The 922,746-nt window shown below is 61.9% G+C and carries 776 protein-coding genes, 8 tRNA genes, 3 rRNA genes, 1 other RNA gene, 20 pseudogenes and 2 riboswitches (2 of these 810 only partly in view); of the genes and pseudogenes, 351 read left to right on the top strand and 457 right to left on the bottom strand.

From position 1 onward, the window contains the following. The 8 genes from WN982_RS13710 to WN982_RS13745 form a co-directional block, all read right to left on the bottom strand. Positions 1 to 659 carry the 5' portion of a patatin-like phospholipase family protein gene (locus tag WN982_RS13710; protein WP_341312526.1) on the bottom strand. Its footprint begins 295 nt before the window's first position, so only the first 659 of its 954 coding nucleotides appear in the window; it begins with the start codon at positions 657 to 659; the stop codon falls past the left edge of the window. 20 nt (positions 660 to 679) lie between these two features. Next, positions 680 to 1,231: a hypothetical protein gene (locus WN982_RS13715; protein WP_341312527.1), complete on the bottom strand. Its 552-nt coding sequence runs from the start codon at positions 1,229 to 1,231 to the stop codon at positions 680 to 682. Between the two features lie 538 nt (positions 1,232 to 1,769). Then, positions 1,770 to 2,960 (bottom strand): acyl-CoA dehydrogenase family protein, encoded by a 1,191-nt coding sequence (locus tag WN982_RS13720; RefSeq protein ID WP_341312528.1) that lies wholly within the window; start codon positions 2,958 to 2,960, stop codon positions 1,770 to 1,772. A 162-nt stretch (positions 2,961 to 3,122) separates the two neighbouring features. Beyond that, complete coding sequence (locus WN982_RS13725; protein WP_341312529.1) at positions 3,123 to 4,724, bottom strand: rhodanese-related sulfurtransferase; 1,602 nt, start codon at positions 4,722 to 4,724, stop codon at positions 3,123 to 3,125. Next, positions 4,721 to 5,329: a cysteine dioxygenase gene (locus WN982_RS13730; RefSeq protein WP_341312530.1), complete on the bottom strand. Its 609-nt coding sequence runs from the start codon at positions 5,327 to 5,329 to the stop codon at positions 4,721 to 4,723. The genes WN982_RS13725 and WN982_RS13730 overlap by 4 nt, the downstream gene beginning before the upstream one ends. Before the next feature lie 40 nt (positions 5,330 to 5,369). Continuing rightward, positions 5,370 to 6,272 carry an ABC transporter substrate-binding protein gene (locus WN982_RS13735; RefSeq protein WP_341312531.1) on the bottom strand — a complete coding sequence of 301 codons (903 nt, stop codon included), beginning with the start codon at positions 6,270 to 6,272 and terminating at the stop codon, positions 5,370 to 5,372. Positions 6,273 to 6,437: 165 nt separating this feature from the next. Beyond that, a complete protein-coding gene (locus WN982_RS13740; RefSeq protein WP_341312532.1) occupies positions 6,438 to 7,274 on the bottom strand; it encodes a class II aldolase/adducin family protein in 837 nt (278 codons plus the stop codon). 11 nt (positions 7,275 to 7,285) lie between these two features. Next, positions 7,286 to 8,365: an LLM class flavin-dependent oxidoreductase gene (locus tag WN982_RS13745; protein ID WP_341312533.1), complete on the bottom strand. Its 1,080-nt coding sequence runs from the start codon at positions 8,363 to 8,365 to the stop codon at positions 7,286 to 7,288. Positions 8,366 to 9,534: 1,169 nt separating this feature from the next. Here WN982_RS13745 and WN982_RS13750 point away from each other — a divergent pair. Beyond that, a complete protein-coding gene (locus WN982_RS13750) occupies positions 9,535 to 10,530 on the top strand; it encodes an LLM class flavin-dependent oxidoreductase (protein ID WP_341312534.1) in 996 nt (331 codons plus the stop codon). Positions 10,531 to 10,601: 71 nt separating this feature from the next. On the opposite strand, the gene WN982_RS13755 is transcribed toward WN982_RS13750, so the two are convergent. Beyond that, on the bottom strand, positions 10,602 to 11,711 hold the full coding sequence (locus WN982_RS13755; protein WP_341312535.1) for an alpha/beta hydrolase: 1,110 nt from the start codon (positions 11,709 to 11,711) through the stop codon (positions 10,602 to 10,604). A 465-nt stretch (positions 11,712 to 12,176) separates the two neighbouring features. On the opposite strand from WN982_RS13755, the gene glgC reads away from it, so the two are divergent. From glgC to pdxY, 3 genes are all read left to right on the top strand, one after another. Then, positions 12,177 to 13,442 carry a glucose-1-phosphate adenylyltransferase gene (gene glgC / locus WN982_RS13760; protein ID WP_341312536.1) on the top strand — a complete coding sequence of 422 codons (1,266 nt, stop codon included), beginning with the start codon at positions 12,177 to 12,179 and terminating at the stop codon, positions 13,440 to 13,442. A gap of 105 nt (positions 13,443 to 13,547) precedes the next feature. Further along, positions 13,548 to 15,008, top strand: a complete 1,461-nt coding sequence (gene glgA, locus WN982_RS13765; protein WP_341312537.1) for a glycogen synthase GlgA — start codon at positions 13,548 to 13,550, stop codon at positions 15,006 to 15,008. A 279-nt stretch (positions 15,009 to 15,287) separates the two neighbouring features. Next, positions 15,288 to 16,157, top strand: coding sequence for a pyridoxal kinase PdxY (gene pdxY, locus WN982_RS13770; RefSeq protein WP_341312538.1), 870 nt, complete (start codon positions 15,288 to 15,290; stop codon positions 16,155 to 16,157). Positions 16,158 to 16,704: 547 nt separating this feature from the next. Here pdxY and WN982_RS13775 read toward each other — a convergent pair. Beyond that, a complete protein-coding gene (locus WN982_RS13775) occupies positions 16,705 to 16,986 on the bottom strand; it encodes a DUF4148 domain-containing protein (RefSeq protein ID WP_341312539.1) in 282 nt (93 codons plus the stop codon). 241 nt (positions 16,987 to 17,227) lie between these two features. Between WN982_RS13775 and WN982_RS13780 the strand changes: the two genes are divergently transcribed. Continuing rightward, the gene (locus WN982_RS13780; RefSeq protein WP_341312540.1) at positions 17,228 to 17,689 is read left to right on the top strand and encodes a hypothetical protein; all 462 of its coding nucleotides are present in this window, start codon (positions 17,228 to 17,230) and stop codon (positions 17,687 to 17,689) included. A gap of 546 nt (positions 17,690 to 18,235) precedes the next feature. Beyond that, a complete protein-coding gene (locus WN982_RS13785) occupies positions 18,236 to 19,387 on the top strand; it encodes a branched-chain amino acid ABC transporter substrate-binding protein (RefSeq protein ID WP_341312541.1) in 1,152 nt (383 codons plus the stop codon). A gap of 403 nt (positions 19,388 to 19,790) precedes the next feature. On the opposite strand, the gene WN982_RS13790 is transcribed toward WN982_RS13785, so the two are convergent. From WN982_RS13790 to WN982_RS13800, 3 genes are all read right to left on the bottom strand, one after another. Continuing rightward, on the bottom strand, positions 19,791 to 20,738 hold the full coding sequence (locus WN982_RS13790; protein WP_341312542.1) for an IS110 family transposase: 948 nt from the start codon (positions 20,736 to 20,738) through the stop codon (positions 19,791 to 19,793). 982 nt (positions 20,739 to 21,720) lie between these two features. After that, complete coding sequence (locus tag WN982_RS13795; protein WP_341312543.1) at positions 21,721 to 23,607, bottom strand: DUF3857 and transglutaminase domain-containing protein; 1,887 nt, start codon at positions 23,605 to 23,607, stop codon at positions 21,721 to 21,723. A 56-nt stretch (positions 23,608 to 23,663) separates the two neighbouring features. Next, positions 23,664 to 24,563: an AraC family transcriptional regulator gene (locus WN982_RS13800; protein ID WP_341312544.1), complete on the bottom strand. Its 900-nt coding sequence runs from the start codon at positions 24,561 to 24,563 to the stop codon at positions 23,664 to 23,666. A 110-nt stretch (positions 24,564 to 24,673) separates the two neighbouring features. Between WN982_RS13800 and WN982_RS13805 the strand changes: the two genes are divergently transcribed. Beyond that, the gene (locus WN982_RS13805) at positions 24,674 to 25,222 is read left to right on the top strand and encodes a hypothetical protein (RefSeq protein WP_341312545.1); all 549 of its coding nucleotides are present in this window, start codon (positions 24,674 to 24,676) and stop codon (positions 25,220 to 25,222) included. Positions 25,223 to 26,166: 944 nt separating this feature from the next. On the opposite strand, the gene WN982_RS13810 is transcribed toward WN982_RS13805, so the two are convergent. The 9 genes from WN982_RS13810 to WN982_RS13850 all read right to left on the bottom strand — a co-directional run bounded on the left by WN982_RS13810 (position 26,167) and on the right by WN982_RS13850 (position 36,791). Next, positions 26,167 to 26,826, bottom strand: a complete 660-nt coding sequence (locus WN982_RS13810; protein ID WP_341312546.1) for a hypothetical protein — start codon at positions 26,824 to 26,826, stop codon at positions 26,167 to 26,169. 580 nt (positions 26,827 to 27,406) lie between these two features. After that, positions 27,407 to 28,228: an N-formylglutamate deformylase gene (hutG, locus tag WN982_RS13815; protein WP_341312547.1), complete on the bottom strand. Its 822-nt coding sequence runs from the start codon at positions 28,226 to 28,228 to the stop codon at positions 27,407 to 27,409. A gap of 72 nt (positions 28,229 to 28,300) precedes the next feature. Continuing rightward, complete coding sequence (locus WN982_RS13820; RefSeq protein ID WP_341312548.1) at positions 28,301 to 29,686, bottom strand: formimidoylglutamate deiminase; 1,386 nt, start codon at positions 29,684 to 29,686, stop codon at positions 28,301 to 28,303. A gap of 9 nt (positions 29,687 to 29,695) precedes the next feature. After that, positions 29,696 to 30,919, bottom strand: coding sequence for an imidazolonepropionase (gene hutI / locus WN982_RS13825; RefSeq protein WP_341312549.1), 1,224 nt, complete (start codon positions 30,917 to 30,919; stop codon positions 29,696 to 29,698). Positions 30,920 to 30,997: 78 nt separating this feature from the next. Further along, a complete protein-coding gene (locus tag WN982_RS13830) occupies positions 30,998 to 31,600 on the bottom strand; it encodes a HutD family protein (RefSeq protein ID WP_341315791.1) in 603 nt (200 codons plus the stop codon). Positions 31,601 to 31,632: 32 nt separating this feature from the next. Further along, positions 31,633 to 33,321: a urocanate hydratase gene (hutU, locus tag WN982_RS13835; protein ID WP_341312550.1), complete on the bottom strand. Its 1,689-nt coding sequence runs from the start codon at positions 33,319 to 33,321 to the stop codon at positions 31,633 to 31,635. Between the two features lie 42 nt (positions 33,322 to 33,363). After that, on the bottom strand, positions 33,364 to 34,059 hold the full coding sequence (hutC, locus tag WN982_RS13840) for a histidine utilization repressor (RefSeq protein ID WP_341312551.1): 696 nt from the start codon (positions 34,057 to 34,059) through the stop codon (positions 33,364 to 33,366). A 31-nt stretch (positions 34,060 to 34,090) separates the two neighbouring features. Beyond that, complete coding sequence (gene hutH / locus WN982_RS13845) at positions 34,091 to 35,614, bottom strand: histidine ammonia-lyase (protein ID WP_341312552.1); 1,524 nt, start codon at positions 35,612 to 35,614, stop codon at positions 34,091 to 34,093. A gap of 280 nt (positions 35,615 to 35,894) precedes the next feature. After that, positions 35,895 to 36,791, bottom strand: coding sequence for a LysR family transcriptional regulator (locus WN982_RS13850; RefSeq protein ID WP_341312553.1), 897 nt, complete (start codon positions 36,789 to 36,791; stop codon positions 35,895 to 35,897). 107 nt (positions 36,792 to 36,898) lie between these two features. On the opposite strand from WN982_RS13850, the gene WN982_RS13855 reads away from it, so the two are divergent. Continuing rightward, positions 36,899 to 37,849, top strand: a complete 951-nt coding sequence (locus WN982_RS13855) for an NAD-dependent epimerase/dehydratase family protein (protein WP_341312554.1) — start codon at positions 36,899 to 36,901, stop codon at positions 37,847 to 37,849. A gap of 109 nt (positions 37,850 to 37,958) precedes the next feature. Beyond that, on the top strand, positions 37,959 to 38,141 hold the full coding sequence (locus WN982_RS13860) for a hypothetical protein (RefSeq protein ID WP_341312555.1): 183 nt from the start codon (positions 37,959 to 37,961) through the stop codon (positions 38,139 to 38,141). 51 nt (positions 38,142 to 38,192) lie between these two features. Here WN982_RS13860 and WN982_RS13865 read toward each other — a convergent pair whose 3' ends face one another. Both WN982_RS13865 and WN982_RS13870 read right to left on the bottom strand, forming a co-directional pair. Next, complete coding sequence (locus WN982_RS13865; RefSeq protein WP_341312556.1) at positions 38,193 to 39,548, bottom strand: APC family permease; 1,356 nt, start codon at positions 39,546 to 39,548, stop codon at positions 38,193 to 38,195. Between the two features lie 131 nt (positions 39,549 to 39,679). Continuing rightward, positions 39,680 to 40,504 carry a carbon-nitrogen hydrolase family protein gene (locus WN982_RS13870; RefSeq protein ID WP_341315792.1) on the bottom strand — a complete coding sequence of 275 codons (825 nt, stop codon included), beginning with the start codon at positions 40,502 to 40,504 and terminating at the stop codon, positions 39,680 to 39,682. 142 nt (positions 40,505 to 40,646) lie between these two features. Between WN982_RS13870 and WN982_RS13875 the strand changes: the two genes are divergently transcribed. After that, positions 40,647 to 41,486: a helix-turn-helix transcriptional regulator gene (locus tag WN982_RS13875; protein WP_341312557.1), complete on the top strand. Its 840-nt coding sequence runs from the start codon at positions 40,647 to 40,649 to the stop codon at positions 41,484 to 41,486. 375 nt (positions 41,487 to 41,861) lie between these two features. Here WN982_RS13875 and WN982_RS13880 read toward each other — a convergent pair whose 3' ends face one another. Beyond that, positions 41,862 to 43,244, bottom strand: a complete 1,383-nt coding sequence (locus WN982_RS13880; protein WP_341312558.1) for an NCS2 family permease — start codon at positions 43,242 to 43,244, stop codon at positions 41,862 to 41,864. Positions 43,245 to 43,820: 576 nt separating this feature from the next. Here WN982_RS13880 and WN982_RS13885 point away from each other — a divergent pair. Beyond that, a complete protein-coding gene (locus tag WN982_RS13885; RefSeq protein WP_341312559.1) occupies positions 43,821 to 44,789 on the top strand; it encodes a PRC-barrel domain-containing protein in 969 nt (322 codons plus the stop codon). Continuing rightward, entirely contained in the window at positions 44,786 to 46,042 is a 1,257-nt protein-coding gene (locus WN982_RS13890; protein ID WP_341312560.1) for an MFS transporter, read from the top strand. The genes WN982_RS13885 and WN982_RS13890 overlap by 4 nt, the downstream gene beginning before the upstream one ends. Positions 46,043 to 46,828: 786 nt before the next feature. Here WN982_RS13890 and WN982_RS13895 read toward each other — a convergent pair. Continuing rightward, entirely contained in the window at positions 46,829 to 48,184 is a 1,356-nt protein-coding gene (locus WN982_RS13895) for an MFS transporter (protein WP_341315793.1), read from the bottom strand. Between the two features lie 75 nt (positions 48,185 to 48,259). After that, positions 48,260 to 49,432, bottom strand: coding sequence for a M20 aminoacylase family protein (locus WN982_RS13900; RefSeq protein ID WP_341312561.1), 1,173 nt, complete (start codon positions 49,430 to 49,432; stop codon positions 48,260 to 48,262). A gap of 118 nt (positions 49,433 to 49,550) precedes the next feature. On the opposite strand from WN982_RS13900, the gene WN982_RS13905 reads away from it, so the two are divergent. Continuing rightward, positions 49,551 to 50,501: a LysR substrate-binding domain-containing protein gene (locus WN982_RS13905; protein ID WP_341312562.1), complete on the top strand. Its 951-nt coding sequence runs from the start codon at positions 49,551 to 49,553 to the stop codon at positions 50,499 to 50,501. Between the two features lie 22 nt (positions 50,502 to 50,523). Here the strand turns inward: WN982_RS13905 and WN982_RS13910 are convergent, their stop codons facing one another. From WN982_RS13910 to WN982_RS13920, 3 genes and pseudogenes are all read right to left on the bottom strand, one after another. Beyond that, entirely contained in the window at positions 50,524 to 51,960 is a 1,437-nt protein-coding gene (locus tag WN982_RS13910) for an aldehyde dehydrogenase family protein (RefSeq protein WP_341312563.1), read from the bottom strand. Positions 51,961 to 52,059: 99 nt separating this feature from the next. Beyond that, positions 52,060 to 52,275: pseudogene (locus tag WN982_RS13915) on the bottom strand (cytosine permease); the annotation flags it as partial. A gap of 172 nt (positions 52,276 to 52,447) precedes the next feature. Beyond that, on the bottom strand, positions 52,448 to 53,401 hold the full coding sequence (locus WN982_RS13920; RefSeq protein WP_341312564.1) for a LysR family transcriptional regulator: 954 nt from the start codon (positions 53,399 to 53,401) through the stop codon (positions 52,448 to 52,450). Between the two features lie 188 nt (positions 53,402 to 53,589). On the opposite strand from WN982_RS13920, the gene WN982_RS13925 reads away from it, so the two are divergent. Beyond that, complete coding sequence (locus WN982_RS13925) at positions 53,590 to 54,960, top strand: NAD(P)/FAD-dependent oxidoreductase (protein WP_341312565.1); 1,371 nt, start codon at positions 53,590 to 53,592, stop codon at positions 54,958 to 54,960. Between the two features lie 48 nt (positions 54,961 to 55,008). Here the strand turns inward: WN982_RS13925 and WN982_RS13930 are convergent, their stop codons facing one another. Then, positions 55,009 to 55,902: a LysR family transcriptional regulator ArgP gene (locus tag WN982_RS13930; RefSeq protein WP_341312566.1), complete on the bottom strand. Its 894-nt coding sequence runs from the start codon at positions 55,900 to 55,902 to the stop codon at positions 55,009 to 55,011. 97 nt (positions 55,903 to 55,999) lie between these two features. Here WN982_RS13930 and WN982_RS13935 point away from each other — a divergent pair, with 97 nt between their 5' ends. Continuing rightward, positions 56,000 to 56,623, top strand: coding sequence for a LysE/ArgO family amino acid transporter (locus WN982_RS13935; RefSeq protein ID WP_341312567.1), 624 nt, complete (start codon positions 56,000 to 56,002; stop codon positions 56,621 to 56,623). A gap of 68 nt (positions 56,624 to 56,691) precedes the next feature. Here the strand turns inward: WN982_RS13935 and WN982_RS13940 are convergent, their stop codons facing one another. The 9 genes from WN982_RS13940 to bcsB all read right to left on the bottom strand — a co-directional run bounded on the left by WN982_RS13940 (position 56,692) and on the right by bcsB (position 71,818). After that, the gene (locus WN982_RS13940; protein ID WP_341312568.1) at positions 56,692 to 56,937 is read right to left on the bottom strand and encodes a hypothetical protein; all 246 of its coding nucleotides are present in this window, start codon (positions 56,935 to 56,937) and stop codon (positions 56,692 to 56,694) included. A gap of 23 nt (positions 56,938 to 56,960) precedes the next feature. Further along, on the bottom strand, positions 56,961 to 58,511 hold the full coding sequence (bcsG, locus tag WN982_RS13945; RefSeq protein WP_341312569.1) for a cellulose biosynthesis protein BcsG: 1,551 nt from the start codon (positions 58,509 to 58,511) through the stop codon (positions 56,961 to 56,963). A 42-nt stretch (positions 58,512 to 58,553) separates the two neighbouring features. Next, a complete protein-coding gene (bcsA, locus tag WN982_RS13950; RefSeq protein ID WP_341312570.1) occupies positions 58,554 to 61,100 on the bottom strand; it encodes a UDP-forming cellulose synthase catalytic subunit in 2,547 nt (848 codons plus the stop codon). Continuing rightward, on the bottom strand, positions 61,097 to 61,909 hold the full coding sequence (bcsQ, locus tag WN982_RS13955) for a cellulose biosynthesis protein BcsQ (RefSeq protein ID WP_341312571.1): 813 nt from the start codon (positions 61,907 to 61,909) through the stop codon (positions 61,097 to 61,099). Before bcsQ ends, bcsA begins: the two co-directional genes overlap by 4 nt. Beyond that, entirely contained in the window at positions 61,906 to 62,112 is a 207-nt protein-coding gene (locus tag WN982_RS13960; RefSeq protein WP_341312572.1) for a hypothetical protein, read from the bottom strand. Before WN982_RS13960 ends, bcsQ begins: the two co-directional genes overlap by 4 nt. Then, positions 62,112 to 64,079 carry a cellulose biosynthesis protein BcsE gene (gene bcsE, locus WN982_RS13965; protein WP_341315794.1) on the bottom strand — a complete coding sequence of 656 codons (1,968 nt, stop codon included), beginning with the start codon at positions 64,077 to 64,079 and terminating at the stop codon, positions 62,112 to 62,114. The genes WN982_RS13960 and bcsE overlap by 1 nt, the downstream gene beginning before the upstream one ends. A gap of 93 nt (positions 64,080 to 64,172) precedes the next feature. After that, positions 64,173 to 67,919 carry a cellulose synthase subunit BcsC-related outer membrane protein gene (locus tag WN982_RS13970; RefSeq protein ID WP_341315795.1) on the bottom strand — a complete coding sequence of 1,249 codons (3,747 nt, stop codon included), beginning with the start codon at positions 67,917 to 67,919 and terminating at the stop codon, positions 64,173 to 64,175. 164 nt (positions 67,920 to 68,083) lie between these two features. Continuing rightward, entirely contained in the window at positions 68,084 to 69,439 is a 1,356-nt protein-coding gene (gene bcsZ / locus WN982_RS13975) for a cellulose synthase complex periplasmic endoglucanase BcsZ (protein ID WP_341312573.1), read from the bottom strand. Between the two features lie 3 nt (positions 69,440 to 69,442). Next, positions 69,443 to 71,818 carry a cellulose biosynthesis cyclic di-GMP-binding regulatory protein BcsB gene (bcsB, locus tag WN982_RS13980; RefSeq protein ID WP_341312574.1) on the bottom strand — a complete coding sequence of 792 codons (2,376 nt, stop codon included), beginning with the start codon at positions 71,816 to 71,818 and terminating at the stop codon, positions 69,443 to 69,445. Positions 71,819 to 72,177: 359 nt separating this feature from the next. Between bcsB and WN982_RS13985 the strand changes: the two genes are divergently transcribed. Then, positions 72,178 to 72,600 carry a diacylglycerol kinase gene (locus WN982_RS13985; protein WP_341312575.1) on the top strand — a complete coding sequence of 141 codons (423 nt, stop codon included), beginning with the start codon at positions 72,178 to 72,180 and terminating at the stop codon, positions 72,598 to 72,600. Positions 72,601 to 73,745: 1,145 nt separating this feature from the next. On the opposite strand, the gene WN982_RS13990 is transcribed toward WN982_RS13985, so the two are convergent. Then, positions 73,746 to 74,378 (bottom strand): GNAT family N-acetyltransferase, encoded by a 633-nt coding sequence (locus tag WN982_RS13990; protein ID WP_341312576.1) that lies wholly within the window; start codon positions 74,376 to 74,378, stop codon positions 73,746 to 73,748. Between the two features lie 137 nt (positions 74,379 to 74,515). Beyond that, complete coding sequence (locus tag WN982_RS13995) at positions 74,516 to 75,394, bottom strand: LysR substrate-binding domain-containing protein (RefSeq protein WP_341312577.1); 879 nt, start codon at positions 75,392 to 75,394, stop codon at positions 74,516 to 74,518. 105 nt (positions 75,395 to 75,499) lie between these two features. On the opposite strand from WN982_RS13995, the gene WN982_RS14000 reads away from it, so the two are divergent. Further along, positions 75,500 to 76,399 carry an EamA family transporter gene (locus tag WN982_RS14000; protein ID WP_341312578.1) on the top strand — a complete coding sequence of 300 codons (900 nt, stop codon included), beginning with the start codon at positions 75,500 to 75,502 and terminating at the stop codon, positions 76,397 to 76,399. 72 nt (positions 76,400 to 76,471) lie between these two features. Here the strand turns inward: WN982_RS14000 and rfbC (WN982_RS14005) are convergent, their stop codons facing one another. Together rfbC (WN982_RS14005) and WN982_RS14010 are read right to left on the bottom strand one after the other, a co-directional pair. Beyond that, positions 76,472 to 77,023, bottom strand: coding sequence for a dTDP-4-dehydrorhamnose 3,5-epimerase (gene rfbC, locus WN982_RS14005; RefSeq protein ID WP_341312579.1), 552 nt, complete (start codon positions 77,021 to 77,023; stop codon positions 76,472 to 76,474). Between the two features lie 104 nt (positions 77,024 to 77,127). Continuing rightward, positions 77,128 to 78,123, bottom strand: a complete 996-nt coding sequence (locus WN982_RS14010) for a helix-turn-helix domain-containing protein (RefSeq protein WP_341312580.1) — start codon at positions 78,121 to 78,123, stop codon at positions 77,128 to 77,130. A 760-nt stretch (positions 78,124 to 78,883) separates the two neighbouring features. On the opposite strand from WN982_RS14010, the gene WN982_RS14015 reads away from it, so the two are divergent. Continuing rightward, positions 78,884 to 79,042 carry a hypothetical protein gene (locus WN982_RS14015; RefSeq protein WP_341312581.1) on the top strand — a complete coding sequence of 53 codons (159 nt, stop codon included), beginning with the start codon at positions 78,884 to 78,886 and terminating at the stop codon, positions 79,040 to 79,042. 420 nt (positions 79,043 to 79,462) lie between these two features. On the opposite strand, the gene WN982_RS14020 is transcribed toward WN982_RS14015, so the two are convergent. Both WN982_RS14020 and WN982_RS14025 read right to left on the bottom strand, forming a co-directional pair. After that, the gene (locus tag WN982_RS14020) at positions 79,463 to 80,005 is read right to left on the bottom strand and encodes a nucleoside deaminase (RefSeq protein ID WP_341312582.1); all 543 of its coding nucleotides are present in this window, start codon (positions 80,003 to 80,005) and stop codon (positions 79,463 to 79,465) included. Positions 80,006 to 80,047: 42 nt separating this feature from the next. Continuing rightward, positions 80,048 to 81,169 carry a BMP family ABC transporter substrate-binding protein gene (locus WN982_RS14025; protein ID WP_341312583.1) on the bottom strand — a complete coding sequence of 374 codons (1,122 nt, stop codon included), beginning with the start codon at positions 81,167 to 81,169 and terminating at the stop codon, positions 80,048 to 80,050. 394 nt (positions 81,170 to 81,563) lie between these two features. Here WN982_RS14025 and WN982_RS14030 point away from each other — a divergent pair, with 394 nt between their 5' ends. Next, entirely contained in the window at positions 81,564 to 81,905 is a 342-nt protein-coding gene (locus WN982_RS14030; RefSeq protein WP_341312584.1) for a hypothetical protein, read from the top strand. Positions 81,906 to 81,918: 13 nt separating this feature from the next. Here WN982_RS14030 and WN982_RS14035 read toward each other — a convergent pair whose 3' ends face one another. Next, positions 81,919 to 82,227, bottom strand: coding sequence for a helix-turn-helix domain-containing protein (locus WN982_RS14035; protein WP_341312585.1), 309 nt, complete (start codon positions 82,225 to 82,227; stop codon positions 81,919 to 81,921). A gap of 21 nt (positions 82,228 to 82,248) precedes the next feature. Further along, positions 82,249 to 83,682: a PLP-dependent aminotransferase family protein gene (locus WN982_RS14040; RefSeq protein WP_341312586.1), complete on the bottom strand. Its 1,434-nt coding sequence runs from the start codon at positions 83,680 to 83,682 to the stop codon at positions 82,249 to 82,251. Between the two features lie 169 nt (positions 83,683 to 83,851). Between WN982_RS14040 and WN982_RS14045 the strand changes: the two genes are divergently transcribed. Both WN982_RS14045 and WN982_RS14050 read left to right on the top strand, forming a co-directional pair. Continuing rightward, positions 83,852 to 86,167 (top strand): FdhF/YdeP family oxidoreductase, encoded by a 2,316-nt coding sequence (locus tag WN982_RS14045; RefSeq protein ID WP_341312587.1) that lies wholly within the window; start codon positions 83,852 to 83,854, stop codon positions 86,165 to 86,167. 2,302 nt (positions 86,168 to 88,469) lie between these two features. Continuing rightward, positions 88,470 to 90,446 carry a tetratricopeptide repeat protein gene (locus WN982_RS14050; RefSeq protein WP_341312588.1) on the top strand — a complete coding sequence of 659 codons (1,977 nt, stop codon included), beginning with the start codon at positions 88,470 to 88,472 and terminating at the stop codon, positions 90,444 to 90,446. 224 nt (positions 90,447 to 90,670) lie between these two features. On the opposite strand, the gene WN982_RS14055 is transcribed toward WN982_RS14050, so the two are convergent. From WN982_RS14055 to WN982_RS41105, 9 genes and pseudogenes are all read right to left on the bottom strand, one after another. Further along, the gene (locus WN982_RS14055) at positions 90,671 to 91,534 is read right to left on the bottom strand and encodes an EAL domain-containing protein (protein ID WP_341312589.1); all 864 of its coding nucleotides are present in this window, start codon (positions 91,532 to 91,534) and stop codon (positions 90,671 to 90,673) included. A 352-nt stretch (positions 91,535 to 91,886) separates the two neighbouring features. Next, complete coding sequence (locus WN982_RS14060; RefSeq protein WP_341312590.1) at positions 91,887 to 95,129, bottom strand: ATP-binding protein; 3,243 nt, start codon at positions 95,127 to 95,129, stop codon at positions 91,887 to 91,889. Further along, positions 95,129 to 95,791, bottom strand: a complete 663-nt coding sequence (locus WN982_RS14065; protein ID WP_341312591.1) for a response regulator transcription factor — start codon at positions 95,789 to 95,791, stop codon at positions 95,129 to 95,131. Before WN982_RS14065 ends, WN982_RS14060 begins: the two co-directional genes overlap by 1 nt. A 335-nt stretch (positions 95,792 to 96,126) precedes the next feature. Then, positions 96,127 to 96,415 (bottom strand): annotated as a pseudogene (locus tag WN982_RS14070) (DUF1801 domain-containing protein); the annotation flags it as partial. Between the two features lie 340 nt (positions 96,416 to 96,755). After that, entirely contained in the window at positions 96,756 to 97,883 is a 1,128-nt protein-coding gene (locus WN982_RS14075; RefSeq protein WP_341312592.1) for a DUF2827 domain-containing protein, read from the bottom strand. A 150-nt stretch (positions 97,884 to 98,033) separates the two neighbouring features. Beyond that, positions 98,034 to 99,185: a DUF2827 domain-containing protein gene (locus WN982_RS14080; protein WP_341312593.1), complete on the bottom strand. Its 1,152-nt coding sequence runs from the start codon at positions 99,183 to 99,185 to the stop codon at positions 98,034 to 98,036. Beyond that, positions 99,182 to 100,339, bottom strand: coding sequence for a DUF2827 family protein (locus WN982_RS14085; RefSeq protein WP_341312594.1), 1,158 nt, complete (start codon positions 100,337 to 100,339; stop codon positions 99,182 to 99,184). Before WN982_RS14085 ends, WN982_RS14080 begins: the two co-directional genes overlap by 4 nt. Positions 100,340 to 100,625: 286 nt before the next feature. Beyond that, complete coding sequence (locus tag WN982_RS14090) at positions 100,626 to 101,072, bottom strand: YadA-like family protein (RefSeq protein WP_341315796.1); 447 nt, start codon at positions 101,070 to 101,072, stop codon at positions 100,626 to 100,628. A 16-nt stretch (positions 101,073 to 101,088) separates the two neighbouring features. After that, positions 101,089 to 104,549: pseudogene (locus WN982_RS41105) on the bottom strand (hypothetical protein); the annotation flags it as partial. Between WN982_RS41105 and WN982_RS14105 the strand changes: the two are divergent. After that, complete coding sequence (locus WN982_RS14105; protein WP_341315866.1) at positions 104,506 to 104,634, top strand: hypothetical protein; 129 nt, start codon at positions 104,506 to 104,508, stop codon at positions 104,632 to 104,634. The pseudogene WN982_RS41105 and the gene WN982_RS14105 sit on opposite strands and share 44 nt — an antisense overlap. An 852-nt stretch (positions 104,635 to 105,486) precedes the next feature. Here WN982_RS14105 and WN982_RS14110 read toward each other — a convergent pair. The 5 genes from WN982_RS14110 to WN982_RS14130 form a co-directional block, all read right to left on the bottom strand. Beyond that, positions 105,487 to 106,170, bottom strand: a complete 684-nt coding sequence (locus tag WN982_RS14110) for an OmpA family protein (protein WP_341312595.1) — start codon at positions 106,168 to 106,170, stop codon at positions 105,487 to 105,489. A 793-nt stretch (positions 106,171 to 106,963) separates the two neighbouring features. Beyond that, positions 106,964 to 107,467, bottom strand: coding sequence for a M48 family metallopeptidase (locus WN982_RS14115; RefSeq protein ID WP_341312596.1), 504 nt, complete (start codon positions 107,465 to 107,467; stop codon positions 106,964 to 106,966). A gap of 974 nt (positions 107,468 to 108,441) precedes the next feature. Then, positions 108,442 to 109,788 carry a glutamine synthetase family protein gene (locus WN982_RS14120; protein WP_341312597.1) on the bottom strand — a complete coding sequence of 449 codons (1,347 nt, stop codon included), beginning with the start codon at positions 109,786 to 109,788 and terminating at the stop codon, positions 108,442 to 108,444. Positions 109,789 to 109,959: 171 nt separating this feature from the next. Then, positions 109,960 to 110,517, bottom strand: coding sequence for an XRE family transcriptional regulator (locus tag WN982_RS14125; protein WP_341312598.1), 558 nt, complete (start codon positions 110,515 to 110,517; stop codon positions 109,960 to 109,962). Between the two features lie 26 nt (positions 110,518 to 110,543). After that, a complete protein-coding gene (locus WN982_RS14130) occupies positions 110,544 to 111,833 on the bottom strand; it encodes an FAD-binding oxidoreductase (protein WP_341315797.1) in 1,290 nt (429 codons plus the stop codon). A gap of 400 nt (positions 111,834 to 112,233) precedes the next feature. Between WN982_RS14130 and WN982_RS14135 the strand changes: the two genes are divergently transcribed. Continuing rightward, positions 112,234 to 112,740, top strand: a complete 507-nt coding sequence (locus WN982_RS14135) for a 2,4'-dihydroxyacetophenone dioxygenase family protein (RefSeq protein ID WP_341312599.1) — start codon at positions 112,234 to 112,236, stop codon at positions 112,738 to 112,740. Between the two features lie 305 nt (positions 112,741 to 113,045). After that, positions 113,046 to 113,972, top strand: coding sequence for a 3-hydroxyacyl-CoA dehydrogenase (locus WN982_RS14140; protein ID WP_341312600.1), 927 nt, complete (start codon positions 113,046 to 113,048; stop codon positions 113,970 to 113,972). Positions 113,973 to 113,991: 19 nt separating this feature from the next. On the opposite strand, the gene WN982_RS14145 is transcribed toward WN982_RS14140, so the two are convergent. Beyond that, a complete protein-coding gene (locus WN982_RS14145) occupies positions 113,992 to 115,017 on the bottom strand; it encodes an AraC family transcriptional regulator (protein ID WP_341312601.1) in 1,026 nt (341 codons plus the stop codon). A gap of 713 nt (positions 115,018 to 115,730) precedes the next feature. Here WN982_RS14145 and WN982_RS14150 point away from each other — a divergent pair. Further along, a complete protein-coding gene (locus tag WN982_RS14150) occupies positions 115,731 to 116,837 on the top strand; it encodes a porin (protein ID WP_341312602.1) in 1,107 nt (368 codons plus the stop codon). Positions 116,838 to 116,887: 50 nt separating this feature from the next. On the opposite strand, the pseudogene WN982_RS14155 reads toward WN982_RS14150, so the two are convergent. Next, positions 116,888 to 117,227: pseudogene (locus WN982_RS14155) on the bottom strand (integrase); the annotation flags it as partial. Between the two features lie 62 nt (positions 117,228 to 117,289). On the opposite strand from WN982_RS14155, the gene WN982_RS14160 reads away from it, so the two are divergent. The 3 genes from WN982_RS14160 (at position 117,290) to WN982_RS14170 (ending at position 119,167) form a co-directional block, all read left to right on the top strand. Beyond that, positions 117,290 to 117,706 carry a hypothetical protein gene (locus WN982_RS14160; protein WP_341312603.1) on the top strand — a complete coding sequence of 139 codons (417 nt, stop codon included), beginning with the start codon at positions 117,290 to 117,292 and terminating at the stop codon, positions 117,704 to 117,706. Position 117,707: 1 nt separating this feature from the next. Continuing rightward, a complete protein-coding gene (locus WN982_RS14165) occupies positions 117,708 to 118,391 on the top strand; it encodes a hypothetical protein (RefSeq protein ID WP_341312604.1) in 684 nt (227 codons plus the stop codon). Between the two features lie 401 nt (positions 118,392 to 118,792). Further along, positions 118,793 to 119,167 carry a hypothetical protein gene (locus WN982_RS14170; RefSeq protein ID WP_341312605.1) on the top strand — a complete coding sequence of 125 codons (375 nt, stop codon included), beginning with the start codon at positions 118,793 to 118,795 and terminating at the stop codon, positions 119,165 to 119,167. Positions 119,168 to 119,294: 127 nt separating this feature from the next. On the opposite strand, the gene WN982_RS14175 is transcribed toward WN982_RS14170, so the two are convergent. Beyond that, on the bottom strand, positions 119,295 to 119,696 hold the full coding sequence (locus WN982_RS14175) for a hypothetical protein (RefSeq protein WP_341312606.1): 402 nt from the start codon (positions 119,694 to 119,696) through the stop codon (positions 119,295 to 119,297). A 358-nt stretch (positions 119,697 to 120,054) separates the two neighbouring features. Here WN982_RS14175 and WN982_RS14180 point away from each other — a divergent pair, with 358 nt between their 5' ends. From WN982_RS14180 to WN982_RS14200, 5 genes are all read left to right on the top strand, one after another. Then, complete coding sequence (locus WN982_RS14180; protein WP_341312607.1) at positions 120,055 to 120,234, top strand: hypothetical protein; 180 nt, start codon at positions 120,055 to 120,057, stop codon at positions 120,232 to 120,234. A gap of 107 nt (positions 120,235 to 120,341) precedes the next feature. Then, complete coding sequence (locus tag WN982_RS14185; protein ID WP_341312608.1) at positions 120,342 to 120,713, top strand: PAAR domain-containing protein; 372 nt, start codon at positions 120,342 to 120,344, stop codon at positions 120,711 to 120,713. Beyond that, a complete protein-coding gene (locus WN982_RS14190; protein ID WP_341312609.1) occupies positions 120,706 to 121,278 on the top strand; it encodes a PAAR domain-containing protein in 573 nt (190 codons plus the stop codon). Before WN982_RS14185 ends, WN982_RS14190 begins: the two co-directional genes overlap by 8 nt. Continuing rightward, positions 121,275 to 122,003 carry a peptidoglycan recognition family protein gene (locus tag WN982_RS14195; RefSeq protein WP_341312610.1) on the top strand — a complete coding sequence of 243 codons (729 nt, stop codon included), beginning with the start codon at positions 121,275 to 121,277 and terminating at the stop codon, positions 122,001 to 122,003. Before WN982_RS14190 ends, WN982_RS14195 begins: the two co-directional genes overlap by 4 nt. A gap of 59 nt (positions 122,004 to 122,062) precedes the next feature. Continuing rightward, positions 122,063 to 122,314, top strand: a complete 252-nt coding sequence (locus WN982_RS14200) for a hypothetical protein (protein WP_341312611.1) — start codon at positions 122,063 to 122,065, stop codon at positions 122,312 to 122,314. 196 nt (positions 122,315 to 122,510) lie between these two features. Here WN982_RS14200 and WN982_RS14205 read toward each other — a convergent pair whose 3' ends face one another. Next, entirely contained in the window at positions 122,511 to 123,725 is a 1,215-nt protein-coding gene (locus tag WN982_RS14205; RefSeq protein WP_341312612.1) for an integrase arm-type DNA-binding domain-containing protein, read from the bottom strand. A 200-nt stretch (positions 123,726 to 123,925) separates the two neighbouring features. Next, a tRNA-Leu gene (locus WN982_RS14210) sits at positions 123,926 to 124,010 on the bottom strand. Positions 124,011 to 124,177: 167 nt separating this feature from the next. On the opposite strand from WN982_RS14210, the gene WN982_RS14215 reads away from it, so the two are divergent. The 6 genes from WN982_RS14215 (at position 124,178) to WN982_RS14240 (ending at position 130,095) form a co-directional block, all read left to right on the top strand. After that, positions 124,178 to 125,248, top strand: coding sequence for a LacI family DNA-binding transcriptional regulator (locus WN982_RS14215; RefSeq protein ID WP_341312613.1), 1,071 nt, complete (start codon positions 124,178 to 124,180; stop codon positions 125,246 to 125,248). 77 nt (positions 125,249 to 125,325) lie between these two features. Continuing rightward, entirely contained in the window at positions 125,326 to 126,405 is a 1,080-nt protein-coding gene (locus WN982_RS14220; RefSeq protein ID WP_341312614.1) for an ABC transporter substrate-binding protein, read from the top strand. Beyond that, positions 126,402 to 127,226 carry an ABC transporter permease gene (locus WN982_RS14225; protein WP_341312615.1) on the top strand — a complete coding sequence of 275 codons (825 nt, stop codon included), beginning with the start codon at positions 126,402 to 126,404 and terminating at the stop codon, positions 127,224 to 127,226. Before WN982_RS14220 ends, WN982_RS14225 begins: the two co-directional genes overlap by 4 nt. A 32-nt stretch (positions 127,227 to 127,258) precedes the next feature. After that, positions 127,259 to 128,170, top strand: a complete 912-nt coding sequence (locus WN982_RS14230; RefSeq protein ID WP_341312616.1) for an ABC transporter permease subunit — start codon at positions 127,259 to 127,261, stop codon at positions 128,168 to 128,170. Continuing rightward, a complete protein-coding gene (locus tag WN982_RS14235; RefSeq protein ID WP_341312617.1) occupies positions 128,167 to 129,222 on the top strand; it encodes an ABC transporter ATP-binding protein in 1,056 nt (351 codons plus the stop codon). Before WN982_RS14230 ends, WN982_RS14235 begins: the two co-directional genes overlap by 4 nt. Positions 129,223 to 129,267: 45 nt before the next feature. Continuing rightward, entirely contained in the window at positions 129,268 to 130,095 is an 828-nt protein-coding gene (locus WN982_RS14240; RefSeq protein WP_341312618.1) for a phosphodiesterase, read from the top strand. Positions 130,096 to 130,108: 13 nt separating this feature from the next. Here the strand turns inward: WN982_RS14240 and WN982_RS14245 are convergent, their stop codons facing one another. Next, positions 130,109 to 130,594 (bottom strand): DUF2569 domain-containing protein, encoded by a 486-nt coding sequence (locus WN982_RS14245; protein ID WP_341312619.1) that lies wholly within the window; start codon positions 130,592 to 130,594, stop codon positions 130,109 to 130,111. A 214-nt stretch (positions 130,595 to 130,808) separates the two neighbouring features. On the opposite strand from WN982_RS14245, the gene WN982_RS14250 reads away from it, so the two are divergent. Further along, on the top strand, positions 130,809 to 132,014 hold the full coding sequence (locus WN982_RS14250; RefSeq protein ID WP_341312620.1) for an MFS transporter: 1,206 nt from the start codon (positions 130,809 to 130,811) through the stop codon (positions 132,012 to 132,014). A 976-nt stretch (positions 132,015 to 132,990) separates the two neighbouring features. Here WN982_RS14250 and WN982_RS14255 read toward each other — a convergent pair. Together WN982_RS14255 and WN982_RS14260 are read right to left on the bottom strand one after the other, a co-directional pair. Beyond that, positions 132,991 to 135,300 carry an EAL domain-containing protein gene (locus tag WN982_RS14255; protein ID WP_341312621.1) on the bottom strand — a complete coding sequence of 770 codons (2,310 nt, stop codon included), beginning with the start codon at positions 135,298 to 135,300 and terminating at the stop codon, positions 132,991 to 132,993. A gap of 411 nt (positions 135,301 to 135,711) precedes the next feature. Beyond that, on the bottom strand, positions 135,712 to 136,278 hold the full coding sequence (locus WN982_RS14260) for a DUF4865 family protein (RefSeq protein ID WP_341312622.1): 567 nt from the start codon (positions 136,276 to 136,278) through the stop codon (positions 135,712 to 135,714). Between the two features lie 95 nt (positions 136,279 to 136,373). Between WN982_RS14260 and WN982_RS14265 the strand changes: the two genes are divergently transcribed. Together WN982_RS14265 and WN982_RS14270 are read left to right on the top strand one after the other, a co-directional pair. Then, positions 136,374 to 137,237, top strand: coding sequence for a LysR substrate-binding domain-containing protein (locus WN982_RS14265; protein WP_341312623.1), 864 nt, complete (start codon positions 136,374 to 136,376; stop codon positions 137,235 to 137,237). Positions 137,238 to 137,376: 139 nt separating this feature from the next. Continuing rightward, positions 137,377 to 137,913: a hypothetical protein gene (locus WN982_RS14270; protein WP_341312624.1), complete on the top strand. Its 537-nt coding sequence runs from the start codon at positions 137,377 to 137,379 to the stop codon at positions 137,911 to 137,913. 128 nt (positions 137,914 to 138,041) lie between these two features. Here WN982_RS14270 and WN982_RS14275 read toward each other — a convergent pair whose 3' ends face one another. The 20 genes and pseudogenes from WN982_RS14275 to WN982_RS14370 form a co-directional block, all read right to left on the bottom strand. Beyond that, a complete protein-coding gene (locus tag WN982_RS14275) occupies positions 138,042 to 141,242 on the bottom strand; it encodes a multidrug efflux RND transporter permease subunit (protein ID WP_341312625.1) in 3,201 nt (1,066 codons plus the stop codon). Between the two features lie 12 nt (positions 141,243 to 141,254). Beyond that, positions 141,255 to 141,803, bottom strand: coding sequence for a GNAT family N-acetyltransferase (locus WN982_RS14280; RefSeq protein WP_341312626.1), 549 nt, complete (start codon positions 141,801 to 141,803; stop codon positions 141,255 to 141,257). 4 nt (positions 141,804 to 141,807) lie between these two features. After that, positions 141,808 to 142,413, bottom strand: coding sequence for a GNAT family N-acetyltransferase (locus WN982_RS14285; protein ID WP_341312627.1), 606 nt, complete (start codon positions 142,411 to 142,413; stop codon positions 141,808 to 141,810). Between the two features lie 4 nt (positions 142,414 to 142,417). Further along, on the bottom strand, positions 142,418 to 143,779 hold the full coding sequence (locus WN982_RS14290; RefSeq protein WP_341312628.1) for a metallopeptidase TldD-related protein: 1,362 nt from the start codon (positions 143,777 to 143,779) through the stop codon (positions 142,418 to 142,420). Continuing rightward, positions 143,779 to 145,215 carry a TldD/PmbA family protein gene (locus WN982_RS14295; RefSeq protein WP_341312629.1) on the bottom strand — a complete coding sequence of 479 codons (1,437 nt, stop codon included), beginning with the start codon at positions 145,213 to 145,215 and terminating at the stop codon, positions 143,779 to 143,781. The genes WN982_RS14290 and WN982_RS14295 overlap by 1 nt, the downstream gene beginning before the upstream one ends. A 25-nt stretch (positions 145,216 to 145,240) precedes the next feature. Further along, entirely contained in the window at positions 145,241 to 146,866 is a 1,626-nt protein-coding gene (locus tag WN982_RS14300; protein ID WP_341312630.1) for a dipeptide ABC transporter ATP-binding protein, read from the bottom strand. Further along, positions 146,863 to 147,978, bottom strand: coding sequence for an ABC transporter permease (locus tag WN982_RS14305; RefSeq protein WP_341312631.1), 1,116 nt, complete (start codon positions 147,976 to 147,978; stop codon positions 146,863 to 146,865). The genes WN982_RS14300 and WN982_RS14305 overlap by 4 nt, the downstream gene beginning before the upstream one ends. Further along, the gene (locus WN982_RS14310) at positions 147,932 to 148,984 is read right to left on the bottom strand and encodes an ABC transporter permease subunit (RefSeq protein WP_341312632.1); all 1,053 of its coding nucleotides are present in this window, start codon (positions 148,982 to 148,984) and stop codon (positions 147,932 to 147,934) included. The genes WN982_RS14305 and WN982_RS14310 overlap by 47 nt, the downstream gene beginning before the upstream one ends. Positions 148,985 to 148,992: 8 nt before the next feature. Continuing rightward, positions 148,993 to 150,897: an extracellular solute-binding protein gene (locus tag WN982_RS14315; RefSeq protein ID WP_341312633.1), complete on the bottom strand. Its 1,905-nt coding sequence runs from the start codon at positions 150,895 to 150,897 to the stop codon at positions 148,993 to 148,995. 230 nt (positions 150,898 to 151,127) lie between these two features. Further along, positions 151,128 to 153,866 (bottom strand): TonB-dependent receptor, encoded by a 2,739-nt coding sequence (locus WN982_RS14320; protein ID WP_341312634.1) that lies wholly within the window; start codon positions 153,864 to 153,866, stop codon positions 151,128 to 151,130. A gap of 375 nt (positions 153,867 to 154,241) precedes the next feature. After that, positions 154,242 to 154,817, bottom strand: a complete 576-nt coding sequence (locus WN982_RS14325; RefSeq protein ID WP_341312635.1) for a cupin domain-containing protein — start codon at positions 154,815 to 154,817, stop codon at positions 154,242 to 154,244. Between the two features lie 303 nt (positions 154,818 to 155,120). After that, positions 155,121 to 156,326, bottom strand: coding sequence for a tetratricopeptide repeat protein (locus WN982_RS14330; RefSeq protein ID WP_341312636.1), 1,206 nt, complete (start codon positions 156,324 to 156,326; stop codon positions 155,121 to 155,123). 9 nt (positions 156,327 to 156,335) lie between these two features. Beyond that, on the bottom strand, positions 156,336 to 156,767 hold the full coding sequence (locus tag WN982_RS14335; protein ID WP_341312637.1) for a biopolymer transporter ExbD: 432 nt from the start codon (positions 156,765 to 156,767) through the stop codon (positions 156,336 to 156,338). A gap of 107 nt (positions 156,768 to 156,874) precedes the next feature. Continuing rightward, positions 156,875 to 157,297 (bottom strand): biopolymer transporter ExbD, encoded by a 423-nt coding sequence (locus WN982_RS14340; RefSeq protein WP_341312638.1) that lies wholly within the window; start codon positions 157,295 to 157,297, stop codon positions 156,875 to 156,877. 12 nt (positions 157,298 to 157,309) lie between these two features. Then, on the bottom strand, positions 157,310 to 158,215 hold the full coding sequence (locus WN982_RS14345; protein WP_341312639.1) for a MotA/TolQ/ExbB proton channel family protein: 906 nt from the start codon (positions 158,213 to 158,215) through the stop codon (positions 157,310 to 157,312). A 76-nt stretch (positions 158,216 to 158,291) separates the two neighbouring features. After that, the gene (locus WN982_RS14350; protein ID WP_341315798.1) at positions 158,292 to 158,957 is read right to left on the bottom strand and encodes an energy transducer TonB; all 666 of its coding nucleotides are present in this window, start codon (positions 158,955 to 158,957) and stop codon (positions 158,292 to 158,294) included. A gap of 1,008 nt (positions 158,958 to 159,965) precedes the next feature. After that, positions 159,966 to 165,866 carry an excinuclease ABC subunit UvrA gene (gene uvrA, locus WN982_RS14355; RefSeq protein ID WP_348524566.1) on the bottom strand — a complete coding sequence of 1,967 codons (5,901 nt, stop codon included), beginning with the start codon at positions 165,864 to 165,866 and terminating at the stop codon, positions 159,966 to 159,968. A 334-nt stretch (positions 165,867 to 166,200) separates the two neighbouring features. Further along, positions 166,201 to 167,724, bottom strand: coding sequence for an amino acid racemase (locus WN982_RS14360; RefSeq protein WP_341312641.1), 1,524 nt, complete (start codon positions 167,722 to 167,724; stop codon positions 166,201 to 166,203). A gap of 596 nt (positions 167,725 to 168,320) precedes the next feature. Next, positions 168,321 to 168,902 (bottom strand): annotated as a pseudogene (locus tag WN982_RS14365) (mandelate racemase/muconate lactonizing enzyme family protein); the annotation flags it as partial. Positions 168,903 to 168,942: 40 nt separating this feature from the next. After that, a complete protein-coding gene (locus WN982_RS14370) occupies positions 168,943 to 170,307 on the bottom strand; it encodes an MFS transporter (protein WP_341312642.1) in 1,365 nt (454 codons plus the stop codon). 225 nt (positions 170,308 to 170,532) lie between these two features. On the opposite strand from WN982_RS14370, the pseudogene WN982_RS14375 reads away from it, so the two are divergent. Further along, a pseudogene (locus WN982_RS14375) lies at positions 170,533 to 171,260 on the top strand (IS5 family transposase). Between the two features lie 15 nt (positions 171,261 to 171,275). On the opposite strand, the pseudogene WN982_RS14380 reads toward WN982_RS14375, so the two are convergent. Beyond that, positions 171,276 to 171,613, bottom strand: a pseudogene (locus WN982_RS14380) (DNA alkylation response protein); the annotation flags it as partial. Positions 171,614 to 171,722: 109 nt separating this feature from the next. On the opposite strand from WN982_RS14380, the gene WN982_RS14385 reads away from it, so the two are divergent. Next, positions 171,723 to 172,616 (top strand): LysR family transcriptional regulator, encoded by an 894-nt coding sequence (locus WN982_RS14385; RefSeq protein WP_341312643.1) that lies wholly within the window; start codon positions 171,723 to 171,725, stop codon positions 172,614 to 172,616. Between the two features lie 129 nt (positions 172,617 to 172,745). Here the strand turns inward: WN982_RS14385 and WN982_RS14390 are convergent, their stop codons facing one another. From WN982_RS14390 to WN982_RS14400, 3 genes and pseudogenes are all read right to left on the bottom strand, one after another. Continuing rightward, positions 172,746 to 173,054, bottom strand: coding sequence for a single-stranded DNA-binding protein (locus tag WN982_RS14390; protein ID WP_341312644.1), 309 nt, complete (start codon positions 173,052 to 173,054; stop codon positions 172,746 to 172,748). 111 nt (positions 173,055 to 173,165) lie between these two features. Then, positions 173,166 to 173,312, bottom strand: a pseudogene (locus tag WN982_RS14395) (LysR family transcriptional regulator); the annotation flags it as partial. A gap of 147 nt (positions 173,313 to 173,459) precedes the next feature. Next, a pseudogene (locus WN982_RS14400) lies at positions 173,460 to 174,368 on the bottom strand (LysR family transcriptional regulator). A 138-nt stretch (positions 174,369 to 174,506) separates the two neighbouring features. Between WN982_RS14400 and WN982_RS14405 the strand changes: the two are divergent. Both WN982_RS14405 and WN982_RS14410 read left to right on the top strand, forming a co-directional pair. Then, a complete protein-coding gene (locus WN982_RS14405) occupies positions 174,507 to 175,250 on the top strand; it encodes an SDR family oxidoreductase (protein ID WP_341312645.1) in 744 nt (247 codons plus the stop codon). A 59-nt stretch (positions 175,251 to 175,309) separates the two neighbouring features. Continuing rightward, entirely contained in the window at positions 175,310 to 176,206 is an 897-nt protein-coding gene (locus WN982_RS14410) for an SDR family oxidoreductase (protein WP_341312646.1), read from the top strand. A 139-nt stretch (positions 176,207 to 176,345) separates the two neighbouring features. Here WN982_RS14410 and WN982_RS14415 read toward each other — a convergent pair whose 3' ends face one another. The 4 genes from WN982_RS14415 to WN982_RS14430 form a co-directional block, all read right to left on the bottom strand. After that, a complete protein-coding gene (locus WN982_RS14415) occupies positions 176,346 to 177,371 on the bottom strand; it encodes an aldo/keto reductase (RefSeq protein WP_341312647.1) in 1,026 nt (341 codons plus the stop codon). Positions 177,372 to 177,471: 100 nt separating this feature from the next. Further along, positions 177,472 to 179,190: a tetratricopeptide repeat-containing glycosyltransferase family protein gene (locus WN982_RS14420; protein WP_341312648.1), complete on the bottom strand. Its 1,719-nt coding sequence runs from the start codon at positions 179,188 to 179,190 to the stop codon at positions 177,472 to 177,474. A gap of 234 nt (positions 179,191 to 179,424) precedes the next feature. Continuing rightward, the gene (locus WN982_RS14425) at positions 179,425 to 179,982 is read right to left on the bottom strand and encodes a DUF4142 domain-containing protein (RefSeq protein ID WP_341312649.1); all 558 of its coding nucleotides are present in this window, start codon (positions 179,980 to 179,982) and stop codon (positions 179,425 to 179,427) included. A 583-nt stretch (positions 179,983 to 180,565) separates the two neighbouring features. Beyond that, on the bottom strand, positions 180,566 to 181,477 hold the full coding sequence (locus WN982_RS14430) for a LysR family transcriptional regulator (RefSeq protein ID WP_341312650.1): 912 nt from the start codon (positions 181,475 to 181,477) through the stop codon (positions 180,566 to 180,568). A gap of 99 nt (positions 181,478 to 181,576) precedes the next feature. Here WN982_RS14430 and WN982_RS14435 point away from each other — a divergent pair, with 99 nt between their 5' ends. The 5 genes from WN982_RS14435 (at position 181,577) to WN982_RS14455 (ending at position 186,265) form a co-directional block, all read left to right on the top strand. Next, positions 181,577 to 182,881, top strand: coding sequence for a citrate:proton symporter (locus WN982_RS14435; RefSeq protein WP_341312651.1), 1,305 nt, complete (start codon positions 181,577 to 181,579; stop codon positions 182,879 to 182,881). A gap of 23 nt (positions 182,882 to 182,904) precedes the next feature. Next, a complete protein-coding gene (locus WN982_RS14440) occupies positions 182,905 to 184,263 on the top strand; it encodes an acyclic terpene utilization AtuA family protein (protein WP_341312652.1) in 1,359 nt (452 codons plus the stop codon). A gap of 1 nt (position 184,264) precedes the next feature. Then, positions 184,265 to 184,573: a hypothetical protein gene (locus WN982_RS14445; protein WP_341312653.1), complete on the top strand. Its 309-nt coding sequence runs from the start codon at positions 184,265 to 184,267 to the stop codon at positions 184,571 to 184,573. Positions 184,574 to 184,717: 144 nt separating this feature from the next. Further along, positions 184,718 to 185,341 (top strand): glutathione S-transferase, encoded by a 624-nt coding sequence (locus tag WN982_RS14450; RefSeq protein ID WP_341312654.1) that lies wholly within the window; start codon positions 184,718 to 184,720, stop codon positions 185,339 to 185,341. Positions 185,342 to 185,467: 126 nt separating this feature from the next. Then, on the top strand, positions 185,468 to 186,265 hold the full coding sequence (locus WN982_RS14455) for a hypothetical protein (RefSeq protein ID WP_341312655.1): 798 nt from the start codon (positions 185,468 to 185,470) through the stop codon (positions 186,263 to 186,265). A gap of 139 nt (positions 186,266 to 186,404) precedes the next feature. Here the strand turns inward: WN982_RS14455 and WN982_RS14460 are convergent, their stop codons facing one another. After that, complete coding sequence (locus WN982_RS14460) at positions 186,405 to 187,325, bottom strand: LysR family transcriptional regulator (RefSeq protein ID WP_341312656.1); 921 nt, start codon at positions 187,323 to 187,325, stop codon at positions 186,405 to 186,407. Positions 187,326 to 187,456: 131 nt separating this feature from the next. Here WN982_RS14460 and WN982_RS14465 point away from each other — a divergent pair, with 131 nt between their 5' ends. Further along, the gene (locus tag WN982_RS14465; protein WP_341312657.1) at positions 187,457 to 188,368 is read left to right on the top strand and encodes an EamA family transporter; all 912 of its coding nucleotides are present in this window, start codon (positions 187,457 to 187,459) and stop codon (positions 188,366 to 188,368) included. Between the two features lie 35 nt (positions 188,369 to 188,403). Here WN982_RS14465 and WN982_RS14470 read toward each other — a convergent pair whose 3' ends face one another. The 4 genes from WN982_RS14470 to WN982_RS14485 form a co-directional block, all read right to left on the bottom strand. Continuing rightward, positions 188,404 to 189,651 carry an amidohydrolase family protein gene (locus WN982_RS14470; RefSeq protein WP_341312658.1) on the bottom strand — a complete coding sequence of 416 codons (1,248 nt, stop codon included), beginning with the start codon at positions 189,649 to 189,651 and terminating at the stop codon, positions 188,404 to 188,406. Between the two features lie 81 nt (positions 189,652 to 189,732). Beyond that, positions 189,733 to 191,040: an MFS transporter gene (locus WN982_RS14475; RefSeq protein WP_341312659.1), complete on the bottom strand. Its 1,308-nt coding sequence runs from the start codon at positions 191,038 to 191,040 to the stop codon at positions 189,733 to 189,735. 181 nt (positions 191,041 to 191,221) lie between these two features. Further along, a complete protein-coding gene (locus tag WN982_RS14480; RefSeq protein ID WP_341312660.1) occupies positions 191,222 to 192,190 on the bottom strand; it encodes a LysR substrate-binding domain-containing protein in 969 nt (322 codons plus the stop codon). 57 nt (positions 192,191 to 192,247) lie between these two features. Continuing rightward, entirely contained in the window at positions 192,248 to 192,871 is a 624-nt protein-coding gene (locus tag WN982_RS14485) for a pyridoxamine 5'-phosphate oxidase family protein (RefSeq protein WP_341312661.1), read from the bottom strand. Between the two features lie 819 nt (positions 192,872 to 193,690). Here WN982_RS14485 and WN982_RS14490 point away from each other — a divergent pair. The 4 genes from WN982_RS14490 (at position 193,691) to WN982_RS14505 (ending at position 195,630) form a co-directional block, all read left to right on the top strand. Continuing rightward, positions 193,691 to 194,017 carry a hypothetical protein gene (locus WN982_RS14490; RefSeq protein ID WP_341315799.1) on the top strand — a complete coding sequence of 109 codons (327 nt, stop codon included), beginning with the start codon at positions 193,691 to 193,693 and terminating at the stop codon, positions 194,015 to 194,017. Positions 194,018 to 194,171: 154 nt separating this feature from the next. Next, the gene (locus WN982_RS14495; RefSeq protein ID WP_341312662.1) at positions 194,172 to 194,459 is read left to right on the top strand and encodes a GYD domain-containing protein; all 288 of its coding nucleotides are present in this window, start codon (positions 194,172 to 194,174) and stop codon (positions 194,457 to 194,459) included. A gap of 28 nt (positions 194,460 to 194,487) precedes the next feature. Beyond that, a complete protein-coding gene (locus WN982_RS14500; RefSeq protein WP_341312663.1) occupies positions 194,488 to 195,285 on the top strand; it encodes an alpha/beta hydrolase in 798 nt (265 codons plus the stop codon). A gap of 3 nt (positions 195,286 to 195,288) precedes the next feature. Then, positions 195,289 to 195,630 carry a hypothetical protein gene (locus tag WN982_RS14505; protein WP_341312664.1) on the top strand — a complete coding sequence of 114 codons (342 nt, stop codon included), beginning with the start codon at positions 195,289 to 195,291 and terminating at the stop codon, positions 195,628 to 195,630. A gap of 341 nt (positions 195,631 to 195,971) precedes the next feature. Here WN982_RS14505 and WN982_RS14510 read toward each other — a convergent pair whose 3' ends face one another. Next, positions 195,972 to 197,369 (bottom strand): sulfite oxidase, encoded by a 1,398-nt coding sequence (locus WN982_RS14510; RefSeq protein ID WP_341312665.1) that lies wholly within the window; start codon positions 197,367 to 197,369, stop codon positions 195,972 to 195,974. Between WN982_RS14510 and WN982_RS14515 the strand changes: the two genes are divergently transcribed. The 4 genes and pseudogenes from WN982_RS14515 (at position 197,368) to WN982_RS14530 (ending at position 199,660) form a co-directional block, all read left to right on the top strand. After that, entirely contained in the window at positions 197,368 to 197,670 is a 303-nt protein-coding gene (locus WN982_RS14515) for a hypothetical protein (protein ID WP_341312666.1), read from the top strand. The two genes, WN982_RS14510 and WN982_RS14515, sit on opposite strands and share 2 nt — an antisense overlap. Positions 197,671 to 197,868: 198 nt before the next feature. Further along, complete coding sequence (locus WN982_RS14520) at positions 197,869 to 198,339, top strand: cupin domain-containing protein (RefSeq protein ID WP_341312667.1); 471 nt, start codon at positions 197,869 to 197,871, stop codon at positions 198,337 to 198,339. Positions 198,340 to 198,911: 572 nt separating this feature from the next. Then, a pseudogene (locus tag WN982_RS14525) lies at positions 198,912 to 199,185 on the top strand (recombinase family protein); the annotation flags it as partial. A gap of 88 nt (positions 199,186 to 199,273) precedes the next feature. Continuing rightward, positions 199,274 to 199,660, top strand: a complete 387-nt coding sequence (locus tag WN982_RS14530; RefSeq protein ID WP_341312668.1) for a DUF488 family protein — start codon at positions 199,274 to 199,276, stop codon at positions 199,658 to 199,660. Positions 199,661 to 200,088: 428 nt separating this feature from the next. Here WN982_RS14530 and WN982_RS14535 read toward each other — a convergent pair. After that, positions 200,089 to 201,210 (bottom strand): annotated as a pseudogene (locus WN982_RS14535) (sensor histidine kinase); the annotation flags it as partial. A 51-nt stretch (positions 201,211 to 201,261) separates the two neighbouring features. Beyond that, positions 201,262 to 202,203, bottom strand: a pseudogene (locus WN982_RS14540) (PAS domain-containing protein); the annotation flags it as partial. A gap of 233 nt (positions 202,204 to 202,436) precedes the next feature. Here WN982_RS14540 and WN982_RS14545 point away from each other — a divergent pair. Continuing rightward, positions 202,437 to 202,682 carry a hypothetical protein gene (locus WN982_RS14545; protein ID WP_341312669.1) on the top strand — a complete coding sequence of 82 codons (246 nt, stop codon included), beginning with the start codon at positions 202,437 to 202,439 and terminating at the stop codon, positions 202,680 to 202,682. 48 nt (positions 202,683 to 202,730) lie between these two features. Here the strand turns inward: WN982_RS14545 and WN982_RS14550 are convergent, their stop codons facing one another. The 4 genes from WN982_RS14550 to WN982_RS14565 all read right to left on the bottom strand — a co-directional run bounded on the left by WN982_RS14550 (position 202,731) and on the right by WN982_RS14565 (position 206,856). Next, positions 202,731 to 203,672, bottom strand: coding sequence for a substrate-binding domain-containing protein (locus WN982_RS14550; protein WP_341312670.1), 942 nt, complete (start codon positions 203,670 to 203,672; stop codon positions 202,731 to 202,733). A gap of 631 nt (positions 203,673 to 204,303) precedes the next feature. Next, a complete protein-coding gene (locus tag WN982_RS14555; RefSeq protein WP_341312671.1) occupies positions 204,304 to 206,277 on the bottom strand; it encodes a diguanylate cyclase in 1,974 nt (657 codons plus the stop codon). A gap of 192 nt (positions 206,278 to 206,469) precedes the next feature. Continuing rightward, complete coding sequence (locus tag WN982_RS14560) at positions 206,470 to 206,670, bottom strand: hypothetical protein (RefSeq protein WP_341312672.1); 201 nt, start codon at positions 206,668 to 206,670, stop codon at positions 206,470 to 206,472. A 24-nt stretch (positions 206,671 to 206,694) separates the two neighbouring features. Then, entirely contained in the window at positions 206,695 to 206,856 is a 162-nt protein-coding gene (locus tag WN982_RS14565; RefSeq protein WP_341312673.1) for a hypothetical protein, read from the bottom strand. Between the two features lie 503 nt (positions 206,857 to 207,359). Between WN982_RS14565 and WN982_RS14570 the strand changes: the two genes are divergently transcribed. After that, on the top strand, positions 207,360 to 208,682 hold the full coding sequence (locus WN982_RS14570) for an IS5 family transposase (protein WP_341312674.1): 1,323 nt from the start codon (positions 207,360 to 207,362) through the stop codon (positions 208,680 to 208,682). A gap of 153 nt (positions 208,683 to 208,835) precedes the next feature. Here the strand turns inward: WN982_RS14570 and WN982_RS14575 are convergent, their stop codons facing one another. Further along, positions 208,836 to 210,242, bottom strand: coding sequence for a sensor domain-containing diguanylate cyclase (locus WN982_RS14575; RefSeq protein WP_341312675.1), 1,407 nt, complete (start codon positions 210,240 to 210,242; stop codon positions 208,836 to 208,838). 543 nt (positions 210,243 to 210,785) lie between these two features. Here WN982_RS14575 and WN982_RS14580 point away from each other — a divergent pair. Further along, positions 210,786 to 210,929, top strand: a pseudogene (locus WN982_RS14580) (IS6 family transposase); the annotation flags it as partial. 220 nt (positions 210,930 to 211,149) lie between these two features. On the opposite strand, the gene flhD reads toward WN982_RS14580, so the two are convergent. After that, a complete protein-coding gene (flhD, locus tag WN982_RS14585) occupies positions 211,150 to 211,452 on the bottom strand; it encodes a flagellar transcriptional regulator FlhD (protein WP_341312676.1) in 303 nt (100 codons plus the stop codon). 719 nt (positions 211,453 to 212,171) lie between these two features. Between flhD and WN982_RS14590 the strand changes: the two genes are divergently transcribed. The 3 genes from WN982_RS14590 to WN982_RS14600 all read left to right on the top strand — a co-directional run bounded on the left by WN982_RS14590 (position 212,172) and on the right by WN982_RS14600 (position 213,272). After that, positions 212,172 to 212,444: a hypothetical protein gene (locus tag WN982_RS14590; RefSeq protein WP_341312677.1), complete on the top strand. Its 273-nt coding sequence runs from the start codon at positions 212,172 to 212,174 to the stop codon at positions 212,442 to 212,444. Between the two features lie 43 nt (positions 212,445 to 212,487). Then, positions 212,488 to 212,937 carry a type II toxin-antitoxin system HicB family antitoxin gene (locus tag WN982_RS14595; protein WP_341312678.1) on the top strand — a complete coding sequence of 150 codons (450 nt, stop codon included), beginning with the start codon at positions 212,488 to 212,490 and terminating at the stop codon, positions 212,935 to 212,937. Between the two features lie 128 nt (positions 212,938 to 213,065). Then, positions 213,066 to 213,272, top strand: coding sequence for a hypothetical protein (locus WN982_RS14600; protein WP_341312679.1), 207 nt, complete (start codon positions 213,066 to 213,068; stop codon positions 213,270 to 213,272). Positions 213,273 to 214,105: 833 nt separating this feature from the next. On the opposite strand, the gene WN982_RS14605 is transcribed toward WN982_RS14600, so the two are convergent. The 5 genes and pseudogenes from WN982_RS14605 to WN982_RS14625 all read right to left on the bottom strand — a co-directional run bounded on the left by WN982_RS14605 (position 214,106) and on the right by WN982_RS14625 (position 216,531). Further along, positions 214,106 to 214,312 carry a hypothetical protein gene (locus WN982_RS14605; RefSeq protein WP_115105828.1) on the bottom strand — a complete coding sequence of 69 codons (207 nt, stop codon included), beginning with the start codon at positions 214,310 to 214,312 and terminating at the stop codon, positions 214,106 to 214,108. 327 nt (positions 214,313 to 214,639) lie between these two features. Further along, positions 214,640 to 214,798 (bottom strand): hypothetical protein, encoded by a 159-nt coding sequence (locus tag WN982_RS14610; protein WP_341312680.1) that lies wholly within the window; start codon positions 214,796 to 214,798, stop codon positions 214,640 to 214,642. A gap of 135 nt (positions 214,799 to 214,933) precedes the next feature. Beyond that, positions 214,934 to 215,171, bottom strand: a pseudogene (locus WN982_RS14615) (hypothetical protein). Between the two features lie 546 nt (positions 215,172 to 215,717). Continuing rightward, positions 215,718 to 215,852, bottom strand: coding sequence for an entericidin A/B family lipoprotein (locus WN982_RS14620; protein WP_115105822.1), 135 nt, complete (start codon positions 215,850 to 215,852; stop codon positions 215,718 to 215,720). A gap of 391 nt (positions 215,853 to 216,243) precedes the next feature. Next, positions 216,244 to 216,531 carry a DUF1488 domain-containing protein gene (locus tag WN982_RS14625; RefSeq protein WP_341312681.1) on the bottom strand — a complete coding sequence of 96 codons (288 nt, stop codon included), beginning with the start codon at positions 216,529 to 216,531 and terminating at the stop codon, positions 216,244 to 216,246. Positions 216,532 to 216,853: 322 nt separating this feature from the next. On the opposite strand from WN982_RS14625, the pseudogene WN982_RS14630 reads away from it, so the two are divergent. Beyond that, positions 216,854 to 217,219 (top strand): annotated as a pseudogene (locus tag WN982_RS14630) (helix-turn-helix domain-containing protein); the annotation flags it as partial. A gap of 292 nt (positions 217,220 to 217,511) precedes the next feature. Here the strand turns inward: WN982_RS14630 and WN982_RS14635 are convergent. Then, positions 217,512 to 217,772, bottom strand: coding sequence for a transcriptional regulator (locus WN982_RS14635; protein WP_341312682.1), 261 nt, complete (start codon positions 217,770 to 217,772; stop codon positions 217,512 to 217,514). Positions 217,773 to 217,939: 167 nt separating this feature from the next. Beyond that, positions 217,940 to 218,257, bottom strand: coding sequence for a hypothetical protein (locus WN982_RS14640; RefSeq protein ID WP_341312683.1), 318 nt, complete (start codon positions 218,255 to 218,257; stop codon positions 217,940 to 217,942). A 511-nt stretch (positions 218,258 to 218,768) separates the two neighbouring features. On the opposite strand from WN982_RS14640, the gene WN982_RS14645 reads away from it, so the two are divergent. Further along, on the top strand, positions 218,769 to 220,310 hold the full coding sequence (locus WN982_RS14645; protein WP_341312684.1) for an EAL domain-containing protein: 1,542 nt from the start codon (positions 218,769 to 218,771) through the stop codon (positions 220,308 to 220,310). Positions 220,311 to 220,932: 622 nt separating this feature from the next. Here the strand turns inward: WN982_RS14645 and WN982_RS14650 are convergent. The 4 genes from WN982_RS14650 to acs form a co-directional block, all read right to left on the bottom strand. After that, positions 220,933 to 221,023: transfer RNA gene (locus tag WN982_RS14650), tRNA-Ser, on the bottom strand. 60 nt (positions 221,024 to 221,083) lie between these two features. Beyond that, positions 221,084 to 223,102 carry a sodium:solute symporter family protein gene (locus tag WN982_RS14655; RefSeq protein ID WP_341312685.1) on the bottom strand — a complete coding sequence of 673 codons (2,019 nt, stop codon included), beginning with the start codon at positions 223,100 to 223,102 and terminating at the stop codon, positions 221,084 to 221,086. Between the two features lie 4 nt (positions 223,103 to 223,106). Next, positions 223,107 to 223,466, bottom strand: a complete 360-nt coding sequence (locus WN982_RS14660; RefSeq protein WP_341312686.1) for a DUF4212 domain-containing protein — start codon at positions 223,464 to 223,466, stop codon at positions 223,107 to 223,109. 64 nt (positions 223,467 to 223,530) lie between these two features. Next, positions 223,531 to 225,513, bottom strand: coding sequence for an acetate--CoA ligase (gene acs, locus WN982_RS14665; protein ID WP_341312687.1), 1,983 nt, complete (start codon positions 225,511 to 225,513; stop codon positions 223,531 to 223,533). 693 nt (positions 225,514 to 226,206) lie between these two features. On the opposite strand from acs, the gene WN982_RS14670 reads away from it, so the two are divergent. Both WN982_RS14670 and WN982_RS14675 read left to right on the top strand, forming a co-directional pair. Next, positions 226,207 to 226,824, top strand: coding sequence for a TIGR00645 family protein (locus tag WN982_RS14670; RefSeq protein ID WP_341312688.1), 618 nt, complete (start codon positions 226,207 to 226,209; stop codon positions 226,822 to 226,824). Positions 226,825 to 226,876: 52 nt separating this feature from the next. Next, a complete protein-coding gene (locus tag WN982_RS14675; protein WP_341312689.1) occupies positions 226,877 to 228,400 on the top strand; it encodes a fumarate hydratase in 1,524 nt (507 codons plus the stop codon). 26 nt (positions 228,401 to 228,426) lie between these two features. Here WN982_RS14675 and WN982_RS14680 read toward each other — a convergent pair whose 3' ends face one another. Beyond that, positions 228,427 to 228,585 carry a hypothetical protein gene (locus tag WN982_RS14680; RefSeq protein ID WP_341312690.1) on the bottom strand — a complete coding sequence of 53 codons (159 nt, stop codon included), beginning with the start codon at positions 228,583 to 228,585 and terminating at the stop codon, positions 228,427 to 228,429. On the opposite strand from WN982_RS14680, the gene bfr reads away from it, so the two are divergent. From bfr to WN982_RS14710, 6 genes are all read left to right on the top strand, one after another. Further along, positions 228,584 to 229,063: a bacterioferritin gene (gene bfr, locus WN982_RS14685; RefSeq protein ID WP_341312691.1), complete on the top strand. Its 480-nt coding sequence runs from the start codon at positions 228,584 to 228,586 to the stop codon at positions 229,061 to 229,063. The two genes, WN982_RS14680 and bfr, sit on opposite strands and share 2 nt — an antisense overlap. 129 nt (positions 229,064 to 229,192) lie before the next feature. Next, the gene (gene murI, locus WN982_RS14690) at positions 229,193 to 230,077 is read left to right on the top strand and encodes a glutamate racemase (RefSeq protein WP_341312692.1); all 885 of its coding nucleotides are present in this window, start codon (positions 229,193 to 229,195) and stop codon (positions 230,075 to 230,077) included. A 227-nt stretch (positions 230,078 to 230,304) separates the two neighbouring features. Continuing rightward, complete coding sequence (locus WN982_RS14695; protein WP_341312693.1) at positions 230,305 to 230,541, top strand: (2Fe-2S)-binding protein; 237 nt, start codon at positions 230,305 to 230,307, stop codon at positions 230,539 to 230,541. Positions 230,542 to 230,864: 323 nt separating this feature from the next. Further along, positions 230,865 to 231,602, top strand: a complete 738-nt coding sequence (locus tag WN982_RS14700) for an energy transducer TonB (protein ID WP_341312694.1) — start codon at positions 230,865 to 230,867, stop codon at positions 231,600 to 231,602. Positions 231,603 to 231,630: 28 nt separating this feature from the next. After that, complete coding sequence (locus tag WN982_RS14705) at positions 231,631 to 232,362, top strand: MotA/TolQ/ExbB proton channel family protein (RefSeq protein WP_341312695.1); 732 nt, start codon at positions 231,631 to 231,633, stop codon at positions 232,360 to 232,362. A 16-nt stretch (positions 232,363 to 232,378) separates the two neighbouring features. Continuing rightward, positions 232,379 to 232,798 (top strand): biopolymer transporter ExbD, encoded by a 420-nt coding sequence (locus WN982_RS14710; RefSeq protein ID WP_341312696.1) that lies wholly within the window; start codon positions 232,379 to 232,381, stop codon positions 232,796 to 232,798. A gap of 380 nt (positions 232,799 to 233,178) precedes the next feature. On the opposite strand, the gene WN982_RS14715 is transcribed toward WN982_RS14710, so the two are convergent. After that, entirely contained in the window at positions 233,179 to 234,168 is a 990-nt protein-coding gene (locus WN982_RS14715; RefSeq protein WP_341312697.1) for a LysR family transcriptional regulator, read from the bottom strand. A 122-nt stretch (positions 234,169 to 234,290) separates the two neighbouring features. Between WN982_RS14715 and WN982_RS14720 the strand changes: the two genes are divergently transcribed. The 4 genes from WN982_RS14720 (at position 234,291) to WN982_RS14735 (ending at position 236,806) form a co-directional block, all read left to right on the top strand. Then, positions 234,291 to 235,169, top strand: coding sequence for a pirin family protein (locus WN982_RS14720; RefSeq protein ID WP_341312698.1), 879 nt, complete (start codon positions 234,291 to 234,293; stop codon positions 235,167 to 235,169). A gap of 194 nt (positions 235,170 to 235,363) precedes the next feature. Beyond that, positions 235,364 to 235,762, top strand: coding sequence for an OsmC family protein (locus WN982_RS14725; protein ID WP_341312699.1), 399 nt, complete (start codon positions 235,364 to 235,366; stop codon positions 235,760 to 235,762). Between the two features lie 75 nt (positions 235,763 to 235,837). Next, positions 235,838 to 236,320 (top strand): SRPBCC family protein, encoded by a 483-nt coding sequence (locus tag WN982_RS14730; protein WP_341312700.1) that lies wholly within the window; start codon positions 235,838 to 235,840, stop codon positions 236,318 to 236,320. Positions 236,321 to 236,545: 225 nt separating this feature from the next. Next, entirely contained in the window at positions 236,546 to 236,806 is a 261-nt protein-coding gene (locus tag WN982_RS14735; protein WP_341312701.1) for a hemin uptake protein HemP, read from the top strand. Between the two features lie 293 nt (positions 236,807 to 237,099). Here the strand turns inward: WN982_RS14735 and WN982_RS14740 are convergent, their stop codons facing one another. The 5 genes from WN982_RS14740 to uvrB form a co-directional block, all read right to left on the bottom strand. Further along, positions 237,100 to 238,506 carry a 4Fe-4S binding protein gene (locus WN982_RS14740; RefSeq protein ID WP_341312702.1) on the bottom strand — a complete coding sequence of 469 codons (1,407 nt, stop codon included), beginning with the start codon at positions 238,504 to 238,506 and terminating at the stop codon, positions 237,100 to 237,102. After that, positions 238,503 to 239,348 (bottom strand): FTR1 family protein, encoded by an 846-nt coding sequence (locus WN982_RS14745; protein WP_341312703.1) that lies wholly within the window; start codon positions 239,346 to 239,348, stop codon positions 238,503 to 238,505. The genes WN982_RS14740 and WN982_RS14745 overlap by 4 nt, the downstream gene beginning before the upstream one ends. A gap of 61 nt (positions 239,349 to 239,409) precedes the next feature. Further along, positions 239,410 to 239,742, bottom strand: coding sequence for a cupredoxin domain-containing protein (locus WN982_RS14750; protein WP_341312704.1), 333 nt, complete (start codon positions 239,740 to 239,742; stop codon positions 239,410 to 239,412). A 119-nt stretch (positions 239,743 to 239,861) separates the two neighbouring features. Next, positions 239,862 to 240,410, bottom strand: a complete 549-nt coding sequence (locus WN982_RS14755; RefSeq protein ID WP_341312705.1) for an iron transporter — start codon at positions 240,408 to 240,410, stop codon at positions 239,862 to 239,864. Positions 240,411 to 240,757: 347 nt separating this feature from the next. After that, complete coding sequence (gene uvrB / locus WN982_RS14760; protein ID WP_341312706.1) at positions 240,758 to 242,851, bottom strand: excinuclease ABC subunit UvrB; 2,094 nt, start codon at positions 242,849 to 242,851, stop codon at positions 240,758 to 240,760. Positions 242,852 to 243,256: 405 nt separating this feature from the next. Here uvrB and WN982_RS14765 point away from each other — a divergent pair, with 405 nt between their 5' ends. Further along, positions 243,257 to 244,456 carry an amino acid aminotransferase gene (locus WN982_RS14765; RefSeq protein WP_341312707.1) on the top strand — a complete coding sequence of 400 codons (1,200 nt, stop codon included), beginning with the start codon at positions 243,257 to 243,259 and terminating at the stop codon, positions 244,454 to 244,456. Between the two features lie 124 nt (positions 244,457 to 244,580). Here WN982_RS14765 and WN982_RS14770 read toward each other — a convergent pair whose 3' ends face one another. Both WN982_RS14770 and WN982_RS14775 read right to left on the bottom strand, forming a co-directional pair. Further along, complete coding sequence (locus WN982_RS14770; RefSeq protein WP_341312708.1) at positions 244,581 to 245,819, bottom strand: patatin-like phospholipase family protein; 1,239 nt, start codon at positions 245,817 to 245,819, stop codon at positions 244,581 to 244,583. A 10-nt stretch (positions 245,820 to 245,829) separates the two neighbouring features. Next, positions 245,830 to 246,627, bottom strand: coding sequence for a 3-hydroxybutyrate dehydrogenase (locus WN982_RS14775; protein WP_341312709.1), 798 nt, complete (start codon positions 246,625 to 246,627; stop codon positions 245,830 to 245,832). A gap of 222 nt (positions 246,628 to 246,849) precedes the next feature. Here WN982_RS14775 and WN982_RS14780 point away from each other — a divergent pair, with 222 nt between their 5' ends. Together WN982_RS14780 and rlmJ are read left to right on the top strand one after the other, a co-directional pair. Beyond that, on the top strand, positions 246,850 to 247,821 hold the full coding sequence (locus tag WN982_RS14780; protein WP_341312710.1) for an aldo/keto reductase: 972 nt from the start codon (positions 246,850 to 246,852) through the stop codon (positions 247,819 to 247,821). A gap of 203 nt (positions 247,822 to 248,024) precedes the next feature. Further along, complete coding sequence (gene rlmJ / locus WN982_RS14785; RefSeq protein ID WP_341312711.1) at positions 248,025 to 248,870, top strand: 23S rRNA (adenine(2030)-N(6))-methyltransferase RlmJ; 846 nt, start codon at positions 248,025 to 248,027, stop codon at positions 248,868 to 248,870. A 75-nt stretch (positions 248,871 to 248,945) separates the two neighbouring features. Here the strand turns inward: rlmJ and WN982_RS14790 are convergent, their stop codons facing one another. The 4 genes from WN982_RS14790 to cueR form a co-directional block, all read right to left on the bottom strand. After that, complete coding sequence (locus tag WN982_RS14790) at positions 248,946 to 249,986, bottom strand: ABC transporter substrate-binding protein (RefSeq protein WP_341312712.1); 1,041 nt, start codon at positions 249,984 to 249,986, stop codon at positions 248,946 to 248,948. A 266-nt stretch (positions 249,987 to 250,252) separates the two neighbouring features. Then, on the bottom strand, positions 250,253 to 250,603 hold the full coding sequence (locus WN982_RS14795; protein WP_341312713.1) for a hypothetical protein: 351 nt from the start codon (positions 250,601 to 250,603) through the stop codon (positions 250,253 to 250,255). A gap of 231 nt (positions 250,604 to 250,834) precedes the next feature. Beyond that, positions 250,835 to 250,981: a DUF3563 family protein gene (locus WN982_RS14800; RefSeq protein WP_074265275.1), complete on the bottom strand. Its 147-nt coding sequence runs from the start codon at positions 250,979 to 250,981 to the stop codon at positions 250,835 to 250,837. Between the two features lie 294 nt (positions 250,982 to 251,275). Next, entirely contained in the window at positions 251,276 to 251,698 is a 423-nt protein-coding gene (cueR, locus tag WN982_RS14805) for a Cu(I)-responsive transcriptional regulator (RefSeq protein ID WP_341312714.1), read from the bottom strand. Positions 251,699 to 251,821: 123 nt separating this feature from the next. Here cueR and WN982_RS14810 point away from each other — a divergent pair, with 123 nt between their 5' ends. Next, a complete protein-coding gene (locus tag WN982_RS14810) occupies positions 251,822 to 252,040 on the top strand; it encodes a heavy-metal-associated domain-containing protein (RefSeq protein ID WP_341312715.1) in 219 nt (72 codons plus the stop codon). Between the two features lie 14 nt (positions 252,041 to 252,054). After that, positions 252,055 to 252,984: an SDR family oxidoreductase gene (locus WN982_RS14815; protein WP_341312716.1), complete on the top strand. Its 930-nt coding sequence runs from the start codon at positions 252,055 to 252,057 to the stop codon at positions 252,982 to 252,984. A gap of 35 nt (positions 252,985 to 253,019) precedes the next feature. On the opposite strand, the gene WN982_RS14820 is transcribed toward WN982_RS14815, so the two are convergent. From WN982_RS14820 to WN982_RS14860, 9 genes are all read right to left on the bottom strand, one after another. Next, positions 253,020 to 256,574, bottom strand: coding sequence for an error-prone DNA polymerase (locus WN982_RS14820; RefSeq protein WP_341312717.1), 3,555 nt, complete (start codon positions 256,572 to 256,574; stop codon positions 253,020 to 253,022). 8 nt (positions 256,575 to 256,582) lie between these two features. Then, entirely contained in the window at positions 256,583 to 258,352 is a 1,770-nt protein-coding gene (locus WN982_RS14825; protein ID WP_341312718.1) for a DNA polymerase Y family protein, read from the bottom strand. Then, a complete protein-coding gene (gene imuA, locus WN982_RS14830) occupies positions 258,252 to 259,091 on the bottom strand; it encodes a translesion DNA synthesis-associated protein ImuA (RefSeq protein WP_341312719.1) in 840 nt (279 codons plus the stop codon). Before imuA ends, WN982_RS14825 begins: the two co-directional genes overlap by 101 nt. A 388-nt stretch (positions 259,092 to 259,479) precedes the next feature. Continuing rightward, a 5S ribosomal RNA gene (rrf, locus tag WN982_RS14835) occupies positions 259,480 to 259,592 on the bottom strand. 206 nt (positions 259,593 to 259,798) lie between these two features. Then, positions 259,799 to 262,677: ribosomal RNA gene (locus tag WN982_RS14840) — 23S ribosomal RNA — on the bottom strand. Between the two features lie 305 nt (positions 262,678 to 262,982). Continuing rightward, positions 262,983 to 263,058 (bottom strand) — tRNA-Ala (locus WN982_RS14845). 75 nt (positions 263,059 to 263,133) lie between these two features. Then, positions 263,134 to 263,210, bottom strand: a tRNA-Ile gene (locus tag WN982_RS14850). A gap of 63 nt (positions 263,211 to 263,273) precedes the next feature. Continuing rightward, positions 263,274 to 264,804: ribosomal RNA gene (locus tag WN982_RS14855) — 16S ribosomal RNA — on the bottom strand. The 16S, 23S and 5S rRNA genes sit together here with 2 tRNA genes alongside, the layout of an rRNA operon. Positions 264,805 to 265,260: 456 nt before the next feature. Beyond that, the gene (locus WN982_RS14860) at positions 265,261 to 266,376 is read right to left on the bottom strand and encodes an AI-2E family transporter (RefSeq protein ID WP_341312720.1); all 1,116 of its coding nucleotides are present in this window, start codon (positions 266,374 to 266,376) and stop codon (positions 265,261 to 265,263) included. A 277-nt stretch (positions 266,377 to 266,653) separates the two neighbouring features. On the opposite strand from WN982_RS14860, the gene WN982_RS14865 reads away from it, so the two are divergent. From WN982_RS14865 to WN982_RS14880, 4 genes are all read left to right on the top strand, one after another. Further along, positions 266,654 to 267,868 carry a DUF2863 family protein gene (locus WN982_RS14865; protein WP_341312721.1) on the top strand — a complete coding sequence of 405 codons (1,215 nt, stop codon included), beginning with the start codon at positions 266,654 to 266,656 and terminating at the stop codon, positions 267,866 to 267,868. Positions 267,869 to 268,082: 214 nt separating this feature from the next. Further along, positions 268,083 to 268,961 (top strand): response regulator transcription factor, encoded by an 879-nt coding sequence (locus tag WN982_RS14870; protein ID WP_341312722.1) that lies wholly within the window; start codon positions 268,083 to 268,085, stop codon positions 268,959 to 268,961. Between the two features lie 113 nt (positions 268,962 to 269,074). Then, a complete protein-coding gene (locus tag WN982_RS14875; protein ID WP_341312723.1) occupies positions 269,075 to 269,749 on the top strand; it encodes an energy-coupling factor ABC transporter permease in 675 nt (224 codons plus the stop codon). Between the two features lie 168 nt (positions 269,750 to 269,917). After that, complete coding sequence (locus WN982_RS14880) at positions 269,918 to 270,550, top strand: hypothetical protein (protein WP_341312724.1); 633 nt, start codon at positions 269,918 to 269,920, stop codon at positions 270,548 to 270,550. A 138-nt stretch (positions 270,551 to 270,688) separates the two neighbouring features. Here WN982_RS14880 and WN982_RS14885 read toward each other — a convergent pair whose 3' ends face one another. After that, positions 270,689 to 271,843 (bottom strand): M14-type cytosolic carboxypeptidase, encoded by a 1,155-nt coding sequence (locus WN982_RS14885; protein ID WP_341312725.1) that lies wholly within the window; start codon positions 271,841 to 271,843, stop codon positions 270,689 to 270,691. Between the two features lie 36 nt (positions 271,844 to 271,879). After that, positions 271,880 to 272,662, bottom strand: coding sequence for a peroxide stress protein YaaA (gene yaaA, locus WN982_RS14890; RefSeq protein ID WP_341312726.1), 783 nt, complete (start codon positions 272,660 to 272,662; stop codon positions 271,880 to 271,882). A gap of 57 nt (positions 272,663 to 272,719) precedes the next feature. On the opposite strand from yaaA, the gene WN982_RS14895 reads away from it, so the two are divergent. Together WN982_RS14895 and WN982_RS14900 are read left to right on the top strand one after the other, a co-directional pair. Beyond that, a complete protein-coding gene (locus WN982_RS14895; RefSeq protein ID WP_341312727.1) occupies positions 272,720 to 273,217 on the top strand; it encodes a putative toxin-antitoxin system toxin component, PIN family in 498 nt (165 codons plus the stop codon). 127 nt (positions 273,218 to 273,344) lie between these two features. Then, positions 273,345 to 274,517 (top strand): pyridoxal phosphate-dependent aminotransferase, encoded by a 1,173-nt coding sequence (locus tag WN982_RS14900; RefSeq protein ID WP_341312728.1) that lies wholly within the window; start codon positions 273,345 to 273,347, stop codon positions 274,515 to 274,517. A 94-nt stretch (positions 274,518 to 274,611) separates the two neighbouring features. Here WN982_RS14900 and WN982_RS14905 read toward each other — a convergent pair whose 3' ends face one another. Next, entirely contained in the window at positions 274,612 to 275,259 is a 648-nt protein-coding gene (locus WN982_RS14905; protein ID WP_341312729.1) for a glutathione S-transferase, read from the bottom strand. Between the two features lie 125 nt (positions 275,260 to 275,384). Between WN982_RS14905 and WN982_RS14910 the strand changes: the two genes are divergently transcribed. The 6 genes from WN982_RS14910 (at position 275,385) to WN982_RS14935 (ending at position 281,768) form a co-directional block, all read left to right on the top strand. Next, complete coding sequence (locus tag WN982_RS14910) at positions 275,385 to 276,941, top strand: 3-hydroxyacyl-CoA dehydrogenase (RefSeq protein ID WP_341312730.1); 1,557 nt, start codon at positions 275,385 to 275,387, stop codon at positions 276,939 to 276,941. Then, positions 276,938 to 277,726 carry an enoyl-CoA hydratase gene (locus tag WN982_RS14915; RefSeq protein ID WP_341312731.1) on the top strand — a complete coding sequence of 263 codons (789 nt, stop codon included), beginning with the start codon at positions 276,938 to 276,940 and terminating at the stop codon, positions 277,724 to 277,726. Before WN982_RS14910 ends, WN982_RS14915 begins: the two co-directional genes overlap by 4 nt. Positions 277,727 to 277,748: 22 nt before the next feature. After that, a complete protein-coding gene (locus tag WN982_RS14920) occupies positions 277,749 to 278,465 on the top strand; it encodes a histidine phosphatase family protein (RefSeq protein ID WP_341312732.1) in 717 nt (238 codons plus the stop codon). A 20-nt stretch (positions 278,466 to 278,485) separates the two neighbouring features. Beyond that, complete coding sequence (locus WN982_RS14925; RefSeq protein WP_341312733.1) at positions 278,486 to 279,592, top strand: phosphotransferase; 1,107 nt, start codon at positions 278,486 to 278,488, stop codon at positions 279,590 to 279,592. Positions 279,593 to 279,654: 62 nt separating this feature from the next. After that, on the top strand, positions 279,655 to 280,914 hold the full coding sequence (locus WN982_RS14930; protein WP_341312734.1) for an acyl-CoA dehydrogenase family protein: 1,260 nt from the start codon (positions 279,655 to 279,657) through the stop codon (positions 280,912 to 280,914). Positions 280,915 to 281,066: 152 nt separating this feature from the next. Next, positions 281,067 to 281,768 carry a glutathione binding-like protein gene (locus WN982_RS14935; protein ID WP_341312735.1) on the top strand — a complete coding sequence of 234 codons (702 nt, stop codon included), beginning with the start codon at positions 281,067 to 281,069 and terminating at the stop codon, positions 281,766 to 281,768. Positions 281,769 to 281,858: 90 nt separating this feature from the next. Here WN982_RS14935 and WN982_RS14940 read toward each other — a convergent pair whose 3' ends face one another. From WN982_RS14940 to WN982_RS15080, 29 genes and pseudogenes are all read right to left on the bottom strand, one after another. Beyond that, positions 281,859 to 282,335: a MaoC family dehydratase gene (locus WN982_RS14940; RefSeq protein ID WP_341312736.1), complete on the bottom strand. Its 477-nt coding sequence runs from the start codon at positions 282,333 to 282,335 to the stop codon at positions 281,859 to 281,861. Then, the gene (locus WN982_RS14945; protein ID WP_341312737.1) at positions 282,332 to 282,790 is read right to left on the bottom strand and encodes a MaoC family dehydratase; all 459 of its coding nucleotides are present in this window, start codon (positions 282,788 to 282,790) and stop codon (positions 282,332 to 282,334) included. The genes WN982_RS14940 and WN982_RS14945 overlap by 4 nt, the downstream gene beginning before the upstream one ends. Before the next feature lie 36 nt (positions 282,791 to 282,826). Further along, complete coding sequence (locus tag WN982_RS14950; RefSeq protein WP_341312738.1) at positions 282,827 to 283,954, bottom strand: acyl-CoA dehydrogenase; 1,128 nt, start codon at positions 283,952 to 283,954, stop codon at positions 282,827 to 282,829. A 10-nt stretch (positions 283,955 to 283,964) separates the two neighbouring features. Beyond that, on the bottom strand, positions 283,965 to 285,161 hold the full coding sequence (locus WN982_RS14955; protein ID WP_341312739.1) for an acyl-CoA dehydrogenase family protein: 1,197 nt from the start codon (positions 285,159 to 285,161) through the stop codon (positions 283,965 to 283,967). A 50-nt stretch (positions 285,162 to 285,211) separates the two neighbouring features. After that, positions 285,212 to 285,637 (bottom strand): DUF1178 family protein, encoded by a 426-nt coding sequence (locus WN982_RS14960; protein ID WP_341312740.1) that lies wholly within the window; start codon positions 285,635 to 285,637, stop codon positions 285,212 to 285,214. 247 nt (positions 285,638 to 285,884) lie between these two features. Continuing rightward, positions 285,885 to 286,172 (bottom strand): annotated as a pseudogene (locus tag WN982_RS14965) (DNA-binding protein); the annotation flags it as partial. A 71-nt stretch (positions 286,173 to 286,243) separates the two neighbouring features. Further along, positions 286,244 to 286,828, bottom strand: coding sequence for an NUDIX hydrolase (locus tag WN982_RS14970; protein ID WP_341312741.1), 585 nt, complete (start codon positions 286,826 to 286,828; stop codon positions 286,244 to 286,246). Between the two features lie 43 nt (positions 286,829 to 286,871). Next, entirely contained in the window at positions 286,872 to 287,168 is a 297-nt protein-coding gene (locus WN982_RS14975; RefSeq protein ID WP_007175603.1) for a DUF2818 family protein, read from the bottom strand. Then, the gene (nuoN, locus tag WN982_RS14980; RefSeq protein WP_341312742.1) at positions 287,168 to 288,640 is read right to left on the bottom strand and encodes an NADH-quinone oxidoreductase subunit NuoN; all 1,473 of its coding nucleotides are present in this window, start codon (positions 288,638 to 288,640) and stop codon (positions 287,168 to 287,170) included. Before nuoN ends, WN982_RS14975 begins: the two co-directional genes overlap by 1 nt. A 25-nt stretch (positions 288,641 to 288,665) precedes the next feature. Then, entirely contained in the window at positions 288,666 to 290,156 is a 1,491-nt protein-coding gene (locus WN982_RS14985) for an NADH-quinone oxidoreductase subunit M (protein ID WP_341312743.1), read from the bottom strand. A 14-nt stretch (positions 290,157 to 290,170) separates the two neighbouring features. Then, positions 290,171 to 292,216: an NADH-quinone oxidoreductase subunit L gene (gene nuoL, locus WN982_RS14990; protein WP_341312744.1), complete on the bottom strand. Its 2,046-nt coding sequence runs from the start codon at positions 292,214 to 292,216 to the stop codon at positions 290,171 to 290,173. Positions 292,217 to 292,233: 17 nt separating this feature from the next. Continuing rightward, the gene (gene nuoK / locus WN982_RS14995) at positions 292,234 to 292,539 is read right to left on the bottom strand and encodes an NADH-quinone oxidoreductase subunit NuoK (protein ID WP_115102602.1); all 306 of its coding nucleotides are present in this window, start codon (positions 292,537 to 292,539) and stop codon (positions 292,234 to 292,236) included. Between the two features lie 17 nt (positions 292,540 to 292,556). Beyond that, on the bottom strand, positions 292,557 to 293,234 hold the full coding sequence (locus WN982_RS15000; protein ID WP_341312745.1) for an NADH-quinone oxidoreductase subunit J: 678 nt from the start codon (positions 293,232 to 293,234) through the stop codon (positions 292,557 to 292,559). Positions 293,235 to 293,392: 158 nt separating this feature from the next. After that, a complete protein-coding gene (gene nuoI / locus WN982_RS15005) occupies positions 293,393 to 293,881 on the bottom strand; it encodes an NADH-quinone oxidoreductase subunit NuoI (RefSeq protein ID WP_090803773.1) in 489 nt (162 codons plus the stop codon). Positions 293,882 to 293,896: 15 nt separating this feature from the next. Further along, a complete protein-coding gene (gene nuoH / locus WN982_RS15010) occupies positions 293,897 to 294,961 on the bottom strand; it encodes an NADH-quinone oxidoreductase subunit NuoH (protein WP_115102490.1) in 1,065 nt (354 codons plus the stop codon). Then, positions 294,962 to 297,295 (bottom strand): NADH-quinone oxidoreductase subunit NuoG, encoded by a 2,334-nt coding sequence (gene nuoG / locus WN982_RS15015; RefSeq protein ID WP_341312746.1) that lies wholly within the window; start codon positions 297,293 to 297,295, stop codon positions 294,962 to 294,964. A 112-nt stretch (positions 297,296 to 297,407) separates the two neighbouring features. Next, positions 297,408 to 298,736 carry an NADH-quinone oxidoreductase subunit NuoF gene (gene nuoF, locus WN982_RS15020; RefSeq protein ID WP_341312747.1) on the bottom strand — a complete coding sequence of 443 codons (1,329 nt, stop codon included), beginning with the start codon at positions 298,734 to 298,736 and terminating at the stop codon, positions 297,408 to 297,410. Beyond that, entirely contained in the window at positions 298,733 to 299,218 is a 486-nt protein-coding gene (gene nuoE / locus WN982_RS15025) for an NADH-quinone oxidoreductase subunit NuoE (protein ID WP_054034960.1), read from the bottom strand. The genes nuoF and nuoE overlap by 4 nt, the downstream gene beginning before the upstream one ends. A gap of 131 nt (positions 299,219 to 299,349) precedes the next feature. Next, positions 299,350 to 300,603: an NADH-quinone oxidoreductase subunit D gene (locus tag WN982_RS15030; protein WP_341312748.1), complete on the bottom strand. Its 1,254-nt coding sequence runs from the start codon at positions 300,601 to 300,603 to the stop codon at positions 299,350 to 299,352. A 9-nt stretch (positions 300,604 to 300,612) separates the two neighbouring features. After that, positions 300,613 to 301,215, bottom strand: a complete 603-nt coding sequence (locus tag WN982_RS15035) for an NADH-quinone oxidoreductase subunit C (protein WP_341312749.1) — start codon at positions 301,213 to 301,215, stop codon at positions 300,613 to 300,615. Positions 301,216 to 301,236: 21 nt separating this feature from the next. After that, positions 301,237 to 301,716, bottom strand: coding sequence for an NADH-quinone oxidoreductase subunit B (locus tag WN982_RS15040; RefSeq protein ID WP_006052903.1), 480 nt, complete (start codon positions 301,714 to 301,716; stop codon positions 301,237 to 301,239). 63 nt (positions 301,717 to 301,779) lie between these two features. Further along, positions 301,780 to 302,139 (bottom strand): NADH-quinone oxidoreductase subunit A, encoded by a 360-nt coding sequence (locus WN982_RS15045; protein WP_341312750.1) that lies wholly within the window; start codon positions 302,137 to 302,139, stop codon positions 301,780 to 301,782. Between the two features lie 147 nt (positions 302,140 to 302,286). Further along, a tRNA-Leu gene (locus tag WN982_RS15050) sits at positions 302,287 to 302,371 on the bottom strand. Between the two features lie 113 nt (positions 302,372 to 302,484). Continuing rightward, positions 302,485 to 302,862, bottom strand: a complete 378-nt coding sequence (gene secG / locus WN982_RS15055) for a preprotein translocase subunit SecG (RefSeq protein WP_341312751.1) — start codon at positions 302,860 to 302,862, stop codon at positions 302,485 to 302,487. Between the two features lie 82 nt (positions 302,863 to 302,944). Beyond that, positions 302,945 to 303,724 (bottom strand): triose-phosphate isomerase, encoded by a 780-nt coding sequence (gene tpiA, locus WN982_RS15060; protein ID WP_341312752.1) that lies wholly within the window; start codon positions 303,722 to 303,724, stop codon positions 302,945 to 302,947. Positions 303,725 to 303,867: 143 nt separating this feature from the next. Continuing rightward, entirely contained in the window at positions 303,868 to 304,884 is a 1,017-nt protein-coding gene (locus tag WN982_RS15065; protein WP_341312753.1) for an NAD(P)H-quinone oxidoreductase, read from the bottom strand. A 172-nt stretch (positions 304,885 to 305,056) separates the two neighbouring features. Continuing rightward, positions 305,057 to 307,204, bottom strand: a complete 2,148-nt coding sequence (pnp, locus tag WN982_RS15070; protein ID WP_341312754.1) for a polyribonucleotide nucleotidyltransferase — start codon at positions 307,202 to 307,204, stop codon at positions 305,057 to 305,059. Positions 307,205 to 307,542: 338 nt separating this feature from the next. Next, positions 307,543 to 307,815, bottom strand: coding sequence for a 30S ribosomal protein S15 (gene rpsO / locus WN982_RS15075; RefSeq protein WP_011487489.1), 273 nt, complete (start codon positions 307,813 to 307,815; stop codon positions 307,543 to 307,545). A 178-nt stretch (positions 307,816 to 307,993) separates the two neighbouring features. Continuing rightward, positions 307,994 to 309,313, bottom strand: a complete 1,320-nt coding sequence (locus WN982_RS15080) for a branched-chain amino acid ABC transporter substrate-binding protein (RefSeq protein WP_341312755.1) — start codon at positions 309,311 to 309,313, stop codon at positions 307,994 to 307,996. A 189-nt stretch (positions 309,314 to 309,502) separates the two neighbouring features. On the opposite strand from WN982_RS15080, the gene WN982_RS15085 reads away from it, so the two are divergent. The 3 genes from WN982_RS15085 to WN982_RS15095 all read left to right on the top strand — a co-directional run bounded on the left by WN982_RS15085 (position 309,503) and on the right by WN982_RS15095 (position 312,583). After that, on the top strand, positions 309,503 to 310,054 hold the full coding sequence (locus WN982_RS15085; RefSeq protein ID WP_341312756.1) for a hypothetical protein: 552 nt from the start codon (positions 309,503 to 309,505) through the stop codon (positions 310,052 to 310,054). A 229-nt stretch (positions 310,055 to 310,283) separates the two neighbouring features. After that, positions 310,284 to 310,919 (top strand): carbonic anhydrase, encoded by a 636-nt coding sequence (locus tag WN982_RS15090; protein ID WP_341312757.1) that lies wholly within the window; start codon positions 310,284 to 310,286, stop codon positions 310,917 to 310,919. Between the two features lie 83 nt (positions 310,920 to 311,002). Beyond that, the gene (locus WN982_RS15095) at positions 311,003 to 312,583 is read left to right on the top strand and encodes a SulP family inorganic anion transporter (protein ID WP_341312758.1); all 1,581 of its coding nucleotides are present in this window, start codon (positions 311,003 to 311,005) and stop codon (positions 312,581 to 312,583) included. 120 nt (positions 312,584 to 312,703) lie between these two features. Here WN982_RS15095 and WN982_RS15100 read toward each other — a convergent pair whose 3' ends face one another. The 6 genes from WN982_RS15100 to WN982_RS15125 all read right to left on the bottom strand — a co-directional run bounded on the left by WN982_RS15100 (position 312,704) and on the right by WN982_RS15125 (position 319,810). Further along, positions 312,704 to 314,251 carry a 2-isopropylmalate synthase gene (locus WN982_RS15100; protein ID WP_341312759.1) on the bottom strand — a complete coding sequence of 516 codons (1,548 nt, stop codon included), beginning with the start codon at positions 314,249 to 314,251 and terminating at the stop codon, positions 312,704 to 312,706. Between the two features lie 378 nt (positions 314,252 to 314,629). Beyond that, positions 314,630 to 315,499, bottom strand: a complete 870-nt coding sequence (gene pssA / locus WN982_RS15105; RefSeq protein ID WP_341312760.1) for a CDP-diacylglycerol--serine O-phosphatidyltransferase — start codon at positions 315,497 to 315,499, stop codon at positions 314,630 to 314,632. 23 nt (positions 315,500 to 315,522) lie between these two features. Next, positions 315,523 to 316,161, bottom strand: coding sequence for a phosphatidylserine decarboxylase (locus WN982_RS15110; protein WP_341312761.1), 639 nt, complete (start codon positions 316,159 to 316,161; stop codon positions 315,523 to 315,525). Positions 316,162 to 316,291: 130 nt separating this feature from the next. Next, complete coding sequence (gene ilvC, locus WN982_RS15115; RefSeq protein ID WP_341312762.1) at positions 316,292 to 317,308, bottom strand: ketol-acid reductoisomerase; 1,017 nt, start codon at positions 317,306 to 317,308, stop codon at positions 316,292 to 316,294. Between the two features lie 134 nt (positions 317,309 to 317,442). Next, on the bottom strand, positions 317,443 to 317,934 hold the full coding sequence (gene ilvN, locus WN982_RS15120; protein ID WP_007175629.1) for an acetolactate synthase small subunit: 492 nt from the start codon (positions 317,932 to 317,934) through the stop codon (positions 317,443 to 317,445). A gap of 112 nt (positions 317,935 to 318,046) precedes the next feature. After that, entirely contained in the window at positions 318,047 to 319,810 is a 1,764-nt protein-coding gene (locus WN982_RS15125; RefSeq protein WP_341312763.1) for an acetolactate synthase 3 catalytic subunit, read from the bottom strand. Between the two features lie 352 nt (positions 319,811 to 320,162). On the opposite strand from WN982_RS15125, the gene WN982_RS15130 reads away from it, so the two are divergent. The 11 genes from WN982_RS15130 to WN982_RS15180 all read left to right on the top strand — a co-directional run bounded on the left by WN982_RS15130 (position 320,163) and on the right by WN982_RS15180 (position 329,976). Beyond that, positions 320,163 to 320,726 (top strand): RNA polymerase sigma factor, encoded by a 564-nt coding sequence (locus WN982_RS15130; protein WP_341315800.1) that lies wholly within the window; start codon positions 320,163 to 320,165, stop codon positions 320,724 to 320,726. Further along, positions 320,723 to 321,151 (top strand): DUF3619 family protein, encoded by a 429-nt coding sequence (locus tag WN982_RS15135; RefSeq protein ID WP_341312764.1) that lies wholly within the window; start codon positions 320,723 to 320,725, stop codon positions 321,149 to 321,151. Before WN982_RS15130 ends, WN982_RS15135 begins: the two co-directional genes overlap by 4 nt. A gap of 16 nt (positions 321,152 to 321,167) precedes the next feature. Continuing rightward, a complete protein-coding gene (locus WN982_RS15140) occupies positions 321,168 to 321,920 on the top strand; it encodes a DUF3106 domain-containing protein (protein WP_341312765.1) in 753 nt (250 codons plus the stop codon). A 35-nt stretch (positions 321,921 to 321,955) separates the two neighbouring features. Beyond that, positions 321,956 to 322,477, top strand: a complete 522-nt coding sequence (locus WN982_RS15145; RefSeq protein ID WP_341312766.1) for an RDD family protein — start codon at positions 321,956 to 321,958, stop codon at positions 322,475 to 322,477. Between the two features lie 134 nt (positions 322,478 to 322,611). Then, positions 322,612 to 323,553 carry a UDP-2,3-diacylglucosamine diphosphatase gene (locus tag WN982_RS15150; RefSeq protein ID WP_341312767.1) on the top strand — a complete coding sequence of 314 codons (942 nt, stop codon included), beginning with the start codon at positions 322,612 to 322,614 and terminating at the stop codon, positions 323,551 to 323,553. A gap of 29 nt (positions 323,554 to 323,582) precedes the next feature. Next, the gene (locus tag WN982_RS15155; protein ID WP_341312768.1) at positions 323,583 to 324,614 is read left to right on the top strand and encodes a glycosyltransferase family 1 protein; all 1,032 of its coding nucleotides are present in this window, start codon (positions 323,583 to 323,585) and stop codon (positions 324,612 to 324,614) included. A gap of 20 nt (positions 324,615 to 324,634) precedes the next feature. Then, positions 324,635 to 325,276, top strand: a complete 642-nt coding sequence (locus WN982_RS15160) for a diacylglycerol kinase (protein ID WP_341312769.1) — start codon at positions 324,635 to 324,637, stop codon at positions 325,274 to 325,276. 321 nt (positions 325,277 to 325,597) lie between these two features. After that, positions 325,598 to 326,323: a TetR/AcrR family transcriptional regulator gene (locus WN982_RS15165; protein WP_341312770.1), complete on the top strand. Its 726-nt coding sequence runs from the start codon at positions 325,598 to 325,600 to the stop codon at positions 326,321 to 326,323. 2 nt (positions 326,324 to 326,325) lie between these two features. Next, the gene (locus tag WN982_RS15170) at positions 326,326 to 326,910 is read left to right on the top strand and encodes a TIGR00730 family Rossman fold protein (RefSeq protein WP_341312771.1); all 585 of its coding nucleotides are present in this window, start codon (positions 326,326 to 326,328) and stop codon (positions 326,908 to 326,910) included. Between the two features lie 75 nt (positions 326,911 to 326,985). Continuing rightward, entirely contained in the window at positions 326,986 to 327,732 is a 747-nt protein-coding gene (locus WN982_RS15175) for an SDR family oxidoreductase (RefSeq protein WP_341312772.1), read from the top strand. 252 nt (positions 327,733 to 327,984) lie between these two features. Beyond that, positions 327,985 to 329,976 carry a glycosyl transferase gene (locus WN982_RS15180; protein WP_341312773.1) on the top strand — a complete coding sequence of 664 codons (1,992 nt, stop codon included), beginning with the start codon at positions 327,985 to 327,987 and terminating at the stop codon, positions 329,974 to 329,976. Between the two features lie 42 nt (positions 329,977 to 330,018). Here WN982_RS15180 and WN982_RS15185 read toward each other — a convergent pair whose 3' ends face one another. The 17 genes from WN982_RS15185 to WN982_RS15265 form a co-directional block, all read right to left on the bottom strand. Beyond that, entirely contained in the window at positions 330,019 to 330,639 is a 621-nt protein-coding gene (locus WN982_RS15185; RefSeq protein ID WP_341312774.1) for a DUF924 family protein, read from the bottom strand. 436 nt (positions 330,640 to 331,075) lie between these two features. Beyond that, a complete protein-coding gene (locus tag WN982_RS15190; RefSeq protein ID WP_341312542.1) occupies positions 331,076 to 332,023 on the bottom strand; it encodes an IS110 family transposase in 948 nt (315 codons plus the stop codon). An 812-nt stretch (positions 332,024 to 332,835) separates the two neighbouring features. Continuing rightward, complete coding sequence (locus tag WN982_RS15195; RefSeq protein ID WP_341312775.1) at positions 332,836 to 334,239, bottom strand: IS4 family transposase; 1,404 nt, start codon at positions 334,237 to 334,239, stop codon at positions 332,836 to 332,838. 311 nt (positions 334,240 to 334,550) lie between these two features. Next, a complete protein-coding gene (locus WN982_RS15200) occupies positions 334,551 to 334,964 on the bottom strand; it encodes a group II truncated hemoglobin (protein ID WP_341312776.1) in 414 nt (137 codons plus the stop codon). Positions 334,965 to 334,989: 25 nt separating this feature from the next. Further along, entirely contained in the window at positions 334,990 to 337,572 is a 2,583-nt protein-coding gene (locus WN982_RS15205) for an FtsX-like permease family protein (protein WP_341312777.1), read from the bottom strand. Beyond that, positions 337,569 to 338,180, bottom strand: coding sequence for a DUF4126 domain-containing protein (locus tag WN982_RS15210; RefSeq protein ID WP_341312778.1), 612 nt, complete (start codon positions 338,178 to 338,180; stop codon positions 337,569 to 337,571). The genes WN982_RS15205 and WN982_RS15210 overlap by 4 nt, the downstream gene beginning before the upstream one ends. Before the next feature lie 263 nt (positions 338,181 to 338,443). Then, positions 338,444 to 338,764, bottom strand: a complete 321-nt coding sequence (sugE, locus tag WN982_RS15215) for a quaternary ammonium compound efflux SMR transporter SugE (RefSeq protein WP_341315801.1) — start codon at positions 338,762 to 338,764, stop codon at positions 338,444 to 338,446. Positions 338,765 to 338,908: 144 nt separating this feature from the next. After that, positions 338,909 to 339,607 carry a two-component system response regulator KdpE gene (gene kdpE / locus WN982_RS15220; RefSeq protein WP_341312779.1) on the bottom strand — a complete coding sequence of 233 codons (699 nt, stop codon included), beginning with the start codon at positions 339,605 to 339,607 and terminating at the stop codon, positions 338,909 to 338,911. Beyond that, positions 339,600 to 342,548 carry a DUF4118 domain-containing protein gene (locus WN982_RS15225; protein ID WP_341312780.1) on the bottom strand — a complete coding sequence of 983 codons (2,949 nt, stop codon included), beginning with the start codon at positions 342,546 to 342,548 and terminating at the stop codon, positions 339,600 to 339,602. Before WN982_RS15225 ends, kdpE begins: the two co-directional genes overlap by 8 nt. 117 nt (positions 342,549 to 342,665) lie before the next feature. Further along, positions 342,666 to 343,244, bottom strand: coding sequence for a potassium-transporting ATPase subunit KdpC (kdpC, locus tag WN982_RS15230; protein WP_341312781.1), 579 nt, complete (start codon positions 343,242 to 343,244; stop codon positions 342,666 to 342,668). 40 nt (positions 343,245 to 343,284) lie between these two features. Further along, complete coding sequence (gene kdpB, locus WN982_RS15235; RefSeq protein ID WP_341312782.1) at positions 343,285 to 345,369, bottom strand: potassium-transporting ATPase subunit KdpB; 2,085 nt, start codon at positions 345,367 to 345,369, stop codon at positions 343,285 to 343,287. 67 nt (positions 345,370 to 345,436) lie between these two features. Beyond that, positions 345,437 to 347,242 carry a potassium-transporting ATPase subunit KdpA gene (gene kdpA, locus WN982_RS15240; RefSeq protein WP_341312783.1) on the bottom strand — a complete coding sequence of 602 codons (1,806 nt, stop codon included), beginning with the start codon at positions 347,240 to 347,242 and terminating at the stop codon, positions 345,437 to 345,439. Next, on the bottom strand, positions 347,239 to 347,331 hold the full coding sequence (gene kdpF / locus WN982_RS15245; RefSeq protein ID WP_007583461.1) for a K(+)-transporting ATPase subunit F: 93 nt from the start codon (positions 347,329 to 347,331) through the stop codon (positions 347,239 to 347,241). Before kdpF ends, kdpA begins: the two co-directional genes overlap by 4 nt. After that, the gene (locus tag WN982_RS15250; RefSeq protein ID WP_028196918.1) at positions 347,328 to 347,441 is read right to left on the bottom strand and encodes a hypothetical protein; all 114 of its coding nucleotides are present in this window, start codon (positions 347,439 to 347,441) and stop codon (positions 347,328 to 347,330) included. The genes kdpF and WN982_RS15250 overlap by 4 nt, the downstream gene beginning before the upstream one ends. A gap of 283 nt (positions 347,442 to 347,724) precedes the next feature. After that, entirely contained in the window at positions 347,725 to 348,699 is a 975-nt protein-coding gene (locus WN982_RS15255; protein ID WP_341315802.1) for a quinone oxidoreductase, read from the bottom strand. Positions 348,700 to 348,754: 55 nt separating this feature from the next. Next, entirely contained in the window at positions 348,755 to 349,144 is a 390-nt protein-coding gene (locus tag WN982_RS15260; protein ID WP_115782284.1) for a methylglyoxal synthase, read from the bottom strand. A 58-nt stretch (positions 349,145 to 349,202) separates the two neighbouring features. Beyond that, positions 349,203 to 349,982, bottom strand: a complete 780-nt coding sequence (locus WN982_RS15265; RefSeq protein ID WP_341312784.1) for an SDR family oxidoreductase — start codon at positions 349,980 to 349,982, stop codon at positions 349,203 to 349,205. Positions 349,983 to 350,207: 225 nt separating this feature from the next. Between WN982_RS15265 and upp the strand changes: the two genes are divergently transcribed. The 9 genes from upp (at position 350,208) to rng (ending at position 358,661) form a co-directional block, all read left to right on the top strand. Next, positions 350,208 to 350,858, top strand: a complete 651-nt coding sequence (gene upp, locus WN982_RS15270) for a uracil phosphoribosyltransferase (RefSeq protein ID WP_341312785.1) — start codon at positions 350,208 to 350,210, stop codon at positions 350,856 to 350,858. 434 nt (positions 350,859 to 351,292) lie between these two features. Then, entirely contained in the window at positions 351,293 to 352,021 is a 729-nt protein-coding gene (locus WN982_RS15275) for a YebC/PmpR family DNA-binding transcriptional regulator (RefSeq protein ID WP_341312786.1), read from the top strand. A gap of 230 nt (positions 352,022 to 352,251) precedes the next feature. After that, positions 352,252 to 353,550: a phosphoribosylamine--glycine ligase gene (gene purD, locus WN982_RS15280; protein WP_341312787.1), complete on the top strand. Its 1,299-nt coding sequence runs from the start codon at positions 352,252 to 352,254 to the stop codon at positions 353,548 to 353,550. Positions 353,551 to 353,756: 206 nt separating this feature from the next. Further along, positions 353,757 to 354,680, top strand: coding sequence for an oxygen-dependent coproporphyrinogen oxidase (gene hemF, locus WN982_RS15285; protein WP_341312788.1), 924 nt, complete (start codon positions 353,757 to 353,759; stop codon positions 354,678 to 354,680). Positions 354,681 to 354,730: 50 nt separating this feature from the next. Beyond that, positions 354,731 to 355,447, top strand: coding sequence for a nicotinate-nucleotide adenylyltransferase (locus tag WN982_RS15290; protein WP_341315803.1), 717 nt, complete (start codon positions 354,731 to 354,733; stop codon positions 355,445 to 355,447). A 4-nt stretch (positions 355,448 to 355,451) separates the two neighbouring features. Then, positions 355,452 to 355,904 carry a ribosome silencing factor gene (rsfS, locus tag WN982_RS15295; RefSeq protein WP_341312789.1) on the top strand — a complete coding sequence of 151 codons (453 nt, stop codon included), beginning with the start codon at positions 355,452 to 355,454 and terminating at the stop codon, positions 355,902 to 355,904. Between the two features lie 45 nt (positions 355,905 to 355,949). Continuing rightward, positions 355,950 to 356,420: a 23S rRNA (pseudouridine(1915)-N(3))-methyltransferase RlmH gene (rlmH, locus tag WN982_RS15300; RefSeq protein ID WP_341312790.1), complete on the top strand. Its 471-nt coding sequence runs from the start codon at positions 355,950 to 355,952 to the stop codon at positions 356,418 to 356,420. A 132-nt stretch (positions 356,421 to 356,552) separates the two neighbouring features. Further along, on the top strand, positions 356,553 to 357,182 hold the full coding sequence (locus tag WN982_RS15305) for a Maf family protein (protein WP_341312791.1): 630 nt from the start codon (positions 356,553 to 356,555) through the stop codon (positions 357,180 to 357,182). Positions 357,183 to 357,191: 9 nt separating this feature from the next. Next, complete coding sequence (gene rng / locus WN982_RS15310) at positions 357,192 to 358,661, top strand: ribonuclease G (protein WP_341312792.1); 1,470 nt, start codon at positions 357,192 to 357,194, stop codon at positions 358,659 to 358,661. Positions 358,662 to 358,880: 219 nt separating this feature from the next. On the opposite strand, the gene WN982_RS15315 is transcribed toward rng, so the two are convergent. After that, positions 358,881 to 359,018 (bottom strand): hypothetical protein, encoded by a 138-nt coding sequence (locus WN982_RS15315; RefSeq protein WP_165848045.1) that lies wholly within the window; start codon positions 359,016 to 359,018, stop codon positions 358,881 to 358,883. A 396-nt stretch (positions 359,019 to 359,414) separates the two neighbouring features. Between WN982_RS15315 and WN982_RS15320 the strand changes: the two genes are divergently transcribed. From WN982_RS15320 to WN982_RS15330, 3 genes are all read left to right on the top strand, one after another. Further along, entirely contained in the window at positions 359,415 to 359,639 is a 225-nt protein-coding gene (locus tag WN982_RS15320) for a hypothetical protein (protein ID WP_341312793.1), read from the top strand. Positions 359,640 to 359,879: 240 nt separating this feature from the next. Then, entirely contained in the window at positions 359,880 to 360,305 is a 426-nt protein-coding gene (locus tag WN982_RS15325) for a CopG family transcriptional regulator (RefSeq protein ID WP_341312794.1), read from the top strand. Positions 360,306 to 360,470: 165 nt separating this feature from the next. Continuing rightward, complete coding sequence (locus tag WN982_RS15330) at positions 360,471 to 361,562, top strand: PHB depolymerase family esterase (RefSeq protein ID WP_341312795.1); 1,092 nt, start codon at positions 360,471 to 360,473, stop codon at positions 361,560 to 361,562. A 125-nt stretch (positions 361,563 to 361,687) separates the two neighbouring features. Here the strand turns inward: WN982_RS15330 and WN982_RS15335 are convergent, their stop codons facing one another. Both WN982_RS15335 and WN982_RS15340 read right to left on the bottom strand, forming a co-directional pair. Then, positions 361,688 to 362,197: a GAF domain-containing protein gene (locus tag WN982_RS15335; RefSeq protein WP_341312796.1), complete on the bottom strand. Its 510-nt coding sequence runs from the start codon at positions 362,195 to 362,197 to the stop codon at positions 361,688 to 361,690. A gap of 158 nt (positions 362,198 to 362,355) precedes the next feature. Then, entirely contained in the window at positions 362,356 to 362,781 is a 426-nt protein-coding gene (locus tag WN982_RS15340; RefSeq protein ID WP_341312797.1) for a TOBE domain-containing protein, read from the bottom strand. Positions 362,782 to 363,034: 253 nt separating this feature from the next. Between WN982_RS15340 and WN982_RS15345 the strand changes: the two genes are divergently transcribed. The 4 genes from WN982_RS15345 (at position 363,035) to WN982_RS15360 (ending at position 367,140) form a co-directional block, all read left to right on the top strand. Next, positions 363,035 to 364,687, top strand: a complete 1,653-nt coding sequence (locus tag WN982_RS15345) for an SH3 domain-containing protein (protein WP_341312798.1) — start codon at positions 363,035 to 363,037, stop codon at positions 364,685 to 364,687. A gap of 170 nt (positions 364,688 to 364,857) precedes the next feature. Then, entirely contained in the window at positions 364,858 to 365,331 is a 474-nt protein-coding gene (locus WN982_RS15350) for a VOC family protein (protein WP_341312799.1), read from the top strand. A 48-nt stretch (positions 365,332 to 365,379) separates the two neighbouring features. Continuing rightward, positions 365,380 to 365,853: a VOC family protein gene (locus WN982_RS15355; protein ID WP_341312800.1), complete on the top strand. Its 474-nt coding sequence runs from the start codon at positions 365,380 to 365,382 to the stop codon at positions 365,851 to 365,853. Positions 365,854 to 365,928: 75 nt separating this feature from the next. Beyond that, the gene (locus WN982_RS15360; RefSeq protein ID WP_341312801.1) at positions 365,929 to 367,140 is read left to right on the top strand and encodes an MFS transporter; all 1,212 of its coding nucleotides are present in this window, start codon (positions 365,929 to 365,931) and stop codon (positions 367,138 to 367,140) included. A gap of 199 nt (positions 367,141 to 367,339) precedes the next feature. Here the strand turns inward: WN982_RS15360 and WN982_RS15365 are convergent, their stop codons facing one another. Together WN982_RS15365 and WN982_RS15370 are read right to left on the bottom strand one after the other, a co-directional pair. Then, positions 367,340 to 368,143 (bottom strand): transglutaminase family protein, encoded by an 804-nt coding sequence (locus tag WN982_RS15365; RefSeq protein ID WP_341315804.1) that lies wholly within the window; start codon positions 368,141 to 368,143, stop codon positions 367,340 to 367,342. Between the two features lie 140 nt (positions 368,144 to 368,283). Continuing rightward, entirely contained in the window at positions 368,284 to 369,198 is a 915-nt protein-coding gene (locus tag WN982_RS15370; RefSeq protein WP_341312802.1) for a transglutaminase family protein, read from the bottom strand. 181 nt (positions 369,199 to 369,379) lie between these two features. Here WN982_RS15370 and WN982_RS15375 point away from each other — a divergent pair, with 181 nt between their 5' ends. Then, positions 369,380 to 369,766 (top strand): hypothetical protein, encoded by a 387-nt coding sequence (locus tag WN982_RS15375; RefSeq protein ID WP_341312803.1) that lies wholly within the window; start codon positions 369,380 to 369,382, stop codon positions 369,764 to 369,766. Positions 369,767 to 370,333: 567 nt separating this feature from the next. On the opposite strand, the gene WN982_RS15380 is transcribed toward WN982_RS15375, so the two are convergent. From WN982_RS15380 to WN982_RS15390, 3 genes are all read right to left on the bottom strand, one after another. Further along, on the bottom strand, positions 370,334 to 370,651 hold the full coding sequence (locus WN982_RS15380) for a hypothetical protein (RefSeq protein ID WP_341315867.1): 318 nt from the start codon (positions 370,649 to 370,651) through the stop codon (positions 370,334 to 370,336). A gap of 59 nt (positions 370,652 to 370,710) precedes the next feature. Next, positions 370,711 to 371,046 (bottom strand): hypothetical protein, encoded by a 336-nt coding sequence (locus WN982_RS15385; protein ID WP_341312804.1) that lies wholly within the window; start codon positions 371,044 to 371,046, stop codon positions 370,711 to 370,713. 250 nt (positions 371,047 to 371,296) lie between these two features. Then, positions 371,297 to 372,220: a recombination-associated protein RdgC gene (locus tag WN982_RS15390; protein WP_341312805.1), complete on the bottom strand. Its 924-nt coding sequence runs from the start codon at positions 372,218 to 372,220 to the stop codon at positions 371,297 to 371,299. A 257-nt stretch (positions 372,221 to 372,477) separates the two neighbouring features. On the opposite strand from WN982_RS15390, the gene WN982_RS15395 reads away from it, so the two are divergent. Continuing rightward, on the top strand, positions 372,478 to 372,798 hold the full coding sequence (locus WN982_RS15395) for a hypothetical protein (protein WP_341312806.1): 321 nt from the start codon (positions 372,478 to 372,480) through the stop codon (positions 372,796 to 372,798). Positions 372,799 to 372,879: 81 nt separating this feature from the next. Here the strand turns inward: WN982_RS15395 and WN982_RS15400 are convergent, their stop codons facing one another. The 3 genes from WN982_RS15400 to WN982_RS15410 form a co-directional block, all read right to left on the bottom strand. Further along, positions 372,880 to 373,725 carry a glycosyltransferase family A protein gene (locus tag WN982_RS15400; protein ID WP_341312807.1) on the bottom strand — a complete coding sequence of 282 codons (846 nt, stop codon included), beginning with the start codon at positions 373,723 to 373,725 and terminating at the stop codon, positions 372,880 to 372,882. A gap of 63 nt (positions 373,726 to 373,788) precedes the next feature. Beyond that, complete coding sequence (locus WN982_RS15405) at positions 373,789 to 374,784, bottom strand: glycosyltransferase (RefSeq protein WP_341315805.1); 996 nt, start codon at positions 374,782 to 374,784, stop codon at positions 373,789 to 373,791. A 16-nt stretch (positions 374,785 to 374,800) separates the two neighbouring features. Then, the gene (locus tag WN982_RS15410; protein ID WP_341312808.1) at positions 374,801 to 376,111 is read right to left on the bottom strand and encodes an O-antigen ligase; all 1,311 of its coding nucleotides are present in this window, start codon (positions 376,109 to 376,111) and stop codon (positions 374,801 to 374,803) included. Positions 376,112 to 376,442: 331 nt separating this feature from the next. Here WN982_RS15410 and WN982_RS15415 point away from each other — a divergent pair, with 331 nt between their 5' ends. After that, a complete protein-coding gene (locus WN982_RS15415) occupies positions 376,443 to 377,600 on the top strand; it encodes a glycosyltransferase family 9 protein (protein ID WP_341312809.1) in 1,158 nt (385 codons plus the stop codon). Positions 377,601 to 377,634: 34 nt separating this feature from the next. Here the strand turns inward: WN982_RS15415 and msbA are convergent, their stop codons facing one another. After that, positions 377,635 to 379,431, bottom strand: a complete 1,797-nt coding sequence (gene msbA / locus WN982_RS15420) for a lipid A export permease/ATP-binding protein MsbA (RefSeq protein ID WP_341312810.1) — start codon at positions 379,429 to 379,431, stop codon at positions 377,635 to 377,637. Positions 379,432 to 379,690: 259 nt separating this feature from the next. Between msbA and WN982_RS15425 the strand changes: the two genes are divergently transcribed. Then, a complete protein-coding gene (locus WN982_RS15425) occupies positions 379,691 to 380,473 on the top strand; it encodes a glycosyltransferase family 2 protein (protein WP_341312811.1) in 783 nt (260 codons plus the stop codon). Here the strand turns inward: WN982_RS15425 and dnaE are convergent. Continuing rightward, complete coding sequence (gene dnaE, locus WN982_RS15430; protein ID WP_341312812.1) at positions 380,467 to 384,045, bottom strand: DNA polymerase III subunit alpha; 3,579 nt, start codon at positions 384,043 to 384,045, stop codon at positions 380,467 to 380,469. The genes WN982_RS15425 and dnaE overlap by 7 nt on opposite strands. Before the next feature lie 370 nt (positions 384,046 to 384,415). Between dnaE and WN982_RS15435 the strand changes: the two genes are divergently transcribed. Both WN982_RS15435 and gluQRS read left to right on the top strand, forming a co-directional pair. Then, positions 384,416 to 385,279: a sulfurtransferase gene (locus WN982_RS15435; RefSeq protein ID WP_341312813.1), complete on the top strand. Its 864-nt coding sequence runs from the start codon at positions 384,416 to 384,418 to the stop codon at positions 385,277 to 385,279. Between the two features lie 208 nt (positions 385,280 to 385,487). Then, positions 385,488 to 386,369: a tRNA glutamyl-Q(34) synthetase GluQRS gene (gluQRS, locus tag WN982_RS15440; RefSeq protein ID WP_341312814.1), complete on the top strand. Its 882-nt coding sequence runs from the start codon at positions 385,488 to 385,490 to the stop codon at positions 386,367 to 386,369. Between the two features lie 345 nt (positions 386,370 to 386,714). Here the strand turns inward: gluQRS and WN982_RS15445 are convergent, their stop codons facing one another. From WN982_RS15445 to purT, 6 genes are all read right to left on the bottom strand, one after another. Continuing rightward, on the bottom strand, positions 386,715 to 388,193 hold the full coding sequence (locus tag WN982_RS15445) for a DEAD/DEAH box helicase (RefSeq protein ID WP_341312815.1): 1,479 nt from the start codon (positions 388,191 to 388,193) through the stop codon (positions 386,715 to 386,717). A 508-nt stretch (positions 388,194 to 388,701) separates the two neighbouring features. Beyond that, positions 388,702 to 390,138 carry an aldehyde dehydrogenase family protein gene (locus WN982_RS15450; RefSeq protein ID WP_341312816.1) on the bottom strand — a complete coding sequence of 479 codons (1,437 nt, stop codon included), beginning with the start codon at positions 390,136 to 390,138 and terminating at the stop codon, positions 388,702 to 388,704. A gap of 67 nt (positions 390,139 to 390,205) precedes the next feature. After that, positions 390,206 to 391,858 carry an acetolactate synthase large subunit gene (locus WN982_RS15455; RefSeq protein WP_341312817.1) on the bottom strand — a complete coding sequence of 551 codons (1,653 nt, stop codon included), beginning with the start codon at positions 391,856 to 391,858 and terminating at the stop codon, positions 390,206 to 390,208. A gap of 263 nt (positions 391,859 to 392,121) precedes the next feature. After that, positions 392,122 to 392,490 carry an MliC family protein gene (locus WN982_RS15460; RefSeq protein WP_341312818.1) on the bottom strand — a complete coding sequence of 123 codons (369 nt, stop codon included), beginning with the start codon at positions 392,488 to 392,490 and terminating at the stop codon, positions 392,122 to 392,124. An 81-nt stretch (positions 392,491 to 392,571) separates the two neighbouring features. Next, positions 392,572 to 392,784, bottom strand: coding sequence for a DUF6726 family protein (locus WN982_RS15465; protein ID WP_341312819.1), 213 nt, complete (start codon positions 392,782 to 392,784; stop codon positions 392,572 to 392,574). A gap of 124 nt (positions 392,785 to 392,908) precedes the next feature. Then, positions 392,909 to 394,123: a formate-dependent phosphoribosylglycinamide formyltransferase gene (gene purT, locus WN982_RS15470; protein WP_341312820.1), complete on the bottom strand. Its 1,215-nt coding sequence runs from the start codon at positions 394,121 to 394,123 to the stop codon at positions 392,909 to 392,911. Between the two features lie 424 nt (positions 394,124 to 394,547). Here purT and WN982_RS15475 point away from each other — a divergent pair, with 424 nt between their 5' ends. Continuing rightward, positions 394,548 to 395,093, top strand: coding sequence for an META domain-containing protein (locus WN982_RS15475; RefSeq protein ID WP_341315806.1), 546 nt, complete (start codon positions 394,548 to 394,550; stop codon positions 395,091 to 395,093). A 231-nt stretch (positions 395,094 to 395,324) separates the two neighbouring features. Next, positions 395,325 to 399,242 carry a DNA translocase FtsK gene (locus WN982_RS15480; RefSeq protein ID WP_341312821.1) on the top strand — a complete coding sequence of 1,306 codons (3,918 nt, stop codon included), beginning with the start codon at positions 395,325 to 395,327 and terminating at the stop codon, positions 399,240 to 399,242. 98 nt (positions 399,243 to 399,340) lie between these two features. On the opposite strand, the gene WN982_RS15485 is transcribed toward WN982_RS15480, so the two are convergent. Further along, positions 399,341 to 400,498 (bottom strand): lactonase family protein, encoded by a 1,158-nt coding sequence (locus WN982_RS15485; RefSeq protein ID WP_341312822.1) that lies wholly within the window; start codon positions 400,496 to 400,498, stop codon positions 399,341 to 399,343. 338 nt (positions 400,499 to 400,836) lie between these two features. Here WN982_RS15485 and WN982_RS15490 point away from each other — a divergent pair, with 338 nt between their 5' ends. Then, positions 400,837 to 400,989, top strand: coding sequence for a DUF3096 domain-containing protein (locus tag WN982_RS15490; RefSeq protein WP_115104110.1), 153 nt, complete (start codon positions 400,837 to 400,839; stop codon positions 400,987 to 400,989). Between the two features lie 213 nt (positions 400,990 to 401,202). Here the strand turns inward: WN982_RS15490 and WN982_RS15495 are convergent, their stop codons facing one another. Then, a complete protein-coding gene (locus WN982_RS15495; RefSeq protein ID WP_341312823.1) occupies positions 401,203 to 401,448 on the bottom strand; it encodes a hypothetical protein in 246 nt (81 codons plus the stop codon). Positions 401,449 to 401,678: 230 nt separating this feature from the next. Between WN982_RS15495 and WN982_RS15500 the strand changes: the two genes are divergently transcribed. Next, positions 401,679 to 403,562: a glycoside hydrolase family 15 protein gene (locus WN982_RS15500; RefSeq protein WP_341315807.1), complete on the top strand. Its 1,884-nt coding sequence runs from the start codon at positions 401,679 to 401,681 to the stop codon at positions 403,560 to 403,562. 181 nt (positions 403,563 to 403,743) lie between these two features. Beyond that, positions 403,744 to 405,021, top strand: a complete 1,278-nt coding sequence (gene phaZ, locus WN982_RS15505) for a polyhydroxyalkanoate depolymerase (protein WP_341312824.1) — start codon at positions 403,744 to 403,746, stop codon at positions 405,019 to 405,021. A 69-nt stretch (positions 405,022 to 405,090) separates the two neighbouring features. Here phaZ and WN982_RS15510 read toward each other — a convergent pair whose 3' ends face one another. Next, positions 405,091 to 405,723, bottom strand: coding sequence for a TetR/AcrR family transcriptional regulator (locus WN982_RS15510; protein WP_341312825.1), 633 nt, complete (start codon positions 405,721 to 405,723; stop codon positions 405,091 to 405,093). A 412-nt stretch (positions 405,724 to 406,135) separates the two neighbouring features. On the opposite strand from WN982_RS15510, the gene rsxB reads away from it, so the two are divergent. The 3 genes from rsxB to WN982_RS15525 all read left to right on the top strand — a co-directional run bounded on the left by rsxB (position 406,136) and on the right by WN982_RS15525 (position 408,266). Further along, on the top strand, positions 406,136 to 406,984 hold the full coding sequence (gene rsxB / locus WN982_RS15515; protein ID WP_341315808.1) for an electron transport complex subunit RsxB: 849 nt from the start codon (positions 406,136 to 406,138) through the stop codon (positions 406,982 to 406,984). A gap of 19 nt (positions 406,985 to 407,003) precedes the next feature. Continuing rightward, a complete protein-coding gene (gene nth / locus WN982_RS15520) occupies positions 407,004 to 407,648 on the top strand; it encodes an endonuclease III (protein ID WP_341312826.1) in 645 nt (214 codons plus the stop codon). 183 nt (positions 407,649 to 407,831) lie between these two features. Then, positions 407,832 to 408,266 carry a DUF1841 family protein gene (locus WN982_RS15525; RefSeq protein ID WP_115104124.1) on the top strand — a complete coding sequence of 145 codons (435 nt, stop codon included), beginning with the start codon at positions 407,832 to 407,834 and terminating at the stop codon, positions 408,264 to 408,266. A gap of 131 nt (positions 408,267 to 408,397) precedes the next feature. Here the strand turns inward: WN982_RS15525 and WN982_RS15530 are convergent, their stop codons facing one another. Beyond that, positions 408,398 to 408,781, bottom strand: a complete 384-nt coding sequence (locus WN982_RS15530; protein ID WP_341312827.1) for a c-type cytochrome — start codon at positions 408,779 to 408,781, stop codon at positions 408,398 to 408,400. Between the two features lie 47 nt (positions 408,782 to 408,828). Then, a complete protein-coding gene (locus WN982_RS15535; RefSeq protein WP_341312828.1) occupies positions 408,829 to 409,197 on the bottom strand; it encodes a cytochrome c in 369 nt (122 codons plus the stop codon). A 435-nt stretch (positions 409,198 to 409,632) separates the two neighbouring features. On the opposite strand from WN982_RS15535, the gene WN982_RS15540 reads away from it, so the two are divergent. The 5 genes from WN982_RS15540 (at position 409,633) to WN982_RS15560 (ending at position 414,858) form a co-directional block, all read left to right on the top strand. After that, positions 409,633 to 410,475 carry a MoxR family ATPase gene (locus WN982_RS15540; RefSeq protein WP_341312829.1) on the top strand — a complete coding sequence of 281 codons (843 nt, stop codon included), beginning with the start codon at positions 409,633 to 409,635 and terminating at the stop codon, positions 410,473 to 410,475. Positions 410,476 to 410,584: 109 nt separating this feature from the next. Further along, positions 410,585 to 411,760 carry a VWA domain-containing protein gene (locus WN982_RS15545; protein WP_341312830.1) on the top strand — a complete coding sequence of 392 codons (1,176 nt, stop codon included), beginning with the start codon at positions 410,585 to 410,587 and terminating at the stop codon, positions 411,758 to 411,760. 40 nt (positions 411,761 to 411,800) lie between these two features. Continuing rightward, positions 411,801 to 413,021 (top strand): benzoate/H(+) symporter BenE family transporter, encoded by a 1,221-nt coding sequence (locus tag WN982_RS15550; RefSeq protein ID WP_341312831.1) that lies wholly within the window; start codon positions 411,801 to 411,803, stop codon positions 413,019 to 413,021. A 244-nt stretch (positions 413,022 to 413,265) separates the two neighbouring features. Continuing rightward, positions 413,266 to 414,219 carry a transaldolase gene (gene tal, locus WN982_RS15555; RefSeq protein ID WP_341312832.1) on the top strand — a complete coding sequence of 318 codons (954 nt, stop codon included), beginning with the start codon at positions 413,266 to 413,268 and terminating at the stop codon, positions 414,217 to 414,219. Between the two features lie 222 nt (positions 414,220 to 414,441). Next, entirely contained in the window at positions 414,442 to 414,858 is a 417-nt protein-coding gene (locus WN982_RS15560; protein WP_341312833.1) for a VOC family protein, read from the top strand. 69 nt (positions 414,859 to 414,927) lie between these two features. Here the strand turns inward: WN982_RS15560 and WN982_RS15565 are convergent, their stop codons facing one another. The 8 genes from WN982_RS15565 to WN982_RS15600 all read right to left on the bottom strand — a co-directional run bounded on the left by WN982_RS15565 (position 414,928) and on the right by WN982_RS15600 (position 424,121). Continuing rightward, on the bottom strand, positions 414,928 to 416,052 hold the full coding sequence (locus WN982_RS15565) for an FUSC family protein (RefSeq protein ID WP_341312834.1): 1,125 nt from the start codon (positions 416,050 to 416,052) through the stop codon (positions 414,928 to 414,930). A gap of 124 nt (positions 416,053 to 416,176) precedes the next feature. Further along, a complete protein-coding gene (locus WN982_RS15570) occupies positions 416,177 to 417,727 on the bottom strand; it encodes a sodium:solute symporter family protein (RefSeq protein ID WP_341312835.1) in 1,551 nt (516 codons plus the stop codon). Then, the gene (locus WN982_RS15575) at positions 417,727 to 417,966 is read right to left on the bottom strand and encodes a DUF3311 domain-containing protein (RefSeq protein WP_341312836.1); all 240 of its coding nucleotides are present in this window, start codon (positions 417,964 to 417,966) and stop codon (positions 417,727 to 417,729) included. The genes WN982_RS15570 and WN982_RS15575 overlap by 1 nt, the downstream gene beginning before the upstream one ends. A gap of 376 nt (positions 417,967 to 418,342) precedes the next feature. Continuing rightward, complete coding sequence (locus WN982_RS15580) at positions 418,343 to 419,257, bottom strand: spermidine synthase (protein WP_341312837.1); 915 nt, start codon at positions 419,255 to 419,257, stop codon at positions 418,343 to 418,345. Further along, entirely contained in the window at positions 419,254 to 419,727 is a 474-nt protein-coding gene (locus WN982_RS15585) for a DNA-deoxyinosine glycosylase (RefSeq protein WP_341312838.1), read from the bottom strand. The genes WN982_RS15580 and WN982_RS15585 overlap by 4 nt, the downstream gene beginning before the upstream one ends. Continuing rightward, positions 419,727 to 420,413, bottom strand: a complete 687-nt coding sequence (locus WN982_RS15590; protein WP_341312839.1) for a chorismate lyase — start codon at positions 420,411 to 420,413, stop codon at positions 419,727 to 419,729. The genes WN982_RS15585 and WN982_RS15590 overlap by 1 nt, the downstream gene beginning before the upstream one ends. Positions 420,414 to 420,631: 218 nt before the next feature. Beyond that, positions 420,632 to 422,530 carry a molecular chaperone HtpG gene (htpG, locus tag WN982_RS15595; protein ID WP_341312840.1) on the bottom strand — a complete coding sequence of 633 codons (1,899 nt, stop codon included), beginning with the start codon at positions 422,528 to 422,530 and terminating at the stop codon, positions 420,632 to 420,634. 136 nt (positions 422,531 to 422,666) lie between these two features. After that, positions 422,667 to 424,121 carry a PLP-dependent aminotransferase family protein gene (locus WN982_RS15600; protein ID WP_341312841.1) on the bottom strand — a complete coding sequence of 485 codons (1,455 nt, stop codon included), beginning with the start codon at positions 424,119 to 424,121 and terminating at the stop codon, positions 422,667 to 422,669. Positions 424,122 to 424,385: 264 nt separating this feature from the next. Here WN982_RS15600 and WN982_RS15605 point away from each other — a divergent pair, with 264 nt between their 5' ends. From WN982_RS15605 to WN982_RS15630, 6 genes are all read left to right on the top strand, one after another. After that, positions 424,386 to 425,075 carry a VOC family protein gene (locus tag WN982_RS15605; protein ID WP_341315809.1) on the top strand — a complete coding sequence of 230 codons (690 nt, stop codon included), beginning with the start codon at positions 424,386 to 424,388 and terminating at the stop codon, positions 425,073 to 425,075. A gap of 75 nt (positions 425,076 to 425,150) precedes the next feature. Then, positions 425,151 to 426,347: a PLP-dependent aminotransferase family protein gene (locus tag WN982_RS15610; RefSeq protein WP_341312842.1), complete on the top strand. Its 1,197-nt coding sequence runs from the start codon at positions 425,151 to 425,153 to the stop codon at positions 426,345 to 426,347. A 59-nt stretch (positions 426,348 to 426,406) separates the two neighbouring features. Next, entirely contained in the window at positions 426,407 to 426,871 is a 465-nt protein-coding gene (locus WN982_RS15615) for a RidA family protein (protein WP_341312843.1), read from the top strand. 185 nt (positions 426,872 to 427,056) lie between these two features. Further along, positions 427,057 to 427,959: a PhzF family phenazine biosynthesis protein gene (locus WN982_RS15620; protein ID WP_341312844.1), complete on the top strand. Its 903-nt coding sequence runs from the start codon at positions 427,057 to 427,059 to the stop codon at positions 427,957 to 427,959. Positions 427,960 to 428,453: 494 nt separating this feature from the next. Next, positions 428,454 to 430,814: an EAL domain-containing protein gene (locus WN982_RS15625; protein ID WP_341312845.1), complete on the top strand. Its 2,361-nt coding sequence runs from the start codon at positions 428,454 to 428,456 to the stop codon at positions 430,812 to 430,814. A 192-nt stretch (positions 430,815 to 431,006) separates the two neighbouring features. Next, entirely contained in the window at positions 431,007 to 432,215 is a 1,209-nt protein-coding gene (locus WN982_RS15630) for a chromate transporter (protein ID WP_341315810.1), read from the top strand. 61 nt (positions 432,216 to 432,276) lie between these two features. On the opposite strand, the gene WN982_RS15635 is transcribed toward WN982_RS15630, so the two are convergent. The 5 genes from WN982_RS15635 to WN982_RS15655 form a co-directional block, all read right to left on the bottom strand. Further along, on the bottom strand, positions 432,277 to 432,735 hold the full coding sequence (locus tag WN982_RS15635) for a CopD family protein (protein WP_097391773.1): 459 nt from the start codon (positions 432,733 to 432,735) through the stop codon (positions 432,277 to 432,279). A 253-nt stretch (positions 432,736 to 432,988) separates the two neighbouring features. Next, a complete protein-coding gene (parC, locus tag WN982_RS15640) occupies positions 432,989 to 435,313 on the bottom strand; it encodes a DNA topoisomerase IV subunit A (RefSeq protein ID WP_341312846.1) in 2,325 nt (774 codons plus the stop codon). A 62-nt stretch (positions 435,314 to 435,375) separates the two neighbouring features. Then, entirely contained in the window at positions 435,376 to 437,361 is a 1,986-nt protein-coding gene (locus WN982_RS15645; RefSeq protein WP_341312847.1) for a DNA topoisomerase IV subunit B, read from the bottom strand. A 395-nt stretch (positions 437,362 to 437,756) separates the two neighbouring features. Continuing rightward, the gene (locus WN982_RS15650; protein WP_341312848.1) at positions 437,757 to 439,679 is read right to left on the bottom strand and encodes an ATP-binding cassette domain-containing protein; all 1,923 of its coding nucleotides are present in this window, start codon (positions 439,677 to 439,679) and stop codon (positions 437,757 to 437,759) included. Positions 439,680 to 439,850: 171 nt separating this feature from the next. Next, positions 439,851 to 440,252, bottom strand: coding sequence for a DUF4399 domain-containing protein (locus WN982_RS15655; RefSeq protein ID WP_341312849.1), 402 nt, complete (start codon positions 440,250 to 440,252; stop codon positions 439,851 to 439,853). A 290-nt stretch (positions 440,253 to 440,542) separates the two neighbouring features. Between WN982_RS15655 and WN982_RS15660 the strand changes: the two genes are divergently transcribed. Further along, positions 440,543 to 440,734, top strand: a complete 192-nt coding sequence (locus WN982_RS15660) for a rubredoxin (protein WP_341312850.1) — start codon at positions 440,543 to 440,545, stop codon at positions 440,732 to 440,734. A 232-nt stretch (positions 440,735 to 440,966) separates the two neighbouring features. Continuing rightward, positions 440,967 to 441,041, top strand: a tRNA-Arg gene (locus WN982_RS15665). Positions 441,042 to 441,713: 672 nt separating this feature from the next. Here WN982_RS15665 and WN982_RS15670 read toward each other — a convergent pair. From WN982_RS15670 to WN982_RS15685, 4 genes are all read right to left on the bottom strand, one after another. Next, positions 441,714 to 442,040 (bottom strand): DUF4148 domain-containing protein, encoded by a 327-nt coding sequence (locus WN982_RS15670; protein ID WP_341312851.1) that lies wholly within the window; start codon positions 442,038 to 442,040, stop codon positions 441,714 to 441,716. A gap of 98 nt (positions 442,041 to 442,138) precedes the next feature. Then, positions 442,139 to 442,510 (bottom strand): hypothetical protein, encoded by a 372-nt coding sequence (locus WN982_RS15675; RefSeq protein WP_341312852.1) that lies wholly within the window; start codon positions 442,508 to 442,510, stop codon positions 442,139 to 442,141. Positions 442,511 to 442,531: 21 nt separating this feature from the next. Beyond that, on the bottom strand, positions 442,532 to 443,236 hold the full coding sequence (locus WN982_RS15680; protein ID WP_341312853.1) for a glutathione S-transferase N-terminal domain-containing protein: 705 nt from the start codon (positions 443,234 to 443,236) through the stop codon (positions 442,532 to 442,534). Between the two features lie 191 nt (positions 443,237 to 443,427). Continuing rightward, positions 443,428 to 443,649 carry a hypothetical protein gene (locus tag WN982_RS15685; protein ID WP_341312854.1) on the bottom strand — a complete coding sequence of 74 codons (222 nt, stop codon included), beginning with the start codon at positions 443,647 to 443,649 and terminating at the stop codon, positions 443,428 to 443,430. 180 nt (positions 443,650 to 443,829) lie between these two features. Between WN982_RS15685 and WN982_RS15690 the strand changes: the two genes are divergently transcribed. The 5 genes from WN982_RS15690 (at position 443,830) to WN982_RS15710 (ending at position 448,459) form a co-directional block, all read left to right on the top strand. Then, on the top strand, positions 443,830 to 444,165 hold the full coding sequence (locus tag WN982_RS15690) for a hypothetical protein (RefSeq protein WP_341312855.1): 336 nt from the start codon (positions 443,830 to 443,832) through the stop codon (positions 444,163 to 444,165). Between the two features lie 264 nt (positions 444,166 to 444,429). Continuing rightward, entirely contained in the window at positions 444,430 to 445,701 is a 1,272-nt protein-coding gene (gene dcm / locus WN982_RS15695) for a DNA (cytosine-5-)-methyltransferase (protein ID WP_341312856.1), read from the top strand. Positions 445,702 to 445,748: 47 nt separating this feature from the next. After that, positions 445,749 to 446,195 (top strand): DNA mismatch endonuclease Vsr, encoded by a 447-nt coding sequence (gene vsr / locus WN982_RS15700; protein WP_341312857.1) that lies wholly within the window; start codon positions 445,749 to 445,751, stop codon positions 446,193 to 446,195. A 162-nt stretch (positions 446,196 to 446,357) separates the two neighbouring features. Beyond that, on the top strand, positions 446,358 to 446,867 hold the full coding sequence (locus WN982_RS15705) for a YbhB/YbcL family Raf kinase inhibitor-like protein (protein WP_341312858.1): 510 nt from the start codon (positions 446,358 to 446,360) through the stop codon (positions 446,865 to 446,867). Positions 446,868 to 447,010: 143 nt separating this feature from the next. Further along, positions 447,011 to 448,459: an MFS transporter gene (locus WN982_RS15710; RefSeq protein WP_341312859.1), complete on the top strand. Its 1,449-nt coding sequence runs from the start codon at positions 447,011 to 447,013 to the stop codon at positions 448,457 to 448,459. A gap of 133 nt (positions 448,460 to 448,592) precedes the next feature. Here WN982_RS15710 and otsA read toward each other — a convergent pair whose 3' ends face one another. The 5 genes from otsA to WN982_RS15735 form a co-directional block, all read right to left on the bottom strand. After that, on the bottom strand, positions 448,593 to 450,017 hold the full coding sequence (gene otsA, locus WN982_RS15715; protein ID WP_341312860.1) for an alpha,alpha-trehalose-phosphate synthase (UDP-forming): 1,425 nt from the start codon (positions 450,015 to 450,017) through the stop codon (positions 448,593 to 448,595). A 212-nt stretch (positions 450,018 to 450,229) separates the two neighbouring features. Next, on the bottom strand, positions 450,230 to 450,442 hold the full coding sequence (locus WN982_RS15720) for a hypothetical protein (protein ID WP_341312861.1): 213 nt from the start codon (positions 450,440 to 450,442) through the stop codon (positions 450,230 to 450,232). Positions 450,443 to 450,598: 156 nt separating this feature from the next. Further along, entirely contained in the window at positions 450,599 to 450,820 is a 222-nt protein-coding gene (locus WN982_RS15725) for a hypothetical protein (RefSeq protein ID WP_341312862.1), read from the bottom strand. A gap of 110 nt (positions 450,821 to 450,930) precedes the next feature. Continuing rightward, complete coding sequence (locus tag WN982_RS15730) at positions 450,931 to 452,331, bottom strand: sigma-54 dependent transcriptional regulator (protein ID WP_341312863.1); 1,401 nt, start codon at positions 452,329 to 452,331, stop codon at positions 450,931 to 450,933. Positions 452,332 to 452,637: 306 nt separating this feature from the next. Then, a complete protein-coding gene (locus WN982_RS15735) occupies positions 452,638 to 452,904 on the bottom strand; it encodes a hypothetical protein (protein ID WP_341312864.1) in 267 nt (88 codons plus the stop codon). 352 nt (positions 452,905 to 453,256) lie between these two features. Between WN982_RS15735 and WN982_RS15740 the strand changes: the two genes are divergently transcribed. From WN982_RS15740 to WN982_RS15750, 3 genes are all read left to right on the top strand, one after another. Continuing rightward, a complete protein-coding gene (locus tag WN982_RS15740; protein ID WP_341312865.1) occupies positions 453,257 to 454,315 on the top strand; it encodes a sigma-54 dependent transcriptional regulator in 1,059 nt (352 codons plus the stop codon). Positions 454,316 to 454,553: 238 nt separating this feature from the next. Next, positions 454,554 to 455,132 (top strand): hypothetical protein, encoded by a 579-nt coding sequence (locus WN982_RS15745; RefSeq protein WP_341312866.1) that lies wholly within the window; start codon positions 454,554 to 454,556, stop codon positions 455,130 to 455,132. Next, positions 455,129 to 455,692 (top strand): hypothetical protein, encoded by a 564-nt coding sequence (locus WN982_RS15750; RefSeq protein WP_341312867.1) that lies wholly within the window; start codon positions 455,129 to 455,131, stop codon positions 455,690 to 455,692. The genes WN982_RS15745 and WN982_RS15750 overlap by 4 nt, the downstream gene beginning before the upstream one ends. A gap of 62 nt (positions 455,693 to 455,754) precedes the next feature. Here the strand turns inward: WN982_RS15750 and WN982_RS15755 are convergent, their stop codons facing one another. Together WN982_RS15755 and WN982_RS15760 are read right to left on the bottom strand one after the other, a co-directional pair. Further along, complete coding sequence (locus WN982_RS15755) at positions 455,755 to 457,101, bottom strand: nitrate/sulfonate/bicarbonate ABC transporter ATP-binding protein (protein WP_341312868.1); 1,347 nt, start codon at positions 457,099 to 457,101, stop codon at positions 455,755 to 455,757. Between the two features lie 23 nt (positions 457,102 to 457,124). After that, entirely contained in the window at positions 457,125 to 458,876 is a 1,752-nt protein-coding gene (locus WN982_RS15760) for an ABC transporter permease subunit (protein WP_341312869.1), read from the bottom strand. A gap of 693 nt (positions 458,877 to 459,569) precedes the next feature. On the opposite strand from WN982_RS15760, the gene WN982_RS15765 reads away from it, so the two are divergent. Next, positions 459,570 to 461,261: a diguanylate cyclase gene (locus tag WN982_RS15765; RefSeq protein ID WP_341312870.1), complete on the top strand. Its 1,692-nt coding sequence runs from the start codon at positions 459,570 to 459,572 to the stop codon at positions 461,259 to 461,261. Between the two features lie 161 nt (positions 461,262 to 461,422). Then, the gene (locus WN982_RS15770; protein WP_341312871.1) at positions 461,423 to 461,692 is read left to right on the top strand and encodes a hypothetical protein; all 270 of its coding nucleotides are present in this window, start codon (positions 461,423 to 461,425) and stop codon (positions 461,690 to 461,692) included. 66 nt (positions 461,693 to 461,758) lie between these two features. On the opposite strand, the gene WN982_RS15775 is transcribed toward WN982_RS15770, so the two are convergent. Together WN982_RS15775 and WN982_RS15780 are read right to left on the bottom strand one after the other, a co-directional pair. Next, entirely contained in the window at positions 461,759 to 463,075 is a 1,317-nt protein-coding gene (locus WN982_RS15775) for an ATP-binding protein (protein ID WP_341312872.1), read from the bottom strand. Beyond that, positions 463,059 to 463,784, bottom strand: coding sequence for a response regulator (locus WN982_RS15780; protein WP_091796232.1), 726 nt, complete (start codon positions 463,782 to 463,784; stop codon positions 463,059 to 463,061). Before WN982_RS15780 ends, WN982_RS15775 begins: the two co-directional genes overlap by 17 nt. Positions 463,785 to 464,004: 220 nt before the next feature. Here WN982_RS15780 and WN982_RS15785 point away from each other — a divergent pair, with 220 nt between their 5' ends. After that, positions 464,005 to 464,538 (top strand): periplasmic heavy metal sensor, encoded by a 534-nt coding sequence (locus tag WN982_RS15785; protein WP_341312873.1) that lies wholly within the window; start codon positions 464,005 to 464,007, stop codon positions 464,536 to 464,538. Positions 464,539 to 464,715: 177 nt separating this feature from the next. Here WN982_RS15785 and WN982_RS15790 read toward each other — a convergent pair whose 3' ends face one another. Continuing rightward, positions 464,716 to 465,426, bottom strand: a complete 711-nt coding sequence (locus WN982_RS15790) for a pirin family protein (protein WP_341312874.1) — start codon at positions 465,424 to 465,426, stop codon at positions 464,716 to 464,718. Positions 465,427 to 466,029: 603 nt separating this feature from the next. Here WN982_RS15790 and WN982_RS15795 point away from each other — a divergent pair. The 5 genes from WN982_RS15795 (at position 466,030) to WN982_RS15815 (ending at position 471,039) form a co-directional block, all read left to right on the top strand. Continuing rightward, the gene (locus WN982_RS15795; protein WP_341312875.1) at positions 466,030 to 466,806 is read left to right on the top strand and encodes an ABC transporter substrate-binding protein; all 777 of its coding nucleotides are present in this window, start codon (positions 466,030 to 466,032) and stop codon (positions 466,804 to 466,806) included. 307 nt (positions 466,807 to 467,113) lie between these two features. Continuing rightward, positions 467,114 to 467,803, top strand: a complete 690-nt coding sequence (hisQ, locus tag WN982_RS15800) for a histidine ABC transporter permease HisQ (protein WP_341312876.1) — start codon at positions 467,114 to 467,116, stop codon at positions 467,801 to 467,803. Continuing rightward, positions 467,800 to 468,513 (top strand): ABC transporter permease, encoded by a 714-nt coding sequence (locus WN982_RS15805; protein WP_341312877.1) that lies wholly within the window; start codon positions 467,800 to 467,802, stop codon positions 468,511 to 468,513. Before hisQ ends, WN982_RS15805 begins: the two co-directional genes overlap by 4 nt. Before the next feature lie 45 nt (positions 468,514 to 468,558). After that, positions 468,559 to 469,338: an ATP-binding cassette domain-containing protein gene (locus tag WN982_RS15810; RefSeq protein WP_115104241.1), complete on the top strand. Its 780-nt coding sequence runs from the start codon at positions 468,559 to 468,561 to the stop codon at positions 469,336 to 469,338. A gap of 591 nt (positions 469,339 to 469,929) precedes the next feature. Continuing rightward, the gene (locus WN982_RS15815; protein WP_341312878.1) at positions 469,930 to 471,039 is read left to right on the top strand and encodes a porin; all 1,110 of its coding nucleotides are present in this window, start codon (positions 469,930 to 469,932) and stop codon (positions 471,037 to 471,039) included. A 233-nt stretch (positions 471,040 to 471,272) separates the two neighbouring features. Here the strand turns inward: WN982_RS15815 and glnK are convergent, their stop codons facing one another. Both glnK and WN982_RS15825 read right to left on the bottom strand, forming a co-directional pair. Further along, positions 471,273 to 471,611: a P-II family nitrogen regulator gene (gene glnK / locus WN982_RS15820; RefSeq protein ID WP_006048444.1), complete on the bottom strand. Its 339-nt coding sequence runs from the start codon at positions 471,609 to 471,611 to the stop codon at positions 471,273 to 471,275. A 136-nt stretch (positions 471,612 to 471,747) separates the two neighbouring features. After that, entirely contained in the window at positions 471,748 to 473,436 is a 1,689-nt protein-coding gene (locus WN982_RS15825; protein ID WP_341312879.1) for an NAD+ synthase, read from the bottom strand. Positions 473,437 to 473,568: 132 nt separating this feature from the next. On the opposite strand from WN982_RS15825, the gene WN982_RS15830 reads away from it, so the two are divergent. Both WN982_RS15830 and WN982_RS15835 read left to right on the top strand, forming a co-directional pair. Then, a complete protein-coding gene (locus tag WN982_RS15830) occupies positions 473,569 to 474,738 on the top strand; it encodes a GNAT family N-acetyltransferase (protein WP_341312880.1) in 1,170 nt (389 codons plus the stop codon). Positions 474,739 to 474,746: 8 nt separating this feature from the next. Next, positions 474,747 to 475,064, top strand: a complete 318-nt coding sequence (locus tag WN982_RS15835) for a GIY-YIG nuclease family protein (protein ID WP_341312881.1) — start codon at positions 474,747 to 474,749, stop codon at positions 475,062 to 475,064. Positions 475,065 to 475,132: 68 nt separating this feature from the next. On the opposite strand, the gene WN982_RS15840 is transcribed toward WN982_RS15835, so the two are convergent. Continuing rightward, positions 475,133 to 477,226, bottom strand: a complete 2,094-nt coding sequence (locus WN982_RS15840) for an FUSC family protein (protein ID WP_341312882.1) — start codon at positions 477,224 to 477,226, stop codon at positions 475,133 to 475,135. 286 nt (positions 477,227 to 477,512) lie between these two features. Further along, the gene (gene ppa, locus WN982_RS15845) at positions 477,513 to 478,040 is read right to left on the bottom strand and encodes an inorganic diphosphatase (RefSeq protein WP_341312883.1); all 528 of its coding nucleotides are present in this window, start codon (positions 478,038 to 478,040) and stop codon (positions 477,513 to 477,515) included. A gap of 242 nt (positions 478,041 to 478,282) precedes the next feature. On the opposite strand from ppa, the gene WN982_RS15850 reads away from it, so the two are divergent. The 3 genes from WN982_RS15850 (at position 478,283) to WN982_RS15860 (ending at position 482,046) form a co-directional block, all read left to right on the top strand. Beyond that, positions 478,283 to 479,722, top strand: a complete 1,440-nt coding sequence (locus WN982_RS15850) for an aldehyde dehydrogenase family protein (RefSeq protein ID WP_341312884.1) — start codon at positions 478,283 to 478,285, stop codon at positions 479,720 to 479,722. Positions 479,723 to 479,816: 94 nt separating this feature from the next. Next, positions 479,817 to 480,575: an SDR family oxidoreductase gene (locus tag WN982_RS15855; RefSeq protein ID WP_341312885.1), complete on the top strand. Its 759-nt coding sequence runs from the start codon at positions 479,817 to 479,819 to the stop codon at positions 480,573 to 480,575. Between the two features lie 151 nt (positions 480,576 to 480,726). Then, positions 480,727 to 482,046 (top strand): MFS transporter, encoded by a 1,320-nt coding sequence (locus tag WN982_RS15860; protein WP_341312886.1) that lies wholly within the window; start codon positions 480,727 to 480,729, stop codon positions 482,044 to 482,046. Positions 482,047 to 482,201: 155 nt separating this feature from the next. Here the strand turns inward: WN982_RS15860 and WN982_RS15865 are convergent, their stop codons facing one another. The 3 genes from WN982_RS15865 to hemC are packed head-to-tail and all read right to left on the bottom strand — an operon-like array spanning position 482,202 to position 486,423. Next, positions 482,202 to 483,392 carry a heme biosynthesis protein HemY gene (locus tag WN982_RS15865; RefSeq protein ID WP_341312887.1) on the bottom strand — a complete coding sequence of 397 codons (1,191 nt, stop codon included), beginning with the start codon at positions 483,390 to 483,392 and terminating at the stop codon, positions 482,202 to 482,204. A gap of 2 nt (positions 483,393 to 483,394) precedes the next feature. Next, the gene (gene hemDX / locus WN982_RS15870; protein ID WP_341312888.1) at positions 483,395 to 485,419 is read right to left on the bottom strand and encodes a fused uroporphyrinogen-III synthase HemD/membrane protein HemX; all 2,025 of its coding nucleotides are present in this window, start codon (positions 485,417 to 485,419) and stop codon (positions 483,395 to 483,397) included. Further along, positions 485,419 to 486,423, bottom strand: a complete 1,005-nt coding sequence (gene hemC / locus WN982_RS15875) for a hydroxymethylbilane synthase (protein ID WP_341312889.1) — start codon at positions 486,421 to 486,423, stop codon at positions 485,419 to 485,421. Before hemC ends, hemDX begins: the two co-directional genes overlap by 1 nt. A gap of 350 nt (positions 486,424 to 486,773) precedes the next feature. Between hemC and ppc the strand changes: the two genes are divergently transcribed. After that, positions 486,774 to 489,956, top strand: a complete 3,183-nt coding sequence (ppc, locus tag WN982_RS15880) for a phosphoenolpyruvate carboxylase (protein WP_341312890.1) — start codon at positions 486,774 to 486,776, stop codon at positions 489,954 to 489,956. A 132-nt stretch (positions 489,957 to 490,088) separates the two neighbouring features. Here the strand turns inward: ppc and WN982_RS15885 are convergent, their stop codons facing one another. Then, entirely contained in the window at positions 490,089 to 490,841 is a 753-nt protein-coding gene (locus WN982_RS15885) for a class I SAM-dependent methyltransferase (RefSeq protein ID WP_341312891.1), read from the bottom strand. 170 nt (positions 490,842 to 491,011) lie between these two features. Between WN982_RS15885 and WN982_RS15890 the strand changes: the two genes are divergently transcribed. Further along, the gene (locus WN982_RS15890; protein WP_341312892.1) at positions 491,012 to 491,824 is read left to right on the top strand and encodes a helix-turn-helix transcriptional regulator; all 813 of its coding nucleotides are present in this window, start codon (positions 491,012 to 491,014) and stop codon (positions 491,822 to 491,824) included. Positions 491,825 to 491,966: 142 nt separating this feature from the next. Further along, the gene (gene argH / locus WN982_RS15895; RefSeq protein ID WP_341312893.1) at positions 491,967 to 493,373 is read left to right on the top strand and encodes an argininosuccinate lyase; all 1,407 of its coding nucleotides are present in this window, start codon (positions 491,967 to 491,969) and stop codon (positions 493,371 to 493,373) included. A 224-nt stretch (positions 493,374 to 493,597) separates the two neighbouring features. Here the strand turns inward: argH and WN982_RS15900 are convergent, their stop codons facing one another. Further along, entirely contained in the window at positions 493,598 to 493,903 is a 306-nt protein-coding gene (locus WN982_RS15900) for an NIPSNAP family protein (RefSeq protein WP_341312894.1), read from the bottom strand. Between the two features lie 198 nt (positions 493,904 to 494,101). Here WN982_RS15900 and WN982_RS15905 point away from each other — a divergent pair, with 198 nt between their 5' ends. The 3 genes from WN982_RS15905 to WN982_RS15915 all read left to right on the top strand — a co-directional run bounded on the left by WN982_RS15905 (position 494,102) and on the right by WN982_RS15915 (position 496,740). Next, a complete protein-coding gene (locus tag WN982_RS15905) occupies positions 494,102 to 494,644 on the top strand; it encodes an energy transducer TonB (protein ID WP_341312895.1) in 543 nt (180 codons plus the stop codon). A gap of 510 nt (positions 494,645 to 495,154) precedes the next feature. Then, positions 495,155 to 496,462, top strand: a complete 1,308-nt coding sequence (locus WN982_RS15910; protein ID WP_341312896.1) for an MFS transporter — start codon at positions 495,155 to 495,157, stop codon at positions 496,460 to 496,462. Between the two features lie 98 nt (positions 496,463 to 496,560). Beyond that, a complete protein-coding gene (locus WN982_RS15915; protein ID WP_341312897.1) occupies positions 496,561 to 496,740 on the top strand; it encodes a hypothetical protein in 180 nt (59 codons plus the stop codon). A 121-nt stretch (positions 496,741 to 496,861) separates the two neighbouring features. Here the strand turns inward: WN982_RS15915 and WN982_RS15920 are convergent, their stop codons facing one another. Continuing rightward, on the bottom strand, positions 496,862 to 496,999 hold the full coding sequence (locus WN982_RS15920) for a hypothetical protein (protein WP_341312898.1): 138 nt from the start codon (positions 496,997 to 496,999) through the stop codon (positions 496,862 to 496,864). Between the two features lie 713 nt (positions 497,000 to 497,712). Continuing rightward, a complete protein-coding gene (gene waaC, locus WN982_RS15925) occupies positions 497,713 to 498,717 on the bottom strand; it encodes a lipopolysaccharide heptosyltransferase I (RefSeq protein WP_341312899.1) in 1,005 nt (334 codons plus the stop codon). 211 nt (positions 498,718 to 498,928) lie between these two features. Between waaC (WN982_RS15925) and WN982_RS15930 the strand changes: the two genes are divergently transcribed. Beyond that, positions 498,929 to 500,350 (top strand): chloride channel protein, encoded by a 1,422-nt coding sequence (locus WN982_RS15930; RefSeq protein ID WP_341312900.1) that lies wholly within the window; start codon positions 498,929 to 498,931, stop codon positions 500,348 to 500,350. A 117-nt stretch (positions 500,351 to 500,467) separates the two neighbouring features. On the opposite strand, the gene minE is transcribed toward WN982_RS15930, so the two are convergent. The 11 genes from minE to WN982_RS15985 all read right to left on the bottom strand — a co-directional run bounded on the left by minE (position 500,468) and on the right by WN982_RS15985 (position 510,195). Next, complete coding sequence (gene minE, locus WN982_RS15935) at positions 500,468 to 500,722, bottom strand: cell division topological specificity factor MinE (protein WP_012432104.1); 255 nt, start codon at positions 500,720 to 500,722, stop codon at positions 500,468 to 500,470. 14 nt (positions 500,723 to 500,736) lie between these two features. Further along, on the bottom strand, positions 500,737 to 501,552 hold the full coding sequence (gene minD, locus WN982_RS15940) for a septum site-determining protein MinD (protein WP_115109699.1): 816 nt from the start codon (positions 501,550 to 501,552) through the stop codon (positions 500,737 to 500,739). Between the two features lie 104 nt (positions 501,553 to 501,656). Then, on the bottom strand, positions 501,657 to 502,502 hold the full coding sequence (gene minC, locus WN982_RS15945) for a septum site-determining protein MinC (RefSeq protein ID WP_341312901.1): 846 nt from the start codon (positions 502,500 to 502,502) through the stop codon (positions 501,657 to 501,659). Between the two features lie 170 nt (positions 502,503 to 502,672). After that, positions 502,673 to 503,206: a GNAT family N-acetyltransferase gene (locus tag WN982_RS15950; RefSeq protein ID WP_341312902.1), complete on the bottom strand. Its 534-nt coding sequence runs from the start codon at positions 503,204 to 503,206 to the stop codon at positions 502,673 to 502,675. A gap of 187 nt (positions 503,207 to 503,393) precedes the next feature. After that, the gene (map, locus tag WN982_RS15955) at positions 503,394 to 504,179 is read right to left on the bottom strand and encodes a type I methionyl aminopeptidase (protein ID WP_341312903.1); all 786 of its coding nucleotides are present in this window, start codon (positions 504,177 to 504,179) and stop codon (positions 503,394 to 503,396) included. 309 nt (positions 504,180 to 504,488) lie between these two features. Continuing rightward, on the bottom strand, positions 504,489 to 504,626 hold the full coding sequence (locus WN982_RS15960; RefSeq protein ID WP_341312904.1) for a hypothetical protein: 138 nt from the start codon (positions 504,624 to 504,626) through the stop codon (positions 504,489 to 504,491). Positions 504,627 to 504,750: 124 nt separating this feature from the next. Then, positions 504,751 to 505,908, bottom strand: a complete 1,158-nt coding sequence (locus tag WN982_RS15965) for a transporter substrate-binding domain-containing protein (protein ID WP_341312905.1) — start codon at positions 505,906 to 505,908, stop codon at positions 504,751 to 504,753. A 37-nt stretch (positions 505,909 to 505,945) separates the two neighbouring features. Continuing rightward, complete coding sequence (locus tag WN982_RS15970) at positions 505,946 to 506,704, bottom strand: hypothetical protein (RefSeq protein ID WP_341312906.1); 759 nt, start codon at positions 506,702 to 506,704, stop codon at positions 505,946 to 505,948. A 499-nt stretch (positions 506,705 to 507,203) separates the two neighbouring features. Next, positions 507,204 to 507,293: transfer RNA gene (locus WN982_RS15975), tRNA-Ser, on the bottom strand. A gap of 157 nt (positions 507,294 to 507,450) precedes the next feature. Beyond that, positions 507,451 to 508,746 carry a serine--tRNA ligase gene (gene serS, locus WN982_RS15980; RefSeq protein ID WP_341312907.1) on the bottom strand — a complete coding sequence of 432 codons (1,296 nt, stop codon included), beginning with the start codon at positions 508,744 to 508,746 and terminating at the stop codon, positions 507,451 to 507,453. Positions 508,747 to 508,881: 135 nt separating this feature from the next. Further along, complete coding sequence (locus tag WN982_RS15985; protein WP_341312908.1) at positions 508,882 to 510,195, bottom strand: replication-associated recombination protein A; 1,314 nt, start codon at positions 510,193 to 510,195, stop codon at positions 508,882 to 508,884. Between the two features lie 222 nt (positions 510,196 to 510,417). Between WN982_RS15985 and cytX the strand changes: the two genes are divergently transcribed. Further along, the gene (cytX, locus tag WN982_RS15990; RefSeq protein WP_341312909.1) at positions 510,418 to 511,734 is read left to right on the top strand and encodes a putative hydroxymethylpyrimidine transporter CytX; all 1,317 of its coding nucleotides are present in this window, start codon (positions 510,418 to 510,420) and stop codon (positions 511,732 to 511,734) included. A gap of 79 nt (positions 511,735 to 511,813) precedes the next feature. Here the strand turns inward: cytX and speB are convergent, their stop codons facing one another. Further along, positions 511,814 to 512,803 (bottom strand): agmatinase, encoded by a 990-nt coding sequence (gene speB, locus WN982_RS15995; RefSeq protein ID WP_341312910.1) that lies wholly within the window; start codon positions 512,801 to 512,803, stop codon positions 511,814 to 511,816. Between the two features lie 159 nt (positions 512,804 to 512,962). Between speB and WN982_RS16000 the strand changes: the two genes are divergently transcribed. Beyond that, positions 512,963 to 513,883, top strand: a complete 921-nt coding sequence (locus WN982_RS16000) for a LysR family transcriptional regulator (RefSeq protein ID WP_341312911.1) — start codon at positions 512,963 to 512,965, stop codon at positions 513,881 to 513,883. A 95-nt stretch (positions 513,884 to 513,978) separates the two neighbouring features. On the opposite strand, the gene lolA is transcribed toward WN982_RS16000, so the two are convergent. Further along, the gene (gene lolA / locus WN982_RS16005) at positions 513,979 to 514,722 is read right to left on the bottom strand and encodes an outer membrane lipoprotein chaperone LolA (protein ID WP_341312912.1); all 744 of its coding nucleotides are present in this window, start codon (positions 514,720 to 514,722) and stop codon (positions 513,979 to 513,981) included. A 167-nt stretch (positions 514,723 to 514,889) separates the two neighbouring features. Beyond that, a complete protein-coding gene (locus WN982_RS16010) occupies positions 514,890 to 517,205 on the bottom strand; it encodes a DNA translocase FtsK 4TM domain-containing protein (RefSeq protein ID WP_341312913.1) in 2,316 nt (771 codons plus the stop codon). A 343-nt stretch (positions 517,206 to 517,548) separates the two neighbouring features. On the opposite strand from WN982_RS16010, the gene trxB reads away from it, so the two are divergent. From trxB to WN982_RS16035, 5 genes and pseudogenes are all read left to right on the top strand, one after another. Next, complete coding sequence (gene trxB, locus WN982_RS16015; RefSeq protein ID WP_341312914.1) at positions 517,549 to 518,547, top strand: thioredoxin-disulfide reductase; 999 nt, start codon at positions 517,549 to 517,551, stop codon at positions 518,545 to 518,547. A gap of 220 nt (positions 518,548 to 518,767) precedes the next feature. Then, complete coding sequence (locus tag WN982_RS16020; protein WP_341312915.1) at positions 518,768 to 519,526, top strand: Smr/MutS family protein; 759 nt, start codon at positions 518,768 to 518,770, stop codon at positions 519,524 to 519,526. Positions 519,527 to 519,539: 13 nt separating this feature from the next. Next, on the top strand, positions 519,540 to 520,160 hold the full coding sequence (locus tag WN982_RS16025; RefSeq protein WP_341315811.1) for a trimeric intracellular cation channel family protein: 621 nt from the start codon (positions 519,540 to 519,542) through the stop codon (positions 520,158 to 520,160). A gap of 486 nt (positions 520,161 to 520,646) precedes the next feature. After that, positions 520,647 to 521,305 (top strand): annotated as a pseudogene (locus WN982_RS16030) (glutathione S-transferase family protein). A 139-nt stretch (positions 521,306 to 521,444) separates the two neighbouring features. Beyond that, entirely contained in the window at positions 521,445 to 522,365 is a 921-nt protein-coding gene (locus WN982_RS16035) for a LysR family transcriptional regulator (RefSeq protein ID WP_341312916.1), read from the top strand. 79 nt (positions 522,366 to 522,444) lie between these two features. Here WN982_RS16035 and ugpC read toward each other — a convergent pair whose 3' ends face one another. The 4 genes from ugpC to WN982_RS16055 all read right to left on the bottom strand — a co-directional run bounded on the left by ugpC (position 522,445) and on the right by WN982_RS16055 (position 526,949). Continuing rightward, positions 522,445 to 523,560, bottom strand: a complete 1,116-nt coding sequence (ugpC, locus tag WN982_RS16040; RefSeq protein WP_341312917.1) for a sn-glycerol-3-phosphate ABC transporter ATP-binding protein UgpC — start codon at positions 523,558 to 523,560, stop codon at positions 522,445 to 522,447. Between the two features lie 174 nt (positions 523,561 to 523,734). Then, on the bottom strand, positions 523,735 to 524,592 hold the full coding sequence (locus WN982_RS16045; protein WP_341312918.1) for a carbohydrate ABC transporter permease: 858 nt from the start codon (positions 524,590 to 524,592) through the stop codon (positions 523,735 to 523,737). Then, positions 524,582 to 525,523 carry a sugar ABC transporter permease gene (locus WN982_RS16050; protein ID WP_341312919.1) on the bottom strand — a complete coding sequence of 314 codons (942 nt, stop codon included), beginning with the start codon at positions 525,521 to 525,523 and terminating at the stop codon, positions 524,582 to 524,584. The genes WN982_RS16045 and WN982_RS16050 overlap by 11 nt, the downstream gene beginning before the upstream one ends. Positions 525,524 to 525,701: 178 nt before the next feature. Next, positions 525,702 to 526,949 (bottom strand): ABC transporter substrate-binding protein, encoded by a 1,248-nt coding sequence (locus WN982_RS16055; RefSeq protein WP_341312920.1) that lies wholly within the window; start codon positions 526,947 to 526,949, stop codon positions 525,702 to 525,704. A gap of 563 nt (positions 526,950 to 527,512) precedes the next feature. Here WN982_RS16055 and zwf point away from each other — a divergent pair. From zwf to WN982_RS16070, 3 genes are all read left to right on the top strand, one after another. Then, on the top strand, positions 527,513 to 528,976 hold the full coding sequence (gene zwf / locus WN982_RS16060) for a glucose-6-phosphate dehydrogenase (RefSeq protein WP_341312921.1): 1,464 nt from the start codon (positions 527,513 to 527,515) through the stop codon (positions 528,974 to 528,976). Positions 528,977 to 529,156: 180 nt separating this feature from the next. Then, on the top strand, positions 529,157 to 529,894 hold the full coding sequence (gene pgl / locus WN982_RS16065) for a 6-phosphogluconolactonase (RefSeq protein ID WP_341312922.1): 738 nt from the start codon (positions 529,157 to 529,159) through the stop codon (positions 529,892 to 529,894). Continuing rightward, entirely contained in the window at positions 529,872 to 531,788 is a 1,917-nt protein-coding gene (locus tag WN982_RS16070) for a bifunctional transcriptional regulator/glucokinase (protein WP_341312923.1), read from the top strand. The genes pgl and WN982_RS16070 overlap by 23 nt, the downstream gene beginning before the upstream one ends. 984 nt (positions 531,789 to 532,772) lie before the next feature. Here the strand turns inward: WN982_RS16070 and WN982_RS16075 are convergent. The 5 genes from WN982_RS16075 to apbC form a co-directional block, all read right to left on the bottom strand. Continuing rightward, positions 532,773 to 533,504, bottom strand: coding sequence for a lysozyme inhibitor LprI family protein (locus tag WN982_RS16075; RefSeq protein ID WP_341315812.1), 732 nt, complete (start codon positions 533,502 to 533,504; stop codon positions 532,773 to 532,775). Between the two features lie 2 nt (positions 533,505 to 533,506). After that, positions 533,507 to 535,792, bottom strand: coding sequence for an arginine/lysine/ornithine decarboxylase (locus WN982_RS16080; protein WP_341312924.1), 2,286 nt, complete (start codon positions 535,790 to 535,792; stop codon positions 533,507 to 533,509). Between the two features lie 84 nt (positions 535,793 to 535,876). Beyond that, positions 535,877 to 536,446, bottom strand: a complete 570-nt coding sequence (dcd, locus tag WN982_RS16085; RefSeq protein WP_341312925.1) for a dCTP deaminase — start codon at positions 536,444 to 536,446, stop codon at positions 535,877 to 535,879. Positions 536,447 to 536,740: 294 nt separating this feature from the next. Continuing rightward, positions 536,741 to 537,274, bottom strand: a complete 534-nt coding sequence (locus WN982_RS16090; protein WP_341312926.1) for a superoxide dismutase family protein — start codon at positions 537,272 to 537,274, stop codon at positions 536,741 to 536,743. Positions 537,275 to 537,394: 120 nt separating this feature from the next. After that, positions 537,395 to 538,483: an iron-sulfur cluster carrier protein ApbC gene (apbC, locus tag WN982_RS16095; RefSeq protein ID WP_341312927.1), complete on the bottom strand. Its 1,089-nt coding sequence runs from the start codon at positions 538,481 to 538,483 to the stop codon at positions 537,395 to 537,397. Between the two features lie 340 nt (positions 538,484 to 538,823). Between apbC and WN982_RS16100 the strand changes: the two genes are divergently transcribed. Together WN982_RS16100 and metG are read left to right on the top strand one after the other, a co-directional pair. Further along, complete coding sequence (locus WN982_RS16100) at positions 538,824 to 539,477, top strand: OmpA family protein (RefSeq protein WP_341312928.1); 654 nt, start codon at positions 538,824 to 538,826, stop codon at positions 539,475 to 539,477. Between the two features lie 360 nt (positions 539,478 to 539,837). Further along, complete coding sequence (gene metG, locus WN982_RS16105; protein ID WP_341312929.1) at positions 539,838 to 541,970, top strand: methionine--tRNA ligase; 2,133 nt, start codon at positions 539,838 to 539,840, stop codon at positions 541,968 to 541,970. A 93-nt stretch (positions 541,971 to 542,063) separates the two neighbouring features. Here the strand turns inward: metG and WN982_RS16110 are convergent, their stop codons facing one another. Next, positions 542,064 to 546,371 carry a translocation/assembly module TamB domain-containing protein gene (locus WN982_RS16110; RefSeq protein ID WP_341312930.1) on the bottom strand — a complete coding sequence of 1,436 codons (4,308 nt, stop codon included), beginning with the start codon at positions 546,369 to 546,371 and terminating at the stop codon, positions 542,064 to 542,066. Between the two features lie 28 nt (positions 546,372 to 546,399). Further along, positions 546,400 to 548,262, bottom strand: a complete 1,863-nt coding sequence (locus tag WN982_RS16115; protein ID WP_341312931.1) for an autotransporter assembly complex family protein — start codon at positions 548,260 to 548,262, stop codon at positions 546,400 to 546,402. Positions 548,263 to 548,631: 369 nt separating this feature from the next. Between WN982_RS16115 and WN982_RS16120 the strand changes: the two genes are divergently transcribed. From WN982_RS16120 to panD, 4 genes are all read left to right on the top strand, one after another. Next, positions 548,632 to 548,817 (top strand): DUF3460 family protein, encoded by a 186-nt coding sequence (locus WN982_RS16120; protein ID WP_054035105.1) that lies wholly within the window; start codon positions 548,632 to 548,634, stop codon positions 548,815 to 548,817. A 4-nt stretch (positions 548,818 to 548,821) separates the two neighbouring features. After that, entirely contained in the window at positions 548,822 to 549,697 is an 876-nt protein-coding gene (locus tag WN982_RS16125) for a ScpA family protein (RefSeq protein WP_341312932.1), read from the top strand. Between the two features lie 187 nt (positions 549,698 to 549,884). Continuing rightward, positions 549,885 to 550,718: a pantoate--beta-alanine ligase gene (gene panC, locus WN982_RS16130; protein ID WP_341312933.1), complete on the top strand. Its 834-nt coding sequence runs from the start codon at positions 549,885 to 549,887 to the stop codon at positions 550,716 to 550,718. Positions 550,719 to 550,774: 56 nt separating this feature from the next. After that, positions 550,775 to 551,161: an aspartate 1-decarboxylase gene (gene panD / locus WN982_RS16135; protein ID WP_012432059.1), complete on the top strand. Its 387-nt coding sequence runs from the start codon at positions 550,775 to 550,777 to the stop codon at positions 551,159 to 551,161. Between the two features lie 59 nt (positions 551,162 to 551,220). On the opposite strand, the gene WN982_RS16140 is transcribed toward panD, so the two are convergent. Beyond that, the gene (locus WN982_RS16140; RefSeq protein WP_341312934.1) at positions 551,221 to 551,859 is read right to left on the bottom strand and encodes a ParA family protein; all 639 of its coding nucleotides are present in this window, start codon (positions 551,857 to 551,859) and stop codon (positions 551,221 to 551,223) included. 210 nt (positions 551,860 to 552,069) lie between these two features. On the opposite strand from WN982_RS16140, the gene WN982_RS16145 reads away from it, so the two are divergent. Continuing rightward, a complete protein-coding gene (locus WN982_RS16145) occupies positions 552,070 to 552,489 on the top strand; it encodes a PaaI family thioesterase (protein WP_341312935.1) in 420 nt (139 codons plus the stop codon). Between the two features lie 119 nt (positions 552,490 to 552,608). On the opposite strand, the gene WN982_RS16150 is transcribed toward WN982_RS16145, so the two are convergent. Both WN982_RS16150 and WN982_RS16155 read right to left on the bottom strand, forming a co-directional pair. Continuing rightward, positions 552,609 to 553,025, bottom strand: coding sequence for a DoxX family protein (locus WN982_RS16150; protein ID WP_341312936.1), 417 nt, complete (start codon positions 553,023 to 553,025; stop codon positions 552,609 to 552,611). Positions 553,026 to 553,165: 140 nt separating this feature from the next. Then, the gene (locus WN982_RS16155) at positions 553,166 to 554,626 is read right to left on the bottom strand and encodes a cobyric acid synthase (protein WP_341315813.1); all 1,461 of its coding nucleotides are present in this window, start codon (positions 554,624 to 554,626) and stop codon (positions 553,166 to 553,168) included. Between the two features lie 163 nt (positions 554,627 to 554,789). On the opposite strand from WN982_RS16155, the gene cobU reads away from it, so the two are divergent. Genes cobU through WN982_RS16175 form a run of 4 tightly spaced genes read left to right on the top strand, consistent with a single transcriptional unit; the run spans position 554,790 to position 558,253 of the window. Further along, entirely contained in the window at positions 554,790 to 555,344 is a 555-nt protein-coding gene (cobU, locus tag WN982_RS16160; RefSeq protein WP_341312937.1) for a bifunctional adenosylcobinamide kinase/adenosylcobinamide-phosphate guanylyltransferase, read from the top strand. After that, on the top strand, positions 555,344 to 556,279 hold the full coding sequence (gene cbiB / locus WN982_RS16165) for an adenosylcobinamide-phosphate synthase CbiB (protein WP_341312938.1): 936 nt from the start codon (positions 555,344 to 555,346) through the stop codon (positions 556,277 to 556,279). The genes cobU and cbiB overlap by 1 nt, the downstream gene beginning before the upstream one ends. 16 nt (positions 556,280 to 556,295) lie before the next feature. After that, complete coding sequence (cobD, locus tag WN982_RS16170; protein WP_341312939.1) at positions 556,296 to 557,345, top strand: threonine-phosphate decarboxylase CobD; 1,050 nt, start codon at positions 556,296 to 556,298, stop codon at positions 557,343 to 557,345. Continuing rightward, positions 557,342 to 558,253, top strand: a complete 912-nt coding sequence (locus WN982_RS16175; RefSeq protein ID WP_341312940.1) for a cobalamin-binding protein — start codon at positions 557,342 to 557,344, stop codon at positions 558,251 to 558,253. The genes cobD and WN982_RS16175 overlap by 4 nt, the downstream gene beginning before the upstream one ends. 24 nt (positions 558,254 to 558,277) lie before the next feature. Here WN982_RS16175 and WN982_RS16180 read toward each other — a convergent pair whose 3' ends face one another. From WN982_RS16180 to WN982_RS16210, 7 genes are all read right to left on the bottom strand, one after another. Then, positions 558,278 to 559,693, bottom strand: a complete 1,416-nt coding sequence (locus tag WN982_RS16180) for a Fic family protein (protein WP_341312941.1) — start codon at positions 559,691 to 559,693, stop codon at positions 558,278 to 558,280. A gap of 219 nt (positions 559,694 to 559,912) precedes the next feature. Continuing rightward, positions 559,913 to 560,503 carry an alpha-ribazole phosphatase gene (gene cobC / locus WN982_RS16185; RefSeq protein WP_341312942.1) on the bottom strand — a complete coding sequence of 197 codons (591 nt, stop codon included), beginning with the start codon at positions 560,501 to 560,503 and terminating at the stop codon, positions 559,913 to 559,915. Next, positions 560,488 to 561,255 carry an adenosylcobinamide-GDP ribazoletransferase gene (locus WN982_RS16190; protein WP_341312943.1) on the bottom strand — a complete coding sequence of 256 codons (768 nt, stop codon included), beginning with the start codon at positions 561,253 to 561,255 and terminating at the stop codon, positions 560,488 to 560,490. Before WN982_RS16190 ends, cobC begins: the two co-directional genes overlap by 16 nt. Before the next feature lie 48 nt (positions 561,256 to 561,303). Further along, on the bottom strand, positions 561,304 to 562,365 hold the full coding sequence (gene cobT / locus WN982_RS16195; RefSeq protein WP_341312944.1) for a nicotinate-nucleotide--dimethylbenzimidazole phosphoribosyltransferase: 1,062 nt from the start codon (positions 562,363 to 562,365) through the stop codon (positions 561,304 to 561,306). Between the two features lie 61 nt (positions 562,366 to 562,426). Further along, positions 562,427 to 563,266, bottom strand: coding sequence for an ABC transporter ATP-binding protein (locus WN982_RS16200; RefSeq protein WP_341312945.1), 840 nt, complete (start codon positions 563,264 to 563,266; stop codon positions 562,427 to 562,429). Then, on the bottom strand, positions 563,263 to 564,309 hold the full coding sequence (locus tag WN982_RS16205) for an iron ABC transporter permease (RefSeq protein ID WP_341312946.1): 1,047 nt from the start codon (positions 564,307 to 564,309) through the stop codon (positions 563,263 to 563,265). The genes WN982_RS16200 and WN982_RS16205 overlap by 4 nt, the downstream gene beginning before the upstream one ends. Before the next feature lie 27 nt (positions 564,310 to 564,336). Then, the gene (locus WN982_RS16210) at positions 564,337 to 566,244 is read right to left on the bottom strand and encodes a TonB-dependent receptor (protein ID WP_341312947.1); all 1,908 of its coding nucleotides are present in this window, start codon (positions 566,242 to 566,244) and stop codon (positions 564,337 to 564,339) included. Positions 566,245 to 566,334: 90 nt separating this feature from the next. Beyond that, positions 566,335 to 566,593: riboswitch (cobalamin riboswitch) on the bottom strand. Positions 566,594 to 566,800: 207 nt separating this feature from the next. On the opposite strand from WN982_RS16210, the gene WN982_RS16215 reads away from it, so the two are divergent. The 5 genes from WN982_RS16215 (at position 566,801) to WN982_RS16235 (ending at position 569,235) form a co-directional block, all read left to right on the top strand. Further along, entirely contained in the window at positions 566,801 to 567,157 is a 357-nt protein-coding gene (locus tag WN982_RS16215; protein WP_341312948.1) for an ATPase, read from the top strand. Further along, on the top strand, positions 567,154 to 567,468 hold the full coding sequence (locus WN982_RS16220; RefSeq protein ID WP_341312949.1) for a cell division protein ZapA: 315 nt from the start codon (positions 567,154 to 567,156) through the stop codon (positions 567,466 to 567,468). The genes WN982_RS16215 and WN982_RS16220 overlap by 4 nt, the downstream gene beginning before the upstream one ends. A gap of 89 nt (positions 567,469 to 567,557) precedes the next feature. Next, a non-coding RNA gene (ssrS, locus tag WN982_RS16225) (6S RNA) lies at positions 567,558 to 567,739 on the top strand. Between the two features lie 96 nt (positions 567,740 to 567,835). Beyond that, positions 567,836 to 568,294 (top strand): EVE domain-containing protein, encoded by a 459-nt coding sequence (locus WN982_RS16230; RefSeq protein ID WP_341312950.1) that lies wholly within the window; start codon positions 567,836 to 567,838, stop codon positions 568,292 to 568,294. A 209-nt stretch (positions 568,295 to 568,503) separates the two neighbouring features. Further along, a complete protein-coding gene (locus WN982_RS16235; RefSeq protein WP_341312951.1) occupies positions 568,504 to 569,235 on the top strand; it encodes an SIMPL domain-containing protein in 732 nt (243 codons plus the stop codon). A 169-nt stretch (positions 569,236 to 569,404) separates the two neighbouring features. Here WN982_RS16235 and lgt read toward each other — a convergent pair whose 3' ends face one another. Next, the gene (gene lgt, locus WN982_RS16240) at positions 569,405 to 570,310 is read right to left on the bottom strand and encodes a prolipoprotein diacylglyceryl transferase (RefSeq protein ID WP_341312952.1); all 906 of its coding nucleotides are present in this window, start codon (positions 570,308 to 570,310) and stop codon (positions 569,405 to 569,407) included. 113 nt (positions 570,311 to 570,423) lie between these two features. Next, a complete protein-coding gene (locus WN982_RS16245) occupies positions 570,424 to 571,404 on the bottom strand; it encodes a LysR family transcriptional regulator (protein WP_341312953.1) in 981 nt (326 codons plus the stop codon). A 201-nt stretch (positions 571,405 to 571,605) separates the two neighbouring features. Between WN982_RS16245 and ilvD the strand changes: the two genes are divergently transcribed. Both ilvD and WN982_RS16255 read left to right on the top strand, forming a co-directional pair. Then, the gene (gene ilvD, locus WN982_RS16250) at positions 571,606 to 573,279 is read left to right on the top strand and encodes a dihydroxy-acid dehydratase (RefSeq protein WP_341312954.1); all 1,674 of its coding nucleotides are present in this window, start codon (positions 571,606 to 571,608) and stop codon (positions 573,277 to 573,279) included. A 182-nt stretch (positions 573,280 to 573,461) separates the two neighbouring features. Beyond that, a complete protein-coding gene (locus WN982_RS16255) occupies positions 573,462 to 573,800 on the top strand; it encodes a c-type cytochrome (RefSeq protein WP_341312955.1) in 339 nt (112 codons plus the stop codon). 51 nt (positions 573,801 to 573,851) lie between these two features. Here WN982_RS16255 and WN982_RS16260 read toward each other — a convergent pair whose 3' ends face one another. The 3 genes from WN982_RS16260 to WN982_RS16270 all read right to left on the bottom strand — a co-directional run bounded on the left by WN982_RS16260 (position 573,852) and on the right by WN982_RS16270 (position 576,560). After that, on the bottom strand, positions 573,852 to 574,484 hold the full coding sequence (locus WN982_RS16260; protein ID WP_341312956.1) for a DUF2486 family protein: 633 nt from the start codon (positions 574,482 to 574,484) through the stop codon (positions 573,852 to 573,854). Between the two features lie 104 nt (positions 574,485 to 574,588). Further along, positions 574,589 to 575,005, bottom strand: a complete 417-nt coding sequence (locus WN982_RS16265) for a DNA polymerase III subunit chi (RefSeq protein WP_341312957.1) — start codon at positions 575,003 to 575,005, stop codon at positions 574,589 to 574,591. A gap of 43 nt (positions 575,006 to 575,048) precedes the next feature. Next, positions 575,049 to 576,560 carry a leucyl aminopeptidase gene (locus WN982_RS16270; RefSeq protein ID WP_341312958.1) on the bottom strand — a complete coding sequence of 504 codons (1,512 nt, stop codon included), beginning with the start codon at positions 576,558 to 576,560 and terminating at the stop codon, positions 575,049 to 575,051. Positions 576,561 to 576,697: 137 nt separating this feature from the next. Between WN982_RS16270 and lptF the strand changes: the two genes are divergently transcribed. From lptF to WN982_RS16285, 3 genes are read left to right on the top strand one after another with little or no spacing between them, the layout of a single operon-like run. Continuing rightward, entirely contained in the window at positions 576,698 to 577,798 is a 1,101-nt protein-coding gene (gene lptF, locus WN982_RS16275) for an LPS export ABC transporter permease LptF (RefSeq protein ID WP_341312959.1), read from the top strand. 3 nt (positions 577,799 to 577,801) lie between these two features. Further along, positions 577,802 to 578,950, top strand: a complete 1,149-nt coding sequence (lptG, locus tag WN982_RS16280; protein WP_341312960.1) for an LPS export ABC transporter permease LptG — start codon at positions 577,802 to 577,804, stop codon at positions 578,948 to 578,950. 11 nt (positions 578,951 to 578,961) lie between these two features. Then, entirely contained in the window at positions 578,962 to 579,330 is a 369-nt protein-coding gene (locus tag WN982_RS16285; RefSeq protein ID WP_341312961.1) for a CbiX/SirB N-terminal domain-containing protein, read from the top strand. A gap of 785 nt (positions 579,331 to 580,115) precedes the next feature. Here WN982_RS16285 and cobA read toward each other — a convergent pair. From cobA to WN982_RS16315, 6 genes are all read right to left on the bottom strand, one after another. Continuing rightward, a complete protein-coding gene (cobA, locus tag WN982_RS16290; RefSeq protein WP_341312962.1) occupies positions 580,116 to 580,871 on the bottom strand; it encodes a uroporphyrinogen-III C-methyltransferase in 756 nt (251 codons plus the stop codon). A gap of 54 nt (positions 580,872 to 580,925) precedes the next feature. Beyond that, positions 580,926 to 582,242 (bottom strand): GTP-binding protein, encoded by a 1,317-nt coding sequence (locus tag WN982_RS16295; RefSeq protein ID WP_341315814.1) that lies wholly within the window; start codon positions 582,240 to 582,242, stop codon positions 580,926 to 580,928. A gap of 194 nt (positions 582,243 to 582,436) precedes the next feature. After that, complete coding sequence (gene cysD / locus WN982_RS16300) at positions 582,437 to 583,399, bottom strand: sulfate adenylyltransferase subunit CysD (RefSeq protein WP_341312963.1); 963 nt, start codon at positions 583,397 to 583,399, stop codon at positions 582,437 to 582,439. A gap of 112 nt (positions 583,400 to 583,511) precedes the next feature. Next, on the bottom strand, positions 583,512 to 584,267 hold the full coding sequence (locus WN982_RS16305; protein WP_341312964.1) for a phosphoadenylyl-sulfate reductase: 756 nt from the start codon (positions 584,265 to 584,267) through the stop codon (positions 583,512 to 583,514). Beyond that, positions 584,264 to 584,806, bottom strand: coding sequence for a DUF934 domain-containing protein (locus WN982_RS16310; protein ID WP_341312965.1), 543 nt, complete (start codon positions 584,804 to 584,806; stop codon positions 584,264 to 584,266). Before WN982_RS16310 ends, WN982_RS16305 begins: the two co-directional genes overlap by 4 nt. 23 nt (positions 584,807 to 584,829) lie before the next feature. Further along, on the bottom strand, positions 584,830 to 586,509 hold the full coding sequence (locus WN982_RS16315) for a nitrite/sulfite reductase (RefSeq protein ID WP_341312966.1): 1,680 nt from the start codon (positions 586,507 to 586,509) through the stop codon (positions 584,830 to 584,832). 220 nt (positions 586,510 to 586,729) lie between these two features. Between WN982_RS16315 and WN982_RS16320 the strand changes: the two genes are divergently transcribed. From WN982_RS16320 to WN982_RS16330, 3 genes are all read left to right on the top strand, one after another. Beyond that, the gene (locus WN982_RS16320) at positions 586,730 to 587,671 is read left to right on the top strand and encodes a CysB family HTH-type transcriptional regulator (RefSeq protein ID WP_341312967.1); all 942 of its coding nucleotides are present in this window, start codon (positions 586,730 to 586,732) and stop codon (positions 587,669 to 587,671) included. 33 nt (positions 587,672 to 587,704) lie between these two features. Further along, complete coding sequence (locus WN982_RS16325; RefSeq protein ID WP_341312968.1) at positions 587,705 to 588,865, top strand: ABC transporter substrate-binding protein; 1,161 nt, start codon at positions 587,705 to 587,707, stop codon at positions 588,863 to 588,865. Positions 588,866 to 588,980: 115 nt separating this feature from the next. Further along, a complete protein-coding gene (locus WN982_RS16330; protein WP_341312969.1) occupies positions 588,981 to 589,241 on the top strand; it encodes a hypothetical protein in 261 nt (86 codons plus the stop codon). A gap of 30 nt (positions 589,242 to 589,271) precedes the next feature. Here the strand turns inward: WN982_RS16330 and WN982_RS16335 are convergent, their stop codons facing one another. The 6 genes from WN982_RS16335 to WN982_RS16360 form a co-directional block, all read right to left on the bottom strand. Continuing rightward, positions 589,272 to 590,423, bottom strand: coding sequence for a Gfo/Idh/MocA family oxidoreductase (locus WN982_RS16335; RefSeq protein ID WP_341312970.1), 1,152 nt, complete (start codon positions 590,421 to 590,423; stop codon positions 589,272 to 589,274). A 29-nt stretch (positions 590,424 to 590,452) separates the two neighbouring features. Next, a complete protein-coding gene (locus WN982_RS16340) occupies positions 590,453 to 591,502 on the bottom strand; it encodes a sugar phosphate isomerase/epimerase (RefSeq protein ID WP_341312971.1) in 1,050 nt (349 codons plus the stop codon). 76 nt (positions 591,503 to 591,578) lie between these two features. Next, a complete protein-coding gene (locus WN982_RS16345; RefSeq protein WP_341312972.1) occupies positions 591,579 to 592,541 on the bottom strand; it encodes a substrate-binding domain-containing protein in 963 nt (320 codons plus the stop codon). An 88-nt stretch (positions 592,542 to 592,629) separates the two neighbouring features. Next, entirely contained in the window at positions 592,630 to 593,643 is a 1,014-nt protein-coding gene (locus WN982_RS16350) for an ABC transporter permease (protein ID WP_341312973.1), read from the bottom strand. Continuing rightward, entirely contained in the window at positions 593,624 to 595,111 is a 1,488-nt protein-coding gene (locus tag WN982_RS16355; protein ID WP_341312974.1) for a sugar ABC transporter ATP-binding protein, read from the bottom strand. Before WN982_RS16355 ends, WN982_RS16350 begins: the two co-directional genes overlap by 20 nt. A gap of 3 nt (positions 595,112 to 595,114) precedes the next feature. Next, a complete protein-coding gene (locus tag WN982_RS16360; RefSeq protein WP_341315815.1) occupies positions 595,115 to 596,101 on the bottom strand; it encodes a LacI family DNA-binding transcriptional regulator in 987 nt (328 codons plus the stop codon). A gap of 319 nt (positions 596,102 to 596,420) precedes the next feature. Between WN982_RS16360 and WN982_RS16365 the strand changes: the two genes are divergently transcribed. Then, the gene (locus WN982_RS16365; RefSeq protein ID WP_341312975.1) at positions 596,421 to 597,074 is read left to right on the top strand and encodes a protein-L-isoaspartate O-methyltransferase; all 654 of its coding nucleotides are present in this window, start codon (positions 596,421 to 596,423) and stop codon (positions 597,072 to 597,074) included. A gap of 58 nt (positions 597,075 to 597,132) precedes the next feature. After that, positions 597,133 to 597,456: a rhodanese-like domain-containing protein gene (locus WN982_RS16370; RefSeq protein WP_341312976.1), complete on the top strand. Its 324-nt coding sequence runs from the start codon at positions 597,133 to 597,135 to the stop codon at positions 597,454 to 597,456. Positions 597,457 to 597,900: 444 nt separating this feature from the next. Here the strand turns inward: WN982_RS16370 and WN982_RS16375 are convergent, their stop codons facing one another. Further along, complete coding sequence (locus tag WN982_RS16375) at positions 597,901 to 599,232, bottom strand: aspartate aminotransferase family protein (protein ID WP_341312977.1); 1,332 nt, start codon at positions 599,230 to 599,232, stop codon at positions 597,901 to 597,903. Between the two features lie 350 nt (positions 599,233 to 599,582). Here WN982_RS16375 and urtA point away from each other — a divergent pair, with 350 nt between their 5' ends. The 13 genes from urtA to ureG all read left to right on the top strand — a co-directional run bounded on the left by urtA (position 599,583) and on the right by ureG (position 612,991). Continuing rightward, entirely contained in the window at positions 599,583 to 600,881 is a 1,299-nt protein-coding gene (gene urtA / locus WN982_RS16380; protein WP_341312978.1) for an urea ABC transporter substrate-binding protein, read from the top strand. A gap of 87 nt (positions 600,882 to 600,968) precedes the next feature. Continuing rightward, the gene (urtB, locus tag WN982_RS16385; RefSeq protein ID WP_341312979.1) at positions 600,969 to 602,594 is read left to right on the top strand and encodes an urea ABC transporter permease subunit UrtB; all 1,626 of its coding nucleotides are present in this window, start codon (positions 600,969 to 600,971) and stop codon (positions 602,592 to 602,594) included. Continuing rightward, the gene (gene urtC / locus WN982_RS16390; RefSeq protein ID WP_341312980.1) at positions 602,594 to 603,778 is read left to right on the top strand and encodes an urea ABC transporter permease subunit UrtC; all 1,185 of its coding nucleotides are present in this window, start codon (positions 602,594 to 602,596) and stop codon (positions 603,776 to 603,778) included. The genes urtB and urtC overlap by 1 nt, the downstream gene beginning before the upstream one ends. After that, on the top strand, positions 603,775 to 604,638 hold the full coding sequence (gene urtD / locus WN982_RS16395; protein ID WP_341312981.1) for an urea ABC transporter ATP-binding protein UrtD: 864 nt from the start codon (positions 603,775 to 603,777) through the stop codon (positions 604,636 to 604,638). The genes urtC and urtD overlap by 4 nt, the downstream gene beginning before the upstream one ends. Positions 604,639 to 605,375: 737 nt before the next feature. Further along, entirely contained in the window at positions 605,376 to 606,068 is a 693-nt protein-coding gene (gene urtE / locus WN982_RS16400) for an urea ABC transporter ATP-binding subunit UrtE (RefSeq protein WP_341312982.1), read from the top strand. A gap of 105 nt (positions 606,069 to 606,173) precedes the next feature. Then, positions 606,174 to 607,067 (top strand): urease accessory protein UreD, encoded by an 894-nt coding sequence (locus WN982_RS16405; RefSeq protein ID WP_341312983.1) that lies wholly within the window; start codon positions 606,174 to 606,176, stop codon positions 607,065 to 607,067. 582 nt (positions 607,068 to 607,649) lie between these two features. Continuing rightward, entirely contained in the window at positions 607,650 to 608,453 is an 804-nt protein-coding gene (locus WN982_RS16410; protein ID WP_341312984.1) for a transporter substrate-binding domain-containing protein, read from the top strand. Between the two features lie 161 nt (positions 608,454 to 608,614). After that, a complete protein-coding gene (gene ureA, locus WN982_RS16415; RefSeq protein WP_341312985.1) occupies positions 608,615 to 608,917 on the top strand; it encodes an urease subunit gamma in 303 nt (100 codons plus the stop codon). Between the two features lie 10 nt (positions 608,918 to 608,927). Next, positions 608,928 to 609,233, top strand: a complete 306-nt coding sequence (locus tag WN982_RS16420; RefSeq protein WP_106305795.1) for an urease subunit beta — start codon at positions 608,928 to 608,930, stop codon at positions 609,231 to 609,233. Positions 609,234 to 609,288: 55 nt separating this feature from the next. After that, the gene (gene ureC / locus WN982_RS16425) at positions 609,289 to 610,995 is read left to right on the top strand and encodes an urease subunit alpha (RefSeq protein WP_341312986.1); all 1,707 of its coding nucleotides are present in this window, start codon (positions 609,289 to 609,291) and stop codon (positions 610,993 to 610,995) included. 3 nt (positions 610,996 to 610,998) lie between these two features. Beyond that, entirely contained in the window at positions 610,999 to 611,667 is a 669-nt protein-coding gene (ureE, locus tag WN982_RS16430; protein WP_341312987.1) for an urease accessory protein UreE, read from the top strand. Further along, the gene (locus tag WN982_RS16435; protein ID WP_341315816.1) at positions 611,654 to 612,334 is read left to right on the top strand and encodes an urease accessory UreF family protein; all 681 of its coding nucleotides are present in this window, start codon (positions 611,654 to 611,656) and stop codon (positions 612,332 to 612,334) included. The genes ureE and WN982_RS16435 overlap by 14 nt, the downstream gene beginning before the upstream one ends. Positions 612,335 to 612,346: 12 nt before the next feature. Beyond that, on the top strand, positions 612,347 to 612,991 hold the full coding sequence (gene ureG / locus WN982_RS16440) for an urease accessory protein UreG (RefSeq protein WP_341312988.1): 645 nt from the start codon (positions 612,347 to 612,349) through the stop codon (positions 612,989 to 612,991). Positions 612,992 to 613,017: 26 nt separating this feature from the next. Here the strand turns inward: ureG and waaA are convergent, their stop codons facing one another. The 4 genes from waaA to WN982_RS16460 form a co-directional block, all read right to left on the bottom strand. After that, positions 613,018 to 614,331 carry a lipid IV(A) 3-deoxy-D-manno-octulosonic acid transferase gene (gene waaA, locus WN982_RS16445; RefSeq protein WP_341312989.1) on the bottom strand — a complete coding sequence of 438 codons (1,314 nt, stop codon included), beginning with the start codon at positions 614,329 to 614,331 and terminating at the stop codon, positions 613,018 to 613,020. A gap of 58 nt (positions 614,332 to 614,389) precedes the next feature. Next, the gene (locus WN982_RS16450; RefSeq protein WP_341312990.1) at positions 614,390 to 615,274 is read right to left on the bottom strand and encodes a Kdo hydroxylase family protein; all 885 of its coding nucleotides are present in this window, start codon (positions 615,272 to 615,274) and stop codon (positions 614,390 to 614,392) included. Between the two features lie 47 nt (positions 615,275 to 615,321). Further along, positions 615,322 to 616,323: a lipopolysaccharide heptosyltransferase I gene (gene waaC / locus WN982_RS16455; protein ID WP_341312991.1), complete on the bottom strand. Its 1,002-nt coding sequence runs from the start codon at positions 616,321 to 616,323 to the stop codon at positions 615,322 to 615,324. A gap of 214 nt (positions 616,324 to 616,537) precedes the next feature. Then, a complete protein-coding gene (locus tag WN982_RS16460) occupies positions 616,538 to 617,932 on the bottom strand; it encodes a phosphomannomutase/phosphoglucomutase (RefSeq protein ID WP_341312992.1) in 1,395 nt (464 codons plus the stop codon). A gap of 305 nt (positions 617,933 to 618,237) precedes the next feature. Here WN982_RS16460 and WN982_RS16465 point away from each other — a divergent pair, with 305 nt between their 5' ends. Genes WN982_RS16465 through galE form a run of 4 tightly spaced genes read left to right on the top strand, consistent with a single transcriptional unit; the run spans position 618,238 to position 622,539 of the window. Then, complete coding sequence (locus tag WN982_RS16465) at positions 618,238 to 619,500, top strand: oligosaccharide flippase family protein (protein ID WP_341315817.1); 1,263 nt, start codon at positions 618,238 to 618,240, stop codon at positions 619,498 to 619,500. Next, positions 619,497 to 620,327 (top strand): glycosyltransferase, encoded by an 831-nt coding sequence (locus WN982_RS16470; RefSeq protein ID WP_341312993.1) that lies wholly within the window; start codon positions 619,497 to 619,499, stop codon positions 620,325 to 620,327. Before WN982_RS16465 ends, WN982_RS16470 begins: the two co-directional genes overlap by 4 nt. 28 nt (positions 620,328 to 620,355) lie before the next feature. Next, positions 620,356 to 621,504 carry a glycosyltransferase family 4 protein gene (locus WN982_RS16475; protein ID WP_341312994.1) on the top strand — a complete coding sequence of 383 codons (1,149 nt, stop codon included), beginning with the start codon at positions 620,356 to 620,358 and terminating at the stop codon, positions 621,502 to 621,504. Positions 621,505 to 621,516: 12 nt separating this feature from the next. Further along, positions 621,517 to 622,539 (top strand): UDP-glucose 4-epimerase GalE, encoded by a 1,023-nt coding sequence (galE, locus tag WN982_RS16480; protein ID WP_341312995.1) that lies wholly within the window; start codon positions 621,517 to 621,519, stop codon positions 622,537 to 622,539. Between the two features lie 89 nt (positions 622,540 to 622,628). Here the strand turns inward: galE and WN982_RS16485 are convergent, their stop codons facing one another. Continuing rightward, positions 622,629 to 624,179 carry a methyl-accepting chemotaxis protein gene (locus WN982_RS16485; protein WP_341312996.1) on the bottom strand — a complete coding sequence of 517 codons (1,551 nt, stop codon included), beginning with the start codon at positions 624,177 to 624,179 and terminating at the stop codon, positions 622,629 to 622,631. A gap of 271 nt (positions 624,180 to 624,450) precedes the next feature. Here WN982_RS16485 and WN982_RS16490 point away from each other — a divergent pair, with 271 nt between their 5' ends. Beyond that, entirely contained in the window at positions 624,451 to 625,551 is a 1,101-nt protein-coding gene (locus tag WN982_RS16490; protein ID WP_341312997.1) for a glycosyltransferase, read from the top strand. Between the two features lie 89 nt (positions 625,552 to 625,640). Beyond that, a complete protein-coding gene (locus tag WN982_RS16495; protein WP_341312998.1) occupies positions 625,641 to 625,937 on the top strand; it encodes a hypothetical protein in 297 nt (98 codons plus the stop codon). Positions 625,938 to 626,044: 107 nt separating this feature from the next. Here the strand turns inward: WN982_RS16495 and WN982_RS16500 are convergent, their stop codons facing one another. From WN982_RS16500 to WN982_RS16510, 3 genes are read right to left on the bottom strand one after another with little or no spacing between them, the layout of a single operon-like run. Beyond that, positions 626,045 to 627,925: a nucleoside-diphosphate sugar epimerase/dehydratase gene (locus WN982_RS16500; RefSeq protein ID WP_341312999.1), complete on the bottom strand. Its 1,881-nt coding sequence runs from the start codon at positions 627,923 to 627,925 to the stop codon at positions 626,045 to 626,047. Between the two features lie 11 nt (positions 627,926 to 627,936). After that, a complete protein-coding gene (locus WN982_RS16505; protein WP_341315818.1) occupies positions 627,937 to 628,959 on the bottom strand; it encodes a glycosyl transferase in 1,023 nt (340 codons plus the stop codon). A gap of 10 nt (positions 628,960 to 628,969) precedes the next feature. Then, positions 628,970 to 629,929 carry an SDR family oxidoreductase gene (locus tag WN982_RS16510; protein ID WP_341313000.1) on the bottom strand — a complete coding sequence of 320 codons (960 nt, stop codon included), beginning with the start codon at positions 629,927 to 629,929 and terminating at the stop codon, positions 628,970 to 628,972. Positions 629,930 to 630,664: 735 nt separating this feature from the next. Here WN982_RS16510 and WN982_RS16515 point away from each other — a divergent pair. From WN982_RS16515 to WN982_RS16565, 11 genes are all read left to right on the top strand, one after another. Then, positions 630,665 to 631,636 (top strand): glycosyltransferase, encoded by a 972-nt coding sequence (locus WN982_RS16515; RefSeq protein WP_341313001.1) that lies wholly within the window; start codon positions 630,665 to 630,667, stop codon positions 631,634 to 631,636. Beyond that, positions 631,633 to 633,789, top strand: coding sequence for a glycosyltransferase family 2 protein (locus tag WN982_RS16520; RefSeq protein WP_341313002.1), 2,157 nt, complete (start codon positions 631,633 to 631,635; stop codon positions 633,787 to 633,789). The genes WN982_RS16515 and WN982_RS16520 overlap by 4 nt, the downstream gene beginning before the upstream one ends. 4 nt (positions 633,790 to 633,793) lie before the next feature. Continuing rightward, positions 633,794 to 636,331 carry a glycosyltransferase family 4 protein gene (locus tag WN982_RS16525; RefSeq protein ID WP_341313003.1) on the top strand — a complete coding sequence of 846 codons (2,538 nt, stop codon included), beginning with the start codon at positions 633,794 to 633,796 and terminating at the stop codon, positions 636,329 to 636,331. Further along, a complete protein-coding gene (locus tag WN982_RS16530; protein WP_341313004.1) occupies positions 636,328 to 637,395 on the top strand; it encodes a glycosyltransferase in 1,068 nt (355 codons plus the stop codon). The genes WN982_RS16525 and WN982_RS16530 overlap by 4 nt, the downstream gene beginning before the upstream one ends. Positions 637,396 to 637,538: 143 nt before the next feature. Then, positions 637,539 to 638,522 carry a glycosyltransferase gene (locus tag WN982_RS16535; RefSeq protein WP_341313005.1) on the top strand — a complete coding sequence of 328 codons (984 nt, stop codon included), beginning with the start codon at positions 637,539 to 637,541 and terminating at the stop codon, positions 638,520 to 638,522. A 1-nt stretch (position 638,523) separates the two neighbouring features. Then, entirely contained in the window at positions 638,524 to 639,579 is a 1,056-nt protein-coding gene (locus WN982_RS16540; protein WP_341313006.1) for a glycosyltransferase family 1 protein, read from the top strand. Positions 639,580 to 639,594: 15 nt separating this feature from the next. Beyond that, on the top strand, positions 639,595 to 640,188 hold the full coding sequence (locus WN982_RS16545) for a histidine phosphatase family protein (RefSeq protein ID WP_341313007.1): 594 nt from the start codon (positions 639,595 to 639,597) through the stop codon (positions 640,186 to 640,188). Further along, positions 640,185 to 641,063 carry a hypothetical protein gene (locus WN982_RS16550; protein WP_341313008.1) on the top strand — a complete coding sequence of 293 codons (879 nt, stop codon included), beginning with the start codon at positions 640,185 to 640,187 and terminating at the stop codon, positions 641,061 to 641,063. Before WN982_RS16545 ends, WN982_RS16550 begins: the two co-directional genes overlap by 4 nt. Before the next feature lie 312 nt (positions 641,064 to 641,375). Next, positions 641,376 to 641,897, top strand: a complete 522-nt coding sequence (locus WN982_RS16555) for a class I SAM-dependent methyltransferase (RefSeq protein WP_341313009.1) — start codon at positions 641,376 to 641,378, stop codon at positions 641,895 to 641,897. Positions 641,898 to 641,927: 30 nt separating this feature from the next. Further along, entirely contained in the window at positions 641,928 to 642,104 is a 177-nt protein-coding gene (locus WN982_RS16560; protein WP_341313010.1) for a hypothetical protein, read from the top strand. A gap of 234 nt (positions 642,105 to 642,338) precedes the next feature. Beyond that, positions 642,339 to 643,238, top strand: a complete 900-nt coding sequence (locus WN982_RS16565) for a methyltransferase domain-containing protein (protein WP_341313011.1) — start codon at positions 642,339 to 642,341, stop codon at positions 643,236 to 643,238. A gap of 140 nt (positions 643,239 to 643,378) precedes the next feature. Here the strand turns inward: WN982_RS16565 and WN982_RS16570 are convergent, their stop codons facing one another. From WN982_RS16570 to WN982_RS16665, 20 genes are all read right to left on the bottom strand, one after another. Continuing rightward, positions 643,379 to 646,564 (bottom strand): hypothetical protein, encoded by a 3,186-nt coding sequence (locus WN982_RS16570; RefSeq protein WP_341313012.1) that lies wholly within the window; start codon positions 646,562 to 646,564, stop codon positions 643,379 to 643,381. 50 nt (positions 646,565 to 646,614) lie between these two features. Further along, on the bottom strand, positions 646,615 to 647,412 hold the full coding sequence (locus WN982_RS16575) for a glycosyltransferase family 2 protein (RefSeq protein WP_341313013.1): 798 nt from the start codon (positions 647,410 to 647,412) through the stop codon (positions 646,615 to 646,617). A 33-nt stretch (positions 647,413 to 647,445) separates the two neighbouring features. Continuing rightward, complete coding sequence (locus WN982_RS16580) at positions 647,446 to 647,802, bottom strand: multidrug transporter (protein ID WP_341313014.1); 357 nt, start codon at positions 647,800 to 647,802, stop codon at positions 647,446 to 647,448. Next, positions 647,799 to 648,632, bottom strand: a complete 834-nt coding sequence (locus tag WN982_RS16585) for a TIM barrel protein (RefSeq protein ID WP_341313015.1) — start codon at positions 648,630 to 648,632, stop codon at positions 647,799 to 647,801. The genes WN982_RS16580 and WN982_RS16585 overlap by 4 nt, the downstream gene beginning before the upstream one ends. Beyond that, positions 648,629 to 649,423 (bottom strand): pyridine nucleotide transhydrogenase, encoded by a 795-nt coding sequence (locus WN982_RS16590; protein ID WP_341313016.1) that lies wholly within the window; start codon positions 649,421 to 649,423, stop codon positions 648,629 to 648,631. The genes WN982_RS16585 and WN982_RS16590 overlap by 4 nt, the downstream gene beginning before the upstream one ends. After that, positions 649,420 to 650,559, bottom strand: a complete 1,140-nt coding sequence (locus WN982_RS16595; RefSeq protein WP_341313017.1) for an FAD-dependent oxidoreductase — start codon at positions 650,557 to 650,559, stop codon at positions 649,420 to 649,422. Before WN982_RS16595 ends, WN982_RS16590 begins: the two co-directional genes overlap by 4 nt. Positions 650,560 to 650,578: 19 nt before the next feature. Then, positions 650,579 to 651,742: a glycosyltransferase gene (locus WN982_RS16600; protein ID WP_341313018.1), complete on the bottom strand. Its 1,164-nt coding sequence runs from the start codon at positions 651,740 to 651,742 to the stop codon at positions 650,579 to 650,581. A 418-nt stretch (positions 651,743 to 652,160) separates the two neighbouring features. Next, on the bottom strand, positions 652,161 to 653,291 hold the full coding sequence (locus WN982_RS16605) for a glycosyltransferase (protein ID WP_341313019.1): 1,131 nt from the start codon (positions 653,289 to 653,291) through the stop codon (positions 652,161 to 652,163). 160 nt (positions 653,292 to 653,451) lie between these two features. After that, positions 653,452 to 654,657 carry a glycosyltransferase gene (locus tag WN982_RS16610; RefSeq protein ID WP_341315819.1) on the bottom strand — a complete coding sequence of 402 codons (1,206 nt, stop codon included), beginning with the start codon at positions 654,655 to 654,657 and terminating at the stop codon, positions 653,452 to 653,454. A gap of 37 nt (positions 654,658 to 654,694) precedes the next feature. Continuing rightward, positions 654,695 to 655,816: a UDP-N-acetylglucosamine 2-epimerase (non-hydrolyzing) gene (wecB, locus tag WN982_RS16615; RefSeq protein WP_341313020.1), complete on the bottom strand. Its 1,122-nt coding sequence runs from the start codon at positions 655,814 to 655,816 to the stop codon at positions 654,695 to 654,697. Next, on the bottom strand, positions 655,813 to 657,390 hold the full coding sequence (locus WN982_RS16620; protein WP_341313021.1) for a polysaccharide deacetylase: 1,578 nt from the start codon (positions 657,388 to 657,390) through the stop codon (positions 655,813 to 655,815). The genes wecB and WN982_RS16620 overlap by 4 nt, the downstream gene beginning before the upstream one ends. Beyond that, positions 657,387 to 658,769, bottom strand: coding sequence for a phenylacetate--CoA ligase family protein (locus tag WN982_RS16625; protein ID WP_341313022.1), 1,383 nt, complete (start codon positions 658,767 to 658,769; stop codon positions 657,387 to 657,389). Before WN982_RS16625 ends, WN982_RS16620 begins: the two co-directional genes overlap by 4 nt. A 201-nt stretch (positions 658,770 to 658,970) precedes the next feature. After that, positions 658,971 to 659,747, bottom strand: a complete 777-nt coding sequence (locus WN982_RS16630; RefSeq protein ID WP_341313023.1) for an ABC transporter ATP-binding protein — start codon at positions 659,745 to 659,747, stop codon at positions 658,971 to 658,973. A gap of 4 nt (positions 659,748 to 659,751) precedes the next feature. Beyond that, positions 659,752 to 660,570: an ABC transporter permease gene (locus WN982_RS16635; RefSeq protein WP_341313024.1), complete on the bottom strand. Its 819-nt coding sequence runs from the start codon at positions 660,568 to 660,570 to the stop codon at positions 659,752 to 659,754. Position 660,571: 1 nt separating this feature from the next. Beyond that, positions 660,572 to 661,987, bottom strand: a complete 1,416-nt coding sequence (locus tag WN982_RS16640) for a mannose-1-phosphate guanylyltransferase/mannose-6-phosphate isomerase (protein ID WP_341313025.1) — start codon at positions 661,985 to 661,987, stop codon at positions 660,572 to 660,574. Positions 661,988 to 662,230: 243 nt separating this feature from the next. After that, the gene (gene rfbD / locus WN982_RS16645; protein ID WP_341313026.1) at positions 662,231 to 663,157 is read right to left on the bottom strand and encodes a dTDP-4-dehydrorhamnose reductase; all 927 of its coding nucleotides are present in this window, start codon (positions 663,155 to 663,157) and stop codon (positions 662,231 to 662,233) included. Positions 663,158 to 663,168: 11 nt separating this feature from the next. Further along, entirely contained in the window at positions 663,169 to 663,720 is a 552-nt protein-coding gene (gene rfbC / locus WN982_RS16650) for a dTDP-4-dehydrorhamnose 3,5-epimerase (protein ID WP_341313027.1), read from the bottom strand. After that, a complete protein-coding gene (gene rfbA / locus WN982_RS16655) occupies positions 663,705 to 664,598 on the bottom strand; it encodes a glucose-1-phosphate thymidylyltransferase RfbA (protein WP_341313028.1) in 894 nt (297 codons plus the stop codon). The genes rfbC (WN982_RS16650) and rfbA overlap by 16 nt, the downstream gene beginning before the upstream one ends. A gap of 10 nt (positions 664,599 to 664,608) precedes the next feature. Beyond that, on the bottom strand, positions 664,609 to 665,670 hold the full coding sequence (rfbB, locus tag WN982_RS16660; protein WP_341313029.1) for a dTDP-glucose 4,6-dehydratase: 1,062 nt from the start codon (positions 665,668 to 665,670) through the stop codon (positions 664,609 to 664,611). A gap of 427 nt (positions 665,671 to 666,097) precedes the next feature. After that, entirely contained in the window at positions 666,098 to 667,009 is a 912-nt protein-coding gene (locus tag WN982_RS16665; protein ID WP_341313030.1) for a GDP-mannose 4,6-dehydratase, read from the bottom strand. Between the two features lie 219 nt (positions 667,010 to 667,228). Between WN982_RS16665 and WN982_RS16670 the strand changes: the two genes are divergently transcribed. Beyond that, positions 667,229 to 668,107 (top strand): symmetrical bis(5'-nucleosyl)-tetraphosphatase, encoded by an 879-nt coding sequence (locus tag WN982_RS16670; RefSeq protein ID WP_341313031.1) that lies wholly within the window; start codon positions 667,229 to 667,231, stop codon positions 668,105 to 668,107. Here the strand turns inward: WN982_RS16670 and WN982_RS16675 are convergent. The 9 genes from WN982_RS16675 to WN982_RS16715 form a co-directional block, all read right to left on the bottom strand. Beyond that, on the bottom strand, positions 668,104 to 668,943 hold the full coding sequence (locus WN982_RS16675) for a lysophospholipid acyltransferase family protein (RefSeq protein ID WP_341313032.1): 840 nt from the start codon (positions 668,941 to 668,943) through the stop codon (positions 668,104 to 668,106). The two genes, WN982_RS16670 and WN982_RS16675, sit on opposite strands and share 4 nt — an antisense overlap. A 37-nt stretch (positions 668,944 to 668,980) precedes the next feature. Continuing rightward, positions 668,981 to 670,261, bottom strand: coding sequence for a dihydroorotase (locus WN982_RS16680; RefSeq protein WP_341313033.1), 1,281 nt, complete (start codon positions 670,259 to 670,261; stop codon positions 668,981 to 668,983). Positions 670,262 to 670,328: 67 nt separating this feature from the next. Then, positions 670,329 to 671,354, bottom strand: a complete 1,026-nt coding sequence (locus WN982_RS16685; protein WP_341313034.1) for an aspartate carbamoyltransferase catalytic subunit — start codon at positions 671,352 to 671,354, stop codon at positions 670,329 to 670,331. Continuing rightward, entirely contained in the window at positions 671,351 to 672,757 is a 1,407-nt protein-coding gene (gene iscB, locus WN982_RS16690; RefSeq protein WP_341313035.1) for an RNA-guided endonuclease IscB, read from the bottom strand. Before iscB ends, WN982_RS16685 begins: the two co-directional genes overlap by 4 nt. 486 nt (positions 672,758 to 673,243) lie before the next feature. After that, positions 673,244 to 673,774: a bifunctional pyr operon transcriptional regulator/uracil phosphoribosyltransferase PyrR gene (pyrR, locus tag WN982_RS16695; RefSeq protein ID WP_341313036.1), complete on the bottom strand. Its 531-nt coding sequence runs from the start codon at positions 673,772 to 673,774 to the stop codon at positions 673,244 to 673,246. Next, positions 673,761 to 674,201 (bottom strand): Holliday junction resolvase RuvX, encoded by a 441-nt coding sequence (ruvX, locus tag WN982_RS16700; RefSeq protein ID WP_341313037.1) that lies wholly within the window; start codon positions 674,199 to 674,201, stop codon positions 673,761 to 673,763. The genes pyrR and ruvX overlap by 14 nt, the downstream gene beginning before the upstream one ends. Next, a complete protein-coding gene (locus WN982_RS16705) occupies positions 674,198 to 674,776 on the bottom strand; it encodes a YqgE/AlgH family protein (RefSeq protein WP_029971036.1) in 579 nt (192 codons plus the stop codon). Before WN982_RS16705 ends, ruvX begins: the two co-directional genes overlap by 4 nt. Before the next feature lie 231 nt (positions 674,777 to 675,007). Continuing rightward, entirely contained in the window at positions 675,008 to 676,417 is a 1,410-nt protein-coding gene (locus WN982_RS16710; protein WP_341313038.1) for a hypothetical protein, read from the bottom strand. Positions 676,418 to 676,652: 235 nt separating this feature from the next. Further along, on the bottom strand, positions 676,653 to 676,823 hold the full coding sequence (locus tag WN982_RS16715; RefSeq protein ID WP_006047743.1) for a rubredoxin: 171 nt from the start codon (positions 676,821 to 676,823) through the stop codon (positions 676,653 to 676,655). Between the two features lie 328 nt (positions 676,824 to 677,151). Between WN982_RS16715 and WN982_RS16720 the strand changes: the two genes are divergently transcribed. Next, positions 677,152 to 678,012 (top strand): hydroxymethylpyrimidine/phosphomethylpyrimidine kinase, encoded by an 861-nt coding sequence (locus WN982_RS16720; protein ID WP_341313039.1) that lies wholly within the window; start codon positions 677,152 to 677,154, stop codon positions 678,010 to 678,012. Positions 678,013 to 678,158: 146 nt separating this feature from the next. Here WN982_RS16720 and groL read toward each other — a convergent pair whose 3' ends face one another. The 3 genes from groL to WN982_RS16735 form a co-directional block, all read right to left on the bottom strand. Then, entirely contained in the window at positions 678,159 to 679,799 is a 1,641-nt protein-coding gene (gene groL / locus WN982_RS16725) for a chaperonin GroEL (protein WP_341313040.1), read from the bottom strand. 52 nt (positions 679,800 to 679,851) lie between these two features. Next, positions 679,852 to 680,142 (bottom strand): co-chaperone GroES, encoded by a 291-nt coding sequence (groES, locus tag WN982_RS16730; RefSeq protein WP_007178996.1) that lies wholly within the window; start codon positions 680,140 to 680,142, stop codon positions 679,852 to 679,854. Between the two features lie 618 nt (positions 680,143 to 680,760). Continuing rightward, complete coding sequence (locus tag WN982_RS16735; RefSeq protein ID WP_341315868.1) at positions 680,761 to 680,991, bottom strand: hypothetical protein; 231 nt, start codon at positions 680,989 to 680,991, stop codon at positions 680,761 to 680,763. 61 nt (positions 680,992 to 681,052) lie between these two features. Between WN982_RS16735 and WN982_RS16740 the strand changes: the two genes are divergently transcribed. Beyond that, complete coding sequence (locus WN982_RS16740; protein ID WP_341313041.1) at positions 681,053 to 682,150, top strand: porin; 1,098 nt, start codon at positions 681,053 to 681,055, stop codon at positions 682,148 to 682,150. Positions 682,151 to 682,614: 464 nt separating this feature from the next. On the opposite strand, the gene WN982_RS16745 is transcribed toward WN982_RS16740, so the two are convergent. Next, positions 682,615 to 683,805 (bottom strand): TIGR03118 family protein, encoded by a 1,191-nt coding sequence (locus tag WN982_RS16745; protein ID WP_341315820.1) that lies wholly within the window; start codon positions 683,803 to 683,805, stop codon positions 682,615 to 682,617. A gap of 498 nt (positions 683,806 to 684,303) precedes the next feature. Here WN982_RS16745 and WN982_RS16750 point away from each other — a divergent pair. After that, positions 684,304 to 684,475, top strand: a pseudogene (locus tag WN982_RS16750) (integrase); the annotation flags it as partial. 197 nt (positions 684,476 to 684,672) lie between these two features. Beyond that, complete coding sequence (locus WN982_RS16755; RefSeq protein WP_341313042.1) at positions 684,673 to 685,752, top strand: SAM-dependent methyltransferase; 1,080 nt, start codon at positions 684,673 to 684,675, stop codon at positions 685,750 to 685,752. A gap of 111 nt (positions 685,753 to 685,863) precedes the next feature. On the opposite strand, the gene WN982_RS16760 is transcribed toward WN982_RS16755, so the two are convergent. From WN982_RS16760 to WN982_RS16775, 4 genes are all read right to left on the bottom strand, one after another. After that, the gene (locus tag WN982_RS16760; protein WP_341313043.1) at positions 685,864 to 687,246 is read right to left on the bottom strand and encodes an aromatic acid/H+ symport family MFS transporter; all 1,383 of its coding nucleotides are present in this window, start codon (positions 687,244 to 687,246) and stop codon (positions 685,864 to 685,866) included. 788 nt (positions 687,247 to 688,034) lie between these two features. After that, positions 688,035 to 688,373, bottom strand: a complete 339-nt coding sequence (locus WN982_RS16765) for a septal ring lytic transglycosylase RlpA family protein (RefSeq protein WP_341313044.1) — start codon at positions 688,371 to 688,373, stop codon at positions 688,035 to 688,037. Between the two features lie 509 nt (positions 688,374 to 688,882). Then, entirely contained in the window at positions 688,883 to 689,182 is a 300-nt protein-coding gene (locus WN982_RS16770) for a hypothetical protein (RefSeq protein WP_341313045.1), read from the bottom strand. An 817-nt stretch (positions 689,183 to 689,999) separates the two neighbouring features. Continuing rightward, positions 690,000 to 690,296 (bottom strand): hypothetical protein, encoded by a 297-nt coding sequence (locus WN982_RS16775; protein WP_341313046.1) that lies wholly within the window; start codon positions 690,294 to 690,296, stop codon positions 690,000 to 690,002. Positions 690,297 to 691,406: 1,110 nt separating this feature from the next. Here WN982_RS16775 and WN982_RS16780 point away from each other — a divergent pair. Further along, the gene (locus tag WN982_RS16780) at positions 691,407 to 692,039 is read left to right on the top strand and encodes a malonic semialdehyde reductase (protein WP_341313047.1); all 633 of its coding nucleotides are present in this window, start codon (positions 691,407 to 691,409) and stop codon (positions 692,037 to 692,039) included. Positions 692,040 to 692,392: 353 nt separating this feature from the next. Here WN982_RS16780 and WN982_RS16785 read toward each other — a convergent pair whose 3' ends face one another. From WN982_RS16785 to WN982_RS16795, 3 genes are all read right to left on the bottom strand, one after another. Then, a complete protein-coding gene (locus WN982_RS16785) occupies positions 692,393 to 693,187 on the bottom strand; it encodes a MipA/OmpV family protein (RefSeq protein ID WP_341315821.1) in 795 nt (264 codons plus the stop codon). Between the two features lie 214 nt (positions 693,188 to 693,401). Then, positions 693,402 to 694,064, bottom strand: coding sequence for a dihydrofolate reductase family protein (locus tag WN982_RS16790; protein WP_341313048.1), 663 nt, complete (start codon positions 694,062 to 694,064; stop codon positions 693,402 to 693,404). A 415-nt stretch (positions 694,065 to 694,479) separates the two neighbouring features. Next, positions 694,480 to 695,463 carry a serine hydrolase gene (locus tag WN982_RS16795; protein ID WP_341313049.1) on the bottom strand — a complete coding sequence of 328 codons (984 nt, stop codon included), beginning with the start codon at positions 695,461 to 695,463 and terminating at the stop codon, positions 694,480 to 694,482. Between the two features lie 218 nt (positions 695,464 to 695,681). Here WN982_RS16795 and WN982_RS16800 point away from each other — a divergent pair, with 218 nt between their 5' ends. The 3 genes from WN982_RS16800 to WN982_RS16810 all read left to right on the top strand — a co-directional run bounded on the left by WN982_RS16800 (position 695,682) and on the right by WN982_RS16810 (position 697,879). Beyond that, positions 695,682 to 695,984 carry a hypothetical protein gene (locus WN982_RS16800; protein ID WP_341313050.1) on the top strand — a complete coding sequence of 101 codons (303 nt, stop codon included), beginning with the start codon at positions 695,682 to 695,684 and terminating at the stop codon, positions 695,982 to 695,984. 292 nt (positions 695,985 to 696,276) lie between these two features. After that, the gene (locus WN982_RS16805; RefSeq protein WP_341313051.1) at positions 696,277 to 696,834 is read left to right on the top strand and encodes a hypothetical protein; all 558 of its coding nucleotides are present in this window, start codon (positions 696,277 to 696,279) and stop codon (positions 696,832 to 696,834) included. A 394-nt stretch (positions 696,835 to 697,228) separates the two neighbouring features. Next, entirely contained in the window at positions 697,229 to 697,879 is a 651-nt protein-coding gene (locus WN982_RS16810) for a hypothetical protein (RefSeq protein ID WP_341313052.1), read from the top strand. A gap of 4 nt (positions 697,880 to 697,883) precedes the next feature. On the opposite strand, the gene WN982_RS16815 is transcribed toward WN982_RS16810, so the two are convergent. Beyond that, the gene (locus tag WN982_RS16815; RefSeq protein WP_341313053.1) at positions 697,884 to 698,390 is read right to left on the bottom strand and encodes an alkaline phosphatase family protein; all 507 of its coding nucleotides are present in this window, start codon (positions 698,388 to 698,390) and stop codon (positions 697,884 to 697,886) included. Between the two features lie 327 nt (positions 698,391 to 698,717). Here WN982_RS16815 and WN982_RS16820 point away from each other — a divergent pair, with 327 nt between their 5' ends. The 7 genes from WN982_RS16820 (at position 698,718) to WN982_RS16850 (ending at position 706,954) form a co-directional block, all read left to right on the top strand. Continuing rightward, the gene (locus WN982_RS16820) at positions 698,718 to 699,719 is read left to right on the top strand and encodes a glycosyltransferase (protein ID WP_341313054.1); all 1,002 of its coding nucleotides are present in this window, start codon (positions 698,718 to 698,720) and stop codon (positions 699,717 to 699,719) included. Positions 699,720 to 699,898: 179 nt separating this feature from the next. Next, a complete protein-coding gene (locus WN982_RS16825; RefSeq protein WP_341313055.1) occupies positions 699,899 to 701,044 on the top strand; it encodes a DegT/DnrJ/EryC1/StrS family aminotransferase in 1,146 nt (381 codons plus the stop codon). Between the two features lie 43 nt (positions 701,045 to 701,087). Further along, complete coding sequence (locus WN982_RS16830; RefSeq protein WP_341313056.1) at positions 701,088 to 701,240, top strand: hypothetical protein; 153 nt, start codon at positions 701,088 to 701,090, stop codon at positions 701,238 to 701,240. 202 nt (positions 701,241 to 701,442) lie between these two features. Further along, complete coding sequence (locus WN982_RS16835; RefSeq protein WP_341313057.1) at positions 701,443 to 702,993, top strand: hypothetical protein; 1,551 nt, start codon at positions 701,443 to 701,445, stop codon at positions 702,991 to 702,993. A 92-nt stretch (positions 702,994 to 703,085) separates the two neighbouring features. Next, positions 703,086 to 703,457: a 4-amino-4-deoxy-L-arabinose transferase gene (locus tag WN982_RS16840; protein WP_341315822.1), complete on the top strand. Its 372-nt coding sequence runs from the start codon at positions 703,086 to 703,088 to the stop codon at positions 703,455 to 703,457. A 22-nt stretch (positions 703,458 to 703,479) separates the two neighbouring features. Next, positions 703,480 to 704,433, top strand: a complete 954-nt coding sequence (locus WN982_RS16845) for an NAD(P)-dependent oxidoreductase (RefSeq protein WP_341313058.1) — start codon at positions 703,480 to 703,482, stop codon at positions 704,431 to 704,433. A gap of 781 nt (positions 704,434 to 705,214) precedes the next feature. Further along, complete coding sequence (locus WN982_RS16850; protein WP_341313059.1) at positions 705,215 to 706,954, top strand: PQQ-binding-like beta-propeller repeat protein; 1,740 nt, start codon at positions 705,215 to 705,217, stop codon at positions 706,952 to 706,954. Positions 706,955 to 707,165: 211 nt separating this feature from the next. Here the strand turns inward: WN982_RS16850 and WN982_RS16855 are convergent, their stop codons facing one another. Then, entirely contained in the window at positions 707,166 to 708,368 is a 1,203-nt protein-coding gene (locus WN982_RS16855) for a hypothetical protein (protein WP_341313060.1), read from the bottom strand. Positions 708,369 to 708,617: 249 nt separating this feature from the next. On the opposite strand from WN982_RS16855, the gene WN982_RS16860 reads away from it, so the two are divergent. After that, positions 708,618 to 710,039 (top strand): UbiA family prenyltransferase, encoded by a 1,422-nt coding sequence (locus WN982_RS16860; RefSeq protein ID WP_341313061.1) that lies wholly within the window; start codon positions 708,618 to 708,620, stop codon positions 710,037 to 710,039. An 84-nt stretch (positions 710,040 to 710,123) separates the two neighbouring features. Here WN982_RS16860 and WN982_RS16865 read toward each other — a convergent pair whose 3' ends face one another. From WN982_RS16865 to WN982_RS16880, 4 genes are all read right to left on the bottom strand, one after another. Continuing rightward, a complete protein-coding gene (locus WN982_RS16865; protein ID WP_341313062.1) occupies positions 710,124 to 710,708 on the bottom strand; it encodes a hypothetical protein in 585 nt (194 codons plus the stop codon). A gap of 279 nt (positions 710,709 to 710,987) precedes the next feature. Then, positions 710,988 to 712,019, bottom strand: coding sequence for a glycosyltransferase family 2 protein (locus tag WN982_RS16870; protein WP_341315823.1), 1,032 nt, complete (start codon positions 712,017 to 712,019; stop codon positions 710,988 to 710,990). A gap of 190 nt (positions 712,020 to 712,209) precedes the next feature. Further along, positions 712,210 to 712,626, bottom strand: a complete 417-nt coding sequence (locus WN982_RS16875) for a GtrA family protein (RefSeq protein ID WP_341313063.1) — start codon at positions 712,624 to 712,626, stop codon at positions 712,210 to 712,212. A gap of 41 nt (positions 712,627 to 712,667) precedes the next feature. Continuing rightward, positions 712,668 to 714,263, bottom strand: coding sequence for a glycosyltransferase family 39 protein (locus WN982_RS16880; protein WP_341313064.1), 1,596 nt, complete (start codon positions 714,261 to 714,263; stop codon positions 712,668 to 712,670). A gap of 1,369 nt (positions 714,264 to 715,632) precedes the next feature. Between WN982_RS16880 and WN982_RS16885 the strand changes: the two genes are divergently transcribed. Next, positions 715,633 to 717,303, top strand: coding sequence for a hypothetical protein (locus tag WN982_RS16885; protein ID WP_341313065.1), 1,671 nt, complete (start codon positions 715,633 to 715,635; stop codon positions 717,301 to 717,303). Between the two features lie 236 nt (positions 717,304 to 717,539). Here WN982_RS16885 and rfbC (WN982_RS16890) read toward each other — a convergent pair whose 3' ends face one another. The 3 genes from rfbC (WN982_RS16890) to WN982_RS16900 form a co-directional block, all read right to left on the bottom strand. Next, positions 717,540 to 718,091 carry a dTDP-4-dehydrorhamnose 3,5-epimerase gene (gene rfbC / locus WN982_RS16890; RefSeq protein WP_341313066.1) on the bottom strand — a complete coding sequence of 184 codons (552 nt, stop codon included), beginning with the start codon at positions 718,089 to 718,091 and terminating at the stop codon, positions 717,540 to 717,542. An 85-nt stretch (positions 718,092 to 718,176) separates the two neighbouring features. Continuing rightward, positions 718,177 to 719,238, bottom strand: a complete 1,062-nt coding sequence (rfbB, locus tag WN982_RS16895) for a dTDP-glucose 4,6-dehydratase (protein WP_341313067.1) — start codon at positions 719,236 to 719,238, stop codon at positions 718,177 to 718,179. Positions 719,239 to 719,481: 243 nt separating this feature from the next. Then, positions 719,482 to 720,720, bottom strand: a complete 1,239-nt coding sequence (locus tag WN982_RS16900) for a glycosyltransferase family 1 protein (protein ID WP_341315824.1) — start codon at positions 720,718 to 720,720, stop codon at positions 719,482 to 719,484. A gap of 600 nt (positions 720,721 to 721,320) precedes the next feature. Here WN982_RS16900 and WN982_RS16905 point away from each other — a divergent pair. Both WN982_RS16905 and WN982_RS16910 read left to right on the top strand, forming a co-directional pair. Continuing rightward, positions 721,321 to 722,493, top strand: a complete 1,173-nt coding sequence (locus tag WN982_RS16905; protein WP_341313068.1) for a hypothetical protein — start codon at positions 721,321 to 721,323, stop codon at positions 722,491 to 722,493. 94 nt (positions 722,494 to 722,587) lie between these two features. Next, complete coding sequence (locus tag WN982_RS16910) at positions 722,588 to 724,252, top strand: beta-glucosidase (protein ID WP_341313069.1); 1,665 nt, start codon at positions 722,588 to 722,590, stop codon at positions 724,250 to 724,252. A 45-nt stretch (positions 724,253 to 724,297) separates the two neighbouring features. On the opposite strand, the gene WN982_RS16915 is transcribed toward WN982_RS16910, so the two are convergent. The 9 genes and pseudogenes from WN982_RS16915 to WN982_RS16955 form a co-directional block, all read right to left on the bottom strand. Then, positions 724,298 to 725,326, bottom strand: a complete 1,029-nt coding sequence (locus WN982_RS16915; protein WP_341313070.1) for an amino acid--[acyl-carrier-protein] ligase — start codon at positions 725,324 to 725,326, stop codon at positions 724,298 to 724,300. Then, the gene (locus tag WN982_RS16920; protein ID WP_341313071.1) at positions 725,319 to 726,284 is read right to left on the bottom strand and encodes an amino acid--[acyl-carrier-protein] ligase; all 966 of its coding nucleotides are present in this window, start codon (positions 726,282 to 726,284) and stop codon (positions 725,319 to 725,321) included. The genes WN982_RS16915 and WN982_RS16920 overlap by 8 nt, the downstream gene beginning before the upstream one ends. 185 nt (positions 726,285 to 726,469) lie before the next feature. Further along, positions 726,470 to 727,951 (bottom strand): undecaprenyl-phosphate galactose phosphotransferase WbaP, encoded by a 1,482-nt coding sequence (wbaP, locus tag WN982_RS16925; protein ID WP_341313072.1) that lies wholly within the window; start codon positions 727,949 to 727,951, stop codon positions 726,470 to 726,472. A 290-nt stretch (positions 727,952 to 728,241) separates the two neighbouring features. After that, a pseudogene (locus tag WN982_RS16930) lies at positions 728,242 to 729,384 on the bottom strand (glycosyltransferase family 4 protein); the annotation flags it as partial. A gap of 256 nt (positions 729,385 to 729,640) precedes the next feature. Then, on the bottom strand, positions 729,641 to 730,564 hold the full coding sequence (locus tag WN982_RS16935) for a glycosyltransferase family 2 protein (RefSeq protein ID WP_341313073.1): 924 nt from the start codon (positions 730,562 to 730,564) through the stop codon (positions 729,641 to 729,643). 17 nt (positions 730,565 to 730,581) lie between these two features. Further along, on the bottom strand, positions 730,582 to 731,733 hold the full coding sequence (locus tag WN982_RS16940; RefSeq protein ID WP_341313074.1) for an NAD-dependent epimerase/dehydratase family protein: 1,152 nt from the start codon (positions 731,731 to 731,733) through the stop codon (positions 730,582 to 730,584). Further along, positions 731,730 to 732,374 carry an acyltransferase gene (locus tag WN982_RS16945; protein WP_341313075.1) on the bottom strand — a complete coding sequence of 215 codons (645 nt, stop codon included), beginning with the start codon at positions 732,372 to 732,374 and terminating at the stop codon, positions 731,730 to 731,732. Before WN982_RS16945 ends, WN982_RS16940 begins: the two co-directional genes overlap by 4 nt. After that, positions 732,371 to 733,363 carry a glycosyltransferase gene (locus WN982_RS16950; protein WP_341313076.1) on the bottom strand — a complete coding sequence of 331 codons (993 nt, stop codon included), beginning with the start codon at positions 733,361 to 733,363 and terminating at the stop codon, positions 732,371 to 732,373. Before WN982_RS16950 ends, WN982_RS16945 begins: the two co-directional genes overlap by 4 nt. Positions 733,364 to 733,375: 12 nt before the next feature. Continuing rightward, positions 733,376 to 734,815 carry an oligosaccharide flippase family protein gene (locus WN982_RS16955; protein WP_341313077.1) on the bottom strand — a complete coding sequence of 480 codons (1,440 nt, stop codon included), beginning with the start codon at positions 734,813 to 734,815 and terminating at the stop codon, positions 733,376 to 733,378. Between the two features lie 650 nt (positions 734,816 to 735,465). On the opposite strand from WN982_RS16955, the gene WN982_RS16960 reads away from it, so the two are divergent. Next, on the top strand, positions 735,466 to 735,714 hold the full coding sequence (locus WN982_RS16960) for a hypothetical protein (RefSeq protein ID WP_341313078.1): 249 nt from the start codon (positions 735,466 to 735,468) through the stop codon (positions 735,712 to 735,714). A gap of 49 nt (positions 735,715 to 735,763) precedes the next feature. On the opposite strand, the gene WN982_RS16965 is transcribed toward WN982_RS16960, so the two are convergent. The 3 genes from WN982_RS16965 to WN982_RS16975 form a co-directional block, all read right to left on the bottom strand. Continuing rightward, a complete protein-coding gene (locus WN982_RS16965; RefSeq protein WP_341313079.1) occupies positions 735,764 to 736,765 on the bottom strand; it encodes an acyltransferase family protein in 1,002 nt (333 codons plus the stop codon). 92 nt (positions 736,766 to 736,857) lie between these two features. Next, entirely contained in the window at positions 736,858 to 739,182 is a 2,325-nt protein-coding gene (locus WN982_RS16970; RefSeq protein ID WP_341313080.1) for a polysaccharide biosynthesis tyrosine autokinase, read from the bottom strand. 191 nt (positions 739,183 to 739,373) lie between these two features. Then, positions 739,374 to 740,183, bottom strand: coding sequence for a Crp/Fnr family transcriptional regulator (locus WN982_RS16975; protein ID WP_341313081.1), 810 nt, complete (start codon positions 740,181 to 740,183; stop codon positions 739,374 to 739,376). A gap of 774 nt (positions 740,184 to 740,957) precedes the next feature. Between WN982_RS16975 and WN982_RS16980 the strand changes: the two are divergent. Next, a pseudogene (locus WN982_RS16980) lies at positions 740,958 to 741,266 on the top strand (cupin domain-containing protein); the annotation flags it as partial. Between the two features lie 5 nt (positions 741,267 to 741,271). Here WN982_RS16980 and WN982_RS16985 read toward each other — a convergent pair. Beyond that, the gene (locus tag WN982_RS16985) at positions 741,272 to 742,717 is read right to left on the bottom strand and encodes a sigma-54 dependent transcriptional regulator (RefSeq protein ID WP_341313082.1); all 1,446 of its coding nucleotides are present in this window, start codon (positions 742,715 to 742,717) and stop codon (positions 741,272 to 741,274) included. Positions 742,718 to 743,750: 1,033 nt separating this feature from the next. On the opposite strand from WN982_RS16985, the gene WN982_RS16990 reads away from it, so the two are divergent. Next, a complete protein-coding gene (locus tag WN982_RS16990) occupies positions 743,751 to 744,308 on the top strand; it encodes a phosphatase PAP2 family protein (RefSeq protein ID WP_341313083.1) in 558 nt (185 codons plus the stop codon). A 16-nt stretch (positions 744,309 to 744,324) separates the two neighbouring features. On the opposite strand, the gene WN982_RS16995 is transcribed toward WN982_RS16990, so the two are convergent. Next, complete coding sequence (locus WN982_RS16995; RefSeq protein WP_341313084.1) at positions 744,325 to 746,097, bottom strand: alpha/beta hydrolase; 1,773 nt, start codon at positions 746,095 to 746,097, stop codon at positions 744,325 to 744,327. 320 nt (positions 746,098 to 746,417) lie between these two features. Between WN982_RS16995 and WN982_RS17000 the strand changes: the two genes are divergently transcribed. Next, positions 746,418 to 746,681, top strand: a complete 264-nt coding sequence (locus WN982_RS17000) for a hypothetical protein (RefSeq protein ID WP_341313085.1) — start codon at positions 746,418 to 746,420, stop codon at positions 746,679 to 746,681. Between the two features lie 40 nt (positions 746,682 to 746,721). Here the strand turns inward: WN982_RS17000 and WN982_RS17005 are convergent, their stop codons facing one another. Together WN982_RS17005 and WN982_RS17010 are read right to left on the bottom strand one after the other, a co-directional pair. Beyond that, the gene (locus WN982_RS17005; protein ID WP_341315825.1) at positions 746,722 to 747,795 is read right to left on the bottom strand and encodes a glycosyltransferase; all 1,074 of its coding nucleotides are present in this window, start codon (positions 747,793 to 747,795) and stop codon (positions 746,722 to 746,724) included. Then, entirely contained in the window at positions 747,795 to 749,048 is a 1,254-nt protein-coding gene (locus WN982_RS17010) for an oligosaccharide flippase family protein (protein ID WP_341313086.1), read from the bottom strand. The genes WN982_RS17005 and WN982_RS17010 overlap by 1 nt, the downstream gene beginning before the upstream one ends. Before the next feature lie 323 nt (positions 749,049 to 749,371). On the opposite strand from WN982_RS17010, the gene WN982_RS17015 reads away from it, so the two are divergent. Then, the gene (locus WN982_RS17015; RefSeq protein ID WP_341313087.1) at positions 749,372 to 750,577 is read left to right on the top strand and encodes a glycosyltransferase; all 1,206 of its coding nucleotides are present in this window, start codon (positions 749,372 to 749,374) and stop codon (positions 750,575 to 750,577) included. A gap of 39 nt (positions 750,578 to 750,616) precedes the next feature. On the opposite strand, the gene WN982_RS17020 is transcribed toward WN982_RS17015, so the two are convergent. After that, positions 750,617 to 751,903, bottom strand: coding sequence for an acyltransferase (locus tag WN982_RS17020; RefSeq protein ID WP_341313088.1), 1,287 nt, complete (start codon positions 751,901 to 751,903; stop codon positions 750,617 to 750,619). A 268-nt stretch (positions 751,904 to 752,171) separates the two neighbouring features. On the opposite strand from WN982_RS17020, the gene WN982_RS17025 reads away from it, so the two are divergent. Both WN982_RS17025 and WN982_RS17030 read left to right on the top strand, forming a co-directional pair. Then, positions 752,172 to 753,668 carry a hypothetical protein gene (locus tag WN982_RS17025; RefSeq protein ID WP_341313089.1) on the top strand — a complete coding sequence of 499 codons (1,497 nt, stop codon included), beginning with the start codon at positions 752,172 to 752,174 and terminating at the stop codon, positions 753,666 to 753,668. Then, on the top strand, positions 753,665 to 754,876 hold the full coding sequence (locus WN982_RS17030; RefSeq protein ID WP_341313090.1) for a glycosyltransferase: 1,212 nt from the start codon (positions 753,665 to 753,667) through the stop codon (positions 754,874 to 754,876). The genes WN982_RS17025 and WN982_RS17030 overlap by 4 nt, the downstream gene beginning before the upstream one ends. Positions 754,877 to 754,930: 54 nt before the next feature. Here WN982_RS17030 and WN982_RS17035 read toward each other — a convergent pair whose 3' ends face one another. Both WN982_RS17035 and WN982_RS17040 read right to left on the bottom strand, forming a co-directional pair. After that, positions 754,931 to 756,667 carry a GMC family oxidoreductase gene (locus WN982_RS17035; protein WP_341313091.1) on the bottom strand — a complete coding sequence of 579 codons (1,737 nt, stop codon included), beginning with the start codon at positions 756,665 to 756,667 and terminating at the stop codon, positions 754,931 to 754,933. A gap of 230 nt (positions 756,668 to 756,897) precedes the next feature. Next, positions 756,898 to 757,572: a putative colanic acid biosynthesis acetyltransferase gene (locus tag WN982_RS17040; protein ID WP_341313092.1), complete on the bottom strand. Its 675-nt coding sequence runs from the start codon at positions 757,570 to 757,572 to the stop codon at positions 756,898 to 756,900. Positions 757,573 to 757,754: 182 nt separating this feature from the next. Between WN982_RS17040 and WN982_RS17045 the strand changes: the two genes are divergently transcribed. Then, on the top strand, positions 757,755 to 758,273 hold the full coding sequence (locus tag WN982_RS17045; protein ID WP_341313093.1) for a hypothetical protein: 519 nt from the start codon (positions 757,755 to 757,757) through the stop codon (positions 758,271 to 758,273). 31 nt (positions 758,274 to 758,304) lie between these two features. On the opposite strand, the gene WN982_RS17050 is transcribed toward WN982_RS17045, so the two are convergent. From WN982_RS17050 to WN982_RS17090, 9 genes are all read right to left on the bottom strand, one after another. Then, positions 758,305 to 759,645 carry a glycosyltransferase WbuB gene (locus tag WN982_RS17050; RefSeq protein ID WP_341313094.1) on the bottom strand — a complete coding sequence of 447 codons (1,341 nt, stop codon included), beginning with the start codon at positions 759,643 to 759,645 and terminating at the stop codon, positions 758,305 to 758,307. 57 nt (positions 759,646 to 759,702) lie between these two features. Beyond that, positions 759,703 to 760,845, bottom strand: coding sequence for a glycosyltransferase family 4 protein (locus tag WN982_RS17055; RefSeq protein WP_341313095.1), 1,143 nt, complete (start codon positions 760,843 to 760,845; stop codon positions 759,703 to 759,705). A gap of 115 nt (positions 760,846 to 760,960) precedes the next feature. Then, positions 760,961 to 761,920, bottom strand: coding sequence for a GDP-L-fucose synthase (locus tag WN982_RS17060; RefSeq protein WP_341313096.1), 960 nt, complete (start codon positions 761,918 to 761,920; stop codon positions 760,961 to 760,963). Positions 761,921 to 761,925: 5 nt separating this feature from the next. Continuing rightward, positions 761,926 to 763,044, bottom strand: coding sequence for a GDP-mannose 4,6-dehydratase (gene gmd / locus WN982_RS17065; RefSeq protein ID WP_341313097.1), 1,119 nt, complete (start codon positions 763,042 to 763,044; stop codon positions 761,926 to 761,928). A 74-nt stretch (positions 763,045 to 763,118) separates the two neighbouring features. Next, positions 763,119 to 765,353 carry a polysaccharide biosynthesis tyrosine autokinase gene (locus WN982_RS17070; protein ID WP_341313098.1) on the bottom strand — a complete coding sequence of 745 codons (2,235 nt, stop codon included), beginning with the start codon at positions 765,351 to 765,353 and terminating at the stop codon, positions 763,119 to 763,121. Between the two features lie 48 nt (positions 765,354 to 765,401). Beyond that, on the bottom strand, positions 765,402 to 766,541 hold the full coding sequence (locus tag WN982_RS17075) for a polysaccharide biosynthesis/export family protein (RefSeq protein WP_341313099.1): 1,140 nt from the start codon (positions 766,539 to 766,541) through the stop codon (positions 765,402 to 765,404). Positions 766,542 to 766,608: 67 nt separating this feature from the next. Beyond that, on the bottom strand, positions 766,609 to 767,994 hold the full coding sequence (locus WN982_RS17080; RefSeq protein ID WP_341313100.1) for an undecaprenyl-phosphate glucose phosphotransferase: 1,386 nt from the start codon (positions 767,992 to 767,994) through the stop codon (positions 766,609 to 766,611). 53 nt (positions 767,995 to 768,047) lie between these two features. Further along, positions 768,048 to 769,598, bottom strand: coding sequence for a mannose-1-phosphate guanylyltransferase/mannose-6-phosphate isomerase (locus tag WN982_RS17085; protein WP_341313101.1), 1,551 nt, complete (start codon positions 769,596 to 769,598; stop codon positions 768,048 to 768,050). Between the two features lie 91 nt (positions 769,599 to 769,689). After that, entirely contained in the window at positions 769,690 to 770,673 is a 984-nt protein-coding gene (locus WN982_RS17090; protein ID WP_341315826.1) for a helix-turn-helix domain-containing protein, read from the bottom strand. A gap of 814 nt (positions 770,674 to 771,487) precedes the next feature. Between WN982_RS17090 and WN982_RS17095 the strand changes: the two genes are divergently transcribed. The 4 genes from WN982_RS17095 to WN982_RS17110 all read left to right on the top strand — a co-directional run bounded on the left by WN982_RS17095 (position 771,488) and on the right by WN982_RS17110 (position 777,084). Further along, positions 771,488 to 773,764, top strand: coding sequence for a hypothetical protein (locus WN982_RS17095; protein ID WP_341313102.1), 2,277 nt, complete (start codon positions 771,488 to 771,490; stop codon positions 773,762 to 773,764). A gap of 149 nt (positions 773,765 to 773,913) precedes the next feature. After that, positions 773,914 to 774,063, top strand: coding sequence for a hypothetical protein (locus tag WN982_RS17100; protein WP_341313103.1), 150 nt, complete (start codon positions 773,914 to 773,916; stop codon positions 774,061 to 774,063). A gap of 48 nt (positions 774,064 to 774,111) precedes the next feature. Next, on the top strand, positions 774,112 to 774,573 hold the full coding sequence (locus WN982_RS17105) for a GDP-mannose mannosyl hydrolase (RefSeq protein ID WP_341313104.1): 462 nt from the start codon (positions 774,112 to 774,114) through the stop codon (positions 774,571 to 774,573). Positions 774,574 to 774,702: 129 nt separating this feature from the next. Next, positions 774,703 to 777,084 (top strand): RICIN domain-containing protein, encoded by a 2,382-nt coding sequence (locus WN982_RS17110; protein WP_341313105.1) that lies wholly within the window; start codon positions 774,703 to 774,705, stop codon positions 777,082 to 777,084. A 25-nt stretch (positions 777,085 to 777,109) separates the two neighbouring features. Here the strand turns inward: WN982_RS17110 and WN982_RS17115 are convergent, their stop codons facing one another. Continuing rightward, positions 777,110 to 778,195, bottom strand: a complete 1,086-nt coding sequence (locus WN982_RS17115) for a glycosyltransferase family 4 protein (RefSeq protein ID WP_341313106.1) — start codon at positions 778,193 to 778,195, stop codon at positions 777,110 to 777,112. A gap of 696 nt (positions 778,196 to 778,891) precedes the next feature. Between WN982_RS17115 and WN982_RS17120 the strand changes: the two genes are divergently transcribed. Then, positions 778,892 to 780,841: a hypothetical protein gene (locus WN982_RS17120; protein WP_341313107.1), complete on the top strand. Its 1,950-nt coding sequence runs from the start codon at positions 778,892 to 778,894 to the stop codon at positions 780,839 to 780,841. 103 nt (positions 780,842 to 780,944) lie between these two features. Here WN982_RS17120 and WN982_RS17125 read toward each other — a convergent pair whose 3' ends face one another. Both WN982_RS17125 and WN982_RS17130 read right to left on the bottom strand, forming a co-directional pair. Beyond that, positions 780,945 to 782,483 carry an amino acid permease gene (locus WN982_RS17125; RefSeq protein ID WP_341313108.1) on the bottom strand — a complete coding sequence of 513 codons (1,539 nt, stop codon included), beginning with the start codon at positions 782,481 to 782,483 and terminating at the stop codon, positions 780,945 to 780,947. Positions 782,484 to 782,559: 76 nt separating this feature from the next. After that, positions 782,560 to 783,336 (bottom strand): SDR family oxidoreductase, encoded by a 777-nt coding sequence (locus WN982_RS17130; protein ID WP_341313109.1) that lies wholly within the window; start codon positions 783,334 to 783,336, stop codon positions 782,560 to 782,562. Positions 783,337 to 783,589: 253 nt separating this feature from the next. On the opposite strand from WN982_RS17130, the gene WN982_RS17135 reads away from it, so the two are divergent. After that, on the top strand, positions 783,590 to 784,573 hold the full coding sequence (locus tag WN982_RS17135; RefSeq protein WP_341313110.1) for a helix-turn-helix domain-containing protein: 984 nt from the start codon (positions 783,590 to 783,592) through the stop codon (positions 784,571 to 784,573). Between the two features lie 1,361 nt (positions 784,574 to 785,934). On the opposite strand, the gene WN982_RS17140 is transcribed toward WN982_RS17135, so the two are convergent. The 4 genes from WN982_RS17140 to WN982_RS17155 form a co-directional block, all read right to left on the bottom strand. Then, complete coding sequence (locus tag WN982_RS17140; RefSeq protein WP_341313111.1) at positions 785,935 to 787,431, bottom strand: MFS transporter; 1,497 nt, start codon at positions 787,429 to 787,431, stop codon at positions 785,935 to 785,937. A gap of 284 nt (positions 787,432 to 787,715) precedes the next feature. Beyond that, positions 787,716 to 788,927, bottom strand: a complete 1,212-nt coding sequence (locus WN982_RS17145; RefSeq protein ID WP_341313112.1) for a CaiB/BaiF CoA-transferase family protein — start codon at positions 788,925 to 788,927, stop codon at positions 787,716 to 787,718. 3 nt (positions 788,928 to 788,930) lie between these two features. Further along, the gene (locus WN982_RS17150) at positions 788,931 to 789,899 is read right to left on the bottom strand and encodes a hydroxymethylglutaryl-CoA lyase (RefSeq protein WP_341313113.1); all 969 of its coding nucleotides are present in this window, start codon (positions 789,897 to 789,899) and stop codon (positions 788,931 to 788,933) included. Positions 789,900 to 790,144: 245 nt separating this feature from the next. Further along, entirely contained in the window at positions 790,145 to 791,038 is an 894-nt protein-coding gene (locus WN982_RS17155; RefSeq protein WP_341313114.1) for a LysR family transcriptional regulator, read from the bottom strand. Positions 791,039 to 791,297: 259 nt separating this feature from the next. Here WN982_RS17155 and WN982_RS17160 point away from each other — a divergent pair, with 259 nt between their 5' ends. Both WN982_RS17160 and WN982_RS17165 read left to right on the top strand, forming a co-directional pair. Beyond that, on the top strand, positions 791,298 to 791,933 hold the full coding sequence (locus WN982_RS17160) for a LysE family translocator (RefSeq protein WP_341313115.1): 636 nt from the start codon (positions 791,298 to 791,300) through the stop codon (positions 791,931 to 791,933). Between the two features lie 237 nt (positions 791,934 to 792,170). Continuing rightward, the gene (locus WN982_RS17165; protein ID WP_341313116.1) at positions 792,171 to 792,959 is read left to right on the top strand and encodes a sulfite exporter TauE/SafE family protein; all 789 of its coding nucleotides are present in this window, start codon (positions 792,171 to 792,173) and stop codon (positions 792,957 to 792,959) included. Between the two features lie 28 nt (positions 792,960 to 792,987). On the opposite strand, the gene WN982_RS17170 is transcribed toward WN982_RS17165, so the two are convergent. Both WN982_RS17170 and WN982_RS17175 read right to left on the bottom strand, forming a co-directional pair. After that, positions 792,988 to 793,236 (bottom strand): hypothetical protein, encoded by a 249-nt coding sequence (locus tag WN982_RS17170; protein WP_341313117.1) that lies wholly within the window; start codon positions 793,234 to 793,236, stop codon positions 792,988 to 792,990. A gap of 331 nt (positions 793,237 to 793,567) precedes the next feature. Beyond that, on the bottom strand, positions 793,568 to 793,921 hold the full coding sequence (locus WN982_RS17175) for a BON domain-containing protein (protein WP_341313118.1): 354 nt from the start codon (positions 793,919 to 793,921) through the stop codon (positions 793,568 to 793,570). Positions 793,922 to 794,589: 668 nt separating this feature from the next. Between WN982_RS17175 and WN982_RS17180 the strand changes: the two genes are divergently transcribed. The 3 genes from WN982_RS17180 (at position 794,590) to WN982_RS17190 (ending at position 798,120) form a co-directional block, all read left to right on the top strand. After that, positions 794,590 to 796,092 (top strand): TAXI family TRAP transporter solute-binding subunit, encoded by a 1,503-nt coding sequence (locus WN982_RS17180; RefSeq protein ID WP_341313119.1) that lies wholly within the window; start codon positions 794,590 to 794,592, stop codon positions 796,090 to 796,092. 159 nt (positions 796,093 to 796,251) lie between these two features. Further along, the gene (locus WN982_RS17185; protein ID WP_341313120.1) at positions 796,252 to 796,911 is read left to right on the top strand and encodes a 2-hydroxychromene-2-carboxylate isomerase; all 660 of its coding nucleotides are present in this window, start codon (positions 796,252 to 796,254) and stop codon (positions 796,909 to 796,911) included. A gap of 216 nt (positions 796,912 to 797,127) precedes the next feature. Then, entirely contained in the window at positions 797,128 to 798,120 is a 993-nt protein-coding gene (locus tag WN982_RS17190) for a LysR substrate-binding domain-containing protein (protein WP_341313121.1), read from the top strand. 42 nt (positions 798,121 to 798,162) lie between these two features. Here WN982_RS17190 and xdhC read toward each other — a convergent pair whose 3' ends face one another. From xdhC to xdhA, 3 genes are read right to left on the bottom strand one after another with little or no spacing between them, the layout of a single operon-like run. After that, positions 798,163 to 798,729 carry a xanthine dehydrogenase accessory protein XdhC gene (gene xdhC / locus WN982_RS17195; RefSeq protein ID WP_341313122.1) on the bottom strand — a complete coding sequence of 189 codons (567 nt, stop codon included), beginning with the start codon at positions 798,727 to 798,729 and terminating at the stop codon, positions 798,163 to 798,165. Positions 798,730 to 798,766: 37 nt separating this feature from the next. Further along, on the bottom strand, positions 798,767 to 801,133 hold the full coding sequence (gene xdhB, locus WN982_RS17200) for a xanthine dehydrogenase molybdopterin binding subunit (protein WP_341313123.1): 2,367 nt from the start codon (positions 801,131 to 801,133) through the stop codon (positions 798,767 to 798,769). 29 nt (positions 801,134 to 801,162) lie between these two features. Beyond that, the gene (gene xdhA / locus WN982_RS17205; RefSeq protein ID WP_341313124.1) at positions 801,163 to 802,692 is read right to left on the bottom strand and encodes a xanthine dehydrogenase small subunit; all 1,530 of its coding nucleotides are present in this window, start codon (positions 802,690 to 802,692) and stop codon (positions 801,163 to 801,165) included. Between the two features lie 388 nt (positions 802,693 to 803,080). Between xdhA and WN982_RS17210 the strand changes: the two genes are divergently transcribed. Further along, the gene (locus WN982_RS17210; RefSeq protein WP_341313125.1) at positions 803,081 to 804,292 is read left to right on the top strand and encodes an MFS transporter; all 1,212 of its coding nucleotides are present in this window, start codon (positions 803,081 to 803,083) and stop codon (positions 804,290 to 804,292) included. Between the two features lie 903 nt (positions 804,293 to 805,195). On the opposite strand, the gene WN982_RS17215 is transcribed toward WN982_RS17210, so the two are convergent. Beyond that, complete coding sequence (locus WN982_RS17215; protein WP_341315827.1) at positions 805,196 to 806,326, bottom strand: aminotransferase class V-fold PLP-dependent enzyme; 1,131 nt, start codon at positions 806,324 to 806,326, stop codon at positions 805,196 to 805,198. On the opposite strand from WN982_RS17215, the gene WN982_RS17220 reads away from it, so the two are divergent. Next, positions 806,262 to 806,432, top strand: a complete 171-nt coding sequence (locus WN982_RS17220; RefSeq protein WP_341315869.1) for a hypothetical protein — start codon at positions 806,262 to 806,264, stop codon at positions 806,430 to 806,432. The genes WN982_RS17215 and WN982_RS17220 overlap by 65 nt on opposite strands. Positions 806,433 to 806,580: 148 nt before the next feature. On the opposite strand, the gene WN982_RS17225 is transcribed toward WN982_RS17220, so the two are convergent. The 3 genes from WN982_RS17225 to aspT (WN982_RS17235) form a co-directional block, all read right to left on the bottom strand. Further along, positions 806,581 to 808,245: a bifunctional aspartate transaminase/aspartate 4-decarboxylase gene (locus WN982_RS17225; RefSeq protein ID WP_341313126.1), complete on the bottom strand. Its 1,665-nt coding sequence runs from the start codon at positions 808,243 to 808,245 to the stop codon at positions 806,581 to 806,583. Positions 808,246 to 808,335: 90 nt separating this feature from the next. Then, the gene (aspT, locus tag WN982_RS17230) at positions 808,336 to 810,021 is read right to left on the bottom strand and encodes an aspartate-alanine antiporter (protein ID WP_341313127.1); all 1,686 of its coding nucleotides are present in this window, start codon (positions 810,019 to 810,021) and stop codon (positions 808,336 to 808,338) included. Positions 810,022 to 810,149: 128 nt separating this feature from the next. Further along, positions 810,150 to 811,832, bottom strand: coding sequence for an aspartate-alanine antiporter (gene aspT, locus WN982_RS17235; protein WP_341313128.1), 1,683 nt, complete (start codon positions 811,830 to 811,832; stop codon positions 810,150 to 810,152). A 553-nt stretch (positions 811,833 to 812,385) separates the two neighbouring features. Between aspT (WN982_RS17235) and WN982_RS17240 the strand changes: the two genes are divergently transcribed. Further along, positions 812,386 to 813,384, top strand: a complete 999-nt coding sequence (locus WN982_RS17240) for a 2-hydroxyacid dehydrogenase (RefSeq protein ID WP_341313129.1) — start codon at positions 812,386 to 812,388, stop codon at positions 813,382 to 813,384. Between the two features lie 24 nt (positions 813,385 to 813,408). Here WN982_RS17240 and WN982_RS17245 read toward each other — a convergent pair whose 3' ends face one another. Further along, positions 813,409 to 814,020 carry a hypothetical protein gene (locus WN982_RS17245; protein ID WP_341313130.1) on the bottom strand — a complete coding sequence of 204 codons (612 nt, stop codon included), beginning with the start codon at positions 814,018 to 814,020 and terminating at the stop codon, positions 813,409 to 813,411. A 62-nt stretch (positions 814,021 to 814,082) separates the two neighbouring features. Between WN982_RS17245 and WN982_RS17250 the strand changes: the two genes are divergently transcribed. The 5 genes from WN982_RS17250 to WN982_RS17270 all read left to right on the top strand — a co-directional run bounded on the left by WN982_RS17250 (position 814,083) and on the right by WN982_RS17270 (position 820,909). Continuing rightward, entirely contained in the window at positions 814,083 to 814,907 is an 825-nt protein-coding gene (locus WN982_RS17250; protein WP_341313131.1) for a crotonase/enoyl-CoA hydratase family protein, read from the top strand. A gap of 212 nt (positions 814,908 to 815,119) precedes the next feature. Further along, positions 815,120 to 816,286 (top strand): MFS transporter, encoded by a 1,167-nt coding sequence (locus WN982_RS17255; protein ID WP_341313132.1) that lies wholly within the window; start codon positions 815,120 to 815,122, stop codon positions 816,284 to 816,286. A gap of 161 nt (positions 816,287 to 816,447) precedes the next feature. Further along, complete coding sequence (locus WN982_RS17260; RefSeq protein WP_341313133.1) at positions 816,448 to 817,608, top strand: MFS transporter; 1,161 nt, start codon at positions 816,448 to 816,450, stop codon at positions 817,606 to 817,608. A 127-nt stretch (positions 817,609 to 817,735) separates the two neighbouring features. Then, positions 817,736 to 819,511, top strand: a complete 1,776-nt coding sequence (locus tag WN982_RS17265) for a PQQ-binding-like beta-propeller repeat protein (RefSeq protein ID WP_341313134.1) — start codon at positions 817,736 to 817,738, stop codon at positions 819,509 to 819,511. A 267-nt stretch (positions 819,512 to 819,778) separates the two neighbouring features. Then, complete coding sequence (locus tag WN982_RS17270) at positions 819,779 to 820,909, top strand: IS481 family transposase (protein ID WP_341313135.1); 1,131 nt, start codon at positions 819,779 to 819,781, stop codon at positions 820,907 to 820,909. A 242-nt stretch (positions 820,910 to 821,151) separates the two neighbouring features. Here WN982_RS17270 and fahA read toward each other — a convergent pair whose 3' ends face one another. Genes fahA through WN982_RS17285 form a run of 3 tightly spaced genes read right to left on the bottom strand, consistent with a single transcriptional unit; the run spans position 821,152 to position 825,202 of the window. Next, a complete protein-coding gene (fahA, locus tag WN982_RS17275; protein WP_341313136.1) occupies positions 821,152 to 822,450 on the bottom strand; it encodes a fumarylacetoacetase in 1,299 nt (432 codons plus the stop codon). Then, positions 822,447 to 823,793 (bottom strand): homogentisate 1,2-dioxygenase, encoded by a 1,347-nt coding sequence (hmgA, locus tag WN982_RS17280; RefSeq protein WP_341313137.1) that lies wholly within the window; start codon positions 823,791 to 823,793, stop codon positions 822,447 to 822,449. The genes fahA and hmgA overlap by 4 nt, the downstream gene beginning before the upstream one ends. A gap of 47 nt (positions 823,794 to 823,840) precedes the next feature. After that, the gene (locus WN982_RS17285) at positions 823,841 to 825,202 is read right to left on the bottom strand and encodes an MFS transporter (RefSeq protein WP_341313138.1); all 1,362 of its coding nucleotides are present in this window, start codon (positions 825,200 to 825,202) and stop codon (positions 823,841 to 823,843) included. A 330-nt stretch (positions 825,203 to 825,532) separates the two neighbouring features. Here WN982_RS17285 and WN982_RS17290 point away from each other — a divergent pair, with 330 nt between their 5' ends. Continuing rightward, on the top strand, positions 825,533 to 826,366 hold the full coding sequence (locus WN982_RS17290) for a diguanylate phosphodiesterase (RefSeq protein WP_341315828.1): 834 nt from the start codon (positions 825,533 to 825,535) through the stop codon (positions 826,364 to 826,366). Between the two features lie 78 nt (positions 826,367 to 826,444). Here WN982_RS17290 and WN982_RS17295 read toward each other — a convergent pair whose 3' ends face one another. After that, positions 826,445 to 827,230, bottom strand: coding sequence for an IclR family transcriptional regulator (locus tag WN982_RS17295; protein WP_341313139.1), 786 nt, complete (start codon positions 827,228 to 827,230; stop codon positions 826,445 to 826,447). Between the two features lie 94 nt (positions 827,231 to 827,324). On the opposite strand from WN982_RS17295, the gene WN982_RS17300 reads away from it, so the two are divergent. After that, the gene (locus tag WN982_RS17300) at positions 827,325 to 828,515 is read left to right on the top strand and encodes an acyl-CoA dehydrogenase (protein ID WP_341313140.1); all 1,191 of its coding nucleotides are present in this window, start codon (positions 827,325 to 827,327) and stop codon (positions 828,513 to 828,515) included. Positions 828,516 to 828,621: 106 nt separating this feature from the next. Here WN982_RS17300 and WN982_RS17305 read toward each other — a convergent pair whose 3' ends face one another. Then, entirely contained in the window at positions 828,622 to 829,260 is a 639-nt protein-coding gene (locus WN982_RS17305; RefSeq protein ID WP_341313141.1) for a peroxiredoxin, read from the bottom strand. Positions 829,261 to 829,616: 356 nt separating this feature from the next. Between WN982_RS17305 and WN982_RS17310 the strand changes: the two genes are divergently transcribed. From WN982_RS17310 to WN982_RS17320, 3 genes are all read left to right on the top strand, one after another. After that, positions 829,617 to 829,919 (top strand): DUF883 family protein, encoded by a 303-nt coding sequence (locus tag WN982_RS17310; RefSeq protein WP_341313142.1) that lies wholly within the window; start codon positions 829,617 to 829,619, stop codon positions 829,917 to 829,919. 139 nt (positions 829,920 to 830,058) lie between these two features. After that, positions 830,059 to 830,445 (top strand): phage holin family protein, encoded by a 387-nt coding sequence (locus WN982_RS17315; RefSeq protein WP_341313143.1) that lies wholly within the window; start codon positions 830,059 to 830,061, stop codon positions 830,443 to 830,445. A 106-nt stretch (positions 830,446 to 830,551) separates the two neighbouring features. Next, complete coding sequence (locus WN982_RS17320; protein ID WP_341313144.1) at positions 830,552 to 831,031, top strand: DUF3318 domain-containing protein; 480 nt, start codon at positions 830,552 to 830,554, stop codon at positions 831,029 to 831,031. A gap of 136 nt (positions 831,032 to 831,167) precedes the next feature. Here WN982_RS17320 and WN982_RS17325 read toward each other — a convergent pair whose 3' ends face one another. The 7 genes from WN982_RS17325 to glyA form a co-directional block, all read right to left on the bottom strand. Beyond that, on the bottom strand, positions 831,168 to 831,599 hold the full coding sequence (locus tag WN982_RS17325; RefSeq protein WP_341313145.1) for a type IV pilin protein: 432 nt from the start codon (positions 831,597 to 831,599) through the stop codon (positions 831,168 to 831,170). An 11-nt stretch (positions 831,600 to 831,610) separates the two neighbouring features. Then, the gene (locus tag WN982_RS17330; RefSeq protein WP_341315829.1) at positions 831,611 to 832,057 is read right to left on the bottom strand and encodes a hypothetical protein; all 447 of its coding nucleotides are present in this window, start codon (positions 832,055 to 832,057) and stop codon (positions 831,611 to 831,613) included. A 167-nt stretch (positions 832,058 to 832,224) separates the two neighbouring features. Continuing rightward, complete coding sequence (locus WN982_RS17335) at positions 832,225 to 833,034, bottom strand: PilW family protein (protein WP_341313146.1); 810 nt, start codon at positions 833,032 to 833,034, stop codon at positions 832,225 to 832,227. Next, on the bottom strand, positions 833,031 to 833,477 hold the full coding sequence (locus WN982_RS17340; protein ID WP_341313147.1) for a hypothetical protein: 447 nt from the start codon (positions 833,475 to 833,477) through the stop codon (positions 833,031 to 833,033). The genes WN982_RS17335 and WN982_RS17340 overlap by 4 nt, the downstream gene beginning before the upstream one ends. Beyond that, positions 833,474 to 834,034 (bottom strand): GspH/FimT family pseudopilin, encoded by a 561-nt coding sequence (locus WN982_RS17345; protein WP_341313148.1) that lies wholly within the window; start codon positions 834,032 to 834,034, stop codon positions 833,474 to 833,476. The genes WN982_RS17340 and WN982_RS17345 overlap by 4 nt, the downstream gene beginning before the upstream one ends. 205 nt (positions 834,035 to 834,239) lie before the next feature. After that, complete coding sequence (gene nrdR, locus WN982_RS17350; protein ID WP_115103844.1) at positions 834,240 to 834,722, bottom strand: transcriptional regulator NrdR; 483 nt, start codon at positions 834,720 to 834,722, stop codon at positions 834,240 to 834,242. A gap of 6 nt (positions 834,723 to 834,728) precedes the next feature. Then, positions 834,729 to 835,976, bottom strand: a complete 1,248-nt coding sequence (glyA, locus tag WN982_RS17355) for a serine hydroxymethyltransferase (RefSeq protein WP_341313149.1) — start codon at positions 835,974 to 835,976, stop codon at positions 834,729 to 834,731. Between the two features lie 166 nt (positions 835,977 to 836,142). Next, positions 836,143 to 836,251: riboswitch (ZMP/ZTP riboswitch) on the bottom strand. 238 nt (positions 836,252 to 836,489) lie between these two features. Between glyA and ydfG the strand changes: the two genes are divergently transcribed. The 12 genes from ydfG to WN982_RS17415 all read left to right on the top strand — a co-directional run bounded on the left by ydfG (position 836,490) and on the right by WN982_RS17415 (position 845,812). Continuing rightward, positions 836,490 to 837,236 carry a bifunctional NADP-dependent 3-hydroxy acid dehydrogenase/3-hydroxypropionate dehydrogenase YdfG gene (ydfG, locus tag WN982_RS17360; RefSeq protein WP_341313150.1) on the top strand — a complete coding sequence of 249 codons (747 nt, stop codon included), beginning with the start codon at positions 836,490 to 836,492 and terminating at the stop codon, positions 837,234 to 837,236. A gap of 70 nt (positions 837,237 to 837,306) precedes the next feature. Continuing rightward, positions 837,307 to 837,786, top strand: coding sequence for a tol-pal system-associated acyl-CoA thioesterase (gene ybgC, locus WN982_RS17365; RefSeq protein WP_341313151.1), 480 nt, complete (start codon positions 837,307 to 837,309; stop codon positions 837,784 to 837,786). Positions 837,787 to 837,941: 155 nt separating this feature from the next. Continuing rightward, complete coding sequence (tolQ, locus tag WN982_RS17370; RefSeq protein ID WP_012431821.1) at positions 837,942 to 838,619, top strand: protein TolQ; 678 nt, start codon at positions 837,942 to 837,944, stop codon at positions 838,617 to 838,619. Between the two features lie 10 nt (positions 838,620 to 838,629). Beyond that, positions 838,630 to 839,076 carry a protein TolR gene (gene tolR / locus WN982_RS17375; protein ID WP_341313152.1) on the top strand — a complete coding sequence of 149 codons (447 nt, stop codon included), beginning with the start codon at positions 838,630 to 838,632 and terminating at the stop codon, positions 839,074 to 839,076. Beyond that, positions 839,073 to 840,029: a cell envelope integrity protein TolA gene (tolA, locus tag WN982_RS17380; RefSeq protein ID WP_341313153.1), complete on the top strand. Its 957-nt coding sequence runs from the start codon at positions 839,073 to 839,075 to the stop codon at positions 840,027 to 840,029. The genes tolR and tolA overlap by 4 nt, the downstream gene beginning before the upstream one ends. Before the next feature lie 149 nt (positions 840,030 to 840,178). Next, positions 840,179 to 841,471 (top strand): Tol-Pal system beta propeller repeat protein TolB, encoded by a 1,293-nt coding sequence (tolB, locus tag WN982_RS17385; RefSeq protein ID WP_341313154.1) that lies wholly within the window; start codon positions 840,179 to 840,181, stop codon positions 841,469 to 841,471. Between the two features lie 32 nt (positions 841,472 to 841,503). Beyond that, positions 841,504 to 842,013, top strand: coding sequence for a peptidoglycan-associated lipoprotein Pal (pal, locus tag WN982_RS17390; RefSeq protein ID WP_341313155.1), 510 nt, complete (start codon positions 841,504 to 841,506; stop codon positions 842,011 to 842,013). 19 nt (positions 842,014 to 842,032) lie between these two features. Further along, a complete protein-coding gene (ybgF, locus tag WN982_RS17395; protein WP_341315830.1) occupies positions 842,033 to 842,782 on the top strand; it encodes a tol-pal system protein YbgF in 750 nt (249 codons plus the stop codon). 187 nt (positions 842,783 to 842,969) lie between these two features. Beyond that, a tRNA-Lys gene (locus WN982_RS17400) sits at positions 842,970 to 843,045 on the top strand. Between the two features lie 225 nt (positions 843,046 to 843,270). Next, complete coding sequence (locus tag WN982_RS17405; RefSeq protein ID WP_341313156.1) at positions 843,271 to 843,930, top strand: TonB-dependent receptor; 660 nt, start codon at positions 843,271 to 843,273, stop codon at positions 843,928 to 843,930. A 335-nt stretch (positions 843,931 to 844,265) separates the two neighbouring features. Then, entirely contained in the window at positions 844,266 to 844,634 is a 369-nt protein-coding gene (locus WN982_RS17410) for a hypothetical protein (RefSeq protein ID WP_341313157.1), read from the top strand. A 359-nt stretch (positions 844,635 to 844,993) separates the two neighbouring features. Next, the gene (locus WN982_RS17415) at positions 844,994 to 845,812 is read left to right on the top strand and encodes a mechanosensitive ion channel family protein (RefSeq protein ID WP_341313158.1); all 819 of its coding nucleotides are present in this window, start codon (positions 844,994 to 844,996) and stop codon (positions 845,810 to 845,812) included. 106 nt (positions 845,813 to 845,918) lie between these two features. Here the strand turns inward: WN982_RS17415 and WN982_RS17420 are convergent, their stop codons facing one another. Beyond that, on the bottom strand, positions 845,919 to 846,590 hold the full coding sequence (locus WN982_RS17420; RefSeq protein WP_341313159.1) for a DedA family protein: 672 nt from the start codon (positions 846,588 to 846,590) through the stop codon (positions 845,919 to 845,921). Positions 846,591 to 846,900: 310 nt separating this feature from the next. Here WN982_RS17420 and mutL point away from each other — a divergent pair, with 310 nt between their 5' ends. Next, positions 846,901 to 848,934: a DNA mismatch repair endonuclease MutL gene (gene mutL / locus WN982_RS17425; protein ID WP_341313160.1), complete on the top strand. Its 2,034-nt coding sequence runs from the start codon at positions 846,901 to 846,903 to the stop codon at positions 848,932 to 848,934. Between the two features lie 43 nt (positions 848,935 to 848,977). Continuing rightward, entirely contained in the window at positions 848,978 to 849,925 is a 948-nt protein-coding gene (gene miaA, locus WN982_RS17430; protein ID WP_341313161.1) for a tRNA (adenosine(37)-N6)-dimethylallyltransferase MiaA, read from the top strand. 943 nt (positions 849,926 to 850,868) lie between these two features. Here the strand turns inward: miaA and purM are convergent. Then, a complete protein-coding gene (purM, locus tag WN982_RS17435; protein WP_341313162.1) occupies positions 850,869 to 851,924 on the bottom strand; it encodes a phosphoribosylformylglycinamidine cyclo-ligase in 1,056 nt (351 codons plus the stop codon). Positions 851,925 to 852,017: 93 nt separating this feature from the next. On the opposite strand from purM, the gene WN982_RS17440 reads away from it, so the two are divergent. The 7 genes from WN982_RS17440 (at position 852,018) to panB (ending at position 858,317) form a co-directional block, all read left to right on the top strand. Next, positions 852,018 to 853,094 carry an AI-2E family transporter gene (locus WN982_RS17440; RefSeq protein WP_341313163.1) on the top strand — a complete coding sequence of 359 codons (1,077 nt, stop codon included), beginning with the start codon at positions 852,018 to 852,020 and terminating at the stop codon, positions 853,092 to 853,094. Positions 853,095 to 853,167: 73 nt separating this feature from the next. Beyond that, on the top strand, positions 853,168 to 853,929 hold the full coding sequence (gene hda, locus WN982_RS17445; protein WP_341313164.1) for a DnaA regulatory inactivator Hda: 762 nt from the start codon (positions 853,168 to 853,170) through the stop codon (positions 853,927 to 853,929). Beyond that, complete coding sequence (locus WN982_RS17450) at positions 853,922 to 854,608, top strand: HAD family hydrolase (protein WP_341313165.1); 687 nt, start codon at positions 853,922 to 853,924, stop codon at positions 854,606 to 854,608. The genes hda and WN982_RS17450 overlap by 8 nt, the downstream gene beginning before the upstream one ends. Continuing rightward, entirely contained in the window at positions 854,605 to 856,188 is a 1,584-nt protein-coding gene (gene pcnB, locus WN982_RS17455; RefSeq protein WP_341313166.1) for a polynucleotide adenylyltransferase PcnB, read from the top strand. The genes WN982_RS17450 and pcnB overlap by 4 nt, the downstream gene beginning before the upstream one ends. 48 nt (positions 856,189 to 856,236) lie before the next feature. Further along, positions 856,237 to 856,785, top strand: a complete 549-nt coding sequence (gene folK / locus WN982_RS17460) for a 2-amino-4-hydroxy-6-hydroxymethyldihydropteridine diphosphokinase (RefSeq protein WP_341313167.1) — start codon at positions 856,237 to 856,239, stop codon at positions 856,783 to 856,785. Beyond that, positions 856,782 to 857,462 (top strand): deoxynucleoside kinase, encoded by a 681-nt coding sequence (locus tag WN982_RS17465; RefSeq protein ID WP_341313168.1) that lies wholly within the window; start codon positions 856,782 to 856,784, stop codon positions 857,460 to 857,462. Before folK ends, WN982_RS17465 begins: the two co-directional genes overlap by 4 nt. A gap of 39 nt (positions 857,463 to 857,501) precedes the next feature. Beyond that, complete coding sequence (gene panB / locus WN982_RS17470; RefSeq protein ID WP_341313169.1) at positions 857,502 to 858,317, top strand: 3-methyl-2-oxobutanoate hydroxymethyltransferase; 816 nt, start codon at positions 857,502 to 857,504, stop codon at positions 858,315 to 858,317. Between the two features lie 328 nt (positions 858,318 to 858,645). Here panB and pabB read toward each other — a convergent pair whose 3' ends face one another. The 5 genes from pabB to grpE all read right to left on the bottom strand — a co-directional run bounded on the left by pabB (position 858,646) and on the right by grpE (position 865,139). Beyond that, positions 858,646 to 860,532 (bottom strand): aminodeoxychorismate synthase component I, encoded by a 1,887-nt coding sequence (gene pabB / locus WN982_RS17475; RefSeq protein ID WP_341313170.1) that lies wholly within the window; start codon positions 860,530 to 860,532, stop codon positions 858,646 to 858,648. 25 nt (positions 860,533 to 860,557) lie between these two features. Beyond that, positions 860,558 to 861,700, bottom strand: a complete 1,143-nt coding sequence (gene dnaJ, locus WN982_RS17480) for a molecular chaperone DnaJ (protein ID WP_341313171.1) — start codon at positions 861,698 to 861,700, stop codon at positions 860,558 to 860,560. A gap of 267 nt (positions 861,701 to 861,967) precedes the next feature. Continuing rightward, the gene (gene dnaK, locus WN982_RS17485; RefSeq protein WP_341313172.1) at positions 861,968 to 863,923 is read right to left on the bottom strand and encodes a molecular chaperone DnaK; all 1,956 of its coding nucleotides are present in this window, start codon (positions 863,921 to 863,923) and stop codon (positions 861,968 to 861,970) included. Positions 863,924 to 864,075: 152 nt separating this feature from the next. Beyond that, the gene (locus WN982_RS17490; protein ID WP_341313173.1) at positions 864,076 to 864,513 is read right to left on the bottom strand and encodes a thioredoxin family protein; all 438 of its coding nucleotides are present in this window, start codon (positions 864,511 to 864,513) and stop codon (positions 864,076 to 864,078) included. 35 nt (positions 864,514 to 864,548) lie between these two features. Then, the gene (gene grpE, locus WN982_RS17495; protein WP_341313174.1) at positions 864,549 to 865,139 is read right to left on the bottom strand and encodes a nucleotide exchange factor GrpE; all 591 of its coding nucleotides are present in this window, start codon (positions 865,137 to 865,139) and stop codon (positions 864,549 to 864,551) included. 378 nt (positions 865,140 to 865,517) lie between these two features. On the opposite strand from grpE, the gene WN982_RS17500 reads away from it, so the two are divergent. Then, the gene (locus WN982_RS17500) at positions 865,518 to 865,679 is read left to right on the top strand and encodes a hypothetical protein (RefSeq protein ID WP_165848039.1); all 162 of its coding nucleotides are present in this window, start codon (positions 865,518 to 865,520) and stop codon (positions 865,677 to 865,679) included. Here the strand turns inward: WN982_RS17500 and WN982_RS17505 are convergent. The 4 genes from WN982_RS17505 to WN982_RS17520 all read right to left on the bottom strand — a co-directional run bounded on the left by WN982_RS17505 (position 865,651) and on the right by WN982_RS17520 (position 868,521). Next, a complete protein-coding gene (locus WN982_RS17505) occupies positions 865,651 to 866,058 on the bottom strand; it encodes an RNA-binding S4 domain-containing protein (RefSeq protein WP_341313175.1) in 408 nt (135 codons plus the stop codon). The two genes, WN982_RS17500 and WN982_RS17505, sit on opposite strands and share 29 nt — an antisense overlap. 8 nt (positions 866,059 to 866,066) lie before the next feature. Then, positions 866,067 to 867,137, bottom strand: a complete 1,071-nt coding sequence (hemH, locus tag WN982_RS17510) for a ferrochelatase (protein WP_341313176.1) — start codon at positions 867,135 to 867,137, stop codon at positions 866,067 to 866,069. A gap of 165 nt (positions 867,138 to 867,302) precedes the next feature. Next, complete coding sequence (gene hrcA, locus WN982_RS17515; protein ID WP_341313177.1) at positions 867,303 to 868,322, bottom strand: heat-inducible transcriptional repressor HrcA; 1,020 nt, start codon at positions 868,320 to 868,322, stop codon at positions 867,303 to 867,305. Between the two features lie 49 nt (positions 868,323 to 868,371). Beyond that, the gene (locus WN982_RS17520) at positions 868,372 to 868,521 is read right to left on the bottom strand and encodes a hypothetical protein (RefSeq protein WP_341313178.1); all 150 of its coding nucleotides are present in this window, start codon (positions 868,519 to 868,521) and stop codon (positions 868,372 to 868,374) included. Between the two features lie 116 nt (positions 868,522 to 868,637). On the opposite strand from WN982_RS17520, the gene WN982_RS17525 reads away from it, so the two are divergent. Beyond that, entirely contained in the window at positions 868,638 to 869,534 is an 897-nt protein-coding gene (locus WN982_RS17525; RefSeq protein ID WP_341313179.1) for an NAD kinase, read from the top strand. Positions 869,535 to 869,604: 70 nt separating this feature from the next. Further along, positions 869,605 to 871,275 carry a DNA repair protein RecN gene (recN, locus tag WN982_RS17530; RefSeq protein WP_341313180.1) on the top strand — a complete coding sequence of 557 codons (1,671 nt, stop codon included), beginning with the start codon at positions 869,605 to 869,607 and terminating at the stop codon, positions 871,273 to 871,275. Positions 871,276 to 871,316: 41 nt separating this feature from the next. On the opposite strand, the gene glnE is transcribed toward recN, so the two are convergent. Then, the gene (gene glnE / locus WN982_RS17535; protein WP_341313181.1) at positions 871,317 to 874,109 is read right to left on the bottom strand and encodes a bifunctional [glutamate--ammonia ligase]-adenylyl-L-tyrosine phosphorylase/[glutamate--ammonia-ligase] adenylyltransferase; all 2,793 of its coding nucleotides are present in this window, start codon (positions 874,107 to 874,109) and stop codon (positions 871,317 to 871,319) included. 186 nt (positions 874,110 to 874,295) lie between these two features. Here glnE and WN982_RS17540 point away from each other — a divergent pair, with 186 nt between their 5' ends. From WN982_RS17540 to WN982_RS17565, 6 genes are all read left to right on the top strand, one after another. Next, positions 874,296 to 878,477 (top strand): YhdP family protein, encoded by a 4,182-nt coding sequence (locus WN982_RS17540; protein ID WP_341313182.1) that lies wholly within the window; start codon positions 874,296 to 874,298, stop codon positions 878,475 to 878,477. Between the two features lie 127 nt (positions 878,478 to 878,604). After that, positions 878,605 to 879,438, top strand: a complete 834-nt coding sequence (locus WN982_RS17545; RefSeq protein WP_341313183.1) for a carbon-nitrogen hydrolase family protein — start codon at positions 878,605 to 878,607, stop codon at positions 879,436 to 879,438. Positions 879,439 to 879,533: 95 nt separating this feature from the next. Continuing rightward, positions 879,534 to 881,000, top strand: coding sequence for a metalloprotease TldD (gene tldD / locus WN982_RS17550; protein ID WP_341313184.1), 1,467 nt, complete (start codon positions 879,534 to 879,536; stop codon positions 880,998 to 881,000). Positions 881,001 to 881,378: 378 nt separating this feature from the next. Next, on the top strand, positions 881,379 to 882,452 hold the full coding sequence (aroG, locus tag WN982_RS17555) for a 3-deoxy-7-phosphoheptulonate synthase AroG (protein WP_341313185.1): 1,074 nt from the start codon (positions 881,379 to 881,381) through the stop codon (positions 882,450 to 882,452). 189 nt (positions 882,453 to 882,641) lie between these two features. Next, complete coding sequence (locus tag WN982_RS17560) at positions 882,642 to 882,980, top strand: type II toxin-antitoxin system RelE/ParE family toxin (RefSeq protein WP_341313186.1); 339 nt, start codon at positions 882,642 to 882,644, stop codon at positions 882,978 to 882,980. 3 nt (positions 882,981 to 882,983) lie between these two features. After that, positions 882,984 to 883,316: an XRE family transcriptional regulator gene (locus tag WN982_RS17565; protein WP_063494819.1), complete on the top strand. Its 333-nt coding sequence runs from the start codon at positions 882,984 to 882,986 to the stop codon at positions 883,314 to 883,316. A gap of 54 nt (positions 883,317 to 883,370) precedes the next feature. On the opposite strand, the gene hmpA is transcribed toward WN982_RS17565, so the two are convergent. Both hmpA and WN982_RS17575 read right to left on the bottom strand, forming a co-directional pair. After that, positions 883,371 to 884,576 carry an NO-inducible flavohemoprotein gene (hmpA, locus tag WN982_RS17570; RefSeq protein ID WP_341313187.1) on the bottom strand — a complete coding sequence of 402 codons (1,206 nt, stop codon included), beginning with the start codon at positions 884,574 to 884,576 and terminating at the stop codon, positions 883,371 to 883,373. A gap of 98 nt (positions 884,577 to 884,674) precedes the next feature. Further along, positions 884,675 to 885,229, bottom strand: a complete 555-nt coding sequence (locus WN982_RS17575; protein WP_341313188.1) for a cob(I)yrinic acid a,c-diamide adenosyltransferase — start codon at positions 885,227 to 885,229, stop codon at positions 884,675 to 884,677. Positions 885,230 to 885,438: 209 nt separating this feature from the next. Here WN982_RS17575 and WN982_RS17580 point away from each other — a divergent pair, with 209 nt between their 5' ends. The 6 genes from WN982_RS17580 to proC all read left to right on the top strand — a co-directional run bounded on the left by WN982_RS17580 (position 885,439) and on the right by proC (position 892,602). Next, positions 885,439 to 886,854: an FAD-linked oxidase C-terminal domain-containing protein gene (locus tag WN982_RS17580; RefSeq protein WP_341313189.1), complete on the top strand. Its 1,416-nt coding sequence runs from the start codon at positions 885,439 to 885,441 to the stop codon at positions 886,852 to 886,854. 86 nt (positions 886,855 to 886,940) lie between these two features. After that, positions 886,941 to 888,434: an FAD-linked oxidase C-terminal domain-containing protein gene (locus WN982_RS17585; RefSeq protein WP_341313190.1), complete on the top strand. Its 1,494-nt coding sequence runs from the start codon at positions 886,941 to 886,943 to the stop codon at positions 888,432 to 888,434. A 148-nt stretch (positions 888,435 to 888,582) separates the two neighbouring features. Continuing rightward, on the top strand, positions 888,583 to 889,671 hold the full coding sequence (gene glcE, locus WN982_RS17590; protein ID WP_341313191.1) for a glycolate oxidase subunit GlcE: 1,089 nt from the start codon (positions 888,583 to 888,585) through the stop codon (positions 889,669 to 889,671). Positions 889,672 to 889,679: 8 nt separating this feature from the next. Next, the gene (glcF, locus tag WN982_RS17595; RefSeq protein WP_341313192.1) at positions 889,680 to 890,906 is read left to right on the top strand and encodes a glycolate oxidase subunit GlcF; all 1,227 of its coding nucleotides are present in this window, start codon (positions 889,680 to 889,682) and stop codon (positions 890,904 to 890,906) included. A 132-nt stretch (positions 890,907 to 891,038) separates the two neighbouring features. After that, the gene (locus tag WN982_RS17600) at positions 891,039 to 891,737 is read left to right on the top strand and encodes a YggS family pyridoxal phosphate-dependent enzyme (protein ID WP_341313193.1); all 699 of its coding nucleotides are present in this window, start codon (positions 891,039 to 891,041) and stop codon (positions 891,735 to 891,737) included. Between the two features lie 49 nt (positions 891,738 to 891,786). Then, complete coding sequence (gene proC, locus WN982_RS17605; protein WP_341313194.1) at positions 891,787 to 892,602, top strand: pyrroline-5-carboxylate reductase; 816 nt, start codon at positions 891,787 to 891,789, stop codon at positions 892,600 to 892,602. An 88-nt stretch (positions 892,603 to 892,690) separates the two neighbouring features. Here the strand turns inward: proC and ubiA are convergent, their stop codons facing one another. The 7 genes from ubiA to recG form a co-directional block, all read right to left on the bottom strand. Next, on the bottom strand, positions 892,691 to 893,554 hold the full coding sequence (gene ubiA, locus WN982_RS17610; protein ID WP_341313195.1) for a 4-hydroxybenzoate octaprenyltransferase: 864 nt from the start codon (positions 893,552 to 893,554) through the stop codon (positions 892,691 to 892,693). Positions 893,555 to 893,753: 199 nt separating this feature from the next. Continuing rightward, on the bottom strand, positions 893,754 to 894,242 hold the full coding sequence (locus WN982_RS17615) for a Dps family protein (RefSeq protein ID WP_341313196.1): 489 nt from the start codon (positions 894,240 to 894,242) through the stop codon (positions 893,754 to 893,756). Positions 894,243 to 894,398: 156 nt separating this feature from the next. Then, the gene (locus tag WN982_RS17620) at positions 894,399 to 894,563 is read right to left on the bottom strand and encodes a hypothetical protein (RefSeq protein WP_341313197.1); all 165 of its coding nucleotides are present in this window, start codon (positions 894,561 to 894,563) and stop codon (positions 894,399 to 894,401) included. 75 nt (positions 894,564 to 894,638) lie between these two features. Then, on the bottom strand, positions 894,639 to 896,093 hold the full coding sequence (locus tag WN982_RS17625) for a catalase (protein WP_341313198.1): 1,455 nt from the start codon (positions 896,091 to 896,093) through the stop codon (positions 894,639 to 894,641). A 71-nt stretch (positions 896,094 to 896,164) separates the two neighbouring features. Beyond that, a complete protein-coding gene (locus WN982_RS17630) occupies positions 896,165 to 896,305 on the bottom strand; it encodes a hypothetical protein (RefSeq protein WP_341313199.1) in 141 nt (46 codons plus the stop codon). A 170-nt stretch (positions 896,306 to 896,475) separates the two neighbouring features. Further along, positions 896,476 to 897,435: a LysR substrate-binding domain-containing protein gene (locus WN982_RS17635; RefSeq protein WP_341313200.1), complete on the bottom strand. Its 960-nt coding sequence runs from the start codon at positions 897,433 to 897,435 to the stop codon at positions 896,476 to 896,478. A gap of 1,053 nt (positions 897,436 to 898,488) precedes the next feature. Continuing rightward, positions 898,489 to 900,726, bottom strand: a complete 2,238-nt coding sequence (gene recG / locus WN982_RS17640; RefSeq protein ID WP_341313201.1) for an ATP-dependent DNA helicase RecG — start codon at positions 900,724 to 900,726, stop codon at positions 898,489 to 898,491. Positions 900,727 to 900,875: 149 nt separating this feature from the next. On the opposite strand from recG, the gene queA reads away from it, so the two are divergent. The 5 genes from queA (at position 900,876) to secF (ending at position 906,982) form a co-directional block, all read left to right on the top strand. After that, a complete protein-coding gene (gene queA / locus WN982_RS17645) occupies positions 900,876 to 901,925 on the top strand; it encodes a tRNA preQ1(34) S-adenosylmethionine ribosyltransferase-isomerase QueA (RefSeq protein ID WP_341313202.1) in 1,050 nt (349 codons plus the stop codon). A 216-nt stretch (positions 901,926 to 902,141) separates the two neighbouring features. Continuing rightward, positions 902,142 to 903,323: a tRNA guanosine(34) transglycosylase Tgt gene (gene tgt / locus WN982_RS17650; RefSeq protein ID WP_341313203.1), complete on the top strand. Its 1,182-nt coding sequence runs from the start codon at positions 902,142 to 902,144 to the stop codon at positions 903,321 to 903,323. Positions 903,324 to 903,529: 206 nt separating this feature from the next. Further along, entirely contained in the window at positions 903,530 to 903,859 is a 330-nt protein-coding gene (yajC, locus tag WN982_RS17655; RefSeq protein WP_094780780.1) for a preprotein translocase subunit YajC, read from the top strand. A 117-nt stretch (positions 903,860 to 903,976) separates the two neighbouring features. Then, positions 903,977 to 906,013, top strand: a complete 2,037-nt coding sequence (gene secD / locus WN982_RS17660; protein ID WP_341313204.1) for a protein translocase subunit SecD — start codon at positions 903,977 to 903,979, stop codon at positions 906,011 to 906,013. Positions 906,014 to 906,031: 18 nt separating this feature from the next. Next, complete coding sequence (secF, locus tag WN982_RS17665) at positions 906,032 to 906,982, top strand: protein translocase subunit SecF (protein WP_341313205.1); 951 nt, start codon at positions 906,032 to 906,034, stop codon at positions 906,980 to 906,982. A gap of 112 nt (positions 906,983 to 907,094) precedes the next feature. Here the strand turns inward: secF and WN982_RS17670 are convergent, their stop codons facing one another. After that, complete coding sequence (locus tag WN982_RS17670; protein ID WP_341313206.1) at positions 907,095 to 908,372, bottom strand: MFS transporter; 1,278 nt, start codon at positions 908,370 to 908,372, stop codon at positions 907,095 to 907,097. On the opposite strand from WN982_RS17670, the gene WN982_RS17675 reads away from it, so the two are divergent. Beyond that, the gene (locus WN982_RS17675) at positions 908,371 to 908,622 is read left to right on the top strand and encodes a hypothetical protein (protein WP_341313207.1); all 252 of its coding nucleotides are present in this window, start codon (positions 908,371 to 908,373) and stop codon (positions 908,620 to 908,622) included. The two genes, WN982_RS17670 and WN982_RS17675, sit on opposite strands and share 2 nt — an antisense overlap. A 68-nt stretch (positions 908,623 to 908,690) precedes the next feature. Here the strand turns inward: WN982_RS17675 and WN982_RS17680 are convergent, their stop codons facing one another. The 3 genes from WN982_RS17680 to WN982_RS17690 all read right to left on the bottom strand — a co-directional run bounded on the left by WN982_RS17680 (position 908,691) and on the right by WN982_RS17690 (position 910,461). Then, complete coding sequence (locus WN982_RS17680; protein ID WP_341315831.1) at positions 908,691 to 909,260, bottom strand: YceI family protein; 570 nt, start codon at positions 909,258 to 909,260, stop codon at positions 908,691 to 908,693. Positions 909,261 to 909,328: 68 nt separating this feature from the next. Then, a complete protein-coding gene (locus WN982_RS17685) occupies positions 909,329 to 909,892 on the bottom strand; it encodes a YceI family protein (RefSeq protein ID WP_341313208.1) in 564 nt (187 codons plus the stop codon). 8 nt (positions 909,893 to 909,900) lie between these two features. Continuing rightward, positions 909,901 to 910,461: a cytochrome b gene (locus WN982_RS17690; RefSeq protein WP_341313209.1), complete on the bottom strand. Its 561-nt coding sequence runs from the start codon at positions 910,459 to 910,461 to the stop codon at positions 909,901 to 909,903. 417 nt (positions 910,462 to 910,878) lie between these two features. Between WN982_RS17690 and WN982_RS17695 the strand changes: the two genes are divergently transcribed. The 9 genes from WN982_RS17695 (at position 910,879) to WN982_RS17735 (ending at position 920,476) form a co-directional block, all read left to right on the top strand. After that, positions 910,879 to 911,610 carry a paraquat-inducible protein A gene (locus WN982_RS17695; RefSeq protein ID WP_341313210.1) on the top strand — a complete coding sequence of 244 codons (732 nt, stop codon included), beginning with the start codon at positions 910,879 to 910,881 and terminating at the stop codon, positions 911,608 to 911,610. A gap of 7 nt (positions 911,611 to 911,617) precedes the next feature. Next, positions 911,618 to 912,268 (top strand): paraquat-inducible protein A, encoded by a 651-nt coding sequence (locus tag WN982_RS17700; protein WP_341313211.1) that lies wholly within the window; start codon positions 911,618 to 911,620, stop codon positions 912,266 to 912,268. Continuing rightward, positions 912,261 to 913,919 (top strand): MlaD family protein, encoded by a 1,659-nt coding sequence (locus WN982_RS17705; protein WP_341313212.1) that lies wholly within the window; start codon positions 912,261 to 912,263, stop codon positions 913,917 to 913,919. Before WN982_RS17700 ends, WN982_RS17705 begins: the two co-directional genes overlap by 8 nt. After that, positions 913,916 to 914,659: a PqiC family protein gene (locus WN982_RS17710; RefSeq protein WP_341313213.1), complete on the top strand. Its 744-nt coding sequence runs from the start codon at positions 913,916 to 913,918 to the stop codon at positions 914,657 to 914,659. The genes WN982_RS17705 and WN982_RS17710 overlap by 4 nt, the downstream gene beginning before the upstream one ends. Positions 914,660 to 915,437: 778 nt before the next feature. Continuing rightward, positions 915,438 to 915,716 carry a hypothetical protein gene (locus WN982_RS17715; RefSeq protein ID WP_341315870.1) on the top strand — a complete coding sequence of 93 codons (279 nt, stop codon included), beginning with the start codon at positions 915,438 to 915,440 and terminating at the stop codon, positions 915,714 to 915,716. Further along, a complete protein-coding gene (locus WN982_RS17720) occupies positions 915,628 to 917,772 on the top strand; it encodes a site-specific recombinase (RefSeq protein ID WP_341313214.1) in 2,145 nt (714 codons plus the stop codon). The genes WN982_RS17715 and WN982_RS17720 overlap by 89 nt, the downstream gene beginning before the upstream one ends. 30 nt (positions 917,773 to 917,802) lie before the next feature. Next, complete coding sequence (locus tag WN982_RS17725) at positions 917,803 to 919,095, top strand: class I SAM-dependent RNA methyltransferase (protein ID WP_341313215.1); 1,293 nt, start codon at positions 917,803 to 917,805, stop codon at positions 919,093 to 919,095. Between the two features lie 196 nt (positions 919,096 to 919,291). Then, the gene (locus WN982_RS17730) at positions 919,292 to 919,675 is read left to right on the top strand and encodes a VOC family protein (RefSeq protein WP_341313216.1); all 384 of its coding nucleotides are present in this window, start codon (positions 919,292 to 919,294) and stop codon (positions 919,673 to 919,675) included. A gap of 60 nt (positions 919,676 to 919,735) precedes the next feature. Beyond that, positions 919,736 to 920,476 (top strand): YafY family protein, encoded by a 741-nt coding sequence (locus WN982_RS17735; RefSeq protein WP_341313217.1) that lies wholly within the window; start codon positions 919,736 to 919,738, stop codon positions 920,474 to 920,476. A 45-nt stretch (positions 920,477 to 920,521) separates the two neighbouring features. On the opposite strand, the gene WN982_RS17740 is transcribed toward WN982_RS17735, so the two are convergent. The 3 genes in view from WN982_RS17740 to WN982_RS17750 are tightly spaced (at most 30 nt apart) and all read right to left on the bottom strand, a layout consistent with a single transcriptional unit that may run on beyond the window. After that, positions 920,522 to 921,976 (bottom strand): NAD(P)(+) transhydrogenase (Re/Si-specific) subunit beta, encoded by a 1,455-nt coding sequence (locus WN982_RS17740; RefSeq protein WP_341313218.1) that lies wholly within the window; start codon positions 921,974 to 921,976, stop codon positions 920,522 to 920,524. Beyond that, positions 921,976 to 922,317, bottom strand: coding sequence for an NAD(P) transhydrogenase subunit alpha (locus WN982_RS17745; RefSeq protein WP_341313219.1), 342 nt, complete (start codon positions 922,315 to 922,317; stop codon positions 921,976 to 921,978). The genes WN982_RS17740 and WN982_RS17745 overlap by 1 nt, the downstream gene beginning before the upstream one ends. 30 nt (positions 922,318 to 922,347) lie before the next feature. Beyond that, positions 922,348 to 922,746 carry the end of a Re/Si-specific NAD(P)(+) transhydrogenase subunit alpha gene (locus tag WN982_RS17750; RefSeq protein WP_341313220.1) on the bottom strand. Its footprint extends 744 nt past the window's final position, so 399 of the gene's 1,143 nt are visible here — the last part of the coding sequence; the start codon falls outside the window, past its right edge; its stop codon occupies positions 922,348 to 922,350.

Here is a 922,746-nt window from a genome sequence, read left to right on the forward strand (position 1 = left end):
CAAGGCTTGCCATTACGCCGTAATGCGACAGGCGGCGGCGCTGTCGGATCAATCGCGGGCGTATCGACCACCGCGCCGCCAAAATCGCGGCCGTTCAGAATATCGTTGTTCAGATCGACAGCGATCACGCAGTCCGCCCGCATGCCGCGCGCCACCGAGACCGGCACCGGATTGCTCAAGCCGCCGTCCACCAGCCACACGCCGTTGTGCCAAACCGGCGTGAAAATCCCGGGAATCGCAATCGACGCGCGCACGGCATCCACCACGCTGCCGTCCTGCAACCAGCTTTCGCGGCCCGTATCGAGTTCAGTAGCAACCGCCGCGAACGGCATGTTCAACTGCGCAATCGAGCGGCCGTCGAATTTGTCCGCGAATAACTGGATCACTTTACGCCCGCCTAGCAAGCCGCCCGACAGACGCAGATCGAGCAGACGCACCACCGTTTGCCACGTGAGCCGCGAAACCCATTCTTCAAGCCAGTCGAGATCGCCGTTCGCATACACCGCGCCGACCAGCGCCCCGATCGATGTGCCGCACACCACATCCGGCTTGATGCCCGCGTCTTGCAACGCGCGAATCGCGCCGATATGCGCCCAGCCGCGCGCGGCGCCCCCACCCAACACCAGCCCGATACGGCTGTATCGACGTCGATGTATCATTTTTCCCTGCCTTTTCTTGCCTATCGCCCGCGCACCACGTCCGAGCGCGATGTGGTGTACACCTTGTGAAACTCGTCGAAGTGGACGTTGAAAATGCCCTCTTCCGTCACACCGCCCTCGCGCCACTTCCAGCTCCACACGGTTTCCGGCTTCAACGGAAACACGGCGACTTCGCCCGGCTTGCCGAGCAGGCGGCGCACTTCGTCCTCGGTCATGCCGATGCGAATCTTCGCGAAGTTGGCGGCGGTGAGCACCTGTGTGATGGCTTGCAGTTTGCCGTCGCTGTCGATGTCGACCATGTAGGTGTTCAGCCCTTGCGGACCGCGCGGATATTCGAGGCGCTTCGAGCCGTCGGTAAACGTCCGTTCGGTTTCGGGCTTGCCCATCTGGTCGCGGACTTGCGCTTCGCTCGTGACGCCGGGCGTCATGTTCTTGAGCAGTAATGCGTCCGGTTTGACGGCGTTGAAAAATTCCTTGAGTTTTTGCACGGCGCGGTCGCTCTGTTGGTCGTCGCAGCCGGCCAGCGCAACGCACGCGCTCAGCATGGCGACGGTAAGCAGTTTGAGGCTCACAGCAAGTTTCCTGTACGAATGCGGACGCGTAACGCGCACGCATCCCGTTGTGTAGTGTGTACTACAGGATAACCGCGTGCAGGCAAAACCGCGAGCGCCGCCCGCAAGGAGGCTGTCAGTCTCCTTGCGGCGCGGTTTGCTGCGAGTGGGCTAGGCAGAGGAAAACGCGAGGGGAAAAGCCGCAGGAAATACGGCCCAGAAGCAAAAAGGCGACGCTGTGCAAAGCGTCGCCAGGCCGGTCGGTACGGTCACCGAACGGTGGGGGCGGCAGAAAAGCCGCCCGAAGCGAAGCACCGCGGACGACGCGCAGCGGCCTGGTTCCCGGCGAAGCGGTGAGAGACCTTTGATCTCCGACCTTACGCCATCGCCGGAATGGCAGACCGCTGCTTGTTTGGCCGCCCTGGTCCCTCGATAAGCCTTCTAGGTGCAGCCAATCTAAACGCATTGACGAACTTAGACGAGAGCGCGTTTACACCGAATTGGCAGATGATTTCTGGCTGAGCGGCACAGGCCCCACGCCGCGCCGAGTCGTGCATCCTCACACGGTCGAAAACGCGGCGAAACCCGCCCGCCCCGCGCCCAGCAGCACGAAATCGTTCTGCGGCGTATGAATCCGCGCGCACAGCACATCGCGATAGTGGCGCTCGAGCGGATTGTCGCGGCTCAAGCCGGGATTGCCACTCGCCTCGACGGCCAACTGCACTGCTTCGATCGATTGATTCGTCACCATGTATTTGACGAGCGGCGCTTCGTCGAGCGTCACGTGTTGGCCGCGCGCGCCCGCGTCGAGCAGCACGCGATTGTTGAACAGCAGCGCGTCGATCCGGCCGAGCGTCTGCGCGAACGCCGGCAGGCTCGCGAGCGGCGCGCCGAGATTGCCGGGTGTGCGGTTCGCGGCCCACTGCGCGAACCAGTCGCGCGCGGCCCGCGCAACGCCGTCGTAGACCGCCGGCAACAGCACGCTCATCCACGCGAAGCCGAGCGGATCGAGCCCGGCGCCGGGCTCCCCCGGCGGATGCACATCGACCGCATGCGCGGCTGGCACAAACACGTTGTCGAATACCAGTTCATGACTGCCGGTGGCGCGCATACCGAGGTGATTCCACTCGCTGCCGACCCGCACGCCCGGCGTATCGCGATGCACCAGCCACACGCCGACGCGCGGCGGCGTCTCGTCGCTGCGTGCCCACACCGCGAGCCATGTGAGACCGGGACTGCCGGTCGAATACAGCTTGCTGCCATCGATACGCCAGCCGTCACCACTGCGCTTCGCGATGGTCGACGGCAAGCCGCCGCGCGCCGGCGTGCCGAGTTCGGGTTCGACGCGCAACGCGTTGATCAGCGCGCCGTCGCGCACCGCTTCACGCGCGACGCGTTCGCGCAGTTCGACGGGCCAATGCGGATTGCCCTGCAAGCGCTGATGAAACAGGTACTGCATCACCAGCACCAGCGCCGTGGACGGCTCGCCGCGCGCCACCGCACGTATGACCTTCAACGCCTGCGGCAAGCTGGCGCCCGCGCCGCCGAGCGACACGGGCACCGTCAACGAGAGCAGATCGAACTCGTGCAAACGCGCCAGATTGGCGTGCGGAAATTCGGCAGTGCGGTCGTAGTGCGCTGCGCTCGCGGCAAACCCGGTGGTGAGTTGCGCGAGCAGCGCGTCGAACGCATCGCTATCGAGCGGCGGATGACGGCGCGTCACCGCGCTTTCGGCAATCGTGGCATTCATGCGAGAACTCCGGCACGCCGTGTTACGGCAGAGGGAAACTGCGATCGAAGCTCGCGCGCACGTCGAACGATTCGGCGCGGCGATCGAACGGCAATTCAAGGACGCCCGCGCGTAGCGCGCGGCCTGAGCCGCACACGACACTCGCTTCAATAAGCCGTCACGTCAGATCACATGAAAACCGTGCGTGCCGTCGCGGCCGAGTTGCGCGACGAGACCGTATTCCCACTCCAGATACGCGTTCATCGCTTCGCGCGCGTTGTCGGTACCTTCATACGGACGCCGGTAACGGTCGATGCGCGGCGAAGCCAGCCGCGTCTCGCCGCTTTCGACCGGCAAGCCCGCTTCGATCCACGCGTTCGTGCCGCCGCTCAGCACCTGCACCGGCTTGCCGGTCAACGCGGCCAGTTCCGGCGCTGCAAAGCGCGCCAGCAGACTGCTGCCACAAGTCACCACATAGCGTTGCGCGTCGGGCAGCTTGCGCACGGCGTCATGGAGTTGCGCGCGAATCACGTACCACGCACCCGGAATATGACGCTTCACGTAGTTCGCGCTCGTCGTGAAATCGAGCACGACGGTGCCGGGCGCCTGCAGCAGCGTCGCCAGCCCGGCGGGCGAAATCTCATCGGCGTCCGGCGGTGTGGGCGCATACCGTGCAGCGGGCGCCGCGCCCCGTTCACTGAAGTCGGCGGCGCCCAGGCCGTCCACCACGTACACCTCGACGTTCATCTGCGCGAGCCACGATGCGCTCATGTTCGCGCGCACGCCGTCGTTGTCCGCGAGGATCACGCGCGCGCCGCGCACCGGCGCGAACATGTCGGTTTCCTGCACGAGCTGACCGCCGGGCGCGCTGCGAAAACCGGGCACGTGGCCCGCTTCGTATTCTTCCGGCGTACGCACGTCGAAACGATAGACGGTGCGTACCGCTTCGTCGGCCCAGCGGCGCGCTTCGTCACGCGACGTGCGGCCCACTTTCGCGCGATCCGCCACCTTGCGCGCAGCGTCGGCGGCGGCCAGACGAACTTCGTCGTCGATATTCGGATCGAAGCGGCGCGAACTGCCGTGCGCGAGCGGCTGACCGGCGAGCGTCCAGCCGATCGTGCCGTTGCGCAGCGCCGCGACCGGATTGGGCACGCCCGCGTTGATCAGCGACTGCGCGCCGATGATGCTGCGGGTGCGCCCCGCGCAATTGACGATGATGCGCGTGGCGGGATTCGGCGCCAGCTGCCGTGCGCGCAGCACCAGTTCCGCGCCCGGCACGCTGATACTGCCGGGGATGTTCATGGTCTGGTACTCGTCGAAGCGGCGCGCGTCGAGCACCACCGCGTCGGCTTCGCGGTCGAGCAGCGCCTGCACTTGCGGCGCTTCGAGCGACGGCGTATGCCGCTCGCTTTCGACCAGTTCGCCGAACGCCTTGCTCGGCGCGTTGACGTCCTGGAACAGCTCACCGCCGGCCTTACGCCAGCCTTGCAGACCGCCTTCGAGCAAGCCGACCCCGGTATAGCCCAGCTCGCTCAAACGGCGCGCGGCGCGTTCGGCGAGACCTTCGCCGTCATCGAACACGACGATCGGCACCGCGAGACGCGGCAGACGCAGCGGCGCTTCCAGTTCGAGCCGCGACAGCGGCAGGTTCGCCGCAAAGAGCGGATGACTGCGCGCGTGCGGATCTTCCTCGCGTACGTCGACGAGCGCGATTTCCTGGCGCTCCAGCAGCGCGCGGCGCACGTCCTTGAATGAAAGGGTACGGAACTCTGTAGCGAAACTCATGGGATCGGGAACTCCTTCGAAACATTCCAGATATTGGGCAACACGTCGTTCGAGTAGCCCGAGATGAAATTCTTACGGCCGCCGCTTGCCGGATAAACCGAGCGCGTCACCGCGCCGATATTTGCACCGTACACGTGAATGCTGATCGACGTAAGGTCGCCAAAAGCATTACTGACACGATGAATATCGCCGATGCGCGGCGACACGGCATCCACGGCGCCGGCGTCCAGACGCCGCGGCGCGCCCTCCTCGACTAAGGTGCCGCCTGGTGCGACGCGATAATCCTGTGCAATTTCCGCGCCACGCAGCACCCCGATCAAACCCCATACGGTGTGATCGTGCACCGGTGTCGCTTGCCCCGGTCCCCAGACAAAGCTGACGACCGAGAAACGCTGCCGTGCATCCGCGTACAGCAGGAATTGCTGATAGCGCTCGGGATCGGGCTGCGCGAAGGCGTCGGGCAACCAGTCGTCGTGGGCGATCAGCTCGCGCAGATGCGCGCCGCCGGCTTCGAGGAGTTGCGCTTCGAGCACGGCGTCGTCGACAAGGGACGCGATCCGGCCGACGAACGCGCGCAGCCGGTCCGTTCTTAAGGCTTGGGTCATCGAAAGCTCAAGGAGGGGTGACAGAAATCGGGGAGCCGGCTCAGGTGCCGTGGGCGAGCGCGGCGTTGAAGGTGTCGGTCCACAGCAGCGCGACATCGACGCGCCGATCGATCACCGCCGCGCGCGCGAAGGTATCGGCAACCTGCTGCTCGCTCGCGATGTCCGCCGCCGTGACGCCGGTGATGCGGCGCGCCTGGCTCTGGTTGCGATACAAGGACAGAATTGCTTCTTCCGGCACGCGCAGTTCAGTGGACAACACCTTTGCGTACGCGTCCTGATGCTGGCCGAACCACGTGCAGGCGCGTTGCAGCCGCACCAGCAGATCCGCGGAAGCGGCGCGCCGTTGCGGGTCGGCCAGCACCGCAGGATGTCCGTAGTACAGGTAATTGCCGGACAGATAACCGTTGGCGTTTTTCAACACGCGCGCGCCGGCTTGCGAGATCGCGAGCGGCACGTTGTAGCCGTAGATCGCCCATGCATCGAGCGAACCGGCATTGAAGGCGGCAAAACCGTCGCGCGGCGCGAGCGAGGTCGCCTGGATATCGCTAAACGACAGCCCTGCTTCTTCGAGCATGCGCAGCAGGTAGTAATGCGTGGTGGTCGCGCGCAGATAGCCGACGCGCTTACCCTTCAGATCGGCAATCGAACGGATCGTCGAGCCCTTCGGCACCAGCACGACCTGGTTGTTGACGTCGTCCTTGTAGACGGCGATCACGCGCACCTGGGCGTTTTGCAGTCGCGCGAAGATCGGCGGAATCTCGCTGCCCGAGGCGATATCGAGCGAGCCGCCGTTCATCGCTTCGATCATCGCGTTGCCGGACTGGAATTCGGACCAGTCGATCGTGTAAGGCGTATCCGCGAGGCCGGCCGTTTTGAGCAGCGTGGCATCGCCGCCTTTGTAAGTCGCGACACGCAGACGGACTTTGCTGAGGTCGAGGTGCAAGTCGTTGTTCCCGGTTGCGGCAGACGCGGCTCGCGCTGCTGCTGGAACCAGGCTCGTGCTTGCGCCGAGGAGTGCCATGGTTGCCGCGGCCGGCAACGCGGACATAAGCCGGCGGCGCCGGAGCGAAACCGGCGGGTCGAAACGTTGGGTCATGTTGGGAGGCGCTCAGGTCAGTACGTCGGGCTCGGCTTCGACAAGCCCTTCCAGCAGGCTCTCGAACGCAAACAGTGCGCCGCCTGGGCGGCCCATCTGCTCGTGCGTGAGCGTCGCGACATCGTGTGGAATCGCTTGCGGCGTGCCGGCGGCTTCGGCGAGCAATTGCGCGTGGCAGGCGTTATCGAGCGCGATGTACCACCACGCGGCGGCCTCGACGCCCGGACCAGCGGTAAGGATGCCGTGATTCTTCAGGATCACCGCGCGACGAACGCCCAGCGCCGCCGCGATGCGCGCGCCTTCATCGGTATCGAGCACGACACCGCGGAAATCGTCGAACAGCGCGTGGTCCTGATAAAACGCGCAGGAGTCCTGCGTCAGCGGATCGAGTGTGCGGCCGAGTGACGACCACGCTTTGCCGTAGAGCGAATGCGTGTGCGCCGCCGCGACCACATCGGGACGCGCCTCATGAATCGCCGCATGAATCGCGAAGGCCGCCTGATTCACAGGACCCTCGCCGATGACGATCTCGCCCTGCGCATTCACCAGCAGCAGATCGGACACGCGGATGCGGCTGAAGTGCTTGCCGAACGGATTGACCCAGAAATGATCGGACCATTCCGGATCGCGCGCGGTGATATGACCGGCGAGCCCCTGATCGAAGCCGTAGCGCGCGAACAGACGAAACGCCACTGCGAGGCGTTCTTGCCGATGGCGGCGTTCATCCGCGATGCTTTCGCGCGGCGGCACGTCGTCGAACCAGAATTTGCGTATGGGTTCGTGGCGCTGGAGCGTCGGTGCCTTGCCCGCAGGCGTGTTTTTGAGGACGGCGACAGACAGATCGGTCATTGGGGCTCCGTTCAGGCGGCCACGCGCTCGACGCGCGCGATCCGTTCGCGGGTGGCTGGAATCAATTCGCGGCCGTAGTCGATGGCGTCTTCGAGCGGATCGAAACCGCGCACGAGGAAGGTCGACACGCCGAGCGCGTAATACTCGGCGAGCGTATCGGCGACCTGTTCGGGCGTGCCGACGAGAGCGGTCGAATTCGAGCGCCCGCCGATTTCCTTGGCGATGCCGGTCCACAGACGTTCATCGACGCGATCCGATTCACCGGACGCCGCCAGCAGACGCCGCGCGCCTTCGCTTTGTGCCGGCCCGCCGACGCCGAGCCCTTGAGCCGCGCGCAGCCGGCGGGTTTCTTCGAGTATGTGATCAGCGCGTTCCCAGGCGGCGGCTTCGGTGGCGGCGAGAATGGGCCTGAACGACACCGAGAAGCGCACTGTACGGCCGTGCCTGGCGGCTTCGGCGCGCACGCGGGTGACCTGTTCGCGCACTTGCGCCTTCGATTCGCCCCAAAGCGCGTAGACATCCGCGTGACGGCCGGCGATTTCGAGCGCGGGCGCCGAGGCGCCGCCGAAGTACACGGGGATATGCGGTTGCTGGACCGGCTTCACTTCGGAGAAGCCTTGTTCGAAGCGGTAGTACTGGCCCGCGTGATCGAAGGGTTTATCTTCGGTCCAGATACGGCGCAGGATGTGCAGGTATTCGTCGGTGCGGGCGTAGCGTTCGTCATGCGAGAGGTAGTCGCCATCGCGGCGTTGTTCGGCGTCGTCGCCGCCGGAGATGATGTGGACTGCCAGGCGGCCGCCTGAATAGTGATCGAGTGTTGCCAGCTGGCGCGCGGCGAGGGTCGGCGCCACGAAGCCGGGGCGATGGGCCAGCATGAAATGGATTTTTTCTGTGACGCTGGCGGCGTGCGCTACTGTCAGGAGCGCGTCGGGGCTCGTCGAATGATGCGGCACGAGGATGCGGTTGAAGCCCGCTGTCTCGTGCGCGCGGGCGAATTGTTCAATGTAGTTGATGTCGATGCTCGGGCCTTGTGGCGCGTGGGTTTCAGACACCTTGCGGGTCTGGATCATGCCGATGAATTCGATTGACACTTTTGTGGCTCCCAGGGGGTTTTTTGCCCAGCGGGGCGGTGGCTTTCTTTTGTTCGCTTTTACTGCTGCGGGTGCTGCTCTGCTCGAGGGGTTAAGGTAGCAGCGCTACATGCGGTTGTTAAATATTGATCAGCCATATCTATATCGGTTTTGCATGTATTGATTTTTCGTTTTTTTTGCCTGCGCGGCGCTTATGTCTGTGTGCCTGCGGCGTTTGCCTTTCCTTGATTTCTTAGTGGTTTATTAGCGTCGCCCCTGTGCGGGGCAGGCACTTACTTTCTTTGCCGCCGCAAAGAAAGTAAGCAAAGAAAGCGGCTTCACACCGCTAATTTTTAAGCGGGTCCCCTGGCTTGGAGGAGGTAGTGGAGCATCTGGAATCGGTGTTCTCGCACACTCCGCGCTTGTGACAAGGCAGTCATACTTCCGGCGGCGCTGCGCGCGCCGTCGCGGTACTTCCCAACACCGATCGCAGATAGGCGCCTCCGGCATCATTCTTCCCGCCTCGCACTGCGTGCTCGCGGGAACGGTCTGCCAGGGAAACCAGGGGCTTCGTTTGTGCGTGATTGGGGGCCATCGGCTTTGCCTCGGCGAGGTGCTGAATGGTGGAAGTGCGGGCCGCTTTGCCGAACGGAATGCGGCTGCAAGTTACGGCAGCGGAGCAAAGGGATGCAGTCGCGAGTGACGCTAGCACCGCAAAGGCAAGCCGTTACACACGAACCACAGCAGGCGCGAAAAGCGCCCGACGGTTTTGTGAAGTACCGCTACGGCGCGCGCAGCGCCGCCGGAAGTATGACTGCCTTGTCACCAGCGCGGAGTGTGCGAGGGCACAGATTCCAGATGCTCCACTACCTCCTCCAAGCCAGGGGACCCGCTTAAGAATTAGCGGGGTGAAGCCGCTTTCTTTGCTTACTTTCTTTGCGGCGGCAAAGAAAGTAAGTGCCTGCCCCGCACAGGGGCGACGCTAATAGACCACTAAGAAATCAAGGAAAGGCCAACGCCGCAGGCACACAACCAATAGCGCCGCGCAGGCAAAAAAAACCAGCCAGCCATTACGCGCAAATAAACCCGTTCCACGAACGTGGACATCACCAGGCGATCAGCAAGAAACCAAAACCTTTGCCACAATGCCCCATCGCGCGAAAGCGCAAAAAATAGCAATTGAACAGAACATGATCCCTTTCTCGGTCCTAGACCTATCGCCAGTCACCGCAGGTGCCACCCCAGCTGAAGCATTCAAAAACACACTAGACCTGGCGCAGCATGCGGAAAATTGGAACTACCACCGCTACTGGCTAGCGGAACACCACAACATGACCGGCATCGCCAGTGCCGCCACCTCAGTGGTGATCGGCTACGTCGCCGGCGGCACCCGGAAAATCCGCGTCGGCTCCGGCGGCATCATGCTGCCCAACCACGCTCCGCTAGTCATCGCAGAGCAATTCGGTACCCTCGCCTCGCTCTATCCGGATCGCATCGACCTGGGCCTCGGCCGCGCGCCCGGGACCGATCAGACCACCGCCCGCGCGCTGCGCCGCGATCTGCAAAATAGCGCGGAGTCGTTCCCCGACGACGTCGTCGAGCTGCAACGCTATTTCGCCGACCCCGTGCCGGGCCAACGCATTCGCGCCGTGCCAGGCGCCGGTCTGCATGTGCCGCTGTGGCTGCTCGGCTCATCGCTCTACAGCGCGCAACTCGCCGCGGCGCTCGGTCTGCCATTCGCGTTCGCGTCGCACTTCGCGCCCGATCACATGCTCACCGCGCTGCGGCTCTATCGCGCGCAATTCCGGCCGTCGGCGACACTCGATAAACCCTACGCCATGGTCGGCGTCAATCTGTTCGCCGCCGATACCACCGCCGATGCGCAGCGTCTCTTCACGTCGCTGCAACAGCAGTTCATCAACCTGCGCCGCGGTACGCCCGGCCAGTTGCAGCCGCCCGTCGACCGGCTCGAAGCAGCGGAAATGGAGTTGAACAGCGTCGCGCATTCGCTCGCCTGCACGGTGCTCGGCGATCGCGATGCGGTGCGCGAAGGCCTGCTGTCGGTGATCGAACAAACCGGCGCGGACGAGTTGATGCTGACCGCGCAAATCTACGATCATGCAGCCCGCCTGCGATCGTTCGAAATCGCCGCGCAAGTGCGCGAGGAATTGATCGGCAGCAGGTAACAAAAAGGGCGGCTCTGGCCGCCCTTCTTCTCGTTGATCGCCTGAGTTCGAGTCCAGACTCGAGTCCGGGCTCAGCGGTTCGCCGGCACCGCCGCCAGGCCGTCGAGCAGCGCCTTATGAAACGCCTGCGGGTCTTGCATCTGCGGCGCGTGTCCCAGCGCCGCGAATTCGACGAGCGTCGCATGCGGAATCGCCTTCGCCGCGGCCTTGCCCAGTTCCGGGTAATGGCCGATCTTCGCGCGCACCTCGGGCGGCGCTACATCCTTGCCGATAGCCGTGGTGTCCTTCTGACCAATCAGCAGCAGTGTCGGCATCGGCAACTGGCCCAGTTCGTACACCACCGGCTGCGTGTAAATCATGTCGTACAGCAGCGCGGAATTCCACGCGACGATCTGTTTGCCGGGGCCACGGTACATCCCTGCCAGCATCTGTACCCACGGTTCATAGTCCGCGCGCCACTGGCCTGCGTAGTAGGTCGACTGCTCGTAGCGGCGGATGCCGTCCGCGGTAGTCTTCAGCTCGCGCTCATACCATTGGCCGATCGATAGCGACGGCACGCCCTTCGCTTTCCAATCCTCGAGCCCGATCGGGTTGACGAGCACAAGTTGCTGCGTCTCGTGCGGATACATCAGCGCATAGCGGATCGCGAGCATGCCGCCGGTCGAATGGCCGATCACGGTTGCGTCGGTCACGCCGAGCGATTCGAGCAGCGCGTGCGTATTGCGCGCCAACTGCTGAAAACTGTACTGATAGTGCTCAGGCTTGCTCGATTTGCAGAAACCGATCTGGTCGGGTGCGATCACGCGGTAGCCGGCGTCGCTCAGGCGCTGGATCGTCGTTTCCCAGGTCGCCGCGCAGAAGTTCTTGCCGTGCAGCAACACCGCCGTGCGGCCGTTGGCGTGCTCCGGCTCGATGTCCATGTACGCCATATGCAGCGCCACGCCTTGCGAGGTGAAGTCGTACTGCTCGACCGGCGCCGGATAGTTGAAGCCCTGCAACTCGGGGCCGAAAGCGGGACCGCCGTTGTCGGCGGCGCCAGTGGCGCCGCCGGCTACGGCCGGACTGGCGGCGCTGGCCGGCGTTGCGGTCGAACCGACCGGTGCAGCCGCGAAAGCGGCCGGCGCGGCGGCAAGCGCGCAGGCGCTCAGCAAGGCGAACAAAGAATAGCGGCGAAAACTCATCGACAGGATTTCTTGCAAAGAGAAAGCAAAGGAAAACGCGCAGGCCGCGCGCCGGCAGTCGCGCTCAAGCCCCGTTCACGAACCGGCGATTCTACGACGCGCCGCCGGACTCCGCTGCCGCGCGCGCATGCTCATGGCGGCGTCGGCCGGTTTGGCACACATATTGCGCCGGGCCATCGCGCGCTCAATGTGTCGTGGCGCACGGATGCGTGGCGTGCAAGCGGCGATCGTGCGCAAGGTGGGAACGCGAGCGGCATCCGCACAATTCAGACTACGCGCCCGCGCCAAATCGGTGCTAGAACTAGCAGACGGAGCCGCAAATACGAAGCCGTCAGGCAGCACGATCCAGAAGCAGGCAGGAAAGCGAACTAAAACCAGCACAACGGCTAAAAACCAGCGGCCAGAACCACCGGCTAGAACAAGTCCAGCATGGCCATCCGGGGGATACAAACCAAGGAGACAGACATGGAAAGTCCGGCACGCCTGAACGATCTGCAACGCACCACCCTCGCCATCGTCCTCGCGGGCGGACGGGGCACGCGGCTCGGGCCGCTCACCAACAAGCGCGTCAAACCGGCGGTGCACTTCGGCGGCAAATACCGGATCATCGACTTCGCGCTGTCCAATTGCCTGAACTCCGGCATCCGCCGCATCGCGGTAGTCACGCAATACAAGGCGCACTCTCTGCTGCGCCACTTGCAGCGCGGCTGGGGGTTCCTGCGCGGCGAATTCAGTGAATTCATCGATCTGTGGCCCGCGCAGCAACGCGTGGAAGGCGCGCACTGGTATCGCGGCACCGCGGACGCGGTGTTCCAGAACCTCGACATCATCCGCTCGATCAGGCCGAAATACGTCGTGGTACTGGCGGGCGATCATATCTACAAAATGGATTACACGCGGATGATCGCCGATCACGAAGAAAGCGGCGCGGATTGCACGGTCGGCTGTATCGAGGTGCCACGCATGGACGCGGTGGCCTTCGGCGTGATGGCGGTGGATGAAAACCGCCGCGTAACCGGCTTCGTCGAAAAGCCGGCCGATCCGCCCGCGATGCCCGGCCACCCGGATAAGGCGCTCGCCAGCATGGGCATCTACGTGTTCAACGCCGACTATCTGTACACGCTGCTCGAAGAAAACATCTCCACCGTCGACACCGATCACGACTTCGGCAAGGACATCCTGCCGCGCGTGGTCACGCAAGGGATGGCGATCGCGCACCCGTTCAGCATGTCGTGCGTGTCGTCGGACCCGAGTGTGGAGCCGTACTGGCGCGACGTCGGCACGATCGACGCCTATTGGGCGGCCAACCTCGACCTCGCCTCGACGATCCCGACGCTCGACCTGTACGACCGCAACTGGCCCATCTGGACGTATCAGGAGCAATTGCCGCCGGCCAAATTCGTACGCGACATGAAAGGCCTGCAAGGGACCGGCAACAATCTGATCGTGTGCGGCGGCTGCGTGATCTCCGGTTCGCAGATTTCGCGCTCGGTGCTCTCGTCGAATGTGAAAGTGAATTCGTTCTGTAACATCAATGAGGCAGTCTTGTTGCCGCAAGTCACGGTCGGAGCGAGTTGCCGGCTGCAGAAGGTCGTGATCGACCGCGGTTGCACGATTCCGGACGGCACGGTGATCGGCGAGGATCCGGTGAGCGATGCCGAACGCTTCTACCGTACCGACGACGGCGTCGTGCTGGTCACGCCCGAGGCGCTCAGGCAGAAGATCAGTTGATCCCCGGGTCGTTGGCGAATGCGTTGGCGAAGAAAGCGCCGAATGAAGCGCCGCCCGCGTCGCGGCTGAACGAAATCTCGCACTAACAGGAATGAGACAGAGCCTATGACGATCCGCGCCCTGCACGTCGCAAGCGAGCTGTATCCCCTACTGAAAACGGGCGGTCTCGCCGACGTCGCGGGCGCGCTGCCGCCCGCGCTGATCGAGCGCGGCGCCGATGTGCGGGTGCTGCTGCCCGGCTTCCCCGCGGTCGCCGCCGGTCTGACCGACTTGCGCACGGTGGCGCAACTGGGCCGCCGCTTCGATGCGCCCGCGGTCACGCTCGAACAGGGCACGCTGCCGTCGAACGGCCTGACGGTCTACATGATCCGCGCCGACACGCTATACGACAGGCCCGGCAACCCCTATCTGAACGACGAACACGTGCCCTACGGCGACAACGCGCAGCGCTTCGCCCTGCTCGGCTGGGTCGCCGCGCAACTGGCGCAGCAACTCGATCCGGCGTGGTCGCCGCAGATCGTCCACGCGCACGACTGGCACGCAGGGCTCGCGCCCGCCTATCTGAAGGCGGCCGAACGCCAGCACGGCCGCTCCTTCGCGCCCAGTATTTTCACGGTGCACAACCTCGCGTATCAGGGCATTTTTCCGGCCCATCAGTTCGGCCAGCTGGGCCTGCCGGACGACTTCTTCAGCATGCACGGCATCGAGTTCTATGGGCAGTTGTCGTTCCTGAAAGCGGGCCTCTACTACAGCGACCGCATCACCACCGTCAGCCCGACCTACGCGCGCGAAATCCAGACGCTCGCCCAGGGCGGCGGACTCGACGCGTTGCTGCGCCATCGTTCGCACGACTTGAGCGGCATCCTGAACGGCGTCGACTACACCGTCTGGAACCCCGCCACCGACCAACTGCTGGTGGATCACTACACGGCTACGCGTTTGGCCGGCAAACAGGCGTGCAAGGAAGCGCTGCAAAAGCGCTTCGGCCTCGCACCGAAAAGCGATGCGCTGCTATTCGGCGTGGTGAGCCGGCTGACCGAGCAGAAAGGCCTCGACCTGCTGCTCGCCGCGCTACCCGAAATCGTCAAGCGCGGCGGCCAGCTGGCGGTGTTCGGCACCGGCGACCCGGCGCTCGAAAACGGCTTGAAACGCGTCGCGCACGCCCATCCGGAAGCCGTCGCGGTCGAACTGGGCTTCGATGAAAAGCTCGCGCATACGATCGTCGCGGGCAGCGACGTGATCGCGGTGCCGTCGCGCTTCGAGCCGTGCGGGCTGACGCAGCTCTATGCGCTGGCTTATGGCTCGCTGCCGCTCGTGCATTGCGTCGGCGGCCTGGCCGATACGGTGGTCGACGCGTCGCTTGAAAATCTCGCCGACGATCTCGCTACCGGCTTCGTGTTCGAACGCTTCGAACCACAGGGCCTTTCCGCAGCGATCCGCCGTGCGTTTGCGCTCTATGAGCGGCGCACCGAATGGAAAGCGACGCAGCGGCGCGCGATGCACCAGGACTTCGGCTGGGGCGCATCGGCCGAGCAGTATCTCGCGCTGTATCGGGAACTCGCTTAAAGCCGTTTGGCGCACCGCCCCCGCCCGCGCTTCGCCCAACCGTCCCGCTGCCGATACGTTTGATGGTTCGACGCAACAACACGGGGACGGATCAACTCAGGCGCGGCAAACTCATGGCAAACTCATGTATTGTTTCCTGACTATGCAGACCGCGCATTTTTCTTGCATAGTCTGAAGCAACCATGCTGCAACGGGCGCCCGGCCAAAACCGGTTCGCTACTGCGGCGCATCCTCCCCGTTCTCAGCCATCGCGCATCACGGCTTGCGCGAGCCGACACCATGACGAAAAACGTTCTGAGCATCCAGTCGCATGTCGTGTTTGGGCACGCCGGCAACAGCGCGGCGGCGTTCCCGATGCGCCGGCTCGGCGTCAACGTCTGGCCGCTCAATACCGTGCAGCTCTCGAATCACACGCAATACGGCCATTGGAGCGGCAGCGCGATCGACGCATCGCAGATGGAGGAGCTCGTCGAAGGGATCGGCGCGATCGGCATGCTGCCGCGCTGCGACGCCGTGCTGTCCGGCTATCTGGGCACGCCGGAGCAAGCGCAATCGGTGCTGGAGATCGTCAAGGCCGTGAAGGCCGCCAATCCGCGTGCGTGGTACTTCTGCGATCCGGTGATGGGCGCGGCGAGCGGCTGGAAAGTCGCGCCGGGCATTCAGGAATTCCTCGTGCGCACGATGCCGGAGATGGCCGACGCGATGGCGCCAAACCACTTCGAGTTGCAGCGGCTGGTGGGCCGCGAAATCGAGACGTTCGAAGAAGCCGTCACCGCCTGCCGCGAGGTCATCGCCCGCGGGCCCAAGCTCATGCTGGTCAAGCACTTGCTCGACCGCAACAGCCCCGCCGACCGGTTCAACATGCTCGTCGTCACCGAGCGCGAGGCCTGGATGGGTCAGCGTCCGCTCTATCCGTTCGCGCGGCAGCCGGTCGGCGTCGGCGATCTGACGAGCGCGGTGTTCGTCGCGCGCACGCTGCTCGGCGATTCGATTCGCGCGGCGTTCGAGCACACGCTGGCCGCTGTGAATGCAGTGGTCAAGGCGACCTGGCAGGCGGGACGCTACGAGCTCGAACTGGTTGCCGCGCAGAACGAAATCGCGCAGCCGCGCGAATGGTTCGATGCGTGGGTGGCCGCTGAGACGGCGTAGAAGCGGCCTGGAAACGGCCTGAATCAAGCGAGAGAGCGCGGCATCTGGCGATCTCGTCATAGCGTGGTTCAGGACGCGCCGTTGTGGTGCGCGTCGGTGGCGCGGTATGCACTGCATGCTGCCGGGGCACCTGGCTTTTTGCCTAAGGCGTTGGCCTTTCCTTGTTTTCTTATTGGTTTATTAGTGTTGCCCCTGTGCGGGGCGGCACCTACTTTCTTTGCCGCCGCAAAGAAAGTAGGCAAAGAAAGCGCCCCGCTTCACACCGCTAATTCTTAAGCGGGTCCCCTGGCTTGGAGGGTGTAGTGGAGCATCTGGAATCAGTGTCCTCGCGCACTCCGCGCTTGTGACAAGGCAGTCATACTTCCGGCGGCGCTATGCGCGCCGTGGCGGTACTTCACGAAACCGTCCTCTGGGTTTGAGGCCCGCTCGTGGCTGGAACCCAGTGGTTCGCGCTGCGCGCGCCGGAGCGGTACTTCAGAAAACCGCCCGCCAGTTTGGATACCTTGGCAACTTGGGAGCGGCTCACAACTCGTCGATGCAGTTGACGTCAGTTGCTGGTCGAACCCACGCCCGGCTGATTGGCAACTTCGGCGGAGCTGGCTGTGGCAGCCGCCGCCCGTTGTGCGCGCAGTGCGACAACCTTGCGCGTTGCTTCAACGGCCTCCTCCGGGTATCCCGCATCGCTGAACTCGTAGCCGACCGTCTTATAGTCGGCCAGTTCGGCTAGCACTTCCGCCCGCGTCAGTCCCGCCGCCTGCGCCGACGATGCGCCAACAGCCGTGACACCCAGCAAACCGACACACAGCGACACCCAAACAACCTTCATCATGTTTCTCCGATTGACTCGACCAAAACGGTCAAACAAAGTCTAGCGACAGCCGCGCGTAAGAAAATCCCCCGCGCGCGGAAGGCACTGTTCCGCACTGTGTGAGCAATCCGCGGCGAGCGCGGCTGGGCGTGCGGGCGGCGATTGTCATCCGGCCGTCCTATAATGCCTGCCGCGTGGACAAAGCAGCCGCCCGTCCACGCGGCATTTTTTCAGCATCCGGCATTCAGCAGACGAGGCATCGATGGACGGTTATATCCGCAGCGAGCGGGAAGAATATTTTGAGCAGTTGTGCATCAGCGTCGACGCTGACGAAGCCCACGAGCAGGAAGCGATCGAGTACTTCGAGAGCCAGTTCGACGAAGCCGACTTCGATCCGGCCCAGTGGCTCGACATCGCGCTCTACTATTCGCCGGCGGTGGCGCGCGGCATCATCGACATGGTGACGCCCGACGACAAGGCGCGCAGCAACATCGCTGAAGTAATCGCCGACAACCTCGACATCTCGTACGGCGAGGACGAATGCCAGCAGTTTGCCGAGACCATCGAGTTTGCGCTCAACAACGGCGTACCGGTCGATCTCGACCTGGTGCTCGACGGCTGCCAGCGCGCCATCGACGACCTCGACACCTGGGCCGATGAAGACACCAAGGCGCCGCTCTTGCGTCTACGTGAAGAGTTGCTGCGCCAGCAAGGCGAGCACTAAGGGCTTGGCTTTAACCCGCTGATTTTCCGGCGCATTCGCGGCCCGGCGGCTGCGGATGCGCTACTGCAGTAAAGTCGGCGCACTCGCGCCGGTTTCCTGAGCTGGGTTCTCTACTTCGCTTTCTCTACACCGCCTTCTCTCCAGCGCTTTCCCTGCACCGCTTTCTCGCACTTCTTCCTGGCACCTCTTCCTGGCACCTCTTCCTGGCACCGCGTTTTGCAGCCGATTTTCTTAAGCATGTGCCGCAATCCGCATCTACGCGCCCGGTCTGACAGGCCGCCAGCCCAAGCGCTTCGCCGTCTATGCCGAAATGCTCATTCAAAGCGCCGCGAATTGCCAAGACGGCTGCAAATTGGCTTTTTATATTCGCGCCAGATTGACGGGCGCGTGCTTGCCACTCCGCGTAATCCAGCGTTGTTTACGAAGACGGATCATCCGTAGTCCGACGATGCGCGGGATGCGAACAGGAGACGGCTCGCGCGCGTCGATCCAGCGTTACTGCCTTGCTGCTTTCCCAACCTGAAACTGACGATGGAAGGAGAGACCATGAGTCTTCGCAACCCGCTGAAACCGCTTGCACTGATCGTTGGCGCCGTCTTCGCGATGGGGCCGCTGGCCAGTTTCGCCGACGACCTGCCGGTCAAGATCGGCTTTGCTGCGCCGATGACGGGAGCCAACGCCGGCTACGGCAAGGATCTGGAAAACGGCGTACGGCTTGCGATCGAAGAAGCCAACGCCCAGAAGATCAAGATCGGCGACAAGGTCGCACAATTCCAGCTCGTCTCCGAGGACGACCAGGCCGACCCGCGCATTGGCGTTCAGGCGGCGCAGAAGCTGGTTGACCAGAGCGTATCGGCGATAGTGGGCCACTTCAATTCGGGCACGACGATTCCTGCGTCGCAGATATACGAACAGGCCGGCATTCCGGTGATCGACCCGGCCGCGACCAACCCGATCATTACCGGGCGAGGTTTTGCGAACACCTTCATGGTGATTTCCACCGATGCGCAGAACGCCGGCAATGCGGGGATTTATGCCGTCGAGGTGACCAAAGCCAAACGGATTGCGATCATCGACGACCGGACCGCCTTCGGCCAAGGCGAGGCCGACGAGTTCGAGAAAGCGGTGAAGGCGCACGGCGGCAACATCGTGACGCGGGAGTACACCGATAATCATGCTGTTGATTTCAGCACCCAGCTCACCAAGATCAAGTCGACTAATGCGGATCTGATTTTCTTCGGCGGGCTGGATACGCAGGCTGCCGGGTTTGCCAAGAAGATGAAGCAATTGGGGATGACCGCTCAGCTGGTGGGCGGCGGCGGCGTGGTGGATCCCGAGTTCATCAAACTGGCCGGCGATTCGTCTGAAGGCGTGATGGCATGGGAGTATGGCAGGCCGTTGGCTCAGTTGCCTGGCGGCAAGGATTTTTCTGCCAAGTTCAAGAAGAGATTCGGGGTGGATATCCTGTCGTACGCGCCATTTGGGTATGACGGGGCATGGGCGGCTATTCGCGCCATGCAGCAGGCTAAGTCCAGTTCGCCGGCTGTTTATCGGCCTGTGCTGAAGGGGATTGATTTTGACGGTGTCACTGGGAAGATTTCTTTTGATAATACCGGGGCGTTGAAGAGTGGGGCTTCTACGCTATATCAGGTTAAGGGGGCGGTTTGGGTGCCGGTTGTTACTAAGAGTGGGAGTTAAGGTTTTTTTGCCTGCGCGGCGCTTATGTCTGTGTGCCTGCGGCGTTGGCCTTTCCTTGATTTCCTATCGGTTTTTTAGCGTTCCCCCTGTGCTGTTTGCCTACTCGGCGCTTTAGGTTGTACGCCTACGACGTTGGCCTTTCCTTGCTTTCTTATTGGTTTATTAACGTGCCCCCTGTGCGGGGGGCACCTACTTTTCTTTGCCGGCCGCAAAGAAAAGCAACCGTATTGGAAGTCAAGCGGCGAGCTGTCCCTCAAGGTGCGAATTGTCGGTCGTGGAGAGCATTTTGTGGGCGCGCGTAATCCTCGCGACCCGCACGATTGAGCAACCTGCAGAAGGTGGGCATGGGCGGCGTGAATGCTTGCGTTAAAAGCGCAACAGCCGGACGCAACCCTGCCGGAAGTCAGTCAGCCGATGGTCTCCAGGGTGTCGAGTTGTGGACCATGGCGTTGAGCGTGACGATGAGTTTGCGGATGCAGGCCGTCATGGCAACCTTGAACGGCTTGCCGGCGTTGCGCAGACGGTCATAGAACGCCCTGATGGTGGGGTTAAAGCGCAGCGCAGGCACGCAGGCCATGTACAGCGCGCGCCGCACGATGGCGCGGCCGCCCTGGATGCGACGCTTGCCGACATGCTTGCCGCTGTCGCAATTGAAAGGTGCGACGCCGGTGAGTGCGGCGATCTCGCGGCGGTTCAGCGAGCCGAGCTGGGGCATGAAGGCGATCAGCGTCGCGGCAGCGCCGGGGCCGATGCCGGGCACGGAGCGCAGCAGGTCTTCCTTCTGGCGCCAGGCAGGTGAAGAACGCAGGAACGAATCGATGTCATGATCCGCGAGCCTGAGCTGCTGTTTGAGCCACTTGATGTGATCGTTCAGGCTCCCGCGGGCTGCGGCATGGGCGCGCTCCAGGCGTGCTTTCTCGGCGACCAGCATGTCCATGAGCTGGGCCCGGCGCAGCAGCAGGGCCTGCAACTGCTCGGTCTGTACATCGTTCAGGGGGCGCACGACGGGCTTGATGGCAGCGGCGAATTGAGCAATGACAAACGCGTCGATGCGATCGGTCTTGGCGCGCGTGCCGGTGGCCCTGGCGAAGTCGCGCACCTGTCGGGGATTGACCGCGACAGCGGGCAGTCCGGCCTGACAGAGCGCCCTGAGTACGGCGAGCTCGAGCTTGCCGGTGGCCTCCATGACGATCAGTGTGGGATTGAGCGCGCCAAGGCGCTGGACCAGCTGGTCGATGGCGACGGTTTCATTGTCGACACTGAAATGTTCGGTGGTGTCGTGGATGGCGACATCGAGGGTGCTGCCGCTGACGTCGATGCCGATATAAACGGAAGAAGAAGGCTGGTTCATCACGGTACCCATACTTGCAGGAAAATACGAGCTCGGGGCTCAGTCAACTGTTCGGGTTAAGAGGATGAAAAGGACAGTCGCTCAGGCTTTTCTGCGGGCTCGAAGCACTTTAGGCAGACGAGCTGACTGTCCATGTGGCGACAACTGATCGGATCGGCGCCACAGGAGGGAATATACAAGTAGGCAAAAGAAAGCGGCTCAAACCGCTGACACTTAAGCGGGTCCCCTGGCTTGGAGGAGGTAGTGGAGCATCTGGAATCTGTGTCTTCGCGCACTCCGCGCTGGTGACAAGGCCGTCATACCTCCGGCGGCGCTGCGCGCGCCGCGGCGGTACTTCACAAAACCATCGGCCATTTTCGTACCTGTGGATATCCAGGTGTAACGGCTTGTCTTCGCTGCGCTAGCGGCGTGCCTGCGGTTGTTCAAGCGTAAGGGCTTGGCTACGCTGACGTAACTCGCGGCTGGTTCGGCGCGATGACTCGCCCTCGCGTTCCCAATCTCTTGCCGAGGCGCTGGCGTCTCATTCGGAATAATGGTTCGCACCCCACACTTCGGCGCCTCGCCGAGGCGCAGCCGATGGCTCCCACCGCGCACAAACGAACCCACTGGTTTCCCGTGCAGACCATTCCGGCGAGCACGCAGTGCGAGGCGGGAAGAATGACGCAGGAAGCGCTTACGCCCCATCGGTGTTGAGAAGTACCGCTGCGGCGCGCGCAGCGTCGCCGGAAGTATGACTGCCTTGTCACCAGCGCCGAATGTGCGAGAACACTGATTCCAGATGCTCCACTACCTCCTCCAAGCCAGGAGACCCGCTTAAGCGTTAGCGGTGTGAAGCCGCTTTCTTTGCTTACTTTCTTTGCGGCGGCAAAGAAAGTAAGTGCCCGCCCCGCACAGGGGCGACGCTAATAAACCACTAAGAAATCAAGGAAAGGCCAACGCCGCAGGCAAACACCCCAACCAAGCGCCACGCGCAAAAAAAACCTTATTTCAAAACCTTAACCACAACCTCAGAATCCAAATCCCTTTGAACCCGAACCAGATCCGACTTCACGTCGAGAAACTCAGTAGGAGAACACATCTGATGCCCAAACCCGGCCCGAAGGTGCCGCCTAACCTGCAATACCCGCTCCGCAGGATCAAACACATAGTGAGAAGAAAAATCAAAAACCCGATCTTTCACCACCGCATCAGGCGGCACATCGATCACTTGAACAAACCTCGGCAATGCCAACTCCAAAGTCTCATCAAACTCCCCTCCAATACAAGTCCATGGCTGCGTCCTTAAAGGCTCCGCAAGCCACGCTTGCACCTGACTCCCCATGCCGCCAGACAAGCTCGTCAAAGCCGGCACAGCCGTCGTCCCATCCTCCCAGACAAAATGCTCCACACGCCCTTGCATCGAAGTAGAAAAAGGCCCATCCATAGCGGCCACATCGCCCGTGCGCAATTGCGCAGTCCCATGCAGCCCCGTCTGCAATAACCTGCTCGCGGCAATCAACTGGGTCCGCTGCCGCGTTGCCCTACGAAACATATTGCGCTCGAGCTCCGCCGTCGACCCTACATCTTCCACGCGATATGCGTAATTAGCCGCCCCGCTCTCATCGACATCGATCTGCAATCGCGCAGTCCGCTCGCGCAACTGTGTGGCCGGCGTGCGCGACAGCATTCCCTCGTCGACCAGCAGCGCGGGCCGGTCCATCACGCTCGCCGGCAAATAACCGAAACTAACGCCGCCCGCCGTCGTGTCGGCATACAAGAACAACTCAGGAATCCAGACGATTGCATGATTGATCGCGCTCCCGCCATATCCCGGCACGTCCGGCAAACTGTAGTACGGCCCGAGATTGAGCAGCACGGCCTCGCTGCGAATGCCCACCGCGGCCAGCAACGCGCCGTACAACGCGACGTGATCCTTGCAGTCGCCGTAACGATTGCGCAGAATGTCGATCGCCTTGTGCGGGATCGCCGCCGTCTCGCCGAGAAACAACGCTACGTAGCGAATGTTCAACCGCATCCAGTCGTACAGCACCTGCGCCTTCGCGCGCGGATCCGTAGCCTGCGCAGTCAGACTCTGTGCGAGGCGCACGATCGCCGGGTCGTTCATCGTCGCGTCGACGGCCGGTCCGCGATAACGCGCGGCAAAACTCGCGAAGTCGGGCACCGTCGATATCATCAGGCGGTCTCCCCAGTTCGCATAGCCGACCGCGCCCGCTTCGAGCGGCGCATACGGGCCGTGCCGGTAATCGAATTCGTAGCGGGTACGGCCGTTCTCCGTGACCGGCGGCAGCGCGAGGTAGCCGCGCGCGTCGGTATAAAACGGCACGTCGGCGGGTAAGTCGAAGATCAGACGCTGCATCTCGACCGGCTCGCGCGTCGGTTCGACCAGGTACGCGAAGGTGCCGGCCTGCAAAGGCTTCGTGCGCGTCTTGCGAAACGCCAGATGCACGCGTGAACCGGGCTCGACGCCCGGAAAAATCACCGTGCGCAATACGCCGTCCTGGAAATTCGGTGCGCCGGCCGAGCGCGGTTCCTGCACGTCGCGGATCGCCTCCGGGCCGACCTGGTGCGCCACGCCGTTCGGGTCGATCGTTTCCGCAACCAGCAATTGCACCTGCTCGATGTCCTTGTTGAACCACACGTAGCGTTGCGCGATATCGTCGACGCCACTCGTCGTGTTGGCACGCAAAATCGTGTCGTCGTGTTCTTCCACCGAGCCGTCTTTCTGGATCACGAAGAGATGGACGTCGCGCTCCATCGTCGACGGTGCGAGATCGTCGCTGGCGGCGGGCTCACCTGCATGCGCGATAGCGACGCACCCGCCCAGCATCAACGCGGCGGCTAGCCTCGTGAACGCGAAGCACCTCGTCATGTGCGGCGCGCCCTGCCCCGACGCGGCGGCTAGCTTTACGAACGCGAAGCACCGCGTCATGTGCGGCGCGCCCTGCCCCGCGCGCGCCATGCTCGCGGACTCGAAGCAAACTCCGCGCGAAACGTGTGATTGAAATTCGATAGATCGTTAAAGCCGCAATCCAGCGCAACGTCGACGATCTTCGCGCCGTCGTCATGAAGACGCAGCGCTGCCGCTCGCAAACGCGCCCGCAGAATGTATTGATGCGGCGTCACGCCGGTCACCCGCCGGAAGGTCCGCAGGAAGTAGAACTCACTCAAACCCGCCGCCGCCGCAAGGCTCGCGAGCGTATGCGGCGCGGCGGGCGCGGCGTCGATCAGACGCACGGTCTGCGCGACGCGCGACCATGCCGCGGCGCTGGCCGGCTGCCCTGCGCGCGTCAATGCCCCGGCCGCATCCAGGGTCGCGACGGCCAGTTCGACGGCAAGCTCATCCCACACCGGTTCGCCCACATCGGAAGCCCCCGCGCAGGCTCGCGCGATCAACGGCGACAGCGAACGAAGCGCCGGCATCCGCGCGCGCCTGAAGTTCAGATTGCCGCTTGCGATGCCTGCGTCGGCGGCGAGCTGCTCGAAGTAAGCCGGCGCATAGCGAAACGCGATACAGCGATCGCCGGCCCCGTGCCGATGGCCGCACTCGAAGCAGTCGCCGTTGTTGCCTAGCAGCAGCGCCCCCGGGGTCAGCAGTTCGCGCCCTGCCGCAGCCCGGTAGCCGAACGAGCCGGCGACCACCATCGCGATGCACACGCCGCCGTGCCGCTCCTCGAACGGCTGGTCGCGTGGTCCGAAGGTGCAAAGAATGTCCGCGACGTCCCAGCCCGCGCCCTGCGCCAACGGGCGCGCGGCCATGCTGCCGCGCGAGCCTTCCCGTGCGCGTTGCGCGAGCGCCTGCTGCAAAGTGACGGCAATTTTCCCCAAGATGCACCTCGGCTGAGTCCGTATTCTGGTTTTAGCACATCGGCGGCCGGCGCGGTTTTGCCGCTTGCGACACGCCGCCGCCTCGCTAAACGCCTGAAGGAGGACACACGATGAACATGCTGGACAACGATCTGGAGCGCGGCTTCCAGGACGCATTAAGCGCGCCCGCGCGCGCCGCCGACATCGACGCCGCCGATGACGTCTACGGCTGGCTGATCGGCAGTTGGGACATGGACGTGGTGCACTACCGCGTCGACCTCGGCGCAGAGCGCCGACGCGGCGAGATTTATTTCGGCTGGGTGCTGGAGGGCCGCGCTGTGCAGGACGTGTGGATCATGCCGCCACGCGGCGAGCGGCACGCGGGGCTCGCCGTCACTGACGACATGTACGGCACCACGTTGCGCGTCTGGGACGCAGCGCTGCGTGCGTGGCGGGTCACCTATATCAATCCACGGACTGGACAACGTGATGAACTGATCGGCCGACGCGTCGGCGATGCGCTCGTGCAGATTGGCACGCATGCCGATGGCACGCCGATTCGTTGGAATTTCACTGATATCACGAGGGATGCTTTTCGCTGGACTGGTGTTGCGCTCGCGCAGGACGGCGTGACCTGGAGGCTTGAAGCTGAGTTTCATGCTCGGCGCAGACGTGCCTGAAGATGGGCTTTTCTTGGTTTTTTTGCCTTTGGCGGCGGCATTGTTCTGGGTGCCTATGGCGTTGGCCTTTCCTTGATTTGTTTGCCTTGCGAGGCGGCATTGGCTGTTCGCCTGCGGCGTTGGCCTTTCCTTGTTTTCTTAGTGGTCTATTAGCGTCGCCCCTGTGCGGGGCAGGCACTTACTTTCTTTGCCGCCGCAAAGAAAGTAAGCAAAGAAAGCGGCTTCACCCCGCTAATTCTTAAGCGGGTCCCCTGGCTTGGAGGAGGTAGTGGAGCATCTGGAATCAGTGTTCTCGCACACTCCGCGCTGGTGACAAGGCAGTCATACTTCCGGCGGCGCTGCGCGCGCCGTGGCGGTACTTCCCAACACCGATGGGGCGTGTGCGCCTTCGGCATCATCCTTCCCGCCTCGCACTGCGTGCTCGCCGGAACGGCCTGCGAGGGAAACCAGTGGCTTCATTTGCAAGTAGCGGGGGCATCGGCTTCGCCTCGGCGAGGCACCCGAGTGTGCGGGTGTGGGCCACCACTCCGAGTGAGACGCTGTTGCCTTCGCGAGGCGTAGGGGACGCGAGGGCGAGCCACCGCGCCGAACCAGGCGCGGGCGCCCAAACCGCCGGGCGGTTTGATGAAGTACCGCCACGGCGCGCGCAGCGCCGCCGGAAGTATGACTGCCTTGTCACCAGCGCGGAATGTGCGAGAACACCGATTCCAGATGCTCCACTGCCTCCTCCAAGCCAGGGGACCCGCTTAAGAATTAGCGGGGTGAAGCCGCTTTCTTTTGCCTACTTTTCTTTGCGGCCGGCAAAGAAAAGTAGGTGCCCCCCCGCACAGGGGGAACGCTAATAAACCAATATCAAATCAAGGAAAGGCCACCGCCGTAGGCACACAGAAGAATGCCGCCGCCAAAGGCAAAACCCCAACCACTCGCTCCGCGAAACCAAACCCTTATTCTCCAATTTGCCCCAGCAAGGCCTGCAACTTCTCAACATGCCGCAACAACAAATGCCGATGCTTCTCAATCTGCTCGAGCCGCCCGGCAAGATCGGCCTGAATCGGATCATCCAGATCGGCGGCAGCAATCACATCCTCCACTTTCGACCGCATAGCGGCCAACTCCACCGGTGCATGGCTCAAATGCCGCTCAAACCGCCGTACGTCCTGCACCGCCAGATCCCGGACCTTGCGGAAATGCGCCTGGCGCCGATGCGCTTCGGCATCGAGCGTCTCCTCCTCCACGCGTTTGGCCGGCGCGGCCTGGCCGAAAATCGGCTCGGGCGGCCGCAGCACCGTTTTCTTACGCACCGGATACGCAGTGCCCCGAAAACGCGCAAGCGGCATTTCGTTGTCGATCGCCTCACGCGCATTGGCCGGTATGTCCTGCTCCGTGTGCGGCGTGTTCATCCAGCCGTTCGGCAAACCAGTGACCGCCTCGATGCCACGCACGAACTCCTCGCTGAATTCGCGCTGGCCGGACAACATTAATTTCAGGTAGCTGGCGGAGAAGGTCATCATGCGCGCGAGACGGGTCGCGGCACCGACCTCGCGGGTCAGCAGCACCAGGTTCGCTCGCCAGACCGGGAGCAACAATTCGTCGGAATCTTCCATCGCTGGGTCTTCCATCTCTTTTGCCCGATGTACGGATGACGCGCTCGCACGCGTCATATTTCTGAAAGGGTAGCCGTTTCACTGCATGGCGTGCAATGGCAGCGCACTCACCCGGCAGTTTTTCGATTTGCCGAAGTTACACGCTACCGCGTGCAGCCGGCTTCACGGAGCGCGAGGTGTGCGTTTTGCATTGACACAGCCATACATCCAGCGTTCCAAGTCAGCGCACGCAATGTGCAGCTTCCCGTGGAATTTTTCGGCACGCATTATGCTGTTTCGCTAGCGCCACCACGTCGATTTAAGGACAGGCCGGCTTCCTTTCCGACCGGTCGAGTCGCATTGACGGCCGCCGGCAAATGCTGCAGCGCTCTATACGCTCTGCGCGAAACCGGCAGCATGCAATCACGGACACATGCTGTTACACCTGTGTCGTGCAACGGCGGCAAAGGCGGATCCCCCGCAAAACGCGGATTAGCTGCACAAATACTGTGGGGAAGATGAGGTGAACACCGACGCGGCGCCGGAGGGTCGGCGCCGCTTGAGAGGAGACAGGCGTGTTGCGCCGCAGCGGCGCGGAAAGTCAGGCCGAGGCGATCCGGTCCAACGCCGTCGTCACCAATTTTTCCAGCAAAGGCTCGACCTTCGCGGCCAGCGTTTCGTCGTATGCATACGGCATCTGTTCTTCCATATACGTAATCTGTGACAACTCGAGCTGCACCGCGTGCACGCCCTGCGCCGGCTGCCCATACTGGCGCGTGATATAGCCGCCCTTGAAGCGCCCGTTCGCGACCGCCGAATAACCGCCATGCCGTTCGACCACAGCGGCCAATTCCTCGCCCAGTCCCGCCACCGCACTCGTCCCGTTGGACGTGCCGAAGTTGAAATCCGGCAGACGTCCTTCGAAAAAGCGCGGCACGTGCGAGCGGATCGAATGGGCTTCCCACAGCAGCACCTTGCCGTGCTTCGCCTTCAACGCGACGAGTTCGCCTGCCAGTGCGTCGTGATACGGCTTCCAGTACGCATCGCGCCGGCGCGCGACTTCGGCGTCGGTCGGCAGATGGCCTTCGCGGTACAGCGGTTCCTTGTCGAACGTATCGACCGGCAGCAAACCGGTGGTGTCCTGCCCCGGATAGAGATTCGCGCCATCAGGCGGACGGTTCAGGTCGATCACATAGCGCGCGTACGAAGGCGACAGGATCGACGCGCCCATGCGCTTCGCGAACGCATACAGACGGTCGAGGTGCCAGTCGCAGTCGTCGGTACGCTGCGCGACGGGCGTCATCGTCGCGGCGATGTCGGCGGGGATTTGCGTGCCCAGATGCGGGATCGAAATCAGCAGCGGCAGGCTTCCTCGATGCAACGTGAAAACCGGCGGAGTAGTTAAAGTCGACGAAGCAGTCATGTCAGTCCGGAATCAATGGGATCGAAGGCTCAATCACGTAAGCAACCCACGTAAGCAAGTCCCTTTAGCAACTCACTTCAGCAAGTCCGCGAGCGCCACACGATAGCGCGCGTAAGCGCCCTCTTCGTCGCGATGCCGGCGGTTGTCGACGACCTTGTCGCCGCCCGCGTAGACGTCGCGAATCGGCGTCTCGCCATGCTCGCAGAATACAACGCCCGAGAGCCACGCGTGCGGCGCGTGCTCGGCGATGCTCGAATGATCCGCGTCCAGCACCAGCCAGTCGGCGCGCCGGCCGGCCTGCAACGCGCCGACCGTGCGGCCTGTCGCGTGCGCGCCGCCTTCGAGCGCGGCGTCGAACAGACGGTCGGCCACATGCGTGGCTTGCGCCGATGCCAGCACATTGCGTTGACGGCGCGTGAGGCGCTGGCCGTATTCGAGCAAACGCAACTCGGCGCGCCAATCGACGCCGATATGGCTGTCCGAGCCGACGCCGATGCGCCCTTGCGCTTCGAGATATTCATGCGCCGGGAAAATGCCGTCGCCGAGATTGGCTTCGGTGGTCAAGCACAAACCGGCGACCGCGCCGCTCTTCGCGAGCGCAAGCGTTTCGTTCGCATCGACGTGCGTGGCATGCACGAGGCACCAGCGGCTATCGACATCGAAACGATCGAGCAGCCATTGCACCGGCCGCGCGCCCTCGGTTTCCAGACACGCGTCGACTTCGGCGGTTTGCTCGGCGATATGAATATGAACCGGCGCCCTTGCATCGATGCCGCCAAGCAGCGCACGCAACGAATCCGCCGATACCGCGCGCAACGAATGTGGCGCCACGCCGTAACGCAACGCGGCGTTTTCGGGACGCGCCGCGCGCAAGGTGCCGAGCAGATCGAGCAGACTGTCCGGCGTATTGATGAAGCGCTGCTGATCTTCGCGCGGCGCACGTGAGCCGAAACCGCTGTACTGATATAGCACCGGCAGCATCGTCATACCGATGCCGCTCGCCGACGCGGCATCCACCACACGCTGCGCCAGTTCCGCTTGATTCGCGTAGCGGCTGCCGTCAGGGGTGTGATGCACATAGTGGAATTCGCAGACCGACGTATAGCCCGCCTTCAGCATTTCGATGTAAAGCCACTGCGCGACCGACGCGAGCCCTTCCGGCGTGATCCGCGCGGCAAAGCGATACATCAGATCGCGCCAGCTCCAGAAATTGTCGGTGGCGTTCGCGCGATATTCAGTGAGGCCGGCCATCGCGCGCTGAAAGGCGTGCGAGTGCAGATTCGGCATGCCTGGCAGTACGGGACCCGCTGCTTTTTGCACGCCCGCAGGCGCAGCGGCCGTATCGGCCGTGACCGAGGTCAGTGTGCCAGTAGCGTCCCACTCCAGCAGCACATTGCGGCGCCAGCCATCCGGCAGGTACGCATGGTCGGCGAATAGCGATTGCTTCGATTGCGTCATCTTCAGGCCTTAGCTCAATTCACGCCGCGTATAAACCGTCTCGCCCGAGCGCACGACCCGCGCGCACAACGGACGCCCAATCCAGTAAGCCAGCTCCGCCAGCGACTCGACCGACCATACGGCGAAATCCGCCGCACGCCCCACTTCCAGCGAGCCGTGCGTATCCGCTTTGCCGAGCGCGCGCGCCGCGTGCGCCGTCACGCCCTGCAGCACTTCGGGCACGGTCATGCGGAACAGCGTGGTCGCCATGTTCATCATCAGCAGCAGCGATGTAGTGGGCGACGTGCCAGGGTTGCTGTCGGTCGAAATCGCGATCGGCACCTGATAGCGCCGCAGCAGATCCAACGGCGGCAATTGCGTCTCGCGAATGAAGTAGTACGCGCCTGGCAATAGCACGGCAACCGTGCCCGCTTCCTTCATTGCGGCGACGCCCGCTTCGTCGAGAAATTCGAGGTGATCCGCGGACAGCGCATGGTGGCGCGCCGCCAATGCCGTGCCACCGCCATTCGACAACTGCTCGGCATGCATCTTCACCGGCAACCTGTAGCGCTCGGCTGCTTTGAACACGCGCTCGCTTTGTTCCAGCGAAAAGCCGATGCGCTCACAGAACACATCGACCGCATCCACCAGGCCTTCGCCGGCGAGCGCGGGCAGCATGGTGTTGCAGACTTCGTCGATGTACGCATCGGCGCGGCCTGCAAATTCAGGCGGCAATGCATGCGCGCCGAGAAATGTCGTATAGACCGACACCGGATAACGTTCGCCCAGACGGCGCGCAACGCGCAGCATCTTGCGCTCGCTGGCGAGGTCGAGGCCGTAACCGGATTTGATTTCCACCGCCGTGACGCCTTCGGCGAGCAGCGGTTCGAGCCGCGCGGCGGATTGGCGGAACAAGCTGTCTTCGTCGGCGGCACGCGTGGCGCGTACCGTGGAGACGATACCGCCGCCCTGCCGCGCGATCTCTTCATAGCTCACGCCAGCCAGGCGCTGCGCGAACTCGTCGGCGCGCTGACCGCCGTACACCAGATGCGTGTGGCAATCGACGAGACCCGGGCTCACCCATGCGCCGTGCAGATCTTCGCGCGGCCACGCAGCGTATTCAGCGGGTAATTCGGACGCTGCGCCGAGCCACGCGATCTTGCCGTCTTCTACGGCAATCGCAGCGTCGGGCAGCGTGTGTTGGGGGTCGCCCTGCGGGCAGAGTTTCAGGTGATGCCAGACGGTTTGCTTCATCGCGTGCTCTTTGCAGCTTGTTGCGTGTCTGTAGTGGTTCGCGGCGCGCTTTTTTCAAAGCGCGGCCGTGAGCCGTCGTCATCGTTGCGCGTAGCGGATGGTGATCGCGAGCAATGCGCCCGCGCCTTTGACTGTGCATGACAGTGATTGCGGTGTGTCGATGCGTAGCGTGTCGTCTGCGTTCAGTGAAAACGGCTGAGCGCGGTTGCCCAACTGAACTTCAACCGAACCGCTTGCGCAAAACAACAGCACCACGTCGGCGGACAGATCGCGTTGCGTATCGCCGCGCCATACTTCGACCTCTCCCGCCGCCGCGCCACGCCGCACCATCAGGTTGAAGTCGCGTGTTGCACCGTCGACCAGACGCGCGTCGATTTGCGCTTCGCCAGCGAAACGTGCGATATCGAGTGGCTGTGTCAATGCACGCGTTTTCAGGCCATTCACATTGTCCGTTTCATCGAGCAACATGCCCGCGCCGGACAACAGCGCAAGCGTGCGATCGATGCCGACGAAACGCGAGAACGGCCCGGCCTGCGCCACATCGGCGACGCTCACGCGCCACACGAATGCATCGAGCCCGGCGCCCTCGGGGAACGCCGCCACTTCGCGCGTGACGCCGCCGCCGTTCTTCCACGGCGCCGCCACCAGGTCGGCGCCGCGGATCAGCGTCACGGTTGCCATGCTGCCGACAAGCGGGCTGTGAAGCGTCACGATCAACGGCCCAGCATCGGCAGATTCAGGCCTGCCTCGCGCGCCGTTTCCTGCGCGAGTTCATAGCCCGCATCCGCGTGACGCATCACGCCGGTGGCCGGATCGTTGAACAGCACGCGGCCGAGGCGCCTGGCTGCCGCATCGGTGCCGTCCGCGACGATCACCACACCCGAGTGCTGGCTGAAGCCCATGCCGACGCCACCGCCATGATGCAGCGAGACCCACGATGCGCCGCCTGCCGTGTTCAGCAATGCGTTGAGCAACGGCCAGTCGCTGACCGCATCCGAGCCGTCCTTCATCGATTCGGTTTCGCGATTCGGGCTCGCCACCGAACCGGTGTCGAGGTGATCGCGGCCGATCACGATCGGCGCCTTCAGCTCGCCGTTCCTGACCATTTCGTTGAACGCCTGGCCCAGACGATAACGATCCTTCACGCCGACCCAGCAGATCCGCGCCGGCAGGCCCTGGAACGCGATACGTTCGCGCGCCATGTCGAGCCAGTTGTGCAGATGCGGATCGTCGGGGATCAGTTCCTTGACCTTCGCATCGGTCTTATAGATGTCTTCCGGATCGCCCGACAGCGCGACCCAGCGGAACGGGCCCTTGCCTTCGCAAAACAACGGGCGGATATACGCCGGCACGAAGCCCGGGAAATCGAACGCATTTTCGACGCCCATTTCCAGCGCCATCTGACGGATGTTGTTGCCGTAGTCGAGCGTGGCCGCGCCGCGTTCCTGCAGCGTCAGCATCGCCTGCACCTGCCTGGCCATCGATTGCTTGGCGGGCAGCACGATGCTGTCCGGCACCGTCTTCTGACGCTCGCGCCAGTCTTCGACATTCCAGCCTTGCGGCAGGTAGCCGTGGATCGGATCGTGCGCGCTCGTCTGGTCGGTCACGCAATCCGGCGTGATGCCGCGCGCCACGCATTCCGCGAACACGTCAGCGGCATTGCCGAGCAGACCGATCGACACCGGCTTGCCCGCCTTCTTCGCTTCTTCGAGCATCGCGAGCGCTTCGTCGAGCGTCGCCGCTTTCTTGTCGACGTAACGCGTCTTCAGACGGAAGTCGATGCGCGTCTCGTCGCATTCGACGGCGATCATCGAGAAGCCCGCCATCGTCGCCGCGAGCGGCTGCGCGCCGCCCATGCCGCCGAGACCGCCCGTCAGAATCCAGCGGCCCGACGGGTCGCCGTTGAAATGCTGGTTCGCCACCGAGAAGAACGTCTCGTAGGTGCCCTGCACGATGCCCTGGCTGCCGATGTAGATCCAGCTGCCGGCGGTCATCTGGCCGTACATCATCAAACCCTTGCGATCGAGTTCGTGGAAGTGTTCCCACGTCGCCCAATGCGGCACCAGATTCGAATTCGCCAGCAGCACGCGCGGCGCGTCCGCGTGAGTGCGGAACACGCCGACCGGCTTACCCGATTGAATCAGCAGCGTCTCGTCTTCGTTCAGGTCCTTCAGCGATGTCAGGATCTGATCGAAACAGTCCCAGTTACGCGCGGCACGGCCGATGCCGCCGTACACGACCAGCGCATGCGGATGCTCGGCGACTTCCGGGTCCAGATTGTTCTGGATCATCCGGTACGCGGCTTCCGCAATCCAGGTCTTGCAGGTCTTTTCCGCACCGCGCGGTGCGCGGATCGTGCGGGTTGGGTCCAGACGCGGATCGATATGTTTCGGGTTATTCATGGTGGCCCTCGGAATGTTTGACGATGTTCGGAAAATGGCGAATCAGAAATGTCCGGTGAAACGATAGCGGCTGCCGGGATGCCAGAGATTGGCAACGGAAGCGACCTGGCTTTGCGACCACGTGCGCCGATGCAGCACGAGGCATGGTTCGAGCTCATCCATGGTCAGCAACTGCCGCGTATCAGCGTCCGCGGCCAACGCTTCGATGCGGTATTCGACACGCTGCAGCGGCGCGACGCGCACCAGATACTGGTTCGGCGTCGTGTTGGTGAAGTCCTGCAGCGCATACTCGGGCGCGACCGCCGGATTGACCCAGCGCTCTTCGAGCTGCACCGGCTCGTCGTTTTCGAAATGCAGCACGCGCGAATGAAACACCGGGCTGCCCGCGCTCACCTGCATTTCCTCGGCGAGCGCTTCGTCGGCGATGCTCGCGCCGATGTGCAGCACGTTCGCCTGATAACGATGACCGCGCGCGACGATTTCGTCGGAGATGCTGCGGATCGCCACCAGCGTCGATTCGTACTTGGGGCGGGCCACGAAAGTGCCCGAACCCTGCACACGCGTAAGGACCTGCTCCGAGGTCAACTCGCGCAACGCGCGGTTGACCGTCATGCGCGCGACGTTGAATTCGCGCGCGAGCTCGTTTTCGGAGGGCACCTGGTCGCCTTCAGCCCATTCGCCCGCATGGATGCGGCCGAGGATGAAGTCCTTGATGCCCTGATAGGCCGGTGCGTTCATTGGCTTGCTCTGCCTGACTGTCTGCTTCTGCTTATTGTTCGGAGGCGAACGAGAACGGGCTGTGTCGGGCGATCGTGCCGGATTGCACGAGACGCGTCACGGCCGCGATATCCGGCGCGAAGTAGTGATCGAGTTCGTAATGCGCGACATCCTTGCGCACCGTGTCCATCACCTTCTGCAGGCTCGGGCTGGTCTTGTGCGGCGCGCGCAGATCGACGCCTTGCGCGGCGGCGAGCAACTCGATCGACAGAATGTTCGCGGTGTTCTCGGCGATGTCGCCGAGCTTGCGCGCGGCGAAGGTCGCCATCGACACGTGATCTTCCTGGTTCGCCGAAGTGGGCAGCGAATCGACCGATGCCGGATGCGCGAGCGTCTTGTTCTCCGACGCGAGCGCCGCAGCCGTCACGTGAGCGATCATGAAGCCCGAATTCACACCGCCGTCGCGCACGAGGAACGGCGGCAGGCCCGACAGCGTCGCGTCGATCAGCAGCGCGATGCGGCGTTCGGCCAGCGCGCCGATTTCAGCGGCGGCGAGCGCGAGATTGTCGGCAGCGAACGCGACCGGTTCCGCGTGGAAGTTACCGCCCGACAGCACTTCGCCGGTGTCCGGGAAAATCAGCGGGTTGTCGGAGACGGCGTTCGCTTCGATCAGCAGCACGTCGGCGGCATGCCGCATCTGGTCCAGACATGCGCCCATGACTTGCGGCTGGCAGCGCAGGCTGTACGGGTCCTGCACCTTATCGCAATCGGCGTGCGAGACGTTGATCCCAGAACCTTCCAGCAGCGAACGGTAGGCGGTTGCCGCTTCGATCTGACCTTGATGACCGCGCAATTCGTGGATGCGCGCGTCGAACGGCTTGACCGAACCCGCTGCTGCGTCCACCGACAAGGCGCCCGCGACCAGCGCGGTGCGGTACAGGTCTTCGATTGCGAACATGTTGTACAGCGCGAGCGCGGTCGATGCCTGCGTGCCGTTCAGCAGCGCAAGACCTTCCTTCGCTTGCAAGGTGAGCGGCTTCAGGCCGACAAGGGCGAGACCCTCGGTAGCCGGCATGCGCTCGCCCTTCGCGAACACTTCGCCGACGCCGAGCAACACTGCCGACATATGCGCGAGCGGCGCGAGGTCGCCCGATGCGCCGACCGAACCCTTGACCGGAATCACCGGCAGCACGTCGGCGTTGTACAGCGTAATCAGCGCTTCCATCACTTCGCGGCGGATGCCCGAGTGCCCGCGGCCGAGGCTCGACAGCTTCAGCGCGATCAACAGACGCACAACCGGACGCGACATCGGCTCACCCACGCCGACCGCGTGCGACAGTACCAGATTGCGTTGCAGCAGTTCGAGCTGGTCGCGCGGAATGTGCGTGCTGGCGAGGCGCCCGAAACCCGTGTTGATGCCATACGCCGGCTCGCCCTTAGCGGCGATGTCGGCAACGGCCTTGGCGCAGGCGTCGATAGCGGCATGGCTGGCGGGATCGAGTTGCAGCGCGACGTGTTCGCGTGCGATCTCGCGCAGTTGCGGGAGGGTCAGGTAGCCGGGCTTCAGAATGATCATGGTTTTGTGTCCTGTCTATACAATTTGAGAGAAGTCTAGCGTCGCCGTCTTGTATATACAACTTGTTTTTGCAGGTTTCGGCCCAGGGGTTTCCATTAGGGCGGGATGCTTGCGTAGTATGTATATCGCTTACGCCGGGACCTCGCGTATCGGGGGCACACGGCACGGCACTCGATCCTCACGGCCGTCAACTTGTCTATACACGTTACACGTTCAAAATATCCCTCGGCAAGCGAACAAAAAAGCGGACAAAAAGATTTCGCGCGCCTGGCGCGGCCCGCTAAAGCCTCACCCGCGCCGCCATAAAGTCCAGAAAACACTGCACCCGTCCCGCCAGCGACGCGCTCTGGTAATACACTGCGCTCACCGGCTGCCGCTCGTCCAGCAGCACGCTTTCGAGAATCGGCACCAGCCGTTCTTCGCGTACATCGGCGGTGGTCATGAAGTCGGCCAGGCACGCAATGCCCCACCCCGACAAGGCCAACTGCCGCAGCGTTTCGCCGCTCGACGCGGTGATCGACGGCTCGATCTTCAGCGACCCGGCGCGACCCTTTCCGCCCTCCCGCAACGGCCAGCGGTTCAGATGCTCCGGCGCGGTGAAGCCGATCAGCCGATGCGAGTGCAACGCATCCACTGAGCGCGGTTCGCCATATTCGGCCAGATACGCCGGACTCGCGAGCACCCTCAGCTTGCTGCTGCCCAAGGCCCGCGCATGCAAGGTCGAATCCTGCAACGCGCCGATCCGGATCGCGATATCCACCTTCTGTTCGAGCAGATCGACAATCCGCTCGTTGCTGGTCAACTCCAGACGGATCTCCGGATACAGCGCCGAAAACGCCTTCATATACGGCGCGATGCAATGGAGCATGAACGGCGACGCCGCGTCCACGCGCAAACGTCCCGAGGGACGCTCGCGTCCGCGTGTGACGGACTCCTCGGCCTCTTCCATCGCCTCGAGAATGGCCCGGGCGCGCTGCAGGAAGGCTTCGCCCTCTTCGGTCAACTGCAAACGGCGCGTCGTACGCCGCACCAGCGCGGTGTCGAGTTTCTTTTCGAGGCGCGTCAGGGCGCGGCTCACGCCGGATACCGTCTGCTGCAATTTCTCCGCAGCCGCGGTAATCGAGCCGCTGTCGATCACCGTCACCAACACCAATAACTCGTCTGTTGAAGTTTTCATTGTTGATTTCAAATCAAGATTGATTTGAGACTAACACGCTTTTTGCGAGAATCAAGACGATAGATACTGCGCTCCTGTCATCGTGTTTCCACTCGCAGGAGAACGTCTTGAAGATTTTCATCACAGGTGCAAGCGGCTTTATCGGCGGTTCCATCGCGGCTCATCTGGTGCGCGCCGGCCATCACGTGCGCGGTTTGATCCGTAAGCCCGAACACGCCGCCGAACTGCATCGCCTCGGCATCGAACCCGTGATCGGCACGCTCGACGACCGCGCGCTGCTGATTAGCGAAGCGCACGCGGCGGACGCCGTCATCAATGCCGCGAGCAGCGACCACGAAGGCGCCGTCAAAGCGCTGATCGAGGGCCTTAACGGCTCGGGCAAGCCGTTTCTGCATACGAGCGGCTCGAGCATCGTCGGCGATGCGTCGGGCGGCGAAGCGGGCGGAGCGCGCATCTATCACGAAGACACCCTGCCCGAGCCGACCGCGGATAAAGCGGCACGCGTCGCGATCGATCAGCTCGTACTCAATGCGGCGCAACAGAACATCCGCTCGGCCGTGCTGTGCAACACGCTGATCTACGGACACGGTGCGGTGGCCGGCAGCGCCAGCGTGCAGTTGCCGCGGCTCGTGCGCCAGGCGCAGAAGAGCGGCGTCGTGCGGCACGTGGGCAGCGGCGGCAACATCTGGTCGAACGTGCATATCGACGACGTCGCCGAACTCTATCGCCTCGCGTTGGAAAACACGCCGGCGGGCACGTTCTACTTCGTCGAAAGCGGAGAGGCGTCGTTCCGCGACATGAGCGCCGCGATCGCCCGCGTGCTGAAGCTGGGCGCGCCGCAAGACTGGCCGCTGGAAGAAGCGCAGAAGGAATGGGGCTATGAAATGGCGTCGTACGGACTCGGTTCGAACAGCCGGGTGCGCGGTGAGCGCGCGCGCAAACTGCTTGGCTGGCAGCCGAGGCGTACGTCCGTGATCGACTGGATCGAGCACGACATGATGTCCCCCAAGGGGACTTCCTTCGGGGCGCCCCCCAAGGGGACTTCCTTCGGGGCGTAAGCTGTGTAAGCGTCGACGTTGCGAATTCGTAAGCCCAGCTCGATAGAATCGCGCCCACATAATGGTGCGATTCGATCATCCGGGTCGCGCGCGAGCCCGGATTTGATCGATGAACTTGGCGCTGAACCTCGACTGGCTAACCAACCTGCTGGCGATTCTTTTCGTTGTGGCGTGCCTGTACGATGCTCGCTACGACGAATACGGCACGCTGACACTGTCGGCGGCCGCGATGGGGCTCGCGGTGATGGCGATCGAAATCTTCCTCAAGCCCGCGTTCGACATGGCACTGTGAGGAGGACGCTGCGCCGTACAGTGTCATGCGTGCCGGCTTGCAGCGCTCTCGTCAAACCGCGACTTCCGGCGGCGCGCGGCGGAAACCGCGCGTGATCCAGCCGAGATAGCACAGCCCCGCCACGAACCACACCGCACCGAGCACCAGCGCGGTTTTCTCCAGGCTCACGAGCAGCCACACATCGGCAATTGCGCCAGCCAACGGAAACAGCAGGCCGCCGATCACGCCCATTGCATTGGCGCCGCCCTTCGCATTGAAGAACTGGCGGATCACGCACAGATTGACCGCAGTGAACGCGAGGAACGCTCCGAAGTTGATGAACGAGGTCGATGTCGCCACATCGAGCTTCAACGCAATCAGACCGATTGCGCCGGCAAGCGAGATGTTCAATGCCGGCGTCTTGAACTTCGGATGCACGAAACCGAAGATGCGCCTGGGCAGCACTTCGTCGCGCCCCATCGCATATAGCAGACGCCCCACGCTCGCCTGCGCCGAGATGCCGGAAGCAAATTGCGCGAGGATCAAGCCCGCCAGAAACACCGTCACGAAGATATCGCCGCCCACTTTGCGCGCGACTTCGAAGGCGGCCGAATCGGGATCCTTGAACACTGCGCCCGGATGCGCGAGTTGCACCGTGTACGCGGCGATCACGAAGATCGCGCCGCCTATCAGCGCGATCAGCACGATCGCGCGCGGCATCGTCTTCTCAGGCGCGATGGTTTCTTCGGTCAGCGTCGAGACCGCGTCGAAACCGAGGTACGAATAGGCAGCAATCGCGGCGCCGGCCATCGTCGCCGAGAACGGCACGTGCGGCTTGAAGAACGGCTCAGCCGAAATCAGACCGCCGGGGCCGACGGCTGCCGTCACATAGTGGCAGCACAGCACAACGAACAATGCGACGATCGCCAGTTGCACCACCATCAGCACGATGTTGAAGCGGTTCGCGAGCTCGATGCCGAGAATGTTCAACGCACTCGTCAACACGATAAACGCGACGATCCAGATCCAGCTCGGAATGTGCGGAAACGCGGCGCTCAGGTACGAGGCGCCGATCAGCCAGATCACCATCGGCAGGAAGAAGTAATCGAGCAAGGTGGCCCAGCCGATCATGAAGCCCAGATGCGGATTGAAGGTTTTGCGCGTGTACGTATACGCCGAGCCGGCTACGGGGAACAGCCGCGCGAGTTTGCCGTAACTGAGCGCGGTGAACACGATCGCGATCAACGCGATCAGATACGCGAGCGCGGCGGTGTCGTTGCTGGCGCTCGCGAGCACGCCATAGGTGCCGTAGACGATCAGCGGTGCCATATAGGCAAGTCCGAACAGCAATACCGAAGGCAAGCCGAGCGTGCGCTTCAGGTGCACGGCCTGTGTGCTCGTGCGTTCGGCGGTGGATGAAGGGGTCATACGGTGTCTCCTGAGGCGAATGGGCGAGCGGCGCCGCGAGCGGCGCCGCATGCGCCACCCGGTCGAGCTCTATTAATCAGACTTGCTGGATGCGCGTGTTGCGCGCGGAGGGTGTTTGCTCGATGCGCGCCTTAACGTGCGCGGATCACACGCACTCGTTCTCCACGCTCGCCTTCGACGGTTGCGAGGTCGAGCGCAATGCGCGCGTCGTGCAGATAACGGTAGTGTTCACGCGCGCCTTCGAGACGCGCCGGATCGAGCGTTGCGCACAGCACTTTCTCGCCGGCGCCCGCATCGCACACCACGTCGCCGAACGGATCGATCAACGCCGATTCGCCGGGGAACGTGAGGTCGTCATCGCCTGATCCGGTGCGATTGACGAGCGCGGCGAACATCTGGTTCTCCATGGCCCGCGCGACAATCGCACGCCGATGCACCGGTCCGAACGGCGCCATATTGCCGTTCGTCACGATCAGCAGATCCGCGCCGAGCGATGCAACCGCGCGCGCCGTTTCGGGAAACTCGATGTCATAGCAGATCAGCATACCGACGGTCATGCCCTTGAAGCTGCACACTTCATAACGGTCGCCCGCTTCGAACACGCCGACGTCCGACGCCCACAGATGCGTCTTGCGATAACGCAGCGCAATCTCGCCGTGCTCGTCGACCAGCACCGTGGTGTTGAAAAAGCGGCTGCCGTCGCGCTCGGCGAGACCCACCGCGACCGCGACGCCCGCGTCACGCGCGGCGTTTCGCACTTTGGTCAGCGACGGCCCGTCGATCGATTCGGCGATTTCACCGATGTTGTGCCGCGTCGGGAAACCCGACAATGTAGCCTCGGGAAATACGATCAGCTCCGTGCCGGCCGCCCGTTGCGCGATGGTGCCGAGCACGCGCTGCAGGTTCGTGGCGACGCCGCTGTCTTCGATCGGAATCTGCGCGAGTTCGAGTTGAATCAATTTTGTCTCCTGTCCTTGCCGGTCCGCTTCGCGTTAAATGGCGGCTGCTGTCAGCCGCCTGCGATCAGGTTGAGCCTATTATTACCAGACATATTTTTGTTCGTAATCACCCGGGTGGGTTACCCTCAACGGAGCACGCATGGAACTCGAATGGCGCGATCTGGCTTTTCACCGGGAGATCGGCGCGGTCATCGAAGCACTCGATAGCGCGCAATTCTGGACCCGCCTCACGCGCGCGCTCGAACGCTATGTCGCCTTCGACAACTGGGTGGCGCTGCGCTTCACGCGAGGCGCTGCGCCGCTCGTGTGCGCCGAATCGCCGACGCCGGACGGCGCGGTGGACGCAATGTTCCAGGACTATCTGGCCGCGCTTTATCAACTCGACCCGTTCTATATCGCCGCCACCGAAAAGCCCGCGTCGGGCTTCGTCACGCTCGCCGATGTCGCCCCCGACAACTTCTCGATGACCGACTATTACCAGCGCTACTTCAGGAAGAACATCGTCGGCGACGAAGTGCATTTCAACTTCATGATCGACGCACGGCACACGCTGGCGTTCTCGTTGGGCGCGACGCAACGCTATGGCGAGCGCGATCTCGCGGTGCTCGCGCTATGCGCGCCGTGGGTGATCGCGCTGATGCGGCAACGCTTGCCGTATGAGGTGTTCGACGCTTCGGCGATGGCCCCGAGCGTGACGGTGACAGAAACAGAAACGCTCACGCGCGTCGATGCACCCACCTATGCCGCGCGCTTCGAACAGGTGTCGTCGGCGAGCGGCCGCGCGGCGCTCACCGCCCGCGAGGTGGAAGTGGCGATGCTGACCTTGAGCGGATTTTCGACGCGCGCGATGGCGGAAAAACTGACGATCTCGTTCGAGACGGTACGCGCTCACAAGAAACACATCTATACGAAGCTCAACGTCAATTCGCAATCGGAGCTGTTCGCGCTATTTTACGAAGCGGGACGCAAAGGCGCATGACGGCCCGCTTATTTCCCGCTAGAACACATTACGAGCCGCACGCGGGACAATCGCCACTCGCCTTCTCTTCATAGCGAGAGTGATTCGGACCAGAAGTGCAGATAGCGGCCAAGCCACTCCATCGCTTCCTCCATCGGTCCGGTGGACAGGCGGCACGCCGCCGTGCGGACGGATGTCAAAGACAGATGCGCGCGTCGGCGCATTAAACGACGCGGAGAGAGGATTCGAAGGGGTGCGGGCAAAAAGATACGCGGTGCATCGCAGACAAAACCCTGCAACACGCCGCGTCAAGGTGGAGAACAACCGACTACACGTTCGAGCGAGGCGCCAGGAAGAAACCGCCCCGCTCTCGCGCTACAGCAAAATGCAGCACACTCAGATCGCCCAGCCGCCGAGATAAAAGCCGACCAGCACGATAGCGATCACAACGGTGCCGACGTTCAGCTTGCGGTACTCGCCGCTCACCACGCGGCCGATCACCAGCGTCGCGAAGCCGAGCATGATGCCCGTGACGATGTTGGCGGTCAGCACGATGAACACCGCGCACATCAGGCCCGACATCGCATCGACCATGTCGTCCATATGCAGCTTGCTGACGTTGGAGAGCATCAGCAGACCGACGTACATCAGCGCCGGCGCCGTCGCATACGAAGGCACCAGGCCCGCCAGCGGCGAGAAGAACATCACCACGAGGAACAGCAGGCCGACCACCGCCGCGGCCATCCCCGTCTTCGCGCCGGCTGCGACGCCGACCGTCGATTCGATGTACGCTGCTGCCGGTGCGCCGCCGAGCAGACCCGAGAAAATCGAGCTCAGCGAATCGGCCGTCAACGCACGGCCACCGTTGATGATGCGGCCGTTTTCGTCGAGCTGGCCGGCTTGTCCTGCGACGGCGCGGATCGTGCCGGTTGCGTCGAACACGGCGGTCATCACCAGTGCCAGCACGCTAGGCAAGACTGCCATCGACAGTGCGCCCTTGATGTCCATCGCGCCGATCAGTGAAGCATGGCCCGGCGCGCTCAGCGAAGGCACGGCGAACACACCATGGAACGCCACCGCCGGATCGATCAGCAATGCGATCGCCGAGATCGCGATAATCACGATCAGGATCGAACCCGGCACGCGACGGCGCACCAGACCGAAGATCGCGGCCAGACCCGCCACCGACATGATCGCCGGCAACGCCGTGATATTGCCGAGCGACACCGGCAAGCCAGCACCTGGATTCTTGACGACGAGACCGACGTCGTTCGCCGCGATCAGCAGCAGGAACAGGCCGATACCGATGCCCGTGCCGTGCGCGATGCCGGTCGGCAGATTGCGCAGGATCCACGAACGCACGCCCGTCACCGAGATTCCGGTGAAGACGACGCCCATCAGAAACACCGCGCCGAGCGCGACGTTCGGATGCAGGCCTTTGCCGAGCACGAGACCGAACGCGGTGAACGCGGTCAGCGAGATCGCACAGCCGATCGCGATCGGCAGACGCGCCCACACGCCCATCAGCAGCGAGCCGAACGCGGTGGTCAGGCACACGGCGACGAACACCGCGCTGGTATCGAAGCCCGCTTTGCCGAACATGCCTGGCACGACGAACACGGAATAGACCATCGCGAGGAAGGTCGTAATACCGGCGACGATTTCCTGACGCTGCGAGCTGCCGCGCGAGGAGATTTCGAAGTAGCGGTCGAGAAAGCCCTTTCCGTCGAATGATTCGGCGCCGACTTCGGAAATCGGTTGGGCGTGGGGTTCCATCATGATGAGTGCCTCCTTTATCAGCGTGCTGAAACGGCCATCGATCTGGCCGCCATCAGGTTCGTCTCGTTGCGTTTGTCTATCTAATGAGGGGTGTGGCAAGGTTTGAACGTCGGCTTGCGATGCATTTAAGTTCTCGTCCTCCGGCGGCCAACTTCCTTAAAGCGCCGACCGTCGATTTCCCGGGATGACGTACAACCTGCATGCTCCGTTCTTCTTTTGCTGTCTCGAAATGTAGGGCAACACAAATATGTCTCCCATCGCATGAATGGCATGCTCGACATGTCGCGATGCTTATATCGTTTAAGGGACGGCAAATCATGCGCATGGTCCGCGCGTTTACACCTACGGTTTGTCATCGAGTTGCGAAGCGTTTTTTTGCGGTTTTGAGGGGTTAAAAGGGGAGCAAAGGCGCGAAGCGCGGCACGAACCGCGTCTGCGGCGGACCTGTCGGATGGCCTGCAAAACCGGTCGGCCCGCTGTCGCGGGTTACACTCTGCCCCGTATCTGTCTTAACTGCGTGTCTAAACTGCGGCGGTCCACAGCGCCCGTCCGCACTCGCCGATGGAGTCCTTCTTGATGAGTGGCGGTTTTTCGCGTCCTGCCTGGCGTCTTCTGATTCTTGCTGCGTTCGCAGTGCTCGCGTTGTCCGGTTGCAGCCTGCTGTGGGGTCCGCAACAGGCGCCGATCGTCGAAGCCACGGTCATGCCCGTCGAACCCGCGAGCGCGCCGGTGGCCGCCTCCGAGCCGGAACCGGCCGAGACCGAGGCGGCCGGGCCCGAGCAGCCGAGAAAGCCGAAGAAGCCGGTCGTCAAGCCCCACAAGGTCGAACCTCCACCGCCGGTCGCCGCGCCCGCGCCGCCGCCTCCACCGCCCCCGCCGCTGATCGTGTTGCGCACGATCGAGCGCAACGAAGCGCACGGGCTGCTCGATAGCCCGGTGCAGAAACCCGACGGCAAAGTGGTCGGCCGCGCGGTCGATATGCTTGCGGACGCGGCCGGCAAGCCACGCGAGATGGTGGTCAACCTGCAGGGTTTCCTCGGCGTCGGCGACCGCAAGGTGAATTTCCCGTGGAGCGCTTTCCGCTTCACGCCGACCGCGAAGATCGCGCCGATCACGCTCACCGCGCCTGCCGTGCCGGCGCCCGCGGCCAGGTCCAACGTCGTGCAATTGCCGTTGCTCGACGCCACCGTCGAGCGTTCGAACGGCGCGAAGGTCGGCCGTGTGATCGACGTGCTGATCGACGCCAACGCGCAGCCGCAAGCGGTCGTACTCGACGTCAACGGGATGGTCAGCACGGAGCGGCGCACGATTGCCGCGAACTGGTCGGCGCTGCGCTTCGTCACCAAAGAAAAGGAGCTGCATCCGCTGATCGATCTGAGCGATGCGCAGATCAACGCGACGCCGCCTTACGCCAGCGACAAACCGATCCGCGCGGTGTCGCCTGCGCCGCCGCCCGCGCCTGCGCCTGCCCCAGTGCCTGCTGCCGCGGCCACCGCGGCACCGGCCACTGCCACAGCGGTTTCCAGCGCACGGGTGGCCCGATGACAGGCCGCACTCTGGTAACCGCGCGCAGCCTGCTGGCGCTCGATTGGCTCAATTTTTTCGTGGCCAATGTGCAGACGGGCTTTGGGCCGTTCATCGCGTCGTACCTTGCGTCGCACAAGTGGACACAGGGCGAGATCGGTATGGCGCTATCGGTCGGCACCATCAGTGCGATGATCAGCCAGGTGCCGGGCGGCGCCGCGGTCGACGCGTTACGCAACAAGAAAGGCGCTGCTGCCTGGGCGATTTTCGCGATTATCTTCAGCGCAGTGCTGCTGGCCGTGAGCCCGACGGTGCTGCCGGTGATCGCCGCCGAGGTGTTTCACGGCTTTGCCAGCTGCATGCTGACGCCGGCTCTGGCGGCGATCTCGTTCGCGCTGGTCGGCCGCGCGAATCTTGGCGACCGGCTCGGGCGCAATGCGCGCTGGGCGTCGATTGGCAGCGCGGTCGCGGCCGGGATGATGGGCGTATTCGGTGAGTACTATTCGCCGCGCGCGGTGTTCTGGCTGACCGCCGCGCTTGCCGTGCCTGCCCTGTTCGCGTTGACGATGATCCAGCGCACTGACACTGTCGAGTTGCCGAGGGCCGCGCCGACGCCGGCACAGATCGAACGGCGCGAGAGCTTGCGCGAGTTGCTGCGCGACAAGCGGATGCTGTTGTTCGCGGCGTGCATTGTGTTGTTCCACTTGTCGAATGCGGCGATGTTGAATCTTGCCGCTGGCGAAGTGACGGCCGGCATGGGGGACAACGTGCAGTTGGTGATTGCGGCTTGCATTATCGTGCCGCAAGCGATTGTGGCGATGATGTCGCCATGGGTTGGGCGTTCTGCCGAACGATGGGGACGCAGGCCGATTTTGTTGCTGGGGTTTTCTGCGCTGCCGATACGGGCGTTGTTGTTTGCCGGGATCAGCAGCCCGTATTTGCTCGTGCCGGTGCAGATGCTCGATGGGTTGAGCGCCGCCGTGTTCGGTGTGATGCTGCCGTTGATCGCCGCCGATGTGGCCGGCGGGAAGGGGCGGTATAACCTTTGTATTGGGTTGTTTGGGTTGGCTGCCGGGATTGGGGCCACGTTGAGCACTACGGCTGCTGGGTTTATTGCTGATCATTTTGGCAATGCTGTTAGCTTTTTTGCCTTGGCGGCGGCTGGGGCGATGGCCGTGCTGCTGGTGTGGGCAGCAATGCCGGAGACGCGCGATGCGGCAGCCGATGAGGATCAGGTTGCGGTGCCTGATGGGGGGAAGCCGGTAAAGGGTTAACGGTTTTTTTGCCTGCGCGGCGCTTATGTCTGTTTGCCTGCGGCGGTGCCTTTCCTTGTTTTGTTATTGGTTTATTAGCGTCGCCCCTGTGCGGGGGGGCACCTACTTTTCTTTGCCGCCGCAAAGAAAAGTAGGCAAAAGAAAGCGGCTCAAACCGCCAACTCTTAAGCGGGTCCCCTGGCTCGGAGGAGGCAGTGGAGCATCTGGAATCTGTGTTCTCGCACATTCCGCCCTGGTGACAAGGCAGTCATTCTTCCCGCCTCGCACTGCGTGCTCGCCGGAACGGTCCGCAAGGGAAACCCGCGGCTTCGTTTACGCGCGGTCGGGGCCATCGGCGTCGCCTCGGCGACGCACCGAAGTTTGGGAGCGCGAGTCACTATGCCAGGCGAAACGCCGGCGCTGAAACTGGCGGGCAGTTTTATGAAGTGACGCCGAGCGCCGAAACCGGCAGGCGGTTTGATGTACCGCCAAGCCCCAAAACCGCTAGACGGTTTGATGAAGTACCGCCACGGCGCGCGCAGCGCCGCCGGAAGTATGACTGCCTTGTCACCAGCGCGGAGTGCGCGAGAACACCGATTCCAGATGCTCCACTACCTCCTCCAAGCCAGGGGACCCGCTTAAGAATTAGCGGTGTGAAGCCGCTTTCTTTGCTTACTTTCTTTGCGGCGGCAAAGAAAGTAAGTGCCTGCCCCGCACAGGGGCGACGCTAATAAACCAATAACAAATCAAGGAAAGGCCAACGCCGCAGGCAAACACCCCAACCACGCGCTACGCGCAAAAAAAAACCTAATCAATGACCTCCCCAGCAGTCTCCCGCATAAACGGAAGCGGCAACAGCGACACCAAACCACATGCAATCAAATACCAGGCAGGCGCAAGATTACTGCCGGAAATCTGAATAAGCCAGGTAGCAAAAAACTGCGCGAACCCACCAAAAATAGACACGCCCAAACAATAAACAATCGACATCCCAGTAGCGCGAATCTCGCGCGGAAACATCTCCGGGAGCATGACGATATTGGGCACGGCAGTAAAAGCAACAAACACTGCCAGCACGGCAACAACCGACAACAACACCGGCACCGTCGGCGACGCATTAATAATCATAAACGCGGGATACACCGCCACAATCAACAACACGCGCGACACCCACAAAACCCGCTTACGTCCAACGCGATCGGACAACGCCCCCGCGAACGGCGAACATATCACCGTAACAACCGCCGCAGTCCAGGCGGCCCACAGCGCCGACGACATCGGCAAATGCAAAATCCGGATCGCGTAAGTAGAAAGGTAGAACAGCACGATATAGTTGGCCGCCGTCCCGCCGATGGTCGTCAACACGCCAGTCGCTATCACGCGCGAATGATCGCGAAACAACTCGCGCACCGGCTGCGCAGCAGGCACCCGGTCCGCCTGAGCCGTGCCGTCTTCGACGCCCGGCAGCGTCTCATTCAGATGCCTCCGGATATAGATACCAATCGGCCCCATCGCCATGCCGATTACAAACGGCACCCGCCAGCCCCAGCTTTCGAGCGCGGCCGTCGACAACGCCGCCGCCAGCGCAACACCGAGCAACGAGCCGCACACCGTGTTCAACCCCTGGCTCACAAACTGCCAGCTTCCGTAGAAACCGCGCGTCTTGTCGCTGCCGTATTCCAGCAGCAGCGAAGTCGATGCGCCAACCTCACCACCCAACGCAAAACCCTGAATCAATCGCGCAAGGATCACCAACAGCGGCGCGGCCACGCCAATCGCCGCGTAAGTCGGCGCGAATGCGATGATCGCCGAACCGAGCGTCATCAGCCACAGCGTCAAACTCATCGCGGCCTTGCGCCCCGCGCGGTCCGCATACGCACCCAGGACAATGCCGCCCACCGGCCGCATGATGAAACCCACGCCGAACGTGCCGGCCGCCAGCATCAGTTGCGCAAGCTGCCCTTCGACCGGGAAATACAACTTGCCAATGATGGTCGCAAAGAAACTGTAGATCGTGAAATCGAAGAACTCGAGGCCGTTGCCGAGCGTGATCGCGGCGATAGCCTTCACATGGCTCGCGCGCTGAACGGGCTGCGTGGACAACGCGCTCTGCATGTTCAACGTGTCGGCGCGCGCGGGTTGCGGTGTAGCGGAATAGTCCATCTTTGTCTCCATGGTGTCCTTCCTGCTGATGCGCGGCTCTACGGCCGCTCCGTCAATCGAAGATAAAAGCTGAACTCAGACGAGGAACGTCTGCGCGAGCCGCACCCAATAGGCCGCGCCGGTGGCGAGGCAAGCGTCGTTGAAGTCGTAACCGGGGTTGTGCACCATGCAGCCACCCTCGCCGTCGCCATTGCCGATGATCAGGTAGCTGCCGGGGCAACGCTCAAGCAGGAACGCGAAGTCTTCGCTGCCGGTCAGCGGCTGCATATCGGCAATCAGGCCGTCTTCACCGAGCCAGCCGAGTGCGACTTGCCGCGCGAGGCCGGTCATTTCCGCGTCGTTGACGAGCACCGGGTAGCGGCGCTGATAGTCGACGTCCGCCCGCGCGCCGAACACCGCAGCCTGTCCGCAGGCGAGCGCCGTAATACGCTCCTGCAAATAATCGCGAACCTCGGGCCGCAACGCGCGCACCGACAAGCGCATCTCCGCGGTTTCCGGAATCACGTTCGGCGCTTCGCCGGAGTGAATCGCGCCAACGGTGATGATCGCCATGTCGAGCGGCGCGATGTTGCGCGACACAATGGCCTGCAACGCCAGCACGATCTGCGCGCACACCACGACCGGATCAACGGCCTTGTGCGGCATCGCGCCGTGACCGCCGCGTCCGGTCACCTTGATGATCACCGTGTCGGAGGACGCCATGAACGAACCCGGCAGAAAACCGAACTTGCCGGTCGGATATCCCGGCATGTTATGCATCGCAAAGACGGCGTCGCACGGAAACTTGTCGAACAGGCCGTCTTCCAGCATTTTCTTCGCGCCGGCCAGGCCTTCTTCGGCAGGTTGGAAAATCAGATTGAGCGTGCCGTCAAAGCACTTTTCCTGCGCGAGGTGTTTGGCCGCGGCCAGCAGGATCGCCGTGTGGCCGTCGTGGCCGCATGCGTGCATCTTGCCGGGCACCGTGCTCGCATATGGCAGGCCGGTGGATTCGTGGATCGGCAGCGCGTCCATGTCGGCGCGCAGGCCGAGCCTGCGCGCGCCATTGCCAACTTTCAATTGCCCGACAACACCGGTTTGACCGAGCCCGCGATGCACGGTATAGCCCCACTGCTGCAAGCGTTCGGCGACCAGGTCGCCGGTGGCGAACTCTTCGTAGGCAAGCTCCGGCTGCGCGTGGATGCGATGGCGCAGCGCAATCATTTCGTCTTCCAGTTCGGCGATGCCTGCCGGAATGGCCATGGTGTTCACGATGTCGTCTCCGTCTATGAATGCGTGAACCGAGCATAGCGACGCCGATTTTCCAGCGGCAGGCGTAGAATCGTTGCGGCAGCAACCCGTGGTTGCCACCTTCATACACGCTTGTCAGATGAAACTGCATCAGCTCAGCACTTTAGCGGCGATTGCGGATACCGGCAGTATCCGGGCCGCGGCCCGCTCGCTCGGTCTGTCGCCGGCCGCCGTCACCAAGGCAATGCGCGAACTGGAGGCCGATCTGCACGCGCCGCTGGTGGTGCGCAGCGCAAGCGGCGTCGCGTTCACCGAGTTCGGCCGTGCGCTGGTCGTCCATGCGCGGCTCGTGCTGGGTCAATTGCAACGCGCGGAAGCGGAGATCGAAGCGATGCGCGGCGCGGCGGCCGGCAAACTGTCCATCGGTGTCACGCCGTGGGTCGCGCTGACTTTTCTGCCGCCGACCGTGCAGCGGTTCCGGCAGCGCATGCCGGAAGTGCAGCTGGAATTTTTCGAAGGTTTGCTGGCGGTCGTGCAACCACGCTTGCGCGACGGCAGCCTCGACTTTTCGATCGGCCGTCCGCCGCCTGCGTCGCCGCAATCGGAATTTCACAACGTGCCGCTGTTTTCGACACATTCGGCCGTGGTCGCGCGCCGCGATCATCCCAAGGCCGGTTGCCGCACGCTGCTCGAACTGCAAGATGCCGAATGGGTGCTGAACTGGGACCCGGCGAGCCGCGAGTCGATCTCGGACAACCTGTTCCGCAAGCGCGGCATGACCGTACCGCACACGATCCATCTCGCGCATTCGCTGGCGATCGTGCTGGGTTTGCTCGCGCGCACGGACATGCTCAGCATCTTCCCGTGGCCGCTCGTCGAGGTGAGCATCGCGAAGGAAAATCTGTGGGCGCTGCCGCTGCGTGAGACGGTCGATGAAACCATCGTCAGCATCACGTCACGCCGCGGCGCGCCGACGAGTCCCGCGGCCACGTGTTTTCTCGATTGTTTGCGTGAAGTGATCGACGAAGGGGCGCGCTCGCACGATCCCGAGCAGCGCCGCCTGTTTCACTCGATCGAACTGCTGCTGTAGTTACACGGTTAGTCACGCGAACTTAAGTCGCGTAGCCCACCACGCCCTTGATCTCCAGAAAATCCTCGAGACCGAACTCGCCATACTCGCGGCCGTTACCCGATTGCTTGAATCCGCCGAACGGCGCATCCGGGCTGTAGTCCGCGTAGTTCAGATAGATCGTGCCGGTGCGCAAGCGTTTCGCTACCGCACGCGCGTGCTCGATCGAGCCGGATTGCACATAGCCCGCGAGACCGTAGAGACTGTCGTTGGCCATCGCGATCGCTTCGTCTTCGGAGTCGTAGGCGAGGATCGACAGCACCGGGCCGAAGATCTCCTCACGCGCGATCGTCATATTCGGCGTCACTTTGCCGAACACCGTCGGCCGCACGAAGTAGCCATCCGTCAAACCCTCAGGACGGCCCAGGCCACCGGCCACCAGCGTCGCGCCCTCCTCCACGCCGACGCCGATCAGCCGCTGGATCTTGTCGAACTGTTGCTCGCTGATAACCGGCCCGAGATCGGTGCCCTTTGCATCCGCGGGACCGACGGCCAGCGCTTCAGCCGCTTCCTTTGCATACGCCAGTGCTTCGGCTTCACGCGCACGCGGCACGAACATGCGCGTAGGCGCATCGCACGATTGACCGCTGTTGTCGAAGCACGCGCGCGCGCCGCGCATCACCGCGTCCTTCAGATCGGCGTCCTCCAGAATCAGATTGGCCGACTTACCGCCCAGCTCCTGATGCACACGCTTGACCGTATCCGCCGACGCCTTCGCGACCTGCACGCCCGCGCGCGTCGAACCGGTGAACGACATCATGTCGATGTCCGGATGACGCAACATCGCCTCACCCACCGTGCGGCCTTCGCCGTTCACGAGGTTGAAGACGCCGGCCGGCACGCCCGCTTCGTCGAGGATTTCGGCGAACAGCAGCGCGCTCATCGGCGCCAGTTCCGAGGGCTTGAGCACCATCGTGCAACCGGCCGCCAGCGCCGGCGCGACCTTGGTGGTGATTTGCAAGGCCGGCCAGTTCCACGGCGTAATCAGCCCGCATACGCCGACCGCTTCCTTGCGGATCAGAATGCTGCTCTTCGTGTACTCGAACTCGAAGGTATCGAGCGTGCGGATCATCGTTTCCAGATGCGCGACGCCGGTCCACGCCTGCGCGTCGTTCGCGTATTGGAGCGGCGCGCCCATCTCGCGGCTGATCGCGTGCACCATGTCGTCGTAGCGCTTGCGGTACACGTCGAGAATCGCTTGCAGCAGGTCGATGCGCTGCGCGATCGTCGTTTCGCTATACGCCGGGAACGCGCGTTTCGCCGCCGCCACGGCGCGATCGACATCGGCGGCGCTGCCCAGCGAGATCTGCGCGAACGCGGCCGCGGTGGACGGATCGATCACGTCGAGCGTGGCAGGATCGACCGATTCGACCGGGTCGATCCATTGGCCGTCGATGTAAAACTGTTTGGCGTGTTGCATGAGCTTGGTCCTCTACATGAATGATCGGATCAGACGTCGGGCCGGAGATTGCACCCGCAACGGCATCGAATGCTTTACATCGACGCTAAAGGTCCTGGCGCTTCCGGCCTGAACCCGGCCCTGCACGATTGACCGGACGCCGGCCTTGAACGACAAGCCGGGCAGCACCGGAAAACTGCCGAGTACCGACGTCGAAAAACTATTGCAACCGCCGAACAGCAAGCGGAACAGATCGATCGGCCGCGCATAACGCGAGCGATCGGGAATGCGTTCGAAACCGAATGTTTCGATTTGGGTGATGCTGTTGCTGCTCAGTGTCGCCGACTTCCGTAACGGCCATGTCAATCACGATGGCTCGCCAGGGGGATGCGGCGTCCAATTTTCTCAGATGTCTGGACGCCAGTGTAAAGACAATCGGCGCGGGCAAAAAAATATCGCCCGCCCAACCTTTACCGAATCGCGAGAATGATCGGGCTCGAACTCAGGCCTAGGCCTGTCGGCGCCGCTTCGCCGCGGCGAGGGTCGGCAGCCGGATCGGCACCGTGCCGGACATACCCTGCTCGATCAGAAAATCGCGGAACAGGCTGGCGACATGCGGCAGGCGTTTATCGGACACATGCATCACATACCAGTCGCGCTCGATCGGATTGGCGGGCAACGGCAGCAACGCGAGCAAGCCGGCCTGAAACTCCAGCGAACAGGCATGCAGCGACAGAAACGCAGTGCCCAAACCCGCTTCGACCAGTTGCTTGATGGCCTCGTTGCTCGACAATTCCGATCCGATATGCAGTTTGTGACCCGCTTGCCGGAACAGATTCTCGACGGTCGAGCGTGTGCCCGAGCCCCGTTCCCGCACGAATAGATTCGCTGTTTGCAAGTCGTCGAGCGACAGGCGCTTTTTCTTCATCAGCGCATGCGCGGGCGATGCGACGAACGCCATGGGGTGCTTTGCGAACGCGGTGGCCACCGTACGCAATTCGCGCGGCGCGCTGCCCATCACCGCGAGATCGATCTCGTGCGTGGCGAGCATGCGGATGATGTCGGCGCGATTGCCGACCTTGAACTGCACCTTCACTTGCGGGCGCAATTCAGTGAAGCGCACTAGAAACGGCGGAATCAGATACTCCGCGGTGGTAATCGCGCCGATCCGCAAGGTGCCGCCCTGCTCTCCGTGGAGCGCGGCCAGATCATCCGCCGCGCCGTTCCATAGATCGAGAATCTCCAGCGCGTAGCGCGCGAGGATTTCGCCCGCCGCCGTCAGTTGCACGCCACGGCCGACCCGCTGCAAGAGCGGCGCGCCCGCAGCGTCTTCGAGCAGACGCACCTGGAGCGACACCGCCGGTTGCGTGAGCCGCAATTCTTCCGCGGCGCGCGACACGCTGCCGAGCTTCGCGACGGTATGCAAGGCCTTTAACTGACGGAACGTGGCTGCTTTTAACATAAGTGAAAACCTATATGTTCTGTATAAACATTAAATTGTGCTGCTGATTATGCGGATTCTATACTGGCCCTGACAGATGAGCCGGGCGAATGGTTTGTATAGCGCGTTAGCGGATTAGCGCCTTCGCCGGCTCAGTGCGGATAACCAGTTCGGGTCATCAGTTCAGTAAACTCGGGAGGATACGGATCATGGTCGCAATCGATCGGCAAGCAACCTCTACAGCGCACAGCACCACGCGAAGCTCGGCACATCGGATCGTGATCGTCGGCGGTGGCGTCGGCGGCCTTGGGCTCGCTACACGTCTGTCCGAAACGCTCGGCCGCGACGGGCTTGCGAAGATCGTGCTGGTCGACCGCTGGCCGACGCATTTCTGGAAGCCATTGCTGCACGAGGCCGCTTCCGGCCAGCTCGATCCGGCCACACATCAATTGCAATACGCGGTGCAGGCGCAGCGGCATGGCTTCGAATTCGAACAGGGAGAACTCGCGGCGCTCGATCGTACGCAACAGCACATCACGGTGAACGCACTGCACGACGCCGACGGCCGCGAAATTCTGCCCGCGCGCCAGCTTGCGTTCGATACGCTGGTGCTGGCGATGGGCAGCGTCACGCAATATTTCGGCGTGCCAGGCGCGGCCGAACATGCGTTGCCGCTCGAATCGGTCGCGCATGCGGAAGCGTTCCGCCGCAAGCTGCTCGACGCCTGTCTGCGTGCGAACCATGCGCGTCGCGCGCGGACCTCGCAAGCGGACACGCCCGTGTCGATCAACATCATCGGCGCCGGCGCAACCGGCGTCGAACTCGCAGCGGCGCTGCGCGATACCGTGCGTTTGCTGAACCGCTATAGCCCGTTCGCACTCGATCCGGTGCGCGACTTTCGCATCCGTCTGATCGAAAGCAGCGAGCGCGTACTGCCCGCGTTGTCCGAAACGATTTCGGCGCGTGCGCAACGGATGCTCGGCAATCTCGGCGTCGAAGTATTGAACGCGACGCGCGTCACCGAAGTGCGCGCCGACGCCGTCTTGACGAACGACAGCGTGCCGCTCGCGAGCGACATCGCGATCTGGACCGCCGGTATCGCGGGGCCGCCGGTGTTGCGCACGCTGGATGGCATCGCGGTGAATCGCAACGCACAGGTGCAGGTGAGCCGCACGCTACAGTGCACGAACGACGCGAACATATTCGGCTTGGGCGATTGCGCGGCCTGCCCTGCTGAAAACGCGGGTGCGTTTCTGGCGCCGCGTGCACAGGTCGCGCATCAGCAGGCGCTGTTCCTCGCGCGGGCGTTGAAGTGCCGGGTGGCAGGCGAGGCGCTGCCCGAGTTCGCGTATCACGACGCGGGCACGCTGGTCGGTTTCGGCCGTGAAGGCACGATCGGCAGCCTGAGCAGCAGCCTGTTAACACGGCCGGTGTTCGTGGACGGTTGGCTGGCGACTGCCGTCTATAAGCTCATCTACCGGCGCCACGTGATGACGCTGACCGGCTTTGCGCGCATGGCGCTCGATACGGCGAGTCATTGGTTGCGCAGACGCGTGCATCCGGTCATCCGGCTGCACTGAAGTCGAGAAGCGCGGGCGGCGTCTCCCGGAAACACCGCCCGCGCAGCCTCAGTCGAGAAACTCCGCCGCCCGCTTGCGCAGCACCGCACCGAAATCGTCGAGCCAGCCAATCGACAGGCGCCAGCTCTGCCAGTACAAATCGATGTCGAGATGCTTGCCGGGCGCCATATCGACCAGCTCGCCGCTGGCCAGATGCGGCGCGATCATCCGTTCCGGGCACATACCCCAGCCGAGCCCCGTCACGCACGCACGCAAAAAACCGGCGACGTGCGGAATCCAGTGCAATGGCGGATCGAGTTCCGCCCGCGTGATGCGGCGCATGAAGCGCTTTTGCAACTGATCCTTCGGATTGAAATCGACACACGGCGCGCGCCGCAAAGTCTCGCGCGTGATGCCGTCGGCAAAATGGCGCGCGCGAAACGCTGGCGTACACACCGCCAGATAGCGCATCCGGCCGAGGCGCGTCGAGCGGCAGCCCTGCACCGGCTCGGCCTGCGTCGTGACCGCGCCCTGCACGCTGCCGTCGCGAATCCGCTGCGCCGTGTGGTCCTGATCGTCGATCACCAGATCGAGCAGCATTTCCCGCTCGACACAGAAACCCGCCACCGCGTCGATAAACCAGGTGCCCACGCTGTCGTCGTTGACGGCGACGCGCAGCGCCGGCCAAGGTTCGACCAGCGCGCCGGGCAGCACCGGCAGACGGCCGGTCAGCTCCGCTTCCAGCAACTGCACGCGTTCGGTATGGCGGCACAGCAGTGCGCCCGAGGTGGTCGCGACGCACGGCTGGCCGCGCTTGACGAGCACGCTGCCCACCCGTTCCTCCAGCAGCTTGACCCGCTGCGATACGGCTGACGGCGTCACATTGAGTTCACTGGCCGCACGGTCGAACGAGCCGTGACGGACCACTGCGGCCAGTGCATCGAGCAGTGCATAGTCGAGCATTAGCGCTCCTTAATCTGCATTAACTAAATTAGCTTCTCTTATGCGAAGCAAAACCGCAGACTAGCCTCGTTCGTCTCTTCCGTCTACTGGATCGATTATGAATTGGCTGTCTTTTTCCCACGGTGCGGCGCTGTGCGCGTCGCTGATCGTGACAATCGGCGCGCAGAACGCGTTCGTGCTGCGGCAAGGGATCATGCGCTCGCATGTCGGCAAGATCGTCGCGTTGTGCGCGATCTCGGACTTCATCCTGATCGGCGCGGGCGTCGGCGGCGCGTCGGTGCTGGTCGAGCGCTATCCGGTGTTCGTCCACGCGATGCTGTATGTGGGGCTCGCCTATCTGGCGTGGTTCGGCATCAATGCGCTGCGCCGCGCTGTGCGGCCGGGGCACGCTGTTCTGGACGCCAACGCGAATGGCGCCGCCACGCCTCCCGTGCAACGCGCCATGCCGATCATCCTGATGACGCTGGCCTTCACGTGGCTCAATCCGCACGTGTATCTCGACACGTTCCTGCTGATCGGCACCGCCGGCGCGCGTGAACCGGACGGCGCACGCGTGGCGTTCGCGCTCGGTGCGATGGCGGTAAGCGGAATCTGGTTTATCGGTTTGGGTTATGGCGCACGAGCGTTGGCGCCGCTGTTTCGCCGCGCGACCGCATGGCGCGTGCTGGATGGCGCGATCGGCAGCATGGTGTTGCTGCTGGCGGTGACGCAGCTTCGTTGAGCGTGGCGCCGCCGCGGCAGCGCTCGCTCTCACGACGCGCGCTAGCCGGCGCATGCCTCAAACAGCCGTTATTCGAGCACTGGCGCCCGCGCCGGACTCTGCGCCGCGGGCAAAGCCACATCATCAGCAGGCACGAGTTTCATCAGCCGCGCGAGCACCGGCCACTTCACCAGGGCGTGCTGATACGACTCCCGCGCCTGTTCGTCGAAATATCGGGCCGGATCGATTTCCGGCAAACGGCGCCCCAAACCGGTGATATCGTCCACCGGCCAGCCGCCCGCCGCCGCCCCACGGGCCTTGATAGGCGCTTTCATCGGCGCTTCCGTATCAGTCGCTGTCATTTGCCGCCCACCCATACGCCGTCAGGCGTCTTCACCACATAACCGGACGCCGTCTTCATCGTCACGGTCCCTTCGTTCTCGCCGACCATCTCCGTTTGCGGCAGGTTGGCCGCGTACTGCGACAAGGTTACGCCCGGTTTGAACGGACTGTTCGAGACGAGATTCGACAGCAATTGGGCGACGGCGAGAAAGCTCGTCGGATTGTCGATCACCGTGGTCGGACTGTGATTGCCCTGGAAACCGACCAGCCGCACGCCTGCGGGTCCATGGACGATGCGCGGCGTCGGGATTTCGCGCAAGCCGGCGATCTGGTTGGCATCGCCACGCAGCGCCGCGCCATGTTCCGGCACGAACACGATCACCGCGCGCCGTCCCGAAGCCGCGATCAGATCCGCAAAGCGGTCGAAGTCGCTCATCATCTTGTTCACGCGCTGCGGGTACGAATCGATACTCGACAGGCTGCTGTTCGGCAGACGGTTGCCGTCGTGCAGACTGATCGTGTTGTAGTACAGCGCGACAGGCCCTGCCGTATTGGCGCGCTGCGCGTACCAGTTGGCAAGCGTCGCGTAATCGTCGCGAATAGCCGAGCCATCGAACGCATGCATGGCGACGGGCGCGCTCGCATTCGAGATCATCGGCACGTTCGGCACACCGGTGTTGTCGTGCACCAGTTGCAGGAAGTTGTCGAAATGGCCGTCGTGATTCAGCATGGTTTGCGGGGTGTAACCGGCTTGCGCCAGATCGGCCAGCAGATGACATTGCTGCGGCGCGTCCTTGTACAGGTCCGCGTGCGCTTCCTGTCCGCAGCTCGCGCGCAACACGCGAATCGCGGCCGGTCCGCTGTAGCTGGCCGCCGTGCTGAAGTTCGTGAACAGATAGTCGAAGTGGCTGAGCATCGGATGATTACGCGCCTTGGCCGCATCGAGGTCGTCCCACGACAGCGAACAGATATGCAGCACGATCAAGTCGAATTGCGTGTTCGCATCGGCGCCGAGATGACCGAAGCTCACCTGCCGCTGCGATTCCTCCGTGCGGAACGCCGCCAGCGTCGCGTTATGGTCGAGCGGGTGGGCGGCGAGCACGTTATTCGAAGAGGCCGTGGCCGGGTCACTTTGCAACCGCGCGAGCACTACGCTGCCTTCCTGCCACAGCGGGATCGCGACCAGCGCGATCAACACGAAGGTCGCCACGCGCAGCCAGCGGTTCACGATCAGATAGCCGATCAATCCGCCGAAGGCGGCCAGCAACAGCATCGGCGGCAAGAAGCGCTGCGCGAGTTCGAGCCAGTAGCCGAAACTGAAGGTCGTGAGGTTGCCGAACTCTTCGGTCAGACGCGAGAACGGCGGCGCCTTCGCTTCGGAGTACATCAACGGCACGCCGATCGCCAGCCCGAGCAGGTTGCGCAATACGCGCAGCCCGCGATGCCGCAGCGTCGCGCTCACCGCCAATGCCAGCGCGAGCACGATGTTGGCGATCCACAGCGGTTGCAGATGCCCACCCGTGAACAGATACAGCTTGATGATGAAGTACAGGTTCCACAGAGTCATGAACAGAGTTCTCTTATTGGCCGGGCGCACGCGCCACCGGCGTTAGTAGCGTGTACGGTCCAGCGCGAGCAGCGACTGAAAGGCGTGCAATACGCCGCTCAGAAGCCGCGAATAACCTTCGATGCCCATCGTCAGCACTTCCTTCAGGCCGCGCAGCGGCGCGTCCTCGATGGTCTGCTCGTCCCAGTCGAGCCAGGCGTCGGCGCGGCCGAACGTGCATTGCACCATTTGCCGTTCCTGTTCGAGCGTCAGATCGTCGAAGCGCACGCCGAGGTGCGGTCCCACAAAGCGGCTCACGTGCACCGGAAAATGGAATTGCCGGTCGCCTCGGCTCAGGCAGACGCCGAGGCTGTCGCCGAGCGCGAGCTTCAGCCCCGGATCGACTTCGAGACCGAGGCCGCCGGTCGAATAGTCGCTGGTGATACAGGCCACCGTCGTGCCGTCCGCGAGCAGCAGCGTCGCCGCGGCGCGCATCGCGATGCGGTGCGTGACGCGCACCTGTTTGGCTTCGCGCGCCACGCTCGCCGCGGCGCCGAGCATCACGAGGTTGTAGACCGTCCAGACCACGTTCATCAGAATCGTCGCGGTCTCGCTGCCCTGCCCGGACATCAGCCGGTAGGCGCCGGCCAGCAGCGCGCAGCCGTTCAGCGCGAGCAGCACCAGATACGGTTTCGACACCGCCCAGTCGAAGTAGCCTTCATCGATGCGGCCGCCCTTGTCGGTCACATTGAACTTGCCATGCTTCGGACTGAAAAAGGCGACGGTGGTCGGCAACGCGATGTACCACGCGAGCACCGATTCATACACTTCGGCCCAGAACGAGTGGCGGTATTTGCCCTGCATCCGCGAATTCGCGATGTTGGCGAGCACCATGTAAGGCAGCACGAAACCTGCAATGGTGGCCGCCGACGCATTGATGAGATACATCTGGAAAAACAGGTACCCCATCGGCATGGTCAGGAAGATCAGCCGCGGCACACCGTAGAAGAAATGCAGCATCGCGTTGCCGTAGCAAAGCCGCTGGAAGAGACCCAGGCCGCGGCCGAAGAACGGATTGTCGATGCGGAAAATCTGCGCCATGCCGCGCGCCCAGCGCGTGCGCTGCTTGATGTGACTCGCGAGACTCTCGGTGGCGAGACCGGCTGCCTGCACGGTCGGCAAATAGGCAGTCGTATAGCCGCGCCGATGCAGCTTGAGCGCGGTATGCGCGTCTTCGGTGACGGTTTCGACCGCGACGCCGCCTACTTCCGCAAGCGCGGTGCGCTTGATGATCGCGCACGAACCGCAGAAGAACGACGCGTTCCACAGATCGTTGCCGGACTGCACGAGACCATAGAACAGGTTGCCTTCATTCGGCACGCGGCGGAACGTGCCGAGATTGCGCTCGAACGGATCGGGCGAGAAGAAGTGATGCGGCGTCTGCACCATCGCGCAGCGGGCGTCGCGCAGGAACGTGCCCATCGTGGTTTGCAGGAACGAGCGCGTCGGCACGTGATCGCAATCGAAGATCGCGATGTACTCGCCGTGCGTTTTCTCCAACGCCCGGTTGATGTTGCCTGCTTTCGCGTGCTGATTGTCGTCGCGCGTGATATAGCCGATGCCGGCATCGCGCGCGAACGCCTTGAACTCGTCGCGATGGCCGTCGTCGAGCAGATAGACGCGCAGCTTGTCGGCGGGCCAGTCGATGCCCTGCGCGGCGAACACGGTTGGCCGCACCACCGTCAAGGGTTCGTTATAGGTCGGAATGTAAATATCGACGCTCGGCCAGCTCGAGGTGTCGGCGGGCAGTTCGGACACCGTGCGGTTCAGCGGCCACGCAGTCTGCACGAAGCCCAGCAGCAGAATGATCCAGGTGTACGCTTCGGCGCCGAACAGCAGATAGCCGAGAATCGCCTCGCCCGGCGTCTGAAAAGAAAGCGTCTGCGTGACGCGCCACCACACGTAGCGCACCATCGCGAGCAGCGCCAGCGTTGTCAGGAGCAGCACGGGCATGCGGCCGGGGAAACGGCGCATCACCAGCGCCGCCACCACCAGCACCGCGAAGAATTCGAACTGTCCGTTCGACGACAACGGCGAGGTGCCGATCAGGGCCCACAACACCGCGCCCGCCGCCACGATGAGCGGCAGCAGCCAGCGAATATGGCCGATGCGCTGCGTGCCGGCTTCGAGTTGCGCGCCCCAGCGCTGCCACGGCAAGACCGGCAGCATCGCCTCGATACGGCGGCGCACACGCCGCCAGCGCAGCAAGAGCGGCACCAGCCAGCGGTCGATCCACTCGAGCACCGCGCGCACTGTCGCGGCGGCGGTCTGCGTGCGCGGCTTTGGCGGGCGGACGAAAGCGCGCCAAAGCCAGGCGCGCAAGCGCTGCGGTTCGAGCACGCCCCACTGCGCGGCCAGATGCAGCATGGCCGCACGAATCCACAGGCGCGCGAAGTCCGCCTTGCCCGCGGCCGGCGGCTGGAAGAATACGCGCACGAACCAGTCGAGCACGGTGCGCTCGGCGGGCAAGCCGAGGCCGCGCGCGAACCGGTCGGACGCACGCTGGCGTAGCGTGCGCTCGCGGCGGCCGGCGGAGTCTGGCCCGCTCATCGCGGCGTACCCGTGCGGCGCGAGTTCGCCGGGCGGCTATTGGCGAACCGCTCTGCCAACCCCTCGGCAAGCCATGTGTCGAGCCAGTTCGCCAGGCCTTGCAAATCGTGCGACGCCTGCGAATGCGGTGCGTCGTCGAACAGCCACGTACCGCGTGCGAACGACTCGGGCAGCGCCGCGTCGAGATGAATGCGCTGTGCAAGCGGCAGGCCGTCGCCGAGCGCCGCGCCGAGCATCGCCAGTGCGTCGCGCTGCATGTCGCGCGCCGGGTTCAGCCGGTTCACGATAATCCTGAGATTGGCACAGCCGCGCCGCAACGCGTGGAGATGCGCGATCAGCGTCGCGCAGGCGGCCGGTTCAGGCGGCGTCACGCACAGCACCAGATCGGCGCTGCGCACCGCCTGATCGGCTTGCTGCGACGGATAGCGGGCCGTATCGATCACCACCGCGCCGTCGTGCGGCAGATCGAGCTGCGCGAGGGCATTCGCCAGCCACTGCGGTTCGGCGGCCAGGCGCGCATCGCACCGCGCGCATTGCGCGAGCGAGACCGCGCCATATGGGACGAACAGCACGCCCTCGGCGTTGCGCCACGTATGCGCATGCCACGCGCCGGTTTCATCGAGCAGGGCTTGCGTCACGCCGGCCGGCGCGAGGCTGTCGAGACCGAGATGCGCGCCGAGCAGATTTTGCGGATCGAAGTCGAGCGCGACCATCTGACGGCCGCGCCGCGCGAGCAGTACGGCGAGCGCTGCGGTGAGCGTCGTGCGGCCCGTGCCGCCGGCCGTGGAGACGATGGCGATCGTCTTCATGGCTTGACCTCGCCGGCGCGCTCGGCGTCGGGCAATAAGCGCGCGCGCAGCGCGACCGGTTCCATTTCACAGGGCACCGCGTCGCGTGGATCGAAGCGCCGCATCGCCGCAAGGCCGCGGCGTGAACCGCCGCGCTGCCACACGACCCACACCGGGACCGCGACGATCAGACCGGCGGCAAAACAGGTCAACAGGAATTCCATCACTCGCTCCCCTTCTTGCGCACCGGCATCGCATACCGCTCGGCGCGGCGCGGCGGCGGTGTCGCCCGCAGCACGGCGAAAGCCGGCGGCGGGACTGGCACGTGAGGCGCCCTTGTCCCTTCAGCCACTTCGGCGCCTTCACCCCTTCTGGCTCCGTCAACTGCGTCAGTTGCTTCGGTGGACGCTGCCGCCAGCGCCTGTTCCACCGCCGCGAGCTGGTCGGCTGTCGACACGTCCTTCATGCGCCGCGGAACCTGTGCCGCGCTCGCGGCTTCAGCCTGCGTTGCGGGCCGACTATCCAGCGGAGCAGCAAACAGATCGCTGTAATCGGCAGCCGGCATGCGCCGGTTCGCGGCTTCCAGCAATTTCAGCTCATAGTCGATGCTCTGCTCCGCCAGATGGACGATGTCGCCCGCGAAGCGCTCGACCGGCACCTCGAAGATACGCGCGAGCGCGGCGTCCGTGTCGGCAAGCCGGCACGCGAACAGGAAGACGTACAGGTGTGCGGCGTCGGCCGTGAAGATGTCACCCGCGCGTCGCGGCACGCAGCTTCGCAGCGCTTCGACGTGCGCGCTCTGCGGCAGCAGCGTCAACCTGACGAGCACGTGCGGCAATTGCAGCACGGCGCTGCGTTCGAGCACGGCGCGCACCCGTTCGCAGAATGTGCCGACCGGCAGATAGCCGAGCACGGCGTCGCTCAAGGCGGCGCTGAGCGCGCTTCGATAATCGGCGGCGATCGGCCGCGTGTGCAGTTGCCCTTGCAGCGATTGCAGCAGCGACTGGACCCGCGAGAACGGCAGATCGCGGCCGAGCACCAGGTTGGCGCCGAGCGCCAGAACCAGCAGTTCGTATTGATGGCGCAGCACTTCGCCGCGTTCGACGATCACGATCTTCAGCGCCCGCCCAGCCTGGCGGCGCAGCGCATGCACCGCCGCGCAGAGCGCTTCGAGCTGCGCGCCGCCGGCGTAATCGAGCACGACGGTCGCTGCCTGCGCGCCTGCGCACGCGGCAAGCACGGCGTTCTGATCGGCCAGCACTTCCCAGTTGGGCGGCACCCAGGCTTCGTGTCCGCGCACGACGGCGCGGCTGACCACCACCCGCTGTTCGTCGCGCGCGAGCAGTCCGTCGCCGCGCGCGACGCCGCTGCCGAGCGCATCCGGCGCGACGCTCAGACGGCCGCTCTCGGTAAAGCGCAGCGAGCGGACTTCGCCGGTCACGAGCGTGCGATCCGAGCGCCAGAAGTCGACATGCCACAACAGCTCGCCGTGCGTGCGCTCCATCCGCGCGACACCCGAGCACGCGGCATGAAATTCGTTGCGGCCGTGCTGGGCGGCGGCGCTCTCGGCCGTGGGCTCCGCGATAAGCCACTCAGCGCCGACGTGGTCAGCGTCGGCAGCGTCGGATGGCGAGCCGAGCAGCAACACCAGCGAGATGTTGCGCGCCGCGCACCAGTTCGCGAGCATGCGGCCTTCCCGCGCGAGCGCGACCGGGTCGTCCCAGTTGAACCAGCGCTCAGCGCCTTCGACGAAATACAGCGAGCGCGAACGGAAACCGAAGCGCTTGAGCGCGCGCAGACCGCCGAACACTTTGGCGAGCGCGACCGGCGCCGGCCCGTGCGCCGCCGCATCGGCGGCCCCGGCAGAGTCACTGCCGGCGGGCGGCATCGCGAGCACGCTCAGATTGCGCGGCCAGCCGCTCGCCGGGGCGTCGGCGCTGAAGCCGAGTTCGCGCAGGCGCCTGGCGACCTGCGCGCGTTCGCGTGCCAGCACCACCGTGACATCGCGCGCGCGTGCTTCGCGCGCGCTTTCCCAGATCAGTGCATCCGCCCCCGGCGTGCGCGCCGCCGCATAGATCGCGTAGAGCTTGCCGCCTTCGAGCGCGCACCATTCGCCGGGCAGCGCGTCGACGGCAAGCCGGCCTACCAGCGGCGCGCGGCGATGCGCCCCCGTTCGACGGACAGCTTGCAGCCAGCGTCGCACAAAGGCGCCGGCCGGCGTCGGCTTGGGTGGATTTGGAACAGTGCTCACGCTTTGGTTTCCCAGATCTCTTTGATTCGCCGTTCAATAGCTGGAGTAAAGGCGCACGGGCCTCGGCGACAGACTGTTGTCCTGCTTGCGTCCGTCGAAGGTGTAGCGCAGGTACAGCAGCGCGGAACTCGGTGCGTAGTCATGCGAACGGTCGATGCTCAGTTGCGCGCCCGCCACCAGGTACTTGTTGAAGCGATACTGCACGATCCCGCTCAGCCCGTACGAAAACGCGACGCCGCGCGTCGAACTGGCCGTATTGACGAGGCTGTCGAGGCCCGCCACTGAGCTAAGGCCATTGGGCAAACCGTTAGGGTAGTACGGCGAATCCTTCTCGTACGAATTCGACACGCCGACCGTCGCCGTCAGATCCCAGTTCAGCGCATCGCGCCGGCCGGCCCATTCGATCGGCACGCCGAGCGACAGGTAGCGCTGCGGGCTGTAATAGCCGCCCTGGCCAAACGAGTAGAAGCGCTGATTATTGGTGTAGTGCCAGAAGTTGCCGACCAGCCCGGTGCTCACGAGCGTATTGACGCGTTGATAGACCGGCACCGTGAAGCCGGTGCGCAAGGTGATCTCCTGGTTGCTCTCCACGCTGCGGCCGGTCAGTATCCCCGCGCCGACATCGGCGAACACGCTGGTTCTGCCGATATCGACCGCCGAATGAAGGTCGATGCCGTCGCGGCGCACCCCACCCCACACGGCGCCCGTCACCGGATCATGCATGCCCGCATACGAGAGCACACTGCTGGTCTGAGGGCGGCGCGATCCGTTGATCGAAAAGCTCGCCGGGCCCGCGTCGAACTGATAGCGCACGCCGCCGACCAGGTAATGCACGGGGAAGCCGAGCGGCGTGGTGCCGAGGTCGAAGCGCCATGCATCCGACGTGTAGCCGGCACCGAGCGCGACACCGGTCGCCGGCTGATGCAGATACGGCAGCTTCGCGGCTTGGGCCGCGAACGTCCCAGCCGGAATGTTGAGAGACTGCGCCAGCTTGTCGGCGGCGCCCAGCGTGCCGAACGTGTCGCGCGTAAACGCGTTGCCCTCGCTGACGTCGAGCGTCCCGGCATCGAGATGGACCGTATCGACGTGGGCAAAAAAGTGCCCGTCATAGCGATACGGAATCTGCGCATACACCGGCGCCTGCCATGCATGAAACTGCGAGATGCCGGGGTCGCCCGATTTATAGGCGGGCATCCACGCCGTCTCGATCTCCGGATTGCGGCGCTGCTGCAGATCGTCCAGTGCGGCTTGCGCCGGTGTGCCATTGGGGCCGGCCGTCACGCCCGCCGCGCGCTCCTGGGTCAGCGACAGACGGTACAGAGACGCGGCGCCCTCGTACTGGCCGAGGTCCTGGGCGATGCGGCCGCTTTGCACCGTCACGTCCGGCCGCGCCGGATACGCGACACGCAATGCCGAGGTAATCTGCTCCGCTTCCTGCGGACGGCGCAACGCGGCAAGACGGCGAGCCGCCGAGAGCCGCGTATCGACGTCGTCGGGCGCCGCGCCGTCGAGCACCGTGCGCACGAGATCGAGCGCGGTGCGACGATCGCCGCTCTGCTCCAGTACGCGCGCGAGCGCCAGTTGCGCGTCCGGATCGTTTGGTGAAGCCGCCAGCACGGGGGCCAGCGCGGCGCGCGCCGCAGCATAGTGTCCTTGCAGCCGTTCGAGATCGGCAACTTCGAACGCGTAGCGTTTATCGCGCCGGCCCGCCGGGCTGACGCGCTCGAGCAATTGCCGCGCGCCGGCGTAGTCCTGGCGATCGAGCGCCTCGTCGGTCTGACGCAGCACCGAACGCAACGCCTGATCTTCGAGGCGCGCGCTCTGCGCCGCGCTGAGTTGCGAGTCACGGCGCAGCTCGTCCAGCCACGCGTCGAGTGCGGCGTTGCGTCTGGCGCCGCCGAGCAGATCGCCATAACGCAGACGCACATCGGCGTCGGTCTGTTGCGGGTGTGCAGCCATCCAGTCTTGCAGCAACGCGAGGCCACGCTCCGGCTCGCCTTGATCGATCCACAACGAGCCGACGGCGGCCAGCAGATTCGGATCGTCGGCGGCAAGGAGGCGTGCCTGTTCGAGCGCGTCGGCAGCAGTTGCGCGGTCGTCCTGCGCGAACGCGGTGCGGGCCTTGGCGAGCCACTGCTGCGCATGCAGGTTACGGTCGAGCGCACGCATGCCGTCCGTGCGGTCTTTGTCGGCGATCGGCGCGAGCACGGCTTGAGCGCCGTTGATGTCGTCGAGCGAGTTGCGGTATAGCGCGCTCGCATAGCGCATCTCGGGCGACGCCGAGACGGTGAGGCCGTCGTCCATGACCACCCGGCCGAGCTGCGGCAGACCCAGATCGCGATATAGGCGCGCGAGCGCAAAACGCGTCCACGGCGCATCGGGCGCGAGCCGCAACGCCGCTTCGTAGCGCTGCGCGGCCGGACCGCGCTGGCCCGCCGCGAGCAATTCGTCGGCTTGTGCGCTGAGGATGCCGGCGCGCAGTTGCGCGAGACCCTGGCGGTCGCCGGCGGCGCTGAAACGGCTTTGCAAGGCGTCGAGCAACGGCGCGACCTGAGCCGCACGGCCGGTGTTCTCGAACAGCGTCTGCGTGCTGCGCACCGCCGACAGGCTCGGCTCCCGCGCCGCCAGCAATTCGCGCAGCAGCGGCTCGGCGGCGCTCCAGTTGTGCTGCGCGAGCAGCGCGTCGGCGAGCATCAGCTTCGCGTCGGCGTTGCCCGGTTCCATCGCGAGCGCGGCGCGCGCGGCCCGCTCGGCATCCTGCGGGCGGCCGGCTGCCGCGGCTTCGCGTCCCTGCGCCAGCGTGCCCCAGAACTGCGCGGTGCGTGCAAGGCTTTCCCACTTCACGCGATTGTCCGGCGCGAGCGCGGCGGCGCGCAGAAACAGCGTACGCGCCTCGTCGCGCCGCCCTTCGCGCATGCGCGCGAGACCCAGGCCGCCGACCGCCTCGGCGTCGTCCGCGCGCGCTTGCGCAGCACGCGCGAGCTGCGGTTCCGCGGTCGCCAGGTCGTTGCGCGCGAGCGCCTTCAAGCCGCGCTGCTGCGCGATGTAGTCAGGATTGCGTTCGAGTTGCCGCTGCGCATCCAGTCGCGCTTCGACGGCGCCAACGCGGCCCTTGAATTCGGCGTCGTCCGGAACGAGTTGCAGATAGGCGCGCAGCGCGGCGAGATAAGCCGGGTCTGTGCCGGTCTGTTGCAACACGCGGCGCCAGACATCCAGCGATGCCGCGCGATCCGAATCCGGCCGTGTCGCGAGATTCCACGCGATGCGATTAGCCTCGGCGCGCGTGTCGCTGTGTGCGTTCAGCAGATTGGCGAGCACCAAAGCCGAATCGACGTCCGATGGATCGGCGGCCACCCGCCGGCGCAACGCATTGACTGCCTGCACGCGGCCCTCGGGCGTGCCCGCGATGATCTGGTAGTACTCGGCGCCGAGCGAGCCCGACGGCGCGCCGTGCGGAAACAGCGCGAGCAGCCGGCGCGTCGCTTCGGCGGACTGACCGCTGCGCGCGAGCAGGCGGATCGTCGCCAGTTCCTCGCGGCCGTTGGTCGCGACGCGGAATTCGTCTTCGATCTGCTGCGTGGCCGGCGCGCCGGGGGCGCTCGCCCGCAGACGCGCAAGCGTTGCCTGCGCGGCCTGTGCCTGGCCGAGACGCAACTGGATGCGCACCTGCTCGGCCAGCAACGACGGATCGCCCGGCGCGATCAGCAGCGCCTTCTGGATCGCCTGCAGCGCGAGATCGTCGCGATGCTTGGTCGACCACATGCGGGCGGCTGCGTACATGCGTTGCGCAGCGGGGTTTTGCGGCGGCGCGGCGGCGGGCGATGGCACCGCCGCGGGAGCCGTTGCAGGAATCGTAGCCGGAGCCGCCGCGGGAGCGCCCACGCGCGCTGAGGCTGCAATCGCCGCAATCTGCCACGCAAGGCCGAGCAGCAACGCCGCGCGCCTTACCGGGCGGCGGCGGAACACGGCGAACTCCAGCGCAGATTGAGGGTGCCGTCAGCGGCAAAGCGGTAGTGTCCATCGCGCCAGCCGAGGCCGAACAGGCTCAGCGCGCTGGTGTAATAGCCTGGCGGCGTATCGCGATCGAGCTGTTCGACGCGCGCGATCTGCGCGTCGGCGAGCGAAGTCTCACCGCGCGCGTCGAGAAACGGCACGGCCGCCGCCGAAAAGCCGGCGTTACCCATGTTCGCGCCCACACCGCCGCTCGTCGTATCGACTTTTTCCGGCGGCGCGCCATGCGCGGCGATAAAGCCGGCGAACGGCGCGAAGCGCGTGAGGAGCGCCGTCGCCAGCGGGTCGCGCGGATCGAGCATGCCGGCCCACAGGTAGACGCGGATCGCGTTATAGGCGCTCTCCGCCTGGGTCTGCGTGTCCGGCTCAAAACCGTGTTTGGCGCGGTATAGAACCCAGTCGGGCGAAAAGCCGTGCGGCGCGGTGTCGATCAGGACCTGGCCGGTGCTGGCGAGAAGGCGCGTCCAGCGAGCGTCGTCCGGCAGCCGGGTGCCGATGCCGCGGATGAGCTGCGGCGGCGAGTAACTGGGGTTGACGCGCCAGACATCGGGAGCCGGATGAAAACCGGCTGGACCCGGCAACAGCGTCAGGCCGAGACCGGGAACGCTCGCCGTTTCCTCGTCGAGCACGCGCCTCGCGAGCACCGCGCCGCGCGCCGTATAGCTGCGCTCGTGCCACGCGCGGCCGGCTTCGAGCAGCGCGTAGGCGATCCACAGATCGGCATCCGACGATGCGTTCGCGTCCAGCACGCCCCACTGTCCGCTGTCCGAACGCCCCCAAAGCCAGGCCGGCAGATGCGCGGTCAGGTCGCCTTGCGCGAGATTGTCCTCGGTCCAGCGCAGGATCGTATCGAAGGCGGCACGGTCGTTCGCGACCAGCGCGAAAAACAGACCGTACGACTGCCCTTCGGACACCGTGCGCGAATCGGCCGAGCCGACGTCGATCACGCGGCCGTCCGGCGAAATGAAATCGCGCTTGAACTGCTTCCAACGCGGCCATGCGGGCGCCGCGCAACTGCTTGCGGCAGGCGCGGCGAGCTCCGGTTGACTGGCCGAACCCGAATCCGGGAGGCCTGCGGCCAACGCGCCGGCCGTCAGCGTCGCGGCCGCCGTACCGGCCACGAATGCGCCCACACGCGCACCCACACGCGCACCCACCCATGAGGCAACAAACGAGATGACAGATGAGGCAATCAACGGAATCGCGTCCACGACCACGCGTGAGACTCCGCCCGGCAGCGCCCCGCCGGGCACCCGCCGCAGCGGTGCTGTCCACTTCACCGGCGCCATCGTTCAGACTCCCCGGCGGCGCGCGGCCAGTTCCTGCAACGCAGTGAACGCACCGATCGCCAGCAGCAGCCCGGCAAACGCACCGAGCACGCCCAGCAGGATCGGATGCTGAATCGCCTTGCTCCAGAGCCGCGCATACCAGGGCACGTAACCGACCAGATACGGTTCGCCGACACGCATGCTGTCGACTTCGCCGCCACGCACCAGCGCGACGTCGCCTTGCAGCTGCGAAACGCGATCCGGTTTTTCCAGCGCGTCGAGCAACTGGATCAGATGATGCTGATCGGTCGCCGTCAGCGCGACGACGCTGCGCCCTTTGCTGCCCGGCAGCTCGAAGCCCATCAGCGCGGCGAGCGGACCGTCACCGTCGAGGTGCGCGTTGCCGTCCGGCAACTGTGCGCCGTTGCGCCATTGCTCCTTCACCGAAAACGATGCGCGTGTAATCGGGCTGCCGCCGACGCTTGCAATCGAGCCCGCGCCGATGGTCAGCGGCAACGCCTGATGCCAACGATCCAGCAACGGCGCGGAACCGTTGCCGCCGATCACCAGCAGATCCTTGCCCGTCAGTTGCGCGACTTCGGCAGGTCGCGCGATCTGCACGCGCAGCGCCGGATAGCCGGTCCATTGACCCATGTGGCCGAGCATCGTCAGCGAGGCTTCGAGTTCTTCCGGCGCGGGGCGATCGGGAATCACCACCGCCGTTTGCGCGAGATCGGCATAGCGCGTAAACGGAAAGCCGCTGTTTGAGAAGTACGCCAGATTCGGCATCTGCGCGTAATGGACGAAACCCGAGAAGTCGATCGTCGAATCAGGATCGACGGCCGCCTGCACGGGATTCGCCGCCACGCTCTGACACAGCCCGGTCTTCTGCGAATCCAGACTGAAGCGCAACTGCAACTGGTTCGAACTGCCGACGCGGAACGCCGGAATATCGAGTGCGTTGCTCGAGCGGTTGCCGTTCGCGGACAGCACCGGCAACTGCAGACGGCCTTGCGCGTCGTCAGCGCTAGCCGGCGCGAGCCGGTACGACTTGACGAACTGGTCGTTGATCTGCACGGCGAGGGCCGAGTTGTTCTGCACCGTCGGCGCGGTGTAGCGGTACTTCAGGTTCAGCGGCACGCCTGCGCCACTCCACGAGAACAGGTCGGCGGGCACGCGCAGGTTCAGACGGATCGCGTCCGGCGAACTGCCGTGCACCTGCAACTGAGCCGGATCGTCGATCAGCTCCTTGAAGGCGACCGGCCGGTCCACCGGCAGCCAATGCGGCGCGTCGTAGGGCTTGCGCGGCGCGCCGATTGCGATCTGCGTCACCTGCACGGCGGAGCCCGACATCGCCGTCCCGCCGAGCACCAGTGCGGCGGCCGCCTGGTCGACTTCGGCCGCGGTGCGGCCCGTCACGACTAGCAGCTTCTTGCCGGCCGAGGCGGGGTTGTCGGTCACGACCAGCATCGGACCATTGACAGGCGGCAGCTTCAAAGTCTCGGGCAATTGCGCGCTGCGGGCCACCACGACGGCGTGATCGTCGGCCGGCAACGCGGACGACGCGGGAAAACGCGCCTGACGGTAATCGGCCAGCGCGCCGAACCAGGAAGCCAGCACACCGGCGCTCTGCAGCGTCGCATTGTCGGCGGCGGCCGGCAGCACGAACGGCAGACGCAGGCGGCCCCCGTCGCGCCGGTCGAAAAACGGCGCGGGCAGCAACGCGAGATCGTTAGGCAAGCGAATCGGCGACGTGTCGAGAATGATCTCGCTGGTCGGGCTCACGTCGGCCCACAGCGCCGAGTTATCCGGATCCTCGCAATGGTCGAGCGTGTAGTGCGCGATCAGACGAAGCCCAAGCTGGTTGAAATCAGTCAGGAAACGCGGATCGAGCGGGATGTCCGTCGTGACGATCTGCCCGGCGTGTTCGCGATCGAACGGCACGGTCGCGATCACTTCGTTGTTGACCGACACCTTCATATGCGAAATTGGAAACACCAGCGCCGGCGAATACGCGTAGCGCAAGCGCAGCCGCGCCGCGGTCACCACGCGGTCGAGCCGCACGCCGACGTTGACGATGCGCGCATCTTCGAGACCGCGCAGATTCAGCGGCTGATAGGCGCCCAGCGCGGAGAACGGCAGATGCAGCGTCGTCGAGCCGGCGGGGGTGGTCGTGGTGCTCGTCGCACTAGCGGCGGCATTGGCGGCGTTGGTGGCGTGGGCACCATCGGCGGCCGCTGCGATTGCAACAGGCGTCGGCAGCGCGAGCCGGGCAGCGACGGACGGCGCGGCGAGCGCGGAGGATGCGGCGGATGCGGAAGGCGCGGCGGCTAAGGCGGCGGCATACAGGGTGCCGGCAACAGCCGTCATCGACAGGCAAAACGATAAGACAGGTTTCATGGGCAGATCAGCTAATTCGACATCGGCCGTCGGCCCCTAACTGCCAGGGACATGTTGCGAATTCGGCCTGCCGCACGAGATTGCGGAGAAGTAGAAAACGGATGACGGCGCGACCGCAAAGCGGTCGTGTACCCTCATATACGGAAGATTCGGCGAAACCTTGAATAGCGGGCGACGCAACGGAGAATGGCTTACGCATGACGCATATCCGGCACGCTGTTTCGGATGCATGCTTTTCGCATATTTCCGCCGTTTTTTCGCTCGTTTACGCCAATGTCGCTGGTCCGCAAAGATATCATAGATTGTGACAATTTGTGACATTTGAGGCATGCTGCGGCCATCTTGACGAGACTCTGATCATGAGCAATCCGACCCGCTCTTCTTCTGTCCCTTTACCTACAAAACGCAGTGGGCCTTTGCGTGCACTGTTTGCGCTGCGGCACTCGTGCAGCGGCATTGTCACGACCTTGCGCGAAGAGAGCGCGTTTCGTCAGGAGATGGCGCTGGCCGTGATTTTGCTGCCGTGCGCGTTGCTAATGCCGGTGGGCGCGATCGAGCGGGTATTGCTGATCGGGTCGGTGTTGCTGGTGCTGATGGTGGAGTTGCTGAATTCGAGCATCGAGGCCGCGATCGACCGGATTTCGCTGGAACGGCACGAGCTGTCGAAGCGCGCCAAGGATTGCGGCAGTGCTGCCGTGACGATGGCGCTGCTGATCTGCGCGATCACCTGGGGCGTCTTGTGTGGGCCGGTTGTCGCGCATTGGTTGCGTGCGCAACTTTGAATGCAGTGAGTGTTGGGGCCGACTGCGTGGTCGGCCGGTGTCGTGTGTGGCCGCTCCGCGCCGCGAATGCCGTAGGTTTGTTCTTTTATGTTGTCCGTATTATTCGTTCGATTGTGCTGTGACCTGGCGGGCGCAAACGTTGGCGAGTCATTGAATTGATGTTTTTTCCTTGTGCTGCGGCATTTTTCTGTGTGCCTACGGTGGTGGTCTTTTCTTGCTCTGTTTGCCTACGCGGCGCTTTTTAGCTGTGTGCCTACGGCGTTGGCCTTTCCTTGATTTCTTAGTGGTCTATTAGCGTCGCCCCTGTGCGGGGCAGGCACTTACTTTCTTTGCCGCCGCAAAGAAAGTAAGCAAAGAAAGCGGCTTCACACCGCTAGCTCTTAAGCGGGTCCCCTGGCTTGGAGGAGGTAGTGGAGCATCTGGAATCGGTGCTCTCGCACACTCCGCGCTGGTGACAAGGCAGTCATACTTCCGGCGGCGCCGCGCGCGCCGTGGCGGTAGTTCTCAACACCGATGGGGCGTATGCGCCTCCGGCATCATTCTTCCCGCCTCGCACTCCGTGCTCGCCGGAACGGTCTGCCAGGGAAACCAGTGGCTTCATTTGCACGTGGCGGGGGCACCGGCTTCGCCTCGGCGAAGCGCTCGAATGTGCGAGTGCGGGCCATCACTCAAAGCGAAGAGTCGGTACGACAGTGAGGATTGGCAATGCAACGGCGCGCTAACGCGCCGGACAAAACGCGAGCGCCGCGGCGAGGCATGGGGGACGGACGGTGAGCCACCGCGCCGGGCAAAACGTTGACGCGAAATTGTCAGCCGGTTTGATGAAGGACCGCTACGGCGCGCGCAGCGCCGCCGGAAGAATGACTGCCTTGTCACCAGCGCGGAGTGTGCGAGAACACTGATTCCAGATGCTCCACTGCCTCCTCCAAGCCAGGGGACCCGCTTAAGAATTAGCGGTGTGAAGCCGCTTTCTTTGCTTACTTTCTTTGCGGCGGCAAAGAAAGTAAGTGCCTGCCCCGCACAGGGGCGACGCTAATAAACCAATAAGAAAACAAGGAAAGGCCAACGCCGTAGGTACACAGACAGAAAGCGCCGCGAAGGCAAAAAACGAAAGCAAAACCCAACGCCGCAGGCAAAAACGACACTCACGCCGCGCGAGCAATCCGCCTTGGCGGCACACTCAATCGATGCGACCAGTTCGCCAACATCCGCATCGCGACCGGCGGCTTGCTCAAAATCGCACTGTCGTAATGCTTGCCGTCAAAGCGCACGAAATCGACAATGCGAAACCCCTGTCCGCGATAAAACGCGATCAGATGCGCAGCCGGTTGCGGTGTATCGAGCGCGAGTTCCGCATAACCACGCGTCGCGGCCCAGTGGTCGGCGAACGCGAGCAACAGCGTGCCGATGCCACGCGCCTGCCACACAGGCTCGACGCCGAACTGGCGTACGCTCGCGATATCGTCGCGCCGGTACAGCTCGCACGGCGACTCACGATCCGGCGCATACAGCGTCATCGTGCCGACGAGGCGCCCCTCGCATACCGCCACATAGCAATCGCCACGCGCCGCGCGTGAACGTGTGGTCTCTACCGTTTGATCCACGCACGTGCAGTTCAGCCCCATCGCGCCAAGCCGCGTGAAAGCCCGATGCAGCAGCGCCGTCAAAGCGACGAACGAATCGCGCGACGGATCGAAGCGGCGCAATTCGACACGCCCAATACCGTGGCAAACGTAGTCGATACGGATGGCTTGCTGCTTCGTTGCACATCGCTTCACGTTGAACACCTCGCACTGGTCAGGTTGGCCAAAGTGTAGGTTTCGTGAGCGAGCGTCTCAAGAAAAAATGTCGTAAAAACTCACGTGAAAGCCGCTGCCGAATCGCCAGGCCGCCGGCAATGTGCCGACACAAGCAGCTAGCTCTCTCGCATGCCAAGGTGCAATTCCTCGCAGAGGAAGGTTTGCAAAGTCTGCACGGCAGCCGCTTGCGCACTGCGGACCGCGCGCATGAAGAGCCCGAAATCGGCGGTGGGCGCATCGGGCAGGCCATCGGCCTGGCCCAGCACACGCATCGACTCGGAGCGGATATTGCCGTCGAGCAGCACCGACACGCCAAGGCCCGCTTCGACCGCCGATTGCACCGCCGGCAAACTGGTGCTGGTGCACACGATGCGCCACGCAATTCCCGCACGCCGCAATGCGGTCAGCACCAGTTGTTGCCACAAACACGCGCCGCCGAATGCCACCACCGGCAATGGCGCTTCACCGTCGCGGCTAAAACCGCGCGCACCGACCCAGAAGAGCGGCTGCGTCCACGTGAGCAGCGGCACCGCATCGACCAGAGCGGGATCGCCGACCACCACATCGAGGCTGCCGTCCGCGAGCCGCTTCGATAACGCCTCGCTCGTATCGACAACGATTTCCAGCGCCACCTGGGGATACGCAATCGAAAAGCGCCGCAACGCGCGCGGCAACCGACCGACCGCGATGTCTTCCAGCATGCCCAGCCGCACGGTGCCGGACACCTGCCCCGCGCTCAGCGCTCGCCGCGCGTCGGCTCCGGCACCGAGAATCGTATGCGCGTAAGGCAGCAGCAGATGCCCCGCTTCAGTAAGTTGCACACCGCGCGGAGAACGGTCGAGCAAACGCTGCCCGAGTTCTTCCTCGAGCCGGCGCAACTGCATGCTCACCGCTGCCTGCGTGCGCGCCAGGCGCACTGCCGCAGCGCCAACCGCGCCAGTCTCCACCACGGTGACGAAGGCGCGTAACAAACTGCTGTCGAGGTCTCGCATCATCAAAATTCTTGATGTCCGCATAAGAAATATCAACTTATCTTAATACCGGTTCCGCCGATAAGATAGTGTCCAACGAACGCCAAATGGAACCGCAACCAGACCGCCATGCAGGACACCACCATCGAACCGGCGCTGAATCCCGCGCCGGACGCAACGATTCCAATGAAGCCCCGAAGCGCGGCGGCCGGCGCTGCGTTGCTGTGCGTGCTGTCGATGTCGAGCGTGCAGTTCGGCGCGGCGCTATCCGCGCCGACGATGACCGCGTATGGCTCGCTCAGCACCACCTGGCTGCGTCTGTGTTGGGCAGCACTGGTGCTCGCGCTGCTGGTGCGCCCGCGGCTTCTCACCTACTCGCGTTCACGCTGGCTCGCGGCCGGCGCGCTAGGTGCGGCGATGGCCGGCATGACGCTGTGCTTTTTCGCGGCGCTCCAGCACATCCCATTGGGGCTTGCAGTCGCAATCGATTTTCTCGGCCCGCTGGCGGTCGCGACCTTCGCGGTGCGCCGGGCGCGAGCGCTGTTGTGGCCTGCGCTCGCGATTGCAGGCGTCGTGCTGCTGGCGCGCGATCGCGCCGGCTGGATCGGCGAACCACTCGGCGTGCTGCTCGCATTCGGTGCGGCGCTCGGCTGGGGCAGCTACATCGTGCTGATGAAAAAGATCGGCACGGAGTTCGACGGACTCGAAGGATTGTCGGTATCGCTGATCGCGGCGACGCTGGTGGCGACGCCCTTTGGCCTGGCCGACAGCGGCGTGCACATCGCCGCCGGACAGATCGCGGCGACCGCGGGTCTCGCGCTGCTGGTGCCGCTGTTGCCGTATGCGCTCGAAATGGTGGCCTTGCGGCACATGCCGGCCGCTTCGTTCGGGATCCTGATGAGTGTCGAACCGGCAATCGGCGCGCTGGCCGGCTTCGTGGTGCTGCATCAACCGATGGGTGTTTTGCAACTGGTGGGCACGCTGCTGGTGGTCGCCGCCAGCGTCGGCGCGGTGGCGGCCACGCGCTGAGCGTCGTTTAACTGGCTCCGTCGCCTTTGGTTGTTTTCAACGTCCTTTGGCCTAGGTTACCGTGAGCCGCCGTCAGGCGATGTTTTCCGCTTCATATAGACGCCGACCCGCGGCGTCCTTCGCGCCGAGGGTCGGTGCGAAATCGATCGGCCACTCGATGCCGATGTCCGGATCGCACCACAAAATACAGCGCTCGAGTTCGGGAAACCAGTATTCGGTGGTCTTCCAAAAGCACTCGGCAGTGTCGGACAGCACCACGAAGCCGTGCGCGAAGCCCGGCGGCACCCACACCTGCCGATGGTTCGCCGCGCTCAGATGCACGCCGCACCATTTTCCGAAGCTCGGCGAACGAAGCCGCACATCCACGACGATGTCGAACACCTCGCCCACCACCACCTGCACGAGCCGGCCCTGCGGGCGCTGCACCTGATAATGCAAACCGCGCAACACGCCGCGCACCGCGCGCAAATGCCGGTCCTGCACGAAGCTGAATCCGGGCGCCACGTCGTCGGCAAACTCGTCCGCGCTAAAGCTCTCGAAGCAGAAGCCAAATTCGTCGCAGAACACCTCGGGCTCGATGATTTTCACATCCGGCAATGCCGTCGCCGTTACCTTGTTGCCCATTGCCGCTATGCTCGTAAGAAGCTTGCCCAGCGAAAACACGGCCGGGAATCCGGCCGTGTCGAACGGTTTTTGTCGTGCGCCGTCAGCCCCGAGCCGGCCCACGCCTACACCTCGCTCGCTACCCGGCTGCGCGCACGATATTCGGTGGGCGAAAGCGCCATGCGCTTGCGAAAGATCTTCGCCAGGCGATCGCCGTTGCCGGTGCCGCTGCGCCGCGCGATCTTGTCGACCGGCAATTCGGTTTCGGTCAGGAAGTTGCAGGCAATGCGCAGCCGCACCTGCAGCAGATAGTCGGACGGCGTCACCTGCATTTCGTGCTTGAAGCGGCGCAGGAAATTGCGCTCGCTCATCGCCGCCACCTGCGCGGCATCGGCAACCGACACCGGACGATCGCAGTTCGCTTCCATCCATCGCGCGGCAGCCCGGATTTTTTCGGCCACGCTGAGCGTGCCGCCTTCGGCCTGCAACGGCACCCATGTGGCGGCCATGCCCGGCATCACGCGATCGGCGACGCTGCGCGCGAGTTCCGCGCCGAGGTCGCGTTTGATGAACATCAGCGCACTGCGTGCGCAGTCGTGACGATCATTGGTGGCGTTGAGCGCGGCCTCGGCCGCGAGGCTGCCCAAATGACGGCTGGCCTGCAAGCCGTCATGCTCGAACGGGCCGGCGGCCTCCAGCACGAGACGGCCTTCGCCAATCGGTTCGATCGTGCGGGTGCGCGTTTGCACCGAGCGCAGCCAGCTCAACAGCCGCTCGTCGCGCGCGGCCACATGAGCGCCGCAGCCGCCCGCGATGAACAGCACGTCGAAACCGGCGCCGAAGCGCGCATCGATACGGTCGGTCCAGATGCGCACCGACGAAGAACTGGCGACACTGCCGCCGTCCATCGACAAAAACTGCACTTCATAGGGCGGATATTCTCCGGCCCGCGAGCCGGCGAGTTCATTGGCGGTCTGGAACATCTCGACCACCGTGCCGGGTCCGAGCAACCAGAAACCGTCGAACAACAACACGCCGATGCGCCGCGCGGCAGAACGAACGTTCAGGTTCGGCGTATGTAACCAGGTGACCCTCGCAGTATCAATGCTCATGTGCGGCATGATCTTTCCCCAAAGCTGTGGTGCGTTGCGGACCCCGCTGACCCGTCAGGCTGGCCGATATGAATGCGTTTATTATGGCCAACGAAAACCGCCGGCTACAACGCTTAGCGGATTATGCGTGATGTTAGCGGAATGTACCGCGATAGTAAATTTTAAAAACAATCGTTTAGCGCGAATTTGAATGTATGAAGAAAACCATTTTCGTGCGTTTCATATTACAACACGTGGATTAGCCGGCGAAGCGGCACAAGACAGCGAAGCGCGTCGCCGCCAGCACGAAGATCCTTGTCCATATTGGCTTTCGCGCCTGATCCGGCGACGGTCCGCGTGTGCGCCCCAGCTGCGGATTTACCGATTCGGCTGGTGAGCGAGCCGTTCAAAAATGTTTCAAACCTGAACTTCAAACCTCGCAAATAATGAACACTCAATCCGGTTTTAATTCGCAAATTGGGAATTTATCGGCTCGTCCGGCGCAGTAACCCGCCTATTTATCACTTCACACCGGATTAAGAAATCTGGCACCGTATTTGAAACATTCAAAATCGTTTCGTTATTGAAACATCAGAACCTTAATATCTTACATAATTCAGTCATAATGCCCCGTAATATCGAAAAACATCAGACGATTGGGTTGCCCGACGGCGCTCCCTGCACTCTCCTCCCTAAACAAAGTTTCATGCGCGGATCGTGCTCTTTAAGACTTCAGAACGGCCCGCAGCGCCACAATTTGCGCATCGTGATAACTGGAAGGCGCCGAGACATGACGCGCCCGATGAGCATCGAGAGAGTTAACGAATATGGACAGAACGCGGTTCGCATCGCGATCGAGCGCAGCGAGGTGCTGCTCGACGTGGACGATCTCGACGCCGTGATCGAACACCTCAGCGTGCTGCGCGACGATGCGCCCGGAGGTCCCTAAAGAGCCGTTGCGTACGCACCAGTACGTCATTGAAATAGACGCGAGCGCAACAAAGATAAGCAGTCATGCGTGAACAACCGCAGGCGCCGAAAGCACCCCACGGTTTTATGAAGTACCGCTGCGGCGCGCGCAGCGCCGCCGGAAGTATGACTGCCTTGTCACTCACGCCGAATGTGCGAGGGCACCGATTCCAGATGCTCCACTGCCTCCTCCAAGCCGGGGGACCCGCTTAAGAATTAGCGGTGTGAAGCCGCTTTCTTTGCTTACTTTCTTACACGGCGGCAAAGAAAGTAAGTGCCCGCCCCGCACAGGGGCGACGCTAATAGACCACTAACAAATCAAGGAAAGGCCAACGCCGCAGGCACACAGCCAAAAGCGCCGCGCAGGCAAAAAAACAACCCGTCGCTACGCGCAAAAAAACTACCTACTACTCCAAAACCTCAGCTGAACATCCATAACTTCAGCCTCCACCTCGGCCACCGGCCCCACAACCTCGACCCGCTTCTGACAGTGATCAAAAACATACCGACAATCCACACTCATCGTCGGATTCTCCGAATGATCCCCCGTCGCCTCCAGCAATCTCTTCTCAGTCATCCCAAACACAACGCGGCCAATATTGGCCCAATACACCGTCCCGGCACACATACAACACGGCTCGACAGACGTGTACAACGTACAACTCCACAAATACTCAGGCGTAAAATTCAAAGCCGCCACGCGGGCCAACACCGATTCGGCGTGATTGACCGTGTCGACATTGCCCTGCTCCATCAACACGGTCTCCTGATCCGGTCCGACCAGCACCGCGCCAAACGGATGATGCCCCAACAGTGTCGCCCGCTCGGCCACCCGGCTCGAATGCCGCAAATGCCGCACGATCTGCTCAGACGTCGGCGTCAAACCCTGCGGCGGATAAGTCGTCGCCAACCCGGCGGCGTCAGTCGAAACGGTCAGACTCACGGGCGCCTCCTTTAATAATAGTTAGGCAAACAAACTAATCCGTTACTTCGGCAGCGATCCATCCACGCCCTGCACGAACCAGTTCAAACGCAACAACTCCGCATCGCTCAGTGACTTGCCCGCAGCAACCTTCATCGCACCGGACTGATCCGCAATCGGGCCGGCAAACGGATTGAACTTGCCGGAAATGATGTCGTCACGCTTCTGATTCAACGCCTTTTGCGCCGTCGGCGAAACCGCATCCGTGTTGATGTCGGCGAGATCGATCGCCTTCTCTTTCAAACCCCACCACACTGGCGCGTTGTTCCACGTGCCCGCCATCACCTGTTGCACCAGATGCGTGTAATACACGCCCCAGTTGCTCACGCAAGCGCCCAGTTGCGCGTTCGGGCCGAACTTCTTCATGTCGGAATCCCAACCGAATGCGTGGACCTTCTTCTGCTCCGCGGTCTGCATCGTCGCGGTCGAATCGGTGTTCTGGATCAACACGTCGGCGCCCTGCCCAATCAGCGTCTCGGCGGCCTGTTTCTCGCGGCCCGGATCGAACCAGCTATTGATCCAGACCACCTTCACCCGCGCATTCGGATTGACCGAGCGCGCACCCATCGTGAACGCGTTGATATTGCGCACGACCTCGGGCACGGGCACCGAGCCGACAAAACCCAGCGTGTTGGACTTTGTCGTGTAACCAGCGACCAGCCCGGCCAGATACGCGCTCTGATACGTCCGCACGTCATAGGTGGCGAAGTTGGGCGCCTTCTTGTAGCCGGTCGCATGTTCGAACACGGCGTCCGGGAAATCCTTCGCGACCTTCAATTCGAAATCCTGGAAGCCAAAGCTCGAACCCACGACGATCTTGTTGCCCTTGGACGCCAGATCGCGGAACACACGCTCTGAATCCGCCGACTCGGGCACGTTCTCGACACGCGTCACTTTGATCTTGTCGCCGAACTGCGCCTCGACGGCTTTCACACCTTGTTCATGCGCATACGTCCAGCCGGCGTCCCCCGGATTGCCAAGGTAGACGAAGGCGATGCCCAGCGGCTGCGTCGTGGCCGCCGCGGCGCCGAACGCCACAGTCGCGCCGAGTGCGGCAGCGAGGACGGTCCGCATGGTTCTAATGCGCAATGAGTGATGCAGCGCTCGCGCCAGCTTTGCTTTCATGTGTTCTCCGACGATGGTTTGGAAGATGCCTGCCACAGCGCCCGGGACAAACCCGGGCAAGGCTCCAGCATAAGGGGCCATATTCGAAGGCCAATTTCCGCGGAAAAATTATTATTCGTTATTTACCCCATAACGGAATTCGTATTTTGGTGTCCACGGAACATGTTCGATTTCTTCGAACGAGTACATCGGCAAAGTGGTACGGCAAACGCCTCACGCAAGCGCAATATCCTTGTCAGCAACCCGTCACACTCTTTCGGGGAAACAAAATGACTCGCTTCGCCCAGGCGATTCACCACGCCGACAGCACGACACCGGGCGTTCGCAAAAGGAGGCCCGACGGGTCCTCCTTTTGCCGAGACAAATCACGCGTCTTAAACTTTCCTCGCTTTTAGTGGCCGCAACGCTCGCGCTGTCAGCCGTCGCGCCAGGCGCACAAAGCAGCGCCCAGAACGCCCAGACGGCCGAAGGCGCAGCCGTCGCCATCGCGCCGAATTCAGCCGCGCTCGCTGCGGCGTCCGCCAATATCCACGAATTCGCGAAGCACAAACTAACGATGCCCGTGCTCGGTATCGGCGGAGCGGGCAGCCTCCGGCCGATCGTCGGCGAGGCGTTACGCCACGTGGCGACCAACGTGCAGGCCGTCGAGATTCAAGGCGCCGGACACTGGGTCGCGCAAGAGCAACCGGACGCCGTCACCGACGCGTTGTTGAAGTTCCTGGCGCCGGCGCGGTAAGCCGGACTTCGCCTCAATGGACCCGACGCGCCGGATCGACCTGCGACTCGTCAGGCGGCCCGGCGTCACCGAACAGCTCCGCGCATAAGCCGAGGCCAGTCTCGCTCAGGCGCGCCGTGCCCGTTCCTTCCTCGTTGAAGGTGGTGTCCACGAGGCCGCCGTCGACCAGCGCCGTCAACTGCCGCCGCAAGCCGCTCATCGGCACACCCGCCTGCTTGGACAGCCTGGCGAGCGACCACGCGCCGCCAGGCGTTTCCTGATGCGCGCGCCATAACTGCGCCAGCACGGCGAGCAGCACCGGGTCGATTTCGTCGTCTTCCATCGTGAGTGTCTCCTCGTTCTCTCAAGCCATGTGCGCCACGAGTTCGCCCAGTATCTTCAGCGCCGCTTCGGTCTGCGCCGTCCATGGGTAGCTGTAATTGAGCCGCATGAAGTGGCGAAATTCGTTGCGCGTCGAAAACATCATGCCTGGTCCGATCGTAATGCCGCGCGCGAGCGCCGCCTGATAGAGCCGCATCGAATCGACACGTTCGGGCAATTCCACCCACAGCACGTACCCGCCTTGCGGCGCCGAGGTCCGCGTGCCGGCCGGAAAAAAACGCTGCACCATCGCCATCATGATGCTCGCCTGCTGCCGGTAGACCTTGCGCAGATGCCGCAGATGCCGGTCGTAGCCGCCCTGCCTGAGGTAGTCCGCGACGGCGACTTGCGGCACCGACGGCGTGGTCAGCGTGTTGAGAAACTTCAGCTTCTCGACTTGCGCGCGGTAGCGCCCCGGCATCGCCCAGCCGATCCGGTACGACGCGGTCAGGCTCTTCGAAAACGACGCGCAATGCAGCACCAGCCCTTTCGTGTCGTAGTTCTTCAAGGTCGAAGGCCTGGTCTCGCCGAAGTACAGTTCCTGATAGACATCGTTCTCGATCACGGGAATCTCGTGCGCGGCGAGCAGTGCGACCAGTTGCTGTTTGCGCGCGTCCGGCATCTGGAAACCCAGCGGATTCTGGAAGTTCGGCATCACCATGCAGGCCGCGACCTTCTGCCTGGCGATGACCTCGGCGAGCGTCTCGATATCGATACCGTCGGCCGGATGCGTCGCCACTTCGATCGCGCGCATGCCGAGACGCTCGATGGCGTGCAGCATCGCGTAATAGGTCGGCGATTCGACGGCCACCGTGTCGCCCGGTTTGGCCACCGCCTGCAAGCTGAGGTTGATCGCCTCGGTCGCGCCGAGCGTGATGATGATTTCGTCCGGATCGACCGGCACGCCGTTCTCCGCGTAGCGGCGCGCAATCTGGCGGATCAGTTCGGGGTTGCCGGGCGGCAAGTCGTCGATCAGGTTCCAGCTCGCGTGACGCCGCGCAATCGCGTTCGCGTACTGGTTGATGCGCCGCCACGGGAACAACGACGGATCGGGATATGGCGAGCCGAGCGGCATGGCGTCGTGCGCGCGGATGCTGCGCAGCGTCGACAACACCAGTCGGCTCACGTCGACCTCGGCGGCAACCGGCGGCGTTTGCGCGGCTGCCTTGCGGCTGTGCCGCGGTTCCTCGAGCGCCGCGGCCGTGGCGACGGCGTCGCGCACGAAATAGCCCGACTGCGGCCGGGATTCGACAACCCCGCGGCTTTCCAGCAAGGCATACGCGTGCAGCACGGTTTTGATACTGACGCCGTGCTGCTGGCTCGCCTGGCGCACCGACGGGATCCGCTCACCGGCCGCGAATACGCCACGGCGCACGGCTTCGATCATTTCATCGGCGAGTTTTTCGTACAGTTTCAAGGACCTGGCTCAAACAAGTGCATGGGCGAGAGTGCCAGTCTATGACAAATATCAAGCAACTGTATCCCTCGGCTTTCCGAATTTCTGTATGCTGCGCTGCTTTTGGAACACAGTAGGCTTGCATGCATCGGCATAAAAGCCTCGTCAAAGCCACTCCGGCGGCAAGATCATGAAGAAACCCGAAGCTCGCATCGAACCGTACACGCACCCCGCAGCCGGCTGGGGCGCGCTCAAGTACGTCGCCATCAACCTCGTCAAGGAAAAGGTGACGGGCGGCAACTACCGCACGCTGCTCAAACAGAATCAGCCGGACGGCTTCGACTGCCCAGGTTGCGCGTGGCCGGATCGCGAACACGCTTCTACCTTCGAATTCTGCGAAAACGGCGTCAAGGCGGTAGCCGCCGAGGCGACCAGCAAGCGCGTGACGCCGGCGTTCTTCGAAGCGCACAGGGTCGCCGAACTGATGACCCAGTCAGACTTCGAGCTCGAACAGCACGGCCGCCTGACCGACCCGCTCGTCTACGACGCCGTACGGGACCGCTACGTGCCGATCGGTTGGGACGAAGCATTCGATCTGATCGCCGACCACCTGAAGCGCCTCGACAATCCCGACCGCGCCGCCTTCTACACATCGGGCCGCGCCAGCAACGAAGCCGCGTTCCTGTACCAGTTGTTCGTGCGCATGTACGGCACCAACAATTTCCCCGATTGCTCGAACATGTGCCACGAAGCGACCAGCCGTGGCTTGCCGCATACGGTCGGCGTCGGCAAGGGCACGGTCACGCTCGACGACTTCGAACACGCCGACACCCTGCTGCTGTTCGGCCAGAATCCGGCGACCAACCATCCGCGCATGCTCGGCGAGCTGCGCGAGTGCGCTAAACGCGGCGCAACCATCGTGTCGATCAATCCGCTGAAGGAACGCGGGCTGGAGCGTTTTGCGAGCCCGCAGCATCCGGTCGAAATGCTGACGATGGGCAGTACGAAGATCAGCTCGGTTTTCATCCGGCCGAAAGTCGGCGGCGATTTTGCGCTGATCAAGGGCGTGGCCAAACGCGTGATCGAACTCGACGACGAAGCGCAGACGTCCGGTCTGGAACGCGTGCTCGATGTCGCGTTCATCGCCGAACACACGGTTGGCTTCGAGGCGTTCGCTGACGATCTGCGCGCCGAGAGCTGGGACACCATCGTCGCCGAATCGGGCGTGCCGTTCGACGAGGTGCTGAAACTCGCCGACATCTACGTGAAAGGCCGTGCGGTGATTTCGACGTGGGGCATGGGCCTCACACAACACAAGAATTCGGTGCCGACGGTGCAACTGCTGTCGAACCTGATGATGATGCGCGGCAATATCGGCCGCCGCGGCGCGGGCTTGTGCCCGGTGCGCGGGCACTCGAATGTGCAGGGCGATCGTACGGTCGGCATCGAAGAAAAGCCGACCCAGGCGTTTCTGGATCGCCTCGGCGAAGTCTACGATTTCGAGCCGCCGCGCGAACACGGCCTCGACGTCGTCAACACCATTCAGGCGATGCTCGATGGTCAGGTGAAGGTGTTTATCGGCCTCGGCGGCAACTTCTCGATCGCGACACCGGACACACCGCGCACGTGGGAAGCGATGCGCTCGTGCGATCTGACTGTGCACATCACCACCAAGCTGAACCGCAGCCACCTGGTGCACGGACGCGACGCGTTGATTCTGCCGACGCTCGGACGTACCGAGATCGATCTGCAGAACGGTGTGGCTCAGGGCGTAAGCGTCGAAGATTCGATGAGCATGGTGCACATCTCTTACGGCATGAACAAGCCGGCTTCGGAGAATCTATTGTCGGAGATCGCGATCGTCGCTCGAATGGCGCATGCGACGCTTGGCAGCGCGAAGGTGGACTGGCTCGCGCAGGCCGCCAACTATTCGCTGATCCGCGACGGCATCGCACAGGTGATCGACGGCTTCCAGAACTATAACGAGCGCCTCAAGCACTCGGGCGGCTTTCATCTGGGCGTGGCCTCACGCGAGCGGATCTGGAAAACACCGAGCGGCAAGGCACAGTTCCTGGTGCATGCGATTGCGGTCGACACGCCGATTCATCGCGCGCGCGCGGAGCATGGCGAGCGTCTGATGACGTTGATGACGACGCGTTCGCACGACCAGTACAACACGACGATTTACGGTCTCGACGACCGTTATCGCGGCGTGTATGGCCAGCGCCGCGTGCTGTTTGCCAACAAGGACGATCTCGCGATGCTGGGTTTTGTCGCTGGACAGCGAGTGGATATCAGGAGCGTGTGGGCGGACGGCATCGAGCGTCGCGCGGATGGTTTTTTGCTGGTGGAGTACGACATTCCGCGTGGGTGTCTGGGCGCGTATTACCCGGAGACGAATCCGCTGGTGCCATTGTCTTCTGTCGCCGACGGCGCGGGGACGCCGACTTCGAAGTCGATTCCTGTTTTGTTGAGTGCCTCCGCTGTGGAGGCTGTCGCAGCTTGACGGTCGAGATCTGGCTTTTTGTCAGATCGCGATGCGTCAGGTAGCAGCGAACTCGCAGCCGTTGGTCCTCTCTCGCGTCCGTCCTTACGTCAAAAATTCCTGTCGCACTTCCGTCAGCCTGCGTTGCTTCATGTATTCCATCCACCCTGTCGCGCCCGAATCGGTTCGAGATGCACTGGTTGCGTCAACCGGCTTAGACTCCAAAGCCGATCTTGAGGTAGCCCATCCTCGCTGGCTGTTCTCCCCGGCATCGCTGCGCGCGTCGAACCGCGGTGTTTGCCACTCCTGAACACGCCCTGTCCCGACTGGCTGATTGCGCGCCCCACTGACAACAGTGCGATCCGACGAAGGTCGGCCCGCGTTACGCGAGCTAGCCAGACCGCGCTGAGGCACCAACTGACGCTTCCCCTTCGCCGGGCTGCGCGGCTCAGCAAGCGGCTGCATCAACTGTTGAACCGGACTTTTTGTTACGCGCACATGTGCGTCGGCTCCATGCGACTCTGTGCCGACACTGGCGACACGCTCATGCGTGCCATCGGTAATCGCGGGTGAAGCAGAGCCGGCAACTGGAGCGTTTGCGAACAGTGTCAAATCTTCGTGCGGCCGACCAGCCGACGCCCCCTCGTTTCCGCTCGGCACGTTGTCGCCAATACGAGGCAGCATCGCCACATCCCGACGGGAGGTGGCCTCCTCATTGTGGCTCGCATAGTGCCCCGCAGTCCATGCGAGCACCACCAACGCGCCGAGTCCAACGACACCGCTAACGACCTTGGCACGCAATCGGCCCCGTTGCGGCCGACACACATCGTGCGCACCTGGCACACGCCTTTCAAATATTGCAGCCGCCGGATGCTCCAACGCGGACAGTTTCGGCATCCTGAAAATGTATTTGGGTTGCCAATGGCTCGTCCAAATCGGAACGCGCACCTGGCGCGTGATCGCTGCGAAGCCACCCCGCCGACGATCTCCGTGTGCTATCCCACCCGCGGTTCCGACCGGCCGCAGCACCCAGCCCCGACCGTTGAGCAACGACAGCGCGGAAACAGCCGGCAGACTCAATGCCCCTTCTACCCCGACAAAACCTTCTGAAATTCGCATCACTCTCCCGACATTCGTTAGTGGATAGACCGTCATGGCTCCATGACGGGACGCATATGGATCACATCAAATCTTTCAGCCAAAACCGGCATACCGCCCTTGGCGCGGACTAGCGTGTGGGACCTGCAAGACGCAGTTGCCTAACGCCGCGCGGTTTCAACAACGCGCACGGTCATCTGCCTCAGAATTTGCGAACCAAGGCCAAGTAGCCATCCTTGCCTTGACTGTATGAATTGCGGAGACCCACCTGCCCGGGACCGTGATCTCGCCCCCTGAGCCACGGGCCTTTCCCATGGACCTCGCGTGAAATTGCTTCACGATAGGAGGAATGCGACCTAACTTCGCTTTGTGACCAGATCGCATCTACCTTGGGCGCCCCCCTTCAAGGGCTGCGCAGTTGGCATGTCAACCGTTAGTTCCTAACGTAAATATACGGAGCGTCATCGCGAGCGTACATCTCAAAACTTAGATTTCTACGATGCGCAAATTACCGCAGGCACAAATCGGACAGACCGTGCGACTGACAGGACGAACAGCGACAGCCAAGGCATTGCGACATTCGGTACTTCGAACGTTAGCGCCGCATGGCGAACAAGCGTGCTGGCATCACACCGCGCCATACCGGGCTCCGACGTAAAGCGGTTCAAGATATCGCCTCCATCGACACTTTTCTAATTTCTGCTATTTCAGGAACCCTCGAAAGATACGAATCTATTGGCATATACCGACCGCGGGTTAGGTCGACAACCTGTTCTATAGCGCAGACAAGGAGACCTAAACCGTCGCTGTCAAGGCTGCTCTAGCCGGCTGACAAGAAGCCTTGATAAACGGCAGGCGACGTAGATCGCCATGAATGTTCATCGTCGCAAGCCGCATTCAATTGCGCGGTACGCTACAAGGGTACGACGACGAGCGGCAACTCTTTCACAACCTCTGCATGGCAAGCCGTCCGTCTATCCGCTGAAATTGACCACGTTTCGTGTATCTCGCCGTTGTGTCGGCACCCACTGCTTTGTCATGATCCGCACTATAGACCGTAGCGCTTAAAGGGCTTTGGTCAGTTTCGCTGGCGGATCATTCCGTTGAAAAGCTGGGCATGCTCCCAGGCTCGCATTACCCACGTCGGCATCTTGATCAATATCGGGGGCATTCCGATGACTAAGCGGCATGTTGACGACGGCTTAAATCTACACCGGATATCAGTATGGACATTATCAAGACTTCGCTAGTCAAGCTGGTAAGATGCGCGATCAATGGCGGCCTGTCCGCGCAGGTAGACGAAATTCTCACTACAGAGCTTCTCGACGGCGCTGCGGACGCAGACCTTTATTATCTGGCGGGCAACGTAAAGTTGAGGGCGCAGGCCTATGACGACGCTTTCGCGCTGTTCGTGCGGGCCTCAGAGCTGGCTCCATGGTGGGCATCCCCTCTCAATAACGCCGGCATCTGTCATGAGCGGCGCGGCGATCGTGAAAAAGCCTACCGGTTTTATGCACGGGCCGCAGAACTCGCGCCGAGCGATCGCCTTGTTGTTCGCAATGCGGCCTACGTTGCGTTTGGACTTAACACCCGACCATTTCGCCTCCTCGCAGCAAGTCATTTGACGAAGCTGCTGGAACACTATCCTCAGGATTCGGCAATTCATTCGAAACTGGGATATGTCTACTTCTACCTCGGCGAGACCAGGAAGGCTCTGGAGCATGCAAGCCGCGCGGTTGAGCTGAACCCACAGAACGTTTCCAGCATCGTTCAGAAGGTTGCCTTCCACCTACCCATTGTCTACGAGACAGTCAAACAGATCGACGCCGTCAGGAATGAGATAGGCAGTGCGCTGGAGGTAATGGAGGGGGAAATAACGCGAGCCCTCGCCCAGTCTCCTGTCAACGCCGAGGAGTTCCGGGATATATGGTGCGATCCGCTCTTCTACCTGACATATAACGGGCGGTCCAACCTTGATCTGTTGGGGCGGTTCAACGATCAATTGGCTCGGATAATGGCAACAACATTCGCCCGGGCATGCGAACGTGCAGTCCAAAACCGTAGAGTGAGGCGCAGTAAGCCAGGTCGCGGCAAGGTTCGAATTGCATTCGTTTCCGCCTTCTTCTGCGGGCATTCAATCTGGAAGATTCCGACAATCGGATATTACGAGAACCTGGACCGGGATAAGTTCGAGGTATATACCTATCACATGGGCGCGTCGCATGACCGTTTCACAGGGCATGCGAAAAGTCTGTCAGACAGCTTCTATTCAAGTACGTTCGTCGGCGACATTGTTGAACGACTGGCAACCGAAGCTCCGGACGTTGTCGTGTTCCCGGATGTAGGCATGAACTTCAGTTCATACAGCCTGACTTGTCTGCGGCTCGCGCCCGTGCAGGTTCAACTACTTGGTCATCCAGACACTTCTGGCGCGGCCGCAGTCGACTATGTCATTTCGTCAGAGATGATGGAGTCGCCCGATGCGCAAGACTTTTACCGGGAGAAAATTGTCCCGTTGCCAGGACTCGGATGCACCTACTCGTTCGACTATCCAAGACCGGCCGACATCGATCGCGCATTCTTCAATCTCGACCAGCAAGATGTCGTATTCGTGTCGCCCCAGTCCACCTTCAAGTATGTGCCCGAAGACGACGATATATATCCGCGCATCGCCGCCCGCATCGGCGAAAGGTGCAGATTTATTTTCTTCCCGCGATCCGATGAGGCAAGTATCAATATATTTGTCGATCGACTGAAGAATGCGTTTGAGCGTTACGGCCTGTCTTACGAGAAGCACGTCCGGTGCCAACGCAAGCCGCTGACACAACCGGAGTTTGTTGCACTCTGCGCCTGCGGCGACGTCTTTCTTGATAACCCATCCTGGTCCGGACACAACACCGCGCTGGACGCTCTGCACGGAGGAACACTTGTCCTCTGCCTCGAAGGCTTGTATATGCGACAGCGACACGCGGCAGCACTGATGCGCTATCTTGGATTTGCAGAACTTGTGGCACCCAACAAGGCGGCCCTGATTGAGCTTTGTGTCCGGTACGCGGCCGACGTGGCTTACAGGACTCACTACCGCACCCGACTTGCCGTGAGCCTTCAGCGATTGGCAAGTAAAGATAGCGTGCGGGCGTTTGAAAAATTCATCATTGAACATGCAGATGACGCCACACATCTCGAGGCGGCACTTGCGTAATCGACGCCCCGGAATATCAGGATCACAAGGTTCAGCGATTTTTTGTGACGTAATGTGCGAACTATCGGTGCGTCCGGTGTTTTCGGGCGCTTGAAAGCTTGACTAGCAGCGATGCCGAGGCATCCTAACTGGAGTTGCGACAGCGAGTCCCCAGAGTCGGGCAGGCCTCTCCAAATACGTTGCGCCCCGGCTCGACGTTTTACAAAGCGGCCTCCTCTTTAACGTCAGCCGCCACCTGCCTTGTGCAGATCGACCTGACTCAGAGCGCCGAAATTTACGGAAGCTGGTAGGGCTTCAGCGGATACGGGACCGCCAATCAGGGCTCCCTGCAATTCGATATCCGCATATTTCCGGACGACAGCGAGTTGCCCGTCTTTGTCAACGCCAGCCACGGTCAGTGTCAGACCCAGATCCCGCAGCAGTCGCGCCATGTTCGACAGAATCTCTCTGGATACGGCCGAGTTGGGCAAAGTAACTGTGAATGTGCGCCCGAATTTAACCCCAGATACGGGCAATTGCATTAACAGCGGCATCGATGTGTGACGCGCACCAAAGTCTCCAAGCACGATCCTATAACCTCTTTGCCGAAGCAGTTTAAGTCGCTCAAGCAACTGTGGCGACTTCTCCAGCTTGGATTCCCCCGACACTTCGAGTGTCAGTTGTGAGGGAGCCAACCCGTTTCGCGCCACCGAGTCTTCGAGAACCTCTGGAATTTCCGCTGTACAGATCTGTATCACCGACAGGTTGAGCAGAATCGACGGCACACCGCCTCCCCTTTGACTCCAGATCCCAAGCTGCCTGCATGCCTCCGTTACAATGAATTGACCCGGTAACGCCGATGCTCCAATGCGCTCCACGCCGGGATTGAAGTCGTCTTGCGACAGGACTCCCCGATGCGGGTGCGCCCAGCGCAGTGACGCCTCCGCGCACGTGATGACGCCGGAACGCATAGAAACCACGGGTTGATATTCGACCAGGAATTCACCCCGCTCAATTGCCGCTGTCAGATCGACTTCCCGGAGCGGCCATGATTCGTCCCCCGCCGAGCCATTCAACGCATCATGTTGAAGCGTGTCGCCCGCCTCCATTCCCGTTCTCCTATCGATGCATTTGGCCTCTGCAAGTTGCAAGGCAAACTATTCGGCACCTCGCCTTCCAAGCCCGCCTGGCTCCACATTGCTTCCCCTTGGATCGTTGAACTTCGGGATACGCCCACGAAATGTATAACAAACCTTAAGGCAGCTACTTCGCTGCAGGTATAGCAAATCTTCGAAATAACGTTTGAATTAGCCAAACGTCACGCTACGCAGCACCGCCCTCCGGCTTGTTCGACTTCACCGAAACGAGCGTTCAGTTTCGCCGAAATCCGCACCGTAGAAGGGGTAATTAATATCCGCTTAGACATTTCGTCATCGCACCGATGTACAAGACGAGACAATGTCATTCGCTAAGGGTCACAATCATCCGCTGTAGCAGCGCGCCAATCGCCCGCGCCTGAAGTTCAATTTCTTCGTCCCATTGGGCCGCCGTTCGCGCGTACGAACGAAGCTCCTGGCACTGCTCGTACAGCGCAGAAGGTCCTAGTACAGATAATCCGCCAGCCAGACCGTGCAACCACCGTCTCAGCCGCGGCACGGACTTTTCCCGCACGACCTCTTCAAACTCTGCAGTGTCGCGCCTTGCCTGCATCACGAAAGCCCCTGCATACTCTTTGGGAACCTCCGGCACCTCGGAAAGCTCCTCTTCGTCGCCACTGCCTGCATCGTCGCCGGCAAGGGGCCTGATCCGCTCGATAAGTCGTTCGAGGGTTTCAAGTGGAACCGGCTTCGCCAGGTAATCTGTGAACCCTCGAGCCCTTCCTTCTGCAATATCCTCCGGCCGCGCGCTAGCACTGATCGCATACACCGGTACGCTCAAACCAATCTTTCTCACTTCGCCGAGCAGCTCAAACCCATCCATCAGCGGCATATCAATATCAGTCATCACTACATCTACCGGCTCTTTCATCAATCTTGCCAAGGCTTCTTCACCATTTGCGGCTTCGATGACCCGCGCGCCCAGCGTCGTCAGCTGGTCCAAAAGCAGGCTGCGATTAAGGAGATTGTCCTCCGCGATCAGAATGGTTGCAGTTGCCGACGTGCTCCATGTCGGGCTTGCCTGCGTCGCGACGCTATTTCGCCCCTCTGCGATCATTGCAGCGGCGGATTTCAGACCGGAAATACTATGTATTGATACTCCAACGCTGCCGTCATCCCGCCGGGCCGGGATAAGTGAGCCCGCCTGCTCCGCCCACAAAATCGAATCAGGCCTGCCCCACCATGCCGAAACGTCCTGTGACCTAAACTCGTCCGTTGCTATCAGAAAGTCATAGGCATCCGCATCGATCGGATCGTTCAGATTCGTCACCGTGGTGACAACAGAGTCGCTTGCATCGAAGAGGTTACTCAACCACTCAAGATTCTCATGCGCTCTGCAAAGAACGGCCGGACGCCGGTATCCAAGCGTGCGGTCAGCGACACCCGAATCGGCGCTGGATACCTGGAGCGGAAGTACAACCGCAATACGTGTTCCAACTCCAACCGTGCTGTCAAGTTCGACGCGCCCGTGCATCAATTCGCAAAGACGGGCGCAGATTGACAAACCCAACCCCGTTCCGCGGGCTTGCGTCAGCCTGTTGCTGTCGCCTTGCGTGAAAGGCTGGAAGAGTCGGTGTTTGAGTTCATCCGGAATTCCAATCCCTGAGTCCGTGACGCTGATTTCAAGACTGCCGTCGCGCCAGCTGGCACGCAGAACAATCTTGCCCGACTGGGTAAATTTAAATGCGTTACCCAATAGGTTATTAACGATCTGCGCAACGCGGATGGGATCAAACAGAAGTCTCGACGGTATGTCCCGGTCGTACACGGTGTAAAACCTCAAACCCTGCCGCTCCGCCAGCGGGGCATGGGACAACGCGAGCCGGCCGAGCAACTTCGTTACGTTTGCCCATTCCTCCATGAGGCTAAGTTCGCCGACGTCAATCTTCGAAAAATCCAGCACGTCGTTGACGACCTGCAAAAGTCCCCCGGCCGACGTTTGCATCGCCTTCACCCGAGCCTGTTGCTCAGCGGCGAGTGGTCCCCGCGCGAGAAGTTCAATGTTGCCCACCAGAGATGACAGCGGTGTCCGAATCTCATGACTCATCGACGCAAAGAAGGCCACCTTCGCCTTCGCTGCAGCGTCGCTCGTCAGCTTGGCTTCGCGCAGCAGGATTTCCGCCTGATAATGCGCAGTCATATCTATCACTGCACAAAAAAATACATCCTGTTGATTAAGCTTAGCGAGTGCGTAGGTAATTTCGAGGTAAGCAGAAGGCTGGTTAGCCCGCGCAAGGGAAAAAGGAAACTGGAATATATGTGGATCATTTTCGTCCGCATTCTCTCCCGCAAGCGACGCTTCGAAAGCGCTGTGCAATTCCGTCGGCATCCTCTTATCTGAAATACGCAGGCCCAGTACCGCCCTTGCAATCGGATTCGCAACAACCATCTCGAGGTTGGAACGTCGCACAATGCAGAGGCCAACTGGCGTCGCGTGAACCAGCAGATGGTTCAACATTTCGCTGTCAAGCGCCCGCGACGCTTCAGAGTAAATACGCGTCAAAAACCGATAGTTCCAGTATCGGTAAGCTACTAGCAGAAGTATTACCAGGACAACTGTCGCACCTAGAATAAGTAGCAGTTCGTATCGTAACGTCTGTAGTTGCAGCGAGAAAGGCAGGAGATACGTCATATGCCCGAAACCCGCGAACAAAGCCGGCCGACGCATTGCCCACCCGTAATTGGGTATCCAGTGATACAGCCCGTCCTGCTTCCCTTCGAGCCGCGCGTCGATGCGACGCACCAGGTCGGCCTGCCCGGTTGAAACGAGCGGCACGCCATCTGCATCGATGACAACCGGTTCCCGAGTTCGTCCTGCCTTTTCAAGAGGCGATACGAGGCTATCGACGTCCATGCTTGACAGAACTACGGCATATAGCTGATCGTCTTTGGGGACAAGCGATGCGCCGAACATCCGCGGTTCCTTTCCTGGACTATCGCCATGGACTGCGAACCATACGACCAATTTCTTGCGCGCAGCGTCCAATGGATCGATGCCGCGATTCCGAAATCGCGCGAGGATCGCGTCCACAAGCGCGGACGGCGAACCCGGACTAAGGGGAAAAGAGTCCCCGGGAGGGAACAGATGTCCGTACGCCGACGTTCCGTCTGCCATGATCATCGCAATGCCAGGCGTTTGACCCGAGTTTGTAAGAAGCTGCACTGCGTAATCACAGCTTTCTCGCAGCGCAACGTTACCCCCAAGACCTTCGGCGATCGGATCACAGGCATGAAGCGTCGGAGCATGCTCGCTTGATGGCAAACTGTTCATGCGCAACTGCAGCACCAGACTCGCTGTTGTCAACACCGCGCGCCGCTGCAGGAATGCGTCCACGACTTCCTTCTCGTGGATACGTGCCGCCTGCTCCTCCTGCTTGAATGCGCTCTTGAAGACGCCCGCGACCGTCATTCCTGAGATAGCAACCGCTGTGCATATCAGAAGAAAAATGACAATTGAGAAGACTCGGCGCTCTCGCTTGAGGTTCGACTCAATGGAATAAAATTTCTTCAGAGGCGACTCATCTAACTCTTGCAGGATTCTTTGCATTAGACCAGTCCCTGTTCCCGTGCGCAGGTCACAAGATCAATGTTCGAATCGACGTGCAGCTTTCGCATGGCAGAGCGCTTTTGCGTCGCCACCGTTCCAAGCGACCGATTGACCATGCGCGCAATTTCGGTGAGTGAGATGCCCTTGGAGAACAGCCGTACAACTTCCAGCTCCCTTGGCGTAAGCATTTGAAAATCGGGGCGGCCGGGCTTTACAACCCCAGCGACGGCCAGCCTGCGCTCCATGCCGGGGGAAAGGCACTGCTTCCCGCTGCGAATGACGCGCAGACAGACCTGCCCCAATTCGCCCATCGCCTCATCCTTGCCAACAAGACCGGCCACGCCCATGCCGGAAAGACGGCTAAGCACGCCACTATTGGTCAGCATAGTGAATACAACAATCGGCGTGCGTTCGTACGCGCGCCGCAGATGCGTGATAAGACGAAGACCGTCCTTGTCGTCGTCAGTCTGCTGCATGGTGAAATCCGTCACAACGAGATCGGCCTCTTGCGTTGCCAACTCACTGATCAATCCGTCCCCTGAGGCCGCCGTCGCAACAACACGGAAGCCCGGGAGCGAATTCAAACAGTCTGCGACTGCAAGCTGAATGACCGGATGATCGTCAGCGATCACGACCCTCGTCCGACAGGATGCATTCAACATGGCCACTCCAAGAAACGATTATCGAATACCAGTAGCCCCCTCACCCCTTCGGCGGCACGCGCGCGGAGTCTAATACTCGTTACGCATAATCGTCAAACATGTGTCGCGCCTGGATAGCGGTGAACAGTCTGGCCATCTGTTGCATGGAATATTTCGGCGCGCATGGACATCGGCCTGGAACCGTCCAGCCTGCCGGAAGTACGTGCGGTGCAGCGCGACGAGGCACCAGGCTCCACGCGGCCCTTTTATTGTGCGACATACTTCCGGCTGCTTAAATACGTTCATCACCGTCCGGAAACCGGAAGCGAGGACAGCTACGCATTGTAGCAACGCACCTCGAAAAAATCGATCGCTCGTCTCGCGTTGCCTTCGAGGCCCGCGTTGAAGAGCTTGTCAGGATCTGCGAAACTCGCCCCGTGGGCAAAGATAAGCTTCGCCTTCTCTTTGTGCGCGTTGGCGACCGCGATTATTCCGTCGTGAGACCACACCGGGCTTCCCATCCGCTTCCATTCGTCGATTATCTCCCGGTCGGCCTCGAGGATGTTTTGCGGATGCCGACGAACTTTTGCCACGCCAGTCTGTGAGTTCTGCGATCAGCTGGTCAATACGTTCCGATGGATTCATTCGATCTTTATGCCTCGAATTCTGGTCCCGTTTCATGCGACCACAATGTGGTGCGGGCAGGCACCGTTTCGGCAGGGCCTAGATTACTACCGGGATATGCGTGAGGCAAGCAGGAACGTGGAGCGGCACAATGATCCTCGTCACGGGGGCCACTGGCCATGTGGGGGCGCCGTCGTCTGCAGGTTGGTACACTCGACCGATAAACGGCTGGAACGTTCGCAAGGGCCGCGTGGCGTCGCCCACGAACTGAATACCAGGGAAAAATAAGCCCAGCCTGACCGACTTCACGCAAAAGGTAGCGGCGAAAGACGGTGTGCCGGACTGGCCGGCACACCCTCGCTCAACAGATCGGTCGGGCCATGATTTCATCAAGCAAACCTGAATACGTTGAAACGACATCCGGATTATCGGGCAAATGGCGCGCAATGGCGTCGCGCTGCGCTTGCCTGTATTGAACCGCATCTGCGTCGTGAAACTGCAGTGCGCGGATCAACTCCTCTGCTCCGCCAGCCACGTCGTTGTCCTCGTAGTAATAGCCCATGTCCCGGCACATTGATGCGTTATGGATCAACGGATAGCCCTGCCAGCAGACTTCCAGATAAAAATAGTTAAGCGGATTTCCCAGTTGATGCGATATGACGACATCCGTGTATTCGGCCAGGAAGGACGGGGTTTCATATCGCCCCACAAAGACGGCCTTTCTGTCACGGACGATGTCTAGCTGATTCATCAAAGATACAAATTCAGGACTTTGCGTGGCCAACTGCTCCGCATTGGTGACCTGAAGTCGCGCAATGCTTTCCGGACGTGCGCGATATGCCAGCTCTGCGATCAACGCTGGATACAGGCAGAACTTGACTACATTGATATTCGGCTCCATCACGCTTAACCGCCTCGGTCGCGATGAAGCCTGGTACACACCGCCACCGGGCAACGCACTCACCTGCTCCTCCAAAAAAACTGGGCTCCATACAAATGGAATCACGCGGGCTTTTTTCCGGCGGAGCACCTCGAAATAAGGCAGGTTCAGCCCAGCGACCTGAGGAACGGCCCAGATATCGTCATACCGCTGATTGACGAACAGGTGCGGTCCCCATAAGGACTTGCGAAACAGGACGGCCTCCATCGCAAGGACATACTCAGATCCGCAGCAATACGATATCAGGCGCGCGCCTCTCGTCTTGAGGTAATCGGTCTGGTTACGGTCGATCTGGCCGCCGAGCTCAATCATGATGTCAACAACATCTTTCGCCACATCGAAAGCGACAGTAGGAAATTGCTCGAGGTTCCACGGCAACGCATCGGTAATGGGCGTCGCCGTCGTATTGACGAGCGTGACGCTCTCAACGTTCGGGCAGTTGCGCAACGCCAGAGCGAGAAATGCAGCGTTCTGCTTGATCCCGTTATTCCATAGGGTTTCCGCCGGATGATGCAATCCGATCGTGATACCGATTTTCAGTTTTTTCATCTAGTACCCCATTCCCGCGCTGACGGCGCTGATACCAAATGCCAACAGTCCGCCGCGAGCCGCCCTGCCTGCTCGCCGGCAGCCGCATCAGACAAGGGGCTTGCGTCTGCCATTCGTGCGCGAAGCTCGCTCCGCGATCCGAGGCGATCGTCAGGGCTCGTAGAGCGCAGCGATCGCTTCGGTATAGGCTCGCACATTGGCCTCGTTTTCCGGCGCAAGTCCGCGCAGGAATTCGCCTGCGGTTCGCCGGTAGTGGTCGAGATTGGCATCATGTTCCACATACGCTCGCTGCAGTGCCAGCGCACCTTCCTCGCAGTCGAAATCATGGTAGCGGTAACCACAATCGCCAATCAGATGAGAATTGTGAACAAGCGGATAGGCACCAAAAAGCGCTTCGTAATAGACGTAGTTCTGAGCGTTCTCCCACTGATGCGACACGATCGCGTCCACGTCTGACGCCACGACGCGGTACAGCGGGAAACGTCCCTCGAATGAGGCAAGGCCGTGCTTCACGATATCCAGACTGCGGGCGAAGCTTCCGAAGGTTGCGTTTTCCTTCATTACAAGCGTGTTGTAGACCCTGACATATTCAAGAAAGTCAGGATTGGCTCGATGTGCGGCTTCGCAGCATAGCATCGGGATGAAACTCGTTTTGACCAGACAGAGATTTGGCTCAAAGATGCCGACGCGCCAGCGACGACGCTCGGGCTGATAGCCAAACGACGAACCGGACGGGAGATTTGCGATCTCACGTTGCAGGAAAACCGGGCTCCACAAGTGTCCGAGAATCCGCACAGGCGCGCGAAAGGCGCTTCCGTAGTATGGCGCCCCAATCTTTTCATATTGGGGCAGAGTCCAGATGGCGTCATACGGTTCACCGGGAATGAGCATCCCGTTCGGCTTGCCAAAGGTCATGCGTTCAACATCAATCACATAATCATTTCCTACGCGCATCGATACGACCTTTCCCTTGCGCTCGCGAAACGAAACGATCCAGTCCTTTTTAAGCTGCGCGCTCATCTCGATCATGACGTCCAAGGTCGTCGCTGCCTCGCTCATGCCGATAACCGGCACCGGTGACTCCCGTAGGAATTCCTTCGATTTCACTTCATTCGCGGTCGCCCCGTCGACCACCAGGTAAGTCTCGCTGACGATCGGGGAACGCATGAGGAGCATCACCAGGAAAATGCAATTCTGATAAATGCCGTTCTCCCAGAGCGACTGCCCCCCGGCGCGCACGTGCATCGAAACGCCAACACGCAGCTTTCGGCTAAAAACTGAATTGACGGACACCGAAGTCATACGGTCTCCCCTTTCCTTTCACTGCGGCACAGGTGTAGAAGCCTTGCCGAATATGCAGCGAGGGTGCCCGGCCGGAAAGGGTCGACCTGCTTAAACACTTTCGCTGATCGGCTCCTGTAATCCGTCAGGGTCCTGGAATGATCTTGGGCAAGTTGTCTCAACAGGCGCGCACCTTCGATGACTTCGAAATCGGGATAGTAGTAACCAGCCTCTTTCATCCATTCGGCGTTGTGGACCAGAGGATAGTCTCCGTACAGCACGTCCAGCGCGGTATAGGTTTGCGCGTTTTGCCACTGATGGGCGACGACAGCGTCTGCGAATTGCGGCATGAAGCTCACGACATCGTGGAATCCATGGAACGTGGCCTTGTGTTCGCGTACGATATCCAGCGAGTTGGCCAGGTAAAGCATTGTCGGATGGTCCTTCATATGAAGGCTGTTCAGCACGTGCATGGCCTGCACTGATGTTCTGTCATGCCGATAGGCTTCGTCACAGATCAGCATCGGAATGCTGGCGTTTCGGACCACTGAAGCATTGGGCTCGAAAATGGCCACTCGAACGCTGTTGGCAGTACCTGCGACTTGCACCTGCCTACCATATCCGAACTCAAGTCCGTATGCCTGCAACTGTCTCGCTCGCTGTTGCACGAATTCCGGATGCCACATGAAAGGCACCTCGTGCACTTCGCACCGATGCACCGTCCGCATCATCGACTCGAACGGCCGGTCTTTTGTCATTGTCCAGATTTCGTCAAAACGAACTCCCCAGCGACCTGCAGCGTGGCACCCGAATAGTGCCGGCTCGGCAAGTTCGGTAAAAGAATGGCGCGCCTGATAGAGCACCGCCTTTTTACCCCGTGCCCGCATCAGTTCCAGCCACTTCGGATCAAAGGCGCCTGCCAGTTCGATGAGGACGTCTACCACGTCAGCGGCATGCTGCGGAGTGACGAGTGGAAGTGGCCCGACGATATCCGTGTCTGGTGCAGCGGCTACATTCCCGCACGCGACATCAACCAGTGTCACCGACCGCACGAAGGGCAACCGCTGAAACGCGGCGGCGAGAAAGATGGCATTCTGGTACGGGCCGTTCTGCCAGATATGCTGCTGGCTTGTGTCTACGGAAATTCCAATGCGTAGGTACTTTTCGTCAACCATAGATTCCGACCTCTCCCGGCGTACGGATATTTCTATATCCACCTTAACTCCAGACCGCTGCGGTGAGTACTCGTTTCCCGGCGCGACAACCTGTCGCCACGGCAATCGGCCGCATTCATTCTACGAGCGTTTCAGAGCGTATGGAGACACGTTCCGGACAATTCCGCGCGGAACATCGTTTCGCAAAAAAAATGCCGCCGCATACCGGGTATGCGGCGGCCCTAGCCGGAGGATCTGGCCGGAGAACGTCTTAGTCAGCAACCAGATCCGGTGGCAAGTGAGGCAATTACCACTGGTACGACATACCCGCGCCCCAAACGGTGCCACCGCTGCTATAGCTCACACCAGCCTTCACCTTCATGTTCTGGGTGATGCGGGCCGTCCCGCCGAGAGCAGTTGCCTGGTAGCCCTTGTAGTTACCAGTCCCCACCCCGATAGACAGCGTCTTGCCCGCGTCGACGTCCGGAATCATCGTCAGTGCGGTAGCGGCGGCCACACCGGAATATGCATTACGGGCCACCGAATTGATCTCGCCTTGCATACCCGACATCGCGCCGTTGAGCTGGCTGACGTTGACGGCATCAGTTGCATTGACACCAGCCGCGACGTTCGTGATGCGTCGCTCGCTACCCTGCGAGCCAACCGAAACCGTATTCGCCTCACTTGCAACTGAACCCGCACCGAGGGCAACAGAGTTGGCGGCAGACGCATTAGCCCCCTGGCCGATTGCCACACTGCCCGCACCCGTTGCGCTGGCGCTCTCGCCGAACGCAGCACTGCCAGTTCCGGAAGCAACTGCATTGGCACCCGTGGCAGTACTGTTGTTGCCGGATGCCGCTGCGTTCGTGCCGTAAGCCGAACTCGTGTCGCCCGATGCGATCGAGTTGGCACCGGTCGCCGTGCTGTTCGTGCCCGAGGCGGTAGCGTTGTTACCCGACGCAGTGCTGTTGTCGCCTGACGCAACTGCACTTTCGCCGGTCGCCGTCGCACCGCTACCCGATGCAGCCGAGTTGGCACCGGTCGCCGTGCTGTTCGTGCCCGAGGCGGTAGCGTTGTTACCCGATGCAGTGCTGCTATCACCGGACGCTGCTGCGTTTTCGCCCGTCGCCGTGCTGCCTTCGCCCGTCGCGGTCGAGTTGGCACCGGTCGCCGTGCTGTTGTCGCCCGACGCCGTCGAGTTCGCGCCGTTCGCCGTGCTGCTGTTACCCGAGGCTGCCGAGTTGTTACCCGATGCAGTGCTGCTGTCGCCGGACGCCGCTGCGTTTTCGCCCGTCGCCGTGCTGCCTTCGCCCGTCGCGGTCGAGTTGGCACCGGTCGCCGTGCTGTTGTCGCCCGACGCCGTCGAGTTCGCGCCGTTCGCCGTGCTGCTGTTACCCGAGGCTGCCGAGTTGTTACCCGATGCAGTGCTGCTGTCACCGGACGCCGCTGCGTTTTGGCCCGTCGCCGTGCTGCCTTCGCCCGTCGCGGTCGAGTTGGCACCGGTCGCCGTGCTGTTGTCGCCCGACGCCGTCGAGTTCGCGCCGCTCGCCGTGCTGCTGTTACCCGAGGCTGCCGAGTTGTTACCCGATGCAGTGCTGCTGTCGCCGGACGCTGCTGCGTTTTCGCCCGTCGCCGTGCTGCCTTCGCCCGTCGCGGTCGAGTTGGCGCCGGTCGCCGTGCTGTTGTCGCCCGACGCCGTCGAGTTCGCGCCGCTCGCCGTGCTGCTGTTGCCCGAGGCTGCCGAGTTGTTACCCGATGCAGTGCTGCTGTCGCCGGACGCTGCTGCGTTTTCGCCCGTCGCCGTGCTGCCTTCGCCCGTCGCGGTCGAGTTGGCACCGGTCGCCGTGCTGTTGTCGCCCGACGCCGTCGAATTCGCGCCGTTCGCCGTGCTGCTGTTACCCGAGGCTGCCGAGTTGTTACCCGATGCAGTGCTGCTGTCACCGGACGCCGCTGCGTTTTGGCCCGTCGCCGTGCTGCCTTCGCCCGTCGCGGTCGAGTTGGCACCGGTCGCCGTGCTGTTGTCGCCCGACGCCGTCGAGTTCGCGCCGCTCGCCGTGCTGCTGTTGCCCGAGGCTGCCGAGTCCGTACCCGTCGCCGTGCTGTTATCGCCCGTCGCGGCCGAGTTTTCACCGGTGGCCGTCGTGTTGTCACCCGACGCTGTCGAGTTTGCACCGCTTGCCGTGCTGTTGTTACCCGATGCGGCCGAGTCCGTACCCGTCGCCGTGCTGTTGTCGCCCGTCGCGGCCGAGTTTTCACCGGTGGCCGTCGTGTTGTCGCCCGACGCTGTCGAATTTGCACCGCTTGCCGTGCTGTTATTACCCGATGCGGCCGAGTCCGTACCCGTCGCCGTGCTGTTATCGCCCGTCGCGGCCGAGTTTTCACCGGTAGCCGTCGTGTTGTCGCCCGACGCTGTCGAATTTGCACCGCTTGCCGTGCTGTTATTACCCGATGCGGCCGAGTCCGTACCCGTCGCCGTGCTGTTATCGCCCGTCGCGGCCGAGTTTTCACCGGTGGCCGTCGTGTTGTCGCCCGACGCTGTCGAGTTTGCACCGCTTGCCGTGCTGTTGTTACCCGATGCGGCCGAGTCCGTACCCGTCGCCGTGCTGTTGTCGCCCGTCGCGGCCGAGTTTTCACCGGTGGCCGTCGTGTTGTCGCCCGACGCTGTCGAGTTTGCACCGCTTGCCGTGCTGTTGTTACCCGATGCGGCCGAGTCCGTACCCGTCGCCGTGCTGTTGTCGCCCGTCGCGGCCGAGTTTTCACCGGTGGCCGTCGTGTTGTCACCCGACGCTGTCGAGTTTGCGCCGCTTGCCGTGCTGTTGTTACCCGATGCGGCCGAGTCCGTACCCGTCGCCGTGCTGTTGTCGCCCGTCGCGGCCGAGTTTTCACCGGTGGCCGTCGCGTTGTCGCCCGACGCTGTCGAGTTTGCACCGCTTGCCGTGCTGTTGTCACCCGACGCCGCGGCATTGTTACCCGTGGCGCTCGAATTGCTCCCCGACGCCGCGCCGGCGACGGTGGATTCCAGCGTGGACATCGACGTGCTCAACGACGTGACCTGGCTCGTGAGCAGGCCCAACTGTTGTTCCGCAGCATAGAGCTGTGACCCGTTTACTGCGTCGGTACTAGTCGCCGAAATCGAACCAGCGGCAACGTTCGTCAGGAGAACCGGCGTGGTGAATCCCACACCACCCAGCGTAATTTGCGCTTTGGTCGAATCATCGTACGAGACCGCATTCTGCATCGCGGTCTGCAGAGACGTCATGTTGTTGTTGATGTCGCTGAGATTCGTGTTGACGGTGCTAAGGCTCGTCGAGAGCGACGCAACCTCATCATCCGTGTTGCCCAAAGATGTTGAAAGCGCCGCCACACTCGCATCCGTCGAGGCCAGCGCCGTGGAAGCGACGGTCGAAAGCGACGTCAACTGCTCAACGTTCACAGCGTCCGTGGCAGCGACACCATCAGCCACACCGGATAGGACACGCGCGCCTTGGCCGCCCGCAATATTCAGACTGGTACCGGCGACGTTCGCGCCAAGTGTGATGACACCGGTCGTCGAGTTCTGAGTCAGCAGCCCATTGCCCTGGCTTACAACCGTGGACAGCGAACTGATCATGCTGGCGCTGGAAGTCGAAACCGAGCTGATCAGCGTCGCGTCTGACGTGGACAGTGAGATAAGCTGCGACACGTTGACGGCGTCATCCGAGTTGACACCTGCTGCGACGCCCGAGAGTGTCCGGTCGCCTTGCGTGCCAGCGAAATTAACGGTCGTGCCAATGGTGCTCGCACCAACTGAAAGTGCGCCGGTCGACGCGTTCTGGCTTACCAGACCAAATCCTGACGATGCGACCGTGGTCGACAAGGAAGAAATGCTTGTCGATGTCGAGGTTGACAGCGATGTCAGCTGCGACATGTTCACCGCGTCGGTGGGATTAACACCTGCAGCCAAGCCAGAGAGGGTTACACCGCCCGTACCGTTCGACACGGTGAGAATGTTTCCGGTCTCGCCACCGGGGCGGAAATAGATTTCCCCCTTCGTACCGTCCACGACGATCTGCGTTGAGTCCGCATTGAGACCCACCCAATCCCCGGAACCGCCCACCTGCACGTCGCCCGCCCAAGAGGACGGATCGTTACAGACATTATAAAGAAACGTCCCGCTTGAAGCGTAGCCGTTATATTTACCGCCATAATTGACGCACATCGACGAGCTGTTGGTGGCGCCGTTGGCCGCCATCGCGCTCGACTGGAACGGCCCAACGAAGCCCATGGCGGACAACGACGCCACAGCGAACATCGACAGGCGAAGCAGCTTTTTCTGACTCCCACCCGACGCAACAGTGCTCGAAGTCGCACCTCGGTGCCCTGTCGCCTCTTCGGACACCGCGACACGGGTACGCGTCTTTTCGCACCATACTGTTTTGAAGATCTTGTTCAAATCGCTACTCCTATACCGTTATTAAATTCGCACTACTACATGAACATAAGGATCAGAAAACGCGTACCCAAGTCAGTGATACCGCCTTCAGATAACTAGAAACCACCCAGTTGTGACCGGATACAAAGGCGCCATCACGCGCCACTAGTCCGCCATCAGCCCAACAGATTCATTTCAATCATGAAAGATACCGAAAGACAACAGCACCCGATATCGCATATATTCGAAATATCAGGCCCACTCCATCCGTTAGCTGGGTGCGAGAGGACGAGTCGAAGACGGCCAAGTTAGAGAAACGCGCCACCATCAGTCGCGCCTGACGCAACGCAGAAGGACATGCCTCTCAGGTTGGGGCACCTGTTTAAGGGAATTGATCGGCACACCGCAGCCCAACGCGAACAGCTACGTACGAGGCCAGTGGAAACCAGCAAACCATCTCGAGGATGAATGCCATCTCGGAACAGGAGGTGACCGCCATGAACAGGCGTTCAAAACAAGTCAATGTGACAAATGACCGCGGCGGAGTACGGCAGGCGGGAAGCAGTGACTTATGCAAAACGGAAGTCGCGCGAGCTATAACCGTCTCTTTCGACTGATAATCCAAACCAGATTTAATTCGCTGTCGCGGGCGATTTGCGGACAACGCCTGCAAATCGCCGATCCCGTCACCCACGCTCTCCGAACCACGTTCACCATCTAGCGGATGACTAAGATCAGCCGATCGCCGCCACCACCTTTACTTCTGCTCGAGAACAAGCTCGACACGTCGGTTTTGCGCACGTCCGTCATCCGTCGCATTCGACGCCACGGGATTGGACCTACCGAGGCCATTCACAACGAAGCGATCCGCCTGCAATCCATGCTCCCGCAGATAAGTCGCAACGGTGCGTGCCCGACGCATCGACAGTGCGTTGTTGTAGCTCTCAGAACCGATAGAGTCCGTATAGCCCGAGACCTGAACCACGCGGAATTGCTTTCCACCCGCATCAGTGATGAGCTTATCCAGCGCTCGCCAACCAGCAGGCTTGAGCGTGGATTTGTCAAAATCGAACAGCGCGTCGCCATGCAGCAACACCTTCGCCGGCGACTGAACAGGGGCCGGCGCGGGAGCGGGAGCAGGCACAGCAGCCCGGACAGACATTCGGGGAACCTCACACCGGAACAGAAGCCGATCCGGCGTGCGACCGCGCGGTGCAATCTGCTCAATAACGTGAAGCGCCGGCGAGCCGGGCTGGATAGCGCATATCTCCTGCGCCTTGCTCAGGCAGGAACCGGTCTCCTCAAAGAGCCCCGTACATTCGACCTGATACACCTGTTCGTCACCATGCCCATTGCCCACCGGTCGCATGTTTGCGGTAGGCCCCGAGTAGACGGTACACCCAGCGAGAAACAACAGGACAACAAAAGCGATATTTTTCATTTTCGAAAATTTCCATTTCCCATCAAGTCGACGGGCTTACCGCCTCTTCAGGCGAACAACCGCCAGATCACTTCCGCACGGGAGACTGAGGCGCTGCGCATTGGAATATCATTGCGTCACGCTCCGGAGCACCAACCAGACTGACACTCTGTTCGCCGCAAATGGCTTTCGCCCTGCGCAGGCAGACATCCTTCCCACCCAACAGCCCCGAACAGGCTACGCGGAAGCGCTGAACACCACTGTCCGTCTTTATCGAATAATCGTTAGTTAACGGCGTGGAAGATGACGAACACCCCGCAAGGGCTGCTACAAGCAACAGCGCAAGATATTTCATGACCCTTATCAATCTCCATTCAATCAGCAACTCGATTCGATCGCCCGTGACGCGAGCGATCGACCGGACGCCTCAAAAGCCAGCGTAAATTAGTGATAGCAAGTCGCGTGGAACACCTTCACCCGCCGCTTCCAGAAGCCGAAAGATTAGCGATGGACTGCTCGCCCCGATATCGCAGCTCTTCGAAATTTCGTTGATTTATCCACGAGGGCGAAACTTGGCGGTCGTACGGGTTTGCGGATTTCAGCGCTGGTTTTTGTACACGCCAATCCGTTGCGATTCTGTTTTTCTTGCTGGTGGAGTACGACATTCCGCACGGATGTCTGGGCGCGTATTACCCGGAGACGAATCCGCGGGTGCCACTGTCTTCTGTCGCCGATGGCGCGGGGACGCCGACTTCGAAGTCGGTTCCTGTTCTGTTGAGTGCTTCTGCTGTGGAGGTTGCCGCAGCTTGACGGTCTAGATCTGGCTTTTTGTCAGATCGCGATGCGTCAGGTATAGGCGCAGGTCGAATTCGATCTGGTGGTAGCCCGGTTGCATAAACTCGCAGAGGCGGTAGAACGCTTTGTTGTGGTCGCTTTCTTTCAGGTGGGCGAGTTCGTGCACGACGATCATTTTCAGGAATTCCGGCGCCGTGTCTTTGAATAGCGAGGCGATACGGATTTCTTTTTTTGCTTTGAGTTTGCCGCCTTGCACGCGGGAGATGCTCGTGTGGAGGCCTAACGCGTGGCGTACTACATCGAGCTTGCTGTCGTAGATGACTTTGTCGATTTGTTCCGCGCTGCGGAGGTGTTCGCGCTTCAACGCTGCGCAGTAGTCGTATAGCGCTCGGTCGGTTTGCACCTCATGCGTGTTGGGGTACCTCTGGGCGAGGTAAGGGCCGAGTTGCTGGTCGGCTATCAGCTTTTTGACTTTTTCTTGTAGCGGGGCTGGGTAGCCGGTTAGGTATTTTAAGTGCTGCATGTTTGGTTGCGCGTAGCGCGCTGATTTGGGTGTTTGTTTACGGTGTTGGGCTTTGCTTTCGTTTTTGCCTTCGCGGCGCTTTCTGTCTGTGCGCCTGCGGCGTTGGCCTTTCCTTGCTTTCTTAGTGGTCTATTGGCGTCGCCCCTGTGCGGGGCAGGCACTTACTTTCTTTGCCGCCGCAAAGAAAGTAAGCAAAGAAAGCGGCTTCACACCGCTAACGCTTAAGCGGGTCCCCTGGCCTGGAGGAGGTAGTGGAGCATCTGGAATCTGTGTCTCCGCACATTTTACTTTAGTGACAAGGCAGTCATACTTCCGGCGGCGCTTCGCGCGCCGCAGCGGTACTTCACAAAACCGATGGGGCGTACGCGCTTCCCGCATCATCCTTCCCGCCTCGCACTGCGTGCTCGCCGGAACGGTCTGCCAGGGAAACCAGGGGCTTCGTTTGTGCGTGGCGGGGGCCATCGGCTGCGCCTCGGCGAGGCGCTGCTTTGTGCAAGCGCGAACTATCACCCAGAGCGAAATGTCGGTACCACATTAAGCGTTGGCCATGCAACAGCATGGCCAACTCGCCGGGAAAAACGCGAGCGCTTCGGCGAGGCATGGGGAACGCGAGGGTGAGCCACCGCACCGCGCAAAACGTTGACGCGAAATTGGCAGGCGGTTTAATGAAGTACCGCTTCGGCGCGCGCAGCGCCGCCGGAAGTATGACTGCCTTGTCACTCACGCCGAATGCGCGAGAGCACAGATTCCAGATGCTCCACTGCCTCCTCCAAGCCAGGGGACCCGCTTAAGCGTTAGCGGTGTGAAGCCGCTTTCTTTGCTTACTTTCTTTGCGGCGGCAAAGAAAGTGCCTGCCCCGCACAGGGGCGACGCTAATAGACCACTAACAAATCAAGGAAAGGCCAACACCGCAGGCGCACAGACCATAAGCGCCGCGAAGGCAAAAAAAAACAAACACCAAAAAGCAACAACCCTTAGAGAAACCACCGATATTCCCGCGCATTGACTTCATTCATGAAGTCCAGAAAATCCTGGCGCTTATGCTCACAGAAGACCATAACAAACTCCTCCCCCAATCCCTCCTGCACCACCGGATGGTCCAACATCCCAGCAACAGCTGTAAGCATATCTTTAGGAAAATCAACACCACTCCCACGATCCTCGTTAAGCGGCGCGATGGGCTCGCAAGCAGCATCCAACCCATACTCCATACCAGTGAGAATAGCAGCCAGCACCAGATAAGGATTAGCATCGGCCCCCGCCAGCCGATGCTCAATCCGCAGGTTGCGGTCATCCGATTCAGGAATGCGAATACACGCATCGCGGTCTTCAAACCCCCAACTGGCGCGGCTGGCAGCATTCGCCTTCCAGCCATAGCGGCGAAAAGCGTTGTGATTCGCAGCGAACACAGGCATGCAATGCGGCAGCAAAGCCAGACACCCAGCCACCGCGTGACGCATCGGCCGCTGGCCGTCCGCGGCCAGCAGGTTGTTGCCGCCCTCGTCGTAGAGGCTCACATGCACATGCATGCCGCTGCCCGGCGCATGCAGATACGGCTTGCTCATGAAGCTCGCACGGTAGCCATGCTTCATCGCCACGCCACGCGTGCTGCGGCAGAATAACGCCGCCCAGTCTGCGGCACGCAGACCGTCGTCGTGATGACCGAAGTTGATCTCGAACTGCCCGGGTCCCAATTCGGCGGTGATCGCCGTAGCATCCACGCCCTGCTCGCGTGCGGTATCGACCATCTCGTGGAGCACGCCGGAGAAACGGGACAGTCGCTCGATGTGCATGTTCGGCTGGTCGTCCCTGTCGTCGCAGAGCGGGTCGCGTGGGAACTGCGGCAGGCCGTTCTCGAGCCTCGCGTCGAACAGGTAGAACTCCAGCTCGAAAGCCACTACCGGACGGATGCCGCGCCGTTCGAAGCGTTTCAGCACCCGTGCCAGCACCTCGCGCGGTTCGAACTCGATGGGCGCCTCGGTGCCGTCCGAGCTGATCAACATCTGTCCCAATGGCCGGCCCTCCCATCTCACCGGCTTGAGGGTGCCAGCGATCAGGCGGCGTGTCGCATCCGGATCGCCGTCGTTGAAGCAATAATCGCCGATCGGGTACAAACCGCCCTGCGTACCCAGCAATATGCAGTTCTGCGGCAACTTCAGAAGGCCGCCGACAGCGACCTTCTCCAGCATGTCCACCGGGTATCGCTTGCCATAGAAGTGCCCAGGGATATCCAGGCAAATGAGATCGACGTAGCGCACCTCGGGATACGCCGCACGGAAGGCGCGCACTTCACTGAGCAGGTCTGCGGTAGAGGAAGCCACGTTGTTGTCCTTCTCATGAAAAATTGATGATCGAGATTCAGTTCAATGCCGTAAGAATCCGTAGGCAAGATGACGGCGGGACAGGATGCGGGATTCCCAATTCAGCAAATTAGCAATCCGAATTTTCATTCAAAGAAAGCATCGCCTGGCGCGTCGAAGGCCGGCTGAATTCTAGGTGAACACCCAAAGTACCCGGGTCGGTTGGTCAGACAGATTGGCGTAGCGGAACTGAGCGTGCGCCGGCACCTGAAAGCCGTCGTTGGGGCCCAGGGTCACCGGCTTCGTCTCGCCTTCCAGCCAGATGGTCAACTCGCCTTCGAGGACGAAGCCACCCTGCTCATCGCTGTCATTCAGAGGCCTGTCGCCGCTGCTGGCGCCAGGGGCCAGGTGGCTTTCCAGCATGGAAAAGCCCGCTGACATGTTCGGCGACACCAGCACGTCGGTGACGCCCTCGGCGTAATAGAGGGTGCGGCGTTCGTCGGGCCGGGTCACCCACGGCAGCGCACGCGGCTTGCTCAGGCTATAGAAATAAGTGGTGGGTACGCCCAAGGCCTCACCGATGGCGGTCAGGTCGCCCACAGTCGGACGCGAGAGGCCGCGCTCGATCTGGGAGAGGAAACCTACCGAGCGGCCAATCTTTTCCGCCAATGCACCCAAGGTCACCTTCCTGTGCTTGCGCAGGTCGCGAATCAATATCGCAAGACCTTCAATCTCTTCCTGCTTGTTCATCTTTTGCCCCTCTTCTGCCCTTTCTCTCACACTCTATCGCGCAGGCGATACCAGGTTTTCCCAATGACCTCCAGCGGCGCCGCCAGCAGCGCGCCGCCCGGGAAAGGCGGATTGTGGATGGACTGATACAGGCGCAGCAGTTCGTCGTCGCCGAGAATGGCGTCGGCCACTGCACGGGCAGCGGCGAGCGTCGGCAGCACGCCATGACCCGAATAGCCCTGCAGCCAGTAGCGCTCGCCCTGGCGACCGATATCCGGCGTGCGTTTCATGCTGATATCGATATGTCCGCCCCAGGCAAACTCCAGCGCCACCCCTCGCAGTTGCGGGAACGCCCGTTCCAGGTAGGGCCGGGTGACCGCCGCGATATCTTTTGGAATACCACCCGCGTAAGTGCAGCCGCCGCCGAATAGCAGGCGGTTGTCCGGACTCAGGCGAAAGTAATCGGGAACGAACTGATTGTCGATCACGCAGTTGTTGCGCGGCAGCAGCGAGCGGGCCAGTTCCGGTTTCAGCTGCGAGGTGGCCACCTGATACGTGCCGACCGGCAGCACGCGCCTCGCAAGCTTGCGGTCGAGCCGGTCGAGATACGCGTTGCAGGCGAGCACCAGCACATCGGCACGCACCTCGCCCTTATCGGTGCGCGCCACATAACCGGCGGGCGTTTCGCGGTAGTCCAGCACGTGGCTCTGTTCGAAGATGCGCCCGCCAGCCTGCTCGATCGCCGCCGTCAGACCTTGGGCCAGCTTCAACGGATTCAGGTGCCCAGCCTCGGGATCGTAGAGCGCCGCACGATAACGCTCGCTTGCAATCCACTGGGGCATTTCCTCGCGAGGGATGAAGCGCATGCGGTCGTAGCCCCACTTCTCCACGGCCTCCCGCTGGGCCTCCTGCAGGAGACCGACGCGGCGCGGCAGCACCGCCGCCCACAAACTGCCGGCCCGGTAGTCGGCATCAAAGCCATGACGCTGCGGCAGTTCGCGTATCTCCGCGGCGGCCCAACGCATGCTGTCCCACAGTTGGCGGGCGCGCTCCTGCCCCAGCGCCGCTTCCAGCGGCGGCATGTCGCACGACCAGCCGAGCAGCGCCTGGCCGCCATTGCGCCCGGACGCAGCCCAAGCCACCCGGCTGGCCTCGAGCAAGGTCACCCGCTTGCCTGCCAAAGCCAGGCGCAGCGCGGTGTGCAGCCCGCTGAAACCGGCGCCGACAACTAACACCTCGGTGTCCAGGCGGTCTTCCAAAGCCGGGCGCAACGGAATCGGGCCGGGATAGGTTCGCGCGTAGTAGCTCGCGACGTGCCGGGCGGACTGATGGAACATTGGCAGTGGCTCGTGAAAAATCCAATCGATAATTTCATGAAAAAATAGCACCGATTTTTCATGAAAGCAATCGTGATCTTCACTTTCCTTCACCTTCAGTCAGCCGAGGCATGGCGGCCCGATATCTTCAGCCGCCATGCCATGCACCGGTCGCCGCTATCGCAGCGTCAGCGTTTGCCCGGCCGCGGATCGCTCCTGCCCGGCAACCCGGTGTCGAGGTGACCCGGATCCTGTTGCGTATTTCGGTAATCGGAAAGACCAGGCGAGTGGCGCGTAAAGTACAAATTTGGGCGGCACAGGTCAAGCTCCCACGGATGACTTGCGATTGAATAGGAACTGGAGATTGCGCACAGCTCGCGCTGCGCACACCCAGCCCTCAACACAATCGGAGACGCATTCCATGAACGCAGAAGCTATGCAAGCCCTCAACGATGTTTCCGCGATCGACACGGTCCATATCGGTGGAAACTCCACGCCATGGATTCCCTTCGCCCCTATCAACGACAAAATTCTACTCAAATACTTCAAAATCAACCCCGTCACGGGCGAAGTGGTATTGCTCATGAAGGCGGCCAAAGGCGAAGGCGCGCATATTCATCGCCATACCGGCACGGTGATGGTCTACACACTCAGCGGTCGTTGGAAATACGACCAGCACGATTGGATCGCGCAAGCCGGAGATTTCGTTTTTGAGCCGTCGGAGTCGTCACACTCGTTCACGAATCTCTCCGACGACGACAACGGTATGGCGCTCGTCGTGTCGACCGGAGAGCTCCACTTCCTCGACGAAGACGGCAAGGTCACGTTCGTCGAAACGTGGCGGACGGCTTTGAGCCGCTATCAGGAATACTGCAATGCCAATCAGGTACCCGAGATCGACCTGATCGGCTGCCAGGGCGACCGCTAAGATCGCGCGCTCCCCGACGACCTGTCTTATCCCGCAGGCCGCGTTACCCGCTCGACGCTCTACATTTGGGGATCCGAAGACCGCGCCCTGAGCCGCGAAGCCGCGCTGCTCACGGGCGGCTTCGTCGACGGGCCCTACCGTTTCGAAATACTCGAGGGGGCAAGTCACTGGCCCCCGGAAGAAGCGCCGGACCGGATCATCCCATTGCTGCTCGACCATCTCGCCGCCTCACCGTTGGCGTGAATCCTCGTACCGGCAAAAGGTCCAACCCATCCGATATACGGTACGCACCGTACCCGTCACTCATGCCCTCTCATTCCCTAAACGACAATCAGCCGATCGCACGCGTCATGGTGGCCGGCACCGGCGTGCTGGGCGCGCAGATCGCCTTTCAGTGCGCGTTTTCCGGTATCGACGTCGTAGCCTACGACGTCGATACCGCCTGCCTGGATCGCGCGAACGCCCGTTTTGATGCACTAGGGCGCGTCTACGCTGCGGACCTCGGCGCCCCTCGCGAGCAGATCGAAGCCACGCTGGCACGCATCGAGGGCAATACTGTCATCGGTTCGGCCGTTGCTGACGCGGACCTCGTCATCGAAGCCATCCCCGAGGATCTGGCAATCAAGCAGTCTTTCTACCGTTCACTGTCGGCTGTAGCGCCGGCCGGCACCATCTTTGCGAGCAATTCGTCGACGCTGGTGCCGAGCCAGTTTGCCATGTTCACCGACCGGCCCGAGCGCGTACTGAGCCTGCATTTCGCGCACGAAGTGTGGAAACACAACATCGCCGAAATCATGGGACATCCGGGAACCGACCCCGCCGTGTTCGCGCGCATGGTGCAGTTCGCACACCGTATTGGCATGGTGCCTCTAGCGCTGCGCAAGGAGCAGCCCGGCTACCTGCTGAATACCATGCTTGTCCCGATGTTGATCGCCGCGCTGGGTCTGCTGGTCAACGAGGTCGCCGACGTGCAGACGATCGACAAGGCGTGGATGATTGCGAAGGGGGATCGAATTGGCCCATTCGGCATTCTCGACGGAATCGGCATGACGACCGTCTATAACGTTACGCGCGCTCACGCGGAACGTACGGGCGATTCGACACATCGGCGCATCGCGGAATACGTGAAAACGCATTTCATAGATACCGGGGATATCGGCGAGTCAGTGGGACGCGGCTTCTATCAATATCCCGATCCGGAATTCCTGGATCCAACGTTCGTCGCCGCGTGAAACCCAGGACAGGGTATTGCTACTCAGCAGAACGTCCGAGGTCAGCCTCGTGACGCATTGCTCGAAACTGCCGGGGTGTGACGCCCCGCAGTCGTTTGAACGCACGGCTAAACGCGCTTTGCTGCGAATAACCGAGCAGTTCAGAGATCTCGGCGAGACGCAGGTTTGACTGCTGCACATACTTCAGGGCGAGATCTTCACGAACTTGTTCCCGCAGTTCATCGAACGTCGTGCGGGCCTCTGAGAGGCGGCGTTGCAAGGACCGCGGCGAAATGGCAAGCGCTCGCGCTATAGCGTTGAGCGAACTGTCAGTGAACGGCAAAAGCGCGCGAATCATTGTTTGCGTTCGTACCGTCCATAGCGCCTCCACCTGGGCCCTTTCTCGCCGCAAATGTGCCTCGAGCACACGATGCGCGTTACGGCGAAGTTGCGTCACAGGACGCGTCACCGTACTGCGATCGAGGACAATCGCATTTCTGTCCTGATCGAAGTTCAGGGACGGTCCGAACGTGCGCCGGTGCATTGTGCAGTCCGCGGGCGCCGAATGACGGAATTGCACAACGGCCGGTTGCCAGGCGGCACCACAGATGGAACGCAAATACTGCATCCCGTTAGCGAGACCCAGTTCAACTGCCTGAACTTCTCCAGGACCGGAAGCGTTTTCAAGATCGTAGGTCAAAACCATCCCCTGTTCGTCCCGCACAGCCCGTACAGAAGACATCGATGTATGTAGCACGTAGAACTCGGCAAGCGTATCCATTGCCTCCCCGATGGTACGCGCGCCATGCATCATGACAAGGATCGGCCCCAGGACCGCCAGGCCCTGATATTCGGCGAGCCTCAGTCCAAAGTTCCGGCATTGCGTAACTTCAGCCGCTAGCGAAAGAAATCGAAGCACTTGCGCACCCCGGATCGGCACATCGGCGGAACGGAGCGCAAGCTCCGGCAGATCGGCTCCGGTCGCAACCCGCTCGGGTTGAACGCCGAGTACCTCGAGCAGATCAGCCGCGCCGCTCAACACAACACTGGGTAGGTAGCCTTGCATTCTATATACGGGTCGTCACTTGAGATGGTTCGCTGCGGGCGGGAGTGCGCATGCGGGCCACGAAGGGCGTCGCAGACAGCAGGCACAAACTTCGTTATCGCGAAGATCTCGCTATTCTGCCCAAACGCGCGGCGCGAGGGAATCTACCCGTTCTGCGCGGCGGCCAACCGACGAATGTCGGCCGGCTTCAGGACGGGCTGGTGGCACGCCGCGACGCACGGCGTTGAGCGGGCCGTCGCCGATGATCCGGCTAGTTAGCACGCTGTCCGGCGAGATGTGGCGCGCAAAGTACAAATTCCGGCGGCACGAGTCAAGTTCCCACGGGTGAACTGCGCGTAAATAGGGACCTGAGATTGTGTAATGGCAACACCGTCGAATCGGCCACGATCTACGCAAGGTGATCGCCGAGTCACGTGGTCAGGACGTTTTGGCTGTACAAGCAGGAGCGCGGAAATCCGTTGTTGGGCGCGGGACTATTTGTCACGTGGCGGGTGCCCTATTTCGAGTTGATCTGCTAAGCCATAAGCGAAAAGATCAGCAAGTTCTTTCAGGATGATTAGACATCCAAAATGTACGGCGACATGTGCAACGCGTCGGTCTGTTCGCGTCTATGCGCAACGTTCCACTCAACGCGACGACGCCAAACCACACCGCCTTTCACCCCGGTATCACCCAATTCATTCACATACTATGAACTAAAAGAGACGCCCGTCATGACGAAAAAGATTCCCACCATTCGCGCCATTCGATACGCCGCGGTCGGCGGCGCCTGCATACTCGCCGTCACATTCGCAGGCGCACCCGTCGCCCACGCGCAAAGTAGTGTCACCCTCTACGGCATCACCGACGCCTCCATCCTCTATACCAGCAAGACGTTCAACCTCGCCACCGGCGCCAGCGAAGGACACCAGGTTTCCTTCAGATCCGCCGGAGAAAACGCGTCTCGCTTCGGCCTGCGCGGAACCGAGGATCTAGGCGGCGGACTCGCCGCCATCTTCGACCTCGAAAGCGGCATCGACATCTCCAATGGGGGATTCGCGAACTCCAACGGCGAGTTCTTTGGTCGCCAGGCGTGGGTCGGCGTCACCGGCGGCTTCGGTACCCTCACCGCTGGTCTTCAGTATTCGCCTTTCCTCTTGTCCATCGACGCGAACGACCCCCGCGACTTCAAACAATTTGGTAGCGGGCTCGTCAGCTACGTCGACAACGTCATCGTCACCGGCCTTTTCAACCCCAACTCCGTCATGTACACGTCGCCCGAGATCGCCGGTATCCAGGGCCGCGCGATGTACGCATTCGGTGGATCTCCGGGAAACTTCAAGGCCGGACAACAGTATTCAGCGGGGCTCGTATTTCACTACAGCGGCTTGCTGCTCACCGCCGCGATGTATAACGGCAATTCCGGCGGCTCCGCTGCATCCATCCAGAACCCCAGCACCATCGCCTTCTCCGGGCGCAACATCGGCGCCACCTACTACTTCGACCGCCTGACTGTCAAAGCTGCCTACACCCTCTACAAGGTCGCTGGCGCCTTCGACAACCGCGTGATCTCCGGCGGCCTCGCCTTCAGGCTCACACCCGCCCTCTCCCTCGACGGAGGCGCCTGGTACACCCGCGACGGCAACGACTCGAACAACCATTCGATCCTCGGCTCGCTCGGCGTCGACTACTCGCTGTCCAAGCGCACCACGCTCTATAGCCAGGTCGCCTACGTCAACAATCATGGGCGCATGAACACCGGCCTCGCGATCAACGGCGCGCTCTTCGGCGTACCTGGCTCCCAGTTCGCCGCCGACCTCGGCATTCGCCACTCGTTCTGAACGTTCCCAAACGACTGCGGCCGGGGAATGCCGGCCGCAACGCGACTGTCGGCAAGCGGCACAAGGTGCTCGGTCTTTGTCTTTGGTAACGAGACAGCGCCATTCCCCTTTGTCCAGGTCAAACTGCGACCACTTGGCGTGTCGCAGTTCACCGGGCCGCACAAAAAGCATCGGGGCCAACTTGAGCGCGCAAAGGACGGGCAAGGTCCCGGAGAAGCCATCGAATGCCCGAAGCATTTCCCCAATCATCACCGGCTCGGTAATGGCGGCAAAATGCGTGGTTTGGGCTGGTGGGATCGCATCTGGAAGGTCGCGTCCCGGGTCAGCCTTGCAGTACCGCTCCTTGATGGCATAGCGGAATATGCGACTGATCTCACTGCGTACGCGGTGAGGGCCCGGCGCGCGGCGTCGCAAGCATCAAGCCGGAGCTTGCAGCGCGCAAGCCCGAGGTTATGGCCTCCCTCCTTGAACTGCGGCAAGGCACGAGCGCGCCTGCCGCTGGCAATCCGCCAGCTAGGGAAGCCACACACGACCCGCAGGCCGAGCCTGACGATTGCGCCGGGGCGCTAATCGACCCGGACGGCGGCCCGTATCTGCCTTGGGGGCCGTATCTTGCAGCGGACAATGTGCGGCGGCTGCGCGCGGAACTGTTTGCGATGATTGACGAACTGGCGCAGGCCGAAGGCTGGACGCCCGAGCGCTACAGCGACACGATGGGCCGCGCCCGTAACGGGCCGGTGGCCGATCTGTTGGACAACATTGAATACTTCAATGCGAAGTTGATCGAGCGCTGCGCCGAGGACGAGGCGCGGGCGCTGCTGGCAGCGCGTTCCTGGCGTCTTGAAGGTTTCGACGACCGGAGGGGGTGACGTGGCGGCAACGACGAAGGCGAAGGCCAGGAACCTGCACGAGCGCAAACCGGACGCGCTGGCACTTCCGCGAGAACTGTTGGACGACGATGTAAGCCGTGATGCGACGCTCGCGTCCAGCGTGCGTCTGCGAGGCGCAATCACGAGCCGTGCCTATGCCGTGTCGATGTTCGGCCAGGGCGTGGACCTGAGCACGTACGCGAGGCTGCTGCGCGAGCAGTCCGAAGAAGTGCGCAACGGTGACCTCTCTCGCATTGAATCAATGCTGGTGACCCAGGCTAACACGCTGGACATGATTTTCAACCAGTTCGCGCACAAGGCGGCGCACTGTGAATACCTGAACCAGATGCAGGCGCATCTGTCGTTTGCCCTGAAGGCACAGGCGCAATGCCGCGCGACGGTCGAAGCGCTGGCGGAGATCAAGAACCCGCGCCCGGTCGCGTTCGTCAAACAGGCGAACATCGCGCACGGCCCTCAACAGGTCAACAACGGCATCGACGGAGCGACGGCGAACGGGACCGCGCCGCCCGAGCCTCGTGCGCGCGGGAAAAAACTGGAACCGGCGAACGAACTATTAGCTCACGACAATGGCGAAACGACACTGGACGGCGGAGCAGCGGGCGAAGCAGGCCGAAGCGATAAGGCGCTGGAAACCGTGGGAAAAATCAACGGGACCGGTGAGTGACGCGGGCAAAGTCGTCGCGTCACTCAACGCGCTGAAACACGGCATGTATTCGGCGCAATGGCGCGACGAACGGCGGCGCGTGAATGCACTGCCGCGCGCGGCTGGAAAAACGGTAGGTCGGCGGTGCGGGTCCTTCCTGGCCGCACCTGCAACGCGGGCATTGCACACCGCGATTTTCCCGTAGCGACCGAATTACAAAAGTTGTCCGAGGTGGAAAATGTCCGAACGTCTTAGCGCCAGCGAGTTTGCACGCCGTGAGGGCCGCGACGAAAAACAGGTACGTCGCGCGCTTTTGCGAGGCGCGCTTGTGCGTGGCGACGATGGACTGATCGACGCCGCGCTGATCGGCTCTGCATGGCGCAAACCGAACCGGCGCACGTTGCAGAGAGCCGCGCGCTGCGGTGGCGACCGAGACCCACGCATGCAACGGCGAGACGTCCGGGGAAGCGGCGGCGCAGGCTGACGACCAATCGCCGGATATGATGACTTTGGCGGAAGCAATTCGCGCCAAGGAGACCTGGCTCGCGAGGCTTCGCCAGCTCGAATGCGAACAGCGCGCGCGCAAGTTAATTGAGCTGGCGCTCGCCGAGGGCGTTGTGTTCGAGTTATGCCGCCAGCAGCGTGACGCGTTGCTGGCGTGGCCGGTCAGGATAGCGCCCATAATGGCTGCCGAGCTTGGCGTGGATATTGACCACCTGGCGACGCTGCTGGCCGAGGCCGTCTATCAGCAACTTCTGGAACTGAGTGAGATGCGTGCAGACTTTACCGGCGAGTGAAGAACGGGCACGTTTCTGCATATCTCGACCTGGCAGCCAATAACGGTCCCGCACCACTGTTTGATTTTCTATCAAAGAATCAAACGCGCCGCCATGTGCATGGCAATGGGGGCGTGGCGGCGCGTTGCTAGTGGAAAACCTTGGATGTTGTGAAAACCAGCGACGACAGATTGTGAGCGTTGTCCCTGCCCGTAGCAGCCGCATGTTTCATTACACTCATCGCATCCAGTGAACCCATGATTGCCAGCAGATAGCGCTGATACGTGTGCGCTTCATCAAGGCATTCCCTGGTGAACATCTCAATCCTGTATGCGAGAAAAACGTGGTTGCTTGCGCGTCCCTGATTTCTGGTGAGCCCATTCGTCATGTCATGAATACCCACGAGGTTATCAGCCTGGTTGCGCGCGAATTCCGCCGTGTGATGACAGAGAGACTGAAGCATGGCATGAAGTGCAGCATTTTCTTCTGCAAGCCGTGCGCTAGATTCAGCCTGATCGACGGTTACACTTGCGGCTTCGTTTTTATTCATTCTGCGTCCTTCTTTGGTGTACTGAAGAACGCCCGCCCATGCAATGAGAAAGGGTGAGCGGGCACATTGGAGGGTTGGCGAACCGGCGCAACACCAAACCGGCAGGTCCGAAGACCTCCCTACCAAGGCCCGCCCATTGGGAAAACAACGGACGAAAAAAGGTAGCCGCACACCCTTGCGGGCGTGCGGGGTGTTGCGTTCCAGGTCGCCAAACCTGGTGCCGGTGTTTCCGGCAGAAGCGGGCCGTATATTGCAAACGACCGCCGAACACCATACTACAGTCACGCGCGCAAGCCGGTGCGCCTTGAACAATTTTAACATTCACCGCCGCGCTGTCCGTCAACTCCATGCGGCAACCATGTGCGCCGCCCTGACGCTGAACGGTGACGAAGACCCATTCGCCCGCGCGGCAGACCGGGAATATGGCGTGCCCAGCAGTAGCGCGACGGGCAACAGGAAAGACGGTACGAAAGCCAGCTCGCGGGAGTTGGCTTTTTTTGTTTTCACGGCGGAAGATGCGTACGCACGTGAAAATTGACGATTATTAACAAAAATATCAGACCTGTTCGGTTGATTCTTTTCTCGCGCTCGGTTTTAGTGTGTCGTGCGGCTGTCCGCACCCATTAAACAGGAAAGGGATTCAAAATGAATAACGAACAAAAAGCACTGACTCATCTTTTCGCCACTATCGGCGCGACCACCGGGCGCGGTGGGCGTGTTACCCGCGTGTCAACCACTGCGACGATTCACGACAAGGGCCTTGCCGTGGTCGGCGACATTGTGACCTACGACGATGGCACTGAGGCAACCATTATCGACGGTGCGGGTTTTGCCGCAACCTGGGCAGACAAGCCGGTCGCATTGGTTGGTTCGCGCCTAAGCAACGGCGACCGAATCACAGCAGCACAACACGACTTTGGTATCACGGTACACGAAGGCGAACAGATCCCCGGCCTGTTTGATCCAGCATGGACGCCTTTGCGCGATCCGGCGCACGAAGGGGAAGAACATGCGTAAGGCAGCGGTGCGACATGGCGACCCAACGACGACGCGCGGTGTGGTGCTCGCATTTTCGTCCACAATTCACGACGATGGCAAGAAGGTCGCACTGAGCGGCGATGAGGCGACATGTGGAAACTGCAAGGGAACGTTCAAGATATTTGGCACAGGCAAGGGCATGTCGGAAAAAGGACGGGACGTTGTTGTTGAGGGCGATCTGGTGCTGTGCCCGTGCAAGAAGAACAGGGTAATCGTAGGCAGCAATCCGGGGATTTTTCTCAAAACCGATGGCGGCGCGGGTACAGCCATTAGCGCGCAGGCAGTTGCCGCAAGCACTCGCCCGTCTGCTTCGCCGTCTCCTGACGAACCGCAGTTTGCGCGCCGTATCTTCGTTTGGGACACGACGACGGGTAATCCCATGCCCAATCGTGCCTTTGTAGCTGAGGTCGGCGGCAAGATGCGGCCCGGAAAAACGGATGGACAAGGCTATGCAACGATCAAGACAGATGGCGAACAGCCGGTCAACATTCACATTCTTTTCTCTTCACCCAGGCGCGGCCTGAAACCTCAGCAGGAGGCATGACTTTGGCAGACTACAAAATCGAGCACTGGACTTCGACACAAACCGTGTTGGACGGTGAAAAACAGGAGACGGTCTCTATTTCTGTGAATGATCGCGCGGCGACGCGGCAGGCAATTATCAATCGTGCCCGTCAAGGGGGCATGAATTTTGTAGAACGTTCAGATTGGGCTGCACACAAAAATCGTTCGGCGCGAATGACTAACGATTGGGACTACAGCAAGATTGCCATTCACCATGCGGGGCGAAGTTTCTCATGCGGTCCCGCCGCTCTTCAACTGCAAGAGATTCAGGACATGCAGATGGGCAAAAGCGTTGCACCGAGTGACGATATCGGATATCACTACGCCCTCGATTGTTACGGCAATATTTTTGAGGGCCGAGATATTCGGTTCAAGGGAGAGAATGTACATAACTACAACACTGGCGTGATTGGTATTGTGCTACTGGAAAACCTAACGGACTCCGAAGAGGGGGGCGATGGCGTCGCCAAGGTTCGAAAATTTCTAGACACAGTAGGTTTGAGCAAGCGTCCCCAAGTCCCCGATAAGCAAAAGCAATCCGTCAGTAAGTTTATCGACATTCTGCGGGAGTTCTTTTACATAAACACGCTTGGTGGCCATCGCGAATTTCCTGGGCAAATAGGAGAGGGCAAGATTTGTCCAGGTAACGTCGGCCTATCGCTCGTCAAGGAGCTTCGGAAATCGACAGGACTAAGCGCGCCATGAAAGGAGCGAGAAAGTGGCTAGGGGTAATCTTGGGTGCCTGCGTCGCCATGACAGCGGTCATGTATACGGGCTATGTTAAGTCCTATCTTGACGAGGATGTGCAGACGACTTTCTTTGTCAAGCGGTATCCAACGTTGCAAATGGAGTTTCACGACCCGTTTGCTAACGAGGGTGATGACGTGCCAATCGACCAATTGCGCCTTGCTGATCGGGCCGGTTTTGCCGACTATTGCAAGTATCGGTTCGGCATTACGGGGAACAGCACCCAAGCGCTGGAGAAATGTAAAAAAGGAATCCCTAGCTATTTGTAGAACCGCACGATCTTGGCCTTAGGCGGCGTAATCTCTGCCCCACAGGATTCAATTCCGTATGCGTATGCGTGAATTCTTGACCCTCTATCGAGTAGCCACGCCAAGCGGCGCGGCTACTGTCCAATCAGTTGTACCAACACATGCGCCGCCCATGCCTCCATCATCGGGCGGCGCTGTTCCAACTGTGGCCCATTCCCTACCGTCCCGCCGTGATCGGAATGACATCGGCCCCAGCCTTGATCCGGTCAAGGTAATCGGCCCACTCCTGCATCATCTCGCGGCGCTCGCGGATGAACTTTGTCCGGTTGTACGCCGAGCCGAGGTTATCCGGTACAGCGTGCGCGAGTTGATGCTCGATCACTTCCGGTTTGTGTTCCAGTTCCTCATGCAGGATCGTGCGCGCCATCGCACGGAAACCGTGGCCGGTTATCTCGGTGCGGGTATCGTAGCCAAGCCGCCGAAGCGCAGCATTGATGGCCGCTTCGCTCATCGGACGCTTGATATCGCGCGCGCCGGGAAACACGTAGCGTCCGTTACCCGTGAGCGCTTTCAGTTCGCGCAGAATTACAACGGCCTGGGTAGCGAGCGGCACGAGATGATCTGTGTTGGTCTTTGTGACGCGGTAGCGCCATTCCCCCTTGTCCAGATCGATCTGTGTCCATTCAGCCTGTCTCAGTTCGCCGGGGCGCACAAACAGCATGGGCGCGAGCCTGAGCGCACACAAAACCGGGAACGTGCCGGAAAAGGCATCGAACGCCCGCAACATCTCTCCGACCTTGGCGGGCTCCGTGATCGAGGCGAAATGCGTTGTCTGCGCGGGCGGGATTGCGCCGACGAGATCGCGCGCCGGATCGGTCTTGCAATAGCCTTCCTTGATTGCGTAGCGGAACACGCGACTAATTTCGCTGCGCAGACGGTGAGCGGTAAAGCGTGCGCCCCGGCTATCGACGCGCTTGAGGACCGCCAAAATCTCCGGCGCGTCAATCTCGGTAATGGGCCGCCTGCCGAGCCAGGGGAACGCATCGTTCTTGAAGCGCGCCAGCGTCTTTTCGTAATGACCGACGTCTACGGATTGGCCGCGTTCCTCCATCCACGCGAGCGCGACGGCTTCGAATGAATTGGCGGCAGCAAGACGGGCGGCGCGTTTTTCGGCTTTTTTCGCCTCACCCGGATCAACGTTCGCCGCCAGTTTTTCGCGGACGTCGTCGCGTCGCTTGCGAGCATCGGCAAGCGGCACGTCCGGATAGACGCCAAGCGCAAGGCTCTTTTCCTTTCCGGCGAAACGGTACTTGAGAATCCATCGCTTGCTGCCCGCTGGCGTGACGAGCAGCAGCAGCCCGCCGCCGTCATATAGCTTCTGCTGTTTGTTGCCCGGCTTTGCGTTACCGATCGTGACATCGGACAGTGCCATGTTTGCTCCCAGGGTCTCGCGCTACCGTGGGGGTTATGTACTTCCCGCCGGGCGCTGGATTCGTGAGAACCCCCGGAACAACCCCCGAATGGGGGTTGCTATCGGTGGTGAACCTTTGGAGACAATAGCAAACAAAATCCCCGTCCAGCTTTAGCTGGTGGGGCTTCGTGGTGGACCGTTGAAATTGGTTGGAGGGTATATGGTGCCTGGGACCGGACTCGAACCGGCAAGCCGTGAAGCGGCGGATTTTAAGTCCGCTATGTTTACCAATTTCATCACCCAGGCAAGGGCGGACGCGATTCTACCATTGTGCCGCGGGCGCACCAAACCGGACGAAGCCGCGCCGAACAACCGGCGGCCCAGGCGGCACGCCGCAATTTTAGCGTCATCCGGAGGTCACAGACCCTGCCGATAATCCCCCGACGAAAACGTTTACATCTCGGGCGGAAACAATGATCCCAACGATCAAGGATGTCGCTGCACACGCGGGTTTTTCCATCGCCACGGTCTCGCGCGCGATCAACGCGCCGCATACCGTCAACCCGGTCACGCTCGACAAAGTACGTCAGTCGATCGACGCGCTCAACTTCCGTCCCAGCCCGCTAGGCCGCCAGCTGCGCAGCGAGCGCACGCGCCTCATCGGCGTGGTGCTGCCGACGCTCGCCAACCCGGTGTTCGCCGAATGCCTGCAAGGCATCGACGATCTCGCGTCGGCACAAGGCTACCGCCTGATGCTGATGACCACCCAGTACGACGCCGATCGCGAACGCCACGCCATCGAGACGCTGCGCGAACACCGCGTCGAAGGCCTGATCCTGACGGTCGCCGATGCGGACACGCATCCGCTGCTCGACGACCTTGACCGCGCCGGCCTGCTGTACGTGCTGATGCATAACGACACGGTGCGGCGTCCATCGGTCTCAGTCGACAATCGCCTCGCCGCCTTCGACGGCGTGCGCATGCTGATCGCGCACGGCCATCGCCGCATCCTGATGCTGGCAGGCACGCTGGCCGCCTCCGACCGCGCCCGCCAGCGGCATCTCGGCTACGCGCAGGCCATGCAGCAGGCCGGCCTCACCCCCGCGCCGGCGCTCGAGGTCGATTTCAACGCCGACGAACTGGCGCCGTCCGTGCTCGCTCATCTGACGAGCGGCCCGAACCGGCCGACCGCCCTCTTCTGCAGCAACGATCTGCTGGCGATGGTCGTGATGCGCGGCCTGCGCCGCGCACGTCTGCAGATTCCACACGACATGTCGATTCTCGGCTTCGACGGTCTCGCGATGGGCGAACTGCTGTCGCCGCCATTGGCGAGCGTCTGCGCGCCGAATCGCGAGATCGGCTGCGCGGCGTGGCAGCGGTTGCTGGCCCGCGTTACCGGCACATACGACGCATTCGGTGAAACCTCGCTCGCGCTGACCTTGCCGCACACCTTGCGCGAAGGCGCCACCATCGCGGCGATTTCGAACCTGAGCGCAGCCTCGCCGAAGCGCGCCACAGAGCCGGCCGTGAGGCCATTTGCATAACCCCGTTTGCATCACTCCGCTTGTATAACGCCCTTAAACCTCGAACCACTCGCTCGCTTCTTCCCTGGAGACCCGCTGTGATCCGCCCTTCAGTACGCTTAGCTTCGCCGGTCAAACCCCTCTTGCACCGTCTCAATCGCACCGTGGCCACCGCGCTGTCGGCTTGCGCCATCGTCAGCACCGCGCTTGCGATCTTCTCGCCGCAACTCGCCCACGCCGACGAAACCGCGATCTGCTACAACTGCCCGCCTGAATGGGCAGACTGGGCAAGCCAGATCCAGGCGATCCAGCAAAAGACCGGCATCCGCGTGCCGTTCGATAACAAGAATTCCGGTCAGTCGATTGCGCAATTGATGGCCGAGCAGAAGAGCCCGGTCGCGGACGTGGTGTATCTCGGCGTGTCGTCGGCCTTCCAGGCGAAAGACAAGGGTGTGATCCAGCCGTACAAGCCGGCGCACTGGGACGACATTCCCGCGAACCTGAAGGATCCGCAAGGCTACTGGTTCACGATTCACTCGGGCACGCTGGGCTTTTTCGTCAACAAGGACGCACTCGAAGGCAAGCCGGTGCCGCGTTCGTGGGCCGATCTTCTGAAGCCTGAGTACAAAGGCATGATCGGCTACCTCGATCCGTCGAGCGCGTTCGTCGGCTATGCGGGCGCGGTCGCGGTGAATCAGGCGCTCGGCGGCACGCTCGACAACTTCGAACCGGGCCTCGACTGGTTTCGCAAGCTGAAGGCCAACGCGCCGATCGTGCCGAAGCAGACCGCCTATGCACGCGTGATGTCCGGTGAAATTCCGATCCTGCTCGACTACGACTTCGACGCCTACCGCGCGAAGTACAAGGATCACGCGAACGTCGAGTTCGTGATTCCGAAGGAAGGCACGATCTCGGTGCCGTATGTGATGAGTCTCGTGAAGGGCGCGCCGCACGATGCCAACGGCAAGAAGGTGCTCGATTTCGTACTCTCCGACGAAGGCCAGAAACTGTGGGCGGATGCGTATCTGCGTCCGGTGCGCGCCAACGCGATGAGCCCTGAAACCGCCGCGAAATTCCTGCCGGCCAGCGACTACGCACGCGTCAAGCCGGTCGATTTCGGCAAGATGGCCGAGAAGCAGTCGAGCTTCGGCGAGCGTTATCTACAGGTGATGCATTGAACGACATCACGTTCCCGCTGCGCTGGCGCATCGCGTTGATCGCACCGGCGCTGGCGGTTTTCATCGCGTTCTGGCTGCTGCCGATGGGCGCGCTCGCGCAGATCAGCGGCGACGGCCACGCATTCGCGACCTATCGCGCGATGCTGACCAATCCGCGCTACATGTCGAGCCTCGGTGCGACCATCGTGTTGTCCGCGGCGGTGACGGCGACGACGCTGGTGCTCTCGGTGATCGCCGGCTTGCTGCTGGCGCGCCGCGAGTTTCCGTTAAAGCGCACGCTGCTCGCGTTGCTGACTTTTCCGCTGGCCTTCCCCGGTGTGGTGGTCGGCTTCATGGTCATCATGCTGGCGGGGCGCCAAGGCTTGATCGGCGCACTGTCGTTGAAGCTGACCGGCGACCGCTTGGTGTTCGCGTATTCGATGAGCGGCCTCTTTCTCGGCTACCTGTACTTCTCGATTCCGCGCGTGATCGTCACGGTGATGGCGTCGGCGACCAAGCTCGACGCCTCGCTCGAAGAAGCCGCGCGCTCGCTCGGCGCGTCACCGTGGCGGATCACGCGCGACATCGTGCTGCCCGCGCTGTTGCCGGGTCTGATCGCGGCGGGCGCCGTGTGCTTCGCCACTGCGATGGGCGCATTCGGCACTGCCTTCACGCTCGCCACCGACATCGACGTGTTGCCGATGACCATCTACACCGAGTTCACGCTGAACGCGAACATGATGACCGCCGCGGGCCTGTCTATCGTGCTCGGCATCGTCACGTGGCTCGTGCTGGCATTCGCGCGCAGCGTGACCGGCTCGGCCGTCGCGGCCAGCGCGTGAGCGGTGTTTCCAAACCGGATGACAAGACCTCGATGAATTCGATCACTGCCCCAATTCAGCCGGCTGCGAAGCCACGCTCGCGGTTCAGGTTGCCGAGCTCGCGCACCTTGCTCGCGGCCGGCCAATGGCTCGTCACGCTGCTGCTGTGCGCGTTTCTGATCGTGCCGGTCGTGATGTCGATCGTGGCCGGACTCACGGTCAACTACTTCAAAGGCGTATCGAGCGGACTCACGCTGCGCTGGCTGATCGAAGTGTGGACGCAGTATCACGGCTCGGTGTTCCTGTCGCTCGAAGTGGCGGCCATGACCCTGCTCATTACGCTCGTGACCGGCGTGCCTGCCGGCTATGTGCTGGCGCGCAGCAAAACGCGGCTGTCGCGCATCATCGAAGAGTTTCTGGTGCTGCCGATCGCGCTGCCCGGGCTCGCTTCGGCGCTCGCCTTGCTGGTGGTCTACGGCGGTTTTACGATGTTCCGCATGAGCGTCGCGTTCATCGTCGTAGGGCATGTGGTGTTCACGCTGCCGTTCATGGTCCGCGCCGTCGCGGCGGTTTGCGCGAGCAGCGATCTGCGCACCCTCGAAGAAGGCGCGGCCAGTCTCGGCGCGAGCTTCCTGCAGCGCTTCGTGACGATCGTGTTGCCGAATGCGCGGCCGGGCATCGTGGCTGGCGCGCTGGCGGTGCTGACGCTGTCGATCGGCGAATTCAACCTGACATGGATGCTGCACACGCCCGATACCAAGACGCTGCCGGTCGGTCTCGCCGACACCTACGCGTCGCTGCGCATCGAAATCGGCAGCGCATACACGATTCTTTTTTTCATCATGACGATGCCTTTGCTCGTCGCGATGCAATGGCTCGGCGTCGATGCGACCGGCCAGCGCAGCGTGGCGAAAAAACGCGTCGCTGTCTCCCGTTCGAAGCCTATACCGACGCCCACGCCATGAAACTCGCCTCCGTTCCCATCACGCTCACACAGTGCGCGAAAACGTTTCGCGGCACCCGCGTGCTCGAACCGCTCGATCTGCACATCGGCGCCGGTGAAACGCTGGTGCTGCTCGGGCCGTCCGGTTGCGGCAAGACCACCACGCTGCGCATGATCGCGGGTCTCGAAACACCCGACGCCGGAGGCCAGATCGCGTTCGGCGACGAAAACGTCACCGCGCTGCCGATCGAAAAACGCCAGGTCGGCATGGTGTTCCAGAGCTATGCACTGTTTCCGAACCTGACTGTGCGCGGCAACGTCGGCTATGGACTGAAGATCAAACACGTGCCGGCTGAGACCGCACGGCAACGGGTCGACGAATTGCTCGCGATGATGCGTCTCACGGCACACGCGGACAAACCGATCGACCAGCTCTCCGGCGGCCAGCGTCAGCGTGTTGCACTGGCGCGCGCGCTGGCCGTGCAGCCGCGCGTGCTGCTGCTCGACGAACCGCTGACGGCACTCGACGCCCGCCTGCGCGACACCTTGCGCAGCGAGATGAATACGCTGCTGCGCGAACTCGGCATCACGACCGTCTACGTGACGCACGATCAGGCCGAAGCGATGGAACTCGGCGACCGGATCGTCGTGATGAGCGCCGGGCGCATCGAGCAGATCGGCTCGCCGCGCGAGATCTACTATCGTCCCGCGAACCGGACGGTTGCGCAGTTCGTCGGCACGATCAACCGGCTGGCGGGCGAGCGCCGTGCCGGTCTGTTGACGACGACCGGCGGCGCCGTGCCGCTTCCGTCTGACCGTGTCCACGCGAGCAGCGATAGCGATACGCAGGAATTTTTCTTCCGTCCCGAGGATGCCTATCTCGCCGACCCGGCGAGCGCCCACTTGCGCGGCAGCATAGAAAGCACGGCGTTTCTCGGCGAGCGCACCCGGCTGACGATCGGCGGCGCCGCGCCTGACGCGTTGCTGATCGATGTCGCGGGCCGCATCGAGCTGGCGCGCGGTACGCCGGTCGGCATCTCGATCGCGCAGGACGCGCTGATTGCGCTATCGTGACAAACCCGCATCGCATTTTTGCGCGCTATAAACAAGGACATCCCCATGCTGCTGGCTCAAATTAGCGACTTGCACATCAAACGGCCCGGCGCGCTGGCCTATCGGCGCGTCGACACCGGCGCCTACCTCGCAGGTTGTATCGCCGCGCTCAATGCGCTGGATCCGCCTCCCGATGCGGTGATCATGACCGGCGATCTGGTCGACCAGGGCGATCCGGAGCAGTACGAACATCTGAAGACGCTGCTCGCGCCGCTCGACATCCCCTACTACCTGCTGGTCGGCAATCACGACGAGCGCGTCGCGTTGCGCGCGGCGTTCCCCGATCGGGCGGAGCTGCAAGGCGGCGGTGAGTTCGTGCAATACGCGGTCGATGTCGGTCCGCTGCGCGTGATCGCGCTCGATTCGACGGTGCCGGGCCAAAGCGCCGGCAATCTGTGCGACGCGCGGCTCGCCTGGCTCGCGACGCAACTCGATGCAGCGCAAGGCAAGCCCACGGTGGTCGCGTTGCACCATCCGCCGTTCGTGTGCGGGATCGCGCATATGGATGAACTGCGGCTCGATCCGGCTGCGGCGGACAAACTCGCCGCGTTGATCGCGCGTTATCCGAACGTCGAGCGGGTGATTTGCGGACACGTGCATCGGCCGATGTTCGTGCGATTTGGCGGCACGATTGCGTCGGCGGTGCCGGCGCCTGCGCATCAGGTCATGCTCGACTTGCGCGACGACGGGCCCTCCGCGTTCGTGATGGAGCCGCCTGCGTTCGCGCTGCATCGCTACGACCCGGCGACCGGCATCGTCACGCATCACGCGTATGTGGATGCCGCCGACGGGCCGTATCCGTTTTACGAGCCTGAAGGCGAGTTGATCGAATGACGGCGTTGCCGGTTCAATTAACGACGAAGGTAGCCCGCACGCGCCGGGACAGCCTGAAGTACGGTATCCCGAGTGCGGCGGCGACAACGGCCTGGATGAAACCGTCGGACGGCATCGCGATGTCGATACTGATCGCGTGGCTCATATAGTCGCCGAGCAGGTAGGCGACGGTCCGCATGACGACGATCGCGAACAGCCAGGCTTGAACCTGAAGCGGAAATCGCGCCGATTTGCGCCGCGCGAGCAACGCCAGCCAGCCTGCACCGGCTACGATAAGCGCGCCGATGATCACGTCGAAACCGACTGCCGTGATCACGGTGCGATACCAACCGTGCGTTTCGGGCCGCACGAACACCGCGAGCAGCTCCCATTCGAGCATCAGTTTGAGCGGATAGCGCAGGGCGATCGCGGTCGAGAGCGCCCATGCTGCGAGGCAGAGCAAGGCCACCAGCAGCCAGCCGCCGAAGGCCTTCGGTTCGAGTTTTGTTGTTGCCGTCATGCAGTCCGTCACGTGATGAGTCGTTTAGCGCGTGACGATTCTACGAATGGAAAGCGAACGACCATCTCATTTTTGCGTGGACGGGTCAGCGTCACCGGCGCGTTGCTTGCGGCTCGTAAGCGCAGACCGTGACCGTCAGCACGATCCGCCCTGCTCCGGTATGATCGGCACGCTTGAGGACCGCGCATGGGCCGGTCCATCGCCGGCTCTTCTCATGTCCACTTCCGACACCTCTTCTTCCGTATCCGCCGATCGGTCATTGCGCGGCCTGTTGCTGCTGCTAGCGACGATTGCAGGCGTGGCTGTCGCGAACATTTACTACAACCAGCCGCTGCTCGACAACTTCCGGCAGTCGTTTCCGGACAGCGCGTCGTGGGTCGGCGCGGTGCCGGCCGTGACACAGCTCGGCTACGCGGCCGGGATGCTGCTGCTGGCACCGCTCGGCGACCGGTTCGATCGACGCCTGTTGATCCTGTTGCAGATCGCGGGCATGTGCGTCGCGCTGGTGGTGGCGGCTGCGGCGCCGACGCTGCCGGTACTGATCTTCGCGGGCCTCGCGATCGGCGTGCTCGCCACCATTGCGCAGCAGGCCGTGCCGTTCGCGGCGGAACTGGCGCCGCCGTCGCAACGCGGCCATGCGGTCGGCATGGTGATGAGCGGCTTGTTGCTCGGAATTTTGCTGGCCCGGACCGCGGCGGGTTTCGTCGCCGAGTATTTCGGCTGGCGCGCGGTCTTCGGCGCTTCCGTTGTCGCGCTGCTCGTGCTGGCGGTGGTGATCATCCTGCGTCTGCCGAAGAGCAAACCCACTTCGACTCTGGCGTACGGCAAGCTGCTGGTCTCGATGTGGCATCTGGTGGTCGAGCATCGGGCGTTGCGCGAGGCGTCGCTGACGGGCGCGGCGATGTTCGCGGCGTTCAGTATTTTCTGGTCGGTGCTGGCGTTGTTGCTGGCGGGCGCACCGTTTCGTCTTGGACCGCAGGCCGCCGGGCTATTCGGGATTGTTGGCGCTGCGGGGGCGCTGGCAGCACCGCTGGCCGGCAAGTTTTCCGACCGGCGCGGACCGCGGACGATTATCACGATGTCGATTGTGCTGGTGGCGATTTCGTTTTTTGTGTTTGCCTTATCGGCGAAGAGCATTGCTGGGTTGGTGATCGGCGTGATTATTCTTGATGTCGGTGTGCAGGCGGCGCAGATTTCCAATCAATCCAGGATTTATGCGCTGAAGCCTGACGCGCGGAGCCGGGTGAATACGGTTTATATGGTCGCTTATTTTATTGGCGGAGCCATAGGGTCGGGAGTCGGCGCTTTTGTTTGGCCGACTTTTGGATGGGTTGGGGTTAGTGTTGCTGGGTTGGTTTTTGCCGGGCTGGCAGCATGGAATCATTTGCGGCTTGCAGCCGGAGATAGAGTTTTGAGTTGATGATTTTGCCTTGCGGGGCGATTGTTGTTTGTAGGCCTGCGGTGTTGGACTTTGCTTTTGTTTTTTTGCCTTTGCGGCGCTTTTGGTTGTTTGCCTACGGCGTTGGCCTTTCCTTGATTTGATATTGGTTTATTAGCGTTCCCCCTGTGCGGGGGGGCACCTACTTTTCTTTGCCGGCCGCAAAGAAAAGTAGGCAAAAGAAAGCGGCTCAAACCGCCAGCTCTTAAGCGGGTCCCCTGGCTTGGAGGAGGTAGTGGAGCATCTGGAATCTGTGCCCTCGCACATTCGGCGTAAGTGACAAGGCAGTCATACTTCCGGCGGCGCTGCGCGCGCCGTAGCGGTACTTCACAACACCGATGGGGCGTATGCGTTTCCGGCATCATCCCTCCCGCTCCGCACTGCGTGCGTCGCGGACGGGTCTGTCTGGGAAACCAGAGGCTTCGTTTGCGCGGTGAGGGCCGTCGGCTTCGCCTCGGCGAAGCGCTGAATTGTGGAAATGCGGGCCACTTCGCTGAACAAAACGCTGGCGCGAATTACAAACCACTTCGCCGAACGAAACGCAGCCACGAGTTACGCTAGCGCAGCAACGGCAAGCCGTTACGCTTGAACGACCGTGGGCGCCGAAAGCGCCCGACGGTTTTGTGAAGTACCGCATCGGCGCGCGCAGCGCCGCCGGAAGTATGACTGCCTTGTCACCAGCGCGGAGTGTGCGAGAACACCGATTCCAGATGCTCCACTACCTCCTCCAAGCCAGGGGACCCGCTTAAGAATTAGCGGTGTGAAGCTTTCTTTGCTTACTTTCTTTGCGGCGGCGCCCCGAAGGAAGTCCACTTGGTGGGCAAAGAAAGTAAGTGCCTGCCCCGCACAGGGGCGACGCTAATAAACCACTAACAAATCAAGGAAAGGCCACCGCCGCAGGCACACAACCAAAAGCGACGCGCAGGCAAAAAACAAAAACAAAAAACCAACACCCCAATCAAGCGCTACGCGCAAAAACCCCCTGCGCCTCACTCAACACGCGAGCATAAGCGCTCGCACTAACCGGCCGGCTATACAAATACCCCTGCTGCTTATCGCAGCAAATCGCCCTCAGGAACGCCGCCTGCTCCGCGGTCTCCACGCCTTCGGCGGTCACGTTCATGCCGAGCGAATGCGCCATCGCCACCACAGCCTGCGTGATCGCAATCGAATCGCGATGATCCGGCAAGCCGGCAACAAACGATCGGTCGATCTTCAGGTTATGCAGCGGAAAACGCTTCAAATACGACAGCGATGAATAGCCCGTGCCGAAGTCGTCGACGGAAATACGCACGCCCATGTCGCTCAGCGCAATCAGCATCGGCAGCACGGTGTCGCTGTCGCTCATCAGCAAGCGCTCTGTGATCTCCAGCTCCAGCGCGGCCGGTTCGAGTCCGGACTGTACGAGACAGCGCTCGATCCGCTCCACCAGCCCGTCGTTGAACTGACGCGGCGACAGATTCACCGCGACGATCAAGTCCGGCGCCAGCGTACGGCGCCACTGCGCGACCTGCTCGCAAGCCCGCCTCAACACCCAGGCGCCGATCTCGACGATCAGGCCGGCGTCTTCAGCCACCGGAATGAACTCGACCGGCGAGATGTTGCCGAGTTCATTGTTGTACCAGCGCAGCAGCGCTTCAGCGCCGATGGTCCGGCCGTACTGGCTATCGACGATCGGCTGGTAGACGAGGCTCAATTCGTCGGCGGCGAGCGCGCGGCGCAACGATTGCTCGATCGTGAAGCGGCGTTGCAGGTGCTGATTCAGTTCGGCAGTGAAGAACTGGAAGTTGTTGCGGCCGCGCTGCTTCGCGAAGTACATCGCCGAGTCGGCATTGCGCAACAGCGTCGGCACGTCCTGACCGTCTTCGGGAAAAAGGCTGATGCCGATCGAAGCGCCCAGGTAGTACTCGTAGTCCGCCACCGCGAACGGCACCGCGATCATGTCGAGGATGCGGCGCGCGAGCGCAATCAGATAAGCAGTGTCTTCGTCAGCGTTGACGACGATCACGAACTCGTCGCCGCCCACGCGCGCGAGCGTATCGTCCGGCGCGACGCAAAGCGACAACCGCTCCGCCACACTGCACAGCAGTGCATCGCCGGCCTCGTGACCGGCAGTGTCGTTGACCTTCTTGAACCCGTCCAGATCGACGAACAATACGGCGACGTGCGCCAGTTCTCCGATACCGGCCGCGCCGTCCGGGGCGAACAGATCGCGCATCCGCTCGGTCAAATACGCGCGGTTGTAGAGACCCGTGAGCGAATCGCGGGTCGCGAGAAATTTGAGCTGCCGCTGTGCCTCGCGCACCGGTCCGATATCGGTAAAGGAGATCAGCACCGAGCTGGGTTCGCTGTCGCCCGGCTTGATGATCGGCACGACGTTCTCGGTGATCCAGATGATTTCGCCGCTAATCAGTTCCATACCGATCGTGACGCCAAGCAACGGTTTGCCGCTCTCCAGCACCTGAGCGGTCGGGCGGTCCGCATCGGTGACCAGCGAGCCGTCCTCGTGATATGCACGCACCATTACGCTGAGAATATCGTGGCCGACGAGTTCGGCGCTCGCGCGCAGAATGCGTTGCGCACTCGGATTGCAGGCCAGCACGACGCCCGCACGCGATTGCACGAGGATGCCTTCGTTCAGATGGTCGACAACCAGCCGGTGATGTTCCTCGCTGCGTGCAAGGCGTTGCGCCATGGCGTCCTGGTGGACGGCCAAACCGACACTGCGGCTAATGTCGCGCAGCATCGTTTCCTCTTCGACGCTGGGACGGCGCGGCGCACGGTAATAAACCGCGAACGCGCCGAGCACCACGCCGGCATCGTTCTCGAACGGCACCGACCAGCACGCGCGCAAGCCGAGTGGCAACGCGAGCTGCCTGAAGTCGGCCCACAGCGGATCGGTTTCGATATCTTCGACAGCGACCATGCGCCGCTCGTACATCGCTGTACCGCACGAACCTGCTCTCGGACCGATCGCGACGCCGCCGATCGCGGCGCTGAAATGCGCCGGCAGCGACGGCGCGACGCCCATTCTCGTGTGCACGCCGTCCGCATCCAGCAGCAGGATCGTACAGGTCGCCCCCTCGCCGAGCAGCGCTTCCGCGCGGCGGCATACTTCATCGAGCAATTCCGGCAGCGGCGTGTTGCGGGTAAGCAGCCGCAACACGGTGCGCTCCGACGCCAGCACCTCCTCGGCCAGATTCGGCCCGTAGCGGGTGCCCTCAGGCGTTGCTCCCATCGTCTTATCTGATGTCGCTTCGCAAGTCATATGTGCGCCCCCTAACCCGACATCGGCAAGCTAGTGTACGCGGCACACGGGGGTTTACGCCAAGCAAACGCACTTTAATCGCGCTGCATAACATGCATTCTGCACGGCGCCGGGTCGTGAGTTGGCAGCGAGTGGCGTCCAGTGGCATCAAGTGGCCTTGGGTGGCCGCCGTCGGCTGGCTAGCCAGTTAGTTAGCGCATCGAAAGCATCGTCAGCACGGCTAGTCCGACGATTACGCCCACTACCCGCGCCGGCCCCGCCAGACGGGCGGCTAAGCCGTGCAGGCGCCGCGTGGCGCTGGCACTCGCGTAAGCGCAGGCTCAGACGCTGGCGCTCGCGCACTGAATTGGACGGCACACCTTGTCGTTAAGCTGGTTTGGCCGGCCATGCCGCTACGCGCACCTCGTGGGCTCACGCCAGGCTCGCGATGCCCGGCCGCGCCAGGTGCAGCACCTCGTAGACCGTGCGACCGGCCGTTCCGGCCGGCGTTGCCGACGACAGCGTCAGCCGGATCAGACGCCAGTTGGCGATATCGAGCGCGGAGACCACCGCGACCGTATCGTCCTGTTCGGCGATGCGGCGGTTCTGCGCGGCATACGCAGCGCGCAACTCGACACGGTCGTCGTGCTCGCCGATCGGCTGCTCTTCGCGATACAACGTTTGCGCCTGCTGCGCCGGCCCCTTGCGCGCATCGAGCGGCAGCCAGGTTTCGACCTCGGGACGGCCGAAGTCGTCGATCACGTTCTGAAAGCGCGAGCCCATGAAGAAGTCGGCGGTCCGCGCGGCGTCGAGCCACAGATACACCGCGGAATACACATTCGCGCTCGCGCCGTAACGGCCTCGCTCACGAACCACAAAAGCCTTGAAACCCAGGCCCTCGGTCGCGTCCCACAGCGGACCGCGCTGCGCCGCGCGCTGGCGGATGATCTCCATGTCGTAGCTGGAAGGCAGACGGTGTGAATACTGCTTGGCGAACATCACGGACTCCTTGCGTTTTGGGTTGGTGATGAGCTTGCGCCCACTCATTCATTACAGCAAGATATGACGCTTTATATCTGCGATAAAGATTCGATATGGCCGCTCTTTCTCGTCCTCTCGATCTGGATGCTATCCGGGCATTCGTGCTGGTCGCTGATCTCGGCAGCTTCACGCGCGCCGCGGAAATCATGGACACCTCGCAGGCCGCGATGAGTCTCAAGCTAAAGCGACTCGAAGAGCGTTTGGGTTACCGCTTGCTGGAGCGCACGCCGCGGGTGGTGAGGCTCTCGCCGCGCGGCGACACGTTCATCGGCGCCGCGCGTCAATTGCTGCTCGCCCATGAGCGGGCGCTGGCAGGCTCCGCCGAGGCGCCGGAGCGCCGGCTCAAGCTCGGCATCAGCGACCACGTTGCAGGGCCGAATTTGCCGGCGCTGCTGGGACGGTTGGCGGCTTACGATCCCCTGCTCGTGATCGAGGTGCGGATTGCCGCGTCGCGCGATGTGCTGGCGTGGTTCGAGCGCGGTGAAGTCGACGCGGCGATCGGCCGGCGCGAGGGTGATCGCCACGACGGTCAACTGCTGGCCGAAGAACGGCTCGGCTGGTTCGCAGCGCCAGGCTGGCAGCATCGCGAAGGTCAGCCGCTGCGCCTGGCGACCCTCGCCGCGCCGTGCGGAATCCGCGCGATTGCCACCGATGCGCTCGACTCAGCCGGGATTGCATGGACCGAGGTGTTTGTGGGCGGAGGCGTGATGGCGGTCGGCGCGGCGGTCAGCGCCGGCTTGGCGGTGGCAGCGCTGGCGCAGCGGGTGGCGCCGCCGGGCGCAGTCGACGTCGGCGAGCAACTCGGCTTGCCGCCGCTACCGACCTCGAGAGTGGTGCTGCATACGCGGCTTCGCGACCCGCGTTCGCAGGAGACCTTGCGGGCGGTCAGTTCGGCGTTTTTGAACGCGGCGTATTGAAGGAGGTCGGGTCTTGCGCCCAAGCGAAGCAAGATTTTGTAATCACCCACCTGAAGTCACGCTGTTTTCCGGCGTCTGTGTACTGGCGACTGCACCGATCATTCATTGCATGAAAAACCCTTGCACCGCCGGGACCGCAATGAAAATCATCCGCCCAATTCTCACTGCTGCTTTGATGTTGACGTATCTGCCTGCGCACGCCACCAGCTTCGATTGCAACAAGGGGCGCTCGTTTACCGAAAAGATGATCTGCTCCGATCCCGCACTATCGAAACTCGACGACGCACTGGGTCAGTTGTACTGGAAAGCGCGCCGGCGAGTCGTGAACCGGCGAGCCTTTCTTAACGATAGCGACAGCAAGTGGGCCTGGCGGGAAGCGAATTGCCGCGATGCGGCGTGTCTGGGGGCGTGGTATGCCACGCGGATCGACGAACTGCGACGGTTGATCGAAAGCATGCAAAGCGGGACGACGGGTGTTCCGGCTGAACCGCTTCCGCCGCAGCAAGCCGAGACCGTGGTGCTTCAATGCACGGCTGCGAATCCAGGTATCGTGGTGAATGAGCAGTGCTCCACTGTGATCAAGCAGAATGCCCACTGGCGATATGAGCCGCACGGCGGCGACTGGTTTTGTGGACTCGCTATGGTGGGGCCGGCGGATGCGGCCCTGACACAATGAGATTGCGGTTTTTTGCCTTTTTTGCAGCGGCATTTTCCTGACCGAAGCGCCCGCGAAAGCGGCCAACCAGCCGGCGGGTTGAATGTTACGTTCAGCGCCGCGGCCGCACGGGCTCGGCTTGCGCGCCGTCACCGGCCATTCGTCAAGCGGCCGGTGTCGCTCGCCGTGCGGCGCTCACGCCGCTCGCCGCGCCTGCGATTGAGCTCCGCAAGCCGCCGCCTGCCATGCGTGAGCGACGCGACCGCATGGAACGCGAGGGGTGCGAACACGAGCCCGAACAGCGTTGCAGCCAGCACCCCGCCGAACACGCCGGTGCCGATCGAGCGGCGACTTTCAGCGCCCGCGCCGCTCGACACCACCAGCGGCACGACGCCCAGCAAAAACGCCGCCGAGGTCATCACGATCGGCCGGAAGCGCGCGGCGGCGGCCTCGGTCACCGCGCGCGTCAACGGCAAGCCGCGCTGATGCAGATCGCGGGCGAACTGCACGATCAGAATCGCGTTCTTCGCCGCGAGACCAATCACGGTAATCATGCCGACCTTGAAATAGACGTCGTTCGGCATGCCGCGCAGCAGCACCGCGGCCACCGCGCCGACCACGCCGAGCGGCACCACCATCAGTACCGAAAGTGGAATTGTCCAGCTTTCGTAGAGCGCGGCGAGCGCCATGAACACCGCCAGCAGCGACAAACCGATCAGCAATGGCGTGAGCCGCGCCGCCGCGGTTTCTTCGCGCGCCGCGTCGACCCAGTCATAGCCGATGCCCTCCGGCAGCGTCGCCGCGAGCCGTTCCATCTCGGCCATCGCCGCACCGGAACTATGACCCGGCGCCGCGCGGCCGCTGACGTCGAGCGACGGATAACCGTTGTAGCGGCTCAGCATCACCGGACCGATGGTCCAGTGGCGCGTCGCGATCGCCGAGAGCGGCACCATCCCGCCCGTTGCGTTGGGCACCGCGAGCGCCATCAGATCGTCGTCGGTCATGCGTGCGGCGGCGTCGGCGGCGATCATCACGCGGCGCATGCGGCCGCCGGCCGGAAAATCGTCGATGTAGGTCGAGCCGAACGTGCTGCCCAGCACCTCGGCAATGCGCTCGAACGGCACGCCGAGCGCGTACGCCTTGGCACGGTCGATATCGAGCTCGACGCGCGGCGCGTCCGGCAAATCTTCGGAGTGTATCGAGGTCAGCACCGGACTCGCCTTGGCCTGCGCGAACAGCTGCTCGCGCGCCGCCTTCAGCGCGTCCACGCCGATCCCGCCGCGATCTTCGAGCCGGAACACGAAACCGTCTGAATGCCCAAGACCCGGCACCGAAGGCGGCAATTGCGCTTGCACATCGCCGTCGATAATCTTGTCGAACTGCTCGTTGAGCTTATCGCGCAACGCCAGCGCGCCAGTGTCGCGCTTGTCCCAGTCCTTCAGTTCGACGAAGGCCATCGCCACATTCTGACCGCTGCCGGTAAAGGTCCAGCCGATCACGCTGGTGATATTCGAAATCGCCGGCTCGGCATGCAGAATTTTTTCCATGCGCTCGACCACCGCCAGCGTGCGCGCCTGGGTCGCGCCAGCAGGCAACTGGACCGTCACCTGCAACTGGCCTTCGTCTTCGCTCGGTAGAAAGCCGCCGGGCATTTGCCAGTACAGCACGCCGCACACGCCGACCAGCACCGCATAGATCGCCAGCATCGGTCCGACGCGGCGCAGGGTGCGTGCTGTGAGTCCGCGATAACCGCTCGCGGCGCGATCGAAACCGGATGTGAAACGGCTCGCCGCTCGCGCCGCAAAACCGCGCAGGCCGCGGCGCGCGTCGCGCTGATGAACCGTCTGCTTGTGCGCCTTCAGCAGATTCGCGCACAACGCGGGCGTCAACGACAGCGCCATGAACGACGACACCAGCATCGACGCGATCATCGCTACCGCGAACTGCCGATAAATACCGCCGACGCCGCCAGGAAAGAACGCCATCGGCACGAACACCGCCGTCAACACCGCGGTCACGCCGATGATCGCGCCGCCGATCTGCGACATGGCGCGGCGCGTGGCCTCGCGCGGCGGCAAGCCCTCGTCTTCCATCACGCGATGCACGCTCTCGACCACCACGATCGCATCGTCGACGAGAATGCCAATCGCCAGCACTAGGCCGAACATCGTGAACACGTTGATCGACAGACCGCACACATACATCGCGAGAAATGCGCCCATCAGCGTGACCGGAATCACCACGGTCGGCACCAGCGTGTAGCGCAGATCGCGCAGGAACAGCCACATCACGAAGAACACCAGCACTACGGCTTCGAACAGCGTCACGAGCACTTCGTGAATCGCGATCTGCACGAAATGCGCGTTGTCGAAGGGGATTTCGATAGCGACGCCAGGCGGCAAACGTTTCGACAGTTCGGCGAGCCGCGCGCGGATCGCAGTGGACGTTTCAAGCGCATTGCCGCGCGGGCCGAGCTGAATGCCGACGGTAGCCGCCGCTTTGCCGTTCAGGCGCGACCAGTACGAATAATTGTCGCGGCCGAGCTCGACACGCGCGACGTCGCGCAAGCGCACCGCCGAGCCGTCGGGCCGCGCCTTCAGCACGATCTGGCCGAACTCGGCGGGCGAGATCAGTTGACCCTTCACGCTCACCGAGGCGTTCAATTGCTGCCCCGCGACGAACGGCGCGTCGCCCAGCGTGCCCGCCGTCACCGTGGCGTTTTGCGCGGCGATCGCGGCGTTCACTTCGGCGGCGCCCAGGCCGTACTCGCGCAACTTCATCGGGTCGAGCCAGATGCGCAGTGCTTCGTCGGCGTCCCACAACTGGGCGGAGCCCACGCCGGGCGCGCGCTTCAGTTCGCGCATCACGTAGCGGCTCAGATAGTCGCTCAATTGCACGGAATCGCGCGTACCGTCGGTGGACGTAAGCGCGACCAGCATCAGGAATGTGTTGGCCGCCTTGAACACGCTGATGCCCTGCTGCACGACCTGCTGCGGCAGGCGCGACTCGATCTGCTTCAGGCGGTTCTGAACGTCGACCATCGCGAGATCGGGATTGGTGCCGGGCGCGAACGTCACGTCGATCTCGAGTTCGCCGAGGTTATCGCTGGTGGTTTCGTAGTACAGCATGTTGTCGGCACCATCGAGACTCTCCTCGATGATGCTGCCGACGTTCGCGTCCACTACTTCAGTCGACGCGCCTGGATAGGTGGCGCTGATGACCACGCGCGGCGGCGCGAGGCGCGGATACTGCGCAACCGGCAGTTGCGGAATAGCAAGCGCGCCCGCCACGACAATGGCGAGCGCGACGATCCATGCGAAGACTGGGCGGTCGATGAAAAAAAATGGCACGCAAAAATCCGTTCAGATGGCGAGGAAGCTCGGTGCGTCGGCGAGACGGGCCATATGCAGCGCATCGGCCAGTATGCCGTCGCGCATCGCGTAGCCGCGCGACACGCCTTCTTCGACGAAGCCGAACTTGCGGTATAGCGCGATCGCCGGTGTGTTGTCCGTGAACACCTGCAGTTCGAGGCGGCGCAAACCGAGCGACGCATCCGCGGTTTCGGTCAACGCGCGCAGGAGCGCCGTGCCGACACCGCGCCCATGATACGCGTCGTGCACGGCCAATCCTAACTCGGCGCTATGCGCACGGCACGGCCGAAATACCGTAAGCCCGGCGTGCCCCACCATGCGACCTTCCAGCCATGCGCACACGCTTACACTGCCTTTGAGGTGCCGTTCGTGCCACGCGGCGATTTTTTCGGCGTTGCGATAACCGACTGACAGCGTGCCGCGCCGCACGCCGGGCAGGCTCATGATCTCGGCGAACGACGCCATATCGGACTGTTCAAGCGCCTTGATCGTGATGCGGCTCTCCACTGCCGGGTCGCTGTGCAAGGTTTGATCGTTCATGGTCTTATTCCGCGGCAATGTTCGGTGTCGACAGTGATAACTGCGCTGCAGTTGACGGCGTCGACATGAACGGCGCCGCCTCGCGCAGCCGCGCCATGAAGAAGCAATCGATCAGCACGCCGCCGCGCAACACCGCGCCGCGTTGCCGCGCTTCGACCTCGAAGCCGAACTTGCGGTACAACGCGAGCGCCGTGTGGTTATCGGCGAACACGTGCAACTCGACACGGCGCAGGCCGAGCCAGTTGTCGGCCACATCGAGCAGTTCGGTCATCAGCGCATTGCCGATGCCGCGCCGATGCCATGCGTCGTGCACGCAGATGCCGAGCGAGCCGGCATGCGAGCGGCGCCCCTTCGAAGGCGTCAGTTCCGCTTCACCGACCAGCGTGTCGCCGATCGTCGCCGCGATCACGATCTCGCTGGGTTCGAGCTTTTCGATGTATTCGCGCGTGCTGGCAAACGACTGAAACGGCGGGTGCGGATTGCCATTCACCACGACCGGCAGTTGCTGCATCGCGTGGAATGGCTCGGCGTCGGCCGCGCGCAATGCGCGCAGCGTCAGACCCTCGGGCAAGCTCTCAGGTTTGGATTTTGTTTTTATGTGTTGATCCATAGGCTCATAACGTCAATTCAAAAGATCTCGCCAGAATGCCGGGTAATTGCATACCGCCGGTTGCGCGCTCTCCCCACGTGGAGTCGCTCAGCAGCAACTCGGGTTGCGCGCCGAGCTGTTCGAGCTCGCCACCGAGCAAGCGGTACAAGCTGTCGTCGAAACGCATCGCCTCGAGCGGCGCGACGATCTGCCCCTGCTCGACCCAAAAAGTCGCGAAGCGCGTCATGCCGGTCAGGCGGCAATTCATCCGGTCCGAGAAATTCACGTACCAGAGATTGCCGATGTAGAGGCCGGTATCGAGCTTCGCCAGCACGTCCTCTTCCGCCAGATCGCCGCCTTCCATCGAAAGCGTCGCCGGCGACTCGTTCGCCAGCGCGCCGTTGGGCGTCAAACCGTACTCGCGTGCGCTGCGGGCATTGGTCAAGCGCTCGGCGCTTCGCCCCGCCTGGATCAGCGGCACGCTTTCGCGCAGATAGCCGTCGTCGTTGAAGCCCGGCGTGATGCCGAGGTTCAGGTCTTCGCTCAAGCTCACACGCGGATCGAGCGCGACTTCGCCGGTGTGCAGTTTGTACAACTCGCTGCGCGAGCTCGCTTGCGCCCGCGCGGAGAATCCGCTCCATGCGGTCACGCCGAGCAATTCAGCAAGCGCCGCGGGCGCCAGATACGAGCGATAACGCCCCGGCGCCAACGCGCGCGGCATACGCGCGAGCACGGCGAGGCGTGCCGCCGCCTGCTCGACTTTGCGCGCGAAGGTGGCATCGCTCCAGTCGTCGCCGGCATAGGTCGTTTTGATCGCCCGGCCGCTCGGGTCGTACAGCGACCAGCTGAAATTGAAGTTGTCGACTTCGTACCAGCCGCGGCTGCCGCTGGTGGACGCGAAGCCGCGCACGATCGTGCCGCCCGCGTAAAAGCCGACGAAATCCAGCCCCTGCGCGCATTCGGCGACAGTGCGCAACAAGCCCTGCGGGTCCGGCAGCTTGCCGGAACGCTGCGTGGCCCGCTGCCATTGCGACGTATCGAACAACAGATGTGGATCGTCCGCCGCATCGCGCAAGCCATCGCGCAAGGTGGCGAGCGCCGCGCTCACTTCGCCGAGATCCTGTTGCAGGTCGCCGCATACGGTCAGCGTCGAATAGGCCTGACGTGCGCCGTCGATCAACCGCAAGGTCAGCTTGCCTTGCGACACGCTGCCGATCTGCCGCACCTTGCCCGCGTTGAAGCGAATAAAGTCGGACTGCTCGCCCGCAAACGAACTCAGCGTGGCTTCGCCACCTTGTTGCAAGCGCTCGATCGCATCGGCCAACGACGTGAAATGCTGCTGCCAGTCGAGCGATGCACCGGCCCGCGAGGACATGAATTGGCTCATCAGGCGCCTCCGAACACGTCGACGTTGCTGAACACGCATGCAGGCGATGCATGACCGACGCGAATGATCTGCGCCGGTTCGCCCTTGCCGCACATCGAGGTGCCGTACACCTCGCGCGTGCCCGCATTGCCCACCGCGCTCAGACTGCGCCAGAAATTCGCCGAGATGCCGCGATAATTCGGCTGCTTCACCACCTGCGTGAGCTTGCCGTTTTCGATCAGCTGGCCGAACTCGCAGCCGAACTGGAATTTGTTGCGATGGTCGTCGATCGACCACGAGGTGTTGGTGCGCATCAGAATGCCGTGTTCGATGTTGCCGATCATCTCGTCCAGCGAGCTATGGCCGGGCTCGATGTTCAGATTCGCCATCCGGTCGATCGGCGGCCGGTTCCAGTTCGACGCACGCGAATTGGCGACGCCGGGCATGTGCGCGCGCTGCTGTGAAAGCGCGCCGCCCAGCGGCCGTTCGAGCACGCCGTCGCGAATCAGATACTGTTTGTGCGCTTCTGTGCCGTCGTCGTCGAACGCGTAAGCGGCGGCTTCCTCGCGCAGCTCCGGGTCGAAGGTGACGTTCAGCAGTTCGGAACCGTAGCGGTATGAGCCGAACATCTCCTGCTTCACGAAGCTCCAGCCCGCGAAGTTGCGCTCGTCGCCGAGAATACGGTCAAGCTCGAGCGGATGGCCGATCGATTCGTGAATCTGCAGCATCATCTGATCGGGCATCAGCAACAGATCGCGCCTGCCTGAAGGGCAATTCGGCGCGGCCAGCAGCTGCAATGCTTCGTTGGCGACCCGCACACCCGCGCCTTCGAAGCCGAAGCGCGCCAGGATTTCAATGCCGCCCTGCCCGAGCGTGCCGTAGTTGCCGCCGAGCGTGCGCACCTGGGTGTCGCCGTTCGCGTGCGCGGCCACGCTCAATTGCGGCATCACAAAGCGGAACTGCTGGTCGATCCGTACGCGGTCGCCGGTGATGTAGAGCTGATCGGCATGCGTGATCTGCACGCCCGCCACACGTTCGACAATACGTGTATCGAGATTCGCGCTCGCGCATTCCGCGCCCAATCGGTCAAGCCATTCGGCCCGGCTCGGCAACGCGTGCTGCGCATTCGGTGACACATAACAACCGCTGACAGCCGGACGCACCACCTCGCGATGGTCGATCAAAGACAGCACTGCGCTCGCTTCCGCGCGCGCCGTCGCTATATCGAGCGCCGCCTGCAAGCCGGCGGCGGACAGATTCGCCGTGGCCGCATAGCCCGCTCCCGCGCCCACCCATGCGATCAGCATCGCGCCGCGATCGCGCACCGTGCGCAGCGGCTGCGCGATGTCATTGCGGATTTCGTGGTCGTCGATCTGTTCATCGACGATGCGCAGCGACCAGAACGCCGCGCGGCTCGTAAGCGTGCGGGCGGCTTGCGCCCAACGTTCGTCAATCATTCGAGGTTCCCGTATGAATCTCTGTTCAGCCCGGCGGCAGGACCAGCGACGACGCCAGCAGCGCCCGGGTATAAGGATGCGACGGCGCATGCAACACGTCGAGTGTGTCGCCGGCTTCCACGATGCGTCCCGACTTCATCACGATCACGCGATGCGCCATGGCTCGCATCACCGCCAGATCGTGCGTGATGAACAAAAAGCTAAGCTTGTACTTTTTCTGCAGATTTGTCAGCAGATTCAGCACCTGCTTCTGGATCGACACGTCGAGTGCGCTGGTCGGCTCGTCGAGCACCAGCAACTCAGGCTCGACCGCCAGCGCGCGCGCAATCGCAATGCGCTGGCGCTGTCCGCCGGAAAACTCGTGCGGATAGCGCAGCATCGCATCGGCGGGCATGCCGACCTCTTCGAGCAGGCCGCCCACCCGCGCGCGCCGCGCCTTCGCATCCACTTCCGGCCGATGCATGGCGAGGCCCTCGCCGATGATCTGCTCCACCGTCATCCGCTGCGACAGCGAACCGAACGGGTCCTGGAACACGACCTGCATCCGCGCATACAGCGCACGGCGCGAGGTGGCGGTCTTCAGCGTCGACAACGGCAAGCCGTCGATGTGAATATGGCCCGCGGCCGGTTGCTGCAAACCTAGCACGGTGGCCGCCAGCGTCGATTTGCCCGAACCCGATTCGCCGACGATCCCGAGCGTCTCGCCGCGCCGCAAGCTCAAATCGACCTCCTGTACCGCGCGAAACGTGGCGCGCCTGAACATCGAACGCCAGCCCTTCGCGGACGTGCGGTAATCGACCGCGAGGCCTTGCACTTCGAGCAGCCGCCGCGCGCCGGCTTCGATCGGCTCGACCGCGCGTTGCGGCTCGCTGTCGAGCAGGCGCTTCGTATACGGATGCTGCGGATCGGCGAACAAGGCTTCGGTCGTATTGGTTTCGACCAGCACACCCTTCTCCATCACCGCGACGCGCTGCGCGAAGCGCTTGACCAGATTCAGGTCGTGCGTGATCAGCAGCACGGCCATCCCGCGTTCGGCCGCTTCCTGCTCCTGCAACGCGATCAGCAGATCGACGATTTGCTGACGCACGGTGACGTCGAGCGCGGTAGTGGGTTCGTCGGCGAGCAGCAAACGAGGGCGGCACGCGAGCGCCATCGCGATCATCGCGCGCTGCCGCTGGCCGCCGGACAGTTGATGCGGAAAGCTGTCGATGCGCCACTCCGGCTCGGGAATGCCGGTGCGCCTAAGCAATTCGATGCCGCGCTCGCGTGCCGCGTTCGGCCGCAAGCCTTCATGCAGGCGCAAACTCTCGGCGATCTGCTTGCCGATCGTGAAGAGCGGATTGAGAGCGGTCATCGGCTCCTGAAACACCATCGCGACATCCGCGCCGCGAATTCCGCGCATCTGCTGTTCTGTTTTTTGCAGCAGGTCTTCGCCGTCGAGCAGGATGCGCCCGCTCAGCTCCGCATGCTCGACCAGCTGCAAGATCGACAACGCGGTGACGCTCTTGCCCGAGCCCGATTCGCCGACCAGCGCGACCCGTTCGCCGCGCGCGATCGAGAGGTTGAGTTCATGCACCGCGGTCTTGTCGCCGAAACGCACGGAAAAGCGGTCGATTTCCAGTAAGGGTTGGTTCAGCCTGGCGTCGCTCATCGCGGACCTCCGCCGAAAGCCGAACCGCGCGAGCGTGTATCGAGCGCATTGCGCAGCGCATCGCCCATGAAGGTCAACAGCAGCAGCGTGATCACCAGCGCGGCAAACGCAGAAATCGAAATCCACCAGGCGTCGAGGTTGTTCTTGCCTTGCTGAAGCAATTCGCCGAGGCTCGGCGTCGGTGGCGGCACGCCCAGGCCGAGAAAGTCGAGACTCGTCAGCGACAGAATCGCCGCGCTCATGCGAAACGGCAGGAACGTAATCACCGGCGTCAGGCTATTGGGCAGCACGTGGCGCCACATGATCTGCCAGTTCGACAGGCCCATCGTGCGCGCAGCCTTGACGTAATCGAGCGAACGGTTACGCAGGAATTCGGCGCGCACGTAGTCGGACAGCACGAGCCAGCCGAACATCGACAGCAGGATAAACAGCAGCCACAAGGTCGGCTCGAAAATCGACGCGAAGATGATCAGCAGATACAGGTCCGGCATCGAACTCCATATTTCGATGAGCCGTTGCCCGATCAGATCGGTGCGTCCGCCATAAAAGCCCTGCACCGCGCCTGTCAACACGCCGACCAACACGCCGGACACGGTCAGCGCGAGCGCCATCAGCACCGAAAGCCGGGAACCGTACAGGAGCCGTGCGAGCACGTCGCGGCCGTATTGATCGGTGCCGAGCCAGTTGGCCGTCGTCGGCGGTGCCGGATACGGATGCGCGGCGAAGTAGTCGATCGTGTCGTAGTGGAAATGATTCGGCGGATAGATCGCGAAGTTGCCGTTCGATTCGAGCCGCGAGCGGATATACGGGTCCAGGTAGTTCGCGCGGGCCGGAAAATCACCGCCGAACAAGGTCTCCGAGTAGTCCTTCACGATCGGGAAGTAATAGTGGCCTTCGTATCGGACCACCAACGGGCGATCGTTGGACAGCACCTCGCCGAGCAGGCTGATGACGAACAGCGATACGAAGATCACGAGGCTCCAGTAACCGAGACGCTGCTGTTTGAAGCGCAACCATGTGCGCCGCCATGGCGACGGCGACGCCGCGTACGCCACGCCCGCCGCGTCAGCGGTCCAGGCGGTTGAATTGGATGCGGGGGTCGACAAGGACATAGCAGACGTCAGCGATGAGTTTGGTTACGAGGCCGATCAGCGTGAACAGAAAGAGCGAACCGAGCACGACCGGATAATCCCGGCGAATCACCGAGTCGTACGAAAGTTGTCCCATGCCGTCGAGCGAGAACAGCGTTTCGATTAGCAGGTTGCCGTTCAGGAACGCGCCGACAAACGCGGCGGGCAGACCCGTCAACAATGGAATTGCGGCATTGCGCAGCACGTGCTTCCACAGCACGTCGCGCTCCGGCGCGCCCTTGGCGCGCGCGGTCAACACATATTGACGGCCGATCTCTTCGAGGAACGTGTTCTTGGTGAGAATCGTGACGATCGCGAAGTTGCCGACCACCGAGGCCGTCACCGGCAGCACGATGTGCCACAGATAATCGAGTAACTTGCCGAAGGTGCTCAGCTCGCCGAAGTTATCCGACGTGAGACCGCGCATTGGAAACACCTGCCAGAAGGTGCCGCCGCCGAACAGCATCAGCAGCAGCACGCCGAGCACGAAGCCGGGAATCGCGTAGCCGGCCAGCACCAGCACGCTCGTCACCGTATCGAAGCGCGAGCCGTTGCGCACCGCTTTCGCAATGCCCAACGGTACCGATATCAGATACGTGAGCAGCACCGTCCATATGCCGAGCGTGATCGACACCGGCAGCTTCGAGCGGATCACCTCCCACACGCTTTCATGCTGGAAGTACGACTGTCCGAGATCGAACGTCGCATAGTGCTTGAGCATCAGCAGATAGCGTTCGAGCGGTGGCTTGTCGAAGCCGAACTGCTTCTTGATCTGTTCGATCTGCAGAGGATCGACGCCCTGGCTGCCGTGATAGCCGCCCGCGCCCGCCCCCGCCTCTCCGCCACGGCCAGTGCCGTGGCGGAGTTGCGTCATCACCTGTTCGACCGGCCCACCCGGCACGAACTGCGTGACGACAAAGGTCAGCGTGACCACGCCGAGCAGCGTCGGCACCATTAACAGCAAACGTCTGAGAATGTAGGCAAGCATGCTGGTCCTCAGTGGGCCGTAGCCGTGGTTGAGACAACGGACTGCGCCGCCTGGGTGGCTTGAGTCGCTTGTGTGCGCGGCGCTTTTGCGTACCAGTAATCGATGACCCAGTCTTCGTACAGGTAGGACGCGGGCACGATCTTCGGAAACGCCAGCGTCGTCTTATAGCCGATGCGCGCGCCCGGCGCGTAGTACTCCGGCACCAGATAGAACGAGTAGATCAGGACGCGGTCGAGCGCACGGGTCGCCGCCTCCAGATCGTCGAGATTGGTGGCCAGGAGCGCGGAGCGAATCAGCGAGTCGACCGCCTTCGATCGAATACCCGGATAGTTCTCGGAGCCGACTTCGGACGCGGCAGCACTGCCGAAGCGGCGCGTCAGTTCGGCGCCCGGAATCGTCACCGGCGGATAGATAAAAGTTGTCATGTCGTACTCGAAATTGTTCAGGCGCTTCTCGTACAACGCACTGTCGATTTCGCGCATATGAGCCTGGATGCCGAGCATGCCGAGCGCCTGCATATACGGCAGGATCAGACGATCCATGCCTGGCTGATCGTCCATGATCTCGATCGTCATCGGCGTGCCGTTCGCGTCGCGCAATGCGCCGTCGCGATAGCGCCATCCAGCCTGCGCCAGCAGATCGCGGGCGACGCGCAGATTGCCGCGCAGAGAATCCGGTGCAATCGTAGTGGGTTGCTTGAGCATCGGACCGAATACTTCGGGCGGCACACTGGCGCGCAACGGTTCGAGCAACGCCAGTTCCCTGGGGCCGGGCATGCCGGTTGCGCCGAACGGACTCGCCTCGAAATAACTGCTGGTGCGCCGGTATTGGCCATAGAACATCATCCGGTTCATCCAGTCGTAGTCGAATGCCAGCGTGAGCGCGTGGCGCACGCGCGGGTCCTGGAACATCGGCTTGCGCAGATTCATCAACATGCCCTGCATCTGCGCGGGACCGTCGGCGAACTCACCCTTCTTCAGCAGTCCGTTGTCGAAATTCTTGCCTACATACTTGCGCGCCCACTGCGTCGCGCTGTATTCCACCATGACGTCCCCATCGCCCGCCTTGAAGGCTTCGAGTTGCGTGTAGTGGTCACGGTACAGCTTGAAGGTGATGCGCTGGAAGCGGAACATGCCGCGTCGCGACGGCAGATTCGACGCCCAGTAGTCAGGGTTGCGGCGATAGGAAATCTGCTTGTCGTTCTTGCGTTCATCGATCAGATACGGGCCGCTGCTGATCGGCGGCACGGCGGCAATCTGATCGAACGGCGGGCGCTTGCCGTCAGGCTGCCGGCCCCACTTCGGCGAGAAGACCGGCAAGTCGCCGACGATCAGCGGCGCGGCGCGTTCGGGCCGCTTGAAGTCGAAACGAACGGTACCTTGATCGATCACCGTCGCGCTTTTGATCACGGCGAATTGCGCGTTGAAGAGCGGCGAAGCCTGCGGGCTCGTCAGCGTATCGAACGAATATTTGACGTCGGCGGCGGTAATCGGATCGCCGTTCGAAAAGCGTGCGGCGGGATTGATATGGAACGTCGCTGAACTCAGGTCGGGGGCAACCTCGACATCCTCCGCAATCAGCGGGTATTCGGACGCCAGTTCGTCCCAGCTGCGCTGCATCAGCGTGTCGAACATCAGATTCTGAATGTCCGGCGCGGGCGCGCCGCGCACCAGAAACGGATTCAGCGAATCGTAAGTCTGCAGTTCGTTGTAGTTTTCGAAGTTCAGCGTACCGTTAGCCGGCGCGTCGGGATTCGCGTAGTCGAAATGCGTGAAATTGGCGGGATATTTCGGCTGGTCGTACTGTGAGATCGACGGCTTCGCCTGCGCGGACATCGAGACAGCGCCAAATGCGCACAACGCCGTCGCCACGACCGGTAGGACGCGCGATAACCGGAACTTCACATGTCTCATCTTCAGTTATGCGTGAGGACGTGCACCCGCTCGTGACCGGCGCACGATTCGTCGAATCGACGGGATGACGGCGCGTAAGCCTCGCGCGGTCACATCAACATATTGAACCGCGCCTGTTGCCAGCGGTAGCCGGCGACGCTCGATGCCGCGCGCCACCGGTAAAAAAGATCGCTCCGGCAATCCATCCGAAAAGCCGGAGCGACTCACGTACCACGCTCAGTAACTGGACATCAGAACTTGTACGTTGCGCCGATCTGGGCGAAGCGGCCAATGTACGTATACAGCGATTGGTCGTAGCCGTTCTGATCCAACGTACCATTCGCAAAGATCGGATCGTACGGCGGCGTCCGGTTGAAGATGTTGTCGATGCCGCCGAAGATCGTCCAGTTCTTGAAGCCCGTGTACGTCATCATCAGGTTGAACTGGCTGTACGATCCCACTCTGGTCGGCGCCGGCACCAGATTCTGCGCGTACGGCCCCGTGAACTGCCACGTCAACGCTGCGTCGAACTTGTGGTACGTCCAGTCCAGGGTAGTGTTGCCTCTCCAGCGCGGGAAGCTGCCGCCGAACGGCTGCGTGATGGTGAAGTTGTTACCTGCACCGTTCACCGGCGATCTACCCGGGAAGCCGATCTTGAAGCTGTCCACGTAAGCCCAGTCACCCGACAGGGTAAACGTACCGACCTTCGTCGGTAGCGCCTGGCGGAACGTGCCTTCGAAACCGTTCGTGTCGAGGTAGCCGAGGTTCTGGTACGGAATGACCTTGTACAGGAGGGCGCCCGTTGCCGGGTCGGTGACCACCTGCGAAGGCGAGCCCTGGCCGATCACGTTATCGACGCGAATCTTGTACCAGTCGAAGCCGACATCGGTCGTACGGGTCGGCGACAGCTGGAAGCCGATGTTGAAGTTACGCGTGCGCTCCGCCGCCAGTTTCGGATTACCCTCCGTGATCGAGGTGTAGTTCTGGCCGGTGTTCGGGTCCACCTGGATACCCATCGTTTGCGACTTGCTGTCTTCAACGAACGTCGGCGCACGGAAGCCGCGATTGTACGAGGTGTACATCGTGAGCGCCTGAACCGGCTGATAGCGCAGCGCGAAGCGCGGCGAGAACGCACCGCCGACATCGCTGTAGTGGTCGTAACGACCCGACTGGCTGAACGTCAGGTTACGCACAATCGGAATGTCAATCTGGTAATACACGGCCGCCACGTTGCGCTGGCCGTTCACCGTCTGGAGATTCGGATTGGTGACCAGGCCTTGCTGGAATTCCGCACCCGGCGTGAGTACTTCGCTCTGGTGCGTGAACTGCGCACCGAAGCCGAGACCCACGTCGCCCGCCGGCAGATGGAAGAGTTCCGGCGTCGACAGCGTCGCGTCAACGGTATCGAGCTTCGAGATACCCAGGTTGTTCGCGTCCATGTACAGCCCGTTGAACGCGTTCGGTGTCGCCGACGGATTCGCGAAATTCAGCGTGCCGTTCTGGTAAATGTCGGTCAGTACGGTGGGGTTCAGCTGGTTCGTGTAGGTGTTAGCGACCGTGCTTTGCGAGTGGCTGATCGACGTCGCCCAATCCCATTCGCCGTTCGGCAGGTCGAACGAGCCCTTGATGCCCGTGGACGCGCGCCAGTACGTGGCATACGTCTTTTCCGCTACCGTGTTCGGGAACGCATACGTGAGCGGCGTGGCAACGCCGAACGGGTTGTACGGGTTGCTCGCCGGCACCACCGTGTTGAACGGGGAAAGCAGCTTCGTCTGCGGATTCCACACAAGTGCGGGGACCTGCGGATTGCCGACAACGTTGTTCCACAGACCGTCGTTGGTGGTGGTCGTGTTGCTGCTGATCAGGAAGTCCCCGAACGCGGTCGTCTTATCGTTGATCTTGAAGTCGGCGTGAAGCTTCGCGTTCAGACGCTCGGTCATCGGCGCGATGGACATGCCTTCCGCGGTGTTGAAGCCGCAAACCGTGCCCGCCGATCCCGCAGTCAGCGAATTGGTGGCTGCAGGACGCACCGAACCGCCGAACGGACAGTTGCTCAACGCCTGCACGCCGCCGCCGGGCATGCTCCAGTACGACGGCGCGAGCAACGAGAGACCGCCCGGCTGGTTGGTGAAATCCTGATTGCGCGTCGAGTCGCGGTCCGCGAGCGTGAAGCCATTTGACTTGTAGTAGCTCGCGGCGGCCGTAACGTTGAAGCGATCGGAGTTGAGATCGCCGAAGCCGCCGAGCACGCCGAATTTGGTCGTGCCGGCGCCACCGCCACCGTTGATGGCGCTGCCGTAGCTGCCATCGAGTTGCAACCCCTGGAAGTTGTGCTTCGTAATGATGTTGACCACACCCGCAATGGCGTCCGAACCGTACTGCGACACGGCGCCGGTCTTCACGATTTCGATGCGGTCGATGGAGTTCAACGGCAGCGTGTTCAGGTCGAAGAAGGAGTCGACGCTGTTCGAGAAGAACGCGAACGGCGCAACGCGCTGTCCATCCACCAACACAAGCGTGTATTTTTCGCTGAGGCCGCGCAGGGCGATACCCGCGGCGCCCGCGGCAAAGTTGCCGGACTGACCTTCGCTCCAGCTATTCGCCGAGTTGGCCGAGGTCGTGCGCAGAAAATCGGCGACGGTCGTGGCGCCGCTATTCACAATGTCTTTCTGCGTAACCGTCTGCACCTGATTGAAGCCGACCTTGTCGGAGCTGCGAATCAGTGAACCGGTCACTTCGAACTTCTTCAGTTGCTGGACGCCTTTGCCAGACGGCGTCGCGGTGTTGTTGTCCGCGGACGGCGTTGCAGCGGCGCCCGATGCGGGAGCCGCTGCCGCTGCCGGCGTGCTTTCCGTTGTCGTCGCGCCCGCCGCGGTTCCTGTCGTGGCCGGCTGGCTTTGCGCAAACGCCGGTACGGCGATTGCGGCCGACAACGCCAGTTCAGCCCAGATTATTCTTTTGATGGCCAGCGCCAATGCCCTTTGTTTCATTTTTCCCCTTCTCGCTCGTCAGTAAGGCCACAGCTGTGTGTGAAGAGAGGTCTTGTGAACCTCTCCACTCGATATACGGCGATCTTGCGCCGCGCTCCGTTAAAGTCGCCCCGCACCTTTCTGCCTCACAACCCGGCCACGCAATGCCGGAATTGCAAATGCATCCACACAGACAGGACACTTCAAATAACTCAATATCGGACTACTTATTTATTACAAACGAAATGCGCAGCGCTTTCTAATTGTTTTCACTTCCAATACCACGAGTGATGGAGCGAACAACGTCCTCTCACCCGATCAACCCGCAATCGAACCTTAAGCAATGCTTACAAACACCGAGAGACTGCTTTCAACGAAAGCACGGAGCAAAGACACCTAAAACAATCTTGGCGTGCCCACCCACACGACCACCGCTTCTTCGCGGGCCGTATTGGCCCAGGCGTGAGGCACGGTGGACTCGTAATGCGCAGTGTCACCTGCCTGCAATACGAACGTTGTACCTTCTAACGTGAGCGATATCTGGCCGCTCATCACATACAAAAACTCTTCCCCTGCATGCGTCGTGACTTCCGACGGATTTTGCCCCACCGGCATCCTGACGAGAATGACTTCCAGCTTGCTGCCGACCGACAGATTCGTCAGCCGTCCAAAAAGATTCGCGGTCCCGTCAAATCCGAAATACTTCAGCTCATTCCCTCTACGCACCGACTTGTCTTCGGTCGGCGTGTCGACGAAGTACTGCACCGTGACACCTAAAGCTCGAGCAATGCCGACTAGCGATGTAATCGAAGGCGTTGCGTGCCCCCGTTCTACCTGCGACAAAAAGGGCTTGGAAATTCCCGCAGTTGTTGCCACCTCGTCCAGCGTGCGCTTGAGCCGTTGGCGAAGCGCGCGGATTTTGCTTCCTATAGAAACTGCGACCTGTGCCTTGTTATCGAGTGGCAAAACCATAGCAAGACAGAATCCCGTAGTCAAAATTAGTTTGATAAAACCAAACTATGTTTCATTGAGTGCAACGTCCTCCCTAAAACTCGCTCGATATGCCTGGTTGGTTATCGCCATGAGTGACTCAATCAATGCGATGTCCGGGAGGCTTTCACACTTGCCGCAAACCGGCCGATGGTTGCGCACGCAACCAGGCCCGGTCATTGGCGACGGCCGCCGCTCCATACGGCGAACATGCGCCTCCCGGTTCAATGTCCGGATACCCTGGATGCACTTCGCCGGATGCGACATATCAGGAACAGGCTGCCGTTACTTCGACGCAACCAGCACCCACAAACGGGCGAGGTCGGCCGAACCGTCGGTGCCCTTCACCGCGCGGAAGGTTTGCACTGCACGCGCTTTTTCGCCTGCGATGTAGTACGCCTCGCCGAGATGCAGTTGCGCCTGGTCCGGGTGATCGACTCCACCCTTCGCGATCGCTGCGTCCATTGCCATGAGACCTTGCTTGGTCTGACCGGCGAAGACCTGGTTGAAGCCGACGTCGACAGGTGCGACGGGGTTCGCGGGATCGACAGGTGCGTGCGCCCGTTTCGCGGCGAGCGCCTGCAACCGCTTCTCGCGATCCGACTGCGCATCGTGACCCAGAACGCCTGACGTAAAGCCCTGATCGATGACCTGTTTGCCTTCAGCCGTGGTACCCGCCACGATCGCGAGCTGGGTCATCTCCATGTAGTCGTCGGCGGTGGTGAGCGAGCCGATCGCACGGCGCAGCCGATACGTGTCGATATCGAGCGCCGACGAATAGCCGGGCTTGCTGCGGATCGCAGTGAACAGATCGTCCCAGTAAGACTGCTTCGGATGATAGGCGACCAGCTTTTCGAGCGTGCTGCGGTAGGTCGCGTCATCTTTCACGCGTTGCGCGCAAGTGCCGAGCAATTGCAGCTGCGATTCGTCGGGTGCGTGACCGGCACGCACTTGCGCATCGACGCTCGGCTTAAGCAGGCTCACGACATTGCCGCAATCATTTGCCAGGTAGTAGGACTGCACAAGCAAAGTCCGCATGTCGGGATCGCTGCCGCCCGATTTCAGATAGCGCTGCGCGACCTTCGCTGCCTGTGCGTAGTTTTTCTGCTGGAAGTAGATGCCTGCGAGCGCCGCGGTGGTGCGCTGCTCGTCAGCGCCGCTCAAGCGTCCGGAACCCAGCAAGGTTTCGTAGGCTTGAGCAGCTACGCCGGATTCGCCGGCTGCCGCAGCAGCAGCGCCGCGCATCTCCTGGACCATGTAGCTTTCATAGGGCGTTTTGCCCGCCACGGCATCCGCCTGATCGATCTTCGTCAACGCATCCTTGTACTTGTGCGCGCGATACAAATCCTGCGCGGCGTTCAGCGGCTTCGCCACATCCGGCCGCAAGGTGTCCGCGGCATGAGACGCGACCGGCAGCACGACGAGCGCAGACAGCCCTCCGACAGCGGCCGCAATGACGGCGCGCTTGAACCGTTGATGGATCGTTAGCATTCCACTTCCCTATTGCATGTACTGCTCGTTGCCGATCAGGCCGATTTTCGTCGCGCCCAGTCGTTGCGCGGACGCCATCACCTCCGCGACGTCTTTGTACGGCACCAGCTTGTTAGGCCGCAGATGGATTTCCGCCTGGACCGGTTCGGCCGCCACCTGGGCCAGCCTGGATTCGAGCGCCGCCCGATTCGGCACAGGCTGGCCATTCCAGGTCGTGGTGCCGTCGAAATCGATATCGATTTGCACCACTTCCGGCTGCGTGATCGGCGGCGGCGGATTGCCGACCGGCAAGTTCATCTTGATGGCATGCGTCTGGATCGGAATCGTGATGATCAACATGATCAGCAACACCAGCATTACGTCGATCAGCGGCGTGGTGTTGATATCGACCATCACATCCGGTTCAGCACTGCCACCGCCCGAAGATACGTTCATCCCCATAATCGTCTCCTGTCGACCAGAGTTAGCGCTTTAGCTGTCGGCCAGAGTTGGCGCTTTAGCGCTTACTCTGGTCCCATGCAAAGCACTTACTCTGGTCCCATGCAAAGCTAGCCGCCGCGCGCGGGCGGCTCAGTGATAAATGAAACCTTGGCGATACCGGCGCGCTCGCACGCGGTAATGACCCGGCCGATGAATTCATAACGGGCGCTCTGGTCACCGCGAACGTGCACCTCCGGTTGCGGCGTCATGACCGACGCGGTTTTCAGGCGTGCCAGCAGCGTAGGCGCATCGACCTGCTTCTCGTTCCAGAAGAAATCGCCGTCGCGATTGACCGCAATGACGATACTTTTGGGCGTCGTTTGCAGCGGCTGGATCGTCTCCTTCGGCAGTTGCACCGGCACCGTATGCGTCACCACCGGAATCGTGATCAGAAAGATGATCAACAGGACCAGCATCACATCGACGAGCGGCGTGGTATTGATACTGGAGATGACCTCGTCGTTATCTTCCTGCCCAACGCTCATAGCCATGACGGACTCCGCTTATTGGGCCAGCGATGCTTCGCGAGCGGCGGCGCGTGCCGGGCGCCGGCTGCCTGCGAGCAATACGGTGTGCAGTTGCGCGCCGAAGGCCCGAACACGCTCCATCACCGACTTGTTGCGGCGAACCAGGAAGTTATAGCCGAGCACGGCCGGCACTGCCACGGCAAGACCGATCGCGGTCATGATCAGCGCCTCGCCCACCGGACCCGCGACCTTGTCGATCGAGGCCTGGCCGGCGATACCGATTGCCGTCAGCGCGTGATAAATCCCCCAGACCGTACCGAACAGACCAACGAACGGAGCTGTCGAGCCGACCGTGCCGAGGAAAGCCAGACCGTCTTGCAGACGATTCGACACGTTGGTGATCGCGCGCTCGACCGAGGTATCGATCCACGTATTGCGGTCGACGGCTTCGAGCAACGCTTCGTCATGATGTTCGCCTGCTTCGATGGCCGTTTCCGCGATGAAGCGGAACGGCGACGATTCGTCGAGCCGCTTCGCGCCTTCGCTCAGCGACGGCGCGGTCCACAATTGCTCGTCGGCGCTCTTCGCACGGCGGTTCGCGCGGAACTGCTCGAAGAACTTGGTGATCATGATGTACCAGCTGCCCATCGACATGAGCACCAGCAGAATCAGCACGAAGCGTGCAACGAAGTCACCGTTCTTCCAGAGTGCGCCGAGCCCGTACGGGTTATTGACGGTTTCGGACGTGGCCGGCGCCGGCGGCGGCACCGCTTCGTCCGCGGCCGAGCCGGCCGTTTGCGGCGCAGCGGCGGCCGGGGCAACTGCCGACGCGGTAGCGTCGCTAGCTTGCGCATGGGCCATTTGCGGTGCAACAAAGGTATCCACCGTGGTTACGGCGATCAACATGCTTGCCGCCAATGCGGCGAGAGTACGCTTCTTCATGCCTGCTCCAAGTTCATTAGTACAACTTCTAAACTAAGACTGATAAATCGCTACCGGTACCGAACAGCCTGTGGATTCAGTTCAAGTTGAACGAGAACGGAACTTGCACACGGACAGCCTGGCCTTGGGAAACGCACGTGAACTGCTTGACCGCGTTGAACGCTGCGCGATCGAGTGAGGAATCGTCCGCAGACCTGGCAACGCGTTCATTCGTAATATGGCCCTGCGCGTCGACTACGAATTCAATCAGCACATCACCCGTCACGTTGTTTTCCTGCGCTTCCTTCGGGTAACGGATCGACGAACGGATCTGATCCGAGTTCGGGCACACAACCCCTACTTCGGCGCTCACGGGCTTGGCCGGCGCGGGAGGTGCCGGCGGTGCGGGCGGCGCCACGGCAGGTGCCGACACGACCGGTGCGGCCTGGTGTGTGATGGTCGGCTGCGGCGGCGTCTGCACCTGCACTTCCGGCGGCGGCACGAACGGCGGCGGCGGCGGTGCGAACTTCGGCGGCGGCAATTGCACGGTCGGCAATGGCGGCGGCGGAGGCGGCTTTACCGGCTCGATGATTTTCGTTTCGATGGGATGCTGGATGACCTGCACGACCTTGGTGGCGAGGCCATTGATGAGCGCGTAGATCAACACGATGTGCAGGAGCAGAACGACTGCGATACCGCCGAAGCGGCGTACGGGGTTTTGCTGCTTACGCCCAAACTCGCGCGGGCGTCCTGGCCTCTCCATCCTGGCCACTGCTGCCGGAAATTGCCCTTCAACTTTCGTACCCACCTTTACTCCTCCGGCGTGAACCGTCCATTTCTGTACCTGCAGCGCGCTTACATACCGCAAACAACGTTCGCTTCAGTCAATCACGGCCATCGATTGCAGTTTTAATTTGCAGTCCAAAATTTATGCTGCACTGCCCAACTGAGATTCGATGACACATACAAAACCTGAAGCAGCGCATCGGCTCTTCGCAGGCCACGGAATATCTATCTAAGTAGAAGTACTAATAGATCTAATTCGATTCCGTCATTTCCGCTTTCATGTGTGCAGCAGATAGTCTGATCGAGGTGCGCTGCGGCTTGCGAGCCGTTCTGCGTCAAAGTCAGCTGCGTTTCATGGGAGGCAAAGATAGCAGGACAAAAAATCCACGGTCAAACTTTTTTTGATGAGAGCATACTAAGTTTAGAGTGATAACTCTAATTAGCGCCTCATTTACGTCGCTTTAGAAGAGTAGGCGCGTATGGAACAGACGTAAGCGCGTCTTTCTTGAAGGCGATAGCGTGGGACAAAGCCAATATTCCGGCGTTGCCGGCACACCCGGAACCATCCACGGAGAGCGGGGAATCGCAGACGGAAGACCCGTCGGACGGGCTTCCTGCGATGGTTGCAAGGCAACGGGGCGGATCGCAAACAGTATCCTGAGTTGATGATCGACCGTGACGAATGAACCCGGGGCCGGAGGCGAGAACATAGCAGAAGGAAAACCGCGTTCGAAAATTTTTTTTAGCGGTATTTACGACACTCTAAATCGGCATTTCACCTACTTCTTTCGTTTAATTACAAAGTTATTGATAAAAATTACATATTGCCGACGCACGAGATAATGCCCGGCAAACTGGTGGCGATAGCCGCGTCACAGCTTTGACAGCTCCTGGAACGGCCGTGGCGCAAGCGAATCTTTCGCCTCACGTCTCGTGCACTTAGGCGAACAGGAGCGGAGCAATATCCACTGCCCCGCTCCGCCGTTCAACCGTTCGTTCCCTCGCCCGCCACCATTGCAACACCGCTATGCGTTCGCGCCAGGACAGGCCGTAGCGCTGCGCCGGTGTGGCTTTCGGCTACGCGAGAAAGTCCTTCGGGATCCGTAGCAGCGACGATTGTCCCGCCGCCAACACCACCTTCCGGCCCCAGGTCGATGATCCAGTCCGCCTCTGCAATCACGTCGAGATCGTGCTCGATCACCACAACGCTATGGCCACCGTCCGCGAGACGGTGCAGCACGCGAATCAGCTTCGCGACATCCGCCATATGCAAACCGACGGTCGGTTCATCCAGCACGTACAGCGTATGAGGCGGCTTCTGGCCACGTCGCGTGATGTCGTCGCGCACTTTGCTCAATTCGGTGACCAACTTGATGCGCTGTGCTTCGCCGCCCGACAACGTAGGCGACGGCTGACCGAGCGTCAGATAACCGAGCCCGACATCCTTCATCAATTGCAATGGATGTGCGATGTTGGAGATCGGTGCGAAGAACTCGACGGCCTCGTCGATTTCCATTGTCAGCACGTCGCCGATGTTCTTGCCACGCCACGTGACCGCAAGCGTCTCCGGATTGAAGCGTTGACCGTGGCAAACGTCGCACGGCACTTTCACGTCGGGAAGGAAGCTCATGCCGATGGTGCGCACGCCTTGTCCTTCGCAAACGGGACAGCGGCCTTCACCGGTGTTGAACGAGAAACGCGACGCCGTATAGCCACGCGCGCGCGCTTCGAGCGTGCCGGCGAACAGCTTGCGGATCGCATCCCACACGCCGATGTAGGTCGCCGGACACGAGCGCGGTGTTTTGCCGATCGGGGTCTGGTCGACTTCGAGCACACGGTCGATGGTTTCCCAGCCGGTGACCGCATCACATCCCTGCCATGCGTGCGTGACATTGAGCGGTGCACGCGGTGCGGTACGCGCCAATACGCTAGAGCGCCGGTTCGTCACCGGTTGCTCCTGAGCAGCCGCAGCGCGCGCACGCCGCGTAGCCGGCGACGACAGCACCGAGCGCCCGACCGCATCCAGCAGATTGGCCATCAACACATCGCGCGCGAGCGTCGACTTGCCCGAACCGCTCACACCCGTCACCGCGACCAGCCGCGATAGCGGAATGCCGACCGTCACGTTGCGCAGGTTGTGCAGCTTGCCGCCATGCACCGTCAGCCAGTTCTCCGGCACGGCTGCTGCGCGTTTGGTCGGCGCGACCACCTTGCGACGCGGTTGCAACGGATGCACGATCGGCTGCGCGAGAAACTGTCCGGTCAGCGAATCGGGCTGCGCCGACAGATCGGCAACACTGCCTTGCGCGACGAGCGTGCCGCCGCGCTTGCCCGCACCCGGCCCGATATCGATGATGTGATCGGCACGCCGAATGGTGTCTTCGTCGTGTTCGACCACCACCAACGTATTGCCCTTCTCGCCCAGCTTGCGCAACGCGTTCAGCAGAATCTGGTTGTCGCGCGGATGCAAACCGATGGTGGGTTCGTCCAGCACATAACACACGCCTTGCAGATTGCTGCCCAGCTGCGCGGCGAGCCGGATGCGCTGCGCTTCGCCACCCGACAAACTCGGCGCCGCGCGATCGAGACTCAGATAGCCGAGCCCGACTTCTTCGAGGAATTGCAGGCGGCTGCCGATTTCGCTGACCACGTCGCGTGCGATCTCCGCATCGCGGCCGGTCATCTCCAACGCGTCGATCCAGGCGCGCGTATCGGACACCGTCCATTGCGCGACATCGACGATCGCGTGCGCGTCGAACGTGACCGCTCGCGCGGTCGGATTCAGACGCGTGCCGGCGCAATCGGGACACGGTTCGTCGACGAGACCTTCCGGCTCCTGCTCCTCCGACGGCAAGCTTTGCTCGCGGCCGCGATTGTCGTCGACGATCACGGTGTCGTCGTACGCCGCGCGTTGTTCGCGCGTCAGCGTGAGGCCCGTGCCGACGCAGGTAGTACACCAGCCATGCTTGCTGTTGTACGAGAACATGCGCGGGTCGAGCTCGGGATAACTGGTGCCGCATACCGGACACGCGCGTTTGGTGGACAGCACCTTCACGGCACCGAGCGTAGCGGTAGGATGGCCGCCGCTGATCGCGTCGTGCAAGCCGTCGAGCGGCGCGAGCAGATGCATCACCCCCTTGCCGATTTCGAGCGTTTCGTCGAGCGCGCGGCGCAGTTCGGTTTCGTTATCCGGCGAGACGACAATGTCGGCCACCGGCAGCTCGATCGTGTGCTCGCGAAAGCGATCGAGCTTCGGCCACGGGTCAACCGGCACGAACTCGCCGTCCACGCGCAGATGCGTATTGCCACGTGCTTTCGCCCACTTCGCGAGGTCGGTATAGACGCCCTTGCGGTTCACGACCAGCGGCGCGAGGAAGCCGACGTGCTCGCCTTTGTGATCCCGCAACAATTGCGCGGCAATCGATTCGACGCTCTGGGACGTGACCGGCGTGCCGTCGTGAATGCAATGCTGCAGACCGAGCTTCACATACAGCAGGCGCAGGAAGTGCCACACTTCCGACGTGGTCGCCACCGTACTCTTGCGGCCACCGCGCGACAGACGCTGCTCGATCGCGACGGTGGGCGGAATGCCGTACACCGCGTCCACTTCGGGGCGCCCGGCCGGCTGCACGATCGACCTTGCGTAGGCGTTCAGCGATTCGAGGTAACGGCGCTGCCCTTCGTGGAACAGAATGTCGAAGGCCAGCGTGGACTTGCCCGAACCGGACACGCCGGTGATCACGTTGAACTTGCCGTGCGGAATATCGACGTCGAGCGCCTTCAGATTGTGCTCGCGCGCATTGACGATGCGCACTACGTCCTCGCCTTCGATCGCCCGGCGCGCACGCGCCGCGCTCAGCGCCTTCTGCAGCGGAATGCCTTGCGACGAGGGCTCGGCCGCGGCGCTCATCGCGCGATCGTATTGCAGCAGTGCCTCGCCGGTGTGCGACTCGGCGCAACGTTTGACGTCTTCCGGCGTACCCGCGCACAGCACCCGGCCGCCGCCGTCCCCGCCTTCAGGGCCGAGATCGATCAGCCAGTCGGCCGCGCGGATCACGTCGAGATTGTGTTCGATCACGATCAGCGAATGGCCGCTCGCGAGCAGCTTGCCGAACGCCTGCATCAGCTTGGCGATATCGTCGAAATGCAGACCGGTGGTCGGCTCGTCGAACATGAAAAGACGTTTCGGGGTTGCCTGTTTTGCGCTGCGTGCGGTAGGTGTCTGCGCCGATTCCGCAAGGAAACCGGCGAGTTTGAGCCGTTGCGCTTCGCCACCGGATAGTGTGGGCACCGGCTGGCCGAGCTTCACGTATTCAAGACCCACGTCGATGATCGGCTGCAGCACGCGCAATACTTCGGCATCTTTCGCGAAGTATGCGGTGGCTTCGCTCACCGTCAATTCCAGCACGTCGGCAATGCTCAATGCGCGCGCCGGCCCGCCGCGCTCGATTTTCACTTCGAGCAGTTCGGCTCGATAACGGCGGCCATCGCAATCCGGACAGCGCAAATACACGTCGCTCAGGAACTGCATTTCGATGTGCTCGAAACCCGAGCCGCCGCAGGTCGGGCAGCGTCCGTCACCCGAGTTGAAGCTGAACATGCCGGGGCCGTAACCGCGTTGTTTCGCGAGCGGCGCCTTGGCGAACAGCTTACGGATTTCGTCGAATGCGCCGACGTAACTGGCCGGATTCGAGCGCGCGGTTTTGCCGATCGGCGACTGGTCGACGAATACGACGTCTGTGACCTGGTCTGCGCCCGTCAGGCTCCTGAATGCGCCGGGCGACTCGGTGGCGAGGCCGAAGTACCGCGCCATGGCCGGATACAAAACGTCTTGCAGCAAGGTGGATTTGCCCGAACCCGACACGCCTGTTACGCAGACGAGGCGTTGCAACGGGATCTCGGCCGTGACGTCGCGCAGATTGTGTTGGGTCGCGCCTTCGAGCACGATGCGCGGCGTGCTTGCATCCACCGGACGCTGCGACCAGTGTGCCGCGTCCGCCACATGCCGGCGCCCGCCGAGGTACTCGCCGGTCAGCGTGCCGGATGAACGGATTGCCTCGGGCGCACCGTCGTAAATGATCGAGCCGCCGCGTTCGCCCGGCCCGGGGCCCATGTCGATCAGGCGGTCAGCCGCGAGCATCACCGACGGATCGTGTTCGACCACCACCAGCGTATTGCCCGCGTCACGCAGCCGATGCATCGCCTCGACGATCCGGTTCAGATCGCGCGGATGCAGGCCGATGCTCGGCTCGTCGAGCACGAACAGCGTTTTGGTCAGCGACGTGCCGAGCGCAGTGGTGAGGTTGATCCGCTGCACCTCGCCGCCCGACAGCGTGCGGCTTTGCCGGTCGAGCGTCAGATAACCCAGGCCGACGTCGCACAGATATTTGAGGCGTGTACGCACTTCGGCGAGCAGCAGCTTGAGCGCGTCGTCGAGCAACGCGCTCGGCAGGCTGATCCCGTCGAAGAAACGCCGGATGCGCTCGATCGGCAGCAACATCAGATCGTGCACGGTCAGACCCGGCAACGCCTCGAGTTGCGCGCGCCGCCAGTCGACGCCGCGTGGCATGAAGCGCCGCTCGGGCGCGAGCACCTCGTCGGCATTCGCTTTGCTGCCGAGGCGCCACAACAGCGATTCCGATTTCAGACGCGCGCCGCCGCAGGTTTCGCACGGTGTATAGCTGCGGTACTTCGACAGCAGCACGCGAATGTGCATCTTGTACGCTTTCGATTCGAGATATTCGAAGAAGCGTTTGACGCCGTACCAATGGCTTTGCCACTTGCCGTTCCAGTCGGGCGACCCGTTGATGACCCAGTCGCGCTCGGCGTCCGTCAGTTCGCCCCACGGCGTGCCGCGCCGGATATCGGCTTTCGCGGCGTAGCGCATCAGATCGTCCTGACATTCCTTCCAGGCCGGTGTTTGCATCGGCTTGATCGCGCCTTCGCTCAGCGTCTTGCGCGCGTCAGGGATCACGAGACCCAGATCGACGCCGATCACCCGGCCGAAACCGCGGCAGACTTCGCACGCGCCGTACGCCGAGTTGAACGAGAACAGCGCCGGCTGCGGGTCGGCGTAACGCAGATCGCTTTCGGGGTTGTGCAGACCGGTGGAAAACCGCCAGATTTGCGGCTCGACCGCATTCGTTTCAGGCGTCGCTTGCGGCGCGTCCGACGTGGGAGGCAGCACGTAGATGTTGACGCGGCCGCCGCCGCGTTTGAGCGACGCCTCGATCGCTTCGACCACCCGCTGCTTGTCGACCTGGCGCAAGCGGAAGCGGTCGGCCACCACGTCGAGCAGCTTGCGCCTGCCGGTGGGCGAATCGACTTCGCGCTGCGCCTGCACGCGCGTGTAGCCGCTCGCGGACAACCATTGCTCGACTTCCTGCTCGGACGCGGACTCCGGCAACTCGACCGGGAACGTGACGACCAGCCGCGGATCGTGCTCCGCGACGCGCGCCTGCAGATCGGCGTAAATCGTCTCCGGCGTGTCGTGGCGCACCTGCTGGGCGGTCTTGCGATCGAACAGCTCGGCCGCCCGCGCGTAGAGCAACTTGAGGTGGTCATTGAGCTCGGTCATCGTACCGACTGTGGAGCGCGAGCTGCGCACCGGATTGGTCTGGTCGATCGCGATGGCGGGCGGTACGCCATCGACACGGTCGACTTGCGGCCGATCCATGCGGTCGAGAAACTGCCGGGCGTAAGCGCTGAAGGTTTCGACGTAGCGCCGCTGCCCTTCCGCGTACAGCGTGTCGAACACGAGGCTCGACTTGCCGGAACCGGAGGGGCCGGTGACGACCGTCATTTCGCCGGTTCGCACGTCGAGATCGACGTTCTTCAGGTTGTGCTGACGCGCGCCGCGAATCTTGATAATGCCGTTAGATGCCAATTTATCCGACCGTCTGAATGAGTGGGCCACCTCTCACGGACGCCTCGCGACCGCGCAAGTTCGGGGCACCCCGGCTGGCGGGATGACACGCCGAAGGCCAGGTTGCAGCGGGATACTATACTGTATATTTATACAGTTTTCCATGACACGACGCGGTTGCGCTGCCGTACCGGTTCCGGCAATGACGGGCGACGCTGGACGCACGCCGGTCAGTCGCTCGGCAAGGGATGTGCCGGTTCGAAAAGTTGGCGTAGAGCCATGGAAAGTGGCTGTTTGCGCAGGGGATCAAGGGACGCCATCGCCCGCCCAGCGTTGAACGCGGCGCAAGTCTGATCTAGCCGTAAACGCTCGCCACGCTGAGCCGGTCCATCGCCGAAACTGCCGAATCGGCCGGAGCATCGGCCGAATCATCTGCCGCTCTGCTCCCGCCCAGCGCACAAGCCACGCAGCGTCTCGCCAGCACGTCGGTCGGATCGACCAGCCGCACCACCAGTCCGCCGGGCCGCGCCAGCGTCGAGCCGCGCAGCAGCAGCGGCAGTTCGGTGCAGCCCAGTACGATCACTTGCACGCCTTGGGCGACCAGATCGTCGACCGCCGCGGCGACGTCGTCGCTGCACTCGCCCGACATATAGCCGGCCTTGGCGCCATTGCGCCCGTAGATAGCGTTCATCAGCCGCGCCTGTGCCGCCGCGGTCGGCGCGACCTGCACGAGGCCGCGCGCTTCGAGCGCTCTCTCGTAGACGCGGCTTGCGAGTGTGCCCGAAGTCGCCAGCATGCCGACTTCGCGCAGGCTCGGGAACGCTTCGCGCAGATAATCGACGGTACAGGTCAGCATATTGACGATCGGAATGTTCAGCGAAGGCTGGATCCGTTCGACAAACGCATGCGCGGTATTGCACGGAATCGCGATGATGTCGGCGCCACCTTCTTCCAGCGTCCTGCAGGCCGCATAAAGGGCGAGCGTCGGATCGCCGCCGTTGCCGAGCAGGGATTCGGTGCGATCCGGAATCTGCGGATTCTGCTCGACCATGACCTTGATGTGATCCTGATCGCGCTCGGCTGGCGTGTTGCGCACCAGCTTCGCCATGAAATCGACAGTCGCCGCCGGTCCGACGCCGCCCAGCACGCCCACCTTGAAGCGCCGCTGCGGCTGCGGGAATTGCGCCGCCGCAACATAGCGCGCGTAGACCAGATTGGCGTCGACCAGCGGCACGTCCAGCGTTCCGAGCGCGCGCGCGACCATGGCGATTTCGGCGAGCCCCGGCAGAATGATTTGCGCGCCTTGCGCCGCGAGATCCGCGCAGGCGGCACGCAGCAACTCCACTGGCCGGCCGTAGAGACAGCCGCTTTTGATACCGTCGTTGCCAGACACTGCGCTTGTGACGCAATCCACGCCATGCTCGTTGCGCGGATGCAGCACGTCGAACTGCTCCGCGTCGAAGTAGCGCTCGAAGAGACCGTTGCAGCGTATGTAATCGGAGGTCAGTACACCGATGTGCCGGACTGAGGGGAAGGTTTGCCGCACGTGGATCGAAAGCGCCGTCATGATGTCGGCAATCGGGAGGGACACGTTCGCTGTCAGTTCGTCGATGAAGGTATGACTGAGAAAGCACGGCAATACGATTGCATCGACTCCGCGTTTTTCGAATGCGCGGATAGTGTCGAATACGTGGATTTTGAATGCGGCGTTCACCGCGGTGACTGAAGCCTGGCCATGCCAGGCGTGCTGCTCGGGCACGAGGTCGAATCGCTCCGCGGTGTGAGATCTTCGCCAGATGGCGGTCATCTTGCTCAATACGTCGGCGCTCGCTAGCGGCGCCGCACCGGTCACTATGCCCAGCGAACGATAGCGTTGCATAGATGACTCCCGTCGGTTCAGTTGGCTTTGATATTAGGTCGCTTTTGCGCGGTTGAGGATGACATTATGGGTGTGTTGTATTACATGGGGTTAACGTTGATTTTTGCCTCCGCGGCGCTCATGTTCTGTGTGCCCGCGACGGTGGTTTTTTCCTGTTCTTTTTGCCTTTGGCGGCGGCATCGTCTGTCTGCCTACGGCGTTGGCCTTTCCTTGAATTGATATTGGTTTATTAGCTTTCCCCCTGTGCGGGGAGGCACCTACTTTTCTTTGTCCACCAAGTGGACTTCCTTCGGGGCGCCTGCCGCAAAGAAAAGCAACCGTATTGGAAGTCAAGCGGCGAGCTGTCCCTCAAGGTGCGAATTGTCGGTCGTGGAGAGCATTTTGTGGGCGCGCGTAATCCTCGCGACCCGCACGATTGAGCAACCTGCAGAAGGTGGGCATGGGCGGCGTGAATGCTTGCGTTAAAAGCGCAACAGCCAGACGCAACCCTGCCGGAAGTCAGTCAGCCGATGGTCTCCAGGGTGTCGAGTTGTGGACCATGGCGTTGAGCGTGACGATGAGTTTGCGGACGCAGGCCGTTATGGCAACCTTGAATGCACCTTGCGGCAGAAGGTTTCGCAGCGGTCGAGCACTTCCATCGACAGTTGATGCCCCGAGTACGCCGTGTACGGCCCGGCCGGATCGAACTTGACCGCCGTGAAGCCACGCTTCACGTTCTCGGCCGCGCATTCGGCGGCGAGGTCGGGATCGTCGTAGTCGTATTCGCCGCGGCTGTTCTTCGGATAGAGATAGGTGTACGAACGCAGACGCTGGTTCACCATCCCGCCGAGCAGTTCATAGACCGGCTTGTTCGCGGCCTTGCCGACGATGTCCCAGCACGCCATTTCCAGCCCGCTCACCACACCCATCATCGTCAGATCGGGGCGTTGCGTGAAGCCGCTCGAATACGCTTCGCGCCAGAGCCGCTCGATATGGTGCGGATCCTTATCGAGCAGATAGCGGCCGAATACATCGTCGATGATGTGGGTCATCGCGTTCGGATGGAATGTCGCCGAATAGATTTCGCCGACTCCTTCAATACCGCAGTCGGTCTTCAGTTTGACGAAAATCCAGTACATGCCGCCGAGATGCGGCGGCGGTACGGCAACGACATGCGTTTCAAGCGAGACAACTTTCATTTACGCACCCTCCTTTCCTGTGTCGATCGGAGTTAGCGCTTTAGCGCTTACTCCGGTCCCATGCAAAGCTGTCGATCGGAGTTAGCGCTTTAGCGCTTACTCCGATCCCATGCATGTTTCTCAGCGCAAGGCCGGCGAAGCCGCCGAGCGCCGCCATTCCGGCCACATAGCCGAAATAAAGCTGGTAACCGAAGACGCCCGGGAAGTTCTGCGTCAGATAGCCGTTGATCAGCGGCAGGAACACGTCCGGCGAATAACCGAGCACGGAGATCAGGCCGATCGCGAGCCCCATCGTTTCGACGGGGATGTTGCAGCGATCCAGCAGCGACCAGGACAGGCCACTAATTGCGTACGTCAGAATACCGATGAACAGCACGAGGAACACCAGCAGCACGTGGCTGGAAATGCGCGGCGCCGCCATCAGACCAAGCAGCGACAACGCCGCGAGAAAGAGCGCAATCACCAGCACCGACACCTTCGAATAACGGTCGCAGAGAAAGCCACCGCCGATGCCGCCGATCGGCCGCATCCACAGCATGAGTGTGGTGATCGTGCCGGCCATCACCACCGTCAAACCGATCTCGCCTTCATGCAGATACGCGGAGAAACTGTAGGTCGCCCAGAACACCTGATAGCCGCAGAACACGATTGCAGCGACGAGCCATAACTCGGGAATCGTCGCGAGCGTTTTCAGATCGACCAGCACGTTGCTGCGTTTGCGCGCAGCGCGATTGATCACGGCGGCGCCTTGCGGGTCTTTGATCAGCGCGAGTACCACACCGAGCGCGATGCAAAGAAACGCGTACATATAGACGACCAGCTTGAAACCGGCCGCAACCGGCTCGCCCCTGGTTTGCGTGAACCATGCGAACAGCGTGATCGCGACGGTCGCGAGCATCGCTTCGATCAGGCCTCGCCCGCCGTCGAGCAAGCCGAAGAAGCGGCCCTGCTCATGCGTGCCGGCGATCATCGTCACGCGCTTGATGACGGCGGCCCAGAACGTCAATCCGGTCGACAAACCCCAGCCGCCGAAGATCACCATCAGCACCTGGAACGACGGCGCGGTCGAATACCACAAGCCCAGCACGCCGGTTGCGATCAGCGAAAAGCAGATCAACAGGCGCGGCGCGATGCGATCGGCGAGCCAACCGCTCGGCAGATAACTCAACAGAAAAATCGTGCCCAGCGACGAATACAGATAGCCAAGCTGACTATCGGTGATGTGAAACACGTCGAGCATCGTCGACTGATAGACCTGCCGCAGATACAGAATCGGGTAAATTGCACCGGCTGCCAGCACCAGCAACATGAGCTGCAGGTAGCGTTGCGCCTTGCTGTTTTGCAGTGCGGCTTTGTGCTCGCTTAAAGCGAGCGACGCGGTAGTTCGAACGGGCTGAGACGACACTTGAGCGCTCCTGAGAGACACAGCGCCGGTCTACCGGTTTGCCGGGTCTCCAATATGGTTTGGTTATGGGTTTTGCTGCGGGTTTCAGGAAAGACGCGTGCCGTTGATTGCTGTCCCGGCACGCGACAGTTCACCAGGGTCTGTTTACATTTGCTGAAATGTGTTTACATCCTGCTCTTTGTGCAAGCGAGGCAGGATGATCCGAACACTACTGGGCGACGAGGTATGGAAAAAGTCGAACCCATTCTGCCCGGCAAGGAAGGCGACCGCGGTCGAACGGCTGCCGACAATCGCTGGTTTCTCGAAGCGGTGCTATGGATCGGTCGCACGGGCAGCCCATGGCGCGATCTGCCAGCAGAGTTCGGCCGGTGGCACACGACGTACATGCGTTTCTCACGCTGGCGACGCAAAGGCGTCTGGCAGCGGGTCGCGCACGCAGTCGCAGGCAAAACGGAAATCGAACACATCCTGATCGATTCGACCATCGTAAGGGCGCACCAGCATTCGGCCGGGGCATCAAAAAAAGTGGTCCGCAAGCGCTCGGTCGATCGCGCGGTGGGTTGAGTACGAAACTGCATCTGGCCGTTGATGCAGCCGGCCGCCCGTTGCGACTGATCGTCACCGAAGAACAGGTTGCCGACATCTCGTGTGCAAACGAACTGATCGAGCACCTGCGCGCAAAAGCGGTTATCGCGGACAAGGGTTACGACGCCGACGCCTTCGTGCAGACTATTCGTGCTACCCGGGCGAAGGTCGTTATCCCGCCGCGCTCGAATCGCAAGACGAAGCGTCGCTACAGCCGCACGCTGTACCGCACGCGCAACCTTGTGGAACGCTTCTTTAACCGCATCGAGCATTTTCGCCGTGTCTCCACTCGATATGACAAGCTCGCCGACAGCTACCTCGTGTTTGCATCGCTTGCCTGTGCGTTTGGACCGCTGGTGAAAATGTGAACAGACCCTAGTGTCATGACTCATCGACGCCAAACCCAATTCCGCGTAGGCGACACGCTCCAGCGCGACGTAATCGGGATGTTTGTCGATGCTTTGCAGCGCTTCGCCGCGCCGCGTGCGATGCCGCACAATTGCGGCGGATTCTTGTCGGCGGAGAGCGCCCAGACGTCGAGTTCGTCCGACACCCGCTGGCCCAGCGCGATGAGTTGGCATTCGAGTTCCTGATACAGCTCGTCGCCGAGATGCAGTTCGAGCAGACGGGCAAAGTCCGGGTCGCTGGTAAAGAAGTTGATGCCCCGGCTGTCGGGAATATTGGACGAGCCGGGTGCCGGCTGCGATGTGATTTCGCTCATGCGTGCCTCCTTTGTGGAAGGAGCATAGAAGCGACTTCGATAATCGTCTAATACAACTTATATCCAGTACGATAGATGTTACTTATCGATGGAAGAACCGGAGACAATTGTGGACCTGAAGCAATTGCGCTATTTCGTGGCGGTCGCCGAGGAGTTGCACTTCGGCCGCGCGGCCAAGCGGCTATTCATATCGCAGCCGGCGTTGAGTTTCGACATCCGCAAGTTCGAGGAGCAGCTCGGCGTGCAATTGCTGGCGCGCACCAACAAGACGGTCGCGTTGACGAACGCCGGGCAGGCGTTGCTTGGCGAAGCGCGCCGGCTGTTATTGCAGGCTGGCGAAGCGGAACGCATCACAGTGCGCTCGGCGCATGGGCTCGCTGGGCGTCTGCGGATCGGCTTTGTGAATTCGATGTTGTATCGCGGTATGCCGCAGGCGGTGAGCCGGTTCGAGGCTGACTACCCGAGTGTCGAGATCGTGTTGAAGGAGATGAACACCAGCGAGCAGGTGCATGCGATTCAGCGGATGCAGATCGATATGGGATGCGCGCATTGGGGCAATTTTCCTTCTGACGTGATTTCGGCGCCGATTTTTTCTGAGCCTTTTTTGTGTTGCCTGCCGGTGGATCATCCGCTGGCGCGGCAGCGCAAGATCGATTTGCGCGGATTGGCGCAGGAGCCGTTTATTCTGTTTCCGCGCACGGTGTCACCGCATTATCACGATTTGATCATCGCGCAGTGCGTGGGGGTCGGGTTTAGTCCGTTGATTCGCCATGAGGCGCGGTTATGGCAGACCGTTGTCACGATGGTCGGGTTTGGGATGGGCGTGGCGTTGGTGCCTTTTACCTTACGGCAGGTGCAGGACCCACGGGTCTGTTTTTTGCCCCTGCGGGGGGAGACGCTGCTTTCGCAGGTTTTGCTCCTGCGGAGGGCTGGCGAGTCGGAGCCTGTGGCGGATCGGTTTGTCGAGTATCTTGAGGGCGCTACTGTGAAGTTTAATAAGTGATTTTTTTGCCTGCGCGGTGCTTTTGGTTGTATGCCTACGGCGTTTTGCCTAGGTGGCGCTTTTGGTTGTACGCCTACGGCGTAGGCAAACAACCAACAACCAACACCAAAGCCAAAAACAACACCAACCCTAATCGTCCTGCAAACCATGAACCGCCAGCACCTTGTGTGCAACCATATCCATTGCCGGCTTGACCAAGCCATTCTTGTCAGTCCAAACCTTGGGCGTCAACGCCCCGCTCAGGGCGACACTATCGGCATCCCCAAGCGCCAGCAGTCCACTTTGCACATCATCATCAAACGCAATCACATTAACAAAAATCGTATCCCCATCGTTGGTGGTAGCCCGCACCTTGCAGGTCACAAACCGTTTGCCATTCTGCCCTGTGCGAATCTGCGCCTCGCCGTACAACCGCCCGCCCACCAGTCCATCGATCATCGCCCTGCTCCTCTTTTCCGCTGACCGTGCAAAAAGCAAAATCGCCAGCACGACGCATATGATCCCACGAGAAACGACACCGCCCGCACGAAACAAAGAATCAACCGCGCGTCACGCGCCAATGACCATATCGACACCCGTCACAAGGCGCTTAGCCAACCGCGGCTGCCGCAACTGCTCCAGCCACCACTGCAACGCGCGCCCCTCATGATCGCCGCGCCACGCGACATACAGCACATTCGGCTCGCGCGGATCGGCCACCGCCACGCTCACGCAGCACGGCGTGGAATTCATGTGGGCCAATCAGCCGCTGAACGCAGAGCGCAGCTCGACCATGCTGCGCGACCCGGAAGGCAATCTGATCAACATCTTCGGACCACGTAGCGCGTTTGTCTGAACCCGCGTTCACGGCGAACCGGTTGCCGCGCCGGCGGACTCGAAGATATCGCGCAGCCACTGCGCAAACACGCGCACGCGCGACGACAACTGGCGGTTCTGTGGATAGAGCACCGACACCGGCATCGGCGGCGGCGGAAAGTCCGGCAGGATGATCTTCAGCCGCCCCGCCGCCAGTTCTGCCGCCACCCGGTATTGCGGCACCTGCACGATACCGAGGCCAGCCACCGCCGAGCCGGTGTAGAGATCGGCGCCGGTCACCGACACCACCGCTTGCAGATACACCGCACTCGCGCGGCCGTCCACGGTGAATTCGAGCGGCACCGGCTTGCCGGTCGCGCTCGACAGCTAGTTGACAGCCCGGTGCGTGGACAGCGCCACCGGATCTTCAGGCTCGCCGTAGCCCGCCAGATAGGCCGGGCTTGCTACCGTCACTTGCGGCAGTTGCGCTACGCGCCGCCCCACCATCGACGAATCCTGCAGGTTCCCCGCCCGCAGCACGCAATCGATCCCTTCGCGCACCAGATCGACCAGCCGGTCATCCTCGCCAATCGTCAACTCGATCTCGGGAAACTGCGCGAGAAACGCCGGCAGCGCCGGCACGACGAAGTGCTGGGCCAGCGTGCCCTGCAAATTCACCCGCAATAAGCCCTTTGGCGCGATGTTCGTGAACGAGCCTTCCGCCTCCTCCATATCGGCGATCAGCCGCACGCAACGCCGGTAATACGCCTCGCCGTCGTGCGTGAGGCGCACCGAGCGCGTGGTGCGCTCCAGGAGCCGCGCGCCGAGCCGCTGTTCCATGCGCTTCATCAGGTTGGTGACGGTGGCGCGCGGAATCTGCAAATCATCTGACGCTCGCGTGAAACTCTGCCGCTCGGCGATCCGCACGAACACCCGCATTTCCTCGAAACGATCCATGTTTGACGCCTAGGGGGTGATCTAGCGGTTAATTATTAAAGCAAATGGAATGATGATACCAATTTTTGCCAGATTATCTCAGCGACGAAAGCATCCATGATTCAGCTAACCAACCCACCACACAGAAGGAAACGAATCATGAACACGATCAAAAACGCTCAAGTCGCCATCGTTACCGGCGCATCCCGCGGCATCGGCGCAGCGGTTGCGCAACGCCTCGCCAAGGACGGTTTCGCGGTTGCCGTCAACTACGCCTCGAGTTCGACGGAAGCCGACGCCCTGGTCGCCGAACTCAAGGCTGCCGGCGCCAAGGCGATCGCGGTGAAGGCCGACGTCTCGAAGGCCGACGAAGTGCGCCGCATGTTCGAGACCACCGAACAGCAACTCGGCAAAGTGGACGTGCTGGTCAACAACGCCGGCGTGCTCAAGACCGTGCCGCTCGCCGATACCAGTGACGCGGTGTACAACCAGACCTTCGACATCAACGTGCGCGGCACCTTCAACACCTTGCGTGAAGCCGCAGCCCGGGTGAACGACGGCGGGCGCATCGTCAACTTCTCGAGCACCACGCTCGCGCTGAACATGCCCGGCTATGCGATCTACAACGGCACGAAGGCAGCAGTCGAAGCATTCACCCACGTGTTCGCCAAGGAACTGCGCGGCCGCAATATCACCGTCAACGCAGTCGCGCCGGGCCCGATCGCCACGTCGCTGTTCCTCGACGGCAAGACCGAAGAACAGATCCAGACCTTCGCGAAGATGCCGCCGCTGCAACGCCTCGGCCAGCCGGACGATATCGCTTCGGTGGTGTCGTTCCTCGCCGGTCCGGACGCCGGCTGGGTCAACGGCCAGATCCTGCGCGCCAACGGCGGCGTGGCTTAAATCCCTTCTTTCAAAGCACTTTTGAACGTCGTATCACCTTCATCGAATCGGAGAACGAAATGAAGAAGAACGTCATCCTGGTGACGGGCGCGGGTACCGGCATCGGCAAGCTCACCGCGCAGTCATTGGCCGAAGCCGGTCATATCGTGTACGCGACGATGCGCGACGTCGAGGGCCGCAACAAGCCCCGCGCAGACGAATTGCGTGCGCTCGCCAAAGCGAAAGATATCCCGTTGCATCCGCTCGAACTCGACGTGTTGTCGCAAGACTCCGCCGATACTGCCGCGGCGACGATCATCCGCGAGCAAGGACGTCTGGACGTGGTGATGCAGAACGCCGGGCATCTGGTGGTCGGACCGAGCGAAGCGTTCACGCTCGAAGAGATGGTGAAGGTGTTCGACACCAACCTGTTCGGCGCGCAGCGCGTGAACCGTGCGGTGCTGCCGTATCTGCGCCAGCAGGAAGCCGGCTTGATGCTGTGGATCAGCAGCACGACGACCAAGGGCGGCTTCCCGCCGTTCCTCGGCCCCTACGGCGCCGCGAAGGCCGCGATGGATTCGTTGGCGGTGACCCTCGCCTACGAGATCGCGCGCTTCGGCATCGAAACCGCGATCGTCGTGCCGGGGGCGTTCACCAAAGGCACCGCGCACTTTCCGAGCGCCGGCAAGCCGGCCGACGCGGAACGGGCCGCTGCGTACGCACGCTATGACGGCGTGATGGATCAGATCGGCAAGCGTCTCTCCGAGCTCACGCCGGACGATGCCGATCCGCAAGCAGTCGCCGATGAAATCGTGCGGATCGTCGCGCTGCCTTCAGGCGAGCGGCCGATGCGCTCGGTGATCGACTTCGTCGGCGACGGCGCGCGCGAAGTGCTCGAAGTGTCGGAGCGCGTGCGCATCGACTTTGCGAAGCGGATCGGCATGGCTGATTTGCTGGAAGCGAAGATCAAGCGTTAAGCACGATGACCGGGGAGCGCGTAGCTGGGGGCGCTAAAGGTAATGCACGAGCCGTGGCGTCCCCTTGCTTTTTTGCCACTCCGGCCGAATTCACTAAATGACGTCGGGCCGGAGCACGTTGGAGCTGACTGCGAAGTGCTTAAACCACCTTCGGATTGCGTTCGCCAAATCCTTCCTGATGCCAGTACGGATAAGCCGGACGTACCGCGCTGGCGGCGTCGAGCCTGGCCACCTGTTCAGGCGTCAGATTCCAGCCGACCGCGCCGAGATTCTGCCGCAGCTGTTCTTCGTTGCGCGCGCCGATCAGCACGGTGGACACAGTCGGACGTTGCAGCAGCCAGTTCAGTGCAATCTGCGGCACCGTCTTGCCGGTTTCGGCGGCGACCTCGTCGATCGCGTCGAGCACGCGGAACAGATACTCGTCCGGCACCGGCGGCCCCATGTCGGCGGTTTTATGCAGACGGCTCGTATCCGGCAGCGGCTGGCCGCGCTTGAGCTTGCCGGTGAGCCGGCCCCAGCCGAGCGGACTCCACACCACCGCGCCCACGCCTTGATCGACACCGAGCGGCATCAACTCCCACTCGTAATCGCGGCCGACGAGCGAGTAGTAGGTCTGATTCGCGACGTAGCGCGGATAGCCGTAGCGATCCGCGGTGTCCTGCGATTTCATCAGGTGCCAGCCGGAGAAGTTCGACACGCCGGTGTAGCGGATCTTGCCGGCGCGCACGAGATCGTCGAGCGTGGACATGACTTCGGCGATCGGCGTTTTTGCGTCGAAACCGTGCAACTGGAACAGGTCGATGTAGTCGGTTTGCAGGCGCTTGAGCGACGCGTCGACTGCCTGAATCAGATGAAAACGCGACGAGCCGACATTGTTCGGACCATCGTCGAAGCGGAACGTCGCCTTGGTCGAGATGATCGCCTTGTCGCGCTTGCCCTTGAGCGCTTCGCCGAGCACCGACTCGGACGCGCCGTTCGAATAGATGTCGGCACTGTCGAACATGGTGACGCCCGCGTCGAAGCAGATATCGATCAAACGACGTGCTTCGGCGACATCAGTCGCCCCCCAGGCTTCGAAAAACTCGCCCTTGCCACCGAATGTACCTGTGCCGAAACTCAGCGCCGGCACCTTGAAACCGGACGCACCCAAATGTCTGTATTCCATTGCTGAATCTCCATGGCATAGCCGCCGTAAACGGACGTTCAGTCTACTCGCGTCTGCATAAACGCGTCGGACACGTCGCGGCCTCGCGCCGCGCGTCGATTCATGAACTGGCCGGCGCACCTAACGCGGCCAGCGCGTCACGCGCGCCTTGAATCACGCTGTCCCAATCGCCCAATGCCGGCTGCCGGAACAGGGTCGCGCGCGGATACCACGGCGTATCCGTGCGCTCGAGCATCCAGCGCCAGCAGGTGTCGAAGCGATTCAGAATCCATACGGGCTTGTCCATCGCCCCGGCCAGATGCGCGGTGGACGTGTCCACCGAAATCACCAGGTCGAGGTTCGCCACCAGCGCAGCGGTGTCGGCGAAATCATTGAGTTCTTCGGTGTAGTCGGCGATGGGGTGATTCGATTCGTTGCGGAGCAGTTGCTGTGCTGCCGGCCCTTTTTGCAGGCTGAAGAACTGCACGTTCGGCACGTCGAGAATCGGCGCGAGCCGCTCGAATGTGATCGAACGGCGCGCATCGTTCTTGCGGAGTTCTGCGACGTGCGGCCGATTTCCACCGGCCCAAACCAGTCCGACTTTCAAGCGGCCGTCCGCTTGTACGTCGATACGGTCGCGCCAGTGCCGGGCGGCCTGGGCGTCGGCGAACAGATAGGGGGTCTTCGACGGAATGCTCGCGATGTCCGTCTTGAACGCGAGCGGCAGACTCAGCAGCGGACAGTGACAATCGAACGGCGGCAGCGCCTGTCCAGATTCGACCCATTGATCCACGCCGTCGAGCGTGGACATTAGCCGCATCAACTCCGGCGGTACTTCGAGCACGACCTTCGCGCCGAGCTTCGACACCAACGCGGCATAGCGGCAAAACTGCAGCGTGTCGCCCAAACCCTGCTCCGCGTGCAAGAGAATCGTTTTACCGTCGAGCGGAAAATCGCCCAACCAGAGAGGTTCGGCAAAACGGCGCTTGCTTTCCCGGATCCGGCGGCGCTCCCAACGCCATTCGTACTTTTGCCACCCGGCTTCGAGCCGCCCCATTTGCAGCAGACACAGCGCTTCGTTCCAATGCGTCTCGGCAGACGCAGGATTCACCGCCAGCGCGCGCTCGTAGCTGATCAACGCTTGCGCATGCTCGTTGAGATCGATCTGGGTCAGGCCGAGATTGTTCCAGGCATCGGCAAACACGGGCGCAAGTTCAAGCGCGCGCTGATAGCTGAGTTGTGCCTCTTGCGGCTGGTTCAGATCGCTAAGTGCATTGCCGCGATTGCTCCAGGCGTCGGGATAATTCGGCTGCAGGGCGAGTGCGCGATCGCAGCTTGCCAATGCATCGGCGGGACGGCCCAGATCGCGCAGCACGCAGGCGCGATTATTCCAGGCTTGCGCGAAACCCGGCATCAAGGCGATTGCACGATCAAAACTGCCAAGCGCCTCGGCCGGTAAATTGAGCCCAGCCTGCGCGTTGCCGCGATTGTTCAATGCGTCGGGAAATTGTGCTTGAAGCGCCAGCGCGCGATTGGCGCTCGCGAGGCCTTCATCGAAACGCTGCAGCGCATTGAGCGCATAAGCGAGATTCGAATGGATCGGCGCCTGTTTCGCATTGATGGCGACGGCTTTCCTGAGCAGGTCGATGCCCTCTGGCAACCGGCCCGCTTGCAGCGCAAGAGCGCCCAGCAGTTGCAGCGCGTCGAAATGGCGTGGTTTGAGTTCGAGAATCTCGCGATAGAGTTCTTCGGCCTCGGCGAATGCGCCGTTCTGCTGAAGCGCGACGGCTTGCCGAAGCATGTTGTCCAACTGTTGCGGGAGATTGGCAGGCTTGCTCATGGGGCGAGCTTTTATTGAATGCGCGTGGAATCGGAAGACAGCTTTCGACTCGCCTGAACCGCGCTAAACGCCGCGCAAGCCAGGCTCGAAAGAATGAAGCCGATTATCGCCGAAAAGAACGCATTCGAACTGCCGCAACCATGCGATATGAATAACCGCGTGCGGAACGGGGATTGCTAGTGTTGAAACTGTGTGGTGGCGCGCGTCACGCCGCGACGTGACGCGCCCCGAGCCTTACTGTGCTGCTGACAGGTGTTTACGCTTGGCGAGTTCCTGAGCCATTTCGTAGTGTTCCTGGATGGTCGGCAGCGCTTTCTTCGCCGCATCCTTCAATTGCTCGTCGCGACCCGAAGCGATTTCCGCCTGGAATACCGACAGCGCTTTTTGCTCGCCGGCAAGCGCGACCTGTTCGATATAGGCCTTGTCGAAGTCGGCGCCGCGCAGGTTGTTGATGCTCGCGAGCACCGCCGTGTCCGGATCGTTCTTCGGCACGTCGACGCCGCGCGGGCTGGCCGCGCGCAGTGCGTTCGACAATTTGGCGTTGTCGTTCGACACGCGTTCGGCGAAGGCCTTGACTTCCCTATCGGTGGAGCGCGAGGCGGCGATGCGTGCTGCATCGCGTTGCGTCGAGACGGCCTTGGTTGCGTCGGTGATGAATGCCTGATCGGCGCCATGCAGACGGCCAGCTTCTGGCGTTGCTGCTGACGGCGAAGTTTGAGCGCTGGCTGCAGTTGCGACGACCAGAAGGCTGGCCATGCAGGCACTGGTGATGGCGAGAGGCAAGCGGATCATATGTTCTCCTTGGGGTGGAAGCTTTCAAAACACCGATACGGGTGCGGGTTGGCCACTATGCGCGTGGCACTGACCACGGTGCGATCGATCGATGTGCATTCTAGGAGCCGCTTTAGGCGGTGTGTGAAACGGTGCTGTCGATTCTGTAACCGTAGGTAACGGTTTATTTTTTGGATTTTTTTGTCTTGCTTGGTGGGTTTTTTTCTGGGTTTTTTCTGGGTTTTTTTGCGTGGTGGGCTTTCGTTTGTTATTGGTTTATTAGCGTTGCCCCTGTGCGGGGCGGCACCTACTTTTCTTTGTCCACCAAGTGGACTTCCTTCGGGGCGCCTGCCGCAAAGAAAAGTAGGCAAAAGAAAGCGGGGCGGATTCAACCGGTCGTTGCAACACCTCTGTTCCAATACGGAAATGGAGAGTGGAACATCTGGAATCTGTGTTCTCGCACATTTTGCGTGAGTGACAACGCAGTCATCCTTCCCTCCTTCCCGCCTCGCACTGCGTGCTCGCCGAAACGGTCTGCAAGGGATACCAGGCGCTTCGTTTGTGTGCTGTGGGTCATTAAAGAAAACCTCAGCGACTCCTCGCCCTATCGCAAATGCGTCGACGGTTCGCTTTCCAATCTTTGCAATAGCACGGCAACAAAGGCGTCCGTCGCCGGTGACAGCGTTCGTCCGCGCTTCTTGACTAACGCGATCGGACGCACGAAGGCCGGATCGTCGATCGGTCGGACCACCAGTTTCGGCTCCGCCAGCACTTCGCGCGCCGAACCGGGCAGAATCGTCACGCCAAGGCCGCCGCGTACCATCGCTACCGCCGTCATCATGTAAGTGGGTTCGCAACTCACCTCAGGCGTGCACTGCGCATTCGCCAATGCAGCGTCGACAACCGCGCGCACGCTCGTGCCGCGCGCCGTCAGCACCAGCGGCTCGCTGACCAGATCCTTCAGCGTGATGCGGCGTTTGCGTGCCAGTGGATGATCTTTTGGACAAACCACGACCAAACGGTCTTCCCCGATGTGCAGCACCTCGAGCGCCGAATCGGATAGTTCGCCACCGGTCAATCCAACGTCGACCTCTTCGTTGCGCACCAGCGTGTTCACCATGCCCGCCACCACGTCGCGAATATGGAAACCGACTCGCGGGAAATCGTGTTTGAACGCGCGTATCAGATCGGGTAGCAGGCTCGCCGCAAACGACGGCAAACACGCAACGCGCACCGTCCCCGTTGAACCGTCGCCGAGTGCGCGGGCATCGAGCAAAACGTGCTCCATGTCGTAGAGCGATTTTTGCAGCACCGGCAGCAGTTCACGTCCCGTCGGCGTCAACGCCACGTTGCGGCTATTGCGATCGAACAGCCGCGCGCCGACCGTCTCCTCGAGGCGGCGGATTTGCACCGTCAAAGCAGGCTGCGACAGATGCAACTGCGCCGCCGCGCGCGTGAAGTTGCCTGCCTGCGCCACGGCGATGAACGCCCGGATATCGCGAAGATTCAGATCCATTACATTCCGTGATTGCTGCGATCAAATCATTTCAATTGCTTTATCGTCGTCACAAAACTACGCTGGTATGCATTAAAAAACAAGTTCGGAGACACGCAGATGCTGCCATTGCTGGGGCTCGCCACCATCGTCGTCCTGCTAGGGGCGATCCTTTCAAAACGCATGTCGCCGCTGGTCGCGCTGATCATCGTGCCGATCGCCGCGTCGCTGATCGGCGGCTTCGGGTTGCAGACGAGCAAATTCGTCATCGACGGACTGAAGAGCCTCGCGCCAGTGGTCGGCATGTTCGTGTTCGCGATCCTCTATTTCGGCACGATCACCGATGCCGGCACACTCGATCCGATCATCGACCGTATCCTTCGCGCAGTCGGCACGAAACCGACGCGGATTGTGATGGGCACCACGCTGCTCGCACTGCTGATTCATCTGGATGGCTCGGGCGCGGTGTGCTTTCTGGTGACGATTCCCGCAATGCTGCCGCTCTATGACCGCCTGAAAATGGATCGGCGGGTGCTCGCTGCTGCAGTATCGATGGCGGCAGGCATCAACTTTCTGCCGTGGACAGGACCGATGATCCGCGCGTCGGCGTCGCTTCATCTACCCATTGCCGCGCTTTTCAATCCACTGATTCCTGTGCAGATCGCAGGCCTCGCGTTCGTCTTCGGCGTCGCGTACTGGCTCGGCCGGCGCGAAGAAAAGCGTCTCGGCTTCTCCACCGCCGACGGCGCCGTCCCGATGCCGAAACGTGAACTCACGCCGGACGAACAGGCGCTGCGCCGCCCGCAAAACTTCTGGTTCAACATTGTGCTGACGCTGATCGTGCTGGGCACGATGGTCGTGATGGGCGAGAAAATCCCGCCCGCAATCATGTTCATGGTCGGTTTGTGCATCGCGTTGATGGTGAACTATCCGAACGTCGACATGCAGCGCAAGCGGATCGATGCGCATGCGCGCGCCGCGCTGATGATGGCGGGCATTCTTCTCGCCGCAGGCGTATTCACCGGCGTCATGCAGGGCAGCGGCATGCTGAAGGCAATGGCGCAGGCGGCCGTCGGCTTCGTGCCCCCCGCGATGGCCGGCCACATTCCGGTCGCGCTCGGCCTCGTTGCAATGCCGCTCAGCATGCTGTTCGATCCCGACTCGTTCTATTTCGGCGTGCTGCCGGTCATCGCCGAGGTGGCGGCGCAACTCGGCGTGCCGGCGGTGCATGTCGGTCAGGCGGCGCTGCTCGGCCAGATGACCACGGGCTTTCCGGTCAGTCCGCTGACACCCGCGACGTTCCTCGTGGTCGGCTTATGCGGCATCGATCTCGCGGACCATCAGAAATTTACGTTTCCGCTTCTGTTCGGCGCATCGATCGTGATGACGATCGCGTGTGTCGTGTTGGGCGTTTTTCCTCTATGAGTGCATTCACGGGCGATACCAGCATGGCAGCAACTTCACACGCTCACGTTGTCCGGCTTGGCGCGGGCGCCGGCTATTCAGGCGATCGCATCGAGCCCGCGGTCGAACTGGCGGAGCACGGCGCACTCGATTACCTCGTGTTCGAGTGCCTGGCCGAGCGCACCATCGCAATTGCCCAACAGGTGCGGCGCAAAGATCCTGAGCTTGGCTATGACCCGCTTCTTACGGCACGGATGAAGGCTGTCTTGCCCGTCGCCGTACGCAATGGCGTGCGGATCATCTCGAACATGGGCGCGGCCAATCCGCGAGCCGCCGCGCGCGAAACAGCGCGAATCGCACGCGCGCTAGGCCTGACCGGTTTGAAGATCGCCGCCGTCACCGGCGACGATGTGCTCGACGTCGTACGGCAAGGCGAATTCCGCTTCGAGGAGTCGGGCGAAAGCGTCGCGTCATTTCATGACCGCCTCGTCTCGGCCAACGCCTATCTCGGCGCCGCGCCGATTGCCGAAGCGCTGGCGGCCGGCGCGGACATCGTATTGACGGGCCGGGTCGCCGATCCGTCGCTCTTCACCGCGCCACTGATCCACGAATTCGGCTGGAACATGGACGATTGGGCGACGCTGGGACAGGCGACCGTCGTCGGCCATCTGCTCGAGTGCGCGGGACAGGTGACGGGCGGATACTTCGCCGATCCGGGCTTCAAGAATGTGCCGAACCTCGCACGCCTCGGCTTTCCGATCGGCGAAGTCAGTGCTGACGGTTCCGTCACCATCACGAAGGTGCCGCATGCGGGCGGCTGCGTCACCGAGGCAACCTGCAAGGAACAATTGCTCTACGAGATTCATGACCCGCAACGTTATCTGCAACCGGATGTCGTCGCCGACTTTACGCAGGTTCGCGTGCTTCAGGAAGCGCATGACCGTGTACGTGTCACAGGCGGCCGCGGCACGCCGCGCACGGATACGCTAAAGGTGTCGGTCGCGTATGTGGACGGTTTTATCGGCGAAGGGCAAATTTCCTACGGTGGTCCGGGCGCTGTCGAACGGGCGCGGCTCGCGCTCGATATCGTGCGGGAACGGCTCGAATTGACCGGCGTCGAAACGCGCGAATTGCGTTTTGACCTGATCGGCCAGAACGCTTTGCACGGTGAGAGTGCGGGAGCCCGTAGTGCCGAACCGTATGAGGTCCGCGCTCGCGTAGCCGGGCGCACAGCCTCGGTCGAGCAAGCCGCGCAGATCGGCAACGAGCTCGAGACGCTTTATACCAATGGCCCAGCGGGCGGCGGCGGCGTCACGAAAGCCATCCGCGAGGTGCTCGCCGTGCAGTCCATTCTGTTGCCGAGGACGCACGTCAGCCCGTCGTTCGAGTTTGTGGAGGCTTGAGATGAAACTGCGGGAACTCGCCCATTCGCGAACCGGCGACAAAGGCAATACGCTGAACGTTTCGGTGATTTGCTACGACGCGCGGCATTATGAGCATCTGCGGCAACAGGTCAGCGCCGAACGCGTGAAAGCCCATTTGGCCGACGTCGTGCACGGTACGGTGACGCGTTTTGAATTGCCGAACCTCGGCGCATTCAATTTCGTCCTGAGGGAAGCGCTAGGCGGTGGCGTGACGCGTTCGCTTGCGCTCGACGCGCACGGCAAGTCTTTGAGTTCAGCGTTGATGGATCTGGAGATCGACACGCCCTAAGCATGTGGGCGCGACTAGCCGGAGCCATTGGTTAAATCTCGCTGTCCTGCCTGCGAAACGGCGAACTGTCTCTGTCGCGATTCTGAACGCCGGGCTACGCTTGCTTGACAGCGGCCAGACACCACTCAGACACCACGCAAACCCATGCTAAAAATTCTCGGAAAAGCATCGTCGATCAACGTTCGGAAAGTGCTTTGGACCTGCGCGGAACTCGGCTTGGCGTTCGAACGCGAAGACTGGGGCACAGGCTTCCAGTCAACTGAAACGCCCGAGTTCCTGCACCTGAATCCAAACGGCATGGTTCCCGTCATCAAGGACGGCGATTTCGTCCTCTGGGAATCCAATTCGATCATCCGCTATCTGGTTTCCCGCTATGGCGGCGAGCATCTCTATGCGGCGGAGCCACAAGCGCGGGCACGCATCGATCAATGGATCGATTGGCAAGCGGCCGATCTGAACCGCTCATGGAGTTATGCTTTCCTCGCGCTGGTCAGACAATCGCCGTTGCATCAGGATCAGCAAGCGCTTGCCATGTCATGCGCAAGCTGGTCGAAACACATGACAATCCTGGACCGGCAACTTCAATCGACCGGGCACTTTGTTGCCGGAGAGCAATTTACGCTGGCCGATATTCCGATCGGACTGTCGGTGAATCGTTGGTTCGGCACGCCGTTTGAACGCCCGGAACTCCCCGCCGTCTCCGCGTATTTCGAGCGGCTCGATGAACGCAGCGGCTATCGGCAGTACGGAAGAAACGGTACCCCATGACCCAGCGCGCGGCCATCCTCGTCATTCACGGCCTGATTGGTCCACTCGACGGTTAAAGAGGTTTCTGTGCAGCGCCGCGATGTTGTGCGAACATCCGGAAACCTCACTGCGGCACGGGAGTTGGCAATGACTGACCACGACACGCTGCATCCGTTACGTCCCTTCCTGAAGAATTACGTGTGGGAGCATGGCCGGGTCGGCACGCGCTATCTCGACTGCGTCGATGGCGAAATCAAATTCGACGACGGCAAGAAGTCACGTTTCGCCGCGGAAAAATACATCTACGTGGCGCTCGGCAAAGACGCCGTCGACAATCCGAAGGTCGAAGGTCCCGCCATTCAGGAGGCCGGTCTCGCCCGTTTCCTGCACGCCGCCCAGCTCGGCAAACCTGAAGAAGCGGGTTCGGCGGCCGAGGTGCAACGCGCCGTAAACGATTGCGTCGAGCTTGGTATTTTTAGCGCCTATCAGCTCGATGCCCAGCAAGCGATGGCACGCTACGCGCAGGAAGCGATGTTCGACGACGAAATCCGCGCCGCGGTTTTCGCCGATATTCGGCATGTGTATGTCGGCATGCGTGAACAACTCTCGCTTTACGACTTCACCGTGCTGCACGGCTTGCCCACGCCGCTGCTCTTTAGCGAAACACCGTTTATCGATTGGCGGGTGCGCGCCAGCCCCGCTCTGCCACTCGTATCGATTCCGCTTGGACCTTATTGCCTGCTGGTCGGCACGCCGTCCGGAAGAACGAGCCGCGTCGCGCCGGTGGCATGGAAAGCCGGCGTCTCGATGGGTCCATTGAAGGACCATAACCGGCATATGGTCGAGCGAGCGCGCTTATGGCTCGTTGCCACCAACGACGATCAGCTCATTGCCGTGCAAAGCCGCTTTAAAGCGGCCGAGCCGGACGGCGCGAAGCCCGCTTGACGCTCGCGTACACGACGCGTTGGCAATCGCTCGTGTACCCGCCCTTACCGCAAATGCGGCTCGAGTGCTAGCGCGATCGAAAGATGTCCGGTCTCGATGCCCACCGTGTTGCGCATCGGCGGTGTGCAGAATGCGTCGATCACGCCGCGTCGTGAATATGCTCGACCAGATAATCGATCAGCACGCGCACCTTCGGCGGCAAGAAGCGATTCGGCGGATAAAGCAGCCACACCGAGCCCACATAGGCCCGCGCCTCGAGATTCCAGTCGGCGAGCACTTGCACCAGTTCGCCTCGCTGCAGCGCGTCGGCGGCCGCGAACTCCGGCAGATTGGCGATACCGAAATCCTGCTGCGCGGCCTCGAGCCGGGCGCCCGCATGATTGGCGATGTAGCGCCCTTTCACGTCGACGGTTTGCGTCTCCGTGCCGCGGCGAAAGCGCCAGCGATTATCGTCGGCGGTCTCGCCGAGGTAGATGCAATCGTGTTGCAGAAGATCGCGCGGCTGCGCCGGCGTGCCGCGCGCCTGCAAATAGGCAGGCGACGCACACAGCAGCCAGCGTACCGACCCCAGCCGGCGCCCCGCCAAACCTTGCGGCGGATGCTCGGTCAGGCGGATCACCAGATCGACATCGTCGGCGAGCGGATCGACGTCGTGATCGGTAAATAGCAACTGCAAATCGACTTCATCGTAGGCGCGCAGGAAGCCGGGAATCAGCGGGTGAATCACGGTCTTCGCGAACGCGGTAGGCGCGCTGACGCTCACCCTGCCTTGCGGTCTGCCGGCCAGTTGCCCGGCGGCATCGACCGCGCCCGACGCCGCGCTCACCATGTCGCGACAGAATCGCACTACTTGGGCACCCGATTCCGTGACCCGCACCTTGCGGGTAGAGCGTTCGAGCAGACGCGTGGCCAGCGCGTCTTCGAGACGCTTGATCTGACGGCTGACCGTGGACGGCGTACTGCCGAGCTGACGCGCCGCCACCGAAAAATTGCCGGCATCGACGACGCGCGCGAACACCGCCATGTCGGGCAGCAAGGCGAAAAGGTCGGTTGGGGTCATCGTGGCGCGCTCGTGGGCAGTGGGCAACCGGTCGATTAATGCATTCGCGACATAAAGGCTATGCATGACGACCCGATTATCGCCCTCCGAGCAAAGTTCGACAATATGCGCTCATCTGCTCGAGGTCCGCCATGTCGAAACAAGAACGCCTGCTCCTGCTGTCCGATCTGATGCTGCTCGCGGTCGCCGTGGTCTGGGGAACCAGCTACGGGGTCGTCAAAAGCGCATTGGCGTTTTATCCGGTGCTGGGTTTGCTCGCGATGCGCTTCGGCATCACCTTCGTTATCCTGTCGCCCGCGTTGCGCCACCTGCGCACAGCGAATGCCCGCGCGCTGCGCGGCGTGCTGATCGCCGGCGCGCTGCTGCTCGGTATCTTTCTGTGCGAGACCTTCGGCATCCTGCTGACGCGCGCGGCGAACGCGGCCTTTCTGATCAGCCTGTGTGTGGTGCTGACGCCGCTCGTCGAATGGTTGCTGCTCAAGCGCAGGCCCAGCCGTATCGAATGGGCGGCGGTCGCGCTTTCTCTGTTCGGCGCCTGGCTGCTGGCAGGCGACGGCGCGCCGACGTTCAATCCGGGCGATGCGCTGATTCTGCTCGCCGCACTGCTGCGCGCGTTGAATGTGTGCGTGACCAAGCGGGTGATGCGCGATTCGGCATTACCGCCTTTGTCGGTGACTGCCGTTCAGTCGGGCGTGGTCGCATTCGGCAGCGCGGCGGTAGCGTTGCTGTTTGTGCCGCAACAGTGGCAGCCGGTGCCGTCGCTGGCCGGACACGCGATGTTCTGGGGTTACGTCGGCTATCTGGTGCTAGCGTGCACGCTGTTCGCATTCTTCGCGCAGAACTTCGCGATCAAACGCAGCAGTCCGACGCGGGTGTCGCTGCTGATGGGCAGCGAACCGGCGTTCGGAGCGCTGTTCGCATGCCTCTGGTTAGGTGAAAGGATTTCGACGACGGCGTGGGTCGGCGGTGCGCTGATCGTCGCCGCGTCGATCCTCGCGACGGTGCGATGGACGGCATTGCGCGTGAGCGCAGCGGAAGCTTGAAAGAGTCCAAGCCAGCCACTGCACGTCACCCGGCATCACCGTGACGCGACGCTGCCCCGCTCGCTCACCACCTCGCCACGCTGCAAGACATACTCGATGCGCTCGCCTTGCCCGGTCAGCACGCCGATATCCTTGAGCGGATCGCCGTCGACCACCAGCACATCGGCAAGCGCCCCAGCCTGGATGACGCCGAGCTTGCCGCTCAGATCGACGATATCCGCCGCGATCGTGGTGGCCGAGCGCAGCGCTTCCAGGTTGCCAAGCACGTCGGCGCGAATGCGCAGTTCGTCGCTTTGAAACGTGTGCATTTCGCCGAGCAGGTCCGAGCCGAATCCCATCGGCACACCCGCCCTCGCATAGATCTGCAACGAGTCGCGCCCTGCCTGCCGTACGGTTTCGACCTTGGCAATCGAATCGGCCGGCAAACCATAATCGGCGCCGTACTTGGCCAATGCATCGTAGGTGACGAGTGTGGGCACGACGAACGCGCCATGCTCGTGCATCAGTTTCGCCGCGGCTTCATCGACCAGGTTGCCGTGCTCGATCGTGCGCACGCCGCAGCGAATCGCGCGGGAAATCGCTCGGCCGGTGTACGCATGCGCCATCACATAGGTGTTGGCCGCTTCTGCTTCGGCGACGATCGCACGGATTTCATCCTCGGCGTACTGCGTGTTGCCGATCGGATCGGTCGGCGATGCCACGCCGCCGGACGCCATGATCTTGATCTGCGTGGCGCCCTTCTGAATCTCTTCACGCACCGCGAGGCGCACCGCATCGACGCCGTCGACAACCCGCGCGATCGCGCCGGCCCGAAAGCAGCACGAACACGGTTCGAGCATGTCGCCGCGCGGCCGGAAGTCGCCGTGTCCGCCGGTTTGCGACAGCGCCTTGCCCGACGGAAAAATACGCGGCCCCGGAATCAGCCCGCTTTCCAGCGCTTGCGTCAAACCCCAATCCGCGCCGCCCGCATCGCGCACGCTCGTAAAGCCGCGACCGAGCATCGCCTTCAGAATCGGCAGCGCGCGAATCGCGGTGAGGATGTTAGGCTGCGCCGCATTCAGGCCGAGGTTCGCACGCGAAGCCAGCACGTGCACGTGACAATCGATCAGACCGGGCATTACCGTCTTGCCGCGCGCGTCGATGGTTCGCGCATTCGGCAGATCGACCGGACGATCGGTGACTTCGACGACATGACCGTCTTCGATCACCACATGATGATGCTCGAGCAGCCTTCCTCGCGTCAGATCCAGTACGTTGCCGCCGCCGATTACTGTGATGCTCATTAATATCTTCCTGACTTGATAAGGAATCCCGCTGGTTTTTCGCTGGTTTTCCGCTGGTGTTCGTTAGCCGGTCGCACCGTTTCAGGCACGGCCACCGCGCATATCGCGCACATAGAAAGTGCCGACGAGGCTGATAGCGGCGGCGATCATCACATAGATCGCGGGCGCCATATTGCTGCCGGTCGACGCGATCAGCCACGTGATGAAGAACGGCGCGAAGCCGCCGAAAATCGTCACCGCGAAGTTGTATGCGACCGACAGGCCCGTCGACAGCACCGTGGTCGGGAACAGTTCGGCAAACGCCGCGAGAATCGAGCCGGTGTAAGTGGCGATCAGCAAGCCGAACACGCCCTGAAAGACCATCAGCGAAGCGAGGCCGGGCGCACGGTTGATGTAAGCGAACATCGGCCACGCGAGCAGCAGGATCGACGCGGCAGCGCCGGACAGAAAGCGGCGGCGGCCAAAACGATCAGCGAGTCTGCCGACCACCGGCGAGAAGCACATGATCATCAGACCGCCGAACATGCCGGCGCGAAAGCCCGTCGATTGCGGCAGATGCAGCGTGCGTACCGAATAGGTCGGCGTATAGAACAGCAGCACGTAGGTGCAAACCGTCCACAGAATCACCATCGAAAAACTTGCGAAGGTTTCGCGCGGAAAGCGCCGAAACACTTCCGCCAGCGGCGAGTCGTTCCTCGCCTCTTCTGCGACCGCGCTGAAAGCCGGCGTTTCATCCATGCGGCTGCGAATGAAATAGCCGACCGGGCCGATCAGAATGCCGATCAGGAACGGCATTCTCCAGCCCCACGAATGCAGCGCGTCGGCGCTCAGACTCGACGTCACGAACGTGCCGACCGCGGCGCCCAACAGCACCGAAAAACCGATGCTCGACTGAATCCAGCTCGAATAGAACGCACGCTTGTCCGCCGGCGCGTATTCAGTGAGAAACGCTGTCGCGCTACCCATTTCACCGCCCGCCGAAAAACCTTGCAGCAAACGCGCGATCACGATCAAAACCGGCGCCCACACGCCGATCTGCTCGTAGGTCGGCGCGAGGCCGATCAGCGCGGTGCCGCCAGCCATTAGCAGAATGGTTAGCGACAGCGCGGCCTTTCTTCCGACTTTATCCGCGTATACACCGAGTACGATGCCGCCCACCGGTCGCATGAAAAAACCCACGCCGAAGGTGGCGACGGCGAGCAGCAGCGAGGTCAGTTCATTGCCGGTCGGAAAGAACAGCTTGGCGATAATGACCGCGAAAAAACTATAGACGGTGAAGTCGAACCACTCGAGCCCATTGCCGAGCACGGTGGCGATAATGGCGCGGCGCCGTTGCCGCGCGAGCGTATCGACGGATATCGCGATGTTGGATGAAAGCGTTCCTTGCATGATCTCTTTCCTCATCTGGCTGCTTGCGTGGCCGCTGGTCCGGCAAATCTGTCAGCAAGGCGAAGCGTCGGAATCGAGCGGCGCGTGTCGCATGCACAATGCCGATCCTAGAAGAGACCTGATTTGTTTTCGAAACGAAAGATTCGCATGCATGCATGCGCGTAGCGCATGCGAAAGGCATTCAGGCGACGGAGGCTTTGCCCGTCTGCGTGCCTATCTGTGTGACTATCTGTGTGCTTATCTGCGCGTTCATCTGCTCCTCGGCCTGCTCAAAGAGCCAGCGTGTAAACAGACGCGCCGCCTGATTCTGCGCGCGGTCGTTAGGCGATACGACGTAGTAGCCGCCGCCGTGGCTCGCTGAAGCACGCGTGGCGCGCACCAGCAACCCCTCGTTCAGGCACGCGTCGATCATGTGACGCCAACCGAGCGCCACGCCCTGGCCGAGAATCGCCATTTGCACGAGTTGCGGATAGTGATTGACGACGACCGACTGCGGCGAAGTCGGCATTTTTACGTCGTTGAGCCGGAACCATTCTGACCACGACATCCATTGCCGCTGACCGTCCTCCTGCATCAGCAGCGTTTCGTGCGCGAGGTCGGCGGGTTCCAGCACGCGACCTGCCAGATAGCCCGGCGAACAAACCGGGTACACCTCCTCGTCGAAAATGCGGCGAGCGGTGAAATGCGGCTCGGCGCGCTGGCGGATGTAGTACAGACCCACATCGAATTCCGCCGGCGACAGCGACGCGAGTCCGTCGCGCACAATCATCCTGATCTTGACGTTCGGATGAGCGGCGCGAAAGGCACCGAGCCGCGGCGTGAGCCACAACACCGCGACGCCCGACGAACAGGCGATCGTCAATTCCAGATCGCCGTATCGCTTCATCACGTCGAGCGTGGCTTCCGAGCAATTGGCGAGCAGCCACTGCACATGTTTCGCGTAGCCTTCGCCAGCGATCGTCAGACGTAAAGCGCGGTGCTCTCGTACGAACAACGAGCGGCCGAGGAACTCTTCGAGCTGGGCGATCTGCCGGCTGACTGCGCTTTGCGTCAGATGCAGTTCCGCGGCCGCTTTAGTGAAGCTGGCATGCCGCACGGCCGATTCGAATGCGATCAGGCATTGGAGCGGAGGTAAAGGGGCGATGCGCATGATGGTGGCAGCCGAGTGACGTTGACACCATCATAGCGGGTCGAAACCCGTGTCAAATCATGCCTGCGATGCTTCCCGCAATTGCGCGAGCTCCGCCTCGAGTGCTTCGATGCGCCGATCGCGTTCGTCCAGTGCGGCGGCCACGTCCGCTGCATCGAAACGTTGCGGGATGTGCTGCGGACAATTCACGTCCCACGCGCTCACCGCCATCACGATCGCGCGTTCGCCGCGCGCTTTGTAGCCTTGCGGCATCAGCTTGGCCAGCAGTGCGGGATCGTCCTCGACCACGCGCGCCTCGCCCCAGATCTTGATGCGCCGCTGGTGTGCGTAGTCGATCAGGAACAGGTACGCCTTCGGATTGTCGGCGAGATTACCCAGCGTGATGTACTGGCGATTGCCGGTGAAATCGGCGAACGCGATCGTGCGGTCGTCGAGCACATGCAAAAAGCCTGCGGGGCCGCCGCGATGCTGAATGTAGGGCTGGTCTTCGTCGTTCGCGGTGGCGAAGAAGACGCTCGTTTGACGTTCGATGAAATTTATTGCCTCCTGCGTGAGGCGGGTTTGCCAGCCGCGTTCCGATTCCATGCGAGCGTAGGCTGACCGTGAGCCCTTGCGGGTCTGGATCGCTTTTACCGTCGGCGTGAAGGCTATGTCGCTCGAATACTCGTGTGGGCGGATCATTGAACGGCTCCTGTTTCTCGCGGATTCCTCCGCTGGGGACGCCGCTAACGTTAGCGGCTTCCGTGTTTGAAGAGAACCTGGTGATGTTGGGAAGTGGTCTTTCAGGAAATGAGAAGGTCGCTGAAGGCTGGGTTGGTTGCCTATGGCGTTGGTCTTTTCCCTGGTTTCTTTGCCTGCGCGGCGCTTGTTGTCTGTATGCTTGCGGCGTTGGCCTTTCCTTGATTTGTTAGTGGTCTATTAGCTTCGCCCCTGTGCGGGGCAGGCACTTACTTTCTTTGCCGCCGCAAAGAAAGTAAGCAAAGAAAGCCGCTTCACACCGCTAATTCTTAAGCGGGTCCCCTGGCTTGGAGGAGGTAGTGGAGCATCTGGAATCAGTGTTCTCGCACACTCCGCCCTGGTGACAAGGCAGTCATACTTCCGGCGGCGCTACGCGCGCCGTAGCGGTACTTCTCAACACCGATAGCGGTCAGCGTCGCCTCGTGTCGCTACCGGCAGATACCCCCCGATTCACGGTTCGCAGCGCTTTTACGCTGGATTCCACCGCAGCTCTCGCTGCGGTAGGGCGCATCGCCGACCGATGCCACAGTCGCAGGGAACCGATTGTTGATCGCCCAACGCACTGGCCTCGGGGACACATCAGAGCAGGCGAGCGATTATGACCTACACTAGAAAGGCGTCTTTCGCGTGCTCGGGTGCGGCTTTGACGCAATGCAACGTCGCTGGCAGCCGATTGAAGCGGGCGAATGGCCATGGCACGGACAACACAGCGTCATCTGCTGCCCGAATTCATCTGGAACTGATGTTCAAGAAGGGGGCATCATGTTGCAAGCCAGTGAAATCCAAAAGCGCTTTACTCATCTGCAGCAAACCATCAGCGAGGCATCACGGACCTGCCATGCCGACTCGGCGATTCCAAAGGACTTGATGAACTGGGTGGATGAGCTCGATAAGGAATGCAAATCGGCAAAGAAGGTCATGTCGTCCAAGGATGAGGATCGAATCCGGCAGTGCGTCGATGATCTCGAACGGATCGGTAGTCGTGCAGAGCGTGCTTGTCAAAAGGCCGGCGGTCTCGATGCCAGGATCATGGATGCAGTCAGTTCGATGCATTCGGAACTTTCTGACCTGAAGCGACAACTGCACTGACCTGCCTGACGGCCCCGGCCCAACCCGCCGGGGCTACTTACACTTCGGCGCCATCAAGACGCGCAGCAACCCATCCGCTTGACGCGCGGCCGTTTGCTTCCGCGTGACTGCCGTGCCTGATTGCGGAGCAATTTTTTTTGCACGGAGGTATGTCATGGCTACGTACGTCATCCTCAGCCGTCTCGCTCCCGACGCGTTCAAGGATCCCAGGGACCTGAAGCAACTCGCCGCCACAGTGGCCGAGAAGATCAAGGCCGAATGCCCTGCCGTCACCTGGAAGAACAGCTATCTGACACTCGGGCGCTTCGACGTCGTGGACGTTGTTGAGTCGAACGATCTGAAACAGCTCGAGCGGGCGGCGTTGATCATCCGAGGCTACGGACACGCCGCCACCGAGACCCTGCAAGCGACGCCGTGGGACGAGTTCATCGCGGCACTGTAACGGAGGTTGATGGATCGGGCTCGAGGCGATGAAATTCACCGGGTTGATGCTGCGTCTCACCGTCGCGTGTCTGACCGTGCTCGCAGGAGTCGCCATCTTGCAGGATCGTTTTATCTACTTCCCTGAGAAGGCCGCAATCGAGGACCTCGCGTCCGGCGGACTTCGCGCCTGGCCGACACCTGAGGCGTTTCGGGGCCTCGTGGCCGAGCCGGTCGGAAAGGCGTGCGGCACGGCCATCGTCTTTCACGGCAATGCAGGGCACGCCGGACACCGTTCGTTCTACGCCGCGGCGCTCACCCGACTTAGGCTACGCGTGATCCTCGCCGAATATCCTGGCTACGGGCCACGCGACGGCGCGCCGGGCGAAGAGAGTCTGGTGGCCGATGCCCAACAGACCATAGCGCTTGCGCATCGCCTCTACGGCACGCCGCTGCTGCTCATCGGTGAATCGCTCGGGGCCGGCGTGGTGGCCTCGGCCGGCTCGCGCGAACGCGACAGGACCGCCGGCTTGCTGCTCATCACGCCATGGGACCGGCTCGAGCACGTCGCCGCTTACCACTATCCGTGGCTCCCCGTGAAGTGGCTGCTGCGCGACCGATACGACAGCGTGACACACCTGGCGTCGTTCGACCGCCCTGTTCTCGTCGTGGTTGCGGAAAGCGACAGCATCGTCCCCGCGCGCTTCGGCGAGGCGCTCTACGACGCGCTGGCCGATCCGAAACAACTGATGGTCGTGAAGGCGGCTGAACATAACGACTGGATTGGGCACGTCGACGATACCTGGTGGCAAGACGCGATCGGCTTCCTGCTCGTGCCTTCCCATTGAAATATGAAATCCCGCTCTGTCCCGCCCAAGTGGGAACGACTCTACGTCCTCGATGAGAAGAACCGGCCTGTCGAGGTGTTCAACCGCAGCGAGTGGTCGCGCTGGATGTCTGAGAACGAACTGATCTTCCGCCGCACGTTGCTGGAAGAATCCGGTGTGACGGTCACAACCCGCTTCTGCGGGGTGTCCGAAACGAGTACCGGGGAGGCCCTGTTGTTCCTGACGCGCATCGCCGGAATGCAGGCGCGAGACAACAAGAGCTATGGAGCAGGTACGCTTGATGAGGCGCTGGAGCAGCATGAGCGCATCGTACAGAAAATCCTCCGGATGCTGACCGGGCGGTGATCGCCGCAGCGCGACAATTCTCCGCGACCGTAGCCACACCTCGCAGGAGCAACATTGCCCGCCTGCGCGTCCACCCGAACGCGCGGCCGCCGTTTAACCTGGCTTTCAATGCGACGGATCCGCGACGTCTATTCGGATTGCAACGACTGCGTGCATTTCACAAACGGCGAATGATGCGCTGGGTGGCCCCTTTATGCAGGTCACTCAACTACATCGGATACGTACCCGATCGTATCCATCGTATTGTGGCCCGTTTGGGAAGTATGGCCAGGCGTTCCAACGCGGCGAAGCAGGTCGCCAGACCTCGACGTTAGAGATCCGGCTTCCGGAAAGTCGACCGTTCACACTATACGAACCGGCACTTCGTGGATAGCGTTGTTGCCGTAGCCCAGCCGGTTCCATTCGGCGCGCTCGGGCTGAGTGCGGCCGGCAAGATCGGTGGCCCGGGCGCGCAAGGTGACGACGCCCGGCGCATGGGCCCGGGTGATCAGCTCCCACCACTGCCAGCCGTGACGCTTGCGCTCGCTGACGAGATGCGCCCCCTGCCAGCCTCCGCCGCCCACACTTATCTCCACGCGCGCAATCTGAGCGGCGCCGGACCAGGCCACGCCGCGGATGGCCAGTTCACCGCACCGGACCTCCTGCTCAGGCGCCGGCTCGGTAATCAAGGCCCGCACCCGCTGCAGCGTGACCGGTTCGCGGACGGCCGCGCCATCGCGTTCCCATTCATACCAATACTTGGCGGCCTGGTAATGCCCGGCGAACGGCCGGTCGATGAGCTCGATTTCAGTCAGCCATTTGACCGACGCCACGGCATACCAGCCCGGGACGACGAGGCGAACGGGGTAGCCGTGCTGAATGGGCAGCGGTTCGCCGTTCATCGCATAGGCCAGCAGCACGTCAGGATCGCGGGCATGACCAAGCTGGAGACTGCGCTCGAAGCGCAACGGTCCTGAGTGGCCCTCCACGGTTCCGCCATCCGCCCCCCGGAACAACACCTCCGTCGCGCCCGTCCGCACGCCAGCCCGGTCCAGCACTTCCGTCAGCGACACGCCGGTCCACTCTGCGGTACTGACGGCCCCAAGGTCCCATTTCTCGCCCTCGATAGGCGGGTCGAACTTCATGCGGCCGTTTCCGGCGCACTCGAGGGTGACGATGAGTGTCTGCGACGGCATGTTGCGGAGGTCGCGCAAGCTGAGACTCAGCGGTCGTTCTACGAGGCCGCCAACGGCGAGCCGGAAGGCGGCCGGGTCGAGGTTGGGGATCTGGAAGTGATTGCGGACATAGAAGTGTGCGTTCGGCATGACCACGCCGCCGATCAGCGCCGGAATCGAGGTCTCGCAGTTGAGAGGATGCGCGCGATGGACCACCAGGCCGGCTTCAATCGCATTCTGGCAGGCGGTCTCGGGATCCAGCGCCGGCACGAGTTCGCTCACGGGCAGCGCTGCACCACAGCCGCCGCTCGCGACCACGCGCGCGCACGTCGATGCGGGATAGATGTCGAGGCTGCCGGCCATCTGGAACGGCTTCATGAACTCGCGCAGGTGATCCTCGTCATCAGCTTCCGCGATGATGTACAAGGTGTGCTCACCCTGCACAACGGCCTCGCCCCGGATCTCCACCCCGTGCCGCCTGACGTTTGGGCGGCTCAGGTGATTCAATAGCATGGCCCCCAAATAGGGATCCTGAGCAGGGCAGCGTTCGGCCGCGTGCTGATGCCGCACAACGAACAGTGTCATGATCGCCTCCCTGCACGCCGGTTCGATCAGCTTACTGCGGGTCGGTGGTCAAAGTCGAGCTCAGAAAAGATCGAACGCAAATGGTCCGGTTTATGGAACGGCGCTGCAGAGCCTCCAGCCGCCCCCCGGAAATCGATCGCGCCAGTGGCTGGTGAAACTGCTCCGTCAGCCCGTCGTTTTTGGCACCGTCCGCGCCGCGTTCCGGCGGCTGTTTCCTGGAGCTGGCCGAGCGACCGCGCCCGGCCAAATTGCAGCCATCAAGGCGGGAGTAATGGGCAATAAATGCGCTGCAGCACGGTGACGCGCAGCATGCCCGGTAGAGGCAAGTCTGTTCATGACGCGAGAGACTATACTTCACTGCAGATGGTCAATCCACAGCCTGCGGCCAGTCGCGCAGGAGAACAGATGGCAGCCCAAAGCCGTCGGGTCTCGCGATCGTCCTATTCGCGAATTTTTTGCAGTGGTGTCGGGGATTCCTCAGCGTTCCGAGGAGCATGGTATGAATTCTCAGGCTAAGCCGAATTGGCGCGATCACGGCGTCAAGATTATTCCGGGTTCCCGCCTCGATATGAATACGCCCCAAACGCCTGGCATGACGAGAGCGGCTGCAATCACTCACGCCCGGACGGGCGCCAGCAAACTTTGGGCCGGCACCGTCACCATCGACGCCGACGCCAAAACGGGCGCCCACCATCATGGTGAACTGGAAAGCGTCATCTACGTTGTGCGCGGCAGGGCACGTATGCGATGGGGTGAACATCTCGAGTTCGCCGCAGAGGCAGGGCCTGGCGATTTCATTTATGTGCCCCCGTTCGTACCCCATCAAGAGATCAATGCGAGCAGGACCGAGGTGCTCAGTTGCGTTGTGGTCCGTAGCGATCAAGAGCCGATAGTCGTTAACCTGGATATCGAGCCCGCCGAGCCGCCGGAAGATGTCTATTGGGTCGATCCGATTCATCCGCATCCGTAAGTGCGGCTACCGGTTTCCGCCGTCAGTTCCGGAGTGGCCTTTCGGGTCCCTACAGAACTGACGATCAAATGACCGTCGGTCAAGCGATCAGCGCTGTGCATAAGCGGAGCCTGGGCGCTGTGCTGCGCCTCTTCGGTGGAATCGAAATCGGCGGGAGGCGGCTCAGTGTCGCGAGCACACGGCGCTATGGTTGTGTGCCTGCGGTGTTGGCCTTTCCTTGCTTTCTTAGTGGTCTATTAGCGTCGCCCCTGTGCGGGGCAGGCACTTACTTTCTTTGCCCACCAAGTGGACTTCCTTCGGGGCGCCGCCGCAAAGAAAGTAAGCAAAGAAAGCGGCGCTTCACACCGCTAATTCTTAAGCGGGTCCCCTGGCTTGGAGGAGGTAGTGGAGCATCTGGAATCGGTGTTCTCGCGCACTCCGCGCTGGTGACAAGGCAGTCATACTTCCGGCGGCGCTGCGCGCGCCGCAGGGTACTTCTCAAAACCGACGGGGCGTATTTGCTTCCCGGGTCGTCCTTCCCGGCTCGCACTGCGTGCTCGCCGGGACGGTCTGCCAAGGGAACCAGGGGCGCGATCCAGAGGGCAACGCGCGATGCAGTTCTGGCGTTTATGGCGGCACAGGGCGAAGCGGATTACAAAAACCGCGCAGAGATGCAGCGGGGCGATCGCGAAAGCGGCCGGAAAATACAAGGGCCGCGTGCGGTCGCACGATTACGCGGTGATCAAGGCGTGGCGAGCGGCACACGGCGCGAGTATCCAGGTAACCGCAGAAAACTTCGGCGTTGGCACCGCGACGGTCAAACGCGCTTGCGCGGAAATCACAACGGGTCGCCCGGGAACTCTATGATTCAAGGAGGCACTTATGGAAGACCGGCGCTGTCAGCGCTTTCAGCCCGCGTCAGGTGGCAACTGGCAAACGCTTCGGAGGGAAAAATATGAGCATCCGTATTGTCCAACTCGGATCACCTCGCACAGTTGACGAAGGCGTCCGCATCGGTACCGTTCGACGGCCGCCGCGTGGCGTACCGAAGGCCGAGTTTGGCAGCCGGGACTATTACGATGTCTGGCTCCCCAATTTGTCGCCCAGCGCAGAACTGATGGCTGAGGGCAAGGAAGCGACGAGCACTGCCGATTGGGACCGGTTTGCGCGGAAATTCCGGGCTGAAATGAGCGACAGTAATACCAGCAAGGTGCTGGACCTTCTGGCCGCGCTATCACAAACGACCAACTTCTCCGTCGGCTGCTATTGCAACGACGAAAGCCGGTGCCACCGAAGCATTCTTCGTCATCTGTTGGCCGAGCGAGGTGCGTTGGTAGCGTGATTCTGCATAACTCGCGTCGATCATGTTGTCGTCGCGCCTATCGCGTGCTTTCCGTCAGATCGCAGGGTGAATTTTGCAGCGGGTTTCTACTTTCGCGCCACCTGACTAGATGCTATGGGAGGGCTGTGGAAGTAAGCCCGCTGGAGTAAAACGGGATTTGCAGACTCGTTTTCTCGAAGGAGCACGCAAAATGGACGCGACTGACACAGCCCTCCCATAGCGTCTAAAGGCAACTTGTCTTGAGGACGCACCGCGTCCGGCGGCGTATACGGCACATCCTTCAGCCTTCCCGCAATCACATTCGCACACTGCACCACTGATAAGCGATCACATTCCGCGTAGCTCAGGTTCAACTTGCGAAGAATGGTGACCAAAATGTCCGCATCGGCCTCGGTGTTGACATTCAGAAACTTCTGGGTCGTCTGCAATCAGAATCCTGAGCATATTTGTGGTTCATCGCAAAGCGGGACGTGAATCGAAATCACCGTGCCCGTATCGGGCGCGCTTTCGATCTGCAGCGTTGCGCCAATCAGCCGGGCGCGCTCCCTCATCCCGAGCAATCCATAGGAGTACCCCTCCACGGCGGCCGCCGCGTCAAAGCCGCAACCGTCGTCGCTGACGTGGAGGTCAAGCGCCGTGTGGCTGCCCGTTAACGTCACGTCTGCCCGCGACGCCCCAGCGTGACGCGCGACATTCGTCAGCGACGCCTGCACGATACGGAACACGGCAGTCGCGTGCGCATCCGACAAAACGGGTTCACCGCCATTGATCCGAAACTGACAGGGAATGCCGTTGCGTCGACCGAAGTCTTCGACTAGCCACTCGAGCGCCGACACGATCCCGAAGTTCAGCGCTGCGGGCCGCAGATGGTTCGCCACATTGCGCACCATCCAGATCGTCTTTTCAACGAGCTCACGCATGTCGTCGGTCTTTTTCACGGCTTCCGGGTCGCCGAAAAGCCGCATCTTGAGCAGCGACACATCCATCTTCAGCGCGGTCAGCAACTGGCCCAGCTCATCATGAATTTCCATGGCAATGCGCTTTCTTTCCTCTTCCCGAATCGCCTCCATGTAGGCGGACACCTCGCGCAACTGTTCGCGCGACTCGAATAGCTCCTGCTCGATGCGCTTGCGTCCTGTAATGTCGTTCAGGCCGATGTAGATTGCCGGTGCATCGTCATACGTGGCGACGCGCGCCGTCGCCATTGCCCAGAACCTAGTGCCGTCCGATCTGCGGAAATGGACCTCAGTGTTGCGAAAACTCCCCTCATGCCGCAAATGCTCTACCAGCCTGTCGAGCTCCGCGGCATCCACATAGAGGTCAACGATGTTGCTGATTACGCCGTTGCGCGGATCGAGTCCGAACAGCGCGAGCAACGGCTCATTCGTGTAGAAAATCTTGCCGTATGGCATTGAGATAATGCACAGCGGTACTGGGCTCGTCTCGACAATGGCGCGAAAGCACGCCTCGCTCGACTGCAGTCGAGCTTCGATCCGCCTACGCTCCTCGACTTCGGACCGTAGGCTCGCATTAGCTCGCGCGAGTTCCTCTTCCACCTTCCTGCGTTCGGTGACGTCGCGGGCAATGCCGGCGGTACCCGCCAGTTGTCCATGTCCGTCGGCGAAAGGTGTCTTGATCGTCTCCACCCACCTCCGGCGACCGTCCGCCTCGATATGGGTTTCTTCGATCCGTTTGCGGCGCCACGAGTCCATCACCTCGACATCGTCGGAGCGGTATGCCATTGCGTGTTCAAGCGGGTGCAAGTCGAAGTCGGTCTTGCCGATCATGTCAGCCGGTTCAGCGTAGCCTAAGGCGCGCACCAACGCCCGGTTGGTCGCCACGTATCGACCGTGAGTGTCTTTTACCCAGGCGAGGTCCGGAATGTTGTCGAGGATCGCCGCCATCTGCGCGTTCGCGCTGCGGAGTTCGGCAGCATGCTGATCGAGTCCCTCGATCATGACGTTGAGGGCATCGACCAGCTGATCCAGTTCGTCGGGTTTCCGCCGTGTCCGGCGCAACCGCAATGGTGCCATGGCGATACCCGGTGTGCGTCCTCGCAGCGTCGCAGCAATATCGACGAGATGGCGCGTCGCGAGCCTGTGAACCATGAACAGGATGAACAGCGCGACCAGAAACGTTTTCGCCGCGTTGCTCACGAGGATCACCAACGCCTGGCGCAACAGATCGCGATAGATGTCAGTCAAACTACCCTCAAGATGCAGTATCCCGATCTGGTGCCGATCGTTGTCACAGCAATAAATGGGAAACTCCCTGACAACCGCGTTTTCGACCTGTACGGAGCCTCGGGAAACCGTCAGCGGGTTCGCGACCTGCGTTTCGCGGACTTCGACGTAACGGATCAGGGGCAGGTGCAGCATTCCGTCGAGCTGATCCTCCAGCCGTTTGCTATCGAGGGCCCACAGCGAGTTGCCCAGACCACGCGCATAGCCCTCCTCAATTTCGTTGAAGCGGTTCTGCAATCCTGAGACCTCAGCCTGGTAACTTAGCAAGAGCTGAACGACGGTCACCACCAGCGTCACCATCGTACTGAACAGCAATACGCGGCTCAGTAGGGCGGCCGCAATTCCACCCCGCGGCGTCCTGAAAGTTTTAGGCAACGAGCCAGTATGGGTAGCCAGCAAGATCAGCTCCGGGTAAGACGGCCATCGTGACTGTAACTTCCATGCCGCCAGCACGGATCACCGGGCTGATCCGTACCGGCGGCACCAGAGATCGAGTCTGCGATGTGAAACCAATACTTACGAAGATGTGGTATATGAAAACTGTACAGTGGCCTGACCAGATGCTGCCGTGGTGCTGGTCGCTGCGGGCAACGCTTCGGCATCGAGAGACGGAATCCCCGGCAGCGCTCCTGCCTGAACCCGCACACATCCTGCCCCGGGCACTCGTTCGAGCGCCGGATGCACTGGTCCATCGCGACGATGCTGGCGAAACTTCGAAGTTCGACATTGCTAGCGGCAATGTCGCTCCCGACCGCACGATTGGTATCGTCCAGACGTAATAGACATAGCGATCCGGAACCGTAGTGCAAGAAGCTACTCTGGAGCGCTTACTGGGTGTAGTTTGCCAACACCGCACGAATCGCCGGATCATTCATGTTGTTCGGCGTGACCGTCACCACGTCGACGAATACTTTGGAGCGAGGCGGCTGGCCCTGCAAGGCCCCAACCAATGTTTCTACCGCCAGATAACCCATGCGGTAAGGGTCCTGCACCACATCGGCATAAACGACGCCACGCTTGAGCGCATCCATGAATTCCGGGCGCCAGTCGAATACGACCAGGCGCGGGTGATCGCCGACGGCCTTGGCTTCGATGACTCGCAGGGCGCCATAGGCGATCGGCTCAGCCGGTGCGAAAACAGCATCGAGGTGACCCGCATAGGCGTTCAAGGCCTTGGCGATCAATCCCTCCGCTTCACGGGGCCGGTACCCCACATAGGTATCGACAACCACATCCCATCCCTCTTCCCGCGCCACGGTCAGAAACCCGTCTTCGCGCTCGGTTGTGGAACTGATGTTCGGTGCGAGCCGCAGCACTGCTACCTTTGCCCCCCTCCGCAGGACTGGCACAAGACTGAGAGCCGCCTTTTTCCCCGCGACGAAATTGTCGGTGCTGACGGTAGAGATAGCGTTGTAATCGGTGCTGCTCCGGTCTATCAGCACCGTAGGGACCGCGATCGAAACTGGAGTTGCCACATTCTCCAACGGCTCGGGCGCCAACAGGATACCAGCGACTCCACGCTGCACCACGTAGTCGATCATCCGTAGCTGGATGTTCGGTTGTGTGCCAAGCGAGGCACCGTCTGAAGGGTTGCGCATCATCAGTTCAATATGCTTATCCTCGCCTGCCTGCTTGATCCCCTTTGTCATCGCCTGCCAGAAAACAAGCGACGATCCGGCCAGTACGACGCCGACCCTGGCGGCGTACGCAGTTGGTAGCGCTCCGGTCAATGCGGCAAACAGCACAACCAGTGTAAGGACTCTACGCATGGTGGACTCCCACAACGCCGGGACGCAACCCTCGCCGGTCTTGGGAGAGGCACGAGGACCCACGACGCCACGGTCATTCCGCCTTGCCGATCTCACGTCACCCTCCTCGGTCTCATCTGGCACATCTTTCCAGACGCGGTATCGCATTAATCGGAAGCGGCTTTCGACTCTGCCGAAAGCCTCGGACCGCTCATGTGGCAGAAGACTATCTTCTGCTCTTGATCGGAGATAAGGTCAAGTCTGGTGGTGCGACACGTGTCGCCGTCAGCCGTGCGTAATGCGCGCATGTAGTATACGGTAAAGCTCTTCGTTGTCTTGTCACGCTCGGTGTTCGGAACATTGATCGCGGTACCGTGACCTGCTGTACGACCAGCAGTTGCCTATGCTTAGCTCCCCACATTAGCGCGCACGGGGTGGGCTTGGGGCTCGACATAAAATCCAGCCGCACCGGGCGGATCACAACTGGACGGAAATCAGCGATGCGCACCAGGTGGGGAACCTGGTCGAGATTCCCGGACAAACTCAGCCAGCCGTTGTGTTCAGTCTGAGATGCCTGGACAACGAACTCATGACAGGCTTCGGCAACGGCTTGCAATACAGAAACCCCTGCGCGACCTGACAACCGTTTGCCTCAAGAAACGCCGCTTGCTCCACCGTCTCGACGCCCTCCGCAACAACCTGCTGCCCCAGGGACCGCGCAATGGAAAGGATGGCCTTCACGAGTTCCGCATGACGCCGGTCCGTGGTCACCTTCTGAACGAATGATCTGTCGATCTTCAGCGTATCGATCGGGAATTGCGTCAGATAGCTGAGCGCGGAGTAACCTGTGCCGAAATCGTCGATCGCAATGGAAAGCCCCATAGCCCTGAAGGCCGAAAGCACCCATAATCGTCTCATCCTCTTCCAGCAGTACGCTTTCAGTGATTTCAAGCTCCAGCCATTCAGGGCGGCAGCCGGTTTCTTCGAGGATTCCGGTCACCATCTGGACCAGATCGTGACACTGAAACTGCCGGGCCGACAGGTTGACCGCGACCTTATGAATTCTGGTTCCGCTGGCGTTCCATTCGGCCGCTGAACGACTCGCCTCCCGCAGCACCCACTTGCCCAGATCAACGATCAAGCCCGATTCCTCTGCAATCGGGATGAACTGCCCCGGCGAAACCAGTCCGACCCCAGGGCGGTGCCATCTCAGCAGGGCCTCGGAGCCGATCACTTCGTGATCCTGGAGCAATACCTTCGGCTGGTAATGCAGTTCAAGTTCCCCACGTCCGATGGCGCCGCGAAGCTCCGCCTTCAGCTGCAGGTGCGCTGTGGCATCGGCTGTCAGTTCCCTGGAGTAGAAGCGGAATCCGCGGCGGCCAGAGCGCTTGGCGGAGTACATCGCCGAATCCGCGTATTTCAGCAGATCGTCTGCGTCTGGACTGTCAGTCGGATATACGGCAATGCCCACGCTGCATGAGATAAACACCTCTTTCCCATTCAGCACGAACCGCTCGTCGAACCTGTCAATGATCGTGCGAACAATATGCTCCAATGCGTCGCCATCACGAACATCTGGTAGCACAATGGCAAATTCGTCGCCGCCGAAACGGGCCACCGTATCGCAAGGGCGAACCGAGATGCGCAAGCGCGCGGCCGCCTCGCGTAGCAACGTGTCTCCAGCCGCATGCCCCATCGTATCGTTGACGCCCTTGAACTGGTCCATATCGATCATCACCACGCCAATCAATGCATGGTGCGCCGCCCCGGCGACCGTCCGCCTCAGACGCTCATTGAACAAGACCCTGTTCGGCAGGGAAGTCAACGTATCGTAATAGATCATCTGACGAAGCTGCCGCTCCATCTTCTTCATTGCTTCGAATAACTGTCCGATTTCATCACGCGAATCTACCGTGATCTGATTCTCCAGCTTGCCCGATGCAATATCGTTCGCGACCCCGGCAGCCCTCTTCAGCGGACCGAGTATTGAACGCAATATCGCCACTGACACGACCATGACTACCAGCAAGTTGACGATGACCAACGCAATCGAAATCTGGCTGATCCGGCTCGCAGTCGATGCGCTTTCATCCGAAGCGCTCTTTGCCTGCTTGAGGCTGAGAGCCACATCCTCCCTCAACACCCTGGTCAATGCTGCTGCGACGTCTGCGCCGCGGTTGACCGCATCCGCGCCAGCGTCAAAATTGCCCGCTGCGAACGCGGCTATTGCCTCGTTCGCATAACGCCTGTTCTCTGCTATCAGCCCGTTCAGCCGGTCGGCAAGCTCCCGCTCGTGACCGTCACGCACATGAGCCGGGTAATAGGATGCCCATTCCCGATCGGCTATTTCCAGATCGGCACGAATGCCCGGGGCAAACTTCCCGACATCCGCGGCTAGCCGCGTGGCCTGCAGGCGTCTGATCGTCGCGCGGCTATTGAGGAGCGCAATCGTTACATTCGAGATTTTCGCAATCTGTAGCGTGTTCCTGGAATACATCCCACTCACATTGGTACTCATCCGCGAGACGCCCAATGTACTGAACAGTCCGATTGCGATCATCGTCGCGGCGCATATGCTGAAGGCAAAAATGATCTTGCGGCTGATCGTCGATAACGGTCCGTTCATCTCTTCACGGTCTTCCTGTCAGAGCGTTAGATGTTCGATGCGAAGAAACGACCACATAACTGCCGTGACATGTAGCTGAGCACACGCTCACTCGCGCTCCTGAGACATGAGAAAGGACACTGCGCTACGGGCGGTGCCAAACGGTCTCGCCCGGCAAAGCCTGGGCTGGTACGAAGGGTATGCCTGTACCGCTCAGGACAGACAGCAGCGTGAACTGCTGGCATACGCGTTGTGCGCATCGGCCACCGCTTCGTTGCTCGTCTTGATCTTGTAGTCCTGGAATTGCACCATTAGCCAGGCCCAGCGGTCCAATGCCGGAACCGTCTCCTTCATAATGACTTCAGACGTAGAGGGATCATTCTTGAGCCCGAGCATCGCCGCCTTGTCGACCAAGGGCAGCGCCTCATCCCGAACAACCTACAGTTGCTTCAGAAAATTCCTCTCGCCGCTGGTGGTGCCCGGGTCCTGACTGAAGCGGTCGTTAAATCTCTTCTCGCTATAGCTTGCCAGGCTTTGGTCGAACGCCCGCTCTTGAATGGTCATGCGCGGAACATCATTGAGAATGATGAGGTTGCGCATGGCCGTGGTCACATCCTCTTGTTGACAAGAAGTTTTTGTCCAGGAATTTCGCTTGTCGCGTTCGCCGCTTGACACGCAGACAGTAGCGGCCACGATTACATGTATGTATACGGCCGCAACGAACGGCAGCTGAAGGACTACTTGTGTAGGCATTTCCTGAAATTCATGTAGGGAAACTGGGCATGCCACGCGTCGAATGGCGGCTCCCGGTCATGGGAAACACGCATCGCATTCGTATGTGCAGTCGATCCGCAACCGCCGCCCCGCGCCGCCGCAGCCATCTCGTTCCGAGGGCTCTGTCAGGTTGAATTGTCGATAGCGCAAAAGCGCGGCTGACGCGGCTTTGCTCAGACAGCGGACGGGTTTTGGGCAAGCTCAGTAGTCCGCCCTGAATAACCCGGAGAGCCTCGTGCGACGGAGCTTTTAGGCCGAAATGGTGTTGTGAGATTTGCAGGAACCTGGCACATTAACGCGAGAATCCTGCATTTTTCGACGAGGTGCAGATGGGCCCGAAGACACCTATGCCGGAACAAGATTTCTTCCGGCATCCGCTGCGCGAACAGATCAACCTGAAGCATCCGCTGGTGCGGTTGGCCGAGCTGATCAACTGGGAGCGGCTGGGCGCGTTAATGAGCGAGAGCTTCGTGTCGGGCAAAGGTCGACCGGCGAGCTCGCCGCGCCTGATTGCGGGGCTGCTGTATTTGCAGCACACATTCGATCTGTCCGACGAAGAGGTCGTCTGGCAATGGGTGGAGAACCCGTACTGGCAGGTGTTCACCGGTGAGACCTATTTGCAGACCGAACCGCCGATCGACCCGTCGAGCCTGACGCGCTGGCGCAAACGACTGGGCGAAGCCGGCGTTGAAGAGCTGCTGGCCGAGACGATCGAGGCGGCCAAACGTGCCGGTGTGATCAAGGCCGCGAGCGTGAAGCGGGTGATCGTCGACACCACGGTGATGGAAAAGGCGATCTCCCATCCAACCGATTCACGCCTGCTCGAGCGGTGTCGCGAACATCTGGTGAAGGCGGCCGCGCGGCATGGCCTGAAGCTGCGGCAGAACTACAACCGCGAGGCGCCGCGTCTGGGGCTGCAGATTGGCCGCTACGCTCACGCGAAGCAGTACAAGCGCATGAGGAAAGCACTGCGCACGCTGCGTTCACGCGTTGGACGGGTGATGCGCGATGTGGAGCGACAGGTCGCCCAGGTGGCAGACCCCGGCCGTGCTGCATTGATGGAGCTGATTGGCCGCACGAAGCGCATCCTGGCGCAGAAGCCGAAGGACAAGAACAAGCTGTACGCGCTGCATGCGCCGGAAGTCGAGTGTCTGGCCAAAGGCAAGGCGCGCAAGCCATACGAATTCGGCGTGAAGGTGTCGATCACGACGACTCACAGGGAAGGACTGGTAGTTGGCATGCGCTCGATGCCGGGCAATCCGTATGACGGTCATACGCTGGCTGAAGCGCTGGAGCAGGCGGCAATCCTGAGCGACGTCACGCCGGAAGTCGCCATCGTCGACCGTGGATACAAGGGTGTCGCCGTCGACGGCGTGAAGATCTACCACCCGGGCCTGCGGCGGGGTATCACACGCGGACTACGCGCGATGATCAGACGGCGCAGCGCAATCGAGCCAGCCATCGGTCACATGAAGACAGACGGAAAACTCGATCGGAACTGGCTCAAAGGTGCGCTGGGCGACGCGATGCACGCGGTGCTGTGCGGCGCTGGCCACAACCTCCGGATGATCCTGAGGAAGCTACGGCTTCTTTGCGTCTTTATTCTGGCTGCCATGCTTAACCGCCGCAATGCTGCGGTCCCATCGCCGTAACGCCGGTGGTCGGCAAAACGAATTGTTCAGGACGGACTCAGTAATGCGAGGCCAGGCGGGAAAGCGACGACCGTGATAAAGCGATTTTGTTTTCTTCATCGCGCAATCTGACGTGACCACCCCGCCAACGTGACAGAGTCTGGTGCACGATGGCTATCCGCTGACCATATCCGCCGACATGTCGGAACGATCGGATGCGATGGACGGATGTGAATCGGGAACATGCACGCGCACGCAGTTGCGACCGGCCCGCTTGGCGGCATAGAGCGCTTCGTCCGCCATGCCTACCAGCGTCGCCAGTTCGACTGGTTCGTACGACGCGGGAACACAGGCGACGCCGATGCTCACGGTCAGCGTAGGCGCCGAACCGCCGTCGTGGTTGGCGCCGTCTTCTTCGATCGCCTGCCGCAGCGCTTCGGCGATGACGGCCGCTCGCGCGGAGTCGACCCGCGGCAGCACAGCAGCGAACTCTTCGCCGCCATACCGCGCGACGAACTGCCCGGGACGGGAAATATGTTGGCTCAACGTGCGCGCGAGACGGATGAGAAGCCGGTCGCCCGCCGGATGACCGTAGAGGTCATTGCACGTCTTGAAATGGTCCACGTCGATGAGCATGAGGGACAGCGGTTGCCGCGCGTCACCCCTGTCGTGCAGGACAAGCGGAAGCGTCTGATCGAAATACCGCCGCGAAAACACGCCGGTGAGGCCGTCGTGAAAGGCCTGCTCCCGTAGCTCCGCATTCAGTGTGATGAGCGTCCGGTAGAGCTTGCGGACTTCCCACAGCAGGGTGCACAGCAGGATGATGGGCGAAAATGTTGCCATGACGGCGGCAACGAGCCAGCCGACGGTATAGCGGGCATGGGTTGCGGTGACGAGCGTATCGTCGACCAGATAGACCAGCAGGGTGATGCATAGCCACAGATCCACCCGGTCGCGCAAGCCTGCGAGGATTACTACCACCAGAACCAGCAGCGCCTCCACGCATAGCATCGCGAGAACCGTACTGAAGAAAGCGGTGCGTGTATCGTTGATCACGAGCGCGGGCAGGTGAGGCGCGTAGCGCGTGATGACTGCACCGAGTCCCGCTGCGACCAACAGCGGTGTTGCGATCGCCGTCGCAACAACCGCCGCTGGCCGGGCGGGACGTTCCTTGCGGTTGGGGCTGAATCGCGCCGCGGCGACCAGCAGCGGGAAGCCGCCATGAAAGCCGACCCATAGCCATGGCAACGGTTGGGCACCAGGATCCCCAAACACGCCGGTCATCCCCAGCATGGCGAGGAGTTGCAGCAAGGCGATCGTCAACAGAAAGACGTAGGCGCTGCTCAGCATGACCATGCCGCGCCGGCGTGTCGCGCTAAACTGAAGCATCAGCAGGAACGCAGTGACGGCACTGCAGACAAGAATCGTGGTGTACGTGATCGGAAAGACCAGCGGTTGCGGACGCAACGGATGGTTGGCGAGCGGCAACACGATCAGACCGGTGGCGATGACCAGTGCCGCAAGGCTGCATGCAAACACCACATGTGTGCGTGCAATCGGCTGGGCTGACAAGGACCGCATGGAGGATGCCCCTAAATATCGCGCCTGCATAGCCGTGTCACGGTTTGCAAAGGCGCCGGGGATCACCGGCGCAGTAGGCCGCCGCCGGAATGGTTGAAGCAGTGATTGCCCCGAGGATCACCGCCAACATCTTCGTCGAGTGCTTCTTTCGCGCGGTTTGTCGTCACGCCGCGATCGATCGTGATAGGTGCTTTGACGGCACAGCTGCGTGGATTCCCGCTTTGGCCCGAAGACAACGCAACAGGCGGTTGGCGCCGCCATGGCGGCTCGGAACGTGGGATTATGACGCACGGGGCGTCGCGTGACGATCTTTATATCGCAGCGCTTCTTGCGATTTTAACACCGGAGAAAATCACGCCATAAATGTTTAACAATGGTTGCAATGAAAGGATATTGCTTTTCTCGCGCCATCCGTGGCAACGTTAATCGCTTGCCCTTGAGAACGCAGCTATTCATCATATCAACAGGACACAGCCTTTATTCTCTGTCTCATATTGCAAACGGCTCTGTCACGTTGGCGGGGTGGTCACGTCAGATTGCGCGATGAAGAAAACAAATTCGCTTTATCACGGTCATCGTTTTCCCGCCGCAGTCATCAGCTGCGCCGTGCGCTGGTATTTCCGGTTCCAGCTCAGCCTTCGTGACATCGAAGATTTACTGTTCGAGCGCGGTGTGATTGTCTGTTACGCCCCGAAGGAAGTCCCCTTTGGGGGACGACACGGTTCGGCACGAGGGAGAGCCTTGGACGGGAGCACTCGTCCACGACGACGTGGGGAGCTGAGCGCTAGAGCATAGGGACGTGGCCACACGGCCACGTTTCAGGTTGGCGATGGGCCTGTTGGCGTGAGGCAGGTTCATCGCAGGAGATTGGGGTGGGTCGTGAAGACCGGGAAGAAATGGCTTCAGCTTAAGCGCATTGCCCGACCGGCTTGCACACCGGCGGCCGCGCCATTACAGCAACCTCAACCTGAGTGTGCGTCAGCGCGGACAGCACCGTGTGATCATGAAAGCGGAACGAGCAAAGTATCTGCGAAACAGAGGCGAGCCTCGCGATCTCTTTGAGCGAAAGCGCGACCAGAACGTCGGCCACCTCCGACGACACGCCGAGACTGCTCATGCCCGAGGCTTTGTCTTCCACGAGCAGGCGCTGGATCAGGAGAAGATAGGAGAGGTTCATCTCGTGTATCAAGCGGTGTGTGTCGTGCTCCATTTCTACCACCTCCCGTGATACCGGCCGGATCGTCTCTGCTGTGAAGGCACGGCGCAGCGTACAGACGCAACAACTGTCGCCGTACGTGGATACTAGACACGCCGTGGGCGCCTCGCCATCAGGACTCCCAGAAATTGCGTTAGGCCGATGCGAAAATTTCCGTAAGGAACTCCCTACCCGCGCACTGCGCTGCCCTGCCGCGTCCCGCCTCGCTTGGCGGACCACAGGCCGGCCCCCGAATACCAGACGTGAGCATAGCCACGATGACATGGCGCGTTTACACAATGCCCCGGCCGGCGCTTTCAACTGGATGGCTACGCTCGCCCGCATCAGTGAGCTGTTTGACCTCGACCACGAGGCTGCAACATTCAGAGCCAGTGGCCTGCCTGTGGCCTACCTGTGACCTGCCTGTGCCACCAGCCATAATCCGGCTCGCGGCCGGCACTCGGACGCCGGGTGCCGCGGTACCCGACATTGCGTAGGCAATAGCGATGCGCGGCTCGCGTGCAAGCACGAAAACGATGCCCTGCATGAGCAGGTCGTCGCGGGGAAGCCGGCTAGACGCCAGCGTCCCCCTTCGTCCCGTCACGATTTAGTTTGCTTTTCGACAGTATTTAGCGCATGGTGAAATGATCCCGATGTACCTGGCCGCCCTTTTTTCGCATCCGGACAGGCATGATTCCATGACGGTCAGTAGCGCTTAAGGAGCGCGCGCCATCATGACCATTCCCACCATCGAATACAGAGGGTACGAGCTACGTGCGTACTCTCATCAGGTATTCCCGCTGCATCGTGCCCCGTATGCCAAAGGTCCGAGGCAGTTCTCATCGATCGTGCGAATCGACACCATACCGTCCAGCGAGGTCAAGGCCCGGCGCTATGCAACGTTGTTCGACACGGTAAGTCCCACCACCGCGGACGACGCCATCGACCTCGCGGTGCAATACGGCAAAGACATCGTTGATGGCAAGGTTGAGGCGACCGGACTCTGACACGCCGAATGCCAGTTAGTCCACAGCTCGAGTGGAGCAGGTCATGCAATATCCGCTTTATGTGCACCGCGACGGCGATACCGGCTTTCGTGCCAGTTTTCCCGATTTTCCCCGAGCCGCTGCGCGTGGCCATTCGTTCGATGAACTGAAACGCAACGCGCAGGAGGTTGTCGAATTGATGTACGACCGCAGCGAGCAACTCATACCCGCTCCCACCTGCAGTACGTCGGAATTGCAATCGCTCGACATGGACAATGGCCGTGGGATCTGGATGTTCATCGAGATCAATCTGGCGCGGGTTACCTCGACAGCCGTGAGCGTTCAATTCAGTCTGCCCCAGAGTCTGCTTCAGCGAGTCGATGCTGCAGCAAAAGAACGTCGCTTGACGCGCTCCACGTTCATTACGCTGGCTGTCGTACACGAACTTGAGAACCGAGACGAAGGGCAATTGTCCTGTACGCCGGTTTCCCAGTGGGTGTTCGTGGACGGATGACATAGCTAGCGCTACGACGGGCGTCAGGAATCAAACCCGAACTTACGATGTGTCGCGTCGTCCCGACTATCGAGGGCGGCGCCAACCGCCTGTTGGCGAACCAGTTTTTTCCACAGTAGGAGTGCATCATGATCGATGACCAGGTAAATGCCGAAGAACTGGCAGAAAGCAGGAGAAAGAGAGAGGCCGCAGCGAATGCAACGGATGATGGCATGCCGGCGGCCCCGGAAAATGAAAAGCCAATCGTCGAAGAGACTCAAAACAGAGCGCCGAAGCAATGGGTCAGGCACGCAAGAAAATGGCTGGGTGCTGGAAGCGGCTTTATGCGACCTTGAACGTCGGTGACTCATAAGGAAGATATTGTTCCGCCCTGAGACAGCGGAAGCGGAAGAACCGGCGAAGCGTCGGTTTTTTTCTGTAGCGCGGCATTGTCCCGGCACGAGGGCCCTAACGGGAACTCGGAAGTCAGATCCGCTGGCGCAGGTATGAGAAGAACGGGTACGGTGCCATATCGCGATCCAGGCGAGGCAGCATGGACTCGACGTGAAGCCGCACGCGTGAAGCCACCCGCGGCTCGTGTGACAAGTTCGGAGCGCCCCACACCCTGTACGGTATAGCGCGCAGATATGTCAGCCCGGCCGGTACAGACTTGATCCGTGACACCAAATCAATTCTGCAAGGATCCCGATCTCAAGCGACCAATTCGAAAGAGACCCGACGCATCTCGAACGGATCATTCCGTTACTTGTGCACGGAAATCCGCTCGCGCTATCGTACTGGCGGGGTCGTGTTTCGTCGCTATCGACACGACAGGGTCGGCTTCCCGGTGGAACCAGGCGCGTAACCCGACTGCTTAACGTATTCGATGAAGTCGAGCGCGCATTGATATCAGGCAAGGTCACCGCCCGACGGCCACCGGAATGAACCGCGCCGCGCTTACGTCTCGGTCACAGCGTCTTCAAATCCGGCAACAGGCGCTCGAATTCCCGCTTCATCACGGTGCAGCACTCGCAGACATGACTGATGTAGCGGGGGTGCTGCGGTGACGCCACTCAAGACCGCGTAGACGGGTCGGGTCCAATGGTACTGGAGTAGCGGAATGGGGCCTGCTCACGACGGCGGGCTAAGTGAATTTCCGCCCGTATCGCATCAGATCACCGAGACCATATCACTCCTTTCCCCCACCGTTGATCCCGCTTCCACTTCGCCATACCTGCTTTCCCCGCTCGGAGAGCTCGCCGCAACTATGCTCCGCGTCGGCCTCCGTCCCTTCTATCGCCATTTCGCCGCCTGCCTGTTCCTGTGCCTTTTGCTTCTGCCCGTGCCGCGCTGCCACGGCTTCATCGTGCGACCTACCTGCGTAATTCATGGTCATTTCGCCAACTCCTCCAAAAAAACAGTCTTTGCAACCTGCCAATCTGCCCAGCGCGTGTCATTTCTGGAGCGACAATCCCAATTGCTTGCGTAGCCTGTCCAATACATGATGTTCACCCATCCAACGGATTTCCCGCTTCCGCAGAACGCTGCGCCTGTATCGCCGCAGCGACACGCCGAACATCAGTGCCAACCCGACCGCGATGCCCCACAATGCGTACGTCATATCATCCTTTTCAATCTGTTCTCGCTTTACATCAGGCGACAGACCGCGCGATAGAGAAATAGCACGCGCGCGCCAGCGCTTCTAAATATCATGTTGAATCACTCAGTGCTTATGGTGCAGCCAATCGCGAATCGGATGCGTGTCCAGCCAACGGGCAACCGGCGCGTCCCTGTGTTCCCGGCCGTACCGTACCGCGGCAAATATCGCGACGCACAGCACCACCACGATCCCCACTACAAAACTGATCATTGACTGGCTCATGGCAGCCTCCTTTGAGGTCAGAACCATGCTTATATTTTAGGTGACCAGAGAAATAGCAGGAGCCATCTTCATTCAACGCTCCTTGTTTCGTGCGAACCTTGTCGCGCAGCTGCATAGTGCGATACAGGTGCGCCGCTACTCAGCGGGTCCAAGGATGACGTCAACAGCGGCCTGGCCGGCGATCTCCGAAACAAGGTAGGCCCCCAGCGGCGCGAAAACGGACCGCCTCGTATCTTGATGCGCTCGCCGAGCGCCACCACCCCGGGGGCTTGATGGGTCCTTCAATGCGAAACCAGACATCGAACATGTCCGCCGACGTGGGCAGCAGATCCACGTGAATCTCGAATCCGCGATAATTAACGGTTCGTTGCATGAAGATCTCCGGTTCCAGCACCGCCGCAAGACGGGCAAATCAATGGGCGGGATGTCTTTCTCGACCATCGCCCTCAGGCGCACATCGCCCGCATCTCGCGCGGCGGCCGCTGGCGCGAGATCCACGTCAGAAACAATCTGGCTCTTGAGTTTGCCGCAGGTAAGGTCCAGCAGCGTCACAACCCGAACATGGCATCCGCTTGCCGATGTCATCCGATGAATTCAGTTCATCGCGACGAGCGGTGGAATCAGACTTCGATCCCGAGTGGGTGACTCCAGGCAAGCGCCGCACGCGCACAGTGAGATTGCGTCAAGGCGCTGACCCTTCGTCGCAGGCGGATTCCTCCAGCGCGAGGTTGACACCCGGCACGCAGCGAACCCGTGATCTCGTGGCGCGAGCGCCGATTTGGCCACGTGAGCTGCTGTTTTCGGCCCGCACAAGGCTGTTGTCTGTTGCCTGGCACCGCGAGTATTCGCCACTATCTGGCAAACGTGTACTGGACGTAGAGCACAATGTCGAACCGCTGGCCCTTAGCTCAAGCGTCGGCTATTTGGCTTGCTCGGCCGTATTATGGATGGCCTGGCCGCCCTTCGAAATGTCTTCGCCCGCACCCGCAATGGTGTTGCAGCCCGCGAGGAGAGCCGTACAGGCGATCAGAAACAGAGCAATGAGTCGCGTCATGTTGTCCTCCTTTCACAGATTTTTGGCGGCGGCAGGCGGTGGCGAGCCGGCACATGCATGGGCGCTGTGCACCTATCCGGGCCAGTGCAGATCCTCCGTACGAGTCTTATCGTAGGCGAGACGTTGGCCAACTACGGCGTCGAATCCACGCTCGCTTCGCAATCCCGCCTGAACGGTGGCACAAATGACCGCTGCACCTGGCCGCTGCTGCTGAGCTGGCGTTTGGACGAACGGCCGATTCAGGCTCCCTTGCTCTAAATGCAGCACAGGCGATGATGGCCCCCCGTGATCGCCATCAGAAGCCAAGCGGCGTCGCCCCCTTAAAGGTGTGCGGCGCTCCAGGAAGCCGGGAATTGGCAGACCCGGAGCATTCTCGCGACAGGTCTGCAGCTCATGAAATCGAATATCGATTCTGCGGACCGCCGACATACTGCTTCTTTGCGATTTCGAGAACCTTTTCGCGTAACGCGTCAAAGGCACCAAGCACTGACCGCTCGTCGGATCCAACGCCAGGTTGCAGATTTCTGAGCATGGCGTCGTCGACCATGAAGGTGATTTCACGCGAATTGTCGTACCCCCAGAAACACACGCAATGTCGGGAGGCATCGTAGCTACGGCTGGGGTTGGGAAATTGAAGCACGGCAATCAGCTTTTCGCGCACACGGCCGAGTAGCGCCACTTACTGGCGTTGGAGTCGATTGTGGCGTAAGCGACGCGTCTTTTCTCTGCTCTCAGAGCATCCGCTGTGTCGAGTACATGAGCACGCGTCCTGCGTTCGACGGCGTACTCGCTCTCGCTGCCAATTGCAGCCGAAGCAGGTTTGAGTTGCGATCGCATGATGGGGCCCCGAAGCTGGAGGTCGCTCATGGGCGACCAGTGTCTCCACTGTATACCCTTTGGCTGGCAGCGACGTCTTTATTTACCTGAACCCCTTGGAGTTCAGTTTTCCGAAACGTTTATACATGTCGACCTCGAAGAATTCGCTCGGACGGCGACCGCCGTCGCTTGTCCGGCGCCCTTTGCTCCGCTATACGCAGGCGCTGATCACGCGGATGGCGACGACCGCCGTGCGTAGCCGACACCATTCGATTGACCAGCAGTTGAGCAGGTGTCGGCTGCTCAGCATCGATCGCCTCTCATCAAACGAAATGAAAATGACCCAGGAACTGATTGCCAATATGCTGGGCGTGCGCCGATCCGGTGTAACCGGGGCCGCACGGAAACTGCAGGAAGCTGGTCTGATCCGCAACAGCCACGACCCCATCGAGGTATTAGACAGACCGGGACTCGAAAAGCGTGTGTGCGAATGTTACGGCGGAGTGAAGCGCGAATTCGACCGGCTGTTACCCGCTTTGAAAGCGCTATAGAGATGGCGTGAGCTTGTCTCGGCGCAAATTCAATTTCATGCAACGGTCAGGATGGTGAGCAAAGACAAACGAATGACCGCTGTGCGGCCGCTTTGCGCCGCCCCACGACATCACTGAAACGGCCGCTGCGAGTCGAGTGCCGTCAGTGCCGACGGCCGCAGCCCGGCCAGACCCAACCGGTGGGCCGGAGACGAAGCTGTTCTGCCGAGTGCGGCTTGAATATGCCGCTTTTTGTCCGAGTACCCGCGTGGCCAGGTCATCTTTCACCTGCACTTCGATAGCATTCGAACTCTCATTCCGGCCTGTTGAAGACGCCCGCTTCGAGATCCTTCGTGAAATGCTGTAGCCAATCGCTTTCGTCGCCGATCACGTATTCCTTCGTAACCTGCGTCGATAGCCGGGCTATGGTGACGTAGCCCTGTAGACCAAGGTTCTCGTCACCTTTCGGGTCCGTCGTATCTGTTTCCAGAAGAGCGAAATCGCCTTCTGCCAAACCACTGCGCTCCAGGGTCGCTAGAAAGTTTTTGTGTTCATCCGGTTCGATCAGCCGCATGTTCGGCCCCCTTGTGTTCAACGGAGACGTCGTGGAGCCCTATCGTTATGGGGACCGACGACACCCGCTCAAGTGTGGAAATCTGCGCACCGCACCCATGAGGTACGCGTCGTAATCGCCCCCGTATCGGTGCTGCCAGGAAGCAAACGTCACTATTGCTTGCCGTTCTATCGCCTGGGCCCTTTCATGCTTTCCGACTCCATGGCCGCGTTCCGTTCCTCGCTCGCCTCGATGGGTTCCAACGCTTCGTCAACCGACGCCATTGCGCGCTCGGCGGCAGCTTTCGTTTCGTCTGCCGGGGCATCGAATTCGTCGTTGCCGTCACCTGGGGGCTGCAGCATGTCTTTGAGCATCGCGTTCAGTTCAGATGTATCCCACGGCAGGCCACGCTGCGTTCGGACCTTTATGTAGTGTCTTACTTCCGCGTCCTGTTCCGCGGTAAGCGGCAGCCCTCGGAAGGTGCTTGTAGGGTCAGAGTTTGTCATGGCTTTCTCCTGCTTCGATTGCTCTTTCAGTGTAGCCCCATTGCAACCATGAAAGCCGTAGTAGCAGGGCGCTTGTGCCCGCTCTTGAAAGGGACCGGATGCAGTTGCAACGACAGGCAACAGGCGGCCAGGTCGGATCATCTAGGAAAGTTTCGCAAATGTCCGCTCGCGGACGGACAAGTGACCCTGGTCGACGATGTTTTAATTTTCCGCTTGCCGTGGGCCAAAGCGAACGCTCGCCGAGCGCAGCAAAAGCGCCATAGGATCATCTTCTCCGTCGTCGACGAGGCGTCCGGACGTTAAGAAGGACGCGCACTCTGATTTTATGGCACCCACCCCGCCGGCCCGTTCGCAATAACATGCTTGACAAATTCGTCTTAAGATACGAACACACCGGCTATACCAGACATCCGTTTCGGATGCCGCCAGTTCACTCCTTTTACCTCACGCGACTATGCATGACACATCGGAAGCTGTCGGCGAGACGATGCCCAGTGGGTGGTTCAGCAGCTTGATTACCGACTGGCGCGGGGTAAAGCTGCGCCTCTCGCTACTCATCGCAATCGGTTGCGGCGTTGTCGTCCTGCTGACCGCCCTTCTGCTTGGCGAGCAGTACGCGGCTAGCGCGTTGGCCACGCGTGAACGTCTGATTGGCAACGATCTGGTTGCGTCCGTCGACAGTATCCTGAATCTCGTCAGGTCGCGCCGTCGAACCGAACTGGCGGCGCTCGCGGGACGACCGTGTGGGGATGTCCTGCGTCCCCTGTCGAAGTTGCAGACCTACATCCCGTACATTCGCGGAGCGAATCTCGTGGTCGACGGACGCGTTTATTGTTCCTCCGGCCTGGGACCGATCGACGTTCCGTTATCCGTCTATCTGACGTCGAGCGCCGCGGGTGCCAGTATCAACCTTCTTCCGCAGACCCCATACCACCCAAATGAGCCGGTCCTTGTGATGTTCGATGCAACGGGCAAGGGCACGGGCATTCTGTACATTATCGATGGCGACTATATTGCGGATGCTCTCTCCCACGGCGTCAGATACGGTGCGCAGTATGCTGCTCTGTCAATCGCGGGAGTGGCGCTTCTGACCGACGATGGTGCGTTCGTGCCGCTCTCGAAGTCCCCACCCGTTTACGCGATGCGCGTTGCATCCAGCGCGTGGCCGCTTTCCATCATGGTGTCCCCGTCGGCGGAATTTGTTTCGCAGATGCGCTGGAAGTATGGGCTTATTTTTGGTGCTGCCGGTGTACTGCTGGACATACTTATTGCGGCCGCATATCTCCTAGTGTTTGCGCCACGCCGTCTGCTTCTCGCGGCAGTTCATCGCGCGTTGCGGCAGGACGAGTTTCACGTCGTCTATCAACCAGTGGTAGACCTCGCCAGTCGCTACGCAGTTGGAGTTGAAGCCCTGTTACGATGGCATCACCCGAAGTGGGGGCCCGTCAGTCCCGCTTTGTTCATGAGCGAGGTCGAGTCCAGCACGCTTCATGCGGCTGTGACGAGATTCGTGCTGCGCACGGTAGTGGCGGACATGAGCCGTCACGCGCCAATGCCGCCGTTGCGCGTCGCGGTCAACATCTCGCCAAGAGACCTGGGAAGGAAAGGCTTCGTCGCGGAAGTCCTGGCCGTGAGCAGCAGACTGCCGCAAGGCGTCAGTCTTACTCTGGAGCTGACTGAACGGTTTCTTCTCGATAAAAGCGTCCATACCGCGGCCATCTTCAGGACCCTCAGGACACAGGGAATCAAATTCGCGATCGACGACTTCGGTACACACAACAGCAACCTCGATCTTCTGGGACGGTTTCCTTTCGACTTCATAAAAATTGACCGCCAGTTTGTGAGTCAGGTCGATACAGGCGGTGCCGAACTTATCAAAGGCATTGTGGCCATGGCCAGGCACTTCGGCTTGCAGGTCATCGCCGAAGGTGTGGAAACCGAGGCTCAGCATCAGGCGCTGCAGGATGTGGGTGTGCTGTTTGGTCAGGGATACCTCTATCAGAGACCACTGCGAGCCGAACAACTCGCATCAAGGCTGCAGGAACACCGGTAACTAACTGCCGCCCACGCCTGTCCGGTTTGCGGCTGACAAGCAGACTTTGGACACCACGGTTCAATAGGCCGCTCCGAGTCGAGGCTGTGTGAAAACGCACGCTGAATGCGGCTTTCTCAAAAATCGCCCCTTCAGATCGCGCTGTATTGGCTTGGCAGCAACTCGGGACGGGTAAAACGACACCCGAACACCGAGTGCTTTCGCGTTTTCACACAGCCTCCTACAGTTTGCGACGATGGGCAAAGGCGTGTGCAACGCGATGCAACGCGATGCAACGCGATGCAACGCGATGCAACGAAGATGCTTCAAGGAATGCTTGTAGGATACTTCGAGCATCTGATATCAGCGTGATATCAACCTGCTAGCAACTGCTAACGGATGCTTGCACCCAAGGTAGGCATTGGTGCGGCCTTAGGTTGAGACTAAGGCTAACCAACGGGTGCCGTTTTTGGGAGGCTTGGTGCGCAAGCAGTACCGTTTTCGGTACCGTTGGAATGATCGCCACCTAGTCACGCGTAGTGCCGTCTGATGCTCAGGAACAACACTTCGGAGTTTGGCGGGTTCTTTGGCGGGTAGAAATGAAAAACGGGCCGAGAGGCCCGTATTCATTGCATTGGTGTCCTGGCGGAGAGACGGGGATTCGAACCCCGGATAGGTTATTAACCTATACACGCTTTCCAGGCGTGCGACTTAAACCGCTCATCCATCTCTCCGGCGGGGAGCCGAATTATAGCAAACTTCGGGCCCTGCGCCACTCCCGTGCGCAAACCGGTCTACGGATGCCGGATATAGTCCACCAGCGCCCGCGTATAAGCATCCGGTTTCCGGTCGATCAAACTCACGCCGATCGCCACCAGAAACCCGGCCGGCACGCCGAACACGCCCGAGCTGATCGGTTCGATCCCGAACCACCGCGCGCCCGCGAAGCCCGTCATCTGCGTGAAGAACGGATATGTCGCAACGATGTAGTAAATGCACACCACCAGCCCCGCCACCATTCCCGCTACGGCGCCCAGACGCGTGGTGCGCTTCCAGAACACGCCCAGCACCAGCACCGGAAACAGGCTCGACGCCGCCAGCGAAAACGCCGCGCCCACCAGAAACAGAATATTCCCCGTATTCAGCGACGCCACATACGACGCGAACAGCGCCACCCCCAGCAGCAGAATCTTCGAGATCGTCACACGCCGCTGGCTCGATGCCGACGGATCGACCATGTGATAGTAGACATCGTGCGATAACGCGTTGGCGATCGTCAGCAGCAGACCATCCGCGGTCGAAAGCGCCGCCGCCAGCGCGCCCGCCGCGATCAGCCCGGACATCACATACGGCAGCCCCGCGATCTCGGGCGCAGCCAGCACCACCATGTCCGGCTGCATCTGGATCTCGCTCCAGCGCACGATGCCGTCGCCGTTCGTATCGGCGAGGCTGATCAGACTCGGCTCGACCTTGCTCCATTGCGTCAGCCATTGTGGCAAATCGGCAAAGTGATGACCTACTACGTTGGTCAGCATCTCGTACTTGATCAGCACGGCGAGCACCGGCACCGTTAGATAAAACAGCGCGACGAAGAGCAGTGTCCAGCCGACCGAGCGTCGCGCGGAGGCCACCGAGGTCGTCGTGTTGTAGCGCGTCAGGATGTGAGGCAGGCTCGCCGTGCCGAGCGACAGACACAACAGCAGCGACAGGAAATTGCGCTCATGGGTGCGCCGATCCTCATCGCTCGCGGTAGGAAACGGTTCGTGCATCGGCACCGGTGCGGCGGCACGCATCAGCATCTCGTCACGTCGCTGGGTCCAGACGATCTGCGCGGCGGCGGCATCGCGTGGAAACTGTTCGAGCGCCCGCTCGCGCTCCTTGATCTCGCGCAGCGGGCCGTTATGGCGCCGCAAGTCCGCCACTTCCTGTGTGAGCCGCCGCTTCTCGTCGACGAACGATTGCGGCAGGGCGTCGAGGCGCGTCTGCATCAGCGCGGCGCGCCGCCGATAGTCGTCGCGGACGGTCTGCTCGAGCGGCGCGTCACGCACCTGCTTCTCCAATACTTCAACGCGCGCCATCAAGCGGCCGTAATTGAACTGCGGTACCCAGCCGAGGCCGTCCTTATGCGCGATCATCGACACTGGAATCAGAATCGCCGCGATCAGGATGATGTATTGCGCGACCTGGGTCCAGGTCACGGCACGCATACCACCCAGAAACGAGCACACCAGAATGCCCGCCAGTCCGCAGAAAATGCCGACGGCGAAGTCCACGCCGATAAAACGCGTCGCAATCAAGCCGACGCCCTGAATCTGCGCGACCAGATAGACGAACGAGCACAGGATCGCCGCTAACGCAGCAAGTCCACGCACGGCGTTGCTCGAAAACCGCGTGCCGAGAAAGTCGGGAATCGTGTAGCGCGCGAGCTTGCGCACGTATGGCGCAAGCAGAAACGCGACGAGGCAATAGCCGCCGGTCCAGCCCATCACGTACGCAAGGCCGTCGTAGCCGGTCGCGTAGATCGAACCGGCCAAACCGATGAACGACGCTGCGGACAGCCAGTCGGCGGCGGTCGCCATGCCGTTGAAGGCGGACGGCACGCGCCGCCCCGCTACGTAGTATTCGACCAGATCGGACGTGCGTGACAGCAACCCGATCACCGCATACACCGCGATCGGCACGAACAGGAACACATAGCCGATCCAGATGCCGGGGCCGGTGGTGCGCTCGATGCGCCACATCACATAGATGAACAACAGGAAGCCGAGCGTGTAGAACGCGTACGAGCGGACCAGCCGATGCGTGAGCTTCATCGGCTCAGTTTCCGCGCACGGTGGAATCGGCGCTAGCGTCGGTATCGAATGCGCGTTGCAGCCGGCGGTCGGCGCGCTGCATCAGCACGATATAGACGACGATCAACGCAACGTACACGAGAATCGCCCCTTGCGCGCCGAAGTAGAACGGCAATCTGAAGCCGCCGATGCGCACCTGCGCCAACGCCGGTGCCACCAGCGGCACGCCGAACGACACGACGAAGCCCAAGGTCATCAACGTAGCGATCAACGCGAGGTTGAAACGCCAGTACTTCTGATGCGCGCTCGCCATCGCTGCCGAGACCGCAGGCGGTTCGGGCGCGGGATTGAGCGTAGCGTGAGAGGAGTGATGCGGCGCGGCCATGCGCCTATGTATCAAAAAGCCACCGGGCAGGCAATCGGGATTGTCCGCGCGGTGGCTTCGAGACTCACAGCGACTCGCCGAGTTGATCGAGAATCGCCGGGTTCTCCAGCGTCGACACATCCTGCGTGATGGCCTCGCCCTTCGCGAGCGAGCGCAACAGGCGGCGCATGATCTTGCCCGAACGCGTCTTCGGCAGGTTCTCGCCGAAGCGAATGTCCTTCGGCTTGGCGATCGGACCGATCTCCTTGCCGACCCACGCGCGCAATTCGTTGGCGAGCTTCACCGCTTCCTCGCCTTCCGGACGCGCGCGCTTGAGCACGACGAACGCGCACACGGCTTCGCCGGTGGTATCGTCAGGACGTCCGACCACGGCTGCCTCAGCGACGAGCGGGTTCGACACCAGCGCCGACTCGATCTCCATTGTGCCGAGGCGGTGCCCCGACACGTTAAGCACGTCGTCGATGCGGCCCATGATCGTGAAGTAACCGGTTTCCTTGTCGCGCACCGCGCCGTCGCCGGCGAGATACAGCTTGCCGCCGAGTTCTTCGGGGAAGTAGCTCTTCTTGTAGCGGTCCGGATCGCCCCACACGTTGCGCAGCATCGACGGCCACGGGCGCTTGACCACCAGAATGCCGCCCTGCCCGTTCGGCACGTCCTGGCCGGTTTCGTCGACCACCGCTGCCATGATGCCCGGCAGCGGCAGCGTGCACGAACCCGGCACCAACGGTGTGGCGCCCGGCAGCGGCGTGATCATGTGGCCGCCCGTTTCGGTTTGCCACCACGTATCGACGATCGGGCAACGGCCGCCGCCGACATTCTCGTGATACCAGACCCACGCTTCCGGATTGATCGGCTCGCCGACCGTGCCGATCACGCGCAGCGTCGACAGGTCATAGCTCTTCGGATGCACCTTCGCGTCCGCTTCGGCGGCCTTGATCAGCGAGCGGATCGCCGTCGGCGCCGTATAGAACAGCGAGACCTTGTGCTTCGCGATCATGTCCCAGAAGCGGCCGGCGTTCGGATAGGTCGGCACGCCTTCGAACACGACCTGGGTGCCGCCAAGCGTCAACGGTCCGTACGCGATGTAGCTATGGCCGGTGATCCAGCCGATGTCGGCGGTACACCAGAACACATCGGTGGGCTTCCAGTCGAAGGTCCACTTCAGGGTCTGCGCGGCCCACAGCAGCAAGCCGCCGGTGCTGTGCTGCACGCCCTTCGGTTTGCCGGTCGAACCGGACGTATAGAGGATGAAGAGCGGATGCTCGGCGCCGACCCACTCGGGCGCGCATTGATCCGATTCGGCCTGCGTGAGTTCATGCATCCACAGGTCGCGGCCTTCGTGCCATGCAATCTTGCCGCCGGTCCGCTGGTAGACGATCACGCTCTTGACCGCTTCGCAGCCGCCCATGGCGATGGCTTCGTCGGCGATGCTCTTCAGCGGCAGCGCCTTGCCGCCGCGCATCTGTTCGTCGGAGGTGACGAGCGCGACCGCGCCCACATCCACCAGACGCTCGTTCAGCGACTTCGACGAGAAGCCGCCGAACACCACCGAATGAGTCGCGCCGATGCGCGCGCAGGCCTGCATCGCGACGACGCCTTCGACCGACATCGGCATGTAGATCACAACGCGGTCACCCTTTTTCACGCCACGCTTCTTCAGTGCGTTCGCAAAGCGCGACACGCGTTGCAGCAGATCTTTGTAGGTGACGTTGGTGACGGTGCCGTCATCGGCTTCGAAGATCACCGCGAGGCGCTCGCCGTTGCCCGCTTCGACGTGACGGTCGATGCTGTTATACGAAGCGTTGAGTTGGCCGTCTTCGAACCACGTGTAGAACGGCGCATTCGATTCGTCGAGCACTTTCGTGAAGGGCTTGTGCCAGCTTAGCGTCTCGCGGGCGAGGCGCCCCCAGAAACCTTCGTAATCGCGTTCCGCTTCGGCGGCAAGTGCCCGGTACGCGTCCATGCCGGAGATCGTCGCACCAGCCGCTACTTCAGCGGAGGGCGGGAAAACGCGGCGTTCCTGAAGAACCGATTCAATCGCAGACATCGACAACCCCTTGGTGAAGATGAAACGTAAAACCTGTGCCGGCGCGCCTGTGACGCGCCATGTCATGGTGACGCCGCGAAGCGCGGCGCCTTGTCTCCAACCCTCGTGCCCCGACCGCATAGGTCGAAGCGCAGCAGGCCATCCGTTTGAACATACAACCTATATGCAACCCGTGCGGCAGTGCAGCATGGATGCGCACTCAGCGAAATGCCTGCTCTCGCAGCCAAGATAAGCTTTGCAACTTACCGGCCACTTACATGAACGCACAGAGCGCACATGTATGGGCAGGCAGGTCGATGCTACGCGTTATGGCACTCTTGTACCGCCGACTTGCCACGCACAAGCATCGCGGCTCGAGGACAGCATCGGCGTCGCGCCTTTACGCTAGCGAACGCGCCCTTTTACAATGCTAACTGAACTAGCCGTCCCGATTCCAGCTTGAATCGCTACTCCCTGCTTCTCATTACCTCGATCCCGCCCGCGCCGTCACGGCAAATTCAGGAGGCACTGTACAATAGCGCGCCTGGCGCGAGTTTTCCGGCCCGCCCGGGCCGTACACCGCGCCGTCCGCGCCTGGTCTGTGTACTGTGCCGCGTGCCCGATCCGCGCGCCCGGCCCAGGCGCCAGGCCGATGCATTTAATCTGCGTATTTGATCCGCATTCCATCACCTGCGCCTCATCCGACTCTAGCCTATGTCCGCCACGCGACCCGACTTCGCCCGTCAGCGCCGCCCGATGCGCCCGCTGCCCGTCATCATCTTCATGAGCCGCTGGCTGCAGGTGCCGCTCTACCTGGGCCTGATCGTCGCCCAGGCTGTCTATGTCGTTCTGTTCCTGAAAGAAGTCTGGCATCTCGTCTCGGCGTCCATGACGCTCGACGAAACCAACATCATGCTGGTCGTGCTCGGGCTGATCGACGTGGTGATGATCTCGAACCTGCTAATCATGGTGATCATCGGCGGGTATGAAACTTTCGTATCGCGCCTCGGCGTAGAGGGGCATCCGGACGAACCGGAATGGCTCGACCACGTGAACGCCGGCGTGCTGAAAGTGAAACTGTCGATGGCGCTGATCAGCATCTCGTCGATCCATCTGCTGAAGACCTTCATCAGCCCCGATCAGAATACGACGCACACGATCATGTGGCAGGTGATCATTCACGTCGCGTTCCTCGTCTCGGCACTCGTGATGGCGCTGGTCGACCGCCTCACCACGCACACGCACCCCAAACATTTTCAGGAACCCGCGGCATTGCATGTCGTGAGTTCAAACAGTTCACACGATTCCACTCCCCTGAAGGCGCACGACTGACCGCATAGCCCGCGACCAGAAAACAAGCGCCACCGTCCCCACTGAGCTAGCCATGACCGTCATCAAACAGGAAGATCTGATTCAGAGCATCGCTGATTCGCTTCAGTACATCAGCTACTACCACCCGCTCGATTACATCCAGGCCTTGGGCCGCGCGTACGAACTCGAACAGAGCCCGGCCGCGAAGGACGCGATCGCGCAGATCCTGACAAACAGCCGCATGTGCGCCGAAGGCAAGCGGCCGATCTGCCAGGACACCGGCATCGTCACGGTGTTCGTGAAGGTCGGTATGGACGTACGTTGGGACGGTGCGACGATGGGCGTCACCGACATGATCAACGAAGGCGTGCGCCGCGGTTATCTGAACCCCGACAACGTGCTGCGCGCATCGATCGTGAGCCCGCCCGAAGGCGCGCGCAAGAATACGAAAGACAACACGCCGGCCGTGATCCACTACGAGATCGTACCGGGCGACAAAGTCGACGTGCAGGTTGCAGCCAAGGGCGGCGGCTCGGAAAACAAGTCGAAGTTCGCGATGCTGAACCCGTCGGACTCGATCGTCGACTGGATCCTGAAGACCGTGCCGACCATGGGCGCAGGCTGGTGCCCGCCGGGCATGCTCGGTATCGGCATCGGCGGCACCGCTGAGAAAGCGATGGTGATGGCCAAGGAATCGCTGATGGATCCGATCGACATCCAGGACGTGATCGCACGCGGCCCGAAAGACTGGATCGAAGAACTGCGCATCGAACTGCACGAGAAGGTCAACGCACTGGGCATCGGGGCGCAGGGTCTCGGCGGTCTGGCTACCGTGCTCGACGTGAAGATCATGGCCGCGCCGACGCACGCTGCAAGCAAGCCGATCGCGATCATCCCGAACTGCGCCGCCACGCGGCACGCGCACTTCACGCTGGACGGCTCGGGTGCCGCGAAGCTCGAAGCGCCGTCGCTCGACGCATGGCCGAAGGTGCAGTGGGAACCGAATACGGAAACCAGCAAGCGCGTCGACCTGAACACGCTGACGCCGGAAGAAGTCGCCGGCTGGAAGCCGGGCCAGACGCTCCTGCTGTCGGGCAAGATGTTGACGGGCCGCGACGCCGCGCACAAGCGCATCGCCGATATGCTCGCGAAGGGCGAAAAGCTCCCGGTCGACTTCACCAACCGCGTGATTTACTACGTCGGCCCGGTCGATCCGGTGCGCGACGAAGCTGTCGGCCCGGCCGGCCCCACCACCGCCACGCGGATGGACAAGTTCACCGAAACGATGCTGTCGCAAACCGGCCTCATTTCGATGATCGGCAAAGCCGAACGCGGCCCGGTCGCGATCGAGGCGATCAGGAAGCACAAGGCCGCGTATCTGATGGCCGTGGGCGGCGCCGCGTACCTCGTGTCGAAAGCGATTCGCAGCGCGAAGGTTCTCGCGTTCGAAGACCTCGGCATGGAAGCGATCTACGAGTTCGACGTGCTGGACATGCCGGTAACGGTTGCGGTCGATTCGAACGGCACGTCCGTGCATCAGACCGGCCCGAAGGAATGGCAGGCCAGGATCGGCAAGATTCCGGTCGCGACGGTTTGATTCGCTGCTAACGCCTGTCACATGTGTCAAGAAGCCGGGGCTGCGGTCCCGGCTTTTTCATGGTTGCGGCAAGCGCGGCGCGTGACGCCGGGAACAATGTCAAAGAATGCATCCGTTTCCTTGGCTTTTTCAGGTCTGGCGTTTATTGTTGTTGAAAATTCAAAGCCCCCATAAGGAATCATCATGCAAGGCGACAAGAAAGTTATCGAGTATCTGAACGCTCAGTTGAAGAACGAGCTGACCGCCATCAATCAGTACTTCCTGCACGCACGGATGTACAAGCACTGGGGCCTCGAAAAACTCGGCAAGCATGAATACGACGAATCGATCGGCGAAATGAAGCACGCCGACTGGCTGATCGAACGCATTTTCATGCTCGACGGCCTGCCGAATCTGCAAGACCTGCACAAGCTGCTGATCGGCGAGGAAACCCGGGAAATCCTCGAATGCGATCTGAAGCTCGAACAGATCTCGCAAAACACCTGTAAAGAAGCGATTGTGTATTGCGAATCGGTTCGCGATTTCATCTCGCGTGAAATCTTCGTCAAGATTCTCGACGACACCGAAGAACACATCGACTGGCTCGAAACGCAACTGGATCTGATCGACAAGGTCGGCATTCAGAACTACCAGCAAACTGCGATGGGTTCGGTCGAGTCCTGATCGAACCAGGCTGGAAAAGCCCGCGCGCCGGCTCATGCATCAGATCATGCGCGCGGGCGATATACTTGCGCACTTCCCTGTTTTCGTGATTTCCCCTTGACCGCTGTCCCGCGCGCGCCCTCTTCGCCTATGCCTGCAGAATCGACGTCTCCGAGTGCCCCGCTTGCGACCTCAAGTGCCAATGCGCGCGCGCCGGTCGGCGTTTTCGATTCGGGCTTGGGTGGCTTGTCGGTGCTGCGCGCGGTCCGGGCGCAACTGCCGGACGAAGCGATTCTGTATGCCGCCGACTCGTTGTACGCGCCCTATGGCGAACGCGACGACGACTTTATCGCCGACCGCACCCTCGCGATCGGTGAATGGCTGGTCAAGCAAGGCGCGAAAGTGCTGGTGGTCGCATGCAATACGGCGACGGCGCAGTCGATCGCGCTGGTCCGCGAAAAGCTGCCGATTCCGTTGGTGGGCGTAGAGCCCGGCATCAAACCGGCCGCGCTGCAATCGAAAACGCGCGTCGCCGGCGTGCTCGCCACACAGGTCACCTTGCGTAGCGCCCGCTTTCAGGCGCTGCTCGAACGCTACGCCGCGGATTGCCGCTTTCTGTGCCAGCCGGGCCACGGGCTCGTGCAGGCGGTGGAACGGTGCGACGTCAGTTCGGCCGAACTGCGCGCGCTGCTGCGCGGTTATCTGGAGCCGATGCTCGATGCCGGCGCCGACACGCTGGTGCTCGGCTGCACCCACTATCCTTTTCTCGATGCGGCGATCCGCGACATCGTCGGCGACCGGCTGACGCTGATCGATACGAGCGTCGCGATTGCGCGCCAGCTGGAACGGGTGCTCGACCAGCACGGCCTGCGCGCCGCCCCGGAACGCGGCAGTGTTCTGCCCCGTTTTTTTTCGACCGGTGACGGAGCCCATCAGCAACAGCTCGCCGCCACCCTGCTACATATCGACGCGGCAGTCGAACGCGTACTGATCCCCTCGCGCCGCACCGCAGCGCCGGATTCCCAAGCCGCATAAAACCCTCGGAAGCGCCGCTTTGACGCCGCCGAGCGGCCTTCTTGCGCGCTTTTTAGGTATTTTTTTGGCGTTTCCGCGCTCTTCCAGCCTCTCTCGCCGAACCCCTGCCCATAGGCGAAACCCTTCTAACAGTCTGGTTTTGTTACAAAAATTCATGCAGGACGCTTGCCAAACGCTTCAAACAAAATGATAATAATTCGCATTAACGTTAGCTATGACGCCCTACCATGATTGTCTGTGTCTGCAAGTCTGTCTCTGACCGAAAGATCCGTGCCTCGATCGCGGAAGGCGTCGATTCGTTCGACGAGCTTCAGTTCGAACTGGGCGTCGCCTCCTGCTGTGGCAAGTGCGCGGATTCCGTGCGCGACGTCATGCTGCAAAGTGGCGTCTGTGCGAGCCGCTGCGGCTTCGAGCATCACCAGCAAGCGATGCCGCTGACGTTTTACGAACGCAAGGCGGCCTGAAGTCAGGTTCACGGCGCGGCCCATGCCGCGCCAGAAGTGTTTATCGCTCCGGTTCACCGCCTCACTCTGCTTCACGCGCTGCTTCTAGCGCTGCTTCTAGCGCTGCTTCTAGCGCTGCTTCTAGCGCTGCTTCTAGCGTTATCCCACTGCCGTCAGCAAGCCAGTATCCGTACCAGCCAGCTACCCGCCTCCCCCGTTAAAAGGAGCTTGAGATGGAATTGCTGATCGGTTTCGTGACTACTTTGTGCATTTCGCTGCTGATCTTCCGAACATGACGCTGTCTTGCCTGACGTGCTGTATCGACGGCGCGCCGCCACGCTAACATGCCGGCTTCGCATACCGTTTCAGCCGGCGCCGCGCCGGCCACTTCCGTCCGAATGAATTCCCGTGCCCTGACCGTGACTGCCGCGGTGGCCGCGCTTCACCTCGCGCTACTGGCCGTTGTGCTCACGCTGCGTAACGAACCCGTCGTACGGCCGATCGAGTCACGCACCATGACCGCCGAGTTGCTGAGCCCCGCGCCGGTCGCGGCGCCCGTCGCACTGCAATCGATCGCGCCGCCGCCTCCCAAGCCGACGCCACCGGTTCATACCAAGCCGAAGGTCCAGCCGAAACCGGCACCCACGCCCAAACCGACGCCCACGCCGTTGCCGCAGGTCGCGGCGCCGTCGCCAACGCCGGTCGCAGCGCCTGATCCGACTCCGCCCGCACCTGCTGCACCGGCAGCGCCCGCCGCTCAGGCTGCGCCCGCGATCGGCCGTCAGACGATGGAAATCGCGGCGCCGAAGAACGTCTCGCACCTCGACTGCAACATCGCCAGGCCCGACTACCCGTCGCTGTCCAAGCGGCGCGGCGAAACCGGCACCGCGTATGTGAAGTTCGTGGTGGGCCTGACCGGCAAGCTCGAGAACATCGAACTGAAGAAGAGCAGCGGCTTTAGCCGCCTCGACGACGCCGCGCTCGCCGCCGTGCATGCAAGCGCCTGCAAACCGTATCTCGAGAACGGCCAGCCGATTCGAGCGGCGTACACCCAGCCTTACGACTTCAATCTGAACGATTGAGGCAGATTTCAAGAAAAAAGGAATTGCAATGCAAAACTACGGATTGGCGCACGTGTGGGCGCAAGGGGATTTCGTGACGCGCGGTATCGCGCTCGCGCTGTTGCTCATGTCGGTGATGTCGTGGAGCGTGATCGTCATCAAAGGCTGGAACGTGATGCGGCTGAAGCGTCTTACGAAGAACGCCGAGCAGGCGTTCTGGCATTCGGACGATCTCGCCGACGGCGTGAAGAAGCTCGGCGCCGAATCGTCGACGCCGCACGACAACCCGTTCCTCGCGCTGGCGCTCTCAGGCCAGGAAGCCGCCGATCACCATCATCAGACGCAGCCGCACCTGCACGACCGCATGGACGTGTCGGACTGGGTCACGCGCTGCCTGAAAGACACCATGGACGAAAGCGTGGCACGCATGCAGAGCGGTCTCGCGATTCTCGCGTCGATCGGCAGCACAGCGCCGTTCGTCGGCCTGTTCGGCACGGTGTGGGGCATCTATCACGCGCTGCTGGCGATCGGTGCAAGCGGCCAGTCGTCGATCGATCAGGTGGCCGGCCCGGTCGGCGAAGCGCTGATCATGACCGCGTTCGGCCTGTTCGTCGCGATTCCGGCGGTGCTCGGTTACAACGCATTGACACGCGCCAACAAGGCGATCGTCGCCAAGCTAAGCCGCTTTGCGCACGGCCTGCACGCGTTCTTCGTGACGGGCGCCCGCCTGTCGTCGTCCAGGCGCGGCGACGGTCTGCGCCTCGCCACGCGCGCCAACTGATCAGCGAGGCATTCCGATGGCAATGAGCCCCTTCGCCGGCGACGATGACGACGGCCTGATGAACGAAATCAACATGACGCCGCTCGTCGACGTCATGTTGGTTCTCCTGATCGTCTTCATGGTGACGATTCCGGTGATTCGTCACGCGGTCAAGATCGATCTGCCGCATGCAAGCAGTCAGAAGGAAGACACGAAGCTCGCGCAGGTCTCGGTCTCGGTCGATGCGGACGGCAACGTGTTGTGGAACGAGCAAAAGGTCGACGACGCGACGCTGCGTGCGAAGATCGCGCAGGCCGCGCAAGCGAACCCGCAACCGGAGTTGCATCTGGATGCGGACCGCAAGGTCGCGTATGAGAAAGTCGCTGAGGTAATGTCGGCGGCGCAGGCCGGCGGCCTGACCAGGATCGGCTTCGTTACACAGCCAAAGGCCAAGTAGGGACGAGGTACGGCACTCTTAAGCAGCGTCTGCTGAAGTACGGAAAAGCCCTTGAAACAAGGGCTAAAAGTAAAAGGCCTTCATCGTCAGATGAAGGCCTCTTTTTTTGCGCACTCGGCGCCTTCGGGCGGCGGGATCACTTGCCATCGGAATGATAGCCAGTGCCATCGCATGCGACAGCCGTGATCGACACGGACAGCGCGGTCAGCCCTATCAGGCCGGCTATCATAGCGGCCATGAGTTTCCGCATAAGAGACTCCTTAGCGAAGGGATTTCAATATAGGCCTGCGAGCGCGCGCATTCAAGCAATCAGCCATTGAAAGTACTCATGACAAGCGGCGCTTAAATGCTAAAAGCGATGCCGCGCCACGTAAGAAGTGCTATGACGCGACGGCGAGTACCTGCTGCGTAACGGGCTTCTTTTCTTCCCGCGTCGGACATTCGCCTGCGGTATGTTTGCCGCTGTCCGGGTCGAGCATCTCGACCAGATAATCGACGAATGCGCGCACCGCCGGCACCATCCCCTGCCGCGAGACGAATACGGCGTATAACTGCGGCGTCGGAAAGGTCCAACCCGGCATCACCGGCGACAACTGCCCCGCGCGTAACGCTGCGCCGTACATCATCTCCGGCAACGCCGCGATGCCGACGCCGGCCAGTACCGCTTCGCGAATCGTCATGAGATCGGCGGTCACCAGACGCGGCTCGTGTTCATGCACGTGGCGCGTCCCGTCGGGCGCGATCAGGTTGAATACGTGGCGGCCGTCGCTGGTCGGCACATCGAGCGTTTCGAAGCGGTTCAGATCGGCGGGCAACAGCGGCGGTGCATTCTGCTGCAACAGGCTCGGCGCGCCGACCAGCATCTGCTGCGTGCGCCACAGCGGCCGCACGACGATGTTGGCGTTTTCCGGCGGATCGGAGCGCACACGCAATGCGACGTCGATCGAATCCTCGAATAGATCGACCACGCGGTTCGTCACGCGCATCACGACGCGCACCTCCGGGTAGCGATGCATGAATTCCGGCAGGATTTGCGACAGGATGGTCTGCGAGATGGTCACCGGCACGCTCACGCGCACGGTTCCGCGCGGCGACGAGCGCAACTGCTGCACGACGGTGACGGCCGCCTGCGCCTCGCTGAGCATCGCCTGGCAGTGCTGGTAGAACAGTTGCCCGGCTTCGGTCAGCGCCAGCTTGCGGGTGGAGCGCTGCAGCAAACGCACGCCCAGCGATGCTTCCAGCTCGGTCAGCCGGCGCGAGAGCCGCGACTTCGAGATGCCCAACACGCGCTCGGCGGCGGAAAAGCCGCCATGTTCGACAACCTGCGAGAAGTACATCAGGTCATTCAGATTGTGTGAATCGATCTTCATCTCATCGTTCCAGTAATAGAACAATCCATTGCGTGACAGCGGCTGGCACCTCGGAAAACGGTCCCTATAATAGCTCCATGTTTCAAAAATAACGCTATTCCCCATTTTTTAAGGTGACTTTGATGAGCACGACACGCACGATCGAACGCACGTATCCCGCCGTTCGCACGACCGAGGGTGGCGGCTTTATCGTCCACCGGCCGTTCCCGACCCGCATGCTGATGGATTTCGACCCGTTCCTGCTGCTCGACGAAATGGGTCCGATCGACTACGCGCCCGGCGAGGCCAAAGGCGCGCCGGACCATCCGCATCGCGGCTTCGAGACGGTCACCTATGCGCTCGAGGGTCAGTTCGGCCATAAGGATTCAGCGGGCCATTCGGGCACGCTGCATGCTGGCGACGTGCAATGGATGACCGCGGGCGCCGGCGTCGTGCACAGCGAAATGCCGGATCCGGAGTTTGTCCGCACCGGCGGGCGCGTGCATGGATTGCAGCTGTGGGTGAATCTGCCGCGCCGCGACAAGATGATCGAGCCGCGCTACCAGGAGATACCGTCGTCGAGCATTCCGGTCGCGACGTCGGCCGACGGCAAGGTGCGCGTCAAGGTCATTGCCGGCGAGGCGCTCGGCGTCAAGGCGGCAATCGAAACACGTACGCCGATCCTGTATCAGCATTTCTCGCTGCAACCGGGCGCGACGATTCAGCAGCCGGTGCCGGCGGACTATCGTGTGTTTGCCTACAGCCTGTCGGGCAAGGGCTTTTACGGCGAAGGCGACGCGCGTCAGGAAATCGACGCGCAGAAGATGGTCGTATTTCAGAACGACGGCGATAGCGTCACGCTCACGGCCGGCGCCGAACCGCTCGAAGTGCTGTTGCTCGGCGGCGTACCGCTAAAAGAACCGGTGGTGCGCTACGGCCCGTTCGTGATGAACACCGAAGATGAGATCCGTCAGGCCGTCACCGACTACCAGGCCGGGCGCATGGGCGCGATCACGCATTGATCGGGCACTGGGCACCGGGCACGCCGGGCCGCCCGGAAACACTGCGGCGCGGTTAGCAACGCGCCGCCGCGCCGCACCATGTGGCGCGAACGCCGGTAAATTCGTTCACAATAGCGATTCATGCCGCGCGCCGCGCCGTTTAGCGATAACGGTCGTCGGCGCGCGGCGATTTCCGTCCCTGTTCAGGAGCGCGCATGGCAGAGTCCACCGTCAACGCCCACATCGGTTCGACGAATTTCCAGGTCATTTTCGACGACGGCAAGCACACGTGGCTCGCCGACGAACCCGAGTCGCTGGGTGGTGGTGATCGTGGGCCGGCGCCTATCGCGCTGTTGCTGTCGAGCCTCGGCGCCTGTACGTCGATCACGCTGAAGATGTACGCGCAGCGCAAGGGCTGGCCGCTCGCCGGTGTGCGCGTTGCGCTGTCGATGGAAACCGGCGATGCCGGATCGACCATCGACCGCCGGATCGTGCTGGAAGGCGATCTGTCCGACGAGCAGCAGGAACGGCTTTTGCAGATTGCCAATGCGTGTCCGGTTCACAAGATCCTGACGCATTCGATCACGATTCGTTCGGGACTCGCCGTCGCGTAACTTCGCGGCAAGACCCGCAAGACCCGGCTGAACAGGGCAGAACGTATTGCAGCGCTTTCATAGGAAGCTGTCGTCTTGAATTTCGAACACCTTATCCAGATCAACGATCCGTTGAATCCGTTTGTCGACGCGATGACCCGCGAGCAGTTATGGGAGGGTCTCGTGCTGCGCGCCGAGCAGCCGCAGCTGTTTGTGCTCGGCCTCGACAGTTGCACCATCCTGTCGCGCACCGGGAACATACTGGAACGTGAACTGCACTACGGCCAGGCCACCGTGCGCGACCGTGTCACGCTGCTGGAGAGCCAGAGCGTGCGCTATGACATTCTGCCGACTGAATCGCATGTCGGCGGCTCGCTGACCATGACCATCGAACAGCCCGACGAGTTGCAGCTGTTTCTACGCTTCGAGTACACGACTACCCTGCCCGTCTCCGACGACCAGGATGCGGTGCAGACGACCGAGATCGTCAAGTCGGCGTATCGCGAGTCGGACATCGATACGGTGCGGCTGATTCGTCAGTACGTGCAGACGCGTCAGGAACCCGGTTCGTTGCATTGAAATTTGCGCGTGGGCGCCCTGCCCGCGCGCTAGCATTCCGGCATTCCGGCATTCCGGCATTCCGGACCGCCAGTTTGACGGCGGCTTCGCCTCCACGCATTTCATCGCTTTGCTCTCCCGCACGCTTGGCTATCGAAAGTCGAATCCGATCAATTTCTCTTTCTTGTAAATAGGAATAGTTATCATTTAGAATTAGCCCATCGAATCGACTCACAGCTAAAACGAATGACCGATCTCACGCGCTCTTCCACACTCAGCCTGCGCCGCCCGGCGGCCGCGCTGACCAGCCGTCCGAAACCATCGGCGGCTACGGCTACCGCCACGAAGCCCGTCGCGGATCGCGCAAACAGTTCGGGAGAGTCGTCGAATCGGGCCGTGCGTAGCGACGCACTACTGCAAGGACAAAGCCACGTCAGCATCATCCATAACGGCGAAACCTACCAGCTGCGCGCCACGCGTCTGGGCAAGCTGATCCTGACGAAATAAGGAACGAATAGAAGGACGTACCGGGTATTGTGGGGACCACCTCCTCGAGAGGTGTTGGGCATTAGCCAGCCACGACGGCTTGCACGTGAGAACTAGACCCCTTCGTGCAGACACCAAGCCAGCCGTCGCAGCCAGCCAGGCCGCTTTTTTGGTTCTCATTTTGGTTCTGGCCTAATGCGGATACACGAAACGACGTGTGTCGCAGCAGGCGATAGATGTAAAAAAGCCGTGGGATGTTTTCATCTCCACGGCTTTTTTGCGGCCCAAACACAACAAGCACTGCGACAGCGCGCTTATTTCGACGCCCAGCCCCAGAACATCAGCCACCACGCGCTATCGACCACGGCCAGCGCCGCGACGAACCACAGCATCGCAAGGCCACGCTGAACGAAGCGCTCGCTATAGCGGCGTGTGACGAGCCAGGCCAGCCACGCGCTCCACAGGTTGGCAATCACCAGAATGCCGATGCGCAGATCCGACGCCCACCACAACGGCACATGTTCCGCGCGCAGGAGCGACAGCGTAGTGGCCGACAAGCCGAGGAATACCCCCGCGCCGGCAATCGGAATCAGCCCTTGCGCCAAATGATGCAGACGCACGAAGTTGAAGCGCCCCAGCATGCGCGTGGCGCCCGCCAGCAGCACCAGCAGCGCCGTGCCATACACCAGTGCCGTGGCGAGGATATAGCCGATCACCATCGTGCCGTCGAGCCACGAGAACACGTCGTTCTGCTCGGGGTAATGCGTGAACAGGAACCACGGCGCGTTGGTGTCGAGCGGCCACGTGATGTCATGATCGACGAGCCACGTCGCGAAGAACATCTTCAGGTCGACGAACCAGCGCGAAGCGGTCCAGTGGAACGCGCCGATCGCGATGCCGAGCAGGCCATAGAGGATCAACGCGGTGTCCCATGCGCTCGCCTGCTTGTCGCCGAGCTCGACTACTTCCGATGAAGGCGCGCGCCACGTCAAGGCAATCGCGTCGCGATGCCCGCTGCAACGGCCGCACATATGGCAGTCCGACGCTCCCTTCATATTGCGCAGCGGCACCAGCGGCGCGCAATTGATCGGAATCACCCGATGCCCATGCTCGCCGTTCCTGTACGAACGGCGCCACGCGCCTTCGTCGACTTTGTAGTGAAACGGCGCGAGGCGCGCCAGAAGCGAAAAAACGCCGTTGACGGGGCACAGATATTTGCACCAGACGCGCTTCTCGCGCCCGTACAGCAAACCGATGATCATCGCCGCGAAGGTCGAGCCGCCGAGCACCAGCAGCACCGCCTTCGGATACTGGTAGACGCTCACCATCTGGCCGTAGAGGGTGGTGAGGCCGAACGCGACGAACGGCCAGCCGCCCCAACGCATCCAGCGCGGAATCGCCCAGCCGCGGCCATATTTGCTGGCGAACTCGGCGAGCGCGCCTTCCGGGCAGAGCACGCCGCACCATACGCGGCCGAGCATCACCATCGACAACAGCACGAACGGCCACCAGATGCCCCAGAACACGAACTGCGCTGCAAGCGTCAGGTTGTTCCACAGATGCGCGGTGTCGTCCGGCAGCGGCGTCGCCGCCGGCACCAGAATCAGAAACGCGTACACCGCCACGACCATCCACTGAATGCCGCGAATCAGCCCGCCGTGACGCTGCATCCACTGACCGGCCGCAGCGAGGCGGCCTGGGCGCGTCATGACCGTACTCACGCTGCGCGCCCAGCGGCCTGCGGCGCCGGCTTACGGTTCGCGCGACGCACCAGCAGATAGACGACCGCCCAGTACACAGCGTAGGCAATCAGATTCATCAGCGCCGGATGCGCGCGATAACCGGTGAGCGTGGCGACCAGCGAACCGAAGGTGCTCGAATCGTCGAGGATGGCTGACGAATTCCACATCTGGCCGACCAGCGTCGGCAGGATTTCCTTGTCGATCAGCTTGTCGACGCCGGTCTGGAACAGGCCCGCACCGAGGAACAGCAGCATGATCTCGGTGACGCGAAAAAAAAGCCGCCACGAGAAGAACTTGCCGCCCAGTTGCAATGCGTAGAAGGTCAGAAGTGCGAGACCGAGGCCGATGAACACTGCAAGCATCTGGCCGCCGTCCACGTGACCCGACTGACCGAAGCCGAGGCCGTACAGGAAGATGACCGTTTCGCTGCCTTCACGCGCAATCGCCAGCGCGACCAGCAATGCGACGCCCCACCAGTTCGAATCGCGCGTGCTCTTTTGCAGCGACTGTTCCATGTCGCGCTTGAGCGAGCGGCCGTGCTGCTTCATCCACAGCACCATCTGCACGATCAGCACACAGGCGACCAGCACCATGGCGGTCTGGAAATAATCCTGCGCGTCACCGGAAAGCACCTCGGTGAAGCCGACCAACGCCACGCCGAGCGCGACCGCCGCGATCACGCCAGCCGCGACGCCGCCCCACAAATACGGCAAACCACGGCGCGCATCTTCGTCGCCATTCTTCAACCACGCGTACAGGATGCCGACGACCAGCAATGCCTCGACACTTTCCCGCCATACGATGAACAACACCTGACCCATCTAGCCCTCCGTCTACTGCTGTGGCGAACGCCCGATCAACTTGCGCTCGCGGCCCAAGCCCTTATTTCGCGACGATCACGCCCTGCGCCTGTTGATGAAAGTCGTCAAAAAACTTGTACTCGCCCGGATCCAGCGGCGCGATCACGACGAACGATTCCGCCCCCGGAGCCAACACTTTTTCCTTGCGCAACTGAACGCTTTCGAACTCGGCCGCACCCTTGCCGGTGTTGCGTATTTCGATCTTGATACGCTGCCCGACAGGCACCTCGATACGTGCCGGATTCAGCTTGCCGTCGTTCATTTCCAGCTTGAAGGTCGGCAAATCGGCCGCGTGCGCGGCGCCAGCCAGCGACGCCATCGTGGCGAGGATCGCGATCTTTCGGTTGATTCTCATTAGCCCTTCCGGAGAACGCGGCGCAGCGGGTTTCATCGCCCGGGCGCCGCCTGCTGTATTCGTTCACTCACGCAGTAGCCACGCGGCAATGCGTGGCAAGCCGTGACGATCCTCGGCGCTCAGTAACCGCCCTTCTTGCCGATACCCGCGAACGTGAAGTCGTATTCGAGCGTGATCGGCTTGAACCATGCGCCCACGCCGGTTTCCTTGTCGACGTGACGGCCGAAGGCCATGTGGCCAGTTTGCATCGGCGCTTCGACGACCATCTTCAGGTGATACTTGCCCGGGCCTTGCAGCTTGACGTTGTCGCCGTAGTGCGGGCCGTCATTGGCGACCATCGCCATCATGTCGCCCTTCTGGGTCTGATTCGAACCTGCTTTCGTCAATTCGTAGCGCACTTGCAGGTACGGCATCCAGTCGCCTTCGGCGAAACCGGTCGGGTTGTTCTTGACCGCGTGGATATCGGCCTCGAGGTGGATGTCCGAATCCGACGCTTTGCGCATCATGCCTTCGGGTGCCATCGTGACCGGCTGCAGATACACCGCGCCGATTTCCATGCCGCCCTGAATCTGATGCTTGCCGATCGGGTATTCCGCTGCTGTTGCCGAAAGCGCCGCTACTGCGGCTACCGCTGCAGCGCCACCGCGCACCAATGAAGAAATCCGCATTGAAACTCCTTGTTTTTATCTGACTGGAACCGAACCGATTGGAACAGTACGTTGCGCGCACCTTGATGCGGCGACCCACCAATCCCCTGGCAGAGGCGATGGGTCATAAGCAAATCGCATATGAGAACGTTAATGCGAACCATTCTCAATATTGGTCGAGTTTATCATCGTTCGGCAGGGAGAACAAATCCGACAGCACGCAAAGCCTTATGGCAGCGGAGTCTTAAGGCAGGCTTAAGGAAGAGCGCGCGTGGACGGATTGGCGGGTGAACGGCCTGTGGAGACGAGACGCGGCACATTGCCGCGCCCGGGTGCGGGAGGAAAAATTGACTCGAGCTTAGTCGAACTTAGTCGACGCCAGGCACATGATCGCCGACGTTGGCGCCGAATACGCGCTGACGCAGCAGCGCCAGCTGGTCGCGGGTCTGCGCGGCCTTTTCGAACTCGAGGTTCTTGGCGTGCTCCATCATCTGCTTTTCGAGACGCTTGAGCTCCTTGGCGAGCTGCTTCTCGGACATGTCCTCGAATTTCGCGCGGGTTTGCTGCTCCTTCAGTTCGGCGCGCGCGTCGTCGACGTTATATACGCCGTCGATGATGTCCCGAATACGTTTGACCACACCGCGCGGCGTAATGCCGTTCTCGAGGTTGAAGGCGATCTGCTTGGCACGCCGCCGCTCGGTTTCGTCGATTGCGCGGCGCATAGAATCGGTCACTTTGTCGGCGTAGAGAATCGCCTTGCCGTTCACGTTCCGCGCAGCCCGGCCGATGGTCTGAATCAGCGAGCGCTCGGCGCGCAGGAAGCCCTCCTTGTCCGCGTCGAGGATCGCGACCAGCGACACCTCGGGAATATCGAGCCCCTCGCGCAGCAAGTTGATCCCGACCAGCACGTCGAACGTGCCCAGACGCAGATCGCGGATGATTTCGACCCGCTCGACCGTGTCGATATCGCTGTGCAGATAGCGCACCTTGACGCCGTGATCGGCCAGAAACTCGGTGAGCTGCTCGGCCATCCGCTTGGTCAGCACCGTAACCAGCACGCGGTCGCCCACCTTGACGCGCTCGTTGATCTCGGCGAGTACATCGTCGACCTGCGTACGTGCCGGACGCACCTCGATTTCAGGATCGACCAGCCCGGTCGGACGCACAAGCTGCTCGGCCACCTGCCCTGCCGTTTTCTTTTCGTAATCGGCCGGCGTGGCCGATACGAACACCACCTGGCGCATCTTGCGCTCGAACTCGTTGAACTTGAGCGGCCGGTTATCGAGCGCCGACGGCAAGCGAAAACCGTAGTCCACCAGATTCTCTTTGCGCGCGCGGTCGCCGTTGTACATGCCGTTCAGCTGGCCGATCAGCACGTGCGATTCGTCGAGCAGCATCAGCGCGTCCGACGGCAGGTAGTCGACCAGCGTCGGCGGCGGCTCGCCGGGCGCGGCGCCCGAGAAGTGCCGCGAGTAGTTCTCGATACCCTTGCAGAAGCCCAGTTCCTGCAGCATTTCCAGATCGAAGCGGGTGCGCTGCTCGAGCCGCTGCGCTTCGACCAGCTTGCCTTCGCTATAGAAGAACTCGAGCCGCTCGCGCAGTTCGTTCTTGATGGTTTCGACCGCGCGCACCACGGTGTCGCGCGGCGTCACATAGTGCGACGACGGGTACACAGTGAAACGCGGAATCTTCTGGCGCACGCGGCCCGTAAGCGGGTCGAACAACTGCAGCGTCTCGACTTCGTCGTCGAACAGCTCGAGGCGCACCGCCATTTCCGCGTGCTCGGCCGGAAAAATGTCGATCGTGTCGCCGCGCACGCGGAACGAACCACGCTGGAAATCGGCTTCGTTGCGGTTGTACTGCATCGCGATCAGCCGCGCGATGATGTCGCGCTGGCCGAGCTTGTCGCCGGTGCGCAGCGTCAGAATCATCTTGTGATATTCGGACGGGTTGCCGATACCGTAGATCGCCGACACCGTGCCCACGATCACCACGTCGCGCCGCTCCATCAGGCTCTTGGTGGCGGAAAGCCGCATCTGCTCGATGTGCTCGTTGATCGACGAATCTTTCTCGATGAACAGGTCGCGCTGCGGCACGTACGCTTCCGGTTGGTAGTAGTCGTAGTACGAGACGAAGTACTCGACCGCGTTGCGCGGGAAGAACTCGCGGAACTCCGAGTAAAGCTGCGCGGCAAGCGTCTTGTTCGGCGCGAACACGATCGCCGGGCGGCCGAGCCGCGCGATCGTGTTGGCCATCGTGAAGGTTTTGCCGGAGCCGGTCACGCCGAGCAGCGTCTGGAACGACAGGCCGTCCTCGACGCCCTCGACGAGCGTGTCGATCGCCGTCGGCTGATCGCCGGCCGGCGGATACGGCTGGTAAAGCTGGAACGGCGAGCCTTCGAACGTGACGAATTTGGATTCGTCGAGCGTATCGTCGACTTCAGTCAGATGGTGTTCGGACATGTGGGCGGCACCAAGCCTTGGGCAAAGGACTATTCTAGCGGTTTGCGGGAAACGCGAGCTCAGCGGGTCTGCGTAGGGTTTCCTGGGGGCGCGGGCTTGCTTGCGGCCCTTAGTGCGAGCGTGCCGGGGCAGCGCTTTTGGAGCGCCGGACGGCCTGCCCCGGGCTGGCCCCGGGCAGATCCGCGACGGGCACATGGCGCCAGAGTGCTTGTTTTTCAAGCAAATAATTCGCTCTGACGGCCTTCCCAGCCCGAAAAATGCCCGTGGATTCGCTACAATGCCAAGTCGCGCTCGTTCGCCGCTGTCCGCCGCCGGTCCCGGTCTGCACCTTTTGTCAGACACCTCAGCCGGGCCGCCCGCGCTCGAAGCCGCCCCTCTTTTTACAACTGCTGCTGCCCACCCATCATGTCTCTGTTCTCCGCCGTCGAACTTGCTCCCCGCGACCCGATTCTGGGCCTGAACGAAGCCTTCAACGCCGATGCGCGCGCCACCAAGGTCAACCTTGGCGTTGGCGTGTACTTCAACGAAGAAGGCAAGATTCCGCTGCTGCGCGCCGTGCGCGACGCGGAAAAGGCTCGCGTCGAAGCCGCGCTGCCGCGTGGCTATCTGCCGATCGAAGGCATCGCCGCCTACGACGCCGCTGTGCAGAAACTGCTGCTCGGCAACGACTCGCCGCTGATCGCCGCCGGCCGCGTGGTGACGGCACAGGCATTGGGTGGCACGGGCGCGCTGAAAATCGGCGCGGACTTCCTGAAGCGTCTGAACCCGAACACCAAGGTCGCGATCAGCGATCCGAGCTGGGAAAACCACCGTGCGCTGTTCGAAGGCGCCGGCTTCGAAGTCGTGTCGTACCCGTACTACGACGCGCACACCCACGGTGTGAACTTCGAAGGCATGCTGAGCGCGCTGAACAGCTACGCTGCGGGCACGGTTGTCGTGCTGCACGCGTGCTGTCACAACCCGACCGGCGTCGACCTGAGCGTCGAGCAATGGACGCAGGTGGTCGAAGTCGTCAAGGCACGCAATCTGGTGCCGTTCCTCGACATCGCCTATCAGGGTTTCGGCGACAACATCGAATCGGACGCCGCAGCAGTGCGCCTGTTCGCCGCATCGGAACTGAACGTGTTCGTGTCGTCGTCGTTCTCGAAGTCGTTCTCGCTGTACGGCGAGCGCGTCGGCGCGTTGTCGATCATCACGGGCAGCAAAGAAGAATCTGCTCGCGTGCTGTCGCAACTGAAGCGCGTGATCCGCACGAACTACTCGAACCCGCCGACGCACGGCGGCTCGGTTGTCGCAGCCGTGCTCGGCTCGGCTGAACTGCGCACCACGTGGGAAGCGGAACTGGCCGAAATGCGCGACCGTATCCGCGCCATGCGCAACGGTCTGGTCGAACGCCTGAAGGCAAGCGGCGTGGATCGCGACTTCAGCTTCGTCAACGCGCAACGCGGCATGTTCTCGTACTCGGGTCTGACGGCGCCGCAAGTGGACCGTCTGCGTGAAGAGTTCGGCATCTATGCCGTCGGCACGGGCCGCATCTGCGTGGCTGCGCTGAACACGCGCAACCTCGACGTGGTGGCGAGCGCGATCGCTCACGTGCTGAAGTAAAACTTTCCAAAGCGCGTGTGCTTGTCGTGCGTTTCTTTTTGCGCGCTTTGCTGAAACTGGTTATAGAAACGGCGCCCTTTCGGGCGCCGTTTTCGCTTGCCGCTCGCTACTGCCAACTACCACTTCAGCGGGAATCCCGGTGAATATCGTGCGTGACAAAGCCCGCGTCGTTCTCGGGCATGTCGAGCCAATCGGGCTGCGCAAGCGATTGGCGGATATCCTGCAAACCGCTTTCCCAGTGTTCACGCATCGTCGACAGGCCGAACTGAAAGTCCTTGAAGTGCCCTTCGTATTCCTTCTGCCGGTAGATGAGGTGGATCACGTTGTAGCGTTTCGAACACGATAGCTCGTCGGCCAGCTTGCACCACGGATCGTCTCGCTGATCAGCCGGCACGCGATCGAGCACCTCGCGCAACACATGCCGGAAACGCTGCGATCGCTGCAGCATGTCGGTCACGAGACGTGTGCGGCTCGAATACTGAATGTCCTTCACGCGCCCCTGGACGTCGGTGATGTTGTCCGGCACCGGCCCGATCGCACTCCAAAGATCGACCTGGAAGGCGAGCGTGTCGCGGCGCGGCGTAGTCTGGAGCACTTCGTAGAGCGGCGTGTTCGACATCAAGCCGCCGTCCCAGTAGTACTGGCCGTCGATTTCAACCGCCGCAAAGCCCGGCGGCAACGCGCCCGACGCCATGAAATGCTCCGGCTTCAGTGTCATGTGCGTGTTATCGAAGTACGCAAAATTACCGGTGCCGCAATTCACTGCGCCCACCGATATCCGTATTTCGCCGGAATTGATCCGGTCGAAATCGCACAACGCTTCGAGTGTCGCTTTCAGCGGCGCGGTGTCGTAGTAGCTGGCCGCTTGCGGCAGCCCCGACACGGTGGGCAACGGCGGCGGAAAGCGCGGCACGAAAAAGCCCTTCTGCCCTTCCATGATCGCGCCCATTGCCTGCGTCGCGGTGAAGGCTTTGCGCACAGCTTCGCTGGAATTGAAGAGTGCATGCTCGAAGAAGGCCGGCAGCGGCGGCCCGAAAGCCGGTTGGCAGATCGTCTCCCAGAATTGCCGCAGCCGTTCGACGCGCTTCTCCGGCGGATTGCCGGCAATGATGGCGGTGTTCAACGCACCGATCGAAATGCCGGCGAGCCAGTTCGGCTCGATGCCGGCTTCGTAAAGCCCCTGAAAGACGCCTGCCTGATAGGCGCCCAGCGCGCCGCCGCCTTGCAGCATCAGCGCGACGGTTTCATAGTCGGGTACACGGAGTAGCGGGTCGGGCCGGACGGAAGGCGCCGGCCCGGCGCCCTCACCATCCCCGTCGCCCGGCGCGCCGACGCGCGCCCGCTTGAGATTGCGTTGCGCCATGGGCGCCTCCTTATTGCATGTACCAGCCGTGGCTCACAATAAAGGACTGACCGGTCAGCGCCGCAGTCGGGAAAGTGGACAGGAACAGCACTGTCTGCGCAACGTCTTCCACCGTGGTGAAGATGCCGTCGACCGTGCCGCCCAGCATCACGCGCTTGACCACGTCTTCCTCGCTGATGCCGAGTTCCTTGGCCTGCTCGGGAATCTGTTTGTCGACCAGCGGCGTGCGCACGAAACCCGGACACACAACGTGCGAACGCACGTTATGCTTCGCGCCTTCCTTCGCCAAAACGCGCGACAGACCCAGCAACGCATGCTTGGCCGTCACGTAGGCGGACTTCAGCGGCGACGCTTCGTGGGAATGGACCGAACCCATGTAGATCACGATCCCGCCGCGATCGTCCTTGTACATGTGTTTGAGCGCCGCCTTGGTGGTGAGGAACGCGCCGTCCACATGGATCGCCTGCATCTTCTTCCAGTCGGAAAACGAGTAGTTTTCGATCGGATTGACGATCTGAATGCCGGCGTTGGAAATCAGAATATCGACCGAACCGAGCTCGGCAGCGACCTTGTCGATCCCCTGGTTGACGGCGTCTTCGTTCGTAACGTCCATCGCGACGCCGATTGCCTTGCCTCCGCCCGCTTTGATTTCTTCAGCGACGGCGTTCGCGCCGTCCTGATTCAGGTCGGCAATCGCGACCGCAGCGCCCGCCGCGGAAAGCGTCAGCGCAATCTGCTTGCCGATGCCGCTCGCGGCGCCAGTAACTACCGCGACCTTGCCATTCAGATTCGTATTCAGTGACGACATCCAGAACCTCCATGCAGTTGATGAGCAATGACACCACGAGCCGCAGGCGGCGTGAAGTCAGCCAAACGGCATAGACCGTCCGGCCGGATGTTGCACTGCGGCCAACGCTGCTATTGTGCATGAACCGCGTGAACCACATCTGGAAAACGCACATCGGGCCGTATCTCTTTAAACTAGACGTTTCAGCGGGATTCCGGCGGCATCACTACGAAGGAGGAATGCATGAATTATCGACGTCTGGGCCGTTCCGGCCTGCAAGTCAGCGAACTGTCCATCGGCTCATGGGTTACCTACGGCAATCAGGTCGACCATCATGCGGCGCGCGAATCGCTTGCCGCCGCGCGCGATGCGGGCGTCAATTTCTTTGACAACGCCGAGGTGTATGCCAGCGGCCAGTCCGAAGAAATCATGGGTCAGGCGCTCAAGGAACTGGCATGGCCGCGCGTGAGTTATGTGGTGTCGACGAAATTCTTTTGGGGTCTGGAAGAGGCACCGAACCAGTACCACACGCTGAACCGCAAATATCTGCTGAGCGCGATCGACGCGTCGTTAAAACGCCTTCAACTCGATTACGTCGATCTGGTGTTCTGTCATCGTCCTGACCCGAACACGCCGGTCGAGGAAACCGTCTGGGCGATGAGCGACATGATCGCGCGCGGCAAGGCGTTGTACTGGGGCACATCCGAATGGAGCGCCGATGAAATCCGCGCCGCTTACGACATTGCCGAGCGGCATCATCTGCACAAGCCTGTCATGGAACAGCCGCAGTACAACCTGTTCCACCGCAAACGCGTCGAGCAGGAATACAAGCGGCTTTACGAGGACATCGGCCTTGGGCTGACGACCTGGAGCCCGCTCGCCTCCGGCCTGCTCACCGGCAAGTACCGCGACGGCGTGCCCGCTGATAGCCGTGCGCAGTTGCAAGGCTACGAATGGCTGCGCAAGCAGGTGACCGATGCCGGCAAGAACAACGTGGTCGGCAAGCTCGGCGAAGTGGCCGACGAACTGGGCTGCACGGTCGGCCAACTGGCGATTGCGTGGATCCTGAAGAATCCGAATGTGAGCACGGTCATCACCGGCGCGTCGCGGGTCGAACAGATCGCTGAGAACATGGCCTCGGCAGAGGTGGCGGAGAGCATCACGCCGGAGATCAAGCAACAGATCGAGGAGATTATCGGCGACGCCTACAACTAAGGAAGGCGGCCGCCAAGCATCCGCCAAGCCGTGAGCACGGCCCGCGCTGCATCCGGGCCGTGTCGCGCGGAACGCACTGCGGCTTGCAACGCGGCGTCGCGTACAATACGCGACCGCGCCGCACACCGGTTGTGTCACCGCATTGCATCCGCATCGCCGAATCCGCCCTGGACCGGCACGCCCTCTTTCAGCGTCCCCTCATCATGCTCAGCTACCGCCACGCCTTTCATGCAGGCAACCACGCCGACGTTCTGAAACACGCCGTCGTGTTGCAGCTACTGCGCTACCTCGGCCAGAAGGACAAAGCCTACTGGTATATCGACACGCACGCGGGCGCCGGCGTCTATTCGCTGAAGGAAGGCTACGCGACCAAAACCGGCGAGTTCCAGACCGGTATCGCCAAACTATGGGGCCGCAACGATCTGCCGCCGCTCTTCGCCGATTACGTCGGCGAAGTGAGCGCGTTGAATCCGGACGGCCAGTTGCGCTTCTATCCGGGCTCGCCGTATGTCGCATGGCGGCAGATGCGCGAGCAGGATCGCATGCGTCTGTTCGAACTGCACACCACCGAGATCGACGTGCTGCGCCACAACTTTCGCGACGCTGGCCGGCGAGCCATGCTCTACGCGGGCGACGGTTTTGACGGCATTCTGGCCTTGCTGCCGCCGGCGCCGCGCCGCGCGCTGGTGCTGCTCGATCCATCGTACGAGGACAAGCGCGACTACACGCGCACATTGCGCTGCGTCGAAGAGAGTCTGAAGCGCTTTCCGACTGGCACGTATGCAGTCTGGTATCCGCAGGTGAAGCGCCTCGAATCGCAGCGCTTTCCCGATCAGTTGAAGAAGCTGCAGGAGCGCAACTGGCTGCATGTGAGCCTGACCGTCAGCAATCCGCCGACCGACGGTTTCGGCCTGTTCGGCAGCGGCATGTTCATCCTGAATCCGCCGTACACGCTGGCAAAAACGCTGAAAGAGCAACTGCCCTGGTTGGTCGAAGCGCTCGGTCAGGACAAGGCGGCGCAGTTCAAGGTCGAATACCGCGGCGATTGATCTTTCTCGCCAGCTGCGCGCATACGCCGTCGAAGCGGTACGGCGCGTAGCCTGACGGTGAGCGGTCTAAGCCGCTTACTTGAGTTGCGCCGCGGCCTTGCGAGCGAAGTCGTTGGTATAGGTTGCGTTCAGGTCGATCTTTTTCGGGTCGAGCCGGTTGTCGAACGACGACAGCGCGCGCAATGAGGTGGCCGGGCCGTCCGCCGGCATCAGGCCATCCGGCGAATACGCGTCGCGCACGTTGTGGAAAGCTTCCACATAGAGCGCCGAGTCGTTAAGCAGATAGGCCGGTGGCACCATCTTCAGCAAGTCGGCGTCGCTTGCGGTCTGCAGCCAATGGTCAGCGCGCACGATCGCGTTGGCGAGCGCCTGCGTCGTCTTCGGATACTTCTGGATGAAGCTCTCCGATGCATATAGCGTCGCTGCCGGCATCGTTCCGCCGAATATCTCTTGCGTGCCCTTCACCGTGCGCGTGTCGACCAGCACCTTGATCGCGCCGCTGTGCTGCAGCTTGGTCATCATCGGATCGACGTTGGACAGCGCGTCGATCTGACCACCGCTTACTGCGGCCAGTACCGTTGCTCCACTGCCCACACCAATCGCCGAAATCTCGTTGCGCTGTACGCCGGCTTTGCGCAAGGCCACGGTCAGCACCAGATCGGTCGACGAACCCGGCGCGCTTACGCCCACTTTTGCGCCCTTGAAGTCCGCCAGTGTCTTGATCTGATCGGCCTTCGACTTGACCACCGCAACGACGATCTGCGGCGCGCGTCCCATCAGCGCGAATGCTCGATAGTGCTGCCCCTTCGCCTGCATGAACAGCGTGTGCTCGAATGCGCCGGCGCCCACGTCGGCGCTGCCGCCCACTACCGCTTCCAGGGCCTTTGATCCGCCCGCGAAATCTTCGAGCGTGATGTCGAGCCCTTCGTCCTTGAAGTATCCCAACTGCTGCGCCGCGAGCACCGGCAAATAGTAAAGACCCGGTAAACCACCGACGGCCATTGTCAGGGTGGGCTTTTCCGGTGTGTCTTTGGCGAGCGCAACGGCGGGTAGCGCAACGAGCGCGATCAGCGTGGCGCAGCTGCCGGCGGCACGCCGCATCCAGTGAGTAGGCATTTCGATGTCTCCTTGTTCTGTTTTCGTTCGATGCGGCGGCGCAGCGCAATGTGCATGCCCCATATCGTTGGCGTGAAGCCGCGCAACGATTGTCGTCGGACGGTTTCACCCACGCCATGCGCCGAAACCCGAATGGCCCAATGCCGTGCGCGTGATCCGAAGGCGCGCGTGAACACACGGCGCACACGGTGGAGGCACGCAGGGGCCGCCGTTCGAAACGTCAACGAATCGCAGAGGGACTGCTGAGGACTACGCGCGGAAGACGCTTATTGCGGACTTAGCGCCGGACGAGGCTGCGGTTGTGGTTGCGGCTGTGGAACTCCACCGCCGCCGGGCAACTGGATGTAAGGCGCGACAATGATCGGGATCGACGAATTCGGCGCCAGTTCGGTGGGCGCCGCCATGGGCTGAGCCTCGACGATCCGCGCCCGCGAGAGCGGTGCGGTTTGCAGCACGGTGCCGCTCTGGCCATCGCTAATGCCGCTCTGCGTGTCGAGGATCAACGGCTTGCCGGTATTGCTCGACGCGGCGAAGCTCGCCGGTACCGCGAAAACCGTTGTCAGCGATGCGGCGACGGTGGCAGCCAGTATGGATCGGAGCGAGCGGACAGGAAGCATGGGCGGACCGGATAAGTTTTGGGAATGCCGGATTGCGCAAAAAACGCTTTACCTTACCGCGGTGGCAACCTTCAGGCTAGTCGATATTGGCCTGTAGACAGTTTTCGAGCGGCGATTGACTGCAGTTCTGGGAGTCCAGATGTGACAAAGCCCCGTCTATACGGGGCTCAACACTGTACTGCTATGGCCACGCGACGCGTGCTGCCGGGTCAGACTTGATGCTCGTGCTGCTTACAACGAGTAGCCGTTGGTTTCGAGCGAGCGGATGCGTTGCTCAAGCTGAACGATGTCCGACGACGACGCCAGATAGGCTTCACGACGGCTACGTTCTGCGGTTTCAAACCAGGTGCTCAGCTTTTCAAGAAGGTATGCAAACATGATGTTCTCCAAGGATCAGATTGAATCCCCGGTGAGTTGTGCATCAGGGATTTCCCGTAAAAGGGTTAACCCTGATTATAGCCCTATGGTGCAACCTGGCTAGTGAAATGCCCGCATGACGTGCATTCCGTTTTGGAATGGTGCACGCGATTGGGGCATCTAAGTTTTTGATTTTATGAGATGTATGGCGATTTTTTCGTGACAGGCGGCGTTTCCCGCTCCAAAACAGCACATTATTGGTGCATTCGCGTGACAGGTTGCAACAAATGTCACACTCGGGTTGCACCACCTCCGTCAAATCGGATGACAGCCCTTCCCCGACATCAGATCAGTATCCGCCAGCCGCTCGATAATCGGGCAGTCCGGACGCTCGTCACCGTGGCAATGATCGGCCAGATGCGCCAACGTGTCGCGCATGTCCGTGAGTTCGGTGATGCGGCGATCGAGATCCGCGACGTGTTCAAGCGCAATCGCCTTGACTTCGGCACTGGCGCGCGATCGATCGTGCCACAGCGCCAGCAGCCGGCGAATGTCTTCGACCAGAAAGCCGAGCCGGCGCGCCTGCCGGATGAAGCGCAGCGAATGAACCTCCTGCGGTCCATAGACGCGATAGCCGGCGCTCGTACGCGCTTTGGCTGCCAGCAAACCGACACTCTCGTAGTAGCGAATCATTTTCGCCGTGACGCCCGACGCGCGGGCCGCTTCACCGATGTTCATGACTGTTTCCCCAGTATGCGCGTCGATCGTACACCTTCCCATGATGGGAAGGTCAGTCACTTAAGTGCGTATCGGCAGGCATAATTCAACCATCGCAGCATTCATTTTTTCGAGGCAATCCAGATGACGATCGAATTCCAGGTAGAAGGCATGAGCTGTCAGCATTGCGTGGCGGCAGTCACCCAGGCGATCCGTGAACACGACGGCGCCGCGCAGGTACAGGTCGACCTGGCATCCGGCCGCGTGGTGGTCGAATCGGCGCAGCCGGCCGAAACGCTGAAGACCGCCATCGACGAGGCCGGTTATACAGTCACGGACGTGACCAGCGGCGCGGCCCGATAAAGCGGGTTCCTGTCATGTTCAAAGTTGCAGTCATTGGTGCGTCTGGCTTGCTTGGCCGCGCGCTCGTCGATGAATTGGCGCAGCAAACCGGCTGGCAGGTGGTCGCAACGGCGTTCAGCCGGCCTGGGTCCAACACGGTCGCGCTCGATATTCGCAACGCGCAGGCGGTCGAGCAGTTTGTCGAGCGCGAAGCGCCGGATGCGCTCGTGATTGCCGCCGCGGAGCGTCGCCCGGATGTGTGCGAGCACGATCCGGCACTCGCCCGTGCGCTGAACGTCGATGCGGTGCGCACGTTGGCAGCGGCGGCAAAACGGCGCGGCACATGGACGCTGTCGATCTCCACCGATTATGTGTTCGACGGCACTCGGCCGCCCTATCAACACGATTCCGAACCGGCCCCCCTCAATGCCTATGGGCACAGCAAGCTCGACGGCGAGCGCGCGCTGACGGAGACGACCGATCTCGGCTGCGTACTGCGTTTGCCGCTGCTATACGGGCCGATTGTCAATTGGGCAGAATCGGCGGTAACGAGTCTCGTGCCGGCGATTGCCGCGTCGGCTTCGCTCAATGGCAAGGTTGCCGTCATGGATGCCTGGGCGATTCGTTATCCGACCTTCACGCCGGACGTCGCGTTCGTGGTCCGGCAAATGCTCGAACGGCATGAGCGCGGCGAAGCGCTTCGCGGCATCGTGCAATGGTCGGGCGACGAGCCAATGACCAAGTACGAGATCGCCTTGGGTCTGGCCGAAGCGCTGCAACTCGACGCGCAACTGACACCGCAGCACACGCCGACCGACGCGACCCCGCGTCCGCATAACTGCCACCTCGCTTCGAGTCGGCTCGAGGCGCTTGGCATTGGCCGCCGCACGCCTTTCGACACCGCGATCCGGCAAGTGCTGACCCGCTTTCCATGGCGCGGCGATGCAGGTGATAAGCAGGTCTAGCATTTAGCGGCGATGTCAGCCGCGGCGAGCCGGCATCAATGAAAATCGCGGCTTGCCGTGGCCAGTTCGCCGAGCAATTCGCTGTGATCTTCGAGACGATGCGCAACGAGATGAATCACCTCGCCTTGGTGTCTTTGTTTCGCCTTGCCTGCTTTATTGACGCTCACCACGTTGCCGGCGCTGTCGCCGCCGGTAGCGACGCCGTCGTCACGCTGCAAGACGCCATACACCGCCAGCAACGATGAACCCAACAACACCTTGCGCTGCTTTTCCACCAGCGACGGCCAGACGATCACATTGATCGAGCCGGTCTCGTCTTCGAGGGAAACGAACACGGTGCCGTTTGCTGTGCCCGGCCGCTGCCGTACGGTGACGATGCCGCATGCGCGCGCCAGCGTGCCGTGCTGACACGCAGCGAGTTCGGCCGCCGTGCGAAAACGCTGTTTGGCAAGACGTGCACGCAATAGCGCGACCGGATGGCGATTGAGCGTAAGGCCAAGGCTCGCGTAGTCGTCGACGATCTCGCGGCTTTCGGCTGCCTGCGGCAACACCAGCGGCGCTTCGGCAATCGGCGCATCGCGCAGCAGCTTGGGCACCGTGTGCTGTGCGGTCACCGCCCACCACGCTTCGCGTCGATGGCCCGCGATGCTGACCAGTGCGTTCGCCGCGGCAAGCGCTTCGAGATCGCGCCGCGTCAATGCCGCGCGGCGTGCCAGATCGTCGACGTCGGCAAACTGCGCGTCGCTGCGAGCCGCCATGATGCGTTCGGCGGCCACCTGCGAAAGGCCTTTGATCAGATGCATGCCGATGCGCACCGCCGGGCCGCCCGCGCCGTACGTGTTCGACGGCTGAAATACACGTGCGGTCAGACGTTTCGCCGCGCGTCGGATGGTCTGGCTTACCGCGAAGCGCCGCAGCGACAGATCGCGCAATTGCTGCGCCGATAGTACGGCCTGCTGACGATGCAAACAGGTTTCGCTCAATGAAATCCGCTGCCCTTCATAACCGTTTCTTTCGAAGGTCGATTCCCAGTCGCTCAACGTCACGTCGGGCGGCAATACTTTGACGCCGTGACGCTTCGCATCCTGCACGAGCTGCGACGGCGAATAAAAACCCAGCGGCTGACTGTTCAGCAAACCCGCCAGAAAAGCGGCCGGCTCATAACGCTTCAGCCACGCGCTGAGATAGACGAGCAACGCGAAGCTCGCCGCATGGCTCTCAGGAAAACCATATTCGCCGAAGCCTTCGATCTGTTTGCAGATGCGGGTTATGAACTCGAGTTCATAACCCCGCTTGAGCATGCGCTCGGTCAGATCCTTCTGGTACTTCGCCAGGTTCCCGGTGCGCCGCCACGCGGCCATCGCGCGCCGTAACTGGTCGGCCTGCTCGCCGGTGTATTCCGCCGCAACCATCGCGAGGTGCATCACCTGCTCCTGGAAAATCGGCACGCCGAGCGTGCGTTGGAGCACCGGTCGCAATTCATCCTTTGCATAGTCCTCGACCTCGAGACCTTGCTTGCGACGCAGATACGGATGCACCATGCCGCCCTGAATCGGCCCGGGCCGCACGATCGCGACTTCGATCACGAGATCGTAGTATTCGGTCGGCTTCAGCCGCGGCAACATGCTTTGCTGCGCACGCGATTCGATTTGAAAAACGCCGATCGTATCGGCATGGCCGCACATCTCATAGACGGCCCGGTCCTCGCGTGGAATATCCTGCACTCTGAACTTAGGAAAACCGCGCCGCAATGCGACGAACTCCAGCGCGCGCCGGATTGCCGACAACATGCCTAGCGCCAGCACGTCGACTTTCAGCAGCTTGAGCGCATCGATATCGTCCTTGTCCCACTCGATTACGCTGCGGTCTTTCATCGTCGCGTTCTCGATCGGCACGAGCCGCGACAGTTTGTCTTTCGCGATCACAAAGCCGCCGACGTGTTGCGACAGATGACGCGGAAAATTGCGCAACTCTTTGGTGAGGCGAATCAGATTCTGCGTGATATGCGAGCTGGCATCGAAGCCCGCTTCCGCCAGATATTTGGCGACCGCGTCCGTACCGTCCCACCATTGCTGCGATTTACTGATCCGCTCAATCAACGACGCTTCGAGCCCCAACGCCTTGCCGACGTCTTTCAGCGCGCTGCGCGCGTGATACGTGATCAGCGATGCAGTCAGCGCCGCGCGATGACGGCCGTACTTCCCGTAGATATATTGAATCACCTCTTCCCGGCGCTGATGCTCGAAATCGACGTCGATATCAGGCGGTTCGTTGCGCGCGCGCGAGATGAACCGTTCGATCAGCATGTTCATGCGCACCGGATCGATTTCCGTGACATGCAGGCAATAACATATGATCGAATTCGCCGCCGAACCTCGCCCCTGACACAGTATGTTTCTGGAGCGCGCGAAGCTCACGATATCGTGCACCGTCAGGAAATACTTTTCGTATTTCAACTCGGCGATCAACCTCAGCTCTTTCTCGATCTGATCGATTCGTTTGAGATCCATGCCGTCTGGCCAGCGCTCCATCGCACCGGCCATCACCAGCTTGCGCAGATAGCTCGATGGCGACTCACCGGCGGGAACCAGTTCCTCCGGATACTCGTACTTGAGTTCATCGAGCGAGAAGCGGCATAGGACTGCGATACGCAGTGTTTCTTCGAGTGTATCGCGCGGATACAGTTTGCCGAGCCGCACACGCGTACGCATATGCCGCTCGGCATTCGCCTCGAGCGCGTGGCCGCAGGCCGATAGTGGCGTGACCAGACCGATCGCGGTCATGGTGTCCTGCAGCGGTTTGCGCGAACGCACATGCATCAGGACGCCGCCTGCTGCAACCAGAGGCAAGCCGCTGGCCTTTGAAATCATCCGCAATGCGTCGATCTGAAGATCGTCGCTGCCGGTTTGCCAGAGTTCGAGCGCGATCCATGAACGTTGCGATGCGAATGAGGCAAGCCAATGTGCGCAGCGCAGGGTGTGCGCGAGCGTTGCCGTGCGCTGCGGCACGAGGATCAGAACGCAATCGGGTAACGTTTTGAGATGTTCGAGATGCGGTAGCGAATCGGTGAAGTCGGACGGGCTGAGGCGATAGCTGCCTTTGTCCGCACGCGAACGGGCTAGCGTGATCAGTTCGGAAAGATTGCCGTAGCCGTTGCGGTTGGTTGCTAGCGCAACCAGTGTGCAGAACGGTTCGCCTTGAGCATCGGTCAGGTTGAGCTCGCTGCCAATGATCAGGTGAGGAATGGGGTTGAGCATGTATTCTTCAGCCTCTACTGGCTCTTCGGCTTCATCTGAAGACGTTCCTGCTTGTGCGGCTTTTGCTTTGTCTTCGTGCTCTTTCTGCTGACGATCCCGCTCCTGTTTGATTTCTCTCACCGCCGTGTGTGCGCGTACGAGACCCGCCAGCGAGCATTCGTCGGTGATCGCGAGCGCGCGGTAGCCGCACGACATCGCCTGTTCGACCAGTTCGTGCGGGTGCGAAGCGCCACGCAGAAAGGAGAAATTGGTCAGGCAATGCAATTCCGCATACGCCGGCAGGTGGGCCGCAAGCGCCTGCTCCGATGAGGATGGAAAGCGGGAAATTGCCATGATGATGCTCAGCCGAACAAACCCTGCAAATACCACTCGCCGCTAATACGTTCGCGGTACACCCAGAACATATGACCGCGATCGTCGGCCGCGACGTAGTAATCCCGCTCGACGCGGTTGCCGTCCCACCACCCTGCTTCAATCCGCTCGGTACGCGTGAGCATTTTCAGCGGCCGACGATAAATCGGCCGCTGGTCGCGCATCATCAAACGCAGTGGCTTGTCGAGCATCCAGACAGGGCGAGGTTGCGACGGCAACGCGCTGTCGGGCAGATCGAGCGAGGCCTGCGCATCGCCCGGTTGCGTCGCGAACGTGCGGCTGCCTCTATCGCCCGCCATTTCATCTAGCCATCGCGCGATGTGCGGCGATCGTGTTGCCGCATCGCCATCTGCGTGATCTTCTTCAGATGCCGCATGTTGCAACTCATCCGTCAGCCAGGTTTTATCCGCTTTGATCTTCACCCTGGCTTTGGCGGGCGAACGCTTCTTGCGTGAAAACGCTTGTGTCTGGTACGGCTCGACACGCATTGCCTGCTCGGGCCGATGATCATCCTGCACCGACATCTGCAGCACGTTCTCCGGCCCCAATCGTGCGCTCAAGCGTTCGAGCAGACGCGCGATCGAATCGCCGTCTGTTTCAGGCATCGGAAACAAGGTGTCCGATTGCCCCGCATACTCGCCAATCTGATCAGCGATCAGCTTCAACTCGATCACCGGCGCCGCCAGTACGGTCTGATTCAACTTTTCGCGCAACAGCCAGATCAGATGTTCGGCATCGCGCGACGGTACGGCCCACGCGACCTTCAGACTCGACGTCTTCGGCGCATGACGAGACGCCAATTCATGCTCGAGCAATAGCGTGTAGCCACTGAGCGCCGCATGATGCGCGCTCAGCCATCCGGCCAGTTGCACGATCAGCCTACGCGCGGCAAACAACAGTGCGTCGGCATTATCGACCCGCGACGGCAACTCCAGTTGCGCATGAAACGACGCCGGCGCACGAAACGATTCGCGTGGATCCGGGCGCGTGCCATACGCTTGCGCCAGCAGATCCAGAATGCCGCTGCCGAAACGCCGCACGACGCCCGCCCGTGGCAACTGATGCAAATCGGCCAACGTAACGCAACCGATCTGCGAGAACGCATCGCGATGCGCCTGCGCAACCGGCAGCAACGACATGGATAAACGGTCGAGGACGCGCGCAAGCGAAGTCTCCTTCACTACATGCCAACGATGTCCCTGCCGATTGGCGCGCGCTTGCGCCAGCAGCCACGCGCCCCACGCGGTCGGCGCACAAGCGATGCGCGTCGTATAGCCGAATTCAGCCGCCGTGGCGGATACTCTCGACAACAACACTCGCAAACCGCCGAATAATCTCAAACCGGAGCCCACTTCCAGCAGCAACGTGTGTGCGTGGGCGAGCGACACTTTCGGTGTGTACATCAGCAATGCAAGCGCCATCGCTTCGAATGCCTGAGTTTCACGGGTGGTATCTGCGGCAAGCATTTTGAGACCTGGTGCCAACGCCAATGCATACGAGCGCGAATGACCGGCATGCACGCCGGCACGCAATGCGTCGAAATCGGGCAACAGAATGTGTGCGTGATCGGCCAGCGCATAGCACTGCCCACCGCCGACATCGTCGCCGACGGGAAGTTGGCTTGCGTCGTCGCCCGGCTCAGGCCGATTCGACCTGGCGGGCAAACCATCCGGAAGCGGCATGAGAGGCTTCACTGCTTCCAGCGACAAGAGTGGCAATGTGACTGCGATCCACAACATGATTGATCTCTCGTCCTTGATTGCTACCGCCCCGGTTCTCCGGCAACACGACGTCTTGTAACGGCAAAATGAGACGCAGAGGCGCTGCTAGCGGCGGGCCGCGACGCTTGAAGATATCGATCGAGATGCCGATCTCTTGCAACCATTGACGACGGTTGATCGTCTGCGCATTGGCCGGCAAAAGTGGCTCGCAGATCATCCGCAATGGCGCCGGCGAAGATTGCGTAGCGGCTTCAACAGGGCGGATCAAAAATGCCAGCGATGCTGACTCCTGAGCTGCCACTTGCAGACGCCGAACCTTATCGGCGCGCGCATTCGGTAGCCACACCAGTACCGCGCCGATGCCATCCTGTTTCAATGCTTGAGCCGCGGCCCATAGAGACTGGTCTTCACCCGAGCGCACCCATAAGACTCGCCCGACATCGACACCCCAAGCCCTCAGTGCCGCGGCACATGGCTGATAAGGCGGTGCTACGAGTATGACGTGCCGTTCGGCTTGCGTCGTAAGATGCCGAAGCGTGTGAGCGAGCAGGCGCACCTCGCCCACTCCGCCATGTTCGATCAGTAGCTCCGTCAGGCCGCCGGCCGACCAGCCTTGTCCCGGCAGCAGTTGATCCAGCGCGGCGTAGCCGCTGGAAATTACTCGCGAGTCCGCCTCGGCAAGCTCATTCCCCTGCCACACCTGACGCCGCAATTGCGGCGACAGCGCGGTCGCCGCAAACTGAATTGCTGCTGCCATAGACACGCTCTTTCAATGAGTAATGCTCCGCTCCACCCGGCATCGGGCAAGCATCAAGCGGCAAGTTTTCACTGTATATTTATACAGTATTTTGAGAAGGATGTTAAGACAGAACGACGCTGCGCGGTGCGTACAGAGGGACATTTAGGGTTGGCGATGAAGCTCACGCTGCTTGTCGTTTGCAGGTTTTATGCGGCGCAGCGATTGCTGTTTTTGGGGCCGCGGCTACGCATGGGGAAAGCCAGATTTGGCTGCTGTGGAGGGGCTCGGGGATGCTATACCGCGGTGTATGCACGCGGCAATGGAGGGCTTTTTTGCGTTGCGGTTTTCGGGCCGTAAACGCAGAAACCCCACCGTTTCGGGGTGGGGTTTCTGGTGCTGCAGGGGAGCCTGACGATTACCTACTTTCACACGGGAATCCGCACTATCATCGGCGTGGAGTCGTTTCACGGTCCTGTTCGGGATGGGAAGGGGTGGGACCGACTCGCTATGGTCATCAGGCATGACTTGTTGCCGTACTGCCCTGGGGCAATACAGCCAATCTGGAAGAAGTAGCTGAGAGGATGCCTCTCGGTAATGCGTTGGGCTGTGCTGTTTCTGGCACAACACTGATCTCAACCTGGGTGTTCTGGAGACCCTGCGCGTGGCGCAGGGTGGGGCATCCATAAGTGCCAAAGCACTAACGGCTGCCGGCACACACCTGTTATAGGATCAAGCCTTACGGGCAATTAGTATCAGTTAGCTTAACGCATTACTGCGCTTCCACACCTGACCTATCAACGTCCTGGTCTTGAACGACCCTTCAAGGGGCTCGAAGCCCCGGGGATATCTCATCTTAAGGCGAGTTTCCCGCTTAGATGCTTTCAGCGGTTATCTCTTCCGAACATAGCTACCCGGCGATGCCACTGGCGTGACAACCGGTACACCAGAGGTTCGTCCACTCCGGTCCTCTCGTACTAGGAGCAGCCCCCTTCAAATATCCAGCGCCCACGGCAGATAGGGACCAAACTGTCTCACGACGTTTTAAACCCAGCTCACGTACCTCTTTAAATGGCGAACAGCCATACCCTTGGGACCGGCTACAGCCCCAGGATGAGATGAGCCGACATCGAGGTGCCAAACACCGCCGTCGATATGAACTCTTGGGCGGTATCAGCCTGTTATCCCCAGAGTACCTTTTATCCGTTGAGCGATGGCCCTTCCATACAGAACCACCGGATCACTATGACCTGCTTTCGCACCTGCTCGACTTGTCGGTCTCGCAGTTAAGCACGCTTATGCCATTGCACTATCAGCACGATTTCCGACCGTACCTAGCGTACCTTCGTACTCCTCCGTTACACTTTGGGAGGAGACCGCCCCAGTCAAACTGCCTACCATGCACTGTCCCCGACCCGGATCACGGGCCAAGGTTAGAACCTCAAACAAACCAGGGTGGTATTTCAAGGACGGCTCCACGCAGACTGGCGTCCACGCTTCACAGCCTCCCACCTATCCTACACAGACCGGTTCAAAGTCCAATGCAAAGCTACAGTAAAGGTTCATGGGGTCTTTCCGTCTAGCCGCGGGGAGATTGCATCATCACAAACACTTCAACTTCGCTGAGTCTCGGGAGGAGACAGTGTGGCCATCGTTACGCCATTCGTGCAGGTCGGAACTTACCCGACAAGGAATTTCGCTACCTTAGGACCGTTATAGTTACGGCCGCCGTTTACCGGGACTTCAATCAAGAGCTTGCACCCCATCATTTAATCTTCCGGCACCGGGCAGGCGTCACACCCTATACGTCCACTTTCGTGTTTGCAGAGTGCTGTGTTTTTATTAAACAGTCGCAGCCACCAGTTTATTGCAACCCCTTCACCCTTCTGGCGCAGGCCAGTCAAGCTACAGGGGCGTACCTTATCCCGAAGTTACGGTACCAATTTGCCGAGTTCCTTCTCCCGAGTTCTCTCAAGCGCCTTAGAATACTCATCTCGCCCACCTGTGTCGGTTTGCGGTACGGTCTTGTTAAACTGAAGCTTAGAGGCTTTTCTTGGAACCACTTCCAGTTGCTTCGTGACCTGGATCACTCGTCCCATGCCCTTGAATTGCGCGCCCGGATTTGCCAAAGCGCCTTCTCCAACACAGGAACCGGGACTTCCAACACCCGGACAACCTTCCGCGATCCGTCCCCCCATCGCATTTAACAATGGTGCAGGAATATTAACCTGCTTCCCATCAGCTACGCATTTCTGCCTCGCCTTAGGGGCCGACTCACCCTACGCCGATGAACGTTGCGTAGGAAACCTTGGGCTTACGGCGAGGGGGCCTTTCACCCCCTTTATCGCTACTCATGTCAGCATTCGCACTTCCGATACCTCCAGCGCACTTTTCAATGCACCTTCGCAGGCTTACGGAACGCTCTCCTACCATGCACATTACTGTGCATCCGCAGCTTCGGTATATTGCTTAGCCCCGTTACATCTTCCGCGCAGGACGACTCGATCAGTGAGCTATTACGCTTTCTTTAAAGGATGGCTGCTTCTAAGCCAACCTCCTGACTGTTTTAGCCTTCCCACTTCGTTTCCCACTTAGCAATATTTGGGGACCTTAGCTGGCGGTCTGGGTTGTTTCCCTCTTGACACCGGACGTTAGCACCCGATGTCTGTCTCCCGTGATTGCACTCTTCGGTATTCGGAGTTTGCTATGGCGTAGTAATCCGCAATGGACCCCACAACCATGACAGTGCTCTACCCCCGAAGGTGATACACGAGGCACTACCTAAATAGTTTTCGGAGAGAACCAGCTATTTCCAGGTTTGTTTAGCCTTTCACCCCTATCCACAGCTCATCCCCTAACTTTTCAACGTTAGTGGGTTCGGACCTCCAGTACGTGTTACCGCACCTTCATCCTGGCCATGGATAGATCACCTGGTTTCGGGTCTACACCCAGCGACTGAACGCCCTGTTCGGACTCGCTTTCGCTACGCCTGCCCTAATCGGTTAAGCTTGCCACTGAATGTAAGTCGCTGACCCATTATACAAAAGGTACGCCGTCACCCCTTGCGAGGCTCCGACTGTTTGTATGCATGCGGTTTCAGGATCTGTTTCACTCCCCTCCCGGGGTTCTTTTCGCCTTTCCCTCACGGTACTGGTTCACTATCGGTCGATCACGAGTATTTAGCCTTGGAGGATGGTCCCCCCATCTTCAGACAGGATTTCACGTGTCCCGCCCTACTTGTCGTACACCCAGTTCTTCCTCGCTGTTTTCGTCTACAGGGCTATCACCTGCTATGGCGGCACTTTCCAGAGCCTTCGACTAACAATGAAGATAAAGAGTACAGGCTGGTCCCATTTCGCTCGCCACTACTCTGGGAATCTCGGTTGATTTCTTTTCCTGCGGTTACTTAGATGTTTCAGTTCACCGCGTTCGCTTCGCGTAGCCTATGTATTCAGCTACGGATACTCCATACGGAGTGGGTTTCCCCATTCGGATATCGGTGGATCAAAGCTCGTTTGCCAGCTCCCCACCGCTTTTCGCAGGCTACCGCGTCCTTCATCGCCTGTGATCGCCAAGGCATCCACCACATGCACTTGTTCGCTTGACCCTATAACGGGTGTGTCTCTGCCACGCTTGCGCATGACTTCATCACATCGTTACAGGTTGAGTATTCGTGTTGCGCCGTATTCCAAAGCAATCTTTCGATTACCTTTTCATACATTGATACAATCACAACCCTGATTCACCTACTCACACACCCATCTCTAAGTATGCTTTCGTGAATCTCTTTACTACTTCTTCCTGATTGTTAAAGAACGACAGCCGATATAAAGCTCTGCTTCATATCACTCTGACTGGCTCAATCGCCAATGCATAAAGCTCGGTTAGCACCGAACGCTAGGCATTGAGGATTGGTGGAGGATGACGGGATCGAACCGACGACCCCCTGCTTGCAAAGCAGGTGCTCTCCCAGCTGAGCTAATCCCCCAGTCATACACAGACATCGCTATCTGTACCTGATACCCAGGGGTTTTAGCGATTAGCGCAGCCACCGCAGAAACAGTGGTGGGTCTGGATGGATTCGAACCATCGACCCCCGCCTTATCAAGACGGTGCTCTAACCGACTGAGCTACAGACCCCTGAGTCTGTCTTGTTCACAGCCGATAAGCGTGAGCGCTCAACGTTTGACACGTTAGCTCGAGAAAGGAGGTGATCCAGCCGCACCTTCCGATACGGCTACCTTGTTACGACTTCACCCCAGTCATGAATCCTACCGTGGTGACCGTCCTCCTTGCGGTTAGACTAGCCACTTCTGGTAAAACCCACTCCCATGGTGTGACGGGCGGTGTGTACAAGACCCGGGAACGTATTCACCGCGGCATGCTGATCCGCGATTACTAGCGATTCCAGCTTCACGCACTCGAGTTGCAGAGTGCGATCCGGACTACGATCGGTTTTCTGGGATTGGCTCCCCCTCGCGGGTTGGCGACCCTCTGTTCCGACCATTGTATGACGTGTGAAGCCCTACCCATAAGGGCCATGAGGACTTGACGTCATCCCCACCTTCCTCCGGTTTGTCACCGGCAGTCTCCCTGGAGTGCTCTTGCGTAGCAACTAGGGACAAGGGTTGCGCTCGTTGCGGGACTTAACCCAACATCTCACGACACGAGCTGACGACAGCCATGCAGCACCTGTGTTATGGCTCCCTTTCGGGCACTCCCACCTCTCGGCAGGATTCCATACATGTCAAGGGTAGGTAAGGTTTTTCGCGTTGCATCGAATTAATCCACATCATCCACCGCTTGTGCGGGTCCCCGTCAATTCCTTTGAGTTTTAATCTTGCGACCGTACTCCCCAGGCGGTCAACTTCACGCGTTAGCTACGTTACCAAGTCAATGAAGACCCGACAACTAGTTGACATCGTTTAGGGCGTGGACTACCAGGGTATCTAATCCTGTTTGCTCCCCACGCTTTCGTGCATGAGCGTCAGTATTGGCCCAGGGGGCTGCCTTCGCCATCGGTATTCCTCCACATCTCTACGCATTTCACTGCTACACGTGGAATTCTACCCCCCTCTGCCATACTCTAGCCCGCCAGTCACAAATGCAGTTCCCAGGTTAAGCCCGGGGATTTCACATCTGTCTTAGCGGACCGCCTGCGCACGCTTTACGCCCAGTAATTCCGATTAACGCTTGCACCCTACGTATTACCGCGGCTGCTGGCACGTAGTTAGCCGGTGCTTATTCTTCCGGTACCGTCATCCCCCCGGGGTATTAACCCAGAGGTTTTCTTTCCGGACAAAAGTGCTTTACAACCCGAAGGCCTTCTTCACACACGCGGCATTGCTGGATCAGGCTTGCGCCCATTGTCCAAAATTCCCCACTGCTGCCTCCCGTAGGAGTCTGGGCCGTGTCTCAGTCCCAGTGTGGCTGGTCGTCCTCTCAGACCAGCTACAGATCGTCGCCTTGGTAGGCCTTTACCCCACCAACTAGCTAATCTGCCATCGGCCGCCCCTGTAGCGGGAGGTCCGAAGATCCCCCCCTTTCCTCCGTAGAGCGTATGCGGTATTAATCCGGCTTTCGCCGGGCTATCCCCCACTACAGGACACGTTCCGATGTATTACTCACCCGTTCGCCACTCGCCACCAGGATTGCTCCCGTGCTGCCGTTCGACTTGCATGTGTAAGGCATGCCGCCAGCGTTCAATCTGAGCCAGGATCAAACTCTTCAGTTCAAACCTGTTACTGTTTTTCGGTTGTTTTACCAACCGGTCGCTCACTCAACGTACTGACGAATGATCCTCCTGCCGGCGTGAATCCACCCCAGCAGGAAAACCTTCCTTTAATACTAGTGTGAGACTTGATACTTTCGCTTGTCGACAGACCCCGAAGAATCCATCGTCGCGTCGCGCATCAAGCGCCCACACTTATCGGCTGTTAATTTTTAAAGATCGAGTGCGCATTCACCACCAAACCGCCACCCGTCGCTGCATCAGCAGCAGAGAAGCGAGATTATGGAGAACTTTCGCTACGTCGTCAACAGGTTTTTTTAACTTCCTGAACCTGCCCGACCTCTCGGAAACCCCCGCCATTACTGGCTCTCCCGCCTCCCGCGCCCCGTTGTCCGAAGCGCGAAAGAGCGAGATTCTAGCGAGCCGGACCGCGGCTTGCAAGCGTTATCTGAAATTTATTCAAGGCGCCTTTTCTACGCGCCCCGATTCATCGACAACTGGCGCTTTTACGTCTGGCGCCAAGGCTCGCGCAGCTGGAGCCCCGATCGTCCAATCGCGCAGCACGGTATAAGCAACCGCCAGCAAAGTCGGGCCGATGAAAACACCGAGGAAGCCAAAAGCAAACGCGCCGCCCAGGATACCCAACATCACCAGGATCAGTGGCATGTCGCTATTCTTGCCGATCAGAATCGGCTTGATGACATTGTCAGCCATGCCGACGACCAACACGCCCCACACGATCAGAAAGATTGCCCAGCCGGTTGCGCCGCCGTGATACAGCCAGATCGCCGCGGGCAACCACACGACCACCGGGCCGCCCGGTATCACCGACAGGAAGAAAGTTGCCAGCCCGAGCAACGCCGGCGCCGGCACACCGGCGATCCAGCAACCGAAGCCAGCAAGGACGCCTTGCACAAGCGCAGTGCCAAGAATCCCGTAGACCACGCCCTTCACCGTGCTGCCCGCCAACGCCAGCAGATAATCGGCGCGTTCGCCGGCAATCCGCCGCATGCCCGCATTCAACCAGGCCGCTGCGCCCTCTCCACCGGTATAAAAGAAGAACGCCAGCACAATACTCAGCGCCAACAACCCCAGACCGTGCGTGACAGCAATTGCCGCAGCCAGAATCCACTTGCCGGCCGGCGCCGCGAGCGTACGCAATTGCGCGATCAGTTCAGAGTTGCTGCTTGTCAGATGCCCCCAAAACGCCTCGATATTCGAACCAATCAGGGGAATTCGCCCGACCCACGACGGCAAATCCGGCAAGCCAGCGTCAAAAAGCCTTTCCACCAGCGCAACGATTTCGTGAACGTGCGCGCCAAACGCAAAGCCCGCGTAGACGAACGGTCCAAGCACCACGACCAAAATGATGATCACGATCAACGTCGCCGCCCACTTGCGCCGCCCGCCAAGTGCCGCTGTCAGTCGACGGTACAGGCCCCACGAGCTATAGCTCAGAATTGCGCCCCACAGCAGCGCCGTCGTGAACGGCGCCAGCACCAGTAGCGAACCGCCCACCAATATAATCAAAGCGAATACAGCGGCGAGACGTTCGATCAGTTGGTCCGATTTCACAATGAATCTCCCTGTTGTGCCAGACCACGGCGACGAATGGACATACGCTTGCCGGGTACGTACTGAAAGCTGTCAGGTCAGTATAGAAGCGAGTTGCTGCGCCGGAGACGTCTTATATCATCCGGCCAAGCCGGCGTGCAACGCACCCAACGGCGCTCGCGGCAGGCCGTTTTTTCATGTCGAAACGTCTTAATTCATCCGGCATCGCCGGCCAAATAATATGGCGGCATAGAAAAGACTAGAATATAAGGTTCTCTGCACCCCAATTTCCGGATTTATGCGCTCGCGAATCGCCAAACGTCTCCCCCCCGATGCCGACAAGCTTGTCGGTCTCTCGCTCGCGCTATTCGCGTCGGGCAGCCGCACCGAAGACCGCTTCTGGGAAGCGAAGCTCGATGCGCTGCTGGCCAAGATCGTCCGCAACGCCAACCAGACTACGCTGGACGCCGCGCTCGATCATCTGCAGCAAAACCACCCTGATGCTTACGGCGCACTCGCCGATATGGCAGAAACGCACAGCGAATCGTTCATTGTCGACCACGAAGGTGTTCCGCATGAAGCGCTGCTGATCGCCGCGCCCGTGCTGGCCTGGACTCGCTACATGATTCCGTCCGGCCCGCTCAAAGGCGACGCAGCCGACGCCTTGCGCGCGCATCTGCAGGCACATGTCCTCGCGGCCAACACCCGTGTTGCGATGGCGCCGTTCCTGTACAGCATCGATCAACTGCCGCGCCACCATGTCGAAACGTGGCGCCTTGCCCAACAACTCGCTCAAGCAGCAATGGGTGGCGGCAACGTCAAGCTCAATTTCGGCGAGTTGCCGGAAACCTCGCCGATTCTGGCCGACCCGCGCTTCCTGCTGGCCGTGGTTGCCGCGCCGGTCGGCGAGCCGACATTCCGCTGGCAGGAAGAAGAACACGGCAGCCGGATCGAACGCGGACAATGCCTCGAACAATGGGCAACGCAAGGAGGCGCCAATCTGTCGCTGGTGTTGCCCGGCTGCGAATTCGAGTGCCTGCTGCCCGATGCGTACTATTCGGCCTGCCGCGACGCCGACGAACGTGTGCGCCCTCACACGGTACGTACCGCTGTGCGCTACCTGTTCGACACAATCGGCGCGGCGCCGCAGGACCTGCGCGCGGTTGTCGCAGGCTTCGGCGAGCGCCGTATCGACGAATACCGCATCGGCTTCACACGCCGGGGCAGCAATGAAGTGATCTACGGCGTCGTGTGGCCACTGTACGGCCGCGAGAACGGCGAACCGGGCATCGACGAAGAACCGCAAGAGACCGCTGCGTCGGACGACCCACTCGAAGAAATCGTCGCGCTGCTAAAAGAGACCGGCGTGACCGACGTGCGCCGCCACGCGGGCCGCTTCGAGCCGGAATATTGCGACGACTGCGGCGTCCCGCTCTACGCAGACCCGCTCGGCGAAATCGTCCACGCCGAAATGCCGGAGGACGCGGAGCCCGCTCAGCCGCACTTCCATTGACGCGGCGGCGCCAGCGCCCCGGCGTCTCGTCATCGGAATGAAGAAGCCCCGCCGTGCGCGGGGCTTTTTTATGGCTTTCTTCTTATGCCTTTTGGACAGGCCGTCAAGTCGAAAGGAATTTGTCATCATAGGCCCGGTGACGCATCGCAACGCGCGCGGCCCCTTCGGATCGCCTGCATCGCGTCACTTCAGCCGATTCATCAGGAGACCTGGCATGCGATTCTCGATACTCAACTCAGACGCGGAACGACGCGATGGGCTCAAAGCGCTACTGCGGCAAATCGACCGGCTGGCGCGTTTCAATGAAGCACAAGATTGGCGTCAGGTAGAACGCACGCTCAAGCGCCAGCAGCCCGACTTGCTGGTAATCGACTGGCAAGACTGGATGTCGGTGGCGGATGCTCGCCGCCTGCTCAGTCACTATCCGGGCCTGCGCATTGCCGTGCTGGCCGACGAGGTCTCGCCTGCCTGCGTGCGGGACCTGATGGACGAAGGTGTGCTCGGCGTAGTGCCGCGCGAAACCGATCCGTGCCTGATCGTGCGCGCTTTCGAGATGGTACTGCTGGGCGGTCATTATGTGCCGGCAGGCGCGTTGGCGCTCAATCCCCCTCTGCCTCCGGATGCCGCCATCCGCCCGTTCGACGAGAAGAATCCCCCGCCTCGTCGCGCCCGGCTTTCCAGCGGCCTGTCGCCACGCCAGGAGCAGATCATGCGTTGCGTCCACATGGGCAGCACGAACAAGATGATCGCGCGCACGCTCGGCATCAGCGAAGGCACCGTCAAGATTCATCTAACCAGCATATTCCAGCAACTCGGGGCACCCAATCGCGCCGCCGCGGTCGCGCTTTACAACGGCTGGCTGTCGGCCCATTTGCAGGTACTGCGCAACGATGGCGAAAGTCCGGTTCGGCCGGTGATGGGGCAAGCCGGCGTGGTGCCATTGCGGCGCCGCACGCGGCAGCGCTTCCAGTATCCGTTGCCAGCCAACGAAACTGCCGATACGCTGCCTATGGCCGCCGAACCGAGCACGCCCTTTGGCGATCCACCGCCCGCCGGTTCAGCGTTGGAACCGGCTACGGAAGGTTCGGAATGACAACAGCCGGCGCCCGCGCCGATATCAGGGCGCGCACCGTTCTGGCAGCGTTTGCGCCGGCTGGCATGGAATCCGCTCACACCTTTCGCCGTCCAACGAGTAATATGAGAAACATGGGTTTCCTCTACACACCGCTTCCGTTTTGGGTCGCTGTCGGTGGCTGGATCGCCACTGCGATAGTGGTCGCGCTCGCGCTCTGGAAAAACCCCTTCAAACGACTTCAGGACGGCACGCTGCAGCACGTCTGGCTCGCGATCGTTGTCGCGATTTCCGTGCTGTGGGCCAGCAATGCGTGGCTCGACGACGGCACCGTCATGCATCTGCTCGGCGCCACACTGGTCGTCACACTATTCGACTGGGCGCTGGCGCTGATTGCAATGGCGGTGGTCACCGGTCTTGCTGCCGTCGTTTTCGACGCACCCTGGCAGGGCATCGCGCTGACTTTCCTTGTATTCGGTGCGCTGCCTGTCGGCATCTCGACGCTGGTTCAGCGCGCCAGCATCGCCTGGCTGCCACGCAACATGTTCATGTTTATCTTCGGCCAGGGTTTTGTATCGCCGGCTATTGCCGTGTCGCTCACCGCCTCTGCGGCACTTGGCATTCACATCGCGCTTGCCGACGGATCGATGACCGTGGTGCCGGCCGGCTATGCATTCAGCGTGCTTCTACTAGCCACTGGCGAAGCATGGTTCACCGGCATGTCGACGGCGTTGATCGCGGTCTACCGGCCCGCATGGGTCACCACCTACGACGTGCGCCGATATCGATTGGGCGGACCACGCACCTGACATCCGGCGCTCCATGAAGCGCGTATCTGTGGCAATCGGCCACCTCGACGCGCAACGCATCCGAGCCTGCACACCACGACAGGGCAAAATATTTGTGTCAGGATGGAACTCCTTCCTTGCGTTGAGCATCTTACGTGCCTGATGTCTCATTAGCGTCTAACGAACTAGATGGATAGCACCAACGTACCGCGCCGATTGCTGCGGTTGGTCGGCCGGTTAGTGGCATGTGCAGCGAGTCTTTCGCTCATGTGCTCCGCTCCCGCATTCGCCGATCAACTCGAACAGCACAACGATCTCGTAAACAGATTTGTCAATGACATGCACGCGGACCCGCTGGTCGCGGACTGCGCAGCTCATGGCAACTTTGTCGCCAGCACATCGACCGCCTTCGAGCGTGTCGAATTCCCACCCAGCTCCTTCGATAGCGCGCATGCGTCGGTCACGCCCTGGAACGACTCGTTCGACCAGGGCAAGCAGCGCGTCAAGGTGGATAGCATCGTCACCGTCGAAGGGCTTGGTATCCGTCAAAGCGGCGAGGGCGATCCGGCCGATCTCAAATTCCGCTGCGGCTATGTCGGCACTCAGATGCTGGCGTTCAGCTGGAACGATCCGGTGCCGCCGGCTCGCGCGCACAGCACCGGGTCTACCGGGGCCAGGGTGTCGTCGGGTAAGCACAAGAGCGTAAAGGGCAAGCACTCGGCGAGCGGCAAGACAACGAAGAAAGCGTCGGGCAAATCTTCCGGCAAAACCACTTCGAGCAAATCGGCCGCGAAGAAAGCACCCGCGAAAAAGACTCACTAACTGGCGAAACCGGCCGCCGCATCAACGAGGCCGCGCCGCCGGTCATGCAGGCACACAAAAAAGCGAGGCACACACTTCTGAAGTGCGTGCCTCGCTTTTTTGTGTCGATCCGTTTAGGGAACGAACGTCGAGTGAATGTCAGGCAAACGTCTCGACATGCCGCAAAATCGCCTGCAGCATCGCGGCGCCGAGCGACGCGCTGCGCTCGCCGTTCCAGCCCACCCGCTCGTCGGGCAGATTGGCGTTGTCCTTGAAGGGCATTTCGAGCGTCAACGACAGGCAGCCGAATTCGTTGCCGATGTACTTCGAAGCCAGCTTCAGCGCGTCCTCGCGATACTTGCTCGCGGCATAGCCATACTTGTCCTGAAAGTCCGGGCTTGCATGCTTGAACGCCTCGATAAACGCCTTTTGCTCCACCCCTTGCCGCTCAGTGAAACCCGGCAGCATTTCGGAGCCGGCCACGAACACGTACGGCAGCGCCTCGTCGCCGTGAATATCGAAGAACAGATCGCAACCGGTCGCGTGAATCGCATCGCGCACCACCAGCACTTCCGGGCTGCGCGCGGTATCCGGCTCCATCCATTCACGATTCAGGTTCGCACCGGCCGCGTTGGTGCGCAGATTGCCGTGCACGCTGCCGTCCGGATTCATGTTCGGCACGATGTAAAACACCGCGTGATCGTACAGCTTGCGCGCGACCGGGTCGCCCGCCCAATCACCCCAGCCCGCCAGACGTTTCACCAGGCCCTCGATAAACCATTCGGCCATCGTCTCGCCAGGATGCTGACGGGCAATCAGCCAGATCTTCTTCTTGGGCGTGTCGCCGGTTTGCGGCGTGCCGAGCGTCAATAGCGACATCGGCCGGCCCTCGACGGTTTTGCCCAACTCCGTGAGCGAAGCCTGCGGCATCTGCTGGACCGCGCCGAGAAACTCCGAGTGCCGCTCTTCGCTATACGGCTCGAAATACGCGTAATAGATGCGATCGAAATCCGGCGTGTGATCGATTGCCAGCACGCGGCCGTCGTAAGAGGTCGGCACGCGGAACCAGTTCACCCGGTCGTAGCTCGCCACCGCCTGATAGTCGCGCCAGCCTTCGGCAAACGCGCATGCAGCAGCATTTTCGAAGGTCATCACGCAGCGCTCGCCAGCAGCGCCGGACACCCGGAAGTAGAACCATTGCGCGAACTCGGCGTGACTGTCGGGCCGCACACGCAGACGGATATTGCCGGCCTCTTCGCAGGACAGCACTTCGATCGCACCCGCGTCGAAGTGGCTCGTAATCGATAACGTCATAGTGTTCTTCCCTGCTTGTGTGTAGGCATCAATCGCCTAGTCAGCGACGCGGCGGCGGAATACGTAGGTGGAATCGTTCGAAGCTTCGGGCTCGAACGCGTAGCCTTCGGCGTCGAAGCCCTTCAGTTGCTCCGGCGCGTTAAGGCGGTTTTCGACCGCGTAGCGCGCCATCAGGCCGCGCGCGCGCTTCGCGTGGAAGCTGATGATCTTGTAGCGGCCGCCCTTCCAGTCTTCGAACACGGGCGTGACAACCGGCGCATCGAGCAGCTTCGGCTTGACCGACTTGAAGTACTCGCCCGATGCGCAATTCACCAACACGCGCGAGGCGGCAGCGTTCTTCTTCAGTTGCGCGTTCAACGCCTGCGTGATCCGCTCGCCCCAGAACGCGTACAGATCCTTGCCGCGCGTATTGGCAAAGCGCGTGCCCATTTCGAGCCGGTACGGTTGCAGCAGATCGAGCGGCCGCAACAATCCGTACAAACCGGATAACACCCGCACATGGTTTTGCGCGTAATCCAGATCAGCCGACGACAGCGTCTTCGCGTTAAAGCCTTCGTACACGTCGCCGTTGAACGCGAGCACCGCCTGTTTGGCGTTGTGGGTGCCGAAGGTCGGCGACCATTCGGCGTAGCGCTGGAAATTGAGTTGCGCGAGCGGATCCGAAATGCTCATCAGCGTGGCGATCTGCTGCGGTGACAAACGGCGCAATCCGCCGATCAATTCGGCCGCGTCGTCGACAAAATCGGGGATCGTGTGCTTTTTGACGTGCGGTGGGGTTTCGTAGTCGAGCGATTTCGCCGGCGACAGAACGATTATCATAGAGGCTTGCAGGCACGCCGTGCCTGGCGGTCAAAGACGAAAGCCAGATTGTAACGAATGCCCGGTTCCCATGCCTCACGCGGCGCTTTGCGCGTCGTCCTCGATTCCAATGTCTGGATCGATATTCTCGTGTTCGACGACCCGCACACGCGGCCGATCCGCGCCGCGCTCGAAAGCGGCGCTTTCGCCGCGCTGATCGACGCGCGCTGTCTCGCCGAACTCACCTACGTACTCGACTATCCGCAATTCGTGCATCGAAATGTCGACAAGGCGGCGGCTCTTGCCGTCGTCGCGCGCCTCGCGCAGCTGGTCGAACCTGCAGCGCCTGCGGAAGACACAAGGCCGCTGCCCAAATGCAAAGACTGCGACGATCAGAAGTTTCTCGAACTCGCGCACGCCGCGCAGGCCGACTGGCTGGTGTCGAAAGATCGCGCGGTGTTGAAGCTCGCCAAGCGTATCGCGCGCGACTTCGGCTTCCAGATCGCCCAGCCGGCGCCCTTCGTCACGTTAGTCGGCGCCTCTTTGACAGCCGCCGGCGAGCCCGCGCCCGCGTGACCCCTGGCCGAATGGCCAACAGGGGGCCGATGGCGCGCACGCAACGCCGCGATTCCCTACAATCAGACTTTGTCCTTTTCGAACGACGTCTTTCGCCAACTCACACGCTTACGCTCCGGACAGCGCCATGAATGCACCGCACGACACGCCCACGATTCCTTCGTTTCCGTCTCGCCTGCCGGATGTCGGCACGACGATTTTCACCGTGATGAGCGCGCTCGCCGCCGAAAAAGGCGCGGTGAACCTCGGCCAGGGCTTTCCCGACTTCGGCTGCGATCCTCGAATTGTGGATGCGGTCGCGAACGCCATGCGCGACGGCCACAATCAATACCCGCCGATGGCCGGCGTCGCGCCGCTGCGTCAGGCGATCTCGGACAAGATTGCGAACCTGTACGGCCGCCGCTACGACGCCACCAACGAAATCACCGTGACAGCAGGCGCTACGCAAGCGCTGCTAACCGCGATTCTCTGCTCCGTGCATCCGGGCGACGAGGTGATCGTGGTCGAGCCAACCTACGACAGCTACCTGCCGTCGATCGAACTGGCGGGCGGCAAGCCGGTGTTCGTCACGCTCGACGCACCTGATTACGCGATTCCCTTCGACAAGCTCGCTGCTGCGATAACGCCGAAAACACGGCTGCTGCTGATCAACACGCCGCACAATCCGACCGGCACGGTCTGGCGCGCCGAAGACATGCGCAAGCTCGAAGAAATCGTGCGCGGCACCAATGTGCTGATTCTGTCGGACGAAGTGTATGAACACATGGTGTACGACGGCGCACCGCACGAAAGCGTCGCGCGTTATCCGGAACTGGCACAGCGCAGTTTCGTGGTGTCGAGCTTCGGTAAGACCTATCACGTGACGGGCTGGAAGGTGGGCTATGTGGCCGCGCCCGCCGCACTGACCGCCGAATTCCGCAAGGTGCACCAGTTCAACGTGTTCACGGTCAACACGCCGATGCAGATCGGTCTTGCGCAATACATGCGGGATCCGGCACCGTATCTGGATCTGCCGGCGTTTTATCAGAAGAAGCGCGACTTCTTCCGCGCCGGTCTCGCGAATTCTCGCTTCAAGCTGCTGCCTTGCACAGGCACGTACTTTCAATGCGTCGACTATTCGGCGATCAGCGATTTGCCCGAAGCCGAATTCGCGCAGTGGCTGACCAGCGAGGTCGGCGTCGCGGCGATTCCGGTGTCGGCGTTCTATCATGAGGCGCATGAATCGGGCGTGGTGCGCTTCTGCTTTGCCAAGCAGGAAAGCACGCTAGCCGCCGCGCTCGACCGGCTGGCGCGGCTCTAGGACGCCCCGCGCGATGCCGCGAACGAATCCACGTTCCTCGCCATCGCGCGCAGCGTCCAAGGCGTGCGTTGCAAGCCTGCCCTCACGCCAGCGCTCAGGCCGCACGCGCCGCCGCGATATACGCCTTGCGGTCTTTGGTCACACGCTGCGCGGCCGGCCGGTCGTTGATCGCCTTCACATAGCTTTTCCAGTCGACGCCGGCGTCGAGCAGAAGATCGCGGCCGTAGATCGTCTGCGTCGCCATGCCCACCAGCGGCAAGCTGACATAACCCGCCGTATCGGCGACACTGAAACGCTCGCCGCGCAAATAAGGCCCGAACTTTGCGATTCTCTTGAAACCGGCGATGTGATGCGCGAGCAATTTCTCGACTCGCGCCTTGGTCGCGTCGGTCACCGTGCCGCCGAAGAACGCTTCCTTGTAGAGATTGCGCGCGGTCAGTTCGAGATGCACGTCGACGAACATGATCAGTTCGCGCTCTTTGCCCGCCTCCCACGGGTCCGGCGAGAAGATGGCCTTGTCGGGAAAACGCGCGGCCAGATAGTCGACGATGCATTGCGACTCGCACAGATCGCCGTGCTCGGTCTGGATATAAGGCACCTTGCCGAGCGGCGAATGCTCGAGCATGGCCTCTTCCTGGCTCGGCAGCACAGACACTTCCTCGAACGGAATGCCGTGTTCGAGCAGCACGAACTTCACTTTGTTGTAGTAATTGGACAGCGCGAAACCGCACAGCTTGATCATCGGGTGTCTCCTTCCTTCGGGTTGTTGGGACCGCTCGCCAGACTCAATGCGGCGGCCTTCGATCAATCATCCAGTAAATTGCACGATCGTGCTATTCTAAAATAACCATGGAGTCGAGCATCACAATGACCTCTCGCAATTACAGCATCGAGACTATCGGCATTGTCGGAACCGGCGCAATGGGCCGTGGTATTGCCCAGATCGCCGCGCTGGCGGGCCTCACCGTGCGTCTTTACGACACGAACCCCGCCGCGATCGGCGCCGCGCGCGACTACCTTGCCGAGACTTTCGCCAGGTTGAGCGCCAAAGGCAAGCTCGACCAGGCCCGCTCGCTCGCCGCGTTAGCGAACGTGAGCGGCGCACAGGCCATCGGCGATCTGGCCGATTGCGAACTGGTCATCGAGGCGATCGTCGAAAAGCTCGACGTGAAGCAGGCCCTCTTCCGCGAACTCGAAACGGTGGTGAGTGGCCACTGTGTGCTGGCTTCGAACACGTCGTCGCTGTCGATCACGGCGATCGCCGCGGGTTGCACCGATCCGTCGCGCGTGGCCGGTTACCACTTCTTCAATCCCGTGCCGTTGATGAAGGTCGTCGAAGTGATCGACGGTCTGCGCAGCGATCCAGCCGCCGGCGACGCGTTGATGAACCTCGCCCGCCGCATGGGCCACACGCCGGTACGTGCGAAGGACATGCCCGGCTTCATCGTCAATCACGCCGGCCGCGGGATGAATACCGAAGGCTTGCGCGTGGCGGGCGAAGGCGTCGCGAGCTTCGCCGACATCGACCGCATCATGCGCGAGCAAGCGGGCTTCCGGCTCGGGCCATTCGAACTGCTCGATCTGACCGCGCTCGACGTGTCGCATCCGGTGATGGAATCGATCTATCACCAGTTCTATGAAGAGCCCCGCTTCACGCCGTCGCCGATCACCGGCACGCGGCTCGCGGGCGGCCTGATCGGCCGCAAGACCGGCGAAGGTTTTTACCGCTACGAAGACGGCAAGCAGCAAGTGCCCGCCGAAGCGCCTGCGCCAACTGAACTGCCTAAAAGCGTGTGGGTCAGCAAGCGTTATCCGGAAGCGCGCGAGGCGGTTGTGCAACTGGTCGCCAAAGCCGGCGTGACGCTCGACGAAGGCGCCGCCCCCGCCGCGGATTCGCTGATCGTCGTGACACCGTTCGGTCACGACGCGACCACCGCCGCCGTCGACGAAGAGCTCGATGCGAGCCGCGTGGTCGCCTTCGACGCACTATTCCCGCTGGTCGGCGCGCAACGCCGCACACTGATGACGACGCCCGCCACGACTCTCGCCGCACGCAACACCGCGCACGCGCTGTTTGCCGCCGACGGCATCCCCGTCACCGTGATTCGCGATTCGACCGGCTTCGTTGCGCAACGCGTGGTGGCGACGATCGTCAACATCGGCTGCGATATCGCGCAAAAGCAGATCGCCACGCCCGAAGATATCGATCTCGCCGTGACGCTCGGCCTCGGCTATCCGCGCGGGCCGCTCGCACTCGGCGATGTGCTCGGTGCGAAAACGATCCTGACGATCTTGCGCAATATCTTCAGTGTGCTCGGCGATCCGCGCTACCGTCCGTCGCCTTGGCTCGCACGGCGAGCGCAGCTCGGTCTGTCGCTGACCCAACGCGACGCTGCCGATACCCAAACGGAGACGCAACAATGAGCGCTGAACTGCTGACTTCGCGCCCGACCGAAAGCGAATCGACTCTGGTCCTCACGCTGTCGAACCCCGGCGCCCGCAACGCGCTGCATCCGGACATGTACGCCGCCGGCATCGAAGCGCTCGACTCGGTGGAACGCGATCCGTCGATCCGCGCCGTCGTGATTAACGGCGCGGACCAGTTCTTCTGCGCCGGCGGCAATCTGAATCGCTTGTTGGAAAACCGCGCAAAAGATCCGTCGGTGCAGGCGGAAAGCATCGATCTGCTCGGCGAATGGATTTCGGCGCTGCGTCTGTCGTCGAAACCGGTGATCGCCGCAGTCGAAGGCGCCGCCGCGGGTGCGGGTTTTTCGCTGGCGCTCGCGTGCGACCTGATCGTCGCCGCGGACGACGCCAAGTTCGTGATGTCGTACGCGCGCGTCGGCCTGACGCCGGATGGCGGAGGCTCATGGTTTCTCGCGCAGGCTTTGCCGCGTCAGCTGGCAACTGAAGTGCTGATCGAAGGCAAGCCGATCGGCGCCGCGCGTTTGCATGATCTAGGCGTCGTCAACAAACTGGCGAAGGCCGGCGCCGTGCGCGATACCGCAGTGGCCTGGGCAGACGAACTCGGCAAGATTTCGCCAAATTCTGTTGCGCGCATCAAAGGGTTGATCGGCGCAGCCGGCGCGCAGCCACTCGCGGAGCACCTGGTTGCGGAGCGCGACAGTTTCGTCGCGTCGCTGCATCATCGTGACGGGCTCGAGGGGATTTCCGCGTTCCTCGAAAAACGCGCGCCGGTCTACAAGTGAATAGAGCGTGAATAAAGGGACCATGCCTGAATATCAACTCCCCAAACGCCGCCGCATCTTTCTGATGCGCCACGGCGACGTGACCTACTTCGACGACTCCGGCCGCGCGATCGATCCCGAGACCGTGCCACTGAACGCAAACGGTCGCGAGCAGGCAAGCGCGGCAGGCCGCGTATTCGCCGAGCAGCAAGTCCGTTTCGATCGCGTGATCGTCAGCGGTTTGCCGCGCACGGTCGAAACCGCGCAGCGCGTATTGGCGCAAACCGGTCAACAGATTGAACTCGAGATCGAACCCGCGTGGCAGGAAATTCGCGGCGGCAAGCTGGGCAGCATTCCGCCGCAGGATATCGAAGCGGCATTTCTCGGTGTATTCGACGGCATCGTGTCGGAAAGCACACGCTTTCTCGACGGCGAAACTATCGGCGAGTTGTTCGATCGCGTGTTGCCCGCGGTGGCGGCGCTGCGCGAGGACACGTCGTGGGACACCGTGCTGCTCGTGCTGCACGGCGGCGTGAATCGCGCGATTCTGTCGCATGCGCTCACCGCCGGCGGACGCACCTTCTTCGGTCATCTGGCGCAGGCCACCGGCTGCATCAACGCGCTCGACGTCGGCACCGCACCGCGCAACTGGGTGCTGCGCACGATCAACTATTCACCGCCGTCGCCGCTGCATCGCGACGTCCGCAATACGACGATGGAAATGCTCTACGCACAATTCATTCATTACAAGCGTAGCTAAAACCGAACTGGAGGAGACATATGGTGCAAGCCACACAGACTGGCGAACCAGAACACAAACCGGATTATTCGGCCTTCGAGGGCACGCGCCCGGTCAACGAGCGGCAACGCTTCGACAGCGATGCGCTCGCCGCGTGGCTGGCCCAGCATGTCGACGGATTTTCCGGGCCGCTCACGCTCGAGCAATTCGCCGGCGGCCAGTCGAATCCCACATTCAAACTGGTCACGCCGTCGTGCTCGTATGTGATGCGCGCGAAGCCCGGACCGGCCGCGAAGTTGCTGCCTTCCGCTCACGCCGTCGAGCGCGAATACCGTGTGATGCATGCGCTCGCCGACACTGACGTGCCGGTCGCGAAGATGCTCGCCTTGTGCGAGGACGAAAGCGTGATCGGCCGGGCCTTCTACGTGATGGAGTTCGTCGAAGGCCGCGTGTTGTGGGATCAGTCGTTGCCTGGCATGACACCGTCGGAGCGCGCGGCGATTTACGACGAAATGAATCGCGTAATCGCCGCGTTGCATAGCGTCGACGTCGCGACAGTCGGCCTCGCGGATTACGGCAAACCGGGCAACTACTTCGCACGCCAGATCGGCCGCTGGAGCAAGCAGTACATCGCGTCCGAAACCGAACCGATCGACGCGATGCAGCGCCTGATCGAATGGCTGCCGCAGCATATGCCGGCAGAAACGAGCGAGCGCGCTTCGGTCGTGCACGGCGACTACCGGCTCGACAATCTGATCTTCCATCCCGACGAACCACGCGTGCTGGCGGTGCTCGACTGGGAACTGTCGACGCTCGGCGATCCGCTCGCCGATTTCGCGTATCACTGCATGGCGTGGCACGTCGATCCGGCGCAGTTTCGCGGCATTGCCGGACTCGACTGGGCAGCGCTCGGCATTCCCGACGAAGCGCAGTATGTCGAGCGCTATTGCAAGCGCACCGGCTTCGAGATCCAAGGCGACTGGAACTTCTATCTGGCGTACAACATGTTCCGCATTGCCGCGATCCTGCAAGGGATTATGAAACGCGTCGTCGACGGCACCGCAGCCAGCGCGCAAGCGCTCGATGCCGGCCGTCGTGCCAGGCCGATGGCGGAGCTCGCCTGGCGCTACGCACAGAAGGTGCGCTAACCGAATTGGCGCACTCAGCTGCGCGCCCGATCAAACGTCATTCGTCATCCGCGAGGTCATACATGAATTTCGATTACACCCCGAAGGTTCAGGCGCTGCGCGAGAAACTGCTCGCCTTCTTCGACGAGCACATTTATCCGAACGAACAAGCGTTCTACGCCGAAATCGCGCGCAATCGTCAGAACGGCAACGCATGGCTACCGACCGAACTCATCGAGCAATTGAAACTGAGGGCGCGTGACGCCGGTTTGTGGAATCTGTTCCTGCCCGAATCCGTGCGTGGTGCCGGTTTGACGAACCTCGAATATGCACCGCTGTGCGAGATCATGGGCCGCGTGCCCTGGGCGCCGGAAGTGTTCAATTGCAATGCGCCCGACACCGGCAACATGGAAACGATCGAGCGCTACGGCAGCGACGACAACAAGCGCGAATGGCTCGAACCGTTGCTGCAAGGTCAGATCCGTTCGGCGTTTCTGATGACCGAGCCGGAGGTGGCGTCGTCGGATGCGACCAATATCCAGACGAGCATCGTGCGCGATGGCGACGCCTATGTGATCAACGGCCACAAGTGGTGGTCGTCCGGCGCGGGCGATCCGCGCTGCAAGGTGTATATCGTGATGGGCAAGACCGATCCCGAAGCGCCGCGCCATCAGCAGCAGTCGATGATTCTGGTGCCGGCAGACGCCACCGGCATCACCGTGCACCGCCCTCTCACCGTTTTCGGCTATGACGACGCGCCGCACGGCCACATGGAAATAACGCTCGAAAACGTGCGCGTGCCGGCGGCCAATATGCTGCTCGGCGAAGGACGCGGCTTCGAGATCGCGCAAGGCCGCCTCGGACCGGGACGGATCCACCACTGCATGCGTTTGATCGGTCTCGCCGAGCGCGCGCTCGAACTGATGGCGAAACGCTCGATGCAACGCGTCGCGTTCGGCAAGCCGGTCGCCGCGCAAGGCGTCACACAGGAACGCCTTGCCGAAGCGCGTTGCATGATCGAACAGGCTCGCCTCCTGACGCTGAAGACCGCATACATGATGGACACTGTCGGCAACAAGGGCGCGCGCGGCGAGATCGCGATGATCAAGGTGGTCGCGCCGAACATGGCGTGTCAGGTGATCGACTGGGCGATCCAGGCGCACGGCGGCGGCGGCGTCAGCGATGATTTTCCGCTGGCGTATGCTTACGCGTCCGCACGGACGCTGCGCTTTGCCGATGGTCCCGACGAAGTGCACCGCAACGCAATTGCCAAGCTTGAACTCGCGCGCCATATGGATGCGGGTGCAGCGGCTCGCGTGGAGTTGCCGATTACACGGGTTTGAGGTTGAACGCGTGAACTGAAGGATGGTTCTGGCGCTGCGAGATTGAGCTTGCACGCGGCGCCGTCGCCAGCAGCATCGTTCGATCTGTGCTCTAATTTTCGCCAGTTGCGGCGCCCTTTGCGGCGCCGCTTTCACGAAACAAAGGAGCCACGATGATCGACGTCTATAGCTGGGCGACCCCGAACGGCCACAAAGTTCACATCATGCTCGAGGAAACCGGCCTTGCGTACACCGTGCACGGCGTGAACATCGGCACGGGTGATCAGTTCAAACCCGAATTCCTCGCCATCAGTCCGAACAACAAGATTCCGGCAATCGTCGATTCTGACGGCCCGAAGAGCGCCGACGGCAAGCCGTTTTCGCTGTTCGAATCGGGCGCGATTCTGATCTATCTGGCCGAGAAAACCGGCAAGTTCCTGCCCACCGACCCGGCCGCGCGTTATGCAACACTGCAATGGCTGATGTTCCAGATGGGCGGACTGGGTCCAATGCTCGGACAAACGCATCATTTCCGCATCTATGCACCGGAGCCGATCGAATACGCGATCAATCGCTACACGAACGAGACGCGGCGCCTGTACGGCGTCATGGAAACGCAACTCGGCAAGACGCGCTATCTGGCGGGCAACGATTACACGATCGCGGATATCGCTGCATTCCCCTGGACACGCTCGTGGCAGAACCAGGGCATCGAACTGGACGCGTTTCCGAACGTGAAGCGCTGGCATGAGGAAATCGCCGCACGTCCGGCGGTGGTGCGCGGCGTCGACGTGCTGGCGTCGGCCCGCAAACCGCTCATGGACGACGAGGCCAAAGAGATGCTGTTCGGCGCGACGCAATACGCGAAGCACTAATCTTTCTCCGCGGCGATCGACACGACGCAAAAGCGCGAGCCGGCATCGATGCCGCTCGCGCTTTTTTCTCCCACATGTACCTGCTGACGGCTAGAAGTAATGCCGTGTGATGAACTCCGCGACACACACGGGCCGCTCACTGCCCAGCCGCTCCAGCGTCACATTCCACACGACCTGCACGCCGGCGTTGTCGATATCTTCGACTGACTCCACCGCAAAACTCGCGCGCAACTGCGAGCCGACCAGCACCGGCGACGTGAACCGCACCCGATTCAATCCGTAATTGACGCCCATGCGCTGCTTGAGCGTGACTGTCTTTCCCAGCAGTGCTGGGATCAACGACAGCGTCATGAAGCCATGTGCGACCGGACCGCCGAACGGCGACTCACGCCGCGCCCGTTCGGGGTCGACGTGAATCCATTGGTGATCGCCAGTGGCTTCGGCGAAACGATCGACGCTGAGTTGATCGACCGTCAGCCAGTCGCTGATGAGCGGTTGCGCGCCCACCAGCGCACGCAACGCCTGCGCATCGCCGAACGCCGCGGCAGCCGCCGCGCTGTCCGTCACGACGCGGCGCCCGGACTGCGCAGCCCGAACAACCCCTTCGAGCGCACAATGATCACCGTTTCGCCATGCTGATTGATGCCTTCCCACTGCGTCGACACGATGCCGCGATCCGGCTTGCTCGCCGAGACGCGCTTGTCGAGCACGGCGTTCATCATGGTGATCGTGTCGCCGACGCGCACCGGTTTCAACCAGCGAATCTCGTCGATACCGGGCGAGCCCATCGACGTAGAACCGGCGATCGTGTAGCGCACCAGCATGCCCATCATGACCGAACAGGTATGCCAGCCGCTTGCGACCAGGCCGCCGAACGGCGATTCGGCGGCGGCCGCATCGTCGACGTGAAACGGCTGAGGATCGAACTGCTCCGCAAACGCAACGATCTCCTCACGCGTGAACGTATGCTTGCCGATTTCGGTAGTCGTGCCGACCACCATGTCCTCAAAACTCAAACCCATCGTCGCACCTCTTCTTTGTTCGATCGAACCGGCTAATCAGGCTTCGGCGGTGACAAACCCCGGCAACGCAGCGAAACGCGCGAGATGGTGATCGACATCGCCCAACGTGGTTTCGATGATAGCAAGACGTTTGAACAGATGCGCCGCGGCCACTTCGTTCGTGACGCCCATGCCGCCGTGCAACTGCACTGCCTGCTGGCCGACGAAACGTGCGGCCTGGCCGACTCGCACCTTTGCAGCGGACACAGCACGACGGCGTTCGTCCGCGTCTGCGCTGGTGTAGCGCACGGCCGCCAGATAAGTCACTGAACGAGCCTGTTCGGCGTGAATCAGCATCTCGACCATACGGTGCTGCAACGCCTGAAACCGCGCGATCGGCTGGCCGAATTGCTGGCGCGTCTTGGTGTAGTCGAGCGTGGCGTGGTTCAGCGCGTCGAGCGCGCCAACCGCCTCCGCGCACAGCAGCACCGTGCCGTAATCCGCGATGTGCTCGAGCGTGGCCGCGCCGGCGTGTTTGCCGGCGAGCCGGCGTGCCGGCGTACCCTGGAACTCGAGTGTTGCGGCGCGTTGACCGTCGATCGTGCGGTAGTCGGTCACTTTGACGCCGGCCGCATCGCGCGCGACCACGAACAGCGCGATCTCGCCGTTCAGCCGAGCCGGCACGACCCAGTAGTCAGCTTGCGCGCCGTGCAGCACGACCGACTTCGTGCCATTCAGCGTGTGCTGCTCGCCTTGCACGGTCGCTGCCGTCTCGACCTCGAACAGATCGTAGCGGGCATGCGGCTCGTGAAATGCCACCGCCAGCTTGATCTCGCCCTGGGCCGCGCGTTCGAGCAGCGATGCATCCTCGCCCTGCTCCGTGCCAGCCAGCTGTAGTGCTTCGATACCCACGGCGGTCGCCCAATACGGCTCGACGACCAAAGCGCGTCCCAACTCCTGCATGACCACCAGCATGTCGATCGGGCTGCCGTTGAAGCCGCCTTGGGCTTCCGGCACCGGCAACGCGGTCAGGCCGAGTTCCGTGAAGGCCGACCAGTGCACGTCCGACACGCCGGCTTCCGATTGCACGATCGCCTGGCGCGCTTCGAACCCGTAGCTCTTGTCCAGATAGCGGCGCAGTGCGTCGGCGAATTGCTGTTGTTCGTCGTTGAAAGTGAAGTCCATGCGCCGCTCCTCAAAGTCCGAGAATCATCTGCGCGATGATGTTCTTTTGAATTTCGTTCGAGCCGCCGTAAATCGACGTCTTGCGGAAATTGAAGTAGTACGCGGCCAGCGGCGCGGCGTCATCGTCACCGGCGAGGCTGTGTTCGCGTTCGCCTTCGAGGAATCGCACGTCGAACGGTGCGGCGAGCGGCCCGATCGCTTCGACCATCAATTCGGTCAGACCTTGCTGCACTTCCGTGCCCTTGATCTTGAGCATCGACGCCTCCGGTCCCGGCCCGCGTCCGCCCGTTTCATTGGCGACGACGCGTTGCACGGTGACTTCGAGCGCCATCAACTCGATCTCCAGGCTCGCGACTTTCGCGGCGAACACAGGGTCATGCAGCAGCGGCTTGCCGTTCTTCTTCTGATCGAGCGCGAGGCGCTTCAGGAATACAAGTTCGCGCTTCGATTGGCCGACGCGGGCAATGCCCGTGCGCTCGTGCCCGAGCAGATACTTCGCATAGGTCCAGCCGCGGTTCTCTTCACCGACCAGATTGTCGACCGGCACTTTCACGTCTTCGAAAAAGACTTCGTTGACTTCGTGATCTTCGTCGAGCGTGATGATCGGGCGCACGGTGATACCCGGCGTTTTCATGTCGATCAGCAGGAACGAGATGCCCTCCTGCTTCTTCGCACCGCTGTCAGTGCGCACGAGGCAGAACATCATGTCGGCGTATTGGCCGAGCGTGGTCCAGGTTTTCTGACCGTTGACGACGTAATGATCGCCAACGCGCTCGGCGCGCGTGCGCAGCGAGGCCAGATCCGACCCGGAGCCCGGCTCCGAATAGCCTTGGCACCACCAGTCCGTACCGTCGAGAATACGCGGCAGATAGTGACGCTTCTGCGCCTCGTTGCCGTACTTCATCAGCACCGGCGCCACCATCGAGACGCCGAACGGCAGCACGGAAGGCGCGCCGATACGCGCGCATTCTTCGTCCCAGATGTGCCGTTGCGTCGCGTCCCAGCCCGGACCGCCGTATTCTTTCGGCCAGGCGACCGCCGACCAGCCACGCGTGCCAAGCAGTTTGTGCCAGCTTGCGAAGTCGTCGCGATTCAGACGCTTGTGGTTGAGTACTTTGTCGCTCAGCTCGCGAGGCAGATTCGCTTCGAGCCAGGCGCGGATGTCGGCGCGGAACGCGTCGTCAGCGGGGGAATAGTCCAGATTCATGCGTAGTGTCTCCTGGCCGCAACCCCGCCCGCCGCCAGTGAGCCACTGCGCTATTGCAGCGGTTCCTTCAAGGCAACCGGGACCGGCAGCGGCATCACTTCGATGCCTTCTTCGACCAAGGCTCTCGCGTCTTCCGGTGTCGTGACACCGCGAATATTGCGTGCAGGCGCTTCGTTATAGTGAATGCGCCGTGCTTCCTCGGCGAAGCGGTCGCCCACGTTCTCAGTCTTTTCCAGTACCTCGCGCAATGCGCGCATCACGCGCGCCTGCATTTCCTCCGCGCCCGCAGGGACTTTCGTGTCAGTCGCACCCGACAGATTCAGGCGGGGCGCCGACGGCAAACGGCTCACTTCGTTCGCACCGCAGATCGGACATTCGACGAGCTTGCGGGACTGTTGCGATTCGAAGTCATCCGCCGAAGCAAACCAGCCTTCGAACCGATGGCCATGCGGACACTGTAAATCGAGGACCTTCATGTGGAATCAGGGCTTGCGTGCCAGTTTAGCGCAAAATGGAAATTTGTGAACGGTCGTTCGTAAATTTTTACGGACGACGCGTTGACGCCGGGCGTCGCCGAATAAATCGAACGCATGGTCGATTTTAACCCTTTGCGCAGCAGGCTGCCCAAGGCGGGATCAGCGGCAAATGATCGACGAAATCGGCCGCAGGATAAGCTGCCGCACCAAGGACCCACACATTTGCGCGCTTGCCATCGCCCTGCTTTTACGCAACCAGATATTCGAGCTGGCGATTGAGCCGTGGCTCGAGTTCGCGAGCTTCCTTCGCGAGGTTGATCTGCTTGGCTGATTTCCTGGCTTCAAAGATGTCCGGTTTGATCTCGTAACATCCCCGCGCCGTCAATCACGCAAGGATGTCCGAAAGATGCCACATCGATGCACTCCCCTCGTGGAGCGGTGGCGGAAATTCGATCGCGTGCCTCAGCATCAGCTTGCGCATGTTTTGCCGGGACACGCCCGCGACCTCAGCGGCATCGGCCGGTCATAGACCAACAGGGGCTTTTTTGCGGACCTTCAACTGGCCGCGACGCGTGCGTATCCTTCTGGCTGGCTAATCGCCGAGCGCTATCGCGGCTCAGCAGTCGGCCACGCACCCGACAAAACTTTCTCCAACCAGAACGTGCCGATGATCGTTTTTACGTCAGTGATCTTGCCGGTGCGCACCCATTCGGACACATCCGCGACGCTGGCCGTGAACAGCTCGAGGAACTCGCCGTCGTCGAGTTTGCGCTCGCCAGCGGTCAAACCGCGCGCGAGGTAGATATCGATGAATTCGGTCGAGTAGGAAATGATCGGGTGAACGCGCGTCAGATAAACGTATTCGCGCGCGGTATAGCCGGTTTCTTCCTGCAGCTCGCGCTTCGCGCATGCCAGCGCGCCTTCGTTCGGGTCGAGCTTGCCCGCCGGATACTCCACCATGACCTTGCCCATCGGATAGCGATACTGGCTTTCCATCAATACGCGGCCGTCGTCGAACAGCGGGATCACCATCACGGCGCCCGGATGCTGAACGTATTCGCGAGTTGCGTGCTTGCCGTCCGGCAAGCGAACGGTATCGCACTTGAGCGTGAGGAACGGCCCTTGATGGACCGTTCTGCTCTCGAGACAGGTCTCGGTGAGTACCACGTCGTGATCGGGAAGTTCAGCCATTTGCGACCTCAGGACAGCTTTGGTGCGCGACGGCGAGACGCCGTCAGCGACGTTTGACGAGATACTGGAAGGTGAAACCAGGAAACGCGAACACGACGAACAGAGCGAACGTGATCGCATAGAACTGCCACCCTTGCTCAAAGCGGTTACCAGCACGCGCTTCGAGCAGAAAACCGAGCGCGCCGACCACGAAGTACAGCACGATCAGTTCGGCAATCCGGATCCACGCGCTCTTCTTCGCCGCTTTCAACGGCACCGCGGCGAAGAGACGCTGATTCAGGAACGGCAGGTTGGCGCCGACCAGCGCCAACAACACGATAAACCAACCCGCAGCCGACATCAGAGCAGCAGCGTGTGCTGGATCGCCTGCAGGCACGCCTTCAGCAGCGGATCCGGCACGATGCCGAGCACCAGCACGGCAACACCATTGAGCGCGAGCAAGGCACGCGTGCTGGTGTCAGCGTGGATCGGCGACTGGTCTTGCGGCTCGTCGAAGTACATCAGTTTGACAATACGCAAGTAGTAGAACGCGCCAAACAGCGACGTGATCACAGCCAACACGGTCAGCCACGTCAAACCGGCGTTCATCGTAGCCTGCAGCACCGCAAGCTTGGCGTAAAAGCCGACCGCAGGCGGGATGCCGGCGAGCGAGAACATCATCACCATCATCACGAACGCGAACACCGGGCTGCGTTGGTTGAGACCCTTGAAGTCTTCGAGCGTATCCGCTTCGAAATCGCGGCGCGCCAGCAGCATGATGATGCCGAAGGTGCCCATCGTAGTAAGCAGGTAGACGATGCTGTAGAACATGGCCGAGCCGTACGCGTTGGCCGCGCCGGTCGTCTTCTGATCCACCACGCCTGCCAGCAGGCCCAGCAGCACGAAACCCATGTTCGAGATCGCCGAGTACGCGAGCATGCGCTTGACGTTGCGCTGCACGATACCGGTGATGTTGCCGACAATCAGCGACAGCGCGGCCAGGATCACCAGCATTTCCTGCCATTCGACCGCGAGCGGCAGCAGACCCATTACGAGGAAGCGCAGGCCCCACGCGAATGCCGCGACCTTCGGACCACCACCGACCATCAGCGTCATCGCCGTCGGTGCGCCTTGATAAACGTCCGGCACCCACATATGGAACGGTACCGCGCCCATCTTGAACGCCACGCCGGCCACGATGAAGATCACGCCGAACAGCAGCACGCTCGGATCGTAGTGGCTCGTGCCGATCGCCTTGAACACTTCGTTCAGGTCGAGCGAGCCGGTCGCGCCGTACAGCATCGAGATGCCGTACAGCAGGAAACCTGAAGCCAGCGCGCCGAGCACGTAGTATTTCATTGCAGCTTCGTTCGACGGCGCTGCTTCACGACGCAGTGCGATCGCAGCATAGAGCGACAGCGACATCAGTTCCAGACCGAGGTAAAGCGTCAGGAAGTTGTTGCCGGAGATCATCACCAGCTGGCCGAGCAGCGAAAACATGCCCAGCAGGAAGAAGTCACCGCGGAACAGATCGCGATCTTCGAGGTACTTGCGCGAATAAACGATCGACAGGGCATAGCCGAGCGTCACCACCGCTTTCATCAAGTTGGCGAACGAATCCACCACGTACATGTGCCCGAAGAAATAATGCACTTGCGGGTCGAAAGCGTTCAGCGCGAACCAGACGCCGGCGATCAGCGTCGAGAACAGCGCGATGAAATACGTGGTGCGGCGACCGGCCTGGCCGACGAACGTGTCGTTGAGCCACGCGACAACAACGGCGAGCATCACCAGCGCGTCGGGCAACAGAGCAGTCATAGGGGCGTTTTGCATGGTCTTTAAATTCCTCCGCTCTGCATTACTGTGGCAACGGCAGCTTTGACTGCGCGACGTGGGAGAGGAGGTTTTCCACGGATACGTGCATCACATCGGTAAAGGGCTTCGGATACAGGCCCATGAACAGCGTCAGTGCGGCGAGCACCGCCATCATGAAGAACTCGCGGCGGTTGATGTCGAGCAGGCCCTTCACGTGATCGTTGGCGACCGCGCCGAAGTACACGCGCTTGTACATCCACAGCGTGTAGGCCGCGCCGAGAATCAGCGTGACAGCCGCACCGCCTGCGATCCAGAAGTTGTACTGGACTGCGGCCAGAATCACCATGAACTCGCCGACGAAACCGGAAGTGCCCGGCAAGCCGCAATTGGCCATCGAGAACAGCATCACGAACGCCGCGAACTTCGGCATCACGTTGACAACGCCGCCGTAATCGGCGATCTGACGCGAGTGCATACGGTCGTACAGCACGCCGATGCTCAGGAACATCGCACCCGACACGAAACCGTGCGAGATCATCTGCACGATCGCGCCTTCCACGCCGAGCTGGTTGAAGATGAAGAAGCCGAGCGTCACAAAACCCATGTGCGCGATCGACGAATACGCCACCAGCTTCTTCATGTCGGACTGGACCATCGCGACCAGACCAATGTAGATCACCGCGATCAGCGACAGCGTGATGACGACCGGCGCAAGGAAGTGGCTCGCGTCCGGCGTGATCGGCAGCGAGAAGCGCAGGAAACCGTACGCGCCCAGCTTCAGCATGATCGCGGCCAGCACGATCGAGCCGCCAGTCGGCGCTTCCACGTGGGCGTCAGGCAACCACGTATGCACCGGCCACATCGGCACCTTCACGGCGAACGCCAGGAAGAACGCTATGAATAACAACACCTGCGGGGTCATGGCGATCTGCGTGTTCTGCCACGTCGCGAGGTCGAAGGTACCGGTCTGGATGTACAGGTACAGCAACGCGACCAGCATCAGCAGCGAGCCCATCAGCGTATACAGGAAGAACTTGAACGCCGCGTACACGCGGTCCGCCCCACCCCACACGCCGATGATGATGTACATCGGAATCAGCGTCGCTTCGAAGAACACGTAGAACAGCATGCCGTCCGCTGCGCTGAACACGCCGACCATGATGCCGGACAGGATCAGGAACGAAGCAAGGTACTGCGCGACATTCTTCGTAATGACTTCCCACGCGGCGATCACCGTGATCACCGTGATCACTGCGGTCAACACGACGAACCACATCGAGATGCCGTCGACACCCAGGTGATACGTAATGTTAAAGCGCTCGATCCAGTTCGCCTTTTCGACGAACTGCAACTCGGCGCTGCTCGAATCAAAACCGGTAATCAGCGGGATCGTCACGATGAAGCTGACGACCGAGCCGATCAGCGCAATCCAGCGCGCTGGAGCCGGGTTCCGGTCGGAACCGATAGCCAGGACCAGGAGACCGACGAGGATCGGCAACCAGATCGCAATACTGAGAATCGGATAAGCGTGCATTAGTGTCCCTCGCCTTATTTGCCGCCGAGCGTTACAAACAGGGTCAGGAGCCCCAACATGCCGATAATCATGGCGAACGCGTAGTGATAGATGTAGCCGGATTGGAGGAAGCGGATCACGCTCGCAAACCAGCCAATGAAGCGCGCGCTGCCGTTGACGATACCGTCGATGACCACGACGTCGCCTTCCTTCCAGAGACCACGGCCAATTGCCACGGCGCCCCGCGCGAACACGACTTCGTTGATCTTGTCCATGTAGTACTTGTTGTCGAGCAGCGCGTAGACCGGCGGGAACCTGCGACGGAAGACCGCCGGCAGCTCAGGACGCTTCAGATACAGGAACCACGCGACTACGATTCCGGCGAGCGCCAGCCACACCGGCAGACCCGACACCGAGTGCAGACCCATCGCGGCCCAGCCGTGGAATTCCTCTGTCATTTCCTGCAGCGCCGGATGGTTTGCGCCGATGAAGATCACCTTATCGAACGCCACACCGTGCTGGAAGAAGTCGCCAAACAGCATCGGGCCGACCGCGATCGCACCGATCACCACCGATGGAATAGCGAGCAGGACCAGCGGCACCCACACTACCCACGGCGTTTCGTGCGGAACGTGCGCGTGGTCGTGATCGTCGTGGCCGGCGTGCGCGGTCGCTTCCGCGCCGTGCCCGTGGTGGTTGCCCCACTCCTTCGGGTGGCGGAAGCGCTCTTCACCGTGGAACACCATGAAGTACATGCGGAACGAATACAGCGCGGTGACGAACACGCTTGCGACCACCGCGAAGTAGGCGAAGCCTGAACCCGGCAGATGCGACAGCTTCACTGCATCGATGATCGAGTCTTTCGAATAGAAGCCCGCGAAGAACGGTGTGCCGATCAGCGCCAGCGAACCGACCAGCGACGTGATCCACGTGATCGGCATGTACTTGCGCAGTCCGCCCATGTTGCGCATGTCCTGATCGTGGTGCATGCCGATGATCACCGAACCCGCGCCAAGGAACAGCAGCGCCTTGAAGAACGCATGCGTCATCAGGTGGAAGATGGCGACCGGATAAGCCGACACGCCGAGTGCAACCGTCATGTAACCAAGCTGCGACAGCGTCGAGTACGCGACCACGCGCTTGATGTCGTTCTGGACGATCCCGAGGAAGCCCATGAACAGCGCCGTAATCGCACCGATCACCGTCACGAACGACAGCGCGCTATCCGACAGTTCGAACAGCGGCGACATGCGCGCGACCATGAAGATACCGGCCGTCACCATGGTTGCCGCGTGAATCAGTGCGGAGATCGGAGTCGGGCCTTCCATCGAATCCGGCAGCCAGACATGCAGCGGGAACTGCGCCGACTTACCCATCGCGCCGATGAAGAGGCAAATGCAGGCGACCGTCAGCAGACCCCAGTCCGTGCCCGGGAAGCTCAACGCCGCGAGTTCGGTGCGCTTCGCGAACACGTCGCCGTAGTTCATCGAGCCCGCGAAAGCGAACAGCAGGCCGATGCCGAGCAGGAACCCGAAGTCGCCGATGCGGTTCACGATGAACGCTTTCATGTTCGCGTAGATCGCGCTCTCACGGGTGAAGTAGAAACCGATTAGCAGGTACGACACCAGACCCACCGCTTCCCAGCCGAAGAACAGCTGCAGGAAGTTGTTGCTCATCACGAGCATCAGCATCGAGAACGTGAACAGCGCGATGTACGAGAAGAAGCGCTGGTAGCCGTCGTCGTCGGCCATGTAGCCGACCGTGTAGATGTGCACCATCAGCGACACGAAGCTCACCACGCACATCATCATCGCCGTCAGCGAGTCGACCAGGAAGCCGACCTCGAACTTCGTCTTGCCGATCGCCATCCATTCGTAGACGGTCGCGTTGAAGCTCGCGCCGTGCATCACCTGGAAGAAGACGATGGCCGAGAGGATGAAGGAGATCGCGACGCCGAGGATCGTCACCGTGTGCGCGCCGGCTCGCCCTACCGCTTTCCCGAACAGCCCCGCAATCAGGGAGCCGGCCAGCGGTGCCAGCGGGATCGCCAGCAGCAGGTTTTCATTGAGTGTCGTTGACATAACAGCTTTACCTGAAATTAACCTTTGAGCTGATCGAGATCCTCGACATTGATCGTGTCGAGGCTACGGAACAGGGTCACCAGAATTGCGAGGCCGATCGCCGACTCCGCTGCCGCAACCGTCAGCACGAAGAAGACGAAGATCTGGCCGTGCACGTCGCCGAGGTAATGCGAGAACGCGACAAAATTGGTGTTCACCGCCAGCAGCATCAGTTCGATCGCCATCAGGATGATGATGACGTTGCGACGGTTCAGGAAAATGCCAACGACGCTAATCGCAAACAGGATTGCGCCAAGGACGAGGTAGTGAGCTAGGGTCATGATTTTTATCTCCTGTCTGCTCAGCCGTTCTTGCCGGCCGCAGAGTCGGCCGCTGCTGCGGCTTCTTCCGCCGCGAGAGTCGCCGCGGTTTTTTCCGATGCCATCTTCACGACGCGCACGCGATCCTGAGCACGCACCTTGACCTGCTCGCTGACATTCTGGCGCTTGCTGTCTTTCTTGTGGCTCGTGGTCAGCGCGATCGCCGCGATGATCGCGACCAGCAGCACGAGGCCGGCCACTTCGAACGCGAAGATGTAGTCGGTGTAGATGATCTTGCCGATGATGCGGGTGTTCGACCAGCCGGCCATCCCGTTGGCGGCAGCCGTGGTGTCGCGCAGCGCCGTCGCGGTCGCGCCGTAGCCGTGCCACAGGATCAGCGCGGTCTCGATCACGATGATCGCGCCCACCAGGGTCGCCATCGGCACGAAGCGTCTGAAGTCGCGCCGCAGCACGTCGATATTGATGTCCAGCATCATCACGACGAACAGGAACAACACCATCACCGCGCCGACGTAGACCAGCACCAGCAGGATCGCGAGAAACTCGGCCTGCAGCAGCATCCAGATCGCCGCCGCGTTGAAGAACGCCAGCACCAGAAACAGTGCGGACGACACCGGGTTGCGCGAGGTGATCACCTTCAGCCCTGATACAACCAGGAGCAGCGCGAAGATGTAGAACAGTACGGTCGTGAATTCCATGATTACCGGTTCATCGTTAGGCCATCGTCAGGCATTGTTCTTTGGCTCGTGCATCTGGCAAAAAAGCCGCACAGCTGCGCCATGCCACGGCAGTGAAGCTGCGGCGCTCGGCCCGACAACAGGCCGTTTTACGTTTTACTGCATCAAACAGAAGCGTCTCAACGATACGGTGCGTCAGCTGCCTTGTTTGCAGCGATCTCCGCTTCGTAGCGATCGCCGACGGCCAGCAGCATTTCTTTCGTGAAGTACAGATCGCCGCGCTTTTCGCCGTGATATTCGAGAATGTGCGTCTCGACGATCGAATCGACGGGGCAGCTTTCTTCGCAGAAACCGCAGAAGATGCACTTGGTCAGGTCGATGTCGTAACGCGTCGTGCGGCGCGTGTTGTCCGCGCGCGTTTCCGATTCGATCGTGATGGCGAGTGCCGGGCACACCGCTTCGCACAGCTTGCAGGCGATGCAGCGTTCTTCACCGTTTTCATAGCGACGCAGCGCGTGCAGGCCGCGAAAACGCGGCGAGATCGGGGTCTTCTCTTCCGGGAACTGCACCGTGATCTTGCGCTGGAACGCGTAACGTCCCGTCAGCGCGAGGCCCTTAAGCAATTCCGTCAGGAAGAAGGTCTTGAAGAAGTTTTGGATTGCGGTCATGGGTTCATCCGCCCTTTATTTCCAGATATTCAACGGCGACATGATCCAGAAGCCGACCACCACCAGCCACACCACGCAGACCGGAATGAAAATCTTCCAGCCCAGCCGCATGATCTGGTCATAGCGATAGCGCGGGAATGTGGCACGCGCCCAGATGAACACCGACAACAGGAAGAAAACCTTGGCGACGAGCCAAACGATGCCCGGGACAAACGACAGGAAGCCGAACGGTGCGCTCCAGCCGCCGAGGAACAGTGTTGCAGCCAATGCCGAGATCACGATCATGTTGATGTACTCGGCGAGGAAGAACAGCGCGAACGCCATCCCCGAGTAATCGATCATGTGGCCCGCGACGATTTCGGACTCCCCTTCCACCACGTCGAACGGGTGACGGTTCGTTTCGGCGATGCCCGAGATGAAGTACACGACAAACATCGGCAACAACGGCAGCCAGTTCCACGACAGGAAATTCAAGCCGTAGCCGGCGAAAATGCCGCGCTCCTGCGAAGTGACGATGTCCGACAGATTCAGGCTACCCGAGGTCATCAGCACGACGACCAGCGCGAAGCCCATCGAAATTTCGTACGAGACCATCTGAGCTGCAGCGCGCATGGCGCCGAGGAACGCATACTTCGAGTTCGACGCCCAGCCGGCCAGGATCACGCCGTACACGCCGATCGACGAAATCGCGATCGCGTACAACAGACCCGCGTTGATGTCGCCGAGCACCGCGCCCGCCTGGAACGGAATCACCGCCCAGACGGCGAAGGCCGGCACCACCACCATGATCGGCGCGATCAGGTAGATCCAGCGGCTTGCCTGGGCCGGCTGAATCACTTCTTTCAGCAACAGTTTCAGCACGTCGGCGATCGGTTGCAGCAAACCTGCGGGGCCGACGCGGTTTGGGCCAAGACGCACGTGCATCCAGCCGATCAGCTTACGCTCCCAGAGAATCAGGTAAGCCACGCACAGCAGGATCACGACGGCCACCACCAGGATGCGCACCAGTGCCCACACCGTGGGCCATGCCACACCGAGAAGCTGGGTGCCGCCCGAGTTGATCGTATCGAACAAGCTCATTTACGCCTTCTCCACCACCAGTTCACCGAACAGGCTGCCCAGCGCTGCACCGGCAGGCGTAGCCGCCGATACGCGGACGACCGTCTCCGCAAGATTCGCGTCGCGCACGGCCGGCAACTGCACCGATTGCTCGCCCTGGCGCACGCGCACTGCGTCGCCTTCCTTCAAACCCAGTTTGTCGAACAGCGCGGCCGGCAAACCGGCCGAATTCGCGGCGCGTGCCGCCGCCGTCAGATGCAGCGACTCAGCGCGACGCACCAGCGCGTCAGCGTGGTAGATCGGCACATCGGCGATACGCTCGAACTTGCCTTCTACTGCCTTGGCCGTCTTGCCGCGTGCGACCGTCACGCCGGTCTTGTTCGACAGCCGCGACTTGAGCTCGCCGTTGCCGAGCGCCGCCGTGCGCACCTCTTCCGACGTGTCGAATTCAAAGCCCGGCACGCCCAGCAGGCTGCCCAGCACACGCAATACCTTCCATGCCGGACGCGTATCGCCGAGCGGACGCACGACGCCGTTGAACGTCTGCACCGTACCTTCGGCGTTGACGAAGGTGCCAGCCGTTTCCGTGAACGGTGCGATCGGCAGCAGCACGTCGGCGTAGTCGGCGCCCGTCTGGAACGGCGACAGCACGACAACCATTTCAGCCTGGTTCAGCGCGGCCAAAGCCTGCGCCGGATTGGCGGTATCGAATTCCGGTTCGACGTTCAGCAGCACGTAACCCTTGCGCGGTTGCTCGAACACTTCGCGAGCGTTCAGACCGCCCTCGCCCGGCAATGCGTTGGCGATGTGCGCACCGACCGTGTTCGCGGCTTCCGTGAGGAAACCCAGCGTCGCGCCGGTCGCGTCTGCAATCCATTGCGCCGCAGCGTGAATAGCGGCGAAGTCCGGATGACGGACCGCACCGTTGCCGAGCAGCACCACGCGGCGTTCGCCGGTGGCGAGCGACTTCGCGACTTGTGTGTGGGCGTCCGTCGGCTGTGTGCCGGCGAAAGATTCCGGCAGCGCCACGCCGTTTGCTTGCGCGACTGCAGCAGCGATGCCGGCAAGCTCGTCGAGCCATGCCGAGGGAGCCGCAACCACGCGTTGCGCTTGCGGAATCAGTGCGTCGTCGTTGGTGGCCTGCACGAGCGTCAGCTTCGCGCCGCTCTTAGCGGCCTGGCGCAGACGTGCGGCAAACAACGGATGATCGCGGCGCAGATACGAACCGATCACGAGCGCCGCATCGACGTTCGACAGATCGGCGATCGTCGTGCCGAGCCACGGCGCACCGTTGACGGGCGCCGAGAAATCCGCCTGACGCAGACGGAAATCGACGTTAGGCGTGCCGACCGCTTGCGCGAGTTGCTTCAACAGGAACAGTTCTTCGACCGTGCTGTGCGCGCTGCCAAGTGCGGCCAGCGCGTTCGCGCCGTGGTCGCCCTTGATGCCCTTCAGGCCCTTGACCACATATTCAAGCGCGGTTTGCCAGTCGGTCTCGACCCACTTGCCGCCTTGCTTGAGCATCGGCTGCGTGAGACGTTCCGGGCTGTTCAGACCTTCGTACGAGAAGCGGTCCTTGTCCGAAATCCAACATTCGTTGATGGATTCGTTTTCGAACGGCAGAACACGCATCACGCGGTTGTTCTTCACTTGCACCACGAGGTTCGCGCCGACGGAATCGTGCGGGCTCACCGATTTGCGGCGCGACAGTTCCCACGTGCGGGCGCTGTAGCGGAACGGCTTGCTGGTCAGCGCGCCGACCGGGCACAGATCGATCATGTTGCCCGACAGTTCGGAGTCGACCGTCTTGCCGACGAACGACGTGATTTCCGAATGCTCGCCGCGGCCCAGCATGCCCAGTTCCATCACGCCGGCGATTTCCTGACCGAAACGGACGCAACGTGTGCAGTGAATGCAACGCGTCATCTCTTCCATCGAGATCAGCGGGCCGACATTCTTGTGGAACACGACACGCTTTTCTTCGCTATAACGCGACGACGACTTGCCGTAGCCCACCGCCAGATCCTGCAACTGGCACTCGCCGCCCTGGTCGCAGATCGGGCAATCCAGCGGGTGATTGATCAGCAGGAATTCCATCACGGCTTGCTGGCCCTTCACTGCCTTCTCGGACTTGGTGCGCACAATCATGCCCGCCGACACCGGCGTGGCGCATGCAGGCACGGCCTTCGGCATCTTTTCGACATCGACCAGACACATCCGGCAGTTGGCCGCAATCGACAGCTTCTTGTGATAGCAGAAGTGAGGAATGTACGTGTCGACCTTATGCGCAGCCTGGATCACCATGCTGCCTTCAGGCACCTCTACTTTCTTGCCGTCTATTTCAAGTTCAACCATGATGGTCAATCTTCCTTAACCTGTTACCGCTCAATCGTTCGCCCTGTTCATCGCCCATTTCAGGCAATGAATCCCGCGGTTGACGTGTTCTTCTGGTGCGTACTGGCAGTACTTAAGCAGCCACTGTTTCCGCCGCCGCTGCCGCACCGGCGTGACCGCCGACGAGACAATGCTTGTGAGCGACGTGATATTCGAATTCGTCCCAGTAGTGCTTGAGCATGCCGCGCACCGGCATCGCCGCTGCATCGCCGAGCGCGCAAATCGTGCGGCCCATGATGTTTTCAGCGACCGAGTTCAGCAGATCCAGATCTTCCGGACGGCCGAGCCCATGCTCGATACGATGCACGACGCGGTACAGCCAGCCGGTACCTTCGCGGCACGGCGTGCATTGACCGCACGATTCTTCGTAATAGAAGTACGACAGACGCAGCAGCGAGCGCACCATGCAACGCGTCTCATCCATCACGATGACCGCGCCCGAACCGAGCATCGAACCGGCTTTCGCGATCGCGTCGTAGTCCATGTCGGTCTGCATCATGATGTCGCCCGGAATCACCGGTGCGGACGAGCCGCCAGGAATCACAGCTTTGATCTTCTTGCCGCCGCGCATGCCGCCGGCGAGTTCCATCAGCGTGGCGAACGGCGTGCCGAGCGGAATCTCATAGTTGCCCGGACGCTCGACGTCGCCTGCGACCGAGAAGATCTTCGTGCCGCCGTTGTTCGGCTTGCCGATTTCGAGGTAATTCTGCGGACCGATTGCGAGCAGGAACGGCACCGCGGCGAACGTCTCGGTGTTGTTGATCGTGGTGGGCTTGCCGTACACGCCGAAGCTCGCCGGGAACGGCGGCTTGAAGCGCGGCTGGCCTTTCTTGCCTTCGAGCGACTCGAGCAGCGCAGTTTCTTCGCCGCAGATATAGGCGCCGTAACCGTGGTGCGCATGCAGTTCGAACGAGAAGCCCGAACCCATGATGTTGTCGCCGAGGAATCCGGCACGGCGTGCTTCTTCCAACGCCTCTTCAAAGCGTTTGTAGACTTCCCAGATTTCGCCGTGAATATAGTTGTAGCCGACCGTAATGCCCATCGCGTACGCGCCGATCGCCATACCTTCGATCAGCGAATGCGGGTTGAAGCGCAGGATGTCGCGGTCTTTGAACGTGCCCGGTTCGCCTTCGTCCGAATTGCAGACGAGGTACTTCTGCCCGGGGAACTGACGCGGCATGAAGCTCCACTTCAAACCGGTCGGGAAGCCCGCGCCGCCACGGCCGCGCAGACCCGAAGCCTTGACGTCGGCAATCACCTGCTCGGGCGGAATCTTTTCTTCCAGAATGCGGCGCAGCTGGGCGTAACCACCGCGCGCCACATAGTCTTCGAGATGCCAGTTGTCGCCGTTCAGGCCGGCAAGAATCAGCGGTTTGATGTGACGATCGTGTAAAGACGTCATTTCGAAAGTTCCTCGAGCAGCTGGTCGATCTTCGCGCGGCTCATGAAGCTGCACATGCGATGGTTGTTCACCAGCATCACCGGCGCATCGCCGCACGACCCCATGCACTCACCTTCTTTCAAGGTGAACTTGCCGTCCGCCGTGGTTTCGCCGAAGTCGATGCCGAGCTTCTGCTTCAGATATTCAGCAGCGCTGTCGGAACCGCCGTCCGGGCCGAGCTGGCACGGCAGGTTCGTGCAGAGCGTGATCTTGTACTTGCCGACCGGCGAGGTCTCGTACATCGTGTAGAAGGTAGCCACCTCCTGCACGGCGACTGCCGGCATGCCGAGATAGTCCGCGACGAACTGCATGAGTTCGGGCGACAGCCAGCCATGCTCTTCCTGAGCAGTGGCCAACGCCGACATCACGGCGGACTGTTTCTGATCGGCGGGATACTTCGCGATCGCACGATCGATTTCTTTCAGGCCTTCAGCTGAGATCATTTTCAGACACGACTCTTTCAATTCCTACCGAACGAAAACCTGCCGCGCGTTGCATGTTGCGACAGACCCGGCGTTCCTTTGCTTGACGCGCGCTTCGGTGCAATCTGAAGACGCGCGCTGATGAATACGTCCTAGCGATCCACTTCGCCGAACACGATGTCCTGCGTGCCGATGATCGTCACGGCGTCGGCGATCATGTGCCCGCGCGCCATTTCATCGAGAGCGGACAGGTGCGCGTAGCCCGGTGCGCGAATCTTCAGGCGATACGGCTTGTTCGCGCCGTCCGAGATCAGGTAGATACCGAACTCGCCCTTCGGATGTTCGACGGCTGCGTATGCTTCGCCTTCCGGCACGTGGAAGCCTTCCGTGAAGAGCTTGAAGTGGTGAATCAGCTCTTCCATGTTCGACTTCATGCCGACGCGCGACGGCGGCGCAACCTTGTGATTGTCGATCATCACAGGACCGGAATTCTTACGCAGCCAATCAATGCACTGTTTCACAATCCGCGTGGATTGGCGCATTTCTTCGACGCGGACCAGATACCGGTCATAACAATCGCCGTTTACGCCGACCGGAATGTCGAAATCTATCTTGTCGTAGACTTCATACGGCTGCTTCTTGCGCAGATCCCACTCGATACCCGAGCCGCGCAGCATCGCGCCGGTCATACCGAGTTGCAGCGCGCGCTCCGGGCTGACCACGCCGATACCGACCAGACGTTGCTTCCAGATGCGGTTGTCGGTGAGCAGCGTTTCGTACTCGTCGACACACTTCGGGAAGCGCGTAAAGAAATCGTCGATGAAGTCGAGCAGCGAACCCTGGCGGTTCTCGTTCATCTTCGACAATGCCTTCGCATTGCGAATCTTCGATGCCTTGTACTGCGGCATTGCGTCCGGCAGATCGCGATACACGCCGCCCGGACGATAATAGGCCGCGTGCATCCGTGCGCCGGACACTGCTTCGTACACGTCCATCAGGTCTTCGCGTTCGCGGAACGCATACAGAAACACCGCCATCGCGCCGACGTCGAGCGCGTGCGCGCCGATCCACATCAGGTGGTTCAGCACGCGCGTGATCTCGTCGAACATCACGCGGATGTATTGCGCGCGGACCGGCACTTCGATACCGAGCAGCTTTTCGATCGCCATCACATAGCCGTGCTCGTTGACCATCATCGACACGTAGTCGAGACGGTCCATGTACGGCACGGACTGGATAAACGTTTTGGTTTCGGCGAGTTTTTCGGTCGCGCGATGCAACAGGCCGATATGCGGATCGGCGCGCTGAATGACTTCGCCGTCGAGCTCGAGCACAAGGCGCAGCACGCCGTGCGCTGCCGGATGCTGAGGGCCGAAGTTGAGCGTGTAGTTCTTGATCTCTGCCATGGCGTTCTCTTAGTGTTTCAGACCGCCATAGCGATCCTCGCGGATCACGCGCGGCGTGATTTCCCGCGGCTCGATCGTCACAGGCTGATAGACGACGCGCTTCTCTTCCGGGTCGTAACGCATTTCGACATAGCCGGAGACAGGGAAATCTTTACGGAACGGGTGACCAATGAAACCGTAGTCGGTCAGGATTCGGCGCAGGTCCGGGTGACCCTCGAAGACGATGCCGTACAGGTCGAATGCTTCACGCTCGTACCAGTTGGCCGAATTCCAGATCTCGACGACCGAAGGGATGATCGGCACTTCGTCGTCTGGTGCGAACACGCGCAAACGCAGACGCCAGTTGTTCTGCACCGACAACAAATGAAGAACAGCCGCGAAGCGCGGGCCTTCGTAGGCGCCATCGGCGTAGGTCTGGTAGTCAACGCCGCACAGATCGATCAGTTGCTCGAAGCCAAACGAGCGGTCGTCGCGCAGACGCGTTGCCACATTGAGGTAGTCGCTCGCCTTCACGACGATCGTCAACTCACCGATTGCCTCGGTGGTGCTCAGCAGGAGGCCGCCAAAGGCCGCCTCGAGGTTCGCTTTCAGAGTCTCGAGTTTGCTTGCCATATTGTGGGGGAGCCGTTGGCCTTATTGACGGGCGATTGTGTTGGTGCGGCGGATCTTGGCCTGCAACTGGATCACGCCGTACACCAGCGCTTCCGCAGTAGGCGGGCAACCCGGCACGTAGACGTCGACCGGCACGATCCGATCGCAGCCGCGCACTACCGAATACGAATAGTGGTAGTAGCCGCCGCCGTTTGCGCACGAGCCCATCGAGATCACCCAGCGCGGCTCGGCCATCTGGTCGTAGACCTTGCGCAGAGCCGGCGCCATCTTGTTGCACAGCGTGCCGGCGACGATCATCACGTCCGACTGACGCGGACTGGGACGAAACACCACGCCAAAACGATCGAGGTCATAACGGGCAGCACCCGCATGCATCATCTCGACCGCGCAACACGCAAGACCGAACGTCATCGGCCACAACGAGCCGGTGCGCGTCCAGTTGATCAGCTTGTCAGCCGTGGTGGTGACAAACCCTTCCTTCAAGACCCCTTCGATACTCATTTGCTTTCCACTCCAGACGGGGCGGCAAGCCTTGGCCACCCACGCAAACCGGCGATTAATCCATCATTCCCAGTCGAGGCCGCCCTTCATCCAGATATAGGCGAAGCCCAGCAGGAATTCGAGCAGGAAAATCATCATCGCCATGAAGCCCGGCCAGCCGATGTCGCGCAGGGCTACACCCCACGGGAACAGGAACGCGGTTTCAAGATCGAAAATGATGAAGAGAATGGCGACGAGGTAGTAGCGCACATCGAACTTCATGCGCGCATCTTCGAATGCTTCGAAGCCGCACTCGTATGGTGCGTTTTTCTCGGTATCGGGCTTGTTGGGACCGAGGATCTTGCCAATACTGACCAGTGCTACGCCTAAACCGGTGCCCACAACGAGGAACAACAAGACGGGGAAATAGGCTGCGAGGTTCAAGACTATCCTCAATCGGTTGGTTCTGAGTGCCGTCAGGAGCATAGCACTTCTGACGCGAAATCACTTCGGCAAGCACACAACGCAAGCAGCGCGCCAGAAGTGAAAATGCCAGCCGGAGCGAAGCAAGCGGCTGGCATTCGATAACATTGGTGCCGACGGCGAGACTCGAACTCGCACAGCTTACGCCACTACCCCCTCAAGATAGCGTGTCTACCAATTTCACCACGTCGGCACTGTATGCAATGCGGGAAAACAACTTATAAAACCCGCGAATCGCTTCAAGACTTAGATTGTAACTGGTCTAAACAGTTTGTTCAACGCACAAAAGGCACTTTGTACGAAAATTTATTTCGGCACGTCCGTAGCCGGGACGGATGCAGCCGATGCCGGCAATGCAGCCGAACCGCCTGCCGGCGCAGAAGCAGCGGAAGCCGCGACCGGCGCGGTCACAGCCGCGCCCAGCAGGCCGGCGGACGGTTTCGAACGATACGCGCCGAGGTACGTGAGCGTCAACGTCGTGACGAAAAACACCGCCGCGAGAACCGCCGTTGTACGCGACAAAAAGTTTGCCGAACCCGTCGCGCCGAACAGGCTGCCTGACGCACCGCTGCCAAAAGCAGCGCCCATATCGGCGCCCTTGCCGTGTTGCAGCAAGACGAGGCCGATAACCCCGAGCGCCGACAACAACTGAACGACGATAATCAATGTTTTCAAATACAGCATCACACTCACCTGAGTCTTTATTTAACCGCACCACACAAAGTGTGCCGCGCGGGATTGGGTCATCCTCGCCGAGGCGCCCTGCTTAACTGGCGACGCTTGTCACGCCTGCCGCTTTGCAGATCGCCAGGAAATCCTGGTCTTTCAACGACGCGCCGCCGATCAGACCACCGTCGATATCCGGCTGACGGAACAATTCCTCCGCGTTCTCCGGCTTCACGCTGCCGCCATACAACAGCGGCACATTCGCAACAGCCGCGCCCTTTGCCGCAAGACGCGAACGCAGAAACGCGTGGACTGCCTGCGCCTGTTCCGACGTCGCGCTCTTACCGGTGCCGATTGCCCAGACCGGCTCATACGCGACAACGATGCGCGCCGCGTCTTGTGCCGACAATTTCGCCAGCACTTCATTCAGTTGCGCGCCGACTACCTGCTCGGTCGAACCAGCCTCGCGCTCTTCGAGCGTTTCGCCGACGCAGACGATCGGCGTCAAACCCGCCTCCAGCGCACGCTGCGTCTTCACCGCCACCAGTTCCGCGCTTTCGCGATGGTAGGCACGGCGCTCCGAATGCCCGACGATCGCCAGCGACGCACCGAAGTCCACAGCCATCTGCGCAGCCACTTCGCCGGTATAGGCACCGTGCGTGAATGCGGACACGTCCTGCACGCCCCACACGACCCGGCTGCCCTCCAGCAACGACTGCGTCTGCGCGAGATACGGACACGGCACACAGACGCCGACGCGCACATCGGCCGGCAATTCACCGACGCCCAGTGCTACCGCCTGCAACAGCGTTGCGTTGTCGGCGAGGCGCCCGTGCATCTTCCAGTTACCGACTACCAGTTTGACTCGTTGTTTCGACATCGTCTCGTCTTGTCGTGGCGGCGGACTTCGCGTGGCGCCATGTTAGCGCCTTGATTGCGCTGACAGCCCGCCTTCAGATTCATGCGGCGTGCGCAAAACGCGCAATTTTACTGCTTGGGGTGGATCGGGTCAAACCGACCGTGTCAAGCGTCCTGACCCCAAGTCAATACGATCTTGCCGACGTGCGTGCTGCTTTCCATCAGCGTATGCGCTTCGGCAGCCTGTGCGGCCGGAAACACACGATGCACAACGGGCTTGATGCGGCCATCCTCGAGATGCGGCCACACGCGCTCTTTCAGTTGCGCGGCAATCTTCGCCTTGAATTCGATTGGCCGCGGACGCAACGTCGAGCCGGTCACCGTCAATCGGCGGCGCAGCACTTCGTTCAGGTTCAGTTCCGCCTTCGCGCCGCCCAGCAACGCAATCAGCACGATTCGGCCGCCATCCGCCAAGGCCGCCAATTCGCGCGGCACGTAGCTGCCTGCCACCATATCGAGGACCACGTCGACGCCGCGATCGTTGGTCAGCGATTTGATGACTTCGACGAAATCCTCAGTCTTATAGTTGATCGCACGCTCGGCGCCGAGTGCTTCGCACGCGCGGCATTTGTCTTCCGAACCCGCCGTGGCGAATACGCGAAAACCGAGCGCATGCGCAATCTGGATCGCCGTCACGCCGATGCCGCTCGAGCCGCCCTGCACCAGCAGCGTTTCGTTCGGGCCGCCTTCGCCCGCGCCGAGCTGCGCACGGTCGAACACATTGCTCCACACCGTGAAGAACGTCTCCGGCAGCGACGCGGCCTCGACATCCGACAAGCCGGCAGGCACCGGCAAACATTGCAGCAGCGGCGCGGCCGCATATTCGGCGTAACCGCCACCCGCCAGCAACGCGCACACGCGATCGCCGATTTTCAGACCGAACGGATTGTGTTTCTCGTCGATCGTGCCGCCGACGATCTCGCCCGCCACCTCCAGCCCAGGCAGATCCGATGCGCCCGGCGGCGGCGCATAGCCGCCCTTGCGCTGGAACACGTCCGGACGGTTGATGCCGGAAGCCGCCACCTTGATCAGCACCTCGCCTGCCTTCGGCTGCGGCATGGGCCGCTCCGCCAGCTTCAGGACTTCCGGCGCACCGAATTCAGTGATTTCGATCGCTTTCATCTGCGTCAACTCCAAGGTTTGGATTGCGTTGCACACCAGCGCGAATCGCCCCTAATCGCCGCGAGCCGCCATGAGCAAACAGAGTACCTGTTTGCAACGCAATCCACCCTGCACCCTGCAAGAAAAACGGCCGGCGCGCATCCGCGCTGCCGGCCGTCGCCCTGCTACCGCATTACTGCGGCGTCGGCTCGCCTTGCGGCGCGCCGTTTGCACCTTCGTTCAGCAACGCCTTGGCCGACAAACGCACGCGGCCCTTTTCGTCCGTCTGGATGACCTTGACCTTCACTTGCTGGCCATCCTTCAGGTAGTCGTTGATGTCCTTGATACGCTCGTTGGCGATTTCGGAGATGTGCAGCAGACCATCCTTGCCCGGCAGGATGTTCACGATCGCGCCGAAATCGAGCAGCTTGAGCACGGTGCCTTCGTACACCTGACCCACTTCGACTTCCAGCGTGATGTTCTCGATACGCTTCTTCGCTTCGGCCATCCCTTCGCTGCTCGTGCTGGCGATGGTGACGACGCCGTCGTCCGAAATATCGATCGTCGTGCCGGTCTCTTCGGTCAGCGCGCGGATCACCGAACCACCCTTGCCGATCACGTCGCGGATCTTTTCCGGATTGATCTTGATGGTGATCATGCGCGGTGCGAACTCCGACAATTGCGTGTTCGCGCCCGACACAGCCGAGGTCATCTTGCCAAGGATGTGCATACGGCCTTCCTTCGCTTGCGCGAGGGCGACCTGCATGATTTCCTTCGTGATGCCCTGGATCTTGATGTCCATCTGCAGCGCGGTCACGCCTTGCTCGGTACCCGCCACCTTGAAGTCCATGTCGCCGAGGTGATCTTCGTCGCCGAGGATGTCGGTCAGCACGGCAAACTTGTTGCCTTCGAGGATCAGGCCCATCGCGATGCCGGCGACGTGCGCTTTCATCGGCACGCCGGCGTCCATCAGTGCGAGGCAGCCGCCACACACCGAAGCCATCGACGACGAACCGTTCGATTCGGTGATTTCCGACACGACGCGAATCGAGTAGCCGAATTCGTCGGCGCTCGGCAGGCACGCAGCCAGCGCGCGCTTGGCCAGACGGCCGTGACCGATTTCACGGCGCTTCGGCGAACCGACGCGGCCCGTTTCGCCGGTTGCGAACGGAGGCATGTTGTAGTGGAGCATGAAGCGTTCGCGGTACTCGCCTTCGAGCGCGTCGATGTTCTGCTCGTCGCCCTTGGTGCCCAGCGTCGCGACAACCAGTGCCTGCGTTTCGCCACGCGTGAACAAGGCCGAACCGTGCGTACGCGGCAGCACGCCGGTACGGATTTCGATCGGACGGACGGTGCGCGTGTCGCGGCCGTCGATACGCGGTTCGCCGTTCAGGATCTGCGTACGGACGATCTTCGCTTCGATGTCGAACAGCACGTTGCCGACGCTTGCCTTGTCCGCCGCAACCGTGCCCGCTGCCGACGCTTCTTCTTCCAGCTTCGCCGACGTTGCTGCGTAGACTTCCTTCAGCTTGGCCGAACGCGCCTGCTTGTCGCGGATCTGGTAAGCGGCGAGCAGATCGGCTTGCGCCAGTTCCGTCACACGCGCGATCAGCGGCTCGTTCTTCGCCGCCGGCTGCCAATCCCATTCCGGCTTGCCACCTTCACGGACCAGATCATGGATCGCGTCGATCGCGATCTGCATTTGTTCGTGACCGAACACCACGGCGCCGAGCATCACTTCTTCGGTCAGTTGCTGCGCTTCCGATTCCACCATCAGCACCGCGCGTTCCGTACCGGCGACGATCAGGTCGAGTGCCGATTCCTTCATTTGCGGACGCGTCGGGTTCAACACGTATTCGTTATTGATGTAGGCCACGCGTGCTGCGCCGACCGGGCCGTTGAACGGCAGACCGGACACGGCGAGCGCCGCCGACGCGCCGATCAGCGCGGGAATGTCAGCGGGGATTTCGGGGTTCAGCGACAGGACGTGGATCACGACCTGGACTTCGTTGTAGAAGCCTTCCGGAAACAGCGGACGCAGCGGACGGTCGATCAGGCGCGAGATCAGCGTTTCGCCTTCCGACGGACGACCTTCGCGGCGGAAGAAGCCACCCGGGATCTTGCCGGCGGCATAGGTCTTTTCGAGGTAATCGACGGTCAGCGGGAAGAAGTCCTGACCCGGCTTGGCCGTCTTGGCGCCGACCACAGTGGCCAGCACAACGGTGTCTTCGACGTCGACGATCACCGCGCCGCTCGCCTGACGAGCGATTTCGCCCGTTTCGAGGCGAACCTTATGTTGTCCCCACTGAAATTCTTTGACGATCTTATTGAACATAGTCATTGCTTTTCCTCATCGTTACGCCGCGCGGACCAGAAGCGGCGCGGCAACGCCAGGACCGGCGCCGCATGGGAAGAGTAGTGTTATGCCATTCCAGAGAACCACGCTCTACGCGCGCGAACCGCTGGAATGACACAAAGCTCCGCCCCTGAAGCCCGGCCGTGTTTCTCTCTTTTACTGCTTTTTTACTGCTTTTTCCTGCTCTTTCCTGTTGCCCGCCGCATGAATCAGCACGCTAGTGCGGACGACAGACGGCGCGCACCACATGAAGCGCACCGTGCAAAAACAAAATGCCTGTATCAGTGGAACTGACACAGGCATCTTGCTGAACGACTGGCCGATTACTTGCGCAGACCCAGCTTCTCGATCAGTGCGCGGTAACGATCCGCGTCCTTACCCTTCAGGTAGTCGAGCAGCTTACGACGGCGGCTCACCATGCGCAGCAGACCGCGGCGGCTGTGGTGGTCCTTCGTGTGGGCCTTGAAGTGAACGGTCAGTTCGTTGATGCGGGTCGTGAGCAGCGCGACCTGAACTTCGGGGGAGCCGGTGTCGTTAGCTGCGCGTGCGAATTGCGCAACGACTTCGGACTTCTTGCTTGTTTCAACTGCGGACATGTCGATTTCCTTGAGAACTAGACAGGCGGTCACGGAAGAAAGGCCGTGCCGTGGGTTACCCGTGTGCAGTACAACCATCTACAGCCATGTTTCACAACGGGACGCGTATTGTAGCACAGCCCAAACCGGCCGCGAACCCTGCTGTGCCGGGCCGGATCATGGGTGTCTGGCTGGCGCTTTACGGCCGTTTCATCCGGCAGACGGTCGGCGGCGCAGTACGTTCGGGCGACAGCGCCAGCACCGTGCGAAAGCCGTAGCCAGAGCCTTCGTTATCGAAGTGCACGCCCGGCGTACCCGCCTTGTCCATCTCCATCACGTAAAGGGGCTGGATCAGTTGATGGTCGTCGGCGCGCATCCATGACGCGTGGAAGCCGTTGTCGAACTTGATCCCTTCTAACGCCTTCGCGACGGCCGTCGGGTCAGCGCTGCCGGCGCGGCCCATCGCCGCGGCCAGGGTTTCGATCATCAGCGGCATGCGCAGCACCGGGTAATCGTCCTGCGCGGCCGGGAAACGGGCGCGAAACGACGCGTACCAGGCGTCGGAAGCCGCGCCGCCCGCGTTCGGGTGCCAGTCGGCTACCGCAATCACGTGCTTGACGCCGGCATCGCCCAACGCAGCAGGCGCGCCGAGACTATTGCCATAGAACGTGTAGAACCTGGTATCCAGGCCCTGCTCGCGCGCTGCCTTGACGAGCAGCGTCAGATCGTTGCCCCAGTTGCCCGTGATGACAGCATCCGCGCCGCTCGCGCGAATCTTCGCGATGTAGGGCGCAAAATCCTTCACGCGGCCGATCGGATGAAATTCGTCCCCGACGACGGCGATATCCGGGCGCTTCGTAGCCAGCGCCGAGCGCGCGAGGCTGCTGACGTCGTGGCCGAAGCTGTAGTCCTGATTCAGCAGATAGACCTTCTTCACCGATTTGTCGCGCTGGATCACGTTAGCCAGCGCGTCCGTGCGCATGCCCGCGTGCGCGTCGAAGCGGAAGTGCCAGAAGCTGCAATTGGCGTTGGTCAGCGCGGGATCGTCGGCGGAATAGTTGAGGAACAACTCACGGTTGTCCGGCTCGCGGCTATTCTGCTTGTCGATCGCGCCGATCAGCGCGGCGGCGATCGCCGAGCTATTTCCTTGCATGACGTAGCCGATATGCCGGTCGGCCGCCGCGCGCAGTTGCACCAGCGCTTCTTCGGCGCTGCCTTTGCTGTCCAGCACAACCAGCTCGAACGGATGCGCGCCGTCGGCGAGCTTGACACCGCCACGCGCGTTCACCTGTTCGACGCCGAAGCGCACATTGCGCTCCACAGCCGCGCCGGCATTCGCGAACGGGCCGGACATGCCTTCGATCAGCGCCAACTGGATCGGCTTTCCCGCGGGCTTGCCTGCCAGCTTATCTGCCGGCTTGTTTGCCATATCAGCCGCCGGCTCGCCCGCGGCGTGAGCCGCCATCATCGAGACTGCCGCCAGAGCTGCTGCCGCCGCCCGCTGCCACTTCGCCACCATCGCCTGCCCCGCCTGAATCGTTCGAAGCGCGGATCATAGGACGTTCAGGACGGAATAAGCAAGCCGGCGAACCCGTTACCCAGATTCCGGCTCAACCTTGCACGAAGCGCAAATCTTTTGCCGCAGCGCGTGTCAAAATAATGCGGCTCGATGATAAAAACCGCTATTCAAATGCCATCGGAGGAATTCATGTTCAACCGCCATCTATCCACGGCGGCCACGATCGAGGCACCGGCCACTGGGCGCCTGCTCCGTGTGGCGCTCGTCTGCCTGAGCGCGTTGACGCTAGCCGGCTGCGTGCAGCCATGGCAGCAATATCAGCAAGGCGCGGACGAATCGACCATCGTCGCGCGGCTCGGCGCGCCACGCGAAAGCTACGATCTGGCTAACGGCGGCAAGCGGCTGATGTGGCCGACCCAGCCGATGGGCGAAACCACCACTGCCGCCGACATCGACGCGTCAGGCAAGATCGTCAACGTGCGTCAGGTGCTCCAACCCAACGAGTTCTATCGGGCCGAAATCGGCAAATGGACCCGCAGCGACGTGCTGGTGAATTTCGGCCGCCCGGTCGAAACCTCGTACTTCCCGCTGATGAAGCGCGAGGTCTGGACGTACCGCTATCTGGAAGACAACGTCTGGTACATGATGTACAGCTTCTATTTCGACGACCAGGGCGTTCTGCGGCTCACACAGAAAACGCCCGACCCGTTGCACGATCCGGATCGCCGCAACCTGTTCTGAGCGCACGCCCGGATTCAATACGCATTAATCAACCAAGCCGCCTTCCTGGGCGGCTTTTTTATTCATTTATTGCGCATACATTTGAATTTTATTTCACACCCATTGATTTATTTTTTGATAGAAAGGCTTTCGTAATAATAAAATTCGGCGCTGACGTTCGCTTTCCACGTCACCAGGACTCAGGAGCGAGTTTCCCGCCGAATCTGCCCCACTTCCGGAGCCGCTATCGATGAACCGTCCCAAACGCCTGCTGGTCGCCAACGTCGCATGGGCGCAAGAAACCGCCGCGCGAAACCCCGATTTTTTTCGCGATCTGGTGCGGGGCCAAAATCCGCATGTGCTATGGATCGGCTGCTCGGACAGCCGCGTGCCCGCCGAAACCATCACGCATTGCGAGCCGGGCGATCTGTTCGTTCACCGCAATATCGCCAACCTCTTTCATCCGGACGACGACAACTCGGCAAGCGTTCTCGAATACGCCGTGCGGGTTTTGAAGGTCGGTCATGTGATCGTCTGCGGCCACTATGGCTGCGGCGGCGTGCGCGCGGCACTGCTGCCGCCGGAACCGCGGCTGCCGCATGTGAATCGCCGGATCGCACCTTTATGCAGGTTGGCGCAAACCCATCGCGACGAACTTGAAGGGCACGTTTGCGAGCGTGCCCGCGTCGATCGCCTTGCCGAACTGAATGTGCTCGAACAGGTGCGGCAGTTGCGGGCGAGTCCGATCGTGCAGGAAGGCGCGCCGGCGCCGCTCGTGCACGGCTGGATCTTCGCGCTCGACGACGGGCGCATCAAGGTGCTCACATCCGGCTACGAAGCCGATGACGCGATGGCCCGCACGGCGAGCGCCCTTAGCGCCGCGTAGCACAGAGCACCCGGACCGAACCCGCCCCGGTTTCGCCTTCGCCGCAGGCAAGGCAAGGCTCCTCAATTCACTGCACCGACACCATGAATCTTCGAGCTCTCTTCTCCACGTTCCAGCGCGATCTGTTTGCGGGCACGGTCGTTTTTCTCGTGGCGCTACCGCTGTGTCTGGGCATCGCCAACGCATCGGGCGTCGAGCCGTTTGCCGGGCTGGTGTCCGGCATCGTCGGCGGATTGGTGGTTGCCGTGCTGAGCGGTTCGCGGCTGAGCGTGAGCGGCCCCGCCGCGGGTCTGGTCGTGATCGTCGTCGACGGGATCGCGCAGCTCGGCAGCTTTGCCGCGTTTCTGCTGGCCGTATTGCTGTCGGGCGTCATCCAGTTCGGCTTCGGCATGCTGAAGGCCGGCCGGTTCGCCGCCTATGTGCCGTCGCCGGTGATCAAGGGCATGCTGGCGGCAATTGGCGTGCTGCTGATCGTCAAGCAATTCCCGCTTGCTCTCGGGCTGTTCGGGCCGCATGCGTCGCCAGTGTCACAAGTCGCCGCCCATGCGGCCGGCACGGTCGCGACGCCGTTCGGCTCGATATCGCTCGCCGCCTGCGCGATCACGCTGCTGTCGCTTGCCCTTCTGGCTGGCTGGGAAACCCGCGCGCTGCGCCGCTTCGCGCTGGTGCGTCTCATACCTGCGCCGCTCGCGGTGGTTTTGTTTGGCATCGGCGCGACCCTGCTGCTCGGCCTGCTGGCGCCGTCGCTCGCGCCGCCCGCCGAACATCGCGTCGCGCTGCCGCTCGTCGAATCGTTCGCCGCGTTGAGCGTCGCGTTGGAATGGGCCGACTTCGGGCCGCACTTCACGCAACTCGTGAACCCTGACGTCTGGCGGGTAGCCATCACACTGGCGATCGTCGCGAGTCTCGAAACGCTGCTCAGTCTCGAAGCGGTCGAGCAGATCGATCCACAACGGCGCGCCGCGCCGCCGGATCGCGAGTTGAAGGCGCAAGGCATCGGCAATCTGATCGCCGGCGCGATCGGCGGCCTGCCGATCACCTCGGTCATCGTGCGCAGTTCCGCCAACGTGCATGCGGGCGCGCAGAGCCGGCTGTCGGCGATCATCCACGGCGTTTTGCTGCTCGTCAGCGTGTTCGCGCTCACCAGCGTCATCAACCTGATTCCGCTTGCCTGCCTCGCCGCGATCCTGATCTTCACCGGCTTCAAGCTGGCCAAACCGTCGTTGTTCGTCGCTGTAGCCAGGCAGGGCTTCGCGCCGTTTGCGCCGTTCATTGTCACGCTGGTCGGTGTCCTGGCCACCGATCTGCTGATCGGCATCGTGCTCGGCGTTCTGTGCAGCGTGTTGATCGCGTTGTATGCGAACCTGCGCAGCCCGATCGTGCTCGCGCAACACGGCGATCACTATCTGCTGTCGTTTCGCAAAGATGTGTCGTTTCTCGGCAAGGTGCCGCTGAAGCACTATCTGCAACAGATTCCCGATGGCGCGACGTTGATCGTCGACGCGACGCGTGCCGATTTCGTCGATCACGATGTGCGTGAGCTGCTCGACGCGTTTGTCGCCGAAGCGCCACGGCGCGAGATCGCCGTTGAAGTGCGGCATCAGGTCCAGGCGCGGGCGCGCGCGGCGCGCGGCTGGTCGATGCGGCGGACTGCTGCGGAGTAGCCGTAACGCACGCGACGCATAAAACATGCGCCGCAAACAACGAAGCCCTGCGCTTTTCACGGCACAGGGCTTCGCATTACCTCATCGAATCAGGAACGCAATCAGCGCCCTGCTTCCTCGTCATTCCGAACGCTGCGGATTCAACTTATCCACGTTCGAATACAGCTTGTTGAGCGCCGAGATATAGGCCTTCGCGGAAGCCGCGACGATATCCGGATCGGTGCCTACGCCGTTGACGATGCGCCCGCTCTTCGACAGCCGCACGGTCACTTCGCCCTGTGCCTGCGTGCCGGTGGTAATCGCGTTCACCGAATACAGCAGCAATTCCGAACCGCTGCCGACTTCCGTTTCGATCGCATTGAGCGTGGCGTCGACCGGACCGTTGCCGCGCGCTTCGCCGGTCACTTCCTTGCCTTCGACCGAGAACACGATTTTCGCGTGCGGCTGCTCGCCGGTTTCCGAATGCTGCGACAGCGACAGGAACTTGTAGTGCTCCTTTTCCTGCGCCTCGGCCGATTCCTCAGTCACGATCGCGATGATGTCTTCGTCGAAGATTTCCGACTTGCGGTCGGCGAGTTCCTTGAAGCGCGCGAACGCGGTGTTCAGCTCGCCTTCGCTATCGAGCGCGATACCGAGTTCCTGCAGACGCTGCTTGAACGCATTGCGGCCCGACAACTTGCCGAGCACGATCTTGTTCGCGCTCCAGCCCACGTCTTCGGCGCGCATGATTTCGTAGGTGTCGCGCGCTTTCAGCACGCCGTCCTGATGGATGCCCGACGCATGCGCAAACGCGTTCGCACCGACCACCGCCTTGTTCGGCTGCACGACGAAACCGGTGATTTGCGACACCAGCTTCGAAGCCGGCACGATCTGCGTCGTATCGAGACCGATATCGAGGCCGAAGTAATCCTTGCGAGTCTTCACCGCCATCACGATTTCTTCAAGCGACGTATTGCCCGCGCGTTCGCCCAAACCGTTGATCGTGCACTCGACCTGACGCGCGCCGCCAATCTTCACGCCGGCCAGCGAGTTTGCAACCGCCATGCCGAGGTCGTTATGGCAATGCACGGAGAACACCGCCTTATGCGAGTTCGGAATGCGCTCGCGCAGCGTCTTCACGAGCTGGCCGTACAGTTCCGGCACGCCGTAGCCGACCGTGTCCGCGATATTGATGGTGGTCGCGCCTTCGGCGATCACCGCTTCGAGCACGCGGCACAGGAAATCCATATCCGAGCGGCTGCCGTCTTCCGGCGAAAACTCGATGTCGTCAGTGAACTTGCGCGCGAAACGCACCGCCAGCTTCGCCTGCTCGAACACCTGGTCCGGCGTCATGCGCAGCTTCTTTTCCATGTGTAGCGGCGACGTTGCGATAAATGTGTGGATGCGGAAACGATCGGCGGGCTTGAGCGCATCAGCGGCGCGCTGGATGTCTTTGTCGTTGGCGCGGGCGAGCGAACAGATCGTGCTGTCCTTGATCAGCCCCGCGATCGTGTGGATCGAATCGAAATCGCCGTTCGAGCTGGCTGCGAAGCCCGCTTCGATCACATCCACCTTCATCCGTTCCAATTGCTTCGCAATGCGGATTTTTTCTTCTTTCGTCATCGACGCACCGGGCGATTGTTCGCCGTCACGCAAGGTCGTGTCGAATATGATCAGTTTGTCGGCCATGTCGGGTCTCCTGAGGAGTCGGTCAATTGTGGGGATCGGATATTGGAATTCGGGTGTTTGCGCCACCGCTGGCGACGCTCAACCACAGACGAGGCAGACGGAGGGCAGAAAACGATAAGCGATCAGCGCGGTAGGCGCGCTAGCGCTGGCACGCTTAGCGACGCGCCGGCCTGGTGAGGCTCGTGTTGAAACGTGTCGAGAAGCGGGAACGCAGTCATCCGATGACTATAGCGGCATTCCCGCGATCGTGCAATTGGCGTCACACCTGCCCCTGAGCGGCTTGAAACACGGCCTGAACAACGAGAAACGGCAGCCCGAAGGCCGCCGCTTTTTCATCTTGCCGACATGCGAATGTGCTGCCGCGCTTACTTGCCAGGCTTACCTGTCGCGTTGCACCGAACGAGCCGGATTCGCCCTGCCCCGCACCGCCTGATAAGCCCAGAACGCATAGCCCGACAGACCGTACAGCACGAACAGACCGAACAGCATCAGCGGCGGATCGGACGACACCAGCACGAAGGCGACCACCACCAGCAGAATCACGCCGAACGGCACGCGATGCCGCACATCGAGCGCCTTGCCGCTGTAGAACGGCGCGTTCGACACCATCGTCACACCGGCGTAGATGGTCAGCACGAAAGCCACCCAAGGCAGCCACACCAGCTTGAGCGGCACGCGGTTGTCGGTCGCGAGCCACACAAAACCGGCGATCAGTGCCGCCGCGGCCGGACTCGGCATGCCTTGGAAGAAGCGCTTATCGACCACGCCGATGTTCGTATTGAAGCGCGCAAGACGCAACGCCGCCCCCGAACAGTAGACAAACGCTGCAAGCCAGCCCCAGCGGCCGAGATCCTTCAGGATCCACTCGTACATCACCAGCGCCGGGGCCACGCCGAACGACACCATGTCCGACAGGCTGTCGAACTGTTCGCCGAATGCGCTCTGCGTATGCGTCATGCGGGCGACGCGGCCGTCCATCCCGTCGAGCACCATCGCCACGAAGATCGCGATCGCCGCGACCTCGAAGCGCACGTTCATCGCCTGCACCACGGCGAAGAAGCCGCAGAAGAGTGCAGCGGTGGTGAACGCGTTCGGCAGCAGATAAATGCCGCGCCTTCTCAGGAACTGCTGACGCTGCGCACGCCGGCTATCGACTGCCGGCGACTCCGCCACGATCGGCTTGTTGCGGCGGAACGGACGCGGCAGCGGTCCATTGTTGCGGGGTCGACGCGGTTTGAATGCGGCCATCGGAAATCCTCCTTTGTGCCGCTTTATAGTTCAGCAAGGATCGTGGACGACGCGGAAACCTTCTCGCCGATCGACACACGCGGACGGCTGCCAACCGGCAGATACACGTCGACGCGCGAGCCAAAACGGATGAATCCATAACGTTGACCACGCGTGAGCGGCTCACCCGCTCGAACGTAGCAAAGAATTCGCCGCGCGATCAGACCGGCGATCTGCACCGACGTCACCGTCTGACCGCTAGCCATTTCGATCACCAGCGCGTTGCGCTCGTTTTCGAGCGAAGCCTTGTCCACCGCGGCATTCAGATAGGCGCCCGGAAAATATTCGACCTTCGAGATCGCACCATCCACCGGCGAGCGTTGCGAGTGGACGTTGAAGACGTTCATGAACACGCTGATTTTCAGCGCTTCACGGTTGGCATACGGATCATGCGCTGTTTCGACTGCGACGATGCGGCCGTCGGCCGGGCACAGCACGGCATTCGCCTGGGTAGGAATCGGGCGTGCCGGATCGCGGAAGAACTGCACGACGAAGATCAGGATCAGCCAGAACAGCCATGCAAAGCCGAACCCCGCGAAGGCATGGACCAGCAATGCTACGACGGCCGCGATGGCGATGAACGGCCAGCCTTCTCGCGCGATGATCGGATGAGGGTAATTCATGGATGGCTTCTGTATTTTTGTAAAACCGTAGGATAGCAAAAGCCGCCCAGGGTTCAGCACCCTTGGACGGCTTTTCGACATGTCCGGCGCATGCGACAGTGCGCCGCGCCGGTCAAGAGCAAAGACTAGCTTAGTTCTTCGACTGATCGACCAGCTTGTTCGCAGCGATCCACGGCATCATCGAACGCAGCTTTGCACCAACCGTTTCGATCTGGTGCTCGGCCGTCAGACGGCGGCGCGATTGCAGCGTCGGTGCACCGGCCTTGTTTTCGATGATGAAGCTCTTTGCGTACTCGCCGGTCTGAATGTCGGTCAGCACAGCCTTCATCGCCTTCTTCGTTTCAGCCGTCACGATGCGCGGACCCGTCACGTACTCGCCGTATTCGGCGTTGTTCGAGATCGAGTAGTTCATGTTCGCGATGCCGCCTTCGTAGATCAGGTCGACGATCAGCTTCAGTTCGTGCAGGCACTCGAAATACGCCATTTCCGGCGCGTAGCCAGCTTCCACCAGCGTTTCGAAGCCGGCCTTGATCAGGTCGACCGTACCGCCGCACAGCACGGCTTGTTCGCCGAACAGGTCGGTTTCGGTTTCTTCGCGGAAGTTGGTTTCGATGATGCCGGCACGGCCGCCGCCGTTCGCTGCCGCGTACGACAGAGCGATGTCACGTGCTGCGCCCGACTTGTCTTGCGCAACAGCGATCAGGTGGGGCACGCCGCCACCTTGCGAGTACGTACCGCGAACCGTGTGGCCCGGCGCCTTCGGCGCGATCATGATGACGTCCAGATCCGCACGCGGGATCACTTGACCGTAGTGCACGTTGAAGCCGTGCGCGAATGCGAGCGCAGCGCCTTGCTTGATGTTGGCGTGCACTTCCTTTGCATAGACTTCGGCGATCTGCTCGTCCGGCAGCAGCATCATGACGACGTCCGCGCCCTTGACGGCGTCGGCCACTTCCTTGACTTGCAGGCCGGCGTTCTCAGCCTTGCTCCACGATGCGCCGCCCTTGCGCAGACCGACCGTCACCTTCACGCCGCTTTCGCTCAGGTTCAGTGCGTGCGCATGGCCTTGCGAGCCATAGCCGATGATGGTGACTTGCTTGCCCTTGATGAGGGAGAGGTCGGCGTCCTTGTCGTAGAAAACTTTCATGTCGGTTCCTTGGCTAAATTCGGTAAAGTCAGTGAAATTCAAATACTGCGAATGTTGTGTTGCTTGGCCGGGCTTCTTGAAGGCACTGCCCGGCTTCGATCGCGACGGTTCGTTACCGCAACTCAGCTCGCGCGTCAAACCTTCAGAATGCGCTCGCCGCGGCCGATCCCCGAGCTGCCCGTGCGGACCGTTTCGAGAATCGCGGTGGCGTCGAGCCCTTCGATGAAGGCATCGAGCTTGTCGCTCGCGCCCGTCAGTTCGATCGTATAGGTCTTTTCGGTGACGTCGATGATGCGGCCGCGGAAAATATCCGACATCCGCTTCATCTCCTCACGTTCCTTGCCGACCGCCCTCACCTTGATCAACATCAGCTCGCGCTCGATGTGGGCGCCCTCGGTAAGGTCGACCACTTTCACCACCTCGATCAGGCGGTTCAGATGCTTCGTGATCTGTTCGATCACGTCGTCCGAGCCAATGGAGACGATGGTCATGCGCGACAGCGAACGGTCTTCGGTCGGAGCCACCGTCAAGGTTTCAATGTTGTAGCCGCGTGCCGAGAAGAGACCAACCACGCGTGACAACGCGCCCGGTTCGTTTTCCAGCAGGACGGAAATAATGTGTCTCATGTTTCGCTTCTTCCAGATGTTTTGTCGATGTATGCGAGCGGCTTCGCGCCGCTTCGTCCGCTTTCGCCCTTTGTGGAGGCGCGCATGACGAAGCCAACGCTAGAAACCGTCGTTATAGATCTTCCGAACCCATGAGCATCTCGGTGATGCCCTTGCCGGCCTGAACCATCGGCCAGACGTTTTCGGTCGGATCGGTCTGGAAGTCGAGAAACACCGTGCGATCTTTCAGGCGCAGCGCTTCTTTGAGCGCCGGCTCGACGTCCGCCGTGCGTTCGATACGCATGCCGACATGGCCGTACGCTTCAGCAAGCTTCACGAAATCCGGCAGCGCATCCATGTACGAATGCGAATAGCGCTTGCTGTATTCGATCTGCTGCCACTGGCGCACCATGCCCAGATAGCGGTTATTCAGCGAAATGATCTTGATCGGCGTCTCGTACTGCTTGCAGGTCGACAGTTCCTGAATGCACATCTGGATCGAGCCTTCGCCCGTAATACAGAGCACGTCGTCGTCCGGGTGCGCCATCTTCACGCCCATCGCCGCCGGCAGGCCGAAGCCCATCGTGCCGAGACCACCGGAATTGATCCAGCGGCGCGGCTTGTTGAAGCGATAGAACTGCGCGGCCCACATCTGGTGCTGGCCGACGTCGGAACAGACGAAGGCATTGCCATCGGTCAGTTCCCACGCCTTTTCCACCACGTATTGCGGCTTGATGATGTCGCTCTTGCGATCGAACTTCAGGCAGTCTTTCGCGCGCCAGGCTTCGATGTCCTTCCACCAGTCGGCAAGCGCCGCGGTGTCGGGGCCATGTTCGGCCGTTTGCAACTGCTCGATCAGCTCCTTGAGCACTTCCTTCACGTCGCCGACGATCGGAATGTCGACCTTGACGCGCTTGGAGATGGAAGAAGGATCGATGTCGATATGGATGATCTTGCGCGGCTGCGACGCGAAGTGCGCCGGGTCGCCGATCACACGGTCGTCGAAACGCGCGCCGATGGCGATCAGCACGTCGCAGTGCTGCATCGCCATGTTGGCTTCGTACGTGCCGTGCATGCCGAGCATGCCGAGGAATTTCTTGTCGCTCGCGCGGTAGCCGCCCAGACCCATCAACGTGTTGGTGACCGGGTAGCCGAGCAGATCGGCGAACTGGTTCAGCTCACGCGATGCATCCGCGAGGATGATGCCGCCGCCGGTGTAGATGTACGGGCGCCTGGCCGACAGCAGCAAGGCAACCGCCTTGCGGATCTGGCCGGAGTGACCTTTCGTGACCGGGTTGTACGAGCGGAGCGTTACCGTCTTGAGCGGTTCGTACTGGCAAGGCGCCTTCGACACGTCTTTCGGAATGTCGATCAGCACCGGGCCGGGACGGCCGGTACGGGCGATATAGAAAGCTTTCTTGACGGTAGCGGCGAGGTCGCGCACGTCCTTCACGAGGAAGTTGTGCTTCACGCAAGGGCGCGTGATGCCGACCGTATCGCACTCCTGGAACGCATCCTGGCCGATCGCGGCGGTAGGCACCTGGCCGCTGATCACCACCATCGGGATCGAATCCATGTAGGCGGTGGCAATGCCGGTCACCGCATTGGTGACGCCGGGGCCGGAGGTCACGAGGCATACACCGACTTTGCCGGTGGAACGCGCATAGGCGTCGGCGGCGTGGACTGCGGCCTGCTCGTGGCGCACGAGGACGTGCTGGAATTTGTCCTGCTTGTACAGCTCGTCGTAAATGTAAAGTACCGAGCCGCCGGGATAGCCCCACACAAACTCGACGTCTTCGTCGGCCAGTGCCTTCATGAGCACGGTGGCGCCGATAGAGTCAGCTTCAGGAGGGGAAGTCGTATCCGACGTGGAGAATTCCGCGCTGGGCATATTCATAATTCACCTTTCGAATTTTCGGCAAAAAATTGATCGGGTGCTCTCTGCCGGGCTTGTGGCTCGGGTTCAAGCGGCGCGTCCAGTTGACAGGTGAGCTTCTTGGGCCACACCTCAATTGAGACAAGTCACTTATGTTGCGAACCAGCGACGATATCTGCAGAAGGCCGCGCGGTCAAGCAAATATTGCCCTGGCGCCCTGCCCCCGTATCTCTTTATTGAGCGAAAGTTTGTTATAGAGATGCAAGGTAGGTCACGTTTCGCCCCAGCGGCGCAAAAGTTTGTTAGCATCCGCGAGTTTTACGACATTTTTCGACCGATTACGCGCACGCTCGCTGCGCCGACCCCCAAACGGATGGCATCAGACAAGGAACTCGCCGATTTTCTGGCGGGCGTCGAAAGGCGCGCATTCAAGCAGACGGTCTACGCCGTGCGGGACGACGACGCCTCGCTGGATATCGTGCAGGACGCGATGATCAAGCTCGCCGAAAAATATGGCGACCGTCCGGCCGCCGAACTGCCGCTATTGTTTCAGCGTATTCTCCAGAATGCGATGCACGACTATTTTCGTCGGCAGAAAGTGCGCAATACTTGGGTTAGTCTGTTTTCGTCGCTCGGCAACCCCGATGACGACGAATTCGACCCGCTCGAAACATTCGAGGCCCAGCAAGGCTCGGCGGGCTCCGAGAGCAACGAGCAGAAGCTCGAACGCGAACAGGTCTTACAGTTAATCGACGACGAGATCCAAAAATTACCGGCACGTCAACGGGAGGCGTTTCTCATGCGTTATTGGGAAGATATGGATGTCGCCGAGACTGCCGCCGCGATGGGCTGCTCCGAAGGCAGTGTGAAAACGCACTGCTCGCGGGCCACCCACACGCTGGCGCAAGCGCTCAAGGCTAAAGGAATCACGCTATGAGCTCCCTCGAAACTAAAGAACTCGAGTTCGCCCGGCAGGTACGCCGCGCGCTCGACGAAAACGCCGCCAGCATTCCGTCCGCAACAGTCGATCGACTCGCTGCGGCGCGCCGCGCGGCGCTTGCCCGCAAGAAGCCCGAAACAGTGAGCGCGCCGGTGTTCGTGCCCGCATTCGCCGGTGCCGGCATGCCGGCCGGTATGCCACAACTCGAAGCCCCGCAGCGCCGCCGTTCGCCGCTGCGCCGCTTTGCGCTCGCCTGGCCGCTCGTGGCGCTGGTCGTCAGCCTTGTGGGCATCGCCTACTGGGAAGACCAGCAGCACACCGCCGAACTCGCCGATATCGATGCCGCAATGCTGAGCGACGATTTGCCGCTCAATGCGTATCTCGACCACGGCTTCAACGCGTACCTATCGCGCGCGCGCTGAGCGGGAGATTCCTCGGGTGAGTTACAAGCGCGGCTTGGCCGTTGTTTTCGGATGTGCGATTGCGGCCCTGGTGTCGTTCGCCGCAACGTATCCGCGCTTTTATCCGAGCCCGTCGACCGCCGCCGCGCCTGCCGCTGGCGGAGCGACCGCCAAAGCGCCTGCCCCGACCCTCGCTGTCGATTTGCCCAGCCTGCCTGGCAGCAACAGTCCGTTGGCATGGGCGCGTCTGACTACCGCCGAGCGCGTGGCGCTGGCGCCGTTCGCCAGCCAATGGGACTCCTTCAGCGACGAACGCAAGCGCAAATGGATCAAGATAGCGTCGCGTTACTCGAAGTTATCACCCGATGCGCAAAAACGCCTGCATGACCGGATGGCTGAATGGGTGCGCATGACGCCCGATCAGCGGCGCGTCGCACGCGAAAACTACCAGGTGTCGAAGGAATTGCCGCGCGAGACACGCCAGAACGCGTGGAAGGCCTACCAGCAACTGCCCGAAGAACAGAAGGAGCGGCTCGCCGCCAGCGAGCGCAAACGGCGGCCCAGCGTAGTCAGCGCGCCGCCGTCGGGCAGGACCGAAATCAAGGGGCTCGATCGTTTGGTCAATGCGCGTGAGCATGGCGCGAGCAGCGCCGCAGCGGTGAGCGCCGCGGCTGGCGCGTCGTTGCCGAGCCCGGACATGCCCGCCATTCCCGCCGCGGGAAGCTTCGTGCCCGCCACGCCGGTACCGGTCTCGCCCTCCGAGGCGCCGTCGATCTTCAACGGCTCCTGATTGGAGCCCGGCCCCGTTCACAGCCCCCAGCCCCCGTGCCCCAGCCGCTCACGACCTTCGCGCTACCCGCCGACGCCTCCGGCACCGTCCCCACCGTGCGCCGGCGCCTCGCCGCGCTGCTTTACGAAGCCGTGATCCTGTTCGGCGTCGTGTTTATCGCCGGTTATCTGTTCAGCACGTTGACGCAGCAGCGCAACGGCCTGACCCATCACAACATTCTCGCGGCATGGATCGGCCTGGTGGTCGGGCTGTACTTCGTCTGGTTCTGGACCCACGGCGGGCAGACCCTGCCGATGAAAACCTGGCGCCTGCGCGTCGTCGCCGCTGACGGTGCGCCGCTCTCCACCGGCCGCGCGATCGTCCGCTATGTGCTGGCCTGGCTGTGGCTTTTGCCGCCGCTCGCGTTGCATCCGCTACTGGGTCTCGCCGTGCCGCAGACGCTCGTCATCGCCGCTATCTGGTTCGTGCTGTGGGCCGCTACCGGCCGCGTCGACCCGCAGCGCCAATTCCTGCACGACCGGCTCGCCGGTACACGCGTGATCGGCGTCACGCGCTGACCCAACGGATTTCCCGGCAATTCACGCTGCCGCCTTTTCCAACTCCCACGCAGTAATAAGAACTTCTTGTGACTGTCACGGCACGGTCACGCGCAACTGGCGCAATACGGGCACCGCAACTCGACGCGTGAGCCATGGACCCCAAAACGTCCGCGACTTCCATGTTCCGCCAGACCGGCCCGAGCGTCGACCCCGTCGCGTTCCACCCGGAACCCAACCATAGCCACGGACGGCCGTTGCCTGCGCCGTCGTTGCCACACGACGCGCACGCCGGCCATCACGACGAAGAACACACCGAATCGCACCGCTACCGCACCATCTGGCTGTCCGACATCCACCTGGGATCGAGCGGCTGCCAAGCGCCCTATCTGCTCGACTTCCTGCGGCACAACGAGTCGGAATATCTGTATCTCGTGGGCGACATCATCGACGGCTGGCAGCTGAAGAAAGGCTGGTACTGGCCGCAGGCGCACAACGACGTGGTGCAGAAGATTCTGCGCAAAGCGCGCAAAGGCACCCAGGTCGTCTACGTGCCCGGTAATCACGACGAAGCCGCGCGTCAGTTCTGCGACCTCGCGTTCGGCGATATCCACGTGCGCGGCGAAGCGTTCCACACGACGCTCGCCGGCAAGCGCTTGTGGATCGTCCACGGCGATCTGTTCGATGGCGTGATCCAGCACGCCAAGTGGCTCGCCTATCTCGGCGACACGCTCTACACAATGATCCTGATCCTGAACCGCTGGTTCAACCGGATCCGCAGCCGGCTCGGCTTTCCGTATTGGTCGCTGTCGCAATACCTGAAGCATCAGGTGAAGAACGCGGTGAATTTCATTTCGTCGTTCGAGCGCGTGATGACCGACGAAGCGCGCCGCCGCGGCTGCGACGGCGTGGTCTGCGGCCACATCCACAAAGCCGAGATCCGCGAAATCGACGGCGTGCTGTATTGCAACGACGGCGACTGGGTCGAAAGCCTGTCGGCACTCGTCGAGACGTATGAAGGCGAACTCAAGGTGATCTACTGGACCGTGATGCGCGCCCCGGAAGTCGGTGTGCAAAAGGCCCGGGCGACCGCGTAGTCCCTCTTAACTTCCATTGGGCCAAACCGATGAAGATCATGATCGTCACCGATGCATGGGAACCGCAGGTCAACGGCGTCGTGCGCACGCTGAAAAACACCACGCGCGAGCTGACCGCGCTCGGCCACCATGTCGATCTGCTGACGCCGCTCGAATTCAAGACGATTCCGTGCCCGACCTATCCTGAGATTCGCCTGTCGCTGCTGCCGCGCCGCAAGCTGCGCGAGCGTATCGACGCGTTCGCGCCCGACGCGCTGCACATCGCCACCGAAGGCCCGCTCGGCATGGCCGCGCGCTCCTATGCGATCCAGCACAAGCTGCCGTTCACGACCGCCTATCACACGCGCTTTCCCGAATACGTGCAGGCGCGCTTCGGCATTCCGCTCGCCGCGACTTACAAGTTTCTGCACTGGTTCCACAAGCCGTCGCTGGCGGTGATGGCGCCCACACCGGTGGTCAAGGCTGACCTCGAAAAATTCGGCTTCACCAATGTCGTGCTGTGGACGCGCGGCGTCGATCTCGACATCTTTCACCAGATGGACTCGAAGGTGCTCAACACCGCGCGGCCGATCTTCCTGTACGTGGGACGTGTGGCGGTCGAGAAAAACGTCGAGGCGTTTCTCAAGCTCGATCTGCCCGGCTCGAAATGGGTCGCGGGCGAAGGCCCGGCACTCGCCGAACTGAAGTCGCGCTATCCGCAGGCGAACTACCTCGGCGTGTTGACGCAAGCCGAGCTGGCCAAGGTCTACGCGGCCGCCGACGTGTTCGTGTTCCCGAGCCGCACCGATACCTTCGGTCTAGTGCTTCTCGAAGCGCTGGCCTGCGGCACGCCAGTCGCGGCATATCCGGTGACCGGTCCGATCGACGTGCTGGGCGACGGCGGCGCAGGCGCCATGCATGAAGACTTGCGCGAAGCCTGCCTCGGAGCGTTGAAGATCGAGCGCAGCCATGCGCGGGCGTGGGCCGAGCGCTTCTCGTGGGCGGCGGCGTCCGAGCAGTTCGCAGCGCATCTGAAGCCGCTGCCGCGTGCCTCGTACAGCGAGGAAAGCGCCGCCGCATGACGCGACGCGCCGAGCCGCTTATGCGAACCAGAACCTTTACCATGGCGCGCACCGCGAACGGCGCGTTGCGCGCCGTGAAGACCAGCGCCGGGATCGACACGGATGCCGACGCGGCCAGCATCGAACCGTTCGACGATGTGCGCGAACACAGCGAACCGAACGATGTGAATCAGGTGCATCACGCGAACGGCGTGAACCACACGAGCCCCGCTAGCGAAACCCACCACGAGCCGCTCAGCCCCGACGATCCACTCACGCCCCTACCTTTCAATCCGTACAAGGGCAATCGCGGCCTGACCCGCGCGTGGCACGCGATGAAAAATTCACTGGCCGGCTTCCGCGTCGCGATCCGCGAGGAAAGCGCGTTCCGCCAGGAATTGACGCTCGCCGCGATCCTGCTTCCGTGCGGTGTGCTGGTGCCGGTCGATCCCGTGTCGCGCGTGTTGTTGCTCGGCTCGGTGCTGCTGGTGCTGATCGTCGAGCTGCTGAATTCGAGCCTCGAAGCGGCCATCGACCGGATTTCGCTCGAACGCCACGAACTGTCGCGGCGTGCCAAGGATCTCGGCAGCGCGGCGGTGATGGTCGCGCTCGGCATGTGTGTGATGACGTGGGTGTTGATCGTCGGGCCGCTAGTGGTGCATTGGGTCAAGGCATGGCTATGAAGTCCACGCTACCTGGCGCTCCAACGTCCCAAAGTATGAAAACCCTGAGTATCCGCTTGGTATAAGAACGGTCGGTTTATAATCGTCCGATAGTCTCACGAGAAAACGCTGGGCTACCCCAAGTTTTCCGCTCCGAAAGAAGTCTCCCGCCCCGAAGGAAGTCCCCTTGAGGGATTGAGGGATTGGGGGATTGCCCCCTCGGAGGGCCTGTCGCGCAGCGACAGGTTTGGGGCGCTCAACTATACCAACCGCGTCCGGGTGGATCACGCGAAAGCGGCACGCCGCCACGCGTTCAGCCCGGCGTAACCAGGGCCGGACGACATGGAAGCCAAACCTCCCCGCCGCACCCGCGAACGGATCCTCGAACTGTCGTTGAAATTGTTCAACGAGATCGGCGAGCCGAACGTCACGACGACGACGATCGCCGAGGAAATGGAAATCAGTCCAGGCAACCTGTACTACCACTTCCGCAACAAAGACGACATCATCAACAGCATCTTCAGCCAGTTCGAGCAGGAGATCGAAAAGCGTCTGCGTTTTCCCGACGATCACCGAGCGACGATCGACGAGATGTGGTCGTACCTGCAGTACATGGTCGATTTCACCTGGCGCTATCGTTTTCTGTATCGTGACCTGAACGATCTGCTGGCGCGCAATCGCACGCTGGAGACGCACTTCAAACAGATCATCAGCCACAAGGTGCGCTTTGCGAATCAGTTCTGCGAGCAACTCGTCGCCGACGGCGAAATGGTTGCAACGCCCGAAGAACTGCACGTGATCGCGACCAACGTCGGCGTGATCGGCACGTACTGGCTGTCGTATCAATTCGTGATGAACCCGCGCAAGTACAACGAGCAGGAAACGATTCGTGCGGAACTGCATCAGGTGAGCGTGCAGATCGTTTCGCTGATGGCGCCTTATCTGCGCGGCCGCTCCCGGCAGTTGTTCGACGATCTCATCTCGGGCAAGCTGCCCAAGCGCGAGTTCTACGACTACCTGCCGCCCAAGGAAGGCGCCGCGCCCCGTAACGAACCGAAGGACGTTTGAGCATGAATTCGGTGTGTGTATTTTGCGGCTCCTCCGACGGAGCCAAACCTTTGTATGCCGAAGCCGCGCGCGCGTTCGGCCATGCGCTGGTCGAAGCGGACCTCGCGCTGGTGTACGGCGGCGGCAAGGTAGGTCTGATGGGCGTGATCGCCGATACGGTGATGGCCGAAGGCGGCCGTGCGATCGGCGTGATTCCAGAACTGCTGGTTAACAAGGAAGTCGGCCACAACGGCCTGACCGAATTGCATGTCGTGCCCGACATGCATCAGCGCAAGAAGATGATGGCCGACCTGTCCGACGCGTTCGTCGCGATGCCAGGCGGCGCGGGCACGCTCGAAGAGCTGTTCGAGGTCTACACGTGGGCCCAACTCGGCTATCACCAGAAGGCGGTGGCACTGCTGAATATCGACGGCTTCTACGATCCGTTGATCAATCTGCTCCAGCACACGGTGGACGAAGGCTTCATGCGGCAAACCTACTTCGACATCCTGCAGATCGATGCCGATCCTGTCGCACTGATCGGCAAGCTGCAGCGCTATCAGCCGCCCGCCGCCGACAAATGGGCCGTCAAACGCGAAGAGGTTTGATTTCCACGGCCTGCGTTCCGGTCACCGAATAGCCCGCGCGTTCTGCGTGGGCCGCTTTCACACGATGAGGTTGCGATGACGAAAGCCGTTCTGATCACCGGTGGCAGCCGCGGCATTGGCCGCGCAACCGCCCGTTTGCTGGGTGCGCGCGGCTGGTCGGTTGGCGTGAACTACGCGCATAACCTCGCGGCCGCGCAGGAAACCGCCGCCGAAGTGGAACGCGCGGGCGGCCGCGCGCTGCCGATCGCCGGCGACGTCGCCAACGAAACCGATGTGATCGCGATGTTCGATGCCGTCGAACGGACCTTCGGCCGGCTCGATGCGCTCGTCAACAATGCCGGCATCGTCGCGCCGTCGATGCAGCTCGCCGATATGGAGCTGGCGCGCCTGAAGCGCCTGTTCGACGTCAACGTGCTCGGTGCGTATCTGTGTGCGCGCGAAGCCGCACGCCGGATGTCGAAAGATCGCGGCGGCGCGGGTGGCGTGATCGTGAATATCTCGTCGGCGGCAGCGCGGTTAGGCTCGCCGAACGAATACGTCGATTACGCCGGCTCGAAAGGCGCCGTCGACACCATGACAATCGGCCTCGCCAAGGAACTCGGCCCGCAGGGCGTGCGCGTGAATGCCGTGCGCCCCGGCCTGATCGACACCGAAATCCACGCGAGCGGCGGCAAGCCGGACCGCGCCGCCCAGCTCGGTGCGCAAACGCCCCTTGGCCGTCCCGGCAGCGCCGACGAAGTTGCCGAGACGATCGTCTGGTTGCTGAGCGATGCCGCCTCGTACGTGACCGGCGCGCTGCTCGACGTGACCGGCGGTCGCTGAGCCGCCCTCTTCCTTTCTGAGCGACAGGCCGTTTCCCACGGCCGCTTTTCCCCCTTCCAAGTATGAATTCCCATCGATCTGATGCGGAATCGACGCCATTTGTTCGATTACGCCCATTACCTTCGCTTTTTCCGTAATCGACCGTAATAAACTGGGGCTACAATCGCGCGGAGCGTGTGCAACCGCACGCGACGCACAGCCATTGCATAAGTTCGCGGCCCATGCCGCCGCGCACGGCGACCAGAGATCTTCATGCACGAAAACCCATCCGCGCGTTGGCGCACGGGGCACGCCACAGCCGCGCCGGCCGGCCCTGCCGACAGTGCGCCGGAGCAGGCGCGCCCCGACTCGGCGGACATCGCTGAAGGCAACGCCGGCTCGTCGGGCCGGCGGGCTGCCGCAACTGCAACCACAGCCGAAGCGCCCGCAGGACCCGCAGCCCCAGCGGGCACGGCGAGCCCCACCGACCGCACCTCGCGTGGCGCCCAGCGCTTGCGCGCGCTCACTGCTGCCCGCCCGCTGATGTGGCTCGTCGCGCTGGCGATCCTGTGCGCGTGGCTCTTGCCCGGCACCTTGGGACACGAGCCGTGGAAACAGGACGAGACCTACACGTTCGGCATCATCCAGCACATGCTCGACACCGGCGACCTCGTCGTACCGACCAACGCCGGGCAGCCTTTCGTCGAAAAGCCGCCGATTTACGACTGGGTCGCCGCGGGACTCGCCTGGATGTTCGGCCGCTATCTCCCATTGCATGATGCGGCGCGCCTCGCGAGCGCGCTGTTCGCCGCACTGACCGTCTACTACACCGCACGCGTCGCCCGCCGCGCGGTAGCCGAGCCGAGCTGGTTCGACGTGCGCGTGATCGGCACGCTCGCGTTGTTCGCGAGCACACTCGTGGTCATCAAACACGTGCACGACATGATGACCGACGTCGCACTGATGGCCGGCGCCGCGCTCGGCTTCTGCGGCCTGTTCGAACTGGTGCTGGTGCATCTGCGCGACGAAGCCCGCCTGTTGCCAGTCGACGCACGCCACCGACGCCACGCCATCCTGAGCGCGGCCACGATGTTCGGTGCTGGCGTCGGCGTGTCGCTGCTCGCCAAGGGTCTGTTCGTGCCGCTGGTGTTCGGCGCGACCACCGTTGCGGCGCTGGCGCTCTATCCTGCTTGCCGCAACCGCAGCTTTGCAGGCGCGCTCGGCATAGCCGCACTCGTCTGCGCGCCGTTTGCGCTGATCTGGCCGATCTTCTTCTATCTGCGCTCCGAAGCGCTCTTCAAGCTTTGGCTGTGGGACAACAACATCGGCCGCTTCTTCGGCTTTTCGGTGGCTGCACTCGGCTCTGAAAGCGAGAGCCATCTGTTCGTGCTACGTACGGTGTTGAGCGTCGGCTTTCCGGTCGTGCCGCTTGCATTGGCCGCGCTCGCGGGCGGCGGGTGGCGCCGCTGGCGCGATCCGCGCGTCGCGCTGCCGGCGATCTTCGCGGGCACCGGCTTTGCGGTGCTGCAAAGCTCGGCCACGATTCGCGAACTGTACATCCTGCCGTTTATCGCGCCGCTTGCACTGCTGGCGATGCAGGGTATAGAGAAGCTTCCGCAGCGTCTGCACGCAAGCTGGGACATGGTAAGCCGCGTGCTGTTCGGCAGTGTGGCCGCGCTTGCGTGGATCGTCTGGTCGATCATGAGCCGCCCTGTCGAGACTCACGGATTGTTGCATCGGCTTGGCCGCTGGTTGCCGCTCGACTGGGTGATGCCGGTCAAACCCGGACTGATCGCGGCCGGCCTGCTACTGACGTTCGGTTGGCTGTGGCTGCTGCCGGTATTCAAGCACACCGGCAAATGGCGCGGCGCGTTGAGCTGGTGCGCGGGCGCGATCGTCGCATGGGGACTTGTGAGCACGCTGCTGCTGCCGTGGCTCGACTATGGGAAGAGTTACCGCTCGGTGTTCGAAAACCTCCGCGCCCAAATGAATATCGCATGGAAGAACGGCGATTGCATGGCCAGCAAGGGCCTTGGCGAATCGGAAGCGCCGATGCTGTACTACTACACCGGTATCGAGCATCGGCCGATCACGAATACCGACGCGACCACATGCACCTGGCTGATCGAGCAGAGCCGCCGCGACGATGCCCACACGCCGCCGGGCGATTGGCGCCTGTTCTGGTCAGGCGCGCGTCCGGGCGACAACGACGAACTATTGCGCGTGTTCGTGCGGACACCTATGCCGGTCGCACGCGGCGACTAAAGCGCTTTGCCGGCGCGGCGATCAGTTGTGGGTTCAATCGGCTTAGAACGACGAGCCGGGCTCTTGCAGGAAGGCGGTTTCTTCAGCCGTCGAGGGTCGTGCGAGTATCGCATTGCGATGTGGAAAGCGTCCGAAGCGCTCGATGACTTTCGCGTGTCTGAGCGCGAACGAGTAGTAGGACTCGCCGCCTGGTTCAGCCTCGAGCTGCTTGAATAGGCGCAGTGATTCGTGCTGGCTGGCGGGGGTTTCGTCGTGCTCGAAAGGCAGATATGCGAATGCGCGGTGATGTGCTGTAGGCAATAAGCTGTCGGCACCGGTTGCAATCATCTGTTGCGCGATGTGCAGCGCTTTTTGATCGGCGGCGAAAGCGCGTGGCGTGTTGCGGTGGCAGTTGCGGGAGAACTGATCGAGGATGATGATTAGCGCCAACGCGCCGAGCGGGGTTTCTTTCCAGTTGTCGAGGGTGTCTTCTTCGCGTGCCGCGTCTATTAGGTTGCCGAAGCGTTCCAGTAGCATCGCGTCGAAAGCTTTATCGCGGGAAAACCACCGCTTGCGCGGTTGGCCGAAGGTGGGGGCGTTCGGGGCGCCGAACCAACAATCTAGTGCTGCGCGGGCCTGGGGGTTTAAGGCGGCGTAGTCTGCCGCTGTTGTGTAGGGGTTCATTGATCGGGTCTCGGGGGGTCTTCTTCGCTATAGCGAGTTTATTATCGCCTGCGGCGGTGTTTGGCTGTTTGCTTGGGGCGTTGGGCTTTGCTTTTGTTTTTTTGCCTTTGGCGGCGGCATTTTTCTGTGTGCCTACGGTATTGGCTTTTTCTTTTCTTATTGGTTTATTAGCGTTGCCCCTGTGCGGGGCGGCACCTACTTTTCTTTGTCCACCAGGTGGACTTCCTTCGGGGCGCCGGCCGCAAAGAAAAGCAACCGTATTGGAAGTCAAGCGGCGAGCTGTCCCTCAAGGTGCGAATTGTCGGTCGTGGAGAGCATTTTGTGGGCGCGCGTAATCCTCGCGACCCGCACGATTGAGCAACCTGCAGAAGGTGGGCATGGGCGGCGTGAATGCTTGCGTTAAAAGCGCAACAGCCGGACGCAACCCTGCCGGAAGTCAGTCAGCCGATGGTCTCCAGGGTGTCGAGTTGTGGACCATGGCGTTGAGCGTGACGATGAGTTTGCGGATGCAGGCCGTCATGGCAACCTTGAACGGCTTGCCGGCGTTGCGCAGACGGTCATAGAACGCCCTGATGGTGGGGTTAAAGCGCAGCGCAGGCACGCAGGCCATGTACAGCGCGCGCCGCACGATGGCGCGGCCGCCCTGGATGCGACGCTTGCCGACATGCTTGCCGCTGTCGCAATTGAAAGGTGCGACGCCGGTGAGTGCGGCGATCTCGCGGCGGTTCAGCGAGCCGAGCTGGGGCATGAAGGCGATCAGCGTCGCGGCAGCGCCGGGGCCGATGCCGGGCACGGAGCGCAGCAGGTCTTCCTTCTGGCGCCAGGCAGGTGAAGAACGCAGGAACGAATCGATGTCATGATCCGCGAGCCTGAGCTGCTGTTTGAGCCACTTGATGTGATCGTTCAGGCTCCCGCGGGCTGCGGCATGGGCGCGCTCCAGGCGTGCTTTCTCGGCGACCAGCATGTCCATGAGCTGGGCCCGGCGCAGCAGCAGGGCCTGCAACTGCTCGGTCTGTACATCGTTCAGGGGGCGCACGACGGGCTTGATGGCAGCGGCGAATTGAGCAATGACAAACGCGTCGATGCGATCGGTCTTGGCGCGCGTGCCGGTGGCCCTGGCGAAGTCGCGCACCTGTCGGGGATTGACCGCGACAGCGGGCAGTCCGGCCTGACAGAGCGCCCTGAGTACGGCGAGCTCGAGCTTGCCGGTGGCCTCCATGACGATCAGTGTGGGATTGAGCGCGCCAAGGCGCTGGACCAGCTGGTCGATGGCGACGGTTTCATTGTCGACACTGAAATGTTCGGTGGTGTCGTGGATGGCGACATCGAGGGTGCTGCCGCTGACGTCGATGCCGATATAAACGGAAGAAGAAGGCTGGTTCATCACGGTACCCATACTTGCAGGAAAATACGAGCTCGGGGCTCAGTCAACTGTTCGGGTTAAGAGGATGAAAAGGACAGTCGCTCAGGCTTTTCTGCGGGCTCGAAGCACTTTAGGCAGACGAGCTGACTGTCCATGTGGCGACAACTGATCGGATCGGCGCCACAGGAGGGAATATACAAGTAGGCAAAAGAAAGCGGCTCAAACCGCTAATGCTAAGCGGGTCCCCTGGCTTGGAGGAGGCAGTGGAGCATCTGGAATCAGTGTTCTCGCGCATTCCGCGCCGGTGACAAGGCAGTCATACTTCCGGCGGCGCTCCGCGCGCCGTGGCGGTACTTCATAAAACCGTCGGCCGTTTTCGCGTCAACGTTTCGCTTGACGCTTTCAGCGGCGCTACACGCGCCGCAGCGGTACTTCGCAATACCGTCAGGTACTTCCGTGCCTGCGGTTATTCAAGCGTAACAGCTTGCCTTTGCTGCGCTAGCGTAGCTCACGGCTGCGTTTCGTTCGGCGAAGTGGCCCGCTTTTCCACAATTCAGCGACTCGCCGAGGCAAAGCCGATGGTCCCCATCGCGCGCAAACGAAGCCACCGGCTTTTCTGGTGGACCGTTCCGGCGAGCACGCAGCGAGAGGCGGGAAGAATGATCCGAAGGTACCTACGTCCCATCGATTTTGTGAAGTACCGCCACGGCGCGCGCAGCGCCGCCGGAAGTATGACTGCCTTGTCACTCACGCCGAATGCGCGAGGGCACAGATTCCAGATGCTCCACTGCCTCCTCCAAGCCCTCAGGATTACCCACATCTCGTGATGTGAATCACCCGTCCTGGCTAAAGATCCGGTACATCTCGGTGATTTCGTGAAGGACCAGGAACCCTCGCCACATGACGGTGGGCCCGGGCGGGTGATCATGCTTACGGTTCAGATAACCGCCGAGTTTGGCGATCCACAGTACGACTTCGCCTAGCGAAGGCGTTGCCACCGGTGGTTTTGAGGTGCGGTTGGCGCGGCAGTAAAGCGCGCGCCATTCGTCGGGCTGAAGTAGCACTTCACACGACAGATCCGGGTCGGCCCGACCCAGCAGCGTGGCGTACATGATTCGCCAGCTGATCACTGCAAATAGCGCGGTCGCGCGGACGAACCGTTCAAGATTGCCGAACTGGCGCGCCTCGATCCGACAGCCGCTTTTGAGCACACGATGCCACGATTCGATCGTCCAGCGACGTGCATACCATTCGAGTCGTTCAAGTGCATCGCTCAGCGTGAGCGTGGGCACAGAGCTGAGCAGCATCCACTCGAGCGGCTCGACGCCCGCTGGCGGATCGGTTTCAAGTGCGTGGATTGCAAACACCTCCACCGGGGTGAGCCGGGCGCGCCCGGTGCCTTTGGTCGACGCTCTGGGTGGTGCAATCAGGCTGACCTGCGTGCAACGCAGCGTCAGACGCGCAATGCGCCGGGCCATGTTGCGGTGTGCCGGCAACTCCAGCTCGATTTCGCCCAAGGGGGCGCTCGCCGTCACCGTGTCCCAGAGATAACGCTCGGGGTGCGCCGTCCGACGGTCCCATGCCGCACGAATGAGCCAGTCTACGCCAGCAGGCCGCTCGGCCACGAACACTTCATAGACGTCGCTTTCGCGGTCGCCCACGCCCACCATGCGCGTATCGGGACATCGGGTCTTAAGGGCTGCCAGATGGTTCAGACCCTCAACCCATTTAACGCTTTCCTTGTCATTGAAGTCGCGCTTTGAGCGTTGACGCCTGCGGCCCAGATCTGCGTCATCGCGCACCCACGTCTTCATGCCCAGCACGCCGAGCGGCAGGCCTTCCGGTGTCACGGCCAGCAGGCTGTGCAGCATGAAGCCGCGCGACTGGTTGCCCGTGCCGTAGCCCAGGCCTTCGGTCGCGCCCAGATGCGTCAGGTTGAATTCGGTTGTGTCCTGCACCGCGAGCACGACTGGCACCTGGGTCATGCGCTTGAGCGTCTGGTCTACGTGAGGTGCAAGCACACCGTCCGTATCGACCTGGTCGTTATCGAAGAAGCGATAGGCCGCCTTGAGTTCGGCGGCATCCATGGAGCGTGGAAACGAGCAGTCCGGTGTGCTGGCAAGCCGGCGTGCCAGTGCAACGAGCCGATTCGTCAAACGGGCATCGCCCAGATTTGCCGCACCGAATTCGATGTCGGCCCAGTCGTCCTGGTCATCCTGATTCTCGGTCGAAGGCAATTGCGTCTGGTTCCTGTGGCGGTGCCTCAAGTTAACACCACCTCAAGCTGTTTACAAGCGCTATCCCGGCACAGATGTGGGTAATCCTGAGCTCCAAGCCAGGGGACCCGCTTAAGAATTAGCGGCGTGAAGCCGCTTTCTTTGCTTACTTTCTTTGCGGCGGCAAAGAAAGTAAGTGCCTGCCCCGCACAGGGGCGACGCCAATAGACCACCAAGAAATCAAGGAAAGGCCACCGCCGTAGGCAAACAGAAAAATGCCGACGCGAAAGGCAAAAAAAAAACCAATCACCGCCTACGGCGACAAAAAACCATTAACCATTCCGATTCCGCATCCAGTCAGCGGTCTCAAAGAACGACCCCAACAGCCTCTCGCGCAGCGATTCAGAAAGCCCCACATCCTCCATGGCCCAGGCCATACACCTAATCCACTGATCCCTCTCGCCGGAAGCGATAGCAAACGGCAAATGCCGAGCCCTCAACCGAGGATGCCCAAACCGGCTGATGTAATGATCGGGCCCACCCATCCATCCGCACAGAAACCAGAAAAACTTGTCCCGCGAGCCATCGAGCGACTCCGGATGCAAAGCCCGAATCCCGGCGAATTCCGCTTCGAGATCCATCAAGTCATAAAACCGGTCGACCAACTCGCGCACGCGAGCCTCACCGCCCACCAGTTCGAAGGCCGTCGGTCCCGCCGTGGACCCTTCGTCGTTAAGATCGCTCATACCCAGTCACAAAACAAAAAAGAAATCACGCATCCCGCAGCGATTGCAACGCCGGTCGCGTTAGCACATGCCGCAAGCTGAGCCAGCCGCCAACCCCAGCACAAGCAATCCCGGCAGCAATACCCGCCGGCAACAACCACGGATCAAAACTCAGATAAAACTCGAACACGCGGGTAGCCAGCACCCATCCAATCACCTGCGCGCCCACGGCCGCCATCAGCCCCGCCAGCGCGCCCACCGCGACAAACTCGGCAATCTGCACCGCCCGCACCTGGCGATGCGACGCCCCCAGTGCGCGCAGCAGCGCAGATTCTCGCATACGCTCATCGCGCGTGCCGGCCAGCGCCGCGTACAGCACCAGCACCCCAGCCGCGAGCGTGAACGCAAATAAAAACTGCACCGCGCCAATCACCTGCTGCAACACGCGCTGTACCTGCGCCAGAATCGGACCAGTGTCGATCGCAGTGAGGTTCGGATAAGCAGAGATCAAACCATCGATAGTCGCCTGCCTCGAAGGCGGCAGATGAAAACTGGTGATGAACATCGCCGGGAAATCCTGCAAGGCCGCCGGTGGCATCAGCACAAAAAAGTTGACCTTGAACGAGCCCCAGTCGAGCTTGCGCACACTCGTCACGGGCGCGTCGATCTGCAAGCCCGTCACGTCGAAGCGCAGCGTGTCGCCAGGCTTCACATTGATCAGTTTCGCCAGCCCCTGCTCAATCGAAATCTGCGGCGTTTTCGTGTCGCCGTACCACGCACCATCGGAAAGTCGATTGTCCTCGGGCAGCGTCGTCGTGTACGACAGATTGAATTCGCGGTCCACGAGGCGCCTTGCATCGTCGCCTTTGAACGCGTCCGGATTGACCGGCTTGCCGTTGATCGCGATCAGCCGGCCGCGCACCATCGGCGAGAGCACCGTGCCGGGCACACCATGCGCGCTCAGATATTGCGTGACGGCTTCGCGTTGGTCGGGCTGGATGTCGATGATGAATTCATTCGGCGCATCGGGCGGCGTCGATTTGCGCCAGCCGGCTACCAGGTCGTTGTGCGTCATCGCGATCAGCAACAGGCACATTAAGCCGATGCCGAGCGCGGTAATCTGCAGTGCACTCGCACCGCCGCGCCGCTCAAGCGACGCCAGCGCATACCGCCAGCCGATCCCCGCATTGACCCGCTCGCTGCGCACGAAACGCGAGGCGCCCCACAACGCCAGCCGCGCGATGCACGCGAACACCAGCAAGCCGCCCGCAAAACCGCCCGCGACGATACCGCCGAGCTTCAGCTCGCCCGCCGCGACGATCAGCAGCGCGGCGAACAGCACGATGCCAAGGGCGTAGGCGGCCCACGCGGTGCGCCCCGCGTCGCCCCATTCGCGACGCAGCACCCGCACCGGCGGCACGCGCGTCAACGGCAGGAGCGGCGGCAACGCAAAGCCGAGCAACAACACGAGACCCGCTGCGATGCCCTCGAGCGCCGGCCATGCGCTCGGGTACGGCAGCGCGACATCGATCAGACTGCCGAGCCACGTCAGCAACGCAAGATGTCCCGCATAGCCGAGCGCAACGCCCACTGCCCCGCCGATCAAACCGAGGCCGAAGAATTCGAGCGTGAAGAGCGCGCGCAGCGTCGCTTGACTGACGCCGAGGCAGCGCATCGCCGCGCAGCTGTCCAGATGCCGGCGCATATAACGATGCGCGGCCATCGCGATCGCTACCGCCGCGAGCAATGCGGTGAGCAGCGAGACGAGCGTGAGAAAGTGGCTCGCACGGTCGAGCGTCTGACGCACTTGCGGCTGGCCGTCCTGCAACGACTCGAGCGCGACGCCGCGCATCTTGCCGCCGTCGACCTTGTCATGCGCGAACTGAGCGAAGCGCGCGACCGACGCATCCGTACCCGCCACCAGCAGCCGATAGGTCACGCGGCTGCCGAACGTGAGGAGGCCAGTCGATTGGACCTCGTCGGCGCGCAACATCAAACGCGGCGAGAAATTGACGAACGAGAAGCCGCGATCCAGTTCGCGAGTGATCATCGCGCCGATCGTGAAGTTGCGATTGCCGACCTTTACCGTGTCGCCGACATGCAGCTTCAACGCGTCGAGCAACGCCTGATCGACCCAGGCGATGCCCGGCGGCGGAATCGATTGCGCCGGATGATCCGCCGCGCCAGGCGCGGATGCGATCCGCAACGCGCCGCGCAACGGATAACCCGGCGACACCGCCTTGATGGCGGCGAGGCGCGAGACCGGTTGCGCGCCGGTCGAATTGATCATGCTGGGAAAGATCGCGGTGCTGGCCGTATTCAGACCGAGCGCCGTGGCTTGCTGGGCGAATGCCGGATCGACTGGATGATCGGCGCGCACGATGAAATCGGCGGCAATCATGCGGCGTGCATCACGCTCGAGCCCTTGATGCAACCGGTCCGCCAGGAAGCCGACACTCGACAAAGCCGCGACGGCCAGCACCAGCGCCAGCAGCAGCATTGTCAGTTCGCCCGCGCGCCAGTCGCGCACCGTCATGCGGATGGCCTGGTGCAGCAAGTCGGTGCTGCTAAACCGGCGTCGCGAGCTTGATGCAACACGCGCCGTCGAACCTCGTACCGTATCGCTCAATCGTGCCTGCTCCTGACCAAACGCGACACCATGTGCGTCGCCATCCCGCGGAAACCGCCCTGCACTCCGCGCCAAAGCCTCGGCAACACCCAGCCCGCCAGCATCAGGAAACCCACCATCAGCACCAGAAACACAAGCGGCACGAACAGCGCGAGCAGCATGCCGCCGAACACGAGGCCGTCTTCAGCGGTCGAGGTCACGACATTGGAGACCGGTTCCGGCGACAGATTGATCAGCGCGCGTGTGCCCGCTTTCGCCAGATGCGCGGTGCCGGCCAGCGTGCCGCCCGCGAGCGCGGCGACGGTCAGGAGCGCCGGATCGGCATGACCAAGCGCGCCGACGGCCAGCACGGCGCCGGCCGGAATGCGGATAAAGGTGTGGATCGCGTCCCACAAGGAATCGAAGGCGGGAATCTTGTCGGCGAGGAATTCGGCGACCGTCAGTACAGCTGCGACGCCGATCACCCACGGCGAGGACAGTGCGGACAGTGTGTCGGGGAGATGGATGAAGCCGAGGCGCTCGAGCACGCCGGCCAGCAAGACCGTCAGATAGAGGCGCAGACCGCTGCCCCATGAGAGGCCAGCAGCAAGCGAAAGTGATTCAAGCATGGCCGCCTCCAGGCGCGCTGTGCGTGCCGGGCGCTTCGACGGGCAAAGGAAAGGAAGCCGCCGCACCGAAGTCGTCAGACCCGCGCCAAGCCGGCCGCGCCAAATAGGCCGCGGGCAATTTCAGGTTGGATTCAACTTCATTATAGCCACGTTAATTCGCAGAACGCAGAGCGGTGAACAAATGGCGGCCTCGAATAGGCGCGCGACCCGGAGTGAAAATTAAGCGCGCGCAGACTCGCAGCAACCACCCTGCCGACAGCAGCTCAATGCCCCGAGGAGAGCTTCAGGCCGATCAATCCGATCACGATCAGCGACGCGCTCGCCACTCGCGCGGCCGTCAATGCTTCGCCCATCATCACAATGCCGAAAATGAACGCGCCGACCGCGCCGATCCCTGTCCACACCGCATAGGCGGTGCCGAGCGGCAGTTGACGCATGGCCATCGCGAGCAGGACGAAGCTGCCGAGAGCGGTCACGAGCGTGAACACGGACGGCCAGAGCCGGGTGAAACCTTCGGAGGTCTTGAGACCGGCCGCCCACGCGACTTCGAGCAAACCGGCAATCAATAGAAGAAACCAGGACAGGAGACAACTCCATGGTCAGATGGGGCCGTCCCCGTTCGTAGCGGATGCGTAAGGTCGTCCTTACAATCCGTAACTATACCAAATTGGTCCGCACGCTCGCTGCGGCGGTCCGTCACAAGGGCGCCTACGGGGCTCAGAACAGCGTCACACCGCCCCGACCAGCCGGTATCCGACGCCCGTTTCAGTGACGATATATTCGGGCTGCGCCGGATCGCGCTCCAGCTTGCCGCGCAGATGCGCCATATAGATGCGCAGATAGTGATGGCTTTCGACATGCGACGGCCCCCATACGTCGCGCAGCAGTTGCCGGTGCGTCAGCACGCGGCCGGCGTGACGCACCAGCGTCGCGAGCAGGCGGTATTCGATCGGGGTCAGATGGACCGCGGCACCGTCGCGGCTCACCTGACGCAAGGCCAGATCGACGGTGACCGCGCCGAAACGCACCTGCGGCGATTCGTTGGCGCCGCCGTGGTTGCGCCGCCGCATATGCGCGCGAATCCGCGCCAGCAGTTCGGAGACGCCGAACGGTTTGGTGAGGTAATCGTCCGCGCCGGCGTCGAGCGCGGCGACTTTCTCGATTTCCTGGGTGCGCGCCGACAGCACGATCACCGGCAATTCGCTCCAGCCCCGCAGTTCGCGGATCACGTCCAGACCGTCGGTGTCGGGCAAGCCGAGATCGACGATCACCAGATCGGGCTTGCGCGTCGCGGCTTCCACAAGACCTTGCTTGCCGGTCTCGGCGTCGTGCACCACGATGCCCTCGCCTTCCAGCGCCGTGCGCACGAAGCGGCGGATCTGCTTTTCGTCTTCGATCAAAACGACGGTGATGCTGGGGTCACTCATGGGTAGGCTTGGAGAGCGGGTGGTGGGGTGAATTGAACTCGAGCGGCGCCGCGGCAGCCCGCTCCCGTTGCAGCGGCGTTTCCGCTGCCGGAGCGTTCGGCTCGCCTGGCGCAGACGCGCCGCCCGCCGCCGCCGATGCCGATGCCGAATCAGCGGCCGACGCGTCGATATCCTCGTCTTCCAGCGAGTCAGGCGCAGCGGGCGGCGTTTCCACCGGCAGCGTGAACCAGAAGCGCGCGCCTTCGACGTGACCGTCCGCCTTCATCCGGTTGAGCGCGCCGATTGTACCGCCGTGCGCATCGACGATCGCGCGGCAGATCGCGAGGCCGAGCCCGATGCCCGGCTTGGCCGACTCTTTCTCGCCGCGCGTGAATTTCTCGAACACGCGCGCCTCCATGCCGGCGGGCAGACCCGGTCCGGTATCGTCGACGGTGACGCGCACGAACTGCTTGCCGCCCTCCTCGATCACTTGCGCGCCGATCGTCAAAAGCGTATCCGCTGGCGTGTATTTGGCGGCGTTCTCGAACAGGTTCGAGAAGAGCCGCTCCATCAGCACGGCATCGAGGTGCAGCAGCGGCAAGTCCGCGGGCAGCTTCACCTGCACCGGATGATTCGCCAGCACGCGCCTGCAGGCACGCAACGCAGCGCCGACCGTTTCTTCGAGCAGCGTCCATTGCCGGTTCAATTGCAAGCTGCCCGCCTGCAAGCGCGCCATGTCGAGCAGATTCGTGACGATGCCGGTCATGCGCAGCGCCTCCTCATGGATCGCTTCCACCAGATCGTCACCGGGTTGCGCGCCGGAGTGAGCTTCACGCGACTGCGCGAGCATCGACGAAAAGCCGACGATCGTCGTCAACGGTGTGCGCAAGTCGTGCGAGATCGCCGACAGCAGCGAATTGCGCAGGCGCTCCGACTCCATGTTGACCAGCGCGTCGCGCGCGATTTCGACGTAATGCACGCGCTCCAACGCCAGCGCGATCTGCGCGGCGAACGCATCGAGCATCCGTTGCTGTTCGGGTACGTCGAGTTCGCGCTCGTCGCGCATCACGACCGCGAGCACGCCGCGCGTGCGCATCGGCGCCTTGAGCGGCAAATAGAGCGCGGCGGCGGCGGGTAGCGTATCGGTGCCATGCCCAGCCGGTTTCTGCTGATCGTAGACCCACTGGCCGACGTCGATATCGAGCATCTCGCCGTCGAGCGTAATCGCCGCGTCGGGGTCTTCGATCTTCTGCTTCACCTGATCGACGCTGTCCGGCAACAGGATCGCGACTCGTGCGCCGAACACCTCGCTGACGTGCCGGCTGCCGATGCCGACGATCTGTTCGGTCGCGAGCGCCGCAGCCAGTTCGCGCGCCATCGCGTACATCGCGCCGGTGCGTTGTTCGCGGCGCCGCGCGACGCTCGCCTCGCGACGCAAGCTCGAGGTCAGATGGCTGATGACGAGCGAGGTCAACAACATGCCGAAGAAGGTCAACAGATACTGCGTGTCGGACACCGACAGCGACATGCGCGGCGGCACGAAGAAGAAATCGAATGCGGCGACGCTCAGGAACGACAGCACGACACCCGGTCCGCGGCCCAGTTTCACGGCCGTGAAGATCACGCCGAGCAGATACAGCATGACGAGGTTCGTCAGATCGATATGATCGATCAGCTGGCTTGACAGCAGCGTGATACCCGCGCAAATCGCCAACGCAAAGCTGTAGGCGCGCGGCGGCGAGCGGCGCTCGCGCGCCGCGCTCAATGCCTCGCGCCACGCGTTCGCGGTAGTGTTCAGCAACGTGCGATGCTCGCCACCATCGCGCTCCGACGACGCGCGGATCAACGTGAGATCGAGGTCGCCCGCGCGCTCGGCGATGCACTCGCCAAGCGGGCGGTGCAGCCAGCGCATCGCGCCCGTGCGCGACGATGCACCCGCGACCAGCTTCGACACGTTGCGCGCCTGCGCATAGCCGATCAAGGCAGCGACCGCATCGGTGCCGGCAAGCGTCGCCGTTTCCGCGCCGAGTTCGGCGGCGAGCTTCAACGCGTTCAGCGTGCGTTCGCGACGCGCGTCGGGCAAACGCTGCAGCGCGGGCGTTTCGACATACACAGCGATCCAGTCGGCTCTCAAGCTTGCAGCGAGACGCGCCGCGGCCCGCACCAGCGTCGGCGCTTCCGGGCCGGGACCGACACACACCAGCAAGCGTTCACGCGCCTGCCAGATCCGCTGGATCGACCGGTCCGCGCGATACTCACGCATCTGCGCGTCGACGCGATCTGCGGTACGGCGCAATGCGAGTTCACGCAGCGCAATCAGATTGCCCTTGCGAAAGAAGTTACGCACCGCGCGCTCGGCCTGCTGCGGCAAATACACCTTGCCGTCGCGCATCCGGTCGAGCAGTTCCTCGGCGGGCAGGTCGACCAGCGTCACTTCGTCGGCGCGATCGAACACGCGGTCCGGCACCGTCTCCCAGACGCGAATGCCGGTGATCTGCCCGACCACGTCGTTCAGGCTTTCGAGGTGCTGGACGTTGACCGTCGTGTAGACGTCGATGCCCGCGTCGAGCAGCTCGTAGACGTCCTGCCAGCGCTTCAGATGCCGTGCGCCCTGCACGTTCGAATGCGCGAGTTCGTCGACCAGAATCAGTTGCGGCTTGCGGGCGAGCGCGGCGTCGAGATCGAACTCGCCGAGCTTGCGGCCACGATACTCGATTTGCATGAGCGGCAGCACGTCGAGGCCGTCGAGCAGCACGGCGGTTTCCTCGCGGCCATGCGTCTCCGCAATGCCGACGACCACGTCCGCGCCCTCATCGAGACGGCGCCGCGCGGCCTGCAACATCGCATAGGTCTTGCCGACCCCGGCCGACGCACCGAAAAAAATCTTCAGCTTGCCCCGCTGACGTTTCTCTTCGTCGCGTTGCAGTTTGTCGAGCAATTCGTCAGGATCGGGGCGGTTCATGCTCAATGGTTTTCATAGTAAGGCGAGCGCTGGTGCGTACATGGTGGCACGGTAGCGGCCGGGCCGCAAATGGCAAAGGCGGCGTCACGCGGACGCCGCCTTTGCGAACAACAGCGTTTAACCTTGTTTCATCTGATCCAGCGCCAGGTTCAGTTGCAGCACATTCACGCGCGCCTCGCCCAGAACGCCGAACTGGCGGCCGCTCGTATAACGCTCGACCAGTGCCTGCACGTCGTTCGGCGCAAGCTTACGCGCTTTCGCCACGCGCTCGATCTGATACGCAGCGGCCGCCGGGCTGATCTCCGGATCGAGACCGCTGCCTGAGGACGTCACCAGATCGACCGGCACCGGCTTCGACATATCCGTGCCGGCGGCCTTCAGCGCGTCGATGCGGCCTTTGATTTCATCGGTCAGCGCCGGGTTGGTCGGCCCAAGGTTCGAGCCGCCCGAATTCTGCGGGTTATACGGCATCGGGCTGGTCGCCGACAAACGTCCCCAGAAGTACTGCGGCGCGTCGAACTGCTGGCCGATCAGCTTCGAGCCGACCACTTTGCCGTCCTGCTCGAGCATGCTGCCGTTGGCCTGATCGTGGAAGGCCGCCTGACCGACAACGGTCATCACGGCGGGGTAGGCAAGTCCGGTAACGGCGGTCAGCACCGCAAAGATCACGATCAACGGACGGAACAGATTTTTCATGATTGGCAATTCCTTTTAATGGCTTTCCGACTCGCGGTTCTCAAACCCAGCCGAACGCGGCCAGCACCATATCGATCAGCTTGATGCCGATGAACGGCACGATGATCCCGCCCAAACCGTAGATCAGCAGATTGCGGCGCAGCAGGATCGCGGCGCCGAGCGCGCGATAACGCACGCCTTTGAGCGCCAGCGGAATCAGCAGCACGATGATCAGCGCATTGAAAATCACCGCCGACATGATCGCGGAAGCCGGCGTCGCAAGATGCATCACGTTCAGCGCGTTCAGTGCCGGATAGGTCGTCGCGAACGCAGCCGGAATGATCGCGAAGTACTTGGCGACGTCGTTGGTGATCGAGAAGGTCGTGAGCGAGCCGCGCGTCATCAGCATCTGCTTGCCGATCTCGACGATCTCGATCAGCTTGGTCGGATTCGAATCGAGGTCGACCATGTTGCCGGCTTCCTTCGCCGCCTGCGTGCCGGTGTTCATCGCTACCGCGACGTCGGCCTGCGCGAGCGCCGGGGCGTCGTTGGTGCCGTCGCCGGTCATCGCGACCAGCCGCCCTTCGGCCTGGTGCGCGCGGATCGTTGCGAGCTTCGCTTCCGGCGTGGCTTCGGCGAGGAAATCGTCGACGCCTGCTTCAGCGGCAATCGCTGCGGCGGTCAAACGGTTGTCGCCGGTCACCATGATGGTTTTGATGCCCATCTTGCGCAGTTCGGCGAAGCGTTCCTTGATGCCGCCCTTGACCACGTCCTTCAGCTCGATCACGCCGAGCACGCGCGCGCCCTGCTCGCTTTTCTCGGCGACCACCAGCGGCGTGCTGCCGCGGCGTGCGACTTCAGCGACCGAGTTGCTGACTTCCGTCGGGAAACGCCCGCCGTTGGCTTCGACGTAGTTCTTCACCGCATCGGCCGCGCCCTTGCGGATCTCGCGGTTCGGCAGATCGACACCGCTCATCCGCGTTTGCGCGGTGAAGCCGAGGAATTCGGCATGCAGCGACGCCATGTCGCGCTGGCGGATATTGAAGCGTTGTTTAGCCAGCACGACAATGCTGCGGCCTTCCGGCGTTTCGTCGGCGAGCGACGAAAGCTGCGCGGCATCGGCCAGCGCTTCTTCGGTCAAACCGGGCGCCGGCACGAAGGTCGAAGCCTGGCGGTTGCCGAGCGTGATCGTGCCGGTCTTGTCGAGCAACAGCACGTCGACGTCGCCGGCCGCTTCCACGGCGCGGCCTGATGTGGCGATCACGTTGGCTTGCATCATCCGGCTCATGCCCGCCACGCCGATCGCCGACAACAGCCCGCCGATGGTGGTCGGAATCAGGCACACCAGCAGCGCGACCAGCGCGGTAATCGTGACCACGTGTCCGGCTTTCGCGGCTTCGACGGAGAACATCGAGAACGGCAGCAGCGTGGCGGTAGCCAGCAGCATCACGATCGTCAACGCGACCAGCAGAATCGTCAGTGCGATTTCGTTCGGTGTTTTCTGACGCTTCGCGCCTTCGACCATCGCGATCATGCGGTCGAGGAACGCCTCGCCCGGATTCGCCGTCACACGCACGACGATCCAGTCCGACAGCACGCGCGTGCCGCCCGTCACCGACGAAAAGTCGCCGCCCGATTCGCGGATCACCGGCGCGGATTCACCCGTGATCGCCGATTCGTCAACCGACGCGACACCGTCGATCACTTCGCCGTCGGCCGGAATCACGTCACCGGTTTCGACCAGCACGACGTCGCCTTTACGCAGATCGGACGCCGTCAGAATGCGGATCGGCGACTTTGGATGCGGCTCGTTGAGCTTCTTGGCCATCACGTCTTTCTTCGCGCTGCGCAGCGACGCCGCCTGAGCCTTCGAACGGCCTTCGGCAAGCGCTTCCGCGAAGTTCGCGAACAGCACCGTGAACCACAGCCATAACGTGACCGCGAGAATGAAGCCCGCGGGCGCCTCGGCCTGGCCGCCGAGCGCGGCGATCCAGAGAATGGTCGTCAGAATGCTGCCGACATACACGCAGAACATCACCGGATTACGGAACTGCGTGCGCGGCGTGAGCTTTTTGAAGGAGTCCACGATCGCCGGGCGCAGCAGCGCCGGGTCGAACATGGACCTGGTTGCATTATGTTCAGTCATTGAATCCTCGAATTTCCCGTTATCGCGTGACTTAAGCCTGTTCGCTCGCTGGTTCGTGAGGGCCGCCTCAATGGGCGCCCATCATCATCAGATGTTCGACACCAGGACCGAGCGCGAGCGCGGGCACATAAGTCAGCGCACCGACCAGCAGCACCGTGCCGAGCAACAGCACGACGAACAGCGGGCCATGAGTCGGCAGCGTGCCGCCGGTCACGCCGATGCGTTTCTTCGCGGCGAGGGAACCGGCGATCGCCAGCACCGGGATGATCGTGCCGAAGCGGCCGAACCACATCGCGATGGCCGTGAGCCAGTTGTAGAACGGCGTGCTCACAGTCAGGCCGGCAAACGCGCTGCCGTTGTTGTTGGCGGCCGAACTAAACGCGTAGAGTATTTCGGAGAAGCCGTGCGCGCCAGGGTTGGCAATACCCGCCTTGCCCGCCTCGGTCAGCACCGCGATCGAGGTACCGACCAGCACCAGCAGCGGCGTGAGCAGCACGACGATCGACACCATCTTCATCTCGTACGCTTCGATCTTCTTGCCGACGTATTCAGGTGTGCGGCCGATCATCAGGCCCGCCACGAACACTGCCAGCAGCGCGAACACGAGCATCCCGTACATACCGGAACCCACGCCGCCGAAGATCACTTCGCCGAGTTGCATCAGCAGCATCGGATAGAGGCCGCCGATCGGCGTCAGCGAGTCGTGCGTGTTGGCCACCGCGCCGCACGAAGCCGCCGTGGTCGCCACGGTGAAGATGCCCGACTGCGCGATACCGAAGCGCGTTTCCTTGCCTTCCGCATTACCGCCCGACTGCAACGCGTTCGCCGATTGATCGACATGCAACGCGGTGAACGCCGGGTTACCCGCCTGCTCCGCGCCGATCTCGCCAAACACGCACACGCCGAACGCGATCGTCATCGCCGCGAGCACGGCCACGCCCTGCTTGCGGTCCGCGATCATCCGGCCGAACACGAGGGCCAATGACGCGGGGATGATCAGCATCGAGAAGATCTGCAGGAAGTTCGAGAACGGCGTCGGGTTTTCGTACGGATGCGCCGAGTTGCCGTTAAAGAAACCGCCGCCGTTGGTGCCGAGCATCTTGATCGCTTCCTGCGAAGCAACCGGGCCCATCGCGATGGTCTGCGTCTTCACCGGCGTATCGACCGTCACCGGATTGCCCTTGGCATCCTTCACCGGATTGCCTTGCGCATCGAGCTTCGGTGCGGCGTACGTCGTGGTTTGCAGCGTCGGTACGTCCTCATACGACTTGAAGTTCTGGATCACACCCTGGCTCATCAACAACGCAGCGATGATCGCCGACATCGGCAGCAACACATAGAGCGTCACACGCGTGAGATCGACCCAGAAATTGCCGATGGTTTGCGCGGTGTGACGCGCGAAGCCGCGAATCAGCGCGATCACCACCACGATGCCGGTGGCTGCGGAGAAGAAGTTCTGGACGGTGAAGCCGAGCATCTGCGTCAGATAGCCGACGGTCTGTTCAGGCGTGTAATCCTGCCAGTTCGTATTGGTCACGAAACTGACCGCCGTATTGAACGCACCGTCGACCGTCATCGGGCCGAACTGCTGCGGATTGCCCGGCAGCCAGCCTTGCACGCGCAACAGCACGTAAAGGAACAGCGCGCCGAGCGCGTTGAACGCGATCGTGGCGATGGCGTAGTGCTTCCAGCCCATTTCCGTCGACGGATCGACGCCCGCGATGCGATATAGCAGCCGCTCGATTGGACCGCCGAAACGGACCACGCGCGAGCTGCCGTCCATCACACCGCTCAGGTAGCGGGACATCGGCACTGCGGCAGCCAGCAGCACGACGATGAAAAGCCCCGCTTGCAGGACATTGTTCGAGTTCATTCAATGTCCTCCGCGCGCAGCAGCGCATAAACGAGGTAAGCGAACAGCAGCGCGGTGGCCGCGCCTGATAACCAGAGGATCCAGTTCATGAGCGCGCTCCCTGGCCACGGCGGAACTGCATCAACTTCTCGCAGCCGGCGATCAATGCAAAGGTCAGCGCGAAAAACAGCACCAGCCCCCCGACATACAGCACATCCATTTTTTTCTCCATACACGGACTTTGGATAGATCGAACGTTATGCCGAACCGCGTAAAGGCCTGGTCAAAGATGTCGGAGCGCGTGTAAAAATCGCGTAAACGGAAAAGGCCGCTCCACCGTGAAGTGGAACGGCCTTATGCCGGTGCGCCTTGGGATAGCGGGTTTTGACGCGAGTCTCGCCGCCCGTTGCCGCACGAGTAAAAGCAGCGTGGTTTTTTATATCGGCAGCGCTACAGCGCGCTTAGGGTCTGTTCACATGTGAACAGACCCTAAGTCATGACGCTCACGGCAGCAGAATCGTCGACCCTGTCGTGCGGCGGCCTTCGAGATCGGCGTGCGCCTGGCCGACATCCGCAAGCGCATAGCGCTGGTTGATACTCGTTTTCACCTTGCCCGACACCAATACGTCGAACAGCTCGGCGGCCATCGCCTCGTAATCGTGGCGCTTGCCGATATAGGTGAAGAGCGTCGGGCGCGTGAAGAACAGCGAACCACGCCCGGCGAATTCCGAAGAATCGATCGGCGGCAACGGCCCCGACGCATTGCCGAAGCTCACGAACATGCCAAGCGGCGCAAGGCAATCGAGCGATGCCGTAAACGTGTCTTTACCGATCGAGTCGTACACCACCGGCACGCCCGCGCCGTTGGTGATCTCGCGCACGCGCCTGGTGAAGTTCTCACGCGTGTAGACGATCGCGTGGTCGCAGCCGTGCGCCTTGGCGACCTCGGCCTTTTCATCGGAACCGACCGTGCCGATCACCGTTGCGCCGAGCGCCTTCGCCCACTGGCAAACCAGCAAGCCGACGCCGCCCGCCGCGGCCTGGATCAGGATCGTGTCGCCGGCCTTCACCGGATACGTGCGGCGCAGCAGGTATTGCGCGGTCAGCCCTTGCAGCATGACGGACGCCGCCTGCTCGTCGCTCAACGCGTCCGGCACCTTGACGACTTGCGCCGCCGGCAGGACGCGCTCCTGCGTATACGCGCCGGGCGGACGCGCGACGTACGCAACACGATCGCCTGCTTTAAGACTGGTCACGCCCGAGCCGACCGCCGTCACCACACCGGCCGCTTCCATGCCGAGGCCTCCCGGCAAAGGCAGCGGATACAAGCCCGTGCGGAAATATACGTCGATGTAGTTCAGGCCGACCGCATTCTGCTTGATGCGGATCTCGCCCGCACCCGGCTCCCCCACTTCGACGTCGACCCATTTCATCACTTCCGGGCCGCCGGTTTTATCGAATCGAATCGCTTTGACCATCACGTCTCCCTGGCTCATGGTTGAGTTTGATCCTGATCGTGAAGCAACCGCGCGTTCAGACCTGCTGCGTGAGACGCAAGGTCAGCACGTCGAGAATCATCCGCGCGGTCGAAATATTGGTGGCGCAGGGAATGTTGTGCACGTCGCACGCACGAACGAGCGCGTTGATGTCCGGTTCGTGCGGTTGCGGCGTCATCGGGTCGCGCAGAAAAATCACCATGTCCACGCGTCCTTCGGCGAGTTGCGCGCCGATCTGCAAGTCGCCGCCATGCGGGCCGGACAACATGCGCTCGACCGTCAAGCCGTGCGCGTCGCCGATGCGCGTGCCGGTCGTGCCGGTGGCGATGATGTCGCAGCGCCTGAGCGTATCGACGTATTCGCCGGCCAGTTTGACGATGTCGTCCTTCTTGTGATCGTGCGCGATCAGCGCAATGCGGGTGGTCATGACGTAAGACTCCTGAACCGTTGTGATTGTCGTTGTTGTGATGATGAAAGCAGGCCGGTCAGAACGTGCCCGGATAAGCGCCGCCATCGATCAGCCAGTTCTGGCCGGTGATGTAGCCGGCATGCACGCTGCACAGGAACGCGCAGGCGCGGCCGAATTCGTCGCGATTGCCGAAACGGCCGGCGGGAATCGACTTCATGCGCTGCTTGCGCGCTTCGTCGACGGAGATGTTTTGCGCCTCGGCCTGCGCCGCGACAGTGGTCGCGATGCGGTCGGTATCGAACAGGCCCGGCAGCAGGTTGTTGATCGTCACACCCGTCGGCGCAACCTTGCGCGCGAGTCCCGCGACGAAGCCGGTCAGCCCCGAGCGCGCGCCGTTCGACAAACCCAGCACGTCGATCGGCGCCTTTACCGCCGAACTCGTAATGTTGACGATGCGCCCATAGCCGCGCGCGCTCATCCCGTCGATGGTCGCGCGGATCAGTTCGATCGGCGTCAGCATGTTGCTCTCGAGCGCGCGGATCCAGTCTTCGTGCGTGAAGTTGCGGAAGTCGCCCGGCGGCGGACCGCCTGCGTTGTTGACCAGAATGTCCGGTTGCGGACAGGCGGCGAGCGCCGCCGCCCGGCCCTCGGGCGTGGTGATGTCGCACGCCACGGCCTTGACCTCGACGCCGCTTAGCTTGCGGATCTCGGCAGCGGTCGCCTCGAGCGTCTCGGCGGTGCGCGCGACGATCGTCAGGTTGACGCCTTCGGCGGCGAGCGCTTCCGCACAGCCGCGCCCCAATCCCTTGCTGGCCGCGCAAACCAGCGCGGTGCGTCCTGCGATTCCCATGTCCATGTGCGTCTCCTTGTGGCGAAGTCTTAGCCGCTGGTTGCAAAGTTTCCCCCGATTCTAGAAGAATCGGTGCCGGACTGCGCCAGGTGGCCGCAATCTCCGGTATCTTCCGGCGGCACTCTTTCGGTAAACTTGCAGCCGTAGCGTGCCCACCGGCCGGATTTCCGGCCGGCGAGAGCCGCCAACCCGATCTCCGATCCCTCTTGCCGCCGCTTGCGCGCCCTCGCCATGACCCAGGACAGCCGTTTTCCCAATCTCTTCATCCTCGATCACCCGCTGATCCAGCATAAGCTGTCGCACATGCGCGACCGGGACACCTCCACCCGCACGTTCCGCGAACTGCTGCGCGAAATCACGCTGCTGATGGGCTACGAAATCACCCGCAACCTGCCGATGACCACGCGCCGCATCACCACGCCGCTGGTCGAGATCGACGCGCCGGTGATCGCCGGCAAGAAACTGGCGATCGTGCCGGTGCTGCGCGCCGGTATCGGCATGTCGGATGGGCTGCTGGAACTGGTGCCGTCCGCGCGCGTCGGCCACATCGGCGTGTATCGCGCCGAAGATCATCGCCCGGTCGAATATCTGGTGCGCTTGCCGGACCTGGAAGACCGCGTGTTCATTCTGTGCGATCCGATGGTCGCAACCGGCTATTCGGCCGTGCACGCGGTGGACGTGCTCAAGCGCCGCAACGTGGCCGGCGAGAACATTCTCTTCCTCGCGCTGGTAGCCGCGCCAGAAGGCGTGCAGGTGTTCCAGAACGCCCACCCGGACGTCAAACTGTACATCGCGTCGCTCGATTCGCATCTGAACGAGCACGCGTACATCGTGCCGGGTCTCGGCGACGCCGGCGACCGCCTGTTCGGTACAAAAAACTGAAAGCGGCTTGAAAAGAGCGCAGGCGGCGTGCGGAAAACGCCGCCACCGCGCACTTTCCCGCGCCTCTCCCCCCTGCCGCACCCCCGCGGCATGATAAAATTCGAATCCGCTCAAAGAGCGACTCAGGCTCAACTTGCACAACTGCCTGGCGCATCGCGCCTTTACGCGGGGCTTGCCGGGACCGGCGCGGTGTTTTCAGCCCGCTGGCCGCACCGCCCCGTCCCAACCGTGCTGCAACTTCGGTCTCGCTAGCCGGGCGTAATGGACATAACCAGGACATAACCGGGCGGCAGTAGCGGGCATAACCGGGTATCACCGGGCGTTTTAGCAAGCTGAAACCGTCTGACATCGAGGCGCGCGTTCGCAAGCGCCCGACATCGCAACGACAATTGCACTATGCGTGCGCCCCGCTGGCGCGCGCGATGGAGAAAGGTATGGCGGGTCATTCGAAATGGGCCAACATCAAGCATAAGAAAGCAGCGGCCGACGCCAAGCGCGGCAAGGTCTGGACGCGGCTCATCAAGGAAATCCAGGTTGCGGCCCGCATGGGCGGGGGCGACATCGACTCGAATCCGCGTCTGCGGCTCGCCGTCGAAAAGGCGTACGACGCCAACATGCCGAAAGATAACGTCAACCGCGCGATCCAGCGTGGCGTGGGCGGCGTCGACGGCGCAAGCTATGAAGAAATCCGCTACGAAGGCTACGGCGTCGGCGGCGCGGCGGTGATCGTGGATACGATGACCGACAACCGCACGCGCACGGTGGCGGAAGTGCGTCACGCGTTCTCGAAGAACGGCGGCAACATGGGCACGGACGGCTCGGTGTCGTTCATGTTCGATCACGTCGGCCAGTTCCTGTTCGCGCCCGGCACGCCGGAAGACAGGCTGATGGAAGCCGCGCTCGAAGCCGGCGCTGAAGACGTCGTCACGAATGAAGACGGCAGTATCGAAGTGCTGTGCCCGCCGAACGATTTCCCGAAGGTGAAGACCGCGCTCGAAACCGCGGGCTTTAAGGCAGAACTCGCCGAGGTGACGATGAAACCTCAGACGGAAGTCGAATTCACCGGCGAGGACGCCGTGAAAATGCAGAAGCTGCTCGACGCGCTGGAGAATCTGGACGACGTGCAGGAAGTCTATACAAACGCCGCGATCGCCGACGAATGAGCGTGCCCCGGCAGCGCGCGGGTTCGCATCGAACCGCGCCACGCCGCCGGCCGGCCCTCGCGTTGCTGCTGAGCGGGCGCTTGTTTGTGCCCTTCCGCACCGCTTCCACCCGGGTTCGCTATCGGCCCTGCGCCGCCACCTGGCTGCAGGCCTATTGCGAACCTCGCTGTTATTCCACGGCTGAGCGCATTGCGTCAGCCGTTTATGGTTTTTAAGTCTCGGGGATTCACATGAAGTTACTCGTCGTCGGTTCCGGCGGTCGCGAACATGCGCTCGCATGGAAGCTCGCGCAATCGCCGCGGGTCCAAATCGTCTACGTTGCTCCCGGCAACGGCGGCACCGCCCAGGACGAGCGTCTGCGCAATATCGACATCACCGAGCCGGCCGCGCTCGCCGATTTTGTCGAGAAAGAACAGATCGCCTTCACGCTGGTCGGGCCGGAAGGGCCGCTCGCCGCGGGTATCGTCAACCTGTTCCGCTCGCGCGGCCTGAAGATTTTCGGACCGAGCAAGGAAGCCGCGCAACTCGAAAGCTCGAAGGATTTTGCCAAGGCGTTCATGAAGCGCCACGCGATCCCAACCGCCGAATACGAAACCTTCGCCGACGTCGCCGCCGCGCACGCGTATCTCGACGCCAAGGGCGCGCCGATCGTCATCAAGGCCGACGGCCTTGCCGCCGGCAAGGGCGTGGTAGTCGCGCAAACGCTGGATGAAGCGCACGCCGCGGTCGACATGATGCTGTCGGACAACAAGCTCGGCGACGCGGGCGCGCGCGTCGTGATCGAGGAATTCCTCGCCGGCGAAGAAGCGAGCTTCATCGTGATGGTGGACGGCAAGCATGTGCTGCCGCTCGCCTCGAGCCAGGACCACAAGCGCCTGCTCGATAGCGACCAGGGTCCGAACACCGGCGGCATGGGCGCTTATTCGCCCGCGCCGATCGTCACGCCCCAACTGCATGCGCGCGTGATGCGTGAAATCATCCTGCCGACTGTGCGTGGCATGGAGAAGGAAGGCATCCGCTTTACCGGTTTCCTGTATGCGGGCCTGATGATCGACGCACAAGGCAACCCGAAAACGCTCGAATTCAACTGCCGCATGGGCGACCCGGAAACGCAGCCGATCATGGCGCGCCTGAAGGGCGACTTCTCGAAGGTGGTCGAGCAGGCGATCGCCGGCACGCTCGATACGATCGAACTGGAATGGGACCGCCGTACCGCGCTCGGCGTGGTGCTGGCCGCGTACAACTATCCGGACACGCCGCGCAAGGGCGACCGGATCAGCGATATCCCGGCCGAAACCGTCGATTCGGTCACGTTCCACGCCGGCACCACGCTCGCCGACGGCAAGCTGACCACCTCGGGTGGCCGCGTCCTTTGCGTGGTCGGTCTGGCGGATTCGGTGCGTAGCGCGCAGTCGGTCACGTACGAGACGATCAACCAGATCTCGTTCGACGGCATGCAGTATCGCCGCGACATCGGCTACCGCGCGTTGAACCGCAAGCACGACGCCAAGACCGAAGGCAAGCACTAAGCCACACCCCCGCTCGCCCGCGGGTGGCGCCATCGGCGCTACACTGCGGGTTTTCAGCGGCTGTTCCGGAGCCCGCCGCACCATGCGGGCGCCAATTCCCGAACAACCGTACCGCCGCGCATTCTCCGGACTACCCGAAGAACGCCGGCCGCCCTTCACAAAGAACTCGCGGCGCGACAAGCGTGCCGCCCTCAGCACCTGCATTCATGACCGATTCGAGCTATGACGCACAGGCCGTGCGTAGCTGGCTGCAAGGCTTGCAAACGCATATCGCGGACACGCTCGGCGCGTTCGACGGTACGCCGTTCGCCACCGACGCGTGGCAACGCGCCCCCGGCGAAAAGCTGCGCGGCGGCGGCTGCACGAGAATCCTCGAAGGCGGCAAGTTCTTCGAGCGCGCCGGCATCGGTTTCTCGGATGTCGCCGGCGACGCCTTGCCCGGCTCGGCGAGCGCGGCGCGTCCGCAACTGGCGGGCCGTGGCTTCGAAGCGATGGGCGTGTCGCTCGTGCTGCACCCGCACAATCCGCACTGCCCGACCGTGCATATGAACGTGCGTCTGCTGATCGCGACCAAAGCGGGCGAAGAGCCGGTGTTCTGGTTCGGCGGCGGCATGGATCTGACGCCGTACTACGGTTATGAGGAAGACGCGCAGCATTTTCATCGTGTCTGCCGCGACGCGTTGCAGCCTTATGGCGCGGACCTCTACCCGAGTTTCAAGCGCTGGTGCGACGAGTATTTCTTCCTCAAGCACCGCAACGAACCGCGCGGCATCGGCGGGATTTTCTTCGACGATTTTTCGGCGCCGGGCTTCGATCAATCGTTCGCGATGCTGAAAAGCGTCGGCGACGCGTTCCTCAAAGCGTATATGCCGATCATCGAAAAGCGCCGCAACATTCCGTACGGCCAGGCCGAGCGCGATTTCCAGGCGTACCGGCGCGGCCGCTACGTCGAGTTCAATCTGGTCTTCGACCGTGGCACACTGTTTGGGCTGCAGAGCGGTGGACGCACCGAATCGATTCTGATGTCGATGCCGCCTGTGGTGAACTGGCGCTACAACTGGCAGCCCGAGCCGGGCACGCCGGAAGCACGTCTTTACAGCGATTTTCTCGTGCCGCGCGAGTGGGTGTGACGGGCTCGCGCCCGCACCGCACTTGAATCGTCACGACAAAGGATCTTCACCTGAAGCCGAACGCTCATCCTGCCACCCTGCCTCGCCGGATCGGCCTGCTCGGCGGCACTTTCGATCCGATCCACGACGGCCATCTCGCGCTCGCGCGGCGTTTCGCCGACGTGCTGCAACTGACTGAACTGGTGCTGCTGCCGGCCGGCCAGCCGTGGCAGAAATCGGACGTGTCGGCGGCCGTTCACCGGCTCGCGATGACGCGCGCCGCGGCAAGCGCGTTGGTGCTGCCGGGCGTCACGGTGCGCGTCGCGACCGACGAAATCGATCGCGACGGCCCGACATATACGATCGACACGCTGCAGCGCTGGCGTGAACGCGAAGGTCAGGAAGCGTCGATTGCGCTCCTGATCGGCGCGGATCAACTGGTGCATCTCGACACATGGCACGACTGGCGGCGCCTGTTCGACTTCGCGCACATCTGCGCAGCCACGCGTCCCGGTTTCGACCTCGCATCGATTCCGCCCGTGGTCGCCCGAGAAATCGACGCGCGCCGTGCCCGCGCCGACGTTCTGCAAGCTACGCCCTGCGGCCACTTGCTGATCGATACGACGCTTGCGTTCAACGTCTCGGCCACCGACATTCGCGCGCATCTGCGCGAACAGGTGACCCAACGGCTCGCCCACATGGGCGACGAACAGCAGGAACAGGCCGCGAGCCATGTCCCCACTGCGGTGTGGGACTATATTCTTCAACATCATCTGTACCACCGGTAACCCTATGGATATTCGCAAACTGCAACGCGTGATCGTCGACGCTCTCGAAGACGTGAAAGCGCAAGACATCAAGGTGTTCAACACCAGCCACCTGACCGCCCTGTTCGATCGCGTGATCGTCGCGAGCGGCACCTCGAACCGCCAGACCAAAGCGCTCGCCTCCAGCGTGCGCGAGAACGTCAAGGAAGCCGGCGGCGACATCGTCAGTACTGAGGGCGAGGACATCGGCGAATGGGTGCTGGTCGATTGCGGCGACGCGATCGTGCACATCCTGCAACCGGCGCTGCGCCAGTACTACAACCTCGAAGAAATCTGGGGCGACAAGCCGGTGCGCCTCAAGCTGTCGGCGCCGAGCCCGTTCGGCGGCGCGCACGCAAGCGAACCGCTCGACGAAGAGGACGAAGACGAAGCACCGGCGGCGAAGCCCGCACGCAAGGCGCCGGCACGCCGCCGTTAAGCGCGCGGTGACTGGCACACTGCGTAGTCCGCGATTACATCTGTGATGAAACTGCACATCCTCGCCGTCGGCCACAAGATGCCGGACTGGATCGCTACCGGCTTCGACGAATACGCGAAGCGCATGCCGCCCGAGCTGCGCATCGAGCTGCGCGAGATCAAGCCCGAGCAGCGGTCGTCGGGGCGGCCTGCGGAAAGCGTCATGGCCGCCGAGCGGCAGAGGATCGAAGCCGCGTTGCCGAAGAACGCGCGCATCGTCGCGCTCGATGAACGCGGCAAAGATTGGACCACGATGCAGCTTGCCGGCGCCCTGCCCGGCTGGCAGCAGGACGGCCGCGACGTAGCGTTTCTGATCGGCGGCGCCGACGGGCTCGATCCCGATCTGAAGGCACGGGCCGATATGCTGCTGCGTGTATCGAGCCTGACGCTGCCGCACGCGATGGTCCGTGTGCTGCTCGCCGAACAGCTTTACCGCGCGTGGACCATCACGCAAAATCACCCCTATCACCGCGCGTGAGCGAACGAGGCTGCTGACAGATCGCGCGTTTCCAGTCTCGTTGCCCGCTGCTGCGCTTGTCGGCGCGTTCATTGACGCGTGAATGGCGAGCGCATCGCGCGTTCATGCAATTCGCTTCATCGAGACCTGTCCATGCCAACGCCTGCCGCCACGCTGCACCCGCTCGTCTACCTCGCCTCTCAAAGTCCGCGCCGCCAGGAGTTGTTGCAACAACTCGGCGTGCGCTTCGAACTGCTGCTGCCGCGCCCCGATGAAGATGCTGAAGCGCTCGAAATCGAGCTGCCCGGCGAGCGCGCGCGCGACTACGTGCAGCGCGTCTGCATTGCCAAAGCACATGCCGCGCGCGCGCGCCTCGTGGCCGGCGAGCATACCGCGCAGCCGATCCTGGTTGCAGATACAACCGTCTCGATCGACGACGCGATCCTCGGCAAGCCAATCGACGCCGACGACGCATTCGCGATGCTCACGCGCCTCGCCGGCCGCGATCACGAAGTACTGACCGCCGTTGCCGTGGTCGACGCAGAGGGCATGTTGCTACCCGCCGCGCTATCGGTGTCGAAGGTACGCTTTGCTGCACTGCACGCCGACGCGGTGCGCCGCTATGCCGCGAGCGGCGAGCCGCTCGGCAAGGCGGGCGCATATGGTGTGCAAGGACGCGCCGCCGAGTTTATCGAGCATATCGACGGGTCCTATTCAGGTATCATGGGTTTGCCGCTTTTTGAAACCGCTGCCCTCCTGCGTGCAGCGCGCATCGACTTCTAAAATAACATCATGAATGAAGAAATCCTGATCAATGTCACGCCGCAGGAAACGCGCGTCGCGCTCGTCCAGCAAGGCGCCGTCCAGGAACTTCACGTCGAACGAACGCTGTCGCGCGGCCGCGTCGGCAATGTCTATCTCGGCAAGGTCGTCCGCGTGTTGCCGGGCATGCAATCCGCCTTCATCGACATCGGTCTGGAACGCGCCGCGTTTCTGCACGTAGCCGATATCTGGCATCCGCGCATTGCCGGTGAACCGCAGCATCAGACGCCGCATCAGCCGATCGAAAAGATCGTGTTCGAAGGCCAGACGCTGATGGTGCAGGTCGTGAAAGATCCGATCGGCACCAAGGGCGCGCGGCTGTCCACGCAAGTGAGCATCGCCGGGCGCACGCTGGTGTATCTGCCGCAGGAACCGCATATCGGCATTTCGCAGAAGATCGAGAGCGAAGCCGAACGCGAAGCGGTACGCGCGCGTTTGACGGCCGTGCTGCCCGCCGATGAGAAAGGCGGCTACATCGTGCGCACCATCGCCGAAGATGCCACCAGCGAAGAACTGGCCGGCGACGTCGCGTATCTGCGCAAGACGTGGGCGACGATTCTGTCGCAAGGCCAGCGCATGCCGCCTACCAGCCTCCTGTACCAGGACCTGAATCTCGCGCAACGCGTGCTGCGCGATTTCGTCAATGACGAAACCTCGCGCATTCAGGTCGACTCGCGCGAGACCTACCAGATGCTCGCCGACTTCGCAGCGGAGTTCACGCCGGCGGTATCGTCGAAGCTGCATCACTACACCGGCGAGCGGCCGCTCTTCGATCTGTACAACATCGAGGCGGAGATCCAGCGCGCGTTGTCACGCCGCGTCGATCTGAAATCCGGCGGCTATCTGGTGATCGACCAGACCGAAGCGATGACCACCATCGACGTGAACACCGGCGGTTACGTCGGCGCGCGCAACTTCGACGATACGATCTTCAAGACCAACCTCGAAGCCGCGCACACGATCGCGCGGCAATTGCGGCTGCGCAACCTGGGCGGCGTGATCATCATCGACTTCATCGATATGGAAAACGTCGAGCATCGGGAGCAGGTGCTCGGCGAATTGAAGAAGGCGTTGTCGCGCGATCGCACACGCGTGACGGTGAATGGTTTCTCGCAGCTTGGGCTGGTGGAGATGACGCGCAAACGCACACGCGAATCGCTCGCGCACGTGTTGTGCGAGCCCTGCCCGGTTTGCCAAGGCAAGGGACAGGTCAAGACGCCGCGTACGGTGTGCTACGACGTGCTGCGCGAGATTCTGCGCGAATCGCGGCAGTTCAATCCAAGGGAGTTTCGCGTCGTGGCGTCGCAGCCGGTGATCGATCTGTTTCTTGAAGAGGAGTCACAGCATCTGGCGATGCTGATCGATTTCATCGGCAAACCGGTGTCGTTGCAGGTGGAGTCGAATTTGAGCCAGGAGCAGTACGACATAGTTTTGATGTAACTAGTGATACACGCGATGGATCGGCTCTCTCTCCCACTGTCACTTGAGTAAGATCGTCATTGTGGAGAAACGGCGCTGGCACAGTCGGCCGAGATTTGCGGCCGGCTATATCTTTTTGGATGCGCCGAATTGTACGGAAGCGCGCGTGAATCAATGCAAAAGCGGTGCGCATGCCGCAATATCGGCATCGAGCCATTCGGCGAGTCCGGTTCGCGCCTGTCAGTCTCCTTCCTTGAACGCGAATGACGCGGCGATCAGAATGAGCCCACTCCATAGAAACATCTGACCGAAGATTCCACTTGTTCCGAAACCGCCGCCGACCATCGCGGCGCTCAAGTAGTAAAAGAGTTCGCCCATCTTGATCCCCTAGAGGAACCCCCGGGCACGTTTTTCCAAACACTATACCGCGTTGCGTCCCGGCTGGCCGTCTTTCGCATCCCGTCATGCCTTGCTTTATGCGACAAAAAAGCCGCCCGAAGGCGGCCTTAGGTTAGCCTGACTCCGCTACGACACGACGACACCTTTCCACGCACCGCCCGTATAAATCCGTAGCCGCATATGCGCCCATCTGTGCGCTCGACATCCACGCGAGCCGGTTTGCTCATACGGATTGGCCTATCGCCAGCCCTTCGCGGTATGCGTCGCGGACAATTGGCGTCGTGGCAAATGGTTAAGATCGGTTTGAGTTTTCGCGGCAGAGCGTAGAAGTTCGTGCGAAGATGAAGCCTCACTTTTTACTCAACGGAGGGCGGCATGGGAATTCTGGATGAAGTAGGTAAGATCGCGGGCGCGGTAGCAGCCGTTGAAGCAGCGGAAAAAGTCGATCCGGAAGCGGGTCTGCTGACGAAAGGCATCGCAGCTGTTGCCGGCTTTGAAGGCGCCGGCGCACTGGAGTCATTGGTCGAAAAGAAGGAAGGCGAGAAGGAAGACAACGCCGACAATACTCAGGCAACAGACAGCACGGATCCTCAGGCGTAATTTCACGCTGCAACGGGTCGGTCTCAGACGAGGCTGACCCGCCCTCCCTTGTCGCGTCGGCAGCGCGTTGATCTGGCAATCGCCATGTTCATGACTGCACGACCTCGCCGGCATCCCGGTTCGCCGGCATCTTCACGCGAAGACAATCCGCTCCTCCCCCTAATTTCTTCGTTGACGTGGCAGCAAGATGCGCCTATAACCATCCCATTAGATGGTATTGGGATGTTGTGTGGAGTATAAATGACCAAACTCAAACTGATCGACACCTCGCGTCCGAAAGGCGGCGAGACCGAAAAAATCACCATCAACCTCGGCCCGGTCGACTTGGGCCAGATCGATTTACTGGTCGAAGAGGGTTTTTACTCGAACCGCACTGACCTGATTCGTACGGCGATCCGCAACCAGCTCGCCGCGCACGCGCAGGTCGTCACGGAAACGGTGACCCGGCGCGCGATGGTGCTCGGCTTGCAGCACTTCTCGCGGCAGGACCTCGAAGCGGCACAGGCCGCGAACGAACGACTGGACATTCATGTGCTCGGCCTCGCCAGCATCGCGGCCGATGTGCCGGCGGAACTCGCGGCGGCCACGATCGCATCAGTGGTGGTGCTCGGCGCTTTTCACGCGTCGCCCGCGGTCAAGGCTGCACTCGCCGGCCGCATTAGCTAGGCGCGCCTGACGTGGCTGATCGTCCGGCTCATCGCCTGACTCATCGCCTGACTCATTGCCAGACTCATTGCCAGACTCATTGCCAGACTCATTGCCAGACTCATTGCCAGACTCATTGCCAGAATCAACCACGCACAACGCAAGACAACGCAACGGACTACGCGCATGAAGCTGAACGAAGATTTTCTGAACTCCATGAAAGAAGCCTTCGAGCTGTTGCGTACGGCGGGCCCGAAGGAAGCGGCCGCCGCGGTTCAGCGCGCGCTCGCCGGCGGCGCGGCCAGAGCTGCGGAAACGCCGGCACCGCACACGCCCCAAAGTGCGAAGGATCGAGCGCACGCCTGGGCGCGAGCTCAAACGCAAGCCGAGCCCGCGCCTCACACTCCAGCCGAGTACACGGTCGATGCCGGCACACCCGGCATCTTCAGCACGCACAACTTCAGCAACGGCGCAGGCCAACGCCAATACAAGCTCTACGTGCCGGCCGTCTACAAAAGCGAACCGTTGCCGCTGATCGTGATGCTGCACGGCTGCACGCAAAACGCCAACGACTTCGCGGCCGGCACTCGCATGAACGAAATGGCCGAACGTCATGGTTTCATCGTCGTGTATCCGAATCAATCGCAGGCTGCCAATCATTCGAAATGCTGGAACTGGTTCAAGCCCGTCGACCAGCAGCGCGATCAGGGCGAGCCTTCGTTGATCGCCGGCATCACGCGTGAAGTGATGGCGCGCTATCGCGTCGATCCTGCGCGGGTGTACGTGGCGGGTTTATCGGCGGGCGGCGCGATGGCGGACATCATGCTGAAGACGTCGCCCGACCTGTACGCAGCAGCCTGCGTGCATTCGGGCCTCGCATACGGATGCGCGAAGGGCCTGCCCTCGGCGCTCGCCGCCATGAAGGGCGGCAAGGCGCGCCGCAACCGTCCGCGCAGGGAGCCGCAGCGCCCGCTCATCGTGTTCCATGGCGATGCGGACTCGACCGTGCATCCTTCGAATGCCATTGAGCTCGTAGCAGGCTTCGACGCCGGCACCACGACCGTCCGCGTGCCTGCGCGCGCGGCAAACGGCCAGCGCGGCTGCACGGTGCAACGGCTCAGCGCCGCGAACGGCGTCGAAGCGGAGTACTGGTCGATTCACGGCGCCGGCCATGCATGGGCGGGCGGCAGTCAGCGCGGTTCATACACGGACCCATCGGGCCCTGATGCGGCAGCCGAAATGCTGCGTTTCTTCCTCGCTCATCCGCGCAAACGCTGAGTGGAGAGAGCGATAGCGGGACGAGGTCCGCGGCCTCATCGCAAGAGGTACATCTAGTGCCTCTAGCCCACGCGCGGAAAGACACCAGGTCGGCGGCGACAACGCGGGCGCGTCGTCAGCCCTTCTTAAGACGCCGACGGCGCACGCGGCAACGCAGCTTCGACAAACACCGCGCAGAGCGCTTCCATTCCCTTCGCATCTTCTTCGTCGAAGCGTGCGACGATCGGGCTATCGACATCCCACACGCCGATCAGCGTGCCGTCCGGGGCGACGAGCGGCACGACGATTTCCGATTGCGAAGCGGAATCGCAGGCGATATGACCGGGAAACTCATGCACGTCGCTCACGACTTGCGTTCGGCGAGTCTGCGCGGCAGTACCGCACACGCCCTTGCCGAGCGCGATGCGCACGCATGCGGGCTTGCCCTGAAACGGTCCGACCACGAGTTCGCGGCCATCGTGGAAGTAAAAACCGGCCCAGTTCAGATCGCTCAACGAATGAAACACGAGCGCCGAAAAATTCGCTGCATTGGCGATCCAGTCGGTTTCGTCGGCGAGAAGCGCGCGCGCCTGGGCAACCAGTTCTTCGTATTGCGCGGCTTTGGGCAGATGCGAAGCGGAGGAAACTTCGAACATGACGGTGTCCGTGGTGAAAGCGGAAAGAGGAACAAGCAAGGCATGCAGTGTAAAGCAAGCCGCTATTTCGTTCACGGCACGCGCGGTTGCGCATGCCGCCCTCTTTCCGCGCTATCTGCTTCGGGCCTTACGCGGACGAACAACACGCGATACGTCAATCACTGATCGACGCCGACAATCACGCTCGATGCCTTGAAGATCGCCGTCGCGGCCTTGCCGCTCGCGAGACCGAGGCGGTCGACACTTTCGTTGGTGATGATCGCGGCGATCTGCGCGCCGCCCGCCACAATGGTCACTTCCGAATTCACCGCGCCCTTCGTCACCGCCGACACCGTCCCGGCGATGCAATTGCGTGCCGACACCTGGCTCTTCGTCACGTCGACCATCACGATCACCGACGATGCCTTGATCAGCGCGAACGCCGGCTTGCCCGCCGCGAGTCCGAGAGAAGTCGCGCTGCCGTGCGTGATGATCGCGACGATCTCGAGACCGTCCGGGGTGCGCAGCGTGACTTCGTCGTTCACTGCACCGTGTTTGACGTCGGCCACTTCGCCGGCGAAATGATTGCGTGCGCTGGTTCGCATGAGTGATCTCCTGATTGTGCGGCCCTGAATGAACAGTTCAAGGCGAGCGGTTGAATGTGAAAGCGAGTGTATCGGAACGCACGCCGCGCGCGACGCTTCAAGTACGTGAAGTGCAGTATCGTGCAGCCGCTATTGACGGTTACAGTAAGCGTGAGAAAGCGTCCACTGTTGATTCTATGCAATCGCACAGGCATCAACAGCCTAGCCTGTCGCTCGACACCGTATCATCGAACTCTTGGCCCCCTTTTTGACCATGCCCGTCGAACCCATGCCTGCCGCCGTCCTGTCCCGCCTTGCCACCGTGTTGCCGGCCGCCCGCCGCGCCGCACGGCGTACCGCCCATGCCAACGTGCGGCGCGCCCTCTACGCCGCCGCGCTGTGCACAGCCCTCGCGGCCTGCAGCAATCCCGCGCCGACCCACGAGGCACACGCGCCAGCCGAACCCATCGCGCTGTTCCCGATCGCCCATTACGACCAGAACGTCGATCACTGGCTCGAACCGGACAGTCCCGGTTACGACCAGCCGTTCCTGAGTCCCGCCGATCAGCAGGCGCATTTCAAGGCGCTCTACGCACGCTACTTCGGCACCGGCACGACTGCGCCGTCGCCATGGAATTCCGCTTATGTGAGCATGCGTGTCTATCGCCAGCAAGGCGCCGACATTGCCGCGCTGCAGCAGCGTCGGATCGTCAAGTTCGACAACACCGGCAAGACCGGCACGGACATCGGCTACGGCGAGAATTACCGGCCTCACGACAAGGCGTGGATCGACGCGATTGCGCAAAACATGGACATCGGCCAGTTCGAGCAGGCGCCCGTCTATAAGCCTGAGCGCCGCGCGATCGCCACCGGCAATCTGATGGTGCGCGAACTGCCGACCATAGACCCGTCGTTCTACGACCACCGTCTGGCCGGCGAAGGCTATCCGTTCGACAACCTGCAAATCTCGGCGGCGCGCCCGGGCACGCCGCTGTATGTGCTGGGCAGCAGCGTCGACGGTGCGTGGGCATACGTGCAGACGCCCGACGTGCAGGGCTGGGTCCGCAGCGACGGCGTCGGCATGACCGACGACACCTTTGTCGACACGTGGCGCGCGGCCACCCGTAAATCGCTGGGCGCGGTGACGGTCGCCTCGGCACCGGTGCGCGACAGCCACGGCGTATTCCGCTTCGGCGCGCCGGCCGGCACGCTACTGCCGCTCGCGCCTGAAAACGCCGCGCGACCCGCCGGTAAAACCGCAAACGCGAACTCAATCGCCACCGAAAATGCCGGCCAGCCCGCCTCCCGCAAGCTCTTCGTCCCTGCTCGCGACGTGGAAGGCCACGCAATTATCCGCACTGCCCAGTTGAGCGAAGCACAGATCGCCCCGATACCGCTCGCCGCCACGCCGCGTCATCTGGCGATGCTGATGAAGACGCTGATCGGGCGGCCGTATGGCTGGGGCAATAGCGGGCTCTACAACGACTGTTCGTCGGAACTCCAAAGCATTTTCGCGGTGTTCGGCGTGTGGCTGCCGCGCCATTCGTCCACGCAGATGAGCGCCGGACGCATGATCGATCTGTCCGCGTCGACGCCGGCGCAACGGCTCGACTATCTCGCACAGCACGGCGAACCGTTGCGCACGCTGATCTACATCGGCGGCCATGTGATGCTGTACATCGGCAACACCACCCGCAACGGCGTCGCGGTCCCGGTCGTCTATCAGGACGTGTGGGGCTTACGCCCGGCCGACAACGGCCGGCGCGCGGTGATCGGCGGCTCGGTGATTCTGCCGCTGTTCGAACACATCCCGGAAGACGCTGCGCTGCAATCGCTGGCAGCGACCCCGACGTTCCAGATCAGCATCCTCGGCGCGCCCGGCAGTGGCGCAGCGACCCCGCCGGACGACGACAACCCGGCCGGCTAACCGGGTCGAGCGCGGGTTAAGCACATTGAAGCGAACGCTTATGCCCGTGCTCAAAAATATTTTTTCCGGAGTGTCGATTCAACCGCGCTCCAGTCGTCGTAACGTTGAAGACCCGGCTCGCGCAGCGGGGCTTTCAACTCACGAACCTATTACTTCAAGGAGTCGCCGTCATGTCCAGCCCCACTGTCAAACCGATCCCTGACGGGATGCACTCGCTTACCCCGTATCTGATTTGTGCCAACGCCGCGGACGCCATCGCGTTCTACGTCAAGGCTTTCAATGCTGTCGAGCAAGTCCGCCTGCCCGGCCCGGACGGCAAGGTCATGCACGCCTCGCTGAAAATCGGCGACTCCGTGCTGATGCTGACCGACGAATGGCCCGAGCATCGCAGCTTCGGTCCGAAAACGCTGAAAGGCTCGCCGGTGACGATTCATCTATACGTCGAAGATGTCGACGCCAGTTTCAAACAGGCCGTCGAAGCCGGCGCGACCGTGACGATGCCCGTCAGCGACATGTTCTGGGGCGACCGCTACGGCCAGATCCAGGATCCGTTCGGCCACAACTGGTCGCTCGCGACGCATAAACGCGATCTGACGCCGGAACAGATTCAGCAAGGCATGCTCGACATGAACAAGGCATGCTAGCCATGAAGTAAGCGGCGTGCCTTCCATCCTTCAGGAGGAGGAGATCGTATGCAAAAGATTGCGCCATGCCTGTGGTTCGACGGTAAAGCGGAAGAAGCCGCCCGCTTCTATACCTCGGTGTTTTCCAGTTCGCGCATCACCACCACGATGCATCACTCGGACGCCGGACCCGGACCGAAAGGCAGCGTGCTTGCCGTCACATTCGAGCTCGAAGGCCAGGAGTTCATAGCTTTGAACGGCGGCCCGGGCTTCACCTTCACGCCGGCCATTTCGCTATTCGTGCACTGCGGCTCACAGAGGGAGATCGACGGCTATTGGTCGAAGCTCTCCGACGGCGGCACGCCGCAGCAATGCGGCTGGATTCAGGACAAGTTCGGCGTCTCCTGGCAAATCGTGCCCGATGTGTTGGGCCAGATGCTGCGGGACCCGGATGCCGCCAAAGCGAAGCGCGTGATGGAAGCCATGATGAAAATGGTCAAGCTCGACATCGCCTTGCTCGAGCAGGCTTATCGCGGGGGATAAAAGGCTCGCGCCGGGCCGCAAGACCAGGATCTTTGATAGGATCGGTCTCGACCAATGATCGGCGGGACATGAACAGTGCGCGTCAACCATCAGGCTTTCTTCTGCTCGCTGTTTGTCGCGCGTCTCGCCGATCAGATTCTGCTGTTCCTCGTGCCGCTCGTCGTGTTCCAGACGACGCACAAGGTCTCGTGGTCCGGTGTCGCGTTCTTTATCGAAACGCTGCCGCGCTATCTGGTGTTTCCGTTCTTCGGTGCGCTGTGCGACCGTATCTCGCCGCTCAGGCTGATGCGTGTGAGTCAGACCGTGCGTGCACTGGTGTGTTTCGGCGGCGTACTGGCTTACGCGCTGTTTGGCGGAATCGGCTGGTTGATCGCGCTGTCCGCATTGTGCGGCGTGCTGACGAGCCAGGGTCTGGTCGCCCGCGAGGTGATGCTGCCGCAGATCTTCAGCACGCAGCAGTTTCAGCGCGTGCTGGCTTACTCTCAATTGGCCGATCAACTCGGTTTCGTCCTCGGCCCGATGCTGGCAGCGCTGCTGCTCGGAGTTTGGCGCTGGGAATGGGTGGTCGGCGCAACGGGCGCGCTGTTTTTGTTTGCCGACACGGCGCTTTTACTGTGGCAACGCACGAGCGGCTTTCGCGCCAGCGACCCGCCGCGCGTCGAACCCGGCCACTGGACGCTGCCGTTGCGCATCGCGCTGCGGCATGTGCTGCTTCTGCCGGGCCTGAAGAAAGTCGTGCTGCTCGCCGCCGCTGAGAATCTGGTGATCGGCGTGACACTCGCGACGTCCGCCGCAATGGTCACCGGTTTTCACGCGCAATCGAGCCGCTACTACGCAGGGCTGCAAACCGCCGGTGCCGTGGCCACCGTGCTGATTCTGTTGACGATCGCACGCACCTCGTGGCCCGCGAAGGTGCTGGGGCTGGTCGCGTTTGTCGCGATCTGTGCGGGCGGCGTGATTGCCGGCGCGAGTGCGGACCATCGCGGCTACGCGCTCGGCTTTCTGCTGATCGTTGGCTTCGACAAGATGTTCAATGTCTACATCCGCAGTGCCCGGCAGAAAATCATCCCGCCGCAGGACTACGGCAAAACAACCGGCGTAGTGATCCTGTTGAACAACATGACGCAGCCGCTCGCCGGCGTGCTGGTGGGCGTGTTCTCCGGACGGGCGCAGACCGGCTGGCTGATCGTCGTGCTGTCGCTGGCGATGGGCGGCATCGGCGCGGCGGTATCGATTGGTGCGGCGCTGTGGCGGCGCAGGCGCGCGATGGTGGTTGGGGAATCGTAACGACGTTAGCCGCCTGCGGCGCTATTGGTTGTGTGCCTGCGGCGTTGGGTTTTTCTTTTGTTTTTGGTTTATTAGCGTTCCCCCTGTGCGGGGCGACGCTAATAGACCACTAAGAAATCAAGGAAAGGCAACGCCGTAGGCAAACAGAAAAATGCCACCGCCAAAGGCAACCAACTCAACCAGGCGCTACGCGCAAAAACTAAACAGGTTCACATACAACACCAAACTTCACCAACTGCGTAGCCCCAAAAGCATTACTAATAGCGACATCAGCCGCATCACGCCCACGCGCCATCAACACCCGCCCCGTCCGGGGCACATTATTCCGTGGGTCGAAAGTCTGCCAACACCCGCCAACATAAGCCTCGAACCACGCAGCAAAATCCATCGGCGCATACGGCGGCGGCGTCCCCACATCGCTGATATACCCCGTGCAATACCGCGCCGGTATATTCATCGCCCGGCACAAGGTCACCGCCAGATGCGCGAAATCCCGGCACACGCCCTTCCTCTCGTGCCATGCCTGCCACGCGGTCTTGGTCGGCCGCGCAAAATCGTAGCCAAACACGATATGCCGATTTACATAATTGCAAATCGCATCCACCCGCACACGCCCCAGCGGCATCTTGCCGAAGGTCTGCCAAGCGAACTCGGATAGCAGATCAGTCTCGCAGTAGCGGCTGCCCAGCAAAAACACCAGCGTATCGTCAGGCAATGCCTCCACCGGATGCTGCTCCGTGAACGGCGGCCGCACTTCCGGCTCGGACGACACCTCGAGAACAGCGCTCGTCGATAGCGCAATCTTCCCCTGCGGCGCGACGATCCGGCTGCACAGATTGCCGAAACCGTCGCGGTACTGGCTGATCGGCACCGGCGGATCGACCGTCAGCAAATCCGGACTCAGCACATCCTTCGCATGCGAATAGTGCGTGTTCAACATCAACATCATCGGCGTAGGTTGCACGCACTCATAGACCAGTTCGTAGCCAACACGCAATTTCATCGCGGCGCCCCTTCCAGTTGAAACGTTCAGTTGACGCGCCCGGTTAACCACCTCAGTTAACGCTCCCAGCTAACACGTTCGATTGATACTGATCGATACTCTCAGCCAACACCATCCACGATCATACCCGCCCCGCTCGCTCATCCGGCCTCGGTCACGCTCACATCGACCTGCAAGCCGCGAAACGAATGTGGCGCGCCGTGCCATGTGCCCCACAACGGCAACGCCTGGTAGTAGTTCCACGCTACCGCCACGCGAATCAGATGACGATTGCCGACAATGCTATTGGTCGGATCAAAATCGACCCAGCCGGCGCCCGGCAAATAAATCTGCAGCCATGCATGGGTCGCGCCGCCGCCTTGCGTGGCGTCGTGCTCAGGCACGAACAGGTAGCCGCTCACAAAACGCGCGGCAAGGCCAAGCGAGCGCACCGCGTCCATCATCAGCACCGCGAAATCGCGGCAACTGCCGCAGCGGCTGCGCAAGGTGTCGCCGGGACGTTTCACGCCCTTCTCCGTGCGGCGCACATAAGAGAACGTGCTCCTGATTTCGAGCGTCATCGCGCGCAGCAGCGCCATCGTGCCGCCGCTGGCGCTTTTTCGGCTCGCGGCGCCGCTGCCAGGTACAGGCACGAAGCGACGCGCCCATTCGTCGACATCGCTGTCCGGATACTGGCGGCTGCGCGCATTCACGAGGTCCAAAGCTTCCTCGTTGGTATACGCAAACGGCCAGTTCACCGCGTAAGGTTCGAGCGCGTAATCGGGCAACGGCGTTTCGAAGTGTTCGAGTGTTGCCTCGCTGTCGAAACGCAACTCGCTCGCCCTGCCCTCGAAACTCGCCACCGCCACCGAGTTGTCGAACACGTCGTGCAGCCAGTGCAGCCGCGACGGCGTCGGCGTGATCACCAACTGGTTCGTGACGAGGCGCAAGTCGTGGCTGGCGCGCGGTCGGAACATCATCCGGTGTGCGCCGAAACGCACGGGTTCCGAGTAGCGGTAGACGCTGATGTGGCGCACCGTGAAACGCTGCGGTTCAATCCGCTTTGGTTCAGTCATTGGACAGGCCGATGGATGCGACTGGGTTCGTCCTGGCCATCACGTTCACGCTCTCGAAACCGCTGCCGTAGCAGGCGCTCAGCGCTTGGCACGGTTTGATCCTGAATGAGTCACGGCCAAAGTTCGGCGTGGTCGAGTTTTCTCTCGGAGAGACTCCCGGGTTCAGCATACACCTGCCATATTGGTTGAAAGCACTCATTTGATTGCGGCATGCTTTGTGCTTACGGCGTTGGGCTTTGCTTTTGTTTTTTTGGCCTACGCGGCGCTTGTTGTCTGTTTGCCTACGGCGGTGGCCTTTCCTTGCTTTCTTTTTGGTTTATTAGCGTTGCCCCTGTGCTGTTTGCCTGCTCGGCGCTTTTTGGCTGTGCGCCTGCGGCGTTGGCCTTTCCTTGATTTCTTAGTGGTCTATTGGCGTCGCCCCTGTGCGGGGCAGGCACTTACTTTCTTTGCCGCCGCAAAGAAAGTAAGCAAAGAAAGCGGCTTCACCCCGCTAATTCTTAAGCGGGTCCCCTGGCTTGGAGGAGGTAGTGGAGCATCTGGAATCGGTGTTCTCGCACATTTTGCGTGAGTGACAAGGCAGTCATACTTCCGGCGGCGCTACGCGCGCCGCAGCGGTACTTCATAAAACCGTCGGGCACTTTCGGCGCCTGCGGTTGTTCAAGCTTAAAGGCTTGCGTTTGCTGCGCTAACGTAACTCGCGGCTGCGTTTCCTCCGGCAAAGTGGTTCCGCACTTGCACGATTCGGCGCCTCGCTGAGGCGAAGCCGATGGCTCCACCGCGCACAATCGAAACCACTGGTTTCCCATGCAGACCCGTCCGCGACACACGAGTGCGGAATGGAAAAAATGATGCCGGAAGTGCGTACACCCAATCGGCGTTGAGAAGTACCGCGTCGGCGCGCGTAGCGCCGCCGGAAGTACGACTGCCTTGTCACAAGCGCGGAGTGTGCAAGAACACAGATTCCAGATGCTCCACTGCCTCCTCCAAGCCAGGGGACCCGTTTAAGAATTAGCGGTTTGACCCGCTTTCTTTGCTTACTTTCTTTGCGGCGGCGCCCCGAAGGAAGTCCACTTGGTGGGCAAAGAAAGTAAGTGCCTGCCCCGCACAGGGGCGACGCCAATAGACCACCAAGAAATCAAGGAAAGGCCAACGCCGCAGGCGCACAGCTAAAAAGCGCCGAGTAGGCAAACAGACAACAAGCGCCGCGCAAGCAAACAAAACAAGAACCCCGCACGGCTCCGCCGTGAGAAATCACCGGACATGAACTTGTCCACAGAAAATGTTCGCAAATCTGTGCATAACTATCTAGCAAACCCTGCAAGCCATTGATGCGCTTGCCTTTTCCACCGTGAGGTCGAAGTTGTGCACGCCCCGCCGCGATATAGCGATCGACGATCAACTGCCGCCGCGCTTCAGCCTTCGACGAACCAACCGGCGTCCACACATGAACCATCGGCGCAGCTTCGTCGGCGGCGGGCGTCTGGCCGCGTCGGCGTGCGGTCCGGACGGACTTCAAACGAACTTGTGACGCTCGTGACGATGCGCCTTCGAAGCGCGCCCACCATGCTTCGGCACGCTTGCAGCGGCGTGGGGTTGGTCTTGCGGATTGGCGTGCCGGTCAGCGTTTGCTTCGTCGCACAACGTCGCCGGGCTCTGCACGGTTGCCGCGATTTGCGGCACAGTTGACGCAACAGGCATCGGGCCGGTTGCGGCGTCGATAACCTTCTGCAATTCTTCCTGCGCGTAGGCGGGCGGCGGCGCGTACGGATATTTGGCGTCGGCAGCCATTGCAACGGAGGCGGCGCAAACAAAGCCGGAGGCGATCATCAAAGTGGCGAGCTCTTTCATGTCGAGTCCTGGTCAGGATGACGCGGCCCGCATGGTTTGGGGAGTGGCGCGCGTCGGTGGATCGGAAGGTTCCTGACGGCTTGCACCGTCAGCACAAGCAGTGTGACGGCCGGGACATGAAGGGTAAATTTTATTAAGCCGGATTCAGATATGCATAATCTCGCTTAATAAGCGCCAGCGCGCTGGAATACCCAACGCAGTGGCATTGAGTAGATCTACGGGCAGAGCAACCGCGCGGATCAACTGCGACTCAAGCAGCTGCGGCTTGCGGCATCGCCTCGCCCTGCTCGCCGCCCAATGCATCGAGCAGATCGGTCAGCATGCGGTCGAGTTCGGCGGTCATCAACGTAACGTCGGAGTCGAAGCGCTCGTCGTCGTTTTGCGCGGTGGGGTCGCTCGCTTCCTTGAGAACATCGAGCGGCGCGATGCGTTTGATCGTCAACGAAGGCGTCAGCACGAACGACACGCGATCGTTCCACGTCATCGCAAGCCGCATGCATTGCTTGCCGGCTTCGATATGACGGCGCATGTCTTCAGCATCCAGCGCATGACCGACATAACGCACCGTCGCATTGCCTTCCGCGGCCGAGCGCAGTTCGGTGTCCTGGTCGAGCGTGAAGCCTGCGGGGCCCTCGCCGGAGAGCAGCCATTCGGTCATCGCCGCGACCGGCGATTGCGTGACGCGTACCGTGCCGAGCGGCAGCTGATCGATCGATTTGACCAGCAGACCGCGCACCTCGTCGGCGACTGCCTGCGACGCCGCGTCGATCACGAGCCAGCCGTTCACAGTATCGATCCACACGCGCGTGTCGCGGCGAATGCTGAACGCGCGCGGCAGCAGTTCGTCGGTGACCTGCTCCTTGAGTTCGCGCATCTGCTTGCGGCCGGGCTTGAAGCCCTGCTGCTCTTCGAGTTCGGCCGCGCGCGCCTTGGTCACCTGAGTGACGACCGAAGCGGGCAGCAGTTTCTTTTCCGCGCGAAACACCAGCAACATCTGGCGGTTCAGCGAATAGACGAGCGAGTCGTTGTCGCGCGGCGACGCCCAGCCGTGGCTTTGCATCTCGACGCTATTGCCGGGCGCGAACGCGTGCGGCGCGAGCCACTTCTCCATTTGTTCAGGGGTAACAGACCACGGAGCGGGAAGACGGTGCAGCTGAAGGTTTTTGAACCACATGGGCGATGTACGGGCAAAGCGCGTCATTCTATATGACTGCGGGCATGGCGCGGTCGTGCGTGTCCGCTTTCGCACTTTGCCGAAGCCGTCACACCGCACAAGGTATTTTCAAATAAAACCATAAAATTATTCTAAATGTCGACCGATTATCAAATTCAGTCGTTAGCCAGAGAATGCGCTCCGTCAACCTTTGAGCGCGCTTGGCGTTCAAATCACCTAGACTTTTTGAGAGGCCTGCGACATAGACGGAGGCGGCCATGTCCGATGAAACCGCACCTTGGCAGATGGTGGAGTACGAGGGCTTCGAGATTCACGTGGCGCCGTTCCTCAAAAACCCGCCGGACGCAGCAAACCCGTCAGCCGTTGGCGATAACCGCTACACGTATGTTGGGTACGTCTGCCATCCGGGCGCCGATCCGACTATCCCCGGTCACTCGGTGCCATTTCACGCGGACGGCGAAGAGAGCTTCATCGGCAAGGACGCAGCGCTGTACGAAGGCGTGCATGTGGGACGCAGCATCGTCGACGGCACGCATCCGGATTTGACGGTGTTGCCGCTGGTGACCGGCGGCGGATAACGCGTTTGACACGTGCTACACGTTTGACACGCGTAACTTGAGTGGCCCGAGTGGCGCGAGAATATCGACTCGCGCCGGCCTTTAACCGAACGCGCGCTTGATGCGCGACTTGAGCAGCGCGCGCCGCAAGCGGCCGGTCTGCTCGGGTTCGCTGACCGCCAACCCGCCTGCGACCGGCGTGCCGCGCCGCAAATAGTAACGATCGAAAGTGGCCTGCGTCATGCCCCACTTGTTCAGGAACTGACGGCGCCCGTCGTTCTTGACGACCTTGCCGGTGCTCTTCTGCTGGAAGTGGTAAACGAGACTGTCGCCCACGCCGAGAAACAGCCGGCAGCCGGCGTCCCACAGCTTCATCGAAAAATCGTTGTCGCTGCTCATGCCGGGACTCAATTCGCTGCTATAGCCGCCGACCTTATGCCACCAGTCGCGATGCACGAGCGTCGGTGGCCACGTGGCGCCGCGCCAGTCGGCGCGCACCAGCCTGGGCGTGGCGGCCACCAGTTCGTCCGCCCGGAAATTCTCGACGTCGCGGCCGAAGTTCTGCACCACCACACACGGATTGCCGCTATCGACCGGTTCGATCATCGTGCCGGACAGCATGAACAGATTGTCGGCCGGCATCTGCGCGAGGCGCTTGACGAGCGCGTCGTCCCAGCCGGGGCAACAGTACATGTCGTCGTTCATGTAGACGATGTAATCGTGCGTGGCGCGCGCCGCCGCGATATTGACCGCGTGACAGATGCCGATGTTGCCCGGCGACACGGTGTGTTCGATACCCTCGTCGCGCACCCAGGCCAAGGTGCCGTCCGAGCCGTCGTTGACGTGCACGACGATCTGATGCGCGTGCGTCGAATGGCACCGCAGGCTGTCGATCACGAGGCGCAGGTAAGGCAGATTGTTCCAGGTCGGGATGATGATTGAGAACATCGAAGATGGATTCCGTTGTGGTTTGCCCGTACGAGCGGATCGAGCCTGACAGGCGGCAGCCGATCAGTTGTCGCCGGCCTTTTCACTGGCTTTGTCGTTGGCCTTCTCATTGGCCTTCTCATTGGCCTTCTCATTGGCCTTCTCATCGGCCTTTTCGCGAAAAGGCTTCATGAACGTGAGCTTCGCGGGAAGATTGGGTTCCCAGCCTTCCAGATCCTCGAACGGATAGCGGCCGAGCGCATAGATCACGCGCTTCAGACGGCTTTTGAAGGGCGCACGCGGAACATTGGGCAGCGTACCGGGCGCAGCGGACGCCGTCTGCCGGACATAGTCGCGCGTAAAGTCGCGTTGCGAAATGCCCCACTTCATCAGGAACTGACGGCCGCCGCGATTGCGGCGAATGCGTCCGGTGGATTTGCAGCCGAAGTGATAGACGCGGCTCGTGCCGACCGAGCGGAACACGCGGCAACCGACCAGCCACAGCTTCATCAGGAAATCGTCGTCGCTGCTCATGCCCGGCCCGAACTCGATGCTGTAACCGCCCACCGCATGCCACAGCTGGCGGCTAATCAGCATCGGCTGTAAGGCAACGCCGTCGCGATCAGGCGCGGTCATCTTTGCGGTGTAGGAGAGCAGACCGGCTTCGTCGAAATTGTCGGGGCCGGTGCCGAAGTTGGCGGCTGTGACATTCGCGTTGCCGGTGTCGGCCGGTTCGATCAGCACCGACGACAGATACGCCGACGAATGGCCGAGCGTGCGCAACGCCGCCTCGAACGCGCGGTCCCAGCCCGGCGTGCAAAACATGTCGTCGTTCAGGAACAGGATCCAGTCCTGTGTGGCGAGCCGCGCGACATCGTTCAACGCGAGGCAGACGCCGACATTGCCCGCGCTCCACGTATGGCGGATGCCTTCGGCGCGGACCCATTCGAGCGTGCCGTCACTACCTTCGTTGACGTGCACGATGATCTCGTGATCGAACGCCGAATGTCGCCGGATGCTGTCGATGCACAGCTTCAGATACGGCAGATTATTCCAGCTCGGAATCAGGATACTGAACATGGCGTGGTGACGGTATTCATTGACGGGAATCACGCGCCGCGCGGGCGGCCTCGCTGCCTGCCTTCGTGTCGGCATAAGTCGCGACCGCGGCCAGGATCGCGATGACGGTGGTATAGAACGACACGGTCATTTTCAGATCGAACGTTTCCACCGTCAGCCCGAAGATCCAGAACGCCACGATAAACGTCAACCCCATCAGCGCCGCCCGGCGGCCAGCGTCGACCGGTGCGCTCAGACGCCGCCAGAAGATCACACCCGGTACGACATAGATGGCCAGCAACGCAAGACCGCCGACGATGCCGTAATCGGTCATGTAGGCGAACATCTGGTTATGCGCCTCGCCTCTACCCAGTTGAGCGGCAGCCGGCGTGAGCATGCCCGAGTTCGCAAACGCCTGCATGCTGTTGCGAAAGCCGTCGCTGCCCAGGCCGAGAAGCGGATGGCTCTCGACGATCCGGGCCGCCGCCTCATAGAGTTGCAGACGGATACCGAGCGGCGTGTCCTTGTCGCCGTGGGTGTACTTCACGAAGTCGGACGACACGTCGCCGACCCGGTTGCGCGCTGTCGGCGAAAACGCGTACGCGCCAGCCAGAATCGCGACGATCGCGAGCGGCAGCAACACCTTCCACTTGCGCGACTTGCCGCGGCTGCGGACGTACAGAATCATTGCAGCGACCACCGGAATGGCCACCCATCCGCCGCGGGAGCCAGTGATCAGCGACGCGGCGAGTCCGGCGAACAGCCCACCCACCTTGATCATGCGCACGAAAAGCCGGTCTTTTCGCCACCAGTTCAGCGACAGGATGGAGAGCACGCCCAACACCAGCGCGACGTCGCCGAAGTGAATCGGGTTCAGGAACTGACTGCTGAGCCGGCCGAAGCCCCAGTCGCGCGGCACGATCAGCAAAATTCCGAGCGATACGAGCGCGGCGAGCGCAAACGACAGATCGGTCCACTCGAGCGTGCGCGGCAGACTGCGGCGCAACACGAGAACGAGCGGTGCGGCCGCGAAGAAGCGCGAAGGCGAATCGAATGTGCTGGCAACTACGGTACCGTGCCACGCACCGCTGATCAGTACCGCGACAACCGGGCATGCCGTGGCAATCCACAGCGCGACATCGACGCTATCCCACTGAATCGACGGCAGGCCGGTCCAGGCTTTAGGCGAGGCCAGCAATGCCAGCGAGATAAGCGCGGCGGCAATCGACAATGCGCTCCCGGCACCGTGAAAGAGCAAGGTGGCCGACGGGTACGCAAGCAGGAATAACGCGGGCAGCAGGCTTCGTGAGTTGACGCTCAGGAAAGATTGTTTGGTGGGCGTCGACATGTCTCTTGAATTTGGCCGGCCGTCGCGCCAGTTGGCGCGCCCGACCAGATACGTTGGCCCCGCTATTGTACCGGGTTCCCGTCCTTATCCCGATTAATACAGCGGCGCTCGCCCCGCCCTGCCCGCTGGCGACGGCGTGCTCAGGCATATTCCAATAATAGCGCCAGAACCTGCCTGGATTCGCGCAGGTATGTTTCTGTAAGCGTGTAGGGGTGTGCGGTAACATACGGACCGCAAACTTCGCCGCGTCAAGCTCCCGCACTTCGGACACTGCAAGTGCCGGTTGCCTGAAAAAGCACGCCATTTCCCACAATCCGAGATGAACCGATTGATGCGCGCACTCTACAACAGCGCGCCCGCCACCGTGAAAAGAACACTGGACCAGGCCGTCAGCCGCTCCACCCGCATCCCGTACACGGGCGTCGCGCACGAACCCGAAGTGTTTCTGCGCAAGACCTCGCGGGCGAAGATCGCAAAAAAATATCTGCACAAATATCTGCTGCTGAAATGGCATGGCCAGACGCGCCTGGAACTCAGGAACGCCGCCGCGTGCAAGCGGCTGCTGTGGATCTACACCGGCAAGCGAAATTTCGGCGACGCCACGATGGATATGTCCGGGCGAGCGCTGCTGAAAGGCCGGGGCTTCGAGATCGATCTTTTCACGCTGCCGAACCTTCACACGCTGTTCGCCGAGGACAACGTGTTCCAGCACGTGTTTTCCGATTTACGCGATCTTCAGGGCCATCACTACGACGCGATCCTGATGTCGGAGTACAACCTGCCGTCGATCAAGCTGAAAACAAAGCATTTCAAGCATCTGCCGTTCGCCTGCCTGTTCCAGTATTTCTACGGACCGGACCGCAACCAGACCTGCTTCAGCCATGCCGCGATCAACGACGTCTTCTCGCTCGGATATTCGGCTGATGAGATCGTGTCGATGAGCAAGCCCTATCTGGCGGCGAAAGCACAAACCGGCGACTCGGTCCAGCCGCTTGTGCCGGACGGCCGGTTTCTGGCCCTGGCAATCGGCGGACTCGACGCGAACCGCACCTATCGCCACTGGGCCGAGTTGCTCGACCTGATCGATCGGTCAGACGACCGGAACATACCGAAGCAGGTCGTTCTACTTGGGTCGGACAACGGGCTGAGCATGGCGGATAGCTTGCTGAAGCTGACGTCCAGCCAGCTGAAGATCAGCTCGTGCGTCGGTAAGCTGAGCTTGCTGCAGTCGCGCGCGATCGTCGCGAAGGCGAGTCTTTTCGTGGGTGCGGACGGCGGCTTGATGCACATTGCACACTCGACCCCAACGCCGAGCGTGTCGCTCTTTTCCGATCGCGAGCCGCCCTATCTTCGCCTGACTGAACAATGCCGCTCGATCGGCATTCAGAGTGCCGGCGACGTCGACGACATTGCGCCGGCGTCGATCATGAGCGCGATCAGCACCCAGTTGTCCCATCCAGTGGCAAAGGCGTTCGACGCCGTTGCATGAGCAGCGGCGGAACATGCGTGCGCCGCGCGCGCGTTTATGCCGCGTCCTGCTGGAACTGGATGCGATGCAAATGCGCGTACAGACCGTTTTGCGTCAGCAGTTCACGATGACTGCCGCGCTCGACGATACGCCCTGCGTCCATCACCAGAATCCGGTCGGCGCGCTCGATAGTCGATAGCCGGTGCGCGATGACGAGCGTCGTGCGGCCCTTCATCAGCGTTTCCAGCGCGGCCTGCACGTGGCGCTCGGATTCGGAGTCGAGCGCGGACGTCGCTTCGTCGAGGATCAGGATCGGCGCGTCCTTGTAGATCGCGCGGGCGATCGCCAGACGCTGCCGTTGGCCGCCCGATAGCATCATGCCGTTGTCGCCGATCAGCGTATCAATGCCGTTCGGCATTGCCTCGACGGTATCCCACAGGTTGGCTGCGCGCAGCGCCGCTTTGACCTTTTCCGGATCGGCCGCCTCGCCGTACGCGACGTTGTTCGCCACCGTGTCGTTGAACAGCACCACGTCCTGGCTCACCATCGCGATCTGGCTGCGCAGCGCGTGCAGGCCGTATTCCGGCAGCGCGACGCCGTCGACCAGAATCTCGCCGCCGGTCGGATCGAAAAAACGCGGCAGCAGATTCACCAGCGTGGTCTTGCCGCTGCCGGAGGGACCGGCCAGCGCGACCATTTCGCCCGGCGCCACCTTGAACGACACGTGGTCGAGCGTGTAGCGGTTATGCGTGGCGTTGCTGCCGTACGTGAAGGACACGTCGCGAAACTCGACTTCGCCCGATGCGCGATCGAGCGGCTTGCCGCCGCCGGCCGGTTCGGACGGCTCGTCGATCAGCCCGAAAATCAGCTCGGCCGCCGTCATGCCGCGTTGCAGCGGCTGGTTCACGTCCATCAGATGCTTCAGCGGCGAGATGATCAGCAGCATCGACGTGACGAATGCCACAAAGCCGCCGACGGTGGTCTGATCCGACGACGACTGCACCACCGCGATCGTAATCACCACTGCGAGCGCGATCGACGCGAGAAATTGCGTCAACGGCTGCGCGAGGCCGCCGGAGACGGTCATGCGCATCGAGTAGCCGCGCAGACGCCGGCTCATTGACTTGAAGCGGTCCATCTCGTACTGCTCGCCGTTGTGCACCTTGACCACCTTGTAACCGCCCACCGTCTCTTCGACGATGTACGACAGCTCGTTGGTCAGCATTTGATGCTCGCGGTTCAGGCGCCGCAAACGGCGGTTGATCTTGCCGACCAGCCAGCCGATTCCCGGCAGCAGCACGGCGACGATCAGCGTCAGACGCCAGTTCAGAAAGAACAGATAGCCGAGCAGGAATACCACGGTCAGCGAATCGCGCACCAGCGTGACCAGCACGCTCAACAGCACGTTGAGAATCTGGTTCACTTCGAAGACGATCGCGTTGATCACCGTGCTCGCGGTTTCGCGCTGGAAAAACGCCACGCTCGAGTGGATCATGCGGTCGAACATCTTCAGGCGCAGTTCGAGCAGGATCTTGTTCGACACGTAGGCAAGCAGATAGCCGGACGCGTATTGCGACACCCCGCGAATCAGCGCGAGGCCGATCACGGCGACCGGCACGAACCACTTGGCGTTGTCGCTGGCATGCGCGCCGAAGCCCTTGTCCAGAAGCGGCTTGAGCAGCGCGGGAATCGCCGCGTCGGTGCTGGCACTCACGGCCATCGCGACGATCGCGCCGATCAACACCCATAGCAAGGGCTTGAGATACGGCCACAAGCGCCGCATCACGACGACGGGCGACGACGCCTCACCTGAAGAACCGATTGGTTTGCTTAACGTTGGCTTCGCGCTCAAGGAATCCTCTGGGAATGCGGGACGGCATCCGCGCATCAGACGGAATGCCCGCCGCGCGGAAAGTCAAATACGGCATTGTAAACGGTTGAGAATCGCGCGACCGCTGCTGATGAATTGGCCCGATGGTGCGGGCCGCGGTCGGGGCACCGTCGACGGAGGGCCGCCCGCAGAGGGCGGGCGTGTCCGGCGCCCCGCCGCGTGCGCTGTGTATACTTGCGCGATCCATTCCGTCACTCCGCCCCCTCCACGCACTTCAGGTATGCAAGAAACCACCCTCGGCGTCGCCATCATCACCAAAAACGCGGCGGGTCGGCTGGCCGAATGCCTGCAAGCCGTGGCCTTCGCCGATCAGATCGTCGTGATCGACGGCGGCAGCACCGATGGCACTGCCGAAATCGCCCGCGCACACGGCGCCCGGGTCCTCGAACAGACCGACTGGCCCGGATTCGGTCCGCAAAAGAACCGCGCGCTCGATCAGCTGACCACCACCTGGGTGCTCTCGATCGACGCCGACGAAATCGTCTCGCCGGAACTCGCCGCGGCCATTCGCGCGGCACTTGCCGCGCCCACCGCCGAGATCTACGCGGTGGATCGCCTGTCGAGCTTTTGCGGCCAGTGGATTCACCACAGCGGCTGGTATCCGGACTGGATCCCGCGTCTGTTCAAGCGTGGCGCCGCGCGCTTTTCCGACGATCTCGTGCACGAGCGCCTGGTGTTCGACACGCCGGCGCAGCGCCTGACCGGCAAGCTGATGCACTACTCGTACGAAGACTTCGAGGGCGTATTACGCAAGCTCGACACGTATTCGACGGCAGGTGCGCAGCAGCGTCATGCGGCGGGCAAGCGCGGCAGCTTCGGCAAGGCCGTGGGTCGCGGCCTGTGGGCGTTCGTACGGACTTACGTGCTGCGGCTCGGGTTTCTCGACGGCCGTGCCGGGTTCATGATCGCGGTATTCAATGCGGAAACGGTGTACTACCGGTTTTTGAAGCTGGCGCGATTGGGGGAAAGGCCGCGGGCAACTCCGCCCGCACGACATCAATAAACGATTTCGATCGAACTTCCTGCGAACTCGCCGCGCAATGCGGCCAGCAGTTCGTCGGTAGGCTTCACGCGCCACGCGTCGCCCAGACGCATTTCCCCTTGCGCATTTTCGCTGCGGTAGACCACTTGCACGGCAAGCCCGTTCGGGATCTGTACAGCCTGACGTTGACGGCCATTGTCACCGCCGCCATAGCCGCCGCTTCGGCCGCCGCCTCCACCACCGCCGCGCGCTGACGCAGCCGGCGCCGCAGCGGCTTGCGGCTCGTCCTTGCCCGCGCTATGCGCTTCGAGCACACGCCGCAACGCCAATGCGTCCGCGTTGCCATTCATCTGCACCTTGACGGCTTCCGCGTAACGGCAACGCGCGCGGCCGAGGTCCATCACCGTATCGACTGTGAAGCGGATGCCGCCGGTAAATGCGTCATTACGCGCCTGCCCCTGTACGACGAGCAGTTCGTCTTCCTTGAACAGCTGCTTGTGCGCTTCGAAGGTCTCGTTGAAAACGGTCACTTCGCATTGGCCGGTGCCGTCGTCGAGCAGCGCGATCAGCATCTTGCCACGCTGGGTCATCTGCGTGCGCAGCGACGCGATCACGCCCGCCACCAGCTTGTCGCGCCCTTCCTTCAGGTCGCCGATCTTCTGGCGCACGAAACGGCGCACTTCGTCCTTGTATGCATCGAACAGATGACCCGACAGGTAGAAGCCGAGCGCGGCCTTCTCTTCCTGCAACTTCTTCTTTTCCGGCCATTCCGGCTCGTCGATCAGTTCATGACCTTGCGACGGCGCGTCGCCCATGTCGAACAGACCCGCCTGCATGGCATTGGCGCTCGCCTGCTCGGCGGCCTCCATTGCCAGCGACACCGACGCGATCAGCTGCGCGCGATTCGCATGCAACGTATCGAACGCGCCGGCGCGAATCAATGCTTCCACCGTCCGGCGATTGACGACCCGGCGATCGATGCGATTGCAGAAATCGAAGATGTCGATGAACGAACCATCTTCGCGTGCGCGCAGGATTTCTTCGATCGCGTTCTGGCCGCTGCCCTTGATCGCGCCGAGACCGTAACGGATCGTTTTCGAGCGCTTGCCGTCCGCTTCCGCAACCGGCTCGAAACGGTACGCCGACTGGTTGACGTCTGGCGGCAGCACCTTCATCCCGTTCGTGATGCAGTCTTCGAACAGGATCTTGACCTTGTCCGTGTCGTCCATGGCGAGCGACATATTCGCTGCCATGAATTCGGCCGGATGGTGCGCCTTCAGCCATGCCGTGAAGTATGCGAGCAATGCATAGGCGGCGGCGTGCGACTTGTTGAAGCCGTAGCCCGCGAACTTCTCCATCAAGTCGAAGATTTCGTCGGCTTTCTCGGCGGTCAGGCCGTTCTTTGCCGCACCTTCGCGGAACAACGCGCGGTGCTCGGCCATTTCCTCGGCCTTCTTCTTACCCATCGCCCGGCGCAGCAAGTCAGCGCCGCCGAGCGAGTAGCCGCCGATGATCTGCGCCATCTGCATCACCTGCTCCTGATAGACCATGATGCCGTAGGTCTCTTTCAGGATGGGCTCGACGCGCGGATCGGGATACTCGACCACCTCGCGGCCGTGCTTACGCGCACAGAAGCTCGGGATCAGGTCCATCGGACCCGGACGGTACAACGCCACCAGCGCGATGATGTCCTCGAAACGGTCAGGCTGGGCGTCTTTCAGCATGCCTTGCATGCCGCGGCTTTCCAGCTGGAACACGGCGACCGTATTCGCTTTCTTCAGGATCGAGAACGACGCCGGATCGTCCAGCGGCACTTGCGCGAGCGACCAGTCTTTTTTCGACGGATCGAGGCGGCGGATATAGCGCTCGGCCCAGTCGAGAATCGTCAGCGTGGTCAGACCCAGGAAGTCGAACTTCACGAGGCCGACAGCTTCGACGTCGTCCTTGTCGTACTGGCTCACGACGCCGCTTTCGTCACCCTGCGTATAAAGCGGGCAGAAATCCGTCAGCTTGCCGGGCGCGATCAACACGCCGCCGGCGTGCATCCCGACGTTACGCGTCAAGCCTTCCACACGCTGTGCGAGTTCGAGCAACTGGTGCACTTCGTCTTCGTTGTCGAAGCGCTCCTGCAGCAGCGGCTCCTCCTTCATCGCATCGGCGATGGTGACGTGCTTGCCCGGCTTGAACGGAATCAGCTTCGCGATGCCGTCTGTAAACATGTAGCCGAGATCGAGCACGCGGCCGATGTCGCGCACCGCCGCCTTCGCCGCCATCGTGCCGAAGGTCGCGATCTGCGAAACCGCATCCGCGCCGTACTTGTCCTTCACGTACTGAATGACGCGGTCGCGGCCATGCTGGCAGAAGTCGATGTCGAAGTCGGGCATCGAGACCCGCTCCGGATTCAGGAACCGTTCGAACAGCAGGTTGTAGCGCAGCGGATCGAGGTCGGTCACGCCGAGCGCGTATGCAACCAGCGAACCCGCACCCGAACCCCGGCCCGGACCGACCGGCACGCCGTTGTTCTTCGCCCAGTTGATGAAGTCCGCAACGATCAGGAAGTAGCCCGGAAAGCCCATCTTGATGATCGTGCCGCACTCGAATTCGAGGCGCTTGTAGTACGTTTCACGCTGCGCATCGCGCTCCGCCTCGACCGGATACAACTGTTCGAGACGCTTTTCCAGGCCTTCTTTCGACAGATGCACGAGGTAGTCGTCGAGCGACATGCCGTCGGGCGTCGGGAACAGCGGCAGCTTCGGCTTGCCGAGTTCGAGCGTCAGGTTGCAGCGCCTGGCGATTTCGACGGTATTGACGAGCGCCGACGGAATGTCCGCGAACAGCGCGGTCATGTCTTCCTGCGTGCGGAAATACTGCTCAGCCGTGAAGCGTTTCGAGCGGCGCGGATTCGCCAGAATGTCGCCTTCGGAAATACACACGCGCGCTTCGTGCGCGGTGAAATCGTCCGGCGTCATGAACTGCATAGGCTGCGTGGCCACCACCGGCAATTTCAGCGATGCCGCGAGCGCGACCGCCTGCTGCACGTACTGCTCGCCGCCCGGCTGGCCACACCGTTGCAACTCGATATAAAAGCCGTTCGGGAACACCTTCGCCCAGTGTTGGGCATTGCGCTTCGCCGCTTCTTCGTTACCGGCGGCCAGCGCGAGACCGACATCGCCCTGCTGTGCGCCGGACAGCGCGAGCAGGCCTTCGCCCAGACCGGATTCGAGCCAGCCGGCTTCGACTTCCGCGCGGCCGCGATACTGGTTTGTGAGCGATGCCTTGCTGAGCAGCTCGCACAGATTCAGATAGCCGCGCCGGTCTTTGACCAGCAGCAGCAGGCGCGAAGGCTTGTCGCGGTCGTCCGGATTGGTGATCCACACGTCGCAGCCGGCAATGGGTTTGACCCCTTTGCCACGGGCTTCCTTGTAGAAACGGACGAGGCCGAACGCGTTGCCGAGATCGGTGAGGGCGAGCGCACCCTGACCGTCTTTGGCCGCCGCCGCGACGATGTCGTCAAGGCGCACGATGCCATCGGCAATCGAGAATTCGGAGTGGACGCGGAGATGAACGAAGCGAGGATCTGACATGGGCGACATTGTAACTCCACCCTACTGGAGTTTTCAGGCCAAACCCGCGCGTTGGCCGTTCGACCTAAGAGCGAAACGCGTGAGCACCGCGCACCGGTGCCCGGCGGACGGCGGACGGTTCGAGCAGCAGGCGCACTCTGTGTGCTTCGAGCGCCCGAAAGGGCAAATCGAGGCAAACCCGGCTCAAGTTCGTGCACGATTTGCGCTGCCGCAATATGCTGGCCATTCGACTGAGTCGGTCGAAGCGCCGGCTTGAGGGATAATACGGGTTTCGCCCTTTTCGACGTGGCCGCGCCACACGGCGGCTCAATGTGCCCCGTTTTCGCGCCGCTGGCCCGCCGTTGGCCGCCTGCTGGCCGCCTTTTACCGCCGGACAAACATGAGCATCGTCAATCTCGCCGCGTATCATTTCGCGACTATCGAAAACACAGCCGAATGGCGCCCGTTCGTCACCGAGCGCTGCGACGCGCTTGGCTTGCGCGGCACTATTCTGCTGGCGCCTGAAGGCATCAATCTGTTCGTCGCCGGCACGCGCGACGCTGCGGATGCGTTTATCGACTACATCCGCCACGACCCGCTGTTCGAAGGCAAGTTCGCGAATCTGCAATTCAAGGAAAGCCTCTCGGAAAAGCAGCCGTTTCGCCGCATGCTGGTGAAACTCAAGCGCGAGATCATCACAATGAAGAAGCCGGCGATCCGGCCGGAACTCGGCCGCGCGCCGTTCGTCGACGCGCCCACGCTGAAAACCTGGCTCGACCGCGGCCACGACGACGAAGGCCGGCCGGTCGTGATGCTCGACACCCGCAACGCGTTCGAAGTGGACGTCGGCACGTTCGACGACGCGCTCGACTACCGCATTACGAAATTCAGCGAGTTTCCTGAAGTGATCGAGCAAAACCGTGCCGACCTCGAAGGCAAGACGGTGGTGTCGTTCTGCACCGGCGGGATTCGCTGCGAGAAGGCCGCGATCCATATGAAGGAAGTCGGCATCGAGAACGTCTATCAGCTCGAAGGCGGCATCCTGAAGTATTTCGAAGAAGTGGGCGGCGCGCATTACCACGGCGACTGCTTCGTGTTCGACTATCGCACCGCGCTCAATCCGCAACTGGAACCGACCGCGACCGTGCAATGCTTCGGCTGCCGCGCGGTGGTGACACTGGACGCGCAACAATCGCCGCTGTATGTGGCGGGCAAGACGTGTCCGGAATGCCATCCGGACAGCAAGGCGGCGCGAGCGGCGTAATGAGCGCAATCGCGGCGAAACCTGCCGGCGGTGGTCGGGACGTGGCACGCGAAGGCGATTCCGGAAGCGATGAGCGCGCTTGTGCGCGCGACTGCGTATCCGGATGCGGTTGCAGACACACACGCGGACGCAGAGGCGCAATACGACGTCCTGCTTCCACATGGCGCACACTGGAAAGCCGCCACGCTTCGCTCGCAATAATCCAACCATGAACTATCGTGGACGCTTCGCGCCATCGCCTACGGGACCGCTGCATTTCGGCTCGCTGGTGAGCGCGTTGGCAAGCTGGCTGGACGCGCGTGCGCACGGCGGCGCATGGCTCGTGCGTATCGACGACATCGACGGCCCGCGCACGGTCCCAGGCGCCGCTGAGGATATTCTCGCGACGCTTGAGCGCTTCGGCATGCACGCCGACGAGCCTCCGGTCTGGCAAAGCCAGCGCATCGCGCGCTATCAGCAAGCGCTGGAGCAATTGAAGGCTACCGGCTTGATCTATCCATGCGGCTGCACGCGCAAGGAAATTGCCGATTCGTTGTTGCATGCGCACGCGCGCAACACCACGCTCGCCTACCCCGGCACCTGCCGTGACGGCCTGCACGGCAAGCCAGCGCGCGCATGGCGCCTGCGCGTGCCGGACGGCAAAGCCGCGGTGATCACATTCGAAGACCGTTGGCAGGGCACGCAGACACAGAACCTGGCCACTGAGGTCGGTGATTTTGTATTGAAGCGAGCGGACGGCCAGTGGGCATATCAACTGGCGGTGGTAATCGACGACGCGGACGCGGGCATCACGCACATTGTGCGAGGCGCGGACCTGATGGATTCGACGGCCCGGCAGATCTACCTGCAGCGTTGTCTGGGCGTGCCAACGCCGGAGTATTTGCACGTGCCGGTCGTCACGAACGACCAGGGCGAAAAGCTCAGCAAGCAAAACGGCGCAACCCCGCTGGATACGGACAAACCGCTCGAATCGTTAAGCACAGCCGCACGACATCTGGGACTTGAGTTGGGGAGCGCCGAGCACGCGGCACTAGAAGGCTTTTATTCTGCCGCGACGTCGGCATGGGCGCAGCGAATGGGTATGCGCTGAGGCGGCAGGCGAAGCGTACGCAGAAACAGATAGATCGGAACGGCCAACGGTATAGAAGTACCGCCAAGAAGTACCGCTACGGCGCGCGCAGCGCCGCCGGAAGAATGACTGCCTTGTCACCAGCGCTGAATGTGCGAGAACACAGATTCCAGATGTTCCACTACCGTGACTGCGCGGGGGACCCGCTTAGCATTAGCGGTGTAAAGCGCCTTTCTTTTGCCTTTTCTTTGGCGCAGACAAAGAAAAGTAGCTGCCGCCCCGCACAGGGGCAACGCTAATAAACCACAAAGAAATCAAGGAAAGGCCAAAGACCAAAGGGCAAAAGCCAAAGGACAAAAAACAAGATCAGGAAGAAGACTTCCTCGGCATCCCAAACCCGCCCAACAGTGCAGCCAACGGCTGCTTGGAAGAAGACTTCTGCGGTGCCGCAGCCGAATCAGCAGCATCCTCAACTTTCCGGATGGAAGAAGGCGACGGCTCATACGGCTTGAGGAAAAAATCATCCACAGGCTGAGCGCGATGATGATGATGCGGCCGATCGAACGAAGCCGAAGAAGAAGCCCCCGAACGCCGACGCCCCGGCCGTTCATCCCGCCCCTCGCGCCCTTCGCGAGCTTCCCGCCGCGGCGCGCGCTCTTCATGGTGATGCCGCACCGGCGTATCAACTGTCAACCGCTGCACATCCAACGGCCGCTTAATGAGCTTCTCAATATCGGCAAGCTGCTTGCGCTCATTCGGGCTACAAAGCGACAAAGCGTCACCGGAAGCCCCAGCACGCCCAGTGCGCCCAATCCGATGCACATAATCTTCCGCATTGAACGGCAGATCGAAATTGATAACAGCAGGCAGCTCGGCAATATCCAGCCCACGCGCCGCCACATCAGTCGCGACCAAAGCCTCGATCTCACCACGCTTGAACGCGTCCAAAGCCTGCATCCGCTCATTCTGCGTCCGGTCACCGTGAATCGCAGTCGCGACAACCCCATCGCGTTCCAGACTGCGCGCCAGACGGCTCGCGCCAATCTTGCTGTTGCAGAACACAATCACCTGCTTGAGGCCGCGCTCACGAATCAACTGAACGACCGCGCCGGTCTTGTCGCCCTCGGCGACTTCAAAAACGATCTGCGTCACATTAGTCGCAGTCGAATTGCTGCGCGCGACTTCGATCGTCTGGGGGTTGCGCAGATACGTGGCAGCCAGCTTCTTGATTTCACCGGAGAACGTCGCCGAAAACAGCAGCGTCTGACGCTCCTTCGGCAGCAGGTTCAGGATGCGCTGCAAGTCGGGCAAAAAGCCCATGTCGAGCATCCGGTCGGCTTCGTCGAGCACGAGGATCTGCACCTGGCCGAGGTTGGCGGTTTTCTGTTGCACGTGATCGAGCAGACGGCCCGGCGTAGCGATCAGAATCTCGACGCCACGGCGCAGTTGCTCGGATTGCGGATTCATATCGACGCCGCCGAACACCACGGCGCTACGCAGCGCCGTGTGCTTGGCATACGCCTGCACATTCGCGGCGACCTGGTCGGCCAGTTCGCGGGTCGGCGTGAGGATCAGCGCGCGCACCGGATGGCGCGCGGGCGATGCGCTCGTGCTGGCCTGCGGCAGCAAGCGCTGGATTATCGGCAGCGAAAAGCTCGCGGTCTTGCCGGTACCGGTTTGCGCGGCCCCCATGACGTCACGTCCGGCCAGCACGACGGGAATCGCCTGCGCCTGAATCGGCGTGGGCGTGGTGTAGCCCGATTCTTTGACGGCTTTCAGGATGTCGGGCGCGAGGCCGAATTGATCAAAAGTCGCAGTACTGGGCGTGACGGCTGTGTCGGACATGGTGGCTTTCGCTAAAAATGCGCTTGGCGCGTGCGCGCGGCAGCGGTCGGAACCGCAGAGGGCATCAGGATGAAGGCGGAGCCACGGCGTTCCGCACGGGACCCGTCAGTATTGCGGGAAACAAATGCGGCCGGCTCCGGCCGGCGGAAACACCCGCCGGAAAGGCCGGTATTGTAGCACTTCAGCAAAAACACTCATGGCGCATCTGCCGGCTTTCTGCTTACGCCTGCGAAAGCCAGCCGGGCACCCTAGTCAACGGGCCGCCCGTGCGGGCTTTGGCAGATCCGGCACCAGGCGCGGCGGCGCCTCGCTGGCAGCGTAGTTGGCGCGCGCGACAGTTGCATGACAGCAGGTTCTTCCCTGCCCTACAGCCGGACGTCGAGAACTGGCTCGGGTTCGGACTCCGGCGCGCGGATAAGACCCACCGCGCACTCAACAATGCGCCCCCCACGCCGAAGGTCCGGACGACGGCAAAGACAACCTCACCGCCGCGCCGCCAAACCATCCGTCACCACATCTCACGCATCACCATCAACCGCATTTCGGTCATATCCTCGATCGCGTAGCGCACGCCCTCGCGTCCCAGCCCGGAATCCTTCACGCCGCCGTACGGCATATTGTCGACCCGGAACGACGGCACGTCGTTGATCACCACGCCGCCCACTTCGAGCACGTCCCAGGCGCGATGCGCATGCGCGAGCGAATCGGTAAACACGCCGGCTTGCAGGCCGAAGTCGCTGTCGTTGACGGTAGCCAGCGCCGAATCGAAATCGTCGAAACGCTCCAGTATCGCCACCGGCCCGAAGGCTTCCTTACGATACAGATCGGTATCGCGCTTCACGCCTTCGAGCAGCGTCGCCTCGAACATCGCACCCTCGACCTTGCCGCCCGCGACGATTTTCGCGCCCGCCTCGACCGCGCTCTCCATCCAGCCGGCGAGGCGTCTGGATTCCGACTCCGAGATCATCGGCCCGACGAAAGTCTTCTCGTCCCTGGGGTCGCCCATCACCAGCGACTTCGTCTTCGCGATCAGCTTGTCGCGCAGCACATCGTAGACCTTTGCATGCACCAGAATCCGCTGCACGCCGATGCAACTCTGCCCCGACTGATAGAACGCGCCGAACGCGAGCCGGTCGACCACGTAATCGAGCTTGCCGCCCTGATCGCCGTCGACGATCGCTGCTGCGTTGCCGCCCAACTCCAGAATCACCTTCTTCTTGCCGGCCTTCTTCTTCAGCTCCCAGCCGACCGCCGGCGAACCGGTGAACGACAGCAGCTTGAAGCGCTCGTCGGTGGTGAATAGATCGGCACCATCCCTATGCGCGGGCAGGATCGAGAACGCGCCCTTCGGCAAGTCGGTTTCCGCCAGAATCTCGCCCATGATCAGCGCGCCGACCGGCGTGCGGCTCGCCGGTTTCAGCACGAACGGCACGCCTGCCGCGATCGCCGGCGCGACCTTATGCGCGGTCAGATTCAACGGAAAATTGAACGGCGAAATGAACGAGCATGGTCCGATCGGCACGCGCTTCACATAGCCGTGATAGCCCTTCGCACGCGGCGAAATTTCCAGATTGATGATCTCGCCGTCAATGCGCACCGACTCTTCGGCCGCGACCTTGAACGTGTCGATCAGCCGTGTGACTTCACCCTTCGAGTCGTTGATCGGCTTGCCGGCTTCGATACAGAGCGCGAGAGCCAGTTCGTCGTAACGCTCGCGAAAGCGCTTCACGCAATGCTCCAGCACGGCCTGGCGCTTGAACGGCGGAAACGCGCGCAACGCGGGCATCGCATCGACGGCGTAGCCGATCGCTTTGTCGATCGCGGCCGCGTCCGCCATCGCGACGCGGGTCGCCACTTCGCCACTGAATTTGTCGGTGACTTCGAGATCGGTGTTGGCGGCCACCGCTTCGTTCGCGAGGTAGTACGGGTAAGTCTTTTGCAACATGACGGGTTCTCCTTGATCCGATGCCTGAGAACGGCAACGCAGCCGAATGCCTATGCCCCGCTGCCGCTCATAGTTGCGCGCTCAGCCGCTTGATCTCGCGATTCAGCACGCGCTCGTTGTCCGAATAGTCGATCGGCAGGTCGATCACATGCACACCGGGCGTCGCGAAACATTCGCGCAGCAACGGTGCGAACTCGGCGGCCGACTCGATGCGATGCCCCTGCGCGCCATAGCTCTGCGCATATGCAACGAAATCGGGGTTGCGCAGCGTCATGCCGTAGTCGGGGAAATTCATATTCTCCTGCTTCCAGCGGATCATGCCGAATGCGTCGTCGCGCAGAATCAGGATCACCAGATCGAGCTTGAGACGCACCGCCGTTTCCAGTTCCTGCGAATTCATCATGAAGCCGCCGTCGCCGCACACGGCCATCACCTTGCGGTCAGGATGTACGATCTTGGTGGCGATCGCCGACGGCAAACCGGCACCCATCGAAGCAAGCGCATTGTCGAGCAGCAGTGAATTCGGTTCGTGCGCGCGGTAGTAGCGCGCGAACCAGATCTTGTACATACCGTTGTCCAGACACACGATGCCGTCCGCCGGCGTCGTCTCGTAGACGTCGTTGACGATCCGCACGGGATACATCGGGAAGCGGTCGTCGTGCTGGCCTTTCACCAGGTGCTCTTCAAAGTGCTGCTTGATTTCCCTGAAGCGCGTGAAATCCCAATGCTCCTGGCGTTCCTTGAGACTTTCCTTCAGCTGCCACACCGCATTGGCGATATCGCCGACCACTTCGATCTGCGGGAAATACACCGTATCGACTTCCGCACCGAGGAAGTTCACGTGAATCACGGTCTTCTCACCCGCCTCGCCGCTGCGCATGAAGAACGGCGGCTTCTCGATCACGTCGTGGCCCACATTGATGATGCAATCCGCGTGGTCGATCGCGCGATGCACGAAGTCGCCGTCGGAAAGCGTTGCGTTGCCGAGCCACATCGGATGCGATTCGTCGATCACGCCCTTGCCCATTTGCGTCGTGAAGAACGGAATGCCGATCTGATCGACGAATTCGCGCAGCATCTTGGTCGTGGTCTTGCGGTTGCCGCCTGCGCCGATCATCAGCAAAGGATGCTTCGCTTTGGTGATCGCTTCGACCGCGCGCGCCACCGCTTTTTCTTCGGCGACCGGACGGCGGCTGTAGCTCTTCGGGATCGGGTGGCCGTCGCCCTCTTCATGCGCGACGTCCTCGGGCAATTCCAGATGCGTGGCGCCGGGCCGCTCTTCCTCGGCCTGGCGGACCGCCTCGCGCACTGCCGCCGGAATATTGGCGATCGATACGATCTGCCGCGTGTATTTGGTGAGCGGCTCCATCATCCGCACCACGTCGACGATCTGGAAATGTCCCTGCTTGCTCGACTTGATCGGCTTTTGCCCGGTGACCATCAGCATCGGCATGCCGCCCAGTTGTGCATACGCGGCGGCGGTCACGAAATTGGTCGCGCCCGGCCCGAGGGTGGCCAGACACACGCCGGTGCGTCCGGTGAGACGCCCGTAAGTGGCGGCCATGAAACCGGCCGCCTGTTCGTGACGCGTCAGGATCAGACGGATTTTCGAGCGGCGCAGCGATTCGAGCAGATCGAGATTTTCTTCACCGGGGATACCGAACACATACTCGACACCTTCGGCTTCCAGCGATTTGACGAACAGATCCGATGCTTTCATGGAGGGTCTCGCTTGATGAAACGACGCAGGCCATCGGCCCGCGCGTTGAGGTCCGGAAACGGACGATCGAAGACGGCCACCACCGCGCCGGCAGCGCACGGCGTAACCTGACGGACACAGCGGGGGCACGGCGTGACGCAGCGAATGCCATGCCGGACAGCTTACTACTCGAACGGAAAGGATGCGCGCAGGCGGGCAATGCTGCAAGGCAAACGCCTGACAAGGCGGGGGGCGGCATTATGAAGGAAGCCGCCACATCGTGCTCAGCGATTGATGGTGATGCAGTCGGACAGCACCGGCGGCGCGTTTTCGCCGGCCGTTGCGTCGTACAGGTCAGCGCGCGGACCTTTGGTCCACCACGTGTAACTGCCGGCCTGATACTTCGCGCCGGAAGCCGAGAGGGTGTTGACGAACAGCAGTTGCTGGCCCTTCACAGGCACGAGCGCGAAGCTCTGGCCGTTCGCCGTGTTCCAGTACGTCACTTGCAGGATCTTGCCGGTCGCGCAGGTGTATTTGTGCGTTTGCCGCTCTCTGGTCTGCATCTCGGCGAGCCGCAATGGCGCGGCCGATGCGTTGCCGTACAGCGTCGCCAGACTCACTACCGCGGTTACCGCAACAAACCATTTCTTCATCGAATGCCTCGATTGTTGTTGCACATCAAGGAGCGCGCCCGAACCGCCCACGGGTCGCGTATAGAAGGCGGACAGATCGGCTTATGGATCGATCACGTCGGCGCACGCATCAGTCGGCGCGGCGGCGACGTGGCCGACCAGCGGCACGATCTTCAAACCCGCAGAAGCGATCCGGCACGGCGCGGCGGCGAGGCCGCACCCTGTCATCCCGGCACACAGCGCGAGCACCACGCCGAGTGCGCCAAGACGGCCCAACGTCACACGCCGCGTACTTTTGCGGGATTCCACGGCCATACCTACCTCTACTTCAATGCTTCAGGATTCGCGCGCTGCGAGCTTGCAAGGCGCGCGGGTTACTTCATTGCATGCCGATACGTTCCGGCGCGGCTCGGTACCCTTTAATCCGCTTCGGTGCACTTCACTTCGTGGAGACTGGATGCACCGCCGCCGCGGCCTGCTTCGCCCGCGAGCGTGCTTCGCCGATGTTCTCGCCGGTAGCGAGCGCCACGCCCATGCGCCGCTTGACGAAACTCTCCGGCTTGCCGAAGAGGCGCAGATCCGCATTCGGCACCGCCAACGCCGCCGCGACGCCTTCGAATGCAATGCCCGCTTCTTCCAGACCGCCGTAAATCACCGCCGACGCCCCCGGCGCGCGCAGCGACGTATCCACCGGCAAACCGAGGATCGCGCGCGCGTGCAACTCAAACTCCGAAAAGCGTTGCGAGCACAGCGTGACCAGACCTGTATCGTGCGGACGCGGGCTGACTTCCGAGAACCATACGTCATCGCCGCGCACGAAAAGTTCCACGCCGAACAGGCCCCTGCCGCCAAGTGCCGCCGTCACTTTGTGCGCCACTTCGCGCGAGCGTTCGAGCGCAAGCGGGCTCATCGGCTGCGGCTGCCACGACTCCACGTAATCGCCCGCCACTTGCACGTGGCCGATCGGGTCGCAGAAATACGTGCTGACCTCGCCGCTCGCCGGATCGATCGCGCGCACGGTCAGCTGGGTGATTTCGTACTCGAAGTCGATAAAGCCTTCGACGATCACGCGGCCGTGATTCACGCGGCCGCCGGCCAGCGCGTATTGCCATGCGGGCTCGACGTCGGCGTCGCTCTTCAACACCGACTGCCCCTTGCCCGACGACGACATCACCGGCTTCACCACGCACGGATAGCCGACCTTGGCGATGCCCGCGCGCAGTTCGTCGAGCGAATCGGCGAATGCGTACGGCGAAGTCGGCAGGCCGAGTTCTTCGGCAGCCAGACGCCGGATGCCTTCGCGGTTCATCGTGAGTTGCGTGGCGCGCGCGGTCGGGATCACTTCGGCGAGGCCGTCGGTTTCGATCGCGGCGAGCGCGTCGGTGGCGATGGCTTCGATTTCTGGGACGATCAGATGCGGGCGCTCCGCTTCGACCAGCGCACGCAACGCGGCGCGGTCGGTCATGTCGATCACGTGTGAGCGGTGCGCGACCTGGTGACCCGGCGCGTTCGGATAGCGGTCGACCGCGATCACTTCGACGCCCAGCCGTTGCAGCGCGATGATCACTTCCTTGCCGAGCTCGCCGGCGCCGAGCAGCATGACGCGCGTGGCGGATTCAGAAAGGGGCGTGCCGATCCGTTGGCCGATCTGCATGAGGTCTCCAGATAAAAAAGTCGGATAAGGGTGGGATTGGGTAGAGCACGATGTTAACATGCGCACCCCGATGCACACCCCAATGCGCCCCCTCGCCGCGCGTCGCTCGCCGGCCCCGCGCTACGGTTTGCGCGCAGTGCGCGCATCGGCGCTGCGGCTCCCTGAATCTGCCCTTGGCACGCCGTTGCACTCGCGTGCGGCGAGCTTAGTGCGTTACCCTTACGCCTTCGCCAGTTTGAAGAGGAACGACGCCATGCTCCAAAGCTCCTCCGCGCGACGTGTTGCGCGCTTCATCGCAACACGTTGTGCGCCGTCGACGGCAACGTTGCCTGCAACGTTGTCTTCGACGTCCGCCGACTCGTTGCCCGCAGCGTCGCGGGCCGAGTCGCAAGCCTTGCCACAGGCAAGGCCGCATCAGCCACACATGGCGGCCCGCCGCCGCGCCTTCACCTTGGCCGGCTCGCCGCTGCTTGACTACGCGCGCACGGCTATCACCGCCTTGAGCGTAGCCGCGCTGTGCAGCGCCTGCGCGATCCCGAAACATCCCGACTCGGAAGCCGCGCCACCCGACCCGTTCAACCCGGCCGCGACGCAGTTGCTCGACGACACCAGCTGGGTGCTCTCGGGCTGGAAACAGGCTGACGGCACGGCGCGCGCGATTCCGTCCGCCGATCAGGGCGCGCCGATCACGCTCATGCTCTCGACCGATAAAGGCCAGCGCCACGCCAGCGGCTTTTCCGGCTGCAACCGCTACATGGGCTCGTATGCGCTGAAAGACGGCAAGCTGAGCTTCGGCACGCTGGGCGGCACGCGCATGGCGTGCATGACGCCGGGCGGACAGATCGAAGGCGCGTATCTCAACGCGCTGACGCACATCGACCGTACCGGCGTGCAAATGCGCGAGCCGCAGCAGATGCAGCTGGTGCTCGATAACGGCGACACGCTGACCTTCGACCGCGGCGCAAAATGATCGGACAGTGCGGATCAGACAATCCGGCGGCCTTATTGCCGCCGATGCTGTCCGCATGACGCGCACGGGTTGCTGCAGCAGCCGTTGTTTTTCACCGACGGCAGGCCGCGCGCCAGCCTGCTTTCCCACTGGACGCAAGCAAACTTGCGTCTGCCATCGAAGCATCGGGCTTCGCCGGTTTAAACTCGACGGGTTGCGCTTTTGCGCGTCCGTCATTCGTTGATGTCTAGCATGCACACGGTAGTTTTCGGCTGGTTCGGCGGGTCAGCCGTCTGGTTCATTCCTCTTTTGTGGCGTCTCGTGAAGTCGGCGCTGCCGGGCGGCGCAGGTTTGCGCGGCCCCGGCACGATCCGCCTATGGCTCGGCTTCGTCTGCGTGATGGTGGCGAGTTGCACGCTGGAGGCGTCGCTGATCGGCGCGGCCGGCGTCAACGGCTTCGGACATGCACTGGCGGCGGGCTTCGGTCATCTGCTCGGCCATATCGGCACGCCGCTCGCGGCGCTCGCGCTGCTGGCGATCAGCTTGCCCTGGCTGATCGACTTCCGCTGGACCGATGTCGCGGTATGGGCCGACGGCGCGTTCGGACTCGGCCTGTCGCGCGGCCTCGCCAAACGCGACGAGGAAGCGCGCCGCCATCGCAGCGCCGATGACGGTTTGCCGTCGCACGTTTCGCCGCCCACCAATACGATGGCGCCCAAAACCAACGGACGTTATGCCCGCCCGACCGTCTGGCGGCCGCCGGCAAGCGGACGTGGCACGGGTGCGGCTGCGGCGGGTGCGTCGGGTGTAGGCGCGGCGTCTCCTGCGGCAGGCAAAGACACGACGGCGCGCGGCGCCGGGTCGAACTGGCGCGCCGGCGGCGTGAAGCAGCGCAGCCAGGCGCCGCAAACCGAGCCGGTACCGCGAACGCCGGCCGGAACGCCGCTGCGTCAGACGCCGGCGCCGAGGCAGCCGCTGAACCAGGACAAGACCGCGGCGTGGATGCCCGCCGAGCCGGTTGCGCCGGCCGGATGGTTGCGTGATCCGGCGACAGCGCCGCGCGGCCCGGCATCCGCCACTGTATCGGGGCCTCTCGCGGCCTCGGCTCGCGACGGCGGCTCGCAGGTGGGCCGGCGCGCCGCTGGAGAGCAACGGCCAGCGGGGTCTCCGGGTGTCGGCGCTGCAGCAGCGGGCCTGGCCGGCGCAGCAGTCGCACCGGCTGTTGCGGCGCAAGCTTCGCAAGCGATGACTGCCGCGCGGACGGTGTCAGGTGCGGCGGCTGGTGCGGCTTCAAGCGCGGCGGCAAGTTCAGCTACCGGCGCGAGCCGTCCGTCCGCCATGCCGGGCTCCTCAGGCGCGGCGCCCGCGGCGTCTTCATCTTCAGGCAGCCGGCCCACGTCCGCCGGACAACCGTTCTCGGCCGCCCCGCGCGCGAACATCGCGTCAACGCCAATTGCGCGTCGTCCGGCTGCTCCGCTCAATTCGCCGGCGCCCAGTTACACGCGGCCGATGCCGACGACGCAGCGAGTCACGCCGCCCGCCAGCGTGCAAGAAACGCTTCGCAGCATCGAGGAAAACACCGCGCGCTGGACTGATCTCGCCGGCGTAAGTCTCGCGCGCAGCACCGGGGTAGAAACCGCGAAGGTGGCGACGGTTCCGCCGGCCTCCGAGGCGCCGTTCGATACCGGGCAACTGGCCGTCAATTCGTCGATCGCGAGCGAGATCGGACAGGCGCCTGCTGATTCGCCAATGCAAACCGCTGAGGCACTGGCCGCACAAGTTGCTGTTACGCCCAATCCGGCTGCGCAAGTGTTCGAAAACTCAACCGCACACGCGCCCGACAACACCGGCACGGTTTCGTCGGCACCCGCGTTTGCTCATGTCGAAGCATTCGCCACCGCGCCGGCATCGAGCCCGCTTGCGGAATCCGAAAGCACGGAAGCTTCGGTGCTGCACGCGAGCGCGGCTTCTTCGCCGGATGAAGTCCAAACAGCGCCCGCTCATCAATCTACCAACGCTGTCATCGAAACGCCGCGGATAGAAGTAGCGCCCGAAGTGCCGGTGGCGGAAAGCAGCGCGCCGGTCGTGCAATGGCCTATCGATTCACCGGCAACCCACATTCCGCAGATCGCGCCCGCCCAAACTCAGACGCAAGGGCAAGCACCTATCGCCGCGGCAGTGCCGGTCGCCGAAGTCGTCATCGATAAAACCTTGGTGCCTTGGGAAACCAGGATCGATGCCGTCGCGTCGCTGCGCGCGGCATCGTCGGCGGGCGCGTCGCGCGTGAGCAGCACCACCGCGCCGAGCGACGCCGCGTCCACGCATCACGCCACACCGTCGCTGCACGTCGTGAGCGCGAGCGAAGCGGCCACGCAAATCGAAGCGGACGCCGCGGACTCCCCCGCCCTATCGGACGTGCTGGAAACGTCGGACATCGTGGCCGCCGTCCCACCGCCAAGCGCATCGCACGCGTCGAACGTGGTTCGCTTCCCCGGCCTCGCGGCGCAAGCCGAACCGGCAGCAACAGCCGATTTCGCCGACGAACGGGCCACCGAACCAGCCACGCCATCGTCCGCGCAATTCACCGCTGAATCATGGGTGGAGCCTGCCGAACCTGCCGTCGTCCCGCGCCCACCGCTGCGCGGCCACAGCCCGGCCAACGGTTTCGAATTCCGCGCGCCCGCCGCGTCGATGGTCGAATTGCCGACGCTCGATCTGCTCGCGCGCGCCGACACCGACGTCGAACCGGTTTCCGAAGAAAAGCTCACCGAAACCGGTCAGTTGATCGAACAGCGCCTGCAGGAATTCAAAGTGCCGGTCACCGTGGTCGGCGCATCGGCGGGTCCGGTCATCACGCGCTTCGAAGTCGAGCCGGCGCTCGGCGTGCGCGGCAGTCAGATCGTCGGCTTGATGAAGGACTTGTCGCGCGGCCTCGGCCTCACGTCGATCCGCGTGGTCGAGACGATTCCCGGCAAGACCTGCATGGGCCTCGAATTGCCGAACGCCAGGCGTCAGACGATCCGGCTCTCCGAAATCCTCGAAGCGAACGTCTATCAGCACTCGCATTCGCAGTTGACGCTGGCGATGGGCAAGGACATCACCGGTCATCCGGTCGTCGCCGATCTGGCGAAGGCGCCGCACATGCTGGTCGCGGGCACGACCGGTTCGGGCAAGTCGGTGGCGATCAACGCGATGATCTGCTCGCTGCTCTACAAGGCGACGCCCGAAGAAGTGCGCCTGATCATGATCGATCCGAAGATGCTGGAACTGTCGGTGTATGAAGGCATCCCGCATCTGCTCGCGCCGGTCGTCACGGATATGAAGCTGGCAGCCAACGCGCTGAACTGGTGTGTCGGCGAAATGGAAAAGCGCTATCGGCTGATGTCGGCGGTCGGCGTGCGCAATCTGGCCGGCTTCAACCAGAAAATCCGCGACACCGAAGCCAAGGGCAAAAAACTCGGCAATCCCTTCTCGCTGACGCCCGAAGCGCCGGAGCCGCTCGCACCGCTGCCGCTGATCGTGGTGGTGATCGACGAGCTGGCCGACCTGATGATGGTCGCGGGCAAAAAGATCGAAGAACTGATCGCGCGGCTCGCGCAGAAAGCGCGCGCCGCCGGCATCCACCTGATTCTCGCGACGCAGCGACCGTCGGTGGATGTGATCACCGGCCTGATCAAGGCGAACATTCCGACGCGGGTCGCGTTCCAGGTGTCGTCGAAGATCGACTCGCGCACGATTCTCGATCAGATGGGCGCCGAATCGCTGCTCGGCCAGGGCGACATGCTGTTCCTGCCGCCGGGCACGGGCTATCCGCAGCGCGTACACGGCGCATTCGTCGCCGACGAGGAAGTGCACCGGATCGTCGAATATCTGAAGCAGTTCGGCGAGCCGCAATACGAGGAGGGCATTCTCGACGGCCCGGCCACCGAAGGTGCATCGCCGGATCTGTTCGGCGACACGCCGGATGCCGAAGCCGATCCGCTCTACGACGAAGCCGTCGCCTTCGTGGTGCGCACGCGGCGGGCGTCGATCTCGTCGGTGCAGCGGCAATTGCGCATCGGCTATAACCGGGCGGCGCGCCTTGTCGAGCAGATGGAGACAGCGGGTCTGGTGTCGGCGATGGGTATCAACGGCAGCCGCGAAGTGCTCGCGCCTGGACCGGCTGAATAGGCAGGGCGAAGCCGACCATAAAAAAGCGGGCCGCTCGAAGCGGCCCGCTTTTTTATCCAACGCGTGTATTCACATCACATCATGCACATCACCCATCCTCACGACGGCGAAACCAGCTTGAAATCCACCGGCGAGCCGATGTCGATCCGTTTCGGATTCGTTTCGAGCAATCCGGTCTGCTGATCGCGCTTGAACACGTACACGGTATCGCTGTTCTGATTGCCGACGATCAGCCAGTTGCCGGTCGGGTCGATCGCGAATTCACGCGGCGCCTTGCCGAGGCTCGACTGGTGCCCGATCTTCTTCAGACAGCCGTTGCCCGGGTCGACCGAGAAGATCACGATGTCGTTCGCATCGCCGCGATTGGATGCATACAAAAAGCGCCCGTCCGGTGACAGATGGATCGCCGCGGCGCCCACCGCGCCCTTGAAACCCGGCTCCGTCAGCGACAGCGTCTGCACTTGCGCCAGCTTGCCGTCGTTGTACTCGAAGGTGCTGACCGTGGCGGCCAGTTCGCTCGTCAGATACGCATGCTTGCCGTCGACGCCGAACACCAGGTGGCGCGGGCCGGTGCCTGCCTTCTCCTGCGTGTAGCGCCAGTCGGTCGGGCTGAACAGACCGCGGCTGCCGTCAGACGTGTAGCGATACGAGTACAGCTTGTCGGCGCCGAGGTCTTGCGCGAACAGGTAGCGGCCGTCCGGCGAGAACACCGTCGAGTGAACGTGTGAGTTGTCCTGGCGGCCCTTCACCGGACCGCCGCCTTCGTGATGCACGGTGAGCACCGAGCTGCCGATCTGACCGTCCGCCTGCAACGGGAACACCGCGAAGCTGCCGCCCGGGTCGGCGGCCACCGAGTAGTTCGCGCTCAGCAGATACTTGCCGTCCGGCGAGAGGCTCAAATAGCACGGATCATTGCCGTCCGATGACACCTTGTTGAGGAAGGTCAGCTGACCACTCGTGGCGTCGAAGCGGAATGCGCTGATGCCGCCGCGCTGCGTGGCCGGCCCGTTGTCGCCGGGCATTTCGTTGACCGCATACACGAAGCGGCGGTCGCGGCTGACCACCAGATACGACGGGTTGACCGTCTGTGCGACCGACACACGCGTCGCCTCGCCGGTCTTCGTGTCGAAGCGATAGACGTAGAGCCCTTCGCTCTTGCCGCCCGTATAAGTGCCGACCAGCAGGTCGTAGACGCCGTCGGCGGGAGCCGGGCCTGTATCTTGCGCAAACGCATGCGACGCAACAATCGAGACCATGAGCACGAAACCTTTTATTATCGGGCGGGCGGCGCGCAAAGGAACCGGCCGTCCAGCGGACCATGAAGCAGACGGTAAAGCAGAGATTGGTACGGCACGCACTGCGGCCCGGTTACTACGGCGCATAAGACCTCCTGGACATCGGTTATTTGGTTGATTCGGTTGTATCGGTGTCTCTGGTCTGCCGCGCCATCGGTCGAGCATTGTCGTTATCGACGCAAGTATAAAAGCGTTGCGCCGGATCATGCAGCCAAGCCGGCTACCGGCGTGCATGTGCATCATTTGTCCCGCCTGGCGGGTCGTTTTTTCTCAAACGAGTCTCATATCACGGAGTCTTCATGAACGTCACACTCAGCCTGGGCCCGCTCGTTTCGTTGATCGCCGGCATTCTGATTCTCGTCATGCCGCGCCTGTTGAACTACATCGTCGCGCTCTATCTGATCATCATCGGCATCATTGGGCTCTTCGGCGTGGGGTCGTCGCACTTCTGAGCGGCAGCGGACAGCAGGATGGGATGGACGGCCGGGAGCGCAGTGCGAGCCCGGCGACCGGTCCGCATGAGCGCGGCCGGCGAAGGAATGGCACAAACGAAAGGAACGACGCGAACGACATGAACAGCACGCGCGGTGGCGGTTGCCGTAATGGCGAACCAGGCTGTAACGCTAAGCGGCAGACTCGCGCGGTAAAAACCGCGGCACCGCCGGTCAGCCGTTCGACAGTTGATCGAGCCGCAGGCGCCCCTGCAACGACAGCGCGCCGACGGCATAATGGCCGTCACCTTCGCGGTAATGCCGGAAGCAGGCCCGTTCGACCAGAAAGGCCGCAGCGGCCAGCATCCCGTTGCGGGACAGGCCGAGCCGGCCAGGATCGAGCGGCAGCATCGAATCGTCGGCAAGTTCGCTGGCGGCCGAGAGAATCGTGATGCAATCGGATTTCGACGGGTTCAGCATAGCTTTTGTCCTCCAAGACGGCGTCTACACGCGCCAGGGGCAAGACCGATGCGCTATCGTGAAGGCTGGTTGCACCGGGTTGAAATCAGAGTGTAGGCAGCGATTTGACAATTTACCAACTCGCGTTTTGCCCCATTGCGCGTTGAACCAAAGCGCATCGCGAGAGTCCGGTAGTAACAACGGCACCAAGCGCAGCGGCCATGGCCACGCGCACTAGAGACACGCTCACCATGCCCGCACTCATCGAAGACTATGCGCTCATCGGCGACGGCCACACGGCCGCGCTCGTCTCCCGCGAAGGTTCCGTCGACTGGCTCTGCTGGCCGCGCTTCGACTCCGGCGCCTGTTTCGCCGCCTTGCTCGGCACGCCCGAAAACGGCCGCTGGCTGATTTCGCCCGTCTCCGACACGCCGCCAAAAATCACGCGCCGTTATCGCGGCGAAACCCTGATCCTCGAGACGGATTTCGAAACGCCCGAGGGCGCGGTCACGCTGATCGATTTCATGCCGCCGGGCAACGGCTGGTCGGAGATGGTGCGGATCGTGGTCGGCAAACGCGGCACCGTGCGCATGCGGATGGAACTGGTGCTGCGCTTCGATTACGGCTTCTCGGTTCCGTGGGTCGATCGCCTGAAGCACGACAACGGCATCAAGGCGATCGCCGGCCCGGACACCGCGGTACTGCGCACGCCGGTCGAACTGCGCGGCGAGAACATGAAGACCGTCGCCGAGTTCACCGTGACCGAGCGCGAACGGGTGCCGTTTGCGCTGGCGTATGCGGCCTCGCATCTGCGCATTCCGCCCGCCCGCGATCCACACACGGCGCTTGCGCGCACCGAGAATCACTGGCTCGAATGGTCGGCGCGCAGCACGGTCGAAGGCAAGTGGGCCGAGCCGATCCGCCGCTCGCTGATTACGCTGAAGGCGCTCGCGTACGAGCCGACCGGCGGCATCGTCGCGGCCCCCACGACCTCGCTGCCGGAGCAGCTCGGCGGCACGCGCAACTGGGACTACCGCTACTGCTGGCTGCGCGACGCCACCATCACGCTGCTGGCGATGATGCGCGGCGGCTACTACGACGAGGCGCGCGCGTGGCGCACCTGGCTGGGCCGCGTGATGGCCGGCGCGCCGGATCAGTTGCAAATCATGTACGGCATCGCCGGCGAACGGCGCCTGCCCGAGTTCGAAATCGACTGGCTGCCGGGCTACCAGGACGCCAAGCCGGTGCGAATCGGCAACAACGCGGTCGGCCAGCGGCAGCTGGACGTCTACGGCGAAGTGATGAACGCGCTGCATCTGGCGCGCGTCGGCGGCCTGCAGGCGGACGACACCGCGTGGAACGTGCAACGCGCGCTGCTTCGCCACCTCGACAGGATCTGGCAAGAGCCCGACGAAGGCATCTGGGAAACGCGCGGCGGCCGTCAGCATTTCACGTTCTCGAAGGTGATGGCGTGGGTCGCCTTCGACCGCGCCATCAAGTCGGCCGAGAAGTTCAAGCTGGACGGCCCACTCGACGAATGGCGCGCAACCCGCGCGACAATCCAGGCGGAGGTCTGCGCGAAGGGCTGGAGTCCAACGCTCAACGCGTTCACCCAGTATTACGGCAGCGATCAGCTCGATGCGAGCGTGTTGCTGCTGCCGCTGGTCGGCTTCCTGCCGCCGGACGATCCACGCATCAAAGGCACGGTGGCGGCGATCGAAAAAGATCTGATGCATAACGGCTTCGTGATGCGCTACCGCTCCGCTGAATATGACGACGGCCTGCCGCCCGGCGAGGGCACCTTCCTCGCGTGCTCGTTCTGGATGGTGGACAACCTCGCGCTGCAAGGCCGCATCGATGAAGCCCATGCGATGTACGAACGGCTGCTCGCGCTCTGCAACGACGTCGGTCTGCTGTCAGAAGAGTACGATCCAACGGCGAAGCGCCTGGTCGGCAATTTCCCGCAGGCGTTTTCGCATGTGGCGCTGGTGCACACCGGTTTGAACCTGATGAAGCACGAGCAGAAGATGGCCGAGGCCACCGGCCAGCCGCCCGATATCGGCGCCACGGAAGCAGCAGAATTCAAAGCTGCGGCAACCCCTGATAGCGGCGCAGCAACATCGCCGGTAGCATGATTTAATGACAATTTGCGCGTTGCCCGCGCGCAAATTGCTGCATTGCACAAATGCATTTTGTTCGATATGATCGACTAGACTGTCGGCCGAAAATCAATGTGCCAACAACCAATACGGCCTGCCGCAACGCCATACGCGTGTTTGCGAAGCCCCATGCGAACCGCTTAAGAACGGAGCACCCATGCTCTACCAATTGCACGAATTCCAGCGGGCGATGTTGAGCCCCCTCACCGCCTGGGCTCAGGCCGCGTCGAAATCCTTTGCGAATCCGGCCAGTCCCCTTGCCTATGTGCCCGGCGCGACCCGCCTGTCGGCCGGCTACGAACTGCTGTACCGGCTCGGCAAAGACTACGAAAAGCCCGAGTTCAACCTTCATCAAATCGTCAAAGACGGCCATAACATCCCGATCATTGAACAAACGATCATCGAGAAGCCGTTTTGCCGCCTGATGCGCTTCAAGCGTTTCGCGGACGACAGCGACGCTGTTACCCAATTGAAAGACGAGCCCATCGTCCTGGTGTGCGCACCGTTGTCCGGCCACCACGCCACGCTGCTGCGCGATACCGTGCGTACGTTGCTGCAAGACCACAAGGTCTACCTGACCGACTGGATCGACGCGCGCATGGTGCCGCTCGAAGAGGGCGAATTTCACCTCGACGACTACATCGCCTACATCCAGGAATTCATCCGTCACATCGGCGCGAAGAATCTGCATGTGATCTCGGTATGCCAGCCGACCGTGCCGGTGCTCGCCGCCATCTCCCTGATGGCGAGCCGCGGCGAAGACACGCCGCGCACCATGACGATGATGGGCGGCCCGATCGACGCGCGTAAGAGCCCGACTTCGGTCAACTCGCTCGCCACGCAGCACTCGTACGAATGGTTCGAGAACAACGTGATCTTCACCGTGCCGCCGAACTATCCGGGCGTGGGTCGCAAGGTTTATCCGGGCTTCCTGCAACACACCGGCTTTGTCGCAATGAATCCGGAGCGGCACGCGGCGTCGCATTGGGACTTCTACCAAAGCCTGCTGCGCGGCGACGAAGACGACGCCGAAGCGCATCGCCGCTTCTACGACGAGTACAACGCCGTGCTGGACATGGCCGCCGACTATTACCTGGACACGATCCGCGTGGTGTTCCAGGAATTCCGTCTTGCGGAAGGCACATGGGACGTCGCCGGCGAGCGGGTACGGCCGCAGGACATCAGGAAGACTGCGCTCTTCACGATCGAAGGCGAGTTGGACGATATCTCCGGCGACGGCCAGACTTTCGCCGCGCATGAGTTGTGCAGCAGCATTCCGGAGACGGAGAAGCGTCACTTCACCGCCGAGAAATGCGGCCACTACGGCATTTTCTCGGGCCGCCGCTGGCGCACTATCATTTATCCGCAGTTGCGCGACTTCATCCTCGAGCACAACAAGGCGCCGAAGGTGACGAAGGAAAAAGTCGAAGCCTGAACACCGCGCAGACAGATAGAACAACGGCCTCTTTGGAGGCCGTTGCCGTTTTTTAACCTGCGGCGAGGCCTATTTTCGCAACAGATACGCGAGCAGCAATTCCGTGTTCATCTGCACGAGTTCGCTGCGTTCGCCTGCGCTGCTGAAATCGCGGCCGAGCGTCGCTTCGAGTGTGAAACGGTTCGACACGATGTAGTAGCCCATGCCGGACAGCGTCACGTAAAAGCGCAACGGATCGACGTTGGTGCGAAACAGCCCGGCGCGCTGGCCGCGCTCAAGAATGCCGCCGAGCGTAGCGACGATCGGCGAGATCATTTCGCGGATGCGCGTCGACTTCTGCATGTAGCGTGCCTCATGCAGATTCTCGTTATTGACGAGACGCAGCAACTCGGGATGATCGCGGTAGTAATCCCAAACAAAATGCGCAAGGCGTGTAACGGCCTCGACCGGCGCGACACCGTTCAGTTCGAGCGCGCGTTCCGCTTCATTGAGCGCGCTGAATGCGTGCTCGAGTACAGCAGTGAAAAGCTGCTCCTTACTACCGAAGTAGTAGTAGAGCATGCGTTCATTAGTTTCCGCGCGGCGGGCGATCTGATCGACGCGTGCGCCGAACAACCCACCATTTGCAAACTCTTCGGCCGCCGCAAGCAGAATGCGGCGCCGCGTGCCTTCAGGATCTCTTTTGATTTTCGGCTGATTCATGGTGGCATCGTCTTCGTGAGCCGCGTTATCCGGATCGCGCCGCCGGCCTCTCCTCGGGCCTTGCACCGCCAGCGTCGAACGGGCGCGCCATGGTTGGGGGACACCCTTCTGCGGTCTTTCGAAAAAGCGCTTCGATTATGGCACATGGATTGCGGATCGCAATTGGGGAAATCGGCGATAATGTGCTATTTAGTTCAAGCCCGGTGCCAGCGAGCGCTTGCGTGGATCCGCTTCAACTCGCGCCTCCACTCGCGCCTCTATTTGCGCCTCTATTTGCGCCTGTATTCGCCTATATTGGCGTGTGTTAGCACGCTTTCGCCGCGCTTTTGTGTTGCCCCAGCCCGCCGCGTGTTTTCCCCAGGTCGCGCTCGGCAAGCTGTGCGGCCGCAAGGCAAGCCCCAACGTCGTAACCGTGACCAACTCCATAACACTCGCAGACCGCATCGAGGATCTGCTGCCCCAAACGCAATGCACGAAGTGCGGCTATCCCGCATGCCGCCCGTACGCCGAAGCAGTCGCCAGCGGCGAGGCCAATTACAACCAGTGCCCGCCGGGCGGCGCCGAAGGCGTCGCGCGCCTCGCCGCGTTGCTCGGCAAGCCGGTGATTCCGCTCAATTCCGCCAACGGTGTCGAACGGCCGCGCCCTTTGGCGGTTATCGACGAACAACTTTGCATCGGTTGCACGTTGTGCATGCAGGCCTGTCCGGTCGACGCAATAGTTGGCGCACCGAAACAGATGCACACGGTGATCGCGGAACTCTGCACCGGCTGCGACCTGTGTGTGCCGCCTTGTCCGGTCGACTGCATCGCGATGCCGCCCGTCACTGGTGAAGCGACCGGCTGGGACGCATGGAGCCAGGCCCAGGCCGACGCCGCGCGTGAACGCCATGACCGGCGCGAGGCGCGTCTTGCGCGCGAACGCGAAGCCGCCGAAGCGCGTGCTGCAGCGCGGCGAGCCGCGAGCAGCGCGCCTGCACTCGGCGCTGGAACCGGCGCTGCGACTTCGGCCGATGCATCGCCCGCGGTGCCCGCAGCGTCTGTAACGGACGACGCCGAAGCGAAAAAACGCGCGATCATTCAGGCCGCGCTCGATCGAGCGCGCAAGAAGAAAGAAGAGCTGGCCGCCAAAGGCCAAGGTCCGCTGAACACCGAGCGTGTCAGTGCCGACGTCCAGGCGCAGATCGATGCCGCCGAAGCACGCCGCCGCCGTCTTGGACTCACAACGGACGACAACACCGCCCCCCCTTCCACGAAGCGCTAATCGCGCCTGCACGCCCCGCATGAACGCGAACAAACGCCGCGCCATCTACGAGACGCTTCAGAGTCTCAATCCGCATCCCACGACCGAACTCGAGTACACCACACCGTTCGAATTGCTGATTGCCGTGCTGCTGTCGGCGCAAGCCACCGACGTCTCGGTCAACAAGGCGATGCGCAAGATGTTCCCGGTCGCGAACACGCCGCAGCAGGTGTTCGATCTCGGCGAAGAAGGAGTCGCCGGCTACATCAGGACCATTGGCCTCTATCGAACCAAGGCGAAGAATGTGATTGCGACTTGCCGCATTCTGCTCGACCAGTACGGCGGCAAAGTACCGGAAGATCGCGAAGCGCTCGAGAGCCTGCCCGGCGTCGGCCGAAAAACGGCGAACGTGATTCTGAACACGGCGTTCGGTCATCCGACCATCGCCGTCGATACGCACATCTTTCGCGTTGCCAATCGAACCGGTCTCGCGCCGGGAAAAGATGTGCGCGCGGTCGAACAGGCGCTGGAGAAATTCACGCCGGCCGAATTCAAGCAGGATGCGCATCACTGGCTGATCCTGCACGGCCGTTATGTGTGCAAGGCGCGCCGGCCGGAATGCTGGCATTGCGTGATCGAGCCGCTGTGCGAGTTCCGGCCGAAGACGCCGCCGCCGGATCTCTGAACACGGCGCGGTTGGGCAAACGTATGAGAAAGCGCCGCGTCGCCGCGACCGCGCGGGGCGCTCGGGGCGCTCGGGGCGCTCGGGGCGCTCCAGCAGCTTGCGGCCCCCGCCAGCAAGCCGCCCTGCCCCGGCGTAAAATGGCGCCCTGCACGCCCGCCTCACACTCAACGCACCGGTCCCACGATGTTCAATCCCAGCCGCGACGAAGTCCGCCTCTTTTTCACCGACACCTGGCGCAAACAGCGTCAAGGCGAAATCCTGACGCCGCTCGAGGCAATCGCCGCGGACTGGATCGTCGAGCATCCCGAGTACCACGCCGATCTGGCCGATAGCGAAGGCGCGGCGACCCAGGACTACTCGCCCGAACGCGGGCAGACCAACCCGTTCCTGCATCTGTCGATGCATCTGGCGATCACTGAGCAATTGTCGATCGACCAGCCGCCGGGCATTCGCGCGGCGCACGAGCGCCTCGCCGCCCGCCTCGGCTCGACCCATGAAGCACAGCACGCGATCATGGATTGCCTAGGCGAAACCATCTGGGAAGCGCAGCGCACCGGCACGCCGCCGGATACAGACGCGTATTTGCAGCGCATCGAGCGGCGCGCCACGCGGGACTAGGCGGGACTAAGCGGCAAGCACGCCCGGCCAGAGCCGTCGTGCAACAAACCGCGCGCGGCTCCAAAAGCAGAACACCCCGCCGAAGCAGGGTGTCGTTCAATCAGAAACTGTGCAAAAAGAGCGCCGCGCGCTTACTTCTTCTGCACGAGATCGCCGTTCAGCGATTCGACATAGGCCGCGATGTCTTTCATGTCGCCAATCGACAAGCTTTGCACCTGCGCCTGCATGATCGCGTTGTTGCGACCGAGGTGCGGGTTGCCGTTGCCCATCTGATACTGGCGCAGCGCCCAGTAGACATAGTCGGAGTGCTGACCGGCGAGCTTCGGATATTCCGGGCTCACCGGCTTGTTCAGGTTGACACCGTGGCAAGCCGCGCAGTTGTGACTGTCGGCCAGCACCTTGCCATTGCCGGCGTCAGCGGCGTGCGCGACGTTCGCTGCAACCAGACCGATCAATGCCGCCGACGCGCATGCAGCCTTGAACACCGTGTGGAGTGCCTGTTGGGGCTTATTCATGAATTCTCCTATCCCGCGAATATAAATAACCGAGTGACCGACGCCGATCACTTGTCGGGATTGTTCTTCGAAGAGGAATTTTGCGCTGCGTAGTAGGCAGAGATATCGGCGATGTCCTGATCCGACAGCGACACGGTGATCGCGTGCATCGTTTCGAAATGGCGGTCGCCCTTCTTGTAGCCGCGCAGCGCGTTCTCGAGATACGCCTGATTCTGGCCGCCGAGCATCGGCACGCGGTAGACCTCAGGGTAAGCGGTGCGGTATTCAGGAATGCCGTGGCAGCCAATACACATCGCGACCTTGCCTTGGCCCGCCTTCGCGTTGCCGACGACATCCGCTGCCTGCGCACTGGCCGCATAGCCCGCGAGCACCGACAGCGCTGCGATCACGACGTGTTTGCCGACGAATTTATTCATAGCATGTAACCTGGCTTGAGGGGAAACGGGCGCCCAAAAAGGCAACGGCCCGCGCCGTTATTCTTATAGGGTAGCCACGCAGGCCAAAAAAATCGGGCTAATTGTACCGCGACGCCGCGCCGAACGTCCACCGCGCGGGGCAGCGGCGCATTTACCCGCCGCAAAGCCGCGGCTAGCGCCGCTTTGCGCCGCCCGTGCCTGCTCCGCACGACTTCGCGCCGACCGCCGCGATCCGACCGGTTTTGCCGGGCGCGCCCGGTGTGCCCGGCACGCCCGCCCACCGGGCTCGCCGGGCGAGCATATGGGCCGCTCGCGGTCGCCGCATGAGCGCCCGGATAGGCGCCGACACCGCGGGTGAAACCATACGCGAGCCCGATTCAGCCCAACAGGCCTTCTGACTTATACTGGAATTTTTCCCGAAAAGAGCACCTCGCCATGCGTTTCGAAGGCTCATCGCAATACGTCGCCACCGACGATCTCAAGCTCGCGGTCAACGCCGCGATGACGCTGAAACGCCCGCTGCTGATCAAGGGCGAACCCGGCACCGGCAAAACCATGCTGGCCGAAGAGGTCGCCGCCGCCCTCGGCATGCCGCTCCTGCAGTGGCATATCAAGTCCACCACCAAGGCGCAGCAGGGTCTGTACGAGTACGACGCGGTGTCGCGCCTGCGCGATTCGCAGCTCGGCGACGAACGCGTCAAGGACATTAGCAACTACATCGTCAAGGGCGTGCTGTGGCAGGCGTTCGAGTCGGAAGAGCAAACGGTGCTGCTGATCGACGAGATCGACAAGGCCGACATCGAATTCCCGAACGACCTGCTGCGCGAACTCGACCGCATGGAGTTCTACGTGTACGAAACGCACGAGCTGATTCGCGCCAAACGGCGCCCGCTCGTGATCATCACGTCGAACAACGAGAAGGAACTGCCCGACGCGTTCCTGCGCCGTTGCTTCTTCCACTACATCAAGTTCCCCGATCCAGTGACGATGCAGCAGATCGTCGAGGTGCATTACCCCGGCATCAAGAAGGAACTGCTGAGCTCGGCCATGCAGAGCTTTTTCGAATTGCGCAATGTGTCGGGGCTGAAGAAGAAGCCGTCCACGTCGGAACTGCTCGACTGGCTGAAGCTGCTGCTCGCCGAAGACATTCCGCCCGAAGCGCTGCGCTCGTCCGACCAGAAGCAGATCATCCCGCCGCTGCACGGCGCCCTGCTGAAGAACGAGCAGGACGTGAGCCTGTTCGAGCGGCTGATCTTCATGAACCGCAATAATCGCTGAAACCGCTGAAACCTGGGTCTTGACCCGGGTCGATATCCCGTTGGTGAGCGCGCAGTACCGCACCCCAGCCGCACGCCAGCCGCACGCCAGCCGCCGTAGAGGAAACAGCATGCTGATCGACTTCTTTTATTCGCTACGCGCGGCCAAACTGCCGGTGTCGGTGAAGGAATATCTGACGCTGCTCGAAGCGCTGAAAGCCAACGTGATCGCACCGTCGCTCGACGACTTCTACTATCTCGCGCGCATCACGCTGGTCAAGGACGAACAGTACTTCGACAAGTTCGACCAGGCGTTCGGCGCGTATTTCAACGGTGTCGCGCAAACCTCGGAGCTCGCCTTCGACGTCCCGCTCGACTGGCTAAAGAAGAAGCTGCAACGCGATCTGTCGCCCGAGGAGAAAGCGCAGATCGAAGCGATGGGCGGCCTCGACAAGCTGATGGAGCGCCTCAAGGAACTGTTCGACGAACAGAAAGAGCGCCACGAAGGCGGCAGCAAATGGATCGGCACGGGCGGCACGTCGCCGTTCGGCAACGGCGGCTACAACCCGGAGGGCGTGCGCATCGGCAGCGATGCGGCGGGCAATCGCACTGCGGTCAAGGTGTGGGAAGCGCGCGCCTACCGCGATTACGACGACCAGGTCGAAATCGGCACGCGCAATATCAAGATCGCGCTGCGCCGCTTGCGCCGTTTCGCGCGCGAAGGCGCCGCCGAAGAGCTCGATCTGCCCGACACGATCCGCAGCACCGCCGCGAACGCCGGCTGGCTCGACCTGAAGATGGTGCCGGAGCGGCACAACAAGGTGAAAGTACTGATGCTGCTCGACGTGGGCGGCTCGATGGACGATCACATCAAACGCACCGAAGAACTGTTTTCGGCCGCCAAGGCTGAGTTCAAGCACCTCGAGTTCTACTACTTCCACAACTGCGTGTACGACTTCCTGTGGAAGAACAATCGCCGCCGCCACGCCGAGCGGATGCCGACGTGGGACGTGCTGCACAAGTTCACGCCGGATTACAAGCTGATCTTCGTCGGCGATGCAACGATGAGTCCGTACGAAGTGCTGCAACCGGGCGGCTCGGTCGAATACAACAACCCCGAAGCCGGCGCCGTGTGGCTGCGGCGCCTCGCGGATCATTTCCCGCATTATGCGTGGCTGAATCCGGAGCCGGAGGGCTTGTGGGCGTACCGGCAGTCGGTCAGCGCAATCCGCGAAGTGCTCGGCCACCGCATGTATCCGCTCACGCTCGCCGGCCTCGAAACGGCAATGCGCATGCTGAGCAAATAATCGGGTCGCGCTTTATCCTCAACTATAAGAAAACATCTGCATGAGTCCGTTTTCATCGCCTGATTTGTCCCCTGCCACCGTATTGCCCGGGCGTCTCAAACCGTTCGCCGACACCGCGCTGTCAGCCGTCGTCGCCGGCTTCGTCGCGATGATGACCGGCTACACCAGTTCGCTGGTGCTGATGTTCCAGGCGGGCCAGGCCGCGCATCTGACCGATGCGCAGATTTCGTCGTGGATCTGGGCGTTGTCGATCGGTATGGCGGTCTGCACGATCGGCCTCTCGCTGCGTTTTCGCGCGCCGATCGTGATCGCATGGTCGACGCCCGGCGCGGCGCTGCTGGTGTCGTCGCTGCCGCATGTGACTTACGCGGAGGCGATCGGCGCGTTTATCGTCTGCGCGTTGCTGCTGACCGTGGTCGGCCTGACCGGCTGGTTCGATACGCTGATGAAGAAAATCCCCGCGGGCATCGCATCGGCATTGCTGGCGGGCATTCTGTTCGAAATCGGCATCGAGATTTTCCGCGCCGCGCAATTCCAGACCGCCCTCGTGCTGACGATGTTCTTCACGTACCTGATCGTCAAACGTCTCGTACCGCGCTACGCGATCGTGACGACGCTGATCGTCGGCACGGCCGCCGCCGGCGGCCTCGGCTTGCTCGATTTCAGCCGCTTTCATGTCGCGCTCGCCCATCCAGTGTTCACGATGCCGGCGTTCTCGGTGGCCGCGAGCATCAGCATCGGGATTCCGCTGTTCGTCGTCGCGATGGCGTCGCAGAACGTGCCGGGCATTGCCGTGCTGCGCGCCGACGGTTACACGACGCCGTCCGCGCCGCTGATTTCGACGACCGGCATCGTCTCGCTGTTGCTCGCGCCGTTCGGCTCGCACGGCATCAATCTTGCGGCGATCACGGCGGCGATCTGCACCGGCCCCGAGGCGCACGAAAACCGCGACAAGCGTTACACCGCGGCGGTCTGGTGCGGCATTTTCTATCTGATCGCCGGGATTTTCGGTGCCACCATCGCCGCGCTGTTCGCGGCCTTGCCGAAGGCGCTGGTCGTCTCCGTCGCCGCGCTGGCGCTCTTTGGTTCGATCATGAGCGGCCTCGCCAACGCGATGCACGACCCCAAACAGCGCGAGGCGGCGCTGGTGACGTTCATGGTGACGGCCTCGGGCCTCACCCTGCTGTCAATCGGCTCGGCATTCTGGGGACTGGTTGCGGGCGTGCTGACGCAACTGGTGCTGAACGCGCGCCGCGCCTGAAGCGTCGACGAAAAAACGGCGGCTGAAATCCGCATGAACTGTTCGCCGGGGGCAGGTGTCCACACTGCATCAGGCGATCCGCCATAGAATAGAAGTATCCGGCAGCGTTTCCCGGCAAGATGACGGGCAAATGCTGCAGCGTGACCCGCGGCCGCCAGGGCTTTTTGTATTTTTTGTACTTTTTGTCCGGCGGCGACCTCATTTTTCCTGAACCATGGCGCACCTACGCCCTGAAGGCTCGAACATGACAACCGCACTCGACCAACTCAAGCAATACACCACCGTCGTGGCCGATACCGGCGACTTCCAGCAGCTCGCCCAATACAAGCCGCAGGACGCGACCACCAATCCGTCGCTGATTCTGAAGGCCGTGCAGAAGGACGATTACCGTCCGCTGCTCGAAAAGACCGTGAAAGAGCACGCGTCGAAGCCGGTCGGCACGATCATCGATCATCTGCTGATCGCATTCGGCACCGAAATCCTCAAGATCATTCCGGGCCGCGTGTCGACCGAAGTGGACGCGCGCCTGTCGTTCGACACTCAAGCGTCGATTGCGAAGGGCCGCGAACTGATCGGCCTGTACCAGGAAAAGGGCATCGGCCGCGAACGCGTGCTGATCAAGCTGGCTTCCACCTGGGAAGGCATCCGCGCCGCCGAAGTACTGCAGAAAGAAGGCATCCGCTGCAACATGACGCTGCTGTTCTCGCTCGCGCAGGCGGCCGCCTGTGCCGAAGCGGGTGCGCAGCTGATTTCGCCGTTCGTCGGCCGCATCTACGACTGGTACAAGAAGAACGCCGGCAGCGCGTGGGACGAAGCGAAAGACGGCGGCGCCAACGATCCTGGCGTCAAATCGGTGCGCCGCATCTACGCGTACTACAAGAAGTTCGGCTACAAAACGGAAGTGATGGGCGCGAGCTTCCGCACGCCGGGTCAGATCCTCGAACTGGCCGGCTGCGATCTGCTGACCATCAGCCCGGATCTGCTGCAAAAGCTGCAGGAGAGCACCGAGAAGGTCGAGCGCAAGCTGTCGCCGGAGATTGCCACAGGTGCCGACATCGCACGCGTGCCGGTCGACGAATCGTCGTTCCGTTTCCTCGTCAACGACGAAGCAATGGCGTCAGAAAAGCTCGCCGAAGGCATTCGCGCATTCGCTGCGGACGCCGTCAAGCTGGAAAAGCTGATCGAAGCGCTGCGTTAAACCCGCCTTCTTCGCTTCAGCGCGCGGCCCTGAGCCTTGCGGTTCAGGGCCGCGCGCCGTTTCTGGCGGCGTTTTATTGGGTCCACGTCACGCCCGCCGCCCTTCCAATACAAAGTCACAATTGCTGCCACAACAGACGACTACAATCGTCTGCACGCCCACTCCTCCTGGCCGTTGGCCGAAGGCGCGCGGCGCCGCTGACCCACATTCCGGGAGACGATCATGTACGTTCAGCCTTACGTTTTCTTCAACGGCCGTTGCGAAGAAGCGTTGAAGTTTTACGGCGAAGCAATCGGCGCCGAAGTGTTATTCCAGATGCGCTACAAGGAGGCGCCGCCTGACGCGCAGAGCCAGATGCGCCCTGACACGGAGGACAAGATCATGCACGCGAGCATCAAAAGCGGTTCGACGACCTGGATGGCGTCCGACGGCCACTGCGACCCCGATGCTGGTCCGATGAACGGTTTCAGCCTGTCCCTGACGGCCGACGACGCGGCATCGGCCGAAAAATACTTCAATGCACTGGCCGACGGCGGAAAGATCACTATGCCGTGGCAAGCCACCTTCTGGAGCAAAGGCTTCGGGATGGTGGTGGACCGCTTCGGCCTCGGCTGGATGGTGACGGTGCCGGAGGAGTAAGACCGTCACGCGTGGCGGGCGCGGCTGCGGCTACCGCAGTCGGCCCCGGCCGCGGCGGACTGCGCCGCCTTAAGCCTTCAGCAAGGTCCGCGTGTGCCGGTCGATGTTCCAGTTCGGCTCGGTTTCCAGCAGCAAGGCGCGCAGCCGGTCGACCTGTTCCACCAACCGCTGCCCGAGCCAATAGGGCCCCTGCAAATCGGGCGGCAGTGTCAACGCCGCGTCAGGGTGCGCTTGCGCGAGCGGCAACGCGGGCGGAATCCTGAAATGCGTCGCGCGGCCAAATCGCAGGCCGCGCGCCGTTGCCAGCAGGATGCCTCGCACCGCGCGCACCTCGATCCCGCACTCCTGTGCAAACGCGGCGCGCGTCACGGCGTCGGCACGCATCAGCGGGCCGCTCGCCAGCAGTTCCAGCGAACTAAGCACCGAGCGATGCAGACGCTGGATCTCTTCGAGCCTTGCCTGCGGCACATCGATCTCCTTGGCCACCGAGGGCATCAGCGAGCGCAACTGCACCAGCCGCTGGTTGATCCTCAGAAAGCTTTTGACCTGCTCGTCTTCGCTGATCGTTTCGCCTTGTAGCAGCCGCGCGTAGATCCGCGCACATTCGCGCAGATTGTCGGCGAGGCCGTAGCGCCACGAATAGGTTGCGTGCAGCGGCAGTGCGAACGAAAAGGCCAGCGCGATCACGATGCCGATCAGCACGTTCAGCGTGCGCCACAGGCCGACGTCGATCGGATTGTTGCCATGGCCCGCGACGATGCACATCGTGATCGCCGTCAGCAGACCGATATAGCCGGACGAGCCGATCGCGAACCACGCGCAGATCGCGGCGACGATCGACATCAGTACATAGGTGAGCGGCAGCGAGCCGATCAGATCCTGTTGCAGGATCAGCACCAAACCAATCGACGCGCCGAGCAAAGTTCCCGCTGCCCGTTCCGCCGCCTTCTTGCGGATATTGCCGTGATGCTGCAAACCGCCGATTACCACCAGCAAGGTCACCGACGACCAGATGCCGTGCGGGATGTCGATACCGGTCGTGGCGAGAATCGACACCAGCATCGCGAGGCCGACGCGCAGACTATGCAACACCCTTGCATGGCGATAGCGGTAATACGGCGACGCGACCGCGCGCACCATGCGGCTGATGGCCGAACGGCGGGTAATCACGGTGTGAGAATCGGCAGGGACCATGGCGGCGCGACGGACGCTTTGAAGAACGGTTCCGCTATCGTGCACCAGAGTGCCCCTGAACGACAAACGCCCGCAAACTTTCGTTTGCGGGCGCTGCGCCTTGAAGCGAGGTGGAGCGGCTTGTTCAGCCTTCGACCGCGTCCAGATAGTCTTCCGGACGGGTGCGGTCTTCGGCGCGCTGCATGCCGAGCACACGCACCAGAATACTCACCACCACCGCCACCACCAGGTTCACGACCAGCGACCACACTGCCGCGTAGCCCGGAATCGCGAAACCGAACAGGTGAATCGTGAAGATCGAGCTCGCCAGCTTCAGCGAAATCGCCATCCACGTGCCGGTTGCGATGCCGGCCGCCCAGCCGAGCAGCAAACCGCGGTAGTCGAGCATACGCGTATACAGACCCAGCACGATCGCCGGCAGCGTCTGGATGATCCAGATGCCGCCCAGCAACTGCAACTGGATCGCGTAGGTGAGCGGCAGTCCCAGAATGAACGCCACCGCGCCGACCTTGACGATCAGCGACACCAGCTTCGCGACATTGGTCTCCTGCTCATGCGACATGTTGCGGTTGACGAACTCCTTGTGGATGTTGCGCGTGTAAAGGTTCGCTGCCGCAATCGACATGATCGCCGCCGGCACCAGCGCGCCGATGCCGATCGCCGCGAACGCGACGCCGACGAACCACGACGGAAAGAAGTGCAGGAACAGCGCCGGCACCGCGAAGTTCGGGCCGAACGCCTTGAAGTACGGTGCGAATTCCGGCATGTCCTTCACGCCCGCTGCGAGCGCCATGAAGCCGAGCAGCGCGAGCAGACCGAGCACCAGCGAGTAAGCCGGCAACATCGCCATATTGCGGCGGATCGTGTTACCCGAATTCGACGACAGGATGGCCGTGATCGAGTGCGGATACAGGAACAGCGCAAGGGCCGAGCCGATGGCGAGCGTCGCATACGCGCTGTAGCCGTTCAGGCTCGACACGTCCGGCGCCTTCAGCAGCAGCTTGGCCGGCGGCACCACGCCGAAGATATGGCCGAAGCCGCCGAGCTGCGGCGGAATCACGATGATCGCGGCGGCAATCGTGATGTAGATCAGCACGTCCTTGACGACGGCGATCATCGCCGGCGCGCGCAGGCCCGACGTGTACGTGTACGCCGCCAGAATCGCGAACGCGATGATCAGCGGCAGATCGCCGACGAAGCCCGTGGTGTCGAAACCCAGCGCGCCGATCACCACTTCGATACCGACCAGTTGCAGCGCGATGTACGGCATTGTCGCGAGGATACCGGTCACCGCAACGGCGAGCGCCAGCATCCGGCTGCCATAACGGGCGGATACGAAGTCGGCCGATGTCACGTAGCCCTGACGTTTGGCGATGCTCCACAGTTTCGGGAACACGACGAACGCGAACGGATAGATCAGGATCGTGTACGGCAGCGCGAAGAAGCCCGTGGCGCCCGCGCCGAACACGAGCGCCGGCACGGCGATGAAGGTGTACGCGGTGTACAGGTCGCCGCCCAGCAGGAACCAGGTGACGATTGTGCCGAAGCGCCGGCCGCCGAGGCCCCACTCTTCCAGATGGGCCAGATCGCCGCGCCGCCAGTGGGCCGCGATAAAGCCCAGAATGGTGACGCCGACAAAAAACAGAACGAAGACGAAAGTTGCGGTGGCGTTCATTATTGCGCGCCCCCTTGCGGACGGCCCGTCGAGCGGGTCTTGGTCTTGAAGTACACGAGCGCCGTGATGACCGCGCTGATCAGCACCCACAGGAGCTGATACCAGTAGAAGAAGGGAAAGTCGAACAGTTGCGGTTCGACCTTGTTATATGACGGCACCCAGATCATCGCGATCCAGGGCAGCAGCAGCAACCATAGCCAGCGCTTGCTGGCTTTGTTCGCGTCGGCGTCGTGAGCCATGACGTCTCCTCCTACCTATTATTGAAATGTTGGCCCGTGTTTTGACGGGTGGCGGTTCCCGCAGCGGGCGGCCGCCGCCGGATAAGCAACAGGCGCCCCGAAAGCTTCGAAAGAGTATAGGAGCCGCGAACGTGCGGTCAAGCAGGGACGACCCGAGGCGAGACGGTGCTTTGATGCAGATGGGACAGACGGCTCGACGCAGGGCGGCCTACAGCGGGTGGCCGTGCGCGCGCCTGAGTGAAAAGCGGCTTGGCCGTTTGATGCGCGGTGGGTTCCGGCCTCGCGAAGCGCCGCGTGGCGCGACGGCGCAGTGCGCAGGGCCGGACACTGCTTCGCGCCGGGCGAGCCACCTTGCCCGGCCCGGCTGCTTCGATCGTCAGATCGAGAACGAGCTGCCCTTCTGCCCGGTCGATTCCTGCAGACCCTTGATCCACTTGCGGGCCGGCAGGCCAAGTTCCGCTTCGATCAGCCTGGCGCGCGCTTGCAGCGCCGTGAACGGCACGTCGAGCGCCGGGCCCGAGAACGCGATCGCGATGCGATTGCCGTCGTGCACTTCCGGTAACGCGACGACGCGGCCGTCGAACGCTTCGTTCAAACGCTTCATGTTGCGCACGAAGCTCGGATGATCGCCGAACAGGTTCACCGTCACCACGCCCGCGTCGGTCAGACACGCGCGCACTGCGCGATAGAAGCCGACGCTGTCGAGCACCGGGCCGCGCGCGGTCGCATCGTAGACGTCGACTTGCAGCGCGCCGATCGTGCCGTGGTTGTCGCGGTCGTTGACAAAGTCCCACGCGTCGGTTTCGTGCACGGTCAGGCGTGCATCGTCGTGCGGCAATTCGAACATCGTCCGCGCAGCAACGACGACGGCCGGATTCAACTCGACCGCCTCGACCTTCGCGCGCTTCAGGAAGCGGTGGGCGAACTTGGTCAGCGCCGCTGCGCCAAGACCGAGCTGGACGATGCGCCTGGGTGTTTCGATGAATAGCAGCCAGGCCATCATCTGCTGCGCGTATTCGAGTTCGATGTGATCCGGCTTGCGCAGACGCATTGCGCCTTGAACCCATTCCGTGCCGAAATGCAGGAAGCGCACGCCGCCCTCTTCCGAGAACGTGACAGGAGCGAAACGCGGCTTGCGCGGCGCTTCGATTTGCGGCGCGTCGCGCAGATCGTCGTCGTGCAGTGCACGCTTGTTGTTGCGCACTACTTTCTGTTTGCTGCCCGCGGTGTCGGCGTCTTGATTGCGGAAAGCACGCGCTTCAGCCGAAGCGCGCTTGATCAATTTCGTCATGTAAGGATGTCGCGCCAGAGACGCAATTTTTGGTCGAACGAGAGCATAGCATTCGCCGGACTCGACGAAGGCAATACGAGGGTGGCGTAGCCGGCTTCGCCGATCACCGGCGCGAAGCGGCCTGCCGTCTTGCCGTTGAAGCAGACTTTGCGCAACAGCGGCGCATGCTCGCGCAGCGATGCGAAGTCATTCGGTTGCGCGTTGCGGATCGCCGCATCCAGGCTCCCCTCGCGATGGCACGCTGCGAGCACGTCCCATACGCCGATGCCATGGACGAGTACGCGCTTGAGACGTTCTTCGTAAGCGAGCCCGGCAAGCGGTTCGTCGAGCACCGTGCCGAGCAGGCGCCAGAACTGGTTACGCGGATGCGCGTAGTACTGCGTCGCGGCGAGCGATGCCTCGCCGGGAAAGCTGCCGAGAATCAGCGTATGTGTATCCGCGGCGACCACCGGTGGAAAGCCGCGCAACATTAGCGGCTTGCCTCGCCGGGTGCGCGAAACACGGGATGCGCGCGCGATGCGATGTGCTCGAGCGGGCGGCCATGTTCGCGCGAACGTGGATGCGCAGCGTGCAGCGCAGACGCGGATGATTCACCCGATGACGAAGCCAGATGCGCCCACAGCGCGGGCAACATGCATTCGGTCACCATCAACGGCGCGCGGTGGCGCTCGAACACCGAGCGGCGCGCGACCAGCGCATGCGGCGGCGCCGCGCCGATCTCATGCAGGGCCAACCGGTACAGCGGATGACGCGCCGTCAGCCTGCGGCTCACTAGCGACGAACGCGCGACGCTGCTATCGCTGTATAGCAACTCTGCAAGCGGCCGGGTGCGTAGCCGCCGTGTCGCCTGCCACACGCCGACGCTCGCGGCCAGGGGCGCCACGCTATGCGCGGCGACAAACGGCACGCCGTCGACCGACAGCACCACCTCCCGAACCCACGCAGGTGCGCGCGGCGCGATGCCGAGCGCGGCGTACTCGTCAATCCACGGCAGCGCGACGGCTTCGCGCGTGACGCGCACCGCGACCGCGCCAAGCGTGCGCAGATGCGCGGTCAATGAACCACCGCGCGTCAGCCAGTCTTTCTGGGCGGCGCTAAAGCCGGGTAAGGGAGCGACGCGCCAGTGGGCGTCGGCGGCATCGAAACGGATAGGCATGGTGTCGGATTATAACGGCGACGCTGTCAGGGGATCGCCAGCCCCTCCCCCTTCCTCCCTTCACGAAGTTCAATTAGCAGCCGCTCGGACGCCGACCCGCCTCATTCACCCGGCGCAAGACATCGCGCCGGGGACGGGCAAAAAAATGCGCTGCCGAGGCAGCGCATTTTTCAATCACAAGCGTCAACACGACGCTAAATCAAGCTCACCACGCAAGCTCAACCCGCGCGCGCCAGCAACAGCGCATTGGTACGCTTCACGAAGCTCGCCGGATCTTCCAGCGCACCACCTTCGGCAAGCAAGGCCTGATCGAACAGCAGATGGCACCAATCGTCGAAGTTCGCGCTGTCCGCATGCAAGCCCTTCACCAGCGCGTGCTCCGGATTCACTTCGAGAATCGGATGGAACGACGGCGCTTGCTGCCCCGCGGCCTTCAGCATACGTTGCAGGTAACCGCTCATTTCGCCATCGTCGGCGACGAGGCAGGACGGCGAATCGGTCAGGCGGAACGTCAGGCGCACGTCCTTCGCCTTGTCCTTCAGCGCTTCCTTCATCTTGTCGACGAGCGGCTTGAACTCTTCGCCAACCTTTTCCTGCGCCTGCTTTTCTTCGTCGTTCAACGCACCCAGATCGAGATCGCCGCGCGCGACGCTTTGCAGCGGCTTGCCGTCGAATTCATTCAGGAACGACAGCATCCATTCATCGACGCGATCGGTCAGCAGCAGCACTTCCACGCCCTTCTTGCGGAACACTTCAAGATGCGGACTGTGGGTCGCGGCCTGCCAGGTGTCGGCGGTCACGTAGTAGATCTTGCTCTGCTCGGGCTTCATCCGTGCGACGTAATCGGCGAGCGAAACGGTTTGCTCGGGCGAATCCGTATGCGTCGACGCAAAGCGCACCAGCTTGGCGACACGCTCGCGATTGGCGAAATCCTCGCCGATGCCTTCCTTCAGCACCTGGCCGAATTCCTTCCAGAAACCTGCGTACTTTTCCTTGTCGGCGTCGCTCTCGGAGTTGGCCAATTCTTCCAGCATCGACAGCGAACGCTTGGTCACGCCTTCGCGGATCGCCTTCACGTCGCGGCTTTCCTGCAGGATTTCACGCGATACGTTCAGCGGCAGATCGCTCGAATCGACCACGCCCTTCACGAAACGCAGATACGCGGGCAGCAGTTGCTCGGCGTCGTCCATGATGAACACGCGCTTCACGTACAGCTTCAAGCCGCCGCGATGATCGCGATTCCACATGTCGAACGGCGCGTGGGTGGGCACATACAGCAGTTGCGTGTACTCGCTGCGGCCTTCGACGCGGTTATGCGTCCACGTCAGCGGATCCTGATGATCGTGCGCGAGATGCTGATAGAACTGCTTGTACTGATCTTCGGTGATGTCGTTCTTCGAACGGGTCCACAGGGCGCTGGCCTGGTTGACAGTCTCGTTCTCGTCCTTCGTGACCATCTCGCTCTTTTCCGCGTCCCACTCTTCCTTCTGCATCAGGATCGGCAGCGCGACGTGATCCGAATACTTCTGGATGATCGACTTCAGACGATGCAACGACAGCAGGTCGTCTTCATCGGCACGCAGATGCAGCGTGATCGTCGTGCCGCGTTGAGCGCGCTCGATCGTCTCCACGGCAAAATCGCCCTCGCCCGCGCTTTCCCAGCGCACGCCTTCGGACGCCGGCAGGCCGGCGCGGCGCGTTTCGACCGTAATGCGATCGGCGACGATGAAGCCCGAGTAGAAGCCCACGCCGAACTGGCCGATCAGCGCCGCATCTTTCTGCTGGTCGCCGGAGAGTTTGCCGAAAAATTCCTTGGTGCCCGAACGCGCGATCGTGCCGAGATGCGAGATCGTCTCGTCGCGGCTCATGCCGATGCCGTTGTCGTCGATGGTGACGGTACGCGCTGCCTTGTCATACGACACGCGGATGCGCAGATTCGGATCGTTCTCGTACAGCGCGCTATTTTCGATCGCTTCGAAGCGCAGCTTGTCGGCCGCGTCGGACGCGTTCGAAATCAGCTCGCGCAGAAAAATTTCCTTGTTGCTGTACAGCGAATGGATCATCAGGTGCAGAAGCTGCTTCACTTCTGCCTGAAAGCTCATGGTTTCTTGTGCCATGGTCGGACTTCCTCTCTGTTGCGAATGGGGTTCAAGTCAGGCGTGGCGCTAAACGGCTGACTGGCCACGCCCGCCGGGGCGCCGGATCGCCGGCCCGCCGGATCGTCCGCCTAGCTGGGGACGATCCGGCGCAGTTTCAAGAGGCGCGCCGCGCGACGCCGTCCAGATAGCGGCACAGGAACGCCGACAGCTCCGGATCGCCGCAGTTGGCGATATTGAAGCGCATCCACGTGGTCGGCGATTGCTGCGGCGAAAAGAGGCTCCCAGGCGTCAGCAGAAAGCCGTCTTCATGGCCGGCGGCCGCCAGCGCGTCCGCGTCGACGCCGGTGTCGGCCCACAGGAACATGCCTGCCGTAGGTGTCAAGAACAGCTTCATGCCGGTCTTCTCGATCATCCGCACGGACTTTTCCCGCACGCCGTCCAGCCGCGCGCGCAGCCGCTCGACATGTCGACGGTAATGGCCTTCGGTGAGAATCTTGTAGAGCACGCGCTCGTTCAACTCGGGGCTCGTCATGCCGACCAGCATTTTCTGATCGCTGACGGCCTTGGCCACTTCCGGCGCGCAGGCGACGAAACCCACGCGCAGATTGGGCGCGAGCGTCTTCGAAAAGCTGCCGAGGTAGATCACGCGCTTCAACTGGTCGAGGCTCGCGAGGCGCGTGCCCGGATAGCTCGGCGGACACAGATCGCCGTAAATGTCGTCTTCGACGACGATGAAGTCGTAGGCTTCGGCAAGTCGCAGGATACGAAACGCCTGCGCGGCCGTGAGCGAGGTGCCGGTGGGGTTCTGCAGTACCGAATTGATCACCAGCATTTTCGGCCGCCACGTCTGCACCAGCGATTCGAGCGCGTCGAGATCGGGACCGTCCGGCGTATACGGCATGCCGACCAGCCGCGCGCCCTGCGACGCAAAGCGTCCGAACATCTGAAACCAGGCCGGATCGCCGACGATCACCGCATCGCCCGGCTTCACGTAAATGCGCGAAATCAGGTCGATCGCCTGGGTAATGCCGGAGACCATCACGATCTGCTCGGGCGACGCGCCGATTTCCAGCTCCTCCAGCCGCGTCTGCAACTGCTGGCGCAGCGGCAAAAAGCCAAGCGGCGTGCCGATCCCGAGCATCTGCGCGCCGCTTTGCCGGCCGAGCGTGCGCAGCGCGTTGGTGATCAGATCGCCGTCGAGCCAGCGAACCGGCAAGTAGCCCAGCCCCGGACTGCGCTCGGGGCGCGCGCCCGTATGCAGCATATTGCGCAGCAACCAGACGACGTCGATCGTGGCCGGCGCGGGCGCCGCTTCGGCGATCGCGTGGAGCTCGCCCGAGGCTGCGCCGCCGAGCCGCTCGCGTACGTAGAAACCCGAGCCGCGCCGCGACTCCAGGTAGCCTTGCGCCACCAGCCGTTCATACGCCTCGACCACCGTGAAGCGCGACACGCCCTTGTCGAGCGCCAGCTTGCGGATCGACGGCATGCGCATACCCGGGCGGAACACCCGCTCCTCGATGCGGCGGCGCGCCCACTGAACAAGCTGCTCGACCAGCGTCAGCGACGCCGTATCGTGCGGGGCGGGAATCTGGGCAAGCGGGACGGACATGACGGGCTCCAACTGTACCGAACAGTATCGAATTGATTGTACCGTTACTGTGCCGGTCGCCGCCGCTACATTTGAGACACGCAGCGGATCATGGAGGCGCCCGACACGGCGCCGAGCCACGAATTGAAGATAGCGGCGCAATCCTCGCCGCGGCCGGCCTCGCCCGCCGATCCGGCGAACGGTTATGCTTACGACCCCGGCCACGCCGCCGCCACACGCGGCGCACGCTCCGGCTCACCGCAGAAACCGTTTCTTCGATCCGCCATGACCGCTCATTTGCTTCGTCTCGATCACCTCGTGATTTCCGCCCGTACCCTCGACGAGGGCACGCAGTACGTCGCCGACACGCTCGGCGTCGCACCGGCCGGCGGCGGCGCACATCCGCTGATGCGCACGCATAACCGCCTGCTGAACCTGTGGGGCGGCGTGTATCTGGAGGTGATCGCGATCGATCCGCAGGCCGTCGCGCCGGCGGACGGCGGCGCGACGCGCGCACGGCTGTTCGCCCTCGACGACCCCGCGACCCGCGCGCGGCTCGAAAAAGGGCCGTATCTGTCGCATTGGGTCGCACGCGTCGAGAGGCCGAAACGCCTCGCGACGTGGCAAACGCAGTATCCGCGGCGCATCGCACCGATCGTGCCGATGACGCGCGGCGATTTCAGGTGGGGTCTGTCCGTGCCCGACGACGGTGCATTTCCCGCCTGGCAAGGCGCGGGCGACGGCGTATTGCCGTCGCTGATTCAGTGGGACACGCCGCGGCATCCGTCGGCGGTATTGCCGGAGACGGGACTCGCGCTGAGAACGCTGAAAGCCATCCATCCGCAAGTTGACGCGATAGCGGCGCAATTGCAGTGGCTGGGCGCGGCGCACCTGATTGCGCTGGCGCCGACGGAAGGCGCAGCGGCGCTCACCGCCGAGTTTGAAACGCCCGACGGTCTACGGACCCTTAAATAAGCAGCGCGCGCGGGTCGCCGACTCGCGCGATAATTGAAATTTTGACCGGTTCCAGACACACCAGACGAGGAGACCATGGACCAAAGCGACTTGAAAGCCCCCATGTGGCAACTGTCCGAACGCGCGCGCAAGCTCACAAGCTCTGCGATCCGCGAGATCCTGAAGGTCACGGAGCGGCCGGAGGTCATTTCGTTCGCGGGCGGTCTGCCGTCGCCGGCCACCTTCCCCGCCGAGCGCATGCGCGAAGCGTCCGACCGCATTCTGCGCGACGCGCCCGCCGCGGCGTTGCAATACAGCGCGACTGAAGGCTATCTGCCGCTGCGCGAATGGATTGCACTGCGGTATTCGGTGAACGGCGCGCAGATTCGCCCCACCCAGGTGCTGATCACGACCGGCTCGCAACAGGCGCTCGACCTCCTCGGCAAAGTGCTGGTGTGCCCGGACAGCCCGGTGCTGGTCGAAACGCCGACCTACCTCGGCGCACTGCAATCGTTCTCGATGTACGAGCCGCGCTATGTGCAAGTGCCGACCGACGCGCAAGGCCTGATTCCGGAAGCGCTCACGCCCGAGCTGACGGCCGGCGCGCGCCTGTTGTATGCACAGCCGAATTTTCAGAATCCGACTGGCCGCCGCCTGCCGGTCGAACGCCGCCGTGCTCTCGCCGCGTTTGCGAAGACCGCACCGTTCCCGGTGATCGAAGACGATCCGTACGGCGCACTCGACTACGCGGGCGAACCGCTGCCCACCATGCTGTCGATGTCGCCGGATCACATCGTCCACCTGGGCTCGTTCTCGAAGGTGCTGGCGCCGGGCCTGCGGGTCGGCTACATCATCGCGCCCGAAGAACTGATTTTCAAACTTGTGCAAGCCAAGCAGGCCACCGATCTGCACACGCCGAGCTTCACGCAGCGCATCGTGTATGAAGTGGTCAAGGACGGTTTCCTCGACACGCACGTGCCGACCATCCGCGCGCTGTATCGCGATCAATGCGCGGCGATGCTTGCCTCGCTCGAACGCTATATGCCCGAAGGCGTGAGCTGGAATCGTCCGGAAGGCGGCATGTTCGTGTGGGTGAATCTGCCCGCGCAGATCGACAGCATGAAACTGCTCGAAGAAGCCGTCGCGCAGAATGTCGCGTTCGTGCCGGGCGGTCCGTTCTTCGCGGACGAAGCGCAGCACAATACGCTGCGTCTGTCGTTCGTCACGGTGCCGCCGGCTAAGATCGACGAAGGCGTAGCGCGTCTCGCGGCGCTGATTCGAGCGAAGATTTAAGCGGTCTTCGCCCGCCCCGCCCCCGTCACCGAATTTTCACCACCGACCAAGGACACGACATGGCTCAAACGAATGTTTACGACAAGCTCAAGGAACTCGGCATCGAACTGCCGAGCGCAGGCGCTCCGGCAGCCGCTTATGTGATGAGCGCGCAAAGCGGCAACACGGTATACCTGTCCGGTCACATCGCCAAGAAGGACGGCAAGGTGTGGGCCGGCAAGCTCGGCGCCACGCTCACCACCGAAGAAGGCAAGACTGCCGCGCGCTCGATCGCGATCGACCTGCTCGCCACCCTGCATGCGCATGTGGGCGATCTGAATCGCGTCACGCGCATCGTCAAGTTGATGAGCCTCGTCAACTCGACGCTCGAGTTCACCGAGCAGCATCTGGTGACCAACGGCGCGTCCGAACTGATCGCCGACGTGTTCGGCGAGCGCGGCAAGCATGCGCGCTCGGCGTTCGGCGTGGCGCAGATTCCGCTCGGCGCATGCGTCGAGATCGAGATGATTGCCGAAGTCGAATAACGAAGTCACATAACGAAGCCGAATAAGACGGGCTGCCGGCCAGGCCGGCACAAGTTGTACTAAACGCGTCGCGAGGTGTCGATCACTCGCGGCGCGTTTTGCATTTGTGGCGAGGTAGATCGATCTCTCACCACCAGATAGAATCCGCCAACCACACCAACCTGCAGGATTCGCCGGACCCGCCGATGCTCGCCAACACTGTTCGTTTTAAACAAGTCGACGTGTTCACGTCGGTGCCGTTCAAAGGCAATCCGCTCGCAGTCGTGTTCGATGCCGACGCGCTCGATGCGAATCAGATGCAGGCCATCGCGCACTGGACCAATCTCTCCGAAACAACCTTCCTGCTGAAGCCGACCGATCCGGCCGCCGACTACCGCGTGCGTATCTTCACGTCGCATGGCGAATTACCGTTCGCCGGCCATCCGACGCTCGGCACCGCGCATGCGCTACTCGAAAGCGGCTACCAGCCGAAGCAGGCCGGCAGGCTGATGCAGCAATGCGGCGTGGGTCTCGTCGAACTGGCCAGACTGAGCGGCGAGGCCGATCAGGATGCGCAAGCATGGGCATTCGCTGCGCCACCCGCACGCGTCACGCCGCTCGCACAAGATCAATATGCAATGCTCGCTACAGCATTAAGTAGTGACGCGATCGATTTCAGCGCGACGCCTTGCGCGGTCGATAACGGTGCACCGTGGCTCGTGGTGCGCGTCAATTCGGCGCGCGATTGCCTCGCGCTCGAACCCGATGCCGCCGCACTGGCAGAACTCGTGCATTCGGTGGATACGCATGGCCTCGCGGTCTACGGTCCGCACGACGCCGACGGCCCGGCTACCTTCGAAGTACGCTGCCTGATGGCGGGCGGCCGCTTCGGCGCTGGGGAAGACCCGGTGACGGGCAGCGCGAACGCCGCATTGGCGGGACTGCTGAGCGCCCAGCAGTTGCGCCCGGGCCCGCACTACACTGCCCGCCAGGGCACCGCGCTGGGTCGCGCAGGCAACGTCTCGGTGCGCTACGACGATGCAGCCGGCAAAACGTGGATCGGCGGCCCCTCGGTGACGATCGTCGACGGCACATTCAGGCTGCCGTGACTGGCGGGCGCGTGACATGCTGGCGCATCATTTGCAGGCGGCGACTCACCGATACGGCCAGCGGTACATCGCCCTTTCCAGCCACGCCCAGCCACAAATTGCCGCATTGCTCCGCATTACCTCCAATTAATGCGTTATGCATGACGAGAGGCCTGTCAGAGGCCTGGCACACCTGAACACCGATTCCCGATGAAAGCCTCGAAAACGCCCGCCCCACCTCTGCCCCACGGCCGACCGCGCGGTCTGCGAATTAAGCTGGCCAGAATGCCTGCCCGCGCCCGCGTATACCCGATGCGCGGACCCTTCCTTAATCCAGTGGCATTAAGTAATATCGAAACGTACCCAACGATCTGCGGATGGTCAGGCACGACGCCACGCTCCCTTCCCCTGCGCAGCAGTACCGGCACCTTGGTCACCATGCAGCCACTCATGAAATCAGCGCAGTCAATGCTCGCGCAGTTGCAGCCGGCCAGCACCAGGGCACGGGCCGCCAAATGAGCCAATACCGCTTCTCAGAGCAGCGCGAAGCCAAGCCTCGCCGCGACCCCGCCGTGTCGCGCCGCCGCTCTTTGCTCGTGATTCCCGCGCTTGGCGTGCTGGTGCTGATCCTGCTTTGGACTGTGATCTTCGCGCGGCTATCGGTCGAGAAAGAAGCCACTTACCGTGAGGCGATGGCCTCTGCTGCGATTCTCTCCGCGGCGTTAGAGCAGCATACGGTCAAGGCGATTCACCAAGTCGATCAGATTACCCGCTTCGTCAAATACGAGTTCGAGAAAACCCCGAATCATTTCGATCTCGCCAGCACGGTGGAAAAAGGCGTGGTGCAAAGCGAGACGCTGGTGCAGGTGTCGCTGATCGACGAGCACGGCACGCTGATCGCCAACACGGCCGAGCCGAACCCCAAGCGTATCGACCTATCCGACCGAGAGCACTTCAAGGTCCACGAACACGAAAACGACGATCAGCTGTTTATCAGCAAGCCCGTGCTCGGCCGCGTGTCCGGCCACTGGACGCTGCAGATGACGCGGCGTCTGAATCATCCGGACGGCTCGTTCGCGGGCGTCGTGGTGGTTTCCGAAGACCCCAGCTACTTCACCAGCGACTTCTACAACAACGCGGCAATCGGCCGCGAAGGCGTGATCGCGGTGATCTCGGACAGCGGCACCGTGCTCGCACGGCGCACCGGCAGCACCGAAAACGCCAACGGCGCGTTCTCGGCAAGCGGCTCGTATCCGACCTCCGAGCATGTGTCTGGCACCTATGTCGATTCGATCGACAACGTCACGCGCATTGTGTCGTACCGGCATATCGACGGCTATCCGCTCGGCGTGCTGGTCGGCCTGTCGCAAGCCGAGGAGTTCGCCGACTACAACCACACACGCAACGTCTATCTGCTGATGGCGGGCTTCATCTCGCTGGCGATGCTGAGTTTCTTCGCCGTCGCGACCGGCTTGATCGGCAAGCTGCTCGGCCGCGAGCGCGAGATGACGCATCTGGTCGAATACGATCTGCTGACCGGTTTGCGCAATCGCTACGCGACATTGCAGAGCCTGCGGCAAGACGTGGCCCAGCCGGCCAATCTCGCGCGCCTCGCGATTCTCTTCATCGACCTCGACAACTTCAAGACCGTCAACGACACGCTCGGCCACAACGCCGGCGACATCGTGCTGCAAATGACGGCGTCGCGCCTCGCCGCCGCAGTCAACGACGGCGGCGCGTTGAGCCGGATCGGCGGCGACGAGTTCGTCGTCGTGATCAAGGGCGACGACGTCGAGAAGCGCGCCGTGGCGCTCGCCGAAGCCGCGGCAGAAGCGTTCGACAAGCCTTTCGAAGTACGCGGCAGTTCGTTCGTGCTGCACGCGAGCATCGGCATCGCGCTCTACTCGGTGGCCAACGAGAGCGAGATCGACTTGCTGAAAAAAGCCGACCTGGCAATGTACAGCGCGAAAGACGCGGGCAAGAACTGCTACCAGTTCTATTCGCCGCAACTGTCGCATCGCGCGGATCATTTGATGAAGTGGGAACAGCAATTGCGCGTCGCGCTCGCCGAAGGGCAGTTGTTCCTCGCCTATCAGCCCAAGATCGATCTGACGCGCCGCTGCATTACCGGTTTCGAAGCGCTGGTGCGCTGGAATCATCCGCAGCATGGCTTGATTCCGGCCAACGAATTCATTCCGGTCGCCGAATCGACCGGCCTGATCGTGCCGATCGGCGATTTCGTGATCGAGACCGCCTGCCGTCAGCTGGCGCTGTGGCAGCAGCAGGGTTACGACACGTTATCGCTGGCGGTGAACATCTCGGCGGTACAGTTCTGGCGCGGCGACCTGTATGAAACCGTCTCGCACGCGATCGAGGAAACCGGCATTTCCGCGCGCCGCCTCGAGCTCGAAATCACCGAGACCGCGATGATGGAGTTTCCCGAACTCGTCTCGGAGAAGATCTTCGCGTTGAAGCGTCTGGGCGTGCGTATCGCGCTCGACGATTTCGGCACCGGCTATTCGTCGCTGTCGTATCTGAACCGCTTCTCGGTCGATACGCTGAAGGTGGATCGTTCGTTCGTCCAGGCGATTCCGGGCGATCGCAGCGTCTGCGTGATGGTCACCGCGATCGTCAATCTGGCGCGCTCGCTCGGACTCACGGTGGTGGTCGAAGGCACCGAGACCGAAGAGCAGATTGCCTGGCTGGCCGCGCTCGGTCATATCGAGGCGCAGGGTTTCCTGTTCTCGCGTCCGGTTCCAGTGGACGCCATTCCGGCGTTGCTCGAACGCTTCGGTGTGTGCGGCGTCGCGGATCGCCACGCCTCGCAAGAAATCGAAAGCACCAGCAGCGTGCCCAGCACAAGCACGAACAGCTGATCCAGACTCGGTTGCGGCCAGATAAACACCTGGCACGAACGGTTACAAACCGTTCATGTTAGGCGCACCACCACAAAACCGGCTACATTCACTCTGTACTGCGACACAGCGCGATGCCGGCACGCCGGCCGCACCGACGCCGACATAACAATGATCCCAGAGGGTGGGCGCGTGCCGGGCGCCCGCAGCGCCATGCAGACGATCACGAGCCAGGATGCCGCCAGACGAGGGGAACGGGAACCGCTATGGACGCTGTTCCGGGTCGTGTTCGGCCTGTCGGCGCTGTCGTGGGGTGGTCTCGCGCTCATGGCCCAGCTCGAGAACCACTACGTCGAACGTGAAGGCCGGCTCTCGCGCGTGGCGTTTTCCGATCTGATCGCGCTCGCCTGGATGGTGCCCGGGCCGGTCGGCTGCAATGTCGCCGTGCAAGTTGGACATGCCTTGCGTGGACGCACCGGCGCCTGGGTGGCGGGCGTCGCGAGCGTGCTGCCCTTCTTCATGCTGATGACGCTGTTCGCGATCTTCTACCGCACGCCGGTCGTACACGCCGCCGCTTCGCAGACCTTGCTCAATCACTTCAGCGTAGTGCTGGCCACGCTGATCGCGATCACCTGGTATAAACAGACGCGCGCGCTGGTGCGCGGTAAGCTCGAATGGACTACGGTGGTGCTCGGCTGCGTGGCGCTCTTCTATGCGCGCAGTCCTGCCGCCTATGTGGTGATGCTGGGCGCGGCGTTCGGCGCCGGCTGGCTGGTCAGCCCGGCTCGCAATACACGCATTGTGGTGTCGATCGCGCGCGGCGACTGGCAATTGATGGCGGCTCTGTGCGCGTTGCTGCTGTTGTTTGCGTTGCCGCTGCCGCATCGCTATGATCTGGCGCTGCTGTGGCCGCGTCTCGCGGGCGCGGGCATGACGCTGTTCGGCGGCGGCTTCTCGGCATTGCCGGTGCTCAAGACGCTGTTCGTCACGCCGGCGATCGGCGTGTCGGATAACGACTTTACGCTGGCGTTTTCGCTATCGCCGTTATCGCCCGGGCCGCTGCTGAATGTGGTGCCGTTCTTCGGCTACCTGGTGGATGGTTGGCCGGGCGCGCTGATTGCCACGCTCGCGCTATTTGTGCCGTCGGGTTGTCTGGTAGTGCTGGCGCAGCGCCATCTGCATCGGTTGAAGGCCAATCCGCGTTTCGAGCATGGCATGCGGATCTTGCGCGCGGTGACGACCGCATTTCTCGCGGTAGCCGTGCTGCGCATTGCGGCTCATGTACCCCTCAAACTGGAGTATCTGTTGACCGCGCTGTTCTCCGGCATGTGCTTTGCGAAGCTCAAGCTGCCGGTGTACGTGGTGTACGGGACAGTGGCCGCGGCGTGCGGGCTGTGGCTTGCGTACGGCGCCATACCGTAGGCAAGCCGGCCCGCGCCTCACAACCGTGGCTTCACAAAGCCGGGGCTTTATAAGCCGGGCGTCAGAACCCGCGCGACAGCACCGCAACACCGATCGTCACGACACCCAGCACGATATTGACGAGCACCAGACGGCGGATCGTGCCGACCGCCTGCGCGCCATCCGGCCATTTCTGCGCCTGCACCGCACGGCGAATACGCGGGAACACAGCGAAGCGGATATGTCCGAAGATCAGCATCATCACGATGCCGAGGCCGGCCATCGCATGCAACGGCCACGTGGCGTGACCGCCGCCGAATTGCATCAGCAGAAAACCGCCGGTGAGCAGAATCACCAGCACTGCCGCGGCGACCCAATTGAAGAAGCGGCTGAACACCGATTCCCACAGCGGCAAGCGCAGTTGCGGCGAAAGATCGGCAATCGCCGGACGCAAACAGAAATGCGCGAACACCATTCCGCCGACCCATACGGCGACGGCAAGCAAATGCAGAAAGAGCGCGAGTTCGATAGCTTTGTTCATGTTGTTTTCCTCTCCCGACGACGCCACGCCGCTTATTACGAATGATATTAGCAGCGGCTATTGAGCGCGTTCGACCGCGCACTGTACACGCAGTTCCATGCACCGGCGGCTTTCCTGACAATCTTTGTAGTTGTTATTGCAGCGCGCCCGCTTCCGCGACGGCGCTGCACCCCGAATTTTTACTGCGCACGGCGCGCGCTTGAAGTGCGACTCAAGCTAAAGCGCGCGCCGCGTTCCTACGTTTGCGTCCTGGTTAAGCAGCCAATACCGGACGCATGCCGTCGAGCTTCATCTTGCTCTCAGGCGCACGCCCCTTGCGCGCCCGCTTGCCGATATGCGGTGCGAGTGCGGCGCCGCTCAGCTTCTCTTCGTCGACGCGGCCGCCACGACGCGTGCCGATCAGCACAACACCCGCATTGTTGATCGCCAGCGCCTGCACCAACGTTTCATTATCGTCGAGCGCCATCAGCGTGACACCGCGTCCACCGCCCGACAGCGTCTTCATCTCGTCGAGGCCGAACGCCAGGAGACGCCCGCCCGAGGACAGACACGCGATATGCGTCGCATCCGGCAGCATCGGCATCGGCGCGAGCGGCGCAGCGCCCGCGTCGATCGTCATGAACGACTTGCCGGCCTTCACGCGGCTCACCATATCGCCGACCTTGGCGATAAAGCCAAAGCCGTTGCTCGACGCGAGCAGCAGCGCCTGATCTGCCGACGCCGCGTAGTAATGCATCAAATGACTGCCTGACTCGAGTTCGATCAGCGACGTGACCGGCACGCCATCACCGCGCCCGCCCGGCAGCATTGCAACGGCAACCGAATAGACGCGGCCATTGCTGCCCCACGCGACCAGCGTATCCGGCGTGCGGCACTGGAATGCCGCATAGAGCCCGTCGCCGGCCTTGAACGTGAAGCCGGCCGTATCCAGCCCGTGCCCCTTCAGCGCACGCACCCAACCCTTTTGCGACACCACCACCGTGACCGGCTCGTCGACCACGCGCGCCTCGAACGTCGCGCGCTTTTCCTGCTGGATCAGCGTGCGGCGCTCGTCGCCGTATTGCTTCGCATCGCCTTCGATTTCCTTGATGAGCAGACGCTTCATCGCCGATTCACTGCCGAGCAGTTCTTCGAGCTTGGCCTTCTCGTCGCGCAATTCGGACAGTTCCTTCTCGATCTTGATCTTCTCGAGCCGCGCCAACTGACGCAGCCGGATTTCAAGAATGTCCTCGGCCTGACGATCGGACAAGCCAAACGCGGCCATCAACGCGACCTTCGGTTCGTCCGACTCGCGAATGATGCGGATGACTTCGTCGATATTCAAAAAGACGATCACCCGGCCTTCGAGGATGTGAATCCGGTCGTCGACCTTCATCAAACGATGGCGCGTGCGGCGCGTGACCGTCGCGAAGCGGAACGCGATCCACTCGTGCAGGATTTCGCTCAAACCCTTCTGACGCGGCCTGCCGTCGCCGCCCACCATCACCAGATTGAGCGAGGCATTCGATTCGAGGCTCGTATGCGCGAGCAGCGAATTGACGAACTCGGTTTGATCGATGCGGCTCGACTTCGGCTCGAACACGAGACGCACCGGCGCGTCCTTGCCCGATTCGTCGCGCACCGCATCGAGCAGCGCGAGCATCGTCTGCTTGGTCTGCAGCTGTTCGGGTGTGAGCGCCTTCTTGCCGAGCTTGATCTTCGGATTGGTTTGCTCTTCGATTTCTTCGAGCACCTTCTGCGCGGCCGTGTTCGGCGGCAGTTCGGTGATCACCAGTTGCCACTGGCCGCGCGCGAGGTCTTCTATCTTCCAGCGAGCGCGCACCTTCAGGCTGCCGCGACCGCTTTCATACGCGGCGGAAATCTCCGCTTCGCTCGAAATGATCTGGCCGCCACCCGGGAAGTCAGGACCCGGAATGTGCTGCATCAAATCGGCGTGCTGCATCTTCGGATTGCGGATCATCGCAACCGCTGCAGCCGCGACTTCGCGCAGATTGTGCGACGGGATTTCCGTCGCCAGACCCACCGCGATACCCGAGGCGCCGTTCAGCAACACGAACGGCAGGCGCGCGGGCATCACTTTCGGCTCCTGAAACGAGCCGTCGTAGTTCGGCATGAAATCGACCGTACCCTGGTCGATTTCATCGAGCAGCAGCTTCGAGATCGGTGTGAGGCGCGCTTCGGTGTACCGCATTGCCGCTGCGCCGTCGCCGTCGCGCGAACCGAAGTTGCCCTGGCCGTCGATCAACGGATAGCGCATCGAGAAGTCTTGCGCGAGACGCACGAGTGCGTCGTACGCCGACTGGTCACCGTGCGGGTGATACTTACCCAGCACGTCGCCGACCACGCGTGCCGACTTGACCGGCTTCGCGTTGTCGGAGAGGCCCATCTCGTTCATCGCGAACAGGATGCGGCGCTGCACCGGCTTCTGGCCGTCGCACACGTCCGGCAGCGCGCGGCCCTTGACCACGCTCACCGCGTAATCGAGGTACTGGCGTTCCGCGTAGTTGCCGAGCGTCAGGAAGTCGCCTTCCGGCGGCGGTGGCTCGGTGAAAAGGTCGAGAGTGTTATCGTCGTCCATCTAAATTCCGTATCCGTGTTTGGCGTGAAGTTGCTTGGCGAACTGAGGCGCTACCCGCGCGCTCAGATGTCCGCTTCCACTTCGTTGCCCTTTTCTTCCAGCCAGCTGCGCCGCGACGCCGCTTCGCCCTTGCCCATCAGCATCGTCATACGCGCCACCGTGGCGTCGTAGTCGAGTTCGCCGAGCGCCACCGGCGTCAGGCGCCGCGTGTCGGGGTTCATCGTGGTGTCCCACAGTTGCTCCGCGCTCATTTCGCCGAGGCCTTTGAAGCGGCTGATGGACCACTGCGTTTCGCGCACACCGTCTTTGCGCAGCTTGTCGAGGATCGCTTCGAGTTCGCCTTCGTCGAGTGCGTAAAGTTTCTGCGCCGGTTTCTTGCCGCGCGCGGGCGCATCGACGCGGAACAGCGGCGGACGCGCCACGCACACATGACCGCGTTCGATCAACTGCGGAAAGTGCTTGAAGAACAGCGTGAGCAACAGCACCTGGATGTGCGAGCCGTCCACGTCAGCGTCCGACAAGATGCAAATCTTGCCGTAACGCAGATTCGACAGGTCGACCTTGTCGTCCGGGCTATGCGGATCGACACCGATCGCCACCGAAATGTCGTGCACTTCGTTGTTCGCGAACAGACGGTCGCGCTCGGTTTCCCACGTATTCAGCACCTTGCCGCGCAGCGGCAGGATCGCCTGATATTCCTTGTCGCGGCCCATCTTCGCCGAGCCGCCCGCCGAATCGCCTTCGACCAGGAACAACTCGTTGCGGCCGATTTCCGTCGATTCGCAATCGGTCAGCTTGCCCGGCAGGACGGCCACGCCCGAGCTCTTGCGCTTCTCGACTTTTTGTCCGGCACGCGTACGTGCTTGCGCCTGCTTGATGACAAGATCGGCGAGTTTCTTGCCGTGCTCGACGTGCTGATTCAACCAGAGTTCAAGCGCCGGACGCGCGAACGACGACACCAGCTTCACCGCATCGCGGCTATTGAGGCGTTCCTTGATCTGCCCTTGGAACTGCGGATCGAGTACCTTCGCCGACAGCACGAACGACACGCGCGCGAACACGTCTTCGGCAAGCAGCTTGACGCCCTTCGGCTGCAGATTGTGCAACTCGACGAAGCTCTTCACCGCCTGGAACAAACCGTCGCGCAAGCCGGATTCGTGCGTGCCGCCCGCAGGCGTCGGAATCAGATTGACGTACGACTCGCGCATAAGCGTACCTTCTTCGCTCCACGCGACGACCCATGTAGCGCCCTCGCCTTCCGCGAACGTCTCTTCGCTGGTGCGCGAGTTTTCTACATAACGCTCGCCTTCAAAAAGAGGAATCAGCAGATCGCTGCCGTTCATGCCTTCGAGCAGATAGCCGCGCAAACCGTCTTCGTATTTCCAGCTTTGCTGCTCGCCGGTTTTCTCGTTGATCAACGTGACTTCGACGCCCGGCAGCAGCACCGCTTTCGAGCGCAGCAGACGTTGCAGTTCGCCGAGCGGCAGGTTCGGCGAATCGAAGTATTTCGGATTGGCCCACGCGGTGACGCGCGTGCCGGACTTCTTGTCGCTACGCGCGGCGGGCCGCACTTCGAGTTCCTTGGCGACGTCGCCATTGGCGAAACTCAACTCGGCGACTTTGCCGTCGCGCCACACAGTGACGTCGAGGCGCGTGGACAGCGCGTTGGTGACCGACACGCCGACGCCGTGCAGCCCGCCCGAAAACGTGTACGCGCCGCCGGCGGCCTTATCGAACTTGCCGCCCGCATGCAGACGCGTGAACACGATCTCGACGACCGGCACGCCTTCTTCCGGATGCAGGCCGAATGGAATGCCGCGGCCGTCGTCTTCGACCGAGACCGAATGGTCCGCGTGCAGCGTGACCGTGATTTGCCGGCCGTGGCCACCGAGGGCCTCGTCCGACGCGTTGTCGATGACTTCCTGAATGATGTGCAGCGGATTTTCGGTGCGGGTGTACATCCCAGGCCGTTGCTTGACCGGCTCCAGGCCCTTCAACACCTTGATCGACGCTTCGCTATACGCGGCGTTTGGCTTTTTCGTAGACATGGTTGACTCGGGTCCGTCGGTTCATCGTTGTCCACAGGTCCTGTGGACAGGTCCGTGGACAATGCGTTGAGTTTTCAAAAAAAGCGAAACGAAACAACGGGGTTAGGTGCGGTGCCCGCGGGGCGGGCAAGCTGTTTTGTCGCCTCGCTTCCCTTCGGCGCGCTCGACGGCCGCTCGATGCCGGCTGTACAGCCCGGCTACGTCAGCGCCGGTGCGAACGCCGGGGGAAGCCTGTTCGCGGGGTATTTTACTGATTTCGATACCGGCGGCAATTCACGACGTGCGGGATTGGCCGTTCGGATAAGGGGCGGCGCTCAGGTTTGGTCTCTTGTTGAGACCCGCATGTGCTCCGAATGTGACACGGCCGTGACCCACGCCGACGCCGCCCTTGCGCGTCATTTGCGCTTGTTTTCCAGCTCGTCCCACCGTTCCAGCGCAATCAGCAATTCTTCGTCGATCGCTGCGTAGCGCTCGGTCAGACGCGTGCCTTCCTGTGGGTCTTTCGCGAAGACCGAACCCTCTTCGAGTTGCGCGCCAATGGTTTTCTGCTCGGCTTCGAGCGCGGCGATTTTCGCCGGCAGCGCCTCGAGTTCGCGCTGGTCCTTGAACGACAGCTTGGCGGTGCGCTGCGTGTTGCGGCCCGCTCCGCCGTCTTTGGCCGCCACTTCCTTCGCGGCTTCTTTTTGCGCTTCCTGCGCCATCTGCTGCGAGCGGTCGCGCTGAATCTGCCAGTCGGTAAAGCCGCCGACATACTCGCGCCACTTGCCCCCGCCTTCCGACGCGATCACGGAAGTCGCGACGTTATCCAGAAACGCGCGATCGTGGCTGACCAGCAACACGGTGCCGTCGTATTCGGTGAGCAGTTCTTCGAGCAGTTCGAGCGTGGGGATGTCGAGGTCGTTGGTCGGTTCGTCGAGCACCAGCACATTGGCCGGCCGCGCGAACAGACGCGCGAGCAACAAGCGGTTGCGCTCGCCGCCCGACAGCGACTTGACCGGCGAACGTGCACGCTCCGGCGCGAACAGGAAGTCGCCGAGGTAGCTCATCACGTGCTTCTTCTGGCCGTTGACTTCGACCCACTCGCTGCCCGGGCTGATCGTGTCGGCAAGGCTCTTTTCCAGATCCAGCTGCGCGCGCATCTGGTCGAAGTACGCGACCTGCAAATTGGTGCCGACACGCACCGTGCCTTCGTCGGGCGGCAATTCGCCGAGGATCATCTTCAGCAGCGTGGTCTTGCCCGCGCCGTTCGGCCCGACAAAGCCGATCTTGTCGCCGCGCATCACCGTGGCCGTGAAGTTGTCGACCACCGTGCGCGCACCGTAGCGCTTGGTCACATCGGTCAATTCCGCGACGATCTTGCCGGACTTCTCGCCCTGCCCGACGTCGAGCTTGACGTTGCCCTGCACGTTGCGGCGCTCGGCGCGCTCGTTGCGCATCTGCACGAGCCGCGCGATCCGGCCGACGCTGCGCGTACGGCGCGCTTCGACACCCTTGCGAATCCACACTTCTTCCTGTGCGAGCAGCTTGTCGGCCTTGTCGTTTTCGACGCGCTCGATTTCCAGTTGCTGTGCTTTGCGCGTCTGATAAGCCGAGAAATTACCGGGATACGACAGCAGACGCCCGCGATCCAGTTCGACGATGCGCGTAGCGACACGGTCGAGAAACGCGCGATCGTGGGTAATGAAGAGCAGGCCCGCGCGCAGCGAGACCAGCAGCTCTTCGAGCCAGCGAATGCCGTCGAAGTCAAGGTGGTTGGTCGGTTCGTCGAGCAGCAGCACGTCCGGCTGCACGACCAGCGCGCGCGCCAGCGCGACGCGCTTTTGCATGCCGCCCGACAGCGAGCCGACCCGCGCCTCGCCGTTCAGACCGATCTGCTGCAGCGTGGTGGCGACGCGCGTGCTCCAGTTCCAGGCGTCCGAATGGTCAAGCGACGACTGCAGCGTGTTCATCCGCGACATCAACTCGTCGTGCTCCGGGCCTTCCGGCTGGTCGGCGAGCTGATTGGCGACCGCGTCGTATTCATCCAGCAGCGCGCGAGCGTGGGTCAGGCCGGCGGCGACCGCCTCGAACACCGTGTCGTCCGTATCGAACTCCGGCTCCTGCGGCACATAGACCGTGGTGAGATTCTGCTGGCGCGTGACGAGACCGTCGTCCGGCTTGGTCAGCTCGGCGACGATCTTCAGCAGCGACGACTTGCCCGCGCCATTGCGGCCGATCAACCCGACGCGTTCGCCCGCTTCGAGAGAGAAATCCGCGTGATCGAGCAACGCGACGTGACCGAACGCCAGTTGGGCGCCGGTAATGGTGTAAAGCGACATGGAGAATTGGAGAAAACAGCGATGAGTCGGAACTGCTCATTGTACCGGGCGCACGGGCGGCTGCCTGTATGCCGGACGAGATAGGCCAAATGGCCGGCTTGCAGAACGAATACTGAGCGCAAGAACGCTGCCGGGCGGTGCTTGCACGCCTGGCAGCGTCGTACGGAAAAACTACTTCACGTGAACCTTGATGGTTTGGCTCCATTCCGGGCCATACGAACGGTGCACACCGTCGCCGAATTGCAGCGTCAGCGTGTGGTCGCCCGGCGGCAACGTCAGATCGGTTTCGGTCTGGCCTTTGCCGAAGTGGAGCGAATGGTCGTCGGCGGGAATGACTTGTCCCTTGGGAAGCGGCTTGCCGTCGATCAACAGATGATGATGGCCCGTGCCCTCGGTCATCGTGCCGGCCGGCGCGATCTTCATGCCGTCGACGCCGAACACCACATGCACCGGATTGCTGACGGTTGCACCGTCCTTTGGCTGCACGAACGACACGCCTTCGGCCTGCGCCACGCCCGATGCGGCCAGCAACCCGGCCAGCACGACACCAGTCAACCATTTGTTTTTAAACATCGTTTCTCCGTTGAGGAAAGCGGCTTGATGCGCTGCGTGGCGGATGGCCGTGGCGGCATGATGCGCCGGGCATGAACGGTTTCGAGATAGACCGCGGCTCAGAGCATACACCGAGTGCGTGACGCGATTCGCCGCGCGATGCCGGACGTTTCGCCGGGCACTTTGCGGCGCTGCGACATCGTATCCGGAGGTCCGTTCGGCAAATTCCGGTACTATTGCGGGTTGCCGCCACTGCCCCAAAAAGGGGCAGAACGGGTGAATTGTTGTATTGAACCGAGAAAGAGTGCGTCGTGAGTGAAGTAATTGAAGTGACTGAATACAAGAGCTGGGTCTGCCTGATTTGCGGCTGGATCTACAACGAGGAAGAAGGCCTGCCCGAAGAAGGCATCGCGCCGGGCACGCGCTTCGACGCGATTCCCGACGACTGGCGCTGCCCGCTGTGCGATGTGAGCAAGGCAGAGTTTGCGGTGGTGGAGTTCTGATTTCGCTGGATTGAGCCGGTGATGCACCGTTTTAGTGCGGCACGTCAGGCGGTCTGACGGCCCGGCGGAAGATGGTCGTCGGGCCGTTTGCTTTGCGAAGAAGCGTTTCGCTGCCCTCCTCCCGCTCGAACGTGTTTGATATACTCTGCGCGCGCTGGCGAATTTGGACTCGCCCGATCCTTGCGGACCTTGTCCGCCGGCAGGATTGAAGCGATGATTTCAGTTCGGTCCTCTCCCCGTAGTTCAATGGATAGAACAAGTGCCTCCTAAGCGCTAGATACAGGTTCGATTCCTGTCGGGGGGACCAACTAGCTTCCCAGCGTCTCCCAAGTTTGCCTAAAAAAGCCCTGCACGCCTTTCGCTGCGGGGCTTTTTTTATCGCGCGCATCCGCACTCAACAGCGTCGCTAACCGATCGCGCAATCCCACAGCCGCAGGAATCTCGGGCCGATTTTGCAATTGTTAAATATTCCACCAAGCAAGTGAGATTAACGTTCCATCACGTATCTTTTGCGCGATGGAAAATGAAAATCTCTCGTGATCTTTCAGTAGTCGCAGGATTCAGTGTGATCGCTGTGTTCGTCATACGCACGAATCATTTCGGCCCCGCGGAACACTTAGGACAGGCGAAGCACCGGCATTCGACCGTTTGCTTTGGTGACAATCAAGTCATGCACCAGAGCCGCAAAAGATCATTTCACTCCGATGCGATGAGGAGCGCCCGCCCCTCCTAACGTCCGTTCACCCTGAACAGAGAGCTACATCATGAGGAAATGCATCCTTGCGCTTGCTGCACCGGCCGCTAGTCAACGTGAAAAAACGCCCGGACAGGAGAAGCCGGGCGAAGCCGCCGGGACGCCGACGGCGGAGGAGTGCTGATAACGACAAAACAGGCCCGCATCCCCGGCAAGAGCGAGCCTGTTTCGTGTCGACGTGAACCCAGTCAACGCATGATGCGTCGACGTTCACGTCGGCATCGATTAGCGACCGATGTAGACCACCGGCGCCGAGTACGAGCTCACCGTCGTTTCCGCGTGGCTACCCGACTGTGACGAACCGCTTGTCGCCGAACCATAGCCGCTGGTTTGCGCGGTACCATTTTGGGCAGCTACGCGTGCTTCAGCTGCCTGAATATCCACCGGGTAGTGCGGATCCTTACCGACGGCGGGTGTATAACCGGCCTTTTCAAGCTGGACAAGCTCAGCACGAACCTGGGCGCGCGTGACAGGTCCGTTCGATTGCGCGAACGATGCGACCGGAGCGGCGAGAACGAGTGCAACAGCGACAGCTTTGATGAGCGATTTCATGATCACTACCTCCAGAGATTGTTTTATGCGGCGCGACAGACACGCTTGTCTGTAACCCATGAACGTAGTCTAGGAGGGGCCATAACCAGGGTAAATACCTAAGCCATGAAATCACTGTTGCTGGAAACGTGACAATGACAATGCCGGATCATCAGAACTCTGACAATAAGGCCCGCACCGAACTGCTCGGCCATTCGATGGTGAAGCAGTTCGGCGCGCGCTTGAGTACGACCTAACCTGCTCAGCAAATGCGACTCTGGATACAACCATGCGCACCGTGCGCGGAACTCTACGGACAGCCGTCGACGGTCGAGCCACACGAGAATCTGACATTGAACGCCGCTGGAGCGGTGAAGGACGCCCAAGCCGAGCAGCACTTCACCTGCATCCGTTGCGGTGCCGCGTTTGCACGCATCGTCGCCGGCCCCCTCCCGCGACAAGTCTGGATGCTGCTGAATGCCGGGCAGCATTGACTAGGCCGCATTGGAAAATCAGGCGCGCCTGGGAATCTCCAGCCCCTTCGCTACCGCCGGACGCGCGACGAATGCAGCCAGCGCCCGCTTCACATTCGGGAAATCCTGAATCCCGACCAGATCCCCTGCTTCATAGAAGCCGATCAGGTTGCGCACCCATGGGAAGGTCGCGATATCGGCGATCGAGTACCTGTCGCCCATGATCCAATCGCGCCCGTCGAGCCGCTGCTCCAGCACGCCGAGCAAACGCTTCGACTCCGCGACATAACGGTCGCGCGGCCGCTTGTCTTCGTACTCCTTGCCGGCAAACTTGTGGAAGAAACCGAGCTGGCCGAACATCGGACCGATCCCGCCCATCTGGAACATCACCCACTGGATTGCTTCATAGCGGCCCGCGGCATCCTTCGGGATCAATTGGCCGCTCTTGTCCGCGAGATAAATCAGGATCGCGCCGGACTCGAACAAGGGCAGTGGATTGCCGTCCGGGCCGTTCGGATCGATGATCGCCGGAATCTTGTTGTTCGGATTCAGAGACAGAAACTCGGGCGTCATCTGATCGTTCGTATCGAAGCGCACGAGATGCGGTTCATACGGCAGGCCGGTTTCTTCGAGCATGATCGACACCTTCACGCCATTGGGCGTCGGCAGCGAGTAGAGCTGAATCCGGTCCGGATGCTCAGCAGCCCATTTCGTCGTGATGGGAAACGCGGATAGATCGGTCATGGTGATGGTGTAACCCTTGTACGAGCGTTGCGGCTGGAAATCGGAAATTGGCGCGGGGACTCAACAGCAGGCCCCGAAAGTGGCCCCTGAAAGCAAGACCGCCAAATATAAACCGACTCAGCGCAGCGCGTGCGACGCCGCCTCAGAACACCCCACCGCGATTGTGGCCATGCGACTTTCCGCCCAAAGACTCACCACAAATCTTTGGTCGCGCTCCCAGCGCTCAGGTCATATCCTTCGCGCCACAAGGCCGCGCCGACTGTCGTCAAGAGCGTCCTTTGCTCGCCGTCGAGTTGTTCCCAAGCCGCCGCCAGCCAGTTGGCGAAGCTCGCGCAGGTGGATTCGAGGTCGACGGGCGCCTTACCCTCCAGGTACTGCCGTTCGAACATCGAAAGCACTTTTTCGGGTGTCATGGCACACCTCCTGTTGGATGCGCCAAGTCTAAAGGGAGCGCACGGTGCACGGAGCGTGCGCGGCGTCGAACCCGGGTTACTCCCAGGCCAGCACAGTTCACGGCATGCGGGCAGCAAAAACAAAAGAAAAAAAGCCTAAAGTCCCGTCGCAGCCTGCCGTTAAAAGGCCATGGAGGAGCTATGGACCGCACACACAATACGCCGACGGGGTCATCCCAAACGGCGCTGATCGATCAGGACATTGCGCATATTGGGCGCGTGATGCGGCCGTCTTTACACGGCGATCTGGGTGGCCCGATTTTCCCGGCCACCTACTGGCGCAAGCGTCTGTTTCAGCTACTCGATACCGGCAACCTTTCTCACGCGCAGTTGCGCGCAGTCGACAGTCTGTTGCTGCAAATCGACGAGTTCGACGCTTCGGCTATCCAGCCGGCGTGGGGCGCAGTGGCGCAACAAGATTTGCAGCCTGCCGCCCGCGCAGCGAATGCATCGCCGTCAGCCATCGGCCAAATCTGACGCCGCTCCTGAAGCCCGCTCCGCGGCGCCTCCTTCCAGCCTCCACGCATAAAAAAAGGCCGCGAACTACGCCGCGGCCACAACACGTCGCAACGCTGGGAATTCGCGTCACACCGTAAGCCTACACGGCCAATTGTGACATTCGCCTACCGTCGAAAGTCCACCCGCTCAAGGCGGATATTTTCTGCCCATCGTCAGCAAAAACAGGAAAAATGGGACGACATTAGGTCATAATGTCCGCAAAAATTCCCAGCAAGGACGCCCGTGACCCTCGCCGCACCGCTCGAACTGCTAAAGCAGGCGCGCGCCCGCTTTACTCAACGCGAAATCGCCGCGCACGTCGGTAAAGACATCAAGACGGTGCGCCGCTGGGAAAAAGGCGAAACACCATGTCCGGCGATGCTCGAGCCGGCCTTGCGCGATTTGCTGCACACCGGCACCGGCGCGGCTAACGGCGACGCCAGTTTCCGCTTCATCGATCTGTTCGCCGGCATCGGCGGCATTCGCTTGGGTTTCGAAGCGCACGGCGGCGCCTGCGTTTTCACGAGCGAGTGGAACGATTTTTCCACCAAGACATATCGCGAGAACTACCCGGGCGGCGCCGACCACGCGCTGATCGGCGACATCGTCTCCTTTCCCGCCGAAGAGGTGCCGAGCCACGACGTGCTGCTTGGCGGCTTCCCCTGTCAGCCGTTTTCGATCGCCGGCGTCAGCAAGAAAAACGCGCTCGGCCGGCCGCACGGTTTCGAGTGCACGACACAGGGCACGCTGTTTTTCGACGTCGCGCGCATCATCGCGGCGAAGCGCCCAGCCGCGTTCCTGCTGGAGAACGTGAAGAATCTGCTCTCGCACGACAAAGGCCGCACCTTCGACGTGATCCTTCAGACGCTGCGCGACGAGCTCGGCTACGAGGTGCATTACCGGGTGGTCGACGGCCAGCACTTCACGCCGCAGCATCGCGAGCGGATCATCATCGTCGGCTTTCGTGGCAAGACCTCGTTCTCATGGGACGATCTGCATTTGCCGGAAAACGGTCCGCGTCTCGGCTCGATCCTGCACCGGACCGACGGCAGCGAACCGGACTTGTCGTGGGATCACGACCGCTTCTTCGACCACACCAACCGGCGCGTTCAACCGAAGTACACGCTCACCCCGAACCTCTGGACCTATCTGCAAAACTACGCGGCGAAACATCGCGCGGCGGGTAATGGCTTCGGCTTCGGCATGGCTTATCCGGACAGCGTCGCGCGCACGCTATCCGCGCGCTATCACAAGGACGGCTCGGAGATTCTGGTCTATCAGGGCGAGCAGTTGCGCCCGCGGCGCCTGACGCCACGCGAATGCGCGCGGCTGATGGGCTTTCCCGACACGTTCCGGATTCCCGTCAGCGACACGCAGGCCTATCGCCAGTTCGGCAACAGCGTTGTGATGCCGGTGATGCGGGAAGTGGCGCGCATCATGCTGCCGCATGTGCAAGCCCTGCTCGCAAAGGAGACGCAGCATGGTTCGGCTCAAGCCCTCTCGCTATACGCCTAAGCTGCCCCAGACAGACCCGAGCAACCCAAGCTATCTGAGCCTTAACGATGGTCGATATCGTCGATAGCGCGACGCGCAGCCGGATGATGTCCGGCATTCGCGGCCGCAACACGAAGCCGGAGATCCTGATCCGCAGCCTGCTGCACGGCCGGGGCTTCCGCTTTCGGCTCGACGCCCGCGATCTGCCGGGCCGGCCGGATATCGTGCTGCCGCGCTACCGCGCCGTCGTGCTGGTGCACGGCTGTTTCTGGCACGGCCATGACTGCCACCTGTTCAAGTGGCCGCAAACCCGGCCGGAGTTCTGGCGCGACAAGATCGGCCGCAACCGCAGCAACGACGACAAGGTCCGGCAAGCATTGCTCGCAAGCGGCTGGCGCGTCGCGGTGGTGTGGGAATGCGCTTTGCGCGGCGCCAATCGCGATATCGAGGGCGTGTTGCAGCGGCTCGTCGAGTGGCTGCGCAGCGACGCGCCGAGCTTCGAAGAACGCGGCTGAAAGCCACTTGTAGCCTGCCCGGTGCAAGCGAATCCGAAGGCCGCTGGTGATACACTCGATTGGTTGACCCGGGGCGTTTTTGCAGGCCGATACGGCAATATGTCGGCAGCATGAAACCGCGCCCTGGCCATCTCCAGAACCAACCTTGAAGGGAGGCATGCGATGGCTGATTTCCGTCTCTGGTCCGACGAGTTCCCCACCAACGGCTTTATGCCGAAAGCCCACGAATTCGACGACAAGTCATTCGGCGTCGACGGCGAGGGCGAAAATATTTCGCCCTCGTTGCAATGGGAGGCGCCCCCGGCCGACACGCAAAGCTTCGCACTCACGGTCCACGATCCCGATGCGCCTACAGGCAGCGGCTTCTGGCACTGGGTCGTCGTCAATATTCCAGCCGATGCGCGCTCGCTGCCGCGCAACGCCGGCAAGGCAGACGGCTCATTGCTGCCGCAGGGCGCGCTGCAAGTGCGCAACGACTACGGCACGGTCGGCTTCGGCGGCGCCGCGCCGCCGCGCGGCGACAGGACGCATCGCTACATCTTCCGTCTGCATGCGCTGAAGGTGCCGCACCTGCCGATCAACCCGGAGACCACCAACGCGGTCGCACGCTTCATGACGCATCTGAACGAAATCGATTCAACCACGCACACCGGTCTGTACGAACTGAAATAACGCGTGAGACGCGATGCCGGTATGCCTCGGTATGCCATGTTGTACCGGCATCGCCGCTGCTGCCGTCGTTCATTCCAGCGCGGCAGGCGGCGCGCGCGGCTCACCATGTGACTCATGAGCCGCCCCCAACAAATCAAAAGACGATGCACGCACAACCATCGCGCAAGGACGGCTCCACGCCAGCCGACGCCGCTGACACACTCGCCCCCGGTACATCGTTCGCGGATAGCACCGCGCAAGGCTTGCCGGTTCCGCAACGCTACTGGGCGATGCTGGTTATCGCGCTCGCCCTCACGCTGGCGGTGCTCGACAGCGCGATCGCCAACGTGGCCCTCCCCACCATCGCGCGCAATCTGCATGCGAGCGCCGCCGGCTCGATCTGGGTCATCAACGCGTATCAGCTCGCCATCACGATCTCCTTGCTGCCGCTTGCGTCGCTCGGCGACCGCATCGGCTATCGGCGCGTCTATCTGTTCGGGCTAATCCTGTTCACCGTTGCGTCGTTCGGTTGCGCGTTGTCCACGTCGCTGCCGACGCTCGCGCTCGCGCGCGTGGTCCAGGGCTTCGGCGCGGCAGGCATCATGAGCGTCAACACGGCTCTTGTGCGCATGATCTATCCGCCGACGCAGCTCGGCCGCGGCGTCGCGATCAACGCGATGGTGGTCGCGGTGTCGTCCGCGGTCGGACCGACGGTCGCCGCCGGCGTGCTCGCCGTCGCCTCGTGGCCGTGGCTGTTCGCGATCAATGTGCCGATCGGCATCGCGGCGATCGTCGGCGGATTCAAGGCGCTGCCGCTGAACCGCGGCCACGATTCGCCGTACGACTATCTGAGCGCGGTGATGAACGCGTTCGTATTCGGCCTGCTGATCTTCGCCGTCGATGGTCTCGGACACGGCGAGCGGCTCGGCTACGTCGTGGTCGAAGCGCTCGGCGCGCTCGTGATCGGCTACTTCTTCGTGCGCCGTCAGTTGACGCAGCCCGCACCGCTCTTGCCGATCGATTTGCTGAGGATTCCGGTGTTCGCGCTGTCGATCGGCACGTCCGTCTGTTCGTTCTGCGCGCAGATGCTGGCATTCGTGTCGCTGCCGTTTCTGTTGCAGGACACGCTGGGATTGTCACAAGTGCAAACCGGTTTGCTGATCACGCCGTGGCCGCTGGCGATCGTCGTTGCGGCGCCATTGTCGGGTGTGCTGTCGGACAAGGTGTCGGCGGGCTGGCTGGGCGGCATCGGACTCGTCGCGCTGACCGCGGGCCTGCTGCTGCTCGCCACGCTCGGCGCGCATCCCGAGCCGGTGCAGATCGCCTGGCGCATGGCGCTGTGCGGTGCGGGCTTCGGCATTTTCCAGTCGCCGAACAACCGGACCATGCTGTCGGCCGCGCCGCGCGAACGCAGCGGCGGCGCGAGCGGCATGCTCGGCACCGCGCGGCTGACCGGGCAGACGCTCGGCGCGGCGCTGGTCGCGCTGATCTTCGGTGTCGCGCCACAGCATGGGCCGACCGTCGCGTTGTATGTCGCCGCGTGCTTCGCGGCAGTCGCGGCCGTGGTCAGCACGCTGCGGGTCATGCAGCGCGTGACCGTGCAGCCGGCCTGAGCCCGGATGCAACAAGGGCGCGAATCGCACGATGCGCGCCGCGCCCTTCTCCATCGCTTCAATCCTGCTCGAACATTGTCGACGTGACCGGCACGCGCGATATAGAAAAACCGCGCCGCCGCCCTCGATCCGGTTACGTTGCCGTCACGTCAGCGAGCTTTACCGCTTTGGCCGTCACTGAAGAAGCCGTCGCGACATTGCGCAAGTCGGCGAGGAACGTATCGCGCCAGACCGACAGATTGTTCTCGCGCATCGGCGCCATCATGTCGGCGTGACGTGCCTGCCGTTCGGCGAGCGGCATCGACAGCGCGCGCTCCAGCGCCTCGGCCATCTGCGACAGGTCGAACGGATTGACGACCAGCGCGCCCGGCAATTGCTCGGCCGCGCCCGCGAATTGCGACAGCACCAGCACGCCCGGATCCGCCGGATCCTGCGATGCAACGTACTCCTTCGCGACCAGATTCATCCCGTCGCGCAGCGGCGTCACATAGCCGACCTGCGATTGACGGAACAGCGCCATCAACAGATTGCGCTCGTATTTGCGGTTCAGGTACTGGATCGGCGTCCAGTCGAGTTGCGCGAAACGGCCGTTGATGCGCCCCGCTTCGCCCTCGAGCGTCTGACGAATCCGCTGGTAGGTTTGCACGTCAGCGCGAGTCGGCGGCGCGATCTGCACCAGTGACACGCGCCCGTGCCAACCGGGCGCATTCAACAGCAAGCGTTCGAACGCCTGGAAGCGCTCCACCAGCCCCTTCGAATAATCGAGCCGGTCGACGCTCATGATCAGCTTGCGCCCACGCATGCCGTCGCGCAGGCTGCGCACCGGCTTGCGGTCGGTGAACTGCTCTGCGGCCTTGGCGATGACGTCGGGATAGATGCCGATCGGGTAAGCGCCGACTTTGAGGAAGCGGTTATAGGCGTGCACCATACCGTCTTCGCTCGTACTCCCATGCTGGCCGCGCTCGATATAGTCGACGAACGACTGGCGATCCGCCTCGGTCTGGAAGCCGACCACGTCGTAGCTGCACATGGCCTTGAGCAATTCTTCGTGCGGCGGAATCGTCCGGAGCACTTCCGGCACCGGAAACGGAATATGGAGGAAGAAGCCGATCGGATTTTTCACGCCGAGATCGCGCAGGCAGCGCGCGAACGGCAGCAGGTGATAGTCGTGAACCCAGATGATGTCGTCGGGCTTCAGCAGCTCCTTGAGCTGCTTCGCGAGCGTCGCGTTGACGCGCTGGTAGCCCGCGTATTCCTGCCGGTCGTAGCGCGACAGGTCATTGCGATAGTGGAACGTCGGCCATAGGGTCGCATTCGAAAAGCCGCGGTAGTACTGGTCATAATCGCGCTTGGTGAGGCCCACCGTCGCGTACGTGACATTGCCCTGCTTTTCGATCACCGGAGCGGACGATTCAGCCACCGTCTCGCCGCTCCAGCCGAACCAGACTCCGCCGGTTTCCTTCAACGCGTCCAGCACGCCAATCGCAAGCCCGCCCGCCGCTGGACGCCCTTCCTGGGTCGGCGCGACACGATTCGATACCACGATCAGTCTGCTCATTGGTGCTCCACCTCTGTCAGTTATTTCGTTGCATACGCATATGCGCCGAAAAGGTGCATGCAAGTCGTGTGCCGTTTTATGAGACAGCAGAAATAAAAATGTATGCAAATGTGACGGACGAGCGAAAACGCGCGAAGTCGTCGCACCGTGAAGAATTTTTTTCTGCTTTGTATGACGAACCCAAGCGCCTTCAACCACCCGGCAGACGGCGTTCAGGCGTCCTGCTCAGAGCCCAGATCGCGCTGATATTCCAGCCCTTCCGGACGCACGCCGCCCTGGTTGTGCTCGCCGTCCGGCGGAGCGTTGGGCGCGACGCGGTTCTGCGCGGCCGGATCCGGCGACGCCGACGGGTCGCTATTGCTGCTGGACGGCCGGGAATCGCGCTTCGAGTGGCGCGCGGAACGTCGCAGTGCTGGATGTCTCATGATCGCTGCCTCCAGGGGGGAAGGCCACCGCCGAAACAAGGCGGCATCAATATAGTCTAGGGGTCACGAAGGTAAATTGCCGGTAAAAGATGCGCCGGCTTTGTAACAAGTACATAAAATCGCCGCGCCGGTATGTGCTGCAACGCACAAAGCCTGTCAGCGTGGCATGCGCTGCTGCCGAGGCCGGCCGGCTTGCGGCGTTTGAGTCGGTTGCGGCGGCGGATCGCCGATCGGCGGCGCAACCGGTTCGTCCGGCTCCGGCGTCGGGGTTGTGTCGGGCTCATCAGGCGTGAACGGCGGCTCGACCGGCTCGGGACGGTGAGCGTGCCAGGCTAGAGGAAGCTCGGGAAGCGCGGGAGCGGCAGCGTATTCCGGCATGGCGGTTATCCTCGTTTTAGCGTTCCATTGAATCGAAGCAAGGCCCGTGCCGTAATCGACGCGCTCCCGGCGCGATCGCGCTGTGAGATGTGCGTAGCAGGCGTGGCGCTTTAAGCGTCGGCGCCGCGCAAGGCGCGCGATTCGTCGGCGGCGTCGCTTTCGTCACGCGCGTCGTTGCCGTACTCGACCAGACGGTTGTACAGCGTCTTCAGACTGATGCCGAGAATCTCAGCCGCGCGCGTTTTCACGCCGCCGCACTGTTCGAGGGTCGCGAGAATCAGCTGACGGTCCGCTTCGGCGAGCGACGTGCCGAATGCAATCGTGATCGCCGTGCCGGCCGCGGGCTTGGACAGCGTGATCTGCAACGGGACCGTTGCCGTGCTGTCCGAATCCGCACCCGACATGATGTGCGCGCGCTGCACGTAATTCTTCAACTCACGCACGTTACCCGGCCAAGGATACGACAGCAGCATATCCTTCACCGCGGCGGGGAAATGCTTCTTCGTGCTGTGACGTTCGTTGAGTTCGTCGAGGAAGGCCTGAGCAAGCAGTTCCACATCCTTGCCCCGGTCGCGCAAAGGCGGCAGGCTGATCGGGAACACGTTCAGGCGATGGTACAAGTCGAGACGCAGTTTGCCTTCCAGCACCGCCTGCTCCGGATCACGGTTGGTCGCGGCGATCAGGCGCACGTCCGTTTCGATTTCCCTCGTCGTGCCGACCCGCATGAACATGCCGGTTTCCAGCACGCGTAGCAGCTTGACCTGCAACTCGATCGGCATTTCGGTGATTTCGTCGAGAAACAGCGTGCCGCCGTTCGCGCGCTCGAAATAACCCTTGTGCTGCCGGTCCGCGCCGGTGAAAGCGCCGCGCTCGTGGCCGAACATTTCCGACTCGATCAGGTTCGGCGAGATCGCGCCGCAGTTCACCGCGAGGAACGCGTGCTTACGGCGCAGGCTAAGCTGATGCAAGGTCTGCGCCGCGACTTCCTTACCCGTGCCCGACTCGCCGACCAGCATCACTGAGGCCGCCGTCGGCGCGACGCGGGCGATCTGGTCGTAAACCTCCTGCATAGCCGGCGAATTGCCGAGCATCAGACCGAAGCGGCCCATGCGGCGCAACTCGCCCCGCAGCGTGCCGATTTCCGCCTTCAGATCGCCGGGGCGCGGCAGGCGCGAGAGAATCGCCTTCACGCGCTGCATATTGATGGGCTTCACCAGGTAGTCGGTCGCGCCCATTTTCAGCGCGTTGACCGCCGATTCCACCGTGGCATGGCCGGTAATCACAATTACCTCGACGCCCGAGCGCGGATCGAGATCTTCGAACAGATCGACCCCGCTGCCGTCGGGCAGCTTCAGGTCGGTAAAGACGACGTCCGGCATCTGCCGGACCAGTTGAATGCGCGCTTCGCGCAAATCACCTGCCGTGGCGGTGGTGAGGCCGTCTTCCCCGATGATGGCGGAGAGCGCCTCGCGGGTACCGGCATCGTCATCGACAATCAATACGTGTGGCATCGCGTCTCGAAAACCCGAAAGCTTGAATGGAGGACCATGCTGAACCGCATGCTAAAAAAGCCGGCCGGCGGCGTTTCGCCTGCCCGCGATGCGCCCGGATGTGAGCACACACTGACTTCCTGGCAAAAGCACTGAACCCTTGACTTAATTCAATATCGCAACAATATACGAAAAAACCCGCGGGTTTGATGCGCCATTGTTGTGTATTTGCCTATTATACGGCGTTATCGGGACAAGACAGGTCCACATCCCGGCCGTCGCGCGGCAAAGCGCGGCGCACCGGCGATGCGGTGGACGCAGCGGCGTTCAGCTGCGCGGAAACGGCCATGCGCCACCGTTGCCGTTCAGATGCTCCGAGTCCTTGACGGCATGGGTGGCCGGACTGACGCTCTCCGGCTCGACACTGCCGGACGCTGTAGCGGGCGTTGCCACCGAACCGCCCTCGTCTTCCCAGCGGCTCAAATCGCGCTCCGCCGGAACCTGTGATGCGCGGTTTTTCTGCACATAGCGCAGGGCCAACAAGCCGCCGACAACCATTAGCGCGCCGAAAATGCCAAATTTAGATCGTGCCATCGTGAACTCCTTTTGGTCAGGAAGCGGATCAGCGTCGAGTGGCCTGCGCCTTGGCGAGCGGCCAGAACGCCAGGCAGGAAACCGACGCGGAAGCAGACACGCACCGGCTGTGAGCCGCAAACACCGTGCCGGGTCAATCTGCCGCTCGTGGACCTCAACCTCTTCCCGTCTGGCACTTTCGACTGGCCTCTCATCGTGTATTTCGCCGGCCGTCACACGGATTGCCGCAAGCGCCGTCAAAGTGGTTAAATCGACTTTTGTGAGATATTGGCCGCCGGGGTCGCAGGTCACCATCTCGTTATAGACCTGCGCGCCGCAACAACGAACCACATTTGCACAGGACTCCCCGTTTATGGCGTCAACCGATCTGGACTCGCCCACCGTCTCCGCCGGCGGCCATGCTTCGGCACAGGCGAAGCAGCGCGTCGCGGACGGCATCGCGGGCCTGAAATCGTACGGGCTGCTGTACGGCTCGTCACCGGTGATGCTGGATCTGTACGAACAGATCGAGCGCGTCGCCAGCACTGACGCGACCGCGCTGATCATCGGCGAATCGGGTACCGGCAAGGAGTTGATCGCCCGCACGATTCACGATCAAAGCAGCCGCAAGGAGGCGCCGTTCATCGCGGTCAACTGCGGCGCGATTCCCGATGAACTGATCGAAGCCGAATTATTCGGCCACGAGAAAGGCAGTTTCACGGGCGCGGTTCAGGGCCGAGTCGGCTACTTCGAACATGCGAACGGCGGCACGCTGTTCCTCGACGAAATTACTGAGATGGCGCCGGTACGCCAGGTCAAACTGTTGCGCGCGCTCGAGACCGGTACGTTCTATCGGGTCGGCGGCAACGAACTGATTCACGGCGACGTGCGCGTGATCGCCGCAACCAATCGCGACCCCGCGGTGGCCGTCAAAGAAAACGGCCTGCGTGAAGACCTCATGTACCGTCTCGCCGTTTTCCCGTTGCGCGCGCCGCCGCTGCGCGAGCGCGACGGCGATCGCGAGCTGCTCGCGCAACACTTCCTCGCTTTGCTGAACCGGCAGGAAGGCGCGAACAAGAGCTTCAGCAAACGGTCGCTCGAAACGCTGCGCACGTGGTCCTGGCCGGGCAACGTGCGCGAACTGAAAAATGCCGTGTATCGCGCATTCATTCTCGCGGAGAAGACGGTGGAGTTGCCGCATCCGCATCTCGCGTCGCGCGTGAAAAAGCCCGTCACGCAGGGCGATACCATGAGCGTGTGGATCGGCACGCCGCTCGCCGATGCGCAAAAGCAGATCATTCTCGGTACGCTGAAATATTGCGGCGGCGACAAACGGCGCGCGGCCAAAGCGCTCGGCGTAAGTCTGAAAACGCTGTACAACCGCTTGAGCACCTACGGCAACGACGACGCGGAAGAAGAAATCGAGCAATAGGCTGCGTCATCCCGGCTTCAATCCATTCGCACCACCAGGTAAATCGGCATCTGCTCAACAGAAACCGATTGGACTTGCATCATCTTTTGCAATTGTTTGCACTTTCCCTCTGCCAATTACAAATGGCATCCTGCAAAATGCGGCAGCGCGTATTGCAACGAAAGGATCGACGTGCCGTTCGTTCACAAACTCGCTTTGAGCGTGAATGAAAGGCACAGGCAGAAGCAGAGATAGAAAAATGCAAAAAAGTATGGTGTGGGCCGTACGAAAAAAACCAACGGCCAAACGCGGATGCTCCAATGCAACGGCGTTTGTCGCGTTGGCGGTTGTGATCTCGTCGGCGTTGAGCGGTTGTGGTTCGCTCTACTCGGAAGGCGCCACCACCGGCGCCGGTATCGCAGGCGCCGCGCTCGCGGCGAAGGTCACCAACAATGCAGCGGTCGCCACCGGCATCGGTCTCGGCGCGGTGGCCGCGGCCCGCGCCGGAGTGCAATACTCGGAGCGCGTGGTCCACAAGAATACGCAGGACGGCATCGCCAAAATCGCCGGACCGCTCGAAGTCGGCGCAATCGCGCCGTGGAGCGTGACCCACTCGATGCCGATCGAAGACGACGAACATGGCCGCGTCACCGTCAGCCGCACGATCAGCAGCGGCGCGCTCGACTGCAAGGAAATCGTCTTCTCGGTCGATCAGACCGTCACTAAAAATGTGCCCGCGAGCAGCGCGTTCTATGTCGCTTCGATCTGCCGCGACGGCGACAACTGGAAATGGGCGTCGGCCGAACCCGCCACCGAACGCTGGGGCGCGCTGCAATGAAGGGGCGACTGGTTTCGCGTTTGGTTCCGCGTTTGGTCCCACCTGCGCTTTCCAGCAACCGGCTGCGGCTCGTACTGGCCGGCGCACTCTGTGCCGGCGCCAGTCTGCTGACGAGCGGCTGCTCGTCGGTCGGTGCGGCGAGCGGCGCGGCGGCCGGCGTCGCGTCGGGTCTCGTGACCACCAATCCGGCCGTGGGCATCGGCGTCGGCATCGCGGTGCAGGCGGCTACCGACGAAGCCATCGGCCGCTATATGCGCAACATGCACGCCGATCAGCAGAACCTGATCGCCGCGTTAGCAGGCGCAATGCCGGTCGGCGAGACGCGGCCCTGGGCGGTCAAGCACACGTTGCCGATCGAGAACGGTCACGGCAAGGTGCGCGTGACGCGCGCGTTCGGTTCGGCGCTGACGCTGTGCAAGGAATTCGTGTTTTCAGTCCAGGACGGCGACGGCCCGAACGCGCACGAAGACTGGTACACCGGCAGCGCGTGCCAGCAGAACAAAGGCTGGAAGTGGGCGTCCGCGGAACCGGCGGTCGAACGCTGGGGCAATCTGCAATAAAAAAGCGGCAGGGTCTCCCCTGCCGCTTTTTGCTTGAAGCGTCTTAGTCGTCTCGACCGCGCTTAAGACTCCACGTCTTCCAGACTGAAAATTTCGGTCTGGTCGTTGTACGAGAAGATCTCGCCATAACGGCCCCAGTTGATCACCGCGTCGAGCGTCTCTTCCGCGGCGCTGTCCGACAGAAAATCCTCCAGTTCCTGCTCGAAGCGCACCCGCGGCGCGCGATGCCCCGGCCGTTCGTTCAAGACCTTCTTGATCCGCGCCGCCAGCGGCACGTGCCGCAGCAGATGCTCGGCGAACATCATCTTGCGTTCTTGCGTGCCGAACTCGGCAAACACCCGCGCCGGCGGCGTCAGGAAAATGTCGCCTTCACGCACGTCGGCGAAACCCAGGTGCTGCAGCACTTCGGCGACCGGGAACAGATCGTCCACCTCCAGATGCAGCGAGCGGGCGATTTCCGGCATGTCCGCGCGGCCGTGGTACGGCGCGGCGGCCAGCGTCTCGATCAGACCGGCCATCAAGTTGGTCGACACGTGCGGCAACCAGCTGCCGAGTTCGAGGCCCTTCTTGGTCGCTTCGTCGGTCTGGCGCGCGGTCATCTTTGCGTAGATCTCGTCGACCAGACGGCGGAATGCCGGATCCAGCCGGTTGCGCGGATGCTTGAACGGCACCTTGATCTCGGCGATCACGCGGCCCGGGTTCGACGACAGCACCAGAATGCGGTCGCACATGAACACCGCTTCCTCGATGTTGTGCGTGACGATCAGCACCGATTTGATCGGCATGCGGCCTTGCGTCCACAGGTCGAGCAAGTCGGTACGCAGCGTTTCGGCGGTCAGCACGTCGAGGGCGGAAAACGGCTCGTCCATCAGCAGCAGCGTCGGATCGACCACCAGCGCGCGTGCAAAGCCGACGCGCTGACGCATGCCGCCCGACAACTCGCGCGGATAAGCGTTTTCAAAACCGTCGAGACCGATCAGGTCGATCGCGGCCAGCGCACGTTCGCGGCGCTCGCGCGCACCCACGCCTTGTGCTTCGAGGCCCGCTTCCACGTTCTGCAGAACGGTCAGCCACGGGAACAGCGCGAAGGTCTGGAACACCATCGCGACGCCCTTCGCCGGGCCGTCGAGCGGCTTGCTCATATACGTCACTTCGCCATCGGTCGGCTCGATCAGGCCGGCGATGATACGCAACAGTGTCGACTTGCCGGAGCCCGAACGGCCCAGCATGCCGACGATCTCACCTTCGCGCAGCGACAGGTTCACATCGTCGAGGACGAGCAACTCACCTTGAGTCTTGTTGAACCCTCTGCACACGTCCTTGACGCACAGAATCTCATCACCCAGGCGCGGAGGCATCGGCGGCGTCTGGACCGGCGCGGCGGTTACGGCAGCTTTAGGATTTTGCATCGCGTTTTGCCTTAAATTTACTGTCAATCGAGCCGAAGCTTGGCCTCGGCATAGGCGTACATCGGACGCCACAGCAGGCGGTTGAACAAGGTCACAAACAGGGACATCACGGCAATGCCGAGAATGATTTTCGGAAAGTCGCCCGCGGCGGTAGTCTGCGCGATGTACGCACCCAGACCGTGTGCGACGACTTTGGTATCGCCCCACTGAACGAACTCGGAGACGATACTCGCGTTCCACGCGCCACCGGATGCGGTAATCGCGCCCGTCACGTAGTACGGGAAAATGCCCGGCAGCATCACCTTGCGCCACCACTGCCAGCCGCGGATGCCGAAGTTGGTGGCCGCCTCCCGGTAGTCATTCGGGTAGGAACTGGCGCCCGCAATCACGTTGAACAGGATATACCACTGGGTGCCGAGCACGATCAGCGGCGACAGCCAGATGTCCGGGTTCAGGTGAAAGCGCACGATCACGATCACGAACACGGGAAACAGCAGGTTGGCCGGGAACGCGGCCAGAAACTGCGCGAGCGGCTGGATCTTTTCGGCGAGCGCCGGACGCAGCCCGATCAGCACACCGAGCGGCACCCAGATCAGCGACGAGAGAGCGATCAGCAGCGCCACGCGCATCAGCGTGATGAGGCCCAGCAGGACCACGTGCTCCACTTCGTCGAGCGTCACACCGGTGCGCACATAAGCCACCACACGATAGACCACATACACGGTCAGCAGGATCACCAGGATCCCCCAGACGATGTCGCCCACGCGCGACGATTTCTGGCGCTGCGGAATCGCGAAGCGAACGCGGTCGAATGCCGGCAGACGCATCGGCACGCGCGCGGCGTTCGCGAAGACCCAGCCGATCGGCACGAGCAGGCGGTGAATCAGGCGGGTACGGCGGATCAGATCGAGCAGCCACGACTCCGGTGCGTTGCCGGAGCTCGTCGTTTCCATGCGGAACTTGTCGGCCCACGCGACGAGCGGGCGGAACAGGAACTGGTCATAGGCCAGAATCACGACCGTCATCGCCAGAATTACCCAGCCGATCGCGTGCATGTTCCTATCGGAGATCGCCTGCGCCAGGTACGCGCCGATCCCCGGCAGCGTAATCGTGTTGTTGCCCACCGTGATGGCTTCGGAGGCCACGACGAAGAACCAGCCGCCCGACATCGACATCATCATGTTCCAGATGAGGCCGGGCATCGAGAACGGCACTTCGAGCTTCCAGAAGCGCTGCCATCCGGTCAGATGGAAGCCGCGCGAGACTTCGTCCAGGTCGCGCGGCACCGTGCGCAGCGACTGATAGAAGCTGAAGGTCATGTTCCACGCCTGGCTCGTGAAAATCGCGAAGATCGCCGCGAGCTCCGCGCCCAGCACGCGCCCCGGGAACAACGCGACGAAGAACGTGACCGTAAACGAAATGTAGCCCAGCACCGGCACCGACTGCAGGATGTCGAGAATCGGCACCAGCACGAGGCCCGCACGGCGGCTCTTCGCGGCGAGCGTGCCGTAAATCAGCGTGAAGGTCAGCGACGCCACCATCGCCGCAAGCATGCGCAGTGTGGTACGCATCGCGTATTCAGGCAGGTTCGTCGGGTCGAGCGAGATGACCTGGGTCTTCAGCGTCGACATCGGCGCCAGCGTCTGATGAAAGCCGATGGCGGCCATCGCGATCACGCAGATGATCAACGGGAAGGCGACGAAATCCCAGCCGTTAGGCAGCAATCGCCACGCCGAAGCATTGGCGGTGCGTTTCAGGTCGAAACTGAAGTCCATCAGGCGCCCTCCCCGTTGTGACAAGCATTCAAGTGCATAAAGGAGGCCGAGGCTTCGGCGCGGCGGTCTGAAGATTGGTCCGGAAAGCGGAAATCAGGCATGGCAAAACGCGTGTGCGCGGTAAATCGTTAGCGTTGGAGACACGTAGACCGGTGGCGGACGTGTCCTCGGGCATGCCCTGGACCGGTACCGCGAAGCCGGACTCCTCTGTCGCCGCAGGCGCCGCCCGTAGGCTGGCGAGCTCTCCTTGTTTTGGACGGCACGACACTACACCATCCTATGTTTCAGGCACAACCTTTCCCAGTAAATAGCGGCAAGCACCCAGCAAAGGCCCTCGGTTCATCACTGGCAAGCCGTACCGCAATTATTTACCGTCGCGCGCCAGCCACACCCGGACCCGGTCTCGGATCCATCCGGCGCGCTCCAGGCTACCCGGAAAACCCGTTGAACCATTCAGAAACCCGGCACGGTGCCGTTAAGAACCTGATGGGCTATGCGGGTGTACTTCGCATTCCCGCAATAACGGTGGCGTCTGGCCCCACGACGGTTAAAATCGGGAACGACGCGCATGTTCGCGATTTATCCCGGGCCGCAGCGGCACCTCGCCGCCCGTTTCCACAAAGACGATTCGGCGCCAGCGCGCCGCCACGAACGAGCTTGTTGCATGTCACAGCCAGACGGATCAGAGGGTCGATGAACAGGGCAACCTTGCGCCAGGCAACCGGACCGATCAGCTTCGTGCTGATCGCGCTCGTTTGCTGGTTCGTGGCCGGCATGGTCGCGGACCGGATGGTACAGCAAGAGCTGGACGCAGCCTTGCGCGTGCAGCGGCAGATGTCCACGTCGATCGTCGACAACATGGCCGAGGTCATCGCCAGCGACCTCGCCATGTCGCGGGCCATTCCGGCAACCATGGCCGAGATGGATGTGGTCCAGCACGCGCTGTCACAATCGCAGAATTATGCCGCGAACGGCGAAGCGGCGGAACCCGCCCAGCGCGCCGCGTTGCTAAAAGACCCGCAGATGGCCGCTGTCAGCGACTTTCTACATGACGCGCAAGGCTTCTCCGGGCTCGATCAGATCTGGCTCGTCAACGCCAACGGCATATGTGTCGCATCGAGCAGCTCCGTCCACAACCCGCTGGCTGCGGAGCGCTCCCTCGTCGGCGCCGATATGCGCACGCGCGGCTACCTGACGAACGCGCTGCTTGGCGCGTTCTCGGAGGCCTACGGCGTAGGCCGCGTGAGCGGCGAACCGGGCATCTTCATCGCGGCGCCGGTGTACGCAGACGGCTTGCTGGTCGGGGCGGTGGTCGCCAAAGTGGGGATCGCGCGGTTGCGCCACTGGGTCGCGCATGCCGGCACCTTTGTCGCCGATGAGAACGGCGTCATCATCATGGCGCACGACAGCGCGCTCGAAGGCCACGCGCTGCCGGACTCGCGGGTTCAGCATCTGAGCGAGGCCGAACGCCAGATCATCTATCACCGCGAGTCGTTCCCCGATGTACGGATTCAGGTCGCCCCACAGGTGCGCGACCAGGCGCCGTGGGTGCCCACCTCGATTGCCGCGCAACTGTTCGGCATGACCGAGCGGCCCGTGCCGTCGCTGTACCAGGCGCGCGGTGGACTGAACTCGGGACTGTCGGCCCATCTGGTCGACCCGCTCGCGGCCTGGCCTGAACTGCTGCGCAATCACAAGCGCGATCATCTGCTGGTGTTTCTGACGCTGGCCGGCACGGTCGCGCTGGCGTGGGTGATCACTGTGTCGTATGTGCGCGAGCGGCGCCATCATCGCGCCACGCGCGACCTCGCTGAACAATTGCAGTCGGCCAATACGCTGCTGTCGGCCGAGGCGCGCCACGATGCGCTGACCGGCGCGCTGTCGCGGCGCTATTTCCTCGACTTGCTGAGGCACGAGATCGAACGCGCGCATGCGAACAACGAGCCGCTGTGCATGGCAATCGCCGACCTCGATCACTTCAAGCAGATCAACGACCGCTTCGGCCACGCCGCCGGCGACCGCGCGCTCGAGCATTTCGTCGACACCTGCCGCGCCGAACTGCGCGGCGCCGATGCGGTCGGCCGGCTCGGCGGTGAAGAATTCGGCTTGCTGCTGCCGGCCACCGGCCTCGCCGGCGGCCGCGAGGTGGTCGAGCGGCTGCGCATGCGCCTGAAGGCGGTTCCTTCGGCGAAGCTGCCTGCCGCGGTAGGCCTGAGCGTCAGTATCGGCATCACTGAACTCTCGCCCGACGATCTGCCCGAGCGGATCATGAGCCGCGCCGACCTCGCGCTGTACGCGGCGAAGACCGGCGGCCGCGACCGTACTGAAGCCCTGCCGCCTGACGACACCGCCCCGCCGGCCCGCACGGTGGCTAGCGCCTGGTAAAAATAGATGCACATCGGGACGCACCCACGCACGCATCGATGAATCCAGTAGATGACGCAACGCAAGACCCCGCAAGACCCGCCCTTCAGCACGCCCTGACGAAGCAGGTATCATCGACCCTGATATTGAGGTTGCCGCTACCGCTCTAACGGGAGATTCGCATGAAGGGAAATCTGGTCATCGTCTGCCGCGATCACGATGCTGACGCGTTCGACCATCTGCTGGCCGAATATGGCGCATTTCAGACGCGCCTGTCGTCGACCGCGTGGTATCTGAAACTGGATGTCGCGCCGGAACTGATTCAGGAAGAGATACTCGCTCGTCTCGGCAAATACACGACGCACTACATCTTCGAAGCCGAAACGGTGACGTGGAATACGGTGGATAGCGAGGCGGCGAATGCGCTGAACACGCTGTTTTCAGAAGACTAGCGGCGCGCGCTCAAACGCGCGTCCTGGAATATGCAGGGGCAAGCGCCTGCCGCCCCCACCCCTGACCTACCAGGCGCTTTCCGACGCCGCCGCGACGCGCGGCACGGAATCGAACGGAAAGCTCATCAAAACCTGCAAGCCACGGCCCTCGTGGTTGCCGATTTCCCACTCGCCGCCCGCACGCCGCACCAGCCGCTCGACGATCGCCAGCCCCAGACCGCTATGGCCGTTGCCGCCGCGCGCCGGATCGAGCCGCACGAACGGACGGCTCGCGTTGATCAGATCCTGCGCGGCGATACCGCTGCCGTTATCACGCACCGACAGCGTAAAGCCCTGAGGCGTGCGCTCCGTGGCGACAACGATCGGCGGCGCGCCATAAGCGTGTGCGTTGTCGAGCAGATTCGACAGAATCCGGTCGAGCGTGGCCGCGGGCAGCACGAAACCCGGCCCTGCGTTGAGTTCGGTCTGCACGCTGGGCGCACCGGCCGCCACCGCGCGATAGCTGCGCACCACGCGCTCGCACTGCGCATCCACTTCGACTGCTTCACTGCGATCGGCGCCGTCATGAGCGAACACCAGAAACTGCTCGACGATATGCGTCATCGAATCGACGTCGCGCACCACGCCGTCGCGCATCTTCACTTCGTCCATCATCTCGGCGCGCAGCCGCAAACGCGCGAGCGGCGTTTTCAGGTCGTGCGCGACGCCGGCCAGCATCACGGCGCGGTCGTGTTCGGTACGCGCCACTTCCTGAACCATCTGGTTGAAGCCATGCGTCAACTGACGCAATTCGCGCGGGCCTCGCTCGGGCACCGGCGGCACCGGCAGGCCGCGGCCGAACCGCGCCACCGCCTGAGCGAGCGAGCGCAACGGCTGCTGCAACGCCCATGCGGCAAACAGCGCCGCCATCACCGCGAACGAAAAGATGATCGCGAGCCAGAGCACCGTGCGGTCGAGCGAACGGGGCGTGCGCAACGGCTGCACCGGCACGACGATCCAGCTGCGGTCCGCGGTGGTGCGCACCCACAGCGTGGGCGGATGGCCCGGCTGACCGATCCGCACCAGGGTACCGGACGGCATGCGGTCGCGCACGTCTTCGACAAACCGCGCGAGCGACGCCGGCAGGTTTGTGGTGTCCGCCGGCACGTCCGGACTGGCCGGATCGACCAGCCTCACACGCGACGGCAACGGCTGGTCCGGCGTATGAGCGACGTGCTGCCGCACCGCGTCGACGAGGAATGTGGCTTCCTCGACCGCGTAGCGCGCTTGCAGCTGGCTGCGCTCAAGGCGCATCAGCGCGTACCACGCGAAATGCGACAGCAGCAGCACCGCGACGACTAGCAGCGCCAGCCGTCCGAACAGCGAATCAATGGGACGGCGCATGCTGTTCGCCGTCGGGCACGAACACGTAGCCGCGCCCGCGCACCGTTTGAATGAAGCGCGGCGTGGACGGATCGGTTTCGAGGATGCGGCGCAAACGCCACACCTGCACGTCGATGCCGCGGTCGGTGCCGTCGTATTCCGGACCGTGCAGCAGTTCGAGCAGGCGCTCGCGCGTAAGCGTGCGCATGGGGTGATTAACGAAAATCTTCAACAGCGCGAATTCGCTGCCCGACAGCGTGAGCGGCTTGTCTTCGAGATGCAGCGTGCGCGACTGGAAATCCAGCGTGAAGCGGCCGAAGTTGAACGGCTCGCGCTGCTCCGGCGCCGCCGCCGACGGTAGCGTGCGGCGCCGCCGCAACACCGCCTGCACACGCGCCAGCAGCTCGCGCGGGTTGAACGGCTTGCCGAGGTAGTCGTCCGCGCCGAGCTCCAGACCGACGATCCGGTCGACGTCGTCCGCACGCGCGGTCAGCATGATGACGGGAATGTCGTCCCCCGACGCGCGCAGCTTGCGCAACGCGGTCAGCCCGTCGACGCCGGGCATCATCAGATCGAGCACGATCAGATCCGGGCGCTCGCGCTCGAGCCGCCGCTCGAGCGAGCCGGCGTCGTGCAGCACCGAGACCTCGATGCCCTGACGGGCCAGATAGTCGCGCAGCAGATCGCGCAATTCGACGTCGTCGTCGACGACAAGTATTTGAGTAGCCATGAGATGAAGTTTAACGCGCGGGAGGATGGGTTTTCGTTTCCGGACTGCCCTGAAGGGTTACCGGGTGTTACGGTGAAAGGCGCACGTAATCCCTCGTAATAGCGGCATCGGGCGGCGTAACACAGCGCCGGGCGCAGTTCTCTACGCTGTGTCTTACCGAATGCAGGCCGTCCTCTGTTGCCGGTTGCATCGTCGGCTATTCCATTACAAGGAGCTTTACATGTCCACCAGAAAAATGTCGCGCATTCTCGCCGTTGCCGCCACTGCTCTCGCCATCGGCGCGGGCGCTGCCTATGCCGTACAACCCGCTCATGACGGTCGCAGCGGTCCCGACGGCTGGCATGGCCACTTCATGAAAGAACTGTCGCAACTGCATGACCAGTTGAAGCTGAATGCGGATCAGGAGAAGCAGTGGCAAGCCGCGCTCGACACCATGAAGCAGAACCACGAGGCCATGCGCGCCAATCATGAACAGATGAAGAACCAGTTCAAGGCGGCGCAGCAGCAGCCCATTCTGGACCTGAACGCGATGGCCGCGGCACATCAGCAAATCGAGCAGAAGGACGCACAACTGCGTCAGCAAACTTCGGATGCGTGGCTCAAGTTTTATAACGGCCTGAACGACCAGCAGAAGACCACCGTCAGCACCGCGCTGAAACAGCGCTTTGCGAAGATGGAAGCGCGTCACGAAAAGATGCACGAGCGCTGGGAAAATCGGAAGGGCGCAGCGTCGGCGCCGGCTGCCAGTCAGTAAGCGGCAGATACTACGGGTGGCGGCCTTGGCTGACCGCCACCGGAATGCAAAAACGCCACGGAAAATTTTCCGTGGCGTTTTCGTTTGAACCCGCAGCGTGGATGCCGGTGCACTAGTTGCGTCCTCAACTATCGATCATGAACGCTCAGCCGCTCGGCGGTTTATCTACTTAGATGCTTAGCCGTTAAGCGGCCCCAGATCGAACAGCAGCACTTCGGCGTTGTCGCCCTTGTCGAGCGTCACCTTGTCGGTCTCGACGAGCTTTGCCGCGTCACCGGCATTGAGCGCTTCGCCGTTCACGCTCAGCGCGCCCCGCGCCACGTGCACGTATGCAAGCCGTCCCTTCGGCAACGCAAACTCAGCCTGCTCTGCACCATCGATCAGCGCCGCGTAGATCGACGCATCCGCGTGAATCGTCACGGAACCGTCGCGGCCGTCGGGCGAAGCGACCACGCGCAGACGGCCGCGCTTGTCGGCGTCGTTGAAGCGTTTTTCTTCGTAGCCGGGCTGGTCGCCCGCGCGTTGCGGGATTACCCAGATCTGCAACAGGTGCAGCGGCTCGTTCGCCGACGCATTGAACTCGCTGTGCATCACGCCCGTGCCGGCGCTCATCCGCTGCACGTCGCCGTGACGGATCGTCGAGCCGTTGCCCATGCTGTCGCGGTGCGCGAGCGCGCCGTCGAGCACGTACGTGACGATCTCCATGTCGCGATGGCCGTGCGTGCCGAAGCCCTGGCCGCCGGCGATGCGATCTTCATTGATGACCCGCAGCGGTCCGAAATGCACGTGTTGCGGGTCGCGGTAGTCGGCAAACGAGAAGCTGTGATACGAGTCGAGCCAGCCGTGGTTGGCATGGCCACGCTCGTCGGAACGGCGAATCTCGATCATGGGGTACTCCCGGTCGGTAAATAACGATGGCCAGAATGTATGGGCGCGACGTGCGCTAAACAATCCTCGCGGACGCACCGGATCGTTTCATAAATCCGTGCAATCGAGCGGCAGTGCGGCGCGCGGCCCGGCCAGCTGGCAGCCGGCGTCCGGGCAGCCGGCTTCCAGGCGGCCTGCCCCGGATGGCCGGCCCCCGGATACGAACGCCAGCCCATTTCCGGCAACGGCTGATCACAGCAGGCAAAAACGGACAAAGCAGCGGGCAACGGCGTCGCGCATGCACAACGCATCCGCCCACCTAGCCACCGCCCTATGGGTTCCTCACTGGCGCACCGCCCCTGTTCGGGTAAAATACCGCCCTTTTCGAGACGACGTCGGCGCGCGGGCTTGCCGGCGGGCTCGGCATGCTGGGCTGCGACGGGGCAGCCGCGGGCGTCAAGCACGCGCACATGCCCCTCGATGCGCCGAACCGGCGCTAGCTGCGCCGTGGCAGCATCCACACGCGGCGCGACAATTTTGACCGCCTAGAATAGCGACGGCCGGCCACAAGCCGGCGATCGTCGAGATCGAACCACACGACGATCAGTTTGATCCAGGAGAAACATGAAGAAGTTCGCACTGTGCGTGGCGCTTGCCGTCATGGCCACCGGCGCCATGGCGAAAGAATGGAAAACCGTGCGCATTGGGGTGGACGCCAGCTACCCGCCGTTCGAATCGAAGGCGGCCAGCGGGCAAGTAGTCGGCTTCGACGTCGATCTGACCCGCGCGCTGTGCGCGAAGATGAACGTCAAGTGCGTGTGGGTCGAGCAGGACCTCGACGGCATCATCCCCGCATTGAAGGCCAGGAAGTATGACGCGATCGTGTCGTCGCTGACCATCACGGACAAGCGCCGCGAACAGATCGACTTCTCCGACAAGCTGTTCGACGCTCCGGCCCGCATGATCGCCAAGGCCGGTTCGCCGCTCTTGCCGACGGTTGAATCACTGAAGGGCAAACGCGTAGGCGTCGAGCAAGGCTCGACTCAGGAAGCCTACGCAAAAGCATATTGGGAGCCCAAAGGCGTGACCGTGGTGCCCTACCAGAATCAGGATCAGGTGTATGCCGACCTCGCATCAGGACGCCTCGACGCCGCCCTGCAAGACGAAGTGCAAGCCGACGCCGGTTTCCTGAAGACGCCGCGCGGCAAAGGCTTCGCATGGGCCGGCCCGGAAGTGAAGGACCCGAAGACGATCGGTGAAGGCACGGCCATCGGTCTGCGCAAGGACGACGCCGAACTGAAGGCGATGTTCAATCAGGCGCTGGCGCAAGTTCACCAGGATGGAACGTTCAGGAAGCTCGCCAAGCAGTACTTCGACTTCGACATCTATCCGGGGCACTGAGCCAGTCACCGAGCAGTCCACCCGCAATACAAAGCAACACGCAGCACCCACGAAACTCGGGGCTCGCCCGCATGGGCTTTCCCCTGGCTTCGGAATACAGTCGGGAATAGATTCAAACGAGCTTCAAACCAGATTCAAAACGAGAATCGAAACGCGCGCTGCAAGGCCGGCAACGGCCATGCAGTCATGATTTGCACAGCGGTGCGCTGTGCGCCGCAGGTCACAGCGGGCTCAGGCTCGCGGCAAACGCGGCGCATAGCTGGCCGCGTCTTTCGCGGTGCGTCCCACGCATCGTCAAGGACCCCATATGTTCCTCCAAGGCTACGGCCCGTTGCTTCTCAACGGCACCTGGCAAACCGTCAAACTGGCGGTGTTGTCGCTGGCGTTCGCTTTCGTACTGGGCCTGCTCGGCGCGGCGGCGAAACTGTCGAAGAATCGCGTTTCATATAGTGTCGGCACCGTCTACACGACGCTGGTGCGCGGCGTACCCGATCTGGTGTTGATGCTGCTGCTGTTCTATAGCATCCAGATCTGGCTGAACAACATGACCGACCTGTTCGGCTGGGACCAGATCGACATCGACCCGTTCGTGGCCGGCGTCGCGGTGCTCGGCTTCATCTACGGCGCGTACTTCACCGAGACCTTTCGCGGCGCGTTTCTCGCGGTACCGCGCGGCCAGCTCGAAGCAGGCGCGGCGTACGGCATGACCGGCTGGCAGGTGTTCTCACGCGTGATGTTCCCGCAGATGATGCGCTTCGCGCTGCCAGGCATCGGCAATAACTGGCAGGTGATGGTGAAAGCCACAGCGCTGGTGTCGATCATCGGTCTCGCCGACGTCGTCAAGGCCTCGCAGGATGCCGGCAAAGGCACGCTGCGGTTCTTCTTCTTCACCCTGTTCGCAGGGGCGATCTATCTCGTCATCACCACAGTGTCGAACTTCGTGCTGATGTACCTCGAAAAGCGTTACTCGACCGGCGTGCGAAAGGCGGATCTATGATCGGGATCATCCAGGAATATTGGCGCAACTATCTTTATACCGACGGCTACCGTTTCACCGGCCTCGCGATCACGCTATGGCTGCTGGTGGTGTCGATCGGGCTCGGCTTCTGCCTGTCGATCCCGCTCGCGGTAGCGCGCGTCTCGAAGAAGAAATGGCTCGCCGGTCTCGTGTGGCTGTATACGTATATATTTCGCGGCACACCGCTCTACGTACAGTTGCTGCTCTGCTATACCGGCTTGTACAGCCTCGAAATCATCCGCAATCACGAACTGACCAATGCGTTCTTCCGCGACGGCATGCATTGCACGCTGCTCGCGTTCACGCTGAACACCTGCGCGTACACCACCGAGATTTTCGCCGGTGCGATCAAGGCGACGCCGTACGGCGAGATCGAAGCGGCGCGCGCTTACGGCATGTCGTCGTTCACGCTGTACCGGCGGGTGATTCTGCCGTCGGCGCTGCGCCGCGCGCTACCGTACTACAGCAACGAAGTGATCCTGATGCTGCACGCCACCACCGTCGCCTTCACCGCGACCGTGCCGGACATCCTCAAGATCGCCCGCGACGTGAACTCGGCCACGTATCAGTCGTTCAATGCGTTCGGCCTCGCCGCCCTGCTCTATCTGTTGATTTCTTTCGCGCTCGTGTGGCTGTTCCGCCGCGCCGAGCGCCGCTGGCTCGCTTACCTGCGGCCGCAAGGCAAGTAACCCAGGGCATCTAGCCCCAAGCAAGTAAGTCCGCCAAGGATCCCGATGAACACCAAGAAGCAAAAGCTCTTCGTCGACGAGCTTCACAAACAGTACGGCGACAACGAAGTCCTCAAGGGCGTGTCGCTGAAGGCCAACGCCGGCGACGTGATCAGCGTGATCGGCTCGTCCGGTTCGGGCAAGAGCACGATGCTTCGCTGCATCAACTTCCTCGAGCAGCCGAACTCGGGACGCATCTTCGTCGACGGCGAAGAAGTGCGTACGCAGATCGGCAAGGCCGGCGCGCTGCGCGTATCCGATCCGAAGCAGTTGCAGCGCGTACGCACCAAGCTGTCGATGGTGTTCCAGCACTTCAACTTGTGGGCGCACATGAACGTGCTCGAGAACATCATCGAGGCGCCGATCAATGTACTCGGTCTGAAACGCAAGGAAGCCGAAGAACGCGCGCGTCAGTACCTGGAGAAAGTGGGCCTCGCTCCGCGTCTTGAGAAGCAGTACCCGTCGCATCTGTCGGGCGGCCAGCAACAACGCGTGGCGATTGCGCGAGCCTTGGCCATGCATCCGGATGTGATGCTGTTCGACGAACCCACTTCCGCGCTCGATCCCGAACTGGTCGGCGAAGTGCTGAAGGTCATGCAGACGCTAGCCGAAGAAGGCCGCACGATGATCGTCGTCACACACGAGATGGCGTTCGCACGCAACGTGTCGAATCACGTGATGTTCCTGCATCAAGGCCGCGTCGAGGAAGAAGGCCATCCCGACGAAGTGTTCAGGAACACGAAGAGCGAACGGCTCAAACAGTTCCTCTCCGGAAGCCTCAAATAGAGACGTTTGTACGGCCCGCTATTTGGGCTGTAGTCGAAGTAGCATTACAAGGCGCTTACAAGCGCCTTTTTTGTTTCGCTCACCTGTGCATTCCGGTCTTTTGCGCCGCGAAATGCCTGCCCGTATGCTCGAATTCCCACCTCTTCCGCCCTACTCTGCTGCATTTAATGCGTCAATAGTGGCAATCCTTAACGTTGTTCGCCCCGAACCGTGATTCCCTTGTCGCACAAGGGTTTCCGGCCGTTTTTCGAGTGTCGCAACAGTTCCTCGAGCACATTCGTATTGCAATTTGGAGACACCTGCCAGGACAGGTACTAATTTCTTCTCCCAGACAAGGGTATTTTTGATAAATTAGTAACCAAAGTAGCAAAACAAAGTTCATTAAAAGTAGTTTCACTTCAAAACACAGAGGAGAACCGGTCGGCGAGGGATCGGCATGACGCTCAGAATAGCCACCCAGGCTACCCGTCACGGCAGGAGGCCCAATCCACCCGCTAATCTCCCTGGTACCGATTTCTGTTCGGCGCTGCTTGCGTCCGAACACCATTCGCAGTACTGGGTTTTACTTTTTGACAGGGTATGGAGGAGAAGATGAAGAAAGCTTTGCTCGCCGCGGCGCTGATGACAGCCGGTGTAGTTGCGCACGCCCAAAGCAGCGTAACGCTGTACGGCCGCCTTGACGCTGGCCTCGAATACATCAGTGGCCTTCCGAACAACAGCTATACCGGTTCCACGTCGCGCTTCCGTGCGGAAAGCGGTGACTGGGGCACGAGCCTGTGGGGCATGAAGGGCGTCGAAGACATCGGCGGCGGCAATAAGGTTCTGTTCCAGTTGGAAGGCTCGTTCAACACCATGAACGGTCAAGGCCCTGGCGGCGGCGGCCTCTTCAATCGCTGGGCAACGGTCGGTATGTCGAACGACGCGTACGGTACGCTGACGTTGGGCCGCATGCTCTTCATCTCGAACGGCGTGTGGGACTTCGACCCGTTCGGTCAGTCGAACTGGTCGTCGGCATCGCTGGTGCGTGGCCGCAACTGGCCGCAATCGAGCAACAACATTGCGTATCAGTCGCCGAAGCTCTACGGCTTTGACATGTATGGTCAGTACGCCCTGTCGAATGCCACGAGCTGGAACGGTAACGGCACGACGCCGCAAGGCCGCGAAGCCGGTCTGCAACTCACGTACACCTCGTCGCTGTTCCAGGTGCGCGGCTTGTACGACGAAATCCGCAATAACGCAAACGGTCAATTCACTGACCCGTTCACGTTCTCGCGTGAATACACGGCCGCGGCCAACGTGTTCCTCGGCCAGTTCAAGATCCAGGCCGCGTACCAGGCGATCCGTACGTCGGGCGCAGCCAGCGCAGCGGGCCAGGCTCCGACTTCGCTCGATCACGAATGGGGTGGTGTGACGTGGCAAGCCACGCCGGCTGCCGCACTGATCGCAGCGGTCTATCACGTGAACGCGAACAAGGGCGCGGGTAACGCAACGATCTACACGATCGGCGGCTCGTACAACCTGTCCAAGCGCACGCTGCTGGACCTCCAGGTCGCAACCGTGCGCAACAGCAAGACGGCTAACTTCGGTCTGGACGCCAACGCCGAAGGTCCTGGCGGCCAAACCTCGGCTGGCTACAACGAGAACCCGCTGCATGGCAAGAGCCAGACCGGCGTGTACGCAGGTATTCAACACTCGTTCTAAGCGAACGGTGTGCCCCAAGGGGACTTCCTTCGGGGCGTAGTCACACGATCTTCAAGGGAATCTTTTTCACGCTGCTGCGAGAGGCGCGTATCGGTGCGATGTCCGAAAGGGTATCGCACCGTTTTTTATTTCCACGCGCGGTTTTTCTACGGCCCCGGCGCACCAGCGCGGTGCGTACGTTGCAATGCCGGCGGCGCTTTATACCGGCGTTCTAATGCTTAAGGCCGAGCCGCTCAAACCGCCGCTTCGTTTTCCTCACCCGTGCGAATACGGATTACGCGCTCGACGTCCGCGACGAAAATCTTGCCGTCGCCGATCTTGCCGGTGCGCGCCGCGCCGATGATCGCGTCGATCACCTGGTCGCATTGATTGTCCGCGACCACCACTTCGATCTTCACCTTCGGCAGAAAGTCGACCACATACTCTGCACCACGATAGAGCTCGGTGTGACCTTTTTGCCGGCCGAAGCCTTTGACTTCGGTAACGGTCAGCCCCGTCAGGCCGACTTCAGCGAGCGCCTCGCGCACTTCGTCGAGTTTGAACGGTTTGATGACTGCAGTGATGCGCTTCATGGCGAACCTCGTCTCGTGATTGGAAGTTTGAAAGGGAAATGGATGGTTTTTATTCTACGCCGCGCCGGATGCGTTGCGGCAATCCGGCGCGCGCTTATAGACATTCATCAGCGTTCGTTCCAACTCGCGGCCCTGTTCACTCGACCGGTTCGGTATAGCCCGATGTAATCGGATAACGCCAGTCGCGGCCGAACGCGCGGTGCGTGACGCGAATGCCGATGGGCGCCTGCCGACGCTTGTACTCGTTGATCTTGATGAGACGCGTGACGCGTTTCACGTCTTCGACCGCGTAGCCCGCTGCGATGATTTCGGCGAGCGAGCGATCCTCTTCCATGTACATGCGCATGATCGCGTCGAGTACTTCGTACGGCGGCAAGCTGTCCTGATCGGTCTGATTCTCGCGCAGCTCGGCCGATGGCGCGCGCGTCAGAATCCGCTCGGGAATCACGTTCTGCTTGCCGAACGTGGTCGCCTGGTTGCGGTAGTGACACAGCTTGTAGACCAGCGTCTTGGCGATGTCCTTGATGACCGCGAAACCGCCGGCCATGTCGCCGTACAGCGTGCAGTAGCCAACCGCCATTTCGCTCTTGTTGCCAGTGGTCAGCACGATCGAACCGAACTTGTTCGACAGCGCCATCAGCAAGGTGCCGCGGATGCGGGCCTGGATGTTTTCTTCGGTGGCGTCTTCGGCGCGGCCCGCGAATTCGCCGGCAAGCGAGCAGCGGAACGCGTCGAACATCGGTGCTATCGCGATCTCGTCGTAACGTACGCCGACGCGGCGGGCCATCTCGGCGGCGTCTGTCGTGGAGATGCCGGCGGTGTAGCGCGACGGCATCATCACCGCGCGCACACGGTCGGCGCCGAGCGCGTCGCAGGCGACGGCCAGCACCAGCGCCGAATCGACGCCACCCGACAGGCCGATCAGCGCGCCCGGGAAACCGTTCTTGTTGATGTAGTCGCGCACGCCCATGACGAGCGCGGCGTACACCTGCGCTTCGAGCGGCAACTCCGGCGCGATCGTTGCCGGCAGCGGTTTGCCGCCGTCGAACTCGACGATCGCGTGGCCTTCCTCGAACTGCGCCATCTTCGCGACCAGCGCACCTTCGCCGTCGAGCACGAACGAGCCGCCGTCGAACACCAGTTCGTCCTGCGCGCCGACCATGTTCACGTAGACCATCGGCAAACCTGTCTCGCGGATCCGCGCGCGCAGAATATCGACGCGCACCGCTTCCTTGTTCAGATGGTACGGCGAGCCGTTCGGAATCAGCAGCACTTGCGCGCCCGCCGACTTCGCCATTTGCGCAGCCGATGCATGCCATACGTCTTCGCAGATCACTACGCCGTACTTCACGCCTTCCAGTTCGAACACGAACGGCTTCGGGTCGGATGCGAAGTAGCGCTTCTCGTCGAACACTTCGGTATTCGGCAAATCCTGCTTGCGATAGGTGCCGACCACCTCTCCGTCGACGATCAACGACGCCGCGTTGAACGTATCGACCGGCGGCACGCCGCGCTCGATCGCCGCGTTTGCATTACCATGGCCGTGCGCCGCGTCACGCAGCGGATGGCCGACGATCACATGCAGGCCGGCGAACGGCTTGAGCTGCGCGGCGAGATCGGCCAGTGCCGCCGCACTCGCGGTGTAGAACGCGGGGCGCAGCAGCAGGTCTTCGGGCGGATAGCCGGAGAGCGCGAGTTCCGGTGCGATCAGCAGCTTCGCACCATCGTTGTGCGCGGCGCGCGCAGCAGCGACAATCTTCGCGACATTGCCGGCGAAATCGCCGACGGTGACATTGATTTGAGCAAGAGCGATTCGGGTCTTCATGGCAGGATCGACAGGCAAGCCACGCGGCTTGCGAGTACCGCGGCTGGATAGCTCGACGGAACGGACAAATCGGATAAACGAACGACGCACCGCTAAACGCTACGCGTCGCTCATTGGAAACAGTCACACAGATTGAACCAGGAACGCTTTGATTATCGCACGGGCATTCTGGCCTCGCCCTCCGAGGTGGACGCCGCCGAATGGAACGCCCTGCTTGCGCAGCAACCGCAGCCCACGCCTTTTCTGCGGCACGAGTTTTTGAGCGCGCTCTCCGCGACCCGATGCGCCGTCGCCGATACCGGCTGGGCGCCGCAATTCGTCACGCTGACCGATCCGCGCTCAGGCAAGCTCGCGGCGGCCGCGCCCGTCTATCTGAAGGGGCATTCGTACGGCGAGTATGTCTTCGATTGGGCCTGGGCCGACGCGTACAAGCGCAATGGCTTGCCGTATTACCCGAAGCTGCTGTGCGCGGTGCCGTTCACGCCGGTGCAAGGCAACCGGCTGTTGTCGGCGGATACGCATGCCCTCAGACATCTGGCGGCAACGCTGATGGCGTTTGCCGAGCAAGCCGACGTGTCGTCGCTGCATGTGCTGTTTCCGACCAAAACGGAGGCGAACGCGCTGACCGACATGGGCATGATGCAGCGCGAAGGCGTGCAATTCCATTGGCTGAACGACGGCTATCGCGACTTCGACGATTTTCTGTCGACGCTCGAGCAAAAGAAGCGCAAGAACATTCGCGCCGAGCGCCGCAAGGTGCGCGAGGCCGGTGTGACGATGCGCAGAATCCGCGGCGAAGACATCCAGGACGCCGACTGGCGTTTCTTCAGCAAGTGCTATCGGCAAACCTACCGCGAGCACTTTTCGAGTCCGTATCTGAACCTCGATTTCTTCCGCATGATCGGCGCGTCGATGCCGGAAAACCTGCTGCTGGTGATCGCCGAATACGAAGGCAAGCCGATCGCCAGCTCGCTCGTGATCTACCAGCGCGACGCAAAAACCGGCGGCACGCTGTATGGACGCTACTGGGGCGCGCTCGAACACGTACCCTGCCTGCATTTCGAAACCGCGTACTATCAGCCGCTCGAATTCTGCATCGAGGAAAAGCTCGGCGCGTTCGAAGGCGGCGCGCAGGGCGAGCACAAGATGGCGCGCGGTTTTCTGCCGACCGTCACGCGCTCGGCACATTGGCTCGCGCATCCGGCCTTCGCCGATGCGGTCGGACACTTCCTCGACAACGAGAAGAACAGCATCCACGCGTATGTGGACGAGCTGCGTGAACATAATCCGTTCAAAGGCTGAAGCACACGATGGCGTGGTATCTGTATCTGCTCGAATGCTCGGACGGCAGTGTCTACACCGGCATCGCCACCGACGTGCAGGCGCGCTTCGACAAACACGTGAGCGGCGCGGGCGCGCGTTATACGCGTTCGCGCAAGCCGGTGCAGGTGTTGGCGTCGTTTGAGCTGGCGGACCGCTCGGGCGCGTCGCGCGCCGAGTATTGGGTCAAGCGCTTGTCGCCGGCCGAGAAGCGGGCGCTGGCTGCGGGGTTGCGCACGCTTGAGTCGGTGCTGCCCTTGCCCGCGCTTGAAGAAGCGGCGGCGGAAGACGAAGCCGGCGCTTCATAGTGCATAGCGGATAGCGGAACGCTCACGTGGCGAACGCTGCCTGCGTGGCTCGATGCTCACCTGCCCAATTAAGCTCTCGCCTCACGCATCCGCTCAGTCAACAGCCGGTGCATAAGGGCGATTTCCCCCACAGCATCAGCCTCCAGCGACGACAGCTTGTCTCGCGCGGGAAGGTCGCGCCGTATCGGTCGTAACGTTCGATTCAGTGCAGCCTCTATGTCGGCGCTCGCGGCAGCGAGCCAGGCGCCGAGTTCATCGTGCATGCTGCGCCGGTTCGTACTCAAGCGTAGTTGTGTCGCGGTGCCCGCCATCTTTCGTAACAGACTTAGCACCGTCAAGGTCACCGTGTCGGCCATCGAGTCTTCCAGTTTTTCAAGGCGAATGCGACCGATTGCCTCCTCGGCGTTGTTGCTGCTCAAGCCCGCAGTTCTTCGCAACTGTTCCATTTCCTTTCCACTGCGGCCAGGGTACTCCAGCGCGGCCCTGAGGTACTCAAGATTGGCCCGTACCGCCGCGGCCAGAAACACCCGATGATTCACCTTCTCCCGGGTGGGCCAGAGATAGAACGTCGCGAGAAGCGCCAACACGCAGCCGAGCACGTTGTTGCCGAGTCGCGTGAGCGCATAGGCGAATTCGTTGGCGCCAGGCGTCGCAAAGTCGGCAACAAGCACGAAGGTCGGCGTCAGGAAAAGAACAAAGAGGCTGTAGCTAACGGGGCGCAGCGCCATCGTCGCCACCACCAGCGGAAAGACCGCGAGTGAAATACCGAGGGGCGAATGGATTGCATAGCCAATGCCAGCCGCCAGTACGCCGCCGACAATGCTTCCTGCGGCGCGCTCGATACTCCTCGGCCACGTCGCGGCGATGGACGGTTGCAGTATCAGCAGCGTCGCCATGGTTGCCCAGTAGCCAAATGGAAGCCCCAGCGCCCGGATGACCAGAAATCCCGCCGTCGTCGTGACGCCCACGCGAGCAGCGTGGCGCAAGCCGACAGACTGACTCGACAGGTTCGCCTTGAGCGTCGACCACGTCTGAGTCGACAGTCTGGCGGCGCTGTCCGACCAGCCCTCGGTCCGCGCATACGCCGGCGCGAAATCGACGAGCTCGAAGTCGGACTTCAGCTGCACGGGCTCCATCAGCGCGGATTCGAGTCGCCGGGCGAGGCGCTGCAATCGCTGTTGCAGGTCGGCCAGACGTATCCATTGCCCGTCGTTGGCGGCCAGGCCGATTCTTCGAAGGACGTCTCCCATCCCAGCCAGCAGCCGAGCCGCGCGGCTCAAGCGCCGTGCATCGTTTGGGGTCTTCTCACAGGCGCCGGAGACGGCGATCAGATAAGCAAACAGCGATTCGCCTTCAGTCAGCAACGCGAAGAGATTGTCGTATGTCTCCCCGCCACCGGTTCTCGATACCGGCACTTTCGCGAGGGCCCTGCGCGAGCGCTCCAACGCGGCTCGGGCATCTGCGCGAAATTTCGCGGCATGCGTTGCCCATTCCCCGGGGGCCGCGCGCTGCTTGAGCAGGCGAGCGCTGTCGAATGCGATGTCCGCCAGACGCAGATACACGGCGCGCAGTGAGGACCGGCTCGTGCCAAACGGATGAATGCGCCAGACGGTCAGGCTGAGGACGACTGCAAACAGGCATCCAGCCAGGTAGATACCAAGAAACGTCATGCCTTCCCGAAGGTCGTGCATCGGCCGGTCGACCATGACAACGCATGCGGTCGCGGCGAGAATCGTCACCTGCGACGTGGCGGCGCCCCATATCCGGCCAAAGGCGCCGAGCGTCGTGAATGCGAGCATTGCGATCGCCGCAAACACAGTGCCCGCACCGGAGGCGAACGCGGTCACGCCGCCGCACGCGGTCGACAGAAGCGCAAAGCCCATCATCGAAGCAAATCGGGCGCGGTTGGAGCCTGCCGCGTCGGCCAGACAGGTCCAGAAAGCGCCGATCGCCGCCCACGCGAAGGTCGGATCGTGCAGCACATTGCCAACCGCCAGCATGGCCGTGGACGCGCAGGCGGCTCGCAACCCTTCCGATAGATTGGCGTCGCTCGTTGAAAATGAAACCATCCACACTGGTCGTTTGCGGTAGATAGCGGTGCCGATTGCATATAGCCGGCTCGACCAGCGTTGCGACGACGGGTTGGACTTGCGATTCAGCATCCGGACGGTGTGCTCCCAAAAACGCGCATTGGCGCTGCATCAGCGCATTCATACGCCGACGGCAGGAAACCTGCTGCAGGCGGCGAATGATAAGGGTTTACACCTAGATATAAAAATGCCTTCGGTTCATCCAGGCAATGCACTTTGTCTATGTGCCGAATTGGGCCGGGCACGCGAGCCAGGCAGGCATCGGCAAATGCACATCGAACGCTACGCGAGATCCATGAAAAAACCGCGCGGCCCTTGCAGGCTCGCGCGGTTTTTTGACCAACCGGAGTAACGCAGCTTACTTCTTGTAGTTCGCCACGCCTTCGGTGATTTCCTTGTGCGCGGCTTCAATGCCCGCCCAGCCCTCGACCTTCACCCACTTGCCCTTCTCGAGCGCCTTGTATTGCTCGAAGAAGTGCTTGATCTGGTCTTTCAGGTACGCCGGAACGTCGTCGATCGACTTCAGGTCGGCCGTCATCGGGCAGATCTTGTCGTGCGCGACGGCGATCAGTTTTGCGTCCACGCCCGATTCGTCGGTCATTTGCAGCATGCCGAGCGCACGCGCGCGCACCACCGAACCGGCCAGCAGCGGGAACGGCGTGATCACCAGCACGTCGACCGGGTCGCCGTCGCCCGACAGCGTTTGCGGAATGAAGCCGTAGTTGGCCGGATAGCGCATGCCGGTGCTGATGAAACGGTCGACGACGAGCAGGCCCAAATCCTTGTCGGCTTCGTACTTCACCGGATCGCTTTGCGCCGGGATTTCGATGATGACGTTGAAATCTTGCGGAAGGTCGTTGCCTGCGGGGACGTGATTGAAGCTCATGAGCGCTCTCTGATCAGGATGGAATTCGGAACACGGCGTGCGGCGCGTGCGTTCGACAGACATGAAACCTGCCGAACAGGGCGCAGCGGCCGGACAGTGCGGAATACGGCATTATAGCCAATCGGCCGATGGCACCCTGTGCTCGATCGGCGCGATAATCGTTGGGCGTCTCTCGATTGTGCCTCTCGTTTGTGAACATCAGGTATCTGAACCTCAGATGCGTGACACCTCAAGGAGCATGCATGGAAGAAGCCAAACACTTCATCGGCGGCGAATGGATCGCCGCGTCAGGCGGCGAGACGATTGCCGTGCTCGATCCCTCGGACGGCCAGCCGTTCACCCAGCTTGCGCGCGGCACCGCGGCGGATATCGATTCCGCCGTCCGCGCTGCCCGCCGCGCCTTCGAAGGCGCGTGGGGCCAGGCGAGCGCCGCCGAACGCGGCCGCGTGCTGTACCGGCTGTCGATGCTGGTCGCCGCCCGCCAGGAAGAACTGGCGCAGCTCGAAGCCCGCGACACCGGCAAGCCGCTCAAACAGGCGCGCGCCGATTCGGCCGCCCTCGCCCGCTACTTCGAGTTCTACGCGGGCGCAGCCGACAAGCTGCACGGTGAAACGCTGCCTTATCAAGCCGGCTACACGGTGCTGACGATCCGCGAGCCGCACGGCGTGACCGGCCATATCGTGCCGTGGAATTACCCGATGCAAATTTTCGGCCGCAGCGTCGGTGCGGCGCTCGCCACCGGCAACGCGTGCGTCGTCAAACCGGCCGAGGACGCGTGCCTGTCGGTATTGCGCGTCGCCGAACTGGCCGCCGAGGCGGGTTTGCCGCCGGGCGCGCTGAACATCGTCACGGGCTACGGCCATGAAGCGGGCGCAGCGCTCGCGCGCCACCCAGGCATCGATCACATCTCGTTCACCGGTTCGCCGGAAACCGGCAAGCTCGTCACGCAGATGGCCGCCGAGAATCACGTGCCGGTCACGCTGGAGCTGGGCGGCAAGTCGCCGCAAATCGTTTTCGCCGATGCGGATCTCGACGCGGCGCTCCCCGTACTGGTGTCGGCGATCGTGCAAAACGCCGGGCAAACCTGCTCCGCGGGCAGCCGCGTGCTGATCGACCGGGCAATCTATGAGCCGTTACTTGACCGGCTGAGCAGCGCCTTCCACGCGTTGCGGGTCGGGCCGTCGCACGCCGATCTCGACTGCGGGCCGCTGATCAACGCGAAACAGCAGCAACGCGTGTGGGATTTCCTCTCCGATGCACAACACGACGGCATCCCGATGGCGGCGCACGGCGAAGTGATCCCGGAAGCGCCTGAAAGCGGCTTCTATCAGGCGCCCACGCTGCTGCGCGATGTGCCTGCCACCCATCGCCTCGCGCGCGACGAAGTGTTCGGCCCAGTGCTCGCCGCCATGTCCTTCGCCGACGAAGACGAAGCACTTGCGCTCGCCAACAGCACGCAGTACGGACTGGTCGCCGGCATCTGGACGCGTGACGGCGCGCGGCAAATGCGCCTCGCGCGGCGTTTGCGCTCGGGCCAGGTGTTCATCAACAACTACGGCGCGGGCGGCGGCGTCGAATTACCGTTCGGCGGCGTCAAGCATTCTGGCCACGGCCGCGAAAAGGGTTTCGAAGCGCTGTACGGCTTCACGGTGTTGAAAACCATCGCCATTCGTCACGGTTAGGCACGGTTAGGCACGGTTAGGCACGGTCAGGCATGGTTAGGCATTTCGTATGACGCGCAACGCATCACCATCCACAACAAACAACGGAGACATCATGCGGTTGACAGGTAAAACAGCCATCGTCACGGGTGGCGGCTCGGGTTTCGGCGAAGGCATCGCGAAGACCTACGCGCGCGAAGGCGCGAACGTGGTGGTCAACGATCTGAACGGCGCGGCGGCCGAGCGCGTGGCGAGCGAAATCGCGCTGGCCGGCGGCAAGGCGATCGCCGTGGCGGGCAACGTCGCGCGGCGCGAAGACTGGCAGCAACTGCGCGAGGCCGCGCTCGAAGACTTCGGCAGCGTGCAGATCGTCGTCAACAATGCCGGCACCACGCATCGCAACAAGCCGGTGATGGACATCACCGAAGCCGAGTTCGACCGCGTCTACGCGGTGAACGTCAAGAGCATCTACTGGAGCGTCCAGGAATTCGTGCCGTATTTTCGCCAGCAAGGCGGCGGCACCTTCATCAATATCGCATCGACAGCAGGCGTGCGGCCTCGGCCAGGTCTCGTCTGGTACAACGGCAGCAAGGGCGCGGTGATCATCGCGAGCAAATCGCTGGCCGTCGAACTGGGTCCGGACCGCATTCGGGTGAACTGCGTAAATCCGGTGATTGGCGAGACGGCGCTGCTGTCGGAATTCATGGGTGTCGAAGATACGCCCGAGAATCGCAAGCGCTTCCTCGCCGGCATTCCGCTCGGGCGCTTCTCCACGCCGCAGGACATCGCCAACGCGGCGCTCTATCTGGCCTCGGACGAGGCGGAGTTCATCACGGGCGTGTGCCTCGAAGTCGACGGCGGGCGCTGCGTTTAACCGGTACGGCGGCCGCGCATGAGGGCCGCCGTGTGCGGCCTGCTTCGAAGTCAGTGTTTTCCCCCGGTATCGAATCACCGTGCAGACAACCCGGCGCGGATAGAATCGATCGACGGCCGTACTTCAGTTCCATAAGAAAAGAGGAGACACCATGGCGAGTCCCACCAATCCGCTCCACCACCCCGGCGCGGGTGCGCCGCCTTCCACGTTCGAAGAGGCGACCTACCGCAAGGTCAACTGGCGGCTCGTGCCGTTCCTGATGCTCTGCTATGTGGTCGCGTATCTCGACCGCGTCAACGTCGGCTTCGCGAAGCTGCAAATGAGCGCCGATCTGAATCTCAGCGACGCGGTGTACGGCTTCGGCGCGGGGATTTTCTTCCTCGGCTATTTCATCTTCGAGATTCCTAGCAACGTCATCCTGCATAAGGTCGGCGCACGTGTATGGATCGCGCGGATCATGGTGTCGTGGGGCGTGATCTCGATGCTCACCATGTTCATCACCACGCCGACCATGTTCTACGTGATGCGCTTTCTGCTCGGTCTGGCTGAAGCGGGTTTCTTCCCCGGCATCATTCTCTATCTCACCTACTGGTATCCGTCACACCGGCGCGGTCGCATGACCACCTTGTTCATGACGGCGATCGCGCTGTCCGGCGTGATCGGCGGGCCGGTGTCCGGCTACATCCTGAAGAGCTTCAACGGTGTGAACGGCTGGCACGGCTGGCAGTGGCTGTTCCTGCTAGAGGGGATTCCTTCGGTGATCGTCGGCATCATGGTCTTCCTGCTGCTGGACGACCGCATCTCGAAGGCGAAATGGCTCACCGCCGAAGAACAGCAACTGCTCGAGCGCCACGTCTCAGCCGAAGAAGCCACCAAGCACGACATGCCGATCCGCCAGGTGCTGACAAGCGCTCGCGTGCTGATGCTCAGCCTCACCTACTTCTCGTTCGTGATGGGCCTCTATGGCGTGAGCTTCTGGCTGCCGACCATCATCAAGGCGACCGGCGTCACCGATGCGTTCATGATCGGCCTGTTGTCCGCGATTCCATTCGCGGCGGCCGTGGTTGCGATGGTGTTCGTATCGCGCAGCGCGGATCGTACGCGCGAGCGTCGCTGGCATATCGCGTTGCCGGCGTTTGCAGGTGCGATCGGGCTGATCCTGTCGGTCGTGTGGACCCACAACACGGTGCTCGCCATGGCCTCGCTCACGCTAGCGACAATGGGCATCATGACCACCCTGCCGCTGTTCTGGAGTCTGCCGACGGCGATCCTCGCCGGCACGGGCGCGGCGGCCGGCATCGCGATGATCAACTCGATCGGCAACCTCGCCGGCTTCCTGAGTCCGTATGCGGTCGGCTGGCTCAAGCAGGTGACCGCCGCGAACGATTCCGGCATGTATATGCTGGCGGCGTTCCTGATCCTCGGCGGTTTGCTGGCGATCAGCGTGCCCGCGAAGCTGGTCAATAAGTAACGCGTTTTATGACGTAGAGCAGGCAGCGCCGTCCAACGTCCTACGTCATGCTGCACACAGCAACGAAAAAGCCCCCGGCATCTACCGACGCCGGGGGCTTTTTCATTTCCGTCTACTTCCGCGCCGTTTCGACCACACGGCGCAGCGAACGAACCTCAAACGATATTCATCGCCAATGCACTCTCGCGATAATGCTGGCTCGCCTTATCCGCATCGCCAAGCTGCTCGTGCAAACGCGCCAGCGCGCGATGCGAGCGAATCTTCAAGGTCTCGTTGTCGGCCAGTTTCAGCGCGTGCTCGAGGAAAGATTGCGCCTTGCCCCACAACTGTTGATGCAGACACAAGCGGCCCAACGCGAACAGCAAATCCGCATCTTCCGGACGCTCCTTCTGCCACCCCTCGGCTTTCTGGATCAGCGGCAATGCGTCGCCTGCGGCAGTGTCCGGATAACGGCGCAGCAAACGCGCGTCCCAGTTCTGCGCCAACGCCTCTTCGACAATCTTGCGCGCTTCCTGCGGCCAGTTCAGCGACACCAGCAGTTCCGCGGCCGTATCGGCGAGACGCGGCGAATGACGCTCGGTGGGCGACAGCGAATGCCACAACTCCAGCAACGCATCGGCGTTATGACGCCGGTCGCGCAGCAGGTTTTCCGCCGCGAGCTGGCGCAAACGCACCGCCACCGCCGGGTGGATCGCCTCGCGCTTTTCCAGCGTCTTGACGAGCTTGAGCACTTCGCCCCAGTTCTTCAATTGCTGTTGCGCGCGCAACATGATCTGCTGCGCGTGAATGCGCCGTGCGCCCTGCGACTGCATTTCGGTCAGCGCGGTGAGCGCGCCGTCCGCGTCGCGGCCGTCGGCGCGCATGTCGGCGGTTGCCATCAGGCGCGCGTCCTGCCAGTCGGCTCCGTCGATTTGCGCGAGCCATTCGTCGCGCCGCGCATATTCATGCATGCGGTGCGCCGCGGTGGCCGCGATCAAGCCGGCCGCGCCCTTGTTGTCGCCAATCGTGAGCGCATCTTTCGCGGCTTTTTCAGCGCGCGAAAAACGGCCGGCGTACAGGTTGCCGATCGCATCACGCAACGCGGCATGCGCCTTCGCGACACGCGAGCGCGCACGGTACGCGGCCACGCGCTGCGGCATGCGCCAGATATTGCGCACGATACGCAGCAGCGCATAGAGCAGGGTGAACAGCACCACCAGCCCGACCACGAACAGATTCAACGAGATGTCGACGCGGTACGGCGGATAGATCAGCAGCACCTGCCCCATGTCGAAGCGCCCGACCACTGCCAGCGCCACGGCGATGGCGAACAGCAACGCAAGCCATAGAAGTCCCCGGATTGCCATGATTAACCTCGGCTCCGGTATTGGTTGACGGCTTGCAGGCTTGTGTTCAGATTCGGCACCTCGACTGCCGCCGAGCCCGCATCCACCTGCTTGACCAGATCGATCACGGTCTGCGTTTTCTTCGACGTGGTGTCGAAGTAGCGCTCCAGCGCGGCGTCCGCCGCGTGCAGGTCGGACTTCAGCGTGGTCTGGTTGCGCGACAGCAGCGCAAGCCGCGCCGACAGCAGACGCATCTTCAGATTCTCGCGCACGAAGTAGCCTTGATCCGGCGTGACGAGCATCGCGTCGGCGTTGTCGATGCGGCGCACTTGCACGAGGCTGGTCAACTGCTGGCCGATGCCGGTCGTGACTTCGCGCCACCACACTTTCCAGCGCGGCTCGCCGGTGGCCGCGGCTACCTTTGCCGTGTCGGCCCACGTCGCGGCTTGTGGCGTTGCATGGGCGATCGGCGCTTCGCCCGAGAGCGGCAAGCTGTCGACCTGGTCGATCGCGTTGTCGAGCTTGATGGCGAGGCCGGTCAGATCGGTGGACGGCGCTGCCTTCAGCTTGTCGATGTCTTGCGCGATGGCCTTGCGCACGGCCACCACTTGCGCGCCGTCCGACGCGGCGAGGCGCGTGTCCGCGCTTTGCAGCGCGAACAGCGCGAGTTGCGTATTGCCGGTGAGCTGCAACTGCTGGCTCGCAGCAGAGAGCATCTGACCGACTTCGGCGAGCGTCCAATCGTCCCGATTGCGCGCGAGATCGGCGTATTGCTGCTGCAAGGCCTGCTGCGCGCTTTGCGCGTCGGCGAGCTTGCCTTCGAGCTGCGCGACCTGCGAATCGGACTGGTGAACCGTGGCCAGCGCCTGCTCGGTCTTGATGCGCAGTTCGTTGGTCTGCGTGTCGTTGGCTTGCTGGCGTTGCGCGAGCTGCTGCTCGGCGCGCTCCAGCTTGCGATTGAGCGCATAACCGCCCACGCCCGCCGCACAGGCGATGATCACGACGACAAACCACAGCAGCGGTCCGCTCGCGCTGCGGCGCTTTTTTTGCGCTTCGTAGGGCGTGAAGGGTTGATTCGGCGGCAACGCAGTGGTCGCGGCCGGCTGGGGTGAAGCGTTCGTGGATGCGTTCGTTTCAGTCATGCGTGATTTAGCCGGTGAATGAGCCGGGTTGGACGGTACCGGTTGAACAACGGGAGGCACGGCGGCAAGCAATGCGCGGGCAATGCGATCATCGCCCGCGCCGGACACCGTAATGCTATCAAAACCCAATGCCCGCGCGGTCTGCGCGATGCGGGGATGCGGCGTGACGAGCGTGGCGTGTTTCAGCTGCGCGATCTCGTCGGCGGTGAGATGTTCTTGCGCGAGTTCGTGCAGATTGCGCACGCCTTCGGAACTGGTGAGGAGCCAAGCATGCGATTCGCCCGCCAGGAGCGCGTGCACGCGCGCCCAGGCGCCGATCGACGGTTCCGGCACGAGGCGGCGATACGCCGCTACTGTTTCGACTTCGGCACCCGCTTCGCGCAGGCGCTCGGCCAGCCATTCGCGGCCGCCGTCGCCGCGCACGATCAGCACGCGTTTGCCTTCGAGCGTCGCCGCGCCGAGCGCCGTGTCGATGGCGGCAAAGAGACTCTCGGAATCGAAGCGCGCCGTATCGTCGTCGGCCACGGACGGCGGGCTGATGACGTTGTACGCGGGTGCCGTGACGCCGTGGCGCACCAGCGCCTGCACGCTGCCAGGGCCGACCACGCCGATCGGCAGCGCATGCGGCCAGATCGCATTGCTGTGGGCAAACGCGTGATCGATGGCGTTCGGCGACACGAACACCACCAGCGCATAGCGTTCCAATGACGCCAGCGCCGCACGCAGCGGAGCGTCGTCTGCGACGGGCGCGATGTCGATCAGCGGAAATTCGAGCGTGGCGATGCCGGCCGCCGCGAGCAACGCATTCAGCTCACTCGACTGACCGGCCGGTCGCGTAATCACGACTGTGAACGCCGCCTGGCCGGCGGAGGAAGATGCTGTGTTGCCTGGGATATCGGCCGCCATCACTCGCCGGTCACCGCGCTATCCCCCGAACCTGCCGCGGGGCCGCTGGCCGTGCTGAGCGCACGGACGATCTCCATCGCGCCTTGCTGTTCGAGCGCGCTCGCCACTTCCTGGCCGAGCGCGACAGCACGCTCGACGCTCGGCGCGGGCGCCGACGCCTGCGCGCTCAACACGCGCTGGCCGTCGGGCGTGGCGACGATGCCGCGCAGATGCAGCGCGCCGTCATGCCAGCTTGCATAGGCCGCGAGCGGCACTTCGCAACTGCCGCCGAGCGCGCGCGACACCATCCGCTCCGCTTCGACGGCTGCGGCCGTGGGTTCGTGATGCAGCGGCGCGAGCCATGCCGCGAGGTCGGCGCGATCGGCGCGAATCTCGATGCCGAGCGCGCCCTGACCGGCCGCCGGCAAGCTGTCTCCCGGATCGAGCAGCGCGCGGATGCGCCCGGCAAGACCCAGACGCTTCAGACCGGCAGCCGCCAGGATGATCGCCGCGTAGTCGCCCCGGTCGAGTTTCGACAGACGGGTATCCAGATTGCCGCGCAACGGCAGCACCACGAGGTGCGGGTAACGCATGCGCAGCATCGCTTCGCGGCGCAGGCTGGAGGTGCCGACCACGGCGCCGGCCGGCAGCGCGGCAAGCGACTCGTACTCATTGGACACCAGCGCATCGCGCGGATCTTCGCGCTCCATGATGGTGGACAGCGCGAAGCCGGCGGGCAATTCCATCGGCACATCTTTGAGCGAATGCACGGCCAGATCGGCGCGGCCATCGGCCAGCGCGCTCTCCAGTTCCTTGACGAAGAGGCCCTTACCACCAACCTTCGACAAGGTGCGATCGAGAATTTGATCGCCGCGTGTTGTCATCCCGAGGATTTTTACGTCACAAGATGGATATAATTTGTGCAGCGCACATCGCACATGCTCCGCCTGCCACATGGCAAGGCGGCTTTCTCGCGACGCAATCACAAGCGTGTGGGGTGGCGCAGATAACGTCTCGGTGTTCATTGCTTGCTGATCGAATGACGGGATGTAATAACAATCAATGTTAGCACGCGCCCCCTGTGTCCTCCGACACGCCGGAGCGCCGTGCTGGCGCGGTATCGATGGAAGAGACAGGCCCCTCGCGGCGCGCACCTGCCCCATCCCTCGCCTGTTCACGCACGGTCGTTCGCGCACCGGGCGGCGGCATGCGCGATGATGCAGTGCGGCGCATCGTGCGCGTATTGTGCAAAGGCGCGCGGCCCAATCTCCGGCGCATGTCCATCGACGCGTATCGTTTTCCTGCAGTCCAAGTAGCAGCCACGTAGTAGCAGTCCATCATTCAATAGACCCTGGCTTCCCTGAGGAAACCCATCGTGACGTCTTCCGGATCGGCGCGCCCTGCTCGCCGCAACACTGCATCGCCCAACGCTCAAGCGGCCGACGCCGCAGTTGCATCCGCCGCTTCCGCTGTAGAGGCCACACCGGCCAAACGCACGGTCAAAGCGTCTAAAGCAGCGAATGCCGCCAAAACCATCAAGGCTTCCAAGGCTTCCACGCCCGTCAAAGCCGGCAAGGCAACCCAAGCCGCGACTGCCGCAAAGGCCATGAAACCGGCCAAGGCTGGATCCACGAAGATCAAGATCAAAGCCACAGCAAGCGAAGCGGTCGCGCCTGAAGCCGAGAAAGCGCCCACGCTGCAAGCTGTTTCGAAGGATACGCTCGTGCCGGCGCCGAAAAACGGCGGTCGCACGCGTGAAGACAAGGATCACCCGCTGTTCCAGGACATCCGCTATCTGGGACGCCTGCTCGGCGACGTCCTGCGCGAGCAGGAAGGCGACGCGGTGTTCGACGTCGTGGAGACGATTCGTCAGACCGCCGTGCGCTTTCGCCGCGAAGACGACAGCGCCGCGGCGCAGACGCTCGACAAGAAGCTGCGTTCGCTGAGCCCGGAGCAAACCGTCAGCGTGGTGCGCGCCTTCAGCTATTTCTCGCACCTCGCGAATATCGCCGAAGACCGCCACCGCAACCGTCGTCATCGCATCCATGCGCTCGCCGGTTCGACCTCGCAGCCAGGCACGGTTGCGCATGCGCTCGAACGGCTGGTCGAGGCAGGCGCCGCCGCGACGCCGGTATTGCAGCAGTTCTTCAACGAGGCGCTGATCGTGCCGGTGCTGACCGCGCACCCGACCGAAGTGCAGCGCAAGAGCATTCTCGATGCGGAGCACGATGTCGCACGCCTGCTCGCCGAACGCGATCAGCAGCTCACCGAGCGCGAACGCGCGCACAACGAAGCGATGCTGCGCGCACGCGTCACGTCGCTGTGGCAAACGCGGATGCTGCGCGACTCGCGGCTGACCGTCGCCGATGAAATCGAAAACGCGCTGTCGTATTACCGCGCCACGTTCCTCGAAGAAATCCCGGCGCTCTACGCCGACATCGAAGACGCGCTCACCGAACACGGGATCGCCGCGCGTCTGCCGCCGTTCTTCCAGATGGGCAGCTGGATCGGCGGCGACCGCGACGGCAATCCGAACGTCACCGCGGAGACGCTCGAGCACGCGATCACCCGCCAGGCCGCTGTGATCTTCGAACACTATATGGAGCAGGTGCACAAGCTGGGCGCGGAACTGTCGGTATCGAATCTGCTGGCCGGCGCGAGCGACGCACTGAAAGAACTCGCGGCCGCCTCGCCCGACCAGTCGCCGCATCGCGTCGACGAGCCGTATCGCCGCGCGCTGATCGGCATGTACACGCGGCTCGCGGCAAGCGCGCGCGTGCGTCTCGGCGAAGGCAGCGTGCCGGTGCGCAGCGCGGGCCGCGGCGCGGCGCCGGTGCGCGCAAAACCGTATGGCGACGCCGCCGAATTCGTGCGCGACCTGCATGTGCTGATCGATTCGCTCGCCGAGCACCATGGCGCACCGCTGGCCGCGCCGCGCCTGTCGCCGCTCGCGCGCGCCGCCGAAGTGTTCGGCTTCCATCTCGCCAGCATCGACCTGCGCCAAAGCTCCGACATCCATGAAGCGGTGATCGCCGAGTTGCTCAAACGCGCGGGCGTCGAAGCGGACTATGCAGCGCTCCCCGAAGCGGACAAGCTGCACGTGCTGCTCGCTGAACTCGCGCAGCCGCGTTTGCTGCGCTCGCCGTACGTCGAGTATTCCGATCTCGTGAAGAGCGAACTCGGCGTGCTCGAAGAGGCTCGCGTCACGCGCGAGAAATTCGGCGCGCGCGCGGTGCGCAACTACATCATTTCGCACACGGAGACGGTCAGCGATCTCGTCGAAGTGATGTTGCTGCAGAAAGAAACGGGCCTGCTGCATGGGCGCCTCGGCGACGCCAACGATTCGGCCAAGGCCGCGCTGATGGTGATCCCGCTGTTCGAGACGATCCCCGACTTGCGCGACGCCGCGCACATCATGCGCGATCTGATCGCGCTGCCGGGCATCGGCGCGCTGATCGAACATCAGGGCAACGAGCAGGAAGTGATGCTCGGCTATTCGGACAGCAACAAGGACGGCGGTTTCCTCACGTCGAACTGGGAGCTGTACCGCGCCGAGCTCGCGCTGGTGTCGCTCTTCAACGAACGCGGCGTGACGCTGCGCCTGTTCCATGGCCGAGGAGGCACGGTCGGCCGGGGCGGTGGTCCGACCTATCAGGCGATTCTGTCGCAGCCGCCGGGCACCGTCGACGGTCAGATCCGCTTGACCGAGCAGGGCGAAGTGATCGCCAGCAAGTTCGGCAATCCGGAAATCGGCCGACGCAACCTCGAAACCGTGGTCGCGGCGACGCTCGAAGCATCGCTGCTGCCGCACGGCAACGCGCCGGCACAACTGCCCGCGTTCGAAGAAACGATGCAGCAGTTGTCCGATGCGGCAATGGCGTCGTATCGCGCGCTGGTCTACGAGACGCCGGGCTTCAAGGAGTATTTCTTCGAATCGACGCCGATCGCGGAGATTGCCGAGCTGAACATCGGCAGCCGTCCGGCTTCGCGCAAATTGCAGGACCCGAAACAGCGCAAGATCGAAGATCTGCGCGCGATTCCGTGGGGCTTCTCATGGGGCCAATGCCGTTTGCTGCTGACCGGCTGGTACGGTTTTGGCAGCGCGGTGGCCGCGCATCTGGACAGCGCGCCGAGCGACGCAGAACGCACGCGCCGTCTCGCGCTGCTGAAGAAAATGCACAAGACCTGGCCATTCTTCTCGACCCTGCTGTCGAACATGGACATGGTTCTGGCGAAGACCGACCTCGCGGTGGCGTCGCGCTACGCGCAGCTGGTGTCCGACAAGAAGCTGCGCAAGCACGTCTTCGAGCGAATCGTCGCGGAATGGGAACGCACGTCGAAGGTGTTGTCGGAGATCACCGGCAAGAGCGAGCGGCTCGCGGAGAATCCGCTGCTCGCGCGTTCGATCAAGAACCGCTTCCCGTATCTCGACCCGCTCAATCACTTGCAGGTGGAATTGCTCAAGCGTCACCGCGCGGGCGATACGAATGCGCGCGTGCGGCGCGGGATTCATTTGAGCATCAACGGAATCGCGGCGGGCCTGCGTAATACGGGTTGACGAGCACGGGCTCACGCGCGTGACGCAAGCGGGGCGCTTTGTTGTGCGCCTCGCTACGTTTGTCCGATTCGCTACGGCGGAATGTCGGTTTCGGTATTCCGCCGTTTTCTTTTTTTCGCGACCTACTGCGGCTTATTGCGCCTCGACCATCAGCGTGTCGAGCTTGAACGAGCCGTCTTCCTGCACGTCGAAATACTGCCGCACTTCATCAGGCGAGTTGCGCCACAGCGAGCGGATTGCCACCACACGCGGCTGCGGCGTGCGCATGCGCTCCACCCACGATTTGAACTCGATCGCGATCCGCCAACGCTCGCGAATCGACGCCTTGAAACCGGCTGCTTCGAAGAGCGCGATCCACTCGTCGGCGCGGTAGTCGCGAATGTGCGAGCCGTCGCGCAGCAATTCCACCGCCTGAATATGCGTGTCGAGCAGCGGATGATCGGCGCCGGCAATGTCGATGAACAATACCTTGCCGCCCGGTTTCAGTACGCGGCGCACTTCCGCCAGCGCGAGCGGCACATCGTGCCAGTGATGCGCGCTCATCCGGCTGATCACCCAATCGAATGAATCGTCGTCGAACGGCAGCGTTTCGGCGGCGCCCTGTTGCACGCGGATGTTGGCCAGTCCGCGATCCTTAGCGGCGCCTTCCACGGTAGCCAGCATCTGCGGCGCGATGTCGTATGCGACCACTGCTTTGGCATGCGGCGCCACAGCGAAGCTCGCGTGACCCGCGCCACAGCCCATATCGAGCACCGTCGCACCCGGCGTCGCCGCGATCGCTTCGGCCAGCGTCTGCAGATCGGCACCGGTGGCATGCGTCTGACTCGTCAAATACGCGGCGGCGGTCGAGCCGAAGGCGTCGGCGACCTGATCGTGATGCTTCATGGGAGGCTCCGGCTACTTGTGTGGGGTTGGGCTGGAACGCTGTCTGCCGTTCCAGACGTTACAATAGAGTCCGTCGTGTACCAGTACAAGTTAAGCAATTATTCTGGTATCAATAACACCCCTTCCACGCGCCGCTTTATCAGAATGACCGCGCAGAACGACCACGCAGAATGACCACGCCGTCCTCAGTTGACAACCCACCGCCGCTCGACGCGACGCCCGCCCGCGCGCTCGGCGACTTCATCCGCGCGCACCGCGAGCGGCTCTCGCCGCAAGCGGTCGGCTTGCCGCCGGGCCCGCGCCGCCGCACGCCGGGCTTGCGGCGCGAGGAAGTCGCGCAGCTATGCGGCGTCAGCCCGACCTGGTACACATGGATCGAACAGGGGCGGCCGGTGTCCGCATCGGCCGATGCGCTGGCGCGGATCGCCGTGGCGTTGCAATTGTCGCGTGCCGAGCGGGCGTATCTGTTCGAACTGGCCGCCCAGCGCGACCCGGCCGAGCCGGACCCGGCCGCCGCCGACGCGCCCGCCACGCTGCTGCAAACCGTGCAACTGGTCGACGCACCGGCCTATGTGCTCGACCGCCAATGGAATGCGCTGGCCTGGAACGAACGCGCCGCCGACCTGTTCGTCGGCTGGCTGGACGGCGCACACGACCGCAATCTGCTGCGCTACACCTTCACCGAGCCGGCCGCGCGCGCGTTGATCTTCGACTGGGAAACGCGCGCGCGGCGCCTCGCCGCCGAATTCCGCGCCGATTCGATCCGCCACCTGAACGATGCGCCCACGCGCGCGCTGATCGATTCGCTGGCCGCCGCCAGCGATGCGTTCGCGCGCTTCTGGGCGTCGCAGGACGTCGGCGGCCGCGAGGGCGGACGGCGCGAATTCAACCATCCGCGCGACGGCCGCATCGTGTACGACCAGATCACCTTCAAACCCGCCCATCGCGAGGATCTGAAGCTGGTCGTGCTGGTGCGCGAATAAGCGCCGCGCAGCGACGCCATTTGGCGCCACCGCCCCGGTGTTAAAATCCCTGTCTTTCTTCGCTTCCGCGGCACCCGCGCACTGCACGTATGTACCGTACGCAAACGCCGTCAGCCTCCTCACCGCTCAACTGCCAAACACCATGACGTCCCAACTGCACAAAAAAGGCGAAGCCTGGTCGGCTCGCTTCTCGGAGCCGATGTCGGAGCTCGTCAAACGCTACACGTCGTCGGTTTTCTTCGACAAGCGTCTGGCACTCGTCGATATCGAAGGGTCGCTCGCGCACGCCTCGATGCTGGCCGCGCAGAAGATCATCGCCGCCGACGACCTCGCGGCGATCCAACGCGGCATGGCGCAGATCAAGGGTGAGATCGAGCGTGGCGAGTTCGAATGGCAACTCGATCTGGAAGACGTCCACCTGAACATCGAAGCGCGCCTGACCGCGCTGATCGGCGACGCCGGCAAGCGCCTGCATACCGGCCGCTCGCGCAACGACCAGGTGGCGACGGATATTCGTCTGTGGCTGCGCGGCGAGATCGACCGGATCGGCGGTCTGCTGAAGGATCTGCGCATCGCCCTGCTCGACATGGCCGAGAAGAACGCGTCGACCATCATGCCCGGCTTCACGCACCTGCAGGTCGCGCAACCGGTCACATTCGGCCATCACCTGCTGGCCTACGTCGAAATGTTCTCGCGCGATGCCGAGCGCATGATCGATTGCCGCAAGCGCGTGAATCGTCTGCCGCTGGGCGCGGCAGCGCTCGCCGGCACCAGCTATCCGATCGACCGTCACGCGGTGGCCAGGACGCTGGGCTTCGACGGCATCTGCGCGAACTCGCTGGATGCGGTGTCCGATCGCGACTTCGCGATCGAATTCACGGCCGCATCGGCCTTGGTGATGACGCATGTGTCGCGCTTCTCGGAAGAACTGGTGCTGTGGATGAGCCCGCGCGTAGGCTTCATCGATCTGGCCGACCGTTTCTGCACCGGTTCGTCGATCATGCCGCAGAAGAAGAACCCGGACGTGCCCGAACTAGCGCGTGGCAAGACGGGCCGCGTGAACGGTCATCTGATGGCGTTGCTGACGTTGATGAAAGGCCAGCCGCTCGCGTACAACAAAGACAATCAGGAAGACAAGGAACCCCTGTTCGACACCGTCGATACGGTGGCCGATACACTGCGCATCTTCGCTGAAATGGTCGCCGGCATCTCGGTCAAGCCGCAAGCCATGCGCGACGCCGCGCTGCAAGGTTTCTCGACGGCAACCGATCTCGCCGACTACCTGGTCAAGCGCGGCCTGCCGTTCCGTGACGCGCACGAAGCGGTCGCGCTGGCGGTGCGCGTGTGCGTCGATCGAGGCTGCGATCTGGCCGACCTGACGCTCGAAGAAATGCGCAGCGAGTTGCCGAACGTCGCGCATCTGATCGGCGAAGACGTGTTCTCGTATCTGACGCTCGAAGGGTCGGTGGCGAGCCGCAATCACGCGGGCGGTACGGCGCCCGAACAAGTGCTTGCCGCCGTCAAAGCTGCGCGTGATGCATTGAAGTAACGCGACTCGTCGAGCGATACAAAAAAGGCGAACCCACCGGCGGGTTCGCCTTTTTTGTTTTCAGGCTATGGAAGCGCGAGGCGGCGCACCAAAAAGAAAGCCCGCACGAAGCGGGCTAAATGAAAGACTTCCACCGATGCCTCTCGAAAGAGGCAGTCAAAGTGTAGGCGCGTTTTGGCCGCAGAGGAATCTTGCCTCATTTCAGGCCATTACAAAGCGCGCGGTCAACTAAAAACCGGCCGAAAAAAACTCCGTTCGTAGCTGACGATACAGCGCGTCTGTTCCGCATACGCGAACGCGGCCTGACAGTCGGGATCGTCCATCGACTTGACGCGATATGCCTCGTAAGTCGCCAGCGATTCGAACGAGAACATCGCGAGCGCTACATTGCTCACGCCTTCGGACGGCAAAAAATAGCCGTGATGCCGGCCGCCGAATTTCTCGACCAGCGGAATCCACAGCTTGCCGTAATGCTCGAATTCTTTCAGTTTGTACGGGTCGATGACGTAGCGCAGATAGCAGGTGATCATGGCGTTGGTTTTTGTATCGGAATGGGCGTGATGCGATGGTACGTCAATTCGTGCATAAGCAGCGCCGACTCCACGCTAACTGCCGATGCAATGCAACGCACTAGCCGCGTTGCATCGCATCGCAGGGCGAACGCCAATTGCATCCTTGCGCTTTTTGACTACCATCAAGTTAGATCAGGTTTCAATGCTTCTACGACGATGCTCAGACGCACGCGTCACCTTCGCCGCTTGACTGGACGCTTCGCTTCGCGCGTCTGCGCATGGCCATTGCACGTGCGCGGCACAGCCTTGGCGACGGCTGCGGTGCTGGCGCTCGCCGTGACGGGCTGCACCATCACGCTGCCGCAACGGTCGGTCGTCGAGACGCCGGTGGCCGCCGTCAACAGTGCGACGCTCGATCAGTACCGCAGCGCCGTCGCCCAACGCATCATCGAGCGCAATCCGTCCTATGTGCTGCGCGGCACGCCGCAAGCGATGCTGCGCTCGCTGGTGGTGGTCTCGTTCACGGTCGACAGCAATGGTCAGGTGGTCCAATCGGCGGTGTATCGCACCAACGGCGACGACGAAGCCGAGAGCACCGCGCTTGCCACATTGCGCCGTGCCGCGCCGCTGCCGCAGCCACCCGGCAAATTGCTGAACAGCCGCGGCCAGATCGAACTGTTCGAAGACTGGCTCTTCAACGACGACGGCAAATTCCAGCTGCGTACATTCGCTTCTCCGCAAGCGCAGACCATCAACTGAACGCGGCTTCAAAACAGCAAGCCGCGCAGCAAGCCCTAGCCCGCCTTGCTGCGCCGCGGCTACGCTCGCTATAATTTTCCGACTCCTGCCGCCGGAGCCTTCCGGCACGGCTGTCGCCGCCCGCTCACCCGCCGGCGCGGCGAGAGCCCGATAGCAGCGCCGCCGCGTCATCCGCGCGCGCCGTCTGCTCGATGCTCTTGCGTAATGCTCGATGGTTAGCGCCTGGCGCTGAACCGGCCGCCCGGCTCTTCGCGCGCCGCCTGCTCGATGCCGGTTCGATGCCTGCAACACACCTGGTTATTCCCTGGTATTGCCGCTTTCGCGCACGTTCGCTGCCGGCTGCCGTTGTAAGCTGTCGCGCATCGTTGCTCGCGCCGCGCCTGGCCGCACCTTTGCAAGCCAGCGAGACGCGCCGGGACACACGAACTTAACAAAGATGCCGCCTGAACTCGCGCACCGCCTCAAACGAGGTCCGTCGACCGGCGGCGTCACGACACATGGAGACCCTGCATGTCCATTTCGCCGATTTCCGCGGCCCAGTCCAATGCGGCCGGGCAGAACAGCAGTGCGCGGATCATCTTCGCGAGCTTTATCGGCACCGCGATCGAGTTCTACGATTTCTACGTCTATGCGACCGCCGCGGCGCTCGTGATCGGACCGGTGTTTTTCCCGCACGGTTCGGCGACCGCTCAGGCCTTGTCGGCCTTCGTCACGTTCGGCATCGCGTTCATCGCGCGGCCGATCGGCTCGTTCCTGTTCGGCCATTTCGGCGACCGGATCGGCCGTAAATCGACGCTGGTCGCTTCGCTGCTCGTGATGGGCGTATCCACCACGCTGATCGGCCTGGTGCCGGGCTACGACTCGATCGGCAGCCTCGCACCGATCCTGCTGTGCATTTTGCGTTTCGGTCAAGGTATCGGCCTCGGCGGCGAATGGGGCGGCGCTGCGCTGCTCGCCACCGAGAACGCGCCGGCCGGCAAGCGCGGCTGGTTCGGGATGTTCCCGCAACTTGGGCCGTCGATCGGTTTTCTGGCGTCCAACGGTTTGTTCTTCGGCCTCGCGCTGTCGCTCTCCGACGAGCAATTCCGCAGCTGGGGCTGGCGCGTGCCGTTCCTCGTCAGCGCGGTGCTGGTCGCGCTCGGCCTGTATGTGCGTCTGAAGATCGCCGAGACGCCGGCCTTCCAGGCGGCCATCGAACGCGAGGAACGCGTGAAGGTGCCGATCGCGACGCTGCTCTCGCAGCACTGGCTGCCGACGCTGCTCGGCGCATTGGCGATGGTGGTTTGCTACACGCTGTTCTACAACGCGACGACCTTCTCGCTGTCGTACGGCGTGTCGGTGCTGTACATTCCGCGGCCGACCTTCCTCGGCATGCTGTGCATCGCGGTGGTGTTCATGGCGCTCGCCACACCGCTGTCGGCATGGGCCAGCGACCGCTATGGCCGCAAGCCGGTACTGATCGTCGGCATCATCGCAGCGATCCTGTCGGGCTTCACGATGGCGCCGCTGCTCGGCAGCGGTCAAACACCGCTGGTGCTGTTGTTCCTCGTGATCGAGCTGTTCCTGATGGGCGTGACCTTCGCGCCGATGGGCGCGTTGCTGCCGGAACTGTTCCCGACCAACGTGCGCTACACCGGTGCAGGCGTGTCGTATAACCTCGGCGGGATTCTCGGCGCGTCAGTGGCGCCGTATATCGCGCAAGTGCTGGCCGCGCATGGCGGACTGAGCTGGGTAGGCGCGTATGTGTCGATCGCCGCGGCCGTCAGCATGATCGGCGTGCTGTGCATGCGCGAGACGCGCGATACACGCCTGATGTAAGGAAGCTAGCTGCGTCCTGAGTAAATCCCTGTCTTGCGCGTCTTTTTGACTTGCCTATACTCGAGTCGAATAACCCTTTGGCAAGCAGGGAGGCTTGGATGAACATTCATCTCCACAACGCGGACGTCGTGATGATCATTGCGCTCGCGTTACTGTGTTCGCTGCTGCTGGCGCTGCGCTTTCGTCCTGCGACGTGGAAAGGCCTCGTCGTGGAAGCGCTGGCCGCGAACGCGGCGGCGATCACTGCCGTGATTGCTTTCGAAATGCTGCTAGCCTGAGCGTTGCGGTGCCGCTTCGCGAGGCGGCCCGCGCCACGGTTGCGACTGCCAGGGCCGATGCCCATCCCATGCAGGCCAATGGCGGTCGCGTGGCTCAGCGCTGCGCATGCGCTGCGGGCCGTTACCGATAATAGTAGCCACCGTGATGGTAATAGCCGCCACCGCCATAGTAATAACCCGGCGCCGGTGCGACGATGCAGCCGCCAAGCGCCGTTGCCAGCAGCGAGCCTGCAATCAAAGTCAGGATTAAGCGTTTCACGTTGTTCTCCCTTTCGTGTCAGATTCATTCGAGCCAAACCCCGAATGACTCGATTGAACACGACGCCGCCTCGCACGAGCGTTGCGATATGTAAGGGAAGATCACCAACGTGTTACACGATTGCGCGCTGTAACCGGCCAGTTGCCGAGCGTGGCCGCGACGAGTTCACACCGGAAGAACACACCGCCTATACTGCGTTGAGCACCCGCATCCGGCGCAGGCCCTGTCGGCGGCGGGTGTACGGATAAAGCGCATATGAAGCGCATGAATTAGCCGCGCTGGCGTACCAGGCCTGGAACCACGGCGACCTGGAAAACAGCACACGTGGCCAATTAGGTGCTGAACGAAAAGCGACAGATTTAACAGGCGTGTAATGCGCAACGCCGAGTCGAACGCAGCGGGACCGGCTGCGGGCAACCGGCGGCGGGTAAGCGGCACAGGAACGGGCGAACGCTCGCGCCATTTGCCGAGCAGAATGAACCATTGAACTCGACAGCCGCGTGGCGGTCTTTCAAGAACTGGGCTCGGCTAATCGACGTGACCGCTCAGTGCTTTACCGGGTTTGTTCATTGCATCGATTCCTCTCCGCCCGCAGTTCCCCGACGCGGGCGTTTTTCGGAGGCGTTCCGTGGCAGCGCTTGTTTGATTGAGCGAGTGCGCGTCGCGCCTCTTTTCTTTTTGCTCAAACGTTTGCGTGAAAACGCGAGAAACGCTCAGGCTGCGGCCGAGCCGCGCACTGTTTCGACGGCGTTCGGGTCGGTGCACACGTAGTCGATCGCGTCCAGCGCTGCGTCGATCGACGGCACCGAACGGCCGTCACCGATGGAGATCGAACGGAACGGCGCTTCAACGCCGCAATGCGACGGCGACGTCGCGACGAAGATCATCACGGTACGCTTCTGCAACGCATGCGCGAGGTGGACGAAGCCGGTATCGGTGCCGATCACCAGCGCGCACGCATCGATCATCTGCGCGATTCCGGTCACGCTCATCTTCGGCAGGACGGTTGCGCGCGGCACCTGCGAGGCAATTTTCTCCGCCTCGGCTCGCTCGCCCTCCGAGCCCCACGGCAACACCACCTGGAAACCACGCTCAGCCAACTCGCGGCCAATTGCCACCCAGTGCGGAATCGGCCACTTCTTGTCGTCTTTGGAGGTGGCATGAAACAGCGCGGCAACCGGCGCGCTGCCTGGCGCGAACGGCGCTACGGCCGACTCCGGCAGGCGCAGATTGTAGATGGCCGGCCCCTCGACTGCATAGCCGAGCGCTTGACCCGTGCTGATACGCATACCATGCCACGCATTGCACTGCGGACGCGGGCCGAAGCGCCCGGTGTAGGCAAACGCGGCGCCACGCTCGCCAAGATCCTGGGACTGATAGCCGATACGCTGCGGCGAACGCGCCAGAAAGGCGATGATCGCGCTCTTGTAGACGCCGTGAATGTCGACGATGAAGTCGTAGCGATATGCGCGCAATTCGGCGATCGACGCGGCGATCGACTTGAAATCGGCCCAGCGGCGCGCTTTCTTGAAACGGCGCAGCGGCGCGCACAGCACGCGATCCACGCCCGTGCTCCATTGCACCACTTCGGCGAATGCTTCGTCAGCCGCCCAGTCCACTTGAACGCCGGGATACGCGCGTTTAATGTCGGCGACAACCGGCAGCGCCTGCACGATATCGCCGAGTGATGTGACCTTGACGATAAGGACTCGCTTCATTGAGGACCTGTTAGTTGTTCAAACGTCAAGCTATTTTAGCCGACGATTGGGGGAATCACGATTGAAGGGCGCAGCGCGCAATGCGGTTCTTAATACAACGCGTTACATGGCACACCTTACAAATAAATTTTTATCGCATTTCAAAATACTTTCACTATCTCACGCAAACACAGCGGCCGCTATAATTTACCCTTTGCTCAAGCGCACTCCAATGTCCCGGGCACTTCCCCTCCTCCCCAACAGCATCGTGCGTCGCGCAAGACGCCTGTGGCGGCAGTACGGTGTGTTCTGGCTCGGCGCGGTGGCGGTCGGCCTGATCGCGGTCCTGTATGCAAGGCTCATAGATTGGGGCTACGGCGAATTCCGCGCGATGCAGCAACAGCACGTGTGGGCGCCGTTGATCGTCACGCCCGCGGTCGCCGCGCTGGCCGTATGGCTCACGCGCACATTCTTCCGCGGCGCCGAAGGCAGCGGCATTCCACAAGTCATCGCCACCTTGCATTCGAAACCCGGCGAATACGGCGCGCGGCTGCTGTCGTTGCGCATACTGTTCGGCAAGATCGCCGTGTCGTTTCTGGCGATTCTTGGCGGCTTTACGATCGGCCGCGAAGGACCGACCGTGCAGGTCGGCGCGGCGTTGATGTTCAATCTGCGCCGGCTTTATCCGCGTTCGAACGCGCTGATCGAGCGGCAGCTGGTGCTGGCGGGCGCGGCAGCGGGCCTGTCCGCGGCCTTCAATACGCCGTTGGCGGGGATCGTATTCGCCATCGAGGAATTGACGCGCAGCTTCGAGGCGCGCGCGAGCGGCGTGCTGATTACCGCGATTATTATCGCCGGCGTGATCGCGCTCGGGTTGAACGGCAACTACACCTATTTCGGCACGATCCAGATCGGCGCGCACTTCCCCGATCTGCTGGCGGTGGCCGTCCTGCTTACGGCGATCGTCACCGGCATCGCGGGCGGCGTGTTCGGCTGGCTGCTGCTGAACACCGCGCGCTGGATTCCGGCACAACTGCGCCAGTTGCACGGCGAACGGCCGATTGCGTTCGCCGCGCTGTGCGGTTTCGCGATCGCGGTGGTCGGCCTGATCTCGGGCGGCACGACCTTCGGCAGCGGCTATGCGGAAGCGCGCGGCCTGCTCGACGGGCACGAGCACTTGTCGGTGTTCTACCCGCTCCTCAAGATGATCTCGATGGTCGGCTCGTATCTGCCGGGCATTCCCGGTGGCATCTTCGCGCCGTCGCTGTCGATCGGCGCGGGCTTCGGCAATCTGTTGCACATGGTGTTCGGTTCGGTGCAGTTGCCGATGCTGATCGCGCTCGCGATGGTCGGCTATCTGGCCGCCGTCACGCAGTCGCCGATTACGTCGTTCGTGATTGTGATGGAGATGATCGATGGTCATGCTCTGGTGATTTCGCTGATGGCCACGTCGCTGATTGCGAGCCGCGTGGCGCGCTTCTTCGCGCCGCCGCTGTATGACGCGCTGGCCCAGCGCTACATGGCGCCGCTGCCGCAACCGGCGCCCGCGCCGGTCCCGGAAGTACCCGAAATCGAAACGCCCGAGCCTGCGGTGGTAGAAACGGTCAACGGCGACGCTCCCGCCGAAGACAGCGCCGGCGCCCCACGTCGGTAGACGACAGCCGCCGGCGGCGGCACGCGAAGAAAGCGCTGACGCGCCCCGCCTCATCACGTCACATCGACGAAAAGAGGCGAAGCGCGCGGCACATCATGAGCAACAAGCCCTGGACAATCAGGCCTGCGGTATTTCGATCTTGACCTCGAGCACTTCGAGATCGTCCTGGCGCTCGAGACTCACGCGAATATCGTCATGGGAGATCTTCACGTACTTCGAAATCACGGCCACCAGTTCGCGTTGCAACGCCGGCAGGTAATCGGCAGGCGCGTGGCCGCCGGCGCGCTCATGCGCGATGATCAGCTGCAGGCGTTCCTTCGCTACCGACGCGGACTTCTTCTTCTCGCCCAGCAAAAACGAAAGAATCGACATTACGTGCGCTCCCCTTACTTGGTGCCGAAGAGGCGCTGCAACAGGCCCGGCTTCTGGTAATCGGTAAAGCGAAGCGACTTCTGTTCGCCGAGGAAACGCGATACGACATCCTTATAGGCTTCGGCCACATCCGTGCCGTCCATGTGCACAGCAGGCAGACCCTGGTTCGACGCGTGCAGCACTGCTTCCGATTCCGGAATCACGCCGATCAGGTCGATGCGCAGGATTTCCTGGATGTCGGTGAGCGACAGCATTTCGCCTTCGCTGACGCGCTTCGGGTTGTAGCGCGTGATCAGCAGGTGTTCCTTGATCGGCTCCTTGCTTTCGATCGCGCGCTTGGTTTTCGACGACAGAATGCCGAGGATACGGTCCGAGTCACGCACCGACGACACTTCCGGGTTCGTGACGATCAGTGCTTCGTCGGCGAAATGCATGGCCAGCAGCGCGCCCGATTCGATACCCGCCGGCGAATCGCAGACGATGTATTCGAAGTCCATCGCGATCAGATCGTTGATGACCTTCTCGACGCCTTCCATGGTCAGCGCGTCTTTGTCACGCGTTTGCGAGGCCGGCAGGATGAACAGGTTCTCGCATTTCTTGTCCTTGATCAGCGCCTGATTCAGGTTGGCTTCGCCCTGGATCACGTTGATCAGGTCGTACACCACACGGCGCTCGCAGCCCATGATGAGGTCGAGGTTACGCAGGCCGACGTCGAAGTCGATCACGGCGGTTTTGCTGCCGCGCAACGCGAGGGCCGATGCAAAACTCGCGCTCGTGGTCGTCTTGCCCACGCCACCCTTGCCCGAAGTCACCACAATGATTTTTGCCATTACCCTTACCTTGTGTTCGTCAAATTCATCAATTATGTGCGGCCATATTTGCTGTGAAACGGCGCATGCCAGGTACGTTCAGGGCAGCGCGCGCTTCACGCAAATCAGGTGAGCCGCAACGGTTCGATCATCAGTTTTTCATCATCGAGCCAGATCTGCACCGGCTTGCCGAGCACGTCGGCAGGCAGCGGGTTCTCGGTCGTTCGATAGATGCCCGCGATCGAGATCAGTTCCGGCTCGAGACACGTACAGAAAATGCGCGCGTCGTGATTGCCCTGCACGCCGGCCAAAGCCCGGCCGCGCAGCGGCGCGTAAATATGGATGTTGCCTTCCGCGATGACTTCCGCGCCGTAGCTCACCAGACCGAGCACAACCAGATCGCCCTTTGCGTAGATGCGCTGGCCGGAGCGCAACGGCTTGTCGACCACCATCGTTTGCGACGAGGTGGCGAGGCGTACGGGCTCGGCGGCGGGTGCGGGTTCGACTGCGGCAGCCGTGGCCGGGGTGCCTGATTCAGGCGTGTCGGCGCCTGCAAAGAGATCGGCCGGCGGCGTGGCCGTCGCGGCGGTCGCTACCGGCGCCGCAGTGGCCGCGCTCCCGGTCTCTTCGTCGGCGGATTTTGCGGCAGCGCCGCGGCGATCGCGCGCTTCGAGCAACGGCAACGCCGACTCGGCCGCCCACGCCTGCTGCGCGTTGGCGACCACGCCCACCGGGCGCATGCGCACGCTCTCGAGCAACTGTCCGATCTCGGCGAGCGGCACGCGTTCGCTCTCGGCGAGGCGGCGCACGTCGATCGCGACGACGTCGTTAGCGAAAAATTCCGGGGTCGCCTCGAAGCGCCGGGTCAGTTCAGCACGCATGGCTTCGAGGTCGGTTGTCTTGACCACGAACAGGAGCGTGTCGACAGAGCCGCTGCGGAGTTCGAAAAAGGGCGATTTCTTGGGCGACATAGCGTTCGGCAAAAAATTTTGCGTATTTTACAGGCGTCCACGCGGGCGGCGAGCTTTTTTGCCGATAGAACGCGCCGCCGCGGCCGCGCTTGAACCGCTCGATGGGCCACGAACGCTGTACAGACGCGGATGGGACTTGAGCGGCAGGCTGCTGCGCGCCGCTCGCGGGATCACTGCTGAAACACCTGAGACGTGGTCGGCACGTGGCGCACCAGCAGGCTTTCCGCCTGCTCAGGTGCACGCGCGACGCGGCGATGCTCGCCGGTCGGGCCGAAGCCAAGCGCCTCGTAAAAGCGCATGGCATTGCGGTTGGCGTCGGCGACCCATGCGTAGATTTCCATGGCGCCTTCGTTGGCGAGCCAGGCGCTGGCCGTGTCGACCAGTAGCTCGCCGCCCCGCAGATGACGCACGGCCGGCGCTACCCACAACTCGCCGACGAACGCACGGGGCGCCGCGGTATCGTCGAAATGTGCTTCGATCAATCCGGCCGGATGGCCCTCGGTGTAGAGGATGAAGCTGGTGGCGGTAAAGGAAACGGCGTGTGCGGCGGCGGTGGCGTCGAAACTCGCGGCATCCACCGACAAAGCGTCCTCTAGCGTTTCGCCGAAGGCATAGGGCGCCTCCCGCAGCGACGCAGTACGGAGTTCGCGAAAAACGGCGCCCTGATCAGCGGCGATACGGCGAACGGTCAATGACGGACTCATGCAGACGAAAACCCCTTGAAATCCTAACGCGTAGCTTTAACCGAACCGGCGCGCGAGTCAAATCCTTATTTGCAGGACGGGACGGCGGCGCGGGACCACGGCGCGGGAGCCGCGCGCAATCTGCGCAGCATGTCGCGCCGCCCGCCGCCTGCCCTGCCGGTTCGGGCACAGCGCCTGGGCGACGCGCTCAGGGCGCCTCGTAGTCGCCGGTGCCGTCCGGCCACGGCGTGAGCAACTCGTAGCCGTCTTCCGTCACCGCGACCATATGCTCCCATTGGGCGGACAACGAACGGTCTTTGGTGACCACCGTCCAGCCGTCGCGCTGCACCGTGGTGCCGGCGCGGCCCGCGTTGATCATCGGCTCGATCGTGAAGACCATGCCGGGTTTCAGACGTACGCCCTGCCCCGGCTGGCCGTAGTGCAGCACTTGCGGGTCTTCGTGGTAGACCTTGCCGATGCCGTGCCCGCAGTAATCGCGCACGATCGAGAAGCCGTCGCGTTGGGCGGTCTTCTGGATCGCGTAGCCGACATCGCCGAGCGTCGCGCCCGGCTTCACCTCGCGGATACCTGCCAGCATTGCTTCGTAGGTCGTGTCGATCAGTTGCCGCGCCACCGTGCTCGGCTGGCCGACGCAGTACATGCGGCTGGTGTCGCCGAAGTAGCCGTCCTTGATGATCGCGACGTCGATATTGATGATGTCGCCGTCCCTCAGGATCTCGCTGCGATTGGGTATGCCGTGGCACACCACCTGGTTGACCGAGGTACAGACCGTCTTCGGAAAGCCCAGGTAGCCGACGTTCGCCGGAATCGACTTTTGCGTGTTGACGATGTAGTCGTTGCACAGCGCGTCGAGTTCGTCGGTGGAAACACCGGCCTTGACGTGCTCGCCGATCATCGCGAGCACGTCGGCCGCGAGCCGGCCAGAGATGCGCAGCTTGGCGATGTCGTCGGGAGTCTTGTAGGTAATGGCCATGAATTCGGTCGATGGGGTCGATGTTTAAAGTACGCGCCGCACGCGGTGTGGCGGTGCGGATACGCGTCCCAGGTGTGCAGAACCGGGCTTGCCGCAATGCCGCTGAAGAGGCGCCGCGAACGGGCTCACGCCGGTTTTCGATCGGGCAATTGTACAGAGGATCGGCGGGAGGCCTCGGCGAATCGGGTAGCGACACGCGATGCGGCCCTCAACGAGGGTCATGCTGCGAACGCGCATCAAGTTCTTTTGCATGCGTTGCATCGCGTGAGCAGCAGGTGGACGCGCTCCGAGACGGGATCCAAAAAATAATCAGCATTCCTGATCCATGCATTCGATCGCCATGTCGAGCGTCGTTTGCTGCGCAGGCGGTTTTTCAGAGGCGCCGGTGGGGCGGGTGATGGCGCGGCGATCAAGTCGCGAGGAGGAGGATGTGCCGGTGCGGATCATGGATCCCGCTAGCGACGCCAAACACTGAACTCGACGACGCTAATGCATAATGGACACGCTGGCACGACCGCCGTACCACGCGGTCGTGCCTGTCACGCATACCTCACGCGGGGCGGCTATCGCTTCAGCGCACCGGAATGATCAGATGCTGCCCGATCAGGATGAGGTTAGGGTTCGGCAGGTTATTGCGCTTTTGCACTTCCACATATCGCGTGCCGCTTCCCAACTGACTCGCGGCGATCGCGTTCAGCGTGTCGCCCGAGCGGACCACGTACGTCTTCTCGCCGCTCGTCGCAGCGGTGGTGAGCACCTGATTGCTGATGAAGTATTTACGCAGCAGATCGAGATACGCGGGGGATTGCTTGACCTTCGCGATCGCCGAGTTCAGGTAGATCAGGAGCGCGCTGTCATCCTTGCGCACGCCGATTTTGTACGACAGGTTGGAGCCGTCCAGCTTCGTGACAGCGAACGTCAGGTCAGTGTCCTTGATCTCCGACACGCCGAACGGATAGTCGTAGACGATCGCGTCGACCTGATGCCCGTCCAGAAAGTGCGCCATCCAGGACCGCTGCCCTTCAATGCTCGCATCCGACAGTTCGACGATTTTGCTGTTCGGAAACGCTTTCTGCGCAAACGCTTTCACATCCGGATCGCCTTGCAGGATACCGACCGTCTTGCCCGACAGATCGGCCGCTGAGCGAACCGGCGAACCCTTTGCGACGACCAACGAATAGCCGAAGTCTTCGACATACGGAATCGAATAGACGACACCGCTTGGGGTGTTGTCGGGAAAGGTCAGCCCGTCCATTGCAACGTCGACGACCGCGTTTCCCTGCTTGTCGGTTTTGGTCAGTTGATCAGGAACCGCCGGATACGTGTCCACGCCGTGATGCGTGTCGACCGCGACGGTCGGATGGTCGCCGGAGGTGAACTCTTTCTGCGCGAACAGCAGATTGGCGAAGTCGACATTGAAGCCTTGCGGCTTGCCGTTGTCTTCAGAGTAAAACGGCCGCGACGGATTTTCGACGCTGACCCGCACGACGCCGTTGTTCAAGATGGACTTCAGCGCGTCCTTATTCGGCACGAAGCCATCCGGATTACTTGGGGCAGGCGTTTTTGCCTCATCGGATTTGTTCGAACCGGTGTCCGTTCCGTTCACCGCCACGGTGTCTTTGTCAGTGCTCCGCCCAGCGTTAAAGGTATTTTTGAGGCCGCCTTCGTGGATGTACCAACCGGCAGCCAGCAAGACCAGAAAAAGAACCGAACCCAGAATTTTCTTCATTTTTGATCGAGTTGAGTTATCGAAGGGTCGCGCTTGATTATTTGGATGCGGTGGGCGAGCCGAGTTGCTGGGGAGGTGGATTAACTGTGCCCATCTCTGTCGCGGCCTTAGCCTGTTGCACTTCGGCGCTTTCCATCAACGACGTTTCCATTTCGGAAAACGCCTTGTTGACGGAGTTCATCACCGAGTCGAGGGCGGCGTCCGTTTTGATTTGAGCGAAAGTGTCGCTCGATTGCATGCCGGCGATCTTGTTCATGCGTTGCGCTGACTGCGACATGTCCCAAAGTGCTTTGGCGCGATCGATAGCGTCGGAGAATCGCTTGAGCTCGTCCTGCACCTGCTTATAGCGCCCTTCCCGAAACGCGAGCAGCTTTTTCATTGTCGCGAGCTGGGTTTCGAAACGCGCGACGTCTTCGGGATATTGCTTTTTGAACTGCGCGGTTTTGTCCTCGAAGTTTTTCACCTCGGTGCGGAAGTCCGTGATGCTCTTCTTGAACCGCTCGGCGCCTTCCTGCTTTTCGGCCAGCTCGTTGTACAGCGTCTCGATCGGGTTCGACTTCGCTTCGTTCACGAACATCTTGACCTTCTGGTTCGCGAACTTCATGGCGAGAACGGGACCGAAGTTGATCGCCGCGAGCCCGATCACCGCGGCCAGGATCAGGCCGACGAGCCCTTTGACCAGCATGATCGCAAGTGGCGCACCGATGGCGATGCACAGCCCGATAATCGCCCACTTGATGACTTTGAATTTCGTGGTGTTCGTGGTCGAGTCAACGACCGAATTGCCGACTGACATTTGAATCCCCTTTCGCACCTTGTTTTACAAAACCGGGTTTGCAAACTGCCTGGGAACATCGTTGTGGCTGTGCGTTTTAGCGCCTGCATTTTTGGGTTCGGTGCGTAAACGCTGTATGACTTTACAGGCACAAAGACGACTGGGGAAGCGGCGCTTGTTTTTTTACGATTACCGGCGCGAATCGCTTTATGAACCGGCGTCCGGATGTATAGAACTTAGTCTTGCGATCTGCCTGTCAAATTGACATCGCAGAGGTTTCTAAATGCTTTCAAAGCCTGCGTTTTCAGTATGGGCGGCGCTCGAAATGTTAACGGCAGGCACGGCCGTAGGCATCTAGCCTTTCGCAAGACTCCGGTTCATGAGGGTTGGCCAATAACCTAAGCAAGTCGCACCTGTGAACCATTGCCTGTCCCTATCTGCAACGCGATCCTCGATCGGAACATAGAACAATAAAAGCAAAACCCCCGCAGAACTTCCGTTCTGCGGGGGTTTTTAAATTTGGCGGAAAGGGTGAGATTCGAACTCACGGTACCCCTAAAGGTACACTGGATTTCGAGTCCAGCGCATTCGACCACTCTGCCACCTTTCCGGGTCTTCCAACTCACAGCAACGAGACTGTTTCGTCAGATCCAAGCGGGTCGTTGCTTGGGAGAGAAAGATTATAGAACAGTTGAATTCGCTTTCCAAGCCCCTCTGACAAAAAATCTTCAAAGAGGCCCGTCAATCGAACCACTGCGGCGACGGCATCAAGCCGCCGCCACTTCCAGCCGTTCCACGCCACCCAGATAAGGCCGCAGCACCGCTGGCACCGTCACCGAGCCATCGGCGTTCTGGAAGTTCTCCAGCACGGCCACCAGCGTCCGGCCAACAGCCAGACCTGAGCCGTTCAGCGTATGCACCAGTTCCGGTTTGCCTTGCGCATTGCGATAACGCGCTTGCATCCGGCGCGCCTGGAACGACTCCGTATTCGAGCAGCTCGAAATCTCGCGATACGTGTTCTGCGCCGGCAGCCACACCTCGAGGTCATAGGTCTTCGTCGCCGAGAAACCCATGTCGCCCGTGCACAGCGTGATCACGCGGTACGGCAACTCCAGCTTCTGCAGGATCGTCTCAGCGTGGCCGACCATCTGCTCCAGCGCGTCATACGACGTTTCCGGCGCCACGATCTGCACCATCTCGACCTTGTCGAACTGATGCTGGCGGATCATGCCGCGCGTGTCGCGACCGTACGAGCCCGCTTCCGAGCGGAAGCACGGCGAATGCGCGGTCAGCTTGATCGGCAGCGCGTTCGCTTCGACGATGCTGTCGCGCACCGTGTTCGTCAGCGAAATTTCCGACGTCGAAATCAGATACTGCGTAACGGTATGCTCGCCGCCGCCCTTCTCGACGCGGAACATGTCATCGGCGAATTTCGGCAGTTGGCCGGTGCCGTACAGAATCTCCGGATTCACGATGTACGGCGTGTAAATCTCGGTGTAGCCGTGCTGCAGTGTATGCGTGTCGATCATGAACTGCGCGAGCGCACGGTGCAGCCGCGCAATCTGTCCGCGCAGCATCGTGAAACGCGCGCCCGAGAGCTTCGCGCCGGTCTCGAAGTCGAGGCCCAGCGGCGTGCCGACGTCGACGTGATCCTTCACCTCGAAGTCGAACTGACGCGGCGTGCCCCAGCGGCGCACTTCCACGTTGTCGGCCTCGTCATTGCCCGCCGGCACGCTTTCGTGCGGCAGATTCGGCACGCCGAGCAGCAGGTCGGACAGACGCTTCTGGATATCGTCCAGCCTGGCCGCCGACGCCTTCATCTCGTCGCCGATACCACCCACTTCGGCCATCAGCGCCGAGGTGTCCTCGCCCCGCCCTTTCATCGCGCCGATCTGCTTCGACAGGCTGTTGCGGCGCGCCTGCATCTCTTCGGTACGGGTCTGGGTGTCGCGGCGTTCCGCTTCGAGCGCGGTGAACGCCGCCACGTCGAGGGTATAGCCGCGGTCGGCGAGGCGCTTCGCGACGCCGTCGAGGTCTTTGCGCAGCAGCTGGATGTCGAGCATGGGATGGGGCAGGTGTTCGTTGTATGAAGGTGGGATTTTAGCGCACCGGCGCGGGCGGCCGGTGCGCTAGATGGTCAGGGCATGCGGAATGCGGACACTGCTATGGAACGTGCCGCGCAAACGCTCAGCCCTCGCTCAGCCCTTTTTAGGCTTGTTCTCGCTGCGCCACTGCGCATCCAGGTCGGCAAGGCGCGCCATCTTGTCGCCGATCTTGCCTTCGAGTCCGCGCGGCGTCGGCTCGTACCAATGCGGATCACGCATGTTGTCCGGCAAATAAGTTTCGCCGGCCGCGTACGCGTCGGGTTCGTCGTGCGCGTAGCGATATTCGTGACCGTAACCGAGTTCCTTCATCAGTTTGGTCGGCGCGTTACGCAGATGCACCGGCACGCCGCGCGACTGGTCTTTGCTCACGAAACGCCGCGCCTCGTTGTACGCGTTGTATCCGGCATTCGACTTCGGCGCGACCGCGAGGTAGATGATCGCCTGCGCCAGCGCCAGTTCGCCTTCCGGCGTGCCCAGGCGTTCGTAGGTTTCAGCCGCGTCGAGCGCGATGCGAGCCGCGCGCGGGTCGGCGAGGCCGATGTCTTCCCACGCCATCCGCACGATGCGTCGCGCGAGATAACGCGGGTCCGCGCCACCGTCGAGCATCCGGCAGAACCAGTACAGCGCGCCGTCCGGACTGCTGCCGCGCACCGATTTATGCAGCGCGCTGATCTGGTCGTAGAATGCGTCGCCGCCTTTGTCGAAGCGGCGCAGATTCTCGGCGAGCGCGCTGCCGAGCAAGGCGCCATCGATCTCGGTGCTCTTTTGCTGCGCAGCCGCGCGCGCGACGATTTCGAGGTTGTTCAGCAGCTTGCGGCCGTCGCCGTCGGCGGAACCGATCAGGGCGTCGCGCGCTTCATCGGTGAACGTGAGGCCGCCGAGTTCATTCTGCGCGCGGTCGAGCAATTCGCGTTGCTCTTCGTCGGTAAGGCTTTTCAGCACGTAGACGGCGGCTCGCGAGAGCAACGCGCTATTCACTTCGAACGACGGATTCTCGGTCGTCGCGCCGACGAATACAAACAGCCCCGACTCGACGTGCGGCAAGAATGCATCTTGCTGGCTCTTGTTGAAGCGATGCACTTCGTCGACGAACACCAGCGTCTGATGCCCGTTCGCGCGATGGATCTGCGCGGTCTCGACGGCCTCGCGGATATCCTTCACGCCCGAGAGCACCGCCGACAACGCGATGAACTCGGCATGAAACGCGTCGGCCATCAGCCGCGCGAGCGTGGTCTTGCCGACGCCGGGCGGGCCCCAGAGGATCATCGAATGGGCCTCGCCGGATTCGAATGCGACCCGCAACGGCTTGTTCGGGCCGAGCAGGTGCGTCTGGCCGATCACTTCTTCGATATTGCGGGGCCGCAGGCGTTCGGCGAGCGGAACATTGGCACGGGTTTCTTCAAACATGACGTTTTGGGGATAATCTCGGCTTTTCCGGACGCGGTCCGTATGAAGGCGGCGGGCTGCCGGGTGAGCCGTGCCGGCACGCGAGTGTGCGGGCAACGTCCCGCATTATGACAGTGACGGCGCCCGAGCGACGGCCACGCAGCGTGTCGTACAGATTCAGGCAGCAACACTTGAACAAAAAATCAGCGACAAATTAAGCAACACCAACAGGGACAACATTAGATGGCACAAGATCCACTCGCCGGCGACGCCGGCTCCACCTACGCACCGCTCACGCCGGTGCCCGACGCGCGCCGCGCGTTCCGCACCGGCGACGCGTTCGCGCTCTGGTTTTCGCTCGGCATCGGCCTGCTGGTCGCGCAAGCGGGCGCGCTGCTGGTGCCGGGCCTGTCGCTGCCGCATGCGTTGCTGGCGATCGTGATCGGCAGTGCGATCGGCGTCGTGTTGCTGGCGCTGGTCGGCGTGATCGGCACGGACACGGGGCTCGCGGCGATGTCGTCGCTACGGCCGACGCTCGGCGTGCGCGGCGCATCGGTGCCGGCCGTGCTGAACGCCGTGCAACTGGTCGGCTGGGGCTCGTTCGAAGTTATCGTGATGCGCGATTCTGCAGACGCGCTCGCCAAGCAGGCGTTCGGTTTCTCGATGCCGCTGATCTGGACGGTGATCTTCGGTTTCCTCGCGACGCTGCTGGCGATCAGCGGCCCGCTGTCATTCGTGCGGCGCTTTCTACGGACGTGGGGCATCTGGCTCCTGCTGGCGGGCGCGGCGTGGCTCTCGTGGAATCTGCTGGCCAAGCACGACCTGCCCGCGCTGATGCGCCGCCCGGGCACCGGCGAGATGTCGTTCGGCGGCGCGATCGATCTGGTGGTCGCGATGCCGCTGTCGTGGCTGCCGCTGATCGCCGACTACACGCGCTTCGGCCGACGCCCCGGAGAAACTTTCCGTGGCACGCTGCTCGGCTATGGCATCGCCAACATCTGGTTTTACGCGCTCGGCGCAATCTACGGCCTCGCGGCGGGCGGCGGCGATGCGCTGCTGACAGGTGCGCTTGCGCAAGCCGGCGGCGGTCTTGCACTGCTGCTGATCCTGATCGACGAAGTAGACAACGCGTTCGCCGACATCCACTCGGCCGCGGTCTCTACGGGCACGTTCTGGACGCGCGGCAGCGTGCCGTTATTGTCCGCGGCGTTCGGCGCGTTGTGCACAGCGATCGCGCTGCTGGTGCCGATGGCGAAGTATCAGAACTTCCTGCTGCTGATCGGCTCGGTGTTCGCGCCGTTGTTCGGCGTGGTGCTGGTGGATCACTTCATCGTGCGCAAGCGTCGTATCGAGGCCGCAGTGCTCGCCGATCTGCGTGGCCGTTACGGCTACTCGGGCGGCTGGCATCTGGGCGCGTTCATCGCGTGGGCGATCGGGATCGCCGCGTATCAGGCGATCAATCAATGGCTGCCGAATCTCGGCGCGACGTTGCCGGCGCTGGCGATCGGCGCCGTGTGTTATCTGGTGTTCGTGTCGGCCCGGAAACCGGCGTACGCATAAGCGCTGAAATCGCTGTACCAAACAGAAAAGGCCTGCAAATGCAGGCCTTTTCTGTTCACGCGTGACCAGGCGCGTCAGTTCAACGCGTCGACGCCCGATACTCGACACCCGGCAACACGCACAACAATTCGAACGCGAGGTTCGCACCGAGCAACGCGGTCGTACCGAACGGATCGTACGGCGGCGCCACCTCGACCAGGTCGCAGCCGACGATGTTCAGCCCACGCGAGCCGCGAATGATTTCCAGCGCCTGCGGCACCGTCAAGCCCGCGATTTCCGGCGTGCCGGTACCCGGCGCGAAAGCCGGATCGATACCGTCGATATCGAACGTGATGTACACAGGACCGTCGCCCATCCGTTCGCGCACGCGCGCCATCAACGGCACGAGCGACTGGTTCCAGCAGGCCTCGGCCTGCACCACCTCGAAGCCCTGATCGCGGCACCAGTCGAAATCTTCCGCAGCGTAGCCGGTGCCGCGCAGACCGATCTGCACGACGCGGTCGCAATCCAGCAAACCTTCTTCGACCGCGCGGCGAAACGGCGTGCCGTGCGCGATCTTCTCGCCCATCATCGTGTCGTTGACGTCGGCGTGCGCGTCGACGTGAATCAGGCCGACCTTGCCATGCTTGCGATGAATCGCGCGCAGGATCGGCAGCGCAATCGTATGGTCGCCACCCAGCGTGATCGGCTTGCAATCGTGCTGGAGGATTTCGTCGTACGCGGTTTCGATGCGCTTGATCGAATCGTGCAGGTTATACGGATTGATCGCGACGTCGCCGAGATCGGCCACGCGCAGCGAATCGAACGGCGCGGCGCGGGTCGCCATGTTGTACGGGCGCAGCAGCACCGATTCGCTGCGGATCTGGCGCGGCCCGAAGCGCGCGCCGGTGCGGTTCGAGGTGCCGAGATCGAACGGCACGCCTACGAAACAGGCGTCGAACCCTTCGGCCGAGCCGACGTTCGGCAGCCGCATCATCGTCGCGATGCCGCCGCAGCGGGGCATCGCGTTGCCGGACAGCGGCTGCGGCCGTTCACCGGCTTCGGGGGAAATGAAGGAAGAAGTATTCATCGTGGCTCGGCAATGAAAAGGGGCAGTCAGCAACCGGCCGATGGGATCAATAAATAAGCGCACCTTGCCGGACGAATCTCGATTCTTGAGCAGTTTCGTCCAAGTTAAAATACAAACAGAATAAAGTTAACATCGATTCCCGACGATGTATCCTGCAGTATGTTCTCCCAACTCACCGATCTCGACCTGCGCCTGATCCGCGTATTCCTTGCCATCGTCGACGCCGGCGGCGTCTCGCCGGCCCAGGCGACGCTCAACGTCGGCCAGTCGACCATCAGCACGCAACTCGCTACGCTGGAAACGCGCCTCGGCTACCGGCTGTGCGAGCGCGGCCGCGGCGGCTTCAGTCTGACCGCGCGCGGCGAGCAGTTCATCGACGCGGCCCGCGCACTGTTGTCCGCTGTCGATACCTTCGGCATGCAAGCGCGCAATGTCGGCCGCAAGCTGGTCGGCACGCTCGATATCGGCATGATCGGCCATACGCCCGTATCGGCAAGCGCGCGCATCAGCGACGCGATCGGCCGGTTTCGCGCGCGCGATCAATCGGTGCGGTTTTCGATTCTGGTGCGCTCGCCGGGCGAACTGGAAGAACTGCTGCTCAATGGCCGGATTCAGATCGGCATCGGCTATTTCTGGCATCGCGTACCGTCGCTCGAATACACGGAAGTGTTCGCCGAAGATCAGTTCGCGTATTGCGCGAAAGGGCATCCTTTGTTCGCGCAGGCGGGCGAGGTGCCGCCCGCCGAAGCCGCGCAACATGAATGGGCGTGGCGCAGTTACCCATTGCCCGAAGCCGAAAGCTCGACTACGCCGCGGAATGTGACCGCCGTTGCCGACAACATGGAAGCGGTCGCGATGCTGGTGCTGTCGGGGCATCATCTCGGCTATTTGCCGGGGCATTTCGCCGACCCGTTCGTCAAGCAAGGTTTGCTCGCCGCTTTGAATCCAGCGCTGATGCGTTACCGGGTCGCGTTTCATATGGTCACGCGGGCGCGGCAGCATCGCACGGATATCGTCGAAGCGTTTATCGACGATATGAAGGCCGCGCATCTGATGCAGGCTCTCGAAGTGGATGAGTAACAGGTCTGCAGGTTCTGCACAGCACACACGCCGCTAATAAAAAAACCGCGCATTGAATGCGCGGCTTTTTTTCATTGCGTAGTGAGATGTGCGGCTTAGCCGTTGATCACATCCGCGCCCTTCGGCACCACGAACTTGAATGCGTCAGCCGGCAGCGGCGGGTTCTTCTGAATGTTCGAGAAGGTCAGCAGCGTCACGTTGCCGAACACGTCGTGCAGTTCCATTGCTTCGAGATTGCCGTCCTTAAAGCCGATGCCGACGCGCTGAAACTGCGTGTCTTTCGCCTTCGGCGTCAGTTCGAGCCAGTCGATGCCGGCCTTCACGCCCGCGTCGTGCAGCGTGAAGTTCTTCTCCAGATCGTTGCTGCCGAACAGGATCGCCGCCGGACTCGCGCCGAGCGCGCCGCCAAGGCTGCGCACTGTCACCTGATTCAAGTCCTTGTCGTACACATAGAGCTTGTCGCCGTCAGCTTGCAGCAGTTGTGCATACGGCTTCTCATACGCCCAGATGAACTTGCCCGGACGCGCGAACGTGAACGTGCCACTCGACGTGCCGGTTTTGCCGCCACCCGTCGACAGCACACCGCTCGCACCGCTTGCGCCCTGCTGCGCCTTGCTCGGCGCGCGCACTTCCTGCTGCACGAAGGTGCCGCGGGCCGAGTGGACTTGCGCGACGAACGCCTTCAGTTGCTCGGTGCCGCTCGCAAATGCCTGCGACGCAACCAGCATCGACGCGCCGATCGCCACACTGCCGACGCTACGTACGATCGTACGGGCGAGTTGGCCGAAGCAGTTGGAATGAGCGCTTTGTCGAGCGGTTTTCTGCACGAGTTGCTGCATATGGTTTTCTCCCTGAATTGAATTCTTTGGCGAGCCGGCGGCCAGCGAACCGGTGGTGATCGGCGGCGGCCACGATGGCGAGCCTGTGAAGCATGAACCCTTGAGCAACAAGCTTAAGCAACGCGCCTTAAACGAGGCTTATTCCGCCGGGGTTCATTCCGCCGGCTTTATTCCGCTTCGCGCGCCGGCGCAAGAATCTCGCGATTGCCGTTCGACGACATCGCCGACACCACGCCCGAGTTCTCCATCTGCTCGAGCAAACGCGCGGCGCGGTTATAGCCGATGCGCAGATGCCGCTGCACCAGCGAGATCGACGCGCGGCGGTTCTTCAGCACCACATCGACCGCCTGGTCGTATAAGGGGTCCGACTCGCCGTCGCCTGAGCCGGCTCCCCCGGCGCCGGCGGAGCCTTCATCGCCCTCGCCCGTCACGCCGCCTTCGAGGATGCCCTCGATATAGTTCGGTTCGCCCTGTTCCTTGAGCTTATCGACGACGCGGTGTACTTCCTCGTCCGACACGAATGCGCCGTGCACGCGCACCGGCAAGCCGCTGCCCGGCGGCAGATACAGCATGTCGCCCATGCCGAGCAGCGATTCCGCGCCTTGCTGGTCGAGAATCGTGCGCGAGTCGATCTTCGACGACACCTGGAAGGCCATCCGCGTCGGCACGTTGGCCTTGATCAGGCCGGTGATCACGTCGACCGACGGACGCTGCGTCGCCAGAATCAAATGGATGCCGGCCGCGCGCGCCTTCTGCGCGATCCGCGCGATCAGCTCCTCGACCTTCTTGCCGACCACCATCATCAGGTCGGCGAGTTCGTCGATCACGACGACGATGTTCGGCAGGCGCGTCAACGGCTCCGGATCGTCCGGCGTCAGGCTGAATGGATTCGGCAACTTCTCATCACGCTTGGCGGCTTCGTCGATCTTGTTGTTGTAACCGGCGAGGTTACGCACGCCCAACTTGCTCATCAGCTTGTAGCGGCGCTCCATTTCGGCCACCGCCCAGTTCAGCGCGTGACCGGCCTGGCGCATATCCGTGACCACCGGACAGAGCAGATGGGGAATGCCCTCGTAGACGCTCATTTCGAGCATCTTCGGATCGATCAGGATCATGCGGACCTGGTCGGCGCTCGCCTTGTAGAGCAGCGACAGGATCATTGCGTTGATACCCACCGACTTGCCCGAGCCGGTCGTACCGGCCACCAGCAAGTGCGGCATCTTCGCGAGGTCGGCGCACACCGGTTTGCCGCCGATGTCCTTGCCGAGGCCCATGGTCAGCGGCGAAGCGGCATCCGCGTACACAGCCGAGCCGAGAATCTCCGAGAGACTCACGGTCTGACGGCGCTGGTTCGGCAACTCCAGCGCCATGAAATTCTTGCCCGGAATCGTTTCGACCACGCGAATCGATACCAGCGACAGCGAGCGCGCCAGGTCCTTCGCCAGACCGACGATCTGACTGCCCTTCACGCCCGTAGCCGGTTCGATTTCATAGCGCGTGACGACCGGACCAGGATACGCGGCGACCACGCTCACTTCCACGCCGAAGTCCTTGAGCTTCTTCTCGATCAGCCGCGACGTGAATTCGAGCGTGTCGGCGGAAATGGTTTCCTGGGCGGCCGGCGCCGCGTCGAGCAGCGAGATCGGCGGCAAGGTGGAATCGCCCGGCAGGTCCGTGAACAGCGGCACCTGCCGTTCTTTCTCGACGCGCTCCGACTTGGCCGGTGTGACGACCGGCGGCACGATCATGACCGGCTCGTGTTCCTCGATTCGCACGCGGCCCTTTTCGACCTTACCTTCACGCTTGACCGCGGCGGCTTCGCCCAATTTACGGTCGCGGCCCGCTTCGCGGCGCAGCTTGGCGAACGTGACCGCCGAAATGATCGATTCGCCGACCTTTTCCGACACCGACAGCCACGAAAAACGGAAATACAGCGACAAACCGATACCCAGCACGATCAGCAGCGCCAAGGTGCCGCCCGTGAAACCCAGCGCATGCGACACCCCGCGCGCCACCGCCTCGCCGATCACGCCGCCCGGCGCGCGCGGCAACTGCACTTTCAGCGACCACATGCGCAGCGCCTCGATGCCGTCGCAGGCGAGCAACACCAGCACGAACGCGAACGCGTCCGCGAGCCAGCCGGCATCGCGCGGCGCGTCTTCCTGAACATCCTCATTGCGGGTGATACGGCGGTAGTTGGCGGAGATATGACGGCCGAGCAGCACGATCCACCAGTAAGCGGACAGCCCGAACAGCAGCAGCAGGATGTCCGAGGTCCACGCGCCGACGCGGCCCGCCCAGTTGGCGATGTGATCGACCTGCGCGGCGTGCGTCCAGCTCGGGTCGCGCCGGCTGTAGCTGACGAGCGCCATCAGCAGGAACACGCCGAGCGCCACCTGCAAGATCCAGCGGATTTCGGTGAAAAGGCGCGACATGCGGTGCGGCAATGCCTGCGCGCTCGCGGAATAGGGAGCTTTTGCCATTGATCCTGTTGCGTGTGGGGCCAATTCGCGGCCGGAGCGGCGCCCAGCGCGGCTTCGGCCCGGTCCCGGCTGCCGGGTCCTTCGATCCGGCCTATTGTAAACGCAGTGCCCGATGCGAGGCTGTAAATGACGGTAACTTGGCCGATTAGCCGAGCGAAGACCGTCCCGGTGCGCATAAGGTGTGCCTGAAGGGTGCCCCAAAGCTATCGCGGCGATCAGAAAGCTTCATGGAGCAGGCCGGCGTGCCGGCCTTTATAATGCCGCTCTGATACCCATCTACAGTTTCAGCTCAAGTCGCGCGGCCTCGCATGGGCGAGCCGGGCGCCGTATAAGGATTTCGATCATGCCCGCATCTTCCACGAAACACGCCAAGGTTCTGATTCTCGGTTCCGGTCCCGCCGGCTATACGGCTGCGGTCTACGCGGCGCGCGCCAACCTTTCGCCGGTGCTCATCACGGGTCTGGCCCAAGGCGGCCAGCTGATGACCACGACCGACGTCGAAAACTGGCCGGCCGACGCCAACGGCGTGCAAGGCCCGGAACTGATGACGCGCTTTCTGGAGCACGCCGAGCGCTTCAACACCGAAGTCATCTTCGACCACATCCATACGGCCAAGCTGGATGAGAAGCCGATCCGCCTGATCGGCGATTCGGGCGAATACACCTGCGACTCGCTGATCATCTCGACCGGCGCGTCGGCGCAGTATCTCGGCCTGCCGTCCGAAGAAGCGTTCATGGGCAAAGGCGTGTCGGCCTGCGCCACCTGCGACGGCTTCTTCTACAAGCAACAACATGTGGCCGTGATCGGCGGCGGCAATACCGCGGTCGAGGAGGCCCTCTATCTTTCCGGCATCGCCAGGAAGGTGACCGTGATCCATCGCCGCGACAAGTTCCGCGCCGAACCGATCCTGATCGACCGTCTGCTCGCGAAGGAAAAAGAAGGCGTCGTCGAAATCAAGTGGAACCACACGCTCGACGAAGTGACCGGCGATCAATCCGGCGTGACCGGTCTGCGCATCAAGCACACGCAAACCGGCGAAACCACGGATATCGCGTTGCAGGGCCTGTTCGTCGCGATCGGCCACAAGCCGAACACGGACATTTTCGCAGGCCAGCTGGAGATGAAGAACGGCTACATCATCACCAAGGGCGGTCTGAACGGCTTTGCAACGGCCACCAGCGTGCCAGGCGTGTTTGCCGCGGGCGACGTGCAGGATCACGTCTATCGTCAGGCGATCACCAGCGCGGGCACCGGTTGTATGGCCGCGCTCGACGCGCAACGCTACCTGGAAACCATCGAAGAGATTGGCGAGCACGTGATGAGCGCGGAAGCCGAGCGCTGATCCGCAACCTCATCCGCAACAACAAGCGCGACGGTAAAATGGCGGCTGGGCGTGGCCCGGCCGCTTGTTGTATCGAAGGCCGCGGCTGACAAGCCGGCGGCCTTTTTTGCGTCCTGTGTGTCTTGCTGCCTGAACGATGCACTAAGCGATGCACCGCGACGCGGTTCGACGCCGGTGCGGCGTCGCGCGATCGATCTACTTTTCTGCGTGTATTACCGATATGCCGAAGAATCAGCCTCATCCGAGCGAACCGAAACGCCCGCGTGCCGTTGCCAAGCCCGCGCCCGAGGCGGTTGCGCCCGCGGTCAAACCGAAGCTCGACCCGGCCGCAGGCCTCGCCGGGCTCGGCGCGCTGCGCGACGCATTGAAGAGCGATACGCAACGGCGTGAACGCGAACGCGCGGCAGCCGCGGCGGCGCAACGCGAAGCGTCGGCGGATGCCGATCTGTTTCGCCGCGAGATCGGCGCAGTGGCGCCGTTAGCCGCGCCGCCGCGCGCTACCCTGCCGCGCAATCCGCCATCGCCGGTGCCGGTTCAAACCAAACTCGATGAAGAAGCCGTGCTGCACGAAGCGATCTCCGATGAGTTCGATCCCGAGGTACTGCTCGAAACCGACGAGACGCTGTCCTATTGCCGGCCCGGCGTGAGTCAGGAAATCGTACGAAAACTGCGGCGCGGCGATTGGATCGTGCAGGCGCAAATCGATCTCCATGGCATGCGGCGCGAAGAAGCGCGCGAGGCGCTGGCCGAGTTCATTCGCGAATCGGTGAAGCGCGGCTTGCGCTGTTTGCGCGTGATTCACGGCAAGGGCTTGGGGTCGATCGGTAAAGAGCCTGTGCTGAAGGGCAAAGTGCGGGCGTGGCTCGTGCAGAAAGCGGAGGTGATCGCGTTCTGCCAGGCGCGCCCTCACGACGGCGGCGCGGGCGCGGTGGTCGTGCTGTTGCAGCCGGGCGCGACGCCGGCTCACGCCAAGTCCTGACGGAGCCCCGGTGATCCATCCGAGGCTGACGCTAGCGCTGACCATCATGGAGGCGCTGGCCCTTTTCGCATACGCGATTTCCGGTTTTATCGAAGCGAGGACGCGACGGCTCGATGCGGTGGGGACTTTTCTGGTGGCGGTCGCCACGGCCTTCGGTGGTGGGACGTTGCGCGATGTGCTGCTGGAGCGGCGGCCTTTTTATTGGGTCGAGCATCAGGCCTATCTGATCGCGATCTTTGTGATGTCGCTGTTTGCGCCGATGTTGTTGAGGATGACCTCGCGGTTACTGTCTGAACGTGTGTTGCTCGTTGCCGATGCTATCGGGCTCGGGTTGTTCAGCATCTCTGGGACGTCGATCGCGCATGATGCGCAGATGCCGTGGTTCACCTCCGTGATGATGGGTGTGCTGACCGGCGTGTTCGGCGGCGTGATCCGCGATGTGCTCTGCAACGAAGTGCCGCTGATTCTGCGCGACTCACGGCCGTACGCGACGTGCGCCTTTGTGGGCTGCTGGCTGTACGTGCTGCTGGATTACGCGAACGTCGATACGGTTTATAGCGTGTTGATCGCCACCGCCTTCATCCTGCTTGCAAGACTCGTGACATTCAGGTTCAACGTTCGCTTGCCGCATTAGCCGCGCGCCGAGGGCCGCCACCAGCGTTGACACGTCCATCGACGAGTTGCCCGTCGAACCGCTGATAATCGATTGCGCCGCTTGCCGCACCTGGCTCTGCGCGTCGGCGGTCGCGCTACTCACAGAAGACACAGAAGACGTGGATGAGATCGTCGACATGCAAAGGCCCCGTGCGTCGAATTATTCGTTGCTGACTCAATGACGCCCCGGCGGTATTTGCGCCAGTTATCCGGTCACGCCGGCGTCTCTTACAAATTTTTCAAATATTACTGTATCTTTCTTGAAAGTTTGCGACGTTTTGTCGTAACAAATAGCGGTGTATTGCGTTCTGTGTCTTCGGGTCATTATCGAAACAGACTCATAGCCGGCCCTCCCCGAATTGATCTGCGCGGCTGTCGATTTTCGTCGCCGTCATTCGTCGTCAGGTAAACGGCCCCGAGCCGTCGCCGCGCCACAGCGCCCTTAAGCAAGCCATAGGTGACCACGATGCCCCTGAAGCTTTATGCCCACCCTTTCTCCTCGTACTGCCAGAAGGTCCTGACCGCGCTCTACGAAAACGGCACGCCGTTCGAATCGCGCCTGTTGTCGCACACCGAGCCCAAGGTCATGGCGGAATTCGCCGCGCTCTGGCCGATCAAGCGCTTTCCCGTTCTGGTGGACGGCGGCCGTACGGTGATGGAGGCGAGCATCATCATCGAATACCTCGGCTTGCATCATCCCGGGCCTGTGCCGCTCTTGCCGGCCGACGCCCGTGCCGCGCTGGAAGTCCGCAGCATGGATCGCTTCTTCGACAACTACATCTCGACGCCGCAGCAAAAGATCGTCGGCGACAGTCTGCGGCCCGAGGCGGAGCGCGACCTGCGCGGCGTTGCCGAAGCACGCACGATGCTCGACACCGCCTACGGCTGGCTCGACAAAGTCATGGCAGAGCGCGAATGGGCGGCCGGCGACACGTTCAGTCTCGCCGACTGCGGCGCCGCCCCCTTCCTGTTTTATGCCGACTGACGCATCGCATCGGCCCAGCGTTCCCGCACGTGCTCGCCTACCGGAAACGACTGCTGGCGCGGCCGTCATTTGCACGCGCCGTCGACGAAGCGCGCCCGTATCGCCCGCTGTTCCCGCTCGGCGCGCCCGACCGGGATTGACCGCACCGGCGCCACGACCAGGAAAACGCGCAGGCAGCCCCGCTTGCGCACCGGTCACACTCATTGCGCCAAAAATATTTCCAACCTATACACTTCACTACGAAACCCACCTTCCGCCCATCACCAACAAGGCACCTATATGGACCGTTTCGAAGCGATGGAGATATTTACGCGTGTGGTCGAAGCGAACAGCTTCACCAAAGTATCCGAATCGCTCGACCTGCCCCGCGCTAAAGTCAGCCGCACCATTCAGGCACTGGAAGAACACGTCGGCGTGCGACTGCTGAACCGTTCGACGCGACAGGTCAGCGTTACCGAAGACGGCGCGCTTTTCTACGAGCGATGCGTGCGCATCCTCGCCGAGGTCACTGACGCCGAATCCTCGCTTTCGAACAAACGCGAACATCCGGCCGGCACGATCCGCGTCGATACGTCCGGCACGCTCGCCCGTGTGCTGCTGCTTCCCGCGCTCGACGATTTCTACCGACAATATCCGGAGATCGACGTGCGGCTCGGGCTAGCCGATCGCAATATCGATCTGATTCAGGACGGCGTGGACTGTGTGATCCGGATGGGTACGCCGGAAGAATCGAGTCTCGTCGCGCGGCGCATCGGCAACGCGCGGATTGTCACCTGTGCGTCGCCCGCCTATCTGGACAAATACGGTACGCCGACCACGCTGGAGGAGCTCAGTGAACATCGCGCGGTCAACTACATTTCCGCGCGCAGCGGCAAGACCTTCCCGTTCGAGTACCAAGTCGCCGGCGAGCTTGTCAAGGTCACGATGAAAAGTGTGCTGGCCGTGAATGACGGCACGGTCTACATGTGCGCGGGCGCGCTCGGACACGGCATCATCCAGCCGTCGCGCTTCATGGTCGCCGACCTGATCGAACAAGGCGCATTGCGGGAAATACTCACGGCGTACACGAGTCCTCCCACGCCGCTTTCGGTTCTCTACGCGCATCGCCGCAATCTGAGTTCACGCCTGCGCGTGTTCATCGATTGGGTGACCGAACTGACGCGCAACAATCCGGACCTGCATACCGCCGACGAGCAATAGCCAACCAAAGAAAAAGCCCCACACGTCTCACAACGCATGGGGCTTTTTCAAACCGGACCGCCTGGCTAACCAGCCGCCGTCAGGCAAGCCGCTCTTCGTTGGCAGGATCGAACAGCACCGCCTTCGACGCATCGAACAACAACGTCGTATTCGTCAACGGCTGCGGATTCGAAGCCGGGTGCACGCGGCTCACAATACGCTTGCCGTTAACCTGCGCGAACACCAGGGTGTCCGGGCCGGTCGGTTCGATCACATCGACCTTCACTTCAATCGGCTGCAACTTCGCATGGTCACCGTGCGCGCCGCGCGCGTCGGTGATCCGCTCCGGCCGCAAGCCAAGGACCACTTCGCGCCCAAGGTGCGACTTCACCTTCGCGGAATCGAAAGGCAGAGTCAATACATTGCGCGCCACGCCCGTATCCAGCTCGAGGCCGACGCCCGCGCCCTGCTCCACCAGCTTGCCCTGAATGAAGTTCATCGGCGGCGCGCCGATGAAGCCGGCCACGAACAGATTCGACGGCGAGTCATAGATTTCCTGCGGTGCGCCGAACTGCTGGACGATGCCGTCTTTCATCACCGCGATCCGGTCGCCGAGCGTCATCGCTTCGATCTGATCGTGCGTCACGTAGACGATCGTCGTGCCGAGGCGTTGATGCAGCAGCTTGATTTCCGAACGCATTTCGATGCGCAGTTTCGCGTCGAGGTTCGACAGCGGTTCGTCGAACAGGAACATCACCGGATCGCGCGCCAATGCACGGCCCATCGCCACACGCTGACGCTGGCCGCCGGACAGCTGACCCGGTTTGCGGTCCAGCAGATGCGTGATCTGCAGCGTGTTCGACACGCGATCGACGATCTGCGTCTGTTCGCCCTTCGGCACCTTGCGGATGTTCAGCCCGAACGAGATGTTCTCGCGCACCGTCATGGACGGATACAGCGCGTACGACTGGAACACCATCGCGATGTCGCGATCTTTCGGCGACAGGTTGTTGACCGTCTTGCCGTCGATCTGGATCTCGCCCTTGGTTACGGTTTCGAGGCCGGCGATCATGTTGAGCAGCGTCGACTTCCCGCAGCCCGAGCCGCCGACGAGAATCAGGAACTGGCCGTCTTCGATGTCGATGTTGACACCCTTCAGAACCGGCACCCCATTCGGGTAAGTCTTGTACACGTCACGGATGGAAAGGCTTGCCATGCTGTGAATCCTCTTGTCTCTGTTACTGCTTGAAAGCGCCCCCAAACCTGGCACTTCGCGCCAGGCCCCCCCGAGGGGGCTGAGAAAACTTGGGGCGGCCCGGCGTTTTCTCAGGAACGTCTTGTCGGATGGCGGCGGCGCTTCCCCATGAAGCCCCCGCCGCGCTCGGATGGTTTAGCCCTTGACCGCGCCCGCCGTCAGGCCGCGCACGAAATAGCGTCCGGCGACGATGTAGACGAGCAAGGTCGGGAAGGCGGCGATGATCGCGCCGGCCATGTCCACGTTGTATTCCTTCACGCCGGTCGAGGTGTTCACGAGGTTGTTCAGCGCCACCGTAATCGGCATCGAATCGACGCCGGAGAACACAATCCCGAACAGGAAGTCATTCCAGATCTGCGTGAATTGCCAGATCAGGCACACCATGAAAATCGGCAGCGACACCGGCAGCAGAATCTTCGTGAAGATCGTGAAGAAACCGGCGCCGTCGATCCGCGCGGCCTTCACGAGTTCAGCCGGAACGCTCACGTAGAAGTTGCGGAAGAACATCGTGGTGAAAGCGATACCGTAGATCACATGCACCACCACCAGACCGGTTATCGAATTCGACAGGCCGAGGAAGCCTTCGAAGCGCGCCATCGGCAGCAGGATGGCCTGGAACGGAATGAAGCAGCCGACCAGAATCATCGTGAAGATCGGATCTGCGCCGCGGAAACGCCAGTGCGTGAGGACATACCCGTTGAACGCGCCGATGATCGACGAGATCAGCACGGCTGGAATCACCATGCGCACCGAGTTCATGAAGAACGGCTGCATGCCGTCGCAACGCACGCCCGTACAGGCACCGCTCCATGCCTTGATCCATGGGTCGATGGTCCAGTGAGTCGGCGGCGTCAGCAGGTTGCCGGTGCGCAACTGGTCGATATCCTTGAACGACGTGGACAGCATCACGTACAGCGGAAACAGGAAATACAGGGCAAACAGAATCAAGGCCGCATAAATGACGGCACGACTGATCGTCATCTTAGGCTGCATTGCGTGTGCTCCTCGATTCCAGATACATCAGCGGCACGAGCACGGCCACAACGGTAGCGAGCATCATCATCGACGATGCCGCGCCGACGCCCAGCTGCCCGCGGTTGAACGAAAACGTGTACATGAAAATGGCCGGCAGCGACGACGACGTACCCGGGCCGCCCGCCGTCAACGCGACGACCAGGTCGAAGGTCTTGATCGTGATGTGGCAGAGAATCAGCAGCACGGAGAAGAACACCGGGCGCATGCTCGGAATCACGATCTTGCGATAGATGGTGGGCAGACTCGCTCCGTCCATCTGCGCTGCCTTGAAGATTTCAGCATCGACGCCGCGCAGGCCAGCCAGGAACAGCGCCATCACGAAGCCGGTGGATTGCCACACGGCCGCGACCACGACGCAGAAAATCGCCTTGTCGGGGTCGCCGAGCCAGCTGAACGAAAAGCTCGTCCAGCCCCAGTCGTGGAACACTTTTTCGAGGCCGACGCTCGGCGTCATGATCCATTGCCATGCGGTACCCGTCACGATGAACGACAGCGCCATCGGGTACAGGAACACGGCGCGCAGCGCGCCTTCATTGCGGATCTGCTGATCGAGCAGAATGGCGAGGAACAATCCCAGGCCGATACAGATACCGATGAACGGAATACCGAACCAGCCGAGGTTCGCAGCCGAGGTCCAGAACACGTCGTTATCGAACAGTTCGCGATAACGATCGAGACCGACAAATTCATAACGCGGCATCAGTCGCGAATTGGACAACGACAGAAAGCCGGTAATGGCGATGAAGCCGTACACAAAGATCAGACTGATCACGACGCTGGGTGCGAGCACCAGCTTCGGAATCCAGCGATCGGCAAGGGCCGCCATCGGCGACGCGCGGCGGGTCACGGAGGCCGTGTTTTTCCCGTTTCCGCTGATAGAAGCAGTCACTACTCGACTCCTGCTGAAACTGTACCGCCGGGGCACTCACGCCTGGAAAACGCGAGGCCGGAACGGCATAGGTGTGACTCTATGAAACCAAGGGCGGAGCCGCTGCAACACGCGGCTTGAAGAGCGCGCCCGGAGTCCTCCAACTGAACAACCGGGCGCGCCGCTTCACTTACCTCACTTACTTGGTCTTCGCTGCCTTCGCGAGCGCTGCAACTGCGCTCTTCGAATCTTGCTGCGAGTTCATGAACTTCGTGACCACGTCCGAGATCGCGCCGGCTGCTGCATCCGGTTGCGCCATGCCGTGTGCCAACGAAGGCACGTATCCGCCCGACTTGATCGCCACCTGTTCATCCGCGTACGACTTCTTCGCGCAGTCGTCGAACTTGGCCATCGACACGCCCAGACGAACCGGGATCGAACCCTTGTTCAGGCTGAACTGCTCCTGGAAGTCCGGCGACATGATCGTCTTGGCCAGCGCGACTTGACCCGGCGTTGCTGACTTCTCGCCCTTCTGCTGGAAGAACACGAACGAGTCGACGTTGAACGTATAAGCCTTTTCCGTGCCCGGAACAGCAGCGCAGATGTAGTCCGAGCCCGCCTTCTTGGTGGCGTTGGCGAACTCGCCCTTAGCCCAGTCGCCCATGAACTGCATGCCTGCCTTGCCGTTGATGACCATCGCCGTTGCCAGGTTCCAGTCACGGCCGGTGCGGCCCGCGTCGAAGTAACCCTGGATCTTGCGGACCGTGTCGAACACGCCGACCATCTTGTCCGACGTCAGCGTCTTTTCGTCGAGGTCGACCAGCGCCTTCCTGTAAAAGTCAGAGCCTTGCGACAGCACCACGTCTTCCCACAGCGTCAGGTCTTGCCACGGCTGGCCGCCCATCGCGATCGGCTGGATGCCGGCCGCCTTCATCTTGTCGGCCACGGCGAAGAATTCAGGCCACGTGGTCGGCGCCTTGCCGCCTGCCTTGTCCAGCGCCGCCTTGTTGATGTACAGCCAGTTCACGCGGTGCACCGAGAACGGTGCGCCGACGTAGTGACCGTCCGCGTGCATGATCTTGTCGATTTCCGGCGGAAGGTTCTTCTTCCAGTCGCCGGCAGCCGTGTCGATCGGCACCAGCACGCCTTGCTGTGCCCAGTCCTGGATCAGCGGACCCTTGATCTGCGCGGCGCTCGGCGCGTTGCCCGAGATCACCTGCGTCTTGAGTGCCGTCATGGCAGCCGCACCTGCGCCGCCAGCCACCGCGAAGTCCTTCCACGTGTAACCCTGCTTCGTCATGTCGTCCTTAAGGACGCCGACGGCTTTCGATTCGCCGCCCGAAGTCCACCAGTGCAACACTTCGACCGACTCGGCGGCCTGCACGGCCGACACGCCACACATCAGACCCGCGGCGCACAAAGCGCCCATGATCGCGCGAAATTTCATTGCTTATCTCCTCCAGACACCTGAACAAAAAACAAATGGCCCCTGATGTCGCCAGGGTGCTGTGGTTGGTTCAAACAGGCAAAACACTGGGCGATCGAGCACGGTCGGGCGCATGCGTGAAGCATGTGCCGGCGGACCGGAGTTCGGCCGCTGGAAGCTCAAGAGATGAGTGGTTCGGGATGCAACTGACTGTCTCCTCTTTTGATTTTTGCCTGCCCGCGTCGCGCGCGGCAGACTCGAGGTGCCTCGCACGTTAACCCTGACAACCCGCCTGAGAGATCACCTAAATTGCCTGGCAACCGCCTTGCCAGCCGCTCAGCCGTCCGGCTTTCCGTAAGGGCCGCCGGGGCATGCTGGCACGTGCTGACACGGAATGTCCGTTAACATGCAGGGGACGCCTGCCGATTCGGGAAAACGCGCATCTTGCCTAACTGCGCACGCTTTTTTCATCGAATTAGCGCTACCTCTTGATTTGGATTGTAGTTAAACTACAATTCAGTGTCAAAAAAAATTTTATCGGACTACGGTCGCCCCGCGCGGCCCCAGGATATCGACGGAGACTCATGCAAACCGACTCAAGTTTCACCTTCGTTCTCTTCGGCGGAACCGGCGATCTGTCGATGCGCAAGATCCTGCCGGCGTTGTTTGAAGCACACCGCGCGGGCGGCATGCTGGCCGACAGCGGCAAGATCGTGGCGGTGGCGCGGCATGCGGCTGATCGTGACGGCTACATCGAATGGGTCAATGAGCACGTCAAGCCGCACGTCTCCAAAAAAGGTGTGGATGAGACCGCGTGGGCCAGCTTCCTGCAGCGCATCGAGTATGTGAAGCTCGACCTGGGCAAGCCGGAAGACTTCGTGCTGCTGCGCGACGCCGTCAGTCAGCATCCCGGCATCCGCGTGTTCTATCTGGCAACGGGTCCGTCGCTGTTCGTGCCGATCTGCCGCGCATTGGCGTCGGTGGGGCTGAACGAGAATGCACGCATCGTGCTGGAAAAGCCGCTCGGCTACGACCTGAAGTCGTCCAACGCAATTAATGATGCGGTCGGCGAAATCTTCGCTGAAGAACAGATCTACCGGATCGACCACTACCTCGGTAAAGAGCCGGTGCAGAACCTGCTTGCGCTGCGCTTCGGCAACGCGCTGTTCGAGCCGCTGTGGCGCCGCGAGTGGGTCGAGAGCATCCAGATCACGATCGCCGAGGAACTCGGTGTCGAAGCGCGCGGCGACTTCTATGACAACACCGGCGCATTGCGCGACATGGTGCAGAACCATTTGCTGCAACTGCTTTCGATCGTTGCGATGGAACCGCCCCACTCGATGGACTCGGATTCGGTACGCGACGAAAAGCTGCGTGTGCTGCGCGCGTTGAAGCCGATCGATCCGAGCGAAATCAGCAAGGTCGCGGTACGGGGCCAGTATCATGCCGGCGTGATTCGCGGCAACTCGGTGCCGGCCTACGCGACCGAGCCGGGCGTGAAGCCGGACAGCACGACCGAAACCTTCGTTGCAGTGAAAGTGGAAATCGAAAACTGGCGCTGGGCCGGCGTGCCGTTCTTCCTGCGCACCGGCAAGCGCCTGGCGGATCGCGTCGCCGAGATCGTGGTGAATTTTCGTCCGGTGCCGCATTCGGCATTGGGTGCATCCGCACTGCGCGGCGGTGCGAACCGTCTTGTGATCCGCTTGCAGCCGAACGAAACCATTCGCCTCTACTGCCTCGCGAAGCAGCCGGGCGAAGGCATGAATCTCGCCAGCGTCCACCTCGACCTCGCGTTCGACCAGTTCTTCCGCGAAGGACAGATGGAGGCATATCAGCGTTTGCTGCTGGACGTGATCCATGGGCGCCTCGCGCTGTTTGTGCGGCGCGACGAGCAGGAAGCCGCATGGCGCTGGGTCGAACCGATCCTCAACGAATGGGCGGCCTCGAACAAGCCGCCCAAGCCGTACGCATCCGGCACCTGGGGACCGGCGGCCGCGAGCGCGATGCTGGCGCAGCACGACACCTGCTGGCTCGAAGAAGAGAATTGAAACACGGCGATGTGCTGTGCTCGATCGAACGCAACACATCGCCCGTAAGACCCACCGACGAACTGAACGGAATGGCGCCGGTATCACGAGGGCGCCCGCGAGTCATCCCCTTCGCAGGCGCCGTGTGAGAGCAACGTGGCACATTCCGCAGACCTAACAAGAAAGCAGCACGGAGGAGAAGTGATCGAGCTTCACGCTTTCGACGATCAACGCGCCCAATCCGACGCGTTGGCGAAAGCGGTTGGCGACGCGTTACATGCGTCGCTCGCCGCACAGGCGGCCGCGTCCGGTACCGGCACGTCCGCTACCGGCACGTCCATTACCGGCGCGCGCCCGGCAACGCTTGCAGTGTCCGGCGGCACCAGTCCGCGTCCGTTCCTGCAGACGCTGTCCGCGCAATCCTTCGACTGGGCACGCATCGCCGTGACGCTGGTCGACGACCGCTGGGTGCCGGAAACGGACAGCGCAAGCAATGCACAACTCGTGCGCGACACGCTGCTGCAGAACGCCGCAAAAAACGCCGCGTTCTGGCCGCTGGCCGACACCACGCAAGACCTGAACGCGCACATTGCCGCGCTGAACGCCGACCCGCGCTTTAGCGCCGTGCCGGACGTCGCGATTCTCGGCATGGGCGAAGACGGCCACACCGCGTCGATTTTCGCGGATGCGCCCGAATGGGATCACGCGATCACCACGACCGAACGCTTCGTTGCCGTGCATCCCGGCAACGCACCGCATGCGCGTGTGAGCTGGTCGTTGTCCGCGTTGAAAGAAGTGAAGCACCTGTTTCTGCTGATCGCCGGACCGCGCAAGCTGGACGTGCTCAATGCCGCCGCCGCTGCGCCACAAAAAAATGCCATCTCGAAGTTGGCAAACGACAAGGGAGTGAGACTCGATGTCTACTGGTGTGCAAACTAAGGCTGTTCCGGGCGCGGGCCAGCACGCCGATGGACCGAGGCTGCTGGCCGACATCGGCGGCACGAATGCGCGCTTCGCGCTCGAGACCGGCCCGGGTGAGATCACGTCCGTGCAGGTCTATCCGTGCGCGGACTATCCGGGCGTCACCGACGTTATCAAGAAGTACCTGAAAGATACAAAGATCGGCCGCGTGAATCACGCGGCGATTGCGATTGCGAACCCGGTCGACGGCGATCAGGTGAGCATGACGAACCACGACTGGAGCTTTTCGATCGAAGCGACGCGCCGCGCGCTCGGCTTCGACACGCTGCTGGTGGTGAACGACTTTACCGCGCTGGCGATGGCGCTGCCCGGCCTGACCGATACGCAGCGCGTGCAGGTGGGTGGCGGCAGCCGCCGGCCGAACAGCGTGATCGGCCTGCTCGGCCCGGGCACCGGCATGGGCGTCTCGGGCCTGATTCCCGCCGACGACCGCTGGATCGCGCTCGGCAGCGAAGGCGGCCACGCCACGTTCGCGCCGGCCGACGAACGCGAAGACATCGTGCTGCACTATGCGCGCAAGAAGTGGTCGCACGTATCGTTCGAACGCGTGGCCGCAGGCCCCGGGATCGAAGTGATCTACCGTGCGCTGGCGGGCCGCGACAAGAAGCGCGTGGCTGCGAGCGTCGATACGGGCGAGGTCGTTAAGCGCGCGCTGGAAGGTGAGCCGCTGGCGGCGGAGTCCGTCGATGTGTTCTGCGGGATTCTCGGCACGTTCGCGGGCAACATCGCGGTGACGCTCGGTGCGCTGGGCGGGATCTACATTGGCGGCGGCGTCGTGCCGCGGCTAGGCGAATTCTTCGCGCGCTCGTCGTTTCGCAAGCGCTTCGAAGCGAAGGGCCGCTTCGAGGCGTATTTGCAGAACGTGCCGACCTACGTGATTACCGCTGAATATCCGGCGTTTCTCGGCGTCTCGGCGATTCTTGCGGAGCAGTTGTCGAACCGTGCGGGCGGCAGCTCGTCGGCCGTGTTCGAGCGGATTCGCCAGATGCGCGATGCGTTGACGCCGGCCGAGCGCCGCGTGGCCGATCTCGCGTTGAATCATCCGCGCTCGATCATCAATGATCCGATTGTCGATATTGCCCGCAAGGCGGATGTGAGTCAGCCGACGGTGATCCGCTTTTGCCGCTCACTCGGCTGTCAGGGGTTATCGGATTTCAAGCTGAAGCTGGCGACGGGCTTGACCGGCACGATTCCGGTGAGTCATAGCCAGGTGCACCTTGGCGATACCGCGACGGACTTCGGTGCGAAGGTGCTCGACAACACCGTGTCGGCGATTTTGCAGTTGCGTGAGCATTTGAACTTCGAGCACGTCGAACGGGCGATCGATCTGTTGAACGGCGCGCGGCGGATCGAGTTCTATGGACTCGGCAATTCGAACATCGTCGCGCAGGATGCGCATTACAAGTTTTTCCGGTTTGGTATTCCGACTATTGCCTACGGCGATTTGTATATGCAGGCTGCGTCGGCTGCTTTGCTGGGCAAAGGTGATGTGATTGTTGCGGTGTCGAAGTCAGGGCGTGCGCCTGAGCTACTGCGTGTTCTGGATGTGGCCATGCAGGCGGGAGCCAAGGTGATTGCTATTACTTCCAGCAATACGCCGTTGGCCAAGCGGGCCACTGTCGCTTTGGAGACCGATCACATTGAAATTCGCGAGTCGCAGTTGTCGATGATTTCGCGGATTTTGCATCTTGTGATGATTGATATTCTTGCCGTCGGCGTCGCTATTCGGCGCGCTGTGCCTAGCGCGGATGTGGCTGAGACTGTGGCTAAGGCGCGGCAGGGGGCGGATGATGATGCTACCGCTGTGCTCGATTGGCTGAGCCATGGGGCGGCTTCTTCGGCTCGGGACTAGGTTTTTTTTGGGCCTTCGCGGCGGCATTGGTTGTTTGCCTACGGCGTTGGCCTTTGCCTGGTTTTTTTGCCTGCGTGGCGCTTGTTTCTGTGTGCTTGCGGCGGTGGCCTTTCCTTGATTTCTTAGTGGTCTATTAGCGTCGCCCCTGTGCGGGGCAGGCACTTACTTTCTTTGCCGCCGCAAAGAAAGTAAGCAAAGAAAGCGGCTTCACACCGCTAATTCTTAAGCGGGTCCCCTGGCCTGGAGGAGGCAGTGGAGCATCTGGAATCGGTGTTCTCGCACACTCCGCGCTAGTGACAAGGCAGTCATACTTCCGGCGGCGCTGCGCGCGCCGACGCGGTACTTCATCAAACCGCTCGCCAATTTCGCGTCAACGTTTTGCCCCGGCGCGGTGGCTTACCCTCGCATTCCCTATGTCTCGCCGAGGCGCTCGCGTTTTGCCCGGCACATTGACCCGCCGTTGCATTGCCAATCTTCATTGTCGTACCGGCTCTTCGCTTTGCGTGATGGCCCACACTCGCACATTCGAGCGCTTCGCCGAGGCGGAGCCGATGACCCCCGCCGAACCAAAGTGAAACAACTGGTTTCCCTGGCAGACCGTTTCGGCGAGCACGCAGTGCGAGGCGGGAAGGATGATGCCGGAGGCGCATACGCCCCATCGGTTTTGAGAAGTACCGCCACGGCGCGCGTAGCGCCGCCGGAAGTATGACTGCCTTGTCACCAGGGCTGAATGTGCGAGGACACCGATTCCAGATGCTCCACTGCCTCCTCCAAGCCAGGGGACCCGCTTAAGAATTAGCGGTGTGAAGCCGCTTTCTTTGCTTACTTTCTTTGCGGCGGCAAAGAAAGTAAGTGCCTGCCCCGCACAGGGGCGACGCTAATAAACCAATAACAAATCAAGGAAAGGCCACCGCCGCAGGCACACAGACACAAGCGCCGCACAGGCAAGGAGACTAAAGCAAAGACCACCGCCGCATGGCGAATTCAATCATTCCCAACTGTCTCCGACAACCGCTTAACCGTCGCGACCCTCGCACCAATAACATCGATGCGGCCACGCTCATCAATCAACGGCGTTGTAGCATCGAGATACGCCATCCACGCCTTCTGCGCGCGCACGAGCGTAGGACGCAAATGCGCAGGCATCTTCACCTGCAAGCGACGATAATAACGATTCAAATCGAACATCGCATGTTCGCAATGCGCGTCCGCAGTACAGGCACGCAGACGACGCGGCGCGTCGGCGCCAGAACCCGCCTTAGCCACCGCGCTCCGCAACGCGAGCGCCCGATCCCGCACCGGCTGCAACTGCATATCGGCCTCGGCCAGCACATACATCGAGCCATGCGTCGTCGCGAACACTGCCGCCAGCAGTTGCTTCTCAGCATCGCGTGAGGCCTGCCAGCGCGCCTGGCTCTTTTCCCACTGCTTGCGCTGCGCGGGTGACAACTTCGGCTGAAGCTGCTGCCACGCGTTGTCCAACGCGGCCTTCCAACCGATCCGCGCGTTGTCCATGCACTGCACCTGCCCCGCCGTCGACGACATGTCGCTACGCGCAAGACACGTACGCATCGCCGCGTCAATCGGATCGGCGGCGGCTACTTCGGCGTGCGCCGCGAGCGGCACCGTGCCGAGCACCGCCATCGACGCCAGCGCCAGCGCGGAAACCGCGCGACGCCAGCCGTCAATCGCAAGCAGGAACTTCGCCATCCGCATCGTCAGGCGCGCACGCAATCGACGAAGTATTCGATGCGCCCGTTGATGGTTTCGCCGACAAGCCCGTGGATGTCCGTATGGAAACCCGGGAAGCGCTCGTTGAATTCGCGCGCGAAACGCAAATAGTTGACGATGGTCCTGTTGAAGCGCTCGCCCGGAATCAGCAACGGAATGCCCGGCGGATACGGCGTCAACAGAATCGACGTGACGCGGCCTTCGAGTTCGTCGATCGGTACCCGGTCGATCTCGCGGTGCGCGAGCTTGGCGAACGCATCGGACGGCTTCATCGCCGGTTCCATGCTCGACAGGTACATCTCGGTCGTCAGACGCGCGATGTCGTTCGCACGGTAGACGCTGTGGATCTGCTCGCACAGATCGCGCAAGCCGACGCGCTCGTACATCGGATGATGCGAGACGAACTCGGGCAGCACGCGCCACAGCGGCTGGTTGTTGTCGTAGTCGTCCTTGAACTGCTGGAGTTCAGTGACCATCGAGTTCCAGCGGCCCTTGGTGATGCCGATCGTGAACATGATGAAGAACGAATACAGCCCCGTCTTCTCGACGATGATGCCGTGCTCGGCCAGATACTTCGTGACGATCGCGGCCGGAATGCCGGACTCGCCGAAGCCGCCGTCCATATCCAGACCCGGCGTGACGATGGTCGCCTTGATGGGGTCGAGCATGTTGAAGCCTTCGGCGAGCGGGCCGAAACCGTGCCACGGGTCGTTCGGGCGCAGCATCCAGTCTTCGCGTGAGCCGATGCCTTCTTCGGCGAACTGGTCCGGGCCCCACACCTTGAAGAACCAGTCGTCGCCGTATTCGGCGTCGACCTTGCTCATCGCGCGGCGGAAATCGAGCGCTTCGGCGATCGACTCTTCGACCAGCGCGGTGCCGCCCGGCGCTTCCATCATCGCGGCAGCCACGTCGCACGACGCGATGATCGCGTACTGCGGGCTGGTCGACGTGTGCATCAGATACGCCTCGTTAAAGCGATGCTTGTCGAAGCGGCTGTTCTTCGAATCCTGCACGACGATCTGCGACGCCTGCGAAATGCCGGCCAGCAGCTTGTGCGTGGAGTGCGTGGCGAACACCAGCGCGCCGATGCGCGGACGGCCCGCGCCGATCGCATGCATGTCCTGATAGAACTCGTGGAACTCCGCGTGCGGCAGCCAGGCTTCGTCGAAGTGCAGCGTGTCGAGCCAATCACCGAGCATTTCCTTGATCATCTCGACGTTGTAGATCACGCCGTCATACGTGCTCTGCGTGATGGTCAGGATGCGCGGCTTGAGATTCGGGTTTTTCGCGAGCGCTTCGCGGGCAAACGGATTCGCCTCGATCTTCTTGCGGATGTTTTCCGGCTCGAATTCGCTGCGCGGAATCGGGCCGATGATGCCGAAATTGTTGCGCGTCGGCGTGAGGAACACCGGAATCGCGCCGGTCATCGTGATCGCGTGCAGGATCGACTTGTGGCAGTTGCGGTCCACCAGCACGATGTCGCCGGGTGCGACCGTGCCGTGCCAGACGATCTTGTTCGAGGTCGACGTGCCGTTGGTCACGAAGAACACGTGGTCGGCGCTGAAAATGCGCGCGGCGTTGCGCTCGGACGCGGCAACCGGGCCGGTATGGTCGAGCAGCTGGCCGAGTTCGTCGACGGCGTTGCACACGTCGGCACGCAGCATGTTTTCGCCGAAGAACTGGTGGAACATCTGGCCGAGCGGGCTCTTCAGGAACGCGACGCCGCCCGAGTGCCCCGGGCAATGCCACGAATAGGAGCCTTCATCCGCGTACTGCACCAGTTCCTTGAAGAACGGCGGCGCGAGCGAATCCAGATACACCTTGGTCTCGCGGATGATGTGGCGCGCGACAAACTCCGGCGTGTCCTCGAACATGTGGATGAAGCCGTGCAACTCGCGCAGGATGTCGTTCGGCAGATGGCGCGAAGTGCGCGTTTCGCCGTACAGGAAGATCGGAATATCGGCGTTGCGGCGGCGCACTTCGGTCACGAACGCGCGCAACGCAATGATCGCGGCAGCCAGCTCCGGCGTTTCGCCTTCCACCACCACGTTATCGACGTACGGCAGCAGTTCGTCGTCGTCGATGGACAGGATGAAGCACGACGCGCGGCTCGACTGCTGCGCGAACGAAGTCAGATCGCCATAGCTCGTCAACCCGAGCACTTCCGCGCCTTCTTTCTCGATTGCTTCGGCCAAAGCCCGGATGCCGGAACCCGAGATGTTCTCGGAGCGGAAATCTTCGTCGATGATGACGACGGGAAAACGAAACTTCATGGGCGATTCTCCAAAAAGAACGACCGCTGCTTTCGACCAGGCAGCGGTCACCCGAATAGCTGGTGGGTCAGTGCGCTGCCGACGTCACGTCTTGGGCAACGTGACGCCGTGCTGACCTTGATATTTGCCGCCGCGATCCGCGTACGACGTTTCACAAATCTCGTCGCTTTCGAAAAACAGCACCTGGGCGACGCCTTCGTTCGCGTAGATTTTCGCAGGCAAAGGTGTCGTATTTGAGAATTCGAGCGTGACGTGGCCTTCCCATTCCGGTTCGAACGGCGTCACGTTGACGATGATCCCGCAACGCGCATACGTGGATTTGCCCAGACACACGGTCAACACGCTGCGCGGAATGCGGAAATACTCGACCGTGCGGGCCAGCGCGAACGAATTCGGCGGGATGATGCAGACGTCGCCCTTGAAGTCGACAAACGACTTCTCGTCGAAATTCTTCGGATCGACGATGGTCGAGTTGATGTTGGTGAAGATCTTGAATTCGTCGGCGCAGCGAATGTCGTAGCCGTAGCTCGATGTGCCGTAGCTGACGATCTTCCGGCCGTCTTCGGAGACGCGGATCTGATCGGGCGCGAACGGCTCAATCATGTTGTGCGACGCGGCCATGCGCCGGATCCACTTGTCGGATTTGATGGTCATAGGTAAACGCTGCTCGACGTGGGTGACAGATGTGTGACGGGTAACAAACCGGTAATTACCGGGCAACTGCGGGTGACGGACCGCGGAGCGCTGTTGAGGCAGGCGCCCCGGCTACGCGCCCCGGGCCAGGCGCCCCCAACGAAAGCCGCTTATTTTACGCGATTGAGAGAATGCTGCCGCGGGTGTGGCCTGATAGCGGCCCGATTCGTGTCCGGAGCCTGCCGCCGGGCGGCGGAACGGCCATCCGCGCGCCAGCGATGCAAGCGGCATGCATGACTGACGCTCATAGGCGCGTCATTGACGGATCAACCCGCATGCGAGCGCGGGGCCTGCGCCATGTTGCGGATAGGCATAGGGATCCGTGGCGTCGTGATGCAGCAGTACGGCGCGTTGCAACACCGACCGGATGCCGTCGAGCGACACATCCGGCGCGACGATGAAGCCGGTGGCCACGCCGTTCGCGTCCGCGTGAATATTGCCGAGGTCGCCCTCGGCCCGCGCACCCGCCTTCAGGCGCTCAGCGGCCGGCGAGAACACCTGGCCGGCGCTGGAGCCGTCGGCGGCGTTGCAGTCGCCGCGTTCATGCACTTGCAAGGCATGGTCGCTATTGGGCGGCAAGCCCGTCAGGTTATAGGTGACCTGCACGCCGTCCGAGCGCTCGATAAACGTCACGAGCCCGCGCGCCTGGTTGCCCACAGTGGGCAGCAACTGCGCGTCGGCGCGCTTTTCCTGTGGTCTCAGGAAGGCGCTGCAGCCGCATAACAGCACACTGCTGGCAGCCAGGACAATGAACGCATGCACCGCCTGCCCGTCGATTCGTTTTCCCATGCGATCCTCTTGTCGGCCTGGCGGCCGCCCCTGCGGCCGCCGAGCCGAACTTGTGAAGCCGACATGATACCGCGAGAGCAGGCGCAAATTGACGCCTTGCGCCCCCGTCCGAACGACTGCTCAGGTGTTCTGCACGACGATGTTGGGAAACTTCGACGTCATATCGCGAGCCCGCTCGGCGATATGGACCGCGACCTTGCGCGCAATCGACCGATAGATCTCCGCGATGCGCCCTTCGGGGTCGGCCACGACGGTCGGCCGGCCCGAGTCGGCCTGCTCGCGAATCGCAATATCGAGCGGCAGGCTGCCGAGCACCTCGACGCCGTAATCCTTCGCCATCCGCTCGCCGCCGCCCGCGCCGAAGATATGCTCTTCGTGGCCGCAATTCGAGCAGATATGCATGCCCATGTTCTCGACGATACCGAGGATCGGAATGCCGACCTTCTCGAACATCTTGAGGCCCTTCTTGGCGTCGAGCAGCGCGATGTCCTGCGGCGTCGTGACGATCACGGCGCCCGTCACCGGCACGCGCTGCGACAAGGTCAGCTGAATGTCGCCGGTGCCCGGCGGCATGTCGACGATCAGATAGTCGAGATCTTCCCAATTGGTCTGCCGCAGCAGCTGTTCGAGCGCGGAGGTCGCCATCGGGCCGCGCCATACCATCGGATTGTCCTGCTCGATCAGAAAACCGATCGAGTTGGCTTGCATGCCGTGACCGGTCATCGGGCTCATCGACTTGCCGTCGGGCGACTCCGGGCGGCCAACGATACCCAGCATCATCGGCAACGACGGGCCGTAGATGTCGGCATCCAGCACGCCGACCGATGCGCCTTCGCTCGCCAGCGCCAGCGCCAGGTTCACGGCGGTCGTGCTCTTGCCGACCCCGCCTTTGCCCGATGCCACCGCGACGATATTTTTAACGTTCGGCAATAGTTTTACGCCACGTTGCACTGTATGCGCAGCGATTTGCTGAGACACCTGGACGCGCGCGTCGACGACGCCAGGCACGGCTCGCAGCGCATCCGCGAACTGCGTGCGGATGGCTTCGAACTGGCGCGCGGCCGGATAGCCGAGTACCACGTCGACGCTAACCGTGTCACCCTCCACAGCCACGTTCTTGATGTTCTTGGCGGCCGCGTACGGTCGGCCGGTATTGGGGTCAGCGACGGCCGCGAGGGCAGCGTCGACCAAAGCCCGATCGATACTCATTGACACTCCGTGGGGAACACTTGCGGCGCGGCAGAATCGAAGCCTCGGCCACACGCCGGAATTTGAAAGAAATTGTTAGACAGGATTGCGAAAACCAGGTATGCCGGGCACCCTTCGGGCAGGCGGAACGCCATGGGGTCGCATCGCTGCGCACTTCTGTCATCATTGTAGTGGTTGGCGCCAAGCCTTGCCGGAAGACCCTTCTGAGCTGTCGGACCGGACTGAGAAGGGCCCAGGATTCCGCGGTTGTCGTGCTGGCCGTTTTTACTAGCGCAACTCTCGCCGCTTATAGTTGGCGCTAATCGCTGCTTTACTCGCTTCACTCAAGAGAGGAATCAAAATGAATGCAAAAATCATGACTCGCCTGGCTGTCTTCGCCGTCGCCGGTTCGTTGCTGGCAGGCTGCGCGACCCAGCAGGGCACTAACACGGCAGTCGGCACGGGCGTAGGCGCCGGTACCGGCGCGGCAATCGGCGCGATCTTCGGCGGTGGCAAGGGCGCGGCAATCGGCGCGGGGGTCGGCGCTGCGGTCGGCGGTATCACCGGCTATAACTGGCAAGCCATTCACAACAAGCTGTCGGGCGCCACCAAGGGCACCGGCACGCAGATCACCGAGCAGCCGGACGGCTCGCTCAAGCTGAACATCCCGAGTTCGGTCACCTTCGACACCAACAGCTACGCGGTCAAGCCATCGTTCGCGCCGGTGCTGGATCAGCTGACGCAGACCATGACCCAGAATCCGGAACTGATCGCCCAGGTGGTCGGCCACACGGATAGCACGGGCCAGCCGGCTTACAACCAGACGCTGTCGGTCAACCGCGCGGAAAGCGTGACGGGCTACCTGGCCCAACGCGGCGTGGCGCCGCAGCGCCTGTCGGCACAAGGCATGGGCCAGAACCAGCCGATCGCCGACAACAACACCGAAGCCGGCCGCGCGGCAAACCGTCGCGTGGAAATCTATCTGCGCGCTACGGCTCAGCACACAACGCAATAAGAACAAGGCTCGAGGGGGCTGAATCAGCCGGGCGCCGGGCCCTTTTACGCTTAATCGGCCGGCGTCCGGAGCGCCGTAGAAATCTGACGAAGGCAGTTCTCAAGCGAGTTCGAAAAAAATTTCGAACTCTGCCGAAAATCCGCTGTCTGTCTCTACGGTACGTGGCTGGCTATGCCGCCGCGTCACCATTCTCCTCTTGTCGTTGTTGCTCCGGGGTTAATAGCCCCGGTTTTTTTTGGGCGCCCGGTTTATATAACTTCGCCCCCAACTCTGCCGGCAGCCGCGACCCAGCCTGCCCGCGCCGCGCGCCTGCCCTGCTAGAATCAACCTTTCGTCCCACCGCAGGCTCCCACCATCCTTATGTCAGCACCCGCAACCGATCTCTCCGCAGGCGCGCCGTCGGGCCGTCGCCAGATTCTCGTCACGTCTGCCCTTCCGTATGCGAACGGGCAAATCCATATCGGCCATCTGGTCGAATATATCCAGACGGATATCTGGGTCCGGACGTTGCGAATGCACGGGCACGAGGTCTATTACGTGGGCGCCGACGACACGCACGGCACGCCGATCATGCTGCGCGCGGAAAAAGAAGGTCTGACGCCGAAGCAGCTGATCGACCGCGTCTGGCAAGAGCACACGCGCGATTTCGACAGCTTCGGGATTTCGTTCGACAATTACTACTCGACCGATTCCGAGGAAAACCGCGTCCAGAGCGAATCGATCTACATGGCGCTCAAAGAAGCCGGTCTGATCGAGGCGCGCGACATCGAACAGGCGTATGACCCCGTCAAGGAAATGTTCCTGCCGGATCGCTTCATCAAGGGCGAATGCCCGAAGTGCGGCGCGAAAGACCAGTACGGCGACAGCTGTGAAGTATGCGGATCGACTTACCAGCCGACCGAGCTGATCAATCCGTATTCGGTCGTCTCGGGCGCCACGCCGATTCGCAAGACCTCGACGCACTACTTCTTCCGCCTGTCCGATCCGCGCTGCGAGAATTTCCTGCGCGCGTGGGTGGGCGGTCTGGCGCAACCGGAAGCGACCAACAAGATGCGCGAATGGCTCGGCGACGCCGGCGAAGCCAGGCTCGCCGATTGGGACATCTCGCGCGACGCGCCGTATTTCGGCTTCGAAATTCCGGGCGCGCCGGGCAAGTATTTCTATGTGTGGCTGGACGCGCCGGTCGGCTATTACGCGAGCTTCAAGAATCTTGCCGACAAGCGCGGCCTCGATTTCGACGCCTGGGTTCGCAAGGGTTCGACAGCCGAGCAGTACCACTTCATCGGCAAAGACATTCTGTATTTCCACACGCTGTTCTGGCCGGCCATGCTCGAGTTTTCGGGCCACCGCACGCCGACCAACGTGTTCGCGCACGGCTTCCTGACGGTGGACGGCGCGAAAATGTCGAAGTCGCGCGGCACCTTCATCACGGCGCAAAGCGTGATCGACACCGGCCTGAACCCGGAATGGCTGCGCTATTACTTCGCGGCCAAGCTGAACAGCACGATGGAAGACCTCGACCTGAACCTCGACGACTTCCAGGCGCGCGTGAACAGCGATCTGGTCGGCAAGTACGTGAACATCGCGAGCCGCGCGGCAGGTTTCCTGATCAAGCGTTTCGACGGCCGCGTGCAGGACAGCGCAATGCAGCACCCGCTGCTCGCCACGCTACGCGCCGCCGTGCCGCAGATCGCCGCGAACTACGAAGCGCGCGAATACAACCGCGCGCTGCGCCAGACCATGGAACTGGCCGACACGGTCAATGCCTACGTCGACACCGCCAAGCCGTGGGATCAGGCGAAAGACCCTGCCAACGCGGTTGCGCTGCATGAGACGTGCAGCGTGAGCGTCGAGGCGTTCCGTCTGCTGTCGCTGGCGTTGAAGCCGGTGTTGCCGAAGCTGGCCGAAGCGGTCGAAGGCTTCCTCGGCATCGAGCCGCTGGTGTGGGCCGACGCACATGTGCCGTTGAGTTCGGCGCGTCCAATCAACGCGTACAAGCACCTGATGACGCGCGTCGATCCGAAGCAGATCGAAGCGCTGCTGGCGGCCAATCGCGATTCGCTGCAAGCCACGCCGGAAGCCGGCGTGCCGGCTGACGCGAAGACCAAGTCGAAAGCGAAAGCAGCCCCCGCCGACAAGGACGAAACGTCCGACGTCATCTCGATCGACGACTTCGCCAAGATCGATTTGCGCGTCGCGAAGATCGTCGACTGCAAGGCGGTCGAGGGGTCGGACAAGCTGTTGCAACTGACGCTCGACATTGGCGAAGAGAAAACGCGCAACGTGTTCTCGGGCATCAAGTCGGCGTATCAGCCGGAGCAACTGGTCGGCAAGCTGACGGTGATGGTCGCGAATCTCGCGCCGCGCAAAATGAAGTTTGGCCTGTCCGAAGGGATGGTGCTGGCGGCATCGGCCACTGATGAGAAAGCGGAACCTGGCCTGTACGTGCTCGAACCGGACAGCGGCGCGAAGCCGGGCATGCGCGTGAAGTAAAAAGCGCGGCGTCGAACGCTTCAGCCTCAAACAAAAACGGCACGCTGTAACAGGCGTGCCGTTTTTTATGCCGTTGTTTTGCTTAATCCACCATCACCACCGGATCCGGTCGTAGCGCCGTGTGTAAAGCAGAGCGATACCGTCGAACGTGCCGCCGTAGGCCGCAACCGACCAATACCGCGTCAGGTTGACCGTCGCCTTGATCGCATTGCTCGCCGACTGCAGCCCCTGCTCGTAGCCGATCACGAGCCACTCGTTGATCGCCTTCGACACCATCACCACCTGGGGGTCGGTCAGCCCGACTTCGCTTCGGCCAATCGAAAACTCGTCGAGCCCGACAGTCTGCGCGATCCGTTTGCCGCTCGCGCTGCCGAGCAACGCAAGCGCGGTCGTCATGGTGCTTTGCTGACCGAGGTTATTACCCTGATCCGTGCCATGGCCGAACAGCAGCCAGGAGAGCTTTTCGTTGTCCGGCACGTTCGGCTCCGACACCAGCTTCGCGACCGGAGTCTGGATCGTGCCCGTTACCTGCACGCCCGCCTCGACCTGCTGATTGCGGCGCATCGCAAGGATGTTGATGCCTGGATTGGCCACCGGTCCGTTGAACGTGAAGAAGCCGTTTTCGATACCGAGCTTGCGGCCGAACGCGGTGTAGGTCGAACCAGGCGTCACGCGAACATTGCCGACGGCGCGCAGCGGCAGATTCGGTGCGCTCAATGCGGTAATCGTGCCGGTCAGGCCCAGGTCCGCGCCTTGGCCGCGAAAGCGGAAGTTGTTGCCGAGACTGATGTCGATGTTGGCGCGCGGCGCGAACGGGCCGATCGGCTTGTCGGTGCCGGCCACCGGGGCCGGCCGCTCGCCCGCCACCGTGCCGTCCGGGCGCACCACCACCACGTCGTCGCCGAGCTTCGGCGCGGACTGCTCCGGCATGTCGAACAGCGCGTGATCGACCGCGAACTTGCCGTTGATCGCCATGCCGCCCTGCGGCCCCGCGTTCGCGACGCTCGCGCTGCCTGACAGCGACAAGTTGCGGTCGGGTGCGGCAAACAGTTCCAGCTTGTCGGCGACAATGCTGGCGCTCAGATCGGGCTGCGCGCTATCCAGGCGCACGCGGCCGGTCGCGCGCAACGTGCCGCTAGCGCCGTGAAATTCGACCTGCTGGAAGTCCACCAGATTTTCTGACAGCGCAATGCGCATCACCCCGTCTTTCAGTTGCACGCCCTGATCGACCATCGTCGCCGACAGCCCGTCGCCGAGCAGCGAGCCGGACAGATTCGGCCTGGCGACCGTGCCGCCGAGCGCGAGCTTGAGCGCGAGGTGGCCGTCGAGCAGATAGCTCGGGCCAAACAGGCCGCCGGTCGTTTTCAACGACGGCACGTTCGCGTTCACGTTGCCGTTCAGCGCGCCCTCTTCGTTGACGGCCAGGAAGCCGTCGCGCATCACCAGCGTGGTATGCGCGTCGGCCTCGATCACGCCGATCCGGCTGGCCTGCGCATGCACGGTGGCGTTGAGCCGGTTGCCGCCGCTGAATTCGGCGCGCGCGGTCATATCGGTAATGCCCAGCGACGCGAGGCCGCGGCCGATTTCGACCGTGACGTCGCCGCCGCGGCGCTTCAGCTGGATGTGGCCGCTCGCGGTACTGCCGAGCGCGAAGTCCCAGTCGCCGTCGAACACCAGATCGGTTTTGACGGCCGGCGGCGCGCCGGTGATCTCGCGCCGCAGGTCCTGCAAGCGCGCCAGCGAAATGCCGGTCAAGCTGCCCGCCGACTGGATTCTGCCGTGGTCGAGGACGAACGATTTGAGGTTCAGCACTGCGCCTTCGAGCGTGAGACGCGTCGCGCCCAAGGTGACGCGGTTCGGCCCGGCGCTGACGGCCAGCGGCGACTCGAGATTGAGCGCCGGCGTGCCGCGGTTTTGCAGGCGGCCGACGGTGCCGTCCCAGCGCGTGCCGTCGCGTGCTTCGGTCAGCTTGCCGTTGGCGGCGAGCGTCAGATCGAGCGGACGGTCCTGCAGCTTGCCGGTGGCCGCCGCCTCGAGCGTATGGTTCGCACGCGTGCCGGACAGGCGCGCCGTGAGCGTGGTCAGATCGACGCCGCCCGCGCTCAGATTGCGCGCGTCCGTGGTGAAGACGAGCGCGCCGTTCGCGCCGTCGCGCAGTTCGGCGTGGCCTTCCGCATGGCCGATCCGGTTGGTGCCGAACGTCACGCTGTCGGCCTTGTAGTTCAGCACGACGTTCGGATGCGCGAACGAGCCCGTAACGTCGCCATCCGCCGCGACGAGACCCGCGAGGCCGAAGCCGAGGCGCTCCAGTTGCGGCGCATCGACGCGAAACCGCAGCCGGTCGCCGCGGGCGCCGAAGCTGCCTTGCAGATCGACCTGGTTGCCGGCCACCGACAGATTCGCGCGGCTCGGCAGAATCCGCGAGCCGGCTAGCTGGACCGTGCCGCCACCGGTCAACGGCAGGTCATCGTAGACGCTCGGGCCCAGTTTGAATTCGGCCTTGGTGGTAAAGGTCGGACCGAGTACGCCGGCCGCCGTCAGCGTACCGGTCACACGCGCTTCGATCTTGCGGGCAGGTGGCGCGCCGCGCTTCGGCGGCGCTTTGTGTTGGATGGGCTTCGCGCTCACCGCGGCCCTGGCGGTGTTCTTTGCCGCGGCGGCAACTTTGTCGCCGGGCGCTGCGCTTTTCGCACCGGCCGTGCTTGCCGCGCCTGCCGTCCCTTGCGCGCCTTTGACATTGTTTGCCGGGCCAGTCTCCGGCGTGCGCGACGGCATTTGCGACGTCAGCGTCAGCGGATCGAAATCGGTCAGTTGCGCTTTCAGGTTGTAGGTGGAATTCGCGTCGTGCTTGAGCGCGCCGGATAGGTCGATACGGCCCTTGCCCGACGTGACGCGCACGTCGTTGAAGCTCATCCGCGCGGGATCGAACGTCACCTTGCCCTGGGCGCGCAACGCCGCTTTCGGGTCGGCGAGATCGAGGGTAATGCTCTGGACGTCGTCGTTCAGACGGATGCCGATGGGACCGGAAAGCTGCGTCGGCCGCACGGCCGCTTCGAGCGCGTTCAGATCGAGCCCGGCGACTTGCAGATCGAACTGACCGCGCTTGCCAGTCAGCGCGCCGCCGCCGGAAAGTGTGGCGCTCTTCACGAGCCGCACGTTCAGGTTGGAGATGCGCTGCGCCTGGGCGTCAAGGCGCACATCGGCGCGGGCGTCGATCACGGGCAGCAGGTCCTGGTCGATCGCGCCGGGTTTGGCGTTGACGATCGAAATCTGGCCGGCCACCGCGAATCCCGAGGCGGCTTTCGGCGACGCCTCGGTGTTGACGCCGCCTTTGCCGTTTTTGACCGCTGCGCTTGCTGCGCCGGAAGCGCCGGTGGAACTCGCCGCTGCATTCACACCGCTAGCCGCTGCCGCGCCCAACACCACCGCACCCGCCGCATCCCGCCCAACCGGCTGCAACTCTGCCCGCACCGCCAGATCGGCCAGCGGCGCGCCGGGCGCAAACGCCTGTGGGTTGACGTGATCGAAAGTGAGCGTCGCGCGTTGCAGCGGCACGTCCGCAAACGGCGTCGCCTCGATCTGCGCATGGCCGGCGAGCTTCATGCCGCTCGCATCCAGCTCGGCGACCAATGTTTCGAGCGAGCCGGTCAGATGCCCGCCGACCTGCACCGGCTCGTTGTTGACCTTGCCCGAATAGCCGATGTCGCCGGTCAGCGCAAACGGCCGCACACCGTCGAGCTTCGCCGCCGCGGTCACTGCGCCGAACGGCGTGTCGAGCCGGTCGACCGCGGCCTCGTGATGGCGCCCGTCGCTGCGGCCATGAAAGACGAAGCGGGACAACTCGGTAGTCGACGCGCCCTGGCGCAACAGCAGCTTCTCCACCTGCACGTCCCGGATGTCGAGTTGCAGCGGCAAACGCAAGTCTTGCGGCAGCGTCAGCGGTCCGCTGCTGGTCGACGACGAGCCCACCCGCGCGTCGATCGTACCGACATGCAGATAGTCGATCGCGAAGCGCCAGGGCTCGCCAGTGAGCGCCCAACGGCCGGCCGCGCGGTCGATCTGGATATCGGTGCCGCTGCCGTCGAGGCTGCGCCAGCGCACCTGGCGCAGTTGCACGCCGCGCGCGAGCGTGCCGCTTTCCAGCGTGCCCGTCAGCCTGCCGCCGAGCAGCTTGACGGCCGCGTGCCACGCATAGCCGGTGCCGCGCTCGGTTGTCAGCGCGCCGTACAGCAGGCCAATCGCCACCGCGACCAGCAGCACCAGCACCGCGACCGTCCACGCAAGCGTTTTCAACAGCAACCGCACGGGCCGGCGCTTAGGCGGCGGCGCAGAAGGTTGCTGCCCCGGCGGGTGATCGCCGGGCGGCTGCGCAGGTGGTTGAGCGGAAACGTCCGTGGTCATGCGTGGTTCATGTGAATGCAGGTTTCCATCAAAAAGCGATGCCGAGCGTCAGATATGGCCGCACGCTCCTGTTGCGAATCCCGTAAGCGACATCGATGTTGACCGGCCCGACCGGGCTGCGCCAACGCGCGCCCACGCCGACGCCAGGATAAAAGACTTTCTCGCCCCAGGTATCGGTGGCGGTGCCGACGTCGAAGAACGCGGCCGCGCCCCAATCGTGACTGAACCAGTGCTGATACTCGGCCGCCGCGGTGACCAGATATTTGGTCGGCAGCACCGAACCGGCGACGTTATTACCAATGCTCTGATAGCTGTAGCCGCGAATCGAATTCGAGCCGCCCGCACGGAACAGCAGCGAAGCCGGAATGCCGCTCGAACTGCCGCTCGTGAACACGCCGCCGAGCTCGGCGCGGAACAGCACGAGGTCTTCCTTGCCGATCGGCAGGTACTGCTGGCCGCGGGCGTAGCCGCGTATGAACGTCTGATCGGTCAGCGCGCCTTTGACCGCAAAACCCGCTTCCACGTGAATCAGATTGCCCGAACGCGGGAACAGCGGGTCGTCGGTATCGCGGCGGGTCCAAGACCACGACGGCACCAGCGCGCGGCTGGTAGTCGGCGCAATCGCGTTCTGGTCGAGCCGGTCCTGGTAGAAGAGGATCGAATAGTTGTAGTCGATGAATTGCGACGTGCGGGCCCGTTGCACGCCGCCACGAAGACTGTAGATGCGCGTGTCGGAAACATTGGTGGTGGTGTAAGACGCCAACACGCTATTGGTCCACGCACGCGGCCCCGGCGGCATCGCGAGCTGGATTTGCCCATACTGCTGAACCTGGTCGATGCGGCCGGCGATCGTGAACGGCCAGGCCTTGCCGAAGGTGTCGAGATACGAATACGAGCCCTGGATCAGCGGACCGTTGTCGGTCGAGTAGCCTACCCCGCCGCGTATGCTGTTGTACGGATATTCCGACACCTTCACATGCAGCGGCGTCTCGACCGGTTTGGCCGGATCGCTATCCACATCGATGGCGACGCTCGCGTAATACGGCGTGTTCTGCAACTGCCGCTGCAACTCGGCGACGCGCTGCACATCGTAGACATCGCCGACCGAAATCGGATTCACGTTATCGACGATCTGCTCCGGATAGCGCCGCGTGCCGGACACGTCGAGTTTGCCCATCGTGAAGGTCGGCCCGCTGTCATAGGTGACGGACAGCTTTGCGTCGTGCGTGCGTGGGTCGATACGCGCTTCGGAGTGGTAAGTCTTCGCGCCCAGATAGCGGCGCGCCTGCAGCGCCCTGAGCGACGCGTTTTTCGCGTCGTCCCAATCGCCTTGCGAGAACGGATCGCCTTCATGCAGCGAAAACGCGAAGCGCGCGGCATTTTCCTGCGCCGGATCTTCGGTCAGCACCGGGCCGCGAAACGACAGCGAAATCGACGAGATGACGGTTTGCGGCCCGGGATCGACGCTCACCGTGACGTGCTTCTTGCCGTCGACGGTGCGCACGTCGGTGCGTACGACCGGCGTGAAATAGCCTTGCGTGGCGGTCAGATCGCGCACCTGCTGCGGGGTCGCAGTGATGAGGAACTCGAACTGGTCCTCACTGATGTCGGCGCGCCTGGCGAAGCGCGCAATGTCCAGATGCGCTTCGAGCAGCTTGCGCAGCGAGCGCGGCGAAGCCTCGATATCGACCTTGTAGCTGGCGCTGGCACGCGCGGCATGCACGTCGGCGGCAGCCAACGTCAGCAGGACGATGCCGAACGCCAGCCACGCGCGCAGCCAACGCCGAATGGGCGCCATGCGCCTGCACTGCGCACCGGCTGCATCGGCCGCGTTGGCCGCGTTGGCTTTAGCGCGCCGCACACGCGGCGTTTCGATCGCACATCCCGCCAAACAGGACCTCCGGCCGTGGTTAGTGAATTATTTCGCTCGGGCTCGCCATGGCGGCCGAAACTCGCTATTTGACCACATCGGCGAGGCCGCGCGATCTATTGGAAGCGCGCTCGCGCCAATGGCCAGACGGCGCGCAAGCCGCGCTGCGCGTGGCCCCCGTCATGGTGCACACGCCCCCAAGCCGGTGGCGCGCCCGCCTTTGACGCGTCGCCGCCGCGCGGGTTCCGGGCGTTTTTTGCGCGCCTGCCGCCGTTTTTCGTCCACGCGCGGCGCTTGCGGTAAAATCGCGAAGTCAAAGCGGTAGCCTTGCGGGTTCCTGTCAGGGGCCTGCAGAACAGCCGCCATTTCACCCATCACGGACGTCGAGCCATGTATCAATCGGACATCACCCAGTTCCTGAACCAGCTCAAGCAACAAAAACCGAATCTGGAAGCTGAACAGCGCCGTGGCCGGTCGCTGCTGTGGGACAAACAGCCGATCGACCTCGAAGAACGCGCCGAGCAGAAAGCCTCGCGCGTAGAGCAGACGCCTTACTCGTACTATCAAAACTTCTAAGCGCGTGAGTCACGCCGACGAGGCCCGCGGCGCAACGCCGGCTCCCGCCAACGCCGCGCTTGCCGCCCCCGCCACCGATTCCACGCCCGACACGGTCGACGGCATTGCGTTCGCACGCCTGTACGGCGAGCCGCTCTTCAAGCTGCCCACGGATCTGTACATTCCGCCGGACGCGCTCGAGGTGTTTCTCGAAACGTTCGAAGGTCCGCTGGATCTGTTGCTCTACCTGATCCGCAAGCAGAACTTCAACGTGCTCGACATCCCGATGGCGGACGTCACCGTGCAGTATCTCGGCTACGTCGACCAGTTGCGCCAGACCAATCTCGAACTCGCGTCCGAGTATCTGCTGATGGCGGCGATGCTGATCGAGATCAAGTCGCGCATGCTGCTGCCGGTGAAGAAAGCCGATAGCGGCGAAGAAGCCGAAGATCCGCGCGCGGAGCTGGTGCGCCGCCTGCTCGAATACGAGCAGATGAAACTCGCCGCGCAGCGCATCGACCATCTGCCGCAGCTTGGCCGCGATTTCCTGCGCGCCGATGTCTATATCGAACAGAGCATCACGCCGCGCTTTCCCGATGTGAACAGCGAAGACCTGCGCGCCGCGTGGGCCGACGTGATCAAGCGCGCCAAGCTGGTCCAGCATCACAAGATCTCGCGCGAAGAGCTGTCGGTGCGCGAGCACATGAGCACGATCTTGCGGCGCCTGCAAAACTCGCGTTTCATGGAGTTCTCCGACCTGTTCGACACGAGCAAAGGCGTGCCGGTCGTGGTGGTAAATTTCATCGCGATGCTGGAGCTGTGCCGCGAATCGCTGATCGAAATCACCCAGGCCGAACCGTTCGCACCGATCTACGTGCGGCTTGCTTATCTGCCGGCCTGACGCCGCAAACCGGGGCCGCCATGCGCCACAACGGCCGGAAACGCCTCGTTTCGGTGCGCCCCCGCCACAAATCCACTACAATCCCGCGCTTCGAACCTGTCATTACCAGTGAGGCCGCGGGACGCGTGAAAACCTGTGTTTTGCGCCAACCGAGCCTCGCGCCGTGCGAGGAAACCCCCGTCCGATCATGAAAGTCATCAGCTCGATCCATGAATTGCGCGACCAGTTGCGCGGCCAGAATCGCACCGCCTTTGTGCCGACGATGGGCAATCTGCACGAGGGCCATCTGTCGCTGATGCGTCTTGCACGTCAGCACGGCGATCCGGTGGTGGCGAGTATCTTCGTCAACCGGTTGCAGTTCGGCCCGAACGAGGATTTCGACAAATACCCGCGCACGCTCGAAGCCGACATCGAAAAGCTGCAGAAGGAAAACGTCTACGTGCTGTTCGCACCGACGGAAAAAGATCTGTATCCGGAGCCGCAGGAGTACCGAGTGCATCCGCCGCACGATCTGGGCGACATTCTCGAAGGCGAATTCCGGCCTGGCTTCTTCCAGGGCGTTTGCACGGTGGTGATGAAGCTGATGTCGTGCGTGCAGCCGCGCGTCGCGGTGTTCGGCAAGAAAGATTACCAGCAGCTGATGATCGTGCGCAGCATGTGCCATCAGTTCGCGCTGCCGACGGACATCATCGCCGCGGAAACGGTGCGTGACACCGACGGCCTCGCGCTCAGCTCGCGCAACCGCTATCTGCAAGCCGCCGAGCGCGCCGAAGCGCCGATGCTGGCCGCCGAGCTCAATCGCGTGCGCGATGCTGTGCTCTCGGGCGAACGCGACTTCGCGAAACTCGAACAGGCGGCGATGGCGACTCTCGCCGCGCGCGGCTGGCAACCTGATTACATCGCGGTACGCAAGCGCTCGAACCTGCTGCCGCCGGGCGCGCAGGACACGGACGCGCAACTGGTCGTGCTGGCCGCCGCCAGGCTCGGTGCCACTCGCCTCATCGACAACCTCGAAATCTGAATCTGACGCCGTCTTGGTCTGCGCAAAGGCGCATAAAAAGCCACAAGGGATTGGTCATGCAACGCAACATGCTGAAGTCGAAGATCCACCGCGTCGCGGTCACGCACTGCGAGCTGCACTACGAAGGCTCGTGCGCGATCGACGAAGATTTGCTCGAAGCCGCGAATATCGTCGAAAACGAACGGATCGACATCTGGAACATCAACAACGGCGAACGTTTCTCGACCTACGCGATCAAGGGCGAACGCGGCAGCGGCATGATTTCGCTGAACGGTTCGGCGGCGCGGCGCGCGCAGCTGGGCGATCTGGTGATCATCGCGGCATTCGCGGTGGTCGATGAAGCGGAATTGAAGGCAGGCTGGAAGCCGGATCTGGTGTTCGTCGACGACAACAACAAGATCAAGGGCAGCCGCGACCACGTGCCGACCCAGAACTGGACGTAAGTCTCGCGTCCATCACACGGTTCTATGCAGCGGGCGGCCGTGCCGCCTGCTAGCTCGCGTCAGTCCTTCTTGCTGGCCCCGTTTGTCCACTCGACGATCGGCTGCCATTGCTCCAGATCCTTCTCCACGCGGCTTTTCGCTACATCCCACAAGGTCAGGCCGTGCGCGGCCAGTTGCACGTAATTCTGGGTATCGCGCAGAAAGCCCAGCACCGGCAGCTTCAACCCTTCGACAAAACGATGCAGCTGCTCCGCTGAGCGCGTACGCGCGTCGACCCGCATACCGACCACGCCGATCTCGATCGCGCCCTTCCGGACCGCTTTTTCCTTCGCCAGGCGCTCGAGAAAGTCCTGGGTGGCGAGAATATCGAACAGCGACGGCTGCAACGGCACGATCACCTTGTCGGCCAGATCCAGCGCGATAGTCAGACGATTGCCATGCAACCCGGCCGGCGTGTCGATCACCGCGTGCTCGAGTCCCTTGGGCGGCCTCGCGGGCGCATCCTGGTTGACCTCCCAGGTTTCGATAGGCGGCAGCGTGGAGGGCCGCAGCGACAGCCACGCGTTCGAGGACTGCTGCCTGTCCAGGTCCGCCAGTGCGACCCATTCGCCGGCCGCCGCGAAATAGCCCGCCAGATTGGTCGACAGCGTGCTTTTGCCCACGCCGCCCTTCGGATTCGCCACCACGATCACCGTCATGAATTCTCCCGGGAAGAAGGCTGGCGCTGCCAGCCGGTTTGCCGCGCTTTTTGCTCTGAGTTGCGCCGGTGTGTCCTGATCCGCACAGGTTTCAGGTCCACCTGCCGGTCTAGCCGTTGATAATATCGACAAATGCATCAGGGCCGAAGCCCCCGAACGGCTAATCGACGGCCCGCGACAGCCGATTTTTCCATCGAGGACCCGAATCTCATGAGCAAACTACGCCCGGAATACACCATCGACCGCCTGCACGAGCGCCAGCGGGGCAAGCTGCCCGGCTTGCTGGGCGTGCATGTTCTCGAACTGGAACAAGGGAGTTTGACCGCTGAATTGACCGTGCGCAGCGAATTGCTCGCGCCGAACGGCTTTTTGCACGCGGCCACCGTGATCGGCCTCGCCGACACCGCTTGCGGCTACGCGTGCCTCGCGCACTTGCCGGAAACGGCGCGCAATTTCACGACCATCGAGTTGAAAAGCAATTTTCTCGGCACCGCTACCGAAGGCACGATCCGCGCGGTCGCCAAGGGCGTGCATCTGGGGCGCAGCACACAAGTGTGGGACGCCACCGTCACCGATCCGAACGGCAAGACGATGGCGCTGTTTCGCTGCACGCAGATGGTGTTGTATTGACTGAATGACGCGGCGCACCGTAGCGCGATAAAAAAAGCACGCGGCCTCACGGCGCGTGCTTTTTCATTATCCGGCGGACCGCCGGAGCTGCTTGGCGGCCTGGCGGCCGCCCAAACGCATCAAGCGGCCAGGGCGCGCGGCGCCTTCGCCCCGCTCAACGCGAACGCGCCACCACCGAGCAGCGACTGCACGGCCAGCGTCACCGCCCAGAAGGCCGGATATTCCCAGCCGCCGTTCGGCGACGCGAAACCCCAGCCGTTATGCAGATGCGCCGACATCGCCCCGAGCATGAACGGCAGCAGCACCAGCGCGACCCAGCGGACCTGCAAGCCAAGCAGCAGCGCGATGCCGCCGATCAGTTCGACAAACGCCGTCAGGTAGCCGAGCCAACCCGGCAGGCCGAGCGATACAAAGAACTGCGCCGTGCCGGGCAGCGTGAAAACGAAAATCTTCTGCAGGCTGTGCGCGAGATATAGGACCCCCAGGGCAAGGCGAAGCAGTAAAGCGGCCAGATCGGCGGAGCGGTTCGAGGTCATGTCAGTCCTTTGGAGAGAGGCGGCGCATTTCCGCCGTCGATGCAAAAGACTTTATTCGAACCCCAGCGGGTGAAAAACCGTCTATGACGCTTTGATTATTTCCTACCAAGATTTAATCTGCGTCGGCGAGCCGACACAGATCAACCAATTGCAGAGAAGAGTTTCGGCAGATCGAGATGCGCCGCCAGCGTATCGGCCAGCCGATCCAGCGAAGCTTCGCGCAGCGCCGGGTAATCGATTTTCTCGGCGTCGCTCAGACCCGCCCACGCCAGCAGCGCGGCGCAAGCGGCCGGCGTGTCGAACAGGCCGTGCACGTAGGTGGCGAGAATTTGGCCATCGGCAGAGATTGCGCCATCGGGATGCGCGTCTTGCGCTTCGCCCAATTGCAGCGCGGGCGAAGCCAGCGCCGGGCCTTGCGTCGCGCCCATATGGATTTCGTAGCCGGCCACCTCGGGCGCGCCCGGCAAGGCGAGGCGCCCGGTCACGTTCTTCAGCGTTTTCTCGCGCGTCAGCACGGTCGAGTAATCGAGCCAGCCGAGGCCCGCGAGTGTGCCCGGCGCGCCTTCTACACCGTGCGGATCGGCGACTTCGCGCCCGAGCATCTGCATACCGCCGCAAATGCCGATCACACGGCCGCCGTACCGCAGATGCCGCTGCAGCACCGAGTCCCAGCCGTGCGCGCGCAGAAACGCCAGATCGCCCGGCACGTTCTTCGAGCCCGGCAGGATGATCAGATCCGCCGGCGGCGGCGGTGTGCCGCTTCTCACGTAATGAAAATCGACTTGCGGATGGGCGCGCAGCGCGTCGAAGTCGGTGTGATTGCTGATGTGCGGCAGCACCGGCACGACCACGCGCAACATGCGCCCGGCGTCACCGCTGTGCGCTGCACGCAGTTCGGGCGGCAGCATGTCTTCCGCGTCGAGCGTCAGACCGTGCAGATACGGCACGACGCCGAGCACCGGCTTGCCGGTCTTCACCTCGAGCCAGTCGAGGCCGGGCTTCAGCAAGCTGACGTCACCGCGAAAACGGTTGATGATGAAGCCGCGCACACGCGCCTGCTCGCTCGCCGACAAACACGCGAGCGTGCCGGTCAGATGCGCGAACACGCCGCCTCGATCGATATCGGCCACCAGCACGACCGGGCAATCGACCGCTTCGGCGAAACCCATGTTGGCGATATCGCGCTCGCGCAAATTGATTTCAGCGGGACTGCCCGCGCCTTCGACGAAAATCGTGTCATACGCCGCTTGCAAGCGCGCATACGAGTCCAGCACCGCCTCGAACGCGACCGGCTTGTAGTCGTGATATGCGCGCGCATCGAGATTCATGCGCGCCTTGCCGTGGATGATCACCTGCGCGCCGCGGTCGCTGGTCGGCTTGAGCAGCACCGGATTGAGGTCGGTGTGCGCGGCAATGCCCGCGGCGACCGCCTGCAAGGCCTGCGCGCGGCCGATCTCGCCGCCGTCGATCGTCACCGCGCTGTTGAGCGCCATGTTCTGCGGCTTGAACGGCGCGACCCGCACGCCGGCGCGCCGCGCGAGCCGGCATAAGCCGGCGACCAGCGTGCTCTTGCCCGCATCGGACGTGGTGCCCTGAATCATCAGCGTGCCGCGCGGCACGGGTACATCGTCATGCACGATCGAAGTGGTGGTCACGGGGAAATTGGGCTCAGCGATGGGAAGGCTATGAAGCAGCAATGAAGCGATTCGAACGCGGCATTATCCCATCGCGCCGGGAGCGGGTGCGCGCCGGTACAATCACGCGATGATTTCCCGCGACCTCACCTTCGTTCTCGGCGGCGCCCGTTCGGGCAAGAGCGTGCACGCCGAACAGCTTGCGAACGACAGCGCACTCCCCGTCACGTACATCGCCACCGCGCGCGTGACCGACGACGCCGAGTTCAGCGCGCGCATCGCGCATCATCGCGAGCGGCGTCCGGTGCACTGGCAGTTACTGGAAGCGCCGGTCGATCTCGCCGGTGCCGTGACGCAAATCGATGCGCCTGACCACTGCATCCTGATCGACTGCCTGACGCTGTGGCTCGCCAACTTATTGTGTCCGCCTGAAGACGACGGTTTGCCCATCGATCGCTATCAAGCGCATTTCGCGGCGTTCGAGGCCGCGCTACTGAATGCCAAAGGCAAGATCATCGTGGTGAGCAATGAAATCGGCCTGGGTGTGGTGCCGCTCGGCGCGGCCACGCGTCTCTATGTCGACGAACTCGGGCGGCTCAATCAACGCATCGCCGCATTGAGCACGCAGGTCACGATGATGGTCGCGGGTCTGCCGCTCGCGCTGAAAACGGCAGGCCGCACGTGATGCTGTCGCTCCCCATGATCGTCACGCTGGCGACCGCCGGTGTCGCCGTCGACCGTTGGTTCGGCGAGCCGCGCATCGCGCATCCGCTGGTCGGCTTCGGCAAACTCGCGATGCGCCTCGAAGCGCGCTACAACACCGGCCGGCGCTTGCGGCCCAAGGGTCTGTTCGCGTGGTCGCTGGCGGTCATGCCGCCGGTGTTGATCGCATGGTGGCTGGTCAGCGTGCTGCCGTTTTTCGCGGCCTGTGCCGTGCATGTCGCGTTGCTGTGGTTCGCACTCGGCGCGCGCAGTCTGCACGATCACGTCGCGCCGATCGCGCAGGCGTTGGCGCAACGCGATCTCGCGCACGCGCGCTTGCTGACCGCGCGCATCGTGTCGCGCGAAACCGCGCATGCGGATGAAGCCGCGCTGTCTCGCGCCGCCGTCGAATCGGCGCTGGAAAACGGCAACGATGCGATCTTCGGCGCGCTGTTCTGGTTCGCGATCGCGGGCGGCCCGGGCGCGCTCGGTTTTCGTCTGGCCAACACGCTCGATGCGATGTGGGGCTACCGCACGCCGCGTTATTTGCGCTTCGGCTGGGCCGCCGCACGCCTCGACGATGTGCTCAACTGGATTCCCGCGCGCCTCACCGCGGCGAGCTACGCGCTGCTCGGCGACACGCGCACTGCGTGGCGTTGCTGGCGCGAGCAGGCGCCGCGCTGGGACAGCCCGAACGCCGGGCCGGTGATGGCCTCGGGCGCGGGCAGTCTGAACGTGTTGATCGGCGGCCCGGCGGTTTATCACGGCGCACTCGAACACAGGCCGACGCTCGGTGCCGGACAGCCCGCGAACGCCGGTCATGTAACGGCGGCGCTGATGCTGGTCGAGCGCACGGTCATTCTGTGGTTGGCGGTGCTGATCGTGCTGGCTTTGCTGAGCGTGCCTTTCCATGGTTGATCACCTAAATGAGCACATGAATGAGCGCATAGCTGATCTCCAGGTCGATTCCAGCGCGGTGGTCCACGGCGGCAATCTGCACGAAGCTGCCGCGCGCTACGGCATTCCGTACGCGCAGTGGCTCGATCTGTCGACCGGCATCAATCCGCACGGCTACCCGGTGCCGCCCGTTCCCGCCGATGCATGGCGCCGCCTGCCCGACGAAGGCGACGGCTTCGCCGCCTGCGCCGCGCGTTACTACGGCGCGCCCGATGCCGCGCATGTGCTGCCCGTCGCCGGAAGCCAGGCGGCGATTCGAGCGCTGCCGCCGTTGCTGCCACGCGCGACGATCGGCATTGCACCGCTCACGTACAGCGAATATGCGCCCGCATTCCAGCGTGCCGGACATCAGGTTTTGCCGCTGGATGTGTCGTGCGAGACCTTGCCCGATACGCTCACTCACGTGGTTATCGTCAATCCGAACAATCCGACTGCCGAGCATCTGAGCGCCGGCAAGCTGCTGCAATGGCACGCGCAATTGAACGCGCGCGGCGGCACGCTGCTGGTCGACGAGGCCTTTGCCGATACGATGCCTTCGGCGTCGCTCGCGGCATGCACCGATCGCAACGGCTTGATCGTCTTGCGCTCGCCGGGGAAATTCTTCGGCCTGGCCGGCGTTCGCGCGGGCTTCGTACTCGGCGCGCCGGCGTTGCTCGATGCATTGCACCGTGCGCTCGGCGCGTGGACTGTCAGCGGTCCGGCTCGTCATGCAGTCAAAGCCGCATTCGAAGACGAAACGTGGCAACGGCAAATGCGTGCCCGGCTCGCTGCCGACAGCGCGCGTCTCGTGAACCTGTTGCATGCGCAAGGTCTTGCCACGCGCAGCACGCCACTGTTCGCGTGGTGCGCCGATGCGCGCGCCGCCGCGTTGCATGATGAGTTGGCACAACGCGGCGTGTGGACGCGGCTGTTCACGGCGAACGGCAGCGTGCGCTTCGGCCTGCCGGCGAACGAGGCTGAATGGACGCGCTTCGACGAAAGTTTGCGCGATAGCATGCGCGTTATCGACGGCGTCAGCGCCCAATGATTCGACTCCCCCGCTTCACCATCGCCGCCGCGCTCTTCGCTAGCGTGTTGCACGCGCACGCCGCGATCACCGTCACCGACGACACCGGCGCGACCGTCACCCTGCCCGCTCCCGCACAACGCGTGATCAGCCTCGCGCCGCACGTCACCGAACTGCTCTATGCCGCGGGCGGCGGTACGAAACTGGTCGGCGCAGTGTCCTATAGCGACTATCCGCCTGAAGCGAAACAACTGCCGCGCGTCGGCGACAACAAGGCGCTCGACCTCGAACGCATCGTCGCGTTGAAGCCCGATCTGATCGTCGTGTGGCGGCATGGCAATGCGCAGCGTCAACTCGATCGTCTGCGCGAGATGCATGTGCCGCTGTTCTTCAGCGAGCCGCATCATCTCGACGACGTCGCCGTGGCGCTGACCAGACTTGGACAGTTGCTCGGCACCTCGCCCACCGCCGATGCCGCGGCGGCTGCGTTCCGTCAGGACATCGCGCAGTTGCGAACGCGGTATGCGAGCCGGCCGCCTGTCAGCGTGTTCTACCAGGTATGGGATCAACCGTTGATGACGCTCAACGGCGAGCACATGATCAGTGACGTCATTGCGCTGTGCGGCGGCCGCAACGTGTTTGCGAAACTGGAACCGCTGGTGCCGACGGTGTCGACCGAAGCGGTACTCGCCGCCAATCCGGAAGCGATCGTCACCGCCGCGCCCGGCGCGACCAAACCCGACACGACTTTGCCGCAACTCGACACCTGGCGAGCATGGCCGGGTTTGAAAGCCGTGGCGAGCAACAATCTGTTCGCCATCGACGGCGATCTGATCAACCGCCCGGCGCCGCGCATCGCGCAAGGGGCGAAGCAGCTATGTGAAGACCTGGACGTGGCGCGTTCGCGAAGGAAGAGCGGCGCGCAGTGACGTCGATGAGCCAGCGGCGAGCCGTCAGCGCGTGGCGGTATCCGAGCGCTTGAACGGCCAGCGCTCGAACTCGGAAAGCCGCAACCGGTAACGGGCGACGTTACCCAGATAGAGATGGTCCAGATCCGACTGGATCGCGTCGACGAAAGAAGACAAATCACCCGCGGCTACGAGGTTCTGCGCAAGCGTTTCGATCTCGCCGCGCGTGCCGGCAAAGCCGCCGCGAATCACCTCCTGCACCACCTGTATCAACGCATTGCGATACTTGAGCCGGAACGCGTCCGGCTCGCCGATCGATTGTCGAATCGCCAGATAGCGTTGACACGAACGCTCGTAGGCCCAGATGAAAACGTCGCGCAGCAGCTCGACGCGATTGGTTTCGTACACGCCGAGCGTACCCTCGATATAGGCCTTCTCGGGTACGTCGACGAACGACAGCGGACACAGATTCTGCCGGATCAGCGGGATGTTCGCGGTCAGACGCGAGACCCGTTTGTTGACGTCTTCGAATGGCTGCAGGTACGGCAGGTGCACCATGCCGAAGAAAGCCTGCTCGAATGGATCGTCGATTTGCGCGGCCTTGTTCAGCAGCGCCTCGAAACATTCCGTGATCTGCTGTGGCACGGCGAGCGGAAAAAACACGGTGCCGCTGATCTCCACTTCGCGCGCGCGCAAACGGCCGCTGGCGAACGGGTCCGACATCAGGTTGTCGGAGAGAATCGCGTGGAGGTTCAGCACGGTGAAACGGTTGAAGCCAACCTCGTCGGCGCTCTCGACAATCATCTCGATCGCGGCCTTGTGGTTGAGGATCATCTGCGTTTCCTGGGCGTCCTTGCCTTCCGCGATTTGTCCTTGCTCGATCAGGCGCACGGTATCCAGCCGCGTATAAGTGTTGCCCTCGAGCCGCGACGATGCCCACGACAAATCGATCAGAAGCCTGCTCATGATGTCGCGCGCGTAGGTGCCGGCCGGCCGCGCGTCCGCCGACGTGCGGCCCCACTCATGCAGCCGTTCGCGCTGCGCCTGGGATAGGTAAGCGTCCTGATTGGGACGATAGCGTTCGAGAAATGCGCGGTTGTAGCCGACTGGCCGGCGCTCGTGCAACGGCTTGTTCACCTCTGCGCGAACTTCCAGGCCCGCGGTCGACACAGGCACGTAGGCTTCGCCTGCGGTGCTGGCGCTTGTGAGAGCCTGGTGAGGGGAAACGGCCGCGCTTGAAGCGGAAATCCGCTTATAAGCGACCGCTCGGCCGCCGCCTTCCGAGGTAATCCGGCCGGCTTCCAGCAACGCATCAAGACGGCGTTGCAGCGTGCGGCGCGGCATCGGATGCCGGCGTGCGGCAAGTGCCGCGGCAAGCGCGCGGACGCCCCGCCCCTCATCGCTTGCCGCGATGAGTTGCTCGATCAGATCCAATTCCTGTTTGATGCCGTTGCTGTTCATACGCGCCACCGGAGAGTCGATGTGGCGCGATTAACCCTATTCGCGCCACTTTTCTCATTGAATTGTGGCACAAATCGGGCTATTCGCGCCACCTTGGAGGAAAAAGTGGCGCGAATACGATTTTTCGCGACAAACCTTCAGAAAAAGTGGCGCGAATAGGAACCCAACCGGCTAGCATCCAGCCGCCGGGGGAGGCGGCAAGCCGCACACGCACAGCACTCAAGCATTCCACCTCACCAACGACCATTGCTGCGCGTCGTCGTCCCTGCGCAGCCAGACGATTCCGGCCATCTCCAGCGACCACCGCAGACAGTTCTCCAGCGGCACGTCCAGCACCAGCGACGCGATCACGCGAATCACACCGGCATGCGTGACGACATACGCCGGCGTCAATTCGCGCGTCTGCGCGAATGCCTCGAACCACGCACGCACCCGCGTGACGAATTGCGCGACGCTTTCGCCGCCATGCGCGCGCGCATGTTCGAAGTTCGCCGCCCACTCGTCCAGCAACGCACGATCGATCGCGTCCCAGCGCTGCTGCTCCCAGGCGCCGAAGTTCATTTCCTTCAGACGGTCATCGTGACTGAGCGCGCAGCCGAAATCGTTCGACATCACCGCGGCCAGGGTCGCGCAACGCGTCAACGGACTCGACATCAGGACGCGCGGTGGCGGCACCTGCAAAGTCGCGAGTTTCAACGCAAGCGCGCTTGCGGAAACCTCTACGTCCTCGGCAAGCGCTACGTCGCTATCGCCATAACACACGCCTGAATCGAGCGCGACAGCGGGATGACGGATCAGGACGATATCCATGCGAGCCCCACGAGGTAGATGCTCAATTCAAAAATCTGTTGAGCGAAGCCCAGGCAGTCACCGGTGTACCCACCGATGCGTCTGACGAAATAACGGCCCATCGCAAAACGCAGCACCGCCAGGACGGCGAGTGTCGCGCAGGCAAACCGCCAGTCGGGCCAATCAGGCCAGAACAGCCACGGCAAACCGAACACCACAGCGCAGATCAACGCGGGGGCGCTCAAGCGTTGCGCGACCGGCTTGGCCTTGCCTTCGGCACGCACATAGTCGAGCGTGGCGAGATAGCTGATCGCGCAGACGCGGCTAGCCGCATGAGCCGCAATCATCAGACTTGCCGCGCGCATCGGCGGCATGGCGGCGAGCGTTTGCCACTTCAACGCCAGCGCGATCACGAGCGCGATAGCCCCGAATGTGCCAACACGCGAATCATGCATGATGCGCAGCACGTCGTCGCGCGTATAGGCGCCACCGAACGCATCGACGCAATCGGCCAGACCGTCTTCGTGAAACGCGCCGGTGACGACGAGCGAGGCGGCCATCGACAGCAGCACCGCCACACCCGCCGGAAAGACCCGTAACGCCGCGAGATAGACCAGCGCGCTCAAGCCGCCGATCAACACGCCGACAAGCGGAAAATAGCGCGCCGCCGCGTTCAGATAGTGCGGCTCATAGCCGACCCAACGCGGCACCGGCACGCGCGTGAAATAGCCGAGCGCCGTGAAGAAGTAGCGCAGTTCCGCGAGCGGATTCATGAGCGGACCGGGCCTGCGAGTTTGCGAGGCCGCTGATCGCGAGGCTGCTTATGCATCGCGATTGGCGACACCGGCCGATTCGAAACTCGCCATCTCGCCGACGAACGCGACCGCCGCTCGCAGCAATGGCACCGCGAGCGCTGCACCGGTGCCTTCGCCGAGACGCATATCGAGCGACAACAACGGCAGCGCGCCGAAATGGTCGAGCATGCGCCGATGCCCCGCTTCATTCGACGCATGCGCGAACACGCAATACTCGCGCACGTTGGGCTCGAGCGCGTCGGCGACCAGCAACGCCGCAGTCGCGATGAAGCCGTCGACCAGGATCGTCATACGCGCTTCGCCGGCGGCGAGATACGCGCCTGCCATCATCGCGATTTCGAAGCCGCCGAACGTGGCGAGCACGTCGAGCGGATCCGTGGAGACGGCGTGACGCGCGAGCGCCGACGCGAGCACGTTGCGCTTTTTCGCGAGCCCCGCGTTGTCGAGACCCGTGCCGCGGCCGACGCATTCGTCGATCGGCACACCGCACAGGCGGCTCATCAAACACGCGGCCGACGACGTATTCGCAATCCCCATCTCGCCGAAGCCGATTACGTTGCTGCCGAGCGCCGCGTGATGCCGCACGCGAGCGGCGCCCGCTTGCATCGCCGCAAGCGCCTCGCCGCGCGTCATGGCGGGTTCGTGCGCGAAGTTGCGGGTGCCGGCCGCGACCGGAATGTCGATCAGACCTTCAGTGGACGGCAACGGTGTCGCGATCCCCGCATTGACCACTTCGAGTTCGGCACCGGCAACGCGGCTCAACGCATTGATCGCCGCGCCGCCCGCGAGGAAGTTGGCGACCATCTGCGCGGTCACGGCTTGCGGATAGGGACTCACACCTTCATTAGCAATGCCGTGATCGCCGGCAAATACGATCATCGCCGGACGTTCGACCGTGGGACGCGTGGTGCGCTGGATCAAACCCATTTGACGCGCCAACCCCTCGAGCCGGCCGAGGCTGCCGGGCGGCTTGGTCTTGGTATCGATAATGTGTTGCAGTTCGTCGCGCAACGTTTGATCGAGCGGTTCGACCTCGGGCAATCGCAGCAAACCTGGCAAAGAAGTCATAGACGTTTTTCGGAAGAGAGAATGTTTTTTGTGAAGCGCTTATGCAGCGCTTATAAAGCGTTTAACTTGCCCGAGTGTCATAACCGCCCGGCGATTCGTGCCGCGAGCGCGGCGCGGGAATCAACGCCTCATGCTCGCCGTCGCGAATCAGAATCAACGGATAGCCGAATGCACGGCTTGTCAGCTCGGGCGTCAGTACGTCTTGCACCGGCCCGGCATAGGCACCGCCGTCGCCGTCGAGCAGCAGCGCATGCGTCGCGAAGCGGCGCCCGAGATTCAGGTCGTGACACGAAAACATCACTGTACGCCGAGGCTCGCGCGTCCAGGCGGTCAACGCGTCGAGGCAGTCGATCTGATGATGCAGATCGAGATGCGATAGCGGTTCGTCGAGCAGCAACAACGGCGCTTGCTGGCACAACACCGCGGCCAGCGCGACGCGTTGCCGTTCGCCGCCCGAGAGCGACAGCACGTCGCGCGCGGCGAATTCGGCAAGGCCTAGCGCATCCAGCGCGGCATGCGCGGCAGCGCGATCGGCCTCACGCTCCCAGCCCCAGCCGGTCAGATGCGGAAAGCGGTTGAGCATCACGATATCGAGCACGCTCGCACTGAACGCATCGTGCGCGCTTTGCGGCATCAATGCGCGACGCTGCGCGAGCGGCAGCGGCTGCCAGTCGGCGAGACGCACGCCATCGAGTTCGACGTGCCCAGCCGACGGATGCAAGAGGCCGGCGAGCGTCGAGATCAGCGTCGTCTTGCCCGCACCGTTCGGGCCGGCGATACACCAGATCTCGCCTTCGTAGAACGTATGCGTGAACGCATCGAGCAGTGTTCGCGAGCCAGCGCGCAACGTGACACGTTGCGCGCTGAGCGTGGCATGGGTGGAGTTGGGTGCTTGCATCATCGGCGCCTGCGCAACAGCATCCACAAAAACACCGGCACGCCGACGATCGAGGTAATCACGCCGACCGGCAATTGCGCCGGCGCGACCACGATGCGCGCGATCAGATCGGCGCCCATCACCGCGACACCGCCACCGAGCGCGGCGGCCGGCAGCAGCATGCGCTGATCGTTGCCGAACGCGAGCCGCAGCATATGCGGCACCACCAGGCCGACAAAGCCGATGGTGCCGGCTGTCGTCACTGCCGCGGCCGCCGCCAGCGACGCCACCAGATACACGCGCAAGCGCAGCGGCATCACCGCGACGCCGAGCGCCTGAGCGGCGGCATCGCCACGCAGCAGCACATTGAGCCGCGGCGCCGCGGGCACGATTGCGATCAGCACGACGAGCAGCGCGGCGAGCGCGGTCCATGGCATCGCGCCGCCGTTGAGGTCGCCGGTCAGCCAGAACAGCATGCCGCGCAGGCGATTGTCGGGCGCAATGTTGAGCAGCAACGTGATGACGGCGCCCCAACCGGCCGCGATCACCGCGCCGGTCAACAGCAAACGCGGCGACGTATCCTGCGGCTCGCCGCGCCACAACTCGCGGCGCGCCAGACCGAGCACCAGCAGGATCGACACGAATGCCCCCGCGAACGCGCTTGCATCGACGATCCACCACGCGCAACCGACGATCATCGCGACGAGGGCAAAAGTCGCCGCGCCGCCCGACACGCCTAACACGTAGGGCTCGGCCAACGGATTGCGCAGCAGCACCTGCAACAACGCCCCGGCTAACGCGAGCAACGCGCCGCACGCGAAGCCGGCGACCGCGCGCGGCAAGCGCAGCGTGCGCACGATCTCGCCTGCAAGATCGGCTGACTCGACATGCGACGGCATGAGCGCCGCCAGCACGCGCGCGGGCGCGAGCGGCACGCTGCCGAGCGCGAGCGACGCCATCAGCACAGCCAGCGCGAGCACGGCAAGCGCGAGCCAGATCGCAGCCGCGCGCTTCGCGCTCATGACGGGCATCGCCGTCGTGATCATCGGACCCGAGCTGCGGTTCATTCGTGCAATCTCAGGCAGGCGCGCTCGTCACTGCTGCTGCCAACCGACCGTGAGATACGCACCGCGCCGCGGCGAGTTATACGAGTAGGCCGTTTCATAGTCCTTATCCAACAGGTTCTGGATTTGCGCGGCCACGTACCACGCCTTCGTGATGTTGTAGCGCGCCGACAGATTCACCACACCGTAGCCGCCCAACTTGCCGCTGCTATCGTCGCGCGCGCCGCTGACGATCCACTCGCCGCCGACACGCCACCCCGCCATACTGCGATTCACCGCCAGCGACGCGAAACGCCGCGCACGCCGTACGAGGTCGACATCGTTGTCGAGATCGACGGGATTTTGCAGCGTCACCGAGGCGCGCACATCCGTCTTGCCGACATGACCGCTCCACGACCCCTCGAGCCCCTGCACCTTCGCGTGTCCGACGTTCTCTGCCAGATAGATGCCCGGCGTGACCTGCTGGTAGTTGATCAGATTCGAATAGCGTGTCTGGAACGCGCTCAGGCGCATCACGCCAAGCGCGGCCGACGCATACTGCAACGCGGCTTCGATCGAATGACTGCGCTCAGGTTGAATCGACGGATTGCCGCTGATCGGATAGTACAGATCGTCGAAGCTCGGCGCGCGAAACGCATCCGAATAGCTTGCGCTCACCTTCCAATGCTCGGTGATGTCGAAGGCGTAACCGAGATAGTAACTGTTCGCCCCGCCGAAATCGGAATACTGGTCGCGCCGCACGTTGGCCTGAATCTGGCTGCGCCCAAAACGCCCCGTAAAGCCGGCGAAACCCGAATTCACATGCCGGTCGGGGGCCGCGAACGTATCCGAGTCGAGGCTCTGGTCGAGATGCTCATAGCCGACCTGCAGCTTCTGCTGCGCGGCGAGCGCGAAATCGTTCTGCCACGTGTACTGGCGATTGTCGGTATCGAAGCGGCCGTTGTACACGCCGTTGGTGTTCGACACGCTGCGGTCGTCGCCTTCGGCGACGATAAAGTGGGTGGTCCACCAGCCGGTCACCTTGCCGTTCGCGAACACCGACATTTGCCGCACTTTGCTATACAGGTTGTTCAAATCGGTCGGCACGCCGTACGCGTTATCGTAGCTATTGTTGCCGTTCGACTGGAAATACGTGACGCCTGCGTCCCACTTGTCATTGAACTTGTGACGCAACGAGGCAGAGATGCTCTCGTTCAGATAGCCGTTCGCATTCGGATTCGCGTTGGGCGCCTCACTGGGATTGAGCGACGAGAAGCCGTCGTCTTTCGAGCGCGCGAGAGAGATGCTGAAGGTGGTCTTGCCGTCTTTATCCAACGCACCGTTCACGCCGGCCTGCTGCGTCTGCGTGTGATAGCTGCCGTAGCCCACCGAAAAATTGAAGCGCGGCGGATGATCGCCACCGTCTTTCGTGAACACCTGCACGACGCCGCCGATCGCGCCCGAGCCGTATAACGCGGACACATTGCCGTTCACCACTTCGACGTGATTGACCTGATCGAGCGGGATCTGCGCGAGTTGCGGCGCACCGAGACTCACCGAGTCGACCCGCACGCCGTCGATCAGCACCAGCGATTGAGTCGACGATGCGCCGCGCAGGAACAGGCTCGCGGTCGAACCAGGGCCGCCCGTGCGCGAGATTTGTGCGCCGGGCACGAGTTGCAGCAGGCCGGGCAAATCGGTCGCGGTCGTGTCGGCGATATCCTGCTGATCGAATAGTGTGGTCTGCGGGATCGTATCGGCGAGCGGCTGCGGCCCGCGCCCGGCGGTGACCACAACGGGCGACAACACCGTGGGAGAAGAACTCGCCGTGCCGGTATCCGACGAACTCACTGAAGAAGAAACGGAAGAAGTAGCTGACGAAGACGCAGCCTGAGCGTGCGCATCAAGCGGCAGGCCCGCAAAGGCGAGCAACGCCGTGCGAGCGATGGGGGACAGCATGGGATGATATTCCTGTGAATAGCGTGCGCGGCCCGCTTCCCCGCAGGCCGATGCGTAACGAGGCGCCCGCGCTTTTTACGAATTTGCGCGGCACGCACCTCTCCCTCTGGCCGGTATCCGGGCTGGCGACACATCGATCCCGCCTTCCCACGCGTGACGCGCAGTGGCACACTCGCGTGTTCAGCTTCGAACACACGATCGGGATCGACCTGCATGACGACATGCGGTCGCTTACCGTTGCGGGGGCAGCGCAGGCTGGCGCGTTCAGGCGAACGTCGCGCCCTGCTTCCCGTTTAACTGCGCGCACTGTCGATAAGCACGCGCGGGCACCAAAGTGCGGCCAGTTTAGGAGCGGCCCCGGGGTCCGTCAAGAATGGTTAATCCGTGCTCGATCTGTTCGGTTAAGTGCGGATTATTGTCCGATGCAGGCGTCGATTTTCGTCATATGGTCGATAAAAGGCTGCACAAAGCGAGGTTGTTACGTCTCGAAACGAGACAATTATCGGAACCTGCGACATTCCGCGCTAAAATGCGAGGTCTTTAGAGGACGCAGCACATGCTCACCGAACTCGAAACACTTTCACAAAATATCGGCAAGCTGATTGCGATCAGCCAGCGCCACAATGAAGCGCGACTCGCGCTCGAAGAGCAGCTCGGCCAAATGCGCGCCGATGCGGAGGCCACGCGTACTGAACTCGCGTTGCTGCGCGAGGAACGCGATGCGCTGCAAGCGGAACGCGACGCGCTGTCGGCGAAGATCGACGACGCACAGGTACGCCTGAATGCGATTCTCGAAAAACTGCCGCGGGCACGCGCGCAGAGCGAGCCTGATAATCAGCTCGACCTGCTCGAACCCGCACAGCACGAGGTCGAAGCGGACAGCGCCGCCACCCGCCACGGAGAAAATGCATGACCACAAAGCAGATCGAAGTATCGATTCTCGGCGTGCCGTATCGTCTCGCCTGCTCGCCGGAAACCGAAGCAGCACTGCTCGAGGCGGTGGCACGCGTGGACGCCGAAATGTCGAAGATCCGCAATAACAGCAACGTGCGCGGCACGGATCGCATTGCCGTCATGGCCGCGCTGTCGCTGGCATCGGAACTGCTTAAGCTGCAAACGAGCGTGCGACACGGAGAAGCATTTCCCGCTGAAGAAATCCGGCGTACAATGCGTCAAATGAACGAACAACTGGGTGCTGTGATTCAGCAGTACAGCATGCAGTAAGTATCTAGCGGCTGGTCTTGGGACCGGCTGCGGATTCAAACAAAATGCATGAGCAAAGACTCAGCAAGTGTTTGAGTTCAATCGGTTTAGCTTCCCTGCCTGGTTTGCCAAGGTCATATATTCCTTGAACCAATGCCATGTGCACGGTTGTGGAAATTTGTAGCACGGGTGTGCGCGTCACTCTGTCTGATGTACCCGAAGTGCTGCTAACTGCGACCAATTCTGAACCCCCGGTTCAGGATGCCGGCCTAGCGGCTAAGGCGGGGACCTTATTTAGAACGGCATCGGACTTTGGTTCGGTGCCGTTTTTCTTTGGGCTCCGGTTTTTTCTTTCGTATCTTCAACCTCTCTACGTTCAATTCGATTCATGCGCTACTGGCTAATGAAGTCCGAACCGGACGAAGCAAGCATCGACCATCTCGCCAACGCACCGCAACGCACGTTGCCGTGGACCGGCGTGCGCAACTATCAGGCGCGCAACTTCATGCGCGACATGATGCAGGTCGGCGACGGCGTGCTGTTCTATCACTCGAGTTGTCCGGAGCCGGGCATCGCGGGGCTCGCCGAAGTGTCGTCCACCGCTTATCCAGATCCGACGCAGTTCGACAAGAAGAGTCCCTACTTCGATCCGAAGTCGTCGCAGGAAACGCCGCGTTGGCTACTCGTCGACGTGGTATTCAAGAAGAAGATCCCGTTGATTCCGCTTGCCGCGTTGCGCGAGCATGAAGAACTCGCGGACATGCGCGTGCTGGCAAAGGGCAACCGTTTGTCGATCACACCGGTGACCGAAGCCGAATGGCGCTTCATCACAAAGCGGCTTGTTTAAAGCTGCATTTGCACGTGCGGCGCGTTGTCGCTGCCGCACATGCAAAACAGAAGCAAACCAGGACTCAAACGTTAAAGCTACGTCAAATTGGGGAACCAAGCCGAGGTTACAAGCGCCTAACGGACTCGCAAACGGGACTTGCAAACGCCGTGCCATTGCATCCCGTTCGCTCCAATCGCGCATAACCTGTTCAAGCAAGGAGTCCAGGAATGACAAAAAACACTGCACGTGCACTCGCACTCGCTCTTGTGTGCGTGGCCCCTGCCGCCCTCGCATTGACGCCGGCCATGGCGCGCGCCCAAGGCGTGACGCAATATCAGCCGGCCGGCGTGCTGTCGCTGAATGCACAGGCAAGCGCGGACGTGCCGCAAGACGTTGTCGATATCACGCTGTTTTATGAGCAGCAAGCGAGCGATCCGTCGGCGCTCACGTCAACGCTGAATCAGCACGCCGATTCGGCGCTGCAAAAGGCCAAGGGTGTGAATGGCGTGACCGCGCGGACAGGTTCGTTCTCGATCTATCCGTCCACCGACCGCGACGGCCGCATTTCCGCGTGGCGCGGCCGTACGGAAGTCGTGCTCAAGTCGCACGACTTCGCCGCCGCGTCGAAGCTCGCTGGTGAGATGGCATCGATCATGCAGGTCGGCAACGTGCAATTCTCGTTGTCGCCCGAAGCGCAGCGCGCTGCCGAACAGAAGCTCACCGGCGAAGCAATCAAGTCGTTCCGCGAGCAGGCTTCTTCGTCGGCGCAGGCGTTCGGCTACAGCGGCTATTCGATTCGCGAAGTCAACGTCGGGCATAACGGCGTCATGCCGCGTCCCATGATGATGATGAGCGCACGCGCAATGAGCGCCGACGCGAAGGCCTCGGCACCGGTGCCGATCGAAGGCGGCATGTCGACGGTGACGGTCAATGTGTCGGGCTCTGTGCAGATGAAGTAACGCGCTTTACACTTTACGCTGTACGTACCTGCTGCAAAAGAAAACGCCACGGCATGCCGTGGCGTTTTTCATTGGCTACGATAAACCGTAGCGTTAGTTCGTGCTGACCGCCCGCGCCGGCTCACGGCGCGCATGACCATAGAATCACACAAACGATATACCGTAGTGATCAGTTCGCGCCGACCGCCTGAGCCTGCTGACGGCGCGCGCGGCGATACGCCCACACCAGCATGACGATGCCCGCGAGAATCATCGGCAGCGAGAGCCATTGGCCCATCGAGAGGCCCATTGCCAGAAGCCCAAGGAAATCGTCCGGCTCACGCGCGAACTCCACCGTGAAGCGCGCGAGCCCGTAGCCGATCAGGAACACCGCCGAGATCGCGCCCATCGGCTTCGGTTTGCGCGAGAAGAAAAACAGCACGAAGAACAACGCGACGCCTTCGAGGGCAATCTCATACAACTCCGATGGATGGCGCGGCAGCATGTGATATTGCGCAAACACTTCGTTCAGATGCCACTGCGCGGCCAGTTGCGGATGCGCGGTAAGCCACGCGGCGTCATCGGGCGCGGCGCCCGGAAACAGCATCGCCCACGGCGCCGCCGGATCGGTCACGCGCCCCCACAATTCGCCGTTGATGAAGTTGCCGAGGCGCCCTGCCGCGAGCCCCGTCGGCACCATCGGAGCGACGAAATCGGTGACTTGCAGCCACGAGCGCTTGCGTTGATACGCGAACAGCACCATCGCCAGCGTCACGCCGAGGAAGCCGCCGTGAAACGACATGCCGCCTTCCCACACCTTGAAGATGTCGAGCGGATGCGCGAAATAGAAACTCGCCTTATAGAACAGCACATAGCCGAGCCGGCCCCCGAGAATGGTGCCGATCACGCCGTAGAACAGCATGTCGTCGATGTCTTTGACGGTCCAGCCTTGCGCGGCGACGTACGGCAAACGCAGCCGCAGCCGGCCGACGACGATCGCCGCGATAAACGCGACGAGGTACATCAGTCCATACCAGCGCACAGCGAGCGGCCCCAGATGAATGGCAACGGGGTCGAAATTCGGGTGAATGAGCATCGTGTTGTTATGGGCAGTTCAGGTTCAGAAGCGGATTTTCCAGTAGCGGGCGGCGCGCGCATCATGCGGCGCATGCATTGGACGGTTCGGCGTGAAATGCGTTCGCGACGCGCCTATCGAAGCGACCCAGGCGACGCAACAACCTGCGCCTCGACCGTGGCCGCATGCGCGCGCACGATCTCGATGAAGCCGGCCAACACCGGGCTCACCTCCGCCGTGCGCCAGACGAGTCCCGTCTCGATCGCCGGCACCGACTCGGAGAGCGGCCGGTACACGACACCGGTGCGGCGCAGATTACGCAACGATTGCGGCACCAGTGCGACACCCATTCCGGCCGACACGAGGCTCACGATCGTCTGCATCTGAATCGCCTCCTGCCCGACCCGGGGCGCGAGGCCCGCCACGCCGTAGCAATCCATAATGATGTCATAAAAGCCTGGCGCCAGACGTCTTGGGAAGATGACGAGCGGCGCATCGGCGACGTCGCGCAGGCTGATCGGCGTGTCCAGCCACTCGGCGCGCGCTTCGGCAGCGCCGCCCACGCGCGCCGCCATGTCCGACGACATCGCGATCACCAGCGGTTCGCGCGCGATCGGCAGCCATGAGAGCTGGGTGGCGTGCCGCGACGGCAGCGGCGCGATCACCAGCCCCGCATCGATGCGCCCGGCTACCAGTTCGTCGACCTGCACGTCGCTGGTCGCCTCGGTCAACTCCAGCCGCACGCGCGGATGACGCGCGCCGAAATCGCGCAGCAACAGCGGCAGCAGGCCGTAATCCGCCGTGGAGACGAACGCCAGCGACAATACGCCCGCTTCGCCGCGCGCCAGACTCTGCGCCAACGGCCGCAGCCCCTCGGCGCTCGCCAGCAGGCGCTGCACTTCGGGCAGCAGATCCGCGCCCACCGGCGTCAGTTCGACCGAGCGCTTGGTGCGCGCGAACAGCGCGACGCCGAGCGTCTCCTCCAGCGCGCGAATGGCCTGCGACAACGGCGGCTGCGTCATCGAGAGGCGCGCGGCCGCCCGCCCGAAGTGCTTTTCTTCGGCGACGGTGACGAAATAGCGCAACTGGCGCAGGTCTGGGATAGCAGGCAACATGATTAATATATTTTACGACCTAATCCAGCCTGAATAATATATTGGACACGCGCTTCGCAAAACTGCATCCTTGCGCGACACGTCGGAACTAAACTGGACTGACGTAGCCGGCGAGCCTCCCGCCGCGCGCGAGGCAGCGAAACAGCAAAGCGCGCAGCGAACCCGCCGCACAGATCAAAACAAAACAGATTGGAGTTCCCCATGGCATACAACCGTCGTTCGAAGAACATCACGCAAGGCGTGGCGCGTTCGCCGAACCGCTCGATGTACTACGCACTCGGCTATCAGAAGGAAGATTTCGACAAGCCGATGATCGGCATCGCCAACGGTCACTCGACCATCACGCCGTGTAACGCCGGCCTGCAGCGTCTGGCCGACGCGGCAGTCGTCGCGGTCAAGGGTGCCGACGCGAATCCGCAGATCTTCGGCACGCCGACGATCTCGGACGGCATGTCGATGGGCACTGAAGGCATGAAGTACTCGCTGGTGTCGCGCGAAGTGATCGCCGACTGCATCGAGACCTGCGTGCAAGGCCAATGGATGGACGGCGTGGTCGTGATCGGCGGCTGCGACAAGAACATGCCGGGCGGCATGATCGGCCTCGCGCGCATGAACGTGCCGGGCATCTACGTGTATGGCGGCACGATCCGTCCGGGCAACTGGAAGGGGACGGACCTGACCATCGTGTCGTCGTTCGAAGCGGTCGGCGAATTCACGGCAGGCCGGATGTCGCAGGAAGATTTCGAAGGGGTCGAAAAGAACGCATGCCCGTCGACGGGTTCGTGCGGCGGCATGTACACCGCCAACACGATGAGCTCGTCGTTTGAAGCACTGGGCATGTCGCTGCTGTATTCGTCGACGATGGCCAATCCGGACCAGGAAAAGGTCGACTCGGCGGCCGAATCGGCGCGCGTGCTGGTCGAAGCGGTCAAGAAGGACCTGAAGCCGCGCGACATCATCACGAAGAAGTCGATCGAAAACGCCGTGGCCGTGATCATGGCGACCGGCGGTTCGACCAACGCCGTGCTGCATTATCTGGCGATCGCGCACGCGGCCGAGGTGGAATGGAGCATCGAAGACTTCGAGCGCATGCGCAAGAAAGTGCCGGTGATCTGCAACCTGAAGCCGTCGGGCCAGTTCGTCGCGACCGATCTGCATAAAGCAGGCGGCATTCCGCAAGTCATGAAGATTCTGCTCGACGCAGGTCTCTTGCACGGCGATTGCATCACGATCACCGGCAAGACGCTGGCCGAAGAACTGAAGGACGTGCCAAGCAAGCCGCGCGCCGATCAGCAGGTGATTTTCCCGATCGAGAAGGCGCTGTACAAGGAAGGCCACCTCGCGATCCTGAAGGGCAACCTGGCACCGGACGGCGCCGTCGCCAAGATCACCGGCCTGAAGAACCCGGTCATCACCGGCCCGGCCCGCGTGTTCGACGACGAGCAAAGTGCGCTGGAAGCGATCCTGGCCGACAAGATCAAGGCCGGCGACGTCGTCGTGCTGCGCTACCTCGGTCCGAAGGGCGGCCCCGGCATGCCGGAAATGCTCGCCCCCACTTCGGCGATCATCGGCAAGGGCCTCGGCGAAACCGTGGGCCTGATCACCGACGGCCGCTTCTCGGGCGGCACGTGGGGCATGGTGGTCGGTCACGTCGCACCGGAAGCGTTTGTGGGCGGCACGATCGCATTCGTGCAGGAAGGCGATTCGATCACGATCGATGCGCACAAGCTGCTGCTGCAACTGAACATCGACGACGCCGAACTGGAACGCCGCCGCGCCGCATGGCAAGCGCCGAAGCCGCGTTACACGCGTGGCGTGCTGGCGAAGTACTCCGCGTTGGCGCTGCCGGCCAACAAGGGCGCTGTCACGGGCTGATCGCGCATCGAGCATGCGCAGATTCGCCTCGATTCGAGGCGGATTAACGCACCGCCCGGCGCTACGAAGAAGCCACATAAGAGCCACATAAGAGCGCAAAGGGGCGCACGGAATACCGTGCGCCCCTTTCCTTTTATAATGCCTGAACCACGAGTCGGGCACCTGCACCGACGGAGACCATAATGAAATCAATGTCGTATGCAGCGCTTGCGGTGGCCAGTGTGTTGATCGCCGCATCAGGCGCGGGCAGTTCGGCGCACGCGGAGGCCGCTCAAGGCCTCGCGCTTGCCCAGCAGCAGAACTGCATGAGCTGTCACTCGGTGACGCGTCCAATCATGGGGCCGGCGCTGCACGATGTCGCCGCGAAATATTCCGGACGCGAAGATGCCGCTACGTATCTGAAGCACAAGATTATGGATGGCAGCACGGGCGTGTGGGGAGCGGTGCCGATGCCCGCGAATACGCAACTCACGCCCGATCAGGCGGCCTTGCTGGCGAGCTGGGTATTGACACTTAAATGAAGACGCTTAAATAAAAAAGGCGCCCGGATAAAGAAGCGCCCTCTTCCCTGTTTAAGCGCTGCCCGAGCGCCGCGCGATCTCTTCCTCTACCGCTTCACGTGCCCAACCGGTCATTTCCGCCTCCAGCGTCAGCGCCACTTCGCGCGTGATCTGGTTGACGAGCCATGCGGTGTGCTCCTGCAACGCGTCTCGGCAGCGCGCTTCGATAAGGCCGCGCCCCTCTCCCGTCAGGAAGCTCGCGAACCTTCCGCGCAGACGTTCGGCGATCGCATCGGCATCGAGGTTCGCATGAGCCGGAGCCGGTGCCTCGTGCACGAAATCCGGCGGCACGACCGCACCGGCCTCGATCGGCGCACGCGGCTCAGCCCGATCGAACACCCCCGCTGACGGCGCGGCGAACGCAGGCTCTCGCCCGTGCTCCGCTTCAATGGCCTTTGACGACTTATGCGGTTTTTTTGCGCGTACATGCGGTTGCGGCGCGAGCGTGGGCTCGGTTGCATGCGCGGGCTCCGGTGCAAGGGTCGGTTCTTGCACAAAAGTCGGTTCTTGCGCAGTGGCGGGTTCGCGCGCCGGCTGCGTCGACGGTGCGGCCGTATCGCTTTGCGCGTGGCGCGCCTGAGCGGGATCGCCCTGCACGAGAATCTCGTGCAGAACGGGGATCGATTTATCGTGGGGATCGGACACGCGCAGCCTCCGTTTGGTGGGTCGAAGCTGAGGCAGACCGCGCACGCGCCGCATTCGACACGATAAGGCACGAAGATACGACGCGGCGCGGCACGGGATGAAAGCTAGCTGCCTTGCTTGTAGTTGTTCAAAGCATAGCCGCGATCGCGGTAGAAACGATAGCGTTCGCGGCCCGCAGCGAGTTCGTCGTGCGTGTTACCGACCACTTCCAGCAATCTTTCGAAGCGCGCGAACTGCGCCGGTACCGAAGCGCCGAGATTGAGCAACACCTGATGGTGCGGCACATCATCGAGATTCGACGCCAGCACGATCGGCGTTTCTCCGGCGAGCGGCGAGCCCGCCATGCAATGCGGCACGAAGTCGAGCGGCGAGAATGTCCACAGCTGCTCGTCGACAGCCCGCAAGCGCGGCGGCTCGGCCAGCACGATGGTCGGCTGGCCCGCCAGATACGCCTTGCGGATCAGGCGGCACGCATACAGCAACGAATCGCCGACGTTCGAGTGAAAGTCGATTCTCGTCATCGGCGGCTCCGCTTTGCGTCTACCGCAACTTTACTGCAATGCGTCATTGTGCGGCGCGGTCGATCAGGAACTGCGCGAGCAACGGCACCGGGCGGCCAGTGGCGCCCTTCGCCGCGCCGCTCCTCCACGCCGTGCCGGCGATGTCCAGATGCGCCCACGGATACGCTTCGGCGAAACGCGACAGGAAGCACGCCGCCGTCACGCTGCCCGCCGGACGGCCGCCGATGTTGGCAAGGTCCGCGAAGTTCGACTTGAGCTGCTCCTGATACTCCTCGTCGAGCGGCAGACGCCAGGCCGGATCGGACGCTTCACGCGACGCGTCGAGCAGCTCGCCCGCCAGCGCGTCGTCTTTCGAGAACAAACCGCTGTTGTGATGGCCCAGCGCGATGATGCAGGCACCCGTCAGCGTGGCGATGTCGATCACCGCTGCCGGCTTGAAGCGCTCGGCATAAGTCAGCGCGTCGCACAGGATCAGCCGGCCTTCGGCGTCCGTGTTCAGCACTTCGATCGTCAGGCCCTTCATGCTGGTGACGATGTCGCCCGGCTTGGTGGCGGTAGCCGACGGCACGTTCTCGACAGCCGGAATGATGCCGACGACGTTGATCTTCAGGCCCATTTCGGCGACTGCGCGCAACGTGCCCAGCACCGAACCGGCGCCGCACATGTCGTACTTCATCTCGTCCATGCCTTCGCCCGGCTTGAGCGAAATGCCGCCGGTGTCGAACGTGACGCCCTTGCCGACCAGCACCACCGGCGCGGCTTTCGCGGCACCGCCGTGGTACTGCAGCACGATGAACTGCGCCGGTTCGACCGAGCCGGCCGTGACCGACAGGAACGAGCCCATCTTGAGCGCTTCAGCCTGCTTTTCGCCGAGCACTTCGACCTTCAGCTTCCAGTCCCTGGCGAGCTTCTTCGCGGTGTTGGCGAGGTAGGTCGGCGTGCAGACGTTGCTCGGCAGGTTGCCGAGGTCGCGCGTCAGATCCATGCCGTTGGCAAGCGCGGCGCCCTGCTTCGCGGCGAGCTTGGCGGCTTTCTCGTCGCCGGTATTGACGCTGAAGACGATGCGCTTCAACGCGCGCGCCGAATTGTCCGGCTTGCTCTTCATCTGCGTGAACTTGTAGGTCAGCTCGCGCAGCGCTAGGATCGCGGCGCGCACGCCCCAATCGGCCGAGCGCTCGAGGATCGGCAGTTGTGCGAGCGTGAAGGTGACCTGGACGATCTTGGTGGGGAGCAATGCGCGCCAGGCGGCCCGCACGGCTTCGCCGTAGGCTTTCTGGCTGAAAGCATCCTGTTTGCCGAGGCCGACCAGCAGCACGCGCGAGGCGCCGATGCCGGACACTTCGTGCAGGAACAGCGTGGTGCCGGCCTTGCCGTCCATGTCGCCGGCTTTGATGATGCGGGTCAACAGGCCCTTGGTAGCCGCGTCGATTTCCAGCGCAGCGCCCGAGAGCGTTTGCGACTCGAACACGCCGATTACGATGCAATCGGATTTCCCGGTCAGGAAACCGTTTGACGAGCCTTTGGTCCAATCACAGGCTTTTATGCTAAAGTCCATCGCGCTTGTCCTCGGATAAAATCTGGGCTTAGGATGAAAGCCGCAATTATCCGCTATTTTTCCCGCGGCGGCTGCACCGGGGGCGTGACGGGAAGCAATCCGCACGCCACTGAGAGCACCCCCTCTCATCATCAATAATGATCTTCGAACGCTCCCTCCAGCGCGAACTCGCGTATACGGCTGGTGCCGTGTTCATGGTTCTCCTCACGCTCGTGCTGACGACGATGATGATCCGCATCGTCGGCTTCGCAGCCTCGGGCGAGATCGATCCGCGCGACGTGCTGGTGCTGATCGGCCTGACCGTGATCGGCTATCTGGCGATCATGCTCGTCGCGACCCTGTTCGTGTCGATCCTGTTCGTCCTGACGCGGTGGTACAAAGACTCCGAGATGGTCGTGTGGCTGTCCTCGGGGGTCAGTTTGACCCGCTTCATCAAGCCAATCGGTATTTTCGCCACGCCGATCATCATCCTCATCATGTTTTTCGTGTTCGTCGGCTGGCCGTGGTCGAATCAGCAGAGCAAGCTGATCCGCGCGCGCTTCCAGCAGCGCGACGAGGTCTCGCTGCTGGCGCCGGGCCAGTTCCGCGAGTCGGCCACCAGCCACCGGGTGTTCTTCATCGAAAAGATGTCGCCCGATCAGGGGCACGTCGAGAACGTGTTCGTGACCAGCACCGAGAACGGCAAGGTCAACGTGGTGGTGTCGAAGAACGGCCATACCGAGACGCATAAGAACGGCGACCGCTTCGTGGTGCTGGAAAACGGCCGCCGCTACGACGGCGAACCGGGGCACCCGGATTTCCGCATCATGGAGTTCGAGCGCTATGGCGTGAAGATCCAGAGCCAGCCGGTCGTCAGTACGCCGACCACCACCGGCACGCCAACGCTCGATCTGTTCCGCAATCCGACCCGCGAAAACCTCGCCGAATTTGCATGGCGCGCGGGGCTGCCGCTGATCGCGATCAACCTGGTGCTGCTGGCGATTCCGCTTGCGCACCAGAACCCGCGGCGCAGCCGCACGATCAATCTGGTGATGGCCGTCCTGATCTATCTGACGTATTCGAATCTGTTGAACGTGGTGCAGTCGTGGATCGAGCAAGGCAAGATGTCTTTCGGGGTTGGGCTCGTGAGCTTGCACATCCTGGTGGCGGTGGTCGTCGCGTTCATCTTCTGGCTGCGCGTGCGCAATCGGCCGCTGTTCACGCGGGCGATGTTCAGCCGTTCGTCGCAGGGAGCCTGACCGATGCGCATCTATGAAAAGTACTTCGCGCGTCAGGTTTACCTCACGTTCGTCTTTATTCTGTTCGCGTTTTCGGGCCTGTTCTTCTTCTTCGACCTGATCAACGAACTAAACTCCGTCGGCCACGGCAACTACAAGTTCCAGTACGCGGTGCTGCGCGTCGCCTTGCAGACGCCGTCGCGTTTCTACGAAATCATTCCGGTGGCTGCGCTGATCAGCGCGATCTACGTATTCGCGCAGATGGCGGCGAACTCCGAGTACACGATTTTCCGCGTGTCGGGCCTCGCGACCAATCAGGCGCTGCGCTCGCTGCTGAAGATCGGCATTCCGCTGGTGTTCCTGACCTACCTGATCGGCGAAGTGGTCGGTCCGTACACGGATCAGTTGTCGGAACGCGTACGGCTGGAGGCGTTGGGGTCGTCGGTATCGAGCAATTTCGAGTCGGGCGTCTGGGTGAAGGACACGCTCACCGCGCGCGCGGACGGCGAGCAGGTGACGCGTTTTGTGAACGTCGGCGAGCTGAAGCCCGACGCGACCATCAGCAACGTGCGGATTTACGAGTTCGATTCGAAGTTCCGGCTCTCGAACGTGCGGATGGCGAAAAGCGGCACGTACCAGCCGCCGGGGCATTGGCAACTGACCGGCGTGACCGATACCCAATTGTTCGACGTCCCCCCTCCTCCGGGCACCCCGACCGACGTGTTGAATCCGGTGTATCGCGCGAAGCAGGTGGAATTGCCCGAGTATTCGTTGCGCTCGGAACTGACGCCGCAGATTTTGTCTGTGCTGCTGGTGTCGCCTGACCGGATGTCGATGTTCAACCTGTTCCGTTACATCCAGCATTTGACCGAGAATCGTCAGGACACCCAGCGGTATGAGATTGCGCTGTGGCGCAAGCTGCTGTATCCGTTTGCGGTATTCGTGATGCTGGTGTTGTCGTTGCCGTTTGCGTATTTGCATACGCGGGCCGGCGTGGTTGGTGTGAAGGTTTTCGGCGGGATTATGCTGGGGATGAGTTTTCAGCTGTTCAATACGCTGTTCTCGCATATCGGCACGTTGAATACCTGGCCGGCGCCGTTGACTGCGGCTACGCCTGGGTTGGTGTATCTGGTGCTGGGGCTGGTTGGGTTGAGGTGGGTTGATCGCCATTAGGAGCCTTTGTCATGGCTACGCATGGGATGGTGTTGTTCGCGCATGGCGCGAGAGATGTTCGCTGGCGCGAGCCGTTTGAGAGGTTGGCCGATAAGGTTCGCGGTAGTGCTGCCGCTGGGCCGGTTTTGCTGGCTTTTCTCGAGTTGATGGAGCCTGATCTGCCTACAGCTGTGGGTTCTCTTGTCTCCGACGGGTGTTCTGCTGTTACCGTCGTGCCTGTGTTTTTTGGGCAAGGTGGGCATGTTAGGGCGGATTTACCTGCGGTGATTGAGCGCTGTCGCGGGTTGTATCCCTCCATTGAGATTAAGTGCGCCACTGCCGTTGGCGAGGATGATTCTGTTCTCGATGCGGTGGCTAGTTATTGCCTTCGGCAGGTTTGAGGTTTTTGCCTTTGGCGGCGGCATTGTCTGTGTGCCTGCGGCGGTGGCCTTTCCTTGATTTGTTATTGGTTTATTAGCGTCGCCCCTGTGCGGGGCAGGCACTTACTTTCTTTGCCGCCGCAAAGAAAGTAAGCAAAGAAAGCGGCCCAAACCGCTAATTCTTAAGCGGGTCCCCTGGCTTGGAGGAGGCAGTGGAGCATCTGGAATCGGTGTTCTCGCACACTCCGCGTGAGTGACAAGGCAGTCATACTTCCGGCGGCGCTGCGCGCGCCGTAGCGGTAGTTCAAAAAACCATCGGTCTTCTTCGCGCTTGCGCGTTGGCTAAGCGCGGGCATGCGGTTGCGCGACTCGCGGCTGGGTAATCGGGCGCGCCGTAACAGTACTTCAAAACATCACCGGTTTTTCGGCACCTCGCCAAGGCGAAGCCGATGGCCCCCACGGCAAGAGAATTACCACTGGTTTTCCTGGCAGACCGTTCCGGCGAGCACGCAGTGCGAGGCGGGAAGAATGACTGCCTTGTCACCAGGGCGGAATGTGCGAGAACACCGATTCCAGATGCTCCACTACCGTGACTGCGCGGGGAACCCGCTTAAGAATTAGCGGTGTGAAGCCGCTTTCTTTGCTTACTTTCTTTGCGGCGGCGCCCCGAAGGAAGTCCACTTGGTGGGCAAAGAAAGTAAGTGCCTGCCCCGCACAGGGGCGACACTAATAAACCAATAAGAAAACAAGGAAAGGCCAACGCCGCAGGCACACAGACAATGCCGCCGCCAAAGGCAAAAAAAAAATCAAGCCGCGACTAACATCCCATCCGCGGAGCGGACAACACCCTGCTGCCGAGCAGCAAAAGCCTCCCCGATCATCAGCAAACTAGGCTGCGAATCATCAACCCACTTTTGCGCCTCTCCGCAGGCGAGTTCTTCAAGCGTGAGGGTGAGCATCCGCTCGCGATCCGTACTACACGCCTCAACAATCGCCACAGGCGTAGAAACAGCGCGCCCAGCATCGATCAATCGCTGAGCAATCTCAACACCGCTATCGCGTCCCATATAGAACACGAGCGAATCCGCATTAACCTGCTCACGAATCTCATCGGACCCGGGAGCGCGGCTAAAAGTCGCCAGAGCAACGCTCCGCGACACGCCCCGCAGGGTAAGAGAACGCTTCAAGGATGCAGCACTAGCCAGCGCAGCCGTAATACCAGGCACGACCTCGTACTCGATGCCAGCGGCTTCAAGAGCCCGCATCTCCTCATCCGCACGCCCGAACAACATCGGATCGCCGCCCTTCAGGCGAACCACCACGTCATGCTCGAGAGCAGCATCCACAATCTGCTTGTTGATGAACTGCTGCGCCGTCGAAAGCTGTCCACACCGCTTACCAACAGCAATCCGCCGCGCATGAGACGGCGCATAGTCGAGCATCGCGGGCTCGACCAGCGCGTCGTGCAGCACAACATCAGCGGCGCCCAACAGCCGTGCCCCACGCACCGTAATGAGGTCCGCAGCACCCGGCCCTGCGCCGATCAAATAAACCTTACCCATTTGCGTCAACCTGTTCGTTAGGGCACTTACGGTGCGCGGCTAGGCGTCGCTCGCTTACGCCGAAAACGCCCGAATCATGCCGGCCGCAACCGTGTGATGCGTCGCTTCGTCGATCAGCACGAATGCACCCGTGCCCTGATGCGAGTCGTACACGTCGCACACCAGCGGCTTTTGCAACGTCAACGCCACGCGGCCGATGTCGTTCATCGCCAGTTCCTTGCGATCGGTCGCCTGTGACAGCGTATGCACGTCGAGTACTTCCTTGATCGCACCGATCCGCGCAAACACCGTGTTGGTGGTCTGCTTCAACAGATACTTGCGTTGCGTCGACAGCGGCGTGTCGTCGAACCAGCACAGGTCGGCTTCCAGCTTCTTCGCCGGCTCCGGCGCCGCTTCGCTCAGCACAAACGTATCGCCGCGCGACACGTCGACGTCTTCGGCCAGACGGATCGTCACCGTTTGACCGGCAAACGCGCGGTCCACTTGCGCCGTGCCGCCCGTCACCGGCGCGATGATCTCGGCAACCGTCGCTTCGCGATTCGCCGGCAGCACGACGATCGTGTCGCCCACCTTCACTTCGCCCGCTTCGATACGGCCCATGTAGCCGCGGAAATCGTCGGCCTGGCTGCCGTCCTGACGTGCCACCCACTGCACCGGGAAACGCAGCGCCTGGCCCGTCGGAATCTCGACCGGCAACGCTTCGAGCAAGTCCAGCAGCGGTTCGCCTGCATACCACGGCATGCTTTCGCTAGCGGTCACGATGTTGTCGCCCTTGAGCGCGGACACCGGCACGAAGCGCACGTCGTTCAGGCCCAGTTGACGCGCGAGCTCCACATACGCGTCGCGGATCTCATTGAAGCGCGCTTCGCTGTAGTCGACCAGATCCATCTTGTTGATCGCCACAATCGCGTGCTGCAAGCCGAGCAGCTTGACGATCGCGCTATGGCGCTTGGTTTGCGGCAGCAGTTGCGCGACGCCGTCGACGAAAGTCACACGCGTCGCGTCGACCAGAATGATCGCCGCATGCGCGGTCGATGCACCCGTCACCATGTTGCGCGTGTACTGCTCGTGGCCCGGCGTGTCGGCGATGATGAACTTGCGCTTGGCCGTAGCGAAGTAACGGTACGCGACGTCGATCGTGATGCCCTGTTCGCGCTCGGCCTCAAGGCCGTCAGTCAACAGCGACAGATCGATTTCGTCGCCAACGGTACGCTTATTCTTCGCGCGCGACAGTGCCGAGAGCTGATCGCTCAACACTGCCTTGCTGTCGTACAGCAGGCGGCCGATCAACGTGCTCTTGCCGTCGTCGACGCTGCCCGCAGTAATGAATCGCAGCACGCCGAGGTCTTCTGGTTGATGAATATTCATGATGTTCCTTGTCCGTCTGTCGACCTGAGTTAGCGCTTCAGCGCTTACTCAGGTCCCATGCAAAGCTGTCGATCGGAGTTAGCGTGTCGACCAGAGTTGGTGCTTTAGCGCCTACTCTGGTCCCATAGCGCTTACTCCGATCCCATGCAAAGCTGTCGACCTGAGTTAGCGCTTCAGCGCTTACTCAGGTCCCATGCTTAGAAGTAACCTTGCTTCTTACGCTGTTCCATCGCGGCTTCGGAGACCTGATCGTCCATCCGCGTCGCGCCGCGTTCCGTGATTTCGGTCACGGCCGTTTCGGCGATGATCTTCTCGAGATCGTCGGCGTCGCTTTCCACCGGGCACGTGCAGCTGATGTCGCCCACGGTGCGGAAACGCACCAGCGCGGTTTCGCTGGTCTCGCCTTCACGCATCGGGGTGAGCGGCGTGACCGGCACCAACAGGCCGTTGCGGCGCACGATCTCGCGTTGATGCGCGTAATAGATCGACGGCAGTTCGAGCTGTTCGCGGGCGATGTACTGCCACACGTCGAGTTCGGTCCAGTTCGAGATGGGGAACACGCGCAGGTGTTCGCCGTTGTGCAGACGCGCGTTATACAGGCTCCACAGTTCCGGGCGCTGCGCCTTCGGATCCCATTGGCCGAATTCGTCGCGGAACGAGAAGATCCGTTCTTTCGCACGGGCCTTTTCTTCGTCGCGGCGCGCACCGCCGATCAGCGCGGTGTATTCATGTTCAGCGATCGTTTCGAGCAGCGTGACGGCCTGCGCGGCGTTGCGCGAATCCATTTCGCGACGCAGACGCACCGTGCCGCGCTTGATCGAATCTTCAACGTGACCCACCACCAGTTCAGCGCCGATTTCTTTCGCGCGACGATCGCGGAAGTCGATCACTTCGTCGTAGTTGTGGCCGGTGTCGATATGCACGAGCGGGAACGGCAGCACGGTCTTGCGGTTCGCGCCGAGGCCGAATGCCTTCAGTGCGAGGTGCAACACCACAACCGAATCCTTGCCGCCCGAAAACAGCAGCGCGGGCTTGCTGCATTCGGCGACCAATTCGCGCAGGATGTGAATCGACTCGGCTTCGAGCCAGTCGAGGTGATCCATCCGGTTCGCCGTGTTGGCAAGCGGAGCGTTGAGAGTGGAATCGAGCGTGGTGCTCATGTTTGGGTCCTTCGTTGGTTCGCCCGGCGGGCGGTTGCTCGCCGAGCGGAAGTATTCAAATCGGTATGTGCGGCGTTCAGATCAAAAGCCAGGACCTGAATACCCAAATGCGTCAGGCCGAAGCGTTTTCGCTGCTGCTGAAAGGGATCGGCGTAATCGTCGTGATGTGCAGCCCGCATTCCTTCGTATCGCGCGACTCCCACCACCAGCGCCCTGCCCGGCTGTCTTCACCGGGACGGATCGCTCGCGTACAGGGTTCGCAACCGATGCTCGGATAACCGCGTGCATGCAGCGGATTGACCGGCACGTCGAAGGCGTTGAGGTAGTCCCACACTTCGGTCTCGGTCCAGTCCGTCAGCGGATTGAACTTGGCGATGTTGCGCGCGGCGTCGTGCTCTTCCTCGTGCAATTCAGCACGCGTCACCGACTGCTCGCGGCGTTGGCCCGTCACCCATGCGCTGACATCCGACAGCGCGCGGTTCAGCGGCTCGACCTTGCGGATTTCGCAGCAGCGCTTTCGCAAATCGACGCTTTCGTAAAACGCGTTCAGACCGTGCGACCCAACATATTCTTCAACCGCAGCAGCTTGCGGATGAAACTGTTCGATCTCGTAGCCATAGCGCTCTTTCACGCGATCGAGCATGCCGAGCGTTTCCGCATGCAGACGGCCCGTATTCAGCGAGAAGATGCCGATCTTTACGCCACGCGAGAGAATCGCGTGGGTAAGCAGCATGTCTTCCGCCGCGAGGCTGCTGGCGAGCTTCACGTTCGCGTGACGCGCGGCGATCGAATCGAGCAGCGCATCGAGGCGCTCGATCTTCGCAGCGAGTTCCGGCGTGAGCGATTGTGCGTCGTGTGCGTCGCTCATACTGAGGCCTTTTCCAAAGCCGCAGCCGCGCGGCGGCGGAACAGCGGCGAAGGATTGTCGACCGCGCCCTGATACTGCACGCTGAATTCGTCGAATGCCTTGAGCGCGTCGTTGAAGTCTTTGTCTTCACGCAGCGCGTAAGCGTCAAAACCGCAGCGGAACATGAACGTCAGCTGATCGCGCAGCACGTCGCCGATCGCACGCAGTTCGCCCTTGTAGCCATAACGCTCGCGCAACAGGCGGCCGATGCTATAACCACGGCCGTCGCGGAACACCGGGAAGTCCACGCCGATCAGCGCGATCTTGTCGAAGTCGCCGACGATATCCGCCGGTTCGCTGTCCGGCGCGAGCCACACGCCGATCTCAGCCGCGCTGCGCGAAGCGATCAACGCATCGCGCGCAGCCTGCCACAACGCGAGCGGCACCAGCACCTTGCCGGCCGGCAATGTATCCACTGCGGGCAAGCTGCCGTCTTCCGCTGCGCGCACTACCGTCCAGTCATCGTTGACGATCGCGCGATTCTTGATGATAGAAGCCATCTGTTCAGTATCCTTTTTCGCGGTTACGCGTGAGCCGGTTGGCGCGAGGCGTACACACGTTCCTTGAACGGGGTGATGCCGATGCGGTTGTACGTTTCGATGAAGCGCTCGCCCTCAAAGCGGTTTTCCACGAACGTATCGATCACTTTGCTCATCACGTCCGGCATCTCTTCCGCCGAGAACGACGGCCCGATCACGCGGCCAAGATGCGCGCCGGTCGCGCCCGTGCCCTGCTCGCCGCCGAGCGTCACCTGATACCACTCGGAGCCGTCCTTATCGACGCCCAGAATGCCGATGTTGCCGACGTGGTGGTGGCCGCACGCGTTGATACAACCCGAGATGTTCAGCGACACGTCGCCGAGGTCGTACACATAGTCGAGGTCGTTGAAGCGCTCCTGAATCGCCAGCGCAATCGGAATCGACTTCGCATTCGCGAGCGAGCAGAAATCGCCGCCCGGGCACGCGATGATGTCGGTCAGCAAGCCGATGTTCGGCGTCGCGAAACCTTGCGCCTTGGCCTTTTCCCACAGCGCGAACAGATCGCGCTTCTTCACGTTCGCGAGAATCAGGTTCTGTTCGTGCGACACGCGGATTTCGCCGAACGAGTACTCGTCGGCCCAATCGGCGACCGCTTCCATCTGCGCGTCGGTGGCGTCGCCCGGGGCGATCGTGGCCGGCTTCAGCGACAAGGTCACCGAAGCGTAGCCCGATACCTTATGCGGGCGCACATTGCGTTCGACCCAACGGGCGAACGCACGGTTTTCCAGCAGATGATTTTCGAACGATGCATCCGTATCCGGCAGCTTGTCATACACCGGCGGCTGGAAGTATTGCGACACGCGATCGACTTCCGCTTGCGTCAGCGTCGAAGGACCGTCCTTCAGGTGCTGCCATTCTTCCTCGACCTGCGCCGAGAACTTCTCCGGGCTCAACGCCTTCACGAGAATCTTGATGCGCGCCTTGTACATGTTGTCGCGGCGGCCGTAGCGGTTGTACACGCGCAGCACGGCTTCGCAGTACGTCAGCAGGTGTTGCCACGGCAAATCCTGACGGATGATCGCGCCGATGATCGGCGTACGGCCCATGCCGCCGCCGGCCAGAATGTCGGCCACCAGCTCGCCCTGCTCGTTCTTCCTCAGATACACGCCCATGTCGTGGATCTGGACGGCAGCACGGTCTTCCTTCGAGCCCGACACGGCGATCTTGAACTTACGCGGCAGCCACGCGAATTCCGGGTGGAACGTCGACCATTGACGCAGGATTTCAGCCCACGGACGCGGATCGACCACTTCATCGGGCGCCACACCGGCGAACTGGTCCGCCGTGATGTTGCGAATGCAGTTACCCGAGGTCTGGATACCGTGCATCTGCACCGCGGCAAGCTTGCGGAGAATTTCCGGCGTTTCTTCGAGCTTGATCCAGTTGTACTGGATGTTCGAGCGCGTCGAAAAGTGGCCGTAGCCGCGGTCGTGTTCGCGCGCGATCTGCGCAAGCACGCGCATCTGGTCGCTGCGCAGGTTGCCGTACGGAATCGCAATGCGGTGCATGTACGCGTGACGCTGCATGTACAGGCCGTTCTGCAGGCGCAGCGGACGGAACTCCTCTTCGCTCAATTCGCCCGACAGCCGGCGGCGAACCTGGTCGGCATATTGCGCGACCCGTTCGTCGACGATGGTCTGGTCGTACTGATCGTATTGGTACATTCGGGGACCCCAATTTTTTTGCGTGACACACAGCGTTCCGGCTACGCCGCGCCCTGGATATCTCCATTTGTCAGCTCAGACGAGTCAGGGTTTAGACCTATCTCTCATTTGCTTATGACAAATACAGATATCCATATTGAAAAAGATGGACAGATCGTAATAAACTCGCCTTATATTTCAAACGACTAAAAAATTCTTTTTATATGCGGAGAGGTTATATATGAACCTGCACCAATTCCGCTTCGTCCGCGAGGCCGTGCGGCAGAATTTCAACCTCACCGAAGCGGCCAAAGCGCTGTTTACAAGCCAGCCGGGCGTCTCCAAGGCGATCATCGAGCTGGAAGACGAGTTGGGCGTCGAAATCTTCACACGGCACGGCAAGCGCGTGCGCTCGCTGACCGAGCCGGGGCGCATTATCCTGCAGTCGGTCGAGAAAATCTTGCAGGAAGTCGAGAGTCTGAAGCGGGTCGGTAAAGATTACGCGGCGCAGGATCAGGGCAATCTGGTGATCGCGGCCACCCACACCCAGGCGCGCTACTCACTGCCGGCCGCCATCGCCGAATTCAAGAAGCGCTTCCCGAAAGTTCACCTTTCAATTTTGCAAGGTAGCCCAACCCAGGTGGCCGAGATGGTGATCCACGACCAGGCCGATCTCGCCATCGCGACTGAAGCGATCTCCAACTATAAGGAACTGGTCTCGCTGCCGTGCTTCCAGTGGCACCACCTCGCCGTGATGCAGCCGGACCATCCGCTGCTCGACCGCAAGCTCTTGTCGCTGGACGATCTTACTCAGTACCCGCTCATTACGTATGACAACGCGTTCGCCGGCCGCACCAAGATCAACGAGGCGTTTCGGCTGCGCGGCCTGCATCCGGACATCGTGCTCGAAGCGATCGACGCCGACGTGATCAAGACCTATGTCGAACTGGGTCTGGGCGTCGGCATCATGGCGGATATCGCGTTCAATGCGGAGCGCGACCGCCATTTACGCGCGATGCCGGTCGGCCACCTGTTCGGCAGCAATGTGACGCGGGTCGCGCTGAAACAGGGCGCGTATCTGCGCAGCTATGTGTATACGCTCGTCGAACTGCTGTCGCCGAGCATGAACCGCAAGCTGATCGAACAGGCGCTGAAAGGCGAACACGAAACCTACGACATTTGACAGCACCACGCTTCCCGCTACGGAGACCATTCAATGACGTCGCATAAGAACAAACTTCGCGGCCTGGCCGCTCTCGGCGCGCTCCTGCTCGCCACCGCAGCGCACGCCGACCTCAAGGTCGGCATCGACCTGTCGAGCACCGGCCCCGCGGCCGTGATCGGCATCACCAGCAAGAACGCCATGCTGATGTGGCCGGGCACGATTGCCGGCCAGAAAGCCGACTACATCTTCCTCGACGACGCGTCCGACCCGGGCGCCGCGGTCCGCAACATTCGCAAGCTGATCAACGAAGACCACGTCGACGTGATCGTCGGCCCGAACATCACGCCGGCGGCGATGGCCGCGCTCGATCCGGTCGCCGAAAGCCAGACGCCGATGATCACGCTGATCGGCTCGGCGAGCGTGGTCGAGCCGCAGGAAGGCAAGAAGGTGTGGGCGTACAAGATGGCGCAGACAGACAGCGCGATGGCCGACGTGATGACGCGCTACATGTCGAACCACAACGTGAAGACGGTGGGTTTCATCGGTTTCGCGGACGGCTACGGCGAAAGCTGGCTCAATGAGTTCAGCAAGTTCGCCGCGTTGCGCCACATCCAGATCGTCGCGACCGAGCGCTTCAACCGCACCGACGCCAGTGTCACCGGCCAGGTGCTGAAGCTGATGGCCGCCAAGCCCGACGCGATCCTGATCGCAGGCGCCGGTACGCCGACAGTGCTGCCGCAGCGCACGCTGGTCGAGCGCGGCTTCAAGGGCCCAATCTACCAGACGCACGGCATCGCGACGCCCGAGTTCATCAAGCTGGGCGGCAAAGACGTGGAAGGCACGCTGTTCCCGACCCAGCCGGTCGTGGTGGCGCGCACGCTGCCGGCCGATCATCCGGCGAAGAAGGCGGCGCTCGCGTTCGCCGACCAATATGAAGCGAAATACGGCCCGGGCAGCGTCACGCAGTTCGCCGGCGATGCGGCGGGCGTGTATCCGCGTCTTCAGGACGCCGTTGCACGCGCGCTGAAGACGGCCCAGCCGGGCACGCCGGCTTTTCGCACGGCGTTGCGCGACGAACTGGAGCATGCGCATGAACTGGTCGTGCCGAACGGTGTGGTGAACACCAGCGCGAAGGATCACGTCGGTCTGGATCAGCGCGCCAGCGTGATGGGCGTGATCAGGAACGGCAAGTTCACTTATCTGAGTCAATGAGTGAGTCGAAAAGCACGCCCGCAACCCGACGAAACCGTTCGGGCGGCGAGCAGCGCGGGCCGCTTCCGAAGTTGTTACAGTAGAACTCTTTCCCCCGACCCAGCAGTCCCACATCATGCGCACCACCCGAGCCATCCACGCCGTCGAGCGCCTGAAAACCCGCAGCGGCAATCCGCTGTTCGCGGCGATCAGCTTGTCCGGCGGCCTGTTCTACCTGGTCGACCGATCCACCGGTACCGACAGGAAAGTGTCCGATCCGCTGACGCTCGACGACTTCGTCAAGTTCGTCGACGGTTTCGGCCCGCCGAAACCGCGCAAGGCGAGCAAGCTCGATATTGCTTTCGAAGAGCAGATCAGGAAGAGCAAGGGCGGTTGAGTAGCGCTTATCGTCACGCTTTTTGCATGCTCACCGCTTGCCGATGTCACGCCACCGCCCGTCCGCCGCATTGCTCGCCAGCACCGCGTCGATGAAAAGCAAGCCGGCCACGCCGTCGTCTACCGTTGCAAGTAGCCGGCTTTCCGCAGGAAGCGCTTCACCCGCATCCAGCGCCTCGATCTGCGACGCCGCATCCTTGTACAACTGCGCGAACGCTTCCAGGTAACCCTCGGGGTGTCCGGGCGGTACGCGTGTTGCGTGTGCGGCGATCGCGCTATTCACACGACCACGCGTCACGCGCTCTGACGAACCGCCCAACGGCGTAAGCCAAAGCTCATTCGGATTCTCCTGATCGAAACTCAGTCCCGCCCTGGTTCCGTACACCCTTAAGCGCAACGCGTTCTCCGCGCCGCTCGCCACCTGACTCGCCCACAACATGCCGCGTGCACCGTTCGGATAGCGCAGCATCGCCTGCACGTGATCGTCGATGCGGCGCCCCGGTACGAAGGTATGCAACTCCGCGGATAACGATAACGGCGTCATTCCCGTGACGAATGCGGCGAGGTGATACGCGTGCGTGCCGATGTCGCCGAGACAGCCGGCGGGGCCCGCTAACGATGGGTCCGTGCGCCAGCCCGCCTGTTTGTTCGTGCCGCTCGTTTCTATTGGCTCAGCCAACCAGTCCTGCGCATATTCGACTTGCACCACACGTATGTCGCCAAGCTCGCCTCTTTCGACAAGTTCACGAGCGTGACGCACCAGCGGATAGCCGGAATACGTATGCGTCAATGCAAACAGCTTGTTCTTCTCGCGAGCGAGCTTCGCCAGCGCCTCGCCTTCGGCCAGCGATACCGCCAACGGTTTATCGCAGATCACGTGAATCCCGGCTTCGAGAAAGGCCGTCGCCACCGGCGCATGCAGATGGTTCGGCGTGACGATCGCAACCGCATCGATACCGTCGTCGCGCGCGGCTTCGGCGCGCGCCATCTCGCGCCAGTCCGCATAGCTGCGAGCGATACCGGCTTCATCGGCGCTCGCTTGCGCTCGTCGCGGATCGGATGACAACGCACCCGCCACCAGTTCGAAGCGATCGTCGAGCCGCGCGGCGACCCGATGCACCGCGCCGATAAACGCGCCCTGCCCGCCGCCGACCATGCCTAATCTGAGCCTTCTTCGTGGCATCGCCCTTGCTCCTTTGCGATCGATCGTAGTCAAATGCCCAGCACGCGTTTCAACTGGTCCGCGTCCACGCCACTGCCCGCGAAATCGTCGAACGCGTGCTCGGCCACACGAATGATGTGCCGGCGAATGAACTCCGCGCCCTCGCGTGCGCCGTCCTGTGGATGCTTCAACGCGCACTCCCATTCCAGCACCGCCCAGCCGGGAAAGTCGTACTGCGCCATCTTCGAGAAGATCGCGCCGAAATCGATCTGGCCGTCGCCCAGCGAGCGGAAGCGACCCGCGCGTTCGACCCAACCGCTATAGCCGCCGTACACGCCTTGCTTACCGTTCGGACGAAACTCCGCGTCCTTCACATGGAACGCCTTGATGCGCTTGTGATAGATGTCGATGAACGCGAGGTAGTCGAGTTGCTGCAACACGAAGTGGCTCGGATCGTAGAGGATGTTCGCGCGCGAGTGCTGCTTCACTGCGTCGAGAAAGCGCTCGAAGGTCACGCCGTCGTGCAGGTCCTCACCCGGATGCAGTTCATAGCAAACGTCGACACCGGCTTCGTCGAAGGCATCGAGAATCGGGGTCCAGCGGCGCGCAAGTTCGTCGAACGCCGCTTCGACCAGACCTGCCGGACGCTGCGGCCACGGGTACAGATACGGCCAGGCCAGCGCGCCGGAAAACGACACGTGTGCATTCAACCCCAAACGCTGCGACGCCTTCGCCGCCAGCTTCATCTGCCCGATCGCCCATTGCGTGCGCGCAGCGGGATTCCCGCGCACATGGGGCGCGGCAAAGCCGTCGAACAACACGTCGTAGGCCGGATGCACGGCTACTAGCTGCCCTTGCAGATGCGTCGACAGTTCGGTGATCGTTACGCCCGCATCCTCGACGATCTCCTGCAACTCGTCGCAATACGTCTGGCTCGCCGCCGCCTGTTCGAGATCGATCAGGCGCGCGTCGCACGGCACCTGAATGCCCTTGAAGCCAAGACTCGCGGCCCAGCCGGCCAGATGCGCGAGGTTGTCGAACGGCACCTCGTCACCCATGAACTGAGCCAGAAAGATCGCCGGCCCTTTGATGGTTTTCATCGTACGGCTCCTCGAACGACGTCACGCTCGCATCGTCCATGCCAGTCACCCAATGCGAGCGTGCCCCGGATACCAATCAGAATGGCGAGTCCGGGAAATAGAACTGCTGCGCGTTTTCCTTCGTGATCAGCACGGACGGAATGATCGTCGTCGGCGGCAGCTTGTCGCCCTTCAAACGCGCTTCGGCGGTGAGCTTGATGGCGTCGTAGATGAATTTCGGCGAGTACGACACGTCGGCCTTGATCAGCGGCGCGCTGTCCATCACGTTCTTCACCATGCCCTTCGAGCCCGCGCCGCCGAACACGATCTTGATGTCGGCGCGCTTCGCCTGATCGATCGCCTTGATGACGCCGACTGCCATGTCGTCGTCGGCGGCCCACACGGCGTCGATGTGTTTGAAGCGCGTCAGGTAGTCCTGCATCACCTTGAACGCGTCGTCGCGATTCCAGTTCGCGTACTTGGCGTCGAGAATCCTGATGTTCGGATACGCCTTCAGCACACCCGTAAACGCGGTCCAGCGCTCGTTGTCGAGCGTCGTCGGGATGCCTCGCAGCGCGACGATGTCACCTTTGCCGTCGAGCGCCTTCGCCAGATATTCGGCGGGAATCTTGCCGAACGCGGTGTTGTCGCCGGCGACATAGGCGTCCTGTGCGCTGGTGTCGGTCAGGCCGCGATCGACCACCGTCACGTAGATGCCCTTCTTCTTCACCTGCGCGACCGGCTGCGTCAACGAAGCCGATTCGAACGGGAAAATCACCAGCGCGTTGATCTTGTTGACCGTCACCAGATCCTGCAACTGGTTCGCCTGTTCGGGCGCGCCCGCCGCGGTCTTCACGATCACTTTCAGATCGGGGTGCGCCTTCTCCAGATCGCTTTTAGCCTTGTTCGCCCACCAGACGATGCCGCCTGTGAAGCCGTGGTCGGCCGTCGGAATCGCGACGCCCAGCGTGACTTTCTCATCGGCTCGCGCAACGCCCGCCGTACCCAGTATCCCCAACGCCAGCATGCCGGCGCTCACCGCTCGAATGACCTGCTTCATGGTTGTGTCTCCTAATGTGAGGCGTTCATGCGCCCCGATTCTGGAACCTGCCGCTGACGCTACTGTTTCGCCATTTGAAGCACTACGCCTACCGCCGCCCACGCTGCACGAACGCGACGAAGATAATCACCACACCCTGCACCGCCGCGTTCAGATACACGCTGATGATGCTGGTCAGATTCAGAATGTTCGCGATCACCGAAAGCAGGATTGCGCCGATCACCGTGCCGATCACGCGCCCTTCGCCGCCTTTCAGCGCGGTGCCGCCCACCACTACGGATGCGATTGCCTCGAGTTCCCACAGCAAGCCGGTGGTCGGCGTGGCCGAGCCGAGCCGCGGCACATACAGCACGGTCGCCACGCCGACGCAGATGCCGAGCAGCACGTAGGTGACGATCTTGACCTTATCGACGCGAATCGCCGCATAACGCGCGACCTGTTCGTTCGAGCCGATCGCCTGCACATGCCGGCCGAACGCGGTGCGATTCAGGATCAACGTGCCGCCAGCGGCAACGATCAGAAACACCCAGATCGGTACAGGCACGCCAAACAGGCTCGCGTAGTAAACCGGCCCATAGAGATCGGACAACGAGTTATCCAAGGTCAGCGCGCCGCCATCGGCGAGCCACGTCAGCACCGCGCGAAAAATGCCTAAAGTGCCCAACGTGACGATGAACGGTTCGATACGTCCTTTGGTAATCAGCAAACCGTGCGCGCAGCCGAACAATCCGCCGAGCACCAGCGCGAGCACGATGCCTAGCGTCACAATCAGCAACGGCGCGAACGTGTGCCCGCCGGCACCGGCCGCCAGCCCGTTCATCAGCCAGATCATGCTGCCCGCGATCAGCGCCGCCATCGAGCCGACCGACAGATCGATGCCGCCCGAAATGATCACGAAGGTCATGCCGACCGCGATGATGCCGATGAACGACGTGCGCGTGAGCACGTTCATCAGGTTGTCGAGCGTCGCGAAATCGCGATTGAGCAGCGTGCCGGTGACGCACAGCACGATCAGGCCGGCGAGCGGCCCGAGCGCATACAGACGATGCGCGAACCGTAACGCGCGGCCGGATGGCGCCGCTTCAGTGGGTGCCGGTCGCATGGGCGATCAACTCCTCTTCGGTCAGATGGTCGAGCGTGAGCGTCGCTTGCAGGCGTCCCGCGCGCATCACGGCGACGCGGTGGCACAAGCCGATCAGCTCGATCAGTTCGGATGAAATGACGATCACCGCGCGGCCCTGCGCGGCAAGACGATGGATCAGAAAATAGATATCGCGTTTCGCGCCGACATCGACGCCGCGGGTCGGCTCGTCGAGCACGATCACGTTCGGGTCGGGTTGCAGGAACTTGGCGAGCGCGAGCTTCTGCTGGTTGCCGCCGGAGAGCATGCGCGCGCGGCTCGACAGATCGCCGGTGCGAACGCCGAAGTCGCTCACGGCTTTAGTCAACGCCGCGCGCCCCGCTTTCAGATCGAGCAATGGATGCGCGTAGCGTTCGAGCGTCATTAGCGTGACGTTGTCTTGCAGGCTCAGGTTCACGTGCAGGCCTTTGCCTTTGCGATCCTCGCTCAGATACGTGAGACCGTGGCGCATCGCGTCGCGTGGATCTTTCAGATCGGCGTGGCGGCCCGCGATTTCGATGCGGCCCGCCGTGCGTTTGCGCAGTCCGATGATCGCTTCGAACGCTTCGGTGCGGCCCGCGCCGACAAGTCCCGCAAAGCCGAGCACTTCGCCGGCGCGGACGTCGAAGCTCAGGTCCTCGACCCAATCCGGTACGGCGAGGCTTTCGACTTTCAACGCGATCGGCGCGTCGGCGGGCACCGTGATCTTCTCAGGGAACATATCGGACACATCGCGCCCGACCATCAGATTCGCCATCTGCTGCCGCGCAAGTGCCGCCGTTTCGCTGCGCGCGACGAAGCGGCCGTCGCGCATCACGATCACTTCATCGGTCATGCGTTCGACTTCGTCGAGCTTGTGCGAGATATAGATGATGGTCACGCCGTCGGCTTTGAGCTTCGCCATCAGCGTGAAGAGGCGTTCGGTTTCGGACGGCGTGAGCGTGGCGGTCGGTTCGTCCATGATCAACAGGCGCGCGCGGCGCGACAAAGCCTTGGCGATCTCCACCATCTGCTTTTCAGCGACGATCAGCTCCCGCACCTTCGTGTCCGGTGCTTTCTCGAGGCCGACTTGCGCAAGATAACGCGTGGCGTCCGCACGCATTGCAGCATCGTCGACGAACCAGCCGCGCCGCTTCTCGTGGCCGAGATACATGTTCTGCGCGATCGTCAGATGCTCGGCGAGATTGAATTCCTGGTGAATCAGTACGATGCCGGCGGCTTCCGCATCGCGCGAGCCGATGAACTGCTGCGCGTGGCCGTCGACCAGCAAGGTGCCCGACGTCGCTGTCTCATAGCCGGCGAGGATTTTCATCAGTGTCGATTTGCCCGCGCCGTTTTCGCCGAGCAATCCGTAGATACGGCCCGGGCTCAACTCGAACGACACACCGTGCAGCACGCGCACCGGCCCGAAGTCTTTGCGGATATCGTCGAAGCGGACAGCGAGGCTCATCGCTTACGCGCTCCCGCGAATCACGAGCCGATGCGGCAGCAGCACGCCCGGCACGTTCGCCAACGGATTCGCGAGCCGCTGCAGCAGCAGGCGCGCGGCGGTTTCGCCGAGTTCGCGCATCGGCTGCGCGATGGTGGTGAGCGGCGGATCGATTTGCGCGGCGAGCGAAATGTCGTCGAAACCGACTACGGCGATGTCGTCCGGCACGCGCTTGCCGACGCTGCGCAAGCCGTGGATCACGCCGATCGCCAGCGTGTCCGACACCGCGAAGATCGCAGTCGGCGGCGGCGCCTGTTGCACCAGCGTCGCTGCGGCCGATGCGCCCGCTTCATAGTCGAGACTGTTCAGATTCATGCGCCAGTTCTCGTTCGGCGTAATGCCCGCTTCGCTCAACGCGTCGAGATAACCCTGCTGACGCTGCCGCGCATAGAGATAATCGACATCGGAATTGATCAACCCGATGCGCCGATGGCCGCGCGCGAGCAGATGCCGCACCGCGTCGCCCGCGGCCCGGTAGTTGTCGATGCCGACGTACGGCACGCCGACCGCCGGGTCGAACTCGCAGCACGCGACCCACGGCAGCGCGCTGGATGCCTCGCCGAGCGCCTGCTGGATGGTCGCCGGATCGAGGCAGATCGCGCCGTCCGCGCGGCGGCGCCGCAGCAGATCGAAATAACTGCGCTCGCGGCCCGGGTCGGCGCCCGTGTCGCACAGCAGCATGAAATAGCCATGCTGGCGCGCGACGCTGTCGATGCCGCGCACAATTTCAGCGTAGAACGGATTGCCGACGTCGGGCACCATCGTCAGCAGCAGGCGGCTTTCGGCGGTGCGCAGGTTGCGCGCCAGTTCGTTGACGCGATAGCCGCTGGCGTCGACGGCGGCCAATACCTTGTCGCGCGTGGCGGGCCGGACGTTCTCGTGGCCGTTCAGCACCCGCGACACCGTCGCCACCGACACCCCCGCCTGCTCGGCGACGCCGGCAATCGACATCCCGACGGACGGCTGGAGCGGCTGCGCCTCACGCCGCGGGCGCGCTTTGGACACCGTTTTGGACAACGCTTTGGACAAGTCGGTCTGCCTCAAAAAATGTAATCGATTACATTTTTGGACGATGCGAGCGGGAATCGCAAGGACAGATCGGTAGGGATTAACACGGAGTCGGCAAGCCGGCGCACTGCCCGCGACAGCGCGGGATCGTGCCGCGGTTTGGTACAATTCCACAGTTACCCTGCCGTGGCCCGGCTCCAGATGGACACCGCTCGCCACTCGTCAGTGGCACAAATCGCCAAACCAAACCGCCGAACCCACCATGAATATCGAGCAAGCGCGTTTCAACATGATCGAACAGCAGATCCGCCCCTGGGAAGTGCTCGACCAGGACGTGCTGAATCTGCTCTCGATCGTCAAGCGTGAAAACTTTGTCCCCGCCGTGTACCGCGATCTGGCTTTCGTCGACTTCGAAGTGCCGCTGCCGGCCAGCCAGCACATGCTGGCGCCGCGCGTCGAGGCGCGCGTGCTGCAGGAACTGGAGGTGAAGAAGCACGAAAGCGTGCTCGAAATCGGCGCCGGCTCGGGTTACATGGCGGCCCTGCTCGCGCATCGCGCGCAGCACGTGCTGACGGTCGATATCGAACCGGAACTGGCGGAACTGGCAAAGAACAACCTGACCGCCAACGGCGTGCTGAACGCCGAAGTCGCCACCGGCGACGCATCGCGCGGCTGGGCTGACGCGGCACCGTACGACGTGATCTGCGTGTCGGGCGGCCTGCCGGTGCTGCCGCAGGACATCCTCGAACAACTGAAGGTGGGCGGCCGTCTGGCGGCTTTCGTCGGCACCGCGCCTGTCATGAAAGCGCAGATCATCACGCGCATCGACGAAACGCAATACCGCATCGCCGACGTATTCGAAACTTACGTCGAGCCGCTGATCAATGCGGTGCAGCCGCCGCGCTTCAAGTTCTAAGTAACCTGCAACCTGAAGTGTCGCTGGTCCGCCGCAATCTGAACTGGATGTCTTGCTGATGCAAAATCTGTCCGCTCCCGCGCTCGCCGAATGGCTCGCCGATCAATCGCGTCCCGCGCCCGTGCTGCTCGACGTGCGCGAGCCGTGGGAAATCCAGACGGCGTCGATCGCCGGCGCCGTGTCGATCCCCATGCGTGAGATTCCCGCGCGCAGCGAAGAACTCGACGACGACGCGCAAATCGTCTGCGTCTGCCACCACGGCGCGCGCAGCGCCCAGGTCGCGATGTTCCTCGAGTCGCGCGGCCACACTAACGTCTTCAATCTGCAAGGCGGGATCGACGCGTGGTCGCGGCAAGTCGATCCGTCTGTTCCTATCTACTGACTTCTGACGCGGCGCTATTTGGTTGTTTGCCTACGGCGTTGCCTTTCCTTGCTTTCTTATTGGTTTATTAGCGTTCCCCCTGTGCGGGGGGCACCTACTTTTCTTTGCCGGCCGCAAAGAAAAGTAGGCAAAAGAAAGCGGCTCAAACCGCCAATTCTTAAGCGGGTCCCCTGGCTTGGAGGAGGCAGTGGAGCATCTGGAATCGGTGCTCTCGCACACTCCGCGCTTGTGACAAGGCAGTCATTCTTCCGGCGGCGCTGCGCGCGCCGCTGCGGTACTTCACAAAACCGCCGGCCAGTTTTGATGCCCGCGTTTCGCCTGGTACGGGCAATGTTTCTTTAAATAGATATCCCTGATGGCCTCGCTCGCCCCCGCCAGTTCGGATCGTCCTGCCTCGCTTGCGAACAATGCAGGATGCAAACACCCTTCCGCAGATGTCGCCCCCTAAGCCGTCTCCTTCAACACTTCGGCAACGGTCCTGAATATCTCCTCGATCTGCGCCTCCTCGATAATCAGCGGCGGCGAAAACGCCAGAATGTCACCGGTATAACGCGTCAATACGCCCTTCTCGTAGCAGCGCACAAAAACATCATAAGCACGCGCGCCGGGCGATCCGGCACGCGGCGCCAATTCCACCCCACCCACTAACCCAAGATTGCGCACATCGATCACGTGCCGTTCGCCACGCAGCTTGTGAATCGCTGTCTCGAAGATCGGCGCCATCCGCGCGGCCCGTTCGAACAACTGTTCCCGCTCATACAGATCAATCGTCGCGCAAGCCGCGGCCGCGGCAATCGGGTGTCCCGAATACGTATACCCATGAAACAGTTCGATACCGCCCGGCGCGCCATTCACGATCGAATCGTGAATCCTCGCGCTGGCGGCGACGGCGCCCATCGGCGCGGCGGCATTGTTGGTGCCCTTGGCCATCGTCAACATGTCCGGCGTCACGCCGAAATACTGCGCCGCGAATGGCGCACCTAAGCGCCCCCACCCGGTGATCACTTCGTCGAAGATCAGCAGGATGCCGTGCTTGTCGCAGATCTCGCGCAGCCGCTGCAAATAGCCTTGCGGCGGAATCAGCACGCCGGTCGAGCCGGCCACAGGTTCGACGATCACCGCGGCAATCGTCGACGCATCGTGCAGCGTGACGAGCCTCTCCAGTTCGTCGGCGAGATGCGCGCCCCACGCCGGCTGTCCTTTGGAGAACGCCGCCTCCTTGATGTTCAGCGTATGCGGCAAATGATCGACTGAGGGCAGCAGCGCGCCTGAAAACGCCTTGCGGTTCGGCGCAATGCCGCCCACCGAAATCCCGCCGAAGCCGACGCCGTGATAGCCGCGCTCGCGGCCGATGAAGCGTGTGCGCTGCCCTTCGCCACGCGAGAGATGGTAGGCCAGGGCGATTTTCAGCGCGGTATCGACAGCCTCCGAACCCGAGTTCGCGAAGAAGATGTGCTTCAGATCGCCCGGCGTATGCCGCGCGATTTTGGTGGCGGCCTCGAAAGCCTTCGGGTGCCCCATCTGAAAAGTCGGCGCGAAATCCATTTCGGCCGCCTGGGCCTGCACCGCCGCCACGATCTCGTCGCGGCAGTGCCCGGCGTTGACGCACCACAGGCCCGCGGTGCCGTCGAGAATGCGCCGGCCATCGTGCGACGTGTAGTACATGCCCTTCGCGCTTGCCAGCAGCCGCGGCGCGCTCTTGAACTGGCGGTTCGCGGTGAAGGGCATCCAGAACGCGGACATATCGGGTGGCTTGGCGGTGGCGCGCTCTTTCATGTCGGGTCTCCTCGCGTGGGTGGTCTTCCAGTGTAGGCAGAGCGCGACGCATGCACAAAGGGGCGGCGCACATGCACCGCGCTCGCCCGCTGGCGGATCGGCACGCTTCGTTGCAGCGCCACACGCACCGCAACGAGGCGAACAGGCCACGTGTGCACCACTTTCGCGCCGCATTACGCATAACACCGATGCCCGGCCACCGCGCCGCAGCACGCAAGACGCGGAGTTCTCGCCGGATGCATCGCTTGGCATGTGCCTTGCAGTACACAAGCGGCAAGTCAAGCGGGACAAGCCCTGCTGGCTGAAATCGACGCCCATAAACGTTCACCATCAATGGCAAGGGGATATACATGAAACGTCGCAGTCTGTTGAAGTTCGGCTCCATGTCGGGCGCACTGGCGCTCGCAGGTCAGGTTCCGTTTGCCAAGGCGCAATCCGGCAGCGGTCCGATCAAAGTAGGCGTTCTGCATTCCTTGTCGGGCACGATGGCGATCTCGGAGACCTCGCTCAAGGACACCGCGCTGATGACCATCGCGGACATCAACAAGAACGGCGGCGTCATGGGCCGCAAGCTGGAACCGGTGGTGGTCGACCCGGCGTCGAACTGGCCGCTGTTCGCGGAGAAGGCGCGCCAGCTGATCACCCAGGAAAAGTGCGCCGTCGTGTTCGGCTGCTGGACTTCGGTGTCGCGCAAATCGGTGCTGCCGGTATTCGAAGAACTCAATGGCCTCCTGTTCTACCCGGTGCAGTACGAAGGCGAAGAAATGTCGCGCAACGTGTTCTACACGGGCGCCGCGCCGAATCAGCAAGCGATTCCGGCAACCGAATACCTGATGAGCAAGGAAGGCGGCGGCGCCAAGCGTTTCTTCCTGCTCGGCACCGACTACGTGTATCCGCGCACGACCAACAAGATCCTGCGCGCCTTCCTGAAGTCGAAGGGCGTACAGGAAGCAGACATTCAGGAGGTCTACACGCCGTTCGGCCACAGCGACTATCAGACCATCGTCGCGAACATCAAGACTTTCTCGCAGGGCGGCAAGACCGCGGTGATCTCGACCGTCAACGGCGACTCGAACGTGCCGTTCTACAAGGAACTAGGCAACCAGGGGCTGAAGGCATCCGATGTGCCGGTCGTCGCGTTCTCGGTCGGCGAAGAAGAACTGCGCGGCATCGATACGAAACCGCTGGTCGGCAATCTCGCGGCGTGGAACTACTTCATGTCGCTGCGCAATCCGGCCAACGAGAAGTTCAAGAAGCAATGGGCCGCGTGGGTCAAGGAGAACAACCTGCCGGGCGGCACCAAGCGCGTGACCAACGATCCGATGGAAGCGACCTTCGTCGGCATCCATATGTGGAAGCAGGCTGTCGAGAAGGCGAAGAGCACGGATGTGGACAAGGTGCGTGTGGCGATGGTCGGCCAGCAGTTTGCGGCGCCGTCGGGCTTCACGCTCGAAATGGACGGCAATCACCATTTGCACAAGCCGGTGATGATCGGTGAAGTGCGTGCCGACGGCCAGTTCAACGTGGTGTGGCGCACCAAGACTGCGATTCGCGCGCAGCCGTGGAGCCCGTTCATCGCCGGCAATTCGAGCAAGCCGGACGTCGTCAGTTCGATTCCGGCGTTCCTGAAGCGCTCGCGGGTTGCCTGACGGGACGACGCAGCGATACGACGGCGCGGCCATCCGTGTTTATCCACGATGCCGCGCCGCCCTGCCGGCTCTTCTTCAAAGGCCACCATGGCGTTTTCATTCCTGACGTTCGCACGGCGCAGCATCGGCAGCCTGGGGCTCGCGCTCCTGGCTAGCGCGCCGCTTGCCGCTTTCGCGCTGAGTCCGGCCGACGTCGCGCCGCTCGCCGGCGACGACTTCGACGCGAAATCCGCGGCCATCGACAAACTGATCGCCAATCACGACAAAGCATCGCTCGCGGTGCTCAAAGCCCTGTCCGACGACAGTGCGCTCGCCACCGATGCCGGCGCCGTACTGCTGCAGGACGGCGACACCGCGCGCGATGCCGTCACCGGCAAGACCGTCGCCGCGGGCGATGCTCAACCGGTCACACTGAACAACCTGCTGCGCTCGAAGGTGACAGGCGCGCTGTCGGGCCTGCAACTCGACTCGCCCGATACGGCTACGCGCGCCGCCGCAATCACCGCGCTGTTGCAAAACCCCGATCCGTCGATCAAACCGCTGGTCGACGCCGCTCGCGCGAAAGAAACCGACCCAGCGCTGAAGAAGCGTCTGGACACGCTGTGGGCGATGACCGCCTTGCACGACGCCGATCCGGCCAAGCGGCTCGAAGCCGTGCAACTGGTCGCCGCGAGGCACGATCTCGACATGAACGAGCTGCTGCGCCCGCTCGTCGCGAAGAAGCCGGACGGCACCTTCAACGAAACCGACGACCGCGTCCGCGCCGCCGCGCAAAGCGGCATCGACGAACTCGATGCGATCCAGCGCCGCAGCCAGATCGCCGGCACGCTGTTCGCCGGCTTGTCGCTCGGCAGCGTGCTGCTGCTCGCCGCGCTCGGCCTCGCGATTACATATGGGCTGATCGGCGTCATCAACATGGCGCACGGCGAATTCCTGATGATCGGCGCGTACGCCACCTACGTCGTGCAGAACCTGTTCCAGCGGTACGCGCCCGGTGCGTTCGACTGGTATCCGCTGCTCGCGGTGCCCGCGTCGTTCGTGGCCGCCGGATTAGTCGGCATCGTGCTCGAACGGCTGGTTCTGAAGCACCTGTACGGCCGTCCGCTCGAAACGCTGCTGACCACCTTCGGTATCAGCCTGATTCTGATTCAGGCCACGCGCATGCTGTTCGGCGCGCAAAACGTGCAGGTGATCAATCCGGCGTGGATGAGCGGCGGCGTGACCGTGCTGCCGAATCTGATCTTGCCGTACAACCGCCTGGCGATTCTGGCGTTTTCGATGATCGTCGTCGGCATTGCGTGGGCCGTGCTGACCAGGACGCGCCTCGGTCTCTTCGTGCGCGCCGTCACGCAGAATCGGCGGATGGCGGCGTGCGTCGGCGTGAAGACGGCGCGGGTCGATTCGTATGCGTTCGCGTTCGGCGCGGGCATTGCCGGTTTGGGCGGCTGTGCGCTGTCGCAAATCGGCAATGTCGGCCCGGACCTCGGCCAGAGCTACATCATCGATTCGTTCATGGCGGTGGTGCTCGGCGGCGTCGGCCAACTGGCCGGCACCGTGATCGGCGGCTTCGGGCTCGGCCTCGTCAGCAAAGCGATCGAACCGTTCTGGGGCGCGGTGCTCGCGAAGATCGCGGTGCTCGTGCTGATCGTGCTGTTCATCCAGAAGCGTCCGCAGGGCATGTTCGCCCTCAAGGGCCGTAGCGCGGAGGCATGATGACGTCTGCGACTACACCGGCTCACGTTTCATCAGCGGGCTCGGCCGCGAGCTCCGGCCGCGAGGCGCAATCCGGCTTCGCGCTCGGCTTGCCGCCGCGTCCCGCGCTGCTGTCTCGGCGCGCATGGCTCGCGCTGATCGCGCTGATTATCGTGTTCGGCTTCGGCGTGCCGTTCGCCACGCTAGTAGTACCGGAGACGAGCGCGTTCCATCTGTCCGCGTACGCGATGACGCTGACCGGCAAGTTCATGTGCTACGCGATCGCCGCGCTCGCGCTCGATCTCGTGTGGGGTTACTGCGGCATTCTGAGCCTCGGGCACGCATTGTTCTTTGCATTGGGCGGGTACGCGATCGGCATGTACCTGATGCGCGCGATCGGTCACGAAGGCAAATACGGCAGCGATCTGCCGGACTTCATGGTGTTTCTCGACTGGCATCAACTACCGTGGTACTGGCAAGGCACCCAGCATCTCGGTTATGCGCTGCTGCTGGTGGTGCTGGTGCCGGCGGTGGTCGCGTGGGTGTTCGGCTTCTTCACGTTCCGCTCGCGCGTGAAGGGCGTGTACCTGTCGATCATCACGCAGGCGATGACCTTCGCCGCGATGCTGCTGTTCTATCGCAACGAAACGGGTTTCGGCGGCAACAACGGCTTCACCGACTTCAAGCGCATCGGCGGTTTTCCGATCACGCATCCGGGCACGCGCACTGCCCTCTTGCTGATCACATTTGCCGTGTTGATTCTCGCGTTTATCGGCGCACGGGCGATCGTCGCGTCGAAGCTCGGCCGCGTGGTCACTGCGGTACGCGACGGCGAAACGCGCCTGATGTTCCTCGGCTACAGCCCGTTGGCGTACAAACTGTTCGTGTGGACCGTGTCCGCCGTGTTGTGCGGGATTGCTGGTGCTTTGTATGTGCCGCAGGTCGGCATTATCAATCCGGGCGAGATGTCGCCGGGCAACTCGATTGAAATGGCGATCTGGGTCGCCGTGGGCGGACGTGGCACTTTGATCGGACCGATCGTCGGCGCGTTCGCGGTGAATGGCGCGAAGAGCTTTTTTACGGCGAACTTCCCTGAGTATTGGCTGTTCTTTCTTGGCTTGATCTTCGTGCTGGTGCCGTTGCTGTTGCCGAACGGCATCATGGGGCTGATCGAACTCGTGACGCGCAAGAGGAACCGCTCATGAACGAAAACCCGATGGTTCCTGATCTTGCCTTGCCTGAAGCACCGGCTGAACGGTCGTTGAGCGGCGTCGCCAGCATGGGGCACGCGGTGGTGCCGGGCGAGATCGACATTTCGCACGGGACGATTCTGTACCTTGAAGATGTGACCGTCAGTTTTGATGGTTTTCGCGCGCTGAATGGGCTGACGTTGTCGATCGATGCGGGTGAATTGCGTTGCATTATCGGGCCTAACGGCGCGGGCAAGACGACGATGATGGATGTCATCACCGGGAAGACGGAGCCGGATTCCGGCAAGGTTTTTCTGGGGCAGTCGATTGATTTGACGCGGATGAATGAGCCTTCTATTGCACGTGCCGGGATTGGGCGGAAGTTTCAGAAGCCTACTGTTTTTGAGCAACATCCTGTTTGGGAGAACCTTGAGTTGGCTATGAAGGCTGACAAGGGGTGGTGGGGTTCTTTACGCGCCCGGTTGGATCGCGAGGCGCAGGCTCGCATTGAAGAGACTTTGGCTTTGATTGGGCTTGAGAGTGAGGCTCGACGGCTTGCTGGCGAGTTGTCGCATGGGCAGAAGCAGCGGCTCGAGATTGGGATGTTGCTTATGCAGCAACCGGCGCTTCTTTTGCTCGATGAGCCTGCGGCCGGGATGACCGATGATGAGACTATGCAGTTGGCTGATTTGCTCAATCAATTGCGGGGGACTTGCTCGATGATGGTTGTGGAGCACGATATGGAGTTTGTTGCTGCTCTGTCTGGTGACACTGGGCGGGTCACCGTGATGGCTGAAGGGCGGGTTCTTGCTCATGGCACTCTTGATGATGTTAAGAAGGATGAGATGGTTATTGAGTCTTATCTAGGGAGGTGATTTGGTTTTTTTTGCCTTTGGCGGCGGCATTGGTTGTGTGCCTACGGCGTTGCCTTTCCTTGCTTTGATATTGGTTTATTAGCGTTCCCCCTGTGCGGGGGGGCACCTACTTTTCTTTGCCGCCGCAAAGAAAAGTAGGCAAAAGAAAGCGGCTCAAACCGCTAATTCTTAAGCGGGTCCCCTGGCTTGGAGGAGGTAGTGGAGCATCTGGAATCGGTGTTCTCGCGCACTCCGCGCTTGTGACAAGGCAGTCATCCTTCCCGCCTCGCACTATGTGCTCGCCGGAACGGTCTGCCTGGGAAACCAGTGGTTTTGTTCTTTTGCTGTGGGAGCCATCGGCTTCGCCTCGGCGAGGCGCTGAAATTGGCCGGTGGTTTTGGAAGTGCGCTGAACGCATGAAACGGCTAGCGGTTTTATGAAGTACCGCTGCGGCGCGCGTAGCGCCGCCGGAAGTATGACTGCCTTGTCACCGAGGCTGAATGTGCGAGAACACCGATTCCAGATGCTCCACTACCTCCTCCAAGCCAGGGGACCCGCTTAAGAATTAGCGGTTTGAGCCGCTTTCTTTGCTTACTTTCTTTGCGGCGGCAAAGAAAGTAAGTGCCTGCCCCGCACAGGGGCGACGCTAATAGACCAATAACAAAACAAGGAAAGGCAACGCCGTAGGCACACAACCAATGCCGCCGCCAAAGGCAAAAAAAAAGCAAAACCACACCAGAATCAGAGGAACGATCCAAATGTTAGAAGTAGCAAACCTGAACCAATACTACGGCGGCAGCCACATCCTCCGAGATGTGAAACTAACCGTGCCGGACGGCAAGCTAACCGTCCTATTGGGCCGCAACGGCGTAGGCAAAACCACGCTGCTCAGATGCCTGATGGGCGTAGTCCAAACCAGGAGCGGTTCAATCGCCTGGCGTGGCACGCCAATCACAAAACTCCCAACTTACTCGAGAGTAGAACAAGGCCTGGCCTACGTCCCACAAGGCCGTGACATCTTCCCCCGACTGACAGTCGAAGAAAACCTGTTGGTAGGCGCCGCCAGCAAAAAAGCCCCCAAAAAAATCCCCGACCGCATCTACGACCTCTTCCCAGTACTAAAAGACATGCGCACCCGCCGCGGCGGCGACCTCTCCGGCGGACAGCAGCAACAACTCGCCATCGGCCGAGCCCTCATGAGCGATCCGCAATTGCTCATCCTCGATGAACCCACCGAAGGTATCCAGCCATCGATCATCCAGGACATCGGCCGCACACTGCGTCAACTGGTCGAAGAAATGGGCATGACCGTCCTGCTCGTCGAACAGTATTACGATTTCGCCAAGGAAATCGCCGATCGGTATTGGGTCATGAGCCGCGGTGAAATCGTCGCGGGCGGCGAAGGCGCTAACATGGACACGGATGGCGTACGCGCACTCATCGCCGTCTGACAAAGACGCCCACCGCAGCGTGATATTCTCGCCGCATCACTACGGCAATGCGTCGACCGTTGCCTAACGCGCGCCGGCACGCTCGGCCTCTATACGTCCATTCGCATGTCGCTTCACGAAAATCACGTCACGCTCGCCACCGCGCACGCCGCGGCGCAAAAGACCGCGCACTCGCAATGGCGCGCTCGTCTCGAACTCGGCTTCGTCAAAAACGGCGAGCGGACCACGCTCGCTCACCGGCGGCATGATGGGCCGTTGCGCGTGCAGCGGCCACTCTACCCGGAAGGCGATGCGATCTGTCATGCGGTGATCGTGCATCCGCCAGGCGGGATCGCGGGCGGCGATCAGCTCGATATCGATGTCGCGCTTGGCGACGGCGCGCATGCCGTCATTACTACGCCTGGGGCGACCAAGTGGTACAAGTCCAATGGACGCGCGGCGCGGCAGACTATCGATGTGCGAGTCGGCGCCCACGCCCGGCTCGATTGGCTGCCGCAGAACAATATCGTGTTCGATAGTGCGAACGCTCAGCTTGAATTCACGCTGACACTTGCTGAAGGCGCTACCGTGATTGGGTGGGATGCTACGCAGTTGGGGCGGCAAGCTGCCGGTGAACGGTGGTCGAATGGGCAGTTGCGCGCGGTTTCGCGGATCGTTGGAGCTAATGGCGAGTTGTTGTGGCTCGAACGCGCGAGTCTTACCGCGGATGATCCGCTAAGGGATGCTGCGCATGGGCTTGCCGGGTTTCCCGCGTATGGGATGTTGTGGGCCGTCGGGCCTGCTTGCGATGATGCGCTTGCTGAAGGGCTTACTGCCCAGTTGCCGTTTGATGATGCGCTGCGGGCGGCGGCTTCTTGTGTCACTTCTGGGGTTTTGATTGTGCGGGCTGTTTCTCGGTCTATGGAAATGCTACAGCGCGCGTTGACTCAGTGCTGGTTGCAGTTGCGGCCCGTCGTGCATGGGGTCGATGCTGTGCCGCTTCGGATTTGGTCTACTTGATCTGCGTTTGTCGGTGTGCCTACGGCGTTGGCCTTTCCTTGATTTGTTATTGGTTTATTAGCGTTGCCCCTGTGCGGGGCGGCACCTACTTTTCTTTGCCAGCCGCAAAGAAAAGTAGGCAAAAGAAAGCGGCTAGAACCGCTAATGCTAAGCGGGTCCCTCGCACAGCCACGGTAGTGGAGCATCTGGAATCAGTGTTCTCGCACACTCCGCGCTGGTGACAAGGCGGTCATACTTCCGGCGGCGCTGCGCGCGCCGTAGCGGTACTTCTCAAAACCAATGGGGCGTACGCGCTTCCCCCGTCATTCTTCCCGCCTCGGCGAGACGCAGACGTATGCACGCGGTGTCCACCACGCCAAACCAAATGCCCGCTCTAAAACCACTCGCAGTCTTTCACCGTCGTAAGCCCGCTCGCGCACCACGCAGAGGCATAAAAATGCTCAATTTCGGTGCATCGCCTCGCTGTCCTCACCGCTCTCCCCCGTTGCACCGGCATGGCACACACCTTGCTCGACAACCTCCCACGATGCTGCCGCGTCCTGACGGCAGCCGACCGCTCGTCGCCACCACCGCTCAATCAATATGACCCGATCGACCCTTCGTCCCGCACGCCGCGCCCTGCTCGCCGCGCTGTTGCTCTCACCCGTTCTCGCACTCAATGCGCCCGCCGCTCACGCGGATACGCTCGATAACATCGCCAAAGCCGGTGTGCTCAAGGTCGCCGTGCCGGAAGACTATCCGCCGTTCGGGTCGGTCGGCGCGGACATGAAGCCGCAAGGCTATGACATCGATACCGCCGCCCTCCTCGCGAAGTCGATGAACGTGAAGCTCGAACTCGTGCCGGTCAACAGCGCGAACCGCATTCCGTATCTGCAAACGGGTAAGGTCGATCTTGTCATCTCGTCGCTCGGCAAAACGCCGGATCGCGAGAAAGTCATCGATTTCTCAACCGCCTATGCGCCGTACTATCAAGGCGTGTTCGGTCCCTCCGACATCAAGGTCGCAAGCCCCGCCGATCTCACCGGCAAGACGGTCGGCGCCACGCGCGGCGCACTCGAGGAAATCGGTCTCACGCAAATGGCGCCGAACGCCACCATCAAACGCTTCGAAGACAACAACGCAACCATCGCCGCGTTCCTCTCGGGTCAGGTGCAGTTGATCGCCGCCGGTAACATCGTGGCCGCCGCGATCCTCGCGAAGAATCCGCCACGTCGTCCGGAACCGAAGTTCGTCATCAAGAATTCGCCGTGCTTCGTCGGTATGAACAAGAACGAAGGGCGCTTGCAGCAGAAGGTCAACGCAGCCATTGCACAAGCGAAACAGGACGGCACGCTCAACACGATGTCGAAAAAATGGTTCGGCGCCCCACTGCCGACGGATCTGTAAGCGCGTCGTTAGCTGAACTTGATACCGTGGTCGGCTCATCCGGCATTGCACTTGTCGTGGACTCATCCCGTGCGCATCACGCGATGAGTCCACGACTTGCAGCGCCTATCACTGTCGCCGCCTGTCTCCTCGGGACAGACGCAACCCTAAGCACATAATCGATGAAGCTGACACCTCGCGAGAAGGACAAGCTGCTGATTTTCACCGCCGCGCTGCTCGCCGAACGGCGCCGCGCGCGCGGTCTCAAACTGAATTACCCGGAGGCGATCGCCTTCATCACCGCCGCGCTGATGGAAGCCGCCCGTGACGGCAAAACCGTCGCCGAGGTCATGCACTACGGCACCACGCTGCTGACGCGCGCCGATGTGATGGAAGGCGTGCCCGAGATGATCCCCGACATCCAGGTCGAAGCCACCTTCCCCGATGGCACCAAGCTCGTCACCGTTCACCACCCGATCTCGTAAGGCAGGCCCCATGATTCCCGGCGAACTCCTCATCGACGACGGCGAACACGAACTCAACGCGGGCCGCGCCACCGTCACGGTGGTCGTGTCGAATACCGGCGACCGTCCGGTGCAGATCGGCTCGCACTACCATTTCTACGAAGTGAACGAGGCCCTGTCGTTCGATCGCGAAGCAGCACGCGGCTTCCGGCTGAACATCGCGGCGGGCACCGCCGTGCGCTTCGAGCCCGGCCAAGAACGCACCGTCGAACTGGTCGAACTGGCAGGCGAGCGCGTCGTCTACGGCTTCAACGGCAAGGTGATGGGCAAGCTTTGACGCGTCACTCACGCGTACCTGCTTTGACCGCCCTGCTCATTCCCGGACCCACACCATGACATTACGCATTGGCCGCCGCGCATACGCGGAAATGTTCGGCCCCACCACCGGCGACCGCGTGCGCCTCGCCGATACCGAGCTGCTGATCGAAGTCGAGCGCGACTTCACGACCTACGGCGAAGAAGTGAAATTCGGCGGCGGCAAAGTGATTCGCGACGGCATGGGCCAGTCGCAACGCGTGCACGCCGAGGTGGTCGATACCGTCGTCACGAACGCGGTGATTCTCGATCACTGGGGCATCGTCAAAGCCGACATCGGCATCAAGAACGGCCGCATCGCCGCGATCGGCAAAGCAGGCAACCCGGACATCCAGCCGAACGTGACGATCGCGATCGGCGCGTCCACCGAAGTGATTGCCGGCGAAGGGCTGATCGTGACGGCGGGCGGCATCGATACGCACATTCACTTCATCAGCCCGCAGCAGATCGAAGAAGCACTCGCGAGCGGCGTGACGACGATGCTCGGCGGCGGCACCGGTCCAGCTACGGGCACGAACGCGACGACCTGCACGCCGGGTCCGTGGCATCTCGAACGAATGCTGCAAGCGGCCGACGGTTATCCGATGAATCTCGGCTTCCTCGGCAAGGGCAACGTGAGCCAGCCGCAGCCCGCTTTAGAGCAGATCGCCGCGGGTGCGATCGGTCTGAAGCTGCACGAAGACTGGGGCACGACGCCGGCAGCAATCGACAACTGTCTCTCCGTCGCCGACGACACCGACACGCAGGTCGCGATTCACACGGATACGTTGAACGAAGCGGGCTTCGTCGAAACGACGGTGGCCGCGTTCAAGGGCCGCACGATCCACACGTATCACACGGAAGGCGCAGGCGGCGGCCACGCACCGGACATCATCAAGGTGTGCGGCGAAGCGAACGTGCTGCCCTCGTCCACCAATCCGACGCGCCCGTACACCGTCAACACGCTCGACGAGCATCTCGACATGCTGATGGTCTGCCATCACCTGGACCCGTCGATTGCGGAAGACATTGCGTTCGCCGAATCGCGCATCCGCCGCGAGACCATCGCCGCCGAAGATATCCTGCACGACCTCGGCGCGCTGTCGATGCTGTCGTCGGATTCGCAGGCGATGGGGCGCGTGGGCGAAGTGATCATCCGCACATGGCAGACCGCGCACAAGATGAAGGTGCAACGCGGCGCGCTGCCCGAAGACAACGCGCGCCACGACAATTTCCGCGCAAAGCGTTATGTCGCGAAGTACACGATCAACCCGGCGATCACGCACGGCATTTCGCATGAGGTCGGCTCGATCGAGCCGGGCAAGTGGGCCGACCTGGTGTTCTGGGAGCCGGCGTTTTTCGGCATCAAGCCGTCGCTGGTCCTGAAGGGCGGCATGATCGCGATGGCGCAGATGGGCGACCCGAACGCGTCGATTCCGACGCCGCAGCCGGTGCATTATCGCGAGATGTTCGCGACGCGCGGCGGAGCGTTGGGCCGCACATCGCTGACCTTCGTCTCGCAGATGGCCGCCGATGCGGGCGTCGGCGAACGCTACGGCTTGAATAAGCGTATCGTTGCGGTGAAGAACTGCCGCAACATTACGAAGGCCGACATGATTCACAACGCGTGGCGCCCGGCGATCAGCGTCGATCCGGAAACGTATGAGGTGATCGCCGACGGTCAGTTGCTGACCTGCGAACCCGCGACGGTGCTGCCCATGGCGCAACGTTACTTCCTGTTCTAAACCATGCGCACCATCGACAAACGGATCGCGCCGCATCTGAAGCTCGCACCGGTTCTGGTGAAGCGCGCGCCGACCTTGACGCTTGCTTTCGACGACCGCCGCAAGAGCCGTCTCGCGGCAACGCTCGACAACGGCGAAGAAGTCGCGCTGCTGCTGCCGCGCGGCACGGTGCTGCGCGACGGCGATGTTCTGGTCGCCGACGATGGCGGTTTGGTCCGCGTCGTTGCCGCGCCCGAAACGGTGCTTTACGTCCGCGCCAAAGATGCGCTGACGCTGACACGCGCCGCTTATCACCTCGGCAATCGCCACACGCCGGTCGAAGTCGGCGCGGATTATCTGAAGCTCGAATACGACCCCGTGCTGGCCGATATGCTCAAGCGCATCGGCGCGACGGTCGACCAGGTGTCGATGCCGTTCCAGCCGGAATCCGGTGCGTATGGCGGCGGCCATAAGCATGGTCACGACGAGACTTTCGCAGAAGACTATGCGCTCGCGCAGCAGGTGTTCGACGAGCATCACGGGCATGAGCATTCGCACGATCATGAGCATGGCCATAGCCACGCGCACGGTCACTCGCATGATCACGATCACGGCCATGGCCACGATCACGACGATCACGTCCACGACGAATCGTGCGGCCACGGGCATCACAATCATCATGCGCATCGCTGAACTCACGGCGCTGCTGCATCTCGCGTCGCCGGCGCTGCCGATCGGCGCGTTCAGTTACTCGCAGGGTCTCGAAGCCGCGATCGAAGCGCAACTGATCACCGATGCCGATTCCGCTCGCGATTGGATCGCCAGCGGTTTAACGGACGTGCTCGCACGTGGCGAGCTGCCGTTTCTTGCTCATCAGATCGAACGCTGGCGCACGCATGATGCCGCGGGTCTCGCTGAAGCGAATAGCGAATTTCTGGCCAGTCGGGAATCGGCCGAACTAAGGCGCGAAACAGAGCAGATGGGCTGGTCGCTGCGGCAGTTGTTCGTGTCCCTGGAATGGGGCGATGCACCGAGGCGCACGACACTGGCCGCGATAACGCCTTTGGCCCAACCCACCGCGTTTGCGTTCGCAGCGTATGCACACGACGCAGCGGTCGACGCCGCCCTTGCCGCCTACGCGTTCAGCTGGGTGGAGAACCAGGCCGCTGCCGCTCTGAAAGCGGTGCCGCTCGGACAGCTCGCCGGCCAACGGATCATCGTCGCGTTGCGCGCGCCGATCGACGCCGCCGTCTCGTGTGCACTCGCCACGTCACCCGAAAACATCAACACCTTCGCGCCGCAATTAGGCATTCTGTCGGCGCGTCACGAGTCGCAATACTCGCGGCTCTTTCGCTCATAACGAAGATCCATCATGAACGCACCTCATCACCCCGCTCTTCGTACGAAGAAACTGCCGCCGCTGCGCGTGGGCGTCGGCGGCCCGGTCGGCTCGGGCAAGACCACGCTGCTCGAAATGCTCTGCAAGGCGATGCGCGAGCAATACGACCTCGTCGCGATCACCAACGATATCTATACGAAAGAAGATCAACGTCTGTTGACGGTGGCGGGCGCGTTGCCGGCCGAGCGGATCATGGGTGTGGAGACGGGCGGCTGCCCGCACACGGCGATTCGCGAAGACGCGTCGATCAATCTGGAAGCCGTCGACCGTATGCTGACGCGCTTTCCCGATGCGGACATCGTGTTCATCGAATCGGGCGGCGATAACCTTGCGGCGACGTTCAGCCCGGAGTTGTCGGACCTGACGATCTATGTAATCGACGTCGCGGGCGGCGAGAAGATTCCGCGCAAGGGCGGACCGGGGATTACGAAGTCGGATCTGCTGGTGATCAACAAGACGGACCTGGCGCCGATGGTCGGCGCGAACCTCGACGTGATGGCTTCGGATGCGAAGAAGATGCGCGGCGAGCGCCCCTTCGTGATGTGCAATCTGAAGGCGCTCGACGGGCTGGATGAGGTGGTGAAGTTTATCGAGAAGAAGGGGTTGTTGAAGGTTTGAGATGGAGGCGCTGTCCGCCCCTCGCCTCACTCCGGCAACACCGCCATCAACACATCCACCGTCCGCGCCGTGGCCCCGCGATGGCGCGCGGCAAACGCCGAGGCCGCACCGCCCATCGCCAGCCGCCGTGCCTTGTCGCCGAACAGCTCACGCAACACGCGCGCCAGATCGGCCGGGTCCTGCACCTGTACCGCCGCGCCGGCCGCGACCGCATCGGCGGTGGCTTGCGTGAAATTGAACACGTGCGGCCCGATCAGCACCGGCACGCCCACCGCGCATGCCTCGATCAGATTCTGCCCACCCAGTGGCAACAGACTTCCGCCGATGAACGCCAGATCCGAAGCGGCATAGTAAGTGCCCAACTCGCCCATCGAATCGCCGAGCAGCACGTTCACGTCCGGCGGCAAAGCAGGCACACCGCTGCCTGCGGTCGAAGCCGCCGATGCCATCGTCGCGGCCGGCGCCCACGTCGAACGCCGCTCGATGCGCAGCCCAGCCTTTTCAACCAGCGCCGCCACTTCGTTAAACCGCTGCGGATGACGCGGCACCAGAATCAGCAACGCATTGTCGACGCCGAGCGCCGCGAACGCCTGCAGCACCAGTTCCTCTTCGCCTTCACGCGTACTCGCCGCGACCCACACGGGCCGCGCACCGATCGCCGCACGCCACGCATGACCGCGCGCCGCCAGTTCCGGTGGCGTGTTCATATCGAACTTGAGATTGCCGAGCACCGCGACATTGCGCGCGCCCAACGCCGTGAGCCGCTCCGCATCCGACGGACTCTGCGCCAGCACACGAGCAAAACCGCCGAACACGTCCCTGGTTGCATTGCCGAACTTCGCCGCCCGCTTGAACGAACGCGCTGACATCCGCGCGTTGGTCAGCACCAGCGGCACGTCCGCGCGACGGCATTCATCGATCAACGTCGGCCACACTTCAGTTTCCATCACCAGACCGAGCGATGGCCGCCACGTCCGCAAAAACCGCCGCACCGCGTGTGGCATGTCGTACGGCAAATAGCTGCGCAACACGCGGTCGCCGAAAATCTGCTCGCCGGTCGCGCGGCCGCTCGGCGTCATATGCGTGAGAAGAATCCGCGCGTCGGGCCGCGCGTTCATCAGCGCGTCGATCAGCGGTTGCGCGGCGCGCGTCTCGCCCACGGATACCGCATGCACCCAGATCAGCGGCGCATTGTCTTCCGGCAGCCGGCCACGCGCATAACCGAAACGCTCGCCGATTTGTTCGCGATAACCGCGCTCCTTGCGCGAGCGGATCAGCAAACGCAACACGGCAAGCGGCGCGATGATCCACCAGAGCGCGTTATAAATCGCCCTCAGCATCGGCGCTCCGCTTTTCGCCGCGTGTGTTTCAGCGCGCCTGGCAAGGAGAAAGCGGCGCTCAAACCAGCGCCCTGCCCTTCAGGCGTTCGAGAATGCCGAGCGGCGCGCATTCCGGCTGCGCCATCGCCTTGACCGGCAGGAAAAAAGTCTGCTCCAGCATGAACTGGCCGGACATCACCGCATGCGCGGTCTGGTCGGAGAAACACACCCACACACTGCCGGGCGGAAACGGCATGGTCTCCTGCGGGCACGACTTCTGATACTCGAGATCGGCCTTCATACCGTCGTGCAGATTCAGCATCAGATGGTCGTATTCGCTGCGCGGCGATTTGGTCACGTGCAGCAGGTTCAGCAGCCAGGCCGAGCCGGGCATCTGCGGTTTGATGCGCGGCAGGAAGCGTTTGGCCATATCCTCGAACGGCTCGCCGACGCGCCACACGCGTGGCACGCCTTGCGGATTGACGTTGGTGAACACCCGCAGGATGCGCTCGCCGTAGTTCGGCCGCGACGGGAATGCGTCTACATGCAAACGGCTATCGTCCTTGCGCCAGGACGTCTGGCGCGTTTCCACCTTATGCAGCCGCAGGCTCGTCGGTGCGACGCGCAGCTTGCCGTTGTATTCGGGGAAGAGTCCATCGACCAGCGTGCGCGCATTGGCCTGATACCGCGCGATCAACGCGCGTACCGCCGATTGCGTGACGGCGTCGCCGGCCACGCCGTGCAGCGCGCCGCCATTCGGTTCGAGGCTGATGTTCTTGCGGTTCGGATCGGCGAGCGCCGGATCGAGCAGCGCCTGCTCGCCGCCTTCGATCGCAAAGCGCAGATTCGGGAAATACAGCACTTTGCCGCGTTCGACGCCGGCCAGCAGCGTCTCACGCGGCACGGACAGGTTGCGTCCGTGCCAGTCAGCGGTGGCAACTTCGATGATCTGGGTTTCGTTCATGGTCGCCCTTGAAAACGGATGGAGCGTAAGGCGAAGTGCACGCCGCGTTACAGCAGGCCGAAACCGGCCAGCGCGGACTTCACCTGTTGCAGCGTGGGCGGCTGCCCGGCCGTGCCGAGATTGACGACGTTCGGCGACCAGTAGCCGCCGGTACGCCACGCGGTGGAGAAATTGTACAACTCGACCGTCGGCCGCTTCAGCGCCGCCGCGATATGAACTAGACCTGTATCAACACCAACCGTCGCGGCCGCGCCCTCGATCAGGCCGACCACCGCCGGCAGCGACAGGCGCGGCGGCACGATCGCCGCGGCGCCGAATTCCTTGGCCAGCCGTTCGCTGGTGACGCGCTCTTCTTCGCTGCCCCACGGCAACACGATCGACGCACCGCACCGCACCAGCGACTGGCCCAGTTCGATCCAGGCGGTATCAGGCCATTGTTTGTCGGCGCGAGAGGTGGCGTGGACGAACACCACGTACGGCACCGGCAGGTTCAGATTCGCCTCCGACAACGCCAGCGCCGCCCGCCCGGTGTCGAGACCGAAATCGATATCATCGGTGGGTTGCGGCTGCGGGTCGTTCAGCGCCGCGGCCACCAGCCGGCGCGTGCGTTCAACCACGTGAGTGCGCGGCTCGATCGGCACGCGTTTGTCGTAGAAGAAACGCACCGGCCATTCGAAGCCCGCGCCGTCGGTGCGGTTCGCGAGGCCGACCAGCGGCCCGCGCGCCATCCGCGCGACCCACGCGGTCTTGATGAGCCCCTGGCAGTCGATCACCAGATCGTAATGCTCGGCGGCGAGCGCGCGGCGAAACGCACCGATCTCGCGCCAGTTGTCGACCGAAAAGAGACGCTTGCGCCAGCGCCGCAGCGACACGGGAATCGCCCGGTGCACGCCGTTGACGAGCTGCACGAGCCCGACGAAGCTTTCTTCGACGAGCCAGTCGATCTGCGCTTGCGGATGGCGGCGTCGGATGTCGGCGATCACCGGCATGTTGTGAACGACGTCGCCCAGTGACGACACCCTCACGATCAGTATCTTTTGCACGCTCAAGTGTGGGAAAACCGGCTATCCGGCCCGAAGATGCGTTGAAAGAGCCCCCAAACCTGTCGCTTCGCGCCAGGCCCCCCGAGGGGGGTGAGAGAGGACCGCAATTCTAGCGCGACACGGGTAAATGACATGAAAAAACGCGGCGCGGTAAGTGAAACCCGCGCCGCGTTCGACGGCGGCCCGCGGTTCAATTCGAACCGCGCCGCCGCTGGAGCCTTTAGAACGGCAGCTTCGCGTCGGCCTTCTCCGCGAGGATCACGCGGCGGAAGTCTTCCTGGATGCGCTTGAGCGCTGCGTCGTTATCGGCCTCGAAACGCATCACGACCACCGGCGTCGTATTCGACGAACGCGCGAGACCAAAGCCGTCCGGATACTCGACGCGCAGGCCGTCGATCTTCACGACGTCGTCCGCGCCGGTGAACTTCGCGTTCTGCTGCAAACGCGCGACCAGTTCGAAGTTTTCGCCTTCTTCGAGCTTCAGTTGCAGTTCCGGCGTGGAATGCGAGTTCGGCAGCGAGTTCAGCAGCTGGCTCGGATCGGCCACGCGCGTGAGAATTTCCAGCAAACGCGCACCCGTGTACAGGCCGTCGTCGAAGCCGTACCAGCGGTCCTTGAAGAACACGTGGCCGCTCATTTCGCCTGCCAGCGGTGCGCCGGTTTCGCGCAGCTTCGCCTTCACGAGCGAGTGGCCGGTCTTCCACATCAGCGGTTCGCCGCCCTTGTCCTTCACCCACTTGGCCAGATTGCGCGTGCACTTCACGTCGTAAATGATCTGCGCGCCCTTGTTGCGCGAGAGCACTTCTTCGGCGAACAGCATCAGTTGGCGGTCCGGATAAATGATCTGGCCGTCTTTGGTGACGACGCCGAGGCGGTCGCCGTCGCCGTCGAACGCGAAACCGATTTCAGCGTCGGTTTCCTTCAGCGCGCGGATCACGTCCTGGAGATTCTCCGGGTGTGCCGGGTCCGGGTGGTGATTCGGGAAGTTGCCGTCGATCTCGGTGAACAGTTCGACCAGTTCGCAGCCGAGCTTCTTGAAGAGCTTGGGAGCGAGGCCACCCGCCACGCCATTGCCGGTGTCGACCACGATCTTGATCGGGCGCGCGAGCTTGACGTCGCTGACGATGCGATCGAGATACGCATCGGCGATGTCGTACTCGATGTACGTGCCGCTACCCGCGGAGAAGTTATCGTCGACGATGCGCTGATGCAGCGCGAGAATCTGCTCGCCGTAAATGGCGGTCCCGCGCAGTACCATCTTGAAGCCGTTGTAGTCCGGCGGATTGTGGCTGCCCGTCACGACGATGCACGAATCGACGCGGCGTTCGCCGCCTTCGAGCTGCAACGGCACGCTGGCCGCGAAGTAGCCGACCGGCGTGGGCACCATGCCGACGTTGACCACGTCGACGCCCGCCGCGCGCAAGCCGTCCGATAGTGCCTGGATCAGTTCGGGACCCGACAGGCGGCCGTCACGCGCGACCACCACGGCGTCGCCGCCTTGCGCCCGCACCTCGCTGCCGAACGCGCGGCCAATCGAACGGGCTGTGTCGGCATCGAGCGTCTTGCCGATCACACCGCGAATGTCATACGCCTTGAAAATAGATTTGGAGATCATGTTGGCTCACTTGCGTGCAATGGAAAATTTTGACCGGCGCTTCGCTGATTGATCGGTAAATTCGTCGTTAACCAATCGGTACAACCTCGCGAAACGCCCTTGCCGGAAGCGATCCGGTTCCAACTTATAATTGCGCTTTTCGGACCCGCCTTATAGACGCCTATTCTAATGCTTAGACGCCCTCCTTTTGGAAAGTTGCCGCGACAGTCGGCCAGGTGGGCAATTGCGCGCGCTGCCACCGCGCGGCTTGCGAGGCTCGCGCCACGCGTTCAATTCGCGCAACCTGATTGGCAAGCGTCGACCGGATGCTGACGCTCAAACGCTTCGCCAACCCCGACGTCACGCGCGCCTTTACCAATATCGTCTGGCTTGGGCTGGAGCGGCTCACGCAGATCGGCGTCGCGATCGTGATCAGCGGCATGCTGGCGCGCTACTTCGGCCCGGACGTCTTCGGCAAATGGCAGTATGCGAACACGCTGCTGCTGGTGCTTGCGCCGGTCACCTGGGTGTGCGGCGCGGAGATTCTGGTCCCCACCATCGTCAATCGGCCGCCGGCTCAGCTCGGCACCGTGCTTGGCAGCGCCTTCGCGCTGCGCGTTGCGGTTTCCGTGGCGGCGCTGCTGCTGACGTGGCTCGGCATCGCGTTGCACTTCTTCGAGCCTCTGGTCGGCGCCATGCTCGCCGGCCTCGCGGTGACGATGCTGTTTCGCGAACCGTTCGTCGGCGTGATCAATGCGTGGTTGCAAAGCATGACGTACAGCAAGCCGCAGTTGCTCACCAGCATGAGCACCGCGGTGCTGAAGGCGGCCTTCGTCTATCTGCTGGTGCGCGCCGCGGCTGCGCCTGCGCGCTTCGGCTGGCTGTGGGCACTCGAATCCGCGGCGATCGGCGCCGTTCTGCTGATCTATTACATCCGCCGGCATGGCGGCAAGCTCGGCTGGCACGTCGACCGTTCGCTGTTTCGCCACTTCGCGAGCGCGGGCACGGTGTTCTGGCTCGGCCTGATCTGTATGTATCTGTTCCTGAAACTGGACCGGCTGATGCTCGAACGGGCGATTTCCTTTGCTGACCTCGGACGTTATTCGGCCGCGCAACAGTTGAACGAGAACTGGATCACGCTCGCGTTGATGCTCGCGCAGACGATTGCGCCCGCCTTCGTCTATCGCGTGCAGGACGCCGCGCAATTGCGCCGTAACATGTGGCGGCTCACCGCGATGACCGCCGCGTTGATGGTAAGCGGCGCGATCGTGCTCGATCTGCTGGCGGGCTTCATCATCCGCCGCGTGTTCGGGCCGGACTATGAAGGCGCAATCGAGATTTTCCGCTGGGCCGTGTGGCTTTCCGTACCCGCCGGGATCGAAGCGATCGGCAATCTGATCGTGCTGAAATATCAGGCTAAATTCGTGTTGCTGTCGAAGTGGCTGCTGGCGCTGGCGGTTGCCTTCGTCGTCAATCTGCTGGCGATTCCGAGGCTGGGTCCATACGGCGCGCTGGTGGGTCTCGCGGTCGGTTATCTGGCTGCTGCGTCGGTCAATCTCTACTACATCCGCTTCAAATTGCGCTCATGACGAATTCATCCGCCGCCGCGCAGGTTTCCCTCGACGACGTCGCAGTCCTGATGCCCGCGTATAACGGCCAGGCCGACGTCGATCTCACGCTGGCGTCGTTCAGCGAAAGCGCCCCGGTGCATGTGCTGATCGTCGACGACGGCAGCATGCCGCCGATCGTCGCGCCGGCGATTGCCAATATGCATATCGAAGTGCTGCGCATGGCGCAGAACTGCGGCATCGAGCGCGCGCTGCAAACCGGCATCGACGCTCTCGCCCAACGCGGTTTCCGCTATGCCGCACGTATCGACGCAGGCGATCGCAGCGTGCCGCAACGCCTCGCCAAACAGCGCATGTTCATGGAATTGCATCCACAGGTGGCCGGCCTCGGCATGTGGACGCAGGTCGTCACGCGTGAAGGCAAACCGCTCTTCATGCTGACGCCGCCCGCCGAGCCGAACGCGATTCGCCGTCTGCGATTTTTCCGCTCGTGCCTCGCTCACCCTTCGATGATGCTGCGTATCGACGCGGTCCGCGCGGTCGGCAACTATCGCGCGCAATACCGCTCGGCGGAAGACCTCGATCTGTTCATGCGTTTGATGGAGCGTTACGACTGCGCGAATCTGCCGGAACTCGGGCTCTACTACGAGCTGAACGAAGGCGGCATCAGCGCGACCAAACGGCGCCGTCAGGTGAGCTCGACGCTGCGGCTGCAACTGCGCTACTTCAACGCCGCCAATCTGTACGATTGGCTCGGCCTCGCCAAAAATCTGCTGCACCTGATCACGCCTTACCGCACGTTACAACGGGTCAAACGCACCCTGCTCGCAACGCACGCGAGTCATTAATCCATTCCACCGTCGAGCCCGTTCCCGCATGAAGCCTGCCTTGAAGTCGACGCCCGCGCTGCGCATTACACTCGTCTGTAACACCGCGTGGGCAATCTATACATATCGGCAAGGGCTGATCCGCATGCTGGTTGGACGTGGCGTCGATGTGACGGTGCTCGCACCGCGCGATCGCACCTTCGAACTGCTGAGCGCGATGGGTTGCCGCTGCATCGAATTGCCGGTGGCATCGAAAGGCACCAATCCGCGAGACGACCTGCGGACGCTTTTGGCGCTGTATCGTTTGTACCGGAGCATTCACCCGCACGTCGTGTTTCATTACACGATCAAGCCGAATATCTACGGCTCGATCGCGGCGAAACTGGCGGGTGTGCAATCGGTGGCGGTGACGACCGGGCTCGGTTACGTGTTCATCCAGCAGAGCCGCGCTGCGCAAGTCGCCAAAAAACTGTACCGGTTCGCCTTCCGTTTCCCGCGCGAAATCTGGTTTTTGAATCGCGACGATCAGGCAGCGTTTGTCGAGCAGAATTTGTTGGTGCATCCTGAGCGTGCGCGTCTGTTGCATGGCGAAGGCGTCGATCTCGAGCAGTTCGCGTTCACGCCGCTGCCCGAGCGGGCGGAATTCAAGTTTGTGCTGATCGGGCGGCTCCTGTGGGACAAGGGCGTCGGCGAATATGTCGAAGCCGCGCGGCGTTTGCGTGAACGTTATCCTCAGACGCGTTTCCAACTGCTCGGCCCGGTCGGCGTCGACAACCCGAGCGCGATCACGCGTGAAGAGGTCGGCGCCTGGGAGCGGGAAGGCATCATCGAGTACCTCGGAGAGGCGCACGACGTGCGGCCTTTCATCGCCGATGCGGATTGCATCGTATTGCCGTCGTATCGTGAAGGTGTGCCGCGCACGCTGATGGAAGCCTCGGCGATGGGCCGGCCGATCGTCACGACCGACGTGCCCGGCTGCCGCGAAGTGGTGGCTGACGGCGTCAATGGCTGGCTGTGCGAAGTGCGCAATGCAGACAGTCTCGCGGCGAAACTGGCGCAGATGCTCGACATGAGCAGCGCCGCGCGCCGCGCAATGGCAGAACGCGGCCGACAGAAAGTCGCAGAAGAATTCGACGAGCGCGTAGTCGTCGAAACATATAAAGACCTGGTGCAGAAAATGACGGGCGTATTACTTTAACGGAGCAACAGCATGAGCACGAAGGGCACGATTCTGGTAACGGGCGGCGCGGGATTTATCGGCTCGCACACCTGTGTCGAACTGCTGAATGGCGGTTTCGACGTCGTGGTAATCGACAATCTCGTGAACAGCAATCGCGAATCGCTGCGGCGCGTGGAAAAGATCACCGGCAAGGCGGTGGCCTTTTACGAAGCCGACGCGCGCGATGAAGCCGCGCTCAACCGTATCTTCGACGCGCATCCGATTACGGGCGCGATTCACTTTGCCGCTTTGAAGGCGGTGGGCGAATCGGTTGCCAAGCCGATCCAGTACTACAGCAATAACGTCGGCAGCCTGCTGACCTTGCTCGGCGTGATGCGCGATCGCAATGTGAAGCAGTTCGTGTTCAGTTCTTCCGCGACGGTTTATGGCGTGCCGAAGAGCTCGCCGATCGATGAATCGTTTCCGCTTTCCGCGACCAATCCTTATGGGCAATCGAAGCTGATTGCCGAGCAGGTTTTGCGCGATCTGGAGATTGCGGATCCTGGCTGGCGGATCGCGACGCTGCGGTATTTCAATCCGGTTGGCGCGCATGAAAGCGGCTTGATCGGCGAGGATCCGGCTGGCATTCCTAACAATCTGATGCCGTATGTGGCGCAGGTTGCCGTGGGTAAGCTCGAAAAGCTGCGGGTGTTCGGCGGCGATTATGAAACGCCTGACGGCACCGGCGTGCGTGATTACATTCACGTGGTGGATCTGGCGCGCGGGCATCTGGCGGCGCTCGATGCGCTGGTCGCACGTGATGCGAGTTTCGTCGTGAATCTTGGAACGGGGCAAGGGTACAGCGTGCTGGACGTGGTCCGCTCGTTCGAGAAGGCGTCAGGCAAACCCGTGCCGTACGAGATCGTGGCGCGCCGTCCGGGCGATGTGGCTTCGTGTTTTGCCGATCCGGCGGCAGCCGAGCGGATCATCGGCTGGCGCGCGGAGTTCGGTATTGAGCGGATGTGCGCGGATCACTGGCGCTGGCAGTCGACGAATCCGCAAGGATTCGCCTGAAGCGACTTGTGAGCGCCGCGCGCTGAAGCGCGGGCGGCGGCGCTCAATGTGGCGGCTTATTCAGGCACCCGTTATTGAGAGGCGGCCCGCTAAGCCGCCACCTGAAATACCGCAACCGCGTCGCGCAACACAGCCGCCTGCTCCTCCAGCGATTTCGCCGAAGCCGCGGCTTCTTCGACGAGCGCCGCATTGTGCTGCGTGACTTCGTCGATCTGTGAAACCGCCTTGTTGACCTGCTCGATACCGTCGCTCTGTTCGAGCGCGGACGCCTCGATCTCGTTCATGACGCCGGTGACGCGTTGGACCGCGCTCAGGGCTTCCTGAATCGTCTTCTGCGCGTCGGACACAAGGGAGGCCCCCTCCTGCACCTTCGCGGCCGATTCGCCGATCAACTCCTTGATTTCCTTCGCCGCCGCGCCTGAGCGCTGTGCAAGGCTGCGCACTTCCGATGCGACAACCGCGAACCCGCGCCCCTGTTCACCCGCCCGGGCCGCCTCCACTGCCGCGTTCAGCGCGAGAATATTCGTCTGAAAGGCGATCCCTTCGATCATGCCGATGATCTCGGTCACCTTGCGCGACGACTCGGTAATCCCGTCCATCGTCTGCGTCACGCGCGACACCACCGATCCGCCGCGCGTCACCGTGTCCAACGCGCCCTGCGCCAATCGATTCGCCTGCCTGGCGTTGTCCGCGTTCTGCTTCACCGTCGCCGAGAGTTGCTCCATGCTCGCCGCCGTCTGCTGAAGCGCAGCGGCCTGTTGCTCAGTACGCGACGACAGATCCGCATTGCCCGACGCAATCTCGTTCGCGCCGTGCGTGATCGCCGTCGTGCTGCCGCGCACCTTCGCCACCGTCTCCACGAGGCCGTCGCGCATCTTCGTCAGCGCGCTGAGCAACTGGCCCATCTCGTTGCGCGATTTGATTGCGATCGCAATCGTCAGATCGCCGGCGGCGATTCGTTCGAAATGTTTAATGGTCACATTGACCGGCTTGATCAGCGCGGCCGACAAACCGATTCGCGCCGCCACACCGATCACGATCGCAATCGCACCGATCGCGGCGAACAGCAGCGTCGCCAGGCGGAAGCGCTGCGCGCCGGTCTCGGCCTGCTGGTGTTGATTGCCGACCTGCACGCGTTCGAGCGCATCGATGGCTTTCGAATACGCCGCGTAAAAGTTGTTCGCGGTTTCGCCCTGGATGTTGCGGAAGGTGTTGAAGTCGAAGTCGGTGAGCGCCTTGAACTCCGGCTCGATGGCCTTGTCGACGAGCGCGGCGCGCGCCTGCTCGACGGCTTGCGCGAGCTTCTTTTCCTCTTCGCTCACGAACGGGCTCGCCATGTAGTTGCGGAATTCCTTGTTCGACTCGACCAGCACCTTGTGCGCGGCCGGCAACAGATCGTCGGTCTGCTTGCCGACGCTAAAGAGCGTCTGATACGTGCCGACTGCGAGCTGCACTTGCAGCAGCTTCTCGGAGCTCGCCTTCAGATGCGATAGCGCGGCTGCGCTGCGCTGCGTCTCGTCGAGGCTGCTATTCGCGAGGTTGAGCGCGCCGTAGCCGACACCGATCACGGTCAGCAGGAAAGCGACGAACACGCTGATGACCAGCGTCAGCCCGCCACGAATGGTGATGTTGTTTAGCATTGGGTCTCCGGAACGTCCTGTCGAGCGGCGGCGAAATCGGGGAAACGCCGGCGCGCGGTGCTGTTTCATGCGCCATTTACACTTCGCCGCATCCAGGTTAACGGCCTTCGCGAGACCCTGTTAAATAGGTGAAATCCATGACAGGCAAGGCTTTGCGGGGCGCCCCAGACTCACTATCTGGGATATTTCGCGTGATCTACGCGAGCGCTGCTTTTCCGGGCGCAGTGCGTTTCGTTTGTATAATTCGGCGTCTTCGCTCAGGCCCACTTTCATGCTTAGTTTTGCGCTCGGCTTTCTCGTTTCACTGCTGATCACGCTGTTGATCGTGCGCTATGCGCATCTGCATGAAAAATTCTCCACCGACACCGATCTGGCCGGCGTGCAGAAATTTCATGTGCGCCCGGTGCCGCGCATCGGCGGAACCGGGATTCTGATCGGGCTGATCGTCTCGGCGGTGCAACTACATCGTGCGTATCCCGCCGTTTCGGGCGGCATTCTGGGGCTTATCGCGTGCGGTATGCCGGCGTTCGGCTCGGGCCTCGTCGAAGATCTGACCAAGCGCGTGTCGCCGCTCGCACGGCTCGTCTGCACGATGGCCGCCGCCGCCCTCGCCTACTTTCTGCTGAATATCGCCGTCACGCGCATCAGTGTGCCGCCGCTCGACTTTCTGCTTTCGTATGCGGTGATCTCCTGCGTGGTCACTGTGCTGGCCGTGGCGGCGCTCGCCAATGCGATCAATATCATCGACGGCTTCAACGGCCTCGCGTCGATGGTCGCGTTCATGATGTTCGCCTCACTCGCTTATGTGGCGTTCCAGGTGTCCGATCCGATCGTGCTGTCGGCGTCGTTCATGATGATGGGCGCGGTGCTCGGCTTCTTCATCTGGAATTTTCCGGCCGGGCTGATCTTTCTCGGCGACGGCGGCGCGTATTTCATCGGCTTCATGCTCGCCGAGCTGTCGATCATGCTGGTGATGCGCAATCGCGATGTGTCAGCGTGGTATCCGGTGCTGCTCTTCATGTACCCGATCTTCGAGACCTGCTTCTCGATCTATCGGAAGAAGTTCATTCGCGGAATGTCGCCGGGGATTCCCGACGGTGTGCATCTGCATATGCTGGTCTATAAGCGGCTGATGCGCTGGGCGGTCGGCGCGCGCACCGCACGCGAACTGACGCGGCGTAATTCGCTAACCTCGCCGTATTTGTGGCTGCTGTGTCTGATTGCAGTCGTGCCGGCTACCCTGTTCTGGCGGCATACGCTGCATCTGTTCTGCTTTGTGGTGGTGTTCGCAGCGACTTATGTCTGGCTTTATATGAGTATTGTGCGGTTCAAGTCGCCGAGGTGGATGGTGGTGAGGAAGGGGCGGCGGTAGTCAAAGCGCATGGATTCGGCGCTTCATTTGCCTGAGTGCGGCGCGTGGGAATATCATCGCGCAAATCCATAATTCGCGAAGGGGCCGTTATGAGCTGGAAAGCATACGTCGTCGCGCTGGGCACAATCGCGGCAGGCGTGCCGGCGTTCGCTAATACGGCATCGGACAATATCGTCTGGAGCGCCAAGCAGCCGTCGGCGACGATGATTGGACAGCCGGAATGCACGGCGTACACGCATCAGCCGATCGCCGGCACGAGCGATGCGACGTCCGATCCGCTGGCGAAAACCCTGAAAGTGGTCGGGACGATGGCGGCGCTAGCGGCAGTATCGGTGGCGACGAAAGCTACGACGACTAGCGCGCCTAACCCCTGCGGGAGCTTTTGATCATCCGTGCGGTTAAGCGATGTATGCCGGTAATAAAAAAGGCGCTCCGAGTTGAGCGCCTTGTTCTTTTGATGCTTGACCGGAAGCACAACCGCTAACGCTAACGTTCAGGAAACCCGCGTTGCCGGCGTGACGCTGCGCAGCGCCGGCGCGCTGCCCGGCTGATATTCCGGCACCCAGCGCCGCAGATCGCGTCGCACTTCGTCGTCGCTCGGCACGCGGTGCTGCATCAGCCAGGGAAGCAGATTATCGATGAAGCTGTCGGGCACTTCGCGCGCCCGCGCGATGCGCAACTTGGGATGCGGCGTACGCGTGGTCGTTTCGTCGTCCGCCAGAAGTTCCTCGTATAGCTTCTCGCCTGGGCGAAGACCCGTGAACACCACGCGAATCTGCTCTTCGGTAAAGCCGTATAGGCGAATCAAGTCATGCGCCAGGTCGGCGATCCGCACCGGCTTGCCCATGTCGAGGATGAAGATTTCGCCGCCATGTCCCATGCTCGACGCCTGCAGCACCAGTTGCGACGCTTCCGGAATCGTCATGAAAAACCGGGTGATTTCCGGGTGCGTGACAGTCACCGGGCCACCGCGCGCGATCTGCTCCTGAAACTTCGGAATCACGCTGCCGGCGCTGCCGAGCACATTGCCGAACCGCACCGTTTCGAATTGCGTGCGCTTCGAGCCCTGCTGCTGCAACGCTGAACAAGCCATCTCCGCAAGGCGCTTGCTCGCGCCCATGACGTTGGTCGGGTTGACGGCCTTGTCGGTGGAAATCAGCACGAAATGAGCGACGTCGTGACGGATCGCAGCACGCCCGACTCGATACGTGCCGAGCACGTTATTGCGCACCGCCTGCCACGTGTTGAGCTCTTCCATCAGCGGCACGTGCTTGTACGCCGCCGCATGAAAGACGATATACGGGCAGTAACGCGCCAGCACCTGGTCGAGCAGCAAGGAATCCTTCACGTCGCCGATGATCGGCACCACCGATACTTCGGGATATTTGTCGCGCAGCTCTTCGTTGAGCCGATAAATCGAGAATTCAGAAATATCGAACGCTACCAGTTGCACCGGCCCGTAGCGCAGAATCTGCCGGCACAATTCAGAGCCGATCGAACCGCCCGCACCGGTCACCATCACGACACGGTTCTTGAGTAGCGCTTCGACATGTGGCGTATCGATCATCACCGGATCACGGCCCAGCAAGTCTTCCAGATCGATCTGACGCACCCGCGACAAGAACGCCTGGCCTTGCGTAAGCGGAGTCAGCGCCGGCAGCGTCATGGCGCGGACGCCCGCGCGCACGCACAGTGTGGCAATTCGCCGATGCACTTCCACCGAAGCCGACGGCACGGCAATGATCACGTGCTCGACTTTCATTTCGGCGGTGATCTTGTGCAGATCGCTGATTGCGCCGAGTACGCGGTAGCCGTAGATTTCGCGGCCCTGTTTGACCGGGTCGTCGTCGAGCAGACCCGCGAGCCGCCATTCGCCGGAGCGTTTCAGCTCACGCACCAGGTTCGCGCCCGCATTGCCTGCGCCGAGCACCAACACGGGCTTGCCCTGCCCGACCAGCCCGCCGTAGCGGTAAAACTCCTTGGCCGCACGGTACAGCGCGCGCGAACCGCCCATTGCGAGGAACAGCAGCATGGGCGAAACGATCAGGACGGAGCGCGGCACCACCGGGCTCGGCTGCACAAGCGCGGAACCGATGACGACAACCAGCGCCCCGACGCCGATCGCCTTGGCGATCCGCACGAGGTCGGGCAGGCTGGCGAAAACCCACATGCCGCGATACAGCCCGTAGCTGCGGAACATCACTGCGTAGATCAGCAGCACCCAGACCAACGCATGCATCCCGCCCATCCAGAACGGCTCCGGCACGGGACCGTTGAAGCGGATCACGTATGCCAGCATCCAGGCCAGGGCCACCGCCAACAAATCGAACGCAAACGCACTGAACGAAAGCCATCGGGCTTTGAATCTTTTCATTGCGTAGTACCTCAGGATTGCCCGGAACGGGACAAGTGACGCCGCCAGTGCCGATCAATGCAGACACCGGCGAGCACAAGCACAGCAGCCCATGCGACAACAACCAGCCATTGATACACCACAGCAATGCCCATCGCCCACAAAGCAAGCATTATGCCCGCCGCCATGAAGAAATACCAAACTCGCGCCGTCGACGCATGGCCGAAGCCGGCCTGCACCAGTCTTTGATAGTAGTGTTCGCGGTGCGCTTGCCAAAATTCTTCGCCGCGAGCTAGGCGTTTGAGCAAAGTGACCGATGCATCACCGATGAAAGGGGCAAAACTGACCGCTGGAAACCAGATCGGCCATACGCCTTCGCGCCAGCCCCAATAACCGAGGGCGCCAGCCAGGAAACCCAACGGGATCGAGCCGGCGTCGCCGAGAAAAATCCGCGCGGGGTGGAAATTAAACAGAAGAAAGCCCGCTGCCGCCCCCGCCACCACAGCGCAGGCGAGTGCGAGCGCGGGGTCCGGATGCGCCGCGATGGACGCGGCGATCGCATAGCCGCCGAAGCCGAACATGGCCATGCCGCCGGCCAAACCGTCCGAGCCGTCCATAAAATTGTACAAATTGACCAGCCAGACGAGTAAAAACGCCAGCGCGGCAAGTGCCCACCAGGGGACATCGGCCGGATAGGCGGCGACCAGCGCCGCCACGGCGAGGGCATGGCCGCCGAACCGGACGCGCGCGGGCAAGCCGCGGCGGTCGTCGATTTGCGACAACGTGGCGAGCAGCGCCGCCGCGAGGGCTGGCAGCCAAAGGGCGGGCGCCGCGAGCCAGATCAGAACCACGACAACCGGCACGATGCCCCAGCCGCCGACGCGCGGCGTCGGGCGCGTGTGCAGCGAGCGGTCGTTAGGGATGTCGGTGGCGAGACGCCAGGAGAGGCCGGTCTTCAGCAAAGCCCACAGAATCGCGGCGCACGCGCACAGCGCGACCAGCCCCCAAAGGAGCAGATGCACAGCTGGACCTGCAAAAAGTGAAGCAATCGGCATGACGGACATTTCAGTGGGTAGAGCGATACCAGGCAGCTGTTTCCAGCAGGCCATGTTCAACGGTATAGGGCGGATACCAGCCGAGACATTCGCAGATATGTGAACTGTCCAACCGCAACTCGCCGATCAGCCGGTCGATCTGGGCCGAGCGGCCGGTCAGGCGGCCGGCAAGGCGCAGCAAGCCGACAGGGACAGGGACGAGACGTGCCGGCGCGTGCAGCTGCGTGGCGAGCGCCCGCGCCAGTTCGGCGACGCTCAGATCGCGGCCATCGGTGACGTGGAAGGTCTGGCCGGCGGCGCGCGGGTCGGTTGTGCAGTGCACTAGAGCGTCCGCGAGGTTGTCGACGAATACAAGGCTGCGCCGCGCGACGATCGCGCCGAGCGGCAAAGGGACGCCGTTCGCAATCGCGCGCATCAGTTGCAGAAAGTTGGCCCGCACACCCGGACCGTAGACGAGCGGCGGGCGCACGATCACGATTTCGAGGCCCGACTTACGGCCGTACTCGACCAGTGCGCGCTCGGCCTCGAGTTTGGAGATGCCGTAGGGGTCGCTGGGGGCGGGGTCGTCGTCTTCCCCGATAGGACGGCCCGAACTGCTCTCCGCGACGGCTTTGATGCTGCTGACAAAGATGAAGCGGCACGCCCCCGCACGGCGAGCGGCCGCGGCGACGCGCAAGGCGCCGGTGACGTTGGTGGAGCGGTACGCAGCAAGCGGATCGGCCACCGTTTCCTGCATCATGTGCACGCGGGCTGCGAGATGGATGACCGCGTCGCAATGCATTGCCACCGGCCACCGCTCGTCGATACCCTCGAAGTCGTTCGCATCGAAGATCCATTCGCGGACGCCATCAGCGGTCGTTTGCGGGCGACGTACCAGACCGGTGACGCTGTCTCCGCGCTGCAGCAATGCGCGCGAAACCGCCTTGCCGACGAAACCGTTGGCGCCTGTAATCAACACACGCTGAGTCATCGGCCGGCCTCTCGTGGGCGGATGCTGGCCGAAGGGCACAGCATCGCACCTGCATGGCGGGACGCACGCTTGCCGCCTGGAACCGGCTTGCCCGGGCTACTACGCATCGCACACGCCGTCGTCGCGCCGACGCGCGGCGCTTGACGACGCGACCGAGCTGCTGTGAGGCTTGTGCCGCCTGCATACGGCGGGGCTGACTGATGAGACACGATACAATCTGGCATCGGCGATGCTTATAAGGGAATCCGTTTGGAAAGCGTATTGTATGCGGGCAGCTTCCGCTTCAGTCCGCTCCTCGCGAGTGTTAGGCGCTAAAATGCACGGGCAGCTAACAGGCTGAAAGCACGGCAGATGTCTAGGGTCGTGATGATAAAACGGACGAGCCACCCAGACGCCCAGTCCAAACACTTCTTAACATCTCAAACATATTCGCGCATGTGGAATTCGCGGTTTCGATCCGACGTGCTCGACGACAGCACAATCAGCTTCGCCCCCCAGCGACGTGGGTGCGCAACGGCCCGCGCTCCGCTGAACCAACACTTAGTTACCACTGTTACCACTGAGCTTTGCATCGCGCCGCAACGCGTACGTTCCGCGACGTGCCGGCCGGATCGCAGCGACGCATCTCACGGATTGCCGTTTCGCGCCGCATGAAGCGCTGGCGCGTCATGCCACCTGTGCGCTGGCAGGAAGTGTTGGTCTGAATAAACGTTTGAGCAGATAGAGACCCCATCGATGAAAGTGCTGTTCGCCACTTACCCTATGGCCTTCCATACCCCCGGAGGCGGAGAAATACAGCTGCTTGCGTATCACAAGCATCTTCCCGCTCATGGAGTGGACGTCACGCTGTTCGATCCATGGAACCCGCGGTTCCTCGAAAATGACGTGGTCCACTTTTTCTCGTGCGTCGGCGGCTCGGTCCACTTCTGTAACTTTGTTAAACAGTTGGGCTTGCCGCTGGTGGTTTCGTCTAGTCTCTGGGTGACGGAGGAGACCAAGCATCTTTATCCGATCGGCGAGATCCATCATCAGTTTTCGCTGGCGGATCGCGTAGTGGCGAACTCCGACATCGAATGCGATACGCTCGCGCGGATCTTCGACCTCCCCCGGGAAAAATTCGCCACGGTCCTGAACGGCGTGGAGGAAAGCTTTTACGAGCCGGTCGCGCCCGAACTGTTTCGCAGCGAGTTCAAGATTCATGATCGCTTCGTGCTGAACGTGGGCAACATCGAACCACGCAAAAACCAGTTGGCGCTGGCCAAGGCGATGAAGTCGTTCCCCGAGCTCAAGCTCGTTCTGATCGGTCACCAGCGCGATCCCGAATATGCGAAAGCGTGCTTCGCAGAGGGCGGCGACCAACTCATTTACGCCGGTACGCTGGCTCATGATTCGCCGGTGCTCCGCTCCGCCTACGCGGCATGCGACGCATTTGTTTTGCCGAGCACGCTGGAAACACCGGGGCTCGCCGCGCTTGAGGCGCACGCTGCGGGAGCCAGTATCGCGGTGACGAAAGTCGGCTCTACCGAAGAATACTTCGCCGAGCACGTCGCCTATCTGGACCCGTCCGATGTCGAAAGTATCGCGCAGTCGATTCACGATGCCCTTACACAAAAGCGCGCCGGCACTTCGGGCAGCGCTCGCAACCTGACTTGGCAAGCAGTCCTGTCACCCCTGAAAGACCTCTACGATTCCCTGCTGACAAAATGAAACTTGAACTGCAACCGCTCAACAACGTTGAAGTATTTTCGGGTGCTGCCTACCAATGGAACGCAACGACAAACGATCCGCAGTTTGCCATTGTGGGTTGGGAACACATGCGTGGACGCACCGTACACCTGTCTTTTTCGCTCGAGACAGGCAAGATGCCAAAGACGCCTTGCATGCTTTATGTTGACAAGGGCGACGGAATGTCGGAGCAAGGGGCTGTTTGGCTGCGAGCAGACGCCAACGGCAAGGTAGAGCAAACCATCTCGTTCCCATGGACGCTCCGTGCAGTGCGCTTTGATCCCATCGCGTTTCCAGGGCCGTTCTCACTGAACGACTTTGCGCTGGTCGTCGACGAGAACTCTTTGCCATTCGGCGAAGCAAACGAGGCAGCACTTGCACAGGCTGATGCAGCAGCAGCGTCCGGCACCCCACTTGCTGCTACCTACGAGAACTGGATAGCACTCAACGAGGTGTCGCAGGATCGCTATTCGAGTCTGGTAGATGCCGCGCGCAGCTGGGATCGTCAGCCACTCATCAGCTTGGTGATGCCGACTTACAACTCGCCTGCCGAGTATCTGCGCAAGGCAATCGAATCGGTACTCAATCAGGTCTATACAAACTGGGAACTCTGCATTGCGGACGATAAGTCCACGCAGCCCCATGTGAAAGCGATTCTGGACGAATACGCGGCGCGTGATGCCCGCATCAAGGTGACATATCGCCCGACAAACGGCCATATCAGTGCGGCAAGCAATAGTGCGCTGGCATTGGTCACCGGCGAATTCACCGGCCTGCTCGATCACGACGACGAACTGCATCCGTTGGCGCTGTACTACGCCGCGGCCCTGACTCGGCAGGACCCACAAGCCGCGTTGATTTACAGCGACGAGGACAAGATCACAGTCGATGGCCGGCGATACGAGCCATATTTCAAGTGCGATTTCAATTACGACCTGTTCCTCAGTCAGAACATGATTTCGCATTTCGGCGTGTACAAGACCTCGGTTCTTCAGCAGGTCGGCGGATTCCGCGAGGGGCTGGAAGGCTCGCAGGACTATGACCTTGCGCTTCGTGTGATGGAGGCAGTTGGTCCGCAGGCAATCCGCCATATCCCGCGCGTGTTGTATCACTGGCGCGTATTGCCGGAAAGTACCGCATCGAGTGCGGATGCGAAGCCCTACGCGGTGATTGCCGCTAGTCGCGCAATCCAGGAGCACCTGACGCGCTGCAATATCGCGGCGAAGGTGCAATCTGCCGACGATGCGGTGATGTATCAGCGGATCGTCTACGCTTTGCCTGAGAAAGAACCACTTGTCGAAATCATCATTCCGACCCGCGACGCGGCCGGCCTGGTCAAGCAGTGCGTCGATTCCATCAAGGAGCGCACCACGTACCAGAACTACCTGATTACGATCATCGACAATGGCTCGGAGAAGCCCGAAACGTTTGAACTGTTTAAAAGTTATGAAGGCGACTCCCGCATTCGCGTAGTTCGCGACGACTCTCCGTTCAATTATTCCGCGCTCAACAATCACATTGCGTTAGCGAGTGAAGCCGAGCTTGTCTGCCTGTTGAACAACGACATTGAAGTCATCACGCCGGATTGGCTGAGCGAGCTCGCTTCCATCGCTCTGCAAGACAACGTTGGTGCGGTGGGCGCGAAGTTGCTCTACCCTGACGACACGGTCCAGCATGCTGGCGTGTATCTCGGCATGGGCGGGCTGGCCGGCCACGGCCACAAGTACCTGCCACGCAATGCACCGGGGTATTTCAGTCGGGCAGTCCTGCGCAATGCCGTCAGCGCGGTCACGGCGGCGTGTCTGGTCATCCGCACGAGTATCTATCGTGAAGTGCGGGGGCTCGACGAGGACCTAGTCATCGCCTTCAACGATGTCGATTTTTGCCTGCGTGTACGGGAGGCGGGCTATCGCAACGTGTGGACCCCGTTTGCGGAGTTGTACCACCACGAATCCGCTTCGCGCGGGTACGAAGATACGCCTGAGAAGATGGCCCGCTTCGTCAAGGAAATAGAGTTCGTGAAGAAGCGTTGGGGCGACGCATTGTGGAACGACCCGTTCTATTCGCCGAATCTCTCCATCGACTCGACCGAATTCGTGATGACGATGAGTCCGCGTCTCACGAAGGCTCAATAACACTATGTCACTGACAAAAGACTGGGCAACGGAATGCAGGCATCCGTCTCCCAATGTACTGTTTGCGCTCCCTAACGCAATCTATTTCCTGTTGAAGTTCCGGTCTGACCTTGCGTCCTTTGAACACCAGACCATTGAAGGCCGGATAACGCTGTATTTCTGGTGGAAGGCTTACGGCGAGCGCGACTATCCGGATTTCGAGTGGGTTCTCGGTAAATCGGAGGTCGCGTATGTAAAGCAATTGGATGCAGAGGCGCTGATCGACAAGTATCCGCGTGCAATCAGTTTTTGGCTTGCCGGCAATGGCCCAGACATTCTGGATGACAAGGCCCTGCTTGAAGCATTGCTTAAGAGCGATCTGGCGATCGGGCCCACCCGTGCCCGACTGCCACGCTTCATGACGCTCCTCGTCAACGCGCGAGCGGATTTGCGCACTCATATTGATCTTGGATCCTTTTCGGGGCAACTGGCCGCGTTAAGCTGGTGGGAAACACATGGTCAGTTTGAATATCCCCGGCTGTCATGGTCACCCAATCCAGTATGGGATAGCCTGAACGAATTGGGCGGCGAGCAGAACGCAACCCTGATCGGCGTTCCGGCATTCCTCGAACTGCTCGTGAACAGCCGCCATGATTTACGCGCCAGCCTGGACATGACAACGTTCGCAGGACGCTTTGGCGCATTGATCTGGTGGGACGAGCACGGGAAATTCGAGTACCCGAGGCTGGTCTGGCAAACTTCGCCCGTCATTCACCAGTTGAACCAGATTGTGCGCGACGAGAAGGGGACACTGATCGATGTTCCGCGTTTTCTCGCGCCACTCGTCAGCAGCAGACCGGACCTGAGCCGCGAGATCGATCTCGATAGCTTTCATGGCCGATTCGCCATGCTCCTCTGGTGGGATGTGCATGGCAAGCGCGAATACCGGCGCCTCGACTGGCCGACGGCCAAGATATTCGACCGGCTCAATGAACTCGATGACGGGGACAAGCAGGGACTTTTCCGTGTACCGCATTTTCTGCCGCTTCTGGTCAGGAGCCGATCGGATCTGCAATCACTATTTGATCTCGATACGTTTCGGGGCCGGCTGGATGCGATGAATTGGTGGATCGGATCCGGCCAACGGGAATATCCGAGTCTTCAATGGAAACTCCAGGAAAGTCTGAACGACCTGATGCGAATGGAGTTAACACCTCCGACAGCAATGGCACTGCCTCGGCTCCTGCTCTCGATCCGTGAAAGCAGGCCGGATCTGGCCGCGGCCTTCGACATCGGAACCACGAAGGGTGCGTTGGCACTGATCTCGTGGTGGCACACCTCCGGCAGAGGCGAGTATCCACAGCTCCGGCACCTTCGCGTAATGCCGACCGAGATCCGGGAGCAGGCCTTCAATGCGATCAAGCCTGAACAGGCGAGCATGCTGACACGGCCGTTTGGTGTGAATATTGTGGGTTTTCCTCAAGGCGTGCTTGGGCTAGGCGAGGACGCTCGGATGGCCGCGCAGGCAATACAACTCGGCGGTTTCGACGTCGCACTAATCAATGCACCCATGAGCGGGCCGCCACGAATTGATACGTCGGTCGACCATCTGCTGCGCGACGACCTCGCCTACCAGGTCAGTCTGTTCTGCCTTCCGCCGCCCGAGATGGTGCGGCTGACGCTCGAAGGCGGCCGTCGACTCATTGAGTCAGATACCTACAAGATTGGCGCCTGGCCGTGGGAGTTGCCTCACTGGCCGAGTGCGTTCGGGCAATCCCACGAGTTCGTTGACGAGATCTGGGCCCAAAGCCGCTTCGTGGAGGCCGTGTATGCAAGGCTTGGTCGGACCAAAGTGCGGCACATGCCCATGGCTGTGGTCATTCCAACGCCGCAAACGACTGACCGCAAGCGCTTTCGCCTTCCCGACGACGATTTCCTGTTCTATCTGATGTTCGACGGAAATTCCTGGCTGACACGAAAGAATCCCGTGGCAGGGATCATGGCATTCAAACAAGCCTTCGCGAAGGAGACAAGCGGCGTCGGCCTGGTCATCAAGGCGATGAACGCTCGCGACGACGATCCGACCTGGCGGCAGGTCCGCGAACTGGCGGCAGCAGACGATCGTATCCATATCGTCTCCGAGCGGCTGAATCGGCAGGACACCATTGATTTCATGGCCTGCTGCAACGCCTACATTTCGCTGCATCGAAGCGAAGGCTTCGGTCGTGTCATTGCAGAGGCGATGGCGTTGGGTCAGCCTGTCGTCGCAACCAATTTCTCGGGTAACGTGGATTTTTGCGACGAGCAGACAGCGTTCCTTGTCGACGGCGAGTTGGTTCCGCTGCGCCCCGGAGACTATTTGTTCCACGAAGGACAATACTGGTGTGATCCTGACGTAGGGATTGCTGCCAGCCAGATTGCCCGGGCGTTCGGCGACGCAGACCTGCGCGAGCGTATTGCCAAGGCCGGTCGCGCACGCATCGAAAGAGACCATTCGATGGCGGCGGTGGCACGCGCATATGCGCAGCGCCTGGACGAAATTCGAAAGGCGGTCGGACGATGAGACTGCTGATCTGTGCACCAGACATCTTCGAAGGCGATGCCGTCGGCAACCACTGCCTTGGGCTGGCTACCATGGCAGCGCATTCAGGGTGGAATGCGCTAGCGTACGCCCAGCGCTTCGATACTTCGATATCGCATGTGCAGCCAATTGAATCGCTTTTTTCGGAGGTGACAAGCGAGGATCTTCTGTACGTCAGTTATTCAATTGTCGACCCACTCCTCGATCGGCTACTTGCCTTGCCGTGCAGAAAGATTTGTTATTTCCACGGGGTCACCGACCCCGCCTTGTTGCGTGAATTCGAGCCGGTGACGGCCGACCTTTGCGAGCAGGCATTTTCGCAATTGCCGCGGCTGGCAGGATTTGATGTCATCGTCGCCAACTCGATGCATGTGGCTCACGACCTCGCACCCTATGTCGACGTTTCGAGTATCGTTGTCATCCCCCCCGTCTTCGAAAGTTTGCCGACATTTGGGGACAACGCGATTGCACACCGCAATCCGAATACGTTCAACATGCTGGTGCTTGGCCGCGTTGTGCCGCACAAGCGAGTGGAAGATGCCATCGAGGTATTCGCGCGCGTTGTCGAGGGAGGTGTCGACGCCACGATGACGATCGTCGGCAGCATGCCGAATTACGATTACAGCAAATACCTGCTCAAACGCGCACGCGCGCTTGGGATACTGACACGTATCGATTTCACGGGAATGGTCGACGATGCAGATCTGCTGTCGAGTTATGACCGCGCTTCGCTGCTGCTTTCGATGAGCCGCCATGAGGGCTTCTGCATTCCCGCGCTCGAGGCAATGCACCGCGGCATTCCCGCGGTGGTGCGGGCCGGCCATGCTGCCGCTGAAGTGGTAAATGATGCCGGACTAGTCATCAACGAACGCGAGACAGCGGGCCAGATAGCCGATCAGATTATCGCGCTGCGCAATGATGCCTCCCGTTGGGACGCATTGACACAGCGCGCGCGCGCGCGTGCGGGCGTCCTGTTGGAACGAACGTCTTGGCGGCATTGGGCGGAGGTGTTCGACTGTGCTCTTCGAGGGACCGACACGCCATGAGTGTTTTGCTGAGCGGCTTCAACAGTCAACCGGAATTCCTCCACACGCAGGATGCGTCACACGCAAACGAAGTCCTTCTGCGCGCAAGCGATTCTGTTTGGCAAGCCGTACTTGTCGTACGCTGACGCAACGGGGAGAAACGCATGACCGGGCTTAAATTCATTCTGACAACGTATAGCACCGCGTTTACCGTCAGTGGTGGCGGCGAATCAGAACTCGTGCAGGTTGCCGAAATCCTCAAGGCGTCCGGCGTCCATACCGACATCTACGGCATCGGTAGCCGTCCGCTTAACTTCTACGATGGCGTGATTCATTTCTCGGTGCATGCCGACAGCCACGCCATATTGCGCGAAGCGGCAATCAGAAATAAGCGCATCTTCCTCTGGCCAAACGTCTGGTGGCTCGGCCCCATTCCGGCCAGTGAGGTCGAGCGTATTCAGGAAATCACGCGTATCGCGCATAAGCTGTTATTCAAGTCCCACGCGGAACTCGAGAATTTTACGCAATACATCCCGGTGCCAGCGGAGAAAATCGAAGTCCTGCCCACCTGCGTATCGAACCGCTTTCTGGCGCAGCCCGACAAAGATCTGCTATCGACGGTTTCAAATAGTACAGACTTCGCACTATGCCTGGGGCTGATCGAGCCGATCAAGAATCAGCTACAGACCATCAGAGCCTTGAATGAACTTCAGCTGGACGGGCTGTTCGTGGGAGGCGCACGCGACGACGACTATTATCGGCAATGCGTTGCGGAAGCTCATCCCGGCATCGCCTTCCTGCCGTTCATCCAACCTTGCAGCGCGCTGCTCCGGTCGATCATTGCCAACTGCAATGTGATGGTTGAGCCGAGTATCGATCCGCCTGGCCGATCGAGCCTGGAAGGCGCCATCATGCAGAAACCCTTGGTCATGTCCGACGGCCCCTGGCAGCGCGAGCATTTTGAAAACGGTGTCTGGTACACGGCGACGGACTCCGTGAGCGCAATTGCCTCTGCGATTGCGGGCGCGATCAATGACACCGACCGGGACGCAAAAGTAGCAGCGACTTACGACCGCGTGATGGCACGTCATTCGGCATCGATCATCGGCCCGCAAATCGCTGAACTGCTTGCACGGGAAAGTATTTGAAATGCCGAAGATTCCGCGTCTATTAGTTGTTCAGCGAATCTCGCTCTCCCACGACAGATTGATGTCGCGTTCGATTGCTGCCCGCTTTGGCCCGCTTCTGAACTATATGGCTAACAACGGGATGCTCGAATGGGAAGAGATCGTTGAAAGCGACGTGACCGTTGGACAGTTGCGGCGTTTCGATGCCGTGCTGTTCAACAAGCATAGTTCGAACCGCGCCACCGATGTGATGCGTATGGCCAACGACCTCGGCCTGCGCACCATCTACGATATGGACGACTGGATCATCGACTTGCCGATGTACAGCGTCACCGATCTGAACGACGACTTGCTGGCAAATATCACCTGGCTTATCCGGCAGGCGTCGATTGCCACGGTCTCGAACGACACCCTGCGAAACAAGTTGCGCCGGATCAGGCCGTCGGTTGTAGTCATCCCCAACGGCTTCGATCACCAGGCGCTTCCGTCCGACCCATCGAGCTGGCGCGAAGCGAACCCGCCGAAGATTCTGTTCTCGAACACGGATGGCATCAAGCTCGTCCAATTCAGAAAGGAATTTTTCAAGGTCGTTGTCGATTTCTTGCAGCGTCACCCTGATGTCGCGTTTGAATTCTGGGGTGACGGATTCCCCGAGATGTCGCGAATTCCGCGGCTGGTGTCGAAGGGCTTTCTGGAAAATTCGGCGTATAAGGCGGCTATCCGGGATGCGGGCTATATGTTTTCGATCGTGCCGCTAGGCGGACGTGAGGATCCCGATGCGCTGTTCTTTAACAGCTGCAAATCGTGCATCAAGTACATCGATTACGGCAGTCTCGGTATCCCCGGCATCTATTCGCGATCTCCCGTGTACGAGGACGCGGTCTCGCACGGCGATACTGGCCTTCTGGTGAATAACACGGCCGAAGAGTGGGCCAGCGCGATGGAGGAGTTGTACCAGGATCAGCAACTGCGCAATTCGTTGCGGCTGAAAGCTTACGTCGACGCTCGTGAACGGTTCGGCCTCGCCGGACCGGCGAAGACCTTCCTCGAACTCGTGACCGGCGAGAATCCGGTCTAAACGGGACACACCGACATGGATCTCTTATTGATCAGGCACGGCCAATCGGTCGCCAACGCCAAAGGATTGCTGATTTCGACCGACAGGGACGGGCTGACCGACCTTGGCAAAACCCAATCGATCAATCTCGCCGCTACGCTCGAACGATTTGCCTTCCAGCCATCGCAGATTTATTGCAGTCCATGGGCACGCGCACGTCAGACCGCTGAACTGCTTTTCGGCGAGTCGACGCCGATGACGTTCGACGCACGGCTTGCAGAGACTCATCCAGGTATATACGGATCGTGGCTCGAGACGGATTTCAATCAAGCCTTTCCGGACTTCAACAAGAACATTAGAAATCAGTACGAACAAGGCGAATCGCATCTGCAAATGGCCGAGCGAGTACAAGGGTGGGTCGATTCCGAGGTGCAGCCCCAAGTTCAGAAAGCCGGCCTGATGGTTGCTGTCGCACATGGCGGCCCGATTAGCGTAGTGCTGCAACACCTTCTTGGAGTTCCGATCGAAACGCACTATCCCAGCTTCACCGTGCCGAATGCGTCATTTACCTACCTGAAGTGGCGCGCGGACCTGAACCGTTACTGTCTCGAGCGTGCAGGTCACGTATGAGCAAAACCGTTGCGATATTCGAACCGATCTACGCAGCAGAGCAGACGCTGACCTGCGCTGAGTTTCTGCCGCTCGTACGAGCCGACAATTCGCGCCCCGAGTGGCGCGAGTTCAAGATTCTGATCGACATGTATCGCAACGGCGATCATCGCCGGCACGACTACACGGGACTCTTTTCGCCGAAATTCACGCTGAAATCGAAGATCTCCGGCGCCAGATTCCTTGAGTTCGTGCAGGGCCACCCCGATTCGGATATCTGCTTTATCAATCCCTTTCCGCAACTCGCTTACTGGTCCTACAACGTGTGGATGCAAGGCGAGCAGGCGCACCCTGGCTTGACTGAGGCAACGCAAGCGCTGCTAGATGCAAGCGGCTTTGACTGGACTATCGCGGACACTCCGCGACACGGGCTTGCGTCGCTGGCCTACTGCAATTTCTGGGTGGGCTCGCAGCGGTTTTGGGACGAGTATGTCGGAGGAACATTGCTTCCGATTGCCGACTTTCTCGAAGCCAACCCGTCTCACGACGCAGCACGCGCCGTTATGCTGGACACGACGCATACGGACCCTGCACCGTTCTTGCCCTTCATTGTCGAGCGACTGTTCAGCACTTATATTTCACTGCATCCTGAGATGTCCCGGGCGGCCTACCCGTTCAGCACGCAAGAGGTACGTGACTACTGCATCAACGACTTTGAAAAGCTATTGTTCGAGCGCATGCGGGCGAAAATTGATGAAGCAGACGCCACGGGGGTCTTCGGGCAGGAGCTAGTCGATCAGATGGGTACAGTCTGCGCTTTGTGGCAACAGCATTTTTTTGATTTCTATGCGACGCGACCGCATCCCCATACTGGACAGCCGGTTCGTCTGGACTGAACGGTTGTTGCTTAAGGCTTCACGAACTGAGACTACAAGACAACGCTTTTTTTTGCGGGCTGCATCCAGAGATTTGGCATCCTTTACTACGCTGCCACACGCATTCACATTCCGGTAAGACGGTATCTCAAGGCGAATAACGAACGCTAATCACCTCGATCCCGCGGTCGTTCTCCGGTTGGCGCTTTCAGTGAGACAAGCACACACAACCGGGCCGTTTCGGCGGCCGCTTTGCTACAGATGCAACCTGTTTCAGTCCGTACGACAAGCGCCCCTTCCAGCGGCCCATAACTACGATTGACGAGAGGTACCATGCAATCGGCACCGATCCACCCAGACGACGACATGTTTCATGGCTCCCACGAGCATTACGCGTCGGTCGGCACTCAGATGGCAGATTTTGTTTCACATGCGGTCGAGCTTGCGAAAGGCGATTCACCAAACATTCTTGAACTGCCATGTGGTTACGGGCGGGTGACACGCCACCTTGTCTCTCGATTCGACCCCAAGCGGATACACGTGGCCGACATCATGGTGCCATCCGTTGATTTCTGCGTAGAGAAATTTAGCGTCAAAGGTTACTACATTGTCGATCCAGTCTATGAGTTTCAGAATGTCCCTGAGGCATTCTTTAACGTTGCCGCGCTCGGATCGCTGATCACTCACTTGTCCGGACGGAATGCCCGGACAGTAATGAAGCACTTTTTCAAAAAGTTGAAAGCTGATGGGGTTGCAGTAGTCACGACGCATGGTGCGCGCTCACGCGAGATCCTGGAGACAGTAGATTGCTACCAGATCGGAGACGCCGCGCGCGCACATTTGCTAACTAGCTAAGACGCAGGTGAGTTCGGATTCGTCAACTACATGCCCGACCATTCGCTCGAAGCCAAGACGGTCGATTACATCGGAGACAGCTACGGAATTGCCCTGATTCCGCATAACTGGGTGAGTGACGTCTGCGACGAGAATGGCCTGACCATTCTCGAACATCGTCCTGGCGGATGGGACAACCATCAAGACGTGTTTTTTATCTCCCGCTGAATACGAAAGGTCGCCGAGGGTTGCGGGTCGGCCGGTTGGCTGCCTGCATGGCGACAGACAAATGCCGATAAGTAAAGCTGCTGCCAGAAAAAGCCACCTCGATTCTTTGCGCCCGCATTCCGAACCAATCACGATTCTTTTTGGTTAGATGTCGACTTCAGTCAGTGCAACACGGCTTCGGTTATGATTAACGCTCGGTAAGAATCTGGAAGACTTGCTTAACGCAGGAGTGCCATGATTTCAGCGGACAGTTTTTTCCTCACCCGAAAGCAAAAGCTTCTCGCCGGCCTGGATCAGGAACATAGTCTCGGCCTGGAAATCGGGGCGCTATGCCGGCCGTTTCTTCTAAGAGACGACGGCCCCGTCATCTACGTCGATCACGCCAACACGCAAACGCTGCGTACCAAGTACAAAGACGACCCCAGCGTCGACGTAAATGCTATCGTCGAAGTGGATGCCGTATGGGGCGCCGACACGCTTCAGCAAGCTCTGGGAGGAAAACGGGTCGACTATGTGGTTGCATCACATGTGATAGAGCATGTGCCGGATCTCATAGCGTGGTTGAGCGAGTTGCGTTCCATTCTGAATCCCGGCGGCGAGGTGCGGTTGATCGTACCGGACAAACGGTTCACATTCGACTATTTCCGCCAAGAGACCCACATCGCTTCGGTCCTGCACAGCAACCTGATACATGCACGGGTACCTCAACCTCAGATCCTAATCGACTACTGCATCAACGTCGCCAAGGTGGATTGCGTCTCAGCCTGGAAGGCGCCTCTCGACCCTTTCTCAACCGAACGGCACCACGATCTCGAAACCGCATTGAATGTAGCGCGGGATTGTCTGGAAAACGGGGCGTATCACGACGTGCATTGCTGGGTTTTTTCGCCCCGCTCGTTTGCACGCCTCTTTCGTGAAATGGCGGAGTTCGACCTCATCGACTTTGCCTGCGGCAACTTCTTCGACACCGATCGGAATGATATTGAGTTCTTTGTTTCGCTCCAGCCATCCGATGACAAATCTCACACCGTGAACAGTTGGCGCCGGATGGAAGCAGAAGCCGGCGACGATGTTCCCGGACGCCCGTTCTGGAAAACCAAGCGGGCGTTGCGATTCGCGCTCAAACGGGGTTGATCCTTGCACGCCACCGCAGAACAGCCCGAGCGAACTCGTCGCTCCCCCTAGCACAGACGCTGAGACTGGTAGCTGCAGCTTCCACCGGCGAAACGCATGTGGGTCGATCTGCCCCGGGGGCACTTACGCAACGCTCTGCGCTACCTGAAAATATTTCGTTGATACAGGGCCACGTGTTTGATGCCGATAGCGCCGCAGGCATTCGGGTCTACAAGGGTCATTTGCAAGCCTCGAACCCGTTCGAGAGTGAGCCATCGAGGATAGGCGTCGATCGGAACAATCAGCACCCCGTCGTCTGCTGTGAACGTCAATTGAGCTGCGTCGCTCGGACCTGGCTGCTTGTCACCCCACCACGCTATTTTGAATCTCGGCGCAGCGCGGCGATCCAGGCAGGCAAACTCAAAGCGAAGCAAGCCCGCACCATGGCCGGAGACGCCAAGCGCGGACACGTCGTAGCTTAATTGCGGATTGGCTCCCGTCACCTTGTAGGTGCCCGACTTGAGGCTCAGATCGTGCGCGGTCGGGGTCAACGCGTCGAACGTCGCGACCTGAGTCATTTTCTTCGACAGCGATTTGTCCGAACGTCCCCAAGCCACCGGAATTTCGGCCAGGTCAGGCGTCGAGAACGACGCATCCTGCAGCGCCGCGCGGAAATCCGCTTCCACAGCCGGCTCGAGCGTCACATCGACAACACCAGGATAACCCGCCTGCGAGGGATCCAGCGGCCCGCCGTCGAGCCAGATCACATGCTGTTCAGCGGACAACCTGGTCACCTTACGCGTCTCGCCGTTGCGCAAACGGATGTCCGTACCAACTGCAAACGCGGACATCGGCGTGCCTGCGTTCAGCAACAAAGCGGATTCGCTTCGGCTTACGCCCCGGTCCCACTGGTCATCCGACAGGTTTCTCGTTGCGACCGTGATGTGCCGCCCCTGATCGGCGGCCATTGCCGGCGTGCTGAAGCCAAGAATGGTGCCGTCTGCCCACGCCGGCGTGTAGTGATCCATGACGAAGCGGTACAACACAGGATCTCGCAACGCGAGGCCGCCGCCGTCGTACGTGATGTTGTCTGCCGCCAGCAGGGCGACACTGGGTAAGTCGCGTGACAGTCGTTCAACCGCTCGCTGCTGTTGCCGAACCGGTGCCATGTTATAGGGTGCCGTGACCGCCATCGTGACCGGCCGACCGAAATAGAAGGTCTGCGCGTTATGAGATGTCAGGTCGAGGTAACCCACACCCGGCGCCAGCTTGCTATTGAGCAATGCATTGAGCTTGACGAACCGCGCCCATTGCTCGTCTTGCACCATGGCGACCCCCACATTAGGCATCCCCACATCCGCCCCGTATTTCACGGGTCCGATTCCTATCGCGGGCGATGTCGCGGACACCGCCGTCGAAAAGGCCAACGTCGTGTAATTCAACGTAGCACTCATCCCTGCGATGACGACGACCAGGGCCGTGCGGTTGAACATACGAGTCGTGCGCCATGCAACGATAGGAATCAAGACGGACCAGCCGAAAATTGCCGCCAGGCCCGCGCGCGACATATCGCCTGGATCGATTCGACCCATCGAATAAGGCGTGAGTAACAGCGCGAACAACATCACAACGACAGCCGGCAAAAACGCCGCGCTCTTGGTGGCGCGATTCTTGACGGCTGAATAGACCATCATCAAACAGAATGCCGGTGCGGCGAGCCACGACATCCGTATCGCTTCGAAAACCAGGCCGGACTTCGCTCCACTGCGGTTCCAACTAGTCTCCCACGGAATGCCATACGCGACCTGATTGATCGGACCGTTCTCGAGCACATACCGGATCGCACCGATCAGCATGGCTGCCAACGGGGTTACCAGGGCGAACACCAGAAACACCGCACAGACCACCGCGAGCGTTTTCCAACCTTCGCGCTCTCCCCCATGCCACATACGCCATATCGCTTCGAGGGCCAAAAAGCCTGATGCGGCAGCGAGCAGCAGACCAGCCGGCGGCACGCCCAGCACAACGATCGACGCCGTCACAAGCCATACCGCGAGCCAGCGTGCAGGCTGAGCCCGCAGCGTGCCGCTGAACCACAGGCACATGAACGGCGTGAAAAACAGAAAAGCCGTTCTGCCGCCGATGAAGAACGTCGAAACTAAGGCAAGGCCCAGGCTTCCGGAAAACTCAAAGAGCGTGAAAAAAGCAACCAGTGACAACAACGCCGAACCCAGCCGATTGGCATCGGCAACGCTGGCCGCCGTTCCGTCATAAAACACGACCGAGAGTAGCCCCGGCAAATCGTCCTCCATGAACCCATGAGGAGAGATATAGCCGACATAGGGAACAACACCCTTAAGGTATGACCACCAGCCAAGCAAGTTCTGCCCAAACTCATAGTCATTCGGTGCAAGTGATGGGCCGAGTGTGTTGCCAAACTTGAAAGCGATCAGCAACCCAAACAACGCGAGCGGCGAAAAGAGCTTTTTATAGCTCCGATTATCATTCCGGCAATACCTGATGTACCGCCTCACGACGTCGAAGACACCGGCCAGAACCAGTGCGACTACAAGGACCTTCAGGCCCCAGGTCGTCGTATATTTGGTGAGCGATCCGTCCGGAAGTGACAGCCGCGCAGGATAGAGGGTTAAAAAGAAAAGCGGCAGTCCCAACTGGCCGAGGAGGATACCTTTAGGTAAAACGCGCAGAATCAGCCGCGATGTAAAGACCGAGGCCAACACTGCCAAGAAAAGCACCCCAATAAGCAGAGGCGCCATTCTGGGGTAGCGCGCAACATCTACCGCGCCAACCAGACCGATTGGCGCGCGGCCAATGACAAGTGCAATCTCGAGCGGTATCAGCGCAAGCAGAAATGCCGAGAACAAACTCAGCCCGACAACCGATGGCGAGACCTGCTTCGATTTGCAGGCCTGCAACCACGACCACACCGCGAGAATCACCAACGCCGACGCGGAAACAAGCTGTATGGTGCTGTCGATCGACTCGCCGGTAATCAATCCCGCGACAACCACCACCGAAGGAATCGACCACCATAGCAGTTGTTCCGAAAGATCTTGCGCGTACTGATATTGAGCACCGAGGTTCTTTAGCTTCCTGATCTGCGCTGCCAGGAATGCCAAACCAAGGAGTAACACACCGATGAAAAACGGCGGCGCGAAGAGATCCTGGAACTTCGTATTCGCTCCCCAGGTGACGCTTCCGACAATGAAATCCGAATACGTCGGCGCAAGCGTGAGTCGCAAGCCAAGCGCGAGAGCGGCAGCGGCCAGAGAGGCCGACGCCACCACCACGCTCATTTTTTCTGTGTTTGTGAGTTGGTTTGGCATTGAACATTTCTTTCGTTGCAAATCAGGCGCGTGCAAGTCGCGCTTTCACTTCACAACGGGTTGTAAGCGCCGAAACATGCCTTGAACAGCACCTGCAATACCGAAAGATTGCCTCTCACACTGCTGATCTTCGTGGGCACCTCGCCCTTAGGATAGCGCCGCGTAGTCGCGAGTTCGAGACAGCGATAACCCAACTTCGGTACGCGATACGAGAGATATGCGAGTAGCTCGTACGTATTGAATACGTCCCTGAACGGCGCAACTCGAGGGTCGAGCAGCATCTTGCGGCTATATGCCCGGAAGCCCTGCGTCGTGTCTGTCCAGTGAAAACCGGAAAAGAGACTGAGCATTGGCGCATGAATCAACCTGATCGCCAGATCGCGCGACTTGGGCGTGTTTTCCGCGATGCCGCCAGAAAGGTACCGGGATGCCTGCACAAAATCTACACCGCCCTTAAGCGCATCGATAAAGCGTGGAATCGCATCAGGGTCATCTTTGTCGTTTCCGTCGATGGTAACGATCCCCTCGTACCCTTGATCCAGCGCGAATGCGTAAGCGCAACGCAATTGCGCGCTTAACTTGCCGGGCCCGGTCTTGAGCAACAACGTCTGTACGCCCTTGCCCTTCAGAAACTCGAGATCGAGAGAGCCGTCAGTACTGCCGCCGTCCACAATGATCACATCGGCCGTATCGGGAATGCCCAGCGCCGCGATCCGATCAAGCAGATTGCGTATGCGAGCGCCTTCGTTGATCACCGGAATCACCACACACCATGGATTGCGCGGCTCCGAGGTGAGCTGAAGCTTGAAAGCGGGAACTTGCCAACCGACGCGGGCTTCTTGGGACATGTCGAATTTCATTGATGTCTGTGATCCTTTATCTCACCCTACGCGGGCAGTGATGAGTGCAACGCCTGCGATGATGAACAATATTCCGGCGCCTACGGTCCACGGAAAAGGTTCACGGAATATCACTACTGACAATAACGCTACGCTCGCAATGGCACCCGCAGTCAACACCGGTTGAGCAACGTTCAGAGGGAGCCGGCTGAGCGCCGCCGCATAAAGCAGAAAGGCGGCGCCATAGAGTGCCAGGCCCAGCCAGAACGGCCCATTCTTCAAAGCCCCGACCGGGTCGCCAAGACTCGGAAACCGCCGTGGCGGCATCATGGCGATTTTGACCAATACGCTTGCAGAAGCATTCGAAGCGATACCCAGAACCAGAATCAGCCATTTCATGCGGACACTCCGCTGTCAGCCCGGTAGCATCGAACGGCCTCGCCGACGGCGCGGCGAACCGCGTCCACGGCCGAGCCGTTCTTGGGGGCCAGCATTTCGATCGACACCACCTGCTCGGGCATCAACTCAGCCAAGACTTCAGCCACGGCAGCGTGATTCGTCCCGCCCTCGCCAAGGGTGACGAGATTGGGCTCACTCGCGTGTATATGTCCGATCAACCGCGCGTATTGCGCGACGACATCCCGAGCGTCCTCTTCGTTGATCGTGACCGCGCCCGTATCCAGTTGCATGCGGATAGCCGGATGAGCAACTGCCGACACGACAGTCGCGGTATCGCGGCTGTTGGTCATGAAATTGGCGCCGTAGAGCGGGGGATTGGGTTCGAGGCAAACGAACACCCCGTAATCGGCGGCGATGTCGCCCAACCGGCGAAAGAATGCCACCGCAATGTCGTGCGCGGCATCGTCCGCCAAGCCGGTGCGGTCACGATTTCGGGGAGATCCGAATACCAGCCGGGTAGCGCCCAGTCCCGATCCAATCCGGCACACCGCGCGCAGATGTTCCAACATGGCTTGCTGCGATTCGTCCGTGCCGAACAGATTGAGACCCTTGGTGCCGAACAGCAGAGACTGCATGCCCGTAATTTCGATTCCGCGATCAGCCCACCACCCGCGAACACGGGCCATATCCGACGCATCGGCCGCCTTGGGTTCGGGAAAATATTTGCCAGGTGCGACGTCGATCGCGTCGATGCGATACGACCGCAGGATATCCGCAACCTGTTGATCGTTGGCGACTTCCCACGCTATGTTGGAAATGGCGATCCTCATGCCTGCCCCTTCCCCTCACTGGCAACCTTCAACGGTTCGGACTGAGCATAAGACCGGATAGCCTGAATGGTCTCGCGCTTGCTGTACTGATACGAACCCTTTGCCCCGAACAGACCGGCATGCCTTGTCCTGAAATCGTAGCTCGCGGGTTGGGGAACCGTCGCCTGGTCAAATGTTCTCCCAAAACCATATTCCGCGACGTCAGCAACGCTTATCGGCTCGGCGGTCAGATGCACGAGCTTGAGACCAGCGGCAAGGGCGGACTGAATATCGTGCCAAAGATTGACCATCGGATAGAACTGGAACGATCCGCGGCTATCGATCGAGTGAAGATTGTTATCGTTCAGGAGGTCGAAAATCACGTTCTTTCGCAATCCGGGCCCGACGAGTCCCGGCAGACGCACGATCAGATGCCGCGAAAAGTGCGTCTCAACGAATTTCTCCAACAGGCGGCGATGCAATCCATAGGCATGCAGCCCTTCCTCATTCACCGGCGTGCTTTCGTCAACGCCGACAGGATTCCGAAACACGTCGACCGTACTGATCAGCACGAACGTGTCGCATTGAACCGTGGACAGATGTCCAATCAGCCCTTCAATCTTTTCCCGGTCCGCGTCAGGTTCCGCATTAGCAATCCATTTCTGCGCCGGCGCACCCGCGCCAACAACCAGATCAAACGACGCCCCGCGGATCGCCTCGATGTTCGTCGAGCGAAATCGCGCATCGAAATGTTTTTGCTTCAACAGGGTCGATCCCACAAACCCCGTATATCCAATTAGTGCATCGTTCATTTGCCTGTTCCCAATACCGTTTGTGTTTGCGAAGAAGAAACGAAAGTTTCCGCGTCCAGCTTCTCAAGCACGTCGTAAATGTTGTCGATCTTGCCCCCCAGAATCGAATAGAGACCATTCGATGCAGGGTGTTGTTCGAACAATATCGGACGACCGTCATCTCCTTCGTTCTTGACGAGGACCGTTTTGACCTCGAACAGCGAATCGACGTAGCGCCCATCATAAACCGCGGGGAAATAGCGCCCCACGTCTCGCACCATACGGTCCACCCTAGTCGCGCGATCGTACTGGTTCAATCGCTTGTAGGGGTCCTCGCCCGGCGCGTCCATCCAGTTCGAATGCGGCGTGTAGCGCACGTGCGAGAGCGTGTGAAGGCCGCGGGCCGGAAACGGCATCATCGAAAAAAACGGGCCGTCCATGACCGTTACACCAAGCCCACGCAGCTCCGGCACAGTCTCGACAAGCGCCATCTCGGTAATTTCGTGCTTCAGTCTGGTTTGCGTTCCGCGGAAATCGCCGTCGAATTGATTCAGACCGCTGTATGTGCAGTTAAAGACATATCTCGTATGCAACGCCGAGCGACTGGCATCGTCGCACTCCAGCACGAAACCTTCTCCCTGACGGCGAATGTTCCCGACCCGCGTGTTCAGCCTGACGTCGACATCGAGTTCGGTCAATTCGCGCCGCGCCCAGTCCGCCAACTTCGTGGAATCGAACGCGTATTCCTCCACGAGGAACACCTGCTCGATCAGGCGCGGTTCGAACAGATCGCGTATCTGCTGAGGAGCCGGTTCAAGGCTGGCCCCGATCTCGCGACAGAACCGCTCGAACTGCCTTGCCGTCACTTTGGAATTGCGCCGGGCAATCGCGTAGACCTTGGTGAAGTCGCGCTTGACCGCCTCTGGAAAATCCCGCACGAATCGGGGCAGATTGACACGGCTGCGGAACGCGGTCGTGAAGCTGCGCGGATAGTGGTAGCCATTGTGAACACGAGCCTGGTTGTTGTAGGAAGCGCGAGCCAACAATGCCGGTTCGCGCTCGATCAACGTTACCGTTTTCAAGCCTCGTTGCGTCTTGAGGTAAATCGCGATGGCTGTCCCGTAGAAACCACCACCGATGACTACAGCATCTTGCATGAGCAGATCCTCCGTTCGCTCAGGAGGAATGCATCGAGTCGTTCACGTCCGCGCGATGTTGCTCAGGCAATCTGACATCTTCGATATTCAGTTTCTGCCGACGCGCCATCACACTACTCGTGAACTCCTGCGCAACGTGGTAGAGAGGACCTTCGTTGCTGAGTCGCGCCATTTGAAGGATGTACTCGCCGAGCACCAGCAGCACAAGCGAGATGAGAAAGAACATACCGGATTGCTGCAGCGACAGCGTCACCCAACCAGGCGCCACGTTCGACTTCAGCAGACCGATCGCAATCACATAGACGGAGTAGATCAGGTTCGACACAGCGCCGAAAAGCGAAAGCGCAGTAACGAGCCGCATCGGCGCCTTGGTTGTCGACACGAGCAGACGGATACCGCGATCAATACTATGCGACAGACGCTTTGCGTGTGCGGCCTTGGGAGGCGCACTGTAGGTAAGGTTCACACGTGCGAAGCCTCCGGTCGCCGGCAAATAACGGTAAGTCATTGCGGGCATTGGATGCTGCAACATGAAATTCACTACGCGCTTGCTAAGCAGTCGATATTGCGGCGCATCTTTTGCAAGGTGCACGCCGTTGGACCATTTATACAAAGCGTTGAACGCCGACAGACAAGCACGGTATGCCCAGCTTTGCACCGGCTTCTGGTCATTCGCGGCAAACACGACGTCTGCGCCGCTCGCCGCCTTATCAAGCATGGTCGGCAAGAATTTAATGTCGTCCACCAATGAGTCGACGACCGCGACAAAATCACCGAGTGCGTTTTCCAGCCCCACCCACGAAGCCGTGTCGGAATCAACTTCTTTGGTCAAGGCATACACCTGCAAATTCGGCAGACCTTGTTCGCCGGCAAGGCCCTTCAGAACGGCGACGCTGTCGTCCTCGGACGCGTTATCCACAACGATCAGCTCGTAGTCACTGACAAGAGTGCCCATGACCGCGGCGGCATCTTTCAGGATTGCCCCGAGATCGCGCGATTGATTACGAACGACAAAAACAACGGACAAAAACAACGGAAAAAACACCACCTGCCCCCTTGGCATAAGGTCGCCTACGCGAAAACCACTCTGCGGATATCCAACCAGGTATCGACAGAATATGGAAATGGCAAGGTTCAGCAGGATTGCCCAACCGTCAGCCCATTCGATGCAAGTTGTTTCCACGCAGGAACCGTCCAAGGACTGCGCGGCGGCTGTGTGCCGAGTACGCCCTCAATGAGCGCCGAAAACGCGGAGTCGCCGATGCAATGAGCGACGCCAGCACTTGCGCGATCACTTGAGAGGCTAGCGAAGGGCCATCAACGACTGCGTTTCAGACGGTAGTGGTCGGCATCTCGACGGGCTTTGCCGGGAGTGCGACGCACAAAAATGCTAGCAAAACTTGCGACAGCTATGGCCGCCCACACAGCCCCGGCGCGGTATCGCGCAGGCAGACATGGAGCATTGCCTCTGGAACCTTGCCAGGTTACAGAAAAATTGAGTCCAACTATGCCGCTCCCGGGTATTTATGGCAAGTTGTTTCAAGCTGTAAGCATGCGCAATATCTTGCGTGCATTGGTGATATCCGACCAAGGAAGGCGTGTTATAGCCCCAATACCTCTTCGTAAAGCCCCCGATACGCATTCCCCAGCGCCGGTCCAGAAAACAGCCGCTCATACCGCTCCCGCGCCGCCGCCCCCATCCTCCACGCGAGCGCCTCATGCCGAACCAGCTCGTTGACCGCTGCGGCAAACTGCACAGGCGCCTCGGGCGGCACGACAAAACCCGTCACGCCATGCTCGTTCACATAGGACGTGCCCGAACCCATCTCGCAGCACACCATCGGCTTGCCGAACATCTCGGCTTCGACCAGCACCATGCCGAACGCTTCCGAGCGCAAATGTGACGGCATGACCAGCGCACGGCAGCCGTTCAGCAACGCTACCTTTTCTTCGTGCGACACCTGCCCCGCGAATACGACGTTCGACGCGCCAACCCGTTTGGCAAGTGCGGTCAGACGCTCCATTTCCGGCCCGGAACCAGCAATGACAATTTTCGAAGCGATCGATGGCGCCGACTCGATCAGCGTGTGAAGCCCTTTGTAGTACCTCAACACGCCCAACGCCAGAACGTATGGCTCGCTCCCAAGCGCAAGCCGATCCAGGCAATCAGGCGCAAAGCGCCCGAGTTCCGGATCATCACGGTAATCGATCATGCCCAGCGGAATAGCCTTCAGGCGTTGCTTGTCGACGACACTGGTCAGGATGGCACTGCTTTGCGCATAGACCGGCGACGTCGCCACCACCGCCGACATCGCGCGCAAAGTCGAGCGCATCAACGGCCCGTACACATACCCAAGTGCCCGCTGGCGCACCACGTCCGAGTGGTAAGTCATCACTGCAGGCTTGTTAGCGCGGCCCAGCAGGTGCAGCACGTCCGCGAATGGCCAAGGGAAGTGGAAGTGCAAGACATCGGCCCAGTCCGCCTGCGCGCGGTACTGCCGCAGTGAGTCAAGCCCCCCAAGGTCGCACGAGGCGGGCGCCGCCCACGATCGCGAACGCGTGACGATGCCCTCTGGAAACTGGATGTCCCTCGGCACCGGATTGGGCGACAACGTGAAAATCCGCGGGTCGACACCGCAAGCCCGCGTAGAGAGGCTGATTTGCCTGATGGCCTCCTGCAGGCCGCCGGGCGGGTCCGGAAAATACGTGCGATAGATGTGGAGGACTTTCATGCGGCCACCTGCGCCGCCGCTAGAGAAATGCTATCAAACGCCATTTTGTCGGCCATGGTCTTCAGATTTTTAAATGCGGGACACTCATTCGAGTGCGCCGCACAGTCACGCTTCGCGATTTCGTACCCTGCGGTACTCCTGCAGCCGCTTATGCAGTCGATCACGCAGCCGCACCCAGCGAGGCCGGCTTGCCCGAACCATCTTGATCGCCGATGTGAAACGTGATGGTCAGCATCTTGTCGAGCCGCCGCTCCCACGTGTTGTCGCCCACCGCTTCACGAACCTCCGCCGCAGTCAGTTTGCCGCGCCGAAGCTGTTTCTCGATAGCAGCAACAAAGGCTTGAACATCATCGCCGACTTCGAGACCCGCACGCGGTTCTTTCGCGAAGTCGAGCGGCGTCGACACCACCGGCAAGCCCGCCGCCAGGTACTCGAAAAACTTCATCGGGAACATCGAGTGGGTGTACTCGTTCAGCAAAGTCGGCAGCACGCCGACCTGCATGCCGCGCAAATACTGCGGCAAGCTCGGGTAGCTGCGATAGCCGAGCAGATGCACGTTGGGCAGACGCTCCAGTTGCGCCAACAGCTCGCTGCGCTGCCCTTCCCGCTGCTCGCCGATGATGATCCACTGCCATTCAGGCCGCGCCTCCGCGGTCTCCAGAAGCAACGGAAAGTCGATCTTGAAGTCGGACAGCACGCCGTGATACACGAGTCGCGGTTCGGGAATGGCCGCCAGCTCTGCAGGCAGCGGCCCTGCTTCGAGCGCCTGACCGAAGTGCGCATCGTCCACTACGTTGCCGAAGTAATGCGTGTTCCGGTTATACGGAAGGCACGTCTGCTGCAGCGATTTCGCGGTCGTGAAGACGGCTTCGCATTGCGCGAGCAGCGCTTTCTGCGCATTGTTGAACGCGGCGACATCGACGCCCGGAATCGCCGCGATATCGTCGACGCAGTGATAAACGAGCGGCCCGCGCTCGAGCGTGGCGATCGCGTCCAGCATGAACGGATGGTAGGTCCACACGACCGGATCGACGAACCGATGCGCTTTCGCGAACCGGCTAACCGACCAGCGCAACAGCGCCTGATTCAGCGCACGCACAAGCGGCCAGTGATGCTTGGCCGGCACCATCAGCGGCGACAACACCCATATGTTCTCGGCACGCCGCGGCGGCCCGATGACGAGCGACTGCATGCCGCGCCACAAGCGGCGCCACAAGCGAGCCCAGTCGCGCCCGCTGCCGACCTTCGGCGAACGGAAACCGACGCTCTCCACATACAGCACCCGCCAGCCGCGCGCGGCCAGAATGCTCGCGGTATGCTGCTTGTTCGTCCAATACGGTTCGTCCCAATCGGCAGTCGAAAACAACACGGTGTCTCGTGCAGCATGCACAGTGTTCTCGCGTTCAACCACTGAACACCTCAACAGGCCGGCCCAGCAGGCTCTCGATAATACGCTGCGACGCAAAGCCGTCGCCATACGGGTTCGCGCGATTGCGCAGTGCCTCCCGGCGCGCCGGATCGTCGAGCCAGCCAATCGCCGCGCTTTCGATACTCTCCGCCGCCTGACCAGCGAGCGTCGCAAAGCCAGCGTCGACGCCTTCGCGCCGCTCAGTATGATTGCGCATCACGACGACCGGTACGCCGAAGGTCGGCGCTTCTTCCTGAATACCACCCGAATCGCTCACGACCAACGCACTGCGGCTGATCAGATAAAGGCTGGTCGGATAATCGACCGGCTCGATCAAAGCGAGGTTCGATATGCCGTCCAGTTCACGCAGCACGGGGCCGCGCACGGCGGGATTCAAATGCACCGGGAAGACCCAGCGGTAAGCGCTATAACGTTGGCACAGATCGCGCAGCACGCGGCAGATGCCTTGCAGCACCTCGCCGAAGTTTTCGCGTCGATGGCAGGTGACGAGAATGTGCTGCTTCTCGGCGCCTTGCCATTCCGGCAGCGGACTTTCTGGCGGCGTAGCGTCCCAGCTTTGGCGTACTGCCGCAATCGCATCGACCACCGTATTGCCCGTGACAACGATCTTTTCCGCTGCAATCCCTTCGCTCAGCAGATGCTGGCGCGCCAGCTCGGTGGGTGCGAAATGCAGTGCCGTGATGCGGCTCAGCAAACTGCGATTCGCTTCCTCGGGGAACGGGCTCGCCAAATCGCCGGTGCGCAATCCGGCTTCGACGTGTCCAACCGGAATCCCGCGATGAAACGCCGCGAGACCGGCGCAAAACGCCGTAGTCGTATCGCCTTGCACGATCACCCAATCGGGACGCACCTGCTCCAGCACCCGATCGAGCGCGGCCAACAGACGCGCCGACAATGCGTTCAGCGATTGCCCCGGGCTCATCGTGTCGAGCGTGATATCCGGTTCGATGCCGAAGAATGCGAGCGCCTGCGCGGCCATTTCCTTGTGCTGGCCGCTCGCGCAAACGATGGTGTCGACTTCGGCGCGCAAGGTCCTCACGACCGGCGCCAGCTTGATGACCTCGGGCCGCGTGCCCATCACAACCATGACTTTCATAGTAATGGCTTCCCGGCCTCGACTTGCACGTGAGCGCCGCGAAACTCGACGCCAAGTGCCAAAGGCGCGGCGTCGCCAGACGGAGTCTGGATACGGAACACGCCACCCTCTTCGATCACCTGCGTCAGCGATCTGAACTTGAGAAAATCGAGCGCCACTTCTTCGTTCATGAAGAGCGGTTTTTGAGCCTTGCTCCTGATGTACTCGATGAATTTTTCGTGAGCGTCGATGCGCACCGCCTCGTTCGGCCAGCCGTACCAGTAGCGCTCCGAGAACGGATGATCGAGGTAGCCGAACAGCGTGTTGGTGGTGTAGGCGTAGTCGAAGGCCTGCTTGAAGATGGCGAGCGGGTCGCCCTCCTTGAGCATGCAATCGCCGTGCAGCATGCACTGCTGGCTGTGTCCGATGAAGCCTGCCGGCAAACCGGCAAGCGCGCCGCCGCGCGACGTCAGAAACTCCGGATCGTTGCGGATGATCCCGCCGATGCAGCCTTCGTAGCCGGCATCGGCAAGGCCGCGCATCGCGTACGGCGGCGACTGGTGAAACGGCGACACGGCATAACGCACCGGGACGCCCGTCGCCGCTTCGAGCAAGGTCGCCGATTGCATCCCTTCCGCGAGGGCATTGTCATAGCTGCCACCCCAGTTCGGCGCATGCGTCGCCGTGTGCGACAGCACCGCGCCCTGTTGCCGGTCGGTCAGCACCTCACGAAGAATGCCGTGATGCTCCGTGCGGCTCAGGTTTTGCGTGTGAACCGCTAGCGTGAACGGTACGCCCAAGCGCTGATAGGCTTGCCACAGCGGGCGCGCCGATTCGACATCTTCGTCGCAATCGAGCCGCGAAGTGATCGCGGCGTCGTAGCCCCATGGCAGCTCGCTCAATACCGGCTGACACGGCAGCGCGTCCGGCCGATGGCCAGATAGGAATTGTTCGACCGTGCGCCATTCGAACGAATCGCACGGGCCGACCGCCCGGTTGAACCACAGCACACTCGACGCGCCGATGTCCCACAGCGCGGCGTACGAGAACTGCCGCTCCCCGGCCACGAAAACTGCTGCGAGTTCGGCTTCGGCGGGCACCTGAGCCGCCTGCGAGACCGCCCAGATCGAGTCGTCGCCGCGAATCGCGCCGAAGCCCAAGTTGTTCCACTCGTCGGTGAAATCGAAACGCTCGAACGGGCGATGCCACGGCTGGCCGCCCAGCTTCTGCGCCAACGCGCCATAGCACACCACCGCCGTGCTCTCGCGCGCTTCGCCCGACGGCGCCGAGGCGCTGCGGCTCGCGGCCGCCAAGCCGGCCGGCCAATCCTTCGCCTGATAACGCAGATAGTCCGCGAGCGCTGCCGGCATCCGGCCGAACACGACTAGCTTGCGAGGCCGGGCGCGCAACCATGCGATCAGGTCCGCGCTCCACCCGTCCTGCACGTCGACGGCGAACACCACGTCTGGCGCCATCGAGCGCAGTGTGCTGCGCGAGATCGCTTGCGCCTGGGTTGCGCTGACGGAGCGCTGCACGGCCGCCAGCACATATTGGCCGGCCTCTGCCGACGCGTCCGAGAACAGAATTCCAATCATGCAGTCACCACGTGGCGAAATTTGGCCCGGCTGCCGACGCGCACCAGATCGTCGTGTCCAACGTAGGCAATCGTGAAAGCGTCCTGCCAGAAGTGACGCAGCTTGCTGGTCGTTTCTTCCGCATTGACCGACGGCTCAAGTACGATCCGCAGTGTCGGCGGCGTGGTTCGCAGATCGATCTGGAACTCCTGAATCCCGCCGACGCGATGGTCGAGCATGTCCTGAATATGGTGCGTCGGGTGCGCCACGCCGTTGATCGGCACGACGTCATGAATCCGTCCGACGACATTCGTCAGGAAGAAACCCTTGTCGGTCTCTTCCACGCGTGCAAGATCACCCGTCGCGTAGCGGATCAACGGCATCAGCCGGTTACGGAAACCCGTGAATACGAGTTCATGCGCACCGTCGGGATTGCCTTCAGACAGGCGGCTCTCCGGCCACCCTTCCGATTCAAGAATCTGGAAACCGCCCTCGTGCCCATCGAGTTCGTAGGCCATCACGCCAAGCTCGGCGAGACCATAGCGATCGATCACGCGGCAACGCAACGCCGACGCAATCATTTCGCGTGCATGCGGCTCGAGCAATTCGCCGCTCGACTCGAACACCGCGAATGCTTTGCCGCCGCCGTACTTGCGCTGCACATAGCAGGCGAGCGCATACATCGTCGACGGATGCGAGTGCGCCAGATACGGTTTGCGACGCTTGAGCGTCTGCCACATTTCTTCGAGACCTTGATCGTCGATGCGATCGAAGAAAATGTTGCTGCGATTCATCGCGAAGCATTTGAAGTCTTCACGCGACGGCCATTCCGGAATCACCTGATCCGGGAAGCGACAGGCAAAGTGCAGTTCAGAGCGATGGCGCAGCTTGCCGATCCGTTCGCGCGCGTAGGACGTGACGGCCGACGAATAATCTGCGCCTACCTGATCGTAGTAGATCGTGGTCGACAGTCCGGTCGAGCCGCCGGTCTTGCACGCGTGATGCTGGCCCGCTTCGAGCGGCCCCGACAGCAAGCGCGGCCCCTGCTCACGGATGATGTCCTTGGTCAGATAGGGGAGCTCTTCCAGATAGCGCGGGTCCTGCTTGACCTTCGCCGGATCGAACTGCTTCGCCTGAAACAGGTCGCGGTAATACGGCACTTGCGCACCGGCAAATTCGAGGATGCTGGCCAGCCGGTCGAGCGCGATGCGGCGACGCTCCGGCATCGGCAGCACATAGTGCTGCCGCAACTCTTCGATCTTCGGACGGACGCTGCGCTTTTCACGGCTCTCAGCAATCGGATAGGCGATATAGCCACCCGCGAAGCCCTTGAGCGTGCGAAACGGCTGTCGCACCAGCAAGGACTCGGAGTAGCGCAGAAATGGATGATTAGCTCGCATGAAATTCGAACCTTGTTGCGCCTGTGTGGCTTCCGCCGGCCGCGCTGCGGCAGATTCGCGAGCGCTTTGGGCGGCACTGTTGGATTGAGCAGGAAGCCTCGCTACGAACCGAAGGTCAGCGCCCGCATCCCACCTGTCTGAACGCACGCACCGGGCAGTCCTGCGGTCATACGACCGGGTCCGGCATGCCCGTTTGCGGAATTAGTGCGGCAACTGCGCCGAGTGGCTGACCAGCGGCGCTTCGCTCACTTGCGGCGCGATGATCGGTTCGTCGGCGATCATCTTGCCGTGCTCCATGGAAATCTTGCGATTGCACACCCGCGCCACCAGCGACGGATCGTGCGACGCAACCACCAGCACCGAGGCCTTACCAACCAGACTCTCGAGACGCTCGGCTGCCTTGATGCTGAACTCCGCATCGCCGACGCTGAGCCACTCGTCCATGATCAGGATGTCGGCTTCGACGCTGGTCGAAATCGCGAACGCGAGACGCAGCATCATCCCGCTCGAATAGGTCCGCACCGGCAGATTCAGGTAGTCGCCCAATTCGCTGAAATCGGCGATCTCGTCAATCTTGCCGCGAATGCGCGCCGGCTTCAGGCCGTCGAGAATACCGCGCAGATAGATATTCTCGAAGCCGGTTGCATCCGGGTCGAGGCCCATCGACACGTCCAGCAGCGAAGCAATCTTGCCATGCACCTTGAGCTCGCCGCGCACCGGCGCGTACACGCCCGACAGCGTGCGCAGCAGCGTTGTCTTGCCCGACCCGTTGTGACCGATCAGACCGACGCGGTCGCCTTCGGTGAAACTGAAGCTGAGGTCGTCGATCGCTTTGACAATCGCATGACGACCCGCATCCTGGCCGATCCGGCCACCCGTCGTGAGATTGAGCACCGCCTTTTTCAGTGAGCGATGGGAGTTCTCGTAAATCGGAAATTCGACGGAGATGTTACGAGCAACAATCGATGAAGAACTCACAATATCAAAGCCAGTAAGGAACGCGATTACGGAAACGTTTCATCAGGAATTGCGCGAAGGCAAAACCCACGATCAACAAACCGATCGACCAGGCCCACGATTCCCAATGGGTCGGCCGGCCAGTCAACGGCGCACGCACCGTTTCGATCAGGTGGTAAAGCGGGTTGTATTCGGCAACCCAGGCACGGTCCTTCAGAATTTCGGGTGACCACATGACCGGCGTGAAAAAGAACACCACCTGAATCAGATTGGTCACGATCGGCGGAATATCGCGAAAGCGCGCGCAGAGCACGCCGAGCGTTACGCCGAGCCAGACGCCGTGGAGCAGCAGCATGGCTAGCGCAAGCGGAACCAGCAGAAACTCCCAACCGGGCCAACGCCCGAAGATGAGCAGCAGGACTACAACCACCGGCAAGCTGTGCAGCAGAATTACAAAATTGCGCCACGCGATCCGGCACACGTGAACGGTGAGCGGTAGGCGAATTTGCTTGATGAGATACGCCGCTCCAATGAAGGCTATACAGCCTTCATTGGAGACCGCTGCAAGATAAGCCCAAATCACCAGACCAACAGCAAGGTAAGGCAGATAGTCGGAAATTTCCTGGTGGAGCAACGTGGAATACAGCGCCCCAAGCACCACGACCATGATGATCGTACTCAACGTAAACCAGAACGGCCCGAGCACAGAGCGGCGATAGCGTTGACGGATGTCGTGCCAGCCAAGCGTGCCCCATACCCGCACTGCTTTCATGCCGACGAACAGATCGTCGGTTTCGGTGTGGCGGGTCAGGTCTTCCGTATCGTTGATAAAACTAATATCCATCTCAAGTACGTCCGTAAATGTCTTCAAAGCGGACGATGTCATCTTCGCCCAGATATTCGCCGCTCTGCACTTCAATCATCACGAGCTCGACTACGCCCGGATTCTCGAGGCGGTGCTTGTGACCGGCCGGAATATAAGTCGATTCATTGGTCGATACGAAGAACTCCTGCTCTCCGTTCACGACCTTGGCCATCCCGCTGACCACCACCCAATGCTCATTGCGATGATGATGCATCTGCAAGCTGAGACTCGCGCCCGGCTTGACCTCGATGCGTTTGATCTTGAAGCGCGGGCCTTCTTCAAGCACCGAATAAGTACCCCACGGCCGATGCACTGTGCGATGCACCTTATACGTCTCGTGACCACGCGCCTTCAGTTCGGTAAAAATCTGCTTGACGTCCTGAGCCCGGTCCCGGTCCGCGACGAGCAGCGCATCAGGCGTGTCGATGACGATCAGATTCTCGATACCCACTGCGCCGATAAGCCGGTCGCCGCCACGCAAGTAGCAGTTCTTCACGTCGAGCAGCAACGCTTCACCTTCCACGCGATTGCCGCTGCCGTCCGGCGGCGAGAGATCGCTGAGTGCCGTCCACGAACCGACATCCGTCCAGCCGATGTCACAGCGCACCACCGCGGCGTGTTCGCACTTCTCCATCACCGCATAGTCGAACGACACTTCCGGTACAGCACCGAAACTCGCGGGTTCGAGACGAATCTGCGCGCCGTCCTTACCCTCAGCAGACGGCGACTGTGCCATGCACTCGGCAGCCGTACTGAGAATCTCAGGACAATGCAGTTGCATCTCCTTCAGGATCGTGCCTGCGGTAAAGCAGAACATGCCCGAGTTCCACACGAATTTGCCGGAGGCGAGATACTCGCGAGCCTTCTCGAGCGACGGCTTCTCGACAAAGCGCACCACGGTTTCGCCATCCGCCTCGATATAGCCATAGCCAGTCTCGGGCGTATCCGGATGCATGCCGAAGGTGACCACCTTGCCCGCCTGCGCAAGCTTCTTCGCCGCCTCGACGGCCGCGGCGAACGCCTGCTGGTCGGCAATCAGATGATCGGCGGCCAGTACCAGCATGACCGTCTTGTCGCCATGCACTTTCGCCGTGTGCAACGCCGCCGTCGCGATCGCCGCGGCCGTATTGCGGCCAAAGGGTTCAAGAATGAACGAGGTTGCACAGCCTTTCGCGTTCACCTCGCGGAAATCGTCTTCGGTCTTGAAGAACAGATCGCGGTTCGTTACCGTGAGCACTTCTTTCACGCCAGGCAGCGCGACCGCCCGCAAGAAAGCCTTCTGCAGCAGGCTCTCGCCATCCGCAAGACGGATGAATGGCTTCGGATGCGATTCACGCGAAACCGGCCAGAGCCTCGACCCCGCTCCGCCACAAAGGATGATCGGTAACAAACTCACAGAGTCCTCTCAGTACCGTACTTATTACGGAAGTAGCCCGACCATGAATGGTCAGTACAACCCCCGATCAGGTTGAAAACGCGACGCGCCCGTGGTGAACGACGGCATGTTCGCATCGGATTGCTGAGCCGGCGCGGGGCTCTCAACCTGTCGATATTCTACCCCTGCCCCCTTTCACTCTCGTCAGACAGCAAAGGCACTGTGAGGCGTGGTGAGTTTCGGGCAATGGCGCGTCCTATGTGGTTAAGAACGGGCTGCGGGTGACGCCGGAAAAGCGTCCGTCAGGCACAGTTGCAAGGCATCGCGCCAATGCGGAGCAGCGACCCCGAACACCCGCGCCAATTTCTCGTTCGACATCCTCGAATTGGATGGACGCTTCGCCGGAGTCGGATAGTCGGATGCGGGAATCGGCAGCACCTTGGGCCGGTTCGGCAGGTTCGCGAATTCGAAGATTGCCGATGCAAAGCCGTGCCAAGAGGTGGAGTCGCCGGCGCACAGGTGGTAAATGCCCGAGCGTTCATTCCACCACGAAGCGCTGTCTTCGGCGGCAAACCCCTGCGCGACCAGGTGGGCGGTGAGAGTGGCGATCGTGTTGCTCCATGTCGGCGCGCCGAACTGATCGGCGACAACCTTCAACTCGGGTCGATCGGCGCCGAGCCGAAGCATCGTGAGCAGAAAATTCTTGCCGCGGGTGCCGTACACCCAGCTCGTACGAAGCACCAGATGGTTGACGCCCGCCGCGGCAATCGCCTGCTCGCCGGCAAGCTTGGTGCGTCCATACGCGTTCTGCGGATCGGTCGGATCGTCTTCGACGTAGGCGCCGTCTTTCTCGCCGTTGAACACGTAGTCGGTCGAATAGTGAATCAGCGCCGCGCCCAGCTTTTTCGCTTCTTCAGCCAGCACACCCGGCGCTTCGCCGTTGATGCGCATGGCGAGATCGAATTCGTCTTCGGCCTTGTCCACCGCGGTATAGGCCGCGGGGTTGACGATCAGGGCCGGCCGAACCTTGCGAACGACGGCACGCACCTGGTCCAGATTGGACAGATCCAGCGTGGAACGGTCCACGGCCACCACTTTGCCGAGCCCTTGCAGCGTACGCGCGAGCTCGAAGCCGACCTGGCCATTTACACCGGTGACGAGAATCGTCCGCTTGGCATCATGTGCGCTCATGCTCCAGCCCCTTACGCGAAGACTTCAGCATCAGCAAGACGCTTACCCGCCGCGTCCTTCGCAGCCAGCAACGGCTCGAAGTCGATCGGCCACTCGATGCCGATCGACGGATCGTTCCAGACGATGCTGCGCTCGTGCTCGGGAAACCAGTAGTCGGTGGTCTTGTAGAGGAACTGCGCGGATTCCGACAACACTACGAAACCGTGCGCAAAACCCGGCGGCACCCACAACTGCCGATGATTGTCGACCGACAGCGTCACACCGACCCACTTGCCGAAATTCGGCGAGCTCTTGCGGATGTCGACAGCCACATCGAACACCTCACCTTCAACCACGCGCACGAGCTTCCCCTGCGCATGTTGAATCTGATAATGCAGCCCACGCAACACGCCCTTCGCCGAGCGCGAGTGGTTGTCCTGCAGGAACTCGACGCCAGGCTCGACCTTCTCGGCAAACTCCTGCGCATTGAAGCTTTCGAAGAAGAAGCCGCGCGCGTCGCCGAACACCTTCGGCTCGATAATCTTGACTTCAGGCAGCGCCGTAGCGGTTACTTGGATGGCCATGCAACTTGGTCCGTAAGAATGTTTTGCAGATACTGCCCGTAGGCGTTCTTCGCGAGTGGTTTGGCGAGCGTCAACAACTGCTCGCCATCGATCCACTGCTGCCGGTAGGCAATCTCTTCCGGACACGCAACCACTAGGCCCTGGCGTTTTTGCAGCGTGGCGATGAAGGTTGCCGCTTCGATCAGCGAGTCGTGCGTGCCCGTGTCGAGCCACGCATAGCCACGCCCCATGATTTCCACATTGAGTGCGGCGTTCGCCAGATAACGCGAGTTGACGTCGGTGATTTCAAGCTCGCCACGGGGCGACGGTTTGATATCGGCGGCGATATCGCAAACCTGCTTGTCGTAGAAATACAGACCGGTGACGGCGTAGTTGGAGCGCGGCTTGAGCGGCTTCTCCTCGATCGACAGCGCGCAAAACTGCTTGTCGAATTCGACGACGCCGTATCGCTCAGGATCGTGCACGTGATAGGCAAAGACGGTCGCGCCTTCATCCTTGTCATTAGCGCGTTCCAGCTGCTTTGCGAGATCGTGGCCGTAGAAAATGTTGTCGCCGAGAATCAGCGCCGACGGATCGTTACCCACGAAGTCGCGGCCGATGATGAACGCCTGAGCGAGGCCGTCCGGCGAGGGCTGCACTGCGTACTGGATATTCATGCCCCACTGACTGCCGTCGCCGAGCATGGTCTCAAAGCGCGGCGTGTCCTGCGGCGTCGAGATGATCAGCACATCACGAATGCCCGCCACCATGAGCGTGGACAGCGGATAGTAGATCATCGGCTTGTCGTAGACCGGCAGCAGCTGCTTCGATACGACATGTGTAATCGGATACAGCCGCGTACCCGATCCGCCTGCGAGAATAATGCCTTTGCGCGCCATAGCCGTGCCCTTACGCGCGCTGCGCGTAGTTGGTCTCAACCCACTTCCGATACTCACCCGAAGCGACTTCGTCGGACCATTCCTGATTGTCCAGATACCACTGAACCGTCTTCGCGAGGCCCGTTTCAAACGTTTCAGCCGGCTTCCAGCCGAGCTCGCGCTCGAGCTTGCGGGCGTCGATCGCGTAACGGCGGTCGTGGCCCGGACGATCCTTCACATACGTGATCTGATCGCGGTATGAGGCGCCCGCTTTCGGACGCAGTTGATCGAGCAGGTCGCACAGCGTGTGCACGACGTCGAGGTTCTTCTTCTCGTTCCAGCCGCCGATGTTGTACGTCTCGCCCGGCACGCCGCGCGCGAGCACTTCGCGGATCGCGCTGCAATGGTCGCCGACATACAACCAGTCGCGCACGTTCTGACCGTCGCCGTACACCGGCAGCGCCTTGCCACTCAGCGCGTTGGCAATCATCAACGGAATCAGTTTCTCGGGGAACTGGTACGGACCGTAGTTGTTCGAGCAGTTTGTGGTGAGCGTGGGCAGGCCATACGTGTGATGGTAGGCACGCACCAGATGGTCGGAACCCGCCTTGGTGGCCGAATAAGGGCTATTCGGCGCGTACGGCGTGGTTTCGGAGAATTGCGGATCGGTAGCGGAGAGCGAACCGAACACTTCGTCGGTAGAAACGTGCAGGAAACGGAACGCGGCCTTGTCGGCATCGCCGAGCGCATTCCAGTAGCTGCGGGTCGCTTCCAGCAGCGTGAAGGTGCCGACCACGTTGGTTTGCACGAAATCAGCCGGACCATGGATCGAACGATCCACATGGCTTTCCGCGGCGAAGTGCAGCACGGCACGGGGTTTATGCTCGGCGAAGAGCGCGTCGAGCGCAGCACGATCGCAGATATCGGCCCGCACGAAGATATGGCGGGGATTGGCCTGTTGCGACTTGAGCGTACCGAGATTGCCAGCGTAGGTCAGCTTGTCGACATTCAACACCGCTTCGTCCGACGCATTGAGCCAGTCGAGCACGAAATTGGCGCCGATAAAGCCGGCGCCGCCCGTTACCAGGATCATGAAATTCCCTTCTAGATGTTCGCGATGAATCGGACACTGCTGGCCCGTCCACGCACCCCAAAATGTGGTTTTCGATTCTTGTCGACGCCGTCGCCAATCCTCATACCGAAAGCGGACGCTCAGACGCCAATCTTATGAAGCCCCGATTATAAAGCCGCCCCGGGTAAAAACCAGAACCCTAACAACTTGAAACAGCTTGACAAAGTCGGCTTCCATTGGGGTCGGTTCGGGACAATTTGTTGCCAGCGCCACTGTCGGTAGTCCACGGACGAGAGGCGGCGCGCGTCCAATTGGCGCCAGGTCGAGGCTTTCGGGGCAAGATCGCACGGCGAAGAGCCGCACGCGATTGAAGGATTGGAGACATACGCGCCAGCTGTAGCAAGCCGGCGCGCTGCGGTGCAACACGAATACCGGTGAAGGCCGCTATCTAAGCCGCCAGCATCCAGCGCAGCGTATCCATAAAGGGAATAGCCTCGACTTCCGGCACCAGCGAGCGAAGCTTGGCAGGCGAACCGGCCAGCATCTTCACATCGCTTTGCCGCACGAACGCGGGATTGATCTGTATCTCGAGCTCATGCCCGGTCAGGTCGCTCGCCGCCGAGAGAATTTCCCGGAGCGTATAAGGCGTACCCGTACATACATTGACCGTTTCGCTGGCGACACCGGATTCAAGTAAGGCTTCGTAAGCGCTCGCTACATAGCGCACATCCGAAAAATCGCGCGCAACGTCGATATTGCCGAGCGAAATGGAAGGCTCGCGCCGCGCAAAATGCTCGACGATCTTCGGCACCAGGAAATTCGACGCCTGCCCGCGACCGGTGTAATTGAACGGCCGCACGATCAGGATAGGCAACCGGTCGAACCAGGTGCGCACCATCGTTTCCATTGCCGCCTTGCTGGCAGCGTAGTGATTGACCGGCGTGACCGGGAAGGTCTCGTCGATCGCGTCGCTGGTTACGTTGCCGTAAACATTCGCGCTGCTTGCGATCAGCAGCTTGCGCGGCGTGTGGCCGACGGCTGCGCACGCCTCCAGCAAATTCAGCGTGCCGATCACGTTGACGCGATAGAAGTCGAGCGGATCGTTATGGCCCACGAAGCTGATTGCCGCCAGATGCACGATGTAATCGGGCCGCGCCGTTTCGATCACGCGCCGGCATGCCTCGGGCGACGTGATGTCGAGCCTGACCCGCGTCGGCGTTTCAGGCTCGTTGCGCCCGGCCACCGTTTCGATCACGGTGTGACCTTTGGCGAGCAGGTTATCCACCAGATAGCGACCAGTGAAACCACTCGCCCCGGTGACGAGCGTGCGGATCGGTTGCGCTGTATGGGAAGACGACATGCTTTCTCCGTTCACGAGGGTCATCCTGTTGTGTTGCAGTATCGTGTGCGGCCTTGTCGGCGACGGCTCCCGCCGGCTCCTGACGGCTCAGGTCACAATACCAGTGCGTCAAACGGGCTATTATGTCACGCTTATATGTTGCACCGCCCAACGCGGCACGCGCGAAACGTTTTGCGCTTATCAACGTGTACCCGCGTCCCGATTAGCACCGATCCCTTGATGACAGCCTCCATCGTTCCCACCGCCCGCGCTGAGCCGCGCCCGCTTCCTCTTGCCTTCGGCGACCTGCAAGGCTGTCGCACGCCGTTCCAGCAACTGCTGGCCAAGGCCGCGCCGCCGGCCGGCACGCCGCTGTGGTTCGCCGGCGACCTGATCAACCGTGGCGCCGAATCGCTCGCCACGCTGCGCGACATCATCGCGCTCGGCGATCGCGCGGTGCCGGTGCTGGGCAATCACGATCTGCATCTGCTGTCGGTGTCGGCGGGGATTCGCAAGTCGAAAAAAGGCGACACGATCGACGATATTCTCGCCGCACCGGACGCCGAGGACCTGCTCGAATGGGTCCGCCACCGGCCGCTCGCGCACTTTGAAAACGGCATGCTGATGGTGCACGCGGGCGTGTTGCCGCAGTGGGACGCCGCTCTGACCCTAGAACTCGCCGAAGAATTGCAGCGCGCGCTACGCGCGCCGACCTGGAAGGAGACGCTCGCGGGCCTGTACGGCAATGTGCCGAATTACTGGACGCCAAGCCTCAAAGGCATCGACCGGCTGCGAGTAACGTGCATGGCATTGACGCGCATCCGCTTCTGCAATCTCGAAGGCGCGATGGATTTCAGCACCAGCGGCGGCCTGAATTCCGCGCCGGCCGGCTACATGCCGTGGTTCGATGTGCCGTCGCGCAAGACCGCCGATATCACGGTGGTCTTCGGCCATTGGGCCGCGCTTGGCTTGACCTTGCGCGACAACCTGATCGGCCTGGATTCGGGCTGCGTATGGGGGGAGAAACTCTCCGCCGTGCGTCTTGCCGACGATCCGGCAGAACGCACGCTGATTCAGGTCGACTGCGAAAACTGCCGCGTGCCGATGGACGGTAATTAAACTGAACGGCCGGACTGATCGACCGGGTCGATCAGCGCAGGCGTGGCGGCAGGCGCCGCGGCTTGCGCCGCGATCACCGCAGTCGCAGTGGAACCCGCCGTGCTCGCCTGCATCTCCCGCAGCGCCGCCGCGACCACCCCTTCGGCTTCCGCCGCCAACGTGCGCCGGTCGGCACCCGGCGCGAGCGGTGCGCCGACATACACATGCGCGGTCAACGGGCCGCCGCGCAACAGCATATTCAGCGAATCGGCGAGCGTCACGTCGTCGATATAGGCGGGCGCGGTCGATTGCCGGCCCTGCGCGTCTTCATACATGATGCACAGCGGCTGAATCGGCGCCGACGCCGACACGGCCGCCTGGAACATATTCGCGTGAAACGGCAGCAGCGTCAGACCGTTGGAAGTGGTGCCCTCTGGAAACACGCACATCAGTTCACCCGCGTTCAGGCGGTCGGCCAGTTCATGCATGATCCGCTTCGCATCACTGCGCTTCTCGCGCTGGATAAACACCGTGCCCAGTTGCTGCGCGAGCCAGCCGACCACCGGCCACTGACGGATCTCCGCCTTCGAGACGAACGGCGTGGGCCGCCACGCGTTGATCACGTAGATGTCGATCCACGAGATGTGATTGGCGACCACCAGCACGCCGCGATCGAGCCGCGCGCCGTCGTTATGCACGACCAGCTGCATGCCGCACAGGCGCAGCATTTTCAGCGACCACGCGCGATTGAGCGCCTGCCGGTCATCGGCGCCGGCTTTTGGAAAGCGCGTCGCGACAATCCACATGCCATGCAGCAGATGCGCGACGAGACGGGCCTTACGTAACGCTAGCTTCATTGTCGGAGCTTTCCCTAACTGGGCAATAGCGCGGATATTAGCGCTGTTCGAACGCGACGTGACCGGACACGATCGTCGCACGCACACGCGCCGGCAGTTCGTAGCCGAGAAATGGCGTGTTGTGTCCCTGGCTCTTCAACGCGCGCGGCTCGACACGCCAATGCGCGTTACGGTCGAACACGCACAGATCGGCGACGGCGCCCACGGCAATACGTCCCGCGGCATCCAGCTTCAGCACGTCGGCCGGCGCCGCGGTGATGCGGTTCAGCGCCTTCGCCAACGGCACGCCCGCTTCGTCGGCCCACTTGACCGTCAGCGACAGGAACAACTCCAGCCCGGTCGCGCCCGGCGTGGCTTCGGCGAACGGCAGCAGCTTTTCGTCGTCGTCGACCGGGGTGTGGTCGGAGCAGATCGCGTCGATCGTGCCGTCGACGAGACCCGCGCGGATCGCTTCGCGATCGCGCTGCTGACGCAGCGGCGGATCAAGCCGGAACTGCGCGTCGAAGTAGCCGATGTCGACGTCGATCAGATGCACGTGGTTCACGGTGACGTCGCACGACACCGGCAAACCTTCGGCCTTCGCCGCGCGCATCAGCGCAATGCCCGCCGCCGACGACACATGCGAAAGATGCACGCGCGCGCCGGTCACGCGGACCAGTTCGAAAATCGTATGCAGCGCGATCGTCTCGGCGGACACCGGCACGCCGGACAACCCGAGCCGCGACGCCAGCGCGCCACTCGCGGCCACGCCGCCCTTGCCGAGGTACGCATCGACCGGGCGCAGCCACACGGTGTAGCCGTAGGTCTTCGCGTACTGCAATGCGCGCATCAGCACCTGCGTATCGACCACCGGCACGTCGGCTTGCGAGAAGCCGATGCAACCCGCTTCGGTCAACTCGACCATCTCGGTGATGACCTGGCCCTTGAGGCCCACGGTCAACGCGCCGAGCGGATACACGTGCGCCTGATTCAGATTGCGCGCGCGAAACTTGAGCATCTCCACGAGGCCCGGTTCGTCGAGCGTCGGGTCGGTGTCCGGCGGACACACGAGGCTCGTCACGCCACCCGCGAGCGCCGCAGCCATTTCGGATTCGAGCGTCGCCTTGTGTTCGTAGCCAGGCTCCCGCAAGCGCGCGGACAGGTCGACCAGACCCGGCGCGATCGACAGGCCTTTGGCGTCGATCGTCTTCGCCGCGTGGAAATCGGCGGGAGCGTTGCCGATGGCGACGATCTTGCCCGCCGCGATAAAAATGTCCTGCTGCTGTTCGGTGCCCGCTGCCGGATCGATCAGCGTGCCGCCTTGAATATGAATCTTCATGCGCTGCCTTATGTTCAGCTAAGTTCTGCGTGACTTGTTGCGTGTTTTGGTGCGTGCCGTGGCGAGATCAATCGTGATTGCTCGCGACGATTCCCATCACCGCCATGCGCACCGCGATGCCGAACGTCACCTGATTGAGAATCACCGATTGCGGACCGTCGGCCACCTGCGAGTCGATTTCGACGCCGCGGTTCATCGGACCAGGGTGCATCACGATCGCATCGGGCTTGGCGAGCGCGAGGCGCTCCGGCGTCAAACCCCAGCTCTTGAAGTACTCCTGCGCCGACGGCAGCAGCGCGCCGCTCATTCGCTCGTTCTGCAGACGCAGCATGATGATCACGTCGACGTCCTTCAGGCCTTCGTCGAGGTTGTGGAAGACACGCACGCCCATCTGTTCGAGCCCGCCCGGCAGCAGCGTGCGCGGACCGATCGCGCGCACTTCCGGCACGCCGAGCGTGGTCAGCGCATGAATGTCCGAACGCGCGACTCGCGAATGCAGAATGTCGCCGACGATCGCCACGCGCAGATTCGTGAAATCCTTCTTGTAGTGGCGGATCGTGTACATGTCGAGCAGACCCTGGGTCGGGTGTGCGTGACGGCCGTCGCCGGCGTTGATCACGTGCACGTGCGGCGCGCAATGCTGGGCGATCAGGTACGGCGCGCCGCTCGACGCATGGCGCACGACGAACATATCGGCATGCATCGCCGACAGGTTGTTGATCGTGTCGAGCAGCGATTCGCCCTTGCTGGTGGACGACGCGTTGATGTTCAGATTCAGCACGTCCGCGGACAGACGCGTGGCGGCGATCTCGAAGGTTGTGCGGGTGCGCGTGGAGTTCTCGAAGAACAGGTTGAACACCGATTTGCCGCGCAGGAGCGGCACCTTCTTCACTTCGCGATCGGTCACGCTGACGAACTGCTCGGCGGTGTCGAGAATGTGATTGACGATCGCCTTCGGCAAGCCTTCGATCGACAACAGATGTTTGAGCTCGCCGTTTTTCGTGAGCTGCGGATTGCCCTTCAGGAAGCCATAACGGAAGCGCTCGGTGGCGCTATCGGTTGAATCCTTGGGAACCTGGGTGGCGGTGTTCATCCTTCTGCGCGGGAATCCTCGGCCTTCAGGCCGGGGAGGGATGGCGCGGGCTGCGTAGCAGCCCCTACTCCCGCTTCTCCTTTGTTAGTTGCCATCCTTGAGTAGCCGTAGCCGTCCGCGCGCTGCAGCACCCGGCAATAGCGGTGAGCAACGCCCTGTACGACCTGACCATGGGTTTGAATGTTGAAACTGCCGGTGGCACGCACGGCCACACGGCCACGGTGCGTTCCTGCTTTTCTGCCCGAGGGCACGTCGGCCTGCACATGGTCTCCCGTTCCGAAACCGTGCACGCGCCTGGCGCGCATCAGATAGCCCCGCGGAAAACCGTGCCTGTCCTGTCGTGTGCGCTGATAGCTGCCGCGCCCAGTGCACTTCACCTGCAGGGTCGGCTTGCGCCACGCCACGACGGCCGAAACCTCACCCACGCACACCGCATCCAGCGCATGCGTCTTCGGGATCCCGAGCTGGCTACGGTTGTATTTCGTTCGCCCGCCGGAAGCGGTTTCGACCGGAAGGCCGGTGGCGCGCAAGGCATTGATCAGCGCCCAGCGAGTCGCATTGACGGCCGAGGCATCCTTGAGCGAGCGCCGGACCTGGGCCGTGATGCGCGCGAGGCGCGCCTTGTCCTTCACGAAGACGTCGAGCGGCTGCGCGGCCTTGCGGATGTTGCAGGGTACGCAGGCAATTGCCAGGTTCGAAACCCGGTTCGAGCCGCCGCGCGCACGCGGCACGAGGTGCTCGATGTTGAGCGGCACGTTCTGCACGTCACAGTAGCAGCACTTGCGCATCCACTTCTCCAGCAGGTACTCACGCAGCTCATACCCGAACAGGGTTCCCTGCTGGTACTCGATGCCGGTGACTTCCGGATTATCGAGTGCCTGCATGTCAAAGCGCACGAGTTCAGTGCTCGCCGCCGTTATCGGGGCCCAACGCTGGAGCCGCTTGACCCAGGCGAGCGTCGTATCCACTCGATGTCGCAGAGATGGCGCGAGCCATCCTGCAGGCCGGGTACGGTTCAGAAAGCGCGGTGCGCGGTAGCGCAGCGTGCCGCGCCGACGGCGACGCATGGCGCGCCGCGCGGTGAGCGCCTCGCTGATTTGCCGGCCGCGATGGACCAGCTCGAACAGGTTGAGCACCACGGCGCCGCGATGGATTTCTCCCGTCGAGGCGTCGACCTGTTCAGTGTCGCGGACCAGCGCCAGTCCGGTGGCCTTGCTGCCCGGGTCCAGCTTGATGCGCAGGGGTTGCGCTGCACTGCTGTGAAGCTCGCGGTCGACGAGCCGGATAGCGAAGGGCATGAGGCGATGTACGCGCGCACGCCCGCGCGCGAGCAACAACCTCGCGCGCTTCTCGCTGCACGGCATCAATGGCTTGCCCGACCTGTCCAGAACGAATACCGCCAACTGCAGCTCCTGGTGTTCACCCGGAAAACGTCCGGTGCGTTGCCCTTACGGGCCTGGTGACGGGCGCCTTGCGGCGCCGCTCCCCTCGACCATGTTGTGCAGCAGGGGGCGAGAAAACCTGCCGGTCGCAGCCCGTTTCGTGCCTACCCGGGGCTTGTCTGCTGCTGCGACTTCCAGAGCGCCAGACTCAGGAAGCATCTGGCGGTGGGTCTGCTGTCTCCTGCACAACGGTACGTCTTGCGACGGATGGTCTGGTCAACCTCAGACTTGCGGATTGCTACCCCACAAGCCTCGGCCTTTAGGCCGGGGTGATTGACGGTGTACCTGCTTCAAATACGGGTTTCAACGTAATCGGTGTCGATGCGGACTGCTTGCGATGGTTTTGGGCTACGCCGGCCCTTCGCGCGAAACGCGGCGGCCGCCGGCTCGAAGCCTTTGTGCCGGGCCAATTGCCCAATACGGCGTTCGAAACGCGCAAAGCTGCGTTCAATCGACGCGTGCCTCGGTGTGAAAAGAGAAACGCGGGTGGCCTGCCGCGCCGCCCTCTTCGCGGGCCAGCACGAGCGTGGCGTCGGCGGGCACGTCCACCACGCCGCCGACAAAACGCGCCGCCACGGGCAGCTCGCGTCCGCCGCGATCGGCCAGCACCGCCAGGTCAACCGACGCCGGACGGCCATAGTCGTACAGTTCGTTCACCGCCGCGCGAATCGTGCGGCCGGTGTACAGCACGTCGTCCACCAGCACGATGCGGCGCTTTTCCACCGAAAACGGCAGCGAGGTCGGGCTCGCCTGCGAGTGCAGGCCTTTTTTCGCGTAATCGTCGCGATGCAGCGCAACGTTCACCACGCCGAAGCTCGGCACGTGCAGGTCGCGCGCGAGACGCTCGGCAAGCCACGCGCCGCCGCTGTAGATACCGGCCAGCACGGCACCGTCGGTGCCGCCGAGTTGGTCACCGTAAGCCGCGAGAATCTGTTCGAGCAATGCGCGATAGAGCGCTTCGGCGTCAATGGAACTCATGATCGTCGGAAAATCCGTCTAGATATTGCTGGAGGATGATGCTGGCGGCTTCGGCGTCGAGCATGTCGGCGCGGCCCTTGCCGGCGCGGATTTCCGCCTTCGCTTCAACTGACGAATAGCGCTCGTCGATCCATGTCACCGGTAGATTGAAGCGGCCGTTCAGCTGGTTGCCGAAGCGCTTCGCGAGTTGAGTCATTTCGTGCGGCGTGCCGTCCGGGTGCATCGGCAGGCCGACTATCAACGCGTCCGGCTTCCACTCGGCGATCAGCTTGCCGACTTCCTCGAAACGGTATTCGCGGCTGCGGTTCTGCACAATCACGAGCGGCCGCGCGCTGCGCGTGAGCGAATTGCCGACCGCCACACCGATCCGTTTTTCACCATAGTCGAACGCAAGCAGCGTCGCCGCACGTCCGGCCGCGAGACTCATGCGTGACCTGCTTCGCCCGACAGCATCGACAGCGAAACGCCGAGCAGCGCGAGCGCGGCTTCGAAACGCTCTTCGGCGGGCACGTCGAAGACGATTTTCGGGTCGGCTTCGACCGTGAGCCAGCCGTTCTTCGAAATCTCTTCTTCGAGCTGGCCCGCGCCCCAGCCGGCGTGGCCGAGCGTGAGCAGGAAACGTTCCGGGCCGGTGCCGCTCGCGACGGCTTCGAGCACGTCTTTCGAGGTAGTCATTTCGAGCCCGCCGGGCACCGACATCGACGACGTGTAAGTATTGCCGTCTTTCGGATCGTGCAGCACGAAGCCGCGCTCGGTTTGCACCGGGCCGCCGAAATACACGGGCACATGCAGAAGGGGTTCGATCTCGAGCTTGAGATCGATGCGACTGAAGAGCGCTTCAAGGTCGATATCGGTCGGCCGGTTGATGACGAGGCCGAGCGCGCCGCGCTCACTGTGATCGCAAAGGTAGACCACCGTTCCTGAAAACGTGGGGTCGGCCATGTTCGGCATGGCGATCAGGAACTGGTTGGTCAGATTGATGCGATCGGTACTCTTGGACATAGTTCGGATTTTAGCAAAGACGATGCAGGATGGCGGGCTTTGAGCGTGGGACCGCGAGCCATCGACGGCGATTCAAGTTCCACTCTATCATGCACGCCGCCCTTGGCCACGGTGCGCGATAGAGGTGTTTTCGACACGCATGCTGCTTGTCTTGAGGTTCTTCCCGGCTCCTCCGAGTTCGTGCGTGTTACCGATGTGCTCCAAAGGCAGGACGTGACACGCAGATACGGCTCATGCGCCGCCCTGCTCGATCGCCCGCGTCAACGCGGCCAGCGTCGCGGCGCTGCCTGGCGGCGCCACGCCTGCGGCCACCTTGTGCAACATCGCGCGCAATGCTTCGGCGGTTTGCTCCAGCGTGCTCGCCGCCGGCGCTTCCACGATCACGTGCGAGCGCACCGCCGGCGTCGACACGCCGGCATGCGCGCGACGGCGCCACGCGAGCCCCAGCGCGTCGGCTACCAGCGCTACGTGGCCGAGGCCCAGCGCGCAGGCGGCGGCGCCGAGCCGGTAGGCGGCGTCGCCTGCTTGCAGCGCTTCGCTCGGATCGGCTTTCTCGGGCTGATCGGCAGCGCGGGCGTGCTCGGTCAAAGCGGAGATCGATGCATCCGCTGTTTGCAGAAAATCTTCGTAGGCGTGCGCGTTAACGGTCAGCACGCCCAGTTCGCGCGTCGGCATAGCGTGTGCGGCGGTAAACGCCTGCGTCTGCGCGGCGCCTGCTTCCCAAAGCATTTCCGATGCCTGGGTGCCGGCGACGTGCCAATCGACCGTCAAGCCGTAATCGTGCAGCACTTCGACCTGATCGGCGTCTTCCGCCGCGGCGCCGAATAGCGCGTAGTCGCGCCACAACAGTGCAAGCGTCGCGCGCACCAGCGAGCGCGGCGCGCGCTGGATACCGCGCGCGTGATCGGCCAGCGCGAGGTTGCAGCGGGCGTAGAAACGCCGCGCCTCGGTGTCCCCGGTGGCACGGCCGCTGACGCGCAACGCCTTGGCGCAGGCTTTGGCGAGCCGCCAGAAATCGTAGGGATCGGGGCCGGTGAGTTCGGTGAGACAGGCGTCCAGTTCGTCGAGCGCTGCGTTAGTGGCGGCGAGCGCCGCGCCGCTGTTGTCGGGCTGCGAGCGCAACACCGGCAGCAACGCACGCTCGTAGCGCGCCCGCAAATGGGCCAACTGATCGGCGGACTGGGCATGCAGCGACACCGGCGGCACGGGGCGCGCAGCCAGCGCGAGGTCTTCGAAGGCAACCGTGGAACTGGGCGTGTGCTGCGACAAATGCGCGCCGAGCGCGCGGTAGTGGGTAAACAACGTTGGCGAACAGGACAGTTCGCGCAGATTGTGGCGCTCGAGGGCCGCGCGAAAATCGTTCAGCGCCGCGCCGAACGCGGGCCGCGCGCTGTCGGCGTCTGCTGAATGGCCCGACGCCAGCGGCGACACCAGCACCAGCGCGTCGGCGAAACGTTGCGCGCCGAGCCAGCCGGCTTCGCGCAAGGCGTGGGACGTGCGCAGCAACGCCGCGGTGCTCTCGCCGTGCTGCTCGAACGCTAACAGCGCCTCTGCCAGCGCAAGCTCGGCGGAACGGACAGCGCCGCCGCGCGGATTCGGTAATGCATCGAAGGAATCGGGTGCAGCGGATCGAAGAGTCATGGGCAGGCGACACGAAGCTGACGGGCCGTCGCGAGGGCCGCACGCCGATTGATCGGCTAGCGCGCAAACTGGCGACAGAACAATGACAGACTACCGCTGCGACACGGCACAATCGAGGACGTTCCGCGTCGGCACGTGGTGCTGAATGGCTTGGGCGCGCCGAATGTGTTCGATCCGACCGCCGCCGCATGCACGGCACAACCTCAGCCGGCGACCGCCGGCTATCTCCCGGACCTCAGATCTGGACCATCTCGAAGTCTTCTTTGCGCGCCCCGCATTCAGGACATGTCCAGTTGATCGGCACGTCCTCCCAGCGCGTGCCCGGCGCAATGCCTTCGTCCGGCAAACCGGCTTCTTCGTCGTAAATCCAGCCGCAAATCAGGCACATCCAGCTTTGATATTCCATTCTTGTGTCGCGTCTTAAAGTCCGTTGAAACGGGAGCCATGATGGTACCGTGTTGCCGCCCCAATGCCTAGCAATCAGAAACGCGCACACCAGGGTCTGTTCACATATGAACAGACCCTGGTGTGCGGCGGCTTTGGCTATGCCGGTTGACTCGGCTTGCACGATGGTTGCGGCGCCATGCCGCTGCTAGCGTGCGGCTTGTGCGCTACTTGCTAGAGGCCAGCGGCCCGAGGATGCGAAAAAACGCCCCCGCGACGGTTTAGGCCGCATAATTGAGCCGATTGCGCACCGGTTGCGCTTAAATACACGCTCCTTTTAGTCAATTTTCATGCCCAGCGACACGCCTCCGATCGTCCTCACCTTCGGCCTTTCCGATCCCACCGGCGGCTCCGGCCTGCAAGCCGACCTGATGACACTCGCCAGCATGGGATGTCACGGCGTCACTGTGCTCACCGGCTATACGGTGCGCGACTCGGCCAGCTGCGACGAAGTCACCGGGCTCGACCCGGAAGTGGTCGCGACCCAGGCGCGGATGCTGCTCGAAGACATGCCGATCGCCGCGTTCAAGGTCGGTGCGTGCACGCGTGCGGAAGTGGTGAGCGCGATCGCCGAGGTGGTCGCGGATTACGACGACATCCCGCTGATACTCGCACCCGACTTCACGCTCGACGACGAACACGTGCTCGCCGCCGACGAACTGCGCGAAGCGATCGCCGATCTGCTCGCGCCGCAAACCACGCTGCTGGTCGCCGACCACGCCACGCTGCTGGCCCTCGCCCAACCGGACGGCGACGCCGAAGCGCCGAGTCTCGATGCAGCGATCTCGCATCTGCTGTCGCAAGGCTGCGAATACATTCTGTCGACGGAAACCGGCACGCATCGGCTCGTTAATACGCTGTACAGCGAAGACGGCCAATTGCGTCAGGACATGTGGGACCGCGGCAGCCATCGCATCATGGGTTTGACCGATACGCTGGGCGCGGCGATTGCCGCTTTGCTGGCCAATGGTCAGGAACCGGCCGAAGCGGTGCGCGAGGCGCAGGAGTATCTGTATCAGGCGGTGCAAAGCGCTTTCCGCCCGGGCATGGGTGCGTATCTGCCGGATCGGTTCTTCTGGGCACGCAGCAGCGACGATGAAACGCCGCCGACGGCCGGCAAGGACGCCACGCCGGGCGAAGCGCGGCATTGAGGCATCCTTCAGCGCGCCTGCCAGACAAATAGCAGGCGCCCATAAAAAAACCCGCATTTCTGCGGGTTTTTTCTTTTGGGAAGCACGCATTGCGGCGCGCTTCCCCATGTGTTTCCAATGAGCCTCGCGAGCAAGGCCCACCGAAATTACATGTCCATGCCCATGCCGCCCATGCCGCCGGGCATACCGCCGCCCATCGGAGTATCTTCCTTCGGCAGTTCGCACACAGCTGCGTCGGTGGTCAACAGCAGGCCTGCGACCGAAGCTGCGTTTTGCAGCGCCGTGCGCGTCACCTTCGTCGGATCCACGACACCTGCGTCAACCAGGTCGACGTACTCGCCGGTTGCCGCGTTGTAGCCGAAGTTGCCCTTGCCTGCTGCAACAGCTGCCACCACGACGCTGGCTTCTTCGCCGCCGTTCGTGACGATCTGGCGCAGCGGCTCTTCCATCGCGCGCAGCACGATCTTGATACCTGCGTCCTGATCGGCGTTAGCGCCCTTCAGGCCGGCGATTGCCGTACGTGCGCGGATCAGCGCGACGCCGCCACCAGCAACGATGCCTTCTTCCACAGCTGCGCGCGTTGCGTGCAGTGCGTCTTCGACACGTGCCTTCTTTTCCTTCATTTCGACTTCGGTCGCAGCGCCGACCTTGATCACTGCAACACCGCCTGCCAGCTTGGCAACGCGCTCTTGCAGCTTTTCACGGTCGTAGTCCGACGTTGCTTCTTCGATTTGCGTGCGAACTTGCTTCACACGTGCTTCGATGTTTGCAGCTTCGCCAGCGCCGTCGATGATCGTGGTGTTTTCCTTGCCCACTTCGATACGCTTCGCCTGGCCCAGTTCAGCCAGCGTTGCCTTTTCGAGCGTCAGGCCGGTTTCTTCAGCGATGACTTGACCGCCGGTCAGGATCGCGATGTCTTCCAGCATGGCCTTACGACGATCGCCGAAGCCCGGAGCCTTCACAGCAACCGTCTTCAGGATGCCGCGGATGTTGTTCACCACCAGCGTAGCCAGCGCTTCGCCTTCGACGTCTTCTGCGATGATCAGCAGCGGACGGCCAGCCTTGGCGACTTGTTCCAGTACCGGCAGCAGATCGCGGATGTTCGACACCTTCTTGTCGTGCAGCAGCACGAACGGGTTTTCGAGCACAGCAACTTGCTTGTCCGGGTTGTTGATGAAGTACGGCGACAGGTAGCCGCGGTCGAATTGCATACCTTCGACAACGTCCAGCTCGTCTTGCAACGACTTGCCGTCTTCCACCGTGATCACGCCTTCCTTGCCGACCTTGTCCATCGCTTCAGCGATACGGTCGCCGATCGACGAATCGCTGTTCGCCGAGATCGCGCCGACTTGAGCGATTTCCTTGTTGGTCGTGCACGGCTTGCTGATCTTGCGCAGTTCTTCGATTGCTGCGGTCACAGCCTTGTCGATACCGCGCTTCAGGTCCATCGGGTTCATGCCCGATGCAACGTACTTCATGCCTTCGCGAACGATCGACTGAGCCAGAACCGTTGCGGTCGTGGTGCCGTCGCCTGCGTTGTCGCTGGTCTTGGAAGCCACTTCCTTGACCATTTGCGCGCCCATGTTCTGGAGCTTGTCTTTCAGTTCGATCTCTTTTGCGACCGAGACACCATCCTTGGTGACCGTCGGGCCGCCGAAGCTGCGTTCCAGGACAACGTTGCGACCCTTCGGGCCCAGCGTGACCTTCACGGCGTTCGCGAGGATGTTCACGCCTTCAACCATCTTGGCACGGGCGGAATCACCGAATACGACGTCTTTAGCTGCCATCTTCTAACTCCTTGAATTCTTGGGATATAACCGGGGAAGTAGCGCCTTGCGCTTACTTCTGCACCACGGCCATGATGTCTTCTTCGCGCATCACGAGCAGTTCGTTGCCGTCGACCTTGACGGTCTGGCCAGCGTACTTGCCGAACAGGACGCGGTCACCAACCTTTACGTCGAGCGCGATTTGCGCGCCCTTGTCGTCACGCTTGCCCGGGCCGACTGCCAGAATTTCGCCTTGATCCGGCTTTTCTGCTGCGGCTTCGGGGATCACGATGCCCGACGCGGTCTTGGTTTCTTGATCCAGACGTTTGACGATCACGCGATCATGCAAAGGACGAAGGTTCATACATACTCCTCTCTTGATTGAGACTGAAGAACGCTTAGAAAACCCAGCTGGCTGAGCCAACCGGCGATGTTGTTAGCACTCTCGTGCAGCGAGTGCTAATTATATGGACGGGTGGTGACAAATTCAAGAAGGGATGTGGGGCTGGTGTCGAGATTCACTTAACTTTGAACCTGGTTCACTTAAGTCTGAACCTTGCGTTGCAGCAAAAAACCGATTCCATCAGACAACTTCCTTTTAAAACATATACCTACACGCTTTCCGCGCACATTCGCCAGGCGTCATCGGATCAGGCGTGGACGGCCATTCAGGGAATCAGTGCACCACAATTAGATGCGCGACCGTCCTGGCAGGGGGAAAACCCCTATCCGGCTGATAGTCTGACGTGTTGCCAGCCTTCGTGCTTCCATGAAGCGGCCGCAGGGTTGCCAGATTAGACCAGAGCGATGTCGCCGAAGACAGCCCCCGACAACCCCAACCGAGTCGATTGCACCACCTGCGTCGAGACATATCGCATTCGATCTGCTTGCAATGGACTGCTGAAGGTCTGCTGAAGGTCTGCTGCCGACTTCGACGAATGAGTACTGCGAGGTCAAACGGCCACCCCGACTATTCTGGTGTCTAGTCGCGCTTCTGCGGCTTTGTCCTTTCAGCCTGGCCTGCAATCGGCTCGACAACGCTGAGCAGCAGCAGGCATAACAGGGCTGTTCCGACCATATACAAGAATTCGCTGGCGGTGTCCGGTGATACGAAAGTCAATCCAATGTTGTAAACGGGAGACACAAAAATTGAAAACAGGTCCCGATTTAATTTGACGGAAATATCATTGCGCGCAGGCCAAAAGCCGCGCATGAACCGCAGCGGTTATATAGACCAGCGGTTTGCCTTACAACTAAACATGGGGAGACACTCTGTGAAGAAAACCATCAGCGCCATCGGCGGCGCACTTATCGCCATCGCGGCCCAATCCGCTTTCGCGCAAAGCTCGGTCACGCTGTACGGCATCGTCGACACGAGCGTCCGCTATCTCACCAACGCCAATGCCAACAACGACAGCCAGGTATCGATGGGCGTCGGCCCGATCACCGGAAGCCGTTGGGGCTTGAAGGGTTCTGAAGACCTGGGTGGGGGCTTGTCTACGGTGTTCCGGCTTGAGAACGGCTTCAACCTCTGGAACGGTCAGTTTGCGAGCCAGAATACCCTCTTCAACCGGATGGCCTATGTTGGGCTGTCTAGCAACCAGTATGGCACGGTGACCTTCGGTCGCCAGAATACGCCGCTATTCGACCAGCTAGGGAACGTCTACGACCCGCTGACCGTCGGTAACTACGATCAGGACGGCTGGCTGCCTGGCGCACTCGGCTATGGCTTGCGCCAGAACAACTCCGTCAAGTACAACGGCCAGTTCGGCGGCCTGAACGTGGAAGCCATGTATAGCTTTGGCGGTGTGGCCGGCAGCACCGGCGCGAACAACATGTACGGCTTGACGGCGTCCTATACGTACGGCGGCTTGTCCCTTGATGCAGGCTTTCAGCAGAACAGCGATGCGCACAACAACAAGTTCAATGTTGTCAACGTGAGCGCTGTCTATGCGTTCAGCACGATCAAGGCCTATGCAGGCTGGCTGCATGCGCAGGACAATACCGGCATCGTCGACCTTTACATGGCGGCCGCAAACTCGCCGGCTGCCGGCTTTTCGGCGCCGGTGACGAATACCAACCGCATCGACGACGGCTTCTACGTCGGTACCACCTGGCAGGTCACGGCGCCGCTGCTACTGACTGCGGCGGCCTACTACGATCACTCCCGCAATGCGTTGAACGCCGACGGCACTACGCTCGGCCGCGGCGTCCGCTACTCCGGCGTGCTGCTAGCCGAATACTCGCTGTCCAAGCGGACCGAAGTGTATGGCACGGTCGATTTCATCCGCGGCACTGGCGCGGCGAAAGCAGACTTTCCGGGCCGCAACAACCAGACCGGCGTCGCGCTCGGCCTTCGCAACGTATTCTGATTCGTGCTGCCCGGTTTGCCGCCGGGCATCGCGCTTCCGAACCACCGGCGCGCGCTCAATGGTGCGCGCTTTTTCTATACGTGACCACGTCGTCGAATTCCCGTTCGATCAGCTTCTGGTTGATTGAGCCGCCAATCAACGACGGTCCGGCCGACAACACGCCTGACGTGTGCGGCGCACGAAGGGCCGTTATCGGGGCGGAGCGGTCCTTCGAACGTCCGGGTGAAAGCGTGGGCCAAGGTCCGTGGATGGCCGAGCCCGCGTGGAAACTGATGAGACGTTCGGATGTCCCGACGCCGCGACATCGCCGTCGATGATAAAAGCCCAATGTGGCGAACGCTCCAAGGACCGCCTGGCGAGGTCGACGGGCACCTACGGCCCCATCGCGCTGCACGCTCGCCACTTCCTGGTGGTGATGAGATCACCGCCAGGAAGTGGCGCAGGGAGCCACGCGCGACTGCTGGCTATTCCTTGTGCTGAGCGGACGCTCGTGCCTTCGAGGCGCTAACTGGGGCTATGGTACCGAACAGTCCATTGACCTCCTTGTTAGGACCTGCCGAGAAGTACAACGCGTCCGAGCTCGAGTTGCGGCCGCCACCGAGTGTCAGCGCCCACAGGCCGTCGATAGCCAGTGGATTGCGGTACGCATCCTCCAACTGGTCGACGAACGTGCCGTCATCGTTGAAGACATTGATTCGGCCATCGCCGAAGTTGCCAATCAGGATTTTGCCGCTGAAGCGGCCGAATGCAAACGATGCGCGCGTGATCCCCCAGGGCGAGTTGAGCGACCCTCGGCTGGCGAAGCGGCGCAGCAGGTTGCCGTCTGTATCGAATACATCGACGAATCCATGACCTCTGCCTGCAACATCGTCGTGCTTCTGATCGTTCTGCTTCGCATAGGTAACGAAAAGGTCGCCATCGATGTTCGCGATGCCAAACGGCGCGTAGCCGGCCGGGATGTCTGGATCGGTGAAGCCGCCGTTCGTCGTCGCGGACGTGAACAAGCCGCTCGTACCGCCGCTCGGCCCGAATACATCGATCCGACCCGAGCGGAAATTCGTCGCAAACAGAAATCCCCCTTTCGCGTTCACACCAAAGACGAGACCCTTGTAGACGGCCCCACTGGCGGCGGATGGAGAGGACGAGTTATCGACCGCGATCACGGCATTGGTCGGCGGATTCAACCCACCGGCCCAAGCGGAAATCGTGCCGTCCTCGGTCGCGAAGATGAATGCGGCCGGGATCTTGGTACCTGGCACGAGAAACGCCGGTGAGGGATTCCACACTATTCCGGTCGGCGCCGCAGACGTGGGATTCGGTGGATTGTTGGGAAAGAGGGGATGACAAGCGCCGGCCGGTATGACATTGCCTGGCAGCGGAATGGAGACCTGCAGCGCCACCTTTGCCCCCTCGCCGTCATACAGCGTGGAGCAGCCTGTGGCATTGTCGTTGATCCAGAATGGACTCGCTGCCGGACTAAAGGCAATACCCCAAGCGTTCTGTAGTACCCCGTCGACCTTCGGGGCAGCGCCTGCCAGGTTGGACACGAGTGGTGTGACGACGTAAGCATCATCGTCAGCGGCATGCCCGATTGCGAAACCGGCGGCGAGGACAATCACGGCCGCCGCTTTGAGAGCCCAAGAGACCTGAGACATGACTACCCTCCTTAGTCTGACTGGTGAGAAATTGCTCCGCGAGTTGGCGCCAGAGGAGGCTAAACGAGCGCTGTCCTTCAAATATTCCCGCTGTACTTCAAAAAAATTCCACTTGCCACCCGGTCGAATGGCGCGATAGGGTTTTTCAAGGCGACTTCGCAGCGTGTTGACGTAGCTCGCTGCGTCATACCTTTCTGCCGCGAGTGGCCGTTGGACTTCGAAAACAGCCGTTGCCATCGCGCAGATTCGAACGACGGCAAGGGGTCGTCCTGAGCCAGTGGTCGTCGGGCTCAGTGCGGCCAGTTTGAGTCATTCAGGCAGGATTGACGTCCGGCCGCTTCCGAACGGACATGAGCCGGCCGGCGAATCACATTCAATCGTCCACGCGCGCCGACCAGGATTCACGGTCGTCTGAGGTGCCCAGGTGATGTTAGTAGCAGCCGTGACACGCGTTACGTTTCCCCTTCCTTATCGACGGGCTCCTGGAGGCGTACTCTTCTGAACAACACGGCGTATGGAACGCACACCATGCGGCGGATCACGGCGTCGCTGATCTATCGCTGCACCAGGAACCTCGAACCTCGGAGCGGTGCAACTGCTGCTTGGCCATACGAAGCCGGAAGGCGCAGCGCAGTACCTCGGCATTGAAGTTGACGATGCGCTCGAAATTTGTACGATTACCCAGACTAAGAGGACGCTTATCCCTGTAAGCGCTTGCGCCTCCCCCCGGTTTCGCGGGATCCTGACGAAGTGACACATTCCGCGTGGTGAGCACCCGGCACGGTGATTCAACAATACGACCTGAACGACTAACAAAGTGAATCACCTCCAAGGCGTCGCTCCGCACGCGAAGGAGAGGATGAAATCGTGAACCAGGAAAAGACCACGTCGGGCGCCATGGAAGGCGCGGGGGCCTACAATCGTCACGCCACGCCTCAAGCCGGTGGTGCCGCAATTGCGCTGCCACATCTGCGGCAGGCGGTAGCAAGCCTCGCGCTCGAACCGCACGACCAACCGGTCGTGATCGCCGAGTACGGATCGTCACAGGGCAAGAACTCGCAGGCTCCAATGCGGGTTGCGATCGCCGCATTGCGCGCCCGGGCCGGGCCGGACCGGCCAATCCTTGTCTATCACGAAGACCTGCCAGTCAACGATTTCAACTCCCTGTTCGAGGTGCTGGATAGCGACCCGGACCGATATATCCGCGACGAGCCTCTGGTCTTCCCGTGCGCAATCGGGCGGTCGTTTTACGGCAGCGTCCTGCCGCCGGCGTACGTGCATCTTGGATGGAGCGCGTACGCGGCAGTGTGGTTAAGCCGTGTGCCGGTCCCAATTGCGGGTCATATCTTTCTGCCGTGCACGACGGGTGTCGTGAACGCTGCGTTCCACGAGCAGGCGGCCCGGGACTGGGAAACGTTCCTTGCTCTGCGGGCCCGCGAATTGAGGCCGGGAGGCCGTCTCGTCGTGGTGCTGCCCGGAGCCGACGACGACGGGCGCACCGGCCTCGAGGCGCTCATGAACCACGCGAACGACGCGCTCACGCAGATGGCTACCGAGGGCGCGATCACGACCGACGAACGTGCACACATGTTGCTGGCGACGTTTGCCCGCCCCGAGCACGACCTGCTTGCACCGTTCGCGAGCAACGGCCAGTTTTGCAATCTGGTCGTCGAGCATTGCGAGTGCGTTGCGCAGCCCGACGACATCTGGGACGAGTACCAGCGAGATGGGGACCGCGAACAGATGGCGAGTCGCTACGCGGCGTTTTACCGTGCGACCTTCGTGCCGTCGCTGTTACTGGCCCTCGGCCAACCCGGCGATGAGCCAAGAAAACGCGCGCTTAGCGACCGCTTTGAGCAGTTGTTGAGACAACGGCTGATGGCCGCCCCGGCGAGGCTCGACGCACTGGTCGAGACGCTTGTTCTTGCGCAGAATGGTGCACATTAGGCCGGTCACACTGAATTTTTCGCACGCCCAGAAAGGAACGTTGCGAGGCCCGCGACAACAACTTCGCCGTCTACGTTATCTTGCGTGATGCGCCCGCTCGGCAACGTTGCACTAATTGTTCTTCGGATCGCGAGGCTCGTCGAATAGCGAGGGCGTTTGCACTGCCCTGCGTTTAGCCCCTTCGAGATACTTTACAAAGAGCGCGGTGGCGGCAACCAATGCCGGAAGCCCTGCCGCGATGAATGCCTCATTCAGCCCATAACGGCGGCGGAGCAATTCCGCAGCAGCCAGAGCGCCCACAATTGCACCAAACCGGCCGATACCCATCATCCATGCAACGCCGGTCGCGCGTGCCCTTGTGGGGTAGTAATTTGCCGCCAATGCGGACATCGAAGCTTGCGCACCGTTCATCGTGGTGCCCGCCACGAAGATGAGGCAGACCAGAGTGAGTAGGCCGGGCGCCCCGTACCCAATGGAAACAGTGAAGAGACCGGTCGACAAAAAGCAGGCGCTGACTATTACGTTCGGCTCGAAGCGATCCATCAGCCAGCCCGAGGCCAAGGCGCCGACTCCGCCGCCTAACGGGAAGAACGCTGTAATGAGGGCCGCGTGTGAGATGCTAAGACCTGAATCGTGGATCAGGATGGGAAGGCAATTGGTAAGTAAATAAAATATAACCAGCCCCATGAAATAGGCGAGCCAAAGCATGAGGGTTCCAAAGATGTAGGGCCCCGCCAATACGACTCTGACCGAATCCGCAGCATTCGCTTTCAAGGTCTCCTCGCCAATGACGAATTGACTGGCCTCGACCAGCTTCCCCGGAGCGATGCGGTTAAGTACGTCGTGGATCCGGTCGGCAGCAGCCCCTTTGGCAACCATGTAACGGACCGACTCCGGAATCCCGAATATGAGGGCAATGGCTAGCGCGATGGGAAGCACGCCGCCAGCAACCAGTACGCTGCGCCAACCAAGAGCGGGAATCAGGACCGCTGCCAGGAAGCCGCCTCCAGCGGCTCCCAACGGAAATCCACAAAGCATGGCGTTATTGATGATGGAGCGACGGTGATCGGGAGCAAGCTCAGCCATCAGCGTCGCGGCACTGGGCATGGCTGCACCGATGCCAAGTCCCGTTATAAAGCGGAACACGGTAAGCATTTCAATGCCTTGCGAACTGGCGCTCGCAAGAGACGAAATGCCCAAAAACAGGACCGCGAGAACCAGCACAGTCTTTCGACCAAGTCTGTCAGCTATCGGCCCCGAACTCATTGCGCCTAATGCGAGTCCGAAAAGTCCAGCACTCAGAACGGGACCGAGCGAGGACTTTGGAACATGCCAGTCGACGAAAAGTGCAGGCGCGATATAACCAATTGCGGCGGTATCGAAGCCGTCGACTGCGATAACCAGGAAGCACAGTGCCAGTATCAACCGTTGATAACCGCTAAAGCCATGGCTATTTATAAACTCTTGAACGCTAACAGTCGAAGCGGAGTTCATCTTGGTCCTCCAGATACCCTGCTCGGCCTCCAACCACATTCCCGTCGGAGCGCGTCGCTCTCGCCACAAGACCAGGCTCGCGTTAGGTATGTTCTCAAACAAATGACTATCGCAGCCGCTACTCCGCCTGTCATGAAAGTGAGCATGCGTTGCCCCACCGACAGAGCACCGCCGCGTCGCCCGTCAGCGATCTCCATCGTTTCCGCGGCATCTTCCAGATCGGCTTCTTTGAGCAGTCACGCTAGACCTCACCGGTGACGGCCGCCAGCCTTGCATCGCTCGCATCGGCCTGCAAGATAATTGCGATTTCAGGCGGCTTTCCCATCGTAGCCTCGCGGCATCGTCGGAACTCATTGCATTGTGTTATATACCGTGCAGGTATTTCTGGCCGAGGTAATTGCTTCTCGTCCCATAGACAGGAAGCGCTTGTACGAGGTACCGCTCCAGGTCTGATCAACGAATGGTGGCGATTTAGCGCTGCGCTGGTGGTGGTCGTATGGACGACTCTTGCCGCGTACTCGCTCACACGCAGCGGAAGAGGACATCCGCGCAACGTGATGGCAACGTTAACCGGTTGTTCGCTTAGTTCTTGATGGATCTGTTGCAGGCTTTTGTGGAAGTGGATCTGTTGGAAGAAACGCGCGCAGCCGCCATTCGCATCTTTCGCTCGCTGCCACGCGATGAGGCGGCGTTGGAACGTTTCGCCCAGACCGGTCGTGAAGAACCTTTGCTACGCAGTCTTGCCGATGCCTTGAGCAAGCGATTTGCTCAGAGCACCGTCCAGGACTTCACCGCTCTGTCGTCAAGGTTTCGCCCTCGTCCGACCCCGTCTGTGTCTCCTCCACACGTTGAACCTGCACGCGCATCGACCGCGCGTCTGGCAAACCCAGGGCTTCAGCCGCTGCGTAAGAGAGATCGATAATCCGGCCTTTGACGTATGGTCCGCGATCGTTGATGCGAACGACAACCGACTTTCCGGTAGCCAACGATCGGACGCGCACATAGCTACCGAGCGGCAATGTTCGATGGGCGGCAGTCAAGGCGCCGCCATCGTAGCGTTCTCCGTTTGCGGTCAGATGCCCCTGGAACGTTGCCGAATACCATGACGCCTCGCCGGATTGCGACATCTCGTGCTCGTGCCGAGGGCGACAGGAATCAGATCTGCACGCAGCATGCTTGGACGGAATCTGTCCGCAAGCAGTGAACAAAGCGCAGATTCCCAAGACTCCCAAATAGCGAAGTGATAGCACCATAGACCACCCGTCAGTCAATGAAACGTGGTTCTCAAGGTCTCCAGAAGTTCCCGTTGGCGGCATGCCCGGGTTACGTAACACCTTGACAATATTTTAGGTGACACGCGACGCCCCTGAAGATCAGATCCTCACTTCCTTGTCGGGGTTGTCGACCCGATTGGCACAGGCCTTTAGATGTGTATTGGCTTCGTCGCATATCGGTCTTTACGTGCCCCTGCCCGGTACGTGATCGGCCGTAAACATTGATACCACGGAGCTTCGCACTGTGTGTTCAATTCGCACTTGACTTTAGTCGACCCGAGTGATGAGTCGTTGACGTTGGCGCAACTAATGTAGTCAAGCCGAGATCCGCTTTCGCGTAGCAAAGCTGACATTGAGCGACATCACGCTTCTGTCTTCGCCCTGAACAAGGGCATTCCTTTTGCGGTTCGCCATGCGTGCCATCCAACCAGAAGATCAGCCAATTCCCTCACCGTGCCGTCGATCTGAACGATGTTTTGCAAGATCGCCACAAGGGCGTCGACTTCCTGCATGGGGTTAGCCTGAGAGCCGTGAAATTGCCACGCGCCATCCTCATGGTCGTGTGACACGTACGCGATCCAGTCGCGCTCGAACACAATGCTCCTGGCTGCGATGACTGCCACGTTCGGCGGGTCATCAAAAGCCCACGTTTCATTTTTCATGTGCCGCCGGCCGCAGTGATTACACGAGGCTGATTGTCGACGATCGCGGCACCGATGTCTAACGACCGAAACTGGTCGCAGAACCCGGAAGTTCGTCGTCGGTCGACGATCAACCTCCCGGACTCAACCGCGAACTTCCATCTTCGACCCGAAGCGGGCCGTCAGGGCATCGTGCAGGCAACGGCCGGTGTTGCAAGCAAAACGGACATCCTTCATACGCGACAGGCTGCGGACATATCATCAGCCACCGCTGCACATTGCGCGAGGCGGACTCAGCGAACAAAGGGAGGCGTTGAAGTTCTCGAGCGTGCCCTTCTCCTTGTTTCCCGACAAGCCGGCAAGTCTGCCGTCCGTCGCCACAGGATTACCCGTCGAACGTACCGCCGGCCGCGTGGCGTCAAACTTCCGATCCCGCCGTGTTGGAGAGAGCGGTTGCGTACAGTAGGATCTACCGCGCGAGCGGTTTCGTTCCGCGATCCAATTCGGTCCTTCGCTTTTCCGCGAAGCGGTCATTCGACGTTGGGGCGTATTCGGCCTTCTGGCGCGTTATGGCGGGCCACGCCAGTCACACTAACGTTTTCCTACGGTCACGATCTGTGTCGCCAATCGCTGCTATTCGGTCACGCTACGGGCATGCAACCAGCCGGCGTGCCGCAAGCCGCTGCCAGGAAGAGGTCAGGGAAACTAAAAGACCGCTGTCCGTGGGGCAGCGGTCTTTCTTATGTGGCACTGGTCACAATTAAAACTGCGCCCTGCGCGATCGAAGCGCTTATTCGCTTTGCGCTCATTTGCGCCTGATTGCCAGCCTTAGTTGCTTTTATTGGGCAGCTGGCGACTTTGTGGTCGGGGTCGCCAGCGTGTTGTTGCCCCCGAAAGCGGGGGTGCCGGACGTCGAGCTATTGCTCGTGCTCGTCTGCGGGCGCGAGTTCGGCGACCCGGCGCCCATGCCGCTGTCCGAGTTGGGGGCGCCAGGCGTGCCGTAGCCGCTCGTTGCATTGGCGGCCGGCGACTTTGTGGACGGGGTCGCCAGCGTGTTGTTGCTCTGTGCATAAGCGCCGCCCGACAGCGCGAGTGCGGCGAAGGCCGCGATTAGTGTGCTGGTTGCCTTGTTCATGACCCACTACTCCTTGATTGGACTGGAATTTCGACCCAAACAATCCTTTCGTATTTCTCGATGGCGATCGTTGTACGCTTGGCTCGTGGCGATCAAACTCGAGCGACCGTGCGCAGTGGTGCACGTGAAGCAAACCACAGATCACCGCTCAGGGCTGCCAACGAGACACGTACTCCATTCCTCGAAAAAATCTACGCCCACCTAAAGCCTACCTGGGTGACCGGAACCTCGTTTCGGCCCACGATGCCCTCTATGTCTCAATCAGCTCAAGCGACGCGCGATAAGGCTTGTCAGGCCGGTATTGCACATTATTGACGCCACGCCGTGCTCCGACAGCACGGGATCGAGTCCGTGCCAGGTAATGCCAAGTTTAGGAAAAGCGGTCGCTGATAATTAAGCGCGTTGTTCGCAATGGTGAGTTTCGATTTTCGGGGCTAACCGATTTACCTAATGCGCCCTGGTCCCCAAACTGAGGCCGGCGTGGTTTGCCATTGTGCGGTGCAGGCTACATGCCTCCGCGGGGAAATTGATTGGGCTGCGTGGATGGCGAACAGCCACTGGGGCGGGGGGCGGTGAGCAAACTTGCAAACGAACTCCCCCACGATTGGCAAGAATCCGGGCAGAAGCATCGAACGTCGCTTATTGGCCCACCACTGCCCGATGCGGTCGGCAGTAGTCGGCCCAGTTGAAACGCTCAGGAAGAATCTCCGAACGTCCGAACCAGTGCCGACAAGCGACGTTCGCGGACGCCACTTTGAGTCGTCTCGTCCGTCCCGGACGGTCGCGGCCTCCACCGCCTTCAATCTCCCGCCTCAACTCCCCCTACACCAGTTTCGACTTTAGCTCCGGTGATAGCTCTGCTCGGAAATGCCGGCTTCCTTACAGTCCAGCAGGGCGCTCCCTGGATCGTCACCGGTACCCGACCGCGCAAATTTTTCCATGAACGACGCGTGGTACGTCTATAACACCCGAACGGGGCTGCGCTCAGATCATCGATGACCAGCTGCGTGATGTTCACGAAACGCTCGGAAGGCATATCGCCCTCCAGGAGTTCGTGGTTGTTGATGCAGGAAGGCCACTTGCAATGTCCGTTTCCGTTGGGAGGCAAATATGGACAAGCGATTGAATGAAGAAGGGATGGATCTGCTGTTCCGTCAGGCTCGAACCCACAATAGCTGGCTGCCTAAGCCGGTCAGTGATGACACATTGCGCGAACTCTACGAGCTGATGAAGTGGTGTCCAACGAGCGCAAACTGCAGCCCGGCACGTATTCTGTTCCTGCGCACTCAGGAAGCGAAGCAACGACTTCTGCCGGCATTGGCACCAGGCAATATCGACAAGACGATGAGTGCACCGGTGACTGCCATCATCGCTTATGACGGCAAGTTCTATGACAAGCTGCCTAAACTCTTCCCGCACGCAGATGCGCGATCCTGGTTCGCCGACACACCGGAGCTGGCCGAGGTCACGGCACGGCGCAATAGCTCGCTACAAGGGGCTTATTTCGTCCTGGCTGCCCGCTCGCTCGGACTGGATTGTGGTCCGATGTCCGGGTTCGATCATGCAAAAGTTGACCATGAATTTTTTCCTGCGAGCGCACAGGAGGGCGCCTTCCAGCAGGAGTACTTTCCCGACAGCCACATCAAGTCGAATTTCCTCTGCAATCTGGGCTATGGTGATCCGGCAGGGCTGTTCCCGCGCAGCCCACGCCTGGATTTTGACGAGGCCTGCAAATTGCTTTGACCACCAGGAACCCGGCTTCGCGGGCCTGATCCCCGTCGCCTAGGTGCAAACGGCTCACGTGCTGGCGGATCAGCATGTGGGCCCAATTGCACGGCCACTGCAAAGAAGACGTTCTGGTCCGGTGCGGGCATACCCATACGACTCGACACAAACATGGGTGCATGCGACCGGGACCGACGCTCACGGGTGCCGGCCCCGCATCGCCAATCGTGCCGCCGAGCCCCAAAACGCCATGCCCACCGACCGTGGCGCCCCATGGCCCCAAGGAATAGGTCCTCGGTCCACCACCTGTCTACAGCCATGGCATTCTCGGCGATCGCAGCCGTGTCCTGCAAAGCCGACCGCTGCTGACCTCAGAAGTCGTAATTGACCGAAAGAGCGAGCACACCCGAGCCCGTGCGCTGCGTCACAGGGCTTTGCTCGGCTGAGCCGACGAGTTGCTGGAATGCTGCATCCGCACTGAGCATCCAATGCTTGTGGAAGATCCATGTTGCACTGACCCCGAAGCCCACGGACTTGACGCCGGCTGACGCATGGTACTGGGGGTAGCGCGAGTGCGCCGCCTGCTCCGCATTCACGCCGAAGAAACTGTTCATGTAGTGCGCATCTGCAAAGGTGACGCTGGGGCCCGCGAACCACACGAACCGTTCCGAGCTGCCGGGCATCGGCATGTATGCGCCGAGGTCGCCGACCCAGCCGCCGGCGCCGCCAAAGGTGTGGCGGACATCGGCGCGCAGCACGAGCGGAAACGACTTTGACACCACGTATTCGCCAAGCAGGCGCAATGCGGGCGCGGGGCTGATATCGCCGAGGCCGTTCAGGTGATCGATATCGTTGGCCTGGCTCCAGCCGAGGTCGTATGCGACTGCGACCCCCATGCGCCAGTTCGGCCCCGTCAATACGTTCCAGCCGAGGCCTTCGCCCGTGGACAGAAAGAATCGGTCGCGATAGCGAATGTCGATGCTTGGCCCGGCATACAAGCGATAGCTGGCGGCACCGTCATAAGTCGGCTGAAAACTGACCGCGGGGCCGACGCGAATGCGCCACTTCGGCAGTTCCGGTTCGAACATCTGCTCGAGGAGGATGCCTTCCGAGTATTGCCATTCCACGAGTGGCGAGGGTGTTTGGGCCATGACGGGCGCCGGCATCAGTGCCGCCGTCAGTGCGGCGGCGCATGCAAGGGTACGCGCGCCGTGCTGGCCTTGGTCTTCGGAGTCGTTGATCTTCATAGCAACGAATGTTACCGCGGCGGCGTCCGGCCGAAGTCGACCCCAATGCGGACGGTCGGTGATTGGAAAAGCAGACACTCAACGTCCAAGCTAAGGCCGCGGCCCGTCAGGGACGTCGGCCTTCAGCGAGTGGTTAGGCGTCCGTGTGCCCTTGGCGCCGTAGGACGACATGCGTGGCCTTCTCCGACGCTACGAACTCAACGCATTCGTATCCCAGAGCCCGCAAGTCAACCCCTTCGAACAGCGATTCTCCCCGGCCGAGCAGGACCGGCGCGATAGCAATGTGCAGTTCATCAATAAGGCCCTCACGAAGATACTGCTGGATTGTGTCCGGCCCACCGCCGATCCGCACGTCCATTCCGGCAGCGGCCTCGCGTGCACGGTCGAGCGCCTCGCGAATGCCTCCTGTTATGAAGTGGAACGTCGTGTCGCCTTCCATCTCCATGGGGGGACGAGCATGATGGGTCAAGATGAAGACTGGAACGTGATACGGTGGATTGTCTCCCCACCAGCCTTTCCAGTTTGTGTCCGGCCAGTCCCCACGAATGGGTCCGAACATGTTCCTCCCAAGAATCCAGGCCCCAACATTCTGAAAGCCACGGGCGGCGAAATCATCGTCAACCGCGGTCGTACCGTCGTCCTTGCCGAACAAGGCCCGCTGGAACGTGCGTGTTGGGACAAGCCACTGGTGCAGTTCCGTCCCGCCAACGCCGAGCGGATTGTTGATGTCTTGATTCGGGCCTGCTCCGTATCCGTCGAGCGAGATGGTGAAGCCCTCAACGCGAACTCGTGTCATCGTTTGCCTCCGTTTAGACGCCTAACGTAATGTGGACAGCAAAGCTGCATGGTTTGCCGGAATTATGCGAAATATTCTGGCAGCGCATTTTTGCTTAACCATATGTCTTTAAGAGAAATTTTCTGAATTTGTAAGCTGGCATACAGCAGTAAACATCCACCCAAACACTACAAGCACTCTGATTGTGTCAATGGCATTGCACGGCCGCTTTTGGCCGATTTGGCCACCGACCGCTTTTGGCCGGGTGCCGTCCAATGCAAATCGCATAACAGGTGTTGCCGGACAATGGTCAGAGCGCCGATGTGAGGGCCCGTGCATCCGGCACGGTTGAGCCGCTCCGCGAAGCTGTGGATGTGCGTCGAACTCATGCAGGAATATTTCGCGCGCGTGGCGCGAGGCGTCATATAGACGTAGCTCAGGCGGCAACAGGCGTGTGGTGTTCCCGCTTGCCGGCATGGTGCTTGACGGTCTGCCGGTGCGCGCCGGACGCCGAACCTGTCCGGTACGATGCGAACCGCACCTTGACGCGATGCGAATGCGCGAGTATCGAATGGTGATGATGCGGCCGGGCGCTTGCGTAATGGGGCGGCTCGACGACCGGCGTTTCGTCGCCGTTCAGCCACCGGCGTATCGTGACGAGATCGGTGGAGCGGCCCCATGATGTTCGCGAGCCGAGCAGCGCAATCATCACCTGGCCATTCGGCATGTTCGCATCGACCACGATGCAGCGCCCCGCCTCGCGGATATAGCCGGTCTTTGCGACCAGAACGTCCCAATCGGCTGCGCGGACTATCGGGTCGGTGTTGTGATAGAACCTCGTCCTCGTGCCGATCTCCTCTTCATAGCGGGGAAGCGTCGTGTATTCGCTGATCAACGGATAGTGCGCCGCGGCTTCCGCCATCTTCACGACGTCGCGTGCCGTCGAGAGATTGTCCGGCGAGAGCCCGGTTGGATCGTCGAAGTGCGTATTGGCCATATGCAGCGCGTGCGCCTTTTCGTTCATCTTCTGGATGAACGCAGGCTGGCCGCCCGGGAACGCACGCGATAGTGCGGACGCCGCGCGGTTCTCGGACGACATGAGCGCAAGGCGCAGCATCTCTCCCCGTTCGAGTGACGCACCGATCGGGATGCGGGACCCCGAGTGCTTGAGCCGATCGATGTCGTCATCTTCGACGGTCACCGTGTCTGCCAACGACTGGGCGCTGTCCAGCACGACCATCGCCGTCATCAGCTTGGTGAGCGACGCGATCGGCTGGACGTCGTCGGCGTTCTTTTCCAGCAGGACTTCGCCGCGCCCGACGTCGTAAACGATTGCGCTACGTGAATGGAGGAATGGCGTTTCGGCCCACGCGACGAACGGCGCAGAGGCGAGCAGTAGCGCGCTGAGGAAGTTCTTCATGGCGTTCACACCTTGGGACAGCAATCCGGTGATGGCGGGTCCAACGTGCAGGATTGTCCCCAACAACTAAACTGTAGTTGCTCATTGCAGGGATGAGTGTGTGAAAGAGGAAGGAATTTTTTGTCCCTGGAAGAACCAACGATGAGACCCGACGCTGGTCCGGCGAGGCCTGCTGAAATAGCGGACGGATGTCCGCGCTCTCGGGGCCGATCCAATCAATGGCCTCGAACGCGCTTGGGCCCGTTTCTGACGACGTCGCCTCGCAAAACTTGGCGATCAACATTCGGCTAAGGGTAAACCCTGAGAATCGATCACACTCTTCAGTCGCGCTCGGGGAGTTCGAAAAACATGATGCGGCCCACGGCCGCGACCCTATTGCTCTCCTCGTGCAGCCGCTCTGGATTCAGTTGCTTGATCAATTCATCACCGAGCAATGCGATAACGACGGCGTAAAGGTAGCCGACCGAAAGGATGCGTTCCTCGACCTCGCCACAAACAGGAAAGTCGCTGATTGCGCTTGAAAAACAGTGACTTAAAAAACCCGAAGCTTTCGCCCACGCCCAGGGATATCCCCTACAAATTGCGCCGAACCGCCCGCGAACTAACAAATATGTCCTGATTCGACTGCAGGATGGCGTTTACGCGCGCTATCCGGCGCATTCCGGCGCTAAAGAGCGGTGTTACGCTGAGCAGGCAGCCTTCGCGTTCGTGAGCCGCCTTTCAGCGGCGGGTTCGGCTGCCATGAGACATACTGCGAAGAGTGGCGACTGAACAGCCCGAGATCGCCGAAACGTCGCTGTGGGAGCGTCTGCGATGGGACACAAAATAACGATCGGTTTAATGCTGCTGTTGTTAAGCAGTGCTGCCCAGGCATGGCAGCCGGTGATCTATCCGATTCGAAGTCAGACCCCGTATCAGCGCAGCATCGACACGGCGATGTGCTACGCCACCGCCAACAAGCAAACGAAAATCAACATCGCCCACGAATCGCAAATTCCGCCGCGCAAACCCCCGCCGACGAAAACCTCGTCGACAGGTATCCCGTCGCGGCCGCCGTTGCCACCCAGCAGCTTTTCAGCGACCCCTATGGGCGCGAGCATGCCTGCTGCCGCGACTGCACCTGCGGCAAGCGCGCCTGCTGCGACCACGGCGACGAACAAGGCAGCGTCCGCAACGACTGCGGCGACTGCGGCATCGTCGACCAGCGCCGGTACCGGCGCCTCGGAGACGGCGGCGGCCAGTGCGCCACAGACGGCCCAAGGGCCCGAAGTGAAGCTGCCACCGCTGCCGGCGCGCGAACCACCGATGACACAGTACTGGGCGGCATATGGGGCATGCATGCAAGCGCGGGGTTACGTCGTGATGCAGTAATCCCCGTTGCAGCCCTGTTGCCGTGCCTTGTTCTTTTTGACTGCGGCGCCGACAGTCGACGCCCGTTGGCGACATGGCAATGCTTAGCGACATCACTTCCGATCAGCATGATTTCCCCCGATGCGGGCACTGCGGTGCAGCGCTAGCCGGACGTTTCGCGTCCTGCCCTGCGTGCCATGCGCGTCCAATCGATTCGCTCGCCGTGCGCCCGGCGCCTGCTTCGTCTACCAAAGTCGCACTGGGCCCGACCCAATCGTTGCTTGCCACGCGGCAGTCGCTGCCAAAGCCCTGGCACGCCTCCTCGAGGGCCGTAAGCGATTCGTTCTATCTGACCTGCGAGCCGGCCACCACCGCACCCAGCCATCGAAGATTGCTCCGCCCCGCGGCCCTTGGCGTGCTATCTCTCGTGCTGGCATTCGTCGCGTATCTCGGCTTCATCAGACAGAGCAGCGACCTGGACACCAGCGCCCCGGCGGTGTCCGGCAGAGTGACGACCCAGAAAGTAAAGCCGCCTGCTGCCACTGCCGCCATTGCACAGCGGCCCGCCGCCGTGCCGCCGCCTGTTGCGGCGCCGCCAGTTCCACGTCACGCGACAGCGACAGCGGCAGCGGCACCGCCCGACGTGAAGCGCACCGCAAGCAGCAAGCCCGACAAACCTCGTGTTGACGTTTCGAAGCACCTCCGAGCCGCGCGCGCCGACATGCAACAGAGCAATTTGTCGGCGACCAAAGCAAGGCTCAAAGCGGCCATCGCCGCGCAGCCGGACAACCTCGACGCGTTACGCATGCGCTCTACCCTGAGCGAGCGCGAACAGCAGCGCGACTCGCTGCTCAGCGTCGCGCGCGGCTGCGAATACATCGCGCAATGGGCATGCGTGTGGCACAACGCCGGCAATGCGCTGCTAGTCGATTCGAGTAGTGGCGAAGCGAAGCGCCTCGTCGAGCATGCAATGCGGGAGTCGGAACTCGCGAGCGCAGCGCCGGCAGATCCCGCGCCCGCTCCCGCCCCGCTGCACGAGGAAAGCAACCCAACAATCCATCATTGAGCCGTCATTGATAGATACGCAGACAGGCAGAACTGCGACCGGCCGCACAAACTAAAACGACTAGGACTACTGAGCCGGCACAGCAAGACACACTTGACGCGCAATTGCCCGCCAGTGGGCTCGGGTTCTCGATCTGATCCGACGGCGGTGTAGCCGCATGGCCGTTACCGTCGGTGTAGTAGTAGGCATCGGCGGCCCCAATCATGATGCTGTTCGCGCCGGTGCCACCCATCACCGGCTGGTGATAGTTGTCGCTCATCGCGTATTGCCGCGCAAGTTGGGTGAAGTACGGCATGTCGCCATTGTTCACGTTGTAGAAGCCGAGCGCGTTCGAGCCTTCCTTGGTGGTCTGGTCGGTGAACGGCGTCGCTGGGGCCTTGCCGTTGCTGCCCGCGCCGATGCTGGTTTCGACCCATGCGAACAGGTCGCCCAGACAACCGCTCGGATTGTCGCGGCTCTTGTGCGACACGTCACAACCAGCGTTGACGATGCCCTGCGAGAGAAGGTTCAAAACCGACTGGCCGTGCTTTGGACTAGTGCGTGTCCGAAACGGGCGAACGATGGCTCAACGAGGATGCTGATTCGGCCGCCGAGCGGATGCCCGTTAGAGAGCGTCGGCTCTGATACCTCAGCACAACTACGCAGGCTGCTAACCTCTTCGGTTCGGAACCGCACATTTCAGTTTGCCGCCGCCGACTAGATTGAAGTCGTTGGGTGGCATCGCAACGTGTCGCAAGGACGGGAGGTTTGACACGGTGATGGGGCCGTTGCTGCCCTGCCGATGTTGCAATGTAAGCCCTGCGGCCAGGCGCCTGATCTTCAACTGAGAGGAAAACTGATGGTTCCGAATCCCGGACAAGATGCGGTACACCCCCGCCTGTCAGTCGCAGTGCTCTGCTATAACCATGTCGATTTTATCGGCGATTGCCTGCAAAGCATCCTGTCGCAGGAACTCAACGCACCATTCGAAGTGATCGTTGGCGACGACAGTTCGCAGGACGGGTCGATCGAGGTCATCGATTCGTTTCGAGCCCGCTATCCGGGAATCATCAAGCTTGTCCGTCACGAGTGCAATACCGGCGCCTCGCGTAACTTTGCGGACGTCATTGCGCAAACGTCTGGTGAATACATTGCGTACATTGACGGCGACGACATGATGCTGCCGGGAAAGCTGGCGCGCCAGCTGGATTTTCTTGAGGCGAACCCCGAGTTCGGCATGGTCGTGCACAAAATGCGCACGATCGACTCGCTGACGAAGGAGCCCGTGAGCTTCCCGCTACCCCACGCCAAACCCGCAGTGTTCGATGCCGAATATCTGATCAGGTCGGGGCCATTCTTTTTTGGCAGTTCCGCAATGTTCCGCGGCGCGTTGCGCAGACGCTTCCCGGTGGAGTTGAAACTCAAGGCGGTTGGCGACGTGGCGCATCTGCTGCAGACACTCTACGGCACGCGCGCACGCTACTTCGACGAGGAGATGGGTCTTTACCGCGTCAACCCGGACGGGATAACTTCCACTGTCATCAAGAATCCCGCACGTCACGAAGCGAGCATCAGCGACATGATGTACACGTACCGGATGGCCGAAGAGCTTGGCATGGAAAAAGCCATTGTGGATTGGGGACGAGCGCGACTTTATCTTGGGTCGGCAATCATGTTTCTGGAAGCGGGCTATTACACCGAATTCCAGCGCTGTATTGAGGAGAGTGCGCGGTTCGCCAGGATCGGGCTCAAGCAGGCAGGGTTGCATGCGATGCGGCACTGGCCACGCACGCTCCGACGGTCTTACCGACTCGGCAAACAGGTGGCTGGCCGGCAGCCTGTGCGCGCACAAAGTTTCTGACCGATACCCGTGCGACGCTTAGGCAGCAACCCGCCCGTCCTGCCGGCACTCTGCCGACGAGCTAGTGAGCATCAACGTTGGCATCCTGTCTTTCCGCAAAAGACGGGATGTAAACAGAGTTCTTCACAATTTAACAGACCCCTCGTTGCTGATTGTCGAGAGGCCCCTGGAGACCTTCGATGCGCATCAATGTCACAAAGCCTTTTCTTCCGCCCATCGAGGAATACAGCGCATTAGTCGGCGGCATCTTCTCGTCTCAATGGCTGACCAACAACGGACCTCTCGTGCGCCAGCTGGAAACGCAACTCAAGCACTATCTCAAGCTCGACAGGCTGGGTTACGTAGCAAACGGCACGATGGCACTGCAGTTGGCGATTCGCGGCCTGAACCTGTCGGGCGAAATCATCACCACCCCCTTCAGCTTTGTTGCGACGGTGTCGAGCATCGCGTGGGAACATTGCCGTCCGGTCATGGCCGACATCGATCGAGACACGCTCAATATCGATCCCGAGCAGATTCGCCGAGCCATTACGCGGCAAACCAGTGCCATTCTTGCGACGCATGTTTTCGGCAACCCCTGCGATGTGTACGAGATCGAGAGCATTGCGCGCGAGTATGGCCTGAAGGTGATCTACGATGCCGCGCATGCATTCGGCACAGTGATTGACGGCGAATCGATCTTCTCTTGGGGTGACGTCACGGCGACCAGTTTTCACGCGACCAAAGTGTTCCATACAGTCGAAGGCGGCGCAGTCATTGCGCGGGATCCCGCTGTGCACGAGAAGCTGATGACGATGCGCAGCTTCGGCCAGTCCGGTAGCGAGTTCATTCACATCGGCACCAATGCGAAGAACTCCGAATTCCACGCCGCAATGGGGATTGCGAACCTGCTGCACATCGACGAGGTCCTCGCGAACCGCAAGGCGCTGTCCGACCGGTATGACGAAATGCTAGACGGCGCCAATGTGAGCGGCATGCTGATTCGTGTCCCCTGCGTCTACAACGGGGCCTACTATCCGGTGATCTTCGAGAGCGAAACCGTGCTGAACCGCGTGCTGGAAGCGTTGCGTCAGGAGGACGTGTTTCCGCGGCGGTACTTCTTTCCATCACTGTCGTCGCTGAACTACGTTGGCGCGCAATACACGCCGATCGCCGACGACATCGCCACCCGCGTTCTCGCGCTACCGCTTTACCATGGGCTCGAAATTGCCGACGTGGACAGGATTGCGCGTATTGTCGCGCGCGAGTGCGGGCCACGACGCTTGCATGTGCCACCGACGCGCCATGCCTATGTGGAGAGGGAAACATTGAAAGCCGTGGGATGAAGGAAGGGGGCGTACGTGCGACGTCGGCTGGAACGACGAGCGCATGGATCCGTTCCGGCTGGAAGCCTTCGACATCGCCGACGACGCTTCCGTGACATGGCGTGCCGCGCAACTTACTGCAATTCCGTCATCCCGCCATCCCGACGCCACTTGCGCCAAGGGCAGCGGATGGACGCGCCGCAAGCCGCGGTTTTGAGCGCGTGTTCAGGCGCGCTCCTTCTGCCCGTCATTCGATGACGGGCCCTACGTGCGCCTGATCCCATCTCAGCCGCCCTTAGGTGTGCTGGCGCACATAGCGCCAACTTTTAAGCCGCTACCTTAGCCTCGCACGTAGCGACGAGGGCAACCTGGCGACCAGTTCGCCCTTTGACCTACCGCAAGCGCTCGGAGGGAGCTGCATGTTCATCTGGCCGATATCCTGGTCTGCGTCAACTCAGGCCACTGACAATTTTCTCGTAGCCGCTCGTGCGTTGTTCATCTGCACGGCGCTATATGCGGGCGCGCTCTTGTGGATCGCGCCGCATCCGCCGCTCACCGATCTGCCGCAGCAGGCCGGGCAGGTCGCGCTGCTGCACGAGTTGATCGGGCACACGTCGCCCTGGCAGGCCGTGGTGCGGACCAACTTTCTGACTCCCTATCTGATCGGCTACGGACTCGCGCTGCCACTCACCTACATCATGCCGGTGGCAGCGGCGCTCAAGCTCGTGCTGACCATCGCGTACTACGCGTTTGTCTTCTTTTGCACGTTGCTGCGCAAACGGTTCGGCGCGGACGAACGGCTCGACTGGCTGTTCATCCCCAGCTTCTTCGGCTACGCATTCAGCTGGGGTTTCTATACCTACCTGGTCGCCGCGCCGCTCGGCCTTCTGTTCATCCTGATCGTGCACGGCTATGCCGCTGCACCGACGTTTCGCAAGGGCACCGCTGTCCTGCTGACCGCGGTCGCGCTGTTCTTCTCGCACGCGCTGGTGTTCCTGTTCGCATGCGGGATAGGCGTCGGCATCATCGCGATCAGGCAGAAGCAGCTGGCGCGTTTTCTGCCCGCGATGTTGCCGTTCGTGCCGCTCGCCATCATTTGTGTCGTCTATGTGATCGTCAGTAAGGAACGCGATCCGCTGCTCGCGCTAGAAACCTTCGCCCCTACCGGCTGGTACTGGAACCGGGCCCGCGTATATTCCTTCCTGCTCTTCAGCTGGTTCACGGAGCGGCGCGACATCATCTTCGTGCTCGCCAGCCTGGCGATGCTCGCCGCGCCGTGGCTCATGCGCGACCGGATCAATCGCCGCGACCCGTCGGTAGCCGTGCCTCTGGCGGCCGTGGTGTTCGTGTGGTTGGCCGTGCCCAGCGTCGCGATGAAAACCTTCCTGCTGTACGAGCGCTTCGCGCTGTATTTATTGCCGGCCTACGCACTCATCTTCACGGCACCTGGTGCTTCATCGCGCAAGGATTCCCGGGGGCGCGACGCGCTGATCCAGTTGATGATGATGGCGATCTGCTGGGCCTTTCTGGGGCTTCAAACGGTACGCATGCATCGCTTTGCCGTCGAAAGCGCGCCGTTCGAAACGCTGCTCTCGCTTGCCGAACCTGGGCAGCGTGCATTAGGTCTCGTCTTCGATGCGAACAGCGCGGCGTTCGACACCAGGAACGCGTACCGGCATTTTCCCGTGTGGTATCAGGCGGAGCGGCATGGGTTTGTCGACTTCAATTTTGCCTGGTTCCTGCCGCAAATCGTCCGCTTCAAGCCAGACCAGCTGCCCGCTGTGCAGCCCGGCTTTGACGACACGTTTGAGTTCGACTGGAAAAAGCACAACGGCCGCCAGTACCGGTACTTTTTCGTTCGCAACACACAGCCGCTGCCGGCCGGCTTCGTCGACAACGGTGAATGCGACGTCGCGCTCGTGCGCAAGGTCGAGGACTGGTCCCTGTACGAGCGGCGCGCGTGCCGCTGAGACGCTCTGACCGCAGCGGAGTTAAGACCATTAGTCATGAGGGCTTGATCGTGAATGCACCGGTTTCTAACGAATATCATCCTGGACAGCAAATGAGTCTCTTCAATCTCGCACTGATCCTCTGCGGCGTGCTGCTCAACGCCGCGGCGCAACTCTGGCTGAAAGCTGGGACCAACGCGCTCGGCACGCTCAGTTTCAGCCGCGAAACCGTCGTTCCCACTGCCTTCAGGGTGGCATTCGAGCCGCACATCCTGGCGGGCCTCTCCTTTTATGTGGTCAGCGTCGGCGTGTGGATCGTCGCCTTGTCAAAGGTACAAGTGAGCATTGCCTATCCGATGCTATCGGTCGGCTATGTGGTCAATGCGATCGCGGCCTGGTATCTGTTCGGCGAGATCATCTCCGCGCAGAAGATTGTGGGCATCGCCGTGATCATCGTCGGAGTATGCCTGGTCGCAAAATCCTGAGGCTCTCTCATCTGGAGACATCATGCGTGTACTGGTAACCGGTGCGGCGGGCTTCCTCGGCACGGAGTGCGTGAGGCAGTTCAGAAGCCGCGCTCACGAAGTCATGACCACGGACAGGATTGGGCCGGTGGACTTGCAAGGCGATCTGTCCGACCCGGCGTTCACTGCTCGGCTGCCGGATGTCGACGTGGTGGTCAACTGCGCCGCGGTCCAGTACGTCACCCCCAACATACCGCTGCTGTTCCGCAAAAGGTTCTTCGAGCGCAACAACGTGCGCGCGGCGCAAAACCTGTGCGAGCGCTATCGCGGTCATGCCGCGCATTTCATTCATGTCGGCACGAGCATGATGTACCGGCAGACCGGGCAGGAATCCTACGACGTGCGCAGCCCGATGAGCGGAGAAGGAGTCTATAGCTGCTCGAAGATGGCAGCGCAGGTCTTCGTGAACAGCATGCCGGGCGCAGCCACCGTCCTGCCCTGCATCATTGGCGGTCAAGGTCGCGAGGGCCTCTTCAGAGGCTTCGTCAAGATGATGACGAGGTTCGGCTTCGTCGCATTTCCAGGGCGAGGCGACCACAAGATCCACATGGTGCACGTCATGGATGTGGCGGGCCTGATCTGCCGCATTGCCGAAGTCGGCGCGGGCGGCTTCTTTAACGCCGCCGATCCGGAGCCCTTGTCCATTCGCCAATGGATTGACGAGATCGCAGACGAGCTCGGCATCTCGCACGCAAGAAAGATATCCATTCCGCTCCTGCCGGTGAAATGCCTGTCCTGGCTCACCGGTTACCGGCTGCTGGCACGCGAGCAATTGTTGATGCTCGAACGGCCGCACGTTCTTTCAATAGACGAATCGCTTGCCATTGGCTGGCGTCCCGTGTTTTCGAATGCGAGGATCGCGCGTGACATCGCCGTACACATCAGCCGCGGCGCGCCGCCGGGAACGGGGCGAACGGGCTTGTCACGCTCCGAGTAATGCTCGCTTGCGCGTGCCGCAGGCGCGTTACCTACCGGACAGTACGACAAATCGCACGCTGACTGAGAATCACGCGTGCGCGCCGCGCAAGCTGTCCGATTTTGCTTGTGAAGACCGTCATCATCCGTTCAATGGGGTTTAAATAAAAATTTTCATGATTTCCATTTTTCGTTTGCCGGGTCGTGTTGTGTGCGAATGCGCACACTTTGCCTGAACGGGATGTACTAGATTGAAAGCCATGGTGCGCTGTGACCAAAGTTCTCCGCCTGGGTTTAACGCAGAATCGTTGGGGCGCGCATCGGTTCAATAAACATCGATTGGCATACGAAGTTACTCGAGCAAGTCCATACTTGCGTGAGAGTCTGTCCGATCGAGTCCACACGCTTAGCTTCACGCACTCCATTGAGGATCCCTTATTAACTAAGGCTCCCTCAAGCTAATAACAATCGCATGTTACTGACACCTTCTACCGCCGGCCCCAGCATTGCTGTGCGGGGTGATGCGGCAAGTTTAGGTTCGGTTTAATCCGCACACGCGAATTGTGCAATGGCATCGCAATAAGGGCAGGATTTGATCTCTCGATCGCGCGAGCCGCGATAGAAATCCAAATCTAAATGAGCCCAGATCTGAAGGTAGAGGCGAGACCGCCAACGGGCGTCAAGCGCTCAGTTGGGGAGAAAACAACAAAACCGGACATTCTTTTGCGTGCTCTATCGCGCTCTGCTGCAGTCAGGCGCGTCCTCTCTCTTGAGTTTGCATGACCTAATTGGAGACCAGTTCCATGAGCAATCGTCATGTCGTCCTGAAAGCGGCAGCGCTTCTCGCCGCTCCCGCATTGTGCCTCACGCTGGCACCTTCGGCCCGAGGGCAGTCCGTGTCTGCCGCATCAACGTTGGCGCCGGTCGTTCTTTTGCCGCACAATCGGCCGTCAGGAAACTTGCCAGCCGTGCCCCCTGCGAGCCCGCTCGACGGCTCCGCAGTCGCCTCGCAGAATCTTCAGTTCGGAGGGAATCAGAATGGCAAGCCTGACGGCGTCGGTCCGCTTATCACCCCTCCCTTCAAGGCTTCCGCATCGCAGAGCCACCTCACAGCGGCAACCATACCTGGCGCCGCCACGTTGAACACTGCCACAGACTGGCCAACGTTTGGCATTAATGCCCAGCGCATCGGCTATAACGCAGCCGAGAATGTACTGAATACCACTACCGTTCCGGGATTGAAATCGCATTGGGCGACGGATATAGGCGGACCAATCCTTACCCAGCCAACGCTGATCACAGGTGTGATGGTCAACGGGGTGGCGACGGACGTCGTCTACGCTGCTACGCTGGGCGATGCTACGAAGAATCCTACGACGCTGAGCTATATTGTCGCGTTGAACGCTGCCAACGGTAACCTGATCTGGCGCAGGCAGTTCACGCCGGTCCAGACACACTGCAGCGATTTCGCTCCGTCTGGAGGGGTCGTCGGCACTATGGGTACGCCCACGCTTGACCGCGCGAGCAACCGGATGTATGTGGTAACAGCTAACGGCAACCTTCACATTTTGAGTCTCTCGACTGGCAATGACGTTGCACCGTTCGTTCAAGTGATGGACCCAAACAATACTGCGCCGAAAACCTTCGTGTACGGTAGCCCAACCCTTAACGGCACCAGTGTCTATGTTGCCACTGCGAGCACGTGCGACTTTACGCCATACCATGGTCAAGTTGTGCGCATATCCACCACGAATAGCACAATCCTGCAGAGGTGGTATCCGGTCGGTAACTCGGTTCCGGACGGTGGAGGAATCTGGGGTCCCGGTGGCGTATCCATCCCGCCCAACCAGTCATGGGTGTACGCTGCGACGGGAAACGCTGTCGCCACGCCCGAAAGTGCCGGCTTTGCGGAGCATATTGTGAAGCTCACGCTGACCTTGGCAGTTAACGACTCCCAAATCCCCGTGCCTTCGAACAGTGGTGACCTCGATTTCGGGGCAACCCCGTTGCTATTTCAACGGGCCTCATGCCCACCAATGCTCGCAGCCATGCAGAAGTCCGGATGGCTCTATATCTATAACCGCAATACGATTGGTTCCGGCCCGATCGCTGGTTTCCAGATAGGCGTCAGTACGGCAGCCGGAAGCTTCATTGGTATTCCCGCATTCGATCCCGTACTTAACCAGATTTACGTGAATAACCCCGTGGACTCGAGCGACGGAAGGTTCAAAACTGGATTGGTCGCACTTTCCGTCAATTCGGATTGCTCCATCGGAGCTCGCCAGCTTCTCAGCGCGGGCACCTCCAGTGGCGATAATCCTTCCATTCCTCCCGTTGCGGCAAATGGCGTTGTGTACTACGCCAATGGCGTGGGAAGCGAGCTCCGCGCGGTTGACGCGGTAAGTGGCACGGAGCTTTGGAACTCGAATCTGTCAACTGTAACTGATCATATAACCAAAGGTATCTTTGCCTCTCCATCGGTCGTGAATGGGCAGGTCTTTGTAGCGGGTTATGACCACAAGATCCATGCGTACGGCTTGTAACCGTTAGTACTGTGCGGGCGCGGCGTCTGGCCAGGCTGGGCGCCCGCGTACGACGCATCGTCATTCAGCAATCCGAACACACCCCGACCATTGCAAATTGCCGGCGCCGCGGCAGCGCGGGAGCTGGTTTCCCTGTGGGCGGGTGCGCTCCTGCGGCAGGCGGCCGAGCTCTTGACGCACGCGCCGCTCATCTCGTTTTTCTCCAGGGGGCCTACTTCCAGGGACCTTCCACAGTATCTAGTGGGGTCGCAATCGCGTCCCGTTCGCGCGGCACAACGATGGGTCGATCCTGACTGCATGGCTGCGAAAGCGCATGCAAGAGTACTGATGAAAGAGTCGCGCACACCAGAAACGCAAACGGCATCATCAACAAGCTCAGGTTGCGCAATTCGTCGTCGAAGCAAAACGCGAGAAACAGGGGCGTAGTAATCGCGGCCGCTATCCATGCTTGCTGGCGCGCGGCTGGTGGCAGTCGCCGCCAGCCGGTCTTCACCACTATCCCGACCAGAAGCAGGTGGATGACATGGAAACCCTTTGTTGTCGGCACGCCATAATTTATCTCCGTTCTTAAGTAGTTAATCGGGTTGAGTAGAAACCGCAGGTGCTCACCCAACCGATATATCATCATGCCGCCCGTATTCCCCAAATAGCGATGCTTCAGGGCAATGTTGACAGCTGCGGCGATCGCCAACAGCACGCCAATCAGCAGCAGTGACCACTTGCGCGAATAGCGCATCGCGACGAACGGGTACAGAGTCAGCACAAACAATAGGTAGGACTCTTTATTAAGTGTGGCAAGCGCAACCACTACGGCAAGCGCAACGGGCCGTCGTTTCAGCGTCAGCCAGATCCCAAGCGCCATAAACAACAGTTCCGGCATATCGTAAAAGTAGCCGCCCTCCGTCAGGATGAGCGGCATCATTGCGGCGATAACGACGGGCGTAAGCGTCGCAGCGACCCTGTCGCCGAGGATTTCGATACAGACTGCACGAAGCACGAACAACGCAGCAAAAAGAGAGAGAAACGTCATTCCATAGACAAGAAAGTAGCGCAGCGCGTATTGGGGGTCGGTCGCATCTGACGCACCGGGAAAATACCGTTGAACAGGATTGGAGAAAGGCGGCCTTTCGACGAGCTTGTCAAGGAACGCGCGCTTTGCCTCTTGCGGGATTACGCTGTCGAGCAGGTTGGCCGTCGCCGGCAGCAATTGCCGATAGACGAACGGTCTCTCCACCGTACCGTCAAGCACCAGCGGAAGCGAAAACGGGCTGTTATCGCGAAAATGCCATTTGGTGAAAAAGCCGCCAAACGACGCTGCCGCGGCAATGTAATAGACGAAGACTAGTAGGATCCATGCGCTTGTTCGGGTCGGGACCGCTCGGTTCGGCATCACCTTCTCCTTGTCCAAAGACATTCATTTCGAATCGTCGGCGCGGGCATGCTGGCCAAGCTGCTACACCACCACGCTACGCCACGCCGCGAGACGGCGCGCTGCCGGAAAGTTTAACTACTGCGGCGCAGCAAAACGGTGTGTTTCCGTACAGATGGGTTGGATCCTTCCTCGCTAGTCTGCCCTCAAGCGCGGCGCACGTGTTGTCACGTGCCCCGCTTGTCCTGTGCCGCGATGGAGGCGGCGCCTCACTTTCTTCTATGGGTGCCTGCCATGTCGACCCCCGTTATTCCGCTATGCGTTGATCTCGACGGGACGCTTACCCGGACTGATCTGCTAGTCGAATCGTTGCTGGAGTTACTGAAGCGCAATCCTTTGTATGTCTTCATGTGCCTGCGGTGGCTCCTGCGCGGCAAGGGTTATATGAAGGAGCAGATCGCGAAGCGGGTATCGATTGACGTCAACATCCTTCCCTACAATGACAGGTTGACTGAATTCCTCCAAACCGAGCAACAGGGCGGACGCCCGTTGTACCTATGCACCGCGAGCAACGAGCAGTTCGCGAACCAGGTCGCCAGCCACTTCGGAATTTTCGACGGCGTCATGGCCAGCAATGGTGCACATAACTTGCGTGGCCGCGACAAGGCCGAGGCGCTCGCGAACCGGTTCGGAGAGCAGGGTTTCGACTACTGCGGCAACGACATGACCGACGTGCCGGTCTGGAAACGGGCGCATGCGGCGATAGTGGTGGGCGACCAGAAGATCGCATCAGCCGCGCGCAGGGTCAACCGCCAGATCATCCTTTTCGACCAGGCGCGCACGCCCATCAAGACAGTCGTGAAAGCCATGCGCGTTTATCAGTGGTGCAAGAACGTATTGGTGTTCCTGCCGCTGCTCGCGTCGCACCAGTACACCGACAGGACCGCAATTCTGCACGCGGTAGTCGCCTTCCTCGCCTTCAGTTTCTGCGCGTCAGCCGTGTACCTGCTCAACGACATGCTGGATCTCGATTCCGATCGTCGCCATATCCGCAAGCGTAATCGTCCTTTTGCGTCTGGCGATTTGTCGCTCGCACGCGGCATGACGTTGACAGCGGTACTACTCGCGCTGAGCGCAGCGCTCGCGAGCACGTTGAGTTTGAAGTTCGGGCTGGTGCTGTGTGGGTACTTCGCATTCACAATGGCGTATTCGGTTTACCTAAAGCGAATGTTACTCGTCGATGTATTCTCGCTGGCTGCACTCTATTCGGCACGCGTGCTCGCCGGCGGAGCGGCCGTGGGGGTGCAACTGTCATACTGGCTCATCCTGCTTTCGGTGTTGATCTTTCTGAGCCTCGCGATGGTCAAGCGATATACGGAACTCAATGCAGTCTTGACCCAGGGCAAGAGCGTCGCCGCAGGGCGCGGCTACATCACCGACGACATGTCGATTCTGCGCTCATTCGGCAGCGCCGCGGGCTACACGTCGGCACTGGTGCTTGCGCTCTATATGAACTCCCCGGAGATGCGCGTGATGTACCACCATCAGGGCGTCCTTTGGGTGATTTTCTGGCTCATGCTCTTCTGGATAAGCTGGGTATGGATGGCAGCCTTCCGGGGAAGGATGCACGACGACCCCATCGTGTTTGCGTTAAAGGACAGGGTCAGCCTGGGCGTACTCGCAATATGTGTGGCGGGCATCGTTTTGGCATCCTAGGCGTTCCGATGACGGGGCCATACTAACCAGGGCACCACTTCGGCCACGCTCGCTCCGAGTTGCTGGACCGCAGAACAAACGGGATCACTGCAAGTGCAGCGGTTCGGGATATAACTGGAAAAGATCGACGCTGCTTGCCACCGGCCACGTATATGCAATCCCGTCGGATTTCTGGCAAATGGCCGCTCCCGCAAAGCCGCCGTTGCCGGAAGCTTGGGAGTGAAACGGGGTCGGTACCGAATCACCGGGTCCGGCGATGTAAAGGGTCGCAACGTGACCCTGCCGCTGGATGACAGAAGGCCGGAAGAGTCCGGATACGCCTTGGACGTGGGCGGGAATGTGTGGCGGCCCCGAACAGTCGGTGGTCGCGAACTTGAGTTGCGTATCGTCGTCCCACAGCAGTTCGCTTGCCGAATACGTCGTTCCTACCGAGAGGCGGCGCAACGGAGCAAAGACCCACGTCCCCTTCATGTTGAGGATGACGCCGTCGGAAAACAGGTGGCCTACGACCTTGCCCGAATTATCAACGACGTTCGGGACCGCGGGAGCGGTCACCGCTACCGCTCGTTGCGTGTGCGCGTCGTGTTCTCCGGCCCCAACTTGCTGAGCCGACGCGGAGCAGCAGAACCCGAGCAGCGTCACCCAAAGTGACATGATTTTGACCTGCATAGCGCCTCCTCAGATGGAAGGCAATGGCCGTTGCGGGGCGCGTCCCGCAGCGAGGCACCGCATAGATACTATAGGACACGCTCTGCTGCTGCGTAACAGGCGATTCGCACGCTCGCGCCGAAACTAACAACGGCCCTGTTCCCGGCGTCATTGCCGCACGCCGTATCCTGCGTTAGCCATTTCTCGATCCTCCAAAATGAATCGCACCCATAGTAGGGTGCGATTCACGAGCATCGTTTCACGACATCATGTGTCCACTATTCAGGGACGTGGCTTGAACTACGTCGCGGCACTAGGGCGCCCGACCGTCCAACGCGAATCAGCCGCGGCTTCGTCGAGCACCGGGTTGTAGCTTTGATCCGCCAGCGCCTCGGTCGGGTCGTAACAACGCCGGATCAGATAGATCGGCCTTTGCTTCGATTCGAAGTAGATTCGGCCAACGTATTCGCCGATCACACCGATCCCGACCAACTGGATGCCGCCGAGAAACAAGATGATGCTCGCCAGCGACGCATAGCCCGGCACCGGATTGCCCTCGACCAATGTCCGCACGACAAGGAACATACCGTATATCACGGCAACCACCGCGACCGTCGAGCCAATGTAAGTCCATATGCGCAACGGCAGCGTGCTAAAGCTCGTAAATCCTTCGAGCGCGAAATTCCACAGCTTCCAGCCAGAGAATTTGGTATTGCCGGCGACGCGCGCTTCGCGCACATATTCGACGATCGTCGACTTGTAGCCCACCCACGCGAACAGTCCCTTCATGAAGCGCTGTCGCTCCGGCAACCGCTTCAGCGCTTCGAGCACTTCGCGCGTGAACAGCCGGAAGTCGCCAACGTTTTCGGGGATGTGCTGCTGCGCCAGTGCGTTGTGGGCACGATAGAACATCGCCGCCGCCTTGCGTTTTGCGAACGTATCCGTCTTGCGGTCGACGCGTTGCGCGAGCACGACATCGAATCCCTGACGCCACTTTTCGACGAGAAGCGGAATCACTTCCGGCGGATCCTGCAAATCGGCGTCGAAAGGGACAATGATGTCGCCGTTCGCTTCGTCCAGACCTGCCGTTAATGCGGATTCCTTACCGAAGTTGCGCGACAGCTCGACGATCTTCACCTTGCCGTAACGCCGACGTAGCATTTGCAGCTTTGCAAGAGTATCGTCGCGGCTGCCGTCATCTACGCAGACGATTTCGAAGTCGAGATTCTCCAGGCCAGCCAGCACGGGCACGACCCTCGCAAAGAGATGCTCTGCGGAATCTTCTTCGTTATAAAAGGGCACAACCAGTGAGAGCAGCATGGTAGTCGTCATCTCGCAAGTGGCGGCGATGCGCGACCAGGCAGCCACGCGACACGCCGTTCAGCGCGCAGTCAATTCCGCTGCCGACAGCACGCAATGTGTTCCTACCGTGCGCCTCATGTTTGCTCCGTTCGGTGCGGAAACACACATAGGCTCATTGCGGATTCACGCTGCGGCGCGCCACGAGAGGCCAATCTGTCGGTCACCACGATGGCGCGGACTTGTCGCGCTTACCGGCGCGCGTGGGCCGGAATGACCAAAGCGAATTGATGACGAAGCCAATAACCAGCACACACCCCGTACTGACGCACTGTGCGATGAGATACTGCCCATGCAATCGATCGACCATTGCACTCATCAATGCGGCGTTGACCGCCATGCCTACGGCAGCAACACAGAAGAATCTGGGCGCAGCCCTCGTATGGCGCGCTTTGCTTTTGAATGTCAAACGATAGTTGAGCAAGTAATTGACTGCGGCGCCGGCGGCAGCGCCAAAGGTCGATGCGAGTACCGCATTGGTGACATGCGAGGCGGTCAACGCAATCAGGATGGCGTACTGAACCGCCGTGCCCATCAGCCCCACCAGCACGTATCTCATGAATCGGTACACGCGGCGCATGATGGCACGCCGCTTCGGCTCCATCGCCGTTCGAGAGTGGGTCATTTTTCGGAACGTGGATGGAGGTTCCAGCCGTAAGCAGCAATGCACGGCGGAGGAGTTACGCCATGGTGCGCGACCGCATTACACATCGCCACATAGCGGCCCGAAGGGGTCGGCACACTTGTAAACAGCTGTGACAAGAACTTCTCGTCAGGCGAGCTTGCCAACAGCCACACAGCCTTGCCGGATTTGATATCGTCACGTAGCTGTCGCTCACTCATTCTGGGTATGTGCAGCCGGTCCACCAATTCGTTTGCCTCTATACCGGACACTGACGGATCGTTCCATTTGCGAACGTTGGGGAGGTCGGGTAGGTAGTACGTCAAGAGCAGCGGCGACGTATAAGGCGCATTGACGACCTCGTCCGCCTGCTGGAAGCTCGTACGCGCCTCCCAAAGCACCTCGTGGTAGGGCGGCTTCGCGCCGTCCGCCTGCGCGATCTGGTAATACAGTCCCACAGCAAACATAAGGGTCATCATGATGCGCGCTGCTATTCGCGCGCGCGACGGTACGACAACAGCATACGCAAGCAGCATGCAAAGCGGCACCGTCATCCAGCACAGAATGCGCGTAAGCAGAATAGGTTGTCTAAGGCTGGTAATCACCACAAGGGCGAAAAATACCGCCGGGATGCCAATCACCACCGCCAGCGCGCGGCGCGACATTCCGGCCATCCCTATTGCAGCACCGACGACGATCACCGATAGCCCCGCCAACTCGACGCCTGGCATACGGAAAGGCGTGACCGGCCCGAGGATAAGCCCGGTCGTGGTCGCCAGCACGTCGCGCAACGCAAGCGGCGCAATCCACGACAAGCCCGTTCCGTGTTTTCCTATCGAAAGCATTGCAAGGAAAAGTGGCACGCCAAGAAGTCCGACGACGGCGTTGACCAACAGCCAGTTTCGCGTTGCGGCCGAGCGTTCGGTCGACGGCGTCAAAAGCAGATAGCCGAGTACGACAACGTTGCAGCCTGCAACCAGAAACAGCATCGTCGCGTGGCTGTACAACGCGATCACGGCGGCTATCCCGTACATCACGAGATCCGTCTTGTGTGCGCGGCGTAAATATCTTGCTATACCGAGAAGCATCAGCGAGGCGAGAATCACGGTCATCATGTAGACGCGCGCCTCCTGCGAGAAATAGACGGCCATCGGCGATATCGCGAAGAAAGCCATAGCCACTAATGCAACGGCTCGAGTCGAGAGTTCCCGGGCTACCGCATAGACCAGTGGCAACGCGATGAGCGATGCGACGACGGACAGCGATCGCAATGCGATGGCGCTATGACCGAACATCTTCATCCACGTTTCCAGCATGAAGTAATACAGCGGCGGGGTCGGCTCGACCGTTATGCCTCCGGTCACCAGGTAGGCCGGACCGAACAGATCGTAGTAGTAGCGCGAAAAAATCTCATCGCCCCACAGCGATAAGTAATCCAGATGAAAAACGCGCAGGAATACTGCAGCAGCAAAGATCGCTACTACGAGAGGCAAGAACAGCGTCCGCGCGAAGGCGGCATCACCTTGCTTAAGTGAGCCCGGCAGACCATCGGGAGATCGATATCGCGCAGCCGCGCCAGTCTTTAGAGATTCCATAAGTGCCCCTGAGTCGTGAACTACAGATCAGCCGGTTGGCAGGGCGTCGGATCGCCGGGCTTCGATATGGGCCATATGCGACGTTCACAAACCCTGAAAAATAAGACCGTACTTCACCGAATGTAGCCGACTGTAGGTCTTGCCTGCGGGGCGGTATGTGGCTTTCCGCACCGAACACGCGATATGTCGCGCGCCCGGCGACTTCTTCATATATCCCGGGCTTCGGGAGCCCTAAGACTGCGTAGGTTTTGTCACCGACGTCGCACCTCTTTGCCATTGGATCAGATCACCTCTGGAACCAATGAAGAGAGCTTCATTGCTTTTACGTATCTCCGCTATCTCAGCGAGGAGTTCGTCGAGCAAATGCTGAAGTGCCTTCAGTTGCTCCAGACACATTGAGTCGAACCGTCTGAGGAAAGGATGTTGTCGACGCGTGGGTGCAAAGGTGCGAGGTACATAAGGCAAGTCACCTAAGTACGCCACTTTGAGGTAGTAATCGCCCCTGGTCACCTGGTTTCGCCGATGCGGGAACCCGGGCGGGTCCAACGCGCAAGCACTGCGGCGTGCGCATCTCACACCTGACCGGCGCGCGAGGGAACTCCAGGCCGTGCCCCGCGCAGTCTCCCCAGTGGGGCATGTCCGAAATGGTCGCCATCACCACCACCGCACCCGTGGTTAAGATCGGGCCGCATTTTCAATGCCCCGCAGAGCCAAAAATCGATGCAAATAATTGGTTCCAAATGCATCAATACACAAACTTTTCCGCACGTAAAAAGTGAAATGTAAATGGAAATTTACATTTTGTTTCATTTTTCACATTTTTCGTAGCAATTATCTTAAAAATTTATTCAGGGTAATTTTGCTTTTTGAGATTCTCGTCTGACGCATCGTGAACTCAATCGTCTACCTAAAATTGTCTTATGAAACAATATGATATGACTATAAATAATCATCAGACAAGCAATTTTTTCCGGAAAACAAGTGTTTTTCCGCCAACGTCTATCCAATGCATTCTTTTCTTTTTTTCATGTGACTTATTAACACGGTAATAAAGTTCTATTTGTTGCCCATATACTTCGCGCCGTTCGGTAAATGACGGGAGCGGAAGATGAGTGGGGCAGCAAAAGTAGCAAAAGCGAAAATTAGTGCCGCATTGGCGGTGGAAAGTTCGGTCGCGGCAACGCGCACCCCGGCTGGCGATCTTGGCGAAACGCGGGCAACTCGCCGCAAATTTCTCGCGGGTATTTTTGCAAGCGCTGGTAGCTTCGCTCTCACCGCGTGCGGCGGCGGAGGCGGGAGCAGCCCCTCGGGCAGCAGCGCTGTCACAACGGCAAATACTGCTGAATCACAGCGCGCACAAGCAACGGCTTTGTCTGGTGAAACCGCGTCCGGCACGACCGTACCGCCGGCCACTGCGATCATCGACCGCAACAACGTGCGGTGGACACTGTCGGGCGGAGCGGTACTAAAGAACGGTGCCAATACTTACTGCCCGGTTCTCGTGTCGATGCTGCTGTACTACAACCACACCGTCTATGCGTGGGATGCGTCCGGACTGTGGTACGTGCGCCAGAACTTCTCCTGGATCCCATCGTCCGATCCGCGCGTCCAGACGGCCAGTACGGGCGAGTCCTCCTCGGGGACGACCGTGCCGCCGAGCAGCGCAATCACCGACAACGGCGGAGCATCGTGGACGCTGTCGGGTGGCGCGGTACTGAAGGCAGGTGTCAACACCTACTGCCCGGTTCTCGTGTCGATGCTGCTGTACTACAACCACACCGTCTACGCGTGGGATGCGTCCGGGCTGTGGTACGTCCGCCAGAACAACGCCTGGGTCCCATCGTCCGATCCGCGCGAATCAGCGTCAGGTACGACGGTGCCTCCGGCGAAGGCGATCACCGACAGTACGAGCGTGTCATGGACGCTCAGCAACGGCGCCGTATTGCGTGCTGGAGCGAACACCGCATGCCCGGTTTCCGCAACGCTCCTCCTTTACTGGAACCGCTCGATCTACGCGGCTGATGCATCGGGACGTTTCTACATCAGCCAGAACAACGCGTGGACCGCAACATCTGATCCGCGTAACACGACCGCGCCTAGTGCCGGGAGCTCGCTGTTCTTCGGCATGAACGGCCACATGGCCTGGAACTCGACCGTCTATCAGACAATGACAGACGCGCAGCAAGTCGCGATCCTGAAAGATCTCGGGGTAACCAACTATCGCGCCGACGTCGCGGATTCTGGTATGGCGCAAACGGTCGCGAAGGCACTGAACGGCGCGTTCAAGGGTAGCGGAATCTCGATTCTGCCGTGTATTAACCCGATGAACTACGACCTGCAGGCGTCGGAAACCACCGCATACAACTATGGCTATCAGTTGGCGGTGTCGATCATGACGCCGCTCAAGGGACTCGTGCAACACATCGAGTGCGGCAACGAACTCGATGCGTCCGGCCTTATCAACAATGGCGCAGGCAACTCGCCGTCGAACTACAACCCGGCTTATTGGCCGGCATTCCGCGGCATCATTCGCGGCATGATCGACGGCGTGAAGTCCGTTGACTCGACCGTCAAGTGCGGCGTGAACGTGGGCGTCCCGCTTGCATACACCGCACTGCAGATGTTGTGGAACGGCCAGTCGCCGAATGGCTCATCGACCGCAGTGACGAATGCGACGCCGGTGCGTTGGGACATCACGATGTACCACTGGTACGAAACGTCTGGCGACATCACGCGTGCGGGTTCGCAGGGCCTCACGAATGTGCTGCAGATTCTGCAAACGTCGTTCGGTCTGCCGATCTGGCTGACGGAATGGGGCTACTACACGGGTGACTCACCGGCCAATCAGGCCGCTTATGTCTCCAACACGTTGAAGGAGTACTACTCGCTCCGGCAAACGTACAACCTGCAGTCCGTACTGATGTATGAGCTGATCGATATGCCAGGAGGCGATGTCTTCGGCGTGCTCGCTGCGGATGGAGTAACGCAAAAGTCGTCCTACGCGGCGTTTAAGAATTTCACTGCGGCAAATCCGGCCTAATCACCGACTCTCCGGTCGGTTACCGAACAACTCAGGCAGGAGCAGGAGGGCGAACGGCAACGTTCGCCCTCTCGCATTTCTTCGCCCCCAGTGCGCGACGTTCGTGCGCTCACCTGTCGCGCTCACCTGTCACGATTACCCGGTTCGCCTGGCCCGGAATGACCAAAGCGAATCGATCGACCAATGCACTCATTACCGCAGCGATAACCGCGATACCTTGGCACAACACCTCGACATCACGCGAAGCATTCCGCCTCGTAGAGTTGTTTGCCTGCGGCGTCTTTAGGCGCGAGCACAGGCTCAGCGTCGATAGGCCACGCAATATCGACTTCCTGGTCAGACCATAACAGACTTCGTTCATGCTCCGGAAACCAGTAGTCCGTCGTCTTGTAAGCGAACTCTGCCGTCGACGACAACACGACAAACCCGTGTGCAAAGCCCGGTGGAATCCATAGCTGCCGGTGATTTTCCGCGCTCAAACGCACGCCGGCCCATTTTCCGAAAGTCTCCGAACTCAGACGCATGTCCACTGCAACGTCGAACACTTCGCCGTGTATTACGCGGACCAGCTTTCCTTGCGGATGCTGAATTTGATAGTGCATACCGCGCAGGACGCCATATGACGAACGAGAATGATTGTCCTGCACGAACTCGACTCCATGCGCGATGTGCATACTAAACTCCCGCGCATTGAATGATTCGAAGAAAAAGCCACGCGCGTCGCCAAATACCGCAGGCTCAATTATCTTCACATCGGCAAGCTCGGTGAGCCTCACGTCGAAAGCCATGTCGTCGTCTCCATCAAAAGTCGTCTTGCATAACTTCCCGTCGGCACTCGCGTACCCACGGCCGAACCGTCGATTGGCGTCACGCTTAGGCGCGCTTCTGACAATTGATTTGCAGCCAGTCCTGGAATTCGTCGGAGGTAGTCTCATCAGCCCATTGTTCGTGTTCCAGATACCACTTCACCGTCTTTTCCAGGCCGCTCTCGAAGGTCTCATCCGGCTTCCAGCCGAGTTCTCGCCCAAGCTTGCGCGCGTCGATTGCGTAGCGCCGGTCATGCCCTAACCGCTCCGTGACCCATGTGACTTGATCGCGATACGACCCCTTCCGCTTCGGTCTGATATCGTCAAGCAAGTCGCATAGCATATGCACGACCTCAATGTTCTTCACCTCATTGCAGCCACCGATGTTGTATGACTCGCCCGGACGGCCTTTGGCCAACACCTTTCGGATCGCGCTGCAGTGGTCGCCGACATACAGCCAGTCCCGCACATGCTGGCCGTCGCCATAAACCGGCAACTGCCGGTTAGCAAGGGCGTTAATTATCATGAGGGGGATGAGCTTCTCCGGAAACTGATATGGCCCGTAGTTATTGGAACAGTGCGTTGTTAGCGTCGGCAATCCGTAGGTGTGATGCCAGGCCCGCACCAGATGGTCAGAACTGGCCTTGGTGGCGGAAAACGGACTATTCGGCGTGTATAGCGAAGTTTCGGAAAACGGCGCATCGCTCTGTTCAAGGGAACCGAACACTTCGTCAGTCGACACATTCACAAAGCGGAACGCATCCCTTTCGTCGGCAGGCAACGCGTTCCAGTAGAAGCGAGCTGCCTCAAGCAACGTGAACGTCCCCACAATGTTCGTCTGCACGAAGTCAGATGGTCCGTGAATCGAGCGGTCAACGTGACTTTCTGCCGCGAAATGCACAATCGCCCGCGGTTGATGTCTTGCCAGCAGCAGGTCCAGGGTTGAGCGATCGCAGATGTCGCCCCGGACAAAGATATGACTCGGATCGCCGTGCAACGACTTCAGTGTGCCGAGGTTGCCTGCGTAAGTGAGCTTGTCGACATTAATCACGCCCTCATCTACGCCGTCCAGCCAGTCAAGCACAAAATTCGCTCCAATAAATCCTGCACCACCTGTCACGAGAATCATGAAACCTCCCAGGCATCTGGTCGCTACTGGAAACCGGTAGCGCGCAAGCACCAGCGTCCGTCAAGACAGGAAGTAGGTGCACCAAACCGCCGATAGTAGAATTGCATTCCTAATTAATATCGTGGATTGCACATCTTGCGTACCCTCTCGCGTTAGCCGCGACGCCAACAATGGCTGCCAGGTATCGCTAACAAAACTGATCAACAACCCCCGGGCAGATAGTGCGCAAGCAAGCGTAGCGAGTCAAAGCCTTGATGCAGCGGGTCGCGCGCCGACCGGGCAAGCGGCCCCGCCCGCCCCGAGTTGACGCTCCAGAACATCAAGCAACTGACGTGCGGACCGCTCCCACCGGAAGTGACGCGCATGCTCCCTGCCGCGTGCGCGCCAACTGTCGCGCAGCGCTGCGTCGCCCATCATCTGCGCTACCTTGTCGGCGATGTCTTCGACGGAGCGCGCGTCACAATACATCGCGGCATCGCCACATATTTCCGGCAGCGAGGCTTCACGCGACACAACCACTGGACAGCCGCACGACATCGCCTCAAGCGGCGGCAGTCCGAAACCTTCATACAGCGAGGGAAACACAAAACAGGCCGCATTTTCGTACAGCGCACGCAACTCACCATCCGATACGAAGCCCGCGGCGATGATGTTTTGCGAGAGGTCGTAGCCCGCCTTGGCTTTGGGATTGAAGACCCGCAAATCGCATCCGCCGACGACCACGAACTTCCAGTCGTAACGCTCGCTCAGGTGTTCAATTGCGGCAAGCACACGGGCAAGATTTTTGCCTACTGACAGATTGCCGACCGCGAGTACATAACCGTCGTGCTGCAGATTCAGCCGTGACAAAATCGACGTGTCCGCTGCGATTCTGTCGAAATGGTCCACGCCATTCCAGATGACCGAAATGCGCGACGCGTCTATACCGAGGCGCGCCATGATTCTTTTCTTCGAAAATTCCGACACCGTCACGATGTGACTGGCGCTGTGCTTCAAAATTGAAAACGCGAAGCGATACCAAAGTCTGAACTTCCAGGAATAGTTTTCCGGCAGATCGTAGACTGCCACGTCATGCATCATCACCACCTGACGACGTGCGAACAACGGGCCCATGTTGCAGAGGCTCAGCAGTGTTCGCCCACCGGTTGCGAACGGCAGCGCGAATTGCTCCCACAAAGAGCCCCTCAACCAGCGCGCGACCGTTTTCGCTTGCGGTAAGGAGATCCCCCTGCGTGCGTCAACAGGAAGCAGCAGCGGGAGGTCGGTGTCTTCGGGAAAGAGTCGCTGAAACGCCATCGCCAGTTCATAACCAACGCGTTGCACGCCAGTGATCCGTTGAGACGCGAATTTGCCGTTGATTGCAAACCCCGCAAATGGTACCTGCCATTGCGGATTTCGCACCGCGCCAGCGTCGGTGGGCGTTGCCGCATGAACGGAAGCATCTTTCCGGTGAGCGTTGGATCGCTGCGTAAACTCGTCCATCAGATATCGCTCCAGATGAGCCTGAAACAGCAACGCCGTGGGCCAGGTTTCGCCACGCCGTCCGATATACATCGCCTACCCCGATTTGTCGCGCCATTCCCAGGGTGCCAGACGGCACCAGCGTCGAAACCGGCTGCCAGCCAGTACACGCTTGCATTAAGCGATCTTGCAGGAAACTCGATCAGTACGGTTTCACACACAACGCCCGGCGGGAAACGTAAGTGTGATCCCGCCCCGGACGCAGCGCCTGATGCCCCTAGTTCGACGAGGCCGGCACGGGGTTGCGGGCCGAACAGTCCCCGCGAACCGGAATGTCCGCGGTAGCTGGGCTATCGAGGTGTTCGCAGCAGCGAACGCAAGCGCGCTGACGAAAGCTTTGAAAGTTCGATTCCGCACTGATGACCGGAGCGGCGTGCCCTACTTTTGCCCTACTTGCTGCTCGGGAAAGCGGCCTCCCGCATGTCGCCCTTCAGCACCTGCACCTTTGCTCGTCGAACCGACTGATTCATTTCCATCCGCCTCCGCCCCGGAGCGTCCGAGTCGAGGAAAAATCCACCTCACACACATGGTTCACGCCCGACCACGTAGCAGGAGATGTCGATGTATGCAAAAGTGATTTCGATGCTTTTCTATATGTTCTTTACCTGTGTGATCTTCAACCCGCAGATTTCGGGCGTCACAATCTACCTGTACGTCATGCTGCCGTTTCTCGATCCGGGGTATACGGCCTATCTCGTTGCGACGTTTCGCCGATGGATCGTACCTCTCGCGATTGCCCTCACGGTCTGCCTTGTCAGCGCACCGATGGCCGCCGCCAAAGTCGCATCGGTGGCTATTTGCGTCGGCTATCTCGCCTACACGTTCTCGAAACGCATCCAGTTTCTGCACATGTGGATGGTCATCAATGTGCTGTTCGGCGTCGTGCAGTTCGTCCTCTACTACGTCGACCACGACCTCTCCGTCCAGTTCGGACCCGATGCAGTTTCGCAAATGCTCTGGGGCGACTCCGCGACCCAAACCAACACTAACTTTTACGAGATTCTCTATTTTGCGCGCGTCAGCGGCTTCTCACGTGAAGCCGGATTCTTTGCCTCCTTGCTAATCGCGTCGTTTGCGCTGTACCTAATGCAAGACGGGAAGAAAAGCAAAGCAATGATCGCGATCTATTGCGTCGGGCTCATCATAAGCTTCTCGAAGGCTTCCTTCGTGCTGGTGATTTTCGCCCTCTTCTATTTTATGCGCCGGCAGCTACGCACGATTCACCCGTTGGTCTCGCTCATAGGCTTTGCGGCCATTTCCATGACAATCGCGCTGTACATGAACCAATATGACTTCTTCGGCTCCGAGACTATAGCTCACCGGCTGGCCGGATACCCGTTCCTGCTCGATGCGCGCTTTGCGGACCTCATTAAGGGCGTCACCTCAGCCCAACTGAACAACGAATACGGCTATCTGCCCTATCTTCACATCAACGCGAAGCTTTACCGGTTGAGTGACGTGACGTTCTCCAGTATTCCCGGGCTGATTGCCGACGTGGGACTCGTCGCCGCGCTGGTTCTGATTGGCGTATTGGCGTTCACCGCGAGCGACGGATTTGTGGTCCTGCTCTTCCTTTTGATTACCGCTACGGTCAGCATCACGATGGTGACATCGTTCGTCCCGCTCGCCTATCTGATCTGCTACTGGCCGCGCATCGCGGCGTATTGCGCGAACCAACGCGAACGCGCTCAAGCAATGGCAGGACGCAGACAGCCAACGTTGTGGCGAACCTGATGGGTGCAAGCAACTCGCTCCACAACATTGAGTTCGCATACGGGCCAGGAACGTCCGTTCCGGTCCCGGCGAGCGGTTCATCGAGGATGATGCCATGCCGACGATTCATCTCTGCCGAAGCCTATTCAAAACATGCGCATTCTGGCGCGCTACGCTGTCTGCACTATTGTTGCTGGTTCTCTCAAGCGGCTCATACGCACAACTACAACTGCGCCTGGCTAGTCCGCCGGGCTCACTGGTCATGCCGACAAACGGCAAGAAGATCCTCCGGTTCGACGTCTCGCCGCCGGTAGATCTACGCCAGGCAAAGATGACAGTCAGCGTTTTCCCATATGACAGCGATGGCCAGTTGACACCAGCTCCGCTCGCCACGTACGAGAGAACCATCAGCAACATACAGCCAGGCAAGGCGATCAACGTCGGCGTAGCTATACCGCGTTCTGGTTTGTTCCGCCTCGACGCAACCTTGAAATCGCCGAATGGTGAAACGCTCGGCAAGACGGCGAGCACTCTGGCTGTGGTAACGAAACGCAACGAAGTGGGGCCTTCCGACTTCGGTGTCGTCACCCATTTCGCTCAAGGCAGCATACCGCCCTCGGTGCTGTTGCCGCTCATCAAGCAGGCCGGGTTTTCGTGGATCCGGGACGAACTCTATTGGCAGGAAATCGAAAAAACGCCAGGCACCTTTACCTTTCCTGCGCGCTACGACGCATACCTTGCCGCATGTGCCCGCCTCGGGATTTCGCCTTTGGTCGTTCTCGATTACGGTAACGCGGGTGCCTATCCGACGCTCTTCTCGACGTCGAACTTTCCGCAGTCACCCGAAGCCCGGAAGCGGTTCGTCCGTTACGTCGACGCGGTGGTCACCCACTACGGCGGGACAGTTAAGTATTGGGAGTTGTGGAATGAGCCGGACTTCAACAAGATTAGCTACACCGCCTACCTTGCCCTGCTAAAGGAAACGTTCGGCGCCATCAAGCATGTAAGCCCGGATGCATCGGTCATTTCCTGCGGCGGCGGCGGCGCGGGCGGCGGCCCCGGTGGCGACTGCATTGTTGCACTGATCAAGGAAGGAGGACTGAACGACCAGGACGGCTTTAGCATACACCCCTATATGCCGCCCAATGCCCCAGAAACAGGCTATAAGGGCACGGGCGGCCCGATCGGTGCCGTGAGCATTCCAACGACGTGGCCCTACCTGAAAGAACTTACTGCGCAGCATGTGAAAGCAAACGGCCGGCCTCTGCAGGTTTGGGTGACGGAGTTGGGTTGGCCTGTGAATCCCAAAGAGCCGGGGCAAGATGAGGCGACGCAAGCGGCCAATCTGGTGCGCACCTATTTGCTATCGCGGCGCTATGGCGCGGTTCACGTGCTGTTCTGGTATGACTTTGTCGACGATGGCACCGACATCAACAACTTCGAGCAGAATTTTGGCTTGCTGCACAACGATCTGACACCCAAACCTGCGTTCGTCGCCGCTTCCGTGTTGAGTAGCACGGTCGGCAAGCGTAGCTGGGGAAAGGCGCTAATCGACAAGGAGAGCGTCAAGGCGTATCAGTACGGGACCGATGATCCAGTCATCGTCGGCTGGACCACCGACGGCAAGGAACGTACGGCATCCATAAGCCTGCCGGCCGGCAGATATATTCAGCGCGACTGGCAAGGTGCCGATACGCCCGTAACGATTACCGCGCAAAGCTTCGACTGGCGAGTGGGCCCGCTGCCTCGTTACCTTATTCTGGACCAGCCTTCGAACTGAAAGAATCAGATGATCGTGGAGCGCCTCACCCATACATGCCACGACTCACCGAACGACGCTACGCGGCGCCGCCGTCGCGCGTTTCTCCTCAACCCACAGTGCGGCGCGAACGTCGTCGGGCCACCCCTGCGCTTCGAGGCCATGATGCTTGAACAGACTAAGCGCAATGCGCTCAAGACCGAAGCCGACACACCCGGTGTGGGCAACCTGACCTGCGTCGGTGGTAATTTTCCAGACTTCGCCGAAGCGATCGAGATGATAGTTGAAGCTGGCACACGCAGTAGGCTTTTCAGCGTTGATACCCGGAATCAGCAATTCGTATTTCAACTCCTGACGGCGCTGGATATCCGCGACGATCTTGCCGGCGCGCCCAAAAAATGGATCGTTGGCAACCTCGACCGTCGCCGGTAAGCGAAGCGCGCGCATCATGCCCGAGGCATGCTCCATCAATTGCTTGCGGAAGTCCTGAACCTGGTCCGCCGTCCCCATACGCACGAATTCGCGCTGCCGGAACATCTGCATGCGCGCTGGGTCGATTGACGGTTCATGCCGAAAGCAATACGAGAGGATGTCGACGATCCGCCCTGCTTCAGGCAACGGACCACGCGCTGCTATTATCGAATAAACGGGGTAACACGCTGCGGGCGTCATGGACAATCTGCTGGGCTTCAGCTCTTCCGCCCAGTCGTCCCGGTTATCGAGGCACTTCAACAAGCGCTGGTGGTCGCGATCGTCACCGCAGAAACTGAAAACCGTCCCGATCTGTTCCGGGCAATTTTGCCAGAATCCGCTCGCTTCCAGCACTTTGCGGTTCATTGCGGGCGGGAAACGCAGCATCTCCACATGCTTGCCTGCGCCCCAGACGCCAACCATCGCGTTGACGCGCGCGACCACTTCCTCGAAGACTGCACTGCGCCCATACACCCCCTCTACGCCGGTGGAAATCAACAAGCCGCTTGCCAGAAGCGCTTCGAGAAAGGAGAGACTGTCGCGCGGCCGCGGTGCGGCCGGAAAGTCCCCCAGTCCATCGGACCCGATTTCGGCCTTCGTGATGTCTTCGGCTCTGTTAAGCATGGTCATTGCCCCACAACACAGTACGAACGCCTCGCGGCCAGTGAGCCGTATTGAGGCCGTGATGTTTGAAGAGACTGAGCGCGACGCGCTCCAGCCCGAAGCCGCAGCAGCCAGTGTGAGCGATTTCGCCGCTATCGGTATAGATCTTCCACAGCGAACTGAATCGATCGAGGTGGTAATTGAAACTGCCACACGCCGTGACCTTGTACGGATTGATTCCGGGCACCAGCAGTTCGAACTTCAAATGTTGTTCGCGCTGACTGTCGGCCAGGATCTTCCCGCCACGACCAAAAAACGCATCGTTCGCGACACCGATCGACGCCGGCAACTGAAGCAGGCGCATCATGGCTTCGGCGTGTTCGATCCAGTCTTCGCGAAATGCCAGTACTTGGGCCGCCGTTCCCATGCGGACGAACTCGCGCTGCCGGAACATCAACATGCGTTCAGGCTCGCTTGATGGCTCATGCCGACAACAATACGAGAAGATATCGACGAGCCGGCCGCTTTCTGGCAGCCTGCCGCGCGCCGCCATCACCGGATAGACGGGATAACAGGCCACAGGCGTCAGGACTATCTTCGTCGGATGCACGTCTTCGGTCCAGTCTTCCTGTTTGTCGAGACACTTCAACAAACGTTGATGACGCCGCTCGTCGCCATGAAAACTGAACACCGCGCCCAGCTGATCGGGGAAATTGCTCCAATAGCCGCTTTCCTCCAGCACCTGCCGGCTCATCACCGGCGGGAAGCGAATGACTTCCACCTCTTTCTCCGCCCCCCAGTCACCGATCAGATCACTGACCCTCTCGACGACGTCTTCGAACATTTCGCTGCGACCATATAGGCCATCAACACCCGTTGAAATTAACAAGCCAGCCGAAAGAAGCCGCTGCAGATACGTCGTACCATCGACCGTTCTGCGTGTGGCAAAGGAGTCGGCGCCAGCGTCGGCCGCATCCACGCCTGCCTGAATATCTTCGGTGTGTGTGCTCATCTTTCTGTCCCAATGGAGTTATTTCATAAAGGACTGCGAACAGGATGTTCCCTATACCCCGAGGCAAGCGTTACGAACGGCCGGGGCCCATTCAGGCAACTCGTCCTTGGCATGCAGGCGCGGGATAAACGACGGAGAGCGCACAACAGAGATCAGTACGCGCCGTCGCGCCGAACCACCACGCCAACCGTCTTGAACAGAATCGTGATGTCGTACCATAGCGACCAGTTTTTCACATACCATGCGTCCAGGAATACGCGCCTTGCGTAATCCGTATCATTACGGCCGCTTACCTGCCAGAGCCCTGTCATACCCGGCTTTGCCAATAGATAGTAGGCGGCATCTTCACCGTACCGAGCGATCTCCTTTTCGATTACCGGGCGCGGTCCCACGAGGCTCATGTCCCCGCGCAGCACGTTCCACAACTGCGGCAATTCGTCGAGGCTTGTTTTGCGCAGTAGCGCGCCAATTGGCGTGATTCGGACATCGTCCTTCAGTTTGAAGTCCTTCTCCCATTCGGCTCTTGCCACCGGGTCCCGCTCGAGCAATTCCTTCAGCACCCTGTCGGCATTGGGCACCATCGAGCGGAACTTGTAGCAGTTGAACTTCTTGCCGTCTTGTCCGATTCGCGTGTGCCCAAAAAACGCAGAACTACCGTCCCTTGCCACCAGGGCCGCAATGGTCACGAAGATGGGCAGCAGCATGAGTAGAAGAAATCCTCCCACCACTACGTCGAAGATCCGCTTGAGAACTCTGGCAGAAAAGCGCGCGAGGTTGTTTTGCACGCGCAACATCATCACTTCATGGCCAAAGAAGTACGATATGTCGGTGCCACACAACGGCACGCCACGCATCGACGCCATCACGGTTACGTCCCGAATGCCGTACTTCGTGAGTCCACGAACCCACATATCGCGCAAGGCCCGGTGATCGTGTTCCAGCGCTATCACAACCTGTATCCCAGGCAACGATCTGAACGTCGCAGGGGTCAAGCCTTGCAGAATGGGGGCGTCCGAGACAAGGATCGCGTCTTTGTCCACGGCTGCTTCGGCGTCGGGCGCGACATATGCGATCACGTCCACGCCCAGAAACGACTGGTTCGACAGCGCCCGTCTGGTTTCCAACGCGTTTTCGCCACAACCAACAATCAGCGTCGGCCTCTTCCACAGGTTTGCCCAATCGAGCGCGCGCTTTGTTAGCGATCGGAACGCGGGCACGAAGACAAGGGCGCCGCTCCACGTCAATGCCCACCATCCACGCGAAAACATACCCTTAGTCAGCGTCGTAAGCGCCAGATGAATGACCGCGAGCACGATTAACGTCCGGAAAATCTCCTGGAGTTCACGCCACATAGGCCTGCGACACGTGTAGTGCCGCAGTTTCGCCCAGAACCACGCCGTTCCAGCACAAGCAAGCGCCATGTAGATCAGCATGGGGTGATTTGAGAGAATCCCCCAAACGCTCTTCGGCGGCTCGGTGACAAAGCTGCCCAGCACGCGAGTCGTCACTAAAAGTGCCACAGTAAAACCAACAATGTCTGCGGCTGCCAGTGCGACCTTGTTCGTCAGAGCCGGAAATGGATTGACGCCAAGTCTGGGCAGTGACGAGTACTCGATTCCGATGGTGGAGTTCACTTGGCATTTCCTCGCATTGAACAGCCGGCAGACCAGTCAGACAAAATTCCGCAGACCCGTTCCGTCTTCCATTGGATCTTGGTCTTCGCGTGAACGGCGCACAGACGTCTTATCGGGACTTCAGCGCGCAAAAAGTACTATCACGCTTCCAAACTAAATTACGATCGAAGCGATGGCACGCCGAGCTCCGCCGGTTCGTTTTCGACCGATATTGCGCGCACGGGCGGTCGAATTGACGCACGGAACTTGCGCCAGACACGCAGATTCTGATGCGATTCCATTGCCTTTAGGACTACTGCCAAGAACCCCCGGCGAAAAGCCGCCTCGGAGAACCGTTCCGCATTGACGCGACAACTCTCGGGCAAAAACTTGTGTGCGCCTGCTTCAAATCTAAGGACCGCAGCCTGCACAGATTCGACGGTCTGCTCCTCGAAGAACACACCCGTCGGCCGCGGCTGTGTGTCGTCGATCACCGTTTCACATGCCCCGCCCTTACCGAACGCAATCACAGGTGTGCCGCAAGCCTGTGCCTCTACAATCGAAATACCGAAGTCTTCCTCTGCAGCGAATACAAATGCCCGTGCACGCTGCAGGTAGTCCCTGAGGACTGGGAAGGGCTGATGCCCCAGGATAATTACGTTGCGTCCAGCCTTGGCACGGATCTTTTCCATATCCGGACCGTCCCCGATCACCACCAGCGAACGTTCAGGCATGCCGGAAAAGGCCTCTACGACCAGATCCACTTTTTTGTACGGCACCATTCTGGAGACCGTGACGTAGAACGACTCTTTATGCGTGCGCAACCCAAACGCGTCGGTGTCTACCGGTGGGTAAACGACTGTCGCATCGCGGCGGTAGACACGATTGACACGGCGCGCAATGAAATCCGAATTGACGACGAACGTATCGACTCCATTTGCCGTACGCACATCCCACGTGCGCAGATAGTGGAGCGCGACGCGAGCGAACAACGAACGAAAACCCCTCATCAGATTCGCTTCCGTCAGGTACTGATGCTGCAGGTCCCACGCATAGCGGATGGGTGAGTGGACATAGCTGACATGAAGTTGATCGGGTCCCACCAGCACGCCCTTCGCAACAGCATGCGAACTTGAAATGATCAGATCGTAGGCAGACAGGTCGAACTGCTCGATTGCTAGCGGAAAGAGCGGCAGGTAATTACGGTACTTCCGCTTGGCGAACGGTAGTTTTTGCACAAACGAAGTCTTGGCCATTTTCCCTTTTAAAAAAGTACGATCTTCCATAAAGTCGATCAAGCTAAAGACATCAGCTTCGGGAAAGCATTCGATCATCTGTTCAACCACTCGTTCGGACCCGCCATATGTCACTAACCATTCGTGAACAATTGCAACCCTCATCGCGATACCTCCATGATTGAATGGTTCAGCAACTGTGGCGCGGTCGCCCCGCAGTGCGCCATTACTGCCGATCCTAGGCGGCCCCCTGCCACCCTTCGGTTCGGATTCGCACAGAAGGTCTTTCGGCTGAAATGCCAACGTCTGCCCGCCGGCAAGACCGCAACCCGCTATGTCGGCCACAGCAGGGTTACATGGCTGGTCACGGCACATAATCCGCAAGAAGGTTCAGCAGATTTTTTCATAGGCATTCTTCGCTACGAGTTCGGCGAGCATGGCATCTTGCCGACCACGAGAACGCACAGCGCAGCGATTACATGCCAAGTTGCCGGGTAACCTGCGCAGACATACGCATACCGGCGACGATCCCCCGCCGCACGCTCTTGCGGCCGGCTGGCGTGAATCGCGGATACTTAACCAGCAGCGCGAGCAACGAATACCCCTCGGCTATCAGCGAGCGAGGAAAGCCCAGGTTCTTGCGGCTGAAGTAGATCCGATTGCGTGTGCAATAGAAGAGACTGAAGGGGCTTTCGCTACCGCCTGTCGAGAAGCTTACCTTGTGGGCAACCTGTGATGTTGGAACGTAGAGCAGATGGATCTCCTGACGGTTCATGCGCCACACGAAATCCGCATCGTCGTAGTAGACGAAGTACTTTTCGTCCATCATGCCAACGCGGTCGAATACGCTTTTATGAAGCAACATGAAGCACGTTGGCGCATACTCGGTAAAGGCGCTCCGGTCGAACTGCCCATGATCCTCGACGCCGTCACCCACATGCTTGGTAATCGCTTTTAACGGCGAAAACCATCCGCCAGCACACCAGATGCGGTTCGTGCCGTGATAGAAGATTTTCGGAATGGACGCCAGCGTCGTGCCTGCCGAGATCGGCGCAACAAGTTTCGCAATGGTAGCGGGATCGAGGAAATCGACATCGTTGTTGGCCAGTAGTACATATTCGCAGCCGTCAGCCAACGCCATTGCGATACCCTGATTGTTCCCGCGCGCGACGCCCGCATTCGCGTTATTGAAGACAATCTCGGTTTCGATGCCAGCGAGTGTGGCGAGCTCTCGCGCCATGATGCTACCGCTGTCGGTCGCGCTATTGTCGATCACATAAAGCTTCAGAAGCACCCCATCCTGCACCTTAAGGCTGGCGAAGAAATCTTCGAGTACGTCGTCAGACTGGTAAAGCACTGTGACAACACCCACCCGAGGTTTAGTGCGCACGCTGTCCATGATCCCGCTCCCGTTGATCACGCCGCTACCTGGCTGGCCTGGTAAAGCCCCTTTGACTTCATCTCGGCGATGCTTTTCTCATAGTGGTCAGGCTGTACCTCTTGTGCGTCGACCCACGCCGCAAACCGCTCTATTCCCTCGGCGAACAATACCTTGGGTTCAAAATCGAGCACCTCGCGCGCTCTGGTCAGGTCGGCGTAGTTGTGCCGGATATCGCCCAGGCGAAAGGCCCCGGTTACGGTGATGGGCACATGACTTTTGTATAGTTCGCGTAGCTTATTGGCGACTTCGATCACCGCGGTACGTTGGCCCGAGCCGATCCCGAATACGCGATCATCTGCTTGCGAGCGAACCAGCGCCGCATGGGTCGCATCGACGACATCGTCGATGTACACGAAGTCGCGGCTCTCCAGTCCGTCTTCGAAAATGCTGATCCCGTTACCGTTCTTGATGCGTGTCGAGAAGATCGAGAGAATTCCCGTATAGGGATTCGATAACGACTGGCCCGGCCCGTACACGTTCTGGTAACGCAACGCAGACGCACCGATGCCGATCGATCGGCACACCGTCATGACCATCTGCTCCTGGTCATACTTGGTGATGCCATAGACCGACGAAGGATGAATTTTCGAATCTTCATCGGTGGGCAGGCATTCCAATGGCTCGCCTGAATGTGGGCACAGGTAATCGAAGCAGCCCGCAAGCAGATCTTTCTCTTCACGCGCCTCCGGATACAGAATGCCTAGCGCGCGCGAACGGTATTTGCCTTCTCCGTAGATCGCACGCGACGACGCCACCACCACCTTCTTTATGGTGCTATTTTTGTCTTTGACGAGGATGTCCAGCAGCAATCCGCTACCGCCGACGTTCACTTCGACATAGCGACTGACTTCATACATGGACTGTCCCGTACCGGTTTCCGCCGCCAGGTGGACAACCGCATCTTGTCCTTCCATTGCGTGCTCGAGCACGCTGCGATCCACTACGGATCCTTCAATGAACCGGATCGATTTGTCGAGAGACTGAAACAACGCGGATTTGCGAGGGTCGTCGCCGTGAATCTGTGGCGACAGATTGTCGAGCACGGTAACCGTTGCGTTTTCGGCCACCAACCTGTTGGAGAGGTTCGAGCCGATGAAGCCAGCACCTCCGGTAATCAGCACTTTCATGATTCGAATCGCTCCCATGTTTGCGTTTCCCAGCTATAGCGCCTTATCAACTTCGCCGGATTTCCGGCGACAACACAGTAGTCGGGCACGTCGCGAGTGATGACAGAATGACACCCCACCACACAATGACGGCCAATGACGACGTTCGGCAGGATCATTGAGTTAAAGCCAATAAAACTTCCTTCACCGATCACGACACGGTTTCCACGCACCCGTATCCGCCGCCCAATGCGGACGGGGTCGTCGACATCTTCGTAAGGGTGCTCCACGTCTACGATTCCGCACCCTCCAGTGATGGTTACGTTATCCTTAATTTCTATCGATGATCCGCACACAATGTGCACGTTCTGCTCGATGTTCACGTCGTTTCCGATAGTCAGCCTCGGCAATTCGTTAGGGTCGGTGACGATGAGTTCGATACGCGCACCTTGACGGATCAGTACCCTCTCGCCGATTGAAGCGTGATGAACATTGGATAGCAGGAGCGGCCGGTAGATTGCCGAGCTCCTACCGACTGAAGCGAATGCGTTCGCGTACCAGAGCCGCGCCTTGAGCCGGTAGTAAGCGAGTTGCAGCGCGTTCCACCGGTCGAGCCAATGCAGCTCGCCGAATTTCGAAAAGGTACTGGTCAGGACGCTCATACACGCACCACCTGCCTGCCTGCCATCTGCTTGGCCAGCGTGTAGAGCGAATGGAGCACGTGAGGCCAGCGCCGCAACGCATACAGCACCGTCTGCTTGGCGCCAATCCGCGCGAAGTGCACGCTCGAAGCGATGCAGCGCTCAAATTCCGCGTAATGGGCACGCTCCAGATAAAGGATCGCCGAGACGAGCAACAGCCTCGCACGGCCCCGGTCCACCACGGTCTTGTGCATACCCAGCGTCTCGGCCATCGTGCACGTGCACAGCATGTCACTCACGTTAGTCTCGTGACGGGCCGGATTCGTGATGACCGTTGAAGTGAACCCCTTGGGATTGACACGGTAGACACCCAGTTCCTCGTCGAGGTAGCGCGCCTGAGTGCCGTAACACGACTGCATCAGGTTGGCCACATCGGCAACGACTTTCAGTTCGAGATTGACTGGATAGCGTTTGCGCAGCGAAGCGCGAAACATTGCCGAACTATTGAGGAAGAACGGGCCATACTCGATCAGATATTCCGCGCCAAACACAGGCGGCTTTGCTCGCGGGAGCGGAAAGTACGCCGGTTCGTTGGTGAGGGCGTTGACCGTCCGCATCTTGTGCACGACCATGCCGAACTCGCGTTGCGTTTCGAGAAATTCGAGCTGCACGGCGAGCTTTCCGGGCAGCATCATGTCATCGCCGTCGATGGTCGCGATGTATTCACCCGACGTTACTTCGATGACGTCTGCCAGGTTTCGTGAATAGCCGACGTTATGCTCATGCCGGATAAGTTTGACAACACCGGGATAGCGTGAGCAGAAGGACTCAACCACGTCGACCGATTTGTCCGTGGACCCGTCGTCGCCGACGATCACCTCGAAGGGAACATTCACGTCCTGCGATATCACGCTCTGCAAGCAATCTGCTATGAAGCTTTCCAGGTTATAGCAGAGGATCACTACCGAAATTACCGGCCTTGCCGCGCTTTTCCCGGAAGTCGACGCCATGATTACTCTCCTTCAGTTAAAGACGAGGCGCCCGGCGAGATCGCGCGCTTTACGTTGTGAGATCGGTGAGACAGCGACGGCGACCACCATCATTGACAGCCACATGAGGAGGAGGAAAACGAAAATCTGGGGTCTGGATGTCTGGAGCATGGTCATGTAATGAAATACGAAGCCCACTAATCCCGTCGCCGCGACGCGCGCGGCCATCCCCCTATACCACCTTATGTTGATGCCAGGCAGGAATCGGCGATGCACGATACTGACCCAGACGAGCGCCTGGAACAGACTTAACGCGAGCCACGCATATGCAACACCGCGGGCCCCATCGTTGAGTGCCCCGAAGAGAACGGCCGGTACCAGGATGACCAGGAATGCGACGTTACCCTTGGTTTGCAGGGACAGATTTCCTTGCGCGTATTGCACGAGGAATGCCAATCCCGCAATAGCGGAACATGCGTTACCGACCGCATAGCACTGCAGGATGCGCCAGGCCTCCGGCGTCGAGGGCGCAGTCGCTGACCACAGCCTGAGAACGAGGTCGGGCGCTATCGCAAAGATCATTGCAACAGGAATGACCACGATCATCGTGATCTCGCTCGCGAGGAAATAGCTCGGTATGATGCGCCGGCTGTCGCCCACGCTGTCGGCGGCAAAGCGCGGAATGAACGCCTGCTGAATGGGATTAGCCAGCAGCAAGATACCGCTGGCCAGGATCGTCGCCATGCTGAATACGCCGAATGCTTGCAAAGGCAGAACCTTCGACAATATGATCTTGTCGATCTGCGTCGTGGTCGCCCACACGAGCGCGGAGAACGCAATGGACAGCGACAATCTCGCGCGCGCCGTCAACGTAGCGCGCGAGAAGGTTCGCGTAAGCAGCGGCGCTTCAATCACGCGGCCAAGCAGGAATCTCATGGTCAAACTTTCGCCGACAATTGCGCCCAGTTGCCACAGGAAAAACACTTCGATTCGCGGGCAATTCGCAATGACCGGGACAACGAGCACAGTTCGGATGATGGCGAAGCCCACGATCACAACATTTAGCGTGGCTTGCCTGTCGATGCCCACCATGCCCCCTCGATAGAGCGACGAAAGCCAACGCGATGAAACTGTTGCAACCATCAGGACAAACGCGATTTCGATTTCGTGCGTAGGCAGTCCCGCGGCGTGCAACCAGTCTTTTGAAAAGAAAGGCGCCACAAACACCGACATCACGATGAGCAGCGTACACATGGCCGCCACGAATTTTTCGAGTGACTGGAGAAGGACGCTCGCCTCTTTTCTCGATGCTTCATCCTGCGCGCGCGCAAGTTCGCGACACAATGTGGGCGAAAGCCCAAGATCCAATACCTGCACCCATGCGAGCAACACCGCATTGAGCGCGATCAGACCATACGCTTCGACGCCAAGATATTGAACGTACGCCGGCACCATGACCATGCCGAGCACCACGGTAACAATCTGTCCAGCATAATTGGCGAGCAGGCTGCGTTTAAGCATCGTCGTAAGAGGCTAATGAAACATTCCTGGCGCACCGGGGAGCACGATCGGGTTGGTATGTGCCGCTCACCGCTGCGAAGCACAATCCTCAGCGCTCACCGTTACTGCCCGCTAGCGTTCGTCGATCACGCAGCTTAAGCAGTGCGCCGAACGTCCGGCACATCAGCTGCCAGCGCGGTAGCGTCTTCGTTGACGCGCGAAAAAACCGCGTGCTGTAACGCACATGGCAACTTACTGTAGCCGCCACAAATCATGAGAAATGTGCGAATGCGAACACAGTCCCTTCCCGGCTGTCCCGCGTCAGAATCATTGACAAAGCGCTTCGCATGCCGAATTACGATGGACGGCTTGCCGACGAGCTATGCGTCCCGGACGATGCAGCCGGGACACGGAAACGACCTCGAGCCGTCCTGCCGGAACGCCGCATCCGCGGTGGTTTCGATGGATCTGCCGTCCCGCCGCCCGGCCTTATACTGAGGGGTATTCGCCGAAAAGAGGCGTAGATCGGCAGTTCTTTGGAAAATGGCCGGACCGCGCGCTATGGCAGACTCTCACTGTCAATCTATATCCCGCACGCTACAGCGCGACTTTTCGTGGACGCCATGCACCTTTTGATCATCTTTGCCGTACTCGAAATTGTCGCGGTAATCTTTGTCGCGTCCTTGTGCGTGACGGCGCGGCGCGCCGACGAACGAACCGAACGCGCTCTATCGCGGGACGAAGTCAAGGCCAGACGGCAAGTGACCGAGGCAACCCGGCATGCACAGTTCGCCCCGTTTCGCAAACGTATGACGTGGCGCTGGCTGGCGACCGTGCTGCGAACGGGCGATCGCGACAAAAGCGGCAGCTGAGATCGGTCCCGAATTTTTCACCTGTTGTTGGCTGAGTCATAGCCGCACGTTAGTTCATTGCATCTGCCACCCGCGCGCGGTGAATCGCAACTGCCGGAATTGCTGGAAAGCCGAAATATTTTTCCAACCGCATTCTTGCAACGAAGAAATACAACAAAAGCGGTAGCGAGAGCCCGCACACGACACCGACGCACAGTTGCAGATATAGATTGTCTGCGTGGAAATGCATCAAAACTATGCGCGAACCGGACCCGAAGAGAATATGGGCGAGATAGATCGGCATTGAAGCGATCCCGAGTGTCCTCAGCACCCGAAATGCGCCGAGACGGGTTGTCAGCAGTGCGACCTCGCACACCAGCAGGATTCCAAGTACCGCGGAAGGCAAGGCCCAGACACTGTCGTAACCGCCGAACTGTTGCGCCACATAGATTGCGCCGCACAGCGACATGAACGTGACAACCACGCCACGCATCGTCGCAAAACGCAACACCATCGTGTGCAGGTGGCCGGCCAGAAAAATTCCGCTCGCAAAGAATAGAAAGAACTTCAGCGCAGTCGTAAAGATGCCCGCGTCGAAAACGCTCCCAACGAAATAGCTCACAACCGTTGCCAAGACGAGCTTCTTGCGCTGCGTCGTGGCGACGCAAACCAGAACCTGGCAAAGGAACAATGCGTAGAGAAACCAGAACTGTCCAAAGGGATTCCAGAATATGTTCTCAAGATCCGCAAGAGCGAAGCGTTGATTCGTATCGTCCGACAACACCCACTGCGCCAGCCCCTGCAAAACCGACCACAAAAGATAGGGATACACAACGGTCTGCAATTTTGAGGCCAGAAAGGCCGGACGTCCCCATCGCAACCCGCGTTCCACATGCAGTCCAGACAGAAAGAAGAACAGCGGCATATGGAACGTATATATCGCATAGTCTGTCGGAATGAGCCAATGATGCGCTGGCACAAGGTCGGCGTTCATCACTCCCCGGAGGACGTGCCCGTATACGACCAGCACGATGCCGATGCCGCGGGCATAGTCCTCAAATTCGTTTCTCACACAATCCTCCCTGCTGAACTCGTGACACCAACGCGGCGAACCGCAGTAAGCATTGCGCGCGTTGCGACGTCGCTCGTCGCGGGGTGTCTCCGTCAAGCCGCGATATGGTTGTGATTGGAGTATGCGGACAGATGTCCATAGCTGCGCTTCTCGCTGCGCCGCAGCGGCACCGCGTTAAATACGGCGCCACCCACACATGCCCCTGCGCGCTGCAGTTTTGTGACCGTCTCTTCGATTTCCTCTTCTGTGTGCATTCCTGAGCGTAGGACAAGGATCGTGTTCCCTCCTCGGTTCGCAATAATGGCCGCATCGCTCACGGCGAGAAGTGGCGGCGTGTCCACGATTACCCGATCGAACTGCCTGTTTAGTTCCTCGAGGAGCAACGCAAAGCGCGGCGTCATTAACAGCTCAGAGGGATTGACGGGATAGGCGCCGCAGGACAAAAACGACAATCCTGGGATACCGACCTCGCGGATCGCCCGATCGATATGGAGCTTGCCCATCAGTACCTCAGACAGTCCGCCGGCGTTCTGCTGATTGAACAGCGTCGCAAGCCGGCCACACCGCATGTCGCAGTCGATCAGCAACACGCGTTTGGTGGTCTCCGCCTCCAGCGCTGCGAGGTTGCTGGCGACGAAGGTCTTCCCAGTGCCGGGCGTAGGCCCCGTCACCACAACAATGTTGTCTGGTGCGGCGGTCTCACCGAAGTGCAGCGAAGCGCGAACGCCGCGCAGCGCTTCGACCGACGCGTTATGAGGAAAGCTGCGCGCGAGCAGGTAATTAGGCGCCACGGCGGGCGCTGCAGCGGTTCCCTGTGCGCCCCTGCCATCCGACGTACCGGCTGTCGGAAGCAGGGGTAACGCAACGCGTGGCCCGTATTGCGGAGCACTTGTCGGCAATGAATTCGGCGTGGCACGCTTGAGCTGTTCCTGCTGTGGGCTATAAAGCACGGAGCCGAGCACGGGCACGCTCATCGTCCATTCAACAAAGCGCGAATCGGTGACACCCGTGAGCAATTGGCTCCGCGCGAAGACAATCAATGCGCCCAGCATCAGCCCGATGCTTGCACTCGCACCCATCACCAATGGGACGTTCGGCGAAACCGGATCAGCCGGACGGGCCGCAGCGTCGACTATATGTACGTCTCCCGTGGTACCCGCGCGGCGCACGGTCAGTTCTTCTGCCTTGTTGACCATCGCGACGTAGATTGCTTCGGCCACTTTCGCGTTACGCGTCAGGTCGACATCCCTTCTTTGCGACGCAGGCATTTTGTTAAAGCGCGCGTCGAACGTCTGCCTCGCGGCATTCAGTTGCGCGAGCTGCTCGTCTATATTCTGCACCGGCCGGCTGTTGGGCGTGAAGCGAAGGATCAGCTGCGTACGCTGGAGTTGCAACGCGGCAATCTGTCTTTCAAGGTCGAGACCTCCCTGCAGATAGGACTGCGCCTCCGCTGTCGGTTGCAGGGAATTGGACGATGCCTGATTGTCAGTGAGCGCCGCCTCCGCTCGCCTCAGCTCTTCGCGCAGTCGTGGCAACTCCTGGTTGATGAAATCGAGCGTCTTGGTGTCGCTCAACTGACGGCTGGCCACAGTCGCCTGTACGTAGCTCTGCGCGACCGCATTCGCGACTGCTGCCGCAACAGAAGGATTGCTGCTATCGAACGATATCTGAACAATACCGGTATCTTTGCCTTTTTCGGTAACCTTGAGTTCGTGCGAGAAGCGCTTGAGGGCATTCACGTCATTAAACCCCACGAGCTGGAATTCAGTACCCGGCCATGCGATCAGGTTGCTGACCAGCATGGAGACGCCGCTACCCGAAACCAGCTCGCCAACCTTGCCTGTGAGCAGCGTGGCACCATTGGAATCGAGTAGTTCGTAGCGGCCGTTATCGAGCGCGCGCAGCTTGAGTTTATTGTTCTCCAGTTCAGGCGGTACGCGAAGCGAATCGATACGTATCTTTTCACCACCCCATCCGTACTTTGCAAGTCCGAACCAGGGTCGCGACGGCTCGCCTGGCGTGGCGAACTTGCTGACAATCGAACCGAGGAAGGGGAACTTATGCGCTTGCACCTGCAGGTTGTAGCCGAACTTTTGCATGACCGGCTCGAGCACCGCTCGGCTTTGCATCATGGCAATTTCCGCGTCAGTTGACGGGGCTTGCTTCTGGACGACAATCGGTCCGTTTGGCCCAACCCCTAACTCGTTGGGGTCGGAGGCCTCGATCCGTACCAGAGCGCCCGCGGTGTACATCGGCGTTGCGAGCAAGACGTAGATCGTGGCGACAAGGATGACGGCGGCAGCAACGCCAATAACCGCCCATAGGTGATCGGAAAGCAGGCGTATCACGTCGCGTGCGCTAAGCCCACCGTCACGAGGGCCGCCAAGAGATCTTGCATCGAGATTCGGCGTATTCACGTCAATCGTTCCTATAAAGATGGACCTGTGGAAACGGCTGGATGACGATCACATGCTTTACTGCGCGATTGAACGGAGCACGCAAGCGTGTTTTAAGCAGCGCTGCTTCGGATAGGAGCGCGCCTGTATTGCTCAATCGCTGCCGCCTGTACGCAGCGGATCCGGGTTGCTGACCAGCCACATTTCACGCGTCAACGTCCGCTGTAGGCCGAGTGGAGTTCGCGCTCTCTGTCTCTGCTGTGCATGAGCAGCGCCGACGCAACCGGTATGCCGCCTTCTTTCTCTTCTGCACTGGCGAGCAGCAGCCGGCGGAATTCCCGTTTGACGATCCCATAGCACTCGCAGGCATGCCCTTCCAGACCTTCGCGGTCGAGCACGGTAATGTGACCTCGACGCATGCTGACCAGTCCGGCTTCCTGGAGCTTGCCGACCGCTTCCGTCACGCCCTCTCGACGGACGCCGAGCATGGTCGCGATCAGTTGCTGAGTGACGATGAGTTCGTCCGACTTCAGTCGATCATGGGTGAGCAGGAGCCAGGTGCAGACCTGCTTGACGATGTGATGGTGCCTGTTGCACAGCGCACTCTGAGCGATCTGGGTGAGCAACGCCTGGATGTAAAGCAGCATCAGCTTATGGACGGGGCCATGCCGCTCGAACTCGCGCTTGAAGACCTGAGCGCTCATGGAGTACGCATAGCCACCGCTGCGCACTTCGATGCGGTTGGGCATGGTCACTCCGCCCATCAACACCGGAACGCCAATCACACCTTCGTTACCGATAGCAGCCACCTCCGCAGTTGCGCCGTCCGCCATCAAAAAGACCATCGACACGATAGCGGTAGTCGGGAAATACACTTGTTTGACGGTTTCGCCTGAGTCCGAGAGCAATTGGCCAGCACGTAGTCGCTGAAGCTTGAGGTGAGGAGCCATCAATGCCATCTCGGTCTCTGGCACGACAGCTAGCAGATGGTTCGCGAGTTGTTCATTCGTAAAGTCGAGCATGGTCGTTTCCGGCTAGTCTTCGCATGCCAGAAGGCATGCAAAGTGTGAGGGCAACGGTTTACCGCCCAAAAATTACTGCACTGCGATAGTCCTACTGCAGCATCAGGTCGAAATGCCCGAAAGCATTGCCTCATTGGCGAGCCATGATTAGCCAAAGGCGTGCCATACGTTTTAAATGCTTGTTTTTAATGCAATTAATTATGAGAGGCCGAGTTGGGGCCCGATTCCGTCCGCGAACCGTCTCACATCTGAACGACTTTACGAGTCAACAAACTTTCTGTGACGTGGTGCGCTAATTGCTGCGTCGCATTGCAGATCTGGGTGAACGTACGCCCTGCGGGCCGCTCCAGAAGTTAGGGCCTCTAAATGCGCCGCGCGCGCAGCGAGGTCGCAGAAACGAACACCCAGCCTTCGACCGAAAAGTGTCTCACTTCTGAACCATCCTTTTGACCCCAGAACCTCAGGAGCTTAAGGAATTAATTCGTCGTCCTTTCATTGCGCTGTCTAATCATACGAATGGCCACTCGAAACCACACAACGATTGGCATAGCTAACCATTTGTTCCACATTACCCACCTACGTCGCAAAACGTTAAGTTCGAATCCGAACCGAGCGGCTCTCTTCACCAACATATGATGTTCTCGTTTATCGTTTGTTGTCTGAATCTGGGGAGAAGCACTACGCAGCGCCGAACAGCTGAGCGAGTGCGGCAAACCGTCTCGCATTCTCCCTGAACCGTCCGCGCACAACACAGCGCCTGCGCTTACTGCGGCGGCGCTGGAGGCGGTCGAGGGGAAGGCGAAGCGTATCGTCGTCAAGCCAGGCGAGAGCCCCTCCCTGCAAAGGCATCATCACCGGGCAGAGCATTGGGTCGTCGTAAGAGGGACAGCGCAGGTGACGTGCGGCGGGAAGACCTTCCTGCTAAGTGAAAATCAGTCGACTTATATTCCGCCCGGCACGGTGCATCGCCTGAGCACCCTGGGGAAGACACCGCTTGAGATCATCGAGGTGCAGTCCGGTGCGTATCTGGGCGAAGATGATATTGTCCGGTTCGAGGACAACTATGGGCGCATGCCTTCCTGACGCGCTCAATCTTTGCGCCGGGCGTTGCCCACTTTGGCGTAGCGTTCCTTCCACTCTTCCTGTTCCTCGTCGCATGCGGCAGGGACAGCCGGGGTCCGCGTGGAAGCGGCAGTGCTGTCCTGGTGCGCACGGCCGCCGTAGTTCGCCATCAGCCGGTACAGCGTCGCACGCGAGATGTCGAGCTCGCGGGCTGCGGGACGTGACCGGCCGCGATGACGTCGGAGGGCCGCTTCAATCACCCTTTTTTCCGCGGCTTCGCGCACGTGGGTCAGCGTGTTGTTGCCTTCGCTCAGCATATAGTCCAGTTCCAGATCGGCCGGGCCAAGCACGCGCCCATCCGACATCACGATCGCGCGACGGACGCGGTTCACGAGCTCGCGAACATTGCCGGGCCAGCTATACGCGTACATCGCCTTGATCGCTTCGTCGGAGAATCCGCGGATCTGATGAGAGGCGTCAGAGCGATATTTTTCCAGCATGTGATACGCAAGTACCTCGATGTCCTCACCACGCTTCCTGAGCGGCGGCTCAGCAATGCGTAGCACACACAGCCGGTGATAGAGATCTTCGCGAAACGTTTGCTCTGCGACGGCTTTTTCAAGCGTGACGTTAGTTGCGGCAATGATCCGCACGTCCACATCGATCGACTCCGTGCCTCCGAGCCGCTGGATCTTCCTGTCCTGCAGAAAACGCAGCACGATAGATTGACTTTCCAATGGAAGATCACCGATCTCGTCGAGGAACAGCGTGCCGCCGTGCGCGGCCTCGATGCGGCCAATTTTGCGTTGGAACGCACCCGTGAAGGCTCCACGTTCATACCCGAATAACTCGGATTGCACGAGATGATAAGGAAGCGCTCCACAATTGATCACCACCAAGGGGCCATTGCGCCGTACCGAACGCTTGTGAATAGCCATGGCCGTCAATTCCTTACCCGTACCCGACTCGCCGGAAATCAGCACGGGCGCCTCGCTGTTCGCAACCTTGGTTATGGCGCGAAACAGATCTTTCATTGCAGGACAGGTACCGACTATTTCATCGCGCACCGTGAGCGCATCCGTTTCCGCGTTGAGTACCACCATGCCGTGCTCATGACCGATAGCATCGGCAATGCTGTCTAGTTCATAAGGAACGGTGACAAACCGTGAGAAATACCGGCGGATCACACCGCGCTGAAGTTCGTTCGTTAGCTGAGGCGCGGCCAGGATGCCGACCCAGCCTATCCCCGCCGTGGCGAAGCAAGATTTGAAACCGGCAAGTTCGTGTGACGAGAAACCGCTCGCGAAGTCAAACACGCCTACGGTCGGATGACGCGCGGCGAGATGAGCTCTGGCCTCCCGGCCCGACCTCAGCGCCGCGACGTCCCAGCCGCGTTGTCCGAGCGTGTCGCATAGCCCCCGCTCGGGTGAACGGGAAACATAAACTAACGACCGATAAAACTGTTTATTCAAATCGCAACCTTTTCCTGTTGATGATCATTTACCCAGGATTGCCAGGATCTATCACCGCGTTTCGTCTGCGGATTGTTGAAATTGTCGTATGCGGATCGGTAAATAAAATCGAATCCCACGCAACAGCAATTTATGTTGACTGGTCGGCTAAGTTGAACGTCACCAAATCAGGTGCTGACTATCAGACAAACCACCCGTTGGCGAGGCGGCAAGACCCACCTGGACGCATCTTCCACTCTTTACTGCGAGGTAGCGTCCGTTTGCAAACTACAGTTGAGCGGTCTGGCGTACAGACCGTTGTCGGCGATCAGGAAAAAACGCTTATACCACGACTTCTTTGATGGTTTCAAACAACTGCACATGTTGACCGCATCCCCCCGACTCCAAAAAGGAACAAGTCAAATCAGACGAATAGCGCGGATTTCTGACCCTTCTTAGGGTTGTCCATTATCGGTGTCAGCATCCGCCAAACTATCGCCCTTATTTGCGCCGCGCGTCCTGGTTCGCTCGCGCTGGTCACAGCATTCCTACGACAATAAACAGAAAAACATCGAGATCGCGGGGCAGCGTATCGGTGCCGCGTCGGTCCCCAGCCGCACGGTTTAAATCACACAATCATGTTACACGGACAAAAATGGAACAACATGTGACAACAATGGCTCGAACCGGCTACGGCATGCACGTCAGGGGGTTGCGGCACAGCCTTCCTCGCGCCATGTCGGTCAGGCGGGTCGCCAGCCAAGCGGATAAGCCGGCAAGGCATCTTAAGCCGGGGCCTGCGCGTCCCCCGGAAGCGCTCAAGCCGCCCGCAAAAACTTGAGCGAAGACCGGGTGTAGCGTGACCATTGGGTGCATCAGTAAGGCGTGCGTAGCACCTCGTTTCTCGCTGAGCGCCAATTTGCGCCAGATCGCGCCAATACGTTTGTAGGCAAGTCAATCGACCTGTCCAACATAAGGAGTTACTGTGCGGCTGCTATCTTATATAACCAATTTCGGCGATCCTTACTTGACTTCGCTACTCGCAGGAGTCGTCATGCTGTGGCTTGCAGCGACGCGGGCGTGGCGACCACTGGTTGTTTGGACGAGCTGTTTTAGCGTGGGGGTATTGGCCGTCGCAGCAAGCAGGATTGCCCACGCAGGATGGGGGGTCGAAATACCTGCGCTGAACTTTACGGTCATCAGTGGTCATTCCATGCTAGCCAGTGCGGTCTATCCGACGACTTTCGGCATCTGCGCGACTCAGGCAAAACCACGCACTGCTGTGCTGGCCTACCTGTTCGGCCTCGCTTGCGCATTGGCGATTGGCGTGTCGCGGGTCCTCATGGGCTTTCATTCAACCGCTGAGGTCGTGACCGGGTGGCTGCTCGGCACGCTTATCGCCGGCATGACATGCAGCCTGATCGGTCAGTCACGCGTGCGCACCTTTTCAGTTGGGAGGTTTTCGACGCACGACTCCACGCCGTTCGCAGCGACTGCTCTGGCGCTCATCGTGGTTTGTCACGGCAAGGTCATACCCGTTTCCGGCTGGATCGACAGCACTGCGTCCGAAGTGACGCAATGGAGCAAAGGGCAAGTGGTTGAAACTCGCTAGACTGAACCGTGCCGCGTCACGCCGATTTTTTGGCCCGCGGCAAACTTGCCGGCATGTCCGATTCGCGACTCGCGCCCCTATCTTTTCCCGCGCCGCTGCCGGCAGTAGCTGAGAGCGATGCAACCACGGCGCCGACCGGTTTCGGCACAGGGGAGATTTTTTCGTCTACGACGGCGGTAAGGAATACCGTGTGCAAAAATTCCTCGCATACGGCCATCACATGTTCCCGTGCAATCCGATGCAGCACCTCATGGTCCATGTCGCGGACAATGAGCGTACGCACACGTGAGAGCTTTTTCAAGCGGCGACCGTGCACACCGAAGTGCATATAAAGTTCGTCGAGGCTATGGTCTCGCGGGCTAAAGAGCAGACGAACGTGAACACCGTCCGCATCCAGTCGTTGAAACAGCTTGCGGACCTGCTGGCTTTCCGTCGCCGAGCACAGTGCTTCGCCGCTCCAAGCCGCCACCGTGCCCTGTATCTGCGCAACTGCGTGCCGCCACATCGTGCGCGTGGCGAGTCCAAGCCGCGCGTGGCCGCGGATAACCTCGACCCATTTTCCGGCGCGCACCATGGAGCGCAGGTGCGCTCGCGGCGACCCCAGCTTACGCTCAGCCGCGCCTTGCATCGTACATCCGTCCGGCAGGACGAAGCCGACCGGATTGACCATAACGAGTCCACGCACCGCGCGGTTCAGCCTCGTCGCCTGCAGCGCCGCGTATGCCCCCGCGCAGATACCAAAAACGACGACGTGGCGGTAACCGCGTCCCACGAGCCAATCCACCGCGCGGGACAGGTCCTCCCCCGTCGCATCGAGGACCGTTTGGCCAGGAACGCCGCTGCGTGCCGCGCAACAACTGTCGCCAAGCCCTCGGGCGTCGATTCGCAACGACGCAAAGCCGCGCTTCACAAGCTCCCGTCCAAGCTCCACACCAAAACGTCCGTCGCCGACGTGATGGGTGGCGGCCGTATTGGCAATCAGAAGCACAGGCGTGTGCTCAGGCGCTGCGTGCCGCATTGCAGGTTCGCACAGCATGCAAAAGACGCTCCCGTCCCCCACGTGTAGCGGGTATTCGATTGCGGACGTGGTGACGAGGGCTGGGCTCGCATCGACTGTCACCGCCGGCGCACGGACACACGGCTCCACACCCTCCGACAGCCAGTCCGCCACCCTGTTCAACAGCAATTCCGGGAGCTCGGTCAGCCATGCGGGCTGGAGCACCCGCGTGTAGCTTTCGAAGGCCACCGACTCCACGCAGGCGCCTTTGGCTTCAAAGTGGGCACTGAGCTCGTGACTGCCATCGCGCTGGCCGCTATGAGCGACGAGGACCCGCTGCGCGGGTACCTGTGGCTCCTTGCACAGGTCGAGATCGCCGATTGTTTCAAGCGCCGCCGCACTGACTCGGTGGCCCAGGATGTCCCGCGCGCCGGGCGGCGTGTGCTCGTGGTTTTCGCCAACACCGGCAGTCTGTCGCCAGGTCTGATTCAGGATGTTCATTTCGCGCAAAAAAAGACGCATCGACCGAACCGGTGCGAGCATGGCAATTGATTCGATTTCGCTCTTGCGCGCCGCCAATGCAGCGACCGTTGCGCCGAAGCGAAACCCCGCGAGGGAAACCCGCTCTATGCCGGTGATGCTCCTTAAGTAGTCGATCGCCTCGATAACTTCGTCGGCCCAATCGCTGGGACACAACAGACTTTCGCAATCGGCGGAATCTCCTGTACCCCGATAATCGAAACGCAAAACCGGAACGCCGCGTGCGGCAAGACGCTGCGCGAGTTCGCGCATTGCGTGGTGCAGCCACATTGCCTCATGCCCGAAGGGGTTGCAAAGCACAACGCCCCTTTTACCATCGGCCGGATGCAGCCAGCCAAAATGCCCATTGAAAATGACAGGTTTCATTGTTCTAAGTCCTGATGGCGGTTAGCGTCTCGCGTCAGAGTTGGGTTGCTGGTGGCATGGACAGTGCGTTCCCACAGTGCAACCGCGCCCAGTAAGCGCTCTTTCCCGCCAACGTTAAGTGCGCTCCCACACATACGATCCGGCGCGCGAGCGGGGCCCGATCATGGCACTGCCCTGTGGCGAACTCAGGGCATTGTGCAGACGGATTGGTCCGGGCACAGGCAATTTTCCTGCGCGAGCAGCAGCACGACGCGCTGTTGAGCGTGGCGCGCGGCTGCGGCCATATCGCGCGATGGAGCTGCGTGTGGCACAAGGCAGGCGACGCGCTGTTGATCGATTCGAGCAGCAAGGAAGCGCAGCGCCTCGTCACGCTTGAGATGCACGAGTCCGAACTCGCGAGCGCGTGGCCGCCGGCACCCGCGGACGCTCCGACACCCGACGAGCGCAACCTCGCCATCAACCATCATTGAACTTGCCGCGCCGGCACGCACAGCCCTCCGCCCGCGCGCACTAGCGGGCCGGCACCGGCAGACAGACCTGCTGCGCGATCGCCCGATAGCGATCCGCCGTATCCCGGAGCGTCAGGCCAGCCAGCGAGCGTTGCGCGCGCGCCTGCCCTAGCGCCATCAGCACGGCATCCGCGTAGCACTGCACATCGTCGGTATCGACGAGCTGCACGCCGGGAAATCCGTTCGCGAAGGCAAACGACGGAATCTTGCTCGCCACGATCGGGATACCGGAGGCCAACGCTTCGAGAAACGCCACACTGTGTGCCTCGGAGCGCGACGGCATGACGAACACATTCGACTCAGACAGCACGGTCGCCACATCGGTACGCGGCCCGGCCACCACCACGCGCTTCGCGAGTCCCAGCTCCTCGACCAGCTCGATTACCGCGCGCTGATAGTCGGGATCCTCGACCACGCCATACAGCACCAGGCGCGCGTTTTGCGCCTGCTTGAGCACCTCGCTGAACGCACGCACCGTCAGAAGCTGATTCTTCACCGACGCGTACCGGCCGATCTGCACGACCTGGGGCACCCGGCCGCTGCGCTCGATGCCCTCGGTGAACGTAAAACGCGCAAGGTCCACGCCGTTAGGCACCACGCTCATCGACGGATGCGGTCCGATTGCCTGAGCATAGTCCGTCACGCCTTGCTGCGACACACCGATCACGGCCCGGGCGCGTCCCGAGAGAATGTGTTCGACGCGCCGGAACAGCGGGCGCTCGAAGTCGTTGGTCGCCGAGTGCATCACATAGACGACTGGGACACGAAGCGGCAACGCGCGTGCGTAAAACGACGGAATCGTGGCGTGCGCGAAAATCACGTCCGGGCGGAAGCGGCGCACCGCGAAGAACAGATTCCACAGCTTGCGGGCAACGCGATGCCGCCGCTGCGGAAACCAGCACAGCACACCGTGATCCTGGAGTTCATCCTGCAACGGCATGAATTCGGCATGCGAGGGCAACAGCGATGCCACGCAAACCGCCATGCCATCGGCGCGTTGATCGATGGCGAGATCCTTCGCGAGAACTTCGGCGCCGGACAGGCGTGGTGCCAGAACCAGATGAAGGACACGCATCATGAAGTCCTTGCAGTCAGCGTTCGAAACAGCATCCATGCCGCGGCGCAGCCGAGGCCGAGCGTCATCGACCACGCGATGCCCGTGACACCCCACCAGTGCGTCGCAAGAGGCGCGCTGATCAGCAGCACGACGACCTGAATCGCCGAGGCATGCACCGTCGCCTTCGCGTCACCCACCGCACGCAGATACGCGACAAGCACCGCAATCAACGCGCCGATCGCCATGTTGATCACCAGAATTCTGAACAGCGGCACCGCGGGCAACCACGCCGCACCGAGAATCAGGGAGAACAGCGGTTGCGCAATCAGCCTCAGCACTTCGACGAATCCCGCCAGCCCCACCGCAATCACCAGCAGATAGATCTTGATCAGCCGTGACGCGGCGCGCGGGTTCCTGCGATGATGCGCCGCAAACGTGGGGAACAGGTATTGCGACATGGCGATCGCCGCATCGGCCAGCAGCATCTGCGCGAGTCTCGACGACATTTGATAGCTGCCCAGTTGCGCCGGGCCGAGCAGCTTGCCGACGACCACCTTGTCGAACTGATTCAGCAGCAGGTTGATGACGCTGCTTGCCCAGATCCACCGGCTAAAGCCCACGTATTGACCAATGCCCGACCACACCGCGCGCACCGGCGGGCGCGGCATCATCGTCAGCCAGGTCAGCGTGCTTTTCAGCGTTTCGCCGGCGACCAGACCGAGCAGCACCGAGGCCGCGCCGGCGCCGAAGTACGCGAGGCCAAGCCCAACCGAGCAATCGACAAATGCCGCCGCCACCTCGACGCCGGCGATATGCTGGAAACGCCGCTCGCGCTGCACGACAAAATAAGCAGGCGACGCGAGGCCCCGCAATAACGGAAGCGCCGCGGCAAGCTGCAGCAGCACGAGTGATCCGTCGAGGTGAAACTGACTGCCCAGCAACGGCGCCAGCGCGAGCAACAGCAGCGAGATCAGCACACCGCGCGCTGTCAGGGTCGTCCACACCGCACCGAGTTGCGAACGCGTCGGCGCATGTTCACCTTGAATGACCGCTTGCGCGAGGCCGGTGTCCGACAGCGCCTCGGCTATCGCTACCGCAAGCAATGCCACGCTCACGCTGCCGATCGCCGCGGGTCCGAGCATGCGGCCAATCGCAAGAAACTTGATCGCTACCAGTCCGCGCACGGCGAACTGTTGCAACAGCACCCAAGTCGCCGCACTCGCGCCGAAGCTGGCCGCTATCGAGAACGCCGGAAGCCTGATCGCCCGCAAGCTATTTCTCCGTCGAATCGGAACGCCGTTGACTCGGCTGCGCAACGATTCAACGGAACCGCTGCGTTATGCCGCCGGCGCATAATTAGTGAGGTGCACCAGCAAGCTGGCGACGTTTTCATCGAACTCTAGGCACGACCTTACCGCGAGAGAATCGGCGACAACCGCCATCAGCTAGGCCGCTTCAGCCGAAGCTATTGCGTTGTAGTACGTTTACCCACAGAACGGGGCAGATTGACGGGTTCACTCACGCCCGCGGTGCTAACGTTGTTCTGCTAGCGACGCGAAAAATTCGCCGCCCTGGTGCCTTTGCCAAAACGCACATGCCAACCGACGCGATGGAACAAGACTACGTCCTGATTGTGGAGCCCAATCTCACCGGCCATCGCTGGCGTTATGTCGAGTGGACCATGCAGGCCTGTGCGGAAGCCGGGTATCCGTGCATCCTCGCGACCGAATGCGCCAACGAAGATCATCGGCTTGCCAGACAGATCGTCGCCGCCAACCGGCCTGACGTGGAAATCGCGTTTGTCGATCCTGACGCGCGGCCCCGCGGCCTGCTGCGCGACCCCAACGAATACTGGCGATTTCACCGCTATTTCAAGCGCGTGCATAAGGTGGTCAGCCACGCGCAACCGATCAGGCTGGTGGTCGTTCCCTACGTCGATTATTTTCTCTATGCTCTGCCGTTTCTCGGCTCGCCATTCCGCAAGACGCCGTGGATCGGCATCACGATGCGCTCGACCTTTCATCATCGCAAGGTCGGCATCAAAGCGCCGGATCGTCCATTGGTCAATGCGATCAAGGCGCAACTCTTCAAACGCGCAATCCGAACGGAGGGCTTGCGCACGTTGCTCACCATCGATCCCACGCTGCCGGAATGGGCAGCGCACCGCGCATCGAAGGCAAGCGCGGCCGTCGCCTATGTCGCGGATCCCTTTCCGGACGAGCAGGCGGAAAACCCCGTTCTCGCCCGCGAACGGCTCGGACTGGACCCCATGCAGCGCTACCTGCTGGTGTACGGCGCCATTACCGAGCGCAAAGGCATTTACGAACTCGTCGAGGCGTTGATGCGTCTGGACAATGCACCCACGCTGATCGTCGCCGGCGAGCAGGACGCAGGCACGCGCCATTTCATGCGCAACCATGTCCGCAGCCTGGCACCCGCGCCGCTGATACTCGACTCGTTCATCGCCAACGACGTCGAGCGTGACCTGTTCTCCGCCTGCGACGCGGTCTGGCTGGGCTACAAGGGACACTACGGGATGAGCGGCGTGCTCGTGCAGGCGTACCGCTTCGGCAAGCCGGTGATTGCAACGGAAGACGGGCTGATCGGCTGGTTCAGCCGGCGCTGTGAACTGGGGCCGATATTGAGCGACCTGAGCTCGGCGTCGATAGGCAAGGCCATCAGCGAGATCGCGACCTCGTGGCCGCATGCGCCCGAGGCCGTCCCGTCCGCCAGGGAAGATCTGCTGTCCCGGCATACGCTCGGTCAGTTCAAGCAGACCTTGCTTCAGCAGATGGCCTGATCCGGCCGACCCATATCCGCACCCCACACGCCGGCGCGATCAGCCGGCCGGTTCGCCGCCCGCTCCCGGCTCGGCACCGCGCCGCGCGGCGAGCACCGCAGCAATGCGCGGATCGGCAGCAGGCTCGACTGTCGTCGAACTGGACGCCTCAGTGGCCGGCCGCACAGGCCGTTGACGCCGGGGTGGCTGGTCAGCGGCGACAGGCACCTGTTCGCGCACCGCGCTGCTGCGCTTTTCCGGAAAAAGCGCGTTGCGCATGAGCAGGAACGGAAACTCGATCGCGCGCGTCGTCACGTAACCGATCAGGATGGCAAACGCAAACTGCGCCGTAAGCGCGACAATCCACGTCAGGCTCGGCGCCAGGCCGAGCGCGGTTGCTTTGCGAATCAGCATATCGCCGGGCGCGAGCGCGAGTGAATGCCATAGATAAATGCCGTAAGAATAAAGGCCGATCCACGCAACCGCGCGATATACCATCGACGAGCGCAGCGATCCGGAATGCTCGAGCACCAGCACGAGCAAGGCGGCGAAACCGAGCGCCTGAATCGTATAGCCGATGCTTTCGTCCAGCGCCAGATTTTTCGTCGCGAACGCGAGCCACGCGCACAGCACCGCGACGATCGCGACCAGCATCCATTTGCGCTTTGCGAACTGCTGATAGACGTCCGGTCTCATCCAGTAGATCGCGGACAGAATCACGCCGACCAGCAGACTGTCGATCCGGTATTGCGTGTACGCGAAGGCGCCTTGCAGGTCGCCACCCGCCACGGCGAAGCAACGCGCGGTGAGCACCACCGCGCAGATAGCGGAAAGCACGCCGACGATGGTCCACACGCCCAGACGCCAGCGGGCAAACAGCAACAGCAACGCCGGCAGTACCAGGTAAAAGTGTTCCTCGACCGCGAGGCTCCAGGTTTGGGTAATCGACGTACCCAGATAGTTCTGAAGATGGGTCAGGTTCTGGAATAGAAACGTATTCCACGGGTGGCGGCCGGCCAGCAGATGGAAAACGATCAGTACGTAATACGCGGGCCAGATGCGAAAAATACGCCGGATGATAAAACGCTTTGCGTCGACGTGGCCTTTTTCAGCGTACTGCCTGAGCAGGAGGCCGCCCACCAGAAAACCGCTCAGCGTGAAGAACAGATTCACGCCTTCACGTCCAAAATTTTTCAGCGGGTACTCAATGATCTGGAGTAGAAAATTGTTGGTATGGACAGTATGAAAGTGAAACCCCATCACCGCGATAATCGCGATACCGCGGACAAAATCGAGCTCGACTGCCCTGCCGGCTCTTGCGGGTCCCGCCCCGCCGAATAATTTCATGTTCTTCCCCTGTCACCATCCGCGGGCCAATGTCCCTTTTTGCATCTTCGGTGGCGCAACGCGCGCGTGCGCGCCAACTTCAAGGCATTGCCCGACAACCTGAGGGCGACCCGGGGCGTCTCGCAACAGCCGGCCTTTCCTCAGTCGCCAGAACCCAGGCAATCGGCGACGAAACGGGTAGGCGTAATTGGCAAGCAGGGATATTCCCCCACAATGACTTGACGCGAGACCGTCTGGTAAAGACCAACGGCGCCGGGGAGGATCAACAATGCGCCATCAGTATGCGACGCCGTGGATATGGATTTTTCTGTTACCGCTAGCGCTGGACTACAAAGCGACCGACGCGAACACAGGCCATTTCGCCCAGTTCGTGTTCGTCCTCCCGGCGCTTGCCGCCGGGCTGGCTCTGGCGCTGATTGCGCCACGCTTTCACGAACGCTCACGCCTGCGCTGGTTCGTCACCGCTAGCGTGACGCTGTGCGTGTTCGGCAGCCTTGTTGCCCAGCTGATACAGGACAACGACACCGGCAACTACCTGCGGGTATTGCTGCCGTTCCTGCTGTTCCTGCTGGGCTACATCGTGGCCTGCCATCCGTGGAGCGAATACAGAATCTCGCAGTTCGAGAAAGCCCTGTTCGTTGCCAACACCATCAGCCTCGTTTTCACCTGCGTCTACGGCGTGGCGACGGCAGGCGGTCTCGAGGAAGTCCGTTACCGGATCGTCTCCGTGACGCTGTTGGGACTGCAAGGCGTGCTGCTGCACGAATTCGTCGTTGCCAGGCGCTTTTCCTTTTTTACCGTCTCTGTGTTCGCCTTCAGCGTGATCGTCGAATTGCTGAGCGTCACACGCAGCATGCTGGTCGGCACGGTGTTGCTGTTCCTGATCGCCATGGGACTGTGCGCGCCAACGATTCAGCAGATCTGGCGCGCGATGGCGCGCAGCCTGATCGCCTGCGCGGTGATCGCCGGCGTGGCAGGCGTGGCGACATTGAGCTTTCCAACCATTACCCAGCACTGGACGCAGCGTATTTTTGCATCGGAGGTCACCGCCTCCGGCAAGGATCCGACCACGATCACCCGCCTCGCCGAAATGCGCGATCAGTTCGACCAGGTGACCGAGTCGCCCGAGACGCTGTTATTCGGCACAGGCTTCGGGCACTACTATCGCTACTCCCCCGCCTACCTGCCGGATCTCGCCGATCAGATCAGCGAGAAGGACTTCTTTGCGATCAGGGAATGGGCCGCCGGTCATAATTTCTGGGTGTATCAGTTGTTCGCGGGCGGTCTGCTGTTCGGCATCGGCATGCCTGTTGTAATGCTGATCGCGCTGGCGATGTGTTTCCTCTCCTATCGTCACTGGCGTGCTGTCGTGCCAGGCGCGCCGATGCTTCCCGTACTCGGGCGAGCCATCATGCTGTTTGCCGCACTGCCGGCTACCTCGATAGGCGGCAATCCGCTCGGACCACGTTTCTCGGGACTGGTATTCGGCATCGCGCTCGGCCTCATGATCGCCACGCATGCGCGACTGCAACGCGCACTTCCGGCCCGGCCGAAGCGCGTTCACACGCCGCCGCGCGTGCGCCTGGCGACCACCCTGCCGGAGTTGCCCGGCAGGATCCAGCCCGGCATGGGCCGCTCGGATCTTGCAACGACCTTGGGTATCTCACGCCCGGCAAGCACCGCGACCGGGGCTGGCCGCTTCGGACCGCTCGCGTCCGGTACACCGTCGACACGCAGCGTCAACCGATCGAATCTCGCCCGATGAAAATTCTCCACCTGCTCGCAAGCGTCGATCCACGCGCCGGCGGCCCCGTAGAAGGCGTGCGCCGCAGCGGCATAGCGATGCAAGAAGCCGGCCACCATATCGAAGTGGCCACCTGCGATGCGCCGGGCGACGCGTACCTCGCGGCCTTTCCGTTTCCGGTCCATGCCTTTGGCCCTGTCGCTAGCCGCTACAGTTACAGCGCACGGCTCGCGCCCTGGCTCGACGCCAACGCGCGCCGCTTCGACGCGGTCATCGTGCATGGTCTGTGGCAATACCATGGCCTCGCCGCGTGGAAGACACTCAGACGAAGCGCGGTGCCGTACTACGTGTACGTTCATGGCATGCTCGATCCGTGGTTCAAACAGGCGTACCCGCTCAAGCACCTCAAGAAGTGGTTGTATTGGCCATGGGCCGAATATCGTGTGCTGCGCGACGCACGCGCCGTCATCTTTACGACGGAAGAAGAGCGCACTCGCGCCCGGCGATCTTTCTGGCTATATCGGGCCAATGAACGGATTGTGCCGTTCGGCACGACCGTGCCGCCGCTCGATGCCGAGTCTGTACGTGAAGCGTTCCTGCAAGCCGTGCCTGGCTTGCGCGGCAAACGCATCGTGCTGTTTCTCGGACGCGTGCATGCCAAGAAAGGCTGTGATCTGCTGATCGATGCATTCGCGCGCATCGCCGGCCGCGATCCGGCATTGCACCTCGTCGTCGCGGGACCGGACGAGACCGGCTGGGTCGCGCATCTGCGCGCGCGGGCACAAGCGGCCGGCGTCGCGCACCGCGTCAGCCTGCCTGGCATGCTGCAAGGCGATCTCAAGTGGGGCGCGTTTCACGCAAGCGACGTGTTCGTTCTGCCGTCGCACCAGGAGAACTTCGGCGTAGCGGTCGCCGAAGCGCTCGGCTGCGGGCTGCCGGCGCTGATCTCCGATAAGGTCAACGTCTGGCGTGAGATCGAAGCGGATGGCGCGGGCCTGGTTGCCGCCGACACGATCGAGGGCACCGAACAGAATCTGGTGCGCTGGTACGAACTCGACGACGCGGCCCGCGCGAACATGCGCGCGCAGGCATGCCGCACCTTCCATGCGCGCTTTCGGGTCGAAACCATGGTCGGCTCGTTGACGGCTCTGCTGGAAACCCAGGGCAGCGTCGACGTGCGCGAACACACGCTCACCGCTCTGCGAGAAGCGACTCAACATAGCCAGTGACAGGATGCGCGTCGCACCCCGTCGCCGGCTGGCCGGGTCATTGCGCCTTCCGGGTTACTGTTCCTTCATCAAGGGCGTCAACGTAGAGGCTGCGATCGGCAAGCTGTCGATTTGACCCTGCGTCTGAATCGTCATCGGGGAACTGTTGGCAGCGTCGGCTCTGGTGCTGCCCACAATGTCCGGCATATCGAGTTGCCGGATGAGATGCCCGGCCAACCGCAGCGAAAGCGCGGCAATCGTGATGGTCGGAAAGTTGGCGCCGACCGTCGGAAAGACCGAGCTGCCGGCCACATAAAGATTGCCTATCCCGTGCACCTTGCAATTGCGGTCGACCACGCCTTCGCGTGGCGAATCATGCATGCGCGTCGTGCCCATGTGGTGCCACGTTCCTTCCAGCTTCTCGGACCACGGCCGGCCTTCGAGCGGCGCGTCGAGTTCGACGTCCGCAATCCCGGCCATCTGCAACTCCTGCGCAAGCAACGCGAAGGTTCTGTCGAACGTGCGCTGAACCTGCTCGCCGAGCCGCCATGCCACTTTGACACGCGGCATGCCGAGCCGGTCGCGTTGATCCGACAGGGTGACGCGGCTGTCACGATTGGGCTCCGCTTCGACGATTGCCTGCAGGGTCACGCCGGTGACCAGCGCCGGCCACTGATACAGCCGCGTCAAGCCGTATCCCACGGTGTCGAGCGGATGCGACGCCATCGTGATGAGATCGGCCTTCAGGCTGCGGCCCGGCTGGTCCTTGGACAGCAGCGCCTCCTTGCAGTGGATCAGCGCCTCGGACCCTTTGCTGCCTTCGCCGTAAAAGCGCGAATAGAGCCATACGCGCGAATTGAGCAATTTCTCGCGCTCCATCAGCTCCTGCTTCGGCGCGAACTGCGAGGAGATCTTCGTACCGTGCGCGGAGACCGCGGCATTCTGGTAGTGATACTTGATGTCGTACAGTTTGTTGCGCCTGAACCCGGGGCGGAAACGCACTTTCCCACACATCATCCGCGGATGATCCATGAAGAAGCGGCCCACCAGATCGTTGCGATTGCCAAGCCCGGCGGCCTCTACGTTGTTCGACGCGAGCAGCATGCGCGCGTTCTCGATGCCACCGGTCGCCAGTATGAAAATCTTGCTCACCACCGACATCCTGCGACCGCTGAGCGTCGCCACCTGAACCCGCGAAATGGTCGACGCCTGGGCGTCGGCGTCGATGTTCAGGACGTTCGCGTACAGAAACACGCGCACGTGCGACGAACGGGACAGTTCGTCGCGATACAGCTTGCCGAAGCGCACCGGCGGGCTGAACTGAGCCACCGTATCGCGCATATCGCCCGTCCCGAGCGGAATGCGGCGCACGTCGTGGCGCCCGATCTCGCGCTCCCAGTAAGCGGGGTCGAAATTTTGCGGACCGAGCTTCAGCAACTCATGCGTGCGCGCGTAATACGGCGCCAGTTCGTCGAGGCCGAACGGCCAGCCGCTGTGCGCTATCCAGTCCCGCTTCTCGAAGTCCCACGGATCCAGCGGGCGGCACCATCCTCCCCAGCAATTGCTGCTGCCGCCGAAGTAGCGGCTGCGGGAACCGTCCGCAAATGAATAGGGGAGACCGGCGTTCTCGCCGCGATAGAGGTCGCGCGTTTCGTCGTCAGGGCCGAAGCCGCCGCTTTCGAGCATGCAGGTGTCGATCCCCGCCCTCGCCATCTCGCGTGCGAGCGTAATGCCCGCGACCCCGCCGCCGATGATGCAGACTGCCGTTTCGATGACCGTGTTTTGTTCGACATTGCGAGTATCGATAAACATCCCTGCTCCCCATTCTGCTTCATGCAGTTCTTGAGTGCGTCAATCCGGTTGCTCATCCAGCCGGGCTGGCGCGCAACCGCGCACACGTCGTTTCCGACCACCTCATCGGCGCCACAGTGGGCATCGACTGGCAATCGTCAATCGACAATCCCATTGCAGCCGCCGACATCCCGGCGGGAAACGACCCAGGCCTCCTCAGCGTATTGACGCTGCGGTTCTATATCTGTGCTTTAAGCCACGGAATCGAAACGATTCCTGATGAAGCGGCATGGATTGCCGCCATACACGCCCTCCGGCTCGAGCGAGCGATGCACGACGGACAAAGGCGTCACCACGGCGGAGCGGCCGATCGTCACGCCCATCTGCACGACACACTTCGACGTAATCCAGACACCGTCCTCGATGACGATGGGCGCGACGCGCAGATCCATCGTGGTGCTCATGTCGTGAGATCCTGCGCTCAGAAACGTACCTTGGGAGATGCAGACGTTCGAGCCGATGCGGATCATGGCCTGGTTGTAGATCCAGACATCGACGCCGAACCAGCAGTTGTTGCCCACCTCGAGATTCCAGGGCGCCTTCACGCGCAGCGGATGCACGAAGCGGCAACCCGTGCCGATCTTCGCGCCGAACAGGCGCAACAGCGCAACGCGGATAAATGAAAGAGGCAGCAGTTTGTTGTTGATCACACAGGCTTCAACGACAAACCATATGAGTTCGATCAGGGCGCTGCGCTTCGCGCGATAGTTGCCCTTTCCGGCGAGACTCAGATCAATGACGCGGCCATTCTCGCGCGTGCCGCTCACGGCCGGCGCATCGGGTGCGTCGGGTGCGTCGGGTGCGTCGGGTGCGTCGGGTGCGTCCGGCATGCGGCCGATCTGCGGATCGTCGGCAACGTTACCCATCATCTTTCTCCTGACCACGAGCGGTAGTAAACATACCCATTCGTACCGAGCGTGGTGCCATTATGTTGCGGCTCTCCGCGGCACTTTGCTCTATGGCCGTACAGGGAAGCGTTTTGGCGGCTACGTGCGTGCTGGTTGGCGCACGATAGGCTTATCGCGACAGCATCTGTCTGGGGAAAACGATGAACACCTCGCTTCGTCACACCGCTACCTCGCTGTTCGTCGCAATCGCGTGGTGCGCCGCTGTGCCGGCTCTCGCACAAACGGCCGCTCCCGCGCCGGTTGCACCGGCTGCGGCTGCCGCTACGGCTCCGGGCTACGGCGGCGGCATGAACGCCGTCGCTCCGAAAAACGGCCGGGCGGCTCATCGTGCGAGTGAAGAGAAGCTGCTCGGTGCCCCGCAGGAATACGGCGCCGCCGATGCGCCTCAGCGCAATACCGCCGACGCCCAGCAGGCAGCCTTGCTCGACGAGCAGCGTATGAGCGTGACCGGTGCGGGTCCGGGCGCCTTGCCGGCTCCGGGCAAGGGTCAGCGCATCAAGGCGCCGGCCGCCGCCAACGGCAATGCACGCGTCGCCGGCCAGCCGCGCCCGACTGCGAATGACGCCTTGATGCCCGCAGCAGCGGCGAAAGCCACTTACGCCGACCCGTACGACCTCACCGGCTCGGGCAAGCACGGCGTTTACCGTTCCCCGTGGTGATGTCGCATTCATAAAAGCGCCGCGTGCCGGATCAATCCGGCGCGGCTTTCTCCACCGTAGCCGCCTCGCTCCGCCTCGCCGCCACGGCCGCAGTCGAAGACCCCGCGCCGGAGTGCGTCGCCACGGCTTTTGCGCGTCGCGCGCCGCCCGCCGCACGAACCAGCACCGCGAGCCGCTCCTCGAACGTACGAATCGACGCCTGCGGCGATAGCGCGCGCTCGGCGTAATCGCGTCCGGCACTGCCCAGCGCCGCACGGCGTTCGGGATCGTTCGCCAGCGCGCTGATCGCCTCAGCAAGTGAGCACACGTCGTCCGGCGGCACCACCACGCCACGTGGCGAAACCTCATCGAATAGACCTGTATCCCGACGCGCCATCGCCACGACGGCCCGTCCGCTCGCGAACATGCCGGTGAGCTTGGACGGCATCACCAGATCCGCTGCATCGCAGCGCTGCGGCAAAACGTGGATGTCGGCCAGGTTGAGCAATTCGTTCAAACGCTCCGCCGGTTGCAACGGAATGAAAATGCAGTTCGTCAATGCCGAGCAGCGCTCCAGCAAACTCCGTTTCGCGGCCCCGCTGCCGCAGAAAACGAACGTGACGTCAGCGCGTCCGGCCAGCGCCTCAGCCGCATCGGCGAGCGTCTCGATGCCCTGCTTGGCGCCCATGTTGCCCGAGTACAGAACCACTTTCTGTCCATCCGGAATGTGCAACAGGCGCCGATATTCGCTCTCGCGCGTGAGCGGAAAAATGGTCGAAGCGTCGACCCAATTGGGCAGGCTCACGATCCGCGACGGGTCCACGCCCTTGGTCTGCGCACGCGCGGTCATCTGGCGGGAAATCGACGATACCGCATCGAAGCGCCGCAGCAACGCACTTTCGATCCAGCGCGCAAAACGCGCGGCGCGCGAGTTCTTCAACAGACCGAGATCGAATGCCGCGTCAACCTCGTAGTCCTGAATATGCAGCCACGCACTAGCGTTCGCGATGCGTGCCAGCGTAAGCGCGCCGGGCGCGCACATCAGGGTCGGTGCAATCAGCACGACCGCATCGGGACGCCACAGCGCCTGCCAGGCGAGCAGCGGCAACGACGCCATCGCGAAGCTCGCCAGATGGACCATCCGCTTCACGCCGCTGGGCCGCGACGGCACCCAGAGCGGCGCACGCCAAACCGTCACGCCGTCGCGCATCTCGCGGTGAAACCGCCACGGCGAATAGCCGTCCGCAACCTGCCATTCCGGGTAATAGGGCGGCGCGCACACTACGCGCACCTCGTGTCCGCCGCCGGCCAGAAGCGCCGCCATTTCCGCCGTGTACTTGCCCACCCCGGTCAGTTCAGGCGCGTAGTTGAGGCCGTAGATAAGGATCTTCATGGTGGCAGCCAGAACGTGTTGGAACTTCGCTTGCGCGACTCGGCCGGGCGACGCGCGTCAGTCGCTCAACATCAGCGCGCAGCCGCGCGCGATGTTGGCTGCGGCAGAAGGCGGATCGAACCGGCGAATCACATCCATACAGCGACGCGCGGTTCCGCCGGCGTCGGCAAAAGCCTCCATCGCCTTGAGCATCGTGCGCTGCAACCCTGCAACGTCGCCGGCGGTGAATGCATAACCGCTCACGCCGTCGATCACCAGTTCCGGAACGCAGCCGCAACTCTCGCTGACGACGGCCGGACAGCCATGCGCGAGCGCCTCGTTGACGACCAGCCCCCACGGCTCGCTATAGCTCGGCAGCACCAGACAGGTCGCACCGTAGTACTCGTGTGTCAGCGGCTCGTCCTGCAGACTGCCGGCGAAAGTCACGGCGTCGCCGAGCGCGAGTTCGGCTACCTTCGTGTGAAGCATTTCGGCCATCTGCCCCGTGCCGACAATGTGTAATTTCGCTGCCGGAATACGCCGCCGCAATCCGGCGAAGGCCTCGATCAGCGTGCCGATGCCCTTCTCTTCGGAGAGACGGCCGACATATAAGAATACCGGCGGGTTGCCGGCACGGCGGGCGACCCGTTCGACCAGCGCGCGTTCCGGCGAGAACGACCCGGGCATCGCGGCGGCCTGACACGGCACGAAAATCTTGTCGCGCTTGGCGCCGAGCGACAGCAAATAATCGCGGCTGCGTTCGCCGAAACCGAAGTAGCCGTCGCAGAGGGAGAAGAACACCCGTTTCGGAATCGAGGTGAGGAGCCTCTTGGGCTTGTCGCGTCCGGTCGAATCGACGAACACCGCGCGCCGCTTGCCGGTCACGATGCACGCTGCAAGCATCGCCCAGTACTCCGGACGGTGATAGCCCGGCAGAATGATCAGATCCGACCTGGCGCGCAGCACTTCCCATGTGAGCCGCGCGATCATCTTCAGCGTCGGCACGTCTTCATAGCAACCGTCGAACAGCTTCTGCATCGGATAGCGATGGTACGAGTAGTCGACATCCGAAAAGCCGACCCGGTCGTGTTCCGTATCCGCAATCTGCACCATCGAGTAGCGAATCGCGCCGGATGCCGAAATGTTGTGCAAGGCGGAGAAAACAACACCTTTGTGGCGCGACCACACGACGTTGTGAAAGATCGTGACTGACGCTGTCATTTTGATGCCACTCCTCGAAAAATCGTCTTTGTGCTCGTTGCGCGACCTGTCCGCGCGAAGAGCCCCAAGCGTTCCTGAAGATCCGGAACAGCGTTCTATGGCTCGCTGTGCGCGCCTAGGCGTGCAGCGCAGCGGCGGGCGTCGAACCGGCGTGCGATGTAACGAAATCCCGATAGGTCGCTGCGATGCCCTCCTCGAGGCCGATCGTCGCGCGCCAGTCCATCCGCGCGAGCCGCGACACGTCGAGCAGCTTGCGCGGCGTGCCGTCGGGCTTGGACGTATCGAATACGAGTTCGCCCTCGAAGCCGACCACGCGGCTGATGCATTCGGCCAGCTCGCGAATCGACAGATCATCGCCGACGCCGACGTTCAGCAGGCCCTCGGTCACGTTGTGCTCGAGGACGAACAGCGTCGCTGCCGCCAGATCGTCGACGTGCAGAAACTCGCGGCGCGGCGTGCCCGAACCCCACACCGTCAACGTGGCGGCGCCGCTTGTCTTCGCCTCGTGCGCCTTGCGCAGCAGCGCCGGCAGCACGTGGCTGCTGTTCAGATCGTAGTTGTCGTTCGGACCGTACAGATTGGTCGGCATCAACGCGACGAACTGGGTGTTGTATTCGCGGTTGTAGGCGTCGCACAGCTTGAGGCCGGCGATTTTCGCAATCGCGTAGGCATCGTTGGTCGGCTCGAGCGCCGAGGTCAGCAGATACTCTTCGCGAATCGGCTGCGGGCATTGTTTCGGATAAATGCACGACGAGCCGAAGAACACCAGCCGCTCGACATGGGCGCGATACGCGGCATGGATCACGTTGGTTTCGATCACGAGGTTTTCGTAGATGAACTCGCCCGGCTTCGTCGCATTGGCGAGAATGCCGCCCACTCGCGCGGCCGCGAGCAGCACGACGTCGATCTGTTCTTCCTCGAAGAAGCGATTCACGGCAGCCTGATCCGTGAGATCGAGTTCCGCCCTGGAACGCGTGACGATGTTGCGATAGCCGTCGGCGCTTAAGCGACGGACCAGCGCGGAGCCGACCATGCCACGGTGGCCCGCGACGAAGATGCGTGCATGTTTGTTCATCGCAGTCACTCGTGATGTTCCAGTGTCGTAAATCCGGCCAGCGTGACGAGCGCATCGCGTCTCGCGATCTGATAGTCCGCACGCACCATTTCCTTGACGAGCGCGCTGAACGGCGTGGTCGGCCGCCAGCCGAGACGCGCATGCGCTTTCGACGGATCGCCAAGCAGCGTTTCGACTTCCGCCGGTCTGAAGTAGCGCGGATCGACGCGCACGATCACGTCGCCCGGCGACATCTTGATTTCGCGTCCTTCGACCTTCTCGACAATCCCGACTTCATCGACGCCGGTGCCTTCGAAACGCACCGTGGCGCCCAATTCAGCGGCGGCATGCTGGACGAACTCGCGCACGCTGTACTGCACGCCGGTGGCGATCACGTAATCCTCGGGCTGCTCCTGTTGCAGCATGCGCCATTGCATCTCGACGTAATCGCGCGCATGTCCCCAATCGCGCAGCGCCGACAGATTGCCGAGGTACAGCGTCTTCTGCATGCCCACGGCAATACGCGCCATGGCGCGCGTGATCTTGCGCGTCACGAAGGTCTCGCCGCGCACCGGCGATTCGTGATTGAACAGAATCCCGTTGCACGCGTAGAGACCATAGGCCTCGCGGTAATTGACGGTCGTCCAGTAGGCAAAAAGTTTGGCGACCGCGTACGGGCTGCGCGGATAGAACGGCGTCGTCTCCGACTGCGGAATCTGCTGCACGAGACCGTACAACTCCGATGTCGAGGCCTGATAAAAGCGTGTCTTGTGCTGAAGCCCCAGAATCCTGATCGCTTCGAGAATGCGCAAAGCCCCGAGGCCGTCCGCGTTGGCCGTATATTCGGGCTCCTCGAACGACACCGCCACATGGCTCTGTGCCGCGAGGTTGTAGATTTCGTCGGGCTCGACGCGCTGGATCACCCGCAAGATGCTCGTCGAATCGGTCAGGTCCGCGTGATGCAGAAAGAGCCTCTGCTCCGGATCGTGGGGGTCGCGGTAAAGATGATCGATACGGTCTGTGTTGAACAGCGATGTCCTGCGTTTGATGCCGTGCACGTCGTAGTCCTTGGCGAGCAGCAGCTCGGCCAGGTACGACCCGTCCTGTCCAGTGATGCCGGTGATCAGCGCGACCTTGCGTTTCATGAAGCATTCTCCTCGGTGAACATGGTTATGCCGGTGCCGCAGCGCGGTATGGTGGTCGGCCGCGGGCCGCCGCATCAACCGGCGATGCTGTCGTATCCGTAGTAGCCGCCGTGATAGCCCGAACCGAGGAAAGCCCCTTCCTGCGGCACATCGGTGAGCAACACGCCCTTTAGCGACACGCCGCCGTTGAACAGCCGCTTGGCCGTCTCGGATATCTCGTTCAACGGATGGCGCCCGTAGCGCACCACCAGCAGCGCCGTGCCCGCGTATTTGCCGATCACCGTCGAGTCGGTCACCGCAAGCACCGGTGGCGTGTCGACGATGATGAGGTCGTACCTCGACTTCAATTCGTCGAGCATCGTCTCGAAGCGTTTGCTCATCAGCAGTTCGGACGGATGTGCGGGCAGCGTGCCCTTGGCCAGCACGTCGAGTCCCGGCAGTACTTCGCGCTGGATCATGGAATGCAGATCGCCGCCGCTCAGCACGTCCGAGAGCCCTGGCTGGTGTGCGATACCGAAGTGCGAATGGACGTCGCCGCGCCGCATGTCGCCGTCGATGATCAGCACGCGCTTGTTCGCGGACGCAACCAGCGCAGAAAGATTCACCGACAAAAACGACTTGCCGGTATCCGGCCGCGAACCCGTGATCATCACGACGTTGTTCTCGGCATGGTCGAGCGACAGCTGCAACGAGGTCCGCAGATTGCGCACGCCTTCCACGGCGATGTCTTGCGGCGCCTGCTCGGCCAGCACATGAAGCCCGCGGCGGCGCAGCATGACGTTTTCCTGCAACCGCAGCTGATGCTGGCTTCTCGGCACGACGGCGAACACCGGCACGCCGAGCACGGCTTCGATTTCGTCCGGGCGCTCCACGCCGCCATACATCGCCCGCTTGAAGAACGTCAGCATGATGCCGATCAGCAAGCCGCCGCCGAGCGCGATCAGGATCGCCAGCACACGCTTCGGACGCACCGGCTCGTCAGGCGCCTCGGCGAAATCCACCACGCGTACGCTGCCGACCTGGCCGGCTTTCGCCACTCTGAGTTGCTGCGCGCTATTGAGCAGGTTGGTATAGAGCTCCGTATCGACGTGCACGTCGCGCAACAGCCGCAAGGCGGTCTGTTCGGTATCGGGCATCACGGACACGCTGCGGTTCATGTTGTTCTGCGCGCCCTGCAACGCCGCGATCTGTGCATCGAGCGCCGCCACCGCCGGGTGATTCGCCGTAAAGCGCGTCGACATCTCCGCGCGCTGCTGCTGCAGATCGAGCAGCTTGGTCTTGTTGTCGACGATCTGTTGAAGCAGCAGCCGGCTTTCTTCGCCGAGATCGACCGTACCGTGCGTATTGCGGAACTTGTTATAGCGTTGCTCGGCATCGTCGAGTTCCTTGCGCAAGCCCGGTAGTTGCTGATCGAGGAACGCCAGCATGTGCTCAGCTTCAGTCGAGCGGCTTTCGACATCCTGGCGGATGAATTCGCGCGCCATGCTGTTGACGATATTCGCGGTCAACGCACTGTCGCCGCCTTCAAGGCTCGCGCGAATCACGCCGGACTGAAGCGTGGTTTCGGCGACCACGAGGGCCTTTTGCAGCCGGTCGACGGTACTCAGCGTCGAGGCACGCTGCAATTCGAAACGCGAACCGGCCGGCCCGACCAGCGCGTCGACGCGTAGCGTAACCGGCCCATCGGCGGTATCGGTCTGCACGGTCTCGCCGACATGGCCGGAGAGAATGGCGATGCCGTTCTTGTCGCGCAGCACATACGATCCGTCAATGCCTTTGACCAGCGTAAAGGTCGTGTCGTAGAGCTCCTTCGCGGTGTCGAAGCGGGACACCGAAATACGCTCGCTACCCCATGCATAACCGGACAGGTTGATGAAAGACGGCAACTTGAAGCCCCACTGCCCGTTCACCAGCCCGGCGATCATCCCGCCGATAAACGGCAAATAACGGGGCGTCGCCGTGATGTCGAGGTGCAGCGCCCTGACGGTTTCTTCGGTGACGAGACGCGACTTCAGCAACTCGATCTCTGCCGCCGTGGATGGCTTGGTGTCGAACATGCCAGTGAGCGGCGGCAGAGAATCCTTGGCGTTGGCGTTGTTGTTACCCGTCTTGTCCTCGACATGGAACAGCACATCCGCGCGGTAGGTCGGCGGTGCGAGAAACGCGTAGGCGCACCCCAGCGCCAGCGCGATCAGCATCGCCATCACGATCGTGCGCCAGCCACGCACGATCGTACGCAGATAGTCCGACAGGTGGAGCTCATCCTGCGCGGACACGTCGGTGTAGCGGTTTTCGAAGTTGATTGCCATTTTCATCACCCAGCAAAGCCCGGCGGTTCAAGATTTCGACAGATAGATTTATTTTGCGAGCACAGCCCCCGTCACCGCGGCATTGATCGCCGGCAGCAACAGGTTCAGCACACGGTTGAAGCGAACGAGCGGACCCTGGCCGACGTACACCACGTCCTTCGGCTGAAGCTCGAACTGGTTGGCGAGCAGCATCGACACGGGCGAAGTCGCATCGAGGTGATAGACCTGCGGCTGCTCGCTCATCGAATTGCGGATCACGAACAACTGCCTCGCCTGGGCCGTGTTCGAATCGAAGCTGCCGCTATCCGAGATCGCCTGCGAAAGCGTCAGCGAACCGTTGCGCATCGGCATGATGGTCGCCGGCTTGTTGACCTCGCCCATCACATATACGCCGCTATCTTCACGCGAAGCCACGCGCACCAGGTCGCCGGGTTGCAGGTAGATGTCCGACGGATTGCGGCCGCGTTTGATCAGATCGTCCACGTTGAGCGGATAGGTGACGCCATTGCGGATCAGCTCCACGCGGCTGCGGTCAGCGTTGGCACTGAAGCCGCCGCCCTGGTTGATCGCGCTGGTCAGCGACATCGGAAGGTCGTTGAGAGACTGCGCGCCGGGCGTCCGCACTTCGCCGTCGACATAGACCTGCGCCGCACGGAACGACGCGACTCGCACCGTGACCTCGGGCTTCTGGTACACCTTACTCAGGCGGCTATGCAGTTCGCGCTGGATCGTCGCGACGTCTTGCCCGGCGACGTGCACAGTGCCTGCATACGGAAACTGCACGTTGCCGCTTTCATCGATCAGAAAGCCGGGCGCCGCATCCGACGTTTTCTGATTCGCCGCGGGTTGCCCGAGCGCCGCCGCGAGTTCCGGGTGATCCCACACGACGATCTGCAGCACATCGCCCGGACCGACCTTGTAAGCAGCCGGTTTGCCGAACAAAGCGACCGTCTGCGGAGTCAGTGCCGCGGACGTCGTCGCAGCATTCATCTTGCGCAGCAGCGCCAGGTTGATATCGGTAATCGGTATCTGCACCTGCTGCGCCGCCTCCGTGCTGTAATCCCCACCCGTATCCTGCAGCGCGGCGGGCGTGATCATTCGCTGGCCCGGTGCCAGCGAGCATGCGGAAAGCAGCGTTGCAATTGCACAGACCATAATGCTTCCTGTGCGTATACCAAGCGAGCCCATGATGTTTCCTCCTTGCGCCAGGGAGCTGTCCTCGGGGGAGGCAGCGCCCCTTGTGCTTGTTAACTACTTAGTAAGCGTTTCGATGCCTCAGTCCCTCGACGATCGTCACGCCGATAATCCGCATGTCGAGTGCGAACGACCAATGCCCCAGGTAGTACAGGTCATGGGCGACGCGACGCTCCATTTTCTCGATGCGGTCGGTTTCGCCACGAAAGCCGTTGATCTGCGCCCAGCCGGTAATGCCCGGCTTGATTCGATAGCGATTGATGTAGCCGGCGACCACCTTCTGATAGAGGTCGTCGTGCTCGAGCGCATGGGGACGCGGTCCTACGACCGACATGTCGCCACGCAGCACGTTGAAGAACTGCGGCAATTCATCGAGGCTCGTGCGGCGTAGAAACGCACCGACTTTCGTGACGCGCGGATCGTTGCGCGTCGCCTGGCTGAGGGTGCCTTTTTCCTCGGTATGCGGACGCATCGAGCGAAACTTGTAGATCGTGAATACGCGCCCGTCCGCGCCTTTGCGCTTCTGCTTGAACAGCACAGGACCACGCGACGAAAGCTTTACCGCGATCGCGATCGCGATCAGGATCGGTGCGAGGCCGATCAATGCGGTCGCCGCGAACAAGCGGTCGAAGATTTCCTTCTTCAGCATCGAACTGGCGGACAACGGCGATGCGACGAGGTTGATCGCCGGCACACCGAGCAGATCGATGACGCCGCTGCCGTCGAACAGCGCAATACTGCGCACGTCCGGCATGAAGCGGATATTCACCAGATCGTCGCGAAACTCGCTGATCAGCTTGCAGATCAGCGGCTCTTCGGCGAGCGACAACGTGAGCCAAAGCTCGTGCACATCGTTGGTTCGAATGTAGCCGGCGAGCGCATCCACCGAATCGAACACAGGCACTCGCGCGCTGGTGACAGCAGACACCTCAGGGTGCGTGTTGTAGACGGCCGTGGCGCGAAAACCCGTGCCGGGCGCCGAATCGATCCGCCGAATGATCGCGTCGCATTGCGAGCCGCTGCCGACAATCGCGACCTGATGCAGGTTCAAGCCGGCGCTGCGTGCGCGCGCCAGTACTGCATGCGTGATCAAACGGTAGGCGATCAGCAGGCCGCCGGTCACCGCGGTCCAGTAGGAGAACCACAGTCTCGACACGAAGTCGATGCGATGCAGCGAGTACATCAGCACCAGCGCGCTGCCCTGCACCATCAGCCACGCAAGCGAAACCTGGCCGGCCAGCGACAGCTTCGAACGGCCGCGCCATGATTCGTAGACGCCGAACGCCGGAAAGGTGGCCAGCGCAAACGCTGCGGAAAACATCACCAGCGCCCAATAGAAACCGGATTGGGCGAGGTAATCGAAACGGATCTGGGACGCCACCGCCGCTCCCGCGAGCACTAACGCAACATCGAACACTCGCGCGAGCAAATCCTGAAACTTGCGCATTTTGCTTACCTCGTTCTTACCGTTCTTTTCCGCAGATGATTCCCGGCCCGCTGTTAGGAGCAGCGGCCGTAGCTGTCGTTGAACCTCACAATGTCGTCTTCACCCAGATAGGTGCCTGACTGGACTTCAATGATTTCGAGCGGCACTTTCCCCGGGTTCTCGAGCCGGTGACGTGTGCCGAGTGGAATAAAGGTCGATTCGTTTTCGCTCAGCAGAAACTGCTCGTCGCCGCGCGTGACGAGCGCCGTGCCGCGCACGACGACCCAGTGTTCGGCCCGATGGTGATGCAACTGCAATGAGAGCTGGGCGCCCGGCGTGACGACAATGCGCTTGACCTGGAAGCGCTCGCCACGGTCGATGGAATCGTAGAAACCCCATGGGCGGCGCACCTTGCGATGCGCATCGGCCTCGGGCGCGTGCTGCGCCTTGATGCGCGCCACCAGCCCCTTCACGTCCTGCACATGGGAGCGATCGACCACGAGCACGGCGTCGGCTGTTTCGACCACCACGACGTTGTTGGTGCCGACACAGGCGACCAGCCGCCCTTCCGAATGGGCGTAAGTCGACACCGCACCTTCGAAAGTCACGCGGCCGCGGCCGGCGTTACCGCACGAGTCCTTCTCCATCGCGGCCCAGACCGCGTCCCAGGAACCCAGATCCGACCAGCCCGCATCGAGCCGTACGACGACACCGGCGGGGTTCGGGCCAGACGCCGTACCTGCGTCTGCGTCTGTGTCTGTTGCACCCAGACGCTCCATCACCGCGTAATCGATCGAGTTCGCAGGCGCGCTCAGAAAAGCCTCCACCAGCGGACGGAAATACGCGCCTTCAGTATGGCCGTTTGCGAATGCGCGCTCGCACGCGGCGTGCATGTCGGGCTGCAGGCGTTGCAAGGTATCGAGCCAGACCCGCGCCCGCACGATGAAAATGCCGCTGTTCCACCAATAGGTGCCGGCCGCCACATACTGCTCCGCGATTTCTTCCGCCGGCTTCTCGACGAAACCGTCGATCGCATAGCCGCCGTCAGGCAACTCGGCGCCAATGCGGATATAGCCGAAGCCGGTATCGGGACGGGTCGGCGGCACGCCCAGCGTGGCGATCGCGCCCTGTTCCGCGTGCCTGGCGGCGCTTTCGAGTGCGCCTTGCAATGCGCGCACATCGGCAATCGAATGGTCGGCCGGCATCACGATGAGAATGGCGTCGTCTCCGTCCGCACACGCGAGCGACGCGGCGAGCGTCAACGCCGGCGCCGTATCGCGTCGCGCGGGTTCGACAATCAGACGCGCATTGACGCCGTTTTCATGAAGCTGCTCCGCGATCACAAACCGGTGCTCCTCGCCGCAGACGATGATCGGCGCAGCATCCACGTTCCAGCCCGCGGGAAATCCGTCCATGCGTCGCGCGGTCGCCTGCAACAGCGAGTCGGAGCCAACCACGTCGATCAGTTGTTTCGGATAGTTTTCGCGCGACACCGGCCACAGCCGCGTACCCGAGCCACCCGCAAGAATTACCGGCACGATCCGCGTGCAACGCACCCAGGTTGTCCCGGCGCAAGTACCATCCGGGCCAACCGACGCACCACTCACCGTCCCATTCGTCAACATATTCGCATTCCTTACAATCCACAATAGTCCGCAGAAGTACTTACCGAACCACTGCGCCGTGGGCGCGATCAGCTAGGGAGCATCGCGTGCGCTATTCGCCTACCATCCGGCGGCTCTGAATCCGGAACTCCGTGGGAGAAATTCTCATACGTTTGCGGAACACCTTGGCGAGCCGGTCACCGTTGCCCATGCCGGTGCGACGGGCAATCTTGTCGACTGGCAATTCCGATTCGGTCAACAGACTGCAGGTCACCGCAAGGCGTTCGTGCAACAGGAAACTCGAGGGCGTGATGCCCATTTCCATCTTGAAGCGGCGCAGGAAGTTGCGCTCGCTCATCGCGGCGAACTGGGCAGCGTCGGCGATCGAAATAGCCTGCTGGCAATTCTCTTGCAGCCAGCGAGCCGCCGCGCGGACTTTGTCGCCGGCGCTCAAGCCGCCGTCTTCGCCAAGCAGCGGCGCAAGATTCGCGCAGGAGTCGGCAAGCAGACGTTCTGCAACGGTGCGTGCAGCGGCTCCGCCAAGATCGCGCTTGACCATCGCAAGCGCGCTTCTCATCGACTCGAGCCTGTCGCCCGTGTCGCCGTTCTGCTCTATCTGGCGCGGCGGTATGGGTTGTTGGCGGAAATCGCCGGATTCCTTACTGTCGGCCAACGACGCGGCCTCCAGCAGCGCGCGTCCTTCTCCGATCGGACGAACCATGCCCGTGTTGCGGCGAACGCGCCGAAGCCACGCGATCAGCCGTTCGTCGGTAGAGGCTGCGAACGCGCCTTTACCGCCGGCGACATACAACGCGTCGAAGCCGCCGTAGTGCCGGGCGTCGAGCCCGTCCGTCCAGACGCGTAATGCGGAGGAACAGGTCACCATGCCGCCGTCGGCCGACAGGAAGGAGACGTCGTACAGCCATCCGCCGGAGCCGGACGAGGCAAGCTCGTTGGCTGCCTGGAACACTTCGGCAACGACGCCGGCGCCCAGCAGCGAGCATTCGTTGAACATCAGTATCGCAACGCGGCGCGCACCCTTGTTCGGCGCGTGCACCCAGCGCAGCATTGCAGACTCGAGACTCGCACAGGTCATAGTCATCCTCTCACCAGAAAACGGATCTACTTTTCACCTTGAACGACCGGCACAGAGGCGTGCTCTGTGCGGTGCATCATAGCCATGCCGAATCCAGCATTTAACCGCCATGACCGAAAGCGCAGACAATTTGGCGCTTGGCCATGGGGGTCGGCCAGTTATTTTCGGAACGACCGTCGACCACCAATTTTTCAACTAATTAAAAATTCAATTCTGCATATGAATAAATTTACATTTCGCGAATCTTATATGTGTATTAATTGCGTTTTTTGTGCGCCACCACACATACAATCGCTTCTCGAAATGCTTGAACATCTGTTTGATCAATCCAACATCCTGTTGATTTGAAGTGACTTTTTTCCACCAAACCGACAGAATGAGCGCAGCCGCCTTAGCTCTACAGCGCTTTGCCGCCGGGAATAAGACAGCGGACTTTCTTCCGACGATACAATTAGGCCGCTAGGATATCTAAAGCGAGCCTCAAATATAAACGCTTTTTAGCAAGACGAAATTATTTAATTCATTGCTATTGGGACTTAGGAATATAAACGTAACGATTAATGTTTCAAACGTGAAACACGCAAGTAAGACAACTTCAGACCGTACGGCAATAGACGGGCCAGTGGCGGATTCTGTCGTGTGCGATACGGTATATTTCCGCCGCCAGATTGCGGAAATACACTATGCGGTTTACGCAACAGATCGCGACGCGAGGTAGCCGAAGGCGGGTCTGGCCTGGTGAAGTAGCAGTTCGCCGACGCGCGCGAGCGCATTTTTGCCGTGGCGGCACGCACTGAACGAGGATGGGGAATACATGCCGAACGTACGCGAATATCGCGCGCTGCGAACGCTCGCCAGCGCCATTGCCACCTGGACCACTGGGCAGCATGTCGCCGCCTGGGCGGCGGTGTTTGTCATCGGCCTGGCCGGCGCAAACTGCAACGCGGCTGGCGCTTCTGAGCAGGACGGCGCGAGCAATGCCGAAGTCATTGCCGACAGCGCCGCCAACATCACAGCCGACGGCCGGACATGGCAGCCGTGCGCGGCGGAAAACGAAACTTGCCGGTTCACCGGCACGCGCGACGTGCTGTACGGCACGGCCGAGCGGCACGTGGTCAAGACTCTCTCGAACGGCACCGAATGCAGCAACAGCGTATTCGGCGACCCGGCATTCGGCGAGAACAAACGCTGCGCCATTGCGCTCCTCGCGAGCAAAGACGCACCACAGCGTGCGGCGCCGGAAGCGGCTGCCGCGCGCTTAGCAATGCGCGTACCTGGCGGCCAGGGGCTACGTTGCGCCGCACCCTCCACACAGAGTGGCGCGGCCGGCAACGGCGATCTGCTCGAAGCGGACACGCCGAGCGACGGAACACGCCTGTTCGCATCAGGCAAGCCGTTTGCAGTCGCATTCACCACGCGCCCCACGCAAAGCGATACGCTCAACTGGCAGATACGCGACAGCTGGAATGCTGTGCGCGCAAGCGGCCGCTTCCCCGTCCCCGCGGGCGCCACCCTATCGACGCTCACTTGTGCGTCGACGCTCGCCGGCTACTTTGCGATTTCCGCTTCGCTTGAACGTGCACACGGACAGCTCGAGTCGCGCGGCACACGTCCGGCGGGCATCGTCTCTTTCGGTGTGCTGCCCGACACGTCCGCCACATTGCCGCCGGTAAGCTTCCCGCACGAAGACCTGCGTCGATTCGGCGGACAAGGCACCGCCTATCTGGCGCCCGGGCAGCACTGCTGCGATGGCGACGGCTATCGGCCGGTGTATACGGCGCTCGGCCTGTCGTGGGCGAACGACAATCGCAACTGGTATATGGAGGAGCCCGAAAAAGCCGGCACGTTCGATCCCGCGGCCAGGCAGCTGATCTCCTTCTTCCGGCGCGGCGACATCATGCGTCTGATCCAGCTCGACGGGATTCCCAAGTGGGCAAGCCCGACCGGCAAGGAGACTCACAGCTATGCGCCGACCTCGCTCACGCAATTCAAGGACTACATGGCCAAAGTGGGCACGGAGTCGAACCGCGTACGGTTGGCTTATTTCCCCAGGCAGCGGGACAACTATTATCAGGTGACCTGGGAGCCTGACGCGGATGGCGGGCTGCCGTGGCGCGACACCGACGCGAATTTCGTCGCGTTGTACGAGGCAGTCTGGCGCGGCATCCACTCGACCGATCCGCACGCCGTGGTGATGGGTTTGACCTACTCGTCGGTACAAGGCAACGTCCAGTGGCTCGGCCGGCTGGGTCCGCTCGGTATCGGCCGCTACCTGGATGGCCTGAGCATTCACGGCTACTACGATGCGGGGACGACTCCGTCGCATCCGCCCGAGCGGCTCGCCAATGCAAGCGATCCGGCCGTGGCGGCCAATGCGCTGCCCGCAGCGATGCGCGCGCTGCGCCACCAGATGCACCAGTACCTGAAGCCCGGTGCGCCGCTGTTCGTGACCGAAACCGGCATCAGCTACGACATCGGCGAATCCTACGGCAAAAACTATCCGGGCTGGAACGTGCTGTACGCACAGGCTGCCGTCGTCGCGCGCACGCACCTGATCCTGCTGGGCGAAGGCGCGGACATGACCTACCTTTTCTATCTCGCGGATATGCCGGACGCCGCGCCCGGCTACGGGCTCTTCTTCGAGCTCGATCATCCGACCGGCGCCTACGGGCCGGCTCGCATCAGCCCGAAGCCCGCTGCGCTCGCGACCGCGGCGATGACCCGGATCATCGACGGAACCGAGACGCTCGGGCCGCTCAAGGGCGTGCCCAACGGTGTCTATGCCTACGCATTCCGCCGCATCGGCGGCGGCAAGGTGGTGACCGCGCTCTGGACGCACGACAACGAAAAGTGGAACGCCAAGGCGGGTTTTAGTACGAGCCAGAACGTCGATTATCGTCTGAGGGTCGATGCGCCGGGCACGTCGGGCGAAGTCACCGCGTTCGACATGATGGGAAACGCGTCGACACTGCCGTATCGCGACGGTGTGGCCAGCCTCAAGCTGTCCCCGGCGCCTATCTATGTGGTCTCCGCCAACGCAGAGGTTTTCAGGGACGCGGTCATGACGCCGGAGGGCTACGCGCCGCGATAAGCGCCCGCGTGCAGCGCGTCGGCAGATACCAGCCGATGTCGAGAAGTGACGATACTTCGGCGTGTCGTGACAGGGCCGCCTGCCTTTTGCTCGCGTAAACTCCAGGCGGGTACTGGTTCGCATGCGTATCAACGCGCTGGAGCCTGAAGATGAACGGCCTCGTATGGACCATGCTGGTGCTTGCCGCGATGATCGGTTCATTGCTCTTCGCCACGGTCGGCGCGATCGTTCTTGCGCTGTTGCTGGGGAATGTTTCCGACCGGCTTACTAAAGACGGCGCGGACCATCACGACTACTAGCGCCCGATGTTCAACCGCTGTTCCTCCGCCCAACCCGCAGGAGATGCCATGCTGGCAGAGATCGATTTCCTCGACGTGCTCCGTCTGACGCCTCTGGTCGCGATCGATCTGATCGTCAAGGATTCCGCGGGCCGCGTGTTGCTTGGCCGTCGCCGCAACCGCCCCGCTCGCGGCACATGGTTCGTGCCCGGCGGGCGCATTCTCAAGGACGAAACACTCGACGCGGCGTTCGCCCGCATCGTCGATGCCGAACTGGGCGTCGCGACACTCCAACGCTCAGTCGCTTGCTTCGAAGGGGTATTCGAGCACCACTACAACGACAACTTCGCAGCCGAGCCGGATATCTCGACCCACTACATCGTCCTCGCTTATTCGCTGCCGCTCGGCAGCCTCCGCAGCTCTGCGCCGGTCGGACGATTCGATCAGCACAGCGAGTATCGATGGCTCACGCCTGCCGAATTGCTGGCGTGCGACGACGTCCACGAGAATACCAAGGCGTATTTCCGCTAGCGCATGCGGGGCCGGCATGGGCTTATGCGCTTTTGCCGGCGCGCAATCCGACTCCTACTGTGAGTTCGCCAACGTGCCGGGCCAAACAGCTGCAGTAAGATCGAGCTCACCGTCAGGGCTCGAATCCACATGCGATCAATGGCAGCCAGGCTCGTTCGAGATTCATCCATTGTTTTCTTCCTGCTCATTTTCTTCGCCTTCCTGCCTGGTTCGGCGCGCGCCGCCGACTGCCGCGCCGGCACGCTCGTCACCGTCGTCGCCCATCTCGACGACGATCTGCTGTTCGTGGACCCCGCCATCAGCGAACGTCTCGACGCAGGCTGGTGTATCACGACCGTCCATCTGATCGGCGGCGCCAATGGCGCGGACTTCGCCTACGTGCAGACCCGCGAGCGGGCGTCCCGGCTCGCTTACGCACGCATGGCCGGCGCGCCTGACGACTGGGCCGAGTCGAATATCCCGATCGCCGGCAAGCTCGTTCATCAAATGGTGCTGAAAGCAAAGCCGCAAGTGCACCTGCTCGAGTTACGCCTGCCCGGCGGTGGTGTGCGTGGCGGCCGCGAACCGCTCGGTCTGCTGTGGGAACAGCGCGCAACGCTTTCGACTTACCCGATGAACGCGGACGGCTCCGTTCGTGTGCAATACGATCGTGCCGCCCTGTCGGCGACGCTGAGAGCGATACTCGCGGATGCCTCGCAGATCTTCACGCTCAATCCGGACACAGTGCCGTTTATCGAGCATCCCGATCACATTTTCGCTGCGCGCATCACGCGTCACGTCGCCCAGACGCTCGACAAAAGCGTGCCCATCGAATACCACATCACCTATCCGACCGGCGGATGGCCCGCCAATCTTCCCGCCGCCGAGGTGCAGCGCAAGCGCGACATCGTCGCCAGCTACTTTGCTATCGACGGCAGCGACTCGTCGCATGTATTCGGCGAGTATCAGTGGGACGGCAACTGGGTGGCGCGCCGCTATGCGTTCGCCGATCGCACCGATCGTCCCGCCGCGGATTTCCAGCCGCATCCTGTTCAACTGTTCAATGCAGCGTCGAACCGCTGTCTGAGCGCCAACAGCGCCGGCCGTGAGCCCCTCCTTGCCGCATGCACAGGCTCGCCAACGCAACAATGGCGTTGGCAACCGCTGGCGGTCTATCCCGGCAATGCGCACAACGCCGCGCTGGTCAGCGTCGCGACAGCGCAATGCATCGCCGAGCGCGACGGCTTTCTGATCTCAGAGGCATGCGACCAATGGGACTCGGCTCAGCGCTGGACGCCCTGGGACTTCGGCCTCGTCTACACGCCGCAGCGTCATTGCCTCGGCGAGAACGACGGCAAGCTCACCATGCGCGGCTGCACCTTGCTCACCACCCGCTACCGATGGGCGACCACGCAACACACCCAGGCGACCGACCTGCGGCTCGCGACGGCGATGTATGGCGATATCGCCGGCCGCGGCGACCAATCCGCCATCTATGTTCAACGACAGCACGACGGGCCCGGATTCAACGTGTATGCGGCGTCGCTGTCGAAAGCGTCGCGCCCCGTTCTCTGGTACGCCAATCCCGTCCCATTCGATTACCGTTCGACAACACCGAGCTGCGCCAACGACAAGCTGTGCTTCGACAGCGTGCGGTTCCTGCTGGGAGACTTCGACGGCGACGGCCGGGCGGATCTGATGGTCATCTCCGCGCGCCGCGGCGGGACCGCGTTCTGGTTACTGCGCAACGCAGGTGACAGGTTCGATGCCCCGCGTCTCTGGCTACAGACAGGCGATGTTTTGAAGCCCGAACTGGCACAGCAGTATGTAGCGGCCGACTTCACCGGAAGTAGACGAGCCAGTGTGCTGATTGTCCAGAAACGAGCCGATAGCGGGCTCGACCTCTGGATCGCATCGTCCACAGGAGCAGCCAGTCCCGCGCCGGTCTTATGGGCGCAAGCAAAGAATTTGCCGCAAAACACGAACTTTCTGCCGGTCCACACAGAGGGCTCGCGGGCGTCACTGGTTGCGCTCGACGGTTCAGACGGCAGACTGGCGCTCACGCAAATCGCCAACGATGGAGCGCATCTCCTGATCGGCGAACGCAGAGTTCTGCCCGCGCGTTTCGTCCCCGACTTCGTCAAAGCGGCGGTCGGCGCTCTGCATGGCAAAGACAGCGACGCGTTGCTCCTGTTGACACCGCATCTCGACAGCGCGAGCGACGACGCCGTCATCGACATTTCTACCGTGGACCTTGCAGGCGCGGCGAAAGCACCTATACAAGCGGCGGTTTTACGCGGCATGTCGTGGTCGGATGTCTTTCCGGCGCTCGTGCGTGACAACCGGAATACGGCGCTAGTGCTCTATCGAAGGACCGACGCGACGCTCGGCGACTTCTATTTCACCGGCGGCTCAGCGGCGCTTCTGCGCTACCCGGTCGGAGAAGGTTTTGCCTTGGGAACCGCACAGGATCTTGGCGAACTGCCGGGTCTCTTCTCGGAGACTGTGCGGATCGACCGGCTGGCGCAGTAGCGCAAGCCGCTCGATCCGATGCCGCTCACACCGAAATCGCAAGCGGCCGGACGAACTTCCGCGCAATCGTCATATAGCGATCCGCGGTGTCATGCAGCGTGTATCCCGCCAGTTGCCGGTTCGCCCGCGGCGTGCTCAGCGCCGCGAGCAATGCCCGGCCGTAAGCCTCCGGATCGGTCGTATCGACGAGACTGACGCCGGCAAAGCCGCTTGCGAAACTGAACGACGGAATCCGGCTGGCCACGACCGGAATGCCCGATGCGAGCGCCTCGAGAAAACCGATGCTCTGGGCTTCGAAGCGCGAAGGCATCGCAAAGACGCGCGACGATCGGAGGATGGCGGCGACATCCGATCTGGGTCCGCATACGGTCACGTGGTTCCCCAACCCGAGCTGGTTGACCAGCGACACCACTGCGTCGTGATACGCGACGTCTTCAACGACACCACATAGCAGCAAGCGCGCATCAGGCTCGCTCTGCAACACGCGCGCAAACGCGCGGATGGTGTCCAACTGGCTTTTCCCTTCGATGTAGCGGCCAAGCTGAACAATCTGCTTCGCCGGCACATCGGTATCCGGCGCCGATGCGTCGAGGTTCTCCGCGAACTGCGACGCATCCACGCCGTTAGGAATGACCACCAGAGCAGGGTGATTTCCGATCTCCCTCAGGTATTCGTCGATATTTTTCTGCGACACGCCGATGACCGCCCTCGCCCGCCGCGACAGCAGACGCTCTGCCTGCTTGAGCGCGCCGTTCTCGAAGTCGTTCACGCCGGAGTGCATCACCCAGACGATCGGCGTATGGACGGGCAGAAGACGTACATATAGGGCAGCAAGCGTTGCGTGAGCCACGATGAAATCAGGCCTGAACCGGCGCACCACGCGATACAGGTGCAGCAGCTTGCCCACCCGCCCGTAGTGGGTTTCGGGGAAGATGCAGGTCACCCCTGCGGCCTGGAGTTCAGCACGAATGTCGGCGAAATCGTCCTGCTGCGGGAGCAGCGATGCCATACACACTTCATGGCCACCGCGCTGATGATGAATGGCGAGACCTTTTACCAATACTTCCGCTCCGGATAGTCGCGGCGCGTGAACAAGCTGAAGAATTCTCACGATTTATCTCTCGGGATAACCGCATTTCTGACGCAGCGGATGGACATGCCGACCCGGCAATCGCACCGGCCCAAAAAGTCCCCGACATCCCATCATCGTTTGATCTGGCGCGCCCCGATTTCTTATATGGCGCGGCGTTGTCTCCGAACGACAGCGACAGTTCCGCTGCGAAGTCACTATCGCCGGAAGAAACGTTACACCGAAGCTCCAGCACTATTACGCCAACTCTAAGGCACTATCGGCTGCGCAATGAGCGCCAACGCCCATTTCTCGCCGTCTTACGCCAACTCGATAGTTAGGCATCCGTCACGTTTAATTATTGACCCCAATTTTTCATGGCCGAAGAAAACTGGTATCGGCAGATGTTTTCTTTCTTGTGAACGATGCAATTAGTACTGCGTCATTGTTCATACGTTACAGCTCGTTACTTCTTTTAAACAGACTAATGCGTATTGTTGCCGTCGATTCTCCCCAACAAAGCCTGCCTCGCTTTAAGGGACAGTAAAAAGTTCATTGACGTGCGCGATGAGCTCGAGCACGGGGATGCGAATTCCGCTGTTCCTTAAAACGTTGCCTGTTTTCGTCGTACTTTCCTGATCGCTCTATTCCGCCACGCCGGCTCTGCCGGCCGCGCGAATCGTTAGACAAGACGTTTTCCCGCAGAAAATTTTCAGCTAACGCATGGCTTACTGATTGATGAAATCGCATCTACTTCTACTCTCTACACTCTCATTGGCACTCGCAGGCTGTGGCGGTGGCGGCGGTGGCGCCTCCGGCAGCAGCGCGGCAACCCAGGCGAACGGAACCGGTGGCTCCACCACCTCGAACGCGTCGGGAAACACCGGCACAAGCAGCAACCCGGCCTCGACGTCAGCGCTTTCCGCCAACCCCAACGCAAAGCTCAGCTGCGCCGCGCCGGCCACTTCGGCAGGCTCCGGCAGCGCTGTCATCTCCGCCGATACGCCTAGCGCGGACGGCACGCGCATCTTCGCTTCAGGCAGCACCTTCCAGCTTGCATTCACGACCAACGTTTCGTCCGCGGATACGCTGAACTGGTCCGTCACGGACACCGTCGGCAGGGTTGCGGCGAGCGGCAGCACCGCCGTACCGAACGGTTCGCAGACCATCACGCTCAATTGCACCTCGACGCTCGCCGGCTATTTCGCCGCGTCGGGCACGCTCGCGCAGAACGGCGGCCAGTTGCCGCAAGCCGGCACGCGTCCGGTCGGCATCGCGACTTTCGGTGTGATGCCGAACCTGTCCGGCGTCGTGCCTGCCGTTACCTACGCGCATCAGGAACAGCACCGCTTCGGCATGCAAGGCGCGAACGACAACGGTCCGCTGCTCGCCGCGCTGGGCATCTCGTCGACTATCGACGATCGCCAGCTCTCGACGATGGAGCCGAATGGACCGAACACCTTTAACCCTTCGAGCAGCAATCTCGACCCGTTCTACAAGACGGGCAACGTGATGCGCCTGATCCGCCTCGACGGGATTCCCGCGTGGGCGAGCAGTACCGGCGCGTTCCAGGACGATGTGAGCGTGCCGACCAATCTTTCGTACTACCAGAGCTACATGAGCCGGGTCGGCACGGAATCTAACGCCATTCGCACCGCGTACTTCCCGCAGCAATCGGCCAACTACTATCAGGTGACGTGGGAGCCGAACCAGATGTGGACAGATACCGACGCGAACTTCATCGCGCTGTACAAGGCCGTCTATCAAGGCATTCATTCGACCGATCCGCACGCCGTCGTGATGGGCCCGACCGATGCGTTCCCGAGTTTGACCACGACGCGGCTGAAGCGTCTCGCGCCGCTCGGCTTCGGCAGCTATATCGACGCCGTGGCCACGCACGGTTACTACGACGCAGGTACGTCGCCTTCGCATCCGCCTGAGCGCTACGACGCCGATCCGTCGACCGCCGCCGGTTCGCTGCGCGGCCAGATGCGCAATCTGCGCGCCGAAATGGCCACGGATTACCGTCCGGGCATGAAGCTGTTCTCGACGGAAGCCGGCATCAGCTACGACCTCGGCAGCTCGTACGGTCCGAACTACCCGAGCGCGAACGTGTTGTACGCGCAAGCTGCGGTTGCGGCGCGCATGCACATCATCACGCTCGGCGAAGGCGCGGATCAGACCTATGTGTTCTACGGCGCGGACTATCCGGGCGAGGTCGGCTACGGCACGTTCTTCGATCTGAACGATGCACAGGGCGCGTTCGGTGCGTCGAACATCAGTCCGAAGCCGGTCGCGATGGCGATCAGCGCGATGACGCGCGCACTCGACGGCACCACCACGCTGGGCCCGGTGAACGGCACGCCGACCGGCGTCTACGCCTACGCGTTCCAGCAGGTGGGCAACGGCGCGGTGATCACCGCGTTGTGGGCGCATAGCAATAGCGCGTGGAACGCGAGCGCCGGGTTCAGTTCGACCTATAGCGTGGCGTACAGCCTGACCGTCGATGCGCCGGGCACGAGCGGCACGGTGAAGGTGGTCGACATGATGGGAAATGCGTCGACCGCCAATTACAGCAACGGTACGCTGGCGCTCACCCTGACGGAATCGCCGGTGTATGTGGTGTCGAACAACGCGTCGGTCGCCAGGTCCAACGCGACGGTTCCGGTGGGATACGCCGGTATCTAAGCACTGACATCTTGAAGTAGAAGCACAAAAGTCAGCCGGCATGGAGATCCTTGCCGGCTGACTTTTTTTCAGACATGTACTGCGAAAGCAGACTCAAGCGAACTCAGCCTTCCCCCAGCTGCCCCTCCATCCCGCTCAACTCCTGTTCACGCTCCTTCGACACCTTGCCGATCGGCGGCCCTGCAAAGCTCTTGCGCACGCCCGCGCCGTACCAGATCGCCAGCAACACCGCGAGCAAGCCGACGATCACGTAGACCACCTTCTGGTTCGGCGGCTGCATGCCGACATACGCAAGCACCAGCGCACCGATTACCGCCGCCACCGCGAACGGCTTCGACAGCATGCCCAACTGGAACGGGCCCTTCTCGTTCCACGTGCGGCCTTCCGCGAAAATCCCCGCGGCGATGGGCATCGCATAGGAAATAAACAGGAACACCGCGCTACCCGCGCTCAGCACGGTAAATGCATCGCCGTACAGCGTGACCACGATCGCCAGCACCGCCGAGGTCCAGATCGCAGCACCCGGTGTGCGATGCGCCGCGTTCACTTTGCGCAACCACTTCGACGCAGGCAAGCCGCCGTCGCGAGCAAACGCGAACATCATCCGCGAGGTCGACGTCACCGCGGCAAGACCGCACACGTAGTTGATGAAGAACATCAGCAATTCGATCACGATGCGCAGCGGTCCCGGAATCGGCGCAAGAATCGCGTCGAAGAATCCCGTGCCCTGCTTCACCGCCGCGCCGAGATCCGGCATCACCAGCACGAACGCGCACACCATCACGTAACCGAAGGTGGTCGACCAGAACACCGAACCGACGATGCCGCGCGGCACGTTGCGCGCCGCTTCATGCGTCTCCTCCGACGTATGCGCGGACGCGTCGAAACCGGTGATCGTATAGGCAGTCAGCAGCAGGCCGGACAGAAACGCCATCGCGATGGTCTGCTTCGGCCACGCGCCGCCGTCGACGCCGGTGAAATTGGTAAACGTATAAAGCCGCGACAGATCGATCTTGACCGGCGAATACACCAGCAGCGACACCACCAGCACGATCGTCACCACAAAGATCAGATAGCCGGACAGGTCGGTGATCTTGCTGGTGATGCGAATGCCGCGATGATTGAGGAACGCTTGCGAGGCGGTGATCACGCTCAGAAAGATCGTCTGATGCCACCAGCCGAGCGAGTCGGGATTCACGCCGAACATCGGCGCGATCAGTGTGCGGAAGAACGGATCATAAGTGCCGTAATTGATCGCCGCGACCACGAATACGAGTCCGAGAAGATTCAGCCACGCGGTGAGCCAGCCCCACGTTTTGCCGCCGAGAATCGAGCTCCAGTGATAGAGGCCGCCGGCCGTCGGATACGACGACGCGATCTGCGCCATCGCCGCCGCGACCACCATCGCGAACAGCGAGCCGAGCGGCCAGCCGAGTCCGATAGACGCCCCGCCCGCCGCCGACAAACCCATCTGGAACGAGGTGATGCCGCCCGACAGAATGCAGATCAGCGAGAACGACACCGCGAAGTTCGAGAACGCGCCCATCCGGCGGGACAGTTCCTGCGCGTAGCCCATCTTGTGCAACAGCTTGACGTCATTGTCGGCGGGTTCCGCCGACGGCACGGCCGTGTTGATGTTCATGACGCGATCCTTTGAACAGGGTTATGACGAAGCGGCGGAGCGATGAAGAGGCGTGACCGCGCGACGGAGAACCGGCTCACGCAGCCGTGAAGCAGTTATCGACGTACAGATGCGCGCCGTTGACGAAACTGGCGTCGTCGCTGGCGAGAAACAGCGCCGCGCGCGCGACTTCTTCCGGCGCGCACAGCCTGCCTTGCTGCACTGACAAAGCCGCCTCGCTCGCATCGAAACCGTATTTCGCCAGCGCCCTGATTTCGCGGCGGCCGTGCGGCGTATCGATGAAACCGGGGCATACCGCGTTGCAGCGAATCCCGCGATCGCGATACTCGACGGCAATAGAGCGGGCGAACATCGCGCATGCGCCTTTGGTTGTGCAGTACAGCACTTCGAGCGGCGTCGCCGCGACCGACGAGATCGACGCCGTGCAGACGATCGAACCGCCACCCGCGGCGAGCATGTGCGGCAGCACGGCGCGCGTCATCATGAACATGCTTTTGACGTTGACGTTCATGAGCCAGTCGTAGTCTTCGTCGGTGGTATCGACGAACGGCTTCACGACGATGCTGCCGGCGTGGTTGAACAGCACGTCGATGCGCCCGAAGCGCGCGATGATGTTCGCCACCGCGGCATCCACGGCTGCGCGCTTCGACACATCGGCCGCGAACAGTTCGGCGACGCCGCCTGCGGCGCGAATCCGGGTCACCACTTCCTCACCCGCATCGGTATTGATATCGACGACGGCGACCTGCGCGCCTTCCTGGGCGAACAGCAGCGACGCCGCGCCCCCTGCGCCCGTTGCGCCGCCTGACACGATCGCGATCTTGCCTGCCAGCCTGCCTGCCGGTCTGCTCATGCGTGACTCCCGTTCTGGTGCATTGCGTTGTGCACAAAGTAGGAGCGGCAAAAAGCGGCGACTATCCAAAATTGGCAAAAAGTAAAAATTCCGTAAAAATCCGCCTTGCTGACAAATACATTACGGTCGGGCTTGCGCGCGATGCGGACTCACGGTGACCGCTCCTTTCACAACGCCGGCGGCGGGTTTTTTTTCACATACACTGGACGGCACGAGGCTTTCGGGGAGCGCCACCACGGAATCGGGAGAAGCTATGCAGCCGGTCTATCAGACACGCAGCGCCGTCGAGATTCGCTGTTGCCGGAACATTGACGAGCAGGCGATGTTGCTCGACGCATGGAACCAGAGCTATTGCCAGATTTCTCGCGGTGCCTTCGACGGCTCCGTGAGTTCGTTTGCCGCGGGCGGCGTGCGGGTGCTGGTCGAGCGCCTGAACCGCACGGTTTATCAACGCGGCCAGGTCGCGCCGTCCAGGTTTGCTGTCGGCGTTCCGTTCCAACTCGAGGGACATGCGTTGCTGTGCGGGCAGACCAGTCATCGCGACGGCTTGCATGTGTTTTCCGGCGATGGCGGTTTCGAGTTTTTATCGCCTGACAAGCACGTCGTGGTGAATCTGGAGATCGAGCCTGGCGCGATTGGCGATCGGCTGGTGCGATCGCAGCTTGATGAGTTGACGCTGCTGCTGGGCACGAGGCCTGGCGTGCTGAATGTCGATCCTGTGCGGTTGCAGCGATTTCGCGAGGTACTGAAGCAATTGCTCGACGCGGTGACTGCCACGCCGACTTTGCTTGATGATGCGGGCGTGGCCGCTGCGTTTGAGAAATCGGTGATATTTGGGCTCGCCGATGCGTTGCAAGGGATGTCTGGTGCTGATCCGCACAGGAATGCTGAGGCGCGTACTGCGCGGAATTGGCAGCTAGTGCGAGGTGTTCGCGAGTTGGTTGAAGGATCGCCTGATTGCCCACTGTCCGTGGCGGAGCTTTGTGCCCGGTTTCGCGCGAGCCGGCGCACATTGCAATATGCTTTTGAGGATATTCTTGGGGTGAATCCTTCTGCTTATATTCGAGCTGTTCGGCTCGATCATGTGAGGCGCGAATTGTGTGGGTCTTCTTCTGTTACTGAGGTCGCTACGCGGTGGGGGTTTTGGCATTTTGGGAATTTCTCCAACGAGTATCGGGGGCAGTTTGGGGAGCTGCCCAGTGAGACTTGGCGGCACAGCCGCAATCGAATGGTTTAGGTTTTTTTTTGCGCGTAGCGGGTGGTTGGGGTGTTTGCCTACGGCGTTGGGGTTTGCTTGAGCTTGGTTGTCTGCGCGGCGCTTTTTGGCTGTGCTTTTTCGGCGTTGGCCTTTCCTTGATTTGATATTGGTTTATTAGCGTCGCCCCTGTGCGGGGCAGGCACTTACTTTCTTTGCCGCCGCAAAGAAAGTAAGCAAAGAAAGCTTCACACCGCTAACTCTTAAGCGGGTCCCCTGGCTTGGAGGAGGCAGTGGAGCATCTGGAATCGGTGTTCTCGCACACTCCGCGCTGGTGACAAGGCAGTCATTCTTCCGGCGGCGCTGCGCGCGCCGTGGCGGTACTTCATAAAAACGCCCTCCATTCTCGCGTCAGCGTTTCGCTTGACGCTTGCGGCGGCGCTACGCGCGCCGAGCGGTACTTCTCAAACCGATAGCAGATATGCGTTTCCGGCGCCATTCTTCCCGCTCCGCGCTGCGTGCGTCGCGGAAGGGGCTGCGAGGGAAATCGATGGCTTTGTTCGCGTGGTGGTGGGGCGGTCGGCTTCGCCTCGGCGAGGCGCCCTGGTGTATGAGTGCGAGCCACCACCCCGCGTGGGACGCTAGCGCGTCGGCGAGGCATGGGGGAGATGAGGGCGAAACACCTCGGGCACCGAGAAAGTGTCGAACGAAACGCAGCCGCAAGTTACGCTAGCGCAGCAAACACAAGCCGCTACGCCTGAGCAACCGCAGGCACAGAAACCGCCCGGCGGTTTGATGAAGTACCGCTGCGGCGCGCGCAGCGCCGCCGGAAGTATGACTGCCTTGTCACCAGGGCTGAATGTGCGAGAACGCGGATTCCAGATGCTCCACTGCCTCCTCCAAGCCAGGGGACCCGCTTAAGAATTGGCGGTGTGAAGCGGCTTTCTTTGCTTACTTTCTTTGCGGCGGCAAAGAAAGTAAGTGCCTGCCCCGCACAGGGGCGACGCTAATAAACCAATATCAAATCAAGGAAAGGCCAACGCCGAAAAAGCACAGCCAAAAAGCGCCGCGCAGGCAAACAAGCTCAAGCAAACCCAAACGCCGTAGGCAAACACCCCAACCACCCGCTACGCGCAAAAAAAACCCAAACATCAAAACCAAAACCAGCGCACACTACTCTACTGCTCCCTCGCGGAGCGAAAAAAGCCAAATTGGGAGTCCATCATGGCAAAAGGTCAACTCCGCAGCAACCGCGAAGCGAAAAAACCCAAACAGGAAAAGAAAGCCAAACCAGCCACTTCGCCCTCAGGCGCGCCGCCGATCCGCGTAGCACCGAGCACGTCCGCGACGCAAAAGAAGCACTAAACAAAGCAAGCCCGCCCCGCAAGGCGGGCAGCAAATAGCTATTTGGAAATATCCTCCAACGCGACATCGCGCGTCTTGGGCCCAAGCGTAGCGATGGCCACCATCACGATGACCATCGCTCCCGAAATAAACACAAACACTCCGTTCACCCCGAAGCGGTTCAAACACGCCGCGATCACGAACGCAGAGAACATCGCCGAGATCCGGCTCCACGAATAAACAAACCCCACTGCCCGTGCCCGGATGCTGGTCGGAAACAGCTCTGCCTGATAGGCGTGATAGCTGTACGAAATAATATTGCCCGCCAGCACGAGGCACACGCCCAAGCTCACCAGCAACACCGTCTCGCGCGCCTGGCTGAACAGCAATCCGCACACGACGTTGACCGCCGCCATAGATACGATCACCGTCTTGCGCTCGAAGCGATCGGCAATCAGCAATCCAAGCAACGGCCCCAACGGCGCAGCAATCGCGATAACACTCGCATACATCAAACTCGTCGTAACGGTAATGCCCTGCTTGATCAACAACGTCGGAATCCAGTTCGCGAAGCCGTAGTAACCCATCGTCTGAAACACGTGGAAGATGATCAGCATCAGCGTGCGCTTCCGATATGGCGGCACCAGCAGATCGCGAAACGCCGCACGCGCACGCACCGGTTCGGGCAACGCCGGCTCCGGCAATCGCCGGCCATATTCGCGTTCGACGCGCGCTTCAAGACGCGTCATCACCGCGTCCGCTTCGTCGATACGCCCTTTCTGCGCTAGCCAGCGCGGGCTTTCCGGCAGCCCTAAACGAATCCACCACACCACCATGGCGCCGACCACGCCGGTCAGCACGACCAGACGCCAGCCATCGATCCCGAAGTAGCGATGCGGTACCAGCAAATAGGACAGAAACGCGACAATCGGCACCGCGCAAAAACCGACCGCCTGCGAACATGCCGACGCACGGCCGCGCACATGCTTCGGCACGAGTTCGGAGATGTACGTGCCGATCGTGACGATCTCCACACCAATACCGATCCCCGCGATGAAACGCCAAAGATTCAGTCCTGGCGCAGTGTCCTGAAACGCCATGATGATATTGGCCGCGGTGTACCACAGAAGCGACCACGTGAAGATCGCCCGTCGGCCGAAACGGTCGGCGAGAAAGCCGCACGCCGCCGTGCCGATGAAAAGCCCCGCGAACAACGCGGCGATAAAACTGGCAACGCCGCTGGTGCCGAACAGTCCGTGCGTCGTCGCAGTCAGAATGCCGCTGCGCACGAGGCCCGGCGCGATGTAACCGGAGAACATCAGGTCGTACAGTTCGAAGAACAACCCGAGACTCAGCAGCATCACCAGCTTCCAGATCGATCGCGTGGCAGGCAAGCGGTCGAGCCGCGCGGAAATGCGCGCGCCGTCCAGCGCGATCTTGTCGGCTTGCGCGCCAGGCGCGGCGTCGGCACCGGCCCCTGCACCGGACGGCAAACCGTCAAGCGTACCGGCATCACCCACCGCCGTTGCATACACCGCATGATTCGACGATTTCATCGTCTGTCTCCTTTGTCGATCAGAGTTGGCGCTTTAGCGCCTACTCTGATCCCATGCAAAGCTGTCGATCAGAGTTGGCGCTTTAGCGCCTACTCTGATCCCATGCAAAGCTGTCGATCAGAGTTGGCGCTTTAGCGCTTATGTCGACCGGAGTTAGTGCTCTAGCACTTACTCCGGTCCCATGCTTCGCACTCCGATCCCATGCAAAATGGTTGCTGAATTCCGGTCTGACGCCGGACGAGATTGATTGTTTATCCGCGACGCTTTGAACACCCGCCTGCTGCTCAAGCGGTTTCGCGCGGCGCCTGAGCGACACCACCGCCGAGCGCCGCGATCTGCGTTTCGTCGTACCCCAAGCCGCGCAGCACTTCGGCGGTGTGCTCGCCGATCTTCGCGATCGGCTGGCGCGGTTGCAGGCGTTCGCCATCCATCGAAATCGGCAGCAGCGGCATCGCGGTTTCGCTGCCGTCGTCGAGCGTCAAACGGGCGAGGCCGCCGCTCTGGTTCAGATGCGGATCGTCGAACAGTTCTTCGGGTCGCGTAATCGACGCGAACGGAATGTGATCGCGTTCGAACTGCGGCACGAGCGCGGCGCCTTCGAAGGTACTCAAGGTTTCGCCGAGCGTCTTCAGCAGCCAGTCGCGCGCCAGCACGCGATCGTTGTTGGTCGCGAGAAGCGGGTCGGCCAGCAGATCGGCGCGGCCGAGAATCGCGCACAGCGCGCGCCACTGGCCGTCGCCGGTCGCGGCGATGAACATCTGCTCGTCGTTGGCGAGCTTGAACACGTCGTAGACGGCCCATGCGCTGATACGTTCGGGCATCGGCGCGGCAGGCACGCCGGTCGCGGCGAACTGCTGCATGTGTTGCGCGGACAGCAACACGCAGTTTTCGAACAACGCGCTCTGCACTTCCTTGCCGCGCCCGCTCGTATGGCGTTCGTGCAACGCGGCCAGCACGCCGATCGCGCCGAACATGCCGCCCATGATGTCGTTGACCGAACTGCCCGCGCGCAACGGGCGTCCCACCGGTCCTGTCATATAGGCGAGGCCGGCCATCATCTGCACGACTTCGTCGAGTGCGAGACGATGTTCGTATGGGCCGTTCAGAAAGCCCTTGTGCGAGACGTAGATCAGCTTCGGATTGCGTTCGCGCAGCGTCGCGTAATCGAGGCCGAGGCTCGCCATGCGGCCCGGCTTGAAGTTTTCGACGAACACGTCAGCGGTATCGACGAGCTTATGCAACGCAGCCAGTCCCGCCTCCGTATCGAGGTCGAGCGCGACACTCTTCTTGTTGCGATTGAAGGTGCGAAAAAAACCCGCGCCGGTGCCGAGCAAACGGCGCGTGCCGTCGCCGCGCGGCGGCTCGACCTTGATCACCTCGGCGCCGAGGTCGCCGAGAATCATCCCGCAGGTCGGCCCCATCACCATATGCGATAACTCGATAACGCGAATGCCCGCGAGCGGCAACGCGCCCACGCTTTCCTGGGAAGAATTCATTTGCTACACCTGTGATTCGGAAAATTGAGCGGTGGCGGCGAACTGCCTAGGCAAACCGGCGCGCGCCAGGTAGCCGTATAGCGGTTCGCCGGGCAAGGCGTCGGCGAGCACCGCGCGCGACGCGATCAGGCGGTCGATGTCGATGCCGGTGTCGTAGCCCATGCTGTCGAGCATGAACACGAGGTCTTCGGTATTGACGTTGCCGGTGGCGCCAGGCGCATGCGGACAGCCGCCGAGGCCGCCCAGCGATGCGTCGAATTCGCGGATGCCGTGTTGCAGCGCGATCAGCGTGTTGGCGAGGCCGAGCCCGCGGGTGTCGTGGAAATGCAGCGAGCGCAGTTTGCTGCCGGCAACGCCGCGCACCAGCTCGATGATTTCGCCGACCTGGCGCGGCGTCGCTTCGCCGGTGGTGTCGCCAAGCGCGATCACATCGGCGCCCGCCTGCAACGCAGCGCGCGCAATCGCGGCGATATCGGCATAAGGCACCGCGCCTTGCAACGTGCAGCCGAACACCGTCGATAACCCGGCGATCAATTCGACACGTCGCGTGCTCGCATTTGAGTTAGAGGCAGTGTCGATCAACTCGCGCATCGCAGCGAACGCGTCGATCATCTCTACAGGCGTCTTGCGCACATTGGCGAGACTATGCGCGGTGCTCACCGAAATCGGTGCGACGATCCGATGCACGCCGGACTCGATCGCGCGTTGTGCGCCCTTCAGGTTCGGCACCAGCGCCGTCACGATCAGGTCGTCGTAGGTGAGCGCGTGGGCGATCACTTCGTCGGCGTCGGCCATTTGCGGCAACAGCTTCGGCGGCACGAACGATGCAACTTCCATATGCCGCACGCCGGCGGCATAGGCGGCGTCGATCCAGCGCCGTTTGAACTCGGTGGGCATCGTGCGCGAGATGCTTTGCAGGCCGTCGCGCATGCCGACTTCGGTCACGACGACGCGCTCATGGGTGTCACTCATGGTCTTGGATTCCGGTCTTGAAACCGCGGTTAAAACCGCTCTGGAACTGGAAATAAAAAGGCTGAGTGACAGCGTGCCCGCGCAGGGCCGCGCGGCAAAGTCTGCGTTGACGACGCACTCCATCGCCGTTCGCGATGACGGGCGAGGCAAGCGGGACGGGCGTGCGCCGTCGCGAAGGGGAAACCCTTAAGGGCTTTTCAGAGGGGGCTGAGCAGGACAATCGCGGCCGGAATTCAGGCCGAAATTCAGGCGCTCTTCAGCAAATGATCGAGCAGATGCGTCGCCGCCAAGGTCAGCGCATGGCGGTCGCGCATACAGATCACAAAGCGTCGCTGCGCCCACGCTTCGCGCAGCGGCACGGCCACAATGCCGTATTCGTCGGCGGCGTGTCTCGGCAACGCTTCGCGCGGCAGGATCGCGACGGCGAGGCCCGCCTGGATGAAACGATAAGCGGCGTCGAAGGTCGACACGTAGGTTCGATAGTTCAGTTCGCTGCCTTTTTCCACGGCAATGCGCTGCATCAGCGCGTTCACCGACGCGTTCGACGCGAGCCCAAGATGATCGAATGCCAGCGTCTGCTCGAAGCCGATGTCGGTCTCAGCCGCGAGCGCATGATCGCGCGGCACGATCAGCGCGAGGTGGTCGGAGCGATACGGCAACACGTCGAGACTGCCCATCGGTACCACATCGCGGCAGATGCCGAGATCGGCGACACCTTCTTCCAGACCGCGCACGATCTCCGCGCTGACGCGCTCTTCGACATCCACGCGAATCTGCGGATTGGCCTTCAGAAACACCGACAACGCTTCGGGCAAGAACTCGACCATCGACGACACGTTCGCCAACACCCGGACATGGCCGCGCGCACCGGCGGCATATTCGCTGAGTTCGGCTTGCAACCGTTCGTGGCTGCGCATGATCAGACGCGCATGCTTGAGCAGCGCCTCACCGGCGGCGGTCGCGCGCACGCCGCGCTGACTGCGCGAGAGCAACGCGACATCGACGAGCGCTTCGAGATCGGCAAGCCGCTTGCTGACCGCGGACGGCGCGATGAACTCGCGTTCGGCCGCGCGGCCAATCGTGCCTTCCTCGCATACCGCGATGAACAGGCGCAACGTCACCTGATCGATTTGCCACATGAGCGAACGCGCCTCGGGTGTTTGAAGTAGGAAAATGAAGTGGAAAAATTATGCCTGAGGAAGACCGCGACCGAGCCCATGCCAGGGTATTCACGCCCCACGCCCGGCACACGCGGAGTTGCGCAGGTTTTCCGCGCACCGTCTTGCTGGAGATTTTCGGTCTGGCTATGCTGAAGCACGCGTGTGGCCTGCGCAACCCAGGCAAACAAGCGGCGCCGCACGGAATACGACCAGGCAGAACAATTAACCGGGAATCTCCATGTCCACCACCAGCCTCTTCTTCACCGCCGCGGGCGTCGGCCTCGCAATCGCCGCACCGGTCGGCCCGATGGGCATGCTGTGCATCCGCCGCACACTGACCGGCGGTCCGCGCGCGGGGCTGGCGATCGGCTTCGGCATCGCCAGCGGCGATGCGTTCTACGGTTTGATCGCGGCGCTCGGGCTGGTCGGCATTTCGCAGTTCATGCTCGCCTACGACCGGCCCTTGCATCTCGCGGCAGGCCTCTTTCTGCTTTACCTCGGCGTGCGTACGCTGCTGCAAAGGCCCCCCGCCGACGCGCCGAACGGCGACGGCAAGCTCGCGCAGATCGGCCGCGCCGGCGCACTGCGCGCGTACGCGAGTTCGCTGCTGCTCACGCTCACCAATCCGCAGACCGTCATCATGTTCGCCGCGTTGTTCACGACGTTGGCGCCGCGCGGCGCGTTTTCATCGAGCATCGCGTTGACGACGGTCAGCGGGGTGTTTTGCGGCTCGATCGCGTGGTGGTGTTTTCTCGTGACCGTGGTGTCGCTCGCGCGTCACGCGATCGGCAGCAAGCTGCGGCTCGCGATCGACCGGCTTGTCGGGATCACGCTGGCGGCATTCGGCATCGTCGAAGTTCGCCGTGCGCTTTAGGCGCCGGAGGTCAGGCAGAGGTCATAGGTCGTGGCGAAAGGCGCGCTTGCCGACTCCACATCAAGGTCCGCCGAAGCCGTGCCAACGGACGGTTTTATACGCAAGTGCGGCAGTTTTGCGACAATAGCGCCTTTCGCCGCGCCGACCACGCGCCTGCCCATCGACCATCGAAGGCATGCGCGTGCCGGCATTGCCGCTCAACCGACCCAACCCACCCGACCGTCAGCGGTCTGCTCAATGGCCTTTCCCCACATCGATCTGCTGTATTCCGTATCCGGCCTGTTCGTCGGCTTTCTGGTCGGACTGACGGGCGTCGGCGGCGGCTCGCTGATGACGCCGATCCTGGTCCTGCTGTTCAAAGTGCATCCGGCCACCGCAGTCGGCACCGATCTGCTGTACGCGGCCGCGACCAAAGCAACCGGCACGCTGGTGCACGGCCTGAAAGGCTCCGTCGACTGGCAGATCACACTGCGTCTGGCCGCCGGCAGCGTTCCGGCGGCGACCATCACGCTGGTCCTGCTGCATCGTTTCGGCATGGACACGCCGGGCGCAAGCCGGCTGATCCAGATCGTGCTCGGCGTAGCGCTGCTGGTGACAGCGGTGGCGCTGGTGTTCCGGCCGCAACTCGCGGCGCTCGGTGCGCGCCATCTGCCGGTGCCGAAGCAAGGCCGTACGCTCGCGCTGACCATGGTGACCGGCGCGGTGCTCGGCGTGCTGGTGTCGCTGACTTCGGTAGGAGCGGGCGCCATCGGCGTGACGGTGCTGTTGCTGCTGTACCCGCTGCTGCCGACCACGCGCATCGTCGGTTCCGACATCGCGCATGCGGTACCGCTCACGCTGCTGGCAGGCGCCGGTCATTGGCTGCTGGGTTCGGTCGACTGGTCGATGCTGTTGTCGCTGCTGGTCGGATCGCTGCCGGGCATCGCCATCGGCAGCTATCTGTCGTCGCGCGCGCCCGACGCGCTGCTGCGCAACCTGCTCGCCGCCACCCTGACGCTGGTCGGCGTGCGCCTCGTGCTGACCTGAACGCCAGACCGACGCGCCAGCGTGCCGGCTATTTGAAAAAGCGGCAGGTCAGATCGGTCTCGAACTGCCGCACCCATTGACCGCGATGGTCGCGATAGGACTGCGCCCAGCCGCCGCGCCGCACCGTGACGAGGCGCTCGTGCGCGGCGTCGTCCGGATCCGCGCAGGCGCTGATGTCAAAATGCGCCGGCGCGAAGCCGTGCCGCGCGCACACCAGTTCGAAAGCCGCCCGATCGCTGATCGGTAGATCGGTATAGCGCAAGAGCGTGGTTTCCATGGCGTTGACTCCTGTTCACCACCCATCACAGTACGCCTCACGACGCATCAATTGTGTGTCATAGCGCACGCCGGACGGTTCGTTGCGGTGCTTGCCTTCCGGCTCGAACTGCCCCGATCCATCATCACCGCTTCAAAAATCGCCGCTGCGAAAAAGAAAACGAAAAAAAACGGGCTCCGGCGATTCGCCGGAGCCCGTTTGCTGACATGCATCAAGATGGCGCAAAGCGGCAACGGATTGCGCGCTTCGTGGAGCGTGCCGCGCATGGCGCCTTACGGCGCTTCGTGCGCCTCACGCACTTATTGCGCTTATTGCCCCTCGTGCCGCCGGCTTACTGCTGCACAACGCTCAGCTTGTTCGACACCGACGTCACGCCCGCGACGCCCTTGGCGACTTCGCCCGCCTTGTCGATCTGGCCCTGGTCAGGCACCGAACCCGTCAGCGTTACCGCACCGCCGCGAGCGCGCACCGAGATGTTCGACACGTCGATGCCTTGCGCCTTGGCGAGCGCGCCGCGCACTTTGCGGCCGAGCTGGCTATTGGCCTTCTTGACGGTCTTGGCGCTCGCGGCCGGGGCGGCCATGGCGCCACTTGCCGCCGTATCGCTTGCCTGAGCGTACACATTGCACGCCACCACCATCGCCACAACCGAGCCCAGCGTTTTCAGAAAACCGACCGATTTCATAATTTCTCCTTTTGCATCACATTGGACCGCCTCTACCAAGCGGCTTCGTTACGACTACCGGCGGCCGGGCCCGGGCGCGACAAGGCGTGGCTGAGCGACGGCCGACTATGACTGCAACACGGTGTGCGAGAGGCGAGAGAAGCCAGCCGCCGCTAGCCGCACGCGATGACAGGCATGCATGCGGCATGAAGGCCGGCAAGCCGCGAAGTCCGCCAACGCGCCCGGTTCTGCTATGTCGTGCCGGGTCGCGCTGCGCAAACGTCTAATCGCGGCAGCGATGCACAATTTAATCTAGCCGAGCCAGAAGCGCAAAGGGTTTAGTCATGCTCGGGGCGTGTGCCGAGTGCCGTCGACGGGTGGTTCGTGCCGGTGTTGATGCACCCGTCATACTTTGAGCGTGGGTCGTTCGCGCTACCGTCATGCTCCGTTCACGCGCCTGTTCACATGCTTTTTCACGCGCTTTCTCACGTTTTGTTACGGGTTTGTCGGCGCTCACCATCGCCGTGCGCGCCGCCGCCGCACGAATCTCAGGTACCATCGCCGCGAATGCGAGCGGCCGCGCGGCGCCCCGGCATCAAGCCAGGCATGGCGCGAGCGCCTCGACTTGCGCTACGCTAAAGTGCCGCCGCAACCCTGTTCACCTTCGACCGTAGCCGTCACGTCATCTGATGAAGCCTGTAACCGGCCGCAAACGCCCTGCCCGCATCGTCGCCCGTTTCGTCGCAATCTCGTGGCGCGATCTGGCGGTCTCGTTCGGTCCGATCGTGCTGGTCGCCATCGCGGCGATCTGGGTCGCCGTGCGTCTGATCCAGCCCGCCCCGCCCAATACGCTGACGATCAGCGCCGGCCCCGAAGGCAGCACGTTCTGGACCGCCGCGCAAAAGTACAAGGCCATTCTGGCGCGCAACCGCATCACGTTGAACGTGTTGCCGTCGGAAGGCTCGTTGCAGAATCTCAAGCGCCTTTCAGACCCGAAGTCGGACGTCGACGTCGGCTTCGTGCAGGACGGCGTCGCGCCCGGCCCGGTGAGCGACGCTCTGATGTCGCTCGGCAGCGTGGCATATGTGCCGCTGGCGATTTTCTACCACGGCCCGACCGTCACGCGGCTGTCCGAATTCAAGGGTTCGCGTATTGCGGTCGGCGCCGAAGGCAGCGGCACGCGGGAACTGGCGCTCGCGCTGCTCAAGGCGAACGGCATCGAGCCAGGCGGCGCCACCAAACTGCTGCCGCTCTCCGGTGACGACGCCGCGCAGGCGCTCATCTCCGGTAAAGTCGACGCGGCCTTTCTGGCTGGCGATTCGGCGCAACCGGCGGTGATGGGCAAGCTGTATCGCACGCCGAATGTGCAGTTCTACGACTTCACCCAGGCCGATGCGTACACGCGGCGTTTTCCATATCTGACGCAGCTCGAGATGCCGATGGGCGCGTTCGACCTCGGCAAGAATCTGCCATCCGCGCCGATTCACATGGTGGCGCCGACCGCCGAGCTGGTAGCGCGCGACTCGTTGCATCCCGCGCTCTCCGATCTGCTGATCGAAGCCGCGCGCGAAGTGCACGGCAAAGCGAACATCATGCAGCGGGCCGGCGAATTCCCCGCGCCGCTCGCACACGATTTCCCAATCAGCGACGACGCCGCGCGCTACTACAAGTCGGGCAAAAGCTTCCTCTACCGGATCCTGCCGTTCTGGCTCGCGAGTCTCGCGGACCGGCTGCTGGTGGTCGTGGTGCCGCTGATCGTGCTGCTGATTCCAGCGCTGCGCGTCGTGCCGTCGCTGTACGCGTGGCGGGTGAAATCGCGCATCTATCGCTGGTACGGCGCGCTGATCGCGATCGAACGCAGCGCGCTCAGCGAGTATTCGGCCGCCGAACGCGCCTCGCTGATCGAGCGGCTCGACGCGATCGAGGAGTCGGTCAACGGCCTGAAGATGCCGCTCGCCTATGCGGACCAGTTCTACGTGCTGCGCGAACATATCGGCTTCGTGCGCCAGCGGCTTACACATAGCCGCGAGGCCCAGCGCGAAGCGTTGGACGAACCGGATGAGCCAGCCGATGGGCCGGAACCGCCCGAGACAGATGAAGCAACCGAAGCACGCGGATCATCCGGGGCGAGCGAGTCTTCGGACGACCGCACGGCATCGGGACCGGCATCGCCCGCCCCCAGCCGGGTCTGACGTTCGTCGCAACGGCAGCCATCGACGCCAAACCAGGCGCCAAACCATATTGACCGCTGCAAGCAGCGGCCGCACCGCGTAAGATCATTACAAATCCGACGGTTCAGCAGACGCGCAGCAGACGCACACCGTTCGGCCCAGGCAATCCGGGAGACATTCATGACCGTTGGCATCGACGCCATGCAACCGCTGTGGTTTTACGATTTTGTCTCGCCATTCACGTACCTGTTGCTCGAGCAACACGACAAATGGCCGGGCAACGACTTCGCGTTCACACCGGTCGTGCTGAACGACCTGTATCGCCACTGGGGTCAACTACCGGCTTACAACGTGCCCACCAAGCGGGTGTTCATGTACCGGCACGCGCTGTTTCGCGCGGAGCAGCTCGGCATTCCGTTCAAGATGCCGCCGGCTCATCCGTTCGACTCGATGAAGCCGCTGTTGCTCGCCACCGCGGTGGACGGCGACATCAGCTTCGTGCGCGAGATCTTCCGTTTCATCTGGCGTGAAGGCCGCGATCCGTCGAGCGACACAGCGTTCGCCGAACTGTGCGAACGCGTCGGCCAGCCGGACGGGCCCGAGTTGATCAAAAGCGAAGAGGTCAAGGCGAAATTGCAGCGCAATACAGCGAATGCGATCAGCTTGGGCGTCTACGGCGTGCCGACCTTTTACCTGAACAAACAATTGTTCTGGGGCGAAGATGCACTGCCGATGGTGCTGTATTGCGCACGCACGCCGAACTGGCTCGATTCGCAAGAAGTGAAGCGCATCAGTTCACTGCCTTTGGGTGTCGCGAACACCACCGTAGGCGAAGTGTAGGATTTAGACGGGTTCGTTGCGCTGAGCACGTCATGAAGCGCGCCATGGCCGCCGCCCATGCCGTGCTGATGCCGGCCATACCGTGCTCGCTATGGCCGCCGCACTGCAATCAGGCCTAAGGTTATGATCTTTGCGCGTTGCTGCGCGAGCCGTCTTGCGGGCGGCTTCGCGACGCTTCATTCGAGCCCGATCCGCTTGCACCGCCTCGCCTAAAACATGGACGACACCGCCGCTTCCCTCGATATCTGGCTCGTGCGCGTGTTGCGCACACTGCTGGTCGAGCGCAGCGTCACCCAGACCGCGCTGCGGCTGAATCAGACCCAACCCGCCATCAGCACCGCGCTGCGCAAACTGCGCGAGACGCTGAACGATCCGATCCTCGTGCGCGGCAAATCGGGCATGGTGCCGACCGAATACGGCGAATCGCTGCTGGCGTCCGCGCAACGCGTGCTGCGCGAAGTCGATTTCGTCGCGACGCCGCACGGCGATTTCGACCCTGGCCGCTCACGCCGCACCTTTCGGGTGGCCGCACCCGACTATCTGAACGACTTCTTCATGCCGACCGTGATCGCACAGTTTCGCGAGGCGGCCCCGCACGCGCGTCTGGAAATCGATTCGCTGAGTCCGATGCTCGATCACTCGGCCGCGCTCGATGCGGGTGAACTCGATCTGGTGATCGGCAACTGGCCGAAACCCGATCCGCGCTTCGGCAAGACCGATCTGTTCTCGGACACGGTGGTGTGCCTGATGCGCGCCGATCATCCGTTGACGCGCACGCCGTTGACACGTGAAGCGTATCTGGCCGCACCGCATCTCGCGCCGACGCCCTACAGCGGCGCGCGCGGCGGCGCAATCGACATCGGTTTCGCGAGGGCGCGCGCCGAACGGCGCATCGTCGCCACGCTGCCTTACTTCGGCCTCGTGCCGCAAACGCTGCTGCAATCGGATCTGATCTTCACCACCACGCGCCGCTTCGCGACCCATTACGCGAACATCCTGCCGCTTGCGGTGGTCGAGGTGCCGATTCCGTTTCCGCGCATCAAGTGCTATCAGCTGTGGCATCCACAGCCGGATCGGCCAAGCGACGTCGGCTGGCTGCGGACCTTGATGTCGCAAGTGTCGGACGGATTGGTGGCGCAGAAGGCGCGGCGCGTGAAACGGCCGCAGGAAAAGAAAACGTCAGAGGAACCGTCAGCCGCGGCGGGCTGACGTTTTTTATTTGATCGCTTATTTGACCACTTATTTGACCGCTCAGACGCTCGCGCAGAGCTTGTGCGTCACCGCCTGTGCCGCGGCCTGCCGCGCGCGAATCTGCAGCAACTCGGCACACACCGCGACCGCAATGGCCGGCGGCGCCTTATCGACGATGCCCGTCACGCCGATCGGGCAAGTCATCTCCACCAGCCGATCCAGATCCACGCCGCGATCCAATAAACGCCGCTCGAATTTCACGCGCTTGGTTTTCGAGCCGATCATGCCGAAGTAGGTGAAATCGCGCCGCCGCATGATGCGCTCGGCGAGCGAAAAGTCGAGCGCGTGATTGTGCGTCATCACAAGGAAGTACGCGCCGGGGGGCGCCGTGTCGACGATCGCGTCGGGCGTGTCGGTCGCCTCGACCTGCACGTTGGCGGGCGTTTCGTCGGGGAACAGTTCGTCGCGTTCGTCGACCCACTGGACGACGCACGGCAAGCGCCCGAGCAGCGTGACGAGCGCATGGCCGACGTGGCCCGCGCCGAACAGCACGATGTGCATCGGCGCCGCAGGCGCGGCTTGCACGGCGCTGCGCCGGCCGATCTGAACGGAAGAAAAGTCGTTCATGGCGATCACCATCCCAATGAGTATTTTAACGCCGCGGCTACTGCCGTGCCGCCGCGGTCGCTGCGCGCACCGCGCCGACTGCCTTGAGGATTTCCTCGCTCGTCGCGGGCGCGTTCAGCGGCGGATTGACCTTATGGTCACCCACGGCCGACACCGCATCGCGAATCGCAAAGAACACCGAGAACGGCAGCAGCAACGGCGGCTCGCCGGTCGCCTTCGAACGATGGATGCTGTCCTCCGCATTGCGGTTTTTAAACAACCGCACATTAAAGACCGGCGGCGTATCGTTGACGGTCGGAATCTTGTAGGTGGACGGCGCATGCGTCATCAGCTTGCCGCCGGCGTTCCACCACAGTTCCTCGGTCGTGAGCCAGCCCATGCCCTGAATGAACGCGCCTTCCACCTGGCCGACGTCGAGCGCCGGATTGAGCGACGCGCCCACGTCATGCAACGCGTCCGCGCGCAGCACGCGCATTTCGCCGGTCAGCGTGTCGATCACGACTTCCGACACGGCCGCGCCGTACGAGTAGTAATAGAACGGCCGGCCTTGCAGCTTCGACTGATCCCAGTAGAGTTTCGGCGTCGCGTAGAAACCGTCCGACCAGAGCTGGATGCGCGCGACGTAGGCCTTCGCGATCACTTCCTCGAACGGCACCACGACATCGCCGACCAGCACGCGGTCGTGCGCGAAGCGCACATCCGCGGCGCTCACCTGCCCTGCGCCGAAGCGCTCGGCCGCGAATGCCGACAGACGTTCGCGCAACTGGCGCGCGGCATCCTGCGCAGCCTTGCCGTTCAGATCGGAACCGGTCGATGCAGCGGTGGCCGACGTATTGGCGATCTTGCTGGTGTCCGTGGCCGTGACCCGAATGCGGTTGAAGCCGACGCCCAGCTCATGCGCGACGACCTGCGCGACCTTCGTGTTCAGGCCCTGGCCCATTTCGGTGCCGCCGTGGTTCACCAGCACCGAGCCGTCGGTGTAGATGTGCACCAGCGCGCCCGCCTGGTTGAAGTGCGTCACGTTGAACGCGATGCCGAACTTGACAGGGGTGAGTGCCAGGCCTTTCTTCAGCACTTCGTTGTTCGCATTGAACTCGTTGATCGCCGCGCGCCGCGCACGGTATTCGCTAGTCGCTTCGAGTTCGTCGATCAGTTCGTGAATCACGTTGTCTTCGACCACCTGACCGTACGGCGTCTGGTTGCGCTCGGTTTTGCCATACAGATTGCGGCGGCGCACGTCGAGCGCATCCTCGCCGATCGAACGCGCGACGTTGTCCATGATGTATTCGATCGCGAACGCGCCTTGCGGGCCGCCGAAGCCGCGGAACGCGGTATTCGACTGCGTATTGGTCTTGCCGCAGAAGCCGTCGATCATCACGTCGGACAACCAGTACGCGTTGTCGAAGTGGCACAGCGCGCGCGTCATCACCGGACCGGAGAGGTCGGCGGAAAAACCGCAGCGCGAGGTCATGTCGACCGTCACGCCGTCGATGATGCCCTTGTCGTCGTAGCCGACTTCATACGTGTAGTGGAAATCGTGGCGTTTGCCGGTGACCATCATGTCGTCGTCGCGGTCCGGACGCAGCTTGACCGGGCACAGCAGCTTCCACGCGGCGAGCGCCGCGCAGCACGCGAACAGGCCCGATTGCGATTCCTTGCCGCCGAAGCCGCCGCCCATCCGCCGGCATTCGATCAGCACGTTGTGCGACGCCACGCCCAAAGCGTGCGCGACCATGTGCTGCATTTCGGTAGGATGTTGCGTCGAACAGTAGACGTGCATGCCGTCGTCGTCCTTCGGCACCGCGTACGAAATCTGGCCTTCCAGATAGAACTGTTCCTGGCCGCCAAGCAGCATCTCGCCGGCCTCGCGATGCGCCGCGCGGGCGATCTTCGTGCCGGCTTCGCCGCGCGCGAGTTTCATCGGCGGCAACACGTGCTGATTCGCGGCGCGGGCCTGCTGCGCGGTCAGAATCGCCGGCAGCTCTTCGTAGACGACCTCGGCACGGCGTGCAGCCAAACGGGCCGCTTCATGCGAAGTCGCGACCACGATGAACATCGGCTGGCCGACGTATTGCACGACACCGTCGGCGAGAATCGGATCGTCGCCATGGATGATCGGGCCGACATCGTTGACGCCGGGGAAATCGTCCGCGGTAAAGATCGCGACCACGCCGGGCGTCGCGCGCACCTTGTCGAGCGACATCGAGACGATCTTCGCGTGCGCTTTCGGCGACAGGCCGAGCGCCGCGTGCAGCGTGCCGGCGAGCGTCGGGATGTCGTCGGTGTAGGTCGCGCGGCCGCTCACGTGCAGATGCGCGGACTCGTGCGGACGCGAGATGTGGACCTGAGTAAAGTCGTCCTGGTCCTGAAGGTCTTTCAGGAACGGTTCGGCGTGCTGATTCATTCTTGTGTTCTCCGTATCCTTTGGGCTTCTCAGGCGCTGGCGCCGGCCGGCGCGCAGGCAGCGGCGACCGCGCGAACATCCAGCGCGCTCTTCGGCAGCGGATTGTTCGGACGCGTTTCGAGCCAGAAGCGGTACAGCGTGTTTTTGGCGGATTCGAGGCGATAGTTGCTGGTTGCGCGCATGTCGGAAAGCGGCGCGTAGTCGTTGCCGAGCGCGAGCATCGCGGCCTGCGCGGTGGCTTCGTGCCATTCGGCGTCGCGCAGCACGGCCTCGGCGTGCGTGGCGCGCTTCGGCGTGGCCGCCATGCCGCCGAATGCGATGCGCGGCTCGCGGATCACGTTACCGTCGGCGATGAACGAGAACGCTGCGCACACGGCCGAGATATCCGAGTCGAAGCGCTTCGAGAGTTTGTAGGTGCGAAATTGCAGATTCTCGCGTGCACCGGTGCGCGTCGGCACCTTCAACCCGACGACGAACTCATGCTCCGCCATGTCCTTCTTCTGATACGCGAGGTACAGATCTTCGAGCGGCATTTCGCGTTCGATCTCGCCGCCGCGCACGATCACGCGCGCGCCGAGCGCGATCAGGCCGGGCATCGAATCGCCGATCGGCGAGCCGTTCGCGATGTTGCCGCCGAGCGTGCCGGCATTGCGGATCGGCAGCGACGCGAAGCGTTGCCACATTTCGGTCAGCTCCGGGTACTGCCTGGCGATTTCCGCGTACGCGCTTTCGACAGTGACGCCGGCGCCGATCTCGATCCAGTCGTCGTTGGTTTCGAGCTTTTGCAGCTCGGCGATCTGGCCGACATAGACGATGTTGCCGAGTTCGCGCATCTGCTTGGTGACCCACAGGCCGATATCGGTGCTGCCGGCGAGAATCCGCGCGGCGGGTTCCGCTTCCTTGATCCTGGCGAGGGCTTCGACGGTGCGCGGCGCGTCGAAATGCTGGCCGGCGTGCTGGTAGTGGAACGTGTCCGTGCGTTCGAGCGTGGCGAGCGTCGTCGCCAGCGCTTCGACATTGACCGGTGCTTTCGGCGCGGGGGCCTGGAACATGCGCACGGCCGCGTCGACGATCGGCCGGTAGCCCGTGCAGCGGCACAGATTGCCGGTCAGCGCGTTGCTGATCGCGTCGCGCGACGGCACGGTTTTGTTCGCGCAGCTATGTTCGTGGCCGTGCTTTTCGTACAGCGACCACATCGACATGACGAAGCCCGGCGTGCAGAAACCGCACTGCGAGCCGTGACACTCGACCATCGCCTCCTGAACCGGGTGCAGCGAGCCGTCCGGCTGGCGCAGGTCTTCTACGGTGAAGAGCGCTTTACCGTCGAGCGTCGGCACGAACTGGATGCAGGCGTTGACCGCCTTGAATTTGACGCCGCCCGCTTCGTCGCGCTCGCCGACCACGACCGTGCACGCGCCGCAATCGCCTTCGGCGCAGCCTTCCTTGGTGCCGGTGCAATGCGCGTCCTCGCGCAGATACTGCAGGACCGTGCGGGTGACGGCGGCGTCCTTGATCTCGCGGATCGCGTTGCGGTGGTAGAAGCGAATCGGCTCAGTCATGTGTCGTTACTCTCGAATGTTCTGTGTCCATGGGACGTACTGCGGTGACGGTTCGAAAACTATCACCGTCAATAAATACAACCCATAGCGGGGATCGCATGCGGGACATATCCGCAAAACGATATAGAGATGGATTTGAGGCACAGTTGGCTTATGTTGATTCGACTGTTTTGCCGTGTTTATTTAAATTTTGTTGATTTTCGGCCACAAGCGTGTGGGCACACCGCTGCGCTGGGGCGCAAAAGTCAGCGTGTGCCTCGCGAAAGCGGACCCCTATATCCATCTGGCACCGTTATTCGGGCAGCTAAATTATTAAGCGATCCCTGCAAGAGAATCGGTTCCATGGGAAAATCACGCGTTCCCGCCGTTTTCAAGTCTCGTTTTCCCCATGTCCACCGACTCAGCGACACCTCGCAGCGAATTTGCGACGACCATGCGGATCATTCCGGTCGTCTTTTTCACGTTTCTTTGCTACCTGACGATCGGGATTCCGCTGGCGGTGCTGCCCGGCTACGTCCACGACGATCTTGGTTACAGCGCGGTGCTGGCTGGCGCGGCGATCAGCGTGCAATACCTGGCGACGCTGGCATCGCGGCCACTGGCCGGGCGTTCGGCGGACACGCTGGGGCCGAAGCGGACAGTGTCGATTGGCCTGCTTGGTTGCGGCGCGAGCGGGATTTTGTTGCTGCTGGCTGTGTTGTGCGGGCGTTGGCCTGTACTGAGCATGGTGTTGCTGGTGTGCAGCCGCCTCGTGCTCGGATTTGGCGAAAGCTTGTGCGGAACCGGTGCGATTCTGTGGGGCATTGGCCGGGTGGGCACGAGCAACAATGCTCGGGTGATCTCGTGGAACGGCATCGCGACCTATGGCGCGCTGGCTGTCGGCGCGCCGCTTGGGGTGGCGATTGCGCACACGGTTGGGTTTGCCGCGCTGGGCATCCTGGTGATTTTGCTGGCGGCGCTCGGGTTTTATCTAGCCCGGCCGATGGCGCCGGTGCCGATCGTGCATGGCGAGCGGATGTCTTACCGGAGCGTGTTCACGCGGGTGTTGCCGCATGGGATTGGGCTTGCTTTGGGCTCCGCCGGGTTTGGGTCGATTGCTACGTTTATTACGCTTTTTTATGCGGCTAAGCATTGGCCGAACGCGGCTTTGTCGTTGACTGTTTTTGGCACGCTGTTCATCGGCTCGCGGTTGTTGTTTGCCAATACGATCAAGACCTACGGTGGGTTTCGGGTTGCTATTGTTTCTTTTTCGTTCGAATGCGTTGGGTTGCTGATGTTGTGGTTGGCGCCTGAGCCGCATTTTGCCCTTGCTGGGGCGGCGTTGACCGGGTTTGGGTTTGCTTTGGTGTTTCCGGCTCTTGGTGTTGAAGCCGTCGGGCTTGTGCCGCCCGCTAGCCGCGGGGCTGCTTTGTCGGCTTATTCTGTGTTTCTTGACCTCTCCCTTGGGATTACTGGGCCGTTGGCCGGGTATATCGCTGGGGAGTTTGGATATGGATCGGTGTTTCTCTTTGCAGCTGTTGCCGCTGCGGCGGCAGTTGGGTTGTCTACTCTTCTTTATTTGCGGAATGCTAAGGTGGCTAATTTGCCTGCGGCATTGTGATTTTTTTGCGCGTAGCGGTTTTGGTTTGGTTGTTTACCTACGGTGTTGGGGTTTGCTTCAGCTTGGTTGCCTGCGCGGCGCTTTTTGGCTGTGTGCCGACGGCGTTGGCCTTTCCTTGATTTCTTGGTGGTCTATTAGCGTCGCCCCTGTGCGGGGCAGGCACTTACTTTCTTTGCCGCCGTGTAAAGAAAGTAAGCAAAGAAAGCGGCTTCACACCGCTAATTCTTAAGCGGGTCCCCTGGCTTGGAGGAGGTAGTGGAGCATCTGGAATCGGTGCTCTCGCACATTCCGCCCCGGTGACAAGGCAGTCATACTTCCGGCGGCGCTACGCGCGCCGTGGCGGTACTTCTCAAAACCGTCGGCGCTTTCAGCGCCTGCGGTTGTTCAAGCGTAACGGCCTGCCTTTGCTGCGCTGGTGTAACTCGCGGCCGCGTTTCGTTCGGCGCAGTGGTCCGCATTTCCGCAATTCAGCGTCTCGCCGAGGCGCAGCCGATGGCCCCCCACCGCATACAAACGAAGCCCCTGGTTTCGCTTGCAGACCGTCCCGGCGAGCACGCAGTGCGAGGCGGGAAGGATGATGCCGGAGGCGCTTATCTGCGATCGGTGTTGGGAAGTACCGCGTCGGCGCGCGCAGCGCCGCCGGAAGTATGACTGCCTTGTCACCAGGGCGGAGTGTGCGAGAACACTGATTCCAGATGCTCCACTACCTCCTCCAAGCCGGGGGACCCGCTTAAGAATTAGCGGTGTGAAGCCGCTTTCTTTGCTTACTTTCTTTGCGGCGGCAAAGAAAGTAAGTGCCTGCCCCGCACAGGGGCGACGCTAATAGACCACTAACAAATCAAGGAAAGGCCAACGCCGTCGGCACACAGCCAAAAAGCGCCGCGAAGGCAAAAAAACCACCCCTCACTTCCCCCCGGAAAGGCCACATTCCAAAGCCGCCACGCCAGCTGGCAAATCAACCCTAACACCGAGATCAACCATAGTCCGCCCCAGTGCATGCAAAGTGCGAAAAAGATTATGTTCGCGGCACTGCTCTCCCATCTGCCCAATCCGAACAATCGGCAGCCCGAAGGAACCGGAAATCTCGACTTGATGCTGCCGTGAGATATGCGAGCAAACGTCCCCAGGACTCAGCCCGACGGGCACTTCAATCCCCACAACAGAATTCAACCGGCAAGCCGCAGGCGTATACAGCTGTAGGCCCAAAGCCGTTACCCCTTCCTGCAATGCAATCGAACACTTCAAATGCCGCGCAAACCGCTTCTCCAAAGTCTCAGCACACACCAGCCGTAAAGCCTCATGCAAAGCCAGCACGCCGGACACAGGCGCGGTGTAGTGATATCCGGCGTTATGCCAGAAGTTCTCAGCCAGCGAAGCATCCAGACACCAATGCGCATTGGGCGCCGTCCGCCCCTTCACTCTCTCCCAAGCCGCATCGGAAAACGCGATCAGGGACACGCCAGGAATCGACGACAGCCCCTTCTGCCCGCCGGTAATCACGGCGTCGATACCCCATGCATCCATCTCGAGCGGCATCGTGCTCAACGTGCACACTGCATCGACGATCACCAGCGCGCCCGCGGCTTTCGCCAACGCGGCAATGTCCTTCAAGTGATAGTTCCACACCGTGTTGGACGTCTCGCCCTGCACCACCGTCACGATCTCCGGACGCTCGCGGCGGATCGCCTCGGCGACCTGGTCAAGGCTCGCAACCGAACGGTCGGCGACCTCCAATGTGCTCACCTGCGCGCCGACGCGGCGTCCCATCTCCGCCATCCGCTCGCTGAAAAAACCGTTCTTGATGCTCAGCACCCGCGTGCCTTCCCACGCGAGATTGGAGATCGCCATCTCCATCGCGGCCGACCCCGGGCCCGCTACGCCGAGCACCCATTTCGAGTTCGTCTGGAACACGTAGCGCGCCATTGTTTTCACCTGCCCGATCACCTTCACCATCGTGCCGCCCAGGTGATTGATCACGATCGTATTGGCCTTGGCGACAGCGGCGGGAATCGGCACGGGGCCGGCGCCCATCATCAGTAACGGCTCTTCGGGAAGGATGGCGTCGAGCGATTCGACAACCGGACAGGGCACGGCAAAGGAAGCGGAAGTAGATGATGAAGTCGGCATGATCGATACGTGAATGTCAGGGCGCAAAGGAGCAAACGGCCTCGCCAACAATGACACTGGCGAGGCCGTTCATCCGATCATTCACCGATCCGCGCGATTGCGCAAGTTTTTTGTCTATGCCTCATCGCCCGGAAACGTCGGCCAAAGTGCAGACCAAAGCGTCACTTCACCCTGGTCTTGTCGAGTTTCTTGCCGGTGGCGGCGTTAAAACGCTCGACGTACTCTTCGATCAGCTTGCGCATCGCGCGCCCAATCAGCCGGTAGTCGGACTCGTTCAGATTGGCCAGCGACACACGCCCCGACGGATGCTGCGTGCCGAAACCGCGTCCCGGCAGCAGCACGACCCGCGCTTCGCGCGCGAGACGGAACAGCAGTTCCGACGGCTCGGTGTTCTTCAGCAGCCACTCGACGAACTCACGCCCGAACATCCGCTCGCCAAGGAACTCGATGTCGAGAATCGTGTAGTAGTCGACCTGGTTCGGATCGTCGTCCTCGAACGAAATGCCGACTTCTTCGTACAGCGCCTGCTTGCGCTTGCGGATCAGGCGCTTCAGCGCATTCTTGTACGCGTCCGGCGTGTCCATCAGCGAGAACAACGAGAACAGCACCATCTGCACCTGTTGCGGCGTCGACAAACCCGCCGTGTGATTCAGCGCAACAGTGCGGCTGTCGGCCACCAGGCGGTCGATGAACTTGAGCTTTTCCGGCTCGGTCGTGATCGATTCGTAGCGCTCGTGCAACTGCTTCTTCGCGTCCTTGGGCAGTTCGCCGATCAGCTTGTCGAGCACATTGTCACGATGCGTCGCGATCGCGCCGAGACGCCAGCCGGTCGAGCCGAAATACTTCGAGTACGAGTACACGAGAATCGTGTTCTTCGGCGCGAGCGCGAACAGCGATACAAAATTGTCGGCGAAGGTGCCGTACACGTCGTCGGTCAGCAGAATCAAATCGGGCCGTTCCTTGACGATCCCGGCGATATATTCGAGGCTCTCGTCGCTGATCTTCACCGAAGGCGGATTGCTCGGGTTCACGAGGAAGAACGCCTTCACCTTCGGATCACGCAGCTTGTCGAGTTCCTTCTTCGAATACTGCCAGCCGTCTTCCACATGGGCGTCGAGATTCACGACGTTCAGCCGATAGTCGTTCAGGCGCGGAATCTCGATGTACGGCGTGAAGATCGGCATACCGAGCGCGATCGTGTCGCCGGCCTTGATCAGGTGATTCTCGCGCATCGTGTTGAAGATGTACGTCATCGCCGCCGTGCCGCCTTCCACGGCGAACACGTCGAACTCGCCGACAAACGGATGATTTCCGATCATCTCCTTTCGCAGATACTGCCCGACGATCAGTTCGGATAACTTAAGCATCCGGTCCGGCACCGGATAGTTCGACCCGAGAATGCCCTCGCACATCTCATAGAGGAACTCGCCCGCGGACAGCCCAAGCTGATCGCGCACATACGACACGGCGCCGCGCAGAAAGTCGATGCCGGGTACGCCTTTGTTTTCGCGCAGGAACAGGTCGAAGCGTTCTTCGAGCCCATCGCGGCGCGGAAAGCCGCCCACGCCTTCGGGCATGTACGCAAACGAGCGCTCCGATTCGCGCATCGCAAAGAGGCCGAGCTGCCAGAAACCGTGGCGCGGAATCGTCGCGAGAAAGTTGGGGTTGCCGCGGCCGGCATTCAGCATCGATGCGTTCGCGGGGCGCTCCACCGCGCCGCCGCCGGCGGCCTTGATCAATTCGTCCTTGAGTTCGAACGGGCTCAGTGCCGCCAAGCCGGCTTGTGCCATATCAGCGTGTTTCCTGTCGCCTTTCTCTTTTGCCATGATGCGTTCTCCAATGAGCAAGTGAAAGACGCCGGCGTAGCGAGTGATCGTTCAAGCCGCCGGCGTAAGAGAGATCGATAGATGTGTGCGCTACACCAGACCGACCACGAGCGGACCGAGCAGCGTCAACGCGACGTTCGCGATCGCATACGTGATCGCGAACGGCACGGTCGGCACGGCGCTTTCGGCCTTGTCGAGCACGCCGCCGAACGCCGGGTTCGCACTACGTGACCCGGACAGCGCACCGGCCAGAATCGCCGCGTTGTCGTAGCGCAATACGTAGCGGCCGAACAGCATCGTCAGGAGCAGCGGGAACAGCGTGACGAACACGCCCAGCAGGAAGATCGTCACGCCGCTTTGCTTGACCGTGACGACCGCCTGCAAGCCGGAATTCAAGCCGACCACGGCGACGAACGCCGCGAGGCCGAAGTCTTTCAGCAACTGCGACGCCGCCGACGGCATCACGCCGTACATCGGATGCTTGCCGCGCATCCAGCCGAACAGCAGACCGGCCAGCAGACAGCCGCCGCCCGAGCCGAGCGTGAGCGGAATACCGCCGATGTTGATGACGATCAGGCCGATCAGCAGACCGAGCACGAGACCGACGCCCATATAGATGAAGTCGGTCTTGTTGCTGTACGGCAACTCGTAGCCGGCCGCATCGACAGCACGCCTGGTGTCTTTCGGCGAGCCGTAGAAGGTAATCACGTCGCCGTGTTCGAGCTTCGTTTCCGGCAGGATCGGCAGCGGCTGACCGGCTCGCGTCGCGCCTTCGACGAACACGCCGTGGCGCAGGTCGCGATCCACGTTCTTGCGCACTTCGGCAATCGTCGTGCGGTTCATGCCCTTGCGCGTGAAGACGGCCTGGCGGGTTTGCATCACCAGACTCACGCCGTCGGTATCGGCTAGTTCCGCACCGATCATCGGCGCGATATCGACCATGCCGCCACGCCGCCCCACCACCATCACCACGTCGTCCTTTTCGAGCACGAGATCGGGGGTCGGCTCGACCCCTTTGCCGTGGCGGCGAATCCGCTCGATCGTGATGGTGTCGTTCTGACTCACCTCGAGCTCGGACACTGTGCGCCCCGCGGCCTGTTCGACGCGAAACGCGCGGCCCACCAGTTCAGGCAGCGCCGACAGTTGTCCCGGCGCACGCGCGGGCACGGCACCGGAAAGCGCCTTTTCGGCTTCGATCGAGGCCTCGCGCAAACCTTTCCCCATGAACTTCGGCAGGATGTTGACGCAGACGATGATCGCGCCGAGCGAGCCGAACACGTAGGTCACCGCGTACGCGATCGCCACGTCCGATTGCAGCGACTTAACCTGATCGGCGGGCAGGCCCAGACGCGCGATCGCGTCGCCCGCCGTGCCGATGATCGCCGATTGCGTCAGCGCGCCGCCCGCGAGACCGGCCGCGAGCCCCTTGTTCAGATGGAACAGCTTCGCGCAGACCACCACGGTGATCAGTGCCGAGACGGCGAGAAACACGGCCATCGCGATTTCGCGCAGTGTCTTGCGGTTCAGCGAGTTGAAAAAGCCCGGCCCGGAGTCGTAGCCGACCGCGTAGATGAACACCGCGAACATCACCGACTTCACGCCGTTGTCGATCGTCACGCCCGCCTGACTGATCACGACCGCCGCCAGCAATGAACCGCCTACACCGCCTAACTGGAATTTGCCGAAGTTGATCTGCCCGATGAAGTAACCGGCCGCAAGCGACAGAAACAGCGCGATCTCGGGTGATTTGTGAAAGATGTCATGCAGCCATTCCATCGTGCCCTCGCTGGATAGTTTGCGATACTGAATACTGGTTGATGCTTGTGCATCCAGACCTCGTGGCGCGTCCGCCTGCGGAGTGGACCGCGCGGTGTACTACGCCAAGCGCGGCGGCATATGTCCGCTTAGCCGAACTTCCCTGCGAGGCCGACGACCACCGGTCCCATCAACGGCAACAGGATGTTCGAGAGTGCATAGGTGATCGTGTAGCCGATCACGGGTGTCGAATTGCCGGTCACGCCGAGCAGTGCGCTGATCGCCGGCGTGCTGCATTGCTGACCTGCGATGGCGCCGAGCAGCATCGGTGCTTCGAGTTCGAGAAACATGCGGCCGATCCACAGCGACAGCAGCCCTGGCACCAGCACCATCAGAATGCCGGCGATCGGCAGCGCCAGGCCGTATTCGCGCACCAGCTTGATCGCATCGGGTCCGGCCGACAGGCCGACCGCCGCGATGAAGGTGGCGAGACCGAAATCCTTGAGGATTTGTGCGGCGGCCGAAGGCAGCGAGCCCACCAACGGATAGCGCGAACGGATCCAGCCGAACAGCAAGCCCGACAGCAGACAACCGCCGCCCGTGCCGAGCGCGACCGACACGCCGCCGATCCGCCCGCCGAGATGTCCGATCGCCATGCCGACCAGCACGCCCAGGCCGAGATAGACGAAGTCGGTTTTCCGGGTGGCGGTGAGCACATAGCCGAGCCGACGTGCGCCGCGTTCGACATCGGCCTTCGCGCCCACCAGCGTCAGCACGTCGCCGCGATTGAGTTCGGTGCCGGGTAGCGCGGGCACGGTAGTTTCGAGCCGCGTGACGGCGGCGATATAGACGCCGCGGCCTTCTTCCGGCGTCGCCCGTTCGCGCACCTGCGCGACCGTGAGGCCATGCGCTTCGCGGCGCGTCAGCACGACATCGAGCGTCTCTGCGACAAGCTGGCCGAAGGCGGCGCCCTCCACTTCTTCACCGAGGCTGGCAGCCGCCGCGACGATCGCTTCGCGCCGTCCCGCTACGAGAATAAGGTCGCCGGCAGCCAGCGTCAGTTGCGGTTCGACCGGCGCGGCCGCACCGTTACGCTCGAGCTGCTCGATGGTCAGATTGAAACCGTGCTGCTGTTCGACCGCCAGAATCGTCGAGCCGGCCGCCGCGCCGACCCGGAAGGCGCGGCCCACGAGCGCCGGCGCGGCGGCGCGCTGGCCGTCGCTGAACGCGCCGTCGCCGCCGAGCTTGCGCCACACGCGCTCGGCTTCTTCGCGCAAATTGACGCGCAACAGAAGCGGCGCGAACTGACTGGTAAACAGAACGATGGTGACCAGGCCGAACAGGTAACTGACGCTGTACGCGGTGACGATGTTGGCCTGCAGACGCAGCGTCTCGGCGTCGCCGAAGCCGAGCTTGGCAATCGCTTCCGACGCGGTGCCGATCACCGCCGACTCCGTCGCGGCGCCGGCCAGCAAGCCGGCTGCCGTGCCGGCGTCGAGCCGCATCACGACGACCGCGATCATAATGAGCACCAGCACCGAAACGATCTCGACAATCGACAGCAAGCCATAACGCCAGCCACGCCCGATGTTGGCGAAGAATTGCGGGCCGCCGGTGAAGCCCAGCGCGAAGATGAACAGTGCGAACGCGATGTTCTTCAGATCGGGAGCCAGCCGCGCGCCGGTCTGACCCAATAGCAAAGCGACGATGAGCGTGCCGCAGACGCCGCCGAGCTGAATCGGCCCGACTCGAAACGAACCAATGAAATATCCGATTGCAAGACTCGCGAACAGCGCGATCTCCGGTTGAGACCTCAGCAATTCACCGATCATGTGTTGGCTCGCCGATTTATGGGTTTGTTTGGTATAAATCCTAAAAAATTGCCTGGAATTTCAATAAAGTCATTCGGTGCTCGCGCCATTCTCGACGTATGCATTACGCATCTGGCATGACCAGCGCTCATTGAATGGAGAATTTATGGCAATGTAATGACACCATCAGTGCCAGCGATGAAATGCCGCAGTGCAGCGACGATAGCGGGATACTTTTCACAAACCTCGGCAGTCACTCTTTCCTCGTGAATTTGTTCAACGCCCTGAAAAAGATATGCTCCGCTTGATAGCCTTTTTACAGCATGAAATACGCATTTTTGAGACTTCTTTTTTAATAAATATTGTAGTTCTTCACGGCTGTCAATATGATTTTCAATTGCGGCCTGAGTGAAGTTCGCGAGATATGATGTTGGTTAATGCCCGATATGGTTTTCGGGCCGCGCGCTGCACGCGGCAGTCATTGTCGCAATGGGCCGATATACTGATCTGCCGGCATGCCATAACGCCGTCAGTCCACATCGCCAGCGGCTGCACGCATCCTTCGGAGCCTTCCATGCGCATGATCCTGTTCAGCAGCCACCAATACGACAGCGACACGTTCACTGAGGCAAACCACACGCATGGCTATGAACTGCACTTCCAGGAATCGCACCTCGATATCGAAACAGCGATCCTCGCGCAGGGCTATGAAGTGGTATGCCCGTTCGTCAACGACAACGTCGATGCCGCCGTGCTGGAACGCCTGCATGCCGGCGGCACGCGCCTGATCGCGCTGCGCTCGGCGGGCTTCAATCATGTGGATCTGGCAGCGGCTGAGCGTCTCGGCATAACGGTCGCGCGGGTGCCGGCCTACTCTCCGCACGCCGTCGCCGAGCATGCGGTCGGCCTGATTCTCGCGCTGAACCGGCGGCTGCCGCGCGCGGTCGCGCGCACGCGCGAAGGCGACTTCTCCCTGCATGGGCTGCTCGGCTTCGATCTGCACGGCAAGACAGTGGGCGTGATCGGCACGGGCATGATCGGCCGGGTGTTCGGCCGCATCATGGCAGGCTTCGGCATGCAGGTGCTCGCGCACGATCCCGGCACGCCGGCCGAAGAGTTGCTTGCGCTCGGCGCTCGCTACGTGCCGCTCGATACCCTATTGGCGCAAGCCGACGTCGTCAGCCTGCATTGTCCGCTGGTGCCCGGCACGTACCATCTGATCGACAGCCGCGCGCTGGCGAAGATGAAACGCGGCGCGATGCTGATCAACACCGGGCGCGGCGGGCTCGTCGAAAGCAATGCGCTGATCGGCGCGCTGAAGGACGGGCAGCTCGGCCATCTCGGGCTCGACGTGTACGAGGAAGAAGGCGGCCTGTTTTTCGAAGACCACTCGAACCTGCCGTTGCAGGACGACGTGCTGGCCCGTCTGTTGATGTTTCCGAACGTGATCGTCACCGCGCATCAGGCGTTTTTCACGCGCGAGGCGATGAACGAAATCGCGCAGACCACGCTCGATAACGTCGCCGCATGGCAGGCGGGCACGCCGCGCAATGCGGTGCGGACGCGCGAGTAGGGGCGGCCGGCGAGGCGCGCCCGGCTACGCGTCCCCAGCCATCGTGGTCGCGCGAATCGCGGTGCGGGCGTCGTCCGCCGCGCCGCAGACTTCGCGCAGCAACGCCACCTCGCGCTCGTGCACTTCCACCGGAAACCAGCGCGCGCCCGCGTCGGCCAGATAGCGCGCGCGATGCTGGCCATTGCGAAACGCCACCACGCCTTCACGCTCCAGACCCATCCAGCCCAACAGACCCGGCGCGCGACGCGTCGTGATCGTCACGTACGGCATCTGCGGAATGCGTGGGTTATCCGGATCGAGAAACTCGCGAATGCCGCGCATCTTGCCCGAATGCCATTCGGCAACGGGCTTCAACACGTAGTCGGTGTCGTCGCGATCCGCGCACGCCAGTAGCTTGCGCGCGTCGACCAATACCACTTGATGCCGCGTATCGTCGGTAACGAAGACGCGCTTCAGGCGCACATGGTCGTACCATGGATGGTCATGCAGAGGCACGATCCAGACCGGCTCGGCATAGGCCGGCGCGGCAGAGGACGATGGATTGGACAAGTGCAAGGGCCGGCTCGATAAGCCAGCGCGCACGCGCCAGCAGGTTAAAAGAGCGCCTAAGCTACGAGTCGTTTGTGAAAGAGGCATGACAAGTCTATGTATTAATCGCCCGGCATCGGCGGGCGTCCGCAGGTCTTACGGAAACAACGATGATATCCACTCAAAATTTCAATGAACACGTGCGTATCGAAGCCGATGAGGCCACCGGCGTCGCCACCATCGTGCTCGATCGTCCCGCACGGCGTAATGCCGTCGACCGCCCTACCGCCGATGCGCTCAGCGCCGCCTTCCGCCGTTTTGAAGCGGAGCCGGCGTGGCGTGCGGCGGTGCTGTTCGGCGCGGGCGGCACCTTCTGCGCCGGCGCGGACCTCACCGCGCTCGCCGACGACACACGCCGTAACGAACTGCACGCCGACGGCAGCGGCCCCGGCCCGATGGGACCGACGCGCATGGTCTTCAGCAAACCGGTGATCGCCGCCATTGCCGGATACGCCGTCGCGGGCGGCCTGGAACTGGCGGCGCTGTGCGATTTGCGCGTGATCGAAGAAGACGCGGTGCTCGGCGTGTTCTGCCGGCGCGTCGGGATTCCGCTGATCGATGGCGGCACGATCCGTCTGCCGCGCCTGATCGGGCTCTCACGAGCGCTGGACCTGATTCTGACCGGCCGCGCCGTGAACGCGCAGGAAGCGCTCAGCTTTGGCCTCGCCAACCGCATCGTGCGCACGGGCGAGGCTCGCGCCGCGGCCGAACAGTTGGCCGCCGAACTGGCGGCGTTTCCGCAAGCGGCGTTGCTGGCCGACCGGCGCTCCGCGCTCGAAAACAGCATGCTCGACGATCTCGCCGACGCGCTGCGGCGCGAAGGCGCCGGCGGCTATCAGGCCGTGTTCGACGAAGGCGTCGCGGGCGCCGCCCGTTTTGCCGATGGCGCCGGCCGCCACGGCGACACGCTCGGCCCCGGCGGCAGCGCTCGCTAGATCCCGGCCGACCGTCGCCAAATCGTCGGCAAGGCCCGTCCCGGCGCGCCTTTCAACGAAAAACAACACTCCGCTGGACGCTCAGCAAAGCCGTTTTGACTTAGGTAGAATCCCTTACTGCCTAACCCTTGCACGGCGCATGCGCTCTTCGCCCCGAAAACGCGCGCCTGCCGCGTGGCGCTCCCCGTCACGCCGATTCTCGCTCCGTCATCATGCCTTTACCCCTGCTCGCCCTCGCCGTTGCCGCCTTTGGAATCGGTACCACTGAATTCGTGATCATGGGGTTGCTGCCCGATGTCGCGCGTGACCTGGCCGTGTCGATCCCGGCTGCCGGCATGCTGGTGTCGGCCTACGCGCTTGGCGTCACGATCGGCGCACCGATCGTCGCGATCGCGGTGGCGAATATGCCGCGCAAGAAGGCGCTGATGAGTCTGATCGGCGTGTTTATCGTCGGCAATCTGCTGTGTGCAATCGCCCCGGGCTACGCGGTGCTGATGGCCGCGCGCATCGTCACGGCGTTCTGCCACGGCGCGTTCTTCGGCATCGGTTCGGTGGTCGCAGCGGGTCTGGTCGCGCCGAACCGCCGCGCACAAGCAATCGCACTGATGTTCACCGGCCTCACGCTCGCCAACGTGCTCGGCGTGCCGCTTGGCACCGCGCTCGGCCAGGCGGTCGGCTGGCGCGCGACCTTCTGGGCGGTCACCGGCATCGGCGTGCTCGCCGCGGGCGCGCTCGCCGTGTGCCTGCCGGCAAAGATCGACATGCAGAAGGCCAGTCTCGTCCGCGAATTCAGCGTGTTGAAGAATCCGCAAGTGCTGATGGTGCTCGGCATCAGCGTGCTCGCGTCGGCCAGCCTCTTTTCGACCTTCACGTACATCACGCCGATTCTCGAAGACGTGACCGGCTTCACGCCGCATGCGGTCACGCTGGTGCTGCTGCTGTTCGGCCTCGGCCTGACGGTCGGCAGCACGCTCGGCGGCAAGCTGGCGGACTGGCGGCTGATGCCCTCGCTGGTGGCGTTTTTGCTGACGATCGTCGTGATCCTGACCATCTTCGCCAGCACGATGCACGCGGAGATTCCGGCGATGATCACCATCTTTGTGTGGGGCATTCTGGCCTTCGCAATCGTGCCGCCGCTGCAAATGCTGATCGTCGATCGCGCGAGCCATGCGCCGAATCTGGCATCGACCTTGAATCAGGGCGCATTCAACCTCGGCAATGCGACGGGTGCCTGGCTCGGCGGCATGGCGATCGGCGCAGGCGCGCCGCTGACTACCTTGCCGTGGGTCGGCGTGGCGACCTCGATCGGTGCACTGGGTTTGACGCTGTGGTCAGTGTCGATCGACCGGCGTACGCAACGGATGGCCGTGCCTGGTTAAGTACGGGCGCGGCCCGCTGTCTGCCCCGGCCGCGCCTGGAAAGCACTTTCGAACGCGGCCTTCGTCCGCAGTCATCCGATCTTCCCAACACCGCTCACAAAACCCCTCGGAAAGCCGCGCAAAGGTACGAATGACCGGCGGCCGTAGTAGCATCTCGGCCGATGAAAGTCATCTTCACTCGCGATTTCTTCGCCCTGATCCTGAGTGTCGCCGTTGTCGGATTCGGTAGCGGCGCCACGCTTCCCCTCACGGCCCTTGCGTTGACGCAAGCCGGCTACGGCACCGACGTGGTCGGCCTGCTGACCGCCGCGCAAGCGGGCGGCGGCCTTATCGTCGTACCAGTGGCAGGCTGGGTGGCCACGCGTTTCGGCGGACGGCAGGTGATCGTCGGCGCCGTGCTGACGGTTGCGGTCGCAACCGCATTGATGCAGTTCACGTCGAACCTGTGGGTCTGGGCCGTGCTGCGCGTGCTGTGCGGCGCGGCGCTCATGTTCCTCTTCACGATCGGCGAAGCATGGGTCAACCAGCTCGCCGACGATGCCACGCGCGGCCGCGTCATCGCGATCTATGCGACCAACTTCACGCTGTTCCAGATGGCCGGCCCGGTCCTTGTGAGCCAGATCGCCGGCTATATGCACGGGCGCTTCCTGATCTGCGGCGCAATCTTCCTGCTGGCGTTGCCGGCGCTCGCCACCATCCGCAAGACACCGCAAGCTTCCGGGGAAGAACATGCGGCGCACGGCAGCTGGCGCCACGTGTTGCCGCAGATGCCGGCGCTCGTGATCGGCACGGGCTTTTTCGCGTTATTCGACACGATCGCGTTGTCGCTGCTGCCGCTCTTCGCGATGTCGCACGGAATAACGAGCGAGGTGGCCGTGCTGTTCGCCTCAGCGTTGCTGCTCGGCGATACGACCTTGCAGTTTCCGATCGGCTGGCTCGCCGACCGGCTCGGCCGCGAACGGGTGCATATCGGCTGCGGTGTGTTCACCGTGCTGTTGCTGCCGTTCCTGCCATGGGCGATCACGTCGCCGTGGCTGTGCTGGCCGCTGCTGTATGTCCTCGGCGCGGCCGCGGGCGCGGTCTACACGCTATCCATGGTCGCGTGCGGCGAACGTTTTCGCGGGGTCGCGCTGGTATCGGCGAGTTCGCTGATGGGCGCATCGTGGAGCGCGGCGAGTTTCGGCGGCCCATTAGTGGCCGGCGCGCTGATGAAGGGCGTCGGCGATGACGCGATGGTCGGCGTGCTGTTCGTCGCGGCGCTCGCGTTTCTCGCCGCCGCGTGGCGGGAAAGACGGCGAGCACCGCTGCGCGCGATCGGATGACGCTCCGGCACTGATTTTTGGCGCGTTCGCCAACACGCCAGGTGCTACCTTTAATGCCACATTGCACGGCACTTCGCTGGTGTGGCCGATCTCTCCTGGCGTGGACGCCGGCAATGGGGAGAACGCCATGCAAACGCTGCCCATCCTGCGCCGTTTTTACCTGCTGAGCGCGCTGATTTTATGCGCCGTGATCTTCTTGAGTTGCGGCGGAGGTGGTGGCGGTGGGACCTCAGGCACGGCCAGCACCGGTGGTAGCGGCTCAGGCAGTGCAACGACTGGAACGGGAAGCGGCAGCGGCAGCACAACCGGCGGGACCGGAAGCATGGGCGCTACGGGCAGCACGAGCACTTCAGGTCCAGGCACTTCTTCAGGCGGCACCGCGATGTCCGCCGCCGGCGATGTCGTGACCTACCACAACGACATTGCGCGCACCGGCCAGAACCTCAACGAAACCATGCTCACGCCCGCGAACGTCAACGCAACGACATTCGGCAAGGTCGGCTTCTTTACGGTCGACGGCAAGGTGGATGGAGAGCCGCTTTTCGTCGGCTCGCTGGCGATTGCCGGCGGCACGCATAACGTGCTGTACGTCGTGACTGAACATGACAGCGTGTTTGCGTTCGATGCCGACACCGGTGCGCAACTGTGGAAAGTGTCGGCACTCGGCACCGGCGAAACACCGAGCAACGACCTCGGTTGCCCCCAGATCACTCCTGAGATCGGCATCACGTCGACGCCGGTCATCGACCGCTCACGCGGCGCGCACGGCACGATCTTTGTTGTCGCGATGACGAAGGATTCTGGCGGCGGCTTCCACCAGCGCGTACATGCGCTCGACCTCGCGACCGGCGCCGAACTGCTCAACGGACCGACCGAAGTCACTGCATCCTATCCGGGTACCGGTGCGAACAGTTCGAACGGCCGCGTCGTGTTCGCGCCGTCGTCTTATGCCGAACGCGCGGCGTTGCTGCTGCTCAACGGCGTCATCTACACGACGTGGACCTCGCATTGCGACGCGGGCGCGTATACCGGCTGGATTATCGGCTACAGCGCCGACACTTTGCAGCAGACATCCGTACTCAACGTCACGCCGAATGGTTCGGCCGGTTCAGTCTGGATGAGCGGCGCCGGCCCTGCGTCGGACGGCTCGTCGATTTATCTGCTCGACGCGAACGGCACGTTCGATACCACCTTGAACGCCAGCGGCTTTCCTGCACAAGGCGACTTCGGCAATACGTATCTGAAACTCGGCACGACCGGCGGGCTGTCGGTCGCGGATTATTTCGCGATGTCGAACATTGTTCAGGAGTCCAACGCCGATGAGGATCTTGGCTCGGGTGGTGCGCTCGTGCTGCCGGATCTCGCGGATGCGAGCGGCGCTGTTCATCATCTCACCCTGGGAACGGGTAAGGACGACATCATTTATGTCCTGAATCGTGACTCGATGGGGAAGTTCAACGCCGCCGGCGACAACATTTACCAGGAGATTCCTGCGCAGTTGAGCGGTGGCGAATTTGGCATGCCGGCCTATTTCAACAATACGGTTTATTTTGGCTCCGTCAGCGATCATTTGAAGGCGTTCACGATTATCAATGCGAGGTTGTCGGCGACGCCTTCCAGTCAAACGGCGATGAGTTTTGTTTATCCCGGGACTACGCCGAGTGTATCGGCCCATGGATCTGCTAACGGTATCGTGTGGGCGGCCGAGAATGGCAACGTTGCGGCGTTGCATGCGTTTGATCCTGGCAATCTTGCCACCGAGTTTTACAACAGCAATCAGATGGGGACGCGTGACCAGTTCGGTGCTGGGAATAAGTTCATCACGCCGATGATTGCTAATGGGAAGGTTTATGTTGGGACCACGAATGGCGTCGCTGTTTTTGGTCTTCTGACGAAGAGTTGATATGTGGTTTTTTTGCGCGTAGCGGGTGGGTTGGTTGTTTGCCTACGGCGTTGGGGTTTGCTTGAGCTTGTTTTGCCTGCGCGGCGCTTTTTGTCTGTGTGCCTACGGTGGTGGCCTTTCCTTGATTTCTTAGTGGTCTATTAGCGTCGCCCCTGTGCGGGGCAGGCACTTACTTTCTTTGCCGCCGTGTATAGACCGGGGACATAGCTGACAGGTGTGCGGGGACATGGTTGACACTTCCGGGTATTAAAACGCCCGGTCCCGACCATGCCCTGGAACGCAAGAGACACCATGAGCCTCCGACAGGAATTTGTTCATCTGGCCAGTCAGGACACCCTGACGATCACCGAGTTGTGCCAGCGCTTCAACATCAGCCGGCAGACCGGCTACAAATGGCTTAAGCGTGGCGAGAACGCGCTGTCAGATCAATCACGGCGCCCAGCCACCAGCCCCTTGAAGACTCCCGCTGCCATGGAGCAGGAAGTGGTGCGGCTGCGCCAGGCCCATCCGCGCTGGGGCGGGCGCAAGATCAGTCGGCGCCTGCAGGATCTGGGCTTTGAGGCGGTGCCGCAGCCCAGCACCGTGACCGACATCCTGCACCGGCATAACCTGATCCTGCCGACCGATTCAGCAATGAGCGAACCGTGGAAGCGCTTTGAACACGAGCAGCCCAACGTACTCTGGCAGATGGATTTCAAGGGTCACTTCGATACCCTCCAGAAGCAGCGTTGCAGCCCCCTGACGGTGCTGGACGACCACTCGCGTTTCAGCATCCTGCTGCGTGCCTGCGGGCCGACGGACACCTCGACCGTGCAGGCGGGATTACGTGAGGCGTTTGGGCACTACGGCCTGCCGTTGCGCATCAACACCGATAACGGCTCGCCGTGGGGTTCGCCCAGCAGTCCGGGGCAGCTTACCGAGCTGGCCGTCTGGCTGATCCGGCTGGGTATCCGTATCAGCTACAGCCGGCCGTATCACCCGCAGACCAATGGCAAGGATGAGCGGTTTCACCGTACGTTGAAGGCTGAAGTGCTGAACGGACGAAGCTTCGCTACGCAGGAGCACGTGCAACAGGAACTGGACCGCTGGCGCACCGTGTATAACTGCGAACGTCCGCACGAGGCGATTGGCATGGACACGCCGGTCAGCCGTTACAAGCCCAGCCCCCGGGCGTATCCATCGATCCTGCAGGAGCCTGAATACGGCCCGGACGACGTGGTGCTACGAGTCAGGTCAGATGGCCAGCTACGCTTTAAGGGACGGAAACTTAAGGTCTCGAACGCACTTTATGGACTGCCGGTTGCGGCACGCGCAAAGGTGGGCGAAGACGGCGTATTTGAATTCTGGTTTGCACATCACCGCATCCTCACCCTTGACCTGAGGAGCGAGAATCACTGACCATAAAGTGTCAACGATGTCTCCGCACGTTTGTCAATCATGTCCCCGGTCTATACACCGCCGCAAAGAAAGTAAGTGCCTGCCCCGCACAGGGGCGAAGCTAATAGACCACTAAGAAATCAAGGAAAGGCCACCACCGTAGGCACGCAGACAAAAAGCGCCGCGCAGGCAAACAAGCGCAACCAAAAGCAAAACCCACCGCCGTAGGCAAATCAACCAACCCACCCGCCACGCGCAAAAAATCACAGCGCCGCAGGCAAAATCTCCCCAATACACGTGCCAAAGCCGACCCGATATCCATCGCCCTGACACCATCCAGCCAGCGTCAGTTCATCCCCATCTTCGATAAACGCCCGCGTGCCGCCCTCCTTCAACTCCAACGGTTTCTTCCCATTCCAGGTCAGCTCCAGCAGACTGCCAAACGAATCTTCGGTCGGCCCGCTGATCGTCCCCGATCCCATCAAATCGCCAACCCGCGTATTACACCCCGACACGGTGTGATGCGCGAGTTGCTGCGCCATCGTCCAGTACATGTGCTTGAAATTGGTCCGCGCAATCGTACTCGCCTGCTTCGCGTGCAGCGGGCGCAACTTCACTTCCAGCGAGATATCGAAAGCATGCTTACCGTCGTGACGCAGGTACGCCAAAGGCTGCGGCTCCTGCGCCGGCTGCGCGACGCGGAACGGTTCGAGCGCGTCGAGCGTCACGATCCACGGGGAAATCGTGGTCGCGAAGGTCTTCGCGTTGAACGGGCCGAGCGGCACGTATTCCCATTGTTGAATATCACGCGCGCTCCAGTCGTTCAGCAACACCATGCCGAAAATGTGCGCTTCGGCATCGGCACATGCAATCGGCTCACCCAGGGCATTGCCCTGACCGATCACGAAACCCGTCTCCAGTTCGATATCCAGCTTACGGCACGCGCCGAACACCGGACGCTCCCGATCGGGCAGCTTCAATTGCCCGTTGGGACGGCGCACCGGCGCGCCGCTCACCACCACCGACGAAGCGCGTCCGTTGTAACCAATTGGCATCTCCGACCAGTTCGGCAGCAGCGCATTCTTCGTATCGCGAAACATCGAACCGACGTTCGTCGCGTGCTCCTTCGACGAATAGAAATCGGTGTAGCCGGGAATCTGCACGGGCAGATGCAGTTGCGCGTCGGACTGGCGTACCAGCACCTTTGAACGCAATACCGCATCGTCGCGCAAGGTGGCGGTGTCGCGAGCCAGCAGGCTGCTCAACTGGATGCGCACGCCGCGCCATGCATCGCGGCCGAGTGAGATGAAATCGTTGAGCGTGTCGCGCGCAAACACGCCATCCTTCGACACGTTCAGCAATCCTGCCGCTTGCAGCGCCGCCAGATCGGCGATCTCATCGCCGATCGCCACGCCCACGCGGCGCGTGGCATTGTTCCTGTCGCTGAAAACACCGAACGGCAGATTCTGAATCGAAAAATCGTTCGTCGAATCGTTCGCCGATTCGATCCAGCTCTTGCGCGACGGATCGAGCGTCGCCTGAAGATCGCTCAACGCGTTCATCGTTGCTCCGGATTGAAATGTTTCTTGAGACCTTGCCAGCACTCGTAGTAATCCGCCTGCAATTGCGCGGTTTCGAGCGCGAAACGGGTCGGCTTGATCAGTGTGCGGGTTTCGAACATGAAGGCCATCGTGTCGCCGACTTTCGTCGGCGTCGACGTATCGCTATGCGAAGCTTTCTCGAAGGTGTCCGCGTCCGGGCCGTGACCCGACATGCAGTTGTGCAGACTCGCGCCGCCCGGCACGAAACCCTCGGCCTTCGCGTCGTACACGCCATGCACCAGCCCCATGAATTCACTCGCGACGTTGCGATGGAACCAGGGCGGGCGGAAGGTATCTTCGGCAGCGAGCCAGCGCGGCGGGAAGATCACGAAGTCGATCGTATCGACGCCAGGCGTATCGCTTTGCGATTGCAGCACGAGGAAAATCGACGGATCCGGATGATCGAAACTGATCGAGCCGATCGTGTTGAAGCGACGCAGGTCGTACTTGTACGGCGCGTAATTGCCGTGCCACGCCACCACGTCGAGCGGCGAATGACCGATGTCCGCACGCCACAGATTGCCGTTCATCTTCGCGACGAGTTCGAAGTCGCCTTCGCGGTCTTCATAGGCAGCGTGCGGGCTCAGGAAGTCGCGCGGATTGGCGAGGCCGTTCGAGCCGATCGGGCCGAGATCCGGCAGACGCAGCAGCGCGCCGAAGTTCTCGCAGATGTAGCCGCGCGCCGCGCCATCCGGCAAGCTCACCGCAAAGCGGACGCCACGCGGGATCACCGCGATTTCGAACGGCTCGACATCGAGCAGGCCGAGTTCGGTCGCGATATGCAGGCGCCCTTCCTGCGGCACGATCAGCAGTTCGCCGTCCGCGCTGTAGAAGAAGCGGTTCTTCATCGACCGGTTCGCCGCGTACAGATGAATCGCGCAACCGTTCATCGCTTCCGCCGAACCGTTGCCCGCCATCGTTACCCAGCCGTCGACGAAATCGGTCGGCTCGGTCGGCGTCGGCAAGGGGTCCCAGCGCAACTGATTCGGCGGCGTCGGCGGCACTTCGGCGAAGTTGGCGACGAGCCGCTCCGACGGCAGCGGCGTGAACGGCTTATGCATCGCGGCCGGACGAATCCGGTATAGCCACGAACGGCGGTTATGGCCACGCGGCGCGGTGAACGCAGTGCCCGACAATTGCTCGGCATACAGGCCAAAGGCCGCGCGCTGCGGGGAATTGCGGCCTTCGGGCAGCGCGCCCGGCAATGCCTCCGTCGCGAATTCGTTCGCAAAACCCGACTGGTAGCCCGGCTCGATTTCAAGCCGCGAACTGGCGGTATTCGGCGTACGTGTTTGGGTATCCATACAAGGTTCTCCGTTGATACTCGATGTGCCGACGTGAGCTGTCTACGTCAGGCCGTCTGCGGCGCCGCTGGGCCGCGTTGCCGCGTCGCGCCGGCCAGCGCGATCACCAGCAGCGCGGAGCAGAGCACCGGCACGGCGGCCGCATGAAAGAGCGATGCGTTCGACCAGTTCAGCGCGATCAGTTGCCCGCCGACCAGCGGCCCGATCACCGAGCCGATCCGTCCGATGCCGAGGCTCCAGCCGATGCCGGTCGAGCGCAGCGCGGTCGGATAAAAATGGCCGGCCAGCGCGTTGACAGCCGGCTGCCCGCCGACCACGCAAAAGCCGCCCGCGAACACGACGATCAGGAGCCACGGCAGCGCGTGCGCGGCTGTGCCGATGGTGCCGACCGCCAGCGCCGCGCCCGCGAAACACACGAACAGCACGCGCACGAAACCAAAGCGTTCGATGAACCAGCCGAGCAGCAGCGTGCCGACCACGCCGCCCGTCTGCAGCACCGTACCGACGATCACTGCCGTGCTCGGCGAGTAGCCGGCATCGCGCATCACGGTCGGCAGCCAGTTCGACAGGAAGTACAGATCGATCAGGTTCATGAAGCTGATCGCCCACAGAATCAGCGTGACCGGGCCGCGGCCGGCGCGAAACAGTTCGGCGACCGGCGCGCCGTCGTTGCCTTTCTCACGTACTACGACACGTGTGTTCGCATTGATTGGCAGCGTCGGATCGAACTTCGCGAGCCAACGCAACGCGCGCTCGCGGCGCCCCTTGAGCACCAGAAATTGCAGCGACTCCGGCAATGCGGCCAGCATTGCGAACGCAAGCAGCAAGGGCACCGCGCCGCCGACCCAGAACACCGCGCGCCAGCCATAGGCCGGAATCAGCGCGGCGCTGATAAAGCCGCCGAGCGCCGCGCCCAGCGTGAAGCCGCACGACACCAGCATCATGCGCTTGACGCGATGCGCGGGCGTCGAGAACTCGCCGACCAGCGCCATCGCGTTCGGCATGATGCAGCCGAGCCCGAGGCCGGTGATGAAGCGCAATGCGATCAGCGCGGGGATCGTCGTGACGAACGGCGTGGCGAGCATCGACAGCGCGAAGAAGAGCGTCGCGCCGATCAGCACCGGGCGGCGGCCGATCCGGTCGGCCAGCACCGACAGGCCCAACGCGCCCAGCAGCATGCCGAACAGGCTCGCGCTGAACACCGGCCCGAGCGCCGCCTTCGACACATGCCATTCGCCGATCACGCTCGGCGCGACGTAGCCCATTGCCTGCGCATCGAAACCGTCGATCACGAGACACAGCCCGCATAGCGCAAGCAGCATCCATTGAAAGGCCGGGTGATGCGTTTCGCCGAGCACGCGCTCGACTTCGATCATGTTGGCGGCGGCCGGAGCCGGTTTGGCGCTCATTGGGCTGTCCCCTCATCCTGACTGGATTGTTTGGTGGCCACGCAATTGCGGCGGGATAAGAACGCGCGCCTTCGACGCAGACGCGATCGCCCACCGCATCGGCGCGACAATTTACGTATGGTAAAACTAATTACGTATAGTGAAATTAACGTATACCCTGAATGATCCGCCTGGAAGCCGGAGCGGCCCGTCGCACAAGCGTTCGGCCGATAACGTTATGAGCATTTTGTTCATGTACGCGCGGTGCGGACTGCTACCATCAAGAGACGCGGCAATCGAGTCGCGTTGCCGAGCGCCGAGCGCGCACCTACTGCCATCTATTCGCCCTTCATGATTCCGCCGACCATCCCCGACCTCATTGCCCGCGCCGCCAATCACCCGTTTCTCGGCGAACATCTGGCGATGGGAACAGGCGTGCTTGGCGAAACCGCGCTGGCCGAATTCGACGGCATCCAACTCGGCAGCGCCTATGAGCCGATCTTCGACATCAGCGTGCATTCGTTGGCGCAGTCGCTTTCGTCGGGTCCTGAGGGCGTGGACCGTTTCGGCGATGAACTGGGCTTTCAGGCAGTCACGCAGCGCCTCGACGGCCAACCGTTCGACATCTTCGATCCATTCGAGCGCATCGCCGACGATCAGGAACTGGTCGCACTCGACCGCATGTCACGCGCGCTGCACGCAATCAATTTCTTCGGCACGCAGCGGCATGGGCTGCTGTTTTTGCGCGTGCATGAGCGCTTGCTGAAAAGCGTGAAGTACGACCATGGACGGCATTTTTCGAGCGTGCTGGTGTCGTTCGGACTGAATCCGTCGCGCGTGGTGATCGAGTTGCCTGCGGCGGCGGTCGCGCACAAGACCTTCCTCGGCTATCTGACCAAGAGCTATCAGCGCTACGGTTTCAAGGTGGCGGGCAACCTGTCGAACGCGGGGCAGATTCTGTCGGTGTCCGATACGGCGCGGCTCGACTTCATCAAGATGGATGCGGCGGTCGCGTTGCGCGACTCGACGGTGAAGCCGCTAGTCGGCTATGCGAGCCGGCTGCGAATTCCGCTGATCTTCAATCGCGTGATGGATGGGGCGCAGTTCGATCTGCTTCAACAGTACGACGTGCGCTTCGTGCAAGGGCCGTTGTTCAACGCGCATTATCACGATCGGGCGGCTTGAGGCTTGGCGTTGCCGCGGCGTTTTGCTTTTAGTTTTAGTTTGAGTTTGCGTTTTGAAGGCAGCTTCTCACATTGCACTTCAACCCGTATCGCCCAATCGCCGCGCCAGTGCTTTTAAGCGCGGCGCCACGTTTTCCCTGAACACCTCCTCTCCCATCGACGATGCCGGCCCGCTGCAACTGAGCACCAGCCAGCGGCCTTCGCGCGGCTCGCGAAACGGCACCGCCACCGCGTTCACGTCGTCATGCCACGCGCGGAAAGAAAAACAGCAGCGCTCCCGCGCGAAGGCTTCGATCTCGACTTCAGCGTCGGCCACTAACGCCGGACCGTCTTTGCCGGCTGCCTTTTTCAGTTCGGCCAGCAAGGCCGCGCGCACGTCGGCAGGCTGTATGGCGAGATACGCGCGCCCCATTGAACTCGTCAACATCGACAGCTTCGAACCGGACGCGAGCCCGAGCGTCAGCGCGGTTTCACTGCGGATGGTCTCGAGATAGATCATGTCGAGGCCGTCGCGGCAACCGAGCGACACCGCCGCGCCCACTTCGCGTGCGAACGTGCGCATGTGCGGGCGCGCGAGTTCGAGCGTATCGGTGCCCGACAGCAGCGCGAAACCGAGCGACAGCACACCGGCATCGAGCGCATATTTGCCTAGTGTTTCGTCCAGACGCAGATAGCCGAGCACGGTCAGCGTGTAGGCCAGACGGTTGACGGTCGCCTTCGGCAAGCCGGTGCGTTCGACGAAATCGCGGTTGCCGAGCATCGTTTCGCCCGGCTTGAACGCACGCAGCAGATCCAGTCCACGTGCGAGGGCGACGACGAATTTGCGCTCGTCGAGCGGTTCGGAGAAAGTGGATACGGGCGTCATGTGGTGATACACTCGGTCGTGGTTTGCAAAACATTGTTTCGCATAGCGGAACTTAAGTCAAGCTCAAGTCAAGTAAGGAATCAGGAGATACGCCATGGCCGAGGCCGCGCAGTTTCACTGGGAAGACCCGTTGCTGCTGGATCAGCAGCTCACCGAAGACGAACGCATGGTGCGCGACGCCGCCGCCGCGTACTCGCAGGACAAGCTCGCGCCGCGCGTGCTCGAGGCGTTCCGTCATGAAAAGACCGACATCGAGATCTTCCGCGAGATGGGCGAGCTCGGTCTACTCGGTCCGACGATTCCCGAGCAGTACGGCGGCCCCGGTCTGAACTACGTGGCGTACGGCCTGATCGCGCGCGAAGTGGAGCGCGTGGACTCCGGCTACCGGTCGATGATGTCGGTGCAGTCGTCGCTGGTAATGGTGCCGATCTACGAATTCGGCTCGGACGCGCAAAAGCAGAAATACCTGCCGAAGCTCGCCACCGGCGAGTGGATCGGCTGCTTCGGCCTGACCGAACCGAACCACGGCTCCGATCCGGGCAGCATGGTCACGCGGGCAAAGAAGGTCGACGGCGGCTACTCGCTGTCGGGCTCGAAAATGTGGATCACCAATTCGCCGATCGCCGACGTGTTCGTCGTGTGGGCGAAGCTCGAAGAGAACGGCAAGGACGCGATCCGCGGCTTCATTCTCGAAAAAGGCTGGAAAGGGCTGTCGGCGCCGACCATCCATAGCAAGGTGGGCTTGCGCGCGTCGATCACCGGCGAGATCGTGCTCGACGAAGTGTTCGTGCCGGAAGAAAACCGCTTCCCGGAAGTCAGCGGCCTGCGCGGTCCGTTTACGTGCCTGAATTCGGCGCGCTACGGCATCGCCTGGGGTGCGCTCGGCGCGGCTGAATCGTGCTGGCACACGGCGCGTCAGTACGTGCTGGATCGCAAGCAGTTCGGCCGGCCGCTCGCCGCAAACCAATTGATCCAGAAGAAGCTCGCCGACATGCAAACCGAAATCACGCTCGGCCTGCAAGGCGTGCTGCGCCTCGGCCGGATGAAGGACGAAGGCACCGCGGCAGTTGAAATCACCTCGATCATGAAGCGCAATTCATGCGGCAAAGCGCTGGACATTGCGCGGCTCGCTCGCGACATGCTCGGCGGCAACGGTATTTCGGACGAGTTCGGCATTGCACGGCATCTGGTGAATCTGGAAGTGGTGAACACGTACGAAGGGACGCACGATATCCACGCGCTGATTCTCGGGCGCGCACAGACCGGGATTCAGGCGTTCTTCTGATGACGCGTTGCCAGTTGGCGTCGGGCGATTGAAAAAGGCCGGTTCTTTCGAACCGGCCTTTTTTCGTTGCAGCGCCGCGGCTTTATACCGCGGCTTCCCGCGCAGCTTACTTGTTCGGCTGCGGCGTCATGCGCAGATACGGGCGCAGCGCCTTGTAGCCCTTCGGGAATTTCTGCCTGATCACTTCTTCGTCCTTCAACGACGGCACGATCACCACGTCATCGCCCTGCTTCCAGTTGCCGGGCGTAGCGACCGAATGGTGGTCCGTGAGTTGCAGCGAGTCGATCACGCGCAGCACTTCGTCGAAGTTACGGCCGGTGCTGGCCGGGTACGTGATGATCAGCCGCACCTTCTTCTTCGGATCGATCACGAACAGCGAGCGGACCGTGAGCGTTTCGTTGGCGTTCGGATGGATCATGTCGTACAGCTCGGCGACCTTGCGATCGCCGTCGGCGAGAATCGGAAAGCCGACGTTGGCGGCCTGCGTCTCGTTGATGTCCTTGATCCATTCCTTGTGCGACTCGGCGCTGTCGACCGACAACGCGATCGTCTTCACGTTACGCCTTTCGAATTCGCCGGCCAGCTTGGCCGTCAACCCCAGCTCGGTCGTGCAGACCGGCGTGAAGTCAGCCGGGTGCGAGAAGAGCACGCCCCAACTATCGCCCAGCCATTCGTGGAACTTGATGCGGCCGACACTCGACCCCTGTTCGAAATCCGGTGCGATGTCGCCAAGACGTAGACTCATGTTGCAGCTCCTTGATGTATTCGGACATTCCGTGCGAGCGTTCGCCCGCAGCGCTCCGCTAAAGCGCGCCTCGCAAAAATACAGCATACGGGAGCGACGGTACACGGCGAACCAAGATTGCGTCACTACTTTATGCGTTTTTGTAATTTTCAGTGCTTTGGTGGAAACTTCGCGGGACAGATCAACTCAATCTCAGGCAAACTTTGCTGCGCGGCGTACGTGATAGTGGAATTTTTTGCGCGACCTCAACCGGGAACGGTTCGTGCATCGGTTCGAACGAATCGGGCACTGCGCTCGCCAGCGGCCGTTTCTTTGGTTACGATTCACGCGTGGCGTGAGACGAAGGGGAGCTGTCAATGTCGGAAATCAACAAGGAGAGATTGATGTCGGATATCAAAACCGTCCTCGCGGACGCTGAAGATCTGCTGAAGCAAGCCGCGAGCGCCACCGGCGAACGTGCTTCGGAATTGCGCGAAACGGCGCTTTCGCGCCTGAAGCAGGCTCGGGAGAAGGCGGCTGACGTGCAGGTCGTCGTGGTCGAGAAAGGCAAGAAGGCTGCCCGCGCCACCGACGACTACGTGCACGAACATCCGTGGGCATCCATCGGCATCGCCGCGGGCGCCGGCGTGCTGCTGGGGCTGTTGATCAACCGCAAATAAAAACTGGTCTCGCTGCCGGACGAATGACGACCGGCACACGAGCGAATTGAGTTGACCGGCGCCTGCCTGGCCGGTCCGCTTCTCTTGGCGCGCTCGTTCCCGCGCGCCGGTTAGGCCATCACGCGCAACGCTCATAGCCATGACGATCGACACACAATCGCAGCGCGGGGAACACAGTCCGTTGCGCCGCATCATCGGTTCCGTGTTCGCCATTCTGCAAACGCGGCTTGAACTGGTCGGCATCGAACTTGCCGAAGAAAAAGACCGTCTACTCGCGGTGCTGTTCCTCGGCCTCGCGGCTTTGATGCTCGCCACGATGGCCTTGTTCGCCTTGACGGCGCTGATTGCCATCGCGTTCTGGGACACCTATCGCTGGCAGACGCTCGCCGGCATCACGGTGGTTTACGCAATTGCCGGATTGGCCTGTGCGCTGAAGGCGCGCAGCGGTTTGCGCAATGCGCCGATGGCCTTCGAAGCCACGATTGCCGAGTTCGAAAAGGACCGCGAAATCTTCCGTAAGCCGTGACACGGCCGGGAGCAAGGGGCGCTTGAAGCGCCCTGTGCCTTCCGCATCTACCGCGAGCGTCTAGCACAGCCGTTTTACCGCCCTCCACTACTGCCGCCGACACGCCATGAGCCAAAGCCATTCCGATACCGCTTTCCGCAACACGCGCCGCCAGGTCAAAGATTTGAGCGCGCCGCATCTGCGAGCGTTACGCAAGGAACTGCTGATGGTGCGCGCGGATGTCGAGCGCGTGGAACTCGCTCAAGCGACCGTCGACCTGCGGCAAGCGGTCGCGCATTTCAGCTGGCTCAAATTCATCGTGCCGGGATTCGGCGGCATACGCATGGGCAGCGGATCGAAAACAGGCTTTCTGAACGCAGGAACCATCGGCGCGCTACTCAAACAGTACCCGCTCGTCAGTTCGATTGCGTCGATATTGCTGGCCAAGCCTCTGCGCGCTACCGTCCTGGCCAGCGCGAAACCCGTGCTCAAGTGGGGCAGCCTGGCACTTGCCGGTTGGGAAGCGTACCGGATCTGGCAGCAGATAAAGAGCGATCCCAATAAGTCGACCGGTGGCAAAGCGGAGCCTGCCGACAGCGGCCCCTGAACCGCGCGGCTACGATGTTCTCCGGATAGCTAATTGATCCGCATGCGGTTTGACTTTGAGTCGGTGGCGCTGAAGGACCTCGGATCGTTTATCTACCCGGCTTGAACTCATTGGCTCGCACTATTTAGCTCGTTCTCTAACTCGTGTTCCAGCATTCGCCGCTTGCCGGCGCCACGCCGTTTGCCCCACTTCTATTGCTTCGCAGCCCCGTTGCATCGAGGGTAAAGATGCCGCAGGCGTCGTCCCGCATTGGGCCGGCTCCGGTTGGCGCAGCCTCCACTAAGTACCCGCCGTTTGCTTCGTCCGCGGGCAGCACCCGTACCCGATAAACCGGCGTGCCGAATTGCGGCGCCTGATCGAGGCCCGGCGGCAATGTCGCAGCGCTGTCGCTTGCCGCTCCCTCGACAAATTGGGCTGCCCGATAAAGTGCGGACGCTGCATCAATTCGGTGCGTTCGCGCGACGTGGCTCCGGTACGACGGCACCGCAAACACCACTAGCGTCGCGGCTACCGCCAACGCGATCATGAGTTCGAGTAGCGTGAACGCGGATGTGTACAGTTTAGTCATGAGCCATCCCCTCAGAATGGCCGTGCGGCAACGCGTCGCCAATGCCGCTCGATCCGCGCGCCATCGATCACGAGTTCCATCTGTAGCCATACCTGAGACTCCCTAGTCCGGCCAAAGCCACGCGCGGTCAGTAAATACGCCTGGGCATTGGCGCGAGTGCCCAGGCGCCACGCTTCGATCATGCACTGCGGCGCACGCAGCGAGCCGGGCCATTGCGCGATGGGCGTGACGGCGCCTGCTTCAAAGGCGGCTTCGAGCTTCCATTGCGTAGGCTCGCCGGTTGCGGGCGGCGCGGCCGCAATCGGCTCAACTGCTGCAGCGGCAGCGACGTTGCGGGCGCATAAAGTCAGCGCCGAATCCGCAGCGTGAAACGCCTGCAAATAGTCGCGCACGTTAGTCGCGCCGCGCGCCGCCGCAAGCGATGTCTCGAACCAGGCGGCAGAGGTGGTCAACAGCATCGTGGAAATCAGCAGGACAATCGGCAAAACGGCGCCACCAGTGCGGAGGCGGCAGATGCGATAGGTACGGCCGAGGCGGACGGTGCAACCGTTCCCGCCGGCAGGATGAGCGCGTCGATATCGCACAGACAACGCCGCACGTCGACTCACGTAGCATCGTCTTCCCGTCACAGCGAATCCTCCGCTTGATTACGTATCGCGACTCGCCGCCAGAACGCCTGCCGCGCCCGCTTATCAACACCGACGACGCTAGCACCGTCGCAGTCGACGTAGCGCAAACGCCGCCCCAGCGGCGCACCTCGCACGAGCACACAGAGATCGACGGCAACAACCTTCGCCCATTGATCGGCGCTTACCGCCGACGCGTCGATCGCGCTCAGGCCGCCGGCCAGCCAGTACCGGAGCCGCACGCGCTCAACGCCTTCGACCAGCGGCTGTGCGGAACCAGCCTTGCCGTTACCTTCGCAGTACAGCTCCGGTTCGCCCGTCGAGCCGCTGATCCTGGCGAAGTAGCGATTGACGACCGACACGCCCTGGCCACCGAGCGCCGCGCTATTGCTGGTCACGGACTGCCCCAGGCAGTCGGTGGATTGGCCGGTTGCCGATGGCCACGTCGAAATGTTGTCGCCGACATAGCGAACCGCGACGCCGTCGGAATGACTCGCCAACGCCTCGCAGGCGAGACCGTCGTCCGCGCCGACTGGGCGACCACTCGAACAACCGAACAACGGTGGCGGACTGTTGAACCTGGCTGCATCCGCAGGCACGAAACCGGCCATCTGAAGCTGCTGGCCGATCAGCGTGAGCGCAATCAGGCCGGCTTCGCGGACCCGCACCGAATCGCCCGAGCGCTCGAATGCAGCCCGCTGTGTTGTATAGAGCGACACCGCGCCCGCGGTCACCACCAGCCCCAGCGCGATTGCGATCACAAGCTCAGCCAGAGTATGGCCGCGCGCCATATGCAAACGCTGCATCATTTCGCGAACGCCAGCGCAACGCATGAGGAGCCTGCGGGAACGTCCGCGCCGCCACAGGGCTCAGGCTTGTCGATGACGTCGCCGGAGCGCGGCATGTCGCGCAGCGCTGCCCACGTCACGCGTGCGGTGGACACGCTGCCGCTTTCGCCCACAGAGGCTTCGCCGCGTGGCAACAGGGACGCCGCGCGCGCGCTCCATTGCCTGACCACAGACTCGCCCGCAGACGGCATGCACATTGCCTCAGCGACGGAATCGGCTATCCACGCGGCGTGCTCGCGCATTGCCATCGCGCGCGCTTCACGTGCGGTCCACAATTGACCGGCGATCAAGCCGAGAGCCGTCACCGCCATCAGTGCTACGGCGAGCATGACTTCGATCAGCGAGCTGCCGCTGTGCTTTACTGAATAGCGGAGCAACCATGGGTTCAATGAATATCGGTTCATGACGACGCTCCGCATGCGCCTTCGACGATCCGCGCGCGGCCACCCGCCGCAATACGGATGCAGCGCCGCCACTTGTCGCCCTGAGTCGCTTTCGACGGCACGCGCGGTGCAATGTCGAAGCTGCGAAAGGCGCCGATCAATTGCCCGGCCGGCGGCGTGAACGTGAGATTCGTCTGCGTCCCGGTGATGCTGACCGCCGCAAGCTGCGGGTGCGCGCGCAGCAGCGAAAGCGCGCCACCGCGTTCAGTCAGGACTGCCCAGCCGCACGACCAGTCGGAAAAGCCATCGCCGCACGCTTGTCCCGCGGCAAGACAACGCCGCGCAGCGTCGATCCGGCAGACGGTGACGCGCGCCCCGCGCCGCAATGCTTCGCTGCGCGCATAGGCCAGTGTTGAAGCGAGCGCTCGCGCGCGCGCATCGATCTGATCGCGCACGTGCCACGCTACAAAGGAAGGTGTCGCTATCACCGCGATCACTGCCAGCAGTGCGACGACAACCAGCGTTTCGACAAGCGTAAAAGCGCGGCGCGGCCGCAAACAGACTGCGTTCCATTTCATCTGCATCCCTGATCGTTGCAAAGAATGCAGCCAATCTAGCGATTTGGAAACGCGTCAACAATCGGCCGAATGGCCAGGTGGCACTCAGACGCTATCCCGCGCAAAAATGCACGCGTGACGAACCATAATGGGAGCGGAGATGCTGATGCGCGAACAAACGCGAGAGAAAACAGAGACTCGAACGCAAGTCCGAGAACAGCGCCAATCAGCGCTTGCGGGGAGGTTTGGGAGGCGAGGAGGCGCGGCGAAATTCTTCGATCACGTCTTCGAATTCGGAGACGTCTTCGAAGCGCCGGTAGACGGACGCAAAACGAACATAGGCAATCGTGTCGAGCGCGCGCAACTCGTTCATCACGAGTTCGCCGAGGCGCTCGCTGCGCACCTCGCGCTCACCGCTACCGAGCAATTGATACTCGATGCGGGCAACCGCCGCATCGATCTCGTCCGCAGCCACCGGGCGCTTGCGCAGCGCCAGTTGCATGCTCGCGACGATCTTGCGGCGGTCGAATTCCGTGCGGCTGCCATCCTTCTTGACGACCGACGGCAACGCCAGCTCGACCCGCTCATACGTCGTAAAACGTTTGTCGCAGGCCGGGCAGCGGCGGCGCCGGCGAATCGTTGCGCCGTCTTCGGATACGCGGGAATCCACAACTTGCGTATCGGCGTGCCGGCAGAAGGGGCAGTGCATGACGGCTTAGCGGTAGACCGGGAAGCGCTGGGTCAACTCGGCGACCTGCGCGCGCACGCGTTCGATCGTGGCCGCGTCTTCCGGATTGTCCAGCACGTCGGCGATCAGGTTACCCACCTGCTCCGCTTCCTTGACGCCGAAACCGCGCGTGGTCATGGCGGGCGAGCCGAGACGGATACCGCTTGTCACGAACGGCTTTTCCGGGTCGTTCGGAATCGCGTTCTTGTTGACCGTGATGTGCGCCGCGCCGAGCGCCGCTTCCGCAACCTTGCCGGTAATCTTCTTCGCGCGCAAGTCGACCAGCATCACGTGGCTTTCGGTGCGGCCCGAGACAATGCGCAGACCGCGCTTGACCAGCGTTTCAGCCAGCACGCGCGCGTTTTCGACAACTTGCTGCTGATACGCCTTGAATTCCGGCGACAGCGCTTCCTTGAACGCGACTGCCTTACCGGCGATCACATGCATCAGCGGACCACCCTGAATGCCCGGGAAGATTGCCGAGTTGATCTGCTTTTCGAACTCCGCCTTCATCAGGATCACGCCGCCGCGCGGGCCGCGCAGGCTCTTGTGCGTGGTGGTGGTGACGAAGTCGGCGTGCGGCACCGGGTTCGGATAGACGCCCGCGGCGATCAAGCCGGCGTAGTGCGCCATGTCGACCATAAAGTACGCGCCAACCGACTTCGCGATCTTCGACATGCGTTCGAAATCGATACGCAGCGCGAATGCGGATGCGCCGGCCACGATCAGCTTCGGCTTGTGCTCTTGCGCAAGCTTTTCAGCCGCGTCGTAATCGATGTCTTCGGCTTCGTTCAGGCCGTAGCTCACCACGTTGAACCACTTGCCCGACATGTTGACAGGCGAACCGTGTGTCAGGTGACCACCGTGCGCGAGGCTCATGCCCATGATCGTGTCGCCCGGCTTGAGCATGGCGAAGAACACGCCCTGGTTCGCCTGCGAGCCAGAGTTCGGCTGCACGTTCGCGGCTTCCGCGCCGAACAGTTGCTTGACGCGGTCGATCGCCAGTTGTTCGGCGACGTCCACGAACTCGCAGCCGCCGTAGTAGCGCTTGCCCGGATAACCTTCAGCGTATTTGTTGGTGAGTTGCGAGCCTTGCGCAGCCATCACGGCCGGGCTCGTGTAGTTTTCGGACGCGATCAGTTCGATGTGCTCTTCCTGACGGCGGTTTTCCTGCTCGATGACCTTCCAGAGTTCAGGATCGACGTTGGCGATGGTGCTTTGGGCTCTGTCAAACATACGGATTCCGTTGAGTGTGTTCAGGTTGACCGGATCGTGCGCCGAATCTTGCGTAGAGGGTACGCGGCGCTGCTGGCGGCTGGGCCAGCCCTGACGTGGCGGATGGAGAGACGCCGCACACGCGAGGCAGGACAGCCACCGTCAGCGCAGATAAATGCGCGCGGATCACGGCTGCCCAGGCGAACGGCAAAACGGCACCCTGCGCTTCACGGTGGGTTGCTCCACCTTGAACCCGATTGGTTGTATCGGTTCTATCGCCAGTCACGCAGGGATGAGCGCGTTAGTTTATTGGAAGAGGATCGAATAGGCAACCGCCTCGCTGCCGCCCCGGCGGGCGCTCGCGGGACGTGCCGCGGCGCCGGTGCGCGGGTTCCGCAAACGTCTGATAGAAGTTCGCTGGCAAGCCGGGTCGAGCGCCTGCCACAGCCGCTTGTGCGGCTCGTTCATTCTTGCCGCAGCGCCGCATTGGAAGTAGGCTTGGGACCTTTCTCTCTTACCGACCAGGGAACTGCAATGATCGTGTTCGTCACCGGAGCGTCCGCGGGATTCGGCGCTGCTATCGCTCGCGCTTTCGTCAAAGGCGGCCATCGCGTCGTCGCCACCGCGCGCCGTAAGGATCGCCTGCAGGCACTCGCCGACGAACTCGGCGACGCGCTTTTGCCGTTCGAACTCGACGTGCGCGACCGCGCGGCCGTCGAAGCCGTGCCGGCCGCGCTGCCGGCCGATTTCGCCGCGATCGACGTGCTCGTCAACAACGCCGGCCTCGCGCTCGGCGTCGAGCCGGCGCAAAAAGCGAGTCTGGACGAGTGGAACACCATGATCGACACCAACTGCACAGGCCTCGTGCAGGTCACGCACGCGCTCTTGCCCGGCATGGTGGAGCGCAACCGCGGGCACATCTTCAACCTCGGCTCCGTGGCCGGCCGCTGGCCGTACGCGGGCGGCAACGTATACGGCGCGACCAAGGCATTCGTCCGACAGTTCAGCCTGAACCTGCGCGCCGATCTGGCCGGCACCGCGCTCCGGGTGACCGACATCGAACCCGGCCTGTGCGGCGGCACCGAGTTCTCGAACGTACGTTTTCGCGGCGACGACGAAAAAGCGGCCAATGTGTACCAGAACGTACAACCGCTGACGGCCGAAGATATCGCCGACTCGATCTACTGGATCGCCACGCGCCCGGCCCACGTCAACATCAACACGATCGAGTTGATGCCGGTGGCCCAATCGTTCGCCGGTTTGGCGATTCATCGCGGCTGAAATCGCGGCTAACGCCCGCCAGACGGGGCGCACATCTTGAAACAGACCTCGGGGTGTACGTTCCGGTAAAATGCGCCGCATGAATATGTCGACCAGCCAGCCCGGCACGGAAATCGGCTTCACGTGGCCAATCCGCGTGTATTACGAAGACACCGACGCCGGCGGCATCGTGTTTTACGCGAACTATCTGAAGTTTTTCGAGCGGGCGCGCACCGAATGGCTGCGCGCATGCGGCGTCGACCAGAACCGGCTCGCGGACGAAACAGGCGCGCTCTTCATCGTGCGCAGCACCGCAGTCGACTACCGGGCGCCGGCCCGGCTCGACGACATCGTCAAGGTAGTAAGCCGGATCGAGCGTCTTGGCCGTGCGTCGGTCGACTTCGTGCAGGAGGCGTGGCGTGACAGCACGCTGCTTGCTGCCGGCGCCATCCGGGTCGGCTGTGTCGACCGCACCGCGCTGCGGCCCGCCGCGATTCCGCCATCCGTGCTCGCCGCCTTGCGGCGCGGGCCGGGCGCGAGCGGCGGCGGCATGTCAACGAACAACGTCTGAACCCCGTTGTTACGGGGCCATTGAACTCGTATCGATCAAGCAACACAAAGCATGGTTCGGCTTGCGGTGTCGCCGATGCTTCCGTTTTGCTCACGGCAAGCTTCGAGTGACCTTGCAGCCGGACGCCCCCTTCCGGGACGTTAAAACGAACCTTTATGAACACTACACAAGATCTGTCGATCGTTTCTCTCGTACTCAACGCGAGCCTGCTGGCGCAGGCAGTCATGGCGCTGTTGCTGTTGTTGTCGCTGTTGTCGTGGACTTTCATCTTCCGCAAGTGGTTTGCGATCCGCCGGGCGCGCGCGCAAACTGAACGTTTCGAACGCGATTTCTGGTCGGGCGGCGACCTTCAAGCCCTTTATCAAAGCGCCGCGAACAACCGCCACACGATCGGTGCGCTCGAACGGATTTTCGAGTCCGGCATGCGTGAATTCCTGAAAGGTAAAGAAAAGCGCCTGAACGATTCGGGCGCGATTCTCGATGGCGCACGCCGGGCAATGCGCGCCGCGTTCCAGCGCGAAATGGACGTGCTCGAAGCGAACCTTGCGTTTCTCGCGTCGGTCGGTTCCGTCAGCCCTTACATCGGCCTGTTCGGCACGGTGTGGGGGATCATGAATGCGTTCCGCGGCCTCGCCAACGTGCAGCAGGCCACGCTTGCGAACGTGGCACCGGGCATTGCCGAAGCGCTGACCGCCACCGCAATCGGCCTGTTCGCGGCAATTCCGGCCGTGGTCGCCTATAACCGTTACGCGCACGATATCGACCGCCTGGCGATCCGCTTCGAGACCTTCATCGAAGAATTCTCGAACATTTTGCAGCGCCAGGCACAGTAAGGAGTCCACGATGGCAGGCTCTCGCCCCTCCAGCATGCGCGGTGGCCGTTCGCGCCGCGCGATGGCCGACATCAATGTCGTGCCGTACATCGACGTGATGCTCGTGCTGCTCGTGATCTTCATGGTGACCGCGCCGCTAGTCGCTCCGTCGATCGTCAATCTGCCGACCGTCGGCGGCGCCGCGCCGCAGCAGCAGACCCCGCCCGTGATCGTCAACATTCGCGCGGACGGCAATATGAGCGTCAAATACAAGGACGACGCTGGCGTACAACAGCAGGAAGACATGACGAAGGCCGATCTGAACGGCTTCATCACCGATCGCGCGCAGTCGCACCCTGACCAGCCGGTCGTGATCGCAGCCGACAAGACCGTGAAGTACGAAGTCGTGATGAACGTGATGTCCCAGTTGAAAGCTCGGGGCGTCAAGCGCGTTGGATTGCTCGTCAAATCACAATGATCCGCAAGAATTCCGAATACCCGCTCCAGCCACCGCGTGAAAGCGGCACCGGGCGAGCCTTTGTGTTCGCGCTGGTGATGCATGTGCTGCTCGGGTTCTTCCTGTACCACGGCATTCAATGGCAGAACAGTACGCCCGAAGGCGCGGAAGCCGAACTGTGGACCGAAGTGCCGGATTCGGCGATTCCGCGTCTGCCCCCGCCGCCGCCCGTTCCGGTGGCCCCTGCCCCGCCGCTGCCTGACGAAAAGGCCGACATCGCGCTGCAGGAGAAGAAACGCCAGCAACAGGAAGCCGCTCGCCAGGCGCAACTGGCAGAGCAGCAGCGTCAACAGAAGCTGCAGGCTCAGCAGGAAGCCGAGGCCAAGCGTCAGCAGCAGCTTGCTGAACAGGCGGCGCAACTTGCCGCGCAGAAAGCCGCGGCTGCCAAACAGAAGCAGCAACAGCAGCAATTGAAAGAACAGCAGCAAGAGCAGCAGAAGCAGGCTCAGGCTGACGCGCAGAAGAAAGCCGACGAGCAGAAAGCGGCGAAGGCCAAAGCACAAGCCGACGCTGCCGCGCAGGCGAAGAAGCTCGACGCGGAACGTCGCGCGCGACTTGCTCAGATGCAAGGCATGGCCGGCGGCGCAGGCTCGACCGGCAACGGACTCGCGAAGAGCGGCACGGGCAGCGGCTCGGGTGGCACGGCGACGTCGCCGGGTTATGCCGACAAGGTGCGCCGTGCGGTGCGTCCGAACATTTCATGGGGTGGCGAAACGGAAGGTCTGGAGACGGTCATCTCCGTGCGTTGCTCGCCGACGGGCACCTTGCTGAGCGCGACAATCTCGCACAGCAGCGGTAATCCTGCCTGGGACGACGCGGCGCTGCGGGCCGTCCAGCGTTCCGATCCGATGCCTCAGGACATCGACGGGAAGACGCCCGCCAGCTTCAAGATTACGTTGCGGCCGGCCGGTTAATACCGGGGCGGCGCGCAACCTGAAGGCTAGTTGACAGCAGACGCAGCGCCCCGCCAGGCGTGGCGCGGCCGGGAACGAATTGGTTGTTTTCGGGTCTGTCTGCTGTCGTGAAGTGTTAGTAAAACCGTTTTTTGGGGAATCCATACAGCATGAGTTTGATGACCAAGCTAGGCCTGCGGACACTTGTAGCGTCGTGCCTGATCGCCGTGGGCGGCGCCGCCCACGCACAACTCAACGTCCTCGTGACAGGCGTCGGGTCCACCCAGTTTCCGATCGCAACGGCGAATTTCGCCAATGAAGCGAACTCGCCGCAGCAGGTCAGCACGATCGTGCGTCAGGATCTGCAGCGCAGCGGCAAATTCACGAACATCGACGCGGGCGGCACGCCGGTTTCCGAAACGGATTCCGTCGATCTCGGCAGTTGGAAGGCCAAGGGTGCCAATGCGTTCGTGTCGGGCAGCGTGAACCGCCTGCCGAACGGCCAGTACGAAGTGCGCTTCAAGCTGTACGACACCGTCAAGGGCGAAAGCCTCGGCGGCCTCGTGCTGGTGAGCCCGGAAAGCGGGCTGCGCATGAGCGCGCACAAGGTCGCGGACTACATCTACGCGAAGCTGATGGGTGGCCGCGGCGCGTTTGCCACACGCCTGTCGTACGTCATCAAGACGGGTGGCCGCTATCAGTTGCAGATTTCCGATTCGGACGGCCAGGACGCGCATATCGCGCTGTCGAGCCCCGAGCCGATCATCTCGCCGGCGTGGTCGCCTGACGGCACCAAGGTCGCGTATGTTTCATTCGAAAAAAAGAAGCCGATTGTTTATATCCACGATCTGCCTACGGGCCGTCGTGTGGTCGTCTCGGACCAGAAGGGCAATAACAGTGCGCCGGCATGGTCGCCGGATGGACGCACGCTGGCCGTTGCGCTTTCGCGCACCGGCAACACGCAGATTTTCGCCGTCAATGCGGACGGCAGCGGCCTGCGGCGCCTGACGCAAGGCAGCTCGATCGACACTGAACCGTGTTTCTCTCCTGACGGCCAGTCAATCTATTTCACCAGCGACCGTGGCGGCGCGCCGCAAATCTACAAGATGTCGGCCCAAGGCGAAAACGCCGGCGCCGCGCAGCGCGTAACCTTTACGGGCAGCTACAACACCAGCCCGCGCGTGAGCCCGGACGGCAAGCAGCTCGCCTATATTTCGCGCGTCGGCGGCGGGTTCAAGCTGTACATCCAGGACCTGCAGGGCAACACGGCCACGGGTCTGACCGATACAACACATGACGAATCGCCGAGCTTCGCGGCGAACGGTCAGTACATTCTTTACGCCACACAGGTGAACGGCCGTGGCGTCTTGGCCGCTGTATCGACCGATGGTCGCACTCGGCAGGTCCTGTCCGTTCAGGGCGGCAGCGTACGGGAGCCGTCCTGGGGCCCGTTTATGCAATAACGTTTATGCAACACACACAAGGAGAGCAACAAATGATGTCTAAACTTCGTTTCGCATTTGCCGTATTGATGGTCGGTGCGCTGGCCGCATGTCACTCGGGCGTCAAGCTCGACGAAAATGCCAACAAGGGTGGTGCGGTCTCGACGCAACCGAACCCGACCGATGTCGCACAGGTCAACGTCGATCCGCTGAACGATCCGAACAGCCCGCTCGCCAAGCGCAGCATTTACTTCGACTTCGACAGCTACTCGGTCAAGGACGACTACCAATCGCTGCTGCAACAACACTCGCAATACCTGAAGAGCCATCCGCAACGCCACATCCTGATCCAGGGCAACACCGACGAACGCGGCACCAGCGAGTACAACCTCGCACTCGGCCAGAAGCGCGCTGAAGCTGTGCGCCGTTCGCTGTCGCTGATGGGTGTGACGGACTCGGAAATGGAAGCCGTGAGCCTCGGCAAAGAAAAGCCGCAAGCAACCGGTCATGACGAATCGTCGTGGGCACAAAACCGCCGCGCCGACCTCGTGTACCAACAGTAAGTAACGGGTGATGAGCCGAATGACGCATCGTTTCTCCTGGCTGCGGTTTGCCGCAGCGGCCTGCGTCGCGGGCACGGCCTTCGCGGCCGTGCCCGCTCACGCGGGTATCTTCGACGACGATCAGGCCCGTCAGGCCATTCTCGATCTGCGTTCGAAGACCGATAGCCTGTCGAGCCAGCTGTCGGCCGCGCAGCGCACGATCCTCGATCAGACCAACCGCCTCGACCAGATGAATCAGCAAGTCGCGACGCTGCGTGGACAGAACGAGGATATGGCCAACCAGCTCGCCGCGCTGCAGAAGCAGCAGAAGGACTACTACACCGACCTGGACACGCGTCTGAAGAAATTCGAGCCGCAGCAACAGACGGTGGAGGGCGTCCAGGGCGAGGTGCAGCCGGGCGAAACGGAATCGTTCAATGCGGCCTCACAACAGTTTCGCAGCGGCGACTTCAAGAATGCGGCAGCGTCGTTTCGCAGCTTCATCTCCAAGTTCCCGAACAGCCCCTACCAGCCGACCGCGCAGTACTGGCTCGGCAACGCGCTGTACGCACTGCGCGACTACAAGGGCTCGACGGCAACGTGGCAAGGCGTCGTAAAGAATTACCCGCAGCATCCGCGTGCGCCGGAAGCGCTGCTCGCGATTGCGAACAATCAGCTTGAGCAGGGTCAGAAGGCTGCGGCCAAGAAGACGCTGGAGCAGATCGTCGCGCAATACGGCGGTTCGGACGTCGCGCAAACGGCACAAAGCAAGCTGTCGCAGATCAAGTAGTTGTTTGGCGTTCAGCAGTTAGCGGTAAACGCGCAGTGTCCGCGGTCAAAAGCCACGCGCGCCTCTCGCCGGAAAGCCCGGGGTAGTCATACCTCGGGCTTTTCATTATCCGCAGTGCCGCGCGCCGAAATGGCCGTGATGGGTTGACAGCCCTCAGGGGCTATCGCTATAATTTCGCTTCTCTTTTGGGTCGTTAGCTCAGCTGGTAGAGCAGCGGACTTTTAATCCGTTGGTCACAGGTTCGAATCCCGTACGGCCTACCAAAAGATTCAAGGGCTTACACGCGTTTGCGTCGTAAGCCCTTTTCTTTTTGCGGCGCACTTCCCCCTCCCCCCACGCATTCGCCGCAATAGTTCGCAACCCCACAGACTGCCCGCATCGCCGGCACGCATGATCTTTACACGGCGCCAATAGAGCGCCCGAAAAAGACCACGAGACCGGGCAGCAAAGCAAAATGACCACGCCGCCCACACGCCCAGGGGGCGCCCATGAAAACTACAAAGTTAATCTGGGTAGTAGGTTTGGCGATATCGATCGAAACCGTGTCCGCTCAGGAGATATTCCTTCAGGGCGGCACGCAAGGGGTCGGGATCGGCGCGGCGCTGAACGTCACTTCATGGTTCGGATTGCACGCCGACTTCAACGCGATCAATTTCTCGCACAACTTTACGGTGGGTGGGAATCGTTATGAGGATGGCGTGCGCCTTCGCCAGGGAGGTGTCTACGGCGACCTGTTTCCGTGGTCGAACTGCGGCTTGCGCGTCACCGCCGGCCTCCGTTTCACCGACGACGAGGTCAGCGGCAACTCCGTCCCCACAAACGGCACCTACACGTTCAAGGGCAAAATAACGCCGGCGTTTCCCGGCGAATATGCGACGGCCACCGTCAAATACCCGACCGTCATGCCATACCTGGGCATCGGTTACGGCTTCCAACCCGCAGCGAAAGGATTTGGTCTGATTGCCGAACTCGGTGTCGCTTACGGCATACCCCACGTTTCCTACACGCTGTCGCCGGCCCTCGCTCAGGTGGCCGGTCCGGCGAAGAGCCAGGACATCGTCGCGACAGGGCTGCAGCAACTGAGGGACAAAGCTTCGCCCTACCGCTGGTATCCGACGCTGCAAGTCGGTGTTTCGTACCACTTCTGATTGCACGCCAGAACCCGTCCGGAACACATCGGTTTGCGTCGACCCGGCGCGCGGGATAAGTCCGCTGCCGCGAAGCACCTCTCAAGCAGGCATCGTCGTTTCGACCTTATGCGACATATTCCTACAGTCTGATTCAAACACACGCATGCTGACGGGAGCGTCGTCCGACAGCGTACCGGTTCATCAAAGGACAATACAACGGACTCCGAACGTTGATATTTATTGAGACGTAAAGACGTGCGATGATCGCCGCCGGTTCTGCGAAACACGCCGCAACGCTGTGTGAGCAGCCGCTTTGGCAACACCGCAGATTCCTGCGCCTTCACTCCGTCAACATGACCAATTTTCTGTTCGATCTCGTCTCGAACCTGGTTTTTCTAGCGATCGTGCTGGTCGCGTGTCGTCTGTGCAACCGGCTCGTTCCCAACGCCACGCTCAATGGTGCGTATGTTTTCGTCGCACTGACGTCGACCGCCTTGCTGCTCGATGCGGCGCTCACCTTTCTGGTGTTCGCCGATGTGCAAAACCGCTACGGCAAGTTCAGTACATCGTCCGCATTCTTCGAGCGTGCCGGCGCGGATGCGCTTGCAGCCATTGCCGCACTGGCGTGGGAGTATGTAGCTCGCCGCACGCGCCCCGCCAAAGCCGGCGGCACCTTGACCATCCACACCTCCCCATATTCCGAATCGCATCTGCCGATGTAACCCAACGCGCCGCCGTCAGCACCGTAAGTCGCCGGCTACAAAGCCGCGGCAAGAAGGTGCGCTGAGGCAAGGCAAAGGGAAACCCGAGCACCATAGCTGCAAGCATGGCAACCAGCCCTACAAGTGTCAGGGCACGGCCGGCTCAATCCGTTCGAAGTGAAGCTGCCGAGCAGTCCGTTTTCTCCAGCCAGGCAATCCGCATAACAGACAGGAACGGTCCTTGCGCATGCGAGAGCCGTCGCCTATAACTTCCGGAGACCGCGTGTTGCTGTTTACGTACGCCCGTTGCCGGGCATTTGCCTCTGTATTGCGCCACCTCCGTTCAATCAGTCGAAGGCAATTTAACAAACGAGGACATCTTGGATCTCGAAACCGTACGCGTGTTCATCATGACCCGGTGCATCGACCTCGGCACCAAGGTCGTCGGCGCGATCGCCTTGTGGATCGTCGGCCGCTGGATCATTGGCCTGATCACCGGCATGCTCCGCAAGCTGCTGGCGCGCAATGGCCGCGTCGATCCCACGCTGGCTCATTACCTCGGCTCGATTCTCGGCGCCCTGCTCAACCTGCTGCTGATCCTTGCGATTCTGCAGGTGTTCGGCGTCCAGACCACCTCGTTCGCCGCGTTGCTCGCCGGTCTCGGCCTCGCGATCGGTACCGCGTGGGGCGGCTTGCTCGCGCACTTCGCAGCGGGCATCTTCATGCAGCTGCTAAGGCCGTTCAAGGTCGGCGACTTCGTCATGGCGGGCGGAGTAACCGGCACAGTCTCGGAACTCGGCCTGTTCGGCACGACCATCGTGACACCCGACAACGTGACGACCATCGTCGGCAACAACAAGATCTTCTCCGACACGATCTCGAACTACAGCGCGCTGCCGGTGCGGCGCGTCGAGTTGACCGCGAAGATCGCCAACGGCGTCGATCCAACGGACGCGATGAGCCGGCTGAAGGCAGCCGTGACGAAGATTCCGAACGTTGCCGAGAGCCCCGCGCCGGACATCGAGGTGCTGAGCTTCACGCCGGAAGGACCGTTGTTGTGCGTGCGGCCCTACACGAACAACAGCACTTACTGGCAGGTCTATTTCGACACCAATCGCGCGATCATTCAGACCTTCAAGGATGCCGGCTATCCGACACCGGAAACCCCGCTTGCGCCGCGCGCAGTGACCTCCCAGTGACCTGAAAGATTGCCTGAGCGAAAGGGTTTCTCTGCAATGAAATGAAAACGGCGTCGCGAGATTCGCGACGCCGTTTGTTCGTCTGGGCCACACGCTATCGGAAGTGTCAGCGGCTGTCCGTCTTGGCCGCGTTCTTGCGCGTCACCTTCCACAGCGCGCCGAGCAGAACCGGCACCACCGCCGCGCCGATACCCACCAGCACGATCACATTCAGGTACTGACGAATGAACGGAATGTTGCCGAAGAAGTAGCCGAGCAACACCAGCAACAACACCCACAACAGTGCACCAACGATGTTGAAAAGCTGAAACCGGCTCACCGTCATCTGTGAGGCGCCGGCAACAAACGGTGCGAAGGTCCGCACTACCGGGATGAAACGCGCCAGCACGATGGTCTTGCCGCCGTGCCTCTCGTAGAAATCATGAGTCTTTTGCAGCGCGGTGCGGTCGAGGAAGCGCTCCAGAAAAGGTATGTGCGAATTGAACACCCGTGGTCCGATGGCCCGCCCGATCATGTAATTGACCGTATTGCCCGAGACCGCCGCCACGAGCAGCAGCACGATCAGCAACCCGATATTCATTCCGCCGGTCGCGCAAAAAGCGCCGCCGATGAACAGCAGCGAATCACCCGGCAGAAACGGCAATACGACAAGCCCGGTTTCGCAAAACACGATCAGAAACAGCACCGCGTAGACCCAGGCACCGTACTCGTGGATGAAGACTCCCAGAAACTTGTCGATGTGCAAGACAAGGTTTGCGAACTGCAGCAGCGTGTCCAAAAAGCGTCCTTTATAGAGCGAATGTGTGCGAGAGGCGAGAACGGCCGTGTTAGCGGGCCCGCGAGCGATGCGCGGCGAGCGCAAGCTTACCGCCGGAAATTGACCGCGTCATGATACCGAAAGTGCCCGGAAGCGCTTAAAAATCTGCGGTGGGTAGGCAACTTCGATTCCGTGCGGCGGGTTGTACGCCACGCTCTCCCATCCATGACCGTCTTGCTGCCGGGCCGTGTCGCTCGGGTCGCCGAACTACTGAGTCCAGGGTATTCGGCCCGCGTCCGGTCCCTACGCGCCGAATCGCTATAATTTCGCCATGTCCGAATTCTCCGAAACGCCTGCCGACACCAACGCCCCGGCCGCAGCTCTCGCCGCCGCGCCCGTCCCACGCCCGTTGCGGGCAATCCAGCCCCTTCCCGACCAGTTGATCAGCCAGATTGCCGCCGGCGAAGTGGTCGAGCGGCCGGCTTCGGTGGTCAAGGAGTTGCTGGAAAACGCACTCGACGCCGGCGCGCAGACCCTGCGCATCGTGCTCGACGAGGGCGGCGTCAAACGCATCTCGATCACCGACGACGGCTGCGGCATCCCCGAAAGTGAACTGGCGCTCGCGCTAATGCGTCATGCGACCAGTAAAATCCGCTCGCTCGCCGAACTCGAGGCCGTTGCCACGCTGGGTTTTCGCGGTGAGGCGTTGGCGTCGATTGCGTCGGTCGCGGAGATGTTCGTCACGAGCCGCACCGCCGATGCACCGCACGCCGTGCGCATCGACGCGCAAACCGGCGTGCTGAGCCCTGCTGCCGGCACCCAAGGCACCACGATCGAAGTCCGCGAGCTGTACTTCAACACGCCCGCGCGCCGCAAATTCCTGAAAAGCGAGCAGACCGAACTCGGCCATTGTCTCGAGCAGATTCGCCGTGCCGCGTTGGCGCGGCCGGACGTGGCGATTTCTGTACTGCATAACGGCAAGGCGGTCGAACACTGGAACGCCAGCGAGCCGCCTGTGCGGGTCGCGAAAATTCTCGGCGAGACCTTTGCGACAGCCCATCTGCCGCTCGACGAATCGGCCGGACCGCTTGCCGTCTATGGCTGCGCCGGCCTGCCGACCGCGAGCCGCGGGCGCGCCGACCAGCAGTATTTTTTTGTCAACGGCCGTTTCGTGCGCGACAAGCTGCTCACCCATGCCGTGCGCGCCGCGTATGAAGACGTGCTGCACGGCGACCGGTATCCGTCCTATGTGCTGTTTCTCGATCTGCCGCCTGAAGCGGTCGATGTGAACGTCCATCCGTCGAAGATCGAAGTGCGGTTTCGCGATTCGCGCTCGATTCACCAGTTCGTGTTCCACGCGGTACAACGTGCGTTGGCGCGACATGCGGGCGCGTCGCCGGAAACCACGGCGGGCGGGCATGCGGCTCACCTCGAAGCCGCGGCAGGTGGTCCGGCTTCGTTTGGCGCAACGCCACTCGGCGGCGCGGGTGCTGGTGGCTTCGGCGCGACGGGCACGGGTGCTGGTGCAGGTGGTCCCGGTGGTGGATTCGGATCTCAGCAGCCGGGCAATACGTGGATGCGGCAGGCGCGCATGACGCAGGGCACGCTGCCGGTTGCGCAACCGCTGGCCTTTTACGACGCGCTGTTCGGCCGTAAAAACACGAACGTCGGCACCGCCGACGGCGCGACGCTCTTCGAGGCGCGCGACTCCGCGGCCGAAGGGCCGTCGCCGTATAACGCGTCCGCGCCTTATATAGCCCCCGCCTTCCACGCATCCGATGAGCAACCGCTCGGTTTCGCGCTCGGCCAGATTCACGGCATCTACGTGCTTGCGCAGAATGCGCATGGGCTGGTGATTGTCGATATGCACGCCGCGCACGAGCGCATTCTGTACGAACAGTTCAAGAACGCGCTGTCGGATCGCACGATTGCCGTGCAGCCGCTGCTGATCCCGCAGACGATGCAGGCCGATCCGATTGAAATCGGCACCGTCGAAGAAGAGCGCGACACGCTCGACGCACTTGGCTTCGATCTCGCCGTGCTGTCACCGACTACGCTCGCGATCCGCGCAGTGCCGGCCCTGCTGAAAGACGCCGATCTGCAGGCGCTCGCGCGCGCGGTCCTGACCGACTTGCACGCGTTCGGCGGCTCGCGCGTGCTGACTGAGCGCCAGCACGAACTGCTCGGCACGCTGGCGTGCCATCACGCGGTGCGGGCGAACCGGCGCCTGACGCTCGATGAAATGAACGCGCTGCTGCGCCAGATGGAAGCGACCGAGCGCGCCGACCAGTGCAACCACGGGCGTCCGACCTGGTATCAGTTGACACTGTCCGATCTCGATCGGCTGTTTATGCGCGGGCAATGAGGGTGAGCCTGATCACGTTTCTTCCGCGCGCGCCGGCTTGCCTATGACTTCACGTATTCCCACGCCGGTGCCCTGCCTGCTGGGCCCGACCGCGTCCGGCAAAACCGCTGCCGCGCTGGCTTTGGCCGCACGGCGGCCGGTGGAAATCATCAGCGTCGACTCGGCGCTGGTTTATCGCGAGATGGATATCGGCACCGCGAAGCCGACGGCGGAAGAGCGCGCGCTGGCGCCGCATCATCTGATCGATATTGTCGATCCGGCTGACGCCTATTCAGCGGCGGATTTTCGCACCGACGCACTGCGCCTGGTCGGCGAGATTAGTGCTCGCGGGCGGGTACCGTTGCTGGTCGGCGGGACCATGCTGTACTACAGGGCGCTGACGCAGGGCCTGAACGACCTGCCTGCCGCCGATGCCGACGTGCGGGCGACGCTCGACGCCGATGCCGCGCGCGATGGCTGGCCGGCAATGCATGCGCGGCTTGCCGCAGTCGACCCTGTTACTGCTGCGCGCCTCGCGCCGAACGATTCGCAGCGGATTCAGCGTGCGCTTGAGGTTTTTATGCTGACCGGGCAGGCGATGTCTGTTTTGCTGGCGGCGCCCCCACGCTTTGATGCTGCTGCGCAGGCTTGGCAGTTTGTGCCGATTGCGTTGGAGCCTTCTGATCGGAGCGTGCTGCATGCCCGCATTGAGCGGCGGTTTGATGCGATGCTGGCTGACGGGTTCGTCGACGAAGTGGTGAGGTTGCGCGGGCGCGGGGATTTGTCGCCGGGGATGCCGTCGATGCGGTGTGTCGGATATCGGCAGGTTTGGGAATATCTCGATGGAGTGGTCGATTACTCGACCATGCGGGATAAGGGGGTTTTTGCTACCCGGCAATTGTGTAAACGCCAGTTGACGTGGCTGCGGGCGATGCCTGAGAGGGTTGTTGTTGATTGTTGTGATGTTGGCGCTACCGCGCGGGTTGTTAGTGCTGTTGATGAGTTAATTTGAGATTTTTTTTGCCTTCGCGGCGCTTTGGTTGTTCGCCTGCGGTGGTCGCTTTTTCCTGGTTTTTTTGCCCGCGCGGCGCTTTTTGTCTGTGTGCCTGCGGTGGTGGCCTTTCCTTGATTTCTTAGTGGTCTATTAGCTTCGCCCCTGTGCGGGGCAGGCACTTACTTTCTTTGCCGCCGCAAAGAAAGTAAGCAAAGAAAGCGGCTTCACACCGCTAATTCTTAAGCGGATCCCCTGGCTTGGAGGAGGCAGTGGAGCATCTGGAATCGGTGTTCTCGCACACTCCGCCCTGGTGACAAGGCAGTCATACTTCCGGCGGCGCTGCGCGCGCCGTAGCGGTACTTCCCAACCCCGATGGGGCGTACGCGCTTCCGGCATCATCCTTCCCGCCTCGCACTGCGTGCTCGCCGGAACGGTGTGCAAGGGAAACCAGTGACTTCGTTTGCGGGCGGCTGGGGCCATCGGCTTCGCCTCGGTGCGGCACCGAAGTGGCTTGCGGTTTGCTGGAGAAGCAACGCCCGGCGGTTAAGTCGGCGGGACGCAGAATATTGCTACGGCTTGAGAAGTACCGCGGCGGTCGCCTTAACGCGGTACGGAAACGGCCAGATGGTTTTGCGAAGCAACGCCAAGTGCCGAAACGGGCAACCGGTTTGATGAAGTACCGCCACGGCGCGCGCAGCGCCGCCGGAAGTATGACCGCCTTGTCACCAGCGCTGAATGTGCGAGGACACCGATTCCAGATGCTCCACTGTCCCCTCCAAGCCAGGGGACCCGCTTAAGAGCTAGCGGTTTGAGCCGCTTTCTTTTGCCTACTTTTCTTTGCGGCAGGCAAAGAAAAGTAGGTGCCGCCCCGCACAGGGGCAACGCTAATAAACCAATAAGAAAAGAAAAAACCACCGCCGCAGGCGTACAACCCAAAGCGCCGCGCAGGCAAAAAAAATCTTTAAACCACTACAGTTTGAGCCTCACCAACCGCGCTCTCGCGAATAACCCCGATCTTCCAAACGTGCTCGCCGGCGGCAGCCAAAATCGCAATGGCAGCATCTGCATCAGCAGCAGAAACAACAACAGCCATCCCGATCCCGCAGTTAAACACCCGATGCATTTCAGCATCAGCCACACCGCCATGCTTCTGCAACCACGAGAACAACGGCGGCATCGGCCACGCCCGATGATCCAGCTCTGCCGTCAAACCTTCACGCAAAACCCGCGGAATATTCTCAACCAGCCCACCGCCGGTGATATGCGCCATCCCCTTCACGGCAACCTGCTGCATCAAAGCGAGCAAAGGCCTCACATAAATATGCGTAGGCGCCATCAACGCATCAGCCAACGACCGCCCATCAAAATCGGCATTCAAATCAGGCTGCGCACGCTCAATAATCTTCCGCACCAGCGAAAAACCATTCGAATGAATCCCGCTGGAAGCCAACCCCAGCACAACATCACCCGGGGCAATCGTGCTGCCGTCGATAATCTTGCTCTTTTCGACCGCGCCGACCGCGAAACCGGCCAGATCGTATTCGCCGTCCGGATACATGCCCGGCATTTCAGCCGTCTCGCCGCCGATCAGCGCGCAACCGGCCAGTTCGCAGCCATGCGCGATACCCTTGACGACCGTCGCCGCGGTGCCGACGTCCAGCTTGCCGCATGCGAAATAATCGAGGAAGAACAGCGGTTCGGCACCCTGCACGAGAATGTCGTTGACGCTCATCGCCACCAGATCCTGGCCGACCGTGTCATGCTTGTTCAGTTGAAACGCCAGCCGCAGCTTGGTACCGACGCCGTCGGTGCCCGACACGAGCACCGGCTCGCGGTATTTCTTCGGCACCTCGAAGAGCGCGCCAAACCCGCCGATGCCACCCAGCACACCGTCGCGCATCGTCTTTTTGGCAAAGGGCTTGATCGCGTCGACAAGGGCGTCGCCCGCGTCGATGTCCACGCCGGCGTCGCGATACGACAAACCTTGGGCGTCAGGGGCGGATTTCGGTTGATTCATGGGGAAGAGCGAGAAGGTCGGTAAAATGCGATTTTACCCGATGCCGGCCGGTTGGCTGGACTTTCACCCGCGCCAACCACCTGGGAAACAATTTTGCAGCAAAACTCTTCGATTCTGACGCCCGTTCAGCGCCGCGCCTTCATCTGGCTAGCCATCGCGCTGGGCGTCGGCATTCTGCTCTGGCTACTGAGCCCGGTCCTCACGCCATTCCTGCTCGGCGCGATTCTCGCGTACATTCTGCAACCGGGCGTCGCGTGGATGGTGCGCCGACGCGTGCCGCGCGGACTCGCTGCGTTACTGATGATGCTGCTGTTCTCGCTGATGATGACGCTGCTCGTGCTGCTGGTACTAGCCGTCGTCCAGAAGGAAGGCCCGCAGTTGAAGCAGCAGGTACCGGTACTGTTCGCGCATGTCAGCGCGTGGCTGCAACCGAAACTCGCCCTGCTAGGCCTCGCCGATTCGCTCGATTTCGCCAGCATCCGCGATCTCGTCATGGGGCAACTGGAAGGTAGCGCACAGACCGTCGCGCGCTATGCCTGGACCTCGATCCGCACCAGCGGCAACGTGATGATCACGCTGGTCGGCAACGTCGTGATGGTACCGCTCGTGCTGTTCTATCTGCTATACGACTGGAACCGTATGCTCGCGCGCATGCAGATCGTGGTCCCGCGCCGTTGGCTCGACAAGACCCTGCAACTCGCGCGCGACATGGACCAGATGCTCTCGCAGTACCTGCGCGGCCAGTTGCTCGTAATGGCGGTGCTCGCGGTCTACTACGCTATCGCGCTGACCATTGCACGCTTCGAGATTGCCTTGCCGGTCGGCATTTTCACGGGCCTGGCGGTCTTCATCCCGTACATCGGGTTTGCAACTGGTCTGGCGCTGGCGCTGCTCGCGGCACTGCTACAGTTCGGCGACTGGTACGGTTTCGGCGCGGTCGCCGTGATTTACGGCGTCGGCCAGATTGTGGAGAGCTTTTTTCTTACGCCGCGTCTGGTCGGCGAACGGATCGGCCTGCACCCGCTCGCGGTAATCTTCGCGTTGCTCGCGTTCGGTCAGCTGTTCGGCTTTTTCGGCGTACTGCTTGCGCTGCCGGTCAGCGCGATTCTGTCGGTGGCAATGCGCGAGTTGCGTCAAAGCTACCTGACGAGCACGCTTTACAACAACTGACCGCTCATTGACTGTTTTCGGTCCGATGTACGGGCCATTTGCGGCCTTAGCCCATTTTCGGCATTAACCTACTGTGCTTCGTCAACTGACGCTCGATCTCGGCACCCCGCCGCCATCGACATTCGACAATTTCTTCGCCGGCGCCAACGCCGAACTGGTCACACGGTTGCGCGAACTGGATAACGCGCTCGCGGCCGGCCCGGTGGCCGATCGCACCTTCTACATCTGGGGCGAGGCCGGCAGCGGCCGCACCCATCTGTTGCAGGCGCTCGTCCACGAAGCGCCGCCGGGTCATGCGCGCTATGCCGGTCCGCAAAGCAGTCTCGCCGCCTTCACGTTCGACCCGCGCGTCGCGCTATATGCGATCGACGATTGTGACGGTTTGTCCGCGGCCCAGCAGATCGCCGTATTCAACCTGTTCAACGAAGTGCGCGCACATCCGACCAGCGCGTTGGTCGCCGCCGGCAGCGCCGCGCCGATCGGCATGACGGTGCGCGAAGATCTGCGCACGCGCTTCGGCTGGGGCCTCGTGTTCCATCTCGCGCCGCTGCCGGACGAAGGCAAGGCCGCGGTGCTGAAGCACGCTGCGCGCGAACGCGGCATTGCACTCGCCGACGACGTCCCCGCCTACCTGCTCACGCATTTTCGCCGCGACATGCCGAGCCTGATGGCGCTGCTCGACGCGCTCGACCGCTTCTCGCTCGAACAGAAGCGCGCGGTCACGCTGCCGCTGTTGCGTACCATGCTGGCGTCGCCCGACGGCGACGAGAGGCGAACGGCGCCCGCCTCATCCGCGTCACCCGCCGCTTCAAGTAAAATAGGCCCCCATGGCTAATCTCGCACTCTTCGACCTCGATCACACGCTCATCCCCACCGACAGCGACCACGAATGGGGCCGCTTCATGGTGAAACACGGCATGGTCGACGCCGAAAATTTCGCCCGTGAAAACGACCGTTTTTTCGCGGACTACAAAGCCGGCAAGCTCGACATTCACGCCTATCTGATCGCCATGCTTACGCCGCTCGCGAAATACTCGCGCGCGCAGCTCGCCGACTTTCACGCGCAGTACATGCACGAAGTCATCAAACCGGCAATCTTTCCCGTCGCGCTGGAACTGGTAAAGCAGCATCGTGAGGCAGGCGATCTCTGCTGCGTGGTCACCGCCACCAACGAGTTCATCACCCGCCCGATCGCGGAAGCCTTCGGCGTTCAGGCACTGATCGCCTGCGAAGCGGAAACCGTCGACGGCCAGCCGCATTCGCCGTACACCGGCCGCCCCACCGGCACGCCGAGCTACAAAGAAGGCAAGATCGTCCGTACCGAGGCATGGCTCGCTTCGCTCGGCAAGACCTGGGCAGACTTCGAGCACAGCTATTTCTATAGCGACTCGCACAACGACATCCCGCTGCTCGACAAGGTCACCGATCCGATCGCGACCAATCCCGACGACACATTGCGCGCCCATGCGCAGGCCAAAGGCTGGCGCATCCTCGAACTCTTTCAACCCACGTGATCAAAAAACTTATCCGCAAGCTATTCGGCCAGGACTCGGCGCCCGCTGACGACACCACGCCCGCCGAAGCCGAAGCCGACGAAACTGGCGGCGCATCGGCGCGCACCACGTCTGGCGCAGCCAAAGCGCGCCGCAAACCAGCGCGCCCCGCTGCCAAAACCGTACGCGATCCCGATGTGCCGGTCATCATTCCGCACGACGTCCACGGCATCGATCCCTCGCTGATTTCGAGGAACGCGATTCGCGTCACCGAAGGTTTGCAGCAGGCCGGCCACCGCGCGTTCATTGTCGGCGGTGCGGTACGCGATCTGCTGCTCGGCATCGCACCGAAAGACTTCGACGTCGCCACCGACGCGACACCCGAGCAGGTGCAGAAGCTGTTCCGCCGCGCACGCATCATCGGCCGCCGGTTTCAGATCGTGCACGTGCAGTTCGGTCAGGAAATCATCGAAACCTCAACGTTCCGCGCGCTGGTCGATCCGCCCGCGGCCGACGCCGCGCCGCCACGCCGCCTGAAGCGCGACGAGCTCGATCGCCGCACGCACGCCGTGGACGCAAGCGGCCGCGTGCTGCGTGACAACGTCTGGGGCGAGCAGCACGAAGACGCCACGCGCCGCGACTTCACGATCAACGCGATGTACTACGATCCGGCCACGCAAACCGTGCTGGATTATCACCACGGCATGGCCGACATGCGCGCGCGCCTGCTGCGAATGATCGGCGACCCGTCCACGCGTTATCGCGAAGATCCGGTGCGGATGCTGCGCGTGGTGCGTTTCGCCGCGAAGCTCGACTTCGAAATCGAAGACGCGACCCGCGCGCCGATCGCCAAAATGGCCGATCTGATCAACAACGTGCCCGCCGCGCGTCTGTTCGACGAAATGCTCAAGCTGATGCTGTCGGGTCACGCGCTCGCCTGTTTGAAACGGCTGCGCCAGGAAGGCCTGCATCACGGCCTGCTGCCTCTGCTCGACGTGGTTCTCGAACAGCCCACCGGCGAAAAATTCATCACGCTCGCGCTCAACAACACGGATGCCCGCGTACGCGCCGGCAAACCGGTGTCGCCGGGCTTCCTGTTCGCCACGCTGCTGTGGCACGACGTGCAGCAGCGCTGGCAGCAATTTGAAGCAAACGGCGAATATCCGGTGCCCGCCCTGCATCGCGCGATGGACGAAGTCCTCGACATGCAAACCGAGAAACTTGCGATCCACAAGCGCTTCTCGTCGGATATGCGCGAGATCTGGGGTCTGCAGCTGCGCCTCGAAAAACGCTCGGGCCGCAGCGCGCTGAAGCTGCTGGAACACCAAAGATTTAGAGCGGGGTATGATTTCCTCCTGTTGCGCTGCGAATCGGGCGAACTCGATGAGTCGGTCGGCGCATGGTGGACGGAGTTCATCGAAGGGGACGTCGCCGCGCGCGAGACATTGCTCACGCAAGGCGGGAAGGACCGAAGCCCGAGAAAACGACGGCGGCGCAGCAGTGGCGCCAGAAACCGCAAAACGGGTGACGGAATGGAGGGCGGCACGCCAGTCGAACGCACAGCCAACGAAGCGGGCCACAACGGCTCACACGAAGACTGAGGCAGCGTTCGCTGAAGCCGTCGAACAAAAGTCGCAGGAAGTTATGCCATGACGGTTGCTTATCTCGGCCTCGGCGCGAATCTCGGGGACGCGCGCCAGACCCTGAAAGACGCGGTGGTGTGCCTCGCACAACAGCACACCATTACCGTGCTCGCCAAGTCGAGCTTCTATCGCACTGCCCCGATCGACGCGGGCGGCGACGACTATTACAACTGCGTCGTGAAGGTCGATACGACGCTCCCCGTGCGCCATCTGCTCGCGCTGTGCCACAAGATCGAGCATCAGTTCGGCCGTGAGCGGCCGTTTCGCAATGCACCGCGCACGCTGGATCTGGACATCCTGCTATACGGCGATCAATCGATCGACGAAGCCGATCTGATCGTGCCGCATCCGCGTCTGATCGAGCGCGCTTTTGCACTCGTGCCGCTCGTCGAAATCGATGCGGCGTTGATCATCCCGCAGCATGGCCGCGCCGATGCGCTGCTCGGCAGCGTTGCCGATCAACGTATCGAAAAGGTCAAATCGCCCTGTCAGTGCCCGATGCTCAATGCAATGGCTGCCGGCGCCGGCACCGCGGACAAGGGCCATTGCGAATGAACACGCCGCCGCTCACCGTCACCCCGCCGCACTTGCGTCCGCCAGTCGGCTATATCGCGATTGAAGGACCGATCGGCGTCGGCAAAACGTCGCTCGCGCGGCGCCTGGCCCAGCGCTGGTCGATGCACGAACTGTTCGAGCGGCCGCAGGACAATCCCTTTCTTGAACGCTTTTATCGCGACACCGCGCGTTATGCGCTGCCCGCACAATTGCATTTCGCATTGCAACGCGCGCAACAGGCGCAAGAAGTTGCCGCGGTGCATCTGTCCGGCACGCCGCTGATCGCCGATTTCATGACGCAGAAGAACGACATCTTCGCGCGCCTGACGTTACAGGAAGACGAGTGGCAGCTGTACCGCGCCCTCGCCGCTCGGATCGACGTGAGTGCGCCGGCGCCGGATTTCGTCGTCTATCTGCAAGCAAGTCCTGAGGTGCTGTTCGCACGCATTCAGAAGCGCGCAGTGCCGATGGAATTGCAGATCTCCGATGCTTACCTGCGCGCGCTGTGCGATGCTTACAACGAGTTTTTCTATCACTACGACCGCACGCCGGTGCTGACGGTCAACGCTGAACATCTGAATCCGCTCGACTCGGACGCGGACCTTGCGCTACTCGCAGAGCGCATCGAAACCATGCGCGGCCGCAAGGAATTCTTTGTCAAAGGCACGTCGCTGTAAGCAGCACGGCCTCCTCTTCTTTCCCAACGGATTTTCCCCATGACCTATTTGCAGGAAGCGAGCCGGAACGCCATCACCGTGCCGAAACTGCAGGCGATGCGCGATGCCGGCGAGAAAATCGCCATGCTCACCTGTTACGACGCGAGCTTCGCCGCGTTGCTGGATCGCGCAGGCGTCGACGTGCTGTTGATCGGCGACTCGCTCGGCAACGTGCTGCAAGGCCAGACGACCACCCTGCCGGTCTCGCTCGCGGACATCGCGTATCACACGGCGAGCGTGGCGCGGGCGCGGCCGTCGGCGTTAGTGGTCGCCGACCTGCCGTTCGGCACCTATGGCACGCCGGAGGATGCCTTCAGAAGCTCGGTGGAATTGATGCGCGCGGGCGCGCAGATGGTGAAGCTCGAAGGCGGCGAATGGCTCGCGGACACGGTGCGCTTTCTGGTCGAGCGTTCGATTCCGGTATGCGCGCACGTCGGCCTCACGCCGCAGTCGGTACACGCGTTTGGCGGCTTCAAGGTGCAAGGCAAAACCGAAGCGGGCGCGAGCCAGTTGCTGCGCGATTCGCTCGCCGTGCAGGACGCCGGCGCGCAACTGATCGTGATGGAAGCGATTCCGACACTGCTGGCGAGCGAAGTCACGAAGCAACTGCGGATTCCGACGATCGGCATCGGCGCCGGATTGGACTGCTCGGGTCAGGTGCTGGTGCTGCACGACATGCTGGGGATTTTCCCCGGCAAGCGGCCGCGCTTCGTGAAGGATTTCATGCAGGGGCAACCGAGCATTCTGGCTGCGATTGAGGCGTACGTGCGGGCGGTAAAGGACGGCTCGTTTCCCGGGCCGGAACACACGTTCTGACCGCCTCAACAGGGAATCGGACTAATCTGACACATTTTCACTCGTTTTGAGAATAGTCCGATATCGCATCAAATCCTGGTCGTCTATCTTCGTCTACCTGTTTACGCGGCTCCGCCGCCAGCCGATGAGAGATGACCATGAGCCCCTTTTGCCTGATTGACGTAGCGGAAATCCGCGAGCACGCCACCGCATCGCATGACGTGCGTGAATCCATATGGCACGCACGCCTGACTGACTGGATGACCCGATTGCTGCACGTTCGCCAGCGCTAGGGCGCTGCGGGAGCACGCACCGTTACAACGCTGGCAGCGCGCAGTCCGCTGCCCAGTCAGTCCTTAAGCTTTGCCGGTACCGCACCTCGCAGTGCATTGCACAACAGAAGCGCCTCGGCGTTCTGCACGTCGGTTAGAGTCAGCACACGCTCAGTGGCGTGAAGGTCGGCGTCCTCGAGCAGCATACCCCGCATGATCCCGGGCAATACGCCCGACTCTAGCGGCGGCGTCCACCAGCGTCCCGTCACCTTCACAAACACATTCGACCGACCGCCTTCGGTCAACTCGCCTCGCTCGTTGAAGAACAGCGTGTCGAATGCGCCTTTCGCCTCAGCTTCGCGCCAGCCGCGATCGTATTCCGCGCGACGGGTGGTTTTGTGACGCAGCAGCGGATCATTCGCGTCGGTTGCGGTAAAACCGTGGTCAGCCGCCAGCAGCACGAGGACAGTTGGCTCGGCTAGCGGCGCCAGTACTGCGGCGGTTATTTGCGCCGTTCCGCTTTTGTTCAGTGCAAGACGCACGCGGTGCGGCGTTTGCTTCGACAGCGCCGCGCATTTCTCCGCGAGCGACGTGCGGATTTCGTTCTCTTCGAATTTGAAGCCCAGCGTCGCGGCGCTGGCTGAGAGCCGTGCGAGATGGCGCGAGAGGTGCCGCACACCGTCCTCCCGGGTCGCGTACATCGTTTCGAACAGTTCGAAACCCGGCTCGGCGCCGGTCAGAAAACGGGCCTTCAATTGGCACTCCGCATATTCGTCGGCAGCGACGCTATCGAGCACGATACCCGCGCCGACGCCCATCGTGCCATGGCGCTCGCCTTCCCGGGTGGCAGCATTCAACGTCAGCGTACGGATCGCGACCGACAGGCAGAAGTCGCCGCAGGCGCTATCGCTCGCATTGGCGGCAGGTGCATCGAGCCAGCCGATCGCGCCCGTGTAGAGACCACGCGGCGTGCTTTCGAGCGCGTCGATCAATTGCATCGTGCGATGCTTCGGCGCGCCGGTAATCGAGCCGCACGGAAACAGCGCTCGTATGACGTCGGCAAACGACGTGCGCGCGCGCAATGTCGCTTGCACGGTCGATGTCATCTGCCACACCGACGCATAAGGTTCGACCGAAAACAGCACGGGCACACTGACCGAGCCTGTCTGCGCCACGCGTGACAGATCGTTGCGCAACAGATCGACGATCATCACGTTTTCAGCGCGGTTTTTCGGATCGTTGGCGAGGAACTCGGCAGTGTGCCGGTCCTCCGCCGGATCATCCGAGCGCGGCGCCGTGCCTTTCATCGGCCGGGCGCGCAGCGTGGCGCCCTCCTTCTGGATGAACAATTCCGGCGAACACGACAGCACCCAGTCGTCGCCCGGCAACGCGATCAGCGCGCCGTACCGCACCGGCTGACGGGCTCTCAAGCGCCGATAGAGTGCCGTTGGCGAGCCAAATACATCGAAACCAAGCCGATACGTGTAGTTGACCTGATAGGAATCGCCCGCACGCAGGGCGGCATGAATGGCATCGATCGCTTCATTGAATTGCGGTGGGTCGACGCTCTCACGAACGTTCGCTGTACCTGCCACCGACGCCTCGGCCGCGCCACCGTCAAGCTGCACGAGCCACGCGTCGGCCTCCTCGCGCGACAGCTTCGCGCAACGCTCGAACAATAAAAAACGCAGCGTGGCATCGCTACGCTGCGTTTTTTTCAATCCCCAACTGAGGACATCCCCAAGGGCGAGATTCCGGCCGAACTCATAGTCGGCGAGCACAACTGCATGCAAGCCACGCTGCGTTTCCGCGGCCACGGCTTCACACACTGCTTCAAGTTGCGCGGCGCTCGTACAAACCCGCTCATGCGCAAAACCCGTGTACAGACGACTCGAACGGCGCGCCGCCGTCGCATCGCAATCGTCGAGCAATGCGAAAACTACGCCGCGCTCATCTGCCGTCATGCTTACCGCCAACTTCGAACCGCCATTAATCGAAGAAGCTCTTCACCCGGTCGAACCAGCTCTTGCTTTGCGGGCTATGCCGAGCGCCGCCTTCCACCAGCGCCTTCTCGAACTGCTGAAGCAACTCGCGCTGCGACTCGGTGAGCTTGACCGGCGTTTCGACTTGCACGTGCACGTACAGATCACCGGCAATGCTCGAACGCAGCCCCTTGATGCCCTTGCCACGCAGACGGAACGTTTTGCCCGACTGCGTGCCATCCGGCACCGTGAAGCTGGCGCGGCCGGCAAGCGTCGGCACTTCGATCTCGCCGCCGAGGGCCGCCGTCGTGAACGGAATCGGCATCTGGCAATGCAGATCGTCGCCGTCGCGCTCGAACACCGAGTGCTGCTTGATATGGATCTCGACGTACAGATCGCCCGACGGACCGCCATTGATGCCCGGCTCGCCGTTGCCGGCCGAGCGGATGCGCATGCCGTCGTCGATACCTGCCGGGATCTTCACTTCCAGCGTCTTGGTTTCCTTCACCTTACCCGCGCCGTGGCAATGCGCGCACGGTTCAGGAATGTAGGTGCCAGTGCCGTGACACTTCGGGCAAGTCTGCTGGATGCTGAAAAAGCCCTGCGACATCCGCACCGAACCCGAACCGCTACAGGTCGGGCAAGTTTCCGGCTTGGTGCCGGGCTTGGCGCCCGAACCGTGACAGATTTCGCACGATACCCAGCTCGGCACGCGAATCTGCGTGTCGTAGCCGTGCGCGGCCTGTTCCAGCGTAATTTCCATGCTGTAGCGCAGATCGGCGCCGCGATACACCTGCGGGCCCGCGCGACCGCCACCGCCGCGTGCGGCGCCGCCGGCCGCCTGGCCGAAGATGTCGCCGAAAATATCGCCGAACGCATCGGCAAAGCCGCCGAAGCCTTGCGCACCGGCTCCGCCCATATTCGGATCGACGCCCGCGTGGCCGTACTGGTCGTACGCAGCACGTTTTTGCGAGTCCGACAGCATTTCATAGGCTTCCTTCACCTCTTTGAAATGCCCTTCCGAATCCTTGTTGCCCGGATTGCGGTCGGGGTGGTGCTTCATCGCAAGCTTGCGATAAGCCTTCTTGATTTCGTCGTCGCTCGCGTTCTTTGCGACGCCCAGAACCTCGTAGTAATCCCGTTTCGCCATATCGGTTCAACACCACTCGCGCAATGCGGCGCGGCGGCTCCTCTTGAATGCTGGAGTCTCACGACTCGTCCGGCCGTTGTTCACCCCGCTTTTAAGCGGCTTAAACAACGCCCTCCATAAAACAAATGTGCCCGGAGAGCCCAAAAGGCTCGCCAGGCGCGATAACCGCTCTTGCACGTTCATGTCGCCCGAACGGGCGCATTCCCTTGTGCAGCCGGGCCGCACACATCGCTGTGTGCGGCTTTACGGTCGAAATGCGACCTGGCTTTAGTCCTTCTTCACTTCCTTGAACTCGGCGTCGACAACGTCGTCCTGCTGCTGGTGGCTTGCGCCACCAGCCGATGCGCCCGCACCTGCCGCACCCGCTGCCGCAGCTTCGGCACCTTGCGCAGCCTGCATGTCGGCGTACATTTTCTCGCCCATCTTCTGCGAGGCGGTCGCCACCACTTCGATCTTGGCTTCGATCGCGGCCTTGTCGCTCGAACCGCTCTTCAGCGTTTCTTCGAGGTCCTTCAGCGCGGCTTCGATCTTGTCCTTCTCGCCGGCTTCCAGCTTGTCGCCGTATTCGGCGAGCGCCTTCTTCGTGCTGTGGACCAGCGCGTCGCCCTGGTTGCGGGCATCGGCCAACTCACGCAGCTTGTGATCTTCTTCCGCGTTCGCTTCGGCGTCCTTCACCATCTTTTCGATTTCGGCTTCGGACAGACCCGAGTTCGCCTTGATCGTGATGCGGTTTTCCTTGCCAGTTGCCTTGTCTTTCGCGCCGACGTGCAGAATACCGTTCGCGTCGATGTCGAAGCTCACTTCGATCTGCGGCGTGCCGCGCGGTGCCGGCGGAATGCCTTCGAGGTTGAACTCGCCCAGCAGCTTGTTGCCGGCCGCCATTTCGCGTTCGCCCTGGAACACCTTGATCGTCACGGCGCTCTGATTGTCGTCAGCCGTCGAGTAGACCTGCGCGTGCTTGGTCGGGATCGTGGTGTTCTTGTTGATCATCTTCGTCATCACGCCGCCGAGCGTTTCGATGCCGAGCGACAACGGGGTCACGTCGAGCAGCAGAACGTCCTTGCGGTCGCCCGACAGAACCTGACCTTGGATCGCGGCGCCAACGGCTACGGCTTCGTCCGGGTTCACGTCACGGCGCGGATCCTTGCCGAAGAATTCCTTAACCTTTTCCTGCACCTTCGGCATACGGGTCATACCGCCGACCAGAATCACGTCGTCGATTTCGCCGACCTTCACGCCTGCGTCCTTGATCGCCACGCGGCACGGTTCGATCGTGCGTTCGATCAGTTCTTCAACCAGCGCTTCCAGCTTCGCACGCGTGATTTTCAGGTTCAAGTGCTTCGGACCCGACGCGTCGGCCGTGATGTACGGCAGGTTGATTTCGGTTTGCTGGCTCGACGACAGCTCGATCTTCGCCTTTTCAGCCGATTCCTTCAGGCGTTGCAGCGCGAGCACGTCTTTCGACAGATCGACACCTTGTTCCTTCTTGAACTCGCCGATGATGTAATCGATGATGCGTTGGTCGAAGTCTTCACCGCCCAGGAACGTATCGCCGTTCGTGGACAGCACTTCGAACTGCATTTCACCGTCGACGTCGGCGATTTCGATGATCGAAATGTCGAAGGTGCCGCCACCCAGGTCATACACCGCGATCTTGCGGTCACCCTTTTCGGCCTTGTCGAGACCGAACGCGAGCGCAGCGGCGGTCGGTTCGTTGATGATCCGCTTCACTTCCAGACCGGCGATGCGGCCGGCGTCTTTGGTAGCCTGGCGCTGGCTGTCGTTGAAGTACGCGGGAACCGTGATCACAGCTTCGGTGACCGGCTCGCCGAGGTAGTCTTCAGCGGTCTTCTTCATCTTGCGCAGCACTTCCGCCGAGATTTGCGGCGGAGCCAGTTTGTCGTCGCGCACCTGGACCCATGCGTCGCCGTTGTCGGCCTTCATGATCTTGTACGGCATCAGACCGATGTCTTTCTGCACTTCCTTTTCTTCGAAGCGGCGGCCGATCAGGCGCTTGATTGCGTACAGCGTGTTCTTCGGGTTCGTAACCGACTGACGCTTGGCAGGCGCGCCGACGAGAATCTCGCCGTCTTCCATGTAAGCGATGATCGACGGCGTGGTGCGCGCGCCTTCCGAATTCTCGATCACCTTGACCGAATTGCCTTCCATGATCGCCACGCACGAGTTGGTCGTGCCGAGGTCGATGCCGATGATTTTGCCCATTTTTACTAATCTCCTGACTTTGATCGCTGCGGGAAGCGCCTTTTTGCCCATCTGGCGGTAAGGCACTCCGCCCTCAATTCATACCTGCACTCAACATGAGTGCGTCCGCATCGTTTTCAAGACCTCTTTTGCGATGCGGTCTTTAATTTTTTTCAATCGCTCGAACTTTTGCCGCTTTTGTCGCTACCTCGCGCACTGCCGCCGGCTGTGGCCGCCCGGATTTTTTCCCGCGCGGCCGCGACCGCCGCCTCGAACTGCCCAAGGCGGTGCCAGCCGGTTGCCCGGCCGAGCCGCTTGCCACGGTGGAAGAAGAACCATGTGGGCACGCCGTGAAGCATGAAGCGACGGCCCAGTTCGCGGTGCTCGTAGACGTTGCTGTGAAACCATCGGAGACCGAGCGCGCGAATCGCGTCCGGCTGCGTCAGCATCGCCTTCTTCGCGATCTCGCAGTTGAAGCAGTCGAGACCCCAGAAAAACACCACGGCCAGTTCATCCCCGGCCTCGGCCAGCTTGACGTCGAACGACTCGGCGCTGAGCTCCACCATGTCGAACGCGGCAAACGCGGTTGCGTCGACGGGAATGTTGGCCATAACGGTGCTCGCCGGGGCGAAACGGCTTGTAGCGCTTACTTCGGTGCCGCGACAGTCACGAGCGCCGGACGAAGAACGCGGTCGGCGATCACGAAGCCCTTTTGCAGCACGGCGACGACCGTGTTCGGCTCCTGATCGGCCGGCACCATCGAAATAGCCTGGTGGCGGTGCGGATCGAACTTCTCCCCGACCGGGTTCAGGGCGACAACGCGGCCCTTCTCCAGCGCACCGGTGAGCTGGCGCAGCGTCAGTTCGACGCCTTCGCGCACCTTCTGCAGGTCGTCGGACGAGTGGGCAACCGCGGCCTCGAGGCTGTCGACCACAGGCAGCAGGTGCTCGGCGAAGCTTTCGATCGCGAACTTATGGGCCTTGGTCACATCTTCCTGAGCGCGGCGGCGCACGTTTTCGGTCTCGGCCTTGGCCCGCAGGAAGTTCTCCTGCAACTCCGCGATCTTGGCCTGGGCATCGGACAGCGCGGCCTCGACGCCCGCTGCCGGCGAGTCGGCGGCAGTAGCGGCGGTTGCCGCCGCGTCCTGCTGGGATGCTGCGGCCTCGGCGGCCTGGCGCTCGGTTTCGTCGGCGGGCGTGGGATTCTGGCTCGTCGGGTTCTCTTGCGTGTTTTCCATGTCGCTGAAAGTCGTTAAAAAGTAAAAGCCAACGGTGGCGGCATCGAGCGGAAACTGGCGCAGTTTGTGCGTTGCAAAAACACGACAAACAGCCGCCGCGCGCTACCGCGTATCGAAACGGCAGATGGGGCCTGAAACAACCATTTCAAGCGGCTCGCCCGGGACTTTTCGGACCACGGATATGCGGCGGAAATGCCCGGTTACAACCATTATCGTGCCGCAATCAGATTGAGATTGAGTGCGCCCGACAAGTGGCCTATGCTCCAATAAAGCATCGGAAAAGACACGTTAACCCTAATCTGACGTAAACCTTTCCGACATTTTGCAATTCCACCTGATTAGCCCGTTTCCGTCCTGCATCTTCCTGAGGGGAGTACCGTGAAACTGACCTTTGCAATATCGGTGGTCGCATTGGTACTGATCGCGGGCACCACGACCATCTGCATGTCCGGCGCCGTCAACGATCACACCACCGAGTACGGCGGTGTGCACGCGACGATGGAACAGCTGTTCAATCCCCACCTGAAAATTTGTCGATAATGCGCCGGTCGCGCTTGGTCGGCCTGCCGTGCAAAACGGCGGCCGGCTCGCGATATGTCTTGCGCCGCTCCTGCTCGACTTGCCGCTTTACCTTGCTCTCTTCGGTTTCCGCATAAAGCGTCTGAGCGACGCTCGCCGGGCCGCGCACGTCGCACACGCCTAGCACTTCCACCTGCCAGACAATTCGCTCGATCTCGATTTCGACCAGGTCGCCGACGCGCACGTCCTTAGCCGGTTTGACGCTGGCGCCGCCGATGCGCACGTGCCCTTTGTCGACAGCATCCGCCGCGAGCGAGCGCGTCTTGAAGAAGCGCGCTGCCCAGAGCCATTTGTCGATGCGCAGCCTGGCGCCCGGTTCGGTTGAAACCCTGTAATTCATGAGTCCGCCTACGCCCCTGCCGTGTGCGGCACAGGCGCCGCCTGCACCGGCCAGCCTTGCAAATTCTGCGCGACGATCTCACCTAGCGCGGCAATCCATGCCTGCGAGGCGTTCACGCAGGGAATCCGGTGAAATTCCTTGCCGCCTGCATGTAGGAACTCGTCGCGCACTTCCATGCCGATTTCCTCAATCGTTTCAAGGCAATCGGCGGTGAAGCCCGGACAGAACACGTCGGCCCGCTGCACTCCCGCCGAGCCTAGTTCCTTCAGCGTCGGCGCGGTGTACGGCTGCAGCCATTCGGCGTTGCCGAAACGCGACTGGAAGGTAATCCGGCATTCCACCGGCGTCAGTTCCAGCGCGTGCATCAACAACGCGCCGGTTTGCTGGCACTGCTCGTGGTACGGATCGCCGAGGTCGAGCGTGCGCTTGGGCACGCCATGAAAACTGAGTACCAGCTTGTCGCCCGCCGCGAAATCCGGGCGGCCGTGCTGATGCCAGTAATGGTGCACCTGTGCGGCCAGGGCGGCGATGTACGCCGGATGATCGGCATACTGGCGCACCGTGCGGATTTCCAGTTGATTGCGCATCCGCTTGAGCGCTGAAAAAGCATCGTCGAAAGCCGTGGCCGTGGTCGACGACGAATATTGCGGATACATCGGCACCAGCAGCACGCGCTCGGCGCCCGCGAGCTTCAACTGGTTCAGCATGGCCGGAATGCCAGGCGTGCCGTAGCGCATCGCGTAGTCGACCAGCACCGTGTAGTCGTTCAATTGCAGCAAATGGCGCAAACCTTCCACCTGCTTCTCCGTGTACACACGCAGCGGCGAGCCTTCAGGCATCCAGACAGCCGCGTACTTCTTGGCCGACGCACGGCCCCGGGACGGCAGAATCAACAGCCGCAGGATCACCTGCCAGATCAAAGCGGGAATTTCGACCACGCGCGGGTCGGACAGGAACTGGGCCAGATAGCGGCGAACCGCGCGCGGCGTCGGCGCGTCGGGCGTGCCGAGATTGATCAGCAGCACGGCGACACGGTGCGACGTGGCGTTCTGCGAAGGCCGCTCGAGGTCGAAGCGCATAGGCAACAGGAATAGCCGCTTGAGGCGGAAAGTCGGTTTCAGGTGAGATTCATTATAGCGGCGCGGTCCATTGCGGGGTCTGCCAGGACACCCTGGCCATTCGGCCGATTGGCAAGCCGCGCGCCGTCGCGCATCATTTTCAGCATGAACCGCCGCTGCAAATGCTTACTGCTGGCTGAGAGTCAGCGAAAGCAGGCGGGCGGTGATGTCGACAATCGGAATCACACGGCTGTAGGCCATGCGAGTCGGCCCGATCACGCCGAGCGTGCCGACAATCTTGCCGTTCACCTCGTACGGCGCGGTGACGACGCTCATTTCCTCGATCGGCACGAGATTCGACTCGCCGCCGATGAAAATCTGCACGCCCTGGGCGTGACTCGACACATCAAGCAACTGAAGGAGACTGGTTTTTTGGTCGAACACATCGAACAGCTTGCGCAGCCGCGCCATGTCCGACGACAGGTCGGCGACCTCGAGCAGATTGCGCTCGCCGGAGATCAGCACGGTCTCGCCGGTGTCGGATTCGTCGGTGCTGGCCGTAACGGCAGCGTGCATCAGCGTGGTCATGTCGCCGCGCAGCGCGTCGATTTCTTCGCGCAGGCGCCGGCGCACGTCGTCGAACGACAGGCCCGCAAAGTGCGCATTGATGTAATTGGAGGCTTCAACCAGTTGCGACGGAGAGAAGTCGCGCTGGGTCGCCATAATGCGGTTTTGCACGTCGCCTTCGGGCGTCACGATGATCAGCAGGATGCGCTTGTCGGACAGGCGCATGAACTCGATCTGCTTGAACACGTGGCTGCGCCGCGGCGTCAGCACCACGCCGGCGAACTGCGACAGGTTGGACAGCACGCTGGCCGCCGCCGCGACGATTTTCTGCGGCTCGCCGGCCTGCAGCGTAGTCTTCACGGTACGGGTAACGGCTTCCTCGTCGGCTGCGGATTCGACGGTCAACATTGTGTCGACGAACAGCCGGTAGCCTCGCGGCGTAGGAATGCGGCCCGCGGAAGTGTGCGGACTGATCACGAGCCCCAGGTCCTCGAGGTCGGACATCACGTTGCGGATCGTCGCCGGACTCAATTCGAGGCCGGAATAGCGCGACAACGTGCGCGAGCCGACCGGCTGACCTTCGGCGATGTAGCGCTCGATCAGCGTTTTGAGGAGGGTTTGTGCGCGGGGATCTAGCATGACGGAAAATTTTAGCTCAATGACGCGACTATCGCGAGCGCTAACGGCGTCAACCGCGCCAGGCGCCGCCCGGCGCGCCGCCGGTTGGCGGGGCGGCGCTTTGCATCGGGTCCGGCACTTTGCCCGGCGCCTTGTCAGCGGCCAGTGCGGCGAATCCGCCAGTGACACGCTGCCCGGCCACAACCCGCACGCGTGTCATCAAGGCTTCACCATTCTAACGATAATCGTGCAACGCGCTGGCAGGCCGCGTTGGCTGGCCTGTTACCGGGTCTGTCTGCGGTTCTTTTCAGGCCCTACCTATGGTGTAATGCCGGCATGCAAGTGACCAGCCAGTTCAAGACCGTCGCGCTCGTCGGGCGCAGCAATACGCCGGGCATCGGCGAGCCGCTGACCGCGCTCGCCTCGTGCATCGCGAGGCGAGGCTTCGACGTCGTGTTCGAAGCAGAAACCGCCGCCGAAATCGGCATCACCGACTACCCGGCGCTGCGTCCCGCCGAGATCGGTGCGCGCGCCGACGTCGCCGTGGTGCTCGGCGGCGACGGCACGATGCTCGGCATCGGTCGCCAGCTTGCGCCGTACCGCACGCCGCTGATCGGCATCAATCACGGGCGGCTCGGTTTCATCACCGACATCCCGATCTCCGACATGAGCGAGATCGTGCCGCAAATGCTCGCCGGCAACTTCGAGCGCGAAGAACGCATGCTGCTCGAGGCGCGCATCATGCGCGGCGGCAATCCGATCTATCACGCGCTGGCGTTCAACGACGTGGTGGTCAACCGCAGCGGCTTTTCGGGGATGGCGGAGCTGCATGTGTCGGTGGACGGACGCTTCATGTACAACCAGCGCTCGGACGGCCTGATCGTCGCCACACCCACCGGTTCGACCGCCTACGCATTGTCGTCGCAAGGGCCGATCCTGCATCCGCAACTGCAAGGCATCGTGCTGGTGCCGATCGCGCCGCACGCGCTGTCGAACCGGCCGATCGTGCTGCCGGACGACTCGAAGGTCAGCATTCAGATCGTTTCGGGCCGCGAAGTGAACGTCAATTTCGACATGCAGTCGTTCACCTCGCTCGAACTGGGCGACACGATCGAAGTACGCCGCTCGCGTCATACGGTGCCGATGCTGCATCCGGTCGGCTACAGCCATTACGCGACGCTGCGCAAAAAACTGCACTGGAACGAATACCCGTCGCACGAAGAAGATATCTAGCCCTGAGCGGACCCGAACGAACCGGCTCGACCGCCGCGGCCCGCAACTTTAAGCTCATCAGACGACCTCCATGCTTCGCCACCTCTCGATACGCGACTTCGTCATCGTCGCCGCGCTCGATCTCGAATTCGACAGCGGCTTTACCGTTTTCTCCGGCGAAACCGGCGCCGGCAAGTCGATCCTGATCGACGCGCTGGCGCTCGCGCTCGGCGCCCGCGCCGACGCGAGCGTGGTGCGCACCGGCGAGAGCCGGGCCGACATCACCGCCGAGTTCGAGACGCATGCACAAGTCGAGCAATGGCTCGACGAACAGGCGCTCGGCACAGCGGCCGATGACGGCCATCACGGCGGCACCGTGATGCTGCGCCGCGTGGTGGATGCAAACGGCCGCTCGCGGGCGTTCATCAACGGCACGGCGGCCACGCTCACGCAGTTGCGTGAAGTCGGCGAGATGCTGGTGGATATCCATGGACAGCATGCGCACCAGTTGCTGATGCGCCCGGACGCGCAACGCGAGCTGTTCGACACGCACGCCGGTCTCACCGAAACCGCGGCAATCGTGACGCGAGCATGGCGCACGTGGCGCGACAAGGTCCAGGCCGTCGAGCACGCGCAAACCCGCGACCGCGAATTGCAGCTCGAACGCGAGCGCCTCGCGTGGCAGCTCACCGAACTGGACAAGCTTGCGCCGCAGCCGGGCGAGTGGGAAGAGGTCAACACCGAGCACCGGCGCTTGTCGCATTCGGCCAACCTGATCGACGGCGTGCAAGGCGCGCTCGGCGCACTGTCCGAATCGGATGAGGCCATGATCACGCATCTGGCCTCGATTGTCTCGAAGGTGCGCGACCTCGCGGAGATCGACCCGGCGTTGAACGACGTGCTGGCCGCGCTCGAACCGGCCGAGATCCAGTTGCAGGAAGCGGCATATTCGCTGAGCCACTACGCGCAAAAGCTCGAACTCGATCCGGACCGGCTCGCGCAGGTCGAAAAACGGCTCGACGCATTGCATTCGGCGGCACGCAAATTCCGCTTGCAGCCGGAAACGCTGCCTGAAGAACACGAAGCGCGCCGCGCGCAACTCGCCGCGCTCGACGCCGCAGCCGACCTCGACAGCCTCCACGCAGCCGAAGCCAAGGCCAAGGAAGATTTCCTCACCGAAGCGAAGAAGCTGTCAAAGGCACGCGCCAAGGCCGGCAAGGCGCTGGGCGCGGCGGTGACCACCGGCATGCAGGAACTGTCGATGAAAGGCGGCAGCTTCGAAGTCGCCCTGGTGCCGCTGCCGGAAGGCGGCGCGCACGGCCTCGAACAGGTCGAATTCCGCGTCGCCGGTCATGCGGGCGTGCCGTTGCGACCGCTTGCGAAAGTTGCCTCCGGCGGCGAACTGGCGCGGATCAGCCTCGCATTGGCCGTGATCGCCAGCGCGGCAAGCCCCACGCCGACCTTGATCTTCGACGAAGTGGATACAGGAATCGGCGGCGGCGTCGCGGAGGTCGTCGGCCGTTTGCTGCATCAACTCGGCGAGGCGCGCCAGGTGCTGTGCGTGACACACTTGCCGCAAGTGGCCGCACGCGGCGACCATCATTTCCAGGTGGCGAAAGCGGGCAACGGCCAAGGCGGCACGGTCAGCAGCGTGACCTCGCTCGACCGGGTGAGCCGCGTCGAAGAAGTCGCACGAATGCTCGGCGGCCTGGAGATCACCGCGACCACCCGCAAACACGCGAAGGAAATGCTGGCGGCTTAAGCGCAAGCGGCCGGAAGATCATCCCGGCCGGCCACGCGCCTTCAGCCAAACACCCGCTTCCACAACGCGAGCACCGCCTCGCGCTCGCTTGCCACCGAAGCCGGCTCCACTCGCGCCTTCTCCATCCCATCCAGACGCAGCTTGTGCTGCAACTTCCGGTAGGTCCGATACGCCGCGCCCACCGTCTCCGCCTCCGCTTCGCTCATCAAGCCGAAACGCGACACTTCGCGCAGCAACGCGATGTTGCCGGTATTGCGGATCAGTTCCGGATCGCTCGCCGCGTGCAACAGCACCCAGTACTGCACGGTGAATTCGATATCGACCATCCCGCCGCGGTCGTGCTTCAGGTCGAACAGCGCCGTATGGTTCGGATGTCCGGCCTCGACGCGCTCGCGCATCTCGACGATTTCCTTCGCGAGCGGCGCGGCCTCACGTGGCGTCGTCAGCACCTGTTCGCGGATCGCTTCGAATTTCGCGCCGATATCGGCGTCGCCCGCGCAGTAGCGCGCCCGGCTCAACGCCTGATGCTCCCAGACCCACGCGGTGTTCGCGGCGTCGCCTTCGCGCAACTGATAACGGCGGAACGCATCCAGATCGGTGACGAGCAGGCCCGACTCGCCGTTCGGCCGCAGCCGCAAGTCGACGTCGAACAAGGTGCCGGCGCCGGTCGCGGTGGTCAGCCAGGTGATCAGGCGGCGCGTGTAGGTCGCGTAGACGTCCGCGGCGGCATCGTCCGGATCGTCATAGAGGAAGATCACGTCGAGGTCGGACGCGTAGCCCAGTTCCTTGCCGCCCAGCTTGCCGTAGGCGATCACCGCGAAGCGCGGCACCTCGCGATGGCGTTTGGGCAACTGCTTCCAGACGGCTTCGAGTGTCACGTCGAGCACGGCATCGGCGAGTTCGGACAGCCGATCGCTCACGTGTTCGACGCTCAGCTTGCCGGCGAGATCGATCAGCAGGATGCGGAACACCTCGGCCTGATGCGCGTGGCGCAGCAGGTCCATCTGCTGTTCGACGCCGTCGGCGGCGGCCAGACGCAAACGCAGCGTGCGCTTGAACTCGGGCCAGTCGAACGGACTGGCGATCGCTTCGTCGTCGAGCAGTTCGTCGAGCAATTGCGGGTGGCGAATCAGATAGCCGGCGGCCCAGCTCGAACCGCCCAGCACCGACAGCACCCGATGCAGCGCCTGCGGATATTCGGTCAGCAGCGCCAGATACGCGCCGCGCCTGCTCACCGCTTCGAGCAGGTCGAAAAAGCGCGCCACCGTGTCGCCGCGCCGCCCGGCCGGCTCCAGCGTACGCGCGGCTTCCAGCGCGCGCTGCGCGACGATGTCGAAACGTTGCCGGCTGCGCTCCGCCAGCCCCGCGTAACGCGACGATTGCCAGACCGCGCGCAGCCGCGCCAGCAGATCGCCCGGCTCGGCCACACCCAGTTCGATCAGACGCGCCTGCAACGCTGCGTCCGCGCTGTCGTCGGCGAGCGCGCTGCTCCAGACCCACACCGCCGCGCCGTCCTCCGGTGCGCCGCAGCCGTCGCGGCCGCTCACCTTGTCGGCGAAAATCTGGTCGAACTGCTGTTCGACGAATTCGCGGTGGGCGTCGAGCTTCACCATCAGCGCGGCGTAGTCGTCGCAACCCATCGCGCGAGCGAGCGCCACGCGCGCTTCGGGATCGACCGGCATCGCGTGGGTCTGCGCGTCGTTGCGGTATTGCAGACGATGTTCGAGCTCGCGCAAGAAGCGGTACGCCTGCGAAAGCTTCACGCAGACCGCCGTGTCGATCAGCCCGTGCGTGGCCGCGTGCCGCAGCACCGCGAGCGTCGGCCGCACGCGGAAACCGGCGTCCTGGCCACCGCGGATCAGTTGAAACACCTGCGCGCTGAATTCGATTTCGCGGATGCCGCCGCGACCCAACTTGATGTCGTCGGCCTTGTCGGGCCGCATCGACGCACGGCGCTGCGCTTCCTGGCGAATCTGCAAATGCAGCGCGCGAATCGCGCTGATCACGCCGAAGTCGAGGTAACGGCGATAGACGAACGGCGTGACAATCGCGTCGAGCTGCTTCTGCAACCGCTGCGCGGCATCGCTCGCGCCCTCGGACACGAGCCGCCCCTTGATCCACGCATAACGCTCCCACTCGCGGCCCTGCACGTAGAAATACTCTTCGAGCATGCCGAGACTGCACACCAGCGGCCCCGAATCGCCATTCGGCCGCAAGCGCATATCGACGCGAAACACGTAACCGTCGGCGGTCACTTCCGCCAAAGCGCCGATCAACCGCTTACCGAGACGCGTAAAAAAGTCCTGCACGGCGATCGGCGAACGCTGACCACCCGCGGTCTCACCGTCTTCCTCGTAGATGAAGATCAGGTCGATATCCGACGACACGTTCAGCTCACGCCCGCCCAGCTTGCCCATCCCGACTACGCCTAAAGCGAGCCGCTCGCCTTGCGGTCCGCGCGGCTCGCCGTAAAGCACTTCGAGTTCGGCGGACAAAACCGCCAGCGCGCGCTGAATCGTCGTCTCGGCCAGATCGGTCATTGCACCGGTGACTTCGGCGACATCCGCCTCGCCAGCCAGGTCGCGCTCCATCACGGCGCAAAACACCTCGGTCCGCAATTGGCGCAAGGCCCGTTTGAGTGCATCCTCGCTCAACGCGCCGCCCGCCGCTTCGGTTGCCTCGGCACACAGCGCGTCGAAACGCGCGTCGATGCGCTCGCGCGTGAGCGGCGCGGACGCCAGCGCCGCCACATGCGCCGCGAGTTGCGGGCGGGCCGCTGCGGCGCGGGCCGCGTAGTGTGAATAGTTGGAACTCAGGAGAGTGGCGTCAGTCATCAAGGGTCTGGCTCGCTCGTTGCTTTATACGCGTTGTTCAGTTCGCCGCAGCACAGGGGTCCGCCGGCCTCGCGCAAGTCGCGAGACGGCATGCAGACAGGGTTTGCCGGAAGTCCGCCGACGCTATCCCGTGTGTTACATTTCGTCGTTAATTCGCAAAACTACCATACGCCCAACCGCCGCAGCATGTCCGAGCGAAACGAATCCGCCGACCCGCACGAAACCGGACAAGTCCGGCCTGCGAGCCGAAGCGACCACGTCTTGCTGCATCGGACGTCGCACGTGGTGCTGGCGCTCGCACTCGCGCTCTACTTCATCGCGGCGGGTCTGTTTCTCGGTTTGCGTTACGTGCTGCTGCCGCGCATCGATTCTTTCCGGCCGCGTATCGAAGCCATCGTCTCCGACAAGCTCCACACGCAATTCACCATCGGCAAGCTGGCGCCGCATTGGAGCGGCTTTCAGCCGGGCCTCGACGCCACCGATATTGTCATCCGCGATCACGAAGGCAAAACCGCGCTGATCGTTCCGCACGCCACCGCGACGCTGTCGTGGAAGTCGCTCTGGCAATTTCATCCGGCACTTTCCACTCTGATCGTCGACCAGCCCGACGTGCTGATTTCGCGCACCAGCGACGGCGTGCTGTCGGTGGCGGGCGTGCCGGTGCCGACCCGGCACACCGGCAACGATACGCTGTCCACCTGGCTATTGCGCCAGCAGGCAATCGTGGTGCGCGGCGGCGTCCTGCGCTGGCGCGATGCCCTGCACGATGCGCCGGAACTCGCGCTGCACGACATCCGCCTTGCGATTCTCAACGACCGCTACGATCACCGGCTCGCACTGCAAGCGCCCGCCGAAGGCCAGGTCCTGCACGGCCCGCTCGATTTCCGCGCGCATTTCAAACACGCTCAGCTCTCCGCAATCGGCAAGCCGGTCAACTGGACCGGCCAGGTCTACGTATCGACCGGCCCGGTCGATTTGCCGGCGCTCGCGCGCTACGTCGATTTCCCAATCGAAATGTTTGCAGGCCGCATCGACAACGCGATCTGGGCCGATTTCGCCGATGGCCGCATGAAGTCGGCGGGCGGCCAGCTTGCCGGCACGGAAGTCTCGATGCGGGTGCGCCCCACCCAGCCCAAACTGGTCGTGCCGGTTGCCAACTTTTTGTGGCGCCTCGAAGCCGACCAGGGCGACTACAAGCTGCAACTGAGCGATTTGCACGCCGAACTCGGCCAGCCGCCGCTCGACGACGGCACGCCGCTCACCCGCACCCTCTCACTATCGACGCTGAACGGCCGCTACCGGACGGCCACGCTGCAACATGGGCAGCTTGTCGGCGTCAGCGGCGACCGCGTCGATCTGGGCATCCTTGCCGAATTCAGCCGCGCGCTGCCGTTGCCGACCCGCTTGCTGAACAGCCTCGTGCGCTTCAATCCACGCGGACTGGTGGCGAACTACGTCATCGAAATCGAGCGCGGCAAACCGGAGTCGGGCGAAGCGGGCAGCGACCACCGGCCGAGCGGCGCCGAACCGATCGAGCGCTATCGCTTCAAGGGCGATCTGCAAGGCATCAGCATCGCCGCGCAGGAACCGCCGCCCGGGCTGACGGCGCTGAACCACCCACGCGCCGGCATACCGGGCATCGAAAACCTGTGGGGCAGCGTCGATGCCGACGAAAACCACGGCACGGCGCTTCTCAATACCTCCAACGTCGCGATCACACTGCCGGGTGTGTTCGACGATCCGCGCCTGAAGCTCGACCACCTGCATGGCCGCGCCGACTGGACCATTACGTCGAAGGCGCCGGGTGAGAACCACCGGGCGTTCACCGTGAAGGTGGCCGACCTCGGTGTCTCCAACGCGGACGTCGCGGCCACAGCTACGGCCAATTACAGCAACCCCGGCCATGGGCGCGGCTCGCTCGATCTGAAAGCCGACTTCCGGCGCGCGCAGGTGACGCGCATCGTCCGCTATCTGCCGACCAGCATCGGCGAAAAGCTGCGTATCTATCTGGGCCACGGGCTGCAAGCCGGTACCTCGCACGGCGCGACTATCGAAGTGCACGGCGATCTGACCAAATTCCCCTACTCGCGCGATCCGAGCGCCGGGCTCTTTCATATCGTCGCGCCTTTCAAGGGCGCCAAATTCGACCCCTCGCCGTTCCCGCCGCGCAAGATGAAGAACGGCACGCCGAACGTGTGGCCGCCGCTGGACGGCATCGACGGTGTGTTCGAACTCCAGCAGAACGTGCTGCGCTTCGATATCGACCGCGCGCATTACAAGCGCGTCGCGCTGACCAAGGTGAGCGGCAAGATCGACGACCTCGGCACCAAGGCGTCGAGCCTTGTCATCAATGGCGATGGGCGCGGACCGCTCGCCGACATGCTCGACTACGTCAACGAAAGCTCGCTCGGCATCATGTCCAAGCATGCGACCGAGAAGGTGCGCGCCGAAGGGCCTGCGTCGCTTGCGCTCAAACTGACGGTGCCGCGCACGCCGAAACCGCATATCGCCGTGGACGGTGCGGTCGGCTTCCAGAACAACCGCTTGACGGTCGAGAACGTGCCGCCGCTGTCGCAACTGACCGGCAAGGTGCGCTTCACCGAACATACCGCACAGGCCGACCGGCTCTCCGGCCAGTTCATGGGCGGCGACGTGCGCGCGAATGGCGGGTTGAAGCAGGACGGCACGTATGCGGTGAATGTCGGCGGCCATATCGCCGTCGATGCCGCGCGCGGTCTCAATCTGCGTGGCCCGGCCGAACAGGTGCTGACGCGCATGAGCGGCAGCGCGCCCTACGCGCTCAACGTGCGCGGCGCCCGGGGGCGGCTGCCGGAAGTGACGGCGAATTCCGATCTGACCGGCCTCGCACTCGACTTCCCCGCCCCGTTCAACAAGCCGGTGGGCACGCCGATGCCGCTGCGCTTTGCCGTCAGCCCTTCGGCGACTGCGAGCGAATCCGGTCTGGAACGCGCCGACCTGACCTTCGGCCCAATCGCCGCCACCTATTTGCTGCGCTACCAGCCGAAAACGCCGCCGACCGTCGTGTTGGGCGCGATCGGCGTGAACCGCCCCGCCGAGTTACCGTCCGAAGGCGTGATTGCCGCCGTCGACGTCGAAGCGTTCGACGCCGACGCCTGGCGCGCGCTTGTCACGCAGATGCGCAACAAGGAAGCGCCCGCTGCCGCGCCGGCCGCGCCGAATAGCACCCTCGCGCAATTCCTGCCGAGCCGCTTCGCGCTGCACATCGGCACGCTGACACTGCTCAAGCGCCACTGGGAAAGCGTAATCGTCGGCGCGTCGCATGCGGACGGTAAATGGCAGGCCAATATCGCGTCGAACCAGGTGTCCGGTCACGTCTCGTGGCTGCCGGGCGCCACCAGGGAATCGCCGGGCACGCTGCAAGCGCGCTTCGCCCGCATGGTAATTCCGTCGGCCACTGACAAAGACTTGCTCGGCCAGGCGATCTCGGCGCCGGCGCAGAACATGCCGTCGATCGATCTGGTCGTCAACGAGCTGATCGTGCGCGATCGCAACATCGGCCGCCTCGAAGTCGACGCGCATAATTTCAACGAAGACGGCGTACCGGTCTGGCAACTCGACAAGCTCGACATCAGCAACCCCGCCGCCACGCTGACCGCCACTGCGAACTGGCGCACCTCGACGGGTCTTGGCAACACCGCCGACGAAACGACGCCGCGCCGCACCGTGTTCGATTTCAAGCTCGACATCAAGGACGCCGGCGCGCTGCTGGAGCGGGCTGGCCAGCCGCGCACGCTCAAGGGCGGCAGCGGCACGCTGTCAGGCAAGGTGGTGTGGCGCGGCGGCCCGACCGCGATCGACTATCCGACGCTCAACGGCAATCTGGCTGTCGATCTGCGCCATGGCCAGATTCTCAAGGTCGATCCGGGCGTCGCCAAGCTGCTGGGCGTGCTGAGCCTGCAAAGTCTCGCGCGCTTCGCCACGCTGAATTTCCGCGACGTGATCGGCGAAGGGCTGCCGTTCGAACACGTCACCGGCACTGGCGAGATCCATAACGGCATCGGCCGTACCGAGAACTTCGAGATGGTCACGGCGCCGGCGCGCGCTCAAATGAAGGGTTCGGTCGATCTGGCGCAGGAAACCCAGGATCTGCACGTCCAGATCGTGCCAACCCTCAGCGCGGGCGCCGCCGTGATCGCCACGACCGTGATCAATCCGCTGCTCGGCCTGGGCGCGCTGGTGGCCGACCTGGCGTTCAGCAAGTCGGTCTCCACAGCGTTCGCGCGCGAGTATGCGATCACCGGTTCGTGGTCGAAACCGCACATCGAGCGGGTGAAGAGCGATCGCGGTAAGATGGACGCTCCGGCTTCGACCGTGGAAGCGCACTGAGCCCTGTTCGAGCAGATTTGACGAATAGCGCGCGGTGCCGCGCCGGCGGCCCCAGCCAGCCTTGATCGACGTATGCGGCGCAGACGGTTAGCGCCGCCGCCTTTGCCGGGAGTTGTTCGAAACGCTCATGAGCGAACCACACGTCCAATCAATTTCGTCCTACCGTGTCGCCGCGCTGCAAATGGTGAGCACGCCCGATCGCGAACGCAACCTGGCCGAAGCGGCGCGCCTGATCGCCGAAGCCGCCGCCGGCGGCGCGCAACTCGTCCTGCTGCCTGAATACTTCTGCTTCATGGGCTTCAAGGACACGGACAAACTCGCCGTGCGCGAGGCCTACCAGGACGGTCCGATCCAGCGCTTTCTCGCCGATGCCGCGCGCCGTCACAAGGTCTGGGTGATCGGCGGCACCTTGCCGTTGATGGCGCCGGAAGCCTCGCGCGTGCTGAACACCACCCTGGTGTTCGACCCGCAAGGCAACGAGGCGGCGCGCTACGACAAGATCCATCTGTTCAACTTCGAAAAGGGCGACGAGTCGTTCGACGAGGCACGCACGATCTGCCCCGGCGGCGAGGTCCGCACCTTCGAGGCGCCGTTCGGCCGCGTCGGCCTGTCGGTCTGCTACGATCTGCGCTTTCCGGAGCTGTACCGGCGCATGGGCGACTGCGCGCTGATCGTGGTGCCGTCGGCATTCACTTACACGACCGGCCGCGCGCATTGGGAAATGTTGCTGCGCGCCCGGGCAGTCGAAAACCAAAGTTACGTACTGGCCGCCGCGCAAGGCGGCAAACATGAAAACGGCCGCCGGACCTGGGGCCACAGCATGCTGATCGACCCGTGGGGCGAGATCGTCGCGGTGCGCGACGAAGGCGCCGGCGTGGTAGCCGGCAATCTCGAACGTGCGCGCATCGACGAAGTGCGGCAGAGTCTGCCCGCCTGGCGTCATCGCGTGCTCAGTTGCTGAGTTGTGTTGACCTGACATTGAAACTGCGGCGCTTCCGACTCATATAGTGACGTGGCGCTAACCGAATCCTTCGTATCGAGCAGAACATACTTCGCATGAACATCATCGAACCCGGTATCCGTAATCTCGCCACCGCCAAGGACATTCTCCTGACGCCCTACGGTCTCGACGAATCCCTGCTCACCCGCACGCTCGCCGAAATCTTCACGCACAAGATCGACTACGCGGACCTGTATTTCCAGGCCACGCGCAGCGAAGCGTGGAGTCTCGAAGAAGGCATCGTGAAATCGGGCAGCTTCAGCATCGACCAGGGCGTCGGCGTGCGCGCCGTGTCGGGCGACCGTACGGCTTTCGCGTATTCGGACGACCTGTCGCCCGAAGCGATCCGTCAGGCGGCCATCGCCACGCGCGCGATCGCCAAGGCAGGCGGCGGCAAGCAGAAGGTGAAGGTGGCGTCGTCGCTGACCGGCATCTCCGGGCGCGATCTGTACCTGCCGTCCGATCCGCTGCATTCGCTCGACGCAACCGCCAAGGTCAAGCTGCTCGAGCGCATCGAACAGATGGCGCGCGGCCGCGATCCGCGCATCCAGCAGGTGATGGCAGGCCTCGCCGGCGAATACGACGTGGTGCTGGTGGCGCGCAGCGACGGCGGCTTCGCGGCCGATATCCGTCCGCTGGTACGCGTGTCGGTCACCGTGATCGCCGAACAGAACGGCCGCCGCGAAATCGGTAGCGGCGGCGGCGGTGGCCGCTTCGACTACGGCTATTTCACCGACGAAGTGTTGTCGCGCTACGTCGACGACGCGGTACATGCGGCGTTGGTCAACCTCGACGCCCGCCCGGCGCCGGCCGGCGCGATGACCGTCGTGCTCGGACCGGGCTGGCCCGGCGTGCTGCTGCACGAAGCGATCGGCCATGGCCTCGAAGGCGACTTCAACCGCAAGGGCTCGTCGGCGTTCGCTGGTCGTATCGGCGAGCAGGTTGCCGCGAAGGGCGTGACCGTGGTCGACGACGGCACGCTGCCGAACCGCCGCGGCTCGCTCAATATCGACGACGAAGGCAATCCGACCCAGTGCACGACGCTGATCGAAGACGGCATCCTGAAGGGCTACATCCAGGACACGCTGAACGCGCGTCTGATGAAGATGCCGGTCACCGGCAATGCGCGCCGCGAATCGTACGCCGCGCTGCCGATGCCGCGCATGACCAACACGTACATGCTGAACGGCGATAAAGACCCGCAGGAAATCATCGCGTCCGTAAAGAACGGTTTGTACGCGGTGAACTTCGGCGGCGGCCAGGTCGACATCACGAACGGCAAGTTCGTGTTCTCGGCGTCCGAGGCGTACATGATCGAAAACGGCAAGGTCACCTACCCGGTCAAGGGCGCGACGCTGATCGGCAGCGGCCCGGAATCGCTCAAGTACGTCAGCATGATCGGCAACGACATGAAGCTCGATTCGGGCGTCGGCGTATGCGGCAAGGAAGGCCAAAGCGTGCCGGTGGGCGTCGGCCAGCCCACCTTGCGGATCGACCGCATGACGGTTGGCGGTACGGCCTGATTGTGATGCAGACGCATACTTCGAGCATGCCATGCACGAAGTATGCGGATTTCCCGCATTTTTTCGCCCCTCGGCTTGCCAGCCGAGCCTGCACGGGTTATAAAGTCACTCACCCTTTTTGACCAGCGACCTATTTCGCCATGTCCGCCAAGTTTTACTTTTACTTTTTTTGGCATCTCAGACCGCTGGCGGATCGAGAGGGGTGTTAGTGCACGCAAGACACCAAGAATTCCCGAAAAACCGCCAGCTAGCCTGGCGGTTTTTTTTCGCCTCACGTCTTTGAAACTTTTTTGATTGTCGTCCGCTCTGGCATCGCTGCCTCATCGCCGCCTTTCTTGCCTGCGCGAACACGCTACGAACCGATTCAGGAGAACAACCATGCCCCCGCACAACACCGACGATGTCCGCATCCGCGAATTGAAAGAACTCACGCCGCCCGCTCACCTGATCCGCGAATTCGCCTGCGACGAAACAGTGTCCGACGTGATCTACAACTCGCGCAACGCGATGCATCGCATCCTGCACGGCATGGAAGACCGGCTGATCGTCGTCATCGGACCTTGTTCGATTCATGATACGAAGGCGGCGATGGAATACGCCGGACGTCTCGTCGAACAGCGCAAGCGCTTCGCCGGCGAACTCGAAGTCGTGATGCGCGTGTACTTCGAAAAACCGCGCACGACGGTGGGCTGGAAGGGTCTCATCAACGACCCGCATATGGACAACAGCTTCAAGATCAATGACGGCCTGCGCACTGCGCGCGAACTGCTGCTGCGCATCAACGAGCTCGGGCTGCCGGCCGGCACCGAATACCTCGACATGATCAGCCCGCAGTACATCGCCGATCTGATCTCGTGGGGCGCGATCGGTGCGCGCACCACCGAGTCGCAAGTGCATCGTGAACTGGCTTCGGGGCTGTCGTGCCCGGTCGGTTTCAAGAACGGCACGGACGGCAACGTCAAGATCGCCGTCGACGCAATCAAGGCCGCGTCGCAACCGCACCATTTCCTGTCGGTCACCAAGGGCGGTCACTCGGCGATCGTCTCGACCGCCGGCAATGAGGACTGCCACATCATCCTGCGTGGCGGCAAGACGCCGAACTACGACGCGGACAGCGTCAATGCCGCGTGCGCCGACATCGGCAAGGCCGGTCTTGCTGCGCGCCTGATGATCGACGCGAGTCACGCGAACAGCTCGAAGAAGCACGAGAATCAGATTCCGGTGTGCGCGGATATCGGCCGTCAGATTGCTTCGGGTGACGAACGGATTGTCGGTGTGATGGTCGAGTCGCATCTGGTTGCGGGCCGCCAGGATCTGCAGGAAGGCTGCGCGCTGACGTACGGCCAGAGCATCACAGATGCCTGCATCGGCTGGGACGAAAGCGTTGGCGTGCTGGAAGGTCTCGCCGAAGCGGTCAAGCAGCGGCGCGTGGCGCGCGGCAGCGGCAACTAAAAAGGCCCTGCGCAGTTGCTGTAATAGGTTCATCGAAAAACCCGACTCACCGAGCCGGGTTTTTTGTTAGCCAAACGGACTAATGGTGCTTCATGAGCCGCCTCTGTACCGTAACAACTCATTGCCAGGTCGAGTGGGACTTGACCGGGCTGAGTGCTAGGTATAAGATTTTGTACACGAAAGGCGGCTATGGAGCAGGAAAAAGAAATTCGCTGGATGGGCTCCAGCTATCGCGATTTACTGGCCTTTCCCGAAGAGCCCCGCCGTCAGGCCGGATTTCAACTTGGCAAGATTCAGGCAGGTCTGGACCCTGACGACTGGAAACCGTTTGATGCGATCGGTGCCGGAACCCGCGAGATTCGCATGAGGGAAGCAGACGGTATTTATCGCGTGATGTATGTGACAAAGTTCGTGGAAGCGTTGTACGTGCTGCATTGCTTCCAGAAAAAGACGCAGAAGCTTGGGCAGCACGATAGAAGCATTGCAGAGACGCGGTATCGCGCCATAGTCAACGATAGGAAAACTTAACAAATGACGATCGACACCAAAATCCGTCACGTGACAAAACCCGGTGCAAACCTGTTTCTCGAACTCGGCTTTTCCGCTGAAGAAGCCAAGCGCTTGCACGCCGCGTCGCAAAAACAGATCAACGACACGCGCCTGCTCAAAGAGCAGTTGATGACCGAACTGTCTAGCTGGATCGAGCAGCATCACCTCAAGCAAGCGGAGGCTGCCGAGATTCTGATGGTGTCGCGGCCGCGCGTCTCCGACGTGGTCAACAAAAAGACCACCAAGTTCACCATCGATACCCTGGTCGAAATGATGAGCCGTATCGGCAAGCCGGTTACGCTGGCGGTCGGTTGAGGCGCACGGCGCTTCACACGTGTTTTCCGCACGCGTCTGCCGTGCGCCCTCGCTTTACTCCACCACGCCTGATCCGAACACTTCGGTGTGAATCCGTGCCGCGTCCACACCGAGCGCGGCCAACGCGTCGCACTGTGCACGCATGAACGGCACCGGCCCGCAGATGTAGTAATCCGCATCGGGCACGATCACTTTGTCGGCGATTTTCGCTACATCGAGGCGACCTTCGAAGTCGTAGTCGATGCCGGCACGGTCGCTCGCTTCAATGGCTTCGTAGAACACCGCGCGCGTGACGTTAGGATGCGCTGCGACCTTGTCGTTCAACCACTGCCGGAACGCGTGCACACGGCCGTTGCGGCACGCATGCACAAAGGTCACGCTCCGTTCGCTCTGATCCGCGAGCAGCGTGGACAACATCGAGGTCATCGGCGTCACGCCTACGCCGCCGCTCATCAGCACCACCGGCGTAGTTTTCTTACGGTCGAGCGTGAAGTCGCCCATCGGCGCGCTGACATGCACCACCGCGCCCACTTCCACACCGTCGTGCAGCAGGTTGGACACGTGGCCCGGCGCCGTGTCTTCGCGGCCTGCTTCACGCTTCACCGAGATACGCAGCCATTTGCCGTTCGGCGCATCCGACAAACTGTATTGCCGCGGCTGATCGACGCCAAGATCATCGACAAAGCGCTTCACGCTCAGATATTGACCGGGCTCGAAGCCGCAAGCCGGCGAACCGTCGGCGGGAGTCAGATAGAACGACGTGATTTCATCGCTCTCCACCTCCTTGCCCGCGACCTTGAACGGCCGGAAGCCGCTCCATGCGGCGCCTTGATAGAGCTTCGCCTCCGCGCCGACGAAAATGTCGGCGAGCTGCCCATATGCGGCTTCCCACGCGCCGAGCGTCTCCTGATCGACCGCGTCGCCCAGTACGTCGACAATCGCGCCCAGCAGGTGACGCCCCACGATCGGATACTGCTCCGGCCGGATATTCAGGCTGGCGTGCTTGTGGGCGATTCGCGAGACAGTCGGGCCCAGTGCGCCGAGATTGTCGATATTGGCGGCATACGCGTACACCGCCTTCGCCAGCGTTTCCGGTTGGCTGCCGCTCTTCTGGTGGGTCTGGTTGAACACGTTCTTCAACTCGGGATGGTGCGCGAACATGCGCTTGTAGAAGTGCCTGGTGATGGTCGTGCCGTGTTCGGCAAGAACGGGAACTGTGGCTTTAACGCGGGCAATCTGGTCGGCAGTGAGGGCGGTCATGGGTGCTTCTCCTTAAAGATGCATTTACAATACATTTTTAAGAAGAAAATTTGACCCGGACAGATTGTCACAGGGCCAAAGCGGGATGAAGAGTGGTTCTAGCCGGCGCCGCGCTCGTGCTGCCACAGCACGTCGCTGCCGCCGTCCGCGCGATTGAGCACGCGCGCCAGCACGAACAGCAGGTCGGACAGCCGGTTCACATACTGGCGCGGCGCAGGATTGATCGTCTCCACCTCGCCCAGTGCGACGATCGCGCGCTCGGCGCGGCGGCACACCGTGCGGCACACGTGCGCGAGCGCAGCCGCGCGCGAGCCGCCCGGCAGGATGAACTCCTTCAAAGGCGGCAAGGTCGCGTTGTAGTCGGCGAGCCAGTTGTCGAGTTGGCCGAGATGCTTGTCGGTAATCATCGTGTGGCCGGGAATGCAGAGTTCGCCGCCGAGGTCGAACAGGTCGTGCTGAATTGCGACCAGCGCCGCGCGCACCTTGTCGGGCAGCGTTTCGCACAGCAACACGCCGAGATTCGAATTGAGTTCGTCGACGTCGCCGATTGCGGCGATGCGCGCATCGTCTTTACGCACGCGGCGGCCGTCGCCGAGACCGGTGGTGCCGTCGTCGCCCGTACGGGTGGCGATCTTGCTCAAGCGGTTGCCCATGATGTCTCCCATCCCATTCAGTGACGATGCGTCCGCGCAGGCTAACCGCCTGGCCACCGCGTTAGCCACCGCGTTTATCCATATTGCGCGCATTGCGAAGTCGCCGCCATTATAGGACCGGCAACCGGCCGCGACGCCGGCCCACGGGCGATCGGCGTAAAATGAATCACCAGTTGTGGAACAGCTCTGCCCAATATCAGGAGACATGCGTGAACCATCCCGTGCCGCCGGCGCCACTGCGCCGGCCGTTTCCCGCCGAGTTGCTGAGCGCGCTCAAAGCCGTCTTTGCGGAACGTGTGTCGACTGCCGAAGCAGTGCGCGCCCATCATGGCCGCGATGAATCGCCGTTCGATCCGCAACTGCCCGACGCCGTCGTGTTCGCGCGCAATACCGAAGACGCCCAAACCATCGTCAAGCTGTGCGGCCAGTACAACGTGCCGATCATCCCATACGGCAACGGCTCGTCGCTCGAAGGGCATCTGCTGGCGGTGCAAGGCGGCGTGTCGATCGATCTGTCGGAAATGAACCGCGTACTGTCGATCAATGCGGAAGACCTCACGGTCACCGTCGAGCCAGGCATCTCACGCAAGCAACTGAACGAAGCGCTGCGCGACACCGGCCTGTTTTTCCCGATCGACCCGGGCGCGGACGCAAGCATCGGCGGCATGTCGGCCACGCGCGCGTCGGGCACCAACGCTGTGCGCTATGGCACGATGCGCGAGAACGTGCTCGGGCTGACGGTCGTTCTGGCCGACGGCCGCGTGATCAAAACCGGCACACGGGCGCGCAAGTCGTCGGCGGGTTATGACCTCACGCGCCTGTTCGTCGGTTCGGAAGGCACGCTCGGCGTGATCACGGAAATCACCGTGCGCCTCTATCCGCAGCCGGAAGCGGTCTCGGCAGCGGTATGCGCATTTCCGTCGATGGGCGATGCGGTGCGCGCGGTCATCGAAACGATTCAGATCGGGGTGCCGATCGCGCGTGTCGAGTTCGTCGACTCGCTCGCGATCCGCTCGATCAATCGTCATTCGAATCTGACGTTACGCGAGGCGCCGACGCTCTTCTTCGAATTCCACGGCACCGAAGCCGGTGTGAAAGAACAGGCCGAACTGGTGCAGGAGATCGTCGCGCAGAATGCCGGCGAAGGTTTCGAATGGGCGACCCGGCCGGAAGACCGCAGCCGCCTGTGGAACGCGCGCCACAACGCCTATTTCGCGATGCTGCAACTGAAGCCCGGCTGCCGCGCGGTCACCACCGACGTCTGCGTGCCGATCTCGCGCCTCGCGGAATGCGTGGTGGAAACGGAACAGGATCTGAAGGCATCGCCACTGCCCTGCCCGATCGTCGGCCATGTCGGCGACGGCAACTTCCACGTCGCGATCCTGATCGACCCGCACAAGCCCGAAGAACTCGCCGAAGCCGAGCGTCTGAACGAGCGCATCGTCCAACGCGCGCTGCGCATGGATGGCACCTGCACCGGCGAGCACGGCGTCGGCTTGCACAAGATGAACTTCCTGCTCGAAGAACACGGCGAAGTCGCCGTCGATACGATGCGCTCGATCAAACACGCGCTCGATCCGCGCAATCTGATGAACCCGGGCAAGATTTTTTCGTGGGCAGCTTGAGGCGTCATTGACACGCGGTTAAAGCGCCGCAGCCGCTGTTGAGCTCGAGCGGCACGAAGGGTGAAAAGTACGAGGAGACGAGTCACATGAACGCACCCGCTGAACTGACGGCCGAAGTTCTCGCCCAGCGCCAGCGCGAAGTCGTGCAGGCGCTGATGGCCGTGCTGCCGACCCACTGTCTGCTGTATCGCGAAGAGGACACCGTGGCCTACGAGTGCGACGGCCTCGCCGCCTATCGGCGGCTGCCGCTCGCCGTCGCGCTGCCGGAGACGGAATCGCAAGTGCAGCGCATTGTGCAGATCTGCCACCGGCTCGACGTGCCGATCGTGCCACGCGGCGCGGGCACCGGCTTGTCGGGCGGCGCGATGCCGATTCGTCACGGCGTGGTGGTGTCGCTCGCGCGCTTCAGGAAGATCGTCGAAGTCGATTCGTACGCGCGTACCGCGACGGTGCAGCCGGGCGTGCGCAATCTGTCGATTTCCGAGGCCGCCGCGCCGTACGGCTTGTACTACGCACCCGATCCGTCGTCGCAGATCGCCTGCACGATCGGCGGCAATGTGTCGGAGAATTCAGGCGGCGTGCACTGCCTCAAATACGGCCTCACCGTGCACAACGTGTTGCGCGTGCGCGCCGTGACGATGGAAGGCGAAATCGTCGAATTCGGCTCGCTTGCGCCAGACGCGCCAGGGCTCGATCTGCTCGCGGTGTTGATCGGCAGCGAAGGAATGTTCGCGATCGTCACCGAAGTCACCGTCAAGCTGATTCCGAAGCCGCAAACCGCGCAGGTCATCATGGCCAGTTTCGACGACGTCGTTAAAGGCGGCGATGCGGTCGCCAGCATTATCGCGGCGGGCATCATCCCGGCTGGTCTGGAGATGATGGACAAACCGGCCACGCGCGCCGTCGAAGAATTCGTCAACGCGGGCTACGATCTCGACGCGGCGGCGATCCTGCTATGCGAATCGGACGGCACACCCGAAGAAGTCGCTGACGAAATCGTGCGCATGACCGCGGTGCTGCGCGAACACGGCGCAACCCGCATCCAGATTTCGCGCTCGGAAAGCGAAAGGCTGCGCTTCTGGTCGGGGCGCAAGAACGCTTTTCCGGCCGCCGGCCGCATTTCACCCGACTACTACTGCATGGACGGCACGGTGCCGCGCCGCAGCATCGGCCCATTGCTCGCGCGCATCGAAGTCATGGAAAAGAAATACGGCCTGCGCTGCATCAACGTGTTCCATGCCGGCGACGGCAACATGCACCCGCTGATTCTGTTCAACGGCAACGACATGGACGAATGGCATCGGGCCGAAGCGTTCGGTGCCGACATTCTCGAGACGTGCGTCGAACTGGGCGGCACGGTAACGGGCGAGCACGGCGTCGGCATCGAGAAGATCAACTCGATGTGCGTGCAGTTCTCACCCGAAGAGCGCGACGCGTTTCACGCGGTCAAGCGCGCTTTCGATTCGCCCGGCTTGCTGAATCCGGACAAGGGCATCCCGACGCGCGCGCGTTGCGCCGAGTACGGCAAGATGCACGTACGCGGCGGCTTGCTGCCGCATCCGGAACTGCCGCGGTTTTAAGCATTTTCGACCCGCCGACGCACTGCGCATACTTTGCGCCGGCGGCTCTTCCCTGGTCCCACCCTGATTACCCGATGCGGGTCCGCTCCGGGTTGTCAGCGAGCCCCCGCCCGGTACAATCAAGCGAAACACAACGAAGCGGGGCACCATGGAAGAGGACGACATCGTCGCCGTTTGGTCCGAACGCGTGCGTTCGGCCAGCGCCGAAGGGCGCACGTTGCGCATCCGTGGCGGCGGCACCAAAGACTGGTACGGCCAGACACTGGAAGGCGACATCCTCGACACGCGCGCTTATCGCGGCATCATCGCCTACGACCCGGCCGAGCTCGTCATTACCGCGCGCGCAGGCACACCCCTGCTGGAGATCGAAGCCGCGCTCGCCGAACACCATCAGATGCTCGCCTTCGAGCCGCCGCACTTCGGCCCGCAGGCTACCTTCGGCGGCTGCATCGCGGCGGGCATCGCCGGTCCGCGCCGGCCGGCCGCAGGTGCCGCGCGCGACTTCGTGCTCGGCGCGGTGATCATGAACGGCCACGGGGAAACACTGCATTTCGGCGGCCAGGTGGTGAAGAACGTCGCCGGTTATGACGTGTCCCGTTTGATGGCAGGCTCGCTCGGCACCTTGGGGTTGATCCTCGAACTGTCCATCAAGGTGCTGCCGCTGCCGCAGGCCGAAGCCACCCTCAAATTCGACATGAACGGCACCGACGCGGTCCGCAAGCTCAACGAATGGGGTGGCCGGCCATTGCCGATCACGGCGAGCGCATGGCGTCACGGTACGCTGGCCGTGCGGCTGGCGGGCGCGGAAGCGGCGGTCAAGGCGGCCCGCACGGCACTCGGCGGAGAGGTGGTCGACGCGGTCGAAGCAGAGCGCTTCTGGGCCGGCTTGCGCGAACAGACCGACCCGTTCTTTGCGGCGATCGCGCCGAAGGCCGCGCTGTGGCGCCTCGCACTGCCGTCGATCACCGAACCGCTGCAACTGCCCGGCGCGCAACTGATGGAATGGGGCGGCGGCCAACGCTGGTGGATCACCGACACCGACGCGCAAACCGTGCGCATCAGCGCGAAACAGGCCGGCGGCCACGCCACGATCTTCCGCACCGGTCTTGGCTACGACCGCAGCGCCGGCGTATTCACGCCGCTGCCCGCGCCGCTGATGAAGATCCATCGCGGCCTGAAAACCGCCTTCGACCCCGCCCGCATTTTCAATCGCGGCCGGCTCTACCCTGACTTCTGAGCGACGCGATGCAAACCAACCTCGCGGACTTCATTCGCAACACGCCGGACGGCGACGAAGCCGACGCCATCCTGCACAAGTGCGTGCACTGCGGTTTCTGCACGGCCACTTGCCCGACCTATCAACTGCTCGGCGACGAACTCGATGGCCCACGCGGGCGCATCTATCTGATCAAGCAGATGGTCGAAGGCGCGGAGATCACACGCAGCACCCAGCTCCACCTCGACCGCTGCCTGACCTGCCGCAGTTGCGAGACCACCTGCCCATCCGGCGTGCAATATGGCCGGCTGGTCGAGATCGGCCGCAAGCTCACCGAAGAGAAAGTCACGCGCCCGCTCGGTCAGCGGCTGGTGCGCCGGCTGCTCGCGAGCTTCGTGCCGAACAGCGCACTGTTCACGCCGACCATGCGCCTCGGCCAGCACATCCGCCCGCTGCTGCCGAAGAAGCTGCGCGACAAGGTGCCCGCGCGGCAGCGTGCGCTCGAATGGCCGAGCGCGAAACATTCGCGCAAGATGCTGATGCTCGCCGGCTGCGTACAACCGTCGATGATGCCCAACGTCAACATTGCGACCGCGCGGGTGCTCGACGCGCTCGGTGTCGAAACGCTGGTGGCGCCCGAAGCCGGCTGCTGCGGCGCGATCCGTCTGCATCTGGGCTACAACGACGAAGCACTCGACGACCTGCGCGCCAACATCGATGCATGGTGGCCGTACATCGAAGAGGGCGTGGAAGCGATCGTGATGAACGCGTCCGGGTGCGGCGCAACGGTCAAGGAATACGCGCACCTGCTGCGCAACGATCCGGCGTATGCGCAGAAGGCTCGCCGCGTCGTCGAATTGACGCGCGACATCTCGGAGATCCTGCCGGAATTCCAAGAAGCGCTGGTCGCCGTGACGCGCCGCCGCGCGATTCATACGGTCGCGTTCCATCCGCCGTGCACGTTGCAGCATGGTCAGCAGTTGCGCGGCAACGTCGAACATCTGCTGGCGGCAATCGGCATCGAAGTGCGGCTGCCTGCCGACAGCCATCTGTGCTGCGGCTCGGCAGGCACCTATTCATTGACGCAGCCGAAGCTCTCGTACGCGCTGCGCGACCAGAAGCTCGAACGGCTGCACGCGCAGGAGCCACAGGTGATCGTGTCGGCGAACGTCGGCTGCATTGCGCATCTGCAAAGCGGCACGTCCACGCCGGTCGCGCATTGGATCGAACTGGTGGAGCATATGCTGTCGGCATGAGGCGGGTGCGGACGGCGGCAATATTACATGCCGCGGCCTTCGCTCTCTTGAAACGCTCCCAGTAACGGCGCGATGCGACGACGTCCGTATAATCCGGTACATCGTTTTTCGCTGGACTTCCGGTTCCGTTCCATGCCCGATCTGATTCACAACCTCGAAGCGGTGCAGCAGCGCATCGCCCTCGCCGCGCATGCCGCCGGACGCGACGCGTGTTCGATTACCCTGCTCGCGGTCTCGAAGACATTTCCCGCCGAAGACGTACGCGCCGCCTACGCAGCCGGTCAACGCGCGTTCGGCGAGAACTACGTGCAGGAAGCCATCGCCAAGATCGAGGCGCTGGCCGATCTGCGGGCGTCGATCGAATGGCATTTCATCGGACCATTGCAATCGAACAAGACGCGGCCGGTCGCAGAGCATTTCGACTGGGTGCATTCGGTCGATCGGCTGAAGATTGCACAGCGTCTGGCCGAGCAGCGCCCGGACAACCTGCCGCCGCTGAACGTGTGCCTGCAGGTGAATATCAGCGGCGAGGCGTCGAAGAGCGGCGTAAGCATCCCCGAGGCCGCGGAAGTCGCGCGGGAAATCGCCGCGCTGCCGAAGTTGCATTTGCGCGGCCTGATGGCGATTCCGGAACCGGCCGGCAGTATCGACGAGCAACGCGCACCGCATCGGCAGTTGCGCGAACTGTTCGAGCGCCTGCGTGACGACGGGCTCGAACTCGATACGCTCTCGATGGGCATGTCGAGCGACCTCGAAGCCGCCGTGCTGGAAGGCGCGACCATCGTGCGCGTCGGCACTGCGATCTTCGGCGCGCGAGATTACTCTAACTGACCGTTGCGGGACGCTTTGGGCTCCCTAACGGAACATCTTTCGGAACATCATGAAAATTGCATTTATCGGCGGTGGCAACATGGCTGCCGCATTGATCGGCGGCCTCATCAAGCGCGGTGTCGCGCCCGCTGACCTCTACGCGATCGACCCCAACGAAGACGCGCGCAAGCGTAATGAAGAGCAATTCGGCATCCGTACGGGGGCCACTGCGGACGCCGCGCTCGCATCGTACGACGCCGTCGTGCTGGCGGTGAAGCCGCAGATTCTTAAGAGTGTCGCGCAAGGGCTCGCGCCGCATCTGAACGCAGCGCAACTGGCGATCAGCATCGTCGCGGGCATTCGCATGGATGACATGTCGCGCTGGCTGAATGGCCACACCCGGATCGTGCGTGTGATGCCGAATACACCGGCGCTGATCGGCATGGGTGTCGCGGGCCTCGCGGCTACCGCCAGCGTCGATGAAGCGGGCCGCGCGCTCGCGTCGCAGGTACTCGGCGCGGTCGGCGAAACGGTCTGGTTCGACGACGAAGCGAAGATCGACGCCGTCACCGCGATCTCAGGCAGCGGCCCCGCATACGTGTTCTATTTTATCGAAGCGTTGCAGGAAGCCGCGCGCCAACTCGGCATGGACGAAGCGCAAGGCCGCTCGCTGGCGGTCGCGACCTTCACCGGCGCGGCTCAACTGGCCGCGAACTCCGACGAGCCGCCCAGCCTGTTGCGCGAGCGTGTGACGTCCAAGGGCGGCACCACCGCCGCAGCACTGACGTCGTTCGACGCCAGCGGAATCAAGGATGCGATTGTGCGTGGCGTGCTCGCCGCCGACGCGCGCGCCAAGGAAATGGGCGACGAGTTCGGCAAGCAGTAAGCAATCGGGAAGTGGGCCGGACGAGAACGCCGCGCGGTGGATCAATCCGTAGCGGCGTCGGCGGCCCGAATGAAGAAACGCAGAAAAATCAGAACGAAGCTGCCGCGTAATGCGCGGCAATGCCGGCAAACAACGCGCCGCCGAGCCAGTTGTTATGGCGGAACGCCGCGAAGCACGGCATCCGTTCGCGGTTGCGGATCAGCGTGTAGTGATAGATCGCGCAGCCCACCGCCGCCGCCCATCCCAGCCAGTACAGCACGCCAAAACCCAGCATCACGCCGATGCCGACGTAAATCCCCAACGTCGCTGCATAACAGAGCATGATAGCGGCCACGTCAAAGCGACCGAATGTCAGCGCAGAGGTGCGGATGCCGATCTTGATGTCGTCGTCGCGATCGACCATGGCGTATTCGGTGTCGTACGCAACCGACCAGAACACGTTGGCCAGCAGCATGACCCACGCGAGCATCGGCACATGATCCTGAATCGCGGCAAACGCCATCGGAATGCCGAAGCCGAACGCGATGCCGAGGTAAGCCTGCGGAATCGCGAAGAAGCGCTTGGTGAACGGATACGAGCCGGCGACGAACAGCGCCGCCACTGACAACTCTTTTGTCAGCGTGTTAAGCGGCAGAATCAGCAGGAACGCCAGCAGCGACAAACCGGCCGCCAGCGCCACCGCTTCCCACGCCTTGATCTTGCCCGAGGTGATTGGACGGTTTTCAGTGCGCTTCACATAGCGATCGAAATCGCGATCCGCGTAATCGTTGATCGCGCAGCCCGCCGAGCGCATCAGCACTGTGCCCACCGTGAAGATCACCAGCAGCGGCCACGAAGGATGGCCGTCGGATGCGATCCACAGCGCGTTGAGCGTGGGCCACAGCAGCAGCAGGCTGCCGATCGGCTTATCCATGCGCACGAGGCGCAGATACAAAGGAAGTCGGGCGAACATGGCGGATTCGGGGAAGTGCAGACGGTGCCGCTATTTTACGGGATGCGGGCGGCAGACAACGTCCAGGCGGCCAAGGTCAAGCTCGCCGCCCGATCCCGCGCTGCAAAAAACAAAAGCCTCCCGCGAAGAGAGGCTTTTGTTTCGGTTCAACGCGAACGCCAATGCGCCGCGCTGAATCCAGGCGAAACGCCGAGAATGCTTAAGCCAGCATCGAGCGCAGCATCCACGCGGTCTTTTCATGCGTTTGCATGCGCTGCGTGAGCAGGTCGGCCGTCGGCTCGTCGTTAGCGGCTTCCGTCGACGGGAAGATCGCGCGGGCGGTGCGCACCACGGCTTCCTGACCTTCCACTAGTTGGCGGATCATATCTTCCGCAGCCGGCACGCCGTCCGCTTCCGGAATCGACGACAGCTTGGCGAATTCCTTGTAGCTGCCCGGCGCATGCACACCCAGCGCGCGGATACGTTCAGCGATCGAATCGACTGCCAGCGCGAGCTCGTTGTACTGCGTTTCGAACATCAGGTGCAGCGTGTTGAACATCGGACCCGTCACGTTCCAGTGAAAGTTATGGGTCTTCAGGTACAGCGTATAGGTGTCGGCGAGCAGGCGCGACAGACCTTCTGCAATCTTCTTGCGATCCTTGTCGGTGATCCCGATGTTGACGTGCTGGACGGCTTCTTTCTTGGCCATGACGACTCCTTTGAAGAGTGATACGAACCGGTCGGCTGATTGACGATTTGCAGATGAGCAATCCGCAAACATTAAAACGCTCGACAGTTTATCTTAGAAACGAGCGCCACTTGTGTGACGCACGGTCACTGGCGAAGCGTGCACGCTGCATGTAAATCAGCTGCCGAGCGCGCGTTGCAGCGCTTGCGCGACGATCACCGCCAGTCCGCTCGCGACGATCGCGAAACCCACTGCGCGACGCAACATCAATGCTTGCTGCTGTTGCCGCGCGCGGCGTGCGACCACTGAACCGCCAATGGTGGAAATCATCATCTGGATCATGATCGTGCTCCCTCGATTCGTATCAAAACCGGCAGGGCGCCGATGCGCCCCACCTTGCTGCATCACTTCAACTGCTTACTTCTTGTTGCCTTCAGCGAGCTCGGCGATCGCCGCGACCACGCCTTCCGCATACGCCGGATCGGCGCGGCGGAAATGCTCGATCTGACGCGCGACGATGTCCTCCGGCACGCCATTGATATGCCGCGCGATGTTGCCGAACAGCCGTTTGCGTTGCGCCGTATCGAACAACTGGAACAGCAAGCCCGGCTGGCTGTAGTAGTCCTCATCCGCGCGATGGTCGTAACGGTCGACCGCGCCCGCCGCGAGCGGCGGCTCCGACGCGTTACTGTCCTGTGCGAAGTCGCCGAAACGATTGGGCTCGTAATTCACGTTACCGCCGAGGTTGCCGCCCGTGCGCATCGCGCCGTCGCGATGGAATGAATGCGGACTCGGCACGCGCGACGTGTTCACCGGAATCTGATGGTGATTGATGCCGAGACGGTAGCGCTGCGTGTCGCCGTACGAGAACAAACGCCCCTGCAACAGACGGTCCGGCGAGAAGCCGATACCAGGAACCACATTCGCCGGCGTGAACGCCGCTTGTTCGACGTCCGCGAAATAATTCGCCGCATTGCGATTCAACTCGATGGTGCCGACGTCGATCAACGGATAGTCCTTCTGCGACCACACTTTCGTGATGTCGAACGGGTTGTAGCGATAGCTCGCTGCGTCCGCTTCGGGCATCACCTGAATCGCGAAACGCCATTTCGGGAAGTTGCCGTCATCGATGTTCGTGACCAGATCGCGCTGCGCGCTTTCGCGATCCTGCGCGACGACCTGCGCCGCTTCCGCGTCGGTGTAGTTCTCGATGCCCTGCATCGACTTGAAGTGGAACTTCACCCAGAAACGCTCGTTGTTCGCGTTGATGAACGAGTACGTGTGCGAACCGAAGCCGTGCATCTGCCGGTAGTTCTTCGGAATGCCGCGATCGCTCATCAGAATCGTCACCTGATGCAGCGACTCCGGATGACGCGACCAGAAATCCCACGCCGCGACATTGCTGCGCATGTTGGTGTACGGATCGCGCTTTTGTGTGTGAATGAAGTCCGGAAACTTGAGCGGATCGCGGATGAAGAACACCGGCGTGTTGTTGCCGACCACGTCCCAGTTGCCTTCTTCCGTATAGAACTTGATCGAGAAACCGCGTACGTCGCGCTCCGCATCGGCGGCGCCGCGTTCGCCCGCCACCGTCGAAAAACGCATGAAGAGCGGCGTTTCCTTGCCGACTTTCGCGAACACTTTGGCCTTCGTGAAGCGCGAGATATCGTGCGTGACTTTCAGCGTGCCGAATGCGCCCGAGCCTTTTGCGTGAACGCGGCGTTCGGGAATCACTTCGCGGTCGAAATGGGCGAGCTTTTCGAGCAGCCAGACGTCTTGCAGGACGACCGGACCGCGCACGCCGGCGGTCATCGAGTTCTGGTTGTCGGCGACGGGTGCGCCGGCTGCATTGGTGAGCTTACGTTCGGACATGCGGAACTCCTGGGTTGCTTTTATCGGAAAGAAAAATACGGGGAGAGGCGCGGCGCGCTAGCGCTGATGACTTAAGCGGACAAGGCCCGATCGACCAGCAAGGACATGGCGACCGTGCGCATGCCGAGCATCGACGCGGCGAACGAGCGGGTGACGGGACGAGCAGATTGAGCGGCGACGGCCTGGACTTGCTGCGGGTTCGATTGCGTCATGATTTCCTCCGGGTCTTGTGCGGATCGGGCGATCCATGGAGGGAACTATAGCAACACTATCGAATTATAGTGTTTGATTAATTTTATCTATTCGATAGGCACAACCGCTATCGCCGCTTCATGCGCGCTGCGGCCCGCCGCGGAGGGCGGCGAGCCGGCGTGGGCGCCAATTAGTTGACGGCGACGGGCAGATCGAGTTTTTTCACGCCAGGCAGATCGCAGGCGTTGATGGCGTCGCAGATCGCCTCGATGGCGGGCATGCGCGTGAAGCTTTTGCGCCAGGCGAGCACGACGCGGCGATCCGGCACGGGCTCGTCGAAGGCGACGTAGCTGAGCAGGCCCGAATCGATGCCGCCTGCGTGCGGTTTGACTTCATACACCGACATGCGCGGCAGCACGGTGATACCGACGCCGCTCGCGACCATATGACGGATCGTTTCCAGCGACGAACCTTCGAAGGTTTTCTGGATGCCGTCCGCGTTCTGCGAGAAGCGCATCAGTTCGGGGCAGACGCCCAGCACATGATCGCGGAAGCAGTGGCCGCTACCGAGCAGAAGCATGGTTTCCTGCTTCAGGTCGTCCGCGTCGATCTTCGGGCGGTTTTCCCACGCGTGACCGGACGGCAACGCCACGACGAACGGTTCGTCGTAGAGCGGGCGCAGCATCAGGCCCGTTTCCGGGAACGGCAGCGCCATGATGGCGACGTCGATTTCACCTTGTTTGAGCAGTTCGATCAGCTTGAGCGTGTAGTTTTCCTGCAGCATCAGCGGCATTTGCGGGACACGCTTGATCATCTGTTTGACGAGCGTGGGCAGCAGGTACGGCCCGATTGTATAGATGACACCGAGGCGCAGCGGCCCGACTAGCGGGTCTTTGCCTTGTTTGGCGATCTCTTTGATGGCGAGCGTTTGTTCGAGCACGCGTTGCGCTTGCGTGACGATTTGCTCGCCGATGGGCGTGACGCTGACTTCGCTGGTGCCGCGCTCGAAGATTTGCACGTTGAGTTCGTCTTCGAGCTTTTTGATTGCCACTGATAGCGTCGGCTGGCTGACGAAACACGCTTCGGCGGCCCGGCCGAAGTGCCGTTCGCGCGCTACCGCGACGATGTATTTCAATTCAGTGAGCGTCATTGGGGACCAATCAAGGCGATAATTCGATAGGTTCTAGTTATACACCTATAGGGTCGGTTCGCCAACTTTTTGGTTTTTTTGCCTACGCGGCGCTGTGGTGGTGGGCCTGCGGTGGGTGGTCTTTTGCTTGCTCTTTTTTTACCTTTTGCGGCGGCATTCTTCTGTGTGCCTGCGGCGTTGGCCTTTCCTTGCTTTCTTATTGGTTTATTAGCGTTCCCCCTGTGCGGGGGGCACCTACTTTTCTTTGCCGCCGCAAAGAAAAGTAGGCAAAAGAAAGCGGCTCAAACCGCTAATTCTTAAGCGGGTCCCCCGGCTTGGAGGAGGTAGTGGAGCATCTGGAATCAGTGTTCTCGCACACTCCGCCCTGGTGACAAGGCAGTCATACTTCCGGCGGCGCTGCGCGCGCCGACGCGGTACTTCTCAAAACCGCCAGCCGATTTTGGTGCCTGCGCCTGGTTCGGCGCGGTGGCGCTCTCTTCCACCTGTCTCGCCTAGGCGCTAATGTCTCACGCTCGCGTTCCCCATGCCCCGCGAAGGCGATAGCGTCTCGTTCGGGGTGGTGGCCCGCGCTCACATACCTCGGCGCCGAGGCAAAGCCAATGGCACCCACCAAACAAAGAATCACCCACCGGTTTCCCTCGCAGACCGTTCCGGCGAGCACGCAATGCGAGGCGGGAAGGGATGATGCCGGAGGCGCCAATCTGCCATCGGTGTTGGGAAGTACCGCGTCGGCGCGCGCAGCGCCGCCGGAAGTATGACTGCCTTGTCACCAGCGCGGAGTGTGCGAGAACACTGACTCCAGATGCTCCACTGCCTCCTCCAAGCCAGGGGACCCGCTTAAGAATTAGCGGTGTGAAGCCGCTTTCTTTGCTTACTTTCTTTGCGGCGGCGCCCCGAAGGAAGTCCACTTGGTGGGCAAAGAAAGTAAGTGCCCGCCCCGCACAGGGGCGACGCTAATAGACCACTAAGAAATCAAGGAAAGGCCAACGCCGCAGGCACATAGAAGAATGCCGCCGCAGGCGTACAACCCAAAGCGCCGAGCAGGCAAAAACATCAAGCTTTCAAATATTGCTCCCGAGCCCCAAGCCACCGGGCCAGGTGCTGCACCACCACCTCGGGGTACTTCTCCAGCAAGACCGCAGCAGCCCCCCTAGCGGGCTCGATCAGCCACTGATCATTCTGAAGATCAGCAAATCTCAGCATGGCCTCGCCCGACTGCCGGGCGCCCAGAAACTCTCCGGGACCGCGAATCTCAAGGTCCCTACGAGCGATCTCGAACCCGTCAGTCGTCTCCCGCATCGTCTGCAACCGCGCCCGCGCGGTCATCGACAGCGGTCCCGTATAAAGCAGAACACAAACCGAAGCCGCGCTCCCGCGCCCCACCCGTCCCCGCAACTGATGCAATTGCGCCAACCCAAACCGCTCGGCGTGCTCGATCACCATCAACGACGCATTCGGCACATCGACACCCACTTCGATCACCGTCGTCGCCACCAGCAATTGCACCTCATTGCGTGTGAACGCGTCCATCACCGCGGCCTTCTCGGCAGGCGCAAGCCGGCCATGCACCAGTCCGACATTCAACTCGGGCAACGCGGCCACCAGCGTCTCGTACGTCTCCACCGCAGTCTGCAACTGCAAGGTCTCGCTTTCCTCAATCAACGGACACACCCAGTACACCTGCCGTCCCGTCAACGCCGCCTCACGCACGCGGCCAATCACCTCTTCGCGCCGCGCGTCGGACACCAGCTTGGTCAGAATCGGCGTGCGCCCGGGCGGCAATTCGTCGATGGTCGACACGTCGAGGTCGGCGTAATAGGTCATCGCGAGCGTGCGCGGAATCGGCGTCGCGGACATCATCAGCTGATGCGGCTGGAAATCCTGCGCGCCGTCAGCGGCGTTCTGCGCCTTCGCGCGCAAGGCGAGCCGCTGCGCCACGCCAAAGCGGTGCTGTTCGTCGACGATCACCAGCCCCAGCCGTGCAAACTCGACCGCGTCCTGAATGATCGCGTGCGTGCCGATCACGAGCTGAGCCGTGCCGAGCGCCGCGGCTTCGATCGCGGCGCGCTTTTCCCTGGTCTTCAAACTGCCGGCCAGCCACGCGACGCTCACGCCCAGCGGCTCCAGCCACCCGCGCAGCTTGCGCGCGTGCTGTTCAGCCAGAATTTCAGTCGGCGCCATCAGCGCGGCCTGGTAGCCGGCGTCGATCGCTTGCGCAGCAGCCAGCGCGGCAACGATCGTCTTGCCGCTGCCGACGTCCCCCTGCAACAGCCGCTGCATCGGATGAGGCTGCGTCAGATCGAGCGCGATCTCGCCGCCGACGCGCTCCTGCGCCGTCGTCAGCGAAAACGGCAACGCCTTCAACAAGCGCGCGACCAGCGCAGACGCATCGCCTTCCTTCCGGCGCGGCATGGCCGGCGCCGCACGCGTACGGCGCTCCTCATGCGCGCGCTTCAATGACATCTGCTGCGCCAGCAATTCCTCGAACTTGATGCGCACCCACGCCGGATGCGTGCCGTCGATCAACGCAGTTTCGTCGGACTGCACGCCGGGATGATGCAGCGTGCGCACCGAGTCCATCAGTGCCGGCACGTCGAGCGGCTGCAAATACTCACGGGCGACCGGCTCAGGCAGCAGTTCCGGCAACGACGTGCGCGACAAAGCGTTATCGATCGATTTGCGCAGATACGCTTGCGTCACGCCCGCGGTGCTCGGGTACACCGGCGTCAGCGCCTGCGGCAGCGGCGTGTCTTCGTCGACGACGCGCACCGCCGGATGCACCATCTCCATGCCGAAGAAACCGCCGCGCACGTCGCCGCGTACACGCAGCCGCGCGCCGATCGCCATCTGCTTGACCTGCGAGCCGTAGAAATTCAGAAAGCGCAGCACGAGTTCGTCGCCGGCGTCATCGCGCAGTTTCACCAGCAACTGCCGACGCGGACGATAGGCAATCTCGTTGTCGAACACCACGCCTTGCGTTTGCGCGATGCCGCCCGGCAGCAGGTGGCCGATCGGCGTCAGCGAAGTCTCGTCTTCGTAGCGCATCGGCAGATGCAGGACCAGGTCGATGTCGCGCGTGAGGCCGAGTTTGGCGAGCTTGTCGACGGTTTTGGCCGCCGGTTTGGCAACGGGTTTGCCAACTGCGGGCGCAGCTTTTTTCTTGTCCGGCGCCGCGGTAGCGCTAACGTCGGGCCCGTTTGCCGCCGTTGCCTCGCCCCGCGCGACGCGGCGCTTCGGCTCGGCGCTCACTTCATCGGCGGCAGGGGGGAATCGGCGATCGGACAAAGGCATGGGTTGCTTCGCAAGTACAATATCGGCTGTCAAAGGTGTCGCCGCCATACAGCGCGCGGGCTCGCGGGCCGCTGAGGCGTCCCGCAATCATAGCCGCTCGCCGCCCGGCTTCGGCTCAATTCCGTCTCAATTCGCTTCCAGTCGTCCGCATGTTTACGCTTTCCGATTTCGATTTCGATCTGCCGCCTGAGTTGATCGCGCAAGTTGCGCTGCCCGAGCGCAGCGCCAGCCGTCTGCTCGAAGTGGACCATACGGTGAGCCCGGCCCGCCTGATCGACCGCCGCTTCGCCGAGCTGCCCGAGTGCATCGCGCCCGGCGACCTGCTCGTCTTTAACGATACCAAAGTCCTGAAGGCGCGCTTCCTCGGCCAGAAGGCCAGTGGCGGCAAGATCGAAGTACTGGTAGAGCGTCTCACTGGCGAGCGCACCGTGCTCGCGCAGATCCGCGCGAGCAAAAGCCCGCAGCCGGGCACCACGATCCGTCTCGCCGATGCGTTCGACGTGACGGTCGGCGAGCGCGTCGAGCCGTTCTACACGCTGCATTTTCCGGACGACTGTCTGACGCTGATCGAGCAATTCGGCCGCTTGCCTCTGCCGCCGTACATCGAGCACGATCCCGACGCGACCGACGAAACCCGCTATCAGACCGTGTTCGCGCAAAATCCCGGCGCGGTCGCCGCCCCCACCGCCGGCCTGCACTTCGACGACGCGCTGCTCGCCCGACTGGACGCGAGAGGCGTCGACCGCGCGACGCTGACGCTGCACGTCGGCGCGGGCACCTTCCAGCCGGTGCGGGTGGAGAACCTCGCCGAGCACAAGATGCATAGCGAGTGGTATCACCTGCCGCAAAGCCTCGCCGACAAAATCGCGGCGACCCGCGCGCGCGGCAAGCGCGTGATCGCGGTCGGCACGACGTCGATGCGCGCACTCGAAGCCGCCGCGCGCGACGCCGAAGCCACCGGCCGGCCGCTCGGCGCGGCCAGCACCGAAACCGACATCTTCATTACGCCGGGCTATAAGTTCCGCGTGGTGGACCGGCTGGTAACCAATTTCCATTTGCCGAAGTCGACGCTGCTGATGCTGGTGTCGGCATTCGCCGGCGTAGAGACGATCCGCGCCGCGTACCGGCACGCAATCGAAGAGCGCTACCGCTTCTTCAGTTATGGCGACGCGATGCTGCTGACGCGCAGCGACGCCTGACGCATCGTTTGGAAGTTTTTGCAATTCCCGTTTTGTAATCCTCTTAGCCGCCGCGAGCCTTCCGGCGGTGTTCACGATTTGCGCCGGACTTGTCGATCCGGAGTTGGCGCTTCAGCTGTCGACCAGAGTTCGCGCTTCAGCGCGCTACTCTGGTCCCATGCAGAGCACTTACTCCGGTCCCATGCAAAGCTGTTTTCCGGTAGCACAGGAGTTTTCATGACCGACGGTCATCATTCGCAACAAGCAACCACCGAGCGCCCTGAAAACGGCCTCAAATTCGAACTGCTCGGCACCGACGGCCAGGCGCGGCGCGGCCGCGTCACGCTGAATCACGGCGTGGTCGAAACGCCGATCTTCATGCCGGTCGGTACGTACGGCACGGTGAAGGCAGTCCAGCCGCGCGAGCTCGAGGAAATGCACGCGCAGATCATTCTCGGCAACACCTTCCACCTGTGGCTGCGCCCGGGGCTGGAGACGATCGAGGCGCACGGCGGCCTGCACGGCTTCATGGGCTGGAAGAAGCCGATCCTGACAGACTCGGGCGGTTTTCAGGTGTTTTCGCTCGGCGATCTGCGCAAGATTACCGAAGATGGCGTCACGTTCGCGTCGCCTATCAATGGCGACAAGCTCTTTCTGTCGCCCGAAGTGTCGATGCAGATCCAGAAGGTGCTGAACTCGGACATTGTCATGCAGTTCGACGAATGCACGCCGTACGCGACCAATAACGTGCCAACTTCGCACAAGGAAGCCGCCGATTCAATGCGCATGTCGATGCGCTGGGCCAAGCGCTCCATCGACGAATTCAATCGCCTCGGCAATCCGAACGCGCTGTTCGGCATCGTCCAGGGCGGCATGTTCGAAGACCTGCGCGACGAATCGCTGGCGGGCCTCGCGGAGATGGATTTCCACGGCCTCGCGATCGGCGGGCTGTCGGTCGGCGAGCCGAAAGAGGACATGATGCGCGTGCTGAACCATATCGGCCCGAAGCTGCCGGCCGACAAACCGCACTACCTGATGGGCGTCGGCACGCCGGAAGATCTGGTGGCGGGCGTGGCCGCCGGCGTCGATATGTTCGACTGCGTGATGCCGACCCGCAACGCGCGCAACGGCTGGCTCTTCACGCGTTTTGGCGACATCAAGATCCGCAACGCCACGCACAAGAATTCGCTGCGCCCGCTCGACGAGCAATGCGGCTGCTACACCTGCCGAAATTTCACCCGCGGCTATTTGCACCATCTGCATCGTGTAGGCGAAATTCTTGGCGCGCAGTTGAACACGATCCACAACCTGCACTACTACCTCGAACTGATGCAGGAAATGCGCGACGCGATCGACGCGAAGCTGTTCGAGCCCTTCCGCAAGCGCTTTCACGAGAACCGCGCGCGCGGCGTCGACTAGACGCCTGTCGACGGACAGCGACGGATTCAACGGAAGAATCAGTCGGCATCACACGGGAAACCTTACAATCAACTTTCGCTCGTAGTGAAAAAAGGCTTTAACAGCTTGATCGGAAAGCCGATTCGCCGCGCCGAGCCCTGGTTAGCCGGTGGTAGAATAACCGGCTGATTTTTTTGATCGTTTTGATTTATAACGGAGAGACCAACGTGTCGTTCATTTCCAATGCCTTCGCCCAAGGCACAGCAACTGGTGGCATTGAATCGAACCTGATGAGCTTCCTGCCGCTGATCCTGATGTTCGGCGTGCTGTACTTCATCATGATTCGCCCGCAAATGAAGCGCCAGAAGGAACATCGCAATATGCTCGCCGCGATGGCCAAGGGCGACGAAGTGGTGACGAACGGCGGTATCGTCGGTAAGGTGACCAAGGTGGGCGAAGCTTACGTCGGCATCGAAATCTCGGAAGGCACGGAAATCACCGTGCAAAAAGCGTCGGTGACGACGATTCTCCCGAAGGGCACGATCAAGTCGCTGTAAGGCCTGCTCTCTCGCGTCCGGCGCGGCCTCGCCGGCGGTTCACGCGGCACACCGCGCACCGCCCGCGCTCATCGCCGGACGCATCGCTTCCAAGCCAACCTTCCCGTTGGACCACTCATGAATCGTTACCCCCTCTGGAAATACGCCGTGATGCTGGTGGCTCTGGTCATCGGCCTCGTGTACACGCTGCCCAATCTGTTCGGCGAAGCGCCGGCGGTGCAGGTGTCGAGCGGCAAGGCAACGGTCAAGCTCGACTCGACCACGCTGTCGCAAGTCGAAGCGGCGCTCGCTGCCAGTCAAATCAAGCCTGAAGACGTCACGTTCGACAACTCGTCGGCCAACGCGAACATTCGCGTGCGTCTGCTGGATACCGACACGCAGTTGCGCGTGAAGGACCTGTTGCAGAAGTCGCTGAACAGCGATCCGACCGATCCGCAGTTCGTCGTCGCGCTGAACCTGCAAAGCGCGTCGCCGCACTGGCTGACCGCCCTGCGCGCGCTGCCGATGTACCTCGGTCTCGATTTGCGCGGCGGCGTGCACTTCCTGCTGCAGGTCGACATGGCCGGCGCGCTCAACAAGAAGCTCGACTCCGACGCCTCGGACGCACGTACGCTCCTGCGCGACAACCACATCCGCGACGGCGGCGTGAACCGAGTCAACCAGACGGTGGTGATCAACTTCGCCGATCAGGCCACGGCGGACGCCGCGCTCAAACTACTGAGCCGCAGCATCAGTGAACTCCAGTGGGCGTCGCAAACGGGGACGGACGGCGGTGTGCAACTCGTCGGCACGTTCACGCCGGCGGTGCAGAAAGCCGTGCAGGACGCCGCGCTCAAGCAGAACATCACTACGCTGCATAACCGCGTGAACGAACTCGGCGTGGCCGAGCCGGTGATCCAGCAGCAAGGCGCGGATCGTATCGTCGTCGAACTGCCGGGCGTGCAGGACACGGCGAAGGCGAAGGACATCATCGGCCGCACAGCGACGCTCGAAGCGCGTCTCGCCGACCCGGTCAACACGCATCCGAACCCGTCCGATCCGGTGCCGCCGGGCGACGAATTGTTCACGCAAGGCAACCAGACGCCGGTGCTGCTGCGCAAGCAGATCATCTTCACGGGCGACCGGATTATCGACGCGTCGGCGGGCTTCGACGAGCATCAGCGTCCGTCGGTCAACATCCGTCTGGACTCGGCCGGTGGCCGCGCGGTGCGCAGCGTGTCGCGCGACAACATCGGCAAGCCGATGGCGATGGTGCTGTTCGAAAAGGGCAAGGGCGAAGTGCTGACGGTGGCGACCATCCAGTCTGAACTGGGCGACCGCTTCCAGATCACCGGCCAGGCCACCCCGCAAGGCGCGGCCGACCTCGCGCTGCTGCTGCGCGCCGGTTCGCTCGCTGCGCCGATGGACATCATCGAAGAACGCACGATCGGCCCGAGCCTCGGCGCGGACAACATCAACAAGGGCTTCCACTCGGTGGTGTGGGGCTTTGTCGCGATCGCCGTGTTCATGATCGCGTACTACATGCTGTTCGGCGTGATCTCGATGATCGGCCTCTCGGTGAACCTACTGCTGCTGATCGCCGTGCTGTCGATGCTGCAAGCCACGCTCACCTTGCCGGGTATTGCCGCAATCGCGCTCGCGCTCGGTATGGCGATCGACGCGAACGTGCTGATCAACGAACGGGTGCGTGAAGAACTGCGTCACGGCGCGCCGCCGCAACTGGCGATCCAGAACGGCTACGCGCACGCATGGGCGACGATTCTCGACTCGAACGTCACCACGCTGATCGCCGGTCTCGCGCTGCTCGCGTTCGGCTCCGGCCCGGTGCGCGGCTTCGCGATGGTCCACTGTATCGGCATTCTGACGTCGATGTTCTCTGCCGTGTTCTTCTCGCGCGGCGTGGTCAACTTCTGGTACGGCGGCAAGAAGAAGCTCAAGTCGCTGGCCATTGGTCAGGTGTGGAGGCCGCAAGGCGTCGATGGCGCGGCTGCCTATCTCGGCAACGACGACGCGGCCACCGATACCGCGCAAGCCATCGCCGCGGCCACCGGCAAGCCGAAGGCACCGGCCTCGGCGCAGGCACGTGCCGGCAAGCCGACCGTGCGCCGTCGCAATACGCCCAACACGCCGCAGAAACCGGGTTCATCCCGCTGAGTCCCGGAGAACAAGACCATGGAATTTTTCCGCTTTCGCAAAGACATTCCGTTCATGCAGCGTGCGTTGATCTTCAACGCAATCTCGCTCCTGACATTTGTCGCCGCTGTGTTCTTCCTGCTGCATCGCGGGCTGCATCTGTCGGTGGAATTTACCGGCGGCACAGTCATCGAAGTGCAGTATCCGGGCGCCGCACCGCTCGAACCGGTGCGCGGCACGCTCAACAAGCTCGGCTATACCGACGCGCAAGTGCAGAACTTCGGCACCTCGCGCGACGTGCTGATCCGTCTGCCGCTCAAGCAAGGCTTCACCTCGGCGCAGCAGAGCGACCAGGTGATGGGCGCGCTCAAGGCAGAAGATCCGCAGGTGCAGTTGCAACGGGTCGAGTTCGTCGGCCCGCAGGTCGGCAAGGAACTCGCTACCGACGGCCTGCTCGCGCTCGCCTGCGTGGTGGTGGGCATTGTGATCTACCTGTCGTTCCGCTTCGAATGGAAATACGCGGTGGCCGGCGTGATCGCGAACTTGCACGACGTGATCATCATTCTCGGCTTCTTCGCGTTCTTCCAATGGGAGTTCTCGCTGTCGGTGCTGGCTGCTGTGCTCGCGGTGCTCGGCTACTCGGTGAACGAATCGGTGGTTATTTTCGACCGGATTCGCGAGACCTTCCGCCGCGAACGCAAGATGACCGTGATCGAAGTGATCAACCACGCGATCACCAGCACGATGTCGCGCACCATCATCACCCACGGCTGTACGCAGATGATGGTGCTGTCGATGTTCCTGTTCGGCGGCCCGACGCTGCACTACTTCGCTCTGGCGCTGACGGTCGGTATTCTGTTCGGTATCTACTCGTCGGTGTTCGTCGCGGCGGCGCTGGCCATGTGGTTGGGCGTGAAACGCGAAGATCTGCTGAAGGACAAGAAGGACCGCACCGATCCGAACGACCCGAACGCAGGCGCGCAAGTTTGATCTTGCTGTCAACCTCGCAATGAAAAAGGCCGGTTCTCTCGAACCGGCCTTTTACGTTTACCGCTGCCATCGCCCTACGATTACTCGCAGTGCAAAGACCTTTTGAACGGTCTTATCTGAACCCAAGCTTGCGCCGCGCCGCCATCAACGCCACCAGACTCACTGCCGCGGCGAAAATCATGTAGTAGCTCGGCGCGGCCTTCGAACCCGTGAAGCTGATCAGCCACGCAATGATGAACGGCCCGAAGCCGCCGAAGATCGTCACCGCGATGTTATAGGCGAGCGACATGCCGGTCGTGCGTGTCTGCACCGGGAACATCTCGGAGAGCAAACCCGGCAGCGCGGCGAAATAACCCGTCATCAGAAAGCCGAACACGATCTGCAGCGCGATCAGCGTGCCGAAAGTCGGATGCGCGACCAGATAGACGAAAGCCGGATTGATCAGCACGAGAAGCAGCAGCGCCGAGCTCAGCATGATCGTGGTGCGTCCGTGCCGGTCCGACAGGTGGCCGACGAGCGGCGAGAACACCATCTGGATCGCGCCGGTCAGCGCAATCGCCGCGAACGCGACCGACGGCGCGAGTCCCAACTGCTTCACGCCATAGGTCGGCATGAACAACACCAGATACGTCGACACCGTCCCGAGCACCACCACGCCGATCGCAATCACGAGGCGCAGCTTCTGGCTCGCGAAGGTATCGCGCAACGGCGTCGTGGTCGTTTCCGCGGCGAGGAACTCGGGCGTCTCGTCGAGCCTGGTGCGGATGTACCAGGCCACCGGCCCGATCAGGAGACCGAAGAAGAACGGCACGCGCCAGCCCCACGAGGCCATCTGCTCCGGCGACAGCTTGCCGGTCAGCAGTACGCCGAAGCACGCGGCCAGCAGCGTCGTGAGCCCCTGGCTCGCCACCTGCCAGCTCGCGAAAAAGCCGCGCCGCCCCGGCACGTGCTCCGCGAGAAACGCCGTCGCACTGCCGAACTCGCCGCCCGCCGAAAAGCCTTGCATCAGACGCGCCATCACGAGGATCACGGGCGCGGCGATGCCGATGCTTTGATAGGTCGGCAGAATCGCGATGATCAGCGTGCCCGCCATCATCAGCAGGATCGACAGCGTGAGCGCCGCCTTGCGGCCGGCTCGGTCCGCATAAGCGCCGATTACAACCGCGCCGAGCGGGCGCATGAAGAACGACACGCCGAAGGTGCCAAGCGTGAGCAACAGCGAGACCGTGTCGTTGCCGGCCGGGAAAAACAGCTTCGCGATGACGACCGCGAAAAAACCGTACACCACCAGATCGAACCATTCGAGCGCGTTGCCGATCGACGCGGCCACCACCGCGCGCCACGAATTTTGCCGGCTCCCCGCCAGGCTTACAGCAGTCGTTGCATTCATGCAGATCTCCGATGCGCGCGAAATATTATTGATGCAGGCCTTCAGACCCGATCCTGCCGCACTGGATGCACGCACAACCAAGGCGGTGTCAGCGCTCTGTGTACCTGAAAAATTAAAACGACGCGAGCGGCAAATGCCCGACGGCCGCCGCGCAAGGCTTGCCGCGTTGCAAGCAGGCCAACAAAAAAACCGCTTCGTCGCAAAAGCGAACGAAGCGGTTTTTTTGCGGCGCAACGGCCGCGCGGCGTAATAACGAACACGCACGAACACGCACGAACACGCACGAACACGCGAGCCTGCAAAGGCTCGCTAAAGCGCTCACTGCTGCTTGATACCTTCAGCCTGAATATGCAGCTTGGTGTCCATGCTGAAGCCATACTTGCTGCCGAAATCCATGCCGTAATCCGCGCGGCTGAAATGACCGCTCGCTTCCACGCCGCACACTTCGCGCTTGAGCACCGGATGCTGCATGCACTTGAAAGATTCGATCTTCAGATTCAGCGGCTTGGTCACGCCGTGTATCGTGAAGTTGCCGACCACCTCGATCGGCTTGTCGCCGTCGAACTTGATGTCAGTGCCCTTGTAGGTCGCCGAAGAAAACTTGGCGACGTCGAAGAACTCGGGCGTCCTCAAATGCTCGTCGAGCTTGGGATTGCCGGTTTCGACCGAAGCCGGGTCGACGGTCACGTCCACCGTGCCGGTTTTTGCCGCGCGGTCGAGGGTCACGATGCCCGAACTCTTGACGAACTTGCCGCGCCACACCGAGAGGCCGCCGAGGTGATCCGCTTCGAAGCTCGGAAAGGTGTGGGTCGGATCAAGCTGATAGGTATCGGCGGCGAACGAGCCGAGCGTGAAAGAAGAAGCCGGCGCGCCTACGGCGATCAACAGGGATGTTTTCAATTCATGCTCCTTTGTTCTGAAAGAAAAGCTGCTGCACCCGAACAGCGCAGCGAACGTCACTTGCGTGCTGCAACGATATGAAACTTGATCACCACTTCATCGGCGACCACCGATGTGTCTTTCCATTCACCGGTACCGATATCGAACTGCGAACGCTTGATCGGCAGGGCGCCGTCGAAGGTCTGCGTCGCGCCCTGCTGGGTGACCGTGACCGGCACCACCACCGTCTGCGATTTGCCCTTGATGGTCAGCTTGCCGGTCACCTTGAACTGATTGCCGCCGGCCGGCGCAATCGCGCCCGACACGAAGGTCGCGTTCGGATACGTCTTCGCGTCGAACCAGTCCTTGCCGCGCACCTGTTCGTTGTAGCTTTCGTCGCCGAGATCGTAGCTGGCGACATCGATGCTGAGCTGCGCGTCGCCCTCGGTCGGTTTGGCCGGATCGAACTTCACTTGCGCGGTGAATTTACCGAACTTGCCTTCCACCGGCACGTTCATCTGTTTGGAGGTTGCGGTCACCGTGCTCTTCGGGACGTCGACCTGTGCGAGCGCGCTGCCGGCTGCAGTGAGCGAAGCCGCCGCGAACGCGGCGAGCATGTAGCGATAAAACGAAACTTTCATGGTTATCCTTATTTGATGAAAGGGAGCATGCGCGACAACAGGCCGTCGCGGTCCAGCCATTGATGCTTGAGCGCCGCCGCCACATGCAATGCGACCAGCACGAGAAGCGTGTAGTTCAGCACGATATGCACGTTCTTCAGCAGTTCCTTGAGATGTGGGTCCGGCGCGATCAGGCGCGGCAGCGGGATCAGCCCGAGGTACACCACCGGCACGTTGGCCGCGGAGCTATACAGATAGCCTGACACGGGAATCGCGATCATCAGCACATACAGCAGCAGATGCGTGAGATGCGCGGCGCCGCGCTGCCAGGCCGGCATGCGGCGCGGCATCGGCGGCGCCCCGTACATGGCGCGCCACAGAATGCGCAGCACGGCGAGCGCGAACACCGTCACGCCGATCCATTTGTGCCAGGAAAAATAGCGCAGCTTGGTCGGCGTGAAGCCGGGGATGTCCGTCATCACCCAACCGAGCGCGAAACCGCACACGATCAGCAACGCGATCACCCAGTGGAAGGCGATGGCGGTTCGCGTGTACGACTCCCGGCCACCGAAAGAAGGATTGTGTGCCATGACAGGTCAACGCTAGAGAGAGGTTAACGGCGCAGCCGGCCTTGCTATTCCCCGCTGCCGATTCGGCTTGCATCGGGCTGCGCAGCTCGGAGCGGGGTGCGGGCTGCGGCACGCGCCAAGGCCGCCATGCTACCCCAAGCGGAAAAAGCTGGCTGCCGCTACATGGAAAGCGCCCATCCCGTCAATTTTGCATGCAGCCAGGCCGGCATTGAACAATTGGGGCCGGACACTGTCAGAGGCATGTTCTTTATGTAAGATTAATTCAAATGCCGGCCCGGCATGGCTCACAGCCGCATTGAGCGCAGCGGCCAGGCGCGTTTGGTACTATTGCTTCACGTTTTGCTCCACGTTTTTGCCTGTCCCGCCTTGAGAACCGGCATTGCACGCCTCCCCTCACGTCGTTAGCCCCTGTGCCGTATGGAACATGACAACCTGATCGCGTGCCATGAGTGCGATACGCTGTTCCGCAAGCCACCGCTTGTCGGGCGTATGGTCGCGCGCTGTCCGCGCTGCGGCGCGACGCTCTATCGCGGCATCTCCCGCAAGCTCGACAGCATCACCGCGATGACCCTCGCCGCGCTATTCACCTTCCTGATCGCCCAAGGCTTCCCGATCCTCGAACTGGAAACCAACGGCATCACCTCGCAGACCTCGCTGTTCGGCGCGCTCGTCGCGTTATGGAACGAGGACATGCAGATCGTGGCGATCATGGTGTTCTGTTCGACCATCCTGTTTCCGCTGATCGAACTGCTCGCACTCCTCTATGTGTTGATCCCGCTGCGCGCCGGCTATGTGCCGCCGGCCTTCAACCGCGTACTGCGCGCCATTCAATTCGTCCGGCCGTGGGGGATGATCGAAGTGTTCATGCTCGGCGTGCTGATCACGATCGTGAAGATGGTGAGTCTCGCGCGCGTGATTCCCGAAGCGGCGCTGTTCGCCTTCGGCGCGCTGACGCTGATGTTCGCAGTGGTCGTCACTTTCGACCCGCGCATTCTGTGGGACCTCGCAGACGAAATGGGCGACCGAAAGCAGCGCCCGCTGCCGCGCACCGAGGCCGACAGCGCGGCGGCCGTCGTCGATATCGCGGCGGAGTCCCCCACGCCTTCCACCGGCCAACCCGGTGTGCCACCGGCACCGCATCAGGGATGAGCACACGATGAAATACGTCACCGCGATGCGTGCGGGTCTGGTCTCCTGCCATGCGTGCGGACGTGTCGAGCCGCGCATCCGCTCCGTCACCCCGCAGCATTGCAGCCGTTGCGGCGCGGTACTGCACCGGCGCAATCCCGATAGCCTGATGCGCACCTGGGCGTTATTGATCGCGGCGGCCTTGCTGTATATTCCGGCGAATCTGTTGCCGGTGATGCACACCTCATCGCTGCTCGGATCCGAAGACGACACCATCATGAGCGGCGTCGTCTATTTCTGGACCTCCGGCGACTGGCCACTAGCGGTGATCGTGTTCGTCGCCAGCATCATGGTGCCGATGCTCAAGCTCAGCGTGCTGCTGCTGCTCACCGTCACTGCGCAGCGCCGCTCGCACTGGCGGCCGGAGCAGCGCACCACGCTGTACCGGATGGTCGAACGGATCGGGCGCTGGTCGATGCTCGACGTCTTCGTCGTCACGCTGACAGTCGCGCTGGTGCGCTTCAAGTCGCTTGCTGTCATCACGGCCGGGCCGGGCGCCCTTGCCTTCGGCTCGGTGGTGATTCTGACCATGATGGCATCCATGCAATTCGATCCACGGCTCATCTGGGACAACGTGGAAGGCAGTACCCAAAAACCTCAGGACCTCAACCATGACTAGCCCGCAAGGACCGACGCCCGCCTCCGATGCGCCGCGCAACGATTCGAACGGACCCAGACTGCCGCCCCAACTGCCAGACCCCGAGATCGAGCCGCGCCGCCGCTGGCTGCCCTCGCTGGTCTGGGTGATTCCGCTGATTGCCGCGCTGATCGGCGTCGCGCTCGTGATCAAGTCGGTGACCGAAAGAGGCCCGACCATCACCATCTCTTTCACCAGCGCCGAAGGACTCGAGCCCGGCAAGACCAAAGTCAAGTACAAGGACGTCGACGTCGGCTCGGTGAAGACCATCACGCTGTCGAAGGATCTGTCGCACGTGCTGGTCCAGGTGCTGCTCACCAAGGAAGCCGAGGACTTCGCGGTCAAGGATTCGCGCTTCTGGGTGGTGCGGCCGCGGGTCGGCGCGAGCGGCGTATCGGGGCTCAGCACGCTGCTGTCGGGCGCATACATCGGCGCGGACGCCGGCCATTCGCCGGACAGCGAATCGCGCTTCGTCGGCCTCGAAACGCCGCCGCCCATCACCGGCGACCAGAAGGGCCATCAATTCGTCCTGCACGGCGACTCGCTCGGCTCGATCGACATCGGCTCGCCGATTTTCTACCGGCGCGTGCAGGTCGGCCAGGTGGTCGGCTTCTCGCTCGACAAGGACGGCACCGGCGTGACAATGCAGGTGTTCGTGGCGGCGCCGTTCGACCAGTACGTCGGCACCAACACGCGCTGGTGGCATGCGAGCGGCGTCGATTTGCGGCTCGATTCGAGCGGCTTCAAGCTGAACACCCAGTCGCTCGCGACCGTGGTCGTCGGCGGCCTGTCGTTCCAGTCGCCGCAGGGCCAGGGCGTGGGCGCGCAGGCGCCGAACAACACGACCTTCCGCCTCGGTTCCGACGAAGTGGACGCAATGCGCGAACCGGACGGCGTGCCGTTGCGTGTGGTAATGAACTTCAACCAGTCGCTGCGCGGGCTGTCGGTCGGCGCGCCGGTCGACTTCCGCGGCATTGTGCTCGGCCAGGTGTCCAACATCGGCATCGACTACGATCCGAAGACGCGTACCTTCACGATGCCGGTGACGATGAACCTGTACCCGGACCGCCTCGGCAGGCGCTTCCGCGAATCGGCGCCGACACCGGGCACGCTGGCTGGGCAGAACTTGCTGCAGCAGCTCGTCAAGCATGGTCTGCGTGGCCAGTTGCGTACCGGCAACCTGATCACGAGCCAGTTGTACGTCGCGCTCGACATCTTCCCGAAGGCGCCGCCGGCCACGGTCGACGTGACGGGCGACCCGCTTGAGTTGCCGACGATTCCGAACACGCTCGACGAACTGCAACTGCAAGTCGCCGACATTGCGAAGAAGCTCGACAAGGTGCCGTTCGACCAGATCGGTACGAACCTGAACAGCGCGCTGAAGAACGCCGACCAGCTCTTCACGCGGCTCGACAAGGAAGTCGTGCCGCAGGCGCGCGACACCTTGGCGGCTGCGAAGCAGACCTTCGGTTCGGCCGAGGCGACGTTGCAGCAGGATTCACCGTTGCAGTCGGATGTTCATCAGGCGTTGCAGGAGTTGACGCGCACGTTGCAGTCGCTGAATGCGCTGTCGGACTATCTGGAGCGTCATCCGGAATCGCTGTTGCGCGGTAAAACAGGAGATAAACCATGATGTTTGCCCGGCTCCCCCGCCCGCCGCGCGGGCTCGTGCGCGGCGCCGCTTATGTTGGCGCTCTGGCCGGACTGGTGGCGATGGCGGCGTGTTCGTCGCCCACTAGCCGGTTTTATACGCTGGGCGATGGCGGCACTGTTTCCGCTGCTGCGTCTGTGTCGGCGGCTCCGGTCAGCGCTCGGACTTCGGCTGCGCCGGCTTGGCTGATCGAGGTTGCGCCGATCGATGTGCCGCCTCAAGTGGCCAAGAATCAGCTCGTCGTGCAGACGGGACCCACGCAGGTCCAGGTACTGGAGCAGGAGCGCTGGGCTTCGTTGCCCGGTGATGAGATTCGTCGGGCTTTGTCGACCAGTCTCACGCAACAGCTCGGCACGATCGATGTGTATGGCACGGCTTATCCGGATGCGGTGCCGGTTTATCGGGTCAGCATGAATGTGCAACGGTTCGAGTCATGGCCGGGGTCGCATGCGTTGATCGACGCGGTTTGGAGCGTACGGGCTGTACGCAGTACTGCTGTGATGACTTGTCGAAGTGTTGTTAGTGAGCCGGTTGGCGGCGGTTATGACGCTCTCGTTAATGGGCACCGGTTGGCGCTGCAGCAGATTTCGTTGCAAGTTGCTGCTGGGGTGAAGGCGATGGCTGTTGCTGCTCCGCAGGGTCGGGCCAGTTCCACTGGCAAGGGGGCTGGTGTTGTGGTGGCAGTGCCTGCTTGTCCTTCTGCTGTTGGTACTGCTAGTTAAGGTTTTTTTGCCTTTTGCGGCGGCATTCTTCTGTGTGCCTACGGCGTTGGCCTTTCCTTGATTTCTTAGTGGTCTATTAGCTTCGCCCCTGTGCGGGGCAGGCACTTACTTTCTTTGCCGCCGCAAAGAAAGTAAGCAAAGAAAGCGGCTTCACACCGCTAATTCTTAAGCGGGTCCCCTGGCTTGGAGGAGGCAGTGGAGCATCTGGAATCGGTGTTCTCGCACACTCCGCGCTGGTGACAAGGCAGTCATTCTTCCGGCGGCGCTGCGCGCGCCGTGGCGGTACTTCTCAAAACCGATGGGGCGTGTGCGCCTTCGGCATCATCCTTCCCGCCTCGCACTACGTGCTCGCCGGGACGGTCTGCAAGGGAAACCAGGGGCTTCGTTTTGGTTTGGTGGGAGCCATCGGCTTCGCCTCGGCGAGGCGCCGAGGCGATTTGCGGTTTGCGGAAAAGTGACACCCAGCGGTAATTCGGCAAGACGCAGAGGTTGCTACGGTACTGAGAAAGGTACGCGCCGATCGCTACAAATCCACCCAAATGCGGACCACCTTACCAGGCAAAACGTTGACACGAAAATGACGGATGGTGTTGAGAAGTACCGCTACGGCGCGCGCAGCGCCGCCGGAAGAATGACTGCCTTGTCACCAGCGCGGAGTGTGCGAGAACACTGATTCCAGATGCTCCACTGCCTCCTCCAAGCCAGGGGACCCGCTTAAGAATTAGCGGTGTGAAGCCGCTTTCTTTGCTTACTTTCTTTGCGGCGGCAAAGAAAGTAAGTGCCTGCCCCGCACAGGGGCGACGCTAATAAACCAATATCAAATCAAGGAAAGGCCAACGCCGTAGGCACACAGAAGAATGCCGCCGCAAAAGGCAAAAAAGAAAAAAATGCAAAACCTCAACCAGAAGAAAAACAACATGCCATATCCTTCCCGCTAACGACCACCCAGCGCCGCAGGCAAAAAAGCAATGTTCACCACTATCCAAAGATTCATCAAAAAATGGCGCGCCTCTCGCGACAGCGGCCACCAGCTAGACGCGCTGCTAGCGATCGCTGACAAGACAGCGCCATACCCTGACCGCAGTGAGTGGCTGATCGAGCTCGCGCATTGGATCCGCCGCGGGGGCGCCGTGCAACCGGCCGGATCCAGCACCGCATCGGACACCACATCCGATTCGCGCTCAATCCCCGCGCACACAAGAATCCGTTATCTGCTCAACGTTCTGGACCGCAATCCAGCCTGGAAGGCAAACGTCGCCGGCATCCTCCGCGCGCTGCTACGCGAAAGCGACAGCCTCTCGCTCCTCTGCGATGCAGGCATGCCAGTCCACTCGGCCTTCTTCGGCGCCATGTTCGAACGACTCGAAGCCTCGCTGATTCCGCCCGCGCCGAACCGGCGCGATCTCACCGCGATCGTCACGCTGATGTTCAGCGCCGAGCGCGACGCCGAGTGGATCGACGCAATACCGACCGATCTGCTCACCCGCATCCACGCCCTCTTCGACTACGCGCAAGACGAAGACGAACACGAGCAGCGCGAAACCACACCGTTCTCGCTCGACCTGCTGGCCGCCCTGCACAACCTCACCTGCCAGATCAGCTCGACCGGTCTGTCGCAAACCGTGCGTAGCCGTCTCGGTGAAGTCGATGTCCGCGATGCCGGCGATGTGCGCGTCGCGATGGAAAAGCAGCCGTTCTACCGGCTCACGCGCGCGATGCTCGCCGTCGAAGCCGCGCATCAGGCGGTCGTCGAAGGCGGCCCGCAAGACAAGCTGCTGCATGAGGTCAACTTTCTGCGTCTGCTGCTCGACGAATGCCGCAGCGCCACCGACAACGTCTTCGCGCATCTCTATCGCAACGGTGTCAGCGTCGATATCGTGTTTCAGGTCGAGCGGATGCGCATGCGCATCGTGCGCGCCGAGCATCTGCTGAACGCATGGATGGCGCAGGACGATCCGCACGCCGGCGCGCGTCTGACCGCCGAGCTCGTGAACGCGAATCATGCGAGCCAAAGCGTTGCCCACCTGGTGCGCAGCAATTTCTCGCTGCTCGCACGCAAGGTCGTCGAATACAGCGCCGACACTGGCGAACACTACATCGCGCGCGATCGCGCCGAATACCTGAAGATGCTGCGCATGGCGGCCGGCGGCGGACTCGTGACCGTCGTCACGGTATGCATGAAATTCGCGATCACCGGCGCGCATCTGCAAGCGATGTTCGAAGGCCTGCTGGCCGGCATCAACTACGCGGCCAGCTTCATGCTGATGCACTTCCTGCACTTCACGCTCGCCACCAAACAGCCGGCGATGACCGCGCCCACCCTCGCGCGCGAACTCGACGGGACCGGCACGCCGGCCGGCGTCGACAGCTTCGTGAGTTCTGTGACCGCGCTGATCCGCACGCAAGCGGCAGCGGTGCTCGGCAACGTACTGCTGGTGTTCCCGGTGTGCCTCGGCGTGCAATTGCTGTGGCACACGCTCTTCAACGGCAACCTCATCTCGCCGGAGAAAGCCCACGCGACGCTGCACTCCTTCTCGCTGCTCGGGCCGACGCCGTTCTATGCGGCGCTGACCGGCGTGCTGCTATGGTCGTCGAGCCTGCTCGCGGGTTGGGCGGACAACTGGTTCGTCCTGCATCGCGTGGCCGATGCGCTCGCTTACAACCGGCGGCTGCGCATGACGCTCGGTGCGGCCGGCGCCGCCCGCCTCGCGCAATTCTGCCGCTCGAATGTGGCGGGCGCCGCGGGCAATATCACCCTCGGCCTGATGCTCGGGCTCGTGCCGGCAATCCTCACCGCCTTCGCGTTCGCTTTCGAAGTGCGCCACGTCACGCTCAGCGCCGGCTCGATCGGTGTCGCGCTCGGCGTGCTCGGTAAAGGCGCGTTGGAGTTGCCGGAGCTGTGGTGGGCGGTCGCGGGGGTCGGCAGCATGGCGATACTGAACGTGGCCGTGAGCTTCGCGCTCGCCTTCTACATGGCGGTGAAATCGCGCGATTTGCGGCGCACCACGGTGCGCTCGCTGCGCGGCGCGATCTGGCAACGCGTGTTCCAGCGTCCGCTCGAACTGGTGTGGCCGGTGCGCACCCGGGCGCCTCACCCCGACCGCGTACAATAGCGCCTTATCTAACGCCTTCCGGCAACCTCAATGTCCTTTGACTTCTTCCTTCCCTGTCCGCGCGGCCTCGAAGCTTCGCTCGCCGCCGAACTCGCCGAAATTGCCGCGAACCATCTGAACGGCGCGCCGTTCACGGCCGGCGCACAAGTTCCGGGCGGCGTGCATTTCCGCGGGGGCTGGGCCGCCGGCATGGCCGCCAACCTGCATTCGCGCCTCGCGAGCCGCGTGCTGCTGAAAATCGCGCATCGGCCGTATCGCAGCGAGCAGGATATCTACGCACTCGCGCTCGAACAGCGTTGGGAACAGTGGTTCTCGGCGAACGAAACGCTGCGCGTGGACGTTACCGCGATCAAATCGCCGCTGCGCAGTCTCGAATTCGCGACCCTGCGTGTCAAGGACGCGATCTGCGACCGTCTGCGTGAAGTCAGCGGCGCGCGTCCGAGTATCGACACCGGCATGCCCGATGTGCGCGTGTTCGCCTTCCTCACCGCCACCGATTGCACGCTCTACCTCGACACCTCCGGCGATCCGCTCTTCAAGCGCGGCTGGCGCCTGGACAAGGGCGCGGCGCCGCTGCGCGAGAACCTCGCGGCGGGCATCCTGCGTCTGACCGGCTGGACTGCCGGCACGCCGCTGTACGACCCGATGTGCGGCAGCGGCACGTTCCTCGCGGAAGCCGCGCAAGTCGCGCTGAATATCGCGCCCGGTGCCGAACGCCGCTTCGGCTTCGAAAAGCTCAAGCAATACGAAGCCAGGACATGGCAAACGCTGAAGGCTGCCGCGCTCGACGCCAAACACGCCGCCCGCAATTCGCGCGCCGATCTGCAGATCTTCGGCAGCGATATTTCCGGCGACATGTTGGACAAAGCGCGCGCCAACTTCCAGCGCGCCGGTCTGCCTTCCATTCCGCTCAAACAGGTCGACGCGCGCGGCATGACGGCGCCCTCGTCTGAGCCGGGCATTCTCGTCGCGAATCCGCCGTACGGCGAACGGATCGAAGTGCGCGGCCGCAACGCGCGCGGCGAAATCCGCGAAGGCCGGGGAAATCGTGAAAGCCGCGAAGACGACGGCTTCCGCCGCGCTCAGGAAGAAGCACCGGACAGCGAGTTTTTCCAGTCGTTCGGCGATGCGCTAAAGCAGCGCTTCACCGGCTGGCACGCGTTTATTCTCACGTCGGATCGCAAGCTGCCTGGCCAGTTGCGTCTGCGCGAGTCGACCAAAACACCGCTCTTCAATGGCGCGCTCGAATGCCGGTTGTTCCGCTTCGATCTGATCGCCGGCAGTGTCCGGCAACGGCCGCAGAACGATACGCCGGCGGCTTAAGCCCGTAGCGCAACAGCCTTGCTGAAAAAGCCGCGAACCTCAGAGGTTCGCGGCTTTTTTTCGTCTGCACGCGCTCGTATCTATTCGCACTTCCGTCACGCCCTACTGACAGCACGCTGTCAGTAGCCCCCCTGCACACTCCTTCTCACGCCATCCGGCGCTTTGCACGGCTTACCCCCATCCACAGGAGAGTGACATGTCCGCATCATCCAAAGTTGTTGCATGGTTCGAGATTCCGTCGGTCGATTTCGATCGCGCTGTTCGCTTTTATGAAACGGCGCTCGACGTCAAACTGAATCGCCAGGAAGTCGGCGGCCAGCCGATCGCGATCTTCGGCTACGAGGAGCCGGCCACCGGCGGCGCGATCGTCCACAGCCCGTCGATGACGCCGACCGACGACGGCGTTCTCGTCTATCTGAACGCGCAACCGACCGTCGACGCCACGCTCGCCCGCGTCGAACAGGCCGGTGGCAAGACCGATGGACCGGTGATCAAGCTGCCGCAGGACATCGGCTACATCGCGTTCTTCACCGATACGGAAGGCAACCGTCTCGGCCTGCATTCGCAAACCAACGGTTAAACGGCCAAGCTGCGACGGCGGCGAATCGTCAACCGATCTGAATACCGACCGGAGCGCGGCGTGCGGCGCTATCATCGCGGGACTGTTCCTGTTCTTTTCTACAAGACGCCCACGATGACGCGCCGCGCCGACCGCCTGTTCCAGATCGCCGAACTGCTGCGCGGACGGCGTCTGACCACCGCGCAACAACTCGCCGACTGGCTCAACATCTCGTTGCGCACGGTCTATCGCGACGTGCGCGATCTGCAACTCTCAGGTGTGCCGATCGAAGGCGAAGCCGGCATCGGCTACCGGTTAAGCCGTGCGGCGAGCTTGCCGCCGCTCACCTTCACCGCCGACGAACTGGCCGCACTCGCGGCAGGCGCGCGAATGCTCGAATCGTGGGGCGGCGCCGGCTTTGCGAGCGGTGCGCGCGGCGCGTTGGCGAAGATCGCGTCGGCGATGCCCGCCGACAAACGCGCGAAGCTCGAGCGCCTGGCCATCTTCGCGCCGTCGTTTCACATCAAAGCGGATTTTTCCGCGAAGGTAGACGCGCTGCATCGCGCGATCGACGGCCGTCAAGTAGTGAGCTTTGCGTACACCGATGTGAACGGCGCGGCCACCGAGCGGCGCGTATGGCCGCTGGCGCTCGCCTATTGGGGCGCACGCTGGACACTTGGCGCCTGGTGTGAATTACGTAGCGACTTCCGCAATTTCGGACTGGAGAAGATCCAGAATCTGCAGGTGCTCGAACACTATCCGGACCAGGAAGGCAGACGGCTGGCGGATCTTTTGCGACATGTCGGCGCAAAGCGGCAGTGAGGGTCGCGACCTGCCGCCTGGCAGGCCGCAAACCGCCGAGGCGCGTTACTCCACTGACTTCACCATATCCTCGATCACCTTCTTCGCATCGCCGAACACCATCATCGTCTTGTCCATGTAGAACAGGTCGTTGTCGAGGCCGGCGTAACCCGCTGCCATCGAACGTTTATTGACGATCACGGTACGCGCCTTGTACGCCTCGATGATCGGCATGCCGGCAATCGGCGACTTCGGATCGTTCTTCGCCGCCGGATTCACGACGTCGTTCGCGCCGAGCACCAGCACCACGTCGACCTGGCCGAACTCGCCGTTGATGTCGTCCATTTCGAACACCATGTCGTACGGCACTTCGGCTTCCGCGAGCAGCACGTTCATGTGCCCCGGCATCCGTCCGGCCACCGGGTGAATCGCGTATTTCACCTCGATGCCCTTCTCGACCAGCTTGTCGGTGAGTTCCTTCAACGCATGCTGCGCACGCGCCACCGCCAAGCCGTAACCCGGCACGATCACCACGGTTTCGGCATTGCCGAGCATGAACGACGCATCGTCGGCCGAACCGGCTTTCACCGGACGCTGTTCCGCCGCACCACCCGCAGCGGCTGCGCCCGGTTCGTTGCCGAAGCCGCCGAGAAGCACGTTGAAGAACGAGCGGTTCATCGCACGGCACATGATGTACGACAGGATCGCACCGGACGAACCCACCAGCGAACCCGCGATGATCAGCATCGGATTGTTCAGCGAGAAACCGATACCCGCCGCCGCCCAGCCCGAATACGAATTGAGCATCGACACGACCACCGGCATGTCCGCGCCGCCGATCGGAATGATGATCAGCACCCCGAGCGCGAACGCGATCGCCGTCATGAGGATGAACGGCAGCCACGACTGCGTGAGGAAGAAGATCGCGCCGAAGCCGAGCATCGCGATCGCCAGCATCAGGTTGATCAGATGCTGCCCCGCATAGACGACCGGCGCGCCCTGGAAGAGCCGGAACTTGTACTTGCCCGACAGCTTGCCGAACGCGATCACCGAACCGGAGAACGTAATCGCGCCGACGAACGTGCCGATGAACAGTTCGACCCGGTTGCCATACGGCAGGAAGCCCGGCACCGGATTCTCGGGATCGACGAGACCGAACGCCGACGGCTCCGACACCACCGCATACGCGATGCACACCGCCGCGAGACCGATCAGCGAGTGCATCGCCGCGACCAGTTCCGGCATCTTGGTCATCTCGACGCGCGCGGCAACGAACGCACCGACAGCGCCGCCAATCACCAGCGCGACCAGCAGCAGGCCGAGTCCCAGGCCGAGATTCGAGCCGAGCGCGGCAGCCTGTTTGGTGATCAGCACGAGGGTCGTCAGGATCGCGATCGCCATCCCGACCATGCCGAAGGTGTTGCCGACGCGCGCCGTCTTCGGATTCGACAGCCCCTTGAGCGCCTGAATGAAGCAGACCGACGCAACCAGATAAAGCAGCGTGACGACGTTCAGACTCATTACGCGTTCTCCCTGGTCGTGGATTGTGCCTTGTCAGCGGGGAGCTTCTTCGGCTCTTTCTTGCGGAACATCTCCAGCATTCGCCTCGTGACGAGAAAGCCGCCGAATACGTTGACCGCCGCCAGCGCGACGGCGAGCGTGCCGAAGAACTTGCCCGGCGTGCCCAGCGTGAGGCCCGTCGCCAGCATCGCGCCGACGATCACGATCGCCGAGATCGCATTGGTCACGGCCATCAGCGGCGTATGCAGCGCAGGCGTGACGTTCCAGACGACATGGTAGCCGACGTAAATCGCCAGCACGAAGATGATCAGGTTGATGACGGTGTGGTTGATGACTTCCATCGCCGCTCTCCTATGTAGTGGTGGTTTGCTTCAGGCCTTGCGCGCAACTTCGCCGTCGCGGGCCAGCAGCGTGGCCGCGACGATGTCGTCTGCGAGATCGATGTTCAGCGCCCCTTCCTTCGTGATGATCAGCTTGAGGAAGTCGAGCAGGTTGCGGGCGTACAGGGACGACGCATCGGCGGGCACCATGGAGGCCAGATTCGTATAGCCGACGATCTGCACGCCGTGTTTAGTGACGACCTGGTCCGCTTCGGTCAACGGGCAGTTGCCGCCGCGCCGGCCGTCATATTCGGCGCCGCGTCCGGCCGCGAGGTCCACCAGCACCGAGCCGGGCTTCATCGCCTGGACGGTTTCGACGGAAATCAGCGTCGGCGCGGCGCGGCCCGGGATCAATGCGGTCGAGATCACCACGTCCGCCTGTTTCGCGCG

Source organism: Paraburkholderia sp. IMGN_8, assembly GCF_038050405.1.
Classification (GTDB): domain Bacteria; phylum Pseudomonadota; class Gammaproteobacteria; order Burkholderiales; family Burkholderiaceae; genus Paraburkholderia.

What these genes read in the sequence shown, in the direction of transcription:
- panB (WP_341313169.1), top strand. Translation starts at nt 857,502, where the DNA reads ATGACCTATTTGCAGGAAGCGAGCCGGAACGCCATCACCGTGCCGAAA.
- WN982_RS16910 (WP_341313069.1), top strand. Translation starts at nt 722,588, where the DNA reads ATGCCGACGATTCATCTCTGCCGAAGCCTATTCAAAACATGCGCATTC.
- minC (WP_341312901.1), bottom strand. Translation starts at nt 502,502, where the DNA reads ATGTCGCCCAAGAAATCGCCCTTTTTCGAACTCCGCAGCGGCTCTGTC.
- bcsG (WP_341312569.1), bottom strand. Translation starts at nt 58,511, where the DNA reads ATGACTCTGTGGAACCTGTACTTCATCATCAAGCTGTATCTGTTCACG.
- WN982_RS14175 (WP_341312606.1), bottom strand. Translation starts at nt 119,696, where the DNA reads ATGAATAAAAACGAAGCCGCAAGTGTAACCGTCGATCAGGCTGAATCT.
- WN982_RS14360 (WP_341312641.1), bottom strand. Translation starts at nt 167,724, where the DNA reads ATGCAACGCTATCGTTCGCTGGGCATAGTGACCGGTGCGGCGCCGCTA.
- WN982_RS17105 (WP_341313104.1), top strand. Translation starts at nt 774,112, where the DNA reads ATGCTGGCAGAGATCGATTTCCTCGACGTGCTCCGTCTGACGCCTCTG.
- WN982_RS15040 (WP_006052903.1), bottom strand. Translation starts at nt 301,716, where the DNA reads ATGAGTATCGAAGGGGTCTTGAAGGAAGGGTTTGTCACCACCACGGCT.
- WN982_RS17130 (WP_341313109.1), bottom strand. Translation starts at nt 783,336, where the DNA reads ATGAGCAGACCGGCAGGCAGGCTGGCAGGCAAGATCGCGATCGTGTCA.
- ilvN (WP_007175629.1), bottom strand. Translation starts at nt 317,934, where the DNA reads ATGAGACACATTATTTCCGTCCTGCTGGAAAACGAACCGGGCGCGTTG.
- WN982_RS14470 (WP_341312658.1), bottom strand. Translation starts at nt 189,651, where the DNA reads ATGAGCATCACAGTAATCGGCGGCGGCAACGTACTGGATCTGACGCGA.
- WN982_RS15165 (WP_341312770.1), top strand. Translation starts at nt 325,598, where the DNA reads ATGGAAGCCAAACCTCCCCGCCGCACCCGCGAACGGATCCTCGAACTG.
- WN982_RS15340 (WP_341312797.1), bottom strand. Translation starts at nt 362,781, where the DNA reads ATGCGAACCAGCGCACGCAATCATTTCGCCGGCGAAGTGGCCGACGTC.
- WN982_RS16860 (WP_341313061.1), top strand. Translation starts at nt 708,618, where the DNA reads ATGTCGACCCCCGTTATTCCGCTATGCGTTGATCTCGACGGGACGCTT.
- WN982_RS16705 (WP_029971036.1), bottom strand. Translation starts at nt 674,776, where the DNA reads ATGTCCAAGAGTACCGATCGCATCAATCTGACCAACCAGTTCCTGATC.
- WN982_RS15160 (WP_341312769.1), top strand. Translation starts at nt 324,635, where the DNA reads ATGCGAACCAGAACCTTTACCATGGCGCGCACCGCGAACGGCGCGTTG.
- WN982_RS17295 (WP_341313139.1), bottom strand. Translation starts at nt 827,230, where the DNA reads ATGACGCCCGTATCCACTTTCTCCGAACCGCTCGACGAGCGCAAATTC.
- WN982_RS14960 (WP_341312740.1), bottom strand. Translation starts at nt 285,637, where the DNA reads ATGAAGGTCCTCGATTTACAGTGTCCGCATGGCCATCGGTTCGAAGGC.
- WN982_RS17255 (WP_341313132.1), top strand. Translation starts at nt 815,120, where the DNA reads ATGCCTTTACCCCTGCTCGCCCTCGCCGTTGCCGCCTTTGGAATCGGT.
- WN982_RS16555 (WP_341313009.1), top strand. Translation starts at nt 641,376, where the DNA reads ATGCAATCGGCACCGATCCACCCAGACGACGACATGTTTCATGGCTCC.
- glyA (WP_341313149.1), bottom strand. Translation starts at nt 835,976, where the DNA reads ATGTTTGACAGAGCCCAAAGCACCATCGCCAACGTCGATCCTGAACTC.
- WN982_RS17025 (WP_341313089.1), top strand. Translation starts at nt 752,172, where the DNA reads ATGCGCCATCAGTATGCGACGCCGTGGATATGGATTTTTCTGTTACCG.
- WN982_RS16515 (WP_341313001.1), top strand. Translation starts at nt 630,665, where the DNA reads ATGAAAGTGCTGTTCGCCACTTACCCTATGGCCTTCCATACCCCCGGA.
- argH (WP_341312893.1), top strand. Translation starts at nt 491,967, where the DNA reads ATGACGTCCCAACTGCACAAAAAAGGCGAAGCCTGGTCGGCTCGCTTC.
- WN982_RS15355 (WP_341312800.1), top strand. Translation starts at nt 365,380, where the DNA reads ATGCAAAAGATTGCGCCATGCCTGTGGTTCGACGGTAAAGCGGAAGAA.
- WN982_RS14075 (WP_341312592.1), bottom strand. Translation starts at nt 97,883, where the DNA reads ATGAAAAAACTGAAAATCGGTATCACGATCGGATTGCATCATCCGGCG.
- WN982_RS16360 (WP_341315815.1), bottom strand. Translation starts at nt 596,101, where the DNA reads ATGTCGATTGCCGGCGTCGCCGAGCAGGCGGGGGTGTCGGTGGCGACG.
- WN982_RS14300 (WP_341312630.1), bottom strand. Translation starts at nt 146,866, where the DNA reads ATGAGCGACGCCAGGCTGAACCAACCCTTACTGGAAATCGACCGCTTT.
- WN982_RS16715 (WP_006047743.1), bottom strand. Translation starts at nt 676,823, where the DNA reads ATGGAATATCAAAGCTGGATGTGCCTGATTTGCGGCTGGATTTACGAC.
- WN982_RS14900 (WP_341312728.1), top strand. Translation starts at nt 273,345, where the DNA reads ATGAATGCACCGCACGACACGCCCACGATTCCTTCGTTTCCGTCTCGC.
- WN982_RS13860 (WP_341312555.1), top strand. Translation starts at nt 37,959, where the DNA reads ATGAACTTGGCGCTGAACCTCGACTGGCTAACCAACCTGCTGGCGATT.
- tolR (WP_341313152.1), top strand. Translation starts at nt 838,630, where the DNA reads ATGGCAGGCTCTCGCCCCTCCAGCATGCGCGGTGGCCGTTCGCGCCGC.
- WN982_RS15455 (WP_341312817.1), bottom strand. Translation starts at nt 391,858, where the DNA reads ATGAAAGCATCGGATCTGTTCGTCAAATCGCTGGAAGCCGAAGGTGTC.
- WN982_RS16350 (WP_341312973.1), bottom strand. Translation starts at nt 593,643, where the DNA reads ATGCGACCGGCACCCACTGAAGCGGCGCCATCCGGCCGCGCGTTACGG.
- WN982_RS16795 (WP_341313049.1), bottom strand. Translation starts at nt 695,463, where the DNA reads ATGAAGAACTTCCTCAGCGCGCTACTGCTCGCCTCTGCGCCGTTCGTC.
- WN982_RS15565 (WP_341312834.1), bottom strand. Translation starts at nt 416,052, where the DNA reads ATGGTCCCTGCCGATTCTCACACCGTGATTACCCGCCGTTCGGCCATC.
- WN982_RS15900 (WP_341312894.1), bottom strand. Translation starts at nt 493,903, where the DNA reads ATGATCACCTGCTATCTGCGCTACGTCATCGACCCGTACAAACTGAAA.
- WN982_RS17165 (WP_341313116.1), top strand. Translation starts at nt 792,171, where the DNA reads ATGGCCTTTCCCCACATCGATCTGCTGTATTCCGTATCCGGCCTGTTC.
- WN982_RS16760 (WP_341313043.1), bottom strand. Translation starts at nt 687,246, where the DNA reads ATGAACTCCGCTTCGACTGTTAGCGTTCAAGAGTTTATAAATAGCCAT.
- tpiA (WP_341312752.1), bottom strand. Translation starts at nt 303,724, where the DNA reads ATGTCGAAACAACGAGTCAAACTGGTAGTCGGTAACTGGAAGATGCAC.
- WN982_RS15260 (WP_115782284.1), bottom strand. Translation starts at nt 349,144, where the DNA reads ATGACCACCCGCATTGCGCTGATCGCGCACGATCACAAGAAGGACGAC.
- WN982_RS17325 (WP_341313145.1), bottom strand. Translation starts at nt 831,599, where the DNA reads ATGACTAAACTGTACACATCCGCGTTCACGCTACTCGAACTCATGATC.
- WN982_RS15840 (WP_341312882.1), bottom strand. Translation starts at nt 477,226, where the DNA reads ATGCTGAATCGCAAGTCCAACCCGTCGTCGCAACGCTGGTCGAGCCGG.
- aroG (WP_341313185.1), top strand. Translation starts at nt 881,379, where the DNA reads ATGCCCCCGCACAACACCGACGATGTCCGCATCCGCGAATTGAAAGAA.
- glcF (WP_341313192.1), top strand. Translation starts at nt 889,680, where the DNA reads ATGCAAACCAACCTCGCGGACTTCATTCGCAACACGCCGGACGGCGAC.
- WN982_RS16055 (WP_341312920.1), bottom strand. Translation starts at nt 526,949, where the DNA reads ATGAAATTTCGCGCGATCATGGGCGCTTTGTGCGCCGCGGGTCTGATG.
- WN982_RS15395 (WP_341312806.1), top strand. Translation starts at nt 372,478, where the DNA reads ATGTCCGATGAAACCGCACCTTGGCAGATGGTGGAGTACGAGGGCTTC.
- lptG (WP_341312960.1), top strand. Translation starts at nt 577,802, where the DNA reads ATGCGCATCTATGAAAAGTACTTCGCGCGTCAGGTTTACCTCACGTTC.
- WN982_RS14930 (WP_341312734.1), top strand. Translation starts at nt 279,655, where the DNA reads ATGAATTTCGATTACACCCCGAAGGTTCAGGCGCTGCGCGAGAAACTG.
- WN982_RS15950 (WP_341312902.1), bottom strand. Translation starts at nt 503,206, where the DNA reads ATGAGTCCGTCATTGACCGTTCGCCGTATCGCCGCTGATCAGGGCGCC.
- WN982_RS14955 (WP_341312739.1), bottom strand. Translation starts at nt 285,161, where the DNA reads ATGAATCTGGACTATTCCCCCGCTGACGACGCGTTCCGCGCCGACATC.
- WN982_RS17620 (WP_341313197.1), bottom strand. Translation starts at nt 894,563, where the DNA reads ATGATCCAGATGATGATTTCCACCATTGGCGGTTCAGTGGTCGCACGC.
- WN982_RS15670 (WP_341312851.1), bottom strand. Translation starts at nt 442,040, where the DNA reads ATGAAATCGCTCATCAAAGCTGTCGCTGTTGCACTCGTTCTCGCCGCT.
- WN982_RS17145 (WP_341313112.1), bottom strand. Translation starts at nt 788,927, where the DNA reads ATGAATTCTTCCCAGGAAAGCGTGGGCGCGTTGCCGCTCGCGGGCATT.
- WN982_RS16635 (WP_341313024.1), bottom strand. Translation starts at nt 660,570, where the DNA reads ATGGATATTAGTTTTATCAACGATACGGAAGACCTGACCCGCCACACC.
- nuoF (WP_341312747.1), bottom strand. Translation starts at nt 298,736, where the DNA reads ATGACGTCTTTACACGATCGTCACATCAAACCGCTGATTCTTGCCGGC.
- WN982_RS14550 (WP_341312670.1), bottom strand. Translation starts at nt 203,672, where the DNA reads ATGCGTAGAGTCCTTACACTGGTTGTGCTGTTTGCCGCATTGACCGGA.
- WN982_RS14335 (WP_341312637.1), bottom strand. Translation starts at nt 156,767, where the DNA reads ATGGGGATGAACGTATCTTCGGGCGGTGGCAGTGCTGAACCGGATGTG.
- WN982_RS15530 (WP_341312827.1), bottom strand. Translation starts at nt 408,781, where the DNA reads ATGAATAAGCCCCAACAGGCACTCCACACGGTGTTCAAGGCTGCATGC.
- WN982_RS16335 (WP_341312970.1), bottom strand. Translation starts at nt 590,423, where the DNA reads ATGCCACGAAGAAGGCTCAGATTAGGCATGGTCGGCGGCGGGCAGGGC.
- upp (WP_341312785.1), top strand. Translation starts at nt 350,208, where the DNA reads ATGACCCAGGACAGCCGTTTTCCCAATCTCTTCATCCTCGATCACCCG.
- WN982_RS14880 (WP_341312724.1), top strand. Translation starts at nt 269,918, where the DNA reads ATGGATAGCACCAACGTACCGCGCCGATTGCTGCGGTTGGTCGGCCGG.
- WN982_RS15630 (WP_341315810.1), top strand. Translation starts at nt 431,007, where the DNA reads ATGCAGACGATCACGAGCCAGGATGCCGCCAGACGAGGGGAACGGGAA.
- WN982_RS15725 (WP_341312862.1), bottom strand. Translation starts at nt 450,820, where the DNA reads ATGCCGGAATACGCTGCCGCTCCCGCGCTTCCCGAGCTTCCTCTAGCC.
- WN982_RS17180 (WP_341313119.1), top strand. Translation starts at nt 794,590, where the DNA reads ATGAAGCCTGTAACCGGCCGCAAACGCCCTGCCCGCATCGTCGCCCGT.
- WN982_RS14555 (WP_341312671.1), bottom strand. Translation starts at nt 206,277, where the DNA reads ATGAACGGACCGTTATCGACGATCAGCCGCAAGATCATTTTTGCCTTC.
- WN982_RS17060 (WP_341313096.1), bottom strand. Translation starts at nt 761,920, where the DNA reads ATGAACAAACATGCACGCATCTTCGTCGCGGGCCACCGTGGCATGGTC.
- rfbB (WP_341313029.1), bottom strand. Translation starts at nt 665,670, where the DNA reads ATGATCCTGGTAACGGGCGGCGCCGGCTTTATCGGCGCCAATTTCGTG.
- WN982_RS14755 (WP_341312705.1), bottom strand. Translation starts at nt 240,410, where the DNA reads ATGCGGATTTCTTCATTGGTGCGCGGTGGCGCTGCAGCGGTAGCCGCA.
- WN982_RS16675 (WP_341313032.1), bottom strand. Translation starts at nt 668,943, where the DNA reads ATGAAGCTAGCGTTACGTAAGGCCCGTCTCGTCGCGCATCTGCTGCAT.
- WN982_RS15885 (WP_341312891.1), bottom strand. Translation starts at nt 490,841, where the DNA reads ATGAAGCATCACGATCAGGTCGCCGACGCCTTCGGCTCGACCGCCGCC.
- WN982_RS14810 (WP_341312715.1), top strand. Translation starts at nt 251,822, where the DNA reads ATGACGATCGAATTCCAGGTAGAAGGCATGAGCTGTCAGCATTGCGTG.
- WN982_RS17525 (WP_341313179.1), top strand. Translation starts at nt 868,638, where the DNA reads ATGCAAGTGACCAGCCAGTTCAAGACCGTCGCGCTCGTCGGGCGCAGC.
- WN982_RS17075 (WP_341313099.1), bottom strand. Translation starts at nt 766,541, where the DNA reads ATGGGCTCGCTTGGTATACGCACAGGAAGCATTATGGTCTGTGCAATT.
- WN982_RS17215 (WP_341315827.1), bottom strand. Translation starts at nt 806,326, where the DNA reads ATGATGGGCGCCGGCCCCGTGCCGATTCCCGCCGCTGTCGCCAAGGCC.
- kdpA (WP_341312783.1), bottom strand. Translation starts at nt 347,242, where the DNA reads ATGAACTCGAACAATGTCCTGCAAGCGGGGCTTTTCATCGTCGTGCTG.
- glgC (WP_341312536.1), top strand. Translation starts at nt 12,177, where the DNA reads ATGGAAAGTCCGGCACGCCTGAACGATCTGCAACGCACCACCCTCGCC.
- acs (WP_341312687.1), bottom strand. Translation starts at nt 225,513, where the DNA reads ATGTCTGCGATTGAATCGGTTCTTCAGGAACGCCGCGTTTTCCCGCCC.
- WN982_RS13885 (WP_341312559.1), top strand. Translation starts at nt 43,821, where the DNA reads ATGAGTGGCGGTTTTTCGCGTCCTGCCTGGCGTCTTCTGATTCTTGCT.
- WN982_RS14490 (WP_341315799.1), top strand. Translation starts at nt 193,691, where the DNA reads ATGTTGCAAGCCAGTGAAATCCAAAAGCGCTTTACTCATCTGCAGCAA.
- WN982_RS17345 (WP_341313148.1), bottom strand. Translation starts at nt 834,034, where the DNA reads ATGAAATGGAACGCAGTCTGTTTGCGGCCGCGCCGCGCTTTTACGCTT.
- WN982_RS17290 (WP_341315828.1), top strand. Translation starts at nt 825,533, where the DNA reads ATGATTCCGCCGACCATCCCCGACCTCATTGCCCGCGCCGCCAATCAC.
- WN982_RS16490 (WP_341312997.1), top strand. Translation starts at nt 624,451, where the DNA reads ATGCTTAGTTTTGCGCTCGGCTTTCTCGTTTCACTGCTGATCACGCTG.
- WN982_RS17705 (WP_341313212.1), top strand. Translation starts at nt 912,261, where the DNA reads ATGACTAGCCCGCAAGGACCGACGCCCGCCTCCGATGCGCCGCGCAAC.
- WN982_RS16820 (WP_341313054.1), top strand. Translation starts at nt 698,718, where the DNA reads ATGGTTCCGAATCCCGGACAAGATGCGGTACACCCCCGCCTGTCAGTC.
- bcsB (WP_341312574.1), bottom strand. Translation starts at nt 71,818, where the DNA reads ATGAAACCTGTCTTATCGTTTTGCCTGTCGATGACGGCTGTTGCCGGC.
- gmd (WP_341313097.1), bottom strand. Translation starts at nt 763,044, where the DNA reads ATGAAACGCAAGGTCGCGCTGATCACCGGCATCACTGGACAGGACGGG.
- WN982_RS16735 (WP_341315868.1), bottom strand. Translation starts at nt 680,991, where the DNA reads ATGCGCGGCTTTTGGCCTGCGCGCAATGATATTTCCGTCAAATTAAAT.
- WN982_RS17685 (WP_341313208.1), bottom strand. Translation starts at nt 909,892, where the DNA reads ATGAAAGTTTCGTTTTATCGCTACATGCTCGCCGCGTTCGCGGCGGCT.
- hemC (WP_341312889.1), bottom strand. Translation starts at nt 486,423, where the DNA reads ATGAACACCGAGACGTTATCTGCGCCACCCCACACGCTTGTGATTGCG.
- WN982_RS16830 (WP_341313056.1), top strand. Translation starts at nt 701,088, where the DNA reads ATGGATCCGTTCCGGCTGGAAGCCTTCGACATCGCCGACGACGCTTCC.
- WN982_RS14195 (WP_341312610.1), top strand. Translation starts at nt 121,275, where the DNA reads ATGACTTTGGCAGACTACAAAATCGAGCACTGGACTTCGACACAAACC.
- WN982_RS14350 (WP_341315798.1), bottom strand. Translation starts at nt 158,957, where the DNA reads ATGGAGAGGCCAGGACGCCCGCGCGAGTTTGGGCGTAAGCAGCAAAAC.
- WN982_RS15620 (WP_341312844.1), top strand. Translation starts at nt 427,057, where the DNA reads ATGCTCGCCAACACTGTTCGTTTTAAACAAGTCGACGTGTTCACGTCG.
- WN982_RS17160 (WP_341313115.1), top strand. Translation starts at nt 791,298, where the DNA reads ATGTCCACCACCAGCCTCTTCTTCACCGCCGCGGGCGTCGGCCTCGCA.
- WN982_RS14325 (WP_341312635.1), bottom strand. Translation starts at nt 154,817, where the DNA reads ATGGTTTTGCCACTCGATAACAAGGCACAGGTCGCAGTTTCTATAGGA.
- WN982_RS16875 (WP_341313063.1), bottom strand. Translation starts at nt 712,626, where the DNA reads ATGCGCCGCGTGTACCGATTCATGAGATACGTGCTGGTGGGGCTGATG.
- WN982_RS17450 (WP_341313165.1), top strand. Translation starts at nt 853,922, where the DNA reads ATGGCTAATCTCGCACTCTTCGACCTCGATCACACGCTCATCCCCACC.
- WN982_RS15865 (WP_341312887.1), bottom strand. Translation starts at nt 483,392, where the DNA reads ATGGCAATCCGGGGACTTCTATGGCTTGCGTTGCTGTTCGCCATCGCC.
- WN982_RS17040 (WP_341313092.1), bottom strand. Translation starts at nt 757,572, where the DNA reads ATGGGTAACGTTGCCGACGATCCGCAGATCGGCCGCATGCCGGACGCA.
- WN982_RS15795 (WP_341312875.1), top strand. Translation starts at nt 466,030, where the DNA reads ATGAAGAAGTTCGCACTGTGCGTGGCGCTTGCCGTCATGGCCACCGGC.
- waaA (WP_341312989.1), bottom strand. Translation starts at nt 614,331, where the DNA reads ATGCTGAGGGCGATTTATAACGCGCTCTGGTGGATCATCGCGCCGCTT.
- parC (WP_341312846.1), bottom strand. Translation starts at nt 435,313, where the DNA reads ATGGACGACGATAACACTCTCGACCTTTTCACCGAGCCACCGCCGCCG.
- WN982_RS14265 (WP_341312623.1), top strand. Translation starts at nt 136,374, where the DNA reads ATGGCCGCTCTTTCTCGTCCTCTCGATCTGGATGCTATCCGGGCATTC.
- WN982_RS15590 (WP_341312839.1), bottom strand. Translation starts at nt 420,413, where the DNA reads ATGCCTATCCGTTTCGATGCCGCCGACGCCCACTGGCGCGTCGCTCCC.
- WN982_RS17265 (WP_341313134.1), top strand. Translation starts at nt 817,736, where the DNA reads ATGCAAACGCTGCCCATCCTGCGCCGTTTTTACCTGCTGAGCGCGCTG.
- WN982_RS17745 (WP_341313219.1), bottom strand. Translation starts at nt 922,317, where the DNA reads ATGGAAGTCATCAACCACACCGTCATCAACCTGATCATCTTCGTGCTG.
- WN982_RS15650 (WP_341312848.1), bottom strand. Translation starts at nt 439,679, where the DNA reads ATGTCGCTTTACACCATTACCGGCGCCCAACTGGCGTTCGGTCACGTC.
- WN982_RS14080 (WP_341312593.1), bottom strand. Translation starts at nt 99,185, where the DNA reads ATGACTTCGGTGTCCGTCAATTCAGTTTTTAGCCGAAAGCTGCGTGTT.
- WN982_RS15810 (WP_115104241.1), top strand. Translation starts at nt 468,559, where the DNA reads ATGAACACCAAGAAGCAAAAGCTCTTCGTCGACGAGCTTCACAAACAG.
- WN982_RS16465 (WP_341315817.1), top strand. Translation starts at nt 618,238, where the DNA reads ATGCTGACGCTCAAACGCTTCGCCAACCCCGACGTCACGCGCGCCTTT.
- WN982_RS16460 (WP_341312992.1), bottom strand. Translation starts at nt 617,932, where the DNA reads ATGATCTCCAAATCTATTTTCAAGGCGTATGACATTCGCGGTGTGATC.
- fahA (WP_341313136.1), bottom strand. Translation starts at nt 822,450, where the DNA reads ATGAACGCGTTGAGCGATCTTCAGGCGACGCTCGATCCGTCGCGCAAG.
- WN982_RS15735 (WP_341312864.1), bottom strand. Translation starts at nt 452,904, where the DNA reads ATGGCACGATCTAAATTTGGCATTTTCGGCGCGCTAATGGTTGTCGGC.
- WN982_RS16265 (WP_341312957.1), bottom strand. Translation starts at nt 575,005, where the DNA reads ATGACGAGAATCGACTTTCACTCGAACGTCGGCGATTCGTTGCTGTAT.
- WN982_RS15710 (WP_341312859.1), top strand. Translation starts at nt 447,011, where the DNA reads ATGCACGCACAACCATCGCGCAAGGACGGCTCCACGCCAGCCGACGCC.
- WN982_RS14595 (WP_341312678.1), top strand. Translation starts at nt 212,488, where the DNA reads ATGCAATATCCGCTTTATGTGCACCGCGACGGCGATACCGGCTTTCGT.
- WN982_RS16110 (WP_341312930.1), bottom strand. Translation starts at nt 546,371, where the DNA reads ATGACCACGGACGTTTCCGCTCAACCACCTGCGCAGCCGCCCGGCGAT.
- WN982_RS14605 (WP_115105828.1), bottom strand. Translation starts at nt 214,312, where the DNA reads ATGACCATGAATTACGCAGGTAGGTCGCACGATGAAGCCGTGGCAGCG.
- WN982_RS17175 (WP_341313118.1), bottom strand. Translation starts at nt 793,921, where the DNA reads ATGAAATCGGTCGGTTTTCTGAAAACGCTGGGCTCGGTTGTGGCGATG.
- WN982_RS16605 (WP_341313019.1), bottom strand. Translation starts at nt 653,291, where the DNA reads ATGAAAGTCCTCCACATCTATCGCACGTATTTTCCGGACCCGCCCGGC.
- WN982_RS14710 (WP_341312696.1), top strand. Translation starts at nt 232,379, where the DNA reads ATGGCAATGAGCCCCTTCGCCGGCGACGATGACGACGGCCTGATGAAC.
- WN982_RS15765 (WP_341312870.1), top strand. Translation starts at nt 459,570, where the DNA reads ATGAACAGGGCAACCTTGCGCCAGGCAACCGGACCGATCAGCTTCGTG.
- WN982_RS16340 (WP_341312971.1), bottom strand. Translation starts at nt 591,502, where the DNA reads ATGAAAACCATCAAAGGGCCGGCGATCTTTCTGGCTCAGTTCATGGGT.
- kdpC (WP_341312781.1), bottom strand. Translation starts at nt 343,244, where the DNA reads ATGAAAAATCTGTTCCGTCCGTTGATCGTGATCTTTGCGGTGCTGACC.
- WN982_RS16835 (WP_341313057.1), top strand. Translation starts at nt 701,443, where the DNA reads ATGTTCATCTGGCCGATATCCTGGTCTGCGTCAACTCAGGCCACTGAC.
- WN982_RS16410 (WP_341312984.1), top strand. Translation starts at nt 607,650, where the DNA reads ATGACCCGATCGACCCTTCGTCCCGCACGCCGCGCCCTGCTCGCCGCG.
- WN982_RS13740 (WP_341312532.1), bottom strand. Translation starts at nt 7,274, where the DNA reads ATGACCGATCTGTCTGTCGCCGTCCTCAAAAACACGCCTGCGGGCAAG.
- ppa (WP_341312883.1), bottom strand. Translation starts at nt 478,040, where the DNA reads ATGAGCTTCAATCACGTCCCCGCAGGCAACGACCTTCCGCAAGATTTC.
- WN982_RS14735 (WP_341312701.1), top strand. Translation starts at nt 236,546, where the DNA reads ATGACCGATCTCACGCGCTCTTCCACACTCAGCCTGCGCCGCCCGGCG.
- uvrB (WP_341312706.1), bottom strand. Translation starts at nt 242,851, where the DNA reads ATGTCCGAACACCATCTGACTGAAGTCGACGATACGCTCGACGAATCC.
- rng (WP_341312792.1), top strand. Translation starts at nt 357,192, where the DNA reads ATGAATGAAGAAATCCTGATCAATGTCACGCCGCAGGAAACGCGCGTC.
- WN982_RS17045 (WP_341313093.1), top strand. Translation starts at nt 757,755, where the DNA reads ATGAACACCTCGCTTCGTCACACCGCTACCTCGCTGTTCGTCGCAATC.
- waaC (WP_341312899.1), bottom strand. Translation starts at nt 498,717, where the DNA reads ATGAAGCGAGTCCTTATCGTCAAGGTCACATCACTCGGCGATATCGTG.
- WN982_RS15380 (WP_341315867.1), bottom strand. Translation starts at nt 370,651, where the DNA reads ATGGTTCATGTGTGGACGCCGGTTGGTTCGTCGAAGGCTGAAGCGCGG.
- WN982_RS17135 (WP_341313110.1), top strand. Translation starts at nt 783,590, where the DNA reads ATGCAGCCGGTCTATCAGACACGCAGCGCCGTCGAGATTCGCTGTTGC.
- WN982_RS17305 (WP_341313141.1), bottom strand. Translation starts at nt 829,260, where the DNA reads ATGAGTCTACGTCTTGGCGACATCGCACCGGATTTCGAACAGGGGTCG.
- rpsO (WP_011487489.1), bottom strand. Translation starts at nt 307,815, where the DNA reads ATGTCCGCAGTTGAAACAAGCAAGAAGTCCGAAGTCGTTGCGCAATTC.
- WN982_RS17185 (WP_341313120.1), top strand. Translation starts at nt 796,252, where the DNA reads ATGACCGTTGGCATCGACGCCATGCAACCGCTGTGGTTTTACGATTTT.
- hutU (WP_341312550.1), bottom strand. Translation starts at nt 33,321, where the DNA reads ATGAATAACCCGAAACATATCGATCCGCGTCTGGACCCAACCCGCACG.
- WN982_RS16475 (WP_341312994.1), top strand. Translation starts at nt 620,356, where the DNA reads ATGAAGCCTGCCTTGAAGTCGACGCCCGCGCTGCGCATTACACTCGTC.
- WN982_RS15835 (WP_341312881.1), top strand. Translation starts at nt 474,747, where the DNA reads ATGGCGTGGTATCTGTATCTGCTCGAATGCTCGGACGGCAGTGTCTAC.
- ureA (WP_341312985.1), top strand. Translation starts at nt 608,615, where the DNA reads ATGAAGCTGACACCTCGCGAGAAGGACAAGCTGCTGATTTTCACCGCC.
- WN982_RS16035 (WP_341312916.1), top strand. Translation starts at nt 521,445, where the DNA reads ATGGACCGTTTCGAAGCGATGGAGATATTTACGCGTGTGGTCGAAGCG.
- WN982_RS14875 (WP_341312723.1), top strand. Translation starts at nt 269,075, where the DNA reads ATGGGTTTCCTCTACACACCGCTTCCGTTTTGGGTCGCTGTCGGTGGC.
- phaZ (WP_341312824.1), top strand. Translation starts at nt 403,744, where the DNA reads ATGCTCTACCAATTGCACGAATTCCAGCGGGCGATGTTGAGCCCCCTC.
- WN982_RS15745 (WP_341312866.1), top strand. Translation starts at nt 454,554, where the DNA reads ATGCAAAAAAGTATGGTGTGGGCCGTACGAAAAAAACCAACGGCCAAA.
- WN982_RS15625 (WP_341312845.1), top strand. Translation starts at nt 428,454, where the DNA reads ATGAGCCAATACCGCTTCTCAGAGCAGCGCGAAGCCAAGCCTCGCCGC.
- WN982_RS16670 (WP_341313031.1), top strand. Translation starts at nt 667,229, where the DNA reads ATGACAGCCTCCATCGTTCCCACCGCCCGCGCTGAGCCGCGCCCGCTT.
- WN982_RS17690 (WP_341313209.1), bottom strand. Translation starts at nt 910,461, where the DNA reads ATGGCACACAATCCTTCTTTCGGTGGCCGGGAGTCGTACACGCGAACC.
- xdhA (WP_341313124.1), bottom strand. Translation starts at nt 802,692, where the DNA reads ATGACTGAGCCGATTCGCTTCTACCACCGCAACGCGATCCGCGAGATC.
- WN982_RS17670 (WP_341313206.1), bottom strand. Translation starts at nt 908,372, where the DNA reads ATGAATGCAACGACTGCTGTAAGCCTGGCGGGGAGCCGGCAAAATTCG.
- WN982_RS14500 (WP_341312663.1), top strand. Translation starts at nt 194,488, where the DNA reads ATGAAATTCACCGGGTTGATGCTGCGTCTCACCGTCGCGTGTCTGACC.
- WN982_RS14505 (WP_341312664.1), top strand. Translation starts at nt 195,289, where the DNA reads ATGAAATCCCGCTCTGTCCCGCCCAAGTGGGAACGACTCTACGTCCTC.
- secD (WP_341313204.1), top strand. Translation starts at nt 903,977, where the DNA reads ATGAATCGTTACCCCCTCTGGAAATACGCCGTGATGCTGGTGGCTCTG.
- WN982_RS17625 (WP_341313198.1), bottom strand. Translation starts at nt 896,093, where the DNA reads ATGTCCGAACGTAAGCTCACCAATGCAGCCGGCGCACCCGTCGCCGAC.
- tal (WP_341312832.1), top strand. Translation starts at nt 413,266, where the DNA reads ATGACAACCGCACTCGACCAACTCAAGCAATACACCACCGTCGTGGCC.
- WN982_RS14135 (WP_341312599.1), top strand. Translation starts at nt 112,234, where the DNA reads ATGAACGCAGAAGCTATGCAAGCCCTCAACGATGTTTCCGCGATCGAC.
- WN982_RS13895 (WP_341315793.1), bottom strand. Translation starts at nt 48,184, where the DNA reads ATGGACTATTCCGCTACACCGCAACCCGCGCGCGCCGACACGTTGAAC.
- WN982_RS17540 (WP_341313182.1), top strand. Translation starts at nt 874,296, where the DNA reads ATGTCCGAGCGAAACGAATCCGCCGACCCGCACGAAACCGGACAAGTC.
- WN982_RS14440 (WP_341312652.1), top strand. Translation starts at nt 182,905, where the DNA reads ATGGCAGCAACTTCACACGCTCACGTTGTCCGGCTTGGCGCGGGCGCC.
- panD (WP_012432059.1), top strand. Translation starts at nt 550,775, where the DNA reads ATGCAACGCAACATGCTGAAGTCGAAGATCCACCGCGTCGCGGTCACG.
- WN982_RS14770 (WP_341312708.1), bottom strand. Translation starts at nt 245,819, where the DNA reads ATGGCGCAACGCAATCTCAAGCGGGCGCGCGTCGGCGCGCCGGGCGAC.
- ilvD (WP_341312954.1), top strand. Translation starts at nt 571,606, where the DNA reads ATGGCATACAACCGTCGTTCGAAGAACATCACGCAAGGCGTGGCGCGT.
- WN982_RS17005 (WP_341315825.1), bottom strand. Translation starts at nt 747,795, where the DNA reads ATGCGTGTCCTTCATCTGGTTCTGGCACCACGCCTGTCCGGCGCCGAA.
- WN982_RS15615 (WP_341312843.1), top strand. Translation starts at nt 426,407, where the DNA reads ATGGCTCAAACGAATGTTTACGACAAGCTCAAGGAACTCGGCATCGAA.
- WN982_RS16545 (WP_341313007.1), top strand. Translation starts at nt 639,595, where the DNA reads ATGGATCTCTTATTGATCAGGCACGGCCAATCGGTCGCCAACGCCAAA.
- WN982_RS14330 (WP_341312636.1), bottom strand. Translation starts at nt 156,326, where the DNA reads ATGCTAACGATCCATCAACGGTTCAAGCGCGCCGTCATTGCGGCCGCT.
- WN982_RS13905 (WP_341312562.1), top strand. Translation starts at nt 49,551, where the DNA reads ATGAAACTGCATCAGCTCAGCACTTTAGCGGCGATTGCGGATACCGGC.
- ureG (WP_341312988.1), top strand. Translation starts at nt 612,347, where the DNA reads ATGAACGCACCTCATCACCCCGCTCTTCGTACGAAGAAACTGCCGCCG.
- WN982_RS17675 (WP_341313207.1), top strand. Translation starts at nt 908,371, where the DNA reads ATGCAGATCTCCGATGCGCGCGAAATATTATTGATGCAGGCCTTCAGA.
- htpG (WP_341312840.1), bottom strand. Translation starts at nt 422,530, where the DNA reads ATGGCACAAGAAACCATGAGCTTTCAGGCAGAAGTGAAGCAGCTTCTG.
- ilvC (WP_341312762.1), bottom strand. Translation starts at nt 317,308, where the DNA reads ATGAAAGTTTTCTACGACAAGGACGCCGACCTCTCCCTCATCAAGGGC.
- WN982_RS16900 (WP_341315824.1), bottom strand. Translation starts at nt 720,720, where the DNA reads ATGGACGAGTTTACGCAGCGATCCAACGCTCACCGGAAAGATGCTTCC.
- WN982_RS15790 (WP_341312874.1), bottom strand. Translation starts at nt 465,426, where the DNA reads ATGATCGAGATTCGCCGTTCCGACGAGCGTGGCCATGCCAACCACGGC.
- WN982_RS17050 (WP_341313094.1), bottom strand. Translation starts at nt 759,645, where the DNA reads ATGAAGATCCTTATCTACGGCCTCAACTACGCGCCTGAACTGACCGGG.
- nth (WP_341312826.1), top strand. Translation starts at nt 407,004, where the DNA reads ATGAACGCGAACAAACGCCGCGCCATCTACGAGACGCTTCAGAGTCTC.
- WN982_RS14700 (WP_341312694.1), top strand. Translation starts at nt 230,865, where the DNA reads ATGCCGGCTTCGCATACCGTTTCAGCCGGCGCCGCGCCGGCCACTTCC.
- WN982_RS15720 (WP_341312861.1), bottom strand. Translation starts at nt 450,442, where the DNA reads ATGAGACATCCAGCACTGCGACGTTCCGCGCGCCACTCGAAGCGCGAT.
- WN982_RS16785 (WP_341315821.1), bottom strand. Translation starts at nt 693,187, where the DNA reads ATGCCGGCGCCCGTCATGGCCCAAACACCCTCGCCACTCGTGGAATGG.
- lolA (WP_341312912.1), bottom strand. Translation starts at nt 514,722, where the DNA reads ATGCAGCAACTCGTGCAGAAAACCGCTCGACAAAGCGCTCATTCCAAC.
- cobC (WP_341312942.1), bottom strand. Translation starts at nt 560,503, where the DNA reads ATGGATATCGTCCTGATCCGTCATCCCGCTGTCGCGCTCGATTCAGGC.
- WN982_RS14510 (WP_341312665.1), bottom strand. Translation starts at nt 197,369, where the DNA reads ATGACACTGTTCGTTGTGCGGCATCAGCACGCGGCCGAACGCTGCCCT.
- WN982_RS14110 (WP_341312595.1), bottom strand. Translation starts at nt 106,170, where the DNA reads ATGAAAAATATCGCTTTTGTTGTCCTGTTGTTTCTCGCTGGGTGTACC.
- WN982_RS16510 (WP_341313000.1), bottom strand. Translation starts at nt 629,929, where the DNA reads ATGACTCAGCGTGTGTTGATTACAGGCGCCAACGGTTTCGTCGGCAAG.
- WN982_RS14315 (WP_341312633.1), bottom strand. Translation starts at nt 150,897, where the DNA reads ATGAGACATGTGAAGTTCCGGTTATCGCGCGTCCTACCGGTCGTGGCG.
- WN982_RS15250 (WP_028196918.1), bottom strand. Translation starts at nt 347,441, where the DNA reads ATGGATGTGCTGTATGTCGGGGGGCTGGTGCTGTTTTTCGCGCTGACC.
- WN982_RS14415 (WP_341312647.1), bottom strand. Translation starts at nt 177,371, where the DNA reads ATGGAATACAGACATTTGGGTGCGTCCGGTTTCAAGGTGCCGGCGCTG.
- WN982_RS15095 (WP_341312758.1), top strand. Translation starts at nt 311,003, where the DNA reads ATGAATCTTCGAGCTCTCTTCTCCACGTTCCAGCGCGATCTGTTTGCG.
- WN982_RS15910 (WP_341312896.1), top strand. Translation starts at nt 495,155, where the DNA reads ATGTCCATTTCGCCGATTTCCGCGGCCCAGTCCAATGCGGCCGGGCAG.
- WN982_RS17310 (WP_341313142.1), top strand. Translation starts at nt 829,617, where the DNA reads ATGTCGGAAATCAACAAGGAGAGATTGATGTCGGATATCAAAACCGTC.
- WN982_RS14800 (WP_074265275.1), bottom strand. Translation starts at nt 250,981, where the DNA reads ATGTTTGCATACCTTCTTGAAAAGCTGAGCACCTGGTTTGAAACCGCA.
- WN982_RS17730 (WP_341313216.1), top strand. Translation starts at nt 919,292, where the DNA reads ATGTCCGCATCATCCAAAGTTGTTGCATGGTTCGAGATTCCGTCGGTC.
- WN982_RS16825 (WP_341313055.1), top strand. Translation starts at nt 699,899, where the DNA reads ATGCGCATCAATGTCACAAAGCCTTTTCTTCCGCCCATCGAGGAATAC.
- WN982_RS15500 (WP_341315807.1), top strand. Translation starts at nt 401,679, where the DNA reads ATGCCCGCACTCATCGAAGACTATGCGCTCATCGGCGACGGCCACACG.
- WN982_RS16570 (WP_341313012.1), bottom strand. Translation starts at nt 646,564, where the DNA reads ATGCCAAACCAACTCACAAACACAGAAAAAATGAGCGTGGTGGTGGCG.
- folK (WP_341313167.1), top strand. Translation starts at nt 856,237, where the DNA reads ATGACGGTTGCTTATCTCGGCCTCGGCGCGAATCTCGGGGACGCGCGC.
- WN982_RS14480 (WP_341312660.1), bottom strand. Translation starts at nt 192,190, where the DNA reads ATGCGCATCGCCCCTTTACCTCCGCTCCAATGCCTGATCGCATTCGAA.
- WN982_RS17330 (WP_341315829.1), bottom strand. Translation starts at nt 832,057, where the DNA reads ATGCTGTTGACCACCTCTGCCGCCTGGTTCGAGACATCGCTTGCGGCG.
- urtE (WP_341312982.1), top strand. Translation starts at nt 605,376, where the DNA reads ATGTTAGAAGTAGCAAACCTGAACCAATACTACGGCGGCAGCCACATC.
- WN982_RS15575 (WP_341312836.1), bottom strand. Translation starts at nt 417,966, where the DNA reads ATGGCTCACGACGCCGACGCGAACAAAGCCAGCAAGCGCTGGCTATGG.
- WN982_RS14185 (WP_341312608.1), top strand. Translation starts at nt 120,342, where the DNA reads ATGAATAACGAACAAAAAGCACTGACTCATCTTTTCGCCACTATCGGC.
- WN982_RS14160 (WP_341312603.1), top strand. Translation starts at nt 117,290, where the DNA reads ATGGCCTCCCTCCTTGAACTGCGGCAAGGCACGAGCGCGCCTGCCGCT.
- rfbD (WP_341313026.1), bottom strand. Translation starts at nt 663,157, where the DNA reads ATGAGCGCACATGATGCCAAGCGGACGATTCTCGTCACCGGTGTAAAT.
- WN982_RS15335 (WP_341312796.1), bottom strand. Translation starts at nt 362,197, where the DNA reads ATGTTCGAAGTTTCCTCCGCTTCGCATCTGCCCAAAGCCGCGCAATAC.
- WN982_RS16365 (WP_341312975.1), top strand. Translation starts at nt 596,421, where the DNA reads ATGAATATCGAGCAAGCGCGTTTCAACATGATCGAACAGCAGATCCGC.
- WN982_RS16020 (WP_341312915.1), top strand. Translation starts at nt 518,768, where the DNA reads ATGCCGAAGAATCAGCCTCATCCGAGCGAACCGAAACGCCCGCGTGCC.
- WN982_RS15480 (WP_341312821.1), top strand. Translation starts at nt 395,325, where the DNA reads ATGCACACGGTAGTTTTCGGCTGGTTCGGCGGGTCAGCCGTCTGGTTC.
- minD (WP_115109699.1), bottom strand. Translation starts at nt 501,552, where the DNA reads ATGGCAAAAATCATTGTGGTGACTTCGGGCAAGGGTGGCGTGGGCAAG.
- hrcA (WP_341313177.1), bottom strand. Translation starts at nt 868,322, where the DNA reads ATGCTAGATCCCCGCGCACAAACCCTCCTCAAAACGCTGATCGAGCGC.
- WN982_RS14015 (WP_341312581.1), top strand. Translation starts at nt 78,884, where the DNA reads ATGACGCGCCCGATGAGCATCGAGAGAGTTAACGAATATGGACAGAAC.
- pabB (WP_341313170.1), bottom strand. Translation starts at nt 860,532, where the DNA reads ATGACGGCAGATGAGCGCGGCGTAGTTTTCGCATTGCTCGACGATTGC.
- WN982_RS15085 (WP_341312756.1), top strand. Translation starts at nt 309,503, where the DNA reads ATGTTCAACCGCCATCTATCCACGGCGGCCACGATCGAGGCACCGGCC.
- WN982_RS17020 (WP_341313088.1), bottom strand. Translation starts at nt 751,903, where the DNA reads ATGAAATTATTCGGCGGGGCGGGACCCGCAAGAGCCGGCAGGGCAGTC.
- WN982_RS17100 (WP_341313103.1), top strand. Translation starts at nt 773,914, where the DNA reads ATGAACGGCCTCGTATGGACCATGCTGGTGCTTGCCGCGATGATCGGT.
- vsr (WP_341312857.1), top strand. Translation starts at nt 445,749, where the DNA reads ATGGTCGATATCGTCGATAGCGCGACGCGCAGCCGGATGATGTCCGGC.
- WN982_RS14230 (WP_341312616.1), top strand. Translation starts at nt 127,259, where the DNA reads ATGAATTCGATCACTGCCCCAATTCAGCCGGCTGCGAAGCCACGCTCG.
- WN982_RS14620 (WP_115105822.1), bottom strand. Translation starts at nt 215,852, where the DNA reads ATGACGCGACTCATTGCTCTGTTTCTGATCGCCTGTACGGCTCTCCTC.
- WN982_RS13930 (WP_341312566.1), bottom strand. Translation starts at nt 55,902, where the DNA reads ATGCTCGACTATGCACTGCTCGATGCACTGGCCGCAGTGGTCCGTCAC.
- WN982_RS16960 (WP_341313078.1), top strand. Translation starts at nt 735,466, where the DNA reads ATGCACCTTTTGATCATCTTTGCCGTACTCGAAATTGTCGCGGTAATC.
- WN982_RS17405 (WP_341313156.1), top strand. Translation starts at nt 843,271, where the DNA reads ATGAAAACTACAAAGTTAATCTGGGTAGTAGGTTTGGCGATATCGATC.
- nuoH (WP_115102490.1), bottom strand. Translation starts at nt 294,961, where the DNA reads ATGAGCTTGTTCGATACGATCAACTCGGGCGGCACCCAGCTTCTCGGT.
- WN982_RS14245 (WP_341312619.1), bottom strand. Translation starts at nt 130,594, where the DNA reads ATGACGGCAACAACAAAACTCGAACCGAAGGCCTTCGGCGGCTGGCTG.
- purM (WP_341313162.1), bottom strand. Translation starts at nt 851,924, where the DNA reads ATGAATCAACCGAAATCCGCCCCTGACGCCCAAGGTTTGTCGTATCGC.
- WN982_RS13890 (WP_341312560.1), top strand. Translation starts at nt 44,786, where the DNA reads ATGACAGGCCGCACTCTGGTAACCGCGCGCAGCCTGCTGGCGCTCGAT.
- WN982_RS15860 (WP_341312886.1), top strand. Translation starts at nt 480,727, where the DNA reads ATGGCGAGTCCCACCAATCCGCTCCACCACCCCGGCGCGGGTGCGCCG.
- purT (WP_341312820.1), bottom strand. Translation starts at nt 394,123, where the DNA reads ATGCAGATCGGCCAACGGATCGGCACGCCCCTTTCTGAATCCGCCACG.
- WN982_RS14565 (WP_341312673.1), bottom strand. Translation starts at nt 206,856, where the DNA reads ATGCGCAACCTCATCATTCTCAATGATGTTCCGCGCATGACCATTCAA.
- zwf (WP_341312921.1), top strand. Translation starts at nt 527,513, where the DNA reads ATGCAAACCGACTCAAGTTTCACCTTCGTTCTCTTCGGCGGAACCGGC.
- WN982_RS15255 (WP_341315802.1), bottom strand. Translation starts at nt 348,699, where the DNA reads ATGGTCAAAGCGATTCGATTCGATAAAACCGGCGGCCCGGAAGTGATG.
- WN982_RS14945 (WP_341312737.1), bottom strand. Translation starts at nt 282,790, where the DNA reads ATGGGTTTGAGTTTTGAGGACATGGTGGTCGGCACGACTACCGAAATC.
- WN982_RS17150 (WP_341313113.1), bottom strand. Translation starts at nt 789,899, where the DNA reads ATGAGTGACACCCATGAGCGCGTCGTCGTGACCGAAGTCGGCATGCGC.
- otsA (WP_341312860.1), bottom strand. Translation starts at nt 450,017, where the DNA reads ATGAGCAGACTGATCGTGGTATCGAATCGTGTCGCGCCGACCCAGGAA.
- rfbA (WP_341313028.1), bottom strand. Translation starts at nt 664,598, where the DNA reads ATGGCGCGCAAAGGCATTATTCTCGCAGGCGGATCGGGTACGCGGCTG.
- WN982_RS14975 (WP_007175603.1), bottom strand. Translation starts at nt 287,168, where the DNA reads ATGTCGGCTGCGGGTTGGTTTATCGTGTTGTTGGCGCTGGTCGGCGCC.
- WN982_RS16175 (WP_341312940.1), top strand. Translation starts at nt 557,342, where the DNA reads ATGATTCGACTCCCCCGCTTCACCATCGCCGCCGCGCTCTTCGCTAGC.
- WN982_RS13880 (WP_341312558.1), bottom strand. Translation starts at nt 43,244, where the DNA reads ATGATGGAACCCCACGCCCAACCGATTTCCGAAGTCGGCGCCGAATCA.
- pdxY (WP_341312538.1), top strand. Translation starts at nt 15,288, where the DNA reads ATGACGAAAAACGTTCTGAGCATCCAGTCGCATGTCGTGTTTGGGCAC.
- WN982_RS15690 (WP_341312855.1), top strand. Translation starts at nt 443,830, where the DNA reads ATGGACCGCACACACAATACGCCGACGGGGTCATCCCAAACGGCGCTG.
- WN982_RS14520 (WP_341312667.1), top strand. Translation starts at nt 197,869, where the DNA reads ATGAATTCTCAGGCTAAGCCGAATTGGCGCGATCACGGCGTCAAGATT.
- WN982_RS15080 (WP_341312755.1), bottom strand. Translation starts at nt 309,313, where the DNA reads ATGGTGGCGAAGTGGCAGCGGGCGGCGGCAGCAGCTCTGGCGGCAGTC.
- WN982_RS14435 (WP_341312651.1), top strand. Translation starts at nt 181,577, where the DNA reads ATGCTGCCATTGCTGGGGCTCGCCACCATCGTCGTCCTGCTAGGGGCG.
- WN982_RS16680 (WP_341313033.1), bottom strand. Translation starts at nt 670,261, where the DNA reads ATGAAGATTCATATTCAAGGCGGCACGCTGATCGATCCGGCAGCGGGC.
- WN982_RS15410 (WP_341312808.1), bottom strand. Translation starts at nt 376,111, where the DNA reads ATGTCGACGCCCACCAAACAATCTTTCCTGAGCGTCAACTCACGAAGC.
- panC (WP_341312933.1), top strand. Translation starts at nt 549,885, where the DNA reads ATGAAAGTCATCAGCTCGATCCATGAATTGCGCGACCAGTTGCGCGGC.
- WN982_RS17465 (WP_341313168.1), top strand. Translation starts at nt 856,782, where the DNA reads ATGAACACGCCGCCGCTCACCGTCACCCCGCCGCACTTGCGTCCGCCA.
- WN982_RS15405 (WP_341315805.1), bottom strand. Translation starts at nt 374,784, where the DNA reads ATGTTCAGTATCCTGATTCCGAGCTGGAATAATCTGCCGTATCTGAAG.
- WN982_RS17520 (WP_341313178.1), bottom strand. Translation starts at nt 868,521, where the DNA reads ATGACACGCGTGCGGGTTGTGGCCGGGCAGCGTGTCACTGGCGGATTC.
- WN982_RS13805 (WP_341312545.1), top strand. Translation starts at nt 24,674, where the DNA reads ATGAACATGCTGGACAACGATCTGGAGCGCGGCTTCCAGGACGCATTA.
- WN982_RS17155 (WP_341313114.1), bottom strand. Translation starts at nt 791,038, where the DNA reads ATGTGGCAAATCGATCAGGTGACGTTGCGCCTGTTCATCGCGGTATGC.
- nuoG (WP_341312746.1), bottom strand. Translation starts at nt 297,295, where the DNA reads ATGGTTGAACTTGAAATAGACGGCAAGAAAGTAGAGGTGCCTGAAGGC.
- ybgF (WP_341315830.1), top strand. Translation starts at nt 842,033, where the DNA reads ATGACGCATCGTTTCTCCTGGCTGCGGTTTGCCGCAGCGGCCTGCGTC.
- WN982_RS16535 (WP_341313005.1), top strand. Translation starts at nt 637,539, where the DNA reads ATGACCGGGCTTAAATTCATTCTGACAACGTATAGCACCGCGTTTACC.
- WN982_RS15445 (WP_341312815.1), bottom strand. Translation starts at nt 388,193, where the DNA reads ATGTCCGACACAGCCGTCACGCCCAGTACTGCGACTTTTGATCAATTC.
- WN982_RS13850 (WP_341312553.1), bottom strand. Translation starts at nt 36,791, where the DNA reads ATGAAAACTTCAACAGACGAGTTATTGGTGTTGGTGACGGTGATCGAC.
- WN982_RS17245 (WP_341313130.1), bottom strand. Translation starts at nt 814,020, where the DNA reads ATGCCTCTTTCACAAACGACTCGTAGCTTAGGCGCTCTTTTAACCTGC.
- WN982_RS16355 (WP_341312974.1), bottom strand. Translation starts at nt 595,111, where the DNA reads ATGAGCCTCGCTGTCCGCTTCGACGATATCCGCAAAGACTTCGGGCCG.
- WN982_RS15985 (WP_341312908.1), bottom strand. Translation starts at nt 510,195, where the DNA reads ATGTTTGAAGAAACCCGTGCCAATGTTCCGCTCGCCGAACGCCTGCGG.
- WN982_RS14410 (WP_341312646.1), top strand. Translation starts at nt 175,310, where the DNA reads ATGAAGAAGAACGTCATCCTGGTGACGGGCGCGGGTACCGGCATCGGC.
- WN982_RS16310 (WP_341312965.1), bottom strand. Translation starts at nt 584,806, where the DNA reads ATGGCTTCTATCATCAAGAATCGCGCGATCGTCAACGATGACTGGACG.
- WN982_RS14290 (WP_341312628.1), bottom strand. Translation starts at nt 143,779, where the DNA reads ATGAGCCAATTCATGTCCTCGCGGGCCGGTGCATCGCTCGACTGGCAG.
- ubiA (WP_341313195.1), bottom strand. Translation starts at nt 893,554, where the DNA reads ATGTTCGCCCGACTTCCTTTGTATCTGCGCCTCGTGCGCATGGATAAG.
- WN982_RS14255 (WP_341312621.1), bottom strand. Translation starts at nt 135,300, where the DNA reads ATGACTTGCGAAGCGACATCAGATAAGACGATGGGAGCAACGCCTGAG.
- cobT (WP_341312944.1), bottom strand. Translation starts at nt 562,365, where the DNA reads ATGACTTCTTTGCCAGGTTTGCTGCGATTGCCCGAGGTCGAACCGCTC.
- WN982_RS14915 (WP_341312731.1), top strand. Translation starts at nt 276,938, where the DNA reads ATGAGCGCTGAACTGCTGACTTCGCGCCCGACCGAAAGCGAATCGACT.
- glgA (WP_341312537.1), top strand. Translation starts at nt 13,548, where the DNA reads ATGACGATCCGCGCCCTGCACGTCGCAAGCGAGCTGTATCCCCTACTG.
- urtD (WP_341312981.1), top strand. Translation starts at nt 603,775, where the DNA reads ATGAACGAAAACCCGATGGTTCCTGATCTTGCCTTGCCTGAAGCACCG.
- secG (WP_341312751.1), bottom strand. Translation starts at nt 302,862, where the DNA reads ATGCTGTATTTGAAAACATTGATTATCGTCGTTCAGTTGTTGTCGGCG.
- WN982_RS15100 (WP_341312759.1), bottom strand. Translation starts at nt 314,251, where the DNA reads ATGGCCGACAAACTGATCATATTCGACACGACCTTGCGTGACGGCGAA.
- WN982_RS16765 (WP_341313044.1), bottom strand. Translation starts at nt 688,373, where the DNA reads ATGTCGCAATCCGGCGAGGCGTCATGGTATTCGGCAACGTTCCAGGGG.
- WN982_RS15825 (WP_341312879.1), bottom strand. Translation starts at nt 473,436, where the DNA reads ATGAAGACCCGAATCGCTCTTGCTCAAATCAATGTCACCGTCGGCGAT.
- WN982_RS16155 (WP_341315813.1), bottom strand. Translation starts at nt 554,626, where the DNA reads ATGATTCAGGGCACCACGTCCGATGCGGGCAAGAGCACGCTGGTCGCC.
- bcsA (WP_341312570.1), bottom strand. Translation starts at nt 61,100, where the DNA reads ATGAGCGGGCCAGACTCCGCCGGCCGCCGCGAGCGCACGCTACGCCAG.
- WN982_RS13920 (WP_341312564.1), bottom strand. Translation starts at nt 53,401, where the DNA reads ATGTTAAAAGCAGCCACGTTCCGTCAGTTAAAGGCCTTGCATACCGTC.
- WN982_RS15110 (WP_341312761.1), bottom strand. Translation starts at nt 316,161, where the DNA reads ATGAATTACCCTCATCCGATCATCGCGCGAGAAGGCTGGCCGTTCATC.
- kdpE (WP_341312779.1), bottom strand. Translation starts at nt 339,607, where the DNA reads ATGAGTGACCCCAGCATCACCGTCGTTTTGATCGAAGACGAAAAGCAG.
- WN982_RS14795 (WP_341312713.1), bottom strand. Translation starts at nt 250,603, where the DNA reads ATGCTTCCTGTCCGCTCGCTCCGATCCATACTGGCTGCCACCGTCGCC.
- cytX (WP_341312909.1), top strand. Translation starts at nt 510,418, where the DNA reads ATGGCACAAGATCCACTCGCCGGCGACGCCGGCTCCACCTACGCACCG.
- WN982_RS16330 (WP_341312969.1), top strand. Translation starts at nt 588,981, where the DNA reads ATGCGCACCACCCGAGCCATCCACGCCGTCGAGCGCCTGAAAACCCGC.
- WN982_RS16775 (WP_341313046.1), bottom strand. Translation starts at nt 690,296, where the DNA reads ATGAACAAGGCAACCAGCACACTAATCGCGGCCTTCGCCGCACTCGCG.
- WN982_RS15435 (WP_341312813.1), top strand. Translation starts at nt 384,416, where the DNA reads ATGAGCATCGTCAATCTCGCCGCGTATCATTTCGCGACTATCGAAAAC.
- WN982_RS15970 (WP_341312906.1), bottom strand. Translation starts at nt 506,704, where the DNA reads ATGTCAGTCGGCAATTCGGTCGTTGACTCGACCACGAACACCACGAAA.
- WN982_RS15185 (WP_341312774.1), bottom strand. Translation starts at nt 330,639, where the DNA reads ATGAACCCCTACACAACAGCGGCAGACTACGCCGCCTTAAACCCCCAG.
- hemDX (WP_341312888.1), bottom strand. Translation starts at nt 485,419, where the DNA reads ATGGCGGCCGATATCCCAGGCAACACAGCATCTTCCTCCGCCGGCCAG.
- WN982_RS16805 (WP_341313051.1), top strand. Translation starts at nt 696,277, where the DNA reads ATGGGACACAAAATAACGATCGGTTTAATGCTGCTGTTGTTAAGCAGT.
- WN982_RS16595 (WP_341313017.1), bottom strand. Translation starts at nt 650,559, where the DNA reads ATGCAAGATGCTGTAGTCATCGGTGGTGGTTTCTACGGGACAGCCATC.
- tldD (WP_341313184.1), top strand. Translation starts at nt 879,534, where the DNA reads ATGAACATCATCGAACCCGGTATCCGTAATCTCGCCACCGCCAAGGAC.
- WN982_RS14495 (WP_341312662.1), top strand. Translation starts at nt 194,172, where the DNA reads ATGGCTACGTACGTCATCCTCAGCCGTCTCGCTCCCGACGCGTTCAAG.
- WN982_RS15570 (WP_341312835.1), bottom strand. Translation starts at nt 417,727, where the DNA reads ATGAACGCCACCGCAACTTTCGTCTTCGTTCTGTTTTTTGTCGGCGTC.
- nrdR (WP_115103844.1), bottom strand. Translation starts at nt 834,722, where the DNA reads ATGCACTGCCCCTTCTGCCGGCACGCCGATACGCAAGTTGTGGATTCC.
- WN982_RS17315 (WP_341313143.1), top strand. Translation starts at nt 830,059, where the DNA reads ATGACGATCGACACACAATCGCAGCGCGGGGAACACAGTCCGTTGCGC.
- WN982_RS17070 (WP_341313098.1), bottom strand. Translation starts at nt 765,353, where the DNA reads ATGGCAATCAACTTCGAAAACCGCTACACCGACGTGTCCGCGCAGGAT.
- WN982_RS14250 (WP_341312620.1), top strand. Translation starts at nt 130,809, where the DNA reads ATGTCCACTTCCGACACCTCTTCTTCCGTATCCGCCGATCGGTCATTG.
- WN982_RS14820 (WP_341312717.1), bottom strand. Translation starts at nt 256,574, where the DNA reads ATGGCAATTTCCCGCTTTCCATCCTCATCGGAGCAGGCGCTTGCGGCC.
- WN982_RS14205 (WP_341312612.1), bottom strand. Translation starts at nt 123,725, where the DNA reads ATGGCACTGTCCGATGTCACGATCGGTAACGCAAAGCCGGGCAACAAA.
- pyrR (WP_341313036.1), bottom strand. Translation starts at nt 673,774, where the DNA reads ATGAGTTCCATTGACGCCGAAGCGCTCTATCGCGCATTGCTCGAACAG.
- WN982_RS16540 (WP_341313006.1), top strand. Translation starts at nt 638,524, where the DNA reads ATGCCGAAGATTCCGCGTCTATTAGTTGTTCAGCGAATCTCGCTCTCC.
- WN982_RS17335 (WP_341313146.1), bottom strand. Translation starts at nt 833,034, where the DNA reads ATGATGCAGCGTTTGCATATGGCGCGCGGCCATACTCTGGCTGAGCTT.
- WN982_RS15545 (WP_341312830.1), top strand. Translation starts at nt 410,585, where the DNA reads ATGCTGATCGACTTCTTTTATTCGCTACGCGCGGCCAAACTGCCGGTG.
- WN982_RS15400 (WP_341312807.1), bottom strand. Translation starts at nt 373,725, where the DNA reads ATGTTCTCAATCATCATCCCGACCTGGAACAATCTGCCTTACCTGCGC.
- WN982_RS14115 (WP_341312596.1), bottom strand. Translation starts at nt 107,467, where the DNA reads ATGCAGCACTTAAAATACCTAACCGGCTACCCAGCCCCGCTACAAGAA.
- WN982_RS17120 (WP_341313107.1), top strand. Translation starts at nt 778,892, where the DNA reads ATGAAATCGCATCTACTTCTACTCTCTACACTCTCATTGGCACTCGCA.
- WN982_RS15960 (WP_341312904.1), bottom strand. Translation starts at nt 504,626, where the DNA reads ATGATCCGCACCGGCACATCCTCCTCCTCGCGACTTGATCGCCGCGCC.
- WN982_RS16215 (WP_341312948.1), top strand. Translation starts at nt 566,801, where the DNA reads ATGCTCACCGAACTCGAAACACTTTCACAAAATATCGGCAAGCTGATT.
- WN982_RS15320 (WP_341312793.1), top strand. Translation starts at nt 359,415, where the DNA reads ATGGGAATTCTGGATGAAGTAGGTAAGATCGCGGGCGCGGTAGCAGCC.
- WN982_RS16720 (WP_341313039.1), top strand. Translation starts at nt 677,152, where the DNA reads ATGCCCAGCGACACGCCTCCGATCGTCCTCACCTTCGGCCTTTCCGAT.
- WN982_RS14545 (WP_341312669.1), top strand. Translation starts at nt 202,437, where the DNA reads ATGAAAACTGTACAGTGGCCTGACCAGATGCTGCCGTGGTGCTGGTCG.
- WN982_RS14190 (WP_341312609.1), top strand. Translation starts at nt 120,706, where the DNA reads ATGCGTAAGGCAGCGGTGCGACATGGCGACCCAACGACGACGCGCGGT.
- dnaE (WP_341312812.1), bottom strand. Translation starts at nt 384,045, where the DNA reads ATGTCGCCCATGTCAGATCCTCGCTTCGTTCATCTCCGCGTCCACTCC.
- WN982_RS14045 (WP_341312587.1), top strand. Translation starts at nt 83,852, where the DNA reads ATGAAGAAACCCGAAGCTCGCATCGAACCGTACACGCACCCCGCAGCC.
- WN982_RS16505 (WP_341315818.1), bottom strand. Translation starts at nt 628,959, where the DNA reads ATGCCGATTGCTTCACTTTTTGCAGGTCCAGCTGTGCATCTGCTCCTT.
- cobD (WP_341312939.1), top strand. Translation starts at nt 556,296, where the DNA reads ATGAATGAGCGCATAGCTGATCTCCAGGTCGATTCCAGCGCGGTGGTC.
- WN982_RS16375 (WP_341312977.1), bottom strand. Translation starts at nt 599,232, where the DNA reads ATGAAAGAGCGCGCCACCGCCAAGCCACCCGATATGTCCGCGTTCTGG.
- WN982_RS16710 (WP_341313038.1), bottom strand. Translation starts at nt 676,417, where the DNA reads ATGACTCTTCGATCCGCTGCACCCGATTCCTTCGATGCATTACCGAAT.
- WN982_RS14935 (WP_341312735.1), top strand. Translation starts at nt 281,067, where the DNA reads ATGATCGACGTCTATAGCTGGGCGACCCCGAACGGCCACAAAGTTCAC.
- WN982_RS15645 (WP_341312847.1), bottom strand. Translation starts at nt 437,361, where the DNA reads ATGTCTACGAAAAAGCCAAACGCCGCGTATAGCGAAGCGTCGATCAAG.
- WN982_RS15460 (WP_341312818.1), bottom strand. Translation starts at nt 392,490, where the DNA reads ATGAAGAAATGGTTTGTTGCGGTAACCGCGGTAGTGAGTCTGGCGACG.
- WN982_RS15495 (WP_341312823.1), bottom strand. Translation starts at nt 401,448, where the DNA reads ATGCTGAACCCGTCGAAATCCGATTGCATCACGATTCTCTCGGCCGCC.
- proC (WP_341313194.1), top strand. Translation starts at nt 891,787, where the DNA reads ATGAAAATTGCATTTATCGGCGGTGGCAACATGGCTGCCGCATTGATC.
- WN982_RS17260 (WP_341313133.1), top strand. Translation starts at nt 816,448, where the DNA reads ATGAAAGTCATCTTCACTCGCGATTTCTTCGCCCTGATCCTGAGTGTC.
- rfbC (WP_341313066.1), bottom strand. Translation starts at nt 718,091, where the DNA reads ATGGCTTTCGACGTGAGGCTCACCGAGCTTGCCGATGTGAAGATAATT.
- WN982_RS16210 (WP_341312947.1), bottom strand. Translation starts at nt 566,244, where the DNA reads ATGCTGTCCCCCATCGCTCGCACGGCGTTGCTCGCCTTTGCGGGCCTG.
- WN982_RS16470 (WP_341312993.1), top strand. Translation starts at nt 619,497, where the DNA reads ATGACGAATTCATCCGCCGCCGCGCAGGTTTCCCTCGACGACGTCGCA.
- WN982_RS16790 (WP_341313048.1), bottom strand. Translation starts at nt 694,064, where the DNA reads ATGACACGAGTTCGCGTTGAGGGCTTCACCATCTCGCTCGACGGATAC.
- ureC (WP_341312986.1), top strand. Translation starts at nt 609,289, where the DNA reads ATGACATTACGCATTGGCCGCCGCGCATACGCGGAAATGTTCGGCCCC.
- aspT (WP_341313128.1), bottom strand. Translation starts at nt 811,832, where the DNA reads ATGATCGGTGAATTGCTGAGGTCTCAACCGGAGATCGCGCTGTTCGCG.
- WN982_RS15705 (WP_341312858.1), top strand. Translation starts at nt 446,358, where the DNA reads ATGGCTGATTTCCGTCTCTGGTCCGACGAGTTCCCCACCAACGGCTTT.
- WN982_RS14780 (WP_341312710.1), top strand. Translation starts at nt 246,850, where the DNA reads ATGAATTATCGACGTCTGGGCCGTTCCGGCCTGCAAGTCAGCGAACTG.
- WN982_RS15450 (WP_341312816.1), bottom strand. Translation starts at nt 390,138, where the DNA reads ATGTTGCAAAAGACTTACCCGTACTACCTCGCGAACGAAGCGGTGGCC.
- rfbC (WP_341313027.1), bottom strand. Translation starts at nt 663,720, where the DNA reads ATGGCCATCCAAGTAACCGCTACGGCGCTGCCTGAAGTCAAGATTATC.
- WN982_RS16575 (WP_341313013.1), bottom strand. Translation starts at nt 647,412, where the DNA reads ATGTCCCAAGAAGCCCGCGTCGGTTGGCAAGTTCCCGCTTTCAAGCTT.
- imuA (WP_341312719.1), bottom strand. Translation starts at nt 259,091, where the DNA reads ATGGCAGCAGCAATTCAGTTTGCGGCGACCGCGCTGTCGCCGCAATTG.
- WN982_RS16780 (WP_341313047.1), top strand. Translation starts at nt 691,407, where the DNA reads ATGGACAAGCGATTGAATGAAGAAGGGATGGATCTGCTGTTCCGTCAG.
- xdhC (WP_341313122.1), bottom strand. Translation starts at nt 798,729, where the DNA reads ATGAACGACTTTTCTTCCGTTCAGATCGGCCGGCGCAGCGCCGTGCAA.
- trxB (WP_341312914.1), top strand. Translation starts at nt 517,549, where the DNA reads ATGCCCGCATCTTCCACGAAACACGCCAAGGTTCTGATTCTCGGTTCC.
- groES (WP_007178996.1), bottom strand. Translation starts at nt 680,142, where the DNA reads ATGAACCTTCGTCCTTTGCATGATCGCGTGATCGTCAAACGTCTGGAT.
- metG (WP_341312929.1), top strand. Translation starts at nt 539,838, where the DNA reads ATGTCAGCACCCGCAACCGATCTCTCCGCAGGCGCGCCGTCGGGCCGT.
- WN982_RS13820 (WP_341312548.1), bottom strand. Translation starts at nt 29,686, where the DNA reads ATGACGCAATCGAAGCAATCGCTATTCGCCGACCATGCGTACCTGCCG.
- WN982_RS15390 (WP_341312805.1), bottom strand. Translation starts at nt 372,220, where the DNA reads ATGTGGTTCAAAAACCTTCAGCTGCACCGTCTTCCCGCTCCGTGGTCT.
- WN982_RS15805 (WP_341312877.1), top strand. Translation starts at nt 467,800, where the DNA reads ATGATCGGGATCATCCAGGAATATTGGCGCAACTATCTTTATACCGAC.
- WN982_RS15030 (WP_341312748.1), bottom strand. Translation starts at nt 300,603, where the DNA reads ATGGCAGAGATCAAGAACTACACGCTCAACTTCGGCCCTCAGCATCCG.
- galE (WP_341312995.1), top strand. Translation starts at nt 621,517, where the DNA reads ATGAGCACGAAGGGCACGATTCTGGTAACGGGCGGCGCGGGATTTATC.
- WN982_RS15550 (WP_341312831.1), top strand. Translation starts at nt 411,801, where the DNA reads ATGAGTCCGTTTTCATCGCCTGATTTGTCCCCTGCCACCGTATTGCCC.
- groL (WP_341313040.1), bottom strand. Translation starts at nt 679,799, where the DNA reads ATGGCAGCTAAAGACGTCGTATTCGGTGATTCCGCCCGTGCCAAGATG.
- WN982_RS15180 (WP_341312773.1), top strand. Translation starts at nt 327,985, where the DNA reads ATGCACGAAAACCCATCCGCGCGTTGGCGCACGGGGCACGCCACAGCC.
- murI (WP_341312692.1), top strand. Translation starts at nt 229,193, where the DNA reads ATGCCTGCAGAATCGACGTCTCCGAGTGCCCCGCTTGCGACCTCAAGT.
- WN982_RS14145 (WP_341312601.1), bottom strand. Translation starts at nt 115,017, where the DNA reads ATGCAAGGCTACCTACCCAGTGTTGTGTTGAGCGGCGCGGCTGATCTG.
- WN982_RS14680 (WP_341312690.1), bottom strand. Translation starts at nt 228,585, where the DNA reads ATGATGATTCCTTATGGGGGCTTTGAATTTTCAACAACAATAAACGCC.
- WN982_RS14970 (WP_341312741.1), bottom strand. Translation starts at nt 286,828, where the DNA reads ATGGCTGAACTTCCCGATCACGACGTGGTACTCACCGAGACCTGTCTC.
- WN982_RS15635 (WP_097391773.1), bottom strand. Translation starts at nt 432,735, where the DNA reads ATGAACAAAGCTATCGAACTCGCGCTCTTTCTGCATTTGCTTGCCGTC.
- WN982_RS17560 (WP_341313186.1), top strand. Translation starts at nt 882,642, where the DNA reads ATGGAGCAGGAAAAAGAAATTCGCTGGATGGGCTCCAGCTATCGCGAT.
- WN982_RS15370 (WP_341312802.1), bottom strand. Translation starts at nt 369,198, where the DNA reads ATGACTGAACCAAAGCGGATTGAACCGCAGCGTTTCACGGTGCGCCAC.
- WN982_RS14130 (WP_341315797.1), bottom strand. Translation starts at nt 111,833, where the DNA reads ATGTTCCATCAGTCCGCCCGGCACGTCGCGAGCTACTACGCGCGAACC.
- WN982_RS16140 (WP_341312934.1), bottom strand. Translation starts at nt 551,859, where the DNA reads ATGACGGTGATCGTGGTGGCGAATCCGAAGGGCGGCGTGGGCAAAAGC.
- WN982_RS17085 (WP_341313101.1), bottom strand. Translation starts at nt 769,598, where the DNA reads ATGTTGACGAATGGGACGGTGAGTGGTGCGTCGGTTGGCCCGGATGGT.
- WN982_RS13795 (WP_341312543.1), bottom strand. Translation starts at nt 23,607, where the DNA reads ATGACGAGGTGCTTCGCGTTCACGAGGCTAGCCGCCGCGTTGATGCTG.
- WN982_RS17190 (WP_341313121.1), top strand. Translation starts at nt 797,128, where the DNA reads ATGGACGACACCGCCGCTTCCCTCGATATCTGGCTCGTGCGCGTGTTG.
- WN982_RS16000 (WP_341312911.1), top strand. Translation starts at nt 512,963, where the DNA reads ATGTTCTCCCAACTCACCGATCTCGACCTGCGCCTGATCCGCGTATTC.
- WN982_RS14060 (WP_341312590.1), bottom strand. Translation starts at nt 95,129, where the DNA reads ATGCAAAGAATCCTGCAAGAGTTAGATGAGTCGCCTCTGAAGAAATTT.
- yaaA (WP_341312726.1), bottom strand. Translation starts at nt 272,662, where the DNA reads ATGATAATCGTTCTGTCGCCGGCGAAATCGCTCGACTACGAAACCCCA.
- WN982_RS15125 (WP_341312763.1), bottom strand. Translation starts at nt 319,810, where the DNA reads ATGAATATGCCCAGCGCGGAATTCTCCACGTCGGATACGACTTCCCCT.
- tgt (WP_341313203.1), top strand. Translation starts at nt 902,142, where the DNA reads ATGACCGACGGTCATCATTCGCAACAAGCAACCACCGAGCGCCCTGAA.
- kdpB (WP_341312782.1), bottom strand. Translation starts at nt 345,369, where the DNA reads ATGACTGAACATAATGCAACCAGGTCCATGTTCGACCCGGCGCTGCTG.
- aspT (WP_341313127.1), bottom strand. Translation starts at nt 810,021, where the DNA reads ATGGAATGGCTGCATGACATCTTTCACAAATCACCCGAGATCGCGCTG.
- WN982_RS16880 (WP_341313064.1), bottom strand. Translation starts at nt 714,263, where the DNA reads ATGGAATCTCTAAAGACTGGCGCGGCTGCGCGATATCGATCTCCCGAT.
- WN982_RS15035 (WP_341312749.1), bottom strand. Translation starts at nt 301,215, where the DNA reads ATGGCAAGCAAACTCGAGACTCTGAAAGCGAACCTCGAGGCGGCCTTT.
- WN982_RS16090 (WP_341312926.1), bottom strand. Translation starts at nt 537,274, where the DNA reads ATGGGAAAACGAATCGACGGGCAGGCGGTGCATGCGTTCATTGTCCTG.
- WN982_RS15610 (WP_341312842.1), top strand. Translation starts at nt 425,151, where the DNA reads ATGGACCAAAGCGACTTGAAAGCCCCCATGTGGCAACTGTCCGAACGC.
- WN982_RS16745 (WP_341315820.1), bottom strand. Translation starts at nt 683,805, where the DNA reads ATGTCTCAGGTCTCTTGGGCTCTCAAAGCGGCGGCCGTGATTGTCCTC.
- WN982_RS16550 (WP_341313008.1), top strand. Translation starts at nt 640,185, where the DNA reads ATGAGCAAAACCGTTGCGATATTCGAACCGATCTACGCAGCAGAGCAG.
- WN982_RS15365 (WP_341315804.1), bottom strand. Translation starts at nt 368,143, where the DNA reads ATGAAATTGCGTGTTGGCTACGAACTGGTCTATGAGTGCGTGCAACCT.
- WN982_RS13785 (WP_341312541.1), top strand. Translation starts at nt 18,236, where the DNA reads ATGAGTCTTCGCAACCCGCTGAAACCGCTTGCACTGATCGTTGGCGCC.
- WN982_RS16620 (WP_341313021.1), bottom strand. Translation starts at nt 657,390, where the DNA reads ATGATTGGAATTCTGTTCTCGGACGCGTCGGCAGAGGCCGGCCAATAT.
- WN982_RS14885 (WP_341312725.1), bottom strand. Translation starts at nt 271,843, where the DNA reads ATGACGTTATCGATTACGAGCCACTTCGACGCGGGTGCGATCGAAGTG.
- WN982_RS16190 (WP_341312943.1), bottom strand. Translation starts at nt 561,255, where the DNA reads ATGAATCCGCTCGCGGAACTGCGCTACTTCTTCACGGCGCTCGGCTAT.
- WN982_RS15775 (WP_341312872.1), bottom strand. Translation starts at nt 463,075, where the DNA reads ATGCGCCGTCCCATTGATTCGCTGTTCGGACGGCTGGCGCTGCTAGTC.
- tolA (WP_341313153.1), top strand. Translation starts at nt 839,073, where the DNA reads ATGATCCGCAAGAATTCCGAATACCCGCTCCAGCCACCGCGTGAAAGC.
- WN982_RS17720 (WP_341313214.1), top strand. Translation starts at nt 915,628, where the DNA reads ATGTTCACCACTATCCAAAGATTCATCAAAAAATGGCGCGCCTCTCGC.
- WN982_RS16990 (WP_341313083.1), top strand. Translation starts at nt 743,751, where the DNA reads ATGCTGTGGCTTGCAGCGACGCGGGCGTGGCGACCACTGGTTGTTTGG.
- hutH (WP_341312552.1), bottom strand. Translation starts at nt 35,614, where the DNA reads ATGATCATTCTGAAGCCCGGCTACCTGACCCTCCCGCAACTGCGCGAG.
- WN982_RS14260 (WP_341312622.1), bottom strand. Translation starts at nt 136,278, where the DNA reads ATGTTCGCCAAGCAGTATTCACACCGTCTGCCTTCCAGCTACGACATG.
- WN982_RS15200 (WP_341312776.1), bottom strand. Translation starts at nt 334,964, where the DNA reads ATGAGCGATCTTAACGACGAAGGGTCCACGGCGGGACCGACGGCCTTC.
- WN982_RS17490 (WP_341313173.1), bottom strand. Translation starts at nt 864,513, where the DNA reads ATGGCCAACATTCCCGTCGACGCAACCGCGTTTGCCGCGTTCGACATG.
- WN982_RS14610 (WP_341312680.1), bottom strand. Translation starts at nt 214,798, where the DNA reads ATGAGCCAGTCAATGATCAGTTTTGTAGTGGGGATCGTGGTGGTGCTG.
- WN982_RS14790 (WP_341312712.1), bottom strand. Translation starts at nt 249,986, where the DNA reads ATGCCTACTCACTGGATGCGGCGTGCCGCCGGCAGCTGCGCCACGCTG.
- rlmH (WP_341312790.1), top strand. Translation starts at nt 355,950, where the DNA reads ATGAAACTGCACATCCTCGCCGTCGGCCACAAGATGCCGGACTGGATC.
- WN982_RS16235 (WP_341312951.1), top strand. Translation starts at nt 568,504, where the DNA reads ATGACAAAAAACACTGCACGTGCACTCGCACTCGCTCTTGTGTGCGTG.
- WN982_RS15750 (WP_341312867.1), top strand. Translation starts at nt 455,129, where the DNA reads ATGAAGGGGCGACTGGTTTCGCGTTTGGTTCCGCGTTTGGTCCCACCT.
- WN982_RS16520 (WP_341313002.1), top strand. Translation starts at nt 631,633, where the DNA reads ATGAAACTTGAACTGCAACCGCTCAACAACGTTGAAGTATTTTCGGGT.
- WN982_RS14720 (WP_341312698.1), top strand. Translation starts at nt 234,291, where the DNA reads ATGAGCACGACACGCACGATCGAACGCACGTATCCCGCCGTTCGCACG.
- WN982_RS14950 (WP_341312738.1), bottom strand. Translation starts at nt 283,954, where the DNA reads ATGGACTTCACTTTCAACGACGAACAACAGCAATTCGCCGACGCACTG.
- WN982_RS15135 (WP_341312764.1), top strand. Translation starts at nt 320,723, where the DNA reads ATGAGCTCCCTCGAAACTAAAGAACTCGAGTTCGCCCGGCAGGTACGC.
- WN982_RS17080 (WP_341313100.1), bottom strand. Translation starts at nt 767,994, where the DNA reads ATGCGCAAGTTTCAGGATTTGCTCGCGCGAGTGTTCGATGTTGCGTTA.
- WN982_RS15155 (WP_341312768.1), top strand. Translation starts at nt 323,583, where the DNA reads ATGAAGATCATGATCGTCACCGATGCATGGGAACCGCAGGTCAACGGC.
- WN982_RS14285 (WP_341312627.1), bottom strand. Translation starts at nt 142,413, where the DNA reads ATGGATCAACACATAAAAACAAAATCCAAACCTGAGAGCTTGCCCGAG.
- WN982_RS14345 (WP_341312639.1), bottom strand. Translation starts at nt 158,215, where the DNA reads ATGAAGAAGCGTACTCTCGCCGCATTGGCGGCAAGCATGTTGATCGCC.
- WN982_RS16665 (WP_341313030.1), bottom strand. Translation starts at nt 667,009, where the DNA reads ATGTCGTCTTCCCATACAGCGCAACCGATCCGCACGCTCGTCACCGGG.
- WN982_RS15345 (WP_341312798.1), top strand. Translation starts at nt 363,035, where the DNA reads ATGCCCGTCGAACCCATGCCTGCCGCCGTCCTGTCCCGCCTTGCCACC.
- WN982_RS14920 (WP_341312732.1), top strand. Translation starts at nt 277,749, where the DNA reads ATGCCTGAATATCAACTCCCCAAACGCCGCCGCATCTTTCTGATGCGC.
- WN982_RS16940 (WP_341313074.1), bottom strand. Translation starts at nt 731,733, where the DNA reads ATGAAAGTGCTGATTACCGGAGGTGCTGGCTTCATCGGCTCGAACCTC.
- WN982_RS14025 (WP_341312583.1), bottom strand. Translation starts at nt 81,169, where the DNA reads ATGAAAGCAAAGCTGGCGCGAGCGCTGCATCACTCATTGCGCATTAGA.
- WN982_RS13910 (WP_341312563.1), bottom strand. Translation starts at nt 51,960, where the DNA reads ATGCAACACGCCAAACAGTTTTACATCGACGGCCAATGGATCGACCCG.
- WN982_RS15225 (WP_341312780.1), bottom strand. Translation starts at nt 342,548, where the DNA reads ATGAACCGCCCCGATCCTGACGAATTGCTCGACAAACTGCAACGCGAC.
- WN982_RS17055 (WP_341313095.1), bottom strand. Translation starts at nt 760,845, where the DNA reads ATGACAGCGTCAGTCACGATCTTTCACAACGTCGTGTGGTCGCGCCAC.
- WN982_RS17270 (WP_341313135.1), top strand. Translation starts at nt 819,779, where the DNA reads ATGCCCTGGAACGCAAGAGACACCATGAGCCTCCGACAGGAATTTGTT.
- ruvX (WP_341313037.1), bottom strand. Translation starts at nt 674,201, where the DNA reads ATGAGTCTCGCGGCCGGACGTGCGGCGACGCTGCTTGCGTTCGACTAT.
- tolB (WP_341313154.1), top strand. Translation starts at nt 840,179, where the DNA reads ATGAGTTTGATGACCAAGCTAGGCCTGCGGACACTTGTAGCGTCGTGC.
- WN982_RS15330 (WP_341312795.1), top strand. Translation starts at nt 360,471, where the DNA reads ATGAAGCTGAACGAAGATTTTCTGAACTCCATGAAAGAAGCCTTCGAG.
- WN982_RS15305 (WP_341312791.1), top strand. Translation starts at nt 356,553, where the DNA reads ATGCCAACGCCTGCCGCCACGCTGCACCCGCTCGTCTACCTCGCCTCT.
- WN982_RS16585 (WP_341313015.1), bottom strand. Translation starts at nt 648,632, where the DNA reads ATGAGGATCGCCATTTCCAACATAGCGTGGGAAGTCGCCAACGATCAA.
- WN982_RS14925 (WP_341312733.1), top strand. Translation starts at nt 278,486, where the DNA reads ATGGTGCAAGCCACACAGACTGGCGAACCAGAACACAAACCGGATTAT.
- WN982_RS16850 (WP_341313059.1), top strand. Translation starts at nt 705,215, where the DNA reads ATGAGCAATCGTCATGTCGTCCTGAAAGCGGCAGCGCTTCTCGCCGCT.
- WN982_RS16320 (WP_341312967.1), top strand. Translation starts at nt 586,730, where the DNA reads ATGAACCTGCACCAATTCCGCTTCGTCCGCGAGGCCGTGCGGCAGAAT.
- WN982_RS13775 (WP_341312539.1), bottom strand. Translation starts at nt 16,986, where the DNA reads ATGATGAAGGTTGTTTGGGTGTCGCTGTGTGTCGGTTTGCTGGGTGTC.
- glcE (WP_341313191.1), top strand. Translation starts at nt 888,583, where the DNA reads ATGGAAGAGGACGACATCGTCGCCGTTTGGTCCGAACGCGTGCGTTCG.
- WN982_RS17300 (WP_341313140.1), top strand. Translation starts at nt 827,325, where the DNA reads ATGGCCGAGGCCGCGCAGTTTCACTGGGAAGACCCGTTGCTGCTGGAT.
- nuoI (WP_090803773.1), bottom strand. Translation starts at nt 293,881, where the DNA reads ATGACCGCAATCCAAAACTTCTTCAAGACCTTCTTCCTGACGGAATTG.
- WN982_RS16625 (WP_341313022.1), bottom strand. Translation starts at nt 658,769, where the DNA reads ATGCGAGCTAATCATCCATTTCTGCGCTACTCCGAGTCCTTGCTGGTG.
- kdpF (WP_007583461.1), bottom strand. Translation starts at nt 347,331, where the DNA reads ATGAACTGGATCCTCTGGTTATCAGGCGCGGCCACCGCGCTGCTGTTC.
- WN982_RS14460 (WP_341312656.1), bottom strand. Translation starts at nt 187,325, where the DNA reads ATGACCCCAACCGACCTTTTCGCCTTGCTGCCCGACATGGCGGTGTTC.
- hutG (WP_341312547.1), bottom strand. Translation starts at nt 28,228, where the DNA reads ATGACTGCTTCGTCGACTTTAACTACTCCGCCGGTTTTCACGTTGCAT.
- pnp (WP_341312754.1), bottom strand. Translation starts at nt 307,204, where the DNA reads ATGACTATGTTCAATAAGATCGTCAAAGAATTTCAGTGGGGACAACAT.
- ureE (WP_341312987.1), top strand. Translation starts at nt 610,999, where the DNA reads ATGCGCACCATCGACAAACGGATCGCGCCGCATCTGAAGCTCGCACCG.
- WN982_RS17545 (WP_341313183.1), top strand. Translation starts at nt 878,605, where the DNA reads ATGAGCGAACCACACGTCCAATCAATTTCGTCCTACCGTGTCGCCGCG.
- pssA (WP_341312760.1), bottom strand. Translation starts at nt 315,499, where the DNA reads ATGGCCGCATTCAAACCGCGTCGACCCCGCAACAATGGACCGCTGCCG.
- grpE (WP_341313174.1), bottom strand. Translation starts at nt 865,139, where the DNA reads ATGGAAAACACGCAAGAGAACCCGACGAGCCAGAATCCCACGCCCGCC.
- WN982_RS16865 (WP_341313062.1), bottom strand. Translation starts at nt 710,708, where the DNA reads ATGCAGGTCAAAATCATGTCACTTTGGGTGACGCTGCTCGGGTTCTGC.
- wecB (WP_341313020.1), bottom strand. Translation starts at nt 655,816, where the DNA reads ATGAAAGTCATGGTTGTGATGGGCACGCGGCCCGAGGTCATCAAGCTG.
- WN982_RS15415 (WP_341312809.1), top strand. Translation starts at nt 376,443, where the DNA reads ATGCGCGCACTCTACAACAGCGCGCCCGCCACCGTGAAAAGAACACTG.
- WN982_RS15485 (WP_341312822.1), bottom strand. Translation starts at nt 400,498, where the DNA reads ATGGTCTCGATTGTTGCGTCGCATGCGTTTGCGCAAGATACAGGCCCG.
- WN982_RS16560 (WP_341313010.1), top strand. Translation starts at nt 641,928, where the DNA reads ATGCCCGACCATTCGCTCGAAGCCAAGACGGTCGATTACATCGGAGAC.
- WN982_RS15000 (WP_341312745.1), bottom strand. Translation starts at nt 293,234, where the DNA reads ATGGAATTCACGACCGTACTGTTCTACATCTTCGCGCTGCTCCTGGTT.
- map (WP_341312903.1), bottom strand. Translation starts at nt 504,179, where the DNA reads ATGGCCATTACCTACAAGACTCCCGACGACATCGCCAAGCTGCGCATC.
- WN982_RS14420 (WP_341312648.1), bottom strand. Translation starts at nt 179,190, where the DNA reads ATGAGCAAGCCTGCCAATCTCCCGCAACAGTTGGACAACATGCTTCGG.
- dnaK (WP_341313172.1), bottom strand. Translation starts at nt 863,923, where the DNA reads ATGGGCAAAATCATCGGCATCGACCTCGGCACGACCAACTCGTGCGTG.
- WN982_RS14655 (WP_341312685.1), bottom strand. Translation starts at nt 223,102, where the DNA reads ATGAAGCTCACGCATCGGCTGGTCCGCTCGTACGCGTTCTACACGCTC.
- WN982_RS17695 (WP_341313210.1), top strand. Translation starts at nt 910,879, where the DNA reads ATGGAACATGACAACCTGATCGCGTGCCATGAGTGCGATACGCTGTTC.
- WN982_RS16845 (WP_341313058.1), top strand. Translation starts at nt 703,480, where the DNA reads ATGCGTGTACTGGTAACCGGTGCGGCGGGCTTCCTCGGCACGGAGTGC.
- WN982_RS15065 (WP_341312753.1), bottom strand. Translation starts at nt 304,884, where the DNA reads ATGAAAGCGATCGAAATCACTGAATTCGGTGCGCCGGAAGTCCTGAAG.
- WN982_RS15170 (WP_341312771.1), top strand. Translation starts at nt 326,326, where the DNA reads ATGAATTCGGTGTGTGTATTTTGCGGCTCCTCCGACGGAGCCAAACCT.
- WN982_RS15760 (WP_341312869.1), bottom strand. Translation starts at nt 458,876, where the DNA reads ATGGACTTCAGTTTCGACCTGAAACGCACCGCCAATGCTTCGGCGTGG.
- WN982_RS16405 (WP_341312983.1), top strand. Translation starts at nt 606,174, where the DNA reads ATGTCGCTTCACGAAAATCACGTCACGCTCGCCACCGCGCACGCCGCG.
- WN982_RS14430 (WP_341312650.1), bottom strand. Translation starts at nt 181,477, where the DNA reads ATGGATCTGAATCTTCGCGATATCCGGGCGTTCATCGCCGTGGCGCAG.
- WN982_RS16420 (WP_106305795.1), top strand. Translation starts at nt 608,928, where the DNA reads ATGATTCCCGGCGAACTCCTCATCGACGACGGCGAACACGAACTCAAC.
- WN982_RS14910 (WP_341312730.1), top strand. Translation starts at nt 275,385, where the DNA reads ATGACCTCTCGCAATTACAGCATCGAGACTATCGGCATTGTCGGAACC.
- WN982_RS14530 (WP_341312668.1), top strand. Translation starts at nt 199,274, where the DNA reads ATGAGCATCCGTATTGTCCAACTCGGATCACCTCGCACAGTTGACGAA.
- WN982_RS16840 (WP_341315822.1), top strand. Translation starts at nt 703,086, where the DNA reads ATGAGTCTCTTCAATCTCGCACTGATCCTCTGCGGCGTGCTGCTCAAC.
- WN982_RS17565 (WP_063494819.1), top strand. Translation starts at nt 882,984, where the DNA reads ATGACGATCGACACCAAAATCCGTCACGTGACAAAACCCGGTGCAAAC.
- WN982_RS16855 (WP_341313060.1), bottom strand. Translation starts at nt 708,368, where the DNA reads ATGTCTTTGGACAAGGAGAAGGTGATGCCGAACCGAGCGGTCCCGACC.
- WN982_RS16255 (WP_341312955.1), top strand. Translation starts at nt 573,462, where the DNA reads ATGAAATCAATGTCGTATGCAGCGCTTGCGGTGGCCAGTGTGTTGATC.
- WN982_RS17240 (WP_341313129.1), top strand. Translation starts at nt 812,386, where the DNA reads ATGCGCATGATCCTGTTCAGCAGCCACCAATACGACAGCGACACGTTC.
- WN982_RS17700 (WP_341313211.1), top strand. Translation starts at nt 911,618, where the DNA reads ATGAAATACGTCACCGCGATGCGTGCGGGTCTGGTCTCCTGCCATGCG.
- WN982_RS14280 (WP_341312626.1), bottom strand. Translation starts at nt 141,803, where the DNA reads ATGAACGATCAAACCTTGCACAGCGACCCGGCAGTGGAGAGCCGCATC.
- WN982_RS14465 (WP_341312657.1), top strand. Translation starts at nt 187,457, where the DNA reads ATGTCGAAACAAGAACGCCTGCTCCTGCTGTCCGATCTGATGCTGCTC.
- WN982_RS15350 (WP_341312799.1), top strand. Translation starts at nt 364,858, where the DNA reads ATGTCCAGCCCCACTGTCAAACCGATCCCTGACGGGATGCACTCGCTT.
- WN982_RS15585 (WP_341312838.1), bottom strand. Translation starts at nt 419,727, where the DNA reads ATGTTGCGCGGCTTTCCACCGGTGGTCGCCGCGGATACACATACGCTG.
- WN982_RS16915 (WP_341313070.1), bottom strand. Translation starts at nt 725,326, where the DNA reads ATGCTTAACAGAGCCGAAGACATCACGAAGGCCGAAATCGGGTCCGAT.
- WN982_RS16525 (WP_341313003.1), top strand. Translation starts at nt 633,794, where the DNA reads ATGTCACTGACAAAAGACTGGGCAACGGAATGCAGGCATCCGTCTCCC.
- WN982_RS13720 (WP_341312528.1), bottom strand. Translation starts at nt 2,960, where the DNA reads ATGAATGCCACGATTGCCGAAAGCGCGGTGACGCGCCGTCATCCGCCG.
- WN982_RS14485 (WP_341312661.1), bottom strand. Translation starts at nt 192,871, where the DNA reads ATGATCCGCCCACACGAGTATTCGAGCGACATAGCCTTCACGCCGACG.
- WN982_RS14125 (WP_341312598.1), bottom strand. Translation starts at nt 110,517, where the DNA reads ATGAACAAGCAGGAAGAGATTGAAGGTCTTGCGATATTGATTCGCGAC.
- WN982_RS15510 (WP_341312825.1), bottom strand. Translation starts at nt 405,723, where the DNA reads ATGAATCAGCCGAAAATCAAAAGAGATCCTGAAGGCACGCGGCGCCGC.
- WN982_RS15425 (WP_341312811.1), top strand. Translation starts at nt 379,691, where the DNA reads ATGCAAGAAACCACCCTCGGCGTCGCCATCATCACCAAAAACGCGGCG.
- WN982_RS13780 (WP_341312540.1), top strand. Translation starts at nt 17,228, where the DNA reads ATGGACGGTTATATCCGCAGCGAGCGGGAAGAATATTTTGAGCAGTTG.
- WN982_RS15755 (WP_341312868.1), bottom strand. Translation starts at nt 457,101, where the DNA reads ATGCAAAATCCTAAAGCTGCCGTAACCGCCGCGCCGGTCCAGACGCCG.
- WN982_RS15600 (WP_341312841.1), bottom strand. Translation starts at nt 424,121, where the DNA reads ATGTCCGTCCCGCTTGCCCAGATTCCCGCCCCGCACGATACGGCGTCG.
- WN982_RS14640 (WP_341312683.1), bottom strand. Translation starts at nt 218,257, where the DNA reads ATGACAAACTCTGACCCTACAAGCACCTTCCGAGGGCTGCCGCTTACC.
- WN982_RS13865 (WP_341312556.1), bottom strand. Translation starts at nt 39,548, where the DNA reads ATGACCCCTTCATCCACCGCCGAACGCACGAGCACACAGGCCGTGCAC.
- nuoE (WP_054034960.1), bottom strand. Translation starts at nt 299,218, where the DNA reads ATGATCTCAGCTGAAGGCCTGAAAGAAATCGATCGTGCGATCGCGAAG.
- WN982_RS16905 (WP_341313068.1), top strand. Translation starts at nt 721,321, where the DNA reads ATGTATGCAAAAGTGATTTCGATGCTTTTCTATATGTTCTTTACCTGT.
- WN982_RS14035 (WP_341312585.1), bottom strand. Translation starts at nt 82,227, where the DNA reads ATGGAAGACGACGAAATCGACCCGGTGCTGCTCGCCGTGCTGGCGCAG.
- hemH (WP_341313176.1), bottom strand. Translation starts at nt 867,137, where the DNA reads ATGCGCTTCGACCTCGAGCGGCCTTCGCAGAACGCCACGTCGCACCGT.
- mutL (WP_341313160.1), top strand. Translation starts at nt 846,901, where the DNA reads ATGTCCGAATTCTCCGAAACGCCTGCCGACACCAACGCCCCGGCCGCA.
- WN982_RS13970 (WP_341315795.1), bottom strand. Translation starts at nt 67,919, where the DNA reads ATGTACGCAGCCGCCCGCATGTGGTCGACCAAGCATCGCGACGATCTC.
- WN982_RS14425 (WP_341312649.1), bottom strand. Translation starts at nt 179,982, where the DNA reads ATGATCCGCTTGCCTCTCGCCATCACCAGTGCCTGCATGGCCAGCCTT.
- WN982_RS15685 (WP_341312854.1), bottom strand. Translation starts at nt 443,649, where the DNA reads ATGACACCCGAAAAAGTGCTTTCGATGTTCGAACGGCAGTACCTGGAG.
- WN982_RS16205 (WP_341312946.1), bottom strand. Translation starts at nt 564,309, where the DNA reads ATGAACCGCAGCTCGGGTCCGATGATCACGACGGCGATGCCCGTCATG.
- purD (WP_341312787.1), top strand. Translation starts at nt 352,252, where the DNA reads ATGAAGTTACTCGTCGTCGGTTCCGGCGGTCGCGAACATGCGCTCGCA.
- hisQ (WP_341312876.1), top strand. Translation starts at nt 467,114, where the DNA reads ATGTTCCTCCAAGGCTACGGCCCGTTGCTTCTCAACGGCACCTGGCAA.
- WN982_RS15730 (WP_341312863.1), bottom strand. Translation starts at nt 452,331, where the DNA reads ATGCCACACGTATTGATTGTCGATGACGATGCCGGTACCCGCGAGGCG.
- WN982_RS14715 (WP_341312697.1), bottom strand. Translation starts at nt 234,168, where the DNA reads ATGAAGATCGATTCACACAATCTGAATGACCTGATGTACTTCTCGCAG.
- WN982_RS16230 (WP_341312950.1), top strand. Translation starts at nt 567,836, where the DNA reads ATGCGCTACTGGCTAATGAAGTCCGAACCGGACGAAGCAAGCATCGAC.
- WN982_RS15815 (WP_341312878.1), top strand. Translation starts at nt 469,930, where the DNA reads ATGAAGAAAGCTTTGCTCGCCGCGGCGCTGATGACAGCCGGTGTAGTT.
- dnaJ (WP_341313171.1), bottom strand. Translation starts at nt 861,700, where the DNA reads ATGGCGAAACGGGATTACTACGAGGTTCTGGGCGTCGCAAAGAACGCG.
- flhD (WP_341312676.1), bottom strand. Translation starts at nt 211,452, where the DNA reads ATGGAGCACGACACACACCGCTTGATACACGAGATGAACCTCTCCTAT.
- WN982_RS13725 (WP_341312529.1), bottom strand. Translation starts at nt 4,724, where the DNA reads ATGAGTTTCGCTACAGAGTTCCGTACCCTTTCATTCAAGGACGTGCGC.
- WN982_RS14635 (WP_341312682.1), bottom strand. Translation starts at nt 217,772, where the DNA reads ATGCGGCTGATCGAACCGGATGAACACAAAAACTTTCTAGCGACCCTG.
- WN982_RS15855 (WP_341312885.1), top strand. Translation starts at nt 479,817, where the DNA reads ATGCGGTTGACAGGTAAAACAGCCATCGTCACGGGTGGCGGCTCGGGT.
- WN982_RS15605 (WP_341315809.1), top strand. Translation starts at nt 424,386, where the DNA reads ATGACCGCTCATTTGCTTCGTCTCGATCACCTCGTGATTTCCGCCCGT.
- WN982_RS14310 (WP_341312632.1), bottom strand. Translation starts at nt 148,984, where the DNA reads ATGCTTGCCTACATTCTCAGACGTTTGCTGTTAATGGTGCCGACGCTG.
- WN982_RS14865 (WP_341312721.1), top strand. Translation starts at nt 266,654, where the DNA reads ATGCGCTCGCGAATCGCCAAACGTCTCCCCCCCGATGCCGACAAGCTT.
- minE (WP_012432104.1), bottom strand. Translation starts at nt 500,722, where the DNA reads ATGTCGATTCTTTCGTTTTTGCTGGGCGAGAAGAAGAAGTCCGCGTCG.
- WN982_RS16220 (WP_341312949.1), top strand. Translation starts at nt 567,154, where the DNA reads ATGACCACAAAGCAGATCGAAGTATCGATTCTCGGCGTGCCGTATCGT.
- WN982_RS15655 (WP_341312849.1), bottom strand. Translation starts at nt 440,252, where the DNA reads ATGTTTAAAAACAAATGGTTGACTGGTGTCGTGCTGGCCGGGTTGCTG.
- WN982_RS15150 (WP_341312767.1), top strand. Translation starts at nt 322,612, where the DNA reads ATGGACCCCAAAACGTCCGCGACTTCCATGTTCCGCCAGACCGGCCCG.
- WN982_RS16995 (WP_341313084.1), bottom strand. Translation starts at nt 746,097, where the DNA reads ATGCGCGAACTCGCGCAGCGTCTTGCCGCACGCGGCGTTCCGGTTTTG.
- WN982_RS16800 (WP_341313050.1), top strand. Translation starts at nt 695,682, where the DNA reads ATGGCCTCGAACGCGCTTGGGCCCGTTTCTGACGACGTCGCCTCGCAA.
- WN982_RS14600 (WP_341312679.1), top strand. Translation starts at nt 213,066, where the DNA reads ATGATCGATGACCAGGTAAATGCCGAAGAACTGGCAGAAAGCAGGAGA.
- WN982_RS16080 (WP_341312924.1), bottom strand. Translation starts at nt 535,792, where the DNA reads ATGAAGTTTCGTTTTCCCGTCGTCATCATCGACGAAGATTTCCGCTCC.
- WN982_RS15740 (WP_341312865.1), top strand. Translation starts at nt 453,257, where the DNA reads ATGGCGTCAACCGATCTGGACTCGCCCACCGTCTCCGCCGGCGGCCAT.
- queA (WP_341313202.1), top strand. Translation starts at nt 900,876, where the DNA reads ATGTTTACGCTTTCCGATTTCGATTTCGATCTGCCGCCTGAGTTGATC.
- WN982_RS17505 (WP_341313175.1), bottom strand. Translation starts at nt 866,058, where the DNA reads ATGAATTACAGGGTTTCAACCGAACCGGGCGCCAGGCTGCGCATCGAC.
- cobA (WP_341312962.1), bottom strand. Translation starts at nt 580,871, where the DNA reads ATGGGTAAGGTTTATTTGATCGGCGCAGGGCCGGGTGCTGCGGACCTC.
- WN982_RS14695 (WP_341312693.1), top strand. Translation starts at nt 230,305, where the DNA reads ATGATTGTCTGTGTCTGCAAGTCTGTCTCTGACCGAAAGATCCGTGCC.
- WN982_RS15210 (WP_341312778.1), bottom strand. Translation starts at nt 338,180, where the DNA reads ATGCTTGAATCACTTTCGCTTGCTGCTGGCCTCTCATGGGGCAGCGGT.
- WN982_RS17615 (WP_341313196.1), bottom strand. Translation starts at nt 894,242, where the DNA reads ATGGCCAAGAAAGAAGCCGTCCAGCACGTCAACATCGGGATCACCGAC.
- WN982_RS15965 (WP_341312905.1), bottom strand. Translation starts at nt 505,908, where the DNA reads ATGAAGAAAATTCTGGGTTCGGTTCTTTTTCTGGTCTTGCTGGCTGCC.
- WN982_RS16315 (WP_341312966.1), bottom strand. Translation starts at nt 586,509, where the DNA reads ATGTACCAATACGATCAGTACGACCAGACCATCGTCGACGAACGGGTC.
- WN982_RS15770 (WP_341312871.1), top strand. Translation starts at nt 461,423, where the DNA reads ATGAAGGGAAATCTGGTCATCGTCTGCCGCGATCACGATGCTGACGCG.
- WN982_RS17725 (WP_341313215.1), top strand. Translation starts at nt 917,803, where the DNA reads ATGTCCTTTGACTTCTTCCTTCCCTGTCCGCGCGGCCTCGAAGCTTCG.
- WN982_RS15175 (WP_341312772.1), top strand. Translation starts at nt 326,986, where the DNA reads ATGACGAAAGCCGTTCTGATCACCGGTGGCAGCCGCGGCATTGGCCGC.
- WN982_RS16180 (WP_341312941.1), bottom strand. Translation starts at nt 559,693, where the DNA reads ATGAACAGCAACGGCATCAAACAGGAATTGGATCTGATCGAGCAACTC.
- WN982_RS15560 (WP_341312833.1), top strand. Translation starts at nt 414,442, where the DNA reads ATGTACGTTCAGCCTTACGTTTTCTTCAACGGCCGTTGCGAAGAAGCG.
- rfbB (WP_341313067.1), bottom strand. Translation starts at nt 719,238, where the DNA reads ATGATTCTCGTGACAGGTGGTGCAGGATTTATTGGAGCGAATTTTGTG.
- WN982_RS15385 (WP_341312804.1), bottom strand. Translation starts at nt 371,046, where the DNA reads ATGAAAGAGCTCGCCACTTTGATGATCGCCTCCGGCTTTGTTTGCGCC.
- WN982_RS14985 (WP_341312743.1), bottom strand. Translation starts at nt 290,156, where the DNA reads ATGCACGCTTATCCGATTCTCAGTATTGCGATCTGGTTGCCGATCCTC.
- WN982_RS14150 (WP_341312602.1), top strand. Translation starts at nt 115,731, where the DNA reads ATGACGAAAAAGATTCCCACCATTCGCGCCATTCGATACGCCGCGGTC.
- recG (WP_341313201.1), bottom strand. Translation starts at nt 900,726, where the DNA reads ATGCCTTTGTCCGATCGCCGATTCCCCCCTGCCGCCGATGAAGTGAGC.
- WN982_RS17575 (WP_341313188.1), bottom strand. Translation starts at nt 885,229, where the DNA reads ATGGGCAACCGCTTGAGCAAGATCGCCACCCGTACGGGCGACGACGGC.
- nuoL (WP_341312744.1), bottom strand. Translation starts at nt 292,216, where the DNA reads ATGTCAACGACACTCAATGAAAACCTGCTGCTGGCGATCCCGCTGGCA.
- WN982_RS14815 (WP_341312716.1), top strand. Translation starts at nt 252,055, where the DNA reads ATGTTCAAAGTTGCAGTCATTGGTGCGTCTGGCTTGCTTGGCCGCGCG.
- WN982_RS14590 (WP_341312677.1), top strand. Translation starts at nt 212,172, where the DNA reads ATGACCATTCCCACCATCGAATACAGAGGGTACGAGCTACGTGCGTAC.
- glnE (WP_341313181.1), bottom strand. Translation starts at nt 874,109, where the DNA reads ATGACTGACGCCACTCTCCTGAGTTCCAACTATTCACACTACGCGGCC.
- hmgA (WP_341313137.1), bottom strand. Translation starts at nt 823,793, where the DNA reads ATGGATACCCAAACACGTACGCCGAATACCGCCAGTTCGCGGCTTGAA.
- WN982_RS15475 (WP_341315806.1), top strand. Translation starts at nt 394,548, where the DNA reads ATGGCGGCCCGCCGCCGCGCCTTCACCTTGGCCGGCTCGCCGCTGCTT.
- WN982_RS16325 (WP_341312968.1), top strand. Translation starts at nt 587,705, where the DNA reads ATGACGTCGCATAAGAACAAACTTCGCGGCCTGGCCGCTCTCGGCGCG.
- WN982_RS16370 (WP_341312976.1), top strand. Translation starts at nt 597,133, where the DNA reads ATGCAAAATCTGTCCGCTCCCGCGCTCGCCGAATGGCTCGCCGATCAA.
- ybgC (WP_341313151.1), top strand. Translation starts at nt 837,307, where the DNA reads ATGCGCCGCATGAATATGTCGACCAGCCAGCCCGGCACGGAAATCGGC.
- WN982_RS14750 (WP_341312704.1), bottom strand. Translation starts at nt 239,742, where the DNA reads ATGAGAATCAACCGAAAGATCGCGATCCTCGCCACGATGGCGTCGCTG.
- WN982_RS14705 (WP_341312695.1), top strand. Translation starts at nt 231,631, where the DNA reads ATGCAAAACTACGGATTGGCGCACGTGTGGGCGCAAGGGGATTTCGTG.
- WN982_RS17125 (WP_341313108.1), bottom strand. Translation starts at nt 782,483, where the DNA reads ATGAACATCAACACGGCCGTGCCGTCGGCGGAACCCGCCGACAATGAC.
- WN982_RS15915 (WP_341312897.1), top strand. Translation starts at nt 496,561, where the DNA reads ATGAACATTCATCTCCACAACGCGGACGTCGTGATGATCATTGCGCTC.
- recN (WP_341313180.1), top strand. Translation starts at nt 869,605, where the DNA reads ATGCTTCGCCACCTCTCGATACGCGACTTCGTCATCGTCGCCGCGCTC.
- WN982_RS17015 (WP_341313087.1), top strand. Translation starts at nt 749,372, where the DNA reads ATGCCAACCGACGCGATGGAACAAGACTACGTCCTGATTGTGGAGCCC.
- WN982_RS15850 (WP_341312884.1), top strand. Translation starts at nt 478,283, where the DNA reads ATGGAAGAAGCCAAACACTTCATCGGCGGCGAATGGATCGCCGCGTCA.
- WN982_RS14445 (WP_341312653.1), top strand. Translation starts at nt 184,265, where the DNA reads ATGAAACTGCGGGAACTCGCCCATTCGCGAACCGGCGACAAAGGCAAT.
- WN982_RS16530 (WP_341313004.1), top strand. Translation starts at nt 636,328, where the DNA reads ATGAGACTGCTGATCTGTGCACCAGACATCTTCGAAGGCGATGCCGTC.
- WN982_RS15930 (WP_341312900.1), top strand. Translation starts at nt 498,929, where the DNA reads ATGTCCCGGGCACTTCCCCTCCTCCCCAACAGCATCGTGCGTCGCGCA.
- WN982_RS14215 (WP_341312613.1), top strand. Translation starts at nt 124,178, where the DNA reads ATGATCCCAACGATCAAGGATGTCGCTGCACACGCGGGTTTTTCCATC.
- WN982_RS17030 (WP_341313090.1), top strand. Translation starts at nt 753,665, where the DNA reads ATGAAAATTCTCCACCTGCTCGCAAGCGTCGATCCACGCGCCGGCGGC.
- hemF (WP_341312788.1), top strand. Translation starts at nt 353,757, where the DNA reads ATGACCGATTCGAGCTATGACGCACAGGCCGTGCGTAGCTGGCTGCAA.
- WN982_RS14670 (WP_341312688.1), top strand. Translation starts at nt 226,207, where the DNA reads ATGTCCGCCACGCGACCCGACTTCGCCCGTCAGCGCCGCCCGATGCGC.
- WN982_RS15465 (WP_341312819.1), bottom strand. Translation starts at nt 392,784, where the DNA reads ATGGCCGTGGAATCCCGCAAAAGTACGCGGCGTGTGACGTTGGGCCGT.
- apbC (WP_341312927.1), bottom strand. Translation starts at nt 538,483, where the DNA reads ATGAGTATCGATCGGGCTTTGGTCGACGCTGCCCTCGCGGCCGTCGCT.
- glnK (WP_006048444.1), bottom strand. Translation starts at nt 471,611, where the DNA reads ATGAAGCGCATCACTGCAGTCATCAAACCGTTCAAACTCGACGAAGTG.
- WN982_RS13730 (WP_341312530.1), bottom strand. Translation starts at nt 5,329, where the DNA reads ATGACCCAAGCCTTAAGAACGGACCGGCTGCGCGCGTTCGTCGGCCGG.
- WN982_RS14575 (WP_341312675.1), bottom strand. Translation starts at nt 210,242, where the DNA reads ATGCGGTCCTTGTCAGCCCAGCCGATTGCACGCACACATGTGGTGTTT.
- WN982_RS17600 (WP_341313193.1), top strand. Translation starts at nt 891,039, where the DNA reads ATGCCCGATCTGATTCACAACCTCGAAGCGGTGCAGCAGCGCATCGCC.
- WN982_RS13750 (WP_341312534.1), top strand. Translation starts at nt 9,535, where the DNA reads ATGATCCCTTTCTCGGTCCTAGACCTATCGCCAGTCACCGCAGGTGCC.
- WN982_RS17035 (WP_341313091.1), bottom strand. Translation starts at nt 756,667, where the DNA reads ATGTTTATCGATACTCGCAATGTCGAACAAAACACGGTCATCGAAACG.
- bcsZ (WP_341312573.1), bottom strand. Translation starts at nt 69,439, where the DNA reads ATGGCGCCGGTGAAGTGGACAGCACCGCTGCGGCGGGTGCCCGGCGGG.
- WN982_RS17140 (WP_341313111.1), bottom strand. Translation starts at nt 787,431, where the DNA reads ATGAAATCGTCGAATCATGCGGTGTATGCAACGGCGGTGGGTGATGCC.
- WN982_RS14450 (WP_341312654.1), top strand. Translation starts at nt 184,718, where the DNA reads ATGCTAAAAATTCTCGGAAAAGCATCGTCGATCAACGTTCGGAAAGTG.
- lptF (WP_341312959.1), top strand. Translation starts at nt 576,698, where the DNA reads ATGATCTTCGAACGCTCCCTCCAGCGCGAACTCGCGTATACGGCTGGT.
- WN982_RS17110 (WP_341313105.1), top strand. Translation starts at nt 774,703, where the DNA reads ATGCGATCAATGGCAGCCAGGCTCGTTCGAGATTCATCCATTGTTTTC.
- WN982_RS15680 (WP_341312853.1), bottom strand. Translation starts at nt 443,236, where the DNA reads ATGACCGATCTATCCGCGTTTCCCATCACGACGAAATGGGCTGCTGAG.
- cueR (WP_341312714.1), bottom strand. Translation starts at nt 251,698, where the DNA reads ATGAACATCGGTGAAGCGGCCCGCGCGTCGGGCGTCACGGCGAAAATG.
- WN982_RS14010 (WP_341312580.1), bottom strand. Translation starts at nt 78,123, where the DNA reads ATGCCGCACATGAGCATTGATACTGCGAGGGTCACCTGGTTACATACG.
- WN982_RS15580 (WP_341312837.1), bottom strand. Translation starts at nt 419,257, where the DNA reads ATGACGAAATTGATCAAGCGCGCTTCGGCTGAAGCGCGTGCTTTCCGC.
- WN982_RS17410 (WP_341313157.1), top strand. Translation starts at nt 844,266, where the DNA reads ATGACCAATTTTCTGTTCGATCTCGTCTCGAACCTGGTTTTTCTAGCG.
- WN982_RS16870 (WP_341315823.1), bottom strand. Translation starts at nt 712,019, where the DNA reads ATGACGACTACCATGCTGCTCTCACTGGTTGTGCCCTTTTATAACGAA.
- urtB (WP_341312979.1), top strand. Translation starts at nt 600,969, where the DNA reads ATGGCGTTTTCATTCCTGACGTTCGCACGGCGCAGCATCGGCAGCCTG.
- cbiB (WP_341312938.1), top strand. Translation starts at nt 555,344, where the DNA reads ATGCTGTCGCTCCCCATGATCGTCACGCTGGCGACCGCCGGTGTCGCC.
- WN982_RS16285 (WP_341312961.1), top strand. Translation starts at nt 578,962, where the DNA reads ATGGCTACGCATGGGATGGTGTTGTTCGCGCATGGCGCGAGAGATGTT.
- WN982_RS16075 (WP_341315812.1), bottom strand. Translation starts at nt 533,504, where the DNA reads ATGCGGATGGCGAAGTTCCTGCTTGCGATTGACGGCTGGCGTCGCGCG.
- WN982_RS15780 (WP_091796232.1), bottom strand. Translation starts at nt 463,784, where the DNA reads ATGGCTACTCAAATACTTGTCGTCGACGACGACGTCGAATTGCGCGAT.
- serS (WP_341312907.1), bottom strand. Translation starts at nt 508,746, where the DNA reads ATGCTCGACATCCAGCTGCTGCGCAAAGACCTCGACGGCGTCGCGAAG.
- WN982_RS14320 (WP_341312634.1), bottom strand. Translation starts at nt 153,866, where the DNA reads ATGAAACAAAGGGCATTGGCGCTGGCCATCAAAAGAATAATCTGGGCT.
- WN982_RS15675 (WP_341312852.1), bottom strand. Translation starts at nt 442,510, where the DNA reads ATGCTGCCCGGCATTCAGCAGCATCCAGACTTGTCGCGGGAGGGGGCC.
- WN982_RS15890 (WP_341312892.1), top strand. Translation starts at nt 491,012, where the DNA reads ATGACCACGCCGTCCTCAGTTGACAACCCACCGCCGCTCGACGCGACG.
- WN982_RS14745 (WP_341312703.1), bottom strand. Translation starts at nt 239,348, where the DNA reads ATGGGTCAGGTGTTGTTCATCGTATGGCGGGAAAGTGTCGAGGCATTG.
- WN982_RS14055 (WP_341312589.1), bottom strand. Translation starts at nt 91,534, where the DNA reads ATGGAGGCGGGCGACACGCTTCAACATGATGCGTTGAATGGCTCGGCG.
- WN982_RS13790 (WP_341312542.1), bottom strand. Translation starts at nt 20,738, where the DNA reads ATGAACCAGCCTTCTTCTTCCGTTTATATCGGCATCGACGTCAGCGGC.
- WN982_RS17585 (WP_341313190.1), top strand. Translation starts at nt 886,941, where the DNA reads ATGAACGCACCCGCTGAACTGACGGCCGAAGTTCTCGCCCAGCGCCAG.
- WN982_RS16245 (WP_341312953.1), bottom strand. Translation starts at nt 571,404, where the DNA reads ATGTTGCCTGCTATCCCAGACCTGCGCCAGTTGCGCTATTTCGTCACC.
- pal (WP_341313155.1), top strand. Translation starts at nt 841,504, where the DNA reads ATGATGTCTAAACTTCGTTTCGCATTTGCCGTATTGATGGTCGGTGCG.
- WN982_RS17170 (WP_341313117.1), bottom strand. Translation starts at nt 793,236, where the DNA reads ATGGAAACCACGCTCTTGCGCTATACCGATCTACCGATCAGCGATCGG.
- WN982_RS16580 (WP_341313014.1), bottom strand. Translation starts at nt 647,802, where the DNA reads ATGAAATGGCTGATTCTGGTTCTGGGTATCGCTTCGAATGCTTCTGCA.
- WN982_RS14825 (WP_341312718.1), bottom strand. Translation starts at nt 258,352, where the DNA reads ATGTTGTGGATCGCAGTCACATTGCCACTCTTGTCGCTGGAAGCAGTG.
- nuoN (WP_341312742.1), bottom strand. Translation starts at nt 288,640, where the DNA reads ATGCAAAACGCCCCTATGACTGCTCTGTTGCCCGACGCGCTGGTGATG.
- WN982_RS17320 (WP_341313144.1), top strand. Translation starts at nt 830,552, where the DNA reads ATGAGCCAAAGCCATTCCGATACCGCTTTCCGCAACACGCGCCGCCAG.
- cobU (WP_341312937.1), top strand. Translation starts at nt 554,790, where the DNA reads ATGATTTCCCGCGACCTCACCTTCGTTCTCGGCGGCGCCCGTTCGGGC.
- WN982_RS17090 (WP_341315826.1), bottom strand. Translation starts at nt 770,673, where the DNA reads ATGACCTGTGCGAGTCTCGAGTCTGCAATGCTGCGCTGGGTGCACGCG.
- WN982_RS15130 (WP_341315800.1), top strand. Translation starts at nt 320,163, where the DNA reads ATGGCATCAGACAAGGAACTCGCCGATTTTCTGGCGGGCGTCGAAAGG.
- WN982_RS15265 (WP_341312784.1), bottom strand. Translation starts at nt 349,982, where the DNA reads ATGGACATGGGAATCGCAGGACGCACCGCGCTGGTTTGCGCGGCCAGC.
- ugpC (WP_341312917.1), bottom strand. Translation starts at nt 523,560, where the DNA reads ATGGCAAGCCTTTCCATCCGTGACGTGTACAAGACTTACCCGAATGGG.
- WN982_RS15325 (WP_341312794.1), top strand. Translation starts at nt 359,880, where the DNA reads ATGACCAAACTCAAACTGATCGACACCTCGCGTCCGAAAGGCGGCGAG.
- ydfG (WP_341313150.1), top strand. Translation starts at nt 836,490, where the DNA reads ATGATCGTGTTCGTCACCGGAGCGTCCGCGGGATTCGGCGCTGCTATC.
- urtA (WP_341312978.1), top strand. Translation starts at nt 599,583, where the DNA reads ATGAAACGTCGCAGTCTGTTGAAGTTCGGCTCCATGTCGGGCGCACTG.
- WN982_RS15540 (WP_341312829.1), top strand. Translation starts at nt 409,633, where the DNA reads ATGCGTTTCGAAGGCTCATCGCAATACGTCGCCACCGACGATCTCAAG.
- WN982_RS14455 (WP_341312655.1), top strand. Translation starts at nt 185,468, where the DNA reads ATGACTGACCACGACACGCTGCATCCGTTACGTCCCTTCCTGAAGAAT.
- WN982_RS14270 (WP_341312624.1), top strand. Translation starts at nt 137,377, where the DNA reads ATGAAAATCATCCGCCCAATTCTCACTGCTGCTTTGATGTTGACGTAT.
- WN982_RS16450 (WP_341312990.1), bottom strand. Translation starts at nt 615,274, where the DNA reads ATGAACGAAACCCAGATCATCGAAGTTGCCACCGCTGACTGGCACGGA.
- hutI (WP_341312549.1), bottom strand. Translation starts at nt 30,919, where the DNA reads ATGAAGCAAACCGTCTGGCATCACCTGAAACTCTGCCCGCAGGGCGAC.
- WN982_RS16435 (WP_341315816.1), top strand. Translation starts at nt 611,654, where the DNA reads ATGCGCATCGCTGAACTCACGGCGCTGCTGCATCTCGCGTCGCCGGCG.
- bcsQ (WP_341312571.1), bottom strand. Translation starts at nt 61,909, where the DNA reads ATGAAGACGATCGCCATCGTCTCCACGGCCGGCGGCACGGGCCGCACG.
- WN982_RS16120 (WP_054035105.1), top strand. Translation starts at nt 548,632, where the DNA reads ATGTATCAATCGGACATCACCCAGTTCCTGAACCAGCTCAAGCAACAA.
- WN982_RS17250 (WP_341313131.1), top strand. Translation starts at nt 814,083, where the DNA reads ATGATATCCACTCAAAATTTCAATGAACACGTGCGTATCGAAGCCGAT.
- WN982_RS15315 (WP_165848045.1), bottom strand. Translation starts at nt 359,018, where the DNA reads ATGGGCGAACTCTTTTACTACTTGAGCGCCGCGATGGTCGGCGGCGGT.
- WN982_RS16150 (WP_341312936.1), bottom strand. Translation starts at nt 553,025, where the DNA reads ATGACCTCGAACCGCTCCGCCGATCTGGCCGCTTTACTGCTTCGCCTT.
- WN982_RS15785 (WP_341312873.1), top strand. Translation starts at nt 464,005, where the DNA reads ATGTCCACCAGAAAAATGTCGCGCATTCTCGCCGTTGCCGCCACTGCT.
- WN982_RS14725 (WP_341312699.1), top strand. Translation starts at nt 235,364, where the DNA reads ATGGCAGAGTCCACCGTCAACGCCCACATCGGTTCGACGAATTTCCAG.
- miaA (WP_341313161.1), top strand. Translation starts at nt 848,978, where the DNA reads ATGACTTCACGTATTCCCACGCCGGTGCCCTGCCTGCTGGGCCCGACC.
- WN982_RS16305 (WP_341312964.1), bottom strand. Translation starts at nt 584,267, where the DNA reads ATGAGCGACGCACACGACGCACAATCGCTCACGCCGGAACTCGCTGCG.
- WN982_RS16070 (WP_341312923.1), top strand. Translation starts at nt 529,872, where the DNA reads ATGTCTACTGGTGTGCAAACTAAGGCTGTTCCGGGCGCGGGCCAGCAC.
- WN982_RS15490 (WP_115104110.1), top strand. Translation starts at nt 400,837, where the DNA reads ATGAACGTCACACTCAGCCTGGGCCCGCTCGTTTCGTTGATCGCCGGC.
- WN982_RS14200 (WP_341312611.1), top strand. Translation starts at nt 122,063, where the DNA reads ATGTATACGGGCTATGTTAAGTCCTATCTTGACGAGGATGTGCAGACG.
- rfbC (WP_341312579.1), bottom strand. Translation starts at nt 77,023, where the DNA reads ATGGGCAACAAGGTAACGGCGACGGCATTGCCGGATGTGAAAATCATC.
- WN982_RS17340 (WP_341313147.1), bottom strand. Translation starts at nt 833,477, where the DNA reads ATGAACCGATATTCATTGAACCCATGGTTGCTCCGCTATTCAGTAAAG.
- WN982_RS15190 (WP_341312542.1), bottom strand. Translation starts at nt 332,023, where the DNA reads ATGAACCAGCCTTCTTCTTCCGTTTATATCGGCATCGACGTCAGCGGC.
- WN982_RS13960 (WP_341312572.1), bottom strand. Translation starts at nt 62,112, where the DNA reads ATGGAATTCCTGTTGACCTGTTTTGCCGCCGGTCTGATCGTCGCGGTC.
- WN982_RS16770 (WP_341313045.1), bottom strand. Translation starts at nt 689,182, where the DNA reads ATGAAAAATGAAACGTGGGCTTTTGATGACCCGCCGAACGTGGCAGTC.
- WN982_RS17630 (WP_341313199.1), bottom strand. Translation starts at nt 896,305, where the DNA reads ATGACGCAATCGAACCCGCAGCAAGTCCAGGCCGTCGCCGCTCAATCT.
- WN982_RS14065 (WP_341312591.1), bottom strand. Translation starts at nt 95,791, where the DNA reads ATGTTGAATGCATCCTGTCGGACGAGGGTCGTGATCGCTGACGATCAT.
- WN982_RS16495 (WP_341312998.1), top strand. Translation starts at nt 625,641, where the DNA reads ATGAGCTGGAAAGCATACGTCGTCGCGCTGGGCACAATCGCGGCAGGC.
- WN982_RS14140 (WP_341312600.1), top strand. Translation starts at nt 113,046, where the DNA reads ATGCCCTCTCATTCCCTAAACGACAATCAGCCGATCGCACGCGTCATG.
- WN982_RS15090 (WP_341312757.1), top strand. Translation starts at nt 310,284, where the DNA reads ATGAACCGTCCCAAACGCCTGCTGGTCGCCAACGTCGCATGGGCGCAA.
- cysD (WP_341312963.1), bottom strand. Translation starts at nt 583,399, where the DNA reads ATGAGCACCACGCTCGATTCCACTCTCAACGCTCCGCTTGCCAACACG.
- WN982_RS13985 (WP_341312575.1), top strand. Translation starts at nt 72,178, where the DNA reads ATGAGCAATCCGACCCGCTCTTCTTCTGTCCCTTTACCTACAAAACGC.
- WN982_RS14390 (WP_341312644.1), bottom strand. Translation starts at nt 173,054, where the DNA reads ATGATCGATGGACTGGTGGGCGGGCGGTTGTACGGCGAGGCGCAGATT.
- WN982_RS16935 (WP_341313073.1), bottom strand. Translation starts at nt 730,564, where the DNA reads ATGGACAGCGTGCGCACTAAACCTCGGGTGGGTGTTGTCACAGTGCTT.
- WN982_RS14775 (WP_341312709.1), bottom strand. Translation starts at nt 246,627, where the DNA reads ATGTCGTCACTGAATACGAATCTGAATGGCAAGGTCGCGGTAGTTACT.
- WN982_RS13925 (WP_341312565.1), top strand. Translation starts at nt 53,590, where the DNA reads ATGGTCGCAATCGATCGGCAAGCAACCTCTACAGCGCACAGCACCACG.
- WN982_RS17635 (WP_341313200.1), bottom strand. Translation starts at nt 897,435, where the DNA reads ATGACGCTCACTGAATTGAAATACATCGTCGCGGTAGCGCGCGAACGG.
- WN982_RS16565 (WP_341313011.1), top strand. Translation starts at nt 642,339, where the DNA reads ATGATTTCAGCGGACAGTTTTTTCCTCACCCGAAAGCAAAAGCTTCTC.
- rlmJ (WP_341312711.1), top strand. Translation starts at nt 248,025, where the DNA reads ATGCTCAGCTACCGCCACGCCTTTCATGCAGGCAACCACGCCGACGTT.
- WN982_RS14180 (WP_341312607.1), top strand. Translation starts at nt 120,055, where the DNA reads ATGTGCGCCGCCCTGACGCTGAACGGTGACGAAGACCCATTCGCCCGC.
- rsfS (WP_341312789.1), top strand. Translation starts at nt 355,452, where the DNA reads ATGGATATTCGCAAACTGCAACGCGTGATCGTCGACGCTCTCGAAGAC.
- urtC (WP_341312980.1), top strand. Translation starts at nt 602,594, where the DNA reads ATGACGTCTGCGACTACACCGGCTCACGTTTCATCAGCGGGCTCGGCC.
- WN982_RS17740 (WP_341313218.1), bottom strand. Translation starts at nt 921,976, where the DNA reads ATGAGTCTGAACGTCGTCACGCTGCTTTATCTGGTTGCGTCGGTCTGC.
- WN982_RS16045 (WP_341312918.1), bottom strand. Translation starts at nt 524,592, where the DNA reads ATGCAGCCTAAGATGACGATCAGTCGTGCCGTCATTTATGCGGCCTTG.
- WN982_RS16685 (WP_341313034.1), bottom strand. Translation starts at nt 671,354, where the DNA reads ATGAACACCGCCACCCAGGTTCCCAAGGATTCAACCGATAGCGCCACC.
- gluQRS (WP_341312814.1), top strand. Translation starts at nt 385,488, where the DNA reads ATGAACTATCGTGGACGCTTCGCGCCATCGCCTACGGGACCGCTGCAT.
- WN982_RS14905 (WP_341312729.1), bottom strand. Translation starts at nt 275,259, where the DNA reads ATGATCAAGCTGTGCGGTTTCGCGCTGTCCAATTACTACAACAAAGTG.
- WN982_RS13935 (WP_341312567.1), top strand. Translation starts at nt 56,000, where the DNA reads ATGAATTGGCTGTCTTTTTCCCACGGTGCGGCGCTGTGCGCGTCGCTG.
- WN982_RS15535 (WP_341312828.1), bottom strand. Translation starts at nt 409,197, where the DNA reads ATGAATAAATTCGTCGGCAAACACGTCGTGATCGCAGCGCTGTCGGTG.
- WN982_RS14870 (WP_341312722.1), top strand. Translation starts at nt 268,083, where the DNA reads ATGCGATTCTCGATACTCAACTCAGACGCGGAACGACGCGATGGGCTC.
- WN982_RS13995 (WP_341312577.1), bottom strand. Translation starts at nt 75,394, where the DNA reads ATGATGCGAGACCTCGACAGCAGTTTGTTACGCGCCTTCGTCACCGTG.
- WN982_RS14660 (WP_341312686.1), bottom strand. Translation starts at nt 223,466, where the DNA reads ATGGCCGCGCCGCATCACTCCTCTCACGCTACGCTCAATCCCGCGCCC.
- WN982_RS15525 (WP_115104124.1), top strand. Translation starts at nt 407,832, where the DNA reads ATGTTCAATCCCAGCCGCGACGAAGTCCGCCTCTTTTTCACCGACACC.
- WN982_RS14240 (WP_341312618.1), top strand. Translation starts at nt 129,268, where the DNA reads ATGCTGCTGGCTCAAATTAGCGACTTGCACATCAAACGGCCCGGCGCG.
- WN982_RS13830 (WP_341315791.1), bottom strand. Translation starts at nt 31,600, where the DNA reads ATGGCAACCGTGACGCTGATCCGCGGCGCCGACCTGGTGGCGGCGCCG.
- WN982_RS17710 (WP_341313213.1), top strand. Translation starts at nt 913,916, where the DNA reads ATGATGTTTGCCCGGCTCCCCCGCCCGCCGCGCGGGCTCGTGCGCGGC.
- WN982_RS16945 (WP_341313075.1), bottom strand. Translation starts at nt 732,374, where the DNA reads ATGAGCGTCCTGACCAGTACCTTTTCGAAATTCGGCGAGCTGCATTGG.
- WN982_RS14570 (WP_341312674.1), top strand. Translation starts at nt 207,360, where the DNA reads ATGGGCCCGAAGACACCTATGCCGGAACAAGATTTCTTCCGGCATCCG.
- WN982_RS14305 (WP_341312631.1), bottom strand. Translation starts at nt 147,978, where the DNA reads ATGTCCTTGTCGACCCCCGCATCCAATTCAACCGCCTGGACCGCTGAC.
- WN982_RS14000 (WP_341312578.1), top strand. Translation starts at nt 75,500, where the DNA reads ATGCAGGACACCACCATCGAACCGGCGCTGAATCCCGCGCCGGACGCA.
- WN982_RS17095 (WP_341313102.1), top strand. Translation starts at nt 771,488, where the DNA reads ATGCCGAACGTACGCGAATATCGCGCGCTGCGAACGCTCGCCAGCGCC.
- WN982_RS14295 (WP_341312629.1), bottom strand. Translation starts at nt 145,215, where the DNA reads ATGATTGACGAACGTTGGGCGCAAGCCGCCCGCACGCTTACGAGCCGC.
- WN982_RS16950 (WP_341313076.1), bottom strand. Translation starts at nt 733,363, where the DNA reads ATGGCGTCGACTTCCGGGAAAAGCGCGGCAAGGCCGGTAATTTCGGTA.
- WN982_RS16485 (WP_341312996.1), bottom strand. Translation starts at nt 624,179, where the DNA reads ATGCTAAACAACATCACCATTCGTGGCGGGCTGACGCTGGTCATCAGC.
- WN982_RS17285 (WP_341313138.1), bottom strand. Translation starts at nt 825,202, where the DNA reads ATGAGCGCCAAACCGGCTCCGGCCGCCGCCAACATGATCGAAGTCGAG.
- xdhB (WP_341313123.1), bottom strand. Translation starts at nt 801,133, where the DNA reads ATGAATCAGCACGCCGAACCGTTCCTGAAAGACCTTCAGGACCAGGAC.
- WN982_RS14340 (WP_341312638.1), bottom strand. Translation starts at nt 157,297, where the DNA reads ATGGCTATGAGCGTTGGGCAGGAAGATAACGACGAGGTCATCTCCAGT.
- hmpA (WP_341313187.1), bottom strand. Translation starts at nt 884,576, where the DNA reads ATGACCGCCCTCACTGCCGACCAGATTGCCCGCGTTAAAGCCACAGTT.
- WN982_RS13755 (WP_341312535.1), bottom strand. Translation starts at nt 11,711, where the DNA reads ATGAGTTTTCGCCGCTATTCTTTGTTCGCCTTGCTGAGCGCCTGCGCG.
- WN982_RS14895 (WP_341312727.1), top strand. Translation starts at nt 272,720, where the DNA reads ATGCCCGGTTCCCATGCCTCACGCGGCGCTTTGCGCGTCGTCCTCGAT.
- WN982_RS14405 (WP_341312645.1), top strand. Translation starts at nt 174,507, where the DNA reads ATGAACACGATCAAAAACGCTCAAGTCGCCATCGTTACCGGCGCATCC.
- WN982_RS16010 (WP_341312913.1), bottom strand. Translation starts at nt 517,205, where the DNA reads ATGGCAAAAGCTCCCTATTCCGCGAGCGCGCAGGCATTGCCGCACCGC.
- WN982_RS17210 (WP_341313125.1), top strand. Translation starts at nt 803,081, where the DNA reads ATGTCCACCGACTCAGCGACACCTCGCAGCGAATTTGCGACGACCATG.
- WN982_RS15905 (WP_341312895.1), top strand. Translation starts at nt 494,102, where the DNA reads ATGCTCAGACGCACGCGTCACCTTCGCCGCTTGACTGGACGCTTCGCT.
- WN982_RS14050 (WP_341312588.1), top strand. Translation starts at nt 88,470, where the DNA reads ATGGACATTATCAAGACTTCGCTAGTCAAGCTGGTAAGATGCGCGATC.
- WN982_RS16200 (WP_341312945.1), bottom strand. Translation starts at nt 563,266, where the DNA reads ATGATGCAAGCACCCAACTCCACCCATGCCACGCTCAGCGCGCAACGT.
- lgt (WP_341312952.1), bottom strand. Translation starts at nt 570,310, where the DNA reads ATGCTCATTCACCCGAATTTCGACCCCGTTGCCATTCATCTGGGGCCG.
- WN982_RS14085 (WP_341312594.1), bottom strand. Translation starts at nt 100,339, where the DNA reads ATGGTTGACGAAAAGTACCTACGCATTGGAATTTCCGTAGACACAAGC.
- WN982_RS14475 (WP_341312659.1), bottom strand. Translation starts at nt 191,040, where the DNA reads ATGCAAGGAACGCTTTCATCCAACATCGCGATATCCGTCGATACGCTC.
- WN982_RS16590 (WP_341313016.1), bottom strand. Translation starts at nt 649,423, where the DNA reads ATGAACGATGCACTAATTGGATATACGGGGTTTGTGGGATCGACCCTG.
- secF (WP_341313205.1), top strand. Translation starts at nt 906,032, where the DNA reads ATGGAATTTTTCCGCTTTCGCAAAGACATTCCGTTCATGCAGCGTGCG.
- hutC (WP_341312551.1), bottom strand. Translation starts at nt 34,059, where the DNA reads ATGAACGCACCGGCCTATCAGGGCATCAAGGACTTCATCCTCGGCCGC.
- WN982_RS14765 (WP_341312707.1), top strand. Translation starts at nt 243,257, where the DNA reads ATGTCTCTGTTCTCCGCCGTCGAACTTGCTCCCCGCGACCCGATTCTG.
- bfr (WP_341312691.1), top strand. Translation starts at nt 228,584, where the DNA reads ATGCAAGGCGACAAGAAAGTTATCGAGTATCTGAACGCTCAGTTGAAG.
- WN982_RS14675 (WP_341312689.1), top strand. Translation starts at nt 226,877, where the DNA reads ATGACCGTCATCAAACAGGAAGATCTGATTCAGAGCATCGCTGATTCG.
- WN982_RS16345 (WP_341312972.1), bottom strand. Translation starts at nt 592,541, where the DNA reads ATGAAGCAGGTCATTCGAGCGGTGAGCGCCGGCATGCTGGCGTTGGGG.
- speB (WP_341312910.1), bottom strand. Translation starts at nt 512,803, where the DNA reads ATGAATACTTCTTCCTTCATTTCCCCCGAAGCCGGTGAACGGCCGCAG.
- WN982_RS15275 (WP_341312786.1), top strand. Translation starts at nt 351,293, where the DNA reads ATGGCGGGTCATTCGAAATGGGCCAACATCAAGCATAAGAAAGCAGCG.
- WN982_RS13875 (WP_341312557.1), top strand. Translation starts at nt 40,647, where the DNA reads ATGGAACTCGAATGGCGCGATCTGGCTTTTCACCGGGAGATCGGCGCG.
- WN982_RS17225 (WP_341313126.1), bottom strand. Translation starts at nt 808,245, where the DNA reads ATGGCAAAAGAGAAAGGCGACAGGAAACACGCTGATATGGCACAAGCC.
- dcd (WP_341312925.1), bottom strand. Translation starts at nt 536,446, where the DNA reads ATGACCATCAAATCCGACAAGTGGATCCGGCGCATGGCCGCGTCGCAC.
- WN982_RS16145 (WP_341312935.1), top strand. Translation starts at nt 552,070, where the DNA reads ATGAGCAAACTACGCCCGGAATACACCATCGACCGCCTGCACGAGCGC.
- WN982_RS13940 (WP_341312568.1), bottom strand. Translation starts at nt 56,937, where the DNA reads ATGAAAGCGCCTATCAAGGCCCGTGGGGCGGCGGCGGGCGGCTGGCCG.
- WN982_RS16500 (WP_341312999.1), bottom strand. Translation starts at nt 627,925, where the DNA reads ATGAAAAGATTCAAAGCCCGATGGCTTTCGTTCAGTGCGTTTGCGTTC.
- WN982_RS16975 (WP_341313081.1), bottom strand. Translation starts at nt 740,183, where the DNA reads ATGCTCGACTTTACGAATGAACAACTCGCGAACCATCTGCTAGCTGTC.
- WN982_RS13810 (WP_341312546.1), bottom strand. Translation starts at nt 26,826, where the DNA reads ATGGAAGATTCCGACGAATTGTTGCTCCCGGTCTGGCGAGCGAACCTG.
- WN982_RS16270 (WP_341312958.1), bottom strand. Translation starts at nt 576,560, where the DNA reads ATGGACTTTAGCATAAAAGCCTGTGATTGGACCAAAGGCTCGTCAAAC.
- tolQ (WP_012431821.1), top strand. Translation starts at nt 837,942, where the DNA reads ATGAACACTACACAAGATCTGTCGATCGTTTCTCTCGTACTCAACGCG.
- WN982_RS16100 (WP_341312928.1), top strand. Translation starts at nt 538,824, where the DNA reads ATGAATGCAAAAATCATGACTCGCCTGGCTGTCTTCGCCGTCGCCGGT.
- WN982_RS14515 (WP_341312666.1), top strand. Translation starts at nt 197,368, where the DNA reads ATGATCGCCTCCCTGCACGCCGGTTCGATCAGCTTACTGCGGGTCGGT.
- WN982_RS14235 (WP_341312617.1), top strand. Translation starts at nt 128,167, where the DNA reads ATGAAACTCGCCTCCGTTCCCATCACGCTCACACAGTGCGCGAAAACG.